At 73.2% G+C, this 914,207-nt stretch carries 762 protein-coding genes, 16 tRNA genes, 9 rRNA genes, 2 other RNA genes, 11 pseudogenes and 2 riboswitches (2 of these 802 only partly in view); of the genes and pseudogenes, 476 read left to right on the top strand and 324 right to left on the bottom strand.

The genetic code is table 11. The features are described from left to right. A protein-coding gene (locus ABEB06_RS15430) for an acyl-CoA carboxylase subunit beta (protein WP_345697431.1) crosses the window boundary here: on the bottom strand, window positions 1-419 show its beginning. Its footprint begins 1,171 nt before the window's first position; only the first 419 of its 1,590 coding nucleotides appear in the window; the start codon lies at window positions 417-419; its stop codon lies off the left edge, out of view. Window positions 420-780: 361 nt separating this feature from the next. On the opposite strand from ABEB06_RS15430, the gene ABEB06_RS15425 reads away from it, so the two are divergent. The 4 genes and pseudogenes from ABEB06_RS15425 to ABEB06_RS15410 all read left to right on the top strand — a co-directional run bounded on the left by ABEB06_RS15425 (window position 781) and on the right by ABEB06_RS15410 (window position 5,209). Continuing rightward, complete coding sequence (locus tag ABEB06_RS15425) at window positions 781-1,641, top strand: biotin--[acetyl-CoA-carboxylase] ligase (protein ID WP_345701866.1); 861 nt, start codon at window positions 781-783, stop codon at window positions 1,639-1,641. A 156-nt stretch (window positions 1,642-1,797) separates the two neighbouring features. Then, complete coding sequence (locus tag ABEB06_RS15420; protein WP_345697430.1) at window positions 1,798-2,856, top strand: adenylate/guanylate cyclase domain-containing protein; 1,059 nt, start codon at window positions 1,798-1,800, stop codon at window positions 2,854-2,856. Window positions 2,857-3,026: 170 nt separating this feature from the next. Then, a pseudogene (locus tag ABEB06_RS15415) lies at window positions 3,027-4,154 on the top strand (GGDEF domain-containing protein); the annotation flags it as partial. Window positions 4,155-4,882: 728 nt separating this feature from the next. Then, window positions 4,883-5,209 carry a hypothetical protein gene (locus ABEB06_RS15410; protein ID WP_345697429.1) on the top strand — a complete coding sequence of 109 codons (327 nt, stop codon included), beginning with the start codon at window positions 4,883-4,885 and terminating at the stop codon, window positions 5,207-5,209. Here ABEB06_RS15410 and fdhD read toward each other — a convergent pair. After that, window positions 5,187-6,017 carry a formate dehydrogenase accessory sulfurtransferase FdhD gene (gene fdhD / locus ABEB06_RS15405; RefSeq protein WP_345701865.1) on the bottom strand — a complete coding sequence of 277 codons (831 nt, stop codon included), beginning with the start codon at window positions 6,015-6,017 and terminating at the stop codon, window positions 5,187-5,189. The two genes, ABEB06_RS15410 and fdhD, sit on opposite strands and share 23 nt — an antisense overlap. Window positions 6,018-6,106: 89 nt before the next feature. On the opposite strand from fdhD, the gene hutH reads away from it, so the two are divergent. Continuing rightward, window positions 6,107-7,660: a histidine ammonia-lyase gene (gene hutH, locus ABEB06_RS15400; protein ID WP_345701864.1), complete on the top strand. Its 1,554-nt coding sequence runs from the start codon at window positions 6,107-6,109 to the stop codon at window positions 7,658-7,660. Between the two features lie 26 nt (window positions 7,661-7,686). Here the strand turns inward: hutH and ABEB06_RS15395 are convergent, their stop codons facing one another. Further along, entirely contained in the window at window positions 7,687-8,040 is a 354-nt protein-coding gene (locus tag ABEB06_RS15395) for a hypothetical protein (RefSeq protein ID WP_345697428.1), read from the bottom strand. A 231-nt stretch (window positions 8,041-8,271) separates the two neighbouring features. Here ABEB06_RS15395 and ABEB06_RS15390 point away from each other — a divergent pair, with 231 nt between their 5' ends. Beyond that, window positions 8,272-9,141 (top strand): MurR/RpiR family transcriptional regulator, encoded by an 870-nt coding sequence (locus ABEB06_RS15390; protein WP_345697427.1) that lies wholly within the window; start codon window positions 8,272-8,274, stop codon window positions 9,139-9,141. Window positions 9,142-9,163: 22 nt separating this feature from the next. Here ABEB06_RS15390 and ABEB06_RS15385 read toward each other — a convergent pair whose 3' ends face one another. After that, window positions 9,164-9,643 carry an SRPBCC family protein gene (locus ABEB06_RS15385; RefSeq protein ID WP_345697426.1) on the bottom strand — a complete coding sequence of 160 codons (480 nt, stop codon included), beginning with the start codon at window positions 9,641-9,643 and terminating at the stop codon, window positions 9,164-9,166. A gap of 183 nt (window positions 9,644-9,826) precedes the next feature. On the opposite strand from ABEB06_RS15385, the gene ABEB06_RS15380 reads away from it, so the two are divergent. Further along, window positions 9,827-10,150: a hypothetical protein gene (locus ABEB06_RS15380; protein WP_345697425.1), complete on the top strand. Its 324-nt coding sequence runs from the start codon at window positions 9,827-9,829 to the stop codon at window positions 10,148-10,150. A gap of 13 nt (window positions 10,151-10,163) precedes the next feature. Here ABEB06_RS15380 and ABEB06_RS15375 read toward each other — a convergent pair whose 3' ends face one another. From ABEB06_RS15375 to ABEB06_RS15365, 3 genes are read right to left on the bottom strand one after another with little or no spacing between them, the layout of a single operon-like run. After that, the gene (locus ABEB06_RS15375; protein WP_345697424.1) at window positions 10,164-10,781 is read right to left on the bottom strand and encodes a restriction endonuclease subunit S; all 618 of its coding nucleotides are present in this window, start codon (window positions 10,779-10,781) and stop codon (window positions 10,164-10,166) included. After that, window positions 10,778-12,397, bottom strand: a complete 1,620-nt coding sequence (locus ABEB06_RS15370) for an N-6 DNA methylase (protein WP_345697423.1) — start codon at window positions 12,395-12,397, stop codon at window positions 10,778-10,780. Before ABEB06_RS15370 ends, ABEB06_RS15375 begins: the two co-directional genes overlap by 4 nt. A gap of 34 nt (window positions 12,398-12,431) precedes the next feature. Beyond that, window positions 12,432-13,100: a hypothetical protein gene (locus ABEB06_RS15365; protein WP_345697422.1), complete on the bottom strand. Its 669-nt coding sequence runs from the start codon at window positions 13,098-13,100 to the stop codon at window positions 12,432-12,434. 349 nt (window positions 13,101-13,449) lie between these two features. Between ABEB06_RS15365 and hutU the strand changes: the two genes are divergently transcribed. The 4 genes from hutU to hutI all read left to right on the top strand — a co-directional run bounded on the left by hutU (window position 13,450) and on the right by hutI (window position 18,921). Beyond that, complete coding sequence (gene hutU, locus ABEB06_RS15360) at window positions 13,450-15,105, top strand: urocanate hydratase (RefSeq protein ID WP_345701863.1); 1,656 nt, start codon at window positions 13,450-13,452, stop codon at window positions 15,103-15,105. A gap of 17 nt (window positions 15,106-15,122) precedes the next feature. Further along, window positions 15,123-16,313 carry an allantoate amidohydrolase gene (locus tag ABEB06_RS15355; RefSeq protein WP_345701862.1) on the top strand — a complete coding sequence of 397 codons (1,191 nt, stop codon included), beginning with the start codon at window positions 15,123-15,125 and terminating at the stop codon, window positions 16,311-16,313. After that, the gene (locus tag ABEB06_RS15350) at window positions 16,298-17,650 is read left to right on the top strand and encodes a formimidoylglutamate deiminase (protein ID WP_345697421.1); all 1,353 of its coding nucleotides are present in this window, start codon (window positions 16,298-16,300) and stop codon (window positions 17,648-17,650) included. Before ABEB06_RS15355 ends, ABEB06_RS15350 begins: the two co-directional genes overlap by 16 nt. Before the next feature lie 101 nt (window positions 17,651-17,751). Then, window positions 17,752-18,921 carry an imidazolonepropionase gene (hutI, locus tag ABEB06_RS15345; protein WP_345701861.1) on the top strand — a complete coding sequence of 390 codons (1,170 nt, stop codon included), beginning with the start codon at window positions 17,752-17,754 and terminating at the stop codon, window positions 18,919-18,921. Window positions 18,922-18,986: 65 nt separating this feature from the next. Here hutI and ABEB06_RS15340 read toward each other — a convergent pair whose 3' ends face one another. Further along, window positions 18,987-20,498, bottom strand: a complete 1,512-nt coding sequence (locus ABEB06_RS15340) for a peptide MFS transporter (protein WP_345697420.1) — start codon at window positions 20,496-20,498, stop codon at window positions 18,987-18,989. A 375-nt stretch (window positions 20,499-20,873) separates the two neighbouring features. Between ABEB06_RS15340 and ABEB06_RS15335 the strand changes: the two genes are divergently transcribed. Both ABEB06_RS15335 and ABEB06_RS15330 read left to right on the top strand, forming a co-directional pair. Beyond that, entirely contained in the window at window positions 20,874-21,548 is a 675-nt protein-coding gene (locus tag ABEB06_RS15335; protein ID WP_345697419.1) for a response regulator transcription factor, read from the top strand. Between the two features lie 12 nt (window positions 21,549-21,560). Then, window positions 21,561-22,805 (top strand): ATP-binding protein, encoded by a 1,245-nt coding sequence (locus ABEB06_RS15330; protein WP_345697418.1) that lies wholly within the window; start codon window positions 21,561-21,563, stop codon window positions 22,803-22,805. 22 nt (window positions 22,806-22,827) lie between these two features. Here ABEB06_RS15330 and ABEB06_RS15325 read toward each other — a convergent pair whose 3' ends face one another. Then, window positions 22,828-23,373, bottom strand: coding sequence for a GtrA family protein (locus ABEB06_RS15325; protein WP_345697417.1), 546 nt, complete (start codon window positions 23,371-23,373; stop codon window positions 22,828-22,830). Between the two features lie 152 nt (window positions 23,374-23,525). Here ABEB06_RS15325 and ABEB06_RS15320 point away from each other — a divergent pair, with 152 nt between their 5' ends. The 4 genes from ABEB06_RS15320 to ABEB06_RS15305 are packed head-to-tail and all read left to right on the top strand — an operon-like array spanning window position 23,526 to window position 27,171. Further along, window positions 23,526-24,644, top strand: a complete 1,119-nt coding sequence (locus ABEB06_RS15320; protein ID WP_345701860.1) for a 5-(carboxyamino)imidazole ribonucleotide synthase — start codon at window positions 23,526-23,528, stop codon at window positions 24,642-24,644. Further along, complete coding sequence (gene purE, locus ABEB06_RS15315; RefSeq protein ID WP_345697416.1) at window positions 24,641-25,165, top strand: 5-(carboxyamino)imidazole ribonucleotide mutase; 525 nt, start codon at window positions 24,641-24,643, stop codon at window positions 25,163-25,165. Before ABEB06_RS15320 ends, purE begins: the two co-directional genes overlap by 4 nt. Before the next feature lie 13 nt (window positions 25,166-25,178). Continuing rightward, window positions 25,179-26,321: a dipeptidase gene (locus tag ABEB06_RS15310; RefSeq protein ID WP_345697415.1), complete on the top strand. Its 1,143-nt coding sequence runs from the start codon at window positions 25,179-25,181 to the stop codon at window positions 26,319-26,321. Between the two features lie 25 nt (window positions 26,322-26,346). Beyond that, the gene (locus ABEB06_RS15305) at window positions 26,347-27,171 is read left to right on the top strand and encodes a MerR family transcriptional regulator (protein WP_345697414.1); all 825 of its coding nucleotides are present in this window, start codon (window positions 26,347-26,349) and stop codon (window positions 27,169-27,171) included. Between the two features lie 52 nt (window positions 27,172-27,223). On the opposite strand, the gene ABEB06_RS15300 is transcribed toward ABEB06_RS15305, so the two are convergent. Then, window positions 27,224-27,631 (bottom strand): CoA-binding protein, encoded by a 408-nt coding sequence (locus tag ABEB06_RS15300; RefSeq protein ID WP_345697413.1) that lies wholly within the window; start codon window positions 27,629-27,631, stop codon window positions 27,224-27,226. Window positions 27,632-27,659: 28 nt separating this feature from the next. After that, window positions 27,660-29,003, bottom strand: coding sequence for a UDP-glucose dehydrogenase family protein (locus tag ABEB06_RS15295; protein WP_345697412.1), 1,344 nt, complete (start codon window positions 29,001-29,003; stop codon window positions 27,660-27,662). A gap of 216 nt (window positions 29,004-29,219) precedes the next feature. Here ABEB06_RS15295 and ABEB06_RS15290 point away from each other — a divergent pair, with 216 nt between their 5' ends. After that, entirely contained in the window at window positions 29,220-30,368 is a 1,149-nt protein-coding gene (locus tag ABEB06_RS15290) for an LCP family protein (RefSeq protein WP_345697411.1), read from the top strand. 51 nt (window positions 30,369-30,419) lie between these two features. Beyond that, window positions 30,420-31,571 carry an acyl-CoA dehydrogenase family protein gene (locus ABEB06_RS15285; protein WP_345697410.1) on the top strand — a complete coding sequence of 384 codons (1,152 nt, stop codon included), beginning with the start codon at window positions 30,420-30,422 and terminating at the stop codon, window positions 31,569-31,571. On the opposite strand, the gene ABEB06_RS15280 is transcribed toward ABEB06_RS15285, so the two are convergent. The 3 genes from ABEB06_RS15280 to ABEB06_RS15270 form a co-directional block, all read right to left on the bottom strand. Then, window positions 31,549-33,363: a hypothetical protein gene (locus ABEB06_RS15280; RefSeq protein ID WP_345697409.1), complete on the bottom strand. Its 1,815-nt coding sequence runs from the start codon at window positions 33,361-33,363 to the stop codon at window positions 31,549-31,551. The genes ABEB06_RS15285 and ABEB06_RS15280 overlap by 23 nt on opposite strands. Then, complete coding sequence (locus ABEB06_RS15275; protein ID WP_345697408.1) at window positions 33,360-34,625, bottom strand: hypothetical protein; 1,266 nt, start codon at window positions 34,623-34,625, stop codon at window positions 33,360-33,362. The genes ABEB06_RS15280 and ABEB06_RS15275 overlap by 4 nt, the downstream gene beginning before the upstream one ends. Window positions 34,626-34,749: 124 nt before the next feature. Next, complete coding sequence (locus tag ABEB06_RS15270; RefSeq protein WP_345697407.1) at window positions 34,750-36,165, bottom strand: LCP family protein; 1,416 nt, start codon at window positions 36,163-36,165, stop codon at window positions 34,750-34,752. A gap of 285 nt (window positions 36,166-36,450) precedes the next feature. Between ABEB06_RS15270 and ssuE the strand changes: the two genes are divergently transcribed. From ssuE to ABEB06_RS15255, 3 genes are all read left to right on the top strand, one after another. Continuing rightward, window positions 36,451-37,005: an NADPH-dependent FMN reductase gene (ssuE, locus tag ABEB06_RS15265; RefSeq protein WP_345697406.1), complete on the top strand. Its 555-nt coding sequence runs from the start codon at window positions 36,451-36,453 to the stop codon at window positions 37,003-37,005. Between the two features lie 321 nt (window positions 37,006-37,326). Next, on the top strand, window positions 37,327-38,058 hold the full coding sequence (locus ABEB06_RS15260; RefSeq protein ID WP_345701859.1) for an ABC transporter ATP-binding protein: 732 nt from the start codon (window positions 37,327-37,329) through the stop codon (window positions 38,056-38,058). A gap of 14 nt (window positions 38,059-38,072) precedes the next feature. Continuing rightward, entirely contained in the window at window positions 38,073-40,637 is a 2,565-nt protein-coding gene (locus ABEB06_RS15255) for an ABC transporter permease (RefSeq protein WP_345701858.1), read from the top strand. A 95-nt stretch (window positions 40,638-40,732) separates the two neighbouring features. Here ABEB06_RS15255 and ABEB06_RS15250 read toward each other — a convergent pair whose 3' ends face one another. After that, the gene (locus ABEB06_RS15250) at window positions 40,733-42,268 is read right to left on the bottom strand and encodes an LCP family protein (protein ID WP_345697405.1); all 1,536 of its coding nucleotides are present in this window, start codon (window positions 42,266-42,268) and stop codon (window positions 40,733-40,735) included. A 149-nt stretch (window positions 42,269-42,417) separates the two neighbouring features. Here ABEB06_RS15250 and ABEB06_RS15245 point away from each other — a divergent pair, with 149 nt between their 5' ends. Then, complete coding sequence (locus ABEB06_RS15245) at window positions 42,418-43,452, top strand: glycosyltransferase family 2 protein (RefSeq protein ID WP_345697404.1); 1,035 nt, start codon at window positions 42,418-42,420, stop codon at window positions 43,450-43,452. Window positions 43,453-43,510: 58 nt separating this feature from the next. After that, window positions 43,511-44,143, top strand: a complete 633-nt coding sequence (locus ABEB06_RS15240; protein WP_345697403.1) for an acyltransferase — start codon at window positions 43,511-43,513, stop codon at window positions 44,141-44,143. Here ABEB06_RS15240 and ABEB06_RS15235 read toward each other — a convergent pair. The 4 genes from ABEB06_RS15235 to ABEB06_RS15220 form a co-directional block, all read right to left on the bottom strand. Beyond that, complete coding sequence (locus ABEB06_RS15235; RefSeq protein WP_345697402.1) at window positions 44,133-45,608, bottom strand: LCP family protein; 1,476 nt, start codon at window positions 45,606-45,608, stop codon at window positions 44,133-44,135. The two genes, ABEB06_RS15240 and ABEB06_RS15235, sit on opposite strands and share 11 nt — an antisense overlap. 238 nt (window positions 45,609-45,846) lie before the next feature. Next, entirely contained in the window at window positions 45,847-47,244 is a 1,398-nt protein-coding gene (locus ABEB06_RS15230; RefSeq protein WP_345697401.1) for an LCP family protein, read from the bottom strand. Window positions 47,245-47,716: 472 nt separating this feature from the next. Further along, window positions 47,717-49,036, bottom strand: coding sequence for an LCP family protein (locus ABEB06_RS15225; protein WP_345697400.1), 1,320 nt, complete (start codon window positions 49,034-49,036; stop codon window positions 47,717-47,719). 37 nt (window positions 49,037-49,073) lie between these two features. Then, complete coding sequence (locus ABEB06_RS15220) at window positions 49,074-49,865, bottom strand: TIGR03089 family protein (protein WP_345697399.1); 792 nt, start codon at window positions 49,863-49,865, stop codon at window positions 49,074-49,076. A 121-nt stretch (window positions 49,866-49,986) separates the two neighbouring features. Here ABEB06_RS15220 and ABEB06_RS15215 point away from each other — a divergent pair, with 121 nt between their 5' ends. Further along, a complete protein-coding gene (locus ABEB06_RS15215; protein ID WP_345697398.1) occupies window positions 49,987-50,904 on the top strand; it encodes a DNA-3-methyladenine glycosylase family protein in 918 nt (305 codons plus the stop codon). Between the two features lie 52 nt (window positions 50,905-50,956). Here ABEB06_RS15215 and ABEB06_RS15210 read toward each other — a convergent pair whose 3' ends face one another. Genes ABEB06_RS15210 through ABEB06_RS15200 form a run of 3 tightly spaced genes read right to left on the bottom strand, consistent with a single transcriptional unit; the run spans window position 50,957 to window position 53,862 of the window. Further along, a complete protein-coding gene (locus tag ABEB06_RS15210) occupies window positions 50,957-52,297 on the bottom strand; it encodes a coenzyme F420-0:L-glutamate ligase (RefSeq protein ID WP_425559629.1) in 1,341 nt (446 codons plus the stop codon). After that, window positions 52,294-53,253 (bottom strand): 2-phospho-L-lactate transferase, encoded by a 960-nt coding sequence (gene cofD, locus ABEB06_RS15205; protein WP_345697397.1) that lies wholly within the window; start codon window positions 53,251-53,253, stop codon window positions 52,294-52,296. Before cofD ends, ABEB06_RS15210 begins: the two co-directional genes overlap by 4 nt. 15 nt (window positions 53,254-53,268) lie before the next feature. Then, window positions 53,269-53,862 carry a cysteine dioxygenase gene (locus tag ABEB06_RS15200; protein WP_345697396.1) on the bottom strand — a complete coding sequence of 198 codons (594 nt, stop codon included), beginning with the start codon at window positions 53,860-53,862 and terminating at the stop codon, window positions 53,269-53,271. Between the two features lie 666 nt (window positions 53,863-54,528). Here ABEB06_RS15200 and ABEB06_RS15195 point away from each other — a divergent pair. The 3 genes from ABEB06_RS15195 (at window position 54,529) to ABEB06_RS15185 (ending at window position 60,455) form a co-directional block, all read left to right on the top strand. After that, window positions 54,529-54,801 (top strand): WhiB family transcriptional regulator, encoded by a 273-nt coding sequence (locus tag ABEB06_RS15195; protein ID WP_033255587.1) that lies wholly within the window; start codon window positions 54,529-54,531, stop codon window positions 54,799-54,801. 161 nt (window positions 54,802-54,962) lie between these two features. Continuing rightward, a complete protein-coding gene (locus ABEB06_RS15190) occupies window positions 54,963-58,799 on the top strand; it encodes a glycosyltransferase (RefSeq protein WP_345697395.1) in 3,837 nt (1,278 codons plus the stop codon). Between the two features lie 6 nt (window positions 58,800-58,805). Further along, a complete protein-coding gene (locus tag ABEB06_RS15185; RefSeq protein ID WP_345697394.1) occupies window positions 58,806-60,455 on the top strand; it encodes a DUF5719 family protein in 1,650 nt (549 codons plus the stop codon). A 45-nt stretch (window positions 60,456-60,500) separates the two neighbouring features. On the opposite strand, the gene ABEB06_RS15180 is transcribed toward ABEB06_RS15185, so the two are convergent. Next, window positions 60,501-60,959 carry a metallopeptidase family protein gene (locus tag ABEB06_RS15180; protein WP_345697393.1) on the bottom strand — a complete coding sequence of 153 codons (459 nt, stop codon included), beginning with the start codon at window positions 60,957-60,959 and terminating at the stop codon, window positions 60,501-60,503. Between the two features lie 77 nt (window positions 60,960-61,036). Between ABEB06_RS15180 and ABEB06_RS15175 the strand changes: the two genes are divergently transcribed. The 6 genes from ABEB06_RS15175 to ahcY all read left to right on the top strand — a co-directional run bounded on the left by ABEB06_RS15175 (window position 61,037) and on the right by ahcY (window position 67,103). Beyond that, window positions 61,037-61,465, top strand: coding sequence for a DUF3499 domain-containing protein (locus ABEB06_RS15175; RefSeq protein WP_345697392.1), 429 nt, complete (start codon window positions 61,037-61,039; stop codon window positions 61,463-61,465). 68 nt (window positions 61,466-61,533) lie between these two features. Further along, a complete protein-coding gene (locus ABEB06_RS15170) occupies window positions 61,534-62,919 on the top strand; it encodes a phosphomannomutase/phosphoglucomutase (protein WP_345697391.1) in 1,386 nt (461 codons plus the stop codon). Between the two features lie 110 nt (window positions 62,920-63,029). Then, window positions 63,030-63,212 carry a Trm112 family protein gene (locus ABEB06_RS15165; RefSeq protein WP_345697390.1) on the top strand — a complete coding sequence of 61 codons (183 nt, stop codon included), beginning with the start codon at window positions 63,030-63,032 and terminating at the stop codon, window positions 63,210-63,212. A 30-nt stretch (window positions 63,213-63,242) separates the two neighbouring features. Beyond that, entirely contained in the window at window positions 63,243-64,412 is a 1,170-nt protein-coding gene (locus ABEB06_RS15160) for an SIS domain-containing protein (protein WP_345697389.1), read from the top strand. Window positions 64,413-64,486: 74 nt separating this feature from the next. Beyond that, window positions 64,487-65,461: a cation diffusion facilitator family transporter gene (locus ABEB06_RS15155; RefSeq protein WP_345697388.1), complete on the top strand. Its 975-nt coding sequence runs from the start codon at window positions 64,487-64,489 to the stop codon at window positions 65,459-65,461. A 196-nt stretch (window positions 65,462-65,657) separates the two neighbouring features. After that, window positions 65,658-67,103: an adenosylhomocysteinase gene (gene ahcY / locus ABEB06_RS15150; RefSeq protein ID WP_345697387.1), complete on the top strand. Its 1,446-nt coding sequence runs from the start codon at window positions 65,658-65,660 to the stop codon at window positions 67,101-67,103. Between the two features lie 84 nt (window positions 67,104-67,187). On the opposite strand, the gene ABEB06_RS15145 is transcribed toward ahcY, so the two are convergent. Both ABEB06_RS15145 and ABEB06_RS15140 read right to left on the bottom strand, forming a co-directional pair. Beyond that, complete coding sequence (locus tag ABEB06_RS15145; protein WP_345697386.1) at window positions 67,188-68,276, bottom strand: hypothetical protein; 1,089 nt, start codon at window positions 68,274-68,276, stop codon at window positions 67,188-67,190. After that, entirely contained in the window at window positions 68,273-68,782 is a 510-nt protein-coding gene (locus tag ABEB06_RS15140; RefSeq protein ID WP_345697385.1) for a SigE family RNA polymerase sigma factor, read from the bottom strand. The genes ABEB06_RS15145 and ABEB06_RS15140 overlap by 4 nt, the downstream gene beginning before the upstream one ends. Before the next feature lie 134 nt (window positions 68,783-68,916). On the opposite strand from ABEB06_RS15140, the gene ABEB06_RS15135 reads away from it, so the two are divergent. Beyond that, window positions 68,917-69,552 carry a hypothetical protein gene (locus ABEB06_RS15135; protein ID WP_345697384.1) on the top strand — a complete coding sequence of 212 codons (636 nt, stop codon included), beginning with the start codon at window positions 68,917-68,919 and terminating at the stop codon, window positions 69,550-69,552. 22 nt (window positions 69,553-69,574) lie between these two features. Here ABEB06_RS15135 and ABEB06_RS15130 read toward each other — a convergent pair whose 3' ends face one another. Continuing rightward, complete coding sequence (locus ABEB06_RS15130) at window positions 69,575-70,615, bottom strand: RDD family protein (RefSeq protein ID WP_345697383.1); 1,041 nt, start codon at window positions 70,613-70,615, stop codon at window positions 69,575-69,577. 244 nt (window positions 70,616-70,859) lie between these two features. On the opposite strand from ABEB06_RS15130, the gene ABEB06_RS15125 reads away from it, so the two are divergent. From ABEB06_RS15125 to rrf (ABEB06_RS15110), 4 genes are all read left to right on the top strand, one after another. Further along, window positions 70,860-71,864: a stage II sporulation protein M gene (locus ABEB06_RS15125; RefSeq protein WP_345697382.1), complete on the top strand. Its 1,005-nt coding sequence runs from the start codon at window positions 70,860-70,862 to the stop codon at window positions 71,862-71,864. Window positions 71,865-72,424: 560 nt separating this feature from the next. Further along, window positions 72,425-73,946: ribosomal RNA gene (locus tag ABEB06_RS15120) — 16S ribosomal RNA — on the top strand. Window positions 73,947-74,217: 271 nt separating this feature from the next. Further along, window positions 74,218-77,322: ribosomal RNA gene (locus ABEB06_RS15115) — 23S ribosomal RNA — on the top strand. A 66-nt stretch (window positions 77,323-77,388) separates the two neighbouring features. Continuing rightward, window positions 77,389-77,505 (top strand): 5S ribosomal RNA (gene rrf / locus ABEB06_RS15110). The 16S, 23S and 5S rRNA genes sit together here, the layout of an rRNA operon. Window positions 77,506-77,561: 56 nt before the next feature. Here rrf (ABEB06_RS15110) and ABEB06_RS15105 read toward each other — a convergent pair. Next, window positions 77,562-77,888 (bottom strand): rhodanese-like domain-containing protein, encoded by a 327-nt coding sequence (locus tag ABEB06_RS15105; protein ID WP_345697381.1) that lies wholly within the window; start codon window positions 77,886-77,888, stop codon window positions 77,562-77,564. Window positions 77,889-77,928: 40 nt separating this feature from the next. Here ABEB06_RS15105 and ABEB06_RS15100 point away from each other — a divergent pair, with 40 nt between their 5' ends. Continuing rightward, a complete protein-coding gene (locus ABEB06_RS15100; protein ID WP_345697380.1) occupies window positions 77,929-78,576 on the top strand; it encodes a TetR/AcrR family transcriptional regulator in 648 nt (215 codons plus the stop codon). Here ABEB06_RS15100 and ABEB06_RS15095 read toward each other — a convergent pair. The 5 genes from ABEB06_RS15095 to ABEB06_RS15075 form a co-directional block, all read right to left on the bottom strand. Then, window positions 78,573-79,883 carry a DUF58 domain-containing protein gene (locus ABEB06_RS15095; RefSeq protein ID WP_345697379.1) on the bottom strand — a complete coding sequence of 437 codons (1,311 nt, stop codon included), beginning with the start codon at window positions 79,881-79,883 and terminating at the stop codon, window positions 78,573-78,575. The genes ABEB06_RS15100 and ABEB06_RS15095 overlap by 4 nt on opposite strands. Window positions 79,884-79,965: 82 nt before the next feature. Continuing rightward, entirely contained in the window at window positions 79,966-80,886 is a 921-nt protein-coding gene (locus ABEB06_RS15090) for an AAA family ATPase (protein WP_345701856.1), read from the bottom strand. Window positions 80,887-81,020: 134 nt separating this feature from the next. Further along, window positions 81,021-82,253 (bottom strand): DUF4350 domain-containing protein, encoded by a 1,233-nt coding sequence (locus tag ABEB06_RS15085; RefSeq protein WP_345697378.1) that lies wholly within the window; start codon window positions 82,251-82,253, stop codon window positions 81,021-81,023. Then, window positions 82,250-82,921 carry a DUF4129 domain-containing protein gene (locus ABEB06_RS15080; protein ID WP_345697377.1) on the bottom strand — a complete coding sequence of 224 codons (672 nt, stop codon included), beginning with the start codon at window positions 82,919-82,921 and terminating at the stop codon, window positions 82,250-82,252. Before ABEB06_RS15080 ends, ABEB06_RS15085 begins: the two co-directional genes overlap by 4 nt. A 4-nt stretch (window positions 82,922-82,925) precedes the next feature. Continuing rightward, complete coding sequence (locus ABEB06_RS15075; protein ID WP_345697376.1) at window positions 82,926-84,092, bottom strand: DUF7847 domain-containing protein; 1,167 nt, start codon at window positions 84,090-84,092, stop codon at window positions 82,926-82,928. Window positions 84,093-84,321: 229 nt separating this feature from the next. On the opposite strand from ABEB06_RS15075, the gene mtrA reads away from it, so the two are divergent. The 3 genes from mtrA (at window position 84,322) to ABEB06_RS15060 (ending at window position 88,991) form a co-directional block, all read left to right on the top strand. Beyond that, window positions 84,322-84,999, top strand: a complete 678-nt coding sequence (gene mtrA, locus ABEB06_RS15070) for an MtrAB system response regulator MtrA (protein WP_345697375.1) — start codon at window positions 84,322-84,324, stop codon at window positions 84,997-84,999. A 145-nt stretch (window positions 85,000-85,144) separates the two neighbouring features. Then, a complete protein-coding gene (gene mtrB, locus ABEB06_RS15065) occupies window positions 85,145-87,169 on the top strand; it encodes an MtrAB system histidine kinase MtrB (RefSeq protein ID WP_345701855.1) in 2,025 nt (674 codons plus the stop codon). Continuing rightward, complete coding sequence (locus ABEB06_RS15060; RefSeq protein ID WP_345697374.1) at window positions 87,117-88,991, top strand: LpqB family beta-propeller domain-containing protein; 1,875 nt, start codon at window positions 87,117-87,119, stop codon at window positions 88,989-88,991. Before mtrB ends, ABEB06_RS15060 begins: the two co-directional genes overlap by 53 nt. Here ABEB06_RS15060 and ABEB06_RS15055 read toward each other — a convergent pair. Beyond that, window positions 88,975-89,724: a ComF family protein gene (locus ABEB06_RS15055; RefSeq protein ID WP_345697373.1), complete on the bottom strand. Its 750-nt coding sequence runs from the start codon at window positions 89,722-89,724 to the stop codon at window positions 88,975-88,977. The genes ABEB06_RS15060 and ABEB06_RS15055 overlap by 17 nt on opposite strands. 374 nt (window positions 89,725-90,098) lie before the next feature. On the opposite strand from ABEB06_RS15055, the gene hpf reads away from it, so the two are divergent. Both hpf and ABEB06_RS15045 read left to right on the top strand, forming a co-directional pair. Continuing rightward, window positions 90,099-90,794, top strand: a complete 696-nt coding sequence (hpf, locus tag ABEB06_RS15050; protein ID WP_345697372.1) for a ribosome hibernation-promoting factor, HPF/YfiA family — start codon at window positions 90,099-90,101, stop codon at window positions 90,792-90,794. A 173-nt stretch (window positions 90,795-90,967) separates the two neighbouring features. After that, complete coding sequence (locus ABEB06_RS15045; protein ID WP_345697371.1) at window positions 90,968-91,699, top strand: response regulator; 732 nt, start codon at window positions 90,968-90,970, stop codon at window positions 91,697-91,699. Window positions 91,700-91,704: 5 nt separating this feature from the next. On the opposite strand, the gene ABEB06_RS15040 is transcribed toward ABEB06_RS15045, so the two are convergent. Beyond that, complete coding sequence (locus ABEB06_RS15040; protein WP_345697370.1) at window positions 91,705-92,868, bottom strand: winged helix-turn-helix domain-containing protein; 1,164 nt, start codon at window positions 92,866-92,868, stop codon at window positions 91,705-91,707. 37 nt (window positions 92,869-92,905) lie between these two features. Then, window positions 92,906-93,448 carry a GNAT family N-acetyltransferase gene (locus ABEB06_RS15035; RefSeq protein WP_345697369.1) on the bottom strand — a complete coding sequence of 181 codons (543 nt, stop codon included), beginning with the start codon at window positions 93,446-93,448 and terminating at the stop codon, window positions 92,906-92,908. A gap of 278 nt (window positions 93,449-93,726) precedes the next feature. Between ABEB06_RS15035 and secA the strand changes: the two genes are divergently transcribed. Then, a complete protein-coding gene (secA, locus tag ABEB06_RS15030) occupies window positions 93,727-96,498 on the top strand; it encodes a preprotein translocase subunit SecA (RefSeq protein WP_345697368.1) in 2,772 nt (923 codons plus the stop codon). Between the two features lie 87 nt (window positions 96,499-96,585). Here secA and ABEB06_RS15025 read toward each other — a convergent pair whose 3' ends face one another. Beyond that, a complete protein-coding gene (locus ABEB06_RS15025) occupies window positions 96,586-97,086 on the bottom strand; it encodes an Rv3235 family protein (protein ID WP_345697367.1) in 501 nt (166 codons plus the stop codon). Between the two features lie 260 nt (window positions 97,087-97,346). Here ABEB06_RS15025 and ABEB06_RS15020 point away from each other — a divergent pair, with 260 nt between their 5' ends. From ABEB06_RS15020 to ABEB06_RS14985, 8 genes are all read left to right on the top strand, one after another. Then, window positions 97,347-98,429 (top strand): patatin-like phospholipase family protein, encoded by a 1,083-nt coding sequence (locus ABEB06_RS15020; protein WP_345697366.1) that lies wholly within the window; start codon window positions 97,347-97,349, stop codon window positions 98,427-98,429. 59 nt (window positions 98,430-98,488) lie between these two features. Beyond that, complete coding sequence (locus tag ABEB06_RS15015) at window positions 98,489-98,998, top strand: DUF6912 family protein (RefSeq protein ID WP_345697365.1); 510 nt, start codon at window positions 98,489-98,491, stop codon at window positions 98,996-98,998. 40 nt (window positions 98,999-99,038) lie between these two features. Further along, on the top strand, window positions 99,039-100,193 hold the full coding sequence (locus tag ABEB06_RS15010) for a tetratricopeptide repeat protein (protein WP_345697364.1): 1,155 nt from the start codon (window positions 99,039-99,041) through the stop codon (window positions 100,191-100,193). Between the two features lie 18 nt (window positions 100,194-100,211). After that, complete coding sequence (locus tag ABEB06_RS15005) at window positions 100,212-100,868, top strand: HAD family hydrolase (RefSeq protein WP_345697363.1); 657 nt, start codon at window positions 100,212-100,214, stop codon at window positions 100,866-100,868. 94 nt (window positions 100,869-100,962) lie between these two features. Continuing rightward, a complete protein-coding gene (gene pruA / locus ABEB06_RS15000; protein WP_345701854.1) occupies window positions 100,963-102,615 on the top strand; it encodes an L-glutamate gamma-semialdehyde dehydrogenase in 1,653 nt (550 codons plus the stop codon). A gap of 279 nt (window positions 102,616-102,894) precedes the next feature. Then, window positions 102,895-107,835 (top strand): NAD-glutamate dehydrogenase, encoded by a 4,941-nt coding sequence (locus ABEB06_RS14995; RefSeq protein WP_345697362.1) that lies wholly within the window; start codon window positions 102,895-102,897, stop codon window positions 107,833-107,835. A 104-nt stretch (window positions 107,836-107,939) separates the two neighbouring features. Continuing rightward, window positions 107,940-108,572: an RNA polymerase sigma factor gene (locus tag ABEB06_RS14990; protein ID WP_345697361.1), complete on the top strand. Its 633-nt coding sequence runs from the start codon at window positions 107,940-107,942 to the stop codon at window positions 108,570-108,572. After that, the gene (locus ABEB06_RS14985; protein WP_345697360.1) at window positions 108,569-109,579 is read left to right on the top strand and encodes a CU044_5270 family protein; all 1,011 of its coding nucleotides are present in this window, start codon (window positions 108,569-108,571) and stop codon (window positions 109,577-109,579) included. Before ABEB06_RS14990 ends, ABEB06_RS14985 begins: the two co-directional genes overlap by 4 nt. A 41-nt stretch (window positions 109,580-109,620) precedes the next feature. Here the strand turns inward: ABEB06_RS14985 and ABEB06_RS14980 are convergent, their stop codons facing one another. Then, window positions 109,621-112,449, bottom strand: a complete 2,829-nt coding sequence (locus ABEB06_RS14980; protein ID WP_425559628.1) for an FtsK/SpoIIIE domain-containing protein — start codon at window positions 112,447-112,449, stop codon at window positions 109,621-109,623. A 202-nt stretch (window positions 112,450-112,651) separates the two neighbouring features. Between ABEB06_RS14980 and ABEB06_RS14975 the strand changes: the two genes are divergently transcribed. From ABEB06_RS14975 to prfB, 3 genes are all read left to right on the top strand, one after another. After that, a complete protein-coding gene (locus ABEB06_RS14975) occupies window positions 112,652-114,583 on the top strand; it encodes a serine/threonine-protein kinase (protein WP_345697359.1) in 1,932 nt (643 codons plus the stop codon). A gap of 130 nt (window positions 114,584-114,713) precedes the next feature. After that, window positions 114,714-115,982 (top strand): serine/threonine-protein kinase, encoded by a 1,269-nt coding sequence (locus tag ABEB06_RS14970; RefSeq protein WP_345697358.1) that lies wholly within the window; start codon window positions 114,714-114,716, stop codon window positions 115,980-115,982. A 34-nt stretch (window positions 115,983-116,016) separates the two neighbouring features. Continuing rightward, window positions 116,017-117,129: a peptide chain release factor 2 gene (gene prfB / locus ABEB06_RS14965; protein ID WP_345697357.1), complete on the top strand. Its 1,113-nt coding sequence runs from the start codon at window positions 116,017-116,019 to the stop codon at window positions 117,127-117,129. A 145-nt stretch (window positions 117,130-117,274) separates the two neighbouring features. Here prfB and ABEB06_RS14960 read toward each other — a convergent pair whose 3' ends face one another. Then, window positions 117,275-117,463: a hypothetical protein gene (locus ABEB06_RS14960; RefSeq protein ID WP_345697356.1), complete on the bottom strand. Its 189-nt coding sequence runs from the start codon at window positions 117,461-117,463 to the stop codon at window positions 117,275-117,277. Between the two features lie 261 nt (window positions 117,464-117,724). Between ABEB06_RS14960 and ftsE the strand changes: the two genes are divergently transcribed. The 10 genes from ftsE to ABEB06_RS14910 all read left to right on the top strand — a co-directional run bounded on the left by ftsE (window position 117,725) and on the right by ABEB06_RS14910 (window position 129,211). Further along, window positions 117,725-118,414, top strand: a complete 690-nt coding sequence (gene ftsE, locus ABEB06_RS14955) for a cell division ATP-binding protein FtsE (protein WP_035863161.1) — start codon at window positions 117,725-117,727, stop codon at window positions 118,412-118,414. A gap of 10 nt (window positions 118,415-118,424) precedes the next feature. Next, window positions 118,425-119,330 (top strand): permease-like cell division protein FtsX, encoded by a 906-nt coding sequence (gene ftsX, locus ABEB06_RS14950; RefSeq protein ID WP_345697355.1) that lies wholly within the window; start codon window positions 118,425-118,427, stop codon window positions 119,328-119,330. 56 nt (window positions 119,331-119,386) lie between these two features. Further along, complete coding sequence (locus ABEB06_RS14945; protein WP_345697354.1) at window positions 119,387-120,484, top strand: S41 family peptidase; 1,098 nt, start codon at window positions 119,387-119,389, stop codon at window positions 120,482-120,484. A 45-nt stretch (window positions 120,485-120,529) separates the two neighbouring features. Next, the gene (gene smpB / locus ABEB06_RS14940; protein WP_345697353.1) at window positions 120,530-121,006 is read left to right on the top strand and encodes an SsrA-binding protein SmpB; all 477 of its coding nucleotides are present in this window, start codon (window positions 120,530-120,532) and stop codon (window positions 121,004-121,006) included. A gap of 91 nt (window positions 121,007-121,097) precedes the next feature. After that, window positions 121,098-121,478, top strand: a transfer-messenger RNA (tmRNA) gene (gene ssrA / locus ABEB06_RS14935). 186 nt (window positions 121,479-121,664) lie between these two features. After that, window positions 121,665-123,032: a nitrate/nitrite transporter gene (locus tag ABEB06_RS14930; RefSeq protein WP_345697352.1), complete on the top strand. Its 1,368-nt coding sequence runs from the start codon at window positions 121,665-121,667 to the stop codon at window positions 123,030-123,032. Window positions 123,033-123,207: 175 nt separating this feature from the next. Continuing rightward, window positions 123,208-124,359: a uroporphyrinogen-III synthase gene (locus ABEB06_RS14925; protein ID WP_345697351.1), complete on the top strand. Its 1,152-nt coding sequence runs from the start codon at window positions 123,208-123,210 to the stop codon at window positions 124,357-124,359. A gap of 88 nt (window positions 124,360-124,447) precedes the next feature. Then, on the top strand, window positions 124,448-126,730 hold the full coding sequence (locus ABEB06_RS14920; RefSeq protein WP_345697350.1) for a HelD family protein: 2,283 nt from the start codon (window positions 124,448-124,450) through the stop codon (window positions 126,728-126,730). Window positions 126,731-127,036: 306 nt separating this feature from the next. Beyond that, window positions 127,037-128,512: an NAD-dependent malic enzyme gene (locus ABEB06_RS14915; protein WP_345697349.1), complete on the top strand. Its 1,476-nt coding sequence runs from the start codon at window positions 127,037-127,039 to the stop codon at window positions 128,510-128,512. Between the two features lie 417 nt (window positions 128,513-128,929). Continuing rightward, entirely contained in the window at window positions 128,930-129,211 is a 282-nt protein-coding gene (locus ABEB06_RS14910; RefSeq protein WP_253797902.1) for an HU family DNA-binding protein, read from the top strand. Window positions 129,212-129,289: 78 nt separating this feature from the next. Here the strand turns inward: ABEB06_RS14910 and murA are convergent, their stop codons facing one another. Continuing rightward, window positions 129,290-130,636, bottom strand: coding sequence for a UDP-N-acetylglucosamine 1-carboxyvinyltransferase (gene murA, locus ABEB06_RS14905; protein ID WP_345697348.1), 1,347 nt, complete (start codon window positions 130,634-130,636; stop codon window positions 129,290-129,292). Window positions 130,637-130,876: 240 nt separating this feature from the next. Between murA and ABEB06_RS14900 the strand changes: the two genes are divergently transcribed. The 9 genes from ABEB06_RS14900 to ABEB06_RS14860 all read left to right on the top strand — a co-directional run bounded on the left by ABEB06_RS14900 (window position 130,877) and on the right by ABEB06_RS14860 (window position 141,771). After that, window positions 130,877-131,455: a YqgE/AlgH family protein gene (locus ABEB06_RS14900; protein WP_345701852.1), complete on the top strand. Its 579-nt coding sequence runs from the start codon at window positions 130,877-130,879 to the stop codon at window positions 131,453-131,455. A 72-nt stretch (window positions 131,456-131,527) separates the two neighbouring features. Then, window positions 131,528-131,806 carry a DUF3039 domain-containing protein gene (locus ABEB06_RS14895; RefSeq protein ID WP_345697347.1) on the top strand — a complete coding sequence of 93 codons (279 nt, stop codon included), beginning with the start codon at window positions 131,528-131,530 and terminating at the stop codon, window positions 131,804-131,806. A gap of 68 nt (window positions 131,807-131,874) precedes the next feature. Then, the gene (locus tag ABEB06_RS14890; RefSeq protein WP_345697346.1) at window positions 131,875-133,479 is read left to right on the top strand and encodes a beta-N-acetylhexosaminidase; all 1,605 of its coding nucleotides are present in this window, start codon (window positions 131,875-131,877) and stop codon (window positions 133,477-133,479) included. A gap of 218 nt (window positions 133,480-133,697) precedes the next feature. After that, window positions 133,698-134,594, top strand: a complete 897-nt coding sequence (locus tag ABEB06_RS14885; RefSeq protein WP_345697345.1) for an FAD binding domain-containing protein — start codon at window positions 133,698-133,700, stop codon at window positions 134,592-134,594. A 44-nt stretch (window positions 134,595-134,638) separates the two neighbouring features. Continuing rightward, window positions 134,639-135,988: a (2Fe-2S)-binding protein gene (locus ABEB06_RS39360; protein WP_425559627.1), complete on the top strand. Its 1,350-nt coding sequence runs from the start codon at window positions 134,639-134,641 to the stop codon at window positions 135,986-135,988. Next, window positions 135,985-138,315 carry a xanthine dehydrogenase family protein molybdopterin-binding subunit gene (locus ABEB06_RS14875; RefSeq protein ID WP_345697344.1) on the top strand — a complete coding sequence of 777 codons (2,331 nt, stop codon included), beginning with the start codon at window positions 135,985-135,987 and terminating at the stop codon, window positions 138,313-138,315. Before ABEB06_RS39360 ends, ABEB06_RS14875 begins: the two co-directional genes overlap by 4 nt. A gap of 120 nt (window positions 138,316-138,435) precedes the next feature. Beyond that, window positions 138,436-139,824, top strand: coding sequence for a S8 family serine peptidase (locus tag ABEB06_RS14870; RefSeq protein WP_345697343.1), 1,389 nt, complete (start codon window positions 138,436-138,438; stop codon window positions 139,822-139,824). A 200-nt stretch (window positions 139,825-140,024) separates the two neighbouring features. Then, a complete protein-coding gene (locus ABEB06_RS14865) occupies window positions 140,025-140,279 on the top strand; it encodes a hypothetical protein (RefSeq protein WP_345697342.1) in 255 nt (84 codons plus the stop codon). Between the two features lies 1 nt (window position 140,280). Next, window positions 140,281-141,771, top strand: a complete 1,491-nt coding sequence (locus ABEB06_RS14860) for a WXG100 family type VII secretion target (RefSeq protein ID WP_345697341.1) — start codon at window positions 140,281-140,283, stop codon at window positions 141,769-141,771. A gap of 87 nt (window positions 141,772-141,858) precedes the next feature. Here the strand turns inward: ABEB06_RS14860 and ABEB06_RS14855 are convergent, their stop codons facing one another. After that, window positions 141,859-143,469 (bottom strand): hypothetical protein, encoded by a 1,611-nt coding sequence (locus ABEB06_RS14855; RefSeq protein WP_345697340.1) that lies wholly within the window; start codon window positions 143,467-143,469, stop codon window positions 141,859-141,861. Window positions 143,470-143,638: 169 nt separating this feature from the next. Here ABEB06_RS14855 and ABEB06_RS14850 point away from each other — a divergent pair, with 169 nt between their 5' ends. From ABEB06_RS14850 to ABEB06_RS14840, 3 genes are read left to right on the top strand one after another with little or no spacing between them, the layout of a single operon-like run. Beyond that, the gene (locus tag ABEB06_RS14850; RefSeq protein ID WP_345697339.1) at window positions 143,639-143,953 is read left to right on the top strand and encodes a hypothetical protein; all 315 of its coding nucleotides are present in this window, start codon (window positions 143,639-143,641) and stop codon (window positions 143,951-143,953) included. Continuing rightward, window positions 143,950-144,945 (top strand): WXG100 family type VII secretion target, encoded by a 996-nt coding sequence (locus tag ABEB06_RS14845; RefSeq protein ID WP_345697338.1) that lies wholly within the window; start codon window positions 143,950-143,952, stop codon window positions 144,943-144,945. Before ABEB06_RS14850 ends, ABEB06_RS14845 begins: the two co-directional genes overlap by 4 nt. Further along, the gene (locus ABEB06_RS14840) at window positions 144,945-145,595 is read left to right on the top strand and encodes a hypothetical protein (RefSeq protein WP_345697337.1); all 651 of its coding nucleotides are present in this window, start codon (window positions 144,945-144,947) and stop codon (window positions 145,593-145,595) included. The genes ABEB06_RS14845 and ABEB06_RS14840 overlap by 1 nt, the downstream gene beginning before the upstream one ends. Before the next feature lie 126 nt (window positions 145,596-145,721). Here ABEB06_RS14840 and ABEB06_RS14835 read toward each other — a convergent pair. Further along, window positions 145,722-145,793 (bottom strand) — tRNA-Cys (locus ABEB06_RS14835). A gap of 232 nt (window positions 145,794-146,025) precedes the next feature. Further along, a riboswitch (guanidine-III (ykkC-III) riboswitch) is annotated at window positions 146,026-146,091 on the top strand. A gap of 36 nt (window positions 146,092-146,127) precedes the next feature. Here ABEB06_RS14835 and ABEB06_RS14830 point away from each other — a divergent pair. Further along, window positions 146,128-146,442, top strand: a complete 315-nt coding sequence (locus ABEB06_RS14830) for a DMT family transporter (RefSeq protein ID WP_345697336.1) — start codon at window positions 146,128-146,130, stop codon at window positions 146,440-146,442. Window positions 146,443-146,525: 83 nt separating this feature from the next. Further along, complete coding sequence (locus tag ABEB06_RS14825; protein ID WP_345697335.1) at window positions 146,526-148,076, top strand: MFS transporter; 1,551 nt, start codon at window positions 146,526-146,528, stop codon at window positions 148,074-148,076. Here the strand turns inward: ABEB06_RS14825 and ABEB06_RS14820 are convergent. Continuing rightward, complete coding sequence (locus ABEB06_RS14820) at window positions 147,980-149,302, bottom strand: polysaccharide deacetylase family protein (protein ID WP_345697334.1); 1,323 nt, start codon at window positions 149,300-149,302, stop codon at window positions 147,980-147,982. The genes ABEB06_RS14825 and ABEB06_RS14820 overlap by 97 nt on opposite strands. 279 nt (window positions 149,303-149,581) lie before the next feature. Between ABEB06_RS14820 and ABEB06_RS14815 the strand changes: the two genes are divergently transcribed. The 4 genes from ABEB06_RS14815 (at window position 149,582) to ABEB06_RS14800 (ending at window position 156,660) form a co-directional block, all read left to right on the top strand. Then, window positions 149,582-152,104 carry a phosphatidylglycerol lysyltransferase domain-containing protein gene (locus tag ABEB06_RS14815; RefSeq protein WP_345697333.1) on the top strand — a complete coding sequence of 841 codons (2,523 nt, stop codon included), beginning with the start codon at window positions 149,582-149,584 and terminating at the stop codon, window positions 152,102-152,104. Window positions 152,105-152,206: 102 nt separating this feature from the next. Beyond that, complete coding sequence (locus ABEB06_RS14810) at window positions 152,207-152,836, top strand: class F sortase (protein WP_345697332.1); 630 nt, start codon at window positions 152,207-152,209, stop codon at window positions 152,834-152,836. Between the two features lie 15 nt (window positions 152,837-152,851). After that, entirely contained in the window at window positions 152,852-154,141 is a 1,290-nt protein-coding gene (locus tag ABEB06_RS14805; RefSeq protein WP_345697331.1) for an alpha/beta hydrolase, read from the top strand. Continuing rightward, entirely contained in the window at window positions 154,138-156,660 is a 2,523-nt protein-coding gene (locus ABEB06_RS14800) for a bifunctional lysylphosphatidylglycerol flippase/synthetase MprF (RefSeq protein WP_345697330.1), read from the top strand. The genes ABEB06_RS14805 and ABEB06_RS14800 overlap by 4 nt, the downstream gene beginning before the upstream one ends. Before the next feature lie 40 nt (window positions 156,661-156,700). Here ABEB06_RS14800 and ABEB06_RS14795 read toward each other — a convergent pair whose 3' ends face one another. After that, window positions 156,701-157,189, bottom strand: coding sequence for an SsgA family sporulation/cell division regulator (locus ABEB06_RS14795; protein ID WP_345697329.1), 489 nt, complete (start codon window positions 157,187-157,189; stop codon window positions 156,701-156,703). A gap of 114 nt (window positions 157,190-157,303) precedes the next feature. Between ABEB06_RS14795 and ABEB06_RS14790 the strand changes: the two genes are divergently transcribed. The 4 genes from ABEB06_RS14790 (at window position 157,304) to ABEB06_RS14775 (ending at window position 160,780) form a co-directional block, all read left to right on the top strand. Beyond that, complete coding sequence (locus ABEB06_RS14790) at window positions 157,304-158,206, top strand: sigma-70 family RNA polymerase sigma factor (RefSeq protein ID WP_345697328.1); 903 nt, start codon at window positions 157,304-157,306, stop codon at window positions 158,204-158,206. 31 nt (window positions 158,207-158,237) lie between these two features. After that, window positions 158,238-158,435 (top strand): Arc family DNA-binding protein, encoded by a 198-nt coding sequence (locus ABEB06_RS14785; RefSeq protein ID WP_425559774.1) that lies wholly within the window; start codon window positions 158,238-158,240, stop codon window positions 158,433-158,435. Window positions 158,436-158,443: 8 nt separating this feature from the next. Further along, a complete protein-coding gene (locus ABEB06_RS14780) occupies window positions 158,444-158,821 on the top strand; it encodes a type II toxin-antitoxin system death-on-curing family toxin (RefSeq protein WP_345701851.1) in 378 nt (125 codons plus the stop codon). A 135-nt stretch (window positions 158,822-158,956) separates the two neighbouring features. After that, window positions 158,957-160,780, top strand: coding sequence for a DEAD/DEAH box helicase (locus tag ABEB06_RS14775; RefSeq protein WP_345701850.1), 1,824 nt, complete (start codon window positions 158,957-158,959; stop codon window positions 160,778-160,780). 77 nt (window positions 160,781-160,857) lie between these two features. Here ABEB06_RS14775 and ABEB06_RS14770 read toward each other — a convergent pair whose 3' ends face one another. Next, a complete protein-coding gene (locus ABEB06_RS14770) occupies window positions 160,858-161,322 on the bottom strand; it encodes an SsgA family sporulation/cell division regulator (RefSeq protein ID WP_345697326.1) in 465 nt (154 codons plus the stop codon). A gap of 169 nt (window positions 161,323-161,491) precedes the next feature. Here ABEB06_RS14770 and ABEB06_RS14765 point away from each other — a divergent pair, with 169 nt between their 5' ends. The 6 genes from ABEB06_RS14765 (at window position 161,492) to ABEB06_RS14740 (ending at window position 166,018) form a co-directional block, all read left to right on the top strand. Continuing rightward, window positions 161,492-162,022, top strand: a complete 531-nt coding sequence (locus ABEB06_RS14765; RefSeq protein WP_345701849.1) for a histidine kinase — start codon at window positions 161,492-161,494, stop codon at window positions 162,020-162,022. A 145-nt stretch (window positions 162,023-162,167) separates the two neighbouring features. Continuing rightward, window positions 162,168-162,830: a LuxR C-terminal-related transcriptional regulator gene (locus tag ABEB06_RS14760; protein WP_345697325.1), complete on the top strand. Its 663-nt coding sequence runs from the start codon at window positions 162,168-162,170 to the stop codon at window positions 162,828-162,830. A 184-nt stretch (window positions 162,831-163,014) separates the two neighbouring features. Further along, window positions 163,015-163,248, top strand: a complete 234-nt coding sequence (locus tag ABEB06_RS14755) for a TM2 domain-containing protein (RefSeq protein ID WP_345697324.1) — start codon at window positions 163,015-163,017, stop codon at window positions 163,246-163,248. 3 nt (window positions 163,249-163,251) lie between these two features. Continuing rightward, window positions 163,252-163,683 (top strand): DUF2752 domain-containing protein, encoded by a 432-nt coding sequence (locus ABEB06_RS14750; RefSeq protein ID WP_425559626.1) that lies wholly within the window; start codon window positions 163,252-163,254, stop codon window positions 163,681-163,683. Between the two features lie 809 nt (window positions 163,684-164,492). After that, a complete protein-coding gene (locus ABEB06_RS14745) occupies window positions 164,493-165,143 on the top strand; it encodes an IclR family transcriptional regulator (RefSeq protein WP_345697323.1) in 651 nt (216 codons plus the stop codon). Window positions 165,144-165,208: 65 nt separating this feature from the next. Continuing rightward, a complete protein-coding gene (locus ABEB06_RS14740) occupies window positions 165,209-166,018 on the top strand; it encodes a S16 family serine protease (RefSeq protein ID WP_425559625.1) in 810 nt (269 codons plus the stop codon). Window positions 166,019-166,033: 15 nt separating this feature from the next. Here ABEB06_RS14740 and ABEB06_RS14735 read toward each other — a convergent pair whose 3' ends face one another. Then, window positions 166,034-166,840 (bottom strand): IclR family transcriptional regulator, encoded by an 807-nt coding sequence (locus ABEB06_RS14735; RefSeq protein WP_345697322.1) that lies wholly within the window; start codon window positions 166,838-166,840, stop codon window positions 166,034-166,036. 109 nt (window positions 166,841-166,949) lie between these two features. Further along, entirely contained in the window at window positions 166,950-167,432 is a 483-nt protein-coding gene (locus ABEB06_RS14730) for an Lrp/AsnC family transcriptional regulator (protein ID WP_345697321.1), read from the bottom strand. Between the two features lie 180 nt (window positions 167,433-167,612). Here ABEB06_RS14730 and ABEB06_RS14725 point away from each other — a divergent pair, with 180 nt between their 5' ends. Beyond that, a complete protein-coding gene (locus tag ABEB06_RS14725) occupies window positions 167,613-168,053 on the top strand; it encodes a VOC family protein (RefSeq protein WP_345697320.1) in 441 nt (146 codons plus the stop codon). Between the two features lie 43 nt (window positions 168,054-168,096). Here the strand turns inward: ABEB06_RS14725 and ABEB06_RS14720 are convergent, their stop codons facing one another. Then, window positions 168,097-168,606, bottom strand: a complete 510-nt coding sequence (locus ABEB06_RS14720) for a hypothetical protein (protein ID WP_345697319.1) — start codon at window positions 168,604-168,606, stop codon at window positions 168,097-168,099. Window positions 168,607-168,760: 154 nt separating this feature from the next. Here ABEB06_RS14720 and ABEB06_RS14715 point away from each other — a divergent pair, with 154 nt between their 5' ends. The 4 genes from ABEB06_RS14715 (at window position 168,761) to ABEB06_RS14700 (ending at window position 174,176) form a co-directional block, all read left to right on the top strand. Continuing rightward, complete coding sequence (locus ABEB06_RS14715; RefSeq protein WP_345697318.1) at window positions 168,761-169,465, top strand: response regulator transcription factor; 705 nt, start codon at window positions 168,761-168,763, stop codon at window positions 169,463-169,465. A 56-nt stretch (window positions 169,466-169,521) separates the two neighbouring features. After that, entirely contained in the window at window positions 169,522-170,889 is a 1,368-nt protein-coding gene (locus ABEB06_RS14710; RefSeq protein WP_345701846.1) for a HAMP domain-containing sensor histidine kinase, read from the top strand. Window positions 170,890-171,030: 141 nt separating this feature from the next. Further along, on the top strand, window positions 171,031-172,566 hold the full coding sequence (locus tag ABEB06_RS14705) for a glycoside hydrolase family 18 protein (protein ID WP_345697317.1): 1,536 nt from the start codon (window positions 171,031-171,033) through the stop codon (window positions 172,564-172,566). A 359-nt stretch (window positions 172,567-172,925) separates the two neighbouring features. Beyond that, entirely contained in the window at window positions 172,926-174,176 is a 1,251-nt protein-coding gene (locus ABEB06_RS14700) for a glycosyltransferase 87 family protein (RefSeq protein ID WP_345697316.1), read from the top strand. Between the two features lie 81 nt (window positions 174,177-174,257). On the opposite strand, the gene ABEB06_RS14695 is transcribed toward ABEB06_RS14700, so the two are convergent. Continuing rightward, window positions 174,258-174,674 carry an SsgA family sporulation/cell division regulator gene (locus ABEB06_RS14695; RefSeq protein WP_345697315.1) on the bottom strand — a complete coding sequence of 139 codons (417 nt, stop codon included), beginning with the start codon at window positions 174,672-174,674 and terminating at the stop codon, window positions 174,258-174,260. 249 nt (window positions 174,675-174,923) lie between these two features. On the opposite strand from ABEB06_RS14695, the gene ABEB06_RS14690 reads away from it, so the two are divergent. From ABEB06_RS14690 to ABEB06_RS14675, 4 genes are read left to right on the top strand one after another with little or no spacing between them, the layout of a single operon-like run. Then, on the top strand, window positions 174,924-176,396 hold the full coding sequence (locus ABEB06_RS14690; protein WP_345697314.1) for a DUF2510 domain-containing protein: 1,473 nt from the start codon (window positions 174,924-174,926) through the stop codon (window positions 176,394-176,396). 46 nt (window positions 176,397-176,442) lie between these two features. Further along, window positions 176,443-176,925: an RDD family protein gene (locus ABEB06_RS14685; protein ID WP_345697313.1), complete on the top strand. Its 483-nt coding sequence runs from the start codon at window positions 176,443-176,445 to the stop codon at window positions 176,923-176,925. Between the two features lie 26 nt (window positions 176,926-176,951). Continuing rightward, a complete protein-coding gene (locus ABEB06_RS14680) occupies window positions 176,952-177,956 on the top strand; it encodes a D-2-hydroxyacid dehydrogenase family protein (RefSeq protein WP_345697312.1) in 1,005 nt (334 codons plus the stop codon). A gap of 24 nt (window positions 177,957-177,980) precedes the next feature. Continuing rightward, on the top strand, window positions 177,981-178,667 hold the full coding sequence (locus ABEB06_RS14675; RefSeq protein ID WP_345697311.1) for an RDD family protein: 687 nt from the start codon (window positions 177,981-177,983) through the stop codon (window positions 178,665-178,667). A 63-nt stretch (window positions 178,668-178,730) separates the two neighbouring features. On the opposite strand, the gene ABEB06_RS14670 is transcribed toward ABEB06_RS14675, so the two are convergent. After that, complete coding sequence (locus ABEB06_RS14670; RefSeq protein ID WP_345697310.1) at window positions 178,731-178,991, bottom strand: hypothetical protein; 261 nt, start codon at window positions 178,989-178,991, stop codon at window positions 178,731-178,733. 217 nt (window positions 178,992-179,208) lie between these two features. Here ABEB06_RS14670 and nfi point away from each other — a divergent pair, with 217 nt between their 5' ends. The 5 genes from nfi to ABEB06_RS14645 all read left to right on the top strand — a co-directional run bounded on the left by nfi (window position 179,209) and on the right by ABEB06_RS14645 (window position 183,822). Then, on the top strand, window positions 179,209-179,943 hold the full coding sequence (gene nfi / locus ABEB06_RS14665) for a deoxyribonuclease V (RefSeq protein WP_425559624.1): 735 nt from the start codon (window positions 179,209-179,211) through the stop codon (window positions 179,941-179,943). A 160-nt stretch (window positions 179,944-180,103) separates the two neighbouring features. Then, a complete protein-coding gene (locus ABEB06_RS14660; protein WP_345697308.1) occupies window positions 180,104-180,559 on the top strand; it encodes a hypothetical protein in 456 nt (151 codons plus the stop codon). 112 nt (window positions 180,560-180,671) lie between these two features. Further along, the gene (locus tag ABEB06_RS14655) at window positions 180,672-182,000 is read left to right on the top strand and encodes a WXG100 family type VII secretion target (RefSeq protein ID WP_345697307.1); all 1,329 of its coding nucleotides are present in this window, start codon (window positions 180,672-180,674) and stop codon (window positions 181,998-182,000) included. Between the two features lie 116 nt (window positions 182,001-182,116). Next, the gene (locus ABEB06_RS14650) at window positions 182,117-183,481 is read left to right on the top strand and encodes a S8 family serine peptidase (protein ID WP_345697306.1); all 1,365 of its coding nucleotides are present in this window, start codon (window positions 182,117-182,119) and stop codon (window positions 183,479-183,481) included. A 95-nt stretch (window positions 183,482-183,576) separates the two neighbouring features. Next, the gene (locus tag ABEB06_RS14645) at window positions 183,577-183,822 is read left to right on the top strand and encodes a hypothetical protein (RefSeq protein ID WP_345697305.1); all 246 of its coding nucleotides are present in this window, start codon (window positions 183,577-183,579) and stop codon (window positions 183,820-183,822) included. A gap of 125 nt (window positions 183,823-183,947) precedes the next feature. On the opposite strand, the gene ABEB06_RS14640 is transcribed toward ABEB06_RS14645, so the two are convergent. Further along, entirely contained in the window at window positions 183,948-184,514 is a 567-nt protein-coding gene (locus tag ABEB06_RS14640; RefSeq protein ID WP_345697304.1) for a GNAT family N-acetyltransferase, read from the bottom strand. Window positions 184,515-184,578: 64 nt separating this feature from the next. Here ABEB06_RS14640 and ABEB06_RS14635 point away from each other — a divergent pair, with 64 nt between their 5' ends. Then, complete coding sequence (locus ABEB06_RS14635; RefSeq protein ID WP_345697303.1) at window positions 184,579-185,091, top strand: HIT family protein; 513 nt, start codon at window positions 184,579-184,581, stop codon at window positions 185,089-185,091. A 7-nt stretch (window positions 185,092-185,098) separates the two neighbouring features. Here the strand turns inward: ABEB06_RS14635 and ABEB06_RS14630 are convergent, their stop codons facing one another. Continuing rightward, a complete protein-coding gene (locus tag ABEB06_RS14630; protein WP_345697302.1) occupies window positions 185,099-186,052 on the bottom strand; it encodes a lytic transglycosylase domain-containing protein in 954 nt (317 codons plus the stop codon). Between the two features lie 194 nt (window positions 186,053-186,246). Here ABEB06_RS14630 and ABEB06_RS14625 point away from each other — a divergent pair, with 194 nt between their 5' ends. Beyond that, window positions 186,247-186,777 carry a DinB family protein gene (locus tag ABEB06_RS14625; protein ID WP_345697301.1) on the top strand — a complete coding sequence of 177 codons (531 nt, stop codon included), beginning with the start codon at window positions 186,247-186,249 and terminating at the stop codon, window positions 186,775-186,777. Between the two features lie 70 nt (window positions 186,778-186,847). Here the strand turns inward: ABEB06_RS14625 and ABEB06_RS14620 are convergent, their stop codons facing one another. Continuing rightward, window positions 186,848-187,927, bottom strand: coding sequence for a DUF2332 domain-containing protein (locus ABEB06_RS14620; RefSeq protein ID WP_345697300.1), 1,080 nt, complete (start codon window positions 187,925-187,927; stop codon window positions 186,848-186,850). A gap of 172 nt (window positions 187,928-188,099) precedes the next feature. Here ABEB06_RS14620 and ABEB06_RS14615 point away from each other — a divergent pair, with 172 nt between their 5' ends. Next, complete coding sequence (locus tag ABEB06_RS14615) at window positions 188,100-188,744, top strand: hypothetical protein (RefSeq protein ID WP_345697299.1); 645 nt, start codon at window positions 188,100-188,102, stop codon at window positions 188,742-188,744. 124 nt (window positions 188,745-188,868) lie between these two features. Here ABEB06_RS14615 and ABEB06_RS14610 read toward each other — a convergent pair whose 3' ends face one another. Further along, a complete protein-coding gene (locus tag ABEB06_RS14610) occupies window positions 188,869-189,309 on the bottom strand; it encodes a hypothetical protein (protein WP_345697298.1) in 441 nt (146 codons plus the stop codon). Window positions 189,310-189,444: 135 nt separating this feature from the next. Then, window positions 189,445-190,026: a hypothetical protein gene (locus ABEB06_RS14605; RefSeq protein WP_345697297.1), complete on the bottom strand. Its 582-nt coding sequence runs from the start codon at window positions 190,024-190,026 to the stop codon at window positions 189,445-189,447. A gap of 317 nt (window positions 190,027-190,343) precedes the next feature. Here ABEB06_RS14605 and ABEB06_RS14600 point away from each other — a divergent pair, with 317 nt between their 5' ends. Continuing rightward, window positions 190,344-191,372 carry a type IV toxin-antitoxin system AbiEi family antitoxin domain-containing protein gene (locus tag ABEB06_RS14600; protein WP_345697296.1) on the top strand — a complete coding sequence of 343 codons (1,029 nt, stop codon included), beginning with the start codon at window positions 190,344-190,346 and terminating at the stop codon, window positions 191,370-191,372. A gap of 16 nt (window positions 191,373-191,388) precedes the next feature. Here ABEB06_RS14600 and ABEB06_RS14595 read toward each other — a convergent pair whose 3' ends face one another. Together ABEB06_RS14595 and ABEB06_RS14590 are read right to left on the bottom strand one after the other, a co-directional pair. Beyond that, complete coding sequence (locus ABEB06_RS14595) at window positions 191,389-191,979, bottom strand: isochorismatase family protein (protein ID WP_345697295.1); 591 nt, start codon at window positions 191,977-191,979, stop codon at window positions 191,389-191,391. A gap of 104 nt (window positions 191,980-192,083) precedes the next feature. Then, window positions 192,084-193,397, bottom strand: a complete 1,314-nt coding sequence (locus ABEB06_RS14590; protein ID WP_345697294.1) for a nicotinate phosphoribosyltransferase — start codon at window positions 193,395-193,397, stop codon at window positions 192,084-192,086. Window positions 193,398-193,527: 130 nt separating this feature from the next. Here ABEB06_RS14590 and clpS point away from each other — a divergent pair, with 130 nt between their 5' ends. The 9 genes from clpS (at window position 193,528) to ABEB06_RS14545 (ending at window position 199,310) form a co-directional block, all read left to right on the top strand. Next, on the top strand, window positions 193,528-193,821 hold the full coding sequence (gene clpS / locus ABEB06_RS14585) for an ATP-dependent Clp protease adapter ClpS (protein WP_345697293.1): 294 nt from the start codon (window positions 193,528-193,530) through the stop codon (window positions 193,819-193,821). 31 nt (window positions 193,822-193,852) lie between these two features. Continuing rightward, window positions 193,853-194,428, top strand: coding sequence for a DUF2017 domain-containing protein (locus tag ABEB06_RS14580; protein ID WP_345697292.1), 576 nt, complete (start codon window positions 193,853-193,855; stop codon window positions 194,426-194,428). Window positions 194,429-194,502: 74 nt separating this feature from the next. Next, window positions 194,503-195,945, top strand: a complete 1,443-nt coding sequence (locus tag ABEB06_RS14575; protein WP_345697291.1) for an amino acid permease — start codon at window positions 194,503-194,505, stop codon at window positions 195,943-195,945. 33 nt (window positions 195,946-195,978) lie between these two features. After that, window positions 195,979-196,410 (top strand): M67 family metallopeptidase, encoded by a 432-nt coding sequence (locus ABEB06_RS14570; RefSeq protein ID WP_345697290.1) that lies wholly within the window; start codon window positions 195,979-195,981, stop codon window positions 196,408-196,410. A gap of 139 nt (window positions 196,411-196,549) precedes the next feature. Further along, complete coding sequence (locus tag ABEB06_RS14565; protein WP_345697289.1) at window positions 196,550-196,666, top strand: putative leader peptide; 117 nt, start codon at window positions 196,550-196,552, stop codon at window positions 196,664-196,666. A 97-nt stretch (window positions 196,667-196,763) separates the two neighbouring features. Then, window positions 196,764-197,042, top strand: a complete 279-nt coding sequence (locus tag ABEB06_RS14560; RefSeq protein ID WP_345697288.1) for a MoaD/ThiS family protein — start codon at window positions 196,764-196,766, stop codon at window positions 197,040-197,042. Beyond that, complete coding sequence (locus ABEB06_RS14555) at window positions 197,042-198,010, top strand: PLP-dependent cysteine synthase family protein (protein ID WP_345697287.1); 969 nt, start codon at window positions 197,042-197,044, stop codon at window positions 198,008-198,010. The genes ABEB06_RS14560 and ABEB06_RS14555 overlap by 1 nt, the downstream gene beginning before the upstream one ends. Before the next feature lie 196 nt (window positions 198,011-198,206). Then, the gene (locus ABEB06_RS14550) at window positions 198,207-198,395 is read left to right on the top strand and encodes a MarR family transcriptional regulator (protein ID WP_345697286.1); all 189 of its coding nucleotides are present in this window, start codon (window positions 198,207-198,209) and stop codon (window positions 198,393-198,395) included. Window positions 198,396-198,557: 162 nt separating this feature from the next. Beyond that, window positions 198,558-199,310, top strand: a complete 753-nt coding sequence (locus tag ABEB06_RS14545) for an MBL fold metallo-hydrolase (RefSeq protein ID WP_345697285.1) — start codon at window positions 198,558-198,560, stop codon at window positions 199,308-199,310. Here ABEB06_RS14545 and ABEB06_RS14540 read toward each other — a convergent pair. Beyond that, entirely contained in the window at window positions 199,298-200,212 is a 915-nt protein-coding gene (locus ABEB06_RS14540) for a branched-chain amino acid transaminase (protein WP_345697284.1), read from the bottom strand. The genes ABEB06_RS14545 and ABEB06_RS14540 overlap by 13 nt on opposite strands. A 139-nt stretch (window positions 200,213-200,351) precedes the next feature. Here ABEB06_RS14540 and ABEB06_RS14535 point away from each other — a divergent pair, with 139 nt between their 5' ends. After that, on the top strand, window positions 200,352-201,284 hold the full coding sequence (locus ABEB06_RS14535; RefSeq protein WP_345697283.1) for a LuxR C-terminal-related transcriptional regulator: 933 nt from the start codon (window positions 200,352-200,354) through the stop codon (window positions 201,282-201,284). A gap of 70 nt (window positions 201,285-201,354) precedes the next feature. Here ABEB06_RS14535 and ABEB06_RS14530 read toward each other — a convergent pair whose 3' ends face one another. From ABEB06_RS14530 to ABEB06_RS14525, 3 genes and pseudogenes are all read right to left on the bottom strand, one after another. Beyond that, window positions 201,355-202,629, bottom strand: a complete 1,275-nt coding sequence (locus ABEB06_RS14530; RefSeq protein WP_345697282.1) for a PTS transporter subunit EIIC — start codon at window positions 202,627-202,629, stop codon at window positions 201,355-201,357. 383 nt (window positions 202,630-203,012) lie between these two features. Continuing rightward, window positions 203,013-203,204, bottom strand: a pseudogene (locus tag ABEB06_RS39355) (PTS transporter subunit EIIC); the annotation flags it as partial. 514 nt (window positions 203,205-203,718) lie between these two features. Further along, window positions 203,719-205,008 (bottom strand): PTS transporter subunit EIIC, encoded by a 1,290-nt coding sequence (locus ABEB06_RS14525; protein WP_345701845.1) that lies wholly within the window; start codon window positions 205,006-205,008, stop codon window positions 203,719-203,721. A gap of 269 nt (window positions 205,009-205,277) precedes the next feature. Here ABEB06_RS14525 and ABEB06_RS14520 point away from each other — a divergent pair, with 269 nt between their 5' ends. From ABEB06_RS14520 to rdgB, 4 genes are all read left to right on the top strand, one after another. Next, window positions 205,278-205,511, top strand: a complete 234-nt coding sequence (locus ABEB06_RS14520; RefSeq protein WP_014135942.1) for a PTS sugar transporter subunit IIB — start codon at window positions 205,278-205,280, stop codon at window positions 205,509-205,511. A 94-nt stretch (window positions 205,512-205,605) separates the two neighbouring features. After that, window positions 205,606-206,331, top strand: a complete 726-nt coding sequence (gene rph, locus ABEB06_RS14515; protein ID WP_345697281.1) for a ribonuclease PH — start codon at window positions 205,606-205,608, stop codon at window positions 206,329-206,331. A 151-nt stretch (window positions 206,332-206,482) separates the two neighbouring features. Continuing rightward, a complete protein-coding gene (locus ABEB06_RS14510; RefSeq protein WP_345697280.1) occupies window positions 206,483-206,878 on the top strand; it encodes a hypothetical protein in 396 nt (131 codons plus the stop codon). Between the two features lie 28 nt (window positions 206,879-206,906). Continuing rightward, window positions 206,907-207,515 carry an RdgB/HAM1 family non-canonical purine NTP pyrophosphatase gene (gene rdgB / locus ABEB06_RS14505; protein ID WP_345697279.1) on the top strand — a complete coding sequence of 203 codons (609 nt, stop codon included), beginning with the start codon at window positions 206,907-206,909 and terminating at the stop codon, window positions 207,513-207,515. 75 nt (window positions 207,516-207,590) lie between these two features. Here rdgB and ABEB06_RS14500 read toward each other — a convergent pair. Next, window positions 207,591-207,665, bottom strand: a tRNA-Leu gene (locus ABEB06_RS14500). A gap of 423 nt (window positions 207,666-208,088) precedes the next feature. Between ABEB06_RS14500 and ABEB06_RS14495 the strand changes: the two genes are divergently transcribed. Continuing rightward, entirely contained in the window at window positions 208,089-210,494 is a 2,406-nt protein-coding gene (locus ABEB06_RS14495) for a chitinase C-terminal domain-containing protein (protein ID WP_345701844.1), read from the top strand. A 72-nt stretch (window positions 210,495-210,566) separates the two neighbouring features. Here the strand turns inward: ABEB06_RS14495 and ABEB06_RS14490 are convergent, their stop codons facing one another. Beyond that, a complete protein-coding gene (locus ABEB06_RS14490; RefSeq protein ID WP_345697278.1) occupies window positions 210,567-211,226 on the bottom strand; it encodes a hypothetical protein in 660 nt (219 codons plus the stop codon). A 211-nt stretch (window positions 211,227-211,437) separates the two neighbouring features. On the opposite strand from ABEB06_RS14490, the gene ABEB06_RS14485 reads away from it, so the two are divergent. After that, on the top strand, window positions 211,438-212,205 hold the full coding sequence (locus ABEB06_RS14485; RefSeq protein ID WP_345697277.1) for a hypothetical protein: 768 nt from the start codon (window positions 211,438-211,440) through the stop codon (window positions 212,203-212,205). A gap of 41 nt (window positions 212,206-212,246) precedes the next feature. Next, on the top strand, window positions 212,247-212,876 hold the full coding sequence (locus ABEB06_RS14480; protein WP_345697276.1) for a DUF4291 domain-containing protein: 630 nt from the start codon (window positions 212,247-212,249) through the stop codon (window positions 212,874-212,876). A 144-nt stretch (window positions 212,877-213,020) separates the two neighbouring features. Here the strand turns inward: ABEB06_RS14480 and bcp are convergent, their stop codons facing one another. Next, window positions 213,021-213,494, bottom strand: coding sequence for a thioredoxin-dependent thiol peroxidase (gene bcp / locus ABEB06_RS14475; RefSeq protein ID WP_345697275.1), 474 nt, complete (start codon window positions 213,492-213,494; stop codon window positions 213,021-213,023). Window positions 213,495-213,632: 138 nt separating this feature from the next. Between bcp and ABEB06_RS14470 the strand changes: the two genes are divergently transcribed. Together ABEB06_RS14470 and ABEB06_RS14465 are read left to right on the top strand one after the other, a co-directional pair. Next, the gene (locus ABEB06_RS14470; RefSeq protein WP_345697274.1) at window positions 213,633-213,968 is read left to right on the top strand and encodes a DUF3618 domain-containing protein; all 336 of its coding nucleotides are present in this window, start codon (window positions 213,633-213,635) and stop codon (window positions 213,966-213,968) included. 242 nt (window positions 213,969-214,210) lie between these two features. Then, window positions 214,211-214,513: a GroES family chaperonin gene (locus ABEB06_RS14465; RefSeq protein ID WP_345701843.1), complete on the top strand. Its 303-nt coding sequence runs from the start codon at window positions 214,211-214,213 to the stop codon at window positions 214,511-214,513. A 66-nt stretch (window positions 214,514-214,579) separates the two neighbouring features. Here the strand turns inward: ABEB06_RS14465 and ABEB06_RS14460 are convergent, their stop codons facing one another. After that, complete coding sequence (locus ABEB06_RS14460; protein WP_345697273.1) at window positions 214,580-216,817, bottom strand: transglycosylase domain-containing protein; 2,238 nt, start codon at window positions 216,815-216,817, stop codon at window positions 214,580-214,582. A gap of 211 nt (window positions 216,818-217,028) precedes the next feature. Here ABEB06_RS14460 and ABEB06_RS14455 point away from each other — a divergent pair, with 211 nt between their 5' ends. The 8 genes from ABEB06_RS14455 (at window position 217,029) to ABEB06_RS14420 (ending at window position 225,575) form a co-directional block, all read left to right on the top strand. Continuing rightward, window positions 217,029-217,871, top strand: a complete 843-nt coding sequence (locus tag ABEB06_RS14455) for an ABC transporter permease (protein ID WP_345697272.1) — start codon at window positions 217,029-217,031, stop codon at window positions 217,869-217,871. Next, window positions 217,864-218,691, top strand: coding sequence for an ABC transporter permease (locus ABEB06_RS14450; protein ID WP_345697271.1), 828 nt, complete (start codon window positions 217,864-217,866; stop codon window positions 218,689-218,691). Before ABEB06_RS14455 ends, ABEB06_RS14450 begins: the two co-directional genes overlap by 8 nt. Window positions 218,692-218,717: 26 nt before the next feature. Then, window positions 218,718-219,677 carry an ABC transporter ATP-binding protein gene (locus ABEB06_RS14445; protein WP_345697270.1) on the top strand — a complete coding sequence of 320 codons (960 nt, stop codon included), beginning with the start codon at window positions 218,718-218,720 and terminating at the stop codon, window positions 219,675-219,677. A 162-nt stretch (window positions 219,678-219,839) separates the two neighbouring features. Further along, complete coding sequence (locus tag ABEB06_RS14440) at window positions 219,840-221,006, top strand: glycosyltransferase family 2 protein (RefSeq protein WP_345697269.1); 1,167 nt, start codon at window positions 219,840-219,842, stop codon at window positions 221,004-221,006. 14 nt (window positions 221,007-221,020) lie between these two features. Then, window positions 221,021-222,316: a nucleotide sugar dehydrogenase gene (locus tag ABEB06_RS14435; protein ID WP_345701842.1), complete on the top strand. Its 1,296-nt coding sequence runs from the start codon at window positions 221,021-221,023 to the stop codon at window positions 222,314-222,316. 119 nt (window positions 222,317-222,435) lie between these two features. Further along, entirely contained in the window at window positions 222,436-223,725 is a 1,290-nt protein-coding gene (locus ABEB06_RS14430) for a DUF445 domain-containing protein (RefSeq protein ID WP_345697268.1), read from the top strand. 28 nt (window positions 223,726-223,753) lie between these two features. Further along, window positions 223,754-224,812 (top strand): adenosine deaminase, encoded by a 1,059-nt coding sequence (locus ABEB06_RS14425; RefSeq protein WP_425559623.1) that lies wholly within the window; start codon window positions 223,754-223,756, stop codon window positions 224,810-224,812. 76 nt (window positions 224,813-224,888) lie between these two features. Beyond that, window positions 224,889-225,575 (top strand): aspartate/glutamate racemase family protein, encoded by a 687-nt coding sequence (locus ABEB06_RS14420; protein WP_345697266.1) that lies wholly within the window; start codon window positions 224,889-224,891, stop codon window positions 225,573-225,575. A 99-nt stretch (window positions 225,576-225,674) separates the two neighbouring features. Here ABEB06_RS14420 and ABEB06_RS14415 read toward each other — a convergent pair whose 3' ends face one another. From ABEB06_RS14415 to ABEB06_RS14395, 5 genes are all read right to left on the bottom strand, one after another. Next, complete coding sequence (locus ABEB06_RS14415) at window positions 225,675-226,358, bottom strand: DUF5701 family protein (protein ID WP_345697265.1); 684 nt, start codon at window positions 226,356-226,358, stop codon at window positions 225,675-225,677. An 81-nt stretch (window positions 226,359-226,439) separates the two neighbouring features. Then, window positions 226,440-227,129: a YidC/Oxa1 family membrane protein insertase gene (locus ABEB06_RS14410; protein WP_345697264.1), complete on the bottom strand. Its 690-nt coding sequence runs from the start codon at window positions 227,127-227,129 to the stop codon at window positions 226,440-226,442. 82 nt (window positions 227,130-227,211) lie between these two features. Next, a complete protein-coding gene (locus ABEB06_RS14405; RefSeq protein WP_345697263.1) occupies window positions 227,212-227,505 on the bottom strand; it encodes a DUF6412 domain-containing protein in 294 nt (97 codons plus the stop codon). A gap of 77 nt (window positions 227,506-227,582) precedes the next feature. Next, window positions 227,583-228,650 (bottom strand): Gfo/Idh/MocA family oxidoreductase, encoded by a 1,068-nt coding sequence (locus tag ABEB06_RS14400; protein WP_345697262.1) that lies wholly within the window; start codon window positions 228,648-228,650, stop codon window positions 227,583-227,585. Between the two features lie 5 nt (window positions 228,651-228,655). Beyond that, on the bottom strand, window positions 228,656-229,672 hold the full coding sequence (locus tag ABEB06_RS14395; protein WP_345697261.1) for a lytic polysaccharide monooxygenase auxiliary activity family 9 protein: 1,017 nt from the start codon (window positions 229,670-229,672) through the stop codon (window positions 228,656-228,658). Between the two features lie 233 nt (window positions 229,673-229,905). Here ABEB06_RS14395 and ABEB06_RS14390 point away from each other — a divergent pair, with 233 nt between their 5' ends. From ABEB06_RS14390 to ung, 3 genes are all read left to right on the top strand, one after another. Further along, complete coding sequence (locus tag ABEB06_RS14390; RefSeq protein ID WP_345697260.1) at window positions 229,906-230,685, top strand: HAD-IIA family hydrolase; 780 nt, start codon at window positions 229,906-229,908, stop codon at window positions 230,683-230,685. A 72-nt stretch (window positions 230,686-230,757) separates the two neighbouring features. Beyond that, window positions 230,758-231,855, top strand: coding sequence for a low temperature requirement protein A (locus ABEB06_RS14385; protein ID WP_345697259.1), 1,098 nt, complete (start codon window positions 230,758-230,760; stop codon window positions 231,853-231,855). A gap of 73 nt (window positions 231,856-231,928) precedes the next feature. Continuing rightward, window positions 231,929-232,630 (top strand): uracil-DNA glycosylase, encoded by a 702-nt coding sequence (gene ung / locus ABEB06_RS14380; RefSeq protein WP_345697258.1) that lies wholly within the window; start codon window positions 231,929-231,931, stop codon window positions 232,628-232,630. A 78-nt stretch (window positions 232,631-232,708) separates the two neighbouring features. Here the strand turns inward: ung and ABEB06_RS14375 are convergent, their stop codons facing one another. Together ABEB06_RS14375 and ABEB06_RS14370 are read right to left on the bottom strand one after the other, a co-directional pair. After that, window positions 232,709-233,350, bottom strand: coding sequence for a 3-oxoacid CoA-transferase subunit B (locus ABEB06_RS14375; RefSeq protein ID WP_345697257.1), 642 nt, complete (start codon window positions 233,348-233,350; stop codon window positions 232,709-232,711). Further along, on the bottom strand, window positions 233,350-234,111 hold the full coding sequence (locus ABEB06_RS14370; protein WP_345697256.1) for a CoA transferase subunit A: 762 nt from the start codon (window positions 234,109-234,111) through the stop codon (window positions 233,350-233,352). The genes ABEB06_RS14375 and ABEB06_RS14370 overlap by 1 nt, the downstream gene beginning before the upstream one ends. 262 nt (window positions 234,112-234,373) lie before the next feature. On the opposite strand from ABEB06_RS14370, the gene ABEB06_RS14365 reads away from it, so the two are divergent. From ABEB06_RS14365 to ABEB06_RS14340, 6 genes are read left to right on the top strand one after another with little or no spacing between them, the layout of a single operon-like run. Further along, window positions 234,374-235,609 (top strand): substrate-binding domain-containing protein, encoded by a 1,236-nt coding sequence (locus ABEB06_RS14365; protein ID WP_345697255.1) that lies wholly within the window; start codon window positions 234,374-234,376, stop codon window positions 235,607-235,609. A 4-nt stretch (window positions 235,610-235,613) separates the two neighbouring features. After that, window positions 235,614-236,372: an ABC transporter ATP-binding protein gene (locus ABEB06_RS14360; protein WP_345697254.1), complete on the top strand. Its 759-nt coding sequence runs from the start codon at window positions 235,614-235,616 to the stop codon at window positions 236,370-236,372. Then, window positions 236,369-237,091, top strand: a complete 723-nt coding sequence (locus ABEB06_RS14355) for an ABC transporter ATP-binding protein (protein ID WP_345697253.1) — start codon at window positions 236,369-236,371, stop codon at window positions 237,089-237,091. Before ABEB06_RS14360 ends, ABEB06_RS14355 begins: the two co-directional genes overlap by 4 nt. Continuing rightward, complete coding sequence (locus ABEB06_RS14350; RefSeq protein ID WP_345697252.1) at window positions 237,091-237,957, top strand: branched-chain amino acid ABC transporter permease; 867 nt, start codon at window positions 237,091-237,093, stop codon at window positions 237,955-237,957. Before ABEB06_RS14355 ends, ABEB06_RS14350 begins: the two co-directional genes overlap by 1 nt. After that, a complete protein-coding gene (locus ABEB06_RS14345; RefSeq protein ID WP_345697251.1) occupies window positions 237,954-239,027 on the top strand; it encodes a branched-chain amino acid ABC transporter permease in 1,074 nt (357 codons plus the stop codon). Before ABEB06_RS14350 ends, ABEB06_RS14345 begins: the two co-directional genes overlap by 4 nt. Further along, window positions 239,024-239,884, top strand: coding sequence for an alpha/beta fold hydrolase (locus tag ABEB06_RS14340; RefSeq protein WP_345697250.1), 861 nt, complete (start codon window positions 239,024-239,026; stop codon window positions 239,882-239,884). The genes ABEB06_RS14345 and ABEB06_RS14340 overlap by 4 nt, the downstream gene beginning before the upstream one ends. On the opposite strand, the gene ABEB06_RS14335 is transcribed toward ABEB06_RS14340, so the two are convergent. The 3 genes from ABEB06_RS14335 to ABEB06_RS14325 all read right to left on the bottom strand — a co-directional run bounded on the left by ABEB06_RS14335 (window position 239,866) and on the right by ABEB06_RS14325 (window position 243,069). Beyond that, window positions 239,866-241,029: a UDP-N-acetylglucosamine--N-acetylmuramyl-(pentapeptide) pyrophosphoryl-undecaprenol N-acetylglucosamine transferase gene (locus ABEB06_RS14335; protein WP_345697249.1), complete on the bottom strand. Its 1,164-nt coding sequence runs from the start codon at window positions 241,027-241,029 to the stop codon at window positions 239,866-239,868. The genes ABEB06_RS14340 and ABEB06_RS14335 overlap by 19 nt on opposite strands. 13 nt (window positions 241,030-241,042) lie before the next feature. Further along, window positions 241,043-242,302 (bottom strand): polysaccharide deacetylase family protein, encoded by a 1,260-nt coding sequence (locus ABEB06_RS14330; RefSeq protein WP_345697248.1) that lies wholly within the window; start codon window positions 242,300-242,302, stop codon window positions 241,043-241,045. 170 nt (window positions 242,303-242,472) lie between these two features. Continuing rightward, complete coding sequence (locus ABEB06_RS14325) at window positions 242,473-243,069, bottom strand: DedA family protein (RefSeq protein WP_345697247.1); 597 nt, start codon at window positions 243,067-243,069, stop codon at window positions 242,473-242,475. A 397-nt stretch (window positions 243,070-243,466) separates the two neighbouring features. Here ABEB06_RS14325 and ABEB06_RS14320 point away from each other — a divergent pair, with 397 nt between their 5' ends. Further along, on the top strand, window positions 243,467-244,528 hold the full coding sequence (locus ABEB06_RS14320; RefSeq protein ID WP_345697246.1) for an LLM class flavin-dependent oxidoreductase: 1,062 nt from the start codon (window positions 243,467-243,469) through the stop codon (window positions 244,526-244,528). A gap of 52 nt (window positions 244,529-244,580) precedes the next feature. On the opposite strand, the gene ABEB06_RS14315 is transcribed toward ABEB06_RS14320, so the two are convergent. Continuing rightward, entirely contained in the window at window positions 244,581-246,431 is a 1,851-nt protein-coding gene (locus ABEB06_RS14315) for a putative bifunctional diguanylate cyclase/phosphodiesterase (RefSeq protein ID WP_345697245.1), read from the bottom strand. Between the two features lie 331 nt (window positions 246,432-246,762). After that, window positions 246,763-247,188: an OsmC family protein gene (locus ABEB06_RS14310; protein ID WP_345697244.1), complete on the bottom strand. Its 426-nt coding sequence runs from the start codon at window positions 247,186-247,188 to the stop codon at window positions 246,763-246,765. Window positions 247,189-247,390: 202 nt separating this feature from the next. Here ABEB06_RS14310 and ABEB06_RS14305 point away from each other — a divergent pair, with 202 nt between their 5' ends. Together ABEB06_RS14305 and lepB are read left to right on the top strand one after the other, a co-directional pair. Beyond that, window positions 247,391-247,768: a chorismate mutase gene (locus ABEB06_RS14305; RefSeq protein ID WP_345697243.1), complete on the top strand. Its 378-nt coding sequence runs from the start codon at window positions 247,391-247,393 to the stop codon at window positions 247,766-247,768. A gap of 83 nt (window positions 247,769-247,851) precedes the next feature. Next, window positions 247,852-248,454: a signal peptidase I gene (gene lepB / locus ABEB06_RS14300; RefSeq protein WP_345697242.1), complete on the top strand. Its 603-nt coding sequence runs from the start codon at window positions 247,852-247,854 to the stop codon at window positions 248,452-248,454. Window positions 248,455-248,501: 47 nt separating this feature from the next. Here the strand turns inward: lepB and ABEB06_RS14295 are convergent, their stop codons facing one another. Then, window positions 248,502-249,362, bottom strand: a complete 861-nt coding sequence (locus tag ABEB06_RS14295) for an EamA family transporter (RefSeq protein WP_425559773.1) — start codon at window positions 249,360-249,362, stop codon at window positions 248,502-248,504. 133 nt (window positions 249,363-249,495) lie between these two features. Further along, window positions 249,496-251,754 carry a transglycosylase domain-containing protein gene (locus tag ABEB06_RS14290; protein WP_345697240.1) on the bottom strand — a complete coding sequence of 753 codons (2,259 nt, stop codon included), beginning with the start codon at window positions 251,752-251,754 and terminating at the stop codon, window positions 249,496-249,498. 112 nt (window positions 251,755-251,866) lie between these two features. On the opposite strand from ABEB06_RS14290, the gene ABEB06_RS14285 reads away from it, so the two are divergent. Further along, complete coding sequence (locus ABEB06_RS14285; RefSeq protein ID WP_425559622.1) at window positions 251,867-252,682, top strand: ATP-grasp domain-containing protein; 816 nt, start codon at window positions 251,867-251,869, stop codon at window positions 252,680-252,682. 48 nt (window positions 252,683-252,730) lie between these two features. Here the strand turns inward: ABEB06_RS14285 and ABEB06_RS14280 are convergent. The 6 genes from ABEB06_RS14280 to ABEB06_RS14255 form a co-directional block, all read right to left on the bottom strand. Next, window positions 252,731-252,804, bottom strand: a tRNA-Lys gene (locus tag ABEB06_RS14280). 99 nt (window positions 252,805-252,903) lie between these two features. Then, window positions 252,904-253,476: a hypothetical protein gene (locus tag ABEB06_RS14275; RefSeq protein WP_345697238.1), complete on the bottom strand. Its 573-nt coding sequence runs from the start codon at window positions 253,474-253,476 to the stop codon at window positions 252,904-252,906. 61 nt (window positions 253,477-253,537) lie between these two features. Next, window positions 253,538-253,611 (bottom strand) — tRNA-Lys (locus tag ABEB06_RS14270). A 311-nt stretch (window positions 253,612-253,922) separates the two neighbouring features. Then, on the bottom strand, window positions 253,923-255,944 hold the full coding sequence (locus ABEB06_RS14265; RefSeq protein WP_345697237.1) for an ABC transporter ATP-binding protein: 2,022 nt from the start codon (window positions 255,942-255,944) through the stop codon (window positions 253,923-253,925). Further along, window positions 255,941-256,843, bottom strand: coding sequence for an ABC transporter permease (locus ABEB06_RS14260; RefSeq protein ID WP_345697236.1), 903 nt, complete (start codon window positions 256,841-256,843; stop codon window positions 255,941-255,943). Before ABEB06_RS14260 ends, ABEB06_RS14265 begins: the two co-directional genes overlap by 4 nt. Next, on the bottom strand, window positions 256,843-257,826 hold the full coding sequence (locus ABEB06_RS14255) for an ABC transporter permease (protein WP_345697235.1): 984 nt from the start codon (window positions 257,824-257,826) through the stop codon (window positions 256,843-256,845). Before ABEB06_RS14255 ends, ABEB06_RS14260 begins: the two co-directional genes overlap by 1 nt. 258 nt (window positions 257,827-258,084) lie before the next feature. On the opposite strand from ABEB06_RS14255, the gene ABEB06_RS14250 reads away from it, so the two are divergent. The 4 genes from ABEB06_RS14250 to ABEB06_RS14235 all read left to right on the top strand — a co-directional run bounded on the left by ABEB06_RS14250 (window position 258,085) and on the right by ABEB06_RS14235 (window position 264,186). Continuing rightward, a complete protein-coding gene (locus ABEB06_RS14250) occupies window positions 258,085-259,785 on the top strand; it encodes an ABC transporter family substrate-binding protein (protein ID WP_345697234.1) in 1,701 nt (566 codons plus the stop codon). A 391-nt stretch (window positions 259,786-260,176) separates the two neighbouring features. After that, window positions 260,177-261,304, top strand: a complete 1,128-nt coding sequence (locus tag ABEB06_RS14245; RefSeq protein ID WP_345701841.1) for a low temperature requirement protein A — start codon at window positions 260,177-260,179, stop codon at window positions 261,302-261,304. Between the two features lie 29 nt (window positions 261,305-261,333). Continuing rightward, window positions 261,334-261,972, top strand: a complete 639-nt coding sequence (locus ABEB06_RS14240) for a pentapeptide repeat-containing protein (protein WP_345697233.1) — start codon at window positions 261,334-261,336, stop codon at window positions 261,970-261,972. Between the two features lie 162 nt (window positions 261,973-262,134). Continuing rightward, window positions 262,135-264,186 carry a phosphocholine-specific phospholipase C gene (locus tag ABEB06_RS14235; protein WP_345697232.1) on the top strand — a complete coding sequence of 684 codons (2,052 nt, stop codon included), beginning with the start codon at window positions 262,135-262,137 and terminating at the stop codon, window positions 264,184-264,186. 82 nt (window positions 264,187-264,268) lie between these two features. Here ABEB06_RS14235 and pflA read toward each other — a convergent pair whose 3' ends face one another. The 3 genes from pflA to adhE form a co-directional block, all read right to left on the bottom strand. Continuing rightward, window positions 264,269-265,042: a pyruvate formate-lyase-activating protein gene (pflA, locus tag ABEB06_RS14230; RefSeq protein ID WP_345697231.1), complete on the bottom strand. Its 774-nt coding sequence runs from the start codon at window positions 265,040-265,042 to the stop codon at window positions 264,269-264,271. Between the two features lie 26 nt (window positions 265,043-265,068). Continuing rightward, window positions 265,069-267,309 (bottom strand): formate C-acetyltransferase, encoded by a 2,241-nt coding sequence (gene pflB / locus ABEB06_RS14225; RefSeq protein ID WP_345697230.1) that lies wholly within the window; start codon window positions 267,307-267,309, stop codon window positions 265,069-265,071. Window positions 267,310-267,421: 112 nt separating this feature from the next. After that, window positions 267,422-270,040: a bifunctional acetaldehyde-CoA/alcohol dehydrogenase gene (gene adhE, locus ABEB06_RS14220; protein WP_345697229.1), complete on the bottom strand. Its 2,619-nt coding sequence runs from the start codon at window positions 270,038-270,040 to the stop codon at window positions 267,422-267,424. A 259-nt stretch (window positions 270,041-270,299) separates the two neighbouring features. Between adhE and ABEB06_RS14215 the strand changes: the two genes are divergently transcribed. Next, window positions 270,300-270,509 (top strand): hypothetical protein, encoded by a 210-nt coding sequence (locus ABEB06_RS14215; protein ID WP_345697228.1) that lies wholly within the window; start codon window positions 270,300-270,302, stop codon window positions 270,507-270,509. A 43-nt stretch (window positions 270,510-270,552) separates the two neighbouring features. On the opposite strand, the gene ABEB06_RS14210 is transcribed toward ABEB06_RS14215, so the two are convergent. After that, window positions 270,553-273,756: a S41 family peptidase gene (locus tag ABEB06_RS14210; protein ID WP_345697227.1), complete on the bottom strand. Its 3,204-nt coding sequence runs from the start codon at window positions 273,754-273,756 to the stop codon at window positions 270,553-270,555. 253 nt (window positions 273,757-274,009) lie between these two features. Between ABEB06_RS14210 and ABEB06_RS14205 the strand changes: the two genes are divergently transcribed. After that, window positions 274,010-275,671: a chitinase gene (locus ABEB06_RS14205; RefSeq protein ID WP_345697226.1), complete on the top strand. Its 1,662-nt coding sequence runs from the start codon at window positions 274,010-274,012 to the stop codon at window positions 275,669-275,671. 126 nt (window positions 275,672-275,797) lie between these two features. Beyond that, on the top strand, window positions 275,798-276,178 hold the full coding sequence (locus tag ABEB06_RS14200) for a VOC family protein (RefSeq protein ID WP_345697225.1): 381 nt from the start codon (window positions 275,798-275,800) through the stop codon (window positions 276,176-276,178). Window positions 276,179-276,243: 65 nt separating this feature from the next. Here ABEB06_RS14200 and ABEB06_RS14195 read toward each other — a convergent pair. Both ABEB06_RS14195 and ABEB06_RS14190 read right to left on the bottom strand, forming a co-directional pair. Beyond that, window positions 276,244-276,317: transfer RNA gene (locus tag ABEB06_RS14195), tRNA-Lys, on the bottom strand. Between the two features lie 26 nt (window positions 276,318-276,343). After that, complete coding sequence (locus tag ABEB06_RS14190; RefSeq protein WP_345697224.1) at window positions 276,344-277,117, bottom strand: hypothetical protein; 774 nt, start codon at window positions 277,115-277,117, stop codon at window positions 276,344-276,346. Window positions 277,118-277,499: 382 nt separating this feature from the next. On the opposite strand from ABEB06_RS14190, the gene ABEB06_RS14185 reads away from it, so the two are divergent. Together ABEB06_RS14185 and pgi are read left to right on the top strand one after the other, a co-directional pair. Beyond that, entirely contained in the window at window positions 277,500-279,080 is a 1,581-nt protein-coding gene (locus ABEB06_RS14185; protein ID WP_345697223.1) for a Na+/H+ antiporter, read from the top strand. Window positions 279,081-279,306: 226 nt separating this feature from the next. After that, a complete protein-coding gene (pgi, locus tag ABEB06_RS14180) occupies window positions 279,307-280,968 on the top strand; it encodes a glucose-6-phosphate isomerase (protein ID WP_345697222.1) in 1,662 nt (553 codons plus the stop codon). 12 nt (window positions 280,969-280,980) lie between these two features. On the opposite strand, the gene ABEB06_RS14175 is transcribed toward pgi, so the two are convergent. Next, complete coding sequence (locus ABEB06_RS14175; protein ID WP_345697221.1) at window positions 280,981-281,262, bottom strand: hypothetical protein; 282 nt, start codon at window positions 281,260-281,262, stop codon at window positions 280,981-280,983. Between the two features lie 172 nt (window positions 281,263-281,434). On the opposite strand from ABEB06_RS14175, the gene ABEB06_RS14170 reads away from it, so the two are divergent. The 11 genes from ABEB06_RS14170 (at window position 281,435) to ABEB06_RS14120 (ending at window position 306,690) form a co-directional block, all read left to right on the top strand. Beyond that, window positions 281,435-282,499, top strand: a complete 1,065-nt coding sequence (locus tag ABEB06_RS14170; RefSeq protein WP_345697220.1) for a 3-oxoacyl-ACP synthase III family protein — start codon at window positions 281,435-281,437, stop codon at window positions 282,497-282,499. After that, the gene (locus tag ABEB06_RS14165) at window positions 282,496-284,388 is read left to right on the top strand and encodes an HAD-IIIC family phosphatase (RefSeq protein WP_345697219.1); all 1,893 of its coding nucleotides are present in this window, start codon (window positions 282,496-282,498) and stop codon (window positions 284,386-284,388) included. The genes ABEB06_RS14170 and ABEB06_RS14165 overlap by 4 nt, the downstream gene beginning before the upstream one ends. Continuing rightward, window positions 284,378-284,620 (top strand): acyl carrier protein, encoded by a 243-nt coding sequence (locus tag ABEB06_RS14160; protein WP_345697218.1) that lies wholly within the window; start codon window positions 284,378-284,380, stop codon window positions 284,618-284,620. Before ABEB06_RS14165 ends, ABEB06_RS14160 begins: the two co-directional genes overlap by 11 nt. Continuing rightward, window positions 284,617-285,375: a 2-oxo acid dehydrogenase subunit E2 gene (locus ABEB06_RS14155; RefSeq protein WP_345697217.1), complete on the top strand. Its 759-nt coding sequence runs from the start codon at window positions 284,617-284,619 to the stop codon at window positions 285,373-285,375. Before ABEB06_RS14160 ends, ABEB06_RS14155 begins: the two co-directional genes overlap by 4 nt. Further along, window positions 285,372-286,622 carry an FAD-dependent monooxygenase gene (locus tag ABEB06_RS14150; RefSeq protein ID WP_345697216.1) on the top strand — a complete coding sequence of 417 codons (1,251 nt, stop codon included), beginning with the start codon at window positions 285,372-285,374 and terminating at the stop codon, window positions 286,620-286,622. The genes ABEB06_RS14155 and ABEB06_RS14150 overlap by 4 nt, the downstream gene beginning before the upstream one ends. An 81-nt stretch (window positions 286,623-286,703) precedes the next feature. Then, window positions 286,704-292,928 (top strand): SDR family NAD(P)-dependent oxidoreductase, encoded by a 6,225-nt coding sequence (locus tag ABEB06_RS14145; protein WP_345697215.1) that lies wholly within the window; start codon window positions 286,704-286,706, stop codon window positions 292,926-292,928. 42 nt (window positions 292,929-292,970) lie between these two features. Further along, window positions 292,971-302,282 carry an SDR family NAD(P)-dependent oxidoreductase gene (locus tag ABEB06_RS14140; protein ID WP_345697214.1) on the top strand — a complete coding sequence of 3,104 codons (9,312 nt, stop codon included), beginning with the start codon at window positions 292,971-292,973 and terminating at the stop codon, window positions 302,280-302,282. Window positions 302,283-302,322: 40 nt separating this feature from the next. Then, on the top strand, window positions 302,323-304,698 hold the full coding sequence (locus ABEB06_RS14135; protein WP_345697213.1) for a beta-ketoacyl synthase N-terminal-like domain-containing protein: 2,376 nt from the start codon (window positions 302,323-302,325) through the stop codon (window positions 304,696-304,698). Beyond that, complete coding sequence (locus ABEB06_RS14130; RefSeq protein ID WP_345697212.1) at window positions 304,695-305,747, top strand: DUF5988 family protein; 1,053 nt, start codon at window positions 304,695-304,697, stop codon at window positions 305,745-305,747. The genes ABEB06_RS14135 and ABEB06_RS14130 overlap by 4 nt, the downstream gene beginning before the upstream one ends. A gap of 10 nt (window positions 305,748-305,757) precedes the next feature. Continuing rightward, the gene (locus ABEB06_RS14125; protein WP_345697211.1) at window positions 305,758-305,934 is read left to right on the top strand and encodes a hypothetical protein; all 177 of its coding nucleotides are present in this window, start codon (window positions 305,758-305,760) and stop codon (window positions 305,932-305,934) included. Window positions 305,935-306,084: 150 nt separating this feature from the next. Then, on the top strand, window positions 306,085-306,690 hold the full coding sequence (locus ABEB06_RS14120) for a response regulator transcription factor (protein WP_345697210.1): 606 nt from the start codon (window positions 306,085-306,087) through the stop codon (window positions 306,688-306,690). A 15-nt stretch (window positions 306,691-306,705) separates the two neighbouring features. On the opposite strand, the gene ABEB06_RS14115 is transcribed toward ABEB06_RS14120, so the two are convergent. The 4 genes from ABEB06_RS14115 to ABEB06_RS14100 form a co-directional block, all read right to left on the bottom strand. After that, entirely contained in the window at window positions 306,706-307,944 is a 1,239-nt protein-coding gene (locus ABEB06_RS14115; RefSeq protein ID WP_345697209.1) for a sensor histidine kinase, read from the bottom strand. Window positions 307,945-308,054: 110 nt separating this feature from the next. Next, complete coding sequence (locus tag ABEB06_RS14110; protein WP_345697208.1) at window positions 308,055-309,506, bottom strand: SagB/ThcOx family dehydrogenase; 1,452 nt, start codon at window positions 309,504-309,506, stop codon at window positions 308,055-308,057. A gap of 37 nt (window positions 309,507-309,543) precedes the next feature. Continuing rightward, window positions 309,544-311,844: a TOMM precursor leader peptide-binding protein gene (locus tag ABEB06_RS14105; protein WP_345697207.1), complete on the bottom strand. Its 2,301-nt coding sequence runs from the start codon at window positions 311,842-311,844 to the stop codon at window positions 309,544-309,546. Next, complete coding sequence (locus tag ABEB06_RS14100; protein ID WP_345697206.1) at window positions 311,841-312,086, bottom strand: hypothetical protein; 246 nt, start codon at window positions 312,084-312,086, stop codon at window positions 311,841-311,843. Before ABEB06_RS14100 ends, ABEB06_RS14105 begins: the two co-directional genes overlap by 4 nt. A gap of 239 nt (window positions 312,087-312,325) precedes the next feature. Between ABEB06_RS14100 and ABEB06_RS14095 the strand changes: the two genes are divergently transcribed. From ABEB06_RS14095 to ABEB06_RS14070, 6 genes are all read left to right on the top strand, one after another. Then, window positions 312,326-313,144: an AfsR/SARP family transcriptional regulator gene (locus ABEB06_RS14095; protein ID WP_345697205.1), complete on the top strand. Its 819-nt coding sequence runs from the start codon at window positions 312,326-312,328 to the stop codon at window positions 313,142-313,144. Between the two features lie 33 nt (window positions 313,145-313,177). Continuing rightward, entirely contained in the window at window positions 313,178-314,440 is a 1,263-nt protein-coding gene (locus ABEB06_RS14090) for an acyltransferase domain-containing protein (protein WP_345697204.1), read from the top strand. Window positions 314,441-314,494: 54 nt separating this feature from the next. Beyond that, a complete protein-coding gene (locus ABEB06_RS14085) occupies window positions 314,495-314,761 on the top strand; it encodes an acyl carrier protein (protein WP_345697203.1) in 267 nt (88 codons plus the stop codon). A gap of 123 nt (window positions 314,762-314,884) precedes the next feature. After that, complete coding sequence (locus tag ABEB06_RS14080) at window positions 314,885-316,663, top strand: acyl-CoA dehydrogenase family protein (RefSeq protein WP_345697202.1); 1,779 nt, start codon at window positions 314,885-314,887, stop codon at window positions 316,661-316,663. A 161-nt stretch (window positions 316,664-316,824) separates the two neighbouring features. After that, window positions 316,825-317,655, top strand: a complete 831-nt coding sequence (locus tag ABEB06_RS14075) for a 4'-phosphopantetheinyl transferase family protein (protein WP_345697201.1) — start codon at window positions 316,825-316,827, stop codon at window positions 317,653-317,655. Window positions 317,656-317,668: 13 nt separating this feature from the next. Further along, window positions 317,669-318,472 (top strand): AfsR/SARP family transcriptional regulator, encoded by an 804-nt coding sequence (locus ABEB06_RS14070; RefSeq protein WP_345697200.1) that lies wholly within the window; start codon window positions 317,669-317,671, stop codon window positions 318,470-318,472. A 179-nt stretch (window positions 318,473-318,651) separates the two neighbouring features. Here the strand turns inward: ABEB06_RS14070 and ABEB06_RS14065 are convergent, their stop codons facing one another. Then, a complete protein-coding gene (locus tag ABEB06_RS14065; protein ID WP_345697199.1) occupies window positions 318,652-319,119 on the bottom strand; it encodes a MoaF-related domain-containing protein in 468 nt (155 codons plus the stop codon). Between the two features lie 342 nt (window positions 319,120-319,461). Here ABEB06_RS14065 and ABEB06_RS14060 point away from each other — a divergent pair, with 342 nt between their 5' ends. The 8 genes from ABEB06_RS14060 to ABEB06_RS14025 all read left to right on the top strand — a co-directional run bounded on the left by ABEB06_RS14060 (window position 319,462) and on the right by ABEB06_RS14025 (window position 327,522). After that, window positions 319,462-320,478, top strand: coding sequence for a ketoacyl-ACP synthase III family protein (locus ABEB06_RS14060; protein ID WP_345697198.1), 1,017 nt, complete (start codon window positions 319,462-319,464; stop codon window positions 320,476-320,478). Window positions 320,479-320,660: 182 nt separating this feature from the next. Continuing rightward, window positions 320,661-321,932 carry a beta-ketoacyl-[acyl-carrier-protein] synthase family protein gene (locus ABEB06_RS14055; RefSeq protein WP_345697197.1) on the top strand — a complete coding sequence of 424 codons (1,272 nt, stop codon included), beginning with the start codon at window positions 320,661-320,663 and terminating at the stop codon, window positions 321,930-321,932. Beyond that, the gene (locus tag ABEB06_RS14050) at window positions 321,929-323,161 is read left to right on the top strand and encodes a ketosynthase chain-length factor (protein WP_345697196.1); all 1,233 of its coding nucleotides are present in this window, start codon (window positions 321,929-321,931) and stop codon (window positions 323,159-323,161) included. Before ABEB06_RS14055 ends, ABEB06_RS14050 begins: the two co-directional genes overlap by 4 nt. A gap of 197 nt (window positions 323,162-323,358) precedes the next feature. Further along, entirely contained in the window at window positions 323,359-323,619 is a 261-nt protein-coding gene (locus ABEB06_RS14045; protein ID WP_345697195.1) for an acyl carrier protein, read from the top strand. Window positions 323,620-323,761: 142 nt separating this feature from the next. Continuing rightward, on the top strand, window positions 323,762-324,781 hold the full coding sequence (locus tag ABEB06_RS14040; protein WP_345697194.1) for an acyltransferase domain-containing protein: 1,020 nt from the start codon (window positions 323,762-323,764) through the stop codon (window positions 324,779-324,781). A gap of 128 nt (window positions 324,782-324,909) precedes the next feature. Then, entirely contained in the window at window positions 324,910-325,692 is a 783-nt protein-coding gene (gene fabG / locus ABEB06_RS14035) for a 3-oxoacyl-ACP reductase FabG (protein ID WP_345697193.1), read from the top strand. A 21-nt stretch (window positions 325,693-325,713) separates the two neighbouring features. Beyond that, complete coding sequence (locus ABEB06_RS14030; RefSeq protein ID WP_345697192.1) at window positions 325,714-326,673, top strand: aromatase/cyclase; 960 nt, start codon at window positions 325,714-325,716, stop codon at window positions 326,671-326,673. 111 nt (window positions 326,674-326,784) lie between these two features. Continuing rightward, on the top strand, window positions 326,785-327,522 hold the full coding sequence (locus ABEB06_RS14025; RefSeq protein WP_345697191.1) for an SDR family NAD(P)-dependent oxidoreductase: 738 nt from the start codon (window positions 326,785-326,787) through the stop codon (window positions 327,520-327,522). A 116-nt stretch (window positions 327,523-327,638) separates the two neighbouring features. On the opposite strand, the gene ABEB06_RS14020 is transcribed toward ABEB06_RS14025, so the two are convergent. From ABEB06_RS14020 to ABEB06_RS14010, 3 genes are all read right to left on the bottom strand, one after another. After that, window positions 327,639-328,925: an acyltransferase family protein gene (locus tag ABEB06_RS14020; RefSeq protein ID WP_345697190.1), complete on the bottom strand. Its 1,287-nt coding sequence runs from the start codon at window positions 328,923-328,925 to the stop codon at window positions 327,639-327,641. 133 nt (window positions 328,926-329,058) lie between these two features. After that, a complete protein-coding gene (locus ABEB06_RS14015; RefSeq protein ID WP_345697189.1) occupies window positions 329,059-330,552 on the bottom strand; it encodes an MFS transporter in 1,494 nt (497 codons plus the stop codon). A 122-nt stretch (window positions 330,553-330,674) separates the two neighbouring features. Continuing rightward, window positions 330,675-332,219, bottom strand: coding sequence for a class I adenylate-forming enzyme family protein (locus ABEB06_RS14010; RefSeq protein WP_345697188.1), 1,545 nt, complete (start codon window positions 332,217-332,219; stop codon window positions 330,675-330,677). 208 nt (window positions 332,220-332,427) lie between these two features. Between ABEB06_RS14010 and ABEB06_RS14005 the strand changes: the two genes are divergently transcribed. Beyond that, window positions 332,428-332,880 carry a nuclear transport factor 2 family protein gene (locus tag ABEB06_RS14005; RefSeq protein ID WP_345697187.1) on the top strand — a complete coding sequence of 151 codons (453 nt, stop codon included), beginning with the start codon at window positions 332,428-332,430 and terminating at the stop codon, window positions 332,878-332,880. A 60-nt stretch (window positions 332,881-332,940) separates the two neighbouring features. On the opposite strand, the gene ABEB06_RS14000 is transcribed toward ABEB06_RS14005, so the two are convergent. The 7 genes from ABEB06_RS14000 to ABEB06_RS13970 form a co-directional block, all read right to left on the bottom strand. After that, the gene (locus ABEB06_RS14000) at window positions 332,941-334,056 is read right to left on the bottom strand and encodes an acyl-CoA dehydrogenase family protein (RefSeq protein ID WP_345701840.1); all 1,116 of its coding nucleotides are present in this window, start codon (window positions 334,054-334,056) and stop codon (window positions 332,941-332,943) included. A gap of 66 nt (window positions 334,057-334,122) precedes the next feature. Further along, complete coding sequence (locus tag ABEB06_RS13995) at window positions 334,123-334,626, bottom strand: flavin reductase family protein (RefSeq protein WP_345697186.1); 504 nt, start codon at window positions 334,624-334,626, stop codon at window positions 334,123-334,125. Between the two features lie 5 nt (window positions 334,627-334,631). Continuing rightward, complete coding sequence (locus ABEB06_RS13990) at window positions 334,632-335,405, bottom strand: cyclase family protein (protein ID WP_345697185.1); 774 nt, start codon at window positions 335,403-335,405, stop codon at window positions 334,632-334,634. 117 nt (window positions 335,406-335,522) lie between these two features. After that, complete coding sequence (locus ABEB06_RS13985; protein ID WP_345697184.1) at window positions 335,523-336,056, bottom strand: anthrone oxygenase family protein; 534 nt, start codon at window positions 336,054-336,056, stop codon at window positions 335,523-335,525. 183 nt (window positions 336,057-336,239) lie between these two features. Further along, a complete protein-coding gene (locus tag ABEB06_RS13980) occupies window positions 336,240-337,688 on the bottom strand; it encodes a DHA2 family efflux MFS transporter permease subunit (protein ID WP_345697183.1) in 1,449 nt (482 codons plus the stop codon). Then, window positions 337,685-337,861: an MbtH family NRPS accessory protein gene (locus ABEB06_RS13975; protein ID WP_345697182.1), complete on the bottom strand. Its 177-nt coding sequence runs from the start codon at window positions 337,859-337,861 to the stop codon at window positions 337,685-337,687. The genes ABEB06_RS13980 and ABEB06_RS13975 overlap by 4 nt, the downstream gene beginning before the upstream one ends. A 36-nt stretch (window positions 337,862-337,897) precedes the next feature. Continuing rightward, entirely contained in the window at window positions 337,898-339,715 is a 1,818-nt protein-coding gene (locus ABEB06_RS13970) for a non-ribosomal peptide synthetase (RefSeq protein WP_345697181.1), read from the bottom strand. Window positions 339,716-339,881: 166 nt separating this feature from the next. Between ABEB06_RS13970 and ABEB06_RS13965 the strand changes: the two genes are divergently transcribed. From ABEB06_RS13965 to ABEB06_RS13950, 4 genes are all read left to right on the top strand, one after another. Then, window positions 339,882-340,271: a hypothetical protein gene (locus ABEB06_RS13965; protein WP_345697180.1), complete on the top strand. Its 390-nt coding sequence runs from the start codon at window positions 339,882-339,884 to the stop codon at window positions 340,269-340,271. Window positions 340,272-340,370: 99 nt separating this feature from the next. Further along, window positions 340,371-341,405 (top strand): ketoacyl-ACP synthase III family protein, encoded by a 1,035-nt coding sequence (locus ABEB06_RS13960; RefSeq protein WP_345697179.1) that lies wholly within the window; start codon window positions 340,371-340,373, stop codon window positions 341,403-341,405. 31 nt (window positions 341,406-341,436) lie between these two features. Further along, window positions 341,437-343,017 (top strand): acyl-CoA carboxylase subunit beta, encoded by a 1,581-nt coding sequence (locus tag ABEB06_RS13955; protein WP_425559621.1) that lies wholly within the window; start codon window positions 341,437-341,439, stop codon window positions 343,015-343,017. 6 nt (window positions 343,018-343,023) lie between these two features. Continuing rightward, complete coding sequence (locus tag ABEB06_RS13950; protein ID WP_345697178.1) at window positions 343,024-343,242, top strand: acyl-CoA carboxylase epsilon subunit; 219 nt, start codon at window positions 343,024-343,026, stop codon at window positions 343,240-343,242. 46 nt (window positions 343,243-343,288) lie between these two features. Here the strand turns inward: ABEB06_RS13950 and ABEB06_RS13945 are convergent. Further along, window positions 343,289-343,362: transfer RNA gene (locus ABEB06_RS13945), tRNA-Lys, on the bottom strand. 75 nt (window positions 343,363-343,437) lie between these two features. Then, window positions 343,438-343,980 carry a bifunctional DNA primase/polymerase gene (locus ABEB06_RS13940; RefSeq protein WP_345697177.1) on the bottom strand — a complete coding sequence of 181 codons (543 nt, stop codon included), beginning with the start codon at window positions 343,978-343,980 and terminating at the stop codon, window positions 343,438-343,440. 205 nt (window positions 343,981-344,185) lie between these two features. Between ABEB06_RS13940 and ABEB06_RS13935 the strand changes: the two genes are divergently transcribed. Continuing rightward, the gene (locus ABEB06_RS13935; protein ID WP_345697176.1) at window positions 344,186-344,530 is read left to right on the top strand and encodes a RidA family protein; all 345 of its coding nucleotides are present in this window, start codon (window positions 344,186-344,188) and stop codon (window positions 344,528-344,530) included. A 33-nt stretch (window positions 344,531-344,563) separates the two neighbouring features. On the opposite strand, the gene ABEB06_RS13930 is transcribed toward ABEB06_RS13935, so the two are convergent. The 4 genes from ABEB06_RS13930 to ABEB06_RS13915 all read right to left on the bottom strand — a co-directional run bounded on the left by ABEB06_RS13930 (window position 344,564) and on the right by ABEB06_RS13915 (window position 349,224). Continuing rightward, on the bottom strand, window positions 344,564-344,971 hold the full coding sequence (locus ABEB06_RS13930; protein WP_345697175.1) for a hypothetical protein: 408 nt from the start codon (window positions 344,969-344,971) through the stop codon (window positions 344,564-344,566). A gap of 160 nt (window positions 344,972-345,131) precedes the next feature. Then, a complete protein-coding gene (locus tag ABEB06_RS13925) occupies window positions 345,132-346,484 on the bottom strand; it encodes an AAA domain-containing protein (RefSeq protein WP_345697174.1) in 1,353 nt (450 codons plus the stop codon). A gap of 8 nt (window positions 346,485-346,492) precedes the next feature. After that, window positions 346,493-348,061: an ATP synthase subunit B family protein gene (locus ABEB06_RS13920; RefSeq protein ID WP_345697173.1), complete on the bottom strand. Its 1,569-nt coding sequence runs from the start codon at window positions 348,059-348,061 to the stop codon at window positions 346,493-346,495. After that, window positions 348,058-349,224 carry a hypothetical protein gene (locus tag ABEB06_RS13915; RefSeq protein ID WP_345697172.1) on the bottom strand — a complete coding sequence of 389 codons (1,167 nt, stop codon included), beginning with the start codon at window positions 349,222-349,224 and terminating at the stop codon, window positions 348,058-348,060. The genes ABEB06_RS13920 and ABEB06_RS13915 overlap by 4 nt, the downstream gene beginning before the upstream one ends. 239 nt (window positions 349,225-349,463) lie before the next feature. On the opposite strand from ABEB06_RS13915, the gene ABEB06_RS13910 reads away from it, so the two are divergent. After that, window positions 349,464-350,117: a histidine phosphatase family protein gene (locus ABEB06_RS13910; RefSeq protein ID WP_345697171.1), complete on the top strand. Its 654-nt coding sequence runs from the start codon at window positions 349,464-349,466 to the stop codon at window positions 350,115-350,117. A 10-nt stretch (window positions 350,118-350,127) separates the two neighbouring features. On the opposite strand, the gene ABEB06_RS13905 is transcribed toward ABEB06_RS13910, so the two are convergent. Continuing rightward, a complete protein-coding gene (locus ABEB06_RS13905; RefSeq protein WP_345697170.1) occupies window positions 350,128-351,504 on the bottom strand; it encodes an NsdA family TPR-like regulatory protein in 1,377 nt (458 codons plus the stop codon). Window positions 351,505-351,833: 329 nt separating this feature from the next. Between ABEB06_RS13905 and ABEB06_RS13900 the strand changes: the two genes are divergently transcribed. Both ABEB06_RS13900 and ABEB06_RS13895 read left to right on the top strand, forming a co-directional pair. Further along, the gene (locus tag ABEB06_RS13900) at window positions 351,834-352,241 is read left to right on the top strand and encodes a hypothetical protein (protein ID WP_345697169.1); all 408 of its coding nucleotides are present in this window, start codon (window positions 351,834-351,836) and stop codon (window positions 352,239-352,241) included. A 213-nt stretch (window positions 352,242-352,454) separates the two neighbouring features. Beyond that, a complete protein-coding gene (locus tag ABEB06_RS13895; protein ID WP_345697168.1) occupies window positions 352,455-353,366 on the top strand; it encodes a spermidine synthase in 912 nt (303 codons plus the stop codon). A gap of 82 nt (window positions 353,367-353,448) precedes the next feature. Here ABEB06_RS13895 and ABEB06_RS13890 read toward each other — a convergent pair whose 3' ends face one another. The 5 genes from ABEB06_RS13890 to ABEB06_RS13870 all read right to left on the bottom strand — a co-directional run bounded on the left by ABEB06_RS13890 (window position 353,449) and on the right by ABEB06_RS13870 (window position 359,379). Further along, on the bottom strand, window positions 353,449-354,492 hold the full coding sequence (locus ABEB06_RS13890; RefSeq protein ID WP_345697167.1) for a hypothetical protein: 1,044 nt from the start codon (window positions 354,490-354,492) through the stop codon (window positions 353,449-353,451). Between the two features lie 76 nt (window positions 354,493-354,568). Further along, complete coding sequence (locus ABEB06_RS13885) at window positions 354,569-356,032, bottom strand: GH1 family beta-glucosidase (RefSeq protein ID WP_345697166.1); 1,464 nt, start codon at window positions 356,030-356,032, stop codon at window positions 354,569-354,571. Between the two features lie 48 nt (window positions 356,033-356,080). Continuing rightward, window positions 356,081-356,965, bottom strand: coding sequence for a carbohydrate ABC transporter permease (locus tag ABEB06_RS13880; RefSeq protein WP_345697165.1), 885 nt, complete (start codon window positions 356,963-356,965; stop codon window positions 356,081-356,083). A 3-nt stretch (window positions 356,966-356,968) separates the two neighbouring features. After that, a complete protein-coding gene (locus ABEB06_RS13875; RefSeq protein WP_345697164.1) occupies window positions 356,969-357,958 on the bottom strand; it encodes a carbohydrate ABC transporter permease in 990 nt (329 codons plus the stop codon). Between the two features lie 92 nt (window positions 357,959-358,050). Then, window positions 358,051-359,379 (bottom strand): ABC transporter substrate-binding protein, encoded by a 1,329-nt coding sequence (locus ABEB06_RS13870; protein WP_345697163.1) that lies wholly within the window; start codon window positions 359,377-359,379, stop codon window positions 358,051-358,053. Between the two features lie 227 nt (window positions 359,380-359,606). Between ABEB06_RS13870 and ABEB06_RS13865 the strand changes: the two genes are divergently transcribed. Continuing rightward, entirely contained in the window at window positions 359,607-360,677 is a 1,071-nt protein-coding gene (locus tag ABEB06_RS13865) for a LacI family DNA-binding transcriptional regulator (protein ID WP_345697162.1), read from the top strand. 108 nt (window positions 360,678-360,785) lie between these two features. On the opposite strand, the gene ABEB06_RS13860 is transcribed toward ABEB06_RS13865, so the two are convergent. The 5 genes and pseudogenes from ABEB06_RS13860 to ABEB06_RS13840 form a co-directional block, all read right to left on the bottom strand. After that, window positions 360,786-361,349: a hypothetical protein gene (locus ABEB06_RS13860; RefSeq protein WP_345697161.1), complete on the bottom strand. Its 564-nt coding sequence runs from the start codon at window positions 361,347-361,349 to the stop codon at window positions 360,786-360,788. A 186-nt stretch (window positions 361,350-361,535) separates the two neighbouring features. After that, complete coding sequence (locus ABEB06_RS13855; protein WP_345697160.1) at window positions 361,536-361,982, bottom strand: DUF4442 domain-containing protein; 447 nt, start codon at window positions 361,980-361,982, stop codon at window positions 361,536-361,538. A gap of 98 nt (window positions 361,983-362,080) precedes the next feature. Further along, window positions 362,081-362,156, bottom strand: a tRNA-His gene (locus ABEB06_RS13850). A 178-nt stretch (window positions 362,157-362,334) separates the two neighbouring features. Then, complete coding sequence (gene orn / locus ABEB06_RS13845) at window positions 362,335-362,937, bottom strand: oligoribonuclease (protein WP_345697159.1); 603 nt, start codon at window positions 362,935-362,937, stop codon at window positions 362,335-362,337. A 980-nt stretch (window positions 362,938-363,917) separates the two neighbouring features. Next, window positions 363,918-364,925, bottom strand: a pseudogene (locus ABEB06_RS13840) (helix-turn-helix domain-containing protein); the annotation flags it as partial. Window positions 364,926-365,798: 873 nt separating this feature from the next. Between ABEB06_RS13840 and ABEB06_RS13835 the strand changes: the two are divergent. Beyond that, window positions 365,799-366,701, top strand: a complete 903-nt coding sequence (locus tag ABEB06_RS13835) for a GNAT family N-acetyltransferase (protein WP_345697158.1) — start codon at window positions 365,799-365,801, stop codon at window positions 366,699-366,701. A 225-nt stretch (window positions 366,702-366,926) separates the two neighbouring features. Here ABEB06_RS13835 and ABEB06_RS13830 read toward each other — a convergent pair whose 3' ends face one another. After that, window positions 366,927-367,871, bottom strand: coding sequence for an HAD family hydrolase (locus tag ABEB06_RS13830; protein WP_345697157.1), 945 nt, complete (start codon window positions 367,869-367,871; stop codon window positions 366,927-366,929). A 413-nt stretch (window positions 367,872-368,284) separates the two neighbouring features. Between ABEB06_RS13830 and ABEB06_RS13825 the strand changes: the two genes are divergently transcribed. Continuing rightward, window positions 368,285-368,800 carry a universal stress protein gene (locus ABEB06_RS13825; protein ID WP_393084865.1) on the top strand — a complete coding sequence of 172 codons (516 nt, stop codon included), beginning with the start codon at window positions 368,285-368,287 and terminating at the stop codon, window positions 368,798-368,800. A gap of 14 nt (window positions 368,801-368,814) precedes the next feature. Here the strand turns inward: ABEB06_RS13825 and ABEB06_RS13820 are convergent, their stop codons facing one another. The 4 genes and pseudogenes from ABEB06_RS13820 to ABEB06_RS13805 form a co-directional block, all read right to left on the bottom strand. Then, window positions 368,815-370,008, bottom strand: coding sequence for an acyl-CoA dehydrogenase family protein (locus ABEB06_RS13820; RefSeq protein WP_345697156.1), 1,194 nt, complete (start codon window positions 370,006-370,008; stop codon window positions 368,815-368,817). A 98-nt stretch (window positions 370,009-370,106) separates the two neighbouring features. Then, window positions 370,107-371,093, bottom strand: a complete 987-nt coding sequence (locus tag ABEB06_RS13815) for a hydroxymethylglutaryl-CoA lyase (protein ID WP_345697155.1) — start codon at window positions 371,091-371,093, stop codon at window positions 370,107-370,109. After that, complete coding sequence (locus tag ABEB06_RS13810; protein WP_345697154.1) at window positions 371,090-373,267, bottom strand: ATP-binding protein; 2,178 nt, start codon at window positions 373,265-373,267, stop codon at window positions 371,090-371,092. Before ABEB06_RS13810 ends, ABEB06_RS13815 begins: the two co-directional genes overlap by 4 nt. A gap of 61 nt (window positions 373,268-373,328) precedes the next feature. Further along, window positions 373,329-374,980, bottom strand: a pseudogene (locus tag ABEB06_RS13805) (carboxyl transferase domain-containing protein). A 130-nt stretch (window positions 374,981-375,110) separates the two neighbouring features. Between ABEB06_RS13805 and ABEB06_RS13800 the strand changes: the two are divergent. The 4 genes from ABEB06_RS13800 (at window position 375,111) to ABEB06_RS13785 (ending at window position 382,319) form a co-directional block, all read left to right on the top strand. Then, window positions 375,111-375,722 (top strand): SACE_7040 family transcriptional regulator, encoded by a 612-nt coding sequence (locus tag ABEB06_RS13800; RefSeq protein ID WP_345697153.1) that lies wholly within the window; start codon window positions 375,111-375,113, stop codon window positions 375,720-375,722. Window positions 375,723-375,947: 225 nt separating this feature from the next. Next, entirely contained in the window at window positions 375,948-379,649 is a 3,702-nt protein-coding gene (locus tag ABEB06_RS13795; protein WP_345697152.1) for an ABC transporter ATP-binding protein, read from the top strand. An 809-nt stretch (window positions 379,650-380,458) separates the two neighbouring features. After that, window positions 380,459-381,724 (top strand): MFS transporter, encoded by a 1,266-nt coding sequence (locus tag ABEB06_RS13790; RefSeq protein WP_345697151.1) that lies wholly within the window; start codon window positions 380,459-380,461, stop codon window positions 381,722-381,724. A 4-nt stretch (window positions 381,725-381,728) separates the two neighbouring features. Beyond that, entirely contained in the window at window positions 381,729-382,319 is a 591-nt protein-coding gene (locus ABEB06_RS13785) for an NUDIX hydrolase (protein WP_345697150.1), read from the top strand. 38 nt (window positions 382,320-382,357) lie between these two features. Here the strand turns inward: ABEB06_RS13785 and ABEB06_RS13780 are convergent, their stop codons facing one another. Together ABEB06_RS13780 and ABEB06_RS13775 are read right to left on the bottom strand one after the other, a co-directional pair. Continuing rightward, window positions 382,358-382,870, bottom strand: a complete 513-nt coding sequence (locus ABEB06_RS13780) for a hypothetical protein (protein WP_345697149.1) — start codon at window positions 382,868-382,870, stop codon at window positions 382,358-382,360. Between the two features lie 119 nt (window positions 382,871-382,989). Next, on the bottom strand, window positions 382,990-384,084 hold the full coding sequence (locus ABEB06_RS13775) for an ABC transporter substrate-binding protein (RefSeq protein ID WP_345697148.1): 1,095 nt from the start codon (window positions 384,082-384,084) through the stop codon (window positions 382,990-382,992). A gap of 283 nt (window positions 384,085-384,367) precedes the next feature. On the opposite strand from ABEB06_RS13775, the gene trpS reads away from it, so the two are divergent. The 15 genes from trpS (at window position 384,368) to ABEB06_RS13700 (ending at window position 404,906) form a co-directional block, all read left to right on the top strand. After that, on the top strand, window positions 384,368-385,417 hold the full coding sequence (gene trpS, locus ABEB06_RS13770; protein WP_345697147.1) for a tryptophan--tRNA ligase: 1,050 nt from the start codon (window positions 384,368-384,370) through the stop codon (window positions 385,415-385,417). A 211-nt stretch (window positions 385,418-385,628) separates the two neighbouring features. After that, window positions 385,629-386,591, top strand: coding sequence for a S66 peptidase family protein (locus ABEB06_RS13765; protein WP_345697146.1), 963 nt, complete (start codon window positions 385,629-385,631; stop codon window positions 386,589-386,591). A 10-nt stretch (window positions 386,592-386,601) separates the two neighbouring features. Continuing rightward, a complete protein-coding gene (locus tag ABEB06_RS13760) occupies window positions 386,602-387,309 on the top strand; it encodes a nucleoside/nucleotide kinase family protein (RefSeq protein ID WP_345697145.1) in 708 nt (235 codons plus the stop codon). A 508-nt stretch (window positions 387,310-387,817) separates the two neighbouring features. After that, window positions 387,818-389,339: ribosomal RNA gene (locus tag ABEB06_RS13755) — 16S ribosomal RNA — on the top strand. A gap of 271 nt (window positions 389,340-389,610) precedes the next feature. Then, window positions 389,611-392,715 (top strand): 23S ribosomal RNA (locus tag ABEB06_RS13750). 67 nt (window positions 392,716-392,782) lie between these two features. Next, a 5S ribosomal RNA gene (gene rrf / locus ABEB06_RS13745) occupies window positions 392,783-392,899 on the top strand. A 204-nt stretch (window positions 392,900-393,103) separates the two neighbouring features. Further along, a complete protein-coding gene (locus tag ABEB06_RS13740; protein ID WP_345697144.1) occupies window positions 393,104-394,528 on the top strand; it encodes a sensor histidine kinase in 1,425 nt (474 codons plus the stop codon). Then, on the top strand, window positions 394,480-395,142 hold the full coding sequence (locus ABEB06_RS13735) for a response regulator transcription factor (RefSeq protein WP_345697143.1): 663 nt from the start codon (window positions 394,480-394,482) through the stop codon (window positions 395,140-395,142). Before ABEB06_RS13740 ends, ABEB06_RS13735 begins: the two co-directional genes overlap by 49 nt. A gap of 339 nt (window positions 395,143-395,481) precedes the next feature. Then, on the top strand, window positions 395,482-397,179 hold the full coding sequence (locus tag ABEB06_RS13730) for a DUF2637 domain-containing protein (RefSeq protein ID WP_345697142.1): 1,698 nt from the start codon (window positions 395,482-395,484) through the stop codon (window positions 397,177-397,179). 120 nt (window positions 397,180-397,299) lie between these two features. Next, the gene (locus ABEB06_RS13725; protein WP_345697141.1) at window positions 397,300-398,586 is read left to right on the top strand and encodes a DUF6986 family protein; all 1,287 of its coding nucleotides are present in this window, start codon (window positions 397,300-397,302) and stop codon (window positions 398,584-398,586) included. A 169-nt stretch (window positions 398,587-398,755) separates the two neighbouring features. Next, window positions 398,756-399,382, top strand: coding sequence for a YigZ family protein (locus ABEB06_RS13720; RefSeq protein ID WP_345697140.1), 627 nt, complete (start codon window positions 398,756-398,758; stop codon window positions 399,380-399,382). Between the two features lie 223 nt (window positions 399,383-399,605). Continuing rightward, entirely contained in the window at window positions 399,606-401,375 is a 1,770-nt protein-coding gene (locus tag ABEB06_RS13715; protein ID WP_345697139.1) for a hypothetical protein, read from the top strand. A 186-nt stretch (window positions 401,376-401,561) separates the two neighbouring features. Beyond that, window positions 401,562-403,202, top strand: a complete 1,641-nt coding sequence (locus ABEB06_RS13710) for a restriction endonuclease (RefSeq protein ID WP_345697138.1) — start codon at window positions 401,562-401,564, stop codon at window positions 403,200-403,202. A gap of 57 nt (window positions 403,203-403,259) precedes the next feature. Further along, window positions 403,260-403,787 carry a DUF6278 family protein gene (locus ABEB06_RS13705; RefSeq protein WP_345697137.1) on the top strand — a complete coding sequence of 176 codons (528 nt, stop codon included), beginning with the start codon at window positions 403,260-403,262 and terminating at the stop codon, window positions 403,785-403,787. Window positions 403,788-404,159: 372 nt separating this feature from the next. Further along, window positions 404,160-404,906 (top strand): ZIP family metal transporter, encoded by a 747-nt coding sequence (locus tag ABEB06_RS13700; protein ID WP_345701838.1) that lies wholly within the window; start codon window positions 404,160-404,162, stop codon window positions 404,904-404,906. 4 nt (window positions 404,907-404,910) lie between these two features. Here ABEB06_RS13700 and ABEB06_RS13695 read toward each other — a convergent pair whose 3' ends face one another. Continuing rightward, window positions 404,911-405,813 (bottom strand): LysR family transcriptional regulator, encoded by a 903-nt coding sequence (locus ABEB06_RS13695; RefSeq protein WP_345697136.1) that lies wholly within the window; start codon window positions 405,811-405,813, stop codon window positions 404,911-404,913. A gap of 130 nt (window positions 405,814-405,943) precedes the next feature. On the opposite strand from ABEB06_RS13695, the gene ABEB06_RS13690 reads away from it, so the two are divergent. Beyond that, a complete protein-coding gene (locus tag ABEB06_RS13690) occupies window positions 405,944-406,870 on the top strand; it encodes an EamA family transporter (RefSeq protein ID WP_345701837.1) in 927 nt (308 codons plus the stop codon). On the opposite strand, the gene ABEB06_RS13685 is transcribed toward ABEB06_RS13690, so the two are convergent. The 3 genes from ABEB06_RS13685 to gabT all read right to left on the bottom strand — a co-directional run bounded on the left by ABEB06_RS13685 (window position 406,776) and on the right by gabT (window position 409,725). Further along, entirely contained in the window at window positions 406,776-407,261 is a 486-nt protein-coding gene (locus ABEB06_RS13685) for a MarR family winged helix-turn-helix transcriptional regulator (RefSeq protein WP_345697135.1), read from the bottom strand. The two genes, ABEB06_RS13690 and ABEB06_RS13685, sit on opposite strands and share 95 nt — an antisense overlap. Before the next feature lie 120 nt (window positions 407,262-407,381). Next, the gene (locus ABEB06_RS13680) at window positions 407,382-408,014 is read right to left on the bottom strand and encodes a phosphatase PAP2 family protein (protein WP_345697134.1); all 633 of its coding nucleotides are present in this window, start codon (window positions 408,012-408,014) and stop codon (window positions 407,382-407,384) included. A 370-nt stretch (window positions 408,015-408,384) separates the two neighbouring features. After that, window positions 408,385-409,725 (bottom strand): 4-aminobutyrate--2-oxoglutarate transaminase, encoded by a 1,341-nt coding sequence (gabT, locus tag ABEB06_RS13675; protein ID WP_345697133.1) that lies wholly within the window; start codon window positions 409,723-409,725, stop codon window positions 408,385-408,387. Between the two features lie 228 nt (window positions 409,726-409,953). Here gabT and ABEB06_RS13670 point away from each other — a divergent pair, with 228 nt between their 5' ends. From ABEB06_RS13670 to ABEB06_RS13635, 8 genes are all read left to right on the top strand, one after another. Next, on the top strand, window positions 409,954-411,975 hold the full coding sequence (locus ABEB06_RS13670; protein ID WP_345697132.1) for a type IV secretory system conjugative DNA transfer family protein: 2,022 nt from the start codon (window positions 409,954-409,956) through the stop codon (window positions 411,973-411,975). A 253-nt stretch (window positions 411,976-412,228) separates the two neighbouring features. Continuing rightward, window positions 412,229-413,794 carry a PucR family transcriptional regulator gene (locus tag ABEB06_RS13665; RefSeq protein WP_345697131.1) on the top strand — a complete coding sequence of 522 codons (1,566 nt, stop codon included), beginning with the start codon at window positions 412,229-412,231 and terminating at the stop codon, window positions 413,792-413,794. Between the two features lie 139 nt (window positions 413,795-413,933). Next, a complete protein-coding gene (locus tag ABEB06_RS13660) occupies window positions 413,934-415,376 on the top strand; it encodes an aldehyde dehydrogenase family protein (RefSeq protein ID WP_345697130.1) in 1,443 nt (480 codons plus the stop codon). Window positions 415,377-415,483: 107 nt separating this feature from the next. Next, window positions 415,484-415,891 (top strand): hypothetical protein, encoded by a 408-nt coding sequence (locus tag ABEB06_RS13655; RefSeq protein WP_345697129.1) that lies wholly within the window; start codon window positions 415,484-415,486, stop codon window positions 415,889-415,891. A gap of 30 nt (window positions 415,892-415,921) precedes the next feature. Next, window positions 415,922-417,151 (top strand): 1-deoxy-D-xylulose-5-phosphate reductoisomerase, encoded by a 1,230-nt coding sequence (dxr, locus tag ABEB06_RS13650; RefSeq protein ID WP_345697128.1) that lies wholly within the window; start codon window positions 415,922-415,924, stop codon window positions 417,149-417,151. 32 nt (window positions 417,152-417,183) lie between these two features. Further along, a complete protein-coding gene (locus ABEB06_RS13645; RefSeq protein WP_345697127.1) occupies window positions 417,184-418,488 on the top strand; it encodes a M50 family metallopeptidase in 1,305 nt (434 codons plus the stop codon). Window positions 418,489-418,626: 138 nt separating this feature from the next. After that, window positions 418,627-419,787: a flavodoxin-dependent (E)-4-hydroxy-3-methylbut-2-enyl-diphosphate synthase gene (ispG, locus tag ABEB06_RS13640; protein WP_345697126.1), complete on the top strand. Its 1,161-nt coding sequence runs from the start codon at window positions 418,627-418,629 to the stop codon at window positions 419,785-419,787. A 129-nt stretch (window positions 419,788-419,916) separates the two neighbouring features. Beyond that, window positions 419,917-420,792: a GNAT family N-acetyltransferase gene (locus ABEB06_RS13635; protein ID WP_345701836.1), complete on the top strand. Its 876-nt coding sequence runs from the start codon at window positions 419,917-419,919 to the stop codon at window positions 420,790-420,792. A gap of 25 nt (window positions 420,793-420,817) precedes the next feature. Here the strand turns inward: ABEB06_RS13635 and ABEB06_RS13630 are convergent, their stop codons facing one another. From ABEB06_RS13630 to ABEB06_RS13620, 3 genes are all read right to left on the bottom strand, one after another. Further along, window positions 420,818-421,363, bottom strand: coding sequence for a GNAT family N-acetyltransferase (locus tag ABEB06_RS13630; protein WP_345697125.1), 546 nt, complete (start codon window positions 421,361-421,363; stop codon window positions 420,818-420,820). Between the two features lie 110 nt (window positions 421,364-421,473). After that, complete coding sequence (locus tag ABEB06_RS13625; RefSeq protein ID WP_345697124.1) at window positions 421,474-422,388, bottom strand: aminoglycoside phosphotransferase family protein; 915 nt, start codon at window positions 422,386-422,388, stop codon at window positions 421,474-421,476. Between the two features lie 75 nt (window positions 422,389-422,463). Next, window positions 422,464-423,528 (bottom strand): ferritin-like domain-containing protein, encoded by a 1,065-nt coding sequence (locus ABEB06_RS13620; RefSeq protein ID WP_345697123.1) that lies wholly within the window; start codon window positions 423,526-423,528, stop codon window positions 422,464-422,466. A 240-nt stretch (window positions 423,529-423,768) separates the two neighbouring features. Between ABEB06_RS13620 and rimP the strand changes: the two genes are divergently transcribed. The 10 genes from rimP (at window position 423,769) to ABEB06_RS13570 (ending at window position 436,791) form a co-directional block, all read left to right on the top strand. Beyond that, a complete protein-coding gene (gene rimP / locus ABEB06_RS13615; RefSeq protein WP_345697122.1) occupies window positions 423,769-424,314 on the top strand; it encodes a ribosome maturation factor RimP in 546 nt (181 codons plus the stop codon). 2 nt (window positions 424,315-424,316) lie between these two features. After that, window positions 424,317-425,318, top strand: coding sequence for a transcription termination factor NusA (gene nusA, locus ABEB06_RS13610; protein WP_345697121.1), 1,002 nt, complete (start codon window positions 424,317-424,319; stop codon window positions 425,316-425,318). 81 nt (window positions 425,319-425,399) lie between these two features. Then, window positions 425,400-425,669 (top strand): YlxR family protein, encoded by a 270-nt coding sequence (locus tag ABEB06_RS13605; protein WP_345701835.1) that lies wholly within the window; start codon window positions 425,400-425,402, stop codon window positions 425,667-425,669. A 176-nt stretch (window positions 425,670-425,845) separates the two neighbouring features. Next, on the top strand, window positions 425,846-428,950 hold the full coding sequence (gene infB, locus ABEB06_RS13600) for a translation initiation factor IF-2 (RefSeq protein ID WP_345697120.1): 3,105 nt from the start codon (window positions 425,846-425,848) through the stop codon (window positions 428,948-428,950). A gap of 121 nt (window positions 428,951-429,071) precedes the next feature. Further along, window positions 429,072-429,368 (top strand): DUF503 domain-containing protein, encoded by a 297-nt coding sequence (locus ABEB06_RS13595; RefSeq protein WP_345697119.1) that lies wholly within the window; start codon window positions 429,072-429,074, stop codon window positions 429,366-429,368. Between the two features lie 144 nt (window positions 429,369-429,512). Beyond that, window positions 429,513-429,953: a 30S ribosome-binding factor RbfA gene (rbfA, locus tag ABEB06_RS13590; protein WP_345697118.1), complete on the top strand. Its 441-nt coding sequence runs from the start codon at window positions 429,513-429,515 to the stop codon at window positions 429,951-429,953. Window positions 429,954-429,955: 2 nt separating this feature from the next. Continuing rightward, entirely contained in the window at window positions 429,956-431,053 is a 1,098-nt protein-coding gene (locus ABEB06_RS13585; RefSeq protein ID WP_345697117.1) for a DHH family phosphoesterase, read from the top strand. Between the two features lie 10 nt (window positions 431,054-431,063). Next, window positions 431,064-431,999 (top strand): tRNA pseudouridine(55) synthase TruB, encoded by a 936-nt coding sequence (truB, locus tag ABEB06_RS13580; protein WP_345697116.1) that lies wholly within the window; start codon window positions 431,064-431,066, stop codon window positions 431,997-431,999. A 244-nt stretch (window positions 432,000-432,243) separates the two neighbouring features. Beyond that, window positions 432,244-435,789, top strand: a complete 3,546-nt coding sequence (locus ABEB06_RS13575) for a hypothetical protein (RefSeq protein ID WP_345697115.1) — start codon at window positions 432,244-432,246, stop codon at window positions 435,787-435,789. Window positions 435,790-435,852: 63 nt separating this feature from the next. Then, window positions 435,853-436,791 carry a bifunctional riboflavin kinase/FAD synthetase gene (locus ABEB06_RS13570; protein WP_345697114.1) on the top strand — a complete coding sequence of 313 codons (939 nt, stop codon included), beginning with the start codon at window positions 435,853-435,855 and terminating at the stop codon, window positions 436,789-436,791. A 62-nt stretch (window positions 436,792-436,853) separates the two neighbouring features. On the opposite strand, the gene ABEB06_RS13565 is transcribed toward ABEB06_RS13570, so the two are convergent. From ABEB06_RS13565 to eccE, 3 genes are all read right to left on the bottom strand, one after another. After that, window positions 436,854-438,839, bottom strand: a complete 1,986-nt coding sequence (locus ABEB06_RS13565) for a nucleotide-binding protein (RefSeq protein ID WP_345697113.1) — start codon at window positions 438,837-438,839, stop codon at window positions 436,854-436,856. A gap of 204 nt (window positions 438,840-439,043) precedes the next feature. Beyond that, the gene (locus ABEB06_RS13560; protein WP_345697112.1) at window positions 439,044-439,805 is read right to left on the bottom strand and encodes a hypothetical protein; all 762 of its coding nucleotides are present in this window, start codon (window positions 439,803-439,805) and stop codon (window positions 439,044-439,046) included. Continuing rightward, on the bottom strand, window positions 439,805-441,031 hold the full coding sequence (gene eccE / locus ABEB06_RS13555; RefSeq protein ID WP_345697111.1) for a type VII secretion protein EccE: 1,227 nt from the start codon (window positions 441,029-441,031) through the stop codon (window positions 439,805-439,807). Before eccE ends, ABEB06_RS13560 begins: the two co-directional genes overlap by 1 nt. 335 nt (window positions 441,032-441,366) lie before the next feature. Between eccE and eccB the strand changes: the two genes are divergently transcribed. From eccB to mycP, 4 genes are all read left to right on the top strand, one after another. Then, window positions 441,367-442,950 carry a type VII secretion protein EccB gene (eccB, locus tag ABEB06_RS13550; protein ID WP_345697110.1) on the top strand — a complete coding sequence of 528 codons (1,584 nt, stop codon included), beginning with the start codon at window positions 441,367-441,369 and terminating at the stop codon, window positions 442,948-442,950. A gap of 179 nt (window positions 442,951-443,129) precedes the next feature. Continuing rightward, window positions 443,130-443,432, top strand: coding sequence for a WXG100 family type VII secretion target (locus ABEB06_RS13545; RefSeq protein ID WP_345697109.1), 303 nt, complete (start codon window positions 443,130-443,132; stop codon window positions 443,430-443,432). An 84-nt stretch (window positions 443,433-443,516) separates the two neighbouring features. Then, window positions 443,517-443,810 (top strand): WXG100 family type VII secretion target, encoded by a 294-nt coding sequence (locus ABEB06_RS13540; RefSeq protein WP_345697108.1) that lies wholly within the window; start codon window positions 443,517-443,519, stop codon window positions 443,808-443,810. Window positions 443,811-443,912: 102 nt separating this feature from the next. After that, entirely contained in the window at window positions 443,913-445,193 is a 1,281-nt protein-coding gene (gene mycP, locus ABEB06_RS13535) for a type VII secretion-associated serine protease mycosin (RefSeq protein WP_345697107.1), read from the top strand. 69 nt (window positions 445,194-445,262) lie between these two features. Here the strand turns inward: mycP and ABEB06_RS13530 are convergent, their stop codons facing one another. Both ABEB06_RS13530 and eccCa read right to left on the bottom strand, forming a co-directional pair. Next, window positions 445,263-446,669: an APC family permease gene (locus ABEB06_RS13530; protein ID WP_345697106.1), complete on the bottom strand. Its 1,407-nt coding sequence runs from the start codon at window positions 446,667-446,669 to the stop codon at window positions 445,263-445,265. 426 nt (window positions 446,670-447,095) lie between these two features. After that, complete coding sequence (eccCa, locus tag ABEB06_RS13525; protein ID WP_345697105.1) at window positions 447,096-451,046, bottom strand: type VII secretion protein EccCa; 3,951 nt, start codon at window positions 451,044-451,046, stop codon at window positions 447,096-447,098. Window positions 451,047-451,310: 264 nt separating this feature from the next. Between eccCa and eccD the strand changes: the two genes are divergently transcribed. The 18 genes from eccD (at window position 451,311) to ABEB06_RS13435 (ending at window position 473,361) form a co-directional block, all read left to right on the top strand. Then, window positions 451,311-452,765 (top strand): type VII secretion integral membrane protein EccD, encoded by a 1,455-nt coding sequence (gene eccD / locus ABEB06_RS13520; RefSeq protein WP_345697104.1) that lies wholly within the window; start codon window positions 451,311-451,313, stop codon window positions 452,763-452,765. Between the two features lie 90 nt (window positions 452,766-452,855). Beyond that, the gene (gene rpsO / locus ABEB06_RS13515; RefSeq protein WP_345697103.1) at window positions 452,856-453,146 is read left to right on the top strand and encodes a 30S ribosomal protein S15; all 291 of its coding nucleotides are present in this window, start codon (window positions 452,856-452,858) and stop codon (window positions 453,144-453,146) included. Between the two features lie 380 nt (window positions 453,147-453,526). Further along, the gene (locus tag ABEB06_RS13510; protein WP_345697102.1) at window positions 453,527-455,737 is read left to right on the top strand and encodes a polyribonucleotide nucleotidyltransferase; all 2,211 of its coding nucleotides are present in this window, start codon (window positions 453,527-453,529) and stop codon (window positions 455,735-455,737) included. A gap of 86 nt (window positions 455,738-455,823) precedes the next feature. Continuing rightward, window positions 455,824-457,176 carry a M16 family metallopeptidase gene (locus tag ABEB06_RS13505; protein ID WP_345697101.1) on the top strand — a complete coding sequence of 451 codons (1,353 nt, stop codon included), beginning with the start codon at window positions 455,824-455,826 and terminating at the stop codon, window positions 457,174-457,176. A 31-nt stretch (window positions 457,177-457,207) separates the two neighbouring features. Further along, the gene (gene dapB, locus ABEB06_RS13500; protein ID WP_345697100.1) at window positions 457,208-457,954 is read left to right on the top strand and encodes a 4-hydroxy-tetrahydrodipicolinate reductase; all 747 of its coding nucleotides are present in this window, start codon (window positions 457,208-457,210) and stop codon (window positions 457,952-457,954) included. Between the two features lies 1 nt (window position 457,955). Beyond that, on the top strand, window positions 457,956-458,426 hold the full coding sequence (locus ABEB06_RS13495; protein ID WP_345697099.1) for a tetratricopeptide repeat protein: 471 nt from the start codon (window positions 457,956-457,958) through the stop codon (window positions 458,424-458,426). After that, entirely contained in the window at window positions 458,423-459,154 is a 732-nt protein-coding gene (gene thyX, locus ABEB06_RS13490; RefSeq protein ID WP_345697098.1) for an FAD-dependent thymidylate synthase, read from the top strand. Before ABEB06_RS13495 ends, thyX begins: the two co-directional genes overlap by 4 nt. A gap of 218 nt (window positions 459,155-459,372) precedes the next feature. Beyond that, complete coding sequence (dapA, locus tag ABEB06_RS13485) at window positions 459,373-460,272, top strand: 4-hydroxy-tetrahydrodipicolinate synthase (protein ID WP_345697097.1); 900 nt, start codon at window positions 459,373-459,375, stop codon at window positions 460,270-460,272. Window positions 460,273-460,438: 166 nt separating this feature from the next. Then, window positions 460,439-462,124 carry a ribonuclease J gene (locus ABEB06_RS13480; protein WP_345697096.1) on the top strand — a complete coding sequence of 562 codons (1,686 nt, stop codon included), beginning with the start codon at window positions 460,439-460,441 and terminating at the stop codon, window positions 462,122-462,124. Between the two features lie 444 nt (window positions 462,125-462,568). After that, window positions 462,569-464,090: ribosomal RNA gene (locus ABEB06_RS13475) — 16S ribosomal RNA — on the top strand. Window positions 464,091-464,355: 265 nt separating this feature from the next. Beyond that, a 23S ribosomal RNA gene (locus ABEB06_RS13470) occupies window positions 464,356-467,461 on the top strand. Between the two features lie 67 nt (window positions 467,462-467,528). Further along, a 5S ribosomal RNA gene (gene rrf / locus ABEB06_RS13465) occupies window positions 467,529-467,645 on the top strand. An 85-nt stretch (window positions 467,646-467,730) separates the two neighbouring features. Then, window positions 467,731-468,384, top strand: coding sequence for a GOLPH3/VPS74 family protein (locus tag ABEB06_RS13460; RefSeq protein WP_345697095.1), 654 nt, complete (start codon window positions 467,731-467,733; stop codon window positions 468,382-468,384). A gap of 77 nt (window positions 468,385-468,461) precedes the next feature. Beyond that, the gene (locus ABEB06_RS13455; protein ID WP_345697094.1) at window positions 468,462-468,722 is read left to right on the top strand and encodes a hypothetical protein; all 261 of its coding nucleotides are present in this window, start codon (window positions 468,462-468,464) and stop codon (window positions 468,720-468,722) included. A gap of 48 nt (window positions 468,723-468,770) precedes the next feature. After that, window positions 468,771-471,452 (top strand): DUF4118 domain-containing protein, encoded by a 2,682-nt coding sequence (locus ABEB06_RS13450; protein WP_345697093.1) that lies wholly within the window; start codon window positions 468,771-468,773, stop codon window positions 471,450-471,452. Continuing rightward, the gene (locus ABEB06_RS13445; protein WP_345697092.1) at window positions 471,449-472,129 is read left to right on the top strand and encodes a response regulator; all 681 of its coding nucleotides are present in this window, start codon (window positions 471,449-471,451) and stop codon (window positions 472,127-472,129) included. Before ABEB06_RS13450 ends, ABEB06_RS13445 begins: the two co-directional genes overlap by 4 nt. Window positions 472,130-472,192: 63 nt before the next feature. Further along, a complete protein-coding gene (locus ABEB06_RS13440; protein WP_345697091.1) occupies window positions 472,193-472,603 on the top strand; it encodes an OB-fold nucleic acid binding domain-containing protein in 411 nt (136 codons plus the stop codon). Further along, window positions 472,600-473,361, top strand: a complete 762-nt coding sequence (locus ABEB06_RS13435; protein ID WP_345697090.1) for a DUF3159 domain-containing protein — start codon at window positions 472,600-472,602, stop codon at window positions 473,359-473,361. The genes ABEB06_RS13440 and ABEB06_RS13435 overlap by 4 nt, the downstream gene beginning before the upstream one ends. A 54-nt stretch (window positions 473,362-473,415) precedes the next feature. Here ABEB06_RS13435 and ABEB06_RS13430 read toward each other — a convergent pair whose 3' ends face one another. Both ABEB06_RS13430 and ABEB06_RS13425 read right to left on the bottom strand, forming a co-directional pair. Beyond that, entirely contained in the window at window positions 473,416-474,102 is a 687-nt protein-coding gene (locus tag ABEB06_RS13430; protein WP_345697089.1) for a potassium channel family protein, read from the bottom strand. Then, window positions 474,102-474,770, bottom strand: coding sequence for a potassium channel family protein (locus ABEB06_RS13425; RefSeq protein ID WP_345697088.1), 669 nt, complete (start codon window positions 474,768-474,770; stop codon window positions 474,102-474,104). The genes ABEB06_RS13430 and ABEB06_RS13425 overlap by 1 nt, the downstream gene beginning before the upstream one ends. 243 nt (window positions 474,771-475,013) lie before the next feature. Between ABEB06_RS13425 and ABEB06_RS13420 the strand changes: the two genes are divergently transcribed. The 8 genes from ABEB06_RS13420 (at window position 475,014) to ABEB06_RS13385 (ending at window position 483,751) form a co-directional block, all read left to right on the top strand. Then, on the top strand, window positions 475,014-477,089 hold the full coding sequence (locus ABEB06_RS13420; RefSeq protein ID WP_345701834.1) for an APC family permease: 2,076 nt from the start codon (window positions 475,014-475,016) through the stop codon (window positions 477,087-477,089). A gap of 462 nt (window positions 477,090-477,551) precedes the next feature. After that, window positions 477,552-478,868 carry a class I SAM-dependent RNA methyltransferase gene (locus ABEB06_RS13415; protein ID WP_345701833.1) on the top strand — a complete coding sequence of 439 codons (1,317 nt, stop codon included), beginning with the start codon at window positions 477,552-477,554 and terminating at the stop codon, window positions 478,866-478,868. 185 nt (window positions 478,869-479,053) lie between these two features. Further along, window positions 479,054-479,296, top strand: coding sequence for a toxin-antitoxin system HicB family antitoxin (locus tag ABEB06_RS13410; RefSeq protein ID WP_345697087.1), 243 nt, complete (start codon window positions 479,054-479,056; stop codon window positions 479,294-479,296). After that, on the top strand, window positions 479,293-479,718 hold the full coding sequence (locus tag ABEB06_RS13405; protein ID WP_345697086.1) for a fic family toxin-antitoxin system, toxin component: 426 nt from the start codon (window positions 479,293-479,295) through the stop codon (window positions 479,716-479,718). The genes ABEB06_RS13410 and ABEB06_RS13405 overlap by 4 nt, the downstream gene beginning before the upstream one ends. Window positions 479,719-479,793: 75 nt before the next feature. Continuing rightward, window positions 479,794-480,618: a putative RNA methyltransferase gene (locus ABEB06_RS13400; RefSeq protein ID WP_345697085.1), complete on the top strand. Its 825-nt coding sequence runs from the start codon at window positions 479,794-479,796 to the stop codon at window positions 480,616-480,618. Between the two features lie 86 nt (window positions 480,619-480,704). After that, window positions 480,705-482,150 (top strand): AAA family ATPase, encoded by a 1,446-nt coding sequence (locus ABEB06_RS13395; RefSeq protein WP_345697084.1) that lies wholly within the window; start codon window positions 480,705-480,707, stop codon window positions 482,148-482,150. Beyond that, window positions 482,147-482,497, top strand: coding sequence for a nucleotide pyrophosphohydrolase (locus ABEB06_RS13390; protein WP_345697083.1), 351 nt, complete (start codon window positions 482,147-482,149; stop codon window positions 482,495-482,497). The genes ABEB06_RS13395 and ABEB06_RS13390 overlap by 4 nt, the downstream gene beginning before the upstream one ends. A gap of 165 nt (window positions 482,498-482,662) precedes the next feature. After that, complete coding sequence (locus ABEB06_RS13385; RefSeq protein WP_345697082.1) at window positions 482,663-483,751, top strand: DUF6099 family protein; 1,089 nt, start codon at window positions 482,663-482,665, stop codon at window positions 483,749-483,751. 148 nt (window positions 483,752-483,899) lie between these two features. Here the strand turns inward: ABEB06_RS13385 and dapD are convergent, their stop codons facing one another. Next, window positions 483,900-484,892, bottom strand: a complete 993-nt coding sequence (gene dapD / locus ABEB06_RS13380) for a 2,3,4,5-tetrahydropyridine-2,6-dicarboxylate N-succinyltransferase (RefSeq protein WP_345697081.1) — start codon at window positions 484,890-484,892, stop codon at window positions 483,900-483,902. Between the two features lie 101 nt (window positions 484,893-484,993). On the opposite strand from dapD, the gene ABEB06_RS13375 reads away from it, so the two are divergent. The 3 genes from ABEB06_RS13375 (at window position 484,994) to argF (ending at window position 490,191) form a co-directional block, all read left to right on the top strand. Beyond that, window positions 484,994-486,526 carry a 3' terminal RNA ribose 2'-O-methyltransferase Hen1 gene (locus tag ABEB06_RS13375; RefSeq protein ID WP_345697080.1) on the top strand — a complete coding sequence of 511 codons (1,533 nt, stop codon included), beginning with the start codon at window positions 484,994-484,996 and terminating at the stop codon, window positions 486,524-486,526. Next, the gene (locus ABEB06_RS13370) at window positions 486,523-489,093 is read left to right on the top strand and encodes a polynucleotide kinase-phosphatase (RefSeq protein WP_345697079.1); all 2,571 of its coding nucleotides are present in this window, start codon (window positions 486,523-486,525) and stop codon (window positions 489,091-489,093) included. The genes ABEB06_RS13375 and ABEB06_RS13370 overlap by 4 nt, the downstream gene beginning before the upstream one ends. A 96-nt stretch (window positions 489,094-489,189) precedes the next feature. Further along, window positions 489,190-490,191, top strand: coding sequence for an ornithine carbamoyltransferase (gene argF / locus ABEB06_RS13365; protein ID WP_345697078.1), 1,002 nt, complete (start codon window positions 489,190-489,192; stop codon window positions 490,189-490,191). Window positions 490,192-490,271: 80 nt separating this feature from the next. Here the strand turns inward: argF and ABEB06_RS13360 are convergent, their stop codons facing one another. The 4 genes from ABEB06_RS13360 to ABEB06_RS13345 form a co-directional block, all read right to left on the bottom strand. Then, complete coding sequence (locus tag ABEB06_RS13360) at window positions 490,272-490,799, bottom strand: superoxide dismutase family protein (RefSeq protein ID WP_345697077.1); 528 nt, start codon at window positions 490,797-490,799, stop codon at window positions 490,272-490,274. A 132-nt stretch (window positions 490,800-490,931) separates the two neighbouring features. Beyond that, window positions 490,932-491,339, bottom strand: coding sequence for a type II toxin-antitoxin system VapC family toxin (locus ABEB06_RS13355; protein WP_345697076.1), 408 nt, complete (start codon window positions 491,337-491,339; stop codon window positions 490,932-490,934). Between the two features lie 163 nt (window positions 491,340-491,502). After that, window positions 491,503-492,429 (bottom strand): hypothetical protein, encoded by a 927-nt coding sequence (locus ABEB06_RS13350; RefSeq protein WP_345697075.1) that lies wholly within the window; start codon window positions 492,427-492,429, stop codon window positions 491,503-491,505. Between the two features lie 123 nt (window positions 492,430-492,552). Further along, the gene (locus tag ABEB06_RS13345; RefSeq protein WP_345697074.1) at window positions 492,553-493,068 is read right to left on the bottom strand and encodes a SigE family RNA polymerase sigma factor; all 516 of its coding nucleotides are present in this window, start codon (window positions 493,066-493,068) and stop codon (window positions 492,553-492,555) included. Window positions 493,069-493,295: 227 nt separating this feature from the next. Here ABEB06_RS13345 and acnA point away from each other — a divergent pair, with 227 nt between their 5' ends. The 5 genes from acnA (at window position 493,296) to ABEB06_RS13320 (ending at window position 501,146) form a co-directional block, all read left to right on the top strand. Next, entirely contained in the window at window positions 493,296-495,941 is a 2,646-nt protein-coding gene (gene acnA / locus ABEB06_RS13340; protein WP_345697073.1) for an aconitate hydratase AcnA, read from the top strand. Window positions 495,942-496,088: 147 nt separating this feature from the next. Then, window positions 496,089-497,390 carry a glycoside hydrolase family 18 protein gene (locus ABEB06_RS13335; RefSeq protein WP_345697072.1) on the top strand — a complete coding sequence of 434 codons (1,302 nt, stop codon included), beginning with the start codon at window positions 496,089-496,091 and terminating at the stop codon, window positions 497,388-497,390. A gap of 373 nt (window positions 497,391-497,763) precedes the next feature. Continuing rightward, on the top strand, window positions 497,764-499,176 hold the full coding sequence (gene ngcE / locus ABEB06_RS13330) for an N-acetylglucosamine/diacetylchitobiose ABC transporter substrate-binding protein (RefSeq protein WP_345697071.1): 1,413 nt from the start codon (window positions 497,764-497,766) through the stop codon (window positions 499,174-499,176). Between the two features lie 79 nt (window positions 499,177-499,255). Then, window positions 499,256-500,188, top strand: a complete 933-nt coding sequence (locus ABEB06_RS13325; protein ID WP_345701832.1) for a carbohydrate ABC transporter permease — start codon at window positions 499,256-499,258, stop codon at window positions 500,186-500,188. A 13-nt stretch (window positions 500,189-500,201) separates the two neighbouring features. Next, entirely contained in the window at window positions 500,202-501,146 is a 945-nt protein-coding gene (locus tag ABEB06_RS13320) for a carbohydrate ABC transporter permease (protein WP_345697070.1), read from the top strand. A gap of 66 nt (window positions 501,147-501,212) precedes the next feature. Here ABEB06_RS13320 and pepN read toward each other — a convergent pair whose 3' ends face one another. Beyond that, entirely contained in the window at window positions 501,213-503,771 is a 2,559-nt protein-coding gene (pepN, locus tag ABEB06_RS13315; RefSeq protein ID WP_345697069.1) for an aminopeptidase N, read from the bottom strand. Between the two features lie 184 nt (window positions 503,772-503,955). Between pepN and ABEB06_RS13310 the strand changes: the two genes are divergently transcribed. Further along, on the top strand, window positions 503,956-504,591 hold the full coding sequence (locus ABEB06_RS13310; protein WP_345697068.1) for a mycothiol-dependent nitroreductase Rv2466c family protein: 636 nt from the start codon (window positions 503,956-503,958) through the stop codon (window positions 504,589-504,591). 69 nt (window positions 504,592-504,660) lie between these two features. On the opposite strand, the gene ABEB06_RS13305 is transcribed toward ABEB06_RS13310, so the two are convergent. After that, entirely contained in the window at window positions 504,661-506,064 is a 1,404-nt protein-coding gene (locus tag ABEB06_RS13305; protein WP_425559620.1) for an amino acid permease, read from the bottom strand. A 258-nt stretch (window positions 506,065-506,322) separates the two neighbouring features. Between ABEB06_RS13305 and ABEB06_RS13300 the strand changes: the two genes are divergently transcribed. Both ABEB06_RS13300 and ABEB06_RS13295 read left to right on the top strand, forming a co-directional pair. Next, window positions 506,323-506,922 (top strand): biotin transporter BioY, encoded by a 600-nt coding sequence (locus ABEB06_RS13300; RefSeq protein WP_345697067.1) that lies wholly within the window; start codon window positions 506,323-506,325, stop codon window positions 506,920-506,922. A gap of 110 nt (window positions 506,923-507,032) precedes the next feature. Next, on the top strand, window positions 507,033-507,518 hold the full coding sequence (locus ABEB06_RS13295) for a ribose-5-phosphate isomerase (protein ID WP_345697066.1): 486 nt from the start codon (window positions 507,033-507,035) through the stop codon (window positions 507,516-507,518). A 51-nt stretch (window positions 507,519-507,569) separates the two neighbouring features. On the opposite strand, the gene ABEB06_RS13290 is transcribed toward ABEB06_RS13295, so the two are convergent. Further along, window positions 507,570-508,823, bottom strand: a complete 1,254-nt coding sequence (locus tag ABEB06_RS13290; protein ID WP_345697065.1) for a GNAT family N-acetyltransferase — start codon at window positions 508,821-508,823, stop codon at window positions 507,570-507,572. Window positions 508,824-508,948: 125 nt separating this feature from the next. Here ABEB06_RS13290 and ABEB06_RS13285 point away from each other — a divergent pair, with 125 nt between their 5' ends. The 3 genes from ABEB06_RS13285 to ABEB06_RS13275 all read left to right on the top strand — a co-directional run bounded on the left by ABEB06_RS13285 (window position 508,949) and on the right by ABEB06_RS13275 (window position 512,160). After that, entirely contained in the window at window positions 508,949-510,181 is a 1,233-nt protein-coding gene (locus tag ABEB06_RS13285; protein ID WP_345697064.1) for a SpoIIE family protein phosphatase, read from the top strand. 337 nt (window positions 510,182-510,518) lie between these two features. After that, entirely contained in the window at window positions 510,519-510,737 is a 219-nt protein-coding gene (locus ABEB06_RS13280; RefSeq protein ID WP_345697063.1) for a hypothetical protein, read from the top strand. A gap of 287 nt (window positions 510,738-511,024) precedes the next feature. Further along, a riboswitch (cyclic di-AMP (ydaO/yuaA leader) is annotated at window positions 511,025-511,183 on the top strand. A gap of 2 nt (window positions 511,184-511,185) precedes the next feature. Beyond that, window positions 511,186-512,160: a M23 family metallopeptidase gene (locus tag ABEB06_RS13275; protein WP_345697062.1), complete on the top strand. Its 975-nt coding sequence runs from the start codon at window positions 511,186-511,188 to the stop codon at window positions 512,158-512,160. 142 nt (window positions 512,161-512,302) lie between these two features. Here ABEB06_RS13275 and ABEB06_RS13270 read toward each other — a convergent pair. Further along, a tRNA-Gly gene (locus ABEB06_RS13270) sits at window positions 512,303-512,373 on the bottom strand. A 168-nt stretch (window positions 512,374-512,541) separates the two neighbouring features. Here ABEB06_RS13270 and ABEB06_RS13265 point away from each other — a divergent pair. The 5 genes from ABEB06_RS13265 to clpX all read left to right on the top strand — a co-directional run bounded on the left by ABEB06_RS13265 (window position 512,542) and on the right by clpX (window position 517,348). Next, window positions 512,542-512,615, top strand: a tRNA-Pro gene (locus tag ABEB06_RS13265). A gap of 205 nt (window positions 512,616-512,820) precedes the next feature. Continuing rightward, window positions 512,821-514,218: a trigger factor gene (gene tig, locus ABEB06_RS13260; protein WP_345697061.1), complete on the top strand. Its 1,398-nt coding sequence runs from the start codon at window positions 512,821-512,823 to the stop codon at window positions 514,216-514,218. Window positions 514,219-514,420: 202 nt separating this feature from the next. Further along, window positions 514,421-515,050 carry an ATP-dependent Clp protease proteolytic subunit gene (locus ABEB06_RS13255; protein ID WP_425559772.1) on the top strand — a complete coding sequence of 210 codons (630 nt, stop codon included), beginning with the start codon at window positions 514,421-514,423 and terminating at the stop codon, window positions 515,048-515,050. 46 nt (window positions 515,051-515,096) lie between these two features. Next, window positions 515,097-515,759, top strand: a complete 663-nt coding sequence (locus ABEB06_RS13250; protein WP_345697059.1) for an ATP-dependent Clp protease proteolytic subunit — start codon at window positions 515,097-515,099, stop codon at window positions 515,757-515,759. Between the two features lie 302 nt (window positions 515,760-516,061). Beyond that, entirely contained in the window at window positions 516,062-517,348 is a 1,287-nt protein-coding gene (gene clpX, locus ABEB06_RS13245) for an ATP-dependent Clp protease ATP-binding subunit ClpX (RefSeq protein WP_253798217.1), read from the top strand. 59 nt (window positions 517,349-517,407) lie between these two features. Here the strand turns inward: clpX and ABEB06_RS13240 are convergent, their stop codons facing one another. Next, window positions 517,408-518,004, bottom strand: coding sequence for a hypothetical protein (locus tag ABEB06_RS13240; RefSeq protein ID WP_345697058.1), 597 nt, complete (start codon window positions 518,002-518,004; stop codon window positions 517,408-517,410). Then, window positions 518,001-518,909, bottom strand: a complete 909-nt coding sequence (locus ABEB06_RS13235; protein WP_345697057.1) for a hypothetical protein — start codon at window positions 518,907-518,909, stop codon at window positions 518,001-518,003. Before ABEB06_RS13235 ends, ABEB06_RS13240 begins: the two co-directional genes overlap by 4 nt. 148 nt (window positions 518,910-519,057) lie before the next feature. Here ABEB06_RS13235 and ABEB06_RS13230 point away from each other — a divergent pair, with 148 nt between their 5' ends. Together ABEB06_RS13230 and ABEB06_RS13225 are read left to right on the top strand one after the other, a co-directional pair. Continuing rightward, complete coding sequence (locus ABEB06_RS13230; protein WP_345697056.1) at window positions 519,058-521,697, top strand: valine--tRNA ligase; 2,640 nt, start codon at window positions 519,058-519,060, stop codon at window positions 521,695-521,697. Between the two features lie 313 nt (window positions 521,698-522,010). After that, window positions 522,011-522,535 (top strand): hypothetical protein, encoded by a 525-nt coding sequence (locus ABEB06_RS13225; RefSeq protein WP_345697055.1) that lies wholly within the window; start codon window positions 522,011-522,013, stop codon window positions 522,533-522,535. Window positions 522,536-522,612: 77 nt separating this feature from the next. On the opposite strand, the gene ABEB06_RS13220 is transcribed toward ABEB06_RS13225, so the two are convergent. From ABEB06_RS13220 to ABEB06_RS13210, 3 genes are all read right to left on the bottom strand, one after another. Continuing rightward, window positions 522,613-524,139 (bottom strand): chitinase, encoded by a 1,527-nt coding sequence (locus ABEB06_RS13220; protein ID WP_345697054.1) that lies wholly within the window; start codon window positions 524,137-524,139, stop codon window positions 522,613-522,615. 105 nt (window positions 524,140-524,244) lie between these two features. Continuing rightward, complete coding sequence (gene wecB / locus ABEB06_RS13215; protein WP_345697053.1) at window positions 524,245-525,378, bottom strand: non-hydrolyzing UDP-N-acetylglucosamine 2-epimerase; 1,134 nt, start codon at window positions 525,376-525,378, stop codon at window positions 524,245-524,247. An 18-nt stretch (window positions 525,379-525,396) separates the two neighbouring features. Beyond that, a complete protein-coding gene (locus tag ABEB06_RS13210; protein WP_345697052.1) occupies window positions 525,397-526,809 on the bottom strand; it encodes an XrtP-associated glycosyltransferase in 1,413 nt (470 codons plus the stop codon). Window positions 526,810-526,972: 163 nt separating this feature from the next. Here ABEB06_RS13210 and folC point away from each other — a divergent pair, with 163 nt between their 5' ends. The 20 genes from folC (at window position 526,973) to ABEB06_RS13110 (ending at window position 551,064) form a co-directional block, all read left to right on the top strand. After that, a complete protein-coding gene (gene folC / locus ABEB06_RS13205; RefSeq protein ID WP_425559619.1) occupies window positions 526,973-528,370 on the top strand; it encodes a bifunctional tetrahydrofolate synthase/dihydrofolate synthase in 1,398 nt (465 codons plus the stop codon). 6 nt (window positions 528,371-528,376) lie between these two features. Beyond that, window positions 528,377-528,730 carry a DUF4233 domain-containing protein gene (locus ABEB06_RS13200; protein ID WP_345697051.1) on the top strand — a complete coding sequence of 118 codons (354 nt, stop codon included), beginning with the start codon at window positions 528,377-528,379 and terminating at the stop codon, window positions 528,728-528,730. Window positions 528,731-528,820: 90 nt separating this feature from the next. Then, on the top strand, window positions 528,821-529,234 hold the full coding sequence (gene ndk / locus ABEB06_RS13195; RefSeq protein ID WP_345697050.1) for a nucleoside-diphosphate kinase: 414 nt from the start codon (window positions 528,821-528,823) through the stop codon (window positions 529,232-529,234). Window positions 529,235-529,549: 315 nt separating this feature from the next. After that, window positions 529,550-530,575 carry a rod shape-determining protein gene (locus ABEB06_RS13190; protein ID WP_345701829.1) on the top strand — a complete coding sequence of 342 codons (1,026 nt, stop codon included), beginning with the start codon at window positions 529,550-529,552 and terminating at the stop codon, window positions 530,573-530,575. A 66-nt stretch (window positions 530,576-530,641) separates the two neighbouring features. Further along, entirely contained in the window at window positions 530,642-531,580 is a 939-nt protein-coding gene (mreC, locus tag ABEB06_RS13185) for a rod shape-determining protein MreC (RefSeq protein WP_345697049.1), read from the top strand. A gap of 2 nt (window positions 531,581-531,582) precedes the next feature. Beyond that, a complete protein-coding gene (gene mreD, locus ABEB06_RS13180) occupies window positions 531,583-532,230 on the top strand; it encodes a rod shape-determining protein MreD (RefSeq protein WP_345697048.1) in 648 nt (215 codons plus the stop codon). A gap of 20 nt (window positions 532,231-532,250) precedes the next feature. Then, window positions 532,251-534,488, top strand: coding sequence for a penicillin-binding protein 2 (gene mrdA, locus ABEB06_RS13175; RefSeq protein WP_345697047.1), 2,238 nt, complete (start codon window positions 532,251-532,253; stop codon window positions 534,486-534,488). Beyond that, on the top strand, window positions 534,485-535,684 hold the full coding sequence (rodA, locus tag ABEB06_RS13170) for a rod shape-determining protein RodA (protein WP_345697046.1): 1,200 nt from the start codon (window positions 534,485-534,487) through the stop codon (window positions 535,682-535,684). The genes mrdA and rodA overlap by 4 nt, the downstream gene beginning before the upstream one ends. Window positions 535,685-535,750: 66 nt before the next feature. Next, window positions 535,751-537,679, top strand: a complete 1,929-nt coding sequence (locus ABEB06_RS13165; protein ID WP_345697045.1) for a TIGR03960 family B12-binding radical SAM protein — start codon at window positions 535,751-535,753, stop codon at window positions 537,677-537,679. 81 nt (window positions 537,680-537,760) lie between these two features. Then, entirely contained in the window at window positions 537,761-539,008 is a 1,248-nt protein-coding gene (locus ABEB06_RS13160; RefSeq protein ID WP_345697044.1) for a hypothetical protein, read from the top strand. Between the two features lie 151 nt (window positions 539,009-539,159). After that, a complete protein-coding gene (locus ABEB06_RS13155; protein WP_345697043.1) occupies window positions 539,160-539,924 on the top strand; it encodes a TIGR03936 family radical SAM-associated protein in 765 nt (254 codons plus the stop codon). A 350-nt stretch (window positions 539,925-540,274) separates the two neighbouring features. Continuing rightward, window positions 540,275-543,628 (top strand): Rne/Rng family ribonuclease, encoded by a 3,354-nt coding sequence (locus ABEB06_RS13150; protein WP_345697042.1) that lies wholly within the window; start codon window positions 540,275-540,277, stop codon window positions 543,626-543,628. Between the two features lie 217 nt (window positions 543,629-543,845). Continuing rightward, window positions 543,846-544,163 (top strand): 50S ribosomal protein L21, encoded by a 318-nt coding sequence (gene rplU / locus ABEB06_RS13145; protein ID WP_345697041.1) that lies wholly within the window; start codon window positions 543,846-543,848, stop codon window positions 544,161-544,163. 14 nt (window positions 544,164-544,177) lie between these two features. After that, window positions 544,178-544,435 carry a 50S ribosomal protein L27 gene (gene rpmA / locus ABEB06_RS13140; protein ID WP_345697040.1) on the top strand — a complete coding sequence of 86 codons (258 nt, stop codon included), beginning with the start codon at window positions 544,178-544,180 and terminating at the stop codon, window positions 544,433-544,435. A gap of 101 nt (window positions 544,436-544,536) precedes the next feature. Then, a complete protein-coding gene (obgE, locus tag ABEB06_RS13135) occupies window positions 544,537-546,009 on the top strand; it encodes a GTPase ObgE (RefSeq protein ID WP_345697039.1) in 1,473 nt (490 codons plus the stop codon). 104 nt (window positions 546,010-546,113) lie between these two features. Next, a complete protein-coding gene (gene proB, locus ABEB06_RS13130) occupies window positions 546,114-547,250 on the top strand; it encodes a glutamate 5-kinase (RefSeq protein WP_345697038.1) in 1,137 nt (378 codons plus the stop codon). Between the two features lie 74 nt (window positions 547,251-547,324). Further along, window positions 547,325-547,846, top strand: a complete 522-nt coding sequence (locus ABEB06_RS13125) for a hypothetical protein (protein WP_345697037.1) — start codon at window positions 547,325-547,327, stop codon at window positions 547,844-547,846. 62 nt (window positions 547,847-547,908) lie between these two features. Continuing rightward, the gene (locus ABEB06_RS13120; RefSeq protein WP_345697036.1) at window positions 547,909-549,213 is read left to right on the top strand and encodes a glutamate-5-semialdehyde dehydrogenase; all 1,305 of its coding nucleotides are present in this window, start codon (window positions 547,909-547,911) and stop codon (window positions 549,211-549,213) included. Between the two features lie 114 nt (window positions 549,214-549,327). Further along, entirely contained in the window at window positions 549,328-549,915 is a 588-nt protein-coding gene (locus ABEB06_RS13115; RefSeq protein WP_345697035.1) for an SCO2584 family spore wall biosynthesis protein, read from the top strand. Between the two features lie 90 nt (window positions 549,916-550,005). After that, the gene (locus ABEB06_RS13110) at window positions 550,006-551,064 is read left to right on the top strand and encodes an SCO2583 family membrane protein (RefSeq protein WP_345697034.1); all 1,059 of its coding nucleotides are present in this window, start codon (window positions 550,006-550,008) and stop codon (window positions 551,062-551,064) included. 6 nt (window positions 551,065-551,070) lie between these two features. Here ABEB06_RS13110 and ABEB06_RS13105 read toward each other — a convergent pair whose 3' ends face one another. Then, a complete protein-coding gene (locus tag ABEB06_RS13105; RefSeq protein WP_345697033.1) occupies window positions 551,071-552,132 on the bottom strand; it encodes a M48 family metallopeptidase in 1,062 nt (353 codons plus the stop codon). 195 nt (window positions 552,133-552,327) lie between these two features. Between ABEB06_RS13105 and ABEB06_RS13100 the strand changes: the two genes are divergently transcribed. The 8 genes from ABEB06_RS13100 to ABEB06_RS13065 all read left to right on the top strand — a co-directional run bounded on the left by ABEB06_RS13100 (window position 552,328) and on the right by ABEB06_RS13065 (window position 556,589). After that, complete coding sequence (locus tag ABEB06_RS13100; protein WP_345697032.1) at window positions 552,328-552,474, top strand: hypothetical protein; 147 nt, start codon at window positions 552,328-552,330, stop codon at window positions 552,472-552,474. 125 nt (window positions 552,475-552,599) lie between these two features. Further along, window positions 552,600-552,755, top strand: a complete 156-nt coding sequence (locus tag ABEB06_RS13095) for a hypothetical protein (RefSeq protein ID WP_345697031.1) — start codon at window positions 552,600-552,602, stop codon at window positions 552,753-552,755. Between the two features lie 74 nt (window positions 552,756-552,829). Beyond that, window positions 552,830-553,453 carry a nicotinate-nucleotide adenylyltransferase gene (gene nadD / locus ABEB06_RS13090; protein ID WP_345697030.1) on the top strand — a complete coding sequence of 208 codons (624 nt, stop codon included), beginning with the start codon at window positions 552,830-552,832 and terminating at the stop codon, window positions 553,451-553,453. Window positions 553,454-553,469: 16 nt separating this feature from the next. Next, window positions 553,470-555,146, top strand: coding sequence for an LCP family protein (locus ABEB06_RS13085; RefSeq protein ID WP_345697029.1), 1,677 nt, complete (start codon window positions 553,470-553,472; stop codon window positions 555,144-555,146). 54 nt (window positions 555,147-555,200) lie between these two features. Then, window positions 555,201-555,653, top strand: coding sequence for a ribosome silencing factor (rsfS, locus tag ABEB06_RS13080; RefSeq protein ID WP_345697028.1), 453 nt, complete (start codon window positions 555,201-555,203; stop codon window positions 555,651-555,653). Further along, window positions 555,650-556,297, top strand: a complete 648-nt coding sequence (locus ABEB06_RS13075) for a histidine phosphatase family protein (RefSeq protein WP_345701828.1) — start codon at window positions 555,650-555,652, stop codon at window positions 556,295-556,297. The genes rsfS and ABEB06_RS13075 overlap by 4 nt, the downstream gene beginning before the upstream one ends. 105 nt (window positions 556,298-556,402) lie before the next feature. Beyond that, window positions 556,403-556,475, top strand: a tRNA-Ala gene (locus ABEB06_RS13070). Between the two features lie 41 nt (window positions 556,476-556,516). Beyond that, window positions 556,517-556,589: transfer RNA gene (locus ABEB06_RS13065), tRNA-Ala, on the top strand. A 44-nt stretch (window positions 556,590-556,633) separates the two neighbouring features. Here the strand turns inward: ABEB06_RS13065 and ABEB06_RS13060 are convergent. Beyond that, on the bottom strand, window positions 556,634-557,521 hold the full coding sequence (locus tag ABEB06_RS13060; RefSeq protein ID WP_345697027.1) for a helix-turn-helix transcriptional regulator: 888 nt from the start codon (window positions 557,519-557,521) through the stop codon (window positions 556,634-556,636). 95 nt (window positions 557,522-557,616) lie between these two features. Between ABEB06_RS13060 and ABEB06_RS13055 the strand changes: the two genes are divergently transcribed. The 6 genes from ABEB06_RS13055 to ABEB06_RS13030 all read left to right on the top strand — a co-directional run bounded on the left by ABEB06_RS13055 (window position 557,617) and on the right by ABEB06_RS13030 (window position 565,597). Further along, window positions 557,617-559,059: an MFS transporter gene (locus ABEB06_RS13055; RefSeq protein WP_345697026.1), complete on the top strand. Its 1,443-nt coding sequence runs from the start codon at window positions 557,617-557,619 to the stop codon at window positions 559,057-559,059. A 65-nt stretch (window positions 559,060-559,124) separates the two neighbouring features. Continuing rightward, window positions 559,125-559,197 (top strand) — tRNA-Ala (locus ABEB06_RS13050). Between the two features lie 99 nt (window positions 559,198-559,296). Further along, window positions 559,297-560,586 carry an NsdA family TPR-like regulatory protein gene (locus ABEB06_RS13045; protein ID WP_345697025.1) on the top strand — a complete coding sequence of 430 codons (1,290 nt, stop codon included), beginning with the start codon at window positions 559,297-559,299 and terminating at the stop codon, window positions 560,584-560,586. 291 nt (window positions 560,587-560,877) lie between these two features. Then, window positions 560,878-563,751: a leucine--tRNA ligase gene (gene leuS / locus ABEB06_RS13040; protein ID WP_345697024.1), complete on the top strand. Its 2,874-nt coding sequence runs from the start codon at window positions 560,878-560,880 to the stop codon at window positions 563,749-563,751. A gap of 74 nt (window positions 563,752-563,825) precedes the next feature. Further along, window positions 563,826-565,007, top strand: a complete 1,182-nt coding sequence (locus ABEB06_RS13035) for a hypothetical protein (RefSeq protein ID WP_345697023.1) — start codon at window positions 563,826-563,828, stop codon at window positions 565,005-565,007. After that, window positions 565,004-565,597 carry a hypothetical protein gene (locus tag ABEB06_RS13030; RefSeq protein WP_345697022.1) on the top strand — a complete coding sequence of 198 codons (594 nt, stop codon included), beginning with the start codon at window positions 565,004-565,006 and terminating at the stop codon, window positions 565,595-565,597. The genes ABEB06_RS13035 and ABEB06_RS13030 overlap by 4 nt, the downstream gene beginning before the upstream one ends. Before the next feature lie 183 nt (window positions 565,598-565,780). Here ABEB06_RS13030 and ABEB06_RS13025 read toward each other — a convergent pair whose 3' ends face one another. After that, window positions 565,781-566,734 carry a helix-turn-helix transcriptional regulator gene (locus ABEB06_RS13025; RefSeq protein ID WP_345697021.1) on the bottom strand — a complete coding sequence of 318 codons (954 nt, stop codon included), beginning with the start codon at window positions 566,732-566,734 and terminating at the stop codon, window positions 565,781-565,783. A 309-nt stretch (window positions 566,735-567,043) separates the two neighbouring features. On the opposite strand from ABEB06_RS13025, the gene ABEB06_RS13020 reads away from it, so the two are divergent. From ABEB06_RS13020 to ABEB06_RS13005, 4 genes are all read left to right on the top strand, one after another. Beyond that, on the top strand, window positions 567,044-567,814 hold the full coding sequence (locus ABEB06_RS13020) for a hypothetical protein (protein WP_345697020.1): 771 nt from the start codon (window positions 567,044-567,046) through the stop codon (window positions 567,812-567,814). A gap of 256 nt (window positions 567,815-568,070) precedes the next feature. Continuing rightward, complete coding sequence (locus ABEB06_RS13015) at window positions 568,071-568,916, top strand: DegV family protein (protein WP_345697019.1); 846 nt, start codon at window positions 568,071-568,073, stop codon at window positions 568,914-568,916. A gap of 158 nt (window positions 568,917-569,074) precedes the next feature. After that, entirely contained in the window at window positions 569,075-570,181 is a 1,107-nt protein-coding gene (locus ABEB06_RS13010; RefSeq protein ID WP_345697018.1) for a helix-hairpin-helix domain-containing protein, read from the top strand. Between the two features lie 133 nt (window positions 570,182-570,314). Beyond that, entirely contained in the window at window positions 570,315-573,089 is a 2,775-nt protein-coding gene (locus tag ABEB06_RS13005; protein WP_345697017.1) for a ComEC/Rec2 family competence protein, read from the top strand. A gap of 24 nt (window positions 573,090-573,113) precedes the next feature. Here ABEB06_RS13005 and ABEB06_RS13000 read toward each other — a convergent pair whose 3' ends face one another. Beyond that, a complete protein-coding gene (locus ABEB06_RS13000) occupies window positions 573,114-573,377 on the bottom strand; it encodes a hypothetical protein (RefSeq protein WP_345697016.1) in 264 nt (87 codons plus the stop codon). A 78-nt stretch (window positions 573,378-573,455) separates the two neighbouring features. Here ABEB06_RS13000 and holA point away from each other — a divergent pair, with 78 nt between their 5' ends. Next, window positions 573,456-574,448 (top strand): DNA polymerase III subunit delta, encoded by a 993-nt coding sequence (gene holA, locus ABEB06_RS12995; RefSeq protein WP_345697015.1) that lies wholly within the window; start codon window positions 573,456-573,458, stop codon window positions 574,446-574,448. 160 nt (window positions 574,449-574,608) lie between these two features. On the opposite strand, the gene ABEB06_RS12990 is transcribed toward holA, so the two are convergent. Beyond that, the gene (locus ABEB06_RS12990; RefSeq protein WP_345697014.1) at window positions 574,609-575,238 is read right to left on the bottom strand and encodes a hypothetical protein; all 630 of its coding nucleotides are present in this window, start codon (window positions 575,236-575,238) and stop codon (window positions 574,609-574,611) included. Between the two features lie 330 nt (window positions 575,239-575,568). Between ABEB06_RS12990 and ABEB06_RS12985 the strand changes: the two genes are divergently transcribed. Next, window positions 575,569-576,738: an FAD-dependent oxidoreductase gene (locus ABEB06_RS12985; protein WP_345697013.1), complete on the top strand. Its 1,170-nt coding sequence runs from the start codon at window positions 575,569-575,571 to the stop codon at window positions 576,736-576,738. A gap of 183 nt (window positions 576,739-576,921) precedes the next feature. On the opposite strand, the gene ABEB06_RS12980 is transcribed toward ABEB06_RS12985, so the two are convergent. After that, window positions 576,922-577,827 carry an MBL fold metallo-hydrolase gene (locus tag ABEB06_RS12980; protein WP_345697012.1) on the bottom strand — a complete coding sequence of 302 codons (906 nt, stop codon included), beginning with the start codon at window positions 577,825-577,827 and terminating at the stop codon, window positions 576,922-576,924. A gap of 98 nt (window positions 577,828-577,925) precedes the next feature. Between ABEB06_RS12980 and ABEB06_RS12975 the strand changes: the two genes are divergently transcribed. After that, window positions 577,926-578,894: an AraC family transcriptional regulator gene (locus tag ABEB06_RS12975; protein ID WP_345697011.1), complete on the top strand. Its 969-nt coding sequence runs from the start codon at window positions 577,926-577,928 to the stop codon at window positions 578,892-578,894. Between the two features lie 293 nt (window positions 578,895-579,187). Here the strand turns inward: ABEB06_RS12975 and rpsT are convergent, their stop codons facing one another. Both rpsT and ABEB06_RS12965 read right to left on the bottom strand, forming a co-directional pair. Beyond that, window positions 579,188-579,451 carry a 30S ribosomal protein S20 gene (rpsT, locus tag ABEB06_RS12970; RefSeq protein WP_345697010.1) on the bottom strand — a complete coding sequence of 88 codons (264 nt, stop codon included), beginning with the start codon at window positions 579,449-579,451 and terminating at the stop codon, window positions 579,188-579,190. Between the two features lie 134 nt (window positions 579,452-579,585). Then, window positions 579,586-579,891, bottom strand: a complete 306-nt coding sequence (locus tag ABEB06_RS12965; protein ID WP_345697009.1) for an antibiotic biosynthesis monooxygenase family protein — start codon at window positions 579,889-579,891, stop codon at window positions 579,586-579,588. Window positions 579,892-579,982: 91 nt separating this feature from the next. Between ABEB06_RS12965 and lepA the strand changes: the two genes are divergently transcribed. Then, a complete protein-coding gene (gene lepA, locus ABEB06_RS12960) occupies window positions 579,983-581,851 on the top strand; it encodes a translation elongation factor 4 (RefSeq protein WP_345697008.1) in 1,869 nt (622 codons plus the stop codon). Window positions 581,852-581,911: 60 nt separating this feature from the next. On the opposite strand, the gene ABEB06_RS12955 is transcribed toward lepA, so the two are convergent. The 4 genes from ABEB06_RS12955 to ABEB06_RS12940 all read right to left on the bottom strand — a co-directional run bounded on the left by ABEB06_RS12955 (window position 581,912) and on the right by ABEB06_RS12940 (window position 585,156). Then, window positions 581,912-582,496 (bottom strand): hypothetical protein, encoded by a 585-nt coding sequence (locus ABEB06_RS12955; protein ID WP_345697007.1) that lies wholly within the window; start codon window positions 582,494-582,496, stop codon window positions 581,912-581,914. Window positions 582,497-582,572: 76 nt separating this feature from the next. Next, window positions 582,573-583,643: an NAD(P)/FAD-dependent oxidoreductase gene (locus tag ABEB06_RS12950; RefSeq protein WP_345697006.1), complete on the bottom strand. Its 1,071-nt coding sequence runs from the start codon at window positions 583,641-583,643 to the stop codon at window positions 582,573-582,575. A 98-nt stretch (window positions 583,644-583,741) separates the two neighbouring features. After that, complete coding sequence (gene sigJ / locus ABEB06_RS12945; protein ID WP_345697005.1) at window positions 583,742-584,629, bottom strand: RNA polymerase sigma factor SigJ; 888 nt, start codon at window positions 584,627-584,629, stop codon at window positions 583,742-583,744. Between the two features lie 17 nt (window positions 584,630-584,646). Further along, window positions 584,647-585,156 (bottom strand): MarR family winged helix-turn-helix transcriptional regulator, encoded by a 510-nt coding sequence (locus ABEB06_RS12940; RefSeq protein ID WP_345697004.1) that lies wholly within the window; start codon window positions 585,154-585,156, stop codon window positions 584,647-584,649. A gap of 72 nt (window positions 585,157-585,228) precedes the next feature. Between ABEB06_RS12940 and ABEB06_RS12935 the strand changes: the two genes are divergently transcribed. Further along, window positions 585,229-586,542, top strand: a complete 1,314-nt coding sequence (locus tag ABEB06_RS12935; protein ID WP_345697003.1) for an MFS transporter — start codon at window positions 585,229-585,231, stop codon at window positions 586,540-586,542. 20 nt (window positions 586,543-586,562) lie between these two features. Next, window positions 586,563-587,495, top strand: coding sequence for an EamA family transporter (locus ABEB06_RS12930; RefSeq protein WP_345697002.1), 933 nt, complete (start codon window positions 586,563-586,565; stop codon window positions 587,493-587,495). Here the strand turns inward: ABEB06_RS12930 and ABEB06_RS12925 are convergent. After that, window positions 587,471-589,369, bottom strand: coding sequence for an ABC transporter ATP-binding protein (locus tag ABEB06_RS12925; protein ID WP_345701827.1), 1,899 nt, complete (start codon window positions 589,367-589,369; stop codon window positions 587,471-587,473). The two genes, ABEB06_RS12930 and ABEB06_RS12925, sit on opposite strands and share 25 nt — an antisense overlap. 89 nt (window positions 589,370-589,458) lie before the next feature. Then, window positions 589,459-591,192 carry an ABC transporter ATP-binding protein gene (locus tag ABEB06_RS12920; protein WP_345701826.1) on the bottom strand — a complete coding sequence of 578 codons (1,734 nt, stop codon included), beginning with the start codon at window positions 591,190-591,192 and terminating at the stop codon, window positions 589,459-589,461. A 202-nt stretch (window positions 591,193-591,394) separates the two neighbouring features. Between ABEB06_RS12920 and ABEB06_RS12915 the strand changes: the two genes are divergently transcribed. After that, window positions 591,395-593,293, top strand: a complete 1,899-nt coding sequence (locus ABEB06_RS12915; RefSeq protein ID WP_345697001.1) for an AMP-dependent synthetase/ligase — start codon at window positions 591,395-591,397, stop codon at window positions 593,291-593,293. A gap of 57 nt (window positions 593,294-593,350) precedes the next feature. Further along, window positions 593,351-594,580 (top strand): radical SAM family heme chaperone HemW, encoded by a 1,230-nt coding sequence (hemW, locus tag ABEB06_RS12910; RefSeq protein WP_345697000.1) that lies wholly within the window; start codon window positions 593,351-593,353, stop codon window positions 594,578-594,580. 48 nt (window positions 594,581-594,628) lie between these two features. On the opposite strand, the gene ABEB06_RS12905 is transcribed toward hemW, so the two are convergent. The 4 genes from ABEB06_RS12905 to htpX form a co-directional block, all read right to left on the bottom strand. Further along, window positions 594,629-595,459, bottom strand: coding sequence for a DUF3097 domain-containing protein (locus ABEB06_RS12905; RefSeq protein WP_345696999.1), 831 nt, complete (start codon window positions 595,457-595,459; stop codon window positions 594,629-594,631). An 82-nt stretch (window positions 595,460-595,541) separates the two neighbouring features. Then, entirely contained in the window at window positions 595,542-596,312 is a 771-nt protein-coding gene (locus ABEB06_RS12900; RefSeq protein ID WP_345696998.1) for a DUF2785 domain-containing protein, read from the bottom strand. Between the two features lie 57 nt (window positions 596,313-596,369). After that, a complete protein-coding gene (pspAB, locus tag ABEB06_RS12895; protein ID WP_345696997.1) occupies window positions 596,370-596,960 on the bottom strand; it encodes a PspA-associated protein PspAB in 591 nt (196 codons plus the stop codon). 73 nt (window positions 596,961-597,033) lie between these two features. Then, window positions 597,034-597,951, bottom strand: coding sequence for a zinc metalloprotease HtpX (gene htpX, locus ABEB06_RS12890; RefSeq protein WP_345696996.1), 918 nt, complete (start codon window positions 597,949-597,951; stop codon window positions 597,034-597,036). A gap of 186 nt (window positions 597,952-598,137) precedes the next feature. Here htpX and hrcA point away from each other — a divergent pair, with 186 nt between their 5' ends. From hrcA to era, 15 genes are all read left to right on the top strand, one after another. Further along, entirely contained in the window at window positions 598,138-599,211 is a 1,074-nt protein-coding gene (gene hrcA, locus ABEB06_RS12885) for a heat-inducible transcriptional repressor HrcA (RefSeq protein ID WP_345696995.1), read from the top strand. 71 nt (window positions 599,212-599,282) lie between these two features. Next, on the top strand, window positions 599,283-600,422 hold the full coding sequence (dnaJ, locus tag ABEB06_RS12880; RefSeq protein WP_345696994.1) for a molecular chaperone DnaJ: 1,140 nt from the start codon (window positions 599,283-599,285) through the stop codon (window positions 600,420-600,422). A gap of 34 nt (window positions 600,423-600,456) precedes the next feature. Continuing rightward, window positions 600,457-601,206, top strand: coding sequence for a 16S rRNA (uracil(1498)-N(3))-methyltransferase (locus ABEB06_RS12875; RefSeq protein ID WP_345696993.1), 750 nt, complete (start codon window positions 600,457-600,459; stop codon window positions 601,204-601,206). Between the two features lie 51 nt (window positions 601,207-601,257). After that, the gene (locus ABEB06_RS12870; protein ID WP_425559618.1) at window positions 601,258-604,464 is read left to right on the top strand and encodes a S41 family peptidase; all 3,207 of its coding nucleotides are present in this window, start codon (window positions 601,258-601,260) and stop codon (window positions 604,462-604,464) included. A 59-nt stretch (window positions 604,465-604,523) separates the two neighbouring features. Next, window positions 604,524-604,877 (top strand): histidine triad nucleotide-binding protein, encoded by a 354-nt coding sequence (locus ABEB06_RS12865; protein WP_345696991.1) that lies wholly within the window; start codon window positions 604,524-604,526, stop codon window positions 604,875-604,877. A 6-nt stretch (window positions 604,878-604,883) separates the two neighbouring features. Continuing rightward, window positions 604,884-605,801 (top strand): ribonuclease Z, encoded by a 918-nt coding sequence (locus ABEB06_RS12860; RefSeq protein WP_345696990.1) that lies wholly within the window; start codon window positions 604,884-604,886, stop codon window positions 605,799-605,801. 179 nt (window positions 605,802-605,980) lie between these two features. Further along, complete coding sequence (locus ABEB06_RS12855; RefSeq protein WP_345696989.1) at window positions 605,981-607,084, top strand: PhoH family protein; 1,104 nt, start codon at window positions 605,981-605,983, stop codon at window positions 607,082-607,084. Window positions 607,085-607,098: 14 nt separating this feature from the next. After that, on the top strand, window positions 607,099-607,593 hold the full coding sequence (gene ybeY / locus ABEB06_RS12850) for an rRNA maturation RNase YbeY (RefSeq protein ID WP_345696988.1): 495 nt from the start codon (window positions 607,099-607,101) through the stop codon (window positions 607,591-607,593). Between the two features lie 13 nt (window positions 607,594-607,606). Continuing rightward, on the top strand, window positions 607,607-608,941 hold the full coding sequence (locus tag ABEB06_RS12845; RefSeq protein ID WP_345696987.1) for a hemolysin family protein: 1,335 nt from the start codon (window positions 607,607-607,609) through the stop codon (window positions 608,939-608,941). Between the two features lie 126 nt (window positions 608,942-609,067). Continuing rightward, window positions 609,068-609,298: a hypothetical protein gene (locus tag ABEB06_RS12840; protein WP_345696986.1), complete on the top strand. Its 231-nt coding sequence runs from the start codon at window positions 609,068-609,070 to the stop codon at window positions 609,296-609,298. Window positions 609,299-609,310: 12 nt separating this feature from the next. Continuing rightward, window positions 609,311-609,850 carry a DUF4383 domain-containing protein gene (locus ABEB06_RS12835; protein ID WP_345696985.1) on the top strand — a complete coding sequence of 180 codons (540 nt, stop codon included), beginning with the start codon at window positions 609,311-609,313 and terminating at the stop codon, window positions 609,848-609,850. Window positions 609,851-609,948: 98 nt separating this feature from the next. Further along, window positions 609,949-610,917, top strand: a complete 969-nt coding sequence (locus ABEB06_RS12830) for an aldo/keto reductase (protein WP_345696984.1) — start codon at window positions 609,949-609,951, stop codon at window positions 610,915-610,917. Between the two features lie 17 nt (window positions 610,918-610,934). Continuing rightward, the gene (locus ABEB06_RS12825; protein WP_345696983.1) at window positions 610,935-611,288 is read left to right on the top strand and encodes a cytidine deaminase; all 354 of its coding nucleotides are present in this window, start codon (window positions 610,935-610,937) and stop codon (window positions 611,286-611,288) included. A 71-nt stretch (window positions 611,289-611,359) separates the two neighbouring features. Then, window positions 611,360-611,515, top strand: coding sequence for a hypothetical protein (locus tag ABEB06_RS12820; RefSeq protein ID WP_345696982.1), 156 nt, complete (start codon window positions 611,360-611,362; stop codon window positions 611,513-611,515). A gap of 36 nt (window positions 611,516-611,551) precedes the next feature. Next, complete coding sequence (gene era / locus ABEB06_RS12815; RefSeq protein ID WP_345696981.1) at window positions 611,552-612,481, top strand: GTPase Era; 930 nt, start codon at window positions 611,552-611,554, stop codon at window positions 612,479-612,481. 66 nt (window positions 612,482-612,547) lie between these two features. Here era and ABEB06_RS12810 read toward each other — a convergent pair. Next, a pseudogene (locus ABEB06_RS12810) lies at window positions 612,548-612,760 on the bottom strand (hypothetical protein); the annotation flags it as partial. A gap of 81 nt (window positions 612,761-612,841) precedes the next feature. On the opposite strand from ABEB06_RS12810, the pseudogene ABEB06_RS12805 reads away from it, so the two are divergent. Continuing rightward, window positions 612,842-614,125 (top strand): annotated as a pseudogene (locus ABEB06_RS12805) (glycoside hydrolase family 3 protein); the annotation flags it as partial. Window positions 614,126-614,288: 163 nt separating this feature from the next. Next, the gene (locus ABEB06_RS12800; RefSeq protein WP_345696979.1) at window positions 614,289-614,783 is read left to right on the top strand and encodes a hypothetical protein; all 495 of its coding nucleotides are present in this window, start codon (window positions 614,289-614,291) and stop codon (window positions 614,781-614,783) included. Here ABEB06_RS12800 and ABEB06_RS12795 read toward each other — a convergent pair. Beyond that, window positions 614,759-615,076: a protealysin inhibitor emfourin gene (locus tag ABEB06_RS12795; protein ID WP_345696978.1), complete on the bottom strand. Its 318-nt coding sequence runs from the start codon at window positions 615,074-615,076 to the stop codon at window positions 614,759-614,761. The two genes, ABEB06_RS12800 and ABEB06_RS12795, sit on opposite strands and share 25 nt — an antisense overlap. A gap of 348 nt (window positions 615,077-615,424) precedes the next feature. Between ABEB06_RS12795 and leuA the strand changes: the two genes are divergently transcribed. The 4 genes from leuA to ABEB06_RS12775 all read left to right on the top strand — a co-directional run bounded on the left by leuA (window position 615,425) and on the right by ABEB06_RS12775 (window position 619,838). Further along, window positions 615,425-617,206, top strand: a complete 1,782-nt coding sequence (gene leuA, locus ABEB06_RS12790; RefSeq protein ID WP_345696977.1) for a 2-isopropylmalate synthase — start codon at window positions 615,425-615,427, stop codon at window positions 617,204-617,206. 353 nt (window positions 617,207-617,559) lie between these two features. Further along, window positions 617,560-618,105, top strand: coding sequence for a TerB family tellurite resistance protein (locus ABEB06_RS12785; protein ID WP_345696976.1), 546 nt, complete (start codon window positions 617,560-617,562; stop codon window positions 618,103-618,105). A 147-nt stretch (window positions 618,106-618,252) separates the two neighbouring features. Further along, on the top strand, window positions 618,253-618,999 hold the full coding sequence (gene recO, locus ABEB06_RS12780) for a DNA repair protein RecO (RefSeq protein ID WP_345696975.1): 747 nt from the start codon (window positions 618,253-618,255) through the stop codon (window positions 618,997-618,999). A 2-nt stretch (window positions 619,000-619,001) separates the two neighbouring features. Further along, window positions 619,002-619,838 (top strand): isoprenyl transferase, encoded by an 837-nt coding sequence (locus ABEB06_RS12775; protein ID WP_345696974.1) that lies wholly within the window; start codon window positions 619,002-619,004, stop codon window positions 619,836-619,838. Between the two features lie 107 nt (window positions 619,839-619,945). Here the strand turns inward: ABEB06_RS12775 and ABEB06_RS12770 are convergent, their stop codons facing one another. The 4 genes from ABEB06_RS12770 to ABEB06_RS12755 form a co-directional block, all read right to left on the bottom strand. Then, complete coding sequence (locus ABEB06_RS12770) at window positions 619,946-620,359, bottom strand: Fur family transcriptional regulator (protein ID WP_345696973.1); 414 nt, start codon at window positions 620,357-620,359, stop codon at window positions 619,946-619,948. A gap of 35 nt (window positions 620,360-620,394) precedes the next feature. Next, window positions 620,395-621,441 carry a metal ABC transporter permease gene (locus ABEB06_RS12765; RefSeq protein WP_345701825.1) on the bottom strand — a complete coding sequence of 349 codons (1,047 nt, stop codon included), beginning with the start codon at window positions 621,439-621,441 and terminating at the stop codon, window positions 620,395-620,397. Between the two features lie 14 nt (window positions 621,442-621,455). Continuing rightward, window positions 621,456-622,286: a metal ABC transporter ATP-binding protein gene (locus ABEB06_RS12760; protein ID WP_345696972.1), complete on the bottom strand. Its 831-nt coding sequence runs from the start codon at window positions 622,284-622,286 to the stop codon at window positions 621,456-621,458. Between the two features lie 109 nt (window positions 622,287-622,395). Then, window positions 622,396-623,364: a metal ABC transporter substrate-binding protein gene (locus tag ABEB06_RS12755; RefSeq protein WP_345696971.1), complete on the bottom strand. Its 969-nt coding sequence runs from the start codon at window positions 623,362-623,364 to the stop codon at window positions 622,396-622,398. A 206-nt stretch (window positions 623,365-623,570) separates the two neighbouring features. On the opposite strand from ABEB06_RS12755, the gene ABEB06_RS12750 reads away from it, so the two are divergent. After that, window positions 623,571-624,953, top strand: coding sequence for a glycine--tRNA ligase (locus ABEB06_RS12750; RefSeq protein ID WP_345696970.1), 1,383 nt, complete (start codon window positions 623,571-623,573; stop codon window positions 624,951-624,953). Between the two features lie 270 nt (window positions 624,954-625,223). On the opposite strand, the gene ABEB06_RS12745 is transcribed toward ABEB06_RS12750, so the two are convergent. The 3 genes from ABEB06_RS12745 to ABEB06_RS12735 all read right to left on the bottom strand — a co-directional run bounded on the left by ABEB06_RS12745 (window position 625,224) and on the right by ABEB06_RS12735 (window position 628,765). Next, window positions 625,224-626,645: a hypothetical protein gene (locus ABEB06_RS12745; protein WP_345696969.1), complete on the bottom strand. Its 1,422-nt coding sequence runs from the start codon at window positions 626,643-626,645 to the stop codon at window positions 625,224-625,226. A gap of 186 nt (window positions 626,646-626,831) precedes the next feature. Then, window positions 626,832-627,416, bottom strand: coding sequence for a riboflavin biosynthesis intermediates N-glycosidase (ybiA, locus tag ABEB06_RS12740; protein WP_345696968.1), 585 nt, complete (start codon window positions 627,414-627,416; stop codon window positions 626,832-626,834). A 626-nt stretch (window positions 627,417-628,042) separates the two neighbouring features. Continuing rightward, window positions 628,043-628,765 carry a hypothetical protein gene (locus ABEB06_RS12735; protein ID WP_345696967.1) on the bottom strand — a complete coding sequence of 241 codons (723 nt, stop codon included), beginning with the start codon at window positions 628,763-628,765 and terminating at the stop codon, window positions 628,043-628,045. 135 nt (window positions 628,766-628,900) lie between these two features. Here ABEB06_RS12735 and ABEB06_RS12730 point away from each other — a divergent pair, with 135 nt between their 5' ends. The 8 genes and pseudogenes from ABEB06_RS12730 to ABEB06_RS12695 all read left to right on the top strand — a co-directional run bounded on the left by ABEB06_RS12730 (window position 628,901) and on the right by ABEB06_RS12695 (window position 639,625). Further along, window positions 628,901-630,127 (top strand): sensor histidine kinase, encoded by a 1,227-nt coding sequence (locus ABEB06_RS12730; RefSeq protein WP_345696966.1) that lies wholly within the window; start codon window positions 628,901-628,903, stop codon window positions 630,125-630,127. Further along, window positions 630,115-630,762, top strand: a complete 648-nt coding sequence (locus ABEB06_RS12725) for a response regulator (protein ID WP_345696965.1) — start codon at window positions 630,115-630,117, stop codon at window positions 630,760-630,762. Before ABEB06_RS12730 ends, ABEB06_RS12725 begins: the two co-directional genes overlap by 13 nt. Further along, window positions 630,759-631,739, top strand: coding sequence for a DUF4097 family beta strand repeat-containing protein (locus ABEB06_RS12720; RefSeq protein WP_345696964.1), 981 nt, complete (start codon window positions 630,759-630,761; stop codon window positions 631,737-631,739). The genes ABEB06_RS12725 and ABEB06_RS12720 overlap by 4 nt, the downstream gene beginning before the upstream one ends. 274 nt (window positions 631,740-632,013) lie before the next feature. Next, entirely contained in the window at window positions 632,014-633,306 is a 1,293-nt protein-coding gene (gene dusB / locus ABEB06_RS12715; protein WP_345696963.1) for a tRNA dihydrouridine synthase DusB, read from the top strand. Between the two features lie 565 nt (window positions 633,307-633,871). Further along, complete coding sequence (gene ppdK, locus ABEB06_RS12710) at window positions 633,872-636,580, top strand: pyruvate, phosphate dikinase (RefSeq protein ID WP_345696962.1); 2,709 nt, start codon at window positions 633,872-633,874, stop codon at window positions 636,578-636,580. Window positions 636,581-636,792: 212 nt separating this feature from the next. Next, entirely contained in the window at window positions 636,793-637,344 is a 552-nt protein-coding gene (locus ABEB06_RS12705; RefSeq protein WP_345696961.1) for a ribonuclease, read from the top strand. Between the two features lie 205 nt (window positions 637,345-637,549). After that, window positions 637,550-638,395: pseudogene (locus ABEB06_RS39350) on the top strand (ADP-ribosylglycohydrolase family protein); the annotation flags it as partial. A gap of 549 nt (window positions 638,396-638,944) precedes the next feature. Beyond that, window positions 638,945-639,625, top strand: coding sequence for an MOSC domain-containing protein (locus ABEB06_RS12695; RefSeq protein WP_345696959.1), 681 nt, complete (start codon window positions 638,945-638,947; stop codon window positions 639,623-639,625). An 87-nt stretch (window positions 639,626-639,712) separates the two neighbouring features. Here ABEB06_RS12695 and ABEB06_RS12690 read toward each other — a convergent pair whose 3' ends face one another. Further along, window positions 639,713-640,438, bottom strand: a complete 726-nt coding sequence (locus ABEB06_RS12690) for a GNAT family N-acetyltransferase (RefSeq protein ID WP_345696958.1) — start codon at window positions 640,436-640,438, stop codon at window positions 639,713-639,715. Window positions 640,439-641,104: 666 nt separating this feature from the next. Here ABEB06_RS12690 and ABEB06_RS12685 point away from each other — a divergent pair. Next, a complete protein-coding gene (locus ABEB06_RS12685) occupies window positions 641,105-642,046 on the top strand; it encodes a PAC2 family protein (RefSeq protein ID WP_345696957.1) in 942 nt (313 codons plus the stop codon). Between the two features lie 16 nt (window positions 642,047-642,062). Continuing rightward, entirely contained in the window at window positions 642,063-643,022 is a 960-nt protein-coding gene (locus ABEB06_RS12680; protein ID WP_345696956.1) for an SGNH/GDSL hydrolase family protein, read from the top strand. Between the two features lie 230 nt (window positions 643,023-643,252). Here ABEB06_RS12680 and nirD read toward each other — a convergent pair whose 3' ends face one another. The 6 genes from nirD to ABEB06_RS12650 all read right to left on the bottom strand — a co-directional run bounded on the left by nirD (window position 643,253) and on the right by ABEB06_RS12650 (window position 650,885). After that, complete coding sequence (gene nirD / locus ABEB06_RS12675; RefSeq protein ID WP_345696955.1) at window positions 643,253-643,606, bottom strand: nitrite reductase small subunit NirD; 354 nt, start codon at window positions 643,604-643,606, stop codon at window positions 643,253-643,255. Then, window positions 643,603-646,212: a nitrite reductase large subunit NirB gene (nirB, locus tag ABEB06_RS12670; protein ID WP_345696954.1), complete on the bottom strand. Its 2,610-nt coding sequence runs from the start codon at window positions 646,210-646,212 to the stop codon at window positions 643,603-643,605. Before nirB ends, nirD begins: the two co-directional genes overlap by 4 nt. Next, the gene (locus ABEB06_RS12665) at window positions 646,209-647,522 is read right to left on the bottom strand and encodes an NAD(P)/FAD-dependent oxidoreductase (RefSeq protein ID WP_345696953.1); all 1,314 of its coding nucleotides are present in this window, start codon (window positions 647,520-647,522) and stop codon (window positions 646,209-646,211) included. Before ABEB06_RS12665 ends, nirB begins: the two co-directional genes overlap by 4 nt. Window positions 647,523-647,658: 136 nt before the next feature. Then, window positions 647,659-648,558, bottom strand: coding sequence for a GNAT family N-acetyltransferase (locus ABEB06_RS12660; protein ID WP_345696952.1), 900 nt, complete (start codon window positions 648,556-648,558; stop codon window positions 647,659-647,661). A gap of 25 nt (window positions 648,559-648,583) precedes the next feature. After that, window positions 648,584-650,656 carry a molybdopterin oxidoreductase family protein gene (locus tag ABEB06_RS12655; protein ID WP_345696951.1) on the bottom strand — a complete coding sequence of 691 codons (2,073 nt, stop codon included), beginning with the start codon at window positions 650,654-650,656 and terminating at the stop codon, window positions 648,584-648,586. A gap of 73 nt (window positions 650,657-650,729) precedes the next feature. Further along, the gene (locus ABEB06_RS12650) at window positions 650,730-650,885 is read right to left on the bottom strand and encodes a hypothetical protein (protein WP_345696950.1); all 156 of its coding nucleotides are present in this window, start codon (window positions 650,883-650,885) and stop codon (window positions 650,730-650,732) included. A gap of 161 nt (window positions 650,886-651,046) precedes the next feature. On the opposite strand from ABEB06_RS12650, the gene ABEB06_RS12645 reads away from it, so the two are divergent. Further along, a complete protein-coding gene (locus ABEB06_RS12645; RefSeq protein ID WP_345696949.1) occupies window positions 651,047-651,799 on the top strand; it encodes a sirohydrochlorin chelatase in 753 nt (250 codons plus the stop codon). A 73-nt stretch (window positions 651,800-651,872) separates the two neighbouring features. Here the strand turns inward: ABEB06_RS12645 and ABEB06_RS12640 are convergent, their stop codons facing one another. Beyond that, a complete protein-coding gene (locus ABEB06_RS12640; RefSeq protein ID WP_345696948.1) occupies window positions 651,873-653,177 on the bottom strand; it encodes an MFS transporter in 1,305 nt (434 codons plus the stop codon). Then, window positions 653,174-653,749 (bottom strand): ArsR/SmtB family transcription factor, encoded by a 576-nt coding sequence (locus tag ABEB06_RS12635; protein WP_345696947.1) that lies wholly within the window; start codon window positions 653,747-653,749, stop codon window positions 653,174-653,176. Before ABEB06_RS12635 ends, ABEB06_RS12640 begins: the two co-directional genes overlap by 4 nt. Before the next feature lie 109 nt (window positions 653,750-653,858). Between ABEB06_RS12635 and ABEB06_RS12630 the strand changes: the two genes are divergently transcribed. The 4 genes from ABEB06_RS12630 to ABEB06_RS12615 all read left to right on the top strand — a co-directional run bounded on the left by ABEB06_RS12630 (window position 653,859) and on the right by ABEB06_RS12615 (window position 658,713). Further along, window positions 653,859-654,203: a hypothetical protein gene (locus ABEB06_RS12630; RefSeq protein ID WP_345696946.1), complete on the top strand. Its 345-nt coding sequence runs from the start codon at window positions 653,859-653,861 to the stop codon at window positions 654,201-654,203. Between the two features lie 70 nt (window positions 654,204-654,273). Then, window positions 654,274-655,563: a deoxyguanosinetriphosphate triphosphohydrolase gene (locus tag ABEB06_RS12625; protein ID WP_345696945.1), complete on the top strand. Its 1,290-nt coding sequence runs from the start codon at window positions 654,274-654,276 to the stop codon at window positions 655,561-655,563. A gap of 9 nt (window positions 655,564-655,572) precedes the next feature. Further along, a complete protein-coding gene (dnaG, locus tag ABEB06_RS12620; RefSeq protein WP_345696944.1) occupies window positions 655,573-657,483 on the top strand; it encodes a DNA primase in 1,911 nt (636 codons plus the stop codon). A gap of 108 nt (window positions 657,484-657,591) precedes the next feature. Further along, window positions 657,592-658,713: an RNA polymerase sigma factor gene (locus tag ABEB06_RS12615; RefSeq protein ID WP_345696943.1), complete on the top strand. Its 1,122-nt coding sequence runs from the start codon at window positions 657,592-657,594 to the stop codon at window positions 658,711-658,713. A 19-nt stretch (window positions 658,714-658,732) separates the two neighbouring features. On the opposite strand, the gene gad is transcribed toward ABEB06_RS12615, so the two are convergent. The 3 genes from gad to ABEB06_RS12600 all read right to left on the bottom strand — a co-directional run bounded on the left by gad (window position 658,733) and on the right by ABEB06_RS12600 (window position 661,963). Then, the gene (gad, locus tag ABEB06_RS12610) at window positions 658,733-660,139 is read right to left on the bottom strand and encodes a glutamate decarboxylase (protein ID WP_345696942.1); all 1,407 of its coding nucleotides are present in this window, start codon (window positions 660,137-660,139) and stop codon (window positions 658,733-658,735) included. An 87-nt stretch (window positions 660,140-660,226) separates the two neighbouring features. Further along, on the bottom strand, window positions 660,227-661,660 hold the full coding sequence (locus ABEB06_RS12605) for an FGGY family carbohydrate kinase (RefSeq protein WP_345696941.1): 1,434 nt from the start codon (window positions 661,658-661,660) through the stop codon (window positions 660,227-660,229). 9 nt (window positions 661,661-661,669) lie between these two features. After that, complete coding sequence (locus ABEB06_RS12600) at window positions 661,670-661,963, bottom strand: hypothetical protein (RefSeq protein WP_345696940.1); 294 nt, start codon at window positions 661,961-661,963, stop codon at window positions 661,670-661,672. 310 nt (window positions 661,964-662,273) lie between these two features. Between ABEB06_RS12600 and ABEB06_RS12595 the strand changes: the two genes are divergently transcribed. Both ABEB06_RS12595 and ABEB06_RS12590 read left to right on the top strand, forming a co-directional pair. Continuing rightward, window positions 662,274-662,346 (top strand) — tRNA-Asn (locus ABEB06_RS12595). A 5-nt stretch (window positions 662,347-662,351) separates the two neighbouring features. Then, a tRNA-Asn gene (locus tag ABEB06_RS12590) sits at window positions 662,352-662,424 on the top strand. A 94-nt stretch (window positions 662,425-662,518) separates the two neighbouring features. Here ABEB06_RS12590 and ABEB06_RS12585 read toward each other — a convergent pair. From ABEB06_RS12585 to ABEB06_RS12575, 3 genes are all read right to left on the bottom strand, one after another. Beyond that, window positions 662,519-663,271 (bottom strand): trypsin-like serine peptidase, encoded by a 753-nt coding sequence (locus ABEB06_RS12585; RefSeq protein WP_345696939.1) that lies wholly within the window; start codon window positions 663,269-663,271, stop codon window positions 662,519-662,521. A 96-nt stretch (window positions 663,272-663,367) separates the two neighbouring features. Then, window positions 663,368-663,571, bottom strand: coding sequence for a hypothetical protein (locus ABEB06_RS12580; protein ID WP_345696938.1), 204 nt, complete (start codon window positions 663,569-663,571; stop codon window positions 663,368-663,370). Window positions 663,572-663,659: 88 nt separating this feature from the next. Continuing rightward, window positions 663,660-663,980 carry a hypothetical protein gene (locus ABEB06_RS12575; protein ID WP_345696937.1) on the bottom strand — a complete coding sequence of 107 codons (321 nt, stop codon included), beginning with the start codon at window positions 663,978-663,980 and terminating at the stop codon, window positions 663,660-663,662. Between the two features lie 205 nt (window positions 663,981-664,185). Between ABEB06_RS12575 and ABEB06_RS12570 the strand changes: the two genes are divergently transcribed. The 6 genes and pseudogenes from ABEB06_RS12570 to ABEB06_RS12545 all read left to right on the top strand — a co-directional run bounded on the left by ABEB06_RS12570 (window position 664,186) and on the right by ABEB06_RS12545 (window position 676,638). Beyond that, window positions 664,186-664,259, top strand: a tRNA-Ile gene (locus tag ABEB06_RS12570). Between the two features lie 185 nt (window positions 664,260-664,444). Then, window positions 664,445-667,144, top strand: coding sequence for a PKD domain-containing protein (locus ABEB06_RS12565; RefSeq protein ID WP_345696936.1), 2,700 nt, complete (start codon window positions 664,445-664,447; stop codon window positions 667,142-667,144). A 75-nt stretch (window positions 667,145-667,219) separates the two neighbouring features. Then, on the top strand, window positions 667,220-669,955 hold the full coding sequence (locus ABEB06_RS12560) for a right-handed parallel beta-helix repeat-containing protein (protein ID WP_345696935.1): 2,736 nt from the start codon (window positions 667,220-667,222) through the stop codon (window positions 669,953-669,955). A gap of 84 nt (window positions 669,956-670,039) precedes the next feature. Continuing rightward, complete coding sequence (locus tag ABEB06_RS12555; protein WP_345696934.1) at window positions 670,040-672,772, top strand: PKD domain-containing protein; 2,733 nt, start codon at window positions 670,040-670,042, stop codon at window positions 672,770-672,772. Window positions 672,773-672,827: 55 nt separating this feature from the next. Further along, the gene (locus ABEB06_RS12550; RefSeq protein WP_345696933.1) at window positions 672,828-675,485 is read left to right on the top strand and encodes a PKD domain-containing protein; all 2,658 of its coding nucleotides are present in this window, start codon (window positions 672,828-672,830) and stop codon (window positions 675,483-675,485) included. A 149-nt stretch (window positions 675,486-675,634) separates the two neighbouring features. Next, a pseudogene (locus ABEB06_RS12545) lies at window positions 675,635-676,638 on the top strand (IS5 family transposase). A 295-nt stretch (window positions 676,639-676,933) separates the two neighbouring features. On the opposite strand, the gene ABEB06_RS12540 reads toward ABEB06_RS12545, so the two are convergent. Beyond that, window positions 676,934-678,319, bottom strand: coding sequence for an IS1380 family transposase (locus ABEB06_RS12540; protein WP_345696932.1), 1,386 nt, complete (start codon window positions 678,317-678,319; stop codon window positions 676,934-676,936). A 213-nt stretch (window positions 678,320-678,532) separates the two neighbouring features. Here ABEB06_RS12540 and ABEB06_RS12535 point away from each other — a divergent pair. Both ABEB06_RS12535 and ABEB06_RS12530 read left to right on the top strand, forming a co-directional pair. Further along, window positions 678,533-678,712: pseudogene (locus tag ABEB06_RS12535) on the top strand (transposase domain-containing protein); the annotation flags it as partial. A 151-nt stretch (window positions 678,713-678,863) separates the two neighbouring features. Next, a complete protein-coding gene (locus ABEB06_RS12530; protein ID WP_345696931.1) occupies window positions 678,864-679,682 on the top strand; it encodes an IS4 family transposase in 819 nt (272 codons plus the stop codon). Between the two features lie 147 nt (window positions 679,683-679,829). Here ABEB06_RS12530 and ABEB06_RS12525 read toward each other — a convergent pair whose 3' ends face one another. Then, window positions 679,830-682,073: a M9 family metallopeptidase gene (locus tag ABEB06_RS12525; protein WP_345696930.1), complete on the bottom strand. Its 2,244-nt coding sequence runs from the start codon at window positions 682,071-682,073 to the stop codon at window positions 679,830-679,832. A 149-nt stretch (window positions 682,074-682,222) separates the two neighbouring features. Between ABEB06_RS12525 and ABEB06_RS12520 the strand changes: the two genes are divergently transcribed. After that, window positions 682,223-683,131: a pyridoxal-phosphate dependent enzyme gene (locus ABEB06_RS12520; protein ID WP_345696929.1), complete on the top strand. Its 909-nt coding sequence runs from the start codon at window positions 682,223-682,225 to the stop codon at window positions 683,129-683,131. On the opposite strand, the gene ABEB06_RS12515 is transcribed toward ABEB06_RS12520, so the two are convergent. Next, on the bottom strand, window positions 683,118-684,650 hold the full coding sequence (locus ABEB06_RS12515; protein WP_345696928.1) for an LCP family protein: 1,533 nt from the start codon (window positions 684,648-684,650) through the stop codon (window positions 683,118-683,120). The two genes, ABEB06_RS12520 and ABEB06_RS12515, sit on opposite strands and share 14 nt — an antisense overlap. Window positions 684,651-684,774: 124 nt before the next feature. Next, entirely contained in the window at window positions 684,775-685,224 is a 450-nt protein-coding gene (locus tag ABEB06_RS12510) for a MarR family winged helix-turn-helix transcriptional regulator (RefSeq protein WP_345696927.1), read from the bottom strand. Between the two features lie 92 nt (window positions 685,225-685,316). Between ABEB06_RS12510 and ABEB06_RS12505 the strand changes: the two genes are divergently transcribed. Together ABEB06_RS12505 and ABEB06_RS12500 are read left to right on the top strand one after the other, a co-directional pair. Next, window positions 685,317-686,336 (top strand): NADP-dependent oxidoreductase, encoded by a 1,020-nt coding sequence (locus tag ABEB06_RS12505; RefSeq protein WP_345696926.1) that lies wholly within the window; start codon window positions 685,317-685,319, stop codon window positions 686,334-686,336. A 361-nt stretch (window positions 686,337-686,697) separates the two neighbouring features. Next, window positions 686,698-687,192 carry a DUF3145 domain-containing protein gene (locus ABEB06_RS12500; protein WP_345696925.1) on the top strand — a complete coding sequence of 165 codons (495 nt, stop codon included), beginning with the start codon at window positions 686,698-686,700 and terminating at the stop codon, window positions 687,190-687,192. 52 nt (window positions 687,193-687,244) lie between these two features. Here ABEB06_RS12500 and fabF read toward each other — a convergent pair whose 3' ends face one another. The 5 genes from fabF to ABEB06_RS12475 all read right to left on the bottom strand — a co-directional run bounded on the left by fabF (window position 687,245) and on the right by ABEB06_RS12475 (window position 692,193). After that, the gene (gene fabF / locus ABEB06_RS12495; protein ID WP_345696924.1) at window positions 687,245-688,510 is read right to left on the bottom strand and encodes a beta-ketoacyl-ACP synthase II; all 1,266 of its coding nucleotides are present in this window, start codon (window positions 688,508-688,510) and stop codon (window positions 687,245-687,247) included. Between the two features lie 105 nt (window positions 688,511-688,615). After that, window positions 688,616-688,858, bottom strand: coding sequence for an acyl carrier protein (locus ABEB06_RS12490; RefSeq protein ID WP_253798526.1), 243 nt, complete (start codon window positions 688,856-688,858; stop codon window positions 688,616-688,618). Window positions 688,859-688,936: 78 nt separating this feature from the next. Next, window positions 688,937-689,968 carry a beta-ketoacyl-ACP synthase III gene (locus ABEB06_RS12485; protein WP_345696923.1) on the bottom strand — a complete coding sequence of 344 codons (1,032 nt, stop codon included), beginning with the start codon at window positions 689,966-689,968 and terminating at the stop codon, window positions 688,937-688,939. Next, the gene (locus ABEB06_RS12480; RefSeq protein WP_345696922.1) at window positions 689,965-690,906 is read right to left on the bottom strand and encodes an ACP S-malonyltransferase; all 942 of its coding nucleotides are present in this window, start codon (window positions 690,904-690,906) and stop codon (window positions 689,965-689,967) included. Before ABEB06_RS12480 ends, ABEB06_RS12485 begins: the two co-directional genes overlap by 4 nt. Before the next feature lie 90 nt (window positions 690,907-690,996). Continuing rightward, window positions 690,997-692,193, bottom strand: coding sequence for a PucR family transcriptional regulator (locus ABEB06_RS12475; protein ID WP_345701824.1), 1,197 nt, complete (start codon window positions 692,191-692,193; stop codon window positions 690,997-690,999). Window positions 692,194-692,435: 242 nt separating this feature from the next. On the opposite strand from ABEB06_RS12475, the gene ABEB06_RS12470 reads away from it, so the two are divergent. Next, window positions 692,436-693,212, top strand: a complete 777-nt coding sequence (locus tag ABEB06_RS12470) for a pirin family protein (RefSeq protein WP_345696921.1) — start codon at window positions 692,436-692,438, stop codon at window positions 693,210-693,212. A 296-nt stretch (window positions 693,213-693,508) separates the two neighbouring features. On the opposite strand, the gene ABEB06_RS12465 is transcribed toward ABEB06_RS12470, so the two are convergent. Continuing rightward, window positions 693,509-694,339, bottom strand: a complete 831-nt coding sequence (locus ABEB06_RS12465) for a serine hydrolase domain-containing protein (protein ID WP_345696920.1) — start codon at window positions 694,337-694,339, stop codon at window positions 693,509-693,511. Window positions 694,340-694,478: 139 nt separating this feature from the next. On the opposite strand from ABEB06_RS12465, the gene ABEB06_RS12460 reads away from it, so the two are divergent. Beyond that, window positions 694,479-694,925, top strand: a complete 447-nt coding sequence (locus ABEB06_RS12460) for a MerR family transcriptional regulator (RefSeq protein WP_345701823.1) — start codon at window positions 694,479-694,481, stop codon at window positions 694,923-694,925. After that, a complete protein-coding gene (locus tag ABEB06_RS12455; RefSeq protein WP_345696919.1) occupies window positions 694,922-695,929 on the top strand; it encodes an aldo/keto reductase in 1,008 nt (335 codons plus the stop codon). The genes ABEB06_RS12460 and ABEB06_RS12455 overlap by 4 nt, the downstream gene beginning before the upstream one ends. 67 nt (window positions 695,930-695,996) lie before the next feature. Here ABEB06_RS12455 and ABEB06_RS12450 read toward each other — a convergent pair whose 3' ends face one another. Beyond that, complete coding sequence (locus ABEB06_RS12450; RefSeq protein WP_345696918.1) at window positions 695,997-696,578, bottom strand: TIGR03086 family metal-binding protein; 582 nt, start codon at window positions 696,576-696,578, stop codon at window positions 695,997-695,999. Window positions 696,579-696,672: 94 nt separating this feature from the next. Between ABEB06_RS12450 and ABEB06_RS12445 the strand changes: the two genes are divergently transcribed. Beyond that, entirely contained in the window at window positions 696,673-697,635 is a 963-nt protein-coding gene (locus tag ABEB06_RS12445) for a helix-turn-helix transcriptional regulator (protein ID WP_345696917.1), read from the top strand. A 22-nt stretch (window positions 697,636-697,657) separates the two neighbouring features. On the opposite strand, the gene ABEB06_RS12440 is transcribed toward ABEB06_RS12445, so the two are convergent. The 8 genes from ABEB06_RS12440 to ABEB06_RS12405 all read right to left on the bottom strand — a co-directional run bounded on the left by ABEB06_RS12440 (window position 697,658) and on the right by ABEB06_RS12405 (window position 705,270). After that, on the bottom strand, window positions 697,658-698,110 hold the full coding sequence (locus ABEB06_RS12440) for a group II truncated hemoglobin (RefSeq protein ID WP_345696916.1): 453 nt from the start codon (window positions 698,108-698,110) through the stop codon (window positions 697,658-697,660). A 109-nt stretch (window positions 698,111-698,219) separates the two neighbouring features. After that, a complete protein-coding gene (locus ABEB06_RS12435; RefSeq protein ID WP_345696915.1) occupies window positions 698,220-699,410 on the bottom strand; it encodes an alpha/beta hydrolase in 1,191 nt (396 codons plus the stop codon). 175 nt (window positions 699,411-699,585) lie between these two features. Continuing rightward, on the bottom strand, window positions 699,586-699,924 hold the full coding sequence (locus ABEB06_RS12430; RefSeq protein WP_345696914.1) for an MmcQ/YjbR family DNA-binding protein: 339 nt from the start codon (window positions 699,922-699,924) through the stop codon (window positions 699,586-699,588). Window positions 699,925-700,022: 98 nt separating this feature from the next. Further along, on the bottom strand, window positions 700,023-701,234 hold the full coding sequence (locus ABEB06_RS12425) for an acyltransferase family protein (RefSeq protein WP_345696913.1): 1,212 nt from the start codon (window positions 701,232-701,234) through the stop codon (window positions 700,023-700,025). Further along, the gene (locus ABEB06_RS12420; protein WP_345696912.1) at window positions 701,224-702,363 is read right to left on the bottom strand and encodes an alpha/beta hydrolase; all 1,140 of its coding nucleotides are present in this window, start codon (window positions 702,361-702,363) and stop codon (window positions 701,224-701,226) included. Before ABEB06_RS12420 ends, ABEB06_RS12425 begins: the two co-directional genes overlap by 11 nt. Before the next feature lie 202 nt (window positions 702,364-702,565). Beyond that, a complete protein-coding gene (locus tag ABEB06_RS12415; protein ID WP_345696911.1) occupies window positions 702,566-703,240 on the bottom strand; it encodes a response regulator in 675 nt (224 codons plus the stop codon). Next, a complete protein-coding gene (locus tag ABEB06_RS12410) occupies window positions 703,240-704,502 on the bottom strand; it encodes a sensor histidine kinase (protein ID WP_345696910.1) in 1,263 nt (420 codons plus the stop codon). Before ABEB06_RS12410 ends, ABEB06_RS12415 begins: the two co-directional genes overlap by 1 nt. A 90-nt stretch (window positions 704,503-704,592) precedes the next feature. Further along, window positions 704,593-705,270 carry a TetR/AcrR family transcriptional regulator gene (locus ABEB06_RS12405; RefSeq protein WP_345696909.1) on the bottom strand — a complete coding sequence of 226 codons (678 nt, stop codon included), beginning with the start codon at window positions 705,268-705,270 and terminating at the stop codon, window positions 704,593-704,595. Between the two features lie 178 nt (window positions 705,271-705,448). On the opposite strand from ABEB06_RS12405, the gene ABEB06_RS12400 reads away from it, so the two are divergent. Then, the gene (locus ABEB06_RS12400; RefSeq protein WP_345696908.1) at window positions 705,449-707,035 is read left to right on the top strand and encodes an MFS transporter; all 1,587 of its coding nucleotides are present in this window, start codon (window positions 705,449-705,451) and stop codon (window positions 707,033-707,035) included. A gap of 66 nt (window positions 707,036-707,101) precedes the next feature. Here the strand turns inward: ABEB06_RS12400 and ABEB06_RS12395 are convergent, their stop codons facing one another. Continuing rightward, window positions 707,102-707,278 (bottom strand): hypothetical protein, encoded by a 177-nt coding sequence (locus ABEB06_RS12395; protein WP_345696907.1) that lies wholly within the window; start codon window positions 707,276-707,278, stop codon window positions 707,102-707,104. A 74-nt stretch (window positions 707,279-707,352) separates the two neighbouring features. On the opposite strand from ABEB06_RS12395, the gene ABEB06_RS12390 reads away from it, so the two are divergent. Then, window positions 707,353-709,233 (top strand): serine/threonine-protein kinase, encoded by a 1,881-nt coding sequence (locus ABEB06_RS12390; protein ID WP_345696906.1) that lies wholly within the window; start codon window positions 707,353-707,355, stop codon window positions 709,231-709,233. A gap of 72 nt (window positions 709,234-709,305) precedes the next feature. Here the strand turns inward: ABEB06_RS12390 and aceE are convergent, their stop codons facing one another. Next, complete coding sequence (gene aceE / locus ABEB06_RS12385) at window positions 709,306-712,056, bottom strand: pyruvate dehydrogenase (acetyl-transferring), homodimeric type (RefSeq protein ID WP_345696905.1); 2,751 nt, start codon at window positions 712,054-712,056, stop codon at window positions 709,306-709,308. A gap of 467 nt (window positions 712,057-712,523) precedes the next feature. On the opposite strand from aceE, the gene ABEB06_RS12380 reads away from it, so the two are divergent. The 5 genes from ABEB06_RS12380 (at window position 712,524) to ABEB06_RS12360 (ending at window position 716,303) form a co-directional block, all read left to right on the top strand. Next, window positions 712,524-712,967, top strand: a complete 444-nt coding sequence (locus ABEB06_RS12380; protein ID WP_345696904.1) for a DUF3052 domain-containing protein — start codon at window positions 712,524-712,526, stop codon at window positions 712,965-712,967. 223 nt (window positions 712,968-713,190) lie between these two features. Further along, window positions 713,191-713,649, top strand: a complete 459-nt coding sequence (locus ABEB06_RS12375) for a peroxiredoxin (RefSeq protein WP_345696903.1) — start codon at window positions 713,191-713,193, stop codon at window positions 713,647-713,649. Window positions 713,650-713,803: 154 nt separating this feature from the next. Continuing rightward, window positions 713,804-714,379: a TerD family protein gene (locus ABEB06_RS12370; protein WP_345696902.1), complete on the top strand. Its 576-nt coding sequence runs from the start codon at window positions 713,804-713,806 to the stop codon at window positions 714,377-714,379. A gap of 221 nt (window positions 714,380-714,600) precedes the next feature. Next, the gene (locus ABEB06_RS12365; protein ID WP_345696901.1) at window positions 714,601-715,176 is read left to right on the top strand and encodes a TerD family protein; all 576 of its coding nucleotides are present in this window, start codon (window positions 714,601-714,603) and stop codon (window positions 715,174-715,176) included. A gap of 41 nt (window positions 715,177-715,217) precedes the next feature. Next, a complete protein-coding gene (locus tag ABEB06_RS12360) occupies window positions 715,218-716,303 on the top strand; it encodes a DUF475 domain-containing protein (RefSeq protein WP_345696900.1) in 1,086 nt (361 codons plus the stop codon). Between the two features lie 89 nt (window positions 716,304-716,392). Here ABEB06_RS12360 and ABEB06_RS12355 read toward each other — a convergent pair whose 3' ends face one another. Next, entirely contained in the window at window positions 716,393-717,490 is a 1,098-nt protein-coding gene (locus tag ABEB06_RS12355; RefSeq protein WP_345701822.1) for a DUF2637 domain-containing protein, read from the bottom strand. Window positions 717,491-717,729: 239 nt separating this feature from the next. On the opposite strand from ABEB06_RS12355, the gene ABEB06_RS12350 reads away from it, so the two are divergent. Next, on the top strand, window positions 717,730-718,464 hold the full coding sequence (locus ABEB06_RS12350; protein WP_345696899.1) for a Tellurium resistance: 735 nt from the start codon (window positions 717,730-717,732) through the stop codon (window positions 718,462-718,464). 3 nt (window positions 718,465-718,467) lie between these two features. Here the strand turns inward: ABEB06_RS12350 and ABEB06_RS12345 are convergent, their stop codons facing one another. Both ABEB06_RS12345 and ABEB06_RS12340 read right to left on the bottom strand, forming a co-directional pair. Beyond that, window positions 718,468-719,076, bottom strand: a complete 609-nt coding sequence (locus ABEB06_RS12345) for a hypothetical protein (RefSeq protein WP_345696898.1) — start codon at window positions 719,074-719,076, stop codon at window positions 718,468-718,470. A gap of 110 nt (window positions 719,077-719,186) precedes the next feature. Then, window positions 719,187-720,068 (bottom strand): TerD family protein, encoded by an 882-nt coding sequence (locus ABEB06_RS12340; protein ID WP_345696897.1) that lies wholly within the window; start codon window positions 720,066-720,068, stop codon window positions 719,187-719,189. 287 nt (window positions 720,069-720,355) lie between these two features. On the opposite strand from ABEB06_RS12340, the gene ABEB06_RS12335 reads away from it, so the two are divergent. From ABEB06_RS12335 to ABEB06_RS12325, 3 genes and pseudogenes are all read left to right on the top strand, one after another. After that, entirely contained in the window at window positions 720,356-721,531 is a 1,176-nt protein-coding gene (locus ABEB06_RS12335) for an HpcH/HpaI aldolase/citrate lyase family protein (protein WP_345696896.1), read from the top strand. A 98-nt stretch (window positions 721,532-721,629) separates the two neighbouring features. Next, a pseudogene (locus ABEB06_RS12330) lies at window positions 721,630-724,150 on the top strand (phosphoribosyltransferase). Between the two features lie 2 nt (window positions 724,151-724,152). Beyond that, window positions 724,153-724,992, top strand: coding sequence for an HAD family hydrolase (locus ABEB06_RS12325; protein ID WP_345696895.1), 840 nt, complete (start codon window positions 724,153-724,155; stop codon window positions 724,990-724,992). A 98-nt stretch (window positions 724,993-725,090) separates the two neighbouring features. Here the strand turns inward: ABEB06_RS12325 and ABEB06_RS12320 are convergent, their stop codons facing one another. Genes ABEB06_RS12320 through ABEB06_RS12310 form a run of 3 tightly spaced genes read right to left on the bottom strand, consistent with a single transcriptional unit; the run spans window position 725,091 to window position 727,108 of the window. Beyond that, window positions 725,091-725,309: an FmdB family zinc ribbon protein gene (locus tag ABEB06_RS12320; RefSeq protein WP_345696894.1), complete on the bottom strand. Its 219-nt coding sequence runs from the start codon at window positions 725,307-725,309 to the stop codon at window positions 725,091-725,093. Window positions 725,310-725,322: 13 nt separating this feature from the next. Further along, complete coding sequence (locus ABEB06_RS12315; protein ID WP_345696893.1) at window positions 725,323-725,802, bottom strand: DUF4442 domain-containing protein; 480 nt, start codon at window positions 725,800-725,802, stop codon at window positions 725,323-725,325. Between the two features lie 55 nt (window positions 725,803-725,857). Next, a complete protein-coding gene (locus tag ABEB06_RS12310; protein ID WP_425559771.1) occupies window positions 725,858-727,108 on the bottom strand; it encodes a hypothetical protein in 1,251 nt (416 codons plus the stop codon). 207 nt (window positions 727,109-727,315) lie between these two features. Here ABEB06_RS12310 and ABEB06_RS12305 point away from each other — a divergent pair. Further along, a tRNA-Val gene (locus ABEB06_RS12305) sits at window positions 727,316-727,387 on the top strand. A 54-nt stretch (window positions 727,388-727,441) separates the two neighbouring features. On the opposite strand, the gene ABEB06_RS12300 is transcribed toward ABEB06_RS12305, so the two are convergent. The 3 genes from ABEB06_RS12300 to ABEB06_RS12290 form a co-directional block, all read right to left on the bottom strand. After that, the gene (locus tag ABEB06_RS12300) at window positions 727,442-730,021 is read right to left on the bottom strand and encodes a cellulase family glycosylhydrolase (RefSeq protein ID WP_345696891.1); all 2,580 of its coding nucleotides are present in this window, start codon (window positions 730,019-730,021) and stop codon (window positions 727,442-727,444) included. 84 nt (window positions 730,022-730,105) lie between these two features. After that, window positions 730,106-731,143 carry an ATP-binding protein gene (locus ABEB06_RS12295; protein ID WP_345696890.1) on the bottom strand — a complete coding sequence of 346 codons (1,038 nt, stop codon included), beginning with the start codon at window positions 731,141-731,143 and terminating at the stop codon, window positions 730,106-730,108. Window positions 731,144-731,401: 258 nt separating this feature from the next. After that, window positions 731,402-732,562: a damage-control phosphatase ARMT1 family protein gene (locus ABEB06_RS12290; protein WP_345696889.1), complete on the bottom strand. Its 1,161-nt coding sequence runs from the start codon at window positions 732,560-732,562 to the stop codon at window positions 731,402-731,404. Between the two features lie 44 nt (window positions 732,563-732,606). Here ABEB06_RS12290 and ABEB06_RS12285 point away from each other — a divergent pair, with 44 nt between their 5' ends. Then, window positions 732,607-732,846 carry a hypothetical protein gene (locus tag ABEB06_RS12285; RefSeq protein WP_345696888.1) on the top strand — a complete coding sequence of 80 codons (240 nt, stop codon included), beginning with the start codon at window positions 732,607-732,609 and terminating at the stop codon, window positions 732,844-732,846. Window positions 732,847-732,895: 49 nt separating this feature from the next. On the opposite strand, the gene ABEB06_RS12280 is transcribed toward ABEB06_RS12285, so the two are convergent. The 8 genes from ABEB06_RS12280 to ABEB06_RS12245 form a co-directional block, all read right to left on the bottom strand. Next, window positions 732,896-733,639: a hypothetical protein gene (locus ABEB06_RS12280; protein WP_345696887.1), complete on the bottom strand. Its 744-nt coding sequence runs from the start codon at window positions 733,637-733,639 to the stop codon at window positions 732,896-732,898. 22 nt (window positions 733,640-733,661) lie between these two features. Continuing rightward, on the bottom strand, window positions 733,662-734,480 hold the full coding sequence (locus tag ABEB06_RS12275) for a hypothetical protein (protein WP_345696886.1): 819 nt from the start codon (window positions 734,478-734,480) through the stop codon (window positions 733,662-733,664). A 137-nt stretch (window positions 734,481-734,617) separates the two neighbouring features. Beyond that, the gene (locus tag ABEB06_RS12270; RefSeq protein WP_345696885.1) at window positions 734,618-735,481 is read right to left on the bottom strand and encodes a 5-oxoprolinase subunit C family protein; all 864 of its coding nucleotides are present in this window, start codon (window positions 735,479-735,481) and stop codon (window positions 734,618-734,620) included. A gap of 202 nt (window positions 735,482-735,683) precedes the next feature. Further along, window positions 735,684-736,325, bottom strand: coding sequence for a 5-oxoprolinase subunit B family protein (locus ABEB06_RS12265; protein ID WP_345696884.1), 642 nt, complete (start codon window positions 736,323-736,325; stop codon window positions 735,684-735,686). A gap of 77 nt (window positions 736,326-736,402) precedes the next feature. Beyond that, entirely contained in the window at window positions 736,403-737,404 is a 1,002-nt protein-coding gene (meaB, locus tag ABEB06_RS12260; RefSeq protein ID WP_345696883.1) for a methylmalonyl Co-A mutase-associated GTPase MeaB, read from the bottom strand. Window positions 737,405-737,418: 14 nt separating this feature from the next. Beyond that, window positions 737,419-739,620: a methylmalonyl-CoA mutase gene (gene scpA, locus ABEB06_RS12255; protein ID WP_345696882.1), complete on the bottom strand. Its 2,202-nt coding sequence runs from the start codon at window positions 739,618-739,620 to the stop codon at window positions 737,419-737,421. Then, the gene (gene mutA / locus ABEB06_RS12250; RefSeq protein WP_345696881.1) at window positions 739,617-741,485 is read right to left on the bottom strand and encodes a methylmalonyl-CoA mutase small subunit; all 1,869 of its coding nucleotides are present in this window, start codon (window positions 741,483-741,485) and stop codon (window positions 739,617-739,619) included. The genes scpA and mutA overlap by 4 nt, the downstream gene beginning before the upstream one ends. Before the next feature lie 98 nt (window positions 741,486-741,583). Beyond that, window positions 741,584-742,234 (bottom strand): NAD(P)-dependent oxidoreductase, encoded by a 651-nt coding sequence (locus ABEB06_RS12245; protein ID WP_345696880.1) that lies wholly within the window; start codon window positions 742,232-742,234, stop codon window positions 741,584-741,586. Window positions 742,235-742,470: 236 nt separating this feature from the next. On the opposite strand from ABEB06_RS12245, the gene gcl reads away from it, so the two are divergent. Further along, window positions 742,471-744,258, top strand: a complete 1,788-nt coding sequence (gene gcl, locus ABEB06_RS12240; protein ID WP_345696879.1) for a glyoxylate carboligase — start codon at window positions 742,471-742,473, stop codon at window positions 744,256-744,258. A 73-nt stretch (window positions 744,259-744,331) separates the two neighbouring features. Here the strand turns inward: gcl and ABEB06_RS12235 are convergent, their stop codons facing one another. Then, complete coding sequence (locus ABEB06_RS12235) at window positions 744,332-745,468, bottom strand: alginate lyase family protein (protein WP_345701821.1); 1,137 nt, start codon at window positions 745,466-745,468, stop codon at window positions 744,332-744,334. Window positions 745,469-745,669: 201 nt separating this feature from the next. Between ABEB06_RS12235 and ABEB06_RS12230 the strand changes: the two genes are divergently transcribed. Further along, window positions 745,670-747,544 carry an RICIN domain-containing protein gene (locus ABEB06_RS12230; protein ID WP_345696878.1) on the top strand — a complete coding sequence of 625 codons (1,875 nt, stop codon included), beginning with the start codon at window positions 745,670-745,672 and terminating at the stop codon, window positions 747,542-747,544. 7 nt (window positions 747,545-747,551) lie between these two features. Here ABEB06_RS12230 and ABEB06_RS12225 read toward each other — a convergent pair whose 3' ends face one another. Both ABEB06_RS12225 and ABEB06_RS12220 read right to left on the bottom strand, forming a co-directional pair. Further along, a complete protein-coding gene (locus ABEB06_RS12225) occupies window positions 747,552-747,809 on the bottom strand; it encodes a DUF4190 domain-containing protein (RefSeq protein WP_345696877.1) in 258 nt (85 codons plus the stop codon). Between the two features lie 38 nt (window positions 747,810-747,847). Then, window positions 747,848-747,994, bottom strand: coding sequence for a hypothetical protein (locus ABEB06_RS12220; RefSeq protein ID WP_345696876.1), 147 nt, complete (start codon window positions 747,992-747,994; stop codon window positions 747,848-747,850). Window positions 747,995-748,081: 87 nt separating this feature from the next. Here ABEB06_RS12220 and ABEB06_RS12215 point away from each other — a divergent pair, with 87 nt between their 5' ends. The 4 genes from ABEB06_RS12215 (at window position 748,082) to ABEB06_RS12200 (ending at window position 751,873) form a co-directional block, all read left to right on the top strand. Next, complete coding sequence (locus ABEB06_RS12215; RefSeq protein ID WP_345696875.1) at window positions 748,082-748,702, top strand: TetR family transcriptional regulator; 621 nt, start codon at window positions 748,082-748,084, stop codon at window positions 748,700-748,702. Window positions 748,703-748,767: 65 nt separating this feature from the next. After that, window positions 748,768-749,367, top strand: a complete 600-nt coding sequence (locus ABEB06_RS12210; protein ID WP_345696874.1) for a TetR/AcrR family transcriptional regulator — start codon at window positions 748,768-748,770, stop codon at window positions 749,365-749,367. After that, the gene (locus ABEB06_RS12205; RefSeq protein WP_345696873.1) at window positions 749,367-750,992 is read left to right on the top strand and encodes an acyl-CoA dehydrogenase family protein; all 1,626 of its coding nucleotides are present in this window, start codon (window positions 749,367-749,369) and stop codon (window positions 750,990-750,992) included. The genes ABEB06_RS12210 and ABEB06_RS12205 overlap by 1 nt, the downstream gene beginning before the upstream one ends. Next, window positions 750,989-751,873, top strand: coding sequence for an amidohydrolase family protein (locus ABEB06_RS12200; protein WP_345696872.1), 885 nt, complete (start codon window positions 750,989-750,991; stop codon window positions 751,871-751,873). The genes ABEB06_RS12205 and ABEB06_RS12200 overlap by 4 nt, the downstream gene beginning before the upstream one ends. On the opposite strand, the gene ABEB06_RS12195 is transcribed toward ABEB06_RS12200, so the two are convergent. Beyond that, window positions 751,866-752,651 (bottom strand): inositol monophosphatase family protein, encoded by a 786-nt coding sequence (locus ABEB06_RS12195; protein ID WP_345696871.1) that lies wholly within the window; start codon window positions 752,649-752,651, stop codon window positions 751,866-751,868. The two genes, ABEB06_RS12200 and ABEB06_RS12195, sit on opposite strands and share 8 nt — an antisense overlap. 95 nt (window positions 752,652-752,746) lie before the next feature. Between ABEB06_RS12195 and ABEB06_RS12190 the strand changes: the two genes are divergently transcribed. Both ABEB06_RS12190 and ABEB06_RS12185 read left to right on the top strand, forming a co-directional pair. Next, window positions 752,747-753,766, top strand: coding sequence for an Lrp/AsnC family transcriptional regulator (locus ABEB06_RS12190; protein ID WP_345696870.1), 1,020 nt, complete (start codon window positions 752,747-752,749; stop codon window positions 753,764-753,766). Beyond that, a complete protein-coding gene (locus ABEB06_RS12185; protein ID WP_345696869.1) occupies window positions 753,730-753,969 on the top strand; it encodes a DUF2277 family protein in 240 nt (79 codons plus the stop codon). Before ABEB06_RS12190 ends, ABEB06_RS12185 begins: the two co-directional genes overlap by 37 nt. On the opposite strand, the gene ABEB06_RS12180 is transcribed toward ABEB06_RS12185, so the two are convergent. Beyond that, complete coding sequence (locus tag ABEB06_RS12180; protein ID WP_345696868.1) at window positions 753,938-754,426, bottom strand: DUF2269 family protein; 489 nt, start codon at window positions 754,424-754,426, stop codon at window positions 753,938-753,940. The genes ABEB06_RS12185 and ABEB06_RS12180 overlap by 32 nt on opposite strands. Window positions 754,427-754,505: 79 nt before the next feature. Further along, the gene (locus ABEB06_RS12175) at window positions 754,506-755,225 is read right to left on the bottom strand and encodes a 4'-phosphopantetheinyl transferase family protein (protein WP_345696867.1); all 720 of its coding nucleotides are present in this window, start codon (window positions 755,223-755,225) and stop codon (window positions 754,506-754,508) included. A gap of 121 nt (window positions 755,226-755,346) precedes the next feature. Here ABEB06_RS12175 and ABEB06_RS12170 point away from each other — a divergent pair, with 121 nt between their 5' ends. Next, window positions 755,347-755,520 (top strand): hypothetical protein, encoded by a 174-nt coding sequence (locus tag ABEB06_RS12170; RefSeq protein ID WP_345696866.1) that lies wholly within the window; start codon window positions 755,347-755,349, stop codon window positions 755,518-755,520. Here the strand turns inward: ABEB06_RS12170 and kynU are convergent. Both kynU and ABEB06_RS12160 read right to left on the bottom strand, forming a co-directional pair. Continuing rightward, window positions 755,513-756,778: a kynureninase gene (gene kynU, locus ABEB06_RS12165; protein WP_345696865.1), complete on the bottom strand. Its 1,266-nt coding sequence runs from the start codon at window positions 756,776-756,778 to the stop codon at window positions 755,513-755,515. The genes ABEB06_RS12170 and kynU overlap by 8 nt on opposite strands. Further along, the gene (locus tag ABEB06_RS12160) at window positions 756,775-757,602 is read right to left on the bottom strand and encodes a tryptophan 2,3-dioxygenase (RefSeq protein WP_345696864.1); all 828 of its coding nucleotides are present in this window, start codon (window positions 757,600-757,602) and stop codon (window positions 756,775-756,777) included. The genes kynU and ABEB06_RS12160 overlap by 4 nt, the downstream gene beginning before the upstream one ends. A 160-nt stretch (window positions 757,603-757,762) precedes the next feature. Between ABEB06_RS12160 and ABEB06_RS12155 the strand changes: the two genes are divergently transcribed. Beyond that, window positions 757,763-758,209: an Lrp/AsnC family transcriptional regulator gene (locus ABEB06_RS12155; RefSeq protein WP_345696863.1), complete on the top strand. Its 447-nt coding sequence runs from the start codon at window positions 757,763-757,765 to the stop codon at window positions 758,207-758,209. Window positions 758,210-758,220: 11 nt separating this feature from the next. Here the strand turns inward: ABEB06_RS12155 and ABEB06_RS12150 are convergent, their stop codons facing one another. Together ABEB06_RS12150 and ABEB06_RS12145 are read right to left on the bottom strand one after the other, a co-directional pair. Continuing rightward, the gene (locus tag ABEB06_RS12150) at window positions 758,221-758,853 is read right to left on the bottom strand and encodes a MarC family protein (protein WP_345696862.1); all 633 of its coding nucleotides are present in this window, start codon (window positions 758,851-758,853) and stop codon (window positions 758,221-758,223) included. Between the two features lie 17 nt (window positions 758,854-758,870). After that, complete coding sequence (locus ABEB06_RS12145; protein ID WP_345696861.1) at window positions 758,871-759,197, bottom strand: barstar family protein; 327 nt, start codon at window positions 759,195-759,197, stop codon at window positions 758,871-758,873. A 114-nt stretch (window positions 759,198-759,311) separates the two neighbouring features. Here ABEB06_RS12145 and ABEB06_RS12140 point away from each other — a divergent pair, with 114 nt between their 5' ends. Beyond that, window positions 759,312-759,875 carry a DoxX family protein gene (locus tag ABEB06_RS12140; RefSeq protein ID WP_345696860.1) on the top strand — a complete coding sequence of 188 codons (564 nt, stop codon included), beginning with the start codon at window positions 759,312-759,314 and terminating at the stop codon, window positions 759,873-759,875. A 17-nt stretch (window positions 759,876-759,892) separates the two neighbouring features. Here ABEB06_RS12140 and ABEB06_RS12135 read toward each other — a convergent pair whose 3' ends face one another. Further along, entirely contained in the window at window positions 759,893-760,222 is a 330-nt protein-coding gene (locus ABEB06_RS12135) for a hypothetical protein (RefSeq protein ID WP_345696859.1), read from the bottom strand. Window positions 760,223-760,256: 34 nt separating this feature from the next. On the opposite strand from ABEB06_RS12135, the gene ABEB06_RS12130 reads away from it, so the two are divergent. Further along, window positions 760,257-760,454, top strand: coding sequence for an FxLYD domain-containing protein (locus ABEB06_RS12130; protein WP_345696858.1), 198 nt, complete (start codon window positions 760,257-760,259; stop codon window positions 760,452-760,454). Window positions 760,455-760,721: 267 nt separating this feature from the next. Continuing rightward, entirely contained in the window at window positions 760,722-762,524 is a 1,803-nt protein-coding gene (locus ABEB06_RS12125) for a glycosyl hydrolase family 18 protein (RefSeq protein ID WP_345696857.1), read from the top strand. Between the two features lie 73 nt (window positions 762,525-762,597). Here the strand turns inward: ABEB06_RS12125 and ABEB06_RS12120 are convergent, their stop codons facing one another. Further along, entirely contained in the window at window positions 762,598-763,335 is a 738-nt protein-coding gene (locus ABEB06_RS12120; RefSeq protein ID WP_425559617.1) for an ABC transporter ATP-binding protein, read from the bottom strand. A gap of 147 nt (window positions 763,336-763,482) precedes the next feature. Between ABEB06_RS12120 and ABEB06_RS12115 the strand changes: the two genes are divergently transcribed. The 3 genes from ABEB06_RS12115 to ABEB06_RS12105 are packed head-to-tail and all read left to right on the top strand — an operon-like array spanning window position 763,483 to window position 770,497. Beyond that, a complete protein-coding gene (locus ABEB06_RS12115; protein WP_345696856.1) occupies window positions 763,483-766,761 on the top strand; it encodes an FtsX-like permease family protein in 3,279 nt (1,092 codons plus the stop codon). Beyond that, window positions 766,758-769,502, top strand: a complete 2,745-nt coding sequence (locus ABEB06_RS12110) for a hypothetical protein (protein ID WP_345696855.1) — start codon at window positions 766,758-766,760, stop codon at window positions 769,500-769,502. Before ABEB06_RS12115 ends, ABEB06_RS12110 begins: the two co-directional genes overlap by 4 nt. After that, window positions 769,499-770,497, top strand: coding sequence for an ABC transporter ATP-binding protein (locus ABEB06_RS12105; RefSeq protein WP_425559616.1), 999 nt, complete (start codon window positions 769,499-769,501; stop codon window positions 770,495-770,497). The genes ABEB06_RS12110 and ABEB06_RS12105 overlap by 4 nt, the downstream gene beginning before the upstream one ends. Here ABEB06_RS12105 and ABEB06_RS12100 read toward each other — a convergent pair. Together ABEB06_RS12100 and ABEB06_RS12095 are read right to left on the bottom strand one after the other, a co-directional pair. Continuing rightward, window positions 770,463-770,987 carry a GNAT family N-acetyltransferase gene (locus ABEB06_RS12100; protein ID WP_345696854.1) on the bottom strand — a complete coding sequence of 175 codons (525 nt, stop codon included), beginning with the start codon at window positions 770,985-770,987 and terminating at the stop codon, window positions 770,463-770,465. The two genes, ABEB06_RS12105 and ABEB06_RS12100, sit on opposite strands and share 35 nt — an antisense overlap. A gap of 35 nt (window positions 770,988-771,022) precedes the next feature. Beyond that, the gene (locus ABEB06_RS12095; RefSeq protein WP_345696853.1) at window positions 771,023-771,583 is read right to left on the bottom strand and encodes a MarR family winged helix-turn-helix transcriptional regulator; all 561 of its coding nucleotides are present in this window, start codon (window positions 771,581-771,583) and stop codon (window positions 771,023-771,025) included. Between the two features lie 120 nt (window positions 771,584-771,703). On the opposite strand from ABEB06_RS12095, the gene ABEB06_RS12090 reads away from it, so the two are divergent. Both ABEB06_RS12090 and ABEB06_RS12085 read left to right on the top strand, forming a co-directional pair. Beyond that, the gene (locus ABEB06_RS12090; RefSeq protein ID WP_345696852.1) at window positions 771,704-772,984 is read left to right on the top strand and encodes an MFS transporter; all 1,281 of its coding nucleotides are present in this window, start codon (window positions 771,704-771,706) and stop codon (window positions 772,982-772,984) included. An 86-nt stretch (window positions 772,985-773,070) separates the two neighbouring features. Next, the gene (locus ABEB06_RS12085; protein ID WP_345696851.1) at window positions 773,071-774,453 is read left to right on the top strand and encodes an FAD-binding oxidoreductase; all 1,383 of its coding nucleotides are present in this window, start codon (window positions 773,071-773,073) and stop codon (window positions 774,451-774,453) included. Window positions 774,454-774,465: 12 nt separating this feature from the next. Here the strand turns inward: ABEB06_RS12085 and ABEB06_RS12080 are convergent, their stop codons facing one another. Continuing rightward, window positions 774,466-775,452: a DNA polymerase III subunit beta family protein gene (locus ABEB06_RS12080; RefSeq protein ID WP_345696850.1), complete on the bottom strand. Its 987-nt coding sequence runs from the start codon at window positions 775,450-775,452 to the stop codon at window positions 774,466-774,468. A gap of 137 nt (window positions 775,453-775,589) precedes the next feature. Here ABEB06_RS12080 and ABEB06_RS12075 point away from each other — a divergent pair, with 137 nt between their 5' ends. From ABEB06_RS12075 to ABEB06_RS12065, 3 genes are all read left to right on the top strand, one after another. Beyond that, window positions 775,590-777,179, top strand: a complete 1,590-nt coding sequence (locus ABEB06_RS12075; RefSeq protein ID WP_345696849.1) for a dolichyl-phosphate-mannose--protein mannosyltransferase — start codon at window positions 775,590-775,592, stop codon at window positions 777,177-777,179. A gap of 6 nt (window positions 777,180-777,185) precedes the next feature. Beyond that, window positions 777,186-777,950 (top strand): ABC transporter permease, encoded by a 765-nt coding sequence (locus ABEB06_RS12070; RefSeq protein WP_345696848.1) that lies wholly within the window; start codon window positions 777,186-777,188, stop codon window positions 777,948-777,950. Window positions 777,951-778,164: 214 nt separating this feature from the next. Then, window positions 778,165-778,755, top strand: coding sequence for a TMEM165/GDT1 family protein (locus ABEB06_RS12065; RefSeq protein ID WP_345696847.1), 591 nt, complete (start codon window positions 778,165-778,167; stop codon window positions 778,753-778,755). Window positions 778,756-778,762: 7 nt separating this feature from the next. Here ABEB06_RS12065 and ABEB06_RS12060 read toward each other — a convergent pair whose 3' ends face one another. The 5 genes from ABEB06_RS12060 to ABEB06_RS12040 form a co-directional block, all read right to left on the bottom strand. Next, a complete protein-coding gene (locus ABEB06_RS12060) occupies window positions 778,763-779,989 on the bottom strand; it encodes a peptidoglycan-binding domain-containing protein (protein ID WP_345696846.1) in 1,227 nt (408 codons plus the stop codon). Window positions 779,990-780,134: 145 nt separating this feature from the next. After that, window positions 780,135-780,632 carry a SigE family RNA polymerase sigma factor gene (locus ABEB06_RS12055; RefSeq protein ID WP_345696845.1) on the bottom strand — a complete coding sequence of 166 codons (498 nt, stop codon included), beginning with the start codon at window positions 780,630-780,632 and terminating at the stop codon, window positions 780,135-780,137. 90 nt (window positions 780,633-780,722) lie between these two features. Then, the gene (locus tag ABEB06_RS12050; protein WP_345696844.1) at window positions 780,723-781,496 is read right to left on the bottom strand and encodes a hypothetical protein; all 774 of its coding nucleotides are present in this window, start codon (window positions 781,494-781,496) and stop codon (window positions 780,723-780,725) included. Window positions 781,497-781,627: 131 nt separating this feature from the next. Further along, complete coding sequence (locus tag ABEB06_RS12045; protein ID WP_345696843.1) at window positions 781,628-782,518, bottom strand: GNAT family N-acetyltransferase; 891 nt, start codon at window positions 782,516-782,518, stop codon at window positions 781,628-781,630. Between the two features lie 149 nt (window positions 782,519-782,667). Beyond that, window positions 782,668-783,606: an AraC family transcriptional regulator gene (locus ABEB06_RS12040; RefSeq protein WP_345696842.1), complete on the bottom strand. Its 939-nt coding sequence runs from the start codon at window positions 783,604-783,606 to the stop codon at window positions 782,668-782,670. 97 nt (window positions 783,607-783,703) lie between these two features. Between ABEB06_RS12040 and ABEB06_RS12035 the strand changes: the two genes are divergently transcribed. Together ABEB06_RS12035 and ABEB06_RS12030 are read left to right on the top strand one after the other, a co-directional pair. Then, entirely contained in the window at window positions 783,704-784,216 is a 513-nt protein-coding gene (locus ABEB06_RS12035) for an anthrone oxygenase family protein (protein ID WP_345696841.1), read from the top strand. Between the two features lie 15 nt (window positions 784,217-784,231). Further along, window positions 784,232-784,597, top strand: a complete 366-nt coding sequence (locus ABEB06_RS12030) for an antibiotic biosynthesis monooxygenase family protein (RefSeq protein WP_345696840.1) — start codon at window positions 784,232-784,234, stop codon at window positions 784,595-784,597. Between the two features lie 64 nt (window positions 784,598-784,661). On the opposite strand, the gene ABEB06_RS12025 is transcribed toward ABEB06_RS12030, so the two are convergent. From ABEB06_RS12025 to ABEB06_RS12000, 6 genes are all read right to left on the bottom strand, one after another. Further along, window positions 784,662-785,471, bottom strand: coding sequence for an ECF transporter S component (locus tag ABEB06_RS12025; RefSeq protein ID WP_345696839.1), 810 nt, complete (start codon window positions 785,469-785,471; stop codon window positions 784,662-784,664). Next, complete coding sequence (locus ABEB06_RS12020) at window positions 785,468-787,444, bottom strand: ABC transporter ATP-binding protein (RefSeq protein WP_345696838.1); 1,977 nt, start codon at window positions 787,442-787,444, stop codon at window positions 785,468-785,470. Before ABEB06_RS12020 ends, ABEB06_RS12025 begins: the two co-directional genes overlap by 4 nt. Then, window positions 787,441-788,541, bottom strand: coding sequence for an energy-coupling factor transporter transmembrane protein EcfT (locus ABEB06_RS12015; RefSeq protein ID WP_345696837.1), 1,101 nt, complete (start codon window positions 788,539-788,541; stop codon window positions 787,441-787,443). The genes ABEB06_RS12020 and ABEB06_RS12015 overlap by 4 nt, the downstream gene beginning before the upstream one ends. A gap of 54 nt (window positions 788,542-788,595) precedes the next feature. Then, window positions 788,596-789,288 (bottom strand): SCO2322 family protein, encoded by a 693-nt coding sequence (locus ABEB06_RS12010; protein ID WP_425559615.1) that lies wholly within the window; start codon window positions 789,286-789,288, stop codon window positions 788,596-788,598. Beyond that, window positions 789,285-790,679 (bottom strand): SCO2321 family membrane protein, encoded by a 1,395-nt coding sequence (locus ABEB06_RS12005; protein ID WP_345696836.1) that lies wholly within the window; start codon window positions 790,677-790,679, stop codon window positions 789,285-789,287. Before ABEB06_RS12005 ends, ABEB06_RS12010 begins: the two co-directional genes overlap by 4 nt. Before the next feature lie 274 nt (window positions 790,680-790,953). Next, window positions 790,954-791,547 carry a TetR family transcriptional regulator gene (locus ABEB06_RS12000; RefSeq protein WP_345696835.1) on the bottom strand — a complete coding sequence of 198 codons (594 nt, stop codon included), beginning with the start codon at window positions 791,545-791,547 and terminating at the stop codon, window positions 790,954-790,956. A gap of 224 nt (window positions 791,548-791,771) precedes the next feature. Between ABEB06_RS12000 and ABEB06_RS11995 the strand changes: the two genes are divergently transcribed. The 3 genes from ABEB06_RS11995 to ABEB06_RS11985 all read left to right on the top strand — a co-directional run bounded on the left by ABEB06_RS11995 (window position 791,772) and on the right by ABEB06_RS11985 (window position 795,005). Beyond that, the gene (locus ABEB06_RS11995; protein ID WP_345696834.1) at window positions 791,772-793,091 is read left to right on the top strand and encodes a glycosyltransferase family 4 protein; all 1,320 of its coding nucleotides are present in this window, start codon (window positions 791,772-791,774) and stop codon (window positions 793,089-793,091) included. 109 nt (window positions 793,092-793,200) lie between these two features. After that, window positions 793,201-793,932 (top strand): class I SAM-dependent methyltransferase, encoded by a 732-nt coding sequence (locus ABEB06_RS11990; RefSeq protein ID WP_345696833.1) that lies wholly within the window; start codon window positions 793,201-793,203, stop codon window positions 793,930-793,932. Continuing rightward, complete coding sequence (locus ABEB06_RS11985; protein WP_345696832.1) at window positions 793,929-795,005, top strand: prenyltransferase/squalene oxidase repeat-containing protein; 1,077 nt, start codon at window positions 793,929-793,931, stop codon at window positions 795,003-795,005. The genes ABEB06_RS11990 and ABEB06_RS11985 overlap by 4 nt, the downstream gene beginning before the upstream one ends. A 128-nt stretch (window positions 795,006-795,133) precedes the next feature. On the opposite strand, the gene ABEB06_RS11980 is transcribed toward ABEB06_RS11985, so the two are convergent. The 5 genes from ABEB06_RS11980 to ABEB06_RS11960 form a co-directional block, all read right to left on the bottom strand. Beyond that, complete coding sequence (locus ABEB06_RS11980) at window positions 795,134-796,126, bottom strand: hypothetical protein (RefSeq protein ID WP_345696831.1); 993 nt, start codon at window positions 796,124-796,126, stop codon at window positions 795,134-795,136. Between the two features lie 137 nt (window positions 796,127-796,263). Then, a complete protein-coding gene (locus ABEB06_RS11975; RefSeq protein WP_345696830.1) occupies window positions 796,264-797,286 on the bottom strand; it encodes an N-acetylmuramoyl-L-alanine amidase in 1,023 nt (340 codons plus the stop codon). 7 nt (window positions 797,287-797,293) lie between these two features. After that, the gene (locus ABEB06_RS11970; protein WP_345696829.1) at window positions 797,294-799,351 is read right to left on the bottom strand and encodes a hypothetical protein; all 2,058 of its coding nucleotides are present in this window, start codon (window positions 799,349-799,351) and stop codon (window positions 797,294-797,296) included. Window positions 799,352-799,547: 196 nt separating this feature from the next. Beyond that, window positions 799,548-800,207: a class I SAM-dependent methyltransferase gene (locus ABEB06_RS11965; protein WP_345696828.1), complete on the bottom strand. Its 660-nt coding sequence runs from the start codon at window positions 800,205-800,207 to the stop codon at window positions 799,548-799,550. A gap of 158 nt (window positions 800,208-800,365) precedes the next feature. Further along, window positions 800,366-801,703 carry a M48 family metallopeptidase gene (locus tag ABEB06_RS11960; protein ID WP_345696827.1) on the bottom strand — a complete coding sequence of 446 codons (1,338 nt, stop codon included), beginning with the start codon at window positions 801,701-801,703 and terminating at the stop codon, window positions 800,366-800,368. Window positions 801,704-801,879: 176 nt separating this feature from the next. Here ABEB06_RS11960 and ABEB06_RS11955 point away from each other — a divergent pair, with 176 nt between their 5' ends. Beyond that, window positions 801,880-802,959: a Zn-dependent alcohol dehydrogenase gene (locus ABEB06_RS11955; RefSeq protein WP_345696826.1), complete on the top strand. Its 1,080-nt coding sequence runs from the start codon at window positions 801,880-801,882 to the stop codon at window positions 802,957-802,959. Between the two features lie 150 nt (window positions 802,960-803,109). Here the strand turns inward: ABEB06_RS11955 and ABEB06_RS11950 are convergent, their stop codons facing one another. After that, entirely contained in the window at window positions 803,110-805,110 is a 2,001-nt protein-coding gene (locus ABEB06_RS11950; protein WP_345696825.1) for an alpha/beta hydrolase family protein, read from the bottom strand. Further along, window positions 805,107-806,978: a class III lanthionine synthetase LanKC N-terminal domain-containing protein gene (locus ABEB06_RS11945; protein ID WP_486334164.1), complete on the bottom strand. Its 1,872-nt coding sequence runs from the start codon at window positions 806,976-806,978 to the stop codon at window positions 805,107-805,109. The genes ABEB06_RS11950 and ABEB06_RS11945 overlap by 4 nt, the downstream gene beginning before the upstream one ends. Window positions 806,979-807,438: 460 nt before the next feature. Here ABEB06_RS11945 and ABEB06_RS11940 point away from each other — a divergent pair, with 460 nt between their 5' ends. The 3 genes from ABEB06_RS11940 (at window position 807,439) to ABEB06_RS11930 (ending at window position 810,271) form a co-directional block, all read left to right on the top strand. Then, window positions 807,439-808,305, top strand: coding sequence for a Nif3-like dinuclear metal center hexameric protein (locus tag ABEB06_RS11940; protein WP_345696823.1), 867 nt, complete (start codon window positions 807,439-807,441; stop codon window positions 808,303-808,305). Window positions 808,306-808,368: 63 nt separating this feature from the next. After that, entirely contained in the window at window positions 808,369-809,112 is a 744-nt protein-coding gene (locus ABEB06_RS11935) for a zinc ribbon domain-containing protein (RefSeq protein ID WP_345696822.1), read from the top strand. Window positions 809,113-809,116: 4 nt separating this feature from the next. Further along, window positions 809,117-810,271, top strand: a complete 1,155-nt coding sequence (locus tag ABEB06_RS11930) for a bifunctional RNase H/acid phosphatase (RefSeq protein ID WP_345696821.1) — start codon at window positions 809,117-809,119, stop codon at window positions 810,269-810,271. A 96-nt stretch (window positions 810,272-810,367) separates the two neighbouring features. On the opposite strand, the gene yaaA is transcribed toward ABEB06_RS11930, so the two are convergent. Next, the gene (gene yaaA / locus ABEB06_RS11925; RefSeq protein WP_345696820.1) at window positions 810,368-811,168 is read right to left on the bottom strand and encodes a peroxide stress protein YaaA; all 801 of its coding nucleotides are present in this window, start codon (window positions 811,166-811,168) and stop codon (window positions 810,368-810,370) included. Window positions 811,169-811,372: 204 nt separating this feature from the next. On the opposite strand from yaaA, the gene ABEB06_RS11920 reads away from it, so the two are divergent. The 3 genes from ABEB06_RS11920 to rnpB all read left to right on the top strand — a co-directional run bounded on the left by ABEB06_RS11920 (window position 811,373) and on the right by rnpB (window position 814,829). Continuing rightward, window positions 811,373-812,815 carry an RNB domain-containing ribonuclease gene (locus tag ABEB06_RS11920; RefSeq protein WP_345696819.1) on the top strand — a complete coding sequence of 481 codons (1,443 nt, stop codon included), beginning with the start codon at window positions 811,373-811,375 and terminating at the stop codon, window positions 812,813-812,815. 117 nt (window positions 812,816-812,932) lie between these two features. Further along, window positions 812,933-814,414, top strand: a complete 1,482-nt coding sequence (locus ABEB06_RS11915; protein ID WP_345696818.1) for a DHA2 family efflux MFS transporter permease subunit — start codon at window positions 812,933-812,935, stop codon at window positions 814,412-814,414. A 13-nt stretch (window positions 814,415-814,427) separates the two neighbouring features. Continuing rightward, an RNA gene (gene rnpB, locus ABEB06_RS11910) (RNase P RNA component class A) lies at window positions 814,428-814,829 on the top strand. A 166-nt stretch (window positions 814,830-814,995) separates the two neighbouring features. On the opposite strand, the gene ABEB06_RS11905 is transcribed toward rnpB, so the two are convergent. The 4 genes from ABEB06_RS11905 to ABEB06_RS11890 form a co-directional block, all read right to left on the bottom strand. Next, the gene (locus ABEB06_RS11905) at window positions 814,996-815,694 is read right to left on the bottom strand and encodes an SDR family oxidoreductase (RefSeq protein WP_345696817.1); all 699 of its coding nucleotides are present in this window, start codon (window positions 815,692-815,694) and stop codon (window positions 814,996-814,998) included. Window positions 815,695-816,334: 640 nt separating this feature from the next. Further along, complete coding sequence (locus tag ABEB06_RS11900) at window positions 816,335-816,838, bottom strand: NUDIX domain-containing protein (protein ID WP_345696816.1); 504 nt, start codon at window positions 816,836-816,838, stop codon at window positions 816,335-816,337. Between the two features lie 206 nt (window positions 816,839-817,044). Next, entirely contained in the window at window positions 817,045-817,674 is a 630-nt protein-coding gene (locus tag ABEB06_RS11895; RefSeq protein ID WP_345696815.1) for a response regulator, read from the bottom strand. Then, window positions 817,671-819,086, bottom strand: coding sequence for a sensor histidine kinase (locus tag ABEB06_RS11890; RefSeq protein WP_345696814.1), 1,416 nt, complete (start codon window positions 819,084-819,086; stop codon window positions 817,671-817,673). Before ABEB06_RS11890 ends, ABEB06_RS11895 begins: the two co-directional genes overlap by 4 nt. Window positions 819,087-819,324: 238 nt before the next feature. Between ABEB06_RS11890 and ABEB06_RS11885 the strand changes: the two genes are divergently transcribed. Further along, window positions 819,325-819,876, top strand: a complete 552-nt coding sequence (locus ABEB06_RS11885; protein WP_345696813.1) for a GlcG/HbpS family heme-binding protein — start codon at window positions 819,325-819,327, stop codon at window positions 819,874-819,876. Window positions 819,877-819,947: 71 nt separating this feature from the next. Here ABEB06_RS11885 and ABEB06_RS11880 read toward each other — a convergent pair whose 3' ends face one another. Then, window positions 819,948-820,397 (bottom strand): DUF7144 family membrane protein, encoded by a 450-nt coding sequence (locus tag ABEB06_RS11880; protein WP_345696812.1) that lies wholly within the window; start codon window positions 820,395-820,397, stop codon window positions 819,948-819,950. A 190-nt stretch (window positions 820,398-820,587) separates the two neighbouring features. Here ABEB06_RS11880 and ABEB06_RS11875 point away from each other — a divergent pair, with 190 nt between their 5' ends. Continuing rightward, the gene (locus ABEB06_RS11875; RefSeq protein ID WP_345696811.1) at window positions 820,588-822,339 is read left to right on the top strand and encodes a SpoIIE family protein phosphatase; all 1,752 of its coding nucleotides are present in this window, start codon (window positions 820,588-820,590) and stop codon (window positions 822,337-822,339) included. A gap of 195 nt (window positions 822,340-822,534) precedes the next feature. On the opposite strand, the gene ABEB06_RS11870 is transcribed toward ABEB06_RS11875, so the two are convergent. Both ABEB06_RS11870 and ABEB06_RS11865 read right to left on the bottom strand, forming a co-directional pair. Then, window positions 822,535-823,662 carry a serine hydrolase domain-containing protein gene (locus ABEB06_RS11870; protein WP_345696810.1) on the bottom strand — a complete coding sequence of 376 codons (1,128 nt, stop codon included), beginning with the start codon at window positions 823,660-823,662 and terminating at the stop codon, window positions 822,535-822,537. Between the two features lie 181 nt (window positions 823,663-823,843). Further along, window positions 823,844-824,245 (bottom strand): ACT domain-containing protein, encoded by a 402-nt coding sequence (locus ABEB06_RS11865; protein WP_345696809.1) that lies wholly within the window; start codon window positions 824,243-824,245, stop codon window positions 823,844-823,846. Window positions 824,246-824,405: 160 nt separating this feature from the next. Here ABEB06_RS11865 and ABEB06_RS11860 point away from each other — a divergent pair, with 160 nt between their 5' ends. From ABEB06_RS11860 to ABEB06_RS11850, 3 genes are read left to right on the top strand one after another with little or no spacing between them, the layout of a single operon-like run. Continuing rightward, entirely contained in the window at window positions 824,406-825,869 is a 1,464-nt protein-coding gene (locus ABEB06_RS11860; protein ID WP_345696808.1) for a TerD family protein, read from the top strand. An 8-nt stretch (window positions 825,870-825,877) separates the two neighbouring features. Beyond that, window positions 825,878-826,570, top strand: coding sequence for an AIM24 family protein (locus tag ABEB06_RS11855; RefSeq protein ID WP_345696807.1), 693 nt, complete (start codon window positions 825,878-825,880; stop codon window positions 826,568-826,570). An 11-nt stretch (window positions 826,571-826,581) separates the two neighbouring features. Beyond that, on the top strand, window positions 826,582-827,277 hold the full coding sequence (locus tag ABEB06_RS11850) for an AIM24 family protein (RefSeq protein WP_345696806.1): 696 nt from the start codon (window positions 826,582-826,584) through the stop codon (window positions 827,275-827,277). Between the two features lie 49 nt (window positions 827,278-827,326). On the opposite strand, the gene ABEB06_RS11845 is transcribed toward ABEB06_RS11850, so the two are convergent. Then, window positions 827,327-828,112: a MerR family transcriptional regulator gene (locus ABEB06_RS11845; protein ID WP_345696805.1), complete on the bottom strand. Its 786-nt coding sequence runs from the start codon at window positions 828,110-828,112 to the stop codon at window positions 827,327-827,329. A 518-nt stretch (window positions 828,113-828,630) separates the two neighbouring features. Next, window positions 828,631-829,620 (bottom strand): helix-turn-helix transcriptional regulator, encoded by a 990-nt coding sequence (locus tag ABEB06_RS11840; protein ID WP_345696804.1) that lies wholly within the window; start codon window positions 829,618-829,620, stop codon window positions 828,631-828,633. Between the two features lie 95 nt (window positions 829,621-829,715). Between ABEB06_RS11840 and ABEB06_RS11835 the strand changes: the two genes are divergently transcribed. Continuing rightward, complete coding sequence (locus ABEB06_RS11835; protein WP_345696803.1) at window positions 829,716-830,114, top strand: VOC family protein; 399 nt, start codon at window positions 829,716-829,718, stop codon at window positions 830,112-830,114. Between the two features lie 567 nt (window positions 830,115-830,681). On the opposite strand, the gene ABEB06_RS11830 is transcribed toward ABEB06_RS11835, so the two are convergent. After that, window positions 830,682-831,779 (bottom strand): hypothetical protein, encoded by a 1,098-nt coding sequence (locus tag ABEB06_RS11830; protein WP_345696802.1) that lies wholly within the window; start codon window positions 831,777-831,779, stop codon window positions 830,682-830,684. 811 nt (window positions 831,780-832,590) lie between these two features. Here ABEB06_RS11830 and ABEB06_RS11825 point away from each other — a divergent pair. After that, entirely contained in the window at window positions 832,591-832,965 is a 375-nt protein-coding gene (locus ABEB06_RS11825; protein WP_345696801.1) for a hypothetical protein, read from the top strand. Window positions 832,966-833,251: 286 nt separating this feature from the next. After that, window positions 833,252-833,860, top strand: a complete 609-nt coding sequence (locus ABEB06_RS11820; protein WP_425559614.1) for a PadR family transcriptional regulator — start codon at window positions 833,252-833,254, stop codon at window positions 833,858-833,860. Window positions 833,861-833,996: 136 nt separating this feature from the next. Here the strand turns inward: ABEB06_RS11820 and ABEB06_RS11815 are convergent, their stop codons facing one another. Beyond that, the gene (locus ABEB06_RS11815; protein ID WP_345696799.1) at window positions 833,997-834,251 is read right to left on the bottom strand and encodes a hypothetical protein; all 255 of its coding nucleotides are present in this window, start codon (window positions 834,249-834,251) and stop codon (window positions 833,997-833,999) included. Window positions 834,252-834,681: 430 nt separating this feature from the next. On the opposite strand from ABEB06_RS11815, the gene ABEB06_RS11810 reads away from it, so the two are divergent. From ABEB06_RS11810 to ABEB06_RS11800, 3 genes are all read left to right on the top strand, one after another. Beyond that, window positions 834,682-835,380, top strand: coding sequence for a bifunctional DNA primase/polymerase (locus ABEB06_RS11810; protein WP_345696798.1), 699 nt, complete (start codon window positions 834,682-834,684; stop codon window positions 835,378-835,380). A gap of 253 nt (window positions 835,381-835,633) precedes the next feature. Then, entirely contained in the window at window positions 835,634-835,798 is a 165-nt protein-coding gene (locus ABEB06_RS11805; RefSeq protein WP_345696797.1) for a hypothetical protein, read from the top strand. Further along, window positions 835,795-835,959 (top strand): NAD(P)-binding domain-containing protein, encoded by a 165-nt coding sequence (locus ABEB06_RS11800; protein WP_345696796.1) that lies wholly within the window; start codon window positions 835,795-835,797, stop codon window positions 835,957-835,959. Before ABEB06_RS11805 ends, ABEB06_RS11800 begins: the two co-directional genes overlap by 4 nt. A gap of 153 nt (window positions 835,960-836,112) precedes the next feature. Here the strand turns inward: ABEB06_RS11800 and map are convergent, their stop codons facing one another. Next, on the bottom strand, window positions 836,113-836,958 hold the full coding sequence (gene map, locus ABEB06_RS11795; RefSeq protein WP_345696795.1) for a type I methionyl aminopeptidase: 846 nt from the start codon (window positions 836,956-836,958) through the stop codon (window positions 836,113-836,115). A 156-nt stretch (window positions 836,959-837,114) separates the two neighbouring features. Between map and ABEB06_RS11790 the strand changes: the two genes are divergently transcribed. Next, window positions 837,115-837,360 carry a hypothetical protein gene (locus ABEB06_RS11790; RefSeq protein ID WP_345701817.1) on the top strand — a complete coding sequence of 82 codons (246 nt, stop codon included), beginning with the start codon at window positions 837,115-837,117 and terminating at the stop codon, window positions 837,358-837,360. 190 nt (window positions 837,361-837,550) lie between these two features. Here ABEB06_RS11790 and ABEB06_RS11785 read toward each other — a convergent pair whose 3' ends face one another. The 3 genes from ABEB06_RS11785 to ABEB06_RS11775 all read right to left on the bottom strand — a co-directional run bounded on the left by ABEB06_RS11785 (window position 837,551) and on the right by ABEB06_RS11775 (window position 839,999). Further along, window positions 837,551-837,697, bottom strand: a complete 147-nt coding sequence (locus tag ABEB06_RS11785; protein ID WP_345696794.1) for a hypothetical protein — start codon at window positions 837,695-837,697, stop codon at window positions 837,551-837,553. A gap of 122 nt (window positions 837,698-837,819) precedes the next feature. After that, a complete protein-coding gene (locus ABEB06_RS11780; RefSeq protein WP_345701816.1) occupies window positions 837,820-839,241 on the bottom strand; it encodes an MFS transporter in 1,422 nt (473 codons plus the stop codon). Window positions 839,242-839,417: 176 nt separating this feature from the next. Then, window positions 839,418-839,999, bottom strand: coding sequence for a hypothetical protein (locus tag ABEB06_RS11775; protein ID WP_345696793.1), 582 nt, complete (start codon window positions 839,997-839,999; stop codon window positions 839,418-839,420). A gap of 47 nt (window positions 840,000-840,046) precedes the next feature. On the opposite strand from ABEB06_RS11775, the gene npdG reads away from it, so the two are divergent. Beyond that, window positions 840,047-840,748 carry an NADPH-dependent F420 reductase gene (gene npdG / locus ABEB06_RS11770; protein WP_345696792.1) on the top strand — a complete coding sequence of 234 codons (702 nt, stop codon included), beginning with the start codon at window positions 840,047-840,049 and terminating at the stop codon, window positions 840,746-840,748. Between the two features lie 105 nt (window positions 840,749-840,853). Beyond that, window positions 840,854-841,039 (top strand): hypothetical protein, encoded by a 186-nt coding sequence (locus ABEB06_RS11765; RefSeq protein WP_345696791.1) that lies wholly within the window; start codon window positions 840,854-840,856, stop codon window positions 841,037-841,039. A 31-nt stretch (window positions 841,040-841,070) separates the two neighbouring features. Here ABEB06_RS11765 and ABEB06_RS11760 read toward each other — a convergent pair whose 3' ends face one another. Next, window positions 841,071-841,838 carry a site-2 protease family protein gene (locus ABEB06_RS11760; protein ID WP_345696790.1) on the bottom strand — a complete coding sequence of 256 codons (768 nt, stop codon included), beginning with the start codon at window positions 841,836-841,838 and terminating at the stop codon, window positions 841,071-841,073. A gap of 149 nt (window positions 841,839-841,987) precedes the next feature. Here ABEB06_RS11760 and ABEB06_RS11755 point away from each other — a divergent pair, with 149 nt between their 5' ends. Beyond that, window positions 841,988-845,620 carry an AfsR/SARP family transcriptional regulator gene (locus ABEB06_RS11755; RefSeq protein ID WP_345696789.1) on the top strand — a complete coding sequence of 1,211 codons (3,633 nt, stop codon included), beginning with the start codon at window positions 841,988-841,990 and terminating at the stop codon, window positions 845,618-845,620. An 18-nt stretch (window positions 845,621-845,638) separates the two neighbouring features. On the opposite strand, the gene ABEB06_RS11750 is transcribed toward ABEB06_RS11755, so the two are convergent. From ABEB06_RS11750 to panB, 3 genes are all read right to left on the bottom strand, one after another. Further along, complete coding sequence (locus ABEB06_RS11750) at window positions 845,639-846,439, bottom strand: ABC transporter permease (RefSeq protein ID WP_345696788.1); 801 nt, start codon at window positions 846,437-846,439, stop codon at window positions 845,639-845,641. Next, entirely contained in the window at window positions 846,436-847,434 is a 999-nt protein-coding gene (locus ABEB06_RS11745; RefSeq protein ID WP_345696787.1) for an ATP-binding cassette domain-containing protein, read from the bottom strand. Before ABEB06_RS11745 ends, ABEB06_RS11750 begins: the two co-directional genes overlap by 4 nt. 85 nt (window positions 847,435-847,519) lie before the next feature. Beyond that, entirely contained in the window at window positions 847,520-848,386 is an 867-nt protein-coding gene (gene panB, locus ABEB06_RS11740; protein WP_345696786.1) for a 3-methyl-2-oxobutanoate hydroxymethyltransferase, read from the bottom strand. A 193-nt stretch (window positions 848,387-848,579) separates the two neighbouring features. Between panB and ABEB06_RS11735 the strand changes: the two genes are divergently transcribed. From ABEB06_RS11735 to ABEB06_RS11720, 4 genes are all read left to right on the top strand, one after another. Beyond that, on the top strand, window positions 848,580-850,178 hold the full coding sequence (locus ABEB06_RS11735; RefSeq protein WP_345696785.1) for an MFS transporter: 1,599 nt from the start codon (window positions 848,580-848,582) through the stop codon (window positions 850,176-850,178). A 23-nt stretch (window positions 850,179-850,201) separates the two neighbouring features. Then, window positions 850,202-850,936 carry a TetR/AcrR family transcriptional regulator gene (locus ABEB06_RS11730; RefSeq protein ID WP_345696784.1) on the top strand — a complete coding sequence of 245 codons (735 nt, stop codon included), beginning with the start codon at window positions 850,202-850,204 and terminating at the stop codon, window positions 850,934-850,936. Window positions 850,937-851,095: 159 nt separating this feature from the next. Beyond that, the gene (locus ABEB06_RS11725; RefSeq protein ID WP_345696783.1) at window positions 851,096-852,103 is read left to right on the top strand and encodes an endonuclease/exonuclease/phosphatase family protein; all 1,008 of its coding nucleotides are present in this window, start codon (window positions 851,096-851,098) and stop codon (window positions 852,101-852,103) included. Between the two features lie 2 nt (window positions 852,104-852,105). After that, window positions 852,106-852,678 carry a maleylpyruvate isomerase N-terminal domain-containing protein gene (locus tag ABEB06_RS11720; protein ID WP_345696782.1) on the top strand — a complete coding sequence of 191 codons (573 nt, stop codon included), beginning with the start codon at window positions 852,106-852,108 and terminating at the stop codon, window positions 852,676-852,678. 44 nt (window positions 852,679-852,722) lie between these two features. Here the strand turns inward: ABEB06_RS11720 and ABEB06_RS11715 are convergent, their stop codons facing one another. Continuing rightward, on the bottom strand, window positions 852,723-853,514 hold the full coding sequence (locus ABEB06_RS11715; RefSeq protein WP_345696781.1) for a putative protein N(5)-glutamine methyltransferase: 792 nt from the start codon (window positions 853,512-853,514) through the stop codon (window positions 852,723-852,725). Between the two features lie 202 nt (window positions 853,515-853,716). Next, window positions 853,717-855,471 (bottom strand): NAD+ synthase, encoded by a 1,755-nt coding sequence (locus tag ABEB06_RS11710; protein WP_345696780.1) that lies wholly within the window; start codon window positions 855,469-855,471, stop codon window positions 853,717-853,719. Between the two features lie 175 nt (window positions 855,472-855,646). Here ABEB06_RS11710 and glnA point away from each other — a divergent pair, with 175 nt between their 5' ends. Continuing rightward, the gene (glnA, locus tag ABEB06_RS11705) at window positions 855,647-857,008 is read left to right on the top strand and encodes a type I glutamate--ammonia ligase (protein ID WP_345696779.1); all 1,362 of its coding nucleotides are present in this window, start codon (window positions 855,647-855,649) and stop codon (window positions 857,006-857,008) included. A 77-nt stretch (window positions 857,009-857,085) separates the two neighbouring features. Here glnA and ABEB06_RS11700 read toward each other — a convergent pair whose 3' ends face one another. The 6 genes from ABEB06_RS11700 to ABEB06_RS11675 form a co-directional block, all read right to left on the bottom strand. Next, a complete protein-coding gene (locus ABEB06_RS11700; RefSeq protein ID WP_345696778.1) occupies window positions 857,086-858,372 on the bottom strand; it encodes a tyrosine-type recombinase/integrase in 1,287 nt (428 codons plus the stop codon). 3 nt (window positions 858,373-858,375) lie between these two features. Beyond that, window positions 858,376-858,657, bottom strand: a complete 282-nt coding sequence (locus ABEB06_RS11695; protein WP_345696777.1) for a helix-turn-helix domain-containing protein — start codon at window positions 858,655-858,657, stop codon at window positions 858,376-858,378. Window positions 858,658-858,786: 129 nt separating this feature from the next. Beyond that, complete coding sequence (locus ABEB06_RS11690) at window positions 858,787-859,704, bottom strand: AAA family ATPase (RefSeq protein ID WP_486334163.1); 918 nt, start codon at window positions 859,702-859,704, stop codon at window positions 858,787-858,789. A 182-nt stretch (window positions 859,705-859,886) separates the two neighbouring features. After that, the gene (locus ABEB06_RS11685; RefSeq protein WP_345696775.1) at window positions 859,887-860,765 is read right to left on the bottom strand and encodes a bifunctional DNA primase/polymerase; all 879 of its coding nucleotides are present in this window, start codon (window positions 860,763-860,765) and stop codon (window positions 859,887-859,889) included. Between the two features lie 88 nt (window positions 860,766-860,853). Continuing rightward, window positions 860,854-861,564 carry a hypothetical protein gene (locus tag ABEB06_RS11680; protein WP_345696774.1) on the bottom strand — a complete coding sequence of 237 codons (711 nt, stop codon included), beginning with the start codon at window positions 861,562-861,564 and terminating at the stop codon, window positions 860,854-860,856. A gap of 17 nt (window positions 861,565-861,581) precedes the next feature. Next, a complete protein-coding gene (locus ABEB06_RS11675; RefSeq protein ID WP_345696773.1) occupies window positions 861,582-861,932 on the bottom strand; it encodes a hypothetical protein in 351 nt (116 codons plus the stop codon). Window positions 861,933-862,121: 189 nt separating this feature from the next. On the opposite strand from ABEB06_RS11675, the gene ABEB06_RS11670 reads away from it, so the two are divergent. Continuing rightward, entirely contained in the window at window positions 862,122-863,114 is a 993-nt protein-coding gene (locus ABEB06_RS11670; protein WP_345696772.1) for an SRA domain-containing endonuclease, read from the top strand. A gap of 39 nt (window positions 863,115-863,153) precedes the next feature. Here ABEB06_RS11670 and ABEB06_RS11665 read toward each other — a convergent pair whose 3' ends face one another. The 11 genes from ABEB06_RS11665 to ABEB06_RS11615 all read right to left on the bottom strand — a co-directional run bounded on the left by ABEB06_RS11665 (window position 863,154) and on the right by ABEB06_RS11615 (window position 870,126). Continuing rightward, window positions 863,154-863,636 carry a single-stranded DNA-binding protein gene (locus ABEB06_RS11665; RefSeq protein WP_345696771.1) on the bottom strand — a complete coding sequence of 161 codons (483 nt, stop codon included), beginning with the start codon at window positions 863,634-863,636 and terminating at the stop codon, window positions 863,154-863,156. Between the two features lie 111 nt (window positions 863,637-863,747). Then, window positions 863,748-864,173, bottom strand: a complete 426-nt coding sequence (locus ABEB06_RS11660; RefSeq protein ID WP_345696770.1) for a hypothetical protein — start codon at window positions 864,171-864,173, stop codon at window positions 863,748-863,750. Between the two features lie 33 nt (window positions 864,174-864,206). Next, window positions 864,207-864,416 carry a hypothetical protein gene (locus ABEB06_RS11655; RefSeq protein WP_345696769.1) on the bottom strand — a complete coding sequence of 70 codons (210 nt, stop codon included), beginning with the start codon at window positions 864,414-864,416 and terminating at the stop codon, window positions 864,207-864,209. A 14-nt stretch (window positions 864,417-864,430) separates the two neighbouring features. Beyond that, window positions 864,431-864,622, bottom strand: a complete 192-nt coding sequence (locus tag ABEB06_RS11650; RefSeq protein WP_345696768.1) for a hypothetical protein — start codon at window positions 864,620-864,622, stop codon at window positions 864,431-864,433. Between the two features lie 263 nt (window positions 864,623-864,885). Further along, window positions 864,886-867,210: an FtsK/SpoIIIE domain-containing protein gene (locus ABEB06_RS11645; protein ID WP_345696767.1), complete on the bottom strand. Its 2,325-nt coding sequence runs from the start codon at window positions 867,208-867,210 to the stop codon at window positions 864,886-864,888. An 87-nt stretch (window positions 867,211-867,297) separates the two neighbouring features. After that, window positions 867,298-867,522 (bottom strand): hypothetical protein, encoded by a 225-nt coding sequence (locus ABEB06_RS11640; RefSeq protein ID WP_345696766.1) that lies wholly within the window; start codon window positions 867,520-867,522, stop codon window positions 867,298-867,300. Between the two features lie 23 nt (window positions 867,523-867,545). Beyond that, window positions 867,546-868,004 carry a hypothetical protein gene (locus tag ABEB06_RS11635; protein WP_345696765.1) on the bottom strand — a complete coding sequence of 153 codons (459 nt, stop codon included), beginning with the start codon at window positions 868,002-868,004 and terminating at the stop codon, window positions 867,546-867,548. A 41-nt stretch (window positions 868,005-868,045) separates the two neighbouring features. Continuing rightward, on the bottom strand, window positions 868,046-869,212 hold the full coding sequence (locus ABEB06_RS11630; RefSeq protein WP_345696764.1) for a hypothetical protein: 1,167 nt from the start codon (window positions 869,210-869,212) through the stop codon (window positions 868,046-868,048). Between the two features lie 34 nt (window positions 869,213-869,246). Beyond that, entirely contained in the window at window positions 869,247-869,492 is a 246-nt protein-coding gene (locus ABEB06_RS11625; protein ID WP_345696763.1) for a hypothetical protein, read from the bottom strand. Then, window positions 869,492-869,890, bottom strand: a complete 399-nt coding sequence (locus ABEB06_RS11620; RefSeq protein ID WP_345696762.1) for a WhiB family transcriptional regulator — start codon at window positions 869,888-869,890, stop codon at window positions 869,492-869,494. Before ABEB06_RS11620 ends, ABEB06_RS11625 begins: the two co-directional genes overlap by 1 nt. After that, window positions 869,890-870,126, bottom strand: coding sequence for a hypothetical protein (locus ABEB06_RS11615; protein WP_345696761.1), 237 nt, complete (start codon window positions 870,124-870,126; stop codon window positions 869,890-869,892). Before ABEB06_RS11615 ends, ABEB06_RS11620 begins: the two co-directional genes overlap by 1 nt. Window positions 870,127-870,577: 451 nt before the next feature. Here ABEB06_RS11615 and ABEB06_RS11610 point away from each other — a divergent pair, with 451 nt between their 5' ends. From ABEB06_RS11610 to ABEB06_RS11600, 3 genes are all read left to right on the top strand, one after another. Beyond that, complete coding sequence (locus ABEB06_RS11610) at window positions 870,578-870,955, top strand: GntR family transcriptional regulator (protein WP_345696760.1); 378 nt, start codon at window positions 870,578-870,580, stop codon at window positions 870,953-870,955. Between the two features lie 182 nt (window positions 870,956-871,137). Next, window positions 871,138-872,340 carry an NsdA family TPR-like regulatory protein gene (locus tag ABEB06_RS11605; protein WP_345696759.1) on the top strand — a complete coding sequence of 401 codons (1,203 nt, stop codon included), beginning with the start codon at window positions 871,138-871,140 and terminating at the stop codon, window positions 872,338-872,340. Window positions 872,341-872,513: 173 nt separating this feature from the next. After that, a complete protein-coding gene (locus ABEB06_RS11600; RefSeq protein ID WP_345696758.1) occupies window positions 872,514-873,377 on the top strand; it encodes a hypothetical protein in 864 nt (287 codons plus the stop codon). Window positions 873,378-873,630: 253 nt separating this feature from the next. Here ABEB06_RS11600 and ABEB06_RS11595 read toward each other — a convergent pair whose 3' ends face one another. Beyond that, a complete protein-coding gene (locus tag ABEB06_RS11595) occupies window positions 873,631-876,033 on the bottom strand; it encodes a hypothetical protein (protein WP_345696757.1) in 2,403 nt (800 codons plus the stop codon). A 675-nt stretch (window positions 876,034-876,708) separates the two neighbouring features. Between ABEB06_RS11595 and ABEB06_RS11590 the strand changes: the two genes are divergently transcribed. Further along, window positions 876,709-877,500: a hypothetical protein gene (locus tag ABEB06_RS11590; RefSeq protein WP_345696756.1), complete on the top strand. Its 792-nt coding sequence runs from the start codon at window positions 876,709-876,711 to the stop codon at window positions 877,498-877,500. 118 nt (window positions 877,501-877,618) lie between these two features. Here ABEB06_RS11590 and ABEB06_RS11585 read toward each other — a convergent pair whose 3' ends face one another. Then, window positions 877,619-879,004: an IS1380 family transposase gene (locus tag ABEB06_RS11585; protein ID WP_345696755.1), complete on the bottom strand. Its 1,386-nt coding sequence runs from the start codon at window positions 879,002-879,004 to the stop codon at window positions 877,619-877,621. Window positions 879,005-879,163: 159 nt separating this feature from the next. Between ABEB06_RS11585 and ABEB06_RS11580 the strand changes: the two genes are divergently transcribed. Together ABEB06_RS11580 and ABEB06_RS11575 are read left to right on the top strand one after the other, a co-directional pair. After that, a complete protein-coding gene (locus tag ABEB06_RS11580) occupies window positions 879,164-879,517 on the top strand; it encodes a hypothetical protein (RefSeq protein ID WP_345696754.1) in 354 nt (117 codons plus the stop codon). A 501-nt stretch (window positions 879,518-880,018) separates the two neighbouring features. Further along, a pseudogene (locus ABEB06_RS11575) lies at window positions 880,019-880,105 on the top strand (glutamine synthetase); the annotation flags it as partial. 57 nt (window positions 880,106-880,162) lie between these two features. On the opposite strand, the gene ABEB06_RS11570 reads toward ABEB06_RS11575, so the two are convergent. The 4 genes from ABEB06_RS11570 to ABEB06_RS11555 all read right to left on the bottom strand — a co-directional run bounded on the left by ABEB06_RS11570 (window position 880,163) and on the right by ABEB06_RS11555 (window position 883,530). Further along, window positions 880,163-880,792, bottom strand: a complete 630-nt coding sequence (locus ABEB06_RS11570; RefSeq protein ID WP_345696752.1) for an MBL fold metallo-hydrolase — start codon at window positions 880,790-880,792, stop codon at window positions 880,163-880,165. Further along, window positions 880,792-881,877, bottom strand: coding sequence for an S-(hydroxymethyl)mycothiol dehydrogenase (locus ABEB06_RS11565; protein WP_345696751.1), 1,086 nt, complete (start codon window positions 881,875-881,877; stop codon window positions 880,792-880,794). Before ABEB06_RS11565 ends, ABEB06_RS11570 begins: the two co-directional genes overlap by 1 nt. A 116-nt stretch (window positions 881,878-881,993) precedes the next feature. Further along, window positions 881,994-882,371, bottom strand: coding sequence for a hypothetical protein (locus tag ABEB06_RS11560; protein ID WP_345696750.1), 378 nt, complete (start codon window positions 882,369-882,371; stop codon window positions 881,994-881,996). A 124-nt stretch (window positions 882,372-882,495) separates the two neighbouring features. After that, the gene (locus ABEB06_RS11555; RefSeq protein WP_345696749.1) at window positions 882,496-883,530 is read right to left on the bottom strand and encodes a GNAT family N-acetyltransferase; all 1,035 of its coding nucleotides are present in this window, start codon (window positions 883,528-883,530) and stop codon (window positions 882,496-882,498) included. Between the two features lie 203 nt (window positions 883,531-883,733). Here ABEB06_RS11555 and ABEB06_RS11550 point away from each other — a divergent pair, with 203 nt between their 5' ends. Next, complete coding sequence (locus ABEB06_RS11550) at window positions 883,734-886,787, top strand: bifunctional [glutamine synthetase] adenylyltransferase/[glutamine synthetase]-adenylyl-L-tyrosine phosphorylase (RefSeq protein WP_345696748.1); 3,054 nt, start codon at window positions 883,734-883,736, stop codon at window positions 886,785-886,787. Window positions 886,788-886,830: 43 nt separating this feature from the next. On the opposite strand, the gene ABEB06_RS11545 is transcribed toward ABEB06_RS11550, so the two are convergent. After that, complete coding sequence (locus ABEB06_RS11545) at window positions 886,831-887,787, bottom strand: phosphatase PAP2 family protein (protein ID WP_345696747.1); 957 nt, start codon at window positions 887,785-887,787, stop codon at window positions 886,831-886,833. 361 nt (window positions 887,788-888,148) lie between these two features. Between ABEB06_RS11545 and pulA the strand changes: the two genes are divergently transcribed. From pulA to ABEB06_RS11525, 4 genes are all read left to right on the top strand, one after another. After that, window positions 888,149-893,692 (top strand): pullulanase-type alpha-1,6-glucosidase, encoded by a 5,544-nt coding sequence (gene pulA / locus ABEB06_RS11540; protein ID WP_345696746.1) that lies wholly within the window; start codon window positions 888,149-888,151, stop codon window positions 893,690-893,692. 454 nt (window positions 893,693-894,146) lie between these two features. Then, on the top strand, window positions 894,147-896,456 hold the full coding sequence (locus tag ABEB06_RS11535; RefSeq protein WP_345701815.1) for a M4 family metallopeptidase: 2,310 nt from the start codon (window positions 894,147-894,149) through the stop codon (window positions 896,454-896,456). A 147-nt stretch (window positions 896,457-896,603) separates the two neighbouring features. Beyond that, complete coding sequence (locus tag ABEB06_RS11530) at window positions 896,604-897,923, top strand: ammonium transporter (protein WP_345696745.1); 1,320 nt, start codon at window positions 896,604-896,606, stop codon at window positions 897,921-897,923. Then, the gene (locus ABEB06_RS11525) at window positions 897,920-898,258 is read left to right on the top strand and encodes a P-II family nitrogen regulator (protein WP_345696744.1); all 339 of its coding nucleotides are present in this window, start codon (window positions 897,920-897,922) and stop codon (window positions 898,256-898,258) included. Before ABEB06_RS11530 ends, ABEB06_RS11525 begins: the two co-directional genes overlap by 4 nt. Window positions 898,259-898,457: 199 nt before the next feature. Here the strand turns inward: ABEB06_RS11525 and ABEB06_RS11520 are convergent, their stop codons facing one another. Then, a complete protein-coding gene (locus ABEB06_RS11520; RefSeq protein WP_345696743.1) occupies window positions 898,458-898,964 on the bottom strand; it encodes a SigE family RNA polymerase sigma factor in 507 nt (168 codons plus the stop codon). A 368-nt stretch (window positions 898,965-899,332) separates the two neighbouring features. Between ABEB06_RS11520 and ABEB06_RS11515 the strand changes: the two genes are divergently transcribed. Further along, window positions 899,333-901,438: a carbohydrate-binding module family 20 domain-containing protein gene (locus tag ABEB06_RS11515; protein WP_425559613.1), complete on the top strand. Its 2,106-nt coding sequence runs from the start codon at window positions 899,333-899,335 to the stop codon at window positions 901,436-901,438. Between the two features lie 164 nt (window positions 901,439-901,602). Continuing rightward, window positions 901,603-901,824, top strand: a complete 222-nt coding sequence (locus ABEB06_RS11510; protein ID WP_345696742.1) for a hypothetical protein — start codon at window positions 901,603-901,605, stop codon at window positions 901,822-901,824. Window positions 901,825-901,831: 7 nt separating this feature from the next. On the opposite strand, the gene ABEB06_RS11505 is transcribed toward ABEB06_RS11510, so the two are convergent. Next, the gene (locus ABEB06_RS11505; RefSeq protein WP_345696741.1) at window positions 901,832-902,419 is read right to left on the bottom strand and encodes an NADPH-dependent FMN reductase; all 588 of its coding nucleotides are present in this window, start codon (window positions 902,417-902,419) and stop codon (window positions 901,832-901,834) included. A gap of 146 nt (window positions 902,420-902,565) precedes the next feature. On the opposite strand from ABEB06_RS11505, the gene ABEB06_RS11500 reads away from it, so the two are divergent. Continuing rightward, window positions 902,566-903,417 (top strand): helix-turn-helix domain-containing protein, encoded by an 852-nt coding sequence (locus ABEB06_RS11500; protein ID WP_345696740.1) that lies wholly within the window; start codon window positions 902,566-902,568, stop codon window positions 903,415-903,417. Between the two features lie 66 nt (window positions 903,418-903,483). Here ABEB06_RS11500 and ABEB06_RS11495 read toward each other — a convergent pair whose 3' ends face one another. After that, window positions 903,484-904,227: an SDR family oxidoreductase gene (locus tag ABEB06_RS11495; protein ID WP_345696739.1), complete on the bottom strand. Its 744-nt coding sequence runs from the start codon at window positions 904,225-904,227 to the stop codon at window positions 903,484-903,486. A gap of 354 nt (window positions 904,228-904,581) precedes the next feature. Here ABEB06_RS11495 and ABEB06_RS11490 point away from each other — a divergent pair, with 354 nt between their 5' ends. Continuing rightward, a complete protein-coding gene (locus ABEB06_RS11490; RefSeq protein ID WP_345696738.1) occupies window positions 904,582-905,625 on the top strand; it encodes an alpha/beta hydrolase in 1,044 nt (347 codons plus the stop codon). Between the two features lie 147 nt (window positions 905,626-905,772). Then, a complete protein-coding gene (locus ABEB06_RS11485; protein WP_345696737.1) occupies window positions 905,773-906,525 on the top strand; it encodes a hemerythrin domain-containing protein in 753 nt (250 codons plus the stop codon). 258 nt (window positions 906,526-906,783) lie between these two features. Here ABEB06_RS11485 and ABEB06_RS11480 read toward each other — a convergent pair whose 3' ends face one another. Further along, window positions 906,784-908,232, bottom strand: coding sequence for an FAD-dependent monooxygenase (locus ABEB06_RS11480; RefSeq protein ID WP_345696736.1), 1,449 nt, complete (start codon window positions 908,230-908,232; stop codon window positions 906,784-906,786). Between the two features lie 108 nt (window positions 908,233-908,340). On the opposite strand from ABEB06_RS11480, the gene ABEB06_RS11475 reads away from it, so the two are divergent. Continuing rightward, on the top strand, window positions 908,341-909,021 hold the full coding sequence (locus ABEB06_RS11475; RefSeq protein ID WP_345696735.1) for a TetR/AcrR family transcriptional regulator C-terminal domain-containing protein: 681 nt from the start codon (window positions 908,341-908,343) through the stop codon (window positions 909,019-909,021). A gap of 49 nt (window positions 909,022-909,070) precedes the next feature. Then, entirely contained in the window at window positions 909,071-910,036 is a 966-nt protein-coding gene (locus ABEB06_RS11470; protein ID WP_345696734.1) for a DUF1152 domain-containing protein, read from the top strand. A 27-nt stretch (window positions 910,037-910,063) separates the two neighbouring features. Here the strand turns inward: ABEB06_RS11470 and ABEB06_RS11465 are convergent, their stop codons facing one another. After that, window positions 910,064-910,612, bottom strand: coding sequence for a DUF1697 domain-containing protein (locus tag ABEB06_RS11465; RefSeq protein WP_345696733.1), 549 nt, complete (start codon window positions 910,610-910,612; stop codon window positions 910,064-910,066). 60 nt (window positions 910,613-910,672) lie between these two features. Here ABEB06_RS11465 and ABEB06_RS11460 point away from each other — a divergent pair, with 60 nt between their 5' ends. Continuing rightward, on the top strand, window positions 910,673-911,146 hold the full coding sequence (locus ABEB06_RS11460; protein ID WP_345696732.1) for a pyridoxamine 5'-phosphate oxidase family protein: 474 nt from the start codon (window positions 910,673-910,675) through the stop codon (window positions 911,144-911,146). Window positions 911,147-911,159: 13 nt separating this feature from the next. Here the strand turns inward: ABEB06_RS11460 and ABEB06_RS11455 are convergent, their stop codons facing one another. Then, the gene (locus ABEB06_RS11455; protein ID WP_345696731.1) at window positions 911,160-911,519 is read right to left on the bottom strand and encodes an ArsC/Spx/MgsR family protein; all 360 of its coding nucleotides are present in this window, start codon (window positions 911,517-911,519) and stop codon (window positions 911,160-911,162) included. Between the two features lie 51 nt (window positions 911,520-911,570). Here ABEB06_RS11455 and ABEB06_RS11450 point away from each other — a divergent pair, with 51 nt between their 5' ends. Further along, window positions 911,571-912,839 (top strand): cytochrome P450, encoded by a 1,269-nt coding sequence (locus tag ABEB06_RS11450; RefSeq protein ID WP_345696730.1) that lies wholly within the window; start codon window positions 911,571-911,573, stop codon window positions 912,837-912,839. 191 nt (window positions 912,840-913,030) lie between these two features. Continuing rightward, on the top strand, window positions 913,031-914,161 hold the full coding sequence (locus tag ABEB06_RS11445; protein ID WP_345696729.1) for a PP2C family protein-serine/threonine phosphatase: 1,131 nt from the start codon (window positions 913,031-913,033) through the stop codon (window positions 914,159-914,161). On the opposite strand, the gene ABEB06_RS11440 is transcribed toward ABEB06_RS11445, so the two are convergent. Then, window positions 914,145-914,207, bottom strand: partial view of a 3'-5' exonuclease gene (locus ABEB06_RS11440; protein ID WP_345696728.1) — the 3' portion only. The gene runs 555 nt beyond the window's last position; 63 of the gene's 618 nt are visible here — the last part of the coding sequence; the start codon falls outside the window, past its right edge; it ends in the stop codon at window positions 914,145-914,147. The two genes, ABEB06_RS11445 and ABEB06_RS11440, sit on opposite strands and share 17 nt — an antisense overlap.

Below are 914,207 nucleotides of genomic sequence, written 5' to 3'. Positions count from 1 at the left end.
CCGCCGGAGTCGTTGATGCCGATCATCGGGCAGCCGGTCTTCAGGGCGAAGTCCATCACCTTGACGATCTTCTCGCCGAAGACCTCGCCGAGGGAGCCGCCGAACACCGTGAAGTCCTGCGCGAAGACGGCGACCTGGCGGCCGTCCACGGTGCCGTAGCCGGTGACCACGCCGTCGCCGTAGGGCCGGTTCTTCTCCTGGCCGAAGTTGGTGGAGCGGTGGCGGGCGAACTCGTCGAACTCCACGAAGGAGTCCTCGTCCAGCAGCTCCACGATCCGCTCACGCGCCGTCATCTTGCCCTTGGCGTGCTGCTTCTCCACCGCGGCGGAGGAGCCGGAGTGCACCGCCTCGTCCAGCCGGCGGCGGAGGTCGGCCAGCTTGCCGGCGGTCGTGTGGGGGTCGTACGGGGCCTCGGTCATCCGGTGGCTCTCCTGGATCCTCGGGGCCGCGACCTGTCGCTGGACGGCTCCGGGCAGGGCGGCGCTGCGGTCTACCGTTCAGTAGCGTAGCCATCGCGCGGCGTTTGCGGTTATGGCCATCGACACAGTGTGTTAACGCCCGTTATGCGGGACGATGGGGCGGCGTACGGCCGACCAGGGCCCCGTGCGGGGGGAGGGCGACCCGGTCCGGCCCGGGCGTGTCGCGGCCACCGCCGCGGTCGCCCCGGCGGTGCCGGTGACGCCGCCGGAGGGTCGGGCCCGACGCGGCTGCCCGGGGGCGCCGGCCCGATAGCCTGGCCGCGTGACCGACGCCGACGCCCCCCGTCCCCGCCGCAGTGGCCTGCGTGGCTTCGGCCAGTCCGGGCCGTCCCCCTGGACCGACCTGGACCGGCCGCCGCTGGACGGCGCCGCGCTGCGCCGCGACCTGGTGCGTCCGGGCGGCCTGTGGACCGACCTGGAGGTGGTGGCCGAGACCGGCTCCACCAACTCCGACCTGGCCGCCCGGGCGAAGGACGGCGCCCCGCAGGGCGCGGTGCTGGTCGCCGAGTCGCAGAGCGCCGGCCGCGGCCGGCTGGACCGCCGCTGGTCCGCCCCGCCGCGCTCCGGCCTGTTCCTCTCCGTGCTGCTGCGGCCCGAGGGCGTCCCGATCGAGCGATACGGCTGGCTGCCGATCCTGGTCGGCACCGCGGCGGCCGCCACCCTGGCCCGGGTCGCGAAGCTGGAGGTCGGCCTGAAGTGGCCGAACGACCTCCAGGTGACCGTCGACGGGGCCGAGCGCAAGCTCGGCGGCATCCTGACCGAGCTGAGCGGCGGCGCGGTGGTCGCCGGGCTCGGCGTCAACGTCACGCTGCGGGAGCCCGAGCTGCCGGTGGAGACCGCGGCCTCGCTCGCGCTGGCCGGCGCCGAGGTCACCGACCGGGACACCCTGCTGCGCGCCCTGCTGCGCGAGTTCGCCGAGCTGTACGGCGAGTGGGTGGCCGCGGCCGGCGACCCGCACGCCAGCGGCCTGCTGCCCGCGTACACCGCCCGCTGCACCACGCTCGGCCGGCAGGTGAGGGTGCAGCTGCCCGGCGACCGGGAGCTGCTCGGCGAGGCCGTGGCGGTGGACGGCGACGGCCGGTTGGTCGTCCGCGGCGCCGACGGCACCCGGCACCCGGTGGCCGCCGGCGACGTGGTGCACGTCCGACCGCGGTCCGGCTGACGGACGCCGGCCCGGACCGGATGCCCCGGATCGCGCGATTCCGTGCGAACATTCCACCTGGCAGGTGTGAGGCGCGCCACTGGCCCTGGGGGTGGTCGCGCGCCGGTTGGACAGGTAGGGACGAGGCAAGTGCGGCAACCGCACGGGGACGGACCGGTGGCAGAGCAGCGCGAGAACGGCGGCGGCGAGACGGCGGACCGCACCGTCGCGCTGGACCTGGAGCGGCTGATCCTGGACGCTCCGCGCAGATACACCCCGTACCAGGCGGCCCGCGCGGCCGACGTCCCGATGGAGCTGGCCACCCGTTTCTGGCGGGCGATGGGCTTCCCCGACATCGGCCAGTCCCGGGCGCTCACCGACAACGACGTGATCGCGCTGCGCCGGCTGGCCGGCCTGGTGGAGTCCGGGCTGCTCAGCGAGTCGATGGCGATCCAGGTGGCCCGCTCGACCGGCCAGACCACCTCCCGGCTGGCCGGCTGGCAGATGGACACCTTCCTGGAGAACCTCACCCAGTCCGTGGAGCCGGGCCTGACCCGGGCCGAGGTCGCGTACCCGCTGACCGAGCTGCTGCTGCCGGAGCTGGAGCAGTTCCTGGTGTACGTCTGGCGCCGCCAGCTCGCCGCGGTCACCGGCCGGGTGGTGCAGGCCGCCGAGGACAGCGAGATCACCAGCGGTCGCCTCGCCGTCGGCTTCGCCGACCTGGTCGGCTTCACCCGGCTCTCCCGGCGGCTGGAGGAGGAGGAGCTCGGCGAGCTGGTCGAGGGCTTCGAGAACACCTGCTCCGACCTGATCGCCGGTCAGGGCGGGCGGGTGGTCAAGACCCTCGGCGACGAGATCCTCTACGTCTCCGAGGACCCGGCGACCGCCGCCGAGATCGCGCTCAGCCTGGTGGAGACGCTGGCCAAGGAGGACGGCATGCCCGCCCTGCGGGTCGGCATGGCCTTCGGCACGGTCACCTCGCGGATGGGCGACGTCTTCGGCACCACGGTCAACCTGGCCAGCCGGCTCACCTCGATCGCGCCCAAGGACGCCGTGCTGGTCGACGGCGAGCTGTCCGCCGCGCTGGAGCAGAGCGGTGCCGCCGCCACCCCGGGCGAGGACGGCCGCCACCCCGAGGACGACCGGCGCTTCCACCTCCAGCCGATGTGGCGCCGCCCGGTCCGCGGCCTCGGCCTGGTCGAGCCCTGGCTGCTCAGCCGCGCGCGAGCCGTCTGACCCGTCCGGTCGCGAATCACCCTAATCTGGTCGAAAGGCCGCCCGGACGCGCGGCGGCCGGACCCGGGATGAGGCGATCGGTGAGCGAGGCGACCATGACCGAGGAGAGCCCGTACGTCATCTCCACGCCCGACCTGCGACTGCAGGCGGTGGTCGAACTCGCCCAGGACATGGCCGGCGCCCTCACCCCGCTGGAGGCGGTCCGGGCCGCCGCCGTCCGGGCCACCTCGGCCCTGGCCGCCACCATGGCCGCCGTCTCGGTCTGGGACCGCGAGTCCGGCCGGCTGCGGGTGCTGGTCAACTACGGCGACCTGGCGGCCGGCGAGGAGGAGCTGCCGGACGACGAGTCCTACCCCGTCGCCGACTTCCCCGAGATCGTCACCTACCTGGAAGAGCACTGGACCACCGGCCGGCTGCCCCGGGCCTGGATCCAGACCGCCGAGAACACCGCCCCGCCCGTCGTGCACGCCCACCCCGGGGCCGGCGCCTTCTGCCAGCAGCGCGCCGCCGGGCTGCGCCGGCGGGGCCGCGAGTGCTGCCTGGTCGCCCCGATCGTCCTGCACGGCCAGGCCTGGGGCGAGCTGTACCTGGCCCGCACCCTCGGCATGCCGGTCTTCACCGAGGCCGACGCCGACTACGCCACCCTGCTCGCCGCGCAGATCTCCGCCGGGCTCGCCCAGACCGAGCGCGTCGCCGACCTGCGCCGGCTCGCCTTCACCGACGCGCTCACCGGCCTCGCCAACCGGCGCGCCGTGGACGCCCGGCTGGAGAGCGCCCTCAAGGCGCACAACCGCGACAACACCGTGGTCTCCCTGGTGGTCTGCGACGTCAACGGCCTCAAGCGGGTCAACGACGAGCTCGGCCACGAGATGGGCGACCGGCTGCTGGAGAAGTTCGCCCACCAGCTGTCGCTGTGCGCCGCCAAGCTGCCCGGCTCGCTGGCCGCCCGGCTCGGCGGCGACGAGTTCTGCCTGCTCGCCGAGGGCCAGACCGCCGACGAGGTGGTCGCCGTCGCCGAGGAGCTCTGCACCCGCGCCCTGGAACTCACCGAGGGCGAGGGGGTGGCCTGCGGGGTCGCCTCCACCGGCGACTCGATCGGCCCGGTCACCACCGCCGACCGGCTGTTCCGGCTCGCCGACGCCGCCCAGTACCGGGCCAAGGCCGCCCGCGCCGCCCACCCCGTGGTGGCCGGCCGCAGCCACGGCCCCGGCTTCGCCCCCGACCCGACCGTGCTGCTCGCCGACGCCGCCGACCCGCACCACCGCGCGGACGGCCGCCGTCCCGGCGGCGCACCCGGCGCGCGCGGCGCCGCCGGGGACCGCCGGCGCTTCCGCGGCGCCGCGCACAGCGCCGACCCCGGACAGCTGCTCGCCGCCGGGCTCACCACCCTCGACCAGGGCGGACTCCAGCGCACCACGCACCCCGCCGACACGCTGTCCCGGCTCGCCTGCGTCGCCGAGACCTCCTCCCGGCTGCTCAACGCGGTCGGCTGGTGGGTCTCGTACGTGCCGCCCGGCTCCCAGCTGATGCGCACCGCCCAGCACGCCGTCTACCGGATGACCGGCGGCCCCGGCTCCAGCCGGGCGGTCACCCAGCGCGCCCAGATCGAGGCCCCGGACGCCGTCTTCGACCTGCGCCACTACCCGCTGACCCGCCGGGCGGTGCACGGCGGCTCCTTCGCGCTGCGCGCCGGGGCACCCGGCAACGACGCGGCCGAGGAGGCCATGATGGTGGTCAGCGGCTACAAGGCGATGGTCGCCGCCGGCGGCGGCAACCCGGCCGGCGGGTGGCTGCTCGAACTCTTCGCCGACGAGTCGACCCTGCCGCTCGGTCAGATCGCCCCCGCCCTGCGGGCGCTGGTCGCCGTCGCCCTCTCCGGCCCCTGCTCCCCGCCCCCGGCCTGAACGTCCGGCCGGTCGGGTGTTCCGGGCCCCGCCACAGTCGCGCAACAACCTCGGCACGAGCCTGCCCCCGGGCCGTCCGTCCGTGGGACAGTGTGGGGCGCAGTTCGAACGAGGAGGGGTACATGCGGACGAGGATCGCGGGGGCGCTGCTCTCCCTGGCACTGGCGGTGGGCGGCGTGACGCTGGCCGAGGGCGCGGCGCAGGCCGCGCCGCGGACGGCGGCGGTGACGTCGGTTCAGCAGGCGCCGGCCCAGGCGGCACCTGCCCAGGCACCGGCGGCGGCACCGCAGGCCGAGCACACCAAGCAGCTGGCCGCGAAGAGCAAGAGCAAGAAAAAGAAGAAGAGCAGCTTCTTCGGGAAGCTGATCGGCGGCCTGGTGGTCCTGGTGATCCTGGTCCTCGTGGTGGTCGTCATCGTCGTGGTGGTCAGGCGGAGCCGGCGGAGCTGATCCGGTCCGCGCGGGCGTAGACGTTGGCGCTGCGCCCGCGCAGGAACCCCACCAGGGTGAGGCCGAGCTCCTCGGCGAGCTCCACCGCCAGCGAGGACGGCGCGGAGACGGCGGCCAGCAGGGGTATCCCGGCCAGCGCCGCCTTCTGGGTCAGCTCGAACGAGGCCCGCCCGCTGACCAGCAGCAGGTGCCCGGTCAGCGGCAGCCGCCCCTCGCGCAGCGCCCAGCCCACCACCTTGTCGACCGCGTTGTGCCGGCCCACGTCCTCCCGGACGCAGAGCAGCTCGCCGCGCGCGTCGAACAGCCCGGCGGCGTGCAGCCCGCCGGTGGACTCGAAGGTCTTCTGCGCCGCCCGCAGCCGGTCGGGCAGGGCGTACAGCAGTTCCTGGTCGACCGTCAGGCCGTCCTCGGCGACCGGCCAGCGGCTGTGCGTGCGCACCGCGTCCACGGTGTCCCGGCCGCACAGCCCGCAGGCGCTGGTCATCAGCAGGTTGCGGTGCGCGGAGAGCGCGGTGGAGCCGCCCCGGACGGTCGCGTCCACCACGTTGTAGGTGTTGGCGCCCTCGGCGTCCGTCCCGGCGCAGTAGCGCAGTGCGGCGAGCTGCTCCGCCGCGGCGACCACGCCCTCGCCGACCAGGAAGCCCGCCACCAGGTCGAAGTCGTGCCCCGGGGTGCGCATGGTGACGGTCAGCGGCTCGCCGCCGACCCGGATCTCCAGCGGCTCCTCCGCCGCCAGCGCGTCCGGCCGGACGCCCCGCGCGCCGTCGCGCAGCCGCACCACCCGCCGCCGTACCGTCGCGCGTGCCATCGCCACCTCCTGTGCTTCCCAGTAGACCAGGCCGGGGAAGTCGACGGTTGTCAGATCCCCATTCACCTGATTCGATTGTGCATATGGATATGCACAGTGTCGTCCAGGTCGGCAAGGCCGACGTCACCGCCGAGGACGTGCTCGCCGTCGCGCGCGGCAACGCCCGGGTCGAGATCGGCCCCGACGCGCACGCCGAGATGGCCGCCGCCCGCGCCCGGATCGACGCCCTCGCGGCCGAGCCCCGCCCGGTCTACGGCGTCTCCACCGGCTTCGGCGCGCTCGCCGTCCGGCACATCAGCCCCGAGCTGCGCGCCCAGCTGCAGCGCTCGCTGGTCCGCTCGCACGCCGCCGGCATGGGCCCCGCGGTCGAGCGCGAGGTGGTCCGAGCGCTGATGTTCCTGCGGATGAAGACCCTCGCCTCCGGCCGCACCGGCGTGCGCCCGCTGGTCGCCGAGACGATGGCCGCCATCCTGAACGCCGGCATCACCCCGGTGGTCCGCGAGTTCGGCTCGCTCGGCTGCTCCGGCGACCTGGCCCCGCTGTCGCACTGCGCCCTGGTCCTGATGGGCGAGGGCGTCGCCACCGGCCCGGACGGCGAGGAGAAGGACGCCGCCGAGCTGCTCGCCGCCGCCGGCATCGAGCCGGTCGAGCTGCTGGAGAAGGAGGGCCTGGCCCTCATCAACGGCACCGACGGCATGCTCGGCATGCTGGTGATGGCCCTCGCCGACCTGCAGCGGCTCTACACCACCGCCGACATCACCGCCGCGATGTCGCTGGAGGCGCTGCTCGGCAGCGACAAGGTGCTCGCCCCCGAGCTGCACGCCCCGATCCGCCCGCACCCCGGCCAGGCGCTCTCCGCCGCCAACATGCTGGCCGTCCTCAAGGGCTCCGGCCTCACCGGCCACCACCAGGACGACGCCCCGCGCGTCCAGGACGCCTACTCGATCCGCTGCGCCCCGCAGGTCGCCGGCGCCGGCCGCGACACCCTGGCGCACGCCCGCACCGTCGCCGACCGCGAGCTCGCCGCCTCGGTCGACAACCCGGTGGTGCTGCCGGACGGCCGGGTCGAGTCCAACGGCAACTTCCACGGCGCCCCGGTCGCCTACGTGCTGGACTTCCTCGCCATCGCCGCCGCCGACCTCGCCTCGATCTCCGAGCGGCGCACCGACCGGCTGCTCGACAGGGCCCGCTCGCACGGCCTGCCGGCCTTCCTCGCCGACGACCCGGGTGTCGACTCCGGCCTGATGATCGCCCAGTACACCCAGGCCGCGCTGGTCAGCGAGAACAAGCGGCTCGCCGTCCCCGCCTCGGTGGACTCCATCCCGTCCTCGGCGATGCAGGAGGACCACGTCTCGATGGGCTGGTCCGCGGCGCGCAAGCTCCGCCAGGCCGTCGACAACCTGGGCCGGGTGCTCGCCGTCGAGCTGCTCGCCTCCGCCCGCGCCCTGGAGATCCGGGCCGAGGGCGCCGGCGGCAGCCTCGCCCCCGCCACCGCCGCCGCGATCACCGCCGCCCGCGCGGCCGGCGTCGGCGGCCCGGGCCGGGACCGCTTCCTCTCCCCGGACCTGGAGGCCGCCGCCGCGCTCGTCGCCTCCGGCGACCTGGTCGCCGCCGTCGAGCAGGTCACCGGCCCGCTGGCCTGACGCACCGCCCGCCGGGGCGGCCGGGCCTAGTCCCAGTCGCTCCGGCGGGTACGGTCGATGCGCTCACCGAGCGCGCTGGAGACGTTGACGCCGACGATCCCGAGCCAGCAGGCCAGCAGGCCCACCACGCCGGCCCCCTCCACGGCGATCGCGGTCAGCGGCACACCCATCACCAGCGAGAGGATCTGGATCGTGAACCGGCGGTTGCGCGACTTCTCCGGCACCGGTGCCGGGCGGTGCTCCACCGGCCCGTCCAGCCTCCCGCCGAGCCGGGCGACGAAGGAGTCGATGATCTCCTTCTCGTACTCCGGCCCCAGCTCCTTGCGGGTCTGCAGGGCGGCGTCGAGCTCGCGCCGCAGGTCGTCCTGGCGAGTGTCCATGGCTCTCATCGTGGCCCCCGCCCGGTCGGCCCGGCCAGCTCCGCGGGGCGTTTTCGGGGGCGCCTCAGGGACGAATCAGGGTCACCCCGAGACGCCCGACGGCGCCCCGCCCGTCGAGCACCCCGTCCCGCAGGGCGGAACGGCATTGCCCGTCCGCCGGGCATGCGCCACAGTCGTCCCAGCCGCCGCAGCCACCGACGGCCGCCCGACAGCAGCGTGGAGGAACCGCCGATGACCGCCCTGGACGAGACCGGAGCCGCAGGGCCGTCCGCGCGCCTGCTGCAGCTCTTCGAGGGTCACCGGCTGACCCCCACCCAGCGGCGGATCGCCCACTCGCTGGTCCGGCACGCCACCGAGGCCCCGTTCCTCTCCTCCGTCGAGGTCGCCGAACTCGCCGGCGTCAGCCAGCCCTCGGTCACCCGCTTCGCCGTCGCGCTCGGCTACGACGGCTACCCGGCGCTGCGCAAGCAGCTGCGCGAACTCGGCGCCGGCGAACCGCAGGCCCCCGAGTCGCCCGCCGACGCCGTCCGCAACGAGCACCAGCAGGCCGTCCTCGCCGAGATCGAGCACCTGCGCCACCTCGCCGAACTGCTCGCCGACCCCGAGCCGATCGTCCGCGCCGCCCGGCTGCTCGCCGCCTCCCGGCCGCTGCCCGTGCTCGGCCTGCGCGCCGCCTCCGCCCAGGCCCGCGGCTTCGCGTACTTCGCCGCCAAGGTCCACCCCGACATCCGGCTGCTCGACGAGGGCGGCTCGATGCTCGCCGACCGCCTCGAACAGGCCGCCGCCGCCGGCGCCACCGCTCTGCTCTGCTTCGCCCTGCCGCGCTACCCGCGCGAGCTGATGGAGGCGCTCGTCGTCGCCCGCGAGTGCGGGCTGACCGTGCTCACCGTCGCCGACTCCGTCTTCGCGCCGGTCGCCAAGCTCTCCGACCTGATGCTGCCCGCCGCCGTCGGCACCGGGCTGGTCTTCGACACGGCCTGCGCGCCGATGATGCTCGGCCGGGTGCTGCTGCAGACCATGTGCGACGAACTCCCCGGCGCCGAGGCCCGGCTGGAGGCCATCGAGCAGTCCGCGGCCGCCCGCGGCCTGTTCCTGGAGTAGCCGCCGCCGGCCCGACCGGCGGCTACCGCTCCAGCGCGGCCTTCATCCGCTCCAGGGTGGTCCGCATGCCGGCCCGGTTCACCCCGGCCCGGTCCTCGGCGCGGGTGCCGCTGAAGACCAGCCCCAGCAACTCCGCCGGACGGCGGCTCCGGCCGGTCCGCAGGTCCTGCCAGTACTCGGTGAGCACCGTCCCGCCGTCCGCCGCCGGCTCGAAGCGGTAGCCCCACAGTGCGATCGGCAGCCCGAGCGCGCCCACCCGGAAGGCGAACTCGCGGCCCGGCTCGGCCACCGTCACCCGGCAGGTGGTGAACCACAGCAGCAGGCCCTTGCGGTTCCAGCCGACGAACCGCTCGCCCGCCACCAGCGCCCCTCGGCGCGCCCACACCGCCCGGCACTCGGGACTCCACTCGCCGGTCCGCCGCACCTGCGCCACCACCCCGTACGCCGCCTCCGGCGCCACCCCGACCACGACGCTCTCCTCGACAACCCACTCGCGCTCCACGGCGGTCCCCTCCCGCGACGACGGCATCGGCAAATGACCGTACCGCCACGTTGGACCGGGCCCGCGAGCGGGCATGCCATCAACAGGGGAATTTCCGCAGGGGATTGACATGACTTCGGCCGCTGTCGGGGCACCGCCCGGCCGGGGGCGGAACGGGGGTCCGCGATGCGTCCGATCCACCAGATGAGGCTGACCGGGAAGCTCGGCTCGGGAGCCGACGAGTGGTCCTGCCCGGAGTGCGGCCGCCGGATCGCCCTGTTCCGGCCGCCGCACGCCGACCTGACCGTCCTCGACCCGGGCGACGAGGAGGCCGTGCACATCGGGGTCCTCGAACCCGACGCCGCCGCCGAGGCCGCCGAACGCTACGGCGTCGGGCCGATCCAGGAGATCCCGCGCCCGCCGCGCGCCCCGTCCCGGGCCGGCGAGCCGGTCCCCGAACCCGACGCCGACGACCGCCGCTGGCTCGCCGAGATCGGCATCGACTGGGACGGCGACGCCGCCGCCTGACCGGCGACAGGGGTCAGTCCTGATCGTCGAAGAGCTCCCGGCTCAGGACCTCACGCAACTGCTCGGATGTGCGGACGATCTGCTGGTGGGTCGAGATCTTCTCGTCGACAGCGTTCAGGACGCTGACGATTCGCCGCTGTGCCGCCACCGGCAGCAGGGGTACCGGGAGATCGGAGAGGTCTCCGAGAGTGATGCTCGGAATGCCGGTGCCCTGCCGCGCTCGCGTCTGCATCCATCGCTCCGCCGACGGACTTGCCAGAAACTGGAGGAGGTACTCGGTGTCCACGCCTTCGACATCCGGTCGGATCCGGAAGAGGTTGCCGCTGAAGATCCATCCGCTCTGGCGCTCCGTCACGAGTGCCGGTCGGCCCAGGCGCCCCGTCCGGGTGCAGAGGATGTCACCCGGCTGGAGGCGGTAAGGGCCCAGCCGGTCCGCGGTGGCCGGTGAGACGTGGACCAGGGGCTCCTCGACGACCCGGTGGTCGATGCCGATGTTCTGCGGTCGCAGCACTGGAATCCCACTGTCCGTGCGTTCGGCCGAGCCCACCAGCTGGCCCGAGGGGCCGGTCCGGATCGTGCCGCAGTCGGCCAGGCGGATCCAGGACGGAGCGACCGAGGTCTCCACGCTCATCGGATACGTTCCTCCAGTGCTCGTGCCAGGGCGGCGTCGGCCCGCGCGGCTCGGAGGGCGAGGAGATCCAGCTCGGCGCGGAGGTCGGCAACGGTGCGGCCGCCCTGTTCCTGCTCTGCGTCGTCCTGCGCTCGAACGTACCGCGCGGGGGTGAGGTTGTAGTCGGCCGCGCGGAGGACGTCGGGCGCCACGGCGGCGCTGATGGACGACAGCGCGTCACCGCTCCGCCAGGCACGGTACTCGGCGGCGATCGTCGAGACGTCGTTCGCGCTGAGCGTCGCCCGACCCGTGGCGTCCGTTCCGCCCAGCCGCGCCGCATCGATCATCAGCACGTCGCGCATCCGGCCGCTACCGGGGCCACGCAGGAACCACAGCATCACGGGAATGCCGGTCGAGGTGAAGAGCCCGGCGCGGAGCGAGACCAGACACTCGACGACTCCCGCCTCGACGAGCCTCGCCCGGATCGCCTGCTCCCTGCCGGAGCGGAACGAAGCACCGTGGGGCATTACCACGGCGCCTCGGCCGTCACGAGCGAGCGAAACGACGGCGTGTTGGATCCATCCCAGGTCGGCGTTGCCCTCGGGGGGCGGACCGAAGGGCCAGCTCCTCTCTCGGAACGGACTGCCGGAAGGCGCCTTGAGGCTGAACGGAGGGTTGCTGAGGACGATGTCGTAGCGAGCCGTGGCCCCTGCGTCGATCCGGCTCGCGGGCAGATCCGGCTCGACGGCGAGCGTGCTCTCCACGGAGTGCACCGCCAGGTTGAGCGCGGCGATCTCCGCGTGCGAGCTGAGCGTCGTGGAACCGGAGGTACGGATGCTTCTCCGCGTAGGGGACCAGCGACGAACTGCCTCCACCAGCAGCTCACCTGCGCGACAGAACGGGTCGTGGATGCTCGACGGGGACGGACCTTGGTCGAGGATCGCGAGCATGACCTCGCGGACGGGGCCGGGGGTGAACACGTCGTGCCCGCGCCTGCCCTGCCATCGGGCGACCTCGGCCAGGAAGGTGTCGAAGGCCAGTGCGACCGACGGCCCGGACGGCAGTGTGCCGATGAGGTGGACGGCCTCCTGCAGCACGCGGTCGGGAACGTCCCGAAGCAGCTCGGACCCGCGGGCGAACGGCACCTCGCTGTACTCGACTCCGCGCCGGACCTCGTCGGTGAGGCGGGGCGGAGCCTCGTGCCTGATCCTCTCCCAGCTCTCGGGACGACGGCCGCGGATGTGCAGCAGGTGTTGGATCAGCAGGACGCTGCTGCTGTCGCCGGGGCCGCCCGGAGAACGCCGCAGGACGTCGAGGAGCCCGACGGTCACCTGCCGGACGTGCGCCGCGTCGGCTCCCGGGGCTTCCGGCCCGGGGGCCGCAGCCGAGACGAAACGATCGCCGTAGGTGGTGCCGTGAGGTTCGCCCGGGCGGAGATTGTTCCGGGGGATCACCCGGGTCGAGAGCCACTCGGCCACCTCCCGAGCGTCGAACAGCTCGTCGTCGCCCACCCGTACGGCCGAGGGGTAGTCGGCATATCGCCGCTCCCAGTTGGTCACCGCGGGGCGCGCGACCCCCGTTCGCTCGGAGATCTCGGAGCGGGACAGCAGGCCGTCGGACTCGACCGACTCGTTCATCCTTCGGCTCCCCGGGCGCTCGGGCGGTGGGTGATCAGAACTGTGGGGGACGACGGCCGCTGCAGGTGTCCTCACGGCTCTGCAGGACGGTGGGTACGCGGTCCAGTGCACGGGTCTCGGACGCCATGGCGGGACTGAGGTATTCAAGCAGTTCGTAGATCTTCGCGTGGTCGGCTTCCAGGGGGCGGTGGTGGATGGGCTCGTGGTGGCTGATCTTGTTCCGGAACAGGAGCATCGACTCGAAGCTCCGATGCAGTCGGTCGCGACGACCCGAGTAGTGGGGGAACGCCCGGTGGAGAGCGGGAACCCAGAACCGCCGGTCGTACGAGTCTCCGGAGCTGAGCAGCGACACCCAGAACCCGAAGGAGAGCTCGGCCACGAGGTCGTCGGCAGTGACAGTCCGGCGACTCCGGCGGCTTCGCTTGCGCCGGGCCTCGTCGACGAGCCGCCGACCGTGGGCGTTGAGCGGCGCTTGTGCCCACCAGTCGGCGCGGCCGTGGACTTTGGCGAGTTCGTCGTGCAGGGCGTTCCGGAGCGTGAGTTCGAGGCTGTGCAGGGGGCCGAGGAAGGCGCCCGAGACTTCGGCGTTCCACCAGTAGAGAAGGCGGGCGGCCCCGGGATCTCCACCGGTTGCCGCCAGGTAGGCCGCCAGGCGCGGCTCGGACAACGCCGCTCGCATCCACGTCGGCAGCTTGTCGGTCACGGTCTGGCTCCCTTCTCGGTCCCTTGTCATCCGGGTGGTGGGTGTTAGCCTGGGCTCGTAAGCCCCGGGTCCGCCTCTGCTGAGCACGCCGCCCGGGGCACTGCTTTTTGGCAGCGCCGAGTGGGAGTCCGATCGGGACTCTGCTGACGGTATTTCAGCTCTCAGGGACAGTACGGCAGCGCATCTCTCCCACGCAAGCGCATTGGACTGCGCACTGATCTGTTAACCCCTGTGCGGATCGAAAGGGCACGGTGGGGGATCTGGTCAGGGCGGGAGTGTTTGGATATATTCAGTCTCGTAGTCAGTGAATGAATTTCATCCGCAAGGAGGCTGGGCCATGGCAGAGCAGGTGAGCGGAGCGCGCGAGGTGCGGGCGGCGCGTGGGTCGAAGCTGTCGGCGCAGGGCTGGCAGCAGGAGGCCGCCCTGCGGATGCTGATGAACAACCTCGACCCCGAGGTGGCCGAGCACCCCTCCAAGCTGGTGGTCTACGGCGGCACCGGCAAGGCGGCGCGCGACTGGCGCTCGTACGACGCCATGGTGCGCACCCTGCAGAACCTGAAGCAGGACGAGACCATGCTGGTCCAGTCCGGCCGCCCGGTCGGTGTGATGCAGACCCACGAGTGGGCGCCGCGCGTGCTGATCGCCAACTCCAACCTGGTCGGCGACTGGGCGAACTGGGAGGAGTTCCGCCGGCTGGAGTCGCTGGGCCTCACCATGTACGGCCAGATGACCGCCGGTTCGTGGATCTACATCGGCACCCAGGGCATCCTGCAGGGCACGTACGAGACCTTCGGCGCCGTCGCGGCGAAGAAGTTCGGCAACACCCTCGAGGGCACCATCACCCTGACCGCCGGCCTCGGCGGCATGGGCGGCGCCCAGCCGCTGGCCGTCACCATGAACGGCGGCGTGGCGATCTGCATCGACTGCGACCCGTCCCGGATCGCCCGCCGGATCGAGCACCGCTACCTGGACGTCGAGGCCAAGAACCTCGACCACGCGCTGCAGCTGGCCACCGAGGCCCGCGACAAGCGGCAGCCGCTCTCCATCGGCCTGCTGGGCAACGCCGCCGAGCTGTTCCCGCAGCTGCTGGCGATGGACGCGCCGATCGACATCGTCACCGACCAGACCAGCGCGCACGACCCGCTGTCGTACCTGCCGATCGGCGTGGCCTTCGAGGACATGGCGACGTACGCCGCCGAGAAGCCCGCCGAGTTCACCCAGCGCTCCCGCGAGTCGATGGCCAAGCACGTCGAGGCGATGGTCGGCTTCCAGGACCGCGGCGCCGAGGTCTTCGACTACGGCAACTCGATCCGCGGCGAGGCCCAGCTGGCCGGCTACGACCGGGCGTTCGCCTTCCCGGGCTTCGTCCCGGCGTACATCCGCCCACTGTTCTGCGAGGGCAAGGGCCCGTTCCGCTGGGCCGCGCTGTCCGGTGACGCGCAGGACATCCACAAGACCGACAAGGCTGTGCTCGACCTCTTCCCGGAGAACGAGTCGCTGCACCGCTGGATCAAGATGGCCCAGGAGAAGGTGCACTTCCAGGGCCTCCCGGCGCGCATCTGCTGGCTCGGCTACGGCGAGCGCGACAAGGCCGGCGAGCGCTTCAACGACATGGTGGCGAGCGGCGAGCTGTCCGCGCCGATCGTGATCGGCCGCGACCACCTGGACTGCGGCTCGGTCGCCTCCCCGTACCGCGAGACCGAGGCGATGCTGGACGGCTCCGACGCGATCGCCGACTGGCCGCTGCTCAACGCCATGGTCAACGTCGCCTCCGGCGCGTCCTGGGTCTCCATCCACCACGGCGGCGGCGTCGGCATCGGCCGCTCGATCCACGCCGGCCAGGTGACGGTCGCCGACGGCACCGCGCTGGCCGGCGAGAAGATCCGCCGGGTGCTCACCAACGACCCGGGCATGGGCGTCATCCGCCACGTCGACGCCGGTTACGACCGCGCGGTCGAGGTGGCCGGCGAGCGCGGCGTGCGCGTCCCCATGGGCGAGCTGTGAGTCACTCCTTCGAGGCGATGTGGGCGGAGCTGCTCCCCGTGGGCCGCTCCGCCTCGTCCGGCGGCTACCGCCGCTTCGCGTGGAACTCCGCCGACGCCGAGTGCCGCGCCTGGTTCGAGCAGCAGGCCCGCGACCGCGGCCTGGCGTACGAGCTGGACCGCAACGGCAACCAGTGGGCCTGGCTCGGCGACCCGCACGGCGCGGGCGCCGTGGTCACCGGCTCCCACCTGGACTCCGTGCCGGACGGCGGCGCCTTCGACGGCCCGCTCGGCGTGGTCTCCTCCTTCGCCGCCCTGGACGAACTCCGTTCCCGGGAGGCCGAGTTCAGCAAGCCGCTGGCGATCGTCAACTTCGGCGACGAGGAGGGCGCCCGGTTCGGCGTCGCCTGCATCGGCTCCCGGCTGACCGCGGGCGTGCTCTCCCAGGAGCAGGCGTACGCCCTGCGCGACGCCGACGGCGTCCGGCTGCCCGACGCGATGGAGCGGGCCGGCCAGGACCCGACCGCGATCGGCGCGGACGCCGACCGGCTGGCCCGGATCGGCGCCTTCGTCGAGCTGCACGTCGAACAGGGCCGGTACCTGGGCGAGGACCAGCCGGTCGGCGTGGCGTCCGCGATCTGGCCGCACGGCCGCTGGCGGTTCGACTTCCACGGCGAGGCCAACCACGCCGGCACCACCCGGATCGAGGACCGCCGCGACCCGATGCTGACCTACGCCAACACCGTGCTCTCCGCGCGGAAGAAGGCGAAGCTGGCGGGCGCGCTGGCCACCTTCGGCAAGGTCGCCGTCGAGCCGAACGGCACCAACGCGATCGCCTCGCTGGTCCGCGGCTGGCTGGACTCCCGGGCCGCCGACGAGGCGACCCTGACCGCCCTGGTCGAGGAGATCCGGCTCGCCGCCCACGAGCGCGGCGAGCGCGACGGGGTCAAGGTGGAACTGACCCGCGAGTCGTACACCCCGGTGGTCGACTTCGACGGACCGCTGCGCGACCGGCTCGCCGCCCGGCTGGGAGGCGTCCCCGTCCTGCCGACCGGCGCGGGACACGACGCCGGAATCCTGGCATCCGCGATCCCGACCGCCATGCTGTTCGTACGTAACCCGAGCGGCGTCTCGCACTCGCCGGCCGAGCGCGCCGAGCTCGCCGACTGCCTGGCCGGCGTCGCCGCCCTCGCCGACGTACTGGAGGACCTCGCATGTCAGCCGTCGTGACGTACTGGGCGGAACACGCCTGGCTGCCGCACGCCAACGGCCCGGTGGTCGAGCAGGACGTGCTGATCGCCGTCGGCCCCGGCGGGCGGATCGCCAGGGTCACCCCCGACAGCGGCCCCTGCCCGCCGGACGCCGTCCGGCTGGCGGGGCTGCTGCTGCCCGGCCACGCCAACGCCCACTCGCACGCCTTCCACCGCGCCCTGCGCGGCAACGTCCAGGTCGGCTCCGGCACCTTCTGGACCTGGCGGGACACCATGTACCGCTTCGCCGGCGCGCTCGACCCGGACAGCTACCTGGACCTCGCCACCGCGGTCTACGCCGAGATGGCGCTGGCCGGCATCACCGCCGTCGGCGAGTTCCACTACCTCCACCACGCGCCCGGCGGCGTTCGCTACGACAACCCCAACGCGATGGGCGAGGCCCTGGTCGAGGCCGCCCAGCGGGCCGGCATCCGGATCACCCTGCTCGACACCTGCTACCTCTCCTCCGGCTTCGGCGCCGAGCCCACCCGGCCGCAGCTGCGCTTCACCGACGGCGACGCCGACGCCTGGGCCGAGCGGATCTCCGACCTCAAGCCCGCCGAGCACGCCCGGATCGGCGCCGCCGTCCACTCCGTGCGCGCCGTCCCCGCCGAGCAGCTCGGCACCGTCGCGCACTGGGCCGTCATGCGCAAGGCCCCGCTGCACGTCCACCTCTCCGAGCAGACCGCCGAGAACGACGCCTGCCTCGCCGCGCACGGCGTCACCCCGACCCGACTGCTCGGCGACCACGGCGTCCTCGGCCCGCGGACGTCCGTGGTGCACGCCACCCACCTGACCGACGAGGACGTCCACCTGCTGTCCGACACCTCGACGATCGTCTGCATGTGCCCCACCACCGAACGGGACCTCGCCGACGGCATCGGCCCCGCGCGGCGGCTCGCCTCCGCGGGCTGCCCGATCACCCTGGGCAGCGACAGCCACGCCGTCATCGACCCGTTCGAGGAGGCACGCGCCCTCGAACTGGACGAGCGGCTGCGCACCCGCACCCGCGGGCACTGGACCGCCAACGCCCTGCTCCGCGCCTCCACCGAGGACGGCCACGCCTCGCTCGGCTGGTCCGAGGCCGGCCGGATCGAGGCCGGGGCGCTCGCCGACTTCTGCGTGGTCGCGCTCGACACCGTCCGCACCGCAGGGCCGCGGCCCGCGCTCGGCGCCGAGATCGCCGTCTACGCCGCCTCCGCGGCCGACGTCCGCCACGTGGTCGTCGGCGGCCGCCACATCGTCAAGGACGGCACCCACCAGCTCGTCCCCGACGTCCCGCAGGCGCTTGCCGCGGCGATCGCCGCCCTGCAGTAGCCAACGCCCCGCCAGGGGCGCGTGGGGGTACCTCCCGGCCGAAGGCGTGGAGGCACCCCCACGCGCCCCTGTTTTCGCAACCCCTATCGCGAGAGGTCTCCCTGTTGAGCCTGCTCATCACCAACATCGGCAGCCTGGTCACCAACGACCCCGCGCTCGGCGAGGGCCCGCTCGGGCTGCTGGCCGATGCCGCCGTGGTCGTCGACGGGGAGCGGATCGCGTGGGTCGGCCCCGCGGCGGCCGCCCCGGCCGCCGACGAGCGGTACGACGCCGCGGGCCGGGCGCTGCTGCCCGGCTTCGTCGACTCGCACGCGCACCTGGTCTTCGCCGGTGACCGCACCGCCGAGTTCAACGCCCGGATGTCCGGCCAGGCGTACACCGCCGGAGGCATCCGCACCACCGTCGCCGCGACCCGCGCCGCCACCGACGCCGAGCTGGACGCGAACGTCACCCGCTTCCTCGCCGAGGCACTGCGCCAGGGCACCACCACGGTGGAGTGCAAGTCCGGCTACGGCCTGACCGTCGCCGACGAGGCGCGCGCCCTGCGGATCGCGGCCGCGCACACGCCGGAGACCACCTACCTGGGTGCGCACGTGGTCGCCCCCGAGTTCGCGGACGACCCGGCCGGCTACGTGGACCTGGTGACCGGCGAGATGCTGGACGCGTGCGCCCCGCACGCCCGCTGGGTGGACGTGTTCTGCGAGCGCGGCGCGTTCGACGGCGACCAGGCCCGGGCGGTCCTGACCGCCGGGGCGAAGCGCGGGCTGACCCCGCGCGTCCACGCGAACCAGCTCTCGTACGGCCCGGGCGTGCAGCTCGCGGTCGAGCTGGGCGCGGCGTCCGCCGACCACTGCACCCACCTGACCGACGAGGACGTGGCGGCGCTGGCCGGCAGCGGGACGGTGGCGACCCTGCTGCCGGGCGCCGAGTTCTCCACCCGCGCCGCGTACCCGAACGCCCGTCGCCTGCTGGACGCGGGCGCGACCGTCGCGCTGTCCACGGACTGCAACCCGGGATCGAGCTTCACCACCTCGATGGCGTTCTGCGTCGCGGTGGCGGTCCGCGAGATGGCGATGACCCCGGACGAGGCGGTGCACGCCGCCACCGAGGGCGGTGCCCGCGCGCTGCGCCGCACCGACGTCGGCCGGGTCACCCCGGGCGGCCGCGCCGACCTGCTGCTCCTCGACGCGCCGTCCCACGTCCACCTGGCGTACCGCCCGGGCGTCCCGCTGACCGCCGCCGTCTGGCGGGCGGGCGTCCGCGCGCTCTGACGCCCGGTACGTCGAAGGCCCGGACCCCTCGGCGGGGTCCGGGCCTTCGACGTGTCGGCGGTGCGTCAGTGCACGTCGCCCATGAGCGCGACGACCTTCTTGCGGTAGGCGTACAGGCCGATGCCCGCGGCGATGGCCATCAGGCCCTGGACGGCGAAGTACCAGGTCGAGCCGACCACGTCGTCACCGAGGACGAGCTGGAAGATGGCGGCGACGCAGTCGCCGGCGGTGACGGCGAGGAACCAGACACCCATCATCTGGCTGGCGTACTTGGCGGGCGCCAGCTTGGTGGTGACGGAGAGGCCGACCGGGGAGAGGGTCAGCTCGCCGACGGTCTGGATCAGGTAGACCAGCGCCAGCCACAGCGGGGTGACCTTGGCACCGCCGGAGGCGGCGGCCATGGCCAGCATCATGACCAGGAAGGACGCGCCGATCATCAGCAGGCCGAAGGCGAACTTCGCGGTGGTGCTGGGGTTCTTGCCGCGCTGGGCGAGCCAGACCCACAGCCAGGCGACGACCGGGGCCAGCGCCATGATGTACAGCGGGTTCAGCGACTGGAACCAGCTGGACGGGAAGTGGAAGCCGAACAGCGTGGACGCGGTGTTGTCGTCGGCGAACAGGCTCAGCGTCGAGCCGGACTGGTCGTAGATCATCCAGAACACGGCGGCGGCGACGAAGAACCAGACGTAGCCGCCGATCTTCGACTTCTCGTCCGGGGTGAGGTCGCGGTCGCGCTTCATCCGGGCGAAGACCACCACGGGGATCGCGATGCCCGCGATGGAGAGCGGCCAGATCGCCCAGTTGATGGTGAAGTGGCCGGTCAGCGCGACGACGCCGTAGAAGACGGCGGCCGCCGCCAGCCACAGGCCGGCCTTGCGGAAGATCGCGCTCTTCTCGGCCGGGCCGATCGGCGAGTTCACCACGTTGCTCTTGGGGCTCAGGTGGCGGGTGCCGAGCAGGAACTGGCCGAGGCCGAGCGCCATGCCCACGCCGGCGAGGGCGAAGCCCAGGTGCCAGTTGACCTGCTGGCCGACGGTGCCGATGACCAGCGGCGCGAGGAAGGCACCGAGGTTGATGCCCATGTAGAAGATGGTGAAGCCACCGTCGCGGCGGGGGTCGTTCGGGCCGTCGTAGAGGTGGCCGACCATCGTGGAGATGTTGGCCTTCAGCAGGCCCGAGCCGAGGGCGATGAACGCCAGGCCGACGAAGAAGGAGACCTCCACCGGCACGGCCAGCAGGAAGTGGCCGATCATGATGATCGCGCCGCCGAGCGCGACGGTCTTGCGCGCACCGAGGAACCGGTCGGCGATCCAGCCGCCGGGCAGGGCCAGCAGGTAGACCATGGCCGTGTACACGCTGTAGACCGCGGCCGCGGTGGCGGCCTGGATCTCCAGCCCGCCGTCGCCGGTCTTGGCGACCATGTACAGCACGAGCAGGGCCCGCATGCCGTAGTAGCTGAACCGTTCGAAGGTTTCCGCCATGAAGAGCGTGGCGAGTCCTCGGGGGTGCCCGAAGAAGGTCTTGCCGCTCGGAGACGCCGACGGCTGTACGCCGGCGTCCAGGGTGGTAGTCGCCATGTGTGAGGGGTTCCTTGCCTGACTTCGTCCGCCGAGGGGGGTGGGGCGGACGTGGACCCAGCCACTGTACGTGTCGCCATTGCATGACATGGGATGACAAATGCACCCATTGTGGTAAAGGGAAGGCAAGCCCGAGTCGGCCTTTCGATGGCCCCGGCAGAAAATCTCCTTCGAACCCAAGGCTCAACGCTAGCATTTTCGCTGGACGGCCACTGGGTGCCGGTTATCCGGGTCCATGACAACCAAGCGGTAACGATCACGCTCTGTGAACTACTTCACAGCCCGCCGGCCCGCGCCGGTGCCCGCGGGTCATGGGAAGGTCAAGGCGCCCTCCGCTCCCTGATCGGTGCCGGGGGCGCGGTCTACCATCGGCCCATGACCTGTGTGCTGCTGGCCGAGGACGACCCGGCAATCTCCGAACCGCTGGCCCGCGCCCTGCGCCGCGAGGGCTACGAGGTGCTGGTCCGCGAGGACGGCCCGGCCGCGCTGAGCGCCGGCCTCGGCGAGGACGTCGACCTGATCGTCCTCGACCTCGGCCTGCCCGAGATGGACGGCCTGGAGGTCTGCCGCCGCCTGCGCGCCGACGGCAAGAGCTTCCCGGTGCTGGTGCTCACCGCCCGCGCCGACGAGGTGGACACCGTGGTCGGCCTGGACGCCGGCGCCGACGACTACGTCACCAAGCCGTTCCGGCTGGCCGAGCTGCTCGCCCGGGTCCGGGCGCTGCTCCGCCGCGGCAACGTCGACCAGCTGACCACCGGCGCGCACGGCGTGAAGATCGACATCGAGTCGCACCGCGCCTGGCTCGGCGACGAGGAGCTCACGCTCTCCGCCAAGGAGTTCGAGCTGCTGCGCGTCCTGGTCCGGGACGCCGGCCGGGTGGTCACCCGCGAGGAGATCATGCGCCAGGTCTGGGACACCACCTGGTGGACCTCCACCAAGACCCTGGACATGCACATCTCCTGGCTGCGCAAGAAGCTCGGCGACGACGCGGCCAACCCGCGCTACATCGCCACCGTGCGGGGCGTCGGCTTCCGCTTCGAGAAGAACTAGGGCAGCACCGGCGTGAAGCGCAGGATGATCAACTCACTGCTGGGCGTGGTCCTGGTGGTGGTCACGGTGTTCTGCGTACCGCTGGCACTGGTCGAGAAGCAGTCCATCGTCAACGCCGCCAACAACCGGGTCGACGCCGAGGCGGTCCGGGTGCTCGGCCTGGTGGAGAGCCGGCTCGCCGCGGGCGAGCCGGTCACCGGCGAGAAGTTCGCCACCCAGGTCACCACCGGATCCTTCGTCACCGTCGACATCCCCGGGCAGCCGCTGATCGCGGCCGGCCGCCCGGTCGACGGGCCCGCGATCACCGCCACCGAGGAGGGTGCCAGCGGCGAGACGGTCACGGTCAGCCAGTCCCGCGAGGACGTCGACCACGAGATCGGCAACATGCTGCTGCTGCTCGGCGTGGTCGCCCTGCTCGCCGTCCAGGCCGCCGTCGCGCTCGCCGTGTGGCAGTCCAAGCGGCTCGCCCGGCCGCTCACCGAACTCGCCGAGACCGCCGAACGCCTCGGCTCCGGCGACCCCCGCCCGCAGGGCCGCCGCTACGGCGTCCCCGAACTCGACCGGATCGCCGAGGTGCTGGACACCAGCGCCGAACGGATCGCCCGGATGCTCACCGCCGAACGCCGGCTCGCCGCCGACGCCTCGCACCAGCTGCGCACCCCGCTCACCGCGCTCTCCATGCGGCTGGAGGAGATCACCGCGCTCGCCGAGGACCCGGCCACCGTCCGCGAGGAGGCCACCATCGGCCTCCAGCAGGTCGAGCGGCTCACCGACGTGGTCCAGCGGCTGCTCACCAACCAGCGCGACCCCAACAACCCGACCGCCGTCTCGTTCCCGCTCGACGACGTGCTCCGCCAGCAGGTCGAGGAGTGGGGCCCCACGCTGCGCGAGGGCGGCCGGCGGCTCGACCTCGACGGTCTCCGCGGCACCCGGGTGATCGGCACCCCCGGCACGGTCGCCCAGGTGCTCGCCACGCTGATCGAGAACTCCCTGATGCACGGCGCCGGCACCATCACCGTCCGGGTCCGCCGCTCCGGCACCTCGGTGGTCACCGAGGTCCAGGACGAGGGGCTCGGCGTCCCCGCCGAGCTCGGCAACCGGGTCTTCGAACGCGCGGTCAGCGGCCGCAACTCCACCGGCATCGGCCTCGCCGTCGCCCGCGACCTCGCCGAGGCCGACGGCGGGCGCCTGGAGCTGCTCGCCCTGCACCCGCCGGTCTTCGCCCTGTTCCTGTCCCAGAGCCGCTCGACCGACTGACCGGCTGACCGGTCGCAGGAGGCTACTTCACGTAGGCCGTGGGCTCCTCGGCGGCCAGCAGCAGCTCGGCCTCGGCGACGACCTCGGGCTCGGGCCCGGCGACGACCTCGGGCTCGGCCAGTTCGGGCATCGCCTTGAACACCCAGGTGCGGTACGAGACGAACCGGAACACGGTGGCCACCCCGAGTCCGACCACCTTGGCGCCCAGCTGCTCGTAGTGCCCGTCCAGGCCGAGCCCGTACCGGGAGAGGCCGAGCACGCCGGTCTCGATCAGCATCCCGATGCCGCTGAACAGCAGGAAGAGCGTGATCTCCCGCTTGCGGGAGGCGGCGTCCCGGTCCCGGTAGAGCCAGTACCGGTAGCCGAGGTAGTTGGTGGCGATCGCGATCACGGTCGCCACGACGTTGGAGCGCAGCGACGCCAGGCCCAGGCCGTTCACGCAGACCCAGAAGATGGCGAAGTTGACCACGACGCCGGAGAGGCCGATCACGGCGAAGCCGAGCATCTCCGGGGACATGCCGCGCAGCCGCTCGGTGAGGGAGGGGCGCGGCTCGGTGCTGGTCGTCATCGCGGCGGTCTCCGTGTCGGCGAAAGATCGGAAGAGCGGAATTTTCGGGTGCGGCCAACCAGGCTACCCGCGTGGATGGGGTCGCTCCTACCGGCCCGGATATCCTGGGCTGCGTGACACACCCGGGCAACACAACCTTTCCAGTGGTCGGCATGATCGGCGGCGGGCAGCTCGCCCGCATGGCGCACCAGGCGGGCATCCCGCTGGGCATCCGGTTCAAGCTCCTCGCGGACACCCCGCAGGACTCCGCCTCCCAGGTCGTCTCCGACGTGGTTCTGGGCGACTACCGCGACCTCGACACCCTGCGCCGCTTCGCTGCCGGCTGTGACGTGATCACCTTCGACCACGAGCACGTGCCGACCGAGCACCTGCGCGCCCTGCAGGCGGAGGGCATCGCCGTCCGGCCCGGCCCGGACGCGCTGGTCAACGCCCAGGACAAGGGGGTGATGCGGGCCAAGCTGGACTCCATCGGCGTCCCCTGCCCCCGGCACCGGATCGTCGCCGACCCGGCCGACGTCACCGCCTTCGCGAACGAGGGCTCCGGCTACCCGGTGGTCCTGAAGACCGTCCGCGGCGGCTACGACGGCAAGGGCGTCTGGGTGGTCGACGACGAGACCGAGGCCCAGGCCCCGTTCCTGGCCGGCGTCCCGGTGCTCGCCGAGGAGAAGGTCGACTTCGTCCGCGAGCTGGCCGCCAACGTGGTCCGGTCGCCCAGCGGCCAGGCCGTGGCGTACCCGGTGGTGGAGAGCGTCCAGGAGAACGGCGTCTGTGCCGAGGTCACCGCGCCCGCCCCCGACCTGGACCCGGCGCTGTCCGACGAGGCCCAGCAGCTCGCCCTGCGGATCGCCGGCGAGCTCGACATCACCGGCCACCTCGCGGTCGAGCTGTTCCAGACCCGGGACGGCCGGATCCTGGTCAACGAGCTCGCCATGCGCCCGCACAACTCCGGCCACTGGACCCAGGACGGCTCGGTCACCTCGCAGTTCGAGAACCACCTGCGCGCCGTCCTCGACCTGCCGCTGGGCGACCCGCGCCCGCGCGCCAAGTGGACCGTGATGGTCAACGTGCTCGGCGGCGACTACCCCGACATGTACCGCGCCTTCCTGCACTGCATGGCCCGCGACCCCGGTCTGCGGATCCACATGTACGGGAAGGACGTGAAGCCCGGCCGCAAGGTCGGTCACGTCAACGTCTTCGGGGACGACCTCGACGACGTCCGCGAGCGCGCCCGCCACGCGGCCGCCTACCTGCGAGGAACGATCACCGAATGACCTCCCCCCTTGTCGGCATCGTGATGGGCTCGGACTCCGACTGGCCCGTGATGGAGGCCGCCGCCCAGGCCCTCGACGAGTTCGAGATCCCGTACGAGGTGGACGTGGTCTCCGCCCACCGGATGCCGCGCGAGATGGTGGCCTACGGCGAGCGCGCGCACGGCCGCGGCCTGAAGGCGATCATCGCCGGTGCGGGCGGCGCCGCCCACCTGCCCGGCATGCTCGCCTCGGTGACCCCGCTGCCGGTGATCGGCGTCCCGGTGCCGCTGCGCTACCTGGACGGCATGGACAGCCTGATGTCGATCGTCCAGATGCCCGCCGGCGTCCCGGTCGCCACCGTCTCCGTCGCCGGCGCCCGCAACGCGGGCCTGCTCGCCGTCCGGATGCTCGCCGCGTTCGACACCGAGCTCGCCGAGAAGATGGTCGACTTCCAGGCCGACCTGAACACCCAGGCCACCGAGAAGGGCCGCAAGCTGCGCGCCAAGGTGGCGGGCAACGACTCGTTCGGCTTCGGCAAGTAGTAGAACGGGGGCCATGAACCCCGAACTGCTCGACCGTGCCCGGGCCGTCCTCCGCACCACCCCCGTGGTGGACGGCCACAACGACCTCCCCTGGGCGATGCGCGCCCAGGCCGGCTACGACCTGGACGCCGTCGACCTGGCGGCCGACCAGAGCCACCGGCTGCACACCGACCTCGACCGCCTGCGGGCGGGCGGCGTCGGTGCGCAGTTCTGGTCGGTCTACGTCCCGGCCGAACTCGCCGGGGACGACGCGGTCAGCGCCACCCTGGAGCAGATCGACTTCGTCCACGCGATGACCGAGCGGCACGCCGACCGGCTGCGGCTCGCCCGCACCGCCGACGAGCTGGAGGCCGCCCGCGCCGAGGGTCGGATCGCCTCGCTGATGGGCGCCGAGGGCGGACACTCCATCAACTCCTCGCTGGCCACCCTGCGCGCGCTGCACACGCTCGGCGTCCGGTACCTGACGCTCACCCACAACTCCAACGTGCCGTGGGCCGACTCCGCCACCGACACGCCCGTCCACGGCGGCCTCTCGGCCTTCGGCGAGGACGTGGTGCGGGAGATGAACCGGATCGGCATGCTGGTCGACCTCTCGCACGTCTCCGCCGACACGATGCGCGACGCGCTCCGGGTCACCCGGGCGCCGGTGATCTTCTCGCACTCCTCCTCCCGCGCGGTCTGCGACCACCCGCGCAACATCCCCGACGACGTGCTGGCGCAGCTGCCCGGCAACGGCGGGGTGGCGATGGTGACCTTCGTGCCCAAGTTCGTGCTGCCCGCCGCGATCGAGTGGACCCTCGCCGCCGACGAGAACATGCGCGCCAACGGCCTCCACCCGCTGGAGACCACCCCGGAGGCGATGGCCGTCCAGCGCGCCTTCGAGGCCGCCCATCCGCGCCCGGTCCCCACCGCCGCGACCGTCGCCGACCACCTCGACCACATGCGCGAGGTCGCCGGCGTCGACCACCTCGGCATCGGCGGCGACTTCGACGGCACCGCCTTCACCTCCGCCGGCCTCGACGACGTCGCGGGCTACCCCAACCTGATCGCCGAACTGCTGGACCGGGGCTGGTCCGAGGCGGACCTGGGGAAGCTCACCTGGCACAACGCGGTGCGCGTCCTGCGCGACGCGGAGGACGCGGCCCGGTCCGTTTGACCTTGACCCTGGGGGAGACCGGAGGGTGGACGCCGTGGAGGAACTGCTCAGCATCGGGGCGTTCGCCCGGCGGGCACGGCTGTCGCAGAAGGCGCTGCGGCTGTACGACCGCCAGGGCGTGCTGCGGCCCGACCGGGTGGACCCGGCCACCGGCTACCGGTACTACCGGGAGGGCCGGCTGGACGAGGCCCGGCTGATCGTGCTGCTGCGCGGGCTGGACATGCCGCTCGCCACCATCGCCGAGGTGCTCGCCCTGCCGGGCCCCGAGGCGGCGGAGGCGGTGGCCCGGTACTGGGAGGGCGTCGAACGGCGGGTCGCCGGCCAGCGCTCGCTGGCGGACCACCTCCGCGTCCAACTGTCGGGTGGCGAAGGGATGACGGACATGTACGAGATCAAGCAGCGCGAGGTGCCGGAGCAGCTGGTGCTGACCGAGCAGCGGCACATCCGGCCGGAGGAGCTGCCGGTGTGGATCCCGCGGTCCTGCGACCGGCTGATCGGCCTCGCGGCCGAGTACGGCGGCGTGGCCGGCGCGCCGTTCGTGGTCTACCACGGCGAGGTCAACGAGGATGGCGACGGCCCGGTGGAGATGTGCGTCCCGATCGACCCGGCCCGCGCGGCCGGCCTGACGGCCCCGCACCGCACCGAGCCGGCCCACCGCGAGGCGTACACCCGGCTGGTGAAGTCGCAGGTGGAGTACCCGCAGATCCTGTCCGCCTACGACGCGGTGTTCCGCTGGCTCGGCGCCGGGGGCCTGACCGCCGGCGACGCCCCGCGGGAGGTCTACTTCGCCGACTGGTCGCTGATCGGCCCGGCCGACGAGGCCTGCGACATCGCCGTCCCCGTCGTCTGACGCCGGCTCGCCGGGGTGGCGGCCGCCGCTCCCGTCCGTCCGGCGAACGTCCTTACAGCAACGGGAGTTCGATCGCCGGGCACTTGTCCATCACCATGTCGAGGCCGGCGGCGGTGGTGCGCTCGTACGCGGCCTCGTCGATGACGTCCAGCTGGAACCAGACGGCCTTGGCGCCGGCCTCGACGGCCTGGTCGGCGATCTCGCCGGCCAGGTGGGAGTTGACGAAGACGTCGACCACGTCGACCGGGAACGGGATGTCGGCGAGCGTGGCGTACCCCTGCTCGCCGAGCACCGTCTCGGCGCGCGGGTGGACGGGCACCACCCGCTTGCCCGCGCGCTGCAGGACCCGGGCGACGCCGTACGCCGCGCGCCGGGTGTTGGTGGACAGGCCGACCACCGCCCAGGTGTCGCCCGTCTCCTGGAGGATCCGCCGGACCGTCGCTTCGTCGCCGTAGCTCATACCGGTGGCAACCGTCGCCCGGCCTGGGTCATTCCGCGCCGGGGCGGCCCATCGCCCGGTAGGTCCAGCCGGCGGCGCGCCAGCGGGGGCCGTCCAGCACGTTGCGGCCGTCGACCAGCCGGCGCTCGGAGACCACCGCGCCGACCGCGGCCGGGTCGAGCTCGCGGAACTCCTGCCACTCCGTCAGGTGCAGCACCACGTGGGCGCCCTGGCAGGCCTCCAGCGCGCTGTCGGCGTAGGCCAGGCTGGGGAACATCTTGCGGGCGTTGTCGACGGCCTTGGGGTCGTAGACGGTGACCTGGGCGCCCTGCAGCTGGATCTGCCCGGCGACGTTCAGCGCGGGCGAGTCCCGGATGTCGTCCGAGTTGGGCTTGAAGGCGGCGCCGAGCACCGCGACCCGGCGGCCGAGGAAGCCGCCGCCGCACTGCTCGCGGGCGAGCTCGACCATCCGGCTGCGGCGCCGCATGTTGATCGAGTCCACCTCGCGCAGGAAGGTCAGCGCCTGGTCGGCGCCCAGCTCCCCGGCCCGGGCCATGAACGCCCGGATGTCCTTGGGCAGGCAGCCGCCGCCGAAGCCGAGCCCGGCGTTCAGGAACTTGCCGCCGATCCGCTCGTCGTGCGAGAGCGCCTGGGCGAGCTGCACCACGTCCGCGCCGGCGTTCTCGCAGACCTCGGCCATCGCGTTGATGAAGGAGATCTTGGTGGCCAGGAAGGAGTTGGCGGCGGCCTTCACCAGCTCGGCGGTCGGGAAGTCGGTGACCACGAAGGGCACGCCCTCGGCGACCGGGGTGGCGTACACCTCGCGCAGCAGCCGCTCGGCGTGCTCGCTGCGCACGCCGACCACCAGGCGGTCCGGGTGGAGGGTGTCGCCGACGGCGTAGCCCTCGCGCAGGAACTCCGGGTTCCAGGCGAGTTCGGCGGCCTCGCCGACCGGGGCGAGCGCGGCCAGCCGCTCGGCCAGCCGGCCGGCCGAGCCGACCGGCACGGTGGACTTGCCGACCACCAGGCAGGGGCGGGTCAGGTGCGGGGCGAGCGCGTCCACGGCGGAGTCCACGTAGGACATGTCGGCGGCGAACTCGCCCTTCTTCTGCGGGGTGTTCACGCAGATGAAGTGGACGTCGCCGAACTCCGCCACCTCCTCGACCGAGGTGGTGAAGCGCAGCCGGCCGGTCGAGCCCTCGTGCCCGGGCACGTGCTTGACCAGCAGTTCCGCGAGGCCCGGCTCGTACATCGGCACCCGGCCCGCGGAGAGCGCGGCGATCTTGTCCGGGTCGATGTCCAGGCCGAGGACCTCGAAGCCGAGTTCGGCCATGCACGCGGCGTGCGTCGCGCCCAGGTAGCCGGTACCGATCACGGTGATGCGGAGGGCCACGCGCTTCCCCTTGGTTCGGTGGGTCGGTGGGGCCGCGCCGGGGTCCGGGCGGCCGCAGCCACCGATGGTATCCGCCCGCCGGTGGCCCGCGTAGGCGGTCGCCGATGCCCGGTGGGGGGCCGCCCGATAACGAAACGGGGTACGGCGGGTTGCGGCCCTGTCCGGACTTCCCCGATGGCCCTGCGGCCCGGTCGGCCGAGCGGCACAATGCGGCCCATGGGTGCGAGGGGTGGCGAGGACGAGGCGTCCGGTCGGCTGAGTCTGTTCGAGGACGATCCGACCGGGGGGCCGGACGGCGATGAGGGGGAGGGCGCCGGCGCCGGCGGCGAGGTGCGCCGGCGCCGGCGCGCCCGGCGGCTGCTGGTCTGGGCATCGGCGGTGCTGCTGTTCCTGCTCGGCGGCGGCGTCACCGCGGTGTACTGGACGGCGAACCACTTCGCCGACTCGGTCGAGCGGATCCCGAACGCCTTCCCGACCGTCGCCGACTCCGCGCAGCCCAAGGCGGTGGCCAACGCCGGCCAGACCTTCCTGCTGATCGGCCTGGACGCCCGCTCCGACACCGCCACCACCGGGGGCTCCGCCAAGGCCCCGGCCTGGAAGGAGGGCGCGCAGCGCAGCGACACCATGATGCTGATGCACATCGCGGCGGACCGGAAGAGCGTCGCGGTGGTCTCCATCGCCCGCGACACCTGGGTGGACGTCCCGGGCCACGGCAAGGCCAAGATCAACGCCGCGTACTCCTGGGGCGGCCCGGCGCTGGCGGTGCAGACCGTGCAGAACGTGACCGGCATCCGGGTGGACCACCTCGCGGTGATCGACTGGAACGGCTTCCGCGCCCTCACCGACGCGGTCGGCGGCGTGGACATCACCATCCCGCAGACCATCGAGGCCAAGGACGACGCCCGCCAGTGGGACAAGGGCACCCACCACATGGACGGCGCCGAGGCCCTGCTGTACGTCCGCGAGCGCCACGGCCTGCCCAACGGCGACCTGGACCGCACCAAGCGGCAGCAGAACTTCCTGCGCGCCCTGATGAACCAGACCATGGACTCCGGCACGCTCGGCAGCCCCTCCCGCCTGACCGGCCTGCTGCGGAGCGTCGGCGACGTGGTCAGCGTCGACGACCGGCTCAGCAACACCGACCTCTACGACCTCGCCTGGAGCATGCGCGGCCTGCGGGCGGACGGCGTGCGGTTCATGAACGCGCCCTTCGGCGGCTTCGGCGACGAGCAGGGCCAGTCCGTGGTCTACCTGGACGGCAGGGCGGCCGGCCTGCTCTGGGAGGCGATCCGCAACGACCGGATGGACGAGTACCTGGCGCAGCACGGCACCAGCAGCGACACCCTCGGGGAGAGCGTGCGGTGACGGTCCTAGGATGGGCCCTACTTAACGGTAATTAACCGAGGGGCGAGGCAGATGAGCGACACTTTCGACCTCTTCCGGCTGTCCGAGGAGCACGAGATGCTCCGGGAGTCGGTGCGTGCGCTGGCGGAGGCGAAGATCGCGCCGTTCGCCGCGGAGGTGGACGAGCAGGGCCGGTTCCCGCAGGAGGCGCTGGACGCGCTGCGGGCCAACGACCTGCACGCGGTGCACGTGCCGGAGGAGTTCGGCGGTGCGGGCGCGGACGCGCTGGCGACCGTGCTGGTGATCGAGGAGGTCGCCCGGGTGTGCGGCTCGTCCTCGCTGATCCCGGCGGTGAACAAGCTCGGGTCGCTGCCGGTGCAGCTGTCCGGTTCGCCGGAGCTGAAGGCGAAGTACCTGGGGGCGCTGGCCCGCGGCGAGGGCATGTTCTCGTACTGCCTGTCCGAGCCGGAGGCCGGCTCGGACGCGGCGGGGATGAAGACCCGCGCGGTGCGCGACGGCGACTTCTGGGTGCTGAACGGCGTGAAGCGCTGGATCACCAACGCCGGCGTCTCCGAGTTCTACACCGTGATGGCGGTCACCGACCCCGAGCTGCGCTCCAAGGGCATCTCCGCGTTCGTGGTGGAGAAGGGCGACCAGGGCGTGTCGTTCGGCGCGCCGGAGAAGAAGCTCGGCATCAAGGGCTCGCCGACCCGCGAGGTGTACTTCGACAACGTCCGCATCCCCGCGGACCGGATGATCGGCGCGGAGGGCACCGGCTTCGCGACCGCGATGAAGACCCTGGACCACACCCGGGTCACCATCGCCGCGCAGGCGATCGGCATCGCGCAGGGCGCCCTGGACTACGCCAAGGGCTACGTCAAGGAGCGCAAGCAGTTCGGCAAGGCCATCGCCGAGTTCCAGGGCGTGCAGTTCATGCTCGCCGACATGGCGATGAAGCTGGAGGCCGCCCGCCAGCTCACCTACGCCGCGGCCGCGAAGTCCCAGCGCACCGACGCCGACCTGACCTTCTTCGGCGCGGCCGCCAAGTGCTACGCCTCGGACGTCGCGATGGAGGTCACCACCGACGCGGTCCAGCTGCTCGGCGGCTACGGCTACACCCGCGACTACCCGGTCGAGCGGATGATGCGCGACGCCAAGATCACCCAGATCTACGAGGGCACCAACCAGGTCCAGCGCATCGTCATGGCCCGCAACCTCCCGTAACACCCTCCGCGCGGCCCGTCCGGCGCCTCAGCGAGCTGGGCAGGCCGTGCCGGACGCGGTGCAGCCCGACGCCGAGGGTGAGGGCGAGCAGCAGCGCCGAGCCGCCGACCAGCGCGGCGAGCCCGGTCTGCCGCCCGGCGGCGTCGGCGCCCCGGACCGTGATGACGAACGAACCGGTCTGGGCGCTGGCGCCGGTCGCGTTGCCCGCCGGCAGCAGGTACTGGGCCGAGCGCCGGTCGAGCGCGAGCAGGCCGGCGTGGCCGCGGTCCACCTCGTCGCCGGACTGCGCGATGGCGGCGTCGAGCCGGTCGACGGCCGACCGGAGCCCGGCGCTGTCGCCGAGCTCCTCCGGCCGGACCGGCTCGCCCGGCCCGGACCGCGGCACCGCGGCGGCGGCCAGGGCGGCGGCCGCCTGCGCGGCCTGCGCGGCGAGCGCGTCGGCGGCGGACGCCCGCGCCTCCAGCCCGGCCGCCTGCCGCTGCGCCCCGGCCTCCGCCAGCCGGTCCTCGACGGCCCGGGCCGCCAGCTCGGCCGCCTGCTCGGACGCGCGGGCCTCCAGCACCAGCAGCTCGCTGCGCAGCAGCCGGTACGCCTGGGTGTCCCTGACCGTGCCGGGCAACTGCTCCAGCCGCTCGCGCGCGGCCCGCTCGCGGCGGGCGAGTTCGGAGGCCCGTTCCGCCGCCCCGGCGGAGTCGGCGGCCGCGCCGGCCGCCGCCGTGGACAGGGTCCGGGCGTCGGACGGCAGGTCCTTGAGGGCGGCCGCGCCCTCGGCCGCTCCCGCCGCCACCTGTTGGGCGGCCGGCAGCGCGGTCTGCTGGAGGTCGGTCAGGACCGCCGAGGCCTTGGCCGCGAGGTCCTGCACGGAGGCCCGCGCCTCGTTCTGCAGGGCGGCCACCCGGCTCCCGACGGTGTCTGCGGACGTCCCCGGCAGCTCGGGCCGGGGCAGCTCGGGCCCGGGCGGGGCGAGTCCGGCCGCCGCGGGTCCGGTGGCCGCGGCGGGGCTCCCGGGCGCGGTCGGCGCCAGCGGGGCGACCCCGACCGTGGCCGGCGGGACCACCGCGTCGGTGACGTCCGCCTGGTAGCCCACCGACTGGTCGACCCCGCCGAGCGGGTCGAAGAGGAACAGCGACCACACGGCGGTGCTCGTGCCCCGGCCGGTGGCGTCCGGAGCGACGGTCGCCCCGGGCGCCCGGACCGCGGCGAACCCGGCCGGCAGGGCGACGGTGACCGTCGCGGCGAGCGGGACGGGCGCCGCGACCGAGCGGCTGTCCGCCGCGCCCCGCACGCTGGTGAACGTGACCGGGGTGGGCGCCGTGGTGGTGTTCTCGATCCGGTAGGTGACGGTGAGCCGCCCGGACCTGCCGACGACGTCCCGGGCGGGCAGCTCCTCGCCGTCCAGCCGGTAGGTCGCCGAGACCTTCACCGGCAGCTGCGCGCGGTCGAAGTCCGAGACGGTCCGCCGGGTGGCGGTGCCCTTCAGGTCGAGGCTCCACACCGCCTCGCCGTCGACCACCGGGGGCCGGCCGGAGCCGGCCAGGTCCCGCAGGCCGGACGCGGCCATCGGCACCCTCAGGTCGGCCGGACCGTGGCCGACCGCGGTGACCTCGGTGAACACCTTCGGCGTGCCGGTGACCTCCCCGGTGGCGGCGGCCGACGCCACCACCGTCTGGGAGACGCCGACCCAGGTCCCGTCCCCGGGTCCGGGGGGCCCGCCCGCCCACGCGGGGGCGGCGGACGGCAGCACGGCCAGGACGAGCGCCGCGGCGCCGCGCCGGACCCGGGCCGCCGTCATCGCTCGACCAGCTCCAGCCCCAGCAGGCCGGAGGCCGTGAAGCCGAGCGAGAAGCCCAGGAAGATCCCGGTCGCCCCGGAGCGCAGCGTCGCCAGGTAGGTGCTCGGCGCCGCCTGGAACAGCGGCTCGGTGACGCCGTAGACCGTCCCGACGCCCAGCAGCAGCAGGACGAACCACGCCCGGCTGCGGACCGCCGCCGCGACGGCGGTGACCAGGACGAACAGCACGCCGACCACCACCGCCGACCACTGGCCGGTGTACGGCAGCAGCCCGCCCCGCGCCACGTACGAGGCGGCGGCCAGCAGCAGCCCGGCGGAGAAGGCCGCGATCCGCTCGGCCGGGTTCGCGCCCGGCACCAGCCCGACCACGGTGCCCGTCACCAGGCCGAACACCGTGTACGCGAGCACCGGGGCGCCCAGCCGGCCCGGCAGCAGGTAGGTCGCCGCGGCGGCCGCGGCGAGCACCGGCCCCCCGACCAGGACCGGCGGGGCGAACACCCCCCGCTTCGTCCGGGCCCCGAAGACCGGCCCGCGGACGCCGCGCTGGAACAGGGCGGCGCAGGCCGCCGCCGCGAAGAGCAGGTTGATGCCGCAGAAGGCCAGGCCCTGGAGGTCGTCGTAGCGGGCGAGGGTGAACCAGAACGCCGACAACCCCAGCAGGGCGGCGATCCAGAGCAGGTCGCAGGCCCAGACCCAGCGGCGCACCCCGAGGCCGGCGAAGGCCGTCACCGTCACCAGCGCGCCGCAGAGCAGGCCGCCGAGCAGGAACGCGGGGTCGCGCGGGTTCCGCCCGAAGTGCTCGACGACGAAGGCGAGGGCGAGGGACGGCGTGCCGAGGGCGAGCGCGCAGAGCGCGATCCCGGGGGAGAACGGGCTGCCCGCGAACGGGGGGAAGTGCGCCGCCCGGCGGGTGGCCGGGCGCAGCAGGAAGCAGGGGCCGAGGGCGGCGAGCACCGCGTTCGGCCAGGTCCGGAACGCGACGGCGGCCAGGCCCAGGACGGCCGCCCACCCCGCCCAGTACGCCCACCGTTCCAGCCGCAGGAGCCCGAAGCCGGCCACCACCATGGACGTCCCGAGGCCGACGTGCGCGAGGTCGGCCCGTCCCAGCAGGATCTCCAGCGCGCCCGCGAGGAACAGCCACCAGACGCAGCCCGTGACGGGGAGCAGCGCGGAGTCCGGCACGCCGGCGGATCCGTCCGCGTCCGCGTCCGCGACCGCGACCGCGTCCGGGGTGGTTGCCGCCTCGGGGTCTGACTTCGCCATGGCCGTCGCCCCTTTCCAGGAGCAACGTAACCGACCTCCGCCGGTCGGCCCGGGCGGGGCACGCGGAGTTGACGGACTTTCACACCGGTCTCCCGGGTCGGCGGCCGCCGACCCGGGAGGGGCGTCACTTGGTGTCGGGCACCGGGGCGTCGTTCTTCAGCGCGTCGAACACGGCCTTGGACTTGGCCGGGTCCCACTTCACCGCGGACTCGCCGGTCGGGGTGCGGAAGTCCGGGTTGCCGATCGGCACGGTGATGGACTTGCCCTGGCCGCCGGAGACCTCCTTCATGGCGAGGAACAGCGAGCCCAGGTCGGTCAGGCCGGCGTCGTCGTCCACGATCAGGGTGCCGAGGCCGGAGGAGACCATCGGGTAGAAGACGAACGGGTTGAGCAGGGTGGCCGGGGAGGCGGCCTGCTTGGCCAGGGCGGAGAGGAACTTCTGCTGGTTGCGCATCCGGCCGAGGTCCTGGTCCGCCTCCTGGTGCCGCTGCCGGACGAAGGCGAGCGACTGGGCGCCGGTCAGGGTCTGGCAGCCGGCCTTCAGGTTCAGGCCGGAGTCCTTGTCGGAGATCGCTTTGTCGATGCACATGTCCACGCCGCCGGCCGAGTCGACGATGCCGACGAACCCGGCGAAGCCGATCTCCGCGTAGTGGTCGATGTGCAGGCCGGTGTTGGCCTCCACGGTCTGCACCAGCAGCTTCCCGCCGCCGGTGTTGAAGGCGGCGTTGATCTTGCGGGTGGCGGCCGGGACCGTCTTGCCGCTGCCGCTGGTGTCGGGGTGCGCCGGGATGTTGACCCAGGAGTCGCGCGGGATCGACATCAGCGTGTTCCCGTTGTCGCCGATGTGCAGGATCATCATCGAGTCGCTGCGCTTGCCCTGCGCCGAGCCGGTGTGGAGCGAGTCCTCCTGGGCGTCCGTGAGGCCCTGCCGGCTGTCGGAGCCGACGATCAGCCAGTTGGTGCCCTTGCCCTCGGCCGGCCGGTTCGGGTAGTCGGCCAGCACGTTCTCGTGGTTGAGCTTGGAGTCCGCCCAGAAGTAGGTGGAGACGCCGGTCACCAGCAGCGCGCCGACCACGGCCAGCGCGGCCACCTTGATCTTCCGGCGGCGCGGCCAGCGCGAGCGCGCCGCGCCGGCGGGGGCGCCGGGCGCACCCGGGCCGCCCGGGGTCGCCGGACCGTACGGCGGCTGCCCGCCGGGGCCCGCGGGCTGCGGCCGGCCGGGCTGCGCGGCGGGCTGCCCGTACTGCTGCGGCTGCCCGTACGGGGGCTGCCCGTGGCCGGGCTGCGGCTGTGCCTGCCTGGCCGGCCGGCCGTCCGGGCCGAGCGGGTCGACCAGGGTGCGGTCCTCGCCGCCTCCCCGCCGCTGCCGCGGGGGCTGCGGGGGCTGCTGGGCCGGTCGGGCGAGCGGGGCGCCCGCGCCGCGCGGGTTCAGCTCCGGCGGCAGCGGAGGCTCGGCGGGGGCACCGCCGTGGCCGTGCGCCGCGTCACTCCGACCGTACGAGCCACCGCCGCCCGGGCGGTCCTCCTGCCACGTGTTCATGGGGGAGAGGATGCCCGAAACCCGGGCCCCGCAGTGCTTCCGGGGCGCTGACCGGGCCTCTTGTATCCGTTTTGATGCAGGGGCCGGACCGTTCCGGGCCATGTTCACCTGCTGGATGCGGCCTTGACCCCCCGAAACGGCCCGTGTTTGCATGACCCGCATGGAGCAGCGAAGGATTCTCACCCGTCGGCGCCACGTCGACCTGGGTCGCGTGTCCCGTTCGCTGTGTCGTGGCTGACCGCTCCCGCCGTCCCCCACCCACCCCGCCCCACGAGGTGCACCCCCATGGCCACGATCCTCTCCGTCTCCGGCTCCCCGTCCCGGACCTCCCGCACCAGCCGGCTGCTGCGCCACGTCGACGCCCGGCTGACCGCCCACGGGCACGACGTGGTCCCGCTGGAGGCCCGTGAACTGCCCGCCGAGGCCCTGCTGCACGCAGACTTCGCGCACCCGGCGATCGTCCGCCTCGCCGAGCTCTTCGAGCGCGCCGACGGCGTGGTGATCGGCACCCCGGTCTACAAGGCCGCCTACTCCGGCCTGCTGAAGACCCTGCTGGACGTGCTGCCGCAGCACGCGCTGCGCGGCAAGTCCGTGCTGCCGCTGGCCACCGGCGGCTCCACCGCGCACGTGCTGGCGGTCGACTACGCGCTGCGCCCGGTGCTCAGCTCGATGGGGGCCGAGCACATCAGCCGGGGCTGGTTCGTCCTGGACCGGGACATCGCGGTGCGGGACGACGGCTCGACCGAGGTCGAGCGGGAGACGGACGTCCTCCTCCACCCGGTGGTGGACGCGTTCGCGGCCGCGCTCGACCGGCACACCGCGCCGCTGGTCGCGGGCTGACCTGCCGCGACGCCCTCCGGAGGGCCGGCGACCCTCAGGCCCGGGCCCTCGTCCCCTAGGGGGAGCCCGCGTCCAGCCCGTACATCTCCCTGCCACCGGTGTTCCTCCCGGGGGTGGATGACCCCGCCCGGGGCTGCTCCTACGGTTGGTGTCATCCCCAAGGACCCCCGCCGGATGGTGGTGCTGGCACCACCATCAAGACGGATGCCCACACCATTCCGCGGCCCGGGTCGCGACCGGCAGGCTTGGGGCGACGGGTGGACACCACAGAGGGAGATTCCAGTGACGACGGCAGCGAACGCCGTGCAGACGACCGCGACCATCGCGGCCTCGGCCCGGCAGGTGACCAAGGCGTACGGCGCCGGGGAGACTCGGGTCACGGCGCTGGACGCGGTCGACGTGGACATCCACCGCGGTCGCTTCACCGCGATCATGGGCCCGTCCGGCTCCGGCAAGTCGACCCTGATGCACTGCCTGGCCGGCCTCGACACCGTGACCGAGGGGCGGATCTGGATCGGTGACACCGAGATCACCGGCCTGCGCGACAAGCAGCTCACCAGGCTCCGGCGGGACAAGATCGGGTTCATCTTCCAGGCGTTCAACCTGCTGCCCACGCTCAACGCCCTGGAGAACATCACGCTGCCGATGGACATCGCCGGCCGCAAGCCCGATGCCGCCTGGCTCGACCAGGTGGTCTCCACCGTCGGTCTGGCCGACCGGCTGAAGCACCGGCCGACCCAGCTCTCCGGCGGCCAGCAGCAGCGCGTCGCGGTGGCCCGGGCGCTGGCCGCCCGGCCCGAGATCATCTTCGGTGACGAGCCGACCGGCAACCTCGACTCCCGCTCCGGCGCCGAGGTGCTGACCTTCCTGCGCCGCTCGGTCGACGAGCTGGGCCAGACCATCGTGATGGTCACCCACGACCCGGTCGCCGCCGGGTACGCGGACCGCGTGCTCTTCCTCGCCGACGGCCGGATCGTCGACGAGATGCACGCCCCGACCGCCGACTCCGTCCTCGAGCGCATGCGCCGTTTCGACGGCAAGCGCACCAGCTGAGCCGGGGCCGGGAAATCATGCTGCTCAAGACCTCACTGCGGAGCTTCCTCGCCCACAAGGGGCGGATGGTGCTCTCCCTGCTGGCCGTCGTCCTCTCGGTGGCCTTCGTCTCCGGCACGCTGGTGTTCTCCAACACCGCCACCGCCACCTTCGACCGGCTGTTCGCCTCCACCGCATCCGACCTGACGGTCCGGCAGGCCGTCACCGGGCCGCAGCACGGCGGCGGCAAGCCGGCCACCGTCCCGGTCGCCACCCAGGCCAAGCTCGCCGCCGAGCCCGGTGTGAAGAGCGCCGTCGGCAGCGTCTTCACCGAGTCCAACGTGCTGGTCGACCCCGCCACCAACAAGTCGGTCAGCCCCACCGGCGGCGCCCCGACCTTCGTCGGCAACTGGACGGACAGCCCGCGCAAGTCGGTGGACATCACCTCCGGCCACGCCCCGCAGGGCGCCGACCAGGTCGTGCTGGACGCCGACACCGCCAAGAAGGCCGGCCTCGGCCTCGGCGCCAAGCTGCGGGTCATCGCGGCGACCGGCAACCACGACTACACCATCTCCGGCATCGCCACCTTCCGCACCACCAACCCCGGCGCGGCCCTGGCCTTCCTGGACACCCCGACCGCCCAGCAGGACCTGCTCGGCGAGACCGCCTTCACCTCCGTCGAGCTGTTCGGTGACGGCAGCCGGACCAACGACCAGCTGAAGACGGCCGCCCTGGCCGACCTCGGCAGCGGCTTCGAGGCCCAGACCTCCGCCGAGCAGCAGAAGGAGAGCGCCAAGGGCGTCGGTTCCTTCCTCGGCTTCATGAAGTACGCCATGCTTGGCTTCGCCGGTGTCTCGCTGCTGGTCGGCGGCTTCCTGATCATCAACACCTTCTCCATGCTGGTCGCCCAGCGCACCCGCGAGATCGGCCTGCTGCGCGCCGTCGGCGGCAGCCGCGAGCAGGTCAACCGCTCGGTGCTGATCGAGGCCCTGCTGCTCGGCCTGATCGGCTCCACCCTCGGCCTGGCCGGCGGTCTCGGCCTCGCCATGTTGCTGATCCAGCTGATGAAGGCCGCCGGGATGAACCTCGACGCCACCTCGCTGGCGATCGACTGGACGGTCCCGGTCGCCTCGTACGCGGTCGGCATCCTGATCACCGTGATCGCCGCCTGGATCCCGGCCCGCCGGGCCTCGCGGATCTCCCCGATGGCCGCCCTGCGCGACCACGGCACCCCGGCCGAGGCCGGCGCCAACCGCCGCCGCGTGATCATCGGCAGCCTGGTCACCGCGCTCGGTGCCGCCGCGATGGCCGGGGCCGCGGCCAGCACCCAGGGCGGCACCGCCGGTCTGCTGCTGGGCCTGGGCGTCCTGCTCTCGCTGATCGGGTTCGTGGTCCTCGGCCCGCTGCTGGCCACCGGCATCGTCCGGGTGCTCGGCGCGGCCCTGCCCGCCCTGTTCGGTCCGGCCGGCAAGCTCGCCCAGCGCAACGCCCTGCGCAACCCCCGTCGTACCGGCGCCACCGCCGCCGCCCTGATGATCGGCCTGGCCCTGGTCACCGGCGCCTCGGTGGTCACCGCCTCGATGGTCAGCTCCGCCAACGCCAAGGTCGACAGCACCGTGGGCGCGGACTTCGGCCTCAACAGCCAGGCGAGCAACTTCAACTCGGCGATGGTCGACGCGGTCAAGGCCACCAAGGGCCTGACCTCCGTGACCGAGGCGAAGCACCTCCCGGAGACGAAGTTCACCCTGCCGGACGGAAAGCAGTGGGAGAGCGCCCTGCAGGCGGTCTCCGGCAACTTCGGCGAGAACTTCGCCGTCCCCACCACCGCGGGCCGGATCGAGGACGCCCTCCGCGACGGCGGGCTGATGGTGGACGAGGACCTCGCCAAGGAGCACAACCTCAAGATCGGCGACTCGATCACCGTCGACTACGGCAACGGCCGCACCCAGAGCCTGCGGCTCGGCGCCGTCGCCGAGAGCGGCAACCTCTTCGGCGGCAACCCGCTCGCCACCATCGACACCGTCGCCAAGGTCGTCCCCGCCGCCGATCTGCCGCTCGACCAGGCCATCTACGGCAGCGCGGCCGCCGGTGCCGACAAGGCCACCGTCTACAACGACCTGAAGAAGTCCATGGAGCCGTACCCGCAGGTCACCGTGGTCGACAAGGCGGGCTACAAGGACCTCGTCCAGTCGCAGGTCAACCAGCTGCTCTACATGATCTACGGCCTGCTCGGCCTGGCGATCGTGGTCGCGGTGCTCGGCGTGGTCAACACCCTGGCGCTGTCGGTGGTCGAGCGGACGCGGGAGATCGGCCTGCTGCGGGCCATCGGCCTCTCCCGCCGCCAGCTGCGCCGGATGGTCCGTCTGGAGTCGGTGGTCATCGCCCTCTTCGGTGCGGTCCTCGGCACCGGCCTGGGCCTCGGCTGGGGCATCACCGCCCGCGAGGTGCTCGCCGACCAGGGGCTGGACATCCTGACCGTCCCGACCGGCACCATCGTCAGCATCCTGATCGGCTCCGCGGTGGTCGGCCTGTTCGCCGCCCTGGTCCCGGCCTTCCGGGCCGCCCGGATGAACGTCCTGGCCGCCATCGCCACGGACTGATGCCGCACTGACGCCGGTCCGGCACCGCGTCACCGACCGCCCCGAGGGGCGCGAGGCTCTGCCCACCCGCAGAGCTCCGCGCCCCTCGGGCGCGTTCACGGGCAGCTGATCGCCGTCCCGGTCTCCGCGCTCACCCCGTTCGCCGCCGCCGTCGCCCCCGCCGAGGCGCCCGCCCCCGCCGCACCCGTCCCCGCCGCAGCCCCGGCCGCCGCCGGGTTCGCCGCAGCGGGCGCGGCCCCGGCCACACCCCGGTAGTCGGCGCCGACCACCACCTGGAGGGTCGCCCCCAGCCCCGGGACGGCCACCGCCTCCGCGCCCGGCAGGGCGGCCAGCAGCGTCTTCGAGGACTCGTCCCACCGCGGGTCGTACCGCACCACCGTCCGCCCGACCGGTGTCGGCCCGGCCTCCGGGCCGGCGTTGGACGGCGTCCCGGTGGTCGCGAAGCCGGCCTTCCGCAGGTCGCCGTCCACCCGCGAGCCGAGCCCGGACACCCCCGCGCCGTTGAGCACCTGCACCCGGATCCGGGCGGGCGGCACCGTCCCCGCCGCGACCGGGGAGGCGGTCGCGGCGGGCCCGCCCGCCGGGGCGACCGCCCGTCCGGTCAGCGACTTCCCGGTGCGCATCGCGTCGAACAGCGCCTTGGCGCCCTTCTCCTCCCAGCGCACCGCGGAGCCCCAGCCCGGCACCTGGTAGTCCACGTCCGCGATCGGCACGGTGGTGAAGTCGGCGTTGGCGGCGGAGAGCTCCTTGAGCCGGCCCGCCAGCCGCAGCAGGTCCTCGGTGGAGAGGTCCTCGTCGGCCTTGACCGACCTCAGCACGGTGTCCATCAGGCCGGTCAGCCTCGCCGGGTCGAGCAGCGTGCCGCCGGAGGTCGCCTGGTGCAGCAGCTGGGCCAGGAAGCGCTGCTGGCGGTGCATCCGGCCGAGGTCCGAGCTGCCGTCCACGTGCCGGGCCCGGACGTACTTGAGCGCGCCCGCGCCGTCCAGCCGGGTGGTGCCGGCGGGCAGGTCCAGCCCGGAGTACTCGTCCTTCAGCGGCTTGGCGGTGCACACCTCCACCCCGCCGACCGCGTCCACCGTGGCGACGAAGCTGAGGAAGTTGACCTGGAGGTAGTGGTCGATCCGCAGCCCGGTGTTCTGCTCGACGGTCCGGACGGTGAGCGGGGCGCCGCCCATGCCGTACGCGGCGTTGATCTTCCCCTTGCTCGCCGCGACCTGACGGCCGCTCACCCGGTCCTTGTACGCGGGGATGTCCACGTACGAGTCGCGGGGGAGGGAGACCACGTTGGCCCGGCCGCCGTCGTCGGCGAGCTGGACGACCATCATGGTGTCGGTGCAGTGGCAGGACTCCCCGCCCGCGTGCAGCACGTCCTTCAGGGTGGCCTCGGGAATGCCCTCGCGGTCGTCGGTGCCGACCACCAGGAAGGTGGTCACCCCGTCGTCCGCCGGGCGGTCCCGGTCGCCGCCGAAGGCGTCGACCCGGTCGATCGCGTCGCCGACCCCGTTCAGCACCACCCAGCCGCCGCACGAGGTGGCCAGGATCGCCAGTGACACGGTGCCCGCCGCCCAGCGTCCCCAGCGGCGTCGGGAGGACGGTGGGGCGTGACGGTCGGACGGCGCAGTACGGGGCATTCTCCGGATCGTAGGCGTGCGTCCCGCCCGTTTCCCGGAGGGCGCGCCGCAGTCGGGTGAGGGCGGTGAAACGTTCCGCCGCGATGGTCACCGGGTCGACGCACCCCGCGTCCGACAGGGCCGGGGCGTCGCCGGTACGCTCGGGCACGATGAACACCAAGGCTGCTGAGGAGCTGCCGGCGGTCTCCGTGATCATGCCGGTGCTGAACGAGGAACGTCACCTCCGTACCGCCGTCCGCCGGATCCTCGAACAGGACTACCCGGGCGAGCTGGAGGTGGTGATCGCACTCGGCCCGTCCGACGACCGGACAGACGAGATCGCCGCCGAACTGGTGGCCGAGGACCCCCGGGTCCGGACCGTGCCGAACCCCACCGGCCGCACCCCGGCCGGCCTGAACGCGGCCGTCCGCGCCTCCAGCCACCCCGTCGTGGTCCGGGTGGACGGCCACGGCCTGCTGACCCCGGGTTACATCTCCACCGCCGTCCGCCTGCTCGACGAGATGGACGCCGCCAACGTCGGCGGCATCATGCACGCCGAGGGCGAGACCCAGTGGGAGAAGGCGGTCGCCGCCGCCATGACCTCCAGGATCGGTGTAGGCAACGCCTCCTTCCACACCGGCGGTCTGGCCGGCCCCGCCGACACGGTGTACCTGGGCGTCTTCCGCCGCGAGGTGCTCGCCGCGCACGGCGGCTACAACGAGGAGTTCGTCCGCGCCCAGGACTGGGAGCTGAACTACCGGATCCGCCAGGACGGCGGGCTGATCTGGTTCACCCCGCAGCTCAGGGTGACCTACCGGCCGCGTCCCAGCGTCCGTGCGCTCGCCAAGCAGTACAAGGACTACGGCCGTTGGCGCCGGGTGGTGACCCGCTACCACCGCGGCTCCGTCAACCTGCGCTACCTCGCCCCGCCGGCCGCCCTGCTCGGCGTGCTCGGCGGCCTGGTGCTCGGTGCCGCTCTCCACCCGGCGTTCCTCGCCGTCCCGCTGCTCTACCTGTGCGGGCTGCTCGGCGGCGCCGCGGTCGCCGGCCGGGGCCTGTCCGCCCGGGCCCGGGTCCGACTGCCGGTCGCCCTCGCGACCATGCACCTCAGCTGGGGCTTCGGCTTCCTCACCTCGCCGCGCTCGCTCGCCCGCAAGGTGATCGCCAGCAGGGCCCCGGCCCCGGTGGGCCCGGTCTCGTCCTGACGACGTGGCTGCCGCCGTTTCCCCCTCGGCGCCGCCCCGCAGCCGCTATCTTCGCGGCATGGGGAGCACTGAGGGGGCTGCGGCCGCCCGCATCCAGCCGAGCGCGGACGTCGACGACCGGGCGGTGATCGGTCCCGGCACCACGGTCTGGCACCTCGCCCAGGTCCGCGAGGACGCCGAGATCGGCGCCGACTGCATCATCGGGCGCGGCGCGTACGTCGGTCCGGGGGTCAAGCTCGGCGACCGCGTCAAACTCCAGAACCACGCCCTGGTGTACGAGCCCGCCGTGGTCGAGGACGGCGTCTTCGTCGGCCCAGCGGCCGTCCTCACCAACGACCTCTACCCGCGCTCGGTGGACGTCGACGGCAAGCTCAAGCGCACCGACGACTGGCACGCCCGGGGGGTCACCCTGCGCGAGGGCTGCTCGATCGGCGGCCGCGCCGTCCTGGTCGCCGGTGTGACGGTGGGCCGCTGGGCCCTGGTCGCCGCCGGGGCCGTGGTCCACCGCGACGTCCCCGACTTCGCGCTGGTCGCCGGCGTCCCCGCCCGCCGCATCAAGTGGGTCGGCCGGGCCGGCGAACCGCTCCTGCCCACCGACGACCCGGCCACCTGGCGCTGCCCCCGCACCGGCGAGGAGTACCGCGAGCACGGGGGAACGCTGACCGAGGCCCGCCCGGCGCCTACTGCTTGAGCTTCGTCTGGGTGCAGCTCTCGTCGTCGCCCTGATGGGTCTTCACGTCCGTCGGCAGCGCGCTGGGCACCGGCGCCGGGGGCGCGGCCGCGGGGGAGCCGAAGTCCGCGCCGAGGGTGACGGTGACGCCGCGTCCGCCGCCGCCGACCGCCACCGCGCCGGCGGGCAGCCCGAGTGCCGCGGCCACCGCCTGCGCGGCGGCCTTCTGGTCGGCCTGGGCGTACCGGACGGTGCTCGCCGCCAGCCCGGTCGGCGCCCCGCTGCCCGGCTTCGCCCGGTAGCCGAGCCCGCTCAGCGTCGTCGCGGTCGTGGTGGCCAGCTGCGGACGGGTGGTGCCGTTCAGCACGGTCACGCTCACCCCGCGCGGGTCCACCGCCGGAGCGGCCGGCGCGGAGGACGCGGGGGCGGGTGCGGCCGCCGGGGACGAGGGCGCGGCCGAGCCGCCGGTGTGGTCCTCGCCGCCGTTGAGCGTGCGGTCGGCGAGGACCAGCGCGAACAGCGCGTCCGCCTGCGGCTGCACCATCCGGGCCTTCTCCCGCAGTGCCGGATCGGGGTCGTCCTTGGTGTACTCCACCACGGGCTGGACGAAGGTCACGTCCGAGGGCTTCACGTTCCGCAGGTCCGTGGCGAGCCCGACCAGCTTGGTGGTGCCGGCGAGCGGGTCGTCCACGGTGATCGACTTGGTGGCGGCCTCGACGACCGGGAACGCCTTGCTCGGGTCGAGCAGGGTCCCCTGCGCGGTGACCTTGCGCAGCAGCGCGGCGAGGAAGGCGCGCTGCATCGAGAACCGGCCGACCGAGCTGCCGTCCTGGACGGCGTGCCGGGTGCGGACGAACTGCAGGCCCTGCTCACCGCTGAGGTGGCTGCGCCCGGCCGGCAGGTCGAGCTGCGAGTCCCGGTCCTTCACCGGGGTGCACAGGTCGACGTCCACGCCGCCGACGGCGTCGGTGAGCTGCTTGACGCCCTCGAAGTTGACCACCATCCAGTGGTCGATCTTCAGTTTGGTGATGGCCTGCACGGTGTCCTGGACGCAGCCGGGGCCGCCGCGGGACATCGCCTCGTTCAGCGGCCGGTGCTTGCGCGCGGGGTAGACCTTGCCGTCGGGCGCGACGCACTTGGGGTGGTCGACCAGGGAGTCGCGCGGCAGGTCGATGGCGACGGCGGCCCGCCGGTCGGGGTAGACGTGCAGGACGATGTCGACGTCGTTGTTGCCGAGGCCGACGTTGTCCCGGTCGCCGTAGGCGCCGTTCAGGCCCTTCCGGCTGTCGGTGCCGATCACCAGGATGTTCATCGCGACCCGGCCCTGGGCGTCGGCGGCCCCGGCGGGCGGCGGTTCGTTGCCGGCGCCGAGCGGGGCGTGCCGGATGTTGGAGTCCAGGTGCCGGACGTACAGGTACGCGCCGCCGCAGCCGGCCACCAGCAGCAGCCCGGTGGTCAGCGCGACCGGCTTGAGCCACCGCCGCACGCCGGTGGCACGGCGCCGCCGTCGCCCGCCGCGCCCGGCGGCTCGTCCGGAGGTTTGCTCGGGGGTCCTGCCGGATTGCTGTCCGGCGCGCCGCCTCGTGGCCGCCCGCCCGCCGTCGACCGGTATCGCGTGCGTCGCGCCCGTCGGTTGGTCGCTCGTCATACCGGTGTCCACGCTCCGGCGGACGGGCAGGTTACGAAACCGATCGACCCCGCACGGAAGTGACCGCCGGCCGGCGCTACTTGGCGCAGACGTTCTCGTCGTCGGCCTGGACCCGCTGGAGGTCCTTCGGCGCCTCGGTGGGTGCCGCCGCGGTGAGCGCGGTGCCGTCGGCGTAGTCCTTGCCGACCACCACGACCAGGCCGTCCTTCGCACCGAGCCTGGAGCTCTGCTGCGCGGCGCTCGCGGGCAGGCCGAGCGCGGCGGCCACCGCCGCGGCCTGGTCCGCCTTGCCGGCCGGGTACTGGACGACGCTGGTGGCCGCCGGGTCGGCGTTGCTGCCGGGGGCGGCGAGGGTGAAGCCCTTGCCCTGGAGCGCGGTCGCGCCCTTGGTGGCCTGCTGGGCGACGCCGCTGCCGTTGCGCACGGTGACCTTGACGGCCTTGGCGTCGACCTGCGGCACGGCGGGTGCCTCGGTGGTGGGCGCGGCGGAGGGGGCGGGCGCGCTCGCGGCGGGCTGCGGGACGTCGGTGAGCGACTTGTCCCCGGCAATCATCGCGAACAGCTGCTTGGCGTCCGGGTCCTTGAGGACGAGCCGGCCGCTCTCGCCCTTCTCGGTGGAGTCCAGCACCGGCACGGTGGTGAAGGTGATGTTCTTGGTGTTCACCTTGGCCAGGTCGAGCGCCAGGTCCTTCAGCTTGTTGACGTCGTTGATCTTCGAGTCGACGGTCAGCGCCTTGGTGGCGGCGTCGGCGAGGTTCCACAGCTTGGTCGGGCTGGTCAGGGTGTCGCTGCTCTTCATCTTGCGGATCATCGAGCTGATGAACTGCTGCTGCAGCGGAATGCGGGTCAGGTCGCCGCCGTAGCCGACCGCGTGGCGGGTCCGGACGAAGGCGAGCGCCTCGTCGCCCTGCACCACGTGCTTGCCCTTGGACATCTTCAGGTGCGAGCCGGGGTCGTTGATGTCCTTGGCGGCGCACACCTCGACGCCGCCGACGGCGGTGGAGAGGGTCTTCACGGCCTCGAAGTTGACCATCATGAAGTGGTCGATCCGGACGCCGGTCATCTTCTCGACCGTCTTCCAGGTGCAGCCGGGGTCGCGGCCCTCCTGGCCGAGGCTCTCGTTGAACATCGCCCGGGCGCTGCCGGCGATCTTCTTGTTGCCGGTCTGGCACTCCGGGACGGTCACCATCAGGTCGCGCGGGATGGACATCACCGTGGCGTTGGAGCGGTCCTTGGAGACGTGCATCAGCAGCGTGGTGTCGGCGTGTCCGGTGCTGCCCTCGTCGCCGTACTCGCGGCCGAGGCCGACCCGGCTGTCGGTGCCGATCACCAGGATGTTCATCGCGTCGGTGACGCCCTGCGGGCGCTCCGCGTCGCTGCCGACCTGGACGTCGACCGAGGAGATGTTCTGGTTGAAGTGCTGGTACGCGTAGTACGCGCCGCCGCAGCCGGCCACCAGCACCAGGGCGGCCACCCCGGCGGTCCACTTGAGGGCGCGGCGGCGGCCGCGCTGCCGTCCGGCCCGCCCGGTCCTCGCGTCGCGGCGCCGGGCGGCCCGGCCGCCGCCGGCCGCGGGGTCGGGCTCGGGCGCGCGGCGCCGCGACGCGGGTTCGCGGACGCGCTCGGTGCGGGGGGGTGCGCGGGGACGGAACGGCGGCGGCGTTCAGGTCCAGGCGGAACTCGCCGGTCTCGGGGTCGAGCACCCACTGATCGGCCGGGTCGACGCCGTGCGGGTACGGGTCCGCCAGGCTGTTCGTGTTCCGGTGTCCGCTGTTCACCCCGGACACCCTAGACGAGCATCGGTCGAACTCCGTCGGCTTGTGACGGCCGTCACCGACCCGACTGCGGGCAAACCGGACATAACCGTTGACCGGTCTTCACATCGCATGCTCATCTTCGTGATCCGGACGAGTCCGGCAGGGGCGGGCGGAAGCCGCGTCCCGACGTCAGTGCATGCCGCAGGTGTCCTGGTCGGCGGTCCGTCCCTCCAGCACCGGACTCGATCCGGCGAATCCGGAGGCCGACGGTGACGGCAGCGCGGTCGGGTCCTCCAGCACCTCGCCCTCCTCCGGGGCGGCTGCCGCATCACCCGCTCCGGGCGCCGCGCTCACGCTCCCGTCCGCGCCGGGAGCCGCGTACCCGCTCGCCCCGGCACCCGGCCGAGCGCTCGCACTCGCGCTCGCACTCGGGCCGGCACTGGGGCTCGCCGCGTACGGCTTCACCGCCACCTGCTGGTCCGCCCGCAGCGCCGCGAACAGCTGGGCGGTCTGCGGCTGCACGAACTCGTCCCGGTTGGCGTTCAGCCGGTACGCCCGGCGCGGCGCGGTCAGCAGCGCCACGTTCGACGGCGCCATCCCGCGCAGCTCCTGCGCCAGGTCGTACAGCGAGCCCAGCGAGGAGAGCTCCGGGTCCGCCTTCACCGCCGAGGTCGCCGCGTCCAGCAGCGGCCACAGCCTGGCCGGGTTGAACAGCACCCCCTGCGACTGCACCTTGCGCAGCAGCGACGCCAGGAACTGCTGCTGACGTCCCATCCGCTGGGTGTCGCTGCCGTCCCCGATCGTCTCCCGCACCCGGACGTACCCGAGCGCCTGCTCGCCGGTGAGCGTCTGCCGTCCGGCGGCGAGGTCCAGCTTGGCGTTCCGGTCGTGGATCGCCCGCGGCACGCACACCTCGACGCCGCCGACCGCGTCCACCATCTTCTTGAAGCCGGTGAAGTCCAGGATCAGGTGGTGGTCGACCCGGATCCCGCTCAGCCGCTCCACCGTGCGGATGGTGCAGGCCGGGCCGCCCAGTTCGAAGGCGGCGTTGAACTGGGTGACCTGCTGCCGCGTCCGGGTGCCGTTCGGCAGGTCGCAGGCCGGCACGGTCACCATCACGTCGCGCGGGATCGACACCGCCGTCGCGTGCCGCCGGTCCGCCGCCAGGTGGAGCAGGATCGTGGTGTCCGACCGCTGGCCGCCGGCCTCGCCGTAGGCGCCGTTCGCCCCCGTCCGGTCGTCGCTGCCGATCAGCAGGATGTTCTCGGCCTGTCCGTCGCCGCGGGCCGGCCGGTCCGAGGCCCGGCCGAGCAGCGTGCCGGTCATCCGGTCGGCCTCGATGTTGCCGTTCAGCTTCCGGTACGCGAGCCAGGCCAGCGTCCCCGTCACCGCCATCACCAGCGCCAGCGTCCCGCCGGTCAGCGCGATCCAGTGCCGGCGCACGAAAGAGCGGCGCCCCCCGCCCTGGTCGGTCGGGGGGCGCTCGCCGGTGTCCTGCTCCTCTTCCATCGCGGGGATCCCTACCCCGCGGGCATCGGGCCGGAGATCAGCTCAGACGAACAGTCACCCGTTCGGCGTCGATCCGCTTCTCCCACTGCTCGTCCGTCAGACCGTCCGAGTTCCGGCACAGCACCACCGAGGCGCCGGCCGCCAGCGGTGCCAGCAGCCCGGCCTCCAGACCGGACCAGTCGTCGAAGGACAGCGTGGAGAGCACCCGGCTCTGCGTGCCCAGCCCGAGCCGGGCCGCGCCCTCCCGGGCCAGCGCCACCGACTGCTCGCCGGACAGCTTCAGCGGCAGCCCGTCGATCACCGTCTCCAGCGCGGGGGAGCTGGGGTCGACCGGCGAGTACGGCGCGAAGCGGTCGCCCTGGCCCGGCACCTCGGCCGCGTAGTCCAGGAACCCGTCCGGCCGCTGCGGGAACCGGCCGCCCAGCGGACGCAGCGCCAGCGCCACCCGCTCGCCGGAGCACTCCTGCGCCGCCGCCAGCCCCTCCGGGCCGCTCACCACCAGGTCCGCGTCGGCCGGTTCGCCGCCTGGCACCGCCGTGACGCCCACCGACCAGCACGCCAGCAGCCAGACCGCGGTCTGCCAGTGCGCGGGCAGCAGCAGCGCCGCCCGGTCGTCCGGACCGGCGTTCAGCTCGTCCTGGAGGAGGTTGGCGGTCTTCGCCACCCAGTTGTCGAAGGTCTTCGCCGACAGCTCGACCCGTTCACCGGTCGAGTCGTCGTAGAAGGTGATCAGGGGACGGGACGGATCGGCATCGGGGGCCCCGGCGCGCAGATAGGCGTGCAGCAGCTCGGCGGGCGTGCGGGCATCGGCAGCGAAAGGCGCAGTCATGGTGCAGTCCACCCTAATCCCTGCGACCCCGCCCCCGGGAGACCGTCATCGGTGCAGACCACCGCGGTTGTCCGCCCCCGTGCGTATCGTTCATCCCGATATCGGCGGAAGGCGGTGGATCATGCCCGGCACGGTGCGGCAGTGGCACCCCCCGTACCCCCTCGACCTCGGGCGGACGCTCTTCCCGCTGCGCCACGGTCCCGCCGACCCGGCGTACCGGACCACGCCGGACGGCGCGGTCTGGCGGGCCTCCCGGACCCCGGCCGGGCCCGGCACCCTGCGCATCGCCCCGGCGGCGGCCGGGGCGGTCGAGGGCCGGGCCTGGGGGCCGGGAGCCGGGTGGCTGCTCGACCGGCTGCCGGAGCTGCTCGGCGCCACTGACGACCCGTCGGCCCTCGCCCTGCCGCCCGGCCCGCTGCGCGAGGCCCAGCGCACCTTCCCCGGGCTGCGGCTGACCCGCACCGGCCTGGTGCTGGAGTCGCTGGTCCCCTCGATCCTGGAGCAGAAGGTCACCACCGACGAGGCGTACCGCGCCTGGCGCACCCTGCTGCGCGACTTCGGCACCCCGGCGCCCGGCCCGGCCGGCGCCGAGGGGATGCGGGTCGCGCCCTCGGCCCGGGAGTGGACGCTGATCCCCAGCTGGGAGTGGCACCGGGCCGGGGTGGACCCCAAGCGCTCGGCCACCGTGCTGCGCGCCGCCCGGCTCGCCGCCCGCCTGGAGGAGGCCTCCGGCTTCGACCACGCCGACGCCTTCGCCCGGCTCACCGCCGTCCCGGGCATCGGGGTCTGGACGGCCGCCGAGACCCTCCAGCGCTCCAACGGCGACGCCGACGCCGTCTCGGTCGGCGACTACCACCTGCCCAACCTGGTCGGCTGGGCGCTGGCCGGCCGCCCGCGCAGCGACGACGCCCAGATGCTGGAACTCCTGGAGCCCTACCGGCCGCACCGCTACCGGGTCTGCCGGCTGCTGCGCCTGACCGCCTGGCACGCCCCCCGCTACGGGCCGCGGCTGACTCCCAACGACCACCGCAACCGCTGACCGCGCCCGGCCGGGCCGCAGCCCGGCCGGCCGCGGATCAGCGGACCGCGGGTCAGCGGACCGCGACGAAGGCCTCCGCGTCGCGGGCCGGGCGGTGCCGCGGGGCCTCGGCGGGGCGGCCGACGGCGACGGCGCCCATCGGGTCCCAGCCGTCGGGCAGGTCGAGCACCCCGCGGACGGTGTCGCGGCAGAACATGGTGGAGGAGACCCAGGCCGAGCCGTAGCCCTCGCCGGTGAGCGCGACCAGCAGGTTCTGCACCGCGGCGCCGATCGCCACGGTGAACATCTCCCGCTCGGCCCCCGCCCGGCGGGCGTCCGGGTAGGCGTGCGAGCCGTCCATCACCAGGCAGGGCACCACCAGGTACGGCGCGGCGCGCAGCACGTCGCCCCGGGCGGTCCGGCGGGCGGTCTTCTCCGCGTCCCAGCCGTCGAGCTCGCGCAGGTCGCGCTGCCAGGCGGCGAGCATCGCGTCCAGCAGGCGCTCGCGGACGGCGGCCGACTCCAGCAGCACGAAGCGCCACGGCGTGGTGTGGTGCGGGGCGGGCGCGGTGACGGCGGCGGCGACCGCGCGGCGGACGGCGTCCGGGTCGACCGGTTCGGCGGTGAAGGAACGGACCGTCCGCCGCAGGGTCACGGCCTCGCGCAGCGCCTCGGAGGTGCCGAGCCGGAACATGTCGTCGGCGGCCGGCCGGATCAGCGGCCGGACGCCCTCGCCGTCCTCCTCGGTGACCAGCGCGCCCAGGCCGCGGACCACCGCGACCGGGGTGCCGGTGGCCTTGCCCTTCACCAGGTCGCCGGCGGCGGCCAGTTCGTCGGCGGTGGCGGTCACGGTCAGGGTGAGCTCGTTGCCGTGGCTGTCGGTCCGGCCCCGGTGGTCGGCCAGCACGGGCAGGCCGGCGGCGCCGATCGCGACGTCGGTGAGCCCGTTGCGCCACGGGCGGCCGAAGGTGTCGGTGATCAGCACGCCGAGCCGACGGCCGGTCAGCCGCTGCAGCGCGGCCCGCAGGGCGCGGGCCGAGGCGTCCGGGTCCTCGGGCAGCAGCAGCACGGTGCCGGGCGCGGTGTTGGAGGCGTCGACGCCGGCGGCCGCCATCACCATCCCGTTGCGGTTCTCGACGATCCGGGCCTTCCCCCGGCGGGCCACCACCCGGACGGTCTCGGCGTCGATCGCCGCCTCCCGGTCGGCGGCCCGCAGGATCCGGCCCTCGGCCTTGCTGACGATCTTCGAGGTGACCAGCAGGACGTCGCCGTCCTGGAAGTCGCCGGCCTTGGCGATCAGTTCCGCCAGGTCGGCGCCGGGCTCGACCTCCGGCAGCCCGGTGACCGGCAGCACCGCGACCGCGCCCGGCACGGCCGCGTCGGCCGCGGCCCCACCCGGTGCCGGGGCCGTCACGCCCGGACCTCCTCGGCGAGCGCGAGCGCCGCCCGCGCCATCTCCGCGGTCGCCGCCACGTCCGTCATCAGCAGCGGCACCGCGCGGCAGCGGATCCCCGCCTCCTCGACCGCCGCCACCGACCCGGCGTCGGAGGCGTCCACCAGCCAGCCGTCCAGCAGCTCGGGGCCGTAGTGCGCGGCGACCGCCGCCGCGCTGCTCTCCACCCCGACGGCGGCCAGCACCTTGTCCGCCATCCCGCGCACGGGCGCGCCGCCGACGATCGGGGAGAGCCCCACGACCGGCGCGGACGCCGCCACCAGCGCCTCCCGGATGCCCGGGACGGCGAGGATGGTGCCGATCGACACCACCGGGTTGGACGGCGGGAGCAGGATCACGTCCGCCGCGGCGATCGCCTCCAGCACCCCGGGCGCGGGCTTCGCGGTGTCCGCGCCGACCGGGACGATCGCCTCGGCGTCGACCGCCGCGTGCAACCGCACCCAGTACTCCTGGAAGTGGACCACCTTCGGGGTGCCGTCCTCGGTGATCCGGACGTGGGTCTCGACCCGGTCGTCGCTCATCGGGACCAGCCGCACGCCCGGCTGCCAGCGCACGCACAGCGCCTCGGTGACCTGGGAGAGCGAGTACCCGGCGGTCAGCATCTGACTGCGCACCAGGTGGGTGGCGAAGTCCCGGTCGCCGAGCCCGAACCACTCGGGGCCGACGCCGTACTCCTTCATCTCCGCCTTGATGGACCAGGTCTCGTCGGCCCGGCCCCAGCCCTGTTCCTCGTGGATCCCGCCGCCGAGGGTGTACATCAGGGTGTCCAGGTCGGGGCAGACCTTCAGCCCGTAGAGGTGGATGTCGTCCCCGGTGTTCCCGACGACGGTGATCTCGTCCCCGGGCGCCACCGCCTCCTTCAGCCCGCGCAGGAAGCGCGCCCCACCGATCCCACCTGCCAACGCAACGATCCGCATGGGGATCATCCTGCCTCAACGGTCGGCCGTGACGCTCCGCTCCCGGTCCTGCGCGTAGTGGTTCATCTCGACCAGGCCCGGGGTGTAGAGGTGGACGCTGACCGCCGGCTCCAGCGCGGCGTTGACCACCTCGTGCAGGTAGCCGGCCGAGTAGACCCGCTGCCCGCCGGGGGCCAGCGTGCGGGTGGCCTCGCCCTCGCCGGTCAGCGAGCGCTCGGTCAGCTCGCCCTGGACGACCGTCATCACGCCGGCCGACCGGCCGTGGTCGTGGAAGCCGCTGCTCTGCCCGGGCAGCCAGCTGAGCAGCCAGACCTCGTACCCGGGGCCGGTCTCCAGCCGCGCGTACCAGCGGGTCAGCGCGTCGTACCGGACCAGCGGCTCCCAGCGGGCGCGGTCGGCGGCGATCTCCCGGACGAGCTGCGCGTACCCGCCGATGGTGGTCGGGTGCGCGGGCAGGTCGGTGCGGGCGAGGTGCGGGAAGGCCAGCGGGTCTCCGGCGATGGAGACGTCGCTCAGCCCGTCGATCCACTTCCCGGCCGGGCCGGCCGTGACGGCGGCGGCGTGCTTCTTGCGGTCGCGGTTGCGCTTGCGGGAACGGGGCATTCGCATGGCGTGACGTCCTCGGGTTCGGCTGATGACTGGCGGGCTCAGCCGACTCCGCAGGAGCGTTCAGGGGGACTGTCGCGCGGGCGGCCTCTGATCCGGGGCGGCGCGCGGTGGGACGCGTGCGCCTAGGTACAGGAACAGAGGCGACAACAGCGGGAGGACGAGTTCACGGCAGCACCGAGCAGCGCCTGGCGGCGGCTCCGGTGGGCGGGGAACTCTGACATGCGTGCAAGCAGACCGCAACAGGGCTGCGGGTGTCAAGGCGATCCGACGGACATTCAGGTCACAGACCACCTGAACCACCGGATGGAGTGATAAATCACCCTTGATGTTTCGATGTGAAGATCGCCGGGAAGGGAGGCGGTGACCCCGTCGGTTCCGGGGCGTCGGGCAACCGGACCAGTCGTTCCGGGCGTCCCTCCCGGGCGGAGGGGGAGCCGGGTGGACCCGGGTTGACGACGGGTCAGCGACCAGGCCGAATGTCCGGGATGTCCGGATATGTACACTAATGGTGACGGCTTGGTTCCGGGGAGTGAATCCTTGGCCCAATACCAGAGCCCGGCTTGACTGGGCCAGAGTGACGCAACTGTAATTTCACTCGTGTCGTTCCGCCGCTCCGGCCAACGGCAATCGACGGGGACGCCAAGAGGGGCAGAGGAGGCGCGCCAGATGAGCGAGCTCTTTGAGCTGTTGATCGGTGAGGGCATCGAGGAGGAGGAAGAGGAGCTCGGCTGGCAGGAGCGCGCGCTGTGCGCCCAGACCGACCCCGAGTCCTTCTTCCCCGAGAAGGGCGGGTCCACCCGGGAGGCCAAGAAGGTCTGCCTGGCGTGCGAGGTCCGGGCCGAGTGCCTGGAGTACGCCCTCGCCAACGACGAGCGCTTCGGCATCTGGGGCGGTCTCTCCGAGCGCGAGCGCCGTCGCCTCAAGAAGAGCGCGGTCTGACCCCTCCTGCCGGGCGCCCCACCATTCGGTGGGGCGCTTTCGCGTGTCCGGGCCCTTTCTCCTCCCGCTCTTCACCCACACCGGGGGCAACCCGCCCGGCCGGAGCCGTTAGTGTGGTGCGTCATCTGCCGTCAAACCCGAACCGGTGGTCCGCGCACCCGATGACTGTCTACAGCCACCAGAGCGGCTTCTCCGCTGCCAGGCCGCCCGCGTACCCGCGCCATCTGGTCACCGCCGTGATCGTGTCGCACGACGGCGCCCGCTGGCTCCCGCAGGCGCTGTCCGGCCTGCTCGGCCAGGACCGGCAGGTGCAGCGCATCCTCGCCGTCGACACCGGCTCCACCGACAACTCCCCGCAGCTGCTGCAGGAGCACCTCGGCGACTGGCTGCCGGAGAGCGGCCCGATCGTCCTCGGCCGCCGGTCCGGCTTCGGCCGGGCGGTCGGCGAGGCGGTGTTCAACAGCGCCCCGCTGCGCCCCGAGGACCTCCCGTACAGCCTCGACCCGTCCGGCTACGACCCGGTGACCGGGGGCTGGGACGACTTCGGCGACCCGCTCGGCGCCGAGGACGAGCTGGGCCGCGGCGGCCCGCGGCAGAGCGAGCCGATCGAGTGGCTGTGGCTGCTGCACGACGACTGCGAGCCGCAGACCGACGCGCTGCGCCGGCTGCTCCAGGTCGCCGACTCCACCCCGAGCGCCGCCGTGGTCGGCCCCAAGCTGCGCAGCTGGTACGACCGCCGGCAGCTGCTGGAGGTCGGCGTGACCATCGCCCGCTCCGGCCGCCGCTGGACCGGGCTCGACCGCCGCGAGCAGGACCAGGGCCAGCACGACCAGGTCCGCCCGGTGCTGGCCGTGTCCACCGCCGGCATGCTGGTCCGCCGCGACGTGTTCGAGGAGCTCGACGGCTTCGACAAGGCGCTCCCGCTGATGCGGGACGACACCGACTTCTGCTGGCGGGTCAACGCCGCCGGCCACCGCGTGGTGGTCGCCCCGGACGCGGTGCTCCGGCACGCCGAGGCCGCCAGCCGCGAGCGCCGCGCGATCGACTGCGCCGCCGCCCACCCGCACCGGGTGGACAAGGCCGGCGCCGTCTACACGCTGCTCGCCAACTCCAAGGGCAAGCTCTTCCCCTACGTCCTGCTCCGGCTGATCCTCGGCACCCTGCTGCGGGTGGTCGCCAACCTGATCGGCAAGGACCCGCGGCAGGCGTACGACGAGATCGCGGGCCTCGGCCACGAGTTGATCCGGCTGCCCCGGCTGATGCTGGCGCGCAAGCGCCGCAAGCGGACCCGCGCGGTCGACTCGCTGGACGACCGCACGCTCTTCCCGGCCCCCGGCGCCACCGCGCGCCTGGCGGTCGAGAACGCCATCTCCGCGCTCGGCATCGGCGGCGGCGAGGACCCCGGCGCCGGCCGGCACGGCTCGGTCGAGTCCGGGCCCGGCGACGACGACGCCGACGACCTGGTGGTCGAGCAGTTCGCGCTGATCAAGAAGCTGGCCCGGCGCCCCGCCCCGGTCCTCTTCGCCCTGCTGCTGGTCTTCGCGCTGGCCGCCGGCCGCAACCTGATCGGCTCCGGCTACCTGCAGGGCGGCGCCCTGCTGCCGGCCGCCGACGGCGCCTCCGGCCTGTGGTCGATGTACGCCGACGCCTGGCACCCGGTCGGCACCGGCTCCACCGCCACCGCACCGCCCTACCTCGCGGTGCTCTCGGTGCTCTCCTGGGCGCTGTTCGGCAACGCCGACCTCGCGATCACCCTGATCGTGCTGCTCTCGGTGCCGCTCGCCGCGGTCAGCGCCTACCTGGTCTCCCGCCCGCTGATCGAGTCCAAGCTGGTGCGCTCCTGGGCCAGCGCCACCTACGCGCTGCTGCCCGCCGCGACCGGCGCGCTGGCCCAGGGCCGGATCGGCACCGCGGTGCTCGCCGTGCTGCTGCCGCCGCTGGCCCGCGCCGCGGCGATCACCGCCGGCCTCGGCATCCGCGCCGAGACCGCCGCCAAGGGCGCCCGCCCCGGCTGGCGGTCCGCCTGGATGACCGTGCTGATGCTCACCGTCTGCACCGCGTTCGTCCCGCTCACCTGGGCCATCGCCGTCCCGCTCTGCCTGGCCGCCCTGGTCCACGCGGTGCTGCGCGGCGGCGCCTTCGGTTCCGGCGGGCAGGCGCTGCGCCTGCTCGGCCTGCGCGTCGCGGTGATCCTCGGCGTGCCCGTGCTGGCCCTCGCCCCCTGGTCGCTGCACGTCCTGCGGCACCCCTCGCGGCTGCTGCTGGAGGCCGGCGTGGCCGGCTTCAACGGCCCTGCCGCCAGCCCGCTCGGCCTGGTCCTGGTCAACCCGGGCGGCGCCGGCACCCCGCCGGTCTGGCTGTCCGCCGGCGTGGTGCTGGCCGCGCTCGCCGCCCTGCTGCGCGCCGACCGCCGCCGCGCGGTGCTGGCCGCCTGGGGCGCCGCCGCCGCCGGCCTGGTCTTCGCCGTCGCGGTGGCCGGCACCACGGTCTCCGCGGCCTCCGGCGGCCCCGGCTACGGCGCCTGGGCCGGCCCGGCCACCCTGCTCGCCGGTGTCGCCCTGCTCGCCGCCGCCGCGATCGGCGCCGACGGCGCCAACGCCCGCGTCTCCGGCATCGCCTTCGGCTGGCGCCAGCCGGTCGCGGCCCTGGTCGTCGCCTCCGCGGTGCTCGCCCCGCTGGGCACCGCCGCCTGGTGGGCGATCGTCGGCGCCGACGGCCCGCTGCACCGCGCCCCCGCCGCCCAGCTCCCGGCGTTCATCGCCGAGGAGGCCTCCACCGTCGACCGGGCCCGCACCCTGGTGCTGACCGGCGACGCGGACGCCGCCGCCGTCCGCTACGCCCTGGTGCGCGGCGCCGGGCTGGCCCTCGGCCAGGCCGAGGCCACCGTCGACGCCCACGCCGACCACGGCCTCGGCGAGCTCACCGGCAAGCTGCTGGCCGGCTCCGGCGGCGACCAGGCCCGCGCGCTGGCCGGCTACGGCATCGGCTACGTCGAGGTGAAGGACCCGATGATCGACCGGGTCGACGACGTGCTGGACACCACCCCCGGCCTGACCCGGCAGTCCAAGGACAACGGCGTCGCGCTCTGGAAGGTCACCGGCGCCCCCGGCACCCGGGCCGTGATCACCGCGCCGAACGCGGCACCGGTCCCGGTCGCGGCCGGCGCCCACGACATCTGGACCGAGCTCCCGGCCGGCCCGGCCGGCCGCACGCTGCGCCTCGCCGAGCAGGCCGACCCGAAGTGGCAGGCCACCCTCGACGGCACCCCGCTCAACCGGGTCACCGTCGACGGCTGGGCCCAGGGCTTCGAGCTGCCCGCCGGGGGCGGCCGGCTCGACGTCACCCGCTCCGGCAGCCTGCCGCACACCGGCTGGGTCTGGGGCCAGCTGCTGATCGGCCTGACCGTCCTGGTGCTCGCCCTGCCCGGCCGGCGCAACCACAACGACGACGACCTCCCCGAGGAGGTGGTCGCCGCCCAGGCGCTGGCCGCCGCCGCCCAGGCCCAGGCGCCCGCCCCCGGCAGCCGCCGGGCCCGCCGGATGGCCGAGCGCGGCGAGGGGGAGGAGGGCGGCGACGCCGAGACCGGCGTCTACGCCGGCATCCCCGCCCAGGCCACCGCCGAGCCCGAGGCCGAGAGCGGCTACCAGGCCGCCGAGACCGGCTACGCCGACCCGTACCAGGCCGACCCCTACAGCCAGGCCGACTACGCCCAGGGCGACCCGTACGCCCAGGGCGACGGGTACGGCTACGACCCGTACGCCCAGCCGCAGCAGCCGGTCGGCGCGCCCTACCAGCAGCCCGGCCAGGACGGCGGCTACGCCGACCAGTACGCGCAGTACGGCTACCAGCAGCAGGCCGCCCAGCCCGGCTGGGAGGACCCGTACGGGCAGCAGCAGGCCTGGCTGCCCGACCAGCAGCAGCCCGAGCAGTACTACGACCCCAACGACCCCTACGGCGGCCGGCCCGGCCACCCCGGCCCGCACGGAACGGGGAACTGACCCGCGATGAAGAAGCCCAACCTGAAGGCCCCGAACCTGAAGGCCCCCAAGCTCAAGGCGCCCGACCTCGGCTCGATCGCCGGGGGCAGCCGCACCGGGCAGTCGCTGCTGGCCGGCGCCGCCGTGCTGGCGCTGGTGTTCGGCGTCGCCGAGCTGCGCTCCCCGGTCGCCCCCGCGGCGGCCGGCCGGGGCGGCGGCGCCACCACCACCCAGGTCGAGCGCACCGCGGTGGTCTGCCCGCCGCCCACCCAGGGCCTGATCGGCTCCACCACGTACTCCCTGTACACCCCGGTCGGGGCCACCGCCTCCGGCGGCACCGCCCAGCTGAACGACGTGTCCCCGCAGGCGGTCGCGGCCGCCATGGCCCCGCCGGCCGCCGCCCCGCCGCAGCCCTCGGGATCCCCGCAGGCGTCCGGCTCCCCGCAGCCGGCCGGTTCACCGGCCGCCCCGCAGGCCGCCAACGCCCTGGTGACCGCGGCCAAGCCCGGCGTCCCAGCCACCGGCAACGCCACCAACGGCGAGAGCGCCCCCGGTGTCTTCGCCGTCGCCACCGGCGCGTACGCCCCGGGCTTCACGGTCGGTCAGACCACCGCCTCCGAGCAGGCCGGGCCGGCCCTCTCCGGGGTCGGCTGCCTGCCCTCCGGCACCAGCTTCTGGTTCGCCGGCGCCTCCACCGCGGGCGAGCGGGTCGACTACGTCACCGTCGTCAACGCCGAGACCGTCCCCGCCGTGGTGGACGTCCGGATGTACGGCGACAAGGGCCTGATCGACAACGAGCTCGCCTCCGGCATCGCCGTCGCCCCCGGCAGCTGGCAGTCCATCCGGCTGCCCGGTCTGACCAAGGGCCAGGTCAACGACCTCGCGGTCAACGTGGTGGCCCGCAGCGGCCGGATCGGCGCGGGCATCCGCGCCCTCGACGGCCCGCGCGGCGCCGACTGGCTGCAGCCCTCGGCCGACCCCGCGCCCGCCGTCACCGTCCCCGGCCTGCCCGGCGACACCGCCACCGCCCGCCTGGTGGTCGCCGCCCCGGCGGAGGACGACGCCGACCTCAAGGTCCAGGTCTCCGGCAAGAACGGCTGGTTCACCCCGGCCGGCCACGAGACCCTGCACGTCAAGGCCGGCATGACCACCGCGGTCGACCTCGGCCAGATCACCCGCGGCGGCGAGGCCAGCGCGATCCGCCTCAGCCCCAGCGACCCGGCGCACCCGACCCCGGTCGTCGCCGGCCTCCGCGTCGACCGCACCAACAAGGGCAAGTCCGAGGCCGCCTGGATCTCCGGCGCCGCCCCGATCGGCCCGCGCGCCTCGATCGCCGACAACCGGGCCGGGCAGTCCCAGCTGCTGCTCACCGCGGTCGAGGGCGAGGCGAAGGTCCGGGTCTCCTCCTCGGCCGGCACCGGTGGCGGCACCCCCGCCACCAAGGAGGTCCAGATCCCGGCCGGCGCCACCGTCCAGGTCGAGGGCCTCGACCCGGCCGGGCTGAACGGCACCTACGGCATCACCGTGGAGACCCTGTCCGGCGGGCCCGTGGTCGCCGCCCGGATCCTCACCGTCCCGGTCAAGGACACCCCGGCCTTCACCATCCAGCCGCTGCGCGACGACCGCTCCACGGTCCGCATCCCCACCACGGCGGACGACCCCGGGGTCGTCCAGTAGCCGACGGGGCGTGCGCACCGCCCCGGTGCGCACGCCCCGCCGGCCTCACTCCTCGCCGTACCGCGGGTCGATCGCGTCGGGGGACAGCCCCAGCAGCTCGGCGACCTGCTCGATCAGGATCTCGTGCACCAGCGCCGCCCGGTCCTCCCGCGACTTCGCGCGGATCTCCACCGGCCGGCGGAAGACCAGGATCAGGCTGGGCCGCCCCTGGTGCGCCGGAATCACCCGCCCGAGCGGCACCCCGTCCGGGTCCGGCTCGCCCTTGCCGGGCAGCGGGACCTCCTCCACCGCGAACTCCACGTCCGCCAGCTGCGGCCAGCGCCGCTCCAGCCGCTCCACCGACTCGCGCACGTAGTCGTCGAAGAGCTCGGACCGGGTCAGCGAGATCGGTACCTGCGGCGGCGCCAACGGGCCGCGCAGGCCCCGCCCGTGCCGGTCGCGGTGCCGCGGCCGACGCGCCGGCCCGCCGGGTGACTGGGGTGTCGAGGGTGTCGAACTGTCCATATCAGTGTCGAGAGTAGTCCTTGCGTGCCCCAAAGTGGACCACCCCGGCACAGCGCGTAGCGGTGCGCCGGGGGCCGGTGGGACACGCGGGGACGGGGGGAGGTCTTCGCGGCCCGGTCGGGAGTGCGGTACCGTCCACCCTCGTGAGCTCTGTACGTCGTTGTTCGCGGACCGCGTGCGGCCGTCCGGCCGTGGCGACGCTGACGTACGTCTACGCCGACTCCACCGCCGTGCTCGGCCCGCTCGCCACCTACGCCGAACCGCACTGCTACGACCTGTGCGCCGAGCACGCCGAGCGCCTCACCGCCCCGCGCGGCTGGGACGTGGTCCGGCTCGCCGCCGACGCCGGCCCGCTGCGCCGCACCAGCGACGACCTGGAGGCGCTGGCCAACGCCGTCCGCGAGGCGGCCCGCCCGCAGGAGCGCGCCCCGCGCCAGCCGGGCCCCCAGGAGACCGAGGCGGGCCGTCGCGGCCACCTCCGGGTGCTCCGCTCGCCCGACTCCTGAGCGAACCGTTCCCGTCCGCCGGGTACAGTGCCCTCGACCGAGCACGACGTACATCCGGGAGCATTCAGGTGCGGGACCTCAAGCAGCTTGTGAAGGCCTACGACGTCCGGGGCGTGGTGCCGGACCAGTGGGACGAGTCGTTGGCCCGTGCCTTCGGTGCCGCGTTCGTCCGGGTGCTGGGCGCCTCCGCGGTGGTCGTCGGCCACGACATGCGGCCGTCCTCGCCGTCCCTCTCCCGGGCGTTCGCCGAGGGCGCCGCCGCCTACGGCGCGGACGTGGTCGAGATCGGCCTGTGCTCCACCGACCAGCTGTACTACGCCTCCGGCAGCCTGGACCTGCCCGGTGCGATGTTCACCGCGAGCCACAACCCGGCCGAGTACAACGGCATCAAGCTGTGCAAGGCCGGCGCCGCCCCGGTCGGCCAGGACACCGGCCTGGCCGAGATCCGCGAGCTGGTCGAGTCCTGGCTGGACGAGGACGGCAAGGTGACCGTCCCGGTCGTCGACGCCGCCACCGGCTCGCTCTCCTCCCGCGAGACCCTGACCGGCTACGCCGACCACCTGCGCTCGCTGGTCGACCTGACCGCGATCCGCCCGCTCAAGGTCGCGGTCGACGCCGGCAACGGCATGGGCGGCCACACCGTGCCGACCGTCTTCGAGGGCCTGCCGCTCGACCTGGTCCCGATGTACTTCGAGCTGGACGGCACCTTCCCCAACCACGAGGCCAACCCGCTCGACCCGAAGAACCTGGTCGACCTGCAGGCCAAGGTCCGCGAGGTCGGCGCCGACCTCGGCCTCGCCTTCGACGGCGACGCCGACCGCTGCTTCGTGGTGGACGAGAACGGCGACCCGGTCTCCCCGTCCGCGATCACCGCCCTGGTCGCCGAGCGCGAGATCGCCCGCGCCCGCGAGGCCGGCGAGGAGCAGCCGACGATCATCCACAACCTGATCACCTCCTGGAGCGTCCCCGAGGTGGTCCGCGAGCTCGGCGCGAACCCGGTCCGCACCCGGGTCGGCCACTCCTTCATCAAGCAGGAGATGGCGGTGAGCGACGCCGTCTTCGGCGGCGAGCACTCCGCGCACTACTACTTCCGCGACTTCTGGCGCGCCGACACCGGCATGCTCGCCGCGCTGCACGTGCTCGCCGCGCTCGGCGGCCAGCCGCAGGCGCTGTCCGCGCTGACCGCCCGGTACAACCGCTACGCGGCCTCCGGCGAGATCAACTCCACCGTCGCCGACCAGGCCGGGCGCACCGAGGCCGTCCGCGCGGCCTACGCGACCGGCGAGGACGTCACCGTCGACGAGCTCGACGGCCTGACCGTGGCCGGCCCCGACTGGTGGTTCAACCTCCGCGCCTCCAACACCGAGCCGCTGCTGCGCCTCAACGTCGAGGCCAAGGACGAGGCCCGGATGGCCGAACTGCGCGACGGCGTGCTGGCGATCGTCCGAGCCTGACCCCGGCGCGCGCACCCCGGCCGGTAGGGTTGCCACCGGCCGGGGTACGTCTATGTCCCGGGCCCGAAGTCCCGAGCCCGCCCCGCACGACCACTTGGAGCCCGACCGCCATGAGCCTGCCGCCCTTCCTGCTGGAGATCCTGGTCTGCCCGCAGTGCCACGCCCCGCTCGCCGAGAGCGGTTCGGACGAGGCCGGCGAGCTGCGCTGCACCGGCGAGAGCTGCGGCCTGGTCTACCCGGTGCGCGACGGCATCCCGGTCCTCCTGGTGGACGAGGCCCGCCGCCCCTCCTGACCGTCACGCAGCCGCTGGAGGCGAAGCCGCATGCTCGACGACTCACTGCTCGACGACCCGGCCGCCCTGCAGCGCGCCGACCGCCAGCACGCTCTGCTCGCCCTGGCCGGGGCGGGCGCGCGGGTCCGGATCGCCCTGCGGCTGGCCGAGGCCGCCGGGCTGAGCTCGCTGCGCCCCGACGGCCGCCCGCGCGCCGTCCTGGTGGCCGGCCACGGCAGCGCGCTGACCGCCACCGCTGTGCTCGCCGCCCTGGCGGCACCCAGCAGCCTGGTCCTCCCGCTGCCGCCGGCCGACACCCGGCCGTCCGCGCCGTACTTCACCGACGGCCAGTCCTGGGTGCTGCCGGGCTGGGCCGGCCCGCTCGACCTGATCGTGCTGGCCAGCTCCGCCGGCCGCGAGGGCGGCCTGATCAACCTCGCCGAGCAGGCCTACGCCCGGGGCTGCGCGATCGCCGTGATCGCCCCCGAGGGCAGCGAGCTCGCCGACGCCGCCCTGCAGGTCCGCGGCCTCCCGCTGCCGTTCGCGACCAGCAGCGTCGAGGAGGGGGAGGACAGCCCCGAACCCGACCTGCCGGTCGAGGACCCGGCCGCGCTCTGGGCCTACCTCACCCCGCTGCTCGCCCTCGCCGACCGGGTCGGCGCGGCCCAGCTGGCCCCCGGCGCGCTGGAGGCGGCGGCCGACCGGCTGGACGAGGTCGCGGTCCGCTGCCGGCCCGACGCCGAGGCGTACGGCAACCCGGCGAAGGGCCTGGCCGGCCAGCTCGCCGAGACCGTCCCGCTGCTCTGGGCGGACGGCCCGACCACCGCCGCGGCGGCCGAGCGCTTCGCCGCGATGCTCGCCGACCAGGCCGGCCTGCCCGCCCCCACCGGCCGGCTCCCGCAGGCGCTCACCGCGCACCGCGGCATGTTCACCGGCCGGCTCGGCGCCGTCGGCGGCGACCTGGACGACTTCTTCCGCGACCGGGTGGACGAGCCGGGGCCGCTCCAGCTCCAGGTCGTGCTGCTGCGCCACACCCCCGGCGTGGACGAACTGTCCGAGCCGGGCTACGCGGTCGCCCGGGCCCGCCGCCTTGCCGACGCCCACGAGGTCCGGTTCACCGACTACACCTCCAGCCTGGAGGACCCGCTGCAGGCGCTTGCCGAACTGATCGGCCTGACCGACTTCGCCGCCGTCTACCTCGGCCTCGCCACGAAGGGCTGATCCGGGGTCACGATAAGGTCCCCTCGTCACAGCGTCGCAGCATCGCAGCATTCGCAGGCGGAGGGACCTTAAGCGTGAGTACCGAAGGCGGCACCAAGGCACTGGTCGCGGCACTGTCCGCGAACCTGGGCATCGCGCTCGGCAAGTTCGTGGCGTTCGCGTTCTCCGGTTCGTCCTCGATGCTCGCCGAGGGCGTGCACTCGATCGCCGACTCCGGCAACCAGGTGCTGCTGCTGGTCGGCGGCAAGCGCGCCCAGCGCGAGGCCACCCCCGAGCACCCCTTCGGCTACGGCCGCGAGCGGTACGTCTACGCCTTCCTGGTCTCCATCGTGCTGTTCAGCGTCGGTGGCATGTTCGCCGTGTACGAGGGCTACGAGAAGATCGCCCACCCGCACGAGCTGGACAACTGGTACTGGCCGGTCGGCGTGCTGGTCTTCGCCATCGCGCTGGAGGGGTGGTCGTTCCTGACCGCCTACCGCGAGGCGAGCAAGGACAAGGGCGGCCACAACTGGTCCTCTTACATCCGGCGGGCCAAGGCCCCCGAGCTGCCCGTGGTGCTGCTGGAGGACACCGGCGCACTGATCGGCCTGGTGCTGGCGCTGCTCGGCGTCGGCCTGACCGTGATCACCGGGGACGCGGTCTGGGACGGCATCGGCACCCTCTGCATCGGCCTGCTGCTGATCCTGATCGCGATCGTGCTGGCGCTGGAGACCAAGTCGCTGCTGATCGGCGAGTCCGCCCACCACGAGGTGGTCACCGAGATCCGCGACGCGCTGGTCGACCACGACTCGGTCACCGACGTGATCCACATGCGCACCCTGCACCTCGGCCCCGAGGAGCTGCTGGTCGCCGCGAAGATCGGCGTCAACGCGGAGGACAGCGCCGCCCAGATCGCCGAGGCGATCGACCTCGCCGAGGCCCGGGTCCGCCGGGCCGTGCCGATCGCCCGGGTGATCTACCTGGAGCCGGACATCTACAGCGAGGAGAAGGCCGCGGCCGGCCCCGACGCGGACGCCACCCCGGGCGGTCCGGCCAGGAACGCGCACTGACCCCGGGCCCCTCGGTGTAGATTCGTCTATCAGAGCAAAACGTCGCTGCTGATGGCGGTCGATCGGCGCGCAGCCCGCGCCGGCCGAGGGAGAGAGGTCCTCCGACGGATTGTGCCGCAGCAGAGGGCCGCCCACGCGCCCCTCTGCCGCCCAGCACACCCGTTAACCAAGGCCCATGCAGCGAGGAGTTCCCCGCATGTCGAACACCACCGGTGACTTCAAGGTCGCCGACCTCTCCCAGGCCCCGTTCGGCCGCAAGGAGATCCAGCTCGCCGAGCACGAGATGCCCGGCCTGATGTCGATCCGCGCCGAGTACGCCGCCTCCCAGCCGCTGGCCGGCGCCCGCATCACCGGCTCGCTGCACATGACCGTGCAGACCGCCGTGCTGATCGAGACCCTGACGGCGCTCGGCGCCCAGGTCCGCTGGTGCTCCTGCAACATCTTCTCCACCCAGGACCACGCCGCCGCCGCCATCGCGGTCGGCCCGAACGGCACCCCGGACGACCCGCAGGGCGTCCCGGTCTTCGCCTGGAAGGGCGAGACCCTGGAGGAGTACTGGTGGTGCACCGAGCAGGCGCTCACCTGGCCGAACGGCGAGACCCCCAACATGATCCTGGACGACGGCGGTGACGCCACCCTCCTGATCCACAAGGGCGTCGAGTTCGAGAAGGCCGGCGAGGCCCCGGACCCGTCCACCGCCGACAACGACGAGTACCGGATCATCCTGGAGCTGCTCAACCGCACGCTCACCGAGTCCCCGGCCAAGTGGACCGAGGTCGCCTCCACCATCAAGGGCGTCACCGAGGAGACCACCACCGGCGTCCACCGCCTGTACGAGATGCACCGCGACGGCAAGCTGCTGTTCCCGGCCATCAACGTCAACGACTCGGTCACCAAGTCGAAGTTCGACAACAAGTACGGCTGCCGCCACTCCCTGATCGACGGCATCAACCGCGCCACCGACGTCCTGATCGGCGGCAAGGTCGCGGTCGTCTGCGGCTACGGCGACGTCGGCAAGGGCTGCGCCGAGTCGCTCCGCGGCCAGGGCGCCCGGGTCATCGTCACCGAGATCGACCCGATCTGCGCCCTCCAGGCCGCGATGGACGGCTACCAGGTCACCACCCTGGACGAGGTCGTCGAGACCGCCGACATCTTCATCACCACCACCGGCAACAAGGACATCATCCTCGCCTCCCACATGGAGCGGATGAAGCACCAGGCCATCGTCGGCAACATCGGCCACTTCGACAACGAGATCGACATGGCCGGCCTCGCCCAGCTCCCCGGCGTGGTGAAGACCGAGGTCAAGCCGCAGGTCCACGAGTGGCGCAAGGCCGACGGCCGCACCATCATCGTGCTCTCCGAGGGCCGCCTGCTGAACCTCGGCAACGCGACCGGCCACCCGTCCTTCGTGATGTCCAACTCCTTCGCGAACCAGACCATCGCGCAGATCGAGCTGTTCACCAAGACCGAGCAGTACCCGATCGGCGTCTACGTCCTCCCGAAGCACCTGGACGAGAAGGTCGCCCGCCTCCACCTCGACGCCCTCGGCGTCAAGCTCACCACCCTCACCCAGGACCAGGCCGACTACATCGGCGTCCAGGTCGAGGGCCCGTACAAGTCGGACCAGTACCGCTACTGATCCCTCCCCGTACGACTCCCGTACGACCGGACGGCCGGTGCACACCCCCGTGGGTGCACCGGCCGTCCGTCGTCCGCCGCCGCCCTAGGGCAGCACGTCGGTGGTCCAGCGGGCCTCGTCCGCGCCCAGCAGCCCCACCCCGCTCAGCCAACCCGCCGGACCGCCCACCGGGTCGAGCATCGACTCCTGCTGCGCGACGCGCACGCAGGCCCTGAGCCCGTTCTCGGACCGGCAGGTCCCCGCGTCTCCGGGCGGCACCGGCGGCCGGTCGGTGATCTCCGGGTGCGGATCCGGGGCCTTGCCGTCCGGCGTGATCGTGGTGGAGAAGTACTGGCCGGGACCGGCCGCGTAGTTGAGCTGCATGGTCCACCACTGCTGACCGCGGATGTTCTGCCGGTCGAACGACCCGCTGCTCAGCGTGAAGCTCTTCGGCGCCTGCTGGAAGGTGGCCGGAAGCGGAATCGAGTGCCGGCCGACCACGGCCTTCTCGGCGACCTTGTGCACCACCTGGTCGGTGTCCGTCCCGCTCAGGTACTGGAAGTACAGCTCCAGCCAGCGACCGTCTGGCCCCTGCCAGTAGAGGACGCCGTTCTGGTGGTCGCCCGGCACCGCCACCAGGAACGCCGACCGGCCGGCCACCGGGGCCACCTCCCGCCGCACGCCCATCGCCCCGAACGGGGACTTCGCCGGATCGGGCACCGCCCCGGCCGCGAAGACCCTCAGCGTGAGCCGCGGACCGATCCCGCCGACCGACTCGCCGCGGACCGTCGTCTCGTACGGGGACAACTGGTAGTGCACGGCGTCGGCCTCCGGGGGCAGCCAGCCGAAGTCCGCGTCCACCGTCAGCGGATCCTTCCCGTTGACCGGCGCCGCGGTCACCGGTGCGGCGCCCGCCGCCGCGCCCCCCGACGGCTGCGGAGCCGTCGAGGGCGGTGTCGACGGCAACGCGCTGACCGTCGGCGCCGCCGGTGCGGGAGCGCCCGACGGCCGCAGCGACAGCACCGCGCTCCCGGTCAGGACCACCGCCACCGCCGCGCCCACCGCGGCCAGCCGCCGCCGACGCAGCCGGACCCGCCCGGTCCGCACCGCCAGTGCCACGTCCACCGTGCTCTCGGGGGCCGGAGCCTCCGTCAGCCCTGCCATGAGCTCGCCGAGCCCGCTCACCCCGCTCATCCCTCGAACCCCCCTGCCACGCGCAGCGCCGCCGACACCCGCAGCGCACCCAGCGCCCGCGAGCTCTGGCTCTTCACGTTGCCGCTGGAACAGCCCATCGCCTCGGCGGTCTGCTCCACCGACAGGTCGCAGTAGTACCGGAGCACCACCGTGGCCCGCTGCTTGGGCGGCAGCGCCGCCAGCGCCTGCCGCAGATCCATCGACACATCCAGATCCGTCCCGGCCGTCACCCCGTCCGGGGTCTGCGCGGAGGTCCGGGTCCGCCTGCGCCACGACGAGCGCTGCTCCGCCAGGAAGGTGTTCACCAACACCGTCCGGGCATAGCCGTCCAGGTTCTCCGCCCGGGCAGCCCGGGCCCAGTTGGTGTACAGCTTGGTGATGCTCTCCTGGACCAGATCGTCCGCCCGGTGCCAGTCCGAGCTGAGCAGATACGCCACCTTGCGCAGCCACCCCGCCCGGGAGGCCACGTACGCGGTGAACTCGGCGTCGCGCGACTGCTTCGCCATCCCCGGGGCCCCTCCCTCCCTCGTCCGGCGGCGTCCACTGCCACCGCTGCCCCACTGATGCGGCGGGGCCGCCGGAAGGTTGCATGCGAATCCGCGGCGGACCCCCGCTCCCGTCGCCCCCGTAGGCTTCGACCATGCCGAACGGCCGCTACGCACTCCACGACACCCACGACCACACCCCGCTCGGCGAGGAGCGCTTCAGCTGCGCCCCCGGCGCCGCCGGCTGGCGCTACGTCTCCAAGACCTACGCCCCGGACGGCACCGTCCTCGCCACCACCGACCTCACCCTGGACTCCCGCAGCCGGCCGCTCCGGCTCGAACTGCGCTCCGGGGGCTGGCAGGTGCGCGGCGGCGCGGTCGACGGCGTCGCCTGGGTCCGCGCCGCCGCCGACGACCCCCGCGCCGAGCACGCCACCGAGGGCCACGACCGCGCCCACGGCTTCACCGGCGCCTCACCCGGCTTCCTGGTCGCCACCGCCCGGCTGCTCCGCCTCGACGTCGGTGCCGGCTCCCGCGTCCGCCTGGTCTCCTTCACCGGCGACGCGCTCGCCCCGCGCACCCTCGACCAGGGCTGGCTGCTCGAAGCGGTCGACACCCACGACACCGACAGCGGACCGCTGCACGTCGAGCGCTACCAGGTCGCCGACCTGGAGACCGGCGAACAGCAGATCGTCCACCTGGCCGGCGACGTGGTGCTCGCCGCCGCCGGCCTCGAACTCGAAGAACTCGAATCCCCGCCCAACCCCTGGCCCACCGACTTCGCCGGCTGACCCAGCCCCCGTCGCGCCCCCGTCACGCCGGCGGCGCGAACCCACCGGCCGACGGCTCCGGCGCGGGCTGCTCCACCGGCGCCTGCACCGGCGGCGCCTGCACCGGTGCCGACGCGGGCTGCGGCGCCGGATACCCCAGCACCCGGACCGGAGGCCCGCCCGGCTGCGACGGCTGCGGCTGGACCTGCGGCTGCGGCTGGGCCACCGGCTGTCCGTACGCAGGCGGCTGTCCGTACGCCGGCTGCCCGCCGTACCCGGGTGCCTGCCCGAAGGGCGCCGCGTACACCTGCGGGATCTCGCCCGCCGCGGTCGCCCGGACCCACTCGCGCCGCTGCCGTTCCACCAGCACCGCACCCAGGTACGCCGCCGGGGGCACCCCGTACGGCACCGGACGCCCGGTGTGCGCCGTCAGATCGGCCGCCAGCTGCTGCGCCATCGCCGCCGCCACCGCCGGATCGAGCTGCCGCATCCGGCCCAGGTACTGACGGACCGCCAGCCACAGCCGGTCCGGCACCGCCGAGACCTCCAGCGAGAGCAGCTCGGCGCTCAGCGCGTTCAGCAGCTGCGGTGGCACCGGCGGCAGGACACCCTGCTCCCGCGCCACCCGCGGCAGCCGCTCCCGGACCACCAGCGTCCCGGCGAACACGTCCCCCAGCCGGCGTCCCTGCGGCGAGACCAGCGAGCTGACCACCGCCGGGACCCCCATCAGCCCGAAGTCGACCATCCCGACCAGGCCGCGCACCAGCGCGTGCCGGAACCGGATCGGTCCGCCGTCCACCCGCACCACCCGCAGGCCGAACGCAGCCTTCCCGGGCGACCGCCCCTTGCTCAGCGTCTCCACCACGACCGGTACCACCACCACGAGGAGGACGAACACGGACAGTGCGACCGCCTCGACCGCCGCCTCGTCCACGGTCTCCAGCAGCATCGAGAAGACCACGGCCAGGACGAACCAGGCGACCGCCTGGATCACGCCGTCCAGCAGCCGGGCCAGAGCCCGGCTCGGCAGCTTGGCCTCCCGCAGCCCGAGGACGACCGCCTCGCCCGTCACCAGGTCGCTCACCGCACCCACCCGTCCTTGTTCCCCCGGCCCCGCCGACCCACCTGGTCGGACGGCCACCGCGCGGTCCGACCCCCGCGATCTCAGCCGCAAACATACGGTGGCCCGTCCGGCCCGGGAAGCCCGGACCGCCCACCGGACCCCGGGCCCGCTCTGGCAAGCTAGGGCCACCCCGCGCCCACCCGCGTCCCCGGCCGGGCCGCAGTCCTTCGCCTCCGCACCACAACAGCCCTGGAGTGAGCCGCATATGGACCTGGACGTCTTCGTCGCCGCCCACCAGGCGGAGTGGCACCGTCTGGAGGTTCTCAGCAAGCGGCGCAGCCTCGACGGCGAGGAGGCGGACGAACTGATCACCCTCTACCAGCGGGCCACCAGCCACCTCGCCCAGGTCCAGGCGAGCGCCCCGGACCCGGTGCTCGAGGGCCGCCTCACCACGCTGGTCGCCGGCGGTCGCAGCGCCGTCACCGGGGCCCGCACCGCCTCCTGGCGCGACGCCGGGCGCTACTTCGCCGTCAGCTTCCCCGCCGCGCTCTACCGCTCCCGCCGCTGGTGGGTGCCGATCGCCGTGGTCTCGCTGCTCCTGAGCGCGCTGATCGCCTGGTGGATCTCCAGCCACCCCGAGGTCCGCGACTCGATAGCCCCGCCCGACTACATCCGGGAGCTCACCAAGCCCGGCGGCGCCTACGAGTCCTACTACTCCGACCACCCTGCGACGGCGTTCGCCGCCCGGGTGTGGACCAACAACGCGTGGATCGCCGCCCAGTGCCTGGCCTTCGGCGTCCTGCTCGGCCTGCCCGTGCTGTACGTCCTCCTGGAGAACGTGCTGAACCTCGGCGTCGGCATCGGCCTGATGGCCTCCGCCGGCCGGCTCGACCTCTTCCTCGGCCTGCTCCTGCCGCACGGCCTGCTCGAACTCACCGCCGTCTTCGTCGCCGCCGGCCTCGGCCTGCGCCTGGGCTGGACCGTCATCGACCCCGGCCCGCGCACCCGGGCCGCCGCCCTCGCCGAGGAGGGCCGCTCTGTCATCGGCATGGCCATCGGCCTGGCCGCCGTCCTCCTGGTCACCGGCGTCCTCGAAGCCTTCGTGACCCCGTCGTCCCTGCCGACCTGGGCGCGCATCGGCATCGGCGTGGTCGCCGAGGTCCTCTTCCTCCTCTACGCCCTCGTCCTCGGCCGCCGTGCCGCAGCCCTCGGCGAGGTCGGAGACGTCGAAGCCGCCGACCGCGCGGACCTCCGCCCGACGGCCGCGTGAACAGGTACCCCCTCTGACCTGCTAGTCTGATGATCAGCGCGGGAGAACCATTGACGTGATTCACCCGCACTAGTAGGTTTGAACGGTTGGGACCAGCTGGACAAAGGCTGGATCCAGGCGTAGTGTCAACGACACGGTCGAGCCGAGGCTCGCGTCCTTCCGGATGCAGGCGCCCGGTGAAGATCCAAACCACCCGAACTGAGCAGTGAAAAGCTTTTGATAAGCTTCTCCGCGAAGTGAAGGAAATCCCCCAGCGGGAATTCAGGGAAACGAAGGCCGGTTAAAACGGCCGGAGCGGATCTGATAAGCTGGAAACACGAAAGAACGAAGCGCCCGGAGGGCTCGCTGGAAGGCGGTCCGAAGGAAGTGTCCGTTCCTTGAGAACTCAACAGCGTGCCAAAAGTCAACGCCAGATATGTTGACATCCCCGGCCCCGGATCGTTCCGGGGTTGGAGATTCCTTTTGAAATAACACTAGCGAGGACGCAGTGCGCGGGGCCGCCTTATTCCGGTGGTTGCCGTGCCGCTCGACGCGAGTGTGCACCCGATTACGGGTAATCATTCACGGAGAGTTTGATCCTGGCTCAGGACGAACGCTGGCGGCGTGCTTAACACATGCAAGTCGAACGGTGAAGCCCTTCGGGGTGGATCAGTGGCGAACGGGTGAGTAACACGTGGGAAATCTGCCCTGCACTCCGGGACAAGCCTTGGAAACGAGGTCTAATACCGGATATGACCTTCCTCTGCATGGGGGTTGGTGGAAAGCTCCGGCGGTGCAGGATGATCCCGCGGCCTATCAGCTTGTTGGTGGGGTAATGGCCTACCAAGGCGACGACGGGTAGCCGGCCTGAGAGGGCGACCGGCCACACTGGGACTGAGACACGGCCCAGACTCCTACGGGAGGCAGCAGTGGGGAATATTGCACAATGGGCGAAAGCCTGATGCAGCGACGCCGCGTGAGGGATGACGGCCTTCGGGTTGTAAACCTCTTTCAGCAGGGAAGAAGCGCAAGTGACGGTACCTGCAGAAGAAGCACCGGCTAACTACGTGCCAGCAGCCGCGGTAATACGTAGGGTGCGAGCGTTGTCCGGAATTATTGGGCGTAAAGAGCTCGTAGGCGGCCTGTCGCGTCGGATGTGAAAGCCCGGGGCTTAACCCCGGGTCTGCATTCGATACGGGCAGGCTAGAGTGTGGTAGGGGAGATCGGAATTCCTGGTGTAGCGGTGAAATGCGCAGATATCAGGAGGAACACCGGTGGCGAAGGCGGATCTCTGGGCCATTACTGACGCTGAGGAGCGAAAGCGTGGGGAGCGAACAGGATTAGATACCCTGGTAGTCCACGCCGTAAACGTTGGGAACTAGGTGTTGGCGACATTCCACGTCGTCGGTGCCGCAGCTAACGCATTAAGTTCCCCGCCTGGGGAGTACGGCCGCAAGGCTAAAACTCAAAGGAATTGACGGGGGCCCGCACAAGCAGCGGAGCATGTGGCTTAATTCGACGCAACGCGAAGAACCTTACCAAGGCTTGACATACGCCGGAAACGTCCAGAGATGGGCGCCCCCTTGTGGTCGGTGTACAGGTGGTGCATGGTTGTCGTCAGCTCGTGTCGTGAGATGTTGGGTTAAGTCCCGCAACGAGCGCAACCCTTGTTCTGTGTTGCCAGCATGCCTTTCGGGGTGATGGGGACTCACAGGAGACTGCCGGGGTCAACTCGGAGGAAGGTGGGGACGACGTCAAATCATCATGCCCCTTATGTCTTGGGCTGCACACGTGCTACAATGGTCGGTACAAAGGGCTGCGATGCCGCGAGGCGGAGCGAATCCCAAAAAGCCGGCCTCAGTTCGGATTGGGGTCTGCAACTCGACCCCATGAAGTTGGAGTTGCTAGTAATCGCAGATCAGCATGCTGCGGTGAATACGTTCCCGGGCCTTGTACACACCGCCCGTCACGTCACGAAAGTCGGTAACACCCGAAGCCGGTGGCCTAACCCTTGGGAGGGAGCCGTCGAAGGTGGGACCAGCGATTGGGACGAAGTCGTAACAAGGTAGCCGTACCGGAAGGTGCGGCTGGATCACCTCCTTTCTAAGGAGCACATGGCCGGTTGCGAGCGAATGTCTCGCACGGTTGCTCATGGGTGGAACGTTGACTATTCGGCACACACGGTGATGACCGTCAGTACTGCTCTTCGGGGCGTGGAACGCGGATCGGGGTCGGGTGTGTCGGGCACGTTGTTGGGTCCTGAGGGAACGGAAACGTTGTCTCAGTGCCGGTCTCACTTGAGGGTGCTTCAGGGCATTCGAGGGTGGGTGTCTGGTCGTTGTTTGAGAACTGCACAGTGGACGCGAGCATCTGTGGCCAAGTTTTTAAGGGCGCACGGTGGATGCCTTGGCACCAGGAACCGATGAAGGACGTGGGAGGCCGCGATAGGCCCCGGGGAGCTGTCAACCGAGCTTTGATCCGGGGGTGTCCGAATGGGGAAACCCGGCAGTCGTCATGGGCTGTCACCCATACCTGAACACATAGGGTATGTGGAGGGAACGCGGGGAAGTGAAACATCTCAGTACCCGCAGGAAGAGAAAACAACCGTGATTCCGGGAGTAGTGGCGAGCGAAACCGGATGAGGCTAAACCGTCATGGTGTGAGACCCGGCAGGGGTTGCCGTGACGGGGTCGTGGGTTTTTTCTTGATCGGTCTGCCGGCCGGTCGGCGAGTCAGAAACCGTATGGATAGTCGAAGGACATGCGAAAGGTCCGGCGTAGAGGGTAAGACCCCCGTAGGCGAAATCTGTACGGCTCGCTTGAAGAACACCCAAGTAGCACGGGGCCCGAGAAATCCCGTGTGAATCTGGCGGGACCACCCGCTAAGCCTAAATATTCCCTGGTGACCGATAGCGGATAGTACCGTGAGGGAATGGTGAAAAGTACCGCGGGAGCGGAGTGAAATAGTACCTGAAACCGTGTGCCTACAAGCCGTGGGGGCAGCCTTCGGGCTGTGACTGCGTGCCTTTTGAAGAATGAGCCTGCGAGTTTGCGGTGTGTAGCGAGGTTAACCCGTGTGGGGTAGCCGTAGCGAAAGCGAGTCCGAACAGGGCGATTGAGTTGCATGCCCAAGACCCGAAGCGGAGTGATCTAGCCATGGGCAGGTTGAAGCGCGGGTAAGACCGCGTGGAGGACCGAACCCACCAGGGTTGAAAACCTGGGGGATGACCTGTGGTTAGGGGTGAAAGGCCAATCAAACTCCGTGATAGCTGGTTCTCCCCGAAATGCATTTAGGTGCAGCGTCGCGTGTTTCTTGCCGGAGGTAGAGCACTGGATAGGCGATGGGCCTCACCGGGTTACTGACCTTAGCCAAACTCCGAATGCCGGTAAGTGAGAGCGCGGCAGTGAGACTGTGGGGGATAAGCTCCATGGTCGAGAGGGAAACAGCCCAGAACACCGACTAAGGTCCCTAAGCGTGTGCTAAGTGGGAAAGGATGTGGAGTCGCAGAGACAACCAGGAGGTTGGCTTAGAAGCAGCCACCCTTGAAAGAGTGCGTAATAGCTCACTGGTCAAGTGATTCCGCGCCGACAATGTAGCGGGGCTCAAGTACACCACCGAAGTCGTGTCATTGCAGCAAGAGGGCCAACGCCTGCTGTGATGGGTAGGGGAGCGTCGTGTGCCGGGTGAAGCAGCGGAGGAATCCAGTTGTGGACGGTTCACGAGTGAGAATGCAGGCATGAGTAGCGATACAAGAGTGGGAAACTCTTGCGCCGATTGACCAAGGGTTCCTGGGTCAAGCTGATCTGCCCAGGGTAAGTCGGGACCTAAGGCGAGGCCGACAGGCGTAGTCGATGGACAACGGGTTGATATTCCCGTACCCGCTTTGAAGCGCCAACGTCGAACCAGGTGATGCTAAGGCCGTGAAGCCGGCCCGGAGTCTTCGGACGATGGGACGTGGTGGAGCCGCCGGTCCAAGTCTGTAGTAGGTGAGCGATGGGGTGACGCAGGAAGGTAGTCCAGCCCGGGCGGTGGTAGTCCCGGGGTAAGGGTGTAGGGCGTTGTGTAGGCAAATCCGCACAACATGAGCCTGAGACCTGATGCCGAGCCGATTGTGGTGAAGTGGATGATCCTATGCTGTCGAGAAAAGCCTCTAGCGAGTTTCATGGCGGCCCGTACCCCAAACCGACTCAGGTGGTCAGGTAGAGAATACCGAGGCGTTCGGGTGAACTGTGGTTAAGGAACTCGGCAAAATGCCCCCGTAACTTCGGGAGAAGGGGGGCCACGGCTGGTGAGGGGACGTGCTCCCTGAGCTGGTGGTGGCCGCAGAGACCAGCGAGAAGCGACTGTTTACTAAAAACACAGGTCCGTGCGAAGCCGTAAGGCGCTGTATACGGACTGACGCCTGCCCGGTGCTGGAACGTTAAGGGGACCGGTTAGTCCGATTTCGGTCGGGCGAAGCTGAGAACTTAAGCGCCAGTAAACGGCGGTGGTAACTATAACCATCCTAAGGTAGCGAAATTCCTTGTCGGGTAAGTTCCGACCTGCACGAATGGCGTAACGACTTCTCGACTGTCTCAACCACAGGCCCGGTGAAATTGCATTACGAGTAAAGATGCTCGTTTCGCGCAGCAGGACGGAAAGACCCCGGGACCTTTACTATAGCTTGATATTGGTGTTCGGTTCGGCTTGTGTAGGATAGGTGGGAGACTGTGAATCCGTGACGCCAGTCATGGTGGAGTCGTCGTTGAAATACCACTCTGGTCGTGCTGGATGTCTAACCTGGGTCCGTGATCCGGATCAGGGACAGTGTCTGGTGGGTAGTTTAACTGGGGCGGTTGCCTCCTAAAGGGTAACGGAGGCGCCCAAAGGTTCCCTCAGCCTGGTTGGCAATCAGGTGTTGAGTGTAAGTGCACAAGGGAGCTTGACTGTGAGACCGACGGGTCGAGCAGGTACGAAAGTAGGGACTAGTGATCCGGCGGTGGCTTGTGGAAGCGCCGTCGCTCAACGGATAAAAGGTACCCCGGGGATAACAGGCTGATCTTCCCCAAGAGTCCATATCGACGGGATGGTTTGGCACCTCGATGTCGGCTCGTCGCATCCTGGGGCTGGAGTAGGTCCCAAGGGTTGGGCTGTTCGCCCATTAAAGCGGTACGCGAGCTGGGTTTAGAACGTCGTGAGACAGTTCGGTCCCTATCCGCTGTGCGCGTAGGAGTGTTGAGAAGGGCTGTCCCTAGTACGAGAGGACCGGGACGGACGAACCTCTGGTGTGCCAGTTGTCCTGCCAAGGGCATGGCTGGTTGGCTACGTTCGGGAGGGATAACCGCTGAAAGCATCTAAGCGGGAAGCCTGCTTCGAGATGAGCACTCCCACCTCCTCGAGAGGGTAAGGCTCCCAGTAGACGACTGGGTTGATAGGCCGGATATGGAAGCCCTGCAAGGGGTGGAGTTGACCGGTACTAATAGGCCGAGGGCTTGTCCTCAGTTGCTCGCGTCCACTGTGTTGGTTCTGAAACCACGACCCGCTCCGGCGGAGAGTTTCACCGTGTTTCGGTGGTCATAGCGTGAGGGAAACGCCCGGTTACATTCCGAACCCGGAAGCTAAGCCTCACAGCGCCGATGGTACTGCAGGGGGGACCCTGTGGGAGAGTAGGACGCCGCCGAACAATCATTCAGAGAAAGCCCCTCCCGGGTCCCGGGAGGGGCTTTCTCGCGTTTGCGGTCAGGCGGATTCGACAGGGAGGCCGGCCTCCACCCAGTCCTGGATGCCCTCGCGGTACTTGCGGACGTTCGTGTAGCCGAGGGCGGTGAGGCGGTCGGCGACCTGGCCGCTGTTGGGGCAGGCGGGGTTGGAGCAGTAGGTGACGATCGCGGCGGTGCGGTCGGGGAGCAGGGCCGGCGCGTGGCTGTCGACCTCGTCGGGGCGGACGGCGAGGGCGCCGGGCAGGTGCTGCTGGGCGTAGTAGTCGCCGCCGAGGGTGTCGACGACGGTGACGGTGCCGGCGCTGATGGCGGTGCGGAGCTCGTCGCGGGTGATGAGTGCGGCCATGGTGATGGTGCCTTCCGTGGAATCGGACTACAGTCCTGTTATGAACGACAATAACGGACCGCAGTCCGCTTTTCTAGTCCCGCTGGAGGACCTCGTCTCGCCGCCGCCGAAGGAGCGGGCGGACGCCGCCCGCAACCGGGCGGCGGTATTGGAGGCGGCGGCCCGGTTGTTCTCCGAGCACGGCGTGGACGCGGTGTCGCTCGACCAGGTCGCAGCGGCGGCGGGGGTGGGCAAGGGGACGGTCTTCCGCCGGTTCGGGGACAAGTCGGGGCTGGCGGTGGCGCTCCTCGACAGCCGGGAGCGGGAGTTGCAGGCCGGCGTGCTGTCGGGGCCGCCGCCGCTGGGGCCGGGGGCTCCGGCGGAGGAGCGGTTGGTGGCGTTCGTCGGGGCGTACTTCGACTACCTGGTGGAGCACCTGCCGCTGGTGCGGATGTCCGAGACGGCCTCGGCGGGGGCGCGGTACCGGATCGGGGCGTACCGGTTCTGGCACCGGCACCTGGCGATCCTGCTGGCCGGGGTGCCGGATCCGGAGCACACGGCGCACGCGCTGCTGGCGGCGGTCGGGGCCGAGCACGTCGCGGCGCTGCTGCCCGAGTTGGGGGAGCGGCGGATGCGGGCCGATCTGATCAGGCTCGCGCGGACGATCGCGGCGATGGGCGCCGGGGGAGGGGCCGGGGAAGGCGCCTAGAGCCGGCCGGCGGCCTTGAGGGCGAGGTAGGTGTCGGCCAGGACCGGGGCGATGGTGGTGGGCGGGGCGTCGAGGACGGTCACGCCGGCGCGGGTGAGGCGGGCGGCGGTGCGGCGGCGGTCGGCGCGGGTCTGCTCGGCGGCGGCGGCGCCGTAGACGTCCTGGACGGTGCCGCGGGCGGCGGCGAGTTCGTCGAGGCGGGGGTCGGCGACCGAGGCGAGGACGACCTCGTGGCGTTTGGTGAGCAGGGGGAGCTGGGGGAGCAGCCCCTGCTCGACGGGCCGGGTGTCGAGGCCGGTGAGCAGGACGATCAGGGAGCGGTGCGGGGCGGTGCGCAGGGCGGCCGCGGTGAGGGCCCGCATGTCGGTCTCGACGAGGGCGGGTTCCAGGGTGGCCATGGCCTCGGTGAGCGCGGGGAGGACGTCGGCGGGGGAGCGGCCGACGACGGTGGCGCGCTTGTGGAGGTCGTGGGCGAGCAGGTCGACGCGGTCGCCGGCCTTGGTGGCGAGGGCGGCGAGGAGGAGCGCTGAGTCGAGGGCGGCGTCCAGGCGGGGGGCGTCGCCGACGCGGCCGGCGGAGGTGCGGCCGGTGTCGAGGACGATCAGGACGTGCCGGTCGCGCTCGGGCCGCCAGGTGCGGACGGCGACGGTGTTGCGCCGGGCGCTGGCGCGCCAGTCGATGGAGCGCACGTCGTCGCCGGGCAGGTACTCGCGGAGGGAGTCGAACTCGGTGCCCTGGCCGCGGGTCAGGACGCTGGTGCGGCCGTCGAGTTCGCGCAGCCGGGCGAGTCGGGAGGGCAGGTGCTTGCGGCTGGTGAACGGGGGAAGGGCGCGGAGCGTCCACGGGACGGTCCGGGAGCCCTGACGGGCCGCCAGGCCGAGCGGGCCGAGCGAGCGGACGGTGACCTTGACGGCGTGGTGGTCGCCGCGCCGGGTGGGGGCGAGCGGGGTGGTGAGCCGGCGGCGTTCGCCCGGCGGGATGCTGACGGTGTGCCGGGAGGCGGCGTACGAGCTGCCGGGGCGCCAGGCGGAGGGGGCCCAGGCGTCGCGGACCTGGCCGCGCAGGGGGCGCCGGCCCGGGTTGGTGACGGTGAGTTCGACGGTGGCGTCCTCGCCGAGGCGGACGGTGGTGTCACCGCCGCGGGCCAGCCCGAGCGCGCGGACCGGGGCCGCGAGGGCCAGGTCGGCGAGGACGCCGAGCAGGACGGGGAGGGTGACGGCGAGGATGCCGGTCCAGGACGGGGCGACCAGGCCGACGACGAGGGCGCCGAGGGCGGCGAGGAGGGCCGTGCGGCCGGTCAGGGCCATGGGGTTAGGTGCTCCTAGGTCGGGCGCGTGCGCCGCCGCGGGTGGGGTGGCCGGTGAGGTGGAGGGGGGGAGCCCCTCGGGCTCAGCGCGGGGCGGGGGTCTGGGCGAGGACGGCCTGGATGACGGAGTCCGGGGTGACGCCCTCCATCTCGGCCTCGGCGCGCAGCTGGATGCGGTGGCGCAGGGTGGGCAGGGCGAGGGCCTTGACGTCGTCGGGGGTGACGTAGTCGCGGCCGGCGAGCCAGGCCCAGGCGCGGGCGGTGCCGAGCAGGGCGGTGGCGCCGCGCGGGGAGACGCCCATGGCGAGGGACGGGGACTGCCGGGTCGCGCGGCAGAGGTCGACGATGTAGGCGAGGATCTCGGGCGCGACGGTGAGCTCGGCGATCTGGGCGCGGGCCTCGGCGAGGTGGGCGGGGCCGGCCACGGGGCGGACGCCGGCGGCGGCGAGGTCGCGGGGGTCGAAGCCGGCGGCGTGCCGGGCGAGGACCTGGTACTCCTGGTCGCGGTTGGGCAGCGGGAGGATCAGCTTGAGCAGGAAGCGGTCGAGCTGGGCCTCGGGGAGCGGGTAGGTGCCCTCGTACTCGAGCGGGTTCTGGGTGGCGGCGACCAGGAAGGGCTCGGGGAGCGGGCGGGGCTCGCCGTCGACGGTGACCTGGCGCTCCTCCATGGCTTCGAGCAGGGAGGCCTGGGTCTTGGGCGGGGTGCGGTTGATCTCGTCGGCGAGCAGCAGGTTGGTGAAGACCGGGCCGGGCTGGAAGGAGAACTCGGCGGTGCGGGCGTCGTAGACGAGCGAGCCGGTGACGTCGCCGGGCATCAGGTCGGGGGTGAACTGGATGCGCTTGGTCCCCAGGCTGAGCGCGGTGGAGAGGGTGCGGATCAGCAGCGTCTTGGCGACGCCGGGGACGCCTTCGAGCAGGACGTGGCCGCCGCAGAGCAGGGCGACGACGAGGCCGGTGACGGCGGCGTCCTGGCCGACGACGGCCTTGGCGATCTCGGCGCGCAGCGCGGTGAGGGCGGTACGGGCGTCGCCCGGGGTGCTGGACGCGGGGGCGGCCGGAGTGGTCGCGGCCTGGGCCGGGAGGGCCGCGGCGGAGCCCTCGGGGGTCTTGTCGAGGGTGAGCGGGGCGGTCTGCTCGGTCACGGCTGTCGTACCTGCCTTTCCAAGGCGTCGAGCTGGTCGGTGAGCCGCAGCAGGGCGGCGTCGTCGGTGGGCGCCGGTCCGTACAGCAGGTGCTGGACGTCGGCGGCTGGCCGGCCGAGGCGGGCGGCGGTGGCGGCGCTGAGCGCGGTGGCGTCGGGTTCTCCGGCGGTCAGCGGGATGCCGAGGGCGCCGGCCAGCCGGTGGCGGGCGGCGCCGCGGAGGGCGTCGGCGGCCCGGCCGCGGGCGCGGGCGCGCTGGTAGAGGCGGGCGCGGCCCTCGGTGGTCTCGGCGGCGCGGACAACCACGGGGAGGGGCTCGGTGACCACGGGGCCGAGGCGGCGGGCGCGCCAGGCGGCGGCGAGCAGGGCGGCGAGGGCGAGCTGGAGGCCGGCCCAGTACCAGCCGCCGGGGACGTAGTCGAGCAGGGTGCGGCGGTGCGCCTCGGGGTTGGTGTAGTCCGGGAGGTACCAGACCAGCTGGGGGCGGGAGCCGAGCAGTCCGAGGGCGAGGGCGGCGTTGCCGTCCTCGTCGATGCGGTCGTTGGTGAGCAGGTTCCCGGTGCCGAGGGCGACGGTCTCGCGGTTGCCGGCGGCGCGGTGGTGGACCAGGGTCTCGCGGCCGTGCCGGGGGTAGCAGGCGGTGTCGCCGGGGGCGGCGCGGTAGGTGAGGCCGCCGAGCGTGGCGGTGCCGGCGTTGGCGGCTTCGGGGAGGGCGCAGCGGGCGGGGGTGGTGAGGACGGCGACCGGGTCGTCGGTGCCCTCGTCGGTGCCGGTGGTGGTGCCGGGCAGGAGGGCGTCGAGGGCGGGCTGCTCGGGGGCGATCAGGACGAGGCGGCCGTCGCCGCGCGGGGCGCGGGCGAGGCGGGCCAGCTGGTCGGGGGAGAGCAGGTCGGCGCGGGGCAGGACGACGGTGGTGCCGCCGGTGCGCAGGGCGGTGGCGAGGTCCTGCTCGGTGGCGGCGGTGCGGACGCCGATGCCGCGCTGTTCGAGCAGGTGGACGACGGCGAGGGTGCCGTGCGGGTCGCCGGAGCGCGGGTCGAGGGCGGGGTAGTCGGAGGTCTGGTCGGTGATGCCGGCGACGACGGCGCCGACCAGGGCGAGGGCGCCCGCGCTCAGGACGTAGTGGCGGGAGCGGCGCCAGAGGGTGCGCGGGGTGTGCGAGGGGGTCTCGGGGGCCCTGGCGGTCTCGGTGGGCTCGGTGGTCTCGGTGGTTCCGGCGGCGGTGGTCATGCGGGGCCTCCGCCGACGGGGGTGAGGGTGGGGCGGGCGGCCTGCAGGGCGCGGTCGAGGTCGGCCAGGGCGCGGTAGGCGTTCTGGTCGGCGGTGCGCTCGCCGAAGGCGATGTCGTCGAAGACGCGGGCGGCGTCGGTGAGGGCGGCGGCGTGCTCCGGCAGGGTGCGGCCGGCCTCGCCGGCGGCTTCGTCGGCGGTGCGGCCGGGCCGGGGGTCGAGCAGGGCGCGTTCCTCCAGGCCGCGGACGAGGGCGCGCATCTGTTCGCGGACGGCGTCGGCCCACTCGCCGGCGGCGGCGTGGTCGGCGGCGGCGGCGCGGTGCTGGGCGGCGCTGCGGGGGCCCTCGGAGGCGAACAGGGTGTCCTGGCCGCGGGCGCGGCGGGCGGGGGCGCCGAGGCGCCACCAGAGGACGGCGACCAGGACGAGGAGCAGCAGGATGCCGACCACGGCGGCGGTGGCGCCGGTGTCGAACGGCGTGCCGACGCTGTCGAGGACCTCGTCGACGCGGTCGCCGATCCAGTCCATCAGGCGGTCGATCACTCCCGGGTCGTTGTGGTGGTACGCCGGGTTGAGGAGCTCCCGTTCGGCGGCTTCGCGGGCCGGATCGCGCGGCACGGTGACGGGGGCGCCGCCGCCGAGCGGCGCCCCTTCCCCCCAGTACGGCATGCGGTCAGGCCCCCGGCGGGGTGGTCTGGCCGGGCACGGTGGCGTGCGGTGCGCCGTGGCCGGGCAGGCCGGCGGCGCGGGCGAGCTCGATGTCCAGGGCCTCGCGGCGGATCCGCTGGTCGACGTAGAGCAGGACGGTGCAGGCGGCGGCGGCCGGGATGGTGATGCACTTGACGACGGTGCCGCCGACGGCCAGCAGGGCGATGCCGATGCCCGCGGCGGTGTCGGACTCGGCGGCGAACGGGTCGCCGAAGCCGGCGCCGAAGGCGTACGCGAGGGCGGCGAAGGGCAGGACGGCGATCGCGGCGATCAGGAAGAGCAGCAGCTGGAGCAGGACGTTGATGCCGAAGATCCGCCACCAGGCGCCGTGGACCAGCCGCCAGGAGCGCTTGAGGGCGGTGATCACGTCCTGCTTCTCCAGCATCAGGGCGGGCGCGGCGAAGCCGATGGAGACGACGACCCAGATGATGACGGCGAGGATCGGCAGCATCAGCAAGGGCAGGGCCGGTCCGAACAGGTCGGTGCTCCCGGCGCCGAGGAGCAGGGCGAACAGGCCGCCCATGATCAGCGCCTGCAGGCCGGTGAGGCCGAGCAGCTGGCCGAGCCGGGGCCGGGTGGAGCGCCAGGCGTCCTTGAGGTCGGTGGGCTGTCCGAGGACGGCGCGGCTGACCACGATGGTGAGCAGGCCGCCGGCGATCACGCCGACCAGCAGGTCGAGCGGGAGCACGGCGTACGACGCGAACGCGTAGGTGGTCGCGGAGCCGGAGCGGTAGCCCCACCACTCGGCGAGCGCCTGGACGACCTCGGTGATCGCGGCGAGCACGATCGACAGGCCGAAGCAGGTGCGCCAGTGGATCCGGGCGGTGCTGAACGCGCCGTCGAGGATCTCGCCGACGCCGAGCGGGCGCAGCGGGACGACACCGGGCTTGGGGCTGGGCGGAGCGCCCCAGCCGTACGGGCCGCCGAACTGCGGGCCGTAGGGGCCGCCGGGCTGGGGGCCGGGTGCCGCCGGGCCGGTGCCCCAGGAGCCGTAGCCGCCGCCGTACGGGCCGGGTGCGGCGGGCGGCGGGGTGGTGCCCTGCGGGGCCGGGGTGGCCGCGGGCGCGGCGGGCGCCGACGCGTCGGGCTCGGCGGACGGACCGGGCGGGGTCCAGCCCGGGGTGTCGGTCATCACGGCTCCTTGTCGGTGGTGCCGCCCATCGTGCCATGGCGTGACCGGGCACCCCAGGGGTGTCCGGGGGCTTCCGGGCCCGGTCGGCGGCGGGGCGCTGAGCTGCGGGCCCGGCCGACCGTACGGCTGCGACCTTTTGAGCCGTTATGGCTGGTTCGGAACGGGGCCGAGGGGGCAGAATGGCACGGCTGTGCGGCAGGTCACAATCCGGTAATGAGAAGATGGAGTCATGAAGGGACGCGTCCTCGTCGTTGATGACGACACAGCACTGGCCGAGATGCTCGGCATTGTGCTGCGTGGTGAAGGATTTGAGCCGTTTTTCGTCGCGGATGGGGACAAGGCGCTAGCCGCGTTCCGGGAGGTGAAGCCCGACCTGGTGCTGTTGGACCTGATGCTGCCCGGCCGGGACGGCATCGACGTCTGCCGGCAGATCCGGGCGGAGTCGGGCATTCCGATCGTGATGCTGACCGCGAAGACCGACACGGTCGACATCGTGGTGGGCCTGGAGTCCGGTGCGGACGACTACGTCACGAAGCCGTTCAAGCCGAAGGAGCTGGTGGCCCGGGTGCGGGCCCGGCTGCGGCGGGCGGAGGAGCCGACGCCGGAGCAGCTGACCATCGGCGATCTGGTGATCGACGTGGCCGGCCACTCGGTGAAGCGGGACGGGCGGGGCATCCCGCTGACCCCGCTGGAGTTCGACCTGCTGGTGGCGCTGGCCCGCAAGCCGTGGCAGGTGTTCACCCGCGAGGTGCTGCTGGAGCAGGTGTGGGGCTACCGGCACGCCGCCGACACCCGCCTGGTCAACGTGCACGTCCAGCGCCTGCGTTCCAAGATCGAGAAGGACCCGGAGCGTCCCGAGATCGTGGTGACGGTCCGCGGCGTGGGCTACAAGGCGGGTCCGAGCTGACGTGACGCGGCCGTACGAGACCGACGACTCCCCGTCGGGTGGCGAGGAGCTGCCCGACGGGGAGGCTGCTGCTGTGCGCGGGGACGTGCTGAGCTCCACCGTCCGGGGCCACCGGCCCCGCCGGGGGCCGGCCGCGCTGCTCGCGATGGTGGCGCGTCTGTTCCGACGGCCGGTCAACCGGCTGCTGGCGCTCTACCGGCGGTCGATCCAGCTCCGGGTGGTGGCGACCACCCTGCTGCTGTCCTTCGTGGTGGTGCTGGTGCTGGGCGTGGTGGTGGTCGCGCAGGTCCGTACGGGCCTGCTGGACACCAAGAAGCACGCCGCCCAGGACCAGGCGATCGGCGGCTTCAAGATCGAGCAGGACAAGATCAACGAGGCGATCAACCTCCAGGCGAAGGCCGGCGCGACCGCCGACCCGTCCCGGGACCAGATAGGCGCCTGGCTGACCAAGCAGGTCTCCGACCTGGCCAGCGGCGGCGCCGGGGTGTACTCGGTGATCGCGCTGTCCAACGGCCAGGAGGCAAGTGCGCCCAGCGCCGGGCTGCGCGGCGCGCGCTACTCGGGGTCGATCCTGCCCAGCAGCATCACCCCGGAGCTGCGCGCCCAGGTCGCCGCCGAACCGGCCGTCCCGCACGAGCAGACCGCGGTGATCCACCGCACGTCCGCCGACGGCACGCCGGTCGAGGACGAGAAGGGCCTGGTGATCGGCAAGCAGTTCACCGGACCCGACCGCAACACCTACCAGCTGTACTACGTCTTCTCGTTCAAGCAGGAGACCAACACGCTCAGCCTGGTGGTCGGCACCCTGGCCACCGCCGGGATCTTCCTGGTGATGCTGCTCGGCGGCATCGCCTGGCTGGTGGTGCGGCAGGTGGTCACCCCGGTCCGGATGGCCGCCGGGATCTCCGAGCGGCTGGCCGCCGGGCACTTCGACGAGCGGATGAAGGTCACCGGCACCGACGACATCGCCCGCCTCGGCGAGTCCTTCAACCGGATGGCCAACGGCCTGCAGGCGCAGATCCACCAGCTCGAGGAGCTCTCCCGGGTGCAGCGCCGGTTCGTCTCGGACGTCTCGCACGAGCTGCGCACCCCGCTGACCACGGTCCGGATGGCCGCCGACCTGATCTACGACAGCCGCGAGGACCTGGACCCGATGGCGGCCCGCTCCGCCGAGCTGCTCCAGGACCAGCTGGACCGCTTCGAGTCGCTGCTCGCCGACCTGCTGGAGATCAGCCGCTTCGACGCGGGCGCCGCGATCCTGGACGCCGAGCCGGTCGACCTGCGCGACATCGTGACCCGGGTGGTGGAGGCCGCCGACCCGCTGGCGCAGGCCAAGGGCAGCGCGGTGATCATCCGCGGCGCGGAGAACCCGGTGGTGGCCGAGGTGGACGCCCGACGGATCGAGCGGATCCTGCGCAACCTGGTGGTCAACGCGCTGGAGCACGGCGAGGGCCGGGACGTCGTGGTGCGGCTCGGCTCCGCCGAGGGCGCGGTCGCGGTCGGCGTCCGCGACTACGGCATCGGACTCAAGCCGGGCGAGGCCTCCCGGGTGTTCCACCGCTTCTGGCGGGCCGACCCGTCCCGGGTGCGGACCACCGGCGGCACCGGTCTCGGCCTGTCGATCGCCGTCGAGGACGCCCACCTGCACGGCGGCTGGCTGCAGGCCTGGGGCGAGCCCGGAGGCGGGTCGCACTTCCGGCTCACCCTCCCGCGCACCCGCGGCGGGGAGATCAGCCGGGCGCCGTTCCGGCTGGAGCCGGAGGACTCCCGGCACAACCGCGGCATGGCCTCGGCCGGCACGCCGTACCGGCGCGCGGTGCGCGGCGGCGGTGCGACCGCGCTGACCGCGGCGGGCGAGTCCACCACCGTCCCGGAGACCCCGGACACCGAGCGCCCCGGCTTCGGCAGCGGCCTCGGCGGCGTCCTGGCGATCGGCCCGGAACTGGGACGCCGGCCGGCCGCCCCGGTCGCCGACCCCTCGGACGTCCGCGCGGCGTCGGCGGGGTACGGTGCCACCGGCGCACACGTGGTGGTCGACACGACCGCCGGCCGGGCGCCGACCCGGCAGGCCGCACCCGCCGAGGAGCGGGAACCGAGCGACCAGGAGGGGGCGGAGGATGGCGCGGAGCACGGCAAGGACTCGCCGCAGGACCGGCGGCGGGACCGCTAGCCGCCTCGGCGGACTGGCCGCGGTCGGCCTGCTCGCCACCGGCTGCGTCACCATGCCCTCCGGTGGCCCGCCCGAGCGGGTCGAGCCGCAGGGCGCCGCCGCCGACGACCTCCAGGTGCACGTCTACCCGGTGGCCCCGCACACCGGGGAGCTGCCGCAGGACCTGCTGGCCGGCTTCCTCGACTCCTCCAACGCCGACCAGGCGAACTACGACACCGCCCGCCAGTACCTGACCGCGGACGCCAGCCGCGGCTGGCGGCCCGAGGCCCGGGTGGTGGTGCTGGACAAGCCGCAGTACGGCGGTGACGCCGTCCCCGAGCAGGGCGACACCACGGCCGAGGTGTCGGTCAGCGGCAGCCGGGTGGCCGAGCTCGACGCCAAGCACACCTACCAGCCCGCCCGCGGCGAGGCCTTCCAGCAGACCTTCGGCTTCGTGAAGGAGACCGAGGGGCCCAACAAGGGCGAGTGGCGGATCAACCGCCTGCCGGACGGGCTGATCCTCGACCGCACCAACTTCGACAACGGCTACAAGGCCGTCCACCGCTACTTCTTCGCCGTCGCCGACCCGTCGGCGGACCGGCCGGTCCAGGTCCTGGTACCGGACCCGATCTACCTGCGGCGCCGAATAGACCCGCTGACCGCCGCCGCGCAGGCGACCGCCGCCGGCCCGTCCGACTGGCTGGCCCCGGCCGTCTACTCGGCGCTGGGCGGCGTGCAGGTCAGGAGCGTGACGGTCGGCGACAACAAGGTCGCCACGGTGAAGGTCGACGGCGCCGACCTGACGGGCCGTCCGCAGAGCTGCCAGCAGATGGCCGAGCAGCTCTTCCAGGCCGTCGCCGACCAGCAGGGCAAGGGCCAGCTGGAACGCCTGGAGGTCACCGGCGCCGCCGGCGGCTGCTCGGTCGGCTCCGGCCAGGTCACCCAGGTCGCGCCCGGCGCGCTGGCCGGCGGCCAGGCCGGCAGCCAGGCGTACTACCAGCTGGAGACCGGTCAGCTGATGCGGTACCAGGACGGCGGCCAGGGCAGCCCGGTGCCCGGTGTGCTCGGCCAGCCCGCCGCCGCCGGACAGGGCCGGTACCAGTCGGTCGCGGTCAGCCGCGACGGCGGCGCCGCCGCGGTGGTCGGCGCCGGGGGGAAGTCGCTCTACCTGACCGGGCTCGGCGAGGCCGACAAGCTCGGTGACTCCGTGGTCTCCAGCGGCGCCCCCAGGGCCGACAGCGGCCTCGCCTCGCCGAGCTGGGACGGACGGCGCGACCTGTGGATCGTCGACCGCGACCCGGCCGCGCCCCGGGTGCTGATGGTGCGCGGCCGCAGCCACTCCACCGTGCAGGTGGAGGGGCTGGGCGGCCGCACCGTCCAGGCGCTGCGGATCTCCTCGGACGGGACGAGGGTCGCGCTGGTGCTGAAGTCCGCCACCGGGGCGCAGAGCCTGGAGCTCGGCCTGGTGGTGCACGGCGGGACGCCCGGCTCGCCGCAGGCGCGGATCGTCGGGCTGCGGCCGATCGCCCCGCAGCTCGCCGAGGTCGCCTCGGTGGCCTGGGCCGACAGCGACCAGCTGCTGGTGCTCGGCAAGGAGGTCGACAAGCTGCAGCAGCTGCACTACCTGGGGACGGACGGGTCGGCGAGCACCGACTCGCCGCAGCAGGGCGGCGAGTCGATGACCTCGGCCTCGGCGACCGAGGTCCGCAACAGCACCGATCCGGTGCAGGCGCTGCCGGCCGTGCTGACCGTCTCCGACCAGGGGATCTACCGGTTGAAGGACAACCAGTGGAGCGAGGTCCCGGTGAAGTCCCGGGCGGTCTCCTTCAGCTACCCGAGCTGAGCGCCTGACACGTCGGCGCCCCCGGCGGGCCGGTGCCGGAGCGCCGCACGGTCGCCGCGACGGTGGCCGCGGCGCGCGGCGGGCAGCCGGCGGCGCGCAGCGCCCGGGCCGCCTCGGCGAGGCTGGCGCCGGTGGTGACCAGGTCGTCGACCAGGATCAGCCGGTGGCCGGCCAGGCGTGCGGCGAGGCGGGCGGGGACGGCGAGCGCGCCGCGCAGGTTGAGCCGGCGCTGGGCGGCGTCCAGCCCGGCCTGGTCGGCGACCGGGCGGGTCTGCCGCAGGACGGGCGCGACGCGGGTGGCGATGCCGGCGAGGTGCAGCTCGCGGGCGGCGGCGCCGGCCAGGCGCAGCATCGGGTCGTGCCCGCGGGCCCGGGTGGCCCGCCGGGTGGACGGCACCGGGACGAGCAGCAGCGGGGCGGCGCCGGCCCCGGCGGCCGAGCGGACGGCGGCGGCCAGGGCGGTGCCGAGCGGCCCGGCCAGCCGCAGCGCGCCGCGCTCCTTGTGGGCGATCAGCAGTTGGCGCAGCGGGTCGGCGTAGGCGGCGGCGGAGTGCAGGGGCGGCAGGTCGGGTGGGGGCGGGTGCGGCCCGGCGGGACCGGCGGCGAGGCGGGCCAGGGCGGTGCGGCAGCCGCCGCAGAGCTGGCCGCGGCCGCCCCCGCACCCCAGGCACCGGGTGGGCAGCAGCAGGTCGAGCAGGGACGTCGTCAGGGCCGTGGTCAGGGATGTCGTCACCGGCGTCGTCACAACCGCTCCCGGGGGCTCGCCAGGCGGGGACTTGGGCCATACGGTGGGCGGTACAAGGCGTGTTGTCCAGCCGTTTACCGGTGTTTCACCCGCAGGAGGGTAAACAGAGCGGAACAGCTGTACAGCCGGTCCTCCGTCGCTACGTTGTTCGACTGGGGAGGCGAGATCCCCCGATGAGGTGTTCGATGACGCTACAGGGGGTTTCAAGCGCTCCTGGTGGGGAGGAAGTGAGGTGAGGACCAGTCGCGATCGTCGCCCCCGGCGGAGCTGAGGCGGCGACTGGACCGGCTGGTCCGGCTGGGTCTCATGCCGATCCGGTACGCACTCCGGTTCGGCGTCAGCACAAGGGATCGGAGTTCTGCGTGGACATCGTCGTCAAGGGCCGCAAGACCGAGGTGACCCAGAGGTTCCGCGAGCACGTGGCCGAAAAGCTGGAGAAGGTCCAGAAGTTCGACACCAAGGCGATCAGCCTGGACGTCGAGGTGTCCAAGGAGCACAACCCGCGGCAGGCCGACCGTTCCGACCGGGTGGAGATCACCCTGCACAGCCGCGGTCCCGTGATCCGCGCCGAGGCCGCCGCCACCGACCCGTGGGCGGCACTCGACCTCGCCTCCGCCAAGCTGGAGGCGCAGCTGCGCAAGTCCGCCGACCGCCGCCGGGTCCACAAGGGCGGCGCCAACGGCCGCACGCCGGTGAGCGTCGCCGCGGCGACCGCCGCGCTGGCCGCGCTCCCGGAGACCGCACCGGCCGAGAGCGGGTACAACGGTTCCGCCCGCAAGACGATGCAGGGTTCCGTGGAGGTCGAGGGCGACGGCCCGCTGGTCGTCCGCGAGAAGACCCACGCCGCCGCGCCGATGTCGCTCGACCAGGCGCTGTACCAGATGGAGCTGGTCGGCCACGACTTCTACCTGTTCCAGGAGAAGGACAGCGGCCTGCCGAGCGTGGTGTACCGGCGTCACGGCTACCACTACGGCGTGATCCACCTGAAGGAGGACATGGCGGCGGCCGTCGACGCGGCCGGTGCCGGCGGTGCGATCAACGGGCCGGACGAGGACTGACCCCCGGCGGGGCAGCCACGGCGGACAATCCAGAGGTGAACGATCCGGTGACCCCGGCGGCCGTGCCGCCCGGGGTCACCCAGCTGAGGTGGTTCGACGGCGGAGGGTGATCACGGCGCTCGCGCCGTGGAATGATTGACCCCGTCATCGACCGGCAGCCGGGGGAGGAGCGGATGGGGGAGCTTTCGCGCGAGGGTCTGGGGCCCGACTCGGAGGAGTCCGGGTACGGGCCGCGCCGCGCCGAACCGATCCGCGTCCTGGTGGTGGACGACCACGCCCTGTTCCGCCGCGGCCTGGAGATCGTCCTCGCCGAGGAGGAGGACATCAAGGTCATCGGCGAGGCCGGGGACGGCGCCGAGGCGGTGCTCAAGGCCGCCGACCTGCTGCCCGACATCATCCTGATGGACGTCCGGATGCCCCGGCGCAGCGGGATCGAGGCCTGCACCGCGATCAAGGACGTGGTGCCCAGCGCCAAGATCATCATGCTGACGATCAGCGACGAGGAGGCCGACCTCTACGAGGCGATCAAGGCGGGGGCCACCGGCTACCTGCTGAAGGAGATCTCCACGGACGAGGTGGCCACCGCGATCCGCGCGGTCGCCGACGGGCAGTCGCAGATCAGCCCCTCGATGGCGGCCAAGCTGCTCACCGAGTTCAAGTCGATGATCCAGCGCCGCTCCGACGACCGGGACCTGGTGCCCGCGCCCCGGCTCACCGACCGGGAGCTGGAGGTGCTCAAGCTGGTGGCCACCGGGATGAACAACCGGGAGATCGCCAAGGAGCTCTTCATCAGCGAGAACACGGTGAAGAACCACGTCCGCAACATCCTGGAGAAGCTGCAACTGCACTCCAGGATGGAGGCGGTGGTCTACGCGATGCGGGAGAAGATCCTCGAAATAGGCTGACCGGCTCAGGCCAGCAGCTTCGCCAGGGCGGGGCGCACCGACTCGTCGTCCAGCGCCTCGACGCGGACGCTGTCGCAGCCCACCCAGGCGGCGGCCTCGCGCAGCGCCTCGGCCAGCGCCTCGACGTGCTTCGGTGCGTGCAGCGAGATCTGACGGGCCACCAGGGTGCGGCCCTCGCGCGCCGGGTCGACCCGGCCGACCAGCTGCCCGCCGGCCAGCAGCGGCATAGCGAAGTAGCCGTGCACCCGCTTGTGCTTGGGGGTGTACGCCTCCAGCCGGTGCGTCATGCCGAAGATCCGCTCGGTGCGGGCGCGGTCCCAGACCAGTGAGTCGAACGGGGAGAGCAGGGTCGTCCGGTGCCGCCCGCGGGGCTCGGACTCCAGCGCCGCCGGGTCGGCCCAGGCGGGGGCCGACCAGCCCTCGACGGTGACCGGCAGCAGGCCCGAGCCGGGCAGCGCCGCGTCCAGCTGGGCGCCCTTCAGCCGGTGGTAGTCCATCAGGTCGGCCCGGGTGGCCACCCCGAGCGCCGCCCCGGCCTGCGCCACCAGCCGCTCCAGGCACTCGGCGTCGGAGAGCTCCTGCCCGAACAGCTCGGCGGGGACGGTCTGCTCCGCCAGCGCGTACACCCGCTTCCAGCCGCGCCGCTCGGCGCAGACCACGTCGCCGAAGGCCAGCGCCCGCTCGACGGCGATCTTGGTGTCCGACCAGTCCCACCACTCCGCGGTCTTCTTGGCGCCGCCGAGCTCGGTGGAGGTCAGCGGGCCCTCGGCGCCGAGCCGGGCGATCACCTCGCGGTACGCCTCCGGGGAGACCTGGTGGCCCCAGAGGTTGCCCTTGGCGCGGTAGGCGCGGCGGCGGAAGGCGAACAGCGGCCACTCCTCGACCGGCAGGATGCACGCCGCGTGCGACCAGTACTCGAAGGTGGTGCCGTGCCACCAGTACGCCTGCTCCACGGTCCTGCGGCCGACCGCGCCGAGCCGGGCGTACGGCACCAGCTCGTGCGAGCGGGCCAGCACCGAGATGGTGTCCAACTGGACGGCGCCCAGGTGCCGCAGCACCTGCCGGACGCCGCCCCGGCGGTCGGGGGCGCCGAGCAGGCCCTGGGCGCGCAGGGCGATCCGACGGGCCTGGTCGGCGGAGAGCGGGAGCACGGGCGACGGGACGGTCATGCGGGCAGGGTAGAGGCACCCACTGACAACGCCGCGTTCAGCGCGGGTCGTCGGCCAGGAGGGCGGCGATCCAGGCGTCCCGGAAGGTGCCGCGCTGCTCGGCGTACGAGCGCAGGGTGCCCTCGAAGCGGAAGCCCAGCCGGTCGGCCAGCGCCCGCGAGGGCTCGTTGCCCGTGTACGCCACCCACTCCAGCCGGCGCAGGCCCAGCTCGGCGAAGGACCAGTCGACCACGGCCCGGGACGCCTCGTACGCGTAGCCGAGCCGGCGCAGGCCCGGGGCCACCCAGTAGCCGATCTCGCCGGTGCCCGGCCGGTCGGCCTTGAGCGCGACGCCCTGCGCGCCGACCAGGGCCCCGTCCTCGGCGGTGCGCACCACCCAGGTGCAGTTGGTGCCGCCCGCCCAGCCCGCCGCGCCGATCCGCTCGACGAAGTACTCGGCGTCGGTGCGGCGGTAGGGCGTCGGGACCACCGTCCAGCGCTGGATCTCGGGGTCCTGGCAGGCGGCGGTGATCTCGTCGACGTCGGACGGCAGCGGCGGGCGCAGGACCAGGCGGTCGGTTCGCAGCGTGGGTGCTTCCATGCCGGGAGTCTTCCGGAGCGGGTCGGTGGAAGCCGAACGGTTTTCCCGGGGAACCTCCGGGCCCGCCGGACGGTTGAGCATGGCGCGGAGGTCGGACGGTGTCCGGTTTGACCCGCCGGGCCATGCTTCGCGGAGCTTTGCACCGGCGGGTGACACGGGAATACCGTGCTGACGGACCTCCCGGCGGCTCGGCCTCCTCGCATACGATGACCCGTACGGTGGGGTAGGACTCGCCGCAAGTCATTCCAGAGCCGATCCAGGCAAGGAGCCCGCTCACAATGTCCGTCTTCGACAAGATCCTGCGCGCCGGCGAAGGCAAGATCCTTCGCAAGCTGCAGCGGATTGCTGCCCAGGTCAACTCGATCGAAGAGGACTTCGTCAACCTCACCGACGACGAGCTGCGCGCGCTGACCGACGAGTACAAGGCCCGTCTCGCCGACGGCGAGTCGCTGGACGACATCCTCCCCGAGGCGTTCGCCACGGTCCGCGAGGCGGCCAAGCGCGTGCTCGGCCAGCGCCACTACGACGTCCAGATCATGGGCGGCGCCGCGCTGCACTTCGGCCACGTCGCCGAGATGCGCACCGGCGAGGGCAAGACCCTGGTCGGCACCCTGCCCGCGTACCTGAACGCGCTGACCGGCAAGGGCGTCCACCTGATCACCGTCAACGACTACCTCGCCGAGCGTGACTCGGAGTGGATGGGCCGGGTGCACCGCTTCCTCGGCCTCGAGGTCGGCGTGATCCTGGCGAACATGACGCCGGCCGAGCGCCAGCGCCAGTACGCCATGGACATCACCTACGGCACCAACAACGAGTTCGGCTTCGACTACCTGCGCGACAACATGGCGTGGTCGCAGGACGAACTGGTGCAGCGCGGCCACAACTTCGCGATCGTCGACGAGGTCGACTCGATCCTGATCGACGAGGCCCGCACCCCGCTGATCATCTCCGGCCCGGCCGACCAGGCGACCAAGTGGTACGCCGACTTCGCCAAGCTGGTCACCCGCCTCAAGATCGACCGCGACTACGAGGTCGACGAGAAGAAGCGCACCGTCGGCGTCCTGGAGGACGGCGTCTCCCGGGTCGAGGACTACCTGGGCATCGACAACCTCTACGAGTCGGTGAACACCCCGCTGGTCGGCTTCCTGAACAACGCCATCAAGGCGAAGGAGCTGTACAAGCGGGACAAGGACTACGTCGTGATCAACGGCGAGGTCATGATCGTCGACGAGCACACCGGCCGCATCCTGGCCGGCCGCCGCTACAACGAGGGCATGCACCAGGCGATCGAGGCCAAGGAAGGCGTCGAGGTCCAGAACGAGAACCAGACGCTCGCCACCATCACCCTGCAGAACTTCTTCCGCCTCTACTCCAAGCTGTCCGGCATGACCGGTACCGGCACCACCGAGGCGGCCGAGTTCCACCAGATCTACAAGCTGGGCGTCGTCCCGATCCCGACCAACAAGACGCCCAAGCGCATCGACCAGCCCGACCTGATCTACAAGTCGGAGCCGGCCAAGTTCGCCGCCGTGGTCGAGGACATCGCCGAGCGCCACGAGAAGGGCCAGCCGGTCCTGGTCGGCACCGTCTCGGTCGAGAAGTCCGAGTACCTCTCGCAGGAGCTGCGCAAGCGCGGCATCCCGCACGAGGTGCTCAACGCCAAGCACCACGAGCGCGAGGCGCAGATCGTCGCCCAGGCCGGCCGCAAGGGCGCCGTCACCGTGGCCACCAACATGGCCGGCCGCGGCACCGACATCATGCTCGGCGGCAACCCCGAGCACCTGGCCGCCGCCGAGCTGGCCCAGCGCGGGCTCACCGCCGAGGACACCCCGGAGGAGTACGAGGCCGCGTTCCCGGCCGCGCTGGAGAAGGCCAAGGCCGCGGTCAAGCAGGAGCAGGAGGAGGTGCAGGAGAACGGCGGCCTGTACGTCCTCGGCACCGAGCGCCACGAGTCCCGCCGGATCGACAACCAGCTGCGCGGCCGCTCCGGCCGTCAGGGCGACCCGGGCGAGTCCCGCTTCTACCTCTCGCTCGGCGACGACCTGATGCGCCTGTTCAAGGCCGGCATGGTCGAGCGCGTGCTGTCGATGGCGAACGTCCCGGAGGACGTGCCGATCGAGTCGAAGATGGTCACCCGCGCCATCGCCTCCGCGCAGACCCAGGTCGAGCAGCAGAACTTCGAGATCCGCAAGAACGTCCTGAAGTACGACGAGGTGCTGAACCGCCAGCGCGAGGTCATCTACACCGAGCGCCGCCGGGTGCTGGAGGGCGAGGACCTCCAGGAGCAGATCGGCCACTTCATGGACGACACCGTCGAGGCGTACGTCCAGGCGGCCACCAGCGAGGGCTTCGAGGACGACTGGGACCTCGAGAAGCTCTGGACCGCGCTCAAGCAGCTCTACCCGATCACCCTCGACCTCGACGAGCTGGAGGAGGAGGCCGGCGAGAACGGCGGCTTCACCCCCGAGTTCCTGGTCAAGGTGCTGCAGGAGGACATCCAGGCCGCGTACGGCCGCCGCGAGGACCAGCTCGGCGAGCAGATCATGCGCGAGCTCGAGCGCCGCGTCGTCCTCTCGGTGCTCGACCGCCGCTGGCGCGAGCACCTCTACGAGATGGACTACCTGCAGGAGGGCATCGCGCTGCGCGCCTACGCCCAGCGCGACCCGCTGGTCGAGTACCAGCGCGAGGGCTTCGACCTGTTCTCCGCGATGATGGAGGGCATCAAGGAGGAGTCCGTCGGCTACCTGTTCAACCTGGAGGTCCAGGTCGAGCAGCAGGTCGAGGAGGTTCCGCTCCAGGACGCCGAGGTCATGCTCGACAAGCTGGAGAAGGACGCCGCCGCGGGCCGCCCGGAGATCAAGGCCAAGGGCCTGGAGGCTCCCGAGCGCAAGAAGCTGCACTACACCGCGCCCTCCGAGGAGATCGGCGGCGGCATCATCGAGGGCGACTTCGACGACGAGGGCCTGATCGACGACGGCGGCGACGGGCTCACCCGGGCCGAGCGCCGCAAGGCCGCGAAGGCCGCCAAGGGCCGCCGCCGCAAGGCCTGACGACCCCGGCGCCACCAGGGGCGCCACTCCGCTCCGGCGGGGTGGCGCCCCTGCGCGTTCCCGGTCGGGGCCCCGCCGGTCGGCGGGTCAGTGCGCCTCGACGGCGGTGCACTGCCACTGGGCGGTGCGGTGGTGCTGCTCCAGGCGGAAGGCCACCATGTGGTGGCGCGGGCCGAACTCCACCCGGACGCAGACCTCCAGGGCGTCCGGCGCCGGCGCGGAGTCGTACACCCGGCCGAGCCGCATCCGGGGCGCCCGGCCGCGAGGGCGCAGCGGGCCGGTGCGGACCAGGGCGGTCAGCTGCTGGTAGCCGTGCAGGGTGGTGTGGCGCTGCAGCTGGCCGACCGGGCGGACCCCGGTCAGCACCTCTACCAGCCGGTGGGCGAAGCGGGCCGCCAGGTCGCGCCGGTCGGTGCTGGACGGTGCCGGGGTGCAGGCGGCCCGCGGACGGCGGGCCGCCCCGGTGACCCCCGTCGGGTGCGGGTGGCGGACCGGGCGGCGCGGCTGCGGACGGCCGGGGGCGTGCACCGCGTGCACCAGCGGGCGGATGCGCGGGGCGGTGGCGGTGGCGAGGTGCTGCTCGGTCATCGGTGACTCCCGTTCGGGTGCGGACGACGTCCTTGCTATCGGCGTGTCGCGGGCTCGGGCAAGGCCGGACTGGGCCGGTGGGGGAGGGCGGCGCGGCTGTCCCCTATCCGGATGACCGCCGCTCAACGGCGGGCCCGTTCGCGTGCGGCGGCCCGCGGGGTGTTGACGCCGGGCGGCGCGGCGCGGGGCACGAAGGGGGACGTCGCAACCCGGATTACCCGGTGGTAGGGCGGAGGATCGGGCACGGAGGTGAGGGCCAGGTGACCCAGGTCGAGGAGTGCTCGGGCGAGGAGGAGGACGGCGCGCGCGGGCGGCGGGCGGTCCGCGAGGGCCGCAAGGGGCGGACCGTCGGGGACGGCCGGGCGGACACGGACGGTCCGGTGCGGCGCGGGCTGGTGCTGGGCGGCGGCGGGATGCTCGGGGCGGCCTGGACCATCGGCGCGCTGACCGCCGTCGAGGAGGCCACCGGCTGGCGCCCCGGGACGGCGGACGTCCTGCTCGGCACCTCGGCCGGCGCGATCCTGGCGACCATGCTGGCGGCGGGCGTGGACGTCGAGCAGCTCGCCCGGCACCAGCGCGGCGGGCAGGTGCTGGAGGGCCCGCTCGCCGGGGCGCGGTTCGACTACGAGACGGCGGTCGGCGGGGCGCTGCCGCCGCGGCCGCGCGCCGGGATCGGCTCGCCAGGGCTGCTGCGGGACGCCGTCCGGCACCCGCGCGACTACCCCTTCCTCACCATGGTGTCGGCCGCGGTGCCGACCGGCCGCGGGTCGGTGGCGGCCGTCGGCGAGCTGGTGCGCCACCTGGTCGGGGCGGACGGGTTCGCCCCGGGATCGCCGCTGCGGGTCGCGGCGGTCGACTACCGCAGCGGCCGCCGGGTGGTCTTCGGCGACCCCGGCGCGCCGCGGGCCAGCGTCTGTGACGCGGTGATGGCCTCCTGCGCGATCCCCGGCTGGTTCGCGCCCGTCGAGGTCGGCGGCAGCCGGTACGTCGACGGCGGCTGCTGGTCCGCCACCAACGCCGACCTGCTGGCCGGCCGCGGCCTCGACGAGGTGTACGTGCTCGCCCCCATGGCCCTGCGCCCGGACCCCGGCGGCCGGCGCGGCCACGACCGGCCCAGGGGCGCCCTCGCCCAGCTGGTCAGCCGCTACCGGCGGGCCGTCAACCGGCAGCTGCTGCGCGAGGCGCGCGAGCTGCGCGCCGACGGCGTCCGGGTCCGGCTGCTCGCCCCCACTCCGGCGGACCTGGCCGTGATGGGGCCGAACATGATGGACCCGGCGCGCCGCGAGGCCACCCTCGAAGCGGCCCTGGAGACCGCCCGGGACGCGCTGCGGGCGACCCGGTAGGGCGCCCGCCCGTTCCCGATACGCTTACGCCCTGACGACCGATCTGGAAGGTGCCTGCGATGCGCGTGTACGTGCCCACCACGGTGCGGGGGCTGGCCGCCGCTCATCAGGACGGCGCGCTGGAGGACGCGGTGGCGTACGCGGTGACGCCGGCGCTCCGCGAGTGGTACGTCAGCGACGACATCGAGGAGCTGGAGTACGCCGCGCTCAACCGGGCCGCGCAGTCCTCGCTGCGCCTGCTCGCCGCCGACCCCGACGCGCCGCGCCGGCGCGTCGTGGTCGCCGTCGAGGTGGCCGACTCCGCGGTCGCGCCGTTCGCCGGTGACGAGTACCAGGACCAGGCCTCGCTCGGCCGGGTCGTGCTCAAGGGCGCCGTGAAGCTGGCCAAGGCCGCCGCGGTGCACGCCGACGCGGACGACACCGACGTGGTCGAGGACGTCACCGCGGCCGCCGCCGCGATCACCGCCGCCGACGGCGGCGACCAGGACGCCCAGTTCACCGTCGACGGCGCCGAGGACCACGACCTGCTCTGGTTCGCCACCCAGGAGATCCCCGGCCTGCTGGCCTGAGTGCCGCACCGCTAGCATCTGCGCCGTCGTCGACGAAGGGGTGGGTGCGGTGGGTCTGGTGGCGGGTTGGGGGCTCAGGCGTGCCAGGTCCGACCTCGATCGCAGTACGCGCAGCTTCGCGCGGAGGGAGTGGGCGGAGGCCGAGAGGTACGGCCGCCGCGCGGCGGCGTCCTTCGCGGAGCTGTTGAGCCCCGGCCACCCGGCGACCCTCGAATGCCGGATGGTGCTGGCCTACGCGCTGGACGAGCAGGGGCGCTGGGCGGAGTCGGAGCAGGAGCTCCGGCTCGCGCTCGAGGGGACCACCGGGGCGGACCACGGAACCGAGCGCGTGGTCTCCCTCAGCGACGACCTCGCGTGTCTGCTGCGCCGGACCGGCCGCCTCGCCGAGGCCGAGGCCGTCTGCCGGCGCGCCCTGGCCGGCCCGGTCGTCGACGTCGGTCCGTTCCGGACCGCGGCCCAGCGGACGCTGGCGATGACCGTGGGCGATCTGGGACGACACGCGGAGGCGGCGGAGCTGTACCGGTCGATCGCCGGGTCCGCCGCGGCCGCGCCCGCCGCCCAGGCACGCAGCAACGTCCTCTCGCACCTCGCCTACCTGGGGCGGTACGAGGAGGTCGAGGCGGAGGCCGAGGCCCTCGGAGGAACGTACTCCGGGTTGGACGATGCCGTCCGGGTCCGCACCGCGCTGTCGGTGACCAACTCGGTCGCCATCGGCCTGGCCTTCCGCGGGCGCCACGGGGAGGCGGAGGCGTTGCTCCGCCCCGCTCTGGCCGATGCCGGGCGCGACGGCCTGGACGACTTCACAGTCGTCCTGGGTGCCAACCTGGCCCGTGCACTCACGGGGCAGGGGCGGGGTGAGGAGGCGCTGGCGGTCGTGTCCGCGGTCGCGGGCGACGGCGGCCCGGAGGACGAGAGCACTCTCGCCTTCGCCCGGGCGTCGGCACAGCTGGCCGCCGGTCGGTTCGTCGACGCGGAGGCGGACGCGCGGAAGGCCGTGGAGCTGTGCGGCCGGTACCTGGCGCCGGTGCACCACCGGACGCTGGAGGCGCGGACGGTGCTGGCCGCCGCGGTGGTGCGGCAGGGCCGGCCGGAGGGTGAGGAGCTGCGGGAGGCGGTGCTGGCGGACTGGGTCGCGCACTTCGGGGCGGAGCACCACGGGGCTCGGCAGGCCCGGGGGGTGGGCCGGGAACGTTGAGGTCGTACCCTTCACCTCGTGCGTAGTCATATCGTCTGGGACTGGAACGGGACGCTCCTCCACGACATGGAGGCGGTGCTCGGGGCGAGCAATGCCGCGTTCGCGACCGTCGGCGTGGCGCCGATGACCTTGGAGGAGTACCGGGCGCAGTACGAGATCCCGATCCCGCGGTTCTACGAGCGGCTGCTGGGGCGGGTGCCGAGCCAGGCGGAGTGGCTGGCGCTGGACGACGCGTTCCACGTGAAGTACACCGAGCTGTTCCCGGCCTGCCGGCTGACCGACGGGGCGCTGGAACTGCTCACCGGGTGGGTGGCGGCGGGGCGGAGCCAGTCGCTGCTGTCGATGTACGAGCACGCGAAGCTGGTGCCGGCGGTGGAGGGGTTCGGGCTGACCGGGCACTTCCTGCGGGTGGACGGGCGGCGCGGGGCGAGCGGCGGCCGCAAGGCCGGGCACCTGGCGCTGCACCTGGAGGCGCTGGCGGAGCAGGTGGACCCGGGGCGTACGGTGCTGATCGGGGACGCGGCGGACGACGCCGAGGCGGCGCTGGAGTCGGGGATCCGCGCGGTGCTGTACACCGGCGGCTCGCACACCCGGGAGAAGCTGACCGGGGTGGGTGTCCCGGTGGTGGATTCGCTGGCGGAGGCGGTCGCGCTGGCGGAGCGGATCACCGCCTGACCGCGCGTGTCCCGGGCCCGCGCCCGGGCCGCTGGTCCACCCTGGAACGACCGCAGCAGAGCACGACCGTACGGAGCACCCGAGCACCATGCCGATCGACGCCGTCACCCAGGTTCCGCCGCCCGTCAACGAGCCGGTGCGCACCTACGCGCCGGGTTCGCCGGAGCGGGCGCGGCTGCTGGCGAAACTGGACGAGCTGGCGGGGGAGCAGGTCCCGCTGCCGATGACGATCGCCGGGGAGCAGCGGTTCGGCGGCGGCGAGCGGATCGAGGTGGTGCAGCCGCACCACCACGCGGCGAAGCTGGGCGTGCTCGGCAACGCGACGCAGGCGGACGCGCAGCTGGCGGTGGACGCGGCGCTGGCGGCCGCGCCGGAGTGGCGGGGGCTGTCGTTCGACGACCGGGCGGCGGTGTTCCTGCGGGCCGCGGACCTGCTGGCCGGGCCGTGGCGGGAGACGGTGGCGGCGGCGACGATGCTGGGCCAGTCGAAGACGGCACAGCAGGCGGAGATCGACGCGCCGTGCGAGCTGGTGGACTTCTGGCGGTTCAACGTGCACTTCGCCCGGCAGCTGCTGGCGGAGCAGCCGCTCTCCGGTCCGGGGGTGTGGAACCGGGCGGACCACCGGCCGCTGGAAGGTTTCGTCTACGCGGTGACGCCGTTCAACTTCACGGCGATCGCGGGCAACCTGCCGACCGCGCCGGCGCTGATGGGCAACACGGTGGTGTGGAAGCCGGCGCCGGCGCAGACGCTGTCGGCGTTCCACCTGATGCGGCTGCTGGAGGCGGCGGGCCTGCCGCCCGGCGTGATCAACCTGGTGACCGGGGACGGGCACGCGGTTTCCCGGGTGGCGCTGGCCGACCCCGCGCTGGCGGGGCTGCACTTCACCGGGTCGACGCAGACCTTCCAGCAGCTGTGGCGGACGATCGGCGCCAACATCGGCGGCTACCGGGCGTACCCGCGGATCGTCGGGGAGACCGGCGGCAAGGACTTCCTGATCGCGCACCCGTCGGCCGACCCGGCGGTGCTGCGGACGGCGATGATCCGGGGCGCGTTCGAGTACCAGGGGCAGAAGTGCTCGGCGCTGTCCCGGGCGTACCTGCCGCGCAGCCTGTGGCTGCGGATCAAGGACGAGTTCCTGGCGGAGGTGGACGCGCTGACCGTCGGCGACGTCACCGACCTGTCGAACTTCATGGGTGCGCTGATCGACCGCCGGGCGTACGAGAAGAACACCGCGGCGATCGAGCGGGCGAAGCGCGACCCGCAGGTGGAGCTGGTCGCGGGCGGGCAGTACGACGACGCGATCGGGTACTTCGTGCGGCCGACCGTGCTGCTCTCCGGGGACCAGCGCAACGAGATCTTCTCCACCGAGTACTTCGGGCCGATCCTGGCGGTCCAGGTGTACGAGGACTCGCGCTGGTCGGAGGCGCTGGAGAGGGTGGACCGGGCGGCGCCGTACGGGCTGACCGGGTCGGTGATCGCGCAGGACCGGCGGGCGATCGCCGAGGCGCTGGAGCGGCTGCGGTTCACCGCCGGGAACTTCTACATCAACGACAAGCCGACCGGCGCGGTGGTCGGCCAGCAGCCGTTCGGCGGCGGCCGGGCGTCGGGGACCAACGACAAGGCGGGCGCGGCGCAGAACCTGCTGCGCTGGACGTCCACCCGGTCGATCAAGGAGACGTTCGTGCCGCCGACGGACTACCTGCACCCGCACATGGAATGGGCACCGGAGCCGGGTCACCGCAGCTGACGACGGGCGGCTTGGACAAGGTGTCCAGGAAGGAACGATCATCCTGCGGGATTGCTCCTCCGTGTCCCCTGACACCTTCGTTTCCTCAGGTTAGGCTGACTGGCGTCGCCGGGCCGGTCCCACAGGTCAAACGATCTGTCGTACCCAGGCGGAGGGTCGCTCATGCGTGGCACGAGCGGCTTTCACCCTGGACGTGCGGGAGTATTGCGGACAGACCCGGCGGTGGACACCCAGCCATCACCGAGTCACGCAACGGCGCGCGACAGGAGCCATACAGCCATGCAGACCAAGCTGGACGCAGCCAAGGCAGACCTGCTCAAGAAAGCAGCGGCAGCCGCTGAGAACAGCCAGGTAGGGGGAGCGGCGCCCGGGGAGGGCCTGAGCAACGGTGCTCTGGCCGCGTACCTGCACCACTACTACCTCCACACCGCCCCCGAGGACCTGATCGACCGGGACCCGGTCGACGTCTACGGGGCGGCGGCCTCCCACTACCGACTGGGGCTGAAGCGCCCCCAGGGCACCGCCGAGGTCCGGGTGTACACCCCGACCGTCGAGGAGAACGGCTGGTCCTGCGGCCACACCGTGGTCGAGGTCGTCACCGACGACATGCCGTTCCTGGTCGACTCGGTCACCAACGAGCTGACCCGCCTGGACCGCGCGATCCACCTGGTGGTCCACCCGCAGCTGGTGGTGCGCCGTGACATCACCGGCAAGCTGCTGGAGATCCTCGACATCGACGCCTGCGCCCGCAGCCAGGCGGCCGGCGCCGAGTGGCCGGCCGACGCGGTGGTCGAGTCCTGGATGCACATCGAGATCGACCGCGAGACCGACCGCGAGGACCTGCGCTCCGTCGAGTCCAACCTGCGCCGCGTGCTGGGCGACGTCCGCGAGGTCGTCGAGGACTGGTCGAAGATGCGCGACTCCGCGCTGCGGCTGGCCGACGAGCTCGCCGAGCAGCCCCCGGCCGCCCTCTCCGAGCAGGAGGTCGGCGAGGCCTGGGAGCTGATGCGCTGGCTGGCCGACGACAAGTTCACCTTCCTCGGCTACCGCGAGTACGACCTGGTCGAGCACGAGGGCGAGGAGGTGCTCAAGGCGGTCGCCGGCACCGGCCTCGGCATCCTGCGCGCCGACCCGCTGAGCCACGACACCGACCACCACCCGGTCTCCGAGGCGTTCAGCCGGCTCTCCGCCCCGGTGCGCACCAAGGCGCACGAGAAGAAGCTGCTGGTGCTGACCAAGGCCAACAGCCGGGCCACCGTGCACCGCCCCGCGTACCTCGACTACGTCGGCGTGAAGAAGTTCGACGCCAACGGCGAGCCGGTCGGCGAGCGCCGCTTCCTCGGCCTCTTCTCCTCCGCCGCGTACACCGAGTCGGTCACCCGCATCCCGGTGGTGCGCCGCAAGGTGCAGGAGGTCGTGAACGCCTCCGGCTTCTCCGCCGAGAGCCACGACGGCCGCGACCTGCTCCAGATCATGGAGACCTTCCCGCGCGACGAGATGTTCCAGACCGCGCCGTCCGAGCTGCTCTCCATCGCCACCAGCGTGCTCTACCTGCAGGAGCGCCGCCGACTGCGGCTGTTCCTGCGCCAGGACGAGTACGGCCGCTACTTCTCCGCCTTCGTCTACCTGCCGCGCGACCGGTACACCACCCGGATCCGGCTGCGGCTGATGGAGATCCTGAAGGAGGAGCTGGCCGGTGAGCACATCGACTACACGGTGTACGCCACCGAGTCGGTGCTGACCCGCCTGCACTTCGTCATCCGGGTCGCCCCCGGCACCGAGCTGCCCCAGCTCTCCGAGTCCGACATCGAGCGGATCGAGAACCGCCTGGCCGAGGCCGCCCGGTTCTGGATGGACGGCTTCAACGACCAGCTGCACGTCGAGCTGGGCGAGGAGAAGGCCGCCGAGCTCGGCCACAAGTACGCCAACGCCTTCCCCGACGGCTACCGCGCCGACTTCCCGCCGCGCACCGCCGTCGCCGACCTCAAGCAGATCGAGGCGCTGTCCGGCGAGGGCGACTTCCGGCTCAACCTCTACCAGCCGGTCGGCGCGGGCGACGACGAGCGCCGCTTCAAGATCTACCGGGTCGGCGGCCCGATCTCGCTGACCGAGGTCCTGCCGGTCCTCCAGCGCCTGGGCGTCGAGGTGCTCGACGAGCACCCGTACGCGCTCAAGCGCGCCGACGGCACCACCGCGTGGGTGTACGACTTCGGCCTGAAGCTGAAGGAGGCGACCGAGTTCTCCGACGAGGACCGCGAGCGCTTCCAGGACACCTTCTCCGCCACCTGGACGGGCCAGGCCGAGAACGACGGCTTCAACGAGCTGGTGCTCACCGCCAAGCTGACCTGGCGCCAGGCGATGGTGCTGCGCGCGTACGCCAAGTACCTGCGCCAGGCGGGCTCCACGTTCTCCCAGGACTACATGGAGGACGCGCTCCGCAACAACACCCACACCACCCGGCTGCTGGTCAACCTCTTCGAGGCCCGGCTCAGCCCCAGCCACCGCTCGGGCGCCGAGGAGCTCACCGACGCGATCCTGGAGGAGCTGTCCGGCGCCCTCGACGAGGTCGTCTCGCTGGACGAGGACCGCATTCTGCGCTCCTTCCTCCACCTGATCCGGGCCACCCTGCGGACCAACTTCTTCCAGCACGACAGCCGGGGCGACCTGCACTCGTACGTGTCGATGAAGTTCGACCCGAAGGCCATCCCGGACCTGCCGGCCCCGCGCCCGGCGTTCGAGATCTGGGTGTACTCGCCGCGCGTCGAGGGCGTCCACCTGCGCTTCGGCAAGGTCGCCCGCGGCGGCCTGCGCTGGTCCGACCGTCGCGAGGACTTCCGCACCGAGATCCTCGGCCTGGTCAAGGCCCAGATGGTCAAGAACACCGTGATCGTCCCGGTCGGCGCCAAGGGCGGCTTCGTCGCCAAGCAGCTGCCGGACCCGTCGGTCGACCGCGACGCGTGGCTCGCCGAGGGCGTCGCCTCGTACAAGACCTTCATCTCCGCGCTGCTCGACATCACCGACAACCTGGTCGGCGGCGCGGTCGTCCACCCGCTGGACGTGGTCCGCCACGACGAGGACGACACCTACCTGGTGGTCGCCGCCGACAAGGGCACCGCGACCTTCTCCGACATCGCCAACGGGGTCGCCGAGTCGTACGGCTTCTGGCTGGGCGACGCCTTCGCCTCCGGCGGCTCGGCCGGCTACGACCACAAGGGCATGGGCATCACCGCCCGCGGCGCCTGGGAGTCGGTCAAGCGCAACTTCCGCGAGCTCGGCGTCGACACCCAGTCCGAGGACTTCACCGTCATCGGCATCGGCGACATGTCCGGCGACGTCTTCGGCAACGGCATGCTGCTCTCCGAGCACATCCGCCTGGTCGCCGCCTTCGACCACCGGCACATCTTCCTCGACCCGAACCCGGAGGCGGCCGCCTCCTACGCGGAGCGCCGCCGGCTGTTCGACCTGCCGCGCAGCTCCTGGGACGACTACGACAAGTCGCTGATCTCGGCCGGCGGCGGCGTCTTCCCGCGCACCGCGAAGTCCATCCAGCTGTCGCCGCAGGTGCGCGAGCGGCTCGGCATCGAGGCCGCCAAGCTCACCCCGGCCGAGCTGATGAAGGCGATCCTGCAGGCGCCCGTCGACCTGTTCTGGAACGGCGGCATCGGCACCTACGTGAAGTCCACGGCCGAGACCAACGCCGAGGTCGGCGACAAGGCCAACGACGCGATCCGGGTCAACGGCGCGGACGTCCGCGCCCGGGTGATCGGCGAGGGCGGCAACCTCGGCTGCACCCAGCTCGGCCGGATCGAGTTCGCGGCGGTCGGCGGCCCGGAGGCCACCGGCGGCTGGATCAACACCGACGCCATCGACAACTCCGCCGGCGTGGACACCTCGGACCACGAGGTCAACATCAAGATCCTGCTCAACCAGGTGGTCGCCGACGGCGACATGACGGTCAAGCAGCGCAACACGCTGCTCGCCGAGATGACCGACGAGGTCGGCCACCTGGTGCTGCGCAACAACTACGCGCAGAACGTGGTGCTGGCCAACGCCGTGGCCCAGGCCGCGAGCATGGTCAACGTCCACTCCCGGATGATCAACCGGCTGGAGTCCGACGGCCGGCTCGACCGGGCGCTGGAGTTCCTGCCCGCCGAGAAGGCGATCCGCGAGCGCCAGCAGGCGGGCCGCGGCCTCTCGCAGCCCGAGCTGTCGGTGCTGCTCGCCTACACCAAGATCACGCTGGCGGACGAGCTGCTCGCCACCGACCTCCCGGACGACCCGTACTTCCGGACGGTCCTGCACGAGTACTTCCCGACCGCGCTGCGCGCCCGGTTCGCCGACGCGATCGACAACCACCCGCTGCGCCGCGAGATCATCACCACGCTGATCGTCAACGACACGATCAACCGCGGTGGCTGCACCTTCGCCTTCCGCCTCCGCGAGGAGACGGGCGCGACGTACGAGGAGATCGCCCGCAGCCACGCCGCCGCGCGCGCCGTCTTCGGCCTCGAGGAGATGTGGGACCAGGTCGAGTCCCTGGACAACCAGGTGCCCGCCGAGGTGCAGACCAAGATGCGCCTGCACTCGCGCCGCCTGGTCGAGCGGGCCACCCGCTGGCTGCTCAACAACCGCCGCCAGCCGCTCGACATCGCCGGCACCATCGAGTTCTTCCACGACCGGGTCAACCTGGTCTGGGACAGCCTGCCCAAGCCGCTGCGCGGCGAGGACGCGGGCTGGTTCGACTCGGTGTACGAGGAGCTGGCCGGCACCGGCGTGCCGGAGGGCCTGGCGATCCGGATGGCCGGCCTGTCCTCCGCCTTCCCGACGCTCGACATCGTCGGGGTCGCGGACCGCTCGGACGCCGACGTGATGGAGGTCGCCGAGCTGTACTACGACCTCGCCGACCGCCTGCAGATCACCCACCTGCTGGACCGGATCATCGAGCTGCCGCGCACCGACCGGTGGTCCTCGATGGCCCGTGCCGCGATCCGCGAGGACCTGTTCGCCGCCCACGCCGCCCTCACCGCCGACGTCCTGGCGGCCGGTACCGAGGGCGCCACGCCGGAGGACCGCTACCGCGCCTGGGCGGAGCTCAACGGCACCCTGCTGAGCCGCGCGAAGACCACGCTCGACGACATAAGGGGTTCGGACAACTACGAGCTGTCCAGCCTGTCCGTCGCGATGCGCGTGATCCGCACGCTGCTGCGCAACGGCCGCTGACGGTCCGACCGGACGGCCCGGGGAGCGACACCGCTCCCCGGGCCGTCCGGCGTTCCCGGAGGAACCCGTGTGGAACCCTGGTCCGGCTGCGGACAGGAGGGGGCGTGGAACTGCCACTGCGGGCGCGGCTGCGCGCCGGGGACCAGCGAGCCTTCGGGGAGATCTTCGATGACCATGCACAGGCGGTGTACGGCTACGCGTTACGACGCCTCGGCGACTGGGGGGCCGCCGAGGACGTGGTCTCGCTGACGTTCCTGGAGGCCTGGCGGCTGCGCGGGAAGCTGATGGAGGAGGGCGACTCGGTCCGGCCGTGGCTCTTCGGCATCGCCACCAACGTGCTGCGCAACACCGCCCGCGCCGCCCGCCGGCACCGCGCCGCGATGGAGCGGCTGCCCGAGCGCGCCGTGGTGCCGGACTTCGCCGAGGAGCTGGTGGGCCGCCTCGACGACGGCGCCCGACTGGCCGCCGCCCGCCGGGCGCTGGGTCGGCTGCGCCGCACCGAACGCGAGGTGTTCGCCCTGTGCGTCTGGTCCGGCCTGGACTACGCCTCCGCCGCGGAAGCCCTCGGAGTCCCGGTCGGCACGGTCCGCTCCCGGCTGTCCCGCGCCCGTACCCGGCTCCGGGCCCTGGCCGAGGACGAACTGCGACAGATCGGGACGGAACCCGCCGGAAGCGCCGGACAGGTAGTCAGTGACCGCGTCGGAGCGGTCCGGTCGATGCAGGGGAGGAACCCATGAACGACGAACGCGAGGTGCTCGCCGCCGACCGCCACCAGCTGTTGAGGGGACACCTGATGAGCGAGATCAACCGCGAGCGGATCGCCGCTGCCGCCGCCCGTCCGAAGCGGCGGCTCGGCTGGCTGGCGCTGCCCGCGCTGGCCGGCGGCCTGGCGGTGGCGGTGGCGCTGAGCAGCGGCGGGGCGCAGCCGGCGCCGCCGGCGCAGGCCCAGGCGCCGGCCTCGGCGGGAGCCGAACGGCCGCCGGCGGGCAAGGGGAGCAGCGCCGTGCTGGTGCTGGACCACATCGCCGCCGTCGCGGCCGCCAAGCCGGCCAAGGACGTGAAGCCTAACCAGTTCGTCCACGTCAAGTCGACGGTGGCGTTCGCCGGGCTGCACATCTCGGACAGCGGCAACCGCTACGTCCCGGGCACGCCCCACCAGCGGCAGATCTGGCTGTCGGTGGACGGCAGCAGGCCCGGTCTGCTGGTCGAGGAGGGCCAGACCCCGCCGACCAGGACCAAGCCGGGCGACACGTGGGCGCCGAACCCGGACGGCAGCATTCCCCTGCAGCCCAACGACCACCCGAGCGTCAACAGCCCGACCTACCAGTTCCTGGCCGGGCTGCCCACCGACCCGGACGCGCTGCTCAAGGAGATCTACGAGGGCGTCGCGAACGGGAAGCAGAACGGTGACCGGGGGGCCTTCGCGACCATCGGCAACCTGCTGCGCGAGCAGATCGCACCGCCGGGGGTGACCGCCGGCCTCTACCGGGCGGCCGGGAAGATCCCCGGGGTCGAGGTGTCCGACGACGCGGTGGACGCCTCCGGGCGGCACGGCTTCGGCGTGGCGCACGTCGACGGAGGGGTCCGCTACGAGTGGATCTTCGACCGGAGCAGCTACGAGTTCCTCGGTGAGCGCGACGTGGTGGTCTCCGAGGGCACCGAGTGGGGTGCGCCCGGCACGGTGATCGGGCACTCGGCGGTGGTGGAGCGGACGGTCGTCGACAAGGCGGGCGACGGCCGCTGACCGCTCGGGGCCGGCGGCCGACCGGCCGCCGACCCCCGGCGTCAGCCGGCCGCGCGCTGGAGGGCGCTGGCGAGCAGGGCCAGGTCGGTCGGCCCGTTGCCCAGCTCGCGCACCGGGCGGCGGGCCGGGGGCGCGCCGTGCTCGGCGAGGTCGGTGGCGACCACCGTCGGGCGGAGGGTGGCGGTGCGGGGGATCCGGCCGCTGACCCGGGCGGCCTGGAAGGCCGTCACGCCGCCGTCCGCCCGGCGCAGGTACCCGCGGCCGGGCGTGCCCTCGGGCAGGGACGCCGCGTCGGGGATGTGGACGAGCAGGTCGGACTCGGCGGCGTGTTCGGTGCGCAGGGCTATCCGCAGCAGCGCCGCCTCGTCCAGCTCGCTGCCGGCCAGGGCCTCGGGCGAGCCGGTGGCGGCGATCAGGTGGACGCCGAGCCGGCCGCCGCGCCGGGCGACCTCGGCGAGGGCGCGGGCGAGCGGTCGCCCGCCCGGCGAGGTGGGCGCGAGCAGTGCGTCGTAGTCGTCGACGACGAGGACCGTCCGGCCCGGGGCGGGGCCGTCGGCGGCCGGCGCCCGGTCCGGCGCGCGCCGCGGCTCGATCACCCGGGCGGACGCCGCGCCGTCGGTGGGGGAGCCGCCGCCGACCAGGGCGGGCGTCCGGTCGAGGGCCCGCGCCGCGTGCCACTCGGCGAAGCCCTGGCGGCCGAACAGGGCCTCCCGCTCGTCCAGTGCGTCGAGCAGGGCCTGGGCGTGCAGCATGGCCTGCCGGGGGTCCTCGGCGGCGTTGTAGTGGGTGGTGACGTGCGGCAGGTCGGTGCAGCCGCCGAGGCCGTCCGCGGCGTCCACCCGGCGGCCCTCGACGACGGTGACGGCGAGCCGCTCGGGGTGCTCGGAGACGGCGAGCGAGGCGACCAGGGTGCGCAGCAGCTCGGTCTTCCCGGAGCCGGGAGCACCGCCGATCAGCAGGTGCGGGCCGCCGCTCTCGCCGGGCTCCAGCAGATCGGGGTCGGCCAGGTCGAGGGTGCAGGTGTCGTCGTCGCGGGAGGTGCCGAGCAGCGCGGTGGCGGCGCCGGGGCCGGCCGGCAGGGCCTCCCAGCGGGCGGAGAGCTTGGCGGGGGAGATCGACTCCAGCCGGAGCAGGTCGAGCAGGCGCAGCGCGGAGGGCAGCGGCCCGCGGGCGGCGGGTGCGGCCTCGCGGAGCGGGGCGAGGACCCGGGCGAGCCGCTCGGCCCAGGCCGGCGAGACGGCGTCGAGGGCGACGTCGTCGATCCGCTGCAGGGCGCCGCCGACGGGCCGCTCCACGGTGAGCAGGGTGGCGACCTCGCCGGTGATCTCGGCGTGGGCGCCGAGGCCGGCGGGCAGCCGCTCGGGCGTGTCGGCGAGGCAGAGCGTGAAGACGCCGACGGCCGGGCCCTGCCGGAGCAGCACCGCGAGGGCCTCGCGGGCGGCGGTGCTGCCGGGGTCGCCGTCGACGACCAGGACGGTGGCGGGGGTGCCTGCGGTGGCGGTGGCGAGCTCGGCGAGCCGGGCCTCGGCCTGCTCCGGGCCGAGGCCGAACAGCAGGCGGCAGGCCTGGCTCTGGGTGGGGCGCAGGTGCGGCAGCCACTGGGCCCAGGACCAGTCGTCGGCGGGCGCGCCGTCGGGGTCGGGCCCGGGCCGCTCGGCGGCGACGACCACCAGGCCGAGGCCGCTCGGCGGGTGCAGGGCGGCGAGCTGGGCGACCACGGTGCGGGCCAGGCCGGCCAGCCGGTGGCGGGGGCCGCTGAGGCCCAGGCTGCCGGCGGTCTGCAGGTCGACGGTGACCGGGACGGCCGGCAGCAGGGTGCCGGGTGCGGTGCCGGGGCCGCCGGGGAGGTCGGCGGTGCCGAGCCGGACGGTCAGCGCGTCCGGATGGGCCGGGCCGCGCTCCCACAGCCGGGGGCCGGTGGTGAGGGCGGTGAGCAGCAGGGCGGCCGGGTCCGGCCAGCGCTCGCGCTGGGCGGCGGCCTGGCGGCTGCGGGCGGCGGCGTGCTGCTGCGCGGCGTCGGGCGTGTCGGGCTCGGCGGCCCGGCGGCGGCGGGAGAGCAGGCCGAAGGCGCGGCCGGCCGGGCCGGGGGTCTCCGGCGCGGGGGCGGGCGCGGGCTGGACCGGGGTGGCGCGGGCGGGCGGCTGCGGGGCGAGCCGCAGGTGGCCCTCGCCGTCGGGGGCGGCGGTGCGCGGCGACCCGGAATTCTCCCCGGTCTTCGGGCGGGCCAGCTGCAGCGTGGACTCGCCGATCCGCACCAGCGCGCCGTCCGCCAGCTCGGCGCTGCCGTCCCGCAGGAAGTACTGGTCAGCGGCTCCGCCGCGGGGGTCGTCGAGCACGGTGCCGTTGGTGGAGCCGAGGTCGCGGACGGTCACCGTGCCGTCGGCGGCCAGGTGCAGGGAGAGGTGCAGCCGGGAGACGTCCGGGTCGTCGAGCGGGACGTCGGCCTCGGAGGAGCGGCCGATCCGGACCTCCTCACCGTGCAGGCGGTGCACGCCGCCCGCGTCCGGGCCGCCGATCACGCGCAGCTCGGCGGTGGCGGGCTCGGTGCTCTCCTCGTCCGCGTCCGGGTCGGGCTCGCCGAGGCTGAGCACGGCGCCGTCGACCAGCGGGGGCCGGCCGAGCGGGGTCTGCTCGTCGAGCCGACGGCTGCCCGCGTACAGGTGGACATGGGTGGCCGAGCGCGGGCCGCGCACGCCGACCGCGCCGGCCAGCGCGCCGGCGACCGCGCCGAGCGCGGTGCCGACGGGCGCCGTGACCAGGACGTCCGTGGATGCGCTCGACCCCGCCGGGCCGCTGCGCGGTCGAAGGACGGTGAGCCGGATCTGCATCTCGCCCCTGTGTCCCTTCTGCACACCTGTGGTGACTGCCATCCTGCCACCCGGGGCGGACAGTCCGCGCACGGTACCGGATTTGACGATCTTGCGATCATCGCCATGGTGGGCCGGACGGTACGTCAGGTCAACCCGATCCCCCGGAGGCCGCCCCGGGACACTGCCCGCCCACCTCGGAAAGGCGCTCGGACACCGTTAGAGTTGCCGAAAATCAGTAACGGGCCCGGCGAGGAGTGCACAGGTGCGGCCAGTCGGCAGCAAGTATCTGCTCGAGGACAGCCTCGGGCGCGGGGCCACCGGCACCGTGTGGCGCGGGCGGGTCCGCGAGGACGTCGCCGTGCCCGGGCTCCAGCCCGGCCAGGCGGTCGCGGTGAAGGTGCTCCGCGAGGAGCTGGCGGCCGACCCGGACGTGGTGATGCGCTTCCTGCGCGAGCGCTCGGTGCTGCTGCGCCTGAGCCACCCGAACATCGTGCGCACCCGTGACCTGGTGGTCGAGGGCGAGCTGCTCGCCCTGGTGATGGACCTGGTCGAGGGCCCGGACCTGTACCGCTACCTGCGCAGCAACGGCCCCTTCTCGCCGATCGCCGGCGCCCTGCTGATGGCGCAGGTCGCGGACGCGCTGGCGGTCAGCCACGCGGACGGCATCGTGCACCGCGACCTCAAGCCGGCCAACGTGCTGCTGGCCACCGTCCGGGCCGACGGCACCGAGCAGATGCACCCGATGCTCACCGACTTCGGCATCGCCCGGCTCGCCGACTCCCCGGGCATCACCCGGACCCACGAGTTCGTCGGCACCCCGGCCTACGTCGCCCCGGAGTCCGCCGAGGGCCGCCCGCAGACCGCCGCGGTGGACGTCTACGGCGCCGGCATCATGCTGTACGAGCTGGTCACCGGCCGGCAGCCGTTCCAGGGGGACGGTCCGCTGGCGATCCTGCAGGCGCACCTGGCGCAGGAGCCGGAGCGCCCCCGCTCGATGCCCGAGCCGCTGTGGACGGTGATCGAGCGCTGCCTGCGCAAGAACCCCGCCGAGCGGCCCACCGCGGTCTCGCTCGCCCGGGCCCTGCGGGTGGTCGCCGCCGGCGTCGGCGTGCACGCCGGTCCGGCGGCGGTCGAGGCGGCGCTCGCCGTCGGCGACCTGCTGGTGCCGGACCCGGCGCTCGCCGCCGCCGCGGCGCCCGCCGCGCCCGCGGCCGGCGGCTTCGACCCGTCCGCCGCGACCCAGGTCATGGGCCACCAGCCGCCGCCCGCGCAGCCCCCGGCCGGGGCCGAGGACCGGACGCAGGTGATGCACCAGGCCCCGGGCGCCGAGGCGCGCACCCAGGTGATGGGCCAGCAGCAGCCGCCCGCCGACCGCACCCGGGTGATGCCGCCGATGCCGGCCGGCGCCCCGACCGCCGGGCCCGCCGCCCCGCCGCCCGGCCAGCCGGAGGCGCCGCACCCGTGGCAGACCCAGCTGCGCGCGGCCCGCGACCGCAACCAGCAGACCGAGATCGGCTACTTCGACCCGGAGGAGCTGAACCGCCCGCAGGTCGCTCCCCGCCCGTACCAGGCCCCGCCGCCGGGCCAGCAGCCGCCGCGCCCGGGCCAGCCGCCGCAGGGCCAGCAGGGCCAGCAGGGCCAGCAGGGCCGGTACGCGCCGCAGCCCCCGCAGGGGTACGGGCAGCAGCCGCCCGCCGGCCGGCCCGGCCGCGGTCAGCGCCCGCCGGTGGCCCCGCCGCCGTACCAGGCGCAGCAGCGGCCCGCCCAGCAGGGCTACGGCCAGCAGGCCGCCCCGGGCTACGGGCAGCAGCCCGCCCAGCCCCAGGGCTACGGGCAGCAGCCGGGTCAGGGGCAGCGCCCCGCCCAGCAGGCGCCGTCGGGCTACGGGCACCCGCAGCCGCAGCAGGCGCCCGCGCGCCGCCCGGAGCCGCAGCCGCAGCGCCGTCCCGAGCCGCCGGCCCCGCAGTACCGGGAGCCGGAGCCGCCGCGCGAGCGGCGCGGCCGCAGCCGCAACCGGATGTACATCCCGGGGCTGGGCTGCCTGAAGGGCTGCCTGATGGTGCTGCTGATCCTGGCGGTCGCGGCGGTCGCGCTGTGGAACTTCACCCCGCTCCCGGAGTGGTGGGCGACCGTTCAGGACTGGTTCGGCACCGCACGGGACTGGCTCGGATCGGTCTCGGGCAGCTCGAATTGACGCTTTGTCGACAATTCTGAAGATTTCTTCCGGTCAACTGCCCCGCCGACGGCTTCGCGGGGCTCCCGGAGGGCGTCGGGGCGCGTAGGTTGTTCGCTGAGCACCGACCTCACGAGCCCACGGAGCAGCATTGGCACGCAAGATCGGCAGCCGGTACACCGTCCACCAGGTGATCGGCCGGGGCTCGGCCGGCACGGTGTGGCTCGGCGAGGGCCCGGACGGTCCCGTCGCGGTCAAGCTGCTGCGCGAGGACCTGGCGTCCGACCAGGTCCTGGTCGGCCGCTTCGTCCAGGAGCGGTCCGCCCTCACCGGCCTCGACCACCCCAACGTGGTCGGGGTGCACGACATGGTGGTGGACGGCAGCGACCTCGCCCTGGTGATGGACCTGGTCCGGGGCAGCGACCTGCGCACCCGCCTGGAGCGCGAGGGCGTCCTCACCCCGCAGGCCGCCGCCTCGGTGATCGCCGACGTCGCCGAGGCCCTGGCCGCCGCCCACGCGGCCGGCATCGTGCACCGGGACGTCAAGCCGGAGAACGTGCTGCTCGACCTGGCCGCCCCGCCCGGCCCCGGCGGCGCGCCGCGCGCCCGGCTCACCGACTTCGGCATCGCCCGGCTGGTCGACGCCCCGCGCCGGACCCGGGCCACCCGGATCATCGGCACCCCCGACTACCTGGCCCCCGAGATCATCGAGGGCCTGGAGCCGCGAGCCGCCGTCGACATCTACGCGCTGGCCACCGTGCTGTACGAGCTGCTCACCGGCGCCACCCCGTTCGGCGGCGGCCACACCGGCGCGGTGCTGCGCCGGCACGTCACCGAGAACGTCCCGCCGGTCGCCGGGATGCCGGACGGCCTGTGGCGGATCATCTCCGAGTGCCTGGCCAAGGCCCCCGCCTCCCGGCTGCGCGCCGCCGAGCTGGCCGTCCGGCTGCGCGAGCTGCTGCCGGAGCTGGCGGGCCTGCCGCCGCTCGCGGTGCCCGCCCCGCGCGCCGCCGAGGAGCCCCTCACCCCCGCCGAGGCGGTGTACGCCGAGGTGGACGCCGGCCCCGGCACCCACCGCCGCCGGCGCGGCCCGGCCGTCCCGCTGGTCCCCGCGCCCTCCCCGGACTCCACCCGGGACACCCACACCAGCCTGCGCCGCCCCTCCGCGGAGGAGCTCGCCTCGTACGCCGCCGAGTCGCGCGCCCAGCGCTCGGCCGCCGGCCAGCCCGCCCACCGGCGCAGCCGTGCCGCCCGGATCCGCCGCCGCCGGACGCTGGCCGTCCTGGTCGCCGTGCTGCTCCTGCTGGCGGGCGCCGCCGCCGCGTTCTCCGCCTTCGCGGCCGAGCCCCCGGGCGCCGCCCACGCCTTCGCCCGCACCCCGGCGGTGGCGCTGCCGGGGCACCTCCACCCCCCGGTGTAGCCGAGGTGCCCCGCCGAGCCATTAGGCTTGAGGCGTGGCAGCCGTCGATCCTTCCGAAGAGCTCAAGTCCCTCGAGACGACCATGGGGTCGATCGAGGCCGTCCTCGACCTGGACAAGATCCGGGCCGACATCGCGACCCTGGAGGAGGAGGCAGCCGCCCCGACCCTCTGGGACGACGTCGCCAACGCGCAGAAGGTCACCAGCCGGCTCTCCTTCCTCCAGGGCGAGCTGCGCAAGTTCGAGACCCTGCGCGGCCGGGTCGACGACCTGGGCGTCCTGTTCGAGCTGGCCGAGGCCGAGGACGACGCGGACACCCGCGCCGAGGCCGAGGTCGAGCTGACGTCCGTCAAGAAGGCCGTCGAGGAGCTCGAGGTCCGCACCCTGCTGTCCGGCGAGTACGACGCCCGCGAGGCGCTCGTCAACATCCGCGCCGAGGCGGGCGGCGTGGACGCCGCCGACTTCGCCGAGCAGCTGATGCGCATGTACCTGCGCTGGGCCGAGCGGCACGGGTACCCGACCGAGGTCTACGACACCTCGTACGCGGAAGAGGCCGGCATCAAGTCCGCGACCTTCACCGTCAAGGCGCCGTACGCCTACGGCACCCTCTCCGTCGAGCAGGGCACCCACCGCCTGGTGCGCATCTCGCCCTTCGACAACCAGGGCCGCCGGCAGACCTCCTTCGCCGGTGTCGAGGTCCTCCCGGTCGTCGAGACCTCCGACCACGTCGACATCGACGAGGGCGACCTGCGGGTGGACGTCTACCGCGCCTCCGGCCCCGGCGGCCAGGGCGTCAACACCACCGACTCCGCGGTGCGCATCACCCACCTGCCCACCGGCATCGTGGTCTCCTGCCAGAACGAGCGCTCGCAGATCCAGAACAAGGCCTCGGCGATGAACGTCCTCCAGGCCAAGCTGCTGGAGCGGCGCCGCCAGGAGGAGCGCGCGGCGATGGACGCGCTCAAGGACGGCGGCTCGTCCTGGGGCAACCAGATGCGCTCCTACGTCCTGCACCCGTACCAGATGGTCAAGGACCTGCGGACCGAGTTCGAGGTCGGCAACCCGCAGGGCGTGCTGGACGGCGACATCGACGGCTTCATCGAAGCCGGCATCCGCTGGCGCAAGCAGCGGGAAACCTCTTCGAACTAGGCGAGGAGGAGGCCGGCTGAGATGAACATCGGACGCAGCATCGAAGCCGGCATCCGCTGGCGCAAGCAGCGCGAGACCGCGAGCTGAGCGTAGGAAAGAACGAGGCCCCGGAGCGTGAGCTCCGGGGCCTTCGTCGTGCATGGGGTCAGCGGACGGCCAGGACGACCAGCGTCAGCAGCGCGACCGCGATCAGGCCGAGCAGCAGCGCCGGGTTGAGCGCGGCGAACGGGCCCTGCTGCTCCTGCAGTCGGGCTCGGTTGGCGCGGCAGACCGGGCACCGGCCGTCACTCACGCGGCCGTTGCAGTTGGCGCACACCAGATGGTCGCAGGTCATGCGATCTCCTCCTTGCTGCTACAGCCAACGCGCAGGGGGCGGCTTTGGTTCCGACTCTCTCCACTCTGCCAGGTTCCGAACCCTTCGGCTCCCGGAGGGGAAGGGTGGTCGGTCTGTGACGTAGCTCGCAATTTTGCGGGCAGAACGGATCCGCAACAGACGAAACCACGGTCGGTAGCGGCTCGCGGACTGCGGGTGTTCGTGGGCATCGCGTAAGGTCACTGACTCCGCTCCACCTAGGATGGCCTCCGTGATGCAGCCGTGATCAGATTCGACAACGTCTCCAAGACCTATCCCAAGCAGAACCGTCCGGCCCTGGACAACGTCTCGCTGGAGATCGAGAAGGGCGAGTTCGTCTTCCTGGTCGGTTCCTCCGGCTCGGGCAAGTCCACGTTCCTCCGCCTGTGCCTGCGCGAGGAGCGGCCCTCCACCGGCGCGGTCCACGTGCTCGGCAAGGACCTGGGCAAGCTGTCCAACTGGAAGGTGCCGCACATGCGCCGCCAGCTGGGCACCGTCTTCCAGGACTTCCGCCTGCTGCCGAACAAGACCGTCGGCCAGAACGTCGCGTTCGCCCTCGAGGTGATCGGCAAGCCGAAGAGCGCCATCAACAAGGTGGTGCCCGAGGTGCTCGACCTGGTCGGCCTCGGCGGCAAGGAGGACCGGATGCCCGGCGAGCTCTCGGGTGGTGAGCAGCAGCGCGTGGCCATCGCCCGCGCCTTCGTGAACCGTCCGATGCTGCTGATCGCCGACGAGCCCACCGGTAACCTCGACCCGCAGAACTCGGTCGGCATCATGAAGCTGCTGGACCGGATCAACCGCACCGGGACGACGGTCCTGATGGCCACCCACGACCAGGCGATCGTCGACCAGATGCGCAAGCGCGTCATCGAGCTCGACAAGGGTCTGCTGGTCCGTGACCAGGCCCGCGGCGTCTACGGCTACCAGAGCTAGAGAGAGAAGCATGCGCGCCCAGTTCGTTCTGTCGGAGATCGGCGTCGGTCTCCGCCGCAACCTGACGATGACCATCGCCGTCGTCGTCAGCGTCGCGCTCTCGCTCGCCCTCGCGGGTGCCTCGCTGCTCGTGCGCGACCAGGTCAACTCCATGAAGGGGTACTGGTACGACAAGGTCGAGGTGAGCATCTACTTCTGCACCAAGTCGGACAAGCAGTCCGCGCAGTGCGCCGCGGGTGCCGCCACCGACCAGCAGGTCGCGGACGTCAAGGACGCCCTGGCCAAGATGGACCTGGTGGAGAACTACACCTACGAGAGCTCCGCCGAGGCGTACCAGCGCTTCAAGCAGACCAACCCGGACAACCCGCTGCTCGCAGCGGTGGGCGCCGAGGCGATGCCGCAGTCCTGGCGGGTCAAGCTCCACGACCCGACCAAGTACGACGTGATCCAGAGCGCCTTCGCCGGCAAGCCCGGCGTGAAGTCGGTCGAGGACCAGCGCAAGATCCTGGAGAACCTCTTCGGCCTGCTGAACGGTCTGCAGACCGCGGCGTTCGTGATCATGGTGCTGATGCTCTTCGTCGCCCTGCTGCTGATCGTCAACACCGTCCGGGTGTCGGCGTTCAGCAGGCGGCGCGAGACCGGCATCATGCGCCTGGTCGGCGCGTCCAACTTCTACGTGCAGATGCCGTTCATCGCCGAGGCGGCGTTCGCGGCGCTGCTCGGCGCGGCGCTGGCCTCGGTGCTGCTGCTGGGCGGGCACTTCTTCGTCCACGGCTGGCTGGCCAAGAAGGTGCTGTTCATCCACTTCATCGGCCTGTCCTCGGTGCTGACCGTGATCCCGCTGCTGGTCGTGGTGGGTATGGGCATGGCCGGCATCGCGGCCTTCTTCACCCTGCGCAAGTACCTGAAGGTCTGACGGCTCGTCACGGGGGTTCGGCCGCCGGGAGACTCCCGGCGGCCTAGACTCCTGCCATGCCGACAGCGCAGCGGGTACGACAGGGGGCCACCTTGGCCGTCCTGTTCGGTGCCGTGCTGCTCGCCGGGGCGGCGGCCGGCGCGTGGGGCGAGGCCTCGCCGGCCCCCTGGCGGTCGTCCTCGGAGAGCGCCCGGCTGGCCGCCCGCGACCTGGACGGCGCCGACCTCTCCCCGGCCCAGGCCGAGCGGCTGGTCGGCGAGAGCGGCGACCGCTGGGCCGCCTACCTGAGCCCCGAGGAGTACGCCGACCTCACCGGCGGCCGCTACCTGGGCGTCGGCCTCTCGGTCGGCCGCAGCGGCGGCACCACCGCGGTCTCCGCCGTGGTCCCCGGCGGCCCGGCGGCCGAGGCCGGCATCGCGGCCGGCGACCGGCTGCTGCACGTCGACGGCGTCCCCGCCGACCAGCTCCCCGTCACCGACGTGGTCGCCCGCCTGCGCGGGCAGCGGGCCGGCACGCCCGTGGCGCTCTCGGTGCAGCGGGCCGACGGGCCGGTGCGCGACGTGGTGCTCACCCGGGCCGTGCTGGCCGCCCGCGAGGTCGAGGTCGACCGGGTGCGGCCCGGCGTGGTGCGGATCGCGGTGCACGCCTTCACCGAGGGCGTCGCCGCGCAGGTCCGGGAGGCCGCCCGGGGAAGTCAGGGCTTGGTGCTCGACCTGCGCGGCAGCTCCGGCGGCCTGGTCGAGGAGGCCGTGGCCACCGCCTCGCTCTTCCTCGACGGCGGGCCGGTCGCCTCGTACCAGGAGCACGGCGAGACCCGTGAGCTGACCGCCGCGCCCGGCGGGGACACCGCGACGCCGCTGGTCGTCCTGGTCGACGGCGGCACCATGAGCTCCGCCGAACTGCTGGCCGGTGCGCTGCAGGACCGCTGCCGCGCCGTCCTGGTGGGCACCCGCACCTTCGGCAAGGGCAGTGTCCAGCAGCCCAACCGCCTCGCCGACGGCTCCGTGGTGGAGCTCACCGTCGGCCGCTGGTCGACCCCCTCGGGCCACACCCCCGACGGCGTCGGCCTCCTCCCCGACGTCCCGGCCCCCGCCGGGGGCGACGCGGCCGGGCTCGCCCTGCAGGTGCTGGCCGGCCTGCGGGCGCGCGGTTAAAGGGACTGCCCTCCGCCCGCTCGGGATGCGAGAATGGCCAGCGCTATGGCAAAGGAAACGGGTAAGAAGCTGGTCGCGCAGAACAAGAAGGCGCGGCACGAGTACACCATCCTGGACACCTACGAGTGCGGCATGGTGCTGACCGGTACCGAGGTGAAGTCGCTCCGCGAGGGCCGGGCCAACCTGGTGGACGGCTACGCGTACGTCCAGGGCGGCGAGGCGTGGATCGACAACGTCTTCATCCCCGAGTACACCCAGGGGACGTGGACCAACCACTCGGCGCGGCGCAAGCGCAAGCTGCTGCTGCACAAGATGGAGATCCGCAAGATCGAGTCCAAGGTCAAGGAGACCGGCCACACCCTGGTGCCGCTCTCGCTGTACTTCAAGGACGGCCGGGCCAAGATCGAGCTGGCGCTCGCGGTCGGCAAGAAGCTGTACGACAAGCGGCAGACCCTGCGCGAGCAGCAGGACAAGCGCGAGTCGGACCGCGCGGTGGCCGCCGCCCGGCGGCGCCAGCGTTAATCTGCTTGGCGCTCGCCGGTCACGGCGCGTACCATGTGTGCAGCACAACCGGAGGGCCCCGGCCCTCCGGTGCAGCTTGTCAAATCAACATGGGGATGATCGGTTTCGACAGTGGTAGTCGAAACAGGAGAAGCGAGCCGAGGAACGCGGCAATGATCTCGTTAACCATCTGTCGCAAAAAAATAATCGCCAACTCTAAGCGCGATTCCCAGGCGTCTTTCGCCCTCGCTGCCTGATCGTAGCGAGTAATGGGTGTCAGCCCGGGGCGTTCCCGACCCGGATCCTGGCATAATCTAGGGAACTCAACCTGCCACCCCGGCTGCGGGGGTGTTGGGGAAATCAAACAGTAGCTGGGCCTGTTGGCGGCTTGTCCGCGTGACTGCCAGGGCCGAGAAAATCACAGCGGACTGCGCTCGGAGAAGTCCTGAATCCACTCCATTGGACCCGGGTTCGATTCCCGGCATCTCCACCACCCCATGTGCATGCAGAGCCGTCCTCCTTCCCGGAGGGCGGCTCTCTTGCGTTTCCGGGGCCTCACACCGGGGCCCGCCGCCGGGTGAGAGGTCGGTTCCGCAGCCTTCACAGGACTCAGCGGAGCCGGAAACCGGCGCTCCCTAGCGTCTTCACCACAGGGCATCGGAAGGCAAGGGGAGTACCGATGAGCACAGCCACGAAGGCCAGGACGGGAAGCCGCTGGATCCAGGAGTGGGACCCGGAGGACGTCTCCTTCTGGGAGCGCACCGGAAAGAAGATCGCCAATCGGAACCTGATCTTCTCGATCTTCTCCGAGCACATCGGCTTCTCGATCTGGAGCCTCTGGTCGGTGATGGTGCTCTTCATGGGCAAGCCGTACGGGATCGACCCGGCCGGCAAGTTCTTCCTGGTGGCGATGCCGACCCTGGTCGGCGCCTTCGTGCGCATCCCGTACACGGTGGCGGTGGCCCGGTTCGGCGGCCGCAACTGGACGGTGGTCGCGGCGCTGCTGCTGCTGGTGCCGGCGATCGCGGGGGCGTACGTGATGCACCCCGGCACCTCGTACACCACGTTCATGGTGGTCGCCGCGCTGACCGGCGTCGGCGGCGGCAACTTCGCCTCCTCGATGACCAACATCAACGCCTACTTCCCGATGCGCCGCAAGGGCTGGGCGCTCGGCCTGAACGCGGGCGGCGGCAACATCGGGGTGCCCGTCCTGCAGCTGGTCGCGCTCGCCGTGATCACCTGGGCCGGGGCGGACTCGCCGCGGCTGGTGCTCGGCATCTACATCCCGCTGATCGTCGTCTCGGCGACCTGCGCCGCGCTGTTCATGGACAACCTGGCGCCGATGAAGGCCGACACCGGCTCGCTCGCGGCCATCGTCCGGGAGAAGCACACCTGGCTGATGTCGGTGCTCTACATCGGCACCTTCGGCAGCTTCATCGGCTTCTCCTTCGCCTTCGGCCTGGTGCTGCAGAACCAGTTCGGCCGCACCCCGCTGCAGGCCGCGCAGCTCACCTTCATCGGCCCGCTGCTCGGCTCGCTGATCCGCCCGGTCGGCGGCTGGCTGGCCGACCGCTGGGGCGGCGCCCGGATCACCTTCTGGAACTTCGTCACCATGGCCGCGGCCGCCGGCCTGGTCACCTACGCCTCCTCGGTGAAGTCGCTGCCGGTCTTCCTGGCCGGGTTCATCGGCCTGTTCGTCTTCGCCGGCATCGGCAACGGCTCCACCTACAAGATGATCCCCGGCATCTTCGACGCCAAGGCCCAGGACCGGATCGCCGCCGGCGAGAGCGCCGAGGACGCCGCCGCCTGGTCGCGGAAGATGTCCGGCGCGGCGATCGGCGTGATCGGCGCGGTCGGCGCCCTGGGCGGACTCTTCATCAACCTCGCCTTCCGGCAGTCCTTCCTGGTCGCGAAGTCCGGCACCCCCGCCTTCGTCTCCTTCCTCGCCGCCTACGCGGTCTGCTTCGTCCTCACCGGCGTGGTCTACCTGCGCCGTCCCACCGCCGCCCCGGCCGCCGAGCGCACCCCGGCGCTCGCCCGGGTCTGAACGCGCCCTGACGCACCGCCACCCCCGGGACGGCCCCGACCTGGCGAAACACGCCGGTAATCGGACCGACCCGGGGGCGTGATCGCAGCCCGGGACGATGGCTGTCCACCCACCCCAAGCCCCGCCGTCGAGCCGCCCCGCGGCGGGGTCGCGCCGCCCGAAGGACAACTCAGTCATGGCCGAACCGACCGACCAGCCGACCGAGTCCGCCCCGCCGCTCTCCGGCTGGACCATCGGAATCACCGCCGCCCGCCGCGCCGACGAACTCACCGCCCTGCTGCAACGCCGCGGCGCCACCGTCGTCCGCGCGCCCGCCCTGCGGATCGTGCCGCTCGCCGACGACTCCGACCTGCTCGCCGCCACCCGCACCCTGGTCGCCGACCCGCCGGACATCGCCGTCGCCACCACCGGCATCGGCTTCCGCGGCTGGGTCGAGGCCGCCGAAGGCTGGGGCCTCGGCGACGACCTGATCGCCACCCTGGGCAAGGCGACCGTGCTCGCCCGCGGCCCCAAGGCCAAGGGCGCGATCCGCGCCGCCGGCCTGCGCGAGGAGTGGTCACCGGAGTCCGAGTCCTCCGCCGAGGTGCTGGAGCGCCTGCTGGAGCAGGGCGTCGACGGCCGCCGGATCGCCGTCCAGCTGCACGGCGCCCCGCTGCGCGGCTTCATCGAATCGCTCGTCGCCGCCGGTGCGGAGATCGTCGAGGTCCCCGTCTACCGGTGGCTGCCGCCCGCCGACCTCGGCCCGCTCGACCGGCTGCTCGACGCCGTCTGCAACGGCTCGCTGGACGCCGTCACCTTCACCAGCGCGCCCGCCGCGATCAGCCTGCTGGAACGGGCCGAGCAGCGCGGGCTGACCGCGGAACTGCTGCACGCGCTGCGCCGCGACGTGCTGCCGGTGTGCGTCGGCCCGGTCACCGCCGCGCCGCTGGAGGAGCAGGACGTCCCCACCGTGTGGCCCGAGCGGATGCGGCTCGGCGCCATGGTGCAGACCCTCACCGCGCAGTTGCCCGACCGGGCCCGGCGCCTCGCCGTCGCCGGGCACGCCCTGGAGCTGCGCGGGCAGGCCGCCCTGGTCGACGGCGAGCTGCGGCCCGTCCCGCCGGCCGGGATGGCCCTGCTCCGGGCGTTGGCCCGCCGCCCCGGCTGGGTCGTCCCGCGCGCCGAGCTGCTGCGCGCGCTGCCCGGCAGCGGCGACGACGAGCACGCCGTCGAGACCGCGATGGCCCGCCTGCGCGCCGCCCTGGGCACCCCCCGCCTGATCGCCACCGTCGTCAAACGCGGCTACCGCCTCGCCGTCGAACCGGTGGCGGAGCCCGGAAGCTACTAGGAACCCGTCGGTGCGCTCCTGACGGCCCTCCCCAGGCGTGTAGGATCATCCGTCCGCCTTTTTCGTTCCTCGCACCACTGGGGTCCCCTTGGGAGCGCGCACCACCGACACCATCCGCGACCGCGAGATCGCGGGTGAGCAGCAGCACCTCGACACCGTCTACCGGCGGCTTGAGGAGAAGCTCGCCGAGGCGGAGTACATCCTGGAGGACGCCGCCAAGCGCGTGCAGGTCGGTACGCCGGGCGCGCTCGCCGAGCGCGACGCGCAGGTCTACCGGGCGGGCGCGCACCTGCAGCGGCTGAACAACGAGTTCGAGGACTTCCTGTTCGGCCGGATCGACCTCCAGCGGGCGGACGCCCCGGAGGAGCACGGCATCCCCTCGCAGACCCCGCTCGACCCGGCCGACCCGGCCGTCGCGGAGACCCTGCACATCGGCCGGCTCGGCGTGCTGGACGCCGAGTACGGCCCGCTGGTGATCGACTGGCGGGCCCCGGCCGCCGCCCCGTTCTACCGTTCGACGCCGCTGGAGCCCGGCCGGGTGATCCGCCGCCGGGTGATCCGCTCCAAGGGCCGCAGGGTGATCGGCGTCGAGGACGACCTGCTGCGCCCCGACCTCGCCCCGACCCTGAACGGCGAGGAGCTGCCGGTGGTCGGCGACGGCGCCCTGATGGCGTCCCTCGGCCGGGCCCGCAGCCACTCGATGCGCGACATCGTCTCCTCCATCCAGAAGGAGCAGGACGAGGTGATCCGCGCCGCCGCGGCGGGCGCGACCCTGGTCACCGGCGGCCCCGGCACCGGCAAGACCGCGGTCGCGCTGCACCGCGCCGCGTTCCTGCTCTACCAGGACCGGCGCCGCTACGCGGGCGGCATCCTGGTGGTCAGCCCGACCCCGCTGCTGGTCTCCTACACCGAGGGCGTGCTGCCCTCGCTCGGCGAGGAGGGGCAGGTGGCGATCCGCGCCGTCGGCTCGCTGGTGGACGGGATCGAGGCGACCCGGTACGACACCCCGGAGACCGCCCGGGTCAAGGGCTCGGCCCGGATGGTCCAGCTGCTGCGCCGGGCCGCCCGCGCCGCCGTCGAGCTGCACGCGCCGACCGAGCTGAAGGTCTTCGCCCGCGGCGAGGCGCTGCGGCTGGACGCGGGCCGGCTGAAGGCGGTGCGCGGCAACGTCATCGGTGGCGGCGGCACCCCGCTCAACCTGCTCCGCCCGCGTGCCCGCCGGCTGCTGCTGGACGCGCTGTGGTCGGAGCTGACCCGCAACCTGCCCAAGCCGCAGACCCACGCCGAGCGCGAGCAGCGCCAGGACGAGCGCGAGTCCTTCGACGAGTACGTCAGCGACGAGCAGGCCTTCCTGGACTTCCTGGACTCCTGGTGGCCGGCCGTGACCCCGCGCCGGGTGCTGGCGACGCTGCGCAGCCACCGCCACACCAACCGGATCGCCCGCCGCGCGGTCACCCCGGAGGAGGCCCGCCTGCTGGGCGCCTCCTGGCGGCACCTGAACGACAGGGGCGAGGGCGAGCTGTCGGCGCACGACGTGGCGCTGGTGGACGAGCTGCAGCTGCTGCTCGGCGAGCCGGCCCGGCCGAAGGTCCGCGAGGTGGACGCGATGGACCTGCTGACCGGCCTGGAGGAGGTCACCACCTACGGCGAGCGGGCGTACCGGCAGCAGCGCGAGCGGGTGGTGGAGGAGCGCCGCGAGTACGCGCACGTGATCGTGGACGAGGCGCAGGACCTCACCCCGATGCAGTGGCGGATGATCGGCCGCCGCTCGCGGACGGCGACCTGGACGATCGTCGGCGACCCGGCGCAGTCCTCCTGGCCGTTCCCGCAGGAGGCGCAGGCGGCGATGGACGAGGTGCTGGCCGGCAAGCCGCGCCGCCGGCACACGCTGACCGTGAACTACCGCAACCCGGCGGAGATCGCCGAGGTGGCGGCCAAGGTGCTGGCGCTGGCGGCGCCCGGCACGCCCTCGCCGAGCGCGGTCCGCTCGACCGGCGCGGTGCCGCGCTTCGCCGCGGTGACCGACCCCGAGCCGGAGGCGTTCGCCAAGGCGGCCCGGGTGGAGCTGGAGCGACTCCTGGGCGAGGTGGAGGGCACCGTGGCGGTCGTGGTGCCGATGGACCGCCGGGCCGAGGCGGCGGCCTGGGCCGAGGGCCTGGGCGAGCGGGTGGTGGCGCTGGGCAGCCTGGAGGCCAAGGGCCTGGAGTACGACGCCACGGTGGTCGCCGACCCGACCGGCATCGCGGGCGAGTCGGAGGCGGGCCTGCGGGTGCTGTACGTGGCGCTGACCCGTGCCACCCAGCGCCTGACCGTCCTGTCCGGCCCTGACGACCTGCCGGACGCGGCCGGCGTCCCGGCGCTGCTGCACTAGCCGGCGGACGCGAGAAGGCCCCTCACCACCTGGTGAGGGGCCTTCCGCACGTTATGACACCGACCCGCCATGCTCGCCTCGCGGCAAGTGGTCCCTCGAAGGGACGAAGGTTGGGCCCGGGGGCTTGGATCGAGCCGGTGCCTTGTCCAATGTAACGCATCGCCGCCGAGGGGCAAGGAGCGTTGTCGACTCCGCACACTCAATGAACGTTATTTCTGGCTACCCCCTGGTAGGTGCGACGATCGAGGTCTAGCATGCCGCGTGAACGAGCTTCAACAGAATGTTGAATCAGGAAGAAGGACGTCGATGGCGACGGTGCCCAGTGTCAGCAACTCGATCACGGTGCGACTGGAGGTCCCGGCCACCGGAAACGCCGTGAGCTCGATCACCACGGCCGTCGAGTCCTCCGGCGGTTCGGTCACCGGTCTCGACGTCACCGCCTCCGGCCTGGAGGCGCTGCGGATCGACGTCACGGTCGCGGCCTCCTCGGTCGCGCACGGCGAGGAGATCGTCGAGAAGCTGCGCGCGATCGACGGCGTGAGCATCGGCAAGGTCTCGGACCGCACCTTCCTGATGCACCTCGGCGGCAAGATCGAGATGTCCTCGAAGCTGCCGATCCGCAACCGCGACGACCTCTCGATGATCTACACCCCGGGCGTCGCCCGGGTCTGCATGGCGATCGCCGAGAACCCCGAGGACGCCCGCCGCCTCACCATCAAGCGCAACAGCGTCGCCGTGGTCACCGACGGCTCCGCGGTGCTCGGCCTCGGCAACATCGGCCCGAAGGCCGCGCTGCCGGTGATGGAGGGCAAGGCGGCCCTGTTCAAGCGCTTCGCCGGCATCGACGCGTGGCCGATCTGCCTGGACACCCAGGACGCGGACGAGATCGTGGCGATCGTGAAGGCGATCGCCCCGGGCTTCGCCGGCATCAACCTGGAGGACATCTCGGCTCCGCGCTGCTTCGAGATCGAGGCCCGGCTGCGCGAGGCGCTGGACATCCCGGTCTTCCACGACGACCAGCACGGCACCGCGATCGTGGTGCTGGCCGCGCTGATGAACGCGCTGAAGGTGGTCGGCAAGGAGATCGCCGAGATCCGCGTGGTGATGTCCGGCGCCGGCGCGGCCGGCACCGCGATCCTCAAGCTGCTGATGGCGGCCGGGGTGCGGCACGCCACCGTGGCGGACGTCCGCGGCGTGGTCCACGAGGGCCGGGACGACCTCAACGACAGCCTGCGCTGGATCGCCGAGAACACCAACCGTTCGGGCCGCACCGGCAGCCTCAAGGAGGCCGTGGCCGGCGCCGACGTCTTCATCGGCGTCTCCGCGCCGAACGTGCTGGACGGCGACGACCTGGCCACCATGGCGAAGGACGCGATCGTCTTCGCGCTGGCCAACCCCGACCCGGAGGTCGACCCGGCGATCGCCCGGCAGACCGCCGCGGTGGTCGCCACCGGCCGCAGCGACTTCCCGAACCAGATCAACAACGTGCTGGTCTTCCCGGGCGTCTTCCGCGGCCTGCTGGATGCCCAGAGCCACACGGTGAACACCGACATGATGCTGGCCGCGGCCAGGGCCCTGGCCACCACCGTCGGTGACGACCAGCTGAACCCGAACTACATCATCCCCAGCGTCTTCCACCCGGACGTCGCCAAGACCGTCGCGGCCGCCGTCCGGGAGGCGGCGGTCGCCGCCCGCGGCGGTGCCGAGGCCGCCCCGGCGAAGCCGACTCCGGGCATCGTCGGCACGCTGGACACCACCTCGTTCCCGGCCGTTCAGCTGTAGGTTCGGGCGCCCGGCCGGGTAAACCGCCCCTCGCCCTTGCGACACAAGGGGAAGGGGCGTGTTTGGGCTTGTCGGTGCCAGGGCGTACGGTAGCCCTGCGACGGGGTGGCGTGTCCGACAAGTACGGTACGTCCCCCCGTGTCGCGCGGCGTGTCGGCTCGACATCCGCCCGATCCGGTCCCTCCGGAGCCGACGGGGCGTCAAACCTCCGGCGGGCGGGCGCTGTTCGGGTCAACCACGCCGGGGGCCGATTGGCTTTCTCAGTGCCGGTCGGGGCAGGATTCGTACCCAGGCGGGCAGTTTGCGGCGCTTCGTGGTGCGAGCCCGGCCCCTGACCACCCCTCGCCTGAATGAGCAACGTGTACGGACCGGCCCACGCCTCCGTGCACGGCATAGCAACAGACCACAGGAGTACACATGAACCGCAGTGAGCTGGTGGCCGCTCTGGCCGAGCGCGCCGAGGTGACCCGCAAGGACGCCGACGCGGTGCTGGCCGCCTTCGCCGAGATCACCGGCGAGGTCGTCGCCAAGGGCGACGAGAAGGTCACCATCCCCGGTTTCCTGACCTTCGAGCGCACCCTCCGCGCCGCCCGCACCGCCCGCAACCCGCAGACCGGCGAGCCGATCCAGATCGCGGCCGGCTACAGCGTCAAGGTCAGCGCCGGCTCGAAGCTCAAGGAAGCCGCCAAGGGCAAGTGACGCGTCTCTGAGCGCCGAACACGACGGTGGCCGGTCTCCCCTCGGGGAGACCGGCCACCGGTCGTTCCGGGCACCGTCTCAGACGGTGACGAGCTCCTCGGCCTCGGCCGGCAGCTCGATGTGCGCGCCCAGGTCGCGCAGCTTGTCCATGAAGTTCTCGTAGCCGCGGTTGATCAGGTCGATGCCGTGCACGGTCGAGGTGCCCTCGGCCGCCAGCGCCGCGATCAGGTACGAGAAGCCGCCGCGCAGGTCCGGGATGATCAGCTCGCCGCCGATCAGCTTGGACGGGCCGGAGACCACCGCGGAGTGCTTGAAGTTGCGGGCGCCGAAGCGGCAGGGGGTGCCGCCCAGGCACTCGCGGTAGAGCTGGATGTGCGCGCCCATCTGGTTCAGCGCGCCGGTGAAGCCGAGCCGCGACTCGTACACCGTCTCGTGCACGATCGACAGGCCGGTGGCCTGGGTCAGCGCGACCACCAGCGGCTGCTGCCAGTCGGTCTGGAAGCCGGGGTGCACGTCGGTCTCCAGGGCGATCGCCTTGAGCTCGCCGCCCGGGTGCCAGAAGCGGATGCCCTCGTCGTCGATCTCGTAGGCGCCGCCGACCTTCCGGAAGGTGTTCAGGAAGGTCATCATCGGGATCTGCTCGGCGCCGCGGACGTAGATGTCGCCGCGGGTGGCCAGCGCGGCGCAGGCCCAGGAGGCCGCCTCGAGGCGGTCCGGGAGAGCCTTGTGGTTGTAGCCGCCGAGCTCGTCCACACCGGTGATCAGGATGGTGCGGTCGGTGCCCAGCGAGATGATCGCGCCCATCTTCTGCAGGACGCAGATCAGGTCGACGATCTCCGGCTCGATGGCCGCGTTGCGCAGCTCGGTGACGCCCTCCGCGAGCACCGCGGTGAGCAGCACCTGCTCGGTCGCGCCGACCGAGGGGTAGGGCAGCTCGATCTTGGTGCCGCGCAGCCGCTGCGGGGCGACCAGGTAGGTGCCCTGCGGGTGCTTCTCGATGGTGGCGCCGAACTGGCGCAGCACCTCGAAGTGGAAGTCGACCGGGCGACCGCCGATGTCGCAGCCGCCGAGGCCCGGGATGAAGGCGTGGCCGATGCGGTGCAGCAGCGGGCCGCAGAAGAGGATCGGGATCCGCGAGGAGCCGGCGTGCGCGTCGATGTCGGCGACGTTCGCGCTCTCCACGTGGGAGGGGTCGAGGATCAGCTCGCCGGCCTCGTCGCCGGTGCGCACGGTGACCCCGTGCAGTTGCAGCAGGCCGCGGACGACCTTGACGTCCCGGATGTCGGGCACGTTGCGCAGTCTGCTGGGGCCCTGGCCGAGCAGCGCGGCGACCATGGCCTTGGGGACCAGGTTCTTGGCACCGCGGATCTGGATCTCGCCTTCGAGCGGGTTTCCGCCGTGAACCAGCAGGACGTCGTCGGTCATCGTTCTCGCAATCCGGGTGCGCAGGGGAGGTTTTCGGCTGCGGGGTGGAGGGAAAAGCCCCTCACCACCCATAGATGGTAGAGGGTGGGCGATTGGTTCCCGTGTGCCCTATTGGTGATCATGGGCCCGGGGGCCCCTCCGAGCCCGGTGATTGGGCCGGACGAGTGGCCCCACCGGGGGCCGGACGGGTCATGGGTGGGTTTCGTGTTGGACACCCGTTGCGGCGTGTCCTGGGGGATCATTGCAGGCATGACCCCGGCCCTCTCGCACACCGGCCGCCTGCTCGTCGCGACGCCCGTGCTCACCGACCCGAACTTCGCCCGGGCCGTGGTGCTGCTGCTCGACCACGACGCGCAGGGCGCCCTCGGGGTGGTGCTGAACCGGCCGACGCCGGTCGAGATCGCCGCCGTGCTGGACGGCTGGGCGGAGCTGGCCGGGCTGCCCGCGGTGGTCTTCCAGGGCGGCCCGGTGGCGCTGGACTCGGCGCTGGCGGTGGCGCTGGTGCCGGGTGAGGAGGGTCACGTCGAACCGCTCGGCTGGCGGCGGGTGCACGGGGCGCTCGGGCTGGTCGACCTGGAGGCGCCGCCGGAGGTGCTGGCGGGGGAGCTGGGGGGCCTGCGGGTGTTCGCCGGCTACTCGGGCTGGTCGCCCGGCCAGTTGGAGAGCGAGATCGAGGAGGGTGCCTGGTACCTGGTCGACGCGGAGCCCGGCGACGTGTTCTGCCCCGACCCGGACCGGCTGTGGCGCTCGGTGCTGCGCCGCCAGCGCGGGCCGCTGGCGATGCTCGCGACCTACCCCGACGACCCCACGATGAACTGACCGCAGGCGCCCCGGCGGGCCGCCCCGGCGACAGTGGCCCGGTTCTCGGCGGCCCCCATAGACTTGGCACCCATGAGCACTCTTGAGCCCGAGCGCGGTCTCGGCACCGGCACCCTGGTCGAGCCCGTCCCGCAGACCTCGCACGGCGACGGCGACCACGAGCGCTACGCGCACTACGTCCAGAAGGACAAGATCATGGAGAGCGCCCTGTCGGGCTCTCCGGTGGTGGCGCTGTGCGGCAAGGTCTGGGTGCCCGGGCGCGACCCGAAGAAGTACCCGGTCTGCCCGATGTGCAAGGAGATCTACGAGGGGCTCAACAACCCCGACCAGGGCGGCGACGACAAGAAGTGACCCGGTCGGCAGGGCCGCGCCTGTAGTGGTCTATGCCAATCCGGGGTGACCGGGGCAGGATGAGCCGCATGGATCTCATCCCCGCCCCGTCCCGTTTCCGCGCCGGTGAGGGCGCCTTCGAGCTGCGGCCGGACACCGGCCTGCACGCCGCTCCCGGCACGGAGCGGGCCGCCCGCCGGCTCCGCGCCGAACTGGGCCCGGCCACCGGCCTCGACCTCCCCCCGGCCGCCGCCCCCGAGGGCGCGATCGCGCTGGAGCTCGACCCGGCGCTCGGCGCCGAGGAGTACCGGATCGAGGCCGGCGCCGAGGGCGTGCGGCTGACCGCGGGCGGCGGGCCCGGCCTCGCGCACGCCGGGCAGACGCTCCGCCAGCTGCTCGGCCCCGCGGCCTACCGCAGGGCCCCGCTGCCCGGCGCCGAGTGGCGGGTCCCGGCGGTGCGGATCGAGGACCGGCCGCGGTTCGGCTGGCGCGGCGCCCTGCTGGACGTCTCCCGGCACTTCCTGCCCAAGGCGGACGTGCTGCGCTTCCTCGACCAGCTCGCCGCCCACAAGCTGAACGTGCTGCACCTGCACCTCACCGACGACCAGGGCTGGCGGATCGAGATCCGGCGCCACCCGCGGCTCACCGAGGTCGGCGCCTGGCGGGAGCGCTCGATGGTCGGCTTCCGCGCCGCCGACCGGCGCGACGACCGCCCGCACGGCGGCTACTACACCCAGGACGACCTGCGCGAGATCGTCGCGTACGCCGCCGAGCGGCACATCACCGTCGTCCCCGAGATCGACGTGCCCGGCCACATGCAGGCCGCCATCGCGGCCTACCCCGAGCTCGGCAACACCGACGTGGTGGACACCGCCGCGCTCGGCGTGTGGACCGACTGGGGCGTCTGCGAGAACGTGCTGAACGTCTCCGACGCCACCCTGCGCTTCGTCGAGGAGGTGCTGGAGGAGGTGCTGGAGATCTTCCCCTCCACCTTCGTCCACCTCGGCGGCGACGAGTGCCCCAAGGACCAGTGGAAGGCCAGCCCGGCCGCCCGGGCCCGGATCGAGGAGCTGGGCCTGGCCGACGAGGACGAGCTGCAGAGCTGGTTCATCCGGCACTTCGACCGCTGGCTGGCCGGGCGGGGCCGCCGGCTGATCGGCTGGGACGAGATCCTGGAGGGCGGCCTCGCCCCCGGCGCGGCGGTGTCGAGCTGGCGCGGGTACGAGGGCGGGGTGGCCGCCGCGAAGGCCGGGCACGACGTGGTGATGTGCCCCGAGCAGCACGTCTACCTCGACCACCGGCAGGCCGGCGGCGAGGACGAGCCGATCCCGGTCGGGTACGTGCGCACCCTGGAGGACGTCTACCGCTTCGAGCCGGTGCCGCCGGAGCTCGACGCCGACGCCGCCGCCCACGTGATCGGCACCCAGGCCAACATCTGGACCGAGTTCATGGACGACGCGCGGGACGTCGACTACCGGGCCTTCCCGCGGCTCGCCGCCTTCGCCGAGGTCGCCTGGTCCGACCTGCCGCGCGAGCCCGCCGCCCGCGACTGGGCCGGCTTCGAGCAGCGGATGGCCGCCCACTACGGGCGCCTCGACGCGCTCGGCGTCGAGTACCGCCGGCCGGAGGGCCCGCGCCCCTGGCAGCGCCGCCCCGGGGTGCTCGGCCGACCGAACGACAACCGCCCCGAGTGACCCTCGGTGACCCCCCGGGAACTCCGGGCGGAGCCGTCTCGTCAAGATCGAATGGAGGGCCGATCACCCGTACAACGGCTTGGACGCTTTTGCGCCCGGAGTTGTCCTGACTTGTGCATTACTGTCCGAGCCCCGGGAAATGATCAGCGGGCATTGTGTGCCACAGTTGCCCAACCCGCACCGATCGCCCGTACCCTACGGGCGAAGCCGCACTGCAGATGGAGCACGGTGGAATCCAGGTGAACCGGACGATCATGCTGCCGACCTCGGTCGACGAGGCCGTCGAGGCGCTGGCGGCCACCCCGGGCGCGGTGCCGGTGGCGGGCGCCACCGACCTCATGGAAGCCGTCAACGCCGGGCGGCTGAGGCCCGCCGCCCTGATCGGCCTCGGCCGGATCACCGAACTCCGCGGCTGGCGCTACGAGGACGGCGGCACCGCCGTCCTCGGCGCCGGTCTCACCCACGCCCGGATGGACCGGCCCGACTTCGCCGCGCTCATCCCCGCCCTCGCCGACGCCGCCCGCACCGCCGGACCCCCGCAGGTGCGCAACGTCGGCACGCTCGGCGGCAATATCGCCACCGCCGCCCCCACCGGCGACACCCTGCCCGTGCTCGCCGCCCTGGAGGCCACCGCCACCCTCGCCAGGGCCGGCGGCACCCGCGAGGTCCCGATCAGCCACCTGCTCACCGGGCTCGACCCGCTGCGCCCCGGCGAACTGCTCACCTGGGTGCGCGTGCCGTTGCTGCACGCCCCCCAGGTCTTCCTCAAGGCCGGCGGCCGCAGCGGCCCGGCCCGCGCCACCGCCTCCGTCGCCCTGGTCCTCGACCCCGCCCGGCGCGCCGTGCGCTGCGCGGTCGGCGCCGTCGCCCCCGTGCCGCTGCGCCCGCTGGAGGCCGAGGCCTGGGTCGGCGGCTGCATCGACTGGGACTCCCGGGGCGAGGAGGGCGCCGCACTGATCGACCCCGCCGCGCTCGCCGCCTTCGGCGAGTACGTGGCGGGCGCCTGCGTCCCCGAGACCGGCGCCGGCGACGAGGGGCCGGGCTCGGCAGCCGCCCGACTGCGGCGTACCGTATCGGTGCTGGCCCGCCGGGCACTGGGAAGGGCGCTGAAGTGACGGACGAACTCGTGAGTGGGCACGACCACGGACACGGTGGTCCGGTGGGCGACGTGCGCCCCACCGCCTCGTACACGCTGCGCGTCAACGGCTTCGAACGGCCGGTCACCGACGCCTGGATCGGCGAGAGCCTGCTCTACGTGCTGCGCGAGCGGCTCGGCCTGGCCGGCGCCAAGGACGGCTGCGAGCAGGGCGAGTGCGGTGCCTGCTCGGTGCAGGTCGACGGGCAGCTGGTGGCCGGCTGCCTGGTCCCCGCCGCGCTCGCCGCGGACAGCGAGATCGCCACCGTCGAGGGCCTGTCCGGACCGGACGGTGCCAGCGACGTCCAGCAGGCGCTCGCCGACTCCGGCGCCGTGCAGTGCGGCTACTGCACCCCCGGCCTCGCGATGGCCGTCCACGACCTGCTGCAGCGCAACCACCGGCCGAGCGAGGTCGAGGCCCGCCAGGCGCTGTGCGGCAACCTCTGCCGCTGCACCGGCTACCGCGGCGTGCTCGCCGCCGTCCAGAGCGTCGCCGAGGCCCGCGAGGCCGAGCTGGAGGCCGAGCTGGCCGCCGCCGAGGACGCGGCCCGCGCCGCGGCCCCGACCGCCGCGGACGGCGACGCCCGCGCGGCGGCCCCGGCCACCGGAACCGACCAGGACGCGCTCGCCGCCGCCGTGGCCACCGCGCAGTCCGCCGCCGACCTGCCGCTCGCCGGCGAACTGCCGCTCTACGCCGACGCCGAGCTCTGGCACGAGGCCGAGGTGCCCGCCCCGCCCACCGCCGCCGCGGTCGGCGGGGTCGTCCCGGACGAGGTGCTGGCCGGCCTCTCCGGCCCCGGCGCCACCACCACCCACCAGACCGGCGTCTACGAGCCCGCCGGCGGGCCCGGCTACGCGCCCTACCCCGGGTACGACGACGCCGCCGCGGGCTACGACACCGGCACCTTCCACACCCTGCCGCCGCAGGGCGTCCCCGGCCAGGGCGTCCCCGCGCAGGGCATCCCTTCGCAGGGCGCACCGGCGCACGGCGTGCCGGCGCAGGCCGAGGGCTACGACACCGGCACCTTCCAGGTGCCCTACCAGGGCGGCTACCCGGCCCACGGCCACCAGGGCGGCTACGACCCGGCCGGCTACGAGACCGCCGGCTACCAGGGCGGCGGTTACGAGGCCACCCCCGCGCACGGCACCGCCCACGACGGCCACCCGCACGACGGCACCCCCGCCCACGGCACCCCGTACATCCCCACCCCGCCGCACGGCACCGCCGCCGGCCACGGCAGCGTGTACGAGGACGGCACGGCGTACGGCACCCCCGGCTACGACCCGCAGCACGGCGGGCCCGGCGTGCCCTACGGCTACGACGGCGCCACCCCCGCCCACGGAATCCGGCTCCCCGAGGACGAGAACGCATGACCTCCGCCACCGAGCTCCCGGCCACCGAGGTCCCGGCCGCCGGCCCCGCGGAGCCGGCCGAACCCTTCGGCCTCGGCAGCTCGCCGCTGCGCACCGACGCCCTGCCCAAGGCGCTCGGCATCTACCCGTACGCCGCCGACCTGTGGGCCGAGGGCCTCCTCTGGGGCGCGGTGCTGCGCTCCCCGTACCCGCACGCCCGGATCGTCTCCGTCGACACCTCCGCCGCGCTCGCCGTCCCCGGCGTGCACGCCGTGGTCACCGCCGCTGACCTCCCGCCCGGCCCCGACGGCACCCCCGACGGCGCCCCCGCCGGCCCGGTCGTCGCCGACCGCCCCGTGCTCGCCGCCGGCGTCGTCCGCCACCACGGCGAACCCGTCGCCGCCGTCGCCGCCGACCACCCCGACACCGCCCGGCTCGCCGCCGCCTCCATCGTCGTCGAGTACGAGCCGCTGGAGGCCGTCACCGACCCCGAGGCCGCGTTCAACGCCCCGCCGCTGCACCCCGACGGCAACCTCTTCCGCCACCTCCCGCTGCGCAGCGGCGACCCCGACGCGGTCGGCGAGGTCATCGTCGAGGGCCTCTACCAGGTCGGCCGCCAGGACCCCGCCCCGATCGGCGCCGAAGCCGGCCTCGCCGTCCCCCGCCCCGACGGCGGCGTCGAGCTCCACCTCTCCACCACCGACCCGCACGGCGACCGCGACCGCACCGCCGCCTGCCTCGGCCTCGAACCCGACCGGGTCCGGACGGTCGTCACCGGCGTCCCCGGCGCCACCGCCGACCGCGAGGACCTCTCCTTCCAGGTCGTCCTCGCCCTCCTCGCACTGCGCACCGGCCGCCCCGTGAAGATGACCCTCACCCGCGAGGAGTCCTTCCAGACCCACGTCTCGCGCCACCCCGCCCTGCTGCGCTACCGCCACCACGCCGACGCCGAGGGCCGCCTGGTCAAGGTCGAGGCACAGATCCTGCTCGACGGCGGCGCCTACGCCGACGTCTCCGCCGAGGCCCTCGCCGCCGCCGTCGCCTTCTCCGCCGGCCCGTACGTCTGCCCCAACGTCTTCGTCGAGGCCTGGGCCGTGCGCACCAACAACCCGCCCGCCGGACGGATGCGCGGCGAAGGAGCCCTCCAGGCCTGCTTCGCGTACGAGTCGCAGATGGACCAGCTCGCGGCCCGGGTCGGCATCGACCCGATGGAGATCCGCCGCCGCAACGCCATGGCCACCGGCGACCCGCTGCCCACCGGCCAGGCCGTCACCTGCCCCGCCCCCGTCGGCGCCCTGCTCGACGCCCTCGCCGACTCCCCGCTGCCCGCCCTCCCGCTCGACGAACCCGAAGCCGACTGGCTGCTCCCCGGCGGCCCCGGCGGCGCCGGCGACCCCGCCGCCGTCCGCCGCGGCATCGGCTACGCCGTCGGCATGGTGCACATGCTCGGCGCCGAGGGCGAGGACGAGGTCGCCACCGCGACCGTCCGGGTCAGCGGCGACCACGCCACCGTCATCTGCGCCGCCGTCGACTCCGGCCAGGGCTTCGCCACCCTCGCCCGGCAGATCGTCCAGTCCGTGCTCGGCGTCTCCGAGGTCTACGTCGCCCCCGTCGACAGCGACCAGTCCGCCGCCGGACCCTCCGCCCGCGGCCGGCACACCTGGGTCTCCGGCGGCGCCGTCGAACGCGCCGCACTGATGGTCCGCCACCAGATGCTGCAGCCCATCGCCGCCGACTTCGGCATGTCCGTCGAACTCCTCACCATCGCCGACGGCAAGATCACCTCGTACGACGGCGTCCTCGGCATGCCCGTCAGCCAGGCACTCGAAGGCCGCGAACTCTGGGCCACCGCCCAGTGCCGCCCCCACCCCACCGAACCCCTCGACGAGAACGGCCAGGGCGACGCCTTCGTCTCCATCGCCTACTGTGCCATGCGCGCCGTCGTCGACGTCGACATCGAACTCGGCACCGTCCGCGTCGTCGACATGACCGTCGCCCAGGACGTCGGCCGCGCCCTGAACCCGCGTCAGATCGAGGACCGCATCGAAGCCGCCGTCGCCCAGGGCGTCGGCCTCGCCCTCTTCGAAGACCTCCGCACCGAGGGCGGCGTCCCCGTCAACCCCTCCCTCACCGGCTACCGCCTCCCCACCTCCCTCGACACCCCCGACATCCGCATCGCCACCCTCGTCGAAGAACGCGACGTCGTCGCCTCCTTCGGCGCCAAGGCCGTCAGCGCCGCCCCCGCCGTCGTCGCCCCCGCCGCCGTCGCCGCCGCCGTCCGCGCCGCCACCGGCCTCCCCGTCGGCCGCCTCCCCATCCAGCCCGAGGACGCCACCGTCCTCGCCTGACGGGCCGAAAGCCGTGGGCCCTGCGCATGACAGGCAGTCGGGAGATACCATCGAACGGCCTGCCACGCGGGGGGCACTGCGAGAACGAACGGGCTGCGGCACTCGACCGACGGGGAACTGATGACGCTGACCAAAGCCATGCGCGCACTCGGCGCAACGACCTTGGCGGGCGCACTGCTGCTCACCGCTGCCCCCCTGGCCACGGCGGACCAGGTGCGTGACGGGCAGTGGGTGAACGCCTACTACGACGTCAGCAAGGTGTGGAGCGTCAGCAAGGGCGACGGAGTCATCGTCGCCGTCCTCGACGAGGGAGTCGACGCCTCCCACCCGGACCTTGCGGGACAGGTCCTCCCCGGTTTCGACCTCAGCGGCAAGGGCCTCGCCCAGAAGCCCACCGATTCGCACGGCACCGGCATGGCCGCCGAGATCGCCGGCCACGGGCATGGCAACGGCGAGGGAGTTGTCGGGCTCGCGCCGGGGGCGAAGATCCTTCCGATCTACAAGCAGGATTCACAAGGGCGGAGCGTATTCCCCCAGGGAATCCGGTGGGCTGTCGATCACGGCGCGAAGATCATCAATGTCTCCCAGGGTGGGTACGTCCCGGCAGGTAGCGAGCCGGCCCTGACCGAGGCGCTCGCGTACGCGGCCCAGCACGATGTCCTCGTTGTCGCCTCGGCCGGCAATGACGGCAGGAACGTGCTCCACAACCCCGCCAACGAGGCTGGTGTCCTCGCGGTCGGGGCGACCGACAAGAGCGACGCGGCCTGGTCGAAGTCGAACTACGGTCCGCAGGTTCTGCTCTCCGCGCCCGGAGTACGGATGGTGACCGCGGGAGACTGCTCGGGCGGTCTGTACTGCGTGGCTGACGGTACTTCCGACTCGACTGCCTACGTCTCTGCCGCCGCCGCGTTGATCAGGGCCAAGTTTCCCCAGCTGACCGCTGGTCAAGTGGCCAACCGGCTGGTGAAGTCGGCGAAGGTTCCGGGAGCTCTCCAGGGGGCCAAGCTGCCGGACCCGCATTACGGGTACGGCATCCTTCGCCCGTACGAGGCGCTGACCATGGACATTCCGGCCGGGTCGGCGCAGGGGCCGCTCGCCAAGAGCGCCGGCTCAACTGCGTCGTCCGGAGCCGCCACCCCAGGTGGGGCGGGCCAGAACTCCGATCTTCCGACGCTTCCGGGCACGGGGCCGGCCAGCAAGTCCGGCTCCAGCGGGGGCATCAGTCCCGGAACGATCGTCATGGGGATCGTTCTTCTTCTGGTGGTCCTCATCGCCGTCGTCGTCGTCGCGACCAAGAACCGTCGCCGTCCGTCCGTACCCCCGGCTCCGCCCTACGGGCAGCCCCAGCAGCCTCCGTACGGCGCCGCTCCGGGCTGGCCGCCGGCCCAGCAGCAGCCGTACGGCAACCAGGCTCCGCCGCCTGGTTTCCCGCCGCAGAACCCGCAGCAGCCACAGCCCAACCCGTACCAGAACCCGTATGGTCAGGGTGGGAACCAGCAGCAGCGCTGACGGTGTATGAGTAAGTGCCGGTTAAGCGATACGATCGAACGCTCTGACTAACTGAACCTTGTCGCCTGTTGGTTGAGCACGCACACGGGGAAGCATTCGACACTCCAGGGGGAGGAGAGGGCCGCGTGGCCGACGGATACCGCGTCAACACTGACGAGCTGGAGGCAGTCGTAAAAAGACTGCGGGCCATCCAGCAGAACATGGCGCAGACCACTGAGAAGAGCACCTACGGCACGATCGTGTCGCAGTCGGACTTCGGCGTGAACTTCACCCACGCCGACGGTCTCTACCAGGCGCACGACCGCATGCAGGGCTGGCTCAGCCGCACCATCAACGATCTGAACGCGCTGATCAACGAGTTCGGGGACAAGACCCAGACCGTCAACAACGCGTACAAGGGCCTGGAGATGGAAGGCGTCGCCACCATGAACAAGTACCAGCAGGAGTTGGACTGACATGGCCGCACGACGCATTCCCGAGTTCGAGGGCCAGGCCCTCATCCCGCTCAAGGCGATGGTCTCCAACTCGAGCCCCGAGAACCTGAGCAAGGCCGCCGAGCACTGGGCCGCCGTCCAGACCGAGCTGCAGTCCGCCGCAGCCGATCTCCAGAAGGCCGTCGAGCACGCACGGGCCAACTGGGACGGCGCTGCCGCGGACGGCTTCTCCAGCAAGGCCACCCAGATCCAGACCAGCCTCAGCAACACGGCCGATCACGCAGCCAAGACCTCGTCGGCCATGCACCTCGCTGCCAACGCGCTCAAGGCGACCAAGTCCGCCATGGCCGACATCGAGGTCCCGAGCAGCCTGGACAGCGGCTGGAAGTGGGTCACCGACATGGGTGACCGCTCCGACGCGCAGTTCAAGGCCGACCTCGCCGGCGGCATGGACCGCTTCGCCGCCGTCAACAAGAACTACGACGAGCTCTCGGCGACCGAGATCCAGCACCAGTACGCCATCGGCACGATGGAGTACCTCGCGCCGTACTACGAGAAGGCGGCCAATGAGATGCCGCCGCCTCCCGAGTACGGGAACGACAACGAGAACCGTGAGGCGTTCCCGCCGAAGCCGACGACTCCGCCGGTTCAGCAGACGCCCACGCAGCCCGTTCCGCCGATGATGCCGCCGAAGAAGGTGCCGACGGATCCGGGTGGTGGCGGGGACCTGCCGCCGAGTTCGCCCGGGGTGCCGCCGCAGCATCCGCAGCCGCCGCAGGTGCCCGGGCACGTGCCGCCGGGTGAGACGTTGCCGGGGCACGTGCCGGCGATCCCGCCGCGGACGAACATCGACGGGTGGACGCCTCCGGACCACAACACCATGCCGGGTGGCGGTACGCAGCTGCCGGGCACCGGTGGTGGCGGTCTGCCGGGTGTCGGCGGCGGTGGTGGCGGCGGTGGCGGCTACGTGCCGGGTGGCGGCGGTGCCGGTTACATCCCGGGGATGGGCGGCGGTGGTGTCGGTGGCGGTTCGCGCGGTGGCGTGACCGGTGCCGGCGGTGCCGGGCGTCCCGGGACGGCCAGTGGTGGCGCGGGTGGTGCCGGTGCGGGCGGCCGGTCTGGTGCCGGTGGTGCCGGTGCCGGTGGTGCCGCGCAGGGCCGTGGTGCTGCCGGTATGGGCGGCATGGGCGGTATGCACGGCGGCGGCATGGGCGGCGGCGGTGGTGCCAAGGGCGGCGGCAAGGGCGGAAGCGGCCTGGTCCGCAAGGCCGGTGGCACGATCGGCGGCGCGAAGGGCGGTGCTGCGAGCGGCCGGGCGTTCACCGAGGGCGGTTCGGGCCTCGGCCGGGGCCGTGGTGGCCAGGCCGGTGCTGGTGCTGCCGGGATGCACGGTGCGCCGGGTGCCGGTGGCGCTGGCAAGAAGAAGGGCAAGGACGGGAACCGTCCGGACTACCTGGTCGAGGACGAGGACACCTGGCGCGGTGGCACGGCCAACCCGCCGGTGATCGAGTAGTCGATCGGCGGCAGGGGACGGCCGTAGAAGCAGGAAGGAGCGGGTGGCCCGTCGGGCCGCCCGCTCCTTCCGCGTCCGACCGGCGGGTCAGCCGACGCCGGGGGCCTTGGCGCGGACGTAGGCGGCCCATTCGGTCTGGAACTGTTCGAGGCTGCGGCCGGTGGCCGTGGTGATCTGCTGCTTGTACTCCTTGGGCGCGGTGTAGTGGGCGATGACGAAGGCGAAGGTCTTGTCCTCGCCGTAGGTCTCGGCCATGTAGCGCACGGCGGAGGCCCCGAGCGCGTAGTTCGCGGAGCGGGTGCGGGCTGTCTTGGAGTAGAAGTCCATGCTCTCGGGGAGTTCGCCGTCGAAGGCGAAGCCCTGGAGGGAGGCGCGCAGGTCGGCGAGGAAGCGGTCGTTCTTGCCGCGGAACGCCATGTAGTCGCCGAAGCCTTCGACGACCCAGGTCTGGGTGTCCTGGAGGCCTTCGACCAGGACGACTTCGGTGGCGAGGACCTCGACCAGGGCGTGGCCCATCTCGTGGCGGCTGATCTCGGTGACGCCGTTCTTCCAGTCGGCGCTGGTGAAGCGGCTGAGCGAGGTGTCCATGACGATCCGGGAGCCGCCGATCACCAGTTGCTTCTCGGTCTCGGTGCCGTAGGCGGGGACGGGCATGTTGACGCCGGCTTCGAGCTTGTCGTTCTCGCGGCCGTCGCCGTTGTAGAGCTTGTTATAGACGGCGCGGTCCTTCTCGAGGACGACGAAGAAGCCGCGGGCGCTCTCGCGGCCGTTGGGCGCGGCGGGGGCGGACTTCTTCCAGGCGGCGAGGTCGTCCTTGGCGGCCTGGCTCATCACGTCGATGTCGCGCTTGAGTTCGGCGACCTGCTTCTGGTCGGAGACGGCGACCAGGTTGTCGCGGATCTCGACGGCGAAGTCCGGGTAGTAGTCCCAGGGCGCGGGGTAGTAGGCGTCCTCGCGGGGCTTGCCGTCGCGTCCCTTCGCGCTGGCGACCTCGGTGATGACCGGGGCTCCGGTGCCGGGCTGGACCCGCCAGTTGTACCGCTCGGGGACCGGCTTGTTGTCGACGCCCTTCACCTGGTGGGCGAAGGTGACCATCATGTCGCCGTTGAGCGGGGAGGGGTACTCGGTCTCCCACTTCGCCTGTTCCCAGGGGATCTTGACGAGGTTGCGGAAGACCTTGCGCTGCTGTTCACGGAGCGCGTCGCCCTGGAACGGCTTGAGGAAGGCCTCCTCGTCCTTGGCGGCGAGCGCGGCGGTCATGTTGTCGGCGAGCTTCTGCCACGGGCTGGTCTCGTGCGAGAGGTCGACCGGGGCGGGTCTGGTGGAGATCTTGTACACCACCAGGCCGGCGAAGATCGCGACGAGTCCGAGGACGACGCCCCCGACGATGAGCAGGGCGCGCAGTCCGCGCCGGGGCGGACGGCCCTCGGGGCCGGTGGGCGGGGTGTACTGGGTGGGGAACTGCCCCGGGGGGAACTGGCCCGGGGGGAACTGGCCCGGAGGGAACGGCCCCTGCTGGTACGGACCCTGCGGCCCCTGCTGGTGGGAGCCTTGCGGGCCCTGCTGGTACGGGCCGCCGGGGAACTGCGGGGAGGGGAACCGGCCGGGCGGCGGTGCGGCCGCCGGCTGCTCCTGCCAGGGCGGCGGCGGAGTCTGCTGCGGTCCCCCCGGAGGGGTGGGCGGCTGCGGGTACGTCATGGTTCTCCCCCAAGGTGTGTGCTTCCCCGTACGCCAGTTCGGCGGCCGATCCTATCGGCAGGGTGGTCGGCCGCCCCGGACCGCACATGTGCTCGGCTGTCGATAGGGTGATCGGTCACGTGCCGCCGCCACCGGTGCGGTGCGGGACCAACGGGGAGGACGACGGGGTATGAGCGAGCCCGATTTCCGGGTGCGGCCCGAGGCGCTGGACCGCTACGCGGCGCTGATCCAGCAGCAGCGGGAGCAACTGGCGAGGATTCAGTCGGTGTTGGCGGGTGTCGAGGTGCCCGGCGGGGCGTTCGGGCACCTGCCGGACTCGGACGAGCTGCACGAGGGGTACAACGAGCACGCCACCGGTGAGCAGCAGAACCTCTCGGACCTGATGGAGGTGCTGGACTTCGCGGCGGAGGGCCTGCAGGACAGCGCGGCCAACTACCGGGAGACCGAGGACGGCATCCACACCATGGTCGGCGGTGGCCGATGACCACGGCTGCGGACGTCGCCGGCGCGTACAAGTGGACGCGGGACTACCTCAAGGAGCCGCTGCTGCCGATCCCGGAGATCCACAACCCGGCGCAGGGGGCGATCGACGGGGCGCTGGACGACGCGGTCCGGTGGACGCTGGAGAAGACCGGTCTGCTGGAGATGCTGGAGAAGGTCACCGGCAACGCCAGCGCGCTGACCGCGGCCGCTCAGCAGTGGCAGGCGCAGGCGCAGGCCACCCGCGACGTGGCGGCCGAGCTGCGGCGCGGCGGTGACGAGCTGGCGGAGCAGTGGCACGGCGAGGCGTCGGCGGCGTTCGGCGGGCACATGGGCCAGGTGGTCGAGGCGATCGACGCGACCGCCGAGGACATGGCGCAGACCGCCCAGCTGCTGAGCGGCGCGGCGGCGGAGTGCAAGCTCGCCGAGGACATGGTCGTGGAGATCATCCGCGAGGCGATCGAGTGGATCCTGGTCACCATCGCGGTCGGCATCGTCGCGGACATCCTGACGCTGGGCCTGGCCACCGTGGTGGACGCGCTGGTGGTGGAGGCCGAGATGCTGGTCTTCATCGCCCGGGTGGAGAAGGTCTCGGTGACCCTGGCCCGCAAGCTGCGGACGCTGCGCCGCCTGATCAAGCAGATGCGCGAGGCCGAGAAGCTCGGCGAGAAGATCAAGAAGGCCAACTCGGCGCGCAAGATGATCGGCCGGATGCGCAAGGGCGGCAAGAGCTTCAAGGACCCCAGCACCTGGATGAACCCGTACAAGTCGCCGGAGCGCTTCCTCACCATGACGGCGCTCAAGGGCTTCCAGGGTGCGGTGGCGGAGCCGGGGTTCAAGGCGGTGACCGGGCTGACCGGTACGCCGACCGCGCCGATCGGGGACGCGATCAACAGCGACACCAACATCGACGCGGTGACCCACCAGTTCGACGGCGAGCGGCCGGCGCCGGCCTACCACGTGCCGAAGACCCGGATCGAGGAGGCGTTCGGCTGATGGCGCGGCGTGGTCCCAAGGCGGAGCAGGCGTACCGCGAGCGGCTGGCGGGTTGGGTGCGGCTGCCGGAGGCGTACCTGGAGCCGGGGGAGCGGCTGTTCGGGGTCTGCGACCTCGGGCTGGACCGGTACGTCCGGCGGGAGCTGCCCCGGCGGTACCGGGTGGAGAAGCCGCCGGTGCCGGGCCGCGAGCAGGCGCGGGCGAAGGAGGGGCGGGGCTGTCTGACCGTCCTGCTGCTGCCGCTCCAGCTGCTGGATGTGGCGGGCTGGGTCGAGGAGCTCGGCGACGCGCTGTTCGAGAAGACCTTCAAGGGGATCCGCCGGGCGTTCCACGGCAGGCCGTTCGTGGGCGGTTGGGGCTCCTCGGCCGGGCGGTTCGTGATCGCGGTCCGGACCGGGCCGCTGCGCCACCGCGCGTTCCGGCACAATCGCGCGCTGCTGGCGGTCACCGACCGCCGGGTGCTGCTGGTGGACCACGACAACGGCGAGCTGATGGGCGTCTTCGGCCGGGCCGAGCTGCACCGCACCGGGGTTCGCCGCTCCCGCCAGCCCGAGCGGGTGGACCTGGTCTTCGCCGACGGCTCGCTGCTCGCCGTGGTGGCGGACTCCCCGGCCGACGCGGACGCCCTCTCCGCACTGGTCCGCGGGTAGCCGGAATCCGGCGCCGGCACCCGGCGCCGGAATCCGTCGCGGAGAAGCGCGGCAATGGGAAAAGGAAATGCCGAACGGCCGTCCGTGAATTCCTGCGGGAATTCACGGACGGCTGCGGGCAGCTTGAGGCCGTGACGGGATTCGAACCCGTGTGTACCGTGTTGCAGACGGTTCCCTGGGCCACTCGGGCACACGGCCGGGCAAGGGGAGCGCGCTCAGGCGCGAAAGGGGGGCGCGCTCAGGCGCAACAGGGACAGCTGCGACAGGCGGTACAGGAACGGGCCGCAGTGCGGGCCTCCGGCTTCCTGCTCATGACCGACTCCTGTCGTCGCGTTCGCTGTCCTGGTGAATTCATAGTGGAGCACCCGGGCCGCTCCCGTCAATATCCGAATATGAATTCCGTGTGTCGTGGTGTGTTACCGTCGTGAGTGAGGCGGCCGATTCCGGCCCGCCCCGGACGAGGTGCGTCGTACCCGGCACGACAAGACGACGCGGTAGCTGTTCCACGACTACTGCGGAGGTGCTTGTCGTCATGGCGTGGGTGGTGCTGGTTCTCGCCGGTGTGCTGGAGACCGTCTGGGCGGTCGCGCTGGAGGCGACCAAGGGGTTCTCGCGGCCGGTCCCGACCGTGGTGTTCGCGGTGGCGCTGGCGTTCTCGATGGGCGGGCTGGCGTACGCGATGCGGTCGATCCCGCTGGGGACGGGCTACGCGGTGTGGGTCGGCATCGGTGCGGTCGGCACCGCGCTGTACGGGATGCTCGCGATGGGCGACACCGTCTCGGCGGCCCGGATCACCTGCCTGGTGCTGATCGTCGGCGGCGTGGTCGGCCTGAAGGTGCTGCACTGACCTGCTCCTGGGACTGGTGGGTGGATCGGATCCAGCCCGCAGGTCAGGAGTCATCGGCGCGTTCGCCGCTTACGATGTCGGTCATGGCCACCACCTCCCCCACCTCGGTCGACAAGCTGCCCCCGCTCCCCGGAGATCCGGAGGGCGGAGGCGTGCTGAGCGGCCCGTACCGCGCGCTGACCCTGGGGATCGTCTCGGTGGTCCTGCTGCTGGCCTTCGAGGCGACCGCCGTGAACACGGCGATGCCGGTGGCCGCCCGCGAGCTGCACGGTCTCGGGCTGTACGCCTTCGCCTTCTCCGGGTACTTCACCACCACGCTGTTCGCGCTGGTGGTGTCCGGCCAGTGGTGCGACCGGCGCGGGCCGCTGGCGCCGCTCTTCACCGGCATCGCCGTCTTCGCGGCCGGCCTGGTCACCGCCGGGACGGCGGCCAACATGTGGCTGTTCGTGGCCGGCCGGGCGGTCCAGGGCCTCGGCGGCGGGCTGGTGATCGTGGCGCTGTACGTGGTGGTCGGCCGGGCCTTCCCGGAGCGGCTGCGCCCGGCGGTCTTCGCCGCCTTCTCGGCGGCCTGGGTGCTGCCCTCGATCCTCGGCCCGGTGGTCTCCGGTGCGGTCACCGAGCACCTGGGCTGGCGCTGGGTGTTCCTGGCGGTGCCGGTGTTCGTGCTGCCGCCGCTGCTGGTGATGTGGCCGCCGCTGCGCCGCTCGGAGCGCGCCCAGCAGCCGGCCGAGGCCAGGCCGTACGACCGGCGGCGCACCACCGACGCGGCGATGGCGGCGGTCGGGGCCGGGCTGCTGCAGTACGCCGGGCAGCGGCTGGACGCCCTCGCCCTGCTGCCGGCGCTGGCCGGTGCGGCGCTGCTGGGGCCCGCCGTGGTGCGACTGCTGCCGGCCGGCACGCTGCGCGCGGTGCGCGGGCTGCCGACGGTGATCCTGCTGCGCGGGGTCGCGGCGGGCGCGTTCTTCGCGGCGGAGGCGTTCATCCCGCTGATGATGGTCACCCAGCGCGGACTGTCGCCGACGCTCGCCGGTCTGACCCTGACCAGCGGCGGACTCTCCTGGGCGCTCGGTTCGTGGCTGCAGGGCCGCCCGGCGGCGGAGCGGTACCGGGGCGCGATGATCCGGGCCGGTTTCGTCCTGACGGCGGTGGCGATCGGCGGGGCGGCGCTGGTGCTGGTCCCGGCGGTGCCGACCTGGGCCGCCGCCACGGCGTGGGGGATCGGCGGGGTCGGGATGGGCATGGCGGTGGCGAGCATCAGCGTGCTGATGATGAAGCTCTCCGAGCCCGAGGAGACCGGCGCGAACTCGGCGGCGCTGCAGCTGAGCGACGCGCTGGGGAACGTGCTGCTGATCGGCCTGGCCGGGGTGCTCTTCGCCGCGCTCGGCGGCGGCTCGCTGGTCGCCGCCGAGGCCCACGGGTCGACCCCGGCCACCCCGTTCGCGGTGATCTTCCTGGTGATGGCCGGGGTAGCCCTGGCCGGGGCCGCGGTGGCGGGCCGCGGCGTGCCCGGCCGGAGCGGGTCCGGCCGGGCGGCGGCTCAGGCCTTCGGCGAGGCCGAGGCGGCCGGGGCCTTGGCGGGGGCCGAGGAGACGGCGGGGGCCGAGGACGCGGCGGGCGCCGAGCCGCCGAGGTAGGCGGACCAGCCGCCGGCCGGGGACTCGCCCGGGGCGAGGCCCTGGAGCTTCTTCAGCACGGCCGGGTCCTGCACCTCCAGCCACTGGATGAGCTGGCGGAAGGAGACCAGCCGGACCTCCGGCTTGTCGGCGATCGCCTTGATGGTGTCCTCGACGGCGTTCATGTAGATGCCGCCGTTCCACTGCTCGAAGTGGTTGCCGATGATGAAGGGCGCCCGGTTGGAGTTGTAGGCCCGCTCGAACCCGGCGAGGTAGGAGCCGCGGGCCTGGTCCTGCCAGAAGGCGTGCTGGCCCGGGTCGCCCTTGGTGTTGTTGCCGGACTGGTTGTACATGATGTTGTAGTCCATCGAGAGCACCTGGAAGCTGTGTCCGGGGAACGGGATGGACTGCAGCGGCATGTCCCACAGCGCGCCGCCGGCGAACTTCTGCGGCCAGACCTGGAGGCCGCCGGGCCCGCTGCTGTCGTACTTCCAGCCGCGCTTGACGGCGGTCGGCAGCAGGCCGCGCTGGCCCTCCAGGCACGGGGTGCGGCCGCCGATCAGCTCCTTGCGGTAGTCGAACGGCAGCGGGGGCAGGTCGGTGAAGCCGGTGTTGGTGCGCCAGTTCATGACGAAGCCCATGGCCTGCTCGATCTCGCTGTCCCAGTCCTCGGGGGACCAGCGGCCGCCGCCGTTGGCGCCGCAGAAGTGCCCGTTGAAGTGGGTGCCGATCTCGTGCCCCTCCAGCCAGGCGTCGCCGAGCTGCTGGATGGTGTCGCGGATGTGGTTGTCCGAGAGGTAGCCGATGTCGGAGGCGCCGACCGGGTGCTGCGGCGGGTGGTACAGCGACTTCTTCGACTCGGGCAGCGCGTAGATGCCGGAGAAGAAGAAGGTCATCGAGGCCTTGTGGTCCTTGGCGAGCTGCCGGAAGCGGCTGAAGAGCCGGTTGTCCAGCTCGCCGGCGCCGTCCCAGGAGAAGACCACGAACTGCGGGGGCCGCTCGCCGAGGGCGAGCGGCTCGGGCTTGGGCTGGTTCGGCTGGGGGCCGCTGTCGGAGGTCGAGCCGTCGCCGATCAGGTTGGCGGGCGGCTTGGGGGTGCCGGAGGGGCTTGCGGATCCCGAGGCGGCCGCGGGCGGCGCGGCCTGCTCACCTCCGTCGTGGCCGGAGGTGCCGGAGCAGCCCGCCGCGAGGGAGGCGGCGGTCGCGGCCCCGGCGGCGAGCAGGGTCCGGCGGGAGAGGGCGTCCATGTCTCACATCCATTCACCGAGAAGTGCGGCGGGGAGTCAGCCACCCGGACAGTGTGGTCATCTGATGATCCGAGCGGATGCGTCTGGCCGAGAGTCGGGGCTCAGCATGGCACGCAGGGGCCCGCCCGGGAGGGAAGCGCGGCAGGCCAGGCGGGTGACACGCCGGGCGCGGCGGCGACGCTCACCTGTTCGGGCCTGCCGGGACGGCGAGCGGTGGCGTCCCCGGCTGATCCGACGTCAGCTGGTGGATGACCCAGCCCCCGGAGGTACGGACCAGCCATGTGGCAGTCGCTGCTCGACGCGTACCGGGAGCGGATCGTCGACACCGGCCGCGAACCGCTGTTCCTGCTGCTGCTCGGCCTGGTCCTGGCCTTCCTGTTCATCCGCTTCAGCGTGCGGATGATCCGCCGGGGCACCTCCTGGTGGCCGGGCAACGTCACCCCCGGCGGGATGCACATCCACCACGTGGTGTTCGGCCAGGCGCTGCTGCTGATCTGCGGGATCTCCGCGTTCGCCATCCGCGGCGACGGCGGGCAGTGGTGGAACCTGCTCGGCTTCGGCTTCGGCGTGGGCTGCGGCCTGGTGCTCGACGAGTTCGCGCTCGTTCTCCATCTGCAGGACGTCTACTGGGCCGAGCAGGGCCGCACCTCGGTGGACGCGGTGGTGCTGGCCGTCGCCGTGATCGGCCTGCTGCTGATCGGCGAGCTGCCGCTCGGCGGCGTCGCCCGCCACCCGGACGCCCCGCAGCTGGTCGGGGCGGCGGTCCTGCTGGCCCTGGTCGGCGTGACCCTCTTCAAGGGCAAGATCTGGACCGGGCTGCTCGGTGTGATGCTCTGGCCGCTGGCACTGGTCGGCGCGCTGCGCCTGGCCCGGCCGACCAGCCCGTGGGCGCGCTGGCGCTACCGGGCCCGGCCCCGCCGGATGGCCCGGGCGGAGCGCCGGGAGGCCCGGTTCCACCGGCGGCTGGTCGCCTTCAAGACCCGGACCTACGACCTGGTGGCGGGGACGCCCGACCGGGCGCTCCCGGAGCCGGCCGGCCCCGGCGTCCCGGTCGAGGCGGCGGGGGCCGTGCCGGTGGTCGAGCCGGAGCCGCCGGAGCTGCCGGAACTGCCGGAGCCCGGGCCGGTGGCCCCGTGGCGGGAGCGCTGCGCGGCCGTCGCGGAGTGGTACTTCCGCATCGCCACGGTGCTCAACACCCTCGGCGCGCTGATCGAGCCGTTCCGGGAGCAGGTCGCCCGGGCCAACCGCGGCGAGTTCTTCACCCCCGTCCTGATCACCTCCGGCCTCACCGCGGCGCTGCTCGCGGGGCTGCTCGCGGTGATGCTGCGCCGGCGCAAGCGGGCCGCCTGGATCGCCTCGGTGGTGGTGGTCGGGCCGTACGCGGCGCTGTACGTGCTGGCGCTCACCGCCGACACCTACCGGGCGCACCCGTTCAACTGGGTGTCGGCGGCCCTGACCGCCGGTCTGCTCGTGGTGCTGCTGCTCGGCCGCCCCGCCTTCCGGGTGCGCGGCGGGCGGGGCAACGTGACGGCGGCCCTGGCCGTGCTGCTGGTCGGCGGGGCGCTGCTGGTGGGCATCGGCGCGGCGGTGGTGCGGTGGACGTACACCGAATCGCCGCCCGGCTGGGGCGAGGCCGCGGTGTACGTGCTGCTGCGGCTGGTGACGGTCTCCGGCGCCTTCGACTACGCGGACGTGGACGTGCCCGGCTGGGTCGACCTCGGGCTCAACACGGCCGGCGCGGTGCTGCTGCTGACGGCGCTGCGGCTGCTGCTGCGCTCCGCGCGCGGGCGGCTGCGGCAGGACGCCGAGGACGAGGCGCGGCTGCGCGCCCTGCTGGAGCTCTGGGGGGAGCGCGACTCGCTCGGGTGGTTCGCGCTGCGCCGGGACAAGGCGGTCAGCTGGGCGCCGTCCGGGGACGCCGCAGTGCTCTACCGCGTGGTGTACGGGGTGGCGCTCGCCTCCGGCGACCCGGTGGGCGACCCCGCCGCATGGGCGGCCGCGATCGAGGTGTGGCGCCGGGAGGCCCGGGTGCACGGCTGGATCCCCGCGGTGGTGGGGGCGGGCGAGGCGGCCCGCGCGGTGTACGGCAGCCGGGAGCGGCTGCGGGTGCTGCACCTGGGGGACGAGGCGGTGGTGGAGGCCGCCGCGTTCGATCCGGCGGCCGAGGGGATGGCGTACCTGCGGGAGAACGAGCGGCGGCTGCGGGAGGCCGGCCACCGGGTGGTGGTCCGGCGCCACCGGGACGTCCCGGCGGAGGAGTTCACCGAGCTGGTCCGGCTCGCCGACGCCTGGCGGCACGGGCGCAGCGAACGCGGCTTCTCGATGGCGCTCGGCCGACTCGGCGACCCGGACGACGGCGAGTGCCTGCTCGCCGAGTGCCGGGACGAGAACGGCCGGACCGCCGCGCTGCTGTCCTTCGTGCCCTGGGGCGAGGACGGGCTGACCCTGGACCTGCTGCGCCGCGACCGCGAGTCGGACCCGGGGCTCGCCGACTTCGCGGTCACCCAGGTCCTGCTCCGGGCCGGGGAGTTCGGCGTGGCCCGGGTGTCGCTGAACTTCACCGCCTTCCGCGCGGCGTTCGAGTCGGAGGGCGGCGGCCTGGTGCTGCGCGGGGCGCGGTCGGTGCTGCGGCTGCTGGCCCGCTGGTGGCGGCTGGAGGCGCGCTACCGGGCCACCGCGGAGTACCGGCCGGCGTGGCGGCCGCGGTTCGTGCTGTACGAGCGGGCCACCGAGATCCCCGCGATCGCCTCGGCCAACGCCACCGCCGAGGGCCTGCTCACCCGCCCCCGGCTGAGCCGTTAGGGCCCGGACGGCGTGCCCCCTGGATGGTCGCTCCCGACGTGCCGCCCGGTTGCGGCGCCGGTTGACTGGGCGCAGGTCCGTGGTGGTACGAGGGGAGTGAGGGTGAGTCAGCAGGCGGCGCGGAGCGCGTGGCCCGGGGCGCTGGCGGCCGGGACGGCGCTGGTGCTCGGCGCGTGGCTGATCTCCGACGGGGAGGGCCTGCGGCTGCCGCCCGCGCCCGGCGCGGCCCAGGCGTACCAGGGCGCGGTGATGCCCGTGGTGCCGCCGCTGTCGCCGTCGCCGCCGACCCGGGTGCGGATCCCGGTGCTGGGCGTGGACGCGCCGGTGACCGGCCTCGGCCTGGACGGCGAGGGCCGGCTCACCGCACCGCCGGAGGGGGACCGGAACCTGGCGGGCTGGTACCGCGACGGCGCCGCTCCTGGCGCGGAGGGCGCCGCCGTCGTGGTCGGCCACGTGGACACCGCGGAGGGTCCGGCGGTCTTCTACCGACTGGGTGCGCTGCGCCGCGGCGACCAGTTGGAGGTGGTCCGCGCCGACCGCGCGACCGTCTGGTTCCTGGTCGACGCGGTCGAGGTGTTCCCGAAGAAGGACTTCCCGGACCGCCGGGTGTACGGGCCGACCCCGGACGCCCAGCTGCGCCTGATCACCTGCGGCGGCGGCTTCTCCCGGTCCACCGGCTACGACGGCAACGTCGTGGTCTTCGCCCACCTCGTCCGCGCGCAGCGGGCCTGACCGGACGGGAGCCCGATGAACCCGCTCGACTGGTCGCTCATCCACGGACCGGTGCCGGTCCTGCTGCTGATCGCCGGCTGGGTCTCGCTGCTCGGCCTGGCGGTCTCCACCACCCGGCACTGGTGGACCCGCCGGGTGCCGTGCGCGGTGGTCGCGGCGGCGGCGCTCACCGTCCTGGTCGTGGTGTGGGTGGACGAGTGGTGGCACCCGTTCCCGGAGGACCTGCCGGGCGACGTGGTGTTCTGGATCGCGGTCGCGCTGCTCGGCCTGTGCCTGGCCGCGGTCCGGATGCCGGTGCTGCACTGGCGCGGCCGGGTCGTCGCGCTGGTGGCGGCCGCCCTGGTGGTCGCGATGGCGGCGAACGAGGTCAACCGGCACTACCAGGAGTACCCGACGCTGCGGGCGATGCTGGCGCCGAAGACGGAGGCGCTGACCACGGGGCGGACCGAGCACACGGTGGCCGTCCCGGCGGGGAAGACCCTGTCGGAGGTGTGGCAGCCGCCCGCCGGGATGCCCGCGAAGGGCACGCTCTCCTCGGTGGACATCCCCGGCACCAAGTCCGGCTTCAACGCCCGTGACGGCTACGTCTACCTGCCGCCGGCCTACCAGGCCGACCCCCGGCCGCTGCTGCCGGTGATCGTGCTGCTGGCCGGCCAGCCGGGCGGCCCGGCCGACTGGGTGAACTCGGGCGGCGTCCAGCAGGTGCTGGACGACTTCGCGGCCGCGCACCACGGCCTGGCGCCGGTGGTGGTGATCGCCGACCCGATCGGTTCGACCCTGGGCAACACGCTCTGCATGGACTCGAAGATCGCCAAGGCGCAGACCTACCTGGCCGAGGACGTGCCGGACTGGGTCCGCACCCACCTGCAGACCGCCACCGACCGCAGGGCCACCTCGATCGCCGGGATCTCCTTCGGCGGCACCTGCTCCCTGCAGCTCGCCGTCAACGCCCCTCAGGTCTACGGCTCGTTCGCCGACATGTCGGGTCAGTCCGAACCCACCCTGGGCACCCACGACGAGACGGTGAAGGAGGCGTTCGGCGGGAACGAGGCGGCGTTCGAGGCGGTCGACCCGGCTCACGTGATGGCCCGCACGAAGTTCCCGGACACCGCCGGGCTGTTCATGGTCGGCACCGACGACGCCGAGTTCGGGCCGCAGCAGCACCAGATGTACGCGGCCGCGACCGCCGCCGGCATGCACACCGAGTTCCAGACGGTGCCCGGCGGGCACAACTGGTCGACCTTCCACGCCGAGATCACGGTGGCCGTCCCGTGGCTGGCCCGGCAGCAAGGACTGATCCGATGAGCGAGGCCGTGACCACCGACGCCGCCCCGGTCGCTCCCAGCCCCGAGCACGGCTGGCGGCGCTGGCAGCTCGCCCTCGCCCCGCTCGGCGCCCAGCTGCGGGCCGCCCCCTTGACCCTGGCGCTGCTGGCCGCGCTCTGGGTGGTCGGCGCGGCCACCGGGTCGCTCGGCGGAGGGCCCTCGCAGTCGCTGCTGGAGCAGGTCGGCGTCGGCCTGCCCACCCTGGAGGCCGGCCGCTGGTGGACGCCGTTCAGCTCGCTGCTGTGGTGCTCCGGCATCGGCCCGTACGTGCTGCTCAGCCTGTTGCTGGTGCTGATCGGGCCGTTCGCCGAGCGGCGGCTGGGCACCCCGCTGTCGGCCGTGGTGCTGGTGGCCGGCCAGGTGCTGGGCACCCTGCTGGGCACCGCGCTGGTGCGGCTCGGGGTGGCCGCCGACCTGGGCTGGACGCAGGACATCCAGAGCCAGATCGCGGTCAGCCCCGGCGCCGGCCTGGTCGCGCTGGCCGCCGTGCTGAGCTACCGGCTGACCGCGCTGTGGCGCCGCCGGCTGCGGCTGCTGGTGGTGCTGGTCCCGCTGGTGATGACCCTGTACGTGGGCCACCTGCAAGGGGTGCAGAGGCTCGCCGGGGTGGCCTGCGGCCTGCTCGGCGGGGCGCTGATCCACAAGCGGCCGCTGCGCCGCACCCACCGGGCCTCGTTCGCCGAGACCCGGGTGCTGGTCGCGCTGTGCGTGGCGGCGACCGCGCTCGGACCGCTGATCGCCTCGCTGTACGAGGACGCGATCGGGCCGTTCAACTCCTTCGCCGACCTCTACTTCTCGCACGGCCCCTCGGCCCAGGAGATCGCCGACGCCTGCGCCGAGTCGGCGGCCGCCTGCGCCCGGGCGCACTCGGTGGACCAGTTCTTCGACTCGCCGGGCCGGCTGATGGCCGCCCTGGTGCCCGCGCTGCTGCTGGTGCTCGGAGAGGGCCTGCGCCGCGGCCTGCGGCTGGCCTGGTGGATCACCCAGGTCACCGAGCTGGCCTGGATCGCGGTGCTGTGCTGGGTGCTGACGATCAACTACGACGACTTCGCGGCGGACGGCGGCACCGCGTACCTGTTCGAACTGATCGGGGAGGCGCTGCTGCTGCCCGCCGCGATGGTGGTGCTGCTGGCCGTCACCCGGCGCTCCTTCGACCAGCGGCTGCCCCGCCGGGACGTCCGCCGGCTCGCCCTGGTGGTCGGCGGCGCGCTGGTGGTCACCTGCGCCGCGTACGTGGGGATCGGCTGGCTGCTGCGCGAGCAGTACCAGCCGGAGGCGACGCTCGGGAAGCTGTTCGCCGGGCTGCCGTCCGAGCTGCTGCCGCCCGCCTACAACGACCTGCTGCCGGGCTACCCGGTGGCGGTCGGCGGGGGCGCCCGGTTCCTGGAGAACTACCTGGGCGTGCTCTTCTGGCTGGTCGCGCTGGTCGCCCTGCTGCTGGCCTTCCGGCGGCCGGTGGTGCACGGCGACGCGGCGGACGCCGAGCGGGCCAGGGCGCTGCTGACCGCGCACGGCGGCTCGACGCTCTCCTTCATCTCCACCTGGGACGGCAACCACTACTGGTTCGACGCCGAGGGCCGGGCGGCGGTGCCCTACCGGGTGGTCGCCACGGTGGCGCTGACCACCGGCGACCCCTTCGGCGAGCCCGCGGCGCGGCGGCGGGCGGTGGCCGGCTTCGCCGCGTACTGCGACGCGCGGGGCTGGACCCCGTGCTTCTACAGCTGCACCCAGGAGATCAGGGACGCCGCCGAGGAGCTCGGCTGGCGCTCGCTGCAGGTGGCGGAGGACACCGTGGTGCCGCTGCCGGAGCTGGCCTTCACCGGCAAGAAGTGGCAGGACATCCGCACCTCGCTGAACAAGGCCGGCAAGGCCGGGATCACCGCCGAGTGGTGGACCTACCGGGACGCGCCGATCGCCATCCGCGACCAGGTGCGCTCGATCTCCGAGGAATGGGTCTCCGACAAGGGCCTGCCGGAGATGGGCTTCACCCTAGGCGGGCTGGCCGAACTCGACGACCCGGCGGTGCGGATGCTGGTCGCCGTCGACCAGGACCGGACGGTGCACGGGCTGACCAGCTGGATGCCGGTCTACGAGGACGGGGCGCCGGTCGGCTGGACGCTGGACTTCATGCGGCGCCGCTCGGAGGGCTTCCGCGGGGTGATGGAGTTCCTGATCGCCTCGGCGGCGCTGGGCTTCAAGGAGGAGGGCGCGCGCTTCCTCTCGCTGTCCGGCGCGCCGCTGGCCCGCGCCGACCGCGGTGAGCCGCCGACCGCGCTGCAGCGGATGCTGGACTGGATGGGCCGGGTGCTGGAACCGGTGTACGGCTTCCGCTCGCTGCTCGCCTTCAAGGCGAAGTTCCAGCCGGAGTACCGGCCGATGTACATGGTCTACCCGGACCCGGCGGCGCTGGCCGCGATCACCCGGGCGATCGGGAAGGCGTACCTGCCGCACCTGACACCGGCCCAGGGCGTGCGGCTGATGCGCAAGCTGTCCGCCTGAGCGGGGCGGCCAGAGGTGGTGTGGGCACCCCTGGCCGGCGTCAGCCGAGCAGCTGGGCGAGCGCGCGGTCGGCGTCCAGGTGGGCCGGCTCGCTGCCCTCCGGGACGGCGACGTGGCTGCGCCACAGGAAGCGCCGCAGCTCGTTGCTGTCGAACTGGAGCAGCGCGGTGCCCTCGGGGGAGCGCAGTTCCACCATGGTCCGCCGGCCGAGCGCGGGCCGGATGTGCACGTCGCCGAGGCCGCTGGGCAACTCCAGCCCGGCCGTCAGCAGCTGACGGGCGAACACCCACTCGATCTCCGGCGGGGCCGGTGGCCGGGCCGGCGCCAGGCCGCCCGGCGCCGGCTCGGCCTCCTCCGTCCGGTCCGCCCGGTCGGCGTCCAGCGCGTACTCGGCCGGAAACAGCATGTGCACCGCCAGCGGGTCGTCGGCCCGGTAGCGCAGGGTGACCCGCAGCCGGGCGGAGCGGTGCGTGGTGATCAGCAGACGGGCGTGGACGAGCTGCTCGACGACGGCAGGCGTACCGGGCATGGGTGATTTTCCTCCAAGGGCGTTTTCCTGCTTATGGGAGTCGCGCCGAGTGGCCGGTATTACACGGGTTTCCGGCCAATTCCCTGTGATCTGACTCACAAACGGATTCCGGGGGTGACGTCGGCGGCGCATGATGCGAGCCGACACGCGCTCGAGGAGGCCCCGATCGTCCCACCGGGTGCGGTGCAGCGGCTGGCGCTCGCCGCCTACACCGCCGTCTACCAGCAGCACCACCGCGGCCTGCTGCGCTACGCCCGCACCCTGACCGGCGACCGGCACCTCGCCGAGGACCTGGTCGCCGAGGCCCACCTGCGGGTCTGGCAGCGGATCGCGGCCGGCCACCGGATCGACGACCCGCGCGCCTACCTCGCCACCACGGTGCGGAATCTGGCCACCGCCCCGCGGGAGGCCGCCGACCCGCTCCCGGCCGCACCCGGGTCCGCACCCGGCGCCGACCCGGCCGACCGCGTCGCCGAGGTCGCCCGCCTGCGCGACCTGCTCGGCCGGCTGCCCGAACGGTGGGCCCAGGTGCTCTGGCCGGCCGAGGTCGAGGACCTGCCGCTGGAGGAGGTCGGCGCCCGGCTCGGACTGCGCCGCAACGCCGCCGGCGTCCTGCTGCACCGCGCCCGGGAGGGCCTGCGCACCGCGTACCTGGGCGACTACCCCGGCGCGCCCGCCGACCCCGAGTGCGCCGCGTACTGGGCGGTCATCCCGCCGCTCGAGCCCGGCCGCGCCCCCGGGGGAGGCGCCTCCCCGCCGACCACGGCCGGCGGACCGGAGCAGGCGCCCGACGGCGGCTGCGAGGTGGGCTACCTGATCACCAGTCAGTGGGAGGGCCGGTTCGTGGTCCGGTTGCGGATCCGCAACACCGGGCCGGGCGCCGTCGCCGGCTGGAACGCCCGGATCGATCCCGGTCGGGCCGTCGACTCGGGCTTCGAGGGCAGTTGGGCGGGCGAGAACCCGGCCCCCGCGGTGATGTACCTCAACGGCACGGCCTGCACGGTGGTACCGGAATGACCCCACCGGTGCCTACCATGGCGTCATGGCGATGAACCTTCGACTCAGCGAGGACCAGCAGGAGGCGCTGCGGCAGCGCGCCGAGCAGGAGGGGCGCTCGATGCACTCCGTGGTGCTGCGCGCCATCGACCGCTACCTGGACGAGGAGACCGACCAGGCGGCCGTCCGCCGGCTCGGCGCCAAGTACGCCGCCAAGCACGCGGAGCTGCTGCGCAGGCTCGGCGAGTGACCGCGACGGTGAAGTACCTCACCGTCGCCGAGATCCTGGAGCTCGCCGAGTACGCCTGCCAGGGCCAGGACCCGGGCGTGCGCGACCTCGGCCTGCTGGCCTCCGCCGCGCACCGGCCGCAGTCCCAGATGTTCGGCGTCGAGGCCTACCCCGGGCTGTTCGGGAAGGCCGCCGCGCTGCTCCACTCGCTGGCGGTCAACCACCCCTTCGTCGACGGCAACAAGCGCACCGCCTGGATGAGCTGCGTGGTCTTCCTCGACCTCAACGGCGTCGACATGGCGGACGTCGACCAGGACGCCGCGTACGACCTGGTGGTGGCCGTCGCCGCGGGGGAGCTGGACGAGGTCGCGGTGATCGCGGAACGGCTGGACGGGCTGCGCCGCTAACGCGGACCGCCGCCGCGGGCCGGTAGGCTGGGCGGGTTGTACGACCGCCTGCCGACTGCGGGGCGGGGCCGGGAAACCTGCCCCGACCTGCGACGACCCCTCTCGGAGACCGTGAGTACTGCCGCCTCCTCGCCGATGGCCCCCCTGTTCTCGCACGCCGACACCCACGCGTCCCGGCCCGCCGGTACGTCCGCCTCGGCGCACCTGTCACCGGCCTTCCCCGGCCGTGCCCCCTGGGGCACCGCCGGCAAGCTCCGGGCCTGGCAGCAGGGCGCCCTGGACAAGTACATCGAGAAGCAGCCGCGGGACTTCCTCGCGGTCGCCACCCCCGGCGCCGGAAAGACCACCTTCGCGCTCACCCTGGCCTCGTACCTGCTGCACAACCACCTGGTGCAGCAGATCACGGTCGTCGCGCCCACCGAGCACCTGAAGAAGCAGTGGGCCGAGGCCGCCGCCCGGATAGGGATCAAGCTCGACCCGGCCTACTCCTCCGGACCGCTGTCCAGGGAGTACCACGGCATCGTGGTCACCTACGCGGGCGTGGGCGTCAACCCGATGCTGCACCGCAACCGCACCGAGGCCCGCAAGACCCTCGTGATCATGGACGAGATCCACCACGCCGGTGACTCCAAGTCCTGGGGCGAGGCCTGCTTCGAAGCCTTCGAACCGGCCACCCGGCGCCTCGCGCTGACCGGTACGCCGTTCCGCTCGGACACCAACCCGATCCCGTTCGTCAGCTACGAGGCCGACACCGACGGGCTGCGCAAGTCGGTCGCCGACTACACCTACGGCTACGGGCACGCCCTCGCCGACCACGTCGTCCGCCCGGTGATCTTCCTCTCCTACAGCGGCAACATGCGCTGGCGCACCAAGGCCGGCGACGAGCTGGAGGCCCGGCTCGGCGAACCGATGACCAAGGACCTGATCGCCCAGGCCTGGCGCACCGCGCTCGCCCCGCAGGGCGAGTGGATCCCGGCCGTGCTGCAGGCCGCCGACCGGCGGCTCACCGAGGTCCGCAAGGCCATCCCGGACGCCGGCGGCCTGGTCATCGCCACCGACCAGAACGTCGCCCGCGCCTACGCCAAGCTGCTGCGCGAGATCAGCGGCGAGAAGGTCACCCTGGTGCTCTCCGACGAGGCCGAGGCCTCGAAGCGGATCTCCGACTTCTCCGAGGGCACCTCGCGCTGGATGGTCGCGGTCCGCATGGTGTCCGAGGGCGTCGACGTGCCGCGGCTCAGCGTCGGCGTGTACGCCACCTCGATCTCCACCCCGCTGTTCTTCGCCCAGGCCGTCGGCCGCTTCGTGCGCGCCCGCAAGCGGGGCGAGACCGCGTCCGTCTTCCTGCCGACCATCCCGATGCTGCTCTCCTTCGCCAACGAGATGGAGCTGCAGCGCGACCACGTCCTCGACCGGCCGAAGAAGGAGGGCGAAGGCCTCTTCGACGAGGAGGACCGGCTGCTCGCCGAGGCCGAGAAGGCCAACGACGGGCCGGACGGCGGCGGCGAGGAGTTCTCCTACGAGGCGCTCGGCAGCGACGCGGTCTTCGACCGGGTGCTCTACAACGCCATGGAGTTCGGGATGCAGGCGCACCCGGGCAGCGAGGAGGAGGAGGATTACCTCGGCATCCCCGGCCTGCTGGAGCCCGACCAGGTCCAGATGCTCCTGCAGAAGCGCCAGCACCGGCAGATCCAGCGCTCCAAGGCCAAGCCCGCCGACGAGGCCGACCTGCTGGAGCTGCCCGCCGAGCAGCGGCCGGTGGTCACCCACCAGGAGCTGCGCGAGCTGCGCAAGGAGCTGAACGCGCTGGTCGCCGCCTGGCACCACCGCACCAGCCAGCCGCACGGCACCATCCACAACGAGCTGCGCCGCCAGTGCGGCGGCCCGCTCACCGCCCAGGCCACCGCCAACCAGCTGCGCTCCCGGATCGGCCGGATCCGGGAGTGGGCCACCCAGGGCTGACGCCGCCCCCGCGGGCCCGGCCCGGCGGGTGCGCGGGGGGCGGGCCCGGCCCGCAGGGATCGGCCCTGCCTGCGGGCCTAGTTGGCGGCGAGCATGTGGGCCAGCTCCTGGTCCAGGTCGGACTCGGACCACTCGGCACCGAAGGGCACCAGCAGGTCGGTGCGCAGCAGCACCTCGTGCAGGGCTGCGACCCGGGTGGTCAGCAGGGCCTCGCCGCCGGGGGCGCGCAGCAGGATCCGGACTAGGCCCGGGTCCGCCCCGTCCGGGCAGACGTGGATGTCGCCCTCGCCGGCCGGGGCGCTGATGCCGTCCAGCAGCAGTTCGCGGGAGACCGTCCAGCGCACCGGCGCGTCGCCGGGGAGCAGGAAGGTCAGCTCGACCACCAGCGGGTCGGCGGCGGAGTACGTGACGTCCACCGGGAGGCGGAAGGCCAGGCCGTGCCCGCCGTCCAGCTCCATGGCCAGCCGGGCGGCCAGGACGGCCGGACGGCCGACGCCGTGCTCCGGCAGCTCCCGGCCGTCCGACATGTCCTGATGACGCATCTCGTTCCCCCGTGTCCACGATTCGGTCGTTTCACGTCCAAGCCTTCCCGCTTGACCGAACCGTTACATCATTCGACAGTCGGGGAGGAAATTCCGCGCATCGGCTGGTAAGAAATAGGCGGTTCGGCGGTGGACGACTTACTGGGGAAAGTGATATGCGGGGCTTCGGCTGCGGAACGCGCGCCTCTCCGTCCTGACGGCACTCTCCGAGCGCTGGCGCGAGGCCGGCAGGCTGGAAGAACGCGAACGCGTCGCACGCGAGGTGCGCGACACCATCGCGCAAGAACTCGCCGGGATCGCGATGCCGGCCCGGGCCGCCGACGGTGCGCTCACCGGCGCCGCCGTCTCCGGACTCGCCCCGGGCGGTCTCGTGCCCGCCCTGGAGCAGTGCGTCGAACCGTGCCGCCGCCACATGGCGGCGGTCCGTCAACTCCTGGACACGGGGCCCGGGGTGGACCGGTTGGGCGAGCCCCGGGTGCCCGAGATCCGACTGCGGGTCAGCGGCGCGCGGCGCCGGCTGCCGCTGCCGGTGGAGAGCGTGGTGCTCCGGTCGATGCGCGAGGGGATCCCAAACGCGGTCCGGCGCGCCGCCGCCCACCGCGTCACCGTCCACCCCGACCACCTGCCGGACCGGCTGCGCGCGCCTCGGTGCGCGACGACGGATCGTCGGACTCGGCGGCCGGATGGCGGTGGAGGGTGATGCGGGCACCGGTACCACAGTGCGGGTGGAATTCGAGTATTCGACACGCAGGCCGTGGAAAACGGTCGGACGATTTGTCTGACCATATTTCTGCCCTGCCATACTGTTCCCCCCTCCCCCACCAGCACCACACAGGAGCCGCGGCATGCCTGGGCCGGACTCGAAGTCGATCCGGGTCGTGGTGGTCGACGACCACCCGGCGATCCGGCTCGGCGTACGCGCCATGCTCGCCTGCGAGTCCGACATCCGGCTGGTCGGCGAGGCCGCCGGCGACGACGAACTGCTCGACCTGATGGCCGCCCTGCACGGCGACGACCGGCCCGACGTCGTCCTGCTCGACATGCACCTCGGCGCCGGACTCTTCCAGGGCGTCGACCTGATCCGCTCCCTGGTCGCCCTCGCCGACCCGCCCGCCGTCCTGGTGCTCAGCGCCTTCGCCGCCGAACAGGACATCTTCGCCGCGATCGACGCCGGCGCCTCCGGCTTCCTCGGCAAGGAGACCGCCGCCGAAGGCCTCGTCTCCGCCGTCCGGGCCGCCGCCCGCGGCGAATCCGTCCTCGGGCCGGTCGCCGTCACCCGGCTGCTGCGGCGGATGCGCAACGCCGCGCCCAGCCTCTCCCGGCGCGAGGTCGAGGTGCTCCAACTCCTCGCCGACGGGCTGTCCAACCGCCAGATCTCCTCCCAGCTCTTCATCAGCGAGGCCACCGCCAAGAGCCACCTGACCAACATCTACGCCAAGCTCGGCGTGGAGAGCCGCGGCGCCGCGGTCGCCGCGGCCATCAGGGAGGGCCTGCTCCGGGTCGGTTGAGAGCCGCTCGGCGACCGGGTCATGCGTCGGCAAAGAATCCGTGGAGACATGGCGGAGATCATCCGCTACTGTTCGGCGTGCCCAGGCGTGAGCGGGCCTCCACGGGGGGACGCGGCCTGACAACCTTTCAGTCAGTGAGACGGCTTGTCCCGATTTGCGGCGAGCCGTCAGGAGGAGTGCCACCGTGTCGTACCAGAACAACCCCGAGCTGTCCGACAAGTCGAAGCTCGTCGCCGGCCTGCTGCAGATCTTCCTCGGCACCCTCGGCATCGGCCGCTTCTACACCGGCCACGTCGGCATCGCCATCGCCCAGCTCCTCACCTGCGGCGGCCTCGGCTTCTGGTCGCTGATCGACGGCATCCTCTTCCTCGTCAGCGACGACCGCACCGACGCCCAGGGCCGCAAGCTGCGCGCCTGACCCGTGCCGCACCACCGCGACACCCCCCACCCCCGCCGGGCACCCGGCGGGGGTGGCCGCATTCGCGCCGCGGCCCCGCCGCTCGCCGTCCTCGGCGCCGGCCTCGCCGGGGCCGCGTACCTCTACGGGCGCGACCCGCACCTGCCCGGGCAGTGGCTGCCCTTCTGCCCGTGGCGGCGGATCACCGGACTGCAGTGCCCCGGCTGCGGCGGCACCCGGATGACCTACGACCTGCTGCACGGAGACCTCGCCGCCGCCTGGCACGACAACGCCGCCCTGCTGCTGGCCCTCCCGCTGGTCGCCCTCCTGTACCTCACCTGGCTCCGCCACGGCCTCGCCGGCCGCACCTGGCGCTTCCGGCCGGGCCGCCCGGCCGTCGCCCTGATCCTGGGCGCGGCCCTGGCCTGGACGGTGCTCCGCAACCTGCCGGCGTGAGCACGAGCCGGCTGCGCCGGTCAGGGAGGCGGGACCGCCTGCGGTGGGCACCTCGGCCTGCCCTGCGCCTGCGGCGGGCAGGCCGGGCTGCGCTGCGTCTGCGACGGGCAGGTGGGGCTCCGCCGGGCCTTCGGTGGACGGAGATGGCGCCGAAGGCGTAGGCGGCTGCGCCGGGTGGGGCTGCGCCTGCGGCGGGGCGGGCTGCGCTGCGCCGGGCAGGGCTGCGCCTGTGGCGGGCGCCTCGGGCTGCGCCGGGCAGGGCTGCGCCTGTGGCGGGCGCCTCGGGCTGCGCCGGGCCTCCGGTGAACGGAGATGGCGCCGAAGGCGTAGGCGGCTGCGTCTGCGGCGGGCAGGTCGGGCTGCGCCGGGCCTTCGGTGGACGGGGATGGCGCCGAAGGCGTAGGCGGCCGCGCCTGCGGCGGGTGCGTCGGGCCCTCGGTGAACGGAGATGGCGGCGAAGGGCGGGCGGCTGTGGTGGGTGGGGTGTCCGGAGTGCGGAGTGGGGTCGAACTTCTGTTCGGATTTTGTGGCGGGTATGGGTCAATTCGTCCCTAGTCAAATCTCGAATCTGCGACGATCCAGATCGGATTTTGGACAAGCACTTCCGCAGTACACCTTCGGTTCACTACTTTCTCCCCACGCTCACTCGAAGCCCACCCCGACCGAGGCGAGCCCGCGGAGCATGTGCGCTCGTCGATGGCGCCGACGCATGCGCTCCAGCGCGGACACCCACCTGCGCGCGACAACCTCCGTCCCGGCCCCGGCAGTTGCCGGCGGGCCGGCGACGCCGCGGAAAGGAATTGCGCGTCGTGACTGCTGAGACTTCCCAGACGCTGGACAGAGGCGTCCGGGTACTGAAACTGCTCGCCGACTCCGAGCGCGGGCTGACCGTCACCGAGCTCGCCGCCCGGCTCGCGGTCAACCGCACCGTCGTCTACCGCCTGCTCGCCACGCTGGAGCAGCACGGGCTGGTCCGCCGGGACATCGGCGGCCGGGCCCGGGTCGGCCTGGGCGTGCTGCGCCTGGCGCACCGGGTGCACCCGCTGCTGCGCGAGGCGGCGCTGCCGGCGCTGCGCAGCCTGGCCGAGGACCTGGGTGCGACGGCGCACCTGACCCTGGTGGACGGCAACGAGGCGCTGGCGGTGGCGGTGGTCGAGCCGACCTGGACCGACTTCCACGTCGCGTACCGGACCGGGCTGCGCCACCCGCTGACCGAGAGCGCGGCGGGCCGGGCGATCCTGGACGCGCGGACCTTCCCGAACCAGCGCCGTCCGGAGCAGGGCTTCGTGATCACCCGCGCGGAGGAGCAGTCCGGCGCCAGCGGGGCCGCGGCGGCCCTGCTCGGGCTGAGCGGGATCGAGGGCAGCGTCGGCGTGGTGATGCTCAACGGCCTGGTGCCCGAGCGGGTCGGCCCGCGCGTGGTGGAGGCGGCGACCGAGGTGGCCGACGCGCTCCGCTGAGCCGCGGCCCGGCCGTGTGCTGAGCCTTTGCCGCGCGGGCGCTCCGGCGTGGTTGGATGCGGGTTGTGTCTGCTCAGAAGCTGCCCGCGTTCCTGACCGCGCCGAAGACCCGCGCCCTGGCCCTGTGCTCGCTGGCGGTGTGCGTGCTGCTCCTGGTGGGCGCGTTCGTCCCGCTGCCGTTCACCCTGACGCAGCCGGGGGTCACGGTGGACACCCTGGGGGAGTACCAGGGCAAGCAGGTGATCACGATCAGCGGTGCGCCCGTGCGGACCACCACGGGGCAGCTGCGGGCGACGACGATCTCGGCGACCAACCCGGACCAGAAGCTGAGCCTGCGCCGGGCGCTGGAGGCGTGGGCCAACGAGGACGAGGCGCTGCGCCCGACCGACCAGGTCTACCCCGAGAGCGACCCGGCGGACGCGCAGGAGGAGACCCAGCGGCAGATGACCGAGTCGCAGGACGCGGCGACGCTGGCGGCGCTCGGCTACCTCCACCTGTCGCCGTCCCAGGTGAAGGTCACGGTGAACCTGGGCGACATCGGCGGGCCGAGCGCCGGGCAGATGATCGCGCTCGGGATCATCGACAAGCTGGCCGGTGACGGCAAGGGCGGCGACCTGACCGGCGGCACCGTCGTGGCGGGCACCGGCACGGTGGACGCCGACGGCCGGATCGGCGCGGTGGGCGGGGTGCCGCTGAAGACGCTGGCGGCGGCCCGGGACGGTGCCACGGTCTTCCTGGTGCCGTTGGGCGAGTGCGCGGAGGCCCGGGTGAACACCCCGGAGGGCCTGCGCCTGGTGCCGGTCGAGACGCTGGCCGACTCGGTCGCCGCGCTGACCGCCCTGCACTCCGGGAGTGGCACCGTCCCGCACTGCTGATCCGCGGTCCGGGGGTCAGAGCCCGAACGCGGCCGTGGTGATGTCGTCGCCGATCCGGGTGCGCAGCTGCGCCGCGGCCTGGGCTAAGCGGTGCGCCTGGGTCATCGGCAGGGTGAGCGAGACCGCGGCTATCCCGCTGCCCAGCACGATCGGGACGGCGGCTCCGGCGAAGCCCATCAGGTACTCCTGGTACTGGGTGATCGGCGCGGCCCGCTGCGGGCCCTGCCGGGGCAGCAGCGGCAGGTGGGCGGGGTCGCGCAGGGTGTACGGGGTGAACGGGACCATGGGGTAGCGGGTCAGGTGGGCCCGGCGCTCCTCGGCGGACATCAGGGCGAGCAGGGTCTTGCCGGCGGAGTGGGCGTGGGCGCCCGCGCGGAAGCCGCGGGCGTCGACGGTCGGGGCGCCGGGTGCGGCGGCGGCGGCGACCAGCTCGACCTCGCCGTGCTTGTACCAGGAGAAGTAGACGGCCGCGGAGAGCTCGTGGGCGAGCCGGCCGAGCAGGCGGTTCAGCCGGGTGCGGCCGGCCGTCGGACTGTCCTCCCGAGCCAGTCCGGCGACTGCCGGGCCGGTCAGGTAGCGGCCGTCGACCCGTTCCAGGTACTGGTCGTGGACCAGGGTGCGCAGCAGGTGGTAGGCGGTGCCGAGGGCCAGCCCGGTGTCCCGGGCGAGCTGTTTGGCGGTGGCGCCGGCGGGGTGGCCGGCGGCCGCCTCCAGCAGCCTGAGGGCGCGTTGGGCGGAGGTGATCAGCGTGGGCGTCTCCGCGGTGGGGGCCGTCGACCCGGCGGTGCGGCTCCGCGGTGCGACGGTCTTCTGTGGGTTCATGGCTGCGATCTTCGCGTGCACAGTCCCCAGGCATATGCCAAAAATCGCACGATGATGGCAGACACGCCGGGAAGGCCCGGAACGGCCGGTATGCCGGGCCCGTCCGGGTTCACTCGCCCGAGGCCTGCTCCACCAACGGCAGGATCCGGTACGGCACGGGGTTCTCCAGGGCGATCGCGGTGGAGGCCCGGACGATCCCCTCGAAACCCACCACCCGGTCGATCACCCGCTGCAGGTCGGCGTTGGAGCGGGCCACGATCCGCACCAGCATGTCGCCGTGGCCGGTGATGGTGTGCAGTTCCAGCACCTCCGGCACCGCCGACAGGTGGGCGCGGACGTCCGCGCCCTGGCCCTGGGAGATCTCCAGGGTGGCGAACGCGGTCACCGGGTACCCGAGCGCCGCCGGGTCCACCTGCGGGGCGAAGCCCCCGATCACGCCCTTCGCCTGCAGCCGGTCCAGCCGGGCCTGCACGGTGCCGCGGGCCACCTGGAGCCGGCGCGAGCACTCCAGCACGCCGATCCTGGGCTCCTCGCTGAGGAGTCTGATCAATTTTCCGTCGAGCGCGTCGATCGCATCGCTCGGAGAGTGCACGGTCGCTCCGTCCCTTGGGCAAAGTGTCCAGCGTCGCCTGCCATTTTCCGGTCCGACGGCACAGCTTGACCAGGAGGAATCGGAACAGTTGCGCAACCCCGCGGTGCACGCCACGCTCCTCCACACCCCGCGGCGCGGGCCCCCACACCGGGCCGCGGGACACCCTGGGGAGGGACCGCCGTGACCGACATCTTCACCGCGCCGACGTACCTCGCACTCGACGACGACCCGTTCGAGCCCTGTGCCGGGCTGGACGCCGTCGTCCTCGCCGTACCCGATCCCGGCCGCAGCGCCGAGCTCTACCGCACCGCCCTGGCGCTGCGCTGCACCGCCCACCACCCGGGGCTCGGCAGCTACCTGATGGAGGGGCCGGGCCTGCGCCAGCTGCTGGTGCCCGGCAGCGGCGGCGTGGTCGACCTCGCGCTGCGGGTCGACGACGCGTACGCCGCCTTCGACTACGCCGTGGACCGCGGCGCCGTCCCGGTCACCGAGCCGTACGAGAGCGGCGACCACTGGGGCACGGTGGTGCTGGCCACCGTCGCCCTCGGCCCGGCCACCCACACCCTGGTCGACCGCGGCCGCTACCTCGGCCCCTACCTGCCCGGGTACGTCGCGCTCTGAGGCCCGGGCCGCCGGCCGACCCGGGGCCCGGGCCGCCGACCGGTCAGCCGGGGACGGTCTGGACGTCGGGCGGGTGGCCGTTCCAGGTGACGAAGACCGAACTGGTGCGGCCGTCCTTGGAGAAGTCGATCCGCATCCACTGGTCGCCGTGCCAGATCTGCATCTGCCAGCCGGCCTCCGGCGTCGCCGAGACCAGGTCCGCGTGGTCCTGGCGCAGGTCCAGGGCGACCCGGCCGCCGGGGACGGCGTAGCTGTGCACCGAGGCGGTGGGGCTGGGCCTGCGGGTGGTGGGCGTGGCGGGCGTCGAGGGCTTGCTCGGCGGGGGAGCGGAGCTGACCGGAACGGCCGCCTGGGTGGTCGCCGTGGCGCCGGTGGTCGGCGGGTCGGTCGGCGACCCGCTGTCCGGCGACGGGTGGGCCGAGGGCAGCGGGAGCGCCACCGGCTGCTCGAACACCGTGTCGGCCAGCACCGCGTGCACGCCGAACCAGGACAGCGCCACCGCCGCCCCGGTGGCCGCCGCCCAAGCGCCCAGTTGCACCAGTCCGCTTCGCATTGCGGGCCATCCTGCCGCATGCCCGTCCCCGGCAGGTCAGCGGCCCTGGCAATCGGAAGAAACGTTGCGGAAAACGTCCAGAAGCCGTCGTGAACCACGCTGCCGGTACCCGAGGTACAGACCATTCCAACCCGATGCCGTACCGTGCAGGGCCATGGCAACAGTGCTCGTGGTCGAGGACGACCCGTTCGTCCGCTCCGCCCTCATCCGCCACCTGTCCGAGACCGGCCATGCGGTGCGCAGCGTCGGGACGGCCCTGGAGGCGCTGCGCGAGGTCGCCCAAGTCGGGTGCGACCTGGTCATCCTCGACCTCGGACTGCCCGACCTGGACGGCAGCGAGGCGCTCAAGATGATCCGTGGCCTGACCAACGTCCCGGTGATCATCTCCACCGCCCGGGACGACGAGGCCGAGATCATCCGGCTGCTGAACGACGGCGCCGACGACTACCTGGTGAAGCCGTTCTCCCCCGAACACCTGACGGCCCGGATGACGGCCGTGCTGCGCCGGCTCGGCGGCGGCGCCGTCACCGCGCCGCCGGTCCTGCGGGTCGGCGGCCTGGCCATCGACCCGCAACGGCGCGAGGCCGTACTCGACGGCAGGCCGCTCGACCTGACCCGCCGGGAGTTCGACCTGCTGGCCTTCCTCGCCGCCCGGCCCGGGGTGGTCGTGCCGCGCCGGGAGATCCTCGCCGAGGTCTGGCGGCAGACCTACGGCGGCGACCAGACCATCGACGTCCACCTGTCCTGGCTGCGCCGCAAACTCGGCGAGACCGCCTCCAGGCCGCGCTACCTGCACACCGTGCGGGGCGTCGGCGTCCGGCTGGAAGCCCCGGGCGGGCCGGTGGGGTGCACGACATGAGCCGTTTCACGGGGGACGGGCCGGCCGGGGGCCGGCCGATAGCGCTGCGCAGGTCGCTGCGGTGGGCGATGGTGAAGGCCGCGGTGGCCGGCACCGTGATGGTCGCGCTCGCCTTCCTGATCCCGCTCGGGCTGATGGTCCAGCAGACCGCCCGCGACCGGGCGTTCACCGCCGCCGAGCGGCAGGCCGCCGCGATCGGTCCGGCCCTCGCGATCACCACCGACCAGGACGCCGTCGCCCGGGCGCTGGCCTCCACCGACGCGGGCGCGCAGGACCGGATCGCCGTCCACCTGCCGGCCGGCGCGGTGGTCGGCGAGGGCCGGGTCGCCGCCGTCGACCTGTCCGCCGCGGTCGAGCACGGCCGGGCCGGCACCGTCCGCGCCCCCGGCGGCTTCGCGCTGCTCCAGCCGTTCGCCGTCGACAACGGCCAGGTCGCCGTGGTCGAGGTGTACGTCGCCGACGGGGACCTCACCCGGGGCGTGGGCACGGCCTGGCTGGTGCTCTCCGGCGTCGCGCTCGCCCTGGTCGCGCTGTCGGTCGTGGTCGCCGACCGGATGGGCGGACGGATCGTCATGTCCGCCCGGCGACTGGCCGGAGCGGCGCGCTCGCTCGGCTCCGGCAACCTGACGGTCCGGGTGCCGGTCACCGGCAAGGCGGCCACCGGCGCGCCCGAGGAGCTGATCGAGGCCGGGCACGCGTTCAACGCGATGGCCGACCGGGTGGTGCGCCTGCTGGCCGCGGAGCGCGAGCTGGCGGCCGACCTCTCGCACCGGCTGCGGACGCCGCTGACGGTGCTCCGGCTGAACGCCGCCTCGCTCGGCGACGGCGACGCCGCCGACGCCACCCGGCACGCGGTCGAGCAGCTGGAGCGCGAGGTCGACCAGATCATCCGCACCGCGCGCCGCGACCCCGAGGACGCGCCGCCGGTGGTGCTCGGCTGCGACGCCGTCGACGTAATCCGGGAGCGGGTCGGCTTCTGGTCCGCGCTCGCCGAGGACGAGGGCCGGGCCTGGCAGCTGGCCGGCGCCGAGCGGCCCGCGCCGGTGCCCGTCCAGCGCGGCGACCTGGCCGCGGCGGTGGACGCGCTGCTCGGCAACGTCTTCCGGCACACCGCGATCGGCACGGCCTTCTCGGTGGACCTGCTGGTCACCGAGAGCTCGGTGATCGTCCTGGTCGGCGACGCGGGCCCGGGCTTCACCGACCCGGCGACCGCGATCGAGCGCGGCGCGGGCCACGGCGGGGAGGGGTCCACCGGGCTCGGCCTCGACATCGTCCGCAAGCTCGCCGAGGCCACCGGCGGGGACGTCGCGCTCGGCCGCTCGGCGGTGCTCGGCGGGGCGGAGATCCGGCTGCGCCTGCAGACCCGGAGCGAGGCCGCACCGCTGCCGCGGCAGAGCCGGCGTCGGCTGACGCGGAGGAATTGAGCGCGTTCTGTGCGGCTTCGCCCGTCTCCCTTAAAGGAGGCGTAAGCCGGGGCTACGGGTGCCTGAGCAGGGCTGTCCGGGGGGCGTGGGGCCGCTAGCGTCCTGCGGGACGAGGTCGCCGATCACGGAGGTACGCCGAGCATGACGAGCCAGCCCACCCGACGTGCAGGACACCGCCGGCGCAGCCGGAAGGGTGTGGTGCTCGGCGCGTCCGCCGTCGCCGCCGCGATCGTCGCGGGCGGCGTGGTCGCCTTCGCGTCCTCGGCCAGCGCCGCGTCGATCGGCGCGGTGTACAGCCGCACCAGCACCTGGGAGTCCGGCTACACCGGCCAGTACCTGGTCAACAACCCCACCTCGGGCCCGATCGACGACTGGACGCTGAGCTTCGACCTCCCGGCCGGCGCGCAGATCTCCTCGCTCTGGAACGCGGGCTTCACCGTCTCCGGCAGCCACGTCACCGTGAAGCCGGAGAACTGGAACAAGCGGATCGAGGCCGGCAAGTCGGTCAACGTCGGCTTCGTCGTCCAGGGCTCGGGCGCCGCTCAGGGCGAGCCCGGCAACTGCCTGATCAACAACGTCTCCTGCACCGCCGGCACCGGCCCGGCGCCGACGCCGTCCGGCCGGCCCACCACCGCCGCGCCCACGCCGAGCGCCTCCACCGCCGCCCCCACCGCGACCAGGACCAGCCCGGCCCCGACCGCGACGAGGACCACCCCCGCGCCGACGCCCACCGCCACCTCGACGCCCGCCCCGACCACCGGCAGCCGCTTCGCGCCCTACGTGGACACCTCGCTCTACCCGGCGTTCGACCTGGTCGGCACCGCCAAGGCGACCGGCGTGAAGACCTACAACCTGGCCTTCCTGGTCTCCGGCGGCGGCTGCGTGCCGAAGTGGGGCGGGGTCACCGACCTGACCGCCGACGCGGTCGCCGGCCAGATCGGCGCGCTGCGGGCGGCCGGCGGCGACGTCCGGGTGTCCTTCGGCGGCGCCAACGGCAGCGAGCTGGCGACGGCCTGCTCCTCGGCCGCCGAGCTGGCCGCCGCCTACCAGAAGGCGGTGGACGCCTTCGGCCTGACCAAGGTCGACTTCGACGTGGAGGGCGGCGCGCTCGGCAACACCGCCGCCAACACCCGCCGCGCCCAGGCCATCGCCCAGCTGCAGAAGACCGCCGCCGGCAAGGGCCGCACCCTCGACGTCTCCTTCACCCTGCCCGCGCTGCCCACCGGCCTGACCCAGGACGGCATCAACCTGGTCGGCGGAGCCAAGGCGGCCGGCGTCGACATCGGCGCCGTCAACATCATGGCGATGGACTACGGCGACGGCGTCGCCCCGAACCCGCAGGGCCGGATGGGCAAGTACGCGATCGACGCGGCCACCGCCACCCAGGCGCAGGTCAAGAGCGTGCTCGGCCTCTCCGACGCCGCCGCGTGGGCGAAGACCGCGGTCACCCCGATGATCGGCGTCAACGACGTCGCCACCGAGGTGTTCACCGTGGCGGACGCCACCCAGCTCGCCGAGTTCGCCAAGACCAAGCACCTGGCCTGGCTGGCCATGTGGTCCGGCACCCGCGACAAGGCCTGCCCCGGCGGCGCCAAGGCGTACGCCGACGCCACCTGCAGCAGCATCGACCAGCAGCCGCTGGCCTTCACCAAGGCGTTCGGCACCTACACCGGCTGACCGGTACGCCGCCGCCGGTACGCACTCCTCGGGCCGCGCCCGGCCGTCCCCGATCCGCGGGGCGGCCGGGCGCGGCCGCTTCCGCTCCCGGGGCCCGCCGCCGGGGCCGCCGCCGGCAGGGGATCTCGCCCGGTGGCGGGCGCCGCACCGTCGGGTAGGGTCGCGGTCGGCCCACCGGACCGGACCCCGGGGGCATCGGCGGACGGAGCAAGGCAGTGACCACGGTGCAAGAGGAACGCGGGACGCCCCGGCAGCGCCCCCAGCAGCCCCCTGTGCCCGCCTGGCGACGCGCCCTGAATTCACCCGTTCGGGCGTACGTCGAGGCGGCCCGGGCCGTCCGCGAGGCCCCGCGCCGGCCGATGGCGATCGCCTCGGCCGTGGCCCTGGTCTCCCTGCTCGCCTACGCCACCGTCCGGCACTTCGTCGGCACCTCGATGGTCGACATGATCGTCTACCGGGCGGAGGGCGCCGCCGTCGCCCACGGCCGTGACCTCTACGCGCTGCGCGTCACCGAGTGGAACCTGCCCGCCACCTACCCGCCGTTCGCCGCGATGCTCTTCGTCCCCACCACCTGGTTCGGGATCGGGTTCCTGCGGGTCGCCATCACCGCCGGCAACGTCGCCCTGCTCGGCGTGCTGGCCGCGCTCTCCTTCAAGCTGGTCGGCTTCCCCCGGCGCGAGCTGCGCCCGGTCGGCGTCGTCCTGGTCGCCGGCCTCGGCGTCTGGCTGGAACCCGTCTTCACCACCCTGCGCTACGGCCAGATCAACCTGGCCCTGGCCTGCCTGATCCTCTGGGACCTCACCCGGCCGGACGGCCACCGCGGCAAGGGCGTGGCCATCGGCATCGCCGCCGGCATCAAGCTCACCCCCGGCCTGTTCGCCGTCTACCTGCTGATCACCGGACGGGTCCGCGCCGCGTTCACGGCCGGCCTCACCTTCCTCGGCACCTTCCTGCTCGGCGCCCTGGTCCTGCCCGACGCCACGTACGGCTTCTGGACCAAGTACCTCTTCGACTCCACCCGGGTCGGCAAGACCGTCATCGTCGACAACCAGTCGGTGCGCGGCGCCGTCGCCCGCCTGCTGCACACCGAGAACCCCGGACTGCTCGCCACCGCCGCCGGAGCCGCCGTCGCGATCGCCGGACTCGCCGTCGCCGCGTGGGCGTACCGCAGCGCCCGCTGGGCCCCGCGCGCCGAGGCCTGGGGCGTCTGCTGCGCGGCGGTCACCGCCGTGCTGATCTCCCCGATCAGCTGGACCCACCACTGGGTCTGGTGCGTGCCCGTGCTCGTCCTGCTCGCCGCCGAGGCCGCCCACGAGCGCTCCCGCCCGGCGGCCGTGCGCAAGGCCCGCTGGCGGGTCATTCTCGGCGTGACCCTGCTCGGCTTCCTCTGCTTCGGCATGTGGGTCGTGCCGCACAAGGGCGACCTCGACCTGCACCTGCCCGCCACCCACCAGCTGCCCGCCTCGGTCTACCCGCTGCTCGGACTGTGCTTCCTCACGGTCGCCGCGCTGCGCGTCCGCTCCCGGCGGATCGCCGCCGGGGCGCCCCTGGTCCGGCTGCCGCGGCAGCGCACCGCGGACGGAACCCAGCAGGCCCCCGCGGCCCGCTGAGCCCCCGTCCCCGGCCCCCGCTCCCGGCGCGGCCGAGTGGGCCGCTGACGGACGTGGTGCGCGGCGGTGGTGCGTCCGGGGTCATGCGAGGAGCTCGGCGAGCGAACCCTCCAGGTCCATCGCCGCCAGCTCCGCCCCCGGCGGCACCAGCCGGTGCGCCTTCTCCAGCCACGCCGCGACCGTCGCCAGCGGCGCCTCCAGCAGCGCGTCGCCGGCCGGCGAGCTCAGCGCCATGCACAGCACGCTGCGCCGCCCCGCCCGGGCCGGCCAGATCCGCACGTCCCCCTGCCCGCACGGCCGGAACGTCCCCTCGACCAGCAGCTCGCGCGCGAACACCCAGGTCACCGGCGCCCCGCTGTCCAGGTGGAAGGTCACGTGCACCGCGAACGGGTCGTGACTCCCGTACGACAGCCGCGCCGCCACCGGCACGCTGCGCTCCGGCGACAGCACCAGGTTCAGCTCCAGCTCCTGCTCCACCACGCCCGTCGAGTGCCCCATGGCCGTACTCCCTCTCTCCGTACTCCCCGGTCCGCCCGGTGCGGGCCGCTTCTCGGCCCGCACCGGGAGAGAGCGCGACGGGTGCAGGCTCTTACACGCGTTTCGGAAGAAGTCTTTTTCCGTTGAACAAGGGGGGCCCGGGGGCTCCAGGTACTACCCTTTGTGACTGTTCCGCGACTCTGTGCAGGTCGCGTGCCCCCCTATGCCCCCCTCTGGCGTTCCTGGCGTTGGCACGGAAAGAAGTACGACATGACGGACCGGCCCCACCCCGGCTACTACCCGGATCCGTCCATCCCGGGGTTCGTCCGCTACTGGGGCGGCAGCGGGTGGGTGCCCGGCACCAGTCGGCCCGCGCCGGCGCCCGGCGAGGTGCTGGAGCCGCCCCGCTTCGTGTCCCGGTACGTCGACCAGGCGCCGCAGGCCGGGCACGCCGGGCAGCCGCCGCAGATGCCGCACGGGGCGTACGCGCCGCAGGGGTCGCCGGGGCCGCAGGTCGCCACCGCGCAGTACGTGCCGCCGCCGGTCGTACCGGCCGCACCCGTCGTACCGGCCGCTCCGGTCGTGCCGGTCGAGCCCGCCGTCGGGCTGCTCGGGGACACCGGGCCGGTGTACTTCGACCAGACCTCGGCCGGGACCTCGTTCGCGATGGCGCCGGGCGGGGCGGAGGCCGCCTCGGAGCTGGAGCTGCGTCCGCGTTCGGAGCTGGAGTCCGTCCACGGCGCCGGGGTGGCCTCCGCCGCGCCGTGGGCGACGGTGGACGGCGGGTTGCGGCCGGTGGTCCCGCAGTCCTGGGCCCGCGCGGAGGCGCTGGGCGGGGCGGAGGGCCTGTCCGCCGTCCCCGCCCAGGCCGCCGGCGGATGGCCGGCGGTCGACGCGGGACGCCGGCCGGCCGCGGAGCTGGAGGCCCAGCCGGGACTGGAACCGACGTACCTGTCCGGGCTGCCGGAGCGGCCGTCGGAGCACGCGCAGCCGGGGGCGGACGCGATGCCGGGGGACCGGATGGGGTCCGGGCCGGGCGAGGTGGGTGCGGCGGGCGCGGTGGAGGCGGCTGTGCAGTCCCGGCCCGGGGCGGAGGCGCCGTCCGGCTGGCGGGCCGACCCGCGGGAGCAGCGCGGGCTGCTGGAGACCGGCGGGGCGCCGCGGTTGGTGTCGTGGGGCATCGGCGCCGCGGAGCCGGCCGTGGAAGCGGCCGTGGAGCCGGTCGTGGAGTCGGTCGTGGAGGCACCGGAGGCAGTCGAGGCACCTGAGGTGGCTGAGGCTCCCGGCACCGTCGCCCCGGCGGGCCCGGGGGCGGTCGCGGATGCCGGGGCGACGGTGGTCGATCCGGTCGACGGCGGTGTTGCGGGTACGCGTGAGCGAGCGGATCGGGAGGGCGGGGCTCCGGGTCCGGAGGCGGGCGCGGACGCGGGAGCGGGAGCGGATCGGGGGGGTCGAGGTGCCGGGCCCGGCGGCGCAGTCGGGTGCGGGTGCGGGTCAGGGCGTGGCGGAGGGCCCGGGCGGCGCGGCGGAGGCCGTGCGGGTCGGGGCCGCGTCGACTTCCGCCACCCGGGACCGGGCGGCCCGCAGCGGTGCGGCCAAGGCGGCGGGGACGCCGGCCGGCACGGCGTCCGGCGGCACGGCGTCCGGCGGCACACGGACCGGGTCCGCCCGGGGCGGCGCGTCCGCCCGTGGCGCGGCGGGTGGCGAGGGCGCGCGGAGAGGCGCCGCCCGGACCGCCGGTAGCCGCTCGCGGAGCACGGGTCGGAGCACGGGTCGGCGCGAGGCGCCGGTGGCCGGCCCCGGGCGGCGGCTGCTGGCGCGGCTGGTGGACACGGTGGTGGTCGCCGTGGTGGGCGTCGCGGTCGGGGTGCCGCTGGTCGGTTCGGCGCTGGAACACCTGAACCAGAAGATCGCGGACGCGCAGACCGCGTCCGCCCGCACCGGGCAGCGCGTCCAGGTGTGGCTGGTCGACCCGGTGACGCTCGGGAAGCTCGGCGCCCTGCTCGCCCTGCTGCTGCTCTTCGGCGCGGTGTACGAGGTGATGCCCACGGCGCGGACCGGCCAGACCTTCGGCAAGCGGCTGGCCCGGATCCGGGTGGTGGACGCGTCCGGCGGCAGGCCGCCGACGGTCGGCCGCTCGGTCGCGCGCTGGCTGGTGGGCCTGCTCGGCACGCTGCTGCTGGTCGGCGCGGTGGTGCCGCTCTTCGACCGCACCGCCCGCCGAGGCTGGCACGACCGTGCGGCCCGGACCCGGGTGGTCGTCCGGAAGTAGGCCTCCGGTCTGGGAGAGTGCCGGGCATGAGACTTCGCTGTGCGGTGCTCGACGACTACCAGGACGCGGCCGCCGGTGCGGCCGACTGGTCAACGCTGGCCGACCGGGTGGAGGTGGTGCGCTTCCGGGAGCATTTCGGGTCCGAGGACGAGCTGGTCGCCGCCGTCGGGGACTGCGAGGTCGTGGTGACCCTGCGGGAGCGGGTGGCCTTCCCGGCGGAGGTGCTGCGGCGGCTGCCCCGGCTGCGGCTGCTCGTGGCGTCCGGGATGCGGAACTCGGTGATCGACCTGGCGGCGGCCCGCGAGGGCGGGGTGACGGTGTGCGGGACGGAGAGTTCCTCGACCCCGCCGGTGGAGCTGACCTGGGCGCTGCTGCTCGGGCTGGCCCGCGGCATCGTCCCGGAGAGCACGGCGCTGCGCACCGGCGGGCCGTGGCAGAGCACGCTGGGTGCCGATCTGGCGGGGCGTCGGCTCGGACTGCTGGGCCTCGGGAAGATCGGTGCCCGGGTGGCGCGGATCGGACTCGCCTTCGACATGGAAGTGCTGGCGTGGAGCCAGAACCTCACCGCGCAGCGGGCGGCGCAGGCCGGCGCCGTGCTCGCCGCCTCCAAGGAGGAGTTGCTGGAGACGAGTGACTTCGTCTCCGTCCACCTGGTGCTCGGCGACCGGACCCGCGGCCTGATCGGCGCCCCGGAACTGGCCCGGATGAAACCGACCGCCCATCTGGTGAACACCTCCCGGGCGGCCGTCGTCGACCAGGACGCCCTGCTCGCGGCCCTGCGCGAGGGCCGGATCGCGGGTGCGGCCGTCGACGTGTTCGAGCAGGAGCCGCTGCCCGCCGACCACCCGCTGCGGACGGCGCCCCGGCTGCTGGCCACCCCGCACCTCGGGTACGTCACGGACGCCAACTACCGCACCTACTACGGGCAGGCGGTCGAGGACATCGAGGCGTACCTGGCCGGGGCGCCCGTACGAGTCCTGGCCCGAGGCGGCGAAACAGTCGAAAACGGACCAAATATCCCAACATCGTAGTAATGCTGATGTTCTACTCGGGGCATGAGCACCTACGACCCCTCAGGCACCGAGCCGGAGGAGGGCGGCAAGCCCCCCTTCGACAAGCAGCCCCCGCCTCAGGCGCCGCAGGCGCCGTCCGCGGGCAGCCCGTACGACACCCCTCCTGGCTACGGCGCTCCGTACGGTGCACCGCCCGGAGGCGCCGGCAGCCCGTACGGCGCCGGTGCTCCCCAGGGCTCCCCGCCCCCGCCCGGCCAGCCCCACGGTGCGCCGTACGGCGCACCCGGCGCGGGGCCGGTCCCCGGCATGCCGCCGCTCGGCAGCTGGCCCAACCGCATCCTCGCCCGCGTGATCGACTTCGTCCTGGTGGAAGTCGTCGCCGTGCTGGTGCTGCTGCCGTTCGTCAACTACGGCAGGCAGGACGGCTGGGTCGGCGCCACCTGGCTCGGCTACGGCCTCTACCTGGTGTACGAGGGCATCATGCTCAGCCGCGACGGCCAGACCGTCGGCAAGAAGGTGATGAAGGTCCGGGTCGCCATGCTGGTCGACGGCAGCTCCCCGACCCCCGGGGCCGCGTGGACCCGGGCCGCGACGTTCATCGTGCCCGCGCTGATCTGCTGCGGTGCCCTGTGGTGGCCGATCGACGGCCTCTTCGGCGTCTTCGACAAGCCGTACCGGCAGTGCATCCACGACAAGGCGGCCAAGACGGTGGTGGTCACCACGGCCTGACAGTCGCTCGACGCGGCCTCGTGGGCCGGGCCCGGCAGGCGTCGGGGCCGGCCCCGCGCCGCGTCACGGCTGGCGGGCGAACTCCGGGGCCGGGCTCGGTTCGGGCGCCGCCGGGGCGAGCGGTGGAGCGGCGACGGCCGACCGGCGCTGGGCGGCGGCCGACATCGACAGCGCCGTGGCGAGCGTCCCCAGTGCGATGGCGAACGCCACCAGCACCGCGATCTCGTACACCCCGGTCGAACCGGAGACGGCGAGCAGCGCCACCGTGGTGGCGACGACGATCAGAGTGCCCGTGAACAACTGGGCCGAGCTGGGGCGCGGCATGAGGTTCACTCCTTCGCGCGGGGCCGGGGGATCCGTACTGGAGGTCTACCCATGACAACGGGTCGGTAAGTCCACCCTAATCCCGCGGAACCGGCATATGCAGGGGCACGGGGGGCGCACGGGCTCACGGGGCTCACGGGCGCATGGGCGCGCGGGACGGGCCGGCCCACGGGCGCCGGGGCACCGGTGGGGGGCGTTCCGGCAGTCGGTACGGTGGATGGCGAACCGTCAGTTCCCGGATCGGGGGAGTCCAGCCGTGTCCGTACCGCCCGACTGGCCGACCGGCGAGACCGAGGCCCTCGCCGAGCAGGAACGCCTGCGGCCCCAGGTCGTCACCGAGGGCCCCGCCCCCGACCGGACCCCCGGCGTCCTCGTCGCCGGCGTGGACGTCGCGTACGACGACGAGAAAGACGTCGTCGCCGCGGCGGCCGTCCTGCTCGACTACGCCACGCTGGAGGTCGTCGAGGAGACCACCGCCGTCGGACCGGTCGCCTTCCCGTACCTGCCCGGCCTGCTGGCCTTCCGCGAACTCCCCGCCGTGACCGAGGCGCTGCGCGGACTGACCGTCCGGCCGGAGGTGGTGGTGTGCGACGGGTACGGGCTCGCCCACCCGCGCCGCTTCGGACTCGCCAGCCACCTCGGCGTCCTCACCGGCCTGCGGACCATCGGCGTCGCCAAGACCCCGTTCGTCTTCGAGCACCGGGAGCCGGGCCCCCGGCGTGGCGACTGGAGCCCGCTCCTCGACCGCGGCGAGACCGTCGGCCGCGCCGTCCGCACCCGAGAAGGCGTCAAACCGGTCTTCGTCTCCGTCGGCCACCGCATCGGCCTCACCGAGGCCGCCGAGATCACCCTCGCCCTCGCCCCGCACTACCGGCTGCCCGAGACCACCCGCCGCGCCGACTCCCTGTGCCGGCGGGCCCTCGCCGCCGAGACCGCCGCCGACGTGCAGTGACCCGATCGTTGCAACCGGGGCTGCCGCAGGCCAGGCCGCCGATCGGGAGTCCGCCTGTGAGGTGCCGACTTGACGGTGGGTGGCATGTGTTAGACATATGGGTTGAAGCCGAGCTACGGCGGCGCATGGCGGCTAAGCAGTACGGGGGAGGTACCAGAACATGAGCACGGGGACCGGCGGGTCCGGCTACCGGGTCGAAGTCGACAGCCTGCGGGCGTTCGCCACACAGGTGCGAGGCCTCCTGGGCGAGTTCCAGGCCCGGGCGGACGGCAGCAAGGTGCACGGCCTGAGCGGTGTGTCGACCGGTGCGTTCGGCAACTTCGCGGAGGCGGAGGAACTGCGCGAGCGGTACGTAGAGATGCGTGACGTGCTCCGGAGCGTCCTGAACGGCATCTACGACACGATCGACGAGGCCCAGCAGAAGGCGGACCGAACTGCCGCCAACTACGAGGACCAGGAGTACGAGACCTCCCGGACGATGAAGCTGAGCGACGACGGCTGGTCCACGGCTCCGCCGCCGGCGCGCACTGTGGCACCCGGGCGGCCGGCTCGCCCGGCAGCCTCCGATGGGCAGTCGGCGTCCGGTACCAATGCCGGGGCGGAGCAGACGTGGTGACCGTCTCCAACGCGAGGATCATTGGGCGAATCGGTTCGGAGGACGTCGAGCGATGAGCGGAACCAACTTCCACAGCTACAGCCACGGCCAGATGCGCGCCATGCTGGACTCCATGGACTCCGGCTCGATCATGGCCGCGAGTGATCCGTGGCGCAATGCCAGCACGACGCTCAAGGACATCCAGGGCGCACTCAAGACCGCCTCGGCCGATGCGGTTTCGTCCTGGGACGGTTCGACCAGCAGCGCGTTCCACGAGCGGATGACGCAGCTGGCGGTCCTGGTCAACGATGCCGCTGCCTACGCCAACGATGCCGCCAACGCGATGGAGCTCGCCTCCAAGGCGATCGACCAGGCCAAGCAGGACATGCCGGAGGAGCCCAGTTTCTGGGACAAGGCCGGTGACGCGATCAGTGACACCGCCAAGGGCGCGGTCGGTGTCGAGGACGAGGACACGCGTACGGCGATCTCGGACGAGCGCAAGGCCGAGGCGGCCGCAGTCATGCAGACCCTGGCGGTCCGGTTCACGGCGGCCAAGAACTCCATGAAGGTGCCGGGTTACGTCCGTGACGGCGACCCGCCGTTGACGCCGCACGACCCTTCGGGCGCCGAGGCGATCGGGGCCATGATCATGGGTGGCGGCATGGGCTTCGTCGGGGGAAGCCGGACCACCACCGGTACCTCGTCGACCGGTCGGACGAGCGGTCCGTCGGGCCGGCTCGCGCCGCAGGCACCGAGGGTGATCGGCGCGGGCGGTCCAACCGACTCCGGGATCAAGGGCGGCACCGCCAACCCGGCGCCGCGTCCCAAGGGCCCCTCGACCGGTATCGACGGCACACACCTGGGCGGTACCGGCACGCTTCCCGGCTCGAACACCGGCAACCACCCGACCGGCCCCGGCGGGCTCCAGGGCGGCTCCGGCGGCGGGCAGGGCCACGGTGGCGGCGGTCTCGGCCCCGCCACCAGTGGCGGCGGTGGGACCGGCGTCAAGGGCGGCGGTGCGAACGGCCCCGTCGGCGGCAGTGGCGCTCGCGGCGGCGCCGGCTCGAACTCGGGCCGCGGTGGTCTGGGTTCCAACGCTGCGCGGGCCGGCACGTTCGGCGCCGGCGGCATGGGCGAGGGCGGTCACGGTGCCGGCGCGGGCGCCAAGGGCGGCGCGGGCGGCCGTTCCGGCCTCGTCCGCAAGGGCGGCGGTGTCGTCGGCGAGGCGTCGGCCGGCCGGGCCGGCGGGCGGGCCTTCACCGAGGGCGGGTCGGGCATCGGCCGCGGCCGCGGCGGCCAGGCCGCCGGTCAGGGCGCGGGCGGCCAGGGCCACGGCGCGTTGGGTCAGGGCCAGGCCGGCAAGAAGGACAAGAAGCAGGGCAAGGATCGTCCCGACTACCTCGTCGAGGACGAGGAGACGTGGGCGTCCGGCGACCAGGTCAATCCGAACGTGGTGGAATGACCTCGGACCGTTAGGACGAATCGAACGACACGGCCGTCCCGGGAGCGTCAGCTTGCGGGGCGGCCGTTCAACGAGTGGGGTGACGAGGCTTGACGACCAGCCGGACCACGCGCGGTATGGCCGTGCTCGCAACCGGAGCCCTCGTGTGGGGCCTCGGCGCGGGCCCAGCCGCTGCGGACAGCACGCGGGACGCGCAGTGGCCCATCAGGAAGTACGACGCCGCCAACAAGGTCTGGCCGATCACCCAGGGCGACGGTGTCATCGTCGCGGTGATCGACACCGGTGTGGCCAAGCACCAGGACCTCGAAGGCCAGATCCTCCCGGGGGCCAACCTCTCGGGCGAGGCGGGGGACGAGCGGTCCGACGAGTCCGGTCACGGAACCGGCATGGCCTCGCTGATCGCGGGGCGCGGCCACGGCGACAACGCCGGCGTCATCGGTCTCGCGCCGAAGGCGAGGATCCTCCCGGTCAAGATCGCGGTCGGTGGCCTTTCGGACTTCAAGGGCGAGCCCGGACAGCTCGCCGCCGCGATCCGCTACTCGGTGGACCACGGCGCAAAGATCATCAACATGTCCATCAGTGGTGAGTCCGACAAGGGAGTTCGGGACGCCATCAGTTATGCGGTCAGCCGCGACGTCGTGCTGATCGGTGCCTCCGGGAACGGTGGCAACCACAACGAACCCGTCGACTACCCTGCGGCGATCCCCGGTGTGGTCGCGGTGGGAGGCGTGGACGAGGCCGGGAAGCCGTGGGCCAAGGGGAACAAGGGGCCCGAGCTCACGCTGGTCGCGCCCAGTGTGAGTCTTCCGCACGCGGCGGGTAAGCCCACCACGTACGTGACGGCCGACGGCACTTCGGGTGCCACCGCTTACGTCTCCGCCATCGCCGCGCTGGTGCGGGCGAAGTACCCCGAGCTGTCGGCCGGTCAGGTGATCGGGCGGTTGACCAGCTCAGCGGTCGCGCCGCCGGACAAGTCCGCGGTGCCGAACAGCAACTACGGCTACGGCATCGCCTCCCCGCAGCGCGCGCTGGAGGCGAACCCGACCGTCGACAACGGGCCGCGGGAGAATCCGCTGCTGAACCGGCCGGAGCCGCAGCGGCAGGACGGCGCGTCGGCCTCGGCGCAGGCGTCCGCGCCGGCGTCGAAGCAGCCGGTGCCCGGCGCCACCGGTGGCGACGCGGCCGAGCAGAAGGACAGCGGCAGCAGCTCGACGCTGCTGGTCGTCGGCGGTGTGGTCGCCGTGCTGGTGGTCCTGGTGGTGGTGCTGCTGGTGGTGCGCCGTTCGCGGAACAACAACGGCGGCGGCCCCGGCGGCCCCGGAGGGCCTGGCACGCCGGGCGGCGGCGGTACGGGTGGTGGCGGGTACCCGCAGCAGCAGCCGTACGGTGCTCCGCCGCAGGGCGGGTACCCGCAGCAGCAGCCGCCGTACGGTGCGCCGCAGCAGCCTCCGGCACCGGGTGGCAATCCGTACCAGCGCTGACACGCCCACGGACGGCTGATGGTCCTCGCGTGGTGACGGCCCTTCGGGTAGGAGATGGCTCGACCGTCTCCGACCGACCCGAAGGGCCGTCCGTCATGTTGCGCAAGAAGTTCGCCGTCCTCGTCCTGCTCGTGGCGGCGACCGCCGTTCCCTCGTCGGCCGCTCCGGCGTTCGCCGACGGGCCGAAGAACGACCAGGAGGCGGCGGTGTGTTCGCAGCTGCTCGGGTCGGTCCTGCCCGGGCTGGTGCCCACGCAGGAGGTGTGCACGGTGAACACCGAGAAGCAGGACTCGACCGGCCACGTCCAGGGCTGGGACGGTTCGGGCCTGTTCGGCGGCTGACCCGCCCGCTGCAGCGGGCGGGCGGCAGCGGGCGGGCGGCGGCGCGTGGCCGTCGGCGCGTGGCCGTCGGTGCGTGGTGGCCGGTGCCCGGCGGCCAGTGCCTGGCGGTCGGCGCGCGTCGGCCGTCAGCGCGCGTCGCCCGCCAGCCACTCCTCCCGCAGGACGGCCATGTGCAGCACGTCGTGGTACTGGCCGTCCCACTTGAGCGCCTGCCGGCTGCGGCCTTCGTGGACGAAGCCGGCCTTCTCGTAGGAGCGGACGGCGCGCGGGTTGTACTCGAAAACCTCCAGGTGCACGCGGTTCAGCCGGATCTCCTCGAAGACGTGGCGCAGCAGCAGCCGGGTCGCTTCGGGGCCGAGCCCCTGGCCGGGCCGACCGGGGGCGAGGGCGATCCGGAAGGAGGCGGAGTCGTTGTCGGGATCGAGCTCGTTGAGGGCGAGTTCGCCGAGGAACTCGCCGGTGTGCGGGTCCTCGATGGCGAGGTCGAGGCGGTCCGGCTGGTCGGCCCGGTCCGCGCACCACTGCTCGGTGTCGGCGAGGGTGAACTCCCGTACCGTTCCGGTGAGTCTCCGCAGCTCGGGGTCCTGGACGGAGCGCCAGAAGTCCTCGGCGTGCCGGAGGGCCAGCGGGACCAGGCGGACGCGTTCGCCGGTGAGCGTGGGCTTGACGGAGAGGGCTGCGCGGTTGATCACGTACTCCGTTCTACCTGGCCGCGGAGGGCTGCGGCCACCTGGTCGGCCGCGTACGCTCGGACGCATGCCGGATGAATCGATCGCTGAGCGGGTGGCCGGACAGCAGGCCGGATCCGGGTCCGGACCCGGGTGCTACAGCTGTGATCGGGAGGCGGAGTTCGACTCGCTTCCCGCGTGGGAGTCGATCGCGGTGGACGACCACTGGCGGGTGGTGCACGCGTTCGGGGTGCCGCTGCCGGGCTGGCTGGTGCTGGTGCCGCGTCGCCACGTCACGTCGATCGCCGAACTGACCGATGCCGAGGCGGAGTTGCTGGGGAGTTGGCAGGTCCGGCTGTCCCGGGCGCTGGCGGTGGTGACCGGGTGTGCGAAGACGTACGTGGCGCAGTTCGCGGAGCGCGAGGGCTTCGCGCACGTGCACTTCCACCTGGTGCCGCGGGCGGTGGACCTGCCGGAACCGGTGCGCGGCCCGCGGGTGTTCGGGCTGATGGACGGCACGAGTCTGCCGGCCGAGGAGTTGGACCGGATCGCGCTGCGGATCCGGTCCGTCCTCGACGGCGTCGAGAAGGGCAGTGCGTGACGGTCCGTCAGTGTGCGGCGGTCCACGGCGCCCGGGTCATCAGGGCCTTGACGTTGGCGACGTAGCTCGGGTTGGGGATCTGCGAGACGCCGCTGACCGCGCCGGTCGCCAGGTCGGTGACGGTGTTGTAGTGCACGTTGCCCGCACCGGCGTTGTAGGCGGCGATCACCAGGTCGAGCAGCGGGGTCTTGCCGCTGACCGGGTCGGGGGAGAGGTCGTAGTTGCCGCCGAAGCAGGAGTCGCCGTAGTAGGCGACCAGCCAGTCGAGCAGCTGGGTGCCGAGCTGGACGTTGCCCTCGACGGTCTTGGGGTCGCTGGTGGTGCCGAACTTGTTGTTCATCATGGTCACCGTGCCGGGCATGACCTGCATCAGGCCGATGCCGCCGTCGCAGGCCAGGATGGCGGACTGCCAGCCGCTCTCCTGCCAGGCGACCGCCTTGACCAGCGCGGTGGGCAGCGGGGGCATGGTGTCCTTGCCGCCGTTGGAGAGGGTGAAGGTGCGGGTCTTGCCGGCCGCGGCGACCAGGGCCGCGTCCACGGTGGCGGTCGGGGCGTTGGTGCCCGAGTAGGACGGCTTGCAGCTGCTCTGCAGCGGCGGGACGTGCGGGGTGGTGACGGGCGGCGGCGGGGGCGCGACCGGGCCGGCCTTGGCGACGGGCGGGGGCGGCGCGCTGGCCGCCCGGGTGGCGGTCGGCGAGGCGCTGCGGCGGGTCGCCGAGGCGCTCGGCGACGCGCTGCCCGAGGCGCCGGCGGACGGGCTCGGGCTGGCGCTCGCACTGGGGCTGGCGCTCGGGCTCGGCTCGGGCGAGCCGCTGTCGGTGGCGGTCGCCGTGACGGCGGCCGGGGCGGCTTCGGCGCCGGGGTGCCGGTCGGCCTTCTTGGCGCAGCCGGCCAGCGGCGCGGTCAGGGCCACGGCGGCGGCCAGGGCCAGGGCGGTGCGCGTTCTGCGGTCGACTGGCATGTGTGCGGTTCCCCCGTGTGTCGTCGCGGTGCTGAGGACGCGCTCCGGACGCCCCCGCCTCCGCAAAGCGCTCATCGTACTACTGAGCGGTACACGGCAGCTCGCGCAGTTCCGTTGCGCGTTGGCGGTATCTTGACGTCAGCTGTCGGTTCGGCCACTGGCTGCGGGCGGCCCGCCCCGGCGATCCTGAATGCATGATCATCCCTGACACCAAGGACTGGACCTGGGTGCTGGAGCGCCCCTGCGCCGACTGCGGCCTGGACACCCCGGCCGTGGCCCGCGAGGCCGTCCCCGGCATGATCCGTGCCAATGCCGCGGCCTGGGTGGGGCTGCTGGCGGCCGACCCGGAGGAGCTGCGCCGTCGTCCCGAGCCGCAGACCTGGTCGGACCTCGAGTACGCCTGCCACGTCCGGGACGTGTTCCGGATCTTCGCGGTCCGGCTCGACCTGATGCTCACCCAGGACGGCCCGCTCTTCCCCAACTGGGACCAGGACGCCACCGCCGTCGCCGAGCGCTACCGGGAGCAGGACCCGTCCCGGGTCGCGGTCGAGCTCGCGGACGGCGCCGAGGCGCTGGCCACCGCCTTCGAGCAGGTGGCGGACGGGCAGTGGCAGCGCACCGGGGACCGCAGCGACGGTGCCCGGTTCACCGTTGAGTCGTTCTCCCGGTACCTGGTCCACGACCCGGTGCACCACCTGTACGACGTGACCGGCGAGCGGCTCTGACCTTCCCGGGCCGCTGACCTTCCTGACCCTTTCTGGCCCTTTCTGGCGCTTCCTGGCCGCCGGGGGGTGCTCAGAGGGTGGTGAGGTCGGCCGGCTGCCAGGCCGGGAGGCCGTGCGGCACCGCCTCGGCGAGGACCTGCTCGGGCTCGCCGCCGGAGCGGACGGTCAGCAGGAAGCGGTGGCCCTGTTCGCGGCGTCCCGGCTCCAGGGCGACCCGGGCGAACGGCGCGGTCGGCGTGGAAGCCGCGGCGAGGCGGTCCAACTCCGCCTCCACCTCACTCCATTCGGGGGCCGGAACGTACTGGCGCATCACCGAGTGCCAGACCACGGTGAGCGCGCCCTCGGCGGGTTCGACGGTGCGCAGGAACGCGGCCGCGCCGACCGGGTCCACCCGGGGCGGGGTCGCTGCGGCCAGCCGCAGCGCGCCGTCCAGGCGGGCGAAGCGCTCCAACTGGTCGGCCCAGACGTAGGCGCGCAGGGCGAGCGCCCCCTCGGGGGAGCACGGGTCGATCGGGGTCGGGTCGCAGCCGCGGCGCTCGGTGAACCGCAGCGGGGGCGGTGTTCCGCGCAGCCAGGCCGGCGGCCGGTCGCGCCAGGCGCCGCGGAGCACCACGGGGGAGTCGGCCGGGCCGTAGGCGAAGCCGGGCGATTCGTAGCGGAAGCGGTCGGCGAGCAGGTTGAGGCCGGCGCTCGCCCCGAGTTCGAACAGGCGCACCGGGAGGTCGCGTCCGCCGAGGACCCAGCGCACGCCGGTGGCCAGCAGGTTGGCCCGGCCGACCTCGTTGGTCTGCGGCGGGCGGGTCATCCACGCGCGGACGAACGGGAGTTCGGCGGCGACGGTGGCGAGGAAGGCCTGCCGGGCGGGCTCGGGGTCGGCGGGGTCGAAGGCGCCGCCGGCGCTGGGGTAGTGGGCGGCGAGCGCGGGGGCGCGGCCGGTCAGGACGAGGGCGTGGACGGCGCCGAGCAGGCGCAGTGCGACGGCGGCCGGGCCGGGGGCGTCCTCGTGGCCGGTGACGGCGGCGGCGCAGGGGCCGCCGGAGGCGATGTCCCCGGCGGCCCGGTGGAGCAGCGCGGCGGACAGCGGCGAGCCGAGCCGTTCGCACGCCTCGGCCTGGAGCCGGAACATCTTGACGGTGTGGTCGAGTGACACGCGGGGTCTCCGTCCTGGTCGACTGGAGATCATCATTCGCCCTCCGGTTCGTCCGCGACCAGCCCGCTCCCGGGTGACGGAGGTCACCGGACAGGAGCGTCACCCTGGCGGTGTGTCAGGTTCCGCACCGGTCCGTCGCGCATCCGTGACACGGGTCGGACAGGATCGGCGCATGAGAATCCCCCGAACCCTGCGCCGCGTCCTGATCGCGGGGGCCGTGGCGTCCCTGCTCGGGGGCGCGCTGTGGTGGTGCTATGCCTGGTACCTCCCGGGCCTGGCGGGCCCCGCCACGACCGCCGGGGTGGACTCCGCCAGCCGGCAGGCCCGCGCGGCGGCGCAGCAGCGGCTGGACGAGACGGTGGCGGCGCTGCCGGGCGGGGCCCGGGCGCTCGGTGACGCGGCCGCGGACCGCTGCCTGCGGGACGGCCCGTTCGAGGGGGCCGGTCCGGGGCTGCTGCAGTGCCAGTGGGAGCTCTCGCGGTACCTCGTGGTGGACGGCGCCGCCGCCCGGACGATCAGTGAGGGCTGGTCGGGCGCGCCGGCCGGGGTGCGCGGCCCCGAGGGGCGGCAGGACTTCGACGATCCGCGGTCGCGCGAGCGGCTGGTGGTCACGGTGATCCGGAGCCGGGCCGAGCTGGACGCCGTCCCGGACCTGGAGGGCCACGAGGGCGTGCAGGAGTACCTGCGGGAGCGGCGCGCCTTCGCCGGGCGGGAGGCCGCCGAGCAGGCGCTGGCGGAGGGCCGTGCGGTCGTGCGGATCCTCCTGACCCGCGCCTACCACCGGGAGGGCGGTGGCGAACCGGTCCCGGTGGACTGATGCCGGGCCGGCCCGGCGAGGCGGCGGCCCGGGGGCATTCCGGCCGGGGAGGCACCCGGCTCGGGGGACACTCCGGCCCAGGGAGCGCCGGCCGGGGGCGCGCCCGGCCCGGGGCGGCGGCCGGTCAGTCGGTCGGGCGCAGGCCGTGGCGGAGCCGGGTGGCGATGCCGGCGGTGTCGCCGCCGACGACGTCGGCGATCTCGGGGGTGGCGAGGCCGACGACGTAGTGCAGGATGGCCAGGTCCTCGTCGGCCTGGCCGGGGCGGCGGCCGGCGGGGTCGGTGAGGGAGTGCCGTTCGGCGACCGTCTCGCGCAGGACCTCCCAGGCGGCCGCCGGGGCGTTGGGGCTGCCGAGGACCTGGGGCCAGACCCGCGCGAGGGCGTGCAGCGCGCAGCGGACCACCTCGGCGGCCTCGCCGGGCTCGCGGAACCAGACCCGGGCGTAGCTCAGGTACCGGGGCCTGTTCATCTCGCAGAAGGCGGTGAACTCCACCGGCATGTCCGCGAGTTCGACCTGGCAGTCGGCGGGCGCCGGTCCGGTGGCCGAGATATGACGATCAGTCACATCTGCCCTCTCGATCGGATCGGGACGGCGGGAGCGTGCTGCGCTCACTCTAGGCCCTCGGGCGGCTGCTGTGGGTGACAAGTCTGTTGAGATGCCCGCTCCCGGGTGCGGATCCGGCCGGTGTGTGACGTCCCGTCAGCAACCGGTCCGCTCGGCGCCCTCGGCGGCGGCGGCCCGGGACCGCCGGGTGCGCAGGGCGGCGTCGGCCGCTGCTGCCGCTGCCACCGCCGCTGCTGCGGCGGCCGCGGGGGCGGCCTCGCGGCGGCTCTGCTCGGGGATGGCGGCTCTGGCCGGGGTGCCGGGAACGGCCGGGACCGCAGGGGTGGCGCGGCCCGCGGGGTCCGGCTCGCCGCCGGTCCGCGCGTCGGGGCGGGCGGCGGCGCGCGCGGCGCCCTGCGCGCCGGAGCGGTCGGCGCGCTCGGCGGCCTCGCGGGCGGCCAGGTAGGCCTCCACCGCGGCGATGCCGTAGACCGGCTGGATCAGCTGCTGGCCCTTGAAGAAGGGCCGGGCCGGGGCGAATCCGGCGGCGACCACCAGGTCGCGGATCTCCGTTATCTCCGCCTCCGAGCGCGCGGTGAAGCGGACCTCCCAGCCCTTCTTGTACGCCCGTCCGTCCTCGCCGCCGCGTCGGGCGGGGTCGGGGCGGCGGACGTAGCCGGGCAGGCGGCCGAGGCGCAGCTGGGCGGTGCGCTGGGCGGAGGACTCGTCACGAGGCATGAGGGTGATGGTAGGCAATGGGCCGGGGCCGGGGGGCTGCGGGGTGGTACTCCACCGTATGGCCTTGATCACTCTGGGTCAGTATCCGCAGGTGGTGTCGGCGGGGGTGTCGGCGGCCCGGCAGGTGTCGATTCGATGAAAATCGGATGGTACAGGCCAAAGTCCGATCTAATCCGGCAACCGAATGAACGCCCTATCCGCCAAATGGGTGAGGGTATGGGGACTTTAGTGCGGAGCAGTCCCGTTTTCGCGACGGTTGGGTAACAGGTCGTCAGGTCAGGAGTGCCGTGTCAGAGGTCCGGGGGAGGGTTGACGGCATGAGCTACCAGATCCCGTCCCAGCCGTTGTCCCTCGAAGAGCTGGCGCGCCGGCAGCAGAACGTGATCACCGCCAGCCAGTTGCGCGCCCTCGGCGTGCCCACCCGCCTGGTCAGCGAGCAGTGCCGGCGCGGCGGGCCCTGGCAGCGCCTGCTTCCCCGGGTGTACCTGCTCCAGGAGAGCGGGCCGACCCCCGAGCAGCGGATGTGGGCGGCCCTGCTGTACGCGGCGCAGGACGGGCGGGTGGAGGGCGGCCGGGAGGGTGCGGTGATCACCGGTGCGGCGGCGCTCGCGCTGTACGGCTTCGTCTCGATGCCGCGGCTGCCCGCCGTCATCGGCGTGGAGGTGCTGGTGCCCCGCCAGCGCCGGCTGAAGGACGCGGGGGAAGTGCGGATCCGGCGCACCGCGCGCGCCCTGGTGGCCCGCTCGGTGCACGGCCTGGCCTGCGCCCCGGTGGCCCGCGCGGTGGCCGACGCGGTCCGCGAGTGGACCGACGCCGGCGCCTTCGAGACCGGCGCGATCGGCCCGGGCCTGCTCCGCTCGGTGCTCAGGGAGGCCGTGAGCCGCCCCGAAGGCGCCTGCACGGTGCGGGAGTTGCTGGGCGAGCTGCGCGACGCCGAGCTGCTGGAGACGCCCCGGGTGCGCGCCGCGCTGGACGAGCTGCTGGCCGCCGAGCGGGAGTCGGTGTTCGGCCGGATCGGCGAGCTGATCGACGAGTGGCTGCTGCCCGTCCCGCTGACCGGCCCGGAGCTGCGGATGCGCGGCGGCACCTACGTCGCGGTGCCGGACCTGTACTGGCCCGGGGCCGCGGTGGCGGTCGAGGTGGATTCCGAGCTGCGCTGCGTCAGCGAGGGCGAGGCGGCCTGGGTGCGCGGCGGCCAGCACCGGATGGAGTACCTGGGGGTGCGGGTGGTGCACGTGTGCGGGCAGCGGCTGGCCGCCGAGCCGGACGCGGTCGGCGGCGAGCTGCGCGAGGCCTTCGCCCTGGGCGGGGAGGACGTGGTCGAGCTGGTGGTCACCGAGCGGTGACCCGGGCGGAGCGGGATCAGCTCCGGACCACCGGGGTGCCGGTCAACTCGACCCCGGCCGAACGGAGTTCGGCCAGTGCGGTCTCGGTGGTGGCGGCTGCCACGCCGGCCGTGAGGTCGAGCAGCACGCGGGTGGCGAAGCCCTCGCGGACGGCGTCCAGCGCGGTCGCCCGCACGCAGTGGTCGGTGGCGATGCCGACCACGTCGACCTCGGTGACCTCGCGCTCGCGCAGCCAGTCGGCGAGCCCGCCGCCGTGCTCGTCCTCCCCCTCGAAGCCGCTGTAGGCCGCGGCGTACGCGCCCTTGGAGAAGACCGCCTCGATCGCGCCGGAGGTGACCGACGGGGCGAAGTTCGGGTGGAAGCCGACGCCCTCGGTGCCGGCCACGCAGTGCGCGGGCCAGGAGCGGACGTAGTCCGGCTCGGCCGCGAAGTGCGCGCCCGGGTCGATGTGGTGGTCCCTGGTGGCCACGATGTGGGTGTAGCCGGGCTGGGACTCGGCGATCAGGTCGGTGATGGCGGCGGCGACCTCGGCACCGCCGGCGACGGCCAGACTGCCGCCCTCGCAGAAGTCGTTCTGCACGTCGACGACGATCAGGGCCCGGTGCATGGCTGGCTTCTCTTCTCTTGCTCGGGTGTTCGGGTGCGGCGTTGAAAACTCTAGGGAGTGACGCGCGTAGGCGGAAGGGTGCGCGCGGTGGCCTCCCCGCGCGATCAGCCCGGGAGCTGCTCGGTGACGATCACCGGCTCGCCCTTGGAGAGCTGGGTGGCCGACAGCGGCAGCCCGGCGCGGGCCCGCAGGTGGCGCTCGCGGGCGGCGGCCAGCGGCTCCCTGCCGACCACCTCGCCCTTGCGGATCAGCGGCACGTGCAGCAGGTGCGGCTCCAGCTCGGCCGGGACCGGCCCGGTGCCGACCACCTCGGCCTCGGCGGTGCCGTCCGCGTCCGGCCGGCGCGCGGCCCACTTGCGGCCGCCGACGCTGCTCTTGCCGCCCGCCGAGCGCTTGGCGACCGGCTCCAGCGGCCCGCCGGGGGTGCTCGCCCGGGCGACCAGCTTGTAGACCATGGCGCAGGTCGGGTGGCCGCTGCCGGTGACCAGCTGGGTGCCGACGCCGTAGCCGTCCACGGGCGCGGCGGCCAGCGCGGCGATGGCGTACTCGTCCAGGTCCGAGGTGACGATGATCCGGGTGCCGGTGGCGCCGAGCTCGTCGAGCTGGCGGCGGACCCGGTGGGCGAGCAGGGTCAGGTCGCCGGAGTCGATCCGGACCGCGCCGAGACCCGGGCCGGCCACCTCGACCGCGGTGCGCACCGCCTCGTTCAGGTCGTAGGTGTCCACCAGCAGGGTGGTCTCCCGGCCCATCGAGGCGATCTGGGCGGTGAACGCGTCCCGCTCGCTGTCGTGCAGCAGGGTGAAGGCGTGCGCGGCGGTGCCGGTGGTCGGGATGCCGTGGGTGAAGCCGGCCTCCAGGTCGGAGGTGGCGCTGAAGCCCGCGACGTACGCGGCCCGGGCGGCGGAGACCGCGGCCCGCTCGTGGGCCCGGCGGGCACCCATCTCGATCACCGGGCGGCCGCCCGCGGCCGCGGTCATCCGGGAGGCCGCGGCGGCGATCGCCGAGTCGAAGTTGAGGATCGACAGGATCACCGTCTCCAGGATCACCGCCTCGGCGAAGGTGCCCTCGACGGTGAGCAGCGGCGAGCCGGGGAAGTAGACCTCGCCCTCCGGGTAGCCGTGGATGTCGCCGGTGAAGCGGTAGTCCGCGAGGAAGCGCAGGGTGTCCTGGTCGACCACCTGCTGGTCGGCCAGCCAGTCCAGCTGCGGGGTGGTGAAGCGGAAGTTCTCCACCGCGTCGAGCACCCGGCCGGTGCCGGCCAGCACGCCGTAGCGGCGGCCCGCGGGCAGGCGGCGGGTGAACACCTCGAAGACCGAGCGGCGCTCGGCGGCGCCGCTGCGAAGGGCGGCCTGCAGCATGGTCAGCTCGTAGCGGTCGGTGAGCAGCGCGGTGGAGGGGTGCGCGGTGATGGCGTCCATGGTGATGATGCTACCACCACTTAATGTCAGTTTGACGATATCTCGCGGGAGGCGACCCTGATTCGCCCAGGAGTCCCTCGGATGGAAGCATGGACGGGGGCAAGCGAAGGTCAACGAGGAGAGTCAGCCTGTGAGTGTCGCGCCGGTGGAGATCGAGCGCCCGGAGGTGGAGGGCGCTCCGGTGGCGGAGCCCGACACCCCGTGGGTGACCATCGTCCACAACGACCCGGTCAACCTGATGAGCTACGTCCAGTACGTCTTCCAGGCCTACTTCGGCTACCCGAAGGACAAGGCCCGGAAGCTGATGATGGAAGTGCACACCAAGGGCCGGACGGTGGTCTCCAGCGGCACCCGCGAGGAGATGGAGCGGGACGTCCAGGCCATGCACGGCTACGGCCTGTGGGCCACTCTCCAGCACGACTGACCGATCACGACCGAGGACAGATACGGAACCCATGGCTGGCTTGTTCGAGACCGCCGGAGGCGGCGCCGCCGCGATCACGCTGGACGAGGTCGAGGCCTCCATCCTGCGGTCGCTGGAAGTGCAGATGCTGGAGCTGATCGGCCCCGGGCCCGGCGGGGAGAACGCGGACCCGCTGGCGGCGCTGTTCGCCGAGGGGCCGACCGAGGCCCCGGAGGACCCGGCGCTGCTGCGGCTGTTCCCCGACGCCTACGGCGCGCCCGGCGAGCGGGCCGACGCCGAGACCGTCGAGATGGCCGCCGAGTTCCGCCGCTACACCGAGCTCGACCTGCGGGCGCGCAAGCGCGAGGACGCGCTGACCGTGGTCCGGGCGCTGGACCCGCTGCTCGGCGAGGGCGGCGTGCTCAAGCTCTCCACCGAGGAGTGCGTGCGCTGGCTGGGCGCGCTGAACGACCTGCGGCTCACCCTCGGCACCCGGCTGGAGGTCACCGAGGAGGACGACGAGGGCCTCTACCGGCTGCCGGACGACGACCCGCGCAAGCCCCTGGTGATGGCCTACCTCTGGCTCGGCGCGATGCAGGAGAGCCTGCTGGAGGCCATGGCCGGCTGAGCCGGACGGGTTGGTGCTCAAATAACGCTCAGATGTGCACCGCTATCCGGCGTGTCCGTGTTTGACTGCGGTGCATGGCACAGCAGTCGTACGACGAGGTGACCGACCCCGTACCGGACGAAGAGGGCTACGAGCGGGGTCTGAACAGCCGTCAGATCCAGATGATCGCGATCGGCGGGGCGATCGGCACCGGGCTCTTCCTCGGTGCCGGCACCGCGATCTCCAAGGCCGGCCCGTCGCTGATCCTCAGCTACGCGGTGGCCGGCGTGGTGATCTTCGTGATCATGCGCGCGCTCGGCGAGCTGCTCACCTACCGGCCGGTGGCGGGCAGCTTCGCCGAGTACGCCCGGGAGTTCCTCGGCCCGTTCGCCGGCTTCGTCACGGGCTGGACGTACTGGCTGTTCTGGGTGGTCACCGGCATGGCCGAGACCACCGCGGCGGCGGTGTACGTGCGCTTCTGGGCGCCCGGCTGCCCCCAGTGGCTCAGCGCGCTGGTCTTCCTGTTGCTCCTCTACGCGGCCAACCTGATCTCGGTGAAGCTGTTCGGCGAGATCGAGTTCTGGTTCTCGATGGTCAAGGTCACCGCGATCATCGGGATGATCCTGATCGGCATCGGCGTGCTCACCATCGGCTTCAGCGACGCCGGGGACACCGCCTCGATCACCAACCTGTGGGATGACGGCGGCTTCTTCCCCAAGGGCGTCGGTGCGACCGTGATGACCCTGCAGATCGTCATGTTCGCCTACCTCGGCGTGGAGCTGGTCGGCGTCACGGCCGGGGAGAGCGAGAACCCCCAGAAGACCCTGCCGCGGGCGATCAACACCCTGCCCTGGCGGATCGTGCTGTTCTACGTCGGCGCGCTGACCATCATCCTGTCACTCGTCCCGTGGACCGAGTTCCAGCCCGGCGTCAGCCCGTTCGTGGCGGCCTTCGGCAAGGTCGGCATCCCCGCGGCGGCCGGGATCATCAACTTCGTGGTGCTGACCGCCGCGCTCTCCTCCTGCAACTCCGGCATGTACTCCACCGGTCGGATGCTGCGCGACCTCGCGCTGCGGGGCCAGGCCCCCGGGCGGCTCACCGCGCTCAACCGCAACCGCACCCCGGCCGTCGCGATCACCCTGTCCTGCCTGCTGATGGGCGTCGGCGTGGTGCTCAACTACCTCGTCCCGGCACGGGCGTTCGAGTACATCACCTCGGTCGCCACGGTCTGCGGGCTGTGGACCTGGTCGGTGATCCTGCTGAGCCAGATCCGCTACCGGACGGCCTGGAAGCGCGGCCACCTGCCGCCGCCCAGCTTCCGCGCGCCCGGCGGGGCCGGGCCGAGCTGGATCGCGCTCGCCTTCCTGGCCATGGTGGTGGTGCTGATCGCGCTGGACGAGGAGGCCCGGATCGCGCTCTACGTCTTCCCGGCCTGGGCGCTCGCCCTGGTGGTCGGCTACCGGGTGCTCAGCCGGCGCAACCCGGCGGCCGTCCACGGCGCCCCGCACCAGCACCTGCACGCCCGAAACGGCGGGTGAGGGCCGGCCGGAGCGTCTCGCTATCCTGACCGCATGCTGACCATCACCCGAGAACTGCGCGACCGGATCGTCGCCCACGCCCGCGCGGACCACCCGGACGAGGCCTGCGGCGTCATCGCCGGTCCGGCCGGCAGCGGCCGGCCCGAGCGGTTCGTCCCGATGCTCAACGCGGCCCGCTCGCCCACCTTCTACGAGTTCGACTCCGGCGACCTGCTCAAGCTGTACCGCGAGATGGACGACCGGGACGAGGAGCCGGTGGTGATCTACCACTCGCACACCGCGACCGAGGCCTACCCGTCCCGGACGGACGTCAGCTACGCCTCCGAGCCCTTCGCCCACTACGTGCTGGTCTCCACCGCCGAGGGCACCGAGGAGTCCGACCCCTTCCAGTTCCGCTCGTTCCGCATCGTGGACGGCGTGATCACGGAGGAAGACGTCGAGGTGGTCGAGGCCTACCAGGCCTGATCGCGGCGCACCCCGAGGGGGTCCGGCGGCCCCGCCCCGAGCGCGGCCGACGGGCCCCTTTCTCATTCCCCGGAACGGATGCGACCGGATCGCGAGACGGGCATGTCGGGAGGGGGCCGGGAATCTATACGATGAGTCCATGCGTTCCGTCGATGTGAGCAATCAGGCCCCAGGCACCCGCCTCGTGGCGCGCCTGCACGTCGACCTGTGCCGGCTCGCCAGCGCGATCTGTCCCGGCACCTCCGACGCCCGCTGACTTCGGCACACCCAGCCGCCCCGGTGCCCCCGGGGCCCCTCCTCCTGCCGCGCCCGAGCCCGGCACCCCGAACTCACCCCACCAGGAGCGCACAGCCATGGCCATCGAGGTCCGCATCCCGACCATCCTCCGCACCTACACCGACGGCGCCAAGGCCGTCGAGGGCACCGGCACCAACCTCGGGGAGCTCTTCGCCGACCTCGACGCCCGCCACCCGGGCATCGCCGGCCGCCTGCTGGACGGCGGTGAGCTGCGCCGCTTCGTCAACGTCTACCTGAACGACGAGGACGTCCGCTTCCTCGAGGGCATCTCCACCGCCCTGGCCGACGGCGACAGCGTCACCATCCTCCCCGCCGTCGCCGGTGGCATGAAGTAATGCGCTACGACAGCCCGATCGAAGCCGTCGGCAACACCCCCCTGGTCCGGCTGCCCCGGCTGTCCCGGGCCGTCCCCGGGAACGAGGACGGGCTGGTCACCCTCTGGGCCAAGCTGGAGGACCGCAACCCCACCGGCTCGATCAAGGACCGCCCGGCCCTGCACATGATCGAGCGGGCGGAGGCCGACGGCCGGCTCACCCCGGGCTGCACCATCCTCGAACCCACCAGCGGCAACACCGGCATCTCGCTCGCCATGGCGGCCAAGCTCAAGGGCTACCGCATGGTCTGCGTGATGCCGGAGAACACCAGCGAGGAGCGGCGCGAGCTGCTCCGCATGTGGGGCGCCGAGATCATCTCCTCGCCGGCCGCCGGCGGCTCCAACACCGCCGTGCGGATCGCCAAGGAGATCGCCGCCGAGCACCCCGACTGGGTGATGCTCTACCAGTACGGCAACCCCGACAACGCCGGTGCGCACTACGCCACCACCGGCCCGGAGATCCTCGCCGACCTGCCCACCGTCACCCACTTCGTCGCGGGCCTCGGCACCACCGGCACCCTGATGGGCGTCGGCCGCTACCTCCGGGAGAAGGTCCCGGGCGTGCAGGTCGTCGCCGCCGAGCCGCGCTACGACGACCTGGTCTACGGCCTGCGCAACCTCGACGAGGGCTTCGTCCCCGAGCTGTACGACGCCGAGGTGCTCACCACCCGCTTCTCGGTCGGCTCCGCCGACGCGGTGCAGCGCACCCGCGACCTGCTCCAGCAGGAGGGCATCTTCGCCGGCGTCTCCACCGGCGCCATCCTGCACGCCGCGATCGGCGTCGGCCGCAAGGCCGCCAGGGCCGGTGAGCGGGCCGACGTGGTCTTCGTCGTCCCGGACGCCGGCTGGAAGTACCTGTCCACCGGCATCTACACCGCCGAGTCCACCGAGGCCGCGGTGGAGGCACTGCAGGGCCAGCTCTGGGCCTGAGCCGGCACCTCCCGAAGGCGCGGCACCCCCTCGCGGGTGCCGCGCCTTCGGTCTGTGACACTCCGGGATTTATCCGTTCCGTGTGACCGCTTCGTCACGGAACGTCGACCGGTGCGGTCGGGCGGCCGAGGTTCTCGTTGGGCCGGAAAAGCTGATCGCGCACCCGGATCGCCCACACCCCCGGAGGTGGACCTCCATGCCAGGACCCGAACTCTGGTCGTACGTCGAGATCGCCCGCCACATCAACGTGCAGGCCGAGACCGTCCGCAACTACCGCCGGCACGGCCTGCTGCCCGACCCGGACACCGTCGACGCCGCAGGTCACCCCCGCTGGTACGCCGAGACCATCCGGGCCTGGGCCCGCAACCGGCCCCGGCAGCGCTGATCTCACCGCCCCCGGCCCGTTCTGGTGATTCCGCCCACAGCCCGGCACGGGGACGGGGGCAAAGTGCCGTGCGGCCCTTACTCTCGACAGGCGAACACCCCGCTACCAGCAGGTAGTGCGGGCCGCGCGGACCATGACCCAACGGGGCGGGAAGGGCTCGGCATGAAACTGACCGTGGTGGGATGCTCGGGGAGCTTCCCGTCCGCCGACTCGCCGTGCTCCAGCTACCTGGTGGAGGCGGACGGCTACCGCCTGGTCCTCGACCTCGGCAACGGCGCCCTCGGCGCACTGCAGAAGTACTGCGGCCTGTACGACGTGGACGCGATCCTGCTCAGCCACCTGCACGCCGACCACTGCGTCGACCTGTGCGCGTACTGGGTGGCCCGCAACTACCGGGTCGAGGGCTGCCCGGACCCGGTCCCGGTCTACGGCCCGGCCGGCACCGCCGAGCGGCTCGCCCGCGCCTACGACATGCCGGAGAAGCCCGGCATGACCGAGGTCTTCGACTTCCGCGCGCTCTCCGACGGCGCCGAGCTGCGACTCGGCCCGCTCACCGTCACCGCCGTCCGGGTCAACCACCTGGACGCCGAGGCGTACGGCTTCCGGATCGACCACGGCGGCCGCAGCCTGGTGTACTCCGGCGACACCGGCACCTGCCCCGAACTCGTCGAGCTGGCCCGCGGCGCCGACCTCTTCCTCTGCGAGGCCGCGTACACCGACGGCAAGGAGACCTTCGAGTCGATCCACCTCAACGGCACCCAGGCGGGCGAGCACGCCGCAGCCGCCGGGGTCGGCCGCCTGGTGCTCACCCACATCCCGCCGTGGACCGACGCCGAACGCAACCTCCGCGACGCCGCCGCCGGCTACCCCGGCCCGGTCGAACTGGCGCGCCCCGGAGCCGTCTACGAGCTGTGAACCGGGGTGAGCCAGTGCGCGTAGCGCGGCTCCGCGCCGGTCACCGCCGCCCGGTACAGCTCGGCCAGCCGCTTCGTCAGGTCGCCTTCGGCGGACGGTAGTTCCCGGTCGTCGAGGGAGGCGACCGGCACCACCCCGGCCGCCGTCCCGCAGACGAACACCTCGTCCGCCGCGTACAGGTCCGAGCGCAGCAGGCTCTCCACCCGCACCTCCACGCCCAGATCGCGGGCCAGCGTCAGCACGGTGTCCTGGGTGATGCCCTCCAGGGCGCCCGCACTGGCCGGCGGCGTGCGCAGCACCCCGCCGCGCACCGTGAACACGTTCTCCGCACTGCACTCGCTCACCGAGCCGTCGCCCGCCAGCAGCAGCGCCTCGTCGTACCCCGCGTCGGTCGCCTCCCGCCGGGCCAGCGCCGAATTCAGGTACGGCCCGGTGCCCTTGGCGGCCGGCGGCACCGAGTTCGGGTCGTTGCGCCGCCAACTGCTGGTCTTCAGCCGCAGTGGCCGCCCGCCCAGGTGGTCGGGCCACTCCCAGCCGGCGATCACCGTGGTGGTCGGGGAGTCGCGCATGTCCAGGCCCATCGAGCCGTAGCCGAGGAACGCGAAGTGCCGCAGGTAGCACGAGCGGTGGCCGTTCGCCCGGACCAGCTCCACCGTCGCCTGCGCCAACTCGGCCGCGGAGAAGGGGAGTCCGATCCGCAGCATCCGGGCGCTGCGCTCCAGCCGGGCCAGGTGCTCCGGCAGCCGGAAGACCGCCGGCCCGTCGGCCGTGTCGAACACCCGGGTGCCCTCCAGCACCCCCGTGCCGTAGTGCAGCCCGTGCGACAGGACGTGCACCTTCGCCCCGTGCCAGGGCACCAGCGCGCCGTCGAGCCAGATCGTGGAAGCCTCGTTCATCGCCATGCCGCCCATCCTGGGCGCCCCTCCCCGGCCCCGGGAGGGGCGCGGCCGCGCCGGATCCGGCCATGGCCGGGACCGGAGCAGCCGTCTCGGATGGTGGAATGCCGCGTCCGGATCGCGACCCCGGGCCTAGGGTCCGGACGTGGAGACCAGCACCGCCCTGTACGCCCTGCTGCTCGCCGAACCGGGCCGTGAGGCCGCCGAGCTGCGCGCCGAACTCGGCTGCGGAGAAGAAGAGTTCGAAGCCGCCGTCGACGAGCTGCGGTCCCTCGGACTGGCCCCGGCGAGCGGCCGGCTGACCGCCGTCCCGGTGGACACCGCCGTCCGCGCCCTGCTCGCCGAGGCCGACCACCGCTACGCCGAACTCGCCGACCGGGCCCGGGCCACCCGGGCCGCCGTCGACCGGCTGCACACCGACTTCCTGCCGCTGCGGACCGCCCCCGCGCACGAACTGGTCCGCGGCCCCGACCGGATCGCCGCCCTGCTCGAGGACGCCGCCCGCGGCGCCCGCACCGAGGCCCTGTCGCTGCGCCCCGGACAGGACCGGTCGCCGAGCGCCCTCGCCGGGAAGCTCGCCCGCGAGCGGATCGCCCTCGCCCGCCGGGTCGAACTGCGCACCATCTACCCGGTCGCCGCCCTGCACCGGCCCGCCGTGCTCGCCCACGTCCAGGAGCTGACCGCGGCCGGCGCCAGGATCCGGGTCGCCCACACCCTGCCGCTCTGGCTGATCGTGGTCGACGCCCACCTGGCCGTGCTGCCCGCCCCCGGGGAGGCGGGCGCCGCCGCGGTGGTGGTCCGCGACCCGGCCGTGGTCGGGGTCGTCCGCGAGCTCTTCGAGCACTTCTGGGCCGCCGCCTGGATCCCGCCCGAGCTGCTCGGCCCGGCCGCCCCGGACGACCGCCACCGCGAGGTCCTGCGGCTGCTCGCGGCCGGTCTCACCGACCGGGCGATCGGCCGCAAGCTGGAGATCTCCGACCGCACCGTCCGCCGCCTGGTCGCCGACCTCACCGCCGACCTGGGCGCCGACTCCCGCTTCCAGGCCGGCGTCCACGCCGCCCGGCTCGGCTGGATCTGAGCACCCCCGGACGGCGAAGGACCCCGCCCTGAGCAGCTGGGCGGGGTCCTTCGGGGCCGACGGCGGGGCGTCAGGCCTTGGTGACGTCCTCGACCTCGTCGTCGTCCTCGCGACCGGGGGTCTTGAGGTCGAACTTGGTGATCGCGAAGCGGAAGATCGTGTAGTACAGCGCCGCGAAGACCAGGCCGATCGGGATGATCATCCACGGGTTGGTGGCCTTGCTCCAGGCCAGGCCGTAGTCGATCAGGCCGGCCGAGAAGGTGAAGCCGTCGTGCACGCCGAGCGCCCAGGTGACGGCCATCGAGACGGCGGTGAGCAGGGCGTGGATGACGTACAGCACCGGGGCGATGAAGACGAAGGCGAACTCGATCGGCTCGGTGACACCGGTGACGAAGGAGGTCAGGGCCAGCGACATCATCATGCCGAGGACGGCCTTGCGGCGGTGCGGCTTGGCGGCGTGGGCGATGGCCAGCGCGGCGGCGGGCAGCGCGAACATCATGATCGGGTAGAAGCCCGACATGAACTGTCCGGCCGTCGGGTCGCCGGCGAAGAAGCGGTGCAGGTCGCCGTGGACCACGGTGCCGTCGGCCTTGGCGTAGTCACCGGTCTGGAACCAGGCGTAGGAGTTGACGAACTGGTGCATGCCGACCGGCAGCAGACCGCGGTTGACCAGGCCGAACGCGCCCGCGCCGAGCGCTCCGGCACCGATCAGGCTGTCGTTCAGGCTCTTGATCGCGTCGCCGATCGGGCCCCAGGTCAGGGCGAAGAACACACCGACGGCGGTGCCGACGAAGGCCATGATGATCGGGACCAGGCGACGGCCGTTGAAGAAGCCGAGCCAGTCGACCAGCTTGGTGCGGTGGTACTTCTGCCACAGCACGGCGCTGAGCAGACCGATCACGATGCCGCCGAGGACGCCCGGGTCCTGGTAGGTGGCAGGGATGTCCTTGCCCGGCATGATCTTGTACTCGGTGATCGGGAACGCGGTCAGCACGTTCTTGTAGACCAGGAAGCCGACCAGGGCCGCCAGTGCCGTGGAGCCGTCCGCCTTCTTGGCGAAGCCGATGGCGATGCCGACCGCGAACAGCAGCGGCAGGTTGGTGAAGACGGCGTCACCGGCGGTGGCGAAGACGGCGGCGACCTTGTTCCAGCCCAGGCCGTCCTTGCCGAACACGTCGTCCTGGCCCAGGCGCAGCAGCAGACCGGCCGCGGGCAGGACAGCGATCGGCAGCTGGAGGCTGCGGCCGATCTTCTGCAGGCCCTGCAGGAGGCTCTGGCCGTACTTCTTGCCGGGCTTGGGGGCCGGCGCCGAGGCGGGCGCCGGTGCCTGCGCAGTCGTACTCATGGGGGTGGTTCCTTACGGCATGGCGGGTCGGTCGGGTGCTGCATCGGGGGCCGACACGCGGACTGGTCTACACCACAAGTGGTGTAGACCAGTTTTCTAGCACGGGCCGAGAGGGTGCGGAACCCCGGGAAGCCGCGCAGGTGGGAAGTGCTATGAAATCGAAACCTTCCTGCGGATTGGCGATCTTGGCTACCCGCTGTAGTCGATATTTTGGAGAGCTGCTCAACAAAATGCCCTCCCCCACCTCTGGCCGGCGGTGAGGGATGGTGTTCCGTTGACGAACCGTCAGGCCCTGGTGATGTCCTCGATCTCCTCCTCGGGCCCGCGGCCCGGGGTCCTGGGTCGGACCTGGTGATCGCGAAACGGAAGAGCGCGTAGTAGGGGGCGGCGGCCGACAGGGCGAACATCGCGATCGGGAAGAAGCCGGTCATGAACTGGCCCGCGGTCGGGTCGCCGTGGAAGAAGTGCGGGATCTCGCCGTGCCGGACCGTGCCGGGGGCGTCGGTGAAGGGGTCGAGCTGCTGGAGGGAGGGGTTCAGGAACTGGTGCATGCCGACCGGGATCAGCAGCCGGTCCGCCGGTCGCTCGCGCGGGTGGGGCCGCTGCCGATCGACCCCCGGGCCGGGCCCGCCACCGCACCGACGCAGAACGGAAGCGGGAGGTCGGAGGAGGCCGCGTCGCCGGCGGTGGTGAAGACCGTGGCCGCCTTGCCCGGCCGATGCGCAGCAGGATGCCGGCCGCGGGCGGCGCGGCGACCGGTGACTGCGGCCGATCTTCTGGAGGCCCTGCATCAGGTGGGCGCCCGGCTTCTTCACCGGTGGGGCCGCGGGTGCGGTCAACGTGCTCATGGGCGGTCCTCCGGCGGTGGGCGTCCTTGCGCGCCGGTGGCCAGGGGTGCGCGCATTGGTCTGCATCGGTTGGGTGCGAACCCGTTCCGGAGCGGATATATCCGCCACAGTAAAATCACCGCACGCTCGCCGTTCCCAGGTATTCACCGGTGAATTCCGGCAGGGTATTGAGTCCTTTCCCGGATGTGCCGAAGGCCCCCGGGCGGAGGGGTCCGGGGGCCTTCGGCGGTCTTTCGCGGCATCAGGCCTTGGTGACGTCCTCCACCTCGTCGTCGTCCTCCCGGCCCGGTGTCTTGAGGTCGAACTTGGTGATGATGAAGCGGAACAGCACGTAGTAGACGACCGCGAAGCAGAGGCCGATCGGAATGATCAGCCAGGGCTTGGTGGCCAGCCCCCAGTTGATCACGTAGTCGATCAGGCCGGCCGAGAAGCTGAAGCCGTCGTGGACGCCGAGCCCCCAGGTGACCGCCATCGACACGCCGGTCAGCACCGCGTGCACCGCGTACAGGAGGGGCGCGATGTAGGCGAAGGAGTACTCGATCGGCTCGGTGACGCCGGTGAAGAAGGAGGTCAGCGCCACCGAGGTCATCAGGCCGTAGATCTCCTTGCGGCGGTGCGGTTTGGCGCAGTGCGCGATGGCCAGGGCCGCGGCCGGCAGGGCGAACATCATGATCGGGAAGAAGCCGGAGGTGAACTGGCCGGCCGTCGGGTCGCCCGCCAGGAAGCGGTTGATGTCGCCGTTGACCACCGTGCCGTCCGGCTTGGTGTACGAGCCGAACTGGAACCAGACGAAGGTGTTCAGCAGCTGGTGCATGCCGATCAGCAGCAGCGAGCGGTTGGCCACGCCGAAGATGCCGGCGCCCCACGAGCCCAGGTCGGCGAGCCACTGCGAGAAGTCGTTCAGGCCGTCGCCGATCGGCTGCCAGATCCACACCATCAGCGAGCCGAACAGCAGGCCGACCATCGCGGTGATCATCGGCACCAGGCGCCGGCCGTTGAAGAACCCCAGCCAGTCCACCAGCTTGACCCGGTGGTAGCGCACCCACAGCCAGGCCGACATCAGGCCCATCAGGATGCCGCCCAGCACGCCCGGGTTCTGGTAGACGGCGTTGCTCGACTTCTGGGTGGCGAAGTCCACGCACTGGTTGCCCTTGAGCACCGCGCCGCCGGTGCAGTCCACCGGGAAGGCCTGCAGGACGGACCAGTAGACGAGGAAGCCGGCGACCGCGGCCAGCGCCGTCGAGCCGTCGGCCTTCTTCGCCATGCCGATCGCCACGCCGATGCAGAAGAGGAGCGGCAGGCCGAGGGAGGAGCTCAGCAGGGCCCCGCCCGCCGCGGCGACCGCGGCGGCCACGTTGTTCCAGCCGAGGCCGTCGGCGCCGAACACGTCGGGCTGGCCGAGCCGGTTCAGGATGCCCGCGGCGGGTAGGACGGCGACCGGGAGCTGCAGGCTGCGGCCCATCTTCTGCAGGCCGCCGTAGAAGGTGTGCCACCAGGGCGTGTGCGGGGCTGTGGCGCCTGCCGAACTCATCATGGCCCTCCGAGTGCCGTGTCCAGGGCGGCAGCGCCGTAGGATTGGTGTAGACCACTCGTCGGGACGCCGCCGTGCTCGCCCGGTCGGGATACCGGTGATCGTCATCCTCCGGTCCCGATAAAGAGGGGCGCGCGGCGAAATAGCCCAAAAGTGGACTAACGTGGCACACCGGCAGAAACCATGCCATCTTCGGCAGTGACCACGCCCACCGCAGTACGGCACCCGGCGACCGACCGCCGGAGCGCCGAGACAGAGGGAGAAAGACCATGGCCAGCAAGGCTGAGAAGATCGTCGCCGGTCTCGGCGGCATCGAGAACATCGACGAGGTCGAAGGCTGCATCACCCGCCTGCGCACCGAGGTTCACGACGCCTCCAAGGTCGACGAGGCCGCCCTCAAGGCCGCGGGCGCCCACGGTGTGGTCAAGATGGGTACCGCGATCCAGGTCGTCATCGGCACCGACGCCGACCCGATCGCCGCCGAGATCGAAGACATGATGTGAGCTGAGCCACCCCAGGCCCGGCACCGCCGACGGCCCGCCGCTCCGCACCGGACGGCGGGCCGTCGCGCGTCCCGGGACGGCTAGGCTCGACGGCATGTCACGCATCGACGGCCGCACCCCCGACCAGCTCCGCCCGATCACCATCGAAAGGGGTTGGAGCAAGCACGCCGAAGGCTCCGTCCTCGTCTCCTACGGCGACACCAAGGTGCTCTGCACCGCCAGCGTCACCGAAGGCGTCCCGCGCTGGCGCAAGGGCAGCGGCGAGGGCTGGGTCACCGCCGAGTACTCCATGCTCCCGCGCGCCACCAACACCCGCGGCGACCGCGAGTCCGTGCGCGGCAAGATCGGCGGCCGCACCCACGAGATCAGCCGGCTCATCGGCCGCTCCCTGCGCGCCGTCGTCGACCACCGCGCCCTCGCCGAGAACACCATCGTCCTCGACTGCGACGTCCTCCAGGCCGACGGCGGCACCCGCACCGCCGCCATCACCGGCGCCTACGTCGCCCTCGTCGACGCCGTCGCCTGGGCCCGCGACAAGAAGCTGCTGCGCGCCAAGGGCCAGCCCATCACCGGTGGCGTCTCCGCCGTCAGCGTCGGCATCATCGACGGCGTCCCGATGCTCGACCTCCGCTACGAGGAGGACGTCCGCGCCGAGACCGACATGAACATCGTCTGCACCTCCGACGGCCGCTTCGTCGAGGTCCAGGGCACCGCCGAAGGCGCCCCCTTCGACCGCGACCTGCTCAACCGGCTGATCGACCTCGGCGCCCTCGGCTGCGCCGAGCTCGACGAGATCCAGCGCAAGGCCCTCGGCGCCTGACCCACTGCGGCGCCCGGCCACCGCCGGGCCCCGGCGGACGCCTGAACGGGGGTCAACCATTACGGGGTGGTGACACGCGCGTGCTGTACACGCCGCGTGCCCACCCCGTACGGTTCGAAGCAGAGACCGGAGCAACCACGGAGGACCCCCGATGCCGCAGGCGCTCAGCATCAACCGCACCACCGCCCTCGCCGTGGCCGGACTCGTGCTGATCCTTCCGCTCTCCATGGTCAGCTGCTCCGCGGCGCAGAAGGCCATCGACTGCGGCAACACCGCCATCAAGATCAGCAGCGACATCTCGCAGGTCGGCAGCGCCTTCAACAACGCGAACAACGACCCCGCGGCCGCCGGCCAGGCGCTCCAGCAGCTCAAGAACGACCTCGACCAGCTCGGCCGCAACTCCAGCGACACCGACGTCTCCAAGGCCCTCACCGACCTGCAGAACCAGGTCGGCGCCCTCCAGAAGGCCGCCGACACCAACCAGGTCCCCGACCTCCAGCCGCTCGGTGCCGCCGCCGCCAATCTCTCCAAGGCCTGCACCGGCTGACGCGCCCCCAGGCCCTAGGCTTTCGGGCATGACAACCCGACGCCTCGTCCTCGCCACCCGGAACAAGCACAAGGTCGCCGAACTGCGCGACATCCTCGGCGCGGCCGGGCTCGACGTCGAACTCGTCGGCGCCGACGCCTACCCCGAGATCCCCGACGTGCCCGAGACCGGGGTCACCTTCGCCGAGAACGCCCTGCTCAAGGCCCACGCCCTGGCCCAGGCCACCGGACTGCCCGCCGTCGCCGACGACTCCGGCCTCTGCGTCGACGTCCTGGGCGGCGCCCCCGGCATCTTCTCCGCCCGCTGGGCCGGCAAGCACGGTGACGACCGCGCCAACCTCGACCTGCTGCTCGCCCAGCTCTCCGACATCGGCCCCGAGCACCGCGCCGCGCACTTCGCCTGCGCCGCCGCCCTCGCCCTGCCCGACGGCACCGAGCGCGTCGTCGAGGGCCGCCTGCTCGGCACCCTGCGCACCGCCCCGGCGGGCGACGGTGGCTTCGGTTACGACCCCGTCCTCCAGCCGCTCGGCGAGACCCGCACCTGCGCGGAGCTCACCCCCGCCGAGAAGAACGCCATCAGCCACCGCGGCCAGGCCTTCCGCGCCCTCGCCCCGGTCGTCGCCGACCTCCTCGCCTGAGGGCCCCCGGACTCGCCTGAGGGCCCCCGGACGCGACGGTGCCCCCGCCGATCTCGGCGGGGGCACCGTCATCAGTACGCCCGGTGGGACTCGAACCCACGACACTGCGGACCTAAACCGCATCCCTCTAGCCAGCTGGGGTACGGACGCACGCCCTGCCAGCCTACCCCGTGCAAATCGGGGCTGGGTAGCGACGTGCGGCGGGCCGGTCAAGACGTCGGCGGGCGCTTCCTGTTGCGGCCGCAGTGCGTCGGGGTGACGGCGCGGCAGTCGGGTGCACTTGACGGGCACCGCCCCCTCCAGGTGACGAAGTGTCGTCCCCTCGGCCGGGCCGGCGAGGGGGAGAGGGCGAGGTGGCGGGGGGTCCGGGGGTTTGCGGTTGGGTCGCAGTTGGTACAGACCTGTTGACGCCAGTGGTCCAGACCTTCTAAGTTCGGCGCAACTTCCCCCACATGTGTGCGCCCTCCCACAGGCGTACGCGCGACACTCTCTCCTGGAGGACGAGTGTTGATCCGTAACGAGACGGCGCAGCGTCCCACCGCTCCGCGCCGTCAGAAGACCTCCGGTCGGCGGGTGGCGTTCGCCTCCGCGGCCGCGGCCGGGCTGGCCGGCCTGCTGGTGGCCACGCTGGGCGCTTCGCCGTCGGTGGCCGCCGTCGACAACCAGTCGTGTCGTCCTGACGGCATGTACACCACGCCGGGCGTGGACGCCCCGTACTGCAGCGTCTACGACACGTCCGGTCGCGAGAAGATGGGCGCGGACCACCAGCGCCGCATCATCGGCTACTTCACGGGTTGGCGCACCGGCAAGGACGGCACGCCCGCCTACCTGGTGAACAACATCCCGTGGGACAAGGTCACCCACCTCAACTACGCGTTCGGCCACATCGGCGGCGACAACAAGCTGTCGGTCGGCACCGACGGCCCGAACAACGCCGCGACCGGCATGGAGTTCCCGGGCGTCGCGGGCGCGGAGATGGACCCGAGCCTGCCGTACAAGGGCCACTTCAACCTGCTGACCAAGTACAAGAAGCAGTTCCCGAACGTCAAGACCCTGATCTCGGTGGGTGGTTGGGCCGAGACCGGCGGCTACTTCGACGACAGCGGCGCCCGGGTGAACTCGGGCGGCTTCTACAACATGACGGTGAACGCGGACGGTTCGGTCAACCAGGCCGGCATCAACACCTTCGCGGACTCCTCCGTCGACTTCATCAAGAAGTACGGGTTCAACGGCGTCGACATCGACTACGAGTACCCGACCTCGATGAAGGACGCGGGCAACCCGCTCGACGCCACCGTCTCCAACGCCAAGCGGGCGTCCCTGGTCAAGGGCTACGCGGCGCTGATGAAGACGCTGCGCGAGAAGCTCGACCGGGCCGGTGCCGCCGACGGCAAGCACTACCTGCTGTCGGTCGCCGCGCCGTCCTCCGGCTACCTGCTGCGCGGCATGGAGACGTTCCAGGTCACCCAGTACCTGGACTACGTCAACATCATGTCGTACGACCTGCACGGCGCCTGGAACAAGTACGTCGGCCCGAACGCCTCGCTGTACGACGACGGCAAGGACGCCGAGCTGGCGGCCGCCAACGTGTACGGCACCTCGCAGTACGGCGGCATCGGCTACCTGAACACCGACTGGGCGTACCACTACTTCCGCGGCGCGATGCCGGCCGGCCGGATCAACATCGGCCTGCCGTACTACACCCGCGGCTTCAAGAACGTGACCGGCGGCACCAACGGCCTGTGGGGCACGTCCTCGACGTCGACCTGCCCGGCCGGCGCCGGTCTGACCAGCTGCGGTGACGGTGCCGTGGGCATCGACAACCTCTGGCACGACCTGGACACCAACGGCAAGGAGTCCCCGGCGGGTTCCAACCCGATGTGGCACGCCAAGAACCTGGAGAAGGGCATCGTCCCGGACTACCTCTCCAAGTACGGCCTGACCGACACCGCCCTGCAGGGCACCTACAGCCGCAACTACAGCGCCGCGCTGGTCGCCCCGTGGCTGTGGAACGACAGCAAGAAGGTCTTCCTCTCCACCGAGGACGAGGAGTCGGTGGCCGCCAAGGCCGACTACGTGGTCAACCAGGGCGCCGGCGGCGCGATGATCTGGGAGCTCGCGGGCGACTACCGGTGGGATGCCACCGCCAACGGCGGCAAGGGCGAGTACGTGCAGGGCTCCACCCTCACCTCGCTGATGTACGACAAGTTCAAGGCCTCCTCGTCGTACGGCGCGCTGCGCTCCACCGTGGCGCTGCCCACCCAGACCCTGCCGATCGACGTGTCGTTCACCAACTTCGCGCTGGGTGACTCGAACTACCCGATCAACCCGAAGATCCACATCGTCAACAACTCGACGGTCACCCTGCCGGGCGGCACCGAGTTCCAGTTCGACTACTCCAACTCGGCCCCGGGCAACGCCAAGGACCAGTCGGGCTTCGGGCTGTCGGTGATCCGCCAGGACCACACCGCGGCCAACAACGTCGGCGGCCTCAAGGGCGTCTACAACCGCGTCTCGGTGAAGCTGCCCACCTGGCAGTCGCTCGCCCCCGGCGCCTCGGTCGACATGGACTTCGTCTACTACCTGCCGGTCTCGACCCCGGCGAACTGGACGGTCAACGTCGGCGGCACGCTGTACGGCATCACCGGCGACTTCACCCGCGGCGCGGTCGGCTCGACCGCCTCGCCGAGCCCGTCGCAGTCCGCCTCGCAGTCGGCCAGCCCGTCCGCGTCCGCCTCGGCCTCGCAGTCGGCGAGCCCGTCCGCCTCGGCCTCCGCGTCGCAGTCGGCCAGCCCGTCGGCCTCCGCCTCCACCGGCACCTGCACCGCGCCGAGCTGGAACTCCGCCACCGTGTACGCCACCACCGGCACCAAGGTGTCCTGGAAGGGCCACCAGTACACCAACAAGTGGTGGACCACCGGCGAGGACCCCTCGACCACCGGTCAGTGGGGCGTGTGGAACGACCTCGGTCCGTGCTGACTGACCTGAGGTGACAGACGGCGGTGGCGGTCGACCCGGTCGGGGGGTCGGCCGCCACCGCTGCTTCCCCGGTCAGTGCTCGACGTCGGCGCGGATCGCGGCGAACAGCCGGCCCGCCTCGGCCGGGGTGGTGCCCGGCAGCAGCGCCACACCGGCCGTGGAGGCGTCGGCCCAGCCGCAGATCACGTCGGTGGGGCCCGACTTGGCGGGCAGGCTCAGGCACTCCAGCGAGCCGCCCAGCGGGCCCGCCTGGTACGGCTCGGCGGTGGTCGGGGTGCCGGAGGAGCCGTTGCCCAGCGCGTAGTCGATCAGGCCGCGCCACAGGTGCTCGCGGCGCTTGTTCGGGTCCTCGGGCACGTTGTCCACGGCCAGGACGAGGATCTTGCGGGCGGTGGCCGGCTGGCCCGGCCGGTTGTACTCGGACTGCACGAAGTGCATGCCCTCGCGCATCTCGCCCGGGTCGACCGGGACGTCGGTGAGCGTGCCCTGGCCGGTGGCCAGGGTCAGCCCGCCCGCGGTGCGTGTCTCGGCGACCGTGCGGTGGCCCGCCGGGGAGGGCTTGGCGCTGCCGGACGGCTTCGTGGCGGCAGAGGCAGAGGCAGAGGCGGGGGCGGGGGCCGCGGTGCTCGCCGTCGGCGCGGCGTCGGTGGCGGGGATCTCGTCGGGGTCGCAGGCGGTGAGCGTCAGGGCGGCGACCGCGACGGCGGCGGCGAGGACGATGCGGCTGGTCATGGTGCGGTGAACTCCCCGGTGCGGTGGGTGTCTTCCGGGCTGCTCGACCCGGCACCCCGGAGGCTACGGCCTCCCGGCAGCCCGTGGACGGCACGTGCCCGTAACCGGACCGCACCGGTACCGAGTGGTGACACGGAGCCGCCCGCCACCCGTCGATTGACGTAGCGTGCAGGATCGGGACCGGCACGGGATCCGGTCGGGGGAGGCACGGATGACGGTACGGCGGAGCCCGCGGGCCGCGCTCCGGGAGGCACTTCTGGCGATCGGGGCGTACCCGGGCCGGCCGGCCGGGGCGGTCCTCGCCGGTGTGGCGGCGGGGCTGTCGGACTTCGCCCCCGACACGGCACCCCCCGCCGTCGTCGAGCGGCTCGGCCTCTCCGTCGAGGAGCATCCGTGGGGCAGCGACCTCGGGTTGTGCCTCGGGGACGGGGCCCGCCTGACGGAGGTGCTCTGGCTCGCGGGCGAGTGCCAGGTGCCCGCCCCGGTGCGGGAGCGGTGGCCGGACCTCGCCCAGGAGGAGTGGGAGAGCGCGCTGCTGATCGCGAAGCTGGTGCTGCGGAGCCTCGAGTCCTCCGCGGTCCGGCGCGGCCGGGTGACGGCCGATCCGGCCTGGAGCCGGTTCCGCGCCGCGCTGGTGGCGATCGGGGACGGGCCGGGGGAACCGCCGGAGGTGCTCGCGGCCGCGGTGGCGGACGGACTGCTGGCCTTCGGGTCCGAGACGCCCGACAACCTCGCGGCGGCCGGGCGGCTGGGGGTCTCGGCCTGGCCCGGCAGGGGCGGCCGGGTCGTCGGGCTCTGCGTGCTGCCGTCCGGGACCGGGCTGTCCCGGCTCCTGGAGGGGGCGGTCGGCGGTGCGGTGCCCGAGCAACTGCGGCAGGACCTGCCGGAACTCGTCCAGGAGGACTGGGACACGGTGCTCGCGGTGTCCGCCCTCGCGCTGGCGGCACTGGAGGGCGAGGCCGGGCCGGCGGCCGGGTAATCGCGTGGACGGTGGGGCGGCCGTGCGGTGAGGATGGCGCGGTGGAGAAGCAGGCGGTGCCGGTGCGGCAGATCAGGGCGGCGCACGACGCGGAGAGTCTGACGGTGTACCAGGCGTACCCCGTGGGGATCGCGGAGGCGGCGCTGGCGGCGGGGACGTTCGTGGCGCCGTTCAAGCGGGAGCGGATGACCTGGATCAAGCCGTCGTTCCGCTGGATGATGTACCGCTCCGGGTGGGGGACCAAGGACGGACAGGAGCGGGTGCTGGCCGTGCGGATCAGCCGGGCGGGGTTCGAGTGGGCGCTGGCGCGGGCCTGCCCCAGCCACTGGGACCGGGAGCGGCACGGGTCGGCGGCGGAGTGGAAGGCAGAGCTGAAGGCCGCTCCGGTGCGGTTGCAGTGGGACCCGGAGCGGTCGACCCGGCTGGGGGCGCTGCCGCACCGGGCGCTGCAGCTCGGGCTGGAGCGCGAGGCGGTCGACCGGTACGTGGACGGGTGGATCGTCGGGCTGACCGACGTGACCGGCCTGGCGCACGAGGTGCACGGGCTGGTCCGGGCGGGCCGCACCGCGGAGGCGGACGCGCTGATCCCGGCGGAGCCGGCGTACCCGCTGCCCGGGGCCCTCGCCGCGCGGATCGGCGCGACGCCGGTCGCCGGTGGCGCGGCCCGGTGACGGTCGGACCGGAGGCCGTCGGGGGGTGACCCTCGGGCCGGGGCCGGGGCCGGGGCCGGGGCCGTGGCCGTGGCCGGTGACCGTCGGGCCGGGGCGTCGGCGGGGGCCGTGGGCCCGCCCCTCCCCGGGGCGGGCCGGCGGGCGTCAGGCGTCGATCTTGAGGTCGCGCAGGAGCTTGGCGACGTGGCCGGTGGCCTTGACGTTGTAGAGGGCGCGCTCGACCTTGCCGTGCTCGTCGACGATCACGGTGGAGCGGATCACGCCCTGGTAGGTGCGGCCGTAGTTCTGCTTCTCGCCGTAGGCGGCGTAGGCCTCCAGGACGGCGTGGTCGGGGTCGGAGAGCAGGGTGACCTTGAGGTCCTCGGTCTCGCGGAACTTGCCGAGCTTCTCCGGCTTGTCCGGGGAGATGCCGATCACGTCGTACCCGGCGCCGGCGAAGACCTCCAGGTTGTCGGTGAAGTCGCAGGCCTGCTTGGTGCAGCCGGGGGTCAGGGCGGCGGGGTAGAAGTAGACGATCACCTTGCGGCCCAGGTGGTCGGCGAGGGACACCTGGTTGCCGTCGGCGTCGGACAGGGTGAAGGCGGGGGCGGTGTCGCCCGCCTGGAGGCGCTCGCTCACGTTCGAAGACTCCTGGGCTCGGTGGTCGTACCGCCGTCAAACCTACCCCCGATGGTGGGTGGCGCTGCGCGGGCGCGGGAGCGAGCTGACAGACTGGTGACGCATCAGTAGGACGGTGGGAGAGAAGGGGTGGCCCGAGTGGCAGCGAGCAAGGACACGGCGGTGCGGTCGACGGCCCAGATCGAGGCGGACATCGCCCAGGCCCGTGATCGGCTCGCCTCGACCCTGGACGAGCTGGCGATGCGCGTGCACCCGGCGACGGTCGCGGCGCAGACCAAGGCCCGGGTGCTGGCCTCGGTCGAGCAGAAGGCCGGGCAGGTGTACGTCGCGGCGAGCGGCGCGGTGGAGCGGGCGAAGAGCCGGTTCGTGGACGAGAAGGGGCAGCCGATGCCGGAGCGGATCGTGCCGGTCGCCCTGGTGGGCGTCGGCGCGGTGCTGCTGCTGGCGGCGGCGCGCAAGCGCCGCAAGGGCTGAGTCGCCGCAAGGGCTGACGCGCGGCCGGCGCCGGAACGCGGCTCCCGGGGAGCGGGGCCCGAGGGCTCGGGCCCCGATTTCGCGTGCCCGGACGCCGTACGCGCCCCCGGCGCGGGCCCGACGGCGCGCGCGGGGCGTGGGGCGGGTACGGTCGGGACGTGAGCGAGAACGACACGAAGAGCAGTGCGACCCTGCACGTCGAGCCCCGGCACGACCGGCTGGGGGAGAAGCTGCCGATCCGGATGCTGCACGACCGGGTGCTGGTCAAGACCGACACCGGCGAGGGGGAGCGGCGCTCGACCGGCGGCATCCTGATCCCGGCGACGGCGGAGCTGTCGCGCCGCTGCACGTGGGCGGAGGCGGTGGCGGTGGGCCAGAGCGTCCGCTCGGTGGAGCCGGGCGACCGGGTGCTGTACGACCCGGAGGACAAGCTGGAGGTCGAGGTGCGCGGGGCGACGTACGTGCTGCTGCGCGAGCGGGACCTGCACGCGGTCGCGGCCGGCCGGTTCGGCGACACCGAGGGCTCGACCGGCCTCTACCTCTGACGGCCGCGCCGCCCGTGCCGCCCGGGACGCCCGCGCCGCCCGTGCCGACCCCGTCCGCCGCCCTGCTCAGGGGCTGGGGGACGGGGTCGGCGCCGTCGTGGCCGGGGCGAGCGCGGGCGCGGCGGACGGGGTCGGCGCGGTGGAGGCGACGGTGGCCCTGGCGCTGGGGGAGGCCGGGGCGGGGCCGGTGGTGCCGACGGGGCTGCCGGCGGCCGGCGGGCCGGACGGGGACGCGGTGGGCGTGGGGGCGGGGGACGGGCTCGGCGGTTCCGGGGGCTGGCTGTTGCCGCGGGTGGGTTCGAGTTCGAAGCGGCGGACCCGGCTGCCGCGCAGCGCCTCGGCTGTGTAGGCGGTCCAGATCCGGGTGGGGAAGGCGCCGCCGTTGATCCGGGACAGGCCGGCGGTGCCGGCCAGTGACTCCTTGGCGTGGGTCTTCGGGTGTTCGCGGAACATGCCGACGGCGGTGGCGAGTTCGGGCGTGTAGCCGGCGAACCAGGCGGACAGGTTGCTGTCCGTGGTGCCGGTCTTGCCCGCGGCGGGCCGGCCGAGCTCGACCGCGGCGGCGCCGGTGCCGCGGGTGGAGACCACGTCGCGCAGCACGTCGGTGACGGCGTCGGCGGTGCCCCGGGAGAGCGCGGTGCGCACCGGGTGGCCGGGCAGCGGCGGGACGCCGTCGTAGCCGGGGCGCTCCAGCCGCTGGACGGCCCAGGGGGCGATGGCCTGGCCGTGGTTGGCGAGGGCGGCGTACACGGCGGTCAGGTCGATCGCGCTGGGGGTGGCGGTGCCGAGCGTCATCGAGGGGTTGGCCGGGTCGAGGCCGCGGACGGTGGCGGGCAGGCCGAGCCGGACGGCGGTGTCGCGGACGGCGGGCAGCCCGGCGTCGACGCCGAGCTGGGCGTACACCGAGTTGACCGACCTCGCCATGGCGTGCCGCAGGCTGATGCTGCCGTAGTCGGTGTCGTCCTCGTTGGGCGGCGCGTACTCGCCCGGTCCGCCGACGACCGGGCGGCCGCTGGTGCCGTCGTAGAGGGTCTGGGTGGTGATCCGGCGGCCGTCCTGGGTGGTCCGGGCGCCCTCCAGGGCGGCGGCCAGGTCGACGGGCTTGAAGGTGGAGCCGATCTGGTTGTCCTGGCGCAGCGCGTCGTTGTACGGCTGGACCGCGTAGTCGGCGCCGCCGTACGCGGCGACCAGCCGGCCGGTGGCGGGGTCGAGGGAGGCGGCGCAGACCCGGACGTCGGTGTCGGTGGCGGGCCGTCCGGCGGGGTCGAGCCGGTCGGTGAGCTCCTGGCGGACGGCGTGCACCAGGGCGTCCTGGTGGCCGCGGTCGAAGGTGGTGGTGATCTTCCAGCCGCCGGCCTTGAGGCTGGCGGCGTCCAGGGTGCCGGACTTGGCGAGGTAGTCGTCGGCGAGGTCGACCAGGTAGCCGGCCTGGCCGCGCAGGCCCTGGGCGGGCTGCGGGTCGACCGGTTCGGGGAAGGTGAGGGCGGCGCGGGTGGGCTGGTCGAGGAAGCCGAGCTGGACCATGCCGTCCAGGACGTAGCCCCAGCGGGCGACGGCCTTCTCCCGGTTGGCGGGGGTGGCGGTGCGCACGTCGTAGGCGCTGGGCGCCTGGAGCAGGGCGGCGAGGTAGGCGCTCTGCGCGGTGGTGAGCCGCTCGGCGTCCACGCCGTAGTAGGCGCGGGCGGCGGTCTGGATCCCGTAGGCGTTGCGGCCGAAGTAGCTGGTGTTGAGGTAGCCGGCCAGGATGTCGTCCTTGGAGCGCTGCTGGTCGACCTTGAGCGAGATGAAGAGCTCCTTGGCCTTGCGGGAGAGCGTCTGGTCCTGGGTCAGGTAGTAGTTCTTGACGTACTGCTGGGTGATGGTGGAGCCGCCCTGCAGGCTGCCGCCGGCCATCGAGCCGTGGGTGAGGTTGAGCCAGGCGGCGCGGACCATGCCCTTCAGGTCGACGCCCTTGTTGCGGTAGAAGGTGCGGTCCTCGGCGGAGACGGCGGCGTGCTGGGTGACGGCCGGAATCCGCCCGATCGGGAGCGGCTCCCGGTTGACCGTGCCGGTCCGGGCCAGCTCGGTGGTGCCGTCGTTCCAGTAGTAGACGTTGCTCTGGGCGACCGCGTGGGCGTTCGCGTCGGGCACCGGGACCAGCAGGTACAGGGTGACGAAACCGGCGATGCCCAGCAGCAGGAGGGCGAGCAGTCCGCCCACGGTGAGGCGCCAGGTCGGGAGGATCCGGCGCCAGCGCGGCAGGGCGCGGCGGCGGGCCCGGCGCTCGTCGGACGTGCGGCGCGAATGGTCACGATCCTCGCTCATGGGGTGATTATGGGCGAGGCTGACGGTGAATCAGCTGCTTGGAAACCGGGTGCGGCGCCGGTGGCGCGGCGGTACGGTGAAAGGTGACAACGTCATAGCGGGTCCACTCGCACCGCGTGCCACAGCTCCGTCCGCCGCCCCGGCCACCCCCGGGGGTTGATCGGCCGGAGCTGATGAGGCCTGTCCGCACAAATGTCGACAAGGAGACAATATGCCCGGAACCCTGCGGCTCAAGCCCCCCGAACGCGGCACCGCCGGGCTCTACCTGGCGGTCGCCCGCGGCGCCTTCCGCCGCTACTCCACCTACCGGGCCGCCACCCTGGCCGGGACGGTCACCAACACCGTCTTCGGTTTCATCCTGGCCTCCACCTTCCTCGCGCTCTGGCGGGCCCGGCCCGGCCTCGGCGGCTACGACGCCGACCAGGCCGTCACCTACATCTGGGTCAGCCAGGCCCTGCTGGTCACCGTCGCGGTCTGGGGCGGCGGCTTCCAGGACGACGTCCAGGACCGCTTCCGCAGCGGGGACATCGCCGTCGACCTCTACCGCCCGGTCGACTTCCAGGGCTGGTGGCTGGCGTCCGACCTCGGCCGGGCCGGCTTCCACCTGGTCAGCCGCGGCGCGCTGCCGATGCTCGTCGGGGCGCTGGTCTTCGACATCCGGCTGCCCGCCGACCCGCTGGTCTGGGCGGTCTTCCTGGTCTCGGTGCTGCTCGCCGTGGTGGTCAGCTTCGGGCTGCGCTTCCTGGTCTCGCTCACCGGCTTCTGGCTGCACGACTCCGAAGGGGTGCGGTCGGTGATGCTGGTGGTCTCGATGTTCTTCTCCGGGATGCTGCTGCCGATCACCCTCTTCCCGGGCCTGCTCGGCGCGTCGGCCGCCGTCATGCCGTTCTCCGCCATGGTGCAGATCCCCGCAGACCTCTTCCTGCAGCACCGCACCGGCGCCGCCGCGGCGGGCGCCCTCGCCTTCCAACTCGGCTGGGGCGTCGCCCTGCTGGCCGCCGGGCGGGCCGTGCAGCTGTTCGCCACCCGGAAGGTGGTGGTGCAGGGTGGCTGACACCCTGGTCGCGCGGACCGGCTGGGCGCTGCGCTCCTGGTGGCTGGTGGCCGGGATGTGGTCCCGCTCGCTGATGTCCTACCGGACTTCGTTCTACCTGATGCTGCTCGCCAACGCCGTGGTCACCTTCCTCGACTTCGGCGTCCTGCTGCTGATGTTCCGGCACACCGACGACCTCGGCGGCTGGACGCTGCCCGAACTCGGCTTCCTGTACGGCACCTCCGCCTTCGCCCTGGCCGTCGCCAACCTGCTGGTCGGCTCGATCGACGGCCTCGGCGTCCGGATCCGGGCCGGGACGCTCGACACCGTGCTGATCCGGCCCGCCCCCGCGCTCGCCCAGCTCTGCGCCGAACGCTTCTCGCTGCGCCGGCTCGGCCGACTGGTCCAGGCCGCCGCCGTGCTCGGCTGGTCGCTGCACGCGCTGCCGGTGCACTGGAGCGCCGGCCGGGCCCTGATGGTCGCCGGACTGTTGGTCTGCGGCTCGGTGATCTTCGGGTCGATCTACATCGGCGGCGCCACCCTGCAGTTCTGGTGGGGCGAGGCCAAGGAGCTGCAGAACTCCGTCACCTACGGCGGCGCCACCCTCCTCCAGTACCCGCCGACCGTCTTCGCCAAGGAGCTGGTCGCCGCCACCGTGTTCGGCATCCCGCTGGCCTTCGTCAACTGGCTGCCCGCGCTGGCGATCCTGGACAAGCCCGACCCGCTCGGCCTGCCCGAGGCCTTCCGGTACGCCTCCCCGCTGGCCGCCGCCCTCACCGTCACCGCCGCCGGGCTCGCCTGGCGGGCCGGCCTGCGCGCCTACCGCGGCGCCGGCAACTGACCTTCCGTCGAGAGGAGTTCAATCCCATGGCACTGATCGAGGTCGAGGACGTCCGGCGGACCTTCACGGTGCGCACCCGGGCCGGCCGGCTCAAGCGCGTCAAACGCGAGGTCCGCGCCGTCGACGGGCTCAGCTTCACCGTCGACGCCGGCGAGTGCGTCGGCTACATCGGCCCCAACGGCGCCGGCAAGTCCACCACCATCAAGATGCTCACCGGCATCCTCGTCCCCACCGCCGGCCGGCTGCGGGTGGCCGGCGTCGACCCGTCCCGGGAACGCGTCTCGCTGGCCCGCCGGATCGGCGTCGTCTTCGGCCAGCGCACCACCCTGTGGTGGGACCTGCCGCTGCGCGACTCCTACGAACTGGCCCGCCGGATCTACCGCGTCCCCGACGGCCGCTACCGCGCCAACTTGGACCGCTGCGTCGAACTCCTCGACCTCGGCGACCTGCTGGACACCCCCGTCCGCCAGCTCTCGCTCGGCCAGCGGATGCGCGGCGACCTCGCCGCCGCCCTGCTCCACGACCCGCAGGTGCTCTACCTGGACGAGCCCACCATCGGCCTGGACGTGGTCTCCAAGGCCAAGGTCCGCGAGTTCCTCCGCGAGGTCAACACCCTGCAGCGCACCACCGTGCTGCTCACCACCCACGACCTCACCGACATCGAGCAGCTGTGCGGCCGGGTGATGGTGATCGACCACGGCCGGGTGGTGTACGACGGCGGACTGGACGGCCTGCACGCCGCCGGGGACAGCGAGCGCACCCTGGTGGTCGACCTCGCCGAGGCCCGCCCGCCGATCGACGTCCCCGGCGCCCGGGTGGTCCGGGTCGAGGGGCCCCGGCAGTGGCTCGCCTTCCCCGCCCAGGACAGCGCCGCCCCGCTCCTCGCGGCCGTCGCCGCCCGCTACCCGCTGGTCGACCTCTCGGTCCGCGAGCCGGCGATCGAGGACGTCATCGCCCGGATGTACGCCGAGGTGGCCATCGGCTGAGGTCCCCGTCGGCCCAGGCCGCACAGGTCGCCCAGGTCGCGGCGCCGGGGGTGCCGGCCGAGGAGGCGCCGGCCGGGGGTGCGCCGGCCGGGGAGGCGCCCCCCGCTCACCCGGACGGGTGGATCCGGTGACCCGGGGTGGCCGGGCGGAGTTGACACCTCCGTGACCGTTCCCGACGTCAGCGTGGTGATCGCCCTCCACGACGCCGTGCCCGACCTGACCGCCTGCCTGGCCTCCCTGGCCGGGCAGACCATCGGCCCCGCGCGGATGGAAGCGGTCGTCGTCGACGACGGCTCGACCGACGGCAGCGGTGCGGAACTGGCCCGGTTCGCCGCCCGGCACCCGGGCCTGTTCCGCACCGTCCGGCAGGAGCACTCCGGCGGGCCCGCCGCGGTCAACCGCGGGACCGCGCTCGCCCGCGGCCGCTACCTCTTCCACCTCGGCGCCGGCGACCGGCTCGGCGCCGAGTCCCTGGAACGCATGGTCGCCGCCGCCGACCGCTGGCAGAGCGACGTCCTGATCCCCCGCCCGGTCGGCGGGGGCGACCGGCGGACAGCGCTGGACCTCTTCGACCGCAGCCGCGAATCCGTCACCTTCACCGACTCCGCGCTCGCCTGGTCGCTCGCCGACACCAAGCTCTTCCGGCGGGAGCTGGTCGTGCGGCACGGACTGCGCCGCCGCGAGGACCTGCCGGTCCTCTCCGAGCAGCCCTACACCCTCGCCGCGCTGCTGCACGCGCGGAAGGTCTCCGTCCTCGCCGACCACGACCACCACCACCCCGCCCCGCGCGCCGGCCGGTCCGCCGCCGCGGGCCCCCGGCTGCTGGAACGGCTGCGCGGCATCCGGGCCGTCCAGGAGAGCCTCGACGCGCTCGCCCCGCCCGGACCGGTCCGCGACGCGGTCCGCGCCCGCTCCTTCGGCCGGGAGGTCCCGCAGCTCCTGCAGACCGGCTGGCTCGCCGAACCGCCCGCCCGGCAGCGCCGGATCGCCGAGGAGGTCGCCACCCTGCTCGACCGGCACTGCCCGCCCGGCGTCTTCGCCCGCCTCCCCGTCCCCGACCGGCTGCGACTCGCCCTCGCCGCGCGCGGCGAGCTCGGCGCGTTGCGCGCCCTGATCGCCCACGAGGCCGCCAACGGAGCCCCGCCGGTGGTCCGCCGCGGCGGTCGCGCCTACGCCGCGTACCCCGGCTTCCGCGACCGGGCCCTCGGCCTGCCCGACGCCCTGTTCGAACTGCCCGCCCGGCCCGCGCCCGAGCGCCCCGGGCCGGGCGGGGCCGGCTGGCGGCGGGCCGCCGGGCTGCGCCGCTTCGCGGGTGCGGTCCGCGGCTGAGGGAGAAGAAGATGATGGACATCTGCGTGGTCGGCCTCGGCGCGGTCGGCCTGCCGCTCGCCGTCCGGTTCGCCGCCAAGGGCCACCTCGTCACCGGCGCCGACGCCGACCCCGAGACGGTCGCGGCCGTCGCCGCCGGCCGCCCGCCCCACCCGCACGAGGCCGGCCTCGCCGAACTCCTCGCCGAGGTCGCCGCCGACGGCCGGCTGCGCGCCACCACGGACACCGCCGCCGCGGCCGCCGGCGCCGAGGCCGTGGTGATCGTCGTCCCGGCGGCCACCGGCCCGGACGGCGGACCAGACTTCGCGCTGCTCGACGCCGCGACCGACGCCGTCGCCGCCGGGCTGCGCCGCGCCACCCTGGTCAGCTACGGGGCCACCCTGCCGGTCGGGACCGTCCGCGGCCGCTTCGCCAGCCGGCTGGAGGCCGGATCCGGCCTGGTCGCCGGCCGCGACTTCGGACTGGTGTTCAGCCCCGAGCGGGTCAGCACCGGACGGGTCCTCGCCGACCCGCGCCACCACCCCCAGCTCGTCGGCGGCATCGACGACGCCTCCACCGAGCAGGGCGCCGCCTTCTACCGGGCCGTCCTCGACTTCGACCCGCGGCCCGACCTGCCCCGCGGCAACGGCGTCTGGCCGCTCGCCTCCGCCGAGGCCGCAGAGTTCGCCGAGCTCGCCGGGACCACCTACCGGGACGTCAACATCGCCCTGGCCAACCAGTTCGCCCGGTACGCCGACCGGGTCGGCGTCGACCTCGCCGAGGTCATCGAGGCCTGCGACTCCCAGCCCCACGACCACCTCCACCGGCCCGGCATCGCCGTCGGCGGCCCCTGCCTCCCCGTCCACCCCCGGCTGTACCTGTGGAACGACCCGCACGCCACCGTCGTCCGGGCCGCCCGCGAGGCCAACGAGGCCGTTCCCGCGTACGCCGTCGGCCTGCTCCAGGGCGCGCTCGGCCCGCTCGACGGGGTCCGCGTGCACGTCCTCGGCGCGTCCTACCGGGGCGGGGTCAAGGACACCGCGAACTCCGGCGCCTTCCCCCTGGTCGACGCGCTCCGCCGGGCCGGCGCCGACCCCACCGTCAGCGACCCGCTGCACAGCCCCGAGGAGCTCGCCGCCCTCGGCCTGCCCCCCGACGACGGCAAGCCCGCCACCGCCCTCGTCGTCCAGGCCGACCACCCCGAGTACCGCGACCTCGGCGCCGCCGACCACCCCGCCGCCCGCGTCCTGCTCGACGGGCGCCGCGTCACCGACCCGGCGAACTGGGAAGGCGTCCGCAGGATCGTCCTCGGCGGGGGCGGCGGCAACTAGTCGCCCGGGGCTCCGCCGGACGGCGGCTCCGCCGCGGGGGCGCGGCCGACCGCAGGAGCGTCGGACCAACGCGTGCGGTCAACCCCGCGAGCGGCTGCGGCCGAGTTAGCGTGTTCCTCGTGACCGTCGAAGACACCGTTGCCCCGGGCGTCGGCCTGACCCCCGCCGACGAAGCGAAGCGCCGCGGCGTGCGCCGGATGAAGACCATCGCGACCGGGCTGCTCGGCTTCGCCACCCTGGTCTTCGCCCTCGCGAGCTGGGCGGAGGCGTCCGGCGCCGGCGCGTGGGCCGGGTACGTCGCGGCGGCCGCCGAGGCCGGCATGGTGGGTGCGCTGGCCGACTGGTTCGCCGTCACCGCGCTGTTCCGCCGCCCGTTCGGCCTGCCGATCCCGCACACCGCGATCATCCCGACCAAGAAGGACGCCTTCGGCCGCACCCTCGGCGACTTCGTCGGCGACAACTTCCTCTCCCCGACGGTCGTCCGCGCCCGGCTCGGGAAGATCGGCATCGCCCGCCGGTTCGGCGAGTGGCTCGCCGCCCCCGGCAGCGCCGAACGCGTCACCCGCGAGGCCGCCGCCGCGCTGCGCGGCCTGCTCGCCGTGCTGCGGGACGAGGACGTGCAGGCCGTGGTCGCCGAGGCGGTCACCCGCCGCGCCGCCGCCACCCCCGTCGCCGAGCCGGCCGGCCGGCTGCTCGGGAAGGTGGTCGCGGACGGCGGGCACCACGGCGTGGTCGACCTGATCGTGGTCCGCGCCCACCACTGGCTGACGGTGCACCACGGGGACGTGGTCGACAAGGTCACCGCCAAGACCCCCGGCTGGACCCCGCGCTTCCTCGACCAGCAGGTCGGTGAGCGGGTCTACCGCGAGCTGCTGCGCTTCGTCACCGACATCCGCGACGACCCCGCCCACCCGGCGCGCGGCGCCGTCGACAACTTCCTCGCCGAGTTCGCCGTCGAGCTGCAGACCGACCCCGAGACCATCGCCCGGGTCGAACGCGCCAAGGCCGACCTGCTCGCCCGTACCGAGGTGCAGGACCTGATCGCCTCCTCCTGGGCCGCCGTCCGCACCCTGGTCGTGGACGCCGCCGACGACGAGAACAGCGAACTGCGCCGCCGGCTGCGCGACGCCCTGCGCTCCTTCGGCCGCCGGCTCGCCACCGACGCGCGCCTGCAGGCCAAGACGGACGGCTGGCTGCAGGACGCCGCCGCGTACGTCGTCGAGACCTACCGGGACGAGATCACCGCGCTGATCTCCGACACCGTGGCGGGCTGGGACGCCGACGAGGCGTCCCGCAAGATCGAGGCCAACGTCGGCCGCGACCTGCAGTTCATCCGGATCAACGGCACCGTGGTCGGTGCGCTCGCGGGCCTGCTGATCCACACCGTCACCGTCGCGGCCGGCGGCTGACAGCCGGATAGCATCGTTGTCTACGCGTATGGAGCAGAGGAGCGGCACCGTGGCCGAGACCAGGAGCGGGATCGAGGCGTTCATCGCCGGCATGCCCAAGGCGGAACTGCACGTCCACCACGTCGGCTCGGCCTCCCCCCGGGTGGTCGCCGAACTCGCCGCCCGGCACGCGTCCGGCACCAAGGTGCCCACCGACCCGGCCGCGCTCGCCGAGTACTTCACCTTCACCGACTTCGCCCACTTCATCGAGGTCTACCTCAGCGTCGTCGACCTGATCCGCGACGCCGAGGACGTCCGCGCCCTCACCTACGGCGTCGCCGAGGACATGGCCCGGCAGAACATCCGCTACGCCGAACTCACCATCACCCCGTACTCCTCGGTCAAGCGCGGAATCCCCGACGTCGCCTTCATGGAGGCCATCGAGGACGCCCGGCTGCGCGCCGAGAAGGAACTCGGCGTCGTCCTGCGCTGGTGCTTCGACATCCCCGGCGAGGCCGGGCTCGAATCCGCCGAGGTGACCGCCCGCCTCGCCACCGAGCTCGCCCCCGAGGGCCTGGTCTCCTTCGGCCTCGGCGGCCCCGAGATCGGCGTGCCCCGCCCGCAGTTCAAGCCCTACTTCGACCGGGCGCGGGCGGTCGGCCTGCACTCCGTCCCGCACGCCGGCGAGACCACCGGGCCCGAGACCGTCTGGGACGCGCTGCGCGTCCTCGGCGCCGAACGCATCGGCCACGGCACCCAGGCCGTCCACGACCCGGCCCTGATCGACCACCTCGGCGAGCACCGCATCGCGCTCGAGGTCTGCCCCACCTCCAACATCGCCACCCGCGCCGTCGACCGGATGGAGGACCACCCCATCCGTCAGATGGTCGACGCCGGCCTGCTGGTCACCGTCAACAGCGACGACCCGCCGATGTTCGGCACCGACCTCAACACCGAGTACGCCGTCGCCGCCCGCCTCCTCGACCTCGACGAGACCGGCGTCGCCACCCTCGCCAAGAACGCCGTCGAGGCCTCCTTCCTCGACCCGGCCGGCAAGCGCCGCCTCACCGGCGAGATCGACACCTACCTCGCCGCCTGGCCCCGCTGACCCCTCGTCCGCCCGCACCGCGGCCCGCCCGTACGCCACCCGGCACGGGCGGGCGCGGACGTGGCACAGTGGCGCGATGAAGACGATCGGGCTGCTCGGCGGGATGAGCTGGGAATCGACGGCGGAGTACTACCGGCTGCTCAACGAGCTGACCAGGGAGCGGCTCGGCGGGCTGCACTCCGCGAAGTGCGTGCTGTACTCGGTGGACTTCGCCGAGGTGGAACGGCTGCAGGCGGCGGGGGACTGGGAGGCGGCCGGCGAGCTGCTGGCGGAGGCCGCGCGGTCGGTGCAGGCGGCCGGCGCGGACCTGCTGCTGATCTGCACCAACACCATGCACAAGGTGGCCGACCGGGTGGCGGAGGCGGTGTCGGTCCCGCTGCTGCACCTCGCGGACGCCACGGCGGGGGCGGTGCTGGCCGCAGGGGTGCGGCGGGTCGGGCTGCTCGGCACGGCGTTCACCATGGAGCAGGACTTCTACCGCGAGCGGCTCGCCGGCCACGGGCTGGAGGTCCTCGTGCCGGACGCGGCCGGGCGGGCGCTGGTCCACCGGGTGATCTACGAGGAGCTGTGCGTCGGGGTGGTCCGCGAGGAGTCGCGGGAGGCGTACCGGAAGGTGATCGCCGAACTGGTCGCGGCCGGCGCCGAGGGGGTCGTCCTGGGCTGCACGGAGATCGAGCTGCTGGTCGGCGCCGGGGACAGCCCGGTGCCGGTCTTCCCGACCACCCGGATCCACGCCGAGGCCGCCGTCACCGCCGCGCTGTGACGGCCGCGGCGTGACGGCCCGCGGTGTGACGGCTGCGGCGTGACGGCCGCGCGGTGACCGCCCGCGCGCCCGGGGGTCCGGTGCGCGGGCGGTCGGCGCTCAGCCTCCCTGGTGCCGGCGGCCGGTGGCCGAGGCGAAGCCGAGCCAGGTGTGGCGGTTGCCCCACCAGCACCAGCCGACCTTGGGGGCGTCGCGCCGCTCGCGGCCGTCCCGGCCGGTGCCGTTGCTGATCCAGATCGCCGGGGTGCGGGTGTCCAGGGCGCCGTTCGCCTTGCGCAGCCGGGAGCCGATGGTCATGAAGCAGTGGTTGCGCTCCAGGACCGCCGGCTGCTGCAGGACCCAGTGGATGCCCTCGGTGAGCAGCAGCGGGGTGCGGTCCCGCGCGGTGAGTGCGGGCAGTGCCTCCTCCGGCGTCCGGTTGGCCAGGTGGTCGCCGCGGTCGAGGCCGGTGACCAGGTACAGCGGGGCGTCCGGCACCGTGACCGTCGGCGCGAACCGGTCGACGTCGGTCATGTCGGTGACGACGAAGCCCGGCCTGCCCCCGCGGCGCAGCAGCGGCGCGAGGGCGGAGGCGGGGGCCAGGTCCGGGTGGACGGCGAGCAGCGCGCCCCCGGCGGCGGGCCCGGCGGCCTCGGCGAAGGCGCGCAGCTCGGCGGCGGACAGCCCGGCGAGCTCGGCGACCCCCAGCTCGACCAGGCGCTCGGCCTGCACGGCCGGCGCGGGCAGGACGGTGGCGGTGGTGGCGGCGGTGGCGGTCGTGGCGTCGGACGTGGCTTCGGGCACGATGCTCCCAGGGACGGTGTGGTGGGCGGTTCCAGGTGAACGAGGCGGCCCGCCCGGGAATTCCGGCCGCCCCGCCCGGATTCAGCGGGCCGCCGGCACCGCCGGGCCGGCCGCCGGTACGGGCGCCCCGCGGTGGAGGAGGGCGCGTTCGGCCGCGGTCCAGGCGGTGGTGGTGAGCAGGTAGAGGCCGGCGGCGAGCGGGACCAGCGCGGCGAACAGGACCGTGCCGAAGGAGAGGTAGGGGAGCAGGGCCGCACCCGGGGCGTCGGTGGGGGTGCGGCGGGCGCGGCGGAAGCCGGCCCATCCGACGGCGGCCAGCGCGGCGTACAGGGCGGCGAAGACCAGCAGCTGGGGCAGCGAGTGGACGCCGGTGACGTGCAGGCCCAGCGGGACGCCGCCCAGGGTGTGGCCGAGCAGGTCGTTCGGGGTGGTGAAGAGCCGGTACATCACGGAGAAGAACGGGAGCTGGAGGAGCATCGGCAGGCAGCCGGCGAAGGGCGAGGCCTGTTCGGTGCGGTACAGCTCGGCGAGGGCGGCCTGCAGCTTCTCCGGGTGCTTGCGGTGGCGCTCGCGGAGTTCGGCGACCCGCGGGGCGAGGCGCAGCCGGGCCTTCTCGCCGCGGGCGGCGGCGCGGGCCAGCGGATGCAGGGCGAGCCGGACGGCGGCGGTGAACAGGACGATCGCGAGTGCGGTCGGGACGACGTCGGCGAGCGCCGCGACGACGTCGTGGGCGCCGCGGACGGCAGGGTCGAGCAGGGCGAGGACGGACATGACGGGAGAGCCCTCCGGGGTCTCGTGAAGGTGAGAGGTCGGCGGAGGGCGGCCGCGCGGGCCGGTACGGACGTGGCGAGGGTTACGCGGCCGCCGGGGCCGCGCCAGGGGCCCTCGGCCTGCGGCGGCCCCGGGCGTCCGGGTCGCGCTGGGGGAGGAAGGCGGTGCGGAAGGCCCGGCGGCGCAGGGTCGCGGCGCGGACGGCGGCGGGCGCGCGGGCGCCGAGCGGGCGGGCCGCGGCGAGGGTGCCGGCGACGGCCCCGGCGAGCAGCACGAGGGCTGCCGCAGCGGCGACGGCGGTCAGGGCGCCCGGGCCCTGCAGCAGGTCGCCGGTCAGCACCCGGAGGACGGCGAGCAGCAGTGCGACCAGTGGCACGGGCTCGACCTCCTCCGGATCCGGGGCTGACTGCTCCTCATCCTACGCACACGCCGGGACGCACCCGGAGGGTTCCGTCAGAGCCGGACGACCGTCGCGGTGGCGGCGGAGGCGCGGGCCGCTTCGAGGACGGCGAGGGTGGCGACCGCGTCGCGGGGGTCCACCGGGGCCGGGCTGCGCTCGGCGAGGGAGCGGGCGATGCCGGCGTAGTACGCCGGGTAGTCGCCCGGGTCGGTGGGGACGGGGGCGGACTGCTCGTCGGTGCCGAGCGTGCCGTAGTGCGCGGGGTCGTCGGCACCCCACGGCACCCGGGCGTCGGGGCGCAGGCCCGCCCGGAGGGCGTCCTCCTGCGGGTCCATGCCGAACTTCACGTACCCGGCGGAGTCGCCGAGGACGCGCAGGCGCGGGCCGCCGAGCGGGGCGAGGGCACTGGTCCACAGGTGCGAGCGGACGCCCGAGCCGTGGGTGAGCGCGAGGAACGCGTCGTCGTCGACCACCGCGCCGTCCCGGCGGACGTCGATCTCCGCGTACACCGACTCGACCGGGCCGAACAGGGTCAGTGCCTGGTCGACCAGGTGGCTGCCCAGGTCGTACAGGGTGCCGCCGACCTCCACCGGGTCGGCCAGCTCCCGCCAGCCCGGCTTCGGCTTCGGCCGGAAGCGCTCGAACCGGGACTCGAAGCGGTGCACCCGGCCCAGCGCCCCCTCGTCGACCAGCCGCTTGGCGGTCAGGAAGTCGCCGTCCCAGCGGCGGTTCTGGAAGACGGACAGCAGGATGCCGGACTTCTCCGCGAACTCGCACAGGTCGCGGGCCTCGGCGGCGTTCGCCGCGAGCGGCTTGTCGACGACGGTGGCGAGGCCCGCGAGCAGGGCGGCGCGGGCGAGCGGGACGTGGGTGCGGTTCGGGGACGCGATCACGACCAGGTCGAACCGCTCGGCGGAGGCGAACAGCTGCTCCGGGGTGTCCAGGGCGCGGGCCCCGGGGTGCTCGCGCTGCAGCTGGGCGCGACGGTCGGGGTTGGCGGTGACCACCGCGTCCAGCCGCAGTCCGGGGGTGGTGGCGATCAGCGGGGCGTGGAAGGCGGAGCCTGCCAGGCCGTAGCCGATCAGGCCGACGCGGAACGGGCTCTCGGAGGGGAAGGTCATGCGTCTCACTCAACCACGGGAGGGGTGGCGGGGCGGGCACGGGCCGCGGGGGCGCGCCGGGGCGGGGGTGTCAGTGGGGGCGACGGCGGTGGGCGCCGCGGCCGCGGGTGACGACGGCGATGGTGCCGCCGACGAGGAGCAGGGTGGCGCCCAGGGTGAGGAGGGTGCCGCTGGTGCGGGAGCTGCCGGTCTGGGCGAGCTGCTGGGGTGCGGGGGAGGTCGGGACGGCCGGGGCGGTGGGGGAGGAGGGCGGGGTGGTGGTCACGGCGGCGGCGGGGACGGCCGCCGGGACGGGGGAGGAGGTGCCGGGCGACGCGCTGGGGGCCGGGGTGGGCGTGGTGGGGCGGGGGGGTCGCGGTGGCCGGTCCGGTGCCGGTGGCGGCTCCGGTGGTGGCGCCGTCGAGGACGACGTCGGAGCAGGAGTAGAAGGCCTCGGGGCTGTCGGAGCGCTGCCAGATCGCGTAGATCAGCTGGCGGCCGGTGCGGCCGGTGGGGATGCGGCCGGGGAGGAGGTAGGAGCCGTCGGTGAGCCGGGGGTCGGTGACGGTGAGGAAGGGGGTGGTCTCCAGGTCGGCCCAGCGCAGCGGCTCGGTGGGGTCGTAGCCGGCGTTGGTGAGGTACAGCCGGAAGGTGCCGCGGTGCGGGGCGGTGGCGCGGTAGCGGAGGGTGACGTCGCTGCCGGGGGTGAGGTGGGTGGCGTTCCAGTCGGCGCGGGGGAGGTCGAGGCCGGCGAACTCGGGGGCGCCGGCGCTGCACAGCTTGCCGTCGGGGACGAGTTCGCGGTGGCGTCCGGCCGCGTCGCCGATCCGGACGCCGTTCCAGTCGTACATCGCCTGGGTGCCGCCGGTGCGGATCGCGGCGGCGCAGGCGGCCGACTTCGGGTGTTCGGGGCCCTCCAGGTAGCAGCCCTCGACCCGGCTGAGCGGGTTCTCCATGGATCCGTGGGCGGCGGCGGTGCCGGAGCCGAGGACGGTGGTGGCGGCGGTGAGCGCGAGGACGGTGGCGGTGCGGCGGAGCGGCATGAGGGTGTTCCTCCGAGGGCGGTGCGGGTGGCTCGGAATGAGGACGCTAGCCGTACGGGGAACGGGAGTTGAGGGTGGATCAGTGCGGTTAGGAGAGGTTTAAGGCTGCGTTGAGGCGGGGCGGGGTCCGTCCGCCTGGCGGTCGGGACTGCCGTCCGGGGGGCGCCCGGACTAGGCTGGGCCCGTTGGGGCAGCCAGTTGTTCGACATCGCAAGACCTCAGGAGACATGCCCGTGGCAGACCGCAAGCCCATCGAGTCGTGGCTGACCGACATGGACGGCGTCCTCATTCACGAGGGGACGCCGATTCCCGGTGCGAAGGAGTTCCTGCGCAAGCTGCAGGAGTCCGGCAAGCCCTTCCTGGTGCTGACCAACAACTCGATCTACACCCCGCGCGACCTGTCCGCGCGCCTGGCCGGGATGGGCCTGGACGTACCGGAGGACCGGATCTGGACGTCCGCCCTGGCCACCGCCAACTTCCTGAAGAGCCAGCGCCCGGGCGGCACCGCGTACGTGATCGGCGAGGCCGGCCTGACCACCGCCCTCTACCAGGCCGGGTACGTGCTGACCGACAAGGACCCGGACTACGTGGTGCTGGGCGAGACCCGCACCTACAGCTTCGAGGCGCTCACCAAGGCGATCCGCCTGATCAACGACGGCGCCCGGTTCATCTGCACCAACCCGGACGAGACCGGCCCCTCCACCGAGGGCGTGCTGCCGGCCACCGGGTCGGTCGCGGCGCTGATCACCAAGGCCACCGGGGTGGAGCCGTACTTCGTCGGCAAGCCGAACCCGCTGATGATGCGCGAGGCGCTGAACACGGCCGGCGCGCACTCGGAGACGGCCGCGATGATCGGCGACCGGATGGACACCGACGTGGTCTCCGGCCTGGAGGCCGGCATGCAGACGGTGCTGGTGCTCACCGGTCTGACCGCGCCGGAGGACGTCGAGCGGTTCCCGTACCGCCCGACCCGGGTGGTCAAGTCGATCGCCGACCTGATCGACGAGATCTAGTCACGACCAGCGAGGAGCCCCGCCGGAACACCACCGGCGGGGCTCCGTCGCTGCCCACGGGGGACGGAAGGCATGGAGGAGAAGCGGGTCACCTGGGCGGAGCTCTACTTCGACCTGGTGTTCGTGTTCGCGGTGACGCAGGTGTCGCAGCTGCTGCACCACCACCACGACTGGACGCGGGCCGGGCGGGCGCTGATCGCGTTCGTCCCGGTGTACTGGTGCTGGGTGGGCACCACGGTGCAGGCCAACATCCGGGACGTGGACAACGCCCGCGACCGGATCGGGATCTTCGCGGTGGGCCTCGGCGGGCTGTTCATGGCGCTCGCCCTGCCCGGCGCGTACGGCGGGCGCGGGGTGCTGTTCGGCGCCGCGTACTGGGCGGCCCGGCTGGTGCTGCTCGGGATGCTGATCCGCCTGCGCGGCGTGTGGAACGGCCCGTACGGGGTCGGGGCGTTGGCCAGCGGCCCGCTGCTGCTGGCCGGCGGGCTGCTGGAGTCGCCGTGGCGGGAGGCGATGTGGGCGACGGCCGCGCTGCTGGACCTGTCCGCGCCGCTGCTGTTCCGGCGCCGGCTGGCCGCGGTCGACTACCACCCGGGCCATCTGCCGGAGCGGTTCGGCCTGTTCCTGCTGGTGGCGCTCGGCGAGTCGATCGTCGGGATCGGCGGGCCGGTCGCCGGGTCGGACCTGCACGGGGCCCAACTGGTTTCCGTGGCACTGGCGTTCGTCATCTCGTGCGCGCTGTGGTGGCTGTACTACGGCTTCGCCGCCGACGCGATGCGCTACGCGGTGGAGACCGCGGGCTCGCGGCGGGACATGATCCGCCGGGTGTTCCAGTACGGCCACCTGGCGCTGATCGGCTCGGTGATCGCGGTCGCCGTCGGCTTCGGCGAGACGGTGGCCGAGCCGCACGCCGCGCTCGGCGCCGGCACGCTCGGCCTGCTGTACGGCGGCAGCGCGCTGTACCTGCTGAGCTTCGGTTACACCCGGTGGATGATGTTCGGGAAGCTCTCCCCGACCCGGCTGGCCGCGGCGGGAACCCTGCTGGTGCTGCTGCCGCTGACGGTCCGGCTGCCCGCGCTGGTGGCGCTGGCCGGGCTCGCGGTGCTGATGGTCGGACTGAACGTCTGGGAGGGCGTCAGGGTGGCGCGGGCTGTCAGCGCGGGTGTGTAGCGTTCAACCAACGCACGACGCACAGAGCGCGACGCGGCGAATGTCGCACCGGAGGTAGGTAGACGTGACGGATATGGCCGAGACGGCTGTGGGCACCGACCTGGAACTGCCCGAGTCCTGGCGGGCGGTGCTCGCCGACGAGACCGCCAAGCCGTACTTCGCCCAGCTGGCCGCCTTCGTGGCCGAGCAGCGCGCCGAGCACGAGGTCTTCCCGCCGGCCGGGCAGGAGTTCTCGGCGCTCGCCGCGACGCCGTACGACAAGGTCCGGGTGCTCGTCCTCGGGCAGGACCCGTACCACGACAACGGCCAGGCCCACGGCATGAGCTTCTCGGTGCTGCCGGGGACGAAGATCCCGCCGTCGCTGCGCAACATCTACAAGGAGCTGGAGGCCGACCTCGGCGTCCCGGCCCCCGACCACGGCTACCTGATGCACTGGGCCGAGCAGGGCGTGCTGCTGCTCAACGCGGTGCTCACGGTGCGGGCGCACGAGCCCAACTCGCACAAGGCCAAGGGCTGGGAGAAGTTCACCGACGCGGTGATCAAGGCGGTCAGCGACCGCGAGGAGCCCTGCGTCTTCGTGCTGTGGGGCAACTACGCGAAGAAGAAGCTGCCGCTGATCGACACCGAGCGCCACGTGGTGGTCCAGGGCGCCCACCCGTCGCCGCTGTCGGCGAAGCTGTTCTTCGGCAGCAAGCCGTTCTCGCAGATCGACGCCGCGCTCGAGGGCTTCGGCACCGAGCCGATCGACTGGCGCATCCCCGCCGCCGGGGCCTGACCACCGACTCGGCCGGCTCGGCCGGCACCCGCTGCGCGCGGGTGCCGGCCGAGTGCCGTTCCGGGGGCGGTCGGCCGGTCAGCCGGTGAGCAGGTCGGGTTCGGTGGCGGCGCGGACCTCGTCGAGGGTGTGGCCGTCGGCGATCTCGACCACGCGCAGGCCCTCGGGGGTGACGTCGAGGACCGCGAGGTCGGTGACGATGCGGTGGACGACGCGGCGGCCGGTGGCGGGCAGGTCCAGCTCGTTGACGATCTTGGGGCTGCCGTCCTTGGCGGTGTGCTCCATCACCACGATCAGCCGGCGGGCGCCGTGCACCAGGTCCATCGCGCCGCCCATGCCCTTGACCATCTTGCCGGGGATCATCCAGTTGGCCAGGTCGCCGGCGGCGGAGACCTGCATCGCGCCGAGCACCGAGACGTCGATCCGGCCGGCCCGGACCATGCCGAAGGAGAACGCCGAGTCGAAGTAGGAGGCGCCGGCGTCGACCGTCACGGTCTCCTTGCCGGCGTTGATCAGGTCGGGGTGGACGTCGGCCTCCGCCGGGTAGGGGCCGACGCCGAGGATGCCGTTCTCGGAGTGCAGCACCACGTGCACCCCGGCGGGCAGGTGGTTGGGGATCAGGGTGGGCAGGCCGATGCCCAGGTTGACGTACTGGCCGTCGCGCAGTTCGCGGGCGGCGCGGGCGGCGAGCAGGTCGCGCGGGTCGGAGGCGGCGGGCATCAGTTCTCCTCGGGGGCGGTGCGGACGGTGCGGCGCTCGATCCGGCGGTCGGCGGGGTCGGCGGCGACCACCCGGTCCACGTACACGCCGGGCAGGTGGACGGCGTCCGGCGGCAGCTCTCCGGGCTCGACGATCCGGTCGGCCTCGACCACGGTGATCCGCCCGGCGGTGGCGCACAGCGGGTTGAAGTTGCGGGCGGCGGCGTGGAAGACGCAGTTGCCGTGCCGGTCGGCGACCTCGGCGCGGACCAGTGCGAAGTCGGCGGTGATGCCCTCCTCCAGCAGGTAGCGGCGGCCGCCGAACTCGCGGACCTCCTTGGGCGGGGAGGCGAGGGCGACCGAGCCGTCGGCGGCGTAGCGCCAGGGCAGGCCGCCCTCCTCGACCTGGGTGCCGACGCCGGCCGGGGTGAAGAACGCCGGGATGCCCGCGCCGCCCGCCCGCAGCCGCTCGGCCAGGGTGCCCTGCGGGGTCAGCTCCACCTCCAGCTCGCCGGAGAGGTACTGCCGGGCGAACTCCTTGTTCTCGCCGACGTAGCTGGAGGTCATCCGGGCGATCCGGCCGGCCCGCAGCAGCAGGCCGAGGCCCCAGTCGTCCACCCCGCAGTTGTTGGAGACCACCCGCAGGCCGGCCGTCCCGGCCTCGGCCAGGGCGCCGATCAGGGTGGAGGGGATGCCGCACAGCCCGAAGCCGCCGACCGCCAGCACCGCGCCGTCGGGAATGTCCGCCACGGCGCGTGCGGCGGAGTCCAGGACCTTGTCCAAGGGGTCACCTCTGGAGGGAGAGACGGGGAGTTTTCCGGCACCACCCTCGCCGCAGCCCCGGGCCCTTTCCATGGCGGTACGGGCCATGGGCCGGCCCGGTGCGGTGTGTGCCGCCCACACCCCCGGGGCGGGGCGGCGGCGACATGGCGCACGGGCACACAACCGCGCGCCGCGGTACGTGGCCCCGTCACATGTCGCCGCGCGGGCGGTGACCCTACGGTTCCGGCATCCACCAGCACTTGCACCCTCAGGAGCCGCCCCCATGTCTCGTACGGACGCCACCCCCGGATCCGCCCGGCGCCTCGCCGTGATGGCGGCCTGCGGCCTGCTCGCGGTGGGCTGCGCCAAGGCCGGCACCGCCGGCACCGGCAGTGCCGACAGCGGCTCCAAGGCCCCGGTCCAGGTCGGCCTGGTGTACAGCAAGACCGGCCCGCTGGCCGCGTACGGCAAGCAGTACCTGGAGGGCTTCAAGGCCGGCCTGGCCTACGCCACCAAGGGCACCAACGCGGTCGACGGCCACCCGGTCGAGATCGCCGAGCAGGACGACGCCGGAGACCCGGCCAAGGCGGTCTCCGGCGCCAAGGACCTGATCGGCAAGGGCGCGAAGATCCTGGCCGGTTCGACCGCCTCGGGCGTGGCCCTGCAGGTCGGCCCGATCGCCGCGCAGAACAAGGTGCTGTTCATCTCCGGCCCGGCCGCCGCGGACAAGGTCACCGGCCTGAACAAGTACACCTTCCGCTCCGGCCGCCAGTCGTACCAGGACATCCGTACCGCGGCCTCGTTCATCGGCAAGGACGCCAAGGGCAAGAAGGTCACCGTGCTGGCCCAGGACAGCGCCTTCGGCCAGGCGAACGTGGCCGCCGTGAAGGCGGTGCTCGGCGCCGAGGGCGCGACGGTGGACGCGGTGCTCGCCCCGCCGTCCGCGACCGACCTCACCCCGTTCGCCACCCAGGCCAAGGGCGCCAAGCCGGACCTGCTGTTCGTCGCCTGGGCCGGCGACACCGCCTCCGCGCTGTGGACCTCGCTCTCCCAGCAGGACGTCTTCTCCGCCACCCAGGTGGTCACCGGCCTCGACCTGGCGGCCTCGTACCCGCTGTTCGGCCAGGCCGGCGAGAAGATCTCCTTCCTGAACCACTACTTCGCGGGCGCCGCCGGCTCCAACGAGGTCGAGGTGGCGATGACCGACGCGGTCACCAAGGCCGGCTCCAAGCCGGACATCTTCACCCCCGACGGCTTCACCGCCGCCCAGATGGTGGTGCACGCCCTGGAGTCCACCAAGGGCGCCACCGCCGACACCGACGCGCTGGTGAAGTCCCTGGAGGGTTGGAGCTTCGACGGCGTCAAGGGCAAGCTGACCGTCCGGGCCGAGGACCACGCCCTGCTGCAGCCGATGTTCCAGGTCAAGCTGACCGGTTCCGGCGCGGCCGCCGAGCCGACCGTGGTGAACACCGTCCCCGCCGACCAGGTGGCGCCCCCGGTCGCCCCGATGGCGGGTTGATCCGGTGTCGACTCCCGTCCCCGTGCTGCGGCTGAACGGCCTCGGCTGGTCCGTCCGGGGCGTGCCGATCGTGGAGGACGTCTCGTTCGAGGTCGGTGAGGGCGAGTTCGTCGCCTTCATCGGCCCGAACGGGGCGGGGAAGACCTCCCTGTTCAACCTGATCAGCGGCATCTGCCCGGCGAGCCACGGCTCGCTGGAGCTGGACGGCGCCGACGTCACCGCCGAGCCCGTGCACGCGCGGGCCCGGCGGGGCCTCGGCCGGACCTTCCAGACCTCCTCGCTGTGGGCCGGGCTGACCGTCGCCGACCACGTCCGCCTGGCCGCCCAGGCGGCCGCCGGGCCGCGCGCCTCGTACCGGATCTGGCGCCGCGCCGAGCGGTACGCGAAAGCGGTCGCCGAGACCCTGGAGCGCACCGAACTCGCGGACCGCGCCGAGGCGTTGGCCGGTTCGCTGTCGCACGGCGAGAAGCGCAAGCTGGAACTCGCGGTGCTGCTGGTCTCCGACCCCCGGCTGATCCTGCTGGACGAGCCGATGGCCGGCGTCAGCGCCGAGGAGGTGCCCGCGCTGGTCGAGCTGATCCGCTCGGTGCACAAGGAGCAGGGCCGCACGGTGCTGATGGTCGAGCACCACATGGACGTGCTGCTGGGTCTGGCCGACCGGCTGGCGGTGATGCACCACGGCACGCTGCTCGCCCTGGACACGCCCGCTGCGGTGATGGCCGACGAGACCGTCCAGCAGGCCTATCTCGGGGAGGCGCTGTGAGCGCGCTGCTGTCCGCCCGCGACCTGCGGGTGGTGATCGACGGCCTGCACATCCTGCACGGCGTGGACCTGGACGTCGCCCCGAGCGGTGTCACGGCCCTGCTGGGGCGCAACGGCGCGGGGAAGACCACCACCGTCAAGGCGCTGCTCGGCCTGGTGCCGCGCACCGGCGCGGTGGCCTTCGACGGCGCCGAGATCGGCGCGCTGCCCACGCACCTGATCGTGCGCCGGGGGATCGGCTACGCGCCGGAGGACCGGGGGATCTTCGCCGGCCTCACGGTCGCCGAGAACCTCCGCCTCGCGGAACGCGACGCGACCCCCGCCTACGACCTGGTCCACGAGCTGTTCCCCGAACTGAAGCAGCGCGCGGGCCAGTTGGCCGGCAGCCTGTCCGGCGGCCAGCAGCAGATGGTGGCCATCGGCCGCACCCTGCTGAACGGCAACCGGCTGATCGTCGCCGACGAGCCCACCAAGGGCCTCGCCCCGAAGATCGTCGCCGAGGTCGCCGACGTGCTGGCCCGGGTCGCCGAGACCGTGCCGGTGCTGCTGGTCGAGCAGAACCTGGCCCTGGTGCGCCGGGTCGCCGGGACCTGCGCCGTCCTCGCCGACGGCCGCACCGCCCACCAGGGCGACGCCGCCGAACTGCTCGCCGACGAGGACGCCGCCCGCCGGCTGCTCGGCGTCGGCAGCCACCGCCCCGCCCCCGAGGTGACCCCCTGATGAACACGATCGTCCTGCTCGCCTGCACCGGCCTCGGCCTGGGCGCGCTCTACTTCCTGGTCGCCAGCGGCCTGTCACTGATCTTCGGCCTGATGGACGTGCTGAACTTCGCCCACGGCGCGCTGCTGTCGATCGGCGCGTACGCCACCTGGTGGGCCGCCACCGAGGGCGGCATGGGCTTCTGGCTCGCGGTGCTGTTCGGCACCGTGGTCGGCACCGCCGCCGCCGTGCTGCTGGAGCTGGTGCTGATCCGCCCGCTGTACGCCCGGCCGCGGGACCAGATCCTCGCCACCGTCGGCGTCGGGCTGGCGCTGCCCGCCCTGCTGATGGGCGTCTGGGGCGCCGACGCACGGCCCTTCCCGCAGCCGGAGGCGCTCGCCGGCACGGTGCGGCTGCTGGGCGCCGTCGTCCCGGTCAACCGCTTCGTGCTGATGGGCGCGGCGGTGCTGGTGCTCCTCGCGCTGCGGCTGTTCCTGGCCCGGACCCGCTACGGCCTGATCGTCCGGGCCGGGGTCGAGGACCGAGCGATGGTCACCGCGCTGGGCATCGACGTCCGCAAGGCGTTCACGCTGGTCTTCGCGATCGGCGGCGCCGCCGCGGCGCTCGGCGGGGCCCTGGCCGGCCTGTACTTCGGCTCGGTCAACCCCTCGCAGGGCACCGGGCTGCTGGTCTTCGCGTTCGTGGTGGTGGTGATGGGCGGGATGGGGTCGGTGACCGGTGCCGCGGTCGCGTCCGTCGCGGTCGGCCTGGTCCAGCAGTTCGCCAACTACTACACCGCGGCGGGGCTGGGCGACCTGTCGGTCGTCGTCCTGCTCGCCGTGCTGCTGCTGGTGCGGCCGCGCGGACTCACCGGGAGGCTCGCATGACCGACCACCTCAAGCGCTGGTGGCCGGTGGGCCTGCTGGCCGTGCTGCTGCTCGCGCCGTACAGCGCGCTGCCGCTGCCCGGGCTGCTGGACGGGCCGCTGGGCAGCCCCGGCAGCCTCCAGCTCATCGCCCTGTGCCTGGTCTACGGCGCCCTCGCCAGCGGCTACGACCTGCTGCTGGGCCGCACCGGCCTGCTCTCCTTCGGCCACGCGCTGTACTTCGCCACCGGCCTGTACGCCACCGACCTGGCCATGCTCGAACTCGGCCTGGGCTTCGTGCCCGCCGCGCTGTTCGGCGTCGCCTGCTCGGTCGCGCTGGCACTGCTGCTGGGCTCGGTCAGCCTGCGGGTCACCGGCATCGGCTTCTCCATGGTCACCCTGGCCTTCGCCCAGGCCGGCGCGATCCTGGTGCAGCGCAACCCCGGCGGGCTGACGGGTGGTGAGGAAGGCCGCTCCGCACCCGCCGAGCACCTGCCCGACGCCCTGGTCGGCATCGGCAACACCGCCAACCTGTACTGGATCGCCCTCGCCTACCTGGTCCTCACCCTGGCCGTCGTCCACTGGACGGTCTCCTCGCCCACCGGCCGCGTCTGGGCCGGCATCCGCGAGAACGAGCGCCGCATCGAGGTGCTGGGCCTGCGCCCGTACGGATTCAAGCTGGTCGCCTTCGTGGTCGCGGGCGGCCTGGCCGGCGCCGGCGGCGTGGTCCACCTGCTCCTCACGGGCGGGGCCACGCCGCAGGCGGCGAGCTCGGACGCAACCCTCGCGCTGCTGGTGATGGTCGTCCTCGGCGGCTCCGGCACCCGCTGGGGGCCGCTGCTCGGCGGCGTCCTCTACACCTGGGCCGCGCACCGGCTCGGCGACCTGGCCACCTCGGACGCCGTCGGCGGCCTCCCGGGCGTCCTGCGGGTGCCGCTCTCCCAGCCGCTGTTCCTGCTCGGCGCGCTGTTCGTGGCCGTGGTCTACCTGCTGCCCGGCGGCCTGGCCAAGCTGCCCGCCCGCCTCCGCGCCGGACGCGCCGTCCGTACCCTGGACGTCCCTGCCGCTCCCGTCACCGAAGGTGCCGCATGACCGAGTCGACGCCGTACCAGGAACTGACCGTCCCCGTGCCCGGCGGAGAGCTCGCCGTGCTGCACTGGCCCGCCGCCGACCCGGGCGCGCCGGTGGTGGTCGCGGTCCACGGCATCACCGCCAACGCCCTGGCCTGGGCCGCCGCCGCCCGCCTGCTCGCCGGGCGGGTCCACCTGTACGCCCCCGACCTGCGGGGACGTGCCGCCAGCCGTACGGTCGGCGGGCCGTACGGACTGGCCCGGCACGCGGACGACGTCGCGCTGCTGATCGCGCACCTGGGCGCCGGCCCGGTGCGGCTGGTCGGCCACTCGATGGGCGCCTGGGTCTGTGCGCTGACCGCCGTCCGCCACCCGGAGGCGGTCGAGCGGCTGCTGCTGGTGGACGGCGCGGTCACCTTCCCGCTGCCCGAGGGGGTGGCCGAGGACGACGTGCTGGCCGCCGTCCTCGGCCCGGCGCTGGCCCGGCTGTCGATGACCTTCCCCGACCGCGAGGCGTACCGCGCGTTCTGGCGGCAGCACCCCGCGATGGCCGACTGGACCGCCGAGCTGGACGCCTACACCCAGCGCGACCTGGTCGGCGAGGAACCGGAACTGACCTCCTCCTGCGTCCCGGAGGCGGTCCGGCTGGACGGCGGCCAGGTGCTGGTCGACCCGGAGGCCGCCGCGGCCGTCCGCAAGCTGCCCTGCCCCGCCGAACTGCTGTGGGCGGAGCGCGGCCTGCTGGACGAGCCGCAGGGCCTCTACGACGCCGGCCGGATCGCCCTCGCGGACCTGCCGATCCCGGCCGCGCCCGTCCCGGGCACCAACCACTACTCGATCATCGCCACCGAGGCGGTGGCTCAGCGGCTGCTCGGCTGAGCCGCCGTCAGCAGCACGTCCACCAGCCGCTCCGCCGCGTCCGGACGCCCCAGCGTCCGGGCGCGGTGCGCCATGTCCGCGCGGCGGGCCGGGTCGGCGAGCAGCGGGGCCACGGCGTCGGCGAGGTGACCGGCGGTCACCTCGCCGAGCAGCGCGGCGGCCGCGCCGGCGCTCTGCAGGTGCTGGGCGTTGTGGGCCTGCTCGTTGCCGGCCGAGGAGGCCAGCGGGACGAGCACGGAGGCCTTGCCGAGGGCGGTCAGCTCGGCGACCGTGCCGGCGCCGCTGCGGGAGACCACCACGTCCGCCAGGGCCAGCACGTCGGGGAGTTCGGCGCCGACGAAGCCGGTGACCAGGTAGCGGCCGGCCAGCTCCGGGGGCAGCGCGGCGGCGCGCCGGCGCAGCTCGGCCTCGTGGGCCGGGCCGCACTGGTGGACGACGTTGGCCTGCGGCAGCAGCCACGGCAGGAGCTCGGCGACCAGGCCGTTGATCTGGGCCGAGCCCTGGGCGCCGCCGGTGACGTAGACGGTGGGGCGGGCGCGGTCGAAGGCCCACAGGCCGAGCGCCTGGACGGCCTTGTCCGGGTGCCCGGCGAGCACCTCGGGCCGGACCGGGTTGCCGGTCACCACGGCCCGCTCCCGGGCGCCGCCCGGCAGGTGCTGCAGCGTCGACTCGGAGGAGACGGCGAACGCGCTCGCGGCCCGGGCGAGCCCGCGGTTGGCCAGCCCGAGGCGGACGGTCTGCTCGTGCACCACCAGCGGCCGGCGGCACATCCTCGCGGCCAGGCCGACCGGCACGGCGACGTACCCGCCGGTGGCCAGCACCACGTCCGGCCGGAAGCCGGCGACGACCGACCGGGCCTGCACGACCCCCAGCGGCACCCGCGCCATGTCCCGCAGGTTGGCCGGGGAGAGCAGCTTCAGCGGGTTGCTGCTGCGCCGGATCTTACCGGTGGCGACCGTGGTGAACGGGATCCGCTCGGCGGTGGTGACCCGGGCCTCCAGGCCGTCCGGGGTGCCGACCCACAGCACCTCCAGCGTCCGGCCGGCGGCCGCGAGCCGCGCCTGGAGGGTGCGGACCGCGGTGAGGGCCGGGTAGGTGTGGCCGCCGGTGCCGCCGCCCGTGACGATCAGTCGAAACGAAGTCATGTCGGAGATGATCTCAGCCGGCGGTGCCGAGGAAGGACTGCCAGCCGCCGGCGGGGGCCTGGCCCACGCCCAGGGTGCGGAGCTTGCGCAGGGTGGACTGGTCCTGGACCTCCAGCCACTCGACCAGCTGCCGGAAGGACACCAGGCGGACGTCCGGCTTGCCGGCGATCTCCTTGACGGTCATCTCCACGGCGTCCATGTAGATGCCGCCGTTCCACTGCTCGAAGTGGTTGCCGATGAAGACCGGGGCGCGGTTGGTGGTGTACGCGCGGTTGAAGCCGGCCAGGTAGGCGTCGCGGGCCTGGGTGCGCCACGCGTCGTACTTGGCCGGGTCGCCCTTGGTGGAGCCGCCCGACTGGTTGGCGAGGATGTTGTAGTCCATCGAGAGGACCTGGAAGTTGTGGCCGGGGAAGGGCATGCCCTGCAGCGGGAAGTCCCAGATCTTGCCGTCCTGCACCTTCTGCGGCCAGATCTGCAGGCCGCCGGGGGAGCTGGCGTCGTACTTCCAGCCGAGCTTGGCGGCGGTCGGCAGCAGGGCCTTCTGGCCTTCGAGGCAGGGGGTGCGGCCGCCGATCAGCTCCTTCTTGTAGTCGAAGGGGAGCGGGTCGACGTCGGTGAAGCCGGTGTTGGTCTTCCACTGGGTGACGAAGCCGACGGCCTGCTGGATCTCGTTCTCCCAGTCCTCCGGCGTCCACTTGTTGACGCCGTTGCCGTCGGAGCGGGTGGAGCAGAAGTGGCCGTTGAAGTGGGTGCCGATCTCGTGGCCGGCCAGCCAGGCCTGGCTGATCAGCTTGAGGGTGCTCTTGACCGCGCCCTCGGACAGGAACGGGATGTCGGAGGCGCCGACGCTGTGCTTCGGCGGGTGGTAGAGGTTCGACTTGTCCTTCGGCAGCGCGTAGATGCCGGACAGGAAGAAGGTCATCGCCGCCTTGTGCTCCTGAGCGAGCTTGAGGAAGCGGCTGAACTGGCCGTCGTCGGTGCCGCCGGCGCCGTCCCAGGAGAAGACCACGAACTGCGGCGGCGCCTCGCCGGGCTTGAGCTTCTCGGGCTTGGGCTGGTTGGGCTGGGGGCCGGTGTCCGCGGTGGAGCCGTCGCCGATCGGCGTGCCCTTGGCGGTGGACTTGGCGGGGGCCGCGGGGACCGCGCCGTCCCCGGCCTGGCCGCCGCTGCCGCTCCGACCGCCGCTACCGCCGGTGGAACAGGCGCTGACGGCGCCCAGGGCCGCGGTGGCTGCCGCGCTGCTCAGGACGGTCCTGCGCGAGATGGTGCTCATGGTCTCCCCTGCCGCGAAAATCGGGACATTCGGCCGTTAATGCCACCCAAGGATGGTACGGGCCGCGGACGGTGCCGGCGGCTTCCGTCCTCCACCACGCGAACGGGGACGCGCCGGATCCCGGACCGGCCGGTCTGTTGCCGTCCTGAGACAGAGACGGGCAGAAGGGGTCAGACCGCGAGCTCGCGGCGGCGGCGCCGGACCAGCTGGGCGATGCCGCTGCTGATCGCGGTGGCCGCCGCACAGGAGATCGCGAAGCTCAGCCACGCGGTGTCGAACCAGTGGCTGTTCAGCCAGCCGAGGCTGACGATGTAGCCGGCCCACAGCACGGCGGCCACCGCCGACCAGCGTAGGAAGGTCCGGGAGAGGTCGGGGGAGTGGCCGACGGCCAGGTCGAGCACGGTCCGCCCGGCGGGGACGAAACGGGCGACGATCACCAGCGCGGCGGCCCGCCGGGTGGTCCGCCCGGCGAAGCTGCGCTGGACGCGTTCCACGCTCGCGGCCAGCTTCGGCCGGTGGGCGAGGCGCCGCTGGACGGTGGGGGCGCTGCGCCGGGCCAGCTGGAGCAGCAGCAGGTCGCCCAGGAAGGACGCGGTGGCCACCCCGGCGGCCAGCAGCAGCGGGGAGCCCTCGGTCTGCGAGGTGCGCAGCACCGCGAGGATCACCAGGGTGCCGCTCGGGATGAAGGGGAGCAGGGCGTCGCCGAGGACGGCGACGAGCGCCAGCGCGCAGATCCACGCCGGCCCGATGACCGCGATGGCGTCCAAGGTGGTACTCCCTCCGTACCGCCCCGGGGAGGTCGGTACTGCGGGTGACAACGCTAGCCCCTGAACCTTTCATGCCCTGAAGCACCCCCCTGTGGCGCGGCTCACCGGGGCCGGGGCGTGCGAAAGCCCCCGGGCGGGGTGCCGCTCCGGGGGCTCATGGATCGAACGACGCTGGTCGAGCCCGTCGATCGGACGCAGGTGTGCGGGGTGCGGGTATGCAGCCCGCACTGATCACCAAGCATGCCCTGCCCGGGGCGGTGCGCGGAGCCGTCGGGCCTGGCGACTTCCCGCGCTGGCGTGAGTCCGCCACGCTCCGTCGCCGCCCGGGTACACCGGGAACACCCGGCGGGCGGCGGCGGTTGTGCACCGACGGCACGGATACGAGAGGACGGATCGGATGAGCAGCGCAGAGGACCGCGCGGAGGAGATCAGGGGCCGGGCGGCCGGAACGGCACCGGCCCCGCTGTCGATCCTGGACCTGGCCACGGTCGGCGCCGGGTACAGCCCCGGGGAGGCACTGGCGGCCACCACCGAGCTGGCCCGCAGCGCCGAGCAGTGGGGGTACCACCGCTTCTGGGTGGCCGAGCACCACGGCATGCCGGGCGTCGCCAGCTCCACCCCGGCGGTGCTGCTGGCCCACCTCGGCGCGGCCACCTCGACCCTGCGGCTGGGCTCCGGCGGCGTGATGCTGCCCAACCACGCGCCGCTCGCCGTCGCCGAGCAGTTCGGCCTGCTGGAGGCCCTGCACCCGGGCCGGATCGACCTGGGCCTGGGCCGCGCCCCCGGCACCGACCAGGCGACCGCGCGGGCGCTGCGCCAGGGCCGCACCGACGGCCCGGAGGACTTCCCGGCCCAGCTCGCCGAGCTGACCCACTTCCTGGACGGCGACTTCCCGGACGGCCACCCGTACGCCCGGCTGAGCGCCGTGCCGCAGGGGCCGTCCCGGCCGCCGGTGTGGCTGCTCGGGTCGTCCGGGTTCAGCGCCCGGCTGGCGGCCCGGCTCGGGCTGCCGTTCGCCTTCGCGCACCACTTCAGCGCGCAGAACACGGTGCCCGCGCTCGACCTGTACCGGGAGGAGTTCCGCCCCTCCGCGGTGCTGGAGAAGCCGTACGCGCTGATCGGGGTGAGCGCGGTGGCGGCGGACGGCGAGGCGGCCGCGGTGCGCCTGGCCCGCTCGGCGGGGCTCGCGATGCTGCGGCTGCGCCAGGGCCGGCCGGGCCTGATCCCCACCCCGGCGGAGGCCGAGGCGTACCCGTACAGCGAGGTGGAGGCGGAGTTCCTGCAGAGCTGGCTGGGCAACGTGGTGCTCGGCGAGCCCGCCCGGGTCGCCGAGGGGCTGGAGGCGCTGCGCCGGCGGACGGGCGCGGACGAGCTGATGGTCACCTCGCACATCCACGGGCACGAGGCGCGGCTGCGGTCCTACCGGCTGATCGCCGAGGCGTACGGGCTGACGGGCTGACGGCTGACGGGTCGACCGGCCGGAGGGCCGACGGGCCGGGAGGCGGTCGGGCTCAGGGGCGCGGGCGGTTCTCGCGCAGTATGGCGGCGACCAGCTCGGCCTCGCCGGGGCGGGCGAAGTACCAGCCCTGCGCGGTGTCGCAGCCGGTCAGCCGGAGCCGTTCGGCCTGGGCGGCGTTCTCGATGCCCTCGGCGGTGACGGTCAGCCCGAGGGCGTGCGCCAGCTGGACCATCGCGCCGACGATCTGCTCGTCGGCGTCGGCGCGGTGGCCCGGCGGCGGCTTGGCGCCTTCGCGGAACGCCTCGATGAAGGTGCCGTCCAGCTTGAGCACGTGGACCGGCAGCCGGGAGAGGTAGGCGAGGTTGGAGTAGCCGGTGCCGAAGTCGTCGATGGCGATCCGCACGCCCATGTCGGCGAGCTCCTGCAGGGCCTGCGAGGGGCGGCCGCCGGGGCCGAGCACGGCGCTCTCGGTGATCTCCAGCTGGAGCAGCCGGGCGGGCAGGCCGGTGAGCTCCAGCACCCGGGCGACGTCGCCGACGATGTCGGAGTCCCAGATCTGGCGGGCCGCCAGGTTGACGCTGACGAAGGTCTCGGTGTCGGGGAACTCGGCCAGCCAGCGCCGGGCCTGACGGCAGGACTCCTCCAGCACCCACCGGCCCAGCGGCACGATCGCCCCGGACTCCTCGGCGAGCGGGATGAAGCGGTCCGGCGAGAGCGTCCCGTACCGGGGGTGAACCCACCGGACCAGGGCCTCGGCGCCGCGCACCGCGCCGTCCGAGAGGCCGACCAGCGGTTGGTACTCGACGGTGAACTCGCCGCGCTCCAGCGCCGGGCGGAGCGCGGTGGCGAGCAGGTGGCGGGTCAGCTGGTCGGCGCCGCGGTCCTGGTCGTAGAGCGTCCAGCGGGCCCGGCCGTCCGCTTTGGACCAGTACAGCGTGGAGTCGGCGTCCCGCAGCAGGTCGGTGGGGGTGGAGCCGCGCACCGGGCGCTCCACCACGCCGATCGACGCGGTGACCACCAGCCGGTGCCCGGCCACCTCGAAGGGCCGCTCCAGCGCCTCGATCAACGCCCCCGCGAGAGCCGTGAGTTGCTCGCCGCCCCGGCTGTCCGTCACCAGCAGCGCGAACTCGTCGCCGCCGAGCCGGGCCACCGACTGGCCCTCGGTGCGGGCGAATCCGCGCTCCAGCCGGTCCGCGACGGCGACCAGCAGCTGGTCGCCGATCTGGTGGCCGAGCGTCTCGTTGATCGCCGCGAAGCCGTCCAGGTCCACGTAGCACAGGCCGACCCGGCGGGGGGCGCCGGTCTCCGGCGCGTCGAAGACCGCCTGCAGCCGCTCGAAGAAGAGCGTCCGGTTCGGTAGCCGGGTCAGCGGGTCGTGCAGCGCCTGGTAGGCCAGCCGGTCGCCGAGCTTGCGCTGCTCGCTGACGTCCTCGAACATCGCCAGGGTGTACTGCGGCTGCCCGGCGTCGTCGCGGATCAGCGAGATGGTGACGCGGGACCACACCTCGTGGCCCGCCCGGTGCTTGAGCCGCTTCTCCACCACCACCCGGTCCCGCTCGCCGCGGACCAGCTCCCGGTAGAGCCGGCGGGGCGTCTCCTCCGGGTCGATGACGGTGTGGATGTGCTGGGACACCAGGTCCGGCACCTCGCGGCCGAGCATCGCCGCGAACGCCGGGTTGATCTCCAGGAACAGGTCGTCGGTGTCGATCAGCGCCATGCCGATCCCGGCGTCCAGGAACGCCGCCCGGAACCGGGATTCGCTCGCCCGCAGCGCGGCCAGCAGGTGCTCGGTGTCGCCGCCGATCAGCGTGCCGCAGGTCGCGCACGGGGCCTGCACGGCCTCTGCGGTGAGCGGGCCGGCACGGTGCGTGCCGTGGAGGTGGCGCAGGGGATCGTGCCGCACGCCCAGTCGGTGTGCGTCGGCCCCCTCGTTCCGGCCCGGCACGGCACGCTCCCGTCCGCTGACACTGGTCCACGGTCGGCTGCCCGAACCGCGGTGGCGGGCGGCGAGCGGTGCTCGGGACGCCTCGGGCCACTGCCGCTGATCATAGATCGCGCGCCGAACCGGTCGCGACCGCCGGCAGGGTGATTCGGCGGGTTTCGCGCAGAGCGTGTGCGCATGCGGCGGAAGCGGCGACGGGAACGCCGGCGGGAACGGCGACGCCCCCGGGGTCCGCCGCGCGGGCGGTCCGGGGGCGCGTGGTCCGTCCGGGATGTGACGGATCGTGCGGAGATCAGCCCAGGCTGGCGGTGAGCGTGATCGTGGTGCCGGTCAGCGCCTTGCTGACCGGGCAGTTGGCCTTGGCGTCCTCGGCCAGCTTCACGAAGCCCGCCTCGTCCAGGCCGGGGACCTCGCCGACCACCGTCAGGTGGACGCCGGTGATGCCGGTGCCCGGCTGGAACGTCACGTCCGCCTTGGTGTGCAGCGCGGTGGGCGGGTTGCCGGCGCCGGCCAGGGCGTGCGAGAGCGCCATCGAGTAGCAGGCGGAGTGCGCGGCGGCGATGAGCTCCTCGGGGCTGGTCTTCCCGTTCGGCTCCTCGGAACGGGCCGGCCAGGACACCGGGTAGGTGCCGATGCCGGAGGAGTCGAGGGTCACCTCGCCCTTGCCTTCGAGCAGGTTGCCCTGCCACTCCGTGTGCGCGGTACGGGTGGTTGCCACGGGGGATACCTCCTGTGCTGGGGGCTGTACGTGCCGTGCCACCCACCCTAGTCCGTTCGGCGTTCCACATCGTGGACTTGGGCCGATATGCGGGGGAGTCGGCAGGTCGTCCCCTGTTAGATTGGCGCTGGCCCGACGATCGCCGCCCCCCTGGGCCCGCGCCGGGCGCGCCGCCCCTGCCCCGCGAAGCCCCGGAGCCCCGATGACGGACCAGCCCACGACCCCCGCCGCCACCGAGGGGATCGGCCAGTCCGTACGGGCCGAGCTGACCGCCCTGCGGCAGTCGATCGACAACATCGACGCCGCCGTCGTCCACATGCTCGCCGAGCGCTTCAAGGCCACCCAGAAGGTCGGGGAGCTCAAGGCCGAGCACCGGCTGCCGCCCGCCGACCCGGCCCGCGAGCGCGAGCAGATCAAGCGGCTGCGGGAGCTGGCCGCGGGCGCGCACCTCGACCCGGTCTTCGCGGAGAAATTCCTCAACTTCATCATCGCCGAGGTGATCAGGCACCACGAGGCGATCGCCGAGGACGCGGCAGGGGACTCGACCGGCGGCTCGGCCGGGGACGTCAACGCCGGTTAAAACCCGGATTTCGCCGGGGCGGGCGGGCACGGCTAGCGTGCTGTCCTTCGACGCTCCCGGCCCGGAAAAGGCGGTACGGCCCGATGGCCAAACGGAAGCCCTGGTGGATCGAGCTCCCGGTGATGGCGGCCGTCGGTCTCGCGATCGCCCTGCTGATCAAGACCTGCCTGTTCCAGGTGTTCTCCATCCCGTCCGGCTCGATGGAGAACACCCTGAAGGTCGGCGACCGGGTCGCCGTCGACAAGCTCTCCCCGCTGTTCGGCTGGGAGCCCGAGGCCGGGGACAAGATCGTCTTCCGCGACCCGGGCGGCTGGCTGCCGCCCGAGCCCGAGCGCGGCGCGTTCGCGAAGGGGCTCAGCTTCGTCGGGCTGCTGCCGCCCGCCGGTGACGAGTACCTGGTCAAGCGCGTGATAGCGACCGGCGGACACACGGTCGCCTGCGCCGGCACCACCCTCACCGTGGACGGCCACGCGGTGGCCGAGCCCTACCTGCACCCCGGCGACGACTCCTGCGCCGGCCTCGACTTCGGCCCGGTCACCGTCCCGGCCGGGTACGTCTGGGTGGAGGGGGACCACCGCAGCGACTCCGCGGACTCGCGCTACCACCGCGACGGCGCGGCCGGCGGCGCGGTCCCCGTCGCGGACGTGGTCGGCCCGGTCCGGGCCGTGGTCTGGCCGCTGTTCTGAGAGTCTCCCCGAGCCCCTGGAAACACGTTCCTTCCGGCCCCCTCCGGCTACTTCCCCCGCTGGGCGGCGAAGGCGCCGGCGAGGACGAGGGTGCCGCCGAGGATCTGGGGGGTGCCCAGGTGCTCGCCGAGGAGGATCCAGGCGAGGACGGTGGCGACCACCGCTTCCAGGTTGGCGACCACGCCGGCGACCGGCGGGGAGAGGTGCTGGACGGCGATGACGCCGGTCAGGTAGGCGAGGACGGTGGCGATCAGCACCATCCAGGCGGCCGGGAGCGCGGCGGGCAGCGCGTGCCCGTTCATGGTCACCGTGCCGGTGAGCACCGACCAGTCGGCCTCCCACGGCCGGGTGGCGACGGTGAGGACGAGTGCGCCGATCAGCAGGCCGTACGCGCTGACGGCCATCGGGTCGACGGGCCTGTCGCCGCGTCGGCCGGCGTCGGCGAGGACGAAGTAGCCGACCTGGCAGCAGGCGGCGCCGAGCCCGAAGAGCACGCCGAGCGCGTCGAACCGCAGCCCGTTCCAGACCTCGACCACGCAGGCGAGCCCGGCGACGGCGACGGCCGCGCCGATGGTGGCGCCGCGTCCGACGGGCTTGCGCTGCACGAACTTCACGTAGCCGAGCAGGAGCGGCGGCCCGAGGTACTCGATCAGCAGGGCGACGCCGACGGGGATCCGGGAGATGGAGGCGAAGTAGCAGGCCTGGACGCCGGCCACGGCGAGCAGGCCGAAGCCGATCAGGACGCCGGGCCGCTGCCGCACGGCGGCGCGGTGCTTCCAGGCGAGCGGCAGCAGGACGGCGGCGGCGCCGGCGACCCGCAGCCAGACGGTGTGGAGCGGGGAGAGCCCGGCTTCGATCAGGGGTTTCGCGGCGGTGCCCGATCCGCCGAAGGCGAAGGCGGAGACCAGGGCGAGGGCGAGTCCGGCGGTGAGGGCGGGCCGCGCCGCGGCCGCCGGGGCGGCGGGCGGGGCGTCGGTGGAGGGGCGGGTCTGGCTGGGCACCGGGGCATTGTGTCAGCCGGACCCGCCCCTTCGTAAGGTGCTATCTCGCAGTTTGGTCCTGCTCGACCCGGGTGGTGCCGTCCACGGCGCCCTCCCCGTCGGGCGACGGGGTCTGGGTGGGCTTCCTGGTCGCCGAGGCACCGCTGCTCGGCGTGGCGGTGGCGCTCTGGGTGCCCGGGCTGCTGGGGGTGCGGCTGGGCCGGCGGCCCGGGGTGGTCGCGGTGCCGCTCGGCGTGGCGTCCGGGCCCTGCGCGGACGGGGTGGCCGGGGCGGTGGGCGTGGACTCCGGGGTCGCGGACGGCGAATCGCCGGGCGTCGCCGACGGGGTGGAGGCGGCCGGGCGGTGGGCGGCCTCGGCGAAGTCGCGGACCGGCTGCCCGGCGAGCGCGGACTTCATGTACGCCGTCCAGATCTGCGCCGGGAAGCGGCCGCCGGCCGCGCTGCCCTGGCCGCCGACGCCGTCCAGGGAGACCTGGTTGCCGGTGGTCGGGTCCTGGCCGAACAGGCCGACCACGGTGACCAGGTCCGGGGTGTAGCCGGCGAACCAGACCGACTTGGAGTCGTCGGTGGTGCCGGTCTTGCCGGCCGCCGGGCGGTTCAGCGCCGCGGCTCGGTAGCCGGTGCCGCCCTGGTCGTCGATCACGCCGCGCAGGATCGAGGTGGTGGCCCGGGCGGCGTCCTGGGAGATCGCCTGGGTGGCCTTGTGCTCGGGCAGCGCGACCTGCTCGCCGCCCTGCTGCAGGCCCTTCACCAGCCACGGGGTGATCTGCTTGCCGTCGTTGTCGATGGTGGCGTACGCCCCGGCCAGCTGCAGCGCGCTCGGCGTGGAGGTGCCCAGCGGGATCGAGGGCAGCGCCTTCAGGTTCGGGGTGGACTCGGGCAGGCCGAGCGCCACCGCGGTCTGCCGGACCTTCTCCAGCCCGGTGTCCTGGGCGAGCTGCACGAACGCCGAGTTGACCGACCAGTCGGTGGCCTGCTGCAGGCTGATCTGCCCGTAGCTGCGCTCGCCTTCGTTCGGCGGCGCGTACGGCACGCCCTTGGCGCCCTTCACCGGACGGCGGTTGGTGCCGTCGTAGACGGTGTCGGCGGTGATCCGCTCGCCGGACTGGGTGCGGGCGCCGCTGTCGAGGGCGGCGGCCAGGGTGAGCGCCTTGAAGGTGGAGCCCGCCGGGTAGTCGGTGCGGGTGGCGTTGTCGATCCAGTGCTTGGTGGCGTCGGCGCCGCCGTACAGCGCGACCACCTGGCCGGTCTTCGGGTCGACCGAGACGGCGCCGGCCTGGGCGGCGGCGTCCGCCTTGCGCTTGGCGGGGTCGAGGCTGTCGGTGAGCTGGGCCTGCACGGAGTCCTGCAGCGCCTGCTGGCGCTCGGCGTCGACGGTGAGGGTGACGGTGTAGCCGCCCTGGGCGAGCTGCGCCTCGCTGACGATGCCGTTCGAGGTGAGGTAGTCGGTGGCGGCCTGCACCAGGTAGCCGGCCTGGCCGGACAGGCCCAGCGCGCTCTTCGGCGCCCGCACCTCCGGGAAGGCGGTGTCCGCGCGGTCGGCGGCGGACATCCAGCCCTTCTGCACCATGCCGTCCAGCACGTAGTTCCAGCGGGCCACCGCGCGCTCCTTGCCGGCGGCGGAGGCGGTGGAGACGTCGTACGCGCTGGGGGCGTTCAGCAGGGTGGCGAGGTAGGCGCCCTGCGCCGGGTCCAGCTTGTCGGCGTCCACGCCGAAGTAGGCCTGTGCGGCGGCCTGGATGCCGTACGCGCCGCGGCCGTAGTACGAGGTGTTGAGGTAGCCGGCCAGGATCTCGTCCTTGGACTCGGTCGCGTCCACCTTCATCGCGATGAAGACCTCCTTGACCTTGCGGCCCAGGGTCTGCTTCTGGTTGAGGTAGGCGTTCTTCACGTACTGCTGGGTGATGGTCGACCCGCCCTGGGTGCCCTCGCCCTTCGCGGTCTTGAGCGCGGCCCGGGCCATGCCCTTGAGGTTGACCGCGCCCTCGCCGTAGAAGTCGCGGTCCTCGGCGGCGAGCGCGGCGTGCTGGGCGTCCGCGGAGACCTTGTCCAGGCCGACGATGGTGCGGTTGGTCTGGCCGGTCCGGGCGAGCACCGAACCGTCCTGGTAGAGCCAGGTGTTGGACTGCGCGGTCGCGGCGGCGTGCGCGTCCGGGACCTGCACCAGGGCCACCCCCAGCGCGAACAGGCCCACACCGAGGACCATCGACGCGACCAGGCCGGCCAGCGTCGTCCTCCAGGTCGGCACCAGGCGGCGCCAGCCGGTGCGCTTCGGCCGTTTCTTCGTACTTCGGGGCACCTTGGGCTGCTCTCCTCGATTGATCGACTTGTCTGATGTTAGGGAACTATGTCCTATTTCTCCTAAGTTGATCTTTAAAGTCCGCTGAGAGCACCGGGGTAGGGTGCCGGGCATGAAGCGTCCGAGCATCCTGTACGTGACCGACCTCGCCTACCCCGCCAGGGGGCGCCGCTACGGCGACGAGGACGTCGCGCTGACCGCGCGGCTGCGCGAGGAGTTCGACCTCGCGCTCTGCCACCCGCTGGACGCGCTCTCCCTGATGGACGGCTTCGACGCGGTCGTGGTTCGCAACAGCGGCCCGGTTGTGAACTATCTCACCGCATACGAAGAGTTCCGGGCCGAGGCCGGGCGACGCGGCACCCGGGTCTACAACCCGCTCACCGGGCGCGGCGACACGGCCGGCAAGCAGTACCTGCTCGACCTCACCGCCGAGGGCCTGCCGGTCATCCCGACCGTCGACCGCGCCGACGCCCCGCTGCCCGACGCCGCGCAGTACGTGGTCAAGCCCAAGGACGGCGCCGACTCCATCGGCCTGGTCTTCGCCACCCGCGAGGAGCTGCCCGCGGCGGCCGTCCCCGGCAGCCTGATCCAGCCGCGGATCGACTTCCGGTACGAGGTCTCCTTCTACTACGTCGACCGCGACTTCCAGTACGCCCTGTACGCGCCCGACCCCGACCGCCGCTGGGAGCTGCGGCCCTACCCGGCCACCGCCGAGGACCTCGCCTTCGCCGACCGCTTCGTCGACTGGAACGGCCTCCCGTACGGCATCCAGCGCGTCGACGCCTGCCGCACCCCGGAGGGCGGGCTGCTCCTGGTCGAGCTGGAGGACCTCAACCCGTACCTGTCGCTCGACCTGGTCGACCCGGCGACCCGGGAGCGCTTCGCCGCGGCGACGGCGGCCTCGATCCGGCGGATGCTGGCGGGCTGAGACACGACGAAGGCCCTCCCGCGTGAGCGGGAGGGCCTTCCGTGTCTGTGCGCCGCCAGGGACTCGAACCCCGGACCCGCTGATTAAGAGTCAGCTGCTCTAACCAACTGAGCTAGCGGCGCCTGCTGACAGGCAAGACCATACACGCTCGGGCCCGAGGTTTGAAATCCGGTTGATCCGGGAAGCCGTTGCCGCGCGGCAGGGCCACCGCCACCGGGCGGTCAGGCGGGGTCCGCGGCCCAGATCCTGCGGGCGGCGAGGGCCTTCTTCCGGCTCGCCGCGGCGCTGAGCGAGCGCAGGCCGAAGACCACACCGACGAACGCGGTCACGCCGAGCTGGACGGCCACCGCCCGGGTGGTGTCGTACGGCCAGCACAGCGGGACGGCCAGGAACGGCAGCAGCAGGGCGATCCAGGTGGCCACCGGGTTGTTGCGGATCTGCTCGTGGCGGACGAGCGAGGCCAGCCCGGGCAGCAGCTCGGGCGGCACGGTGACGGCCGAGTGCGCCGGCCAGCCGGGCGGGGTCCAGCCGTACGGGGCCTGGACGCGGGCGACCGGGACCGGGCAGTCCGGGTCGGAGACCGGGTCGCGGAGCCAGGCGAGCCGGCGGCCGGCCTCCGGGCGGGTGTCCCGGACGAAGGTCAGGTCGTGTCCGACGTGGTCGGCGGAGACGGTCTTGAAGGCGTACCCGTGCAGGTGGGCGAGCCAGACCGCGGTGGTGGTGAGCTGCTCGTCGGTGCGGAACGAGACCTCGGGCCGCCCGTCGAAGTGCTGTGCGTACGTGTTCAGGTCCATCTGCGCCCCCCGCGCGTATGCAGAAGGCCCCCCGCGTGGTGCGGGGGGCCTTCCGTGTCTGTGCGCCGCCAGGGACTCGAACCCCGGACCCGCTGATTAAGAGTCAGCTGCTCTAACCAACTGAGCTAGCGGCGCCTGCTGACCCGGAGAACATTACACGGGCCGGGCCGATCGGCCGAATCGTGAGCGGGCGGACACGGCCGGTGAGCGGGGCCCAGGACGGCGGGCCCGCTCGGCGGGCGGCGCGGCGCCTACTCGCGGGTACCGGCGATCTCGACGGCCCGGCCGCGGATGGTGTTCCAGGCGGAGAGCACCGCGGCCACCACGAACAGCACCTCGGCCACCCCCAACGGGGGCAACCAGGGCTGGGTGTGACGCCTCCCCGGCGCCGCACCCCCCGCTGAGCCCCTCGGATCTCCCCCGACCGAGGGGCTCCGCCCTTCGCGTCACCCCCGCTGCGGGTGGTGGCAGGCGGCGACGTGGTCCACCCCGGGACCGGTCGGCCCGGCCGTCGGGGACTCCCGCTCGCAGCGCGCCCGGTCCGCCGGATCGCCCAGCGCCGCGTAGACCGGGCAGCGGGCCCGGAACCGGCAGCCCTCGATCCGCTCGCGCGGCGACGGCGGGTCGCCGGGCAGCAGGATCCGGCTCCGGCCCCGCTCCGCCGCCGGGTCGGGCAGCGGCACGGCCGACAGCAGCGCCCGGGTGTACGGGTGCCGGGGCCGCTCGAAGACCTCGGCCACCGCGCCCGCCTCGACCGTGCGGCCCAGGTACATCACGCTGACCCGGTCGGCCAGGTGGCGCACCACCGACAGGTCGTGCGAGACGAACAGGTACGCCAGCCCCAGTTCGGCCTTCAGCCGCTGGAGCAGGTTGAGCACCCCCGCCTGGATCGACACGTCCAGGGCCGACACCGGCTCGTCCAGCACCAGCAGCCGCGGCCGCACCGCCAGCGCCCGGGCGATCGAGATCCGCTGCCGCTGGCCGCCGGAGAACTGGTGCGGGTAGCGCCCGGCGTGGTCCGCCTCCAGGCCGACCTGGCGCAGCAGTTCGGGCACCCGGCGGTCGATCTCCGCCCGCTCGGCGCCGTGCGCCCGCAGCGGCTCGGCGACGATGTCGCCGACCGGCATCCGCGGGTCCAGCGAGGCCATCGGGTCCTGGAAGACGATCTGCACGGCCCGCCGCAGCTCCCGGACGCCGGCCCGGTCGAGGCCCGCGACGTCGCGGCCGAGCAGCTCGATCCGACCGCCCTCGGGCCGCCGCAGGCCCAGCAGCTCGTACAGGGTGGTGGACTTGCCGGAGCCGGACTCGCCGACCAGCCCGAGGGTCTCCCCGCGGCGCACCGCCAGGTCGACGCCGTCCACCGCGTGCACGGTGCCGACCCGCCGCTTGAAGACGGCGCCCTTGAGCACCGGGAAGGTCTTCACCAGGCCGTCCACCCGCAGGATCTCCTCGCCGGGCGGTTCGGCGGCGGGCACCGGCGGCACCGGGTAGACCTCCTCGGGCCGGGGCCCGCGCGCGGCCAGCTCCTCGGAGCGGACGCAGGCCGCCAGGTGACCGTCCGCCCCGGCCAGCGGCGGCTCGGCGGTGCGGCAGCGGTCCTCCACCAGCGGGCAGCGCGGTGCGAACGGGCAGCCGGTGACCGTGCCCGGCGCGGGCGGGCTGCCGGGGATCGGCACCAGCGGCCCGCCCCGCCCGTCCAGCCGGGGCACCGCCCCGATCAGCCCGAGGGTGTACGGGTGCCGGGGCCGGGCGAAGAGCTCGTCCACCGGCGCGGTCTCCACCACCCGGCCCGCGTACATCACGGCGACCCGGTCGGCCGTCCCGGCGATCACCCCGAGGTCGTGGCTGACCAGCACCAGCGCGGCGCCGGTCTCCCGCTGCGCGGTGCGCAGCACGTCCAGCACCTGGGCCTGGATGGTGACGTCCAGGGCGGTGGTGGGCTCGTCGGCGAGCAGGATGTCGGGGTCGTTGGCGATCGCCATGGCGATCATCGCGCGCTGGCGCATGCCGCCGGAGAACTCGTGCGGGAAGGCGTCCAGGGCCTTGTCCGGGGCGGGGATGCCGACCAGGTCGAGCAGTTCGGCGGCGCGCCGGCGGGCGGTGGTGCGGTCCAGCTTCCGGTGGATCCGCAGCGCCTCGGTGATCTGCTCGCCGATCCGGTAGACCGGGGTGAAGGCGGAGAGCGGGTCCTGGAAGACCATGGCGACCCTGCGGCCGCGCACCTTCGCCAGTTCGCGGCCGGGCAGGCCGACCAGCTCGCGGCCCTCCAGCCGGACCGAGCCGCGCACCCGGGCGGCCTTCGGCAGCAGGCCGAGCACGGCGAGCGCGGTGACCGACTTGCCGGAGCCGGACTCGCCGACGATGCCGAGGGTCTCGCCGCGGCGCAGCGTCAGGTCGACGCCGCGGACGGCCGGGGCGCTGCCGAAGTCGACGGCCAGGCCGCTGATGTCGAGGAGGGGGGTGGTCACGTGCCGCTCCGGTCGGAGGTCGGGTCGAGGGCGTCGCGCAGTCCGTCGCCGATCAGGTTGACCGCGAGGACGAAGAGCACCAGCAGCCCGGCTGCGAAGTAGAACAGCCAGGGGAAGACCGGTGCCTGGTCGGTGCCGGCGGCCAGCAGGGTGCCGAGCGAGACGTCCGGCGGGCGGACGCCGAAGCCGAAGTAGGAGAGAGCGGTCTCGCTCATCACCGCGCCGCCGACCGCCAGGGTGGCGTCGATGATCAGGAAGGAGGAGACGTTGGGCAGGATGTGCCGCAGCACGATCCGCAGCGGCGCGACGCCCATGTAGCGGGCGGCGCGGACGAATTCGCGGTCCCGCAGGGAGAGCGTCATGGAGCGGACCACCCGGGCGGTGACCATCCAGTTGAACAGCGCCAGCAGCAGCACGAAGGCCAGCCAGCCAGCGCCGCGCAGCTTCGGCGAGACGATCGCGATGATCAGGAAGCTGGGGAAGATCAGCAGCAGGTCGACCAGGAAGACCAGCACCCGGTCGGTCCAGCCGCCGAAGTAGCCCGCGCAGGCGCCGACCAGGCCGGCCAGCCCGGTCGACAGCAGGGCCACCAGCAGGCCGATCACCAGCGACTTCTGCAGCCCGCGCAGGGTCTGCGCGAAGACGTCCTGGCCGATCCCGTTGGTGCCGAACCAGTGCGCGGCGGACGGCGGCTGCCGGATGGCCGCGTAGTCGGGCGCGGCGTAGTCGTACGGCGTCAGGTACGGGCCGAGGAAGGCCAGGGCGAACAGCAGCAGCACGATCGCGCCGCCGACCAGCACGCCGCGCGCGGCCCGCAGCCGGGCCAGCACCAGGCGCAGCCGGCCGGTCGGGACGGCGGGGCGCGGTCCGGCGGGGGCGGTGGGGAGGACGGCGGTCATCAGTACCTGACCCTCGGGTCCAGGGCGGCGTGCAGGGCGTCGGCCAGGAAGCCGGCCGCCAGCACCGCCACGGCGGCGAACAGGTTGACCGCGACCACCGAGTTGACGTCCTGCTCGTTGATCGCCTGGATGAACCACTCGCCCATGCCGTGCCAGGCGAAGATGGTCTCGGTGAAAGCCGCGCCGGTGAGGATCGCCAGGAAGCTGTAGGCGAACATGGTCGACATCGGGATGATCGCGGTGCGCAGCCCGTGCCGGAGCAGCGCCCGGCCCCGGGTCAGCCCCTTGGCCTCGGCGGTGCGCAGGTAGTCGGAGCCGAGCACGTCGAGCATGGTGGAGCGCTGGTAGCGGCTGTAGGTGGCCAGCCCGCCAAGCGCCAGCGCGAGGGTGGGCAGCAGCAGGTGCAGCCCCCAGTCGGCCAGGTGGGCGCCGGCGCCGCCGGTCAGCCCCGGGGTCTCGTACCCGACGAAGGGGACCACCTCGTGCCCGGCGGCGTCCTTGGCGGCGATCGCGCCGTTCTTCAGGAAGAGGGCGACCAGGAAGACCGGCATGGACAGCAGGACGAAGGAGAGCACGGTCAGCGCCCGGTCGGAGAAGCGGTACTGGCGGACCGCGCCGAAGGCCCCCGCGGCGACGCCGAGGACCATGCCGAGCAGGCTGCCGAGCAGCAGCAGCCGCAGCGAGACCCAGATCCGGCGGCCGAACTCCTCGTTGACGGAGGTGTCGTGGATGGTCCGTCCCAGGTCGCCGCGGAGCAGCAGGCCCCCGGACCAGGTGGCGAAGCGCTCCACCACCGGGGTGCGGTCGTTGATGTTGAGCGCGGTCAACTGCCGGTCCACCGAGGCGGCGGACGGCCTGGGCTGCTTCGCCTCGAAGTAGGTGCGCGGGCCGAGGGCGGCCGAGGAGAGCGCGTACGCCAGGAAGACGGCGGCCACCAGGAGGACGGCGTAGTAGCCGAGGCGTTTGGCGAGATAGCGAATCACTTCGCACACCTGCGGTGCATGGTCGTATGCCTTCGGTCGGGTGAACGGGCAGGTCAGAGTTTTGCAGCGGACTGCGGACGGGACATTGCGGAAGTGTTGCGCAGCGTTTCCGTCTGATCAGGAATGAACTCCGGTATCTGGTCGTGGTGTTGTTTCACTGTTAGCTTCTCCGGGCAGGGCATCCACTTGAATGCCCACGTTCAACTGTCGCCACACCTGACAGCCCGTACTCCTCGACAACCCCCTGGGGGCACCCTCATGAGCGCATCGACCACCACCCGCAGACTGGGCCGCGCCGCGGCCGCCGCCCTCGCCGTGGCACTGGCCGCCACCGCGTGCAGCTCCGGTTCCGGCGGCTCCGGCGACGTGGCGAAGAACGTGGTCCCCACCCAGGACGCCGAGGACAACAACCCCCAGCCGCTGGAGAACATCAAGGACGGCGGCGAGTTCCGCCCGCCGCTGCAGCAGTGGATCACCCAGTGGAACCCGTACCAGGTCGACGGCACCTACGGCGACGCGGTCGAGATCATGGGGTACCTGGAGGCCAAGCTCTTCCGCAGCGATGCCAAGGGCGTCTTCCACGAGGTGCCCGAGTACCTGCAGTCGGCGAAGGTCACCTCCACCTCCCCGCAGGTGGTCACCTACAAGCTCAACCCCAAGGCCAAGTGGTCGGACGGCAAGCAGCTGGGCTACCAGGACTTCAAGGCGGTCTGGGAGGCGTCCAACGGGAGGAACACCGCGTACAACCTCTCCGACTCCTCCGGCTACGAGCAGATCTCCGCCGTCGAGCAGGGCGCCGACCCGACCGAGGTCAAGGTCACCTTCAGCGAGCCGTACGCGGACTGGCAGAACCTCTTCAACCCGCTGCTGCCCGCCTCCGGCCTCTCCACCCCGGAGGCCTTCAACGAGGGCTGGGTGGAGAAGGTCCCGGTCTGGGGCGGCCCGTTCAAGCCCGGCACCCTGGACAAGGCCGCGCAGACCATCACCCTGGTCCCTAACCCCGACTGGTGGGGTCCGAAGCCCAAGCTGGACCGGATCACCTACCGGGTGCTGGCCTCCCCGGCGATCACCCAGGCCTTCCTCAACAACGAGGTGGACTACGCGAGCGCCGGCGCCGCCTCCTCGTACGGGCAGCTCAAGGACGCCAAGGACGGCGTGATCCGCACCGGCACCCCCTGGGACGAGGTGCACATCTCCTTCGGCGGCAACGGCGCGCTGGCCGACCAGGGAGTGCGCCAGGCGCTCGGCAGGGCGCTGGACCGCTCCGCCCTGATCAAGATCGTGAACCAGGGCGTGCCGGTGGAGTTCAAGCCGCTCGGCAACCACCTCTTCATGACCAACCAGAACGGCTACCGGGACAACGCCGGGGACTGGGTGAAGTTCGACCCGGCCGCCGCCAAGGCCCTGCTGGACAAGGCCGGCTGGAAGGAGGGCGCGGCCGGCCAGCCGCGCACCAGGGACGGGCAGCCGCTGGAGCTCCACTACGTGCTCAGCGACGGCTCCACCCAGGCCCAGGTCGACATGGCCACCGCCGTGCAGAACATGCTCCAGCAGGTCGGCGTGAAGCTCTCGGTCGACAAGGTGCCCAGCAAGGAGTACTTCACCAAGTACGTCAACCAGGGCAAGTTCGACCTGGCCAGCTGGCGCAACACCGGCTCCTTCCCGCTCTCCAAGGGCGTCGCCAACTACCGCGCCCCGCAGGGCGACAACGTCTTCGGCAACTTCTCCAAGCTGGCCACCCCGGAGATCGACGCCCTGCTGAAGAAGGCCGCCGCGACGCTCGACCCGGCCGAGGCCGCCGAGCTCTACAACGAGGCGGACGTGAAGATCTGGGAGCTCGCCCACACCGTCGAGCTCTACCAGCGGCCCAGCATCGTCGCGGTCCGCAAGGGCCTCGCCAACTACGGCGCCGGAAGCCTCGCCGACACCGACATCACCAAGGTCGGCTGGCAGAAGTGACCCGCGTCCCCCGGGGGGACGACGAACAGCAGGCGGCACTGGCGGACAGCGCGGTGATCACGAGGAGTTCAGGCAGACGGACGCGGGGAGCGGCGGTCCCGCCCCCGTGCCCGCTCCATCGTCCTTGACCTTCCGCGTTGCCCGCAGACCGCCCGTGTCGTCGTTCTACTTCCGGAGGGAATCTAGCGGGCCGATCGGGACGGACGGGACAACGTGCACAGGCGCGTCCCAGGTGTCACCCGGTTCGCGCACTACGCCGTCAACTCTGCCTGACGATTACTCATATCGGGTGGAACCGGACGTTTCGGCGTGCCGTGTCGCTTGCGTGCGGCCGGGCCGGAGCGGTGCCAGGATCACCCCCGTGACCGAACCCTTCCAGGTGCTGCGCCCGATGCGCGCCCGCAGCCGCGACGAGGACCACCGGGCCGCCACCCCGCTGGAGCTCTTCTTCGACCTCTGCTTCGTCGTCGCCGTCGCCCAGGCCGGCAAGCAGCTCGCCCACGCCGTCGCCGAGGGCCACGTCGGACACGGCGTCTACGGCTACTTCATGGCGTTCTTCGCCATCTGGTGGGCCTGGATGAACTTCACCTGGTTCGCCTCCGCCTACGACTGCGACGACGTGCCGTACCGGATCACCACCCTGGTGCAGATCGCCGGCGTCCTGGTCCTCGCGGCCGGCGTGCCGCGGCTGTTCGACCAGCAGGACCTCACCCTCGCGGTGGTCGGCTACCTGCTGATGCGGCTCGCCATGGTCACCCAGTGGCTGCGCGCCGCCCGCTCCGAGACCGGTGGCGCCCGCACCATGGCACTGCGCTACGCGGCCGGCATCACGGTGGTCCAACTCGGCTGGGTCGCCGTGCTGTTCGTCCCCGAGGGGGCGGCCAGGACGGCCGTCGTCCTGCTCTGCATCCTCGCCGAGCTCGCCGTCCCCGCCCTGGCCGAGGCCAAGGTGCAGTCCAGCTGGCACCCGCGCCACATCGCCGAACGGTACGGGCTGTTCACCATCATCGTGCTCGGCGAGACCGTCGCCGCCGCCACCGTCGCCATGCAGACCGCCCTGGACGAGCACGAGGCCCTCGACGAACTGCTGCCGATCGCCGGCGGCGGCCTGCTGATCTGCTTCGGCGCCTGGTGGATCTACTTCGCCGAGCCCATCCACCAGCACCTGCGCTCCAACCGCCAGGCGTTCCTCTGGGGCTACGGCCACTACCTGGTGCTGGGCTCGGCGGCGGCGGTCGGCGCCGGTCTGGAGGTCGCCATCGAGCACGCCGTCGGCCAGGCCCACCTCTCCGCCACCGCCGCCACGGCGGCCGTCACCGTGCCCGCCGCGCTCTACCTGCTCACCGTCTGGGCGCTGCACTCCCGGCACGTGAAGCAGGGCGCCGCCCAGGCCGTCCTCCCCGTCTCGGCCGCCGCGGTGCTCGCCTGCACCGCCCTCGGCGGGGCCGGGGTGCTCGCGGCCGGCCTGGCGGTCGCCGCCACGGTCGCCGTCGGCACCGCCCTCGCGACGCGGGGGTGATTGTCCGAGGCCGTCCGTAGGATGCGGTGGTGCAGCTCGAAGACCTTCCGTACGCCCACCTGCTCCAGCCCCACGCGGGCCCGCTGCGCGCCGACGCGCGCTACGACACCGTCCACTTCGACGGCCCGCAGAGCGGCTCCGCCACCGGTGCCCGGTTCCTGGAGTGCGCGTTCACCGGCACCGCCCTGGACGGGGCGAAGCTGCGGACGGCCGCCTTCAACGAGGTCTGGGTGCAGGGCAGCCGCTGGGTCGCCTGCGACCTCGCGGACAGCGACTGGCAGGACTCCCGGCTGGAGGGCACCGTGCTGGCCGGCATCGCCGGGTACGGCTCGGCGCTGCGCCGGGTGGTCTTCCGCCAGTGCAAGCTGGAGGCGGTCAACCTGCGCGGCGCGACCCTGCGCGACGTGGTCTTCGAGGACTGCCTGCTGCGCGACGTGGACCTCGGCTCGGGCGCCAGGCTGACCGACGTCTCCTTCCCCGGCTCCACCCTGGAGGAGGTGCGTCTCGGCGGCTCGCAGCTCAAGCAGGTCGACCTGCGCGGCGCCGTCCGGCTCCACCTCCCGGACGCCGTGCCGGGTCTCTCCGGGGCGATCGTCTCCACCGGGCAACTCTTCGATCTCGCACCCCAGTTGGCGGCTGCCCTGGGGATCGAGGTCAAGGACCGTTAACCCGCCCGCCGCTCGGCGATGACTCGGTGAACAGTCCAACAATCCTTGACGCAAAGTCATAGCCATACGGCCCGACCTGCGTGAAGATGCTCGGCGTTCGATGGCGTGAGCACAACGTGTGTGAACAACATCATCACCGGGTCGAAGGGACGGACGGGTCGGATGGCTGCTCTGAGTCGTAGGAAGTTCATGGCGCTCTCGGCGAGCGCCGCCGCGGGTGCGGCAGTGGCGGGGACCGGCGCGGTGGCGGGCTCGTCCCCGGCCGCGGCCGCCGGGCTCTCCACCACGGGCACGATCACCGATGCGAAGCACATCGTGATCCTGATGCAGGAGAACCGCAGCTTCGACCACTACTTCGGGATGCTGAAGGGCGTCCGCGGCTTCGCCGACCGCAGCGCGATCCAGATCGCCGGCGGCTACAGCGTCTTCAACCAGCCGAACGGCCTGTCCCGCCAGTACCCGTGGCAGTTCAGCCTGACCAAGCCGGCCGGCGGCGCCGACCCGGAGCGCCTGGCCCAGTGCAACGGCGACCTGGCGCACGGCTGGTCCGACCAGCACAAGGCGTGGAACAACGGCAAGCTGGACTCCTGGGTCTCCGCCAAGGGCAACGTCCGCACGCTGGGCTTCCTGACCCGCCAGGACATCCCGTTCCACTACGCGCTGGCCGACAACTGGACCATCAACGACGCGTACCACTGCTCGGTGATCAGCGCGACCGGCCCGAACCGCACCTACCACTGGTCCGGCCAGATCGACCCGGCCGGCACCGCGGGCGGCCCGGCCTACGACGGCGGCGACGAGAGCGGCCTGCGCTGGCAGACCTACGCGGAGGCGCTGGAGAACGCCGGCGTCAGCTGGAAGGTCTACCAGAACGCCGCCGACAACTACGGCGACAACGCCCTCGCCTACTTCACCGCCTTCACCTCGGCCCCGGCGGGCAGCCCGCTCGCGGTCAAGGGCATGGGCTCCGTCCCCAAGGTCACCGGGAGGACCCCGGACGACATCGTCGCCGCCATCAAGGCCGACGTACTGGCCGGCACCCTGCCCCAGGTCTCCTGGATCGTCCCCGACCAGGGCTCCTCCGAGCACCCGTACTCCACCCCGGCCGACGGCGCGCACTTCGTGCACAACGTGATCGACGCGCTCAACGCCGACCCGAACGTCTTCAACTCGTCGATCCTGTTCCTCAACTACGACGAGAACGACGGCTTCTTCGACCACGTCCCGCCGCCGGTCGCCCCGGCCGGCACCGCCGGCGAGTTCTACAACGGCACCAGCATCGGCCTCGGCTTCCGCGTCCCGATGATCGCCATCTCGCCCTGGACCCGCGGCGGCTGGGTCAGCTCCGAGGTCTCCGACCACACCTCGGTGCTGCGCTTCCTGGAGAAGTGGACCACCGCCATCGGTAAGCCCGCGACCTGCCCCAACATCAGCGCGTGGCGCCGGAAGGTCTGCGGCGACCTGACCGGCATGTTCGACTTCGCCAACCCGGTGTACGGCCTGCCCGCGCTGCCCGACACCTCGCAGACCATCGGCATGTCCGCCTGCGGCCCGCTGCCCAACCCGGCGCCGATCGACAACAAGCTGCCGCTGCAGGAGGCGGGCACCCGCCCGGCCCGCGCCCTCCCGTACCAGCCGGCCGCCAACCTGGACCACCTGGAGTTCGGCTCCGGCGGGGTGATGAAGGTCTGGCTGAAGATGACCAACCAGGGCAGTGCCACCACCCACTTCGCCGCCTACGCCAACGCCTACCGCTCCGGCGGCCCGTGGCAGTACACCGTCGACCCGGGCGGCTCCACCAGCGACTTCTTCAACTGCGGCACCAACTTCGGCAACGGGCCGTACGACCTGTCGCTGATCGGCCCCAACCGCTTCCTGCGCCGCTTCAAGGGCGACGCGACCAAGGCGGGCAAGGACGTCGCCGTCACCACCTCGTACGCGGCCGCGCCGGACACCGGCAAGCTCGCGCTCTGGTTCAAGCTCGCCAACACCTCCGCCGCCGCGGTGACCTTCACCGTCACCTCCAACGGCTACCGCTCCGACGGCCCGTGGACCTACACCGTCCCGGCCGGCGGCTCGGCCGACGACTACTTCAACGTGGTGGCCTACGCCAACGGCTGGTACGACTTCACCGTCACGGTGAGCTCGGACGCGAGCTGGTCGCAGCGCTTCACCGGCCACCTGGAGAACGGCGCCGCCTCGATCAGCGGCTGACCCGGCCGGTCACGCGGCGGACGGGTACCGGGGGTCGGCGGCGATCCCCGGCCCGTCCGCCGCGTGCGGCATCTGGGTGCCCTCAGATCGCTTTCAGTCCGTGGGCGGTGAAGACGTCCCGCGCCGCGCCGACCTGTGCGGGGGTGGGGGAGGGGGTGTCGGCCAGGGTGAACTCCCGGCCCAGCGCCTCCCACTTGGCCGCCCCCAGCTTGTGGAAGGGCAGCACGTTGACCCGCGAGACGTTGCCGAGCGAGGCGGCGAAGGACGCCACCCCCTCGACGTTCTCCACCGGGTCGGTCAGCCCCGGCACCAGCACGAACCGCACCCAGACGTCCTTGCCGAGGTCGGCCAGGCGCCGGGCGAAGTCCAGGGTCGGCTCCAGCGGCCGCCCGGTGACCCGGCGGTACAGCCCGCGGTCCCAGGACTTGATGTCCAGCAGCACCAGGTCGACGTCGGCCAGCAGCCCGTCGCTCGCCCGCGCGCCGAGGAATCCCGAGGTGTCGAGCGCGGTGTGCAGCCCCAGTTCGTGCTTGAAGCGGTGGAACAGCTCGCCGGTGAACACCGGCTGCAGCAGCGGCTCGCCGCCGCTGACGGTGGCCCCGCCGCCGGAGGCGCGGATGAAGGAGGTGTACTTCGCGGCCTCCGCCACCACCTCGTCCACGCCGGTGCGCCGGCCGTTGCGCATCGCCAGGGTGTCCGGGTTGTGGCAGTACAGGCAGGTCAGCGGGCAGCCGGCCAGGAAGGTGACGAACCGGGTGCCCGGCCCGTCCACCCCGGTCGACAGGTCCCAGGAGTGCACCGATCCGGTGACCCGCGGGCCGAGCGGGATGTCGGTGCCGAGCAGTACCGCGGTCATGGCGGGGCCTCCTGGCCGGTGGGGGATCAGAGGGAGGCGTGGAAGGTCCGGTTGACCACGTCCAACTGCTGCTCCCGGGTGAGCCGGACGAAGTTCACCGCATAGCCGCTGACCCGGATGGTCAGCTGCGGGTAGTCCTCCGGGTGCTCCATCGCGTCCAGCAGGGTGTCCCGGTCGAGCACGTTGACGTTCATGTGGAAGCCGTCGCAGGCCGTGTAGCCGTCCAGCACGCCGGTCAGGTTGCGCACCCGCTCCTCGGGGGTGCGGCCCAGTGCGTCCGGGGTGACGGTGTTGGTCAGCGAGATGCCGTCCTCGGCCTGGGCATAGGGGAGTTTGGCCACGGACAGGGCCGCGGCGACGTAGCCGTGGCTGTCGCGCCCGTTCATCGGGTTGGCTCCGGGGGAGAACGGCTCGCCGGCCCGGCGCCCGTCCGGGGTGGCACCGGTCTTCTTCCCGTAGACCACGTTCGAGGTGATGGTCAGCACCGACTGGGTGTGCTCGGCGCCCCGGTAGGTGGGGTGCTTGCGCACCTTGCGCATGAACTCCTCGACCAGCCACACGGCGATGGAGTCCGCCCGGTCGTCGTTGTTGCCGTACGCCGGGTACTCGCCCTCCACCAGGTAGTCCACGGCCAGCCCGGTCGCGTCGCGGACCGGTCGCACCGTCGCGTACCGGATCGCGCTCAGCGAGTCCGCGGCGACCGCCAGGCCCGCGATGCCGCAGGCCATGGTGCGCCGCACGTCGCGGTCGTGCAGCGCCATCTCCAGGCGCTCGTACGCGTACTTGTCGTGCATGTAGTGGATGACGTCGAGCGCGTGGACGTAGGTCTCGGCCAGCCACTCCATCTGCTGGTCGAACTTGGCCAGCACGGCGTCGTAGTCGAGCACCTCATCGGTGAGCGCCCCGCTCTCGGGGCCGACCTGCGCGCCGGACCGCTCGTCCCGGCCGCCGTTGATCGCGTAGAGCAGCGTCTTGGCGAGGTTGACCCGGGCGCCGAAGAACTGCATCTGCCGGCCGACCTCCATCGCGGAGACGCAGCAGGCGATCGCGGTGTCGTCGCCGAAGCGCGGCCGCATCAGCTCGTCCGACTCGTACTGCACGCTGGAGGTGTCGATCGACACCTTGGCGCAGAAGTCCTTGAAGCCCTGCGGGAGCCGGGGCGACCAGAAGACCGTCATGTTGGGCTCGGGGGCCGGCCCGAGGTTGTAGAGGGTCTGCAGGTAGCGGAACGAGGTGCGGGTGACCAGCGGGCGGCCGTCGCTGCCGATGCCGCCGATCGACTCGGTGACCCAGGTCGGGTCGCCGGAGAACAGCTCGTCGTACTCGGGGGTGCGCAGGAAGCGGACGATCCGCAGCTTGATGACGAAGTCGTCGACCAGCTCCTGGGCCTGCTCCTCGGTGAGCACGCCCGCCGCGAGGTCCCGCTCCAGGTAGACGTCGACGAAGGTGGAGGTGCGGCCGAGCGACATCGCCGCGCCGTTCTGCTCCTTCACCGCCGCCAGGTAGGCGAAGTACAGCCACTGGATCGCCTCGCGCCCGCTCGACGCCGGGCCGGAGACGTCGTACCCGTACGCCAGCGCCATCGCCTTGAGTTCGCCCAGCGCCCGGATCTGCTCGGCGAGCTCCTCGCGCTCGCGGATCACCTCCTCCAGGCGGGAGGCGTCGGCGGGCAGCGGGTCCAGCTCGGCCTTCTCCGCCAGTTTGGCCTCGATCAGCCGGTCCACGCCGTAGAGCGCGACCCGGCGGTAGTCGCCGATGATCCGGCCCCGGCCGTAGGCGTCCGGCAGGCCGGTCACGACGCCGGCCTTGCGGGCGGCCCGGATCTCCGGCGTGTAGGCGTCGAAGACCCCGGCGTTGTGGGTCTTGCGGTACACCGTGAAGACCTTCTCCAGCTCCGGGTCGACCGGGTAGCCGTACGTCTCCAGGGCGCCCGCGACCATCCGCCAGCCGCCGTTGGGCATGATCGCCCGCTTCAGCGGGGCGTCGGTCTGCAGGCCGACGATCAGTTCCCGGTCCTTGTCGATCCAGCCGGGCGCGTGCGCGGTGATGGTGGACGGGACGTCGTGCGCGACGTCGTACACGCCCTTGGCGCGCTCCTCGGGGAAGCGGTCGGTGATCTGCCGCCACACCGCGAGGGTCCGCCCGGTCGGGCCGGCCAGGAAGGCGCCGTCGCCCTCGTACGGCGTGTAGTTCCGCTGGATGAAGTCGCGGACGTCGACGGCGTCCTGCCACTGGCCGCCCTCGAAGCCGTCCCACGCGCTCTTCATGGTCCTCAACTCCCGCCTCGGTTGCCCGCCCTGTCCATTGTGAATCCGTTCACAAGGTCGCACGGGCTCGAAAAGTCCTCTGCTGCGGGGACCTCGGTCCCCGTTCTCCGGGTCAGGCGGCCTGGTCGCCGTAGTACGCCTGGCGCATCAGCTGCTGCATGTCGTCGAGCATCGGCATCCGCGGGTTGGCCGGCGCGCACTGGTCCTCGTACGCGTTCATCGCCTGCTGCGGCAGTGCCGCCAGGAACGCCGCCTCGTCCACGCCCGCCTCCTTGAAGGAGCGCGGGATCCCCACCCGGTCGCGCAGCTCCTCCACCGCCCGGGCCAGCGACTCCACGCCCTGCTCCGGGCTGTCGGCCGGCAGACCGAGCATCCGGGCGATCTGCTGGAAGCGCTCCGGTGCCACGTACGTCCGGTACTTCGGCCAACTGGTCACCTTGGTCGGCGCCGCGCCGTTGTACCGGATCACGTGCGGCAGCAGCAGCGCGTTGGTGCGCCCGTGCGCCACGTGGAAGGTCGCGCCCAGGGTGTGCGCCATCGCGTGCACCACGCCCAGGAACGCCGAGCCGAACGCCATGCCCGCGATGGTGCCGGCGTTGTGCATCTTCTCCCGCGCCACCGGGTTGTCGGGGCCCTCGGCCACGGCCCGCTCCAGGTTCTCGAAGACCAGCCGGATTCCCTGGAGCGCCAGCCCGTCGGTGAAGTCGTTGGCGTAGACCGACACGTAGGTCTCGATGCAGTGGGTCAGCGCGTCGAAGCCGGAGTCCGCGGTCACCGTCTTCGGCAGGTCGGTGGTCAGCGCCGGGTCGACGATGGCGACGGACGGGGTGAGCGCGTAGTCCGCCAGCGGGTACTTCTGGCCGCTCCCGGTGTCCGTGATCACCGCGAACGGGGTGACCTCGCTGCCGGTCCCCGAAGTGGTCGGGATGCACACCAGCTTGGCCTTCTCGCCCAGGTCCGGGAAGGCGAAGGCGCGCTTGCGGATGTCGAAGAACTTCTCCTTCAGGTCCGCGAACTCCACCTCCGGGTGTTCGTACATCAGCCACATCACCTTGGCGGCGTCCATCGGCGAACCGCCGCCCAGCGCGATGATGGTGTCCGGCCGGAAGTCGCGCATCAGCTCCGCGCCCTTCTCCACCGTCTCGATCGACGGGTTGGGCTCCACGAAGTCGATCACCCGGGTCTCCACCGGCTCGGCGCGCCGCAGCAGCATCGAGCGGACCCGCTCCAGGTGGCCGATCTCCACCATCGTCCGGTCGGTCACGACCACGACCTTCCGGACACCGCGCATGTCCGCCAGGTACTTGATCGAGTTGCGCTCGAAGAAGATCTTCGGCGGGACCTTGAACCACTGCATGTTGGTGTTGCGCCGCCCGATCCGCTTGATGTTGAGCAGGTTCAGCGCCGACACGTTGCCCGACACCGAGTTGTGGCCGTAGCTGCCGCAGCCCAGCGTGAGCGAGGGCATGAAGGCGTTGTAGACGTCGCCGATGCCGCCCTGCGAGCTCGGCGCGTTCCAGATCACCCGGCACGCCTTCACCGCGTGCCCGAACTCCTCGGCGAACGCCGCGTCCTCGGTGTGCACGGCGGCCGAGTGGCCCAGGCCGTGGAACTCCACCATCCGCGTCGCCAGCCGCAACCCCCCGGACCGGCTCTCCGCCTTCAGCACGGCCAGCACCGGGCAGAGCTTCTCCCGGGTGAGCGGCTCGTCCTCACCGACGGACCCGACCTCGGCCAGGATGATCGAGGTGTCCGCCGGGACCTCGAAGCCCGCCGCCTCGGCGATCCGCACCGGCGACTGCCCGACCACGGCCGCGTTCAGCTCCGCCCCCGCGCAGTTGCGCTCCTCGCCGACCCCGAAGACGTACCGCTCCAGCATCGCCTTCTCGGCGGGCGAGGCCAGGTACGCCTTCAGCTTCCGGAACTCGGCGAGAGCGGGCTCGTAGATCTCCTGGTCCAGGATCACCGCCTGCTCGGAGGCGCAGACCATGCCGTGGTCGAAGGACTTGGAGAGCACCACGTCGTTGACCGCCCGCCGCAGGTCGGCGCTCTTCTCGATGTACGCCGGGACGTTGCCCGCCCCCACCCCCAGCGCCGGCTTCCCGCAGCTGTACGCCGCCCGCACCATCGCGTTGCCGCCGGTCGCCAGGATCGTCGCCACCCCCGGGTGGTTCATCAGCGCGCCGGTCGCCTCCATCGACGGCCGGTCGATCCACTGCACGCAGTGCGCCGGCGCGCCCGCCGCGATCGCCGCGTCCCGGACGATCCGGGCCGCCTCGACGGAGCAGCGCTGCGCGGCCGGATGGAAGCCGAAGACGATCGGGTTGCGGGTCTTCAGCGCGATCAGCGCCTTGAAGACGGTGGTCGAGGTGGGGTTGGTGACCGGGGTGACCCCCGCGACCACGCCGACCGGCTCGGCGATCTCCACGATCCCGTCGATCTCGTCCCGGCGGACCACGCCGACCGTCCGCATCCGCGCCATCGAGTGGGTCACGTGCTCGCAGGCGAAGACGTTCTTCACCGCCTTGTCCTCGAACACGCCCCGGCCGGTCTCCTCCACCGCGAGCCGCGCCAGCCGGGTGTGCGCGGCCAGTGCCGCCAGCGACGCCTTCCTGACGATGTGGTCGACCTTCTCCTGGGTGAACCCGTGGTACTCCTGCAGCGCCTTCAGCCCGTTCTGCACCAGGGCGTCGACGGCGGTTTCGGCGGACGCGGCTTGCTCGGTTGCCATGCTCGCTCACCTCGGAGATCTGCGGCGGTGGGTCCATCTGCTGACGGATCCACCCTCCGTCGGCGGGTGATGAGGCGGCTACGGGCCTTCGGCGGCTCGGACACGGGACCTACGACCCCTTTCCGCCTGCCACAGGGCATGTGGCCGTTCCGGCCAAGTCCGGGCCGGGATCCGCCGGACGGGTGACGGGCCGGGGTGCGGCGACCGGGTGCCGGTGACATGTTGGTCGGGAAGGGGGCGGCCCACCCGAGGAGGAGACATGGGCATCTTCGACAGGTTCCGCCACAAGGCGCAGCCGGCGGACGCCGGTCCGGCCCAGCGTGCGGCGCTCGCCCACGACGAGGCGGCCGACGCGTTCGGCGACACCACCGAGAAGGCCCGCCGGAGCGCCGAACACGAAGCCGACATGACCGAGCAGGACCTCCGGGCGGCCCGCGACATGACCGCCGAGGGCGATCCCTGGGACTGAGAGCGGCAACGACCAGGGGCTCGTGGGGTACTCCCACGAGCCCCTATCGGGGCCGTGGCGGCAGCGGCGGTCGCTTGAGGTCCGGCCGCGGGGCATTGCGGGGCGGGGGTTCGGCCGCGGGGTGGGCGGCGAGGAGTTCCAGGGCGAGGCGGGTCGCGGCGCGGAGTTCGGTGTGCTCGCCGGTGGCCCAGTCGTGCGGGGTGCGGACGACCTCGACGTCGGGTTCGACGCCGTGGTTCTCGACGGTGAAGCCGATGCCGCCGGTGAACCAGGAGGCGTTCTTGGGCACGGAGATCTGGGTGCCGTCGCCCAGGGCGTGCCGGCCGGTCATGCCGACCACGCCGCCCCAGGTGCGGGTGCCGACCACCGGGCCGAGCCTCAGTTCCTTGATCGCGGTGATGATCACGTCCCCGTCCGAGCTGGTGGCGTGGTCGGCGAGGGCCACCACGGGGCCGCGCGGCGCGTCGCGCGGCCACCGCACGGGCTGCCGTCCGCGGGTGAAGTCCCAGGCCAGGACGCGTCGGGCGAGCTTCTCCAGGACCAGCTCGGAGACGTTCCCGCCGGCGTTGCCCCGGACGTCGAGCACCAGCGCCGGCCGGTCGAGTTCGCGCCGCAGGTCGCGGTTGAACTGCGCCCACCCGGAGCCGCCCAGGTCGGGGATGTGCAGGTAGCCGCACGTCCCGTTGCTGAACTCGCGGACCAGTTTGCGCCGTTTGGCCACCCAGTCCTGGTACCGGATCGGCCGTTCGTCGGTCAGCGGGGTCACCGCGATCCGCCGCAGGGCGTCGCCGCGGCGCAGGGTCAGTTCGACGGTGGTGCCGCCCGTCCCGGCGAGCAGCGGCAGCGGCCCGCGGACCGGGTCGAGCGGCCGGCCGTCGACGGCGAGCAGCTCGTCGCCGTCCTGGATGCCGTACCCGGCCAGCGGGGCGCGGGCGCGCGGGTCGGAGGACTCGCCGGGCAGCACCCGGTCGACCAGCCACCGGCCGTCGGGGTCGCGGTGGGCGCCGGCGCCGAGCAGGCCGAGCGGCTGCTGGGCGAGGGCCGGGCCCTCGCCGCGCCGGGAGGGCGTGACGTAGGCGTGCGAGGTGCCGAGTTCGCCGAGGAGTTCGCGGAGCAGGTCGGCGAAGTCGTCGGGGGAGGCGATCCGGTCGAGCAGCGGGGCGTACTGGTCGACGAGGCTCGGCCAGTCCAGGCCGCACATGTCGGCGTCCCAGAACTGGTCGCGGACGATCCGCGCGGCCTCGTGGTAGGACTGGCGCCACTCGGCGGGCGGGTGGACGGTGTGGGTGATCCGCCGCAGGTCGACCGGCAGCGGTGAGCCCGGGGCGGCGAGCGGGTGGAGCTTGAGCGTGCCGGCGGAGAAGACGGAGATCGCCGAGCCGTCGCCGGAGACCGCGAAGCCGTCCAACTGGTCGACCAGGGTGGTGCGTTTGCCGCGGGCCAGGTCGAAGTACTCCAGTGCGGGCCGCCCGGAGGTCTCCTCGGGGTTGGCGAAGGTCTGGCCGAGGGCGCCGGAGATCGGCCAGCGCAGCCAGATCACGCCGCCGCGCACGGCCGCGGTGGCGGAGTACTTGGAGGCGATCACCGGGAAGGGGACCAGCCGCCGGGTGAGGCCGGTCTCGTCGACCCGGACGGTGCCGTCGCCGGTCGCCTCCTCCGGGTCGAGGCCGACCGGCGGCCGGCCCTCCACGGGGGCGGCGAACGGGGAGGGGGTGTCGGCGGCGAGCGGCACCAGGTAGGGGCGGCAGCCGAGCGGGAAGGAGAGGTCGCCGGTGTGCACGTCGTGCACCGGGTCGAAGCCGCGCCAGGAGAGGAAGACCAGGAACCGGCCGTCCCGGGTGAAGACCGGGTGCTCGTCCTCGAAGCGGCCGTCGGTGACGTTGATCGCCCGCTCGGGGGTGTCGACCCGGGCGAGCTGGATGGCGCGCAGCGAGCGCCCGGCCACCGGCTGGGACCAGACCACCCACTGCGCGTCGGGGGAGAAGGCGGGGCTGGAGACCGGCCCGTACGGGGACGCGGCGAGCGGGGTCACCTCCCCGTCGGCGGTGCGGACCAGCAGCAGCCGGCCGTCGGAGCAGGCGACCGCCAGCAGGGTGCCGTCGGGGGAGGAGGTGAGTTCCAGGACCCGGCCGAGGCGGCCGGCGGCGATCCGGCGGGGCGGGGTCTCGCCGCCGTCGCGGGCGGGCAGCGGGGCGATCTCGACGGCGTCCTCGCCCTCGGCGTCGGTCACCCAGGCGACCTGGCCGCTCCAGCCGAGCACGGTGGGCAGCCGGCAGCGCACGCCGGGCGTGTCGGCGAGCACCCGGGCCGGTCCCTCGCGGTGGGTGAGCCAGTAGAGGCTGCCGCGGACGTTGACCACGCCCGCTCGGCCGGTGGCGTCGCAGGCGAGGTCCTTGACGTTGTTGGCGGCGGAGACCTGGTAGGGGCGGCGGCCGGCCCGGGAGCCGCCGAGCGGGACGTCCAGGCGGCGCGGCGCGGGGGCGTCCAGGTCGTCCAGCAGCCACAGGTCGCCGGCGTGCTGGTAGACGATCCGGGTGCCGTCCGAGGACGCCTCGCGGGCGTAGTACGCGGCGTGGTCGGTGTGCCGGCGCAGGTCGGTGCCGTCCAGGGCCACCGAGTAGAGGTTGCCGACGCCCTCGTGGTCGGAGAGGAAGGCGACCCGTCCGCCGACCGGCATGGGGGAGGCGAGGTGGCCGGGCAGGCCGGGCAGCAGCTGGGTGCGGTCCAGCCAGAGCCGGCCGGTGGCGCCGCCCCGGTAGCGCTTCCAGGCGGCGGGCTCGTGCGGGGCGGCGGCGGTGAGCAGCACGGTGTGCTCGGCGCCGACCTGGGCGTCGGCGACCGGGCCCCAGGGCATCCGGCGGGCCGGCGCGCCGTCCGGGGGCAGCTCCCAGGCCCAGGTGTAGTGGGCGAAGGGTTCGTGGTACGAGGTGACGGCCAGCACCTCGCCGTTCGGCAGCCAGCCGCGCACCCGGGTGTCCTGGCTGCCCCAGAAGCTCAGCCGGGCCGACTCGCCGCCCTCCACCGGGGCGGTGAACACCTCGGGGGTGAGGGCGGCCCAGCTGGTCCAGGCGACGGTGGTGCCGTCCGGGGAGAGCCGGGGGTTGCCGACCCGGGTGCGGTCGCAGCTGATCCGCCAGGCCCGGCCGACGGTGCCGTCGGGTGACAGGGGCGCGGCCCAGACGTCGTCCTCGGCGGTGAAGGCGAGCAGGCCGCCGCGCAGGTGGGGGTGGCGCAGGTATCCGGGCACCTCTCCATGGTTCGGTCTGCCGCAGCGCCGGGCAACCGGGGCGCGGTCCGCCGGGAGGGCTCCGGCGGAGGGCGGCGGCGGGGGTCGGGCCAAGTCGCTTCCGAGCCGGTTCCATTGACATCCGGTCGCGGATTCGCTTCATTGGTCCAGTCCAATTGAGGGAGCGTGCCGGTGTGCGGCGGCGCGCCCCTCGGCCGACCCCACCTGGCCCTGGACGTCCCCCACACCTGATCGAGGCAGGAGCATCCCCACAATGCCTACTCCCCGAAAGCGGCTGGTCGCCGCCGGTACCGCCTGGGCCGTCGCGGCCGCCGGTGCCGTCGCGCTCAGCTTCGGCCTGGCCCCCGCGGCCTCCGCCGGCGAGTTCCTGGTCAACGGCGGCTTCGAGAGCGGCCAGCTCGGCCCCTGGAGCTGCACCGGATCCACCGGAAGCGTGGTCACCGGACAGGCCCGCACCGGCACTTACGCGCTGGCCGGCGCCGCCTCGGCGAGCGACAGCGCCCAGTGCACCCAGACCGTCACGGTCGCCCCCAACACCACGTACACGCTCAGCTCCTGGGTCAAGGGCGCGTACGTGTACCTCGGCGTCAACGGCGGCACCTCCACCTGGACGCCCAGCACCGGTGGCGCGTACCAGAAGCTCTCCGTCAGCTTCACCACCGGCGCGAGCCAGACCAGCGCCACCGTCTTCACCCACGGCTGGTACGGCCAGGGCACCTACTACGCGGACGACGTCTCGCTGGACGGCCCCGGCGCGCCCACCGCCTCCCCGTCCCCGTCCGGCACCTCCTCGTCGCCGTCGCCCTCCGCCTCCCCGTCCACCTCGGCGTCCGCCTCCACCAGCGCCTCGCCGTCCACCTCGTCCTCGCCGACCGCCCCGCCCGGCGGCGGACTGCCCACCCACGCCCTGGTCGGCTACCTGCACGCCAGCTTCGCCAACGGCGCCGGCTACGTGCGGATGGCCGACGTCCCGGCCTCCTGGGACGTGATCAACCTGTCCTTCGGCGAGCCGACCTCGGTCACCTCCGGCGACATCCGGTTCAACCGCTGCCCGGCCACCGAGTGCCCGACCGTCGAGTCCGACGCCGACTTCAAGGCCGCCATCCAGGCCAAGCAGGCCCAGGGCAAGAAGGTCCTGATCTCGATCGGCGGCCAGAACGGCCAGGTCCAGCTCACCACCACCGCCGCCCGCGACGCCTTCGTCTCCTCGGTCTCCGCGATCATCGACAAGTGGGGCCTGAACGGCCTCGACATCGACTTCGAGGGCCACTCGCTGTCGCTCGCCACCGGCGACAACGACTTCAAGAACCCGACCACCCCCGTCGTGGTCAACCTGATCTCCGCACTGAAGACCCTCAAGGCCAAGTACGGCCAGAACTTCGTGCTGACCATGGCCCCGGAGACCTTCTTCGTCCAGCTCGGCTACCAGTACTACGGCTCCGGGCCGTGGGGCGGCCAGGACCCGCGCGCCGGCGCCTACCTGCCGGTCATCCACGCCATGCGGAACGACCTCACCCTGCTGCACGTCCAGGACTACAACTCCGGCTCGATCATGGGCCTGGACAACCAGTACCACTCGATGGGCAGCGCCGACTTCCACATCGCGATGACCGACATGCTCCTCAAGGGCTTCCCGGTCGCCGGCAACACCGCCAACGTGTTCCCCGCCCTCGCCCCGAGCCAGGTCGCGATCGGCATGCCCGCCAACAGCTACGCCGGCAACGGCTACGTCGCCCCCGCCGAGGTCAACAAGGCGCTCGACTGCCTCACCAAGGCCACCAACTGCGGCACCTACGGCGCACCGAAGGCCGGTGCCCAGCCCAACCTGCGCGGCCTGATGACCTGGTCCGTCAACTGGGACAGCTACCAGGGCAGCCGCGAGTTCTCCAAGAACTTCGACGCCTACTTCGGCTGATCCACCGCACGACCGCACGACCGCATGACCGTACGCAGCGGGCCGGTCACCCCCGGGTGGCCGGCCCGTCGGCGTTCGCGGGCCGGACGGACGGCTCCTAGCCTGGTCACAGGAGGTGATGGCGAAATGTTGGCAGACGCACCGCTGCTCGCAGTCATCCCGGTGGCGGACATCGAACGGGCCAAGCGTTTCTACCGCGACACCCTCGGACTCACCCTCACCCGCGAGAACGGGCCCGACGTGGGCTTCAGCTGCGGAGGCACCGAATTCGGCATGTACGAGACGCCCTACGGCGGCCAGGCCCAGCACACCCTGGCCAGCTGGAAGGTGGACGACCTCGACACCGAGATGGCCGAGCTGCGCCGCCGCGGAGTCGTCTTCGAGGAGTACGACCTGCCCGACCTGAAGACCCTCGACGGAGTCGCCGAGGCCGACGGCATGCGGGCCGCCTGGTTCAAGGACACCGAAGGGAACATCCTGTGCGTCAACGAGGTGCGGGCGGCCTAGGGCAGCCCGTGGCCCGCACGGCGAAGGCCCCCTCGCGAGGAGCGAGAGGGCCTTCGACCTGTCTGTGCGCCGCCAGGGACTCGAACCCCGGACCCGCTGATTAAGAGTCAGCTGCTCTAACCAACTGAGCTAGCGGCGCCTGCTGACGAAGAGAACATTACCTGGTCAGCGGCCGAAACTCACAATCGGCTCCAGGAGGACGGCACCGCGGGGGCGGCCGGCGGCGGCCAGGTGCAGCGCGCGGGCCGCGTGGGGCAACGGGAGGACGGCGGCGACGTCCGGACGCAGCTCGTACTCCTCCCAGAGCTCGACCAGCGAGAGGGGATGGGCGGGGGGTCCGGCGGGGGTGGCGGTCGTGGCCGTCCGGGGGACCTCCAACGGGGGAGGGGCGGCGCCGACCAGCAGCACGGCGTCGGGGGCGTCGTCGAGGCCGTTGGTGGGACGGGCGCCGAGGCTGCGGAGGTGGGCGCGGTCGTGCGGGGCCGCGACGGCGAGGACCTCGACCCGGCGGGTGAGGGCGAGCTGGACGGCGAGCGGGCCGTCACCGCGACCCGCGCCCGCGATCAGCAGCCGCTCGGCGGGCCGGAGGGCGAGCGCGTCCAGGGCCGGTTCGACGGTGCGGGCCGCTCCCGCGAGGGCGCAGGCGTGCGCCCAGGGGAGTCCCGGCGGGAGGTAGGTCAGACGGGCGCAGTCCACGGCGGCGTACTCCGCCCACGTACCGGCCGGCGCGTCGCCGAGCACCCGGTCGCCCACCTCCAGCCCGAACGACGCCGCCCCCAGCTGGCACACCACCCCGGCCAGCCCACCGGCGCCGGGGGCCGTCGGCACCACCTCCGCGACCCGCACCCGCACCAGCACCTGCCCGGGCCCCGGCCGCGGCGCCACCACCTCGCGCACGACGACCGCCCCGGCGGGCGAGGAGGGGAGAGCGGCGAGCATGGGCCTCCTTGGTGGGCCGGCGGGTCTCGGCAACCGCCTGCGGCGGGCTCGGACGGGCACCGCCTACGGCGAGTGTGCCTACGGCGGGGGCTGGGGTGGCTGGATTTGGCTCCTGTGGCGGTGCGTCCGGCGGAGCCGGGTCAGCCGCCTGCGGCGGGCTTGGACGGATACCGCCTTCGGCGGGCTCGTGGGGAACCGCTTTCGGCGGGGGCTGGGGTGGCTGGATCTGGCTCCTTCGGTGTGCGTCCGGCGGAGCCGGGGCAGTCGCCTGCGGTGGGGTTCGGGGTGGGTCGGCGAGTTGGGTGGGTGGGGTGAATGGTCACATTTATGCTGATCCGCGGATCGGGGGGCCGCATTCCGTACGGTTGGGAGGATCTGCTCCGTGGCTCAGCTGTCGCTGCTCTTCCTGGTGCTGCTCGCCTCGGTGGTCACCATGCCGCTGGCCCGGCGGAGCGGGGTGCCGCAGCCGGTGCTGATGACGCTGATCGGGATCGTGATGGCGCTGGTGCCGCAGATCCCGAACGTGTCGGTGAACCCGGAGTTGATCCTGCCGCTGGTGCTGCCGCCGCTGATCTTCGCGGTGGCACGGCGCTCCTCGGTGCGGTACTTCAAGGCGAACATCCGGTCGATCCTGCTGCTGGCGGTGGCGCTGGTGATCGTCACCACGACGGCGGTGGCGGGCACGTTCTCGATGCTGGTGCCGGGGGCGCCCGTCGCGGCGGCGGTGGCGCTCGGCGCGCTGGTGTCGCCGCCGGATCCGGTGGCGGCGGTGGCGGTGGCGGGTTCGGTGGGGTTGCCGCGCCGGCTGGTGGCGGTGCTGGAGAGCGAGGGGCTGTTCAACGACGTGACGGCGATCGTCATCTACTCGCTGGCGGTGGAGGCGGTGGTGGACCACGACTTCTCGATCGAGGGGGCGGCGCTGCGCTTCGTGCTGTCGGCGGTGGTCGCGGTGGTGGTCGGGGTGGCGCTGGGCTGGGCGAACACCAAGCTGGCCGGGTTGCTGGACGATCCGACGCAGCAGGTGGCGCTGAACCTGCTGGTGCCGTTCGCGGCGTACGCGCTGGCGGAGGAGGCGCACGGCTCGGGGGTGCTGGCGGTGGTGGTCTGCGCGCTGTACCTGGCGGACCGGGCGGCGGACGCCGACGAGGTGTCGTACCGGTTGGTGGGCAACGCGTTCTGGGAGATCGTGGAGACGCTGGTGACCGGGGTGGCGTTCGGCCTGATCGGGCTGGAGCTGGCGACGGTGCTGGCGGACGTCAAGGACAGCTGGCGGGGGATGCTGGGCGACACCGCGGCGGTGATCGCGGTGGTGGTGCTGCTGCGGTTGGTGTGGCTGCTGCCCGCGGCGTGGGTCTCGCGGCGGTTCAGCCACGGCGAGGAGGACAACCCGGTGTCCTGGCGGGAGACGCTGGTGCTGTGGTGGTCGGGGATGCGCGGGGTGGCGACGGTGGCGCTGGCGCTGGCGATCCCGCTGACGGTGCACGGCGGCGGGACGTTCCCGGAGCGGGCGGAGATCATCTTCGTGGCGTTCGGGGTGGTGCTGTTCACCCTGCTGGTGCAGGGCCTGACGCTGCCGTGGGTGGTGAGGCTGCTCGGCCTGGACACCGGTTCCGACGCGCACGAGAAGGCGGTGCGCGAGCTGTGGTGGCGGGCCGCCAAGGCGGGACTGGTCCGACTCGGTGAACTGGAGCGGGCGGACGAGCTGCCGGCCGAGCTGGTCGAGCGGCTGCGGGAGCGTCAGCACGACCGCCTGGCCCGGCTCTGCCCGGAGAAGTACGAGGAGGAGGAGGCGCTGGAGGCGAAGCAGCGCGGCCAGAAGTGGCGGGAGGCGTTCGCGGTCGAACAGGAGATGATCGCCGCCTCGCGCCGCGAGGTGCTGGCCGCCCGCAGCGAGGCCGGCAGCGACCCGGAGGTGGCGGACCAGGTGTTGCGCCGACTCGACCTGCAGTCGGCCCGCAAGTGAGGCGCGTCCGGGTGGTCGGCACGCGAAGGTCCGCGGGTGGACGTCGACAAGTGCGGTCCCCGGTGGTGACGGTCCGCAGGTGACGGCCGTGGAGGACATAGGGTGGGCGCGGGCAAGGCCGTCAATGGAGTCGGCAGCACCTCTCGTACCACCGCCGGCCTTCGCGCACCCTCCCGCTCGGCCCTGCCGGTACACGCCACTTCCGGACGACACAAGGAGACCACCGATGTCGGAGACCCCTGCCAGCGGTCGCATCCCCCTGGACCGGACCCCGCAGTGGGCCGCTCTCGGCAAGCACCGGGCAGAGTTCGGCGAGCAGCACCTGCGTGAGCTGTTCGCCGCCGACCCCGAGCGGGGGAAGCGCTACACCCTGCGGGTCGGCGACCTGCAGGTCGACTACTCCAAGCAGCTGGTGAACGACCGCACCCTGGAGCTGCTGCGCGAGCTGGCCGCCGCCACCGGCGTGGCCGAGCTGCGCGACGCGATGTTCCGCGGCGAGAAGATCAACATCACCGAGGACCGCGCCGTCCTGCACACCGCGCTGCGCGCCCCCCGCGAGGCCGTGATCGAGGTCGACGGCGAGAACGTGGTCCCCGCCGTGCACGCCGTGCTCGACAAGATGGGCGCCTTCTCCGACCGCGTCCGCAGCGGCGAGTGGACCGGCCACACCGGCAAGCGGATCCGCACCGTCGTCAACATCGGCATCGGCGGCTCCGACCTGGGCCCCGCGATGGCGTACGAGGTGCTGCGCTCCTACTCCGACCGCGGCATCGACGTCCGCTTCGTCTCCAACGTGGACGGCGCCGACCTGCACGAGGCGCTGCAGGGCCTGGACGCCGCCGAGACGCTCTTCATCGTGGCGTCGAAGACCTTCACCACGATCGAGACCATCACCAACGCCGAGTCCGCGAAGGCGTGGCTGCTCACCGAGCTGCGGGCGGACACCGACGCGGTCGCCAAGCACTTCGTCGCGCTGTCGACCAACGCCCAGGGCGTGTCCGACTTCGGCATCGACGTGGCCAACATGTTCGAGTTCTGGGACTGGGTCGGCGGCCGCTACTCGTACGACTCGGCGATCGGCCTCTCGCTGATGATCGCCATCGGCCGGGAGCAGTTCCGCGAGATGCTGGACGGCTTCCACCTGGTCGACGAGCACTTCCGCACCGCGCCGTTCGAGCAGAACGTGCCGGTCCTGCTGGGTCTGCTGGGCGTCTGGTACGGCGCGTTCTTCGACGCGCAGTCGCACGTGGTGCTGCCCTACTCGCACTACCTGTCGAAGTTCGCGGCGTACCTGCAGCAGCTCGACATGGAGTCCAACGGCAAGTCCGTCGACCGTGACGGCAACCCGGTGGGCTGGCAGACCGGGCCGGTCGTCTGGGGCACCCCCGGCACCAACGGGCAGCACGCCTACTACCAGCTGCTCCACCAGGGCACGAAGGTCATCCCGGCGGACTTCATCGGCTTCGCCGAGCCGGTCGCCGACCTGCTGCCCGGGCTGGTCGCCCAGCACGACCTGCTGATGGCGAACTTCTTCGCCCAGACGCAGGCGCTGGCCTTCGGCAAGACCGCGGAGGAGGTCGCGGCGGAGGGCGTGCCGGCCGAGCTCGTCCCGCACAAGACCTTCAGGGGCAACCACCCGACCACCACCATCCTGGCGGGCGAGCTCAGCCCCTCGGTGCTCGGTCAGCTGATCGCGCTGTACGAGCACAAGGTGTTCGTCCAGGGCGCGATCTGGAACATCGACTCCTTCGACCAGTGGGGCGTGGAGCTCGGCAAGGTGCTCGCCAAGCGCATCGAGCCGGTCCTGCTGACCGGTGAGGGCGCCGAGGCGCTCGACAGCTCGACGGCCGCCCTGGTCGCCGAGTACCGGGCCCTGCGCGGGCGGTAACCGGACGACGGCTCAACGGCCGCCCAGCAGCGAGGGGACGCTGCTGGGCGGCTTCGTCGTTCCCGGGGCCGGGACGGTCGGCGGCGGGGCCTGCGGGGGGCGGCGCCCGGGGTCGAGGGTCGCGGTGAAGAAGAGGGCGCCGAGCAGCACGGACAGGAGTGCGGCGGCGGCCAGGCCGGGGAGGACGCGGCGGCGGAGCGCGGCCCGGCGGTGGGCGCGGAGCGCGGCGCGTTCGCCGGCGGCGAGCTCGGACTCCCAGTCCGCCCAGTCCTGCCGGTGATCGTCGCTCGCCATGGCCGCGGAGACTAGCAGGCCGTCCCCGGGCCGCCGCAAGGGCGCCGCGCCCGGCCCGGGCGCGGGGACCAGCGGGAAGCCGTCGTCGAGTGAGTGGCCCTCAAGTGCCCCACAAGTGCCGGAACCTACGTTCGAGCACACTCCGACGGATCCCAGACAAGGACCTGATCCCTTGAGAATCATCGGCCTCAGCGAGGTGCTCCCGGGCGAACCGGTCACGAACCGGGACATGGCGGAGCGCTTCGGCCTGCACGAGAAGTGGCTCGACCGGATGACCGGCAACCGCGGCCGCCACTTCTGCGAACCCGACAGCCCCGAGGGCACTCCGAAGAACACCGGCGACCTGGCCACCGCGGCCGGCGAGCGCGCCCTCGCGGACGCCGGCGCCGACCCGTCCTCCATCGACTTCCTGATCCTCACCACCGGCTCGCCGGACCACCTGATGCCGGCCACGGTCAACCTGGTGGCGGACCGGCTGGGCCTGAACGACCTGCCGACCTTCCAGCTCAGCTCGGGCTGCGCGGGCGCGCTGCAGGGCCTGTACACGGCCCGCGCGATGCTGGCGGGCGGTCTGCGGCGCGGCCTGGTGATCGGCGCGGACAGCGTGGTCAAGCTGTGGCCGGCGGACCGCGCGGTGGGCCGGATCAGCCCGGCGGAGCTGGCCAACTTCGCGCTGTTCGGCGACGGCGCCGGCGCCGCCGTGGTGGACGCCGGGGACGGCCCGGGCCTGGCGGTCGAGCACCTCGTGCTGCGGGCCACCGGCAAGGGCCGGGAGCCCGCCCAGGTGGTGCGCTGGTACGGCGCGGACGGCGCGCCGATGGTCGAGGGACCGGGCGGCAGGATGGTCCGCGAGCCGATGGGCCAGGAGGACTACAAGGCGATCGAGGCGGGCGTCCCGGTCCTCGCCGACGCCGTGCTGCAGGAGCTGGCGGCGCTGACCGGCTGGCCGGTGGGCGAGGTGGAGCACATCCTCACCCCGCAGCTGAACGGCGTGATGACGGAGCGGATCCGCGAGCACCTGGGGGTCCGTCCGGAGCAGGCGGTCTCCTGCGTCGCGGACACCGGCAACAACGGCAACGCGCTGCCGTTCATCCAGCTCCACCGGGCGCTGCGGCGGATCGAGGCGCAGGGCCGGGCCGGCGACCGGGTGCTGGTCACCGCGATCGAGTCCTCCAAGTGGATCGTCTCCGGCCTGGCGCTGCGCTGGCTGCCGGCCGCCGGGGAGGTGGCGGCGTGACCGTCACCGCCACCACGCCGCTGGCCGAGCTGCGCGCCCTCAAGCGCGCCGGGCTCGGCGGGCAGGCGCCGCGCGTACGGGAGCTGCTGGCCGGGCTGCGGGCCGCCGGGGACCCGCTGGACCTGGAGGCGGCTGGCAGCCTGCTGGCCGGCCGGGCGACCCGGGAGCAGCTGGCCGCCTCCGGGGCGTTCACGGCCCGGCCGATCGCGCTGCTGGGCAGCTCCACCCTGGACGCGCTGCCGCCGCTGCTGACCGCGACGCTGGTCGCGGACGGGGTGCTGCCGGAGATCCGCTCGGCGGGCTTCAACCAGTGGCGGTTCGAGATCCTGGCCGGCGCGCCCACCCTGAAGGACCTCGGGCCGCAGGTCACCGCCCTGCTGCTGGACGAGACGGCGGTCTTCGACGGGGTCGCCGACCGGCTGGACCTGGCCGAGGTCGAGCGGCGCTGCGCCGCCCTGCCCGCCGAACTGGCCGGCTGGGCGCGGGCCTGCCGGGAGACCCTGGGCGGGCTGGTGGTGCTCGCCACCGTGCCGCTGACCCCGCTGACCCGGGACCGGCGGGTGGACTACCCGGGCAAGGCCCGGCTGGCCGCCGCCTGGCACCGGATGAACGCCGCGATCCTGGACCTGGCCGCGCCCGCCGACTCGGTGCTGGTGCTGGACCTGGACGGGGTCGCCGCGCACGGCCGGGGCGGCGCGGTCCGGGCCGGCGACCGGATGCGGCACGCCGCCGGGCAAGCGTACGCGCCGGAGTTCCTGGCCGCGTACGCCGAGGAGCTGGGCCGGGTGGTGAAGGCCGGGCTCGGCCGGGCCGCCAAGTGCCTGGTGCTGGACCTGGACCACACCCTCTGGGGCGGCGTGGTCGGCGACGACGGGGTGGCCGGGCTGCGGCTCGGCGGCGCGTACCCGGGCTCGGCGCACCGCGAACTGCAGGAGCTGGCCGCCGACCTGAAGCAGCAGGGCGTGATGCTGGCGGTCTGCTCGAAGAACGAGGAGGCGATCGCCCGGGAGGCGGTCGACACCCACCCCGAGATGGCGCTGCGGACCGGCGACTTCGTCGCCTTCAGCGCCGACTGGCAGCCCAAGCCCGGGAACGTGGCCGCGATGGCGGAGCGGCTGAACATCGGCGCGGACGCGATGGTGTTCGTCGACGACAACCCGGTCGAGCGCGGCCTGATGCGCGAACTGCTGCCGCAGGTCGCCACCGTGGAGCTGCCGGTCGACCCGGCCGGGTACGCGGCGGTGCTGGCGGCCCGGGGCGACTTCAACGTGCTGAGCCTCACCGAGGAGGACCGCACCCGTACCGAGCTGTACCGGGCGCGCGCCGCGCGGGCCGAACTCGCCGACGCGGCTGGATCGTTGGAGGACTACCTGGCCGGGCTGGAGTCCGAGCTGACGGTGCAGCCGCTGGACGGGCTGAACTCGGCCCGGATCGTCCAGCTCTTCGGCAAGACCAACCAGTTCAACCTGACCGGGCGCCGGTTCACGGCCGACGAGGTGGCGGGCGGCGGGCTGGACTTCTTCGCCGCCCGGCTCACCGACCGGTTCGGCGACAACGGGCTGATCGCCGCGCTCGCCCTCGGCCGGGACGCCGACGGCGCCCGGACGGTGGAGAACTTCGTGCTCAGCTGCCGGGTGTTCTCCCGCCAGGTGGAGACCGCGCTGCTCGCCCTGGTGCTGCGGGCCGCCGCCGCCGAGGGCGCGGGCGAGGTCCGCGCCCGGTACGTGGAGACCGCCAAGAACCGCCAGTTCGCCCGCTTCTACCCGGACCACGGCTTCGCCGCGGCGGGCGAGGAGCCCGGGGCGTACCGGCACACCCTGCGGGAGCTTCCCGAGCTCCCCCGATGGATCCGAATCAACGGGCAACAGGAGGCTTTCCGTGTCGTCTGACCAGGTGGTGAGAGAGGTCGTCGCCCAGCTGCTCGACCTCGACGAGGACGCCCTGTCGATGGACCAGCCGCTCGCCGACATCGCCGAGTGGGACTCGGTCAACGCCCTGCGGGTGCTGGTCTACCTGGAGCGCGAGCTCGGCGAGCCGGTCGACTACGACCGCTTCATGCGGGCCGAACTGCTCGCCGACCTGGCCGCGCTGGTCGAGGACGTCCGGGCGGCGGCGGGATGAACGCCGTCGTCACGCCCTTCCCGACCGCCCGGCGCGGCACCCTGACCTTCCTGCGCGACGCCCGGGCCACCGCCCACGTCCACCTGCTGACCGACGTCGACGCCACCGCGCTGAAGGCCGCCCGGACATCCAGCGGCGGCAAGCTCAGCTACGCCGCGTTCGTGGTCAAGGCGGCCGCCGAGGTGGTCGCCGACTGCCCGCCGGCCCGCTCGGTGCTGCTCGGCGGCCGCCGGCCGCGGCTGGCCACCGTGGACCAGGTCCACGCCAAGGTGCTCTTCGACAAGTCCCTGGACGGCACCCGCTGCGTGGCCTCCGGGGTCGTCCCGTCCGCCCAGGCGCTCACCGTCGAGGAGATCCAGACCGCGCTCGACACCTACAAGGACGCGGAGCTGGACGACCCCGAGGGGCCGTTCCGCAACCTGCTGCGGGTCGCCAGGCTTCCGCTGCCGGTGGCCTGGCTGGCGTACCGGGCGGCCACCCGCGACCCGGTGCGCCGCACCGGGCTGCAGGGAGTCTTCTCGGTCACCTCGGTCGGCCACGAGCCGGTCCGGGCCATCCTGCCGATGATCACCGGGGCGCTCGGCTACGGCGTCGGCCGGATCGCCGACGTCCCCGTCGCGGTCGACGGCGAGGTGCGGATCGCACCCCGGCTGACCCTCTCGCTCACCTTCGACCACCGCCTGCTGGACGGCGCGCTGGCCTCCGACCTCCTGGCCCGCACCAAGGACAGACTCGAACACGTGGAGCTCCCATGACCAGCACCAGCACGACCGACGTCCTGATCGTCGGCGGCGGCCCGGCCGGCGCCCTGCTCGGCGCGCTGCTCTCCCGCCGCGGCATCCGCACCGTCCTCGCCGAGAAGCAGACCGGACTGGAGCGCGACTTCCGCGGCGAGACCCTGGCCGCGCCGAGCGCGGTGGCGCTGCGGCAGCTGGGCTTCGGCCCGGCGCTGGAGCGGCACGGCTACCTGGAGACCACCGGCGTCACCATGCGGATGGAGGGCCGCCGGGTCTTCTCGCTGGACTACGGCCGCTTCCCGATCAACACCCTGCCGATCGACATCCCGCAGCCCGCGCTGATCGGCATCTTCCAGGAGGCCGCGCAGGCCGAGCCGGTCTTCGAGTACCTCTCCGGCACCACCTGCACCGGCCTGGTCGAGCAGGACGGCAAGGTGCTCGGCGCCACCTTCAAGCAGAAGGACGGCACCCGGCTGGAGATCCGCGCCCGGCTGGTGGTCGGCGCCGACGGCCGCTTCTCCAAGGTCCGCAAGGCCGCCGGGCTGGAGGCCCTGATCACCCCGATGGAGCGGGACTTCCTCTCCTTCAAGCTGCCCCGCCCGGCCGGCTGGGGCCGGCAGGCGGAACTGGTCGTCGACCGCGACAAGCACCTGGTGGTGCTGCCCACCTTCCCCGACTTCCTGCGGGTCGGGCACAACCTGCCCAAGCGCGGCCTCGGCGAACTGCGGTCCGCCGGCTTCGAGGCCTTCCGGGACGGCATCGCCGCGATCGACCCCCGGCTGCGCCCGCTGCTGGAGACCCACCTGACCTCCTGGGAGGACACCTCCTTCCTGGAGATCTTCACCGCCGAGCTGGACCGCTGGGCCAAGGACGGCCTGGTCCTGATCGGCGACGCCTCGCACACCGTCACCCCGATCCTCGGCCAGGGCGTCAACCTCGCCATCCAGGACGTGGTCTGCCTCGCCCCGGTGATCGCCCGCGCCCTCACCCGGACCGGCGCCACCGTGCCCGAGGCGGTCTTCGCCCGCTTCGTCACCGAACGCCGTTCCCACAAGCGGCAGGTGACCAAGTACCAGCGGATGCAGGAGGCGGCGCTGGCCCAGTCCGCGCCGCTCCCGGTCCGGCTCCGTCGGGCCCGGTTCCGCGCGCTGGACGCGCTGCCGGTCAAGTACCGGGTCTTCGGCCGGGTGATCAACGCCCCGCACCCCGTCGACCCGGCCGACCGGCGCACCGGCGCCGAGCACGTCGAGCCCGCCCGCGCCTGACCCCGCCCGTGCCCGGCCGTCCCCCCGAGCACGGCCGGGCGCCCGCCACGCTCCCATCACCGACCAGAGGTTGACACCACCATGTCCGAGCAGACCCGTGACCCCGAGCAGCCCATCGCCATCGTCGGCATGGCCGCCCGCCTCCCCGGAGCACCCGACGTGGACAGCTTCTGGCGAGTGCTGGTGGAGCGCGTCGACGCCATCCGCCCCGTCCCGCCGGAGCGCTGGGACGCGAGCGCCCAGCTGGACCCGGAGAAGTCCGTCCAGGCCGTCGGCGGCTTCCTGGAGGGCGTCGACCGGTTCGACCCGACCTTCTTCGGCATCTCCCCGCGCGAGGCCGAGGACATCGACCCGCAGCAGCGCCTGGTGATGCAGGCCGGCTGGCGCGCCCTGGAGGACGCCGGCACCCCCGCCGCCGCCCTGCGCGGCTCGCGGACCGGCGTGTACGTCGGCGCGTCCTGGCACGACTACGAGATCCTCCGCAAGGACCGCGGCGAGGGCGCCACCCAGCACAGCCTGGTCGGCAACGCGCTCGACGTGATCGCCGCCCGGCTCTCCTACTTCCTCAAGCTGCGCGGCCCCAGCCTCACCGTGGAGACCGGCTGCTCCTCCTCGCTGGTCGCCCTGCACCTCGCCGGGCAGGCACTGCGCCGCGGCGAGATCGACGGCGCGGTGGTGGCCGGCGTCAACCTGATCATGTCCCCGGACGTCTCGGTCGGCCTCACCCACTTCGGCGGCCTCTCCAAGGCCGGGCGCTGCCACGCCTTCGGCGCCGCCGCCGACGGCTTCGTGCGCGGTGAGGGCGTGATCGCGCTCTACCTGAAGACCGTCGAGCAGGCCGTGCGGGACGGCGACCGGATCCACGCCGTGATCGCCCGCACCGCCGTCAACAACGACGGCGGCGGCGACAGCCTGGTCACGCCGAACCCGGACGGCCAGATCGACCTGCTCCGGCAGGCGTACGGCGACGGCGCGATCCCGCTCGACAGGCTCTCGTACATCGAGGCGCACGGCACCGGCACCCTGCGCGGCGACCCGGTCGAGGCGCGCGGCATCGGCACCGTCCTCGGCCAGGCCCGCGACCGCGCCCTCGGCCCGCTCGGCGTCGGCTCCGCGAAGACCAACGTCGGCCACCTGGAGGCCGCCGCGGGCATGGCCGGCCTGGTCAAGGCGGTGCTCTCGCTCAAGCACCGGCTGGTCCCGCCGAGCCTGCACTCCGAGGAGCTCAACCCCGACATCCCGTTCGAGGAGCTCAACCTGCGGGTCGTCCGCGAGCCGCTGGAGCTGCCCGCCGAGGGCGAGCTCTACATGGGCGTCAACTCCTTCGGCTGGGGCGGCACCAACGCCCACGTGGTGCTGCGCAGCGCGCCGCCGGTCGAGCCGGCGGCGGACGAGGACGACGGCGCCCCGGTGCTGCTGCCGCTGACCGCCCAGCACCCCGAGGCGCTGCGCGCCCTGGCCGCCGAGCTGGCCGGGGCACTGCCCGCCGACCGGGCCGGGCTGCTGGCCGCGGCCGACACCCTGGGCACCCGCCGGGACGCCTTCCCGCTGCGCGCCGCCGTGGTCGGGGCGGATGCGCAGGAGCTCGCCGAGGGCCTGCGCGGCTACGCCGAGAACCCCGGGGCCGAGCTGCCCGGCGTGGTGACCGGCCGGGCCCGCACCCGCGGCAGGACCGCCTTCGTCTTCCCCGGCCAGGGCTCGCAGTGGGCCGGCATGGGCCGCGAACTGTACGGCCACGACCCGGTGTTCACCGCCACCGTGGACCGCTGCGGCGAGGCGCTGCGCCCGTGGTTCGGGTGGGACCTGGCGGCCCTGGTCTCCGGCGCCGCCGGCGACGAGTGGACCACCCGGATCGACATGCTGCAGCCGGTGCTCTGGGCGATGTCGCTGGGCCTCGCCGAGCGCTGGCGGGCCTCCGGCGTCACCCCCGACGTGGTGGTCGGCCACAGCCAGGGCGAGGTCACCGCCGCCACCTTCGCCGGCATCCTCTCGTACGAGGACGGCGCCAAGGTGATGGCCCGGCGCAGCGCCATCGCCCGCCGGACCTCCGGCAACGGCCGGATGCTCGCCGTCGACCTGGACGTCGAGGGCGCCCACCGGGCCCTGGAGGGCTTCGAGGAGCAGGTGTCGCTGGCCGTCAACAACGGCCCCTCCTCCTGCGTGCTCTCCGGCTACACCGACGCGGTGCTGATGCTCAAGGAGATCCTGGAGGCGGAGGGCACCTTCTGCCGCCTGGTCAACGTCGACTACGCCTCGCACAGCCCGCAGATGGACGAGCTGCGCGAGGACCTGCTGGCCGCCCTCGCCGACGTCGCCCCGCGCGCCGGGGAGATCGGCCTGATGTCCACCGTCCGGGTCGAACCGCTGACCGGGCCCGAGATGGACACTGCGTACTGGGTGGACAACCTGCGCCGCCCGGTGCTGTTCGCCGACGCGATGGGCCGGCTCTTCGACGAGGGCGTCACCCACGTGGTGGAGATCAGCCCGCACCCGATCCTCGCCCCCGCCGTCGAGCAGCTCGCCGCGCTGCGCGCCGAGCCGCCCGCGGTGCTCTCCACCCTGCGCCGCGAGCAGGGCAGCCGCACCGACCTGCAACTCGCCCTCGCCCGCGGCTTCGTGGCCGGCCTGGAGCCGTTCGTCCGCCGCTCGGCGGGGGAGTTCGCCGCCGTACCCGGCTACCCGTGGCAGGAGGAGAGCTACTGGGTCGCCCCCGGCCGTGCCCGCACCGGCGGACAGCGCGGACTCGAGGTCGAACTCACCCCCGGCGCCTTCGAACAGGACAGCTGGCAGGGCGCGCTGGAGATCTCCACCGCCGACCTGCCGTGGCTCGCCGACCACAAGGTGGACGAGGCCGTGGTGCTGCCCGGCGCCGCGATGGCCGCGCTCGCCCTCTCCACCGCGTACGCCCGCACCGGCGCCGTCCCGGGCACCGTCGCCCCGCTCGTCTTCCACCGCGACCTCACCCTCGGCGCCGACGGGGCCGCCCGGCTCGCCGTGCTCTGGCGCGACGACATCACCGAGGGCGGCAGCTTCACCCTGCTCTCGCTGCCCGCCGGCACCACCGGCTGGACCGAGCACGCCACCGCCCGGCTCCACCAGCGCCGCGCGGACCAGGTCGCCGCCCCGGCCTTCCCGGCCGCGCTCGCCGAGGACGAGCCGCTCTCCGCCGAGGACTTCTACGCCGCCTGCGCGGCCCGCGGCCTCCACTACGGCCCCTCCTTCCAGGGCCTGGACGGCGTGCACGTCACCGACGACGCCGCGCTCGGCCGGGTCCGGCTGCCCGAGCGCTGCCGGGCCGGCGCCCGCCCGCACACCCTGCACCCGGCGCTGCTGGACGCCGCCCTCCAGGTCTCGCTGACCCTGGAGGACGACGGCCACACCGTCGTCCCGGTCTCCGTCGACGCGATCCACCTGCTGCAGGACCTCGCCGAGCCGGTGGCCGAGGTCTGGTCGTACGCCGTCCGCCGGGAGACCGGGCTCGTCGACCTCCACCTGTACGACGCCGAGCGGCAGCCGCTCGCCGTCCTCGCCGGACTGCGCCTGCAGCGCCTGGAGAGCGGCCCCGCCGAGGTCTCCGACGCCGAACGGCTGCACCGGCTGCGCTTCCGCCCGCAGGAGCGCGCCGCCGACACCGAGGCCGGCGAGGGCCCGTGGCTGGTGGCCACCGCCGCCGACGACCCGGCCGCCGACCGGCTCGCCGAGGCGCTGGGCGCCGGCGCGGTGCTCGGCGCCGCCGACCGGGACGAGGCCGCGCTCACCGCGGCGCTGCGCGCCGTCGCGCCCGCCGAACTGGTCTTCGCCGCCCCCGCCACCGCCGCCGGCCTGCCCGCCCAGCGGGCCGGCCTGCTCGCCCTGACCGCGCTGGTCCGGGCCGCCACCGCGATGGCCACCCCGCCCCGGCTCACCGTCCTCACCCAGGACGCCCAGGCCGTCGCCCCGGGCGACCACCCCGACCCCGGCGCCGCCCTGTACTGGGGCTTCACCCGGGTGCTGCGCCGCGAACACCCCGAACTGCGGCCCGCCCTGCTGGACGTCGCCGCCGGGCAGCTCGCCGCGGCCGCCGCCGAGCTGGGCTTCGACGAGGGCGAGGACCAGGCCGCGCTGCGCGACGGCGTCCGGTACGTCGGCCGGCTGGTCCGCGGCGAGGACGAGGACGAGGACCGTGCCGCGCCCGCCTGGCGCACCCCCGAGCAGCCCTTCCGGCTGGTGCCCGAGAAGCCCGGTTTCTGGGACGGCCTCGCCTTCAAGCCGCTCACCCGCCGAGCCCCGGCGCCCGGCCACGTCGAGGTGCGGGTCAGTGCCGCCGCGCTCAACTTCATCGACGTGATGAAGGCGATGGGCACCTACCCCGACTCCTCGGCCGGCGCCGACCTGCTCGGCGGCGAGTGCGCCGGCACCGTCACCGCCGTCGGCGAGGGCGTCACCGGCGTCGCGGTCGGCGACCGGGTGGTGGCCTGCGTCTTCGGCTCGATCGCCTCGTACGTCACCGTGCGGGCCGAGCACACCCAGCCGGTGCCCGCCCACCTCACCGACGCGGCCGCCGCCGCGCTGCCGCTGGTGCTGGCCACCGCCTGGTACGCGCTGGACGGCCTGGCCGGGCTGGAGCAGGGCGAGAGCGTCCTGATCCACTCCGCCACCGGCGGACTCGGCCTGGCCGCCGTCCGGATCGCCCAGGCCCGCGGCGCCCGGGTGATCGCCACCGCCGGCAGCGCGTCCAAGCGCGCCTACCTGCGCGGCCTCGGCATCGCCGACGTCTTCGACTCGCGGGACCTGGACTGGGCGTCGCGGACCCTGGCGGCCACCGGCGGGCGCGGCGTGGACGTGGTGCTCAACTCGCTGACCGGCGCGGCGATCCCGCTCGGCCTGGAGGTGCTGGCCGAGGACGGCCGGTTCGTCGAGGTCGGCAAGAAGGACATCTACGCCGAGCGCTCGATCAGCCTGGGCGCCTTCCGCAAGGGCATCACCGTCGCCGCCGTCGACCTGGCCGGCCTGATGGACCGCCGCCCCGCCCGCTTCGCCAAGCTGTTCGCCGAGGTCTGGGACCTGGTCGCGGCCGAGGAGATCGAAGAACTCCCGGTCAACGCCTACCCGTTCACCGAGGCGGCGGAGGCGCTGCGGGAGATGTCGCGCGGCAGCCACATCGGCAAGTTCGTGCTCCGCGACCCGGCCACCGTCACCGCCGTCGCCCCCGAGCCGCTGCCCGGCGGCCGGTTCCGCGCCGACGGCACCTACCTGCTCAGCGGCGGCCTCGGCGCACTCGGCCTCTCGCTCGCCGAACACCTCGCCGCGAACGGCGCCGGGGCGCTCGCCCTGCTCGGCCGCTCCGCGCCGTCCGAGGACGCCGAGAAGCGGATCGCCGCCCTGCGCGAGCACGGCACGCTGGTCGAGGTGGTGGCGGCGGACGTCGCCGACGCCTCCTCGCTGGACGCCGCACTGGCCCGGGTGCGGAGCGAACTCCCGCCGCTGCGCGGCGTGTTCCACGCCGCCGGTCTGCTCGACGACGCCACCGTGCTCAACCTGCGCCCCGAGCAGCTGGAGCGCGTCCTCGCCCCGAAGGTCGACGGCGCCCGCAACCTGGACGCCGCCACCGACGGCGACCCGCTCGACCTGTTCGTGCTGTTCTCCTCGGCCGCCGCGCTGATCGGCAACGCCGGCCAGGCCGCGTACGCCGCGGGCAACGCCTACCTCGACGCCCTCGCCGAACAGCGGCGCCGGCGCGGACTGCCCGCGCTCAGCGTCCAGTGGGGCCCGTTCGAGGAGATCGGCCTCGCCGCGCAGGACGCCAACCGCGGCGCCCGGCTCGCCGAACGCGGCATGGGCGGCTTCACCGCCGACGAGGCCTGGGCCGCCCTCGGCCGGCTGCTGAGGCGCGGCGGCGAGCAGGTCGTCGGGTACGTCCCGCTCAACCTGCGCCAGTGGTTCGATGCCTACCCCGACACCGCCGCCCTGCGCAGCTGGCAGGTGCTCCGGGAGGCCTCCCGGCAGGGCGGCGGCGCCACCGGCGGCGGCGAGTTCCGCAGCGCGCTGCTGGCCGCGGCCGAGGGCGAGCGCCCCGCGCTCGCCGAGCAGAAGGTCCGCGAACTGGCCGGCCGCGTGCTGCGGCTGGACCCGGCCGCGATCGACCGGGAGACCCCGTTCAAGGCGCTCGGCCTGGACTCGCTGATGGGTCTGGAACTGCGCAACCGCCTGGAGGCCGCGTTCGGCCTCAAGCTCTCGCCCACCCTGCTGTGGACGTACGGGAGTTCGCGCGCCCTCGCCGAGGTGCTGTGCGACCGGCTGGCGGAGGAGCCGGCCACCACCGCCTGAGCCCCGGCCACCCACTAGCTCACGAGGACTGTGAGAACACCCATGGAACCCAGCAAGACCACCGCGACACCACTCACCCGGGCGATGGAGACCATCAAGCAGCTGCGCGCCCAGCTGGACGCCGCCGGAGACCGCCGGCCGCTCGCCGTCGTCGGCGCCGGCCTGCGCCTTCCCGGCGGGATCACCGACCTCGACGGCTACTGGCGCGCCCTGCGCGACGGACGCGACCTGGTCCGCGCCCGGCCGCAGCAGCGGCTCGCGCCGTTCGCCGCCGAATGGGCCGAACTGCCCAACCAGGGAAGCTTCCTGGATGAGGTGCTCGACTTCGACGCCGACTTCTTCGGGATCAGCCCGCGCGAGGCCCGGGCCGTCGACCCGCAGCACCGGCTGCTCCTCGAAGTCGCCTGGGAGGCACTGGAGGACGCCGCCCTGCCCCCCGCGCGGCTCGGCGACGCCAAGGTCGGCGTCTGGGTCGGCATCACCGGCGGCCAGGACTACCGCGACTGGCAGACCGGCGACCTGGACGCCTACTGGGCCACCGGCAACGGGCACAGCTTCGCGGCCGGCCGGATCTCGTACTGCCTCGGCCTGACCGGGCCGGCGGTGGCCGTCGACACGGCCTGCTCGTCCTCGCTCGTCGCCCTGCACCAGGCCGGACAGGCACTGCGCCGCGGCGAGGTCGACGTGGCGCTCGCGGGCGGCGTCAACCTGGTGCTCTCGCCGGGCTCCACCCGGATCATCGAGCAGACCCGGTCGCTGTCGCCCGACGGACGGTGCAAGGCCTTCGACGCGCGGGCCAACGGCTTCGTCCGGGGCGAGGGCTGCGGGATCGTCGTGCTGAAGCGGCTGGACCGGGCGCTGGCCGACGGCGACCGGATCCACGGCGTGGTGGCGGGATCGGCCCTCAACCAGGACGGCCGGTCCTCCGGCTTCACCGCGCCGAACGTGCTCGCGCAGACCGCCCTGCTGGAGGCCGCCCTGGCCGACGCCGGACTGACCGCCGCCGACATCGGCCTCGTCGAGGCGCACGGCACCGGCACCTCGCTCGGCGACCCCATCGAGATGGACGCCATCCTCGACGCCCTCGGACGGAAGAACGGCGGACGCCCGCTGCACGTCGGGTCCGTGAAAGCCAACCTCGGCCACCTGGAAGGCGCTTCGGGCGTCGCGGGCGTGCTGAAGGCACTGCTGTGCGTCAAGCACGGCGAGGTGCCGCCGCTGGTGCACTTCCGGACCCTCAACCCGCGGATCGACCTCGACGGGACGGCGGTCACGCTGTCCCGCGAGGTCGCGGACTGGGGGAGCGGCGGACAGTACGCGGGTGTGAGCTCGTTCGGCATGATCGGGACCAACGCGCACGTGATCGTCGGGCCGGCGGAGGCCGCCGCCGCGGTCGTGGCGGCGGAGGTGCGGGGCTTCGACCTGTCCGCCCGGACCGAGTCGGCGCTGCGCGAACTCGCCGGCGAACTGGCGGCAGTCGCGGTGGGGCTCGGCGAGGACGAGTACCCGGCGTTCGCGTACACGGCCGGCGAAGGGCGGACCCGGCACGAGGTGGCCGTCCGGATCGTCGCGGCGACCGCGGCGGAAGCGGCGGACGCGCTGCGGGCCGTCGCCGAGGGCCGCGAGCACGCGGCGGTCGGCGCGGCCGACGGCGAGGGCTTCGGGCCGCTGCCGCGCCGGGTGATCGACCTGCCGCACTACCCGTGGCAGCGGGCCCGGCACGCGCCGGAGGGCTGCGACGCCGCAACCGCCTCCGGCGGGGCGGCGGGCGGTTCCGGGGGGACGGGCGCGGGTCTCGCCTCCGGCGGGGGTTCGGCCTCCGGCCGGGGGGCGGGTGGCTCTGTCAGCGCGGGTGCGGATGCGGCCTCCGGCCGGTCGGGTGCGGGCATCGGCCTGGCCTCCGGTGGGGGTTCGGCCTCCGGCTGGGGGGCGGGTGGCTCTGTCGGCGCGGGTGCGGGCATCGGCCTGGCCTCCGGTGGGGGTTCGGCCTCCGGCTGGGGGGCGGGTGGCTCTGTCGGCGCGGGTGCGGGCATCGGCCTGGCCTCCGGTGGGGGTTCGGCCTCCGGCTGGGGGGCGGGTGGCTCTGTCGGCGCGGGTGCGGGCACCGGCCTGGCCTCCGGCGGGGGTGCGGCGGCCCGGTCGGGTGTCGGCGCGGGTACCGCTTTCGACGGGGCCTCGGCCTCCGAGCGGGGGGCGGCCGGGTCGGTGCCGCTGTACGAGGTGGGCTGGGAGCGGGTCGCCGAGCCGGGCGCGGCGGGTGCCGCGGGCACGGTGGTGCTGGCGGGCGACGACGTCCAGGTGCTGGCGTTGCTGGCCACGCAGTGGCAGGCGCTGGGGCACCGGGGTGTGCTGCTGGGCGCCGAGCTGCCGAGCCTCGCGGGGCTGCCCGGGCTGCCGGGTTGGGAGAGCGCCGGGCTGCCGGTCGGCGACGCGGCGTGGGGCGACTTCTGGGCGGCGCGGCCCGAGCAGGGCCCGTTCACGCTGCTGCTGGCGCCGCGGGCGACGCCGCTGCCGGAGCGGCCGGAGGGCGCGGACCCGGCTGCGGACGGTGCGCGGCTGCTGGCGGAGGTGACCGTCGCGGTGCGGGCGCTGGCCGCGTCCGGGCGGGACGGCCGGGCCTTCGCGCTGACCCGGGCGGTTCGGCGGGTGTCCGACACCGACCCGGTGGTGGCGGCCGACCACGGGCTGCTGCACGGGTTGCTGCCGGTGCTGGGCCTGGAGTACCCGTCGCACTGGGGCGGCGTGATCGACCTGCCGGCCGGCCCGGCCGAGGCGGACGCCCGGACGGCGCTGGCGCTGGCGGCGGCCGGCACGGCGCCGGGCGGTGCGCGGGTCGAGGACCTGCTGGCCGTGCGGGCCGGGGCGGCGTTCGGAGCGCGGCTGCGGGCGGTCGACGGGTGGCGGCCGGAGCTCCCGGTCGACCCGGACGCCGGGTACCTGATCACCGGCGGGGCCGGTGGCGTGGGCCGGGCGGTCGCCGAGGACCTGGTGCGGCGCGGCGCGCGCCACCTGCTGCTGGTGGGCCGTACGCCGTTGGAGCGGCTGCCGCAGGCGACCGCCGACTGGCTGGCCTCGCTGGCCGCGGGCGGTGTGACCGCGCTCTACCGGTCCGCCGACTGCGACCGCTACGAGGAGCTGGCGGCGGCGCTGTCCGCCTCCGGGCTGCCCGCTCTGCGCGGTGTGGTGCACGCGGCGGGCACGCTGCCGCTGGGCCCGCTGGCGGAGGCGGACGCGGAGGCGTTCGCGCAGGGCCTGCGCGGCAAGTTCTCCGGCGCGTGGTGGCTGCACCTGCTGACCGAGGGCCTCGACCTGGACTTCTTCCTCACCACCTCGTCCGCGTCCGCGCTGTGGGGCGCGGACGGCCGGGGCGCGTACGCCGCCGCGAACGGCGGGCTGGACGCGCTGGCGGCGTACCGGGTGGCGGCGGGGCGGCCGGCGTCGGCGGTGGCGTTCGGCGCGTGGGCGCTGGACGGCATGGCGGACGAGGACGGCCGTCGGACGCTGGCCCGGATGGGCCTGGCGGACCTGGACGGGACGACCGGCTGCTCGGTGCTGACGGCGGCGACGCCGGGCGGCTCCGGGCAGGTGCTGGCGTGTCCGGTGGAGTGGCCGCGCTTCCTGGAGGTGATGGAGGCGTCCCGGGCGCGGGCGCTGTTCGCCGAGGTCGCGGCGGAAGACGCCGCCGGGGCGCAGCTCCCGGCGCTGCGCGAGGAGTTGCTGGCGCTGCCCGAGCAGGCCCGGGCCGCTGCCGCGGCCGTGCACGTGGGCCGGACGCTGGCGGCCGTGCTGGGCCACGCCGAGGGGCACACCGTCCCGCCCGGCACCGGGTTCTACAACCTGGGCCTGGACTCGATCATGGCGGTCGACCTGGCCCGTGACCTGTCGCTGGCGTTCGCCGTCGACCTGAAGGTCGCCGATGTCTTCAACTACCCGACGGTGGAACAGCTTTCCGCGCTGGTCGCGGCCAGGGTGGCGGACGCTCCGGCAGCGGCGCCGGCACGCACCGCCGGTGCCGGCGCGCGAGCCGGACGGCCCGTGACGACCGCTGCCGAGGCGGACGCCGGGGCCACCGCGGTCCCGCAGGGGTACGGCAGCGAGCCGGTCGCGATCGTCGGCATGGCGGGTCGCTTCCCCGGCGCGGACTCGGTGGAGGAGCTGTGGCAGCTGCTCGCCGAGGGCCGGGACGCGGTCGGCCCGGTGCCGGCGGACCGCTGGGACGGTGCGGCGCTGCACTCGGCGGACCCGCTGTCGACCGGGACGGTCTCCACCGACCAGGGCGGCTTCCTGTCCGACCTGGCCCGGTTCGACGCGGCGTTCTTCGGCGTGCCGGCCCGGGAGGCGGAGAGCCTGGACCCGCAGCACCGGCTGCTGCTGGAGGCGGCGTGGCACGCGCTGGAGGACGCGGGCAGCGACCCGCGCGCCGTGCGCGGATCGCGGACCGGCGTGTTCGTCGGCATCAGCAACTCCGACTACGCCCGGCTGCTGGAGCGCGGCGGACTCCGCGACCTGGACGCGTACTTCGGCACCGGGACGGCGCTGAACGCGGCCGCCGGGCGGCTGGCGTACACGCTCGGCGCGAACGGCCCGGCGCTGGCCGTGGACACCGCGTGCTCGTCCTCGCTGGTCGCGCTGCACCTGGCGGTGCGTTCGCTGCGCAGCGGCGAGAGCGACCGGGCGCTGGCCGGCGGGGTGAACGTGATCGCCTCGCCGGAGTGCTCGGTGGCGGTCAGCCGGGCGCACATGCTCTCGCCGGACGGTCGCTGCAAGACCTTCTCCGCCGAGGCGAACGGCTTCGTCCGGGCCGAGGGGGTGGGGGTGCTGGTGCTCAAGCGGCTCTCCGACGCCCGCCGGGACGGCGACCGGGTGCTGGCCGTGGTGCACGGCACGGCGGTCAACCAGGACGGCGCGTCCTCCGGCCTGACGGTGCCCAGCGGGCGCGCCCAGGAGGCGGTCATCCGGGACGCGCTGGCCGACGCCGAGCTGCCCGGCTCGGCGATCTCCTACCTGGAGGCGCACGGGACCGGCACCTCGCTCGGCGACCCGATCGAACTGGCCGCCGCCTGGGCCGCGCTGGGCCCGGACCGGCGTCCGGGCGAGCCGCTGCACGTGGGCTCGGTGAAGAGCAACATCGGCCACTGCGAGTCGGCCTCCGGCATCGCCGGCGTGATCAAGACGGTGCTGGCGCTGCGCCACCGCCGCCTGCCCGCCAGCCTGCACGCGGAGAACCTCAACCCGCACGTGCCGTGGGACGAGATGAACGTCCGGGTGGTCGACGCGCTCACCCCCTGGCGCACCGGCGACCGGCCGCGCCTGGCGGGCGTGTCCAGCTTCGGTTTCAGCGGCACCAACGCCCAGGTGATCCTGGGCGAGGCGCCGGAGACCGCCGAGCGGCCGGCCGCCGAGGGCCCGTACCTGCTGCCGCTCTCCGCCCCCGACGGGGCCGGCCTCGCCCGGCTCGCCGAGCGGTGGACCGAGCGGCTGGCGGAGGCCGGGGACGAGGAGCTGCCGGGCCTGGCCGCCACGGCGGGCGCGGGCCGCGCGCACTTCCCGGTCCGCCGCGCCCTGCTCGGCTCCACGGCCGCCGAGCTGCGCGCCCAACTCGCCGACCTGACCGTGCCGGGGGCGCAGGACGCGCCGAGGATCGCCTTCCTGTTCTCCGGCATGGGCAGCCAGTACTTCGGGATGGGCCGGGAGCTGTACGAGAGCGAGCCGGTGTTCCGGGACGCGATCGACACCGCCGACCGGACCCTCGCCCCGCTGCTCGGCACCTCGCTGCTGGACCTGATGTTCCACGGCTCCGACGAGTCGCTGATCGACCAGACCCGGTTCGTCCAGCCGACCGTCATCGCCCTGGAGCTGGCGCTGGTCGCGCTCTGGGAGTCGTGGGGCGTCCGGGCCGCCGCGGTGACCGGCCACAGCGTCGGCGAGATCGCCGCGGCGATCCACGCCGGGGTGCTGGACCTGGAGGCGGGCCTGACCCTGGTCGCCCACCGGGCCCGGCTGATGCACTCCACCGAGACCGGCGCGATGCTCTCGCTGGCCGCGCCGTTGGAGAGGGTCACCGGCTGGCTGGCCGGCTCCGACTGCGACCTGGCGGCCGTCAACGGGCCGAAGTCCGTGGTGGTGGCGGGCCGTCCGGAGGCGGTCGAGCGGATCGCCGCGCAGGCCCGCGCCGAGGGCGTGGTGGCCCGGCGGCTGACCGTCTCCACCGCCGCGCACTCCCGCCTGATGGGCCCGGTGATCGCCGAGTTCTCCGGCATCGCCGAGGGGCTGGCGTACGGCCGGCCGCGGATCCCGGTGATCTCCAACCTCACCGGGCGGCTCGCGACCCCGGCCGACCTGGACGCCGCGTACTGGGCCCGGCACATCCGGCAGCCCGTGCTGTTCCACCAGGGCATGGCCGAGCTCGCCGAGCTCGGCGTCGACCTGGTGCTGGAGGTCGGCCCCGGCCGCACCCTGGCCAACCTGATCTCGGCCGCCGGGCTGCTGCCCGCCCGGGGCGGCGCGGCCTCGCTGGTGCGCGGCGCCGGGGACCGCTCCCGGATGCTCGCCGCCGCCGCCCACCTCTACCGCAACGGTCAGGACCTGGACTGGGCGAAGGTCCAGGCCGGCGCGGAGCGCACCGGGGCTCCCCGCTACCCGTTCGCCGACACCCGGTACTGGACCGCGGTCGAGCCCGCCGCCCCGGCGGCCCGACCGGCGGCCCGGCGCCACTGGGGCGACGAGCTGCGCTCGCCCGCCCTGCCCGGCCGGGTGTTCTCCTTCGAGCGCTCCGCCGAGTTCCCGCCGTACCTGACCGACCACCGGATCGACGGCATCGTGCTCACCCCGGCCTCCTCGCACCTGGCCACCCTGCTCTCGGCCGTCGCCGGGGACGGATCGCCGCTGGCGGTGGAGGACTTCATCTGCCCGCGCGGCCTGGTGATCAAGGACGGCGAGCAGTACGAGGTGCAGCTCGGCCTCGGCACCGGGACGGACCCCGCGCAGCTCACCGTGCACAGCCTGGTCGACCCCGAGCGCGGCGCGTGGACGCACCACCTGTCCGCCCGGACGGCCGACCCGTCCGCCGGCGCGCCCCGTCCGGCGGTGGACCGGCAGGCGTTCGTCGAGCGGGCCGAACGGCACATCGGCGGCGAGGAGTTCTACGCCTACTTCCGCGAGCTCGGCTACACCCTCGGCCCGTCCTTCCGCTGGATCGCCGACATCTGGCTGGACGGCGAGGAGGCGCTGGTCCGCTACACCACCCCGCCGGTGGCCGGGGACGACCTGGGCAACTACCAGCTGCACCCGGGTCTGATCGACTCGGTGTTCCAGTCCATCGCCGGCTTCATGGTGGACGGCACGGCGGTCAAGGCGCCCAGCGTGGCCATCCCGTTCGCCGCCGCCCGGCTCGCCTTCCCGGGCCGGCCGGTCGCGGGGGAGGAGCTGTGGGGCCACGTCCGGGTGCTGCAGGCCGCGCCGCTGGACCGGGGGCGGCTCCAGGTGGAGACCGCCGACCTGCACCTGTTCACCGCGCGCGGCGAGGACCTGATGGTCGCCGACGGATTCCGGGTCCGCAACGCTCCGCTCACCACGCTGCGGCAGTCGCTGCGGCGCGGCGTGCCGCACGCCTACGAGCTGGGCTGGATCCCGCAACCCGGCGGCCCGGCCGCGGCGCCGACCGGCGCCCGCGCGCTGCGGGTGCTGGGCGCGGCCGCGCTGACCGCCGAGCTCCGCGCGGCCGGTCACGAAACCGACGCCGAGCTGCCCGAGTTGGTCGTCGACGCCCGGTTCGCCGAGCTGCCCGACGAGGTGGACGCGGCCGCCGCCGAGCGCGCCGCGCAGGAGCTGGCCGAGGCGCTGCGCACCGCGCCCGCCGACGTCCCGTACGCCGTGCCGGTGGACGGGCGCCCGGCGGCGGCACCGCTGCGCGCCGCGCTGTGGGGCCTGCTGGCCGCCCTGGAGACCGAGCAGCCGGAGCGCACGCTGCTGCGGATCACCCTGGGCGCCGGGCACCGGCCCGGGCAGCTGGCCACCGCCCTCGCGGCGATCGCGGCGGACGGCCCGGCCGACACCCGGATCACCCTGGACGCCGAAGGCACCACCGTGGCCCGGCTGCTGACCACCGGCGACCTGCCGGCCGAGGACGGCTTCACCGGCGGCGCGCTGGTCACCGGCGGGCTCGGCGCGCTCGGCCTGAGCGTCGCCGAGCACCTCGCCGGGCAGGGCGCGGCGGCGATCACCCTGGTCGGCCGGTCCGCGCCGGACGGGGCCGCGCAGGCGGTGATCGACCGGCTGACCGCCGGGGGCGTCCGCGTCCAGGCGGTGGCCGCGGACGTCACCGACCCGGCGGACTGCGCCCGCGCGGTCGCCGAGGCCGAGCGGCTCGCCCCGCTGACCGGCGTGTTCCACCTGGCCGGCGCCACCGCCGACCGGGCCTTCGACCGGCTCACCCCGGAGGACTTCCACCGGGTGTTCGCCGCGAAGGCGGGCGGCGCCGACGCCCTGGCGGCCGCCGTCCGGGGCAGGGAGCTGACCACCTTCGTGCTGTTCTCCTCGGCCGCCGCCACCCTGGGCTCGGCCGGACAGGCCAACTACGGTGCCGCCAACGGCTACCTGGACGGCCTGGCCGAGCGGCTGCGGTCCGAGGGGGTGCCCGCCACGGCGGTCGCCTGGGGCCCGTGGGTGCCCACCGCGAAGGGCGGCATGGCCGACTCGGCGGCGCTGGCCCGGGCCGCCGGCAAGCTCGGCGTCCGCCCGCTGGACGACACCGCCGCGCTGCCGCTGCTCGCCCTGGCGATGACCGCCGAACGCCCCCACCTGCTCGCCGTGGACGCCGACTTCGGACGGTACGCCGAGCGGCTGGCCGGACACCCGGCGGGCGGCCTGTACGCGGGCGTGGCCGGTGCGACGGCCACCGGGGCCGCGCCGCAGCCCGCCGCCGAGGGGCGCCCGCGCGGCTGGCTGCGCGAGGAGCTGGCCCACCTCGACGCGGACGACCGCGAGGAGCGCGTCCGCGAGGTGGTCCGGAAGCTGGCGGGCGACACCGTCGGCGACCACTCCGCCGTCCGGGACGACCTCGGCTTCGAGGACATCGGCCTGGACTCGATCATGGCGATCGACCTGAGCGCCCTGGTCGCCCACGCGGCCGGCGCCGACCTGCCCGCCACCGTCTCGATCGACTACCCGACCGTCGCCGAGATGGCCCGCCACCTGACCGGGCTGATCGCCCCGGCCGAAGCGGCCCCCTCCCGGCCGGCCGCCGGCACGCCCGACCTGCCCGACACCGACCGCACCACCGACGAGGACGCGGACGAGCTCTCCGACGACGAGCTCATCGCCGCCGTACGGCGCGACCTGGCCATGGAACTGTGAGGTTGAGCTGGAGACCATGGATACCGACTTCCGAACCCTCTTGCAGGACCAACTGAAGCTCTCCCGGCGGCTGAAGGCCCGGATCCGGGAACTGGAGGAACAGCGCGGCGCCCCGCTGGCCGTGGTCGGCACCGCGCTGCGGCTGCCCGGCGGGCTCACCACCCCCGAGGCGTACTGGGACTTCCTGCTCGGCGACGGCGACGCCCTCTCCGGGATCCCCGAGGACCGTCCCGGCCTGCGCGCGGTCTACGACGAGCGCCCGGACCGCCCGGGCCGCAGCTACGTCGACCGGGCCGGCTTCCTGGCCGACGTGGCCGGCTTCGACGCCCCGTTCTTCGGCCTCTCCCAGCGGGAGGCCACCGCGCTCGACCCGCAGCAGCGGCTGCTGCTGGAGACCGCGTGGGAGGCGATGGAGCGGGCCGGGGTCGCGGTCCGCCGCCAGGACCGGCTGAAGGCCGGCGTGTTCGTCGGCATCATGTCCTCGGAGTACGTGGAGCGGATGGCCGCGCCCGAGGACAAGACCGGCATCGACCCGTACTACGGCACCGGCGGCGGCCACGCGATGGCCGCCGGGCGGATCTCCTACGTGATGGGCTTCACCGGCCCCGCGGTCAGCGTGGACACCGCCTGCTCCTCCTCGCTGGTCGCCCTGCACCTGGCCGCGCAGAGCCTGCGGCGCGGCGAGTGCCGCTACGCGGTGGTCGGCGGCGCCAACCTGGTGCTCTCGCCCGACCTGATGGTCTCGCTCTGCCAGAGCAAGGCCCTCGCCCCGGACGGGCGGTGCAAGACCTTCACCGCCGACGCGGACGGCTACGGACGCGGCGAGGGCGTCGGCGCGGTGGTGCTGATGCGCCTGGACGAGGCCGAGCGCGAGGGCCGCCCGGTGCTGGCCGTGCTGCGCGGCACCGCCGTCAACCACGACGGCGCCTCCTCCGGCCTGACCGTGCCCAACGGCCCGGCCCAGCAGGAGGTGCTGCGCGCCGCGCTGGCCGACGCCGGGGTGGCCGCCGAGGAGGTCGGCTACGTCGAGGCGCACGGCACCGGCACCTCGCTCGGCGACCCGATCGAGGTCGGCGCGCTGGACGCGGTGCTGGGCACCGGCGCCGACGGCCGGCCGGAGCCGCTGCTGGTCGGCTCGGTCAAGTCGCGCCTGGGCCACCTGGAAGCCGCCTCCGGGCTGGCCGGGCTGATCAAGGTGGTGCTGATGCTGCGGCACGGCCGGATCCCGGCCGCGCTCGGCCCGGCGGACGGCGAGCTCAACCCACTGATCCCGTGGGACCGGGTGCGGGTCGCGGTCGAACGGCGGAGCCGCGACTGGCCCGCCGCGTACCCGCGGCAGGTGGCCGGACTGAGCGCGTTCGGGATGAGCGGCACCAACGCCCACGTGGTGCTGGAGGCGTACCGGCCCCCGGCGTCCGACGAGCGGTCGGGCGGCGGGCGGACCGAGCTGGTCACGCTCTCCGCGAAGCACCCGGAGAGCCTGGCCGCCCTGGCCCACCAGGCGGCCGGCCGGCTGGCCGCCGCCGAGCCGGCGCAGCTCGCCTCGCTCTGCCACACCCTGCGCGCCGGCCGCGCCCCGTTCGAGCACCGGATCGCGGTCACCGGCCGCACCGGCGCCGAGCTGGCCGCCCGGCTGCTGACCGCCCTGGAGCGCGGCGGCGCCGGCGAACGGGCCGCCGCCGCCCCCGCGCCCCGGCTGCGCGCCGTCGCGGGCTCGCCCGACTTGGCCGCCGCCGTCGACGCGCTGGCCGCCGCCCACCCGGAGCTGGTGCCGGACGGCGGGCAGCCGGAGGAGCGGCTGCGCGAGCTGCTCAGGCAGCTGGGCGTCCGGACCCGGCCCGCCCCGGCCGGCCCCGGGGCGACGGCCCGCCCGGCGGAACTGGAGTGGGAGGGCCGCACCTTCCCGCTGGCGGGCGCCGACCCCGACCGGGCGCCCGCCCTGCTGGCCGCCGCCCTGGCGGAGCTGTACACCGCCGGCGCCGACCTGCGGCTGGACGCGCTGCGTCCGGCCGGCGCCCGGGTGGTCGGCGACCTGCCGACGTACCCGTTCCGCCGCCGGCGGCTGTGGATCGAGGAGCGCACCCCGGCGGCCGGCGCCGCGCCGGAGCCGGTGGCCGAGGCGGCGACCGGCCGCGGCCGGGAGCGGGCCGCGGTGGTGGAGTTCCTGCACGCCGGGCTGCGGGAGATCCTGCACGCCCAGGAGGCGCTGAACGACCGGGAGACCTTCCTGGAGCTGGGCGGCGACTCCTTCATCGCGATGCAGCTGACCCTGCGGATCGAGGAGGCGTACCGGATCGAGGTGCCGCTGGAGGAGTTCCTGGAGGACGTGCCGCTGGCCACGCTGTTCGAGCGGCTGGCCGACCACGTGCTGGCCGCGGGCCAGGCGGTCGCGGCCGGCGGGGCGCGCTCCGCATGACCGGGACCGCGACCGCGACCGCCGCGCCGGCCCGTCCCCGGGTGGTGGAGGACCCCGCGCTGCGGGTGATCGCCTTCCACCACGCCGGGGGCTCGGCCGCCGTCTACCACCCGATGGCGCGCTGGCTCCCGACCGACTGGGAGCTGCTGCTGGTGGACCTGCCCGGCCGGGGCAAGCGCCACCAGGAGGAGCCCGAGCCGACCCTGGACGGCGCGGTGGCCGCCGTGCTGCCGCAGCTGGAGCCCTGGCTGGACCGGCCGTTCGCGCTGTTCGGCCACAGCCTGGGCGCCCTGGTGGCCTTCGAGGCGGCCCGGGCCCTGGAGGCGGCCGGCCGGCGACCGCACTGGGTGGGCGTCTCCGGCCGGGTCGCGCCGAGCTTCCAGGCGCACACCCGGCGGGGCCTGTACCGGCTGGGCGACGCCGAGCTGCTGGACGAGCTGCTGGCGATGGGCGGCACCCCGGACCGGATCCGCGAGGTCCCCGAGTTCGTGGAGCGCTTCCTGCGCACCAGCCGGGCGGACCTGCGGGCCGCCGAGTCGTACGCCCCGCACCCCGACCGGCGGCCGCTGGCCGCGCCGCTGACCGCCTTCCACGGCTTCCAGGACCCGTGGGCGCCGACCGCCATGGTGGCGGCCTGGGAGCGGGAGACCACCGGTGCCTTCCGCCGGGTCGGCTTCCCCGGCGGGCACTTCTACTTCCTCGGCGGGGCCTTCCCCGAGCTGGCCAGGGCGGTGGCCGCCGAGGCGCGTGAGCCGTTCTCCAGCGGCCTGCCGCACGATCCGGACAGCCAGGCTGTCCAGCCCGACGCACAGCCCTGGGTGAGGAGGAGTCAGATGACCCAGAACAGTCCGAACGCCGTTCTCGTCGGCGGACCGGAGGCCATTCCCGAGGACCAGCGCATCCGGTACGTCCCCGACCGCGACGGCAAGGTGAAGGTGCCGTGGCGGGCCGGCTACGAGCACTTCGTCGCGACCGCCGACCGCCGCACCGTGGGCGGGTCCGAGCTGGGCGTGTTCGCCTGGGCCGGCCGCACCGCGATCGCGGAGTAGGGGGCCGGCCATGGCGAACAGCGGCGCTGCCCCGCGGGCGCTCTGGTCCCGCGCCGTGCGCGAGCTCTACCGGATGCTGTCCAACGCCGGCGCGGTGCAGTACGCGCTGCCGATGCCGCCGGTCGAGGAACCCGCCGCGGCGGATCCGCGGCCGGCGCCGGTCCGGGAGCGCGTCCCAGTCGGCTGACGGACCGTCACTCCACCCTCGGGGCACCGGGAAGCGTTCGTCCCGGTGCCCCTTCGTCTTGGGCGAACTCCCAGGATTCAGTGGTAGAAACTGAGGCGCGGCCCCGGGACCGGCGCCGTATCACGGGGGCGGTTCGAACGGGGTTTCGCGGTGATCAAAGTCATGCTCGCCGAAGACATGAACATGGTGCGGGGCGCCCTGGTGGCCCTGCTCCGGCTGGAGCCGGACATCGAGGTCGTGGGCGAGGTGGCATCGGGCGACGAGATCGTCCCCCGTGCCCTGGAGTGGCGGCCGGACGTGGCCGTGGTCGACATCGACCTGCCCGGCGTGGACGGGCTGACCGCGGCCGGCCGGCTGCACCAGGAACTCCCCGGCTGCCGCTGCCTGGTGCTCACCAGCCTGGGCCGGCCCGGCAACCTGCGCCGGGCGCTGGCCGCGCACGTCGCCGGGTTCATCCTCAAGGACGCCCCGCCGGACCAGCTGGCCGAGGCGATCCGCGGGGTGGCCCGCGGCGGCCGGGTGATCGACCCGCAACTGGCGCTCGCCGCCTGGGACTCGGCGGAGAACCCGCTCACCGCGCGGGAGTGCGAGGTGCTGCGGATGGCGGCCAGCGGCGCGGAGGTCTCGGAGATCGCCCGCGGCCTGTTCCTGTCGCCCGGCACCGTGCGCAACTACCTGACCACCGCGGTCACCAAGCTCAACGGCCGCAACCGGGTGGACGCGATCCGGATAGCCGAGCAGGCCGGCTGGCTGTGACCGGCGGCGGGTGACTCAGGCCGCCGAGGCGGCCGGCGCGGTGCCGTCCACGGCGTCGCCCCGGCCGCCCGGCAGCGGCACCCGGGCCTCCAGCTGGAAGCGGCCGTCGCCGCGCACCCCGGCGGTCAGCCGCCCGCCGAGCGCGGCGACCCGGGCGCTGAGGCTCTCGATCCCGGTGCCGTGCCGGCCCGGTGGGTCCTGCGGGGCGGGCTGCACGCCGTCGTTGACGATCCGCAGCCGGACCGCGCCGCCCCGCTGGTCCACGGTGATCCAGCAGTGTTCGGCCTTGCTGTGGCCCAGGACGTTGGTGATGCCCTCGCGCAGCACGGTCGCCAGCACCGTGTTCACCCCGGGCGGCAGCGGGTCGTGCGCGATCTCCATGCTGACCTCGATGTCGGCCGCGGCCAGCACCGACCGGCCCGAGCGGGACTCGTCGGCCAGCGACATGTCCCGGTAGCCGCTGGCCACCACCCGCACGTCGGAGAGCGCCTGCCGGGAGATCTCCAGGATCTCGACCAGCTCGTCCCGGGCCCGGCTGGGCTGGCTGGTGACCAGCCGCCGGGTCAGCTCGCTCTTCAACGTGATCGCGGACAGGCTGTAGCCGAGCAGGTCGTGCAGGTCCTGGGAGAAGCGCAGCCGCTCCTGGGCGACCGCCAGCCGGGTCAGCTCGGCCCGGTTCTTCTTCACCTCGACCACCAGCGCGGCCAGCCGGATCAGCCCGTAGACGATCAGGCCGGTGATGGTGGTGGAGACGGCCGTGTACGAGACGTCCAGCAGCTGCGGGGTGTACAGCTCCTGCAGCGCGGTCGCGCCGGCGATCACCACGCAGAAGCCGGTCCACGCCCACGGGCCGACCAGCAGGGTCAGCAGGTTGCCGGCGAAGAAGCCGGGCATGCCGATCCAGGTCGGGCCGAACAGCGGGAAGGGCAGGAAGACCAGCACCGCCTCCAGCACCAGCACCCCGAGCGCGGCCCGCGAGCGCGGCGCGGGCGCGTACGGGGTGAAGTGCAGCAGCTGCAGGGCGAGCAGGGTGCCGACGCTGACCAGGAAGACCACCAGCTGGGCGGCGCTCGGCTGGACGCTCAGGGTGCGCAGCCCGGCGAGCGCGGCGAACCCCGAGAACACCACGGTGACCACCGCACGGGCCAGCAGCGGGGCGGGCTCGGCGAGGTCACCGGGGGGTGGTGCGAGGGTCTCGCGCGCCGGTCTGGCGGCGGGCTCCGAACGGGTGGCGGCGGTCAACCGGCGTGGCATGTCTCCCCCGAGCGCAGATGTCGCAAGCGAGCCCATGCTAGCCGCGAGGGCGCGATGGATCTGGTGTTCCAACCGATCGGTCCCGGCCGTTCCCGGCCCGGTCGGATCGTTCACCGACCGCGGTGACCTGCTCCGATCACGAACTCCCCGACGCTGGACTCGATCCGCCAGTCCAGCCCGAAGGCCCGCGCCGAGGACTCGATGTCGCCGAAGGCCACCGGGTGCGGGGTGAGGCCCATCGCGGTGGCCACCAGCGACAGGGTCTGCTGCACCACGCCGACGTGCCGGAGCGTCGCCGCGTACGCCATCCCGCGGTAGATCCACGAGGTCCGGCCGAACCGGGCGGTGAGGGTGATCAGCACCGGCGGCGGCGCCGGCAGCCCGGCGGCGATCTGTGCCGTCCCCAACAGCTCTACCACGTCCGCCTCCTGGCGGTTGATCAGGGTGAGCCGGTGGTCCAGCGGGTCGTAGTGGTGGATGCCGCGCGGCAGGCCGGGGCACTCGCCGACCACCACGTACAGCTCCAGTTCGTACAGCGAGCCGGTGGACGGGTACGGCCGGTCGCTCACCGGGTACGGGTCGGCGGCGCCGTGCTCGCCCACCCCCAGCGAGCGCACCCGGGCCGCCCGGTACAGGAGTTCACCGAGCTGCTCGGCGGTCGGCGGCCGCTCCGGGCCCGCCTCGGCGGCCGGCCGCTCCGCCTCCAGCACCGCGGTGAACCGCCGGTCGGTGGCCAGCAGCCGGTCCATCGCCGGGCGGTGCAGGGCGATCCGCGGCCCGGCCGGCGGCGGTTTGACGGCCGGCTCGGCCGGGCCGCGCGCGCCGTGCGGGAAGACCGCGCCGTACGGGCCGTCGTGCCGGCCGAGCCGGCTGCGGGTGTGGAACAGCAGGTCGGCCTCGGCCCACAGGCCCAGCACCGGGTCGCTGTCCTCGGCGAACCGGGCCGGCCCGCCCGGCGGGTCGGGCTCGCCCGCCACCACCGTCCCGGCCGCCGTGAGGTGGGCGACCAGCTCGGCGGCCAGCGCGGCCGGCAGGCCGAGCGCCGCGGCCAGCCGCTCCGGGGTGGCCGGGCGGGTCAGCGCGGCGGCCAGCGCCACCGCGTCCGGGTGGTGCAGCAGCACCCGGTGCAGGGCCAGCGGCGACTCCAGCACCGCGCCCTCCGGCCGGGCTGCCAGCGCCGCGAACCGGGAGAGCCGGTACGGCCGCCCCGGATCCACCGCCGGCAGCCGCAGGGCGGCCTGCCCGGAGACCGGCACCAGCGACAGCAGCGGCCCCTGGCCGCTGGCCGCGGCCACCGAGTGCACCAGCACGTGGTGCAGCTGCTCCAGCACCTCGGCCAGTCGCCGGTGCTCGGCGCTGCCCGGCACGTTCTCCAGCGAGACCGGCCCGAAGCCCATCCGGCGCAGCGACTCGCGGACCACCTGTCCCGGCCGCTCGATCCGCAGCTCGCCCCACGGGCTGACCACGGTCAGGGCGTCGCCGGCCGGGTCCTGCTCGACCAGGGTGTCCTCGCGCAGCGAGACGAGCCGCACCGGAGCCAGGGACGCATCGGATCGGGGCACGGCGAGGACTCCTCGTGGGGGTCGAGCGGGGCGCTGCTCAGATGAAGATCGGAATCGGATTGAGCCGTTCGTACGGCGTGGGCCGGGCCAGCCTGCCCAGCCGCACCGGGACGTCGTACAGGCGGCCGGGGGCGAACCGGGCCCAGAAGTGCCGCAGCCCGGGGACGATCACCTTGACCACCGGCAGGCCCAGGTCGGGTCTGGTCTGGTCGAGCACCAGCAGCTCCATCCCTCGCTCCTCGACCAGCCGTCGGACGTGGTGCACGTCCTCGCGCAGGTCGCGGCGCGGCCGGTACGGGTGGTCGGCGGGGCGGATCGCGGCCGCGGCGGGGTCGGGCACCAGGTGGGGCTGGTCGCCCGTGGTGCAGTGGCGCCACCAGCGTAGGGCCTCGGCGTCGCCGCCCGCGTACCCGGTGCCGTCCGGGCGGGCGCCGAGCACCGCCGGGAGGAGCTGGTTGACCTCGGTCAGCGCGCGGCGCAGGGCCAGGCGCGGGTCGAAGTGCGCGCCGAAGCCGAACACGATGTCCTCGGCGGGCTTGTCGGTGCGCCGGGAGAGCGCCACCACGGTCGGCACGCCCAGGTCGGAGGTGACGTCCAGGGCCCAGACCTCGCGGCCGAGTTCGGCGTGCACCTCGCGCAGCTGCTCGGTCCAGGGGTCGGCGAAGGCGTCCAGGTCGATGCCGGGCTGCCGGGTGCGGTTGTACCACCAGAGGGCGACCGCGTCCCGCTCGACCAGCTCCAGGAAGCCCTGCAGGACGGCGTCCTCCAGGCTGCTGCCGGCCGCGTTGCCGTTGGAGTCGGCGTGGCACGGCGCCTCGCCGGGCTCCTTCGGCGCGCCGAAGTACAGCGCGGCGGTGGGCAGCAGCCGGTGCCGGCCCTCGGTGACCGACCAGACCGGGGACCAGTCCAGCACCCGGTCCGGGTCGAACGGCGCCGGGACGTGCTGGAAGCCGTTGTGCCGGGCGTTCCACCCGGCCCGGTCCGCGTACTGGCGCTCGTCGAACAGCAGCCAGCCGGACGGGTCCAGGGCCCGCTCGCCGAGCGAGCGCAGGCTGCCGCGCAGGCGCGGCTCGTCCCCGTGGAAGTGGCCGCTGTGCCGCTCCACCGCCTCGCCGAGCGCGCTCACCCGGCCGTGCAGCTCGGTGACGCCCTTGCCGCCGTTGCTGGAGCGCAGCCCGGCCCGCAGCGCGCCCAGGCTGTGCGCGCCGACCGCCAGGTTGGAGCCGGCCAGGAAGGAGTTGAGGAAGGCCGGGCCGCGCGGGTCGCGGCGGATCTCCTTGACCACCCCGGTCACCGGGCTGATCAGGTGGCCGTACCGCTCCAGGACCTGCTCGGGGGGCAGCGCGCGGTGCCCGCCGCCGTCCCCGCCCGCCTTCGGGCGGGAGGCGAACTCGACCGGCCGCCACTGCCGTTCGGCCATCAGCCCGGGGTCGCCGCAGGCCCGGCACTGCGGGCGGGCGGGCAGCGCGTGGTGGCGGCCGGCCATGGTCAGGGTGTCCAGCGTCCACACCGCCTGCTGGGACGGATCCCGCCAGCCCGCCAGCCACTTGGCGGCCTCCAGCGCCACCAGGTGGGCGGCCAGCGCGGACAGCGCGGCGAGCCCGGCAGCCGGCCGGGCGGCGGGGCCGGCCTCGCCCAGGGTGTGCTGGACGTGCGCCTCGGCCCGGCGGTGGCCCCACAGCCGGTGCGCCAGGCAGGACCAGCAGGCGCCGCCGGGCCGGAACACCGGCCCGATCCACACCTGCCGGCCGTACGGGCGGGCCAGCAGCCAGGGGCGGCCGGCGGCCAGCCGGTCCGCGTTCACCGCGGTCAGCTCCGGGTCCAGGTAGTCGTCGGCGAGCACCACCGTCAGGTCGGCCTCCGCCGGGTCCGCGGTGACGGTCAACCCGGCTGTCAGCAGGGCCTGTTCGGCCTCGGCGCGGCCGGTGCGGCCGAGCGCGGCCAGGTGCACCCGGCCGGCCGCCGTCCGGGCCGCGGCGATCGCGCCGTCCAGCCCCGCGGACTCCCAGTACGCCAGCTCCGACTCCTCGGCCGCGGGCGCGCCGGCCGGGCGCAGGGCCACCAGGCCCTCGTCGGCCAGCCGCCCCATCAGGGCGCCCAGCCGGGCGGGGGGAACGTTCGGCGCCGCCTCGCGCAGCAGCGTCTCCAGGTCCCGGGTGCCGTCGAGCAGCGGGGTCAGGGCCTCCATCTCGGGGCCCTGCACCGCCGTCACGCCGTCCTCCGAGAACAGGTAGGTGGCCTCGCCGACCACCACGACGGGCCGCAGGTGGCGACGGAATCCGACCAGCGGCGAGGAGCCGGTGCTCCGTGCGGCGGTGTTCCCCCCGGGCGCCGTCATGCCGCGGCGAGCCCGGCGCGGCGGACGGCGACGGCGGACAGGCCGGCCAGGGCGTCGGCCGGGTGCGGCTCCGGGTCCGGGGCGACGCACAGGCCGACCGACAGGGCCAGGACCGGGGTGTCGGCCAGCGACCAGCGGTCGAAGGCGTCGATCGTCAGGTCCGTCGGGGACGCGTCGGCGGCCACCGGCAGGGCGGCGGTGAGCAGCGACCGGAGGTCGGCGGTGGATCCGGGGTCGGACATGGGGTGCACTCCACTCTGCTTTCGGGGCGGGGTGGTGCTCTGACCGGGACGGCCATCGCCAGCATTCTGAGTTCGGCCGGCGCGCCCCCACCAGTGGCCCGCTCACGCCATCGGCATGAGAAATTCACGGATTCCGCATGCGGAACCTCATCCCCACACCGTGAGCCCGGCACTGGTCGCCGAGGACCCCCGCTTGACACCCTTTCGGGAAGTTCCATGGCCGGATGGGGGAGTATCCGATGCAGGTCAAGGTTCTGGGCCCTTTGGAGGCCACGGAGTTGGGAGAGTCCATCGTCCCGACCGCGGGAAAACCCAGGCAGGTGCTGGCGCTGCTCGCGCTGTGCGCCGGCCAGGTGGTGCCCGCGACTGTCCTGATGGACGAATTGTGGGGCGCGGACCCGCCGCGCAGCGCGCCGACCACGCTGCAGACGTACATCCTGCAGCTGCGCCGGCGCCTGGACTCGGTGTTACGGCCGCACGGCCCGCGCACCGCGAAGGACGTGCTGCGCACCCAGTACAACGGCTACGTCCTGGAGATCCGCCCCGAGGAGCTGGACGTCCAGGAGTACGAGCGGTACGCCGCGGCCGGCTTGCAGGCGCTGGACGCGCACGACGACGAGGCCGCCTCCCGGCTGCTGGGCACCGCGCTCGGCTGCTGGCGCGGACCGGTCCTGGTCGACGTGCAGGCCGGCTCCCGGCTGGCGATCGAGGTGATGAGACTGGAGGAGAGCCGGATCGGCGTGCTGGAACGGCGGATCGACGCCGACCTGCGGCTCGGCCGGCACCACGAGCTGCTCAGTGAGCTCGCGGTGCTGTCCGTGCAGCACCCGTGGCACGAGAACCTGCACGCCCAGCACATGCTCGCGCTGTACCGGTCCGGCCGGCAGTGGCGCGCGCTGGACGTCTTCAAGCGGCTGCGCGCCACCATGGTCGACGAGTTCGGTCTGGAGCCGTCCGCCAGGCTCCAGCAACTGCAGCAGGCGATCCTCGCCTCGGACCCGATGCTCGACGACCCGGGCCGCCCGGGCGAGGGCCGGATCGGCCGACTCGCCGTCTGACCGCCCTGCCGATCCCCACTGAGGAGCTGATTCATGCTGCCCGGAATCGGACCCGCCCCGGGGCGGGTACCGCGGCTGATGCTGTGGTCGGCCGCGGACCCGGCCGAGGAGGAGGCCCTGCGCGCCGGCCTGCGCCGCTGGATCAAGGCCCGCGGCGACCGCGGGTTCGACGGGGTCGCCGACGCCTGGGGCGCGCCCGCCGGCGGACCGGCCCGCGGCGCCCTGGTCGCGGCCGGTGCCACCGAGGCGCTGGCCGCCCTGGACGGCCTGCGGCCCGGCGCGCTGCGCGGCGCGGCCGCCGGCCCCGACCCGGTGGCGCTGCTGCTGCCGGGCCAGGGCGCCCAGCACCCGCGGATGGCCCACGGCCTGTACGGCGTGGAACCGGTCTTCACCGAGGCCGTCGACGAGGTGCTCGGCCTGCTCGGCGCGGACGGCCCGGCCGCCCGGGCCGACTGGCTGTCCGAGACGCCCCGGCTGCCGCTGGACGACGTCCGGCGCACCCTGCCGCTGGTCTTCGCCGTCGACTGGGCACTCGGCCGCCTGCTGCACTCCTGGGGAGTGCGGCCGGCGGTCCTGCTCGGCCAGGGCATCGGCGAGCAGGCCGCCGCCGCACTCGCCGAGGTGATGCGGCTCGCCGACGCGGTGGACGTGGTCCGCGAGCAGGCCGACTGGCTCGCCCGGACGCCCGAGGGCGGCATGCTCGCGGTCGCGGCCGGCCCGGACACCGTCCGCCGCCTGCTCACCGCCGGGGTCACCGTCGCCGCGGTGAACGGGCCCGACCAGACCCTGCTCGCCGGGGAGACCCGGCAACTCGCCGACTCCACCCGGGCGCTGGCCCTGGCCGGGCTGACCGCGATGAAGGTGCGGGCCGGCGCCGCGTACCACAGCCCGGTGGTCGCCTCCGCCTGCCGGCGGGCCGCCGAGGTCTACCGGCGGATCGACCTGCGGGCACCCGCCGTCCCGCTGTACTCCGCGACCACCGGCGGGCCGCTGCCCGCCGAGCTGGCCGCGGACCCGGAGTTCTGGGCCGGACAGCCGTCCCGGCCGGTCCGGCTGGAGTCCGCGCTGAACGCGCTGTTCGCCGCCGGACCGCACCTGTGCGTGGAGTGCGGCCCGGGCCAGGGCCTGAACGCCCTGGTCCGCCGCCACCCGCGGGCCCGCGGCGGCGCGGTCTCGCTGCTCAGCGCCCGACCGCGCAACGCCGAGCACGACCGGCGCAGCGCGCTCACCGCCGCCGCCCGGCTGTGGACCGCCGGGCACGAGATCGACCTGACGGCCGTCCACCGGCTCGGCTGAGCCACCCGGCCCACGGAACGGTCCGGCCCACGGAACGGAGAGGAGAGCACCGCCATGCCCGAGCCCCCCATCACCCTGACCGAGGTCGCCGCCGTCTTCGCGGCGGTCGACGGCGGCGAGGGCGTCCCGCTCACCGAGGAGGTCCTCGACCTCAGCTTCTACGACCTCGGTCACGACTCGCTGACCGTCCTGCAGGCGCTCGCCGTGCTCGGCGACCGGTACGGCGTCCACGTCGGCAAGGAGCTGGTGGTGGACGCCGAGACGCCCCGGTTGCTGCTCGACATCCTGCAACGCCTGGCGGACTGGTCCCGCAGCGCCTGAGTGGATCTCCAGCACGCACCGAGCCAGTCTCCAACGGCCCGGTCCACAGTCGCAGCCAAGTGCCCTCGTCGGACGGGTGTCCGAACACGACGACGGGCAGGGACGCAACGACTGGGGGAAGCCGTGACGGATCTGCTGGACCGGACCGACCCGCAGGCCCGGGGCTCCCGCGAGGGCCAGGAGGCCCGCCGCGCCGAGATCCTGGCCCGCCTCGCCGAGATCGAACACCACCTCGGCGACCCCTGGGACCGGCACAACCCGGTCGGGTTCGCCGCCCTGCTGGCCGCCGACGACGCCGCCGAACTGCCCGCCGAGGCGCTGCGCCGCTACCACCGGCTCGGCATCAACGCCGAGTTCGTGCCCGCGGGCCTCGGCGGCCGGCTCGCCGGACTGGACGCCCTCGGGCTGCTGCTGCGGCCGCTGTTCCGCCGCGACGTCACCCTCGCCGTCGGCGGCGCGCTGACCTCCTTCATGGCCTCCATGATGATCTGGCTGAACGGCGACGAGGCCCAGCAGAGACGGGCCGCCGACACCCTGCTCGACGGCGGGGTGATGACCATCGCCTTCCAGCAGTTCGCGCACGGCAACGACTTCGTCAACGACGAGTTCCGGGCCGCCCGCACCCCCGCCGGGACGGTGATGAGCGGCCGCAAGGCCGCCGTCAACAACGCCGAGCACGCCGACCTGCTGGTCGCCTTCGCCCGCACCGGGCCCGGCTCCGACGACAGCAGCCACACCCTCCTGCTCACCGCCCCCGCCGAACTCCCGGCCGGCCGGGTCCGCTACACCGGCCGCTACCGCACCGACGCCGTCCGCGGACTGCGGATCGCCGGGCTCGAGTTCGACGACTGCCCGGTGCCCGAGGACGCCGTGGTCGGCGACTGGGGCCGGGGCATCCCGCTCGGCCTGCGGGCCTTCCCGGTCACCCACGCCACCGTGCCCTCCATGGTGCTCGGCCTCGCCGACACCGCGCTGCGCACCGCCACCCGCTTCGCCCTGGAGAAGGGCGCGTTCAGCCGGCCCGTCACCGAGGTGCCGATGGCCCGCAACGCCCTCGCCGGCACCTTCGCCGACCTGCTGGTCTGCGACAGCCTCGCGCTCGCCGCCACCCGCGCCCTGCACCTGGTGCCCGAGCACTCCAACGTGCTCTCCGCGGTCGCCAAGTACCTGGTGCCCAAGCTGGTCGGCGAAGCGCTGTACCACCTCTCGGTGGTGATGGGCGACGCCTTCCACACCCGCAGCGGTGACCACGCGATCTTCCAGAAGCACGTCCGCGACCTCGCCATGGTCACCTTCGGCCACGTCAGCAGCGCCGTCTGCCAGGCCACCATCGCCCCCTGCCTGCCCGGCATCGCCGCCGCCCCCTGGACCGCCGAACGCGCCGCCCCCGACGCGCTGTTCCGCCCCTACGGCCCGGTGCCGCCGATCGACGCCGAGCGGCTGGCCGGCTTCGGCGGCGAGGACGGCCTGTGCGCCTACGCCGTCCGCGCCGCCGAAGGCGGACTCCGGGTCGAGGACGGCGAACTCGGCGCCATCCTGCGCGAGCAGGCCGCCGTGCTGCTCGACGAACTCGCCGAGATCCGCGCCGCAGCCCTCGAACTCGACAGCGGGGACGGACAGTTCACCGCCTCCGTGCGCGCCTTCCCGCTCACCGACCGGTACGCCCTGGCGCTCGCCGCGGTCAGCTGCCTCGGCGTGTGGCTCAACGCCGACGCCGAGCACGAGGCGTACAGCGCCCGGCCCGAATGGCTCGCCCTCGCCCTCGACCGGCTGCTGCGCCGGCTCGGCCGCACCACCGCCCCGCTGCCCGCCTCCGTCGAGGCCGCGCTCTGCGAGGAAGTGCTGCGCCGCGCGGACGAGGACCGCAGCTACGACCTCTACGACGTCCGGCTCGCCGGATGAGCCCGGCCCCCGCCGGCCCCGCTGCCGCCGTCGGCGGCGCCGGCCCCGGACCCGCGGACGCCGGGCGGGCGAGCTCGGGACCCGAGCCGCTCGGACCGAAGCCCCCGGGGCCCGGGCCCGGGTCGAAACCGGGTCCGACGTCCGGGGCGAAGTCGCTGCCGATGCCGCACCTGGTGGTCGGCCCGCAGGGCCCCTGGGGTCCGCTGCGGCGCGACATGGCGCGGCACGGCGTCGCCCTCGCCTACGGCTCGATCGCCGACTGGCGCGCCCGGCTGCCCGGCCCGCAGGACGCCGACGCCCTGCGCGAGCTCCTCGGCCGCGACTGGGACCGCTACCGGGCCGCCGCCGGGCGCCCCACCGGCGACCGCTTCCTCGCCACCCGGTCCCTGCTCAAGTACCTCGCCGCCACCGCCGTCGGCGCCGACCCGCGCGACCTCGAACTCGGCTACGCCCTCACCGGCCGGCTCTACGTCCGCGGCTGCGACCAGATCGACCTCAACCTCAGCCACACCGGCGACCTGATGCTGGTCGGCCTCACCTCCCGCGGCACCATCGGCGTCGACGTCGAACTCCTCGACCGCCGGCTCTACGGCGGCGGCGGCGAAGCCCGGATGTGCACCCCCGCCGAGACCCGGCTCCTGGAGGCCACTCCCGAGGAGCACCGGAACCTGCGGCTGGTCCGTCAATGGACGCTCAAGGAGGCTTATACCAAGGCACTGGGTCAGGGACTGTACTTTCCTTTCACGGAGTTCGGCTTCCAGGTCGACGAGAACCCGCCCCGGCTGCGCCGTGCCGACGGCTCACCGGCGGACAGCGACAGCTGGTCCTTCCGCTCGCTGCGGGTCGGTGAACGCCACCTCGCCGGCCTCGCCCTGCGCGACGGAGGCCTCGGCCGTACCGCCGACACGCGGGTGACCACCGCGCTGGACGCGTCCACCCTGGGCGCCGTCCACCGGGCGCTGAGGGCCACCGGCCCCGCTGGATCTGTCTGAGAGGAACGCACGCATGGACATACGGACAGGCGTACTCGGACCGCTGACCATGACCGTCGACGGCACCTCCGTGGTGCCCACCGCCGCCAAACCGCGCAAGGTGCTCGCCCTGCTCGCGGTCCGCGTCGGCCAGGTCGTCCCCGTCCCCGTCATCCTGGAGGAACTCTGGGGCGGCCACCCGCCGGCCAGCGCCCTCACCACCCTGCAGACGTACATCCTGCAACTGCGCCGCCTGCTCGACGCCGCCCTGCCCGCCGGCGTCTCCGCGAAGCGCGTCCTGCGCACCGCCTTCGGCGGCTACCAGCTCGACATCGACCCCGACACCACCGACACCGCCGCCTTCGAGCGGTACGGCGCCACCGGCATCCGCGCCATGGACCTCGGCGACCCCGAGACCGCCGAACGCCTGCTCAGACAGGCGGCCGCGATCTGGCGCGGTCCCGCCCTGGTGGACGTCGAGATCGGCCCCCGCCTGGAGGCCGACGTCCGCTACCTCGAAGAACGCCGGATGGCGATGCTCGAACGCCGCATCGACGCCGACCTCGCCATCGGCCGGCACACCGAACTGCTCAGTGAACTCGCCGCGTTGACCTCCGAACACCGGCTCAACGAACGGCTCTGCGAGCAGTACATGCGCGCCCTGCACCGCTGCGGCCGCTCCGTCGACGCCCTCAGCGCCTACCGCCGGATCCGCCGCGACCTGGTCGGCGAACTCGCCCTCGAACCCGGCCCCGGCCTGCGCGAACTCGAACGCGCCATCCTCGGCGCCGCCGCCGTCCCCACCGCCGCCCGCGGCCGCGCCCAACTCGTCCCGTAGCCGGACCCGCCGCCCCCGGCCGGCTGCACGTCTTCGACCGGCTGGAGGGCGACCGCCCCGCCCGCGCGATCTGTCGCGTGCCGACCAGGACGCGGTGCCGGTTCCGCTGCCCCTGCGCGAGGTCGCGCAGGGGCTCGACCGGATCGTCCGGCGACGGCCGGGGTCCGAGGTGGTGCGGGTCAGCCGGTGGTGCCGGGGAGGCAGGTGAAGGTGCCGGAATGGGACTCGCCGCCGCGGTGGCCGTCGCCCAGGCTGTAGGACCAGTAGGTGCGGGCGGTGCGGGTGCGCATGTCCTGGGCCAGGCTGATGGTGAGGTCGTCGGCCTCGATCCAGTTGGCGAGCCAGACGCCGGTGGAGACCTGGGCGAGGTCGACGGGGACGGTGGTGACGTGGCCGACCTCGCCGCCGGTGTCGCCGGCGGCGAGGATCGTGCCGGTCAGCGAGGCGCCGTCGGCGGTGTAGTCGAATCTCATCACCAGGCCGTCGTCGAGCGTCAGTTGCAGGGATCTGCCGAGCGGTGTCCGGCAGGCGTTCGCAGTATCGGCGGTGTCGGTCGTGGAGCCGGTCGTGGAGCCGGTGGCGGCGGCGGTGGTGCCGGCGGCGAGTACGGCGGCGAGGGCGAGCGGGGCGAGGGCGCGGAGCTTCACGGCGGTGGTCCTCAGGTCGCGGGACGGGCGGGTGGGCGCAGGGTCGCGGGGGTCGCTGGAGGCCGGCTGGAGGCGTGAACGCCGTTGTCCTCCAGCCGACTTCGAGGAGGAGCTCGCACAGTGACCGGGCCGGCCGCGCCCCGCGGGGTGCGGATCCGGCGGCACTACCCGGGCGGGTTCCGCGAACAGCGGTCCGTCCGGGCGGCCCGGCCGGCCCGTCATGAGCGGGGCGCGGCCGGCGGTTCAGCGCCGGGGCGGCGTGCGGGGGACCACTCCGCCGTCCGCCCCGGGCGCCGCACTGCGAGTCAGGCCACCGCGGTCCGTTCCCTGGAGGGGCTCAGCGTGAAGTACGACGACATCTACCTGGCGGGTCACGGCGCCAGCCTGCCGCCGGCGAAGCCGGTCGCGGAGGCGGTGGCCGAGGGCCTGCTGGACCCGGAGACCGCCCGCCGGACGAAGGCGGAGGCGGTCGTGGTCTCGGACGGCAGGTCCGGCCCGGAGTTCGCCGCCGAGGCGGCGCGCGCGGCCCTGGCGGCCACCGCGCCGGGCCTCGCGGACCGGGTGGACCTGCTCCTGCACGCGACCGTGTACCACCAGGGCCACGACCTGTGGGCCCCGGCGTCGTACGTGCAGCGGGAGGCGCTGCGCAACTCCTGCCCGGCGATCGAGATCCGCCAGCTGTCGAACGGCGGCATGGCGGCGCTGGAGCTGGGCGCCGGCTACCTGAGCGGGGTGGAGGGCCGCGAGGCGGTGCTGCTCACCGCGGGCGACCGGTTCGCCCCGCCGGGGTTCGACCGCTGGAACGGCGATCCGGGCACCCTGTACGGGGACGGCGGTTCGGCGCTGGTGCTGTCGCGGCGGGGCGGGTTCGCCCGGCTGCGCAGCCTGGTGACGCTGTCCGACTCCGAGCTGGAGGGGATGCACCGGGGCGACGACCCGTTCGGCGCGGCGCCGTTCGAGCACCGGCCGGTGATCGACCTGGAGGTCGCCAAGCAGGCGTTCGTCGCCCGACACGGGGTGTCCTGGTGCGTCACCCGGGTGTCCGGGGGGCAGCACGCCGCGGTGAAGGCGGCGCTCGCCGAGGCGGACGTGCGGCTGGAGGACATCGACCGCTTCGTCCTGCCCCACCTGGGCCACCGCCGGCTGTCGGCGGCCTTCTTCAAGCCGTTCGGCATCGACCCGGAGCGCTCCACCTGGCCGTGGAGCCGCTCGGTCGGCCACCTGGGCGCCGCCGACCAGTTCGCCGGGCTCGGCCACCTGGTGGCGAGCGGCGGGCTCCGGCCCGGCGGGCTGGCCCTGCTGCTCGGCATCGGCGCCGGGTTCAGCTGGTCGGCCGCCGTGGTGGAGGCGACCGCCTGACCCCGGGCCTCCGGCACCACCCGGGACCGGGTCTTCCAGGGCCCCTCCAGGCGGCGTCCAGCCCCTGCCCCCACCCTCGTCCCACTGCCCAAGTCCGCTCCGGCCCAGCGCCCTGTCGAAGGGGCCGCCCTGCCGAAAGGGAAGGACCACGTGAACCACATCGAGACGTCCGGGAGGCGGCCGTGACCCGACGGGTCGTCATCACCGGCCTGGGGGCCGTCGCCCCCGGCGGGATCGGGGTGAAGGCGTACTGGGAGCTGCTCACCGCGGGCCGCTCCGCCACCCGCACCATCACCCACTACGACCCGTCGCCGTTCCGCTCCCGGGTCGCCGCCGAGGTCGACTTCGATCCGGTCCGCGAAGGGCTGGGCCCGCAGGAGATCCGCCGGCTGGACCGGGCCGCGCAGTTCGCCGTGGTCGCCGCCCGCGAGGCGCTGGCCGACAGCGGCCTGGACACCGGAGCCCTGGACCCGGGCCGGATCGGCACCAGCCTGGGCAGCGCGGTCGGCTGCACCACCAGCCTGGAGCGCGAGTACGTGGTGGTCAGCGACGGCGGGAAGGCCTGGAACGTCGACCACCGCTACGCGGTCGCCGACCTGTACCGGCACTTCGTACCCAGTTCGATGGCGGCCGAGGTGGCCTGGCAGGCCGGCGCCGAGGGCCCGGCCGCGGTGGTCTCCACCGGCTGCACCTCGGGCCTGGACGCGCTCGGCCACGCGGTCGAGCTGATCCGCGAGGGCTCGGCGGACGTCATGGTGGCGGGTGCCACCGAGGCGCCGATCTCCCCGATCACCTCGGCGTGCTTCGACGCGATCCACGCCACCACCCCGCGCAACGACGACCCGGAGCACGCCTCCCGGCCGTTCGACCGGACCCGCAACGGCCTGGTGCTGGGCGAGGGTTCGGCGGTGCTGATCCTCGAGGAGCTGGAGTCGGCCCGCCGCCGCGGCGCGCACGTCTACGCCGAGATCGCCGGCTTCGCCTCGCGCTGCAACGCGTTCCACATGACCGGCCTCAAGCCGGACGGCCGCGAGATGGCGCAGGCGATCACCGCCGCGCTGGCCGAGGCCCGGCTGGACGGCACCGCGCTGGACTACGTCAACGCCCACGGCTCCAGCACCAAGATGAACGACCGGCACGAGACCGCCGCGTTCAAGCTGAGCCTCGGCGACCACGCGTACGCGACGCCGGTCAGCTCGATCAAGTCGATGATCGGCCACTCGCTCGGCGCGATCGGCGCCCTGGAGATCGCCGCCTGCGCGCTCGCCATGGAGCACAACGTGGTGCCGCCCACCGCCAACCTGCACGAGCCGGACCCGGACTGCGACCTCGACTACGTCCCGCTCACCGCCCGCGAGCACCGCACCGACGCGGTGCTGAGCGTCGGCAGCGGCTTCGGCGGCTTCCAGAGCGCCATGGTGCTGGCCCGCCCGGAGAGGAGCAACGCGTCGTGACCGCCACCCCCACCGCCGTCCGGGCCGTGGTGACCGGCCTGGGCGTCACCGCCCCCAACGGCCTCGGCACCGAGGAGTACTGGGCCGCGACCCTGGCCGGGAAGAGCGGCCTCGGCCGGCTCACCCGCTTCGACCCCGCCCAGTACCCGGCGAAGGTGGCCGGCGAGGTGCCCGGCTTCACCGCCGAGGAGCACGTCCCCAGCCGGCTGCTGCCGCAGACCGACCACATGACCCGGCTCGCCCTGACCGCCGCCGACCAGGCGCTGCGCGACGCCGACCTCAGGCCCGGCCAGCTCGACGAGTACGGCATGGGCGTGGTCACCGCGGCCTCCGGCGGCGGCGTCGAGTTCGGCCAGCGCGAGCTGCAGGCGCTGTGGGACAAGGGCAAGGAGTACGTCAGCGCGTACCAGTCCTTCGCCTGGTTCTACGCCGTCAACACCGGGCAGATCTCCATCCGGCACGAACTGCGCGGCCCCAGCGGCGTGCTGGTCACCGAGCAGGCCGGCGGGCTGGACGCGCTCGGCCACGCCCGGCGCCACATCCGCAAGGGCACCCCGATGGTGGTCTCCGGCGGTGTCGACGGCGCGCTCTGCCCGTGGGGCTGGGTGCCGCAGATCGCCACCGGCCTGCTCTCCACCGCCGACGACCCGACCCGTGCCTACCTCCCGTTCGCCGCCGACGCCGGCGGCTACGTGCCCGGCGAGGGCGGCGCCATCCTGGTCGTCGAGGACGAGCGGTCGGCGCGCGGGCGCGGCGCCCGGCAGGTGTACGGCGAACTCGCCGGCTACGCCGCCACCCTGGACCCGCGGCCCGGCTCCGGCCGACCCCCCGGCCTGCGCCGGGCCGCGGAACTCGCCCTCGCCGACGCCCGGTTGGCCGCGTCCGACGTCGACGTGGTGTTCGCCGACGCCGCCGGCGTGCCCGAACTCGACCGGGTCGAGGCCGAGGTGCTGACCGACCTGTTCGGCCCGGAAGGGGTCCCGGTCACCGCGCCGAAGACCATGACCGGGCGGCTGTTCGGCGGCGGCGCCGCCCTGGACGCCGCCACCGCGCTGCTCGCCCTGCGCGACGGCGTCGTCCCACCCACCGCGCACGTCACCGCACCCGCCGAGGCCCACCGGATCGACCTGGTCACCGGCGGCCCGCGCGAGGCCCGGCTGCGCACCGCCCTGGTCCTGGCCCGCGGCTACGGCGGCTTCAACGCCGCCATGGTGCTGACGGCGCCCTGACCCGCGGAGCACCGCCGAAGGACCCCCACCGAGTACCCACCCGCCGCGGCGACCGGACCCCCAGCCGGAGACCGCGACCCCGGAGCCGCCGCCCCACCGGCGACCCCGACCCCGGGAGCCGGGAGCCCGCCGACGACGTCGGGCCCCGGATCCCGGCTCCCGCACCCTCATCCGCAGACCGAGAGGACCGAACGACCATGGCCATCCTCGAACTCGCCGACCTGACCCGCCTGCTCCAGGAGAGCGCCGGCGCGGACGAGTCCATCGACCTCAGCGGCGACGTCCTGGACTCGTCCTTCTTCGACCTGGGCTACGACTCGCTCGCCCTGCTGCAGGTCGTCGGCGTCATCCAGCGCGAGTACGGCGTCACCCTGCCCGACGACGCCGTCGCCGCCGAGACCCCGCGCGAGTTCCTCGCCCTGGTCAACGGCGTGCCGGCCGAGACCGCCGTCGCCTGACCCGCGGGGTCCCGCCTGATTCACCAGGCCCAACCGGCCCCGACCCCTGTCCGCCACGGCGCACCCCCTCGGCCGCCTTCGCCCGTCCCCGGGCGGGGGCGGCCGCGCCGCCGTGCCCGCAACCGTCCCAGGAGGAGCGAGAATGACCGCCACCCCCGCCCGTCCGCGCCCGGTGGCGCTGCTGCTGCCGGGCCAGGGCGCCCAGCACGCCCGGATGGCGCACGGCCTGTACCGCACCGTCCCCGCCTTCACCGACGCCCTCGACGAGGTGCTCGACCTGCTCGGCCCGGACGGCGCCGCCGTCCGCACGGACTGGCTCGCCGAGCAGCCGGCCGTCCCGCTGGACGACGTGCGCCGCGCCCAGCCGCTGCTCTTCGCCATCGACTACGCGCTCGCCCGGACGCTGCACGCCTGGGGGGTGCGGCCCGCCGCGATCCTCGGCCACAGCGTCGGCGAGGCGGTCGGCGCGGTGCTGGCGGGCGTCCTGCCGCTCGCCGACGCGGTCCGGCTGCTCGCGGAGCGCATCGGGGCGATCGCCGACGCCCCGCCCGGCGGCATGCTGGCGGTCGCCGCCACCGCCGAGGCGGTCATCCCGTACCTCACCGAGCAGGTGGTGATCGGCGCGATCAACGGCCCGCAGCAGTTGCTGCTCGCCGGTCCGGACCCCGATCTCGCGGTCGCCGAGGCCGAGTTGATCGCCTCCGGGATCACCTGCATGCGGGCCAGGGCCACCTCGGGGTTCCACAGCCCCTCGCTGCGGCCGGCCTGCCGGCGCACCCTGGCCGGCTACGACGGCGTCGAACTGCGGTCCCCGCGGACGCCGTTGGTCTCCGGCTACACCGCGGGGGAGCTGTCCGCCGGGAACGCGGTCGACCCCGGGTTCTGGGCGATGCAGCCGGCCGAACCGGTGCTCTTCGGCCCCGCGCTGGACGCGCTGCTCGCCCGCGGCCCGCACCTGCTGGTGGAGGCCGGTCCGGGGCAGGGCCTGAGCGCCCTGGCGCGGCGCCACCCGGAGGTCGGCGGCGGCCGCTCCGCCGTCGTCCCGCTGCTCGGCTCGCGGCCCCGCACCCCGGCCGACGACCTGCAGAACCTGCTCCGCGCCGCCCGCGCGATCGAGGCCGAGGGACACGCGGTGAGCCCGTACCACCTCGCCCCCGCATGACCCGCGGCAGCGGCACCGGCAGCGGCACGGGCGGCGGCACCGGGCGTCCAGAGCCCGTCCAGAGCGTCTCTAGCCCGTCCTGCGAGCCTCCGGACGTCACCGAGTCGCACCGCGAGAGGAGAGCACGGATGTCCGAGCAGCAGAGGGTCGCCCTGGTCACCGGGGGCACCAGCGGGATCGGCCTGGCGGTGGCCGAGACGCTGGCCGAGCAGGGCCACGCGGTGTTCCTGTGCGCCCGCGACGCCGACCGGGTCGACACCGTGGTGGAGAAGCTGCGCGGCCGCGGCCTGGAGGTGGCCGGCACCGCCGCCGACGTCCGCGACGCCGGGTCGGTGAAGGCGCTGGTGCGGGCGGCCGTGGACACCTACGGCCCGATCCACGTCCTGGTGAACAACGCGGGCCGCGGCGGCGGCGGCATCACCGCCGAACTCCCGGACGAGCTCTGGGACGACGTCATCGCCACCAACCTGACCGCCGTCTTCCGGATCACCCGCGAGGTGCTGACCACCGGCGGCATGCGCGAGGCGGGCCGCGGCCGGATCATCAGCATCGCCTCCACCGGCGGCAAGCAGGGCGTGATGCTGGCGGCGCCGTACTCGGCGTCCAAGCACGGCGTGATCGGCTTCACCAAGGCGCTCGGCCTGGAGCTCGCCACCGCCGGCATCACGGTGAACGCGGTCTGCCCGGGCTACGTGGAGACCCCGATGGCGGAGCGGGTGCGCCAGGGGTACGCCGCGCACTGGGGCACCACCGAGGACGAGGTGCTGGCGAAGTTCCGGGCGAAGATCCCGCTCGGCCGCTACTCCACCCCGGAGGAGGTGGCCGGCCTGGTCGGCTACCTGGCGGGCGACCTCGCCGCCTCGATCACCGCGCAGGCCCTGAACGTCTGCGGCGGGCTCGGCAACTACTAGGCACGGAGAAGGGAAGCAGCCGTGACCACCCCTACCCTGACCACCCACCTCACCCGGCACGAGATCACCGTCCCGGCCGCGCCGGAGCGGGTGTTCGCGCTGATCGCGGACGCCGACGGCTGGCCGAACGTGTTCGGTCCCACCGTGCACGCCGAGGTCGCCGAGGACGACGGCACCGAGCAGCTGCTGCGGATCTGGGCGACGGCCAACGGCGAGGTCCGCCACTGGACCTCGCGCCGCACCCTGGACCGCACCGCCCGGACGGTCGTCTTCCGCCAGGTGGTCTCCTCGGCGCCGGTCGCGTCGATGGGCGGCGAGTGGCTGATCACGCCGACCGCGGACGGCGGCAGCCACGTCGTGCTGCTGCACGACTTCACCGCCGTGGACGACGACCCGCAGGCGGTCGCGTGGATCGAGCAGGCCATCGACCGCAACAGCGCCGCCGAGCTGGCGGCGCTGGGCCGCGCCGCGCAGCCCGGCCCGGACGGCGAGGAACTGCGCTTCACCTTCAGCGACTCGCTGCTGGTCGAGGGCGCCGCGCAGGACGTCTTCGAGTTCCTGGACCGTGCGGACGCCTGGCCGCAGCGACTGCCGCACGTGGCCCGGCTCGACCTGGTCGAGCAGGACGGCGGCGTCCAGCACCTGGAGATGGACACCCGCAGCCCCGACGGCTCGCTGCACACCACCGTCTCGGTGCGGGTGAGCTTCCCGGAGCGCCGGACCCTCGTCTACAAGCAGATCAAGGTGCCGCCGGTGATGACCGGCCACACCGGCCGCTGGGTGATCGAGCCGGAGGGCACCGGCGTCCGCGCCACCTCCTGGCACACCGTCACCCTGGACCCGGAGGGCGTGCGCACCCTGCTCGGCGAGGACGCGACCCTCGCCGAGGCCAAGCAGAAGGTCCGGCACGCGCTGGGCACCAACAGCTCGACCACGCTGCGGCACGCCAAGGAGTTCGCCGAGCAGCGCCGCTCGCGGTGACCCGACCCCTCCGCGACAGCCACGCGTCGCCCCCGGCCGCCGGTGCGCCCGGGGGTTTCGCGCTGACCGCGGGCGCCCGACCCACAACCCATCCAGCAGGAGGCAGAACCAATGACGGTCAAGGACAAGGTCGCGGTGGTCACCGGCGGCGCCAAGGGGCTCGGCGAGGCGATCGCCGAGACGCTGCTCGCCGAGGGAGCCCGGGTGGTGGTGGCCGGCCGGGAGGCGGCCGCGGCCGGCTCGATCCTCGAACTCGGGGGTGAGCGGGCCCACTTCCACCCGGTGGACGTCCGGGACGCCGACTCGGTGGCGGCCCTGATGGCCGCCGCCCGGGAGCGGTTCGGCGGCCTGGACATTGTGGTCGCCAACGCCGCCGTCAACGCCCCCGGGCCGGTCGAGCGGCTCACCCCGGCGCAGTGGGCGGACGCGCTGGCGGTCAACCTGAGCGGCGTCTACCACTGCGTGCACGCGGCCGCCCCGCTGCTGCGCGCGCAGGGCTGGGGCCGGATCGTCACGGTCTCCTCCGCCCTGTCGCAGCGGCCGATGGCGGGCGCCTCCGCGTACTGCGCGACCAAGGCGGCGGTCGAGGCGCTGACCCGGGTCGCCGCCCTGGAGCTGGCCGACGCCGGGGTGACGGTCAACTGCGTGTCGCCGGGCATCACCGACCGGGGGATGAGCCGGGCGCTGGCGGCCGACGAGCGGATGTGGAACATGTTCCTGCCGAAGCTGGCGGCGGGCCGCCCGGGGCGCGGCGAGGAGATCGGCCGGGTGGTCGCCTTCCTGGCCGGCGAGGAGGCCTCGTACGTCAACGGCACGGTGGTCGAGGTCAACGGCGGGATGCGGCACTGAGGCCGCCCGCCCGCCCGGCCTGCCGACCGACGCCGAAGCCCCCTCCGCCGTTCCGGGCGGAGGGGGCTTCGGTGTTCCCGGCGATCCGGCGTTCCGGTGCTCCCGGTGTGCCGGCGTCAGATGCCGATCGGCGCGGGCTTCTCGCGCTCCGGTCCGGTGCCGGTGGCTCCGGGGCCGTCGGCCCCGCCGGAGAGCGCCGTGGTGTCCACCCGCAGCGGGACCAGCTCGGTCCGCCCGGTCCCGGTCTTGCGGCGGCCGCGGGTGAGCACCCGCATTATCGGCTGCTCGACGCCGCGGTGCACCGCCCAGCCGAGGCCCAGGGCGACCGCCAGCAGCACCGGGTAGGCGGCGAGCAGGAGCCAGACCGGCACCGGGGCGTCCCGGTCGGCGGTGGCGCCGAGGGCGACGGCGAGCGGCTTCACCGCCGAGCCGAGGCCGATCAGCACCAGGAAGTGCACCAGGTAGAAGGCGTAGGTGAGTTCGCCCAGCTTCGCGGCCCGCCGCCCCCGCACCGGCGACCAGCTGCCGGCCAGGTCGGCCTGGGCGAGCGAGGCGATCAGGATCGCGACCGGGATCTCCACGCCGCCGACCAGCTGCAGGTAGCCGTCCAGCCACAGCTCGTTGGCGTACCCGGCGGCGAGGATCGCGAACGCCCAGCCGGCCGGGATCCGCGGCCAGGCGCCGCGCCGGACCAGGATCGCGATCGAGACGCCGGCCAGGAACTCCAGCAGCCGCATGCCGGGGAAGACGTTGGCGAACCAGCCGGTGAACGGGCCGCCGTACCCGCTGGTGTCGACGAGCTCCTCGGCCGGCGGGTGGGCGACGGTGAATAGCCGGCCGACGATCGCCGGCAGCACCAGGGTGGCGAGGAACGAGGCGCCGGTGAAGACCTGCAGCGAGGAGGTCCGGGCCCGGTTCATCGCGCCGATCACCAGCGGGAAGACCAGGTAGAAGAAGATCTCGCAACTCAGCGACCACGTCACCGGGTTGAGCGACAGCGAGTAGGTCTGGCTGGGGCTCCAGCTCTGCACCAGCAGCAGGTTGGCCAGGATCGGCTTCGGTCCGGGCAGCAGGCCGCCGCCGGCCATCAGCAGGGCGGCGAGGCCGGCGACCAGCAGGTGGCTCGGGTAGACCCGGGCGAAGCGGCGGCGCAGGAAGCTGCGCGCGGTGTCGGAGGGCCGCGCCGACCAGGTCAGGACGAAGCCGCTGAGCAGGAAGAACGCGCTGACGCCGGCCAGGCCGGTCCGGGTGAGCACGGTGTCCAGGACGTCCTGCAGCGGGCTGCCCTTGGACAGTTCGAGGTGGACGAAGTGCGTGGTGAAGACCAGCAGCGCGGCGAACCAGCGCAGGCCGGACAGCGACGGCAGCCGGTCGAACCGTCTGTGGGGAGGTGTGGTGGTCATGGGATGCGGCCTCTCCGTGGGGGCTCTGGGATCCACGGAGCATCGCAGCGGGCCCTCGAATCGGGCTCGGGGCCGGAACGCGACCGGGTGGCGCGCCGTGGGCGCGCCACCCGGGCCGGTCGGAGCGGGCGGATCAGTCGTCGACCGAGAGCGCCAGCTCCCGGTCTGCGCCGGTAGGCGCCGGTGTCTTCGCGGCGGGGGTCTCCGTGGCGGGAGCCTCCGCGGCGGCGGCCTTCGGGGCGTCCTTGATGAACAGCGCCGCGATCGCGCCGAGGGCGACGATGCCCGCGCCGATCCACACGGCGGCGTGCATGCCGTCCACGAAGGCGGTCGGGCTGCCGTAGCCGCCCTGCGAGGTGAACACCGAGGCGAGCACCGCGATGCCGAACACGCCGCCCAGCTCGCGGATGGCGTTGTTGGCGCCGGAGGCGATGCCCTCCTCCTCGCGGCTGACCGCGCTGAGCGCCAGGTTGGCGGTCGGGCCGAAGAACAGGCCCATGCCGAAGCCGTTGAGCACGAAGCCGGGCACCAGCGCGGCGTAGCCGCCGGTGACGTCGGTGACCAGGGCCAGGTAGACCAGGCCGGCGGCCTGCAGGGCGAGGCCCAGGGTGACGATCAGCCGGCCGCCGAGCTTCTCGGCCAGCACGGCGCCCATCGGCGCGCCGATCAGGGTCAGGCCGGTCCAGGAGAGCATCCGTACGCCGGCGCCGAGCGCGCCCGCGCCCTGCACCTCCTGGAGGAACTGGGTGATCAGGAAGATCGAGCCGAACATGCCGAAGTACATGAGCAGCGACACCGCGTTGACGGCGGTGAAGGTCCGGTCGCGGAACATCCGCAGCGGCAGCATCGGCGCGGCGGTGCGGGTCTGCTGGACCAGGAAGGCGGCCAGCAGCACCACGCCGCCGACCAGGCTGCCCAGCACCTCGGCGGAGGTCCAGCCGGCCGCGTTGCCGCGGACCAGGCCGAGCACCACGCCGAAGAGGCCGGCGCTGGCGAGCACGGTGCCGAGCACGTCCAGCGGCCGGGCCGGGCCGCGGCTCTCGGCCAGCCAGCCGGGGATCACCACCAGCATCACGATGCCGATCGGCACGTTCAGCCAGAAGATCCACTGCCAGGAGACCACGTGGATGATCAGGCCGCCGATCACCGGGCCGAGGGCGACGGCGAGGCCGCCGATCGCGCCCCAGATGCCGAGCGCGCCGGCCCGCTTGTCCGGCGGGTAGGCGGCGGAGAGCAGGGTCAGGGTGAGCGGGAGGACCACCGCGGCGCCCAGGCCCTGCAGGGCGCGCGCGGCGACCAGCAGGCCGATGCCGTGGGAGAGCGCGGCCAGCACCGAGCCGGCGGTGAACACCGCGATGCCGGCCGAGAACAGCCGCCGGCGGCCGAAGCGCTCGGCCACCGCGGAGGCGGTGAGCAGCAGGACGGCGAAGGTCAGGGTGTAGGCGTTGACCGTCCACTCCAGGCCTTCGATGGTGGTGTGCAGCCCCTCGCGGATCTGCGGCAGCGCGGTGGTCACCACCAGGTTGTCGAGGGAGATCATGAAGAGCGCGACGCCGGTCACGATGGATGTCCGGGTCGGATTGCCGTAGGTGGCCTCGCCCGTGGTCGGCGGGGAGTTGTCGGCCATCGAAAGACCTTTCGGTGTGGACCTGTCAGGATGACGGTTGATCCCGCTCCGAGCCTGCCGGAGCCGACTGGAGCGGTACTCGACTCCGGCCGGAGCGCCGTGCGGCGGCCCGGCCGGAGGGGTCAGCGCACCCGCTTGCGCAGCGCGGTGCGGTCGACCTTGCTGTTGGGCAGCCGGGGCAGTGCCTCCAGGTACTCGGCCCGGTGCAGTTGCTGGTGGAGTCCCAGCAGTTCGTTGACCTCGGTGATCAGCCCGGTGGAGCGTTCGGCGCCGGGCCGGGTCACCACGAAGGCGACGGGCACGGTCTCCTCGCCGTCGGGGGCGTCGACCACGGCGCACTCGGCGACCTCGGGCCGCTCGGCCAGCACCGCCTCGATCTCGCCGGGGCAGACCAGCTCGCCGCCGCTGCGGAAGACGTCCCGCACCCGGTCCAGGAAGAACAGGTTCCCGTCCGCGTCGAGCCGGCCCACGTCGCCGGTGGACAGCCAGCCGTCCGCGTCCACCGCCTCCTCGGGCTGCTCCACCAGGTAGCCCTGCATCACGTTCGGTCCGGCCAGCTGGATCTCGCCGACCGCGCCGGCCGCCAGGGGTGCGCGGGTCTCCAGGTCGACGATCCGCATCCGGCTGCCCGCCAGCGGGCGGCCCACCGAGCCCTGGCGCGGGGCGGTGGGCAGGTCCGAGGTGGCCAGCGAGGAGCTCTCGCACATGCCGTAGCCCTGCAGCACCGGCACCCCGAACTGCCCGGCCAGCGCCCGCAGGACCGCCGGGCGCAGCGGCAGCCCGCCGGTGGAGACCACCTTCACGGTGTCGAGGCGCAGCTCGGCCAGGCGGGGGTGGTTGGCCAGCTGGATCAGCCGGAACGGCAGGGTGTAGAAGTGGCTCGCCCGGTACCGGTTCGCCGCCGCCAGCGCGTCGGTGGCCTCGCCGCCGGAGAGCACGTGGGTGGCGCCGACCCGCATCGAGGCGTTCATGTGCATCGGGTGGTAGATCGGCAGGCCGTTGAGCACCACCGACTCCGCCGTCTGCCCGTGCGCGGTGGACAGCTGCACGGCGCCGGTCAGCAGGTTGCGGTGGCTAAGCCGGACGGGCTTGGGCATCCGGGTGGAGCCGCTGGTGAACAGCACGCACGCGGTCTGCTCGGCGAAGCCGCCATCGGCCTGCGGGAGTTCGGGGTGGTCGCCGTCGAGCAGGGTGTGCACCGAGGGCACGCCGTCCTGCTCCGGGCCGATCAGCAGGACGTGCTCCAGCTCCGGCAGCCGGTCGCGCAGCGGTGCCAGCTTCTGCCACACCGCCGGGGTCACCACCGCGGCCCGGGCCCGGGACCGCGTCAGCACGTACTCCAGCAGCTCCGCCGGGTACAGCTGGTTGGCGGGCGCCACGACGTGTCCGGCGCGCACGATGCCGTAGTACAGCGCCGGGAACTCGGCGATCAGCGCCGCCGACAGCAGCACCACCGAGCGCTCCCCGCCCAACAGGGCCCGCAGGCCGCGGGCGTACCCGCTCGCCCGCCGGTCGGCCTCGGCGAAGGTCGTCACGCCCCCGTCGGGGACGACGACCGCCGCCCGGTCGGGGTGTGCGGCGGCGGCGCGGGCGAGCAGCCCGTCGACGCTGCCGCCGGGCACCGGCGGCAGCGGATCGCCGTGGCTGACGAAGGACGGCACGGTCACGGTTGCTCCTCAGGGGCCGGGGGTTTCTGGTCGCCCCGGGCCCGGGCGGCCGGCGCGACCGGGACTCCGATCCTGGGCGCGCCGCCTCGACCCCCGCTGGACCGGCGCCTGAGCCCGGCCCGCGTCCACGTCGGCCCCAGCACGCCTCTAGCCCCCGCCCGCACGCTGGCCCCCGTCCGGCAACCGCAGAGGCGAGGAGAGGAACACCATGACGGAGCTGCTCGAGGCGGCGCAGGCGCTGCGCCCGGTGGACACCGGCCTGTACCAGGAGATCAGCCACTTCTACGCCCGCCACTTCCAGACCGTGGACTCCGGCGACGTGGCCGGCTGGGCGGGCGGCTTCACCACGGACGGGGTCTTCGACAGCAACGTGCTGCCCGCCCCGGTCGTCGGCCGGGACACCATCGAGGCGGCCACCCACCGCAGCGAGGCCGCCCGCCGCACCACCGGCGTCCAGCGCCGGCACGTGCAGACCACCCTGGTCGCCGAGCACGCCGGGGAGGAGATCCGCACCCGGGCGTACGTCACGGTGCTGGAGACCCTGCCCGCCTCGCCGACCACGATCTACTGCGCGACCCTCTGCGAGGACGTGCTGGTCCGAGGCGCCGACGGCGGCCTGCTGATCCGCAGCCGCATGATCCTGCGCGACGACCTGCGCTGAGGACGGCACCGCGCACGACGGAGGGGCGGCCCCGAGGGGCCGCCCCTTCCGCGTGCCGGGTCAGACGGCCGCGAACGCGTACTCCGCGTACGCCGCCGCCGCCGCGTCGAACTGCAGCACCACGTGGCCGGCCGCCGCGTACACGTCCCGCCAGGCCCGTTGCACCGGGTTGTCCTCGACCTGGGCCCGGGCCCCGCCGCCGCGCAGCAGCCGCTCGGCCGCCGCGGCCAGCAGGTCCGCCGCGACCGCGAAGTCGCGCGGGCTGCGGGCCAGCACCTCGGCCGAGTACGGGCCGGTGTCGGCCGCCTCGGCGGCCCGGCGCACCAGCAGGCCCGCCAGGTCGACCTCCGAGGCCGCCCGGGTCAGCGCCGTCTGCACGGCCGCCCGCTCCCGGGTCGGCCGGCCGGTCACGTCGTGCTTGGCGCCGATCCACCCGGTCCAGTGCCGCAGCGCGCCGCGGGCCGCGCCCAGCACCGGCGCGACGAAGGTCAGGCCGTTCACCAGCTTGTACGGCGCCAGGTGCGCGGGGGCCGTGCTGCCGACCGGCTCGCCGGCCAGCAGGCTGTCGTAACGGAAGGTCAGGTGCTCCGGCACCCGGACGCCCTCCAGCACCACGGTGTCGCTGCCGGTGCCGCCCAGCCCGACGTTCGCCCAGGTCGGGCGGATCGCGAAGCGCTCCCGGGGGACGGCGAAGAAGCGGAACTCGCGGCCGCCCGCGGCGTCCGCCACCAGCGCGCCGACGATCACCCAGGCGCTGCCGTGCACCCCGCTGGTGAAAGGCCACTCGCCGGTCAGCAGCCAGCCCTCGGCGTCCTGCTCCACCCGGGCGCCGGGGGAGGGGACGATGCCCGAGGCGATCACGGTGTCCGGGCCGTCCGCCCACAGCTCGGCCTGGCCCTCCAGCGGCAGGTGCGCGCCGATCCGCCCGGCGATCGCGTACACCGACGCGCACCAGGCCGCCGAGGCGCACCCCTCGCCGACCGTCGCCACCGCCTCGGCAAGCCCGGCGAAGGACCCGGCCGCCCCGCCCCAGCGGGCGGGCACCAGCCGACGGGCGAACCCCGCCGCGACCAGCGCCTCCACGACCTCGGACGGCAGCCGCCGCCCCCGCTCCGACGCCAGCGCGTGGGCGGCCGCGACGTCCCGCGCCTCCACCGCCGTCAGGGTCCTCTCCACCGTCAACACGTCAGTCTCCTCTCGGTCAGCCGCCCGCTCCCCGGCCGGGGAGCGGGCCGTGCACGCTCAGCCCAGGGCGGGCGCGGGCAGTTCGACGAACGCCCGGCGGTGGTACAGCAACGGCTCGTCCGGGCCGGGGGTGACCCGTTGGACGGCGCCGATCAGGATCAGGTGGTCGCCGCCTGGCAGACGCTCGGTCAGCCGGCACTCCAGGGTGGCGGCGGCGCCGTCCAGCAGCGGCACGTCGTACAGCCCCCGCCGGACGCCGACCCCGTCGGCGAACTTGTCGGCGCCGCGAGTGGCGAACCGCTCCGCGGTCCCGCGCTGCCCGCTGCGCAGGATGTGCACCGCGAACCCGGCCGCCCGCTGGAACGCCGGCCGGCACTCCGCGCCGAGGTCCAGGCAGACCAGCACCAGCGGCGGCCGCATCGACAGCGAGGTGAAGGAGGTCGCGGTGAACCCCCAGGGCCGGCCGGTGGCCGGGTCGGCGGTGGTCACCACGGTGACGCCGCTCGGCCAGCGCCCCATGGCCTCCCGCAGCTCACCCGGGTCGACCGGGTACGGCTGCACGGCGCTCACTCCGCCACGCGCGCGACGGCCCGGGTCCAGCCGGCCCCGGCCCGCGCGATCTTCACCGGGAAGCAGGTGACGGAGAAGCCGTACGGCTCGGGCAGCGCGTCGAGGTTGGCCAGCCGCTCGATCTGGCAGTACTCCTGCTCGCGGCCGGCGAAGTGCGCGGGCCACAGCACCGACCGGTCGAGGCTCTCCCGGTACCGGGTGATGATGTCGCCGAACGGGGCGTCCAGGCTGAACGCGTCGGTGCCGATCACCCGGATGCCCAGGTCGAGCAGGTAGCGGGTGGCGGAGCCGTCCAGGCCGATGAACTCGGTGAAGTAGCGCTTGGTGCCGGCCCAGGCGGAGGCGCCGGTGTTGATCAGGGCGATGTCCAGCGGCTGCGGGGCGTAGCCGATCCGGTCGAGCGCCTTGTGCAGGTCCTCCGCGTCGACGGTGGAGCGGCCGACGTCCCGGACGTCCAGGACGAACGCGGGCCGGTCGAACCAGTCGAGCGGCATCTCGTCGATGGTGCGGGCCGCCTCGCCGTCGGGGCGGGTGCCGTAGTGGGCGGGGGCGTCCACGTGGGTGCCGGTGTGGGTGGACAGGTACAGCATGTCGTTGGTGAGGAACTCGCCGCCGGGGAAGGCGTCCGGCGACAGGTCGATGCCGAAGTTCTTCCGCATCCCGTCGGTCATGTGCACCGCGCCCTCGACGGCGGACATCACCGTGTGGGTGACCGGCTCCGGCTCCCACAGCCGGGCGTCCACGGTCGAGGACAGATCGATCAGTCGCATGGTCAACTACCTCCGCGGGCAAGGGCGCCGACTGTCCCCGTGAGCCTGTGCGGAGCCGCTCGAACGCAACTGGAGCCGGCCCCGAGCGGGGCCGGCTCCGGCTGTCGCGCGGCGGTGTCAGCTGCTCAGCACCGGCACCGGCGCGGACTCGTCGGCCCGCGCCTCGGCGCCCCGCTGCGGCGCGTACACGCACGCGGCGACCAGCAGCACCAGCGCCAGCGCGGACGCGGCGGTGCGGATCGCGTGCAGGGTGTTCCAGCGGTCCTCGAAGGACTGCCGGGCGTGCAGGAAGTCGGCGGCGCTGTTGGTGGCGGCGGACGCCAGCTCGCCGTTGAGCGGGATGTTGCCGGTCGCGCTGACCACCACCGACACCAGGCAGCAGACGGCCGCCGCGCCGATCAGCCAGGTCTGGGTGGTCGGCTGGAGCGGCCTGTGCAGCACGTAGGCGGTCACGGTGAAGAGCAGCGAGCCGATGAACACCAGGAAGAACGGCACGCTCGGCACCACCTCGTTGAGGCGGCGCATCGCGGTCACGTACTGCTCGTCGCCGAGCCGGGCCAGGCCCCGGGTGACCACGACGGTGTAGCAGAAGCAGAAACCGGCGAACAGTCCGGTGGAGACCGCGGCCAGCAGCAGGACGATTCGGGACATGGCGGGTCCAACTCCTCCGGGGGACACAGTGGTGGTCCCCATCCTGACCGCGCCGCACACCCCCCGTCGCGCCCGACGGCGAGGTCGTGAGGAATCCACGGCCCCGACCGTGCGAAGTGCCCGGCCCGTGCGAAGTGCCCGGCCCGGCCCCGGGAGGGGGCGGACCGGGCACCCGTGCGCGCGTCAGACCCGCACCGGCTCCTTCTCCTCGGCCTCCGCCACCGGCGCCGCCGCCGGACGGCCCCGGAAGGCGGTGAAGCCCAGCAGCAGGCTCAGCGCCATCCAGCCGAACAGCGTCGCCGCCCCCAGGTGCAGGCCGCCGGTCAGCGCCTCGTCCGCCGCCACGCCGCGACCCGCCAGCGCCGTGGTCCGGTGCTGCACCGCGGTCACCGCGACCGCCAGGCCCAGCGCGCCGCCGATCTGCGAGGAGACGTTCAGCAGCGCCGACACGGTGCCCGCGTCCGCCTCGGTGGCCTCCGCGGTGCCGACCACCGGCGTGGTGATCAGGCAGCCGACCAGGCCCACGCCGAGCAGCGCGGTGATCGGCAGCAGCGTGGTCCAGTACGAGGCGTGGGTGCCCACCGACACCAGCACCACCAGCATCACCACCAGCAGCGCGGTGCCGCCGACGTACGCGGCGCGCGGGCCGGTCCGCTCCAGCAGCTTCGGCAGCACCGGGGCGACGACCATCATCGCCAGGCAGGTCGGGATGTACGCCAGGCCGGTCCGCAGCGGGCTGTAGCCGAGCACGTCCTGCATGTACAGCGGCAGCAGGAAGAAGCACGGCAGGCTCAGCCCGCCGGTGAGCAGTTCGCCCAGGCCGCCCGCCAGCACGCTGCGCCGGCGCAGCAGCCGCGGGTCGACCAGCGGTGCGGCGCTGGACAGTTCGATCCGGGCGAACAGCGGCAGCAGCACCGCCGCGGCGGCGAACGCGCCCAGGGTCAGCGGGTGGGTCCAGCCGTGGTCGGTGGTGGAGACGATGCCGTACACCAGGCTGGTCAGGCCGAGCGTCGCGGTGAGCGCGCCGGCGCCGTCCAGCGGCGGCCGGCTGCCCGGCTCCGGCCGGTGCGCGCCGACCAGCAGCAGGGCGCCGGCCACCAGCGCCACCCCGACCGGGACGTTCAGGTAGAAGGCCCAGCGCCAGCCGATCTCGACGATCGCGCCGCCGAGGATCGCGCCGACGCTCGCGCCGATCCCCAGCACCGTGCCCCAGACGCCGAACGCCTTCGCCCGCTCCCCGGGGTCGGGGAAGCTGGTCACCAGGATGGACAGCACCGCGGGGGAGACCGCGGCGGCCGCCACGCCCTGCAGGGCCCGGGCGGCCAGCAGCTGCCCGCTGCCGTCGGCCGTCCCGGCCAGCACCGAGCCGAGGGTGAAGAGCACGATGCCCGCCAAGAACATCCGGCGCCGCCCGAGCTGGTCGGCCAGCCGCCCGCCGAGCAGCAGCAGGCCGCCGAACAGCAGCACGTACAGGTTGGCCACCCACTGCAGTCCGGTCGTGGACAGGCCCAGCTCGCGCTGGACCTGGGGGGCCATCACGTTCACCACGGTGCCGTCCAGCGCGACCATGAACTGCGCCAGCGAGACGGTCACCAGCACCCACCAGCGGCGGGGGTCGGGAGCGGCGCTCACCGCGCGCCCTCCGTCCAGTGCTCGTCGACCCAGCCGACGGCGAGCTCCTCGGGGCCGGTGAACCCGGCCGGCCACCAGCCGGCCGGCGCCGGCAGGTCCGCCGGGTGCAGGCCGTACTGGCGGACTTCGTTGACCAGGACGGTCACCGCCCGGGGCGGGGTTCCGTCGCTCATGGCATGACTCCTTGGACTCGATCCGGAAGAGCGGGCCTACGCCGCGGCGATCCGCTCGATGACGGCGGCGGTGAAGGCGGCCAGCGTGCGGTGCTGCATCACCAGCCGGGTGGGCACCTTGACGCCCAGTTCGGTGCGCAGTCGGGCGGCCACCTGCATCGCGATCAGCGAGTGGCCGCCCAGGCAGAAGAAGTCGTCCCCGTCGGCGACCGCGTCGACCTTCAGCAGCTCGCGCCACGCGGCGGCGATCCGCCCGGCCGGGCCGGTGTCCCCGGTCTCCTCGGGCTCCCCGGCGGTGGGCGCGGCAGCCTCCTCGGCGGGCCACAGCGCGGCCAGCGCCGCGCGGTCCGCCTTGCCGGCCACGTTGCGCGGCAGCGCGGGCAGCAGGGTGAAGCCGGACGGCCGCATCCAGGACGCCAGGTGGTGCTCGGCCCAGTCGCGCACCGGCGCGTCCGACCCCGTCCCGGCGGCCGGCTCGACGAAGGCGTGCAACTGCCCGTCCCGGTGCAGCACCACCACCGCGGCGACCGCCGGGGAGCCGCTCAGCACGCCCTCGATCTCGCCCAGCTCGACCCGGTAGCCGCGCACCTTCACCTGGTTGTCGGCCCGGCCGCGGTAGGAGACGGTGCCGTCCGCCGCCCGGCTCACCCGGTCGCCGGTGCGGTACATCCGCGAGCCGTCAGCCGCGTACGGGTCCGGCACGAACCGGGACGAGGTCAGGCCGGGCCGGCCCACGTAGCCGAGCGCCAGCTGCTCGCCGGTGACGAACAGCTCGCCGACCTCGCCGTCCGGCACCTCGGCCAGCCGCTCGTCCAGCACCCGCACCCCGGTGCCCGGCAGCGGCGTGCCCAGGTGCGGCTCGCGGCCGGAGACCACCGGGGTGGTCAGCACGTCGACCGTGGTCTCGGTCGGCCCGTACAGGTTGACCGCGTGCAGCACGCCCTCGTCGGCGAGCGAGCCCAACTCGGCCCACAGCGCGGGCGGCACGGCCTCGCCGCCGACCAGCAGCCGCAGGCCGGGCCGGTGCGCGCGGGCCACCTCGGTCAGCTCGGGCAGCAGCACCTGCAGGTGGGAGGGGGTGAGGTCGAACTCGTCCAGCTCCCGGTCGGCGACGAACCGGGCGAAGGCCTCGACGTCCCGGCGGGTCTCCTCGTCGATCACCACCACCGTGTCGCCGCGCAGCGCCCGCAGCCACTGCTGGACGGAGGCGTCGAAGGAGACCGACGCGTTCCAGCCCACCCGCAGCCCGGGGGCCCGGTACACCCCGGCCTGCTCCAGGCCCGCCAGCAGCGCGGCCAGGGCGCCGTGCGACACCTGCACGCCCTTCGGCCGGCCGGTCGAACCCGAGGTGAAGATCACGTACGCCGGGTGGCGCGGCCCCACCGGCACCGGCGCGGCCGGCGCCACCGCCGACCAGTCCACCGCGTCCAGCGCCAGCACCGACGCGCCCACCGCCGACGGGAACGCCGACAGCAGCGCGGAGTGGCTCAGCACGGTCTCCACCGCGCCGTCCTCGGCGATCGCGGTCAGCCGCCGGGCCGGCTGCTCCGGGTCGAACGGCACGTACACCGCACCGGCCTTCAGGATGCCGAGGATCGCCACCACCAGGTCCACCGAACGCGGCAGGAACACGCCGACGGCCTGGCCGGGGCGGACGCCGAGCCCGGCCAGCAGGCCGGCCACCCGGTCGGTGCGGTCGTCCAGCTCGGCGTAGCCCAGCACCCCGTCCGGGCCGGCCACCGCCGGCCGGGCGGGCGCGACGCGGGCGGCCGCGAGGAAGGTCGCCACCACCGGAATCCGGCCGTCGGGCCACTCCGGCGTGGCGAGCACGGGTCGATCGAGGGTCACAGTCATCGGGGGTTCAACTCCTCGGAAAACCGCTGCCGCGCGGGAACGGGCATGAAGCGGATCGTCACGGGGCAGGGTCGGGGCGCCGACTTGAGTCCTGCTCAAGCCGGGTGGGGGAGCATCACACTCGCCAGCGCACCGTCCACCACCAGCGAAGGGTCACCCGACCGCCGTGAAAGCCGTCCGAGTCCTCGCCGCCATCGTCTCCGCCGTCCTGATCCTGGAGCTGGGCCTCAGCTCGATCGCCGGCCTCCTGGGCATGGACGCCGGTTCCGACCACCTCTACGAGATGACCGGCCTCCACATCAGCCGCTGGGCGAGCCTCCTCAACGGCGTCACCGACGGCGCCGCCGCCGTGGCCCTCGTCGTCGGCTTCCGCCACCCGCGCTGGGCCGTCTGGGGAGGCCTCTACTTCGCCCTCTTCAACGCCGTCCTGCTGGTCCTGCGCTTCCGTCACGGCCAGCACCTCGCCGACGTGACCGACACCCTGCTGTTCCTGGTCCTCTCCCTGGTGGTGGTCGTCACCCGCGCGGTCCAGAAGCCCGAGCCCGCCACGGGCTGACCCGGGGCAGGGGCCCTCCAGCGATGCTGTAGGGCCCCTTCCTAGCCTCCGGGTCCATCGGCCGTGACCGAACCGGCCGCTTGCACCCCAGGAGTGGCAATGCGTTGGGAGAACGTCTACGTCGCGGGCATCGGCACCTACCTGCCCGACGAGACCGTGACGGCGGCCGAGGCCGTCGCCGACGGCAGGTACGACGCGGCGAACGCCGAGGCCTCCGGCGTCCGCGCGGTGCGGGTGGCGGCCGACGACGAGCCCGGCCCGGTGATGGCGGCGAAGGCCGGCCGGCTGGCGATCGAGCGGGCCGGCGTCGCCGCCGAGGACATCGACCTGGTCCTGCACGCGTACGTCGGCCACCAGGGCCAGGAGCTCTGGAGTCCCGCGCACTACGTGCTGAACGAGACCGTCGGCGGCCGGGCCGCCGCGATCGAGCTGCGCCAGGGCTGCAACGGCGCGCTCGCCGCGACCGAGCTCGCCGCCTCCTACCTGGTGGCCCGCCCGGACACCACGGCCGCGCTGGTCACCACCGGCGACGCCTTCAAGCTGCCGCACATCGACCGCTGGTCCGCCGACGACCAGACCGTCTACGGCGACGGCGGCGCCGCGATCGTGCTCTCCAAGCGCGGCGGCTTCGCCCGGCTGCTCGCCACCGCGACCCGGTCCGAGCCGAGCCTGGAGCCGCTCTACCGCGGCACCGAGTGGACGGCCGCCCCGTTCGCCGAGGGCAAGCCGGTCGACCTGACCGCCCGCAAGGACTCCTGGCTGATGCGCAACGAGGACGCGTACGACGACGCCCTCGCGCTGATCGGCGAGAACTTCGCCGAGGTCCTCCAGGAGGCGCTGGCCGACGCCGGCACCACGCTCGCCGAGACCCAGTGGTTCGTCCACGCCAACGTCTCCCGCCAGATCGCCGAGTGGGGCTTCCACAAGGCGCTCGGCCTGGACGTCTCCACCACCCCGTACGAGTGGGGCCTGGACCACGGCCACATGGGCAACAGCGACCAGTTCATGGGCATCGACCACCTGATCGCGGAGGGCAGGCCGAAGGCCGGCGACAAGCTGGTGACCATCGGCGTCGGCATCGGCTTCATGTGGACGGTCGCCGTCCTGGAGTTCACCGAGACTCCCGCCTGGTGACCACCGTCGGACCGGACGAACGGGGAGAACCGTGACCATCACCGAGGACTTCATCACCACACCCGACCTGCGGCTGCGCACCGCCGAACTGCTGGCCGTCCGCGACTCCGTGCTGGCGGGCCCGGACCCCCGGGCCACCGAGGCCCAGCACGCCAAGGGCAAGCTGACCGCCCGTGAGCGGATCGACCTGCTCTTCGACCCGGGCAGCTTCACCGAGGTGGAGCCGCTGCGCCGGCACCGCGCCACCGGCTTCGGCCTGGAGGCGAAGAAGCCGCACACCGACGGCGTGGTGGTCGGCTGGGGCACCGTGCACGGCCGCACCGTCTTCACCTACGCCCACGACTTCCGGATCTTCGGCGGCGCCCTCGGCGAGGCCCACGCCCAGAAGATCCACAAGATCATGGACATGGCCATCGCGGCCGGTGCCCCGCTGGTCTCGCTGAACGACGGCGCCGGCGCCCGCATCCAGGAGGGCGTCACCGCCCTCGCCGGCTACGGCGGCATCTTCCAGCGCAACACCCGGGCCTCCGGCGTCATCCCGCAGATCTCCGTGATGCTCGGCCCCTGCGCCGGCGGCGCGGCGTACTCGCCGGCCCTGACCGACTTCGTCTTCATGGTCCGCGAGACCTCGCAGATGTTCATCACCGGCCCGGACGTCGTCCAGGCCGTCACCGGCGAGAAGATCACCCAGAACGGCCTCGGCGGCGCCGACGTCCACTCCAGCGTCTCGGGCGTCTCGCACTTCGTCTACGACGACGAGCAGTCCTGCATCGAAGAGGTGCGCTACCTGCTCTCGCTGCTGCCGCAGAACAACCGCGAGATGCCGCCCGCGGCCCCCGCCGACGACCCGGTCGACCGGCGCTGCGAGTCGCTGCTCGACCTCGTCCCGGCCGACGGCAACCGCCCGTACGACATGCGCAAGGTCATCGAGGAGATCGTCGACCACGGCGAGCACCTGGAGGTCCACGAGCGCTGGGCCACCAACGTGATCTGCACCCTGGCCCGGATCGACGGCCACGTGACCGGCATCATCGCCAACCAGCCGCAGACCCTGGCCGGCGTGCTCGACATCCACTCCTCGGAGAAGGCGGCCCGGTTCGTCCAGCTCTGCGACGCCTTCTCGATCCCGCTGGTCACCCTGGTCGACGTCCCCGGCTTCCTGCCGGGCAGCGACCAGGAGCACGGCGGCATCATCCGGCACGGCGCCAAGCTGCTGTACGCGTACTGCAACGCCACCGTGCCGCGGATCCAGCTGATCCTGCGCAAGGCCTACGGCGGCGCCTACATCGTGATGGACTCCCGCTCCATCGGCGCGGACCTGTCCTTCGCCTGGCCCACCAACGAGATCGCCGTGATGGGCGCCGAGGGCGCGGCCAACGTGGTCTTCCGCCGGGAGATCGCCGCCTCGCCCGACCCGGAGGCCACCCGGGCGATGCGGATCAAGGAGTACAGGAGCGAGCTCATGCACCCGTACTACGCGGCCGAGCGCGGCCTGGTGGACGACGTGATCGACCCGGCCGACACCCGGACCGTGCTCGCCCGGGCGCTGGCGATGCTGCGCGGCAAGCACGCCAGCCTGCCGGCCCGCAAGCACGCCAACCAGCCGGTGTGATCCGCCGTGACCACCGCCACCCCCGAGGAACTGGTGCTGAAGGTGGTGCGGGGCAACCCGCACCCCGAGGAGATCGCGATCGCCACGGCGGCGCTGCTGGCCCTGGCCCGGATCCGCGCCGAGGCCGGGCACCCGGCCGCCGGGCCCGGCCGGGCCCGGCCGACCGGGACGGGCTGGCACCCCGACCCCGGCTACGGCCCGCCCGGCTCCTGGGCCGCCGCCTGAGAACGCCGAAGGCCCCCTCGCGAACGAGGGGGCCTTCGGCCGTCTGTGCGCCGCCAGGGACTCGAACCCCGGACCCGCTGATTAAGAGTCAGCTGCTCTAACCAACTGAGCTAGCGGCGCCTGCTGACGGAGACGACTCTAGCAGCGGCCCGGTCGGGAACCAAAATCGAATACCGCCGACGGGTCGCGCCCCGTTCAGGCCCCGTTCGACACCCGGTCACGACCGGCGCCCTGGCCCCGCGCGGCGCGTACGCAGGCCCAGAGCACCACGGCCGCGCCGGGCAGCCAGGGCTCGCGGCTGTCCGGGGCGACGATCCAGCGGCCGGCGCCGGGGGAGTCCGGGGCGTCCAGCATCCGCTGCACCGGCGGGACGGTCACCGCGTCGCCGAGGCCGTGGCAGAGCAGCGGCGGCACGTCCCGGGCCCACTCCTCCCAGGCGAGCAGGGTGCGCAGCCGGGGCGCCGCCCCGGGCTGGACGAACAGCAGGGTGCGGCCCCGGTAGCTCGCCACCGGGCCGCAGCCGGGGCCGGAGGCCCACAGCTCGTCCAGCACCCGGCGGCCGAAGACGGCCGGCAGGCTGATCACGTCGAAGGTCTTCCCGCACGGCAGGACGGCCGGCGCCCACGGCCGGGACTCCCACAGGGCGCGCATGGAGCGCGGGTAGTCGCTGGCCGAGGCGAGCCAGGCCTCGCCGGCCGCGGTGACGTACTCCACGGTTTGATACGTCCAGATGTCCACGGCTCCAGCGTGGCGCGGACATGCAGTCGCACGGACCGAAAGGCCGATTCGCCGGACAGCGGGCCGGTCGTGGGCGTACCCTCGCCCGGCGCATATGCCACTGGCGATCGAACGGCCGCCGAACCGCTCCGTGGACAGCCCCGACGGCCCCCGGTCGCCGCCGCTACCATCGGCCGCCTCTGAACGATCGACCGGAGGTCCATCCATGATCCAGCGCATCGCCAGCGGCGCCCGCATGAGCGAGGCCGTGGTGCACAACGGCACCGTCTACCTCGCCGGCCAGGTCGCCGGGAACCTCGACGAGGGCGTCGAGGGCCAGACCAAGCAGGTCCTGGACTCGATCGACCGCCTGCTCGCCGAGGCCGGCAGCGACAAGGCGAAGATCCTGCGCGCCGAGATCTTCCTCGCCGACATCGCGACCTTCGCCGAGATGAACGCCGCTTGGGACGCCTGGGTCCCGGCCGGTGCCACCCCGGCCCGCGCCACCGTGCAGGCCGCGCTCTACCGCCCCGAGGCCCTGGTCGAGATCGTGGTCACCGCCGCCGTCTGACGCCCGTCCGGCGCCCGCCCCGGCGGGCCCCGCTCAGTGCAGGCCGCCCTCGGCGCTGCGCTGCTTCTGCAGCGTCCGGCCGTAGTCGACCATGCGCGCCGCGTAGTCCGGCGTCCAGTCGGCCCGGTCGGCGATCTCGGCGGGGGTGAGCGCGTCGAACCGCCGGGGGTCGGCCAGCTGCGCGGCCGCGATCGCCTGGAAGTCGGTGGCGCGCTCCGCGGCGGCGCGGAAGGCCAGCGCCAACTCGGTCGAGCGGCTCAGCAGTTCGGCCGGGTCGACGATCGACTCCAGGTCGAAGAAGCGCTCCGGCTCCGGCTCGCCCGCCTGCGGCTCGAAGATCAGCTGCGCCGGACGGCGCCGCCGGCCCTGGGTGCCCGGGCCCGTCGCGGCCGCCGTGGTCGGACCACTCGGGTCGGACGCCTGCGCGTGGGGATCGGGCATGGTGGGGCACCTCCGGAGTCTGGGTGGTGGTTCGCCTGGGCGGATCGGCCGTCGTCCATTGTCGCTCGCCGGCCGCCGGTAGCGGAACGGTGCGCGTCCGGTCGCTATTCCCCGCCGACCCGCGCGCACCGTTCCCCGCGCGCCCCGGGGGCGCCCCCGCTCAGCCCAGCCGCACCCGGTGCCCGGCCAGGTGCGCCAGCACCGCGTGGTTGGCCTCCCAGCCGTCCGGGAACTTCACCGGGACGCCCAGCTGCACCGGCTCGGTCGACGGGTGCCGGTCCAGCAGCTCCGCGATCCCCTCCCGGGCCACCACGATGCACGCGTGCCGGTGCCGCGAGGCGAGCACGCACAGCCGGCCCGTCTCCAGGTGGAACGCGGTCGCGTCCGGCCGGCCGGACAGCGGGTGCAGCACCACCGTCACGTCGTACTCCCGGCCCTGCAGCCGGTTCGCGGTGTCCACGGTGACCGCCGGCCCCTGGGCCGCGTCCACCGGCACGCCCAGCTCCGCCAGCACCGCGCGGACCGCCGCCGCCTGGTCCCGGTGCGCGGTGCCGACCGCGACCCGCCCCGGCGTCAGCGGCGCCGAACCCTGCTCCGAGTGCGCGGTCAGCCCGCGCTCCAGCAGCCGCCGCACGGTGTCCGCCACCGCCCGCACCGCCTCCGGATCGGTCCGCACCGTCCGCCGGGCGGGCAGCTCCAGCAGCGCCCAGCCGTGCCCGGCCGCCTCGTCGATCGCCGCGTCCACCGCCGAACCGTCCGCCGGGACCGCCGCCTCCAGCCGCCGCTCGTCCGGGCCGGTCCCGGAGCGGAACGGCGTGTACGGGTAGAACGCCGCCGAGACCAGCGGCGCCGCCGAGGCCGGCAGCCGCCAGGACACCGGCAGCCGGTGCGGCACGATCGCCGGATTGTGCGCCAGCAGCGTCACCACCGCCGACCCCGAGGGGTCGTACGACAACCCCGCCCACTGCTCGGTGCCCACCACCGTGAACGGGTCCAGCTGCCCCGGGTCGCCGACGAACAGCGCCCGCTCGAACAGCCGGGCCACCGCCAGCAGCGCGTCCGAGCGCATCTGGTACGCCTCGTCCACGATCGCGTGCCGCCACGGCGCCTCGACCCGCACCCACTGCCACTTGGCGGCCGTGGAGATCACCACGTCCAGCCCCAGCAGGTCCGCCACCTTCTCCGAGGCGGTCACATTGGCGTGCCGCAGCGCCTCCGGCGCCGGCCGGCCGTCGCTCGCGTGCAGCCGGCCCACCGTCAACTCCGGGGCCTTCTCGGCCAGCCGGTCCACCAGGTCGTCGACCTGGCTGTTGGTCTGCGCCACGATCATGATCTTCTCGCCGGCGCCGACCAGCTCCCGGGCCGCCCGGACCACCAGCGTCGACTTGCCCGCGCCCGGCGGCGAATCCACCACCACCCCGCGCGGCGCCCCCGGCTCCGGCGACACCACGGCCGCCAGGATCCCCGCCACCGCCGCACCGGCCGCCTCGCCCGGCGACCACCGATCGGTCATGCCGACGCTCACTCCCACTCCTCCTGGCCGACCGCCGTGAACGCCCCCGGCGGGCCGCCGTGCGTCCACGGCGTGTCCTCCGGCTCCGGCAGTGGCGCCGACTGGCGCGGCGCCAGCTCGAACAGCGTGAACACCACCCGGTCGCCGACCGCGGGTACGCTGCCCGGCTCCGGCTCCTTGCGCCGCCCCATCCCGGACAGCAGACGGACCGTCACCTCGCCCGGCGCCGAGCCCACCACCTCCGCCTTCTGCGCCGGCTCGGCGTGCGCCCGGAACACCTCACGCCCCGGATCCGCGTGCGGCCGGTCCGGCGTACGCACCGTCAGCACCGGCCGCGGCTTGGGCCGGGCACCCTCCGAGAACTCCACCGCCACCTCGGCCACCACCCCGGCGAACGCCTCGCCCGCCAGCCGGTGCTCCGCCATCGCCAGCGGATCGTCCAGCGCCTCCTGGATGTCCAGCCGGGCCTGCTCCCGCTCCCGCTGCGCCAGCTTCCGCGCCGCCGTCACCGCGTCGTCCCGCTTCGGCTGCGGCGGCTCACCCGCCGCCAGCCGGTCCCGGTGCCCGGTGTACGACCAGCGGTCGCCCTCCCAGCGGTCCGCCAGGTGGGCGGCGGGCGGCAGCGCCCGCAACAGGTCGAGCCCCCGCCAGACGTCCTCCCAGGTCGGCCGGAGCACCCCCAGCAGCGCCGTCTCCAGCGCCGACCGGGCCTCCTTCAGCACCACCGCGGCCCGCTCCGCCTCCGCCTCCGGCGCGGACCGCTGCGCCGCCAGCGCCGCGTCGTGCCGGGCGATCGCCGGCGCCAGCACCAGCTCGTCGAACCGCGGATCGGTCGCCGGACCGGCCGGCGGGTGCAGCAGCTGCCCCGCCGCGTCCCGCTCCGTCTCCACCAGCTCCGCCGCCCGCGCGCCGGACAGGCCCGGCGGCGGGAAGTGCCACGCCAGCTGGGCCCCCAGGTGCTGGTCCTCCAGCCGGCTCTGCCCGGTCGCCCAGTGCCGGGCCAGCAGCCCGGTCATCGGCAGCACCATGCTGGAACCCGGCACCTGCGCCCGCTCCGTCAGGTGCGTCAGCCACCGGCCCATCAGCGGCACCCGGGTCGGCGCCGGGAAGTCCCCCGGGTCCGCGTCCTCCGCCGTCCGCCGGAACCGGGTCGACCGGCCCAGCAGCGCCAGGTGGTGCACCGCCCCCGTGTTCGGCACCACCAGCTGCGGCGCGTCCGTGCACAGCTCCCGGACCACCGGCACCTTCCCGCCGGTCTCCGGATCCTTCTCCGAACCCTCCAGCAGCTCCACCCCGGCGCCGAACGACTCCAGGTGCGGCAGCAGCTCCGCCGCCAGCTCCGCCAGGTACTCGAAGCGCTGCGTCCGGTTCAGCGGCTGCGGCACCAGCAGCAGCCGCGGCGCCGTCCGCTCCGTCCCCACCAGCGCCGCCAGCGGCGCCCCCGACTCACCCGCCGCCGCCAGCGGCACCAGCACCAGCGGACGCTCCGACAGGTGCCGGTGGCACACCGTCGCCAGCGGCTCCGCCCGGCCGCTGCGCACCGCCTCCAAACGGGCCAGGGTCGACAGCAGGCTCACTCCGCCGCCCCCGTCAGCGCCTCGGCACGCAGCGCCGCCGCGTACGCCAGGCGGCGCGCCGCATCCGCCTCCACGCCCTCGCCGGCCGCACCCGCGGCCGCCGCCAGCGCCTCGTCCACCGTGCCGATCGCCCCGAGCTCGCCGCGCACCCCGCGGCCCAACTGCTCCACCGCCCCGGCGCAGCGCGCCTGCTCCCGGCAGTGGAAGCCCAGTTCGCAGGCCGAGATGCAGTCCGGGCTGTACGCCGCCTCGACCGTCTCCACCGCCGCCGCCAGCTCCTCGGCCGGCCGGGTCGGCGCACCGCTGTCGTCCACCGCCAGGTCGAAGGTGGTGCCCGGCGGCAGCGCCGCCAGCAGCTCCTCGACCCGGGTCAGCCGCGCCAGCTGCCGCCGGGTCGTCGCCAGCTCGCGCCGCACGTCCACCACCGACACCGTCGGCCGGTTCGAGAAGTCCTTCGGGCACGCCAGCAGCACGCTCGACTCCGGGCTGCCCGGCAACTCCTGCACCGCGTACGGATCGGCGCTCGCCGGCACCCCCGCCAGCTCGGCCGCCGTCTGCTGCAGCGCCAGCACGTACACCGCCGCCTGCCGCGCCGCCGCCCCGACCTTCGCCGGATCCGCCGCACCGTCCAGCACCGGGAAGGACTTGATCTCCACCACCGTGCAGCGGCCGCCGTGCACCACCAGCAGGTCCGGCTCCAGGTACGCCGGGCCGCCGGCCACCGTCAGCCGCAGCATCGGGTGGTCGAGCAGCGTCCACGCCTGCTCCTCGGCCGCCGCCCGGGCCAGCACCTCGCGCGTCCGCTCCACCCGCACGGCCGGGGTCGCCCGGCGCAGCAGATCGGGCACCACCGGCGCCGGCCCGCCCTCCGGCGGCAGGCCGAAGCGGGCCCGCAGCGGGCCGAGCAGCGCGGCGAAGCCGTCCTCCTTCAGCCGTGCCTCGAAGAGGTTGCCGCGACTGATCGCGAACGGCGACTGGCCGAACGGCGCGGGCCGCCCCAGCCGCGACGCCACCGCCGCCTTGTCCACCCCCGCCGCATCCAACAACGCCCGCCGCCGACAACCGGGATTCGCCGCCAACGCGGCCAGCGCTCGGGCGTCCAGGCTCCGCTGCGGAGCCGCCCCCCGCAGCTCGGCCAGCCGCTCCAGGTACAAGACATTCATGGTGCGGCCCAGTCTCGCACCCCCGACCGACAATTCCCCGAACACCCCGACCCTCCGCGGGGACGAACGGCCTCCGGCCGGGTGCGGCGGCGGGCGGACATCGTGCAGCCGGTGCGGCCACTCCGCGCAGTGGGCGGTGCGGACGGCCGCGGTGCCCGGTGCGGAGCCGGGTGCGGGATCATGGGGGACGGCCCTCAATGGCGAGCCCGGCCAGCGCAACCAGTCGCGAGGAGAAACCCATGCCCGCCCGCATCGTGCTCGTCCGCCACGGCGAGACCGCCTGGTCGGTCACCGGCCAACACACCGGCCGGACCGACGTGCCGCTCACGGACGAGGGCCGGGCGATGGCCCGCGCGCTCGGCGCCCGCCTCGCGAAGTCCCCGTGGGACAGCCTCCCCGACGCCGTCGTCTACACCAGCCCGCTCTCCCGCGCCCGGGAGACCGCCGAGCTGGCCGGCTTCGGCGCCCGCGCCGTCGACCGCCCCGAGCTGCTGGAGTGGGACTACGGCCAGTACGAGGGCCGGACCGGCCACGACATCCGGGCCACCGACCAGCCCGGCTGGCTGATCTGGCACGACGGCGTCCCCGGCGGCGAGAAGCTGGCCGAGGTCTCCGCCCGCGTCGACGCCTTCCTCGACGAGCTGAACGACACCCACGGCACCCCGCACCCCGAGACCACCACCATGCACGCCGCCGACTGCGACGTGGTGCTGTTCGCCCACGGCCACCTGCTGCGGATCCTCACCGCCCGCTGGCTCGGCCTGCCCCCCGAGACCGCCCAGCGCTTCAAGCTCGGCACCGCCGCGCTCTCCGTCCTGTCCTGGGAGTACGGCCTGCCCGCCGTCGAGATCTGGAACGACCACAGCCACCTCGAGCAGCTGTCCGCCCACTGAGGCGGAGGGTTCAGGCGGCCACCGCGCTGCCGTACGACTCCAGGAACGCCCGCACCTCCGGGACGCCGCGGTGCTCCCGCAGCCGCCCGGCGGTGTCGGCGAGCATGTGCCGGATCCGCGCCGACCGCACCTGCCCGAGCAGGGCGACGGCCGCCGTGCCGTGCTCGCCGGCCCCGGCGAGATCGCCGCGGCCCAGCCGGTCGTGCGCCAACTCGGCGGTGTACAGGGCCTTGTTGCGGACGAAGTGCGGGTCCTGGAGCAGTATCGCCCGCCCGGCCCGCTCGCTCGCCAGGTCCCACTCGCCCAGCGCGGACCAGCACTGGGCCTCCAGCCCGGCGAGCTCGGCGTCCCCGTAGAAGCTCATCCACTCCGGGTCGGCCGGGCCCGCCCCGCGGTCGTACAGCCGGTGCGCCCGGGCCAGTGCGCGCCCGCACCCGGCCCGGTCCTGCAGCAGCGCCCACCCGCCGGCCTCGCGCATCGCGAGCAGCGACAGCAGCCGGTCCGAGCCGAGTGCCTTCGCCGCCGCCTGCCCGGCCTGCGCGGCCCGCAGCGCCTCCCGCGGCCGCCCGGCGTCCCGCGCCAGGAAGGCACTGTTGCTGAACACGTGCGCCTCCAGCGCCGCGTCGCCGGCCATCCGCGCGGTGGCCAGCGCCTCCGCGTAGAACGACCGGGCGTCCGCCAGCCGGTTCGAGTCGTGCGCCAACCAGCCGACCGAGATCGCGAGTTCACCGGCGCCGGCCTGCAGCCGGCGCTCCGTTTCGGCGCTGTAGTCGCCGTCGTTCAGCAGCACGTACGCGTTGCGCAGCGACTGCCCGGCCATTTCGAGCAGGGCGTCCGCGCCGTGCGCGTCGTCCAGCAGCCGGATGTCGCGGATGGCCTGCTCGACCCCCCGGACCTCGGCGGCGCCCACCTTCCGGGGCGCGGGCGGCTGCTGGGCAGGGACCGCGGCGTGCGCGGGGCGGTCCAGGCCCAGCGCCGCCGCCAGGGCGGACGGGCCGCCGCTCAGGAACGTACGGCGACGCACGTCGTCGTTCTCCTCATCGGACAGGTGCGAGTCGGGCGCACCCGGGAGCGGAGGCAGCGGCCCGGCGCCCGGCGGACGGCGGCGCACCGCCGTCCGCGGCGCGAAGCCGAGGTCCTCCAGCGTCCGGTCCGGCCACATGTGCCGGAACACCCGCTCGTAGGCGTAGTTGGGGCAGCGGATCTCGCCCGACTCCACCCGGCCGACGTACCGCGCGTCGCAGGACACGTGCTCGCCGATCTCCCGCGCCGCGCGGCGGACCGCCAGCGCGAACTCGCCGGGGGAGAGGTCGCCGCGAAGGTCGCGCATCGCCGCGTTGGGAGCGGCCGGCGCCGGCCGCGGGACGCCTGCTCTGGTGGCTGCCATGCTGCGGGCTCCAAGGTCGTGCCAGGGGGTGCCGGGCGGGCCCCGGAGGGCCGCCGCGTCGCCACGACAGTACCGGCCGTGACGCTCTAGCTACGCGGGGTCGCCGACGGGGCGGCGGTCAAAAGCTGACAATCCGGACGCCGTTGCCCGGTTCCGCCATGAAATGCCATGGCTTGCTGTACGCCACCCCGTGGCCTCGCCGCCCCCTCGGGCGTTGTCCTGATACGTGGAGAGCCGCCGAGCCTCCCCACCCGCACCCGGTCGTCGACATCCGACCGGGTGACGCGGGCCCGGCGGGTTTCCGAGCGACGGAGTGACCAGGAGGTCCGATGACCACCGAAGTGCCGCAGTACCGACGCCTGGACGCGCCCGCGACCCCGCCCGCAGCGCCCCCCGCCACCCTCGTCACCACCTACGACACCGTCACCACCGCCGCCCGGCACGGCCTGGAGACCGTCGACATCCTCCGCCTCCGCCGCGCCTGCGGCGCCGTCCGGCAGTCCGCCGACGGCGCCTCGATCGTCTTCCTCGTCCCCGCCGGCACCGCCCTCGGCTGGCACCTCCCCGGCACCACCTGCACCCCCGGCGCCACCCTCCCGCCCCCCACCGACCCCCGCTGGATCATGCCCCCCTCCGGCCCCGGCCCCCTCGCCCGGCCCACCGACTCCTGGGTCCTCCGCTCCGCCCTCTGCGAAGCCGCCTCCACCCTCGCCGCCGGCGGCCTCGGCCCCTTCTGAGCCCGCCCCCGTCCCGCCCCGGTCCCGCCCCGGCCCCACCGCCGGGTCCGTCGCCGGGCCCCCGGCCCGCGGCCGCCGCCTGCCGGGCGCCGCCCGGGCAGCCGCGCATCCGTTCTGCCGCCTCGGGCCCCACCGCCGGCTCTGCCCGACCTTCCGCGCCGCCCGGCCCGGCCCGGCGCAGCCGCCGCAGCTCCCACCAGGGACAATGGCCGCATGGGACGCAACAGGTCCGGACGGGACCGCGACGACAGCTCGGCCACCGCCACCACCGGTGCGGCCGGGCGCAGCCGCTCGCAGGGCCCGCTCGTCAGCCCCGTCGGCTCCGGCACCGCCGAACTGCGCCCCGACCGCGACCGCCCGAACGCCTGGCAGTTGCTGATCGACGGCGCCCCGCAGTCCCTGGTCGACCTCGCCGACCCCACCCACCTGGGCTTCGAGTACCAGCGCCGGCTCGGCCACCTGATCGACCTCGCGGCCCCGCCGGGCCGTCCGATCACCGTTCTGCACCTGGGCGGTGGCGCCCTCACCCTGGCCCGCTACACCGCCGCAACCCGCCCGCGCTCCCGCCAGCAGGTCGCCGAGATCGACACCGCCCTCACCGAACTGGTGCGCACCGAATTGCCGTTGGACCGCACCTGGCAGATCCGGGTGCGCGGCGCCGACGCCCGCGCCGTCCTGGAGCGCACCCCGGAGGCCTCGGTCGACCTGGTCATCGCGGACGTCTTCTCGGGCGCCCGCGTCCCGGCGCACTGCGCCACCGTGGAGTTCGCGACCCTCGCGGCCCGTGCCCTCGTCCCGGAGGGCCGCTTCGCGGCGAACATCACCGACGGCTCCTCCCTCGCCTTCGCCAGGGCCCAAGTGGCCACGCTGCTGGCGGTGTTCCCGGAGGTGTGCCTGGTCGCGGACCCGGCGGTGCTGCGCGGCAAGCGCTTCGGCAACCTGATCCTCGCGGCCTCGCACCAGCCGCTCCCGATCGCCGAGCTGGGCCGCCGGGTGGCCACCGACTCCTATCTCGGCCGGCTCGAACACGGCCGCGCCCTGGCCGACTTCACGGCCGGCGCCGCCCCGGCGACGGACTCCACCGCCGCACCGTCCCCGGCCCCGCCCCCGAAGGCGTTCCACTGAGACGGAACCCGGACCTGAGGTACCCGGACCCGAGACGGAACCCGAACCGACCGCCGCCCCCAACCCGGCTCACCGCCCCTGGTCAGTGACCGCGGGGCAGGCCGCGGTGCTTGTACATGGCAGCGCCGGTGAGCAGCAGGCCCGCCGCGATCGGGACGAGCACGGCGGTGCCGGTGTCGCCGCCGTCGGGGCGGGCCGGGGTGGCTGCGGCGAGGGCGAGTTCGTCGCGCTCGGCGGCGTCGGCCGCAGGTGCGGCGCCGCCGAGCGCGGGGGGTGCCTGGCGGGGGCCGGACGCCCGGCCGTCGGCCGCGGGTGCGATCGGGGCGGGTGCGGCCGAGGCGGCACCGCGCTGTGCGGGTACGGCGACGGAGACGAGGTCGGTGGCGCCGCGGGCCGGGCCGCCCGCGGCGCCGCTGGTGGAGCGCGAGGCGCGCTGGATGACGTCGTCCGTGCCGTCCGTGCCGTCCGCGCTGTCGCGGCCGCCCTGGGCGGGGACGGCGGGGAGCAGGCCCGACGCGATGGCGAAGGCGTCGGGCAGGGCGGCGACCTGGCCGGGCAGGGGCAGTCCGCCGGCCCGGATCTGCTCCTGGAGCACGTGTCCCACCGGTGCGGTGGAGCCGCCGAGCAGTGGTCCGGCGGTGCCGGTGAGGTGGCCGACCAGGGCGTCTTTGGTGGACTCCACCGCGTCGACGCCGCCCCTGACGCCGGTCCGTTTCCCGCTCCCGGCGCCGGTCCCGCCGGACCGGGGGGCGGTCCGGCCGCCCGGCCGCTGCACGGCGGTGTCGGCCTGCGCCACGGAGGGCGTACCGGCCGCCGCGCACGCCTCGCTCACGCCGAGCCCCAGGCCGCACACCTGTGCGGCGAGGACCGCGCCACCGGCGGCCAGGGTGCCGGGCCGGGGCAGCCGCAGGGCCCACCGTCCGGAAACCCCGACCGGTGCTCCGCCGCGGTTCCCCGCGCCGTGGGGCCCGCCGACGCCATCGGCCCCGCCGATGCCGGTGGTTCCGGCGGCCCCGCGCCGTCCGCCGCGCCCGTCCCGCTCGCGCCGTCCGGGCCACGGCAGTCGCCAGGTCCGTCCCCGCTCCTCGGACGGCTGCGGCGTCTGGTTCGCGTGATTGGCTCGCACGTGAGAGGAGAACGAGCGAGCCCCTCCGACGTCACGCTTCACCCTTACGCAGAGTGATCCGCCGGGGCGGGGGTTGTCAGGCCAGCCCGCCCCGGCGGATCACCTGCGAGTACCAGTGGGCGCTGGACTTCGGGGTGCGGACCAGCGTGTCGTAGTCCACGTGGACCATGCCGAAGCGCTTGCCGTAGCCGTAGGCCCATTCGAAGTTGTCCATCAGCGACCACAGGTAGTAGCCGCGGACGTCGGCGCCGGCCTCGATGGCGTCGGCGATCGCGCCGAGGTGGCCCTCGATGTAGCGGATCCGCTCCGGGTCGTGGACGCTGCCGTCGGCGGAGACGACGTCCTCGAACGCGGCGCCGTTCTCGGTGACCAGCAGCGGCACGCCGAACTCCCGGTACAGCGAGGTCAGCGAGTCGGACAGGCCGGTCGGGTCGATCGGCCACCCCATGGCGGTGACGTCCTCGTTGGCGAGGTGGAAGGCGACGTCCTCGGCGCCCGGCCAGGGGCTGTGCGTGCTGTCGCCGTGGCCGTCGTGCCGGGGGAGGTCCTTGGCGTTGCCTGCGGAGGAGACCACGGTCGGGTTGTAGTAGTTGAGGCCGAGCAGGTCGATCGGCCGGCTGATCTCGGCGAGGTCGCCGTCGTGGACCAGTTCGGACCAGTCGACGAGGTGCGAGGTGTCGGCGATCAGGTCGGCCGGGTACTCGCCCTCGAACATCGGGCCGGTGAAGATCCGGTTGCCGACGGCTTCGATCCGGCGGGCGGCCTCCAGGTCGTCCGGGTGCCCGCTGAGCGGACGGACGGCGTGCAGGTTGAGCGAGACGGCGATCCGGGAGCCGGCCGGGAGGGCGGAGCGCAGGGCGCCGACGGCGAGGCCGTGGCCGAGGTTGAGGTGGTGGGCGGCCTTGAGGGCGTCGGCGGGGTTGGTGCGGCCGGGGGCGTGCACGCCGGAGCCGTAGCCGAGGAAGGCGCTGCACCAGGGTTCGTTGAGGGTGGTCCAGGTGGAGACCCGGTCGCCGAGGGCCTCGGCGGCGAGGCCGGCGTACTCGGCGAAGCGGAAGGCGGTCTCGCGGTGGGGCCAGCCGCCGGCGGACTCCAGTTCCTGGGGGAGGTCCCAGTGGTAGAGGGTGGCGACGGGGGCGATGCCGTGGGCGAGCAGTTCGTCGCACAGGGCGCGGTAGAAGTCCAGGCCGCGTTCGACGGCGGGGCCGCGGCCGGTGGGCTGGATCCGGGGCCAGGCGAGCGAGAAGCGGTAGGAGGTGAGGCCGAGGTCGGCCATCATCCGGACGTCCTCGCGGAACCGGTGGTAGTGGTCGACGGCGATGTCGCCGGTGTCGCCGCCGACCACCTTGCCGGGGGTGTGGCTGAAGGTGTCCCAGATGGACGGGGTCCGGCCGTCCTCCGCGCTGGCCCCCTCGATCTGGTAGGCGGCGGTGGCCGCGCCGTAGGCGAAGCCGGGCGGGAAGGCCCGTCGGGCGGCCTCGGGGGAGGGGGCGGGGGCCGGTACGGAACCGGCTGCGGCGGGGGTCTCTGTCACGGTCATTGCGGGAGCGCTCCCATGGATCGTAGTGGAACGGGTCATCTGGACGGCTCAGCTCTTCACGGCGCCGGCGGTGATGCCGCCCACGATGTACTTCCCCAGTAGGGCGAAGATCAGCAGCAGCGGCAGGGTGCCGACCAGCGCACCGGTCATGATCACGGCCTGGTTGATGTCGTGGCCGCTGCCGCCGCCGATCGCGGAGAGCGCCACCTGCACGGTCGGGTTCTGCTGGGTGAGCACCACGAACGGCCAGAAGAAGTCGTTCCAGGACTGCACGAAGACCAGCATGCCGAGCACCGCCATGGCCGGCCGGGCGACCGGGAAGACCACGTGCCAGATGATCCGCAGGCTGTTCGCGCCGTCCACCCGGGCGGCCTCGATCAGCTCGAACGGCAGTGCCTCGGAGAGGAACTGGCGCATGAAGAAGACGCCGAACGCGGCGACCAGCGAGGGCAGGATGACCGCCTGCAGGTGGTTGCCCCAGTCCAGCCCGGTGATGATCCGGTAGAGCGGGATCACGCTCAGCTGCGGCGGGACGGTCATGGTGGCGACCACCAGGGTGAGCAGCGCGTTGCGCCCCCGGAAGGTCAGCTTGGCGAAGGCGAAGCCGGCCAGCGTGGAGAACAGCACCGTGGACAGCGCCACGCAGCCCGCCACGATCGTCGAGTTGACCAGGGCGGTGCCCATCGCGGCCTGGTCCCAGGCGGTCGAGATGTTGTTCCACAGCTCGCCGCTCGGGAACAGCGGCGGCGGCGACTGGGCGACCCGCTCGCCGGTCGAACTGGCCGCCACGAAGGTCCAGTAGAGCGGGAAGAGCGAGACCACGGCGGCCAGGCCGAGGACCAGGTAGGTGACCGGGCCGGCCTTGTCGTGGTCGCCGGCGCCGGGCCGGAAGCGGCGCTTGGCGCCGGTGGTGGGAAGGGCGTTGGTGGCCACGGTTCAGCCTCCCAGCTTCGTGCGGTTGCGGCGGGCGAACAGGTACTGCACGAGGCCGATCAGCAGCAGGATCAGCAGCATCGTCCAGGCCACCGCCGAGGCGCGGCCCAACTGCCGGCTGGGCCAGCCCAGTTCGTACATGTAGAGGCTGAGCGTCTGGAACTGGTGGGCGGAGCCGCCGCTGACGCCGACGCCGCCGCCGAACAGCATCGGCTCACCGAACAGCTGGGTGGCGCCGATGGTCGAGACGATGATGGTGAACAGGATGGTCGGCCGGATCGACGGGATGGTGATCCGGGTGAACTGCTGCCACCGGTTGGCGCCGTCCAGGCTGGCCGCCTCGTAGAGGTCCTTCGGCACGGCCTGCATCGCGGCCAGGTAGATCAGCGCGTTGTAGCCGGTCCACCGCCAGGTGACGATGGTGGAGATGGCGATCTGTGAGGGCCAGGTGTCGGCGTACCAGTCGGTGCCGTGGATGCCGAACATCGAGAGGAACCAGTTGATCATCCCGTAGTCCGGGTTGAACAGCTGGACGAAGACCAGGGTGGCCGCCGCGATCGAGGTCGCGTACGGGGCGAGCACCGCCACGCGGAAGAAGCTCCGGCCCCGCAGCCGGTAGTTGAGCAGGTGGGCCAGGCCGAGGGCCATCAGCAGCTGCGGGACGGTGGAGATCACCCCGATGGTGAAGGTGTTCCGCAGCGCGGTCCAGAACTGGTCGTTGCTCCACAGCCTGGTGTAGTTGTCGAACCCCTTCCACTCCATCACGTCGGGCTTCAGCAGGTCGACGTAGTGCAGCGACAGCCATCCCGTCCACAGCAGCGGGAAGAGGCCGAAGGCGGCGAAGCAGATGAAGAACGGGGCGATGAAGGCGTACGGGGAGCCCTTCAGGTCCAGCCGGTAGAGGCGGGAGCGCCAGGCGGGGCGCGGCCGGGGAGCGCTCGGAACGGGGGCGGTGCCCTCGTCCTTCGCCGCGGCGCGGATGGTGGTGGCCACTGGGGTTTCCCTCCCGGAGGTGGCGGCGGTCGGTGGAGCAGGCGCCCGGCCGGGCCTCGACGGCCCGGCCGGACGGATGGGCTGACTCGGTGTCAGTGGCCGGTCTTGTCGTCGACCAGCTTGACCACGTTGGCCCAGGCCTTCGCCGGGTCGGTGCCGTGCTCCTCGATGTCGAGGATGCCGTTGTCGGTCAGGATGGTCTTCACGTTGCCGTCCTGCTCACCGATCGGCGAGGGGGTGATGGACTGCGCGGCGGCCGCGAAGATCTGGCCGGTCGGAGCGTTGTTGAAGTACTCCTGCTTGGCCGACTGGACGGCGGGCTGCTGCAGGCCGCCCACGGTGGAGGGCAGGTTGCCGACCTTGGTGAAGACCTTGGCCTGCTGCTCCGGCGCGGTCAGCCAGGCGGCCAGCGCGGCGGCCTCCTTCTGGTGCTTGCCGGCCTTCGGGACGGTCAGGAAGGCGCCGCCCCAGTTGGAGGCGACCGGCGGAGCGGCCACGTCCCACTTGCCCTTGCCGGAGTCGCCGGAGTACTTGCTGATGATGCCGGTCATCCAGGACGGGCAGACCACGGTGGCGAACTTGGCGTTGGCGAACGCCGCGTTCCACGGGTCCTGGAACTGCCGCAGGCCGGCGCTGATCTTCGCCTGGGAGGCCGAAACCGCCAGGTCCCAGGCCTTCTTGACGCCCGGGCTGTCCTTGTAGACCAGCTTGCCGGAGGCGTCCGAGTACTGCTCGGCCTGGGCCGACAGGGCCGCGTTGAACAGGCCGCTGGCGGAGTCGGTGAAGAAGGTGCCGGCCGGGGCCTTGGCCTGGTAGGTCTTGCCCGCCTCGACGAACTTGCTCCAGTCGCCCTGCCAGAGCTTGGCGACCTCGGCGCGGTCGGTCGGCAGACCGGCCTGCTGGAAGAGGTCGGTGCGGTAGCAGATCGCCATCGGGCCGATGTCGGTGCCCAGGCCGATCAGCGAGCCCTTGGCGGTGGTGGCCTGCTTCGACTTCCACGGCAGCCAGTTGCCGGAGTTGACGCCCTCGACCTTGCTCAGGTCGGTGAACTTGTCGCCCAGGGTGTTGGTGGCCTGCGCGATGTAGCCGACCTCGACCGCCTGGATGTCGGCCAGGCCGCTGTTGGAGGCCAGGTGGGTGGTGAGCGCGTCCCAGTACTTCTGACCGTCCTGCGTGGTCTCGTACTTGATGGTGATGTTCGGGTGGGCGGCCATGTACTCGTCGTACAGACCCGCCTCCTTGTACCCGAAGGTGCCGAAGTCGCCCACGGTCAGCGTGATCTTCTCGCCCCCGGCGGCGGAGGAGTTGCTGTCCGAGCCGGACTTGGTGCCGCTGCTGCAGGCGGTGAGCAGCAGAGCCGAGGTGGCGAGGGCCGCGGTGGCCAGGACGGCCGCTCTGCGGGGGCGGGAGGTGGTGCGCATGGCGATCTCCTTGTTTTCCACTACAGTGTGGGGCACGTTGTGGGAGCGCTCCCACACCGGGCATGCCGGAAGGTTGCTTGCTTCCGGGGGTGAGTGTCAAGACGTGGTGACGCAAACGTTGCGGCGCCGTGTCCTGACGGAAGGCCACCCGGACCTCTCCCCACATGCCCTTACCGGCCACAATGGGCAGGCAAGCCCGACCCCGCCGACTCCACGAGAGGTGAGCGATGAGCCAGACCGCACAGCGTTCCGATGGGCCCCCGGCCACAGCCGGGGCCGTGGGACGCTCCTCCGCGCGCCCAACCCTGGAGGAGGTCGCGGCGCTCGCCGGCGTCGGCCGAGGCACCGTCTCCCGGGTGATCAACGGCTCGCCCCGGGTCAGCGACAAGGCCCGCGAGGCGGTCCAGACCGCCATCGCCGAGCTCGGCTACGTGCCCAACCGGGCGGCGCGCACCCTGGTCACCTCGCGCACCGACTCGATCGCCCTGGTCGTTCCCGAGGCCGAGACCCGGCTCTTCTCCGAGCCGTACTTCTCCGACATCATCAGCGGTGTCTCCGCCGAACTCGCCGAGACCGACATGCAGCTGCTGCTGATCCTGGTCCGCAACCAGCGCGAGCGGGAGCGACTTTCGGCCTATCTCACCGCGCAGCGCGTGGACGGCGTGCTGCTGGTCTCCGTGCACCAGGACGACCCGCTGCCCAGCCTGCTGGAGAGCCTGGAGATCCCCTCGGTGCTGGCCGGCCGGCGCGGCGACCTGGAGCCGCTCAGCTACGTCCACGCCGACAACGCCGGCGGCGCCCGGATGGCCGTCCGCCACCTGCTCCGGCGCGGCTGCGCCAAGGTCGCCACCCTGACCGGCCCGCTCGACATGGAGGTCGCCCAGGCCCGCCTCGGCGGCTACCGCCGCGCCCTGGAGGAGGCCGGGCAGACCTACGACGAGGCCCTGGTCGGCCTCGCCGACTTCACCGAGGAGGGCGGCAAGCTCGCCATGCGCGAACTCCTCGACCGCCGCCCCGACCTGGACGGCGTCTTCTGCGCCTCCGACGTGATGGCCGCCGGAGCCATGCAGGTGCTGCGCGCCGCCGGCCGCCGGATCCCCGACGACGTCGCGGTGATCGGCTTCGACGACTCGATCGTCGCCCGGCACACCGACCCGCCGATGACCAGCATCCGCCAGCCGATCGAGGAGATGGGCCGCACCATGGCGCGCCTGCTGCTCGACGAGATCGCCGAACGCGGCCGGGCCCGCCGACAGGTCGTGCTCGCCACCGAGCTGGTGGTCCGCGACTCGGCCTGACCCTCGCGCCGGCGGGCGTTGCGGCGGCGGGCGTTGCGGCGCGGGTCGCGTCGGCGCGGTGGTCGGCAGACAGGGCCCCGACCGCGGGTGGTGCGGCGGAGGCGCCGGTCAGCGGGCGGTGCGGAGGTTGGTGCGGTGGCTGTTGTGGAGGGCGGCCAGCGCGACCATCCGGCGCATCACCGGCACCGGCAGCGCCGGGTTCCGGGCGGCGTCCGCGGCCGCCTCGGGCGTCCCGGAGCAGCCGGGCCGGTTCGGCCTGCGGCAGCGCCGGGTTCCGGCGTGCGAACGCACGGACGGTGCCGTCTGCGTCGCCCGCCGGCCGGACGGCCGGGTCGGGCGCGAGCCGCGGGTCCTCGGCCGCGCGGGTCCGAACCCCGGGATCCGGGTCACCCGCGAACCGCTCGACCAGCGCGAGCGCCGACGCCGGATCGTCCAGGGCGCCGCCCGCCCGGCGGCCAACAGCCGCTCCCACTGCGCGGCGGACAGCCGCCCGCACTCGGCTGCCCGGCCCCACACCGCCTTCAGCGGTTGGACCGTCGCCGCGTCCAGGACGCCGCCCGGCAGGTCGGTGCGGTGGAGGCAGCCCGCGTGCCCGGCGTCCAGCAGGGCGATCAACACGTCCGCCGGGGCGGCCCGGTTGAATCCCAGGCCGGTCAGCCACGCCTCGGCCACCGCTGGTCCGGGCCGGTCAAAGAGGTCGTGCCAGGCGGTTACGGACCCCAGGTCGACCATCGGCCCGCGAGGCCGTACGACCGCGAGGCTGTACGAGCTGTGTGAGCTGTGCGGCCGCGGCCGGCAGGGCCCGGGTGCCGATCGGGGGCGGGTCGGGCCGGGGGCCGGTGCCGCGGACCGTCCCGGTCAGTCGTTGGGGCGCAGGGTCCAGGTGATGGTCATGACGCCGGTCACCGCGCCGTCCTCGCGGGTGATGTCCACGGTGACGTCGAACTCGGGGCGCTCGCCCTTGTCCAGCTCGGCGACCACGTCGGCGATCGGGCGGCCCAGTGTGGCGGTGGCGGTCACGTCGCCGCGGGCGATCTTCTTGAACGCGATCTGGGCGTTGGTCGGCAGCGGCACCGCGCGGCCGAGCTGGTCGCCGAACGCGGCGAGCACGATCGCGCCGCTCGCCGACTCCGCCAGCGTGAACATCGCACCGGCGTGCGGCCCACCGACGTGGTTCTGGTACTCGGGCTGGTCCCGCAGCACGAGCACGGCCCGCTCGGCGGAGGTCTCCAGGTACTCCAGCTTGAGGGTCTTCACCATCGGGACGGTGTTGGCGAGCAGCTCGCCGAGGGGAGTCGAGGTCATGCCGAGCATGTTACTGCCCGGTAGCTTGGTCGTCCATGATGCGTTTCTGAACGCGAATCAGCCCCTGACCTCGATCGAGGTCAGGGGCTGATCCCTGATGGGGTGAGTGACGGGACTCGAACCCGCGACCACCTGGACCACAACCAGGTGCTCTACCAACTGAGCTACACCCACCATCTGTCCGGCGCGTTCTCCGCTTTCGCGTTCCCCGCTCCGACAGGAAGAACTCTACAGGATCCGAGAGGGTGCTTGCGCCAGGGTTTCCGCTCCCGCCCGGAACGGCCCTGATCGGGGCCTTGATCGCCGCCGCGTCGCCGCCCCGTCACCGCCGCCGGGCCCTCCTGGGACCGCGCTACTCCGCCGAAAGCTGGTACTTCGCGGCGATCGCCCGCGCCTCGTCCGTCTCCGGGCCGGGCTGCGCGACGAACACCGCCTCGCGGTAGTAGCGGAGTTCGGCGATCGACTCGCGGATGTCCGCCAGCGCGCGGTGGTTGCCGCCCTTCTGCGGGGCGTTGTAGTAGGCGCGCGGGAACCAGCGGCGGGACAGCTCCTTGATCGAGGAGACGTCCACGATCCGGTAGTGCAGGTGCGACTCCAGCGCGGGCATGTCCCGGGAGAGGAAGCCCCGGTCGGTCGCGACGGAGTTGCCGCACAACGGGGTCTTCCCCGCCTCCGGCACGTGCTCGCGGATGTACGCCAGCACCTTCGCCTCGGCCTCGGCCAGCGTCACCCCGTGCTCCAGCTCGTCGAGCAGGCCGGACGAGGTGTGCATCGCCCGCACCACCTCGGGCATGTTCGCCACCGCCTCGGCGGGCGGACGGATGACCACGTCCACGCCCTCGCCGAGGATGTTCAGCTCGGAGTCGGTCACCAGCGCGGCAACCTCGACCAGGGCGTCCCGATCGAGGTCCAGGCCGGTCATTTCACAGTCGATCCATACCAGACGGTCATTCACGCACCTCACCCTACGGCGCGACCCCGCCGCCCGGACACCATCCGGGCCGCACCACCCCCACCGACCTCCCGGATCCGCCCCCGGCAGACCGCGCCGCCGGTGGGAACCGCGCCCCCGGCGCCCTCGTCCTGGCGTCCTCGTCCGGGCGCGCGATCGGTGCGCGGTGCTCGATGGCCGGTGCGCGGTGCGCGGTGCGCGGTGCGCGGTGCTCGGTGCTCGGCGGTCGACGAGGCGCCGGCCGCCGCCGGCCGGAAGGTCCTCCCGGCCGGCGGCTGCCCGAGGGTGCCGCCGCGGGCACCCCTCGGGCAGCACGCGGCGGGGGCCCGGGGCGCGGCGTTCTAGCGGGCGCGCTCCCGTCGTCCGTCGGCTGCGGCCTCGACGTTCTCGACGTCGGCCGCACCCGACTGCGCCGGGACCGGACCGGCGGACGGGTCGTGGTCGGGCCGGTCCGTCCGGTGCCCCAACCGCTGGCCGCGCGCACTCGGCTGGTCCGAGCCGTACTCGTCCGCGACCGCGGCGTGCTCCGGCGCCCGCTCCACGGGTTGACCCGCCCGCCCGGCCGCCCGGACCGGACGACCGCCCGCCGGACCGCCGACCGGTGCCGGTCCGCCCTGCGGAGGCACCAGCGGACGGACCCGCGGTCGCCCCCCGCCGCCCGCGGCTCCTGCGCCCGTGCCCGGACCGCCCGCCCCGGGACCGCCGTACGGACCCGCCGCGTGCGCCCCGCCGCCCTGCTGACCACCGGGCACCGCACCGTACGGACCGGCTGCCGGCCCGCCGTACTGCCCCGGACCCGCGTGCATCCCGCCCTGCGCCACCATCCCGTGCTGGCCGCCGCCGTGCTGGCCGCCACCGTACGGACCCGCCGGGTGCGGCATCGCCCCGTGCTGACCCCCGGCCGGTGGCTGGCCGGCGCCCTGCGGCATCCCGCCGGCCATTCCGCCCGCCGTTCCGACGCCGGCCCCGGCCTGCGCCGAAACCACCGTCGCGGGCCGCCGGGCCCGGTACCCGGTCCGGTACGCGGCGGGGGAGACCCCCAGCTGCCGGCGGAAGTGCCCGCGCAGCGCCACCGGGGAACGGAAGCCGCAGCGCCGGGCCACGTCGTCCACCGACAGGTCGGAGGTCTCCAGCAGTCGTTGCGCCTGCAGCACCCGCTGGGTGATCAGCCACTGCAGCGGCGCACTGCCGGTGAGCGTGCGGAAACGCCGGTCGAAGGTCCGCCGGCTCATGTACGCGCGGGCCGCCAGCACCTCCACGTCGAACTGCTGGTTGAGGTTCTCCAGGGCCCAGGTGACGACCTCGGCGAGCGGGTCGTTCCCGATCTCCTCCGGTAAAGACTGGTCGATGTACTGGGCCTGTCCGCCGCCGCTGCGGCGGTTGGGCACGACCAGGCGGCGGGCCAGCGCGTTCGCGGCCTCGGCGCCGTGGTCGCTGCGGACGACGTGCAGACAGAGGTCGATCCCGGCGGCGGTGCCGGCCGAGGTGAGCACGTCGCCGTCGTCCACGAAGAGTTCGCGCGGGTCGACGTGGACCCGCGGGTAGCGCTTGGCGAGGGTCGGCGCGTACATCCAGTGGGTGGTGGCGGGCCGGCCGTCCAGCAGGCCGGCGGCGGCGAGGACGAACGCGCCGGTGCACAGGCCGATGATCCGGGCGCCCTCGTGGTGGGCCTTGCGCAGCGCGGCGATCGCCTCCACGGGCGGGGGCTGCGAGATGGAGCGCCAGGCGGGGACCACGATGGTGCCGGCCCGGGCGAGCGCCTCCAGGCCGTACGGGGCGGTGAGGGTGAGGCCGCCGGTGGTGGTCAGCGGACCGTCCTCGCCGCCGCACACCAGCAGCCGGTAGCGGGGCACGCCCGCGTCCTGCCGGTCGACACCGAAGACGGAGAGCGGGATCGAGCTCTCGAAGATCGGCGCACCACTGAACAGCAGGACCGCGACGGTCTCGCGCCGGCGCCGGCCGGAGAGCTTGCGCGGTGCGGGAGCCTGCAGCGCGGAGGCGGCCGTGACCGCGGCCGCCGCGGCGGCCGATCCGGCGGCCGCGGCCGCGGAGGCCACGGCGGACTGCTGGACGGGTGCGGCGGACGAGCCGGGCAGGTGGGCTGCGGGATGCGCGGAGGAGTGCGGCTGGGCGTGGGTCAGGTGGTGGCCGGAGGCGATGTGGTGACCGTTGGTCAACTGGCCGCCGGAACCGAATCCGTGACCGCCTGTCGGGGGAGCCGTCGTCCCGGGCTTGGCCGTGCCGACTCTCGAGCCACGCCCGGGGAGGCCGGCCGGCGGCTGGCCGCCCTCAGCACCCGCGTCGCTCCTGCTCACCCTGCTCAAGGCGCTCCAGCCCCCTCGGTGGTGTGGTGTCGTGGTGCGGCTCTGCTCGCCAAGATCGAATCTACTTGGTGGACCGTTGCTGTTGTGACAAGTTCACCATCCGACGCTATGTCGACATGGCAATTTGGCGTGATGCATTCGATCACGAAGCGTGGCAGCCGTCGACCCCCCTGTGAAGGGGGCGCGGACAAGCGTGGCCGGTTGTCGCACGACCCATCCCCGGGCCCCGGGCACTGGCGCCACCCGCCGGCCGGTGTGGGCTGCGGCTTTGTTCGACGGGAAGGGGGTGGACGCAGAATGACCGAAAATCGGCGGTCCCCATCGGGGGCGCGCGAGTAGGGTCCGCGCGCCCGCGCACACCCTTCCGCACCCCCGGAGACCGGCCCCACCCCGGCCGCGCGCCCGGCGGGACCGCTCCCACCGGCCCGCGACCGGCCCGCGACCGGCGTGCGGGACACCCGCCCGGCCGCCGCCCGACCCGCGGTTCCACCCGCCGAAATGCGCAGCTCCCCGCCGTCCCGCCCGGCTAGGGTCGCCCCTATGGACACTCCTGCGGACCTGTGCGCCCACCCGCCTGCGGACCACCCCGCCGGACCTGCCGCAGACCACTCCGCGGACCGTCCGGACGGTGCCCCGGGCCGACTCGAACTGGCCAACGACAACGCCGCCGCCTTCTGGCTCGCCCAGGCCGCCGCCAACGGGTGGGACCACCTGCGCCGACCCCACTACACGGCGGTCCGCCGCGACGGCGCCGGCCACCGCGTCGTGATCACCCGCCCGTACGCCGAACCGGACCGCCTCCGCGAGGAGTTGGCCGACCTGCTGATCGGCACCTGGGGCGGCGGGCCGTTCTGCCTGGAGGACCCGTACGGCCGCCTCGACCTCGCCGCGCTCGGTTGTGAGGCCGGGCTCGGACAGGCCGTCATGGTCCGCGAACCCGGTCCGCTGCCCGCGGCCGCCCTCACCACCCGCCGCCCGCCCCGGCCCACCGGGCCGGCACCGGCCGCCGCCCGGGAGGACCGGGAACGCCGCGAGGTCCACGGAGCCGTGGACGCGGACGGCCTCGCCGACGTCGAACGCGTCATCGTCGACGGGTTCCCGATCCGCGACCGGCAGCCCTGGCGCCGAGGCGAGCTACTGCCGCCCGCCCTGCTCGCCCAGCCGGGCGTGCGCGCCTGGCTGGGCCTGCTGGACGGCCGCCCGGCCGGCGCCTGCATCACCTACGAGGACCTGCGGGCGGGCACCGTCGGCGTCTACTGGGTCGCCACCCTCCCCGACGCCCGCTCCCGCGGAATCGCCCGCGCCGTGGTCACCCACGCCCTCGCCGCCCACCCGGACCGCACCGCCACCCTCGTCGCCACCCTCCTCGGCGAACCCCTCTACCGCCACCTCGGCTTCACCCCCCGCGCCCTCACCCACTGGTGGCGCCACCAACCCCACTGACCCCCGCCCCGGCCGACCCGTCCACAGCGACCCCACCTCCGCCGCACCGTCGCAGGCGGCCATCCGCCCGGTCACCGGCCCGGCCGCCGACCTGGCCCGGGGCCACGGAGCGGACTCGTGCGGCCCGCCGCAGGCGCTGCTTCCCCGGCCTCCGGCCGACGGCGGCTGTCCCCGCGCGGGGTGCGTCCCGCAGCGTCCCGGCCGCCGGCGCGCCGGTTCCGCTCGCTACGCCCGCAGCTCGCCGCCGGTGGCCGCGGTCGCTCCTCCAGTACTCGTCCTCGCCCAGTACTCGCCCTCGCCGCCCGCCACGGCGGCTTGCGGCTTGCGGACCTGGGCCGGGGCCTGGCTCTCGGCGGCGGCCTTGAGCGAGGCCGCCACCGCTCCGGCGGCGGCCAGGGCCGCGGCGGGTGTGGACGGTGCGAACCGGGTGCGCTGGCGGGCGGCGACCGGCCCGGTGGTCGCCGTCCGGCCGCGGGTGGCGAGGACGTCGGCGACCGTGGGTGCCTCCCGGGCACCGAGGACCATGCCGACGGCTTCCGGCAGACCGGGGGCGCTGAGGGTCGGCCGGTAGCCGAGTTCGGCCCAGGGACGGCCGTGGTGCAGCCAGACGCTGCGCAGTCCGGTCGCTTCCGCGCCGGCGACGTCCGCGGGGCCGTGGTCGCCGACCATCCAGGTGTGCGCGGTCCACCGGCCGTCGGCGACGGGGAACCCGCACCGCCGGGCGGCGATCTCGAAGATCAGCGGGTCGGGCTTGAGGCAGGCGGCCTCTTCGGAGATCACCCAGCCGTCGACCAGCGGGGCGAGTCCGGTCCGGCGGATCTTCTCGAGTTGTGGCCGGGTGCCGCCGTTGCTGACGATGCCGAGCGTCCACCCCGCGTCGCGGGCGACCCGCAGGGCGGCGATGTGCGGATCGGGGCACCGGATGTGGGAGTTGATGCCGCGCCGGTAGTGGGCGAGGAGCAACTCCATCGAGTGGTCGAGTCCGTAGCGGCGCTTGGCGGCGCCCAGTACGGTGCTCCGGGGTACGTAGCCGCCGCCGTCGAGGGTGGTGAGCCAGTCGAGGTCACCGGCGGGCAGCCGGTGGTCGGCGAGGAAGTCCTGTGCCCAGGCCCGGAACGCGGCGTCCCGGGGCAGCAGCGTGTTGTCGAGGTCGAACAGGAGCAGCGGCATGCCGAGCATGTTGTCAGCGTCCTGCCGGTATGCACGTGGCAATTGCCAATGGCGGGGAAAAATCCCGCGAATTGGCCGAATCCGATGGTTCGGGCCGTGATCGAACGGTTCTGTCGGCGGTGACAGTCGGGTCACGTTGTGGGGACGCCCTGTTGCGTACGCGGGGGCGGTCGGTCAAGCTCCTGGGAACGCACGTACCCCCTAGGCGGGATCCTTGCCGCGCAAGCGTCGTGCTGCTGGGCTGAGCCCACCCCTGGTCGTACTCTGAGAGGAACAGGCCCGTCCCAGGTGAAGAGCATTGAGCCATGGCTGGTTTTGAGCCTTCCGGATCCGTCGACGAGGACCGCCCCGCACGTCGGGGCTGGCCGCGACCGCGCCATCGTCGACTGCCGGACAGTCGAGGGGACGGCGCGATGACGGACGGCATCCGGCCGACGACCGACCGCCGGGACGGCGAGGGCGGCGGTGAGCGCGTGCTGAAGGAGCAGACCTCTCGGGCCTGCGATCCGGCGTTCCAGCACGGTGTGGTGGTGGGCTTCGACGGCTCGCTCTCGAGCGAGCGCGCGCTGGCCTACGCGGTGGGCATGGCGAAGCGCTCCCGGTGCGGGCTGGTGATCGTCCACGTGGCCAACCGGCTTCCCGCCACCGTGTGGGCGGGCTGCGAGCCGCCGGTCTTCGTGGACCTGCCGGATCACCGCACCGAGATCCTGGGTCTGGAGCTGGCGTGTGCGGACTTCCTCGCCGACGTCCCGTGGATCCTGGTCGAGCGCGGCGGCGACATCTGTCACGAGATCGAGGAGGTGGGCCGTGAGTACGCGGCCGACGCGATCGTCGTCGGCAGTACCCACGGCCTCCTCGGCAAGCTCTTCGGTTCGGTGTCCGGCCGCCTCGCCCGCCGGGCCAACCGCCCCGTGATCGTCATTCCTTAGGGGTCACGCAGAGGTCAGGCCGAGGTGATGCCGAGCTCTCGCGCGATGAGCATCCGCTGCACCTCGGAGGTGCCCTCTCCGATCTCCAGGATCTTGCAGTCGCGCCACATGCGGGCGACCGGGTACTCGTTCATGAAGCCGTACCCGCCGTGGATCTGGGTCGCTTCCCGGGCGTTGTCGACCGCGGCCTCGGAGGCGTACAGCTTCGCGATGGCGGCCTCCTTCTTGAACGGTTCGTTCTGCAGCAGCCGGGAGGCGGCGTCCCGCCAGGCCAGGCGGGCGGTGTGGGCGCGCATCTCCATGTCGGCGAGCTTGAACTGGATGACCTGGTTGGCGCCGATCGGCCGGCCGAAGGCGCGGCGGGTACCGGCGTAGGAGACGGACTGGTCGACGCATCCCTGGGCCAGGCCGGTGGACAGGGCTGCGATGGCGATGCGGCCCTCGTCGAGGATCCGCAGGAACTGGGCGTAGCCGCGGCCGCGCTGCCCGAGCAGGTTGGCGGCGGGGACCCGGCAGTCGGTGAAGGAGAGTTCGCGGGTGTCGGAGGCGTTCCACCCGACCTTGGAGTACTTCTTGGACACCTGGAACCCCGGGGTTCCAGTGGGCACGATGATGGACGAGATCTCGCGGGTGGGCGAGAGTTCCGCGCCGCTTTCATTCGAACGAGTGAGCGGCTCGGTGAGCGCGGTGACGGTGACCAGGCCGGTGATCTCGGTGCCGGAGTTGGTGATGAAGCACTTGGTGCCGTTGATCACCCACTCGTCGGTGGCCTCGTCGTACCGGGCGGTGGTGCGGGTGGCGCCTGCGTCCGAGCCGCCCTCGGGCTCGGTCAGGCCGAAGGCGCCGAGCATCTCACCGCTCGTCAGCTTCGGCAGCCACTCGCGCTTCTGCTCCTCGGTGCCGAACCGGTAGATGGGCATGGCGCCCAGCGAGACCGCGGCCTCCAGGGTGATCGCCACCGAGGAGTCGACCCGGGCCAGCTCCTCCAGCACCAGGCCGAGCGCGAAGTAGTCGCCGCCCATGCCGCCGTACTCCTCGGAGAAGGGCAGGCCGAACAGGCCCATCCGCCCCATCTCGCGGACGATCTCGTACGGGAACTCGTTCTGCTCGTAGAACTCGGCGATCTTGGGCGCGATCGCGTCGTTGGCGAATTCGGCCACGGTGCGCCGCAGTTCCTCGTACTCGGAGCTCAGCCGGTGGTCGAACATGGTGGTCCTCCTGGATCGCGGCCGGTGGGCCGGGGTGAGGGTGAGTGGGTGGTTCACGGGGGGCCGGGGCCGTGCGGGTGGCGCGGGCCCCGGCCGACTCAGGCCGACGGCCCGGAGGTCCCCAGCAGGGCGCGGAGGGTCCGCGAGGGGCTGGGGCGGCCGAGCTGCCCGGCCATCCAGCCGCTGGTGGCGGCCAGGGCCGGGAGGTCCACGCCGGTCTCGATGCCGAGGCCGTGCAGCATCCAGACCAGGTCCTCGGTGGCGAGGTTGCCGGTGGCGCTCTTGGCGTAGGGGCAGCCGCCCAGTCCGCCGGCCGAGGCGTCCACCACGGTGACCCCGGCGCGCAGCGCGGCCAGGGTGTTGGCCAGCGCCTGGCCGTAGGTGTCGTGGAAGTGCACGGCCAGCTGCCCGACCGGAACCCCGGCCGCGGTGAAGGCGGCCAGCAGCGCGGTGACCTGGCCGGGGGTGGCGACGCCGATGGTGTCGCCGAGGCTGAGCTCGGCGCAGCCCATCTCCAGCAGCCGCACGCCGTGCCGGACGACCTGCTCGGCCGGGACGCGGCCCTCCCAGGGGTCGCCGAAGCACATCGACAGGTAGCCGCGGACCGGCAGGCCGGCCTCGCCGGCCCGCTCCACCACGGGGCGGAACATCTCCATCGCCTCGTCCGCCGAGCGGTTGAGGTTGCGCCGGGCGAAGGTCTCGGTGGCGCTGGCGAAGACCGCGACCTCGCCGGCGTGGTGGGCGAGCGCCCGGTCCAGGCCGCGCTCGTTGGGCACCAGGACCGGCAGCCGCAGGCCGGGGTGGCGCTCCGTCAGCCCGGCCAGCCGGGGCATCAGCTCCTCGGCGTCGGCCAGCTGCGGCACCCACTTGGGGTGGACGAAGCTGGTGGCCTCGACGGTGTCCAGGCCAGCCGCGGCGAGCCGGGCGATGAACTCGGCCTTCACCTCGACCGGGACCAGGGCGGCCTCGTTCTGCAGCCCGTCGCGCGGGCCGACCTCGTGGATCCGGACCCGGGCGGGCAGCTCCGGGTCGCGGACCGGGTCGGGCAGCCCCAGCTCCAGCACTCCGGGTTCGACGTCCGTCATGACGCCACCTCCGTGACCGCGGTCTCCTCGGCGGGCGTGACCACGGCCAGCAGCTCGTCCATCGCGACCGTCGCGCCGGCGGTGGCGCGCAGCTCGCTCACGGTGCCGTCGTGCGGCGCCGCGATCACGTGTTCCATCTTCATGGCCTCCAGCACGAGCAGCGCCTGGCCGCGCCGGACCCGCTCGCCGGGGGTGGCCTTGACCACCGTGACGGTGCCGGGCATCGGGGCGGTGAGCGCGCCGTGGTGCGCCGCTCCGGCGGCGGCCCGCTCGGCCTCCGGGTCCCAGGGGTGGACGGCCCAGGCGTCGCCGTCCAGGGCCAGCCAGTCGACCGGTCCGGCGGGGGAGCGGTCGACGGTGTGGGCGAAGGTGGTCCGGATCCCGTCCAGGGCCAGCTCCAACCGCCCGTCCGCGAGGCTCGCCCGGGCCCGGCGGACCGGGCCGTCGTCCACCCGGACCTCCAGCGCGGAGCCGTTGTCAGTGGCCTCGGCTACGTTGCCTTCCGTGGTGGGTCGGATCCGGACGGTGACCGGGTCGCGGCCCGCCAGCCGGAGTCGATGGGTGGTCCAGGCGGCCTCGCCGCCGAGGCGCCACCCGGAGGGGAGCGAGAAGGGGTCGGCCCAGCCGCCGGGGGCGGCGGCGGGGCTCAGCTCCAGGTGCCGCGCGAGTGCTGCGGCCAGGTGGAGGGTGTCGGTGGTCTCCAGCGCGTCGGGGGCCTCGCCGCCGTCCCTGGTGTACGGGGAGGCCAGCAGGCCCGGGTCCTGCTGGACGGTCCGCTCCACCAGGCCGGTGTCGAGGCGGCCCGCCGCCACGTCCTCCTGCGCGAGCAGTCGGCGCAGGAAGCCGGTGTTGGTGGTCACCCCGAGCACGCGGGTCTCGGCCAGCGCGGCCCGCAGCCGGCGGAGCGCGGTCGGGCGGTCGGGCCCGTACGCGATCACCTTGGCCAGCATCGGGTCGTACAGGCTGCCGACCTCGCTGCCGGCCGTGACGCCGGAGTCCACCCGCACGCCCTCGCCGGAGGGCTCGTCCAGCCGCAGGATCCGGCCGCCGGTCGGGAGGAAGTCCCGGTCGGGGTCCTCGGCGCAGATCCTGGCCTCGATCGCGTGGCCCTGGAAGGAGACGTCCGCCTGGGTGAACGGCAGGGCCTCGCCGGCGGCGACGCGCAACTGCCACTCGACCAGGTCGAGCCGCTGCGGGCCGTCCGGGCCCGCGACGGCGACGGCCAGTTCGGTGACGGGGTGCTCCACCTGGAGGCGGGTGTTCATCTCCATGAAGAAGAAGTCCAGGACGCCCTCGGGGGCCGGCCCGTCCGGGTCGATCCCCGGGACGATGAACTCGACCGTCCCCGCGCCGGTGTAGCCGCAGGCCTCGGCGGCGCGGACGGCGGCCGCACCCATCGCGGCCCGGGTCTCCGGGTTCAGCAGGACGGAGGGAGCCTCTTCGATCAGCTTCTGGTGGCGGCGCTGCAGGCTGCACTCGCGCTCGCCGAGGTGCACGGTCGTGCCGAGGGTGTCGGCCAGGACCTGCACCTCGATGTGGCGCGGGCGGTCGACCCAGCGCTCGACCAGCAGGGTGTCGTCGCCGAACGCGGTCCGGGCCACCCGGCGGGCGGCGGCCAGCTCGGCCGGCAGCTCGGCCGGGTCGCGGACCAGCCGCATGCCCTTGCCGCCGCCTCCCGCGGAGGGCTTGAGCAGCACGGGGTAGCCGATCTGCGCCGCGGCGGCGATCAGCTGCTCGTCGGTGGGCGAGCCGTCCTGGCTGCCGGGGACGACGGGCACCCCGGCGACCCGGACGGCCTCCTTGGCGTTGATCTTGTCGCCCATCAGCTCCACCGCGGCCGGCGGCGGGCCGATGAAGGCGATCCCGGCCTCGGTGCAGGCCCGGGCGAAGCCCGGGTTCTCGGCCAGGAAGCCGTAGCCGGGGTGGATCGCCTGCGCGCCGGTGCGGCGGGCGGCGGCCAGGATCAGCTCGCCGCGCAGGTAGGTCTCGGCGGCGGTGGAGTCGCTGCGGTCGGCCGGTCCGAGCCGGACGGCCAGGTCGGCCGCGCGGACGTGCGGCGCGTCGGCGTCCGCGTCGCTGTACACGGCGACCGACCGGACGCCGAGCCGGCGCAGGGTGCGGATCACCCGCAGGGCGATCTCGCCCCGGTTGGCGACCAGAACGGTGTCGAACATGGGAGGTGTTCCTCCGGGTCGAGGGTGTCGGGGGTCAGGAAGCGCGGGGGGTGACCCCGGGTCACATCCGGAAGACGCCGTACGGCCGGGGTTCGGCCAGCGGGGCGTTGGCGCACGCGGTGAGCGCCAGGCCCAGCACGGTGCGGGTCTCCATCGGGTCGATCACGCCGTCGTCCCACAGCCGGGCGGTGGCGTAGTACGCGCTGCCCTGCCGCTCGTACTGCTCGCGGACCGGCCGCTTGAACTCGTCCTCGGCCTCGGCCGACCACTGCTCGCCCTGGCCCTCCAGCTGGTCCCGGCGGACGGTGGCGAGCACCGAGGCGGCCTGCTCGCCGCCCATCACGGAGATCTTCGCGCCGGGCCACATCCACAGGAAGCGCGGCGAGTAGGCCCGGCCGCACATCGAGTAGTTGCCCGCGCCGTAGGAGCCGCCGATCACCACGGTCAGCTTGGGCACGCGGGTGCAGGCCACCGCGGTGACCATCTTGGCGCCGTGCTTGGCGATGCCGCCCGCCTCGTACTGCCGGCCGACCATGAAGCCGGTGATGTTCTGCAGGAAGAGCAGCGGGATGCCGCGCTGGTCGCACAGCTCGATGAAGTGCGCGCCCTTCAGCGCCGACTCGGCGAACAGCACGCCGTTGTTGGCGACGATGCCCACCGGGTGCCCGTGGATCCGGGCGAACCCGGTGACCAGGGTGTTCCCGTACTCCGCCTTGAACTCGGCGAAGCGGCTGCCGTCCACCAGCCGGGCGATCACCTCACGCACGTCGTACGGCGTGCGCGGGTCCACCGGCACGGCGCCGTACAGCCCGGCCGGGTCGACGGCCGGCGGCTCCACCGGGGTGACCGTCCACGGGCGGGGGGCGCGCGGCCCGAGCCCGGCGACGATGGTGCGCACGATGGACAGCGCGTGCCCGTCGTCCTCGGCCAGGTGGTCGGTGACGCCGGAGGTCCTGGAGTGCAGGTCGCCGCCGCCCAGCTCCTCGGCGGTGACCACCTCGCCGGTCGCCGCCTTCACCAGCGGCGGCCCGCCCAGGAAGATGGTGCCCTGGTTGCGGACGATCACCGCCTGGTCGCTCATCGCCGGGACGTACGCGCCGCCCGCCGTGCACGAGCCGAGCACCGCCGCGATCTGCGGGATCCCGGCACCGGAGAGCCGCGCCTGGTTGTAGAAGATCCGGCCGAAGTGGTCGCGGTCCGGGAAGACCTCGTCCTGCATCGGGAGGAAGGCGCCGCCGGAGTCGACCAGGTAGACGCAGGGCAGCCGGTTCTCAGCGCCACGTCCTGCGCCCGCAGGTGCTTCTTCACCGTCATCGGGTAGTACGTGCCGCCCTTGACGGTGGCGTCGTTGGCGACCACCATCACCTCGCGCCCGGCCACCCGGCCGATGCCGGCGATCACGCCGGCCGCCGGGGCGGCGCCGTCGTACAGGCCGTCGGCGGCCAGCGGCGCCAGTTCGAGGAACGGCGAGCCGGGGTCGAGCAGGGTGTCGACCCGGTCGCGGGGCAACAGCTTGCCGCGCGCGGTGTGCCGCGCCCGTGCCTTCTCGCCGCCGCCGAGCGCGGCAGCGCCGAGCTTGCCGCGCAGTTCGGCGACCAGCGCCCGGTGCGCCTCGGTGTTCGCCCGGTAGGCCGCGGAGCCCGGATCGACCGAGCTCTCCAGTCGCGGCGCCGGCGCGGCCGGAGCGGTGGACCCTGCCTCAGAGAGGACCATTCCCAAGAGCTCCCTTGCCCTCGGAGCGGAAATGGGTACGCGGACGGGTGAGTCCGGCACCCGTGTTAATGAGCGTTAACTCCTGCCGCCAGGTTAACGGCCGATAACTCCACTGTCTACGATGGGCAGCATGCCGAACGTCCCCGCAGCCTCCGCGCTCCCACGCCGTGACCAGATCAGGAAGGAGGCCGCCCGCCTCTTCGCCGCCCGCGGTTTCCTCGGCGTCGGTGTCGACGAGATCGGCAAGGCGGTCGGCATCAGCGGTCCCGGCCTCTACCGGCACTTCGCCGGCAAGGACGCCATGCTCGCCGACCTCCTGATCGGCATCTCCGAGCGACTGCTGGAGGAGGGACGCCGCCGGGCGGGTGAGGCGGAGGGCCCGGGCGCGGCGCTGGACGCGCTGATCGGCGGCCACGTCGACTTCGCGCTCGACGACCGCGACCTGATCATCCTGCACGACCGCGAGCTGCTCCACCTGAAGGAGGAGGACCGCCGCAGGGTCCGCCGGCTCCAGCGCGGCTACGTGGAGCTCTGGGTGGAGGTGGTCCGCCAGGCCTTCCCGGCGCTCGCCGACGCCGACGCCGAGCCGGTCGCCCGCACCTCCGTGCACGCCGTGTTCGGCCTGCTCAACTCCACCCCGCACAGCGCCGACCGCTCCCCGCTGCCGCGCGACGGCATGGCCGCCCTGCTGCACACCCTCGCCCAGGGGGCCTTCGCCGCCGCCGCGGCCCGGGTCGCCTGAGCCCCGGGCCGTTCGAGTCCCGCGTCGTCCGAGCCCCGCGTCGTCCGAGCCCCGGGTCCCGGGCCCAAAGGCGGAGCCGGACCGGGACGCCGGTCCGGTGCCCCGACGCTCGCGGCGGCGCACCATGGAGCCGGGAAGCAACCGCGGTTCACCGTGGTTGAGGGTCCCGTAACGTCTCCGCAACGCGTGTGCCCACGTCCGGCCGAATGGTTAGTATCCCTAAATATGTCTGAGACTCACCGCTCTGACCCGGAGGCCGGCTGGCTGCGCCGCCTCGGCGGCTACTGCTGGCGCTACCGCCGCAACGTCCTGCTCTCCTTCGGCGCCTCGCTGGCCGGCATGGCGATCACCGCCGTGGTCCCGCTGATCACCAAGCTGATCATCGACGACGTGATCACCGCCCACACCCGTCCGCTGGCGCCCTGGGCGGTGCTGCTGCTGGTCGCGGCCGCGGTGGTGTTCCTCTGCACCCAGGTCCGCCGCTACTACGGCGGCCAGCTCGCCCTCGACGTGCAGCACGACCTGCGGGCCGACCTGTTCCGCTCGCTCACCCGCCTCGACGGCCACCGCCAGGACCGGCTGGACACCGGCCAGGTGGTCGGCCGGGCCACCTCCGACCTGCAGTTGATCAACGGCCTGCTGTCGATGCTGCCGATGATGACCGGCTACGGCCTGATGTTCGGCATGTCGCTCGTGGTGATGCTCTGGCTCTCGCTGCCGCTCACCCTGATCGCCCTGGTGATGGCCCCGGCCCTGTGGTGGCTCGCCACGCTCAGCCGCAAGCGGCTCTTCCCGGCCACCTGGGCCGCGCAGCAGGAGGCCGCGGCGGTCGCGGGCGTGGTGGACGCGGCGGTCGGCGGCGTCCGGGTGGTCAAGGGCTTCGGCCAGGAGGCCCAGGAGCGGGCCAAGCTGGAGGGCGTCTCCCGCTCCCTGTTCGCCGCCCGGCTCCGCTCGATCCGGCTGACCAGCCGGTACAACCCGGCGATGCAGGCGATCCCGGCGCTCGGCCAGGTGGCGGTGCTGGCCCTCGGCGGCTGGCTGGCCGTCCGCGGGGACGTCACGCTCGGCACCTTCGTCGCCTTCTCCACGTACGTGGCGCAGCTGACCGGCCCGGTCCGGATGCTCGCCATGGTGATCACCGTCGGCCAGCAGGCCCGGGCCGGCGTGGAGCGGGTGCTGCAGCTGATCGACCAGCGGCCGCTGGTCACCGAAGCGCCCGGCGCCCGCCCCCTCGACCTCTCCGCCGCCGCCCCCGGTACCCCGGCCCTGGAGCTCGACGGCGTGGAGTTCCACTACCGCGGCGAGGACCCGGGTCCCGGGGAGCCGGTGCTGAACGGCCTGACCCTGCGGATCGCCCCGGGGGAGACCCTGGCCCTGATCGGCTCCTCCGGCTCCGGCAAGTCCACCGTCGCCCAGCTGGTGCCCCGTTTCTACGACCCGACCTCCGGCACCGTCCGGCTCTACGGCCAGGACCTCCGCGAGCTCACCCTGGACTCGGTGCGCGGCGCGATCGGCACCGTGCCCGAGGAGAGCTTCCTGTTCTCCGAGAGCGTCCGCACCAACATCGCGTACGGCCACCCCGAGGCCACCGAGGAGCAGATCGAGGCGGCCGCCCGGATCGCCCAGGCGGACGGCTTCATCCGCGAGCTGCCCAACGGCTACGACACCAAGGTCGGCGAGCAGGGACTCACCCTCTCCGGCGGCCAGCGGCAGCGGATCGCGCTCGCCCGGGCCGTCCTCACCGACCCGCGGATCCTGCTCCTCGACGACGCCACCTCCGCCGTCGACCCGCAGATCGAGGCCGAGATCCACAGCGCCCTGGACAGCGTGATGGCCGGCCGCACCACCCTGCTGATCGCCCACCGCCGCTCCACCCTGCAGCTCGCCGACCGGATCGCCGTCCTCGACGCCGGCCGCCTGGTCGACCTCGGCACCCACGAGGAGCTCACCGCCCGCAGCCCCCGCTACCGGGCCCTGATCACCGATCCCGACGCGCTCGCCCCGCCCGCGCCCACCGAGCCGCCGGCCGCCGGGGAACCGGAGGAGCCGGAGCCCGCGCCCGCGAAGGACACCGGCACCGACCCCGAGCTGCTCGCCAAGGTCGCCGCCCTGCCGCCCGCCACCGACACCCCCGACATCCCGGTCGAGCAGGCCGAGGCCGTCGACCTGCGGTTCAGCCTGCGCCGCCTGCTCGCGCCGTTCCGCCGCCCGCTCGGCCTCGCCCTGCTGCTGGTCGCCCTCGACACCGCCGCCGGGCTGACCCTGCCCATCCTGATCCGGCACGGCATCGACGACGGCGTCTCCAAGGCCGCGATGAGCGGTGTCGCCGTCGCCTCGCTGCTGGCGCTCGCCGTGGTCCTGCTCGACTGGCTGGTCCAGTCCGCCGAGACCCGGGTCAGCGGCCGGACCGGTGAGCGGGTCCTCTACACCATGCGGCTGAAGATCTTCGCCCACCTCAACCGGCTCGGCCTCGACTACTACGAGCGTGAGCTGACCGGCCGGATCATGACCAGGATGACCACCGACGTCGACTCGGTCTCCAGCTTCCTGCAGACCGGCGTGGTCACCGCCGTGGTCAGCGTCTTCACCTTCCTCGGTATCTTCGCCGCCCTGCTGGTGATCGACGCCGGCCTCGCCCTGGTGGTCCTCGCGGTCCTCCCGCTGCTGGTGATCGCCACCCTGGTGTTCCGCAAGAAGTCCTCCGAGCAGTACCAGATCTCCCGCGACCTGATCTCCACCGTCAACGCCGACCTGCAGGAGAACGTCGCCGGCATGCGGATCGTCCAGGCGTTCCGCCGCCAGGGCGCCAACACCGACCGCTTCGTCGAGCGCGGCCTCGCCTACCGTGACGCCCGCGCCCGCGCGCAGCTCTACATCTCGCTGTACTTCCCGTTCGTCCAGTTCCTCGCCAGCGTCGCCAGCGCCCTGGTCCTCATCGTCGGCGCCTCCCGGGTCGACGACGGCACCCTGACCATCGGCGCCCTGGTCGCCTACCTGCTGTACATCGACCTCTTCTTCGCCCCCGTCAACCAGCTCTCGCAGATCTTCGACGGCTACCAGCAGGCCGCGGTCGGCCTCGGCCGGATCCGCGACCTGCTGCGCACCCCCACCTCCACCCCCGAGGCCGCCGACCCCGTCCCGGTCGAGAAGCTGCGCGGCGAGATCAGCTTCGAGGGCGTCTCCTTCGCCTACAACGGCGGCGGCGAAGGCAGCTCCGACGTGCTCACCGGCATCGACCTGCACGTCCCCGCCGGACAGACCGTCGCCCTGGTCGGCGAGACCGGCGCCGGCAAGTCCACCCTGGTCAAGCTGGTCGCCCGGTTCTACGACGCCACCGGCGGCACCGTCCGGGTCGACGGCACCGACCTCACCGCCTACCACCTCGCCGACTACCGGCACCGGCTCGGCGTCGTCCCGCAGGAGGCCTACCTCTTCGCCGGCACCGTGCGCGACGCCATCGCGTACGGCCGCCCCGACGCCACCGACACCGAGGTCGAAGCCGCCGCCCGCGCCGTCGGCGCCCACGAGATGATCACCAGGCTGAGCGGCGGCTACCGGCACGAGGTCGCCCCGCGCGGCCGCAACCTCTCCGCCGGACAGCGCCAACTCATCGCCCTCGCCCGCGCCGAACTCGTCGACCCCGACATCCTGCTGCTCGATGAGGCCACCGCCGCGCTCGACCTCGCCACCGAAGCCGCGGTCAACCGCGCCGCCGACCGCCTCTCCGGCGGCCGCACCACCCTGGTCATCGCGCACCGCCTCACCACCGCCGAACGCGCCGACCGGATCGTCGTCCTCGACCACGGCCGGATCGTCGAGGACGGCACCCACACCGACCTGCTCGCCCGTGACGGCGCGTACGCCGCACTCTGGCGCGCCTTCGTGGCCGAGGGCCACCACCACCCGCAGCCGGTCGGCGGCCGATAGTCGTTCGATCACGGAGGGATCTCGGCCGGGACGCAACTGTGCAGCTCAGCGGTTGCGAACCGGCCACCTCCGGCCGTCCGGGCAGGCACGCCTGGTAGACAGTCGGTGCGACCGAGCAGCTGGCCGGGAGCAAGTCCCCGGAACACCTCGGTCGAGAGGCCATGCCCATGTCCCCGCGCCCGCGCTCCGCCGCGCCCGCGGCCCTCTTCGCAGCCGGTGCCCTCCCCGCCTACCTGCTCCCCACCATCGTCGGCCGCCTCACCGGCGACCTCCACCTCACCACCGCCCGGTCCGGCGCCCTCGGCACCGCCTTTCTCCTCACCTCAGCCACCGCCGGCCTCCTCCTCGCCCGCCGCGCGAGCGCCGGCGGCCCGGCCGCCCAGCCCGCTGTCGGCGAGCCTCTTGGTCGAGTGGGCCGAGTGGGCCGAGTGGGCCGAGCCGCCCGCTCCGACGGGACCGATCCGGCCGACTGCCGGGCCGTCCCCGGCCCGGCCGGTCCGTCCTGCGGTGCGGGCATCGGTGGCCCGGCCGTCCGATTCGGCTCCGGAGGCGCTCCCGGCCCGGTGGGCCGAGTCGGCTGTGCCGATGGGGACGACCCGGCCGGTTTCCCGGTGCGCGCCCGTGCCGGCGACTTGGCCGAACGGTCCGACTCCGCCACTGCGCCCGGCCGTGCCCGCCACCACGGTCCCGCCGCTGCCCGCTCTGCGGCCGTGTCCGCCCCGGCCGGTGCGTCCTGTCCTGGGGGTGCCGGTGGCCCGGTCGTCCGGTTCGGCTGTGGCGGGCCTCTTGGCCACCGCGGCCGAGGGGGCGTGGCGGATCGGGCCGACCCGGCCGTCGCCGCCGTCCGGGGTGGTTCGGCCGGTCTGTCCGACTCCGCTGCTCCGTCCTGCCCGGGTGGCCGGTTCGGGGGTGCCGCTCCGGCCGCCGCCGTCCGGGGCGGTTCGGCCGGCACCCCGGGCGCCGCCCGTCGCCTCCGCCGGGCGCGCCGCACCTCGCGTACGGGAGGCTCGCCGTTCCTGCCCGGGCCCGCCGCGACAGCCGGCCGTCGGGCGCGGACCGGACTCGGGCTGCTGGCCCTCGGCTTCACGCTCGCCGCCGTCGCCGCCGCGGTCCCCGCCGTCCCGCTGCTCGTCGTCGGCTGTCTGCTCGGCGGTCTCGGGGCCGGCACGGCCACCGCTGCTGCGGCGACCGGGATCGCGGCCGCCCCCGACCCGCACCGCGTGACCGTCCGCGGTCTGCTCACCACCTCCGCCGCCGCATCCGCCCTCTACCTCCTGCTGCCGCACCTGGGTCCGTCGGCCGCACTCCCGTTCGCGGCCCTCGCGCTGTCCGCCCTCGCCGCCGTCCCGTTCACGCGCACCGCGGGCCGCACCCCCACCCCGACCCCCGTCTCCCGCGCCGCCGCACCCCGCTCCGGCCCGGCCGCCGGCTCCCGCCTCCGCGGCACCGTTCTCGCCGGAACGCTCGCCGTCTGGTCGATGGCCCAGAACGCCCTCTGGGGTGTCAGCGGGCGCCTCGGCGTCGAGCAGGTCGGTCTGGACGAGCAGTTCCTCGGCCTGGTGTTCGCGTCGGCCCTGGGCGGCGGACTGCTGGGCGTCCTCGCGGCGGGTGCGATCGGCCTCCGGCTGGGCCGCGCGGTGCCGATCTGCTTCGGCACGCTCACCATCGCCGGGTGCGCCGCGCTCACGGGCACCGCCGTCACGGCTGTTCCGTTCACGGCCGGTGAGCTGGTCTGGAACCTCTGCTACCCGTTCGTCTTCAGTCATCTGATCGGTGCGGCCGCGGCTCTCGACCGGTCGGGCCGCTGGGCGGTGCTCGCGGGCGCGGCGTCCTCCTTCGGCGTCGCGTGGGGCCCGCTGGTGGGCGCCTCCTTGGTCGCCGCGTCCGGTTATCCGGGTCTCGGTGCGGTCCTCGCCGGCCTGCTCGCGGTGACGGCCGTCCCGCTCACCCTGGTGGCCCGCCGCCGCACCCCGCCACCGGCTCCGGTGCCGGTGCCGGTGATCCGCATTCCGGCTCAACGCCGTTCGCAGGCCGCGGAATCGGCTCGACACCCCCAGGCGGCTCTGCGAGGGTGAGCGGATGCGACTTCCGAGGCTGAGGTTCAGGCGGTCCGGCGAACGAACGCCCCGTCAGGCAGCGAGAACCGTCGTCCTGGCTCCGGGCGGCGAGGTCTTCCTGCTCCGTTCCGACAACCGCGAGGTCGGGGTGCACTGGACGATGCCGGGTGGCGGCATCGACCCGGGAGAGTCCCCGCGCGAGGGTGCGACCCGCGAACTCGGCGAGGAGACCGGCTGGACCGACCTCACCCCGGGGCCGCTGCTGTGCACCTGGGAGCACGACTTCACGTGGCACGGCATCCCGGTCCGTCAGCACGAGCACATCTTCCTGACCACCGGCCCGCACCGGGGCCCGCTCGGTGACGTCAGTGAGGTCCACTCCGTCGACGGCATCCTCGACTGGCGCTGGTGGACCCCCGAGGAGCTGTCCGCCGAGGACGCCGATCCGCTCTGGCCCCCGCAGCTTCCCGAGCTGCTCGCCGCGGTCCGCGCCCGCGTCCTCGCGGGGGACACCGCCATCGAGCCCGTCGACCTCGGTTACGTTCCCAACGCCCCCAAGCCGTCCGGAACCGCCCGCCCCGTGGCTTCCCGCACCCGCACCCGCACCCGCTGAGCAGCGACCACCGCTGAGCAGCGGTCACCCGCTCGCGCCTACGTCCCGGTCCGCCGCCGCGTCCGCCCGGCCGGCGGTTCGGCCCGCCACTCCCGGGGGTCGAGCTCCCGGTCGTGCAGCGCCTCCGGGTTGATCAGCACGCTGATCCGGGTCGCGGCGAGCCCTTCCCGGTCCACGCCGGTCTCGGCGAGCAGGCGCTCGGTCGGTATCGACACCGTGATGGCGGGCCGCCACTCGGGCAGCACCACCTGCGTGGTGCCGTCCCCGAGCCGGACCAGCTCGACGGCCACCCGGCGCGCGCACGCCTGCCCGTCGGGCCCGCTGCCCGGCACCGGTCCGCGTCCGACCGAGCCGCCGATCAGCACGCCCATCGGCGGTCCCGCCCGGTCCTCCGGGGGCGCCGGATCGCCTGCCGGTTCCGCCGTTCCGGACTGCGTCGGCGGGCGCTGGCCGTGCACCCGGCTGAGCCGCCGCGAGGGCACCGGCCGCCGCAACTGCCGCCGCCGGACCGCTGCGGCTCCGTCGGGCGAGTTCTGGTCGGACGGGGTCATGCTGGGGATCCTCCTGAGTCCTGATCGGACGATCCTCCCGCACCCGACACCGTCCGGCCAACGGACCTACCCGGCCCGCCCGCGCCAGGAGTTGTTCGCCCACCCCCGACCACGGTCACTCAAGCCCCGGATACCACAGAAGCCTTGAGGTCGGAGAGCACCGCGCCCGCGGCCAGGACGCCCAGCCCGAGGAACCACGTCTCGTCCGAAACCTGGCGCACCCGGCCAGACTTGACCGCACCGAGGCTCTTCCAGCGCGCGCCGCCGAGGACCGCGTCCTGACCGGTCGAGCCCGGCGGGCCGTACGAGCCGTAGAACACCCAGTCGGCGTCCGCCTGCTCGATCTGCTCCGCTCCGACCTCGACCGCCAGCTCCTTCACCTGCTCGATCCTCGGTTGCGGCAGCGGGATGTCCGCCAGCACCGTGCCGATGAACGACAGCCCCGTGTACAGCCGGATCCTGCCCGGCATGAAGCGCAGCGGCGTCACGGTCGGCTTCCGGCCGCCCAGCGCCCGCCCGATCTCGCCCGCCGTGCTGCGGTACGCGTCCAGCTGCGCCCGGGCCTCGGCCTCCAGACCGAACGGCACCGCGTTCAGGGCGAAGTTCTCCTTCCACGGGTAGCCCGGACGGATCGAGAACACGGTCGGCGCGATCTTCGACAGCGCCGCGTACTGGTCCTGCGCGCGCAGCGTCGAACCGAGGATCAGGTCCGGCTTCAGCGCGGCGACCGCGCCCAGGTCGATGCCGGAGACGGTGCCCACCGGGGCCGGGCTGCCGGCCCTGTCCTTCAGGTACGCGGGCACGGCCGTCGACCCGTCGGCGTACGCGACTCCCACCGGCTGGACGCCGAGCGCCACCACGTTGTCCAGTTCACCGGTGTCCAGCACCACCACCCGCACCGGCCGCGCCGGAATCACCGTCGAACCCATCGCGTGCGTCACGGTCCGCGGGAACACTCCGGCGGCCGCGTCGGTGCCGAACCCCCTGGTCCGCTCGACCACCGCCAGGTGGTCGCCGCCCTGCTGCACCGCGGGCGGCCGCGGTGTCGCAGCGGCGGAGGCCCCGCCGCCCCTGCCTCGGCTCCCGCCGTTCCCGCCGTTCCCGCCCGAGCCGTCGCAGGCGGTGAGCAGACCGCCGAGGCCGAGGACGGCGCCGCTCGCCAGAACGGCGCCGAGGAAGGCACGCCGGGAGGCGCGGGGAGTGGTGCTGGCCACGGGTTCTCCTCCGACCGGGGCGTCACATGAGGTGAGGCAAACCTATCCGACGCCGTCCGCCCCGATCGCCCGGCCGGAACTCCCTACCGGTCCGTCCAGCCGCGGGGCTACCCTGAACGCCATGAAGACCACGTCGTGCCTGAGCTGGTGGCCGTCCTGAGGACGGCACCCCACGCATGACCCCAGGGCCGTCCGTACGGGCGGCCCTGTCGCGTTCCCTCCGGACGCGGGGACCCGCACCGGCGGGCGGTCACCACCCGACCACCCGTTCCGAGGAGTCACCGTGCAGACCACCCCCGCCCGCACCGCCACCACCACCGCTCCCACCACCACCCAGGACGCCCCCGCCGTCGCACCCCGCATCCTGACCGGGGACCGTCCCACCGGTCCGCTCCACCTCGGCCACTACTTCGGCACCCTGCGCAACCGCGTCCGACTCCAGGCCGACGGCCACGAGCTCCTGCTGGTCATCGCCGACTACCAGGTCATCACCGACCGGGACGTGGCCGACCGCCCCGCCGAGCACGCCGAGAACCTGGTCCTCGACTACCTCGCCTCCGGCGTGGACCCCGAGCGGGCGGTGATCTTCACGCACAGTGCGGTCCCGGCCCTCAACCAGTTGATGCTGCCCTTCCTCAGCCTGGTCACCGTGGCCGAACTCGGCCGCAACCCCACCGTCAAGGACGAGATCGCCCACTCCCGCCAGTCCGCCGTCAGCGGACTGATGTTCACGTACCCCGTCCACCAGGCCGCCGACATCCTCTTCTGCAAGCCCGACCTGGTACCCGTCGGCCAGGACCAGCTCCCGCACCTGGAGACCACCCGCACCATCGCCCGTCGCTTCAACGACCGCTACGGCCGCGGGACGACCGTCTTCCCCGAACCCCGGCCCCTGCTCTCCGACGCGCCCCTGGTCCTCGGCACCGACGGGACCAAGATGAGCAAGAGCCGCGGCAACGCCATCCCGCTCGGCGCCGACGAGGACCGCACCGCCGAACTCGTCCGCGCCGCCGTCACCGACACCGACCGGCACATCACCTACGACCCGGACGCCCGACCCGGCGTCGCCGCCCTCCTCACCCTCACCGCCCTCTGCCAGGGCCGGCGACCCGAGCAGATCGCCGAGGAGATCGGATCCGCCGGCGCCGCCCGCCTCAAGCAGGTCACCACCGAGACCCTCAACGAACACCTCCGCCCGCTCCGCGCCCGCCGCGTCGAACTCGCCGCCGATCGCGAGCAGCTGCGCCGGATCCTGCGCACCGGCAACGAACGCGCCAACGCCATCGCCGACACCACCCTCGCCGAGGTCAGGAGCGTCATGGGCGGCAGCTGAGGGTCCGGCGGCAGGGCCCCGTCGCGGGGCGATCCGCCGCGGCGCCCGCCGCAGAACCCGCCGCAGAACCCGTCGCGCAAGCGTCCCCGCCGCCCCGGGCGGGGATACCGTCACCGGACGGACATCCCCGCCCACCCCGAGAACCTCGTCCTCCACCGGGTACCCGCTTGTCCAGCGGTCCCGGAAACCCCGCACGAGACGGAGACAGACGATGCCCCAGCCGCCGACCGGCCCCGCCGACGCACGACCGCGCCGCCTGGTCCCCGGCGACCGCGTCGCCCTGATCGCCCCCAGCGGAGCGGTGGTCGAGCCCGGCCCGCTCGCGGCGGGCACCGAGCTCCTCCGTTCGTGGGGCCTCGACGTGCTGACCCTCCCGCACGTCCACGACACCCATCCCGACCTCGTCCACCTCGCCGGCACCGACGCGGACCGGGCCGCCGACTTCCACAGCGCCTGGCTCGATCCCTCCGTCGCCGCCGTCATCTGCGTCCGCGGCGGGTTCGGCGTCCAGCGCATGATCGACCTGCTCGACTGGGACGCCCTGCGGGCCGCACCGCCCAAGACCTTGGTCGGCTACAGCGACATCACCGTCCTGCACGAAGCCGTCCACACCCGCCTCGGCGTCCCCACCCTCTACGGCCCGATGGCCGGAATCGGCTCCTTCACCTCCGACCACCGGACCGCCGACCACCTCCGCCGCACCCTCTTCCACCCGGAGACGACCACCGTCATCCGCTCCGGTGGAACCGCACCCTTGGTCCCCGGCCGCGCCCGCGGGACCCTCGCCGGCGGCTGCGTCTCCCTGCTCGCCTCCGAACGCGGCACCCCCACCGCCCGGCCCTCCTTCGCCGGCACCCTCCTCATCCTTGAGGACGTCAACGAACAGCCCTACCAACTCGACCGGATCCTCACCCAACTGCTCCGCTCCGGCGCCCTCGACGGCGTGGCCGGAGTCGTCCTCGGCTCGTGGGAGAACTGCGGGCCGCCCGAGGACGTCCGCCGGGTCATGGAGGACCGCCTCGCCCCGCTCGGCGTCCCCGTCCTGTGGAACCTCGCGTTCGGGCACGGCCCGTCCGCCCTCACCATCCCGCTGGGCGTCCCCGCCGTCCTCGACGCGACCGCCGGCACCCTCACCCTCGACCGACCGGTTCTCGGCACCCCGAACGGTCAGTAAGGTGCGCCCCATGCACCACGAAGGCCCGCTTCCCACCCCCACTTCGCCCGCGGCGCTGGTCGAAGACGCACTGCGCCTGCTCCACGGCTCGGGCAGCCGCCACGGCCGCGCCGTCCTCGGCCTGGCCGGCCCGCCGGCCGCCGGAAAGTCCACCCTCGCCGCACACTTGATCACCGAGATCACCCGCCGAGAAGGCCCTGAGACGGTCGCCTACCTCCCGCTCGACGGCTTCCACCTCTCCAACGCCCAGCTCGACCGGCTCGGCCTGCGCGCCCGCAAGGGGTCGCCCGAGAGCTTCGACGCCTGGGGCTACGCCGCGCTCCTCCAGCGCGCCGCCGCCGACCGCTTCCGCGACGTGTACGTCCCCGACTTCGACCGCACCCTCGACGAACCCATCGCAGCCCGCCACGTCATCCGCCCCCACACCCGCCTCGTCATCACCGAGGGCAACTACCTCGCCTCCGACGACGCCCCTTGGCAGGCCGCCCGCCGGCACCTCCACGAGCTCTGGTACCTCGACACCGCCGACGCCGTCCGCGACGCCCGTCTCCTCGACCGCCACCGCACCGGCGGCCAGACCTCGCAGGACGCCCGCCACCGCATCGACAGCAACGACCACCCCAACGGCGAGTACGTGAAGGCCGGCGCCCCGCTCTGCACCCGGATCGTCCAGCTGCCGGATTTGCACCCGACGCCGGTTGGGCGTAGTGTTTCCTAGTCGCTCGGCAGGGAGCACCGGACACGTGTCTGCGTGGACGGTCCCGGGGCGGCCAATCCTTGGAACACCACTTCTGATCCGTGACGGGTTGCGTCTGTTCGCGTCTCCGTTCGTATTTGTCGTGCGCGTTTAATTGGGTTGCGGCCGGATTCGCTTTTCGGAGCGGGGATCGGCTAGAGTTTGAAACGTCGGACGGGCCGTCAGGTCGCGGAAGGCGAAAGCGAGTCGGGAAAGCACACGGTGCGGATCTGATAAGCTGGAAACACGAAAGAACGAAGCGCCCGGAGGGCCCGCTGGAAGGCGGTCCGAAGGAAGTGTCCGTTCCTTGAGAACTCAACAGCGTGCCAAAAGTCAACGCCAGATATGTTGACATCCCCGGCCTCAGAGTATTCTGGGGTTGGAGATTCCTTTTGAAATAACACTAGCGAGGACGCAGTGCGCGGGACCGCCCTATTCCGGTGGTTGCCGTGCCGCTCGACGCGAGTGTGCACCCGATGACGGGTAATCATTCACGGAGAGTTTGATCCTGGCTCAGGACGAACGCTGGCGGCGTGCTTAACACATGCAAGTCGAACGGTGAAGCCCTTCGGGGTGGATCAGTGGCGAACGGGTGAGTAACACGTGGGAAATCTGCCCTGCACTCCGGGACAAGCCTTGGAAACGAGGTCTAATACCGGATATGACCTTCCTCTGCATGGGGGTTGGTGGAAAGCTCCGGCGGTGCAGGATGATCCCGCGGCCTATCAGCTTGTTGGTGGGGTAATGGCCTACCAAGGCGACGACGGGTAGCCGGCCTGAGAGGGCGACCGGCCACACTGGGACTGAGACACGGCCCAGACTCCTACGGGAGGCAGCAGTGGGGAATATTGCACAATGGGCGAAAGCCTGATGCAGCGACGCCGCGTGAGGGATGAAGGCCTTCGGGTTGTAAACCTCTTTCAGCAGGGAAGAAGCGCAAGTGACGGTACCTGCAGAAGAAGCACCGGCTAACTACGTGCCAGCAGCCGCGGTAATACGTAGGGTGCGAGCGTTGTCCGGAATTATTGGGCGTAAAGAGCTCGTAGGCGGCCTGTCGCGTCGGATGTGAAAGCCCGGGGCTTAACCCCGGGTCTGCATTCGATACGGGCAGGCTAGAGTGTGGTAGGGGAGATCGGAATTCCTGGTGTAGCGGTGAAATGCGCAGATATCAGGAGGAACACCGGTGGCGAAGGCGGATCTCTGGGCCATTACTGACGCTGAGGAGCGAAAGCGTGGGGAGCGAACAGGATTAGATACCCTGGTAGTCCACGCCGTAAACGTTGGGAACTAGGTGTTGGCGACATTCCACGTCGTCGGTGCCGCAGCTAACGCATTAAGTTCCCCGCCTGGGGAGTACGGCCGCAAGGCTAAAACTCAAAGGAATTGACGGGGGCCCGCACAAGCAGCGGAGCATGTGGCTTAATTCGACGCAACGCGAAGAACCTTACCAAGGCTTGACATACGCCGGAAACGTCCAGAGATGGGCGCCCCCTTGTGGTCGGTGTACAGGTGGTGCATGGTTGTCGTCAGCTCGTGTCGTGAGATGTTGGGTTAAGTCCCGCAACGAGCGCAACCCTTGTTCTGTGTTGCCAGCATGCCTTTCGGGGTGATGGGGACTCACAGGAGACTGCCGGGGTCAACTCGGAGGAAGGTGGGGACGACGTCAAATCATCATGCCCCTTATGTCTTGGGCTGCACACGTGCTACAATGGTCGGTACAAAGGGCTGCGATGCCGCGAGGCGGAGCGAATCCCAAAAAGCCGGCCTCAGTTCGGATTGGGGTCTGCAACTCGACCCCATGAAGTTGGAGTTGCTAGTAATCGCAGATCAGCATGCTGCGGTGAATACGTTCCCGGGCCTTGTACACACCGCCCGTCACGTCACGAAAGTCGGTAACACCCGAAGCCGGTGGCCTAACCCTTGGGAGGGAGCCGTCGAAGGTGGGACCAGCGATTGGGACGAAGTCGTAACAAGGTAGCCGTACCGGAAGGTGCGGCTGGATCACCTCCTTTCTAAGGAGCACACAGCAGCTTCGGACGAGTGTTCCGGAGTGCTCGCTCATGGGTGGAACGTTGACTATTCGGCATACACGGTGATGACCGTCAGTACTGCTCTTCGGGGCGTGGAACGCGGATCGGGGTCGGGTGTGTCGGGCACGTTGTTGGGTCCTGAGGGAACGGAAACGTTGTCTCAGTGCCGGTCTCACTTGAGGGTGCTTCAGGGCATTCGAGGGTGGGTGTCTGGTCGTTGTTTGAGAACTGCACAGTGGACGCGAGCATCTGTGGCCAAGTTTTTAAGGGCGCACGGTGGATGCCTTGGCACCAGGAACCGATGAAGGACGTGGGAGGCCGCGATAGGCCCCGGGGAGCTGTCAACCGAGCTTTGATCCGGGGGTGTCCGAATGGGGAAACCCGGCAGTCGTCATGGGCTGTCACCCATACCTGAACACATAGGGTATGTGGAGGGAACGCGGGGAAGTGAAACATCTCAGTACCCGCAGGAAGAGAAAACAACCGTGATTCCGGGAGTAGTGGCGAGCGAAACCGGATGAGGCTAAACCCAAGTGGTGTGAGACCCGGCAGGGGTTGCCGCTTGGGGGTCGTGGGTTTTTTCTGGATCGGTCTGCCGGCCGGTCGGCGAGTCAGAAACCGTATGGATAGTCGAAGGACATGCGAAAGGTCCGGCGTAGAGGGTAAGACCCCCGTAGGCGAAATCTGTACGGCTCGCTTGAAGAACACCCAAGTAGCACGGGGCCCGAGAAATCCCGTGTGAATCTGGCGGGACCACCCGCTAAGCCTAAATATTCCCTGGTGACCGATAGCGGATAGTACCGTGAGGGAATGGTGAAAAGTACCGCGGGAGCGGAGTGAAATAGTACCTGAAACCGTGTGCCTACAAGCCGTGGGGGCAGCCTTCGGGCTGTGACTGCGTGCCTTTTGAAGAATGAGCCTGCGAGTTTGCGGTGTGTAGCGAGGTTAACCCGTGTGGGGTAGCCGTAGCGAAAGCGAGTCCGAACAGGGCGATACAGTTGCATGCCCAAGACCCGAAGCGGAGTGATCTAGCCATGGGCAGGTTGAAGCGCGGGTAAGACCGCGTGGAGGACCGAACCCACCAGGGTTGAAAACCTGGGGGATGACCTGTGGTTAGGGGTGAAAGGCCAATCAAACTCCGTGATAGCTGGTTCTCCCCGAAATGCATTTAGGTGCAGCGTCGCGTGTTTCTTGCCGGAGGTAGAGCACTGGATAGGCGATGGGCCTCACCGGGTTACTGACCTTAGCCAAACTCCGAATGCCGGTAAGTGAGAGCGCGGCAGTGAGACTGTGGGGGATAAGCTCCATGGTCGAGAGGGAAACAGCCCAGAACACCGACTAAGGTCCCTAAGCGTGTGCTAAGTGGGAAAGGATGTGGAGTCGCAGAGACAACCAGGAGGTTGGCTTAGAAGCAGCCACCCTTGAAAGAGTGCGTAATAGCTCACTGGTCAAGTGATTCCGCGCCGACAATGTAGCGGGGCTCAAGTACACCACCGAAGTCGTGTCATTGCAGCAAGAGGGCCAACGCCTGCTGTGATGGGTAGGGGAGCGTCGTGTGCCGGGTGAAGCAGCGGAGGAATCCAGTTGTGGACGGTTCACGAGTGAGAATGCAGGCATGAGTAGCGATACAAGAGTGGGAAACTCTTGCGCCGATTGACCAAGGGTTCCTGGGTCAAGCTGATCTGCCCAGGGTAAGTCGGGACCTAAGGCGAGGCCGACAGGCGTAGTCGATGGACAACGGGTTGATATTCCCGTACCCGCTTTGAAGCGCCAACGTCGAACCAGGTGATGCTAAGGCCGTGAAGCCGGCCCGGAGTCTTCGGACGATGGGACGTGGTGGAGCCGCCGGTCCAAGTCTGTAGTAGGTGAGCGATGGGGTGACGCAGGAAGGTAGTCCAGCCCGGGCGGTGGTAGTCCCGGGGTAAGGGTGTAGGGCGTTGTGTAGGCAAATCCGCACAACATGGGCCTGAGACCTGATGCCGAGCCGATTGTGGTGAAGTGGATGATCCTATGCTGTCGAGAAAAGCCTCTAGCGAGTTTCATGGCGGCCCGTACCCCAAACCGACTCAGGTGGTCAGGTAGAGAATACCGAGGCGTTCGGGTGAACTGTGGTTAAGGAACTCGGCAAAATGCCCCCGTAACTTCGGGAGAAGGGGGGCCACGGCTGGTGAGGGGACGTGCTCCCTGAGCTGGTGGTGGCCGCAGAGACCAGCGAGAAGCGACTGTTTACTAAAAACACAGGTCCGTGCGAAGCCGTAAGGCGATGTATACGGACTGACGCCTGCCCGGTGCTGGAACGTTAAGGGGACCGGTTAGTCCGATTTCGGTCGGGCGAAGCTGAGAACTTAAGCGCCAGTAAACGGCGGTGGTAACTATAACCATCCTAAGGTAGCGAAATTCCTTGTCGGGTAAGTTCCGACCTGCACGAATGGCGTAACGACTTCTCGACTGTCTCAACCACAGGCCCGGTGAAATTGCATTACGAGTAAAGATGCTCGTTTCGCGCAGCAGGACGGAAAGACCCCGGGACCTTTACTATAGCTTGATATTGGTGTTCGGTTCGGCTTGTGTAGGATAGGTGGGAGACTGTGAATCCGTGACGCCAGTCATGGTGGAGTCGTCGTTGAAATACCACTCTGGTCGTGCTGGATGTCTAACCTGGGTCCGTGATCCGGATCAGGGACAGTGTCTGGTGGGTAGTTTAACTGGGGCGGTTGCCTCCTAAAGGGTAACGGAGGCGCCCAAAGGTTCCCTCAGCCTGGTTGGCAATCAGGTGTTGAGTGTAAGTGCACAAGGGAGCTTGACTGTGAGACCGACGGGTCGAGCAGGTACGAAAGTAGGGACTAGTGATCCGGCGGTGGCTTGTGGAAGCGCCGTCGCTCAACGGATAAAAGGTACCCCGGGGATAACAGGCTGATCTTCCCCAAGAGTCCATATCGACGGGATGGTTTGGCACCTCGATGTCGGCTCGTCGCATCCTGGGGCTGGAGTAGGTCCCAAGGGTTGGGCTGTTCGCCCATTAAAGCGGTACGCGAGCTGGGTTTAGAACGTCGTGAGACAGTTCGGTCCCTATCCGCTGTGCGCGTAGGAGTGTTGAGAAGGGCTGTCCCTAGTACGAGAGGACCGGGACGGACGAACCTCTGGTGTGCCAGTTGTCCTGCCAAGGGCATGGCTGGTTGGCTACGTTCGGGAGGGATAACCGCTGAAAGCATCTAAGCGGGAAGCCTGCTTCGAGATGAGCACTCCCACCTCCTTGAGAGGGTAAGGCTCCCAGTAGACGACTGGGTTGATAGGCCGGATATGGAAGCCCCGTGAGGGGTGGAGTTGACCGGTACTAATAGGCCGAGGGCTTGTCCTCAGTTGCTCGCGTCCACTGTGTTGGTTCTGAAACCACGACCCGCTCCGGCGGATCAGTTTCACCGTGTTTCGGTGGTCATAGCGTGAGGGAAACGCCCGGTTACATTCCGAACCCGGAAGCTAAGCCTCACAGCGCCGATGGTACTGCAGGGGGGACCCTGTGGGAGAGTAGGACGCCGCCGAACAATTTTTCAGAGAAAGCCCCTCCCGGGTCCCGGGAGGGGCTTTCTCGCGTTCACGGGGCACCTGTATCCAGCGCCAGGCGAAAAGGTGGACCTAGGTCCACCCCGAAGACGGGTGCCACAGCCAGTGATTCCGGATCTCCCGCCAGGAAGACTGGTGTCGCCGGCGGAACGGTCGGCAGGTCTTGGAGAGTCAGGAGCGGGGCTATGGCAGCAACGGGTCACGTCGATGGCGGGGGTGGTGCGGTTCTGCGTGCCTTCGTCGACGAGAGGCTGCGGCATGGAGCCGAGGCGGCGGGCCGGGCCGCGCTGGTGCTGACCGGTGCGGCCACGACGGTGTTGGTGCCGCTCCTGGTGACCTTGTTCGTCGGTCTCGCCGTCGCGCAGGAGCTGTGGGATCTGGAGGCGGGGCCGATACTCGCGCTCGGCACGACGCTGTCGGCGGCGGTGGCGACGGTGCTCTGGATTTCGCGGCGTGGTGCGGCGTGGACGAGGGGGCAGTTGGCGCGCTGGTTCGGGGTGAAGCTGGAGGCCGCCTACAGCCCACGGGTGCCGCTGGAGCAGGACGAGCGGGGGTACTGGTGGACGGGGTACTCGTACCACCGGGGTCGCACGGTGGCGCGGTTCGCGCAGTTCGCGCACTGGGCGGTCCGTGACCGGGAGACCCGGAGCGATGTGCGCTGGCTGCTGGTGGGGCCGCTGGCGGCGGGTGCGCTGCTCGGGGTGCCGATGGCCCTGCCCTTCGGCGGGCTGATGTTCGTGCTGACCATAGGCATCGACCCGCGTACGTACGGGACGTTGGCGTCTGACAATCCGCTGAGCTACCTGATCTCGCTCTTCCTCGGCGCTGCCTTCCTCCTGGCCGGCCTGGTGCTGCTGCCGTACGGGCTCAGGGCCTACGCGGACGTGGCGTGCCGGATGCTGGGGCGCGGCGAGGGGCGGCCGAGCCACGCGCAGTTGACCCGTCGGGTGGCGGAGCTGACGGTGACCCGGGCGGATGCGGTGGACGCGCAGGCGTCGGAGCTGCGGCGGATCGAGCGGGATCTCCACGACGGTGCGCAGGCGCGCCTGGTGGCGATCGGGATGACGCTCGGGACGATCGAGCACCTGATGGAGAACGACCAGGAGGCGGCGCGGCAGCTGCTGTCCGAGGCCCGGCAGGCGTCCGCGCGGGCGCTGCAGGAGCTGCGGGACCTGGTGCGCGGCATCCACCCGCCGGTGCTGGCGGAGCGCGGGCTGGCCGACGCGGTCCGGGAGCTGGCGCTGAGCAGCGCGCTTCCGACGGAGGTGACGGTGAGTCTGCCGTCGAGGCCGGAGGCGTCGCTGGAGACGGCGGTGTACTTCAGCGTGAGTGAGCTGCTGGCGAATGCGTCGAAGCACTCGGGTGCGGGCCAGGTCTGGGTGGACATCCTGTTCCGGGCGGGCCGGCTGCGGGTGTCGGTGACGGACGACGGCGCTGGTGGGGCGTCGTTCGAGGGTGGCAGTGGGTTGCGCGGCATCGAGCGGAGGTTGGGTACCTTCGACGGAGTGCTTTCGCTGAGCAGCCCGCTCGGCGGGCCCACGACCATCACCATGGAGCTGCCGTGCGCGTTGTCCTCGCCGAGGATCTCTACCTTCTCCGCGAAGGGCTGACGCGGCTCCTGGAGGCGCACGGATTCACCATCGCGGCTGCGGTGGAGACGGGCCCGGACCTGCTGGCGGCTCTGTTGGAGCACCGGCCGGAGGTGGCGGTCGTGGACGTGCGGCTGCCTCCGACGTTCACCGACGAGGGGCTGCAGGCGGCGCTGGCGGCGCGGCGGCAGATCTCGGGGCTTCCGGTCCTGGTGCTCTCCCAGCACGTGCAGCAGCTCTACGCGCGGGAGTTGCTGGCGGACGGGTCGGGCGGCGTGGGCTACTTGCTGAAGGACCGGGTGTTCAACGCGGACCAGTTCATCGATGCGGTCCGTCGCGTCGCGGGCGGCGGTACGGCGATGGACCCGGACGTGATCGGCAAGCTGTTGCAGAGCAATTCGCGGTCCGAGCCGTTGCAGCGGCTGTCGAAGCGGGAGCGGGAGGTGCTGGGGCTGATGGCGGAGGGCTGTTCCAACTCGGCCATCGCGAGCCGGCTGACGGTCAGTGACGGTGCGGTCGCCAAGCACATCGCCAACATCTTCGCGAAGTTGGAGCTGTCTTCCGACGAGGACGCGAACCGCCGGGTGCTGGCAGTGCTGGCCTACCTGAACGGTGTGCCGCAGGGTTCGAGCTGAGTGGGTTCGGGCTGGGCGGGCGCGGGCTGAGCGGGCGCGGGGTGGACGGCCGTGGGCAGTTGGGGCGGGTCCGGTGCGCGCCCGGGCGGTCTGAACCACAGGTGACACGCGTGCCCGAGGTGGCCGGACAGCGTGCGCGGGGTCGTCCGGGAAGGCGGGGCGAGAGGGGGAACGCTCGTGCGAGTAGTATCCGGTGGGCCGAGACGGTCCACAGCACGGAGTTCTTCCGCGCTTGCGGTGATCCCGCCAGGTCAGAGGTGCGGGTGATCGTGGATTCGGCGTCGACAGGTCGCGTACGGCAGCAACGGCAGCAGCCGAGTCCCAGGGGTTGATCAACGAATGGCACGTCCATCCCTTACCCGCGCTCACCGGGCCCTGCTGGGTGTGGTGGCGGCGGGCGCCTGCCTGATCTCGGGCATCGGCTTCGCCGGCTCGTACAACGCGGTCCGGGACCTGGCGATGGAGAAGGGGTTCGGCGCCTTCTCCTACGCCTTCCCGATCGGCGTCGACGCGGGCATCGTGGTGCTGCTGTCGCTGGACCTGGTGCTGACCTGGCTGCGGATACCGTTCCCGCTGCTGCGGCAGACCGCGTGGCTGCTGACGGCGGCGACGATCGCGTTCAACGCGGCGGCGTCCTGGGGCGATGCGTTGGGCATGGCGATGCACGCCGTGATCCCGGTGCTGTTCGTGGTGGTCGTGGAGGCGTCCCGGCACGCGGTCGGACGGATGGCGGCGATCACGGCCGACCGGTACATGGAGTCGGTGCGTCTGATGCGCTGGCTGCTCTCGCCGGTGCCGACGTTCCGGCTGTGGCGGCGGATGAAGCTGTGGGAGCTGCGGTCGTACGACGAGACCGTCCGGCTGGAGCAGAACCGGCTGGTCTACCGGGCGCAGCTGCGGTTCCGGTACGGACGGGGCTGGCGGCGCTCGGCCCCGTTCCAGGCGCTGCTGCCGCTGAAGCTCGCCAAGTACGGTGTGCCGCTGGACCCGAGCATCCTGGACCGGATCGACGGTCCGCTGGCGCTGGGCGAGCAGTCGGTGGCGGTGGCGGCGGCCGGGGAGCTGGAGCCGGGGGGAAACCCCGCGGTGCCTTCGGTGTCGGCGGCGGTCGCGGTGCCGACTCTGGCGAAGCTGGCGGCGGTGCGGCGGCGGGACGCCGAGGATTCGCAGACGGCCGAGCAGTCGCCGGTGCCTTCGCAGGCCGCCCAGCCGGTCGCGAACGAGCTGAACGTGTGGACCGCGCGCGCGGTGCGCGTGCACGCCGAGCAGCAGCCGGCCGAGGGTGGTCACTCCGGGCGGGCCGCGGGCCAGGCTTCGCCGTGGTTCAAGCCGCCGCGGGTGGCGCAGCCCGGGCAGCCGGGACAGTCCCAGGCCCCGCAGCCGGCGCAGCAGCAGGTGCCCGGCCAGCGCCCGTCCGGCCAGCAGGGTCAGCCCGGTCAGCAGAACCAGCAGGCCCAGCAGGGTCAGGCCGGTCGGCCGGCGCAGCAGCCGCGCCCGATGTCCCCGGCCGCGCAGGCCGCGTGGCGCAACCACGCCGGCCAGAACGGCCAGAACGGCCAGAACGGCCGGGGCGGTCACGAGGGCCAGGGTGAGCAGGACGGGTTCGCCCAGGCGGTGCCGTTCCACGAGTCGCAGGGCGGCTTCCCGGAGGGTCCGGCGGGCCAGGCGGCGGAGCCGATGCGGATCGGTCCGCGTCCGATCCGGCTGGAGATGGCGGTCTCCGAGCCGTTGCCCTTCGACGGGACGGAGGCCGCCGAGCCCGGGGCCGGGTCGGCGGACACGGACGAGGAGTGGGCCGGGCAGTCGGTCGGCCGGCGTGGGCAGGCCGAGCCGCTGGACGCGGACACCTGCTTCGAGGCGCTGACGGCGTACCTCGACTCCTACGCCAACCAGCCCGACCAACAGCAGTTCGCCGACTTCCTGACGCGTGAGTGGGGTCTGGCCGGCTCGCGGTCGGACGGTGCGGTGAGCGCGGCCGACGTCGACAAGATCTGGACGAAGCTGCAGAACCGCTTCGTGGAGTCCGGCCGGGAGTAGGCGGGTCCGACAACCGGGCGGTCATTGACGCCCCGCGCGGCACGCCACTACCTTCACATCAACAGATTGTTGAAGGTGGCGGCGTGGCCGACGCCGGCGCGTGCTCGTGGAGGAGTCCGGATGTCGCAGGCCCAGGTGTCGTTCTCGTCCGCCGCGCGGGAGGCCGTGGAGGCGCTGCTGTCCCCGGTCGACGCCGACCTGGCCCGCCGCTTCCCGGGCGACTCCGGCACCCGGCAGCCGGTGCACACCGTCTACGTGCCGGCCGACGCGTTCGGTGCGGACACCGTCCGCGGCTGGGGTGACGAGGCACTGGCCGCCTTCGACCGGCACGCGGGTACGCCCGCGCAGCTGGCCGAGGCGCTGGGCGTACCGGCGGACGAGCTGCTCGCCGACGTCCACGCGCGGGTCCGGGCCAAGCTGGAGCGGGAGCCGATCGAGGACCTCCGGATCGACTTCGAGGACGGCTACGGCCCCCGGCCGGACGCGGAGGAGGACGCCGCGGCGGTCCGTGTGGCCCGCCTGGTGGCGGCCGCGATGGCGGACGGCACCGCTCCGCCGTACATCGGCATCCGGATCAAGTGCATGGAGGCGGCGGTCCGCGACCGCGGCATCCGCACGCTGGAGCTGTTCCTGGCCACGCTGCTCGCCGAGGGCGGTCCGGACGGCGGCCCGGCGTCCGACCTGCCGTCCGGCCTGGTCCTCACCCTCCCCAAGGTGACGTACGCGGCGCAGGTCACCGCGCTGGTGCGGCTGCTGGAGGACTTCGAGCGCCGGGCCGGCCTGCCGGAGAAGCGGATCGGCTTCGAGATCCAGATCGAGACCACCCAGGCGATCCTCGGGCCGGACGGCCGGGCCACCGTGGCGCTGATGATCGAGGCCGCCGAGGGTCGGGCGACCGGGCTGCACTACGGCACCTTCGACTACAGCGCCTCGTGCGGGGTCGGCGCGGCGTACCAGTCGATGGACCACCCGGTGGCCGACCACGCGAAGGCGGTCATGCAGGTCGCGGCGGCGGGCACGGGGGTGCGGCTGTCGGACGGCTCGACCAACGTGATCCCGACCGGCCCGACCGAGCAGGTCCACGCGGCGTGGAAGCTGCACCACGGTCTGGTCCGCCGCTCGCTGGCGCGCGCGTACTACCAGGGCTGGGACATGCACCCGGCGCACCTGCCGACCCGTTACGTCGCGGTGTACGCCTTCTACCGGGAGGGCCTGGCCGCCGCCGCGGCCCGCCTGGCGGCGTACGTGGCCAAGGCCGGCGGCGACGTGATGGACGAGCCGGCCACCGCCCGCGCGCTGAGCGGCTACCTGCTGCGCGGCCTCGACTGCGGCGCGGTCGACCTCGCCGAGGTGACCGCGCTGACCGGCCTCGACCGCGCGGCGCTCGACACCCTCGCCGGCCGCTGAGCCGCACCTCGATCGCCGTACCCCGATCGCCGCGCGGCGCCCACCGCCCACCGCCCACTGCCCACCGCCCACCGTCCGCTGAGCCGCACGTCGATCGCCGGGTGCCGGCCGCCGGTCGCCGAGCCCACGGGCCGCCGGCGGGCGTCGGGGCGGGCGTTAGGGTGGCGGGGTGTACCTGACCATCCGGCGTTCCTCCACCCACGAGCTCGAGATCAAGAAGTCGCGGTTCATCTGCCACCTCTCCCGGGTCGCCGACGAGGAGCAGGCGCAGGCGTTCATCGCGGGGATCCGCAAGCAGTACTGGGACGCCCGGCACAACTGCACCGCGTTCGTGATCGGTGACGACCAGCGGCGCGAGCGGTCCAGCGACGACGGGGAGCCGAGCGGTACGGCCGGGGTGCCGATGCTGGAAGTGCTGCGGCGGCGCGGGGTCACGGACACGGTCGCGGTGGTGACCCGTTACTTCGGCGGGATCAAGCTCGGGGCCGGCGGCCTGGTCCGGGCGTACGGCAGCGCGGTGTCCGAGGCGCTGGACGAGGTCGGTCTGCTGGAGCGGCGGCCGGTGTCGCTGCTGGCGGTCGCCGTCGACCACACCAGGGCGGGCCGGCTGGAGAACGACCTGCGGGCGGCCGGTTTCGCGGTGAACGCGCTGACGTACGAGCCGGACGGGGTGCGGGTCGAGGTGGGGGTCCCGGAGCCGGAGGTGACGGCTTTTCACACCTGGCTCGCGGAGGCCACCGGTGGGGCGGCGCAGGCCGTCGCGGCCGGCCGGACCTTCGTCGAGGTGCCGGTCTGAGCTCGGTCCGAAGGCAGGCCTGAAGACGGGTTCGACGCAGGTCCGGGGCGGGTCCGGGGCTGCCGAATCAGGCAAGGACTTCGGCCGGGTAACACTCGAACGAATTAACAAGGCCCGGAGGCGGAACTTCCGCTCCGGGCCTCTTCGTCTTTCACCACAAGGACTCGACCCAGATGGAGGAATCCAGACCCCACCGCCGCACCCCGCCACGGGAGGCTCGCGCATGACATCGGAGACCGCAGCACCGCCCTATCGGATGACGGCCGGCACGCCTCGGCCGTTCCACGACACGCTCTCCCTCGCCGACCAGCTCCTGGCCGCCTGGCTCAAACAGGAGGGCCACGAGGAGCCGCCCCCGCCCGCGCCGGACGACGGGGCCGAGCGGCTCCGGCTCGGCGAGCGGGTCCTGCTCGACCGGGACGCCGGGCCGCTGTCCGGCCCGGGCATCGCGCCGACCGCGCGCTTCGCCCGCCGCCGCCTGCGCACCCCGGTGCCGCACGGCACCGCCCAGTTGACCGTCACCGTGGCCGCCGAGACGGCCGACGGCCCGTCCCGGCTCGCGATAGAGGCCGAGCACCTGCCCTCCGGTCCGGGCGTGAGTTCGCTCGGCCGGGTCCACGTCCCCGAGCTGACCCGCACCCTCCTGCCGCTGCTCGACGCGGTGGACGGTCCGGTCCTGCTCGCCACCCGTCCGCGCACCGTCGGGCCCGGTGGGGTGGACGAGCTGATCGACGAGCTCTGCGACCCGGAGCGGCGGCTGCCCCTGGTGGTGGCGAGCGTCCCGACCGGGCTGCCGGTCGAGCAGTGGGTGGACGAGGTGGTCGGGCCGCTGGTCCGTCAGCTGCCGGGCCTGGCCACGTTCTACGTGCTCAACCACGCCGCGCTGCCGCGGTTCAACGTGGCGATGGAGTACCACAAGGTGTACGGCGGGGCGGTCCGCACCTTCCTGCCCGAGGCCGATCCGGCCTCGCGCCACGACAGCGCCCGTCACCCGGTGCTGCCCCGGCAGCGGATCGACGAGGACGTCCGGCGGGCGGCCGCGCTGCTCGCCCGCGAGCCCCGGCGGCTCGCCGCGGAGCAGCCGCTGCCGCCGCTGCTGGCCGCCGTCCCGGTGTTCCACCTGCCGCCCGAGGCCCGGCTCCGCCCGCGCGCCGAGCGGGCCCCCACCGCCGAGCGCGCCGCCGGCACCCATCCGGCCACGGGCACCGATCGGGCCGCGGGCACCGGGCGGGCCGCCACCGCCGAGCAGCGTGCGTGCGAGTGCCCGGAGCAGGACCGCCGAGAGCGCCAGGCGCGGGCGGACGAGTTGCAGCGCACCCGCCGCAGCCTGTACCGGGCCCGTCGCCGGGAGACCAGGCTGCTCACCGAGACCGACGAGCAGTACGCGGCGCTGCGCCAGGTCAGCGCGCAGGTGCGGGTGCTCACCGACCGGTTGCGTACGGTCGCCGGTCAGGCCGCCGTCGACCCGGACGGGCTGGCCGCCGAGCTGCTGGCGGGCGAGGAGGACGTGCCGCGGACGTTCGGCGAGCTGGTCGGCCGGTTCGACGAGTTCCCGCTGGTGGAGTTCACCGGTGACACCAAGGAGACGCTGGCGCTGGACGGGCAGTGCGACGGCTCCGGCTGGGCCCGGCTGACCTGGGAGGGGCTGACGGCGCTCCAGGAGTACGCGGCGGCGGCCGTCCGGGGCGAGGCGGGCGGTGACTTCAAGCAGTGGTGCGAGCACACCCCGCCGGGCTGCCACCGCTTCCCGCCGCGCAAGGCGGTCCGGGGCGAGTCGCGGACGGTGGCCAGCCACGCCAAGTGGAAGCGGCAGCGGATGCTGCCCGTCCCCTCGTGCGTGGACGCGTCCCGGCGGGCCTTCATGGGCGCGCACCTGCGGATCGGCGGCGGTGGTACCGCTCCGCGCGTGCACTACCTGGACGACTGCTCGGGCAGCGGCCGGATCTACGTCGGCTACATCGGCCTCCACCTCGGCAACACCCGGACCAACTGAAACCGACGGGGGGCGAGGGGCCCACGGGGGGAGCCGATCGGCCGTCAACCGTGCTGCGGGCGGCGGCCGTCGGCCAACTCTCCGGCTTTGCTGACCGGGCCCGCCGCACGGTGGACAATGCTGGACGGGGCCGTGTCGCCGCGGCCTCGTCCACGAGCACCGGACGAGCAGGGGGAAGCACCGCCGATGCAGTACTCAGCAGAGGACCGCCCGGACGGATCCGCCACCGTGCTCCAGCCCGGTTTCCTCGCTTCGGTCTTCCGCGACCTGGGTGCCGAGCTGCCGGAGCAGGGCCGACCGCGGCATGACGACGACGGGTCCGCGGGCCAGGAGGAGGACGTGGCCGCGCACGGCCGCGCCGCCGCGCTCACCCACCACCGCACGCTGACCGTCCGGGCCGCGCACGAGCACCTGGCCGACCTGCTGCGGCGGGCGGCCCTCCCGGTGTCCGCGATGGACTTCGAGAGCCAGCTGCGCAGCTACGAGCCGCGCCCGTTCCCGGCCGACGCGGACGCCGGCGGCCCGGGGGCGGCCGAGGACGCCGAGCCGCGGTGGGCGGACTTCGCCCCGCCCGAGCCGCCGGTCGTCGACCCGGACCGGCCCGCCTCGCACCGCCTGCTGGACTCCGGGTACCAGCGCGAGCTGGCCCAGGCCCGGCTGACCCACCAGCGGGCGGTCCGCGAGTGGCGCACCCGCCGGGCGGAGGCCGCCGACAGCGGCGCCCTGCAGGCCAGGGCGGAGCACGAGCAGGCGGAGCGGCACCGGGCCCGGGCGGTGGCGGAGTACAACGAGAGCCTGGAGGAGTGCCGCCGGGCCTACCGGCAGGCCGAACCGGCCGCGGTGGAGTCGCTGCTGGAGCGGGCGCTGGCCGCCGCCGAGGGGTCGACCCGGGACCTCCCGGCGCCGTGCCGGGCGCTGTTCCGGCCGCTCACCCGCACCGCGGTGCTGGACCTGGACCTGCCGCCGCTGGACCTGGTGCCCGCGCTGGAGGGCTACCGGCTCGGTCCGGACGGCACGGTCGATCCGGTGCCGAGGCCGCAGGCCGACCGGGCCTCGGACTACCTGCGGCTGGCCGCCAGGGTGGCGCTGCGCGCGCTCCAGGCCGCCGACGCGGTCGACACCGACGAGGTGCTGGCCGGAGTGGTGCTGAACGGCTGGCTGCGCCGGCCCGGCGCGGACCCGCTGTGCCTGCTCAGCGTGGACGCCGACCGGGACGCGCTGGCCCGGACCAGGCTGCTGCCCGCCGAGCCGCCCGGCCCCGGCGGCCCGGTGGCGGCGGACGGCACGGACGGCGGCGAGGACGAGCGCGGGATCTACGCGGACGCCGAGCACGACGAGGCGCTGGTCCGGTTGCGCGGCCTGCAGGCGGTGGTCGCCCCCGACCCGTACGCGGGCGACGCGGTGGAGCCGTGCGGTACGGTCGGCGCCGCCGTGCCGGCCGCCGGCGAGCTGTCGCCGAACGAGTTCGCGCACCTGGTGCGGACGCTGCTCACCGCGGGCGGCCTGGCGGACTGGAGCGTCCGGCTGCGCGGGGCGGCCGGCCTGGTCGCCACGGCGGAGGGCGGTCCGGACAGTGCGCTGCCCGGCCGCTGGGTGGTGTGGGCGTCGCGGGGGTCGGTGCCGGTCGGCGCGGAGGAGGTGCGCACGCTCGCCGAGGCGGTCCGCGAGGAGGGCGTGGAGCGCGGACTGCGGCTGACCACGGGCCGGTTCGCCGACGAGGCGCTCGACCTGGCGGCCGGCGACGGCTTCGGCCGGATCCAGCTGGTCGACGGCCCGGGCGTCCAGGAGCTCGCCCTGACCCACCTCGGTCTGCCCCTCACCGCCTGACCCCGCTTCGACCGTCCACGCGGTGCCGTCCGTCGCGAGCGCTGGCAGGCTGGGCTGATGGGCATGGGATTCCTGGGGCGATGGCGGGCCCGGCGCACCGCCGCCGGGCAGGACGGGCAGGACGGGCAGAACGGCCGTGCCGACCGCGCCGGCCGGTTCGAGGCGGCCGATCGGGACGACGGGGACGACCGGGAGGCGGGGTCGACCGGCCCCGGCGCGGAGGAGCGCGAGCGGGGCATGGCGGAGCTGTTCGCCGAGTGCGGCCTGCTGCGCGAGCTGGCGTGGGACGCGGGGGTGCGGCTCGACGACAGCGTCGAGTCGTTGACCGCCCTGGACCAGCTGCTGCCGCGCTGGCGGGACGACCCGGTGGTCTCCGAGTGGCTGGGCAACGACGTCGGCCTCTACCTTGGGTCGGTGCTGCACCGGGAGGTGGCCGGGTCGCGCTGGCGGCTCGACGAACGGGAACGTCCGCTGCTGGTGCTGCCCACCGGCGCGGAGGTCGACGTCACCGCGGTGGGCCGCGGCTGGGCCGAGCAGGGCAGTCCGCAGCTCGCCACCGCCTACCTCGCTCTGGCCAACGGCTGACCACCCCCTGGCGCCGGGGGCCGTCCGCCCCAGCGCCGGCGATGCCCCGCCCGGTGCCGAGGACCGTCCGGAGAGGTCGTCCGGACAGGCCGTCCTGACGGGGGCTTCCTGACGGGGCTTCCTGACGGGGCGTCGGCGGCGGCCGCCCGGCTTCACCCTGACGGACCGTCCGGCGGGCGGTGGTGCGGCCGGGCGGTGAGGGTGGCGGTAGGGCCCTGGCACTGCCGGCCCGGGTCGGGCGGACCGCGGTCGTGGGCAGCGGCCACCGGACCGCCCGGCCCCTGGAGAATGATGACGTGCGCGGCACCGGGCCGCCACGTGCCTGGGGAGGAAGCCCTGACCGCCGTACTGGTCGCCGCGGGCGCGTTCCTGATGACCCTGATCGGCGGCTACGTCGCCCAGCGGACCGGGGACCGCCGCCACCTGGTGCTCGGCTTCGCGGCCGGGCTGATGCTCGGCGTGGTCGCCTTCGACCTGCTCCCGGAGGCCATGGCGGCGGCCCCGGACGAGGTGCACGGCGTCCCGCAGGCGCTGCTGATGTTCGCGGCGGGCTTCCTGCTCATCCACATCGTGGAGCGCGCGGTCGCGATCCACCGCAGCCACGAGGACGAGTACGCCGAGCACACCCACGCCCGGGGCTACGCCGACGGGCACGGCCACGGGCACGCCCGCCGCACCCGTGAGCAGGGCATCGGGCTGACCGCCGCCTGCGCCCTGGTCGGACACAGCGTGATGGACGGCTTCGCGATCGGAGCGGCCTTCCAGGCGGGCAGCACGGTCGGCACGGTGGTGGCGATCGCCGTGGTGGCGCACGACTTCGCGGACGGCTTCAACACGTACACGATCACCCGGCTGTACGGGAACAACCGGCGCCGGGCGCTGACCCTGCTGGCAGCGGACGCGGTGGCGCCGGTGACGGGTGCGGCGATCACCCTGCTGTTCACCATCCCCGAGCAACTGCTCGGGCTCTACCTCGGCTTCTTCGCGGGGTTCCTGCTGTACCTGGCGACCTCCGACATCCTGCCGGAGGCGCACAGCCCGCACCCGTCCCGCTCGACGCTGCTGTGCACGCTGCTCGGGGTCGCCTTCATGTGGGTGGTCATCGGCTTCGCCGGATAGGCCGTCAGGTGCGGCGCGCCCAGTGGTCGCGCAGGGCGTCCAGGGCGGCGGTGATCGCGGGGCGGCGGGAGGTCCGGGTCCGCCACAGCGCGTACACCCGGCGGGAGGGCTCCGGGACGACCGGGCGGGCCAGCACCCCGGGCGGCAGCGGCCCGCGGCCGAGCCGGGGGACCAGGCCGAGGCCGAGGCCCGCGTCGATCAGCGCGATCTGGGTCTCGAACTCGCCGACCTGGTGGACCACGTCCGGCTCCTCGCCGGCCTCGCGCATGGTGCGCACCAGCCAGTCGTGGCAGATGTTGCCGGGCGGGACGCTGATCCACCGCTGCCCGCACAGCCGGGCGACCGGGACCACGGCCAGCTCGCCGAGCGGGTGGCCGGCGGGCAGCAGCAGGTCGACCGGGTCCTCGCCGAGGTCGAGCCGGGAGAGCCCGTCCTGCACCGGCAGCGGGACGGTCGTCCAGTCCTGCACCACCGCCAGGTCGGCCTCGCCGCGCGCCACCAGCTCGTTGGCCAGGTACGGATCGGTCTCCAGCAGCCGGACGTCCAGGTCGGGGCAGCTGCCGCGCAGCTCGGCGAGCACACCGGGGAGCAGCCCGCGGGCGGCGGTGGCGAAGGAGGCGACCAGCAGCCGGCCGACCGCCTCGCCGCGCTGCTCCTCCAGGGTCACTTCGGCCTGCTCGACGAGGGCGAGGACCTGCCGGGCGGTGTCGGCGAGGTGCCGGGCGGCGTCGGTCAGCACCACGCCGCGGCCCTGCTTCTCCAGCAGCACGGTGCGGGTCTCCCGCTCCAGCTTGGAGATCTGCTGGGAGACGGCGGAGGGGGTGAAGCCCAGGGCGGCGGCCGCGCCGCCGACCGAGCCGTGCACCGCGACCGCGTGCAGCGCGCGGAGCCGTCCGAGATCCATCATGCAGCCATGCTAAAGGGTTACCTTGAGCACATTTTGCTGGTGCTGAACGTTCGTTGGCCGGGATGCTCGACCCATGCCCAGCTCTCCCGCCACCGCCGGCCCCGCTCCCGGCCCCTCGGCCGCCGCCGTCATGAGTCCGCGTCACATCGCCCTGGCCGTGCTGGTCGCCGCCGTCTGGGGCCTGAACTTCGTGCTGATCCACGTCGGACTGGAGGCCTTCCCGCCGCTGCTGTTCTGCGCCCTGCGCTTCGCGGTGGTCGCGGTGCCGGCGGTGTTCCTGGTCGGCCGGCCCCGGGTCGCGTGGAGGTGGATCCTGGCGGTCGGCCTGGTGCTCGGCGTGGTCAAGTTCGGCCTGCTGTTCCTCGGGATGCACGCCGGGATGCCGGCCGGGCTCTCCTCCCTGGTGCTGCAGAGCCAGGCGGTCTTCACGGCGCTGTTCGCCGCGGTGCTGCTGCGCGAGCGGCCGGGCGGGCGGCGGCTGGCCGGCCTGGCCGTGGCCTTCGCGGGCATCGGCCTGGCCGCGGTCGACCGCGGGGTGGGCGGACCGATCGGGGCGTTCGCGTTGGTGGTCGCCTCGGCGGTGTTCTGGGGCCTGGCCAACGTGCTCACCCGCAAGGCCGCGCCGGAGGACGCGCTGCGCTGGATGGTCTGGGTGAGCGTGGTGCCGCCGCTGCCGCTGCTCGGCCTGTCGCTGCTGGTCGAGGGCGCGCGGGCGGACCTGGCGGCGCTCGCCTCGATCGGCTGGCCGGGCGTCGGCGCGATCCTCTACGTCGGACTGGTCTCCACGCTGTTCGGCTTCGTCGCCTGGAGCCACCTGCTACGCCGCTACGACGCCTCGGCGGTCGCCCCGTACTCGCTGCTGGTGCCGGTGTTCGGGATGTCCTCGTCCTGGCTGCTGCTCGGCGAGCGGTTCAGCGCCCTGGCCGGGGCGGCCGCGGTGCTGGTGATCGCCGGCATCGGGCTCACCGCGCTGCGTCCGGCCCGCCGGGAACGGCCTCGTAGGCGGTCTCGGCGGCCCGCAGTGCCCGCAGCAGCGCGTCCTGCTCGGCGGGGCTGACCGGGCCGAAGTACTCCTGGGCGACCTCGTGGCGCACCTGTCCGATCCGCTCCACCGCACCCCGGCCGGCCTCGGTCAGCACCAGCCGGACGGCCCGCCGGTCCGCCGGGTCGGGGGTGCGGGCGACCAGTCCGGCCTCCTCCAGCGCGTCCACCACGGTGGTCGCCGACCGCGGGGCGATGTGCAGCCGGTCGGCCAGTTCGCTGAGCCGCATGGTCTCCCGCCCCTCGCAGCCGGGGGCGTGGGCCAGCACCCGCAGCGCCCGGGCCTGGCCCGGGGTGATGCCGTACGGCTCCAGGCGGTGCATGGTCCGGCGCCGGATCCGCTTCATCGCCCGGGTGAGCGCGTCGGCCAGCTCCGCGGCGGTGTCGGCGGTCGGCGGGGTGGTCATGCGCTCAGCGTATCGGGCGCCCGACCGCCGACCCGTAGCCCGACGGCGCCACCGGTCCGGTCCGCCGCCCGGTCCACCGGTCCGGTCCGCCGCCCCGTCTGCGGCGTCGTCAGCGAGTCGTCAGCGGGGGTCGAGGCGGCGCAGGGCGGCGGCGAGCGTCCACAGGACCAGGCCGGCCAGGCACCAGCTGGCCAGCACGTCCAGCAGCCAGTGGTAGTCGCTCCACACCAGCCCGGCGCCCACGCCCAGGCAGACCAGCGCCGTCCCGGCGTGCACCGGTCGGACGAGGCCCGGGTCGAGCACCCGGGCCAGCAGCAGCGCCGCCGTGCCGTACGCGATCGCCGAGGTGGCGGTGTGCCCCGACGGGTACCAGCCCCACTGCTCGGGGGCCAGCGGAACCCCGTACGGCCCGGGGCGGGCGAACCAGGCCTTGGCCGGCACCACCAGCAGCGGGATCAGCACCGCGGCCACCGGCGCGACGGCCAGCGGCAGCCACCAGCGGGGGCGGCCGGCGCGGTGGGCCAGCCAGGCGGCGAGGCCCGCGCAGCCGAGCAGCACCGGGACGGCCGGGAACGAGCCACCCAGGTCCGAGAAGGCGGCGCCGAAGTGGTTGAGCGGGATGCTGTGCAGGGCCTTGCGCAGCGACCGGACACCGTTGCGGGTCGCCGTGTCGAGCTCCAGCAGCGGACCGTCGACCGCGACCTGCCAGGAGATCAGCGCGAGCACCGCGGCCAGCGCGACCGGGATCGCCATGCCCACGACAGCGAAAAGGGGCCGCCCCGGAGCAGGGGGGAGAGCTCCGGGGCGGCCGAGGTGATCGCCGTCCCGTGCGGCCCGGGGGGTTTGGGCCGGACGGTCGGTCGATCGGTCATGGGGCTCCGCCGCACGGGCGGGGCAGGGTGTTGCTAAGGGTTGCGGTTCGCTGTCCATCTGTCATGACAGTACGTCAAAGCCGCTGTCGGGCAAGAGCAACCTCAGGCAATGTGCACAGCATCTTCACCGGCTTCCGTGCAACCTCCACCCCGGCCCGGATGTCCGGCCGACCTGTGCCCGGCCCGGCAACGCCGGACGGCCCGGCCCCGAGGTGGGGCCGGGCCGTCCGGACCGGGTGCGAGCGGGAGGCTCAGGCGCCGGCGAAAGCGTTCTCGATGATGTCCAGGCCCTCGGTCAGCAGGTGCTCCGGCATCACCAGCGGCGGCAGGAAGCGCAGCACGTTGCCGTAGGTGCCGGCGGTCAGCACCACCAGGCCCTCGGCGTGGCAGGCCTTCGCCACCGCGGCGGTCACCTCGGGGTTCGGCTCCTTGGAGCCCGGCTTCACCAGCTCCACCGCGATCATCGCGCCGCGGCCGCGGATCTCGCCGATCACCTCGAACTTCTCCTGCATCGCGGCCAGGCGGGCCTTCATGACCTCGCCGATCCGCTGCGCCTTGGCGTTGAGGTCCAGCTCCTTCATGGTCTGGATCGACCCCAGCGCGGCGGCGCAGGCCACCGGGTTGCCGCCGTAGGTGCCGCCCAGGCCGCCCGCGTGCGCGGCGTCCATGATCTCGGCGCGGCCGGTCACCGCGGCCAGCGGCAGACCGCCGGCGATGCCCTTGGCGGTGGTGATCAGGTCCGGGACGACGCCCTCGTCCTCGCACGCGAACCACTGGCCGGTCCGGCAGAAGCCGGTCTGGATCTCGTCCGCGACGAACACGATGCCGTTCGCCTTCGCGTACTCCACGATCGCCGGCAGGAAGCCCTTGGCCGGCTCGATGAAGCCGCCCTCGCCCTGGATCGGCTCGATGATGATCGCCGCGACGTTCTCCGCGCCGATCTGCTTGTTGATCATGTCGATCGCCTGCGCGGCCGCCTCGGCGGCGCAGTTCTCCGCACCGGTCAGCCAGCGGTACGGGTACGCCACCGGCACCCGGTAGATCTCCGGCGCGAACGGCCCGAAGCCCTGCTTGTACGGCATGTTCTTCGCCGTCAGGCCCATGGTCAGGTTGGTCCGGCCGTGGTAGCCGTGGTCGAACACCACGACCGCGGTCCGCTTGGTGTAGGCGCGGGCGATCTTCACCGCGTTCTCCACCGCCTCGGCACCCGAGTTGAACAGCGCGGTCCGCTTCTCGTGGTCACCCGGGGTCAGCTCGTTCAGCTGCTCCGCCACCGCCACGTAGCCCTCGTACGGGGTCACCATGAAACACGTGTGCGTGAACGCCGCCAGCTGCTCGGACGCCTTCGCGACCACGGCCTCCGCGCTGTTGCCCACGTTGGTCACCGCGATGCCCGAACCGAAGTCGATCAGGCTGTTGCCGTCCACGTCCTCCAGCACGCCGCCGCCCGCGCGCGACACGTACACCGGCAGGGTGGTGCCGACACCGGCGGCCACGGCGCCGAGCTTGCGAGCCTGCAGCTCCTGCGACTTCGGGCCGGGGATCGCGGTGACCAGGCGGCGCTCCTGGGGGAGCGGCGTTGCAGCGCTCATGGTTCTTCTCCAGACTTCTCGACTCGGTCCTCGCAGGCTACGGCGGTGGTTCCCCGCCGGGCATGCGCCACTCGGTACTGCTCCACCGTCCGAATTGTCCTGCGCGGCCAGTGGCCGAAGATCGGCTTCCCGAACCCCCTCCTCCACTACATTGAGCGCGGGCGTGTCGCGCACCACGCCACCCGGGTAGGGCACCCCCGGCGACGGGAGTTAGGGAGCGGGCCTGCAATGGACCACACACACCACACCACACACCCCCCGCACCCCACCCTCCCCCCCCAACGCCCCACCCCCTTCCACCTCCCCACCTGGGCCACCACCCCCCGCCCCCCCACCCCCCCGGGCATCTACCGCCCCCACTACACCCCCAAGCCCCCCACCGACCCGGAGACCACGGCCCTCGCGGCCGGCCCGCTTCTCCTTCGTGCCGTTCTGAATCTCCTGGTCGCCTGGTTCGCCTTCATCTACGGCGTGCAACTGGCGATCCAGCTCCTCGCGGTGTTCGGGCTGACGTTCACCGAGACGTCGACGGCCGTTCCCGCCGTGTTGACGCTCAACGTCCTCGTCGGCGCTGCAGTGATCAAGATTTTCGGTCGTATGGGCATGTGGCTCGAGGTGTGGCGCCGCTGGGTGACACCTCTCCTGACTCGGACCGTCACGCAGGGCGAGCCCGATCCGGCGCTCGCCGACAGCGCGACCGCGGTGGATCCGTGGAAGGACTTGCGGGGGATGCCCGAGGTGGTCGGGCGGTTGCAGGGGGAGGCGGTGGGGGACGTGGACTTCGTCCGGATCCACCAGGCGTGGCGGTCGGTGGCGGGGGACGCGGCGTTGGCGGCGGAGTTCGTGCGGCAGGTGGCGGCCCGGGGGGCGGCGGCGTGTGCGCATCCTTCGGAGGCGCGCGACCTGCCGGGCCGCCGGGGGACGCACGACCTGTTGACCGGTCAGGTGCGGCTGGGTACGGCGGAGGACGTGGTGAAGAACCCGGCCGCGCACCGGGGGGCGGGTTTCGCGTTGGATCCGGGGACGCTGGGGACGTCGCTGCTGGCGGTGGGGCCGGCGGGGACGGGGAAGACGGCGGGGCTGGCGCGGCCGGTGGCGGAGGCGTTGTGCCTGCAGGCGCTGGCGGGTGCGGCGTGCGCGGTGGTGGTGGGGGCGGAGGAGGCGGATCTCGGGCCGGACGCCTGGTACGACGTGGTGATCGCGCCGGCCGACCCGGCGGCCCCGTACGGCCTGGACCTGTTCGGGGCGGCGCCGAGCGCGGACGAGGCGGCGGCCCGCCTCGCGGACGCGCTGCTGCCGGACGAGCTGGCGTCCCGCGCGGAGAGCGCGCGGACGGCGATGCAGCAGGTGGTGGGGCCGTTCCTGGCGGGGTGCGGCCGGTATCCGGGGGTGCGGGAGCTGCGCGGGCTGCTGGCGGGCGAGCCGGAGGGCTGGGCGGCGTTGGTGGAGGCGTTGCGGGCGGCGGGCCGGGCGGCGGAGTTCGAGGCGGACGTGCAGCAGCGGGTGCGGCAGCACGGCCGGGCGGACGATCCGGGGGCGTTGCTGGCGGACCGGCTGGCGTTGCTGGACCGGCCGGCGCTGGCGGCGGGGTTCTCGGGCGGGCCGCAGGCGAAGCCGGCGTTCGCGATGCGGGTGCTGGAGCATCCGCTGCGGGTGCGGGTGAAGCTGCCGGAGCGCAGCCATCCGGAGGCGGCGCGGATCCTGTCGCGGCTGCTGCTGGGGCAGTTCGTGCAGGCGGCGACGGCGCGGGCGGACCGGACGCTGTTCGCGGGGCTGGTGCTGGACGACGCGAGCGCGGCGGTGGATCCGCAGACGGTGCGGGGTCTGCAGCGGCTGCGCGGGGCGAACGCGGGCGCGGTGCTGGTGCTGCGCACGCTGGCGGACCTGCCGGAGGCGTTGCGGGCGCCGCTGTTCGGGGCGGTGGGGTGCCGGATGGCGTTCCCGGGGATCGCGCCGTGGGACGGGAAGCTGTTCTCGGAGGCCTGGGGGACGCACCTGGTGAAGGAGACCGCGGTGACGCACACCCCGGACACCTCGGGCGGCCTGCTGCGCCGGACCGGCCGGATGGTGCGCAAGCTGCTGTCGGGGACGACGGCGCAGACCCGTTCGGTCACCACCCGGGAGGTGGAGCGGCACCGCTGGTCGCCGTCGGAGCTGGCGCACGCGCTGCCGACCGGGCACGCGGTGGTGTCGCTGACCTCGGTGGCCGGCGAGCAGGTCCCGCCGCTGCTGGTGGACCTCCGGGCCTGACCGGAGCCCGGGCCCGAGCGAAACCCGGGCCCGAGCGGAGCCCGGGCCCGAGCGAAACCCGGACCCGAGCGGAGCTCAGGCCCGGGCGGCCAAGTGCAGGACGATCCGGCGCACCGGCCGCCGGTCCGACCGGCGGAAGCTACGGACCGGCGGATTCCGGCACTCCAGCTTGTCCGAGGCGTACATAATGGTGCTAGATCCCTCACTCGCCCGGCCGCAACGGCGCGGACCAGGTCGTACCACCGAAGGTGCCATGCCCCCCACACTCGCCTCCGTCGTCCGCAACTCCGCGCTGCATCTGACGGTCCTCGCCGGCGCGGACCATCTGGAGCGGCCGGTCCGCTGGGTGCACACCAGTGAGCTGGACGATCCCACGCCCTTCCTGGAGGGCGGTGAGCTGCTGCTCACCACCGGCATCAAGCTCGGCAAGAGCGCCACCCGTCTGCAGGAGTACGTGCACCGCCTGGCCGACGCCGGGGTGGTGGGCCTGGGTCTGGGCGTCGGCCTGTCGCACACCGAGGTGCCGCAGGCGCTGGTGGACGCGGCGGCGCAGCGCGGCCTGCCGCTGCTGCGGGTGCCGGAGGCGACGCCGTTCATCGCGATCTCCAAGACGGTCTCCGCCGCGCTGGCCGCCGAGCAGTACGAGGCGGTCACCACCAGCTTCGAGGCGCAGGAGGAGCTGACCCGGGCCGCGCTCGGCAAGGACGGCACCACCGCGGTGGTCCGCCGGCTTGCGGCCCGGCTGGGCGGTTGGGCGGCGCTGTACGACGGGTCGGGCGCGTTGTCCGCGGTGGCGCCGGACTGGGCGGCCCGGCGGGCCGGCCGGCTGGCCGCCGAGGTGGACCGGCTGCGCCGTCGTCCCGCCCCGTCGAGCGCCGCGCTGCAGGGCCGCTCCGGGACGATCGACACCGCCGACGAGGACTACGTGGTGGTCCAGTCGCTGGGCGCGGACCGCCGTCCGCGCGGCTTCCTCGCGGTCGGCACCGAGGACCGGATCACCCCGACCGAGCGGTACGTGCTGAACGCGGCGGTCGCCCTGCTGACGCTGACCCTGGAGCGGTCGCGGGAGCTGCGGCAGGCCGAGGAGCGGATGGGCGCGGCGCTGCTGCGGATGGTGCTGGCCGGTGAGGTCGCCACCGCCCGGCAGGTCGCGGCGGGGCTGTTCGGCGGGCTGCCGGAGGGCACGGTCCGGGTGCTGGTCGCCGCGGCCGGTCCGGGGCCGGAGGCCGCGGAGGCGCTCGGCGAGCTCGGCGAGCGGGCCGAGCAGGCGGGCGGCAAGGTCGGCGAGCGGCTGCTGGTGGCCCGGGAGGACGGCGCGCACGGCCCCCGGCTGATGGTGCTGGCGCCGGACAACGGCGCGGCGCACCGGGCCTGCCTCGGCGCGGTGGAGGAACAGGAGGGGTTGTCGCTGGGCGTCTCGGCCGCGGCCGCGCTGGAGGACGCGGGCACCGCGTACGCGCAGGCCGAGCGGGCGCTGGCGGTGGCGCAGCGCGGCGGCCGCCGGGCGGTCGACCACGAGGAGGTCGGCGCGGGTTCGCTGCTGCCGCTGCTGGGCGAGGAGGCGGTGACCGCGTTCGCGGAGGGCCTGCTGAGACCGCTGCGCGAGCACGACCGGACCGCCCGCGGCGACCTGGTCGCCTCGCTGCGGGCCTGGCTGTCCCGGCACGGGCAGTGGGACGCGGCCGCCGCCGACCTCGGCGTGCACCGCCACACCCTGCGGTACCGGATGAAGCGCGTCGAGGAACTGCTCGGCCGGTCGCTGGACGACACCGACGTCCGGATGGAGCTCTGGCTGGCGCTGCGCGCCGGGGAGGACTGAGCCGGCACGGGCGGGGGACCGGCCATCGCGTCCTAAAGGCCGGGCCCTTCGCTCCGCTGCGTCCAATCCGCTCCGTGCCGGATCGCCCCTACCGTGGGCGGGGTAACCCACACACGACGAGGGAAGGGCCGGTGCGACCGTGACCACCACCCATGAGTTCTGGCTGGCCGGCCGTCGGGCGAGCGGCGACGCGGAGTTCGAGGTCCGCCACCCGCACGACGGCAGCCTGGTGGCCAGGGTCAGCGTGCCGACCGACGCGCAGGTGGAGGAGGCCGTCGCGGCCGCCGCCGCCGCGGTGCCGGTGTTCGCCGCGACCCCCGCGCACGTGCGTGCCGCCGCCCTGGACCACGTCTCCAAGCGGCTGGCCGAGCGCACCGAGGAGATCGCCCGCCTGATCACCGCCGAGAACGGCAAGCCGATCAAGTGGGCCCGCGGCGAGGTCGGCCGGGCCGTCTCGGTGTTCCGCTGGGCGGCCGAGGAGGCCCGGCGGACCAACGGCGAGACCATGCGCCTGGACACCGACCCGGGCGGCACGGGCCGCTTCGCGGTGGTGCGCCGCTTCCCGCGCGGTGTGGTGCTGGGCATCGCGCCGTTCAACTTCCCGCTGAACCTGGTCGCCCACAAGGTCGCCCCGGCGATCGCGGTCGGCGCCCCGATCATCCTCAAGCCCGCCCCGGCCACCCCGGTGTCCGCCCTGGTCCTGGGCGAGATCCTGGCCGAGACGGACCTGCCGGCCGGCTCCTGGAGCGTGCTGCCGGTCGAGAACGAGAAGATGCCGGCCCTGGTGCAGGACGAGCGCCTGCCGGTGATCTCCTTCACCGGTTCGGACAAGGTCGGCTACCAGATCATGGACTCGGTGCCGCGCAAGCACGTCACCCTGGAGCTCGGCGGCAACGCCGCGGCCGTGGTGCTCGCCGACTGGAGCTCCGAGGCGGACCTGGAGTGGGCGGCCACCCGGATCGCCACCTTCGCCAACTACCAGGCCGGCCAGTCCTGCATCTCGGTGCAGCGGGTGATCGCCGACGCGAGCGTGTACGACGCGCTGGTGGAGAAGGTGGTCGCCAAGGTGCAGGCGCAGGTCACCGGTGACCCGTCCGACGACGCCACCGACGTCGGCCCGCTGGTGGACGAGAACGCCGCCAAGCGCGTCGAGGCCTGGGTGGAGGACGCGGTCGCCAAGGGCGCCGTGGTGCTCACCGGCGGCAAGCGCGACGGCGCCGCGTACGAGCCGACGGTCCTCGCCGACCTGCCCTCCGACGCGATCCTGGCCACCGCCGAGGTGTTCGGCCCGGTGCTGTCGCTGCACAGGGTGGCCTCCACCGACGAGGCCTTCGCCGAGGTCAACAACTCGGCCTTCGGCCTGCAGGCCGGCGTGTTCACGCACGACGTGCAGGTCGCCTTCCGCGCCCACCGCGAGCTGGAGGTCGGCGGCGTGGTGATCGGCGACGCCCCGTCGTACCGCGCCGACCAGATGCCGTACGGCGGCGTGAAGGACTCCGGTGTGGGCCGCGAGGGCGTGAAGTACGCGATGGACGACTTCACCTTCGAGAAGGTCCTGGTGCTCACCGGCCTGGACCTCTGAGCCACCTGTTGACGCCCCGTCACCGGCTTCCGGTGGCGGGGCATCGCCGTGGATCGACACCTTCCCGGCCCGGGCGTAGTCCGGAGACAGAGGAAGGGAGGTCCGTCATGCTGGGCGACCTCATCGCAGAGGAACGGGGACAGGTCACCGGTCAGCGGGTGGTCCCGGGGGACCACGGCCTGTCGCCGACGGTGGAGACCTCGTTCACGGGCAGCGGCACGCTGCTCGGCGTCACGGTCAACGACCTCGGCAGCTACTCCGCGCGGATGCGGGCGGACGGCACCCTGAAGGGCGACGCCCAGGGCGTGCTGATGAGCCCGAGCGGCGCGCACGCCACCTGGCGGGGCCACGGCGTCGGGACGTCCACCGACAGCGGCGGGACCAGCTTCCGCGGCGCGATCGTGTACGAGAGCGACTCGCCCGAGTTCGCGGACCTGCGCGGTGTCGCGGGAGTGTTCGAGTTCGAGGTCGGCGCGGACGGGAAGGCGCACGGAAAGCTCTGGGCCTGGAAGTAGCCGCCCCGCAGGGCACGACACAATGGGGGCATGAACTCGCTCGCCCACCCGCAGCTGCGCTTCACCCCGACCGTCCGCGACCCCGAGGGCCCGCGCGAACTGGTCGTCCTCGGTTCGACCGGCTCGATCGGCACCCAGGCGATCGACGTGGTGCTGCGCAACCCGGACCGCTTCGCCGTGGTCGCCCTGTCCGCCGCGGGCGGGCGGGTCGAGCTGCTCGCCGAGCAGGCCGTCGCACTCGGCGTGCACACGGTCGCGGTCGCCGACGAGGCCGCCGTGCCGGCGCTGCGCGCGGCGTTGGAGGCCAGGGCCCGGGGCGGCGCGCTGCCGCGGATCCTCGCCGGTCCGGACGCCGCCACCGAGGTCGCCGCGCTGGAGTGCCACTCGGTGCTCAACGGCATCACCGGCTCGATCGGCCTGCGCCCGACCCTGGCGGCGCTGGAGGCCGGCCGGGTCCTGGTGCTGGCCAACAAGGAGTCGCTGATCGTCGGCGGCCCGCTGGTGAAGGCGCTGGCCGCGCCGGGGCAGATCGTCCCGGTGGACTCCGAGCACACCGCGATCTTCCAGGCGCTGGCCGGCGGCAGCCGGGCCGAGGTCCGCAAGCTGGTGGTCACCGCCAGCGGCGGCCCGTTTCGCGGCCGCAGCCGCGAGGAGCTGGCCAAGGTCACCCCGCAGGACGCGCTGGCCCACCCGACCTGGGCGATGGGCCCGGTCATCACGATCAACTCGGCCACCCTGGTCAACAAGGGCCTGGAGGTGATCGAGGCGCACCTGCTGTACGACGTGCCGTTCGACCGGATCGAGGTCGTGGTCCATCCGCAGTCGGTCGTGCACTCGATGGTGGAGTTCACGGACGGCTCCACGCTGGCCCAGGCCAGCCCGCCGGACATGCGGATGCCGATCTCGCTCGGCATCGGCTGGCCGGACCGGGTCGCCGACTCCGCCCCGGCCTGCGACTGGACCAAGGCCGCGACCTGGGAGTTCTTCCCGCTCGACAACGAGGCCTTCCCGGCGGTCGAACTGGCTCGCGAGGTGGGTACGCTCGGCGGGACGGCTCCGGCCGTCTTCAACGCCGCCAACGAGGAGTGCGTGGCCGCCTTCCTCGAAGGCAGGCTCGCTTTCACCGGGATCGTGGACACTGTGGCGAAGGTGGTCGCCGAACACGGCGCCCCCGCCGCGGGAACCACGCTCACGGTCGAGGACGTGCTCCACGCGGAGGACTGGGCCCGGGCACGGGCCCGGGAGCTGGCGGCGGGCTAGGACCACAGGGACCGAGGGACGGTGGAGGGCGCGTGGACGTGCTGATGACGGTGCTGGGCATCCTGATCTTCGTGGTCGGGCTGCTGTTCTCGATCGCCTGGCACGAGCTCGGCCACCTCTCCACCGCCAAGATGTTCGGCATCCGCGTCCCGCAGTACATGGTCGGCTTCGGCCGGACCGTCTGGTCGCGCAGGAAGGGCGAGACCGAGTACGGGCTGAAGATGATCCCGCTCGGCGGCTACATCCGGATGATCGGGATGTTCCCGCCCGGCGCGGACGGCCGGATCACGCAGCGCTCCAGCTCGCCCTGGCGGCAGATGATCGAGGACGCCCGGGAGGCGTCCTACGAGGAGATCAGGCCCGGCGACGAGGACCGGATGTTCTACACCCGGAAGCCGTGGAAGCGCGTCATCGTGATGTTCGCCGGCCCGTTCATGAACCTGATCCTCTCGGTGGTGCTGTTCTTCGGGCTGTTCATGGGCATCGGCGTGCAGCAGCAGGTGCCGGTGGTCTCCTCGGTCAGCGCGTGCGTGGTGAAGGCGGGCGAGCCGGTCGACAACTGCCCGGCGGGCGCCCCGAAGTCCCCGGCGGCCGCCGCCGACCTGCAGAACGGCGACCGGTTCGTCAGCTTCGACGGCCACCCGGTGGGCGACTACCGCGCGCTGCAGGCCCTGATCCGCGAGTCGGCCGGGAAGACCGTGCCGGTGGTGGTCGAGCGCAACGGGCAGCAGGTGACCCTGACCCCGACCATCGCGGTCAACACCCTCGCCGCCGTCGACCGGGACGGCCGCCCGATCAAGGGCCGGACCGTGGAGGCGGGTTTCCTCGGCTTCACCCCCGCGGTCGCGGTGCACCACATGGGCGTCGGCGAGAGCGCCGAGGAGATGGTCACCATGGCCGAGCACGGCGTCTCCTCGCTGGTCGACCTGCCCGGCAAGGTCCCCGGCCTGTGGAACGCCACGGTGGGCGATGCCCCGCGCGCCGACGACTCCCCGATCGGCATGGTCGGCGCGGCCCGGATCAGCGGCGAGATCTTCGCCATGGACCTCCCCGCCACCCAGCAGCTGAGCATGTTCGTCAACGTCCTGGCGTACATCAACCTGGCGCTGTTCCTGTTCAACATGCTGCCGCTGCTCCCGCTGGACGGCGGCCACATCGCCGGCGCGCTGTGGGAGTCGATCCGCCGGCACACCGCCCGCGTGCTGCGGCGTCCGGACCCGGGCCCGTTCGACGTGGCCCGGCTGATGCCGCTGGCGTACGTGGTGGCGGCGGTCTTCATCTGCTTCACCGCCCTGGTGATGGCCGCCGACATCGTCAACCCGGTGCGCATCAACTGACGCCGCCCGGCCCGGCCGAATGTGCCCGGGGGCCCGGGCGTGGCGTACCGTTGGGCCGGGTGCGCCTTCCACGGCGCACCCGGCCCGGCCAGAGCACCCGGCCGGCTCACCGACCTCACTCAGGGGAACCCTGCGCACATGTCCGCGATCTCGCTCGGTATTCCGTCCCTGCCGCTCAAGCCGCTCGCCAAGCGCCGCTACTCGCGTCAGATCATGGTCGGCAACGTCCCGGTCGGCGGAGACGCCCCGGTCTCGGTGCAGTCGATGACCACCACGCTGACCTCCGACGTCAACGCCACCCTCCAGCAGATCGCGGAGCTGACCGCCTCCGGCTGCCAGATCGTCCGGGTCGCGGTGCCCTCGCAGGACGACGCCGACGCGCTGCCGATCATCGCGAAGAAGTCGCAGATCCCGGTGATCGCCGACATCCACTTCCAGCCGAAGTACGTCTTCGCCGCGATCGACGCCGGCTGCGCCGCGGTCCGGGTCAACCCGGGCAACATCAAGCAGTTCGACGACAAGGTCGGCGAGATCGCCAAGGCGGCCAAGGACGCGGGCGTCCCGATCCGGATCGGCGTCAACGCCGGCTCGCTCGACAAGCGCCTGCTGGAGAAGTACGGCCGGGCCACCCCCGAGGCGCTGGTGGAGTCCGCGCTGTGGGAGTGCTCGCTGTTCGAGGAGCACGACTTCCGCGACATCAAGATCTCGGTCAAGCACAACGACCCGGTCGTGATGATCAACGCCTACCGCCAGCTGGCCGCCGCCTGCGACTACCCGCTGCACCTGGGCGTCACCGAGGCCGGTCCGGCCTTCCAGGGCACCATCAAGTCCGCGGTCGCCTTCGGCGCGCTGCTGGCCGAGGGCATCGGCGACACCATCCGGGTCTCGCTCTCCGCGCCGCCGGCGGAGGAGATCAAGGTCGGCAACCAGATCCTGGAGTCGCTCGGCCTGCGCCAGCGCGGCCTGGAAATCGTCTCCTGCCCGTCCTGCGGCCGCGCCCAGGTCGACGTCTACAAGCTCGCCGAGGAGGTCACCGCCGGCCTGGAGGGCATGGAGGTGCCGCTGCGGGTCGCCGTCATGGGCTGCGTCGTCAACGGCCCGGGCGAGGCCCGCGAGGCCGACCTCGGCGTCGCCTCCGGCAACGGCAAGGGCCAGATCTTCGTCAAGGGCGAGGTGATCAAGACCGTGCCCGAGTCGAAGATCGTCGAGACCCTGATCGAGGAGGCCCTGAAGCTGGCCGAGCAGATGCAGGAGGAGGGCGTCGAGTCCGGCGCCCCGGTCGTGGTCGCCGCCGAGTGACCGGCTGAGTCGTCGGGCGGGGCCGTCCGTCCACGGACGGCCCCGCAGTCTTGCCAGCAGCCGAATGGGGAGTAGGGTCCTGCGGCAGGAGTAACCCAGAGAGGTACGCCCGTGCTCGACCGAGGTGTGATGCTCCCCGGCCCCTTCCAGGTAGCCCGGGCCCTGTCCGCGACCCGGATCCTGGACGCCCCGGATCTCGACGACGCGCTGGAGATCCTCCACCGCGACCCGGTCGCCAACGCCTTCGTGGCCACCCGGGTGGAGGCCGTCGGCCTCGATCCCTGGCGGCTCGGCGGTGAGATGTGGGGCTGGCACGACCAGGACGGGCGCCTGGAGTCGCTCTGCTACGCGGGCGCCAACCTGGTCCCGGTCAACGCCGGACCGGAGGCCGTCCGGGCCTTCGCCGAGCGGGCCCGCCGGCAGGGCCGCCGCTGCTCCTCGATCGTCGGCCCGGCCGGGGCCACCGCGGCCCTGTGGGCGCTGCTGGAGCGCAGCTGGGGCCCGGCCCGCGAGGTCCGCGCCCACCAGCCGCTGATGGCCACCGACCGGCCCTCCGCCGAGATCGCGCCCGACCCGCTGGTGCGCCGGGTGCGGCGGCACGAGATCGAGGCCCTGATGCCGGCCTGCGTGGCGATGTTCACCGAGGAGGTCGGGGTCTCCCCGCTGGCCGGCGACGGCGGCCTGCTCTACCAGGCCCGGGTCGCCGAGCTGGTCTCCAGCGGCCGCTCCTTCGCCCGCTTCGACGAGGACGGCCGGGTGGTCTTCAAGGCCGAGATCGGCGCGGTCACCGCCGGGGCCTGCCAGATCCAGGGCGTCTGGGTGGCTCCCGAGCACCGCGGCCTCGGCCACTCCGAGACCGGGATGGCCGCCGTGCTGGCGACCGCGCTGGCCGAGGTCGCCCCCGTGGTGTCGCTGTACGTCAACGACTACAACGTGCGGGCCCGCGCCGCGTACCGCCGGGTCGGCTTCCGCGAGGTCGGCGCCTTCATGAGCGTGCTGTTCTGACCCGGGTCCGATCCGGCGTGCGGGATCAGTGCGGGGCGCGCAGCGGCAGCGTGGCGCCCATCACCGCGTACGGGCGCAGCGTGTTGGGGAAGCGGACGGCGCGGGCCAGGTCCTGGTAGCCGAGCGCCCGGTAGAGCCGCCGGGCCGGGGTCTCCGCGTCGATCGCGGACAGGATCGAGCGGGGCTTGCCGGAGCGCTCGCACAGCGTGCGGATCAGCGAACTGCCCACCCCGCGGCCCTGGTACTCGGGCAGCACGTGCAGCTCGGTGACGGCGAAGACCTCGTCCAGCCAGTGGTCGTTGCCCTGGGCGGCCAGGTACGGCTCGATCACCGTGCTCCACCAGTGCTCGCGCCGGTTGGGCATGCCGTAGCCGAAGCCCACCAGCCTGCCGTCGGCCATCGCGCCCAGCGCGATCACGCCCGGCTGGAGCGCGTGCCGGCCCACGATCGGCAGCCGCACCGCCACCTCGTCCGGCAGCAGCCCGAAGGCGACCGCCTGCACCTCCAGCACGGCCGGCGCCCAGGCCGCCAGGTCGATGGATTCGATCGTCACCTCGGTGAGCTGCTCCATGACCGGGACGTTACTACTCCGCCGCCCCCGGAGACGATCACTCTCGCGGTACCCGTCCCGCACGACCACGAACGACCGCCGTGGGGGCGGAGAACCGGGCGGACCGCCGCTCACAGCCAGCCGGTGAACTCCAGGCAGAGCTCGGCGGTGGCGCGGTCGCCCGCGGCGAGGGCGGCCAGGCCCGCGTCGGCGCCGCGGAACAGCGCCCAGCCGCGGACCCGGTCCGGGTCGAGGTCGACCGCGTCGGCGAGCTGGGTGATCCGGCGGCGGGTGGCGCCGCGCGGGCCGGGGGAGCCGGCCAGGGTGTCCAGCCGGTCCCGGACCAGCCGGGCCAGGTCGTAGGCGCGCTCGCCCACCAGCGGACGGGGACTGACGGCCAGCCAGGGGGAGCGGTCGGCGGCCAGGACCTTGCCGTGGTGGAAGTCGCCGTGCAGCAGGTGCTGCTCGGTCGCGCCGGCGAGCAGTGCCCCGGCGGTCTCCAGCGCCTCGTCGATCAGCGGCGCGGCCTCCGGGGCCAGGTCGCGGCGGGCGCGCAGCAGTTCCGCGCGTTCGGCGACCCGGTCGGCGAGCGGTGTGAACGGGTGGCTCGCGCCGGGCTCCACCCAGAGCCGCTGGAGCAGCCCGGCGGCTTCCAGCATGGCCTTGGCCTCGGCCAGGGAGCGCAGCGGGATGTCACCGTGCAGCCGCTCCAGCAGCAGGATCCCGGCGGCGGGGTCGGCGTCCAGCAGCAGGACGGCGCCCCGGCCGGCCCACTGCCGCAGCGCGGCGTGCTCCTGGTCGGAGCCGGCCGGCGTGGCCTTGAGCACGGCGGGCGCCAGATCGTCCTCGCGGTGTACGTAGCCGATCAGGCTGGAGCGGCCGCCGGGTTCGGCGATCCGCTCCAGGACCAGGCCCCAGCGGCCGAGGTGCTCGGCGAACCGGCCGGGCAGCTCCGCCAGCAGGGCCGGCGCCGCCTCGCCCTGCTCGGCCCGGACCGTCCCGGCCAGCCGTTCGGGGATGGTGATCTGCCCAGGTTGTGCCGGCATGCTGGCCTCTCGCTCGGTCCGTCCCCTGGGGGGTGGCTGCCCGCTCATTGTCGGCCATCGGGGCGCGGCCGTCGGTCAGGCGCTCGGCGAGGCGCTCCCCGTGCCGTCCGACGGGTTGCTCGGCGCGCCGCCCGCCGCGCCGTCGGCGGACGGCATGCCGGGCAGCGCCGGCAGTTCGGCGCCCCAGTGCACGGCGCGCAGCGCGGTCTCCCGCAGTGCGGCGGCGCCCTCGGCCCGCAGCGCCCCGGTCGAGGCGCCGGTCAACTCCACGTAGGCGCCGGTCAGCTGGGTCTCGATGTACGCGGCGAGCTGCTTGGCGTCGGCCGCGTCCTTGACCGCGAACGGCAGCCGGTAGCCGGGCGCCGCGGCGGTGGGGGAGACCCCGCCGTTCGCGAGCAGCCGCTGCCAGCCGTCCCGGCGGGCCTGGTGCGCGGCGTACGAGGCGCGGCCGTCCTCGCGCTGCGGGCCGACCGGCAGCAGCGCGCCGACCACGCCGTAGCCGTAGACCGCGGCGTGCTCGGCGGCCAGCGCCGACTGCAGTGCGGTGGCCTGCGGTGACGGGTACGGGCTGGGCTTGGCGGAGGTGTTCGCGGAGCCGGTGGCGGAGGCCGGTCCGGACGCGGCGGCGGACGGCGGGGGGGAGCCGGAGGCCGCGGGCGCGGGGGCGACCTGGCCGGTGTCGCCGAGCGCGGCGGCGTGCGCGGCGTTGGAGGCGGAGACCGAGGCGAGCAGCCTGGCCAGCTCGGGGGAGGCGCCGTCGAGGTCGGCCAGCCGGGCGGCGGCGGTCTGCCGCTCGGCGGCGGCCAGCGCGGCGACCGAGGCGGCCGGGGCACCGCTGCCGGAGGGCTCGGGGGAACCGGTGGCGGCGGGCAGGCCCTGGGCGAGGGCGGCCCGGTGCTGGGAGACGTCCTCGCGCAGGTCCTGCAGGGTGTCCGCCTGCCCGGCGCCCGGTCCGGCGATCACCGCGTCGTAGGAGGCCAGCAGCGCGTCGGTGGCCGCGACGGCCCGGATCCGCACCGCGCGGTCGGCGTCCTCGGCCTGCTTGCGGTCCCTGTCGCCCTCGTCGGTGCAGCCGCACAGCAGGGACAGGCCGCCGATCGCCCCGAGGGCCAGGAAGCTCCGCCGGGTGGGGGACAGCATGGGACGCGCTCCCGGAGTCTCGTGGGGACCCTGTGTCCCCGTTGTGATGAATCATGACCGGACCCTCACGGTTCCGGAGCGACTACGGAGGCTATCCGCCCGCTGTGACCTTGCTCGCAGCGGGGTACGCCGACCGGGGGCCCCGTCAGGTCGGAATCGGCGGTTCGGGGTCGGACCCGTTAGGCTTCGCCGTGAGTTAGCACCTTCGACAACAGCAGACGCGGCCGAGGAGTCACCCGGATGAGCACCACCCCCACCGACCGGCTGCGCGCGTTGTTGGAGCCGCTCGCCGCCGAGGCCGGGTTGGACCTGGAAGAGGTCAAGGTCACCCAGGCCGGCAACCGTCGCCAGGTGCAGGTCGACGTGGACGCCGACGGCGGCGTCGACCTCGACACCATCGCCGAGTTCTCCCGCGCGGTCGGGCAGGCCCTGGACGAGTCCGACCTGATGGGCAGTGCCGCGTACCTGCTGGAGGTCGGTTCCCCGGGTGCCGAGCGCCCGCTCACCGAGCCGCGCCACTGGCGCCGCGCCACCGGCCGCCTCGCCGCGGTCAAGCTGGCGGACGGCAAGGAGATCACCGCGCGGATCCTGGAGAGCGACGAGGACGGTGCCCTGGTCGAGGTGCAGCCGGTGAAGGGCGCCGGTCGCCCCAAGGAGCGCCGGCTGGAGTTCGCCGAGGTCGCCAAGGCCCGGGTGCAGGTCGAGTTCAACCGCAAGGACGACGCGTTGCTCGACGAGGCTGCTGACTTCACCGAGGACACGGACGTAGAGGAAGAGGAGGCGTAACCGTGGACATCGACATGACGGCCCTGCGTGGGATGGTCACCGAGAAGGGCGTTCCGTTCGACCTGCTGGTCGAGTCGATCGAGTCGGCGCTCCTCATCGCGTACCACCGCACCGAGGGCTCGCGGCGCCGCGCCCGGGTCGAGCTGAACCGCAAGAGCGGCCACGTCACGGTGTGGGCGCTGGAGGACGCGTCGGAGCTGGAGGAGGGCGTCGAGCCGAAGGAGTTCGACGACACCCCGAGCGGCTTCGGCCGGATCGCCGCGTCCACCGCCAAGCAGGTGATCCTGCAGCGCCTGCGCGACGCCGCCGACGACCAGACCTTCGGCGAGTACGCCGGCAAGGAGGGCGACATCGTCACCGGTGTCGTCCAGCAGGGCAACGACCCGAAGAACGTCCTGGTCGACATCGGCAAGCTGGAGGCCATCCTGCCCCCGCAGGAGCAGGTCCCCGGCGAGGAGTACAAGCACGGCACCCGGATGAAGTGCTACGTGGTGGGCGTCCGCCGGGGCGTGCGCGGCCCGTCGGTCACCCTCTCGCGCACCCACCCGAACCTGGTGAAGCGCCTGTTCGCGCTGGAGGTGCCGGAGATCGCGGACGGCTCGGTGGAGATCGCCTCGATCGCCCGCGAGGCCGGCCACCGCACCAAGATCGCGGTCTGGTCGCGCAAGCCCGGTCTGAACGCCAAGGGCGCCTGCATCGGCCCGAACGGCATGCGGGTGCGCAACGTGATGGCCGAGCTGCACGGCGAGAAGATCGACATCGTCGACTGGTCGGAGGACGCGGCCGACATGGTGGCCGCCGCGCTGTCCCCCGCGCGGGTGACCAAGGTGGAGATCGTGGACTACGCCCAGCGCTCCGCGCGGGTGATCGTCCCCGACTACCAGCTCTCGCTGGCGATCGGCAAGGAGGGCCAGAACGCCCGCCTGGCCGCGCGTCTGACCGGGTGGCGGATCGACATCCGTCCGGACACCGAGCTGCCCGGCGGGGAATCGCAGTCCCACTGAAAAGCGTTGTAGCTGTCCTCCGGCGATCATGAGCCGATCAACCGGGCGGCGGCAGGTCCCTTCGGAGGGGTAGACTTGAACGTGTCTGGCCGGACGCATGTCCGAGCATGCCCGGAACGCACCTGCGTGGGCTGCCGCAAGCGCGCGGCCAAGCACGAGCTGTTGCGTGTCGTGGCGGTCGAGGGCGCTTGCGTCCCAGACCCCCGCGGCACACTGCCGGGCCGGGGCGCACATCTGCACCCCGACCCGAGCTGCCTCGATCTCGCGGTACGCCGCCGGGCGTTCCCCAGGGCCTTCCGGCTCCAGGGGGCGCTCGACACCACGGTGCTGCGGGCCCACGTCGAGGGGTGAACGCACCGCAGCACGCACCAGCGCACGGCATCGGCACGCCGTGCGTCGTCAGGTACCTCGCGAGATGGAAGTAGGTCGAGATTGCGATGAGCACTCGATGAGTACGCGATGAGTACGCCCATGAAGTAGCGACAGTCCGGCGGACGATTACCCCCGGACGGATAGACAGGAGCGAAGTGGCTAAGGTCCGGGTATATGAACTCGCCAAGGAGCTTGGCTTGGAGAGCAAGGCCGTCATGGCCAAGCTGACCGAGCTCGGTGAGTTCGTGCGGTCGGCGTCCTCGACGATTGAGGCACCGGTCGTTCGCAAGTTGACTGACGCTTTGGGAGCGACGCCGCCGTCCGGTGGCGCGTCCGCCAAGCCTGGCCCGCGGAAGCCCGCGGCGCCCACCCCCGCCGCCTCCGGCGGCACCGCGCCCAAGCCGGGCGCGCCCACCCCCGGCCCGCGTCCGACCGTGACGCCGGGCCCCCGTCCCACCACCCCGGCAGCGCCGGCCGCCCCCGCGGCGCCCGCTGCCTCCAAGCCCGGCGCGCCGACCCCCGGTCCGCGCCCGGCTGCCCGCCCGGCCGCGCCGGCCGCCCCCGCGGCGCCCGCTGCCGAGTTCTCCTCCCCGGCCCCGGCCGGCGAGGCCCCCGCCCGTCCGGCCGCTCCGCGTCCGGCTCCGGCGAACCCCGCGGCCCGTCCGGGCCCGCGTCCGGCCGGCCCCCGTCCGGGCAACAACCCCTTCACCTCCAGCGGTGCCTCCGGCATGGCCCGTCCCGGCGCTCCGCGTCCGGGTGCGGGTGCCCCCGGCGCCGGTGAGCGCGGCCCGCGTCCGGGCGGCGACCGCCCGCGTCCGGCCGGTGCCCCCGGTGCCGGTGGCGAGCGCGGCCCGCGTCCCGGTGGCGCTCCGCGTCCGGGTGCCGGTGCGCCGCGTCCCGACGGCCCGCGTCCCGGTGGCGCTCCCCGTCCGGGTGGCGACCGTCCGCGTCCGGCCGGTGCCCCCGGCGCCGGCGCGCCGCGTCCCGACGGGCTGCCCCGTCCGGCCGGCCCGCGTCCCGGCGGCCCGAGCCCGTCCGGCATGCCGCGTCCGAACCCCGGCATGATGCCGCAGCGTCCGGGCCCGCGTCCGGGTCCGGGTGCGGGTGCGCGTCCGGGTGGTCCCGGCGCCCGTCCGGGTGCGCCCGGCGGCGGCGGCCGTCCCGGCTTCCAGGGCCGTCCGGCCGGTCCGGGCTCGCGTCCGGCCGGTGGCGGCTTCGGCGGCCCGCGTCCGGGTGGCGCGGGTGCCGGTGGCGGCGGTGGCTTCGGCGGCGGCGGTGCCCGTCCCGGTGGCTTCGGCGGTCGTCCCGGTGGCCCGGGTGCCCGTGGTGGCACGCAGGGCGCCTTCGGCCGCGGCCCCGGTGGCCGTCCGGCCCGCGGTCGCAAGTCGAAGCGGGCGAAGCGCCAGGAGTACGAGGCCATGCAGGCCCCGTCCGTCGGCGGCGTGATGCTGCCCCGCGGCAACGGCCAGACGGTCCGCCTGTCGCGTGGTGCCTCGCTGACGGACTTCGCGGAGAAGATCAACGCCAACCCGGCGGCGCTCGTCTCGGTGATGTTCAACCTCGGTGAGATGGTCACCGCGACCCAGTCGGTCTCCGACGCGACCCTCGAGCTGCTGGCCGGCGAGATGGGCTTCGTCCTGGAGATCGTCAGCCGGGACGACGAGGACCGCGAGCTGCTCGAGTCGTTCGACATCGACTTCGGTGCCGACGAGGGCGACGAGGACATGCTGGTGGCCCGCCCGCCGGTCGTCACCGTCATGGGTCACGTCGACCACGGTAAGACCCGCCTGCTGGACGCCATCCGCAAGACCAACGTGGTGGCCGGCGAGGCCGGCGGCATCACCCAGCACATCGGTGCCTACCAGGTCACGGCGCAGGTGAACGGCGAAGAGCGTCCGATCACCTTCCTCGACACCCCGGGTCACGAGGCGTTCTCCGCCATGCGTGCCCGTGGTGCTAAGTCCACCGACATCGCGATCCTGGTGGTCGCGGCCAACGACGGTGTCATGCCGCAGACGATCGAGGCGCTGAACCACGCCAAGGCCGCCGGTGTGCCGATCGTGGTCGCGGTCAACAAGATCGACGTCGAGGGCGCCGACCCGACCAAGGTCCGCGGTCAGCTGACCGAGTTCGGCCTGGTCGCGGAGGAGTACGGCGGCGACACCATGTTCGTCGACATCTCCGCCCGCCAGGGCCTGCACATCGACGAGCTGCTGGAGGCCGTGGTCCTGACCGCGGACGCCTCGCTCGACCTCCGGGCCAACCCGGAGCAGGACGCGCAGGGCATCGCGATCGAGGCCCACCTCGACAAGGGCCGCGGCGCCATGGCGACGCTGCTCGTGCAGCGCGGTACCCTCCGCGTCGGTGACTCGGTCGTCGTCGGCGACGCCTACGGCCGCGTCCGCGCCATGCTGGACGAGAACGGCAACAGCCTCACCGAGGCCGGCCCGTCCCGCCCGGTTCTGCTGCTCGGTCTGACCTCGGTGCCCCGCGCCGGCGACAGCTTCATCGTCGTCGACGAGGACCGCACCGCCCGCCAGATCGCCGAGAAGCGCGCCGCCCGCGACCGCAACGCGTCCTTCGCGCAGCGCCGCGTGCGCGTCTCGCTGGAGGGCTTCGAGGCCGCCCTGGCCGCCGGCTCCATCGAGAAGCTCAACCTCATCATCAAGGGTGACGTCTCCGGTTCCGTCGAAGCCCTCGAGGACGCCCTCGTCAAGCTCGACGTGGGCGAGGAGGTCGAGCTCCGGATCCTGCACCGCGGTGTGGGTGCCATCACCGAGTCCGACGTGGACCTGGCGATGGGCTCGGACGCCATCATCATCGGCTTCAACGTGCGCGCCGAGGGGCGTGCCCGTACCGCGGCCGAGCGCGAGGGCGTCGACATCCGGTACTACTCGGTCATCTACCAGGCGATCGAGGAGATCGAGGCCGCGCTCAAGGGCCTGCTCAAGCCGGAGTACGAGGAGGTGCGCCTCGGCGCCGCGGAGATCCGCGAGGTCTTCCGCTCCTCCAAGTTCGGCAACATCGCGGGTGTCATCGTCCGCGAGGGCCTGCTGCGCCGCAACGCCAAGGCCCGCCTGCTGCGCGACGGCAAGGTCGTGGCGGAGAACCTCTCCATCGAGGGTCTGCGCCGCTTCAAGGACGACGCGACCGAGGTCCGCGAGGGCTTCGAGGCCGGTGTCACGCTCGGTTCGTTCAACGACATCAAGGTCGAGGACGTCATCGAGACCTACGAGATGCGCGAGAAGCCGCGCGCGTAAGCGAGTGGCCGACGGGGCCGGTCGACGGGGTGTTTATCCCGTCGACCGGCCCCGGTCTCGCTGTTAGGGTCCCAGTGCTGGGAATCCTTCGAGGCCTTCAGGTCGGCGAGACCTGCCTTTCATGTTCGTAGGAACACTCACCTTCGACCTGCTCCTCGGCGACGTCCACTCGCTGAAGGAGAAGCGTTCGATCGTGCGGCCCATCGTGGCCGAACTGCAGCGCAAGTACAGCGTGTGCGCTGCCGAGGTCGGGAACCAGGACCTGCACCGCCGGGCCGAGATCGGCCTGGCGGTGGTGTCCGGCGACGCCGGGTACGTCACCGAGGTCCTGGACAGCTGTGAGCGGCTCGTCGCCGGCCGCCCCGAGGTGATGCTGCTCTCCGCACGGAGGCGGTACCACCACGACGACGATGACTGAGCGCGGGTGCGGGAGTCACCACTCTCACACCCGCCAAGGACCGAGAGCGCCCACAAGGCTGGGCGCGGGCGGGTACGTTGGGGGATGGGCCCCACCGGGAGAGGTCATGTCCCGGGTACCGCGCTCACTGCACGAGGAGGCAACGTGACCGACACCGCAAGGGCGCGCAAGCTCGCCGACCGGATCCAGGTGGTCGTGGCGGAGACCCTGCAACGGCGCATCAAGGACCCCCGGCTGGGCTACGTGACCATCACCGACGCCCGGGTCACCGGAGACCTGCGCGAGGCCACCGTCTTCTACACCGTCTACGGCGACGAGACCGAGCGGCAGGCCAGCGCGGTCGCGCTGGAGAGTGCCAAGGGCATCCTCCGCTCCGAGGTCGGCAAGCAGACCGGGGTGCGCTTCACCCCGACGCTGACCTTCGTCGCGGACGCCCTGCCGGACAACGCCAAGAACATCGACGACCTGCTGGACAAGGCGCGGATCTCCGACGCCGCCGTCCGTACGGCCGCCGCCGGCGCCACGTACGCCGGCGACGCGGACCCGTACCGGCAGCCCGCCGACGACGCGGACGAGGACGAGTAGCCATGGCCGGCGAGCCGGCCGGGGCCGGTTCCGCGAGGGCGGTCTCCACCTCGACGGTGGAGACCGCCCTCGCGGTGCTTCCGGGCCCTCGCACTGAGTCACCGGGCGGCTTCGAGCCGGCCTGGCAGGCGGCGCTGGCAGCCATCTCCGGCGCCCGCGAGATCGACCTGATCTGCCACATCTGCCCCGACGGCGACGCCCTCGGCTCCGCGCTGGCCGCCGGTCTGGCGCTGCGCGAGCTCGGCCACGAGGTCCGGGTGTCCTTCGGCGACGACCCGCAGATCGTGCCGGAATCGCTCTCCTTCCTGCCCGGCCAGGAGCTGATCGTGCCCGTCTCGGCGGTGCCCGACCGGCCCGAGCTGGTGCTCTGCTTCGACGTCGCCGCCGAGTCGCGGCTCGGTCTGCTGCACGCGAAGGCCTTCGCGGCGCGGACCCTGGTCGTCTTCGACCACCACGCCTCCAACCCCGGCTTCGGCGGCGTCCGCCTGATCGACCCGGCCGCCCCGGCGACCGCCGTCCTGGTGGACGAGCTGCTGCGGCGCCTCGGCGTCCCGCTCGACCAGGCGATCGCCACCTGCCTCTACACGGGCGTGGCGACCGACACCGGTTCCTTCCGGTACGCCGCCACCACCCCGGCCACCCACGAGCTGGCCGGCCGACTGCTGGCCACCGGCATCCGCCAGGACCTCATCTCCCGGCAGCTGTGGGAGACCTCGTCCTTCGGCTACCTGAAGGTGCTGGCCGGCGCGCTGGAGAGGGCCGCCTACGAGCCCGAGGAGGCCGACGGGCAGGGCCTGGTGTGGACCTGGGTGCCGTACCAGGACCTGGCGCTGTTCGGCGTCACCGTCGAGGAGATCGAAGGCCTGATCGACGTGCTGCGCCGCCCCGCCGAGGCGGAGGTCGCCCTGGTGCTCAAGCAGGATCCGGACGGCACCCTGCGCGGCTCCTGCCGCTCCAAGGGCGCCGTCGACGTCGCCGCCGCCTGCGCCGAGCTCGGCGGCGGCGGGCACGTGTACGCGGCGGGGTTCACCTCGCGCGAGGACGTGCCCACCACCCTGGCCCGGTTCAGGGCCGCGCTCGGCGTCCACACCACCGACTAGAAAAGAATCGATGAAGCGCAAGGGCACCGGGCCGGACGGCCTGGTCATCGTCGACAAGCCCGAAGGCATCACCTCGCACGGCGTGGTCGCCAAGCTGCGGTGGCTCGCCGGGACCCGCAAGGTCGGCCACGCCGGCACCCTGGACCCGATGGCCACCGGCGTCCTGGTGATCGGCGTCGAGCGGGCCACCCGGCTGCTCGGCCACCTGATGCTCACCGCCAAGACGTACGAGGCGACCGTCCGGCTCGGCCAGACCACCGTGACCGACGACCGGGAGGGCGAGGTCACCTCCTCGACCCCGGCCGACGGCGTGACCCGGGAGGCCGTCGACGCCGGGATCGCCGCGCTCACCGGCGAGATCATGCAGGTGCCGTCGAAGGTCTCCGCGATCAAGATCGACGGGAAGCGCTCCTACGCGCGGGTCCGCGAGGGCGAGGACTTCGAGCTGGCGGCCCGGCCCACCACCGTGCACTCCTTCACCGTGCACGAGCAGCGCGCGGCCGTCGCCGAGGACGGCACCCCGGTGATCGACCTCGACGTGACGGTGGAGTGCTCTTCCGGCACGTACATCCGGGCGCTCGCCCGCGACCTCGGTGCCGCGCTCGGCGTCGGCGGCCACCTGACGGCGCTGCGGCGCACCAGGGTCGGGCCGTACGGCGTCGAGTCCGCGCGGACGCTGGAGCAGCTCGAGGCCCAGTCGACGGGCGGCTCCGCCGCGGGGCTGGAGGTGCTGCCGATCGCCGAGGCGGCGGCCGCCGCCTTCCCGCGGTGGGACGTCGACGCGGACGCGGCCCGGCTGCTCTCCAACGGCATGAAGCTGAAGGCCCCCGGGCTGGGCGTCGACGGCCCGATCGCCGTCTTCGACCCGGACGGGCGCTTCCTCGCCCTGGTCGAGGAGAAGGGCGGCACCGCCAAGCCGGTCGCGGTCTTCGTCGGCCAGAGCTAGACCCACCAGACGTACCCGGGCGCCCCGCGCCCGGTCGACCAGGAGTCGGCCGGGAGCGGGGCGCCCGCCGTTTCCGGGGCACGGCCGGTCAGGTGAGCGAGCGGCCCGGTGGCCGGGTTCGCCCGGACGGGCGAGCGCGCGTAGTGAACCGGTGGGGTGAGCGGGGCGCACGAGGTGCCGGAGGTGCGGGTGGGGGCAGACTCACCGGCGGTTGGTACCGGGGCCCGGCGGGAGGGCGGTGCGGATGGGCGACGAGGTGGCGGCGGATCCGGCGGCGGCGCTGCTGAGGATCCGCGACCTGCACGGACGGCTGTACGGCCTGGGCTTCCTCGCCGACCGGCAGGGCACCGTGGTGACCGCCCACGAGACGGTGGCCGGGCTGCCCCGGGTGGTGCTGCACACGCCCGGCGGGCAGGCCCGGGTGCTCGGGCCGGAGTCCGTCGACCTGCTGCCCGCGCGAGGGCTCGCGCTGCTGCGGACCGCGGCCGTCGGCGGGCTGCCCGGCCCGGCGCTGCCGATCGCGCCGGACGCCGCCGCCCGGCTGATCGCGGTGCCCCACCAGCGCTGGGAGGACGGCGAGCCGGTGCTGGTCCAGGGCGGGGTGGTCGGCCGGGACACCGTGGTGTACCCGTACGGCGAGGCGTTCCACCTGGTCGAGGGCGCCCTGCTGCTGGAGCTCGCCGGGACGCCGCTGGCCGGGGCCCCGGTGCTCGACGCGGAGACCGGCGCCGTGCTCGGGGTGGTCGCGCCGAGGCTGCGCGGCGGCCCCGAGGGCGCCGTCCGGGCGGCGTCGCTGGGCGGTGCGGAAGCCGACCGGGCCGGGCCGCTCGGTGCGCTGCTGGACCGGAACGCGGCCGACGTCCCCGCGTACGGGCGGGCGCTCAACCTCGGCGGGGTGCTGCGGATCGCGTCCGCGCAGCTCGCCGCGGCGAGCGCCGGCCACGGCCGGATCGCCGACCTCGCCGCCGACCGGGTCGACCGGGCGGACGGGATCAGCGGCGAGGAGCCGCAGCAGCCGCTCACCGTGCTGCTGGGCGAGACCGGCAGCGGACGGACCACCGAACTCGCCGCACTGGCGGTGCGCCGGAGCGGCGGCGGCCACCCGCTGCCCACGCTGTGGCTGCGCGGCGCCGACCTGGAGCCCGCCGACCGCTCGCTCGCCGACGCCGTCCAGCGGGCGCTCGCCGGGGCCGCCGGGACACTCGGCGTCCCGGCGCCCGGGGCGGACGCGGTGGCCGCGCTCTGCGAGGCGGCGGGGCGTCCGCTGCTGGTGGTGCTGGACGGGCCGGAGGAGGCGCCCCGCATCCTCGGACAGGCGTGGCTGCGGGCGGGCGCGGAGTGGCTCCGGCGCTGCGGCGCCCGGCTGCTGACGGCCTGCCGACCGGACGGCTGGGAGCAGCTCGCCGGCTGGCACGGCGAGGCGCGGCTGCTGTGGCTCGGCGGCCTGCCCGCGGAGGCGGCGGCCCGGGCCGCCCGGCGGTACGGCCTGCCGGAGGGCTATCTGGCGCCGTCGGAGGCGGGCCACGCGCTCGTGCTGCGCCTGGGCGGGGAACTGGCGGCGGAGGGCGTCCGGGGGCCGGTGCCGGGCCGGGAGGAGGCGTTCGCGGGCTGGTTCGACCTGGGGTGCCTGCGCGTCGCCCGCCGGGTCGCGGCGGCGCGGACGGTACGGCGGCCCGGGGCGCACCGGCGCGGCGGGCCGCCGCCGGCGGGCGAGGACGCCGGGCAGGTCCGGCGGCTCGCGGCGGAGGCCGCGGGCCGGCTGCACGACGCGGCGCGGCTGATGCTGGGGGCGGGCCACGGGGGGCTCGCCGCCGCGGAGTTCGAGCGGCTGTTCCCGGTGGCCGGGGGCTGGGCGCGGGCGGTGGTGGAGGCGCGGCTGCTGACGCCCGCGGGCGCGGGGTACCGGGCGGGGCACGAGGAGTGGGGGGAGTGGCTGCAGGGGCTGCACCTGGACCTGGACGCGGCACTGCGCCTGCTGCTGACGGAGCAGGGGGAGCCGGGGGCCGACGGAGGCGACCCGGGGGCGCGCGGGCCCGCGCCCGCGCCGGGGGCGGGCGAAAGGGGGGCCGACGGGCCGGAGCGGGGCGCCGCCGGCAGCGGAGCGGGCACCGAAGAGGCGCTCCACGGCCGCCGGGAAGCCCCCCGGCGGACCGGTGGGGGACGGGCGGCCCCGGCGAGGGTGCCGGCGGCAGGTGCGGCGGAGGGGGCGGCGGCCGGTGGGTCACCGGGCGCGCCGGAGAGGGACGACGGCCCGGCGGGAGCGGCGCACGGGGTCGGGCGGGGGCGGGCCGGGGTGGTGGCGGCGGCCTTGCGGCGGGTGGGGGAGGTGCACGGCGCGGGCGCGCTGGACGTGTGGCTGCACCGGATCCGGCTGGCGCTCGACCGGGCCGAGCCGGGCGGCGAGGCGGACTGGTGGGCGGGCCGGCTGCTGGCCGCCGGGGTGACGGGCAGCCCGGACGCGGCGGTGCACCGGGAACTGCTGGCGGTGCTCGCCGAGCGCGCCCGGAGCGACCCCCGGTTCGGGACGGCGTTCTGGGCGGCGCTGCCCCTCGCCCCCGTCGACCGCCTGGGGCTGCTGCGCCGCCTGGTCGGGGTGGACGCGGTGTTCGACGCCGCCACCGCCGAGCTGCTGACCGCCGACCCGGGAACGGTGGTTCCGCTGCTGTGCGGCTGGTTCGAAGACGCCGACGAGCGGGCCGGGGACCTCGCCGAGGAGCTGCTGTTCACCCACCGGGCGCTCGCCCTGGACGAGTTGACGGAGGTGCTGGTCGGCGCCGCGCACCCCCGCGCGGACCGGCTGCTGGGCCGGCTCGCCGTCCACGAGCCGTCCGCGCTGTGCCGGGCCGTCGACCGGTGGAGTCACGACCCGCGGCCGGAGCGGCACGTGGCAGCGGCCGTGCACGCCCGCCTTACGGCGTCGCACGCCGGCGGCTCGGGCCGCCGGCTGCTGCGCCACGCCGCCCGTACGCTGCTCGCCCGGGAGGACGAACCCGCCCTGCACGGCGCCGCGTTGGCGCTGCTGCTGGACGACCCGGAGTGCCGCGCCGAGTACCTGCCGGCCGCGCTGGCGGCGTACCGGGCGGAGGACCCGTTCCTGACCCCGGAGGTGCTCGTCGGGGCGGTCGCCGACCACCCCGAGCAGGTGCTGGCGGCGCTGCGCGAGCGGCTGGCAGCCCCGGCGGCGCCGGTGCGCGAGGTGCTGGCGGTCCTGGCGGCCGCGGAGGGCGAGGAGGCGGCGGAGCACGGCGGGCGGTTCGCGGCGGAGCTGCTGCGCGAGCGGCCGGAGCGGGCCGGGCAGGTCGCCGAGTTCCTGGACGCGCTGCTGGCCGCGGGCCGGGACGCCCGCCCGCTGCTGGCGGAGGTGCTGGCCGCCGCCCCGGCCGTCCGGGTGCCGTTCGCCGTCGTCCTGGCCTCACCGGACGGCGGGACGGAGACCGGGGCGGGCGGCGGGGCGGGCGGCGGGGCGGAGCGGCCGGAGGTGCCCGGGCGGGGACGGCTGCTGGACAGTCTGCTGGCCGCCGAGCAGGACCCCGACGTGCTGGTCGCGGTGCTGGAACGGCTGGCCGACCGGTATGCCGAGCACGAGCCCGGACGGCTGCGCGAGCTGCTCCGGCGGATCGGGGGCCGCTGGGACGGCGCCGACGCGGTGCTGGCCCGCTGCGCGGACCGCTCGGCCGGTTTCGCCCGGCTGCTGGCCCAGTGGCCTGCGGTGTCGGAGGCGGAGCGTCGCACCGATCACACCGAGCCCCTTCCGGTGCCGAGGCAGGGGCGGGCGCATGGCACGCTATAGGGGTTCAGGTTTGGATGTTCGAGTGCACCGGGTGTGCACGGCATAGGAACAAGGAGCGGTCAGGTGCAGCGCTGGCACGGCCTGGAGGAGATCCCCGGGGACTGGGGGCGCAGCGTCGTCACCATCGGATCGTTCGACGGAGTGCACCGGGGCCACCAGCTGATCATCGGCCGGGTGGTGGAACGCGCGCGCGAACTCGGCGCGAAGTCGGTGGTGGTCACCTTCGACCCGCACCCGAGCGAGGTCGTCCGGCCCGGCAGCCACCCGCCGCTGCTGGCGCCGCAGCCGCGCCGCGCGGAGCTGATCGAGCAGCTGGGGGTGGACGCGGTGCTGGTGCTCCCGTTCACCGCCGAGTTCTCCAAGGAGTCGCCGGAGTACTTCGTCCGGTCGGTGCTGGTGGACGCGCTGCGCGCGCGCCTGGTCGTCGAGGGGCCGAACTTCCGCTTCGGGCACAAGGCGGCCGGCGACGTCGCGCTGCTCGCCGAGCTCGGCCGGGCGGACGACTTCGAGGTCGAGGTGCTCGACCTGCAGGTGCGCGGCGCGGCGGGCGACGGCGAGCCGTTCTCGTCCAGCCTGTGCCGGCGGCTGGTCGCCGAGGGCGACCTGGCCGGCGTGGCGGAGATCCTGGGCCGTCCGCACCGGGTCGAGGGCGAGGTCGTCCGGGGCGCGCAGCGCGGCCGCGAGCTCGGCTTCCCGACCGCGAACGTGGACACCGTGCAGCACAGCGCGATCCCGGCGGACGGCGTGTACGCGGGCTGGCTGACCGCGGCGGGGGAGCGGATGCCGGCCGCCATCTCGGTGGGCACCAACCCGACCTTCGACGGGACCAGCCGCACGGTGGAGGCCTACGCGATCGACCGCGTCGGGCTCGACCTGTACGGGCTGCACGTCGCGGTGGACTTCCTCGCGTACCTGCGCGGGATGGAGAAGTTCGACTCGATCGACGCGCTGCTGGAGCGGATGGCGGACGACGTGAAGCGGGCCCGCGAGCTGACCGAGTAGCACCGCGGGAACGACGGACGAGGGGCGCGAGATCACTCGCGCCCCTCGTCCGTCCTCCACTGCTACTGCTGCGGCGGCGGGTAGCCGTACCCCGGCTGCTGGCCCCAGGGCTGGCCCTGCTGGGGGTAGCCCGGCTGCTGCGGGTAGGGCGGCTGGCCCTGCTGCGGCTGCCCCTGCTGGGGGTAGCCCGGCTGCTGCGGGTACGGGGGCTGCTGCTGCCACCCCTGCTGCTGCGGGGGCTGCTGGTAACCGCCCTGCTGCTGGCCCTGCCAGCCGCCGGCGGCCTGCTGGGCGCGGACGATGTCCTCGCCGACCAGCGCGGCGAGCTCGAAGTACGCGTCGCGCACCTTGGGCCGCATCATCGCCAGGTTGACCTCGGCGCCGGCCGCCAGGCTCTCGTCGAAGGGCACCACCACGACGCCGCGGCAGCGGGTCTGGAAGTGCGCCACGATGTCCTCGACCTTGATCATCTTGCTGGTCTCGCGGACCCCGGAGACCACGGTGATCGAGCGCTGCACCAGGTCGGCGTAGCCGTGCGCGGAGAGCCAGTCGAGCGTGGTCGAGGCGGAGCTGGCGCCGTCCACGCTCGGGGTGGCGACCACGATCAGCTGGTCGGCGAGGTCCAGCACGCCGCGCATGGCGCTGTAGAGCAGGCCGGTGCCGGAGTCGGTCAGGATGATCGGGTAGTGCTGGCCGATCACCTCGACCACCTTGCGGTAGTCGGAGTCGTCGAAGGTCGTGGAGACGGCCGGGTCGACGTCGTTGGCGACGATCTCCAGGCCCGAGTGCGGGTCCTGCGAGGTGAACTGGCGGACGTCCATGTAGCTGCGCAGCCGCGGGATGGCGGTCACCAGGTCGCGGATGGTCGCGCCGGTCTGACGCTTGATCCGGCGGCCGAGGGTGCCGGCGTCCGGGTTGGCGTCGATCGCGATCACCTTGTCCTGGCGCTCGCTGGCCAGGGTGGCCCCGAGCGAGGTGGTGGTCGTGGTCTTGCCGACGCCGCCCTTGAGGCTGATCACGGCGATCCGGTAGCAGGACATCACCGGCTGGCGGATCAGCTCCAGCTTGCGGGCCCGGTCGGCCTGCGCGCCCTTGCCGCCGAACTGGAAGCGCGGCTGCTGGCGCTGCGCCTTCGGCTGGCCGCGCAGCAGGCGGTCCGAGGACAGCTCCACGGCGGCGGTGTAGCCGAGCGCGGCACCGTGCGCGGTCTGCGGCGGCGCGGCCTGGAACGCGGCGGAGGCCTGCGCCGCGCCCTGCTGCGGGTACGCGGGCGGCTGCGGCCAGCCGCCCTGGCGCGGGTCGGCGACCGGCGGCTGGGCGTGCGGACCGGGCTGCTGCGGCTGCGGGACCTGTGGCGGACCGGGCTGCTGCGGCGGGGGCGGCCCCCACTGCTGGCCCTGCTGCGGGTGCTGCTGGTACGGCGGCACGGGCTGCTGCTGCACCGGCGGCTGCTGCTGGTGCGGACCCGGCGGCGGGACCTGCTGGGGGCCCGGCTGCGGCGCGACCGGCGGCTGCTGGTGCGGTCCGGGCTGCGGGCCCGGCGGCCACGCCTGCGGCGGGTACGGCTGCTGCTCGGCGTGCGGCGGCAGCGGTCCGGGCTGCGGCGCGACCGGCGGCTGCTGCACGGGGGCCTGCTGGACCGGCTGCTGCTGGACGGGCGGCTGCTGCACCGGAGCGGGCTGGACGGGGGCCTGCTGGACGGGGGGCTGCTGCACCGGCGGGGTGGCGACCGGCGGGGTGGCCGCCGGGGCCTCGGCGACCGGCGCCACCGGGGCGGCGGGCGGAGCCTCGGCCACCGGTGCGGACTCGACGGCCGGGGCCGGGGCAGGCTCCGCCACGGGCTGGGCGGCCGCCGCGGCGTCACCGCCCGTCGCGTCCGGCGCGGACGGGGCCGTGGCCTGTGCCGTCGCACCCGTGCCGGCGCCCGGTGCCGGGTCCGTGCTCTGCGTGTACCAGGACGGAGGCGTGTAGTCCGGGGCGTCCGACCAGTCGTCGTCGTCCTCCGCCGCGTTGTCGCCGACGTAGACGCCGTCCCGATCGCTGCTCACTTGGGCTCCCTCGTGTTCGCCGCCGCTGTTCGCGGTGCCGTCGGGCATCAAGACTAGGACGTGGACACCGGTTGCCTGAAGGCGGTGCCCGACGTCCGTCGTCGTGTACGCAGGCCGGGGACGGAGTGCGTCAACATCTCAGGGACGTCCTGTCACCTGATGTTCACTCCGTCCCCGGCCCGGGTGCGCGCGTCCGGCGCGCGGTCAGTCCATGCGGCGCGGGCCGCCCAGCACCTGGGTCTCGGCGTCGCCGGGGTTGGTCATCACGTACTGGCGGCGCATCCGGGTGGCCCACAGCGTCACGTTGTCGGGCACGGTGGGCAGGTAGGCGAGGTCCTCGGCGCCGAGCGAGAGGATCCGGCCGAGCAGCTCGGCCTCCTGCGGGGAGACCCGCTGGACACCGACCAGGTCGGCGGCGTTGAGCACCCGGGAGGCGTTCGGGCCGAGGTACGGCAGCAGGGTCAGGGTGGTCTGCCACGGCGCGGCCGACAGCCGGCTGCGGGACGGGCGGGCGCCGAGGTCGCGGACCACCAGCACCGGCGAGGCCACCGACGCGCCCTGCGCGCCGAGCCGGCCCACCGCGTGGACGGTGACGCAGGGCTGGCCGCCGCCGGCCGCCTGCGCCATCGGCGCCCAGGCCTGCGGACGCCCGGTCTCCACCGCGACGCGGGCCCCGATCGCGGCCGCCCGCAGGGCGATCACCTGCGCCGTCCACATGCCGCCGACCAGCACCACCTCGTAGGCGGACGGGCGGAACAGGCCGAGCACGGCGGGCTGCTGGTGCTGGTCGGTGCCGATCAGCACGCCGTCGTCGCCGACCGGGAAGGACAGCGCGCCGAGGTCGTCCAGGGTCAGCACGTGCTTCTCGCGGCGCGGGCCGCGCAGGCCGAAGCCGGGGCGGATCCGCCGGACCCGGGCGGGCTCGGCGGACTGCGGCGCCTGGCTGGGATAGGTCTGATAAGCCATCAGGAAGTCCCTCCCAGGGGCAGGGTGGCGAGCATGCCGGGAGCCTGCTCCAGGTCCAGGCGGGTCAGGTGGGTGCCGGACTGCTGGGCACGCTGCTCGACCATCCGGCCGACCTGGGTGACCTCGCTCTCGCTGCGCCCGGTGAGCCGCAGGTGGCCGCTGATCGCCACCGCACCGCCCAGCCCGTGACCGGCGGTCAGGCTGAAGGTGGAGGTGAACGCGGGCGTCCCGGTCAGCTGGTTGACCAGCTCGGGAGCGGCGACCCGGCCGCTCCCGCCGGGCCGCGACAGCTGCGGCCACTTGGAGATCCAGTAGGTGGTGTGCCAGCGGTCGTCCACCCGCCAGAAGCGGTTGGACTCCTGGGTGCGCCGGGCACCCGCGCCGCCGCCGCCCGAGCCCTGCCGCCCGGCCACCGCCATCGGGTTGGCGCAGGAGGAGATGGCGAGGGCGGCGATCAGCTCGCGCTCGTCCAGGACGGTCACGGTGAAGCCGGCGTTGTTGAGTCGGCCGGCCAGCTGGTCGGTGACCCGCTGGAGGGTCTTGCGGGCGCCCTCCTCGCCGCCGCCGCGGGCCAGCACGGCGGTCGCGGCGCGCTCCGGGTCGAGCTTGAGCGCGACCCAGGTGAGCCGCAGGCCCGGGGTGGAGACGCCGCCGGGCAGCTGCTGGTACGCCCGCGAGGCGAGCGAGCCCTCGGGCAGGTGCGGCGCCGGGGCGGGCTGGGTGTGCTGCACCAGCTGCACGGACTCCAGCTCGATGTCGTCGACGCGCAGCACCGAGCACACCACGTCCAGCGGCACCGAGGCCCGGTGGGGGCGCATCGGCTCGTCCTTGGACTGCACCAGCAGCACCGAGGTGAGGAAGGTGCCGTCGCCGACCATGCCGGTCTCGCGGCGCATCGGACGCCCGTCGCCGAGGTCGGTCTCGGTGGCGTGGGTGCAGGTCTTCAGGGCGGGCTCCAGCTCCATCACCGGGGCCAGCGCCGGATCGGTGCCGGGCGGCGGCACGTTGAACTTCGCCTGCTTGCGGCGGGAGTTGAAGGTCATCCGGACGCCGAGCGCCTCGCCGGCCGTCCGGCCGCCCAGGCGCAGGACCGCGACGACCAGCAGGACCAGCGCGGGCACCGCGAAGGCACCGGCCATCACCGGGCTGATGGTCCATCCGACCGCGACCAGCGCGGCGGCGACCTCCAGCTGGACCAGCTGCTGGAGCTGGAGCCGGCTTCCCAACAGGCCCGGCCTGGGCAGGACCTTGAGCGCCACCGGCCCGGTGGCGGGCGCGGACTGGCCCCGACGCGCGCCGCGGCCGTCCGGCCTCCGACCGTGCGATGTGCTGCGTCGCGCTGGAGCGGACTGGCTTGGCATCCCCCGATTTGCCCTCTCTGCTCGTTCCCACGGCCCGGCTGGTCGGGCGGCGAACCGTACCCGTACCGTACCTACCGTCTGCTGCCGCATCGTAGAGGGTGGGCTGCGGCCCCCGCCGGGCGGGTGGCAGACTCACGCACTGCGGAAGCGCGCTGACGCCCGCACAGACGGCAGGTCACACAGGGGAGACGGGGACGAGCATGGCATCACGCCGGGACGAGCTGAACGCCTACACCTTCGCGCGCAAGCGCATGGTCGGGGCCTTCCTCCAGCCCAACGGCGGCGGCAACGACGAGGACGCACCGCGTCCCGTCCGGGCCGTGCTGCCGAGCGTGGTGGTGGCCGCCGTGGCCGTGGCGGGCTTCGGCATGTGGGGCGTCATCAAGCCCGCCGCGCCGCTGCACTGGGACGAGGGCAAGAACATCATCCAGGGCAAGCAGTCCACCACCCGGTACGTGCTGCTGCCCGAGGGCGAGGGCGCCAACCGCCACATGGTGCTGCACCAGGTGCTGAACATGTCCTCGGCCCGGCTGGTGCTGCCGGCCGGCGCCCAGGTCCAGATCGTCGCGGACGACGTGCTGGACAAGTACCAGTGGCGCGGCCCGACGATCGGCATCCCGTACGCGCCGGACAAGCTGCCCAAGGAGGGCGACGCCGGGCAGGCGAAGACCTGGTCGGTCTGCGACCGTCCGGGCACCGACGCCAACACCCAGGCCACCATCAACCAGGCGGTGTTCGTCGCGGCGGGCAAGGAGGCCGCGACCCTGGCCGACCCCAAGCTGCGGCTCGGCGACGGCCAGGTGCTGTTCGTCAAGGGCCCCAAGGACGGCAAGGTCGACGGCGGCCGGTACCTGGTGGACGGGCGCGGGGTGCGCCACTCGGTCGGCACCGAGGGGACGGCCGTCACCAAGCCCTCCCTGGTGACCGCGCTGTTCGGCGACGGCGCCCAGCCGCAGGAGGTCACCGACGAGTGGCTGCGGACGCTGGAGAACGGCAACCCGATCACCTTCCCGGTGGTCAAGGACTTCGACGGCAAGGTGCAGCCCTCCACGGTGGGCCTGACCAAGACCGAGGACAAGCGGGTCGGCCGGCTGCTGAAGTTCCAGAACGACGCGTACTACGTGGTCGGCAAGGACCTGCTGTACCAGATCACCCCGTTCCAGGCCGAGCTGATGCGGCTCAACCCCGCGCTGGCGCCGATCTACAACGGCGCCACCCCGAGCTACGGCGACCTCACCCCGCAGGACCGGAACACCCTGCAGAGCAAGATCGACAAGTCGATGATGACCGCCGAGGCGACCAAGGACTGGCCGACCGAGAAGTCCCCGGCCGTCAACATCGGCACCAAGGGCAACCGTTCGGTGGTCTGCTCGTCCTTCGACGGGATCGAGAACGGCGTCGTCAAGCGCTCGGTGTGGGCCCACACCGACTACCCGGTGACGGTCTCCTCCGGCTCGGCCAGCGCCCACGTGACGCCCGGCCACGGCCTGCTCTTCCGCGCGGTGGACGGCCAGGGGCAGGACAGCTCCGGCAGCGACTTCCTGATCACCGAGACCGGCCTGCGCTACTCGCTGCCGGCCAACGGCGACGGCGGCCAGGCGGCCCCGGCCGGCGGCGCCTCGCCCGCCCCGCAGGCGCAGGAGAAGAAGGAAGCCAACGAGTCGCAGGCCCGGCTCGGCTACAAGAACGTGTCACCGGTGCAGGTCCCGATGGCGTGGGCCCGACTGGTGCCGGCCGGCCCGGTGCTCGACACCAACGCGGCCGTTCAGGCGCAGAACGCCTGATGCTCCGTCAGCGCGCCACGCCGGATCGAGTGTCATGGTCTGGTAACTACCCGCTACCCGGTGTTGGGCGTACGGCGGTTGACGGATACAGTGCTACCGGACCCACATCCGTGGTGTCCGGACGGGTGGTCAGAGTCACGGCCACCCCGACGTAGTCAGTCTCATGGGGGACGGTGGAAATGTCTGGTCAGTTCACGACGACCGCTGAGGAAATGATCGCGTTCGCCAACCGGATCGGTCAGGTGAACCAGGACGTTCAGCAGGAGATCGGCAAGCTGAACAACCTGGTGAGCGAGATCAGCTCGGGCTGGCGCGGCGAGGCTGCCACTGCCTACCAGCAGATGCAGACCCGGTTCAACGAGGACGCCAACGCGCTGAACAAGGTGCTCGACGAGATCAAGCAGGCCATCGAGGCCACCACCAAGGCGTACCAGCAGACCGAAGCGGACCAGCGGTCCTCGGTCGGCGGCATCGGCGTCTGAGCCTCGGCGGATTCGGTCGAATTCGCAGCCTCTTCATCTGCGGCCCGTTGAGGGTCGCTCGACTTCCATCGACAAGGAGACACCATGTCCGACGGCGGCATCCTCGTTAATTTCCAGACCATCTCGGGCGCGGGTACCGAGGTGCGTCAGACCGCTGCGCGCATCCAGTCGCAGCTGGACGACCTGAAGGCCGGCGTGCAGCGCATCGCCAGTGCCTGGTCCGGTGCGGCTCAGGAGGGCTACCAGGCCCGCCAGGGCGAGTGGGACCGCAAGGCGGCCGACCTGCAGCAGGTGCTCGGCCAGATCGCCACCGCGCTGGACAACGCCGCGCAGAGCTACCAGGCGACCGAGAAGGCCAACGCGGGTATCTGGCACTGAGTCCGGCTCACGGGGGAGCACAGCAGCGCTGAACAGGGCGGGCGTCCGGACGGGCGCCCGCCCTGCTGGCGTGACGACAACGGGGAACTGAGGGGTAGCAAGGTGTCGTTGGGTACGTTCCGCAGGGCCGCCGCCGTGCTGGTCGTGCTGGGGGTGGTCGGGGGCACCGCCGCGGCGCCCGCCTTCGCGGCCGGGCCCTCGGCCGGCGCAGCCGACGGGGCCGGCGCGGTCCGCTGGTCCCCGATGTCGATAGCCGCCGCGGGTGAGTGCACCTTCCCCGCCGCGGACGTGAAGAGCAAGCCGTGGGCACTCCAGCGGGTGCTGCTCGACCAGCTCTGGGCGGCCGGCACCGGCAAGGACGTCACGGTCGCGGTGATCGACACCGGCGTGGACGCCAGCAACCCGCAGCTGGCCGGCAAGGTGATCGACGGCGGTTCGCTGCTCAAGGACCGGCAGACCGGCAAGGCCGTCGAAGGCACCGGCGTCACCGACAAGGTCGGCCACGGCACCAAGGTGGCCGGCATCATCGCGGCCCGTCCGCTGCCCGACCGGACCGGCTTCGTGGGCCTGGCGCCGGACGCCAGGATCCTGGCGATCCGGCAGAACGACAGCGACGGCAACGGGGACGTCACCACCCTGGTGGCCGCGATCAACCAGGCGATCACGGCCGGCGCGAAGGTGATCAACATCTCGCAGGACGTGCGCGCCGACAACGACAAGGGCGAGTTCGAGGGCCGGGGCGCCCTGGAGGAGGCCCTGAAGCGGGCCGAGCACGAGAACGTCGTGGTGGTCGCCTCGTCCGGCAACGACGGGCGCGAGGGCGACACCTATCCGGCCGCCATCGAAACGGTGCTGGCCGTCGGCGCCTCCGACCGCAACAACGAGCGCGCGCCGTTCTCCCAGTACGGCGACTTCGTCGACATCGCCGCGCCCGGGGTGGACATGCTCTCCACCGTGCCGGCCGGCGGCCAGTGCGTCGACAACGGCACCAGCTTCTCCGCCCCGTACGTGGCCGGACTGGCCGCCGTGCTCAAGGGCATGTACCCGAAGTGGACGGCCCAGCAGATCCGCACCCGGATCGAACAGACCGCGCAGCGCAACGAGCGCGGCGCGAACCGCTTCATCGGCTGGGGCGTCGTCGACCCGGTGAAGGCGGTGCAGAGCGAGAGCGCTCCCGCCGAGTCCCCGAGCCCCGACGCCAAGGTGAAGCTGGACAACGTCCCGATCGTGGCGCAGCCGCTGGGCCTGGCCGAGACCCAGGCCGACCGGGACGCCCGCACCGCGACCTTCGTGCTCGGCGGCGGCGGTCTGGCGGTCGCCGCGCTGGCCGGCGGCGCCGTGGTGCTGCGCGACTTCCGCCGCCGCCGCGGCGAGCACGCCTGAGACCCCGGCTACGACAGCGGCCCCCGCCCGGAAGCTCCGGGCGGGGGCCGCTGTCACGTGCGGGCGGGATCAGACCTGCTCGTCCTCGGGGACGGTGATCACCCAACGGCTGTCCTGCCGCGGGCGCAGGTAGAAGACCCAGTAGAGGCTGGCCAGCACGGTGATGCCGGCGGTGTAGAGCAGGGCCATCTTGTCCTGGCTGTACAGAGTGTAGGCGAGCGCCACGATCACCAGGATCGGCAGGGCCGGCCAGAGCGGCTGGCGCCACGCCGGGGCGTCCTTGTGGTGGCCCTTGCGGGCGAACAGGGCGGCGACGGCGACCAGCAGGTACAGGGCGGCGACGGCGACACCGGTGATGCTGGTCAGGGTGTCCTGCGGGACGAAGCAGAGCACCGCGCCGGGGATGCCGACGGCCAGGGTGGAGATCCACGGGGCCTTGAAGCGGTTCAGGGTGCCGAAGGCCCGGTTGATCGGCTCCGGCCACGCCTTGTCACGGCCGGAGGCGAAGAGCACGCGGGAGTTCTGGATGACCATCACGATGCCGGCGTTGATGATGGCCAGCGCGATGCAGAGGCTGACGAAGGTGCCCACCGAGCTGCCGGCCCAGCCGGCCACCAGGTCGGAGATGTTGCCGTTGGTCAGCGCGGCCAGGTCGGGGGCGCCCACGGTGATCGCGGCGACCGGGACCAGGATGATGACGACCGACAGGCCCAGGGTCCACAGCACGGTCTTGGCGACGTTGGTGCGCGGGTTCTCCAGCTCCTCGGAGAGGTAGATGGCGGTGGAGAAGCCCTGGGTGACGAAGAGCGCGGTGCCCATGCCGGCCATGATCAGCGCGAGGGTGACCGGGCTGGCGCCGCCGTTGCCGTCGGCGACCTGGCCGTGCAGCAGGCTGCCGAGGCCCCGCTCGCTGTTGGCGAAGCCGAGGAAGGAGACCACGGCGCAGGCGATGACCTCGAGGACCAGGAAGATGCCGGTGATCCAGGCGTTGGCCCGCAGGTCGAGCAGACCGGCCACGGTCGCCGCGATCATCACCACGGCGCCGGCGACCTTGGGGTCGACCTGGATGATCGGCGCCAGGTAGTCGGCGGTGCCGATCGCGATCAGCGAGGGCACGATCATCACCACGATCAGCGACTGGATGAAGACCAGCCAGCCGGCGAAGCGGCCCGCCAGGGTGCCGACCATCGCGTACTCGCCGCCGGCGCTGGGGATCAGGGTGCCGAGCTCGGAGTAGCAGAAGGCCACCGCGACGCAGATCAGCGAGCCGATCGCGATGGTCAGGCCGGTGAACGTGCCCAGTGAGTTGAAGAGCTCGGGGACGATCACGAACAGTGAGGAGGCCGGGGTGACACACGACAGGGTGAGCAGCGTGCCGCCCACGACGCCGAGCGATCGGGAGAGCTTCTGCGGGTTCCCGGAGGCTGAACCGGCGCCCTCCGGGGCGGCGACCTGCGGGTGAAGCGTGTCGGTCATGGGGCTTCCGATCGACTGGCGGGGGGTTGGGGGTGGGGAGCGGTATCGCCTCCGAAGGCTTGCCTGGCGGTGTGGTGTTCTCATCGCTCCCGGTTGGCCAGGGTGCCCGTGCGGAATGGTCCAGTCAACGCGGCGGAAGCTACGGAATTCGTTGCGGTGGGCAACATAGTCATGCACCGCCCATGCTAAATCCCGGTAAATTCCGCTTGAATCAAAGGTGCACGCAATGGATGATCTTCGATTCGAAGGGCATCGTCGGGGGCGTCGAGCGGCCCGCAACGCGTCGCGGAGGTACGGGAACCGCAGCTCACCAGCGGAAACCCGAAGATAACGTTCTGGCACCGTCCGGGCGGCGAGATGCCGCGAGGGCCGGGTTCGTCGGAACCCGGCCCTCGTCATTACACCCTGTTACTTGACCAGCGGCGGCTACGGCGTCGGCAGCCAGCCGGTCTGGACGGTCTGGCCGGCCGTGATCCGGCGCGAGACGAAGACGCCCCGGCCCGGGGGCAGCGGCTGCGGCTTGACCGTGCCGAGCAGCGCACCCTCGTTCTTGTCGCCGGAGAGCAGGACGCCCTGGCCGCCGAGCTCGCGCATCCGCTGCATGATCGGCTCGAACAGCGAGCGGCCGGCGCCGCCGGAGTTGCGGGCGATGATGATGCGCAGGCCGATGTCGCGGGCGAACGGCAGGAACTCGGCCAGCGGCGCCATCGGGTTGCCCGACTGGGTCGCGACCAGCTCGTAGTCGTCCACGATCACGAACATGTCCTTGCCGCTGTACCAGCTGCGGTTGCGCAGCTGCTCCGGCGTGACGTCCGGGCCGGGCAGGCGGCGCGAACAGGCGCCGCGCAGCATCTCCACGATCGAGGACATCGCCGGGGCGGCGGCCGCGTACTCCACCAGGTACTCCGGCGGGACGACGCCCAGCAGCGAGCGGCGGAAGTCGCCGACCACGATGCCGGCCTGGTCCGGGGTGTACCGCTCGGTGATCTGCTTGATCAGCATCCGCAGCATCGCCGACTTACCGGACTCGCTCTCGCCGAAGACGATGAACAGCGGGTCGGTCTCGAAGTTCACGAAGACCGGCGCCAGCTCGACCTCGTCGACACCGAACGCGATGCCCAGCTCCGGGTGCTCGAAGCCCTTGGGCAGCGACTGCCCGTCCAGGACGGCGGGCAGCATCCGGACCTGCGGGGCGCGCGGGCCGGTCCAGCCCGCGTTCACCTGGGCGACCAGGTCGGCCACGCCGTCCACCAGGTCCTCGATGCTGGAGGAGCCGTCCATGCGCGGCAGGCCGGACAGGAAGTGCAGCTTGCCGGGGGTCAGACCGCGGCCGGGGATCGGCGGGACGTTCACGGCGACCTTGCGGTCGATCTCGGACTCCATCGAGTCGCCGAGCTTGAGCTCGACCCGGTTCTGCAGCAGGTCCTTCAGCGCCGGGCGGACCTCGGCGTACCGGGCCGCGGTGATGATCACGTGGACGCCGTAGCCGAGACCGCGCTGGGCGATGTCGGCGATGACCGGCTCCAGGACCTCGAACTCCTGCTTGAAGGTCAGCCAGCCGTCGATCATCAGGAAGACGTCGCCGAACTGCTCGTCCGGCAGCTGGCCGGCCGCCCGGCGGGACCGGTAGGTGGCGATGGTGTCGATCCCGGTGGAGCGGAACAGCTCCTCCCGGCGGTTCAGCACGCCGTGCACCTCGCTGATGGTGCGGCGGACCTTCTCCACGTCCAGTCGGCCCGCGACACCGCCGACGTGCGGCAGGTCGGCCAGCGAGCCGAAACCGCCGCCGCCGAAGTCCAGCAGGTAGAACTGCGTCTCGACCGGGGTGTGGGTGACCGAGAAGCCGGCCACGATGGTGCGCACCAGGGTCGACTTGCCGGACCGCGGACCACCGACGATCATGCCGTGGCCGGCGGCGCCGGAGTAGTCCAGCTCCATGATGTCGCGGCGCTGGTCGCGCGGCTTGTCGACGATGCCGACCGGCACCACCAGGCCGCCGTTGCGGCCGTGCGGCGCGGAGAGGCCGCGGTCCGCGGTCACCTGGAGCGGCGGCACCAGCTGGTCGATCGAGGGCGCGGCCTCCAGCGGCGGCAGCCACACCTGGTGGGCCGGCGGGCCCTGGCCGACCATGCGCTCCACGAACACGTCGAGCATGGTCGGCAGCAGCGAGTCGTCCACCTCGGGCGCCGACTCCTCGACGACCTCCTCGACCACCGGCTCGATGACCGGCACCTCGGCGGCGGTGAACAGCACCGGCTGCGCGGTGACCGCCCGCCCGCCGACGACGCGCTGCTGGCCCGGCGCCCGGTAGGCGCCGGAGACGTACGCGGCGCGGAAGCGCTCCATCACGTCGGAGCCGAACTTCAGGTAGCCGACACCGGGGATCGGCGGCAGGTGGTAGGCGTCCGGGACGCCGATCGCGGCCCGCGACTCGGCGGCCGAGAAGGTGCGCAGACCCAGCCGGTAGGAGAGGAAGGTGTCCAGGCCGCGGAGCTTCCCCTCCTCCAGCCGCTGGGAGGCGAGCAGCATGTGCATACCGAGCGAACGGCCGATCCGGCCGATCTGGATGAACAGGTCGATGAAGTCCGGCTTCGCGGTGAGCAGCTCGGAGAACTCGTCGATGATCATCAGCAGCGAGGGCATCGGGTCGAGCGCCGCACCGGCCGCGCGGGCCCGCTCGTACTCGTTGATGTTGGCGTAGTTGCCCGCCGTCCGCAGCAGCTCCTGACGGCGGTTCATCTCGCCCTCGATCGCGTCGCGCATGCGGTCGATCAGGGTGGCTTCGCCCTCGAGGTTGGTGATCACGGCCGCGGTGTGCGGCATCTCCGCCATGCCGGCGAAGGTCGCACCACCCTTGAAGTCGGCGAGGACCAGGTTGAGCACCTCGGAGGAGTGGGTCACCGCGAGCGCCAGCACGATGGTGCGCAGCACCTCGGACTTGCCGGAACCGGTCGCGCCGACGCACATGCCGTGCGGGCCCATGCCCTGGAGCGAGGCCTCCTTGATGTCCAGCCAGACGTACTCGCCGTTCTGGCCGACGCCCAGCGGCACCCGGAGCTTCTCGGCGATCGGCTTCGGCCGCCAGTGCCGGGCCGGGTCGAAGGAGCCCGGGTCGCCGGTGTGCATCATCTCGGTGAAGTCCATCGAGACCAGCGAGGGGTCGCCGTCGTCGTCGCCGGCCGAGGCCCGGAACGGCGCCAACTGGCGGGCCAGCGCCTCGGACTGCCAGCTCGACAGGGCGTCCGGCTTGCCCGGGTAGGAGGCGCCCGAGGCGGCCTCCAGCAGCAGCTCGTCCTTGCCGATGGTGATCACCAGGTGGCCGTTGGGCTCGTCCAGGTCGCCGGGGACGACCTCGATCACGGTCACGCCCTGGACGCCCTCCGCGCCGGCCAGGACCGAGTCCACCGGCACGCCCGCGCCGTCCATGACCACCACGATGTGCGGCTGGTCCGGGGTCGGCACGGAGTCCCGCGAGAAGCCCTTGCGGCCGGCCAGCTCATTGGCCAGCAGCTCCTCCAACTCGCCCAGCCCGGAGGCGATCAGTCGCCGCGAGCCCGCGCCGTCCGCCTCCTTGCGGTGCTGGGTGTGCGGCAGCCACTTCGCCCACTCCCACTCGTCGACCGCACCCGGAGCGGCGGCGACGCCGATCATCAGGTCCTCGGGCGAGTGCAGGGTGGCCAGCTGGGCGATCATCGCGCGCACGTTGCCGTACACCGAGTCCGGGTCGCCGCAGACCGTGATGTGGTAGAAGGCGCGCAGCGAGACCGCCAGCGGCAGGTCCTGGAGCGTCCCGTGGGTCCGGATGAAGGTGCCCATCGCCTCCGCGGCGAGCGGCTCCAGCTCGTCCATCGGCGCGGTCTGCGGAGCCACCAGCGGCGTCGACAGCTGCAGCGGGCCGCGGCCCACCCGGATCTGGGCGAAGTCCGCGTCGGACGGCCGCCGCTCCCACAACCGGCGGCCCTCGGCCACGATCGACCACAGCTGGTCCGGCTCGGGGTGGGTGAACAGCAGGGCGCCGCGCTGCCGTTCGGCGGTCCGGCGGACCTCGCGGCGCTTCTGCTGAAGGTACTTCAGGTAGTCGCGCCGCTCGTCCGCGGTGCCCGCGCTGCCGCCCTTGCGGGCCTTGACGATCTGCGCGACCGCCATCGCCGCGGTGGACGCCACCATCAGCACGCCCATCATCTTCATCGGACCCTGTGCGCCCGGCGAGAAGAAGAACGCCGCGGAGCCGCCCATGCCCAACAGCGGCAGCAGCGACATCATCCAGTCCTCGCCGCCCGCCCGCGGGAGCTCCGGCGGCGGTACCAACTCGACCGGCTGGTCCGGCACCGGGGGCGGGTACGCCCGGGGTGGACGCTTGACCGTCACGACACTCATGCTTGCCCTCACGCATCTGGATACGTACGGGTGAGGGCGCCCCGTGTGATGACGCCGCCCCCGCTCCGCCGACCGCAGGCGCGGGGAGGTCGTCGCAAAACTTCGTACCGCCCCCGTGCGCCTAGCGCAGGGGCAGATCCTACTGGGCACGGTCAACGGCGCACCCTGCGGGGTCCTACCCCAACCCGCCTTGGCCGCCGCGTACATGCGGGCGGTAGGGTGCCGCCTGACTTACCGACACAATCAACGAGGGGGAGAGGGCCGGTGAGCACAAACGCAACGACCGGTTTCTGCCGGGTCACCGTAGTGGCGCCGGACAGCCGGATCGACGTTGCCCTGCCCGAGGACGTCCCGCTCGCGGACATCTACCCGGAGGTCCTGCGCCTCACCGGGCAGAGCCAGATCGACGGCACGCCGACCGGGTTCCATCTCGTCCGCCGGGACGGCACGGTGCTCGACAGCGGCCTTCCGCTGGCCGCCCAACAGGTCCGCGACGGCGACCTGTTGAGCCTGCGACCGTTCGCCGAGTCGCTGCCGCCGGCGGTCTACGACGACGTGGCCGACGCGATCGCGTCCGCCGTCGGGGCCGACCGCCGTTTCTGGAGCCCCGAGCTGATGCGGGCCTTCGGCCTGATCGGCGCCAGCGTCCTGCTGGTCCTGCTGGGCTTCGCGCTGTGGTTCTCGGACCTGCGCCACGACATGCACGGCCTGCCCGGCATCCTGTCCGGCGTCACCGCGATCGTGCTCACCACCTACGCCGGTGTGCGCGCCCGGGTGTACGAGGACCACAACGCCGCCGTCGCGCTCGGCCTCGGCGCGCTGCCGCACGCGCTGATCGCCGGCTCCGGCGTCATCGCGGTGGCGTCCGCCGGGGAGGGCCCGGGCCGGCTGCAGTTCCTGGTCGGCTGCGTCTGCGTGCTGGTGGTCTCCGTCCTGCTGGTCGGCCTGCTGCCGGAGAAGGACTCGATCTTCGTCGCCTCCGCCTTCCTGGCCGCCTCCGGCACCCTGGCCACCTTCGCCGCGGTGCTGATGCCCGGCACCTCGGCCACCAACATCGCCGCCGTCACCGGTGTCGCGGCGGTCGCCGCGGTCGGCTTCCTGCCGGCCCTCTCGGCCCGCTTCGCCCGCCTGCCCGTCGGCTTCAGCGCCCCCGGCCAGACCCGGACCCGCGGCTCCAACTTCGCCGACGAGACCGAGCGCGCCGAGACCGTCCAGTACGAGCGGATCGCCGCCCAGGCCCGGCGCGGCCACGAGGTGCTGGTCGGCCTGGTCGGCGGCTGCGCCGCGACCGTGGTCGGTGCCGTCGCGGTGCTCGGCTTCAGCGACCGCACCTTCGCCGAGCTCCTCGCCCTGGTGATCGGCATCTCGACCATGCTGCGGGCCCGGCTGTTCCGCTACACCGCCCAGGTCTTCGCGCTCACCATCGCCGGCCTGGCCGCCCTGGGCCTGCTGGTCCTCGGCCTGTCGCTGCACACCCCGCTGCACCTGCTCGGCGCCGGCGCCACCAGCGCCGACCTGCGGACGATCTGGCTGTCCACCTCGATCGCGGCGGGCGCGGCGATCCTCACCGGCATCGCGCTGATCGTGCCCCGGGTGGGCGTCTCCCCGTTCTGGGGCCGCATCCTGGACATGGTCGACAGCCTGATGCTGATCTCGCTGGTGCCGCTGACGCTGGCCGTGCTCGACGTGTACAACCTGGTGCGCGGCGCGACCGGCTGATCCGCACTGGTACCCTTGGCCAGTCCGAGTGATGTCAGATCTTGTGTTGCCTACCAGGGTCGGCTCGGTCAAACACCCGAAGGAGATGCCGTGGCTCTCGCCGCTGACGTCAAGAAGCAGCTCATTGCCGAGTTCGGCCAGAAGGAGGGCGACACCGGTTCCCCCGAGGTCCAGGTGGCCATGCTCTCCCGCCGCATCTCGGACCTGACCGAGCACCTCAAGACCCACAAGCACGACCACCACTCGCGTCGTGGCCTGCTGATCCTGGTCGGTCAGCGCCGCCGTCTGCTGCAGTACCTGGCCAAGAAGGACATCGAGCGCTTCCGTACCCTGGTCGACCGCCTCGGCATCCGCCGCGGTGCCGCCGGTGGCGCCCGCTAGTACCGCTCGTAGGGGCGGCTCCCCTTCCCGGGGAGCCGCCCTTCGGCACATCCGCCGCGGGAACGCCGCGGACGCATCCGCCACAAAGAGACGCGCGTGGTGATCCGCCGCTCGGTAGGGTGTGAATTTGTAAGGTAAAGGGCATGCCCGCCCTTGCGGGCCGAATGGCTTCAAACGGAAGCCGCCCGCACCAGGGGAGCGTCCACACGCGACCGCCGACCGGATGGCCGACGAGGCGCCGGTCCTCGGTAGTGGCCGCCGGGAGTCAGCAGACGACCCGGGGGCTTCGATCGAAGACCGGCCCAGACCTGCCCGGGCCACCGGTTCAGCACAGCGCAGGGACGCTCCTCCTGAGACGTACGAAAGAGGAGATCTTCCAGGTGGAAGAGAACGTTTTCTACGCCGAGGCCGTCATCGACAACGGCAGCTTCGGCACCCGCACCATCCGCTTCGAGACCGGCCGCCTGGCCCGTCAGGCCGCCGGCTCCGCCGTGGCGTACCTGGACGACGACACCATGGTGCTGTCGGCCACCAGCGCCTCGAAGCAGCCGAAGGAGCACTTCGACTTCTTCCCGCTGACCGTCGACGTCGAGGAGCGGATGTACGCCGCGGGCCGGATCCCCGGCTCGTTCTTCCGTCGTGAGGGCCGGCCCTCCGAGGACGCGATCCTCACCTGTCGCCTGATCGACCGCCCGCTGCGCCCGTCCTTCGTCAAGGGCCTGCGCAACGAGATCCAGGTCGTCGTCACCGTGATGGCGCTCAACCCGGACCACCTGTACGACGTGGTGGCCATCAACGCCGCCTCGGCGTCCACCCAGCTGGCCGGCCTGCCGTTCTCCGGCCCGATCGGCGGCGTCCGCGTCGCGCTGATCAAGGGCCAGTGGGTGGCCTTCCCGACCCACTCGGAGCTCGAGGACGCGGTCTTCGACATGGTCGTGGCCGGCCGCACCCTGCCGGACGGCGACGTCGCGATCATGATGGTGGAGGCCGAGGCCACCACCCAGACGATCAAGCTGGTCGAGGGCGGCGCCGAGGCGCCGACCGAGGAGGTCGTGGCCGCCGGCCTCGAGGCCGCCAAGCCGTTCATCAAGGTGCTCTGCGCCGCGCAGGCCCAGCTGGCCGCCCAGGCCGCCAAGCCCACCGGCGAGTTCCCGGTCTTCCTGGACTACCAGGACGACGTGCTCGCCGCCCTGACCACCGCAGTCAAGGACGAGCTGGCCCAGGCGCTCACCATCGCCGGCAAGCAGGAGCGCCAGAACGAGCTGGACCGCATCAAGGCGATCGCCGCCGACAAGCTGCTCCCGGAGTTCGAGGGCCGCGAGAAGGAGATCAGCGCCGCCTACAACGCGCTGACCAAGAAGATCGTCCGCGAGCGCGTCATCAAGGACAAGGTCCGCATCGACGGCCGCGGCGTCACCGACATCCGCACCCTGGCCGCCGAGGTCGAGGCCATCCCGCGGGTCCACGGCTCCGCCCTGTTCGAGCGCGGCGAGACCCAGATCCTGGGCGTCACCACGCTGAACATGCTGCGCATGGAGCAGCAGCTCGACACCCTCTCCCCGGAGACCCGTCGGCGCTACATGCACAACTACAACTTCCCGCCGTACTCGGTCGGCGAGACCGGCCGCGTCGGTTCGCCGAAGCGCCGCGAGATCGGCCACGGCGCGCTGGCCGAGCGGGCGATCCTGCCCGTGCTGCCGACCCGCGAGGAGTTCCCGTACGCCATCCGCCAGGTCTCCGAGGCGCTCGGCTCCAACGGCTCCACCTCGATGGGCTCGGTCTGCGCCTCCACCATGTCGCTGCTGAACGCCGGTGTGCCGCTGAAGGCCGCCGTCGCCGGCATCGCCATGGGCCTGATCTCGCAGGAGATCGACGGTGAGACCCACTACGTGACCCTCACCGACATCCTCGGCGCCGAGGACGCGTACGGCGACATGGACTTCAAGGTCGCCGGTACCCGTGGCTTCATCACCGCCCTCCAGCTGGACACCAAGCTGAACGGCATCCCGGCGTCGGTCCTGGCCGCCGCCCTGAAGCAGGCCAAGGACGCCCGCCTGCACATCCTCGACGTGATGAACGAGGCGATCGACACTCCGGACGAGATGTCGCCGAACGCCCCGCGCATCATCACCATCAAGATCCCGGTGGACAAGATCGGCGAGGTCATCGGCCCCAAGGGCAAGATGATCAACCAGATCCAGGAGGACACCGGCGCCGAGATCACGATCGAGGACGACGGCACCATCTACATCGGTGCCTCCGACGGCCCGGCCGCCGAGGCCGCCCGCTCCACGATCAACCAGATCGCCAACCCGACCATGCCGGAGGTCGGCGAGCGCTACCTGGGCACCGTGGTGAAGACCACCACCTTCGGTGCCTTCGTCTCGCTCATGCCGGGCAAGGACGGCCTGCTGCACATCTCGCAGATCCGCAAGCTGGCCGGCGGCAAGCGCGTCGAGAACGTCGAGGACGTTCTGGGCGTGGGCGCCAAGGTCCAGGTCGAGATCGCCGAGATCGACCCGCGCGGCAAGCTCTCCCTGATCCCGGTCATCGAGGGCGAGGAGGGCGGCGAGGCCGCCGCTTCCGAGTGACCTTCGGGTACTGACCCCGCGGCCCGCACGCCCCTCGCGGCGTGCGGGCCGCACCCTGTTGTTCCACCCTTCTTGGAGGTACCCCGGTGGCCCAGGCCTCCGCGGCGAAGCAGCGCCCCGGCACGACCCGGACCCTGCTCAAGGGCGTCGAAGGCGCCGGGACGGTGCGCCGCACCGTTCTCCCCGGCGGCCTGCGCGTCGTCACCGAGACCCTGCCCACGGTGCGCTCCGCCACCTTCGGCATCTGGGTCGGCGTCGGCTCCCGGGACGAGACCCCGGTCCTCAACGGCGCGACCCACTACCTGGAGCACCTGCTCTTCAAGGGCACCTCCCGGCGCAGCGCGCTGGAGATCTCGGCCGCCCTGGACGCGGTCGGCGGCGAGATGAACGCGTTCACCGCCAAGGAGAACACCTGCTACTACGCGCGGGTGCTCGACACCGACCTGCCGCTGGCCATCGACGTGGTCTGCGACATGCTCACCGGCTCGCTGATCCGCCCCGAGGACGTGGAGGCCGAGCGCGGCGTCATCCTCGAGGAGATGGCGATGGCCGAGGACGACCCGGGCGACGTGGTGCACGACCTCTTCGCCAAGACGATCTTCGGCAGCGGCCCGCTCGGCCGCCCGATCCTCGGCACCGAGGAGACCGTCACCGGCCTCACCCGGGACCAGATCGCCGGCTTCTACCACCGCCGCTACCGCCCGGAGAACCTGGTGGTCTCCGCGGCCGGCAACCTCGACCACCGCCGGGTGGTCAAGCTGGTCGAGCAGGCCTTCGCCGCCGTCCTGGCCACGTCCACCGGCCACCCCGCCGAGGTGCGCCAGGGCGTCAAGGCGGTCCGCACCGCCGGCAAGGTGGCCGTCCTCAACCGGCCCACCGAGCAGGCCCACCTGGTCCTCGGCACCCCCGGCGTGCCGCGCCACGACGAGCGCCGCTGGGCGATGGGCGTGCTCAACGCGGCCCTCGGCGGCGGCATGAGCTCGCGGCTCTTCCAGGAGGTCCGGGAGAAGCGCGGCCTCGCGTACTCGGTCTACTCCTACTCGTCCTCGTACGCCGACACCGGCCTGTTCGGCATCTACGCCGGCTGCCAGCCCAAGCGGGTCGAGGAGGTGCTCCGGATCTGCCGCCAGGAGCTCGCCCGGGTCGTCGAGCACGGCATCACCGAGGAGGAGCTGCAGCGCGCCATCGGCCAGCTCTCCGGCTCCACCGTGCTCGGCATGGAGGACACCGGCTCGCTGATGAACCGGATCGGCAAGGCGGAGATCTCCTACGGCCACCACCTCTCGGTCGACGAGATGCTGGAGAAGATGGCCTCGGTGACCCTGGACGACGTCCACGCCGTGGCCCGTGATGTGCTGGGCGCGTACCGGCCCTCGCTGGCCCTGATCGGCCCGATCAACGACCGGCGGGCCGCCAAGCTCGCCGACCTGCTGGTGTGACCCGACCCGTTGGTGTGAGAGGACTCCTGACATGACGCTGCGCGTCGCCGTGATCGGCGCCAAGGGACGGATCGGCGCCGAGGCCGTCAAGGCCGTCGAGGCCGCCCCGGACCTGGAGCTGGTCGCCTCCCTCGGCCGCGACTCCGAGCTCACCGAGCTCACCGACGCCCGCGTCGACGTCGCCGTCGAGCTCACCCACCCCGACTCGGTGATGGCCAACCTGGACTACTGCCTGAGCAACGGCATCCACGTGGTCACCGGCACCACCGGGTGGACCGAGGAGCGCCTCGCCACCGTCCGCGGCCTGCTCGACGCCGCGCCGTCGCTCGGCCTGCTGATCGCCCCGAACTTCTCCATCGGCGCGGTCCTCGGCATGCAGTTCGCCCAGAAGGCCGCCAAGTACTTCGAGTCGGTCGAGGTGGTCGAGCTGCACCACGACCGCAAGGCCGACGCGCCCTCCGGCACCGCGACCCGCACCGCCCAGCTGATCGCCGCCGCCCGCGAGGCCGCCGGCCGCGCCCCCCAGCAGGACCCCACCACGCACGAGCTGCCCGGCGCCCGCGGCGCGGACGTCGACGGCATCCCGGTCCACGCGGTCCGGCTCCGCGGCCTGCTGGCCCACCAGGAGGTGCTCTTCGGCGACACCGGCGAGACCCTCACCATCCGGCACGACTCGCTGCACCACAGCTGCTTCATGCCGGGCATCCTGCTGGGCGTCCGGAAGATTGTCGACCAGCCCGGTCTGACCTTCGGCCTCGAACACTTCCTGGACCTCTGAGATGACCTCCCGCATCGGCTTCTTCCTGCTCGCCGCCGCCCTGCTGGTGGTCTCGCTGATCTGCGTCGGCGAGGGCGTCCAGCTGGTCGCCACCGGCAAGCCGCTCGGCATCGGCATCGGCCTCGGCGCCTTCGTCATCCCCCCGATCGGCGTCTGGTTCCTCTGGCAGACCGTCCGCTTCGGCCGGGCCAGTGAGCGCCTCGCCAAGCAGCTCGAAGCCGAGGGCGGCCTGCCCGTCGACGAACTCCGGCGCACCGCCGGCGGCCGGATCGACCGGGCCAGCGCCGACGCCGTCTTCGCCCGCCGCAAGGCCGAGGCCGAGGCCGCGCCGGACGACTGGCGCGCCTTCTTCCGGCTCGCCGTCGCCTACGCCGACGCCGGCGACACCCCCCGCGCCCGCAAGGCCATGCAGCACGCCATCAAGCTGCACAGCACCACCGAACCAGCCGAACCCGCAAGGAGCACCGCGTGAGCGACGACGACCTGACCCCCGCCTTCCGCAGCGACGTCACGGTCGACCTGGTCCGGAGCGCCGCCGCAGACTCGGACGTGGTCTGGGCCGCCCGGGTCTCCACCGCCGGCGAGCAGTCGCTGGAGGCGCTGCAGCAGGACCCGGAGAAGTCCAAGGGCCTGATCAACTACCTGATGCGGGACCGCCACGGCACGCCCTTCGAGCACAACTCGATGACCTTCTTCATCAGCGCGCCGATCTTCGTGTTCCGCGAGTTCCACCGCCACCGCTCCGGCTGGTCCTACAACGAGGAGTCCGGCCGCTACCGCGAGCTGCAGCCGGTCTTCTACGTGCCCGCCGCCGAGCGCAAGCTCGTCCAGCAGGGCAAGCCCGGCCGGTACGAGTTCGTCGAGGGCACCCCCGAGCAGCACAAGGTCACCGTCGAGGCGATGGAGGACTCCTACCGGAAGTCCTACGAGTCCTACCGCGAGATGCTCACCGCCGGCGTCGCCCGCGAGGTGGCCCGCGCCGTCCTCCCGGTCGGCCTCTTCTCCTCGATGTACGCCACCTGCAACGCCCGCTCGCTGATGCACTTCCTCTCGCTGCGGACCAAGCGCGAGAACTCCGCCGTCCCGTCCTTCCCCCAGCGGGAGATCGAGATGGTCGCCGAGCAGATGGAGCGGCAGTGGGCCGAGCTGATGCCGCTCACCCATGCGGCCTTCGAGAAGCACGGCCGGGTCGCCCCCTGACCTGCGCCGATGCCCATCCGGGCTGACGCGTCGGCATGTCTGGATTGCGGCTTTTGCGGCCGCTCCATACGCTCAGGACACGGATTCCGGTGCTGCTTGAACCCCCGAGCATGCAGCACCGGAATCCCTTGTCCGGCCCCGTCCTCGGGGGGTCAGCGATGTCCAAACCCTGGACCTGGGCGACCGACCCCCACCGCCCTACGAGTACTTTTGGACACATGGCTCCGACCTCCACCCCCCAGACGCCCTTCGGCCGGGTGCTGACCGCCATGGTCACGCCGTTCACCGCCGAGGGCGCGCTCGACCTCGACGGCGCCCAGCGCCTCGCCGCGCACCTCGTGGACTCCGGCAACGACGGCCTGGTGCTCAACGGCACCACCGGAGAGTCCCCGACCACCAGCGACGCGGAGAAGGCCCAGCTGGTACGGGCCGTGGTCGAGGCGGTCGGAGACCGCGCCTGGGTGATCAGCGGAGTCGGCACCAACGACACCCACCACAGCATCGAGCTCGCCCGCCAGGCCCAGGCCGCCGGCGCCCACGGCCTGCTCGCCGTCACGCCTTACTACAGCAAGCCCCCGCAGGAGGGCCTGTACCGGCACACCGTCGCCGTCGCCGACGCCACCGAACTGCCCGTGATGCTCTACGACATCCCCGGCCGCAGCGGCGTCGCGCTCGCCCACGAGACCCTGGTCCGCCTCGGTGAGCACCCCCGGATCGTCGCCAACAAGGACGCCAAGGGCGACGTCGGCGCCGCCGCCTGGGCGATCGCCCGCTCCGACCTCGCCTGGTACTCCGGCGACGACATCCTGACCCTCCCGCTGCTCTCGGTCGGAGCCGTCGGCGTGGTCAGCGTGGTCGGTCACCTGGTCGCCGGCGAGCTGCGCACCATGATCGACGCCTTCACCGCGGGCGACGTGGCCAAGGCGACCGCGATCCACCAGGCACTGCTGCCGGTGTTCAGCGGTATCTTCCGTACCCAGGGCGTCATCCTCACCAAGGCCGCGCTGAACCTCCAGGGACACCCCTCCGGACCGCTCCGGCTGCCCCTGGTCTCCGCCACGGACGAGGAGATCGCCCGACTGACGCAGGATCTCGCCTCCGGCGGGGTACACCTGTAGCAACAACAGACGTGCGCGCCCCGGCTCGCCGGACCCTCCCGGGTCTGCCGCTGGACCGGACCGCAGGCGCGAAGCACTCGGCAGGTAGGTAACCAACGATGGACGCACGCCATATGCCCGCGGGGGAGCCCCCCGGGCATATGGCGTGCGTCGTGAGGAGAGTCTTTTGAGCCACCCGCACCCCGAACTCGGCGCCCCTCCCGCACTCAAGGAGGGCGCCCTCCGCATCACTCCGCTCGGCGGCCTCGGCGAGATCGGCCGCAACATGACGGTCCTCGAGTACGGCGACCGCATCCTGATCATCGACTGCGGCGTGCTCTTCCCCGAGGACGAGCAGCCCGGCGTCGACCTGATCCTCCCGGACTTCACCTACATCCGGGACCGCCTCGACAAGATCGACGGCATCGTCCTGACCCACGGGCACGAGGACCACATCGGTGCCGTCCCGTACCTGCTCCGGGAGAACCCGGACATCCCGCTGATCGGCTCGAAGCTCACCCTCGCCCTGATCGAGGCCAAGCTCGCCGAGCACCGCATCCGCCCCTACGTCCTGGAGGTCGCCGAGGGCGACCGCGAGCGGATCGGCCCCTTCGACTGCCAGTTCATCGCGGTCAACCACTCGATCCCGGACGCGCTGGCGGTCGCCGTCCGCACCCCCGCGGGCATGGTCGTCGCCACCGGCGACTTCAAGATGGACCAGCTCCCGCTGGACGGCCGGCTCACCGACCTCCCCACCTTCGCCAAGCTGGCGGAGGAGGGCATGGACCTGCTGCTGGTGGACTCCACCAACGCCGAGGTCCCCGGCTTCATCCCGCACGAGCGCGACATCTCGGCGGCCCTGCGCAACGTCTTCGCCAACGCGGAGAAGCGCATCATCGTCGCCTCCTTCGCCAGCCACGTGCACCGCATCCAGCAGGTGCTGGACGCCGCGCACGAGTACAAGCGCAAGGTCGCCTTCGTCGGCCGCTCGATGGTCCGCAACATGGGCATCGCGCGGGACCTGGGGTACCTGAAGGTCCCCGGCAACCTGATCGTCGACGTGAAGACCCTGGACGACCTCCCGGACAAGGAGGTCGTGCTGATCTGCACCGGCTCGCAGGGCGAGCCGATGGCCGCGCTGTCCCGGATGGCCAACCGCGACCACCAGATCCGCATCGTCGAGGGCGACACCGTCGTGCTCGCGTCCTCGCTCATCCCGGGCAACGAGAACGCCGTCTACCGGGTGATCAACGGCCTGACCCGCTGGGGCGCCAAGGTCGTGCACAAGGGCAACGCCAAGGTGCACGTCTCGGGCCACGCCTCGGCCGGCGAGCTGCTGTACTTCTTCAACATCTGCAAGCCGAAGAACCTGATGCCGGTCCACGGCGAGTGGCGCCACCTGCGCGCCGCCGCCGACCTCGGCATCGCGACCGGCGTCCCGAAGAACCGGGTCGTCATCGCCGAGGACGGCGTCTGCGTCGACCTGGAGAAGGGCGTCGCCCGGATCGTCGGCAAGGTCCAGGCGGGCTACGTGTACGTCGACGGTTCGTCGGTCGGCGACATCACCGAGGCCTCCCTGAAGGACCGCCGGATCCTCGGCGAGGAGGGCTTCATCTCGGTCTTCGTGGTGGTCGACTCCACCAACGGCAAGATCGTCAGCGGCCCGACCATCCAGGCCCGCGGCTCCGGCATCGACGACGGCGCGTTCACCGCCGTCGCCGCCAAGCTGGAGGAAGCGCTCACCAAGTCCGCGAACGAGGGCGTCCTGGAGATCCGCCAGGTCCAGCAGCTCGTCCGCCGGACGATCGGCAAGTGGGTGGCGGACAACTACCGCCGCCGGCCGATGATCCTCCCGGTCGTCGTCGAGGTCTGACGCGCCGGTCGGCCGATTTGACCTGGGGCAGCTCGGTGCGTAATGTTCTCCGAGTTGCCCCACGGTCGTGCGGCTTCGCCCCGAAATTCGAATTCGTTCGGACGGGGCGGGGAAAACAGGCCGAGAAACTCTGCTAGAGTTCGGGAGCGCCGAAAGGCAAAAGCAAATCGGATCGAAACTCCGGAAAGCGGAGCGGAAAACATCTGATAAGCTGGAAACACGAAAGAACGAAGCGCCCGGAGGGCCCGCTGGAAGGCGGTCCGAAGGAAGTGTCCGTTCCTTGAGAACTCAACAGCGTGCCAAAAGTCAACGCCAGATATGTTGACATCCCCGGCCCCGGATTGTTCTGGGGTTGGAGATTCCTTTTGAAGTAACACTAGCGAGGACGCAGTGCGCGGGGCCGCCTTATTCCGGTGGTTGCCGTGCCGCTCTTTCGTGAAAGCATTCACGGAGAGTTTGATCCTGGCTCAGGACGAACGCTGGCGGCGTGCTTAACACATGCAAGTCGAACGGTGAAGCCCTTCGGGGTGGATCAGTGGCGAACGGGTGAGTAACACGTGGGAAATCTGCCCTGCACTCCGGGACAAGCCTTGGAAACGAGGTCTAATACCGGATATGACCTTCCTCTGCATGGGGGTTGGTGGAAAGCTCCGGCGGTGCAGGATGATCCCGCGGCCTATCAGCTTGTTGGTGGGGTAATGGCCTACCAAGGCGACGACGGGTAGCCGGCCTGAGAGGGCGACCGGCCACACTGGGACTGAGACACGGCCCAGACTCCTACGGGAGGCAGCAGTGGGGAATATTGCACAATGGGCGAAAGCCTGATGCAGCGACGCCGCGTGAGGGATGACGGCCTTCGGGTTGTAAACCTCTTTCAGCAGGGAAGAAGCGCAAGTGACGGTACCTGCAGAAGAAGCACCGGCTAACTACGTGCCAGCAGCCGCGGTAATACGTAGGGTGCGAGCGTTGTCCGGAATTATTGGGCGTAAAGAGCTCGTAGGCGGCCTGTCGCGTCGGATGTGAAAGCCCGGGGCTTAACCCCGGGTCTGCATTCGATACGGGCAGGCTAGAGTGTGGTAGGGGAGATCGGAATTCCTGGTGTAGCGGTGAAATGCGCAGATATCAGGAGGAACACCGGTGGCGAAGGCGGATCTCTGGGCCATTACTGACGCTGAGGAGCGAAAGCGTGGGGAGCGAACAGGATTAGATACCCTGGTAGTCCACGCCGTAAACGTTGGGAACTAGGTGTTGGCGACATTCCACGTCGTCGGTGCCGCAGCTAACGCATTAAGTTCCCCGCCTGGGGAGTACGGCCGCAAGGCTAAAACTCAAAGGAATTGACGGGGGCCCGCACAAGCAGCGGAGCATGTGGCTTAATTCGACGCAACGCGAAGAACCTTACCAAGGCTTGACATACGCCGGAAACGTCCAGAGATGGGCGCCCCCTTGTGGTCGGTGTACAGGTGGTGCATGGTTGTCGTCAGCTCGTGTCGTGAGATGTTGGGTTAAGTCCCGCAACGAGCGCAACCCTTGTTCTGTGTTGCCAGCATGCCTTTCGGGGTGATGGGGACTCACAGGAGACTGCCGGGGTCAACTCGGAGGAAGGTGGGGACGACGTCAAATCATCATGCCCCTTATGTCTTGGGCTGCACACGTGCTACAATGGTCGGTACAAAGGGCTGCGATGCCGCGAGGCGGAGCGAATCCCAAAAAGCCGGCCTCAGTTCGGATTGGGGTCTGCAACTCGACCCCATGAAGTTGGAGTTGCTAGTAATCGCAGATCAGCATGCTGCGGTGAATACGTTCCCGGGCCTTGTACACACCGCCCGTCACGTCACGAAAGTCGGTAACACCCGAAGCCGGTGGCCTAACCCTTGGGAGGGAGCCGTCGAAGGTGGGACCAGCGATTGGGACGAAGTCGTAACAAGGTAGCCGTACCGGAAGGTGCGGCTGGATCACCTCCTTTCTAAGGAGCACATGGCCGGTTGCGAGCGAATGTCTCGCACGGTTGCTCATGGGTGGAACGTTGACTATTCGGCACACACGGTGATGACCGTCAGTACTGCTCTTCGGGGCGTGGAACGCGGATCGGGGTCGGGTGTGTCGGGCACGTTGTTGGGTCCTGAGGGAACGGCCGTCATGGTCGTTGCTTCAGTGCTGCCGGTCCCATGCTTGGTGAGGTGGGTGTCTGGTCGTTGTTTGAGAACTGCACAGTGGACGCGAGCATCTGTGGCCAAGTTTTTAAGGGCGCACGGTGGATGCCTTGGCACCAGGAACCGATGAAGGACGTGGGAGGCCGCGATAGGCCCCGGGGAGCTGTCAACCGAGCTTTGATCCGGGGGTGTCCGAATGGGGAAACCCGGCAGTCGTCATGGGCTGTCACCCATACCTGAACACATAGGGTATGTGGAGGGAACGCGGGGAAGTGAAACATCTCAGTACCCGCAGGAAGAGAAAACAACCGTGATTCCGGGAGTAGTGGCGAGCGAAACCGGATGAGGCTAAACCGTCATGGTGTGAGACCCGGCAGGGGTTGCCGTGACGGGGTCGTGGGTTTTTTCTTGATCGGTCTGCCGGCCGGTCGGCGAGTCAGAAACCGTATGGATAGTCGAAGGACATGCGAAAGGTCCGGCGTAGAGGGTAAGACCCCCGTAGGCGAAATCTGTACGGCTCGCTTGAAGAACACCCAAGTAGCACGGGGCCCGAGAAATCCCGTGTGAATCTGGCGGGACCACCCGCTAAGCCTAAATATTCCCTGGTGACCGATAGCGGATAGTACCGTGAGGGAATGGTGAAAAGTACCGCGGGAGCGGAGTGAAATAGTACCTGAAACCGTGTGCCTACAAGCCGTGGGGGCAGCCTTCGGGCTGTGACTGCGTGCCTTTTGAAGAATGAGCCTGCGAGTTTGCGGTGTGTAGCGAGGTTAACCCGTGTGGGGTAGCCGTAGCGAAAGCGAGTCCGAACAGGGCGATACAGTTGCATGCCCAAGACCCGAAGCGGAGTGATCTAGCCATGGGCAGGTTGAAGCGCGGGTAAGACCGCGTGGAGGACCGAACCCACCAGGGTTGAAAACCTGGGGGATGACCTGTGGTTAGGGGTGAAAGGCCAATCAAACTCCGTGATAGCTGGTTCTCCCCGAAATGCATTTAGGTGCAGCGTCGCGTGTTTCTTGCCGGAGGTAGAGCACTGGATAGGCGATGGGCCTCACCGGGTTACTGACCTTAGCCAAACTCCGAATGCCGGTAAGTGAGAGCGCGGCAGTGAGACTGTGGGGGATAAGCTCCATGGTCGAGAGGGAAACAGCCCAGAACACCGACTAAGGTCCCTAAGCGTGTGCTAAGTGGGAAAGGATGTGGAGTCGCAGAGACAACCAGGAGGTTGGCTTAGAAGCAGCCACCCTTGAAAGAGTGCGTAATAGCTCACTGGTCAAGTGATTCCGCGCCGACAATGTAGCGGGGCTCAAGTACACCACCGAAGTCGTGTCATTGCAGCAAGAGGGCCAACGCCTGCTGTGATGGGTAGGGGAGCGTCGTGTGCCGGGTGAAGCAGCGGAGGAATCCAGTTGTGGACGGTTCACGAGTGAGAATGCAGGCATGAGTAGCGATACAAGAGTGGGAAACTCTTGCGCCGATTGACCAAGGGTTCCTGGGTCAAGCTGATCTGCCCAGGGTAAGTCGGGACCTAAGGCGAGGCCGACAGGCGTAGTCGATGGACAACGGGTTGATATTCCCGTACCCGCTTTGAAGCGCCAACGTCGAACCAGGTGATGCTAAGGCCGTGAAGCCGGCCCGGAGTCTTCGGACGATGGGACGTGGTGGAGCCGCCGGTCCAAGTCTGTAGTAGGTGAGCGATGGGGTGACGCAGGAAGGTAGTCCAGCCCGGGCGGTGGTAGTCCCGGGGTAAGGGTGTAGGGCGTTGTGTAGGCAAATCCGCACAACACGTAGCCTGAGACCTGATGCCGAGCCGATTGTGGTGAAGTGGATGATCCTATGCTGTCGAGAAAAGCCTCTAGCGAGTTTCATGGCGGCCCGTACCCCAAACCGACTCAGGTGGTCAGGTAGAGAATACCGAGGCGTTCGGGTGAACTGTGGTTAAGGAACTCGGCAAAATGCCCCCGTAACTTCGGGAGAAGGGGGGCCACGGCTGGTGAGGGGACGTGCTCCCTGAGCTGGTGGTGGCCGCAGAGACCAGCGAGAAGCGACTGTTTACTAAAAACACAGGTCCGTGCGAAGCCGTAAGGCGATGTATACGGACTGACGCCTGCCCGGTGCTGGAACGTTAAGGGGACCGGTTAGTCCGATTTCGGTCGGGCGAAGCTGAGAACTTAAGCGCCAGTAAACGGCGGTGGTAACTATAACCATCCTAAGGTAGCGAAATTCCTTGTCGGGTAAGTTCCGACCTGCACGAATGGCGTAACGACTTCTCGACTGTCTCAACCACAGGCCCGGTGAAATTGCATTACGAGTAAAGATGCTCGTTTCGCGCAGCAGGACGGAAAGACCCCGGGACCTTTACTATAGCTTGATATTGGTGTTCGGTTCGGCTTGTGTAGGATAGGTGGGAGACTGTGAATCCGTGACGCCAGTCATGGTGGAGTCGTCGTTGAAATACCACTCTGGTCGTGCTGGATGTCTAACCTGGGTCCGTGATCCGGATCAGGGACAGTGTCTGGTGGGTAGTTTAACTGGGGCGGTTGCCTCCTAAAGGGTAACGGAGGCGCCCAAAGGTTCCCTCAGCCTGGTTGGCAATCAGGTGTTGAGTGTAAGTGCACAAGGGAGCTTGACTGTGAGACCGACGGGTCGAGCAGGTACGAAAGTAGGGACTAGTGATCCGGCGGTGGCTTGTGGAAGCGCCGTCGCTCAACGGATAAAAGGTACCCCGGGGATAACAGGCTGATCTTCCCCAAGAGTCCATATCGACGGGATGGTTTGGCACCTCGATGTCGGCTCGTCGCATCCTGGGGCTGGAGTAGGTCCCAAGGGTTGGGCTGTTCGCCCATTAAAGCGGTACGCGAGCTGGGTTTAGAACGTCGTGAGACAGTTCGGTCCCTATCCGCTGTGCGCGTAGGAGTGTTGAGAAGGGCTGTCCCTAGTACGAGAGGACCGGGACGGACGAACCTCTGGTGTGCCAGTTGTCCTGCCAAGGGCATGGCTGGTTGGCTACGTTCGGGAGGGATAACCGCTGAAAGCATCTAAGCGGGAAGCCTGCTTCGAGATGAGCACTCCCACCTCCTCGAGAGGGTAAGGCTCCCAGTAGACGACTGGGTTGATAGGCCGGATATGGAAGCCCTGCAAGGGGTGGAGTTGACCGGTACTAATAGGCCGAGGGCTTGTCCTCAGTTGCTCGCGTCCACTGTGTTGGTTCTGAAACCACGACCCGCTCCGGCGGATCAGTTTCACCGTGTTTCGGTGGTCATAGCGTGAGGGAAACGCCCGGTTACATTCCGAACCCGGAAGCTAAGCCTCACAGCGCCGATGGTACTGCAGGGGGGACCCTGTGGGAGAGTAGGACGCCGCCGAACAATCTTTCAGAGAAAGCCCCTCCCGGGTCCCGGGAGGGGCTTTCTCGCGTTTACGGGGCGAATGGTCCGCCGTATCGTCGATGGCATGAGCCGTGGACTGCATCTGGACACGTACTTGCTGGCCTTCGACACCCGGGCCCAGTCGTTGGAGGACCGCACCCGGGCCGGCTTCCTGGTGCGGGCTGCCGCGTTGGCGGAGCTTGCGGAGCGGGGTGCGGTGGTCGAGGGCGGGGCGGGACGCGTGGAGGTGGTGTCCGCCGAGGCGACCGATGACCGGGTGTTGGACGGGGTACTGGCGGAGTTGGCCGGTCGGCCGCGGCGGTGGAAGTCGTGGATCCGGCGCGGGCGGGACGAGACGCTGGAGGCGGTCGAGCAACGGTTGGCGATGCTCGGCGTGGTGACCATGGCGGACCGTGATCCGTACGGGCCGGTGGTGGCGCAGCGGGCGGTGGCGATGGTGGACCCACGGGAGGCGCTGGATCTCCAGGTACGGGTGGCCGAGGTGGCGCGTGGGGGGTCACCGGTCGACGGGGTGGGGTTCGGGGATGCGGTGCTGGTGGCGCTGGCTGCGCACGGCCGGGTGCGGTTGGTGCTGTCCGGGAAGGAGCGGAAGGCCAACGCCGAGCGGATCGCGGCGTTCACGGAGCGGGTCGGCGAGCGGGCGCCGGGCCTGGCGAAGGCGGTCGGTGGGCTCGGCCTGACGATGGTGGCCGCCCAGGGCGGGATGGGCGGAAGCTGATCCGCACTGGCACATCTACGGCGTGCTCAAGTCCACCCCGCACGCCAGTGGATGGCGACCCGGCGAAGGGGTGGCGGTTGTCGGTGCTGGACCTGGCGTCGATGCGGGTGACGAACTCGGCCGAGCGGCGCAGTGTGGACGACCAGACGGCGTGGCTGGACGGCGGCACGCTGGGGTGCGCGCTGCAGCGCAGTGACGGGGTGAACGACATCTGGGCGGTGCCGGCGGACGGTGGCGGTGAGCCGAGGCTGCTGGTGCCGGGGGCGAACTCGCCGGCCGCGGTGCACTGGCGCGTCCGGCCCGTCGGACGTCAAGAAGGCGCTAAAAACCCGGGCTGACCGGTCTGATCAGCAGATATGAGGACAACTGCCCGTAGTCTCGGAGGCATGGCGGACACGGCGCGCGGCAGGCTGCGCATCTTCCTCGGGGCGGCTCCCGGCGTCGGCAAGACGTACGCGATGCTCTCCGAGGCGCACCGCCGCCGCTCGCGCGGCGCCGACGTGGTGGTCGGCTTCGTGGAGCACCACGACCGGGCGCTGACCGCCGGGCTGCTGGACGGGCTGGAGGCCGTGCCGCGCAAGGCGATGCGGCACCGCGGTGCCGAGTTCACCGAGATGGACCTGGACGCGGTGCTGGCTCGCCGGCCCGCGGTGGCGCTGGTCGACGAGCTGGCGCACACCAACGTGCCGGGCAGCCGGAACGCCAAGCGCTGGCAGGACGTCGAGGAGCTGCTGGCGGCCGGGATCGACGTGGTCTCCACGGTGAACATCCAGCACCTGGAGTCGCTGGGCGACGTGGTCGAGGGGATCACCGGCATCCGGCAGCGCGAGACGGTGCCGGACGAGGTGGTGCGCCGGGCCGAGCAGGTCGAGCTGGTCGACATGGACCCGCAGGCGCTGCGCCGACGGCTGGCGCACGGCAACGTGTACGCGCCGGACAAGGTCGACGCGGCGCTCGCCCACTACTTCCGGCCGGGGAACCTGACGGCGCTGCGCGAGCTGGCGCTGCTGTGGACGGCGGACCGGGTCGACGAGTACCTGCAGCGCTACCGGGCCGAGCAGGGCATCAAGGGGACCTGGCAGGCGCGGGAGCGGATCGTGGTGGGCCTGACCGGCGGGCCGGAGGGCGCGACGCTGGTCCGCCGCGCCGCGCGGATCGCCGCCCGGGCGTCCGGCGGTGAGCTGCTGGCGGTGCACATCGCGCGGTCGGACGGGCTGGCCGGGTCGTCCTCGCAGGCGCTGATCGAGCAGCGGGTGCTGGTGGAGAGCCTCGGCGGGTCGTTCCACACGGTGCTGGGAGAGGAGCCGGCGGCCGGACTGCTGGACTTCGCGCGGGGCGTGAACGCGACGCAGATCGTGCTGGGCACCAGCCGGCGGAAGGTGCGGCACTACCTGTCCGGCCCGGGGGTCGGGCACACGGTGATCCGGGACTGCGGGGACATCGACGTCCACATGGTCACCCACGAGCAGGCGGCCCGCGGCCTGGGCCGGATCCCGATCCGGAAGGTCACCGACCTGGGCCGGACCCGGACGGTGGCGGGCTGGCTGATCGGGGTGGCCGGGCCGGTGCTGCTGGCGCTGCTGCTCACCCACTACCGCGGGGTGGGGCTGCCCACCGACATGCTGCTCTTCCTGTCGCTGACGGTGTGCGCGGCGCTGGTCGGCGGGCTGTTCCCGGCGATCGGGTCGGCGCTGGCCGGGTCGGCGACCCTCAACTACTTCTTCGCGCCGCCGCTGCACACCTTCACCATCGCCGAGCCGGAGAACATCGCCGCGGTGGCGATCTTCTGCGCGGTCGGCATCGCCGTCGCCACGGTGGTCGACACGGCCGCCCGGCGCAGCCAGCAGGCGGCCCGCAGCCAGGCCGAGGCGCAGACCCTGAGCGTGCTGGCCGGCACGGTGCTGCGCGGCGCCCCGGACGGGGAGGGGATGCTGGCCGCGCTGCTGGACCAGGTCCGGGAGACCTTCCAGGAGGAGTCGGTGGCGCTGCTGGAGCGGCGGCACGAGTTCGACCCGTGGCACCCGCTCGCGGTGAGCGGCCCGCACCCGCCGGAGCACCCGGACGACGGGCAGGCGGCGGTCCCGGCCGGGTCGACGCTGGCCCTGGTGCTGACCGGGCGGGTGCTGCCGGCCGCGGACCGGCGGCTGCTCGGGGCGTTCGCCGCGCAGGCCGCAGTGCTGGTCGAGCACCGGCGGCTCGCCGACGAGGCGGCCGCGGCCCGGCGCGAGGCCGAGGGCAACCGGATCCGCACCGCGCTGCTGGCCGCCGTCTCGCACGACCTGCGGACCCCGCTCGCGGGCATCAAGGCCGCCGTCACCTCGCTGCGCGCGGTGGACGTGGAGTGGGACGAGGAGGACGAGGCGGAGCTGCTGGCCGGGATCGAGTCCGGCGCCGACCGCCTCGACCACCTGATCAACAACCTGCTGGACATGAGCCGGCTGCAGACCGGCACGGTCACCCCGCTGATCCGGCCCACCGACCTGGACGAGGTGGTGCCGTACGCGCTCGGCGGGGTGGCCGCCGGGGCGGTCACGGTCGACGTGCCGGAGAGCCTGCCGATGGTGCTGGCCGACGCCGGGCTGCTGGAGCGCTCGCTCGGCAACCTGGTGGAGAACGCGGTGAAGTACAGCCCGCCCGGCTCGCCGGTGCTGGTCAAGGCCGACCTGCTGCGCACGCCGGGCGGCGGCGCCCGGGTGGAGCTGCGGATCGTGGACCGCGGCCCCGGTGTTCCGGAGGACGCCCGGGAGCGGATCTTCGCGCCGTTCCAGCGGTACGGCGACGCGCCGCGCGGTGCCGGGGTGGGACTGGGCCTGGCGGTGGCGCGTGGTTTCGCCGAGGCGATGGACGGCACCGTGACCGCCGAGGACACCCCGGGCGGCGGCCTGACCATGGTGGTCTCGCTGCCGGTCGACGGCCTTTCCGACTCGCCCGGTCTCCCCGACTCGCCCGGCCTCCCCGACTCGCCCGGCCTCCCCGACCGGGCCGGCCCCGCCGGTCTTCCCGACCCCGTCGGCCCTTCCGACCGCCCGTCCGACATCGACCGAGAGCGAAAGGCGGATCCCGTATGACCCGGGTCCTCGTCGTGGACGACGAACCGCAGATCGTCCGCGCCCTGGTGATCAACCTCAAGGCCCGCAAGTACGAGGTCGACTCCGCCCACGACGGTGCGGGCGCGCTGGAGCTGGCGGCCGCCCGCCACCCCGACGTGGTGGTGCTCGACCTGGGCCTGCCCGACATGGACGGCGTGGACGTGATCCGCGGCCTGCGCGGCTGGACCCGGGTGCCGATCATCGTGCTGTCGGCCCGGCACGCCTCCGACGAGAAGGTCGAGGCGCTGGACGCGGGCGCCGACGACTACGTCACCAAGCCGTTCGGGATGGACGAGCTGCTCGCCCGGATGCGGGCGGCGGTCCGTCGGGCGGAGCCGGTGGCCGGCGAGGACGGCTCGGTGGTGGCCACCGAGACCTTCACCGTCGACCTGGCGGCGAAGAAGGTCAACCGGGACGGCGCGGACATCCGCCTCACTCCGACCGAGTGGCACCTGCTGGAGGTCCTGGTCCGCAACGCCGGCCGGCTGGTCGGCCAGACCCAGCTGCTCCAGGAGGTCTGGGGGCCCGCGTACCGCAAGGAGACCAACTACCTGCGGGTCTACCTCGCGCAGCTGCGCCGCAAGCTGGAGGCGGACCCCTCGCACCCGCGGCACTTCATCACCGAGCCGGGCATGGGCTACCGCTTCGAGCCGTGAGAGCACCGCCGCCGGGACCAGCTGCTCTGCCGTCGGCGGCGCGGAAACCGGTACCCTTCCGGCATGAGTGGTGACAACAGCAGCGAGCAGCCGAAGGGCCGTTTCCGCCGCATGCTCGACCGGCTGACGACCTCGTCGGAGGAGCTGGAGGCGGAGGAGCTGCGGCAGGACACGGCGGAGTCGGGCTGCACCCCGATCGCCCGCTGCGGCGACCGCGAGGTGGTCACCGTGGCCGGCACCCTGCGTGCCGTCACGCTGCGCCCGCGGGCCGGCGTTCCCGCCCTGGAGGCGGAGCTGTTCGACGGGTCGGACGCGCTGGACGTGGTCTGGCTGGGCCGGCGCGAGATCGTCGGGATAGAGCCGGGCCGCCGGCTCATCGCCACCGGCCGGATCAGCCACGCACGCGGGCGCCGCGTGCTGTTCAACCCCCGCTACGAGCTGCGTCCGGTCGGACACGGGAGCGAATCAGCGTGACCCACGAGGCCGAGGCCGCCCACCGGGCCGCCGACCAGTCCAGCACCGACCAGCCCAGCACCGACCAGCCCGGCACCGACCGGTCCGCGATGACCGCCGCCGAGCGGGAGGCCGCCGACAAGGCCGCCTCGCACGAGGCCGCGCAGAGCATCCTGCAGGCCTTCGGCGGTGTCCGCGGCATGATCGACATGACCCTGCCGGGTCTGGTCTTCATCGTCGCGTTCAACATCACCCACAAGGTGTCCGTCGCCGCCTGGTCGGCGCTGGCGCTGTGCGGCGTGTTCGTCGTGGTGCGCCTGCTGCGGCGGGAGACCATCCAGCACGCCTTCAGCGGCGTGTTCGGCGTCGCGCTGGGTGCCTGGATCTCCATGAAGACCGGCAAGGCGGAGAACTTCTACCTGCCCGGCCTGCTGTGGAACGTCGTCTACTGCGTGGCGCTGGCCGTCTCCGCGCTGGTCCGCTGGCCGATGATCGGGGTGATGCTCGGCCCGGTCACCGGCGAGATGTTCACCTGGCGCAAGCAGAACCCGGGCCGGCTGGCCGCCTACACCAAGGCGACCTGGGCCTGGGTGGTGATCATGGGCCTCAAGCCCCTGATCCTCTTCCCGCTGTACTTCACCCACAACGTCAACCTGCTGGGCTGGCTGAAGGTCGCGCTGGGCATCCCGCCGATGCTGCTGGCGATGTACGTGACCTGGCAGATCCTGCTGAAGGCGCCGCCGCCGATCAAGGCGCAGCTGGACGACGAGGACGAATGACGGAGAGGGCCGCACCCGACGGGTGCGGCCCTCTTCCGTGGTTCCCCGCCGGGGTCAGCCGGCCGAGCCCGCCGAGCCCGCGGAGCCCGCCGAGAGCAGGGTCTCCAGCTCCTCCTCGCGCTCCTGGGCGGCGACGAACAGCAGCTCGTCGCCGCCTTCCAGGGTGTCGTCCTTGCGCGGGACCAGGACGCGGCCCTCGCGGATGATGGTGACCAGCGCGGTGTCCACCGGCCAGGCGACGTCGCCGACCCGGGTGCCGACCAGCTCGGTGTCGGAGGCCAGGGTCAGCTCGACCAGGTTGGCGTTGCCCTGGCTGAAGCGCATCAGGCGGACCAGGTCGCCGACGCTCACGGCCTCCTCGACCAGCGCCGACATCAGGCGCGGGGTGGAGACGGCGACGTCCACGCCCCAGGACTCGTTGAACAGCCACTCGTTCTTCGGGTTGTTCACCCGGGCGACGACCCGGGGCACCCCGTACTCCGTCTTGGCGAGCAGCGAGACCACCAGGTTGACCTTGTCGTCACCGGTCGCCGCGATCACCACGTGGCAGCGCTGCAGGGCGGCCTCGTCCAGCGAGGTGATCTCGCAGGCGTCGGCCAGCAGCCACTCGGCGAGCGGGACCCGCTCCACCGAGATGGAGTTCGGGTTCTTGTCGATCAGGAGGACCTCGTGGCCGTTCTCCAGCAGCTCACCCGCGATCGAACGGCCGACCGCACCGGCTCCGGCGATTGCTACGCGCATCAGTGACCATCCTCCTCGGGGCCCTTGGCGAAGGCGGCCTCGACCGAGGTCAGCTCCGAACGGCGCAGCATCACGTGGATCAGGTCACCCTCCTGCACCACCATCTGGGGGCTGGGCAGGACGCCCTCGCCCAGGCGGGTGACGAACGCCACCCGGACGCCGGCGGCCTCCTCCAGGGCGGCCGTCTTGTGCCCGACCCACGCGGGCGAGAAGGCGACCTCGGCGAGCTGCACGGAGCCGGACGGGTCCTGCCACAGCGGCTCGGCGCCGCTCGGCAGCAGCCGGCGCAGCATCTGGTCGGCGGTCCAGCGGACGGTGGCCACGGTCGGGATGCCCAGGCGCTGGTAGACCTCGGCGCGGCGGGGGTCGTAGATGCGGGCCGCGACGTGCTCGACGCCGAAGGTCTCGCGGGCCACCCGGGCGGCGATGATGTTGGAGTTGTCACCGCTGGAGACGGCGGCGAAGGCGCCCGCCTCCTCGATGCCGGCTTCCTTCAGGGTGTCCTGGTCGAAGCCGACGCCGGTGACCCGGACACCGTTGAAGCCGGAACCCAGACGGCGGAACGCGGTCGGGTCCTGGTCGACCACGGCCACCGAGTGGCCTTGTTTCTCGAGCGCTCTCGCGAGGGCGGAGCCCACGCGCCCGCAACCCATGATGACGATGTGCACGCGACTACCTCACCCGATCCGTTGGGGACATGACCTGCGCAAACACCGCTCATCATCCTTCCGTGCCCCTGTTTTCGGGGGCGAGTCGTGGCCCGCGCCTGCGATCCGACGCGAGGGGCAACTCAGGTGGTGCCCACTTGCCTTACACCCGACACGCTAGCCGGTCCACCGAACACAGTCGCGACGGAGGGGGCACCGGAGGGGTGGGTGCGGGGTGGCAGCCCCTACGATTCCTCTGTGCCTATGCCTGCCGACCTTCCGAAACGGATCCTGATCGGGCGCGCGCTGCGCAGCGACAAGCTGGGGGAGACCCTGCTGTCCAAGCGCATCGCGCTGCCCGTCTTCGCGTCCGACGCGCTCTCCTCCGTGGCGTACGCCCCTGAGGAGATCCTGCTCACCCTGTCCATCGCCGGCGCCTCGGCGATCCACTTCTCGTGGCAGATCGGCGTCGTGGTCGCCATCGTGATGCTCGCGGTGGTCGCCTCGTACCGGCAGAACGTGCACGCCTACCCCAGCGGCGGTGGTGACTACGAGGTCGCCACCGTCAACCACGGCCCGAACTCGGGCCTGGTGGTGGCGAGCGCCCTGATGGTCGACTACGTGCTCACCGTGGCGGTGTCCACCACCTCGGGCGTGGCCAACGTCGTGTCCGCGGTACCGGCGCTGCGCGGGCACGAGATGCTGCTGTCGGTGGTCCTCGTCGTGGTGCTGATGGGGATGAACCTGCGCGGCGTCCGGGAGTCCGGCAGTGCGTTCGCGGTGCCGACGTACGCCTTCATGGTCGGCGTGATCGGCATGGTCGGGTACGGCGTGATCCGGCACTACGGCTTCGGGCAGGACATGCCCGCCGAGTCCTCCGCCTTCCACCTGGAGGCGACCCCGGGCAACGACTCGCTGGCCGGGTTCGCGATGGTCTTCCTGCTGCTGAAGGCCTTCTCGTCGGGCTGTGCGGCGCTCACCGGTGTCGAGGCGATCTCCAACGGCGTGCCGGCCTTCCGCAAGCCGAAGTCGAAGAACGCCGCCACCACGCTGCTGCTGATGGCCACGATCGCCGTGGTGATGTTCATGGGCATCATCTGGCTGGCCCGCCTGACCGGCGTCCAGATGGCCGAGGAGCCCGCCGAGCAGCTGGTCGGCGCCGGCGCCGGCTACCACCAGAAGACCGCGCTGGCGCAGATCAGCGAGGCCGTGTTCTCGAACTTCACGCCCGGCTTCTACTTCATCGCCGCGGTGACCGGCCTGATCCTGGTGCTCGCCGCCAACACCGCCTTCAACGGCTTCCCGGTGCTCGGCTCGATCCTCGCGCAGGACCGCTACCTGCCCCGGCAGCTGCACACCCGCGGCGACCGGCTGGCCTTCTCCAACGGCATCATCGTGCTGGCCGGCGTGGCGATCCTGTTCATCGTCGCCTTCAACGCCGACCCGACCCGCCTGATCCAGCTGTACATCGTCGGCGTCTTCGTCTCCTTCAACATGAGCCAGTCCGGCATGATCCGGCACTGGACCCGGCACCTGAAGACCGAGACCGACCCGAAGCAGCGCGCCCACATGCAGCGCAGCCGGGCGATCAACGCCTTCGGCCTGGTGATGACCATGGCCGTGCTGATCGTCGTCCTGGTCACCAAGATCACCCACGCCTGGGTCGCCATCGCCCTGATGGTCGTGCTGTTCGTGATGATGAAGGCGATCCGCCGCCACTACGACCGGGTATCCGCCGAGCTGGTCGCCGCCGAGGAGCCCGACGACGTGGTGCTGCCCACGCGGGTGCACGCCGTCGTCCTGGTCTCCAAGCTGCACAAGCCCGCGCTGCGCGCCCTCGCGTACGCCAGGCTGGCCCGCGCCCACACGCTGGAAGCCGTCACCGTCAACGTCGACCCCGCCGACACCGCCGCGCTGCGCGCCGAGTGGGACGAGCGCGGGATCGAGGTGCCGCTCAAGGTGCTCGACTCGCCGTACCGCGAGATCACCGGCCCGGTCCTCGACTACGTGAAGAACCTGCGCCGCTCCAGCCCGCGCGACGTCGTCTCGGTGTACATCCCCGAGTACGTCGTCGGCCACTGGTACGAGCACCTGCTGCACAACCAGAGCGCGCTGCGGCTCAAGGGACGCCTGCTGTTCAAGCCCGGGGTGATGGTGACTTCCGTACCCTGGCAGCTGGAGTCCTCGGAGCGGCGCAAGTCGCAGAAGGAATGGTCCGCGCCGGGCGCCGTGCGCCGCGGCGAGCCGAGGCACCGGCCCACGGCCGGCGCGTCCGCCGCACCCGGCACCCCGGGCGCCGACGGCTCCAACGGCAACGACACCACCGCACCGCACGCGTAAGGAACCCGCCCCGTGACCCGCAACAACCCGCCCCGCTCCTCCGGTGGCCGGTCCGGCCGCTCCGGCCGCACCTCCGGCGCCAAGCCGGGGCAGGTGGCGCACCCGCGCTGGAGCAACCGGCCCAGCCGCCCCGCGGCCACCGACCGTGAGGGGCTGACGGCCCAGACCGCGCCGCTGGCTCCGGCCGAGGACCGCCCCGCCGCCCGGCCGGAGCGTGAGCGGCCCTCGCGCGACGGGGGGCAGGGCAAGGCCGCCGGCGGCGGCGCTCCGGGCGGCAAGGGTGCCGCTTCCGGCAAGGGCGCGGCCCCCGGCAAGGGCGGGGCTCCTGGCAAGGGCGGCTCTGCCGGAGGCTCCGGCAAGAAGGGAGCGGGTGCGGGTTCCGGCGCGGGCGCGGCCGGGCGCAAGCCGGCGCGCAAGCAGGCCGTGCGCCCGCCGAAGGCGCTGCGCACCGCCCAGCCTGCCATGCGCACCCCCAGCGGCGAGCCGCTGGTCGGCGAGCGGTACGAGGTAGAGGTCGGCCCGGTCGCGCACGGTGGCGGCCACTGCGTGGCCCGGCACGAGGGCCGGGTGCTGTTCGTCCGGCACGCGCTGCCGGGCGAGCGGGTGATCGCCGAGGTCACCGAGGGCACCACCACCTCGCGCTTCCTGCGCGCCGACGCGGTGGAGGTCCTGGAGGCCGCCAAGGACCGCATCCCGGCGCCGTGCCCGTTCGCCGGGCCCGGCAAGTGCGGCGGCTGCGACTGGCAGCACGTCACCCCCGGCGGGCAGCGCAAGCTCAAGGCGCAGGTGCTCACCGAGCAGCTCGCCAAGCTCGCCGGACTCACCCCCGCCGAGGCCGGCTGGGACGGCTCGGTCGAGCCGGTCGGCGGCAAGCTCCAGGCCGGCGAGGTGCCCGCCTGGCGCACCCGGGTGCAGTACGCGGTCGACGAGGAGGGCTCGGTCGGCCTGCGCAAGCACCGCTCGCACGACATCCAGCCGATCGACCGCTGCCTGATCGCCTCCGAGGGCGTCACCGAGCTCGGCATCGAGTCGCGGGACTGGACCGGCGTCGCCACCATCGAGGCGATCGCCTCCTCCGGCTCCTCCGACCGGCAGATCGTGCTGCGGCCGGCGCCCGGCGAGCAGCTGCCGCTGGTCGAGCTCGACCAGCCGGTCTCCATCTCCCGTGTCGACGAGCAGGACCTCTTCCACCGCGTCCACGGCCGGACCTTCGTCCGCGAGCGGGCCGCCGGCCGCACCTGGCGGATCTCCAACGGCGGCTTCTGGCAGATCCACCCCGAGGCGCCCGACACCCTGGTGGCCGCCGTCCTCGACGGCCTGGACCCGCAGTGGGGCGAGAACGCGCTCGACCTGTACTGCGGCGTCGGCCTGTTCGCGGGCGCGCTCGCCGAGCGGGTCGGCGACGACGGCGCGGTGCTCGGCATCGAGTCGGCCAAGCAGGCCGTCGTCGACGCCCGGCACAACCTGGCCACCCTGGACAACGTCCGGATCGAGTGCGACCGGGTGGAGACCCTGCTGCCGCGCACCGGCATCACCTCCACCGACCTGATCGTCCTCGACCCGCCGCGGGCCGGCGCCGGCCGCGAGACCGTCGCCCACCTCGCCGGCCTGGAGGCGCGCCGGATCGCCTACGTCGCCTGCGACCCGGCCGCGCTCGCCCGTGACCTCGCCTTCTTCCGCGAGGGCGGCTATCGCCCCGTCTCGCTGCGCGCCTTCGACCTGTTCCCGATGACCCACCACTTCGAGTGCGTCGCCATCCTGGAGCCGGTCGCCTCCTGACACCGCACCGCCCGAACGGGCCCGGGGCACCACGCCCCGGGCCCGTTCTTTCTGTCGCGAAGGTGCTGCGGCCGCGGCCGGTGGGTGGCTGGTTTCCGACGGGGCGTGAGCGGACATCTGTGGGGAGCGGGGGGCGACCTGAATGCGCCCTTGTTGTGCTAGCGCTTCGGCGCTAGCTTGAATTCATGGCCAAGAAGCAGCTCAACGTCCGGGTGGATGCGACCACCGCCGAGATGGCCCGTGAGCGGGCCGAGCAGCAGGGGATCAGCATGAACCAGTACATCGAACGACTCGTGCAGCACGACATGGGCGAGGCGGGGCGGAACTTCGTCGACACCGCCGCCCAGTTCATGAAGGAGCACGAGCTCGCCTTCCTCGCCGAATTCGGCGACGGACCGACCGGCGACCGCCAGGACGTGCGCCGTTGAACCTTGAGGTTGACCTCTCGTGGCTGCTGATGACCGCAGAGCAGTACACGCCGGGTGATCCGCAGGTCATCGACTACGGATCGCTCCTCGCCGCGGTCACCCGCCACCAGGCGGCCATCTTCGACATCGCCGTCTACCCCGAACCGCAGGACCGCGCCGCCGCCCTGATGCACCAGCTCATCCGGGTGCCCGCCCTGGAGCGCAGCAACGAGCTGTTCGCCACCGCCGTCGCGTACGCGTACCTGGTGGCCAGCGGGTGCAACGTCGCCACCACCGCGCGCGAGGTGCGCAGCCTCGCCCGGGCGATCCGGGAGGGCAAGATCGGCGTCAGCGGGGTCGCCGACCGGCTCGCCATGTGGGTCGTCCAGGAGCCCGAGGAGGAGGAGGTCGGCGAGGACGACGACGGCAACGAGGCGGACTGAGCACGGTCACGTCAGGGGCTCCCCTTGTGGTTAGGGTGTGGGTGCCCCTGACCGTGGATTGTGCGAGGACGACCGTTGCTGCAGGACATCGAGCGCTACCTGGCGTGCCCGCACTGCGCGGAGCCGCTCGCACTCGCCGGACGGACGCTGCGCTGCCCCCGCGGCCACAGCTTCGACCAGGCCAAGCAGGGGTACGTCAGCCTGCTGGCGGGCGACGCGCACACCGGCACCGGTGACACCGCCGACATGGTCTCCGCCCGGGCCGACTTCCTGGCGGCCGGGCACTACCGGCCGATCGCCGAGGCGCTGGCGGCCGCGGCGGCCGGCGCGGACGGCCTGGTGGCGGACCTCGGCGCGGGCACCGGGCACTACCTGGCACACGTGCTGGGCGCGCTCGGCGGCGACCTGCCCGGCGCCGCCCTGGACATCTCCAAGTACGCGCTGCGCCGCGCCGCCAAGGCGCACCCGCGGATCGGCGCCGTGGTCTGCGACGCCTGGCGCCCGCTGCCGCTGCTCGACGACAGCGCCGACGTGCTGCTCAACGTCTTCGCCCCGCGCAACGGCCCGGAGATCCGCCGGGTGCTGCGCCCGGGCGGACGGCTGCTGCTGGTCGCCCCGACCTCCCGCCACCTGCGCGAACTGGTCGCGGGCCTCGGCCTGCTCTCGGTCGACGAGGACAAGGAGCGCCGGATCGACGAGAAGCTCAGCCCCTGGCTGACCCGGACCGGGCAGGTGGAGGTGGAGTTCACCCTGCGGCTGTCCAGGGCGGACGCGGCGGCGGTGGTCGCGATGGGCCCGAACGCCTGGCACACCGATCCGCAGCGCCTCGCGGACGCCCTCGACGCCCTGCCGGAACCGGTCGAGGTGACCGGCTCGGTGCGGTTGTCGACGTACCGGTGAGCGCGCCGGTCGGGCCGGCCACACGTTGGGGTGAATAGCCCCGGCTGGCACGTTTCTGCAGCTCAGGGCGTGGCTAGGGTCCTCTGGTGACCAGCGAAGCAGCGCCTGCGGCGCCCGAGCGTACCCACCCCGACCGCACCCGTCACGACCGTCCTGACCTCGGCGGTCCTGACCTGGGCGGTGTCGGCCCGGGTGGTGTCGGCCCGGGTGGTGTCGGCCTGGGTGGTGTCGGCACGTACGCCGCCGGTCGGGAGGGCGGCGGGACGGACCGCGCGGTGCCGGAACGCCCCATCCAGCGGCCGACCGTGGAGGAGCTCCGGCTCACCTCGTTCAAGTCGTACCGCCGCACCACGCTGCCGCTGTCACCGCTCACCGTGCTCCACGGCCCCTCGGGCGCCGGCAAGTCCAACGCGCTGGACGCGCTGAGCGTCCTCTCCCGGCTCGCCATCGGCGAGGAGATCCAGCCATCGCTGGACGGCGTCGGCGGACTGTCCGGGCCCCTCGCCGCGCCGGTCCGGGGCGGACTGGCGGGCTGCGTGCCGCACGGCCGCAACGCGATCATCCTGGGCTGCACGGTGCGCTCCGCGGCCGGGCCGATCCGGCTGGAGGTGGTGGTCCGCACCGACGGGCGGGTCCGGATCGCCCGCGAGTGGCTGGCCCTCGACGGCGAGACCCTGATGGAGACCGGCGAACAGGACGTCACCCGCGGCCGGGTCAACGTCACCTGGCGCAACGACAGCCGGCAGGGTGACATCCGCGCCCCGCTGCCCAGCGCCACCCTGATCACCGCTCAGCTGCCGCTTCGGGTGGCCGGCTCCTCGCCCGGTGAGCGCCGGGTGCTGGCCGCCGCCGAGCAGCTGCTCACCGCGCTGCGCGAGGTCTTCCCGCTGCACCCCGTCCCGGCGGCGATGCGCGGCTGGGCGCGCCCCGACCCGCAGGCACGGCTGCTGGGCACCGCCGCCAACATCTCGGCCGTGCTCGCCAGGCTCAAGTCGGAGTGCAACCGCCGCTACGCCCGGCTGCTGCGCGCCGTCCAGGCGGCGGCGCCGCACCCGCTGCTCGGCCTGGACGTGGCCCGGCGCGGCACCGGCGGCCAGGAACGGCTGCTGGCCGTCTTCGACGAGGGCGTGCTCGGCCGCACCGGAGCCGACCAGGCGTCCGACGGGATGCTGCGGCTGCTCGCGTTCGCCGCGGTGCTGCTCACCGGCGCCGGGGTGCTGGACGTCGACCCGGCGGCCGAGGTGCCGAGCGCCCACCGGCAGCTGACCGTACTGGCCGAGGACCTCGGTGCCGGGCTGTCGCTGGAGCAGACCGCCTCGCTGCTGAGGGTGGCCCGGGAGGTGTGCGCCAAGGAGGACGTCCGGCTGCTCGGGGCGCTCCAGGACCCCGCGGCCGCGCTCGACCTGCCCGAGGTGCGGCTGATCGAGTGCCGGCGCGACCCGGCCAGCGGACACAGCGTGCTGCTCCGGCCCGAGGAGAACCGGGTTCCGGTGCAGGCCGGGGCGCACGGATGCGGTAGACCAGGGGAATGACCGAGGATCACTCTTCCGCCGGAGCGGCCGGACCGACGCTGGAGGGGCTGCGGCTGCGGCTCGGCGAGTTCGCGGCGGCCCGGAACTGGCAGCCCTTCCACACCCCGAAGAACCTGGCGGCGGCGCTCAGCGTGGAGGCCGGCGAACTGCTGGAGATCTTCCAGTGGCTGACGCCCGAGCAGGCCACCGCGGTGATGGACGACCCCGACCGGGCGCACCGGGTCCGGGACGAGGTGGCGGACGTCCTGGCGTACCTGCTGCAGTTCTGCTCGGTGCTGGACGTGGACCCGCTGGCGGCGCTGGCGGCCAAGATCGAACGCAACGAGGTGCGGTTCCCGGTGGAGTGAGGGATCCACCGGAATTCCCTCCGGCGAGGGACACCGGTTTTCCACAGGCGAGGTTTGTCCACAGCTTTCCGGCGGGTGCTGGGCGTGCGTCCGGCGGGTCGGCACGCTGTGCGTCCAGACCCGCCGCCGGCGACGGCGGCCCTGTGGACGAGGGGAGCGGCGGACATGGACGCGCTGCGACTGATCAAGACCGCCCGGCACGCGCTGGCCGAGGCCCGGTCGGTGCCGGACACGCTGCACGAGGCGTGGCAGACCGGCCTGCTGACCGAGGCGCTCGGCGCCCGGATCGCCGAACGGGAGGGCGACGGCGAGGAGTACGGCACGCTCGGGCAACTGCTGTGCGACGCCGGCGGGCACGCGGCGAGCTGCCTGGACCAGCCGCCGGAGGCCGACCCGGACGGGCTCGGCGGCGACTGGTCCGGGGGCGGGCGGGTCGAACGGCTCGGTGAACTGGGCGAGCTGGAGCCCGTCCTGGCCGAGCTGGCGGTGCTGCTGAACGAGGCGTCCGAGACGCTGGTGGTGCTCGCCTGCGGGGCCGATACGGAGAGCCTGTACTGGTGCTGCATTGACGGGGTGGACGCCACGGCGGAGTGCAAGGACCTGGTCGCCGAGTTGCTGCGGGCGGTGCGCCGGGAGGCGGGCGTCGAACCGCCGGACGAGGACGCAGGGGCGGACGGTCGCGCCGCCGGTCAGTCCGGGGAGCCATCGGCCGACGCAGAGGGCCGCGGCGGCGCAGGGTGCTGCGGTGGCGGTGGCGGTGGCGGTGGCGGTGGCGGGGACGGCGACGCCGGCTGCGGAGGGTGCTGCGGCGCCGGTGGCGCCGGTAGCGCCGGTGGGGGTGGCGCGGCCCGGCGGGCGGAGCGGGCGACGCTGGTCGTCCCGCTGGGCCCGCCGGTCGGTGGCGCCGGTGATCGGGCCCCGGATCGGGTTCCGGCTCAGGCCCGGGAGGAGTGCTCGCCGGATCCGTTGCGGTCGCCGGTGCGCGCCGCGGAGGAGCGCAGGTCGGAGTCGAGCCCCGCCAGGTCGGTGTTGATCGAGGCGAGCAGCTCCTGCATCTGCTCCAGCAGGCTGGTCGGCGGGGTCGGCGCCCCGGCGGGGGTGCCCGCGGGGGTGCCCGCGGTGGTGGGCGGCTCGGTCCAGGGCTCGGACATCAGGGGCCCCTTCAGCTCGGTGGTGCGACGTGAGGCGACGGGTGTCGGCGCCGCCGGTCCAACGAGGTCCCGGGCCGACCGGTCACCGGGGACCACCCGTTGAGGGCCAACCCCCGTGTTCCGTCAGCCGCACGAGTGAGGGCGGTTTGCCGGAGTCGGCCGGGCTCGGCTAGGGCCGCCGTCCGGAACAGCACAGGGCCCCGGCGCCGTCGGAGGACGGCGCCGGGGCCCGGGGACCAGATGACCGGAGGTCAGTTGTGCGCGTGCAGATCCGCGTTCAGACCGCCCCAAGAGCCGGAGCGGGCGATCACCTCGACCGCGCCGCTCTGCGAGTTGCGGCGGAACAGCAGGTTGTCCTGGCCGGACAGCTCGACGGCCTTGGCGACCTTGCCGTCCGGGGTGGTGACCCGGGTGCCGGCGGTGACGTACAGGCCGGCCTCCACCACGCAGTCGCTGCCGAGCGAGATGCCGATGCCCGCGTTGGCACCGAGCAGGCAGCGCTCGCCGACGGAGACGACCTGCTTGCCGCCGCCCGACAGGGTGCCCATGATCGAGGCGCCGCCGCCGATGTCGCTGTGGTCGCCGACCACGACGCCCGCGCTGATCCGGCCCTCGACCATCGAGGTGCCCAGGGTGCCGGCGTTGAAGTTGACGAAGCCCTCGTGCATCACGGTGGTGCCCTCGGCCAGGTGCGCACCCAGGCGCACCCGGTCCGCGTGGGCGATCCGCACGCCGGTCGGGGCGACGTAGTCGGTCATCCGCGGGAACTTGTCGATGCCGTACACGGCGAGCTGGCCGCCCTGCGCGCGCACCGCGAGCCGGGCCTGCTCGACGCCCGCCACCGGCACCGGGCCGATGGAGGTCCAGGCGACGTTGGCGAGCAGGCCGAAGATGCCGTCCAGGTTCTGGCCGTGCGGCTTCACCAGGCGGTGCGAGAGCAGGTGCAGGCGCAGGTAGGCGTCGTGCGCGTCCAGCGGCTTCTCGTCCAGCGAGGAGATCACGGTGCGCACGGCGACCACCTCGACGCCGCGGCGGGCGTCGGGGCGCAGCGCCTCGGCGGCGCCGGCGCCGAGGGCCTGCTCGGCCTCCTCGGCGCTCAGCCGGACGGTGCCGGCCGGGCCGGGGGCCGCGGCGAGCTCGGGGGCGGGGAACCAGGTGTCGAGGACGGTGCCGTCGGCGGCGATGGTCGCCAGACCGGCGGCGACAGCGCCGCTCGCGAGGGTGGAGGAGGATTCAGCAGTCACATCCTGCACGTTAACCAATCGCGGCAGTGGGTGACCAACGCGCTCACCGTGCGGACAAAAGCCGGTGCTCAGAGGCGGTGGACTGGGCAATACTCGGACGGGTGTTCATTTCGATCTCCACCACGGGCACGGCCGAGCGGCCTGCCACCGACCTGGGATTCCTGCTGCACAAGCACCCCGCCAAGGTGCAGCGGTTCTCCACCGCTCACGGCGTCGCGCACGTCTTCTACCCCGAGGCGACCGACACCGCCTGCACGGCCGCCCTCCTGCTGGAGGTCGACCCGCTGGCGCTGGTCCGGCAGGGCCGGGGCAAGGGCCGCGGCGGCTCGCCCGACCTCGCGCTCGCCCAGTACGTCAACGACCGGCCGTACGCCGCGTCCTCGCTGCTCGCGGTGGCGCTGCGGACGGTCTACCGGTCGGCGATGAAGGGCGTCTGCGAGCAGCGGCCGGGCCTGGCGGAGCATCCGCTGCCGCTGCGGATCGAGCTGCCCGCGGTACCGGTCGGCGGGGCGGAGGGCGGCGCCACCGCCATGGTCGGCCGGCTCTTCGAGCCGCTCGGCTGGAGCGTCGACGCCGCCGCGGTCCCGTTGGACTCCGCCTTCCCGGCGTGGGGCGACTCGCGCTACGCGAAGGTGTCGCTCACCGGCGAGCTGCGGCTCGCCGACGCGCTGCAGCAGCTGTACGTGCTGCTCCCGGTGCTGGACGGCGCCAAGCACTACTGGGTCGCGCCGGACGAGGTGGACAAACTGCTCGCGGCCGGCCAGGGCTGGCTCGCGGACCACCCGGAGCTCGACCTGATCACCCGGCGCTACCTCTCCCGTCGCTGGTCGCTGACCCGGCTGGCGATGGAGCGGCTGGCGCTGGCCCGGCTCGCCGAGAGCGATGACCGGGAGGCCGAGGAGCTGGACAACGCGGTCGACGACGTCCCGGAAACGGAGACGGGTTCGGCGGTCGAGGCGGTCCAGGCTGAGACGGCGACAGTGGCGGTGGCGGAGAAGCCGCAGCCGCTGGCCGTGCAGCGACGGGAGGCGATCCTGGCCGCGCTCGCCGAGACCGGGGCGGCCCGGGTGCTCGACCTGGGCTGCGGCCAGGGCGAACTGGTCGGCGCCCTGCTGAAGGACGCCCGGGTGACCGAGGTGCTGGGGCTGGACGTGTCCTCCCGGGCGCTGTCCGCCGCCGCCCGCAAGCTGCGGCTGGACCGGATGTCGGAGCGTCAGGCGTCCCGGGTCCGGCTGGTCCAGGGCGCGCTCACCTACACCGACGCCCGGCTCAAGGGCTACGACGCCGCCGTGCTGTCCGAGGTGATCGAGCACCTCGACCTGCCGCGGCTGCCGGCCCTGGAGTTCGCGGTGTTCGGCTCCGCGCGGCCGACCGCGGTCGTGGTCACCACCCCGAACGTCGAGTACAACGTCCGCTGGGAGACCCTCCCGGCCGGGCACGTCCGGCACTCGGACCACCGCTTCGAGTGGACCCGGGCCGAGTTCACCGGTTGGGCGGAGCAGGTGGCCGGAAAGTACGGGTACACCGTCACTGTCCGCCCCGTCGGGCCGCTGGACGCCGAGGTCGGCGCCCCGACCCAGCTGGCCCTGTTCCGCCTCGACAACCCCGCCTCGGAAGGGAGCGCGACCCGATGACCACCGACGCACAGCCCACCGCCCGTCGGCTCCCCGTCACCGACCTCTCCCTGGTCGTGCTGATCGGCACCAGCGGCTCCGGCAAGTCGACCTTCGCCCGACGGCACTTCAAGTCGACCGAGGTGGTCTCCTCCGACTTCTGCCGCGGCCTGGTCGCCGACGACGAGAACGACCAGTCGGCCTCCGCCGACGCCTTCGACCTGCTGCACTACATCGTCGGCAAGCGGCTGGCCGCCGGCCGGCTCACCGTGGTGGACGCCACCAACGTCCAGCCGGAGGCCCGCAAGCAGTTGATCGCCCTGGCCCGGGAGCACCACGTGCTGCCGATCGCCATCGTGCTCGACGTGCCCGCCGAGGTCTGCACCGAGCGCAACCGCACCCGCCCCGACCGGCAGCTGCCGAAGCACGTCATCCCGCGTCAGCAGCGCGAGCTGCGCCGCTCGTTGCGCGGCCTGGAGCGCGAGGGCTTCCGCAAGGTGCACGTGCTGCACGGCGTCGCCGAGGTGGAGTCCGCCGAGATCGTGTCGGAGAAGCGGTACAACGACCTGCGCCACCTGACCGGCCCGTTCGACATCGTCGGTGACATCCACGGCTGCCGCGCCGAGCTGGAGACCCTGCTCGTCCGGCTCGGGTGGACGCTCACCCGGGACGCCGAGGGCCGCCCGGTCGACGCCGTGCACCCCGAGGGCCGGACGGCCGTGTTCGTCGGCGACCTGGTCGACCGCGGCCCGGACACGCCGGGCGTGCTGCGCCTGGTGATGGGCATGGTCGAGGCCGGCCACGCGATCTGCGTCCCCGGAAACCACGAGAACAAGCTCGGCCGCTGGATGGACGGCCGCAAGGTCACCGTCGCGTACGGCCTGCAGGAGTCGATCGACCAGCTGGCCGCCGAGCCGGAGGAGTTCCGCGCCCGGGTCCGGGAGTTCATGCGCGGCCTGGTCAGCCACTACCTGCTGGACGGCGGCGCGCTGGTGGTCTGCCACGCCGGTCTGCCGGAGAAGTACCACGGCCGCAACTCCGGCCGGGTCCGCTCGCACGCGCTGTACGGCGACACCACCGGTGAGACCGACGAGTACGGCCTGCCGGTCCGCTACCCGTGGGCGGAGGAGTACCGGGGCAAGGCCCTGGTCGTCTACGGCCACACGCCGGTGCCCACCGCGAGCTTCGTCAACAACACCATCTGCCTGGACACCGGCTGCGTCTTCGGCGGCAGCATGACCGCGCTGCGCTACCCCGAGCGGGAGGTCGTCTCCGTCCCGGCCGAGCGCGAGTGGTACGCGCCGGTGCGCCCGCTGCACACCGACGCCCCGGGCGCCCGGGAGGGCCGGCCGCTCGACCTGGGCGACGTGGCCGGCCGGCGGATCGTGGAGACCGCCCACCACGGCCGGGTCTCGATCCGGGAGGAGAACGCGGCCGCCGCACTGGAGGTGATGAGCCGCTTCGCGCTCGACCCGCGGCTGCTCGCGTACCTGCCGCCGACCATGGCGCCGTCCGCCACCTCCCGGCGGGACGGCTACCTGGAGCACCCCGAGGAGGCCTTCCACGCCTACCGGCACGACGGCGTCCGGCAGGTGGTCTGCGAGGAGAAGCACATGGGTTCGCGGGCGGTCGTGCTGGTCGCCCGGGACGGCAGCGCGCTCGACAAGCGGTTCGGCCTGAGCGGTCCCGGCGCGATCTGGACCAGGACCGGGCGCGCCTTCCTCAACGACGAGGAGCTGACCGCCGCCGTCCTCGACCGGGTCCGCGCCGCCGCCGAGCGGGCCGGGCTGTTCGAGGAGCTGGCCACCGGCTGGCTGCTGCTGGACGCCGAGCTGATGCCGTGGTCGCTGAAGGCCGCCGAGCTGCTGCGCCGCCAGTACGCGGCGGTCGGCGCGGCCGCCGGTGCCGCGCTGCCCGAGGTGCTGGCCGCCCTGGAGCAGGCCGACGGGCGCGGCCTGGACGTGGCCGAGCTGACCGCCCGCCAGCGGCAGCGCGCCGCCGACGCGGAGGCCTTCACCGAGGCGTACCGCCGGTACTGTTGGCCCACCGAGGGCCTGTCCGGGATCCGGCTCGCGCCCTTCCAGGTGCTTGCCGCGGAGGGTGCCAACCTGGCCGTCCAGCCGCACGACCGGCACCTCGCCTGGATCGACCGGATGGTCGCCGCCGACGACCCGGCCGCGCCGATCCTGCGGCACACCGGGCGGCTGCTGGTCGACACCGAGGACGAGGCCTCGGTCGCGGCCGGCATCGCCTGGTGGGAGGAGCTGACCGCGGCCGGCGGCGAGGGCATGGTGGTCAAGCCGCTGGCCTCGCTGGCCCGCGGGCAGAACGGCCAGGTGGTCCAGCCCGGGGTGAAGGTGCGCGGGCGGGAGTACCTGCGGATCATCTACGGCCCCGACTACACGCAGTACCTGGACCAGCTGCGCCAGCGGTTCCTCGGCCACAAGCGCTCGCTCGCGCTGCGCGAGTACGCGCTCGGCCTGGAGGCGCTGGACCGGCTGGCCGGGAACGAGCCGCTGTGGCGGGTGCACGAGCCGGTGTTCGCGGTGCTCGCGCTGGAGTCGGAGCCGGTTGATCCCAGGCTCTGAGACGGAGGGACCGAGTGACGGGAAGTGCATGCATAGACATGCCGGTCTATGTATACACTTCCTGTCTCAGTCCACGGATTCGACCAGGAGACCGGCATGGCGTTCAACCTCCGGAACAGGCACTTCCTCAAGGAGCTCGATTTCACTCCTCAGGAGTTCCGCCACCTGGTCGAGCTCTCCGCCCAGCTCAAGGCCGCGAAGTATGCGGGCACCGAGCAGCCGCGCCTGCGCGGCAAGAACATCGCGCTGATCTTCGCCAAGACCTCGACGCGCACCCGCTGCGCGTTCGAGGTCGCGGCGCACGACCAGGGCGCCACCACCACCTACCTCGACCCGGCGGGCTCGCAGATGGGCCACAAGGAGTCGATCAAGGACACCGCGCGGGTGCTCGGGCGGATGTTCGACGGCATCCAGTACCGGGGCGACGGCCAGGAGATCGTGGAGGAGCTGGCGCAGCACGCGGGCGTGCCGGTGTGGAACGGCCTGACCGACGAGTGGCACCCCACCCAGATGCTGGCCGACGTCCTGACCATCCAGGAGCACTCCGCCAAGCCGCTGGCCGAGACCACCCTGGTCTACCTCGGTGACGCCCGCTCCAACATGGGCAACTCGCTGCTGGTCACCGGCGCCCTGCTCGGCATGGACATCCGGATCGTCGCGCCGGCCGAGCTGTGGCCCGCCGAGGACGTCCAGAAGGCCGCCCGCGAGCTGGCCGCCGCCAGCGGCGCCCGGGTGACGCTCACCGAGGACATCGCGTCCGGTGTCGCCGGGGCCGACTTCCTCTACACCGACGTCTGGGTCTCGATGGGCGAGCCCAAGGAGGTCTGGGCCGAGCGGATCGCCCTGCTCAAGCCTTACCAGGTCTCGATGGACACGGTCCGCGCCACCGGCAACCCGGCGGTCAAGTTCCTGCACTGCCTCCCGGCGTACCACGACCTCGGGACGGAGATCGGGCGGCAGATGTTCGAGCTGACCGGCATGTCCGAGCTGGAGTGCACCGACGAGCTGTTCGAGTCGGCGCACTCGGTCGTCTTCGACCAGGCCGAGAACCGCCTGCACACCATCAAGGCGGTGCTGGTCGCGACCCTCGGCTCCTGATCGAGCTCCTGACGGGCTCCTGACCGAGCCCCTGACGAGTTCCGGGGCGGCCTCCGGGGAGGTTCACGCCCGACGAGCGGTCAGAAGTCCACGTCGACGCAGGCGGCCCGGTCGCCCGCCCGGTGCGGGCCGGCCGGGCTGCCCGCGTGCAGCACCAGGGAGTGCGCCCCGTCCGGCCGGAACCGCCAGCCGACCGTGGACTCGGCACGGCCGGCGCCCTCGGCGTCGGTGCGCAGGGTGAGCCGCAGCTCGTTGCCGGCGTTGGCGTACGCCGGGTCGGTGGAGGGCTGCACCGGGTCGGCGGTGTGCTGGTAGTGCGGTCCGGAGGCGGCCGGGTCGGCGCCGCAGTGCCCGGTGTGCACGTGCGCCGGGAACTCGTGGTCCGGCGCCAGCCCGGAGACCTCCAGCGCGACGGTCGTCCCGCCCGGCGCCCGGGTCACCGTCACCCGGACCGGCGCCCCGTACGGGACCAGGTCCGGCGCGTGGGTGATCGCCCGGGCCGGGACGAAGCCGTCCGCCCGGTCGAAGTGGGCGTCCACCACGGTGGTCGGCGCCAGGACCGGCGCCAGCGCGAGGGGGAGCAGGAACGCGGCGGACGGTACGGGCATCACGGGGCCTTCCGACGGGCCGGGCAGGGGACACCGCCCACCGTCGCGCGACCGCCGCGCCCCGACCCCGCGCAATGCCGGGAAGTCACCCGAAAGAGAGGCGCGGGCGGCCCGAGGCCCGTGCGAGGGCGCTCAGCCGGACGCCCGGGTGATGCCGCGGATCTCGCAGCGGGGCCCGCTGGCCCGCATCAGCCGCAGGTCGGCGGTGATCAGCGGGGCGCCCAGCGACTCCGCGACCGCGACGTACGCCGCGTCGTCGGGGGTCAGGTTGTCCTTGAGCTCCCAGATCCGGCCGAGCAGCGGTGCGACCTCGATCTTGCGGATCGTCAGGCCCGGGAGCTCCGCCACGAGCTCGGCCACCCGGGCCGCCGTCAGCTCCTTGGCCAGGTACAGCCCGCGCAGCGACTGCATCACCTCGATCACCACGTGCTCCGGAGCGGCCCAGTCCCGGTCGGCCGCCAGCTCGGCACGGGCCGCCGCGCCCCGCTCGCCCTCGTCGGAGAGGGCCAGGACCAGCGCGGATGCATCGACGACGATCACGGAACATTCCCCCAGAGCGGCACGGTCGGTCCCGCACACCGTAGCCCTGCCGGTCCGACGGGGAACGGCCGGGCCCGAGGCGGTGCCGCCCGGCCGGAGGCGGTGCTGCCCGGCCGGAGGCGGTGCTGCCCGGTCCGCAGCGGTGCCGCCGGTCCGCGGCCGGTCAGGGCTCGGGGGTGGCCGATGCGGAGCGCTGGTCCTGGTAGGGCGTGATCTGGGCGGCCGCTTCGGCCGCCTCCTGGGCACCGATCCGGGCGTGCCAGGCCGGGCTGAGCGCCATGTTCTCCAACTGGTCCAGCGTGAGCGGCGGTTCCTGGCGGAGCACCTGTTCGTGCTTGGCGTCCATCAGGCTGCCGGTGGAGACGCTCACCCGGACGCCGTCGGCCCGCAGGAGGTCGGCGCCGCGCTGCACCTCGTCGAAGACCCGGCCCTCCCAGGTCAGCAGCTTGCCGCCGTCCGGCAGGTCGGCGACGTGGCAGATCTTCTGGGCGCCGCGGGACGCGCAGGAGAAGAGGTCGCCGTGGCCGTCCTTGGGGTCCGGCACGAAGTGCGGTTCGACCGACACCTGGATCGCCGCGCTCCCGTGTCCGGCGTCGTAGACGACCCGCCCGCGCACGTCCGAGTCGCGTCCGCCGGCCGGCAGGCCGTCCCGCCCGCTGTACTGCCCGATCGGTGAGCCGGACGGGATCAGGGAGACCAGGGTCCGCACCGCCGCGGCCCCGGTGAGCGGCACCGTCGTCCCGGTGGGGGAGGTCCCGCCCGCGGGTGCGGTCGCCGCCGTTCCGTTCGGGCCCGCCGTTCCGCTCTGTCCCGACGTTCCGTTCGGGCCCGCCGCCACGGCCGGGCCGGAGGCGGCCGCGGATGTCTGCCCGGCCGTCGCGCCGGAACGGGCCAGCAGCAGCGGGCCCCCCACCGCGAGCACGGCCACGGCTACGGCGGCACCCGTCACGCGGATCCGTCGGCTCCGCCGGATCCTCCTCCCGTCCGCGGTCGCGCCGGCGACCAGCCGGGTCAGCGGTGGCTCCGCGTCGCCGACGGCCTGCTCGAAGACCGCGCTCACCTCGCGCCCGACCTGCTCGGAATCGTGCATGTCCGTTCTCCCCTCCGGGTCTGTGTGTCCGTGCGGTCCGCGTGGGGGCCGTCCTGTGCGGCCGGGCGCGCGGCCGGGCCGCCGGCGTCGATGGCCGGGCCGTCGGCGCCGATGGATGGCTGGTTACGCGGCCAGCCCCGCCAGCTGGTCGCCGAGCAGGGCGCGCAGCCGGGTCAGGGCGCGGAGGCTGCGGGTGCGCACCACGCCGGTGGTGAGGCCGAGCTCGGCGGCGGTCTCCTCGACGCTGCGGTCCTCCCAGTAGCGCAGCACCAGCACGGCCCGGTCGCGGGGCGACAGCCCGCCGAGCGCCTGCAGCAGGGTCAACCGCAGGGCGGGGTCCTGCTCGGTGGAGACCTGTTCCGGCAGCTGTTCCAGGGCGGGCCGCTCGGCGGAGCGCCGCAGCCGGCGGTGCGAGAGGTGGCCGCGCAGCAGGATCCGGCGGGCGTAGGCCTCCGGGCTGTCGGCGCTCCGTACCCGGGTCCAGGAGGCGTAGACCTTGGCGAGGGTCGCCTGGGTGAGGTCTTCGGCCAGATGCCAGTCGCCGCACAGCAGGAGTGCGGTGCGGAACAGCGCGGTGCCCCTGCTGTGCGCGAACTCCTCGAACTCCCGCAGGTTCTGAGCCTGCCGTTCGTCCCCCATCGCCCGCCATCCCCTCCGCCGTGCCGTGTCCGGCAGGTAGACGCCCGAGACGCGCGGTTGCGTTACGGCATGCGGGGGTGAAGTTTGGACGCAGCCATGCACTATGGTTTATCTCGACATCGAGATAACTAGTCGCTACGATTTATCTTGACGTCAAGATATAGGCCGGCGGAAGCGGATTAGCTAAGGCTTACCTTACCACCGGGTGGACCTAGAAGGAGTCAGTCGTGTCCGCGAACAGCTTCGACGCCCGCAGCTCGCTGCAGGTGGGCGACGAGTCGTACGAGATCTTCAAGCTCTCCGCCGTCGAGGGTTCCGAGCGGCTGCCGTACAGCCTCAAGGTCCTGCTGGAGAACCTGCTGCGCACCGAGGACGGCGCCAACATCACCGCCGACCACATCCGCGCCCTGGGCAACTGGGACGCGACGGCGGAGCCGTCGGAGGAGATCCAGTTCACCCCGGCCCGTGTGATCATGCAGGACTTCACCGGCGTGCCGTGCGTGGTCGACCTCGCCACCATGCGTGAGGCCGTGAAGGAGCTGGGCGGCGACCCGGCGAAGATCAACCCGCTGGCCCCGGCCGAGCTGGTCATCGACCACTCGGTCATCGCCGACAAGTTCGGCACCCCGGACGCCTTCGTCCAGAACGTCGAGATCGAGTACGGCCGCAACAAGGAGCGCTACCAGTTCCTGCGCTGGGGCCAGACCGCGTTCGACGAGTTCAAGGTCGTCCCGCCGGGCACCGGCATCGTGCACCAGGTCAACATCGAGCACCTGGCGCGCACGGTCATGGTCCGCAACGGCCAGGCGTACCCCGACACCTGCGTCGGCACCGACTCGCACACCACCATGGTCAACGGCCTGGGCGTGCTGGGCTGGGGCGTCGGCGGCATCGAGGCCGAGGCCGCGATGCTCGGCCAGCCGGTCTCCATGCTGATCCCGCGCGTGGTGGGCTTCAAGCTCAACGGCCAGCTCCCGGCCGGCACCACCGCCACCGACCTGGTGCTCACCATCACCGAGATGCTGCGCAAGCACGGTGTGGTCGGCAAGTTCGTCGAGTTCTACGGCGAGGGCGTCTCCGCCATCCCGCTGGCGAACCGCGCCACCATCGGCAACATGTCGCCGGAGTTCGGCTCGACCTGTGCGATCTTCCCGATCGACGCCGAGACCATCAACTACCTCAAGCTCACCGGCCGTGACGAGCAGCAGCTCGCCCTGGTCGAGGCGTACGCCAAGGAGCAGGGCCTCTGGCACGACCCGTCGGTCGAGCCGGTCTACTCCGAGTACCTGGAGCTGGACGTCTCCACCGTCGTCCCGTCGATCTCCGGCCCGAAGCGCCCGCAGGACCGCGTGGTCCTGGCCGAGGCCGCCGCGAAGTTCGCCGAGGCGCTGCCGACCTACTCCGCCGAGGCCTCGAAGCCGACCGCCGTCACCGCCCCCGACGGCTCGTCCTACGAGATCGACAACGGCGCGGTCGTGATCGCCTCGATCACCTCCTGCACCAACACCTCCAACCCCTCCGTCATGCTGGGCGCCGCCCTGCTGGCGAAGAAGGCCGTGGAGAAGGGCCTCACGGTCAAGCCGTGGGTCAAGACCACCCTGGCGCCCGGCTCCAAGGTCGTCATGGACTACTACGAGAAGGCCGGCCTGCTCCCGTACATGGAGAAGCTGGGCTTCAACCTGGTCGGCTACGGCTGCGTCACCTGCATCGGCAACTCGGGCCCGCTGCCCGAGGAGGTCTCGGCCGCGGTGAACGAGGCCGACCTGGCGGTCGTCTCGGTGCTCTCCGGCAACCGCAACTTCGAGGGCCGGATCAACCCGGACGTCAAGATGAACTACCTGGCCTCCCCGCCGCTGGTGGTCGCCTACGCCCTCGCCGGCAACATGAACGTCGACATCACCCGTGACGCCCTGGGCAAGGACGCGGACGGCAACGACGTCTTCCTCGCCGACATCTGGCCGTCCGAGCAGGAGGTCGCCGACGTCGTCGCCGGCTCCATCGACCAGGACATGTTCGACAAGGGCTACCAGGACGTCTTCGCCGGCGACCAGCGCTGGCAGTCGCTCCCGGTCCCGACCGGCAACACCTTCGAGTGGGACGCCGAGTCCACCTACGTCCGCAAGCCCCCGTACTTCGAGGGCATGGCCAAGACCCCGAGCCCGGTGACCGACATCGCCGGTGCCCGCGTCCTGGCCAAGCTGGGCGACTCGGTCACCACCGACCACATCTCGCCGGCCGGCAACATCAAGCCGGGCACCCCGGCCGCGCAGTACCTCACCGAGAACGGTGTGGAGAAGCGCGACTTCAACTCGTACGGTTCGCGTCGCGGCAACCACGAGGTGATGATCCGCGGCACCTTCGCCAACATCCGCCTGCGCAACCAGATCGCGCCGGGCACCGAGGGCGGCTACACCCGCGACTTCACCCAGGCCGACGGCCCGGTGTCGTTCATCTACGACGCCTCGCAGAACTACCAGGCCGCCGGCATCCCGCTGGTCGTCCTGGCGGGCAAGGAGTACGGCTCGGGCTCGTCCCGCGACTGGGCGGCCAAGGGCACCGCGCTGCTCGGCGTCAAGGCCGTCATCGCCGAGTCCTACGAGCGCATCCACCGCTCGAACCTGATCGGCATGGGCGTGCTGCCGCTGCAGTTCCCGGCCGGCCAGACCGCCGACTCGCTGGGCCTGACCGGCGAGGAGACCTTCTCCTTCGAGGGCGTCACCGAGCTGAACGAGGGCCGCACCCCGAAGACCGTCAAGGTCACCGCGGGCGACGTCACCTTCGACGCGGTCGTGCGCATCGACACCCCCGGTGAGGCGGACTACTACCGCAACGGCGGCATCCTGCAGTACGTGCTGCGCAGCCTGATCGGTTGATCGGGCACAGCGGCTGAGACCTGCAGTAGACCGAGAGGCCGGACCGCAATGCGGTCCGGCCTCTTGTGCGTCCCCGGCGAATGGACTAAACCTCTCCATCAGCACATGGTCCAGACCAATTGACGCTGAATCGGAGAGATTCACGGAATGACCAGACGCACATCGGCAGTACTGGCGATCGCCACCCTGGGCGCGCTGATCGCCTCCCCGGCGACCGCGGACGCCCATCAGGGCCTCAAGGGCCAGCGGGTCGGCTACTTCACCCAGTGGGGCATCTACAGCGGCTTCTCCGCCAAGAAGGTGCAGGACTCCGGGCAGGCCGGGAAGCTCACCGTCATCAACTACGCCTTCGGCAACGTCTCCGCCGAGGGCACCTGCTTCGAGGCCAACGCCGCAGGGGTCGGCGACGCCTGGGCCGACTACCAGCGGCCGGTCGGCGCCGAGGAGTCGGTGGACGACGTGGCCGACACCGCGGAGCAGCCGCTGAAGGGCAACTTCAACCAGTTGCGCAAGCTCAAGGCGAAGAACCCGCAGCTCAAGGTGGTGATCTCGCTCGGCGGGTGGAGCTGGTCCAAGTACTTCTCGGACGCGGCCGCCACCGATGCCTCGCGGAAGAAGTTCGTCGCCTCCTGCATCGACCTCTACCTCAAGGGCAACCTGCCGCAGCTCGGCTCCGCCGAGGGCGGCCAGGGGGCCGGCGCCGGGGTGTTCGACGGCATCGACATCGACTGGGAGTACCCGGGCGGCGGCGGTGACGCGGGCAACGTGGTGCGCCCCGAGGACGGCCGGAACTACACCCTGCTGATGCAGGAGTTCCGCCGCCAGCTGGACGCGCTGAGCGGCCGCAAGGGCCCGCACTACCTGCTGACCGCCGCGGTGCCGGCCGGCGAGGCCAAGGCCGACCAGCTGGAGATCCCCAAGGTCGCCAAGTCGGTGGACTGGCTCAACCTGATGACCTACGACCTGCACGGTCCGTGGGAGTCGCTGGGCCCGACCGACCACCAGGCCAACCTCTACACCGACCCGGACGACGTGGCGACCAGCAACGGCCGGCTCAGCGCCGACCGGGTGGTCCGGCACTACCTGGACAAGGGCCTGCCGCCGAAGAAGGCGGTGCTGGGCGTGCCGTTCTACGGCTACGGCTGGACCGGCGTGCAGGCGGGCGACAAGTTCGGCCTGTACCAGGCCGCGACCGGCCTCGCCCGGGGCGGCAACCTGCCGTACAACCAGATCAAGGACCTGCCGGGCACCGTCCACTACGACCGGGCGCACGGCGCGACCTGGAAGTACGACGGCACCGAGTTCTGGTCGTACGACACCCCCGAGCTGCTCACCAGGAAGGCCGAGTACACCCGTTGCCAGGGGCTCGGCGGCGTGATGGTGTGGGCGCTCGACAACGACGACAGCCAGGGCTCGCTGGTAACGGCGTTGGACAGGGGTCTGCGGTAGCCGCAAGGCCCGGGTGGGACCCCGCGCAGCTTCGCGTATCACGATTTGAGTGTCGTCGTGCGCGAAGCTGCGCATTTCTATGTTCAAACGAGCAGCTTCGCGCTATCTTCTCGGACATCGGTGATCGCGGAAGCGCAATATGCAGGGTCCCTGTGCATTGCACATGCTGCACCGCCGACAACGCTTTGACCGTCACCACCGTGATCGGGCGGGTGGGCTATTGCCGCCAGATGAACAGTGGACTATACCTTTGCGCATCACAAAAACCGCCTCTGACCGGCAGCTTCGCCGCTGGGCATCGTATGGCCAACAGGACTTGACGATCCGTCAGCCCTGGTCTGCATCTTCTGGAAACCGAGGGGTTAGGGCACTCATGGGCTCTGCAACCGAGTACAACCGTCGTGACATCTTCAAGCGGGCGGCCGGCGTGGCCGTGCTCGCGGCCGGCGGCGGTTCGCTGCTCGCCGCCTGTGCCGGTGGCACCGGCAGCAGCGCCGACAAGGGCGCCAAGGCTGCCGGCGGCTTCAACCTGGCCGACGCCAAGAACCCGTTCGGCGTCAAGGAGGCCGACGGCCTCGAGGTCTTCATCTTCGACGGCGGCTACGGCAACGAGTACGCGAAGGCCTTCGAGGCCATGTACTCGAAGCAGTTCCCGGGTGCGAAGATCAACCACCAGGCCGACAAGGACGTCACCGGCAAGCTGCAGCCGCGCTTCAACGCCGGCTCCCCGCCGGACGTCATCGACGACTCGGGCGCCAAGCAGATGAAGCTGGACGTCCTCGCCGAGTCCAACCAGCTGACCGACCTCGCCCCGCTGCTGGACGCGCCGTACATCGACGACCCGTCGAAGAAGGTCCGCGACGTCCTGATGCCCGGCACCATCGAGTCCGGCAAGGCGAAGGACGGCAAGGTCTACAACCTGTCCTACGTCTACACCGTCTGGGGCTTCTGGTACTCCGGCAAGCTCTTCAAGGACAACGGCTGGACCGCCCCGAAGACCTGGGCCGAGTTCATCACCCTGTGCGAGCAGATCAAGGCCAAGGGCATCGCCCCGCTCGCCCACCAGGGCAAGTACCCGTACTACATCAACGTCGTCATGATGGACATGATCGCCAAGCAGGGCGGCCTGGACCTCATGAAGCGGATCGACACCCTCGACGCCACCGCCTGGGACGACCCGGCCGTCAAGACCGTGGTCGAGGCCTTCTACCAGGTCGTCGACAAGGACTACCTGCTCCCCGGCACCAACGGCATGACCCACACCGAGTCGCAGACGGCGTGGAACCAGTACAAGGCCGCCTTCATCCCCTCCGGCTCCTGGCTGGAGAACGAGCAGCTGCCGACCACCCCGGCCGACTTCGACATGAAGTTCCTGCCGATGCCGTCGCTGCCGGGTGACAAGCTGCCCTTCGAGGCCATCCGCGCCGGCTCCGGCGAGCCCTTCATCGTCCCGTCCAAGGCCAAGAACGTGGCCGGCGGCCTGGAGTTCCTGCGCAAGATGCTGACCAAGGAGGCCTCGGGCAAGTTCGCCCAGACCGCCAACAGCCTCACCTGCCTCAAGGACGGCGTCGGCCCCGAGGTCCAGCTGAAGCCGGGCACCGCCTCGACCGTCGTCGCCCTGAAGGCGGCCGGCGCCAACGTCTTCAACTTCCAGTACCCGAACACCGCCTCCAAGTTCGACGAGGACCTGCAGAACGCCTCGGGCGAGCTGATGGCCAAGCGCATCACTCCGGCGGAGTGGATCAAGCGCGCCAAGGAGTCGGCCACCAAGAACAAGACCGCCTGACCGGTCGGATTCACCACAGCGCCCCGGGGGGCCCGAACCACCCCCGGGGCGTCCGCCTGACGGACAGGAGAAGGTGACCATGCGTCACGGCAAGTACCCCTTCATCGTGGGGTTCCTCTTTCTTCCGATCGTGCTGTACGTGGGCCTGGTGCTGTGGCCCTACGCGCAGACCTTCGGATACTCCCTGACCGATTGGTCAGGAGCGAGCCAGGAGATGAACTTCGTCGGCCTGGACAACTACACGAGACTCCTCGATGACGAGGTCTTCGGCAACGCTCTGTGGCACAACCTGCTGCTGCTGATCCTGCTGCCGGTCGTGACCATCCTGATCGCGCTGTTCTTCGCCTTCATGCTGAACGTCGGTGGCAAGGGCGGCACCGGCGGCGTCCAGGGTGTGAAGGGCGCCGGCTTCTACAAGGTCGTGTTCTTCTTCCCGCAGGTGCTGTCCATCGCGATCCTCGCGGTGCTCTGGGGCGCGGTCTACCGCACCGACCAGAGCGGCCTGGCCAACGGCGTCCTGATCAAGCTCGGCCTGGCCTCCGTCGACCAGCCGGTGCAGTGGCTGTCCGACCCGGACATGGTCATGTGGTGCGTGCTCGCGGTGCTGGTCTGGTCCGGCGTCGGCTTCTACCTGGTGCTCTTCTCGGCCGCCATGCAGTCGATCCCGAAGGACATCTACGAGGCCGCCCTGCTGGACGGCGCCAAGCGCGGGCAGACCTTCTTCAAGATCACCCTGCCGCTGCTCTGGGAGACCGTCCAGACCGCCTGGGTCTACCTGGCCATCGTCGCCATGGACGCCTTCGCGCTGGTCTCCTCGATCACCCCGGGCGCCTACTTCGGCGGCGGCCCCGACCACCACTCCGAGCTGATCTCGACCTACCTGATGCGCAGCTTCCTGCGCAACGGCGAGGCCGGCTACGCGTGTGCCATGGGTGTCGTGATCTTCTTCTTCACCCTGATCCTGACCGTCGTCTCGCTCTGGGCAACCAAGCGCGACAAGATCGAGTACTGAGCGGGGACTTGTGATGGCGACTATCGACAAGACCGCGAGCGTTCCCGGTCAGCGCGGCACCGGCAGCAAGCCGGCCCAGGACCGCACCCAGCGCTTCGGCGAGGGCGGCGGCGTCCTGAACGTCTTCTCGCACGGCTTCCTGGCCGTCTGGGCGATCCTGATCGTCCTGCCGCTCGGCTGGGTCGTGCTCGGCTCCTTCAAGACCGACTCCCAGATCAACGGCTCCGCCTGGAGCTGGCCCGCGGCCTTCCACTTCGACGCCTTCGGACGGGCGTGGGAGAAGGGCATCGGCGGGTTCTTCATGAACACGATCATCGTGCTGCTCGGCTCGGTGACCCTGACCATGCTGCTCGGCTCGATGGCGGCCTACGTGCTCGCCCGGTACGAGTTCAAGGGCAACAAGGTCATCTACTACCTGTTCGTGGCCGGCTCGATGTTCCCGGTGTACCTGGCGCTCGTGCCGCTGTTCTTCATGGTCCGCAACCTCGGTGAGATCTCGCCGTACCTGGGCCTGAACAGCTACGCCGGCCTGATCCTGGTGTACGTCGCGTACTCGCTGCCGTTCACCGTGTTCTTCATGTACTCGTTCTTCCGGACGCTGCCGACCGCGGTGCACGAGGCCGCGATGCTCGACGGGTGCTCGCACGCCCGGGCGTTCTTCCAGATCATGGTCCCGATGGCGAAGCCCGGCCTGATCAGCGTCGGCATCTTCAACATCCTCGGCCAGTGGAACCAGTACATCCTGCCGGTCACCCTGATGCAGCCGACCACGGCGGGCGAGGCCGACCACTCGATGCTGGCCCAGGGCCTGGTCAACCTCGCGCTCCAGTCCGGCTACAAGAGCGACGCCCCGGCGCTGTTCGCCGGCATGACGATCGCGATGCTGCCGGTGCTGGTGGTCTACCTGTCCTTCCAGCGCCAGGTCCAGGCGGGCCTGACCAGCGCCACCCTGAAGTAGGAACGACCGACAACGACGCCGGGGGCGCGAGGAACATCGTTCCTCGCGCCCCCGGCGTGCGTGCTCCTAGCGGTCGGCGGCCTGCGCGGCGAGGGCGCGCGCCAGGTCGTCGCGGCACTCCAGCACCAGGCGGCGCAGCGCGGGCGCGGCGCCCTCGTGCCCAGTCAGCCAGGCGTCCGTCGCGGCGAGCGTCTCCGGCGTGGTCTGGAAGCGCGGGAAGAAGCCGCCGACGATCCGCATCGCGATCTCGATCGACCGCTGCGCCCAGATGTCCTCCAGCATCGCGAAGTACGGCTCGGCGTAACCGGCCGTCAGCTCCCGCTGGTCGGGCTGGGCGAAGCCGGCGATCTGCGCCTCGACCAGGGCGTTGGGCAGCTCGTCCGAGTCGACCACCGAGGACCAGGCCGCGGCCTTCGCGCCCGGCGTCGGCAGCGCGGCCAGGCACTGGGTCTGCTGGCGCCGCCCGCTCGCGGTGTTGTCCCGCTCCAGCTCGGCGGCGAGCTCCTCGCCGCTGGCGTCGCCGGCCGCGGCCAGCGCCAGCCACAGCGACCAGCGCAGTTCCTGGTCGATGTCGAGGCCGTCGATCCGGGCGGTGCCCTCCAGCAGCCCGCGCAGCAGCTGCAGCTGCTCGGCGCCCTGCGCGGTCTGGGCGAGGAAGCGGGCCCAGGCGAGCTGGTGGTCGCTGCCGGGCTCGGCGGCGCGCAGCTCGGTGACCGCGCTCTGGGCCAGCAGCCGGCCGCCCTCGGCGCGCCACTCGGGCGCGGCGTACACGTCGAGCGCCCCCTTGGCCTGCCGGTGCAGCGACTGCAGGACGCCGATGTCCGACTCCTGCCCGGCGAAGCGCAGCACCAGGCCGATGTAGTCGCGGGCCGGCATCAGCGCGTCGCGGGTGAGGTTCCACACCGCGGACCAGGCGAGCGCCCGGGCGAGGGGATCGGCGATGTCGCCGAGGCCCTCGCGCAGGGTGGCGAGCGAGACCTCGTCGAAGCGGATCTTGCAGTACGTCAGGTCGTCGTCGTTGACCAGGACGAGCGCCGGGCGGGGCCGGCCGGCGGCCTCGGCGACCACGGTGCGGGCGCCGGTGACGTCCAGCTCGATCCGGTCGCTGCGGACCAGCGCGCCGTCGGCGGCGCGGTCGTACAGGCCGATCGCCACCCGGTGCGGGCGCGGCTCGCCGCCGTCCTGGAGGATCGCCAGCTCGGTGATCCGGCCCTCGCCGTCGGTCAGCAGCTGCGGGGTGAGCGAGTTGACGCCGGAGGTCTGCAGCCAGGCGGCGGCCCAGGTCTTGAGGTCGCGGCCGCTGGTCTCCTCCAGGACGTCCAGCAGGTCGTCCAGGACGGTGTTCCCGAAGGCGTGCTTCTTGAAGTAGCGGCGGGCGCCCTCGAAGAAGGCGTCCCGGCCGACGTACGCCACCAGCTGCTTGAGCACCGAGGCGCCCTTGGCGTAGGTGATGCCGTCGAAGTTGAGCTTGGCGTCCTCGAGGTCGCGGATGTCCGCGGTGATCGGGTGGGTGGTGGGGAACTGGTCCTGCCGGTACGCCCACGCCTTGCGCTGGTTGGCGAAGGTGATCCAGGCCGACCGGTACCGGGTGGCCTCGACCTGCGAGAAGGAGCCCATGAAGTCGGCGAACGACTCCTTCAGCCACAGGTCGTCCCACCACTTCATGGTGACCAGGTCGCCGAACCACATGTGCGCCATCTCGTGCAGGATGACGTTGGCGCGGCCCTCGTACGCCGCGTCGGTGACCTTCGAGCGGAAGACGAACTCCTCGCGGAAGGTGACGCAGCCCGGGTTCTCCATCGCGCCGATGTTGTACTCCGGCACGAAGCACTGGTCGTACTTGCCGAACGGGTACGGGTAGTCGAACTCGTCGTGGAAGAAGTCCAGGCCCTGCTTGGTGACGGTGAGGATCTCGTCCGCGTCGAAGTACGGGGCCAGCGACCTGCGGCAGGTCGCGGCGAGCGGGATCTCCAGCACCGTGCCGTCCGGCAGCTCGCGGCTGTAGTGGTCGCGCACCACGTGGTACGGGCCGGCCACCACGGCGGTCAGGTACGTGGAGATCGGCTGCGTCTCGGCGAACGTCCAGGTCCGGGCGGAGCCGTCGGCCTCGACGGCGGTGTGCACCGCGTTGTTGTAGACGTCCCAGGAGGCCGGCGCGGTGACCGTGAAGACGTAACGGGCCTTCAGGTCGGGCTGCTCGAAGTTGGCGAACACCCGCCGGGCGTCGGCCGGCTCGTAGTGGGTGTAGAGGTACGTCTCGCCGTCCACCGGGTCGACGAAGCGGTGCAGCCCCTCGCCGGTCCGGCTGTAGGCGCAGTCCGCCACCACGGTCAGCTCGTTCCGCTCGGCCAGCCCGTCCAGCCGGACGCGCGTTCCGTCGAAGACCTGCGCCGGGTCCAGCTCGCGGCCGTTCAGGGTGACCGAACGGACCGAGGGCGCCAACAGGTCGAGGAAGGTCGCGCCGCCCGGCGCGGAGGAACGGAAGGCGATCTCGGTGGTGGAGAGGAACGTGGACTTCTCCGGATCGGGCGCCGACGTCACGTCGAGGTGGACGCGGTAGCGCTCCACCCCGATGATCCCGGCCCGCTCGCGGGCTTCCTCTCGGCTCAGGTTCTTGCCCGGCACGGCGGTACTCCTTTGTACGGATCCCCTGGTACTGAGAGCTCTGCTGGAACTCTTTCGGGGGCATCCTTTCACGCCCCGTCCACGGTGTAATTGCACTGTCCGGAATCATCGGGCGGCGCGTTCGGTTGCAGACCCGAGGGGAAGCGCCCCCGACCGTGACACCACCGACCGAAGGACGCCGTCCGTGACGACTGCAGACTCCCGTAAGATCGCCGACTTCTGGTTCGACCCGATCTGCCCCTGGGCCTGGATGACCTCGCGCTGGATGCTCGAGGTCGAGCAGCTGCGCCCCGTCGACACCAAGTGGCACGTGATGAGCCTGTCGGTGCTCAACGAGGGCCGCGAGGACCTGCCGGAGCGTTACAAGGAGCTGCTCGCGGCCGGCTGGGGCCCCGTCCGGGTGCTGATCGCCGCCGCGCAGGCGCACGGGGACAAGGTGCTCGGCCCGCTCTACACCGAGCTCGGCACCCGCTTCCACAACCAGGGCCTGCCGAACAACCGGGAGACCATCGTCGCCGCGCTGGAGGCGGCCGGCCTGGAGGCCGAGCTGGCCGACGCCGCCGACACCGACGCCTACGACGAGGCGCTGCGGGCCTCGCACAAGGAGGGCATCACCCTGGTCGGCGAGGACGTCGGCACCCCGGTGATCGCCGTCGACGGCCCGGAAGGCGACCGCGTCGCCTTCTTCGGCCCGGTCGTCACCCCCACCCCGCGCGGCGAGGCCGCCGCCCGCCTCTGGGACGGCACCGTCCTGGTCGCGTCCACCCCGGGCTTCTACGAGATCAAGCGGACCCGCACCAAGGGCCCGTCCTTCGAGTAACCACAAACGCACCGCACGCACGAAGGGGCGCGAGGAACCTCCGGTTCCTCGCGCCCCTTCCGTGGTCCGCTAGCGGCGGAGCTTGCCGACGAGGGCCAGCAGGGCCGTCAGGCCGAGGGTGAAGTACAGCTGGATCCGGTTGTCGGCGTCGAGGGTCATCAGCACCAGCACCGCCACGATGCCGGCCAGCGCGGCCCAGGTGAGGTACGGGAAGGCCCACATCCGGACGGTCAGCTTCTCGGGGGCCTCGCGTTCGAGGCGCCGCCGCATCCGCAGCTGCGCCACCGCGATGAACGCCCACACCACCAGCACCGCCGCGCCGACCATGTTGAGCAGCCAGGTGAAGACCGTGGTCGGCCACCAGTAGCTGAACAGCACCGCCGCGAAGCCGAACGCCGAGGAGGCGAGCACCGCGCGCCGCGGCACCCCGCCGCCGACCTTGCCGAGCGCCTTCGGCCCCTGGCCGCGGGCGACCAGCGAGTACGCCATCCGCGAGGAGCCGTAGATGTTGGCGTTCATCGCGGAGAGCAGCGCGATCAGCACCACCACGTTCATCACCTGCGCGGCGCCCGGGATGCCGAGGGTGTCCAGCACGGCGACGTACGGGCCGGGCTTGACGACCGACGGGTCGTTCCACGGCACCAGGGTGACGATGACCGCCATCGAGCCGACGTAGAAGAGGGCGATCCGCCACATCGCGGTGCGCACGGCGCCGGCGACGCTGCGGCGCGGGTCCTCGGACTCGGCGGCGGCGATGGTGACGGTCTCCAGGCCGCCGTACGCGAAGACGGAGGCGAGCAGGCCGGTGACCAGGCCGGAGGAGCCGTGCGGGAAGAAGCCGCCGTCGCCGGTGAGGTTGGCGGTGCCGGGGGAGTCGGTGCCGGGCAGCACGCCGGTGACGGCGAGGACACCGATCACCAGGAACGCGGTGATCGCGGTGACCTTGACCGCGGCGAACCAGAACTCGAACTCGCCGAAGTTCTTCACCGCCGCCAGGTTGGTGGCGCAGAAGAAGCTCATGAAGATCGCGACCCAGACCCAGGACGGCACGCCCGGCAGCCAGCCGGCCATGATCCCGGCGGCGCCGATCGCCTCGGCGGCGACGCCGACGCAGAGCAGGGTCCAGAACAGCCAGCCCACGGTGAGTCCGGCCCACGGGCCGATCTCGCGCTCGGCGTGCACCGAGAAGGAGCCGCTGGCCGGCCGGGCGGCGGACATCTCGCCCAGCATCCGCATCACCAGCATCACCAGCACGCCGGAGAGCGCGAAGGCGAGCACGATGGACGGTCCGGCGGCGGCGATGCCCGCGCCGGAGCCGACGAAGAGCCCGGCGCCGATCACGCCGCCGAGCGCGATCATCGACAGGTGGCGCGGCTTGAGGCCGTGGGCCAGCTTGCCGTCGGCCGCGGTGGCCGCGGTGGCCGCGGTGGCGCCGGACGGCTGCCGGGTGGGTGCCGGGGGGAGGGACGTCATGCGGGGGGTCCAGACTGTTCGGATAGGGGAGATTCCCGTCCACTATTCGGTAGCTCCGGTGGACATGCCAGGAAGGCCCGCCATCCGGACCGTCCGATCACTCCGCGTGACGGACTCCCTACGTGAGCTCTTCGTCACAGTGCGGATCCGACAAGCCGGGGGCGTGACGTTTTGTCACGGACGACCTCGGCCCCGGGCCGGGCGGTGCATAGGTTCGGTGGTGATCGTTTCCGACCGCACCGAACCGGAGGAGTCCCGATGGCCACCGCCGTGCCCACCGCCGCACCCGTCCCCGTCCTCGCCGACCTGCTGCCGCGCGCCGCGACCCGGTACGGCGCCCAGGCCCGCGACCTGGCCCTGGTGGTCGGCGGCGCCGCGCTGACCGGCCTGGCCGCCCAGCTCTCCGTGCCGGTCCCCGGCTCGCCGGTGCCGGTCACCGGCCAGACCTTCGCGGCGCTGCTGGTCGGCACCGCGCTCGGCGCCCGCCGCGGCGTCGCCGCGCTCGGCCTCTACCTGCTGGCCGGCATGGCGGGCCTGCCGTGGTTCGCCGGGGCGAGCTCGGGCTGGGCGATGCCGAGCCTCGGCTACGTGATCGGCTTCGTCCTCGCCGCCGGCCTCACCGGCGCGCTCGCCCGCCGCGGTGCGGACCGCAGCCCGCTGCGGACGGCCGCCGCGATGGTGCTCGGCAACCTGGCGATCTACGCGGTCGGCGTCCCCTACCTGGCCGTCGCCCTGCACGTCCCGCTCGCCAAGGCGGCCGACCTCGGCCTGTACCCGTACCTGGTCGGCGACGCGCTCAAGGTGGCCGTGGCGACGGCCCTGCTGCCCGGCGTCTGGAAGCTCGCCGCGCGGCGCTGACCCGGCCGGGCCGCGGCGAACTGCGCGAAGTGGCACGGTGGATGTCCCACCGTCGTGCCGCGCGCGGTTCCCGCGGCCCCGTCGGCACTGCCGCCTGCGATACTCGTCGCATGCGCGTCTACCTGGGCTCCGACCATGCCGGATACGAACTGAAGAACCACCTCGCCGAGTGGCTGAAGGGCGCCGGTCACGAGCCGGTCGACTGCGGCCCGCACATCTACGACGCCGAGGACGACTACCCGCCGTTCTGCCTCCGCGCCGCCGAGCGGACGGCCGCCGACCCCGAGGCCCTGGGCATCGTGATCGGCGGCTCCGGCAACGGCGAGGCGATCGCGGCGAACAAGGTGAAGGGCGTCCGTGCCGCCCTGGCGTGGAGCGAGCAGACCGCCTCGCTCGGCCGGGAGCACAACAACGCCAACGTGATCTCGATCGGCGGCCGGATGCACACCGTCGAGGAGGCCACCAAGTTCGTCGAGATCTTCCTCAACACCCCGTACAGCGGCGAGCCGCGGCACACCCGCCGGATCGAGATGCTCTCCGAGTACGAGACCACCGGCGAGCTCCCGCCGATCCCGGCCCACCACCCGCAGGGCTGATCCCGCACCGCCCCTCCAACCACCCGCTGCCGCACGGGAGTCGAGCCCGGCTCAGAACCCGTGCGGCAGCCAGGGCGCCACGTCCGAGGCGAAGGCCCGCGACGCCTCCGCCAGCGCCCCCTCGCGCACCTCCTCCACCAGACCCGCCCGGGCCAGCGCCGCGAGCGTGCTCCCGCCCAGGTAGGCGGCCCCCAACTCGCGGACGTCCAGCCGCAGATCGGCCGCCGAATCGGTCCACACGCAGCTCGCCCCGGCACCCGGACCCGCGCTGCTCAGCCGCCAACGGCCGGCGTTCCACGGGCAGAAGCCGTCGGTCACCTCCAGCACCACGTCCAGCGGCGTCGCGTAGCCGCGCTGCTCCAGCGCCGCGGCCACCTCCACCAGCCGCACGAACAGGCCGTCGCGCTGCTTGGGCACGATCCGGCGCGGGTCGGAGACCAGGTGCACCAGCGGGTCGTCCACCGGTCGGGTGCGGACGGTCACCGTGGAGGTGAGGTCCAGGTCCAGCAGGTAGGCCCAGAGCCGGGCGTACACCGCCGGGTGCGTCGCCTCCACGTCGTCCACCCGGACCACCCCGGCCGGACCGGCGTCGTCGGAATCCGGGCGGATCGCGTAGCGGGCGTACCCCAGCAGCCGGCCGCCCGCCGGGTCCTCGGCCAGCACGCACATCTGCGGCGAGTGGCCGCCGCGCCCGCCCGGCGCGTCCAGCACCGCGAGCGCCTCCCAGCCGGGCCGCCGCTCCAGCATGCCGGGCCGCAGCGGCACCAGGCCGGCGTACAGCTCCTCGCACGCGGGCAGCGCCTCGCGCGGGTCGGCCAGCCGCAGCCGCACCTCGGGGCCGGCCGGCTGGTGCACCGCCACCCGGCCGCGCGGCAGGGTGAAGCCGAGCCGGCTGGTGGCGTGCCCGTACCCGAACCGGCCGTAGATCGGCGGCTCGGACGCGGTCAGCACCGCCAGCGCCTCGCCCCGGCCCCGGACGTCGTCCAGCTGGCGCCGCATCAGCGCGGTCAGCGCCCCGCGCCGGCGGTGGGTGGGCAGCACCCCCACCATGGTCACGCCGGCGACCGGCAGCACCGCGCCGCCCGGCACCGCCATCCGGAAGCTGTACGCACTGCAACCGCCGACCGGCCGGTCGCCGTCGCAGACCACCAGCGCGCGGTCGACCTCGGTCAGTTCGCGCCACAGCTCCCGCTGCTGCGGCTCCTCCTCGGAACCGCCGAAGGCCAGCTCCAGCACACGGAACCAGCCGTCCCACTCCTCGGCGGCGAGCGGGCGCACGGACAGGTCGGGGTGGTGAGATGTCATACGCCACAGCTATCACCAGAACCCCCCTCAGTCGGCTGAAACCCGCTGAACAGCTCCCGGAACATCGCCGCCGACCCCGCCCACCCCGTCGACGGCACCCGCCCCGGTGGATAAGGTCGGACCCCATGGCCGGCAGCACGCAGGGCGACACGCCCCGGACGACTGCGACGGGCCCGGCCGGCAGAGCGGCGCGGGAGCCCGTGACGGCCCGGTGGCGCGCGAAGCTCTACCGGGTCCGTGTCCGCCTGCGCCGGACCGGCGTGGACTACTTCCGCGGCGACGGCGCCGACTGGCTCGCCTTCACCGCGCTGGCCCTCGCCGTCCCGCTGCTGGTCCTGGCCAACGTGCTCTTCCCGGACTGGTGCCCGCCCACCGCCCTGGTGCTGCCGGTCCTGGCCGGAGCCCTGCTGCTGCGCCCCGGCACCCTGGTGCTGCTCTACGCGGCCGCCGCGTTCGGGCTGATCGCCGAGTCGCTGATCCACACCGGCGAGAAGGTCGCCAGCGAACGCCCCGAGTCGTACGTCTACGGGGTCACCCCCGGCGCCGCCCTGGTGGTCGGCGCGGTCGGCATCGCCGGACTCCTGGTCGCCCAGTTCCGCCGCCGGGTCGGCGTGCCCTGGCGCGGCGGCTCCACCATGCTCTTCGACCTGCGCGAGCGGATCCGGGTGCAGAGCCGCGTCCCCGACCTGCCCGCGGGCTGGCACGCCGACATGGCGCTGCGCCCGGCCGGCGGCCAGTCCTTCTCGGGCGACTTCGTGGTCGCCACCCGCACCGGCAGCGGCCGCCGGGTGCTGGAGGCGGTGCTCGCCGACGTCTCCGGCAAGGGCATGGACGCCGGCTCCCGGGCGCTGCTGCTCTCCGGCGCCTTCGGCGGCCTGCTCGGCTCGCTCCCCGCGCACGACTTCCTGCCCGCCGCCAACGGCTACCTGCTCCGCCAGGACTGGGACGAGGGCTTCGCCACCGCCGTCCACCTGGTGCTCGACCTGGACACCGGCGAGTACGAGCTGCTCTCGGCCGGCCACCTGCCGGGCATGCACCGGCTGGCCGGGGCGGGCCGATGGGAGGTCAAGGAGGCCGAGGGCCCGCTGCTCGGGGTCTACGACGGCGCCAAGTTCGAGGGCGTGCGCGGCCGGCTCGGGCCGGGCGACCTGCTGCTGCTGTGCACCGACGGCATGGTGGAGCTGCCCGGGCGCGATCTCACCGAGGGCATGGACCGGCTGATGGGGGAGTCCGACCGGCTGGTCGCGGCGGCCGCCCAGACCGAGTCGGCCCGCGGCGGCGCGGCGACCCGGCTGATCGACACCGTCGCCAAGGACGTCAACGACGACCGCGCCGTCCTGCTGATCTGGCGCCAGTAGCGGTCCGGCGGCCGGCCCGTGGCCCGTGGGCGACCCGGTGTCAAGAGCGGGTGGTGATCTTCGGCCAAACCTGACGGCGCTTCGGACGTACCCGCTCCGGTGCGGTCGGCCTGCCCTTTTCTCTCCCGTCCCGGTGACGGCAACCGGCCGTCGACGGCCCGTCATATGCCTTCCGCTATCGTCTCGGACGGCGGAAACCGGTCTCAGATGGCAGGATCTTCCGACCGGTTGCCCGGCAAGTCCTTTACGGAGTCCGCACGAGCGACCACACTGAGTCCGGATGGACTGGTGGGGACACGGGGGGTAGGGGCCGGTTTCCGCCTCACGAACCCCCGCCATGAATCGAGGAAGTGAGTCCGGCGTGGCCTTCTCCGTCTCCGCCCTGGTCCTGTTCGGCATCATCATGGTGATCTTCATCCGCAACAAGCAGTTGAAGACCAGCCATGCCATCGTCGCCGCCCTGTTCGGCTTCATGGTGAGCCAGTCCACCGCGGCGCAGCCGATCCAGGACTTCCTGAACTCGCTCGCCAAGGCCATCTCCTCGATCGCGGGGTGAGCAGCGTCACCCGTGCGGTGACCGGGGGTGAGTGATCGCGTCCGAACGGTGCCGAATATGCCGCTGCGTTAATGGTTGGTGTACGTAGGGTCATGATCCCGTAAGCGCTCGGTCGGGCCGTGTGCGCGGGTGGTGACCTGCCGGTCCGTCAGCCCCGTCGGGACCTCCGTCCCGGCGGGGCCGACGCTTGCCACGGGTGCCCGGCGTCGGCTTTGCTTCACCGCAGCCCGGGCGGATCGTCCGGGTGGGCCACCGGGTGGAACGCCTAGTCCTGCCGCTGCCCGGTGCCGACCAGATAACCGTTCTCGGCAGGAGCGGGGGACCCACAGGTAAGTCGCCGTACCCGGAACACCGGGGACGGCTCGGGGTGAAGCCGTGCCTAGCGCGGCCGGGCAACTCTCGTCCGAACCCGACAGCTCACCTCGTAGGCGTCGGAGAGGAATTCTTCATGTCCGCGAACGGCAAGCACCGCAAGCCCCGCCTGAAGACCATCGTCCGCATCGCCATCGCCACCGGTGTCGCCGGTGCCGCGGTCGGCCTCCCGGTCACCGCCGCCAGCGCGCACGGTACCGGCCACGCCCACGAGGGCCACCGCGCCCCGGCCGCCGCCGCCGCCGAGACCCCGGCCGTCGCCGCCACCCCGGCCGCCGACACCGCTCCGGCCGCCGCCGCGTCGCACGACTACTCGGTCGTCGCCGGCGACACCCTGTCCAAGATCGCTTCCGCCCAGCACGTCGACGGCGGCTGGGAGAAGCTCTACCAGGACAACCACTCGGTCATCGGCTCCAACCCGAACCTGATCTACCCGGGCCAGAAGCTGACCGTCGGCGGTGCCGCCGCGGCCGCTCCGGCCGCCGCCCCGGCCGAGCAGCCGAAGCAGCAGACCGCTCCCAAGCAGCAGTCCGCGCCGAAGCAGACCCAGCAGTCGACCACCACCTCGACCGCGAAGAAGGCCACCCCGAAGGCCGCCACCGGCTCGTCGACCCCGGCGTCCTCCGCCGCGGCGTCCTCCAACGCCTCCGGCTACGTCGCCCCGGTCTCCGTGCACCACACCACCGCGTGGCACGCGGCCGGCTCCAACTGGTCCAGCGGCTACCACACCGGCATCGACTTCCCGGTCTCCACCGGCACCAGCCTGAAGGCCGTCGCCGCCGGCACCGTGGTCTCCGCCGGCAACGGCGGCGCCTACGGCAACGAGGTCATCATCAAGCTGGCCGACGGCAAGTACGCCCAGTACGCCCACCTGTCGTCCATCTCGGTCTCGGCCGGCCAGAGCGTCTCCGCCGGTCAGCAGATCGGCCTGTCCGGTGCCACCGGCAACGTGACCGGCCCGCACCTGCACTTCGAGATCCGCAGCACCCCGAGCTACGGCTCGGACATCGACCCGGTCGCCTACCTGGCGGCGCACGGCGTCAGCGTCTGACCCCTGCGGTAGACGGCGCAGTCACCACACACGGCCCCGGCCGCCCCGCGAGGGGTGCCCGGGGCCGTGGGCGCACCCGGCCGGACCAGCGGGAACGGCAACGGCCCCGGCTGCCTGGGGCAGCCGGGGCCGTTCTGCGCGGAGCGGGTGACGAGAATCGAACTCGCGTGACCAGTTTGGAAGACTGGGGCTCTACCATTGAGCTACACCCGCATGGCCGCCGTCGGCGGCACAGCTCGCCCCCGGGCCGCCGAGGCGGTCACGAGGACGTCGCTAGCGTACCTGGTCGGGTCGGTGGAATGCACACCGCTTTCGCTCGTGCGGGCGCCGATATGACCACGGGCGGTGGACGGCCGACGTGTACTCTTCCTCTCGGCACCACGGGGTGTGGCGCAGGTTGGTAGCGCGTCCGCTTTGGGAGCGGAAGGCCGTCGGTTCGAATCCGGTCACCCCGACAGTGCGGCAGGGTCTCGTCCGGCGGGCGGGGCCCTGTTGTCGTACCGGCCGTCGGGCGGGTGCGCCCCCTGGTGCCCGTGGGGTACACAGCGGCTTTCGTGGTACCGGTAGGATGGGGCGTTGGCGGTAGTACGGAAGCCGAAATTCCCATCGCAGCTCCAACCGCCTATCGCCCTGACCGCAAGCCCCATAGGAGACCCCACCGTGAAGAGCGCCGTCGAGACTCTGAACCCGACCCGGGTTCGACTCACCGTCGAGGTGCCCTTCGAGGAGCTGAAGCCCAGCCTCGACGCGGCGTATCAGAAGATCAACCAGCAGGTCACCGTCCCGGGTTTCCGCAAGGGCAAGATCCCGAACCGCGTGATCGACCAGCGGTTCGGCCGCGGTGCCGTGCTGGAGGAGGCCGTCAACGACGCGCTGCCGCGCTTCTACACGCAGGCCGTCGACGAGGGCAAGATCGACGTCCTGGGCCAGCCGGACATCACCAACATCGAGGGTGTCGAGACCCTGGTCGACGGCGGTGACCTCAAGTTCACCGCCGAGGTCGACGTCCGCCCGGAGATCACCCTGCCGGAGTTCTCCGAGATCGAGGTCGTCGTCGACCCGATCGAGGTCTCCGACGAGGACGTCGAGAAGTCGCTGCAGCAGCTCCGCGAGCGCTTCTCCTCCGTGAAGGACGTCGAGCGCGCCGCCGCCGAGGGCGACGTCGTGGTCGTCGACCTGGAGGCCAAGGTCGACGGCGAGGTGCCGGAGGACGGCACCGCCACCGGCGTGAGCTACGAGATCGGCTCCGGCCGCCTGCTCGAGGGCATCGACGAGGCCGTGGTCGGCCTGTCCGCCGGCGAGTCCGCGACCTTCACCACCGAGCTCAAGGGCGGCACCCAGGCCGGCAAGAGCTCCGAGGTCACCGTCACCGTGACCACCGTCCAGGAGAAGGAGCTCCCCGAGCTCGACGACGAGTTCGCCCAGCTGGCGAGCGAGTTCGACACCCTGGAGGAGCTCCGCGGCGACTCCCGCAAGCGCCTCGAGCGCATGAAGGAGTTCGACCAGGCCACCCAGGCCCAGGAGAAGGTCCTCGACGAGCTGCTGACCCGGGTCGAGATGGACTACCCGGAGAAGCTCCTCAAGGACGAGGTCGAGACCCGCAAGCACAACCTGGAGCACCACCAGCTGGAGCCGATGGGCCTGACCCTCGACACCTACCTGGCCTCCCAGGACAAGACCCGCGAGGCCTACGACGCGGAGACCGAGGAGCAGGCGAAGAAGGGCATCAAGACCCAGTTCGTCCTGGACTCGATCGTCGCCAAGCTGGAGCTGGGCGTGAACCAGGAGGAGCTCACCGAGCACCTCATCCGCCGTGCCGCCGGCTCGGGCCTCACCCCGGACCAGTTCGCGCAGCAGGTCGTCCAGGGCGGCCAGGTTCCGCTGCTGGTCGGCGAGGTCGCCCGCGGCAAGGCGCTGGCCGCCGTGGTCGAGTCCGCCAAGGTCACCGACACCAACGGTGAGGTCGTCACCTTCGAGGACGACGAGGACGAGACCGAGACCGCGGTGGAGGCTTCCACCGAGGAGGCTGCCGCCGCCGAGGAGACCACCGAGGCCTGAGCCTCGCCGTGACATCCGGCCGTGGGCCCGGACACCTCCTGGTGTCCGGGCCCACTGCGTTGTCCGGCCCTCACCCTGCGCTCACAGCGAACAGGTCTGCGTGAGGGATTCCGGGACCGGGCCTGCGCGTTAGGGTCCATAGACAGCGACACACAAGCAGATCGACTGAGCAGGTGGCTAAGTGACGTTCCCGCAGATGCAGATGCCTGGCCTGATGGCGCCGCACGCCGCCGCCGGCGACGTGCTCGGCGGCCTGGGCGACCAGGTCTACAACCGGCTGCTCAACGAGCGCATCATCTTCCTCGGCCAGCAGGTCGACGACGACATCGCCAACAAGATCACCGCCCAGCTCCTCCTCCTGGCCGCGGACCCGGAGAAGGACATCTACCTCTACATCAACTCCCCGGGCGGCTCCATCTCCGCGGGCATGGCGATCTACGACACCATGCAGTACATCAAGAACGACGTGGTCACCATCGCGATGGGCATGGCCGCCTCGATGGGTCAGTTCCTGCTGACCGCGGGCGCCAAGGGCAAGCGCTTCTCGCTGCCGAACGCCAACATCCTGATGCACCAGCCCTCCGCCGGCCTCGGCGGTTCGGCCACCGACATCAAGATCCAGGCCGAGCAGCTGCTCCGCACCAAGAAGCGGATGTCCGAGCTGATCGCCCAGCACAGCGGCCAGTCCTTCGACCAGATCACCGCCGACTCCGACCGTGACCGCTGGTTCACGCCGGAGGAGGCCAAGGCCTACGGTCTGATCGACGACATCATGCACAGCGCGGCGGACGTCCCCGGCGGCGGCGGCACCGGCGCCGGCCTCGCGGGCTGACGCAGGCAGCAGACCACAGACCGCACGCTTCGGAGGACCACAGAACATGAACATCCCCAGCCTGTCCGGTGCCAAGGCGCGCCTGGAGGACATGCGCGCCGAGGGCCGCTACATCGTGCCGCGCTTCGTCGAGCGCACCTCGCAGGGCATCCGCGAGTACGACCCGTACGCCAAGCTGTTCGAGGAGCGCATCATCTTCCTCGGCTCGCAGGTGGACGACGTCTCGGCGAACGACATCATGGCGCAGCTGATCTGCCTGGAGTCGATGGACCCGGACCGCGACATCTCGCTCTACATCAACTCCCCGGGCGGCTCGTTCACCGCGCTGACCGCGATCTACGACACCATGCAGTTCGTCAAGCCCGACATCCAGACGGTCTGCATGGGCCAGGCCGCCTCGGCCGCCGCGGTCATCCTGGCCGCCGGCACCCCGGGCAAGCGGATGGCGCTGCCGAACGCCCGCGTGCTGATCCACCAGCCGTACACCGAGACCGGCCGCGGCCAGGTGTCGGACCTGGAGATCCAGGCCAACGAGATCTTCCGGATGCGCGCGCAGCTGGAGGAGATGCTGGCCAAGCACTCCAACCGTCCGATCGAGAAGGTCCGCGACGACATCGAGCGCGACAAGATCCTCACCGCCGAGGAGTCGCTGGAGTACGGCCTGGTCGACCAGATCATCTCCACCCGCAAGACCTCGCTGAGCGACTGAGGCCGAGCGGCTCCGGGGCGGGGCGTACACACCGAGGAGTGACGTACGCCCCGCCCCGGGCCGTTCCGCCGGGCGGTTCGGCCCGGCACAATCGAGAGGGAGCGCGGGCGGTCCATGCCCGTACGACGGCATCTGTTCGGTATCAATTCGCCCAGGGCGTAGGGCAGAGCTGTCGAAGTCGGCGGAATTACCGGCTCGGCAGAGTACCGTCGGATAGCGAGACCGACCGCCGACGGCGCAGCCGGTCCACAGCACCAGGCCCCGGAACCCCCGCGGGGCCCCTGGCGAAGGGGAAGCACCTCGTGGCACGCATCGGAGACGGTGGCGACCTGCTCAAGTGCTCGTTCTGCGGCAAGTCGCAGAAGCAGGTGAAGAAGCTGATCGCCGGGCCAGGCGTGTACATCTGCGACGAGTGCATCGACCTCTGCAACGAGATCATCGAGGAGGAGCTCGCGGAGTCCTCGGAGGTCCGTTTCGAGGAGCTGCCGAAGCCCCGCGAGATCTACGAGTTCCTCGACCAGTACGTGGTCGGCCAGGACCTCGCGAAGAAGGCGCTGTCCGTCGCGGTCTACAACCACTACAAGCGCGTCCAGGCCGGGGAGAACGGCCGCGCCGGCAACGGCCGCGAGGACGCCATCGAGCTGGCCAAGTCCAACATCCTGCTGCTCGGCCCGACCGGCTCCGGCAAGACCCTGCTCGCCCAGACCCTGGCCCGGATGCTGAACGTGCCGTTCGCGATCGCGGACGCCACCGCGCTGACCGAGGCCGGATACGTCGGCGAGGACGTCGAGAACATCCTGCTCAAGCTGATCCAGGCGGCGGACTACGACGTCAAGAAGGCCGAGACCGGGATCATCTACATCGACGAGATCGACAAGGTCGCCCGCAAGAGCGAGAACCCGTCGATCACCCGTGACGTCTCCGGCGAGGGCGTGCAGCAGGCGCTGCTGAAGATCCTGGAGGGCACCACCGCCTCGGTGCCGCCGCAGGGCGGCCGCAAGCACCCGCACCAGGAGTTCATCCAGATCGACACGACGAACGTGCTGTTCATCGTGGGCGGTGCCTTCGCCGGTCTGGAGCGGATCATCGAGGGCCGCGCGGGTGCCAAGGGCATCGGCTTCGGCGCGACCATCCGCTCCAAGCGGGAGCAGGACGCGAGCGACCACTTCCGTCAGGTGATGCCGGAGGACCTGGTCAAGTTCGGCATGATCCCCGAGTTCATCGGCCGTCTGCCGGTGATCACCAGCGTGCACAACCTGGACCGCGAGGCGCTGCTGCAGATCCTCACCGAGCCGAAGAACGCGCTGGTCAAGCAGTACCGCAAGCTCTTCGAGCTGGACGGCGTGGAGCTGGAGTTCACCCGGGACGCGCTGGAGGCCATCGCCGACCAGGCGATCCTGCGCGGCACCGGCGCCCGCGGCCTGCGCGCGATCATGGAGGAGGTGCTGATGTCCGTGATGTACGAGGTGCCCTCGCGCCAGGACGTCGCCCGCGTGGTGGTGACCGGGGACGTGGTCTCCAAGCACGCCATCCCGACCCTGGTCCCGCGTGACAAGATCCAGCGCGAGCGGCGCGACAAGTCCGCCTGAGCCGGTCGTCGGAACGGCCCCGCACTCCTGGTGAGTGCGGGGCCGTTCCGCTGTCCGGGCTACTTCGGGATCTCGGAGAGCTGCCGCAGCTCGCGGGCGGCGGCCGCGACCCGGTCCAGGTCGACGGCCTTCCCGGCGGCGTCGAGGTCGACCAGCGTCATCACGGTGCTGCCGTCGGCCCAGGCGCAGAAGCCGACCCGCCGGCCCTGGCTCTCGGTGGTCGCGCAGGACATCCGGCCGCCCAGCGGGCCCGGGTCGACGTCCCGGCGGCCGTCGGTCCGCGCGTCGCCGGCGGCCGCGGCGCCGTCGAACACCGTGTCCACCTGGTCGGACGGCCGCAGCACGTGGCCGTACGCGCCGGCCGCGACCAGCGTCCGCCCGGTCGCCGCGTCCCGGTAGACCGCGCTGACCAGGGCGGTCGGGGTCCAGCGGCCGGAGCCCCGGGCGTAGCCGGACTCCAGCTGGGCGGCCAGCTCCTTGGCGGTCGAGCCGTCCGGATCGGCGGCGAGGCCCTGGAAGCTCGGCGGCAGCACGATCCGGTTCCGGCCGGTCGACGCGGCGGTGTCGTAGACGAAGTAGCCGAGCAGTCCGACGGTGACCAGCAGCGTGCCGCCCACGCAGCCGAGCACCACCCAGAGCGTCCGGCGTGACCTCACTTGGCGACCACGACGGCGTCCCGGACCTGCCGGGCGCGGTCGGCCGCCTGGGCCTGGGTGAGCAGCGAAGTGCCGCCGGTGGGAAGGGTGTTGACGAAGCTCACGGTGCCGAAGGTGGCGTGGTTGGCCCAGATGCAGACCGGGATGTCGGCCTTGCCGCTGGTGGCCACCCCGCACCGGAGCTTGCCGCCCGGGTCCTTGGGGTCCTTGGCGTCGACCGCGGTGGGCTCCTTCTTCCAGGTCAGCTTCTCGTCGCCGCTGCCCTTGACGGCCTGCCCGACGCCGAGCGTGATCAGGGCGTCCGGATCCTTGACCGTGCCCCAGCTGCCGCCGAGGATCAGCAGCTCGGCCGGGGACTTCTGGTAGACCGCGCCGGTCGAGGCCTCCAGGGTCGCCAGGCCCTCGGCGCCGGTGACCGCGCCCCGGTCGGAGGAGGACTTCTTGGTGTAGCCGCCCGGCACGGTGTCGGCGGCGACCACCTTGTACTTGCCGCCGATGCCCGAGCCGGCGGTGGTGCCACCGCCGCCGCCGGGGGAGTCGTCGCCGCTCAGCGCCCAGGCCGCGGCGCCGCCGCCCAGCACCAGCACGCCGATGACCAGGCCGATCAGGAGTCCGTTGCCGCGCTTCGGCGGGGCCGGCGGCTGGTAGCCGTACCCCGGCTGGCCCTGCTGCTGCGGGAAGGGCTGCTGGGGCGGGTACGGCTGCTGCTGCGGCGGCTGCTGCTGGGGGTAGCCGTAGGAGGGCGGCTGCTGGCCGCCGTACGGCGGGGCGGGCTGCTGCGGCTGGCCGTAAGGGGGCTGCGGCGCACCGTAGTTCGGCACGCCGGGCGGCTGCTGCGGCTGCCCCCACGGCTGCTGCGGTTGTCCCTGCGGCGGATACTGCTGCCCCTGCCCCTGGCCGTACATCTGGCGTCTCCCCCGCCGCCGTGGATCGGCGGCCCCTGTCGCGTACGAGTAATTCGGGCACGCTATCGCACGGCGGCGTCGACCCGCCCGGGTGGTTCGGGCAAATGCGGTTCGTAACCGCGCTCCGGAGTTCCGTAAACTGTGCGTCGTGACCGACACGACGAACCAGCGCCCCGACGCCAACGGCCCCGGGGACAACGCAGCCACCCTCCCGACGACCTACGCCCCGGCCGAGGTAGAGGGCGTGCTGTACGAGCGCTGGGTGGAGCGCGGTTACTTCACGGCGGACGCGAAGAGCGACAAGCCGGCGTACACCATCGTCATCCCGCCGCCGAACGTCACCGGCGCGCTGCACCTCGGCCACGCCTTCCAGCACACGCTGATGGACGCCCTCACCCGCCGCAAGCGGATGCAGGGCTTCGAGGCGCTGTGGCTGCCCGGCATGGACCACGCCGGCATCGCCACCCAGAACAAGGTGGAGCAGCAGCTCGCCGAGTCCGGCCTCTCCCGCCACGACCTGGGCCGCGAGGCCTTCGTCGAGAAGGTCTGGGAGTGGAAGGAGAACTACGGCGGCCGGATCCTCGGCCAGATGCGCCGCCTCGGCGACGGCGTCGACTGGTCGCGCGAGCGCTTCACCATGGACGAGGGCCTGTCCCAGGCCGTCCAGACCATCTTCAAGAAGCTCTTCGACGACGGCCTGATCTACCGGGCCGAGCGCATCATCAACTGGTGCCCGCGCTGCCTCACCGCGCTCTCCGACATCGAGGTCGAGCACAAGGACCGCGACGGCGAGCTGGTCTCGATCCGCTACGGCGAGGGCGACGACTCGATCGTGGTCGCCACCACCCGCGCCGAGACGATGCTCGGTGACACCGCGGTCGCCGTCCACCCGGACGACGAGCGCTACAAGCACCTGGTCGGCCGCAGCATCAAGCTGCCGCTGACCGACCGGGAGATCCCGGTCGTCGCCGACGAGCACGTCGACCCGGAGTTCGGCACCGGCGCCGTCAAGGTGACCCCGGCGCACGACCCCAACGACTTCGCCATCGGTCAGCGCCACGGCCTGCCCAACCTGACCGTGATGGACGAGCGCGGTGTCATCACCGTGCACGGCCCGTTCCTCGGCCTGGACCGGCTGGAGGCCCGATCCGCCGTGGTCGGCGCGCTGCGCGAGCAGGGCCGGATCGTCGCCGAGAAGCGGCCGTACGTCCACTCGGTCGGCCACTGCTCGCGCTGCCACACCATCGTCGAGCCGCGGCTGTCGCTGCAGTGGTGGGTCAAGGTCGAGCCGCTGGCGCAGGCCGCCGGCGACGCGGTCCGCGACGGCCGGGTCGAGATCCACCCGAAGGAGCTGGAGCGCCGCTACTTCGACTGGGTCGACAACATGTACGACTGGTGCATCTCGCGCCAGCTCTGGTGGGGCCACCGGATCCCGGTCTGGTACGGCCCCGACGGCGAGGTCGTCTGCGTCGGACCGGACGAGCAGCCGCCGACCGGCGAGGGCTGGCACCAGGACCCGGACGTCCTGGACACCTGGTTCTCCTCCGGCCTGTGGCCGTTCTCCACGCTGGGCTGGCCGGAGAAGACCCCCGACCTGGAGAAGTTCTACCCGACCGACGTCCTGCTGACCGGCCACGACATCATCTTCTTCTGGGTCGCCCGGATGATGATGTTCGGCCTGTACGCGATGGACGGCCAGGCCCCGTTCAAGACGGTCGCCCTGACCGGTCTGGTCCGCGACGAGTTCGGCAAGAAGATGTCGAAGTCGTCCGGCACCGCCGTCGACCCGCTGGACTGGATGGACGCCTACGGCGCCGACGCGGTCCGCTTCACCCTGGCCCGCGGCGCCAACCCCGGCGCCGACGTGCCGATCGGCGAGGACTGGGTCAAGGGCTCCCGGAACTTCTGCAACAAGATCTGGAACGCCACCCGCTTCGCGCTGATGAACGGCGCCACCGTCGAGGGCCCGCTGCCGGCCGCCGAGGAGCTGACCCCGGTCGACCGCTGGATCCTCTCGCGCCTCAACGCGACCGTGGCCGAGGTCGACGCGCTGTACGACGACTACGAGTTCGCCAAGGTCTCGGACGCGCTCTACCACTTCGCCTGGGACGAGGTCTTCGACTGGTACGTCGAGCTCTCCAAGACCACCCTCGCCAAGGGCGGGGCGCAGGCCGACGCGGCCCGCCGGGTGCTCGGCGAGGTCCTGGACCTCACCCTGCGCCTGCTGCACCCGGTGGTCCCGTTCGTCACCGACACCCTGTGGACCACCCTCACCGGCGCCGAGTCGCTGGTGGTCACCGAGTGGCCGAAGGACTCCGGCTTCCGCGACGCGGAGGCCGAGGCCGAGATCGCCACGCTGCAGCAGGTGGTCACCGAGGTCCGTCGCTTCCGCTCGGACCAGGGCCTGCAGCCCGCGCAGCGCGTCCCCGCGCAGCTGGAGCTGGCCGGCACCGTGCTCGGCGTCCACGAGGACGCGATCCGCTCGCTGCTGCGCCTGACCGTTCCGGAGGAGGGCTTCACCGCCACCGCCTCGCTGCCGGTCGCCGGCGCGACGGTCTCGCTGGACCTGTCCGGCACCATCGATGTCGCGGCGGAGCGCAAGCGCCTCGCCAAGGACCTCGCGGCCGCCGAGAAGGAGAAAGCGCAGACCACCGCGAAGCTCGGCAACGAGGCGTTCCTCGCCAAGGCGCCGGACGACGTGGTCGCCAAGATCCGCACCCGCCAGGAGGCCGCCGAGGCCGACATCGTCCGGATCACCGCCCAGCTCGCGGCGCTGCCGCAGGGCTGATCCGACAGCGGTTCGCCAGGGCCGCCGTCCCGTGCAACGGGGCGGCGGCCCTTCGCCGTTCCCGGGCGTAAAGAATTGCGCCGGGGAATTCCGGCGTCCCTCGTTCGGCGCATTCCCGGTGCCCGTAGACGTGTACAAAGGACGCCATGTGGGGAGGTGGGGCGGGCGGGCAGCCAATAGCGCGGTGCGGATCACCGGTTTATCGAATTCATTTCCACGGCGGCGTGCGCGCGCAACACCGGGTTCGCAGTTCGCCTGTGTACGGTGGGCGGAAGTTCCCATTCGAGCGGCACGACTTGACGGGAGGCACGGCATGGCGGTGACCAGGGAGTTGGCCGAGGAGCTGCCGGCCGAGGCGGTTCACGAGGCCAAGGCCCGGGCGGCGACGCTGCTGCTGGCATTCCGGCACGGCAACCAGCTCGCCTTCGACGAGGAGCTCGACCTGCTCCTCGCCGAGCACGCGGAACGCGAGGTGACGACGCTCCTGGTGTGGATCGCCGCCGAGGCCGTCCGCAAGGCCTACGCCCCGGAGGTCGCCGACCGGGTGCTGCGTGCGCTCGCCCGGCGCGCGCCGGCCGACACGGCGGCGGTCGCGGTCGACGAGGAGATGGCCGGGGCCGCGCGGCTGCTGGAGGCGGTCGGGGCGGGGGACGTCGACGGCGTGCGGAACCTGGTGGCGGCGACGCCCGACACCACGTACCTGCTGGGCGGGCTGCTGCAGGCGGTGGCGATGATGCTGCCGCTCCTCCCGGACGGCGAGGCGGAGGAGATCGCGGCGGAGCTCCGCCGCCGCCACCACGGCCGGCTGATCCAGGTCCCCGAGGCCCGACGGAGCTAGGGGCTCGGGGGCCTGCGGGGCCGACCACCGGATCGGCCCCGTGACGGGGGCGGCCGGCCGCGCCCCCGGCGAAGCGCTTACGGCATGGCGTGCAGGTGGGAGCCGACGGTGTTGGCGATGCCGTTGCCGGCCTTCGCGTCCCAGTTGGTGGACCAGGTCATCGCTCCGCCGATGCCGGGCCACTTGGTGTCGGGCTTGAAGGTGCCGCAGTTGGTGCCGCCGGCGAGGCAGTCGAGGGCGGCGTTGACCGTCGCCGGGCTGACGTAGCCGCCGCCGGCCGCGCTGGTGGAGGCGGGCACGCCCAGGCCGACCTGGCTCGGTGCGAGGCCGCCCTTGAGCTGGATGCAGGCGAGCGCGGTCAGGAAGTTGACGGTGCCCTGCGCGTACACCCCGCCGTCACAGCCGAGCATCGTGCCGCTGTTGTAGTACTGCATGTTGACGATGGTCAGGATGTCCTTGGTGTTCAGCGCCAGCTTGAAGTACTCGTTCCCGGTCGACTGCATGTCGATCGTCTGCGGCGCCATGGTGAGCACGAACCCGCTCCCGACCTTCGACGCCAGCGAGTGCAGCGCCTGCCCCATGTAGGTGGCGTTGACGCCGTTCTCCAGGTCGATGTCGACGCCGTCGAAGCCGTACTGCTGGATCACCGAGTAGGCGGTGGTGGCGAAGGTGGTGGCGGCGGTGGAGTTGGAGACGGAGACGGTGCCGTTCTGGCCGCCGACGGAGACGACCACTTTCTTGCCGGCTGCCCGCTTGGCGGCGATGTCCGCCTTGAACTGGGCCTCGGTGTAGCCGCCGAGCCGGCTGGAGAGGGTGCTGTCCAGGGTGAAGCTGATGCCGCCCTGGGTGGCGGTGGCGTCGGCGAAGGACACGGCGATGATGTCGTACGCGGCGGGGACGTCGCTGATCCGCTGCACGGTGGCGCCGTTGTCGAAGTTCTGCCAGTAGCCGGTCAGCCGGTGCTTGTTGGGCGGCTGGCTGGTGCTGGAGGAGGGCGACGGCGAGGTGGAGGTGGACGGCGACGGCGAGGTGGAGCTGCTCGGGGTCGGGCTGACCGAGGTACTGGAACCGGAGGGGCTGGGCGAGGCGTCGCCCGGGCCGACCATGGAGACCCGGTCGACCAGGTAGGCGCTCTGTCCGTACCAGCCGTGGAACCACACCGAGACCGAGGTGGTGGACGGTCCGGTGGTGAAGGTGGTGGTGAGCGTGGTCCAGGTGGTGGAGGAGGTCCAGGTGGACGGGTCGGTGCCGCCGGTGCCGGTGGCGCCGAGGAACACGTAGGAGCCCTGGACCTGGGCGGTCAGCCTGTAGGTCGAGGACGGCTTCACGGTGACCTGTTGGCTGCACTGGGCGTAGTCCGAGCCGGCCGGGGTGCCCTGGAGGTCCCAGCCGGTCGCGGTGCTGTTGACCGGGGCGACCCCGGTCGGGCAGGACCACGGCGCGATGTGGTTGCCGGAGGCGAAGTCGCCGTTGCGGACGACGTCCACGTCGGCGGCGGCCGCGGTGCCGGACTGGCCGGCCAGCAGCAGGCCGACCAGGGCCAGCACGGTGGCGACCAGGGCGGCGAGTGGCGCTCTGGCGGTGTGGCGGTGTGGTGCACGCATGCCATCTCCATGTGGGGGAGTGGGGGATGGGGAGTGCGGTGCAGGGAGTGTGTCACACGGTGGAGTAGACCAATTGCGGTGTCAAGGGGGCGAGTTGCCCCAGTGTCAGGCGGCGGCGAGTTCCGGGACCGCGAGCGCGGCGGTCAGCCGGGCGATCCGTTCGGAGGCGTGGCCGTCGCCGTACGGGCTCGGCGTGGCGGCGAGCCGGGCGAGCCGGGCGTCGCGGTCGGCGAGCCAGTCGGCGGCGAGCAGGCCGAGTTCGGGCCCGGGGGAGACCAGGGCGGCGAAGCCGGCGTCCACGGCCTCGGGCCGTTCGGTGGAGCGGCGGACCACCAGCAGCGGGCGGCCGAGCACGGTGCACTCCTCCTGGACGCCGCCGGAGTCGGAGACCAGCAGCGCGGCGTGCCGGGCCAGTCCGAGGAAGTCGGCGTACCCGAGCGGTTCGACCACCTGCAGCCGCTCCAGCAGCGCGGTGAGGGCGTACCGCTCGACGGCGGCCCGGGTTCGCGGGTGGAGCGGGAGCAGGACGGCGGTGCCGGCCCGGGCGATCCGGTCGAGTTCGCCGAGGACGGCGCCGAGCGCGTCCGCGGTGTCGGTGTTCTCCGGGCGGTGGACGGTGGCCAGCACGTACCGGTCGGGGGTGAGCGCGTACCGGCTCAGCAGGGCGTGGCGCCTTCGCGCGGAGGGGAGTTGGCGGCGGACGACCTCGACGACGGTGTTGCCGGTGACGCTGATCCGCCGGTCGGGGATGCGCTCGGCGCGCAGGTTGGCCGCGTTGGCGGGGGTGGCGGCGCACAGCAGGTCGGCGATGTGGTCGACCATGACCCGGTTGTGCTCCTCGGGCATGGCGCGGTCGTGGCTGCGCAGCCCGGCCTCGACGTGCACCAGCGGGATGCCGCGGGCGTTGGCGGCGAGGGCGCCGGCCAGGGTGGCGTTGGTGTCGCCCTGGACGATGACGGCGGTCGGGCGGTCGGTGTCGAAGGCGGTGTCGAGCTGGCCGAGCGAGGCGGCGATCTGGCCGGCCCGCGGGCGGCCGCCGACGCCGGTGAGCAGTTCGGGCTCGGGGAGGTCGAGTTCGCGCAGGAAGCGGCCGGACATCGCCTCGTCCCAGTGCTGCCCGGTGTGGACCAGGCGGGCGGCGGGGCCGAGTTCGTGGATCAGCGGCGCGAGCTTGACCAGTTCCGGCCTGGTGCCGAGGACCACGGCGACGCTCTGCGGGCGCAGGTGGTGGGCGGTCATGTCGGTGACTCCTTCCGGTCAGGCTTCGAGCGCGGTGGGGGCGCCGGCGGCGGTGGACTCGGCGTTGCGCCGGGTCTTGGCCCAGCCGTTGCGGCCGAGCAGGATCCGGACGGCGGCACGGACGCCGACCAGGAAGACGTGGTACGTGTACAGCCAGAGGCCGGCGCCCCAGAGCAGGCCGGTCAGCCGGGAGCGGTCCGGGTGGTGGTGGCGGCGGTAGGAGGTGCCCCAGAACACCAGCGGCAGCGCGGCGAGCACGAAGGCGGCGACCATCAGCGGGCCGAACCGGGACGCGAAGGCGGCGGCGTCGTCGGCGAAGAAGAACCGGGTCGCCAGGGTGATGCCGACCGACAGCGGGGTGAGCACCACCAGGGCGACGGCGGCCAGCGGCTGGAGGAAGGTGTAGAGCACCTCGGCCTTGCCGGACCAGCCGTACTCGCGGGAGCGCAGCACCCGGCCGGTGTACCGCAGGCACTGCAGGTTGCCCTGGGCCCAGCGGGTGCGCTGGGTGAGGAAGCGCCGACCGGAGACCAGGCCCTCCTGGGAGACCCGGACCTCGTGCACGTGGGTGAGCCGGTAGCCGGCCAGCCGCAGTTCGAGCCCGGACTCGTAGTCCTCCAGCAGGGCCCGCTCGGGCCAGGGCCTGCCGCCGCCGTCGGCGAGCTCGTCCAGGGCGGCGAGCCGGACGAACTGGCCGTTCCCGCCGAGGCCGACCGAGCCGGTGCGGCGGCGCAGCAGCTGCATGCCGGCGTTGGCGGCCTGGAACTCGATGTCCTGCATCCGGACCAGGGTGCGGGCGGCGGCGTTGGCGAGCCGGCCGCGTTCGGGCAGCGGGCGCCGCTCGCCGGCGTTGCGCATCATGACGCCGATCTGGACGGCGCCGGTGTCGGGGCGGCCCATCGCCCGGTCGTTGGCGACCTGGGGGAGGGTGCCGGGCTCCAGGCGGCCGTCGGCGTCGACCACGCCGAGCACCACGCGCTCGTGGTCGGCGTCGGCGGGGAGCAGGGCGGAGATCGCGCGGTAGGCGGCGTTGAGGGCGGCGCCCTTGCCGATCCGGGCGTCCGGACGGCGGCGCTCGACCAGGTGGATCCGCGGGTCCTGAGCGGCGGCGGCCAGCACGAGCTCGCCGGTGCGGTCCTCGCTGTGGTCGTCGACCACCCACAGGTGGGCCTGCGGGCAGCTCGCGCGGAGCGCGGCGAGGGTGGCGGTGATCACCGTCTCCTCGTCGCGGCAGGGGATCACCAGGTGCCACTGGAAGGCGTCGGCGTCGCCCGGCGCGGCGGGCCGGTTGGCGCGGTGGGCGCGGGCGGATCCGCTCCAGTAGAGCAGGAAGCGGCCGAAGACCAGGAGCATGTAGACCAGCAGGGCCAGCGACAGCAGGTGGGCGGTCGCCAGGACCGCCTCCCGGTGGGTGGTGAATAACTGATCCATCGAAGGCCCCAATCGGCATGCTTCTTCAAACTGAAGGGTGAGCGCCGCAATGCGCCATCATTTCGATGGTAAACGATCGACTTTGCCAATTCTTGGTGAGGTGATGGCGGTCACCGGACCGGGAGTGCGAAGGGCGCCCCTGCGCGAGTCCTAGACTTGGGGGGTGACCGAGAAGGCCGGGCAGAACCCGTACACCATCCGACCCGGCGGCGAGGCCGCCGACGGCGTCGACGCCGAGCTGCGCGCCGTCGAGCTGGAGCTGTCCAAGCGCTGGCCCGAGAACAAGATCGAGCCCTCGCTCGACCGCATCGCGGCGCTGATGGACATCCTCGGCCAACCCCAGCGCTCGTACCCGTCCATCCACATCACGGGCACCAACGGCAAGACCTCCACCGCCCGCATGATCGAGCGCCTGCTCGGCTCCTTCGAGCTGCGCACCGGCCGGTACACCAGCCCGCACGTGGAGTCGGTCACCGAGCGGATCAGCCTGGACGGCGCGCCGATCGACGTGGAGAAGTTCGTCGAGACCTTCCGCGACATCGAGCCCTACGTGCGGATGGTCGACGACACCCAGCCGATCGCGCTCTCCTTCTTCGAGGTGCTGACCGGCATGGCGTACGCCTGCTTCGCCGACGCCCCGGTGGACGTCGCCGTGGTCGAGGTCGGCATGGGCGGCACCTGGGACGCCACCAACGTGATCGACGCCGTCGTCTCGGTGATCACCCCGATCGGCCTGGACCACACCGACCGGCTCGGCGACACCACCGGCAAGATCGGCAAGGAGAAGGCCGGCATCATCAAGCCCGGCGCGCTCGCCGTGGTCGCCCAGCAGCCGCTGGACGCCGCCGAGTCCGTCCTGCGCCGCGCGGTCGAGGTGGACGCCACGGTGGCCCGCGAGGGCATGGAGTTCGGCGTGATCCGCCGGGAGGTCGCGGTCGGCGGCCAGGTGGTCACCCTGCGCGGCCTCGGCGGCCACGAGTACGAGGACGTCTTCATCCCGCTGCACGGCGCCTACCAGGCGCACAACGCGGCGCTCGCGCTGGCCGCCGTGGAGGCGTTCTTCGGCGTCGGCGGCGCGTCCGGCGGCGCGCTGGACGAGGAGAAGGTCCGGGCGGCGTTCTCCGGCGTCTCCTCCCCGGGCCGCCTGGAGGTGGTCCGCCGCAGCCCCACCGTGATCCTGGACGCCGCGCACAACCCGCACGGCGCCGAGGCCGCGGTCTCCGCGCTCGGCGAGGCCTTCGGCTTCACCAAGCTGGTCGGCGTGATCGCCACCAGCGGCGACAAGGACGTCTCCGGCCTGCTGGAGGCGTACGAACCGGTGCTGGCCGAGGTGGTCGTCACCCAGAACTCCACCCACCGCGCGATGCCGGTCGACCGGCTCGCCGCGCTCGCGGTGGAGATCTTCGGTGAGGATCGCGTGCAGGTCGAGCCCCGACTGGACGACGCCATCGAGGCGGCGATCACCCTGGCCGAGGAGGAGGACCTGGGCGGCGCGGGCGTGCTGGTCACCGGTTCGGTCATCACGGTGGGCGAGGCGCGCCTGCTGTTCGGAAGGAAGTAGCCGCCGATGCGGACCCTGTGCTCCTCGACGCTGATCGGCGAGGCCCTGCTGATCCTGTTCGCCGGACTGGTCGCGATGAAGCTGACCGACGTCGGCGCCGGCACGATCTGGCTGGTCAGCGGCCTGGCCATGCTGCTGTGCGTGCTGCTCTGCGGCGTGATCACCCGGCCCGGCGCGGTCTGGGTCGGCTGGGCCCTGCAGCTGGGCATCCTGGCCAGTGGTCTGGTCCTGCCGACCATGTACGCGTTCGGCGTGATCTTCACCGGCCTGTGGTGGTGCTCGGTGCACTACGGCCGGAAGATCGACGAGATCAAGGCGGCCAGGGAGGCCTCCGCGGCGCCCGCCGCACAGCCCGCCTGACCTGCCCCGGGCCGTTCACGTCGGGGCCCGGGGCCCGGGGTAGGGTCTGCGGTACACCGCACGCACGACCCGATCCCCAGGAGCCGCCCCGTGTCCCAGCGCACTCTCGTCCTGCTCAAGCCCGACGCCGTCCAGCGTGGTCTGGCCGGCGAGATCATCAGCCGGATCGAGCGCAAGGCCGGCTGGCGCTTCGCCGCGATCGAGCTGCGGACCTTCGACCGCGCGACGCTGGAGCAGCACTACGCCGAGCACGTCGGCCGGCCGTTCTACGAGCCGCTGCTGGAGTTCATGACCTCGGGCCCGTCGATCGCGCTGATCGTCGAGGGTGAGAACGTCGTCCCCGGCATCCGGGCGCTGGCCGGTGCCACCGACCCGCTGCAGGCCGGGGCCGGCACCATCCGCGGCGACTACGCGACGATCACCCGCGAGAACCTGATCCACGCCTCCGACTCGCCGGAGTCGGCCGAGCGCGAGATCAAGATCTTCTTCCCCTCGCACGCCTGACCACCCGGGGTGCGGGGCGGCTGCCGCCCCGCACCCCGCGGTGCTGCCCGCCATCTGGGCGTTAATCGTCAAATCACGGAACCCGGCTGCCCGACACGGCGTCCAATGCCACGGGAAGCCGCTCCGCGCACGGAGAATGGGCAGCATGCCGTACCCGCCGCTCGCGACGACCGGCGTGGCTACGATGGACCCCAACTCACGGGCCCGGTGCGGCTGCTCAGCTGCCGTCAGCCCCCGCACGGGCCCGCGCGGCCGGCCCGCTCCCCGCCATTGATCCGAACTCGGGAAGGCACTCCACATCCCATGGCGAACAACCTGTCGTTCATCGGCCGGGACTTGGCGATCGACCTCGGCACTGCCAACACCCTGGTGTACGTCAGGGGCAAGGGGATCGTGCTCAACGAGCCGTCGGTGGTCGCGGTGAACACCAACACCGGCGGCATCCTGGCGGTGGGCGCCGAGGCGAAGAAGATGATCGGCCGCACGCCGGGCAACATCGTCGCCATCCGCCCGCTGAAGGACGGCGTGATCGCCGACTTCGAGATCACCGAGCGGATGCTGCGCTACTTCATCCTGAAGATCCACCGCCGCCGCTACCTGGCCCGCCCCCGGGTCGTGGTCTGCGTGCCGTCCGGCATCACCGGGGTCGAGCGCCGCGCCGTGATCGAGGCCAGCGCCCAGGCCGGCGCGCGCCAGGTGCACATCATCGAGGAGCCGATGGCGGCCGCGATCGGCGCCGGCCTGCCGGTGCACGAGCCGACCGGCAACATGGTGGTCGACATCGGCGGCGGCACCACCGAGGTCGCGGTCATCTCGCTCGGCGGGATCGTCACCGCGCAGTCCCTGCGGGTCGCCGGCGACGAGCTGGACAACGCGATCGTCCAGCACATCAAGAAGGAGTACAGCCTGCTGCTCGGCGAGCGCTCCGCCGAGCAGATCAAGATGTCGATCGGCTCCGCCTTCGCGCTGGACGGCGAGAAGGACGAGCACGCCGAGATCCGCGGCCGCGACCTGGTCTCCGGCCTGCCGAAGACCGTCGTGATCTCCGCCGCCGAGGTGCGCGAGGCGATCGACGAGCCGGTCAACTCCATCATCGACGCGGTGAAGACCACCCTCGACCAGTGCCCCCCGGAGCTGGCCGGAGACGTGATGGACCGCGGCATCGTGCTGACCGGCGGCGGCGCCCTGCTGCGCGGCCTGGACGAGCGGCTGCGCCGCGAGACCGGCATGCCGATCCACATCGCGGAGAACCCGCTGGACTCGGTGGCGATCGGCGCCGGCAAGTGCGTCGAGGAGTTCGAGGCGCTCCAGCAGGTTCTCGACGCCCAGCCGCGTCGTTGACAGGGCACAGCCTCCAGCACGCCGACCGAACAGAGACACACCGTACGAAGGGGCAGCTCCAGCACCGTGAGGGACACACGCGAGAGCCGACTACTGCTCATCCTGCTGGTCGCCGTCGCCTTCGCGCTGATCACCGTCGACATCAAGGGCGGCGAGGACTCGCCGCTCGGCGGCGCCCGCCGGGCCGCGGCCAGTGCGCTCGGCCCGGTGGAGCGCGGCGCGGCCGGAGCCGTCGACCCGGTCGCCGGGTACGTCCGGGCCATCCGTGACGCCTCCACCCACCAGCAGCGCCTCGACCAGGCCACCAGGGAGAACGCCGAGCTGCGCCAGCGGCTCGCCTCCTCGGACGCCGCCACCGGCCGGACCAAGCAGCTCGACGAGATGCTGCGCACCGCCGGCGCCGGCGGATACACCGTCAAGGCCGCCCAGGTGATCGCGATCGGCCCGGCCCAGGGCTTCTCCTGGACCATCACCATCGACGCCGGCAGCGACGACGGCCTGACCCGCGACATGACCGTCATCAACGGCCAGGGCCTGGTCGGCCGGATCACCACGGTCGCCCCGACCACCGCCACCGTGCTGCTCGCCTCCGACCCCGGCTTCACCGCCGGCGTCCGGCTGGAGGGCAACAACGAGATCGGCTTCGCGGCCGGCCAGGGCACCGGCCCGATGAAGATCCAGCTGCTGAACGGCCGCGCCCAGGTCAAGGAGGGCGACCGGCTGGTCACCTTCGGCTCGCACAGCGGCCGCCCGTTCGTCCCCGGCGTCCCGGTCGGCAAGGTGGTCCAGGTCGAGGCCACCCCCGGCCAGCTCACCAAGACCATCCAGGTCGAGCCGTTCGTCCAGTTCACCCGGCTCGACCTGGTCGGCGTGGTCGTCGTCCCGCCGCGCACCGACCCGCGCGACGCCGTCCTGCCGCCCGCCACCGCCGCCACGACGGCCGCCGCGCCCGCCCCGGCGGCACCGGCCGCCGCCGCGCCGCCCACCACCACGGGGGGACACTGACCGTGCGCATCAACCGGATCGCCCTCTCCGGCGTCCTGCTGCTGCTCGCCCTGCTGATCCAGGTCAGCGTGCTCGGCCGGCTCCAGCTGCCCGGCGCCACCCCAGACCTGCTGCTCCTCGTGGTGGTCGGCCTCGCCCTGGTCTACGGCCCGTCCGGCGGCTGCGCGGTCGGCTTCGCCGGCGGCCTGCTCGCCGACCTCGCCCCGCCCTCCGACCACGCGATCGGCCGCTACGCCCTGGTCCTCTGCCTGATGGGCTACGCCGCCGGCCTGCTGCGCCCCGATGGCGGCCGGCAGCGCTCGGCGCTCAGCGCGCTCCTGGTGGTGGCCGGCGCCGCGATCGTCTCCACCCTGCTGTACGCGATGGTCGGCGCCCTGGTCGGCGACACCGCCGCCCGGCACGTCGGCCTGACCGGCCTGGTGTTCTCCGCCCTCCTGTACGACGTGCTGCTCGCCCCGTTCGTGGTGCCCGCGGTGATGCTGCTGGCCCGCCGGTTCGACGGCGACCGGGTCGTCTCCGAGTCCCCGCGCGGCGCCGACGGCGGCTCCGGACTCGGCGCGCTGGCGCGGTACAAGACCACCCGTGAGGTATCCAGCGGCCCGACGTACGCCAAGAAGCGGCGCATGCCCGGCCTCGCCAAGCGGCCCTGACCGAGAGGAGGCCCGTCCTCATGACGAACATCCCCGAGACCGGCCGCACCCGGCGGGTGACGATCAGGCTGGTCGTGCTCCAGGTGCTGGTCCTCTCCCTGCTCGCCACCCTCGGCGGGCGGCTGTGGTACCTGCAGATCCGCACCGGCAAGGACTACGCCGCGAAGGCGGCCGGCAACCACATCCGCGAGGTGGTCGAACCGGCCATCCGCGGCGAGATCCTGGACGCCTCCGGCCGGATCCTGGCCGGCAACGAGACCAAGCTGGTCGTCTCGGTCAGCCGCACCTCGCTGCTGCAGCAGAAGGACCGCGGCAAGGCCGTGCTCACCCGGCTCGCCGAGGTGCTGGGCATGCCCGCCAAGGACGTCCAGGACAAGGTCCGGCTCTGCGACGCCAAGACCCCGCAGCCCTGCTGGAACGGCTCCCCGTACCAGCCGATCCCGGTGACCCAGCAGGCCACCACCCAGCAGGCGATGCAGATAATGGAACGCCGCGAGGACTTCCCCGGCGTCACCGCACAGCCAACCGCCACCCGCCGCTACACCGGCGCCGAGGGCGCCAGCGCCGCCCAGGTCCTCGGCTACCTCTCCCCGGTCACCGACGACGAGGTCACCAAGAGCGCCGACAAGCCCGGCCGCGAGCGCCGGCTGCCCTCCGACCAGATCGGCCGGGCCGGCCTGGAGTCGGTCTACGACGACGACCTGCGCGGCACCACCGGCGTGGACAAGCTGGAGGTCGACAACCTCGGCCGGGTGATCGGCAGCGCCGGGCGGGTCCCCGCGCAGGCCGGCAACAACCTGGTCACCTCGCTCGACGCCCGGGTGCAGAAGGTGGTCGAGGACCAGCTCGCCCAGGCGATGGTCGACGCCCGCAAGGTGTACGACAAGGAGACCAAGAAGAACTACGAGGCCGACTCCGGCGCCGCCGTCGTGATGGACGTGCACACCGGGCGGATCGTCGCGATGGCCAGCGCCCCGACCTTCGACCCCAACCTGTGGGTCGGCGGCATCTCCGCCAAGGACTACCAGGCGCTGACCGGCAAGGACTCCAACTACCCGCTGATCAACCGGGCCATCCAGGGCCAGTCGGCCCCCGGCTCCACCTTCAAGGTGATCTCCACCAACGCCGCGGTGCAGGCCGGCTACTCGCTGGACGGCCACTACCCGTGCCCGAAGAGCCTCACCATCGGCGGCCGCGAGTTCAAGAACTTCGAGAGCGAGAGCTTCGGCGACATCACGCTGGAGCGCGCCCTGGAGGTCTCCTGCGACACCGTCTTCTACGGCCTCGCCTACGACCAGTGGATGAAGGACGGCGGCATCAAGCCCAAGAAGGACGCCGCCGACTGGTTCTTCAAGACCGCCCACCAGTACGGCCTCGGCGCCAAGACCGGCGTCGACCTGCCGTCCGAGACCCCCGGCCGGGTCCCCGACCGGCAGTGGAAGCAGTCCTTCTTCGACGCCAACAAGGACGCCTGGTGCGCCCAGGCGGCCAAGGGCGGTCACGAGTACACCGACGAGATCGCCCGCGAGAACTGCGTCGACGGCAACCAGATGCGCGCCGGTGACTCGGTCAACTTCGCGATCGGCCAGGGCGACACCCTGGTCACCCCGCTGCAGATGGCCCGGATCTACTCCGCCCTCGCCAACGGCGGCATCCTGTACCGCCCGACCATCGGCAAGGCCGTGGTCAGCCCGGACGGCGCCCTGGTCCGCGACATCGCCCCGCACGAGGACGGCCGGCTCCCCGCCGACGGCAAGCTGCTGAAGTACATCAACGAGGCCACCGCGGGCGTCGTCGAACGGGGCACCGCCTCCTGGAAGTTCACCGCCCAGGGCTGGCCGCAGAAGCAGATCGAGCTGCACGCCAAGACCGGCACCGCGGAGGTCGCCGGCAAGCAGACCACCTCGTGGCTGACCACCTACAGTGCCGACTACGCGGTCGTGATGACGATAAGCCAGGGCGGCACCGGCTCCGGCGGCTCCGGCGACTCGGTGCGACGGATCTACCAGGCGCTGTACGGCGTGGACGACAAGGGCGGGATCGACAACAGCAAGGCGCTGCTGCCCAAGCCGCAGGCCGAACTGCCCAAGTTCAACCCGGACGGCACCGCGATCGTCAAGCCCGCCTCGTTCTCCTACGAGGGCACCCGCACCTTCCTCGACCCGGTCCAGCCGGCCGGCACCCCCGCGCCGCCGAGCGTCGCGCTGGCCGCCGTCGAACCCGCAACCCGCACCGCCGCCGGAAGGGGCCGCGCATGACCTCGTACGGCTCGTACCGGCCGGTCCGGCTCAGCCCGCGGCGCGGCAACCTCGCGCGGGTGCTGGCCAAGGACTCCCCGCTCCGCCGGCTCGACTGGATCATGATCCTCAGCGCGCTCGGCCTCTCGCTGGGCAGCTCGCTGCTGGTCTGGTCCGCCACCCGCGGCCGGGACACGCTCACCCACGGCGACCCCCAGTACTTCCTCTACCGGCACCTCACCAACCTGGTGATCGGCCTCGTGCTGTGCGCGGTCACCGTGCTGATAGGGACACGGCGGCTGCGCACCGCGGTGCCGTTCGTCTACCTCGCGGTGCTGCTGCTGCTCTTCGCGGTGCTCAGCCCGCTCGGCTCGACCATCAACGGCGCGCACTCCTGGATCCAGTTCGGCGGCGGCTTCTCCATCCAGCCCGCCGAGTTCGCCAAGCTCGCCATCGTGATGGGCATGGCCGTGGTGCTCTCCGCCCGGGTCGACGCCGGCGAGCGGGAGTACCCGCCGACCCGCAGCGTGCTCCAGGGGATCGCGGTCGCGGCCGTCCCGATGGGCGTCGTCATGCTGATGCCCGACCTCGGCTCGGTGATGGTGATGGCCGTGACCGTGCTCGGCATCCTGCTCGCCTCCGGCGCCGCCAACCGCTGGGTCTTCGGCCTGCTCGGCACCGGCGTGGCCGGCGCGATCGCGGTCTGGCAGCTCGGCGTGCTCGACAAGTACCAGATCGACCGGTTCGCGGCCTTCGCCAACCCGGCCCTCGACCCGGCCGGCGTCGGCTACAACACCGCCCAGGCCCGGATCGCCATCGGCTCCGGCGGCCTCACCGGCATGGGCCTGTTCCACGGCACCCAGACCATGGGCCAGTTCGTCCCCGAGCAGCAGACCGACTTCGTCTTCACGGTGGCCGGCGAGGAACTCGGCTTCGTCGGCGCGCTCGCCCTGATCGGCCTGCTGGGCGTCATCCTGTGGCGGGCCTGCCGGATAGCGCGCCAGGCCACCGACCTGTACGGCACGGTCCTCGCCGCGGGCGTGGTCACCTGGTTCGCGTTCCAGGCCTTCGAGAACATCGGGATGAACCTCGGCATCATGCCGGTCGCGGGCATCCCGCTGCCCTTCGTCTCCTACGGAGGCTCCTCGATGTTCGCGGTCTGGATCGCCATCGGACTGCTGCAGTCCGTCCGCTCGCAGCGGCCGATAGGGATCTGAGACGGTGACCCTCTGAGCTCGGCTACTCTTGAGGGTCACCTGTTTTCTCCGAAAAGGTCCTTGCGCATGACTGTCGAATCGGTCTTCCCACGCCTGGAGGCCCTCCTCCCGCACGTCCAGAAGCCGATCCAGTACGTAGGTGGCGAGCTCAACTCGACCGTCAAGGACTGGGACGCCTGTGACGTCCGCTGGGCGCTGATGTACCCGGACGCCTACGAGGTGGGTCTGCCCAACCAGGGCACCATGATCCTCTACGAGGTGCTGAACGAGCGCGAGGGCGTGCTCGCCGAGCGCACCTACAGCGTCTGGCCCGACCTCGAGGCGCTGATGCGCGAGCACGGCGTCCCGCAGTTCACGGTGGACGCGCACCGCCCGGTCGCCGCCTTCGACGTGTTCGGGCTCTCCTTCTCCACCGAGCTCGGCTACACCAACATGCTGACCGCGCTCGACCTCGCGGGCATCCCGCTGGAGGCGAAGGACCGCACCGTCGACCACCCGGTCGTGCTGGCCGGCGGCCACGCCGCGTTCAACCCCGAGCCGATCGCCGACTTCATCGACGCCGCCGTGATCGGCGACGGCGAGCAGGCCGTCCTGGACATCACCGAGATCGTCCGCGCCTGGAAGGCCGAGGGCCGCCCCGGCGGCCGCGACGAGCTGCTGCTGCGCCTGGCGAAGACCGGCGGCGTGTACATCCCGCGGTTCTACGACGTCGAGTACCTGCCCGACGGCCGGATCGGCCGCGTCGTGCCGAACCGCCCCGGCGTGCCGTGGCGGGTCTCCAAGCACACCGTGATGGACCTCGACGAGTGGCCCTACCCGAAGCAGCCGCTCGTCCCGCTCGCCGAGACCGTCCACGAGCGGATGTCGGTGGAGATCTTCCGCGGCTGCACCCGCGGCTGCCGCTTCTGCCAGGCCGGCATGATCACGCGTCCCGTCCGGGAGCGAAGCATCACCGGCATCGGCGAGATGGTGGAGAAGGGCCTGAAGGCCACCGGCTTCGAGGAGGTCGGCCTGCTCTCGCTCTCCTCCGCCGACCACTCCGAGATCGCCGACATCACCAAGGGCCTCGCGGACCGCTACGCCGAGGACAAGGTCGGCCTGTCGCTGCCCTCCACCCGGGTCGACGCCTTCAACATCGACCTGGCCAACGAGCTGTCCCGCAACGGCCGCCGCTCCGGACTGACCTTCGCCCCCGAGGGCGGCTCCGAGCGGATCCGCAAGGTCATCAACAAGATGGTGTCCGAGGAGGACCTCATCAACACGGTCGGCGCCGCCTACGGCAACGGCTGGCGCCAGGTGAAGCTGTACTTCATGTGCGGCCTGCCCACCGAGACCGACGAGGACGTGCTGCAGATCGGCACCATGGCGAAGAACGTCATCGCCAAGGGCCGCGAGGTGACCGGCACCAACGACATCCGCTGCACCGTCTCCATCGGCGGGTTCGTGCCCAAGCCGCACACCCCGTTCCAGTGGGCCCCGCAGCTGTCCGCCGAGGCCACCGACGAGCGGCTGGCCAAGCTGCGCGACTCGATCCGCGGCGACCGCAAGTTCGGCAAGAACATCGGCTTCCGCTACCACGACGGCAAGCCCGGCATCGTCGAGGGCCTGCTCTCCCGCGGCGACCGCCGGATCGGCGCCGTCATCCGCGCCGTGTACGAGGACGGCGGCCGCTTCGACGGCTGGCGCGAGTACTTCTCCTACGACCGCTGGATGGCCTGCGCCGAGAAGGGCCTGGCCGGCACCGGCGTCGACGTCGACTGGTACACCACCCGCGAGCGCACCTACGAGGAGGTGCTGCCCTGGGACCACCTGGACAGCGGCCTCGACAAGGACTGGCTCTGGGAGGACTGGCAGGACGCCCTGGAGGAGGTCGAGGTCGAGGACTGCCGCTGGACCCCGTGCTTCGACTGCGGCGTCTGTCCGCAGATGGATACGACCATTCAAATCGGCCCCACCGGCAAGAAGCTGCTGCCGCTGACCGTGGTCAACTCGTAATCCCGCAGCGCAACCTGACGGCCCTTCCCCGGCGTTCTCGCTGGGGACAGGGCCGTCGGCACGATCGGGGGACATGCTGTGGTGCAACTGGAGAAGCCGCCGCCACCGGCTGCGGGGGACACCGCGCTCACCGTCGCGGTGCGCTGGACCGCCCGGGTGGTGGCGCTGACCGTCGTGGTGCCCGTCCGCTTCGGGTGGGAGCTGCTGGTGGCCGCCGCCAGGGCCACCGGCCGCGGCCTCGCCGCCGTCGTCGAACACCTGGTGGTCCGTCCGCTCGCCGCCGTCGGCCGCCACGTCCTGGCGCCCGCCGCCCGGGCGCTCGGCCGGGTGCTGGCGTGGTGCTGGCGCCACCTGATGGCCGCGCCGGCGGCCTGGTCGTACCGGTCCGTGCTCACCCCGGTCGGCCACGGCCTGCGGTGGCTGGCGACCGCCTTGCTGGTGCGGCTCCCGGTGGCCCTGGCCCGCCACGTGCTGGTGCCCGTGGGGCGGGTGCTGTGGTGGCTGCTCTCCGGTCTCGGCCGGGTGCTGGCGTGGTGCGGGCGCCACCTGGTCGCCCTGCCGCTGGCCTGGTCGTACCGGGCCGTGCTCACCCCGGTCGGCCACGGCCTGCGGTGGGTGGCCGGCGGCCTCGGCCTCGGGCTCGCCCTGCTCGGCCGGTACCTGCTGCTCACCCCGCTGCGCCGGGCCGGACTCGGCCTGCTCGCGCTCGGGCGGGCCGCCGGCCGGTTCCACCGCCGGGTGCTGACGCCCGTCGGCCACGCGCTGCGCCGGCTGCTGCTCGGCGGCGGCTCCGCGCTGCTCCGCCACCTGCTGGTCGTCCCCGCCCGGGCCCTGTACCGCCACGTGCTGACCCCGGTCGGCCGCGCGCTGCGGTGGCTGCTGGCCCCGGGCGTCCCGCTGGCGGTCCGGTACCTGCTGGTGGTGCCGCTGCGGTGGCTGACGCGGTACCTGCTGGTGCTGCCCCTGCGGGCGCTGTACCGGTACGTGCTCACGCCGCTCGGGCACGCCCTGCGGTGGCTGGCGCTGACGGCCGTTCCGGCGCTCTGGCACCACCTGGTGGCCGTCCCGCTGTCCGCCGCGTACCGGTGGCTGCTGCTGCCGCTGTGGCGCCGGGTGCTGCACCCGCCGCTGCGGCTGCTGGGCCGGGTGCTGCGCTGGGCGTGGCGGGTGGCCGGCCGGCTGTGGCGGGCCGCGGTCCTGCGGCCCTGCCGGTGGCTGCGCCGCGAGGTGTGGTGGCCGGCCAGGGCGGAGCTGCGCGCGGTGCGCCTGGCGGTCCGGGACGCGGTCCGCAAGGCGCTGCGGGACGTCCGCGGTGGGCTGTCCGGCTGAGCCGGGCGGCGCGGGCGGGGGTTGCGGGCGCGTACCCTTTGACGTGACAGAGTCCGGCCGGAGCCAGTTGTGCGAGGCCGGCGGGACAACTGACTAAGGACTGAGCGCCCTGGCACGCCGCACGCCCGACGGTCCGCCGCCCGCGCCGACGGTGCAGCGGATCCGTCTCCGCTACACCAAGCGAGGCCGTCTGCGCTTCACCAGCCACCGCGACTTCCAGCGGGCGTTCGAGCGTGCGCTCCGCCGCTCGAGCGTCCCGATGGCCTACTCGGCGGGCTTCACCCCGCACCCGAAGGTCTCGTACGCCAACGCCGCTCCGACCGGTGTGGCCAGCGAGGCCGAGTACCTGGAGATCGGCCTCGCCGCGCACCGCGACCCGGAGCTGCTGCGCAAGCAGCTCGACGAGTCGCTGCCGCCCGGCCTGGACATCACCGAGGCCGTCGAGGTCCGCACCGCCAACTTCGTCGAGCGCCTGGAGGCGTCCGAGTGGCAGCTGCGCCTGGCCGGCGTGGAGCCCGCCGAGGCGGCCGCCGCGGTGGCGGCCTTCCTGGCCGCCGAGACCGTCGAGGTCCAGCGGATGACCAAGAACGGGCTGCGCACCTTCGACGCCCGTGGCGCGGTCGCCGCGTTCGAGGTTGACTCCGCGCAGGTGGGGAATGGTAACGACACCGGCACGGAGAGTGGCAGTGATGTTCGGACGGCCACTCCCTGTGCGATACTGCGGCTGGTAGTACGACATGCCACACCTGCCGTACGACCCGACGACGTTTTGTCCGGTCTCCGTGCGACGGCCGACCTGGCGCCGCCGGTCCCCGCTGAGGTGACCAGGCTGGCGCAGGGGCCGCTCGACGAGGAGTCCGGCACGGTGACCGACCCGCTGGCGCTCGACCGCGCCGCGGCCCCGGCCGGCCAGTAGGGCCGCCAGCCGCGCGCATCTGCCGTCCGCCGAGTGGGCGGGAGCGCAGGCCCGAACTTTCCGGGCCTGCGGCTCCCCGGCCCCCGCGGCTCCCCAGGGGAGCGAGCGCCGTCGCGCGGTCCGAGCCCCCAGCGGCCCGGCCTTGACAACTAGAAGACTGGTCAGACCAGAAGACTTTCGACACCCCGCACCCCGCGGGGCGCCGAGCGAGACTACGAGCCCCTGTGCGGCCTCGCGTCCGCGCGGCGGCACCGGACGAGTCGGCCCGCCCTCACTGAGGCCGACCGGATCGACCGTGCCGAGCCGTGCCTGGATGCGGAGCCCGGGGGCCTGACGGGAGATCCACCCGCATGCTCGAGAACACCGAACCGCAGTCCGCTGCGGGCGACCACACCAACGATGCCGACGGCGGTACCTCCGCCGCTCCGCCGCGCCGCCGCCGCCGGGCCGTGTCCCGGCCCGCCGGCGCGCCGCAGGGCGCGGCCGCCGAGGCCGCCGAGAAGCCGGTCCGCGCCCGGCGCACCCGCAAGCGTGCCGAGGCGCCGGCCGGTGCGCCGGAGACCGCTGCCGCGGTCGAGGAGCCCGCCGCCCCGGCCGAGGCCGCCGTCGAGGCGCCTGCCGAGGCCGAGGAGAAGCCGGTCCGCGCCCGCCGTACCCGCAAGCGCGCCACCGCCGCCGAGCAGTCGCCGGCCGCCGAGGCGCCGGCCGGGGCCGTCGTCGAGCCGCAGGCCGTCGCGGAGCCGGTCGAGGCCCCCGCGGAGGCGCCGGCCGAGGCCGAGGAGAAGCCGGCCCGCGCCCGCCGTACCCGCAAGCGCGCCACCGCCCCCGCGCAGTCCCCGGCCGCCGAGCCGGAGACCGCCGTCGCGGAGCCGCAGCCGGAGCCGGTGGCCGTCGAGGCCGAGGCCGCCGAGGAGGAGGCCGACGAGCCGGAGGCGGTCGAGGAGGCCGTCGCCGAGCCGGCGCCCGAGCCCACCGGCCGGGTCCGCCGCCGGGCCGTGCGCCCGTCCACCGCGATCTTCCAGGCGCCGGTCTTCCAGGAGCCCGCGCCGTTCACCGCACCCGCCAAGCCCGCCGCCGCCAAGACCGCGCCGGTGAAGGCCGCCGCCCAGCCGGAGCCGGAGCCGGAGGCGGAGCAGGACGAGGAGTTCGAGTACAGCGGCGTCGGCCGCCGTCGCCGGGTCCGCACCGCGGTCCGGGTGCAGCCCAAGTCCCGGCCGAAGCCCGAGCCGGTCGCCGTCCAGGCGCCCGTCGAGGAGCCCGAGGAGGTCGAGGCGCCCGCCGCGGCCGGCCCGGAGGCCGAGGACGAGTGGGAGGACGGCCGTCCGTCCCGCCGCCGCCGTCGTGGTGGCCGTCGCCGCCGCCGCGGTGAGGCCGAGGAGCCGGAGGCCGTCGAGGCCGAGGCCGCCGGCCCTGCCGACGCGGAGGCCGCCGAGGAGCCCGAGACCGACGAGGACGAGGGCGACGAGGACGACCTGGCCGCCGGCCTGTCCTCCTCGCGCCGCCGTCGTCGCCGTCGCCGCCGCAGCGGCGAGGGTGCCGCCGAGCCGGTGGAGACCACCGAGGACGGCGTCCGCACGGTGGTGAAGGTGCGCGAGCCGCGCCGCCGCTCCACCGAGCCCGCGTTCGACCCGGACGAGGTGCAGTCCATCAAGGGCTCCACCCGCCTGGAGGCCAAGAAGCAGCGCCGCCGCGAGGGCCGCGAGCTGGGCCGCCGCCGGGTGCCGATCATCACCGAGGCCGAGTTCCTGGCCCGCCGCGAGTCGGTCGAGCGGGTGATGGTGGTCCGCCAGAACGGCGCCCGCACCCAGATCGGCGTGCTCGAGGACGGCGTGCTGGTCGAGCACTACGTCAACAAGGAGCAGGCCACCTCGTACGTCGGCAACGTCTACCTGGGCAAGGTCCAGAACGTGCTGCCGTCGATGGAGGCCGCCTTCGTCGACATCGGCAAGGGCCGCAACGCGGTGCTGTACGCCGGTGAGGTCAACTTCGGCGCGATGGGCCACGGCGGACCGCGCCGGATCGAGTCGGTGCTGAAGTCCGGCCAGTCCGTGCTGGTCCAGGTCTCCAAGGACCCGATCGGCCACAAGGGCGCCCGCCTGACCAGCCAGATCTCCCTCCCCGGCCGCTACCTGGTCTACGTGCCCGAGGGCTCGATGACCGGCATCTCCCGCAAGCTGCCGGAGAACGAGCGCGCCCGCCTGAAGCAGATCCTCAAGAAGATCGTCCCGGACGACGCGGGCGTCATCGTGCGCACCGCCGCCGAGGGCGCCAGCGAGGACGAGCTCACCCGCGACGTGCAGCGCCTGCAGGCGCAGTGGGAGGAGATCCAGAAGAAGGCCGCGAGCGGCAACGCCCCGGCGCTGCTCTACGGCGAGCCGGACATGACCGTCCGGGTCGTCCGCGACATCTTCAACGAGGACTTCACCAAGGTCATCGTCTCCGGCGCCGACGCCTGGAGCACCATCCACGAGTACGTGTCCAACGTGGCCCCGGACCTCACCGAGCGGCTGCAGAAGTGGACTTCGGACGTGGACGTGTTCGCCACGTACCGGATCGACGAGCAGCTGATGAAGGCGCTGGACCGCAAGGTCTGGCTGCCCTCGGGCGGCTCGCTGGTGATCGACCGGACCGAGGCGATGGTCGTGGTCGACGTCAACACCGGCAAGTTCGTCGGCCAGGGCGGAAACCTCGAGGAGACCGTCACCCGCAACAACATCGAGGCGGCCGAGGAGATCGTCCGCCAGCTGCGGCTGCGCGACCTCGGCGGCATCATCGTGATCGACTTCATCGACATGGTGCTCGAGTCCAACCGCGACCTGGTGCTCCGCCGCCTGCTGGAGTGCCTGGGCCGCGACCGCACCAAGCACCAGGTGGCCGAGGTCACCTCGCTGGGCCTGGTCCAGATGACCCGCAAGCGGGTCGGCCAGGGCCTGCTGGAGTCCTTCTCCGAGCCGTGCGTGCACTGCAACGGCCGCGGCGTGATCGTCCACATGGACCAGCCGCACGTCCACGCGGGCGGCGGCCAGGCCGCGACGGCCGGTGAGGGCGCCGGCGGCTCCAAGCGCCGCCGTCGGGGCAAGGGCGGGGCCGCGCAGGCCGAGTCCGAGGCCGTGACGGTCGAGACCGAGGTCGAGGAGCTCGCGGAGGCCGTGGAGGCGGTCGAGGCCGCCGTGGAGGCGGTCGAGGAGGCCGCCGAGCAGCTGGGCGCCGTCGCCGCGGAGCCGGTCGAGGCCGAGGCCGAGGCCGTCGTGGAGACCGTGGTCGAGGCCGCTCCGGCGGCGCCGGCCGGGCGTCCGCGCCGGCGGGCCGTGCGCAAGGCGACCGCTCCGGCGGGTGCGCCCGGCGAGGCCGAGATCGTGGTGCTGCAGAACCGCGCCGAGGCCGCCCTGCAGGCCGCGCTGACCGCCGCCGAGGCGGTCCCCGCCGAGCGGGCCGAGGCCGAGCCGGAGGCCGTGGCGGTCGCCGAGGAGCTCCCCGTCGCGGAAGAGCCGGACGCCGCCGGGACCGAGGCCGGTGCCGAGGTCGAGGAGGAGGCGCCCGCGCCGAAGAAGCGGGCCACCCGCAAGACCGCGGCGAAGAAGACCGTGGCGGCGAAGAAGACCACCGCCGCCAAGAAGACCACCGCCCGCAAGACCGCCACCAAGCGGACGAGCGCGGCGGCCAAGAAGGCCGCGGCCGCCGAAGGTGACGGCGCCGCCGAGTAACGCCCCTGGTGCGGGGCGGGCTTGCGAGTCCGCCCCGCACCGGGTAGGGCCCGGTTTGCCCCAGGGGTGGCCGGTCCGTATTCTTGACCCTCGGCGTGTCTACGCCACAGCTCCAGAGCACCTCACCTCCCGCACCGGTGGTGTGGGGGAGGCCCCTGTGTCCGTACCCAGGCGGCTGGCATCCGGAGTTCCGACCGAGTAGGAAAGTGGGTACCGCATGTACGCGATCGTTCGCGCAGGCGGCCGCCAGCACAAGGTCGCCGTCGGCGACGTGCTGGAGATCGACCGTATTGACGCCAAGCCGGGTGACTCGGTCGAGCTGTCGACCATCCTGGTCGTCGACGGTGACGCCGTCACCTCCGACCCGTGGGTGCTCGGCGGCGTGAAGGCTCACGCCGAGGTGGTCGACCAGACCAAGGGCGACAAGATCGTCATCCTCCGCTACAAGAACAAGACGGGCTACCGCCGCCGTCAGGGCCACCGCCAGAAGCACACCGCGGTGCGCATCACCAGCATCGACTCGGTCAGCAAGTAAGGGGATAACGAGAAATGGCACACAAGAAGGGCGCAAGCTCTACCCGCAACGGCCGTGACTCGAACGCCCAGCGCCTCGGCGTGAAGCGCTTCGGCGGCCAGGTCGTCAGCGCCGGCGAGATCATCGTCCGCCAGCGTGGCACCCACTTCCACCCGGGCGCCAACGTCGGCCGTGGCGGCGACGACACCCTGTTCGCGCTGACCGCCGGTGCCGTGGAGTTCGGCACCCGCCGCGGCCGCAAGGTCGTCAACATCGTGGCCGTCGAGGCCTGAGTCCCTACAGACTCGCTGTGAAGGGTGGGCCGGAATGATCCGGCTCACCCTTCATGCTTTACCAGCAGGACCCACCCTTTCTTCGCACTGGAGGCACCCCCATGACCACCTTCGTGGACCGCGTCGAGCTGCACGTCGCCGCGGGTAACGGAGGCCACGGCTGTGCCTCCGTGCACCGGGAGAAGTTCAAGCCGCTCGGCGGCCCCGACGGGGGCAACGGCGGCAGTGGCGGCAGCGTCATCCTGACCGTCGACTCCCAGGTCACCACCCTGCTCGAGTACCACCACTCGCCCAAGCGCAAGGCCGGCAACGGCAAGCCCGGCGCGGGCGGCCACCGGACCGGCGCGGAAGGCGCCGACCTGGTCCTGCCGGTGCCGGACGGCACCGTGGTGCTCGACCGCAAGGGCAACGTGCTCGCCGACCTGGTCGGCCACGGCACCAGCTTCGTCGCAGCCCAGGGCGGCCGCGGCGGCCTCGGCAACGCGGCGCTCGCCTCCGCCCGCCGCAAGGCCCCCGGCTTCGCCCTGCTCGGCGAGCCCGGCGAGGCCGGCGACATCGTGATGGAGCTCAAGTCCGTCGCCGACGTCGCCCTGGTGGGCTACCCGAGCGCCGGCAAGTCCTCGCTGATCTCCGTGCTGTCCGCCGCGAAGCCGAAGATCGCCGACTACCCGTTCACCACCCTGATCCCCAACCTCGGTGTGGTGACCGCCGGTTCGACCGTCTACACGATCGCCGACGTGCCCGGCCTGATCCCCGGCGCCAGCCAGGGCAAGGGCCTCGGCCTGGAGTTCCTGCGGCACGTGGAGCGCTGCGAGGTGCTGGTGCACGTCCTGGACTGCGCCACCCTGGAGCCGGGCCGCGACCCGCTCACCGACCTGGAGACCATCGAGGACGAACTCGCCCAGTACGGCGGCCTGGAGGACCGGCCGCGACTGGTCGCCCTCAACAAGATCGACGTGCCGGACGGCCAGGACATCGCCGACCTGACCCGGGCCTCGCTGGAGGAGCGCGGCTACCGCGTCTTCGAGGTCTCCGCGCTCGCCCACAAGGGCCTGCGCGAGCTGAGCTTCGCGCTCGCCGAGATCGTCTCCCAGGCCCGCGCCGCCAAGCCGGTCGAGGAGTCCACCCGGATCGTCATCCGGCCGACCGCCGTCGACGACGCCGGGTTCACCATCGAGGAGGAGGACGGCGCGTACCGCATCCGCGGCTCCAAGCCGGAGCGCTGGGTGCGCCAGACCGACTTCTCCAACGACGAGGCCGTCGGCTACCTCGCCGACCGGCTCGCCCGCCTCGGCGTCGAGGAGAAGCTGTGGAAGGTCGGCGCGCAGGAGGGTGACACCGTCATCATCGGCCCCGACGAGAACGCCGTGGTCTTCGACTGGGAGCCGACCATGGCCGCCGGCGCGGAGATGCTCGGCCGCCGCGGCGAGGACCACCGCTTCGAGAACCCCCGGCCGGCGGTCGACCGCCGCCGCGAGAAGCAGAAGGGCCGCGACGCCGCGGAGCGCGAGTACCTCGCCTTCGAGGCGCTCAGCTCCGGCCGCGAGGCCATCGAGGGCGACGACGAGGACTGACCGGAACGGGCGGCCGACCGTTCGCCCACCGGAACACCGTCCCTGGTGACCCTTCGCATCGCGTAGATTGCCCCCGTGCAACGTCGTGCGAAGGGTCACAGCTGATGGCGGATCAGACACTGCGGGAGGAAGTCCTCGCGGCTCGGCGGATCGTCGTCAAGGTCGGCTCCTCCTCGCTCACCACCGCGGCCGGCGGCCTGGACGCCGACCGGGTGGACGCGCTGGTGGACACCCTCGCCAAGGTGCGCAACCGGCCGGACGCACCCGAGGTGGTGCTGGTCTCCTCCGGAGCCATCGCGGCCGGCCTGGCCCCGCTCGGGCTGGACAGGCGCCCCAGCGACCTGGCCCGGCAGCAGGCGGCGGCGAGCGTCGGCCAGGGCCTGCTGGTGGCCCGGTACACCGCCTCGTTCGCGCGCTACGGCCTGCGGGTCGGCCAGGTGCTGCTGACCGCCGAGGACGCCAGCCGGCGGGCGCACTACCGCAACGCGTACCGCACGCTGGACCAGCTGCTGACGATGGGCGCGGTGCCGATCGTCAACGAGAACGACACGGTCGCCACCGCCGAAATCAGGTTCGGTGACAACGACCGGCTGGCCGCGCTGGTGGCCCACCTGGTCCGCGCCGACCTGCTGGTGCTGCTGTCCGACGTGGACGGCCTGTACGACGGCGACCCGAGCAAGCCCGGCACCAGCAGGATCGACCTGGTGGGCGGCCCCGAGGACATCGCGCACGTGGAGATCGGCAGCGCCGGCAAGGCGGGCGTCGGCACCGGCGGCATGGTCACCAAGGTCGAGGCGGCCCGGATCGCGACCGGCGCCGGCATCCCGGTGGTGCTGACCGCCGCCAGCCACGCCGCCGACGCGCTGGCCGGGCGCCGGACCGGCACCCTGTTCCGGCGCACCGGCAGCCGCTCCGCGGACCGGCTGCTCTGGCTGGAGCACGCGTCCACCCCGCGCGGCGCGCTGACCCTGGACGACGGCGCGGTGGCGGCCGTGCTGCACGGTGGCGCGTCGCTGCTGCCCGCCGGGGTGACCAAGGTGGACGGGGACTTCGCCGCGGGCGATCCCGTCGACCTTCTTGGCGAAAACGGTCACATCGTCGCCCGCGGGCTGGTCAACTTTGATGCGAGGGAGCTGCCCCGGCTGCTCGGCCGCTCCACCCGGGAACTCGCCCAGGAGCTCGGCGCCGCGTACGAGCGCGAGGTCGTGCACCGGGACGACCTGGTCGTCCTGCGCGGCTGACGGGGCCGACGGGGGTGGCTACGGGCGGGCCGTTCGGGCCCGTGGACGCGACACCGCTGAACAGGAGGCCGCCGGTGGGACGCAGGCGGGAGGAAGCACTGCCCGAGCGGGCAGCCGTCGGTCAGCGACGGCTCACCAGCATCACCGGCGGCCGGTCCGCCGCCGAGCGGGACGGCGGCGCGGTCCGGGAGCGCGCCGCCCGGCCGTCCGAGGCACGGGCGGACGGGCCCGACGACGAGGGGGCGGAGCGCGAGCAGGGGCGGCTGTGGCACGTGGTGCTCAGCGTCGCCGGGCGGGTGACGCCGCTCGCCGAGCTGCGGGCGGGGCTGGAGCGGCTGGCGCACGACCACTCGTTCTTCCTGACCGCGCGCTACGCGGCCGACCACGCGGAGATCCGCTACTGGGAGGAGGCGCGCGACCTGCACGACGCGGCGGCGATCGCGCTGCGGCTGTGGGGCGAGCACAAGGCCTCGGCCAACCTCCCGCCGTGGGAGATCGTCGGCCTGGAGGTGGTCGACCGGGCCACCTACCACCAGCGCGTCGCGGAGGGCTTCGGCGACCCGCCCCCGCAACTGGGCAGCGTCCAGCCGTACTGACCGGGTGACCGTCTGCTGAAACGGTTGGCGGCCCGCGGGGGCGCACTCGCTACCCTTGCCGCATGAGCGATCTCTCCGTTGCCGACAGCCCCGTCCTCGCCACCGCGCGCCGTGCCCGGGAGGCGGCCGCCGTGCTCGCCCCGCTGCCGCGCAGTGTCAAGGACGCCGCACTGGTGGCGATCGCCGACGCGCTGGTGGCGCGGGCGGCGGAGATCACCGCGGCGAACGCCGAGGACGTGGCGCGGGCCCGCGAGGCGGGCACCGCGGAGTCGGTGATCGACCGGCTGACCCTGGACGAGGAGCGGATCGCGGCCATCGCCGACGACGTCCGCAAGGTGGTCGGCCTGCCCGACCCGGTCGGCGAGGTGATCCGCGGGTACACGCTGCCCAACGGGCTGGACGTGCGCCAGGTGCGGGTGCCGCTCGGCGTGGTCGGGATCATCTACGAGGCCCGCCCGAACGTGACGGTCGACGCGGCGGCGCTCTGCCTGAAGTCGGGCAACGCGGTGCTGCTGCGCGGCTCGGCCTCGGCGTACCGGTCGAACACCGCGCTGGTGGAGGTGGTGCGCGCCGCGGTGGCCTCCGCGGGCGTGCCGGCCGACGCGGTGCAGCTGGTGCCGGGCGAGAGCCGGGACTCGGTGCAGGAGCTGATGCGGGCCCGCGGCCTGGTGGACGTGCTGATCCCGCGCGGCGGCGCCTCGCTGATCCGCACCGTGGTGGAGGGTTCCACCGTCCCGGTGATCGAGACCGGCACCGGCAACTGCCACGTGTACGTGGACGCGCAGGCGGACCTGGCGATGGCGGTCGGCATCCTGCTGAACTCCAAGGCGCAGCGGGTCAGCGTGTGCAACGCCGCCGAGACGCTGCTGGTCCACCAGGACGTCGCGGACGCGTTCCTGCCGCAGGCGCTCGCCGCGCTGGCCGGGGCGGGTGTGACGGTGCACGGCGACGACGCGGTGCTGAAGGCGGCCGAGGGCACCGGGGCGACGGTGGTGCCGGCGACGGACGAGGACTGGGCGGCGGAGTACCTGTCGTACGACATCGCCGCGGCCGTGGTGCCCTCGCTGGACGAGGCGGTGGCGCACATCCGGCGCTGGACCTCGGGGCACACCGAGGCGATCGTGACCACCTCGCAGGCGGCGGCGCGCCGCTTCACGCAACTGGTGGACTCGACGACGGTCGCGGTCAACGCCTCGACCCGGTTCACCGACGGGGGTGAGTTCGGTTTCGGCGCGGAGATCGGGATCTCCACCCAGAAGCTGCACGCGCGCGGCCCGATGGGCCTGCCGGAGCTGACCTCGACCAAGTACATCGTGACTGGTGACGGCCATGTCCGCGGTGAGGCGACGCAGACCGTCGGGGGCTGACCGGCTCCGCCCGGGTGCCGTACGGGTGCTGAACGGCCCAATCGGTGCACCCGGGTGACGGAGCAACTGCGGGGAGCCACAGACAAATCGTCCGCCCGGTAATACGCTGAATCCGTGGCTGAGGATGTGGGGGGCTCGCCGTACTCCGACGGCGCCGACCACGGTGGTGCGGACGACGAGTTCGCCACCGTGGTCTTCGACGAGGCCTTCGTCCGTTCCGCCGCCGTGCACGAGCCGAGCGCCCGGGAGCGGCAGCTGGCCGCCGCCGAGGCGCGGTTCGAGCCGGACGCCGGGCCGGGCCGGGGCTATGAGCTGACGATCTCCGGCGAGGGTCTGCCGCTGGAGCTGCGTCCGCACCCGGAGGGTCTGGACGACGACCGGTACTTCCCGGATCCGTGGTCCGGCCGCGACCGGGCCCGCCGGCGGTCCCGCTGGGGCAGGGTCGGCTTCGACCCGCTGGCGGCCGGGCACGGCCGGCAGGTGGCGCAGCAGCGCTGGCACCGGCCGGTGGCCTGGGTGCTGGCGCTGGTGATGGGCGTCAGCGTGGTGGCGGTCGCGGTGGCGGCGGTCTACCGCGGGGTCGGCGGGGCGGGCGAGCCGCCGCGGCGGCCGGAGAGCGGGACGAGCACCACCGGGGCGTCCCCGGGGCCCTCGCCGTCGGTCGCGCCGGTGCCGGTGCTGGCGGCGGTGCCGGGCAGCTGAGCCGGGGTTTCCCCGCCCGGTCACGGCGCGTCGCCGAACTGTCGCGCCGGTCCTCTCGTGCCCGGCGGGGCCCGCGTCTACCCTGGTGTCATGGGTGACCCGCTCGAACCTCCCGAGGGTACGCCCGAGGGCGGTTCCGGCAACGAGGACGAGTTCCGGTCCGTCGTCTTCGACGAATCGTTCGTCCGGGCTGCGCGGATCCAGGAGCTCTCGGCGCGGGAGCGCCTGGGTGCCGGGCATCCGCGTGCCACCAAGCCGCGGGTCGGGCTCGGGCCGCTGGGCTCGCTGCCCCGGCAGGCCGTCGCCCTGATGCTGCTGGTGGTGATGGCGTTCGCCGCAGCCGTGTACTTCGGGATCAGTTCCCCCCGCCGGCAGGCGACCCCGCCGTCCGGGAACCAGCTGACCGCCGCCGTGGTGGCGCTGGCGCCGGCGGGCGCGGTCACCGCGGTCGCCGACCCCAAGGACCCGTTCGCGCCGCTGACCGGCTACGGGGTGGGGGCCGCGGGCTTCGGCATCCCGCCGGCCACGCCGACCACGCACTTCACCCGCTCCGAGGTGACCCGGGCGCTGGAGACCGTCCAGCGCTACCTGACCGCCTCCGCGCTGGCGCCCGCCACGGTGGCCCGCAGCGAGACCGGGGCGGTCCGGTCGCTGGTCACCCCGGGTGAGCAGGCGCAGTACGAGGACAGCGTCGACCACCCGCGGGACGACCAGCACCACACCGCCACCGGCTGGCTGGTGCGCTTCGACCCCGGGCAGGTGGCGCTCGCCGACGAGTCGGTGCGGGTGCGGGGTGCGGCGGAGATCGCCGAGGCGGACAACAGCACCCTGGAGATCACCACCGACCACACCTTCGTCTACGCGCTGCGCCCGGCCGGCACCACCGACGACTCCTCGGTCAGCCTGTACTGGGTGCGCCGGGAGCTGCGCTTCGAGTTCGACCGGACCGACCTGGGCTCCGGGCAGCTGCGGCTGGTGGACGCGGTGACCCAGGCCGGGCCGACGGCGTGCGGCGCGGTGCTCTCCGGCTACCTGCAGCCGGTGCTGGCCACCGCGGCGGGCGTGACCGTCCCGGCGCCGCCCGCCGTCGACCCGGGTGACCACGCGGCGCACAGCTGGCAGCTGTGCGGCGTGCTCAGGACCGGCTGAGCCGGGTCACTCCCCGTCGCGCTGCCGCCCGGCGGCGGCCGCGTTGTTGAAGGTGTCGCGGAGCTTCTCGCCGACCGTGCCGACACCGCCCGCGACGTCGCGCAGCAGGCCCATCAGCGGGTCCTTGGACTCCTTCACCGACTGCGAGTAGGAGTCGGCGGCGGCCTTCCACTGGGCACCGACCGAGGTGTCCGGGTCGTCGCCGCGGCGCGGGTAGGCGCCGGCCAGGATCGAGCGGTACTCCTCGCTCTCCGCCCACTTCTTCAGCTGGGCCACCCGGACCACCGCGAACGGGTGGGTCTGCGGCAGCACCTGGAGCAGCTTGAGCACGCCGTCGCGCAGGTCGCCCGCCTTCTCGTACTCCTCGGCCTGCTCCAGGAAGGCGTCCACGTTCATCTCGGCCAGGTTGTGGCCGCCGGCCAGCTTCATCAGGCCGCGCATCGAGGCCTGCAGGTCCTGCCCGGCGAGCAGGCCGGCCCGGTCGCAGGAGAGCTCGGCCTTGCGGAACCACTCCTTGAGCGCGGTGATCAGCGCCATGACCGCCAGGTTGCCGAGCGGGATCCAGGCGATCCGGGCGGCGAAGTTGGTGAGGATCAGCAGCATCGTCCGGTACACCGCGTGGCCGGACATCGCGTGGCCGACCTCGTGGCCGATCACCGCGCGCAGCTCCTCCTCGTCGAGCAGCTCGACCAGGCCGCTGGTGACCACGATGACCGGGGTGTCCATGCCGATGCACATGGCGTTGACGGTCGGGTCCTGGGTGACGTACAGGTCCGGGACCTTCTCCAGGTCGAGCAGGTAGGCCGCGTCCCGGACCATGTCGTACAGCTCGGGGAACTGCCGCTCGGAGGTCTTCACCGCGGTGGCCAGGAACATCAGGCGGACGCTGCGCTCGGAGACCAGGCCGGCCAGCTTCTTGAGGATCTCGTCGAAGCCGCTGAGCTTGCGCAGGGCCACCAGCGCCGAGCGGTCGGCGGGGTGCTCCCAGGCGCGGGTGGAGATCTCCGGGAAGCGCTGCCGGCGGCGGCTCGGCGTGCCCGCGCCCGTGCCCTTGGTCGTGTCGGTCATCTGCTGAGTACCTCCTGGTCGATGCCGGCACCGGCCGTGCGGCCGGCCCCCGCTGCTGTTGGCTTCAACTGCTGGCTTCAACGCCCGTGCGTGCGTACTCGTCCCCGCGAGCCACCGTAACCCGCCGGGGGTTCGGCCGGGGCGGGCCGTAAGCGCGGCTACCCTGGCTGTGCCGTACGAACAAGGAGCGCCCCGATGTCTGCTGCCGACCTGGTCCACCTCGCCGGACCGATCTCGACCGAGGCGGGCCCCGGCCTGTTCCTGCGGATCGTCCTGATCGCCTCCTTCGTGGGCGTCGGGCTGCTCGCCTGGATCCTGGTCAGGGCCGGGAAGAACAACTGAGTCCCATCCAGCGTCAGACGCGGTGGGCCGCCGAGCGGTTGCGGTGAGCGCCCCCGTACGATGAGCGCGCAGGCCGCCGTGGCCCGCACGACTGGTCCCGCCGAGCCGAGAAGGTCCTGCCGAGCATGAGCACTGTTGCACTGACTGCCCTCAACAAGATCGCCGAGGGGTCCGAGGGCGGCAACCACGACAGCCTCAACCCGTACCTGACCGGTGGTGCGGCGCTGTTCATCCTCCTGCTGCTGCTCTTCATCACCACCCGCTTCAACCGCGACCGCTGAGCCCGGCGGCGGAGGGCCCCGCAGCCGTGCGGGGCTTTCCCTGCGGTCATCCGGGTCGCGTAAGGTGTGGCGCCATGAGAGAGCAGGCCGGATCCGGATCGACGGCGAAGCGGCGCCTGGGTGTGATGGGCGGCACCTTCGACCCGATCCACCACGGGCACCTGGTGGCCGCCAGCGAGGTGGCCAGCGCCTTCCACCTGGACGAGGTGATCTTCGTCCCGACCGGCCAGCCGTGGCAGAAGTCCGAGCGGCGGGTCTCGCCCGCCGAGGACCGCTACCTGATGACGGTCATCGCCACCGCGGAGAACCCGCAGTTCTCGGTCAGCCGGATCGACATCGACCGGGGCGGCGCCACCTACACCGTGGACACCCTCCGGGAGCTGCGCGCGCTGCACCCGGACGCGGAGCTCTTCTTCATCACCGGCGCCGACGCGCTCGCGCAGATCATCTCGTGGCGTTCCTCCGAGGAGCTCTTCGACCTCGCGCACTTCATCGGCTGCACCCGGCCGGGCCATACTCTCTCCGACACCGGACTGCCGGTCGGCGGGGTCTCGCTGGTCGAGGTCCCGGCGCTCGCCATCTCCTCCACCGACTGCCGGGTGCGCGTCGCCAAGGGTGAGCCGATCTGGTACCTGGTGCCGGACGGCGTGGTCCGATACATCCACAAGCGGGCGCTGTACGCGCCGGCCCAGCCCTGATTCCGAGGGGGACGGCGTGACCGAGGACCAGGGCTGGTACGGACAGCAGGGGCAGCAGTACCCGCAGGACCCGTACCACCAGCAGCAGCCGCAGTACGACCAGTACGGCCGGCCGGTCTACCCGCAGCAGCAGGACCCGTACTACCCGCAGCAGCAGCAGTACGAGCAGCAGCAGTACGACCAGCCGCAGTACGACCAGTACGGGCGGCCGGTCCACCCGCAGCAGCCGCAGGAGTACTACCAGCAGCCGTACCCGCAGCAGGAGTACTACCAGCCGCAGCCGGTGCAGCCGGTCGCGCAGCCGCAGTCCGTGCAGCCGGTCGCGCCGCCGCCCGCCGCCGCTCCGCCGGTGCGGGCGCCGCGGCCCCGGCAGGCCGAGCCGGAGCCGGTCGTGGACGAGGGCCCCTCCGAGCGGGTCGGCGGCAGCCGGGCCGCCCGTGCGTCGGCGGACTCGTACACCACCGGGGAGTTCACCTTCGTCGACGAGGTGACGGAGGAGTCCCAGGACGCCATCGACTGGCTGAAGTTCGCCGAGTCGCGCAGCGAGGTGCGGGCCGAGCGCCGGCGCCGGCTGCGCAACCGGCTGATCGGCGCCGCGGTGGCGCTGGCGCTGGTCGGCGGCGGCGTCGGCGGCTACCTGTGGTGGAACCGCGAGGAGACCGCGGCGAAGGCGGCCGGCGGCCGTGCGGTGAACGTGGTCCACCTGCGCGACCTGACCGGCAAGGTCACCACCGCCCTGCTGGTCGACGACGAGTCGGGCCGCAAGGGCTCGGTGCTGCTGCTGCCCGACACGCTGAAGCTGCCGAGCAACGGCGACTCGGCGACCACCACGGTCGGCCAGTCGCTGGACGCGGTCGGCGCCTCCGCCACCCGCGACGGCCTGGGCACGGTGCTCGGCGCCAAGGTGGACGGCACCTGGCGGCTGGACACCCCGTTCCTGCAGCTGCTGGTCGCGCAGCTGGGCGGGGTCAAGGTGGACGTCAACGCCACGGTCCGGGAGAACAACAAGGCCGACGGCAAGGTGCTCGCCCAGCCGGGCAAGCAGGTGCTGCTGAGCGGTGTGGCCTCCGTGGCGTACGCCACCCTGCAGAACCCGGGGGAGACCCGGGACGCCCAGCTGGCCCGGTTCGGGCAGGTGCTGGAGGCGGTGATCCGGACCATGCCGACCGACCTGGCCTCGGCCACCGACGACGTGCACCGGATGAACTCGGTGGCCGACCCCTCGCTGCCGGAGAGCGCGCTGGCCGGCGTGCTGGCGCAGCTCGCGCAGCTGGCCAAGGACGGCAAGGTCGCCACCAGCACGCTGAAGACCCGGCCGGACGGCACCCTGGACGAGGCCACGGCCGGCGCCCAGGTGAAGGAGATCCTCGGCGGCGTGGTGCAGAACGCCAAGGGCACCGGCGGTTCCACCCGGGTGGCGGTCGTCAACGCCTCCGGCAGCGACGCGGCCGGGACCTCGGCCGGCGTCCAGGTGCAGAACGCCGGTCTGGACGCGCTGCCCGCCAGCAAGGCGCCCGCCGTACAGGCCGCTTCGGAGATCCGCTACGCCGACGACGCCAAGCAGGCGGCCGCGAAGTCGCTGGCCGTCAGCCTCGGACTGCCGGAGACCGCGGTGAAGAAGGTCACCGACGCGCAGAACGCGGATCTGGTGCTGGTGGTGGGCAAGGACTACCAGGTGCCGAAAACGCCGTGACGGGCGTGAGATCCTGGAAGGCGTACCCCCGATCTGCCGAGCCGGAAGAGCATCGTGACCGTCACCGACCGTAGCCAGGAACTCATCACCGTCGCCGCCCAGGCGGCGGCCGACAAGCTGGCCCACGACATCATCGCCTTCGACGTCAGCGAGGTGCTGTCGATCACCGACGCCTTCGTGATCGCCTCGGCCGCCAACGACCGCCAGGTCCGCGCGATCGCCGAGGAGATCGAGGACCAGCTGCGCGAGAAGCTGGACACCAAGCCGGTCCGCCGGGAGGGTGAGCGCGAGGGCCGCTGGATCCTGCTGGACTACCTGGACATCGTGGTCCACGTCCAGCACTCCGAGGAGCGCTCCTTCTACTCCCTCGACCGGCTCTGGAAGGACTGCCCCGAGCTGCCGATCCCGGAGGACGCGATGGCCACCCGCAACCGCCCGGAGAACGCCGTCACCGACACCGCGGGCAACGCCGTGGCCCCCGCCGACGACTTCGGGGCCGACCACTGAGCCGCGGCGCGGCCGGGCCGCGGATCGTCTTCTGGCGGCACGGCCAGACCTCCTGGAACCTGGAGTCCCGGTTCCAGGGGACGACCGACATCGCGCTGACCGACCAGGGCGTCTTCCAGGCGCAGCGGGCGGCCCGGCTGCTCGCCGCGCTCAAGCCGGACCTGCTGATCTCCTCCGACCTCCAGCGGGCCCGGCGCACCGCCGCCGAGCTGGCGCGGCTCACCGGGCTGGAGGTGGACCACCACGAGGGCCTGCGGGAGACCTACGCGGGCGAGTGGCAGGGGCTGACCAACTCCGAGATCCGGGCCCGCTACCCGGAGGAGTACGAGGCCTGGTCGCGCGGTGAGCCGGTCCGGCGCGGCGGCGGCGAGCTGGCCACCGAGGTGGCCGACCGCGCGGTGCCGGTGGTGCTGGACGCGGTCGACAAGCTGCCCGACAACGGCACCGTCGTGGTGGTCAGCCACGGCGGCACCATCCGCACCATGATCGGGCGGCTGCTCGACATGGAGCCGGCCCAGTGGGAGCGGTTCGGCGGCCTGTCGAACTGCTGCTGGTCGGTGATGGGCCAGGGCGCGCGCGGCTGGCGGTTGCTGGAGCACAACGCCGGCACCCTGCCGCAGCCGGTCATCGGCGACGAGACCTGACGCAGCCGGGACGCGATTTCACAGTTCCGGCTCTGACCAGCTAGAGTCTTCCTCGTTGCCAGCGAGGGACGCGGACCGGAAGGTAAGCCGAAATCGCGAGGCTGCGGGGCTATAGCTCAGTTGGTAGAGCGATTGCATGGCATGCAATAGGTCTGGAGTTCGATTCTCCATAGCTCCACTCCGCACCGATGGTCGCGAGTGGTCGGTCGTCAGTGTCGCGGGGCTATAGCTCAGTTGGTAGAGCGATTGCATGGCATGCAATAGGTCTGGAGTTCGATTCTCCATAGCTCCACAGTCTCGTGAAAGCCGCCGTCCCCAGGACGGCGGCTTTCCGCGTCAGTGCACGTGGTCGACGGCGGGCAGGCCGGGGTCGGCCACCAGGCGCTCCATCCGGCGGCGGTCCTCCGGGCCCTCCGGCGTGTAGACCACCAGGTGGCACTCGGGCGCGGCCGGGATGGTCAGGTACGCCGCCTCGAAGACCATCTCGCCGACCGCCGCGTGCCGGAACACCTTCCGCGAGGTCCGCGGCGGCGCCACCTCCTGCCGGGCCCACAGCTCGCGGAACTCCGCACTGGCCGCGCCCAGGTCCCGGAGGTACTCCTCCCAGACCGGTTCGCCGACGTGCCGCCCGTACGCGCCGCGCAGCCGCCCGACCATCCGGGGCAGCTCCTCGGCCCGGTTCAGGAACGGGTTGCAGCAGGCGGGCACGGTGAAGGCGCACCACATGGAGTTCCGCCGCCCGTCGGGCGAGCTGGGCCGGGTCGCGCCCGGGAAGAGCGCGTCGTACGCGGCGTTGTGCAGCAGCACGTCGTACCGGCCGTTGGAGATCGCGGCGGGCATCGGGTCCAGGGCGTCCAGGATCACCTGGCAGGTGCGGTCCAGCACCGGTGCGGCCGGGCCGGCCTGCGGGGTCGGCGTCCCGGCCAGCCGGAACAGGTGGTCGCGCTCGGCCGCGTCCAGCCGCAGCGCCCGGGCCACCGCGGTGAGCACCTGCGCGCTGGCGTTGATCGGGCGGCCCTGCTCCAGCCACGTGTACCAGGTGACCCCGACGCCGGCGAGCTGCGCCAGCTCCTCCCGGCGCAGGCCCGGGGTGCGGCGGCGCGGCCCGGGCGGCAGGCCCACCGCCTCCGGGCTCACCCGGGCCCGGCAGGCGCGCAGGAACGCGGCCAGCTCGGTGCGTCGCTGCTCGGGCCCGCTCCGCGGGCGCGCGGCTTCCTCGATCACGTTCGTCCCCCCGTCGTGACGGCCCGCCTGGTGCTGCCGGTACCAGGATCAGCAGGCTCTAACCACCAGTATGCGAGGCGCCCCACGATGGTCCCATGACGGACCTTCAGACCCGCCCCGCCGTCGCGGCGGCCGCCCCGGGCGGCCCGCGGCCGGGTGCGTTGCTCACCCTGATCCTGGCCGGACAGCTGATGGCGGTGCTCGACATCGCCATCGTCAACGTCGCGGTCCCGACCATCCGGGCCGACCTGCACGCCACCGGCGCCGCCCTGCAGCTGGTGGTGGCCGGCTACACGATCGCGTACGCGGTGCTGCTGATCACCGGTGCCCGGCTCGGCGCCCGGTACGGCTACGCCCGGCTGTTCCGGTACGGGCTGGCCGGCTTCACCGCGGCCTCGCTGGCCTGCGGGCTGGCGCCGGGGACGGAGGCGCTGATCGGCTTCCGGGTGCTGCAGGGCGTCGGGGCGGCGGTGATGGTGCCTCAGGTGATGAGCCTGATCCAGCGGACCTTCACCGGCCCGGCCCGGGTGCGGGCGCTCGGGCTGTACTCGGCGGTGCTGGCCGGCGGGATGGCCGCCGGGCAGGTGCTCGGCGGGCTGCTGGTCAGCGCGGACCTGTTCGGCGCCGGCTGGCGGCCGGTGTTCCTGGTCAACGTGCCGCTCGGCGTGGCGCTGCTGCTCGCCGGGCGCCGGCTGCTGCCGGCCGCGCCGGGCGATCCGGGCCGCCGCTTCGACGTGCCCGGCCTGGTGGTGCTGGCCCTCGCGCTGGGGCTGCTGGTGGTGCCGCTGGTGCTCGGCCACGAGCTGGGCTGGCCCGCCTGGGGCTGGGTGATGCTGGCCGGCAGCGGGGTGCTGTTCGCCGTCTTCGCGGCGGTGGAGCGGCGGGTCGCCGCGCGCGGCGGCCAGCCGTTGGTCCCGGCGCGGGTGCTGCGCGCGCCCGGGCTGCTGCCGGCCGCCGGGGCGGTGTTCCTGGTGATGGCGGGCTTCGCGGGGTTCATGTTCGCCTTCGCGCTGCACCAGCAGGCCGGGCTCGGGCACAGCGCGCTGAAGGCCGGGCTGCTGTCCGCGCCGGTCGCGGTCGGCTTCGGCCTCTCCAGCCTGCACTGGCAGCGGCTGCCCGCCCGGCTGCACCGGGTGCTGCCGGTGCTCGCCCTGGCCCTGGTCGCGCCCGCCTACCTGGCGACCGGGTGGCTGCTGCGCGACGGCGGCCCGGTCGACCTGGTCGCCGAGCTGGTGCTCACCGGGCTCGGCCTGGCGGCCGGGTGCGCGTACAGCCCGCTGTTCGGCCGGGCGCTGGCCCGGGTCGACCCGGCGGACGCCGCCGACGCCAGCGGCGTGGTGGTCACCCTGGTGCAGCTCGGCCAGGTGGTCGGCGTCGCCGTGCTCGGCACGGTCTTCCTCGGCCGGGTCCGCTTCCCGGCCACCGCCGCGGCCTCCGGCCACGCGCTGTGGACTGCCGACGCGGTGATCACCGGAGCCCTGGTGCTGGCCGCGCTGTCCGCGCTGGCGGGGACGCGGAACCGCGGGAAAGTGAATTAGGGGCACGGTCCCCGACCGTGTACAGTTGTCGATGTCGCCGGGGGAAACGCCGGGGACAGCGACACGGGGCTATAGCTCAGTTGGTAGAGCGATTGCATGGCATGCAATAGGTCTGGAGTTCGATTCTCCATAGCTCCACAGTGAATTGAGAGGCCGTCGCCCGATCCGGGTGACGGCCTCTCGCGTTTCCCCGAACCGCCTTACGGGCGGGGTGCCGCGGGCGCTACGGTCGGATCCATGGCCGATCTGGAACGGAAGCGGAACGAGGAGCTGGCGCGGATACTGCACCAGCTGGGGTGGAGCCCGGAGCGGCTGGCCCGGGAGGTCAGCGCCGTCCTTCCGTCCGGGCTGGCGATCAGCTCCACCGCGCCGTACAAGTGGCGGGACCGCGGCATGGTGCCGCGCTCGCCGCACGACCAGACGGTCTGCGAGGTGCTCGGCCGGGCCGTCGGCATCGCCGTCACCTACGAGCAGCTGTGGGGCCAGATGGGCTCCAACCGCGGCGCCAAGGTGCTCTCGCCGCGGCTGCTCACCGACCCGTGGACGGCCGACACCGCGCAGACCGCACTGCGCGAGGCGGGCGCCGACGCGGCACCGGTCCGGCTGACCGACCTGTTCCGCGGCGACGAGCTGGAGCAGGCCGCCCGGCACTGGGCCTCGCCGCCGCCCGAGGTGACCGGCGGCGAGGGCGCGCTGCGGATCGCCCCCGAGCAGCTCGCCGACCTGCGGCTGAGCTACGAGTCCAAGCAGCGCCTGGAGCGGGCCTACGGCGGCGGCCTGATCCTGGACCCGGCCAAGGCGGAGCTGGCGATGGTCGGCAAGCTGCTGGAACTCGGCTCCTACGACGAGGCGCTCGGCCGGGAGCTCTACGGCGCCGCCAGCCGGCTCGCCCGGCTGGTCGGCTGGGCCGCCTACGACCTGGGCCACGACGCCGCCGCGCAGCGGGCGTTCGTCGCGGCGCTGCGGGCGGCGCACGTCTCCGGCGACCCGCGGCTCGGGGTCGGCGTGGTGGGCTGCCTCGCGGTGCAGGCCACCTACAACTCGGGCGGCCGGGGCCTGGACCCGGTCGCCATGCTGTCCACCGCGCTGCGCGCCGCGGACGAGGTGCTGACCCCGCGTGAGCGGGCCCTGCAGCTGGGCCGGATCGCCCGGGCGCACGGCCGCAAGGGCGAGCAGTTCAGCGCGGAGGCGGTCGCCGAGCGGGCGTTCCGGGCGTTGGAGGGCCCGGAGTCGGGGCCGCAGGAGCGGGCCGACCTGGAGGGCATGGTGGGGGAGGCGTACCTGTTCCTCGGCGAGCACGAGCGGGCCCGGGAACTGCTCTCCCGGGCGATCTCCGAGCTGTCGCCCGAGCGGGCCCGGGGCCGGGCGCTGCTGATGGTCCGGCTGGCCGACTCCTACCGGCGCACCGGGGACCTCGACGAGGCGGTCCGGGCCGCCGACCGGGCCAGGCTGCTGGCGGCCGGCATGCAGTCGGCGCGGGTCGCGCGGGCGCTGCGCGACTTCGACTCGGCCCTGCGGGCGGAGTAGGCCGGCCCCGCGGGCGGAGCAGGTAGGTCTCGCGGGCGGAGCGGGTCGGCCCCGCGCGGCTTCGACGGGGCCTCGCGGGCGGAGCGGCGGCGCCGAGGGGCGGAATGTCAGGCGGGAGGAGGTGGGGCGTGCGGTACCCTGAGGCCATGCGAACCGTGCGCCTGCTGCTTAGCCGGCCGCGCTGACCAGGACCGGCCGAGGCCGGAGTCAGCGTGGCGACCCCTCCTGCGGAGGGGTTTTCTGCTTTCTACGGTGTGTTCGCTGACTGATGACGATGGAGCCCGAAGGACCATGAGCGAGACGACCCCCGCTTCCGGCGCGGCCGAAGCCGCCACCGAGCCTTTCCGCTACGGCGCCGCGCTGGCCGCCGAGATCGAGTCCCGCTGGCAGGACCTGTGGGAGAAGGAGGGGACGTTCAACGCCCCCAACCCCACCGGTCCGCTGGCCGACGGCTCCGAGGTCTCCGGGAAGCCGCACAGCTTCATCATGGACATGTTCCCGTACCCGTCCGGCGCGGGCCTGCACGTCGGCCACCCGCTGGGGTACATCGCCACCGACGTGTACGCCCGCTACCAGCGGATGACCGGCCACAACGTGCTGCACACCCTGGGCTACGACGCCTTCGGCCTGCCCGCCGAGCAGTACGCGGTGCAGACCGGCACCCACCCGCGGGTGTCCACCGAGGCCAACATCGCCAACATGCGCCAGCAGCTGCGCCGGCTGGGCCTGGGCCACGACTCGCGCCGCTCGATCTCCACGATCGACCCGGACTACTACCGCTGGACCCAGTGGATCTTTCTGCAGATCTTCAACTCCTGGTACGACGCCGAGGCCGGCAGGGCCCGCCCGATCGCCGAGCTGATCGGCCAGTTCGAGTCCGGCGCCCGTGAGGTCCCGGGCGGCCGCGGCTGGTCCGAGCTGTCCGGCGTCGAGCGCGACGAGGTGCTGAGCGAGTACCGCCTGGCGTACTCCAAGGAGGTGCCGGTCAACTGGTGCCCCGGCCTGGGCACCGTGCTGGCCAACGAGGAGGTCACCGCGGACGGCCGCTCCGAGCGCGGCAACTTCCCGGTCTTCAAGTCCAACCTGCGCCAGTGGATGATGCGGATCACCGCGTACTCCGACCGCCTGATCGCCGACCTGGACCTGCTGGACTGGCCCGAGGCCATCAAGCTGCAGCAGCGCAACTGGATCGGCCGCTCCGAGGGCGCCCGCGTCGACTTCGCCGTCGGCGAGGACCGGATCACCGTCTTCACCACCCGCCCGGACACCCTGTTCGGCGCCACCTACATGGTGCTGGCCCCCGAGCACGGCCTGGTCGACTCGATCGTCCCGGCCGCCTGGCCCGCCGATGTCCCCGCCGAGTGGACCGGCGGCGCCGCCACCCCGGCCGAGGCCGTGGCCGCCTACCGGGCCACCGCCGCCGCCAAGTCGGACGTCGAGCGCCAGGTCGAGGCCAAGGTCAAGACCGGCGTCTTCACCGGCGCGTACGCGACCAACCCGGTCAGCGGCGAGCAGGTCCCGGTCTTCATCGCGGACTACGTGCTGATGGGCTACGGCACCGGCGCGATCATGGCCGTCCCGGCCCACGACCACCGCGACTTCGCCTTCGCCCGCGCCTTCGCGCTGCCGATGCGCTGCGTGGTCGAGCCCACCGACGGCCGCGGCGAGGACCCGGCCGCCTGGGACGACGCCTTCGACACCTACGACTCCGTCATCGTCAACTCCGCCCGCGAGGACCTGTCGCTGGACGGGCTGAGCGTCGTCGACGCCAAGGCCCGCGTCACCGGCTGGCTGGCCGAGCGCGGCATCGGCGAGGGCACCGTCAACTACCGCCTGCGCGACTGGCTGTTCAGCCGCCAGCGGTACTGGGGCGAGCCCTTCCCGATCGTCTACGACGAGACCGGCGCCATGCACGCGCTGCCCGAGTCGATGCTGCCGGTCGAGGTCCCCGAGGTCGAGGACTACTCGCCGCACACCTACGACCCGGACGACGCCACCTCCTCGCCGAAGACCCCGCTGTCCCGCAACGAGGACTGGGTCACCGTCGAGCTGGACCTGGGCGACGGCGTCCGGACGTACCGCCGCGAGACCAACACCATGCCCAACTGGGCCGGCTCCTGCTGGTACGAGCTGCGCTACGTCGACCCGGTGAACTCCGCCCGGGTGGTCGACCCGGCCAACGAGGCGTACTGGATGGGCCCGACGGCCGAGAAGCCGGCCGGCGGCGTCGACCTGTACGTCGGCGGTGCCGAGCACGCGGTGCTGCACCTGCTGTACGCCCGCTTCTGGCACAAGGTGCTGCACGACCTGGGCCACGTGTCCTCGGTCGAGCCGTTCCACAAGCTGTTCAACCAGGGCATGATCACCGCCGACGTGTACCGCGACGAGCGGGGCTTCCCGGTCCCGGCCGCCGAGGTCGAGGAGCGGGACGGCCAGTACTCCTGGCAGGGCGAGCCGGTCAAGCGCGAGGCCGGCAAGATGGGCAAGTCCCTGAAGAACGCCGTCGCCCCCGACGAGATCGCCGACGAGTACGGCGCGGACACCCTGCGCCTGTACGAGATGTCGATGGGCCCGCTGGACGTCTCCCGCCCGTGGGACACCCGCGCCGTCGTCGGCTCGTACCGCTTCCTGCAGCGGCTGTGGCGCAACATCGTCTCGGAGACCACCGGCGAGCTGGTCGTCACCGACGAGCCCGCCGACGAGGCGACGCTGCGCGCCCTGCACAAGGCGATCGACGGCATCCGCGGCGACATGGCCGGCCTGCGCTTCAACACGGCCGTCGCCAAGGCCATCGAGCTGAACAACTACCTGGTGAAGCGCGGCTCCACCCCGCGCGAGGTGGCCGAGCAGATCGTGCTGATGGTCGCCCCGCTGGCCCCGCACATCGCCGAGGAGCTGTGGCGCCGCCTGGGCCACGAGGAGTCGCTGGCCTTCGCGGACTACCCGGTCGCCGACCCGGCGTACGTGGTGGACGAGACGGTCACCTGCGTCGTGCAGATCAAGGGCAAGGTCAAGGCCCGCCTGGAGGTCGCCCCGTCGATCTCCGACGCGGACCTGGAGGCGCTGGCCCTGGCCGACCCGGCCGTGGTCGCCGCGATCGGCGACGCGCCGGTGCGCAAGGTCATCGCCCGCGCGCCGAAGCTGGTGAACATCGTCACCGGCTGACGCCGCACGGCCCCGGACCGACGGTCCCCGTTCTCGCTGGTGAGTGCCGGCGGGGGCGGGGACAATCGTTTCCGATGGACGTGTCACGGCCCGTGCGGTCCCCCAAGGTCGGGCCGACCGCGGTGCTCCTCGGCATCGCGGCCGCGGTGGCCCTCGTCGTTCTCGCAGCGGTCGGTGCCCGCGCCGCGGTGGGCGACACCGGTGCCTCGCTCACGTTGGAGCCCGCCCAGGGCAGGCCGGGCAGCACCACCCGGGTCACCGGACACCACTTCGACGCCTGCACGGGCGACTTCCTGGTGATGTGGGACGGCAAGTACCCCGCCGACGCCCACCCCGAGGGCGGCTACTTCTCGATCCCGTTCAAGGTCCCGGACGGGGCCCAGGCCGGCGAGCACCGGATCACGACGACCTGCAAGACGGTGGCCCTCCAGGGCGGCTCGGGCTCACCGGTCGCGGGCTCTCCGGTCGCCGTCTTCACCGTCGTCGCGCCGGAGTCGGCGGCCGCACCCCGGCTGGTGGTCGATCCCACGAGCGGCGCGGCCGGGCAGCAGGTGAAGGTCACCGGCAGCCGGTTCGACGCCTGCGCGGGCGGCCGCGCAGACCTCTGGTTCGACGCCCGGGAGCCGGGGCGGGACGCCGCCGTCCGGGTCTCCGCCGACGGCCGCGGTTTCGACGTGGGCCTGACCGTTCCGGCCGGCCTGGCGGCCGGTCCGCACACGCTGTACGCCGCCTGCGCGGACCGGCCGGGGGTGGCCGAGGCCCCCTTCACGGTGATCGAGGGCGGCACCGCCGGGATCCCGACGGACGACTCGGGGTTGAGCGTCACCGGCGGCGGCTCGGGCGGCTCGGGTGGCGGTTCGGGCGGTTCGGGCGGTTCCGGTGGTTCGGGCGGCTCGGGTGGGTTCGGGGACGGGTCCGCCGACGGCGGGGGAGCGGGGCTGACCGGGGCGCAGTGGGGCGCCGTGCTCGGCGGGGTGGCGCTGCTCGCGGGCGCGAGCGGGTACGGGCTCTCGCGGCGGCGCGGACCCGGCTGGGTCGGCAAGCACATCACCGCCCACGGCCGGCCGGCCGGGCCCGGCCGGTACCGGGTCGCCGAAGCCACGGGCACGGGCACGGGCGTCGGCACAGGCGTCGGCACAGGCATCCGTACAGGCGTCACAGGCGTCGACACCGGCCCGGGTGGCCGCTCGCACAGCGTCCGGCTGGAGCCGCGCCCCGACCCGGGCACCCAGCGCATCGAGGAGGCCGAGCGATGAGCACCCCCACCACCGTCGGACCCGTCACCGTCCGGGACGTCCTGTTCGACGGCCGACAGGTCGACCCGGTCTCCGCCATCGAGGACTCGCTGCACCGCCAGGGCGCCGTCCCCGCCCTGGTCGGCGGGGCCGGTCGGCTCACCGGCGCGGGCGGGCGCGCCGTCGAGCACGAGGTCGCCGCCGTGCTCGACCGCCTGCTCGCCCTGGACCTGCTCGACCTCGCCGCCGGCGGCTGGGCCCGCCACTCCGCGCTGCGCGCCGCCGCCCGGCGCACCCGCGACGCGCCCGGCAGCGAGGAGGTGGTGACGATGGCCCGGCACCGGATCAGCTCCAGCCACCGGCCCGGGGTCGAGCTGCTGGTCGACGGCGTACCGGTGGGCGTCCTGGAACTTGCCCTGGAGGTGTCGTTCGAGGTGGAAGCGCTGGTGGCGGTGGTCCGCCGGGCCCGGTTGATGTCCGCCAGGACCGCGCGCTGCACGGTCGCCGGCAGCCTCGCCGCCCACGGACACGTCCTCGCCGAACGCCGGCTGCACTACGACCTGCCGGGCGCGGTGCGGCTGCGGCACGGTGTGCGGTTGCTGCGCTCCTGAGTGCTGCCGCTTTTTCGGGCCGCCGGGCGTTCCGGGGCCGCCGCTGGGCGTTCCGGGGCCGCCGCCGGGCGTTCCGGGGACGCCTCCGGACGCTCCGGGGACGCCTCCGGACGCTCCGGGGACGTTCCGGGGGCGGCCGGCAGCGTTCCGGTGCCGGCGCGCTCGGTTCCGGTGCCGCTCCGCTCAGGGCGACGCGGCGTGCAGGCGGTCGGCCAGGACGCGGACCCGCTCGACCAGCTCCGGCGGCTCGTGCACGGTGAACTCGAAGCCCAGTACGGCGATGTGCACCGCCAGACCGTCCAGCGAGTTGGACCCCGCCCGCAGCGTGCAGCTGTCCTCGTCGATCGGCTCGACCAGTCCCGACGTCGGCGTCACCCGGGCCGCCACCACGTGCGCCGGTGCCCGCACCGTGAACCGCGCCTGGTAGCGGTACTGGCCGACCGCCACCTCCCACGACGCCCAGCGGCGCACGTCCTCGTCCGGCGGCCGGCGCGGGGTGAAGCGCGGGCCGGACGGCGGCTTGAGGGTGATCCGGTCGACCCGGAAGTTCCGCCAGTCCGCGCGGGCGGTGTCGTACGCGACCAGGTACCAGCGGGTGCCGGAGTGCACCAGCCGGTGTGGCTCCACGTCCCGGCGGCTCTCGCTCCCGTCGTGCGCCCGGTAGTCGAAGCGCAGCCGTTCCGCCGCCCGGCACGCGGCGGCGATCGCGGTCAGCGCCTCCGCGTCCACCGTCGGACCGTTGCTGCCCAGCGCCACGGTCGCCACCGCGAGCGACTCCACCCGGTGCCGCAGCCGGGACGGCATCACCTGCTGCAGCTTCGCCAGGGCCCGGACCGAGGACTCCTCGATGCCGTCGATCGTCCCGCCCGCCGCCGTCCGCAGGCCCATCGCGACCGCGACCGCCTCCTCGTCGTCCAGCAGCAGCGGCGGCATCTCCGCCCCCGCGCCGAGCCGGTAGCCGCCCGCCACACCCGGGGCGGAGTCCACCGGGTACCCGAGGGTGCGCAGCTTCTCCACGTCCCGGCGGACCGTGCGGACGTCCACGTCGAGGCGGGTCGCCAGGTCCGCGCCCGACCAGTCGCGGCGGACCTGGAGCAGCGAGAGCAGGCGCAGCAGACGGGCCGAGGTCTCCAACATGCCGCCAGTCTGGCAGCGATCGCGGACAGCTACCGCCCTCGGCGGGCTCGGCCGTCGCGCACGGCGGGCTCGGCCGTCGCGCACGGTGGGACTGGCCGTCGTACCCGGCGGGCCAGGCCGTCGCACCCGGCGGGACCGGCTACCGCCCTCGGCGAACCCTGAGACCATCCCTGACGTCTCCCTGATCTCCGGTTCCGAGCGCCCGTACGACCTCCTCCCGGCCCGGCTCGCGGGCTACGGTGGAGGCCCGGCACTCGCACGGACCGCAGCCGGCGGTCCCGGGCCGGACGGGCGGAAGGTGGGCTCCCGATGGATGCGCTCGGTGTGGTGGTCGCCCTGGCCGCCGCTTTCGGACTGACCCTGCTGATCCTGGCGGTGATCGTCACGGTGAAGGCCGTCAAGGCCGTCGCCGACGGGGTGCACAAGCAGGAGGTCAAGGCCCGGAGGGCCGTGGAGAACGCCACCCTCAAGGCGAAGAGCTTCGCCAAGCCCGGAGACCCGGGCAAGCTCGCCGCGGTCCGGCTCGAACTGCGGACCGCCCTCGACTCGACCCGGCAGGTCCTCCAGGCCGGCCACGTCGAGGACAGCCAGCTCGGCGAGGCACTCCAGCTGCTCGCCAGGCTGGACACCCACGCCGCCGAACTCGACACCGAACTGCGCCTGCTGGAGCGCGAACCCGACGCCGCCCGGGTCAGCGCCAAACTCCCCGAACTGCGCGAACGCGCCGATCGGATCACCCACTCCGCCGACTCGCTGCGCTGGGCCGCCCAGGACCGCATGCGACGCTTCGCCGACGACGAGCTGGTGCGGCTGAGCAAGGAGTGCGAGGACGAGGCGGGTGCCCTCCGGCACTGGACCCCGGCCGACACGTCGACCGGGCCCGCGGATGCTGCTGCCGGGGCCGGGGCCTCGCGTGGCTCCGCCGGCGCGGAACGTGAAGCGCCGCGCCGTGGGATCACCGCCGGGCGCCAGCCCAGCGCCGAGGAGCTCCTCGGCCTCGCCGCCGAACCGCTCAGCCGACTCGCCGAACGCCTCCGCAAGCCCGGGCGCCCCGGCCCGGCCGCCGCCGACCGGCCGTAACCGCCCGCGGGTGGCCGGTCGTCCATAGGTGACTGCCGGTAGTCGACCGGCCGTGGCCCACCGCTGCGGCCGGTTCGTTGTCCGTGGCCGACCGCTGGGGCCGGTTTGTTCTCCGTGGCCGACCGCTGCGGCCGGTTCGTTGTCCGTCCGTCGGTGGGCGCGGGGTCCCCGCGCCGTCGACCGGGTCCGCCGCGTGGGTGGGTTCCACGTGGCCCGGCGCTGTTGTCCGGTGCGGGCGGAAGGTAACCTCCGGCACATGCCCGGGCACCTCGCACTTGTCACCGACTCCACGGCGTACCTCCCGCAGGAAGCCGTCGACCGACACCGGATCCGGGTGGTCCCGCTGAGCGTCGCGGTCGGTGACGAGGTGTTGGCCGAGGGCGTCGAAATCTCCCCCAAGGACGTCGCCGAGGCGCTGCGCGGCAGGCACCGGGTGACGACCTCCCGCCCCAGCCCCGAGACCTTCGCCGCCGCCTACCGGGCCGCCGCCGAGGCCGGGGCGAGTGGCGTCGTCTCGGTGCACATCAGCGGTGAGCTGTCCGGCACGGCGGAAGCCGCCCAGCTGGCAGCCGCCGAGGCGGTCGTCCCGGTCCGCGTGGTCGACAGCCGACTGGTCGGCATGGCCCTGGGCATGTGCGTCCTCGCCGCGGCCGGGGCCGCCGAGGCCGGTGCCGACCTGGACGGCGCCGTCGCGGCCGCCGAGCGCCGCGCCGAGGAGACCCGGAGCTTCTTCTACGTCGACACGCTGGAGCACCTCCGCCGGGGCGGCCGGATCGGCGCCGCCCGGGCCCTGGTCGGATCCGCCCTGGCGGTGAAGCCGCTGCTGCACCTGTCCGGCGGCCGGATCGAGCCGCTGGAGAAGGTCCGCACCGCCTCCCGCGCGATCGCCAGGCTCGAAGAGATCGCCGTCGACTGCGCGGCCGACCGCGAGGTCGACATCGCCGTCCACCACCTCGCCGCCGAGGACCGGGCCGAGCCGCTCGCGGAGCGCCTGCGGGCACGGGTGCCCGGTCTGCGGGAGCTGTACGTGAGCGAGGTCGGCGCGGTGATCGGCGCCCACGTCGGGCCGGGCCTGCTGGCGGTCGTGGTCTCACCGCGCTGACGGGTCATCGGTGCCGGGCCGTCGGTGCCGGGGGTGGCGGTGGCCGGGCCGTCGAAACTCGCTCGTCCGGGGGACAAGGGTTGTCCACAGGCGGGGTTTGTCCACAGCTTGGCGGCCGTCTCTGACGGGGCTCCGGGGCCGGACGTACGGTCCACGCCATGAAGACCTTCGTCCCGGGTGCTGCCCGCCGCCGAGAGACCGCCGACGCCGCGCGCGGTCGCCTGTCCCAGCTCTTCACGGGCGCGCCGCCCTTCGGCACGGGTGAGGCCGTTCTCCTGGCCGAGCCGGTGCCGGCGGGTGGTGTCCGTCCGCCGGTGGCCGCCGAGTCGGTGGGCGGAGCCGGGGTGGCGGGCGGGCGCGCGACGTCGCCGGTGGAGCCAGCGGGGCTGCCGCCGCCCGGTGATCCGTCCGGCGACCCGCCCGCAGGCCTGACGAACCCGCCGCCCGCCGGTCCGACGAATGCGGTGCCCGCCGTCGGCCCGACGACCGGGCCGTCCGACATCGGCCCTTCGACCCCGCTGCCCGCCGCCGACCGCCCGGAGCCGACCACGTCCACCCGTCCCGGCGCCCGACCGCCGGAGCCGACCCGACCGCAGGACACCGACCCCGTTGCCGCCGACCCGCCGCCGAGGCGGCTGCCCCTGACACTCCATCCGGCCCTCGCCTTCGACCGGCGGGCGGTGCTCGGCCTGTCGCTGCTGCTCGTTCTCGCCGTCGGGTACGCGGTCCAGCACTTCTGGCTGGGCCGACCCCAGCCGGTGCCCATTCCGGCGGTCGCGGGCAGCGTTCCCGCAGCGACGTCCTCCGCCGGCCGCAGCGGCCCCGGCCCGCCCGTCCCGATCGGAGGAGCGCAGGTCGGAGGCGCACAGGTCGTGGTCGACGTCGCGGGTGACGTCCAGAACCCGGGTCTGCGGACGCTGCCCGGCGGCTCCCGCGTCGCCGACGCCCTGCGCGCCGCCGGGGGAGCCCTCCCCGGCACCGACACCGACGGGCTCAACCTCGCCCGCGTCCTCACCGACGGCGAGCAGATCCTGGTCGGCGGCCCGCCGCCCGCCGGCTCCGCCGCCCCCGCCGGACCGCTGAGCCTCAACCGCGCCACCACCGAACAGCTCGACACCCTCCCCGGCGTCGGCCCGACCCTCGCGCAGCGCATCGTCCAGTACCGCCTGGCTCACGGCCCGTTCAGCTCCCTCGACGAGCTCCGCCAGGTCGGCGGTATCGGCCCACGCAAGTTCGACGACCTCAAGCCCCTGCTGACGCTCTGACACCTCGCGGCGGATGCCGGATCCGGATGCCAGATGCCGGATGCCCGGGTGGCCGGTGCCCGGTCCGCCTCCGTTGCGCCGCCGCCCACGCCCCGACCTCCACAGCTGCACCCGACCGCTCAGGGAGGTGCCGATGTCCGCCAAGCCCGTCGCCCTCCCGCCCGCCGACCTCCGCCTCCTGGTCCCCACGGCCACCGCCTGGGCGGTCACTGCCCTCGTCCTCGGCGCCGGCCCTCTCAGCCGGAGCGAGCTGCCACTGCTCGCCGTGCCGGCCGTGCTTCTCGCCCTCCTCCTGCTCGCCGTCCGCACACCCCGCCGCACCGCGCTCCTCCGGACGCTCGCCGCCGCGCTGCTGACCGCCACAGCCGCCGTCACCACCACCGTCCTGCACACCGCTGACCTCTACCGGGGGCCGCTCCCCGCGCTCGCCGTCTCCGGTGCCGAGCTGACGGTCGACCTGACCGTCACCGGCGACCCCAAGTCCCGTACCGGCCACACCAACGGCACCACGCCCGGCCAGCCCAGGCTGCTCGTGCCGGCCAGGGTCGACCGGGTCGGCGCGACCGCGACCCGCACCCCGGTGACCGTGACGGTCCGCGCCAAGGACGCCGCCGCCTGGCGCACCCTGATCCCGTCGACCCGCCTCCGCGCCGCCGTCCATGTCCTGCCCAACGCCGCGCCCGAAGCCCCGGCCGCGCCCGAAGCCCCGGTTGCCCCCGAAGCCCCGGCCCCCTCACCCGCCTCGGCCACCCCACTCGCCCCGCCTGCGCTTGCGGGGCCACCGCCGCCCGTCCCGGATCCTCCGCCCGCGACGTCCGGCGAGGCCGTGCCGCTCGCACCCGCCGTCCGCGCCCTGTCCGCCGCAGGTCCCGACAGCCGTCCGACGGCGGACGACGCGTCAACTTCCGGCCCCGCCGCCCCGTCCGCCACCCCGTCCGCCTCGCCGGCCGGTGCCGTCGCCGACGGCCCCGTCACCGCAGCCCGAACCGCCACCACCGCCCGTACCGACTCCGCCGCCCTGCTGGTCGCCCTGGGCCCGCCCCGGCTCCTCGCCCCGCCGAGCCTTCCGCAGCGCGCCGCCGCCAGGCTCCGGGCCGGCCTGCGCGACGCCTGCGACCACCTGCCGCCCGACACCCGGGGCCTGCTCCCCGGCCTGGTGGTCGGCGACACCTCCCGCCTCCCCGACGACCTCGCCGACGCCTTCCGCGCCACCGACCTCGGTCACCTGACCGCCGTCAGCGGCGCGAACTTCGGGATCCTGCTCGCCGTCCTGCTGGGCACGCCGAGCACCGCCGGCACCGCCCGCCGCGGCGGCCTCGCCGCCCGGCTCGGCCTCTCCCTGCGGACGACCGCCGCCGTCGGCACCGCGTTGACGCTCGCCTTCGTCACCGTCTGCCGACCCGACCCGAGCGTCCTGCGCGCCGCGGCCACCGGTCTCATCGCGTTGCTCGCCCTCGCCACCGGCCGGCCCCGACAGGGCCTGCCCGCCCTCTGCGGCGCCGTGCTGGTCCTGCTGCTGCTCGACCCACCGCTCGCCCGCTCCTACGGATTCCTGCTGTCCGCTCTCGCCACCGGCGGGCTGCTCACCCTCGGGCCGCGCTGGGCGGCCGCTCTGCAGGCCCGCCGCTGGCCGCCCCATCTCGCCTCCGCCGTCGCGGCGACCGCCGCCGCCCAGGCGTTCTGCGCACCGGTGACGATCCTGCTCGCGCCGCGCGTCAGCCTGGTCGCCGTCCCCTGCAACCTGCTCGCCGAGGCGGCGGTCGCCCCGGCGACCCTGCTCGGTTTCGCCGTGCTCGCCGCCGACCCGATCTCCCACCCGGCCGCTCGTTTCCTCGCGGACCTGGCCGCGGTGCCGGCCGCATGGCTCGTCACGGTGGCCCGGCGCGGGGCCGCGTTGCCGGGTGCCGAACTCGCCTGGCCGCACGGCCCCGTCGGCGCGGGCCTGCTCGTCGCGGTGACCGTCGCGCTCTGCTGGGCCGTCCCGCCGCTGCTCGCCACCCGACGGCTGCGCGGCAACCGGGCCCGCGCGCTGCTCGCCCTCGCGCTGGCGGTGCTGCTCCCGGCGGTGCTGCTCCGTCCGCCGAGCCTGGTCCGGATCGCGACCGGCTGGCCGCCGCCCGGCTGGCGGCTCGTCCTGTGCGACATCGGCCAGGGCGACATGGCGGTGCTGCCGCTCGGCGGCGACAGCGCGGTGGTGGTGGACGCCGGCCCGGAGCCGAAAGCCGCCGACGCGTGCCTGCGCGAGCTGGGCGTCAGCCGGATCCCGATCCTCGTCCTGACCCACTTCCACGCGGACCACGCCGAGGGCCTGCCCGGCGTGCTGCGGGGCCGTGCGGTCGGCGCGCTGCAGGTCACCACGCTGGACGCGCCGCCCGGCGAGCGGGCTCGGGTCACCGGGTGGGCGCAGGCCGCGCGGATCCCGGTCCTCCGGGCCGGTCGGGGCGAGCGGCGGACGGCCGGCCCCGGCCTGAGCTGGGAGGTGCTGTGGCCGGACACCGTCCCGGCACCGGACGCGCCCGGTCCGAACAACGCGAGCGTCGCCCTGCTGGTCACCGTCGGCACCGGCCGGGACGCCGTCCGGATCGCCCTGCTCGGCGACCTCGAACCGGCCGCGCAGGCGGCGCTGCTGCGCCGCGGTCCGCCACCCGGACCGGTGGACGTGCTGAAGGTCGCCCACCACGGCTCCGCCAACCAGGACCGGGCGCTGACGGCCGCTCTGCACCCGAGGCTGGCCCTGATCTCCTGCGGCATCGGCAACCCGTACGGGCACCCGTCCCCGTACACCGTCGCGGACCTGCGGGGGCTCGGCGCCACCGTCCTGCGCACCGACCAGCGAGGGGACATCGCCGTCCTCGGCACCCACGACCGGCTGACCGCGGCCACCCACCCCCACCCGCCGCGCGGCTGACCGTCCCGGCCGTCCGGCGGGGCGTCAGTCCTGCTCGCGCCAGCCGTCGTGCTCGGCGATCAGGCCGTCGAGGCCCTCCAGCACCTCGGCCGTCCAGCCGTCCTCCTCGGGGGCCTCCAGGACGACCAGCCACTGGGCGTCCTCGGCGTCGTCCTCGCCGGCCAGCGAGTCCCGGACGACCTCCGGATCGGCCAGTGCGGGCCAGCGGGCGGACAGCTCCTCCGCGACGGCCTCGGCGGCGTCGCGGTCGGGCAGGACGAGCAGCTGGCGGTCATGGTTCGCGGTCACCGCCCCATTCTCCCGACCGGCCCCCGCCGACCGGTGACCGGGCGGGGCTGTCGGCGGCCCGTGGGATGCTGGTAGGCGATGGCCAGGAAGAGTGCACCCGACGACCTGCTCGCCCCGCTGACCGTTGTGGTCGGCCAGGAGGAGCTGCTGCTCGACCGCGCGGTCGCCGAGGTGGTGGCCGCGGCGAGGGCGGCGGACCCGGAGACCGACGTCCGCGACCTCGCGCCCGGCGGGCTCCAGCCGGGGCAGCTCGCCGAGCTGACCACGCCCTCGCTGTTCGCCGAGCGCAAGGTGATCGTCGTCCGTGCGGCGCAGGACCTGGGCGCCGACTCCGTCAAGGAGGTCAAGGCGTACATCGGCTCGCCCGCCGAGGAGGTCGTCCTGGTCCTGGTCCACGCCGGTGGCGTCAAGGGCAAGGGCCTGGTGGACGCGGCGAAGAAGGCCGGCGCGCGCGAGGTGCTCTGCGCCAAGCTGACCAAGGCGGGCGACAAGCTCGCGTTCATCCGCAACGAGTTCCGCACGCTGGGCCGTTCCGCCAGCCCCGAGGCCTGCCAGGCGCTGCTGGACGCGCTCGGCAGCGACCTGCGCGAGCTGGCCGCGGCGTGCAGCCAGCTGACCTCGGACATCGAGGGCACCATCGACGAGACGGCGGTCGCCCGTTACTACAGCGGCCGGGCCGAGGCGACCGGCTTCGAGGTGGCCGACCTGGCGGTCACCGGCCGGGCGGCGGAGGCGCTGGAGCGGCTGCGCTGGGCACTGGCCGTGGGCCAGCCGCCGACCGGCATCACGTACGCGCTGGCGTCCGGGGTCCGTTCGATCGGCCGGCTCGCGACCGCCGGGCGGAACATGCGTCCCGGTGACCTGGCCCGCGAGTTGGGCATGCCGCCGTGGAAGGTCGACCGGGTCCGCCAGCAGATGCGCGGCTGGACGGGCGACGGCGTGGCCGCCGCCCTCACCGCGATCGCCGCGGCGGACGCGGCGGTCAAGGGCGGCTCCGACGACCCCGCGTACGCGCTCGAACGGGCTGTCGTCGCCGTCGCCCGCGCCTCCCGCGCGGGTGCCCGTCCGTAGGGACAGCCAGCCCGCAGGAACAGCCCGCCCGCAGGAACAGCCCGCCGGTAGGGGCAGCCCGTGGGTAGGGACAGCCCGTCCGGTAGGGACAGCCCGTTCGATAGGGGCAGCGCATCCGTAGGCAGCGCGCCGTGGTGATCGTCCGGCCGCTGAGCGGGCGTCACACCCGGGCGCCGATCGAGCGCAGCAGCTCGCGCGCGTCGGCCAGCAGCGCGAGTCGGACCTCCTCCCGGTCCGGCGCCGCCGTCCTGCCGTCCTGGTACGAGCCGGACCAGCTCGCGTAGAAGGTCAGCCCGCGCTGGCGGACGTACAGCACCTGGGTGAGGTAGTGCCAGGTCGGGTCCGAGCGGCTGAGGTCATCCAGGTAGCCGAGGTACGCGTCGTCGCCGAGGCCCGGTACGGCGGTGATCTGGTAGCCGCGTTGCCGGAGCCCGTCCCGCTGCGCCTCGAACTCCGGGCGCGGGTCGACGGCCTTGTGCAGCTGGGTCTGGAGGTACAGCGAGACGTACTCGCTGTCGCCGCCGGCCCGCTTGCGGTACTGGCTGCAGTACATGTCGTCGAGCGCGCGGTGCCGGGTCGTGTAGTGGTACGGCGTGCCGGACTGGGCCGGGTAGATCCGGCTGAACGAGGTGAGCCGGGCCGTCGCGCACAGGTCGTCGACCACCCGGAAGCCCGCCGTGCCGGGAGCGGAGCCGGCCGCGTCACGCCCGCCGACCAGCCCGGGGACGGTCAGCACCGCGCCCGCCCAGACCACCGAGGCGATCAGGACCCCGCCGATGCCCCACAGCACCTTCCGTCCCCGTCCCCGCCGCGGCCGGGACGGGGACGGGGGCGGAGCGGGCGACGGCACGGGCCCGTACGCCGGAGCTGCGGCGTCGGGGTGCCGCGGGCCGGCGAGGTACGGAGGCGGTGTCGACATCGGATCCCCCGTGGGCGGCTCGGTGGTGGGCGGCGGGCGCTCGCCACCGAACACTATCGGTGTTGGTGCCGACACTCTGAGTAGCGCGTCAACCGGAGCTGACGCGGAGTCGACACGGAGCCGGCGCGGGGCCGGCACGCAGCTGACGCCAGGTCAGGATCTGCCGTCGGCGCCGTCCCACGGTGCGGCTACGGTGGCGGCATGGCGATCGACACGGACGTGGCAGTGGTCGGGGCGGGCCCGGTCGGGCTGGGCGCCGCACTGCTGCTCGCCCGCGCGGGGCTCGACGTGGTGGTGCTGGAGCGGCGCCCGGGTCCGGTCGTCGAGTCCCGGGCGACCGACCTGCACGCGCGGACGCTGGAGGCGCTGGAGCCCAGCGGGCTGACCGAGTTGCTGGTCCCGCTCGGGCGGCGGGTCGACGCGGTCCGGATGTTGGACGGAGGCCGCAGCGTCGGCGGGTTCGACCTGGCGGGGCTGCGCTCGCCGTACCCGTACATCCTGACCGTCCCGCAGTGCACCACGGAGGGGCTGCTCGCCGAGCAGGCGGCGGCGTGCGGCGTCACCGTCCACCGTTCGACCCCCGTCCGCTCGGTGGTGGAGGACGCCGCGGGCACCACCGTCCACGCTGACGGCGTCGAGCCGGTGCGCGCCCGCTGGGTGGTCGCCGCCGACGGGGCGTCGAGCGCGCTGCGCGCCCTGTCCGGGACGGGCTTCCGGGGCTGGACGTACCCTGGCAGCTGGCAGCTGGCCGACCTGCGGGTCAGCGACCCCGCGCTGGATCCGGGCCTGGTGCACATGGTGGGTGGGCCGCGCGGGCTGCTGGTCGTCCTGCCGATGCACCTCGACGGGTGGGTCCGGGTGGTCCTGCACCTCCCCTCCGCGTCCCCGGCGGAGTCTTCGCCCGGCGCCGTCGAGGCGCTGGTCGCCGAGGCGGCGGCGCGGGGCTGGGCGGCGTCGGTCCACGAATGCCGGTGGACCAGCAGCTTCCGCACCCACCGGCGGCTCGCCGGGCACCGCCGGGGCAGCCGGGTGCTGCTGATCGGCGACGCTGCCCACGTCTGCAGCCCGATCGGCGGGCAGGGCCTCAACCTCGGCCTGCGCGACGCCGTCTCGCTGGCCCGGGTGCTGCCCGACGCGGCCGCCGCCGGCGCCGGGCCGGACAGTCCCGTGCTGCGCTCCTGGCGCCGGGCCCGCCGCGCCGAGGCGCGGCGCGTCCTCGCCCGCACGGACTTCGCCACTCGCGCGTGGACGCTGCGCGCCGCTCCGGCCCGGGCCGCACGCGGCACCGCCCTGCGCACCGTCCTCGCCACGGCCGCCGGCCGCCGCCTCCTCGCCGAGTCGGTCGCCGGCCCCGTCCCGCTCGGTCCCTGACCACCCCGGCCCTTGAGCGTCCCGGTCCCTGACCACCCCGGCCCTTGAGCGTCCCGGCCCATGACCACCCGCGGCCCCTGACCGCCCCGGCCCCTGACCGCGACCACCCGCGGCCCCGTCCCGCGCTCGGCCAGTGGTGGCCCCGGCGCCGGTTCCCGGCCCGCCCCCGCGCCCGGCCCGCCGTCAGACGGTAGAGCGGTGGGACACGCTGAATCCGGTGCCGCGGCGCCGGACTTCCGCCGCTCCCGGGCCGCCGAGGTGCGCGGGGAGGACCAGTTCGCCGAGGTCGGCGGCACGTTCCAGGATCCGGCGGCGGCTGGCCGCGGCCTGCTGCGGGTCCAGGCAGAAGCAGCTGCTGCACGACGGGTCGACGAACTGCACGGGGCTGTGCAGCAGGTCGCCGACGAACACCGCCCGGTCGGTACCGGACGCCAGCCGCAGCACGGCTGACCCGGGTGTGTGGCCGGGAGCCGATTCCAGCGTCAGGTCGCGGTCGATCACGTGGGTGCCGTCCCAGAGCACCGCCTGCCCCGCCCGGTGCAGGGGCGCGACGCTGTCCTCGTAGACCAGCCGGTCGTCGGCCAGGACGCCCCGCCCGTACCCGCCCCGCGGCCCGAAGTGGAGGTCGTCGGCGGCCGGCAGCAGGTACTGCGCGTTCGGGAAGGTCGGCACCCAGCCGTCCCCGTCCGCCCGGGTGTTCCAGCCGACGTGGTCGGCGTGCAGGTGGGTGTTGACCACCACGTCCACGTCCTCCGGGTGGACGCCGACCTCGGCCAGCCGCTCCAGGAAGCGGCCCTTCCGCTGGTGGAACTCGGGGGTGTCCGGCCGCTCGCGTCCGTCGCCCACGCCGGTGTCGACCAGCACGGTCCGCCCGCCGCTGCGCAGCACCCAGGTCTGCAGGGCCATCACCGCCAGGTCCGACGACGGGTCCCAGTGGTCGGGCGCGAGCCAGTCGGCGTTGTCCCGCCACAGCTCGGCGGGGGAGTCGGGGACGAGGACGCGGGCCGACCGGAACGGGCCCTGGTACTCGACGACACGGACGGCCTCGACGCCGCCGAGGACGATGCGCTGTGCGCTCTCGATGCTCATGCGATCGACCTTACGGAGGCCGTCCTGAGCTCCTCAATGCACCAGATGCTCACTCGAATACGCATGGCTCTCATTCCCGAGCCGACTACGATCCCGCCATGGATGTGGTGAGCGACGCGATCGCGGCCGTACGGGTGGGCCGGCCCTCCACCGACCGGCTGCGGGTCGCCGGCACCTGGAGCACCCGGCTGTCCCCGTACGAGGGCGCCGGGTTCCACGTGGTGCTGGAGGGCGGCTGCCGGCTGCTCCTCGACGACCCCGGTGACTCCGGCGGCTCCGGCGGCTCCGGGCACCCCGGGCCGCTCACCCTGCGCACCGGCGACGCGGTGCTGCTGCCGCACGGGACGGGGCACGTCCTGATGGACGCGGAGGCCGACCTCGCCGCCGCCGACCGGGCGGTGCCGTTCGAGCGGCTGCTGGACGGCAGTGCGCCGCGTCCGCCCCGGACCGGTCCCGGCCAGGCCGAACTGCTCTGCGGCAAGTACCGCCTCGACCGCAGCCGGACCCATCCGCTGATGGCCGAGCTGCCGTCCGTCGTCCACCTGCCCAACCGGGTCGGCGGCCACCCCGAACTGCGCGCCGCGATCGGCCTGCTCGGCGGAGAACTCCTCGACCAGCGGCCCGGTGGCCAGATCGCGGTGCCGAGCCTGCTGGACCTTCTGCTGGTCTACATGGTCCGCGCCTGGCTCGCCGAGGGCTCCGCCGGTGCGTGGCCCGCCGTGCTCGGCGACCCGGTGGCCTCCGCGGCGCTGCGCGCGCTGCACGCCGACCCCCCCGCCGACTGGACCAACGACCGGCTCGCCGCCGCGGCCGGGGTCTCCCGCCCCACCCTCGCCCGCCGTTTCACCGCCCTGGTCGGGCGTCCGCCGATGGCCTACCTCACCTGGTGGCGCCTCACCTTCGCCGCGACCCTGCTGCGCGACACCACAGACCCGCTCGCCACCATCGCCGGCCGCGTCGGCTACGGCTCCCCGTACGCCTTCTCGCACGCCTTCGCCCGCCACTTCGGCACCACCCCGGGCCGCTACCGCGCCCGCGAGGCCGAGCCCCCGGCGGCCCGTGCCTAGCGGAACGCGCGCCCGGAAAGCGCGCTCGGACAGCACACCGGGAAAGCGCACCCGGAAAACACGTCCGCCCGCCCGGTGGGAACCGGGCGGGCGGACGGGGTGTTCAGGTGTACCGCACCCGCGTGGCGAACGCAGGCCGCGTGCGGTACGGGATGGTGCTTCCTCGGCGGGTTCCGGGTAGAGGGCCGGAGTCCCGGGAGGGGGGGACGGCGGTCGCGGGTAGAGGGCCGCGGGTCACACCGTCCGGTCGGGCTCGAACACGTCGGGCCCGGTCAAGCAGGGGTACCGGAGAATCAGGCGGCGGCGTTGACGCGCTTGGTGATCGCCGACTTCTTGTTGGCGGCCTGGTTCTTGTGGATGACGCCCTTGCTGACGGCCTTGTCGAGGGCCTTGGAGGCGGCGCGAGCGAGCTCGGTGGCCTTCTCGGTCTCGCCGGCGGCAGCGGCCTCACGGGCCTTGCGGAGGGCGGTCTTCAGCGAGGACTTGACGGCCTTGTTGCGCAGGCGCGCCTTCTCGTTGGTCTTGTTGCGCTTGATCTGGGACTTGATGTTCGCCACGAAGGAGCCTCAGTCTGTGTGATTCAGGATGTGAACGGGCGCACCCGACGGCGTCGGACCTGCTGAGAGGGCATGCCGATGCCAGGTGCAGCGCCCCACGCTACCAGGGGCACCGCTACGGCCCCAAACCGGCACTACGCGGTGAGCAGCGGCTCCCCGTAGTGCTCGACCTCGGGGAACGGCGAGTAGTAGTGGTGCAGCAGGGCCCGCCACTGCTGGTACTCGGCGGAGCCGCGGAAGCCCTCGGTGTGGTCCTCCAGGGTCTCCCACTCGACCTGCAGCAGGAAGCGGGATCCGCGGCCCCCGTCCAGGCAGCGCCGCAGCTGGAGGGTGCGGAAGCCCCGCTGGACGGCGATCAGCGGACGGGCCTCGGCGAACGCGGCGAGGAAGGCGTCCTCCTGGCCGGGCAGGACGTCGAGCAGTGCGCTTTCCAAGATCATGGTCGGCCATCGTAGAGCTGACCGGCGGCCTGCGCCCAGGTCGTGGGAAGATGGTCGGAGCCATATCGACAGTGACGAGAATCGGATCAAGGTGCCCGCGACCCCCAGCAATGTGCCAGAGCCCAGCCGTACCGACCCGGCGCTGATCCGCAACTTCTGCATCATCGCCCACATCGACCACGGCAAGTCGACGCTCGCCGACCGGATGCTGCAGATCACCGGGGTCGTCGACCCGCGGCAGATGCGCGCCCAGTACCTCGACCGGATGGACATCGAGCGCGAGCGCGGCATCACCATCAAGTCGCAGGCGGTCCGCCTCCCGTGGGCGCCGCGGGTCGGTGAGAACGCGGGCACCACGCACATCCTGAACATGATCGACACCCCGGGCCACGTGGACTTCACGTACGAGGTGTCCCGCTCCCTCGCCGCGTGCGAGGGCACCATCCTGGTGGTCGACGCGGCCCAGGGCATCGAGGCGCAGACCCTCGCCAACCTGTACCTGGCGCTGGAGAACGACCTCACGATCATCCCGGTGCTGAACAAGATCGACCTGCCGGCGGCGCAGCCGGAGAAGTACGCGGCGGAGATCGCGCACATCATCGGCTGCGACCCGGAGAGCGTGCTCAAGGTCTCCGCGAAGACCGGTCTGGGCGTCGAGGACCTGCTGGACCACATCGTCGACAACATCCCGGCCCCGGTCGGCGTCAAGGACGCCCCGGCCCGCGCGATGATCTTCGACTCGGTCTACGACTCCTACCGTGGCGTGGTCACCTACGTCCGTGTGGTGGACGGCCAGCTGACCAAGCGCGAGCGGATCGCGATGATGTCGACCGGCGCCACCCACGAGCTGCTGGAGATCGGCGTCATCTCGCCGGAGCCGAAGGTCGCCGACGGCCTGGGCGTCGGCGAGGTGGGCTACATCATCACCGGTGTGAAGGACGTCCGGCAGTCCAAGGTCGGTGACACGATCACCTCGATGCACAAGGGCGCCACCGAGGCGCTGGGCGGCTACAAGGACCCGCGTCCGATGGTGTTCTCCGGCCTGTACCCGCTGGACGGCTCGGACTACCCGCTGCTGCGCGACGCCCTGGACAAGCTGCGGCTGAACGACGCGGCGCTGGTCTACGAGCCGGAGACCTCGGTCGCGCTCGGCTTCGGCTACCGCTGCGGCTTCCTCGGCCTGCTGCACCTGGAGATCATCCGGGAGCGCCTGGAGCGCGAGTTCAACCTCGACCTGATCTCCACCGCCCCCAACGTGATCTACCGCGTGATCATGGAGGACGGTTCCGAGCACACGGTCACCAACCCGAGCGAGTTCCCCACCGGCAAGATCGCCGAGGTGTACGAGCCGGTCGTGCGCGGCACCATCCTGGCGCCGAACGAGTTCGTCGGCGCGATCATGGAGCTCTGCCAGTCCCGCCGCGGCAACCTGCAGGGCATGGACTACCTCTCCGAGGACCGGGTCGAGCTGCGCTACACCCTGCCGCTCGCGGAGATCGTCTTCGACTTCTTCGACCAGCTGAAGTCCAAGACCCGCGGCTACGCCTCGCTCGACTACGAGCCCATCGGCGAGCAGACCGCCAACCTGGTGAAGGTCGACATCCTGCTGCACGGCGACGCGGTGGACGCGTTCTCCGCCATCGTGCACAAGGACAAGGCCTACAACTACGGCGTGATGATGGCCGGCAAGCTGCAGAAGCTGATCCCGCGCCAGCAGTTCGAGGTGCCGATCCAGGCCGCGATCGGCTCCCGGGTGATCGCCCGCGAGACGGTCCGCGCGATCCGCAAGGACGTCCTCGCCAAGTGCTACGGCGGTGACATCTCGCGCAAGCGCAAGCTGCTGGAGAAGCAGAAGGAGGGCAAGAAGCGGATGAAGATGGTCGGCCGCGTGGAGGTCCCGCAGGAGGCCTTCATCGCCGCGCTGTCCACCGACGCCGAGCCGCCGAAGGACAAGAAGTAGGACCACGTCGAAGGCCGCCGCCCCCTCCCGGGGCGGCGGCCTTCGACGTTCCCCGGGGTGTCAGGCCTTCGCCGGGAAGTCGGGGTCGACGGCGATCCCGGCGGCGGGCGCGTGGTGCCGGACGGCGGAGAGCAGCGCGGGGACGTCCAGCCGCCAGCCGCCGACCTGGCGGCTGGCGCCGACCAGGGCCGCCGGCCGGCCCGCGGCCGCGGCGCCCAGGCGGCTGGTGCCGCCCGGCAGCGGCGGCAGGCCGGGGTGGCGGTGCACGCCGACGTACGGCAGCTTCTGCAGGCCGACGTGCTGGACCCACAGCTGCACGCCGGCCGTGTCCGACCAGGGGACGAGCACGGTGGTGGCGGCGTAGCGCATCGGGGAGCCGCCGAGCAGGATGCCCGCGGAGTCGACCCGGAGGGCGACCTTCTTGCTGGAGGCGTTGAAGCAGAGGACCGCGGCGCCGCCGCCGAACAGCAGGAAGCCGGGGATCTGGATCCAGATGGCGGCCACCTGGAAGCCCTTCACGTCGACGGGCTCGGAGGGGTCGAACAGGAACAGTCCTGCGGTGAGCAGCAGTGAGCCGGCGACCAGGACGGCGTTGCGGGTGTCCCAGCCGTAGCGGGCTTCGTAGACGGATTCGGTGTCTGGCACGGGCAGGAGTGTGGCAGCAGCGGCGGGGCCGGGGGAAGTGGTTTCCCCGGCCCCGCCGCTGCTGCCCGATGCGGGGTCAGCGCAGGCTGAGCGGGACGGCGTTGACGATGAGCGCCTTGGTGAGTCGGCCGAGCGGGCCGGTGATGATGCCCTGGCGCATCGAGTCGTCGGCGTGGATCAGCTGGACCAGTGCCTCCCGGCGGCCGAGGCTGAGGCACTGGGTGGCGTACCGGTACTTGAAGGGCCCGGTGGTGCGGCCGGCCAGCAGCCGGCCCACGTAGCTGCCCATCGGCTGGGCGGTGGCGCAGGCCATCCGCAGCCGGCCGATGCCGGGCAGCACCACCGCGGCGGCGTCGCCGACCACGTGGACGTCGGGGTGCGAGACCGAGCGCAGGTGGTCGTCGACCACGGCCTGGCCGTTGGCGGTGACCGCCAGGCCGGCCTCGGCGGCGAGCGGGTGGACCTCCAGCGAGGCGGCCCAGACGACCAGGTCGGCGGGGACCGGTCCGGCGGCGGTCTCCAGCCGGTCGGCGGTGACCGCGGTGACGGCGGTGTGCTCGTGGAGGGTGACGCCGAGGCCGTCCAGCACCTTGCGGACGTGGGCCCGGCCGCGCTCGGAGAAGTGGCCGCCGACGGCGCCGGCCGCGACGATCCGCACCTGCCAGTCGGGGTGGGCCTCGGCGAGCTCGGCGGCCAGCTCGATGCCGGTGGCGCCGCCGCCGACCACGGCGACGGTGCCCGGCACCGGCGCGTCCTGGATCCGCCGGCTCAGCTCGGCGGCCCGCTCGGCCGAGTAGGCGTGCTCGGCGGCGCCGGGGACGTCCTGCCATGAGGTCCGGCTGCCGAGGGCGTACACCAGGGTGTCGTAGGCGAGGGTCTCGCCGGTGTCGGTGAAGACCTTGCGGCCGGCCAGGTCGAGCTCGGTGACCCTGGCCTGCAGGTGGGTGACCGGCCGGCCGCGCAGCACGTGCGCGATGGTGGGGCGCGGCACTTCCCGGCCGGCCGCGGTCTCGTGCAGGCGGATCCGGTGCAGGAGCCGCGACTCCGGTGCGACCAGGGTGACCCGGGCGCCGCCCCGGCCGGCCCGGGTGGCGGCGCTCAGTCCGGCGTAGCCCGCACCGATCACGACGATGTGCTTGCTGGTCATGTCGTCCTCCTCCGGTGGGCACCTGCACCTGCGGTGCCGTTCGGGAAGGGGACGACGCGGCCCGGAGGAACGTGACCGTGACGCCGGTCACATCCGCGTCACGCCACGTGGGCGAGCTTCTCCGGGTTGACCATCGCGTACGCCTCGGCGATCCGGCCGTCGGCCACGGCGAAGGCCAGCACGCCGACGATCCCGCCCTCGGCGCTCCGGAAGACCATCCCGAGCTCGCCGTTGACCTGCGCGAACGCGAACGAGGCGCCGGGGTAGTCGACTCCCGCCCGCTTGAGCAGCCCGGCCACCAGGCGGGAGACCTTGTCGGCGCCCGCGATCGAGCGGACCCCGGCGCGGACGACGCCGCCGCCGTCCGAGTGCCAGACCACGTCCGGGTCGAGCACCGCGAGCAGCGCCTGGATGTCGCCGTTGGCGGCGGCCGCGGCGAAGGCGGTGACCGCCTGCCGGTGCTCGCCGGCGTCCACCTCGGTGCGCCGCCGGCTGCCCTCGCGGACCCGTCGGCGGGCCCGGGAGGCGAGCTGCCGGGCGGCCTCCGGGGTGCGCTCCAGGGTGGCGCCGATCTCGTCGAAGCCGACCGCGAAGACGTCGTGCAGCACGAACGCGGCCCGCTCGGCGGGGGTGAGCTGCTCCATCACGGCGAGCATGGCGAGGGAGACCGACTCGCCGAGCTCGGCCAGCTCGGCGGGGGAGTCCTCGGCGGCGACCACCGGCTCGGGCAGCCACTCCCCGTAGTACGCCTCGCGGCGGGCCCGGGCGGAGCCCAGCTGGTCGTAGCAGAGCCGGGTGACCACGGTGGTCAGGAAGGCGCGCGGGTCCTGGACGGTGGAGCGGTCCACGGACTGCCAGCGCAGCCACGCCTCCTGCAGCACGTCCTCGGCGTCGGTGACCGAGCCCATCAGGCGGTACGCCACCGAGCCGAGGTAGCGGCGGTGGGTCTGGAAGGCGTCCACGAAGGCTGATTCGACGTCAGTCACCCGGACACCGTAACCCCTCAGGCCGAGTTGGCCGCCAGCAGGCGCCGCAGCAAGTCGTTGAGGGTGTCCAGCTCGTCGGTGGTGAAGCCGGCCACCGTGCCGCGCTGGACCAGCATGCCCGCCTCGACGGCCCCGTCGATCACCTCGCGGCCCTTGGCGGTGAGGGTGATCCGCAGGCCGCGCCGGTCGTTCGGATCGGGGGAGCGGGTGACCAGCCCGGCCCGCTCCAGCTTGTCCAGCCGGCCGGTCATGCCGCCGGTGGTGAGCATCAGGGTGGCGGTCAGCTCGCGCGGGGAGAGCGAGAACGGCTCGCCCGCGCGGCGCAGCGTGGCCAGCACGTCGAACTCGCCGCGGCCGATGCCGTACGGCGCGTACGCGTCCTCCATCTTGTCGCCCATCGCCTTGGCGAGCCGGTAGATCCGCCCGTACGCGGCCATCGCCTCGGTGTGCTCGGCCAGCTCGGGGCGCTCGCGGCGCCACTGCTCGGCGATCGCGTCGACGGGGTCGTGGGCGGGGGTTCCGGTCATGCGGACAGTGTGCCACGGATCGCTTGCCGATAAGAGGCTTGACGATAATTAGCTTAGTGGTAAGTTACTTACATGCTTTCGATTCGGGGTGTGGGCAAGGGGAAGCAGAGCTTCCCGGGGGAACGCGGGCTGGTCGCCGGTCTCGCGGTGGACGCGCTCGGCAACGGCATGTACGTGCCGTTCAGCCTGGTGTTCTTCCGACACGTCACCGGGCTGCCGCTGCCGGTCATCGGCCTGGTCCTGACCGTCACCGGCCTGGTCGCGATGGCGTGCCTGCCGCTGATCGGCACCGCCGTCGACCGCTTCGGCGCCCGGCGGATGCAACTGCTCCTGTACACCGTGCGCGGCGCCGCCTTCGCGGTGTACCCGTTGGCCGGGTCGCTGCCCGCGTTCGCCGCCGTCGCCCTGGTCACCGCGATCGCCACCAGCGGCCACCCGGCCGTCCAGCAGGCCCGGATCGGCGAGCTGGTGCGCGGCGCCGACCTGGTCCGGATGCAGGCGCTGATGCGCAGCCTCGCCAACGCGGGCCTCGGCGCCGGCAGCCTGGCCGCCGCCCTGCTGGTCGCCTGGGCCGGCGACGGCGGCTACTCCGTCGCCGCCTGGCTCAACGCGGTCAGCTTCCTGGTCGCCGCGCTGCTCGCCCGGCGCGTCCCCGCCGGGGTGCCGGCCGCCGCCGGCCCCGCCGCCGCCCGGGCCGGCTACCGCGCGGTCTTCGCCGACCGGCCCTTCCTCGGCCTGACCGCCGCCAACTTCCTGATCGCGCTCGGCTACGCCTCGCTGGCGATCCTGCTGCCGGTCTTCGTCACCGGGGTGCTGCACGCCTCCGCCTCGGTCACCGGCGTCGCCTTCGCCGTCAACACCGTGCTCTGCGCGGCGCTCGGCGTGCCCGCCGGCCGCCTGGTCAACCGCTTCACCGCCCGGCACCGGGCGGCCGTCGCCGGAGCCGTCCTGTTCGCCGCCGCCTTCCTCGCCCAGGCCCTGCTGGTGCCCGGCGCCGGTGCCTGGACCACCGGGGCGCTGCTCACCGCCGTGGTGGTCGCCACCCTCGGCGAGGTCCTGCACAACCCGGCCGCCTCCACCCTGGTCGCCGAGGCCGCGCCCGCCGCCCTGCGCGGCCGGTACATGGCCGCCTACCAGCTCTCCTGGTCGCTCTCCTCGGCCCTCGCCCCCTCGCTCTTCACCGGTCTCTCCGCCCTCGACGGCCGACTGCCCTGGCTGGTCCTCGCCGGTGCCGTCCTGGCCGGCGCGGCCCTGCTCACCCGCGCGGCCCGCGCACTGAAGCCGACCGCCCCGACCACCGCGCCGACCGCCACGACCACCGCCCCGGCCACCGGGTCGGCGGCGCCCGCCCCGGTCCGCGTCCCCGTCGCCCCGGCCGCCCGCTGAACCCGGAAGGAACTCTCGCCATGCGTACCCGCACCCTGCTGCTGACCGCACTGGCCCCGCTCGCCTGGGGCTCCACCTACGCCGTCACCACCGAGTTCCTGCCCGCCGAGCGGCCGCTGCTGACCGCGACCCTGCGGGCGCTGCCCGCCGGACTGGTGCTGCTGGCCGTCACCCGGCAGATACCCCGGGGCGCCTGGTGGTGGAAGGCGGCCGTGCTCGGCGCCCTCAACATCGGCGTCTTCTTCGCCCTGCTGTTCGTCTCCGCCTACCGCCTCCCCGGCGGCGTGGCCGCCGTCCTCGGCGCCGTCCAGCCGCTGATCGCCGCCGGGCTGGCGATCCCGCTGCTCGGCGAGCGGATCGGCCCCCGCAAGCTGCTCGCCGGCGTCACCGGCGTGTTCGGCGTCGCCCTGGTGGTGCTGAAGGCCACCGCCCGGCTGGACGCGATCGGACTGGCGGCGGGCCTCGCCGGCGCCGCCGCGATGGCCGCCGGCACCGTGCTGACCAAGCGCTGGGGCCGCCCCGAAGGCGTCGGACCGCTCACCCTCACCGGCTGGCAGCTCACCGCGGGCGGCCTGCTGCTGCTCCCGGTGGCCCTGCTCGCCGAGGGCGCCCCGCCCGCGATGACCGCCACCAACCTGCTCGGCTACCTGTACCTGGCCGCGGTCAACACCGCGCTCGGCTACTGGCTGTGGTTCCAGGGGATCGGCCGGCTGCCCGCCGCCTCGGTCGCCTTCCTCGGCCTGCTCAGCCCGCTCTCCGCCGCCGTGATCGGCTGGGCGGCGCTCGGCCAGTCGCTGACCGCCCTGCAGATCGTCGGCATGGCGGTGGCCCTGGGCTCCACCGCGCTGGGATCCACCGCCGCCCCGAAGCGCGCGAAGGGGGAGGCCGGCGGACCGGACCTCCCCCTGGCGACGCAGGCCGAGCGGCGTCAGTCGACCTCGGCCACCGCCTGAGCGAACTGCGCCTGGTACAGGCGGTGGTAGGCCCCCTGGGCGGCGATCAGCTCGTCGTGGCTGCCCTGCTCGACGATCGAACCGTTCTCCATCACCAGGATCACGTCCGCGTCCCGGATGGTGGAGAGGCGGTGGGCGATCACGAAACTGGTCCGGCCGCTGCGCAGCCGGGCCATCGCCCGCTGGATCAGCACCTCGGTCCGGGTGTCGACCGAGCTGGTCGCCTCGTCCAGCACCAGGATGGACGGCTGGGCGAGGAACGCCCGGGCGATGGTGATCAGCTGCTTCTCGCCCGCGCTGACACCGGTGCCCTCGTCGTCGATCACGGTGTCGTAGCCGTCGGGGAGGGTGCGCACGAAGCGGTCCACGTGGGCCGCCCTCGCCGCCTCCACCACCTGCTCGCGGGTGGCGGTGCCGGCGCCGTACGCGATGTTGTCGGCGATGGTGCCGCCGAACAGCCAGGTGTCCTGGAGCACCATGCCGATGTTCGAGCGCAGGTCCTCGCGGGACATCGCGGCGACGTCCACCCCGTCCAGGGTGATCCGGCCGCCGCTGACCTCGTAGAAGCGCATCAGCAGGTTGACCATGGTGGTCTTGCCGGCACCGGTCGGGCCGACGATCGCCACCGTGTGGCCCGGCTCGACCTTCAGCGAGAGGCCGTCGATCAGCGGCTTCTCCGGGTCGTAGCGGAACGAGACGTCCTCGAACGCGACCCGCCCGTGCACCTGGGCCGGACGCTCGGGGGTGAGCGGCTCGGGGGACTGCTCGTGGGCGTCCAGCAGCTCGAAGACCCGCTCCGCCGAGGCCACGCCGGACTGCACCAGGTTGGCCATCGAGGCGACCTGGCTGAGCGGCTGGCTGAACTGCCGGGAGTACTGGATGAACGCCTGCACGTCACCGATGGACAGCGCGCCGGACGCCACCCGCAGACCGCCGACCACCGCGACCAGCACGTAGTTGATGTTGCCGACCAGCATCATCGCGGGCTGGATGATGCCGGAGATGAACTGCGCCTTGAACGAGGAGGCGTAGAGGTCCTCGTTCTCCTTGCGGAAGATCTCGGCGGCCTCGTCCTGCCGGCCGAAGACCTTCACCAGGGCGTGCCCGGTGTACATCTCCTCGATGTGGGCGTTGAGCGTGCCGGTGGTCTTCCACTGGGCGATGAACTGCGGCTGGGCGCGCTTGCCCATCTTGGCCGCGACCACCACCGAGACCGGCACCGAGATCAGCGCGATCAGCGCCAGCAGCGGCGAGATCCAGAACATCATCGCCAGCACGCCGACGATGGTGAGCAGCGAGTTCACCACCTGGCCCATGGTCTGCTGCATGGACTGGCCGATGTTGTCGATGTCGTTGGTGACCCGGCTGAGCACCTCGCCGCGCGGCTGCTTGTCGAAGTAGCTGAGCGGAAGCCGCGACAGCTTCGCCTCGACCTCCTCGCGCAGCCGGAACACCACCCGGTTGATCGCGAGCGCGGCGAGCCGGCCCTGGAAGACGCCGAACACGGCGGCGGCCAGGTAGATGCCGAGCACCCAGGCCAGCACGGTGCCGATGGCGCCGTAGTCCATGCCCTGCCCGGGCACGAAGTCGACCGAGCCGAGGAAGTCGGCCATCTTGCCCTGGCCTGACGACTGCAACTGCTCGATGACCTGCTGCTTGGTCTTGCCGGCCTCGGTGTGGGCGCCCGCGTTGCCGGCGACGATCAGGTTGGTCGCCGTGCCGAGCAGCTTGGGGCCCACCACCTGGCAGCCGACCGCGAGGCTGCCCAGTCCGAGCACGCCGAGCAGCAGCGGGCGCTCGGACTTGAGCATGCCGAGCATCCGCTTGGTCGAGCCCTTGAAGTCCTTTGACTTCTCGGCGCCCTGGGCGCCCATGAACCGGCCGGGGCCGGCCGGGCCGCGACGGGCGGCGGCCTCCTGCGAGTTGGACGCGGCGCCCGCGGGCTTCTTCGGTCCGGGGGTCGTCACGCCGCCTCCTGCTCGGTGAGCTGGGAGAGCACGATCTCCCGGTACGTCGGGTTGTCGGCCATCAGCTCGTGGTGGGTGCCGGTGCCGACGACGGCGCCCTCGTCGAGGACGATGATCCGGTCGGCATCGCGGATGGTGGACACCCGCTGGGCGACGATCACCACCGTGGCGTCCGAGGTCTCCTGGGAGAGCGCGGCGCGCAGTTTGGCGTCGGTGGCGTAGTCGAGCGCCGAGAAGGAGTCGTCGAAGAGGTAGATCTCGGGCCGCCGGACCAGCGCCCGGGCGATCGCCAGGCGCTGGCGCTGGCCGCCGGAGACGTTGGAGCCGCCCTGGGCGATCGGCGCGTCCAGGCCCTCGTCGAAGCGCTCGACGAAGTCCTTGGCCTGGGCGATCTCCAAGGCCCGCCAGAGCTCCTCGTCGGTGGCGTCGGGCTTGCCGTAGCGCAGGTTGGAGGCGACGGTGCCGGTGAACAGGTACGGCTTCTGCGGGACGAGGCCGATCGCCTCGGAGAGCCGCTTGGGGTCGATCTCGCGGACGTCCACGCCGCCGACCAGCACGGTGCCGCCGGTGGCGTCGAACAGCCGGGGGACCAGGCCGAGCAGGGTGGACTTGCCGGAGCCGGTGGACCCGATCACGGCGGTGGTCTCGCCGGGGCGGGCGTGGATGTCGATGGCGCGCAGCACCGGCGCCTCGGCGCCGGGGTAGCGGAAGTCGACGGCGCGCAGCTCCAGGGTGCCGCGGGCGAGCAGTTCGCCGACCGGCGTGGCGGGTGGCACCACGCTGGTCTCGGTGCTGAGCACCTCGTGGATGCGCTCGGCGCAGACCTCGGCGCGCGGCACCATCATGAACATGAAGGTGGCCATCATGACGCTCATCAGGATCTGCATCAGGTAGGAGAGGAACGCGGTGAGCGCGCCGATCTGCATCCCGCCGCTGGCGATCCGGTGTGCGCCGAACCAGAGCACCGCGACGCTGGAGACGTTGACCACGCCCATGACCAGCGGGAACATCAGGGCCATCAGCCGGCCGACGCGCAGCGAGTAGTCGGCCAGCTCGCCGTTGGCGTCGCCGAAGCGGCGCTGCTCGTGGCCGTCCTTGACGAAGGCGCGGATGACCCGGATGCCGGTGATCTGCTCGCGCATGATCCGGTTGACGCCGTCGATCCGGACCTGCATGCCGCGGAACTGCGGGCGCAGCTTGCGCACCAGCAGGACGACCACCAGGCCGAGCAGCGGCACCACGGCCAGCAGCAGCGCGGACAGCGGCACGTCCTGGTTGAGCGCCATGACGATGCCGCCGACGCACATGATCGGCGCGGCGACCATCAGGGTGAAAGCCAGCAGGACCAGCATCTGGACCTGCTGCACGTCGTTGGTGGTACGGGTGATCAGCGAGGGCGCGCCGAACTGGCCGAGCTCCTTGGCGGAGAAGCTCTGCACCCGGTCGAAGACCGAGGCGCGGATGTCGCGGCCGACCGCCATGGCGGTGCGGGCGCTGTAGTACACGGCACCGATCTGGCAGACCACCTGGGCCAGGGAGACGCCGATCATGATCGCGCCGAGGCGCAGGATCGTGCCGGTGTCGCCCTTGACCACGCCGTCGTCGATGATGTCGGCGTTCAGGGTGGGCAGATAGAGCATGCCGAGGGTGGAGACGAGCTGGAGGAGGACCAGCAGCGTGATGGGTTTGGAGTAGGGGCCCAGGTGGGCCCGGAGCAGTCGGATCAGCACCGTGACACTCTCGTCGTCGTCAAGTGAATCGCGCATCCCAAATTACGGAACCTGTGGAAAACCTGTGCACTGCCGCCCGATGGGTGTGCCACCGGGGCCCACCCCCTTTTGGAACGGCCAACTACCCCCTAGGCTGCTGATACTCCTCTTGTTACTCGCCGGTTAATAAGCCGCCACCGAAGCCGCCCCCCGGAGGTCCTCGTTGAGTTCCGCGCAGTCCATGATCGAGCGGCGTCCGCCCTCCGTGGCCCATCTCTTCCTCAGCAGGGTAAAGGCCACCCCGGAGCACGAGGCGTACCGCTTCCCCGTCCCGGTCGACGAGCACGCCGCGGACGGCGCGCCCGGTGCCGAGCAGTGGCGTTCGCTGACCTGGGCGCAGACCGCCGAGCGGGTCAAGGCCGTGGCGGCCGGCCTGATGGCGCTGGGCATCGAGGCCGAGGACCGGGTGTCCATCTCCTCCGCCACCCGGATCGAGTGGATCCTCGCAGACCTGGGCAACATGTGCGCCGGGGCCGCGACCACCACCATCTACCCCAGCACCAACGCCGACGAGACCGCCTTCATCCTGGCGAACTCCGGCAGCCGCGCGCTGTTCGCGGAGAACGTGCAGCAGTTGGCGAAGGCCGCGGAGGAGAAGGCCCAGCTGCCCGACCTGCGCTGGGTGGTCCTCTTCGACGCGGACGAGGAGCTGCCGGCCCACGACGGGCTGGAGGTGCTCACCCTCGCCGAGCTGGAGACGCGCGGCGCCGCGTACCTGGCCGAGCACCCCGACGCGATCGAGAAGGCGGTCGACGCCCTCGACAAGGAGCAGCTCGCCACCCTCATCTACACCTCCGGCACCACCGGCCGTCCCAAGGGCGTGCGCCTGGTGCACGACTGCTGGGCGTACGAGGGCATCGCCCAGGAGGAGAGCGGCCTGCTGGCCGCCGACGACGTGCAGTTCATGTGGCTGCCGCTGTCGCACGTCTTCGGCAAGACGCTGATCTCCGGCCAGATCGCCACCGGCCACGTGATGGCCGTGGACGGCCGGGTCGACCGGATCATCCACAACCTGCCCGCGATCAAGCCGACCATCATGGCCTCGGCGCCGCGCATCTTCGAGAAGGTCTACAACGGCATCGCCGGCCGGGCCAGAGCCGAGGGCGGCGCCAAGTACAAGATCTTCCTGTGGGCCGCCAAGGTCGCCCGCGACCACGCCCGCACCACCCAGGCCAACCGGGTCGCCACCGGCCGCGACAGCGTGCCGTTCGCGCTCGGCCTGCAGCACTCGCTCGCCGACAAGCTGGTGTACGCCAAGATCCGCGCCGCGTTCGGCGGCCGGCTGCGCGGCGCGGTCTCCGGCTCGGCGGCGCTCGCCCCGGAGATCGGCTACTTCTTCGTCGGCGCCGGCGTGCCGATCCTGGAGGGCTACGGCCTGAGCGAGACCAGCGCGGGTTCCTGCGTCAACCGCGCCGAGGACATCCGGGTCGGCACCGTCGGCCGTCCGCTGCCCGGCACCGAGGTCCGGATCGCCGAGGACGGCGAGATCCTGCTCCGCGGCCCCGGCATCATGCGCGGCTACCACAACCTGCCGGAGAAGACCGCCGAGGTGCTGGAGGCCGACGGCTGGTTCCACACCGAGGACATCGGCGAGCTCTCCCCGGACGGCTTCCTGCGGATCACCGACCGCAAGAAGGACCTGTTCAAGACCTCCGGCGGCAAGTACGTCGCGCCCAGCGAGGTCGAGGGCAAGTTCAAGGCGATCTGCCCGTTCGTCTCGAACGTCCTGGTGATCGGCAACGGCCGCAACTTCTGCACCGCGCTGATCGCCCTCGACGAGACGGTGATCATGCCGTGGGCCGCCGAGCACGGCCTGGCCGGCAAGTCCTACGCCGAGGTGGCCGCCGCCCCGGAGACCGTCGCGCTGATCGACGGCTTCGTCCAGCGGCTCAACGGCGAGCTGCAGCGCTGGCAGACGGTGAAGAAGTTCCACCTGCTCCCGCGCGACCTGGACGTCGAGCACGGCGAACTCACCCCCAGCCTCAAGATCAAGCGCCCGGTGGTCGAGAAGACCTACGCGGACGCGGTGGCCGGGATGTACGCCGGCGCCAACGAGGCCTGATCCCGCCCGTCCGGTACGGCTTTCCGAGATCGGTGAGCCGTACCGGACAATGGGGGCATGCCCTCCGCACTCCCCGACGGCGACCCGGTGCCGTCCGACGGTTCCCTGCCCGCCCACGCGCTCCGTGGGCTCGGCTCGCGACCGTTCGGCTTCTACGTCCACGTGCCGTACTGCGCCAGCCGCTGCGGCTACTGCGACTTCAACACCTACACCGCCACCGAGCTCCGCAGCTCCGGCGCGGTCGCCTCGCAGGAGACGTACGCCGACAACCTGATCGCCGAGGTCCGGCTCGCCCGCAAGGTGCTGGGCGACGCCGACCTGCCGGTGCAGACCGTCTTCCTCGGCGGCGGCACGCCCACCCTGCTGCCCGCCCGCGACCTGGTCCGGATGCTCGCGGCGATCCGCGACGAGTTCGGCCTCGCGGAGGGCGCGGAGGTCACCACCGAGGCGAACCCCGAGTCGGTCGACCCCGCCTACCTGGCGGAACTCCGCGAGGGCGGCTACAACCGGCTCTCCTTCGGCATGCAGAGCGCCCGCCCGCACGTCCTGCGGCTGCTCGACCGGCACCACACCCCCGGCCGGCCCGAGGCCTGCGTCGCCGAGGCCCGCGAGGCCGGCTTCGAGCACGTCAACCTCGACCTGATCTACGGCACCCCCGGCGAGTCCGACGACGACTGGCGGGCCTCGCTGGACGCCGCGATCGGCGCCGGGCCGGACCACGTCTCCGCCTACTCGCTGATCGTCGAGGACGGCACCCGGCTGGCCGCCCGGGTCAAGCGCGGCGAACTGCCGATGATCGACGACGACGTGCACGCCGACCGCTACCTGATCGCCGAGCAGGCGCTCGCCGCCGCCGGCTACTCCTGGTACGAGGTCTCCAACTGGGCCACCACCGACGCCGGCCGCTGCCGCCACAACGAGCTGTACTGGACCGGCGCCGACTGGTGGGGCGCCGGACCGGGCGCGCACAGCCACGTCGGCGGCGTCCGGTGGTGGAACGCCAAGCACCCGGCCGCCTACGCCCAGGCCCTCGCCGAGGGCCGCACCCCGGCGCTCGCCCGCGAGGTCCTCGCCGAGGAGGACCGCCGGGTCGAGCGGATCCTGCTGGAGCTGCGCCTGGTCGACGGCTGCCCGCTGACCCTGCTCACCGCCGACGGCCGCGCCGCCGCCGAACGCGCGGTGGCCGACGGCCTGCTGGACGCGGACGCCTTCGCCGGCGGCCGGGCCGCGCTCACCCTGCGCGGGCGCCTGCTGGCCGACGGCGTGGTCCGCGACCTGGTCGACTGACCGGCCCCCGCACCCCGCGGGTGCGCGGTCGAACGCCCGGCCCGGTGGTCACCGGCCCGGTTCGGTGGTGAAGTCGATCAGCTCCTCGACGCGGCCCAGCAGGGCCGGTTCGAGGTCCTTGTAGGAGTTCACCGAGGCGAGGATGCGCTTCCAGGCGGCCGGGGTGTCCACCGGCCAGCCGAGGCGGCGGCAGATGCCCTGCTTCCAGTCCTCCTCGAAGGGCACGTCCGGCCAGCCGGGGATGCCCACGCTGGACGGCTTCACGGCCTGCCAGACGTCGATGTACGGGTGGCCGACGACCAGCACGTGGTCGCCGGTCACCCGGGCGGCGATCCGGTGCTCCTTGGTGCCGGGCAGCAGGTGGTCGACCAGCACGCCGAGCCGTCGGCCCGGGCCGGGGGCGAACTCGGCGACGATCGCGGGCAGGTCGTCGATGCCCTCCAGGTACTCGACCACCACGCCCTCGATCCGCAGGTCGTCGCCCCAGACCCGCTCGACCAGCTCGGCGTCGTGCCGGCCCTCCACGTAGATCCGCGACTCCCGGGCGACCCGCGCCCGGGCCCCCGGGACGGCGACCGAACCGGAGGCGGTCAGGCCCGGCCCGCGGGCCGGCGCCGGAGCGGTCGGCCGCACCAAGGTCACCACCCGGCCCTCCAGCAGGAAGCCGCGGTCCGTCATGGGGAAGACCCGGTGCTTGCCGAAGCGGTCCTCCAGGGTCACCGTCCAGCCCTCGGCGGTCCGCTCGCAGCGCACCACCGCCCCGCAGAACCCGGTGGCCGCCTCCTCCACGACCAGGTCGCGTTCGGCCGCCACCTCGGGCGCGGGCTGCTGCTTCTTCCACGGCGGGGTCAGATCCGGCCCGTAACTCCTGCTGCGCATCTGACGGAGTCTACGGCCGCTGACCGGCCGTCACCCGGGAGACCCGCACACCCCGCACACCTGGCGCACCCCGCGCCCGCCCTCACCCAGGGTAGGGCGCGGCGACCGCCAGCACCTCGGCGATCCGCTGCTTGACCGCCTCGCGGTGGGGGAGCGCCCGTACCTCGCCGCCGACCCAGTCCGGGCGGACCCCGCGGTCGGCGAGCAGGTAGAGCACGCGCAGGGTGCGCAGCGTGTTGGAAGCGAACGGCGGCATCGGGCCCGGCTCGCCGGTGGCGAAGACCTCCGCGATCCGGTCCAGCCAGGCCACCGCCCGGCCCTCGGTCAGTTCCCCGCGGGTCAGGGTGAGGGCCAGCGCGAAACCGAGCCGGTCGTCCTCCATCGCGTCCCACACCTGGTCGGTCGGCGCGAGCAGCCGAGCGGCGCCGAGGGCGAGCGGCTCGGCCGGGTCGACCTCGGGGTGCTCGCCGAAGGCGCGCAGCAGGTCGGCGCCGTGCGCGACCGCGTGCAGCCACCCCAGCGCCGGGTCCCACCCGCGCAGGTCGGTCTCGGCGGGGTACCAGCGGCCGAACGCCGCCAGCCACTGCGGCCGGTACGCACCGGCCCGGACGAGCTTCGCCAGGACCAGGGGTGCGAACGTCCGGGCCTGGACCTCCGGATCGTCGAAGCGCCCGGCCAGCTCGTCCCCGAGGGCCAGGCGCGCCTCGGGCGCCAACTCGGGCACCCAGCGCGCCAGCAGGGGGTAGGCCCGCTCGTCGCGCTCCACCGGGTCGGGCGAGCGCAGGGCGGCGCTCACCACCGCGACGGACTCGGCGGAGGGGGCGGCGGCTTCCAGAAGGTCCCAATCGGTCACGGGCGGACTCTAGTGCGGGCCGGTCGACCGCGCACCGGCCCGGCCCGGGGTGGGGAGTCAGTCCGTCAGGCCCGGGGCGCCCCAGACGGGGAACCAGCGGGAGAGGTCCTGTTCGACCCGGAGGTCGTTGGTGAGCAGGCCCTTGGCCTGGAGCTCGACCGGGCTGTTGCGCTTCTCGCCGCCGCCCGGCACCGGGGCGAACGGGTAGAAGGTGCCGCGCTTGTAGAGGTAGACCAGGCCGAGGGACTGCCCCGCGGGGTTGCGGAAGGCGACGATCGAGCAGAGCAGTTGCGGGCCGAAGCCGTTCGCCTCGAGCTCGCTGTTGACCGCGTGCAGGTCGTTGACCAGGTCGGCGATCTCCTCGGGGGTGTGGCGGGCGAGCAGCCAGGTGTAGCCGTAGGAGTCCTGGGAGACCTCGACCGGGACGCCGCCGCGCGCGGTGTCGGCGTCCAGGAGCTCGCGGACCTGCGCCTGGACGTCGGCGAACGCCCCGCCCTCGACGGCGGCGAAGCACACCGACCCGAGACCGGTCGGCCGGAAGCCGGACGCGGCCTCCAGGGTGAGCGCGGCGGAGGGGACGGCGAACAGCTGGTCCAGGTCGGGCTTGACCGGCTTGGAGCGGCCGAACAGGGCGTCCAGGAATCCCATCTCAGGTCCTCTCAGGTCCTCTCGGGTCCGCGAGGACCGGTCCTCGCGGACCGGGGCTCGGCGGCGGTCGGGTTCAGCGGCCGAGTTCGGTCGAGATCTTCTCCAGCTGCTCCAACCGCCGCTCCAGCGTCGGGTGGGTGGAGAACAGCCGGCCGGCGGCCTCGCGGGCGCTCAGCGCGGGGGCGAAGTAGAAGGCGTTGTACGGCTGGGCCTGGCGCAGGTCCCTGGTGGGGATGGCGGCGATCTGCCCGCTGACCTTGGTCAGGGCGGAGGCCAGTGCGCTGGGCCGGCCGGTCAGCTGGGCGGCGGCCCGGTCGGCGGCGAGTTCCCGGTAGCGGGAGAGCAGCCGGGTGAGCAGGAAGCTGATCGCGTACACCACCATGGCCACCAGCGGGACGATCAGTGCCGCGATCGCGGCGTTGGAGTCGTTGCTGTTCCGGTTGGAGCCGACGAATCCGCCGTACAGGGCCATCCGGGTGATCGCTCCGGCCAGCACGCCCAGGAATCCGGCCACCGTCATCACCGCGACGTCCCGGTGGGCGACGTGCGAGAGCTCGTGGGCGAGGACGCCCTCCAGCTCCTCCGGTCCGAGCCGGCGCAGCAGGCCGGTGGTGACGCAGACCACCGACTTCTCGGGTTTGCGGCCGGTGGCGAAGGCGTTCGGCATGTCGTTGTCGGCGACCGCCACCCGGGGTTTGGGCATGTCGGCGAGGGCGCAGAGCCGGTCGACGGCGCCGTGCAGCTGCGGGTACTGCTCGGGCGTCACCTCGTGGGCGCCCATCGCCCGTTCGGTGATCTTGTCGCTGAACCAGAACTGGGCGACGAACAGGCCGCCCGAGATCAGGACGATCAGCGGCCACGCGCCGCGCAGCAGCACGATCAGCAGCCCGGTGAAGCCCACGTACACCAGGCCGATCAGGAACATCGTGGTGACCATCCGCCCGGTCAGACCGCGGTCGGGCGCGAACCGGGAGTGCTGTGACGTCGACATCGCCGCTTCCTCCTCAGGTGCCTTCTGAGTTCGATGCTGCCACTCGGACGAGGATCACGTGGCCGGGCCGTTCCTGCCGTCGGACCCGGGCCTTACACTGGCAGGTACGGTCCTGGCACTCTGCCTTCCGGAGTGCCAGACGGGGGACGGCTACCAGGTCAACGGACGAAGACGGAGGTGCGTGCCATGCCCGAGGACGGCAAGCCCGAGGCCAGGCGGTTCGACGCCCGCCCGTCCGTCCGCCCGCTCGACGAGCGGCGGCTCGCGGTGCTGCGCGCGATCGTCCAGGACTACGTGGGCACCGAGGAGCCGGTCGGCTCCAAGGCCCTGGTCGAGCGGCACAACCTGGGCGTCTCCCCGGCCACCGTGCGCAACGACATGGCCGCGCTGGAGGAGGAGGGGTACATCCAGCAGCCGCACACCAGTGCGGGCCGGATCCCCACCGACAAGGGGTACCGGCTGTTCGTCGACCGGCTCGCCGAAGTCAAGCCGATGTCCGCGCCCGAGCGGCGCGCCATCCGGCACTTCCTGGAGAGCGCCGTCGACCTGGACGACGTGGTCGCCCGCACGGTGCGGCTGCTCGCCCAGCTGACCCGGCAGGTCGCCGTCGTCCAGTACCCCTCGCTGACCCGCTCCACCGTGCGGCACATCGAGCTGGTCGCCATCACCCCGACCAAGCTGATGCTGGTGCTGATCACCAACACCGGCCGGGTCGAGCAGCGACTGGTCGACTGCCCCGGCACGGTGGGCGAGACCCTGCTCGGCGACCTGCGCGCCAAGCTCAACGGCATGGCCGGCGGCTGTCCGCTGCCCGAGGTCCCGGTGGTCCTGGAGGATCTGCCGTCCGGCTTCGAGCAGGTCGAACGGCCGATCGTCAGCGTCGTGCTCGCCACCCTCTTCGAGACCCTCGCCGAGCAGAACGAGGAGCGGATCATGCTGGCGGGCACCGCCAACCTGACCCGCTTCGGCCACGACTTCCCGCTCACCGTCCAGCCCGTGCTGGAGGCGCTGGAGGAGCAGGTCGTCCTGCTCCGCCTCCTGGGCGAGACGGCGGAGTCCGGGATGACGGTCCGGATCGGCCACGAGATCGCGTACGAGGGGCTCAATTCCACCTCGATGGTCTCGGTCGGTTACGGTTCGGGCGACCAGAGCGTGGCAAAGCTCGGGGTGATCGGTCCGACCCGGATGGATTACCCGGGCACAATGGGGGCGGTGCGAGCGGTGGCACGGTACGTGGGCCAGATCCTGGCCGAGTCGTAGCAGGGATGCCGGTCGGAGCCGGCGCAGTCGATCGCAAGCACTTCTAGAGGCGGAACAAACCGGAGCATTTGGTGGCCACGGACTACTACGCGGTACTCGGCGTCCGACGCGACGCGGGGCAGGACGAGATCAAGAAGGCGTTCCGACGCCTCGCACGCGAACTGCACCCGGACGTCAACCCCGACCCGAAGACGCAGGAGCGGTTCAAGGAGATCAACGCCGCCTACGAGGTGCTCTCCGATCCGCAGAAGCGCCAGGTCTACGACCTCGGCGGCGACCCGCTGTCGCCCAACGGCGGCGGCGCGGGCGGATTCGGCGCGGGCGCGGCGGGCTTCGGCTTCTCCGACATCATGGACGCCTTCTTCGGCGCCGCCTCCGGCCAGCGCGGTCCGCGCTCCCGGACGCGCCGCGGCCAGGACGCCATGATCCGCCTGGAGATCACCCTGGAGGAGGCCGCCTTCGGCACCACCAAGGAACTCCAGGTCGACACCGCCGTCACCTGCACCACCTGCAACGGCGAGGGCGCCGCCCCCGGCACCTCCGCGCAGACCTGTGACATGTGCCGCGGCAAGGGCGAGGTCTCCCAGGTCACCCGGTCCTTCCTGGGCCAGGTCATGACCTCCCGCCCCTGCCCGCAGTGCCAGGGCTTCGGCACCGTGGTGCCCACCCCGTGCCCCGAGTGCGCCGGCGACGGCCGCGTCCGGGCCCGCCGCACGCTGACCGTGAAGATCCCCGCCGGTGTCGACAACGGCACCCGGATCCAGCTGGCCGGCGAGGGCGAGGTCGGTCCCGGCGGCGGTCCCGCCGGTGACCTCTACGTCGAGATCGCCGAGACCGCCCACCAGGTGTTCCAGCGGCGAGGGGACGACCTGCACTGCACGGTGACCATCCCGATGACCGCCGCCGCGCTCGGCACCCAGGTGCCGCTGCAGACCCTCGACGGGCTGGAGGAGGTCGACATCCGGCCCGGCACCCAGAGCGGCCAGTCGATCCCGCTGCACGGTCGCGGCATCACGCACCTGCGCGGGGGCGGCCGGGGCGACCTGATAGTGCACGTCGAGGTGCAGACGCCGACCAAGCTCGACCCGGAGCAGGAGGAGCTGCTGCGGCGGCTCTCCATGCTGCGCGGGGAGGAGCGTCCGTCGGGCCAGTTCGCGCCGGGCCAGCAGGGGCTGTTCTCCCGCCTGAAGGACGCCTTCAACGGAAGGTGATGCAGACCAGCTCTCGCTCGAAAGGTTCTCCGTCATGACTGCGCCGGTGTTCGTCGTCGAGACCGCCCTGCTGGCCGGGGTCACGCCGGGGGCGACGGTGCGGCTGGACGGGGCGGAGGGGCGGCACGCCGTCGCGGTGAAGCGGCTGGAGGCCGGTGAGGCGGTGACGCTGGCGGACGGGCTGGGGCTCGGCGTGTTCGGGACGGTCGCCGCCGTGCACGGCAAGGACGCGCTGGACGTCACCGTCGCGGAGGTCCGCGAGGAGCCGGAGCCGAGCCCGCGGATCGTCGTGGTGCAGGCCCTGCCGAAGGGCGACCGCGGCGAGCTGGCCGTCGAGACGATGACCGAGGTCGGCGTGGACGTGGTGATCCCGTGGTCGGCGTCCCGGTGCATCACCCAGTGGAAGGGCGACCGGGGCGCCAAGGCGCTGGCCAAGTGGCGGGCGACCGCGCGCGAGGCGGGCAAGCAGTCGCGGCGGCTGCGCTTCCCCGAGGTGCGCGAGGCGATGACGACCCGTCAGCTCGTCCCGTTGCTGGGACGGGCGGCGCTGGCCGCGGTGCTGCACGAGGAGGGCGCGACGCCGCTGGCCGCGGCGGAGCTGCCGGTCGGCGGGGACATCGTGCTGGTCGTCGGCCCGGAGGGCGGGGTCGCCCCGGAGGAGCTGGCGGCCTTCGCCGAGGCGGGCGCGCAGCCGTACCGGCTCGGGCCGTCGGTGCTGCGGACGTCCACGGCGGGTGTCGCGGCGGGCGCCCTGCTGCTGGGCCGCACCGGCCGCTGGGCGTAGCGCGCCGGTCCGGAACGCCGGAATTCGTGGCCGGGCCGTCCCCGGCTGCTTATGGTGGCCGGTGTGACAGATTCTCAGCGCGGCTACCTGCGCCATCCCCATGTGCACGGTGACCTGGTCACCTTCGTTGCCGAGGACGACGTCTGGCTGGCTCCGGTGGCCGGCGGGCGGGCCTGGCGGCTGACGGCGGACCAGGTGCCGGTGGCGCACCCGAGGTTCTCGCCGGACGGGCGGCACATCGCCTTCACCTCGATGCGGGACGGCGCGCCGGAGGTGCACGTCGCACCGGTGGACGGCGGGCCGTCCCGGCGCCTGACGTTCTGGGGCAGCCCGTTCACGGCGGTGCGCGGCTGGACGGCGGACGGCCGGCCGGTGGCGACGACCACCGGCGGGCAGGCGACGATCCGCCGCACCTGGGCGTTCGCCGTGCCGCTGGACGGCGGCCCCGCCGAGCGGCTCCCGTACGGCCCGGTGAGCGGGCTGGCGCAGGAGCCGGGCGGGGAGCGGACGCTGCTGGTGTCGGCGTTCGGCCGGGAGCCCGCGATGTGGAAGCGCTACCGCGGCGGGCAGGCGGGCAAGCTGTGGATCGGTGCGACGGAGTTCGCCCGGCTGCACGCGGACCTGGACGGGCACCTGGAGTCGCCGCTGTGGGTGGGCGAGCGGGTGGCGTTCCTGTCGGACCACGAGGGCGTCGGGCAGCTGTACTCCAGCCTCCCCGACGGCGCTGACCTGCGCCGGCACACGGACGGTGGGTTCTACGCCCGCGGCGCGTCCACCGACGGCACCCGGGTGGTCTGGTACAGCGCCGGCGACGTCTGGCTGCTGGACGACCTGCGGGGCGCCGAACCGCGCCGGTTGGAGCTCAGCCCGGCCGGCCCCCGCACGCTGCGCCAGCCCCGGCCGGTGTCGGCCGCCGGCCGGATCGACTGGGTGGCCCCGGACCGGACCGGTCGGGCCAGCGCCGTGGTGGTGCGCGGCACCGTGCACTGGCTGACCCACCGGGAGGGCCCGTCCCGGGTGCTGGACGAGACGGCCGGGGTGCGGGCCCGGCAGGTGCGGGTGGTGCCCGGCGAGGACGGCGGGCAGGGCGCGGTGTGGGTGACCGACGCCGAGGGCGACGACGCGATCGAGTACGCGCCCGCCGTGCTGGGGGCGGAGCGGCGGCGGCTGGCCGCCGGGCGGCTCGGCCGGGTCCGGGCCCTGGAGGTCTCCCCGGACGGCAAGCTGCTGGCGGTCGCCGCGCACGACGGCCGGGTGCTGCTGGTCGCCCTGAGCGACGGCGCGGTGCACGAGCTGGCCCGCAGCGGTGACGGCGAGGTGAGCGGGCTGGTGTTCAGCCCGGACTCGGCGTGGCTGGCCTGGTCGCAGCCGGTGCTCGGCCCGTGGGCGCTGCGCCAGATCATGCTGGCCGACCTGACCTCACGGACCGTCAGCGAGGCGACCCCGCAGCGCTTCCACGACTACTCGCCGGCCTTCACCGCGGACGGGAAGCACCTGGCGTTCCTCTCGGTGCGCAACTTCGACCCGGTGTACGACGCGCACGTCTTCGACCTGTCCTTCCCGGCGGGCACCCGGCCGTACCTGATCACGCTGGCGGCCGACACCCCGTCGCCGTTCGGCCCGCAGCGGGCCGGGCTCGGCCTCGGCGGGGACGAGGACGAGCCGAAGGACGAGAAGAAGGACGAGGCCTCCGCGCACCCGGCGACCCGGGTGGACCTGGACGGGATCGCCGACCGGATCGTCCCCTTCCCCGTGGAGGGCGGCCGGTTCGGCTCGCTGCGGGCGGCCAAGGACGGCGTGCTGTGGACCCGGCTCCCGTTCGTCGGCGAGCTCGGCGACATCGCGTCCTCGCTGGAGGCCGACGAGCCCAGGGCCGCGCTGGAGCGCTACGACCTGAAGAAGCGCCGGGTCGAGCAGCTGCTCGGCGAGCTGGACGGATTCGCGGTCAGCGGCGACGGGGCGCGGCTCGCCGTCCTCGACGAGGGCGCCCTGCGGGTGGTGCCCGCCGACCGGAAGGCCGGCGAGGACGAGGACCTGGACGTGGACCTGGACCGGATCCGGGTCACCGTCGACCCGGCCGCCGAGTGGCGGCAGATGTTCGACGAGAACGGCCGGTTGATGCGCGACAACTTCTGGCGCGCGGACCTCGGCGGCGTCGACTGGGCGGGCGTCCTGGAGCGCTACCGACCGCTGGTCGAGCGGGTCGGCTCGCACACCGACCTGGTCGACCTGCTCTGGGAGACCGTCGGCGAGCTGGGCACCTCGCACGCGTACGTGATCCCGCCGGGGCGCGGCGCGGAGGCGGCCCGCCGGCAGGGCCTGCTCGGCGCCGACCTGGTGCGGGAGGGCGAGGTGTGGCGGGTCGAGCGGATCCTGCCCGGCGAGTCCTCGGACCCGCGGGCGCGCTCGCCGCTGGCCGCGCCCGGCGTCGCGATCCGGCCCGGTGACGCGGTGCTGGCCGTCAACGGCCGGCCGGTGGACCCGGTGGCGGGCCCGTTCCCGCTGCTGGCCGGCACCGCCGGGCAGCCGGTGGAGCTCACCGTGGTCGGCAAGGACGGCACCGGGGAGCGGCACCCGGTGGTGGTGCCGCTCGCCGACGAGGAGGCGCTGCGCTACCACGACTGGGTCGCGGGCCGGCGGGAGCTGGTGCGCGAGCTGTCCGACGGGCGGCTCGGGTACCTGCACGTGCCGGACATGCAGAGCGCCGGCTGGGCGCAGCTCCACCGCGACCTGCGGGCCGAGATGGCGCGCGAGGGGGTGGTGGTCGACCTGCGGGAGAACCGCGGCGGCCACACCTCGCAGCTGATCATCGAGAAGCTGGGCCGGAGGATCATCGGCTGGGACCGGGCCCGTGACATCGACGCGGCCGAGCCGTACCCGGCGGACGCCCCGCGCGGGCCGGTGGTGGCGCTGGCCAACGAGTTCTCCGGCTCGGACGGCGACATCGTCAACGCGGCGATCCAGGCGCTGGGCATCGGCCCGGTGGTCGGCACCCGCACCTGGGGCGGTGTCATCGGCATCGACAGCAAGTACCACCTGGTCGACGGCACCCTGGTGACCCAGCCCAAGTACGCCTTCTGGCTGGAGGGGTACGGCTGGGGCGTGGAGAACCACGGCGTCGACCCGGACGTCGAGGTGCCCGTCACGCCGCAGGACTGGGCGGCCGGCCGCGACACCCAGCTGGAGGAGGGCGTCCGGCTGGCGCTCGCCGCGCTCGCGCGGACCCCCGCGAAGACGGCACCGGCCGCTCCCTCCTAGGGAGCGCCCCTGGTTGTACGCTTCCGGGCGTACTGACAAGCGTTCAGGAGGAGAAGCAGATGGCCGGCGAGGCGCAGTCCGACTGCCTGTTCTGCAGGATCGTGGCGGGGGAGATCCCGGCGACGGTGGTGCGCAGGACGGAGCGCACGCTGGCGTTCCGGGACATCGCGCCGAAGGCGCCGGTGCACGTGCTGGTGATCCCGCACGCGCACTACCCGGACGCCGCCCGGCTGGCGGCGGCGGAGCCGGAGATCGCCGGTGAGCTGCTGGCGGAGGCGGGCCGGGTGGCCGAGGACGAGGGGATCTCCGACTACCGGCTGATCTTCAACACGGGTGCGGGCGCGGGGCAGACGGTCTTCCACGCGCACGTGCACGTCCTCGGCGGCACGCCGATGACCGAGCGGATGATCTGAGGCACCGTGTCGCAGCGTGAACTCGTCGTCCTGGGCACCGCCAGCCAGGTGCCGACCCGGAACCGCAACCACAACGGCTACCTGCTGCGCTGGGACGGCGAGGGCCTGCTGTTCGACCCGGGGGAGGGCACCCAGCGGCAGATGCTGCACGCCGGGGTGTCCGCCACCGGGATCACCCGGATCGCCGTGACGCACTTCCACGGAGACCACTGCCTGGGCCTGGCGGGCGTGATCCAGCGGATCAACCTGGACCGCGTCCCGCACCCGGTGGACGCCTACTACCCGGTGTCCGGGCAGGTCTTCTTCGACCGGCTGCGGCACGCCACGGCGTACTTCGAGACCGCGGAGCTGCGGCCCCGGCCGATCTCGGAGCCCGGGCCGCTGGAGGCGCCGGGGGCGCCGTTCGCGCTGGAGGCGGTGCGGCTGTCGCACCCGGTGGAGTCGTTCGGCTACCGGCTGGTCGAGCCGGACGGCCGGCGGCTCGACCCGGCGCTGCTGCGGGCGGCCGGGATCGCCGGCCCGGCGGTGGGCCGGCTGCAGCGCGAGGGCCGGGTCGAGCTGGACGGCCGCACCGTCACCCTCGACGAGGTCAGCGCCCCGAGGCCCGGGCAGAGCTTCGCGTTCGTGATGGACACCCGGCTGTGCGGGGGCGTGCAGGAGCTGGCGTCCGGCGTCGACCTGCTGGTGATCGAGGCGACCTTCCTGGACGCGGACGCGCACCTCGCCGAGGACCACGGCCACCTGACGGCCGCGCAGGCGGCGCGGGTGGCGGCCGAGGCGGGCGTGCGGACGCTGGTGCTCACCCATTTCTCGCAGCGCTACCCGGACCCGGAGGGCCATCTCGCGGAGGCGCGCAAGCACTTCGACGGCGAAATCGTGGTCGCCGAGGACCTGGCGCGCATCCCGCTGCCGGCCCGGAACTGAGCGCGGGGCCGAGCGCGGAACGGGCGGAAAACCATTCGCGTCGGCCGCGGATCAGGCGGACCATCGAACGCGCTGCGCCGCTCCGGCGAACACCTGCGCGGCGTACCCTGGTGACCCGGAGAGCCCGGAGCGCCACACGAGACGACGGATGGGGATGAGGCAGGCGGCAGCGCCGACCCATGAGTGACACACCGCAGACCCGAACCAACGGACAGCAGCGCCCCGACGGGGAGGCCAGCACCCGGATCGTCATTCCGGAGAAGCACCCGATGGTCACCTTGCTGGGCGCGGCCGACTCGCTCCTGCGAGTGATCGAGAGCGGCTTCCCGGACGCCGACATCCACGTCCGCGGCAACGAGGTGACCGCCACCGGTTCCCGGGCCGAGATCAAGCTCGTCGAGCAGCTCTTCAACGAGATGATGCTGGTGCTGCGCACCGGCCAACCCCTGACGGAGGACGCCGTGGAGCGCTCCATCGCCATGCTCAGGAGTGCCCAGGACGACCCGGCCCACCCGGCCCCGTCCGAGGTCTTCACGGCGAACATCCTGTCGAACCGGGGCCGCACCATCCGCCCCAAGACCCTGAACCAGCAGCGCTACGTCGAGGCGATCGACAAGCACACGATCGTCTTCGGCCTCGGCCCGGCCGGTACCGGCAAGACCTACCTGGCGATGGCCAAGGCCGTCCAGGCCCTGCAGGCCAAGGAGGTCAACCGGATCATCCTGACCCGTCCGGCGGTCGAGGCGGGCGAGCGGCTGGGCTTCCTGCCCGGCACGCTGTACGAGAAGATCGACCCGTACCTGCGCCCGCTGTACGACGCGCTGCACGACATGATGGACCCGGACTCGATCCCCCGGCTGATGGCCGCGGGCACCATCGAGGTCGCCCCGCTCGCGTACATGCGCGGCCGCACCCTGAACGACGCCTTCATCATCCTGGACGAGGCGCAGAACACCTCGCCCGAGCAGATGAAGATGTTCCTGACCCGGCTGGGCTTCAACTCGCGGGTGGTGGTCACCGGTGACACCAGCCAGATCGACCTGCCGGGCGGCACCCGCAGCGGCCTGAAGGTGGTCCAGGAGATCCTCGCCGACGTGCCGGACATCCACTTCTCGGTGCTCACCAGCACCGACGTGGTGCGGCACAAGCTGGTCGGCCGGATCGTGGACGCCTACGAGCGCTGGGACGCCCAGCAGGAGGCCGACGAGGCCCCCGCGAACCGCAAACCCGTCCAGCGCCGGGGCGCCCGTGCCCCGCGCCAGTCCCATCGCACCGAAAGCTGAGTAACGCACCCTCCATGTCGATCGACATCGCCAACGAGTCCGGCTGGGACGCGGACGAGGAGTCCATCCTCGACGTCGCCCGGTACGCCCTCGACAAGATGCGGATCCACCCGCAGTCCGAACTGTCCGTGATCCTGGTCGACAGCGACGCGATGGCGGAGCTGCACGTGCAGTGGATGGACCTCCCGGGCCCCACCGACGTGATGTCCTTCCCGATGGACGAGCTCCGTCCCGGCAAGGAGGGCGAGGACCTGCCGCAGGGGCTGCTCGGCGACATCGTGCTCTGCCCCGAGGTCGCCGAGAAGCAGGGCCTGGCCGCCCCGTCCAAGCACTCCATGGACGAGGAGCTGCAGCTGCTCACCGTGCACGGCGTGCTGCACGTGCTCGGCTACGACCACGAGGAGCCCGACGAGGAGCGCGAGATGTTCGCGCTGCAGAAGCGGATCCTGGACGACTGGCGCGCCGGTCGCGGACTGTCCGGGATCTCCCCGGCGCCGACCACCCACTGAGGGCCGGCCGTCTGTGAGTGGTGAGAGTACGAGCTTCCTCGTCGGAGCTCTCCTGCTGGTCGTGCTCGGCTGGCTCGCGGCGTGCGCCGAGGCCGGCATCTCCCGGATCTCCCGGTTCCGCGCCGAGGAGGCCGCGAGGGCCGGCCGGCGCGGCGCCGACCGGCTGCTCGCGCTGACCTCCGACCCGATCCGCTACCTCAACCTGGCCACCCTGATCCGGGTGGCCTGCGAGATGGCGGCGGCCGTGCTGGTCACCGTGGTCTGCGTGCGGAGCTTCGAGGAGACCTGGCAGGCGGTGCTGACCGCGGTCGGCGTGATGGTGCTGGTCTCCTTCGTGGCGGTCGGCGTCTCGCCGCGCACCATCGGCCGCCAGCACCCGCTGACCACGGCCACCACCGCCTCGTACGTGCTGCTGCCGCTGGCCCGGATCCTCGGGCCGATCCCCAAGCTGCTGATCCTGGTCGGCAACGCGCTCACCCCGGGCAAGGGGTACAAGGAGGGGCCGTTCGCCTCCGAGGCGGAGCTGCGGGCCCTGGTGGACCTGGCGGAGCAGGACGACCTGATCGAGGACGAGGAGCGCCGGATGGTGCACTCGGTCTTCGAGCTGGGCGACACCATCGTCCGCGAGGTGATGGTGCCGCGCACCGACCTGGTGATGATCGAGCGGCACAAGACCGTCCGGCAGGCCCTCACCCTGGCGCTGCGCTCCGGCTTCTCCCGGATCCCGGTGGTCGGGGACAACGAGGACGACGTGGTCGGCATCGTGTACCTGAAGGACCTGGTCCGGCGCACCCACATCAACCGGGAGTCGGAGTCCGAGCAGGTCGACGGGGTGATGCGCCCGGCGGTGTTCGTCCCCGACTCCAAGCCGGCCGCCGACCTGCTGCGCGAGATGCAGCAGATGCGCTCGCACGTGGCGATCGTCATCGACGAGTACGGCGGCACGGCCGGCCTGGTGACCATCGAGGACATCCTGGAGGAGATCGTCGGTGAGATCACCGACGAGTACGACCGGGAGATCGCCCCGGTCGAGGACCTCGGCGACGGCTCCTACCGGATCACCGCCCGGCTGCTGGTGGAGGACCTCGGCGAGCTGTTCGGCATCGAGCTGGCCGACGAGGACGTGGAGACGGTCGGCGGCCTGCTCGCCAAGCACCTGGGCCGGGTGCCGATCCCCGGGTCCTCCTGCGCCATCCCGGTGCCGGAGGAGACGGGCAGCGACCTGCTGTCCATCCGGCTGACCGCCGAGAGCTCGGCCGGCCGCCGCAACCGGATCGGCACCGTGGTCGCGGCGCCGGTGCGCGAGCCCGCGGAGATCGGGGAGCCGGTGGAGGCGGAGCACGAGTAGCAGTCCCGGCGTTCCGGACAAGGCGGCCCGCGGGGAGCCCCCCGCGGGCCGCCTTGTCCTTGGAGGAACCGCCGGGCCTGCGCGCAGCGTTTGCCCCGGGCTCGCCGGGATGACGACGATGGACACATGGCACATCAATTGCGCGCGGAGTACGGCGCCGGGGGGCCGTCCGGCCAGGTGGCCAGGTGGCACGTCGTCCGGAGCACCGACCCGTCGCACGGCATGTGCGGCGCGGAGATCGTCGCGGACGCCGAGACCCGGCCCGAGTCGGACTGGGGCACCGGCCTGCGGAGCTGCCAGCAGTGCGGCTCGCTGTACCTGCACGAAGCCCCGTTCCTCCCCGAGGACTGGGCCTGAGCGGAGGTTGCGATGAAATTGCAGGACGAACTACCGGTCGACCACAAGCTCGGCCGGGTCTACCGGTTCGGCGCCGGCCTCGGCGGCGTCTTCCTGGTGGTCTTCGGCATCCTGGGGCTGACCGGCAGCCACCCCGGCTTCATCGACACCGAGGGCAAGGAGGTCCTGGGCCTCTCCAGCAACGGCGCGCTCAGCGTGCTCTCGCTGGTCGCCGGCGGCGTGCTGATCCTCGGCGCGGTGATCGGCGGCAACATCGCCTCCAACATCAACATGGCGATCGGCCTGCTGTTCGTCCTGGCGGGCTTCGTCGGACTGATGGTGCTCGACAGCAGCGCCAACCGGCTGGCCTTCCACATCTCCAACGTGATCTTCAGCTTCGTGTTCGGCTTCGTGGTCCTGACCTTCGGCATGTACGGCAGGGTCAGCAGCCACCTGCCCAAGGACAACCCGTACTGGAAGGAGCGGCACTCGCGCCCGGAGACGCTGCCCTCCGGCCCGCCCACCTTCGTCAAGGTGATGCGGCCCGGGCCGCCCAACCCGACCGGGCACTGATGTTCTGGGGGTGATCGGCGCGCGCCGCGGCATGCCGGGCGCGCGCCGCCGGGTGAGAGTGGTCCCCGTACGCCTACGGACGGAAGGGGACCACCGGCATGGTGATCGAGGGGCGGTCGGGGATCGGGTACGGCGCGATGGTGCTGTCGCCCGGCATGTACGGGGAGATCGACGACCGGCGCGGGGAGGCCGCGCTGCGGGCCGCGCTGGACGCCGGCGCGGTGATGATCGACACCGCGGACGGGTACGGGCCGGACGGGCACAACGAGCGCCTGGTCGGGCGGGCGCTGGACGGCCGGGACGACGTCCTGGTCGCCACCAAGTTCGGGTTCCGGATCCCGGACGGCGCCGAGGCGCACCGCTTCCCGGTGAACTACGCCTTCGGCGAGCTCGCGGTGAACTGCGAGCCCAAGTTCGTCCGCGGGTACGCCGAGCAGTCGCTGCGCGGGCTCGGGGTGGAGGCGATCGACCTCTACTACCCGCACTTCCCGGACCCGCAGGTGCCCTTCGAGGACACCGTGGGCGCGGTCGCCGAGCTGATCGAGGACGGGCTGGTCCGCCGGCTCGGCGTCTCGAACGTCACCGCCGAGCAGCTGCGGGCGGCGCACGCCGTGCATCCCGTCGCGGCGGTGCAGGCGCAGTGGTCGATGTGGCAGGCGGTCGACCCGGAGCTGCTGGCGGCGGCGAAGGAGCTGGGCACCGCCGTGGTCGCCTGGAGCCCGCTCGGCGGCGGCTTCCTCACCGGCACCGTCGAGGGGCTGGGCGAAGGGGACTTCCGCCACCAGCAGGAGCGCTTCAGCGGGGACAACCTGCGGACCAACAACGACCGCTACGCCCCGGTGCGGGCGATCGCCGCCGAGCTGGCCGTGACGCCCGGGCAGCTGGCGCTGGCCTGGCTGCTCCACCAGGACGCCCAGGTGGTGCCGATCCCCGGCAGCCGCACCCCGGCGCACATCGCGGAGAACCTCGCGGCGGCCGAACTCGCGCTGGACGCACCGACGCTGGCCCGGATCGACGCGGCGCTGGCGGCGTTCGCCCCGGTGGGTGAGGGCGCGCTGATGGAGTGAGCCTATGCTCGTTGCCCATGAGCGAGATCTCCGAGCTGGACCCCGAGGACAAGAAGATCGTCACGCTGGCGCGATCCGCCCGCGCCCGCAACGGCGTCGAGGAGGGCGCGGCGGTGCGCGACGAGACCGGCCGCACGTACGTGGCGGGCACCGTGGCGCTGGAGTCGCTGCGGCTGAGCGCCCTGCAGACGGCGGTCGCGATGGCCGTCGCCAGCGGCGCCAAGGGCCTGGAGGCGGCCGCCGTGGTGACCGCGGCCGGCGCCCCGGCCGACGCCGACCTGGCGGCCGTGCGCGACCTGGGCGGGGCCGGTACGCCGGTGCTGCTGGCCGGTCCGGACGGCACGGTGCGGTCGGTCACCGGGGCCCGCTGAGCGACTCCTCCCGAGCCCCCTTGTGGCAGGGCGATAATCTGACCGCAAGGGTGGCGTCGGGGGAGGGGACCATGGGCGTACTGGCGTTCTTCGCCGGGCTGCTGCTGACCGTGATGGGGCTCGGCCGCTGGCACGAGACCGGCTCGCCGTGGTGGCTCGCCGGATCGATCGCGCTGCTGGTCCTGGTGCTGATCGGCGGGCTGACGGGCGGCAAGAAGACCGGCTGACCGGCCGGGCGTCGGTGATCAGGGAGAATGGTGCCCATGAGTAGTCCTTCCTCCCCGTACCGCTCCGGGTTCGCGTGCTTCGTCGGCCGTCCCAACGCGGGTAAGTCGACCCTGACCAACGCCCTGGTCGGGACGAAGGTCGCGATCACCTCCGACCGCCCGCAGACCACCCGGCACACCGTCCGGGGCATCGTCCACCGCCCCGACGCGCAGCTCGTCCTGGTGGACACCCCCGGCCTGCACAAGCCCCGCACGCTCCTCGGCGAGCGGCTCAACGACCTGGTCCGCTCCACCTGGGCCGAGGTCGACGTGATCGGCTTCTGCCTGCCCGCCGACCAGAAGCTCGGCCCCGGCGACAAGTTCATCGCCAAGGAGCTCGCCGAGATCAAGAAGACCCCCAAGGTCGCCATCGTCACCAAGACCGACCTGGTCGACTCCAAGCGGCTGGCCGAGCAGCTGATCGCCGTCCACCAGCTGGGCGCCGAGCTGGGCATCGAGTGGGCGGAGATCATCCCGGTCTCGGCGGTCGGCGACAAGCAGGTCGAGCTGGTCGGCGAGCTGATCACCAAGCTGCTCCCGGAGGGCATGCCCCTCTACCCGGACGGCGATCTGACCGACGAGCCCGAGCAGATCATGGTCGCCGAGCTGATCCGCGAGGCCGCGCTGGAGGGCGTCCGCGACGAGCTGCCGCACTCGCTGGCGGTGGTGGTCGAGGAGATGATCCCGCGCGAGGGCCGCCCGGCCGACCGTCCGCTGCTGGACATCCACGCCAACGTCTACATCGAGCGGCAGAGCCAGAAGGCGATCGTGATCGGCGCCAAGGGCTCGCGCCTGAAGCACGTCGGCACCACCGCCCGCAAGCACATCGAGGCGCTGCTCGGCACCCCGGTCTACCTGGACCTGCACGTCAAGGTCGCCAAGGACTGGCAGCGCGACCCCAAGCAGCTGCGCAAGCTCGGATTCTGACGGAGCGTCCGTCGAGGCCCGGCGGGTGACCACCCGCCGGGCCTCCGGCGTGTTCGGCCGGCGTGCTCAGCCGGAGTCGCGGACCACCAGGCGGACCGTCATCAGCTCGCGGGAGACCGGCTCGGCGACCGGGTCGGCGACCGGCTCGGCGACCGGGTCGGAGATCAGCCGGTCGACCAGCTCGGCGAGCTCCTCGCCGGCCGGCAGGCTCATGTGGACGGTGGTGAGCCGGGGGCGCAGCAGCCGGGCCAGCATCAGGTCGTCGGCGCCGACCGTGGCGACCGCCCGGGTGCCGGCCCGGTGCAGCAGCTCCACGCCGGCGGGGGTGAGCAGCGGTTCGAAGCAGAGCACGGCGGCGTCCTGCCGCTCGACCCGGCGCCCGCCTCGGTGGCGCTGATCGGCCCGGCCGCGGCCGAGCTGCGGTTCGGCGGAGGCGGCAGCGCCCAGGTCTTCCCGGAGCGGGTGGTCTCCCCGCTGGAGGGGCTGCGCGAGGCGCTCGGCGCGGGCACGGAACTGCGCCACGCGCCCGGCGCCGACCCGCGGACCTTCCTGCCCCCGGCGGCCTTCCCCGGCCGTGCCCAGCTGCTCGGGGCGGACGGCGAGCCGCTGGGCACGGCGGCCACCGCCGACGGCTCGGTGCACTGGCTGGGGACGCTGCCCGGCGGCGTGGACTTCGCGGCGCTGCGGCAGGTCCGGCTGACCTGCGTGCTGCCGGAGCACACCGGACTGGCCGGATTCGGTCTGGTCTCCTTCCAACTCGGCCACGGCGCGCCCGGCCCGGGCCCCGACGAGCTGATCGAGGAGGCGGTGGCCGCCGCCCGCGCCGCCGAGGTGGCGGTGGTCGTGGTCGGCACCACCGAGGAGGTGGAGAGCGAGGGCGTGGACCGCGACTCGCTGGCGCTGCCCGGCCGGCAGGACGAGCTGGTGGCCCGGGTCGCGGCCGCCAACCCGCGCACCGTGGTGGTGGTCAACGCCGGCGCGCCGGTGCTGATGCCGTGGCGGGGGCAGGTCGCGGCGGTGCTGCTGGCCTGGTTCCCCGGCCAGCAGGGCGGCGCGGCGCTGGCCGACGTGCTGCTGGGCGTCGTCGAGCCGGGCGGCCGGCTGCCCACCACCTGGCCGGCCGAGGAGGCCGACTGCCCGGTCTGGGAGGTCGCCCCGACCGAGGGCCGGCTCGCCTACCGGGAGGGCCTGTTCATCGGCTACCGGGCCTGGCAGCGGCGGTCCGGCGCGCAGCCCGCGTACTGGTTCGGCGCCGGCCTGGGCTACACCCAGTGGGCCTACGAGGGGCTGGAGGTCCGGCTCGGCGGGCCCCTCGGCGGGCCCGAGGACACCCTCGCGGAGGTGTGCGTGCGGGTGCGCAACACCGGGCGGCGGGCCGGCCGCGAGGTGGTCCAGGTCTACCTGGCGCCGGACGGCGTGGACCGCTCGCGCCCCGACCGGCAGTTGGCCGGATTCGCGGTGGTCGAGGCCGGCCCCGGCGAGGTGGCCGCCGCACGGCTGCAGCTGTCGGTCAGGACCGTGCAGACCTGGGACGAGACCCTCGGCGGCTGGGTCACCAGGCCCGGAACGTGCACGGTCGAGGCCGGCCGGAGCGTTGCCGATCGTCCACTGACGGTCGCCCTGGAGGTTCCCGCCCGGAGCTGACGCTTCGTCGGATTGCAGTGGGCGGTGCGCGATTTGTGGAGGACTCGCGCACTGCCCGTTCACGCGGCCCGTGTCCGGCGTTCATGCCTCGGCATCCGGTGATCCGCCGGGGATCGAGACGGTCTCTTCCGGCCAACGAGCGCTCCGGAAGGCGATGACCGGCATGGGACAGCCGAGATTCCTGATCGTCAGCAGACCCCAGCTCCCCGACCACGCGCGGGGCGGCACCGTCCGGCGGCTGCTCGGGGCGAACAACCGGCACCTCGGCCGGAGCGAGGAGGCCTTCCTCGACGTCGCCGGCTGCCTGTCCGCGATCGACCGCCTGCAGCGCGGCCTGGACCGCAGCCGTTCGGTGATCGCCGGCGAGGAGCACGGCCAGCTCCGGCGCTGGCGCCTGGAACTCGACGGCGCGCCGGTCGCCGGCTCCACCCGCGCCTACCGGCGCCAGCGCGAGTGCCAGTACAGCCTCGGCCTCTTCCTGGCCGGCGCGCGCAGCGCCGCCCGGCCCCCGCCCGCTCGCGCTGCCCCGGCAGCACGCCCCGGCCGTCCCGCAGCTCCGGCCCGAGGGCCGCGCCGCGCAGCTGCGCCGGAGCGGCGTGTGAGCGGCTCGCCGACCGATCCGCGGACCGCGGACTACGCCAACGGCAGGTTCGGCTGACCCGATCCGGGGTGCACGCCTTCGGGCGACAGGCCCTCGCGCAGCACCAGGCTGACCAACTCCCGCTGGGAGTCGGTCAGTTTGGGGTCCGAGCAGTACACGGTGCGGCCGTCCACTGTGATCTCGTAGTGGAAGCCGTCGGGCACGCCGTACGCACGCGCGCGCAGCCCGCCGGCCACCGCCTCGCGCGCCAGGGCGTGGACGTGCGGCGCGTCCCGCCGTTCGGCGGTGTCCAGCTCGGCCCTGACCACGCGGCCGGCGAGGCCGCCGGACCGAATCACCTGGATACGCATGGTTGTCAGTGTGCTACGCAGCGATGTGCTTTGCCGAGCCTTTTCACAGACTCCCCGCGCCCGCTCGGCGGGGCCGCCGGGCCGCACCGCCGCGTCTCACTGGGTGGAATCGTGGCGGAGTTCACTTCGTGCGCCGAGACACTCCGGTTACAGTGGAGAACATCATGCGTTACGGGCTGCTTCTTCTTAGCTGCCGCGGCGAGGGCCTGTAGTCCAAAAAGGCCGGCTCCCTCGCCGCGGGGAGTTGTTCTGCGCCCGTATTCCGCAAGCGGCGCAGCCAGTCGGCCGGTCGGTGTCCTCATCCCGACCCACAGCCCGCAATCGACAGGGAAGCCGAGAGTCTCACCCATGACCGAGCAGTCGTCCGTCGCCCGCGCGTTCATCGACCGTCCCACCCCGATCACCGCCTCCTCCGTGCTGCAGAAGCCGTCGGGGATGCCGTTCCACCGGTACGTACCCTTCGGCACCGTCGACCTGCCGGACCGCACCTGGCCGTCGAAGGTCATCACCCAGGCCCCGCGCTGGCTGTCCACCGACCTGCGGGACGGCAACCAGGCGCTGATCGACCCGATGTCGCCGGCCCGCAAGCGCAAGATGTTCGACCTGCTGGTGCGCCTGGGCTACAAGGAGATCGAGGTCGGCTTCCCGTCCTCCGGCGCGACCGACTTCAACTTCGTGCGTTCCCTGATCGAGGAGAACGCGATCCCGGACGACGTCACCATCTCGGTGCTGACCCAGGCCCGCGAGGACCTGATCGAGAAGACCGTGGAGTCGCTGAAGGGCGCGAAGCGGGCGACCGTCCACCTGTACAACGCGACTTCGCCGCTGTTCCGCCGGGTGGTCTTCAAGGGCTCCAGGGACGACATCAAGGCGATCGCGGTGGACGGCACCCGCCTGGTGATGGAGTACGCGGAGAAGATCCTGGGCGACGAGACGGTCTTCGGCTACGAGTACTCGCCGGAGATCTTCATCGACACCGAGCTGGACTTCGCGCTGGAGGTCTGCGAGGCGGTGATGGATGTCTGGCAGCCGTGCGAGGGCCGCGAGATCATCCTGAACCTGCCGACCACGGTCGAGCGCTCCACCCCGAACGTCTACGCCGACAAGATCGAGTGGATGTCGCGGAACCTGTCCCGCCGCGAGTTCGTCTGCCTGTCCACCCACCCGCACAACGACCGCGGCACCGGCGTGGCCTCGGCCGAGCTGGCGATGATGGCCGGCGCCGACCGGGTCGAGGGCTGCCTGTTCGGCCAGGGCGAGCGGACCGGCAACCTGGACCTGGTCAACGTCGGGATGAACCTGTTCTCGCAGGGCGTCGACCCGATGATCGACTTCTCGGACATCGACGAGATCCGCCGCACCGCCGAGTACTGCAACCAGATGCCGGTGCCCGAGCGCCACCCCTACGCCGGCGACCTGGTGTACACCTCCTTCTCCGGCTCCCACCAGGACGCCATCAAGAAGGGCTTCGACGCGCTGGCCGCCGACGCCGAGGCGGCGGGCGTCCCGGTCGAGGACTTCACCTGGGGCGTGCCGTACCTGCCGATCGACCCCAAGGACGTCGGCCGCAGCTACGAGGCGGTCATCCGGGTCAACAGCCAGTCCGGCAAGGGCGGCATCGCGTACGTCCTGAAGAACGACCACAAGCTGGACCTGCCGCGCCGGATGCAGATCGAGTTCTCGAAGATCATCCAGGCCAAGACCGACGCCGAGGGCGGCGAGGTCACCCCGGGCGACATCTGGGCCGTCTTCCAGGACGAGTACCTGCCCACCCCCGACAACGCCTGGGGCCGGATCTCGCTGAGCGGCTCGCGCAGCCTGACCACCGAGGACGGCCGCGACGCGCTGTCCACCGAGGCGGTCGTCGACGGGCGGCCGGTCACCCTGACCGGCACCGGCAACGGCCCGGTCTCCGCCTTCGTCAACGCGCTGGGCACCATCGGCGTCGACGTGCGGGTGCTGGACTACGCCGAGCACGCGCTGAGCGAGGGCGGCGACGCCCAGGCCGCCGCGTACGTCGAGTGCGCGGTCGAGGGCAAGGTGCTGTGGGGCGTCGGCATCGACTCCAACACCGTGCTGGCCTCGCTGAAGGCACTGGTCAGCGCCGTCAACCGGGCGCAGCGCGGCTGACCTCCCCGGTAGGACCTCCTGGGGCCACCCGCCGTCGGCGGGTGGCCCTTCGGCTTCGTGTGGCCCGCGTCACAAATTTTCGCTTCTTGACCCGTTCGGGGTGCTGACACCCGGGGGCAACCGTGGCAACATCGATCCACCGGATTCGGGGTCGGTGGGACGGCCCGCGGCGTCCGGTCGCGTGACCTGCCCATTGATGTGCAGGCCGCCTGCCATGTCTGGGGAGTGGCGCCGTGACAGGGTTGTGGGGTGTCCGCCCTCGCTGGCGGACTGATGTTCTCGGTGAGTTCTTCTGCCCGGGCTGTGGTGGGGATCGCAACTACCGTCGGCAGCACGGCCGGCGGTGGCTGCGGTTGCTCGGCACCCCGGTCCTCCCGCTCGGCCCGGTGATCGGCAGCGTGCAGTGCACCTCCTGCCACGGCCGCTACGGCACCGACGCGCTCGAGCAGCTCACCTCGCTGCGGCTGGCCGCCATGCTCCGGGACGCGCAGTACACCATCGCGCTGGCCGCGCTCGCCGCCGGCGGCACCGCCGGCCGGGCCGGCCGGGACGCCGCCTGCACCGTGATCCGCGAGGCCGGCTTCGAGGACTGCGGCGAGGCCCAGGTGCTCGCCGCGCTCGCCGCGCTCTCCGGCCACGGCGGGGGAGACCCGATCGACGTCGCCGCCGAGGGCAGCGGCCTCGCCGTCGAACTGCACGCCGCCCTCGAGCCGCTCGCCCCGCACCTGGCCCTCCAGGGCCGGGCCCGACTGCTCACCCAGGGCGCCTGGGTGGCCCTCGCCGACGGCCGGTACCTGCCGCAGGAGCGCGCCGCGCTCGGTGTCGTCGGCCGCTGCCTCAAACTCTCCACCGCCCAGGTCGACGCGCTCCTCGAAGCAGCCACCAGCGCGTCGCACTGAGCCCCCACAGCCGGGCCCGAAACCCCCCTCCCGGGCCCGCCGTGACCCGCACCTACGGGCGATTCCCCCCACGGGCCCCCGGTGCGGGTTCATGGCTGCCCGGCTGCGGGCCGGGTTGTCGGTGGGCTGGGCGACAATGGGGGGACCATGAGTCTCTTCCGCGACGACGGCATCGTGCTGCGCACCCAGAAGCTCGGCGAGGCCGACCGCATCATCACGCTGCTGACCCGTCAGCACGGCAAGGTCCGCGCGGTGGCCCGCGGCGTGCGCCGCACCAAGTCCAAGTTCGGCGCCCGGCTGGAGCCGTTCTGCCACGTCGACGTCCAGTTCTTCAGCCGCGGCACCGACCTGGTCGGCCGGACCCTGCCGCTGTGCACCCAGGTCGAGACCATCGCCCCCTACGGTGCCCGGATCGTCACCGACTACGCCCGGTACACGGCCGGCACCGCGATGCTGGAGACCGCCGAGCGCTTCGCCGAGAACGAGGGCCAGCCCGCCGTCCAGCAGTACCTGCTGCTGGTCGGCGGCCTGCGCACGCTCGCCGGCGAGCAGCACGAGCCGCACCTGGTGATGGACGCCTTCCTGCTGCGCTCCCTCGCGGTCAACGGCTACGGCGCCAGCTTCACCGACTGCGCGAAATGCGGACTGCCCGGCCCCAACCGCTTCTTCTCGCTGCAGGCCGGCGGGGTCCTGTGCGGGGACTGCCGGGTGCCGGGCAGTGCCGTACCCTCCCCTGAGACACTGGTACTGCTCGGCGCGCTGCTGTCGGGGGACTGGCAGACGGCCGACGCCTGCGAACCCCGGTACTGGCGCGAGGGCAGCGGGTTGGTGGCCGCCTATCTGCAGTGGCACCTTGAGCGGGGTATCCGCTCGATGAGATACGTGGAGAAGTGAGCATGGCAGCGCGACGGCTGTTCGGCAGCAAGAAGCGGGACTACCAGACCCCGGAGCCGCACCCGAGCGGCGCCCGGCCGCCGAAGATCCCCGGTGAGCTGGTCCCGAACCACGTCGCGGTAGTCATGGACGGCAACGGCCGCTGGGCCAAGGAGCGCGGCCTGCCCCGCACCGAGGGCCACAAGATCGGCGAGTCGGTCGTCCTCGACGTGCTCAAGGGCTGCCTGGAGATCGGCGTCAAGAACCTCTCGCTGTACGCCTTCTCCACCGAGAACTGGAAGCGGTCGCCCGATGAGGTGAAGTTCCTGATGAACTTCAACCGGGACGTGATCCGCCGCCGCCGCGACGAGATGGACGCCCTCGGCATCCGGATCCGCTGGGTCGGCCGGATGCCGAAGATGTGGAAGAGCGTCGTCCAGGAGCTCCAGATCGCCCAGGAGCAGACCAAGGGCAACGACGCCATGACGCTGTACTTCTGCGTCAACTACGGCGGCCGGGCCGAGATCGCGGACGCCGCCCAGGCCATCGCCCGCGAGGTCGCCGCCGGCCGGCTCGACCCGTCCAAGGTCAACGAGAAGACCTTCGCCAAGTACCTGTACTACCCCGACATGCCGGACGTGGACCTGTTCCTGCGCCCCAGCGGCGAGCAGCGCACCTCCAACTTCCTCGCCTGGCAGTCCGCGTACGCCGAGTTCGTGTTCCAGGACGTGCTCTGGCCGGACTTCGACCGCCGCAACCTCTGGCAGGCCTGCGAGCAGTACGCGCGCCGCGACCGCCGTTTCGGCGGCGCCATCCCCAACGAAGCCGCGGGCAACCCGGACCTGCCGGCGCAGCGCTGATCCGGCCGGGCCGACCGGGCCGGCCGAGCTGATCGACGAGGGGAGGTCCCGGGCCGCGGCCCGGGACCTCCCCTCTCGCGTACTGCCGTTCCTTCGTCCTGCCGCGCTCAGCCCTGGTTCCTGGCGCACTCCGCGCAGGTGCCGAAGATCTCCAAGGTGTGGGCGATGTCGGTGAAGCCGTGCTCGGCGGCCACCGCGTTCGCCCAGCGCTCGACCGCCGGGCCCTCGACCTCGACGGTCGCGCCGCACTGCCGGCAGACCAGGTGGTGGTGGTGACCGCTGCTGCAGCGCCGGTACACGGCCTCGCCGCCGGCGGTGCGGACCACGTCCACCTCACCGGCGTCGGCGAGCGACTGCAGGGTCCGGTAGACCGTGGTGAGACCGACCGAGTCGCCCCGGTGCTTGAGCATGTCGTGCAGTTCCTGCGCGCTGCGGAAGTCCTCGATCTCGTCCAGGACCGCCGAGACGGCGGTGCGCTGCCGAGTCGAACGCGCGCGTGGCGACGGGCCTGCGGTGGTCACCGTGGGTCCTCCTGCTCGTCGAGTGGTGTCGCACATCATTGTGCCAGCCCTCCACTTGGCAGCGGATCCTCCGCACGACGGGTGCCGTCCGGCCCGTCGGCGGGGTGGTCGCCGTGCAGCGTGCCGCGGTCGCCGTGCAGCGTGCCGAGGTCGCCGTGCAGCGTGCCGCGGTGGTCGTGCTGCGCGCCGCGGTTGCCGTGCTGCGCGCCGCGCTGGTCGTCCTGCGCGGGGAGGACGACGTCGCAGACCGCCGGACCGGTGTCCGGGGCGGACCGGTGCCGGCGCCGGGCGAGCGGCGCGGCCACCGCGCTGAACAGCGCGAACGCGGCGATCGCCAGCAGCACGATGGTCGGCCCGGGCGGCAGGTCGGTCTCGTACGAGCCGCCCACGCCGAGCACCGCGACCGTGATGCCGAGGCCCACCGCCGCCGCCTGGGTCGCCGCGAACGACCGGGTCAGCTGCTGCGCGGCCGCCACCGGGACCACCATCAGCGCGCTGACCAGCAGCAGTCCGACCACCCGCATCGCCACCGTGACGGTGACCGCGGCCATCACCGCGAGCAGCAGGTTCAGCAGCCGCACCGGCACGCCGGTGACCCGGGCGAACTCCTCGTCCTGGCAGATCGCGAAGAGCTGGCGGCGCAGCCCGAAGGTCACCGCGATCACCACAGCGGCCAGTCCGGAGATCACCACCAGGTCGGCGGGAGAGACCGTGAGGATCGACCCCCACAGGTAGCTCTCCAGGCTGCCGCTGCCCGCCTGCGCGCTCTTCGAGACCAGCAACTTTCCGCAGGCCATGCCGCCGTAGAAGAGCATCGCCAGTGCGATGTCCCCGCGCTGGTTGCCGCGCGAGCGGACCAGCTCCATCACGATCGCGCCCAGCACGCAGACCAGGACCGCCATCCACACCGGGCTGGTCTGGAACAGGAAGCCCAGGCCCACACCGGTCAGCGCGACGTGGCCGATGCCGTCGCCCATCAGCGCCTGCCGCCGCTGCACCAGGTAGATGCCGACGGCCGGCGCGGTGATGCCCACCAGCACGGCGGCGATCAGCGCCCGCTGCATGAAGTCGTACTGCAGCATCTCGGTCAGGTCGATCACGTCAGCAGCCCTCGGGTGGTGGAGCGGTGGTGGTCGTCGTCCGCGTGCGGGTGGACGTGGTCGTGGCCCGGCAGCGCGTGCTGGCCGACGCCGCGGGGCGGCGGACCGTCGTGCGCCACGCAGCCGTCGCGCAGCACCACGGCCCGGTCGATCAGCGGCTCCAGCGGACCGAGTTCGTGCAGGACCAGCAGGACGGAGCAGCCGCGCTCGACCTCGCGGCGGAGGATCTCGGCGAGCAGCTGCTGGCTGACCACGTCCACGCCGGCCATCGGCTCGTCCATGATCAGCAGGTCGGGCTCGCCGACCAGCGCACGGGCGATCAGCACCCGCTGGTGCTGGCCGCCGGAGAGGTTGGCGACGCCGTCCGACGCCCGGTCGAGCATGCCGACCGCGGCCAGCGCCCGGTCCACCGCCTCACGGTCCTTGCGCCGGAACGGCAGCAGGCGGTGCAGCGGCAGCCGGCCGGTGGAGACCACCTCGCGCACGGTCGCCGGCACCCCGCTCGCCGCGGTGGTGCGCTGCGGCACGTATCCGACCCGCCGCCAGTCGCGGAAGCGGGAGAACGGGGTGCCGAACAGCTCCAGGTCGCCGCGGTCCAGCGGCACCGAACCGATCACGCTCTTGACGGTGGTGGACTTGCCCGAGCCGTTGGCGCCCAGCAGGGCGACCACCTCGCCGGGCCGGACGGTCAGGTCGACGCCGCGCAGCACCGGCCGGCCGCCGACCGAGGCGACGGCGTCGCGGAGGCAGACCGCCGCCGGCGCGGCGTCCCCGAGGAGGGGGCGCCGCGCCTGGTCGGAGTCTGCCGTGGAGATCACAGCACTCATGGTGGTTCCCGAGGTTCCGTTGTTCCGGTGGCTTGTCGCTTGTGGCGTGTGGCTCGTGGCCGGTGGTCGGCGGCTTGTGGTTCGCGGCCGTGGCTCGTGCCGGGTGGTGTCAGCCGGTGGTGGTGGGGGTGGCAGCGAGGGCGGACCGGAGGTTGGTGAGGTTCTGCTTCATCACCGAGAAGTAGTCGTCCTTCGCCGGGTCCTTGACGCCCTCCAGCGGGTCGAGGACGGCGGTCTTCAGACCGAGGTCCTTCGCCACCGTCTCGGCGAGCTTCGGGCTGACCAGGGTCTCGAAGAACACGGTGGTCACGCCGTGCTCCTTCGCCGCCTGCTGGATCGCGGCGAGCCGGGCCGGAGTGGGCTCCGCCTCCGGGTCGACCCCGCTGATCGCGACCTGCTCCAGGCCGTAGTGGTCGGCGAGGTAGCCGAACGCGGCGTGGCTGGTGACGAAGGCCTTGGTCCTGGTGTCCTTCAGACCGTCCTGGAACTCCTTGTCGAGGGCGGCGAGCTTGGTGACCAGGGCGTCGGTGTTCTGCTGGTAGTCGGCGGCGTGGGCCGGGTCGGCCTTGGCGAACTCGGCGCCGACGCTCTTGGCGACGGCGGCGTAGCGGGTCGGGTCGAGCCAGATGTGCGGGTCGCCGGCGGCGTCGGCGTGCTCGTGACCGGCCTCGCCGCCGTGCTCCTCGGTGCCCTCGTCGAGGTGGTGGTCGACCAGCGGGGAGGCGGCGGCCGCGTCCACCACGTGCTGGGAGTGGGACTGGGCAACCGCCTTGTCCACGCTGGGCTGCAGGCCCTTGAGGTAGAGGACGGCGCCGGCCTTGGTGACCGCACCGACCTGCTTGGCGGTCAGTTCGAGGTCGTGCGGCTCGACGCCGGCGGCGGTGAGGTCGGTGACCACCACGTGGTCGCCGCCGATCTGCTGGGCCAGGAACTCCATCGGATAGAACGACGCCACCACCGCCAGCTTGCCGCTGCCGTCCTTCGCGCTGCTGCTCCCGCCGCAGGCGGAGAGCGTGAGCGCGCTGACAAGGGCGGTGGCAGCGAGGGCTATGGAGGTGGGGCGGCGTCGGATCTTCATGACAACCATTCTCATCTTAAGTGGAAATGATTGTCAACTTGCGCAGCTGTTCTCTGCTCGCTCACCTGACCGACGCGCGCGCAATTACCGAGTTGAACCGCCCACCCGCCTCCCCGGTAACCTGAGGTATTCGGGTGCGTGCAACCAGCCGCGCCTAGACCGTGCCGCCGGTACCCCGTGCCGGCGTCCGTACCGAAGAGAGCACTGTGGCCGCCGACAAGATCGACACGATTGTCAGCCTGAGCAAGCGCCGTGGCTTCGTCTACCCCTGCAGCGAGATCTACGGTGGCACCCGTGCCGCCTGGGACTACGGTCCGCTGGGTGTCGAGCTCAAGGAGAACATCAAGCGCCTGTGGTGGCGTTCGATGGTCACCGCTCGGGAGGACGTCGTCGGTATCGACTCCTCGGTGATCCTCGCCAAGGAGGTCTGGGAGGCCTCCGGCCACGTCGCCACCTTCAGTGACCCGCTGACCGAGTGCCTCTCCTGTCACAAGCGCTTCCGCGCCGACCACCTCGAAGAGGCGTACGAGGCCAAGCACGGCAAGCTCCCGGAGAAGGGCCTCGCCGACATCAACTGCCCGAACTGCGGCAACAAGGGTGCCTTCACCGAGCCCAAGGAATTCTCGGGCATGCTGAAGACCCACCTCGGCCCGGTCGAGGACGGCTCCGGCCTGGCCTACCTCCGCCCGGAGACCGCGCAGGGCATCTTCACCAACTTCAGCGCCGTGCAGACCACTTCGCGCAAGAAGCCGCCGTTCGGCATCGCCCAGGTCGGCAAGAGCTTCCGCAACGAGATCACCCCCGGCAACTTCATCTTCCGCACCCGCGAGTTCGAGCAGATGGAGATGGAGTTCTTCGTCAAGCCGGGCGAGGACGAGCAGTGGCACGAGTACTGGCTCGAGCAGCGCTGGAACTGGTACCGCGACCTCGGCCTGCGCGAGGAGAACATGCGCTACTTCGAGCACCCGAAGGAGAAGCTCTCCCACTACGCCAAGCGCACGGTGGACATCGAGTACCGCTTCAACTTCGGCGGCAGCGAGTTCTCCGAGCTCGAGGGCATCGCCAACCGGACCGACTACGACCTCGCGGTCCACAGCGAGCACTCCGGCAAGGACCTCAAGTACTTCGACCAGGAGTCCGGCGAGCGGTACTTCCCGTACGTCATCGAGCCCGCAGCCGGCCTCAACCGCGCCCTGCTGGCCTTCCTCCTCGACGCCTACTTCGAGGACGAGGCCCCCAACGCCAAGGGCCAGATGGAGAAGCGCGTCGGCATGCGCCTCGACCCGCGCCTCGCGCCGGTCAAGGTCGCGGTCCTGCCGCTCTCCCGCAACGCCGACCTCTCGCCGAAGGCCCGCGGCCTCGCCGCCGACCTGCGGCAGGCGTGGAACGTCGACTTCGACGACGCCGGCGCCATCGGCAAGCGCTACCGCCGCCAGGACGAGATCGGCACCCCGTTCTGCGTCACCGTCGACTTCGACACCCTCGAGGACAACGCCGTGACCGTCCGCGAGCGGGACACCATGGCGCAGGAGCGCGTGTCGCTCGACCAGGTGAAGTCGTACCTGGCTGCCCGTCTGATCGGCTGCTGACGAAGCCGCCGTTCGACCAGGACACCCGGCTCCCCACCGCTGCGGCGGTGGGGAGCCGTTGTCGTTGGGGGTGGGGTGTTGCCGTTCGGAGCGCTGGAGGCGTTCGGGGTGGGTGGGCGTCGTGGTTGATCGGGCTGGGCGCCGGGGCATTTGCGCCGGGGCATTTTGGGGTGGGGGCTCGGACCGGTCAGGGGCGTCGAAGTTCTTGGCGGGGGTCGCTCGGGCGGTGGCTGGTTCGGCGGCTGGGTCGGCGGCTCGGACCGGCCGGGGTCAGCGGCGGATGCGGCCGCGGCCTCGGGTGCGGGGAGACTCGGTCGGGAGGCCGACCGAGCGGAGCGAGGCGAAGGCACTGCGGGCGCGGCTCTCGTCCAGCGCCGCCACGGCGCCGAGCAGTGCCTCGTAGAGGACCGGCTGCCCGTGAACCGCTGCCGCGAACTCGCCGAGGTCGCCGGCCGACCGGAGCCGAACCACTTCGCCGACCAGGCCGACCGCGAGCGCGGGATCCAGTGCCAGGGCGACCGCCGCCGCCTCGCCCATCGGCCGGCCCACCGCCTGCCGCAGGAGGTTGCTGACGTCGTCGGACCTCCCTGCCTCCCGCAAGCGGGCTGCGAGCTCGGCCAGTTCGGCCGGTGGCGCGGACGCCCACTCCCAGAGCAGCGTGTGCCCGTCCGCCGACTGCCCTGCCTGCTCGAGCGCCGCCAGCATCGCGGGCAGCGCGCTGACCGGCACCGACCAGAGCGTGTGGAAGAGCTCGGCGGCCTCCTCCACCAGCCCGGTGGTGCGTAGCTCCGCCAGTGTCCTTGCCGTCTGCTCGGGTGGCCCGTAGGAGGTTGCCCGCGCCAGGTATCCGGCGGCCCCGGCCGGACCGCCGTCCCGCAGGAGGCCGACCAGTCGGGCGACGTCGGCGGGGACGAGCGATATCGCCGCCTGCGCGACGATTGCCGCCGAGTCCCGGACCGCGCCCTGCAGGTGCAGGTCGGTGATGCGCTTCGCCAGTGCGCCGAGCTCGACGACGGTGCGGTGCCGCGCGGGCTGGGGCCGCTGCTGGTACGCGTCCGTCGAATCCGGGTTGATGGGAGAAGTGAGGGGCGGGGCGGATGAGGGTGCTGCGTTCCGGGGGCGATTGATTCCGGTGAACGGTGTGGCGGGCCCGGTCGATGCGGCCGTTGCCGTTGCCGTTGCCGTTGCCGTCGCCGTTGGGCGGCTGGGTACTGCCGGCGGCCGGGTCGGCGCGGTGGTGGCCTCCGCTGCGGGGATCCTCCGGTGCGGGTGCCCGGACAGCTCGGCGGCAGGTGCTGTCTCCGAGACTTTCGGGGGCGGGGCGGTCGAGGCCTGCGGCGGAGTGGGCGGCGTTGTTGACGTCGGTGGTCGGTGGTCCGCCTCCGCGGCGGATCGGCGACTGCCGGAGTAGCGCTGCTGGACGAGAAGGCTGTCCTCCATGGCGATGAGACGGCCGCTCAGCTCCAGGCACCGGGTGCCGAGTCCCTCGCGCAGGTACTGTGCCTGGGCGAGCTGGCGCTGAAGGTCGCCGTGCTGGCGGCGGTCCCCGGCCGAGGCGTCGGCCGAGCGCAGGGCCTCGGTGAGCCGGCGCTCGCGTTGTGCCGCGAACTGCCGTGCTCTGAGTAGCTCGTCCAGTTCCGCCCGTAGCGATTGGACCTCGGCCGATGTCGGCTCCAGCTCCTGCAGCGTCATGGTGATCCCGCCCCGATCTCTCGGCCGGGAGCCTCCCACCAGCTCCCGCCATCGACTGCGGGTCATCCTTTCGTCGCGATACGGCGAGAACGTTACGGGAGTGCGTCCGAAGCTTTGCGATATTCACTTCGATTGCCGTGCGAAGCACGGAAGTTACGGACGAAGCGGGCAGGAGCGGGGAAACGCTCAGCTGCCGGTGGAGAGCCGGGCGCGAGCCTCCATCAGGGCAAAGCCCAGCAGATTCAGACCGCGCCACTCGGCAGGCCTGGTGGCCTGCTCGTTGTCCGCCGCGAGACCGATGCCCCAGACCCGGTCGAGCGGACTCGCTTCGACCAGTACCCGGTGCCCGGTACCGAGCAGGTAGGAGCGCAGTGCGTTGTCCTGGCCGAACTTGGCCACGTTGCCATCGACGACCAGACCGAAGCGCTCGGCGACCCAGCGCTCCTCGTCGAATCCGCTCACCAGCCGGCCGAGCTTCTTGGCCTCCGCCGGTGTCCGCGCCTGGAGGATGCGTGGCACGATCTGCTCGTCGCCGAACAGCCTGGCCTTCCCCGCCATCATCCAGTGCTCGGCCGTCGCGTACGTGACCCCGTCGACGGTGAACGGCGACGGCCACCACTGGCTGAGTGAACCCGCCCCGATCCGGCCGTCCCGCTCGGGCCGGTGTCCCCAGAACAGCAGGTACTTGGGCCGGGCGCCGCGGGACACGAGCTCGGTGAGCTCCTCGCGGGACCGGGTGTCGGTCGGCTCCTGGGCAGGGGAAGTGGTCATACCGCCATGGTGTCATCGACCACTGACGATCTGCTTGCAAATATCCGGCGGCGACCTGCGGAGATCCGGGCACGGCCCTTCCCTGGGAGGCGGTGTCGGACGGCGGTGCTGGGCGCCGCGCCTGGGTTTCGAGAGGGGGACCTGAGGGCGCTCGGGGCGGTGAGGGCGCCGGTGCGCGGAGCGGTGAGGGCGCGGGAGCGCGGGGCGGTGAGGGCGCGGTGGTGTGGGAACCGGTGTCGGCCGGTCGAGCGCCAGCCTCCCGCACAGGACAGCGAGCGGCCCCTCGGCGCAGACGGCCATCAGCAGCGCCGCGGCCAGCTCCGAGCCCGGCGCGGCGGTGGCCAGATCGCAGCAGGCGTCGCCCAGCAGCAGTGCTGCGGCCAGTGCCACCGCGAACCGGTGTGCGCCCTGCCCCTGGTGAAGCCGGATGCCGCCGATGATCAGGGCAGTCGCCTCGGCCAGGTCGAGGACGGCCCACCCCCGGCCGCCCGGCAGGGTGGCCAGCAGGGCGGCCCAGGGGACCAGGGCGAGCCCGCACCAGACCAGTATCCGGGACGCGGCGCGGGGCGTGAACGCGCGTACTCGCCTGATGCTGCCGACTGTCGGCCGGACCGCCAGGACCGCACTCATGACGCACCACCGGTGCCCGTCGCTGCGGACCGGGTGTCGTCCGTGGTGGACCGGCCGACTGCCGGGGTGCGACGGGCCCGCACTTCGGCCCAGTCGCCGCCGGCGGTCTCCGCCCGCACTGTGGTGAACGCGCCTTCGGCGTAAGCGATCCAGAACCGCTCGGCGACGGGTACGACCTGGCCGGCACAACGGCGACCGCCCCGGACCCCGTTGAGGAAGGTGACCAGCGGGGGCATGCCGGACTCGGGGAGCCGACCCCAGGCGATGGTGGTCGGCGCCGGAACGCTGTCGCTCCGACCGGAAGGCCTGTCGCCCAGCGCCGAGCATCCGTCGCCGGGACCGGACGTGCCGTGCAGGTGGCTGAAGGGCCACCGCCTTCGCCGGTCGACCCGTCGTGCGCCGCGCAGTAAGCCGACGGTCAGCGCCGACTCCACGACCACATCGCGGAGCTCACCGAGCTCGTGGATCTCCATCGCGGCCCGGCGGCCACCACCGGACAGCACCCGTACCGCCCACGGCCCGTCGGGAGGACCGGGATCGACCCACTCCACCCTGCGCCCGAGCGGAAGCCCGGTGCCCTCCGCTCCGATCCCCTCGACGGGGCCCGAGCTTTCGGCCGGCCGGCACTCCTCCGGTCGGCCGTGCGAGAGGCCGTGCTGCCCGGTGTGAAAGGCGGTCAGGCCGCCGTGCAGCATGTACGTGATGTTCGTCTTCGTCATGCCGTCAAGACTCGCCGTCCGCCGGAGCGGTGTCGTTAGTCCACACTTCAGTCTTTGGGGTGTACCTGACTACACCCCAAAGACTGAAGCTCACGCCATGGCAGCCGTGATCAGCCGCCGCCTACGCTGAGCGCCATGTTCAAATCCAGCCCTCGCCCTCAGCCGATCCGGAGCGTCCTGCGCGCTCCGTGGTCGGCCGCGGCACGGCGGGATTCACTGTTCCTCGCGGCAGGAGTCCCGCTCGGTCTGCCCTGCCTCCTCGCCCTCTCCGACCCGAAGAACCTGTGGTTCCTGATCCCGCTCTCCGTGGTCGGTTCCGATCTCCTCACCACCGCACAACGCAGCCGGCTGCACGCCCTGCGCGGTGTTTCCGTCCCCGGCCGACTGCCCGCCGGTGCCGGATGGAGCGCGCGGATCAAGGCCGGGTTCACCTGGCGGCAGGTCGCCCACCACCTGGTGGCCGCGCCACTGCACGCCGTGCTCGCCGCCGTCGCGCTCTCCCTCTGGGGCGCCGGCCTGCTGATGGCGAGCGTGTACGCCTGGGCCTGGCTGATCCCCTTCGGTGGCCCTTTCCGGGCCGGCCCAGGGTGGAGCACCACCGATCTGTGGATCACCCTCACCGGCCTGCTCGTCCTGGCCCTCCTGCCGTGGCTGCTCGACGGGCTGGCCCGGGCCGAGATCCGTACGGCGTCGGCGCTGCTCGGTCCCAACCGCGCCGACCTCCTCGCCCGCCGGGTCGAGGACCTGGCGGAGAGCCGTGCAGGCGTGGTCGACGCCGCCGACGCCGAGCGCCGCCGGATCGAGCGCGACCTCCACGACGGTGCCCAACAACGCCTGGTCTCCCTCGCGATGAATCTCGGGCTCGCCCGACGCGTCCTGCACGACATACCCCCGGAGGCCATGCAGGTCATCGTCGAGGCCCACCAGGAGGCGCAGGCAGCGATCGAGGAGCTGCGCGACCTGGTCCGCGGCCTCCACCCGGTGGTCCTGGAAGACCGCGGCCTCGATGCCGCCCTGTCCGGCATCGCCGCCCGCAGCCCCGTCCCCGTCCGACTCACCGTCGACCTGCCCCACCGGGTCGCACCCACGGTGGAAGCCGTCGCCTACTTCACCGTCTCCGAGGCACTCACCAACGCCGCCAAGCACGCCAAGGCCTCCAGGGTCGACCTCACCCTCCGCCAGACAGCCGACCGATTGCACATCACCATCACCGACGACGGAGTGGGCGGCGCCGATGCCAGCCGCGGCAGCGGGCTGCACGGCCTGCGCCAACGGGCCGCATCCGTCGACGGCACCTTCACCCTCACCAGCCCCCGCGGGGGCCCGACCACCATCACCATGGAGCTGCCGTGCGAGCTGTGATCGCGGAGGACTCGGTCCTGCTGAGAGTCGGCCTGGTCAAAGTCCTCGAAACGGTGGGCTTCGAGGTCCCGGCTGCCGTCGGCGACGCCGAGACCCTGCTCGCAGCGGTGGAGGAGCACCGCCCGCAGGTGGTCGTGGTCGATGTCCGGATGCCACCCGGCTTCACCGACGAGGGAGTCCGGGCCGCGCTGATGATCCGCCGGCAGTGGCCGGAGGTGGCTGTGCTGCTGCTCTCCCAGTTCGTCGAGGAGCGCTACGCCGCTGACCTGCTCTCCACCAACACCAGCGGGGTGGGCTACCTCCTCAAGCAGCGGGTGGCCAATGTGGACGACTTCGTCGACGCCCTCCAGCGGGTCGCCGACGGAGGCACCGCACTCGACCCCGAGGTGGTGGCCCAGCTGCTGCTCCGCAAGGACAACGACCCGCTGCGCCGGCTCACCCCGCGCGAGCGGGAGGTCCTCACCCTGATGGCCGAGGGACGCTCCAACACCGCGATCGCCGAGGCTCTGGTGATCAGTGACAGCGCCGTCGCCAAGCACATCAACTCCATCTTCACCAAGCTCGACCTGCCTCCTGCCGACGCCACCCACCGCCGGGTCCTGGCCGTGCTCCGCTACCTGGAGGTGAGCCCGTGACGCCCCCTGAGCACGTCACAACCACCACCGGAGCTGCCACCACCAGCGCGACCACCTCCATCGGCACCGACACAGGTACCGGCACCGGCACCGACACAGGTACCGGCACTGGTACCGGCACCGCGACCGCCGGTCGCGCCGGGCGCACCGCGCGCGCCACCTCCACCGGACCCGAAGCTGCCCAGCCCCTCACCGCGGCGCGAGGCTGGCGCCTGGTCGCCGGGCTGGTTCTGACAGTCGCCGTCCTCGCCGGTGCGGTACTGGCCTGGTCCCAGCTCGCCCAGCAGGAGGAGCGCCACCGGCAGTCCTACGCCGAGCCGATCCATACGGTGGAGGTGGACGGCGGCGCGGCGAACGTGGCCGTCAGCGCCGGCGACGACGGCCGGGTTGTGGTGGACGAGCTGGTGGGCTGGGTGCTGGGGAGACCGACAGTCTCCCAGGAGGTGACGGGTGACACGCTGAAGGTCAGCGTCGACTGCCCGCACGGCGCGGCCGTCCTGGGCTGCGCCGCCACGGTCGACATCACCGTGCCCGCGTCGACCGCACTCCGGGTTGCGACCCGCTCGGGGCGAGCGGCGATACGCGGCATCTCGGGCGAGGTCCACGCCTCGACCGAGGAGGGGCGGCTGGAGCTGCGCGACCTGGCAGGTCGGCTCTGGGTGAAGTCCGACGCCGGACAGATCGACGGCAAGGGGCTCTCCTCGCAGACCGTGGAGCTGGCTGCCGACTCCGGCCAGTCCGTCCTGGACTTCGCCCGTCCGCCGGAGGTGGTGAAGGCACGGCTTGCGTCGGGCCCCCTGATCGTCGGCCTCCCGGACGACGGCGCCGGGTACCGGATCGAATCCCTCACCATCGACGGCCGCCTCGCCGTCGCCCGAGGCATCGAGGACACCACCGCACCACGACTCCTCGATCTTTCCACTGCCACGGCACCCATCAGCATCACCCGGGGGAAGGCGACCGCCTCCGCCCACTGACCCGCCCGACCAGGCGCCTACCCCCACGCGATGCCGCCGGCCCCCCGAGGCAGCCCGCCCGCTACGTCCCGGGCCCCGCTATTCCCCAGTCCCCAGCCCTGCTCCGCCGCTTCCCCTCCAAAGGCACATCGAGGCATTCCGAGGCACATCGCGGCACCTCGAGGCACGTCGGGGCATCCCGAGCCCGCGCGCCCACGGCCACTCCGCCAGGTGGGGGACAATGGAACGTCCCGAATTCCGCCGTTGGGACCCGACCCTTGAGGATCCGCCGAGCATGACCGCCACTCCCGCCGAGACCACCCCGATCCCCACCTCCACCGACGTGCCCACCGACGTGCCCGCCGGCGCGCTCACCAGCGCCCCCACCGGCGCCCCCACCAACAGGCCGGCGGGTGCCCCCACCGACGCGCTCACCGGCGCCCCCGCCGACGGCGAGTTCTCGCCGCTGCACATCGGCCCGCTGGAGGTGTGGCCGCCGGTGGTGCTCGCGCCGATGGCGGGCATCACCAACGCGCCGTTCCGGACGCTCTGCCGCGAGCAGAGCGGCGGCAAGGGGCTGTACGTCTCCGAGATGATCACCACTCGGGCGCTGGTGGAGCGGAACGCCAAGACCATGCAGCTGATCAAGTTCGACGCGAGCGAGAAGCCGCGTTCGATCCAGCTGTACGGAGTGGACCCGGAGACGGTGGGCAAGGCGGCCCGGATGATCTCCTCGGAGGGCCTGGCCGACCACATCGACCTGAACTTCGGCTGCCCGGTGCCGAAGGTGACCCGCAAGGGTGGCGGCTCGGCGCTGCCGTACAAGCGGAACCTGCTGCGCGAGATCCTGCGGGAGGCGGTGTCCAACGCGGGTGACCTGCCGGTCACCATGAAGATGCGCAAGGGCATCGACGACGACCACCTCACCTTCCTGGACGCCGGGCGGATCGGCGCCGAGGAGGGAGTCTCGGCGATCGCGCTGCACGGGCGGACGGCGGCGCAGCACTACGGCGGTACGGCGGACTGGTCGGCGATCGCCCGGCTGCGGGAGTCGGTTCCGGCGGAGATCCCGGTGCTGGGCAACGGTGACATCTGGTCGGCGGACGACGCGCTGCGGATGATGCGCGAGACCGGCTGCGACGGCGTGGTGGTGGGCCGTGGCTGCCTGGGCCGGCCGTGGCTGTTCAAGGACCTGGTCTCGATCTTCGAGGGCGAGGTGGACTACGCCCGTCCGACCTTCGCCTACGTGGCGTCGGCGATGGTGCGGCACGCGCAGCTGCTGGGGGAGTGGCTGGGCGACGAGGCACGGGGCGTGATCGACTTCCGCAAGCACGTGGCCTGGTACACCAAGGGTTTCTCGGTCGGTTCCGAGCTGCGGGTGCGACTCGCCAATTCCTCGACGCTGGCGGAGCTGGCGGGGACGCTGGCCGAGGTCGACCAGGAGCAGTCCTGGCCGGCCGGGGCGGACGGTCCTCGCGGCCGGACGAGCGGCAACAACCGGGTGGTCCTGCCCGAGGGCTGGTTGGACGATCCGTATGACTGTGCCCGGCCGGGCGAAGATGCCGAATCGGATACATCCGGTGGATGATCAGGACGAGGAGGCAAAATAGCCCCCTCATGGGGTCCCGCCTCCTCGGCCCAGCCCTCTTTGCCGATCTGGCCAAGAGGGCTCCTTTTCGGCAGATTTTGCTCACGCTGCGCGCCCCCGTCATCGCCCAATGCAACGATTGGCGGATCCGGGCTACGCCGAGACGCTGAGATGCACTCGTGACGCTTGCCACATATCGTTGCGATTGACGGTCAGTCAGTGGTGTTCGCCAAGGTGTATAAGTCGGGATCGCTTCCCGAAGGCTCGCCGGGGTGGATCGCTGCAGCTGACTGCAGGAAATCAAGCCGGGGAAACGTGGCGGTCGACAGGCCGCTACTCTGCGTCCGACTCATGTGATCTTCGAGTTTCGATGCGTTCACTACTTGAACGAGCGCTAGCGTCAGCCGGACGATTTCGGCAACAGAGGTAAACGCCCTGACAGGCATTCGATCTGTCGGGTCGGTGCCCGCTCCGAGGCTCGTACGTGACATTGGTCCCCCTACACAGCCTTCGAAATGGGTATGTTCTCCGGCGTCAGGGCAACCGTGTGCGAGGAGAACGACCCGTGGCGGCGAAGCAGAAGTTTGTTTACTCCTTCACCGAAGGAAACAAGGACCTGAAGGATCTTCTCGGCGGCAAGGGTGCGAACCTCGCCGAGATGACCAACCTGGGTCTCCCCGTCCCTCCGGGGTTCACCATCACCACCGAGGCCTGCAAGGTCTTCCTGGAGACCGGCAGTGAGCCGACCTCCCTGCACGAGGAGATCAGCGGCCACCTCGCCGCCCTCGAGCAGGAGATGGGCAAGAAGCTGGGCCAGTCGGACAACCCGCTGCTGGTCTCGGTCCGGTCGGGCGCGAAGTTCTCGATGCCCGGCATGATGGACACCGTCCTCAACATCGGCCTCTCCGATGCCTCGGTGACCGGGCTCGCCGCCCAGTCCGGCAACGAGCGCTTCGCGTGGGACTCCTACCGCCGTCTGGTCCAGATGTTCGGCAAGACCGTGCTGGGTGTGGACGGTGAGCTGTTCGAGGAGGCCCTCGAAGAGGCCAAGCACGCCAAGGGCACGGTCAACGACCTCGACCTGACCGCCGAGGACCTCAAGGCCCTGGTGGAGACCTTCAAGGCGATCGTGCTCCGGGAGACCGGCCGCGCCTTCCCGCAGGAGCCGCGCGAGCAGCTCGACCTCGCGATCTACGCGGTCTTCCACTCGTGGAACGGCGACCGCGCCCGGCTGTACCGCCGGCAGGAGCGCATCCCGAACGACCTGGGCACCGCGGTCAACATCTGCACCATGGTCTTCGGCAACCTCGGTGAGGACTCCGGCACCGGTGTCGCCTTCACCCGCGACCCCTCCACCGGTACCCAGGGCGTCTACGGCGACTACCTGGCGAACGCGCAGGGCGAGGATGTCGTCGCCGGCATCCGCAACACCCTGCCGCTGGCCGACCTCGAGCAGCTCGACAAGAAGTCGTACGACGAGCTGATGTCGATCATGCACACGCTGGAGACGCACTACCGCGACCTCTGCGACATCGAGTTCACCATCGAGCGCGGCAAGCTCTGGATGCTGCAGACCCGCGTGGGCAAGCGCACCGCCGCCGCCGCCTTCCGGATCGCCGTCCAGCTGGTCGACCAGGGCCTGATCGACCTGGACGAGGCGCTGCACCGGGTGACCGGCGGTCAGCTCGCGCAGCTGATGTTCCCGCGCTTCGCACCGAACGCCGAGTCCAAGCAGATCTCGTGGGGCATCGCCGCCTCCCCGGGTGCCGCGGTCGGCAAGGTGGTCTTCGACTCCTACACCGCGGTCAAGTGGTCGCGCTCCGGCGAGAAGGTCATCCTGGTCCGCCGTGAGACCAACCCGGACGACCTCGAGGGCATGATCGCCGCCGAGGGCATCCTGACCTCGCGCGGTGGCAAGACCTCGCACGCGGCCGTGGTCGCCCGCGGCATGGGCAAGACCTGTGTCTGCGGTGCCGAGGAGCTCGAGGTCGACACCAAGAACCGCAAGTTCACCACCTCCGACGGCCAGGTCGTCCACGAGGGCGACGTGGTCTCGATCGACGGCGCCAACGGCCGGGTGTACCTGGGCGAGGTCCCGGTGCTGCCGTCCCCGGTGGTCGAGTACTTCGAGGGCACCCTGCACGCCGGCGCCGACGTCCAGGGCGGGCTGGTCCAGGCCGTGCACCGGATCATGGCGCACGCCGACACCCGCCGCCGGATGGCCGTCCGGGCCAACGCCGACAACGCCGAGGACGCGAACCGCGCCCGCCGGTACGGCGCCCAGGGCATCGGCCTGTGCCGCACCGAGCACATGTTCCTCGGTGAGGAGCGCCGCAAGGAGGTCGAGCACCTGATCCTCGCGGACAACGACAAGGACCGCGAGACCGCGCTCTCCTCCCTCCTGCCGCTGCAGAAGGGCGACTTCCTGGAGCTGTTCCAGTCGATGGACGGACTCCCGGTCACCGTCCGCCTGCTCGACCCGCCGCTGCACGAGTTCCTGCCGAACATCACCGAGCTGTCGGTGCGCGTCGCCCTCGCCGAGGCCCGCAAGGACCCGAACGAGAACGACCTGCGCCTGCTCCAGGCCGTGCACAAGCTGCACGAGCAGAACCCGATGCTGGGTCTGCGCGGCGTCCGCCTCGGCCTGGTCATCCCCGGCCTGTTCGGCATGCAGGTCCGGGCGATCGCCGAGGCCGCGGCCGAGCGCAAGCTGGCCGGCGGCGACCCGCGCCCCGAGGTGATGATCCCGCTGGTCGGCACCGTCCAGGAGCTGGAGCTGGTCCGCGACGAGTGCGAGCGCGTGCTCGCCGAGGTCGCCTCCTCCACCGGCGTCCAGCTGGACATCAAGCTCGGCACCATGATCGAGCTGCCGCGCGCCGCGGTGACCGCCGGTCAGATCGCCGAGGCAGCCGAGTTCTTCTCCTTCGGCACCAACGACCTGACCCAGACCGTCTGGGGCTTCTCCCGGGACGACGTGGAGGCCTCCTTCTTCACCTCCTACCTGGAGAAGGGCATCTTCGGCGTCAGCCCGTTCGAGACCATCGACCGCGACGGCGTCGGCTCGCTGGTCAAGCACGCCGCCGAGGCCGGCCGGGCCACCCGCCCCGACCTCAAGCTCGGTGTCTGCGGCGAGCACGGCGGCGACCCGGAGTCGGTGCACTTCTTCCACGAGGTGGGGCTGGACTACGTGTCCTGCTCCCCCTTCCGGATCCCGGTGGCGCGCCTGGAGGCAGGCCGCGCCGCCATCGAGACGGCGGGCAGCGATTCGCGCTGACACGAAGCAGCGCGGTCCCATCGCTGACCGCACCCCTCCACTGGGGAGGGGCGTACGGCGGAGCTCGGCGCAGGAGAGCCGCCGTACGTAGGCAGCCGGGGCGGGAACGGACAATGGCGTCCGTTCCCGCCCCGGCGGCGTTTTCCCGCTCGTGGCCGTCTCTCCGGCGAGTGAGCCGGACGGGGGAAATCGGGAGACGGCAAGCTGGGGCCATGCACAGCAGCCGAACCCGCCTCGTCACCGTCCTCGTCGCCCTCTCCGCCGCCCTGGTGGTGAGCAGCTGCGGCAGTTCCGGCTCGGGCGGGAGCGGCAGCGGCGGCGGAAACGGCAACCCGAGCAACGGCGCGACTGCCGGCGCGAGCGCGGGCACGGGTGCGAGCCCCGGGGCCGGTGCGAGCCGGTCGGCCAGTGGCGCGCCCAAGCCGTCGGCGCCCGCGTCGACGATCCCCGCCTCCCCCGCGTGGGTACCGAGCAGCACCTCCCTCGCCGACGTGTGCCGCACCAAGCTCCCCACGCAGGCCCTGGACACCCTCACCCTGATCGCCAAGGGCGGCCCGTACCCGTACCGCTCGGACGGCATCGTCTTCGAGAACCGGGAGAGCCGTCTGCCGCGCGAGCGGACCGGCTACTACCACGAGTACACCGTGGTCACCCCGGGCTCGGACGACCGCGGCACCCGGCGGATCGTCACCGGCACGGCGGGCGAGCAGTACTGGACCGCGGACCACTACGCGAGTTTCCAGGAGATCGACGCCCGCTGCTGAGGGCCGCCGCCGGCAGCCGGACGCAATTCGGTTGGCCGGGTCGTCGGCGGACGCCATCCTGGGCGGGATGACCACCTCCCACTCGACCCCCGGCACCGCTTTCCACCCGACTCCCGGCACCGCTTCCCACCCGACCCCCGACCCGACTTCGGGCCCGGCCTCCGACCCGACTTCGGACCCCGCCTCCGATCCTGCGCTCGACTCGCTGCACGGGCTTTCCGTGGGCGACGCGCTCGGCGCCCAGTTCTTCGTCCCGGCCAACCGCCCGTACCTGACGGCGCTGCAGGCCCCGCCCGGGCCGTGGCCGTGGACGGACGACACCGAGATGGCCTGCTCGGTGTACGCGGCGTTCCGCGAGCGCGGCCGGATCGACTCCTTCGACCTCACGCACGCCTTCGCCCGGCGCCACGACTTCGACCGGGGCTACGGCCCGGCGGCCAACCGGCTGCTGCGGCTGATCCGGGAGGGCGGGGACGCCCGGGAGCTGGCGGGCGCGCTGTTCGACGGGCAGGGCTCGTTCGGGAACGGCGCGGCGATGCGGGTGGCCCCGCTGGGCGCGGCGTTCGCCGGGGACCCGGCGGCGGTGGTGGGGCCCGCGGCCGAGACGGCGGTGATCACGCACACGCATCCCCAGGCGGTGGACGGCGCGGTGGCCGTCGCGGTCGCGGCGGCGTTCGCCGCTCGCTCGCGCGAGGAGCCGATCGGTCCGGCGGAGTTCCTGGGCGAGGTGGCGGGGCTGACCCCGGACGGTGCGGTCCGGCGGGCGGTGGAGGAGGCGGCCGCGCTGGTCACCGTGGCCGATACCGGCACCGCCGCCCGGTTGCTGGGCAACGGCAGCCGGGTCAGCGCGCTCGACACGGTGCCGTTCGCACTGTTGGTGGCGGCCCGGCACCTGGACGACTACCCGGCGGCCGTCTGGGCGACCGTCTCGGCGGGCGGGGACGTGGACACCACGGCGGCGATCGTCGGCGGCATCGTCGCCGCCCGCACGGGTACGGCGGGTGTCCCCGCCGCCTGGTCAGCAGCCCGTGAGCCGCTGCCCGGCTGGGCGTTCCCCGAGCCGGGCGGGGTGATGGACGCGTGGGCCGGCAAGCCGACGGACGCGCGGGCCGCCGGGGTGGCGGACGCGCGGGCCGGCGGGGTGGCGACCGTGCGGCCCGGCAGGTCGGAGCACTTTCTCGCTCCCCGCCCGGTCACGCCGCCGGACCTGTTCTGGACGGACGGGGACTGGCAGCGCGTCAGGACCATTCGCAGCACGGGTCGGTGGGGTGTGTCCACCGCCGAGGGCGTGCTCTCCGTGCACGAGGAGTCGACCGGGCACCGGCTGGCGGCCGTCCGGGTGGAGCCGGTGCGGGGCGGGTGGCGGCCGGCGGCGGGAGAGTGCGAGGCGGATCCGGCCCGCTTCCGGGATCCGGAACGCCTGCTCGCGGACGTCCTGCGGGGGCTGTGAGCCGTCGGCGTGAGACCGGACGCACCGACCGGGGGCCGTCCGTCGCAGCGGACTGAGCCGACGTCACGATTTCATGAGTGTCGGTCAGGGGCGCTGTCCTGGAAGGAAAACCGGGCGCCGTACGGGAGGAGCGGTCGTACGCTGCCGCGCATGACACACATCCTCTCGGTCAATCTCGCCCACCCCCGTCCCAACCCGGCGAAGCCGGCGGTCGGGAGCACCGGCATCGACAAGCGGCCGACCGCCGGGCCGGTGGAGGTGCGGGCGCCGGGCCCGAAGGGCACCGGTCTGCACAGTGGGCTGGTCGGTGATGCGATCTTCGACACACGCAACCACGGCGGCGACGACCAGGCGGTCTACGCGTACGCCCGGGAGAGCCTGGACGAGTGGGAGCGGGAACTGGGCCGGGAACTTCCGGGCGGGTGCTTCGGCGAGAACCTCACCACCGTCGGGCTGGACGTGGACGGCGCGCTGATCGGCGAGCGCTGGCGGATCGGCGACCGGCTGGTGCTCCAGGTCACCTGCCCGCGGATCCCGTGCTCGACCTTCGCCCGCTGGTTGGACGAGCAGCGCTGGGCCCGCCGGTTCGCCGAGCGCGGGCTGCCCGGCGCGTACCTGCGGGTGGTCGAGCCGGGGCCGGTCCGGGCCGGCGACCCGGTCGAGGTGGTGCACCGGCCCGACCACGACGTCAGCGTCTCGCTGGTGTTCCGCGCGCTGATGACGGACGCCACGCTGCTGCCCCGCCTGGTGGACATCGCCGAGCTGCCGGAGGAGGACCGCGAGCTGGCCCGCCGCCGCACCGCCACCCCGCCCTACGCCCCGGAGGACTGAGCCGGGACGGACGGGCAGGGGGACGGGAGGGACGGGCCCGGCGGACGGAACACCGGGCTCAGGCCCGGGCCGGCGTCAAGCCCGGATTCAGACCGGGATCAGCGGGCTGCTGCCGTGTCTAAGGCACTCCTGGTTGAGGGGCGCCGGGTCGGGCGCGCTCGGGGAGGTGGCGGCGGCGATCCGCAGCTCGATGATGTCGCGGACGGCCGGCCACTCCTCGTCCAGGATCGAGTAGAAGGCGGTCGACCGGACCACGCCGTCCAGCCCGCGCGAGTGCGCCCGGCGGACCCCTTCGGAGGTGGCGCCGAGCCGCTCGATCGCGGCCCGCGAGCGGGTGTTCCGGGCGTCGGCGCGCAGCGAGATGCGGCGCACGCCCCACTCCTCGAAGGCGTGCCGCAGCATCAGCAGCTTGCCCTCGGTGTTGATGCCGGTGCCCTGGGCGCGCGGGGACAGCCAGGTGTTGCCGATCTCGGCGGCGTCCGGCACGGCGAGCAGCGGGTCGCCGTGCGGGACGCCGGGGGTCGGCGGCCAGACCAGCGGGCCCTGCCAGTAGTCGAGTTCCAGGAACCGGGTCGAGCCGACGACCCGGTTGTCGGCGGTACTGACGATGGCGAAGGGCAGCGACCGGCCCGCACCCCGGTCGGCCAGGGCGCGCGCGACGTAGTCGCGGGCGGCTTCCAGGCCGTGCGGGACGGGGGTGAAGGCGTAAGTCGTACGGTCCTCAGCGCCTGCCTCGGCCAGGGCCGGGGCGTGGTGCTCGGCGAGGGGCTCCAGCCGCACGGTGCGGCCGTAGAGGGTGACGGGTACGGGCACGGATCCTTCGGTCCTTCGACGGTCGTCGGGGGCCCGCGCACCAGGGTTGCGGCACGAGGGCAGTGGTCGTTTCGCCCCGGCTTCGGAACGGCCGCCCGGTCCGGTCACGCCCGAGGCTGGGACGTGCGGGGGTGCGGCGGCCCGGAAGCGGGCAGCGCGGTGCCGGAGACGGACACGGGTCGACGGACCGGTCCGGCGGGACGAGCGAGGGGACAGTGTGCGTCCGCGAGATGGCCGAGAGAGAGACGAGATCACGAAGCGAAGCAGGCGGCCAGGTGAAGGCAAGGTGCGCTAGGAGTGGCTGGCCGCACACCGGACCGGGGCGTGGCCCACGACGTGACAGACGGCGTGGCGCGACGACGCGACGATGCGAGGCAGCGAGAGGACGATACCCGTCCGAGGGCAATGCGTCACTTCGCGGCGCGCCATGGGGGGCGCGCGAAGCCGTGCGGTACGCCGCGGACTGTTCGATCCCGGCCGGAATCCTACCTTCCGATCCCGGCGCCACGCAGTCCACCTGCGGTTTTTAGCGGAAGTGAGAGGATTCGCGAGGGGAGGTGAAGACTCTGACCGGAGTGCGGGACCACAGCGGGAATGTCGGCGGCCTCCGCCACGCTGGACTGGACGACAGGTACGACGACGAGACGGGACGGGGTTGGGTGCACCGTGCGTGATCCCAAGGAGCTGTACGAGCTGGAGCCGCAGGGCGTGACCGCGCTGGCGGCCGCGCGGGCCGCCGCCGAGGCGGGCAGCGGTCTGGTGCTGCTCTACCACTTCGAGGGCTTCATGGACGCCGGGGAGGCCGGCGGCCAGGTGGTCTCCCACCTGCTGGAGCACGGGGCGCCGCAGGTGGTCGCCCGGTTCGACCACGACCGCCTGGTCGACTACCGGGCCCGCCGGCCCGCGATGACCTTCGACCGCGAGAGCTGGGTGGCGTACGACCCGCCGGAGATCCTGCTCCAGCTGGTGCACGACTCGGTCGGCGCGCCGTTCCTGCTGCTCACCGGCCCGGAGCCGGACACCGAGTGGGAGCTGTTCGCCGCGGCCGTGGCCGATCTGGTCGAGCGCTTCCAGGTCCGGCTCGCGGTCGACTTCCACGGCATCCCGATGGGCGTGCCGCACACCCGCCCGGTCGGCCTGACCCCGCACGGCAACCGGCTCGACCTGGCGCCGGGCCACCCGAAGTGGTTCGACCAGGCGCAGGTGCCCGGCAGCGCCCAGGCGCTGGTGGAGTACCGGCTGGCCGAGGCCGGGCACGACGTGCTGGGCTTCGCCGTGCACGTGCCGCACTACATCGCCCGCTCGGCCTACCCCTCGGCCGCGGTGGTGATCCTCGAGTCGGTGCAGTCCGCGACCGGTCTGGTGCTGCCCGGCACCGAGCTGCGGGTCCGGACGGACGAGGTGCACGCCGAGATCGAGGAGCAGCTGGCCCAGGGCGACGGCGAGCTGCGGTCGGCGATCCAGGGCATGGAGGGCCAGTACGACGCGGTCTCCGGTGCGGTCAGCCGGGAGAGCCTGCTCGCCGAGGAGGTCGACCTGCCCTCGGCGGACGAGTTGGGCCGGCGGTTCGAGGAGTTCCTCGCCGAGCACGAGCGCGACACCGAGTAGGGTGCGGCGCTCGGGGGTGGCGGCCGCCGCTGTCGCGGTGGCCCTGGGGGTGTTGGTGGCCGGCTGCGGTGGCGGCCCGGCGGAGCGGCCGGTGCCGGTGCCGAGCACCGGTGCGGCGCGGGCGGGCACCGGCGCGAGCCCGAGTCCCGGCCCGGGTGCCGTGCCGCTGGGGCCGTACGTCGCGCTGGGGGATTCGTACACCTCGGGGCTGCGGATCCAGCCCCAGGTAGGGCTGCCGGCGGGCTGTGCGAGGTCCGGGGTGAACTACCCGTCACTGGTCGCTCGCGGCCTGAAGGTGACGGAGTTCACGGACGTCAGCTGCAGCGGCGCCCGGACGACCGACCTGACAGCGGCCCAGCGGACGGACGACGGGACCAACCCGCCGCAGCTGGACGCGCTGACGCCGGCCACCCGGCTGGTCACGGTCGGCATCGGGGGCAACGACGCGGGCTTCCTCGACGTGCTCGGGCGCTGCGCGGTGGAGAGCCTGCGGTCCGGCCTGCTGGGGGAGCGCGCGGTGGCGGACGCGCCGTGCCGGGCGTACTACACCGAGGGCGCGGGCCGCGGCGAGGTGGAGCGGCGGCTGGACGCGGCGGGGCAGCGGCTGGCGTCCGCGCTGGGCGAGATCCGGCGGCGGGCGCCGCAGGCACGGGTGCTGGTGGTCGGGTACCCGGCGCTGCTGCCGGGCGATCCGGCGCGCTGCGCGGCCGCGCTCGGGGACGGCGTGGCGGCGGGGGACGTGCTGTTCGTCGGGGAGCAGGAGCGGGCGCTGAACGCGATGCTCAGCGCCCGCGCGGCGGCCGGCGGAGCGGTCTACGTGGACACCTGGGCGGCCTCGCAGGGGCACGACATGTGCGCGGGTGAGGCGGAGCGCTGGATCGAGCCGCCGCAGCCGGCGGCGGGCGCGGCCCCGGTGCACCCGAACGCCAGGGGCCAGGAGGGGATGGCGGGAGCGGTGCTGGCGCGCCTGCGCTGACGCGGACCGACCGGGGGCTTCCGTCCGAGCCATCGGCGGTTGAGGGCCGTGGTGGTTGAGGGCAGTGGTGGCTGAGGGCCGTGGGCGGCTGGGCACGCAGTCCCCCATGCCCCTGCCGGGGCGCCGGGGTCTCGGAGGGGGACGAGAATGCCTGACGGCCCCCTGCCGGCAGCGTCAGGGCGGGCAACTGCCGAGTTTCGGGGGCCGTCAGGAGCTCAGGTGGTCAGTGGTCAGTGGTCGGTCAGTCGGGTGGTGTGGACGGGGATGCGGGCCGTCTCGTCGTCGAGGCACTCGCCGGTGACCAGGTCGAAGCGCTGCTTGAGCAGCGGCGAGGCGACGTAGACCCGGCCGTCGGCGGTGGAGCCGATCAGGCCGCGGGAGAGCACGTACGCGCCGGTGAACGGGTCACGGTTGGAGACGGCGTGGACGCGGTCGTTGGCGTCCCGGAAGAGCGCGGCCTGCTGGCCGTCCGGGAGGAGGACGGCGACGCCGCGGCCGGGAGCGAGCTGGTCCCAGTCGCAGACGGGGGTCCAGGTGCGGCCGGTGAGCAGTTCGACGCGGGTCTGTACGGCGACGGTGGTCATCGGGTCTCCAGGATGGCGTTGTCGGGGTCGAGGGCGGCGAGCAGCTCCTCCTCGGTGGCGAGCAGGACCAGGTCGGGCTTGATCTGGTCGCGCTCGGGGGTGAAGCGGATGCTGGGGTCGGGCACGCCGGGCGCGTTGACGAAGGAGACGAAGCGGCGCATCCGGTCGGGGTCGGCCAGGGTGGCGGCCCATTCGTCCTGGTAGTCGGCGACGTGGTGGGCCATCAGCTCCTCCAGGTCGGCGGCGATGCCGAGGGTGTCGTGGACGACCACGTCGCGGACGTGGTCGAGGCCGCCCTCGATCCGCTCCAGCCAGGTGGAGGTGCGCTCGAGCCGGTCGGCGGTGCGGATGTAGAACATCAGGAACCGGTCGATGAGCTTGATCAGCCCCTCGTCGTCGAGGTCCTGGGCGAGCAGGTCGGCGTGGCGCGGGGTGGCGCCGCCGTTGCCGCCGACGTAGAGATTCCAGCCGTTGGAGGTGGCGATGACACCGAAGTCCTTGCCGCGGGCCTCGGCGCACTCGCGGGCGCAGCCGGAGACGGCGGACTTGAGCTTGTGCGGGGAGCGCAGGCCGCGGTAGCGGAGCTCCAGGTGGATCGCCATGGCGACGGAGTCCTGGACGCCGTACCGGCACCAGGTCGAGCCGACGCAGGACTTCACGGTGCGCAGCGACTTGCCGTAGGCGTGGCCGGACTCGAAGCCGGCCTCGACGAGGCGGGTCCAGATCAGCGGGAGCTGGTCCACGCTGGCGCCGAAGAGGTCGATCCGCTGGCCGCCGGTGATCTTGGTGTAGAGGCCGAAGTCGCGGGCGACCTCGCCGATCACGATCAGCTTCTCCGGGGTGATCTCGCCGCCGGGGATGCGCGGGACGACCGAGTAGGAGCCGTTCTTCTGCAGGTTGGCCAGGAAGTGGTCGTTGGTGTCCTGCAGGGCGGCCTGCTCGCCGTCCAGGATGTGGCCGGAGGCCTCCAGCTCGGGGGCGAGCGAGGCGATGATCGAGCCGACGGTGGGCTTGCAGACCTCGCAGCCCTCGGCGCCCTCGGGGGCGCGGCCGTGCTTGCGCAGCAGCTCGCGGTGGGTGGCGATGCGCTTGACCCGGACGATCTCGTACAGCTCGGCGCGGGTGTGGGCGAAGCAGGGGCACAGGCCCTTGTCGACCTCGACGCCGCTGGCCTCCAGCTCCTCGCTGACGATGGTGGAGAGCAGCTTGATGCAGGAACCGCAGCCGGAGCCGGCCTTGGTGCACTTCTTGACCTCGGGCACGGTGGTGCAGTTGTGCTCGGTGACGGCGGAGCGGACGGCGCCCTTGGTGACGTTGTGGCAGTTGCAGACCACGGCGTCGTCGGGGAGGGCGGAGCTGCCGAGCGAGACGGGGGCGCCGGCGCCGGCGGGGAGGACGAGGGACTCCGCCGGGACGGGCAGCGGGTTGCCGGTGCCGGCCAGCGGCCGCAGCGAGGCGTACGCCTCGGCGTCGCCGACCAGGATGCCGCCGAGCAGCGCCCCCTCGGGGGTGACGACCAGCTTCTTGTAGATGCCGGAGCGGGAGTCGGAGTAGACCACGTCGAGCGCGCCGGGGGTGTTGCCGAAGGCGTCGCCGAAGCTGGCCACGTCCACGCCGAGCAGCTTGAGCTTGGTGGAGAGGTCGGCGCCGGTGAAGGGCTTGGCGGAGACGTCGGCGAGCTGCTGGGCGACGGTCTGGGCCATTTCGTAGCCGGGGGCGACCAGGCCGTAGACCCGGCCGTCGACGGCCAGCGCGCACTCGCCGATGGCGTAGATGTTCGGGTCACTGGTCAGGCAGTACTCGTCGACGCTGATGCCGCCGCGCTCGCCGACCGTCAGGCCGCTCTCCCGGGCGAGCTGGTCGCGGGGGCGGACACCGGCCGAGAAGATCACCATGTCGGTGGCCAGCGCCGACCCGTCGGTGAAGTCCATCCCGACGGCCTTGCCCTCGGCGGAGACGGTGACCGCCTTGGTGCCGACGCCGGTGTGCACGACCACGCCCATCTCCTCGATGGTGCGCTTCAGCGCCTCGCCGCCGCCGTCGTCGACCTGCACCGGCATCAGCCGGGGCGCGAACTCGACCACGTGGGTCTCCACGCCGAGGCCCTTGAGCGCACCGGCCGCCTCCAGGCCGAGCAGGCCGCCGCCGACCACCGCGCCGACCTTGGCGCCCGCCGCGTACGTCTCGATCGCCTGCAGGTCCTCGATGGTGCGGTAGACGAAGCAGCCCTCGGCGTCCTTGCCGTCGACCGGCGGGACGAACGGGTACGAGCCGGTGGCCAGCACCAGGGTGTCGTACGCCACGGTGTGGCCGGCGGCGGTGGTGACGGTCTTCGCGGCCCGGTCGATGGCCACCGCCGGGGAGCTGAGGTGCACCTGGTAGCCGTGGCGGTCGGTGAAGCCCTCCTCGGCGAGCAGCAGGTCGTCCGCGCTCTTGCCGGAGAAGTACGAGGTCAGGGCGACCCGGTCGTAGGCGTGCCGGGGTTCCTCGGCGAGCACGACGACGCGGTAGCGGTCGGCGGCGCCGGCGTCGGCCAGGGCTTCCAGGAAGCGGTGGCCGACCATGCCGTACCCGACCAGGAGCAGCGTGGGCTTGGTGGTGGTCATCGGGAAGGCCCTCCGAAGTTCGTGCCCAGGGTGGTGAGCAGGTGGAGCGGATGCGCTGACAGGGCCTCGTCGCCCTCCCAGGTGTCGGCGATGGTCCCGACGGTGTCGAGGTCTCCGAGCAGGACGCCGCCGACGAGGCGGTCACCGCCCAGCTCGTCGCGGCGGACGATCACCTTGCGGTAGGAGCCGCGGCCGGCGTCGGTGAGGCGGACCACGCGGTCCTGCGGTCCGGCCGGGGTGGTCTCGCCGAACGCGGCGAGGTCCAGCGGCCGGTCGGTGTGCGGCAGGGTGAGCCGGGTGAGCAGCCGGCTGCCGCGGTAGACGGCGTCCTCGCCGCCGAGCACCCGGGCCAGCAGGTCGGCCTGGGCGATCGCCGGGCCGGCCAGGCCGTAGACCTCGCCGTCGTGCTCGGCGCAGTCGCCGACGGCGTGGATGCGCGGGTCGGAGGTGGTGAGCCGGTCGTCGACCACGATGCCCTTGCGGACCGCGAGGCCGGCGGCCTGCGCCAGGTTGGTGCGCGGGCGGACCCCGACCGCGACCACCAGCAGCTGCGCGTCGAGCCGGAAGCCGTCCGCCAGTTCCACGCCGGTGACCCGGCGTTCGCCGTCGGTCAGGACCGAGCGGACCCGGCACTCGGTGTGCACCTCGATGCCCAGCTCGGCCAGGTGGCCGGCCAGCAGTCCGGCCGCGTCCTCGTCGAGCTGGCGCTCCATCAGGTGCTCGCCCTGGTGGGCGAGGACCGTGGGCACGCCGCGGCCGGCCAGCGCCCGGGCGGCGCTCACCCCGAGCAGCCCGCCGCCGACCACCACCGCCTGCCGGACGTCCGGCAGGTAGGCGTCGATGTCGGCGCAGTCCGCCAGGGTGCGGAACGCGAAGACCCCGGAGGGGAGTTCTCCCCGGGTCTTGGCGGCTGGGAGGCGCCCCCATCGCTCCCGGCCGGAGGCTGGGGGAGAGTCGTCGAACAGGCCGCGCAGCGCGGGCAGCACCGGGTTGGAACCGGTGGCCAGCACCAGGTCGCCGTAGCCGATCGCCGAGCCGTCGTCGCACAGCACCCGGTGCTGGTCGCGGTCGATCCGCACCACCCGGGTGTGCCGCCGGACGACCTGGTCGGGCAGCTCGGTGAGGGCGGCCAGCTCGGGCGCGTACCGCCCGGCCAGCACCTCGGCGAGCAGCACCCGGTTGTACGGGGCCTGCGGCTCCTCGCAGAGCAGCAGCACCTCGCGTCCGCCCCGGGCGGCCACCTGCCGGGCCAGCCGGTGGCCGGCCATGCCGCCGCCCACCACCACTACCCGCGTCTCGGTCGCTGTCATGCCATCGAGCATGGTCGGCGGGTGTTTCTCGTCAGGTGCCGCGCTGTTTCACGGCCGGAACTTAGCCCTCATCGCGGTCCGGCGGAGGCTGTGAGCGGCTGCCGGGAGCGGTTCGGCGCACGGGTCGGCACACGGTTCAACGCACCGTGAACCCGGCCCTGTGCAGGGAGACCAGCGCGTCCGCGCGCCGCCGTTCGGGGACCAGGACCACGTCCGCGTGGTGCGTGGAGGCGGTGAACACCGGTACCCCGGCGGCGGCCAGCGGCACCAGGACGGCGGCGAGCAGGCCGGGCACGTCCAGGCCGTGGTCGGGATCGGCGTCGTACAGCGCGAGCCACCGCTCCTCGTCCGGACCGGCCGGGCGGATCACGGTCAGCCCCTCCGGTGCCCGGACCGCCGCGAGCCAGTCGCCGGCCGGTCCGGCCGCGTCCGGGCGGTGCTCCAGCGCGTACACGCCGTCCAGCAGCCGCAGCCCGCGGGCCTGCGCCGGGGCTGGAGCAGGTTCTGGCACAGGGGCGGACACAGGGGCGGACGCAGGGTCGGGATCCAGCTCCAGGGTGAAGACCACCCGGTCCAGGCCCGGGCCGTCGTAGTCGGGGCGCACCGGCGAGGCGGTGAAGCCGAGCCGGGCGTGGAAGGCCCGCGAGCCGGTGTTCTCCGGGCTGGTGACGCAGCGCACCGTCCGTCGGCCGTGCCGCCGGGCGAGGGCGAAGAACGCCCGGTAGAGCGCCGCTCCGACGCCCGACCCCTGCAGGGCCGGGTCGACGCCGACGAAGTGCACGTAGGCGGCGTCCGGCTCGCTGTCGGAGAGGAAACCGACCAGGAAGGCGGCGAGTCCGCCGTCCGGGTGCTCCACCACGAAGCTGCTCGCGGCGAAGTGCTGGAAGTACAGCCGGGGCAGCAGCAGCGCCCGCTCCCGTGCGCCGGCCGCGCCCTTCAGCCCGCCCCACCAGCGGTCCAGGACGGCGAGCACCCTCGGGTGGTCGCCCTCGACCGGATGACGCGCCGTCAACCCGGGTGGGAGGTCGTCGATCACGCCGGAAGTCTCCCACCCGGCCGGGTCACGGCGCCACGGCTTCCAGCCGCACCGCGCACGCCTTGAACTCCGGCATCCGGGAGACCGGGTCCAGCGCCGGATTGGTGTGCAGGTTGGCATTGCCCTCGCCGGGCCAGTGGAACGGCATGAACACCGTGTCGGGGCGGATCGCGGTGGTCAGCCGCGCGGGGGTGACGGTCCGCCCGCGCCGGCTCACCACCGCGACCCGGTCCCCCTCCCGCACCCCGAGGCGCTCGGCGAGCGCCGGGTGCAGCTCGACGAACGCGCCGGGAGCGGCGTCGTTCAGGGCATCGACCCGGCGGGTCTGCGCGCCGGACTGGTACTGGGCCAGCACCCGTCCGGTGGTCAGCCGCACCGGGAACTCGGCGTCCGGTTCCTCCGCCGCGGGCCGGTGCTGCACCGGCGTGAACCGGGCCCGCCCGTCCGGCGTGGCGAACCGGTCCAGGAACAGCCGCGGTGTCCCCGGGTGCTCCTCGGCCGGGCAGGGCCAGAACACCCCGTCCTCGGCGGCGATCCGCTCGTAGCTGATGCCCGCGTAGTCCGCCACCCCGCCCGCCGACGCCCGCCGCAGCTCCTCGAACACCAGCTCGGGATCGGTCGGGAAGCCCTCGGGACGGCCCAGCAGCGCGGCCAGCTCGTGCAGCACCTCCAGGTCACTGCGCACGCCCCCCGGCGCGTCAACGGCCTTGCGCCGCAGGATGACCCGACCCTCCAGGTTGGTCATCGTGCCGGTCTCCTCGGCCCACTGGGTGACCGGCAGCACCACGTCCGCGAGCTCGGCCGTCTCGGAGAGCACCACGTCACTCACCGCGAGGAAGTCCAGCGCCCGCAGCCGCTCCGCCACATGGGCCGAACGCGGCGCCGACACCACCGGGTTGGAGCCCATCAGCAGCAGCGAGCGGACCTCGCCGCCGAGCGACTCCAGCAGCTCGTACGCGCTGCGCCCCGGCCCCGGCAGCGAGTCGGGGTCCACGCCCCACACCGCGGCGACGTGCGCGCGCGCCGCCGGATCGTCCAACTTCCGGTACCCGGGCAGCTGGTCGGCCTTCTGGCCGTGCTCGCGGCCGCCCTGGCCGTTGCCCTGCCCGGTCAGGCAGCCGTACCCCGCGTACGGGCGGCCGGCGTTGCCGGTCGCCAGGCACAGGTTGATCCAGGCGCTGACCGTGTCGGTGCCCTTCGCCTGCTGCTCCGGACCGCGTGCGGTCAGCACCATGGCGCTCGAAGCATCGCAGAACATCATTGCCGCCGACCGCAGTTGCGGGAGCGGAACGCCGGTGACCGCCTCCACGTGCTCCGGCCAGTGCGCCATCGCCGCCGCCCGGGTCTGCTCCCAGCCGGTGGTGCGCAGCTCGATGAACTCCTCGTCGGTGCGGCCCTCCGCGACCACCAAGTGCAGCATGCCCAGCGCCAGCGCCAGGTCGGTGCCCGGTCGCGGCGCCAGGTGCAGGTCCGCCAGCTCGGCGGTCCGGGTGCGGCGCGGATCGACCACGATCAGCGTGCCGCCGTTCTCCCGGAGCTCGCGCAGGTACCGGACGAACGGCGGCATGGTCTCCGCCGGGTTGGAGCCCACCAGCACCACACAGCCGGCGAACGGGATGTCCGCCACCGGGAACGGCAGCCCCCGGTCCAGGCCGAACGCGCGGATGCCGCCCGCCGCCGCCGACGACATGCAGAACCGGCCGTTGTAGTCGATCGCCGACGTGCCCAGCACCACCCGGGCGAACTTGCCCAGCGCGTACGCCTTCTCGTTGGTCAGGCCGCCGCCTCCGAACACCCCGACCGCGTCCCGGCCGTACGCCTCGGCGGTGGCGCCCACCGCCTCGGCGATCCGGCCCAGTGCCTCCGGCCAGCCGGCCGGCCGCAGGACCCCGTCCTGCCGGACCAGCGGCGTCGTCAGCCGGGCACCGGGCGCCAGCACGGCCGCCGCGTTGGCGCCCTTGCCGCACAGCGCCCCCTGGTTCACCGGGAACGAGGGCCGCTCCACCACCGAGACCGGCACCGGCCCCTCGGCGGCCCGCAGACCCATCCCGCACTGCAGCGCGCAGTACGGGCAGTGCGTGTCAGTGGCGTCACTCATGCGCCCGCCCCGCTCCGCTCGGCAGTCGCTTCGCGACACACGCGCCCCTCGATGATTCGCTCGCTGCGCTCGCTCATGCGCCCGCCCCGCTCCGCTCGGCAGTCGCTTCGCGACACACGCGCCCCTCGATGATTCGCTCGCTGCGCTCGCTCATGCGCCCGCCCCGCTCCGCTCGGCAGTCGCTTCGCGACACACGCCCCTCGATGATCCGCTCGCTGCGCTCGCTCATGCGCCTCAGCGTGCAACAGGGCTGTTTCCACCCGGCGGCCCCCGCGTTACGTCCCCAGCACACGGCCCTCACCGGGGCCGACCCCGCCGCCGTGAGCGCCGTGACATGACCCGTGACCACCGGGCAACCGCACAGAAACAGCCGTCGGCGAGGCTCTTGCCATGACCGTGATCCCGCATCCCGGCCCCGCCGCCCCGCCGAGGGTGCTGCACGCCGCCCGCCGCCCGGCCCTGGTGCTCGTCGCCCACGGTTCGCGCGACCCCGCCGCGGAGGCGGAGATCCGCCGCCTGCTGGCCGCCGTCCGCTCGGCCCGCCCGGAGCTGGACGTCCGCCTGGCGCACCTGGGGCTCAACGCCCCGCTGCTGCCCGAGGTGCTCGCCGAGCTGTCCGGCCGGGTGGTGCTCGTCCCGCTGCTGCTCGGCCGCGGCTACCACGTCAAGGTGGACATTCCCGAGGCGCTGGCCGCCGCACCGCACGTCCACGGCACGGTCGCCGACCCGCTCGGGCCGGACCCGCTGCTCACCGACGCACTGCACGCCCGGCTGCTGGAGGCCGGCTGGGCCGGCCAGCCCGTGGTGCTCGCCGCCTCCGGCTCCCGGGATCCGGAAGCCGCCGTCGACACCGGGGCGCAGGCCGCGCTGCTCGCCGCCCGGCTCGGGGTCCCGGTCCGTCCCGGCTACGTCGCCGCGGGCGGCCCGAGCGTCGCCCGGCAGGTCGCCGCACTCACCGCGGAGGGCCATCCGGAGACCGCCGTCGCCGGCTACTTCACCGCGCCCGGCGACTTCGCCCGCCTGGCGGCCGCGGCCGGTGCGACCCTGGCCTCCGCCCCGCTCGGCTCCCACCCGCTGATGGCGCGCCTCGTCCTGCACCGCTACCAGTCCGTCGTCCGGGCCCCCGTCCGCCTGGCGGTCTGACGAGGCCCCCGGTGACGCACTGCGGCGCCGCCGCAGGCCGGCCGGGGCCGGTTCTTGCGGGCTCTGCCGGTTCTCAGGCGGCCAGGGCCGCGGTCGGGGCCGGGACGGTGTCGGGGAGCCGGAGGGGCTCGGTCGGCAGGTCGCGGCAGGTGCGGAGCGGGGAGAACCAGAGGATCAGGGCCGCCAGCGGCACGCCGGCGGTGAGGATCCACATCGCGGGGAGCACGCCCAGCCGGTCGCCGAGCAGGCCGCCGACCAGCGCACCGACCGGGATCGCCCCGAAGTTGAGGACGGCGCTGCTCGCGGAGAGCCGACCGAGCAGCTCCGGCGGGCAGTAGCGCTGCTGGAAGGTGGACTTGATGACGTTCCCGGCGACGACGCCCGCCGAGACCCCGAAGCCGCCGACCACGTACAGCACCAGCCGGGCCCCGCCCGCGGTCAGCGGGATGAGCACCGCGAGCGAGGGCAGTGCCAGCTCGAAGAAGAGCATCGCCCGGGCGGTGCCCATCCGCGCGGCGACCCGGCGGGCGACGGCCGCGCCGGCGATGCCGCCGGTGGAGGCGACGGCGGCGAGCACGCCGACCGCGCCCTCGGCCACGCCGACCTCGCGGATCAGGAAGACGACGACCAGCGACTGGTACCCGGTGAGCATCAGGTTGGAGGTGGCGCCGAAGAGCGTGAAGGTGCGGAACCACCGGTCGCCGGCGACCAGCCGCAGGCCCTCCGCGATCTCCTGCCGCAGCGCCCGCTCCGGCCGTTCGGCGCGGGCCGGCTCGCGGTGGCGGATCCGCCGGGTGCACCACAGCGAGAGCGCGAACGTCCCGCTGTTGGCGAGCAGGCCGGAGACCGGCCCGGCGAGCTGGGCGAGGAGTCCGCCGGCGCCGATGCCGGCGATGCCGGCGGCGGAGGCGCTGCCGTGGAGCTTGGCGTTGCCCTCGGCCCGGTCGGCGGGGTCGAGCAGCCGGGGCAGGTAGGCGGTGTACGCGGTCTGGAAGAACACCCCGGCGACGCCGGTGGCGAGGGCGACCACCAGCAGCTGGGCGAGGCTGAGCATGCCGAAGTGCGCGGCGAGGGGCACGGTCGCGAAGAGCAGCAGGGAGGCGGCCGAGGCGGCGAGCATGATCGGTCGGCTGCGCAGCCGGTCGACCCAGACGCCCACCGGGAGGCCGATGAGCAGCCAGGGCAGCCAGCCGGCGGCGCCGAGCAGGCCGACCTGGAAGGTGGAGGCGTGCAGGGCGGTGACCGCGATCAGCGGCATGGCGAGGCCGGTGACGGCGGAGCCGAACTTGTTGGCGGTCTCGCCGGTCCACAGCAGGCGGAAGTCGCGGTGGCGGCGCAGCAGCCCGCCGGTGGTCTCGGTGTTCGTCCCGGCACTCATGGGGTTTCCTTCCGCGGCAGGGCCTGGAGCTGGAGCAGGACGGGGCGGGCCGCCGGATCGGGTTCGGCGTCCGGGTCGGGCGTGTGGCGTTCGATGACGTCCATCAACTCGTCGATGAGCGAGCGCAGTTGGGTGGGGGTGAGGCGCAGCTTGTTCCAGTCGGAGACGGTGCCGGCGCCGCGCCACTCCTCGGGCCACTCGGTGGCCATCGAGTCGGCGACCCGCTGGTACTGGGAGCGGAGCAGTTCGCCGAGGTAGACGTCGAGGGCGGCCCTGGTCTGCGGGTCGCGGTCGAAGTCGGTGGTGTTGAGGACGTTGCGGCTGCGGGTGGCGCGCCACCACCGCTCGCGCTTGGTGCCGCGCTCGGGCTCGTCCTCGATGAAGCCGTGCTCGGCGAGGTGGCGCAGGTGCCAGCTGATGGTGCCGGTGGACTCCCCGAGCCGGTCGGAGAGCTTCGCCGAGGTGGCGGGGCCGTTCTCGCGCAGCTCGTCGAGGATCCGCATGCGCAGCGGGTGGGCGAGGGCGCGCAGGCTCCTGGCGTCGATCTGACGGCGGGGCAGTTCCTGGTTCATGCCCTCACCCTAAGGTTGCAGAGGACTCTCTGCATAGAGTTCTTTGCAGAGAATCCTCTGCATCTTGGAAATCGTCCTGCGCCCGGGCTCCGCATGGCAGACTCCGCCCGTGGACCGACTGGCAGCCCCTCTCCGCTTCCTCACCGAGCTGATCGCCTGGGTGGCCACGCCCTGGGCGCTCGCCGGGCGCTCCGTCCCGCTGGCGGTCCTCTCCGTCGTCCTGCTGATCGGACTGCCGACCGTCTTCGCCACCCCCGGCGACAAGAACCAGGTGATCGTCCCGGTCTCCGGCCGGGTCACCATCGCCCTGGTGCTGTTCCAGCTGGTCGCCGCCGTGGTGGCCACCTGGGCGGTCTGGCCCGGCTGGGCCGCCGCCGCCACCTCGCTGCTCGCCGCCGCCTGCCTGCTGACCGAGCAGCCCCGCTGGCAGCGCCTGCGCGCCACCGCCTGTTAGACCGGCCGCCGGCCGGTCTTTGCGCGGCGCACGGTGCAATGTCGGTCACCGGGCGTACGGTGAGTGGCATATGAACGACACCACCCGGTACGAAACCACCCCGTACGACCCGCAGGCCGAGGCCCGCTGGGTGCCCGAGCCGGACAAGCGCCCCGGCCGCACCGCGTTCCAGCGCGACCGCGCCCGCGTCCTGCACTCGGCCGCGCTGCGCCGGCTGGCCGGCACCACGCAGGTGGTGGCGCCGATGCGCAGCGACTTCCCGCGCACCCGGCTCACCCACTCCCTGGAGTGCGCGCAGGTCGGCCGCGAGCTCGGCGCGGCCCTCGGCTGCGACCCGGACCTGGTGGAGGCCGGCTGCCTGGCGCACGACATCGGCCACCCGCCGTTCGGCCACACCGGAGAGGAGGCGCTCGACCAGGCCGCCGAGGCCTGCGGCGGTTTCGAGGGCAACGCCCAGTCGTTGCGCATCCTGACCCGCCTGGAGCCCAAGCGCTTCGCCCCGGCCGACGAGGAGCCCGTCCGGCTCGCCCCCTGGCCCGGCCGCAGCGTCGGCCTCAACCTGACCCGCGCCGCGCTGGACGCGGCCACCAAGTACCCGTGGGCCCGGGGCGGCCACCCCACCGATCCGGCCTCCACCAAGTACGGCGTGTACGGCGACGACCTGCCGGTCTTCCGCTGGCTGCGGGCCGGCGCGCCGGACGGCCGCAAGTGCTTCGAGGCCACCGTCATGGACTGGTCCGACGACGTCGCCTACTCCACCCACGACGTGGAGGACGGCCTGCAGGCCGGCCACATCGACCCGGACGCGCTGCGCGGCTCGGAGGAGCGCGCCGAGCTCTTCAAGATCGCCGAGCGGTACGCGCCCGACGCCGCCCCCGAGGAGCTGGCCGAGGCGCTCGACCGCCTGCAGGCCCAGGAGTGGTGGCCCCGCGCGTACGACGGCACCGCCCGCGCCCGGGCCGGCCTCAAGGACCTCACCAGCCAGCTGATCGGCCGCTTCTGCCTGGCCGCCGAGCAGGCCACCCGGGCCCGGTACGGCCCCGGCCCGCTGACCCGGTACGCGGCCGAGCTGGTCGTCCCGCGCGGGGTGCGGCTGGAGTGCGCGGTGCTCAAGGCGGTCGCCGTGCGGTACGTGATGCAGCGCGACGAGCAGGCCCAGCTGCGCTCCCGGCAGCGGATCGTGATCGCCGAGCTCGCCGACGTCCTGATGCGCGACGCCCCGCACGGCCTGGATCCGGTGTTCGCCGCCCTCTACGACGAGGCCGAGGACGACCGGGCCGCGCTGCGCGCCGTGATCGACCAGATCGCCACCCTCACCGACGCCTCAGCCCTCGCCCTGCACGCCAGGCTGGTCCCGTAGGATTCCCCGGTGGCTGGTCGGATCCGGGATGAAGACGTGCAGGCGGTGCGCAACGCGCTGCCCATCGACGCGGTCGTCGGCGACTACGTCCAGTTGGCCAACGGTGGCGGGGCGCAGCTGAAGGGCGTCTGCCCGTTCCACGACGAGAAGTCCGCGTCGTTCTACGTGCACCCGGGCAAGGGCGTCTTCCACTGCTTCGGCTGCGGTGAGAGCGGCGACACCATCACCTTCCTGATGAAGATCGAGCACTGCTCCTTCGCCGAGGCGGTGGAGCGGATGGCCGCGCAGGCGGGCATCACGCTGCGGTACGAGGAGGGCGGCTACAGCCCGCGCCACCAGCAGGGCGAGCGGACGCGGCTGGTCGAGGCGCACAAGGTGGCGGCCGCCTGGTACCAGGAGCAGCTGGCCTCGCCGGAGGCGGAGATCGGCCGGCGCTTCCTCGCCGAGCGCGGCTTCGACGAGGAGGCGGCCAAGCACTTCGGCGTGGGCTACGCCCCGGTCGGCTGGGAGCACCTGGTGCGCTACCTGCGGGGCAAGGGCTTCAGCGACAAGGAGATCTCGGTCGGCGGCCTGGCCTCGCAGGGCCAGCGCGGCGGCCTGATCGACCGCTTCCGCGGCCGGCTGGTCTGGCCGATCCGGGACAGCTCGGGCGACGTGGTGGGCTTCGGCGCCCGCCGGCTGCGCGAGGACGACAACGGGCCGAAGTACCTGAACACGCCCGAGACGCCGATCTACAAGAAGTCGAACGTGCTGTACGGCATCGACCTGGCCCGCAAGGAGATCGCCAAGTCGGGCCGGGCGGTCGTGGTCGAGGGCTACACCGACGTGATGGCCTGCCACCTGGCCGGTGTCACCACGGCGGTGGCCACCTGCGGCACCGCGTTCGGCGAGGACCACATCAAGATCATCCGCCGGCTGCTGATGGACACCTCCGCCTACCGCGGCGAGACGGTGTTCACCTTCGACGGCGACGCCGCCGGCCAGAAGGCCGCCCTGCGCGCCTTCGAGGACGACCAGAAGTTCGCCGCCCGCACCTCCATCGCGATCACCCCCGGCGGCATGGACCCGTGCGAGCTGCGCCTGGCCAAGGGCGACGACGCGGTCCGCGAGCTGATCGAGAACCCGGTCCCGCTCTTCGAGTTCGCCCTGCGCTCGGCCGTCGACCGGCACCGGGTGGACACCGCAGAGGGCCGTGCCGCCGCCCTCGAGGAGGCGGCCCGGATCATCGTGAAGATCAAGGACCGCTCGATCCAGCACGAGTACGCCGTGCAGCTGGCCGGCATGCTCGGCATCCTGGACGAGCAGTTCGTGGTCCGCCGGATCGGCCAACTCGCGCGCTGGCAGCGGGAGAACGAGAAGAACGGCAGCCAGCGACCGGGCGCCCGCCGGGTCGAGACGCCGGCCGCCCCGGCGGTGCCCGCGCAGCCCGCGTACCGGCTCAACCCGCGCGACCAGTCCCAGTTCGTCGAGCGCGAGCTGCTCAAACTCGCGCTCCAGCACCCGGAGTTGGTCAGCCCGGCGTTCGACCAGTACGGCGAGGACGAGTTCCCCACCCCGCCGTACCAGGCGGTCCGGCGGGCCATCGGCCAGGCCGGCGGCACGGCGTACGGCGCGGCCCTGCCGGACTTCGTCGGCGCGGTCCGCGAGGTCTGCCCGGACGACCAGGTCCGCGGCCTGGTCACCGAATTGACCGTCGAGCCGATCCGCTCCCGGCGCAAGGCCGACGAGCTCTACGCGGGCGAGTTCCTGGTCAAGCTCCGCCTGCAGGCGGTGGAGCGCCGGATCGAGGAGTCGCACAGCTACCTGCGGCGGCTCGGCAACCGGGCCACCGAGGAGCAGCAACTCGCCGTCCAGGGCGAGCTCTACGCGCTGCAGCAGTACAAGGCGATGCTCAAGAGCCGGGGCGCGGCAGGGCTGTGACCCGGGACCGGGCGCCCGGGGCCCGGAGGTGGCGTAACCCGCAAGGGTGGGTATCCCAGTGGGGTGGCGCGCGGCGGCCCCCAGACGCCGCGCCCGGCCCCTGGAGGGATGCCCGTGGAGCTAGCCGCTGTCCGCCGGCCCCAGGCCGTCACGGCCGAGGACCAGCTTGACCCGACCCCCGAGCCTGATCGCCCGGCCGCGCCCGACCTTCTCGAGGAGCCCGAACTCGAAGAGCCCGAAGACCCGACCGGTGGAACGGACTTCACCCCCGAACAGGTCGAGGAGGAACGCCCCGAACCCGCCGTCGACGAATCCGCCGGGCCGGCCGCCGACCTGCTGCGCCAGTACCTGCGCGAGATCGGCCGGGTCCGCCTGCTCACCGCCGCCGAGGAGGTCGAACTCGCCCGCCAGATCGAGGCGGGCCTGTTCGCCGAGGAGGCCCTGGACCGCACCCCCGACCTCGACGAGCGCTGCACCGACGACCTCGACCACCTCGTGGTGCTCGGCCGGATCGCCAAGCGCCGCCTGATCGAGGCCAATCTGCGCCTGGTGGTCTCGGTCGCCAAGCGCTACGTCGGCCGCGGCCTGACCCTGCTCGACCTGGTCCAGGAGGGCAACCTCGGCCTGATCCGCGCGGTCGAGAAGTTCGACTACGCGCGCGGCTACAAGTTCTCGACGTACGCCACCTGGTGGATCCGGCAGGCGATGAGCCGGGCGCTGGCCGACCAGGCCCGCACCATCCGGGTGCCGGTGCACGTGGTGGAGCTGATCAACCGGGTGCTGCGGGTGCAGCGCTCGCTGCTCCAGGAGCGCGGCGTGGAGCCGACCTTCGCCGAGGTCGGCGAGGCGCTGCAGCTCACGCCCGAGCGCGTCCGGGAGGTGCTGAAGCTGGCCCAGGAGCCGGTCTCGCTGCACACCCCGGTCGGCGAGGAGGACGACGTCGCGCTCGGCGACCTGATCGAGGACGCCGACGCCGCCTCCCCGGTGGAGTCCGCCGCCTTCCTGCTGCTGCGCGAACACCTGGACGCCGTCCTCGCCACCCTCGGGGAACGCGAGCGCCAGGTCGTCCAGTTGCGCTACGGCCTGGACGACGGGCGCCCGCGCACCCTGGAGGAGATCGGCCACCTGTTCGGCGTGACCCGCGAGCGGATCCGCCAGATCGAGGCCAAGACCCTGGCCAGACTGCGCGAGCACGCCTTCGCCGAACAGCTGCGCGGCTACCTGGACTGACCCGGCGCGGCGACCGGGGTCAGTGGTGGAACGCCGTCCGGGCCGGGATCCCCAAGTCCTTCAACGGCGCCGGCTGGGCCTCCAGTTCGGGCAGCAGCCGGGTCAGGTCCTCGAGCAGCAGGTCGGCCAGGTCGTGGGTGAACCCGTTGCGGCACACCACCCGCAGCACCGCCAGGTCCTCCCGTTTCTCCGGGAAGGTGTACGCGGGGACCTGCCAGCCGCGCTCGCGCAGCCGCCGGGACACGTCGAACACGTCGAAACCGACGCCCTCGGCCGTGGTGAAGGCGAACACCGGCAGCTGGTCGCCGCGGGTCAGCAGCCGGAACGGCCCGAGCGCCTCGATCTTCTGCGCGAGGTACTCGGCGACCGTCCGGCAGGCCTGCTGCACCGCCCGGTAGCCCTCCCGGCCCAGCCGCAGGAAGGTGTAGTACTGGGCGACCACCTCGGAGCCCGGGCGGGAGAAGTTCAGCGCGAAGGTCGGCATCTCGCCGCCCAGGTAGTTCACCCGGAACACCAGCTCCTCCGGCAGCGCCTCGGCGTCCCGCCACAGCGCCCAGCCGACACCGGGGTAGACCAGGCCGTACTTGTGCCCGGAGGTGTTGATCGAGGCGACCCGGGGGAGCCGGAAGTCCCAGGCCAGGTCGGGGTCGAGGAAGGGCGCGACCATGCCGCCGGACGCGCCGTCCACGTGCACCGGCACGTCGAGCCCGGTGTTCCGCTGCAGGTCGTCCAGGGCGGCGCAGATCTCCGCGATCGGCTCGTAGGAGCCGTCGAAGGTGGAGCCGAGGATGCCGACCACGCCGATGGTGTTCTCGTCGCAGTGGGCCACGGCCTGCTCGGCATCCAGGTGGAAGCGCTCGCCCTCCATCGGGACCAGCCGCGCCTCGACCTCCCAGAAGTTGCAGAACTTCTCCCAGCAGACCTGCACGTTGACGCCCATCACCAGGTTCGGCCGCGCGCCCGCCGCGTACCGCTCCCGGTTGCGGGCCATCCAGCGGCGCTTGAGCGCCATGCCGGCCAGCATGCAGGCCTCGCTCGACCCGGTGGTCGAGCAGCCCACCGCCGCGGCCGGGTCCGGGGCGTGCCACAGGTCGGCGAGGATCGCCACGCAGCGCTTCTCCAGCTCGGCGGTCTGCGGGTACTCGTCCTTGTCGATCATGTTCTTGTCGCGGCACTCCGCCATCAACCGGTCGGCGTAGTCGTCCATCGAGGTGGTGACGAACGTCGCGAGGTTGAGCTTGGCGTTGCCGTCCAGCATCAGTTCGTCGTGGATCAGCTGGTACGCCACCGGCGGCGGGACCGGCAGGTCCGCCAGCCGGTGCCGGGCCGGCGCCGTCTGCATCGCACCGATCGGGTCGACCGCGGCGGACAGCGGACTGACGGACAGCGGACGGTCCTTCTCCTCGTGACCTTGGTGCAGCGCCATGCCGGGATCCCTTCACTGGCCGGGATCCCCACGCTGCCACCGCCCCCGCGATGACGCATCTTCAGCCGCGCCGAAGGGGGCGGCGCGTCAGGAGGCGGTTTCCGGGTGGATCTGCTCCCGCACCGCGGCGAACTGCTGGCGCACCGCGCTGCCCACCGCCAGGTCGTGGTCCTGGTCCGGGGCCAGCACCGCGGCTCCCGGCAGCTCCCAGTGCGGCGGCTCGGCGGTGCCCGCGAGCGCCCAGGCGGCCTGCCGGGCCGCGCCGCGCGCCGCGTGGTCGCCGGCCGGCGGTACCACCACGGGGCGGCCGAACAGCAGCGGGGCGATCTCCCGCACCGCCGGCAGCCGTCCGACCGCGCCGAGCAGGAACACCCGGTCGACCGCGACGCCGTGCGAGCGCAGCAGGTCCAGCGCGTCGGCGATGTTGCAGAGCATGCCCTCGACGGCGGCCCTGGCCAGGTGCTGCGGGCCCATCGACTCGGCGCGCAGCCCGGTCAGGGTGCCCGCAGCGTGCGGCAGCTTGGGCGTCCGCTCGCCGTCCAGGTAGGGCAGCAGCACCAGGCCGTACGAGCCGGGGGAGGACTGCAGGGCGAGCTCGCTCAGGCCCTCCGGGTCGGTGCCGAGCATGGCGGCGGTGGAGCGCAGCACCTGGGCCGCGTTCAGGGTGGCCACCATCGGCAGGTGCCGGCCGGTGGCGTCGGCGAAGGAGGAGACCAGGCCGGTCGGGTCGACCACCGCGCGGTCGTGCACGGCGAAGATGGTGCCGTTGCCGCCGAGCGAGACCACGGCGTCGCCGACGCCGAGGCCCAGGCCCAGCGAGGCGGCCATGTTCTCCCCGGTGCCCGCCGAGATCAGCAGGCCCTCGGGGGTGTGCCCGGCGGGCTCGGCGGGGCCGAGCACGTCCGGCACCCGCAGCTCGTGGCCGATCGCCAGCTTCACCAGGTCCTGCCGGTACTCGCCGGTGATCGGCGACCAGTAGCCGGTGCCGGAGGCGTCGCCGCGGTCGGTGGTGCGCCGCTTGACGGTGCCGAGCAGCTGGGAGATCAGCCAGTCGTGCGGCAGCAGCACCTCGGCGATCCGCTTGGCCGAGGCCGGTTCGAACTCGGCCAGCCAGCGCAGCTTGGCGATGGTGTACGTCGGCCCCGGGACGGCGCCGATCGCCTCCACCCACGGCTGCGGCCCGCCGAGCGCGTCCACCAGGGCGGCGGCCGCGCCGGCCGACCGCGGGTCGTTCCACAGCAGGGCGGGCCGGACCAGCACCCCGCCCGCGTCCAGCCCGATCAGGCCGTGCTGCTGGGCGGAGACGCCGATCGCGGTCACGCCCTCCAGCAGGCCGCCGGTGGCAGCGTCGCCCAGCGAGTGCAGCCAGGACTGCGGATCCACCTCGGTGCTGCGGGCGTCCTCGCCCTCCGGCACCGGATGGGGGGCCCGTCCCTGGCGCAGCACGGCGCCGGTCTCGGCGTCGCACGCGACGATCCGGGTGCGAGTGGTCGAACTGTCGATGCCCGCGACGATGCCCATGGCGAGATCCTACGGGCGGACGGTGCCCCAGTCGTCGTTCTCGGACTGCCGGTGCGCGAAGTACGGCATGCGGTCGGTCACCGCGTTCGGCAGCCGGTCGCCGACCTTGTCCGCGACCGCGCCGGCGGCCCGGCCCGCCACCGCGCCCGCCTGCTGCTTCGCCTTGCCGGCCGCGTCCTGGACCTTCGGGTTCTCGGTGATCTGCCGGGCCGCGTTGGCGATCTGCTCGTACCGGTGCCGGCCGGCCTTCGCCCCGAGGACGTAGCCGATCCCGACGCCCACGATCAACGTCACCTTCCACATGGTGCGGTTCCACCCTTCCTCGCGCCGGTACGGCGCCTACGAGCGATCCTGTGCCGCGTTGCCCTACCCGCCCGGCCGGGGTGCGAATCGCCCCGCCGGTGGCGGGTCCGGGCCAGCCCCGGACGGGCTCCGCCGCCGTGCACCAGCATCCTCGCAGCGCCGCCCCCGCGCGCGCGGGGGCGCGCCGGGGGGAGGGGTCGGGCGAAAGCGATTGGCGAACCACCCCCCTGAGTGCGCTAATGTATGTCCCGCAGCGAGCGCCGAGCGGTCGGGGGAAGCCCCGGGGTGAGGCGGTCGGGCAGATGGTCAATCCTCCATAGCTCAATTGGCAGAGCAGCCGACTGTTAATCGGCAGGTTATTGGTTCGAGTCCAATTGGAGGAGCACGGTCCCCCATAGCTCAATTGGCAGAGCAGCCGACTGTTAATCGGCAGGTTATTGGTTCGAGTCCAATTGGGGGAGCAAGGAGCAGGAGGCCCTCCGGCGTCAGCCGGGGGGCCTCCTGCCGTTCCCGACCCTCTGCCTCGCCCCGGCCCCCGGGCCGTCCGGTGGGGCCTCAGGCGGTGGCGCGGCGGTACAGCTCGGCCACCCGGTCGTCGAAGGCGACGCTGTACGAGGTGTCGGCGGTGTCCCCGCCCTCCTGGTAGCCGCCGATCACGCCGACCACCTGGCCGGTTCCGGTGACCCAGGGTCCGCCGCTGGTGCCCTCGGTGTAGCCGGCGCAGTCGAAGCGCTCCTGGGTGGTGGACTGCGCGGTGGTCCGCACCCGGCAGCTGACCGGAGCCTCGCGTTCGTGCGGGTAGCCGGTGACGGTGACCTCCAGGCCGAAGCCCAGGCCGGTGCCGAGCCGGTTGCCGCCGAGCAGGTCCTCGATCCGCTTCCCGCCCTCCTCGCCCACGGCGAGGAAGGCCACGTCGTACTCCGGGTCCGCCGAGCGGGACCAGTGGCCGTCCACGAAGGTCTCGGTCACCGGCCAGCTCCCGTACGGGCTGTCCCCGTCGCGGTAGCCCGGGGCGAAGACCACGCCGTCGAGGGGGCGGTCACCGGCCCAGACGCAGTGCGCGGCGGTGACCAGCAGGTTGCCGCGGGGGCTGTGCACCACGCTGGCGGTGCACAGCCGGGTGCCGCCCTTGAACAGGACGCCGACCCGGTTGGCCGCGGTGTCCGCCGGGGCCGGGGTCGCCCTCGGCAGCGGAGCCGCCGCCGAGGGCGGGTCCGCCGCCGCCCCGGTGGGGCCGCAGCCCGCCAGTGCGCCCGAGGCCAGCAGCACCCCGCCCAGCGCCACCGCTGCCGCCCGCCGCCCGCCCATCCGTCCCGCCCCCGTCCGTCGCCCTGCCGGTACCGGTGCCGGGCCGGTCGAAGCACCGGCACGGTCGGCAGCACCCTACCGCCCGCGTGCGAACGGTCAGCCGCCACCGCTCGCCCGCTGGTACGGCACCCGCACCCGGTCGCCGGAGTAACTGCTGGACGAGGTGTCGGCGGTGTCCCCGCCCTCCCGGTAGCCGCCGATCACACCGACCACCGCGCCGGTGCGGGTGGTCGGGTCCAGGTCGGTGACCCAGGGGCTGCCGCTGGTGCCGCCGGTCCGGTCGGGGCAGTCGATCCGCAACTGGGTGGGGCTCTGCTCGGTGGCCGGGCCGGGCCGGCGCAGGTGATCGGGGCGTCCGCGCTGCTCGGGCAGCCGGTGACCTTCACCGTCAGCCGGTAGCCGGGTCGGTGCCGAGCCGGTTGGCGCCGAGCACCTGCACCTGCCGACCACTCTGCGCCTGCACGATGGCGAGCGCCACGTCCAGGTCCTGGTCGCCACTGCTCCGCCAGCTCGGGTCCACGGTCACCGTGCCGAGCGGCCGGACGCCGTTCGGGGTCTCGCCGTCCGGGCCGTTGGTGAAGACCGCGCCGACCAGGCTGTTGAGCGGGGTCGCCTTCGCGGTGTGCGTGGTGCCGGCCGGTGCGGTGCCAGCGCCCGGGCCGCCCGGCGTGCCGCTCGGACGCCTGGAGGAGCCGTACCCGGTCACCACCAGGGCGACCGCTGCCGCCCTCGCCCGAGCCGCCGATGATCGAGCTTCGCCCGGCCCGCCGGCGCCCGCCACCGGATACCCGGATGCGCCCCCGGCGCGCACCGCGACTGATCGACCGGCTATGCTGCCCGGGACGGCCCTGAGGGGCCGTCTGCTGCTGCCGGGGCCGCGCACGTCGGCCCGGACGGCAGGTCGCCGGGCCCGGGGGGCGGTAGCTCAGCCGGTTAGAGCAGGGGACTCATAATCCTCTGGTCGTGGGTTCGAGTCCCACCCGCCCCACCTCGGCAACCTAGAGCAGCCCCCTCGCGGGCAGGGCCCCGACACGCCGTGAAGTCACCCGGCGGGGCGGTGGGGGCAACTGATCATTCGGGACATTGACGACGATTCCGGAAACCGAGTCGACGGAACAGTGGTTCGAATGCCAAGCTGTGCCCGTTTCTCACCTCATGGAGAGTCTTTTCAACGTGCGACTGCGCCAGCCCGCCGCGCTCACCGCGGCTGCCGTCACCGCCCTCGTCGCCATGCCGACCGCCGCGTCGGCGGCGGATCCCGCGGGCACGCTGTACGTCAACAACAGGGCCACCACCTGCACCGACGCCGGCAGCGGTGCGGCCGACCGGCCGTTCTGCACGATCTCCGCCGCGGCCCACGCGGCCCTGCCGGGCCAGACCGTCCAGATCGTCGACGGGTCGTACCGGGAGACGGTGGCGATCACCAACTCCGGTACGCCGGACAAGCCGATCACCTTCGTCGGTACGGCCGCGAACGGGCCCACCCCGCTGCATCCGGTGCTCGGTACGAAGAATGCCCTGGTGCTGTCGAACGTGCACGACGTGGTGGTGAAGAACTTCTCGCTGTACAGCGACTACTCGGCGACCACCGTCCCGCTGGTCTCGGTGGCCAACTCCTCGCGGGTGGTGCTGGACCGGATCCGGTACGGCAGCGCCGGTCCGCTGAGCGCTCAGCTGTCCGACGGCAGCGACCATGTGACGCTCAGCCGGAGCCTCTTCAGGAGCGTCGGCGGGATCGCCGTGGGCGCCGGGGTGCACGACTCGCTGATCACCGCCAACGAGTTCAACCAGACGACCTCGGCGGCGGTCTCGGCGGTGGACGCGCCGAACACGGCGGTCACCGGCAACAGCATCGCCTTCTCCTGCGCGGAGAGCGTCAAGATCGACGGGGCCTCGCCGGGCGCGCTGATCGAGAACAACGTGATCACCGCTCAGTACGGCGGCGCCGTCGGCTTGTACAGCGGGTGCGGCGCGACCTCCGGCAAGCGCGGGGAGACGGAGATCTCCGTCTCCGCGGCGTCGACCGCCGGGTCGAAGGTGGACTACAACACGGTGCACCCGTGGTCGGACGCTTCGGCGTACACCTGGGCCGGCACCGCGTACCCGACGGCGGCCGCGTTCGCCGCGGCGCAGCCCGGCCAGGCCGCGCACGACCTCGACCTCGACGTCCCGTTCGACCTCAACCTCTCGCAGGGCCTGGTGCTGCCGGAGTCGATGAAGGGCGCCGTCGACTCGGCGGACCCGAGCGCACCGGGGGTGGACACCGACCTGCTCGGGGTGAGGCCGACCGACGACCCGAACGTCGCCAACACGGCTCCGAACGGCGCGGTGCGCGACCGCGGCGCGTACGAGCTGTCCGGGCAGGCCTCGGTCGGGCTCGCGGTGACCGCCGACGTTCCCACGCTGCAGGGGCCCGCGCCGTTCACGGTGAAGGTGACCGCCAAGCCGGTCAACACCTTCGGCCTCCCGCAGGCCGACTATGTGTTCACTTTCGGCGACGGCACCGCCCCGGTGCGGTCCACCGAGCCGACCGTGGTGCACACCTACACCAAGCCCGGCAACTACTACGGACTGTCGGTCGCCGCGACCGACGTCCAGGGCGCCCAGGTGAGCGGCACCTTCAACTCCTCGGTGGTGGTCAAGGATCCCGCTCCGTTGGCGGTGGCCTTCGACTTCTCGGTGAGCGGACCGCTCAACGTGGCGGTGACGCCCCGGATCGACTCGCCGTACGTGGTGACCAAGGTCGACGTGGACTTCGGCGACGGCGGTCGTGCTTCGAGTCCGGACGGGCGCAGCGTCGAGCACCGGTACTACACGCCGGGCAGTTACCCGGTCACCGTGACCGTCACCGACGAGGCCGGTCGGACCAGCACGGTCACCAGGACCGTCGACCTGGACAACGGCGCCTACCTCGGATCGCTGCAGCCCGGTCAGCGGGTCCAGGTGCTCGCCAACACGGCCCTCGGCGACCTGATGGGCACCGGTGCCAACTACACCAAGGGCGTGTGGGCGCCGTTCCTGTCGGTGCCTCGGGACGGTGCCCCGTTCGACGTCAACCGGATCCTCTGGATGACCTCGGCGACCACCGCGGACCAGTATTTGCGGACCTTCGTCCTGGCCGAGGGCAAGATCTACACCGCCGACCGCAACCTCGGCCCGGCGGCGGGCGGGGTGGCGCAGGGCCAGTGGCTGCCGTGGAAGGAGGTTGCCGGCCCGGGTCCGCTGTCGGGCCTCATCACCCAGATCTCGGCGGCCTCGATCGGCAACAGCACCCACCTGGTGGCGGTCGCGGGCGCCCGGGTGTACGAGGCGTCCGGCGACCGGGCGTCCGGCACCTGGTCGAAGTGGGGGGACATCACCGCCGCGGCGGGGATGCCGACCGGGGTCTACAGCATTGCGGCGGGGACCACCGGGAACGTGCTGCACGTGGCGGTGCTGGGTGCCGACCATCACGTCCGGGTGGCCGACGGCGACTACACCCGGGGGCGGTGGAGCCACGGCGACGTGACCGCCGCCTACGGTGGTCCGGCCGGCATCACCCAGCTCGCGGCGGCCTCCACACCGGGCTCGCGGTTCCACGTGGTGGCGCTGGCGAACGGCCGGGTCCACGAGATCACCGGTGACTACGCGGCGGGCTACTGGACCGGCTGGGGCGATATCTCCGCCGCCAGCGGCCTGACAGCCGTCACGGAGGTGGCGGCGGCCTCCACCGGCAACACCCTCCGGATCTTCGGGCTGGACGGCTGGCGCGCGCTTCAGACAGTCACCGGTGACTACACCGCCGGGCGGTGGAGCGGCGCCGTCCAGGTGAACTCCTACGAGGCCGCCGGCGCCACCGGCCAGCTCAACCACATCACCGCCGCGGGTCTCTGACCCGCCCGTCCGGGCGCCGGAGGGCGCCCGGACCGTATACCTGCATCCACATTCTTGGGGGAAACAACCGTGCCCATGCGTCTGCGTCAGTCCGCCGTCCTCGTGGTGGCGGCCGCGACCGGCATCGTCACTCTGCCCACCGTCCAGGCGGCGGGCGCCGCACCGGCCGAGCTTGTCGTCAACGGCTACGCCGAGAGCTGCTCCGACACCGGCAGCGGAACCGCCGCCCAGCCGTTCTGCACCGTCTCGGGTGCCGCGGCGGTCGTGCAGCCCGGTCAGACCGTCAAGGTCGTCGGCGGTCTGACCACCTACCGGGAGGCCGTGCACCTCACCCGCTCGGGCACCCCGGAGCAGCCGATCACCTTCCTCGGCACCACCGCGCCGCTCGGCGACTTCAACCAGGCCGCGCAGCTCGCCCCGGCGGAAGGCAGCGACTTCACCCTGGACGGCGTGCACGACGTGGTGATCCGCGGCTTCGAGCTGGACGCCCAGGGCACCAACACCGGTGCGCCGGCCGTTACGGTGAAGAACAGCCAGCGGATCTCCCTGGACGGCAACGAGTTCCCCGGCAACGGCGGGGTCGAGGTCAGCGGCTCCAGCGACCGGGTGACGGTCAGCCGGAACTCCTTCAGCGCCTCGGACGGGGTCGTGCTCGGCGCGGGCACCCAGCACGCGCTGGTCACCGCAAACGTGTTCAGCGGCACCCGGTCCACCGCCGTCAAGGCGGTCGACGCGCCGGGTGTCGCCGTCACCAACAACACCATCGCGGTCTCCTGCGGGGAGAGCGTGCGGATCGACGGCACCTCGCCAGGCGCGGTGATCGAGAACAACCTGATCACCGCCGGGTCCCGCGCGGCGTCCGGCGACCCGAGCGGCTGCGCCACGCCCGGCCCGAACCGGGGCGAGACCGAGATCTCGGTGTCGGCGGGCTCCACCACCGACACCAAGGTGGACTACAACTCCGTCCATCCGTGGTCCGACGCCAACGCCTACACCTGGGGCGGGGCCTCCTACCCGAACGCTGCCGCGTTCCGGGCGGCCACCGGGCAGGGCGCGCACGAGATCGACACCGACTTCAACTGCGACGGCGGGAAGTGCAACGGGGTCGTCGGGCCGTACTCCCGCATGTCGCTCTTCTACCCGGCCCTGGCGGACTCCGCGGACCCCGCCGCGCCCGGTGTGGGCACCGACCTGCGCGGCTACACCTACGCTGACAACCCGAATGCGGACGACACGCTGGGCGGCGTCCGCGACCGGGGCGCGTACGAGGCCACCGGCCTGGGTGGCGCCACTCTGAAGGTGACCACGACGGACGCACCCGGCCTCAGGGGCAGCGCCCCGTTCACGGTGACCGCGACCGTCACGACGCAGGACGCATGGCCGCTCAAGCAGCTCGACTACGCGGTCGACTTCGGCGACGGCACCGGCCCGGTGCACTCCACCTCGCCGACGGTCACCCACACCTACCTGACCGCCGGCACCTTCTACCCCTCCGTCGTCGTCACCGACACGCACGGCGCGAAGGCGTCGGCCGGTGCCGACCAGGTCCGGGTCGCCACCACCCAGCTCGCCGCCGACCCGACCGTGACGGTCGACGACACCCTGTACGCGACGATCCGGCCGAACGCCAGCACCCCGTGGAGCTTCACCTCCGAGGAGATCGACTTCGGCGACGGCACCCCCAAGCAGTCCCAGACCTACCCGCTGGGCACCTACAACCACCAGTACATGGTGGCCGGCGACTACGAGCTGACCGTCACCGACCGCGACGACAGCGGCAAGGTGCTGGTCACCAAGCGCACCGTGCACGCGGTGAGCGCCCGGGACACGGCGGCGCTGCAGCCCGGCAAGCGGGTCCAGCTGCTCGCCAAGAACGGCAAGGACTGGCTGGTCGACGCCGGGGCGAACTACGACAAGGGCGTCTGGGGCCAGTTCATGCCGGTGCCCGGCGCCGGGTTCTCCGCCAAGGACGTCACCGCGATGACCTCGGTGGCCACCGCCGACCAGTACCTGCGCGCCTTCGCGCTGGTAGGCGGCAAGGTGTACCGCGCCGACCGCAACCTCGGCCCGGCCGCCGGCGGCGTGGCCCAGGGGCAGTGGCTGCCCTGGGCCGAGGTGACCGGCGCGAACGGCGCGGGCGACCTCGGCGGCATCACCCAGATCACGGCCGCCTCGACCGGCAACCGGATCCACGTGCTGGCGGTGGCGGGCGGCCGGGTGTACGAGGCGTCCGGCGACCGGGCGTCCGGCACCTGGTCGAAGTGGGGCGACATCACCGCCGCGCTCGGCTACCCGGCCAACACCACCAGCGCGTCCGCCGCGTTCATCGGCAACGTGCTGCACGTGGCGATGCTCGGCTCGGACGGGCACGTCCGGGTCGCCGACGGCGACTACAACCGCGCCCGGTGGAGCGGCGGCGACATGACCGCCGCAATCGGCTACGCCTGGCCGACCCAGTACGTCAAGCCGACCCAGGTCGGCGTGGCGGCCACGCCCGACGGCAAGCTGCACGTCTTCGCCGTCGTGTGGGACCGGTTGATGGAGGCCGGCGGTGACTACGTCGCCGGGCGCTGGAGCAACTGGGCCGACGTCAGCGCCGCCACCGGCATGAACTCGATCGCCGTTCGGCAGGTCACGGTCGCCGGCAACGGCAGCACCCTGCGGGTGTTCACCCTGGACCCCAACGGCAACACCTTCGAGGCGGACGCCGACTACGCGGCCGGCCACTGGACACGGACGGCCTCCGTGAGCGCCCCGGGGGCGGCCGGCGGCGGCTCCGGGACCTCCCTGATCGCGGCCGCCGGGCTCTGACCGGAGCCCACCCTGGGGCGGCCGGACCGGCGCGGCCGTCGGCAGTTTCCTGATTATTCGTCAGCACCACTTGGAGCCTGCTTCATGCGCTTGCGCCAGTCCGCCGCCCTCACCGTGGCTGCGGCGACCTCCGTCCTCGCCTTCCCGGCGGTCCAGGCCTCGGCCGAGACCGCCGGGAGCACGCTGTACGTCAACCGGGCGGCGACCTCCTGCACCGATGCCGGCAGTGGCAGCGAGGCGAACCCGTACTGCACCATCTCGGCCGCCGCGGCGGCGGTCCGGCCCGGACAGACCGTCAAGGTCGCGCCGGACTCCGGCCCGTACCGGGAGACCGTGACGGTCACCCGGTCCGGGACGCCGGAGCAGCCGATCACCTTCCTCGGCGTCCCGTACGACGCCCGGGGCACGCGGCCGATGCTGAACCCGCCGGCGGCCGACGCGGGCGGCTTCGTCCTGGTGGGCGTGCACGACGTCACGGTGCGCGGGTTCCTCGTCCGGGGGGACGCGGCGACGAGCGTGCCCCTGGTGAGCGTCCGGGATTCCTCGCGGGTGACGGTCGACCAGAGCCTCTTCACCCTGACCAAGGCGCCGAGCATCCAGGTCTCCGGCCCCGGCGGTGACCTCACCTTCGCCCGCAACCGGTTCTACAACACCGGGGGCCTCGCGGTCGGGGCCGGCGCCCACGACGTGCTGATCACCGCCAACGAGTTCAACCGGACCACCTCGGCGGCGGTCACCGCGGTCGACGCGCCGAGGACCGCGGTCACCGGGAACACCATCGCCTTCTCCTGCGCGGAGAGCGTGCGGATCGACGGCGCCTCACCGGGTGCGGTGGTCGAGAACAACGTGATCACCGCCGTGCACGACCCCGCCACCGACACCGCCGCGCCCTGCGCCACCGACCGGGCCACCCGCGGCGAGGCCGAGATCGCGGTCGCCGCCGGGTCGGTGAGCGGCTCCAAGGTCGACTACAACCTGGTCCACCCCTGGTCGGACGGCTCCGCCTACGCCTGGGCCGGGACGGCCTACCCGAGCGCCGCGGCGTTCGCCGCCGCACAGCCCGGCCAGGCCGGACACGACGTCGACGTCGACGTCGCCTTCGGGCAGCCCGCGACCGCCGACCTCCGGCTGACCGAGGCCGCGGCCGCGGCGATCGACTCGACCGACCCGACCGCCCCCGGCATCGCCACCGACCTGCTCGGCATCAAGCCCGGCGACGACCCGAAGATCGCCGGTACCGGACCCGGCATCCGCGACCGCGGAGCCTACGAGCTGTTCGGTCAGCGCAGGGTCGACCTGGCCGTGACCGCGGGCGTCACCACCCCGCAGGGCCCGGCGCCGTTCACGGTCACCGCGACGGCCACGGCGTACAACGCCTGGGGCGTGAAGCAGGCCGTCTACCACTTCGACTTCGGCGACGGCACCACCGCGGACTCGACCGCGCCGGCCCTCAGCCACACCTACACCGCGCCCGGCACCTACCATGCCGAGGTCACCGCCACCGACGCCCAGGGCGCGTCCGTCACCTCGGCGTCCCAGCAGGTCGACGTCCGACCCGCGGCCGACCTGACCGCGGACGTCTCGGTCACCACGGGCGCCTCGTTCGGGGTCACCGTCGCGGTGAACGCGTCCTCCCCGTACGCCCTGTCCCTGGTCTACCTGATCGACTTCGGCGACGGCAGCGGCAACCTCCCGGTGCTCGACTGGAAGGACGCCCACCACCAGTACCGCGTCCCCGGCCGTTACGAGATCGCCGTCACCGTCACCGACCAGGCCAAGCGCAGCACCGTGGTCCGCAGGACCGTCCAGGTGGCCGACGCCGGGTACGAGGCCTCGCTGGCCCCGGGCGAGCGCGTGCAGCTCTTCGCGATGACGAAGGAGAGCTACGCGCCGGTCAACACGGGTGCCAACTACAGCCGCGGCCTGTGGGCCCCGTTCCAGCCGGTGCCGACCCTCGGACTGGGCGGCGGCGCACCCTCCACCGTCACCGCGGCGGTCGTCACCGAGGACCAGCACCTGCGTTCGTTCGTGCGCACCGAGGACGGCCGGGTCTTCTACGCCGACCGCAACCTCGGCCCGTTCGACGGGTACCTGAACCCGGGCGACTGGACCGAGTGGCTGGAGCTGACGAGCCCCGACACGGCCGGTCCGCTGCCGGGCATCACGTCGCTGACGGCCACCGCGATCGGCAACGACATCCACCTGGTGGCCGTCGCGGGAGGCCGCGTCCACGAGACCTCGCTCGGCCGGATCGGCTGGAAGTGGTCCCGGTGGGGCGACATCACGGGGGCGCTCGGCTACCCCGGGGACGTGTCGAGCGCCGCCGCCGCCTCGATCGGCAACGTGCTGCACGTGGCGATGCTCAGCACCGACGGCCGGATCCGGGTCGCTGACGGGGACTACGGCCGCGGCCGGTGGAGCGGCGGAGACCTGACCGCGGCGGTCGGGCGGCTCCCCGGGACCACCACGCAGCTCGCCGCGGCCGCCACCCCCGGTTCGAAGTTCCACATCGTCGCGCTCGCGAGCGGCAAGGTCTACGAGGCGGGCGGCGACTACGCCGCCGGCCGTTGGAGCAACTGGGGCGACATCACGGCGGAGAGCGGCCTGCCCGCGCTCACCAAGGTCGCGGCCGCCGCCACCGGCAACACCTTGCGGGTGTTCGGCCTCAGCGTGAGCGGCGGGATCGTGAACGCCGACGGCGACTACACCCTCGGCCGCTGGACCCGGGCCTCCTCGGTCAACGCCGCAGGCGCCGCCGGCCCGGTGGATCCGTTCTCCTACCGTCAGGTCACCGACCTCAGCGCGGCCGGCCGGTGACCGGCACCCCTTCCGCTTCTGCTTCCGTCCACGTCTCCCGCTCCGAGGACCCCGTATGAGACTCCGCCAGTCCGCCGCGCTCACCGCGGCGGCCGCCACCGCCCTGGTCGCCGTCCCGTCCGCCGCCGTGGCGGCGGAGCCGGCGAGCACGCTGTACGTCAACAACCGGTCGACGACCTGCACCGACTTCGGCAGCGGTACGGCCGAGGTGCCGTTCTGCACCGTCTCCGCGGCTGCCCGCAACGCGCAGCCCGGGCAGACGGTCGAGATCGCCGCCGGTACCACCTACCAGGAGACGGTGGAGTTCACCCGCTCCGGTACGCCGGACAAGCCGATCACCTTCGTGGGCATGGATCCGTCCACGAATCTGGTGCGCCCGGTGGTGAACACCAAGAGCGCCCTCGTGCTCTCCGACGTACACGACGTCGTGGTGCGCAACCTCCGGGTCCTCGGCTTCACGGGAGCCGCCGTGCCGACGGTGTCGGTGGTGAACTCCTCCCGGGTGGTGCTGGACCGGATGAAGTACAGCCTCACCGGGCCGGTGGCCGTTCAGCTCTCAGGGGCCGACGACCATGTGACGGTGAGCCGGAGCCTGTTCAGTGCCACCGGCGGAGTGAGCGTCGGGGCCGGCGTCCACGACTCGCTGATCACCGCCAACGACTTCACCTGGACCTCCAGGGCCGCCGTCTCGGTGCTGGACGCCCCGAACACGGCCGTGACCAACAACACGATCCAGTCCTCCTGCGCGGAGAGCGTGAGGATCGACGGTGCGTCACCGGGCGCGCTGATCGAGAACAACGTGATCTCCGCCCAACACGACGGCACGACCCCGAACAACTGCAGGACCACGGACACCAACCGCGGTGAGACGGAGATCTTGGTCTCCGCGGGGTCGACCGCCGGGTCGAAGATCGACTACAACACGGTGCACCCGTGGGCGGACGCCTCGGCGTACACCTGGGGCGGCACCTCGTACCCGACCGCGGACGCGCTCGCCGCGGCGCAGCCTGGTCAGGCCGCGCACGACGCGGACTACGACCTGCCCTTCGGAGCCCAGTTGCCGGAGACGGCCACCGTGGCCATCGACTCGGCCGACCCGGCCGCGCCGGGTGTGGACACTGACCTGCGCGGCATCAAGCCGATCGACGACCCGAACGTCGTCAACACGGCGCCGGGCAGCGGGATCCGGGACCGTGGCGCGTACGAGGTGGCGGGGCAGACCACGCTGACCGCTCAGCTGATCACCGATCTGCCGTCCCGGCAGGGCCCGGCGCCGTACACCGTGAAGGTGACCGCCAAGGCGGTCAACACCTTCAACACGCCGATGGCCGAGTACCTCTTCAACTTCGGTGACGGCGAGACGCTCAAGTCGACCGAGCCGACCGTCAGCCACACCTACACCAAGCCCGGAACCTACTGGACGACGGTCACTGCGACCGACGTGCACGGCATGACGGCGAGCGCCGGTACGGCTGATGTGACCGTCAAGGAGCCCGGCGACCTGGTCGCCACCCTCGACGTCAAGGAATGGTCGGAGCCGCTGAGCCTCCAGGTTTTCGCCGACGCCACCTCGCCCTACGCGGTGACCAGCACCGTGATCGAGTACGGCGACGGCACGGTGGCCGCGGGCTCCGGCTCTGCCCACCAGTACCCGGGGCCCGGTAGCTACACGGTCACCGTGACCGCCACCGACGCGGGCGGCCGGACCACCGTCGTCAAGAAGACCGTCGAGCTGACCAACGAGAAGTACACGGCGGCGCTGCAGCCCGGCCAGCGGGTCCAGCTGGTGGCGGCACCGGGCGGCGGACAACTGGTGACCACCGGCGTCAACTACACCAAGAACGTGTGGTCGCCGCACCTTCTGGTGCCGGACAACGGAGCCAGGATCTGGGCGGGCTACGTCTCCTCGCTCGCTTCGGCGACCACCGCGGACCAGTACCTGCGGATGTTCGCGTTGGTGGACGGGAAGATCTACAACGCGGACCGCAACCTGGGTCCGGCGTCGGGCGGGGTGGCGCAGGGCCAGTGGCTGCCGTGGAAGGAGGTCACCGGCACCGGCACGCTGTCGGGGATCACGCAGCTCTCGGCGGCGTCGATCGGCAACAGCACGCACCTGGTGGCGGTGGCCAACGGCCGTGTGTACGAGGCCTCTTCGGACCGTGTCACCGGCACGTGGTCGGCGTGGGGCGACGTCACCGCCGCCACCCGCATCCCGGTCGGAGCAGCCAGCATCGCGGCCGGGACGACCGGCAACGTGCTGCACATCGCGATCCTCGGCAACGACGGGCACGTCCGGGTCGCCGACGGCGACTACACCCGTGGCCGCTGGAGCTTCGGCGACGTGACCGCGGCGAAGGGCGGCCCTTGGGGCATCACCCAGCTCGCGGCGGCGTCCACCCCCGGTTCGCGCTTCCACGTGGTCGCGCTGGCGGACGGCCGGGTCTACGAGACCACCGGCGACTACCAGGCCGGCTACTGGACCGGCTGGGGCGACATCTCCGCCGCCAGCGGCATCACGTCCGTTCAGCAGGTCGTCGCCGCTTCCACCGGCAACACCCTCCGGATCTTCGGCCTGACGGCGGGTGGAAGCCGCGTCCAGACGGTGACCGGCGACTACACCGCCGGCCGGTGGAGCGGTGCCAGTGACGTCTTCAGCGCCGACGCCGCGGGGGAAGTCGGGTCCCTCCGGATGCTGACGGCCGCCGGCCTCTGACTGGGCGTCTGTGCGGCCGAAGGCCCCCGCGCGGTGTGCGCGGGGGCCTTCGGGCTGTGCGGGGCGGGTGTTCTAGGGCGCGTATCTGGTTGTGATCAATTTGCGGGTTTCGCCCTCGCGGTGGGCCCTGGTCCGGTAGATCGTGTTGTGTGACGCGAGTGCAACTGACTGATGCCGAGTGGGAGTTCATCGAGCCGTACCTGCCGATCGGCGAGTACGGCCCGTACCCCGAGCGGCTGCGTCGGCAGTTCGAGGGCGTGATCTGGCGGTTTCGGACGGGCGGCCAGTGGCGGGAGGTGCCGAGCGAGTTCGGCGCCTGGTCGACGGTCCACAACCGCTTCCGGCAGTGGAGGGACGCCGGGGTGTTCGAGGCCCTGCTGGAAGGTGCGATCGCGGAGGCCGTGAAGCGGGGTGAGGTGGACCTGTCGCTGGTCAGCGTGGACTCCACCACCGTCCGGGCCCACCACGACGCCGCGGGGATGCACCTCGACCCCGACACGCTCGCCGACCTGGAGAAGGCCGCCGAGGAGGCGGAGAAGGCCCGGCAAAAGGGGGCGGCCCGGAAGGACAAGACGGGCAGGGCGCCACGGACGACCCGGAGCGGGACGAGCGGCGGCGTGTCCGACGCAGACGCAAGCTCCGCCTGAAGGCTGCCCTGCTCGGGCGCTCCAGGGGCGGTCAGACCAGCAAGGTCCACATCGCCGGCGAGCGCAGGTGCCGCCCGCTGGTGTTCGTTCTGACCGAGGGGCAGGCCGCCGACAGCCCGCAGTTCATCCCCGTGCTGAAGAAGGTCCGGGTCCGCGGGCCGGTCGGCCGCCCCCGCACCCGGCCCGACGCGGTCGCCGGGGACAAGGCCTACTCGTCCCGCAGAAACCGCGCCTACCTGCGCAAACGCCACATCAAAGCGGTCATCCCGGAGAAGAAGGACCAGGCCGCCAACCGGAGGAAGAAGGGCAGCAAAGGCGGTCGTCCCGTCAGCCACGACGCCGAGCTCTACAGAGAGCGGAACACCGTCGAGCGCCTGATCAACAGGCTGAAGGCCTGGCGGGGGATCGCCACCCGGTTCGACAAGACACCCGAGAGCTACCTCGCCGGCCTCCAGCTTCGCGGCGCGATGATCTGGATCAAGGACCTCACCAAGACCACCCATTGATCACGACCAAATACGCTCCCTAGTACCAACGTCGTGTAGATAGCGCCTCGGACGGCTTCGTCAAGCGGCCTGAAATGGAACGGAGCTCCCTGCTAGAACCGTGTCGACCAAGATCACTGTTCGGCTAGGAGCTCCGTGGGTGCTCAGCCCGAATCCACCGAGCTGATTCGGGAGCGATCGGATCCGGGGTCTGGCGGGGGTGACCGGGTTGCGGGTGTGGGAGGTCTGCTGGTCTGCCCAGCTCTTCCACGTCTGCTCCGGTCGGGCCCTGTCGGGCGGGTGGTCGGTTTGGTGATCAGGCCGGTGGCGGGTGGGCGGCGGTGAAGAGGTCGGTGAGCGCGTGCTGCCAGGGCCAGCGGTCGGGCAGGTGGAGCGTCAGCCGTCGGGCCGAGCGGGCGAGGCGGGCCGGGACGTGGATCAGGTGGGCCCGCAGGGTCGCGGTGGTGGCCCTGGCGTGGAAGGTCCCGGCGAGGGATCCGGCGGCCCGCAGCAGGTTGTGCGTGATGGCCCACAAGGTCAGCCACGCGTTGTTCGCCTGGAAGTTCCCGGAGGGCAGGTGGGCCAGCGCTGATCCCTTGCCGTCCGCGATGACCTGCTCGACGGTCGCGTGCCGGCGGTGGTGGAGTTCGGCCTGGAGTGTGGCGAAGGGGCTGTCGGTGAACACCGGGTGGTAGCGCCAGGCAGTGAACAACTCTCCCTGTCCGGCAGCCGTTTCGGCGTTCAGGCGGCGGACCCGGCGCACGATCAGCCGGGCAGTGGTGTGCTCGGCCTTCCTGCGGCCGGTGAACGCGGTGTAGGGGATCTCGGCGACCTCGGCGTCGGAGACCAGCTCGCCGGTGTCCGGGTCGACGAACGCCTCGGGGTAGCGGATCGGCGTCCAGGCGTCCTTGCCGATCGCGCTGATCGCGGCGGCGACGTTGGGGTTCATCCGCACCGTCACGGAGAAGCCGGCATTCGCGCGGCGGCAGGCGGCCACCACGTCGGCGTTGTAGAACTGGCTGTCCGCGCGGACGATCACCGTGCCGCCCGCCCCGGCCTGCCGGGCGGCCGCCAGGGCCTCGCTCGTGAACGGTCCGGAGCCGCGGGCGTCGGCCGCTTTGCCCCGCCGCAGGCGGACCGCCGCGACCACCGGGCGGGCCGTCGGTGTGGAGAGGGTGGCCAGGACCGGGTGCAGGGTGCGCACGCCCTTGAACCGGCCGGCCTCGGCGCCCTGTTTGGCGCGTCCGTGGACCCGCCGGTGGGTGGGGTCGACGTCCACGAACGCGACCCGGTCCAGGCCGGGCAGCAGCGGGGTGGCGGTGGCCAGGCGGGCGAGGAAGTCCCGGTGCACCGCATGGAGTTGCCGGTTGTGCCCACGGGTGAAGGAGCGCAGGAAGGTGCCCAGCGTGGAGGGCGCGCGCACCCCGCGGAACAGCCGGCCCATGGCGCCGTGCCGCAGCCGGCCGGTGTCGTCGATCGAGTCGGCCCCGGCGCACATCGCCGCGACCAGCGTCATCACCTTCGCAGCCGGGTTGGCACCGCCGCTGTTGCCGGCACCGTCGATCCGCAGCCTGTCTTCGACCAGTCCGGGAAGCCCGACCCGCTCGGCCAGCCGGACCAGCGGGACCAGCCCCGCGTCCGCGACCAGGTTCGGCTCGTCGAACGCGGCGGTGAGCGCGCCGGGGCTGTGGGAGGATTTCACTTACGAGGTGCCTTGCTGGTCGGGCCGGACGGAAGCGTAGAGAACTCCCATCCCCCCAGCTCAGCAGGCACCTCTCTGCGTCACCCCGTCCCCGCGTCAGTCACAGCCCGGTGGATTCGGGCTCAGTCTGTCATCTCTCGCGAGGTTGTGGTTGCCGCAAGGGCGTTCGCGCCCGGCCATCTCGGCGAGTTGACCCGGATCGTGCCGTTCGAGATGGTCGACGAGGCGTTGACGCAGACCGGCAGAGTGCAGTCCCGGGTCCGGGACCTGCCGTCGCGAGTGGTGGTGTACCCGCTGCTGGCCGGGTCCCTGTTCCCTGGGCGGGGCTGGCGGCAGGTGTGGCAGCGGCTGGCGGCCGGCCTGGACGGTCTGCCGGTCGCGGACCCGACCGGCGGCGCCCTGGCTCAGGCCCGCAAGCGGGTTGGCGCCGAGCCGCTGCGCCGGCTGTTCGACCTGCTGCGCGGCCCGGCCGCCGGAATCGGCGCCGCCGGGGCATGGTGGCGGGGGGCTGCTGGTCTGCGCGATCGACGGCACGACGATCGCGGTGCCCGACAGCCCGGCGAACCTGACCGAGTACACCAAACACCGCTGCAACGACGGCGGTTCGGGGTATCCGGCACTGCGACTGCTGGTGCTGGTGTCCTGCGGCACCCGCACCATCCTGGACGCGGCGTTCGGACCGACCGCCGATGGCGAGACCACCTGTGCTCCGCGCCTGCTCCGCAGCCTGCACGAGGGCATGATCGTGCTGCTGGACCGCAACTTCGCCGCCCAGACCCTGGTGAACACCATCTCCGCGACCGGCGCGCAGGTGCTGGTCCGGGTGAAGAGCGGCCGCCACCTGCCGGTCCTTCGCCGCAACCGTGATGGCTCCTACCTGTCCCGGCTCGGGACCGCCGCGGTTCGCGTCATCGACTGCGAGATCACCATCACCACGGCCGCCGGCCACCGCACGGGCCTCTACCGGCTGGTGACCACCCTGACCGACCACCGGTCCCATCCCGCGGCCGAGCTGATCCGGCTCTACCACGAGCGGTGGGAGATCGAGACCGCCTATCTGGAGATCAAGTCCACAATCCTGGGCGGCCGAGTCCTGCGCGCCCGCACCCCGGCCGGCCTCGACCAGGAGATCCACGCGCTGCTGGTCGCCTACCAGGTCCTACGCCTGGCCATGGCCGACGCCACCGGCACCCGACCGGAGATCGACCCCGACCGGGCCGGCTTCACCATCGCCCTGAACACCGCCCGCGACCTGGTCATCCAGGCCGCGGGCGTCATCGCGGACACCGTCATCGACCTCGTCGGCACCATCGGCCGACGAGTCCTGGCCGACCTCATGCCCAACCGGCGCATCCGCACTTGACCCCGCGTCGTCAAACGCGCGATCTCCAAGTGCAACGCCAAAGGCACCGTCGACCGGACCAGCTACAAAGCCACCATCAGCATCGACATCCTGGCCACACCAGACCCGTGACGGAAGCCCGCAGCCGCTATCTACACGGCGTTGGTTCTAGTACTGCGTGGTGACGCTGACGCCGGAGAAGGCGTTCTGGGCGTGGAGGCTGAAGTACACCCAGCCCGCGGGCGGGTTGGTGATGGTCAGGGTCTCGCCGTTGCCCGCGTTGGTGGAGCGTGCGGTGTTGGCGCCGGTGGTGGCCCAGTTGGCGGCGTTCCAGTAGAGGTCGGCGTTGCCGGTGCCGCCGGTGGTGGTGATGGTGAGCTGCTGGACGCCGGCCGGCAGGTACAGGAAGTGGTAGCTGTAGTTGCCGGTGCTCGCGGCGAGGCCGTCGCGGCGGCAGTTCTGGTCGAACTGCCGGGTGTCGGCGTTGGTGCAGAGCGGGGCCTGCGCGGGCGGCAGGGTGCCGCAGTCGCCGGCGGCGCAGGCGGTCAGGTAGCGGGCGAAGTCGGCGTCGTAGGAGGTGCCGAGCGAGGTGAGGACGGCCCGGGCGCCGGTGAAGTCGCCGGTGCGGGTCTTGGCCAGGTAGGCGGCGACGGTCTGCGGGTGCGACTGGAGCATGTAGCGGACGGCCAGGTAGCCCCAGTTGTAGACCCGGGTGGAGTCGCTGTTGTCGTAGGTGGAGTCGAACAGGGTGCTCAGGGCGTAGGTGCCGAGGGCGGCCTGGGCGATGGCGTCGTCGTAGCGCACGTCCCGGTACGTGTAGGACATGTACTCGGCGAGGCCCTCGATCCACCAGATGTTGGGGACGGTCTGGCCGGCGTCGAAGTCGCCGTAGAAGTCGTAGCGGCCGTCGAGGTAGTGGGCGTACTCGTGGTTGAGGTTCCAGATCGAGAACGCGGGGCGCAGCCACTCGGCCTCGTGGGCGATGAAGCGGGCCTGGTTGCCCGCCTGGGACGGGTTGCCCTCCAGGTACATGCCGCCGTTGTCGACGTCGATGTCGTACATCGACCAGGCGTACAGGCGGTAGTTGTACGAGGAGTCGAAGGCGACGACCTCCAGTTGGGTGTTGACGTCACCGGGGACGGGGCCGCCGTCCTTGACGACGCGGTGGAAGAGCGCGTCCTCGTTGGCCAGGCTGGCGCAGGTGTCGGCGAGTTCGGTGTCGGACATCTGCTGGGCGCGGATGTGCAGGGTCGGGCTGCAGACCTTGTCGTTCACCAGGACCAGCGGGACGAGCCGGGTGGGCAGGTCGCACAGGCCGTAGTAGGAGCAGTTGCCCTTGTCCTTGTTCTCGGTGAACCAGGCGAGGTTCATGGTGAGCGGGCCGGTGCCGCCGACCAGCGGGTAGCGGTTGACCAGGTCCTTGACCAGCGGGCGGGCCTGGGACTGGAGCTCGGGGGAGGAGAGGAACGAGCCGAGGTCGATGCCGAGGTTCGTGGCCAGGTCGCCGCCGTTGATCATCCAGCTGTTGCGGGTGACGAAGGAGGAGATCGTGGTGGCCACGGAGGGGTCGGCGACCAGGGCGCTGTTGAACGCGGGGGTGCCGAGGCCGTTCTCCAGGACCAGCTTGGTGTTGGAGACGGCGTTCCACATCGCGCCGGTCCAGGCGGAGGTGTACCGGGTCAGCAGGTCCTTGACCACGCCGGTGTAGCGGGCGTTCTCCTGGGCGGAGTCGATCAGGATGACCGCCTCGGACAGGGTCTGGCCGTTGGCCTCGGTGACGTCCTTGGCGTGCGGGGCGGCGTAGAAGGCGTCCAGTGCGCCGCGGATCGAGGTCTGCAGGGCGGTGCCGTACGCGCCGACCACGTCGGGGTTGTACCACTGGACGTAGTAGCCGGCCCGCAGGAAGGTCACCAGCTGGCCGACGGAGCCGGAGTTGGAGCCGTCGTAGGACTGGGACGCGGTGCGCAGGGCGTCGGCGACGGTGACCATCTGCGGCTCGCGGAAGGTGGCCCGGGCCTGGCTGCCGGTGATCGAGTAGAGCTGGGAGACGCAGGTGAGGTCGGCCGCCTTGACGGCCTGGACCAGGGCGTTGCCGCTCATGGTGCCGAAGGCGGAGACGTCGCAGGAGGCGGCGCCGGCGGCGGCCGAGCCGAGCCGCTTGCTGTTCTTGGCGGGGGCGGCGCTCTGGTCGCCCTTCTGCGGGGCGGACTTGGTGCCGGTGAGGGCCTCGCCCGGGACGGGGCGGCCGTCCTTCGCCTCGTTCGGGGACTTGGGGACCGGGTGCGAGGCCGGGACGGCGGTCGTCACCCGGGCCTTCTCGGGGGCGGCAGGGGCGCTCGGGGCGGCCTGGCTCTGCGCGGCGACGCCGAGCGAGAGGGTGAGCGCGAGGGCCGGGGTGAGCAGTCGGCCCATCCGGGCCGGGGTTATCCGGAATTGACGCACGGTGGGGGACTCCGGGCGGGTCGTGGCCGGGCTGAGGGGGCACCGGCCTTCTAGTGTGTGACATGTAAAATGGCACACAATGGCGTCGGGCGGAAGAGGGAATGTCCTAGGGTTGCCCGGTGCTCACTCCGCCCGCGCTCCCCACGCCGCTGACGCCGATCGCCGATCCGAGGCTCGCCGCGGTCGGTGTGGAGCTGCGGCTGAAGCGCGACGACCTGGTGCACCCGCTGCTTCCCGGCAACAAGTGGCGCAAGCTCCTGCCGAACCTGGAGGCGGCGGTGGCGGCCGGCAGCCGGGGCCTGCTGACCTACGGCGGGGCGTACTCGACGCACCTCCGGGCGGTGGCGGCGGCCGCGAAGGCGCTCGGACTGGCCGCGGTCGGGGTGGTCCGCGGCGAGGAGCTGGCCGTCGCGGAGCGCAACTGGTCGCTGGCGGCCGCCGAGGCGGACGGCATGGTGCTGGAGTTCGTCCCGCGCTCCGCGTACCGCGCGCTGGTGGCGGGCGGCGGGCAGGCCCGGGACGGCTACTGGGTGCTGCCCGAGGGCGGCTCCAACGCCCTGGCGGTGCACGGTGCGGCGGCGGTCGCGGCCGAGCTGGACGACCTCGGCGGGCGGGACGTGGTGTGCTGTCCGGTCGGCACCGGCGGCACCCTCGCCGGGATCGCCGCCGGCCTTCCCGCCGGTGCCCGGGCGCTCGGCGTGGCCGTGCTCAAGGGTGGGGCCGGCTACCTGGAGGGCGAGGTCGCCGCGCTCCACCGGGCGGCCTGTGGACGGGAGTTCGGCAACTGGCGGCTGCACCACGGCCACCACTTCGGCGGCTACGGCCGGGTGCCGGCCGAACTGGAGGCCTTCGCCGCCGACTTCGAGCAGCGGCACGGCGTCCCGGTGGAGCGGCGGTACGTCGCCAAGACCCTGCGGGCGGTCCACGACCTGGCGCTGGCCGGGGAGTTCGCGCCCGGCACCCGGGTGACCGCGGTGGTCACCGGGCTGCCGGACGGACTCGCCGCGCGGGGGATCAGCCGAAGCTGAGGTCGGAGCAGAGGTCGCTGTCGGCCGGCCGGGCGTTCTCGGCGATGCCGGTCGGGATGGTCGACGGCAGGGCGGTGGGCCGCGCGCTGCCGGTGCCGCTCGGGGAGGCCTCCTCGGTCTCCGGGTCGGCGGGCGCGCTGTCCTGACCGAGGGTGAGCACCAGGCCGTCCGCCGCCGCGTCGGCCCGCAGTTCGGCGCCGGGGTAGAGCTGGACGAGTGCCTCGGCGGCGGCGTTCCGGCCCGGCCCGTACTCGATCAGGGTGGTGCGGCGTGGGGTGGTGTTCGGGCCGACCGTGACGTCGGAGTGGCCCTTGGCGCGCAGTGCGGAGGCCGCCTTCCCGGCCAGCCCGGGGGAGCCGGCGGCGTTGTGCACGGTGATCGGCACGTTCGGGGGGAGGGCGGCGGCCGAGCCCGAGGGCGACGCGGAGGCGGAGGCGGCCGCCGAGGAGGAGGGCGAGGCGGAGGCGCCCGGCGAGGCGGTGGCCCGGCCGTCCAGGGTGCGGTCCTGGCGGAGCAGGTTCCACAGGGTGTCGGCGTCGGGCTGGACCAGTGCGACGCGCTCGCCCTGGTAGCGCCAGGGGACGGTGACGAAGGTGATGTCGGAGAGCTTGATGCCCTGCAGTGACTGGGCGAACTCGGCGAGCTTGTACGCCGATCCGAGCTCCGGGTCGACGGTGAGCGACTTGGTCGCGGCGTCGGCCAGCGGAAGTATCGTCGTCGGGTTGAAGCCCTGCGCCTGCACCTTCTTGATCAGCGAGGACATGAAGGCCTGCTGCCGCTTCACCCGGCCGATGTCCGAGCCGTCGCCGAAGCCGTGCCGCGCCCGGACGTAGTCCAGTGCGGTCTGCCCGGAGACGGTCTGCCGGCCCTTGGTGAGGTGGATGCCGTAGGAGTCCACGTCGTTGGGCACGCACACGTCCACGCCGTGCACCGCGGCGGTCATCGCGGCGAAGCCCTTGAAGTCGACCACGATGGTGTGGTCGATCCGCAGGCCGGTCAGCGCCTCCACGGTGTTCTGCGTGCAGGCCGGGTTGCCCTTGGCGAACTCGCCGACGGTGAAGGCGGAGTTGAACATCTGGTTGTGCTTGGCGGCGGTCCACCGCCCGTCCGGGAGCCGGCAGGCCGGGACGGTCACCAGGGTGTCGCGGGGTATCGACACCCCGACGGCGTGCTGGTGGTCGGCGTAGACGTGCAGCAGGATCGCGGTGTCGGAGTGCCCGACGCCCTCCTCGCCGCCGCCCAGGCTGCCGTTGCCGTCCTGGCGGGTGTCCGAGCCGAGCAGCAGGACGTTGACCGCGCGGCCGCCGCCCGCCGCGGGCGGTGCGACCGGCGGGCGGCTGGTGGCGATGCCGTCGGCGGAGAAGGTGGTGATGTTCTGGTCCAGCCGCTGGTAGAGCCAGGCGCCGGCGCCCGCGGTGGCCAGCACCAGGACGGCGGCGGTGGCGCCGGCCGCCCGGGCGAGGCGGGCACGCCGGGGTGCGGCGGCACCCCGGACGGTTCGACGGGGGACGTCGGTCATCGGTAGGAAAGCTCTCTGTACGGCCGCGGGATTCTCGGGACTCACCTCTAAGACGGTGCGGCGGCCCGAACGGTTACACGCGAACCATCTTTGCCGAGAGGACCGACAGCCTCCCCGCCGGGGGTCAGAGTGCGGTGGACTCGGCGCCGTGCAGCATCCGCCGGAGCAGGTCGCGCAGTTGGGAGCGCTCGGACTCGTCCAGCGCGGCCAGCGGCTCGCGGGCGAAGTTGAGCGACTCGCGCAGCTCCTCGGTGGCGGTCACCCCGGTGTCGGTGGCGGCGACCAGCTTGACCCGGCGGTCCTGCGGGTCGGCCTCGCGGGTGACGAAGCCCCGGGCCTCCAGCCGGTCGACGATGCCGGTGATGTTGGACGGCTCGCACGCCAGGGTCTGCGCGATGTGCCGCATCGGCATCGGGCCGCGCCGGAGCAGGGCCAGCACCTTGGCCTGGGCGCCGGTGAGCGAGCGGGCGGCGGCGGCCTCCTCGTACTCGCGGTGGAAGAGCGCGACCAGGCTCGCCATGAGGTCCACGACCTCGCGGGTGATCGCGTCGGCGGGCTGCTGCTGCGTCTCCATGCGGTCCAGTCTACCTGAACATTTGACAACATGAACCTTTCACTCGCACGATTGCTTGAGAAGCTCAAACTTTCAGGTCGAGGAGCAAAGTCATGGCAGAGCAGGACGTCCCCACCACCGGTCGCGAATGGCACCTGGCGGCCCGCCCGCAGGGCTGGCCGACCCCGGACGACTTCGTGCTGGTCGAGGCGCCGGTCCGGCAGCCCGAGGCGGGCGAGATCCTCGTCCGCAACGCCTTCCTGTCGGTCGACCCGTACATGCGCGGGCGGATGAACGACGTGAAGTCCTACATCCCGCCGTTCCAGGTCGGCCAGGTGATGGACGGCGGCGCGGTCGGCTACGTGGTCGCCTCCGCGGCCGAGGGCTTCGAGGTCGGCGACGCCGTGCTGCACGGCCTCGGCTGGCGCGAGTACGCGACCGTCGGCGCCGCCCACGCGGTCAAGGTCGACCCGGAGCTCGCCCCGCTCTCCGCCTACCTCGGCGTGCTCGGCATGCCCGGACTCACCGCGTACGCGGGCCTGCTGGAGGTCGGCGCGCTCAAGGAGGGCGACACCGTCTTCGTCTCCGGCGCGGCCGGCGCGGTCGGCTCGCTGGTCGGCCAGATCGCCCGCCTCAAGGGCGCCAAGCGCGTCATCGGCTCGGCCGGCTCCGCGGAGAAGGTCGCGAAGCTGGTCGACGAGTACGGCTTCGACGCCGCCTTCAACTACAAGGACGGCCCGGTCCGCGACCTGCTCGCCGAGGCCGCCCCGGACGGCATCGACCTCTACTTCGACAACGTCGGCGGCGACCACCTGGAGGCCGCGATCGGCGCGCTGGGCGTCAAGGGCCGCGCGGTGCTCTGCGGCGCCATCGCCCAGTACAACGACACCGAGCCGCCGGTCGGCCCGCGCAACCTGGCGCTCGCCATCGGCAAGCGGCTGCGCCTGGAGGGCCTGCTGGTCGGCGACCACTACGGCCTGCAGCCGCAGTTCGTCGCCGAGACGGCCGGCTGGCTGAGGAGCGGCGAGCTCAAGGGCGACGAGACCGTGGTCGAGGGCATCGAGAACGCCGGCGACGCCTTCATCGGCCTGCTGCGCGGTGCCAACACCGGCAAGATGGTCGTCCGGCTCTGACCGGTCGACGCGTCCACTGACGCACCGTCATGCGCCCCCGTCCGGAAGCCCCGGGCGGGGGCGCTCCGTGTACGGGCGCACGCCGCGTGCTTCGGTCCGGATTCCGACGGGACGTCACCCGCGCCGCCCCCCGGGGCCGGTAGCGTCGGGACAGGTCCATTCGGGGGAGAGATCCGGACCGGGGGTAGACCTCTCGGTGGATCCGGCTACGATTGGAGTGAAAGCTTGTCCGTTTTGCTCAATTTGATGACCTAATGTCGAATAAGTTGAGCTTCACGGGGTAGCCAGTGGTCAGAACCTACCGGCAGACGGCGCGAGGCAGCTGGGGAAGGCGACCCTCGTCCACAGCCTGGAGGTCCCGGTGACGACTCGTGGAGTTCTCTACATCCACTCCGCGCCCCGCGCGCTGTGCCCGCACGTCGAGTGGGCGGTCGCGGGCGTGCTCGGCGTGCGGGTCAGCCTCGACTGGATCCGCCAGCCCGCCGCGCCCGGCCACTGGCGCGCCGAGCTGTCCTGGCAGGGCGAGCCCGGCACCGCGTCGCGGCTGGCCTCGGCGCTGCGCGGTTGGCAGCTGATGCGGTACGAGGTCACCAGCGAGCCCTGCGCCACCGCGGAGGGCGAGCGGTACAGCTCCACGCCCGGCCTCGGCATCTTCCACGCCGTCACCGGCATCCACGGGGACATCCTGATCCCGGAGGACCGGCTGCGCGCCGTGCTGCTGCGCGCCCGCAACGAGGGCGGCGACCTGGAGTCCGAGATCGCCCGCCTGCTCGGCAAGCCGTGGGACGACGAGCTGGAGCCCTTCCGCTACGCGGGCGAGGGCGCCCCGGTCCGCTGGCTCCACCAGGTGGTGTGAACGCGCAGGAGGGGCCCGGGGCGACGCCCCGGGCCCCTCCTCACGGGCGGCTTCAGACCGTGCGGAAGGCCAGCACCACGTTGTGGCCGCCGAAGCCGAACGAGTTGTTCAGCGCGGCGATCCGGCCCTCGGGCAGCTTGCGGGGCTCGTCACGGACGATGTCCGCGTCGATGTCGTCGTCGAGGTCCTCGACGTTGACGGTCGGCGGGGCGAGCCGGTTGTGCAGCGCGAGCACGGTGGCGACGGTCTCGATGCCGCCGGCGCCGCCGAGCAGGTGGCCGGTCATCGACTTGGTGGCGGAGATCGCCACGTGGTCGAGGTGCTCGCCGAGCTCCTTGCGCAGCGCCTTCACCTCGGCGGTGTCGCCCTGCGGGGTCGAGGTGGCGTGCGCGTTGACGTGCACGACCTCCGACTTGTCCAGGTCGTTGCGGGCGAACAGGTCGGCGATCGCGCGGGCGACGCCGGCACCGGTCGGCTCCGGCTGCGCGATGTGGTGGGCGTCCGAGGACAGGCCCTGGCCGACGGCCTCGCAGTAGACCCGGGCACCGCGCGCGGCGGCGTGCTCCGCGGACTCCAGCACCACGACACCGGCGCCCTCGCCGAGCACGAAGCCGTCGCGGCCCTTGTCGTACGGGCGCGAGGCGCGCTGCGGCTCGTCGTTGTTCTTGGACATCGCCATCATGTTGGAGAAGGCGACGATCGGCAGCGGGTGGATCGCGGCCTCGGTACCGCCGGCGATCACGACGTCGGCGCGGCCGGTGCGGATCATCTCGATCGCGTAGCCGATCGCCTCGGCGCCGGAGGCGCAGGCGGAGACGGGGGTGTGCACGCCGGCGCGCGCGCCGACCTCCAGGCCGACGTTGGCGGCGGGGGAGTTCGGCATCAGCATCGGCACGGTGTGCGGGGAGACCTTGCGGACGCCCTGCTCCTTGAGCACGTCGTACTGGTCGAGCAGGGTGGTGACGCCGCCGATGCCGGAGGCGATCACGGCGCCCAGGCGCTCGGGGTTCAGCGGGGAGCCCTCGGCGGTGGCCGGGGTCTCGTACCCGGCGTCGGCCCAGGCCTCGCGGGCGGCGATCAGCGCGAACTGCGCCGAGCGGTCCAGCTTGCGGGCCAGCGGGCGGGGCAGGATCTCGCCCGGCTCGACCGCGACGCGCGCGGCGATCCGGACGGGGAGGTCGGTGGCCCACTCCTCGGTCAGCGCGGCCACGCCGGAACGGCCCTCGACGAGGCCCTCCCAGAACGAGGCGGCGTCGCCGCCCAGCGGCGTGAAGGCGCCGATACCCGTGACGACCACGGTGCGGTTTTCAGCGGTCACTGGTTTCTTCTTCTCTCACGTGTGCTTGGTGGTGGCGGGGCGCCGGAGGAGTGGGGGAGGACCGACCGGGGCGCGCTGGGCGCCCCGGCCGGGGGTGACCAGAGGTCAGGCGTTCTCGATGATGTAGTTCACCGCGTCGCCGACGGTCTTGAGGTTCTTGACCTCGTCGTCCGGGATCTTGACGCCGAAGCGCTCCTCGGCGGCCACGACGACCTCGACCATGGACAGCGAGTCGACGTCCAGGTCGTCGGTGAACGACTTGTCGAGCTCGACGTCCTCGGTCGGGATGCCGGCGATCTCGTTGACGATCTCGGCGAGACCCTCGAGAACCTCGGTCTGGGTAGCCATATCGGCTGCTCCTCTTCGGTGTTGACAGCGGCGGCCCGACAGGCCGTCGCAGGTTTCTTTCGGATGGGGCGTAGACGCCTAGGGGAGAGTAACGACTGCGGCCGCGTAGACCAGACCCGCCCCGAACCCGATGATCAGGGCCAGGTCGCCGCTCTTCGCCTCACCGCGCTCCAGCATGGCTTCCATCGCCAGCGGGATGGAGGCGGCGGAGGTGTTGCCGGTCTCGGCGATGTCGCGGGCGACGGGCACCGACGCGGGAAGCTTGAGTGCCTTGATCATGGCATCGGTGATGCGCATGTTGGCCTGGTGCGGGATGAACGCGCCGAGCTGGTCGGCGGTGATCCCGGCGGCGTCCAGCGCCTCCTGGGCCACCTTGGCCATCTCCCACACGGCCCAGCGGAAGACCGTCTGGCCCTCCATCCGCAGGGCCGGCCACTTGGTCTCCTCACCGGCGCCGTTGACGGCGTCCGGCTTGGCGAAGGCGGTGTCCCAGGCCTGGGTCTGCGAGATCACGTCGGCCTGCGAGCCGTCGGAGCCCCAGATCACCTTGCCGATGCCGGGCACCGGGGACGGGCCGACGACCGCGGCGCCGGCGCCGTCGCCGAAGATGAAGGCGGTCGAGCGGTCCGAGGTGTCGGTCAGGTCGCTGAGCCGCTCCACGCCGATCACCAGCACGTACTCGGCGCTGCCGCCGCGCACCATGCCGTCGGCCAGGCTCAGGCCGTAGCCGAAGCCCGCGCAGGCGGCCGAGATGTCGAACGCCGGGGCGGTGCCGCAGCCGAGCCGCTGGGCGATCTCGGTGGCGATGGCCGGGGTCTGCTTCAGGTGCGAGACGGTCGCGACGATCACGCCGCCGATCTGCTCCGGGGCGATGCCGGCCTGGGCGATCGCCTTGCCGGCGGCCTGCACCGACATCTCGGCGACGGTCTCCTCGGCGGTCGCCCAGCGGCGCTCGGCGATGCCGGACCGGCTGCGGATCCACTCGTCGGTGGACTCGATCCAGTTCAGCACCTCGGCGTTGGGGATCACCCGGGACGGGCGGTAGCCGCCGACCCCGTGGATGCGCGAGTACTGGGCGCCGGAGGCCGGCTTGATCTGAGGCGTGGTCATGCGTTGCTCTCCTGAGCGCCGTGCTCGGCCACCAGCTCACGGGCCTTGTCGAGATCGGCGGGGGTCTTGAGGGCAAGCGTCGCGACACCCTTGACGTTGCGCTTGACCAGGTTGGTGAGAGTACCGGCCGGCGACAGCTCGATCACGGCCGTCGCACCCAGCTGCTGCAGGGTCTCCATGCACAGGTCCCAGCGGACCGGGTTGGACACCTGGGAGACCAGGCGGGCGAGCACCTCGGCGCCGTTGCCGACCACCTCGCCGTCCTTGTTGGAGACGTACGCGACCAGCGGGTCGGCAGCGGTCAGGGTCGGGGCGAGCTTCTCCAGCCGCGCCTGGCCCGGGGCCATGTGCGCGGTGTGGAAGGCGCCGGCCACCTTCAGCGGGATCAGCCGGGCGCCGGCCGGCGGGTCCGCCTTCAGCGCCGCCAGCTGGTCCAGGGTGCCGGCCGCGACGATCTGGCCGCCGCCGTTGTTGTTCGCCGCGGTCACGCCGTGCTCGGCCAGCTTCGCGGCGACCTCCTCCGGGTCGCCGCCGAGCACGGCGGCCATCCCGGTCGCGGTCACCGCGGCGGCCTCGGCCATGCCCAGGCTGCGCTCGCGGACGAAGGCCAGCGCGTCCTCGGCGGTCAGCACGCCGGTCAGCGCGGCGGCGGTGATCTCACCGACGCTGTGGCCCGCCAGCGCGGACACCCGCGCGGTCAGGTCGCCGTCCGCGAACAGCGCGCCGGAGGTGACCAGGCCGGCGGCGACCAGCAGCGGCTGGGCGACGGCGGTGTCCTTGATCTCCTCCTCGGACGCCTCGGTACCGGCGTGGACCAGGTCGAGCCCGGCCACGGCGGACCACTGCCGCAGCCGGTCGGCCACGCCGTCCAGCTCGAGCCAGGGGTTGAGGAAGCCGGGGGTCTGAGCACCCTGTCCAGGGGCGACGATTACGAGCACGGTTCAACCCTCTCTCGCCGGACGCCCGGGGGCGGGTAGGCGACGATGACGAAGAAAAGCACGTCGGCTTGTGGACTCCCTACAGTGGCTTCAGCCCTGCTCGGTGACCGTCCCGAGACGTCCCAGGGCAAGGGCGATGCGCAGGGTGAAGGCCGAACGTACGTCGGACGGAGCATAGCCGGTGACGTCAGTCACACGACGCAGCCGGTAGCGCACGGTGTTCGGGTGGACGAAGAGCATCCGGGCCGCGCCCTCAAGAGAGGACGCCTGCTCCAGAAAGACACTCAGCGTCTCCAGGAGTGCCGACCCGGCCTCCTCCAGCGGTGTGTAGATCTCCTCCACCAACTGACGGCGGGCCACCTCGTCCCCGGCCAGCGCCCGTTCCGGCAGCAGGTCGTCCGCCAGCACCGGGCGCGGCGCGTCCGGCCACGCCGCGCACGCCTTCAGACCCTGCGCCGCCGCGTGCGCGCTGCGGGTCGCCGACAGCAGGTCGCCGACCGCCGGACCGACCACCACCGGGCCCGGCGCGAACTGGCCGATCAGCGCCCGGGCCGCGTGCACCGGCTCCTTGCCGCCGCCGACCACCACCACCAGCCGCCGGCCCAGCACCCCGGTCAGCACGTGCAGCTTGGCGTACCGGGCGGCCCGGCGGATCGCCTCCACCACCAGCTCGCTGTCGCCGTCCGGCGCGCTGCCCATCACCACGCGTACCTGGGCGGGCTGTCCCCAGCCCAGCGCCGCCGCCCGGGAGAGCACTCCCTCGTCCGCGTCACCCGACAGCAGCGAGTTGACGACCAGCGCCTCCAGCCGCGCGTCCCACGCGCCGCGGGCCTCCGCGGCCTGCGCGTACACCTGCGCGGTGGCGAACGCGATCTCCCGCGCGTACACCAGCACCGACTCGCGCATCCCGGCCTCGTCGCCGGGGGCGGCCACCTCCTCGATGGCCTCCTCCATCACCTCGATGGTGGTGCGGATCAGCTCCACCGTCTGGCGCAGGGTGATCGCCCGGGTCAGCTCGCGCGGCGCGGTGCCGAACACGTCCGTGGAGATCGCCTGCGGCGCCTCCGGGTGCCGGTACCACTCGGTGAAGGCGGCGATGCCCGCCTGGGCGACCAGGCCGATCCAGGAACGGTGCTCCGGCGGCATCCGCCGGTACCAGGCCAGCTGGTCGTCCATCCGGGCGATCGCGTTGGTCGCCAACTTGCCCGAGGACTTCTCCAGCCGCTTGAGCGTCGCCGCCCGCAGCTCCGCCCGCTCGGCGGCGAGCCGGCGCTCCTCCGCCGTCATCCGCCCGCGCCCGGGGCTGGACGACGCCGCCCCCCGGACCGGCGCCTTGGGCGGGGCGGCCTTCGCCGCACCGGCCTTGCCGGCGGCCTTCCGGGCGGCGGGCTTGCGCTCGGATGTCGTTTTGTCGGGTTTCGCTGAAGGGGCTGGCACAGCACTAGCCTGCCTCACCCGGAGCCGTGCTCGTGCACGACCCCGCCGGATCACCCCGGTGGCCCCGGTCACACCGGGTTACCGTAGGCCCCGTGACCGACACCAGTGAACGCCCCCGAGCCGACCTGCGGCGGGCCCCCGAGCGGTACCTCTCCCGGCCGGAGGAGGGCATCGAGACCCGGCACGCCTTCTCCTTCTCCGGGCACTACGACCCGAAGAACACCCACTTCGGGGCGCTGCTCGCGTGCAACGAGGAGACGCTGGCCGCGGGCGCGGGCTTCGACGAGCACCGCCACCGGGACACCGAGATCCTCACCTGGGTCGTCGAGGGCGCCCTCGCCCACCGGGACAGCGACGGGCACGCGGGCGTGGTGCGGCCCGGCATGGTGCAGCACCTGTCGGCCGGTTCGGGCGTCAGCCACACCGAGCGGAACATCGGCGGGGCCGAGGGGCCGGTCCGCTTCGTCCAGATGTGGCTGCAGCCCGACGCGTTCGACGCCGAGCCCGCGTACGGCCTGCGCCGGGTCGACCCGGCGCAGGGTGGGCTGACGCTGCTCGCCTCCGGGATGGCGCGCGACGAGGACGGCGAGGCGCTGCGGCTGCGGCGCAGCGACGCCGCGCTGTGGCTGGTCCGGGCCGGCGCCTGGCAGCCGCTGCCCGAGCTGCCCTCCGCGCCCTTCCGCTACGCGCACCTGACGGCCGGTTCGGTCGGCTACCGCACCGTCCCCGGCCCGCAGGGCGGCGGCCGGTCGATGGCTCCCGGCGACAGCGTCCGGATCACCGGCGCCGCCTTCGCCGACCCGGTCGCCGGCGAGGACGGCGCCGAACTGCTGCTGTGGGAGATGCACTCGCCGGTGTCGTACGGCTGAGGCGGTGGATCCCCCTTGGTCCGGTGGCGGCCGGGTGGCGTGATCGTCCGACCGTACGACGGCGAACCAGGGGGAGTCCGGGTGTTCGGAAGCAGGAAGCGCAAGGAGCAGAAGGCCGCGCGGTGGCAGGAGCTGCACGAGCGCGCGGTGCGGCAGGCGCTGGCGTTCCGGGAGGAGATCGAGGAGCGGTGCGGTCCTCCCCTCGGAGGACCGAACCCTCAGCGCCCGCTACCGCGAACTGGACCTGGAACTCGCCGAGCTCCGCGACTCGCTCGCCGGCTAGCCGCCGGAGCCCGCTACCGCAGCTCGGCCAGGACGGCGTCGGCGAGCTGCGGCCAGACCTCCGCCGCCCACGGGCCGAAGTCGCGGTCGGTGAGGGCGACGCACGCTACGCCGGCGGCGGGGTCCACCCACAGGAAGGTGCCGGACTGGCCGAAGTGGCCGAAGGTCGCGGGGGAGTTGGCGGTGCCCGTCCAGTGCGGGGCCTTGCCGTCGCGGATCTCGAAACCGAGGCCCCAGTCGTTCGGCCGCCGGTGCCCGAAGCCCGGCAGCACGCCGTTGGTCCCGGGGAAGGCGACCTCGCGGGTCGCGGCGTGCAGGGTGGACGGGTCCAGCAGCTTCGGCGCCTGCAGCTCGGCGGCGAACAGCGCCAGGTCGGCGACGGTGGACAGGCCGCCCGCGCCCGCGGGGGAGCGGTGCGCGGTGTTGATCAGCGTGGAGTGCATCCCCAGCGGCTCGAACACCGCCTCCGCCGCGTACCGCCCGAACTCGATCCCGGACGCCTCGGCGAGCGCCGCCGCCAGGACGTCGAAACCGGCGTTGGAGTACAGCCGCCGGTTGCCCGGCTCCGCCATCACCCGGTGCTCGTCGAACGCCAGCCCCGAGGTGTGCGCCAGCAAGTGCCGCACGGTCGACCCCGCCGGGCCCGCCGGGTCGTCCAGCTCGAAGACGCCCTCCTCGACCGCGACCAGCGCCGCGTACGAGGTGAGCAGCTTGGTCACCGACGCCAGCGGGAAGAGGTGCTGCTGCGGCCCGTGCGAGCCCAGCACCGCGCCGTCCGCGCCCCGCACCACCGCCGCCGCGGCGTTCGGCACCGGCCAGTCCTCGATCATCCGCAAGCTCTGCATGCGCCGAACTCTAGACGACCCGGTCGGCCGCGCCGCGTGCCAGGCTTGCTTGGAGTGCACTCCAACTCAGTAGCGTCGTTCCCGTCGCCGAAACCCGGGGGTCAGACCAGTGGCAACGATCGCATCCGTCCATGCCGACCTGCTCAGTTGCAGCGAGGCGTACAACGCGGCCACCGCCGACGCCGACCGCACCCCGCGGCACACCATCAGCGAGGTCTCCGCGGCCAGCGGACTCACCGCCCACACGCTCCGCTGGTACGAGCGGATCGGCCTGCTGGACCCGATCGACCGCTCGCACTCCGGCCAACGCCGGTACAGCGACGCCGACCTGGCCCGGCTGGCCTTCCTCGGCCGGCTGCGGCTGACCGGCATGCCCGTCGCCGACATGCAGCGCTACGTCGAACTGGCGCGCGGCGGCGACGGCACCCGGGCCGACCGGCGCGACCTGCTGGTCGCCCACCGCGAGGAGGTCCGCCGGCGGATCGCCGATCTGCACGCGACCCTCGCCGTCCTCGACTACAAGATCGACCTCTACTCCGCCTCCCCCGGCCTCGCGGCCGAAGAATCTGAACGGATGAGCGCATGAGTGACCTCCCCACCGCCGTACTCGGCACCGACGGCCCGACCGTGGGCATCCAGGGCCTCGGCTGCATGGGCATGAGCGAGTTCTACGGCCCGACCGACACCGACGAGGCCCTCGCCACCCTGGACTCCGCCCTGGAGCAGGGCGTCACCCTCTTCGACACCGCCGACATCTACGGCTCCGGCCACAACGAGGAACTGATCGGCCCCTTCGTCCGCGCCAACCGCGACCGGGTCGTCCTCGCCACCAAGTTCGCCATCGAGCGCCGCGCCGACGACCCGACCTACCGGGCCGTGCGCAACGACCCGGCGTACATCCGCTCCGCCGTCGACGCCTCGCTGCGCCGGCTCGGCGTCGACGTGATCGACCTCTACTACATGCACCGCCGCGACCCGCAGGTGCCGCTCGCCGAATCGGTCGGCGCGATGGCGGAACTGGTCGCGGCCGGGAAGGTCCGGCACCTGGGCCTGTCCGAGGTGACCGGCGCGGAGCTGCGCGAGGCGTACGCGGTCCACCCGATCGCGGCGCTGCAGTCCGAGTGGTCGATCTTCTCCCGGGACGTCGAGCGGACCGCGGTGCCCGCCGCCGCGGAGCTCGGGGTCGCGTTCGTGCCCTACTCCCCGCTCGGCCGGGGCTTCCTGACCGGCGCCTTCAGCGCCGCCGAGCAGCTCTCCGCGGACGACTACCGGCGCTACCACCCGCAGTTCTCCGGGCCGAACGCCGCCGGGAACGCGGCACTCGTCGCGCCGATCCAGCAGATCGCCGCCGAGCGCGGGGTGACCGCGGCGCAGGTGGCCCTCGCCTGGGTGCAGCAGCGGGCGCAGGTCCACGGGCTGACCGTGGTGCCCATCCCCGGCACCCGCAAGCGCACCCGCCTCGCGGAGAACGTCGCCGCCGCGACGCTCGCCCTCACCCCGGACGAGCTCGCCGCCCTGGAGCCCATCGCCGCCAAGGTCGAGGGCAACCGCTACGCCGACATGTCGTCGACGTCCGCCGGCCGCGAGTAGGGCAAACACGGGGTGCGTGGGGGCCCGGCGTACCCCCCGCGCACCCCGTGCGGGGCTCCCGCCGTGCTCAGACTTCCCGGCCGAGCCACGCCGCGAGGCGGGTGGTGGGGGTGGCGTCCGCGGGGGCGGGGCGGACGGGGCCGAAGGGGACGTTCTCGTCGCGCTGGTCGGCGGGGAGGACCTGCTGGGCGATGGCGAGGGCGCCGAGGGCGAGCTCGTCGTCGAAGGCGGTGCCGGGGGCCACGACCTGGGCGATGTCCCAGGTGTGGGTGACGGCCTCCATGATGTAGCCGCCGAGCGCGAAGCGGCCGGGGACGGTGCCCCACGGCACCGCGGAGGGCCGGTCGAGCTTGGTGTCGTCGGCCCAGGCGGCGACGGCCCGCTCGCGGGCGCGTCCGAGCGTCGGAGCCCACTCGCCGTCGCCGACCTCGCCGGTCGCCGCGGCGACGTCCTGGCTGTGCCCGCCCTCGCCGACGTAGGCGATGCGGTGGACGCCGCCGACGGTGTGGCTGAGCAGGTCGCGCAGGGTGTACTCGCTGCACGGGGTGGACCGGTCGAGCTGCTCGGGGGTGACCTGCTGGAGCAGCTTCTCGAGCTGGTCGAGGGCGCGCAGGTAGTTCGGGCGGGGGTCGAAGCTGGTGGCGTCCATGGTGGTGGCGGCCCTTTCTGACGGGGTGTCCGGCTGACGGGGACCACTCTCCCGGCCATACCTGACAACCTCTGTCAGCATTTACAGTGGCTCCGTGCGAGCCGACCGCCTGCTGTCGATCATGCTGCTGTTGCAGACCCGGGGCCTGGTGCCCGCCGCCGAGCTGGCGGAGCGCCTGGAGGTCTCCGTCCGCACGGTGTACCGGGACGTGGAGGCGCTGTCCGCGGCCGGGGTGCCGGTCTTCGCGGAGCGGGGCCGGAACGGCGGGATCCGGCTGCTGGCCGGCTACCGCACCGACGTCACGGGGCTGACGGCGGACGAGGCGCGGGCGCTGTTCGTGCTGGCCACCGACGGGACGCACGACGCGCTGGGCCTGGGCGGGGCGATCGGTTCGGCGCTGCGCAAGGTGATGGCGGCGCTGCCGGCCCCGCACCGGCCGGAGGCGGAGCGGACCAGTGAGCGGATCCTGGTGGACCCGGTCCGCTGGACGAAGGGGCCGGCCGCGCCCGGCCCGGCCGACCTGGGCGAGCTCCAGCGCGCGGTGTTCGACGACCGCCGCCTCGCGCTGCGGTACCGGCACAGCGGTGCGGCGGAGCCGAGCGCGTACACGGTCGATCCGTACGGCCTGGTGAGCAAGGCGGGCGTCTGGTACCTGGTGGCGGACGTGGACGGCGCGCCTCGGCTGTTCCGCGCGGACCGGGTGGCGCGGGCGCGGGCCACCGAGGAACCGGTCCGCAGGCGCGAGGTCGGGCTGGGCGAGGTGTGGGGCGTGCTGCGCGACCAGGTGGAGCGGCAGCGCGACGACGTGCGGGTGACCGCGCGGGTGCGCCGCCGCCGGCTGGACATGCTGCTGCGGATCCACGCCGCGTCGCTGATCGGCCCGCCGACCGAGGACGGCCCGGACCACGTGCTGGTGGAGTTCGGCTTCGGGGCCCTCGACGCGGCCCGCACGCTGCTCCCGTTCGGCACCGACGTCGAGGTGCTGACCCCGCCGGCGGCCCGCCGGGTCCTCGCGCGGGCCGCCGCCGACACCGTGCGGATGTACGCCGACGGGTGAGCCGGGTGAGCCGGGCGAGGGGTCAGTGGACGAGGCCGTCCCAGCCCCAGCGCGGGGTGGGGCCGGGGTCGCCGAGGTCGGTGCCGGCCGGGTCGGCGGAGACCTGCAGGGCGATCTTCGTGCCCCAGTCGAAGTACTCCATGACCCGGGTGCGCAGCCGCTCGTCGGCGGGCAGCTCGGCGCGGACGGCGTCGCCCATCAGTTCCATCCAGCGCAGCCGCTGCTCCTCGGTGATGCGCAGGCCCAGGTGGCTGCGGAGCAGCCGCTGGTGGCCGCCCAGCTCGGTGGTGAAGCGGTCCGGGCCGCCGAAGACCTCGGCCAGCCAGACGGCGACGTGCTCGGTGTGGGTGGGGGTGAAGTCGGCGAAGACGGGGGCAAGCACCTCGTCGGCGAGCACCGCCTCGTAGAACGCCTCGGTGAGGCGGTGCAGCGCGTCCGCGCCGCCGATCGCCTGGTACAGGGACTGCTCGGGCATCGTTCCTCCGTGCTGGGGCTCGAGTCGTACCCAGCATGGAGCGGCCGGCGCTCCGGCGCCCCGGCTGTTCGCGCTGCGCGCAGCGAACGGAGGGCCGCCCACCGCTCCGCTACTGGCCCTCGGCGGGCCGGGTGACGTCGCCGTAGTGGCCGAGGGCGATGGCGGCGAAGTTGTGGCGGCTGGCGGTGCCGTCGGCGAGGTAGCCGTTGTGGCCGGCGGCGCCGGCGGAGGAGACGTCGAGGGCGCCGAAGGCGGCGGTGGTGGGGTCGGCGCCGTGGCCGAGTCCGCCGACCTCCAGGTAGGGGACGTTGCCGATCCAGTCGGTGGGGTTGCGGGCGGCCCACACCTGGACGCCGGTGCCGAGTTCGGCGGCGGAGCCGACGCCCATCCCGGGGCTGCCGAAGGCCACCAGGTCGGTGGGCCGGTCGCTGTCGCGCAGGGCGGGCGCGACGGTGCCGCAGACCACCGAGCCGTAGGAGTGGCAGAACAGCGCGGGCGGCGCCTCCGGGTGCGTGGTGGCCCGGAGCCCGGCGAGCAGGCGCTCCAGGCGCGGGGCGGCGACCTCGGCGAGCCGGGAGGTGACGGCGTCGGGGCCGAGGCCGGACGGGGTGACGTAGCCGGTCCAGGCGATGACGGCGGTCCGGGTGCCGGGGTCCTGGTCGTGCTCCTCGGCGAGCAGGGCGCGGGCCATCCCGGCGGGGGAGCGCAGCGGGTCGGCGGCCTGGTCGAAGTGGCCGAGGTCGGCGTCGGAGCCGGGGACCAGCACGGCGACGCGCTGGGCGGCGGCCAGGTCGCCGTACACCTCGCTGACCAGGCCGCGGCCGCGCGGGTCGAAGGCGAGGATCTGCCGGCCGTCGGCGAGCAGGTGGCCGCTGTCGTTGGCGCGGGCGGTGGCGAGGGCGCGCGAGGTGGCGTCGAGGGTGCGGTCGTTCGCCCGGGCCCGGGCGCGGTCGCGTTCGGCGGCGATGGCGACCCGGTTGGCGCGGTAGCGGACGTCCAGCGGGGCGCCGTCGAGGTTGCCGACCACCAGCGGGTACTGCTCGACCAGGTGGTCCACGTCGGTGCGGGTCAGCGAGGCGAAGAAGGCGGCGACGGTCGGGGCGTCGGCGGTGGCCGGGTCCGGCAGCGAGCGGCCCAGCGAGTGGTCGGCGGACCACGCGGCGGCGCCGGCCGGCGGGGTGGAGATGGCGAGCTGCTCGTTGGAGGCGGCGGCCTGGGCGGCGGCGGCACCCGCGTCCACCAGGACGGCGGCCCCCGCGAAAGCGCCTATCAGCATGCGCTTGACCTGGCGTCGCCGCATGGCGTCATCTCCTCGGGGCCGGTCACCGTCACAGCGGGACGTGCCCCGGTGTTACGACTGCCAATTGCCAACTGCTCGTCAGCCAGAGTAAACGGCAGTACCGGTCCGGGGCAGGGCCCAAACCGTGTTCCACGTCACATTCGCGCCGAGATTCGCCCCTGTGGGTGGTGCACGATCATTCGGCGTCGAAGTCCCGCAGCAGCTTCTTCGGGGCGACGCTGCGCCAGGCGTCGGTCACCAGGTCGTGCAGCTCGTCCCGGTCCACCCGCTCCAGGTCGACCAGCACCCAGCCGTGGCGGCCCACGTACGGCGCCGTCGAGTACACCTCGGGCGCGGCGGCGAGCAGCTCGGCCTGGTCCTCCTTGCTCGCCTTGACGCACACGGACGGCGACTCCGGCCGGCCCATCGCGAAGATCTTCTTGCCGAGCCGCAGGGTCACCTCCTCCCAGGTGGGCTCCTCGTGGGTCTGCGGCAGGGCGAGCGCCATGGCCTTGAACTGATCGAAGGTCACCATGGCGCCAGGGTAGGGCCGGCCACCGACACCGCGGCCGCCCCGACACTGCGGTCGCCCGGACACCGCGGCCGGCCCGACACCCGCCCCGACCGCCGGGGTCACACCGCGCCCAGCGCGTACACCGCGAACAGCGCGGCCCCGGCGCCCGCCGCCGTGCGCCACGCCCGGGACGGCCACGGCGCGTCGATCCGCCGCGCCCAGCGGCCGACGAGGGCCAGCGCCAGTCCGAAGACCGGCAGCCAGGCCAGCCGGGCGAGCACCCAGCCGAGCGACTCGGGCGCGGTGGTCAGCCCGGGCACCGCGCCCAGCAGCGAACCGGGCAGCGCCACCGCGAACATCGCGGTCTGGTGCCAGCAGAAGATCGTCATCGCGGAGAGGTTCACCACCACCACGGGCAGCCACAGCAGCGGACGGCGCAGCAGCCGGGCCAGCCGCCCGCGCAGCAGGACCGCCAGGCCGCACTGGGTCGCGGCGAGGGCCAGGACCAGCAGCGACGGCGGGTGCGAGTTGGTGCGGGCCGCACCCGGGACGCCGACCATCGACGCGGGGTAGTGGAAGACCAGCAGCAGCACCGCGAACAGCGCCGCGCCGCCGAGGGCGAGCAGCCGGGCGCCGGAGCGGGAGATCCGGCCCTGCGCCCAGGAGACGCCCAGCTGGTAGCCGAACAGCCAGCCCGGCAGCAGGTTGACCAGGGCCAGCCAGGACGGCACCGCGTCCGCCCAGGGGCCGTACCGCAGCAGGTCGACGACGGCGACGACGGCGAGCATCGGAGCCGCCGCCCAGCCGCCGAGCCGCCGCCCGAGCGCCTGGCAGAGCGGGGTGAGCGCGGTCGCCACCAGGTAGACGCCGATGTACCAGAGCGGCTGGACCACCAGCACCGCGCCGGTCCGCACCGTCCCCTCGGGCACGCCCGCCGCGCGCAGCAGCGGGATCAGCAGCGCCCACACGGCGGCCACCCCGAGCACCGGGCGGACCAGTCGCAGCACCCGGCCGCGCAGCCATCCGGCGGTGGACGCGCCGCGGGCGCGGGCCCGCTCCAGCGAGCGGGCCGAGGAGTACCCGCCGACCAGGAAGAACACGCCGAGCAGCTGCAGGAACCAGCTGAGCGGGGCGAAGAGGCCGAGCGAGGCGAGCGGGCTGGCGTTGTGCAGGACGCCGTCGGCACCGGTGGTGAAGCCGCCGAGCATCCAGTGGCCGAGCGGGACGGCGAGCAGTGCGACGGCGCGCAGCCCGTCCAGGGCGCGGTCGCGCGTCGCGGGGGTCTTCGCGTCCACGGAGGCGGCGGCCCGGCGGAGGGTCTCAGGCAGCATCGCGGGCCTCCGCGGTGCCGGCGGTGCCGGGCATCGGGCGCAGGGCGACGGCCGCCGCCGCGGCGAGCGACTCCGACCCCGGGGCGAAGTAGCCGGTGTGGCCGTGCGAGCCGCCCGAGGGGAGCGGCCGGGCGCCGAACGCCGGGTCGGTCGGGTCGGTGCCGTGGCCGAGGCCGGCCACCCTGACGAAGGGGACGCGGCCGATCCAGTCCTCGGCGTTGCGCTGCACCGCCCACACCGGGATCCGCAGCTCGGCGGCCCGGGCGAGGCCGGTGCCGGGGGAGCCGAGCACCACCAGGTCGGAGATCCGCTCAGGTCCGGCGCCGGTGTGCCCGCACACCACGGACCCGTAGCTGTGGCAGAACACGGCGACCGGGCCGGTGAGCGGCGCGAGCCCGGCGACCAGCCGGTCGAGCCGGGCGGCCCCGGCCCGGGCCAGGCCCTCGGTGGCGGCGTCGAGGCCCACCCCGACCGGGGTGGTGTAGCCGGCCCAGGCGACCACGGCGACCTGCCCGCCGGTCGCCCCGCGCAGCGCCCGGGCCATCCCGGCGGGGGTGCCGTACGGGTCGCCCGCGCGGTCGAAGGTCATCAGGTCGACGTCCGACCCGGGGACGACCACCGCCGTCCGCCGGGCGGCGGTCAGGTCGCCGTACACCTCGGCGACCTGGCCCCGGCCGCGCGGGTCGAAGGCGAGGATCTGCCGGCCGGCCAGCGCGGCGTAGCGCTCGGCCCGCGCGCGGGCGGCCTCGCGGTCGCGGCCGGGCAGTCCGGGGTCGGCGGCGCGGGCCAGCTCGTGCCGGCGCTCCTCGGCGAGGGCCAGTCCGTTGGCCAGGTAGCGCAGCGCGGGCGGCGCGCCGTCCAGGTTGCCGACCACCAGCGGGTGGCGGACGGCGAGCGCCCGCCGCTGGTCGAGCGGCAGCCGCTCGAAGAAGGCGGCGACCTCGGCCGGGCCGGCGCCGGCCGGATCGGGCAGCGGCACGCCGAGGACGGTGTCGGCGCGCCAGGCCGCCGCGCCGGGCGGCGGGCCGGTGACCGGCGACTGGGTGTCCGCGGCGGCGAAGGAGCCGACGCCGAGGACGGCGGTCAGCGCCAGTGCGGTGGCGGCGAGCGTGCGCCGGAAGCGCTGCATGGGGGTTCCTCCCTGTCCGGTGGTCCGGTGAACGGGAGGAAGGTAAGGAGCGGACGCCTCACGGGGCGTCACCCCGCAGTGCTGACCGGGACGTCGTACCCCGGTATCAGCGGTGCCAGGCGGTGCGCGACGACCGGTGCACGACGTGCCGCCGCCGGGGGAGCGGAGCCCCGGTGCGAAGCACCGCCCGAGGCCCGGGCCGTCAGCCGCCCGGCTGCACCAGGCCCGACTCGTAGGCCAGGACCACGGCCTGCGCGCGGTCGCGCAGGTCGAGCTTGGCGAGGATCCGGCCGATGTGGGTCTTGACGGTCTGTTCGGCGACCACCAGGTGCGCGGCGATCTCCTGGTTGGACAGGCCGCGGGCGATCAGCTCCAGCACCTCGGTCTCGCGCGGCGTCAGACCGTTGAGCCTCAGCGCGGGGTCGCGGCGCGGCGCGGGCCGGTTCCGCGCGAAGTCGGCGATCAGGCGGCGGGTGACCGAGGGCGCGAGCAGCGCGTCGCCGGCGGCGACCACCCGGACGGCGGCGATCAGGTCGGCGGGCGGCGCGTCCTTGAGCAGGAAGCCGCTGGCCCCGGCGCGCAGCGCCTCGTACACGTAGTCGTCGACGTCGAAGGTGGTCAGCATCAGCACCTTCGGCCGGTGCACCACGCCCGGCGGGGGGTCGAGCAGGCGGCGGGCGGCCTCCAGGCCGTCCATCTCGGGCATCCGGACGTCCATCAGCACCACGTCGGGGTGGGTGCGCCCGGCGGCCTCGACGGCCTGCTTGCCGTCGGCGGCGTCACCGACCACGTCGATGTCGCTCTGCGCGCCGAGCAGCGCGGCGAACCCGGCCCGGACCATGGCCTGGTCGTCGACCACGAGTACGCGGATGGTCATCAGGAAGCCTCCCCGGGGGCGGTGTCGAGCGGCAGTGCGGCGGCGACCCGGAAGCCGCCGTCCGGCGTCGGCCCGGTGTCCAGGGTGCCGGCCAGCAACCGTACCCGCTCCCGCATGCCGACCAGGCCGTGGCCGCCGGCACTGCCCGGCTCGACGGCCGAATCCCCGCCCGGCGCAGGTCCGTTGACCACGCTCACCCGCAACGCGCGGTCGGCGAGCGAGACCTCCACCGCGGCGGCGGAACCCGGCGCGTGCCGCACCACGTTGGCCAGCGCCTCCTGCACGATCCGGTACGCGGAGAGCGTGACCGCCTCCGGCAGGTCCAGCGCCGCGGTCTCCCCGGCGAGTGCCAACTCGGCCCGCACGCCAGCCTGCCCGACCGTCTCCACCAGCCGGGGCAGGTCGGCCAGGCCGGGCTGCGGGGCCTTGTCGGCCTCCGCCTCCTCGCTGCGCAGCACGCCGAGCAGCCGGCGCATCTCGCCGAGCGAGCCGCGCGCGGCGGCGGCGATGGCGGCGAACTCCTCGGCCGCCCCGGCGGGCAGCCCGGTGATCCGGTACGGCGCGCTGTCGGCCTGCACGGCGATCACCGACATGTGGTGGGCGACCACGTCGTGCAGCTCGCGGGCGATCCTGGCCCGCTCCTCCAGCAGCGTGGAGCGGGCCCGCTCGGCCTCGCTGATCTGCTTCTGCCGGGCCAGGCTGCGCTGCGCCTCGCCCCGGCCGCGCAGGCTCCAGGTGAGCAGCAGGACCGCGCCGGAGAGCACCACCACGACGATCGACACCTCGTCGAAGCGCCCGGGGAAGCCCGCCCCGGCGACCGCCGTGCCGAGCGCGGTGACCAGCCAGACCGCGACCAGGGTGTCGCCGCGCTCGCGCAGGCCGAGCCCGATCATCAGGAAGACGTACGACAGCAGCGTGGTCACCGGCCACGGCCACGGCCCGGCACCGTCCGGCGAGCCGTAGGTGACCACCGCCCCGACGAGCACCGCGGGCGCGACGACCCACCAGGCGTGCAATGGCCGGGAGACCGCCGCCAGCAGCGGTACCGCCTGGGCGATCGCGAGGACCGCGGCCAGGTAGCCGCCGACGTGGTACTCGGTCGTGAGCAGGACGATCCCGGTCGGCAGCAGGGTGGCGACCATCGCCCCCGCCACGGCGTACGGCAGCGCGCGCAGCCAGCGGCGGGAGGAGCCGGCCAGCAGCGGGCGCTGGTCGGGGGAGGGCTCGGTGAGGGCGCGGGCCAGGCTGTTCCAGGGGTTCACCCGACCTGAGCGTAGGGACCGCCGGCCCGGATGTCGTCCTACCGGGGAGCCGTCCGCCGTGTCATACCCCGGTACGACACCGGGCCGGGGTCAGCGCCAGGAGCCGGCCAGGGCCGGGCCGAGCTGGTCGAAGTGGCGCTCGATCATCTCGATCATGCCGTCCGGCCCCCGCTCGTGGGCCCGGCCGTCGCCGGCCCAGGAGAGGTGGGAGTGGCGGATCACCGCGCCGAAGACCGCGGCGAGCAGCCGGGGGCGCAGGTCCACCGCCGGGTCGAGGTCCTCCCGCTCGGCCAGCACCCCGGCGACCACCTGCTCCTGCTGGGTGGAGTGCCGCAGGTGCGCGGCGAGCAGGGTCGGGGTGTTCTCGATCAGCTCGAACAGCTCCAGCGCGGCGGTGACCCCGCCGGGGCCGCTGGCCCGGGTGGCGGCCAGGGTGCGCCAGGTCTGGGTGATCGCGGCGCGCATCGCCTGCAGCGGGTTCTCCTCCGCGGGGCGGGCGCGCAGGCAGTCGATGAAGAAGTCCTCGGCGTCGGCGATGACGGCGAGCGCGACCTCCTCCTTGTTGGCGAAGTACCGGAAGAAGGTGCGCTGCGAGACGTCCACGGCGGCGGCGATCTCGTCGACCGTGGTCCGGCCGTACCCCTGCTGCAGGAAGAGCGTGTGCGCGGCGTCCACCAGCGCGTCGCGGGTCCGCTGCTTCTTGCGCTCGCGCAGCCCGAGCACGCGGCAGCCGGCGGCGGTGGTGGGGGCGGTGAGCTGCGTGGCCATGGGTCCAACGATAGCGCTCTGACAATTGGCACCCTGCGGCATACGTCACTCTTTGCCGAATGTCAGCGACTGACATAATGTTCCCCGGGTGGCGCCCGTCAGGCCGGACGACTCGTGGGGACGGGTGGGCCGGGGCGCCACTCCCAAGTCCGTCGTCTTACCCAGGGAAGGCCCAGCCATGAGCCAGTCCGTACTCGACTCGGAGAAGGCGGCCGCACCGCCGGGACCCCGGGGCAGCCTCAAGGGACACCCCTGGCTGACGCTGCTCACCGTCGCCGTCGGCGTCATGATGGTCGCCCTCGACGGCACCGTGGTCGCCATCGCCAACCCGGTCATCCAGGCCGACCTCGGCGCCTCGCCGGCCGACATCCAGTGGGTCACCAGCGGCTACCTGCTGGCCCTCGCGGTCTTCCTGATCACCGCCGGCAAGATCGGCGACCGGTTCGGCCACAAGTCGACCTTCCTGGTCGGCGCGGCGGGCTTCGCCGTCACCTCCGCCGCGATCGGCTTCGCCGGCTCGATCCAGCAGGTCATCCTGTTCCGCGTGCTCCAGGGCCTGTTCGGCGCGCTGCTCCAGCCCGCCGCCCTCGGCCTGCTGCGCGGCGCCTTCCCGGCGGACAAGCTGAACATGGCGATCGGCATCTGGGGCGGCGTCATCGGCGCCTCGACCGCCGCCGGCCCGATCGTCGGCGGCCTGCTGGTCGAGCACGTCAGCTGGGAGTCGGTGTTCTTCATCAACGTCCCGGTCGGCCTGGTCGCCGTCGCGCTCGGCCTGCTGATCCTCAAGGACGTGCGCGCCGAGAACGCCGCCAAGTCCTTCGACATCCCGGGCATCGTGCTGCTCTCCGGGGCGATGTTCATGCTGGTCTGGGGCATCATCAAGGCCCCGACCTGGGGCTGGGGCGACCCGGCCACCCTGGTCTTCCTCGGCGGCGCGGTGCTCGCCATGGTGGCCTTCGCCTTCTGGCAGACGAAGGCCAAGGAGCCGCTGATCCCGCTCAGCCTGTTCCGCTCGGTGCCGCTGTCGGCGGGCACCCTGCTGATGGTGCTGATGGCGTTCGCCTTCTTCGGCGGCGTCTTCTTCGTGACCTTCTACCTGCAGAACGTGCACGGCATGTCGCCGGTCGACGCCGGCGTCCACCTGCTGCCGATGACCGCCATGATGATCGTCGGCGCGCCGGTGGCCGGCTTCGCCATCGGTAAGATCGGCCCGCGCATCCCGATCGTGGCCGGCATGCTCTTCACCACCGCCGCGATGCTCGGCATGTCCACCCTGGAAACCGACTCCGGCAACGGCGTGATGGCGCTCTGGTTCGTGCTGATGGGCCTCGGCCTCAGCCCGGTCATGGTCGGCGCCACCGAGGTCATCGTCGGCAACGCCCCGCTGGAGCTCTCCGGCGTGGCCGGCGGCCTGCAGCAGGCCGCGATGCAGGTCGGCGGCAGCCTCGGCACCGCCGTGCTCGGCGCGGTGATGGCCTCCAAGGTCACCGACGTCCTCCCCGGCAACCTCGCCAAGGCGGGCCTGACCCAGCTGGACCCGGCCCAGGCCGAGGGCCTGAAGCAGGCCGCCCAGCTCGGCATCGCGCCGAAGGAGGGCCTGCCGGCCGAGCTGGTCCAGCCGGTTGCCGACGCCGTCCACACCTCGTTCGTCAGCGGCATGTCGCTGGCCTTCGTGGTGGCCGCCGTGGTCGCCTTCATCGCCGCCGGCCTCGGCCTGCTCACCAAGCGCGGCGCCAACGACGCCGGCCCGGCCGTGCACATCTGACCGGCACGGACGCGACCTCCCACCGCCGACCGGGCCCCCGGTCGGCGGTGGCGTCTTCCCGGACGCTCAGTTCAGCCGGCGCAGCGTCTCGGCGACCAGCCCGGCCGCCTCGTGGACGAAGCGGACCCGCTCCTCCAGCTCCAGCTCCGGGAAGTAGTCCTTCAGCCGCAGCTGCGCCGCCTCCGGCGTCAGCCGGACCTCGGTCAGCAGGAACTCGGCCCGGGCGATGATGTCCTCGCGCATGTCCTGATTCTGCGCGCGCCCCGCCTCCGGGGTCAGACTGGAGGCAGGGGGCGTCACCAGATTGCGGGAACGCCATGGGCTCTCAGGAGGACGGCGAGCGCGTGCTCGCCGGACGGTACCGGCTCCAGAGACGGATCGGCCGGGGCGGGATGGGCACCGTCTGGTTGGCCCGGGACGTCAAGCTCGACCGCGACGTGGCGGTCAAGGAACTCAGCGTCAGCGGCGTCCCGGAGAGCGAACTGCCCACGCTGCACACCCGGATGCTCCAGGAGGCCCGGGCCGCGGCGCAGGTCCACCACCCGGGCGTGATCACCGTCCACGACGTGCTGGAGCAGGACGGCCGGCCGTGGATCGTGATGGAGCTGATCGACGGCACCTCGCTGGCGGAGGTGATCGCCACCGAGGGCACGCTGATCCCCCGGGACGCCGCCCGGGTCGGCGAGCAGGTCGTCGCGGCGCTCGACCAGGCGCACCGGCACGGCGTCCTGCACCGCGACGTGAAGCCCGCCAACGTGCTGCTGGAGCGCGGCGGACGGGTCGTGCTGACCGACTTCGGCATCGCCATGCTGGTCGGCTCGCCGGGGCTCACCCGCACCGGCGACATCGTCGGCTCGCCGGACTACGTGGCCCCCGAGCGGATCACCGGCCACCGGCCCGGGCCGGAGTCCGACCTGTGGTCGCTCGGCGCCACCCTGTACGCGGCCGTGGAGGGGCAGTCGCCGTTCCACCGCACCACCACCATGTCGACCCTCCAGGCGGTGATCGCGGACCCGCTGCCGGAGGCCCGGCACGCCGGGCGGCTGGCCCCGGTGATCGAGGCGCTGCTGCGCAAGGACCCGTCCGAGCGGCCGACCGCGGGCGAGACCCAGCAGCTGCTCCGCGAGGTCGCCACCGGCTCGACCGGCGCCACCCTGCCGCACCCGCCGACCGCCGTCGCCCGCCCCCCGGAGGAGGAGGGCGAGCCCACCCGGGCCACCCCGCCGACCCCGACGCCGTTCCCGCCCCCTGCCGCGTCCCCCGCTCCGCCCCAGGGCCCGCCCACCGGCCCGCCGCCGTACGCACCGCCGTACGCACCGCCGACCCCGCCCACGCCGGTGACCCCGACGCCGGCCCCGGTCCCGCCGGCCGGCACCCCGGTGGCGCTCGGCGCGGCCGGGTACGGTGGCCCGCCGACCGACCGGCCGCCGCCCGGCAGCGCGGACGACGGCGCCCGGCGCCGCAAGCGGCGGATGCTGATCGGCGGCGGCGCGCTCGCGGCCGTCCTGGTGGCCGGCGGGGTGACCTTCGCGCTGGCCGGCGGCGGCTCCGGCGGAGGGGCCGACCGGACCGCCGTGGTCGACACCACGACCCCGGCCGACGCCGGGACGACCGACTCGCCGAGCTATTCGCCGACCACCCCGCCCAGTACGGCGCCCGGGCCGAGCACCGTCACCACCACCGTGCCCGCACCGTCGAGCCCAGTGGTCAGCCGTGCCCCGTCCCTGTCCCCGACCGCGTCCGCGCCCGCGACCGCGGCCGCCGCGCCGGCCGGCTACCGCTGGGTGGATGACCCGGCGGGGTTCCGGGTCGCCGTGCCGCAGGACTGGACCCGCTCCGAGAACAACGGCCAGATCGACTACAGCCCGGACGGCGGCGTCCACCTGCTGCGCTTCGGGGTGACCCCGGGGGCCACCAAGAGCTCCGAGGAGCACTTCCTGGAGCTGGAGCAGACCGTCAGCACCTACCCGGACTACCAGCGGATCCTGCTGGCGGCCGACGTCTACCAGGGCCGCCCGGGCGCGGCGTGGGAGTTCACCTGGACCGACGCCAAGCAGGGCACCCGGCACGCCGTCGACCAGGCGTTCATCGCCACCAGCGGCACCGAGTACGCGATCTACCTCTCCGGACCGGAGTCCGACTGGACCTCCACCCAGCAGCGCCTGGTCACCGTCCTCAACAGCTTCACGGTGAGGTAGCCGCAGGGACGGCCGGGGAAAGCCCGAGGGCCGGACCCCCGTCGGGGGTCCGGCCCTCGGTCAGCGTGACGATCAGGCGTCGCCGCCCGCCGCGCCCGGGTGGGCAGCGGCCACGTCGAGCAGCTGGTAGCGGTCGATGGCCGCCTTCAGCAGGCTGCGGTCGATCTTGCCCTGCTTGGCGAGCTCGGTGAGCACGCCGAGCACGACCGACTGCGCGTCGATGTGGAAGAAGCGACGCGCCGCACCGCGGGTGTCGGCGAAGCCGAAGCCGTCGGCACCGAGCGACTGGTACTGGCCCGGCACCCAGCGGGAGATCTGGTCCGGCACCGCGCGCATCCAGTCGGACACCGCGACGAACGGACCCTCCGCGCCGGAGAGCTTCTGCGTCACGTACGGGACGCGCTGCGGCTCCTCCGGGTGGAGCAGGTTGAACTCCTCCGCCTCGACGGCGTCGCGGCGCAGCTCGTTCCAGGAGGTCGCCGACCAGACGTCCGCCTTGACGTTCCACTCCTCGGCGAGGATCTTCTGCGCCTCCAGGGCCCACGGCACCGCGACGCCGGACGCCATGATCTGCGCCGGGATCTGGCCCGCGTCACCGTCGCGGAGCTTGTAGATGCCGCGCAGGATGCCGTCGACGTCGACGCCCTCCGGCTCGGCCGGCATCTTGATCGGCTCGTTGTAGACGGTGATGTAGTAGAAGACGTCCTCGCCGTGCGGGTGCTCGGCGGAGCTGCCGTACATCCGGCGGATGCCGTCCTGCATGATGTGCGCGATCTCGTAGCCGTACGCGGGGTCGTACGCGACGACGCCCGGGTTGGTCGAGGCGAGCAGCTGCGAGTGGCCGTCGGCGTGCTGCAGGCCCTCACCGGTCAGCGTGGTGCGGCCGGCGGTGGCGCCGATGACGAAGCCGCGGGCCAGCTGGTCGGCCATCTGCCAGAACTGGTCGCCGGTGCGCTGGAACCCGAACATCGAGTAGAAGACGTAGACCGGGATCAGCGGCTCGCCGTGCGTCGCGTACGACGAACCGGCGGCGATCAGCGAGGCGGTGCAGCCGGCCTCGGAGATGCCGTCGTGCAGCATCTGGCCGGTCGGGGACTCCTTGTACGCCAGCAGCAGCTCGCGGTCGACCGACTCGTAGGTCTGGCCGAGCGGGTTGTAGATCTTGGCGGACGGGAAGAGCGAGTCCATGCCGAAGGTGCGGTACTCGTCGGGCGCGATCGGCACGAAGCGGTTGCCGATGCCCTTGTCCCGCATCAGGTCCTTGAGCACGCGGACGAACGCCATGGTGGTGGCGATGGTCTGCTGGCCGGAGCCCTTCTTGACCGCCTTGTACGCGTCGTCGCCGGGGAGCTCCAGCTTGCGCGGGCGCACCTTGCGGGTCGGCACGTAGCCGCCCAGCTCGGAGCGGCGGTCGTGCATGTACTGGATCTCTTCCGAGTTGCGGCCCGGGTGGTAGTAGGGCGGGTAGCCCTCGTCCAGCTGCTTGTCGGTGATCGGCAGGTGCAGCCGGTCGCGGAAGCGCTTCAGGTCCTCGACCGTCAGCTTCTTCATCTGGTGGGTGGCGTTGCGGCCCTCGAAGTTGGGGCCCAGCGTCCAGCCCTTGACCGTCTGGGCGAGGATGACCGTCGGCTGGCCCTTGTGCTCGCGGGCGGCCTTGAAGGCGGCGTAGATCTTCTTGTGGTCGTGGCCGCCGCGACCCAGGTGCTGGATCTGGTGGTCGGTCATGTTCTCGACCATCTGGCGCAGCCGCAGGTCGCCGCCGAAGAAGTGCTCGCGGATGTACGCACCGGTCTCGGTCGCGTAGGTCTGGAACTGGCCGTCCACCGTGGTGTTCAGCTTGTTGACCAGGACGCCGTCGCGGTCCTGCGCGAGCAGCGGGTCCCAGGAGCGGTCCCAGACCAGCTTGATCACGTTCCAGCCGGCGCCGCGGAACTGCGACTCCAGCTCCTGGATGATCTTGCCGTTGCCGCGGACCGGGCCGTCGAGGCGCTGCAGGTTGCAGTTGACCACGAAGGTCAGGTTGTCCAGGCCCTCGCGGGCGGCCAGGGACAGCTGGCCGAGCGACTCCGGCTCGTCCATCTCGCCGTCGCCCAGGAAGGCGTACACGTGCGAGTCGGAGGTGTCCTTGATGCCGCGGTGCTCCAGGTACCGGTTCATCCGGGCCTGGTAGATCGCGCCGAGCGGGCCGAGGCCCATGGAGACGGTCGGGAACTCCCAGAAGTCCGGCATCAGCCGCGGGTGCGGGTAGCTGGACAGGCCGTAGGGGGCCTTCGACTTCTCCTGGCGGAACGCGTCGAGCTGGGTCTCGGTGAGTCGGTCCAGCAGGAAGGCGCGGGCGTAGATGCCGGGGGAGGCGTGACCCTGGAAGAAGATCTGGTCGCCGCTCTCGCCCTCGGCGTCCTTGCCGCGGAAGAAGTAGTTGAAGCCCACGTCGTAGAGCGACGCGGACGAGGCGAAGGTGGCGATGTGGCCGCCGACGCCGATGCCGGGGCGCTGGGCGCGGGAGACCATAACGGCCGCGTTCCAGCGGGTCGCGTTGAGGATCTTGCGCTCGATCTCCTCGTTGCCGGGGAAGAACGGCTCGTCCTTGGTCGCGATGGTGTTGACGTAGTCCGTGCTGCGCATCTCGGGCACGGCGACACGCTTCTCACGGGCGCGCTCGATCAGCCGCAGCATCAGGTAGCGCGCACGCTCGCGCCCCCGCTCGTCGATGGCAGCGTCAAGCGACTCCAGCCACTCCGCGGTCTCCTCGGGATCGAAGTCCGGGACCTGGCTCGGGAGGCCGCCAATGATGATCGGGTTGCGATCGGATCCGGAAGCCACGCTGTTCCTTCACTGTCGGTCGAAAATGTGTCGCGCCGCCTCCATCGTGCTACCGCGCTCGGAGATCCGTCATCTCTACCGATCGGTAACCGTTGCACCTGGTGAGGTGCCCCGGTCAGGAGGTGGTCCGACCTTGGACCCCGACCGAACGATGGCGGCCGGTCGGGATGAGGGCCAACAGGAGACTCTACGCCCGCACCCGCTCCTCCCCCGAATGCCGTTCGCATCTCGGTCACCTGTTCAGGGCTCGCACGTGCTGCGGGCCGGTCCCCGGCGAAGCATGCTGGGTCCGTACAGAGAAGGGCAAAGTGGTGTGATTCCCGACACACGGGTCGGCGTGTCCCCCCGCGACACGTCAACCTTTGGGTGGGATCGGGGGTCGGGTACTTGCGCGAACCGCCGGTCCCGTGTGGACTACGGCCACAGCCTCGGCATGGACGCCGAGCCGAATACTGGAGGTCAATCCCGTGAGCGCGACCGCGGACCCCGCGGACAAGTCCAACCCGGCAGCTCGTCTGGGCTTCGAAGAAGGCCAGATCATCCAGGAGCTCGGGTACGACGAAGACTGTGACCAGGAACTCCGCGAGGGCGTGGAGGACATCACTGGCGGCGAGCTCGTCGACGAGGACTACGACGACGTCGCAGACGGCGTCCTGCTGTGGCACCGCGAGGAGGACGGGGATCTCACCGATGCCCTGGTCGACGCGCTGGAGTACCTGGCGGAGGGCGGCCTGATCTGGCTGCTGACCCCGAAGAAGGGTCGTGACGGGTACGTCGAGGCGCACGAGATCGCCGACGCGGCCAAGACCGCCGGCCTCTCGCAGACCAGCTCGGTCGCGATCGCCCAGGAGTGGGCGGGCACCCGCCTGGCCACCCCCAAGGCGCAGACCGCCCGACCCAAGCAGCGCTGAGCGCGCCGGTCTCACGGACCGCTTCGCCGAAGGCCCCGCTGGAGCTTCCTCCAGCGGGGCCTTCGCGTTCCCCGGGGCGGGCTGTAGGTGCCTCCGGCGACCTTGTTCACCCAGGGCGAAACGGGCCCCCTTCCGGCCGGCAGCCCTCACCCGAACGGCGGAAACCACCCGAACGGATGCGAGGATGCCAGGGCCCACAACCCGTCGAGGAAGGTCTCCCACCATGACCATTGAGGTCGGCAACGCGGCTCCGGACTTCGAGCTGAAGAACCAGCACGGCGAGTCCGTCAAGCTCTCGGACTACCGCGGCGAGAAGAACGTCGTCCTGGTCTTCTACCCGTTCGCCTTTACCGGCGTCTGCACCGGCGAGGTCTGCGAGATCCAGAAGGAGCTCCCGCGCCTGCAGAACGACGACGTGCAGGTCCTGGCGGTCTCCAACGACTCGCCGTTCACCCTGCGCGTCTTCGCCGAGCAGCAGGGCCTGGAGTACCCGCTGCTGTCGGACTTCTGGCCGCACGGCGACATCTCCCGCAAGTACGGCGTCTTCAACGACGACAAGGGCTGCGCCGTGCGCGGCACCTTCGTGATCGACAAGGACGGCGTGGTGCGCTGGTCGGTCGTGAACGGCCTGCCGGACGCCCGTGACACCCAGGAGTACCTGGCCGCCGTCGGCGCGCTCTGACCCCCCCTCCGCCACCCGGCGGACCACCGCTTCCGTTCGGCCCGGCGTCGCCGTGAATTCGTACAGCCACGCCGGGCCGAAGGCTGCCGCCTGCGGGAACCCGGCACTACGATCGGGCCGTTGATGGATCAGGAATCCGATTCTGGGAGGACCAGTGGGTGTCAGCCTGAGCAAGGGCGGCAATGTCTCGCTCACCAAGGAGGCCCCCGGCCTCACCGCGGTGATCGTCGGTCTCGGGTGGGACGTCCGGTCCACCACCGGCACCGACTTCGACCTGGACGCGAGCGCGCTGCTCTGCACCGAGCAGGGCAAGGTCCGTTCGGACGCGGACTTCGTCTTCTTCAACAACCTGAAGAGCCAGGACGGCTCGGTCGAGCACACCGGTGACAACCTCACCGGCGAGGGCGAGGGCGACGACGAGCAGGTCAAGGTCAACCTGGCCGGCGTCCCGGCCGACGTGGCGAAGATCGTCTTCCCGGTCTCGATCTACGACGCCGAGAACCGCCAGCAGAACTTCGGCCAGGTCCGCAACGCCTTCATCCGTGTGGTGAACCAGGCCGGCGGCGCCGAGATCGCCCGGTACGACCTCTCCGAGGACGCCTCCACCGAGACCGCCATGGTCTTCGGCGAGCTCTACCGCAACGGCGCGGAGTGGAAGTTCCGCGCCATCGGCCAGGGCTACGCCTCCGGCCTGCGCGGCATCGCGCAGGACTTCGGAGTCAACGTCTGAGCCCAGAGGGCTATTGCATAGTCTTGGCGCCGGGGCCGGCGGAAGCGAGCAGCTTCCGCCGGCCCCGGCGTGTTGGCGCGCCCCGAGGGGCGCGGAGTTCAGGAAGTTCAGGTGGCCGCGCAGCGCTGCGGACGGCCCGGGGGGCGTAGACCTTCTGGGGTACGTCGGACCGGGGCGCGGTTCAAGGGGAGCCCCGGAGACGGGAGCTGGGAGGAAGTCCAATGAGTGTCACGCTCGCCAAGGGCGGCAACGTCTCGCTGACCAAGGCCGCGCCGAACCTGACCCAGGTGCAGATCGGCCTGGGCTGGGACGCCCGCTCGACCACCGGCGCCGCGTTCGACCTCGACGCCAGCGCGCTGCTGTGCGCCAGCGGCCGGGTGCTCGGCGACGAGTACTTCGTCTTCTACAACAACCTGAAGAGCCCCGAGGGTTCGGTCGAGCACCAGGGCGACAACCTGACGGGCGACGGCGACGGCGACGACGAGGTGGTGCAGGTCCACCTGGACCTGGTGCCGACCCAGATCGACAAGGTCGTCTTCGCGGTGTCGATCTACGACGCCGACGCCCGGCTGCAGAACTTCGGCCAGGTCTCCAACGCCTACATCCGCGTGGTGAACCTGACCGACGGGCAGGAGATCGCCCGTTACGACCTCTCGGAGGACGCGTCCACCGAGACGGCGATGATCTTCGGTGAGCTGTACCGCTACCAGGGGGAGTGGAAGTTCCGCGCGGTGGGCCAGGGCTACGCCTCCGGCCTGCGCGGGATCGCTCTCGACTTCGGCGTCAACGTACAGTAAAGAATTGGTCAAATCCAGTAATTCGAAAGGTAACTGACCCCGTGTTCTTCCGCACATTCGGATGGTCCTTCGCCATCACGATCGCCGGCCTGATCGCCGCAGGCCTGATCTGGGGGGCCGAAGGATTCGGCGTCGTCCTGATCCTCTCGATCCTCGAGATCTCCCTCTCCTTCGACAACGCCGTCGTCAACGCCACCGTCCTCAAGCGGATGAACCCGTTCTGGCAGAAGATCTTTCTGACCGTCGGTGTGCTGATCGCCGTCTTCGGCATGCGCCTGATCTTCCCGCTGCTGGTGGTGGGCCTGACCGCGCACCTCAGCCCGGGCACCGTGATCGACCTGGCGCTCGACTCCAGCATGACGTACAACGGCATGACGTACGCGCAGTACCTGGAGGACGCCAACCCGGCCATCGCGGCCTTCGGCGGCATCTTCCTGCTGATGATCTTCCTCGACTTCATCTTCGAGGAGAAGGACTTCAACTGGCTGCGCTGGATCGAGAAGCCGCTGGAGAAGATCGGCAAGCTGGACGCGCTCTCCTCGGTGATCGCGCTGGTCGTGCTGGCCGTCTCCTCGCGCCTGTTCGCCGGTGAGCACGCCGAGACCGTCCTGCTGGCCGGCCTCTGCGGCCTCGCCACCTACCTCGCGGTCAACGGCCTGTCCAGCGTCTTCGAGTCCGGCCTGGAGGCGCAGGAGGAGGCCGAGGAGGAGGCCGAGAAGTCCGGCAAGTCGATCGTCCAGGTCGGCGGCAAGGCCGCGTTCTTCCTCTTCATGTACCTCGAGGTCCTCGACGCGTCCTTCTCCTTCGACGGCGTGGTCGGCGCGTTCGCGATCTCCCAGGACATCTTCCAGATCACCCTGGGTCTGGGCATCGGCGCGATGTACATCCGCTCGCTCACCGTCTTCCTGGTCCGCAAGGGCACCCTGGACGACTACGTGTACCTGGAGCACGGCGCGCACTACGCGATCGGCGCCCTGGCGCTGATCCTGCTGGCCTCCATCGAGTACCACATCCCGGAGATCGTCACCGGTCTGATCGGCGTCGCCTTCATCGGCGCGGCGCTGTTCTCCTCGGTGATGCGCAACCGCAAGGAGCAGGCGCTGGAAGGCTCCCCCTCCTCCGGCTGACGCCCGGCACCGGGCCGTCCGACCCGGTGACGACGCGAAAAGGCCCCGCACCTCCTCGGAGGTGCGGGGCCTTTTCGCGCTGCTGCGGGTCAGCCGAGCTGCTGCTCGATGGCGCGGAGCTTGCGCTCCAGCGAGTCCAGCTTCGGCATCGAGAGGGTGTCGTCGTCCGAGGACAGGTCGATCGACGAGGAGTACGACGAGCCGGTCGACGAGGAGTAGGACGAGCCGGTGGAGCTGCCCACCGCGGCGACCGGACGGCGGCCGGCGTTCAGCGCGGCCGGCTCCAGGGCGGACGGGCCGGAGCGGTCGGTCTGCTCCTCCGGGGCTAGGGCAGGCTCCGTAACGGGCTGCGCGTCACCGGAGGTGAGCGCCGGGACCTGGCGGGCGTGGCGGGCCCGGGCCAGCATGCCGCCCTGACGGGCGATCGCCTTCAGCTCGGCCCGCTCGCGGCGGTCGGCGCTGCGGGCGCGCACCTTGGCGTCCTGCTTGGCCTGCCGCTCCTCGCGGACCTCCTCGACCGCCTCGTCCAGGCTGCGGACATTCTCCAGCAGCATCAGCGACCAGGCCGCGTAGGTCTCGCGCGGAGCGCGCAGCCAGCGGACGATGCGGATCTGCGGCAGCGGACGCGGGATCAGGCCCTGCTCGCGCAGCGCGGCGCGGCGGGTCTGCTTCAGCGCCCGGTCGAACAGGACGGCCGCCGAGATCGACATGCCGGCGAAGAACTGCGGGGCGCCGTCGTGCGCACCGCCGCGCGGCGCGTGCACCCAGTTGAACCAGGCCGAGGCGACCGCGAACAGCCACACCAGCAGGCGGGAGCCGAGCGCCGCGTCACCGTGGCTGGCCTCGCGGACCGCGAGGACGGAGCAGAACATGGCCGCGCCGTCGAGACCGAACGGGACCAGGTACTCCCAGCCGCCGGACAGGTTCAGGTTCTGCTGGCCGAAGCCGACCAGGCCGTGGAAGGACAGCGCGGCCGCGACGCCGGCGCAGCAGAACAGCAGCACGTACGAGGCACCGCCGTAGATGGCCTCCTTGCGGCGGCGGCGCTCCTCGGAGCGCTCCCAGGAGTCGGCGTTCTCCTCGGCGTTGTTGTTCTTGAAACGCAGGAAGGCCACCAGGATGGCGGTGAACAGCAGGGCTGCGCCGCCGACAACGGCCCAGACCAGCTGTATGGAGGACAGGTTCATCGCGGGGAGGGCCTCGGCTTTCCGCAGGGCAGGGGAGACGGAGACGAAGGTGCCGTGGTGACGCAAGGGGGACACCTGTGCGGTGAGACGATATCGCGTCCGAGGGGCAGGCATCGTACGGGAGTGATGATCCCTCTGCCAGCGGGACGGGCTTGCGGGCTGACGTTGACTCACGGGCCGTGCGCTGGGTATGACGGACGGTGCCGACGGTCGGGGGATGGGGGAGAGGTGGGGACACGATGGTCTCGGTGTGGGGGTTCCTGAAGGGCGAGCGGAACAGTCCCGATGCGGGGGGCAGCCCGTTCCAGATCACGCTCACCAAGAAGCAGCCGCAGTTCGCCATCACCGGCGCCGCGGCCACCACCGGCTACCTGTACGTCAACCTGCACTGGTCGACGCGCTCGGCCGAGGGCGGGGGCGCCGTGGCGGGGCCGCTGCGGCGGTTCTTCGACCCGCGGATCCTGCGGCCGCTGTCGCCCGACAACCTGACCCAGAGCCCGGTCAACGTGGACCTCGACCTGGCGTGCCTGTACGAACTGGCCGACGGCAGCCGGGGCGTGGTGCAGCCGCTCGGCAACCTCCTCGGCGACCTCAACAAGCCGCCGTTCATCAAGCTCAGCGGCGACGACGTGTACGGAGCGCCGTCCGGCGAGACGATGTACGTCAACCTGGAGAAGAAGGACCAGTTCCGGCGGCTGCTGATCTTCGTCTACATCTACGACGACACCCCCGCGTTCGACCGGACGCACGCGACGGTGACGATCGTGCCGCAGAGCGGGCCGCGGATCGAGATCAAGCTCGACGAGCGGGCGCCGGAGGCGCGTTCCTGCGCGGTGGTGCTGATCGAGAACTCGGGCGACAACCAGCTGACGGTCCGACGGGAGGTCCGCTACGTGCACGGCTTCCAGTCGGACCTCGACCGGCTGTACGGCTTCGGCATGCAGTGGGAGCGGGGCTTCAAGGACCCCCGCTGACGCTCAGTAGTAGCCGTGGAACGGCACCAGCGAGAGCACGGCGCCGACGGCGATCGCGGCCATGCCGATCCGGGCGGTGCCGGTCCGGCCGCCGGACCCGGCCGGGCGCGGGGGCTCGGCGCGCCGGCTCTCCGGCGGCGCGGTGTCGATCCCGGCGGCGGCCAGTCGCCCGGCCCACTCGCCGTCCGGCCTGATCCGCACCCGGACGTCCCAGGGGCGCAGCGGGTCGTGGTCGACGACCACGGTGCGACCGACCCGGAAGTCGTCGAGGTCCATCAGGTTCACCACCGCGGTGGCCCCGGCCCGGTAGGCGGGGACGCCCGCGGGGGCGACGGTGAGGTCCAGGTCGAGCGGGATGTCCGGGCCCTCGCCCACCGCCCGGGAGGACTCGATCCGGGCCATCGCCGGCTCCAGCCGGGGCGGCGCCTGCTTGACCTGGGACGCGCGCCGGCGGCCGCGGTACAGCAGCACGAAGCCGCCCATGGCGGTCCACGGCGCGAGGTTCGCGCCGACCACGGTCAGCACCACCCCGGTCGCGGTGTCCGTGCTCATGATCCCCGCGACGATGCCGCCGAGCTCCACGCCCACCAGCGCGCACAACAGAAGTCCCACCCAGAACATTCGCAAGTCCTCCCCGGGATCCGGCCGTTCGGCGCGCATCGTAGCCGGTGCCGGCCGACCGGATCGGGGGGCGTGCGAGGGGTGGACGGGGCGGCGCGGGGTCAGCGCGGCTGGAACTGCGGGCCCTGCGGGGGCAGGGTGAACGGCGGCCGGGCCTGGGGCTGTACCTGGGGCTGCGGCGGCGGGTAGCCGTACCCGGTCTGCGGCTGCGGCTGCGGGTAGCCGTAGGCGGAGGGCTGGTGCTGGGGCTGCGGGTAGCCGTAGCCGGGCTGCGGCTGCGGCTGTGGCTGCGCCTGCGGCCGGGGGGCCGGCGGGGGCGTGGTGGGCGGCGGCGGGAGCGGTGCGTTGGTGGGGGCGGCCGGGGCGAGGGTGTAGGTGTCCGGCTCCTCCTCGCCGGCGGGCGCCGGGGTCGGGCCGGGCTCGGGGTGGTGGGTGACGGTGTCGTCCTCGACCGCGATGCCGTAGTCGGTGGCGAGGCCGCTGAGGCCGCTGTCGTAGCCCTGGCCGATGGCGCGGAACTTCCAGCCGCCGGCCCGCCGGTACAGCTCGGCGGCGACCAGCGCGGTCACGTCGCCGGTGTCGAGCACCGGGAACTCGGCGAGCGCCGCGCCGCCGTCGGCCGTGGCGGCGTCGTACAGCAGCACCCGCAGCCCGCCCACCGAGGGGAAGGACCCGCCCTCGGCGGAGCCGGCGAGCACCACGCTCTCCACGTCGGCGGGCAGCTTGGTGAGCTCGACCTCGACCGTGTCCCAGACCTCGCCGCCGCCGCTCTGCTTGGCCAGGTGCCGGACCACGCCGGAGGGGTGCCGGGGCTGGTTGTAGAAGACGAAGTCGGTGTCCGAACGGACCCGGCCGTCACTGCCGAGGAGCAGCGCCGAGGCGTCCACGTCGGGGGTGCCGGGCGTGGCGGTCCAGCGCAGAACGGCACGGACGGCGGTGGCCGTCAGCGGGATGTTGGCGCCCTTCGCCATCACGTGCGTCATGGTTCACCATCCTGCCGCTTCGCGGCCCGTCGGGACAACGCGGGTGTGCCCGTCCCGGGAGGCTTTGTGAAGCGGACGGCAACCTTCGAAGAATTCGATGTTTCAGGGACTGTCGCACCCCTCATCTGACCGTACGATAAGCGCCCAACGGCTGGGTACCACCATTCCCACCTCGATCGTTGCGGAACACGCGAACTTTCCTGCCGCGTCGCCCGTCCCTTCTGTCGAGACGTCAGCCGTCCCCGCCCACCGGCGGGCCGCCACCCGACCCCCGTGGGAGAGCAATTTTGCGCCACTTCGGCCACCTTTCGGACGATGTCCGCAGCCGACTCTTCCTGAAGCAGCCCGTCGCCTTCGACCGCGAGAGCGACGCGGCCGTCCTCTCCACCGCGCTCGGCGCCACCCTGTACAGCCCCGCCACCCGGCCCGGGCTGGCCCAGGACATCCGGAAGCAGTCGGCCCGCGGCGTGGTCTCCATGGTGCTCTGCCTGGAGGACGCCATCGCCGACCACGAGGTGCCGTCCGCCGAGGCGAACCTGGTCGCCCAGCTCGGCGAGCTGGCCGCCGACGCCCCCGGCACCGAGCTGCCGCTGCTGTTCGTCCGGGTCCGCGCCGCCGAGCAGATCACCGACCTGGCCGTCCGGCTCGGCCCGGCGATCCGGCTGCTCACCGGCTTCGTCCTGCCCAAGTTCACCGAGGAGAGCGGCGGAGTCTTCCTGGAGGCCCTCACCGCCGCCGAGGAGCGCACCGGGCGCCGGCTGTTCGCCATGCCGGTGCTGGAATCCCCCGAGCTCGCCCACCTGGAGAGCCGCCGCGACCAGCTCTTCGGCATCGCCCGGGTGCTCGACAAGCACCGCGGCCGGATCCTCGCCGTCCGGCTCGGCGTCACCGACCTGTGCTCCGCGTACGGGCTGCGCCGCTCGCCCGACCTGACCGCCTACGACGTGGCACTGGTCGCCGGGGTGATCGGTGACGTGGTCAACGTGCTGGGCCGCGCCGACGGCACCGGGTACACGGTGACCGGCCCGGTCTGGGAGTACTTCCCGGTGCAGGAGCGGATGTTCAAGCCGCAGCTGCGCCGCACCCCGTTCGCCGAGGCGAGCCCGCCCGCCGACGGGCTGCGCCAGCGGATCATCGCGCACGACCTGGACGGCCTGATCCGCGAGATCGAGCTCGACCGGGCCAACGGCCTGCTCGGCAAGACCTGCATCCACCCCAGCCACGTGCCCGCCGTGCACGCCCTCTCCGTGGTCACCCACGAGGAGTACTCCGACGCGCAGGACATCCTGCAGCAGCACCAGGACGGCGGCGGGGTGCTGCGCTCCTCGTACACCAACAAGATGAACGAAGCGAAGCCGCACCGCGCCTGGGCGGAGCGGGTGCTGCTGCGCGCCGAGGTCTTCGGCGTCGCCCGCGAGGACGTCAGCTTCGCCGAACTGCTCTCCGCCTGCCTCTGCCCGTAGCCTCGGACTCTGCACCACCTGCACCACCCCTGCACCACCCCCTGTGTCGCCGCATCCCCGCACCGCTCGTACGACCTCGCACCGAAAGCAGGACCCCGTTGACCGCACCGACCGCCGACGCCGAGACCTGGACCGGCCAATGGGTGACCGACCGGCTCGACCTGCGGCTCACCGGCTCGCCGGAGCTGCCCGGGCTGATCGGCCTCGCCCTGCGCCAGAACCCCCGGCGGGCCCACCTGCTGGTCTCCCGGGTGCTCGGCAAGCACGTCCCGCAGCGCCCGGTGGTGGTGCACGGTGCCGGGCTCGACCTCGGCCGCAAGGTCGCCGAGCTGCTCGGCGCGGAGCAGGCCGGCCGGGCCGTGGTGCTCGGCTACGCGGAGACCGCGACCGCGCTCGGCCACAGCGTCGCCGACGCGCTCGGCGCGCCCTACCTGCACTCCACCCGCCGCCCGGTGGCCGGCATCGCCCCGGTGGGCGGCTTCGAGGAGGAGCACTCGCACGCCACCTCGCACCTGCTGCTGCCCGAGGACCCGGCCTTCCTCGCCGGGGACGGCCCGCTGGTCCTGGTCGACGACGAGTTCTCCACCGGACGGACGGTGCTCAACACCATCCGCGCCCTGCACGCCGACCGGCCGCGCGCCCACTACGTGGTGGTCGCCCTGGTCGACCTGCGCACCGACGCCGACCGCGAGCAACTCGCCAAGGCGGCGGCCGAGCTCGGCGCCCGCCTCGACGTGGTCGCCACCGCGTCCGGCGGCGTCGACCTGCCCGCCGACGCGCTGGCCCGCGCCCAGGCGCTGATCGCCGCCGCACCCGCCGCCCCGCCGGCGGACGGCCCGCTCGCGCCCCTGGTCCGGGCCGCCCTGGACTGGCCCGCCGACCTGCCCGACGGCGGCCGGCACGGCTTCACCCCCGCCCACCGCGAGCGGCTGGAGACCGTGCTGCCCGCGGCCGCCGGGGCGATCGCCGCCGAGCTGGCGCCCGGCGCCCGCCGGGTGCTGGTGCTCGGCTTCGAGGAGCTGATGTACGCCCCGCTGCGCCTGGCCCAGGCCCTGGACGGGCACCTCGGCGGGGAACGGGTCCGCTTCTCCACCACCACCCGCTCGCCGGTCCTCGCCGTCGACGACCCCGGCTACGCGATCCGCACCCGGCTGGAGTTCGCCGCCCACGACGACCCGGCCGACGCCTCGGTCGACCGCTTCGCGTACAACGTCGCCCCCGGCGCCGACCCCGGCCGCCGCTTCGACGCGATCGTGCTGGTCGTCGACGCCCCCGCCGACACCCCCGCCCTGCACGACGGCGAGCGGGCCCTGCTGCCCGCGCTGCGCCGGGTCACCGACCAGGTGGTGCTCGCCGTTCTCCCCTCGTACCGCGCGGCGACACCCGCCTGACGCCCCCCTGCCCGACCATGAGTCCCGCGTACCCCCACCGAAGGCCGGCATGACCACCGAAACGCTCTCCTCGCCCCCCGCAGCGCGTCCGCTGTACGGTCCGGCGTTCTCCTCCTACTCCGCCGCGGACGTGACCTGGCTGCTCAAGGACCTCTCGGAGGTCGCCCTGGAGGCGCCCACCGAGGAGCGCGAGGAGGCCGTCCAGTCCGGCGGCGCGCACTACGCCGAGTCGCTGCCGGTGGAGTACCAGCCCAGCCCCGAGTACCAGGCGCTGTTCCACACCGCGCTGGACGCCTCCGCCGACCGGATCGCGCTCGCCGTCGGCGCCGTCGCCGAACTGCTGCTGCGCGAGCGCGGCCGCGGCCTGGTGCTCGCCTCGCTGGCCCGGGCCGGCACCCCCGTCGGCATCCTGATCCGCCGCTGGCTGGCGTTCGCGCACGGCGTCGACGCCCCGCACTACACCGTCTCGATCGTCCGCGGCCGCGGCATCGACCAGGTCGCCCTGCGCTACCTCGCCGCCCACCACGACCCCGCCTCGGTGGTCTTCGTCGACGGCTGGACCGGCAAGGGCGCGATCACCCGGGAGCTCGCCGAGGCGCTGGCCGGCACCGGCTTCGACCCCGAGCTCGCGGTGCTCGCCGACCCCGGCGGCTGCGTCCGCACCTTCGGCACCCGGGACGACTTCCTGATCCCCTCCGCCTGCCTGAACTCCACCGTCTCCGGCCTGGTCTCGCGCACCGTGCTGCGGGACGACCTGATCGGCCCGGACGAGTTCCACGGCGCCAAGTTCTACCGCGAGCTGGCCGGCGCCGACGTCTCCGCCGAGTTCGTGGACGCCGTCGCCGCCCGCTTCCCCGCCGTCCGCGAGGCCGTCGCTGCCGAGGCCGACCGGCTCGCCGCCGGGGACCGCACCCCCACCTGGGAGGGCTGGGCCGCCGTCGAGCGGATCAGCGCCGAGTACGGCATCGACAGCGTCAACCTGGTCAAGCCCGGCGTCGGCGAGACCACCCGGGTGCTGCTGCGCCGCGTCCCCTGGCGCATCCTCGCCCGCCGCGGCGCCGGCGCCGACCTGGACCACGTCCGCCTGCTCGCCGCCCAGCGCGGCGTCCCGGTCGAGGACGTCGACGACCTGCCGTACTCCTGCGTCGGCCTGATCCACCCGCGCTACACCCGCGGTGCCACCGGCGCCGACGGCACCGCGGTCCTTGTTGAACCAGAGAAGGGTTGATCTTGAAGCACGCCCTGGTCGCCAGCGACCTCGACCGCACGCTGATCTACTCGAACCGGGCCCTGGCCCTGGACGTGCCGGACCGGCTGGCGCCACGGCTGCTCTCGGTGGAGGTGCACGACGGCAAGGCGCTCTCCTTCATGACGGAGGCCGCCGCCGAACTGCTGGTCGAACTGACCGGCCTGGCGTACGTCGTGCCCGTCACCACCCGCACCCGCACCCAGTACGAGCGGGTCAACCTGCCCGGCCCGACGCCCGGCTGGGTCCCCCCGTACGCGGTCTGCGCCAACGGCGGACACCTGCTGGTCGACGGCGTCCCGGACGTCGACTGGCAGAACGGGATCCGCGAGCGGCTCGCCGCCGAGAGCGCGCCGCTGCGCGAGGTGGTCGAGCACCTCGCGATCGTCGCCGACCCCGAGTGGACCCACAAGCGCAAGGTCGCCGACGACCTCTTCGCCTACCTGGTCGTCGAGCGCGCCGAGCTGCCCGAGGGCTGGATCACCGACCTGTCCGGCTGGTGCGCCGAGCGCGGCTTCACCATCTCGCTCCAGGGCCGCAAGGTGTACGCCGTCCCCGCGCCGCTCAGCAAGAGCGCGGGCCTGGCGGAGGTGGCCCTGCGCACCGGCGCCCGCACCGTGCTGAGCGCCGGCGACTCGCTGCTCGACGCCGACCTGCTGCTGGCCGCCGACCACGGCTGGCGGCCCGGCCACGGCGAACTCGCCGAGACCGGGTGGACCGCGCCCGACGTCACGGCGCTCGACCAGATCGGGGTGGCGGCCGGCGAGGAGATCGTCCGGCAGATGCTGGCCCGGGTCCGCTCCGCCGCGGCCGTCTCGGTCTGAGCCCGGCCGGTTGCCGCCGGGTCGGCCGGTTGCCCGGCGGGTCAGCCGGTTGTTGCCGGGTCAGTTGGTTGCCCGCCGGGTGGCCGGTTGCCGCCGGGTCAGCCGCAGCAGCCGCCCCCGCAGCAGCCTCCGCCGCCCCCGCCGCCCGTCGGCCCGGGGGCGGCGGTGCCGCTCCCGGTGACCGCGACGGCGGACAGCAGCTTCACCGTGTCGGTGTGGCCCTCCGGGCAGACCGCCGGGTCGTTGGCCTGGGCCATGGCGCGGCGGAGTTCGAACGTGGCGCCGCAGGAGCGGCAGCGGAAGTCGTAGCGAGGCATGGTCGCAGCGTACCTACTCCGCGGTCGCCTTCTTCGGCTTCTGCCGGACGTAGATCTGCTTGCGGACCCGGGCGACCACCGTGCCGTCCGCCGCCAGCACCTCGGTGTGGAACCAGACCAGCGCCTTCTTGCCGTCGGCGGTCAGCTCGCGGATCTCCGCCAGCCGGTCGTCGGTCAGCTCGAAGTCGGCGAAGATGTCGCCGCGCCCGGGGGAGACGAAGTCGATCTCACCGGCGCTGTCCCAGACCACGTAGTCCGGGCCGAGGTTCTGCATCACCAGCAGCATCCAGAACGGGTCCGTCATCGCGAAGATCGACCCGCCGAAGTGGGTGCCCACCCAGTTGCGGTTCAGCCGGCCGAGCCGGAGCCGCACCCGGGCCGAGCGGTAGCCCTCGCCCACCGACAGCACCCGGATCCCGGCGAACAGGAACGGCGGCCAGAAGTTGATCCCGCGCCGGAAGGTGGCGGGGGTGATCGTGCGCTTGCGTGCCATGGCGCCGAGCCTAGCAGCTAAGTTACTCGCGGGTAATGTCCGGGGTCGGCGGATGTCAGTGCGTCCCGCGGATCATCGCGACCACCTCGGCCGCCGTCTCCCGCACCCCCGCCAGCTCGGTCAGGAAATGCCAGTAGTCCGGGTGCCGGCCCGCCTCCTCCAGCGCCGCCACCGCCCGGTCCAGCCGGGCCACCGCCGCGTCCAGCGGCGCCGCGTGCCGCGGATCCGGCGTCTGCCGGCCCGTCATCGCCAACCGCTGCGCGTCCCGCAGCGCGAACCTGGCCCGGTCGATCTCCTGGTGCGGATCGTGCTGCACCTCGTTCAACCGGCGCAGCCGATCGTTCACCGCCGTCACCGACCCCTCGGCCGTCTCCAGCAGCGCCCGCACCGTCCCCAGCGCCGCCGTCGCGTCCGCCCAGCGCTGCGCGTCCCGCGCCGACACCGCCTCCGTCAGCTTCGCGCGCGCCGCCCGCACCGCCTCCGCCGTCTGCGCCGACACCTGCTGCAGGTCCTGCCAGCACTCCAGGCTGAACCGCCGCCGCAACTCGCTCAACGCCGGCTCCACCGTCTCCGACCGCGTCTCCAGCGCCTGGATCCGCGTCCGCAGACTCGCCACCCGGCGGTCCAACTCCTTCGCCCGCTCCGGCAGGTGCTCCGCCTCGCCGCGGATCACCTCCGCCCGGCGCGCCACGTCCTCCGCCCGCTGCAGCGTGGCCGGGACGCCGTGCTGCGCCACCCCCTGGTTCAGCCGGGTCAGCTCCGGCGCCAGCTCCGCCAGGCTCCGCGCCAGCTCGTCCGCCTTCAACCCCGCGCCCCGGGCACCCTCCAGCGCCGTCGTCGCGCCCAGCAGCGCCTGCTTCGCCCGCTCCACCGCCGGGGTCACCCGGATCAGCTGCGACTCCGCGTGCTCCAGCACCGGCCCCAGCCGCTCCAGGAACGCCGCCACGTCCGCGCGGCGGGCGTCCAGGTCGCGCTTCGCCTGGTCCAGCCCCTGTTTCGCCTGCCAGACCAGGTTCGGGTCGAGCTCCTCGTCGTCCAGGTCATGCGCGTCCAGCGCCGCGATGTACGCGACCGTCGTCTCGTCGATCCGCGCCGACAGCTGCCGGAACTCCGCCTCCGTCCGCCCCGCGGTCGCCGGCTCACCCGCCGACTTCACCGTCTCCACCGCCAGCAGGGCATCACGCTGCGCCGAGTCCAGCTCGTAGAACGCCTCCTGCGCGGCATCCCGGGCCACCCGCGCCTCCGCGCGAGCCCCGTCCCGCCGGCGTCCCCAGCCGCCCCACCCGCCGCCGCCACCGCCGGCCACCCTCACACCGCGCTCCCTGCTCCGCTCGGCCCTGCCCTGCTCGGCCACACCCGATCCAACGCCATTCTTGCCGATCACGGTTCCCGCCCGTCACCCCTCCCACGCGCGACCTCCCGCGCCCCTCCGGACGGAAGCGGCACGCGGGGCGCCGGACCAGGTAGTCTGTCCTCTCGTCGTGCGACCGCCCCTGGCGGCCCAGCGCGACGGGGGCGCATAGCTCAGCGGTAGAGCGCTGCTCTTACAAAGCAGATGTCGGCGGTTCGAAACCGTCTGCGCCCACCGGAAAGCCCAGCTCGGGGATGATCCCCGGGCTGGGCTTCGGTGTTTCCGGGGTCAGTGGACGGTCAGGCGGTAGGGGCCGGTGGCGCAGGCGGTGATGCGGTGGCCGCCGGGGGTCGGGCGGACGGTGAGGGCGGTGAGGCCCTCGGTGTCGGGGGAGGGCTCGTGGGGGCCGGGGTACCAGACGTCGAGGGTGCAGGACGGGCCGGGGCCGGGGGTGGTGGGGGCGGTGCCGGTGAGGGAGAAGGCACCGGAGCCGGGGTCGGAGGTCAGGGAGGTGAGGGTGCCCGGGGCCGCCCGGGGGTAGGCGCGGCTGAGGACGGCGGTGGTCGCGGGCGAGGGCGGCGCGTCGTGGCCGGTGGCGCAGTCGACGGGGACGAGGTTGCCGACGAGAGTGGCGCTCTGGTCGCTCTCGGGGCTGCCGCAGGCCTGCTTCCAGACCCAGAAGGCGTCGCCGATCCGGGCCCGGTCCTCGGCGGCGGCGAAGCGGCGCAGCATCGAGGGGTCGCCGGACGGGTCGGGGGCGGCGCCGGTGGTGGGGCCGAACCAGCCCCATTCGCCGGTCCACAGCGGCATGCGGTAGGCCCGGGCCTGCTGCCGGGCGAGGGCGAAGCCGCGCTCGACGGAGACCAGGGTGAGCCCGAGCGAGGTGTCCATGGTGATCGACGAGCTGTACAGGTGCGGGGCGAACACCAGGTACGGGTCGTCGGTGAAGCCGGGCGCGGGCACCGCGTCGAAGCCGAGGCCGGACCAGAGCACGCTCGGTTCGAGGAAGACCAGGTGCGGGAAGCCGCCGGGGCTCTGCCGCTCGGCCGCGCGGATGGCCCGGACCGCGCGGTCCTGGTAGGCGCCGAGCAGGACGGAGGAGGTGGCGGGCGCGTCCTCGCCGACGCCCGGTTCGTTGAGCAGTCCGTACCCGGCGACCGCCGGGTTGTCGGCGAAGGTGCGTGCCAACAGCTCCCAGGTGCGGACGAGTTCGGTCTGGATCCCGGAGCTGTCGTGGTAGAAGGCGGTGAACGCGCGGGTGGTGGCGGGGAGCAGGTCGCGGCTCAGTTCCTGGCAGCGGGAGGCGCCGTCGTCCAGGGTGGCCCAGGCGGGGGCGCCGTCGTAGCCGAGCGCGGGGGTGCTGCCGGCGGGGCAGTCCGTTCCGGCGGGCGCGGCGAGCGCCTTGCCCCAGGCGTCCTCGTGCATGTCGATGTCGGTGTAGAGGCCGTGGCGGGCGGCCGTCTCGACGGTCGCCCGGATCCGGTCCAGGTAGGCGTGGTCGTACTGCCCGCGGCTCGGCTCCAGCGCCGACCAGGAGACGCTGAGCCGGACGACGTTGAAGCCCAGCGCGGCCATGGCCGCGAAGTCGTCGTCGCCGAGCGGCCGTACGGTCTCCCGGCCGGGTGTCGGCGCGTAGTAGTCCACGAGCTGGTTGACGTTGACGCCGCGCAGCAGCACCTGACGGCCGTTCACGTCGCTGATCACGGCGTCGTCGGACCCGCCGCCCGGGGCCCGGACGGTGAGCGCGGGGAGTTCCGCGCCCGCGGTGGCGCGGGCTGCCGCGCCGATCGTCGGCGCGGGTGCCGCCGCGCCGAGGGCGGCCCCGGCGAGCAGCCAGGAGAGGAGGGAGAGCGCGGTCGCGGCGGCGAGCGTGGTGAGCGTACGGCTGCGGCGCCCGGAGACGGCGCTGAGGACGCGGTCGAGCAGGCGCAGTGTCGGGGCGACGGCCCAGCCGGTGGCGACGCCGAGGGAGAGGCCGGTGCCGATCCGCAGGCCGGCGTCCGGGATCCAGAACAGGTCGGTGCCGTCCAGGTCGCGCGGCAGGGCGAGCAGTGCCTGTACGGCGCCGGCCGCCGCGCCGCCGCCGAGGGCGGCGAGCCAACCGCCGAGCAGGAGCGAGGCGGGCCGGGTGCGGTCGAAGCGGCGCGAGGAACGGGCGAGCAGGAGTGCGCCGACGAGCGCGGCGGTGGCCAGTTCCACCGCGAAGCGGGCCGGCCCGAGGTCGATCCCGAACGGTGCCCGGCGCAGGCTGAGGTGTTCGCCGTAGAAGGAGGCGGCCGGGGAGCCCTCCCACAGCACCGTGCCGAGCAGCGGCCCGAGCAGGGCGAGCGGCAGGGCGGTGGCGGCCAGGCACCGGCGCGGGGCGATGCCCGCCGGGGCCTCCCGTGCTGGGAGGTCGCGGCGGTACCGGTACACGAAGGTGCCGAGCAGGGCCGGCAGCCAGCCGAGCAGCGCGACGCGGGAGGCGGGCAGCCCGCCGTCCCACAGGACGGTGGTCGGCATCGTCCGCACGCCGCCGTGCACGGCGACCCCGGCCGTCGCCGCGACCAGCTGCGCGACCCGCGCGAGTGCGGTGGCCAGGACGGTCACGCCCCACAGCCGGAGCATCAGCCCGCCCCGCCCGGTGCCCGGTGCCGCGCACCGGAACGAGACCGCCGCGCCCCACCCGGTGACCAGCGCCAGGACGGGCAGGTAGACGCCCACCCCGGCCAGCGACCACAGTCCGCGCACGGGTGCCACCCGGAACGCGGACCTGGTCAGTGGGGTGAACAGGGAGGTGGGGTCGAGGAACGCGGCTGCCGTGCAGACGGCGACCAGACTGCCCGCGGTGACCGCTGCGGCGAGCCGGGCTCGGGGGGTTCGTGGCATGTCGAGTCCTGCTCGCGTGATGGTCCACCGGACGAAAGTGAACGTGAGACTAGCTCACGTTGTCCGGTGCGACCAGGGATCGCGTCAGCGGGTTCCGGCGATCCGGGCGAGGACGGTGGCGGCCCGTCCCGGGTCGGCGTCGAGCCAGGCGGTGAGGTGCTCCTCGACCGCGCGGGCGACGCAGGCGCGGACGGGCTCGTTGCCCAACCGGTCGCGGCAGGAGCCTTCGAAGACCGGCTCGTCGAGCTTGACCGACACGATCGCGGTGAGGCCGGGGCAGGACCGGTCAGGGGAGTGGCCGGGGACGGCAGCCGCCAGGCCGTCGCGGAGGCCGAGTTCGTGCGTGCCGCCGTCGGGGGTGGGCCGGCTGTTGGCGTAGCTGGTGACCTGCTCGTCGGTGGAGTCGCTCCAGCGGAGGGCCACCTCGACGGTCCCCTGCATCTCGGGGCACTCGCGCTCGAAGGCGAGCACGTCCGGGTGGGCGAGGTGGTCGGCCAGGCCGCCGGGGAAGTGGAAGCGTCGGGAGGCGGGTCCGGCCGGGTCGCGCCCGTCGGTCAGGGTGATGTCCAACTCGCGGTTCAGGAAGGCCAGTTCCCGGAAGCGGTCGGCCAGGGTGGTGAAGGAGAAGTCGAGCGTCTCGAAGATCTCCGGGTCGGGCCGGAAGGCGATCGTCGTCCCGGTGCGGTCGGTCGGCCCGGTGCGGACGGGCGGGGCGAGGGCGACGCCGCGCTCGTACTCCTGCACCCAGTGGAAGCCGCCGCGCCGCACCTCGGCCGTCAGGCGGATCGACAGGGCGTTGACGGCGGCCGGCCCCACCCCGAAGTGCCCGGCCGACAGGGGCCGTCGGCCGAAGGGGTGCCCGCCGTACCAGAGTTGGGTCAGACGCGCTTCGAGCGCGGTCCGTCGGCCGTCGTGCTCGACGGGGATGCCGCGCCCGTCGTCTGCGACTCGGACGCCACCGTCGGGCGTGAGGGTGATCTCGACGCGGGTGGCGTGGCCGTCGAGATTCTCCTCCAGGGCCAGTTCGGCGAGTTCGTGGACCAGGTGGTGCAGGCCCCGCTCGTCGGTCGAGCCGATGTACATCCCGGGCCGCTTCCGGACGATGTCCGGGCCCTCCAGCACCTGGATCGCACTGGCGTCGTACGCCTTGGGTTCCCCGCCATGATGCCCCCTCCGAGGGTGTCCGACAGAGTGCCCCCAGCCTAGGGGATTTTCGGTAAAACACCAGGTCAGGACATGTTTGGCGGGGCTCTGCGCGGGTCGCTGACGGGCCGTCGGGAAGGCTCGGCCGGTGCAGGTCGGCGGTGTGTCCGGAGGGGTGCCGAGGGCCCGCGGAGGGCGCTCCAGGGGCCGTTCAGGGCGCCTGCGGAGCCACGAGTTTCACGAGTTTTCCCGGCGCAGCTCCACCTGGACGAGGGCCTGGCGGCCGTCGGTGCGCCAGGTGGTTCCGGAGCCGTCGAGCCGGGCCAGGGTGGCGGCGTCGAGGCCGACGACCACCTCCGACTTCAGCGTCCGCAGGGCGGCGACCGAGGACGGGAAGTGGGCGACCGTCTCGCCGAAGGCGGTGGTCGGCGGCCGGAGCACGTCGCCGACCAGGCGGCGGTAGTTGAGGTCGCCCTTGAGGACGGTCATCGCCGCGCCGGTGAACTCGGCCCGGAGGTCGTCGGGCATGTCGGGGAAGGGCAGCGGCGCGCAGAAGAACGAGTGCGTACGGACCGTCAGCACCTCGTCGGTCATCGCCCGCCAGAGCCGCCGGCCGACCTCCGCGGCGGCGGCCGAGGGGGCGGCCCGCAGGCGGTCGAGCGCGGCGAGGACGTCGGCCGCCGTCGCGTCGGACACGAAGTACGGCTGCGGCTTCACGTACAGGTCGACCCGGGCCGCCAGGCCCGTCCGCAGGAGGTGGTCGATCAGCACCAGGTCGGGCAGCAGCTCACGCCCGGCGTTGTCGGCGACGACACAGACCCGGCCGCCCCGGGTGCGTTCCAGCTCGGCCCAGAACTGCGCGCTGTCGTCGGCGACCAGGTCGGTGGCGGCCGGTCCGTCGGCGCCGGCGGTGAGCCCGAAGCTGAGATCGGCGCGGTTGCCCCACAGCGCGGAGGTCAGCAGGGCCCGGGCGCGCTGCGCGTCCGGCAGGGCGGCGAGGCCGTCCAGGGCGGCCAGCTCCTCGTCCACCACCGCCCCGGCCAGCTCGGCGTTCTTCATCGGCGCGAACGGGTCGATGCCCTGCCAGGCGCCGGGCCGGAAGTAGCCGGTGGCGTCGAGCAGTCGGCGGTAGAACCAGCTCTCCGCCCACAGGAACGGCGCCTCGCCCCAGGGGAGCCCCCACAGGCCGTCGCCCCACGCCAGCCACTCGGCGCGGTCGTGGAGGTCGTCCGCGGGCGGTTCGAGGACGCCGCCGGTGCTCTCCGCGAGGAGCCGCTCCACCGCCGCCCGCTCGGCGGGCCCGTACGGTAGGGCGTCGAGCACCTGCCGGACGAGCTTCGGGTGGCGCTCGTGGAACACACCCCAGGCGAAGGACCCGGGAACGTCGCTGCGGATCATGGCCTGATGGTAGAGGGCGCACCGGTAGAGCGGTGTGCGGGTACGTGCCCCGGATCGCGTTCGAGAAGCACTGCCGCACCTACGCGCTGACGGCGGACGGACGGGAGCTGCTGGCCACCGTGGTGCGGGTGCCGGAGCTGGACGGGACGTTCCTGGAGGTGGAGACGGTGGTGGCGGACGAGGAGGAGCTCGCGGCGGGCCTGGCGGCGGTCCGGGCGGTGCTCGGACGGCTCGGGGTCGCGGACGGCGACCTGTACACCGACGCGGTCGTCGCCGCGCGCTGACCGGCCGCGGTGGTGGGGCGGGGCGACGGGGTGGCGCGACAGGGTGGGGTCAGCGGCTGGTGGCCGGGAGGCGGTCCAGGGCGGGCAGGAACTGGTCGTAGAACGCCGTCTTGAGCCGCAGGGCCTGCCGCTCCAGGGACTTGAAGACGGCGGGGGAGGGCTGCTCGGCGAGCAGCGCGGCGATCCGGGAGGCGAGCGCGTCGGCGTGCGTCCCGGACTGCTCGGCCGCGCCGGCCAGGGGAAGCGTCTTGGCGTCGTGCAGCAGGTGCGGGTGGTAGAAGACGGAGCGGTTGTCGCCGCTGGTGGCGAGGACGGTCGACATCCGCTCCCACAGCCGCTCGTACTCGGCGGCGACCAGCACCTCGCCCCAGAACCGCAGGACGGTGAGCACCCGCAGGTCGCTGTCGGGGTGGCCCCCGGCGGAGGCGATCAGGGCGAAGGTGTCCTCGACGGCGCGCAGCGTCGCCGGGGTGGGGCGGGAGGCGACCACCTGGCGGCGGGAGATGCCGAGCCGGAGCATGTCCTCGACCATGTCCTCGCGGTGGGAGCGGGTGCGTCCGTGTGAGCCGGGGTATTCCTCGCGCAGGATGACGCGGGCGATCTGCCGCGCGGCCTCGTCCTCCAGCAGGTCGATGGCGAGGTCGTACGCCGGGGTGAAGGCGAGCGAGACGAAGCGCCGCTGGAGCAGGACCTCGGCGAAGTCCGGTTCGGGCAGGTGGGTGATGTTCGCCAGCACCGGGTGCGACCGGAAGCGGTCGATCAGGGCGTCCTCGTAGCTGTCCACGTCGTGCATGGCCGTACCTTTCCTGTGGTTCTCACGGGTTGATCGGGGCGATCGACGCACGCCAGTCGGGGAACCGCACGGGGTGGCTGTTTCCCCAGAGGAGGTCGAACTCCCGGCGGGCCTGCTCGCCCATGACGGTGTCGTCGCCGTCGATCTCGTCCTGGGTGGAGTCGACGGCCCGCCGGCCGTGCAGGAAGGAGCTCACCAGGTAGTGCTCGTCGGCCCGGTAGATGGCGACCGACGGCAGCGACTCGAACAGCCGGACCTCCAGCAGGTGGCGGCTGGACTCCGGGAGCTCGCCGTGGAGTTCGGCCAGCAGTCCGAGGCTCTCCCGGACGCTCAGCTTCACGTTGGCGTGCACGGCCGGGTCGCGGCGCAGCGCACGGTCGCGCAGTTGGACGACCTCCGAGTCGGGGTGCAGCAGCAGGATGCGCAGCGGGACGCCGCGGTCGGCGACGGCGATCCGCAGGGACTTGGTGAGCCGGTGCAGGTCGGGGATCCAGGTCTGGAGGATGGTGATCTCGCTGCGGCTGCCCTCCGCGTACGCGGTGAACTCGCTCTCCGGGAAGTGGCTGTGCACCCGGACCAGCCCGCAGAAGCGCTCGCGCTGCAGGCGCTCCATCCTGGCGAGCCGCTCGTCGACGCTGTCGAGCTTGCGCAGCCGGTGCAGCTCCAGCAGCAGGGGAACCATGGCGGTGCCCAGGACGAGCAGCGTCAGGTTGGGCACCGATATCCAGGAGGGCAGGGCGCCGGTGCCGCCGACCATGTCGATGACGGGGACCACCACCGCGACGGTGGCCGCGACGGCCAGCGAGGCGCGGGTCAGCAGGGCCCCGATGTCGTCCTTCATGCGCTTCAACTCCCCGGCGCCGGTCTGCTATCGGCGTCGAACGTACACCGGGGGGCGGGGCGCGGACCGGCCGGTGCGCCCCTGACGGTTCCTGAAGAAACTGAACTGCGTTGGCGCGGGCGGTGAGTGACGGATGATCAAACAGCTTGGAAGCGGAGGGTGTTGCCCGGCCTGACCTGGGCGGCGAGCGGGAGGTCGTCCTGGTGCACGACGGCGATGACCGGGTAGCCGCCGGTGACCGGGTGGTCGGCGAGGAAGAGGATGGGACGGCCGGCGGGCGGCACCTGGAGGGCTCCGGCGACGGTTCCTTCGGACAGCAGTTCGCCGGGGCGGGAGCGTTCGAGCGCCGGGCCGGCGAGGCGCATGCCGATGCGGTCGCTCCGGTCGGTGACGGCCCAGGGCTCGGCGCAGAGCCGGGACAGGGCGTCGGGCGTGAACCAGTCGTCGCGGGGGCCCGGGACGACGCGCAGGACCGGCTCGGCCGGCAGCGGTCGCTGCGGGGCGAGGTCGGCGGTGGGCGGGGCGGCGGGCGGACGGCCGACCGGGAGGACGTCACCGGTGCCGAGCCGCGCCGGGCCGAGGCCGGAGAGAGTGTCGGTGGAGCGGGAGCCGAGCACCGGCGGGACCTCCAGGCCGCCGCGGACCGCGAGGTAGACGCGCAGGCCGGCCGGGGCGGTGCCCAGGTGCAGTTCCTCGCCGGGGGCGAGCCGGATCGGCGCGTACGGGCCGGCCTCGCGGCCACCCGCGCGGGCGGGGCAGGGGGCACCGGCGAGGGCGACGGTGGTGTGGTGGTCGAAGGTGAGGACGAGTCCGCCGAGCAGGCATTCGAGACCGGCGGCGTCCTCGTCGTTGCCGACCAGGCGGTTGGCGAGGCGGAGCGCGGGGCGGTCGGCGGCGCCGGACGGGCTGACGCCGAGCGCGGCCCACCCGGGTCGGCCGAGGTCCTGCACGGTGGTGCCGTAGCCGGGGGAGAGCACGCGGACGGTGCGAGGTGCGGTCACGGTGTCGGCGCCTTCGGCGAGAGGGGGGAGGGGGAGGGGGAAGGAGTGGTGCGGGCAACGGCGAGCCGGACGGCGGCGTGCCCGCCGTGGAACGAGCCTCCGGCGGCAGCGGCAGCGGCAGCGGCAGCGACGGCGACAGCGGTTGGGCCACGGCGGACGGCGGTGTTGCGGGCGGCGGCCTCCGGCCCGGCGGGCCGGGTGCTCATCGCGGTGGGGTGTCGACGGCGGTGAAGCGGACGCCGGTGCCCGGGGTGAGCGGGGTGGGCGGGGTGGCGTCCGGGTTCCACAGCGTCAGGTCGGTGCGGCCGAGGAGCTGCCAGCCGCCGGGGGACTCACGCGGGTAGACGCCGGTGAACTCGCCCGCCACGGCGACCGATCCGCTCGGGACGCGGGTGCGCGGGGTGGCGTGGCGGGGGAGGTGCAGCAGCGGGTCGAGGCCGGTGAGGTACGCGAAGCCGGGTGCGAAGCCGCAGAAGGCGACGCGGTACAGCGGAGCGGTGTGCCGGGCGATCACCTCGCCGACGCCGACGCGCGCGAGTCCGGCGACGGCGGCGAGGTCGTCCCCGTCGTAGTGGACGGGGACGGTCACCACCTCGCCCCCGGCGGTGGAGGGCGTGCCGAGCGGCACCCGGGGGAGGGCGGCCGCGAGCCGGGCGTGGTCGGTGGCGGCGGGGTCGTAGTGGACCAGCAGGGTGCGGGCGGCGGGGACGAGTTCGGTGATCCCGGGCAGCGGGCGCTCGCGCAGAGCAGCGTGCAGCCGGGCGACGGTGTCGAGGCCGTCGACCTCCACCAGCACGGCGCGGGTGCCGCAGCGCAGCACCCGGACGCCGGACGTCTCGTTCATCGCCTCGCTCCCCCGCAGGAGTGGACCTGCGGGAGTGGACCCGCAGGAGTGGACCCGTGGGGGACGAGCCTACCGGCTCAGGAGCCGTCCACCGGGGAGCGGAAGCCGGCCAGGATGCGCTGCGCGGCGAGCGTCGCGGTCAGCGTGCCCTCGCGCACCTGCTGCTCCAACCCGGGTGTGATGCGCCGGACTTCGGGGTGCTCGCGGAGCTGGGCCAGCAGCTGGTCGTGGACCATCGCCCAGGTCCACTCGACCTGCTGGTCGCGGCGCTTGGCGGCGAGCGAGCCGGTGGCGTCCAGGGTGCGGCGGTGCTGCTCCAGGCGCTCCCAGAGCACGTCGAGGCCGGTGCCGTCGCGGCCGCTGCAGGTGAGGACGGGCGGCGTCCAGGCGGCGTCCGGCGGCTGGAGCAGGCGCAGGGCGCCGGCCAGTTCGCGGGCCGCGGCCTTGGCGTCGCGTTCGAACGGGCCGTCGGCCTTGTTGACGGCGACCAGGTCGGCGAGTTCGAGGACGCCCTTCTTGATGCCCTGCAGCTGGTCGCCGGTCCGGGCGAGGGTGAGCAGCAGGAAGGAGTCGACCATTCCGGCGACCGTGGTCTCGGACTGGCCGACGCCGACCGTCTCCACCAGGACGACGTCGTACCCGGCGGCCTCCATCACCACCATCGACTCGCGGGTGGCGCGGGCGACCCCGCCGAGCGTCCCCGAGGTGGGGGACGGCCGGACGAAGGCGTTCGGGTCGGCGGAAAGCTTCTCCATCCGGGTCTTGTCGCCCAGGATGGAGCCGCCGGTGCGGCTGGAGGTCGGGTCGACGGCGAGCACCGCGACCCGGTGGCCCCGGCCGGTGAGCATGGTGCCGAAGGCCTCGATGAACGTCGACTTGCCGACCCCGGGCACGCCGGTGATGCCGACCCGGACCGCCTTGCCGGAGTGCGGCAGCAGGTCGACCAGCAGCCGCTGGGCGAGTTCGCGGTGGTCGGGCCGGGTGGACTCGACGAGGGTGATGGCCCGCGCGATCCACGCGCGCGAGCCTTCGAGCACACCCTGCCGGTACTGGTCGAGGTCGATCGTCCGGGGCGGCATCGGCGGTCAGTGCCTCACAGTTCGTGGCCGAGGTCGGCGGCGAGCGTCTTGAGCAGGTCGTACGCCGCGTCCGGGATGACCGTGCCGGGCGGGAAGACCGCCGCGGCGCCCATCTCCAGGAGCGTGGGGACGTCCTGCGGCGGGATGACGCCGCCGACCACGATGGTGATGTCGCCTCGGCCGGCCGCGGCCAGCTCCTCGCGCAGCGCGGGCACCAGGGTGAGGTGGCCGGCGGCGAGCGAGGAGACGCCGACGATGTGCACGTCCGCCTCGACGGCCTGGCGGGCCACCTCGGCCGGGGTCTGGAAGAGCGGGCCGACGTCCACGGTGAAGCCGAGGTCGGCGAACGCGGTGGCGATCACCTTCTGGCCGCGGTCGTGGCCGTCCTGGCCCATCTTGGCGACCAGGATGCGCGGGCGGCGGCCCTCGGCCTCCTCGAAGCGCTCGACCAGCTCACGGGTGCGCTCGACGCCCACGGATGCTCCTGCCTCGTCCCGGTAGACGCCGGAGATGGTGCGGATCTGCCCGGCGTGCCGGCCGTACACCTTCTCCAGGGCGTCGGAGATCTCGCCGACGGTGGCCTTGGCCCGGGCCGCGTTCACGGCGAGGGCCAGCAGGTTGCCGTCCAGCGACGAGCCCTGCGGGCCCGCCTCGGCGGCGCGGGTGAGCGCGTGCAGGGCGTCCTGGCATGCCTGCTCGTCGCGCTCGGCGCGCAGCCGGCGCAGCTTCTCGATCTGCTGGGCGCGGACCGAGGAGTTGTCGACCTTGAGCACGTCGATCTGCTCGTCGCTCTCGACCCGGTACTTGTTGACGCCGATCACCGGCTGGCGGCCGGAGTCGATCCGGGCCTGGGTGCGGGCGGCGGCCTCCTCGACGCGCAGCTTGGGGATGCCGGCGTCGATCGCCTTGGCCATGCCGCCGGCCGCCTCGACCTCCTGGATGTGCTGCCAGGCGCGGCGGGCCAGGTCGTGGGTGAGCTTCTCGACGTACGCCGAGCCGCCCCACGGGTCGATGACCCGGCAGGTGCCGGACTCCTGCTGGAGCATCAGCTGGGTGTTGCGGGCGATCCGGGCGGAGAAGTCGGTGGGCAGCGCCAGCGCCTCGTCGAGCGCGTTGGTGTGCAGCGACTGGGTGTGGCCCTGGGTCGCGGCCATCGCCTCCACGCAGGTGCGGGTGACGTTGTTGAACACGTCCTGGGCGGTGAGCGACCAGCCGGAGGTCTGCGAATGGGTGCGCAGCGACAGCGACTTGGCGCTCGAGGGGTCGAACTGCTTGACCAGCTTGGCCCACAGCAGGCGGGCCGCGCGGAGCTTGGCGACCTCCATGAAGAAGTTCATGCCGATCGCCCAGAAGAACGACAGCCGCGGCGCGAACGCGTCCACGTCCAGCCCGGCGCCGAGGCCGGCCCGCAGGTACTCCACACCGTCCGCGAGGGTGTACGCCAGCTCCAGGTCGGCCGTGGCCCCGGCCTCCTGGATGTGGTAGCCCGAGATGGAGATCGAGTTGTACCGGGGCATCTTCTGCGAGGTGTACGCGAAGATGTCCGAGATGATCCGCATCGAGGGCTGCGGCGGGTAGATGTAGGTGTTGCGGACCATGAACTCCTTGAGGATGTCGTTCTGGATGGTCCCGGCCAGCTGCTCGGGCGCGACGCCCTGCTCCTCGGCGGCCACGATGTACAGCGCCAGGATCGGCAGCACCGCGCCGTTCATGGTCATCGACACCGACATCTTGTCCAGCGGGATGCCGTCGAAGAGCTGGCGCATGTCGTAGATCGAGTCGATCGCCACACCGGCCATGCCGACGTCACCGGTCACCCGGGGGTGGTCGGAGTCGTAGCCGCGGTGGGTGGGCAGGTCGAAGGCGACCGACAGGCCCTTCTGGCCGGCCGCCAGGTTGCGGCGGTAGAAGGCGTTGGACTCCTCGGCGGTGGAGAAGCCCGCGTACTGGCGGACCGTCCACGGCTGGTTGACGTACATGGTCGGGTACGGGCCGCGCAGGTACGGCGCGACGCCCGGGTAGGTGGCGAGGAAGTCCAGCCCGGCCAGGTCCTCGGCGGTGTACAGCGGCTTGACGCCGATGCCCTCCGGGGTCTCCCAGATCTGCTCGTCGACGTCCTTGCCGGTGGCCTGCTGCCAGGCCTCGCGCCACTGCTCGGGGGTGGCGGACGCGCCCGCGTCGCCGGACAGGCCGACGGTGGTGAAGTCGGGGATCATCGCGCCACTCCGATCTGGTCGAGGAGGGAGGTCAGCACCGCGACCACGTCGCAGCCGACGAAGACGTGCTCGTCCACTCCCGTCTGCACGGTGCCCGGCCGGCCGGCCAGCAGCACCTTCGCGGCGCCGGCCGCGGCCAGGGCGGCCGCGACGGCCTCACCCTGTTCGGCGTACACCTTGTCGCTGGAGCACAGGCAGGCGACGGTCGCCCCGGAGGCGGTGAACGCCTCGGCCAGCACCGCCGGGTCGGCGGACTCGGCGAGCACCGTCTCGATGCCGCCCGCCTGGAACAGGTTGGCCGCGAAGGTGGAGCGCGCGCTGTGCGCCGCCGCGCCGCCGATCCCGGCCAGGAACAGCTTCGGCCGGGCACCGGTCGCCGCCAGGTGCGCGTCCGAGCGGTCGCGCAGCGCCTCGTACGCCTCGCCGCGGCGCACCCGGGGCAGGCCGCCGCCGAGCGGGGCCGGGGCGGCCTCGCGGACCAGCGGCTGCTCGCCGAGGTTGGGGAACTCGCTGACGCCGGTGACCGGTTCGCGCCGCTTGGCGAGCTGCGCGGTGCGCGCCGCCCAGGTGGCGGCGATCCGCTCGCCGACCAGGCCGCCGGTGAACGCCGCGCGCTGGCCGCCGGCCCGCTCGATCTCCTGGAACCACGCCCAGGCGGCCTCGGCGAGGTCGTCGGTCAGCTTCTCCACGTACCAGGAGCCGCCGGCCGGGTCGACCACCTTCGCCAGGTTCGACTCCTCCAGCAGGATCGACTGGGTGTTGCGGGCGATCCGGCGGGCGAACGCGTCCGGCAGGCCGACCGCCTCGTCGAACGGCAGCACGGTCACCGACTCGGCGCCGCCGACCCCGGCGGCCAGGCACGCGACGGTGGTGCGCAGCATGTTCACCCACGGGTCGCGGGCGGTCATCATCACCGATGAGGTGACGGCGTGCTGGCGCTGCGCGGCGGCCTCGCCGGTGATCCCGGAGACCTCCGCGACCCGGGCCCACAGGCGGCGGGCGGCACGGAACTTGGCGATGGTGAGGAACTGGTCCTCGGTCGCGGCGTAGCGGAACTCCAGCTGCCCGGCGGCGTCCTCCGCGCTCAGCCCCGCGGCGGTCAGCGCCCGCAGGTAGGCGACGCCGGTCGCCAGCGCGCAGCCCAGCTCCTGGGCGGGGGAGGCGCCGGCGTCGTGGTACGCCAGCGCGTCCACGGTCAGCGCCCGCACCTGCGGGAAGCCGGCGGCGCAGCGCTCGGCCAGCACGGCCGCCTCGGTCAGCAGCGCGTCGGTCCGGGTGTCGTCGCCGGTCCGGGCGAGCAGGCCGAGCGGGTCGGCGCCCAGGTTGCCAAAGACGGCGCCGGCGGTCAGCCCGCGCTGCTCCCAGAGGGAGAACAGCTCGCCCGCCGCGGCGGTGAACCCGGCGCCCGCGTCGAGCACGACGGCCGCCAGGTCCAGGTACACGCCGTCGAGGACGGCGGGCAGCGAGGCGACCGGCAGGCCGGACTCGCCGACGGTCAGCCAGAGGGAGGTGACGCCGTTCTCCAGGTCCGCGAGGACGGCCTCGTTGGCGCGCCGCGCGTCCGGGTCGGCGTGCCGCTGCCGGACGTCCCAGCCGCCGACGGCCGAGCCCTGGGGCCGGGCGCCGCGCACGTACGGCGCGAAGCCGGGATACCCGGCGCCGGCGGGGGCGTCGTCCGCGGTGTACAGCGGTCGGGCGCTCAGGCCGTCCGGGAGCCGCGTGGTGAGCGCGTCCTCGGCCAGGACGCCGCTGACGTCCTGCGCGCCTGACTTGCGCAGGACGTTTTCGACAAGGCGCTGCCACTGCTCGCGGGTCGCATCCGGGAACTCGGCGGCCAGGGGAAGCCCTTCGGGCGGGACCGTCATGAGGGAAGGTTAACGCCGGTTACTCGAGTCGCAGCAGAGCCGCCCGGTGTGACCTTTCACTCGCTGCACCCTGTTGCGCGCACAGTGCCACCAGGGGATCAGTAGCCGACGGTGAAGCGCCGGCCGACGTACTGCGGGCGCTCGATCTCGTCGACGAGCGCCACCGCGTAGTCCTCGGTCGAGATGCGGCTGTTGCCGTCGGCGTCCAGCAGGAGGTCCTCCAGGCCGACGCGGTAGGCGCCGGTGCGCTCGCCGGGCTCGATCAGGGCGGCCGGGCTGAGGTTGGTCCAGCGGACGTCGTCGACGGTGCGGTAGTGGTCGAGGGCGTCGCCGTGCGCGTGCATGATCTGCAGCAGGAACTCGGGGAGCCCCTCGGCGTCCCAGACCTGCTTGCCGTCGGGGGTGCGCAGCGAGCCGGCGCCGCCGACCGCGATCAGTCGCGGCGCGTCCGCGCCCAGCGTCCGCAGCCCGTCGACCAGCGCCTCGGCGGACGGCCGGACGGTCGCCACGTGGCCGGGGCCGTCGCCGCCGCCGACCGCGCTGACCACCACGTCGCTGCCCTTGGCCTGCTCGGCGACCGAGGCGGGGTCCAGGACGTCGCCGGCGGCGACGGTCAGGCCCGGGTGGGTGAGGTCGAGCTTGGCGGGGTCGCGGAGCACCGCGGTGACCCGGTGCCCGCGCTCCAGGGCTTCGCGCAGCACGCGGCTGCCGATCGTGCCGGTGGCTCCGTACAGGGTGATGGTGGCCATCTCGATCCGCTCCTCGGGTCGTTTTCCGTCGATGTCACCGACCGTACGGAGATCTGCCGACGTGAACGAGGTGTGCAGCCGACCCCTCATGGTGAAAAACGGACAACCGGCGATCGCTGCAACGTTCTGTTGAAACTCCACTTGACGCCCTCTCGGGGTCCGCCGTAGCGTTCTTTTCGCATACCAAAACTATTCTTCCGCATTGTGGAAGTAGTTGACGACCGCAGGAGTGACCGATGCCCCGTATGACAGCCGCCCGCGCCGCCGTTGAGATCCTCAAGCGTGAAGGCGTCGACGTCGCGTTCGGCGTGCCGGGCGCCGCGATCAACCCCTTCTACAAGGCCCTGAAGGAGGGCGGCGGGATCGGCCACACCCTCGCCCGGCACGTCGAGGGCGCCTCGCACATGGCCGAGGGCTACACCCGCGCCAAGGCCGGCAACATCGGTGTCTGCATCGGCACCTCGGGCCCGGCCGGCACCGACATGATCACCGGCCTGTACTCGGCGATCGCCGACTCGATCCCGATCCTGTGCATCACCGGCCAGGCGCCGGTCTCCAAGCTGCACAAGGAGGACTTCCAGGCGGTCGACATCGCGTCCATCGCCAAGCCGGTCACCAAGGCGGCCACCACCGTCCTGGAGGCGGCCCAGGTCCCCGGCGTCTTCCAGCAGGCCTTCCACCTGATGCGCTCCGGCCGTCCGGGCCCGGTCCTGATCGACCTGCCGATCGACGTCCAGCTGACCGAGATCGAGTTCGACCCGGAGACCTACGAGCCGCTGCCGGTCTACAAGCCGGCCGCGACCCGCGCCCAGGTCGAGAAGGCGCTGTCGTTCCTGCTGGCCTCCGAGCGCCCGCTGATCGTGGCCGGCGGCGGCATCATCAACGCGGACGCCACCGACCTGCTGGTCGAGTTCGCCGAGCTGACCGGCGTCCCGGTCATCTCCACCCTGATGGGCTGGGGCACCATCCCGGACGACCACGAGCTGGCGGCCGGCATGGTCGGCGTCCAGACCTCGCACCGCTACGGCAACGCGACCTTCCTGGAGTCGGACTTCGTCCTCGGCATCGGCAACCGCTGGGCCAACCGCCACACCGGCTACAACCTGGACGCGTACCGCGGCGACCGGAAGTTCGTCCACGTCGACATCGAGCCGACCCAGATCGGCAAGATCTTCGCCCCGGACTACGGCATCGCCTCGGACGCCAAGGCCGCGCTGGAGCTGTTCATCGAGGTCGCCGAGGAGCTGAAGGCGGCCGGCACCCTGCCGGACTTCACCGCGTGGGCCGCCTCCGCGCAGGAGCGCAAGGCCACCCTGCAGCGTCGCACCAACTTCGACAACGTCCCGATCAAGCCGCAGCGCGTCTACGAGGAGATGAACCGCGCGTTCGGCCCGGAGACCCGCTACGTCACCACGATCGGCCTGTCGCAGATCGCCGCCGCGCAGTTCCTGCACGTCTACAAGCCGCGCCACTGGGTCAACTGCGGCCAGGCCGGCCCGCTCGGCTGGACCATCCCGGCCGCGATCGGCGCCGCCACCGCGGACCCCGGGACCCCGGTCGTCGCGCTCTCGGGCGACTACGACTTCCAGTTCATGATCGAGGAGCTGGCGGTCGCCGCCCAGCACCGGATCCCCTACGTCCACGTCCTGGTCAACAACGCCTACCTGGGCCTGATCCGCCAGGCGCAGATCGGCCTGGACATCAACTTCCAGGTCAACCTGGAGTTCGAGAACGTCAACGCCCCGGAGCTCGGCGTCTACGGCGTCGACCACGTCAAGGTCGCCGAGGGCCTGGGCGTCAAGGCGATCCGGGTCACCGACCCGAACGAGCTGGGTGCCGCGTTCGAGGAGGCCAAGAAGCTGGCCGCCGAGTACCGCGTCCCGGTCGTCGTCGAGGCGATCCTGGAGCGGGTCACCAACATCTCGATGAGCCGGACCGTCGACATGAGCGACGTCACCGAGTTCGAGGAGCTGGCCACCGAGCCCGGCCACGCCCCGACCGCGATCAAGGCCCTGCAGGCCTGATCCCCGCACCGCGCGCCCACCCGCACCGCACGACCGCCCGCCCCGGAAGCGCTCCGGGGCGGGCGGTCGCGTCTCAGGACGGGTTGGACGCGTGGGTGAGCGTCTCCCAGGCGGTGAACAGGTTGTCGGTGCCCGCCGGGCGCCGCTGCTCGGTCAGCGTCTGGGTGTTGGTCATGCCGTAGCCCAGCCGGTTGTGCAGCGCGTTGAAACCGACCTCGGTCACCGGGCCGAGCCCGAGCTTCAGGCTGCCCCCGCACAGCCAGGACGGGACGGCCTCGCCCAGCTGGTACTTGGACTGGAAGCCCAGCGCGTGCCGCAGCCGGTCGGCGACCTCCGGGTAGAGGTCCTGCCCCTGGATCCGGGAGGTCTCGGCGACGTGCGAGATCGCCGCGAGCCCGTAGCCGGTGTGGGTGAAGTCCCGGCAGGTCTCCTGGGTGAGGCCGTCCACGAAGGTGGACTGGCCCTGCCAGTAGCCGACGATCTCGGCCCGGGTGTCCAGCCCGCTGCCGGGCACGGTCTTCGGCAGCGCGCCGTCGGAGGCCAGGTAGACGTAGGCCGGCACCCGGTTGCGGAACCGGGCCACCGCCTTGTCGTAGACCGTGCGGTCGTCCAGGAAGACCGCGATGCCGATGGTCGCCTCGGTCATGCTCAGCTCCCAGTTGCCGTTGGAGTTCGAGCCGTTGACCACCTCCGGCAGGTACACGTTCCGCAGCATCGAGCCGAACCGGGACACCTTGTCGGAGGCCCAGCCGCCCCAGGTGTAGCGGACGATCTCCGCCGCCCGCGGCCAGGTCGAGGCCGACCAGGCGGTCTGCAGCGGGGCGTTGGAGTTGGTGTGGTCGGTGATCGTGCCCGACCAGGCGTCCATGATCTCGGCGGCCTTGGCGGCGTACCGGGTGTCACGGGTGATGTACCACTCCAGCGCCAGGGTGTACGCGGCGAGCGCGTCCTCGCGCTCGTCGGTGCAGCCGTAGTTGGGGTTGGAGTACGAGCCGCACTCGACCACCGCGCGGGGCTTGGCGGTGCGGGTCAGCGAGGCGTACTTGGAGGCGTGCATCTGGTCGTACGCGGCCTTCCAGGGCTGCGCCCCGGCCTGCACCTTGCCGCGGACGAAGTCGAGTTGGGCCCGGCTGACCAGCACGCCGGGGTGGCTGAAGACGGTCGGCGCGGCCTCGGCCGCGGGGGCCGCCGACAGCAGCGGGCCGAGCATGGCGAGGAGGCCTGCCACAACGGGCAGGCGCCAGTGGGGGTTTGGCATGGCCGCGCAGTCAACCAGGATCGCCGACAGACCGTCAAGAGGACTGGCAGGAAACCCAACAGTTCCCGATCGGTCTGTGCCGGGCCATTGACCAACCCCTTTTTACAGGAGTTGAATCAAGCCGCCCCCACACCATGAAAGGCAGGAAGCGGCATGCCTCCACCCACCCGCCGCACCGCGGCCGGACTGCTCTGCGGCGCGCTCGCCGCCACCGGACTGCTCACCGCGGCCCCCACCGCGCAGGCGGCCGGCGAGAGCGTCCAGGTCTGGCTCACCACCACCGACGACGCCGGCGGCCGGCACGTCACCCGAGGCCTCCAGCCGCAGGCCGGCCTCGCCTTCGGCGCCGGCGCGGGCAGCGGCGGCCAGGCGGTCACCGTCGACGAGGGCACCCGCTACCAGCAGTTCACCGGCGGCGGCGCCTCGTTCACCGACACCGCCGCCTGGCTGATGAACTCCAGCGGGGCGCTCTCCGCCGCCACCCGCGACGACACCATGCGCAAGCTGTTCTCGCCCACCGACGGCATCGGCCTGTCCTTCGTCCGCAACCCGATGGGCGCCTCCGACCTGGCCCGCTACGGCTACACCTACGACGACCAGCCGGCCGGCGCCGCCGACCCGGCGCTGAACGGCTTCACCGTCGCCCACGACCTGGCCGACGTGCTGCCGCTGACCAGGCAGGCCCGCCAACTCAACCCGGCGCTCACCGTGATGGCCTCGCCGTGGACCGCCCCCGCCTGGATGAAGGACAGCGGCAACCTCAACGGCGGCTGGCTGAAGGCCGAGTACTACGGCGCCTACGCCCAGTACTTCGTCAAGTACCTGCAGGCGTACCAGGCGCAGGGCGTCCCGGTGAACTACGTCACCGTGCAGAACGAGCCCACCTGCTGCGGCGGTTACCCCTCGATGAGCTGGAACGGCTCGGGCCTGGCGTACTTCTCCAAGAACAACCTGCTGCCCGCCCTGGCCGGCGCCGGCCTGTCCACCAAGCTGCTGGCCCTGGACTGGAACTGGGACCAGTACGCGGGCTACGCCGCCCCGGTGATGGACGACGCGGCGATCCGCACCCACCCCAACTTCGGCGGCATGGCCTGGCACGGCTACGGCGGCGACGTCACCCAGCAGACCGCCGTGCACAACCAGTACCCGAGCGTGGACGCCTTCGACACCGAGCACTCCGGCGGCACCTGGATCGCCGACCAGCAGCGCGAGGACATGCGCAACATCATCGACTACACCCGCAACTGGGGTAGGTCGGTGACCAAGTGGAGCCTGGCGGTCGACCAGAACATGGGCCCGCACTACGGCGGCTGCGGCACCTGCACCGGCCTGGTCACGGTGCACAACGGCGACGCGCGCAGCGGCCAGGTGGACTACACGGTGGAGTACTACACCATGGGCCACCTCACCAAGTTCGTGAAGCCCGGCGCGTACCGGATCGCCTCCACCGCCAACTCGGCCGTGCCCAACGTGGCCTGGCAGAACCCGGACGGCTCCAAGGCGCTGATCGCGTACAACGACAGCGGCAGCGGCCAGACCCTGCGGGTGGTCTGGGGCGGCCAGAACTTCTCCTACGCGCTGCCCGCGCACACCTCGGCCACCTTCACCTGGGGCGGCACCCAGGGCGGCGGAGGCTCGCACACCGGGCAGGTGACCGGGCTGGGCGGCAAGTGCCTGGACGTGGCGGCGGCCGGCACCGCCAACGGCACGGCCGTGCAGATCTACGACTGCAACGGCACCGCGGCGCAGAGCTGGACGCTCGGCACCGACGGCACCGTGCGGGCGCTCGGCAAGTGCCTGGACGTGTCCGGCGGTTCGACCGCGGACGGGGCCAAGACGCAGCTGTGGGACTGCAACGGCACCGGCGCCCAGCAGTGGACGTACTCCGCGGGCAGCCACGACCTGGTCAACCCGCAGGCCGGCAAGTGCCTGGACGTCACCGGCAACACCTCCGCCAACGGCACCCAAACGCAGATCTGGACCTGCACCGGCGGGGCGAACCAGAAGTGGACCGCCCCGACCGGCTGAGCCCGGATCAGCCGAACTGCCAGAAGGTGCCGTGGCCGGCGGCGATCGAGGCGGTGAGAACCACCAGGTCGGCGACCCCGAGGCCGAGCCCGAGCAGGGCCCGGCCCCGGCGCGTGGTGCCGCGCAGCAGCGCCAGGCCGGCCAGCACCAGCGCGAGCGGGCCGAGCACCAGGTTGAAGACCAGCAGGCCGAGCAGGCCCAGGACGAAGGACGCGACGGCCAGCTGGTCGGCGTCGCCGACACCGCGGCGTGCGGAGGTGTTCACGGCAGGACTCCTTGGGGGGAGATCGCTCGGGTCGGGGGTCAGGAGCGCCGGGACAGGCGCTCGCGGGCACCGAACGCCAGCAGCCAGCCGGCGACCAGGACGGTCAGCGCGAGCAGCGCGGGCATCGGGAGGTGGACGGCCGCGCCGGCGAGGGCGGCCATGAGGAGCAGGACGACGAGGAACACTGTCGGGTCCTTTCGGATAACAACTGTTCGCTGAAAGTACTGTAGCGGCGCTGGCCAAAGTCGGCAAACAGTTGTTTACTGAATGGCGTGAATCACACCCCCGGCGTCCGCCAGGCGCAGAAGCAGCAGAGCCGCCGCGCCCTGCTGGACGCGGGCCTCGGCCTGCTGGAGCGGCAGAACCTCAGCGGCCTCGGCGTCCGCGAGGTCACCCGCGCCGCAGGCATGTCCCCGGCCGGCTTCTACCGGCACTTCCCCGACCTCTCCGAGCTGGGCGTGGTGCTCGTCCGGGAGTCGCTGGCCAACCTGCACGAGATGATCAAGGCGGTGTTCGCCGCGTACGGCGAGCCCGAGCGCCTGATCGACCGGGCGGTCGAGGTGATCGCCGCCCACGTCGCCGAGCACCGCGCCTACATCCGCTTCCTGGCCCGCGAGCGGCACGGCGGCGTCCGGGAGGTCCGCGAGGCGATCGCCACCGAGTTCCGGCGCTTCGCCGAGGAGGTGGCCGAGGCGCTCGCCCTCCAGCCCGCCGTCAAGGGCTGGCCCGCCGAGGACCTGCGGATGCTCGCCGAGCTGTACGTCGACCGGATGGTCTCCACCGCGGCCGAACTCGTCGAGGCCGACCCCGCCGACCAGGAGCGGATCGAACGGACCGTCCGGATGCAGCTGCGGCTGATCAGCCTCGGCAGCCGCCACTGGCCCGATAGCTGACGGGCCCGCGCGCTCCGGGTGCGGCAGGCTTCCCGAAGGAATGAATCAGTGCTTCAATCCTTGACATGGCCTACCGCCGCACCCCCGCCGTCCAGGCCCGACTGGACGCCCAGCGCGAGACCGTCCTGAAGGCGGCCGTGGCGCTGCTCGCCGAGGACGGCTACGCGGGCTGCTCGATGGCGGCTGTCGCCCGGCGGGCCGGGATCGCCACCGGCACGATGTACCAGCACTTCGCCGGCAAGGCGGAGCTGTCGGTGGAGCTCTTCCGCACCGTGGTGCGCCGCGAGGTCGAGGCCGTGACCGAGGCGGCCGCCCGGGCGGACGACCCGCACCGGCGGATCGCCGCCGTCGTCGAGACCTTCGCCGCCCGCGCCCTGAAGGCGCCGCGGCTGGCGTACGCCCTGCTCGCCGAACCCGCCGACCCGGTCGTCGAGGCCGAGCGGCTGGTCTTCCGCCGGGCGTTCCGCGACCTGTTCGCGGTGCAGGTCGCCGCCGCCGTCGCGGCCGGGACCATCCCCCCGCAGCACCCCGAACTGACCGCCGCCGCCGTGGTCGGCGCGGTCGGCGAGGCGCTGGTCGGCCCGCTCGCCGAAGGCGGCGGCCACCCCGGGGACCTCGTCCCCGCCCTGGTCGATTTCACCCTGCGCGCCCTGGGAGGGCACTGATGGCAGCCACGCACGAGGTCACCAACCAGGTGCCCGACCCGTTCGGCCACGACGTCGCCGAGGACCCCACCCTGCTCGCCGCCCTGCACCGGGCCGGCGCCGGCTGGGCCGAGGGCGAACTGCACGACCTCGGCCGCCTCGCCGGCTCCGAACAGGCCTGGGACTGGGGCCGGCTGGCCAACGAGCACCCGCCCGTCCTGCGCACCCACGACCGCTACGGCCACCGGATCGACGAGGTCGAGTTCCACCCGTACTGGCACGCGCTGATGGAGACCGCCGTCGGCCACGGCCTGCACGCCGCCCCCTGGCAGGACGGCCGGCCCGGCGCGCACACCGCCCGGGCGGCCAAGTTCTACGTCTGGGGCCAGGTCGAGGCCGGGCACACCTGCCCGGTCTCGATGACCTACGCCGCCGTGCCGGCCCTGCGCACCACCCCCGAACTCGCCTCCTGGCTGGAGCCGTTGCTCGCCTCGAAGGAGTACGACTTCGGCCTGCGCGAGCCGCGCACCAAGCGCGGCCTGATCGCCGGCATGTCGATGACCGAGAAGCAGGGCGGCTCCGACGTCCGCGCCAACACCACCGCCGCCGTCCCCGACCCCGACGGCAGCTACCGGCTCACCGGCCACAAGTGGTTCACCTCGGCGCCGATGTCGGACGTCTTCCTCACCCTCGCCCAGGCGCCCGGCGGCCTCAGCTGCTTCCTGCTGCCCCGCGTCCTCCCGGACGGCAGCCGCAACCGGATCCTGATCCAGCGGCTCAAGGACAAGCTCGGCAACAAGTCCAACGCCTCCTCCGAGATCGAGTACGACGGCGCCACCGGCTGGCTGGTCGGCGAGGAGGGCCGGGGCGTGCGCACCATCATCGAGATGGTCAACATGACCCGCCTCGACTGCACGATCGGCGCCGCCTCCGGCATGCGCTACGGCACCTTCCGTGCGCTCCAGCACACCACCCACCGGCGGGCGTTCGGCGCCGCCCTGGTCGACCAGCCGCTGATGCGCAACGTCCTCGCCGACCTGGTCGTCGAGTCCGAGGCCGCCACCGCCGTCGCCATGCGGCTCGCCGAGACCACCGACCAGGCCCTCGGCGGCGACGAGAACGCTGCGCTGGTCCGCCGACTGGGCCTCGCCGTCGCCAAGTACTGGGTCTGCAAGCGCGGGCCGGTGCACGCCGCCGAAGCCCTGGAATGCCTCGGCGGCAACGGCTACGCCGAGGAGTCCGGCATGCCCCGGCTCTACCGGGAGGCCCCGCTGGTCTCCATCTGGGAGGGCTCCGGCAATGTCGCCGCACTCGACGCGCTGCGCGCCATGGCCCGCCAACCCGCGGTGGTCGAAGCCCTGTTGGGCGAGATCCAGCTCGCCGCCGGGGTCGACCGACGGCTGGACGCGTACCTCGGCGGCCTGCAGAAGCAGCTCGGCGACCCGAGCGAGACCGAGTACCGCACGCGGCGCCTGGTCGAGCAGCTCGCGCTCGCCCTGCAGGGCTCGCTGCTGATCCGGTACGGCGACCCCGCCGTCGCCGACGCGTTCTGCGCCTCCCGGCTCGGCGGCGACCACGGCGGCGCGTTCGGCACCCTGCCGACCGGGGTGGACACCGCGGCGATCCTCGCCCGGGTGCAGGTGTGAGTGCCGCCGAGGCCCGGGAAGTCCGGGCCTTCTGGCAGGGGTTGGGCCTGCCCGGACTGGTCGACGTGCACACCCACTTCATGCCCGACCGGGTGATGGACAAGGTCTGGGCGTACTTCGACTCCGCCGGGCCGCTCACCGGCCGGCCCTGGCCGATCACCTACCGCGACGCGGAACAGCAACGCGTCGACCGGCTTCGGGAGTTCGGCGTCCGCGCCTTCACCTCGATGCTCTACCCGCACAAGCCCGGCATGGCCGCCTGGCTGAACGCCTGGTCCGCCGACTTCGCCGCCCGCACCCCCGACTGCCTGCACACCGCGACCCTCTACCCCGAGCCGGACGCCGTCCGGTACGTGGGCGAGGCGGTCGAGCGCGGCGCGCAGGTGTTCAAGGCGCACGTCCAGGTCGGCGCGTACGACCCCACCGACCCGCTGCTGGACGGAGTCTGGGGGCTGCTCGCCGAGACCGGCACCCCCGTGGTCACCCACTGCGGGTCCGGCCCCGCACCCGGCAAGCACACCGGGCCCGGACCGATCGCCGCAGTCCTCGCCCGCCACCCCCGGCTGCGCCTGGTCGTCGCCCACCTCGGCCTCCCCGAGTACGGCGACTTCCTCGACCTCGCCGAGCGGTACGAGGGCGTGCACCTGGACACCACGATGGTCTTCACCCCGTTCACCGAACTGACCGCGCCCTTCCCGGTGGAGGAGCGGCCCCGGCTGCGGGCCCTGGGCGACCGGGTGCTGTTCGGCTCCGACTACCCCAACATCCCGTACCCGTACGTCGACGCCCTGCGCGCCCTGACCACCCTGGACCTGGGGGACGACTGGCTGCGAGCCGTCTGCCACGGCAACGCGGCGCAGCTCTTTGCGCACGTCAGCTGACCTCTCGCAGGAGCGCCAGCAGATCCTGGTGCAGCGACGGCGCGGCGGCGACGAAGGAGGAGGAGCTCGCCGTCCAGGGGGCTCCCGCGGCATCGGTGACCAGGGCTCCCGCCTCGCGGGCGACGAGGGCGCCGGGCAGCAGGTTGCCCGCGTCGCTGCCGTACTCCCAGAACAGGCTCAGGTGACCCGACCCCACCTGGGCCACCTGCACCGCCGTCGGCCCGAGGTTGCGGACGGCGAGCACCCACGGCAGCACCGCGCCCAGCGACTCGCCGGCCCGCCGGACGGCCACCGGGTCCTGTCCGACCAGCGGGGGCTGCGCGGTCGCCGCCACCGCCGCCGCGAGCTCCCGCCGCTGCGGCCGGACGCCGCGCCCGTTCAGCCGTGCCCCGCCGCCGGGTTCCGCGGTGTAGGTCGCGTCCAGGTACGGCGCGTGCACCACCGCGAGCACCGGCTCGCCGTCCCGGACGAGCGTCGCGGTGACCGCCCAGTGCGGCAGCCCGTGCAGGTACTGGACCGCCCCGTCGGTGGCGTCGCACACCCACCACTCGCCGTCGGCCGGCACCCGCGCCGCCAGCTCGTCCTCCAGCCAGCGCGCGCCCGGCCGCAGCGCCGTCAGCCGTCCCCGCAGCAGCGCCGACGCGGGCCCGTCCAGCGCGTCGAACACTTCGGCCGCCTCGGCGAGCGTCACCGCCCGCGCGGGCTCGTCCCGATGCCGTGCGACCAGCTGCGCCGCGACCTCCCGGACCGCGTCGACCGTCCCCGCCAGCAGCTCCATGTGCCCTCCCGTGTCCGTGGTGACGGACAACAGCTACCGTGAGGCCCGGCGCACAGCGCCGTCCAACCGCCGGATCCTGCGGAAAGAGGACATCCATGCCCCCGGAACCGGGTGATCCCGCCACCGTCCTGGACCCGCTCGACCGCCGGATCGTCACCGCGCTGCAGGTCGACGGCCGCGCCGAGGCGTCCCGGATCGCCGAGGTGCTCGGGGTCTCGGCCCGCACCGTCCACCGCCGGCTGTCCCGCCTGTCCGCCGAGCGGCTCGTCCGGGTCGTGCTGATGCCGGACGTGCGGGACGCGGCGGTCGGCGCCCTGCTGCTGCGGGTGCGCGTGCTCAGCGGGCGGGTCGACGGCATCGCGCAGGCCCTCGCCGCCCGCTCGGACGTCCCGTTCGTCGACGTGATGCTCGGCGGGCACGAGGTCGGCGCGGTGGTGCTGGCCGGCGCCGGCCACCGCGACCGGCTGCTGTACGGGCAGCTGCCGGCCGCCGACGCCGTTGTCGAGACGGCCGTCCACGCGGTGCTGCACCCCTTCGCGGACGCCGCCGCCTGGCGGGCCGGCCACCTCACCGCGCAGGAGGTCGCCGCGCTGGCCCCGCCGCCGCCGCGCACCGACCCGCCGTCCACCGACGCGTTGGACGGCCGGCTGCTGGAGCTGCTGGCCCTCGACGCCCGGCAGTCGGCGGCCGCGCTGGCGGCGGTGCTCGACGAGCCGGAGTCGACGGTCCGCCGCCGGCTGCACCGACTCGGCGACGGCGGCCTGCTGCGCACCCACGCCACCGTGGACCCGCGCCACCTGGGCATGGCGGTGGACGCCAACCTGTGGCTCGACGTCCCGCCCGGCCGGCTGGCCGAGGTCGGCGCCGCGCTCGCCGCCCGGCCGCAGGTGCACGGGGTGCTGGCGACCAGCGGCCCGACCAACCTGATGGCCGCGGTGTTCTGCGAGGACCACGCCGCGCTCTACCGCTTCACCACCGAGGTGCTCGGCCCGCTGGGGATCAACCGGGCGGAGACGGCGATCGTCGCGAGGGCGGTGAAACGCGCCGGTGTGTCACTCGGGCGCGGCAGACTGGGAGCATGTGCCGATCCATCAAGACGCTCCGTCCGCCGATGACCCCCGAGGCGACCGCCGAGGACGTCCACGCGGCCGCGCTGCAGTACGTCCGCAAGATCTCCGGGTTCCGCGCCCCGGCGGCGCACAACCGGGAGGCGTTCGAGCACGCGGTGGCGGCGGTCGCCGCGGCGACCGCCGAGCTGCTCGCCGGGATCGAGGTGCGCGGGGTGACTACGCCCCGGTCGTCGACCCCGGCCGGATGACCATCAGGACGGTGACCACGGCCCACAGCAGGTTGAACACGCCGGCGGTCATCGGCAGCAGCCGCAGCCCGCGCTCGGCCCGCTCGCGCTCCGCGGCGGCCGCCGCGGGCTCGGCGTCCAGCGCGTCCACCGTCGCCTGCTGACCGGGCAGCACGAAGAACAGCAGCAGGCCGGCGGCCAGCGCGGTCAGCACGATAGACACGGTCAGCCACGGGTCGCCGAGCACGTCCATCACCTGCGCGGTGACCACCCCGAGGATCGGCACCGCGATGCCGAGCAGGGCGTAGACCTGGGTGATCCGGTGCAGCAGCCGCACCGACGCGGCGGCGGTGGCCCGTTCCGGCCCCTCGACCAGCGCGGCCTTCGCCCGCCGGGGGTACATCGAGACCGCCACCGCGACCGGGCCGATGAACAGCACCGCGGCCAGGACGTGCAGACTCAGCAGGAGCTTGGCCATGGGTGACGGGTTTCCTCACGCGTGTACGGGGGCGGACGGGGCACGCTAACACCCCCTTACTGCGCCCCCGACGTCCGGGTCAGCCCAGGTCGGTGAGCGGAACGGCCGCCGTCCCGAGCCGGACCGGCGCGGTCGAGGCGGCGCCGACCAGCACGCCCCGGCGGCGGTCCGTCCAGTCGAGCAGGTGCAGGTCGCCGAACCGGTGCGAGAGGGGCCCGTCCTCCGCGGGGAGCAGCGGCAGCGCCGACAGGTCGACCTGCGCCAGGGTGTCCAGGTCGACCCGGCCGATCTTGATCAGTGCCTCCTTGCGCACCCACAGCCGCAGGAACGCCGCGGCCGGGTCCGGGTGCCGCCGCACCAGCTCCGCCTCGGCGGGGGCCAGCACCCGCTGCTCCACCCCCGCGGTGGTGGCCGCCGGGCGCTCGACGTCCACCCCGACCGGGACCGGCCCCGCCGCGGCCGCCACCATGCCCGCCGAGTGGGACAGGCTCAGGTGCACCCCGGGCCGGTCGGTGAGCAGCGGCCGCCCGTGCCCGCGCTGCCCGCACCCCGGGCAGAGCTGCCCGAACGCGACCTCGGCCGGCTCGATGCCGAGCAGCCGTGCCGCGCACAGCCGTACCAGCAGGTGGGCGGCGACGAAGTCGGTCCGGTCCCGCTCCCGGCGGAACAGCGCCGCCCGGTCGCGCTCCACCCGGTCCAGCAGCCGCTCGTCCGCCTCGGGCAGGGCGAGCACCTCCTCGCTCGCGGCGACCACCGCCAGCGGCGGGCCACCGGCGGCCGCCTCGGATCCGTGCCCCATTCCCGCCGCCCCCTCATGATCGGTACCCGATCCAGGGTAGTGCGCCCCCGGCGCCGCCGCGGTCCGCCACGGCGGAGCGGTGCGCCGTGGCGGGGGCCCGCGCGGTGGTCAACTCGGGTCCGTGGAAGCCGTCCTGGCAAGTCCGGTCGCCGTGCTCGGCACCCTCGTCGGCCCGTTCGGCACCCACCTCTTCCAGCACCGCACCGCCTGCAGCGAATTCGCGTCGGCCGCGCCGGAGTCGAAGCGCGGTCCGATCGCCGCACGGTTCCGCCGCTGCCGGCGGGGCGTCAGGTGACGGCGCCCCGGCGGGTGAAGCGCTCCTCGCGCCACTCGCCGCTCTCCAGCACCTCGGCGAGGTGCCGGGCCGCGTCGAAGACGTCGGTGTGCGAGAGGTAGAGCGGGGTGAAGCCGAACCGGACCAGGTCGGGTGCCCGGAAGTCGCCGATCACGCCGCGCTCGATCAGCGCCTGCACCACGGCGTAGCCGTCCTCGTGCCGCAGCGCGACCTGGCTGCCGCGCAGGTCGGTCTCCCGCGGGGTGACCACGTCGAGGCCGAGCGGTTCGACCAGGTCCATGAACAGCGAGGTCAGCGACAGGCTCTTGGCCCGGACCTCGGCCGGGTCGACCTTCTCCCAGACGTCCAGCGAGGCGTCGAGGGCGGCCATGCCGAGCAGCGGGGGAGTGCCGGTGAGGAAGCGGCCGATGTCCGCGACCGGCTCGTAGCCCGGCTCGAAGGCGAACGGCCGGGCGTGGCCGAACCAGCCGCTGAGCGGCTGCCGGGCGTCGGCGTGGTGGCGCTCGGCGGCGTACAGGAAGGCGGGCGCGCCGGGGCCGCCGTTGAGGTACTTGTAGCCGCAGCCGACGGCGAAGTCCACGTCGCACGCGTCGAAGGCGAGCGGCACGGCGCCGGCGGTGTGGCAGACGTCCCAGATCATCAGCGCGCCGGCGGCGTGGACGCGGGCGGTGACGGCGGCCATGTCGAGCAGTTCGCCGGTGCGGTAGTCGACGTGCGAGAGCACCACGGCGGCGGTGTCCGGGCCGAGCCGGTCGTCCAGCTCGGCGGCGGAGCCCAGCAGTTCGGCGCGGGCGCCGTCGAAGAGCGAGGTGACGCCCTCGGTGATGTACAGGTCGGTCGGGAAGGCCGCCCGCTCGGCGAGCACCGCGGACCGCCCGGGCCGCAGCCGCAGGGCCGCGCCGAGCACCTTGAACAGGTTGACCGAGGTCGAGTCGCAGACCACCACCTGGCCGGGCGCGGCGCCCAGCAGCGGGGAGAGCCGGTCGCCGAGGCGGCGCGGCAGCTCGTACCAGCCGGCGTCGTTCCAGCTGCGGATCAGGCCGTTGCCCCACTCCTCCTCGATCATCCGGGCGACCCGGGCGGGGGTGCGGCGGGGCAGCGCGCCGAGCGAGTTGCCGTCGAGGTAGAGCACGCCGGCGGGCAGGGTGAACTCCTCGCGCAGCGCGGCCAGCGGGTCGGCGGCGTCGAGGGCGGCGCACTCCTCGCGGGTGCGCGCGGCGCGGGATCGGGGGGCCTGGGTTCCGGGGGCCTGGGTCACAGCTCGTTCCTCACTGCCCACAGCTCGGGGAAGACGTCCTGGTCGGCGGCGTGCTTCAGCCAGGTCAGGCCGCTGGAGCCGCCGGTGCCGGGCTTGGCGCCCATGGTGCGCTTGACCGAGGCGTAGTGCCGCTGGCGCCAGCGTGTCACCCGGTCCGCGGTGTCCAGCAGCGCCTCGCCGAGGCGGACCAGCTCGACGTGGGCCGGGTCGGTGTAGACCGTGCGCCAGGCCGCCTCCACCGCCGGGTCGGCGGCGTGCCGGGCGGCGACCGGCTCGTGCGGGGCGGGCACGCCGCGGCGGTCCAGCAGCGCCAGCGCGTCGTCGTAGAGGCTCGGCCCGCGCAGCGCGGCGGCCAGCGCCTGCTGCTCGGCGGGGGAGTCCTCGTACATCCGCAGCATCCGGTCGCTCTTGTTGCCGAGCAGGAACTCCAGCCGCAGGAACGCCGAGGACTGGAAACCGGAGGCCTCGCCCAGCACCGGGCGGAAGGCGTTGAACTCGGCCGGGGTCATGGTGGCCAGCAGGTCCCAGGAGGAGACCAGCACGTCCTGGGTGTGCGCGCCGCGCTTGAGCGCCGCCAGCGCCCCGGCCAGGTCGTCCTCGCGCAGCGCCTGCTGGGCGGTGGTCCACTCGTGCCACAGCAGGTCGAAGAGCAGCTCCATCACCTGCGTGGTGATGATGAACGACAGCTCCGCGGGCTCCTTGGAGCGGGGCTGCTGCAGGCTGTGCAGCACGTCGAGGTGGACGTAGCGGGCGTAGGGGGTGCCGACGCCAGGCTCCTCGTCCGGGCCGAAGCTGAGATTCGGCCGCTGCGCGTCCCCGGTCATGTGTTCCTCCCGCTGCTCCGCCTGCCTCCTCGCAGGGCGCGCACCATTGTGCGGTGCGAAACCCTGCTCTTGAATGGGTGACGAACACTGATCCGGCCTGTCGACTTTCCGAACGAACGGTCTGTGGCCGGATCCGGAATGCGAACGCAAAGGACGCCCCATGGACGCCGTCGACCGGCTGCTGCTCGCCGAACTGCAGGCCGACGCCCGCCTCTCCTTCAACGAACTCTCCCGCCGGGTCAACCTCTCCGCACCCGCGGTCGCCGAGCGGGTCCGCCGACTGGAGGCGGACGGCGTGCTCACCGGCTACCACGCGCACGTCGACCCGGCCCGGGCCGGGCTCGCGGTGATGGCCCTGGTGACCATGGAGTGCTACGGGCCGCTGTGCATCCTGCGCGCCCCCGAGGTGGAGGCCTGGCCGGAGGTCCTGCAGCTGCACCGGGTGACTGGCGGCGCCTGCTGCGTGCTGCTGGTCGGCGTCGCCTCGATGACCGCCTTCGAGCAGCTGATCGACCGGCTCGCGGCACACGGCCGGCCCAGCAGCTCGATGCTGCTCTCCAGCCCCGTCCCCTGGCGGGCGGTCACCGTGCCGCACCCGGACCGGTGACCGCGCCCGGCTCAGTGGTGGGTCTCGGCGAAGTGCACGCCGACGCTCTCCAGCCCGGTCAGGAACAGCTCCACCCCGACCGCCGCGAGCAGCAGCCCCAGCAGCCGGGAGAGCACCTCCAGCGAGGTCCGGTCGGAGCGCTGCAGCAGCGGCGAGAGCAGCAGCACGCAGACGCAGTCGATCGCGATCACCGCCAGGTACATCACCGCGACGGTGGAGTGCCAGCTCCAGGTGTCCTCGTCCAGCGACTCGACCAGTACCGCGGTGACCGCCAGCGGGCTGGCGACGTACGGCAGCAGCAGCTCGCGGATGCCGTCCGCGAGCGGGTTGGGCAGCCGGGTGTCGTCCGATCCGCCGCCCAGGTGGATGCCGAGCACCAGCGCCACCGCGTAGATGAAGAAGATCACCCCGCCCGCGAGCTGCAGCGACTGGTCGCTGATGTGGAAGAACTCGGTGAGGAAGTCCGCCGCGTAGGCCATGGTGAGGCCGACCGCCGCCGCGATGGCCGAGGAGACCAGGGTCAGCCGGCGCATCTCGCGGGGGGTGCGCTGCCGACTCAGGTGGGCGAAGGCGAGCAGCACCTTCGGCGGACCGACGACGGCGAAGAACGTGATGAAGACGGTACTGAGAGTGAGGTCGGGCATGCCCTCATCGTCGCCGGTCAGCGCAGTTTCACGGTGACGCCGCCCTGGCGCAGCACGTCGAGGATCGCGTCGAAGTAGCTGCGGTCGCCGCTCTCCCCGCCGGACACCCGGCGGGTCAGCACCCGGGCGGACGCCATCGACTCGTGCCACACCAGGGTGAACGGCGGCTCCGGGCCGAAGCCGCCGCGCAGGCAGTCCGCGAGGGCGTCCAGGTTCTTGCCGTAGTAGCCGTCCGGGGCGTCCAGGACCCGGCCGAGCTGGGTGTAGAACGAGGGCTCGTCGGTGACCAGCTCCCCGCGCAGGTGGTACTCGGGGAACGGGAGCGGGGCGGGCGTGGTCGACATGGCGCTCCTGGTGACGCGGGTGCGGGGTCGCCCGGATGGCGTCCCCGGGTCGAACGGATCCGGTTGGTGGGCTGGGATGGGGGCGTACCGTCCGCCCGGACCCAGGGGCTCACCATGACCAGTCTGCACCGCAAGGATCTCGGCCTGCTGGCCCTGCGCACCGTCGTGGGGGGTGTCCTGTTCGCGCACGGCGCGCAGAAGCTGTTCGGCTGGTTCGGCGGCGGGGGGCCGGAGGGCACCGCCCAGGCGATGGAGCACATGGGCTTCACGCCCGGCGAGCGCAACGCGCTCGCCGCGGGCCTCGGCGAGGCGGGCGGCGGGGCGCTGCTCGCCGTCGGCCTGGCCACCCCCGCGGCCGGCGCGATGGTCGCCGGGACGATGGCGGGCGCCACCTCGGTGCACGCCCCGGCCGGCTTCTTCGCGCAGGGCGGCGGCTTCGAGTACCCGGCGCTGCTCGGCGCCTGCGGGCTGGCCCTCGGCATCGCGGGTGCCGGCCGGTACTCGCTCGACCACGCGCTCGGCCACGTGCTCGACCGGCCGTGGATCGGGGTGCTCGCCTTCACCGCGAGCGCGCTGGGGGCGGTGACGGTGGTGACGAAGCGCCAGGACGAGGTGCGCCGCCGGGAGGCCCGGGCCGCGGACGAGGCGGCGCAGGAGTCGGGCGCCGGCCTCGCGTAGGACCCGTGGACCGTTGATCACGATGGAAGGTTGCTGATGATGCGTCGGATGGTTGTGGCAGTGGGGCTCGGCGCGGTGTCCGTGCTGGCGGTCAGCGGGTGCTCGTCGGACGGGAACGCGTCGCCGGCGGTGTCCTCGGCGGCGTCGGTGGTGGCCTCGGCCGCGCAGTCCGCCGCGCAGTCGGTGGCGAGCGGGGCGGCGTCGGCGGCCGCGTCGGCCGCTTCGGCGGCGGGTTCGGCGGTGGGGTCGGCCGCCGCTTCGGCGCAGGCGGCCGCCTCGTCGGCGCTGGCGAGCGTGAAGGGCGGGCTGGACGCGAAGGGGGACGTCGCGCTGGGGTCGGTGAGCATCGGATCGGACGGAAAGGCCGAAGTGCAGCTGAATGTGACGAACCATGAGTCGGAGGCCAACCAGTACACGGTTCAGGTCAACTTCACCGACGCGTCCGGGAACGTCCTGGACGCCGTGGTGGTGAACGTCCCGGAGGTCGCGGCCGGGGCGACGGCGCAGGCCACGGCCAAGAGCAACCGTTCGCTGACCGGCACGGTGCAGGCGCAGGTCGCCTCCGCGCTGCGGTACTGACCTGACAGGGGAACCTTAAGGGCGGCTCAAGCGCCGCGGCAGGCTCTTGACGGCCAGGTTGGTCTAGTCCATTTTAATCCCCAGGTGCAGGGAGCCCCTGGGCCGGCGTCGGTGGTCCAGACCTCCGGCGCCGGTTCGGCGCATCCCCGATCCTGTGTTTGCGCAGGCCAACGCTTCGATTCCCCTGTCATGACCCTGGCTGCCCGGCCCCACCCCGAGCGGTCGTCCGGGGTGTGGCAGGCCCCCACGACCAGGAGTCACGCAGCCATGCTTCGTCGTTCCGTTCCCCAGGAGCCGCGCACGCGGCGCCGCTCGAAGGGGCTGTCCGCGCTCGCCGCGGGCACTGCCGCCTCCCTGCTGCTCGGTGGCGCGCTCGCGCTGACCGGCGGTGCCACCGCCCAGGCCGCGGCCACCAACACCACCGGCGCCCCGGCGACCAGCGGCGGCATCAAGGTCGCCTACTTCGACCAGTGGTCGATCTACGCGAACGCCTACTACCTGAAGACCGTTCAGGACACCGGCGCCGCCTCCAAGCTCGACTACCTCATCTACGACTTCGCCAACATCAGCCCGACCAACCTCACCTGTATGGAGGCCAACAAGGCCGCCTCGCAGAACGAGGACGACCCCAACGCGGGTGACGGCGCCGGCGACTCCTTCGCCGACTACGGCAAGTCCTTCGGCGCGGACATCTCGGTGGACGGCGTCGCCGACACCTGGAACCAGCCGCTGGCCGGCAACTTCAACCAGATCAAGAAGCTGAAGGCGAAGAACCCGAACCTCAAGGTCCTCCTCTCCATCGGCGGTTGGACCTACTCGAAGTACTTCTCCGACGTCTCCGCCTCGGACGCGGCGCGCAAGAAGTTCGTCTCCTCCTGCGTCGACATGTTCATCAAGGGCAACCTGCCCGTCGACGGCGGCTACGGCGGCCCGGGCTCCGCGGCCGGCGTCTTCGACGGCTTCGACATCGACTGGGAGTACCCGGGCGGCGGCGGCCACACCGGCAACCACGCCGCACCGGCCGACAAGCAGAACTTCACGCTGCTGCTCGCCGAGCTGCGCGCCCAGCTGGACGCCCAGGGCAAGACCGACGGCAAGACCTACGGCCTCGCGGCCGCGGTTGGCGCGGGTCAGGACAAGATCAAGAACGTCGAGACCGACAAGATCGGCCAGTACCTGACGTTCCTGGACATCATGACCTACGACATGCACGGCGGTTGGGAGGCCAAGGGCCCGACGAACCACCAGGCCCCGATCTACACCAACCCGAACGACCCGATGACCCCGGTCCCGGGCGGCAACGGCAAGTACTCGGTGGACAGCGCCATCAAGGCGTACACCGTGGGTGACCCGCAGTACGGCATCCCCGGCGGCTTCCCGGCGAAGAAGATCAACATCGGCGTCCCGTTCTACTACCGCGGTTGGACCGGCGTGACCGCCGGCAACAGCCACGGCCTGTTCCAGGCCGCGACCGGCCCGGCCACCGGCGCCGCCAACTCCGGCAACGTCAACGGCATCCGGATGTACAAGGAGCTCAACGGCTTCGTCGACAACCCGAACTACACCTACTGGGACGACGCCGCCAAGGCCGCCTACTTCTACGACGGCACCACCTTCTGGAGCGGCGAGAACGCCCAGTCGATCCAGGCCAAGCTGGACTACGCGCACTGCAACGGCCTCGGTGGCTCGTTCGCCTTCTCGATGTACGACCTGGGCACCCAGACCGCCCTGTTCGACAAGATGGTGACCGCGACCAACGGCTCCGCCGCGTCCTGCCCGGCCCCGTCCCCGTCCGCCTCGGCGTCGGCCTCCTCCTCGGCCTCGCCGTCGCAGTCGGCCAGCCCGTCGGCCTCCGCCTCGGCGTCCGCCTCGCAGTCGGCCTCGCCGTCCGCGTCCGCCTCGACCGGTACCTGCTCGGGCGCCCCGAGCTGGAACGCCGCCACCGTCTACGCGACCCCCACCAAGGTCTCGTGGAAGGGCCACTACTACACCAACAAGTGGTGGACCACGAACGAGGACCCCTCGCTCAGCGGCCAGTGGGGCGTCTGGGCCGACAACGGCGCCTGCTGATCCGGTAGTCCACCGGTAGTACGCCGAAGGGGCGCGGGGACCGCAGCGGTCCCCGCGCCCCCGCGCGCTCGGGTCAGGACGGGTCGATGATCCGGCCGTCCTTCAGTTCCACCACGTCGTCCGCGAGTTCCATCAGCTGCGGGTCGTGGGTGGCGACCAGGGCGGTGACGCCCTCGCTGCGGACCACGGCGCGCAGCAGCTCCATCACCGAACGGCCGGTCTCGGAGTCGAGCTGCCCGGTCGGCTCGTCCGCGATGATCAGGGCCGGCTCGTTGGCGAGCGCCCGGGCGATCGCGACCCGCTGCTGCTGTCCGCCGGAGAGCTCGCCGGGACGCTGGTCCGCGTGGCCGGCGAGGCCGACCAGCGCGAGCAGCGTGCGCACCCGCTCCTCGCGCTCGGCGGGGGCCACCCTGCGCAGCCGCATCGGGACGCCGACGTTCTCCGCCGCGGTCAGGATCGGCAGCAGGCCGAAGGACTGGAAGACGAAACCGATCCTGTCCCGCCGCAGGGCGAGCCGGCCGTCCTCGTCCAGGGCCGAGAGGTCGGTGCCGTCGATCTCGATCCGGCCGGAGGTCGGGCTGTCCAGGCCGCCGACCAGGTTGAGCAGGGTGGTCTTGCCGGAGCCGGAGCGGCCGCGCAGCGCGGTGAGCTGCCCGCGGTGGGCCCGGAACGAGACCCCGCGCAGCGCGTGGACCGTCCGCTCGCCGCTGCCGAAGCTGCGCCGGACGTCCTCCACCACGACCATCGGAGTGGATCCGGTGCGCTGCCCCGCGCTCTGCTCCGCGCTCTGTGCTGCGCTCTGCCCTGCCATGGCGCCCCCTGACGGCTCGACTGACTGCTCACATATGTTCACCAGTCACATGATTCGCGCAAGACCCTTCCTTATCGCGACCGGATCTGACAGCATCGTCCGCTATCCGGTCACCTGTGACGGCCGGGCGGAACGGGGGGAACGGGGATGGTCGGCTTCGTCGTGCGCCGGCTGCGCGGACGGCTGCCGCTGGCGTCCGCCGCGCTGCTCACCGTCCTGATCACCACCGCCGTCCTGACCGCGCTCACGGTGTTCGACCGCGCGGCGGACGAGGCCGGTACGCGCCGCGCCCTGCAGGGCCCCGGCCACGGCCGGACCACCGTGCTGCTCTCCGGCGACCGCACGCTCGCCGACCGGACCGCGGACGACGCGGCGGTGCGCGGCTTCGCCCAGGACCTGTTCGCCCCGCTGCCGGTCACCGTGCAGGCGGTGGCACGCAGCGGCTCGTACGGGCTGGCGGCGACCGCCGCGCCGGGCAAGGACCCCGACCTGACCACGATCGCCGCGCTCGACCGGGCCCGGACCGTCCTCGCCGACGGCAGCTGGCCGGCCGCCGCGCGTCCGGGCGGTCCGGTCGAGGTGGCGGTGCCCGAGCCCGCCCTGGCCGGCCTCGGCCTCGCCGGCGCCCGACTGCCGGCCGAACTGGAGCTCACCGACCGCTTCACCGGCCGGCCGCTCACCGTGCTGGCCACCGGCGTCTACCGGGTCGCCGACCGGGAGGACCCGTACTGGCGACTGGACCCGCTGGCCGGGCGCGGCACCCAGCTGCTGAGCTTCGCCAGCTACGGGCCGCTGCTCGCCGACGACACCGTCTTCACCGGCGGTACGGTCGCCCAGGGCGCCCGCTCCTGGCTGGTCGACGCCGACTTCACCGCACTGCCGGTCGCCGGGACCGGGGCGCTGCGGCAGCGCGCGGTCGACCTCGCCGACCGGATCCGCCGCGAGCAGTCGCTGCGCACCGACACCGACCTGCCCGCCCTGCTCGACGAGTTGGCGACCGACGCGCTGGTCGCCCGGTCCACCCTGCTGGTCGGCGCGCTGCAACTCGCGGTGCTGGCCGCCGCCGCGCTGCTGCTGGTGGTCCACCTGCTGGCCGACCGGCAGGCCGCCGAGAACGAACTGCTCACCGCCCGCGGCGCCTCCCGGCGGCGGATCGGCGCCTTCACCGCCGCCGAGGCCGCGCTGCTGGCACTGCCCGCGGCCGTCCTCGCCCCGCCGCTGACCCCGCTGCTGCTGCGCCTGCTGCCCGGCACCGGCGGGGCACTGCCGACCGGCGTGCCCGCGGTCAGCTGGCCGGTCGCGGCGGCCGTCGCGGTCGGCTGCGTGCTGCTCGCGGTCGTCCCGGTGCTGCTGCGCTCCGCCGGCACGGCGGTGCTCCGCCGGGCCGGCCGGCGGCGAGCGGCGGTCGCCGGGGCGGTCCGCTCCGGCGCCGACCTCGCCCTGCTGGTGCTGGCCGTGCTGGCCTACCAGCAGCTCACCCACTACGCGGGCGGCGGGCTGAGCGCGGACGCGGCGGGCCGGCTCGGCGTCGACCCGCTGCTGGTCGCCGCGCCGACCCTGGCGCTGTGCGCGGGCACCGTCCTGGTGCTGCGGCTGCTGCCGTTCGCGGCCCGGCTCGGCGAGCGGCTGGCCGCGCGCGGCGCGGGCCTGGCACCGGCGCTGGCCGGCTGGCAGTTCGCCCGCCGGCCCGGCCGGGGCGCCGGACCGGTCCTGCTGCTGGTGCTGGCCACCTCGATGGGCATGCTGGCGGTCGGTCAGCGCGCCTCCTGGTCCGCCTCGCAGGCCGACCAGGCGGACTTCGCGACCGCCGGCGGCCTGCGGATATCCGGCTCCGCGGTGCCCGTCGCCGGGCAGGGCGGCCAGTACCGGGCACTGCCCGGCGGCGACCGGCTGATCCCCGTGATCCGCAAGGACCAGCACCTCACCGACGGCCGGGCCGCCACCGTGCTCGCCCTCGACGCCCGGGCCGCCGCCGCGCACCTGCCGGTCCGCTCCGACCTGCTGGACGGCCGGGACCCGAAGGCGCTGTTCGCCGCGCTGCCCGCAGAGCCGCTGACCGGCGCCAAGGCCGGCCCGGTGCTGCCCGGCCGGCCGACCCGGATCGACCTGGACGTCACCACCCGGGTGACCACCCCCGCCCACCCGCTGCCCGACATGGACGGGTTCGCCTGCCCCGGGGTCTGCCGGCACGACCTGCGGCTGCGGATCCTGCTCCGCGACGGCCTCGGCGTCTCCTACACCGTGCAGGCCCCGCCGATCGCCGAATCCGGCGCGCAGCACGTCTCCGTCGACCTCGGCGGCCTGTACGGCGCCCCGACCGGCACCCCCGCCTGGCCGCTCACCGTCGCCGGGCTGCTGGTGGAGAGCGAACTCCAGCCGGACAGCGGCGTCACCGGGCAGTTGTCGATCGACCGGATCACCGCCCTGGACGGCCCCGGCGCCGCCCCCGCCCCCGTCACCCTGCCCGAGGGCCTCGGCTGGAAGGTCACCGCGGAGGCCAAGGGCAAGCTGCCCTCGGACGGCTTCGGCGCGAAGGTCGGCACCGGGCTGCTGCTGCTCGACTACCACACCCTGTCCGGGCCGCGCGGCGTCCAGCGGATGACCGTCGCGCCGATCGACGCCGAGGGCGCGGCCGCGGTGGCGCCCGAGCCCGTCGCCGTCGCCACCCGCGACTACCTGGCGGGCAGCGGTGCCTCGGTCGGCGACGAGGTCCGGGTGCCGCTCGGCACCGCCACCATCAAGGTCAAGGTCGTCGCGCAGGTGCAGGCGCTGCCGACCGCGTTCGGCCCGGCGATCGCCCTCGACCTCGCCACCCTCGACCGGGTGCTCGCCGCCCACGGCGACTACGGGCTCGGCCCCACCGAGTGGTGGCTGCCCGGCACCGGACCGGACGACCCGACCCCCCGCCAGGCCGCCGACCGGCTGCGGGCCGGCGCCACCGTGCAGAACCTGCAGGTCCGTCAGGAACTCGCCGCCGACCTGCGCGCCGACCCGCTCGGCGCCGCCCCGCAGAGCGCGCTCGCCGCGCTCGCGGTGGCCGCCGCCGCGCTCGCCGCGATCGGCTTCGCCGCCGCCTCCGCCGGTGCGGCGGCCGAGCGGACCGCGGAGTTCGCGGTGCTGGTCGCGCTCGGCACGCCCCGGAGGCGGCTGGCCCGGACGGTCGCCGCGGAGCAGGGCGTGCTGGCCCTGCTCGGGCTCGGCGTGGGGCTCGGGCTGGGCGCGCTGCTGGTGCACCTGATGGTGCCGCTGATGGTGCTCACCCCGACCGCGCACCGCCCGGTGCCGGAGGTGCTGGTCCGTCTGCCGCTCGGCCAGGTCGCCCTGCTGGCGGCCGCGATGGCCGCCGTCCTGCTGGTGTCCGCGCGGCCCGCCGCCCGCCGCCACCGCGAACCCGGTTCCCGCCTGCGGCACGTGGAGGAGATGTGAGCGGGCTCGACCGTCCGGGGGCGGCGCCGGTGCGGGTGCCGTGGGTGCGGACCCGGCTGGGTGCGGCGCCGTACGCGGCGGTGCTCGGGACGGTGCTGGTGCTGGTGGCGGCCTTCCTCGCCGCCGCGCTGCCGCGGGCGCTGGACCGCGCGGCCGACGGGGCGCTGCGCGACCTGGTGCGGGGCAGCGGCCCGACCGGCAACGCGCTGCTGGCCGCCTCGGTGCAGACCCGCGAGGTTTCCGGCGACCGGGCCGCCGACCTGGACCGGATCGCCGCGGTGCTGGCCAAGGAGGTGCACGCCCCGCTGCGGCTGGCCGCCGCCGGCGAGGTGTACGGCTCCCGGGCCCGCACCCCCCGCGCGCTGCTCGACCCGGAGCTGCCGCGCCCCGGCACCCTGCCGCCCAAGCTGGGCCTCGCCCACCTGCACGACGTCGCCGGCCACGCCCGGCTGACCGCGGGCCGCTGGCCGGGCGGCGGGCAGGACGGGCTGCGCTTCGAGATCGCTGTTTCCCAGGCCACCGCCGACACGCTGAAGATCCGGGTCGGCCAGGTGCTGGACGCCGGCGCGGCCCCGGGCGGCGACGTGCGGGCCGTCGCCAGGGACGAGCGGTTCACCGCCGAGGTGGTCGGCACCTTCGTCCCCGACGACCCGGAGGGCGCCTTCTGGGCCGGGGTGCAGTGCACCACCGGCCCGTGCCTGGAGTCCGTCGAGGTGGCCCCGGGCGAGTCGGTGCCTTACTGGCTGACCGGCGCGGTCACCGGGACCGGCGGCCTGCCGTCGCTCGGGGCGTGGGGCGACGCGGCCGAGGACTTCTTCCAGGTCCCGATCGACGAGGCGGTGTTCCGCGCCGACCGGCTGCCCGAGGTGCGCCGCGCGTTGGCCTCGCTGATCTCCGGTCCGCAGGCCGCCGCCCTGCCCAACAGCACCCTCCGGCAGGACCTGCGCCTCTCCTCCTCGCTGCCCGGCACGATCGCCACCGCCGAGCGCCGACAGGCCGCCGCCGCGCCGCTGACCGTGCTCGGCCCGGTCGGCGCGGCCGGGGTGGCGCTGACCGTGCTGCTGCTGGCCGCCGCGCTCGCCACCGACCGCCGCGCCGCCGAACTGCGCCTGCTGCGGGCCCGCGGCGCATCCACCCGCGGGCTGCTGCGCCGGCTGCTCGGCGAGAGCGCGGTCACCGCGCTGCCCGCCGCCCTGCTCGGCACCGCGCTGGCCCTGCTCCTGCTGCCCACCCCGCGCTGGGGCGGCGCGGTACTGGCCGGGACGGCGGTGGCCCTGGTCGGCCTGCTGGCCCTGCCGCTGGGCGCGCTGCGGGCGCTGCGGCCCGGCGGGAGCGCCGGCCGCCGCCGGGCGGTCGTCGAGTTCGCGGTGGTGCTGGCCGCCGCCGGGGCGGTCGCCGCAGTCCGCCGCCGCGGGGTCGCCCCCGCCGAGGGCGGCGTGGACCTGCTGCTGGTGGCCGCACCACTGCTGCTCGCGCTGGCCGGCGCGCTGCTGCTGGCCCGGCTGCACCCGGTGCTGATCGGCGGGGCGGCCCGGGCGGCGGCCCGGCGCCCGGGTGCGATCGGCTTCCTGGGCCTGGCCCGGGCCGCCCGCGGGACGGGCCGGCGACCGAGCGTGCTGCCGGTGTTCGCGCTGCTGCTGGCGGTCACCACCGCCGGGTTCGGCGCCACCGTGCTCGCCGCGGTGGACCACGGCCGGCTGCGCGCGGCCCGGGCCGAGGTCGGCGCGGACGCCCGGGTCGCCGCCGCTCCGGGGCTCGCCCTGCCGGACGGCTTCGTCGAGGCCGCCGGCCGGCTGCCCGGCGTCCGCTCGGCGCAGGGCGTCTGGCTCGACCTGGACGGTTCGACGGCCACCGCCGACCGCAGCCTGGCCGGCTCGCTGACCGTGGTGATCGCCGACCCGGCGGCGTACGCCGCGCTCGCCGAGCAGCTCGGCGTCGGCGCCTTCGACCCGGCGCTGCTGAGCGGCCCGGTGGCCGCCGACGCGCCGGTGCCGGCCCTGGTCAGCCCCGCGCTCGCCGAGCGGCTGGACGAGGAGCCGCGCGCCCTGCACCTGGGCAGCCGCGAGGTGCTGATCCGCCCGGTCGGGCAGGTCGGCGCCACCCCCGCGGCGCCGCGCGCCCGCGACCTGGTGGTGCTGCCGGCCGGTCCGGTGCACGACCGGCTGCCCGGCACCGCCAGGGCCAACCTGTGGCTGGCCGGCGGCGACCCGGACCCCGCGGCCCTGCGCGCCCTGCTCGGCGACACGTCCGACCCGAAGCGGGTCCGCACCAGCGCCGAGACGGTGCGGCGGCTGGCCGCCGACCCGCTGGGCCGGGCCGCCGGGGCGGTGTTCCGCGCCGCGGTGGCCGCCGCGGCGGGCTTCGCGGTGCTGGCGGTGCTGATCTCCCTGGTCCGCTCCGGACCGGAGCGCGCCGCGCTGCTCGCCCGGCTGCGCACCATGGGCCTGCGGCCGCGCGAGGGCCTGGCCCTGATCCTGACCGAGGCGCTGCCGTCGGCGCTGCTCGCGGCCCTGGCCGGCGCGCTGTTCGCGGTCCTCGCGGTACTGCTGCTCGGCCCGGCCGTGGACCTGTCCGCGGTGGTCGGCGCGGTCGTGCCCGGCGGCCTGACCCCGGCCGCCGTACCGGTGCTCACCCAGGCCGGCCTGCTGGCCGCCGTCGCCGCGGTCACCGTCCTCGCCGAGGCCGCGATCTCCGGCCGGCGCCAGATCACCACCGAGTTGAGAGCGGGAGACGACCGTTGACCACTGAACCGGCGCCCAGCTACCGGGAGTTGCAGCGCGCCGCGCTGGCAGCCGCCGAACCGGCCCGGTACGGCGAAGGCGCGGCCATCGTGTGCGACCGGGTGGTGCGGATCTTCACCGCCGAGAAGGTCGAGGTGCAGGCCCTGCAGGGATTGGACCTGGTCGTCGAGCGCGGCGACCTGGTGGCCCTGGTCGGCGCCTCCGGCAGCGGCAAGTCCACCCTGCTGAACATCCTCGCCGGGCTGGACAGCCCGACCGCCGGCCGGGCCACCGTGGACGGCTGCGACCTGCTCGACATGAACGCCAGGGACCGGCTGCGCTACCGCCGTGAGGTGGTCGGCTTCGTCTGGCAGCAGACCGCGCGCAACCTGCTGCCCTTCCTCACCGCCGCGCAGAACGTCGCGCTGCCGATGCAGCTGCGCGGCGCCCGCCGCACCCGGGGCGCCGCCAAGCGGCACGCCGCCCGGGTGGCCGAGCTGCTGGAGGCGCTGGAGATCGGCCCGCTCGCCGACCGGCTGCCCGCCCAGCTCTCCGGCGGCCAGCAGCAGCGGGTGGCCATCGCCGTGGCGATGGCCAACAACCCGGCCGTGCTGCTGGCCGACGAACCGACCGGCGAGCTGGACTCGGAGACCGCGGCGGGCATCTTCGACGCCTTCCGGACGGTCAACCGGGAGCTGGCCGCGACCGTGGTGATCGTCACCCACGACCCGATGGTGGCCGGCGAGGTGCGCCGCACCGTCGCCGTCCGGGACGGCCGGACCAGCACCGAGGTGCTGCGCTCGACCGTGGTCGGCGAGGACGGCGCGGAGCGGGTCAGCGAGCGCGAGTACGCGATGCTCGACCGCACCGGCCGGATCCAGCTGCCCCGGCACTTCCTGGCCGCGCTCGGCATGGAGCACCGGGTGGCGGTCGACCTGGCGGCCGACCGCATCGAGGTCCGGCCGGACGAGGCGGCGGAGCTCAGCGCAGCTCGTCCGCCAGCAGGCCCATCGTGAACATGTCCCACCACGCGCCGTCGCGGCGGAACACCTGGCGCAGCCGGCCCTCCTCGACGAAGCCGACCTTCTCGTAGACCGTGCGGGCGGCGTGGTTCTCGGTGACCACGGTGAGCGTCACCTTGTGCAGGCGCATCTCCTCGAAGCCGTACCGGCAGGCGGTGCGCACCGCGTCGGTGGCGAAGCCGCGGCCCCAGTACTCCTTCTCGCCGAGGTAGATGTCGAGCTTGGCGATGCCCTTCTCCGGCTCGGTGCCGTGCAGCATCACCAGGCCGATCAGCACGCCGTCCCCGGTCGCCTCGATGCCGAACAGCACATCCGCGTAGGTGTTGCGAGGCCGGTCGCCGAGCCAGCCGCGGACCTGCTCGACGGTGGACGGGTAGGTGTCGTCCATCCACCGCATCACCTCGGCGTCGTGGTTCCAGCGCCACAGCGACTCGGCGTCCTCGGGCCCCATCGCCCGCAGTGTGATCAGTTCCCCGCGTGTCATCCGCGGTCCCCCCTCGTCGTCGGAGCCCGTGCGGCTCAGTCCAGGTCCTCGGTGCGGCCCAGGGCGTCGGGCTGGCTCTCCTCGATCCGGCGCAGCATCCGGGAGAGCATGCCGGCGAAGGCCGTCCGGTCCTCGCCGGTGATGTCCTGGAGGATGTCCGCCTCGAAGACGGCGGCCATCCGCATCAGCTCCAGCCACTTGTCGCGGCCGTCCTCGGTCAGCTCGATGATCACCCGCACCCGGTTGTTCTCGTCGCGCTCCCGGGTGACCAGGCCCTCGGTGACCATCCGGTCGATCCGGTGGGTCATCGCGGCGGGCGTCAGCCCGAGCCGCTTGGCCAGTTCGCCGGGACCGAGGCGGTACGGACTGCCGGCGATCACCAGGGCCTTGAGCACCTCCCACTCGGCGGAGGTGATCCCGAGGGCGGCCAGCTGGCGCCCGTAGGCGACGTTCATCCGCCGGGACACCCGGGAGAGGGTGGAGACGATGGTCTCCACCTGCGGGTCCACCGTGGGGAATTCCCGCTGGTAGACGGCCACCTGCTCGGCGATGCCCAGCTCGCCGCCGTCGGCGGGCTCGGGTCTGCGTGCACTCATGGCGGTCATTCTCCCACGCAGCCTGCAGTCCTTAAGCCTTTGACCTTTGAGGCTTGCAACCCTTAGAGTTTAGCTCTTAAATCTTGCTGTCTAAAGACTATGACTCTCAAGGGGTGTGCAGTGAAGCAGTGGGGCGGCGGCGGTCGGCTGCGTCGCGTCCAGGTCGGGAACGCGCTCAGCGCCTTCGGCAGCGGGTTCACGATGCCGTACATGTTCGTGTACGTGGACCAGGTGCGGGGCCTCGGCAGTGCGGCGGCGGGCGCGGTGTTCACCGTGTTCGCGCTGGCCGCGCTGGCGGTGCTCCCGTTCACCGGGCGCGGCATCGACCGGTACGGGCCGCGTCCGGTGCTGCTGGCCGGCGCCGCGATCGCCTCCGTCGGCGCGTTCGCCTTCGGTCAGGCCGCCACCACGCCCGGGCTGCTGATCTCCTCCTTCCTGTTCGGCGCCGGTGTCACCACCTGCCAGCCGGCGCTCGCCACGATGATCGTCCGGCTGACCGGCAAGGAGCAGCGCTCGCGCGCCTTCGCCCTGCAGTTCACCCTGGTCAACCTGGGCATGGGCCTCGGCGCCCTGGTCGGCGGCCAGATCGTCGACGTCGCCGACCCGGCCAGCCTGACCCGGCTGTTCACCATCGAGGCGCTGACCTTCCTGGGCCTGGCCGCCGTCACCGGCACCGCCCGGATCCCGGCCGCCGCGCTGGAGGTCGCGGGCTCCGCCGGGGCGGGGGAGCGGCGCGGGCTGCGGGCCCTGGTCGCCGACAAGGCGATGCTGCGGCTCTGCCTGCTCGCCGGCCTGATCTTCTTCACCTGCTACGGCCAGTTCGAGTCCGGGGTCGCCGCGTTCGCCACCGACACCGTCGGCACCGCGCCCTCCACCCTGGGCCTGGCGATCGGCGCCAACGCGCTGACCATCGTGGTGCTGCAGATGTTCGTGGTCCGGCTCACCGAGCGCCGGCGCCGCACCACCGCGATGGCCGCGGCCGGCGTGGTCTGGCTGGCGGCCTGGGGCATGGCGCTGGTCGCCGGCCTGATCCGCTCCGAGGCGCTGGCCGCGACCGTGGCCGTGGTCGCGATCTACGCGCTGTTCGGCGTCGGCGAGTCGCTGCTCGCCCCGACCCTGGGCCCGATCGTCGCCGACCTCGCCCCCACCCGGCTGCTCGGCACCTACAACGCGGGGTACGCACTGGTGAAGCAGATCGCCGTCGCGGTCGGCCCGGCGGTCGGCGTGCTGCTGGTCGGCGCCGGCACCTGGCCGCTGTACCTGGCGGCGATGGCGCTGTGCACCCTCCTGATCGTGGCGCTGTCGGTCAAGCTGCGCGGGCACCTCACCCCGGCGCAGGACAACGTCCGGGTGCTGACGGTCGCTCAGCGGCCGGTGCGGGAGCTGCGCACGGCGGCCTGAGGCCGCTGCGGGTGCGCCGGCCGAGGGGCCGGGCTTACGCTCGATTGGCGTACTGTCGGAGCGGGCCCCGAGAAAGGCGTGCCCCCATGACTGCCGAGCTGTTGGACGACCGGGCACTGGACGCACTGCGGTCCCGTTTCTCCGGTGAGGTGATCGCGCCGGGGAGCCCGGCCTACGACGAGGCCCGGGTGGTCTTCAACGCGATGGTCGACAAGCGCCCGGCGGTGATCGCCCGGTGCGCGACGGTCGACGACGCCGCCGCCGCGGTGGCCTTCGGCACCGAGCGCGGCCTGGAGATCGCGGTCCGCTGCGGCGGGCACGGGGTCACCGGCGCCGCGCTCAGCGAGGGCGGCCTGGTCGTCGACCTGCGCCGGCTGAACGCGGTGGAGATCGACCCGGTGGCCAGGGTGGCCCGGGTCGGCGGCGGCGCGGTGATGGGCGACCTCGACCGCGCCTGCCAGGCGCACGGGCTCGCCGTGACCGGCGGCCGGGTGTCCACCACCGGGGTGGGCGGCCTGGTGCTGGGCGGGGGGTCGGGCTGGCTGGAGCGCAAGTTCGGGCTGATGTGCGACAACCTGCTGGCCGCCGAGCTGGTCACCGCCGACGGCCGGCGGGTGCGGGCCAGTGAGCACGAGAACCCCGAGCTGTTCTGGGCGCTGCACGGCGGCGGCGGCAACTTCGGCGTGGTCACCGCCTTCGTCTTCGGGCTGCACCCGCTGCCGGAGTTCTCGATGGCGCTGCTGATGTGGCCGGCCGAGGGCGGCCTGGAGCTGGCCCGGGCCTACCGCGACGCGATGGACGCGGCGCCCGACGAGGCGGGCGGCGCGATGATCTTCTTCACCGCCCCGCCCGAGCCCTTCGTGCCGGACCACCTGGTCGGACAGTTCGCGGCCGGCGTGCTCGTCACGTACGCCGGCACGGCCGAGCAGGCCCGGCCCTGGGTGGCGCCGATGCTCGGCTACGGGCACCAGGTGGAGGTCGTCCAGGACGTCCCGTACGCCGACCTGCAGTGCATGATCGACGACCCGCCCGGCTTCCGGAACTACTGGTCGGCCGCCTACCTGACCGGGGTGCCCGACCCGGCGCTGGAGAAGTTCTGCGAGGCGGCCCGCGAGATGGTGGTGCCCTCGCCCTCGCAGCACGCGCTCTTCCCGATGGGCGGGGCGGTCGCCCTCGGGCCGGCCGAGTACCCCGTCCCCTGGCGCTCGGCGCCGTGGGCGGTGCACCCGTTCGGCATGTGGGAGGACCCGGCGGACGACGCCCGGGCCTGCGACTGGGCCCACCGGGCGGCCGCCGACATGGCGCCCTGGTCGGTCGGCGCCTCCTACCTCAACTTCATGAGCGAGGAGGACGACGAGGTCGCCACCGCCGGGCGCGGCACGGCCAACGCGGCCCGGCTGGCGGCGGTCAAGGCGGAGTACGACCCGGACAACGTCTTCCACCTCAACCACAACATCCGCCCGGCCTGAGCGGCGCCGCGCTCAGTCGCGGGCGACCGGCATCAGCAGCGAGAAGGTGTCCGCGCGGGTCGGGAAGCGGATCGCCAGCGGGGCGATCGGGCCGCCGAGCTCCAGGACGAGCTGCTCGGCGCCGCCGGCCGCGACGGCCTGCAGCAGGTACTCGCGGTTGACCAGCACCTGGAACCCGTCCGCCGCCAGGATCGCCGTGCCGTCCTCCGCGGCGGGGCCGGACCCGAGGTGGGCCAGCAGCTCGTCCGCCGCGAACTCCAGGCGGTGGGTGGTCTCCACCCGCAGCAGGCGCCGGTAGTCGGGGAAGTCCAGGTCGAGCCGCTCCCCGGCCAGCTCCCGGCCGCCCGCGCGCAGCGTCAACCGCGGCCCGTCCACCGTGAGTTCGATGCTCTCGGCGCCGTCCAGCAGGGCCCGGGCGGCGTCCGCGAGCGCGGTCGGCACCAGCACCCCGCCGCCGGGTCCTTCCACCGTCGCGGGGGCGGTGGCGACGGCCAGCCGGTACCGGTCGGTGGCGACCAGGCGCAGCAGGCCGTCCTTGGGCTCGGGGTCGAACAGCACGCCGCGCACCACCGGGTGCTCCGGGTCGCTGCCGGCGGCGAAGCGGACGGCGTCCAGGGCGGCGGCGAGCGCCGGGGCGGGCACGGTGAGTCGGGTCGGTGCGGTCATCGGATGCTCCCTCAGGTCGATCAGGTCACGGACCGTGGAGAGCTCGCGGCGGGCATCGGCGAGGCCGTCCTCCAGCTGCCGCAGGTGCCGGTCGATCGCGGCCCGGGCGCTCGCCGGGTCGCCGTCCAGGACCTGGGCGATCCCGGCGAGCGGCATGCCGACCCGGCGCAGCCGGGCCAGCAGGCGGGCGCCGGCCAGCTGCTCGGGCGCGTACCAGCGGTAGCCGGTCCGCGGGTCGACCCGGGCCGGGACGAACACCCCGGCGCCGTCGTAGAACCGCAGGGCGCTCACGCCCAGGCCGCTCTCCCGGGCCAGCTCACCGATACTGCGCATTCCGCTCTCCACACCGAGGACTCTGCGCCCTCGACCAGGTCGAGGGTCAACCCACCGTAGGCCCCGCCGCCGACAGGGCGGCAGGCTAGGATTCGGGCAAAGGCGACATAGTGTCAGGTCGAGCAGACGGCGGGGTCATGGCGCAGGCGCAAGTCACCGAGAGGCCGGCCCCCGCGGCGGTGCGGGCGGTCGAACGGGACCGGTGGAGGTGGTGGGGACCGCTGGCGGTGGCGGCGTTCGCCGGGCTGCTGCGGTTCTGGGACCTGCCGTACCCGAACGCGTTCGTCTTCGACGAGACGTACTACCCCAAGGACGCCTGGTCACTGCTGGAGCAGGGCTACGAGGGCGTCTGGCCGGACGGCGCGAACGCCCAGATCCTCGGCGTCCCGCAGATCGTTCCGCTCACCCCCGCACCGGAGTTCGTGGCCCACCCGCCGCTCGGCAAGTGGGTGATCTCGCTGGGCGAGTGGGCGTTCGGCCTGCACCCCTTCGGCTGGCGGATCGTGGTGGCGCTGCTCGGCACCCTGACGGTGCTGATGCTGGCCCGGATCGGCCGGCGGCTGTTCGGCTCGACGCTGCTGGGCTGCACCGCGGCCCTGCTGATGGCGGTGGACGGGCTGCACTTCGTGATGAGCCGGGTCGGCCTGCTGGACGGCGTGCAGCTGTTCTTCGTGCTGGCCGCCTTCGGCTGCCTGCTGGTCGACCGGGACCGGGCCCGCGCCCTGCTGCGGGCCGCCCGCGCGGAGGGCGGCGCGGCGGGCGACCAGGTCGGCCTCGGGGTGCGCCCCTGGCGGCTGGCGGCCGGCGTCCTGCTCGGCTGCGCCTGCGCGGTGAAGTGGAACGGGATCCAGATCCTCGCCGTCCTCGGCCTGCTCACCGTCCTGTGGGACCAGGCGGGCCGCCGCTGGGCCGGCGCCCGGCACCCCTGGCGCTCGATGCTGCGCCGCGACGCCCTGCCCGCCTTCCTCTCCACGGTCGGCGTCGCCGCGCTGGTCTACCTGCTGGCCTGGACCGGCTGGTTCGTCACCGACGGCGGCTACGGCCGGCACTGGGCGGACGACCGGGCCGGCCTCTCCCCGCCGCACACCCCGGTGCTGGAGGTCCCGCTGCCGCAGGTGCCGATGACCTGGGTGCCCGCCGCGCTGCGCAGCTGGTGGCACTACCACGCGCAGATGTACGACTTCAACACCGGCCTGTCCTCCCCGCACACCTACCAGTCCAACCCGTGGAGCTGGCTGGTCCAGGGCCGCCCGGTCTCGATGTACTGGCAGCAGGTGCCGCAGGGCCAGCAGGGCTGCACCGCGTCCGAGGGCTGCGCCTCCCAGATCCTGGCCCTCGGCACCCCGCTGCTGTGGTGGACGGCCTGCTTCGCGCTGGCGTACGCGCTGTGGCGCTGGTTCTTCCGCCGGGACTGGCGGGCCGGCGCGATCCTCGCCGGGGTGGCCGGCGTCTACCTGCCCTGGTTCCAGTACCAGGAACGGACGATCTTCTCCTTCTACATGGTGGTGCTGGTCCCGTTCCTCTGCCTGGCGGTGGCCCAGATGCTGGGCGCGCTGCTCGGCCCGCCCGGCTGCCCGCCCGAGCGGCGCCGCTGGGGCGCGGCCGGCGCCGGGCTGATCGTGCTGGCCGTCGTCGGCTGCTTCGCCTTCTTCCACCCGCTGTACACGGCGGAGGTGATCCCGATGGACGACTGGCGCGCCCGGATGTGGTTCACCAGCTGGATCTGACCGCCGATGGCCGCCGGGCAGCTGCTGCCGGTCACCCCCGCCCTCGGCGCGGCCTGCGCGGTGCTGCTGGCCGCCGCCGTCGCGGTGGCCGGCCTGGGCCGGCTCGGCCACGGGCGGGCGGTGCTGCGGGCGGGCGTCCGGGCGGTGCTGCAGCTCGCCGCGGTCGCCCTGGTGATCGCCTGGGTGGTCGGCGCGCTGTGGAGCTCGGTGCTGTTCGTGCTGCTGATGTTCTCCGTCGCGGTGCGCACCGCCGGGCGGCGGATCACCGACGGCCCGGGCTGGTGGTGGGCGGCGGCGCCGATCGCCGCCGGCGTGCTGCCGGTCCTGGCGCTGCTGCTCGCCACCGGCCTGCTGCCGGCGAAGGGCCTGTCGCTGATTCCGGTCGCCGGGATCCTGATCGGCGGGGCGCTGACCGCCACCTCGCTCTCCGGCCGCCGGGCGCTGGACGAACTGCGGAGCAGGCAAGGCGAGGTCGAGGCCGCCCTGGTGCTCGGCTTCGAGGCGCGCGACGCCCGGCTGGAGATGTCCCGGACGGCCGCCGCCACCTCGCTGGTCCCGGCACTCGACCAGACCCGGACCGTGGGCCTGGTCACCCTGCCCGGCGCCTTCGTCGGCATGCTGCTCGGCGGCGCCACGCCCGCCCAGGCCGGCGCGGTGCAGCTGTTCGTCCTGGTGGCGCTGCTCGCGGTGGAGGCGGCCGCGATCGTCGTCGTGCTGGAACTGGTCGGCCGAGGACTTCTGGCCCCCGGAGCACCGCCCGGCGTCGGGTAGGCTGGGAGGCGTTGAAGGGGAGTAGCCCTCCACCGGACCGTCGACATACTGGCACCGCTCCTCGTGGGCGGGCCCGGCGCCCGGGGCACCCGTCCGCGGGTGCCGGCGAGACCTTCGGCCGCAGTGCTGTGACCATTGACCAGTGCTGTCGGGCCGAGGCATCCCCGAGACGCACCGGTCGGGCAGCCCTTGAACCGAGAGACCTGCCGATCCGATGAACCCCCTGAGCATCGCCGCGCTGACCTTCGGCGTCATCTTCCTCGCCGAACTGCCCGACAAGACCGCGCTGGCCAGCCTGGTCCTGGGCACCAAGTACCGGGCGAGCTACGTCTTCGCCGGCATCGCCGCCGCCTTCGCCGTCCAGGTGGCCCTCGCCCTGGTGGCCGGCAGCCTGCTGGCGATGCTGCCGCAGCGCTGGGTGGAGGGCGTCACCGGGCTGCTGTTCCTGGTCGGAGCCGTGATGCTGCTCTGGCCCAAGGGCGACGAGGAGGACGACGGGCACGCCGCGAAGGAGCCCTCGTCCAACTCCTTCTGGAAGGTGGCCGGCGCGAGCTTCGTCCTGGTCGCGGTCGCCGAGTTCGGCGACCTGACCCAGATCATGACCGCCAACCTGGCCGCCAAGTACGCCTCGCCGCTGGCCGTGGGCCTCGGCGCGTGGCTGGCGCTGTGCGCGGTCGGCGGGATCGCCATCCTGGGCGGGCAGAAGCTGCTGAAGCACGTGCCGATGAAGGTCATCGTGCGGGTCGCCGCCTGCGTGATGCTGGTGCTGTCCGCCTTCAGCCTGGGGAAGGCGATCGTCGGCTGAGCCGCGGTCAGGCGGGGTAGTAGGAGAGCCTGGTACGGGTCTGCGGCCCGTACCAGCCGTCCTCGCCGTGGATGGCCATCATCGTCTGGAAGTTGCGCAGCGCCTGCTCGGTGTTCTTGTCGAACGTGCCGTTGACGTCCTCCTCGTCGAACCGCCAGGGCACGGCGTTGACGAGCCGGGACTGCATCGCGGCCACGTCGGCGCCGGTGTCGCCGCGGTGCAGGTCGCGCACGGTGGCCGACGGGCTCGGCGAGGCCGAGCGGCTCGGCTTGGCGGACGCCGACGGGGAGGGACTCGGCGGGGCCGCCGTGGTCTGCGGCGCCGCGGCCCTGGTGGTCGGCGGCTTGGCCTTGGTGGTGCTGGGCGCGACGGGGGAGGGCGAGCCGCTGCTCGCCTCGACGGTCGGCGTGGTGGGCCCCGGGTACGGGATGCCGCTGTCGGTCGGCGCGGGCAGCGCCTGGTTGCCGCGGTCGGGCGAGGCGGGCGAGAGGGCCAGGGCCAGGCCCGCGCCGACCGCCGCCAGGCCGATCATCGCCCCGGCGATCACCGTCCGCCGCCGGCCCGCCGCCTGCTGCTGCTCGACGCGGCGCTCGGCCCGCGAGCCGGGCGGGGGGACGTACTCCTCGCGGAAGGTGAACATGCCCAGGTCGGTGGCGGGTTCGGAGGAGCGCGCGGGACGGGGCGGGGAGGCAGGCGCGGAGGCAGGCGGGGTCGGGGGTGCCGGGTGCGCCTGCGGGGGTATCAGCTGGGTGTGCGCCTCCGGCCCGGGCTGCCCGACGGGCGGCTGCGCGGGCGGCTGAGCGGGCACCGGCGGCAGCACCGCGGTCTGCGCGGCGGCAGGGGCGACCGGCACGGCGGCGGGGGCCGCGGCGGGGGCCGCCGGGGCGACCGGGCCGAGCGGCACGGCGCCGGGCGTGACCGGGCCGGGCGTGACCGGGCCCGGCAGCACGGTGGTCTGCGCGGCGGCACCGGCGCCCGGGTACGGCGCGACGGGCGGTGCCGGAGGCGCGGGCGGCATCGGCGGCAGGCCGGTCGGCGGGGCCAGCCGGGTGGCGAAGGGGTCCGGCCCCGGACCGGGCTGCTCCACCGGCGCGGCGGCCACGTACGGGCGCACCAGCGGCGGGCCCTCCACGTGCGGCAGGACGGCGGTGTCGGCATTGCTGGGGTCCGAGAAGCAGCCGCAGCCACCCGCCGTCCGTGCCGCGCCGCAGCGGGGGCAGAGCTCTGCCGGCATGGGCCGGTCCTCCTCGGGGTCGGAATGAACGGCCTGATTATGCAGCAGCGGGCTGAGAACGGACAGGGAAGTCCGGTCCGGCCGGATCCGGTTGTCCGGTTTGGTGGTGAATCGGACGGCATGAACCCTCGGTGAACGCGACCTTTCAGCCGAAGAGCAGCTCGCGGTCACTGCCCAGGCGCCCGCGCAGGACCGCCAGTGCGCGCATGCTCTGCGACTTCACCACCGCCGTGCTGACCCCCAGGATCTCCGCGGTGGTCTCCACGCTGTGGTCCTCCCAGTAGCGCAGCAGCACGATCGCCCGGTCCCGCTCGGACAGCAGCATCAGCGCCTCCAGCAGGGTCAGCCGCATCGCGGTGGTGTCCCTGGGCCCGGCGGACTCCGGAAGCTGCTCCACCGCCAGTTCGCCGCTGCTGCGCAGCCGCCGGTGGTCCAGCAGGGAGTTCAGCAGCACCTTCCGGGCGTAGACGAACGGATCGCCGTCGCGCCGGTTGATCCGCTTCCACGCGAGGTACATCTTGGTCAGCGTGGTCTGGGTGAGGTCCTGGGCCAGGTGCCAGTCCCGGCACATCAGGTAGGCGATCTGGCGCAGCCGGCCCGCGCCGGCCTCGGCGAACGCTGTGAAGTCTGCATCGTCGCGCACTGCTTGGTGGTCCCGATCTGTGGGTCGCAAGGGTGGGGGCGGTGGCGCGGCGGTGGGAGCGGCCCGGGGCCGCCCGCACCGCCGCGCGCGTCAGCGCAGTGGCGCCGCTCGGCGGTACTGCTGCTCGGCGGCTTCGACCGTCCGGCTGTCGCTGTGCAGCGACAGGGCCGGTCCGCCGGCCAGCTCGACCGCCTGCTGGGCGGTCAGCGCGTTGGCCCCCGGCGGGAAGTAGTACGCGTTCTCCCCGATCCGGCAGTTGCCGAAGAGCACCTGGGCCCGGGTGGCGTCCGCCCGCCGGACGGTCACCACGACGGTCTGCGGGCACGGCGCGGTGAGGTAGTCCACCGAGGTGAGCTGTCCCCGGCTGTCGAACGTGCAGAAGCGGGCACCGCCCTGCGTGCAGCCGGAGTCCTTGCCGGCGAGCAGGGTGACCCGGACCACGCCGGTGCCCGTCCCCTCCGTCACGTTCAGCATCGCGGACACATCCTGCTCGGGCCCGCTGACGGCGTAGTCGCTGCCCTTCCACGTGGTGCCCGGCAGCGCCTGCACCACCGCCGCGAGCAGCGCCCGCGAGGTGGTCGGCACCGTGTGGGCGGACGCCGACGGGCTCGGTGGGCCCACCGGCGGCTCGGCGGCCGCACTCTGCACCGCCGGGCCGGCGGCCGGCTGCCGGAGCGGCCCGACCGGGCCGCCCAGCAGCGCGACCGCGGCCGCCAGCGCGGTCACCGATCCGACGGCCGCGGCGACCGTCCGGCGCCGGCGCACCCGGCGGCCGTCGCGGGTGGCCGCCTCGATCAGTCCTGCCAGGGGTGGAGCGCTGAGCTCCGACAGCTCCTCGGAGAGAGCGGTACGGAAATCGTCCATCGTTCTTGTCCTCAGGTCTCACCCGCACGCCGGCCATGCGGACCCGCTCCGGTGCGGGGCTCTGCCCACCAGGACGGGTCGGCGCGCCGGTTCGGTCGCACCGGGGGACGAGGAAGTTCCCCGGCGGCCGCTCAGCCGCCGAGCTCGACGGACCGGTACTCGAAGAGCACCCCGAAGCCCGCGCTGGTGTAGAGGTTCATCGCGACCTCGTTGCCGCCGAACACGTTGAACATCAGCGCCGTGTCGCCGGCCGCCACCGCCGCCTGCTCGCCTATCGCCATCGCCGCCCGGCCGTAGCCGTTGCCGCGCTCGTGCTCCTCGATGAACAGCGAGTACCCGTACGTCACCCCCGGCAGGAAGCCGTGGTGCAGCCAGCCGGTGCCGATCGTCCGCTCCTCGGCCTCCAGCACCACGAACGCGTGCCCCGGCGTCCGCCTGCCCTGCGGCAGCAGCCGGGCGAAGTCCGCGTCCGACTTCTCCTGCGCCTGTTCCCGGGTCAGACCGCCGGCCCGCACGATGTCGAACACGTACGCCTCGTCCTCGGCCCGCCGCCACGCCGGGTACTCCGTCTCCGTCATCGGACGGTACGTCACCCCGTCGGGCAGGGCGGCCGGGGTGCCGATGAACTTGACCCGGTTCTGGCCGCGCACCGGGTAGGCGTCGAACAGCGGCTCCGGGGCGAAGAGTTGGATGCCGCAGGAGGTCGTGCCGTGCTCGGCGCACCAGCGCTCCGCCCAGCCGCGGGCGGCCTCGCCGTGGCCGGCGCCGGCATGCGCGGGATCGATCCACAGCTCCTCGATCCGGCCCTCGTCGCCGTCCGCCACCACGGCCACCGCACCCACCGGCCGGCCCCCGGCCCGCACCTCCGCCACCGTCGCCCCGGCCGACCGCTCCAGCCAGCGGGCCACGCTCGCCTCCGCCGCCGGGGCGGCGAAGCCCGCCCGCCGGTACGCCGCGAGCCGGCGCTGCTCGGCGCCCTCGCGCCAGGACGTGGTGTCGGTGAGGATGCTCAGTTCAGTCACGCCCGCTATCTCGGCACGGACGGCATGCCCACGGCAAGCGGTTTTCGCCGCGGTGCGGTGGTGGCCGGGGCAGGGTCGGGCCGGAGCGGGTGCGGTGGTGCGCCGGTGCGTCGGTGCGGACCCGCCGGTCGGCGCCGGGTGGCGCGGTGTCAGCCGGCGCCCTCGCGGTGCTGCTGCGGGCTGACCCCGCGGACCCGCTTGAACGCGGCGCTCAGCGCGAACGCGCTTCCGTAGCCCACCCGGTGGGCGACCGCGGCGAGCGTGGCGTCCGGCTCCGCCAGCAGATCGGCGGCCAGCGCCAGCCGCCAGCCCGTCAGGTACGCCATCGGCGGCTCACCGACCAGCTCGGCGAAACGGCGGGCCAGCGCCGCCCGCGACACCCCGACCTCGGCGGCCAGCACCGCGACCGTCCACGGCCGGGCCGGATCCCCGTGCAGCAGGCCCAGCGCCGGACCCACCACCGGGTCGGCCTGCGCCCGGTACCAGGCCGGCGCCGCCCCCGACGGCCGGGCGAACCACGCCCGCAGCGCGCTGATCAGCAGCAGGTCGAGCAACCGGTCCAGCACCACCTCCTGCCCCGGCTCGTCCCGGCCGATCTCCTCCGCGAGCATCGGCAGCAGCGGCGACCCCCACTCCGCGCCGTCCAGCCGGACCACCTGCGGCAGCGCCCGCAGCAACCGCCCGCTCACCTCCCCGCGCAGCTGGTAGGTGCCGCTGAGCAGCACCGCCGCCGCCTCCGGCCCGCCCGTGCCCCAGGTCCGCAGGCCCCGGTCCAGCTCCTCGCACAGCTCCTCGCCGCCGGGCGCGGTCGACACCTGACCCGGGTGGACCACCACCTGCGGCGCGGTCGACGGCAGGTCCGCCACCGTGTACGGCTCCGGGCCGCGCACCACCGCCAGGTCGCCCGGCCGCAACCGGACCGGCTCCGCGCCGTCCGGGACCACCCAGCCCTCGCCGCGCACCATCGTGAGCAGCGTCAACGGCGCCTCGTCCGCGATCCGCACCGCCCACGGCGGGTCGAACACCGACCGCAGCAGGAAGGCCCCCTGGGCGCGGGGTCCGGTCAGCAGGGCACCGAGAGCGTCCATGCCCGCCACCCTATGCCGCCCGGCCCTGGACGCCCGCGTATGCGGTCGAGCGCCTCGACCATGGAACACCGCCCGCCCCCGCCGGTTGAATCGAACCATGACCACGCGAACCGCCATCGGGCGAACGGAGGTTGCCGGAATGTCCACCCTGCGCACCGCGGTGCTCTTCGCCGCCACCCTCACCACCGGCCTCAGCGCCGGACTCTTCTACTCCTACGCCTGCTCGGTGATGCCCGGCCTCGCCCGGCTCGACGACCGCGGCTTCGTGGAGGCCATGCAGCGGATCAACGTCGCCATCCTCAACGGGTGGTTCATGCTGAGCTTCCTCGGCTCGCTGGTGCTGATCCTCGCCGCCGGCGCCCTCCACCTGCGCGGCGCCGACCGGGGCGTCCTGCTGTGGATCGGCGTCGCCGCGGTCTGCTACATCGCCGTGCTGGCGATCACCGCCGTGGTCAACGTCCCGCTCAACGACCGCTTGGCGGCGGCGACCTCGCCCGAAGCCGCCCGCGCCGCCTTCGAGACCACCTGGGTCCGCTGGAACACCGTCCGCGCCCTCACCTCGACCGCCGCGCTCGCCTCCCTCGCCTGGGCCCTGCACCGCGCGCCGTGAGGCAGGATGGGAGCCATGAGCGTAGTGAAGATCAACGTACTGACCGTCCCCGCCGAGCAGCGCGAGGTGCTGGAGAAGCGCTTCGCCTCGCGGGCCGGCACGGTCGAAGGGTCCGACGGCTTCGAGTGGTTCGAGCTGCTCCGTCCCGTCGAGGGCACCGACCAGTACCTGGTGTACACCCGGTGGCGTGACGAGGCCTCCTTCCAGGCCTGGATGGAGGGCCTGATGAAGGCGGCGCACCAGGGCGGCAGCGCGGGCGGCCCGGGCGGCGCCGGCGGACAGGGCGGCGGCGAGGGCGGCGAGCGTCCCAAGCCCGCGGCGTCCGGTTCCACCGTCTGGTCGTTCGAGGTCGTCCAGTCGGCCGGCCCCAAGCAGGGCTGACCCCGCCGCGGACCGGGACGGGCCGCCCGCACCCCGGTGCGGGCGGCCCGTCGCCGCACCCGGTTCAGGGCCGGTCGAACGACGCCGGCGCGGCGAACGCCGCACGGCGGGTGGCGCGGCGCAAGGTCCGCAGCAGCGGCCCGCCGACGGTCAGGCACAGGACGGCGGTGAGCGCCGCCCGCGGCAGGTCCCAGCCGAGCGACGTGGTCAGGCAGTAGACCGCGAACCGGGCGAGGTTCGCCGGCAGCGGATCACCCGGCACGAAGGAGACCGCGCTGGACGTGCCGCTCAGGTACGGCCAGCCCTGCAGGTTCATCACCGTGCCGTACGCCACGGCGGACACCGCGCCGTAACCCGCGAGCAGCACCTGCTCGCGGCGGCCACGGAGCGACGTCGCACCGGGCAGCAGACCCGCGCCGAGGCACACCCAGCCCATCGCCAGCATCTGGAACGGCAGCCACGGGCCGACACCGCCGGTCAGCAGGCCCGACGCGAACAGCGTCAGCGCCCCCAGCACGAACCCCAGCGCCGGACCCAGCACCCGACCGGCCAGCACCATCAGGAAGAACATCGGCTCCAGCCCGGCCGTCCCCGCGCCCAGCGGCCGCAACGCCGCGCCGGCCGCCGCCAGCACCCCGAGCATCGCCACCGCCTTGGCGTCCAGACCGCGCTCGCCCTCGGACAGCTGCGCCACCACGACGGCCAGGAGCAGCGGCAGCAGCAGGGCGAACAGCCACGGCGCATCGGCGGAGTGACCGACCAGGTCCGACTTCCGCGAGGCCAGCAGCGGCCACCCGAACGCCGCCACCCCCACCGCGGACACCAACCCGAGCACCACCCCGGACCGCCACCCCAGCGACACCACCCCGCTCACCGACCCCCCTCCGCACCGGACGCCCGCGGCGTGCCCGGGGCCGCCGGGGTGTGCGAGCCGTCGGCGTCCCGCGCGGCAGCGCGCTCCGCGGCCGGCTGCGCCGGGACGGCGGGCGCCTGCGGCGTGCTCGGCTGTGCCTGCGGCAGGCCCGGTACGGGCTCGGCGGCCGGCTGTACCGGGGCCTGCGGCACGCCGGGCGGCTGGGTGCCAGTGCCTCCCACACCTGGCTGTGCCGGGACGGCGGACGCCCGCGGCGTGCCCGGGGCCGCCGGGGTGTGCGAGCCGTCGGCGTCCCGCGCGGCAGCGCGCTCCGCGGCCGGCTGCGCCGGGACGGCGGGCGCCTGCGGTGTGCTCGGGGCCGGTGCAGTGGTGGGGGGCCTGCCCAGGGCGATGGCGACCTGGGGGACGGTCAGGTACGGGGGGAGGACCTTGGCGGTCTGGGGGGCGAAGGCGGGGGAGGCGAGGACGGTTTCGGAGGTGGGGCCGTCGGCGACGACCTCGCCGTCGGCGAGGACGGCGGTGCGGTGGGCGAGTTCGGCGGCGAGTTCGACGTCGTGGGTGGCGAGCAGGATCGCGTGGCCGTCGGCGGCGAGCCCTCGCAGGACGGTGACCAGCCGGGCCTTGGCGGCGTAGTCGAGGCCGCGGGTGGGTTCGTCGAGGAGGAGGACGGGCGGCCGGGCGGTGAGGACGACGGCGAGGGCGAGGGTGAGTCGCTGGCCTTCGGAGAGGTCGCGCGGATGGGTGTCCTCGCCGACGCCGGGCAGCAGCCGGGCGACGAGTTCGCGGCAGGTCCCGGGGGCCGCGCCGGCGTCCCGGTCGGCGGCGGCGCATTCGCCGGCGACGCTCTCGCCGTAGAGCAGGTCGCGCGGGTCCTGCGGGACGAGGCCGACCCGGCGGATCAGGTCCTTGGGCCGGGTGCGGTGCGGGACGAGCCCGCCGACCCGGACCGTCCCGGAGGTGGGGGCGTGCAGGCCGACGAGGCTGCCGAGCAGGGTGGACTTGCCGGCGCCGTTGCGTCCCATCAGTGCGGTGATCCCGCCCGCGCGCAGTTCCAGGTCGACGCCGCGCAGCGCCGGGACGGGGCCCCGGGTGACGGCCAGTCGGGCGACGGTGACCAGCGTCTCGCCGAGAGGAGCGGGCGCGGACGGGGCCGCGGTGGTGGTGAGCCGTTCGCGGAGCGTCGCGGCCCGCCGGCGGGCGTCGCGGACGGTGAGCGGCAGCGGGTCCCAGCCGGCGAGCAGGCCGAGGTCGACGACGGGCGGTCGGACGGGGGAGCGGGCCATCAGTTCGGCGGGGTCGCCGAGCAGGGGTGCGGTGCCGTCGCCGGGCAGCAGCAGGACCTGGTCGGCGTACTGGACGACGCGTTCCAGCCGGTGCTCGGACATCAGCACGGTGGTGCCGAGGTCGTGCACCAGTCGCTGCAGGACGGCGAGGACCTCCTCCGCGGCGCCGGGGTCGAGCGCGGAGGTCGGCTCGTCGAGCACCAGGACCTTCGGGTGGACGGTGAGCACCGAGCCGATCGCGACCCGCTGCCGCTGGCCGCCGGAGAGGGTGCTGAGGGCGCGGCCGCGGAGTTCGGCGAGGCCGAGCAGGTCGAGGGTCTCCTCGACGCGGCGCCGCATCACGGCCGGTGCGAGGCCCAGGGATTCCATGCCGTAGGCGAGTTCGTCCTCGACGGTGTCGGTGACGAAGTGTGCGGCCGGGTCCTGGCCCACGGTGCCGACCAGGTCGGCGAGTTCGCGGGGCCGGTGGGTGCGGGTGTCGCGGCCGTCGACGGTGACCCGGCCGCGCAGGGTGCCGCCGGTGAAGTGCGGGACCAGCCCGTTGACCGTTCCGAGGAGGGTGGACTTGCCGCAGCCGGACGGGCCGACCAGCAGGCACAGTTCGCCCTCGGGGACGGTGAGGTGGACGTCGCGCAGGGCCGGCGCGTCGGCGTCGGCGTACTGGACGGAGACCTGGTCGAAGACGATCACCGGCTGCTCCGGGGCGGGTCGGGGGCGACGAGGGCGGGCAGCAGCCCGATCAGTACGGCGGCGGCCGCCGTGAGCGGGAGCTGCGGGGCGGTGAGCGGCACCACGGACGGGCTGAACGCCTCGGGGTGGCGTCCGGCGAGCAGGACCAGCAGTCCGGCCACCGCGAGTCCGGAGCCGGCGGTCAGCCACTCGGGCAGGGCCCAGGGGTCGGGCCGGTAGCGGGTCCTGACGGAGCGTCGGCCGCCGAGCGCCAGCCCGCCGGCCGCCGCCGCGGCGCCGGCCAGCAGCAGCGGCACGGCCCAGGCCGTCCGTCCGCCGGCGCCGAGCAGGCCGTACGTGGCGCTGCACACGGCGAGCAGGCCGAGCAGGGTGAGGGCTCCGGCGGTGCGGACGATGCGGCGCGGGACGTCGGCGGTGCGGCCGAATCCGCGCGAGTCCATCGCCGCGGCGAGTCCGACCGAGCGTTCCAACGCGCCTTCCAGCACCGGGAGTCCGACGGCGAGGACGGCGCGGACACCGCGGTCCTCGCGGCCGCGCAGCCGACGGGCGGCCCGCAGCCGGCGGATGTCGGCGACCAGGTTCGGGGCGAAGGTGGTCGCCACCACGGCGGCCACCCCGACCTCGTAGAGCGCCCCGGGCAGGCAGCGCAGCAGCCGGGCCGGGGAGGCGAGGGCGTTGGCGGCGCCCACGCACAGCAGCAGGACGGCCAGTTTCAGGCCCTCGTAGCAGGCGAAGAGGACGCCCTCGACGGCCACCGGTCCGCCGAGCCGCACGCCCTGCGCCCAGGCGGGGAGCGGGAGGTGGGGGAGGGTGACCAGCACGTGGGTGCCGCCCACCGGCGACCCGAGGAGCACCGCGAACGCCAGCCGCAGCCCGAGCACCACCAGGCCGATCCGCAGGAACGCCCCGTAGGAGCGGGCCCACGGCGCGTCGCTGCGCCGGGCCGCGACCACGTACCCGGCGACCGCCGCGATCAGGAGCAACAGCACCGGATTGGTGGTGCGGGAGGCGCCGGCGGCCAGCCCGAGCGCCCACAGCCACCACGCACCGGGGTGCAGCAGGCGGGGGCCGAGGCGGCGGGCGGGGGGCGATGGCATGGCGGTGGGTCTCTTCCCTGGCTCTTCCCTGACTCTTCCCTGGATCTTCCCGGGTCAGCGGCGGCGGCGGGCCTGCCAGGCGGCGCCGACGGCCAGCGCCGCGACCAGCGCGCCGCCCGCCACCAGGCCGAGCGACGGGCCGTCGTCGGCGGGTGTGCCGCCGGCCGCCGGGGCCGCCGGTGCGGCGACGGTGTCGGCGCAGCCCGCGCGGGGGTATCCGGCGATGGCGCAGAGCACGCCCGCGGAGTCGTAGCGCAGCGGCGGGGCGACGGCGGCGAGCACGTCGGCGGAGGAGGCGGCGGCCGGGACGGCGGCGCACGCGGTGCGCGGCGCGGGCGGCTGCTCGCCGCCGGGGGCGTCGGCGGCGGTGCCGAAGTCCAGCACCACGGCGACCCGCTTGTGGCTCGCGGCGGGCGGGGTGTCGGCGCAGATCGCGGCGAATTCGCCGGTGGCGGTGGGCCGGGCGGCGTCCTGGCCGCCGTCCGGGCTCACCGCGAAGCGCCAGCCGTCCACCGCGCCGTCGGCCGGGACGAACCCGGCCGGACCGACCTGCTGGTACGCCCACGCGGAGCCGGACCACTTCCAGAACGACCAGTACCGGTACCCGGCCGCCTGCGCGCCGGGCGCGACGGCGACCAGCGCGGCCGCCAGCGAGGCCGTCAGCGCGACGAGCAGTGCGACGAGCGGGGCGGCCCCGGCCGCCGGCGCCCGCCGGAGGGCCGGCGCCGGGGTGGTGCGGGCGGTCACTTGGCGCCGTTGCGGGTGGTGCGGCGGCGGTTGAGGCTGAGCAGCAGGCCGCCGCCGACGCCGACGAGGAGGCCGACGCCGATCATCCAGCCGGCCGAGAAGCCGCCGTTCTCGTCGGGCTCGGTGATGCCGGAGCCGGGGGCCTTGGTGGCGTCCGGCTCGTTGGCGGCCTTCGCGGCGGCGGCCGCCGGGACGGAGGCGGGCTTCGGGCCGGCGTCGATCAGCAGCTGCACCATGTTGGTGCCGCCGAAGTTGTACGGGTCGAGCTTGGTGGCGCGGGCGACCAGCAGCAGGGTCGCGGCGGCGGCCGGGTCGGTGCCGTTCTTGCCCTGCGCGGCCCAGGCGTAGCCGTTGCCGGCCAGCCAGTCGGCGGCGCTGGCGGCCTCCTTGGCGTGCCCGGCCTGGACCAGGCTGAGCACCGCCCACGAGGTGGCGTTGAAGTCCGGGCCGGGGGTGGCGCCGGGGGTGTCCAGGAGCAGGCGCTGGCCGCCCGCGGCGAGCTTCGCGGTGAGGTACGCGGCCGCGGCCGACGCCGAGTCGGCGCGGGCCACGGTGCCGGCGGCCGCGCCGTCGGCGCAGGCCAGCGGCTTGGCCGGGGCGTCGGCCCGGCTGTCGGCGGTGACCGGGAGGTGGCCGCCGGCGGCGGCGAGCGCGGCCTGCGAGGAGGCGAGGACGTTGGCGGTCAGCGGGCTGCCGGCGACCGGCTGGTAGGCGAACGCGCCGCGCTGGTCGGCGGGGGAGGCGCAGCCGAGCTGGAAGCCGGCCAGGCCGTCGTACGCGCTGTGGCCGTCGCGGGCGACGCCCGCCGGGTCGGCGCCGGCGGCGAGCAGCGCGGAGACGGCGAGCGCGGTGGAGTCGGCGTCGCCGGGGCTGCCCGGGTTGTAGGACCAGGTGCCGTCGGTGTTCTGGTTGGCCTTGAACCACTGCACGGCCTTGGCGACCGGCTCGGCGTGGCCGCCGAGGGCGACGAGCGCCTGGACGGCGACGGCGGTGGCGTTGGAGTCCTCGGTCTTCGGGTCGCACGCGGTGGCGGTGTCGGCCCGGAAGGACGGCCAGCCGCCGTCCGCGCACTGCTGGCCGAGCAGCCAGCCGACGGCGGACTCGGCGGGCACGACCTCGTTCTGCTTCAGCGCGGTCAGGGCCAACGACTGCCGCCACACGCCGTCGTAGCCGGGGTCTCCCTTGCCGTACAGCCCGGCCGGCACGGCTGCCGGCGCCGGCGTGCCGGCCGGGCCGGGGGCGGTGCTGCCGGCGGCGCTGGGGGCGGTGCTCGGCGTGGCGGCGGGGCTGCTCGGTGCCGCCGAGGCGGATTCGGCCAGGGCGGGGGCGGCGGTGCCGGCCAGCAGCAGTCCGGCCAGGACGGCGGAGCCCAGACGGGCAGGGGTGATCATGGAGAGGGTGCCTTTCGGTGAGCGGTGGCAGCGGCCCGGGAGCACCGGGCCACCCGTAGACCACGACGGAGACGGCCGCTCGCCCTCCGCCGGGCAGTCCGACTGCGCCGCCGGGTGGGCGGCTCACGGTTGCGGGTCAGTGCCGGATTCGCACCGGCTTCCCCCTGGCGGAGAGCGGATGAAGTTGTTGTCGCGCCAGGCACTCTAACCGCCCCGCCGCCCCCGGCCGGAAAATGGAACCTGTTCTTGTCCGTCCCTTGCCCGCCCGGAGCGGTCAGCCGGCCGTGAGCAGCCGGGCCGCGGTGTGCAGGTCGGCGCGGACCTCCTGCAGCGAGGCGCGCCCGCACAGCCAGGCCAGCAGGGTGGCGTGCCAGGTGTGCCCGATCACCCGCAGCGCGGCCTGCTGGTCGGCGCTGGGCGCCCCGGGAAGGCGGGCGGCCTCCAGGACGATCGCCGAAGTCAGCCCGGACACCTCGTCCACCTCGCTGCTCAGCGAGCGGTCGGCGAAGGACAGGGCCCGCACCATCGCCTCCGCCAGCCGCGGCTCGCGCTGCAGCGCGTGGAAGGCGGCGGTGAGCGCCTCGGCGACCCGGGTGGCCGGGTCCTCGCCGGTCGGCGGGTGGCGGCGGACCTGTTCGTGCAGGTGGAGCAGCTGCTCGCGCATCACCGCGACCAGCAGGTGCACCTTGGACGGGAAGTACCGGTACAGCGTGCCGAGCGCCACCTCGGCGTCCTCGGCGACCTCGCGCATCTGGACCGCCTCGTACCCGCCGCGGGCCGCCAGCGCGGTCGAGGCGCGCAGGATCCGGCGCCGCCGCTCCGCCTGACGCGGAGTGAGCGACCCGTCGGCGACGGTGGTCGAGGTCAAGGCGGCCCCCAGGAGCGGCAGTCCGGACGAAGCGGTCTGTGGAAGAGTTCCCGGCGTGGTGCGAATCACCTGCCCTGGCTCGGGACACCAAGCTACGGCCCGGTAATCTTCGAGGACTCTCGTCGTTCACCCCGTGGACGACAGGAGCCCAGCACCACCCGTGAAACGTGATCTACTTTACCGGCCGTCGCCGGTCCCGGTGAGTAGGGATAAGGGGCCCCAGGATGACAGCGCAGCCGCCGCCGTCTCTGCGCATCGCCCTGCTCTCCTACCGCGGCGACCCGTTCTGCGGCGGCCAGGGCGTCTACGTCCGCCACCTCTCCCGGGAGCTCGCGAACCTCGGCCACCACGTGGACGTGATCGGCGCCCAGCCCTACCCGGTGCTGGACCCGGTCGAGGGCACCGGCTCGGTCCGCCTGGTCGAACTGCCGAGCCTGGACCTCTACCGCTCGGACGACCCGTTCCGCACCCCGGCCGCCGGCGAGTTCCGCGGCCCGGTGGACCTGCTGGAGTTCGCCACCATGCGCACCGGCGGCTTCCCCGAGCCGCTGACCTTCTCGCTGCGCGCCCGCCGCTACCTGGCCCGGCACAAGGGCCGCTACGACGTCGTCCACGACAACCAGACCCTCGGCTACGGCCTGCTCGGCCTGGAGCGCCACGGCTTCCCGCTGGTCACCACCGTGCACCACCCGATCACCGTGGACCGCCGGCTGGAGATCGCGGCCGCCGGCACCCGGCTGGAGCGGCTCGGCAAGCGCCGCTGGTACGCCTTCACCCGGATGCAGAAGCGGGTCGCCGGCCGGCTCGACCACATCATCACCGTCTCCGCCAGCTCCAAGGCGGAGATCGCCGAGGACCTGGGCGCCGCTCCCGGCGCGATCTCGGTGGTGCCGATCGGCGCCGACACCCGCCTGTGGTCCCCCTCGGACGCGGTCGCGGTCGTCCCCGGGCGGATCGTCACCACCTCCAGCGCCGACGTCCCGCTGAAGGGCCTGGTCCACCTGGTCGAGGCGCTCGCCAAGGTCCGCACCGAGCGGGACGCGCACCTGGTGGTGGTCGGCAAGCCGCAGCGCGGCGAGGGTCCGGTCGCCGACGCGGTGCGCCGCTTCGGCCTGGAGCCGCACATCGAGTTCCGCACCGGCCTGAGCGACACCGAACTGGTCGACCTGTACCGCTCCGCCGAGGTGGCCTGCGTGCCCTCGCTGTACGAGGGCTTCTCGCTGCCCGCCGCCGAGGCGATGGCCACCGCCACCCCGCTGGTCGCCACCACCGGCGGCGCCATCCCCGAGGTGGCCGGCCCGGACGGCGAGACCTGCCTGGCGGTGCCGCCCGGCGACGCGGGCGCGCTGGCCGGCGCGCTCGGCCGGCTGCTCGACGACCCCGAGCTGCGCGCCCGCCTCGGCGCCGCCGGACGCGAGCGGGTGCTGGCCCGGTTCACCTGGCGCCGCGCCGCCGAGCTGACCGCCGATCGCTACCGCGCCGCGATCGCCACCGGCGCCGGGCAGCGCGCCCGCTCCGGCCCAGGCTGGCGCTACGTCGGCTGAGCGGACCGGCGCCCCTGTCGGCCCGCACTCCGTCACCCGCACTCCGTCACCCACGCTCCGTCACCCACCCTCCGCAGGACCCGAAGCAGCAACGAATGGGAGCCCAGCAGTGCTGACCGTCGACTTCTCCCGCTTCCCGCTCGCCCCAGGCGATCGGGTGCTCGACCTGGGCTGCGGCGGCGGCCGGCACGCGTTCGAGTGCTACCGGCGCGGCGCCGACGTGGTCGCCCTCGACCAGAACGCCGAGGAGATCGCCGAGGTCCGCAAGTGGTTCGCCGCCATGGAGCAGGCCGGCGAGGCCCCGGCCGGTGCCAGCGCGGTGGCGATGGAGGGCGACGCGCTCAACCTGCCGTTCGACGACGGCACCTTCGACAAGATCATCATCTCCGAGGTGATGGAGCACATCCCCGACGACAAGGGCGTGCTCGCCGAGATGGTCCGGGTGCTCAAGCCCGGCGGCCTGCTCGCCGTCACCGTGCCCCGCTACCTGCCCGAGAAGATCTGCTGGGCGCTCTCCGACGAGTACCACGAGGTCGAGGGCGGCCACATCCGGATCTACAAGGGCGACGAGCTGGTGGAGAAGGTCCGCGGCGCCGGCCTGGAGCCGTACGGAACCCACCACGCGCACGCCCTGCACTCCCCGTACTGGTGGATCAAGTGCGCGGTCGGCGTCAACAACGACAAGGCGCTGCCGGTCAAGGCCTACCACCAGCTGCTGGTCTGGGACATCGTCGGCACCCCGGTGATCAGCAGGATCACCAAGGCCGCCGAGAAGGCGCTCAACCCGGTGATCGGCAAGTCCTTCGTGGTGTACGCCTCCAAGCCGCGGACCGGCGAGTGACGGCCGCGATCCCGGAGGCGCTGCTGCTGGACGGCGTCCTCGACGCCGAGCAGGCCGCCGCCACCGTGCGCACCATCCTCGCCGACCAGCGGCCGGACGGCGCCATCCCGTGGTTCACCGGCGGACACCTCGACCCCTGGGACCACACCGAGGCCGCGATGGCCCTGGACACCGCCGGCCGGCACGACGCGGCCGAGGCCGCCTACCGCTGGCTCACCGAGAACCAGAACCCCGACGGCTCCTGGTACGCCGGCTACACCCACCCCGCCGACGGCGGCCCGGTGGTGGTCAGCAACAGCGCCAAGGAGACCAACTTCTGCGCGTACGTCGCGGTCGGCGCCTGGCACCACCACCTCTCCACCGGCGACGACACCTTCCTCGAATGGATCTGGCCCACGGTCCGCCGCGCGCTGGACTTCGTGGTCGGCCTGCGGCTGCCCGACGGCCCGATCTCCTGGCGCCAGGACGAGGACGGCACCGCGCCCCAGGAGGCGCTGCTCACCGGCTCCTCCTCGATCCTGCACGCCCTGCGCTGCGGACTCGCCATCGCCGACCACCTGGAGGAGCCCCAGCCCGACTGGGAGCTCGCCGCCGGCCGGCTCGGCCACGCCGTCACCCACCACCCCGAGCGGTTCCTCGACAAGGACCGCTACTCGATGGACTGGTACTACCCGGTGCTCGGCACCGCGCTGCGCGGCGACGCCGCCGCCGAGCGGATCGAACGCGACTGGGACCGCTTCGTCGTCCCCGGCCTCGGCGTGCGCTGCGTCAGCGACCGGCCCTGGGTCACCGGCGGCGAGAGCGCCGAACTCGCCCTCGCGCTGTGGGCCGTCGGCCAGTCCGACCGGGCCGTGCAGATCCTGCGCTGGATCCGCCACCTGCGCCACGAGGACGGCTCGTACTGGACCGGGTACGTCTTCGAGGACGACGCGATCTGGCCCGAGGAGCGCACCACCTGGACCGCCGGCGCGCTGCTGCTCGCCGTCGCCGCGCTCGGCGGGGACCACGCCACGGTGACCGTCTTCGGCGGCGACCAGCTGCCCAGCGGGCTGGTCGTCGACGACTGCTGCTGACCCGGTGCCGGATGCCGGGTGCGGGATGCCCGGTGCCGGGCGTCAGGTGCCCGAACGCCCGAGGGGCGCGGAGCGTGAGCTCCGCGCCCCTCGGGCGTTGTGCGCGCCTGCGGCGTCCGCCGGGCCGGTCAGCCGCGCTGGATGCCGCTGGTGTCGCTCAGCAGGCCGTGCGTGCCGTCCGGCAGCTGCGCCACCAGCGCGGTGCCGCGCTGGTCGACCGCCAGGTACCAGGTGCCCGGGACCAGCTCGCCGACCGGGGCGCCGGCCGGGTTGTCCTTCGGCGCGAGCCGGCGCACGGCCGGGACCGCGAACCAGAACGGCGCGAACGGGGCCGCGGCGGCCGCCGGAGCGGGCGCCGGGGTGTGGTCCTGCGGCTGCGCGCCCGCCGGGGCCGGGAAGCCGTAGCCGGCGGCCGGCTGCTGCTGGCCGTACGGGACCTGCGGCTGGACCTGGGTCGCGACGTGCGGCTGCGGCTGCGGCGTGGTCTGGGCCAGCGGGTGGCCGGCCTGGGCCTGCGCCTGGGCGGCCGGGTCGGCGTGGCCCGCCGGGGCGCCCGGGTAGCCGTACTGGCCGCCGTGCTGACCGAACTGGTCGGGCTGGCCCGGCTGACCGGGCTGGCCGCCGGGGACACCGGCGTACTGGAAGCCCGGCGCCGCCGGCGGGGTGGCCGGCTTGTCGGACAGCAGCGGCGCCTGCAGCGCGGGCACCAGCGGACCGGCCGCGGCGGCACCCGCCAGCGCCAGCAGCGAGAGCAGAGCCAGGTAGGCGCCGAAGCTGTGGCCGAAGCCGGGGAGGTCGCCGCCGCCCATCAGCGACCACAGCGAGGTCCACAGCGCGGCCACCGACAGCGCGATGCCCCACTGGTCGAGACGCAGGCCCAGCACCTGGCGGTTGGCCACCGCCTCGCCCTGGAGGCGCTGGACCAGGACCAGGGCGGCCCCGATCAGGCCGAGCAGGAAGACCGAGGGCAGCACCGGGAACAAGGCCGTCGACCAGGCGCTGGTGGAGATGGGACCGAGCCGGGTGTCGACCGCCTGGTACGGCAGGAAGGAGGCGATGAGGAGCAGCACGGCCGCTCCCGCGACGGCGGCGTCTCCCCTGGTGAGAGCGCGCAGATTCACTGTCGGTCCCCTCGTTGGTGTGTCGTGGTCGGGGCAAAAGCCTAGAGCCATGCCATTCCGGAGCGCACGGCGCCCTCCGAAAAACAGCATTCCGGTCGGAACGTCAGATGATCGTAAAGTGATCGTCCGACGGGTGTTCAGCTGGTGGTCAGATAGGAAGTCAGGGCGTCGGCGATCCCCTGGGCCGCCTGCTGCCGCCACTGAGGATCCGTCATCCGCTTGGCATCGCCCGAGTTTCGCATGTTGCCGCACTCGATGAACACCTTGGGGACCCGCGACAGGTTCAGCCCGCCCAGGTCGCCCCGGGTGTCGAGCCCCTGCTGCCCGATGTAGTCCGCGTACGGCTCGCCCGTCGCCGCCTTGAACCCGTCCCGCAGCAGCACCCCGAGCCGGTGCGAGGGGTCGACGATCGCCGAGGTGTCCGCCTTCCCGGCCACCACCCGGGACGGCATGATCACGTGGAAGCCGCTGGCCGAACCCGGCGCGCCGTCCCCGTGCACCGACACCGCCGCGTCCGCCTTCGCCTCGTTGCCGATCCGCGCCCGCTCGTCGATGCACGGTCCCCACGCCCGGTCCCCGTCCTGGGTCAGCACCACCGTGGCACCCCGGTCCCGGAGGATCTGCCGTGCCCGGTGCACCACGTCCAGCGTGAAGTCCGCCTCCGAGTAGCCCGCGTCGGTCGACGTCCCCGTGGTGTCGCACTCCTTGCGACTGTTGCCGATGTCCACCTGCTTGGCGATGTCGGACGTGTGCCGGCCGTTGCCGGTGTTGTGGCCCGCGTCCAGCAGGACCGTGCGCCCCGCCAGCTGCCGCCCGCCCGGTGACGAGGACCCCGACGGCGCCGCACTCGGACTCCCCGCCGCTGCGGAGGCGCCCGCGCCGGACGGCGCCACCGAGCCGGGCGCGGCCGGCGACGGGTCGAGCAGGTCGCCCTCGCTGAACGCCGCCGAGGAACGCGGCGCCGCCGCACCCGCCCGGTCGGAACTGCTGTTGGCCAGCGCCTGCCAGCCCAGCCACCCCACCAGGCAGAGCGACAGCGCCGCACCCCCGGCGACGGCCACGCGGAACCGCCCCGAGCGGCGCGGCCGCTCCGCGAACGGGTCCTCGTGCTGGTCGTACTGGTCGTTCCGGTGGTGCTGTTCGGGTCGTTCGGGCCTCACGAGCGGTTCAGATCCTGTCCCAGGTGCGGGGCGCCAGGTTGTAGGCACCCGCGATCGGCTTCCACTTTTCCACGAAGTCCTTCTTCGACTGCGTGGCCTTCGGGTTGAGGTCGTTGGCCTTGGTCAGATCGGGCGTGGTCGGCGCCGTCGCACCCGCGCAGCCCTGGCTGCTGACGGTCCGCGCCCACGCCGCGTACGCCCGGTCGATGTCCCCGGACTGCTGCCACGCCGACCGCAGCACCTGCACCGCCTCCGCGCCGCCCGGCAGGTCCGTCACCTGCAGCGCGGACAGCGACGCCAGCAACTGGTCCCGCTGCTTCGCGCCCTCGTCGAACACCCCGGCGGCACTGTCGATCTCCGCCTTCGCCGGGCAGCTGCGCACCTTCGCCACCGCGCTGCCGATCGGCGCCTTCGCGTTCTCGCCCCGGGTCAGCAGCTCGTCCAGCGCCTTCGCCTGCGCCGCCGCGTTCGGCCCCGCGGCGCCCGCCGACTCCGACGCGCTCGGCGCCGCGGAGGACGCGTTCGGGGAGGCCGAGCCGCCGCCGTTCTGCGCCGGAGCGGGCTGCGGAGCCGATGACGCCGGCGCCTTCGCCTCCGGCGAGCCACCGCCCTTCGCGTTCTGCACCGCGAACACCACGCCGACGCCGATCAGCACCAGCAGCGCCACCCCCGCACCCACCAGCAGCGGCATCCTGCTGCGGCGCGGCTCGTCGTCGTACGGCTCGGCGAGGTCGTTGTTGTAGTCGTACTGGGCACTCGGCTGCGGCTGGTACGCCTGCGCCTGCGGAGTCCCGAACGGAGGAGCCCCGAACGCCGGGCCCCCCTGCGACGCCTGCGGCCCGAACGCCGGCCCACCCGCGAACGGCCCCCCGCCACCGCCACCGGGCGCGGGAGGGAACGGGCCACCGGGGGCGCCCTGCCCCGACGCGGACGCGAACGGGTCGGCGGCAACACCGGGCGCGGGCGGGAACGGACCGGGCTGCACGCCCTGCCCCGGAGCGGTCCGGAACGGTGCCGCACCACGGTCATCGGGAGCGAACGGGTCGGCGGCCACCCCCGGCGCCTGCGGGAACGGCCCCGGCGGCTGCTCGCCCCGCCCGACCGGCGGAATCAGCGCCGTCGGCTGCTCACTCGCACCGCCCGGCGGGAACGCCCCGGGCGCGGCCTGCTCGCCCTGCACCGGCGCCCCGGGCGGGAAGGGACCCGGCTGAGCCGCACCGCGCTCCGCCGGGGCGAACACCGAGGGGCCGCCGGGCGCCGCCTGCGCGCCGCTCTCGGCGGGCGGGAACGGGCCGGCAGGGCCGCCCTGCCCGGGCGCCGCCGGCGGGTACGGCGCGGCACCACCCTGTGCGGGCGGGAACGGCGTCGCCGGCGCAGCACCCTGCGCCGCCGGGTACGGCGCGGCACCGCGGTCGGCGGGTGGGAACACGTCGGCCGCGCCACCCGCCGCGGGCGGGAAGGGACCCGGCTGCGCCGCACCGCGCTCCGCCGGGGCGAACACCGAGGGGCCGCCGGGCGTCTGCTGCGTGCCGCGCTGGACGGGTGCGAAGACGTTGGTGACACCGCCCTGCGCGGGTGCGGGCGGGGCGGGCTGCTGGGTCCCGGGTGCGCCCGGCGCTCCCGCCGTCGCGGGCCCGCCGTCCGTCGCCCACGGCCCGCTCTGCGGCGGCCGACTGCCGAACGGCGACGCTGGCGCCGCACCCGGAGCACCCGGAGCACCCGGAGCACCCGGAGTCCCGGGGACGCCGGCAGCAGTCGCACCCGGCGGCGCCGGAGCGTGCGGGGAGGTCCCCGGAGGGGCGGGCGGCGCGGCGAACGGCGAGGGAGCCGTCATGCCCGGCGGCACCGGGGCGCCCGGCTGGGCGTGCGACGGAGCGTTCGGCGGGGCGAACGGCGAGGCGGGCGGTGTCGCGCCGGGCGGCATCGGCGCGGCCGGCGGGCGGCCGGGCTCCGCGCCGGCGGGCGCCCCGCCCGCGGGCTCGGCCTTGCGGCGGACCCAGCCGCCGGCACCGCCGCGCGCGGTCGGATCCCAGACCGCCGGGGCGGTGTTGTCCTGTTCCGTCATGTCCTGCCTCGCCCCCACTGACCCTCTGCGTCCGTGCCCGGTCGAGCCGCTCGGTGTGCTCAGCTGTTCGGCTGCCGCCGACACCGTATCGGGCGCGGGCATGCCGATCCACGGCGGACCCGTACGGCCCCACCGTGGAGGAAGACGTTAGAGCATCGGTGATCGTGCCCGCAGGAGGCTTGGGGCGACTGGGCGGTCAGCCCCCGGAACGGCGCAGCACGCGGAGCGAACCGGTCACCGAGATCTCCTCGAAGCCCTCACGCAGTGCCCGCTGGTGAACCCGGTACGGGGCCTGTCCGCCGTCCGCGGGGTCGGGGAAGACGTCGTGGATGACGAGCAGCCCGTCCTCGGCGAGGTGGGGCGCCCAGCCCTCGTAGTCGCCGGTGGCGTGCTCGTCGGTGTGCCCGCCGTCGATGAAGACGAGTGCGAGCCGGCCGCCCCAGACGGCGGCGACCTGCGGGGACCGGCCGACCAGGGCGATGAGGTGGTCCTCCAGGCCGGCGGCGTGCAGGGTGCGGCGGAAGGTGGGGAGGGTGTCCATCAGGCCGACGGCGGGGTCGACCAGGGTCGGGTCGTGGTACTCCCAGCCGGGCTGCTGCTCCTCGGAGCCGCGGTGGTGGTCGACGGTCAGCGCGACGGTGCCGGTGCGCCGGGCGGCGTCGGCGAGCAGGATCGCCGAGCGTCCGCAGTAGGTGCCGATCTCGAGGACGGGCAGGCCGGTCCGGGTGGCGGCGTCGACGGCGGCCGCGTAGAGCGCGAGTCCCTCGTCGACCGGCATGAAGCCGGTCGCCGCCTCGAACGCGGCGAGCACCTCGGGGGCGGGCCGGGCGTCGGCCCGCGCGATGGCGTCGGTCATGGGGAGGCTCCCTGCTCACGGTGCGGGGCCGATCCGTCGGCCCGGGGTGCGGCGTACCCTGCCCGGACCCTACTGGATGGTAGTTCCGTCCTTCCCCGCACCCCGCCGGACCGCTCCCGGCTCGGATCCGCGCCGCTCCCGGGCAGGTCGCGACCTGCTCACACCGCCATCAGCTCGCGTTCGATCCGCTCCCGGTACGGGGCCAGCTCGGCCTCGACGGCGTCCAGTTCCGCCGGCTCGACCCGCACCGCGGGCTCGCCCTCCGGCTGCTGCTCCAACAGCCGGATCCGCAGGTGGGTGGGCGGGTGGGTGCTGTCGACGGCGCCGAGTTCGCGGGCGGACAGCCGCAGCCGGCGCTCGCGCTCCTGCGCGGGGACGGAGGCGCAGTCGGCGGCGATCTCGGCCCACAGGTCCCGGTCGGGGAGGGCCTGGCGGCTGCTCAGGTTGCGTCCCCGGCGGGGCACGGCCCGGCGGCGGCGGATCACGGTCTCCACGGTCGGGCCGTTCAGCAGCATCGCCAGCATGCCGGCCGCCGCGCCCGCGCCGGCGGTGTCGGCGGCGAGCCGGTCGGCGCGGTACTCGGCGGCCTGCCCGGCGCGGACGGTGAGCCGTTCCAGGGCTATCAGCAGCCCGTACGCGGCGAGGTTGGCCGCACGGAGGAAGAGCCGGCTGACCCACATGGCGACGGCCACTATCCCCTCGCGGTGGAGGTCGTGCGGTGCGGGCCGGGTGAGCCGGAACCACTCGACCAGCGCGCTGCCGGCGCTGTGCAGCCACAGGCCGCGGCGGTTGTCCCCGTTGACGCCGTGGCCGAACTCGTGGCCGAGCAGGGCGACCCGCTGCTGCGGGGTGAGCGCGTACCAGAGCGGCAGGCCGAGGTGGAGGACGGAGCGCCGGCGCGGTCCGTGCTTGCCGAAGGAGGCGTTGAACGAGCCGTCCACCACGATCGCGTCCACCGGCCGGGTGCCGAGCGCGGCCGCGACCCGGTCGGCCAGCCCGTACAGCGCGGGTGCCTCGGGCCGGGTGACGGCGTCCTTCCGTTCGGTGCGGAAGCTGCCGAGCCGGGGGCGGAGCAGGAAGGCCAGCAGCAGACCGACCGAGCCGAGCACCCGGGCCGGCCAGGCGTCGGTCAGGAGCAGCAGCACCGACCCGGTGAGGACGCCGAGCGAGACCAGGTGGACCAGCCCGGCGAGCCCGTACGCGGCCAGCGCGGAGAGGTCCCGGTGGGCGGGGGCGTCCGCGGCGACGAGGCCGTGGACGTGCTCCACCCGGGCGCGCACGGCGCGTTCGCGGGCCGCGGTGCGGCGTTCCTCGCGCTCGGCCCGGCGGCGGGCCCGGGCGGTGCGGTGTTCGACGACGGGGGCCGCATCGGTGAGGTTCCACTCGCAGGCCGGGCACCAGGTGCGGGCGCGCGGGTCGTCGACGATCGGTGCGGCGCACCCGGGGCAGGCGGTGGTCGTGGCGGCGGGCGACGGCGCGGCCGGGGTGGGGATCACGGGGGCGGATCATGCCAGGACGCCGGGCCGCGGGGGAAGCGGTTTCGGACCCCGGCCCCGCTCCGGGGCCGGGTTCTCCGTGCGTGCCGGATGCGCTATACATGGGTCAGCCGACAGTAGAACGCGTTCTAGATCCGGGGTCCTCGCCCGGATCCGACCAGACCACGGGAGCAGCCATGCGCGCAGCGATCCTGCACGAGACCGGCCAGGACAAGCTGGAGGTCCGTGACGACGTCGAGGCGGTCGGCTTCGGCCCCGGAAAGGTCCGGGTCCGGCTGCGGGCGACCAGCCTGTGCCACTCGGACCTGTCCGCCATGGCCGGGATCATGCCGCAGCCCGCCCCGTTCGTCCCCGGCCACGAGGGCGCCGGCGACGTGGTCGCGGTCGGCGAGGGCGTCACCGGCGTCGCCGAGGGCGACCGGGTGGTGCTCTGCTGGATGCCGCCGTGCGGCGACTGCGCGCACTGCCGCACCGGCCAGGGCCACCTCTGCGTGGCCGGCCTGCGCCGGCTGTCCACCCCGAACTTCCGCTTCGGCGGCAGCACCGACGCGTTCGGCTTCTACAGCACCGGCACCTTCGCCGAGGAGGTCGTGGTCGCCGCGGACAGCGTGCTCAAGGTGCCCGCCGACATGCCGTACGACCTGGCCGCGCTGATCGGCTGCGGCGTCACCACCGGCCTCGGTGCCGCGGTCAACACCGGACGGGTGGAGCCCGGATCCTCGGTCGCCGTGATCGGCGCCGGCGGTGTCGGCATCGCCGCCGTCCAGGGCGCCCGGATCTGCGGCGCCGCCCGGATCACCGTGGTCGACCCGGTCGCCTCCCGCCGCGAGCGGGCCCTCGCCTTCGGCGCCACCGACGCGGTCGCGCCCGAGGAGCTCAAGGCGACCGCCCGCGGTGTCGCCGGCGGCGGCTTCGACTACGTCTTCGAGGCGGTCGGCCGGTCCGCCACCGTCCGCGCCGCGTACGACGCCGCCCGGCGCGGCGGCGCGGTGGTGGTGATCGGCGCCGGACCCAAGGACGACAAGGTCGAGTTCAGCATGGCCGAGCTCTTCTTCAACGAGAAGCGGGTGCTGCCCTCCTTCTACGGCGGCGGCGACGTCCAGCGCACCGTCGCCCGCGCCGTCGACCTGTGGCGGGCCGGGCGGCTCGACCTCGCCGGGATGATCACCCACCGCCTCCCGCTGGAGGGCGTCAACGAGGCGATCGGCCAGATGCGCAGCGGCGAGGCGCTGCGCACCGTGCTGACCCTGGACTGAGCCGGACCGGGCCCGGACAGCCCCGGGACCGGCCGGACGCACGCGCCGGGGCCGCGCCACCTCCTCCCGGTCGGTGGCGCGGCGGCTCGATGGGCCGGGTCGGTCGGGTCAGCCCGTTCGGCCGGTCGGTCAGCCGGTTCGGCCGGTCGGTCAGCCGGTTCGGCCGGTGCGGAGGAAGCCCGCCAGCAGCTCGTGCAGCACCGCCGCGCCCTCCTCGGCCAGCACCTCGTGCCCGGCCCCGGACGCCTCCACGTAGCGGAAGTGCTCACCCTCCACCCGGCCCAGCCGGAGCAACTCGTGCCGCAGCGACCGCGACTGGCTCACCGGCACCACCTCGTCCCGGTCGCCGTGCACCACCAGCAGCGGCACCCGCAGGCGGTGCGCCAGCTGCAGCACGTCCCGCGGGCCCCGGGTGTCCTCGATCGGCTGGTCGCCGCCGAGCCGTCCGGTCAGCGCCCGGACCGGCGCGGACGCCTCGGCCGCCAGCCGGGCCCCCGACAGGAACGGTGCCACCACCGCGCAGCGCGCCACGTGCTCCAGCGGGGCGTGCGCCGCCACCAGCAGGGCCAGGAACGCGCCGTAGCTCACCCCGAACAGGGCCGGCGGCTCCAGGCCGAGCGCCGCCCGCTGGCCGGCCACACCCTCCACCAGGGCCAGTACGTCGTCCAGGTCGGGGCCGCCCCACGCGCCGCGGATCGCCATCGTGTGCTCCGGCCCGTAGCCGGTCGATCCGCGTTGGTTCGGCGCCAGCACCGACAGCCCCTCGGCCGCCATCCGCTGCAGCGCCGGATCGAACTCCAGCCGCCAGGCGTCCGCCGGGCCGCCGTGCAGCGCCACCACCAGGTGCGGGGCCGACAGCCAGGCGTCCCCGCCGTACACCACCGACTCGATCGGACCGGCCGGGCCCGCCAGCTCCAGGCTCTGCGCCGGATGCCAGCTGCCGCCGTCGCCGGGCACCGCACTGCCGTCCAGCCGCCAACCGGACGGCACGCCGCGCACCGCCCGGGCCGGCGACGCCCACGCGGGCGCCGGCCCGTGGCCCGGACCTCCCACCGGGCCCCCGCCCAGCGGGGCCAGCTGCAACGGCAGCGGCACCGCGCTCGGCACGCTCGCGGGCCCCTGGCCCAGCAGCGCCTCCACGTCCAGCGTCGCCAGCGCGGCCGGACGGTCCGGCGCGGAGTACGGCATCCGCAGGCCCGCCGCCGACCAGTGGCCGATCGCACCCAGCCGCCCCGCCGGGACGGGCAGCGGATCCAGCCGCCCCCCGCTCGGCTGCCACAGCGCCAGGGCCGAACCCGCGCCGTGGTCGAGCTGCACCGCGACCCGCGGTTCCGCCGTGCCGTCGCCGGGTGCCAGCGCGATCGGCCGCAGGAACATCCCCGCGATGTGCAGGCACTCCGGGAAGCGCACCGGCTCGCTGCCGCCCAGCAGGCCCCAGCCGAGCCGGTCCGCGCCGGGCGCGTCACTGCGCACCATGCCGAACCGGGTCTCCGGGTCGAACAGCACCAGCCGGTCGTTGCTCCGCTCGCCGATCTCCAACAGCGGGGTCACCGAACCTCGTTCGAGGTCCAGCACGACCGTCTTCACCACGCCGTCGGCCACCCGGTCCAGCGCCAGCAGCCGACCCGACCGGTCCAGCCACACCCCGCCGCCGTACAGCCCGGGCAGCTCCGCCACCCGGACCGGCTCGGACGGCTCCGCCGTCACCAGCCACACCGTGGTCACCGGCCGGCCGTCCGTCCCGAGCGCCACCGCCACCGGCCCGCCCGGGCCGCTCCCGTCCGCCCGGGGGATCGGCAGCAGGCGCAGACCCGGCAGCCGGAGCGTCGCCAGCGCCAGCTCCTCCACCGGACCGCCGTCGGCGCCCGGACCCAGCAGGACCAGCGCGTGCCGGTCGCCGTCGTGCCGGCAGACCAGCACCCGGCCGTCGGTCAGCGCGACCAGCTGCGAACGCAGGCTCTCCGCCGCGCGGCCCGCCGCCGGGCGCAGACCGGTCGGCGCCGCCGGACCGCCCTCGGCCAGCCGCCAGCTCTCCACGTACCAGCCGCCGTCCGCGCCGGCCGCCAGGCAGGCCGCGTGCGAGCCGTCCGCCGCGAAGGTGAAGCTCAGCCGCCGCATCGCCTGCGTCCCGGACCGCGTGACCGTACTCATCGCGCCACCTCCACCTGCTGCCCGACGTCCACCCGGTGTGGCACGTCCGCACCGCTCGCCACCGTTAGCCCTGCGCGCGCGCTCGCGTTCGGGCCGCCCGGCAGCTGCCGGGCCACGGAGGCGGCGCCCCGAGCAGCGGCCCGGCCGGTGCCGACCGCTGCGAGCGCCCGCGGCCCGGCCCGCGGCACGTCCGGATCGCCTGCGGTCGCCTCGCCCCCGGTCACCCCGAGCGCGTCCGTCGTCGGCCGGCCAGGTCGCCGCACCGCCGCGGGGGAGGCGACGCAACGGGCGTCGCCCGGTCTCGCGGTGAGTGCCTGCGGGGCGGCCCAGATCCGCGGACCGCCGTGCCGCAGGCCCGTCGGGAAGTCCGGCGGGCCCGCCGGCCCGGTCTCGTCGGCCGGGGCGGTCGCGTCGGTGACGGCTTCGGTGACGGCTTCGGTGACGGCTTCTGCGGTGCCGGTGAGGGCGGCTCGGGCCCGGTCGAGGCTCCAGCGCTGCTCGGGTGCCTCGGCGCGCAGCCCGAGGACGACCGGGGCGAGCCGGCGGGCGGTCACCCCGTCGCGGGCGGCCAGGGCCAGCCAGCGACCGAGCCGCTCGGCCACCGGGCGGGCCCGCGGCAGGTCCTCGGGGAGCAGCGGGTCATGGCCGGTAGCGAGCAGGAAGAGCAGCCCGCCGAGCGCGTAGAGGTCGGTGGTGAAGGCGGCCCGGCCGAGCCGGTGCGGCCCGCTGTGTTCCGGCGCCCGGTACCCGGGGCTGCCGGCCGATCCGGCCACGGTGCCCACCTCGACCGCCGACTCCAGGTCGGCCAGGCGCAGTTCCCCGTCGGGGCGGACCGTCACGGTGCCGGGGGAGAGGCCTCGGAGGACCAGCCCGTGCCGGTGGCACCGCTCGACCAGCGTCACCAGGGCGGCCGCCGTCGGCCCGGCCTCGGCCCAGTCGACGCCCGGCGTGCCGTCCCGGTGCAGCCGGGCGGTGACCCAGCGGCCGAGCGGTTGGCCGACGATCCGCTCCTGGACCAGGAAGAGCGAGCCGTGCTGCTCGATCACGCCGAGCGGACGGGGCGTCAGCCCTTGGCCGTCGACCCGCTCCAGCAGCGCCGCCTCCCGGCGCAGGGCGGACCGGGCGTCGGTGCCGGAGCGGTCCACTTCGATGTGCGTGCGGGCCTGTCTGACCACCACCTCGGAGCCGGTGTCGGTGTCCCGCCCCAGGAAGACCCCGCCCTCGGCGCCGTGCCGGACGGCCGCGGTCAGCGCGTACCGCCCGCCGATCAGCATCCCGGCCGGTCCGCCGGTGCCCAGGCCGCCCGGCGGCGCGGGTGCGGTCGACCCCCTCCCCTCGACGGGGTCGACCGCACCAGGCGGACGCCGGTAGTGCACCAGGCTGCCCGGACGGTGGGGCCGGCCGGGCAGCACCACCGGGCCCGGCATGCCGAGGGTGGCCCGGTCGAGCTCCTCGGCGAGCCGGCGGAATTGCCGGTCGTCCATCGGATAAACGGTGATGAATTTCCCGGCCGAGCCGTGGTCGCCGTTCCGGGAATCGATCTCGCGGAGCTTTTCCCGATCGGCGGCGAACGTGAACGGGCAGGGATCGTCGGCAATCGCCGCGGAAACCGCCGCGAGGACCTCCACCGCCACTTCGGGGGCTGCGCCGACGTGCAGTCTCCACCCTTGGGCGGGGACCTCACAGCCGTGCGGCCGGGCCGTGCACCAGAAGCCCTCGACCGCGACCCCCCAGCCACCGTCGCCTCCCCGGGCCCTGCTGCCGGCCACGGCCGCCCGTGCCACCTCCACCAACGTGCCGTCCGCTCCCGGCCCGTCGCCGACCGGCACCGACCCCCGGGCCGGACGCAGCGGTGTGCCCGCCCCCATCTGCTCACACCCCTTCCCGCGTGCCTGCGCCTACCGGTCTGTGGAAGTCACGAGAGCCGCCCCCCAGTCCTTCGGCCCGGGGTTCCCCGGGCCGAACGGACCATTTCCCCATCGCGGGAGCCGCAGCCGGATTACCGGCCGCAGCTCCTTTTATCCGACCCCCCTGGCCGGGCAACTCTCGTTCGCAGGACTGAAGTTACTTTCGTGATCCGAGGCGGCTCAACACCCGCCCGGTCACTTCACCCGTAAGGGTGATCTCGATTCGTTTTCGAATGCGAACGACCTCCCGCGTGTGGCCGGGGCTTTCGGGGGCGACGTCCGGTCCGGGCGCCCCCGAGCGGTCCCCGGACGCCGTTCCGCGGCCCCGCGCGCCGGTTGACGTGCAGGTGTGCGGATCCCGGTGGCGGGGGCGCGGGCCGCCCGGGACGGGCCCGGGCACACCACGCGGTAGTCTCGACAGGTGCCGAAACTGTCCGACGTCATCGCCGCGCTCGAAGAGATCTACCCGCCGCAGTGGGCGGAGTCCTGGGACGCCGTCGGCCTGGTCTGCGGAGACCCGGACGCCGAGGTCGCCAGGGTGCTGTTCGCCGTCGACCCGGTGCAGACGGTGGTCGACGAAGCCGCCGAGTGGGGCGCCGACCTCGTGGTCACCCACCACCCGCTGTACCTGCGCGGCACCACCACCGTCGCCGCGACCGGCTTCAAGGGCCGGGTGGTGCACTCGCTGATCCGTTCCGGGATCGCCCTGCACGTCGCGCACACCAACGCCGACCACGCCGATCCGGGCGTCTCCGACGCCCTCGCCGAGGCGGTCGGCCTGCGGGTCACCGGTCCGATCGTGGCCGACCCGACCGACCCGACCGGGCGCCGCGGCTCCGGCCGGATCGGTGTCCTGGAGCCCCCGCTGACGCTGGCCGCGTTCGCCGACCGGGTCGCCGCCGGGCTGCCCGCCACCGCCACCGGAGTCCGGGTGGCCGGCGACCCGGACCGCCTGATCAGCCGGGCCGCGGTCTGCGGTGGCTCGGGTGACGGCTTCCTCGCCGAGGTCCGCGCCGCCGGCGTCGACGCCTACGTGACCGCCGACCTGCGCCACCACCCCGCCTCCGAGGCGACCGAGGCCGCCCCGGTCGCCCTGGTCGACGCTGCCCACTGGGCCACCGAGTGGCCCTGGCTGACCCTGGCCGAGCGCGCCCTGACCGGCGTTGCGGTCGAGCGCGGCTGGCAGCTGGAGACCCGGGTCTCCACCCGGGTCACCGACCCGTGGACGGCGCACGCCCCTATGCCGTACGCCCTGCCGTCGAGCGAGCCGGTGCCGTCCGCGCCCTGACGCGCCGCCGCGCGTCCCCCCGAACCCTTCGCCGCCCTTCCGATTCACACAGGAGCCTTCCGCTTGAACGCCGCGCCCGCCGACCAGATCCGCCTGCTCGACCTGCAGGCCATCGACTCCCGCCTGGACCAGCTGGCCCACCGGCGCCGCACCCTGCCCGAGCACGCCGAGATCGAGAAGGCCGCCGCCGACCACACCGCGCTCAAGGACCTGGTGATCGCCGCCCAGGCCCAGCTCGGCGACACCCAGCGCGAGCAGACCAAGGCCGAGCAGGACGTCGAGCAGGTCCGCACCCGGGCCGCCCGCAACCAGCAGCGGATGGACTCCGGCGCGGTCACCTCGCCCAAGGACCTGGAGAACCTGCAGCACGAGATCGGCTCGCTCGCCAAGCGCCAGGCCGACCTGGAGGACGTCGTCTTGGAGGTCATGGAGCGCCTGGAGTCCGCCGAGACCCGGGTCACCGAGCTGACCGCCCGCCTGGAGCACTCCACCGTCGTCCTCAAGGAGGCCGAGGGCCGCCGCGACGCCCAGCTCGCCGAGCTCGACGCCGATGCCGAGAAGGTCAAGCGCGACCGCGAGGCCGTCGCCGCCGTCATCCCCGCCGACCTGATGAAGCTCTACCTGCGCCTGCGCGAGCAGCAGGGCGGCGTCGGCGCGGCCCGCCTGTACCAGCGCCGCTGCGAGGGCTGCCGCACCGAGTTCTCAATCACCGAGTTCAACGCCATCAAGGCCGAGCCCAGCGACAAGGTGCTGCGCTGCGAGAACTGCGGCCGGATCCTGATCCGCACCGGCGAGTCGGGCGTCTGACCCGGTGACCGGTCGCAAGTTCATCGTCGAGGCCGACGGCGGCTCCCGGGGCAACCCGGGGCCGGCCGGCTACGGCGCGGTGGTCCGCGACGGCGACACCGGCCAGATCCTGGCCGAGGCCGCCGAATTCATCGGCCGCGCCACCAACAACGTGGCCGAGTACAAGGGCCTGATCGCCGGCCTCAAGGCCGCGCGCGACCTCGACCCCGACGCGTCGGTCGACGTGCGGATGGACTCCAAGCTGGTCGTCGAGCAGATGTCCGGGCGCTGGAAGATCAAGCACCCCGACATGCAGCCGCTCGCCGCCGAGGCCCGCACCGTCCTGCCGCGCGGCCAGGTCAGCTACAGCTGGATCCCCCGCGAGCGGAACAAGGACGCCGACCGGCTCGCCAACGAGGCGATGGACGCCGGCAAGCAGGGCAAGCAGTGGGAGCCCAGGGCCCGCGCGGCCGCCGTCGCGGTGGCGGAACCGGCTACCGAACCGCTGCCCGAGGCCCCGGCCCCCCGCGCCGGCTGGGCCGCCCCCGCCGACCTCGGCACCCCCACCACGCTCGTCCTGCTCCGCCACGGCGAGACGCCGCTCACCCCGCAGAAGCGCTTCTCCGGCAGCGGCGGCAGCGACCCCGGGCTCTCCGTGAAGGGCTGCTGGCAGGCCGAACGCGCCGCCGAGGCCCTCGCCGCCCGGGGCACCGTGCAGGCCGTCGTCGCCTCGCCGATGCTCCGCACCCGGCAGACCGCCGAGGCCGTGGCCACCCGGCTCGGCCTGGAGGTCCGGATCGAGGAGGGCCTGCGCGAGCTGGACTTCGGCGACTGGGAGGGTCTCACCTTCGCCGAGGTGATGGAGCGCCACCCGGACGACCTCACCGCCTGGCTGGGCTCGCCCAAGGTCAAGCCCACCGGCAGCAGCGAGTCCTTCACCACCCTCACCCACCGGGCCGGGGTGGCCAGGGACAAGATCCTCGCCCGCTACCCCGGCAAGACCGTGCTGGTCGTCTCGCACGTCAGCCCGATCAAGACCCTGGTCCGGCTCGCCCTCGGTGCCCCGCCGGACTCCGTCCACCGGATGGAACTCGCCGCGGCCTCGTTCTGCGCCGTCCAGTACTACGCGGACGGCAACGCCTCCCTGCGCCTGCTCAACGACACCGGCCACCTGCGGTAGCCGACGTCCGCCGAGCCCCGGCCCGCCGCCGGAGGCTCAGTGCACGTCTGCCGAGTCCCTGGCCCGCCGCCGAGTCCCCGGCCACGGGCCGGAGGCTCAGTGCACGTCCGTCACGATCACGTCCAGCTGCCAGGCCTTGCGCGCGGTGCCCCGGACCGAGACCTCGACCCGGTACCCCAGCCCCGCCAGCGCGTCCACCAGCTCGCCCGGCGACCCCGGCTCCGCGCCCGCGTTCAGCAGGTCCCGGACCAGCCGCCCCTTGGTCGCCTTGTTGAAGTGGCTCACCACCGAGCGCTTCGGCACGCCGTCCACCTCGCGCTCCTGCAGCACCCGGACGGTCGCGGTCCGCTCCACCACCGCGCCCGCCGGCTTCCACGCCGCCGCGTACGCCGAGCTGCGCAGGTCCAGCACCAGCCCGTCGCCCGCCGCCTCCGGCAGGACCGCGTCCATCTCCTTGCGCCAGTACGGGCCGAGCGCGCCCACCGGCGGCAGCTTCACCCCCATCGAGCAGCGGTACGACGGGATCCGGTCACCGATCCGCACGGCGCCCCACAGACCCGAGAAGACCAGCAGCGACCGCTCCGCCCGCGCGTACGCGGCCTCGTCGAGCTTCGCCAGCCCGAGGTTGTCGAACAGCACACCGGTGTACACCTCGCCCGCCGGGCGGGCACCCGAGGTGCGCAGGGCGGCGTTCTTCGCCACCTCGCCGCGCAGGCCCCTGCTCAGGCCGAGCACCTCCGCCGCCCGCTCCTCGTCGCCCGCGCACAGCTCGACCAGTGCGGCCAGCACCGCCTCCCGCGCGCCGGCCAGCCCGGGCAGCGACAGCGCGTCCGGCTCCAACGGCGCCCCGGCCTCCGGAGCGGCCTTCCCCTCCGACGGCGGCAACAGCACCAGCACGGCGACACCCCTCAACAATCTGTGGCAGCGGACCCGCCAACCCTACCGCCCCCGACCGAACCCGCCTCTCCCACCAGCCTCACGAACACCACCAGCACCATCAGTCACAACCGTGCTGCCACGCAGGTCAACCGCCGTACGCCACACCCCCCTTCGCGCCCCTTCCAGCGCGCCGACCGCACCGTCCCGCCTTACGCTGCGACCATGCCGCGCCGACACCTGAGCGTCCGAGCCGCCGAGACCGCGAGGATCAACCGTGAGCTCGCGGACCTGCGCACCCGTCTGGAGATCCGCTCCGACTGGCCGCCCGAGGTACTGGCCGAGGCCGACCGCGCGGCGTCGGTGCCGCGCCTCCCCGACCTCGACGCCACCGACCTCGAGATGTTCACCGTCGACCCGCCCGGCTCCCGCGACCTCGACCAGGCGATGCACCTGGCCCGCCGCGACGGCGGCTACCGGGTCCACTACGCGATCGCCGACGTCGCCGCCTTCGTCACCCCCGGCGGCGCGATCGACGCCGAGGCCGCCCGGCGCGTCCAGACCCTCTACTTCCCCGACGGCAACGTCCCCCTGCACCCCGCCCGGCTCGCCGAGGGCGCCGCCAGCCTGCTCCCCGGCGAACTCCGCCCCGCCCTGCTCTGGCAGATCGACCTCGACGCCGACGGCGCCGTCGTCCTCGCCGACCTGCGCCGAGCCCAGGTCCGCTCGCGCCGCCGACTCGACTACGCCACCGTCCAGCACGCCGTCGACACCGGCACCGCCGACGAGCAGCTCGGACTCCTCGCCGAGATCGGCAAGCTCCGCGAGGCCCAGGAGCAGACCCGCGGCGGCATCAGCCTGCCGATCCCGGAGCAGGAAGTGGAGGCGGAGGACGGCGGCTACCGCCTGGGCTACCGGGCGCCCCGTCCGGCGGACGGCTGGAACGCCCAGATCTCCCTGCTCACCGGCATGGCCGCCGCCGAACTGATGCTGGACGCCGGCACCGGCATCCTGCGCACCCTCCCCGCCGCACCCCAGTCCGCGTACGCCCGCCTGCGCCGGGTCGCCGCCGCGCTGCACGTGGACTGGCCGGAGACGACGAGCTACCCCGAACTGGTCCGCTCGCTCGACCCGGCCCGCACCGCCCACGCCGCCTTCCTCAACGAGTGCACCGGACTGCTGCGCGGCGCCGGCTACCACGCCTTCGACGCCGCCCGGGGCATCGCCCCGCCCGCCGACCCCGGCCACGCGGCGCTCGCCGCCCCCTACACCCACTGCACCGCGCCGCTGCGCCGGCTCGGCGACCGGTACGCGCAGGAGATCTGCGTGGCGGTCGCCGGCGGCACCGAGGTGCCGGAGTGGGTCCGGGAGGCGCTCTTCGACGTGCCCGGGCTGATGGAGAGCGGCGACCGGCGGGCCCGCGAAGTCGAACGCGCCACGGTCGACCTGGTCGAGGCGGAGCTGCTGCGCGGCCGCGAGGGCGAGGAGTTCGACGCGGTCGTGGTCGACCTGGACGACCGCCGGCCCACCGTCGGGACCGTCCAGCTGACCGACCCCGCCGTGGTCGCCAAGTGCGACGGCCCCCAGCCGCTGCCGCTCGGCGAACGCGTCCGAGCCCGGCTCACCACCGCCGACCCGGCCACCCGTACGGTCCGCTTCTCGCTCTGATCGCTCGATCCGGTCGCTGATCCGCCCGATCCGCCTCATCCGCCTGATGCGCCAGATCTGCCTGATCCGCCGGATGCACCTGATCCACATCCCGAGCGCATTTGAGACGATCACCGGGTGAGCACTCAGTCGACCGTCCCGAGCCCGCCCGCCGCGCCGGACCGTCGTCGCCGGCTGCTGGTCCTCGCGATCTGCTGCCTCAGCCTGTTCATCGTTGGCCTCGACAACACCGTGGTGAACGTCGCGCTGCCCGTCATCCAGCAGGACCTGCACGCCCCCGCGTCCGGGCTCCAGTGGATCATCGACGCCTACACCCTGGTGCTCGCCTCCCTGCTGATGCTCTCCGGCTCGGTCGCCGACCGGATCGGCCGCCGCCGCGTCTTCCGGGCCGGCCTGCTGCTGTTCGTCCTCGGCTCGCTGCTGTGCAGCCTGGCGCCCGGCCTCGGCTGGCTGATCGCCTTCCGCGCGCTCCAGGCGGTCGGCGGCTCGATGCTCAACCCGGTCGCGATGTCGATCATCACCAACACCTTCACCGACAAGCGCGAACGCGCCCAGGCGATCGGTGTCTGGGGCGGTGTGATCGGCATCAGCATGGCCCTCGGGCCGCTGATCGGCGGCTTCCTGGTCGACAGCGCGGGATGGCCGGCCGTCTTCCTGGTCAACATCCCGGTCGGACTCGCCGCCTTCGCTTTGACCTTCCGCTACGTCCCCGAGTCCCGGGCGCCGCGGCCCCGGCGGCTCGACCCGGTCGGCCAGCTGCTGATGGTCGTGATGCTCGGCTGCGGAACCGCCGCGATCATCGAGGGCCCCGGCTACGGCTGGACCTCCCCGGTGATCCTCACCCTCGCCGCCCTCGCCGGGTCCGCGTTGGTCTGCTTCCCGTTCTGGGAACGCCGGACCGCCGAACCGCTGATCGATCCCCGCTTCTTCCACAGCGTGCCGTTCACCGGTGCCACCCTGACCGCCGTCTGCGCGTTCGCCTCCCTGGGCGGATTCCTCTTTCTCAACACCCTCTACCTGCAGAACGTCCGCCACTACAGCCCGGTCCAGGCCGGACTCTGGACCCTCCCGATGGCCGGACTCACCCTGGTCGCCGCCCCCGTCTCCGGCCGGATCGTCGGCCTGCGCGGCCCCCGGCTCCCGCTCGTCGTCGCCGGACTCGCCATGGCCGCCAGCGGACTCCTGCTCACCCGGCTCACCGTCGACGCCTCCGCTGCCCTGCTGATCGCCGCCTACGCGCTCTTCGGCCTCGGCTTCGGCCTGGTCAACGCCCCCATCACCAACTCCGCCGTCTCCGGCATGCCCCTCGCACAGGCGGGCGTCGCCGCGGCCGTCGCCTCCACCAGCCGCCAGATCGGCCAGTCCCTCGGCGTCGCCGTGATCGGAACCGCCGTCACGACCGCGGTGGTCGGACCGGTCGACTTCACCACCGCCACCCACATCGGCTGGTGGATCATCACCGCCCTCGGCCTCGCCGTCCTCGCCCTCGGCCTGCTCACCACCACCCCCTGGGCCGTCGCCACCGCGGCCCGGGTCGCCGCCCGCTTCGGCGCGGGGTCGGGCGCGGTGCGAGGAGCCCCCACCGAGCGGCTACGATGACCACTACGGCGGACGAGCCGGCCGGGCGGTCGCGTCGGGCTCCCCAGGGAGCCCGCCGAGGAACGTCCGGGCTCCACAGAGCAGGGTGGTGGGTAACGCCCACCCGGGGTGACCCGCGGGACAGTGCCACAGAAAACAGACCGCCTGGGGCTTCGGCACCAGGTAAGGGTGAAACGGTGGTGTAAGAGACCACCAGCGACCGAGGTGACTCGGCCGGCTCGGTAAACCCCACTCGGAGCAAGGTCAAGATCGGTGCCCTCGGGCGCCGTGCGCGGATGTTCGAGGGCTGCTCGCCCGAGTCCGCGGGTAGACCGCACGAGGCTGTCGGCAACGGCAGCCCTAGATGGATGGCCGCCTCCCCGGGCGCCGCAAGGCTCCCGGGAGACAGAACCCGGCGTACAGGCCGACTCGTCCGCCGCTACCAGCGGCTTTGCCCCCGGAAGGGCCTCTGACCTGTGTCGGAGGCCCTTTCCGATCTTTCACGGCCTACCGGTGCTCGCCGTGCTCGCCGTGCTTGCCGTGCTCGGCGCCGCGAAGGCGCGGAACGCGGACGGTCACCGAGCCGGCAGTGGCAGGCCTTGTCAGCCGGACTGGCCGGAGGGCCGCACGACGAGCTGGTTCACGTCCACGCCCTCGGGCTGGTTGACGGCGAACACGATCACGGTGGCGATCTGCTCGGCGGTCAGGGTCGGCGCGGCATGCGGCGTGCCGCCGCGTTCGGTCCAGAACGGGGTGTCCACCACGCCCGGCGCGACCAGGGTGACGCCGACGTGGTCCTCGGCCACCAGTTGCCGGACGTTCTCGACCAGCGCGTGCGCGGCCCACTTGGTGACGGAGTACAGGTTCCCGGGGGTGTTCCTGATGCCCGCGACCGAACCGACGACCACGATCCGACCCTTGGACTCGCGGAGGTGCGACAGCGCCTCGCGCACCAGCAGCGCCGGGCCGAGGACGTTCGTCAGGACCATGGCACGCATCGCCTGGGGGTCGTGGTCCTCCAGGGTGCCGGGCAGCGAGTAGCCGGCGTTGGCGATCACCGTGTCCAACCGGCCCCACCGGTCGACGACCTGACGCACGGCCGACGCGACGTCGTTCTCGTCGGCGGCGTCACCGGTGATCGTCAGCAGCTGCTTCCCGGCGTCGACGGAGCCGGCGAAGGCGGCCAGGCGGTCGGCGTCGCGACCGGTGACCGCCACCAGGTCACCCTGCTCGAGCAGCGCTCTGGCCGTTGCCGCGCCGATGCCGCTCGAACCGCCGGTGATCAATGTGACGCGTTCCATGGGGCGCGATGCTACTACGGCCGATCGTCGGGGCCGGGCCGTGAACGGCCCCCGGACCGCGGTGCGAGGGGCCGTAGGGGCACCGGACGAGCGGCCGCACGCCGATCCGCGGCCCCCGCGGCGATGAGGCCCCGTCAAGTGCGAAGAGTCATGGGCATTGGCAGCGCGGGAACCGGAGCCGTCTTTGGGCCTGGCCTGCGCGGGGTGGTGGAGGAAGGACCGGTCCCGGGGCATGAGGGTCCCCTCCGGTGAGCGGCCCAGGCCGGGAGCTTGATCGCTGCGAGGCGAGGGTCCAGTTCTTTTCCATGTGCTGAGGTCTGATCTCCCGTCACGTGAACCGTGGCCGAGCTCAGAGCTGGCTGCTGCCGACCGCTGGGGTGACCGCCGGCTGCTGATGGTCCTTTGGGCCGCGGAGGCCGTGGGGCTCCCGGGTTGTGCGCAAGTTCATTCGTTCTGGCTGTTCCTCGTGCCGATCTGCCCGATCACGCGCTGGATCGCGGGTCGGTGGTCGCGTACCGGGCGCTGCTGGCGACAGCGCTGCCGCAGGAGGGCGTGGTCGAGGCGCAGGCGAAGCTTCGAGTGCTGGCGAATGTCGGAGTCGTGCTGTCCGGGGACGCGTCAGCCGCCGGCTCGTGACGCGTCAGCCCAGGTAGCCCGGGGTGTGGAGCATGGCGGTGGTGCCGTCGCGACGTGCCTGCAAGCCTTGGGTCAGGCGGTGCGCCGCCTGTGAGTGGAGCAGCGGGAGGGCCTGCTGGACCGGGAAGAAGCCGGCCTCCGACACCTCGTCCGCCTGCAGTCGGATCGTGCTGTCGGCGGCGATCGTGCCGCCGTCGAACATGAAGTGCACCGCAGGGTGCGCCTGGTGGCCCTGCTCGGGGATCGGGTCGCGCCACTCGACCACCAGCAGCCGGAGGCCGGCGACGGCGATCTCCAGCCCGGTCTCCTCGCGCAGCTCCCGTACGGCGCACTCGGCCGGATTCTCGCCCGGGTCGATGACCCCGCCCGGGTAGAGCCAGGTGGGTCGGTACGTCGGCTTCAGCAGCAGCACCCGACCGGCCGGATCCGTCAGCAGCAGACTGGCACCCGCGTACGCCCGGACCATCCGGGCCAGCCACTCCTGCTGTGACAGAACTGCGGTCGTCACGGACTGCCCCTCTCCGGGACGGCGCCCGCCGGCCCGCCCTCATTCTCCGGCAACTCGGCTACGGAACCCGGGGTTCGGAGTGGAATGTACCCGAACGAGTGGGTGGTGCTCACGGGTCGGTGTCCGGTGCTCTGCGTCCTGCGGTTCTTGGGGTCGGTGGTGGTCATTGGAGTCGGAGCTGCAGCTGGAGCCGGAGGTGGAGGTGGTCAGCGGAGGAGGCGGCGCTCCTTCGCTGTGGCGACGGCGCCGGAGCGGGTGTCGACGCCGAGCTTGGCGTAGATCCGGCCGAGGTGGGTCTTCACCGTGGCCTCGCTGATGAACAGCGCGCGGGCGATCTCCCGATTGCCGAGGCCCTGGCCGAGCTGGTCGAGGATGTCCTGCTCGCGTTCGGTCAGTTGGGGGAGCGGGGTGCGCATCTGGGCCATCACCCGGGACGCGATCGGCGGGGACAGCGCTGAGCGGCCCTGGGCCGCCGCCTGGATCGCGGCGAACAGTTCCTCCGGCCGCTCGGCCTTGAGCAGGTAGCCGGTGGCGCCGGCGCCGATCGCCCGGGTGATGTCGGCGTCGGTGTCGTAGGTGGTCAGGACGAGGATGTGACTGGATCCGGGGCCGGCCACGATCCGGCGGGTGGCCTCGACGCCGTCGATGCCCTCGCCGAGCTGGAGATCCATGAGAACCACATCGGGCTGGAGGCGGCCGGCCAGGGTGATGGCCTCCTCGCCGCTGCTGGCTTCGCCGACCACCTCGATGTCCGGGGAGCTGGCGAGCAGCGCCAGCAGCCCGGCGCGGACCACGGCGTGGTCGTCACAGACGAGCAGGCGAACCGGGCCGTTCATCGACGCTCCAGCGTGGTCGGTGCGGTGGGGTGCGCGATGTGGCGCGGGTCGATGCCCGGGCGGGGGTCGAGCGGTATCGAGGCGGAGACGACGGTGCCTTCGCCTTGGACGGACTCGATGGTCAGACTGCCGCCCAGCTGGCGCAGCCGGGCTCGCATGGCAGGCAGGCCGTGGCCGCGGCTGTTCTGTTCACGGCGAGCGCGGGTGGGGGCGCGCCTGCCGTCCGGGCCGTTGCTCCCGGAGTCGCTCGGGTCGAGGGAATCGTCGGAGCGGCCGCTGGAGCGGGCGGAGCGGCTGGAGCCGCTGAAGCGGGGGGAACGGCCGGAGCCGCCGCGATGGCGGAGGTCGCGGGCTGCGGAGGACGAGGAAGTGGGCGACCCTGAGGTCTGGTCGGGGCTGAATCCGCGGCCGTCGTCGACCACGTCGAGGACGGCCTGGTCGCCGAGGTAGGACAGGGTGATCGCGGCGGCGGAGGCGTCGGAGTGCTCGCGGATGTTGGCGAGGGCGCCCTGCGCGATCCGGAGCAGCGCGGCCTCGGCGGTGGTGGGCATCGGGACGGGCGTGCCGTCCAGGTGGAAGCGGACGGGCAGGCCGCTCTCGGCGGCCTCGCGCTCGGCCAGCGCTCGGAGTGCGGCGTCCAACGTCCCCAGGTCGGCGAGGTCGGCCGGGGCGAGGTCATGGACGAACCTGCGGGCCTCGGCGAGGTTGCGGGCGGCTATCGAGTTGGCGGTGCGCACGTGGGTGCGGGCGGTGCCGGGGTCGTTCTCCCAGGTGCGGTCGGCGGCCTGGAGCAGCATCTGCTGGCTGGAGAGACCCTGGGCCAGGCTGTCGTGGATCTCCACGGCCAGCCGCTCCCGTTCGGCGAGGGCGCCTTCGCGCCGCTCGGTGGCGGCGAGCTCCCGCCGGGTGGAGATCAGGTCGATGATCAGGGCCCGTTGGCGGGCACCCTGCCGTTCCATGTGGAGGAAGACCGCGGTGGCGAGGGCTGCGACGGCGGGCGGGAGGAGCGGAAGCGTGGGGTCGAAGCTGTCGGCCAGCCTCAGCTCGGCCACCACGACGAGGGCGGTGAGGACGGAGACCAGGGCGATCGCGGCCTTGGCGGGGAGGGCACGCAGCACCGTGTAGAGCAGGGGGATGGCGCACCACGCGAAGCTCGGCGCCATCAGCACCAGCACCACCCAGAGCGCGAGCAGGACGGCCAGCCAGGCGGGCCGGCGCTCGGCCCGGCCCCGCAGGTGGGTGATGCCCAGCGCGATGCTCAGGCCGATCACCCAGGGGGTGAGGGCGCTGTGCAGGTGGTGGTCGAGGTATCGCAGCAGGGCGGTACCGAGGAGCAGCAGGAAGGCCAGCCGCATCACGGCGGCGAGCCAACCCGCGTCCGGGTCGACGGCTTGGGGCAGGGGGCGACGCATCCGTCCACCACCTCCTCTGCGGGTCGTACGTCTTCGGCACGGTGTGACCGCCGATGCCTCTGATGGCATGGTGACGCGCCGGCGGGGCGCGCACATCCACCGATCGGCTGACACGCCTGTCATCCATGATGCCTTCGCGGAGCAGCCGGAACGACGATCCGCAGGTGGCGGTGGCGGGCGGAGGATCGAATCACAGCGGGAGCCCCCGAGCTTCCCTCGATCCGAGCAGGAGTCACCCATGAAGAAGATGACCACCCGGGCCCGTGTCCTCACCGGCGGTATCACCCTCGCGGCGGTCGGTGCGGGCGTGTTCGGCGCGGTCGCGGCCAACGCCGAGACGGCCCAGGCCCCTGCGGCGGTCAAGGTCGACGAGGCCAAGAAGAACACGGCCGAGACCAGCCACCTGACCATCGACGCCGCCACCCGGGCGGCCCAGGCCACGCTGGACGCCGCGGAGCAGGCCGGTCAGCACGTCTCCGTGGCGGTCGTCGACCGCAACGGCAACACCATCGTGACCCTGCGTGGCGACGGCGCCGGCCCGCAGTCCTACGAGTCGGCCCAGCGCAAGGCCTACACCGCCGTCTCGTGGAACGCCCCGACCTCTGAGCTGGCCAAGCGCCTCGCCCAGGCGCCCAACCTGAAGGACATCCCCGGCACGCTGTTCCTCGGCGGTGGCGCCCCGGTCCAGCTGAAGGGCGCCCCGATCGCGGGCATCGGTGTCGCCGGTGCGCCCAGCGGCGACCAGGACGAGCAGTTCGCCCAGGCCGGTGTGGCCGAGCTCGCGAAGTAGCGCGGGTACGCGGACGGGCCCGCTCGATCGAGCGGGCCCGCCACGTCAGCCGGCCGAGAGCCGGTGGTCGGTCAGTCCTCCCGGTAGATGCACAGCGCCCAGATCACGAACACGTCCAGCGCCACCACCACGAGTGACCACAGCGGGTAGTACGGCAGCGAGAGGAACGCGCTGATCATGCTGAGGGAGGCCAGGAAGATGCCGACGATCCGAGCCCACGACGCGCCGCGGATGACTCCGAAGCCGGTCACGGCGACCAGCACGCCGATGATCAGGTGGATCCAGCCCCAGCCTGTCAGGTCGAACTGGAAGATGTACTTGGGGGTCTTGACGAAGACGTCGTCCTCGGCGATGGCCATGATCCCCTGGAAGATCTCCAGGATTCCGTTGACCATCATGACCACACCGGCGAACAGCACCATGCCGGTCACCCAGCCGCTGTTCCCGACGCGCGGGGCTCCGCCGGTCGAGCGGTTCGCGGACGGGGGAGGTGCGGACGGGCCGCCTGTTGCAGTGCTCATGGGCGCTCCTAAACCATCGCGGTTGTGCCCTCGACCCTCGGTCCAGGTGGGATCCTGTGCAATCGGACGCGGCCATCCGGGTGACACCCCCTCAGGCTCGCCCGATCGCCGGACCGCCGACCGCTGTGTTTACTGGTCACAGCCCGGCCGGTCCGGACGGCGCCGGCGGGTCCAGGGAGGTCAACCAGCGGTGACCGACGGCCAGTGGGAGCAGCTGCCGATGTCCTTCCGCCAGCTGTTGGAGGGCACCCCGGCCGGTGTCGGCGTGCTCGACACCTCGCTCCGCTACCTCTATGTGAACCCGACGCTGGCCCGGATGAACGGGGTACCGGCCGAGGCTCACATCGGCCACACCATCGCCGAGCTGCTCCCGGGGATCGACGCGCGGGAGGAGGTCCTGCGCGCGGTGATCGCCGACGGCCGTCCGCGCGAGGTCACCTCCAGCGGCCACACCCGGGCGAGCTCACCGCTCAGACGGCGCTACTGGCACGGCGCCTACCACCGGCTGGAGCAGGACGGCCGGCCGATCGGGCTGGTCGGGATCGTCCTGGAAGTCACCGCCTCGCGCCAGCAGCAGCACGAGCTGGAGCAGGCCCGGAGCCGCCTCGCCCTGCTCGACGCCGCCGCCACCAGGATCGGCACGACGCTGGACATGGACATCACCTGCGGCGAGCTCGCGGATTTCCTGGTGCCGCAGCTCGCGGACATCGCGACCGTCGAGGTGCTGCCGCACCCGGACAGCTTCCACGCGCGCCGCAGGTCCGACGGCGGTCTCCGCCTGCGCCGCGCCGCCATGGCGGCCCGGCCTGAGCTGCTGGATTCGGCCCGGGTGCTGGGCACCCGCGGTGAATACGTCGACTACCAGCCGAGCTCGGCGATCCCGCGCTGCCTCGCCAGCGGCCAGTCGATCATCGACAACCGGTTGTCCGACGACGAGCTCGGCCTCTCCGCACCCAACACCGACCGGGTCGCGATCTACCGGGAGATCGGGATCCACTCCGGGATGATCGTGCCACTGGCCGCCCGGGGCCACCGGGTCGGCACGGTCACGCTGATGCGGGTCGGCGAGTCGCCGATGTTCTCGCAGGACGACGCGGTGGCGGCCGAGGACCTTGCGCGCCGGGCGGCGATCAGCCTGGACAACGCCCGCCGCTACACCCGGGAGCACACCGTGGCGGTCGACCTCCAGCGGGCGCTGCTGGCCGAGCCGGGCGCCCCGCACCCCGACCTCACGGTGTCGTTCCGCTACCGTCCCGCCGGTACCAGCGCCCTGGTCGGGGGCGACTGGTACGAGACCGTGGCGCTGCCCGACGGGCGGACGCTACTGGCGATCGGTGACGTGATGGGCCACGGCCTGGAGGCGGCGGCCGAGATGAGCCACTACCAGGCCATGTTGAGAGCCATGGCCCTGATGGAGCCTGCCGCCGACCTCCTGCTCGGACGGATGGACGACCTGGCGAGCCGCGTCCACGAGTACCGTCCGGCCACCTGCATGGTGGTCTTCGTGGATCCGTCCCGCGGGGAATGCAGTTACGCGAGCGCCGGGCACCTACCTCCCGCCGTGGTCCGGCCGGACGGCGCGGTCGAGCTGATGCCGGTGGAGCCGGGGCCACCGCTCGGCACCGGCATGGGTGGCTACCGGGCCCGGACGGCCGAACTGCCCTACGGACACACCTTGCTGCTCTTCACCGACGGGCTGGTGGAGCGCCGCGGAGAGGACATCGACCGCTCGCTGAGTCGGCTCACCGACCATCGGCTCCCGCTGGACGACGGCCCGCCGGTCCTGCTGGACGACCTGCTGGACGCTGTCCTGGCCGGTGCTCCCCGTCCGGCCGAGGACGACATCGCCCTGCTGGCGGCCACCGCTGCCACCCGACCGGCGCCGGAACACGGCAACACGGTGGACGAGCGGATACCAGGCAACGGTGGTCGGCGGCCCTGAGCGGAGAGCCGAGCCGGCCACCGGGCACCAACCGCCGCCCAGCGGCCGCAGGCCGCCAGGCGGAGTCGACCGGCCCCCGCTCCACCGGCCGCTGGCGCTGTCGTGCGGCAACCGCAACCGCAACCGCGACCGCGACGGCAACCGCGACGGCAGCGCGCAGCGTGCTGAACGGCAGCCCGGTGCCGCGTGGGCGGTTCAGCTCGTGAGGGTGCGCAGGGCCAGGTCGCGGACGGGGGCCAGCCGGGTGCGCTGCCAGCCGTGGTAGACGGCGTTGGTGCACAGGACGATGTACCGGCCGGTCGGGGGCGACAGGTAGAGGCTGGTGCCGGTGTAGCCGTGGTGGTAGGCGGCTGTGCCGTCGGCGGTGACGATCCAGGCGAGTCCACGAAGGAGTCCCGGCTCCACCGCGGTCGCGGGCTGCCGGCTCAACTCGAACCAGTCCGCCAGTGGGTTCGCCGGGGTCAGGAGGTGCTCGGCGAAGGTGGCGAGGTCGGCGGCGGTGGAGAAGACACCGGCGTGGCCCGCGACTCCGCCCAGCAGGGCGGCGGACGGGTCGTGCGGAATGCCCCAGGTGCGGGGGGCGCCCGCCAGCCGCGCCTCGGTCGGGGCGACCCGGGCGGAGCGGGCGAGTGGCCCGTAACAGGTGGAGCCCAGCCCGAGTTCCTGCCAGAACTCGGCGGCGAGTTCATGGAGGGGGCGGTTGCGGATGATCGGCAGAAGAAGTCCGAGCAGGACGAAGCCGCGGTCGATGTAGCGGTGCCGGGCCCCGGGGACGTCGACGAGCGGCTCGGCGCACAGGTGGTCGAGCAGCGAGCGGCCGCTGAGCTGGTAGCGGGCCAGCCCGGTGCTGGGGAGCATGCCGGAGGTGTGGGTCATGAGGTGGCGGGTGGTCAGATCACGTCCCGGAGCCGGGGCGTCCGGGAGGTACGTCCTCAGGGGTGCGTCCGGATCGAGCAGTCCGTCGCGGACGGCCCGGCCGATCAGCGGCCAGGTCGCCACGACCTTGGTGAGGGAGGCCATGTCGTATCGGGTGCGGCCGTCGGGTGCGGCGGCGCCGCACTCCGCTCCGAGGATGCCCCGGCCGCTCACCGCCCGGGCGGGAGGACGGTCGGAGGGGGGAGGGGCGGCGGGAGGAGGGTCGGAGGGGGGACGGTCGGCGGGTGGGCGGGAGACCGGGTCGGCAGGGAGGGCCACCTGTCCGACGGCGAGCACGCCGCCGGGGACGCCGGCGTCATGGATCGCGGTGTCGAGGCTCGCACCGAGCGCGTCGATGGCGGCCGACGTCCACGCGTCGGGTGTCTGATGACGGGGCGTGAGTGCCATGGCGTGCCTCTCGTCCGGCGGACAGCCCTTCCGGCGGGGGCCGCACCTTGGATACCCGGTGGGCCCCGACATTGAACGGGGGCGAACAACAAGGTGCGGCAACGGACGGTACCGGGCGATAAGGACAGTCGCGGACGGCGGCAGACGGAGCCAGGGGGTGGTGGGAGTGCAGGAGCGAGCGCTACGCGGGCGGAGCGGCGGAGAGCGACTGAAGGGCGCTCAGTGCGCGGTCGGCGTCGTCGGCGGTGACGAAGAGGTGGTCGTGGTGGAAGCCGGCGACCACGTTGCAACTGACGCCCTCGTCCGCGAGGCAGGCGGCGACGGCGGCGGTGAGTCCGACCGCGTCGAGTGCGGAGTGGATCCGCAGGGTGATCCAGGCCGCGACGTACTCGTAGCGAAGCCCGAGCGAGTCGGCTTCCTCCTGCGGGACGACGACGGTGACGCCCTCCTCCTCGGCGACCGAGACCACCGGCCGGAGTCCGGCCGGGACCTTGGCGGGGAAGGTGCAGTACACGTAGCGGCCCGGATTGAGGACGGGGTGCATGCCGCTGAGCAGGGTTCTGAGGTCTCGTTCGCCAGCCATGCCGGTCACGCTAACGCCTACCGGCGGCGAGGGGCGGCGACGCACCGGGCAGGTCGCAGGCGGGATCGCAACGGCATGGGAACGGCCTCGGAACAGCATGGGAACGGCACCGGCGGGGACCCTTGCCGCCCGGCCGGGGCGCTGGGATAGGGTCACCGCCATGACCAGGGAACTCGCCAAGGCATCCCGCATCCGGGTCGCGGAGCTGACCTCGAGCGCGGAGCTCTACTTGGGTGTCCACCTCGCCGCTCCCGGTCTGGTGTTCGACATCAGCTGTTTCGGCTTGGACGCGGACGAGCGGCTCAGTGACGACCGCTACTTCATCTTCTTCAACCAGCCGGAGAGCCCGGAGAGCGCGATCCGCCTGCTGGGTGGGCAGGGTGGGGACTCCGAGTCCTTCCGGGTCGCGCTGGACCAGGTGCCGGCGTCGATCCACAAGCTCAGCCTGACCGCGACCATCGACGGCGACGGTCAGATGTCGCAGGTGGCGTCGGGTTACGTGCGGGTGGTGGCGGGCGGTACGGAGGTCGGCCGGTACGCGTTCACCGGGGCCGAGTTCAGCACCGAGCGGGCCGTGATGCTCGCCGACCTGTACCGGCGCAACGGCGAGTGGCGGTTCGCCGCGGTGGGTCAGGGCTTCGACGGCGGCCTCCAGGCGCTGCTGGAGAACTTCGGCGGCGAGGTGCTGGAGGACGAGGCCGGGGACGCGGGCGGAGCCGCCACCGCCGAGCCGCAGGCCGTCCAGCCACCGGTGCCTGACCCGACCGTGGTGATCCCCGCGCAGGCGGTCACCGCGGCGATGCCGGTCGGCGTGCCGGCCGCCGCTCCGCCACCGCCGCCCGCGGCGCCGGCGCCGTTCCCGCCGTCCGCACAGCCGGTGACGTCCGCACAACCGACTCCGTCCGTGACGCCGGCATCGCCCGTGCAGCCCGCGCCGTTCGAGCCGTCGGGGCCGCAGCCGGCCGGGGCGAAGATCTCCCTGACCAAGTACGCCGAGGTCCCCGAGCAGGTCGGGTGGGTGAAGCAGAACGCCAACCTGGTCCGCTTCACGCTGACCAAGGGCCAGGAGGTGCTCGCCCTCCAGGGCTCGATGGTGGCGTACCAGGGCCGGGCCGACTTCGCGTACGAGTCCTCCGGGATGCTGCGCAAGCTGGTCGGTAACCTGACCGGGCAGCAGTTGAAGCTGATGCGGGTCTCCGGCGAGGGGCAGGTGTTCCTGGCGGACGAGGCGAGCGACCTGCACGTCGTCCGGCTGGAGGGCGACTCGATCTGCGTCAGCTCCGACCGGGTGCTGGCGTTCGATGCCGGCCTGGAGCACGAGGTGCGTCGGATCGAGGGCGAGGGGCTGCCGCACGGCGGGTTCTTCACCCTCCAGTTCAGCGGTCACGGGACGGTCGTGGTGAAGACCAACGGCATCCCCGTGGTGCTGCCGGTGACCCCGGCACCCGAGACGTACGCGGACGTCCACGCGCTGGTGGCGTGGTCGCGCGGCGCCCAGGTGATCACCACCGCGCCGGTCCGGATCCGCCGCTCCGCCTACGCGGGCCATGCGGCCGAGTCGTACAGCCTGCAGTTCCGGGGCGGTCCGGGCAACTTCGTCATCGTTCAGCCCTTCGAGGTCTAAGGAGAGCCATGCAGGCGCAGTACCTCGCGGGCGGCGGACTGGAGCAGTACCAGGCGGCGCCGACCGGGGCCCGGATGGCCAACCACGGCGCGGCGATGTGCCGCGTGCAGCTGGCGGAGGGCCAGGACGTCTACGCCAAGCCCGGCGCGATGATCGCGTACGACGGCTACCTGCGGTACGAGCCGGTGTCGCAGACCTTCCGGCGGGCGCTCGGCGAGTGGGCCTCGGGCGAGCGCACGCCGCTGCTGCGCTGGGCCGGTGACGGCGCGCTGTACCTCGCCGACATGGGGGCGGACGTGTTGAACCTGCAGCTCGCCGACGAGGCGCTGTCGATCAACGGTTCGCACCTGCTGGCGATGGACGCCACGCTGCAGTGCGCGGTGGAGAAGGTGAAGGGCCCGGCGATGCTCGCCGGGACCGGTCTGTACAACGTCACGGTCCGGGGCTCCGGCTGGGTGTCCGTCACCTCCCGCGGCGTGCCGGTGGTGCTGGACTGCGCGGAGGCCGAGACCTTCGTCGACCCGGACGCGCTGGTTGCCTGGACCACCGGGCTGGAGGTCAAGGCGCGCCGCAGCATGAAGGTCGGCGCCCTGGTCGGCCGCGGCAGTGGCGAGGCGGTGCAGCTCGGCTTCCGGGGTGCCGGCTTCGTGGTGGTCCAACCCAGCGAGGACACCTCCGACCGTCTGAAGATCCGAGGCTGAGGAGCCGTTCCGTGCAGAGCACCCTTCTCGACCACACGGCCGTCGCCGACACCGAGCGCTTCGCCCTGCAGAACCCGCAGCTGCTGCGGGTCCTGCTGGACGGCGGCAAGGACGTGCTGGCCCGCAGCGGTGCGATGGTCGCCCACGTCGGCAAGGTCTCCTTCGTCGGCTGGGGCCCGTCCGGCAGCCGCGGCAACCGCAACAACCGCGGCCAGCGGCAGGCCCCGGACGTCCTGGACCTGATGCGCTGCTCCGGCACCGGCACGGTCTACCTGGCGAACCTGGCCCAGCACCTGCACATCCTGCCGCTGGCCGACGAGAAGCTGACCGTGACCAGCAGCTACGTGCTGGCCCTGGACAACGAGCTCGGCTGGCGCACCGTCAGCATCGAGAACGGCGAGCTGATCACCGGGGTGGGCAACCGCAGCCTGGAGTTCTCCGGGACGGGCACCCTGGTGCTGATGACCTCCGACCGGCCGCTGGTGCTGCCGGTCCGCCCCGGCGAGTACGTCTACGGCGACGCGGACGCGGTGGTCGGCTGGTCGTCCGGGCTGGAGGTGCAGCTCCAGGCGCAGAGCAGCAACACCGAGGCGTGGCGCCGCCGGGGCACCGCGACCGAGGGCTGGGAGCTGGCGTTCACCGGCTCCGGCTACGTGATCGTCCAGCCGAGCGAGTTGCTGAAGCCCCAGCGGGTCCCCTTCCGCTGACCGGAGCCGGCGGTCAGCGGACCTCGTCCCCGATCCGGGGCCGGCCGGATCAGGTGAGCCGCTGCGACGCGTACGCCTCGATGGCGTCGCGCTGGTAGGCGGCGAGCCCGGGGGCGATGGATTCGTACGCGGCGCGCCACTGCTCGTTGTCGACGCAGGAACGCCCGATGGCGCGGAACTCCTCGGCGCCGACGGCACGCAGCGCGGCCAGTGAGCGGTACTGGCCGTCGATCTCGGCCTGGACGCCGTCGGCGTCGGCGGGGGAGCCGGCGGCGAGGTGTTCGGCGAGCCGGATCATCAGGGCGGTGCGCTCGCGCTGACCGGCCTCGACCTCGGCCGGGTCCATCGCGGCGGTCCGCTGCTCGACTGCCTCGGCCAGTTCGGGGAAGTCGCTCAGGCTTGCGCGGTACACGGCGGGCTGCACGCCCTCGAAGAGGTTCTCCGGGCGGTTGATCATGGTCATGGGGGTGCCGTCCTTCCTGGAGCGGTCCAGTTCGGCGATCGTTCGGGCGACGGTGGCGGCGAGCGCGTCGAGCCGGTCCCGTTCGGCGAGTAGTCGGCGGTGGTGGCCGCGGAGCGCGGCCAGTTCGTCGACCTGGTCGGTGAGGATCCGGCCGATCTCGGGGAGCCCGACGCCCAGCGCCCGCAGCACGAGGATCTGCTGGAGGCGCAGGAGCTGCTGCTCGCCGTAGTAGCGGTAGCCGTTGGGGGCGACCCGTGCGGGTGGCAGCAGGCCGATCCGGTCGTAGTGCCGCAGGGTGCGGGCGGTGATCCCCGCCATCCTGGCGACCTCCGCGGTCGGCCACTGGCCCGGGCCGGTCGCGGCCTCCCTCATCACGCCGACTCCTTCGCCATGGCCGCTCCCTCGCGATCGCGTTCTCGGGCCGGAGGTCTCCGGCCCTGGTCAGGACGGTAGGGGCTGCCGCTGCGGCAGCTTCAAGTCGGTCCACCGCCGGACGGGCCCGTCAAGGTCCGACCACGTCGCACGCAACCACGTCGCACGCAACCGCGTCGCACGCAACGAGCACACGCCCGTCTCGCACACGCCGTGTCGAACGGGGCGGCGGCGCACGCGGCGGCGGACTCCCCCGGGCTGCGGGACCGCTGCCCCGAACCACCGCGATCTCCGCGATCTCCAGGTCCCCAGGCCCCCGTACGGCCCTCCGCGATCTCCACGATCTCCGCGATCCCCAAGTCCCCAGGTCCCCGTGCGGCCCTCCGCGGGGCCGGTCGGGACGCCGGTCTCTGGTCTCGCACGTTCTGGTCCGTCCCTGGTGCCGGCCCCCGATGCGTGCAGACCGAAGGCAGGGTGTTCGGGATCCGCGGCTGGGATTCCCGAAGGAGGCAGCGACGTCAGGCTTGGTGGGCAGAGGCTGCGAGCCGGTCGGCGAGCGCGATGACGAGGTCTCGGAGCTCGTCCGGTTGCTCGATGACGAACGGCCGGTCGAGCGAGGCGAGTACAGGAGGCAACCAGTCGAGCCGCTCCGCTCTCAGCTCGACGTGGAGCCAACGCTCGGCGTTCGGATCCGTGTCTTCCGCGGGGGCGGGCTCCGTCACGCTCGCGACGCTGGCGGGCAGTCGGGCGCGGATCTGTTCGACCGTCCCGTGGATCCGCAGCGTCACTTCGTGCCGGTAGGCGGCCTGGGCGAGCCCTGACAGGACGCGGTGTGCCGGATCGAGCCCGGCGGGCGGCTCGAACGAGCCCGGCAGGGTCCTCGCGTCAGCGATGCGATCGAGCCGGAAAGTCCGGTCCTGGCCGACCCCGGGATCGGTGCCCGTGACGTACCACCGGCCCTCATGGGTGACGATGCCGTACGGGTGCAGAGTGCGTTCGCTCCGTCGGCCGTCTCGGGTGGTGTACCTGATCGAGATCGGGCGGCGATGGCGCACCGCATCGGCGACAGCGAGCAGAACCCCCGTCTCCGGGGTGGCCGACTCGCCGGGCGCAGCCGTGAAGGCGAGTGATTCCATGACGGCCTCGAGGCGACGCGCCAGACGTTCGGGCAGCGCCCGGCGGATCTTGGCCGCCGCCGTCTCGCCCGCGGTTTCGGCCGCCGTCAGCAACCCCGTCCTGCGGCCGGCGACGAGGCCGAGCAGCACGGCGAGCGCCTCGTCGTCGTTGAGCATGAGCGGGGGCAAGCGGTAGCCGGGGGCGAGCCGGTATCCGCCGTAGCGGCCACGGACCGCCTCGACGGGGATGTCGAGGTCGACCAGGTGGTCCACGTACCGCCGCACGGTGCGCCCGTCGACGCCGAGCCGGTCGGCGAGTTCCGCCACCGTTCTGATGCCGCCCGACTGCAGGAGTTCCAGAAGGGTGAGCACGCGACTGGTAGGTCGAGCCATGCCTGCAAGCCTAGCCCTGATACCGGACCGATTCTGTCCAGTATTTCCTCTAGCGTCCGAGGTGCAACGGCTTCCACCGACCTGAGGAGAGCACCATGGACTTCGTTTCGATCCGGATCATCACCGACGACGTCGCACGCCTCGTGGACTTCTACGAGCGAGCCACCGGAGCGCGGGCGAACTGGTCCACCGAGGACTTCGCCGAACTCCGGACCGCCGGCGGAACCCTCGCGATCGGCAGCACCCGCACCGTGGCGCTGTTCGCGCCCGGCTGCGCCCGTCCGGCCGACAACAACACGGTGATCATCGAGTTCCTCGTCCCCGACGTGGACGGGGTGTACCGGGACCTGGGCGATTCCGTCGCCGACTTCGTGACCGAGCCCACCACGATGCCCTGGGGCAACCGGTCGCTCCTGCTCCGTGACCCGGACGGCAACCTCGTCAACTTCTTCACCCCTGTCACGCCGGCGGCCATCGAGAAGTTCGCTCGCTGACGACAGCCCGGCGGCCGGGGCGGGCCGGTCCCGGCGCGGCAGGCGCCGTACGGACCCCCTCCCGAACGGCGGTATCAAGGTGAGCCGCCGACTCCGGGCCTGCGGGTGCCGGCGACGCCTTGATGGCTCCCCAAGCTGCGGGCGCACACCTTGACGGGCGTCCCGGCGGGGCCGCATTCCTTGGTGCCCGACCCCGGGCCGCTCGGATCCCTTGATACGACCCCCCGGCACCCGGCATGGCCGACCCGGCCCGCGCGGGCACTTCGCCGAGCACCAACGGACCGAGTCGCCGTCGGGCACCGGCTTACCGGCGCCCGGGAGCGGCACCTCCTGCGGTGACCCCCCCACCCCGCCGTGCTGCGCGCGGGCCGGAGACGGGCCGCCCCGCAAGGTGCGAGGCGGGAGCCGGAGCTCCGGCGGCCGGAGCTCCGCGGTGCGCGCGGATCGCAGCTGCACCGTCCGCAGCACTCGGCACTCTCCCTTTGCGGATGCGGGGCGGCGCCCGCAAGCACCCGCAAAGGGCGCCCCGCATACGCAAAGGGCAGGTTCCCGCATACGCAAGCGCGCCTACGGCTTTGCGGAAGCGTGCCCCGCGAACCGAGCCCACTCCGCCGTCACATGGCAGGAGTCCTCGGACGAGTCGGGCGGGAGGACGTACAGGATCAACATGATGCCGAGGTAGCGGTCCAGTTCCGCCGCCCAGTCGGGGTCTGCAAGGTACTGGTACGTGTGGAGGGCGATCGCGGCGAGGCCGGGCGCCCCTTCTGGCACGATGCCGCCATCGGTGGCCCACCGTCTCCACATCGCATCCAGGGCCAGAAGAACGGCAAACTCAGGCTCGCCCTGGGCTGCTCGCTGCAACAGCGACTGAAGGACGGAAACCGCTCGCGCGCAGGTGTGCACGGCATGGCACAGCTCCCGGTCGCCGGCCGTCGCGACGGTGCGCACCATGGCGGCAATCCCCCGACCCCACGGCGACTCTGCCATCAGGTCGACACCGGCGAGTTCGCCCTGCCGGTGCACCTCGCGCAGTCGCTCAATCGCCCCGGTGTGCTCCGGCATGGCCTGTTCCAGTGCCTCCAGCAGGTCCTCGGTCCCCAGGTCCTCGGCGCCGCCGAGCAGCAGCCGGGCACCGGATTCCACCAAGGCCCAGTGGTGCACGTTCGGGAGAGTGTCCGGCGATTCGGGCGGCAGGGTGATCCCGGCTTCGGTGAAGCGGTCGCGCAGCATCTGATCCAGGTCGCGCCGAGATGCGCGACGGTTCGGCGTCATCCTCGCGGCGGCATCGCGCCGGGCTTGGAACGCCCGGTCGGACGTCCCAGCGGGCAACTCCGTGATGCCCGCCCGCTTCAGTGGCCGCTTCAGCGAAGCGACCACAGCCGTTCGCAGCCGCCGGGCGCTGGCGGGGGTGTCGTCGATGGCCCAGAAGAGCCATCCGACCCACCCGATGCTGCGACCTGCTCTCGCGGTCTGGGCTAGGTACAGGGCCCGCCGCAGGTATTCGGGATCGACCCTTGAACTGCTGCACTCGAACCAGGTCGAAGTCTTGGGCATCAAGCCCTGCTGCTGCCAGCGTTCCACCTGCGTCACGGTGGCGGTGATCCCGTACTCCGCGATGGCCTGGACCAGGGCGAGGTGGGCGCGGGATGGCTTTGTGCGGGGCATCGTCAGTTCCTCCGGTCCTGGCCGCCGACGGTCAATACGGAGTACAGGGTGACAGCGGTTCCCACAGCGCTCTCCCACGCCTGGCTCTGCGCGGCAGCAACGGCGGCGACCGCCGCCAGGAGCAGCACGAGCAGTTGGGGGGCCGCCGCCCGCGCCATGGCCACCGGGAGCCGGCAGGTTGGTGTTCACGTACAAGTTCCCTTTCGAAGGTCCGGTCACCGGGTGTGCCCGGCAGCACAGCCCGACTGCGTCGAGACGCCGCGGTGCTGCTCCTCCATGGGCTCATGGCCCCCTTCCCGATCCGCAGGAAACCTCGCGGGGTAGCCGCCTCTCACCGAGCTGCCGCCCGCCGGGCAGGCCCTCTACCAGGAGTGACGTCGGATCAGGATCCGTGCCGGACCGGTTGCTGATGCCGTGCTGGACGGGCCCGGCCGGAGTCAGCGAGCGGGTTGCGTGCTGTGGCTGATGCCGGCGCCGGGGAACCGCAGCAAGGCCGCCAGCCGGTTGTGGTGAGCCCGTCGGCGGCGCGGCGTGCGGTGACCGGATGGACGTTGCCCCCTGGCTCTGGTGATCGTGCAGCGCGGGCAGACACACGTTCTGGGCCACCCTCGGTGAGACGAACTGGCGTGAGCCGACCTTCGCAGAGGCGCGACGCGACTTGGGTGAGACAGGTCGTCAGTGTCCTGTGCCACCGATCCTTGACCGATTGCCATCGAAGTTGGACCACTGGACGGTTCATGCCATCGAACTTTGACCGACCTGGTCAGGGCCTCACGGCGGCGGTGTCAGCCTCCTGCTGGATGATCTGGCCATGCTGATTGCGACGAACGCGCGTGGCCACGTGGTGAAGCGCGCCACCAAGCCCGCCATCGGAACGATGCTGGCCAACCTGCGGCGGGACAACGCCCACATGGTCGTGGAGCGGGTGGATGGCGAACGACCCGGCGACTGGTACATCCAGGTGCTGCTACGCGAGAACAACACCTACCAGCTCGAATACCGGGAAGGCTCGGCCGAGCAGCACTTCCAGACCATGACTGTGTCCCAGGAGAAGGTCCTCACGGCGCTGCTCGGCTGGGCTACCGGGAAGCCGGGCTGGCCGGACGCCTTCATGTGGAACAACATCGGCGAGCAGTTCAGCTCCTCCAACGACGAAGCACCCGAATCGGCCAGCGGCACGGAGTAAGCCGCGAAGCCCGGAGTCGTCTGACCAGTGCGGTCAAGGTTCGATGGCACGAACCGTGCACTGGTCCAACTTCGGTGGCAATCGGTCAAGGATCGGTGGCACAGGACAGGACGGATCGGAGAACGAGGGTTGCCATCCGATAGTTAGCGATATATCGTCGAGGTATCGAGATGCTTCGATTGGCGAGGCGTCGAGTGGATGGAAGGCGGTACGCGTCATGCGACCGGGAAAGCGTTATCGCGGAGAGGGCCGGGCTCGCCGGCCGGAGTTCGACCGGATGCCGGGGATGCCCGGGATGTCGGAGGAGGTGTTCGAGGGCCGCCCGGCGTTCGGGCCGTTCGGTGGGCCGGGTGGCCGGCCGATGGGGCCGCCGCCGTTCGGGCCGCCGTTCGGTGGCCGGGGGCACGGTTTCGGCGGCCACGGTGGCCGGGGCCACGGGCGCGGCCGGGGCGGCCGGGCGCGTCGCGGGGACGTCCGTGCCTCGCTGCTCGCCCTGCTGAAGGAGCGGCCGATGCACGGCTACGAGATGATCACCGAGATCGGTGAGCGGACCGGTGGGGCCTGGCGGCCGAGCCCGGGGTCGGTGTACCCGACGCTGCAGCTGCTGGAGGAGGAGGGGCTCGTCCGGGCTCAGGAGGTCTCCGGGAAGCGCCTGTTCGAGCTGACCGAGAAGGGGCGCGAGGAGGCGGAAGCCGGCGCCCAGTCCCCGTGGGACGAGGCCGGCCGGGGCGTCGACTGGGAGGCGATCCAGGAGGTCGGCGCGGCGCTCGGCGCGGTCGACAACGCGGTGCGCCAGGTGATGGCGACCGGTACGGAGGCGCAGCGGGCGAAGGGCCTGGCGGTGCTCGCCGAGGCCAAGAAGAAGCTGTACCTGATCCTCGCCGAGGAGGCGTGAGCCGCAGCCGGGGGGACTGCGCGGCGGGGGAGCCCGCGGGTCGGGGCGAGCCCGCGGGTCGGGGCGAGCCCGCGGGTCGGGGCGAGCCCGCGGGTCGGGGCGAGCCCGCGGGTCGGGGCGAGGCCGCGGGTCGGGGTCAGTCCTCGCTGACCCCGACCGCGGTGCCGGAGTCCGCGCCGGTGCCGGGGTCGTACTCGTAGCGCCAGCGGAAGCGGCCCTTGGCGTCGTACTCCTTCGCCCGCCGGTAGACCAGCGTGTGGGCGGGCCGGTCGTCCGTCGTGGGCACCGGCACCTTGTAGACCTTCGGCACGCTGTGGAACAGGCCCAGCAGGATCGGCAGCACCTTGCCGTCCAGGGGCCCGCCGACGAATTCGGTGTCCGCGCTCTTCACGTGCCCCAGCGTACGGGGCCGACGCGCGTGACCTGCCGCGCGGTGCTTCGTGTGGATCCCGGACGGGTGCTGTGGAGCCGCTGTGATCGGTCGTGTGACCAGGGCAGCACCGCCCCCGGTCAATCGGACCGTCCGCGCACCCTTATCCTGCTCTGTACGCCCCCGGGTTCCCCCGGGTCCGCGGGCCCCGTACGGGCCGGGCGGGATGCGCCGTGCGCGCGCCTGCCCGCCGAGTCGCAACTCTCGAACTCCGTACCGTGGCCCCGGACGTCGGCCGTCCGGTGACCCCGGCTCCGGCCCACGGCAGACGCACGTGTGCGGTGCAGCGCCCGGGAAGCAACGGGCCTCCCGTGGTGTTGGCGTCGGATGTTGCGTCGGTGGCGGTGCCGTACCTGGCACGGCAGCTCACAGCAGTGGCGGAAGGGGCCCGATGGAAGCCAGCAGTAGGTGGACGACCTGGTGGCGGCGTGACCGGCGGCCGAGCCGCGAGGTCACCGGTGGGGACGCGGCTTCGAGGCTGGACCTGCTGCTCGGCGCGGTTCGGGCGGGATTCCCGGTGGCGCCCGCGGCGCATCCGGCGGGGCACCGGTGTTCCTGTGACCGGGTGGGATGTCCGGCGCCCGCCCAGCACCCGGTGTCCTTCGCGTGGCAGTCGCAGGCGACCACGGACGCCGAGCAGCTGGCGCGCTGGCTGTCCCGCGACCCGCAGGCGAACTTCGTGACCGCGACCGGCCGCGCGCATGACGTGCTGGACGTCCCGGCGGAGGCCGGGCGGCTGGCCCTGGAGCGGCTGGACGCGCTCGGCGTCGGCGGGCCGGTCGCGGCCGTCGGCGACGACCGGTACCTCTTCTTCACCGCCACCCGCGGCACCCCGGCCGACGAGGACGAGTGGTGGACCTCCGCGTTGGACTCGACACCGGACACCATGTCCGAGCACCCGGGCCTGCGCTGGCACTGCCGCGGCTCGTACACGCTGCTGCCGCCGGCCGCGCTGCCGGACGGTTCGGAGGTGCGGTGGCTGCGCGGCCCCGAGCAGTCGCTGCCGGATCCGCTGCGCGTGCTGGACGTGCTCACCGACGCCTGCACCGAGGTCGGCGCGGTCGCCGAGGAGCAGTGGCTGATCGGCTGAGGCGGACGACGGGGGAGCGGCCCCGCCCGGGTTTCCGGGCGGGGCCGCTCCTCGTTCGGCGTGACGGCGACAGGGGCGCGCGGCCCTCCGCCGGGCCGGGACGGCGGATTGACCGGGCGTCAGGGGACTGAGGGGGAACTGGCCGTCCTGGCGGCGCCGTTCGGCGCGGTCGCGGAGCCGGCCGGCGAGGTGAGGACGGCGCTCGCGGGCCGGATCGTGGTGGACGCCACCGACCCCGTCGGCGGTCGACGTCATGACGCTGACGGCCGGTCACACCACCTCGGGCGGTGAGCAGGTGGCCGCCGCATTGCCGGGTGCGACGGCGGTCAAGGTGTTCGGCACCGTGATGGCGGGCGGGACGGAGACCGGCGCCTTCGGTGGTCAGCGCCTGCTGCTTCCGACGGCCGGGCGGCGGTGAAGACCGTGGTGGGGCTCGGCGCCGAGCCGGGCTTCGGCGCGGTGGACGCCGGGCCGCTCGGCAATGCCCGCTACCGGGAGCCCGCGGTCGAGCTGCTGACCCAGCCGGCCTTCGGCCGGAGCCTCGGCGCGGGTATCGGCTTCGCGCCGACCCGTGTCTGACCGGCGCCACGCCGGGCGACCCGGGCCGGACGACCGACAGGGACGGACGCCCAACTGTGCCGGGCGCCCCGGGGCCGGACGACCACCCGGGGGCAGGGGCGGGCCGGGCGCGTCGCGGGCCCTGCCCGGCCCTGCCCGGCCCTGCGGTGCCCGCTACGGGAGGGTGAGGATCTCCGCACCGTCGGCGGTGACGACCAGCGTGTGCTCGAACTGGGCGGTGCGCTTGCGGTCCTTGGTGACGACCGTCCAGCCGTCCTGCCAGATGTCGTAGTCGTGGGTGCCGAGGGTGAGCATCGGCTCGATGGTGAAGGTCATGCCGGGCTTGATCGTCTCGGTGGCCCGCTCGCTGTCGTAGTGCGGGATGATCAGGCCGGAGTGGAACGAGGTGTTGATCCCGTGGCCGGTGAAGTCGCGGACCACCCCGTAGCCGAAGCGCTTGGCGTACGACTCGATGACCCGGCCGATCACGTTGACCTGCCGGCCCGGGCGGACCGCCTTGATCGCCCGGTTGAGCGCCTCGCGGGTCCGCTCGACCAGCAGCTTGGACTCCTCGTCGACGTTGCCGCACAGGTACGTCGCGTTGAGGTCGCCGTGCACGCCGTGGATGAACGCGGTGGCGTCGATGTTGACGATGTCGCCGTCCTCCAGGACGGTCGAGTCCGGGATGCCGTGGCAGATCACTTCGTTGATCGAGGTGCAGATCGACTTGGGGAAGCCGCGGTAACCGAGGTCGGACGGGTACGCGCCGTGGTCGCACATGTACTCGTGGGCGACCGCGTCGAGCTGGTCGGTGGTGACGCCCGGCTCGATCAGCTTGGCGGCCTCCTCCATGGCGCGGGCGGCGATCCGGCCGGCGATCCGCATCTTCTCGACGGTCTCGGCGGTCTGCACCTCGGGCCCGGTGTACGGGGCCGGCGCGGGCCTGCCCACGTACTCGGGGCGCGCGATGTGCGCGGGGACCTTGCGGGTGGGGGACAGGATGCCGGGTACCAGAGCCATGCAGGCGAGTCTATCCGCCGGACCCCCGCACCCGGTCGGGTGTGCGGGTGCGGCGGCCGGGCATGATCGAGGTGGGGTTCCGGGAGAGCCGGGGCGCCGGGAAGCGCGGGGCGGACGGACGGTTCGCGCACCGCACGGTGACGGGAGATGGCGCAGATGGCGCTGGGGTTCGGCCGCAAGCCCACCGGGAAGCCGGGGGAGTGGTTCTACTGCATCAAGCACGCCAAGGTCGAGGAGGGGCCGGAGTGCCCGGCCAAGGACCGCCTCGGCCCGTACGCCAGCCGGGAGGAGGCGGCGCACGCACTGGACCTCGCGGCGGAGCGCAACCGTGAGTGGCGCGACGACCCGCGGTGGAACGACTCCGCCGAGGGCCGCGGCAGCCAGGGTGGCGAGGACGGCTGAGGCCGGGTCAGCCGCGGTAGGACGACAGGTTCAGGTGGATCACCGCCAGGTGGCGGTGGGCGCGGAGGACCTCCGCCGCACCTGAGGACGACCGTGCGGCAGCCGGCGCGGGCGGCTGTGCGGTGGCTTCGGCGGGCGACGGACGGTGGTCGACGACGGGCGGTGGTCGACGACGGGCGGTGGTCGCGGATCACGTGCGTCGGTCCGGGGTCGGCGGCGGCCCGGTCGCCCGCGCCGCCGCGGCGGAGGCGGTGGCCGGCTCGGGCCGTTCGGACACCGCCCGGACGTTCGGCGGCGAGGAGCTGCAGTGGGCCAGCAGCAGGATCGTCAGCAGCAACAGCGCGAGGAGTAGGGGCGTCCAGGGCCTGTCCGCGCGGTGGTGGAGCAGTTTCCCCCGTGTCGTGCCCCGATGGTGACGGTGCGTCGGCGCACGAGGGGCGCGGTCGTGTCACCGTACCGTCACACGCGGGAGCCGACCGGGTGGACCGGGTCGACCGGGTCGACCGGGTCGATGCCGGCGTCCGAGGCTCCGGAGCCCGGGGTGGCGGCGTCCGAGGCAGCGGGGTCGGGTGCGTCGGGGCCGGGTGCGCCAGGGTCGGGTGCGGCGGAGCCCGGGGCGGCGGTGGCGGCCGCCAGGGCCTCGTGCTGGGCGCGGACGGCGAGCGCGTTGGAGTCGGTGCGGTCGTCGTAGGCGAGCAGCTTGGGAAGCGCGGCGGCGAGCGCGAGGACACCGACCACGCAGGCCACGCCTCCCGTCCAGACGGAGGCCCGGACGCCGGCCAGCGAGGCCATGCCGCCGGCCCGGACCTGGCCGAGCTGCGGACCGACCGAGTAGCTGAGCAGTTCGACGCCGGCCAGGCGGCCGCGCAGCTCGTCCGGGATGGACTGGTTCCACATGGTGGAGCGGGCGGTGCCGCTGATCTGGTCGGCGCCGCCGGCGATCAGCAGGCAGAGCAGCACCAGCCAGATGTTGCCGACCAGTCCGGCGACGGTCATCGCGGCGCCCCAGCCGAGCGCGGAGACCAGCAGCATCCGGCCGTGCCGGTGGACGTGCGAGGTCCAGCCGCCGGTCGCGGAGACCAGCAGCGCACCGACCGCCGTGGCGGCGTAGAGCAGTCCGAGCGCCCAGTCGGCGTGCAGCTCGGAGGCGAGGAAGGGGAAGATCGCCACCGGGTAGGCGAAGAGCATCGCCACGATGTCGATGGCGTAGGTGCCGAGCAGGTCCTTCCGGCTCCAGGCGTACTTCACGCCGGTCGCGATGGCCTGCAGCGAGGGCTTGTCGGCGCCGGTGGACGGCGGGACGGCGCGCATCCGGGCGAGCAGCAGCAGGGAGAGGCCGAAGCTGGCGACGTCCAGGAGGTACGCGGTCTGCACGCCGGCGACGACCACGATCACACCCGCGAGCGGCGGTCCGGCGACCGAGCCGACGTTGCGGTAGAGCGAGTTGAGCGCGAAGGCGGCGGTGAGCTGGTCGTGCGGGACGATCCGCGGGGTGAGCGAGTCGAGGGCCGGGCGCTGGAGGCCGTCCAGGGCCGCGACCAGCATGCCGACCAGGTAGATCGGCCACAGCAGGGGCGTGGGGAGCAGCGCGTTCACCAGCAGGAGCGCGGAGAGCAGGCCGAGGCCGGCTTCGGAGCGCAGGACGAGCTTGCGGCGGTCCAGGGCGTCGGCGAGGGCACCGCCCCAGAGGCCGAAGACGATCAGCGGCACCAGTTCGAAGGCGCCGGCCAGGCCGACCGCGAGGGTGGAGCCGGTCAGCTGCTTGATCTGCAGCGGGACGGCGACGTAGGTCAGGAAGCTGCCGAAGGAGGTGACGCAGCCCGAGGTCCACAGCAGCCGGAAGTCCCGGGAGGACCGCCAGGGCGTGAGGTCCGGCCGCAGTCGGCGGAGGGTGGTGCGGAGGGTGCCGCCGGCTGGGTCGGACGGGTCGCTCTGTGCGGATTCGTTCACGTCGGGCCATGCTTCGCTCCCGGGCGCGGCCGGTGCAATCGAATTACGGCTCCGACGGCTGGCTCCGGTCCGGCTCCGGCGGCCGGCTCAGGTGTCGCGGGCCCGGCTCACCAGCGCAGGGCGGGGGTGCCGGTCAGCCGGTCGAGGAGTCGGGCGAACCGGCTGCGGGGCCGCCCGGCGGTGCCGGCGGCGGCGCTGACCAGGTGCTGGACCAGCTCGAACGGCTCCGGCTCGGCGTCCGGCACACTCAGCCGCTCGTGGGCCAGGGCGGCCAGCTCGCGGTCCCCGGTGTCCACGGCGAGCACGGTGGCGCCGCCGCGCCGGGCGTCCTGCACCCGCTCCAGCAGGGGTGCGCCGGCGCTCTCGGGCGCGACCAGCAGCACGGTGGCGCCGCGCCGGGCGGCTTCCAGCCGGCGCAGCCCGACGGCGAGGTGGGCGGGCGAACCGGCCGGGACGGTGTGCCGCACCAGGGTGGGGGCGAGCGCGGGCATGCCGCAGAGCGCCGCCTCGTCGTCCAGGTGGGCGGCCAGGTGCCAGGGCTCGTACCGGGGGGTGCCGACCAGCAGCAGCCCGGACGAGGCCCGCCTGCTCACCTCGGAGCGCAGCGCGCCCGCGAAGGAACCGGTCCTCTCCAGCCAGCCGGTACCGGTCAGCGACTCCCGGAGTGCGGAAACTCTCACCGCGTCCATGGCCGACAAGCATGGAGCCTCGCGGGGGCGTTTGGGAGGATTCCGGCATGACGCAACCCGAATCAGTGAACGCGGCGGCCGGACCCGGCCGTGAGCTGCCGGACGTCTCCGCCCTCGTGGTGGGTGTTCTCGGCGGCACCGGTGACCAGGGCCGGGGGCTGGCCTACCGGCTGGCCCAGGCCGGACAGCAGGTGGTGATCGGCTCCCGCACCGCCGAGCGGGCCGCCGCGGCGGCCGAGGAGATCGGCCTCGGGGTGCGCGGCGCGGACAACGCGGCGTGTGCCCGGGAGAGCGACGTGGTGATCGTCGCGGTGCCGTGGGACGGCCACGCCGAGACGCTGACCGCGCTCCGGGCCGAGCTGGCCGGGAAGATCGTGGTGGACTGCGTCAACCCGCTCGGCTTCGACAAGCAGGGCGCGTACGCGCTGCAGGTCCCCGAGGGCAGCGCGGCCCAGCAGGCCGCGGCGCTGCTGCCGGACTCCCGGGTCACCGCGGCCTTCCACCACCTCTCGGCGGTGCTGCTGCAGGACGCCTCGCTGGAGCGGATCGACACCGACGTGCTGGTGCTCGGCGAGGAGCGGGCCGCGACCGACGTCGTGCAGGCGCTGGCCGAGCGGATCCCCGGGATGCGCGGGGTCTTCGCGGGACGGCTGCGCAACGCCCACCAGGTCGAGGGTCTGGTCGCGAACCTGATCTCGGTCAACCGTCGTTACAAGGCGCACGCCGGGCTGAGGATCACGGACATCTGACGACAACCGTCGACATCCGACGCGAGCTACCGGCCCCCGGGACGGATCCCGGGGGCCGGTCGGTGACAATGGCTGCGAACGCACCCGCCGCTAGGAGCCCACACCATGCCCCGCAACGCCCTCTACGCCTCGATCGTCCTCGTGCTGGCGGTGACCGCCGCCGTGGTGTCCTTCATCGAGGGCAACTGGCTCGGTGTGGTGTGGGTGCTGATGGCCGGTGTGGCCAGCAACATCGCCTGGTTCTACATCCGCAAGGACCGGATCGAGCGGGCCCGCGCCGAGCAGGGCTGACGGCTGCGGCTGCGGCCAGAGACGGCCGCGGCTACTGCCAGAACATGAAGAGATCGTGGCCGGAGATGACCAGCCCGATCCGGACGCCGAACTGCTCCATGATCCACAGTGCCGCGTCGCTCAGCCAGTAACGGGCCTCGGTCTGCCAGAACACCGCGAAGAGCACCAACATGCTGTACGGCGCGAACGGCTCGACCGCACGCCGGGTCTTGTACGACAGCCAGGGTTCGACGATCCCGTAGCCGTCCAGGCCGGGCACCGGCAGCAGGTTCAGCAGCGCCGCGGTGATCTGCAGGAACGCCAGGAACGCCAGCGCCTCAGGCAGCATCGAGTCGCCGTACAGGTCGGCCCTGGCGAGCAGCATCAGCACCACCGCGAAGGCCACGTTGACCAGGGGGCCGGCCGCCGAGACCAGGCTGTGCTTCCACCGGCCCTGGATCCGGTGCCGGTCGATGTAGACCGCACCGCCGGGAAGGCCGATGCCGCCGAGCATCACGAAGATCACCGGCAGCACGAAGCTGAGCAGCACGTGCCCGTACTTCAGCGGGTTGAGGGTCAGGTAGCCCTTGGCGCCGACCGTGATGTCCCCGCCGTGCAGCGCGGTGCGCGCGTGCGCGTACTCGTGCAGGCACAGCGAGACCATCCAGCCGGCCACCACGAAGAGGAAGAGGCCGAACCGCGCGTTGCCGGTCCCGGTGGCCACCCCCCAGGCCGAGGTGGCGAGGACGGCGACCAGCACCCAGAAGACCGGACTGATCCGGTTCTCCTCGCTGCGGCTGCGAGTGGACGCGAAGCTCATGCGGTACGACTCCGGGGCTGGCAGGGACGGACGCGGGGACTGGCAGGGGACGATCATGCCGGTCCCGGCGGCGGGCCGACAACCGGCCCCACGTGAACGTCCGGGACATCGGCGGTGTTCCACCCCGCGGCGTCGACCAGAATGGTCGCGTGCATTACGGCATCCTCGGCACGACCACGGCCCATTCCGACGACGGCACCCCCGTCCCGCTCGGCGGCGCCCGGCTGCGCGCCCTGCTCGCGGCCCTGGTGCTGCGGCAGGGGCGGCCCGTCCCCGCCGAGCTGCTGGTCGACGAGGTGTGGGACGCCGAACCGCCGCAGGACTCCGCCGCCGCGCTGCAGACCCTGGTCGGCCGGCTGCGCCGCACCGTCGGCCGCGCCGAGGTCGGCTCCGGCCCGGCCGGGTACTGGCTGACCGACGGCCGGACCGACGTCGGCGAGTTCCAGCGGCTGGCGGCCGAGGGCCGCGCGGCGCTGGAGGCCGGGGAGCCCGGAGTCGCCCTGGAGCGGCTGGACGCGGCGCTCGGGCTGTGGCGCGGCCCGGCGCTGGCCGACCTGCCGGACCGGTACGGCCCGGCCGCCCGGCTGGAGGCCCAGCGCGACGACGCCCGGCGGTGCCGGATCACCGCCCTGCTCGCCCTCGGCCGCACCGGCGTCGCCACCGCGGAGCTGGCCGAGCTGTGCGAGCAGCACCCGCTGGACGAGTCCTGGCAGGTGCTGCTGATCCGCGCGCTGCGGGACGGCGGGCGGACCGCCGAGGCGCTGCAGCGGTACGAGGGCGTCCGCCGGGCGCTGGTCGAGGAGCTCGGCACCGACCCGGGGGCGGAGCTCCAGGCGCTGTACCGCGAGCTGCTCAACCCGCACCGGGGTGGTGGCGGCGCCGGACGCGCGGCCGGGGCGGTGGGCGGGGACGGAGCGGGCGACGCGGGCTGGGCGGCGGACGACGGCGCGGCCGCGAGCGGCGGTGCGGTGGCGAGCGGCGGTGCGGTGGCGAGCGGTGGCCCGGCGGGAGCAGGCGGCGCACCCGGGGCGGGCCGGCGGCCGGGCGTGGGTGGCCCGCCGGGCGACGGAGAGCCGCCGTACGGCGTGCCGGGCGGTGACGGCGACCCCCACGGCGACCCCCGCGGCGGCCGCCACGGCAACCCTCACGACGGGCCTGCCGCGGCCACGGGGCCGGACGGCGCCGGTGCGCGCCCGCCGGCCGGCGAGGCGCTGCGGGCCGCGGGCAACCTGCGGCCGCGGCTGACCAGCTTCGTCGGCCGGGACGGCGACCTCGCCACGGTCGGGGCCGCGCTGGACGCGGGCCGGCTGACCACGCTGACCGGCCCCGGCGGCTCCGGCAAGACCAGGCTCTCACTGGAGGCCGGCCGGATCGCCCAGACCGGCGCCGGCTGGCCGGACGGCGTCTGGCAGGTCGAGCTCGCCCCGCTGGAGGACCCGGCCGCCGTCCCCGGCGCGGTGGTCTCCGCGCTGGGCCTGCGCGACACCGTGCTGCACACCGGTGGCGCGGTCGGCGAGGCGATGGACAGCCGCGACGACCCGCTGCGCCGGCTGCTCGACCACTGCGGCCGCCGCCGGATGCTGCTGCTGCTCGACAACTGCGAGCACCTGGTGCAGGCCGCCGCCGACCTGGCCGACCGGCTGCTCGCCGAGTGCCCGGGCCTGACCGTGCTGGCCACCAGCCGGGAGCCGCTCGGCGTGCCGGGCGAGGCGGTGCTGCCGGTGGAGCCGCTGCCCGATCCGGCGGCTCTGCGGCTGCTCGCCGAGCGCGGCGCCGCGGCCCGGCCCGGCTTCGCGGTCGCCGACGACCCGGAGGCGTGCGCCGAGATCTGCCGCCGGCTCGACGGGCTGCCGCTGGCGATCGAGCTGGCCGCCGCGCGGCTGCGCGGACTGACGCCGCGCCGGCTCGCGGACCGGCTGGACAGCAGGTTCGCCCTGCTCACCGCCGGTTCGCGGACCCTGCTGCCGCGTCAGCAGACGCTGCGCGCCGTGGTCGACTGGAGCTGGGACCTGCTCGGCTCCCGGGAGCGCGCGGTGCTGCGCCGGCTCGCGGTCTTCGCCGGCGGCTGCACCCTGGAGGACGCCGAGCAGGTGGTCGCCGACGGCACCGAGGTCACCCGCGGGCAGGTCGCCGACCTGCTGCTCTCGCTGGTCGACAAGTCACTGCTGGTCGCCGACCTGGGGGGCGAACCCCGGTACGGGATGCTGGAGACCATCCACGAGTACGCCACCGAGCGGCTGGCCGAGTCCGGCGAGGAGCCCGAGGTGGCGCTGCGCCACGTCCGGCACTACCGGGAACTCGTCCGGAAGGCCGAGCTGGACCTGCACGGCCCCGGGCAGCTCACCGAACTCGCCCGGCTGGAGCGGGAGCAGGACAACATCCGGGCCGCGCTGCGCCGCGCCGTGGAGCTCGGCGAGGAGCAGGAGGCGCTGGTCCTCGCCCTCGCGATGAGCAGCTACTGGACGCTGCGCGACTACCGGACCGAGGCCCGGGCCTGGTACGACGCGGTCTCCGCGCTCGGGCCCGACCCGTACGCCGAGGACGCCCCGATGCCGGTCCCGCTCACCGAGGGGCCGCTGGACGCGCCGCTGCCGATGGCCCCCGAGATGCTGGAGGAGGCGCGCCGGCACCTGGGGTTGCAGCGGCTGGTGTCGATGTTCACCGGCAACATGGCGACGCTCGGCGACCCAGAGGCGCTGCGCACCGCCGACCGGATCCTGAAGATGTACACCCCGGACCTGCCGCAGTCGTACCGCTCCCCGGTGCTGCTGCGGATGTTCGCGCTGTTCCTGGCGGGGGAGATGGGCCGGATGCGGGAGGCCGTGGACGACGCGGTGGTCGGCGCCCGGCTGCACGGCCGGGAGGGCGACCTGGCGTTCGCCCTGCAGCTGCGCTCGCGGCTGCTCAACGACTGGGTGGGCGAGCTGGGCCAGGCGGTGGAGGACAGCGCCGAGGCGCTGGAGCTGTTCACCCGGGCCGGCGACCGCTGGGGGCAGTCCGAGACGCTGGCCGCGCAGGCCGAGAACTTCGCCAAGCTCGGTGACGGGCAGCGGGCCGCCGACAACTACCGGCGGGCCATCGTGCTGGCCACCGAGCTGGGCGCGCTCCAGGAGGTGCCGCTGCTGCGGGTGCGGCTCGGCGAGACGCTGATGGAGTTCGACCACGGGGTGGGCGAGCGGATGGTGGTGGACGCGCTGGCCGAGATCTCGGTGAGCGGCCACTCCTCCGACGGCGCCCGGATGTACGGGCGGCTGGTGCTCTGCCACCACTACGTCCAGCGCGGCGAGTACGCCCGGGGCCTCGGGCAGTTGGACCTGCTCGGGGAGGAGCAGCGCACGCTCGGGCCGGTCGCGCCCGAGGTCTTCCTCGGCGTGGTCGACTGCATCCGGGGCTGGGCGCTGGCCCGTTCGGGCCGGGTCCGCGAGGGGCTGGCCCAACTGGCCTCGGGGCGGCGCCGGATGAGGGACGTCCAGGGCGGTGCGACGGTCTTCGCCGAGCACATGTCGCTGATGCTGCTGACCCCGGCCGCCGCGGTCCTCGCCGAGCTGGCGGTCCGTCTGGACGAGCCCCGGGCCGCCCGCCGGGCCGCGGTGCTGCTCGGCGCGCACGACGCGCTGCACGGGCACCTCGGCTCGTACATGGAGCGCTCCGAGCGGGAGTACTGCGAGCGGCTGGCGCGCGAGCGGGTCGGCCCGGCCGAGTACGAGGCGGCGTACGAGGAGGGCGGCCGCCTCGAACTGTCGGAGGCGGCCGCCCTGCTCGACGGCATCGCGGACTACTGACCGGCCGCCGGGCCCGGATCAGGTCCGCTTGCGGAAGCGGGCCACCGCGAGCGGCGCGAAGACCGCCGTGACCACGACGGAGAACACCACCACGATGGTCGCCGAGTGGGCCACCGGGCCGCCGTTGATCAGGTTGCGGCAGGCGTCGGCCAGCGCGGACAGCGGGTTGTACTTGGTGAAGGCCTGCAGCCAGCCCGGCATGGTGCTGGCCGGCGCGAAGATCGAGCTGCCGAACTGCAGCGGCATGATGACCATCATCGACACTCCCTGGACCGCCTGGGCGCTGCGCAGCGACATGCCGAGCAGCATCGAGATCCACACGATCGACATGCCGAGCATCAGGGACAGGCCGACCGCGGCGAGCAGCGGGAGGAAGCCGGTGGTCAGCTTCAGGCCGAGGATCATCGAGAAGGTGATCAGCACGGTGAAGGCGACGACCGAGCGCATCATCTCCGCCGCGATCTTGGACAGCAGCACCGCGGACCGGCCGATCGGCAGCGTCCGGAAGCGGTCCATCACCCCGGTCTGGAAGTCGCTGTTCAGACCGGTGCCGACGGCCATCGCCAGGTTGAGGCCGGTGGTGCCGAGCAGGCCCGGGACCATGTACTGGATGTAGGCCTGCTGGCCGCCGGCGACCGCGCCGCCGAACACGTAGACGAACAGCACCGTGAAGATGATCGGGACCAGCAGCGCGTCCAGCATCGACTCGGGGTCGGCCTTGATCCGCATCAGGTTGCGGCGGGTCAGCGCACCCAGGTGGCGGGCCGAGGCGCGGAGCCCGATCCGGGTGTCGTTGGCGTCGAGAACGGCGCTGCTCATGCGACGGGCTCCTTGTCACGGGTCGGGGCGGGGATGCTGTCGGTGGAGGCGTCGCGCTTGCCGGTGATGGCGAGGAAGACCTCGTCCAGGCTGGGCAGCTCGGTGTCGAGGCCCGCGATGCCGAAGCCGCGGGTGCCGAGCACGCCGACCACGGCGGTCAGCTGCTCCTCGTCGGTGAGCTGCACCGACAGCAGCTCGGTGTCGGGGGAGACAGTCGCGGCGATGCCGGCCTCGCGCAGGCAGCGCGCCATCTCCGGCAGCTCGGCGGCGTTGCGCGGGGTCACCTGCAGGGTCTTGCCGCCGACCCGGGTCTTCAGCTCGGAGATCCCGCCGTTGGCGATCACCCGGCCCCTGTCGATCACCGTCAGCTCGTGCGCGAGCTGCTCGGCCTCCTCCATGTACTGGGTGGTGAGCAGCACGGTGGAGCCCTCGGCGACCATCCGCTGCACCTCGTCCCACACCTCGTTGCGGGTCCGCGGGTCCAGGCCGGTGGTGGGCTCGTCCAGGTACAGCACCTTCGGGCGGCCGATCATCGACGCCGCCAGGTCGAGCCGGCGGCGCATGCCGCCGGAGTAGGTCTTCGCGGGGCGCCTGGCCGCGTCGGTGAGCGAGAAGCGCTCCAGCAGCTCGTTGGCCCGGGCCTTCGACTCCTTGGCGGACAGGTCCAGGAGGCGGCCGATCAGGTAGAGGTTCTCGTAGCCGGAGAGCAGCTCGTCGACCGAGGCGTACTGGCCGGTGAGGCCGATGGTGCGGCGCAGCTGCTTCGGCTGGCGCAGCACGTCGTAGCCGCCGACGAAGGCGGTGCCGGCGTCCGGCTTGATCAGGGTGGACAGGACCCGGACCAGGGTGGTCTTCCCGGCGCCGTTGGGTCCGAGCAGCCCCAGCACCGTCCCCTCGCGCACGGTCAGGTCGACCCCGTCGAGGGCCCTGGTCTCGCCGTACGTCTTGACGATGCCGCGGACCTCCACGGCGTTGCTGTTGGCGATCGATGTCATGTCGCCAAGGCTGCCCGGGGCCGCTGTCACCCCGCTGTCACCCCGCCGTCAGCCGACTGACAGCGGGGTGGCAGCGCCCTGCCGGTTACTTGAAGGTGTGCTCCGGGGCCGGGAAGGTCCCGGCGCCGACGTCGGCCGCGAAGGCGCGGGCGGCGTCGCCGAGGACGGCGCGCAGGTTGGCGTACTGCTTGACGAACTTCGGCACCCGGCCCGCCGTCATCCCGGCGAAGTCGGTCCACACCAGCACCTGGGCGTCGGTGCCGGCGCCCGCGCCGATGCCGACGGTCGGGATCGCCAGTTGCTCGGTGACCTGCGCGGCGAGCTCGGCAGGCACGGCCTCCAGCACCACCGCGAACGCGCCGGCCTGCTGCACCGCCTTGGCGTCCCGCAGCAGCTGGTGCGCCGCCTCGTCGCCGCGCCCCTGCACCGGGTACCCGCCGAAGGCGTGCACCGACTGCGGGGTGAGGCCGACGTGCGCCATCACCGGGATGCCGGCCTCGACCAGCAGCTCGATCGAGCGGGCGCTGCGCTCGCCGCCCTCCAGCTTGACCGCGCCGACGCCGGCCTCCTTCATCAGGCGGGCGGCGTTGTGCATGGCCTGCGCGGGCGACTCCTGGTAGGAGCCGAACGGCATGTCGCCGACGACCAGCGCGCGCCGGGTGCCGCGGACGACGGCGGCGGAGAGCATCACCATCTGGTCCATGGTCACCGGCACGGTGGTCTCGTAGCCGAGGTGGCAGTTGCCGGCCGAGTCGCCGACCAGCAGCACCGGGATCCCCGCCTCGTCGAACACGCCGGCGGTGAGGGCGTCGTACGCGGTGAGCATCGCCCAGCGCTCGCCGTGCTGCTTGGCCTTGGCGAGGTCGCGGACGGTCACCCGGCGGTTGGTGATGCCGCCGTACAGGACGGCACCTTCCTGCGCCGGGGCAGGCTGAAGCGGAGAAGCGTTCATCGAACAGACTCCTGAAGGTTGTTGTCTCGTGGCGCCGTGCGGCGTCCCCGGATCTGGCTCCATGCTTGCACGCCGGAGGCCCGGCGCAAAGACCGGCCGCACGGACTGTCGCGCAGCCGACACGGACGCGGCTTTACCCGAGTTTTACGATACGGCCCCGTCTCGTATCGAAATCGGAGCTACGCTGAGCCGCATGACCACCGCCACGCCCGCACCCTCGCGGGTGCCCGAAGCCGTCCACCGTCGCCGCTGGGCGATCCTCGGCACGCTGCTGCTCGCCCTGCTCGTCGTCGTCCTCGACAACTCGATCCTCAACGTGGCGATGAAGACCATCGCCACCCCCGCCCCGGTCGGGCTCGGCGCCAGCCAGAGCGACCTGGAGTGGGCGATCAACTCGTACACCCTGGTCTTCGCCGGCCTGCTGTTCACCGCCGGCCTGCTCGGTGACCGCTTCGGCCGCAAGTGGACGCTGCTCGGCGGCATGCTCGTCTTCGGCCTCGGCTCGCTGCTCTCCTCGCTCGCCACCACCCCGGGCGAGCTGATCGGCTACCGGGCGGTGATGGGCCTCGGCGGCGCCTTCGTGATGCCCGCCACGCTGGCGATCATCATGAACGTCTTCGAGCGGCACGAGCAGCCGAAGGCGATCGGCATCTGGGCCGGCGCGGTCGGCCTGGCCATCGCGGTCGGCCCGATCACCGGCGGCCTGCTGATCGAGCACTTCTGGTGGGGCTCGGTCTTCCTGGTCAACGTGCCGATCGTGGTGGTCGCCCTGGTCGCGATGTTCCTGCTGGTGCCGGACTCCAAGGACCCCGCCCCCGGCCGGCTCGACCCGATCGGCGTGCTGCTGTCCATCGTCGGCCTGGTCGCGCTGATCTACGGCATCATCAAGGGCGGCGAGCTGGCCGACTTCCTCGACCCGAAGGCCTGGGTGCCGATCGCGGTCGGCGTGCTGGCGCTGGTGGCGTTCGTGCTGTTCGAGAAGCGCACCAGCCACCCGGCCCTGGACATCGGCTGGTTCCGCAACAAGGTCTTCTCGGCCTCGATCGCGGTGGTCGGCGTGGTGTTCTTCGCGCTGATGGGCGTCTCCTTCTTCGGCGTCTTCTACACCCAGAGCGTCCGCGGCTACAGCGCCCTCCAGGCGGGCGCGCTGATGCTCCCGCTGGCCGGCGCCCAGCTGCTGTTCGCCCCCCGGGCCCGGCTGGTGGTCGACCGGTTCGGCGTCCGCGCCACCTGCGCCGGCGGCATGGCGCTGATCGCGGTCGGCTTCCTCGGCTACCTCTTCCTCGGCGCGACCACGCCGATCTGGGTGCTGGTGGTGCTCGGCTTCGTGATGGGCGCCGGCATGGCGCACGTGATGCCGCCGGTCACCGTCGCGATCATGGGCGCGCTGCCCCGCGAGAAGGCCGGTGCCGGCTCCGCGATCAACAACACCTTCCGGCAGGTCGGCGGCTCGCTCGGCGTCGCCGTGCTCGGCGCGGTGCTCTCCACCGTCTACCGGGACGGCATCTCCGACCACCTCGCCGCGCTGCCGCCCGCCCTGCGCGACAAGGCCGGCGAGTCGCTGGAGGCCACCCTGGCGATCGCCGCCCGCACGCACGACAGCGCGCTGGTCACCCCCGCCATGGACTCCTTCCTGCACGCCATGCACGTGGTCGCCGGACTCTCCGCCGGCATCACCGCGGTCGGCGCGGTGATCGCGCTCCTGCTGCTGCCCGGCCGCACCGCCGACGCCCCCGGCGGGCCCGGCAAGGCCGTCGCGCCCGAGTCCGCCTCCGACCCCGCCAGGGTTTGAGCCGGCCGGTGGAGAATGGGCGCATGAAGATCGACCTGCCGGGCACGCAGCCGGCCGCCGACTCCACCGGACCCGCCCCGGGCACCGGACCCGCCCCGTGCCCCGGGACCGGCCCGGCCGCCGCGACCGACGCGGCGGCCGGCGCCGCCCCGCGCCGCGGGCGTCCGCGCAGCGAGGCGGCCGAGCAGGCGATCTTCGCCGCCGTCGAGCGCCTGATGGAGGACGGCAGCGGGCTCGCCGAACTCTCCGTCGAACGGATCGCCGCCGCCGCGGGCGTCGGCAAGGCCACCATCTACCGGCGCTGGCCCAACAAGGAGGCCCTGCTGGTCGACGTGATCGACCGCCTGGAGCAGCCGCCCCCGCCGCTGGTCGGACCGACCTACCGGGACGACCTGATCGCGCTGGTCGAGTACATGCGCCGGCGCGGCCTGATCAAGCGCTCCCGCTGGGTGGTGAAGTCCGCCCTCGGCCAGATGGGCGCCTGGCCCGAACTGAAGGCGACGTACCACGAACGAGTGATCAAGCCGCGGCGCGAACTCCTCCGCACGATCGTCCGCCGCGGCGTCGCCGAGGGCGAACTGCGCTCCGACGTCGACGTGGAACTGCTCTGCGAACTGGTCCTCGGCCCGATCCTGCTGCGCAGCGTGCTCTGGGACGACTCCCCGCTGGACGACCCCGACCTGGCCCGCACCATGGTCGACACCGTCCTGCAGGGCATCGGCACCCGACCCCGGCCGGAGCCGTCCGACCGGCCGTGACCGAGCCCACAGCCGGGGCCGCGCCGGAACCCGGCGTCGCCCCCGCCGCGTCTGTCCCGTCATAGGCTGAGCCGAGAATCAGACCAATTCCTCCGGAATCGGTCCGAACTCGGCCACAGCCGGACACGACAGAACACGGAACGGCACGGAGGAGTGGGCATGGTGCAGGCGGACAGTCCGGCGGCCGAGGCGGCGGACGGTGCGCAGCCTCCCGCCCCGCGACGCGGTCTCGCCCGGCTCGGCCTCGGCTGGCGGCGCGGCCTGGTCGTCGCCGCGCTCGCCCTGCTCGTCGCCGTCCTGCTCGCCTTCCACGCCGAGGTCCCCAACGGCGTCGGCAACCTCGGCAGCCTGCTGGAGACCTTCCTGCCCTGGCTCGGCCTGACGATCCCGGTCCTGCTCGGGCTCGGCGTGTGGCGGCGCTCCGCCACCGCGCTGCTCGCCGTCCTGCTGCCCACCGCGCTGTGGCTCAACATGTTCGGCGGGCTGCTCACCGACAAGAGCACCGGTCCCGGCGACTTCAAGGTGCTCAGCCACAACGTCGCCGCCGCCAACACCGACCCGGCCGGCACCGTGAAGCTCCTCAACGACTCCGGAGCGCAGATCGTCGCCCTGGAGGAGATCGCCGGCGGTGCCGTCTCCACCTACGCCAGGGGGCTCGCCGGGAAGTACCCGTACCACGCGGTCGAGGGCACCGTCGGCCTGTGGTCCAGCTACCCGATCTCCGGCGTCTCCGTCGTCGACATCAGGATCGGCTGGACCCGCGCCTTCCGTGCCGAGGTCACCACCCCCGAGGGCCCGCTCGCCGTGTACGTCGCCCACCTGCCCTCCGTCCGGCTGAAGTTCGACAGCGGCTTCACCGCCGGGCAGCGGGACGTCAGCGCGCAGGCGCTCGGTGACGCGATCGAGGCCGAGCCGCTGAAGAAGGTCCTGCTGCTCGGCGACCTCAACGGCACCATGAACGACCGCAGCCTCGCGCCGGTAACCTCCCAGATGCGCTCCGCCCAGGGCGCCGCCGGCGACGGCTTCGGCTTCTCCTGGCCCGCGTCCTTCCCGATGGCCCGGATCGACCAGATCCTCAGCAAGGGCGGTCTCACCCCCACCGACTCCCGCACCCTCGCCGCCGACGGCAGCGACCACCTGGCGATCACCGCGGACTACCGTTACTAGGCATGGACGGTGGGGACGTGGGGCGGGCGGTCGGGTGGATGACCCGGACGCTGGGGCCGTACGCGGTCGGGCACGACTGGACGGTGCCGGCGCGGGGGCTGGAGTGGAGCTGCCGGGAGACCGCCGCGCACGTGGCGCACGACCTGGCGGCGTACGCCGGGCAGTTGGCGGGCCGGGCGGAGGGCGGGTACCTGCCGTACGACCTGGTGGTGGGGGAGGGCGCGACGCCGCCCGAGGTGCTGCGGGTGGTCGCGGCGGCGGGCGGGATGCTCCGGGCGGTGCTGGACACCGCGCCCGCGGACGCCCGGGCGTGGCACTGGGGGCCGTGCGACCCGGGCGGCTTCGCGGCGATGGGCTGTGCGGAGGTGCTGCTGCACACCTGGGACCTCGCGGGCGGCCTCGGCGCCGACTGGTCCCCGCCGCCGGGCCTGTGCGAGGGCGTGCTGGCCCGGCTGTTCCCGGACGCCCCGGCGGGCGGTCCGGCGGCCGTGCTGCTGTGGTGCGCCGGCCGCGGCGAACTGCCCGGCCGCCCCCGCCGCACCACCTGGAGCTGGCGCGCCGCCGTCCCCGACTGACGGCCCGTCCGGAGGCGCACCGCCCGCGCCTCACCGCCCGCGCCTCACCGCGCGCGGGTGCCGATCACCACGGTCGCGTCGCGCTCCTCGCAGGCGGTGATGCGCGGGGCGAGCCCGGCGTCGGCGAACGCGTCCGCGGTGCGGGTGGCCTGACGGTCGCTGGTCTCGACCAGCAGGTGGCCGCCGGGCGCCAGCCACGCGGGCGCGTCGGCGGTGACCCGGCGCTGGATCGCCAGCCCGTCGTCCCCGCCGTCGAGGGCGGCCAGCGGTTCGTGCTCCCGGGCCTCCGGGGGCAGCAGCCCGATCTCGCCGGTCGGCACGTACGGCGCGTTGGCGACCAGGACGTCCACCCGGCCGCGCAGCTCGGCGGGGAGGGCCGCGTACAGGTCGCCGCGGTACACCCGCCCGCCCGCGGCGGCGAGGTTGCGGGCGGCGCAGCGCACCGACGCCTCGTCCAGGTCGGCGGCGTGCAGGTCGACCGGTCCGGCGGCGGCGGCGACCGCCGCCCCGAGCGCGCCGGAACCGCAGCACAGGTCGAGCACCACCGCCCCGGGCGCGGCCAGCGCCGCGGCCTGCTCGGCGAGGAACTCGGAGCGCCGGCGCGGCACGAACACGCCCGGGTCGACGGACACCCGCAGCCCGCCGAACTCGGCCCAGCCGACGACGTGTTCGAGCGGCAGGCCGTCGACCCGGCGGCCGACCAGGACGGCCAGCTCGGCGGTGGTGCGGGCGGCGGAGATCAGCAGGCGCGCCTCGTCCTCGGCGAAGACGCAGCCGGCGGCGCGCAGCTTCCGGACGGTGGTGGCGCGCAGCAGCGCGGAGGGGTACGGGGTCACGGCGGGAGGAGCCTTTCGGAGTACGTCCGCGGGGCTCCCGCGCCCCGGCTACGCCTGGGCGGCGGCGGGGCGGTCGGAGGGGAGCACCCGTCCTGGCACAGCGGTGATGGGGCCCACCTCCTCGGTTCGTGGTCGGCCGGCGCGGCGCGCGGCCCGGCACAGGCGTTCACCCTACCGGACCGCCCGCCCGGCCGACCCGGGTTCAGCCGCGCCGCCAGCGGTTGGTGATGGGCAGTCGGCGGTCCCGGCCGAAGCCCTTCGGCGAGATCTTCGGGCCCGGCGGGTACTGGCGCCGCTTGTACTCGGCGGTGTCGACCAGCCGCACCACCCGGTCCACCACCTCGGCCGGGTAGCCGGCCGCGACGATCGCGTCCCGGCCCTGGTCGCCCTCGACGTACAGGTCGAGCACGGTGTCCAGCAGGTCGTAGTCGGGCAGCGAGTCGGTGTCCTTCTGGTCCGGCCGCAGCTCGGCGGACGGCGGCTTGAGGATGGTGTTCTCCGGGATCGGCGGCACCTCGCCGCGCCGCACGGCCTCGTCGTTGCGCCAGGCCGCCAGCCGGAAGACCAGCGACTTGTAGACGTCCTTGATCGGGCCGTACGCGCCCACCGAGTCGCCGTACAGCGTCGAGTAGCCGACCGCCAGCTCGCTCTTGTTGCCGGGCGCGAGCACGATGTGCCCCTCCTGGTTGGAGATCGCCATCAGCAGCGTGCCGCGGACCCGGGACTGCAGGTTCTCCTCCGCCAGCCCGGTGAGGTCGGTGGCGCCCAGGTACGCCTCGACCATCGGCGCGATCGACACCGTGCGGAAGTTGAGGCCGGTGCGGCGGGCCAGCTCGGCGGCGTCGTCCCGGGAGTGCTGCGAGGAGTACTTGCTGGGCATCGACACGCAGTGGACGTTCCCGGCGCCGACCGCGTCCACCGCGATCGCCGCGACCAGCGCGGAGTCGATGCCGCCGGACAGGCCGATCAGCACCGAGCGGAAGCCGTTCTTGCGGACGTACGCCCGGGTGCCCTCCACCAGCGCCTGGTAGATCTCCGCCTCGTCGTCCAGCCGCGGCGCGACCTGCGCCGCCACCGGCTCGGCCGGGGCGGGCAGCCGCTCGCCGCCCAGGTCGGTGCGGGCCAGCCGCAGCCCGTCGCTGAGGATCAGCCCGTCCGGCTGGTCGCCCTCGGCGGCCGGCAGCTCCAGGTCGACCAGCAGCAGCGTCTCCTCGAACTGCGGCGCCCGCGCCAGCACCTCGCCGTCCGCCGACACCACCAGCGAGTCGCCGTCGAAGACCAGCTCGTCCTGGGCGCCGACCATGTTCAGGTACGCCAGCGGGCAGCCCGCCTCCGCGGCCCGGCGGCGGACCAGCTCCAGCCGCGCGTCGTCCTTGTTGCGCTCGTACGGCGAGCCGTTGATCACCAGCAGCAGCCCGGCGCCGACCTCGCCCGCCGCGGTGACCCGGCCGCCCTCCTGCCAGATGTCCTCGCAGATCGCCAGCGCCACGTCCACCCCGTGCAGCCGCAGCACCGACAGCCGGTCGCCCGGCACGAAGTACCGGTACTCGTCGAACACGCCGTAGTTCGGCAGGAAGTGCTTGGCGAAACGGTCCACCACTTCGCCGCGGTACAGCACCGCCGCGCAGTTCTGCGGCGAGCCGGCCGGGCGGTGCGTCCGGTGCTCCTCGTGCTCCGAGCGGCCCAGGTAGCCCAGCACCACCGGCAGCTCGCCCAGGCCCTCCGCCGCCAGCCGGGAGGCCAGCTCGACCAGCGCCGTCCGCGAGGCCTCCACGAAGGAGCCGCGCAGCGCCAGGTCCTCCACCGGGTAGCCGGTCAGGGCCATCTCCGGGAACGCGACCAGCTGCGCTCCGGCCTCGGCGGCCCGCCTGGTCCAGCGCACCACCTCGTCACGGTTGCGGTCGATGTCGCCGACCCACGGGTCGGTCTGGCTCAGGGCGAGACGGATGTTGGGCATGCCACGAGTGTAATCGTCGAACTGACGTTATGTCTCCCCGCCGGGCGTTCCGCGGCCTACCGCGGCCTGCCCGGGGGTGGACTCCGCAGGAAGATCCGCCATGATGGGAGCAGCCGGTTCCGGTCACGCCCGCGGGCGTAACACGGACGTAAAGAGCAGAGGTGAGACTGTCCCCATGGGCAAGCAGCAGGAGTTCGTGCTTCGCACGCTCGAGGAGCGTGACATCCGTTTTGTCCGGCTGTGGTTCACCGATGTGCTCGGGTTCCTGAAGTCGGTCGCGGTCGCTCCGGCCGAGCTGGAGCAGGCGTTCGACGAGGGGATCGGGTTCGACGGCTCGGCGATCGAGGGCTTCGCCCGGGTCTACGAGTCCGACATGATCGCCAAGCCGGACCCGACCACCTTCCAGATACTGCCGTGGCGCTCGGAGACCCCCGGCACCGCGCGGATGTTCTGCGACATCATGATGCCCGACGGCTCGCCGTCGTACGCCGACCCGCGCTTCGTCCTCAAGCGCACCCTGGAGAAGGCGTCCGACCTGGGGTTCACCTTCTACACCCACCCGGAGATCGAGTTCTTCCTGCTGAAGAACCTCCCCGGCGACGGCACCGCCCCCATCCCCGCCGACCAGTCCGGCTACTTCGACCACACCCCGCGCGGCGTCGGCCACGACTTCCGCCGCCAGGCCATCACCATGCTCGAGTCGATGGGCATCTCGGTCGAGTTCTCCCACCACGAGGGCGCCCCCGGACAGCAGGAGATCGACCTCCGCTACGCCGACGCGCTCTCCACCGCCGACAACATCATGACCTTCCGCCTGGTCATGAAGGAGGTCGCGCTGGAGCAGGGCGTCCACGCCAGCTTCATGCCCAAGCCGTTCTCCGGCTTCCCCGGCTCCGGCATGCACACCCACGTCTCCCTCTTCGAGGGCGACCGCAACGCCTTCCACGAGTCCGGCGCCGAGTACCAGCTCTCCAAGGTCGGCCGCTCCTTCATCGCCGGCCTGCTCAAGTACGCCGCCGAGACCGCCGCCGTCACCAACCAGTGGGTCAACTCCTACAAGCGCATCTGGGGCGGCTCCCAGCGCACCGCCGGCGCCGGCGGCGAGGCCCCCTCCTACATCTGCTGGGGCCACAACAACCGGTCCGCGCTGATCCGCGTCCCGATGTACAAGCCCGGCAAGCAGGGCTCCACCCGCGTCGAGGTCCGCTCGCTCGACACCGGCTGCAACCCGTACCTCGCCTACGCCGTGGTCCTCGCCGCCGGCCTCAAGGGCATCGAGGACGGCCTGGAGCTCCCCGCCGGCGCCGAGGACGACGTCTGGGCGCTCTCCGACGCGGAGCGCCGCTCGCTCGGCATCCAGCCGATGCCGCAGAACCTCGGCGAGGCCATCGACCTCATGCAGCGCAGCGAACTCGTCGCCGAGACCCTCGGCGAGCACGTCTTCGACTTCTTCCTGCGCAACAAGCGCCAGGAGTGGGAGGAGTACCGCTCCGAGGTCACCCCGTTCGAGCTGCGGAAGAACCTCCAGGTGCTGTAACCGCAGGTCAGGGCAGGTCTGAAACGCCAGAAGCCCCTCGGGTCGACGGATCACATCCGTCGGCCCGAGGGGCGTTTTCAGGGCTTTTGTCCTTCCTGGGCCGTCTGTGGGCCGTGGGGTTGCGGAGCGGCGGCCCATCCGAGGGCGTCGTAGAGCGCGTCGACGGCCCGGCGGGTGCGGCCGTCGCTGCTCGGCATCAGGTGCGTGTAGACCCGGAGCGTGAACCCGGGGTCGGTGTGCCCGAGGTACCCGCTGAGCGCCTTGACGCTCTCGCCGGAGTCGAGCAGCATCGAGGCGTAGAAGTGCCGCAGCGCGTGCATGCCGTCCTCCCGCGACGCCTGGAAGCGACCCCACTTCTCCGGAGGAGGGATCACCCCCGCAATCACGAGGGCGGGCTTCCACGCGTAGGTGTTGAAGTCGCTCCGTCGCACGGCGCCGCCCTGCTCGCGCGAGAACAGCAGCCGCTTGGTCACCGGCGGGCCGTCGGGCGTCAGCCAGGGTAGCGTCACGGTCTCCGGCGGGAAGGCGGCGAGGTGGGCCTCGAAGATGCCGGCCACCCGTTCCGGCAGCGGCACGTCGCGGACCTTCCCGCGCTTCGGCGGAGCGAACACCAGACGCCCGCCGATGTCCTTGATCTGCAAGCCCACGTGCAGCCAGCCGGTGTCAGACCGGATCTCGTCGACCGGCAGGCCGAACACCTCGCCCTGCCGGAGGCCGCAGCCGCCGGCCGCGTCCACCATCGCCCGGTACCGGGCCGGTAGTGCGGCCCGGACGGCCTCCACCCGTTCTGCCGTCCAAGGCCGGACCCGGCCGGGAGCCCGGCCCGGCGGGGTCACCGAGCGGGAGCGGCACGGGTTCGTGGTCCGGAGGCGGTCCTCCATCGCCGCCATGAAGATGCTGGAGACGTTGCCGAAGATGACCCGCCGGTACGAGGACGCGGGCACCGCCTTTTCCAACTCCCTGAGCCACTCCCGGATGTGCGACGGCTGGAAGGAGTCCAGCGGTCGGATGCCGAGGTACGGGATCGCGTGTCGGCGGATCTGCGCATCGACGGACGAACGGGTGTTGTGGTCCGTGGTCTGCGACTCCAACCAGCGCTCGGCGTACTGCCGGAAGGTCACCTTGGCGGCCTTCGGGTCGACGTACTGGCCCCGCGACATGTCGGCCTCGATGTTGGCCAGCCACAGTTCGGCCTGGCGCTTCTGGCGGTCCGGGAACGCCTTGCTCTTCTCCGTGCCGTCCGGCCCGATGTACCGGGCGCGGTAGCGGGAACCGGTGCCGTACCGCTCGGTCTTGACGCGACGGGGCTTGCCGTCCGGGCCGATCTCGGTCTTGTGCCAGCGGTCCTGGATGTGTCCGGCCAAAGGTCAGGCCACCTCTCGGTTCTGGTCGGCCACCCACTGGGCGACCTCGGCGGGGTCGTAGCGCAGGTGTCGGCCCACGCGGAATCCGGGCGGACCGGTGCGCTTGCGGCGCCACTGGTAGATGGTTTCCAGCGGCACTTCGAACAGGGCCGAGATGTCCTCGGGCGTGAGGTAGCGGGTCGGCAGCGAGCGCGTCGGCGTTCCGCCAGCCTGGCTCGCCGCGCGGCGGCGCGAGACGGAAGCGTCAGTTGCGAGGTCGAAAGCGGGGGTGCGGGGCCTTGTCATAGGCCGTTCTCCTTTGTGGGTGTGACAGTGAATAGGGCTGTCACTGCGGGTGTCACCGGCATGTGGGCTGGTCAGAGCGTTGCGGTGACAGCTGTGACAGGTGTGACAGTGGGGGTGTGGTTCGGGCTGTCACACCGGCTCGGGGACGATGTAGGCGCCGCTGGCGTCGGTGTTCAGCTGTCCGTCCTTGGCCATGCGGGTGCAGGCCTGGCGGGTGTTGGCGTAGTCGAGGCCGGTGGCGGTGGCGATGTCCTTGGGCCGGGCGCCGGGGTGGGTGCGGACGTGGGCGAGGATCGTGGCGCGGGTGTCGCCGATGGTGTGGTCGCCGGCGGGTCCGTCGAGCAGCAGCCAGTTGCCGGTCTCGGGTTGGAAGGCGAGGGCGTGTTCGTTCTCGTCGACGTCGCGGCCGGTGATGTGCAGGACGCCGTCGGCTTTGCCGCGTGAGCGTTTGAGGACGAGGGTGGCGTCGGCGGCGCCGGCGAGGCCGTTGGTGCCGGAAACCTCGGCGAGGAAGTCGTCCGAGCCCATCTTGCGGACGTGGTGGACCAGGATCGTGGCGACGGAGTGCCGGTCGGCGACCTGCTTGACGTGGCCGATGGCGGCATAGTCGGCGTCATACGCGGCGACCCCGGGGGCGGAGTTGCCGCGGACCTTGGCGAAGACGTCGATGACGACGAGGCGGGCGTCGGGGTTCTGGGTGAGCCAGCGGTCGAGGGCGTCGGCGCCGCCCTGGGGCAGCGGTGGGAAGTCGGTGACGATGGTCAGGTCTTTGGGTGCGGGGCGTCCGGCGAGGAGCTTGGTCATGCGGGTCTTGAGCCGGCGCGGGGTGTCCTCCAGAGCGAGGTAGAGCACGGGGCCCGCTTCGACGGGGACGGTGCCGAAGGCGGGGCGGCCGGCCGCGACGTCGAGTCCGAGGCCGAGGGAGAGCCAGGACTTGCCGACCTTGGGCGGTCCGGCGAGGAGACTGACGCCTTCGGCGAAGAACCCGGGCACGGCCCACCGGGGCTCGGGGAAGTCGGTGGCCATCAGGTCGGCCGCGTTCCACACGACGCGGGGCCTGAAGGGTTCCTGAGGGGCCGTGGGGGCGTCCTGTGGCGGTTCGGGGCCGGGGTCGGTCCAGGAATCCGGTTCGGGGCCACTCTCGCCCGGCCAGGGGGCGCCCTGCGGGTCGTCGTGGACGACGCGCAGGTGCAGTGCGGGACGCGAATTCTCGGGGCCAGCGGGGCGGGTCATGCGGCGCGTCCGGCTGCGGCGAAGCCGTTGGCGACGGCGCGGGCGGCGTACTCGGGCGGGACGCCGACGGAGGTGGCGGCGTCGACCAGGACGTGGGCGATGGTGTCGAGGCCGCATGGGCCGGGGCACTGGGTGTGGAGGCCGGCGAGGAAGCTCGCGACGAAGAAGGTCTGCGATCCGGCGCCGGTCTCGGTGTGGCTGCGGATCCTGGCCGTGGCTCGTTCCAGGCCGGTGCGGACGTAGCGGTCGGTGTGCCGGCATCCGCTGCCCACCGTCCTCGCCCAGTTCGTCGCGGGAGGAGAAAACACCACCCCTCCCCCCGGGCGGGCGGGGGTGGTGTTTTCCTCCCGGGCCACCAGTGCTCGCACGGGGTCGGGCAGGGCCGTCACCGGGCCGGTGCCGGGGCCGAGCCAGCGGGCGTACTGCATGAGCGATTTGATGTCGACGCCGGGCCGGACGCGGTTGGCGGAGCGCATCGTGCCGAGGTAGATCCAGTGCTGCCCACGGGTGGTGGGGACGGTGCGGGTCGCGGGGAGCGTGGTGCGGGCCCAGGCGACGGCGTCGGGGGTGTCGAGGTCGACGACGGTCACCCCGGCGCCGCCGGGGTGGTAGGCGAGGGCGGCGGCCTCGCGCCAGCCGGGTGCCCACGCTCGGCTGGTGAGGACGTCGGGGTCGGTGGTGGCGGCGGCCCAGCCGTGGCAGGGGGCCGGGCAGGTGCAGGGCCCGGCGGTCTTCATGTTCGGCCGGCCGCCGCAGAGCAAGTCCTTGCAGTCGGGGCAGTTGCCGAGGGTCCGCTTCCCGGCCCTCAGCATCAGCACGGGGACCCCGGACCGGGCGAGGGCGAGGGCGTCGGCGAGCAGGCGGTTTGCGGGCATGGCGGCCTTCCGTCGTGGTGTGGGCTCGAAGGGATGCGCCGGGGCGGGCGGTGCCGAGGGGCTCCGGCCCGCCCCGGGCGGGGGTCGGTCAGGCCGCGGTGAGGCGCCGGCCGCTGGTCGCAACGGCGAGGGTGTCGGTCCAGGTGGTGCGCAGGGCGTTGCGGTCGTGGCGCTGGGTGGCGGGGGCGCCGGGGACGTGGTCGCCGGGGCGGATGGGCATCTGGAGGCCGAGGAAGTCGTGTCCGGCGGCGACGAGGAGGGGCTTGTCGGGTCCGGCGGTCCAGAGGGTGAGCGGTTCGTATCGTTCGGCGGGGGCGTGGTTCCAGCGGGCGAGGAACGCGGCGCTGTAGTGCGCCTCGTCGGTGAGCTGGGGTTCGGCGGCGAGCGCGGCGGCGAACAGCGGCCGCCACTTGGGGAAACCGGAGGCGAGCGGGACGTTGGCGGAGAGGGTGAGCGAGCGGTTGCCGTCGCTGATGCTCAAGCCGCCGTCGCGCGTTCGGGTGCAGGGCCGGTTATAGGTGAGGGTGAGATCGGCGGTGCGGCGCCGGGTCGGGAACAGGGCGCGCAGGGCGAGCAGGTCGGTGCGGGCGATGAACGCCTTCCACGGCGCGGACCCGCTGGTGTTGGGGGCTTCGCGGCGGGTGAGGGCGAAGGTGTAGCGGTCGGTGGCGGCGGCGAACAGGTGGGTGCCGGTGGCCTCCAGGTAGATGCCGTGGATGGGCGGCAGGGTGTCGTCGGTGCTGATGTGCGGGGTGAGCTGCCGGATGATGGTTGGCAGGTCGGTCAGGGTGACGGACACGGCGGGTTCCTCCGGGTTCAGAACAGGGCGGTGGGTTCGATGGGCGGGTTCGCAGCGCTCGCGGCCCGCCGTGCGGCGGTGTGGGCGGCGTGGTGGCAGGTCGGGCACCAGGCGGCGAGGCGGGCCTTGGGCAGGGCGGCCACCTGGTGGTCGGGCAGCAGCAGGTCGGCGGGGTCGGCCGGGGCTGCGATGAGCTGGACGCGTCCGCCGGCGTGGGTGCGGTGGGCGCCGTGTTCGCGGTTGCAGCGCCCGCCGTCCTTGGCGTGGGACTTGCCGCAGGCGCCCCGGCACTGGCAACGGCCCGCTGCGGCGGCCATGACGGCCTGCCACAGGCCGGCGCCGGCCAGCGGCGGGGTGCGGGTGGTCATGTCGTGCACCGCCCCGTTTGAGGGCGGCCGCGCGTGCTGGAGATGGGCATGGTGATCCTGATTTCGTTGATTCGAGGGGCTGCGGAGGATTCGCATGCCGGCGAGGCAGAGACCCGCTACCGGCTGCCTCGGCGCTCAAATCGGCGCTGCCGAGCCGTTGTTGTCCGCGTGGTGACGTAGATTCGCGGGATGCCGATCGAGAGTTTTCCGCCGCCTGTGGATGCCGTGACGACGCGAGATGAACTGGCCAGATCGTTGGGCCTGGAAAGCAGCCGGTCGTGGGCCGGCGGAATCGTGGTGGTCACACCGGAGCGCAAGGTGCTGGTCTTCTCGGATCCCGAGGAAGGCGTTAAGCACAGCTACACCTTCGACGGGTGGGCTGAGGAGGAGGACGAGTACGGGCCGGTGTTCCAGTACACCGGTGCTGGTCCGTTGGGTCATCAGAAGCTCTCGGGTGCGAACTCCCCGCTGATGACTCATCGGGCGAAGGGGCGCGAGGTACACCTGTTTGTCGCGGCAGGTCGCGTGCCTGGCACGAGCGCCAAGTATCAGCGCTACATCGGCCAGATGGTCCTTGATCCGATTGAGCCGTACGTCGAGCGGTGGAACACAGATCAGCGTGGAGAAGAGCGCATGGTCTACGTCTTCCGCCTGCGCCCTGCGGAGGGTGCCGCCGTCGCCGTACACGAGGCGGACGTCGTTTTGCCGGCGCCGGTCACGACGAGGCTGTTGATCCCCGCGGAGCGGACAACCGCGGCGTTCACCACGGCTGAGCGGCACATTACTGACCGAACTGCGGTTGGCCCGCAGGGGCCGCGGACTGTTTACCGGCGCGAGGGTGAACTCCGTACGGCCTTCGCGGACTTCCTCACCAACCGGGGGCACGAGGTCGGCACGTATCAGCTGACCATCAAGGGGGAACGTGGCACGTTCACCACGGACCTGTACGACGCCACTGCGAAGGTCCTCTACGAGGCGAAGAGCGCAAGCACCCGCAAGGCGGTCCGCGAGGCGGTAGCCCAGCTCTTGGACTACCGCCGGCACATCGACGTTCCCGACCTCCGGTGCGCGGTACTGCTTCCCTCTCAGCCGAGTGAGGACCTGCGCGACTTCATCGCGAAGGCCGGCCTTGACCTGGTATTTCGTACCGGCGACGCCTTCACTGGGCACTTGAGTGAGTAGCCAGCCAGGCGCGTCAGGGTTTCCAGGTCCGCGCTGAACTCAGAACGGGGGCTCTCCCGAGAACCCGGTCGGGGCTGCGGCCGCGCCCGCGTTCGGCGGGGCGGGGGTGGCGCTGCTCCACGGGTCGGCGGCCGGTGCGGCGCCGCCGCCCGTGCGCTGGGTCTTGGTGACCTTGGCGGTGGCGAAGCGCAGGGACGGGCCGATGTCGTCGAGGTCGAGGCCGAGCATGGAGCGGTTCTCGCCCTGCTCGGTCTGCCAGTTGTGCTGGACGAGTCGGCCGGTGGCGACGACGCGCATGCCCTTGGTGAGGGTGTCGGCGGCGTGTTCGGCGATCTCACGCCAGGCGGTGGCGCGAAGGAACAGGGCGGTGCCGTCGCGCCAGGTGTTGGTGGTCTTGTCGTAGGTGCGCGGGGTCGAGGCGATGGTGAACTTCGCGAGGGCGACGCCGGCGGGGGTGAAGCGCAGTTCGGGGTCGTCGGTCAGGTTGCCGACGACGGTGATCGGGGTCTCTCCCACGGACACGGTGGCCTCCAAGGGCACTTTGGGTCGGGAGCGGGCTGTCCGTCCCCCGCACCGCCCACCAACCGCCTTCTAAGCGGGTGTTGGGCGGCACGCCGGTCGGTACAGGCCGGGTCAGCGGTTGCGGTTGGAGACGTTGACGCGGACGTTCACCGCGCCCCGGCCGCCCCCGGCGCCGCTGGTGTTCTTCAGGAGCCAGACGAGGGCGAGGACGGCGGCGAGCAGGCCGAGGCCGGTGGCCGCGGCGGCGATGGCCTGGAAGAGGAAGCCCAGGCCGATCCCGGCGGCGCCGGTGCCGATGCCGCCGGCGAGGAGGCGGGCTGGCCACATGTCCCGTCCCGCGGCGGCGGGGGCGGGCAGGTAGACGGAGGTCGGGTCGATCGCGTGGACCGGGACGGGCTGGTGGGCGGGCTGCGGGAGCGGTGCGGGCCGGTAGTGGGCGAGCGGGGCGGCCTGCGGGGGCGTGGTGTAGAGGGGCTGGCCGTCGGCGGTGTAGAGCACCGCCGCGGTGGGCTGGGAGTACGGCTGCGCGTGGTTCATGGCGGTGCTTCCTTCCGGGTGGTGGTGCTTCGGTCAGCGGGTCTGCTGGATGAGGGCGCCGAGGAGTTCGGGCCGGTTGGTGGAGCCGAGGTAGCGGCCCTGGCTGGTCCACAGGTGCCACCACTCGCCGCGGTGCGTGGTGCTGGCGGTGTGGGCGCAGGTGGTGGAGCCGTGGGTGAAGACGTCGAGGACGATGTCCTGCTCGGGGGCCGGGTCGGTGGTGCCGGGGGCGGTGGCGGGCATGGCGGTGTCTCCGTTCAGTGCAGGCCCTGCAGGGCGTGGAAGAGGCTGACGACGGCGTTGTTGACGGAGGGGGCGATGCCGGTGGAGGCGAGGTAGAAGCCGAACAGCGCGGCGACAACGGCCCCGGAGGTGGACACGGCCTTGAAGCGGAGCATCAGCGCGAGGGCGACGCCGAACAGCACGGCGGCGGACACGGTGAACAGCACGGGCGGACTCCCGTCCAGGAATATCGCTTTGGGATGGTTTGGGTGTGGCCGGCTGTCCTGACGGACCTTCGCCAGGCCAGGATTTGCGCAGGTCAGCTGGGTGACGGTCGGGGGCCGACCCCTGCCGAGGGGTGCCCGCTGAGGGTGGTTTCCGGCAGGGGGCGGCAGAGGTCCTGACCGGACCCGCGAGGCTGTGACCTGCGGCTTTCCGCGGCCGGCGAGGGTCTGTCAGGGGTGGAAACCGGGACAGAACGGGCGTCGGGTCAGGCGGCGCCGTCCAGTCGGGCGGTGGCGGCGCGGAGGTCGGCGAGGGTGTAGCCGTTGGGCCGGGAGCCGTCCGGCAGGCTGACCCGAGCGGGCTCCAACTTGACTCCGAGGGAGTCGAGTTCGGCCCGCAGGTTCTTGCCGGCGCGGGACAGCCAGGCGGCGTCCGTCTCCTTCTCGGCCCGGCCGTAGCGGTCGGGGTCGGTGCCGGCGAGGCGGGCGAGCAGGTCGGCGCTGCTGATCACGGCGCCGCCGGTGGCCTCGATAGCGCGGATCATGCGGTCGAGGACGGTGCGGCGAACGACGGAGCCGAGGCCGTCCTCGCCACCGGCGGCGGCACTGACCCCGGTCTGGCGAGCCATGGCGGACTCCACCGGGTCGTCGTAGTGGCCGGGCAGGCACCCGGCCTCGGTCCGCAGCTCGATGCCACGCTCGATCAGCGGCAGGATCTCCCCGGCGTTCTCGTCGATGAACAGGGAGCGGACCTCGATCACGCCGGTGTCGGGGGTGGTCAGCCAGGCCCGGCCGCGGCTGGTCTTCTCGATCGGGATCTTGGAGGCGTCGTAGCCCTGGCCGACCATGCCGTCGCCGAGGACGACATTGGAGGCGCCGGGGGACTCCACGCGCATGGCCATGCGGGCGGCGAGGTTGCCGCGCAGGCGCGGGGTGACGATCTCGGCCTCGGGGTACTGGGTGGCGAGTGCCAGCACGATCCCGACGGCGGCGCCGACGGCGGCGATCTGGGCGAGGAGTTCGGTGATCTCCTCCGCGTACTTCCCGGAGGGGCCGTTCTTGGCGGTGTAGGTGGCGAGTTCGTCGACGATGACCAGCTCGATGCCGCCGAGCTTGTCGATCAGCTTCTCGTTGGCCTTGGACAGGCCCGCTTCGACGAGGATCTCGGTGCGGCGGTTCATCTCCTCGACCATGAGGCGAAGGAACTGCACGAGTCGCTTGGGGTTGCGGCGTACGAAGGTGGCGAGGGCGCGGGCGTGGGGGACGTACTCGCCGGCGCCCTTGCCGTCGAACAGGCGGATCCGCACGCGGGGGTCGAGCATGGCGGCGGCGAGGAGGTTGGCGAGGCCCATGCCCTTGCCGGAGCGGGTGGCGCCGGCGAACAGGAACGAGTAGTCCGACAGGGTGGGGCGCAGGATGTTGCCGCGCTTGTCGAAGGCGAGGGGGAAGCCGTCGCGCCAGGTGTTGACCTGCTTGGCGCGGGTGGCGACGAGGGGGTTGCGGCGGGTGGCGAGGAAGGGGTCCTGTCCGCAGGCCCAGATCGCCATCCGGCGGCCGTTGGAGCCGACTTGGCGGATGTCGAGGTTGGTGCGGTCGATGCCCATCGCCGCGGCGATGTCATCGACCTTGCCCTGAGCCTTCTTCACGGTCACGTCGGGCAGGTCGATGACGGCGTGCCAGGCGTTCGGCACCGCGGGGTCGATCGCGCACGGGGTGACCATCGTGAGCCGCTGACTGTCGCCGATGACCTTCGCGGCCTTGAACGCCCGGTCCAGCATCGACTCGGTCAGCGGGTCGCCGTCCGACAGCGCCCGGATCTCCGCGTCCCACACGGTCTCCCGGTCCGGCCGGCGCCCGAGGAACGCCTCGACCGCGAGGACGACCCCGAGGCCGAGCAGCAGCCCGGCGGTGCCGAGCGCGACGTACGAGGTGAGGACGGCGGCGGCGGGGATGCCGAAGGCGACCAGGGCGCGGGCGAAGCGGATCCGGCGCCGGTTGGACTTGGCCTTCTTGTAGGCGGCGACCGCCGCGACGGCGACGGCGAGGGCGGCCTCGGACTGCTTCTGGGCGAGCGCCCGGTCACCGGGGAGCAGGGTGAAGCGGGCGCGGCGGGCGAGGTCGCGGGCCTCGCGGGTGGCGATGTGGGCCTGGTGGCCGGCGGCCTGGACGTGGGCGCCCTCGAACCCGGCCGTCCACTGGGCCGAGCGCCGTATGCCGCGCCAGGTCTGGGCGGCGTGGCCGCGGGCGGTGCGCTGCCGAGCCAGCCACCGCCGCAGAGCGCGGCGGGTCTGCGTCGAACGCGCGCGGGCCATCGTGCGCCGTCCGTCCTTCGTCCGGATCCACTGCGGCATCAGCGGCCGGTCCCCGGCCGGATCCTCCCGCTCGCGCGCGGCCAGCACGGCCGCAACCGTGGCGGGCGTGGTGTCGAGGAGGTAGACGGAGTCGGCGGCGGTGTCCGGAGCGGTGCCAGGTTCGGGGTCGGGTGTGGTGCGGCGGTCGGGGAAGGGCAGGACAGCCGCGCCCTTGGTGCTGCCCGGGGGGTAGGTGGTCGGCGCGGTCGCGTCGGGCGGGGCGTCTTCGTCGTGGTTCACTGAGGGTCCTTCCTCACTGCTCAAGCGGGGTGAAGGGCCCGGGGCGGCCGTCGTGCCGGCAAGCTGAGCGGCCGCCTCGGGGCGGGGCTACTTCCAGTTCTTGGGGTCCTCGTTCGGCTGGATCTTGCGGGCGTTGCGGGGGTCGATGATCTGCTTGTCGGCGGGGTCGTTGAAGCGGTCGAGGGCCACCGTGGTCGTGCCGTCGTCACCGACGTTGGTCACGGTGCCGATGTTTCCGGGGGCGGCCGTCCGGTAGTAGGTCTGGACGTGGCGGGTGATCATGACGCGGTCGCCCTTGCTGAAGCGGCTCATGGTGTGGGTTCCTCTCGGGTTGGTCAGACGGAGGCGATGACGGCGGCGGCGGTCTCGAAGGCGTGGTGCCAGGCTTGGTCGAGGCAGTAGGCGCCGTTCATGCCGTGGTCGGCGAGGCGGACGAAGTTGGCCTTGCCGGTGGCGTCGGCCAGGCGGCGCAGGGGCTCGCGCCGGTCGGCGACGTAGTGCGTGATGGCGGACAGGGCGAGCGCGGCCGCGACCGGGCCGGGCCGCAGCCGCACGCCGAGCAGGCGGGATCCGGCGAGCAGGGCGGCGGCCTGGGTGGCGGTGTAGGTGGCGACGTGGGCGGCGCACGCCTTGCGGCCGGCGGCGCTGGACTGTCCGTCGTGGTGGTCGTGCTGGCCCTTGGTGCGGGCCTGGTGGTCGGTCTGCACCCAGTGGTCCGCCACGTCGGCGGCAGCGCGGAGCAGGGCGTAGGCGGCGGCGAAGCGGGCCGCACGGACGGACAGGGCGTCGGACATGGTGAGTGTCCTCCTTCGGTTCTGGGGATGAGCGGCAGGGGTCAGCTCGCGGCGGCCTGGCGCCGGCGAGTGCTAGCCGCAAGGGACATGGCGCGGCGGGCGGCCGGGGAGTAGCCGAGGGTGTCGCCGGCGCGGCGCACGGGCGGGGTTCCGCCGTTGTTGCGGCGCCCGTCCGTGCGCTCGGCGGCGGTGGTCTTCGTGGGGCGGGTCAGCTGGGATTCGACCTGCGGCTTTTCCACCGTTTCGACCGTGTTTGCCCGGTCGTTGGTGGCGTCCTTCACGGCGGCCTTGGCGGCCACGCGGGTGGCGATGGATTCGGCGGTGTCGCCGAGCTGGGCGCCCTGGGTGTCGTCCCACGCGCGCTTCCACGTGGCCTCGCTCGGGTGCAGCTCGCCGACCGCCGCGGCGAGGGCGACAGTGCGCTCCCACACCTCGGGCCACTGCACGGCGCGGGTGGCGGCGAGGGCTTCGCGCTCGTCTACCGCGCGCTCGGCGGCGGCCTGCTTCTCGGCGGCCTCGGCGGCGGCGCGCTTGGCTTCGGCGCGGCGCTGGCGGCGGCTGACCTTGCCGTCGCGCTTGCGGATGCGGCCGTGCTCGTGGAGGTCCCACACCATCGGTCCGGCCAGCGAGCAGAACGCCCCGCCGAGGCCGGTGCCGAGGCCGAACGCGTGCGAGCCGTGCAGGTAGTTCACGGTCGCGGCGAACAGCGCCACCGCACCGGCGAGGGCCCGGTAGTGCCAGGACGGCCGGTGGTCGTCGATCGCGGCCTCGGCTCCCTTGAGCAGAGCCCACGCCAGGCCCTCCAGGACCAGCGGCGCGGCGAGCAGGAACCAGGCGTGCGGGTTCCAGAAGGCCATCATCTGGAGCGGCAGCGAGACGATGACGCAGATGATGGCGATGGTCTTCGCCGAGGTCCGCCACTGTGCGGCGGAGCGGGCGGCCTTCTCGCGGGTGGCTTCGGCCTCGGCCCGCGCCCGGTCGGCCTCGCGGCGGCGGTCGGCGGCCTCGCGGCGGATCTCCTCCGCCTTGGCCTGGCCCTCGGCGATCTCGGCGGCGGCCTTCGCGGCCTTGACCTGGTTGGCGATGTCGGCTGCAGCCTTGGTGGCCTCGGTCTTGGCACGCAGGGCCTCGGCCTCGGCGGCTTCCTTCGCGGCCGGCTTCGGCGCCGACCGGGCGCGGCCCGTGGGCCGCATTTCGGTGATGCTCATCAAGTCCCCCACGGGAGTTGGTCGAAGACGCTGTTCAGGAGGTCGCAAGACGCGCCAGGTGGCGCAGCACACGCAGGCGGCGAGCCTTCGCGGCCCGGCGGCGGATCGCGGGCAGCGTGCTCGCCAGCAGCACCCCGGCCGCCACGGTGAACGCGGCACTCGGGTGGGCGAGCAGCACCGCCGCGACAGCGGCGACGAACGCCAGCGCGGAGCGGGCGGCGGCGGGGAAGGCGACGGCGAGCAACAGCACCGCCCACCCGAAGCGCTTGAAGGCGCCCATCACGCCACCTCCGCCGACGCGGCACCGGACCGCTTCAGGGCTCGACGCTCGGCCGCGTCCAGGCCGCCGAAGATGCCGTACCGCTCGCGCCGGCGGAGCGCCAGCGCCAGGCAGGCCTCGCGCACCGGGCACGTCGCGCAGATCGCCTTCGCCCGCCTGGAGGCGAACTCGGCGGCCTCGGCGGCCACCGGGTCGTCGGCGTCCTCCGGCTCGACCTCGGGGAAGAACAGGTCGGGGTTCACCCCGGCGCACGCGGCGCCGTGCAGGTCGCCGTCCGGCGACGGCACGACCTCCACGGCGTAGGAGCCGGTCGGGCGGGCGGTCCGGTGCGGGATGCGGGTGCCCTTGGGGAACTCGGGGAACACGCCGCGGTGGGCGCGGCGAACGATCCTGGCCATCACGCTGCCGCCTTCCACGACTCGATCCGGCGGCGGCCGGCCGAGCGCATTAGGCCCTTCGCGTACCGGGCGGGCTCCGGGTCCCGCAGCACGTCCCGGGCCACGTCGAGGCGCACCACCTTGTCGGTGGCCGACTCGCCGACGGTCCCGGCGAACAGCTCCACATCGATGCCGAAGGCCAACTCGGCGAACTCGGAAGCCGAAACGGCCTCCTGGCCTGCGACAATCAGTCTCATGGGTCTACCTCTTCCAGGTGGTGGAGTAGGCCCGTGAAGGGGCTGCCGCGCGCCCGGCCAAGGAAAGCGCGGCAGCCCCGACTCACAGGGCCGTGAGGTGTTGCAAAAGATCAAGGCGCGACACCCGGAACCCGGGGCGCGCGATCGTGCAGATGTCGTCCACTTCGGGAGCGTGCTCCCGTCCTAGGCAGGACGACCAACCTCGCGGAGCGAGGTCTTCCCTCCGGACTGACCAGGCGCCGGGTGCCTCAGCCCCATCTGTCCGGGGCTCCTTGTGTTCGTTCCTCCGTGCCTGGGCAGCCCAAAGAAGGCTCAGGGGCATGGAGGGGGAAGCTGACCGCCCTGCAATTTCGAGCGATCGCCTCGACATCTAGAGTGCTCTAGATGAATCTAGGTAGTCAAGCCCATTGCCCTAGATGTGTTAGAGCGCTCCAGGGCTTAGGCTTGAGGCATGACTCTTGTGCAGGATGAGCGGGCGCCATACGTGCAGGTGGCGGACATCCTCCGCGCGGAGATCGCGTCGGGGGTGCACCAACCGGGGGCGAAGCTGCCTTCCGTGAAGAAGCTCGCGGAGCGCTTCGGAATCGCCGAGATGACCGTGCACAGCGGCCTTCGGGTGCTCCGCGAGGAGGGGCTGATCGTGGCCAGCCCAGGCCGCGGCACCTTCGTCCGAAGTGACGTAGATCCAGCGGCATTTGATGCAAGCTCCGCCTCGGTGGGCGGCGATGTTCGTAGTCAGGTGGAGCATCTCGCCTCCCAGGTAGAGCAGTTGGTGGCGCGGGTCGCTGAACTTGAACGACGCGTAGCCGGTCCGTCCGTTCCTGACTAACCATCGGATAGCCGTGGGTGATCGACTAGTGACAGCCGCAGTGTCATGGGGGTGACACATGGGGTGTCACTGGCCTGTCACCCCCTGCTGTCCAGGCCTTTTGCAGTGCCAGACTCAGAGCAAGCACCACCCCCACAGGGAGGGCACCAATGAGCTTGGACAGGCCCGCATGGGCACGACGCATGACCGCCGAACGGGACGCGCGCGACTGGTCACAGACCGACGCAATCGCTGCGATGAGGGCGCACTCGCCGAAGAAGCTGCCGGAAGATCCGACGATGCTCCGACAGTGGAAGCGTTGGGAGTCAGGCGAGGTGGTGCCGAGTGAGTTCTACCAACCGCTCATTGCTGCGACTTTCGGGACCGTCACGCACGCGCTCTTCCCGGTGGCCAGCCGCCGAGATGGCAACGCCGAGATCGTCGCGGCAAGCGGGATGGAGACGCTCGACATCATCAGCCGTCTGCAAGCTTCCGACGTAGACAACGCGACGATGGAAGCGCTCCGCATTACCACCGACCGGCTCTGCTCGGAGTACGCCCTGCTCCCGAGCGCGCAGCTCGCCGCCGAAGGGCGTCAGTGGCTCAAGCGAGTGGTTGGGCTTCAGGGGCAGCGGCTCACACTGGCGCAGCACCGGGAGGTCTTGGCCATGTCCGGCTGGCTGGCCCTGCTGGTGGGCTGCGTCGAGTACGACATGGGCGACAAGCGGGCGGCCGAATCCACTCGGCGGGCTGCACTCTCACTCGGAGCCGAAGCTGAGCACGCCGGAATCCAGGGCTGGGCAAACGAGATGCGAGCCTGGTTCGCGCTGACAACCGGCGACTACCGAGGCGTCATCGCCGCGTCCAAGGCGGGTGCCGAGGTGGCGGCACATCAGGGTGTCGCGGTCCAGCTCGCCGCCCAGGAGGCCAAGGCGTGGGCTCGGCTCGGCGACCGCCGGCAGGCTGAGGTGGCGCTCGAGCGTGGGCGCCGCCTACTCGAAGGCATGCCGTACCCCGAGAACCTGGATAACCATTTCGTAGTGGATCCGGCGAAGTACGACTTCTACGCCATGGACTGCTACCGGATGCTCGGCGAGAACAGGCTCGCTACGACCCTCGCGGAGGAAGTCATCCGGGCCAGCACCGACTACGACGGCACGGAGCGCTCACCCATGCGCATCGCGGAGGCGCGGCTAACGCTGGGCGTTGTCGCGGCCCGGGACGGTGACTTGGAGAGCGCGCTGAACTACGGGGAATGGGCTCTGCGGGGCGAGCGGCAGTCGCTCCCGTCCCTGCTGGCCGTGAGCCGCGAACTGGCGGGCCTTGTGAACAAGCAGTACGGCAGCGAGCCTGGCACGCGGGCATACCTGGAGCACCTGAGTGCCCTGAGCGGGGTTGGCCAGTAGCCCGGACAGCCAACGCCCAGGGGTCTACTGTTCGGCTGTTTGGACAGCGGCCGTGACCTGGGGAAATCGTCCGGACAGCTTGCGCGTCCTGTCCGGGTTCCGCCTCCTTCCAACTGACCTAGGGCGACCCGCCCAGCTTCTCGCCCATTCGCCACCCGCAGGAGCCCCTCCCCGTGAACCTCCGCCCACAGGAACTGCCCGAAGTGCGCGCTGCACTCCTGGACTTCACAGCCACACCTAGAGCACGGGAGTACTGGCAGGCCCTGGCCTCGCACGCCCGCGCCGAGGGTGGGGAGAGGTCCGCAGAGCAGCTTGAACGGGCCACTAGGAACGGCCTTGCTGGCGACCTATTCTTCGTCGCCCGGCCCATGGCTGATCTTGCTAGCGTCGCCGGACAGTCGCTGCCCTTCTTCGATATGAACGTCGAGGACGTACCGAGCCGAACGGGTCTGATGCTATTCGAGAGCGCCCCGGCCGACCTGTACAGTCCCAGGTCGGCCTTCACCGTGGAGCCGTACGCCTTCGCGGTTGTCGGAGGAGCGTGGGAGATCACTGAGGACGAGAGCTGTGTGTGGATCACACCCATCGTGCTAATCGACGGGGACACGTCGCTGACAATCGGGCAGCCTGCCCTGTTTCCATTCATTCCCGCCAGCAAGGCGCCGTCTGTCCACCGCAGTTTGGACGTCACAGACCGGTTCATCCGGACGCTTCGATCCTCATGGTTGCTCATGCAGCAGCCGCTCGCGGCTGACCAAGTTGTCGAGCCAAGGAGGTCTACTCAGAAGCGCTTGCGGAGGGCCGGCTATGACCCGGGGCCTGTCCGGGTGATCGAACTGCGCCGCCCGCAGGGGGCGCCAGGCGAGGCCAGCGAGGGTAGGGACTGGCAGCATCAGTGGATCGTCCGCGGGCACTGGCGGCAGCAGTGGTACCCGTCCCGCCAGGTGCACCGACCGGTGTGGATCGCACCGCACGTTAAGGGCCCAGAGGGCGCACCGATGATCGGCGGCGAGAAAGTGCATGTCTGGAGGCGGTAGATCGCCCACGCAGCCGAGTTATGCTGGCCTGGCCACTGGCCGCGGGTGGTCCGGCTGCACCTGCGGCCAGGCCAGAGGCGCTGCCGCCTCCATTCAGACCTCCATGGTGGAGGGTGGGGCTACTTGACCAGGCGGTCAGGGCCAAGACATGCCGAGATTGCCGGCAAGCTACGACCCTCGATCATGCTCGACTCAGACCGTGCAGGACATAGACTCTCTGTTCTGTCCAACTCGTCCGTCCACTGCCGTTTTCTCAGTCATCGTAAAGATCGCCGCGAGTAAGGATCTCAGCGGCGGGGAGTCTCTTCGCTGCGGCATTAAACCGCTCTGGCACCTCCTTCGTTGTCGCAAAAATGATCCGGCTGGGCTTCTTGACGGGTAGCGCGAGCAGAGTCTCGAACTTCTCGATGTCAGCAAGCTGCAGTGGCTGCGTCTTACATTCCCCAAAGATGATATTGCCGTCGAGAATGCAAGCGACATCCATTTCCCTACTTTTGCCAGGCCTGGGAAAGTTGACCAGGTCAATCTCGGGGGCGTAGTGAAATGCTGTCCGTGATTCTGCTTTCAGCTTATAAAGCACTTGGGCGGTCAGGTGGGAGTTGTTTCGGTAGAACTGGTACACGGTCTCTGCAAGCTTGTAGTACCAGTGAGGGGTTGCGGGGGTCCGCCAATGGCTTCGGGTGAATTGCTGGCGAAGGGAGCAGCGATTGCATGTGAATTCCGCCGTAAGGGAATCAATATTGTACCAAGATATTAGGCGGCAGCGCTCACATTGAAAGATGTACCCTCGCTGCAGGATCTGCTTACCGATGAGTTCATCTACCAGGTCGGCAGCGGAGTCCTCATTGCCCAGACTTCCTGAGATTGCCTGCAGGTTCAGGTAGGCCCGCTGGTCGTTTTCGACATATATGACATTTCCTTTGTCGGCAACCTTATTCGACATGAATTTGTCTAGAATGCTTCGAGTCGCTGCATCCTTGATGAATCGACCGGTCTCGTCAAGGCCACCAAATCGCCTGAGGGTATCTGCAAAGTAATTGCCCTTGTCGGAGTACTGAACCCGGACACCGGCGCTATCGAAGTAGGAATTGAAGAGACTCATCGTGTCGGGCAGTTCGATCCTTGGGCGGACTAGGACTGCATCGAGGTCACTGCTAAAGATCATCGAATTTGGGCATAGATAGGCGATCCCGTCATTGGCTACGCGTGATTCATTCGGGGAATTGTGGAGATTGACGATCTTCGGGCCAAGTTTGGACAGTGCAGGTGGCTGGTAGCCCTCGATCTCGAGGGATGTCAGCCAGTAATGTCCAGGCAATTTGATCGCGCGGAAGTTCTTCGGCCGGGGGGTTTCGAACGGGCTGACGCTTTTGGCGTCAATGAACGCCATGCTCCGATGATTGACATAGTTGTCCTGCTCGAAAGTTCTCAGGATGCAGGTGGTCGAAACCGCCGAAACAGGTACGCAATCGGCCGCAGAAATGAAGCGCTTACTATCGCCTGCGCAGCTGGCCGCCTGGGACCTATAGGCAATAGCTTGTCGGATGGTCAAGCTCATGCTGCAAATCTGGATGCGCTTGGATTCATATCCGTACTTGATAAGGCCAAACGCTAGGTTCACCAGGCGACGTGCTGCCGTTTGCTGGTCGGTGTACTCGGGGGGGTTCCTTCCCGCCTTGTGGCACTTCCTGCGCTCATTGGAGGTGGCGGTGAAACCCCTCAGCCAAGCGAGGGGAAGCCATATGATTCCCTCGTGAAGGCGGGACATTGAATAGTAGAGGCAGAAATCATCAACCGTATCGCCGAGGACAATAACCACGGGTTCGACATGCGACCTGTGGCGGTCCATTCTGTAGTACTGGTCGAGATGGACCATGCTAGCGCTGAAAGGAATTTCCGGAGTTAACCTTCTCCCTTGGTTAATTGAATAGGTCGCTTCGCCAGACAGCTCCATAAAAAGGTCTAGGGGGTCGAATTCATCTGGGAGTTGGCTTACTGCTACTCCCTGACTCTCCATAGAGGTGCGGTAGTTTGCGCCTCCACCTGTCTGAGAGCTGACCAAGAGTGAGAGCAGTGGGTCGGAGTAGAGTTTGGGCAGATTTACGCTTATTACCTCCCTATTGGAATACGCGGCGATCTCGGAAATTTTAGTGAAGGGATATCCAAATCCCGAATCTGGGCTGATGTGCTGATCAATGGGAGTGGAGTGGTGAAACGGGCTTAGGCGATTCAGTAGCTCTGCCTGGAGGCTTTCCGATATTTCGAGGGCGTCCAGACTTGATGTTGATGCACTTTGCGAGAAGAACTCTGGAAAATCCCGCGCCGAATTTCCGCTTGCATTCCACCTCTTCTCGTATCGACCCCTCGCTTCCTGGTATACTTTCGCATCAATGAATTCAAGGTCAGAAAATCTCAAATTATAAACGGCGAGGTAGTCTGGACTATATGCTTCTAGTATCTCCCAATATTTTTCGGAGATGGCTTCGCCGTCTGTCGGGATGATGATGAAGTAGCGCCCTCCCCATACCTCTGAAGCTTTGGAGATGGCTCCCTGTGCGGCGGCCGTCCAGTATTGGGTGTTCTTGTTGATAAATATGGCGCATCGTGGCGGTCGGACCGTGGCAGTAATATTTTGATAAACTGGTTCTCTAGCCACGATAAATCTCCTTGAGGCCGGTGGTCTGCCGTCGGTTAGCTGTAAAGGTCCGCGCGAAGACGGGGTATCAGCAGGCTAGTCGGCGCGGCGTCGACCTGCACTGGCATCGGCAGCATCTGCTCGGCGCACGGCCAGTTGTCGGGCCGCAAGCGGCTGGGGCGACTTGACGCAGCGCTCGTGGCTGATCATGCGGTGTGAACAAGGGTGGGCATCCGGGCTTCTACGAGCTTCCTCGGCGGCGTGGCCTGCTGCCGACCGGAGGGGGCGTCGGAGGCGGCCAAGCAGGAGTTCTGGGCAAGGCGGATGGGTGCCCACTATGAAGTGGTGTGCCCAGGTTTGAAGCCTGACACGAGCGGGAGGGCCGGGCCGTCTGTGGGTGGTGCAAGGGCGGTCGGCAGCACCCGACATTGACGGTCGATGACGAGTTTCCGCAGGTCATCACGACCGCCGGCAACAACGCCGCAGGCCAGATCGGCGGCGCGTCACTCCTGGTACTACTGGCGCGTCAGTTCCTGCGCAACGAGTTGGGCCAACTCCGTGCCGGTGAAGGGAGGCGGGCGGCGATAGCGATCACTAGAACGACGACCAGTCCTCTCCCCGCGGGGTTTTGCCATGCCGACAGTCGTCTGAGGGAAACCCATAGCCTAGACCGGATCGCCACGTCATCCTGGGCTGGTGCAGAAGCAGCCGCCGCTCGGTACTCGGATCGAGGAGTTGACGCGCCATCTGGCTGGCGTGTTTGGCCTCCCGGACTTCGTCTACTTGCCGAAGGTCGTAAGCCACGGCCCCGGCGTCCGGGAGCTTAGCGACGGCCTGCTGGTAGTGGGCAATCGCGGACTGATCTTGCAGTCCAAGAGCCGGCGACCCGGCGACCGTCCGGACTCCGTCGAGAAGGCCAAGAGGTGGTGCCTTAAGGAGGGTAGGAGCGGTCAGCGGCAAGGCGCTGGAACTCGACGCACCATGCGGGAGCAGATGGAGCCGTTCATGTCCGTGCGCGGTTACGAACGGATGTTGCCTGACCCGAGCTCGTGGCCGACGGTGGTGATCATTTGGCATCCGGATAACCCAGCCGTCGAATTCCCTGCCGCACCCGACACCATGTTCATTGCACTTAACGACTGGCTTCACCTCCATGCCATGGTCCGGTCCACGACCGGCGTGATTGCCTACGTCGAGAGGGCCCTCGCATCCGGGATCTCGGTACCCCTCGGTTGCGAGCAGGACCGATACCAGGCCCTGGCAGGTGGCGACCTCCGCGCGTCGTTCGGCATGCCGGGCACTGTGCCAGGCTTGCCGCCATTCTTTCCGGATGACCGCACCCTCCGCCTCGCGGCGCTGTTTGAGAGCCTCATGGATCACGCCGCCAAGGAGGCCGATCGGGTTGGTACAGAGACGTACCTGCGGATCGTCGAGGCGTTGGACCGGACGCCGACTGAGCCCGAATCCACCGACCTGATTCTGGAGTGATCGGATCTGGGTTTTGGCGGGGGTGACTGGGTGGTGGGTGTGGGGTGTTTGCTGGTCTGCCCAGCTTTTCCACGTCTGCTCCGGTCGGGCCCTGTCGGGCGGGTGGTCGGGTTGGTGATCAGGCCGGTGGCGGGTGGGCGGCGTCGAACAGATCGGTGAGCGCGTGTTGCCAGGGCCAGTGGTCGGGCAGGTGGAGCGTCAGCCTGCGGGCCGAGCGGGCGATGCGGGCCGGGACGTGGATCAGGTGGGCCCGCAGGGTCGCGGTGGTGGCTCTCGCGTGGAAGGTCCCGGCGAGGGATCCGGCGGCTCGCAGCAGGTTGTGGGCGATGGCCCACAGGGTCAGCCACGCGTTGTTCGCCTGGAAGTTCCCGGAGGGCAGGTGGGCCAGGGCCGATCCCTTGCCGTCCGCGATGACCTGCTCGATCGTGGCGTGCTGCCGGTGGTGGAGTTCGGCCTGGAGCGTGGCGAAGGGGCTGTCGGTGAACACCGGGTGGTAGCGCCAGGCGGTGAACAGCTCGCCCTGCCCGGCAGCCGTTTCGGCGTTCAGGCGGCGGACCCGGCGCACGATCAGCCGGGCAGTGGTGTGCTCGGTCTTCCTGCGGCCGGTGAACGCCGTGTAGGTGATCTCGGCGACCTCGGCGTCGGAGACCAGCTCGCCGGTGTCCGGGTCGACGAACGCCTCGGGGTATCGGATCGGCGTCCAAGCGTCCTCGCCGATCGCGCTGATCGCGGCGGCGACGTGGGGGTTCATCCGCACCGTCACGGAGAAGTGCGCTCTCGCGCGGCGGCAGGCGGCCACCACGTCGGCGTTGTAGAACTGGCTGTCCGCGCGGACGATCACGGTTCCGCCCGCCCCGGCCTGGCGGGCGGCCGCCAGGGCCTCGCTCGTGAACGGTCCGGCGCCGCGGGCGTCGGCCGCTTTGCCCCGCCGCAGGCGGACCGCCGCGACCACCGGGCGGGCCGTCGGTGTGCTGAGGGTGGCCAGGATCGGGTGCAGGGTGCGCACGCCCTTGAACCGGCCGACCTCGGCACCCTGCTTGGCGCGTCCGTAGACCCGCCGGTGGGTGGGGTCGACGTCCACGAACGCCACCCGGTCCAGGCCGGGCAGCAGCGGGGTGTCCCGTGCGAGACGGGCGAGGAAGTCCCGGTGCACCGCATGGAGTTGCCGGTTGTGCCCGTGCGTGAACGCGCGCAGGAACGTGCCCAGCGTGGAGGGCGCGCGCACCCCGCCGAACAGCCGGCCCATCGCGCCGTGCCGCAGCCGGCCGGTGTCGTCGATCGAGTCGGCCCCGGCGCACATCGCCGCGACCAGCGTCATCACCTTCGCAGCCGGGTTGGCACCGCCGCTGTTGCCCGCACCGTCGAGCCTCAGCCTGTCTTCGACCAGTCCGGGAAGCCCGACCCGCTCGGCCAGCCGGACCAGCGGGACGAGCCCCGCGTCCGCGACCAGGTTCGGCTCGTCGAACGCGGCGGTGAGCGCGGCGGAGCTGTGGGAGGATTTCACTTACGAGGTGCCTTGCTGGTTGGGCCGGACGGAAGCGTAGAGAACTCCCATCCTCCCAGCTCAGCAGGCACCTCTCTGCGTCAGCCCGTCCCCACCTCAGTCACAGCCCGGTGGATCCGGGCTGAGGCCCGCTCGATGATCGGAGCCAAGATGGCGGGCATGTTCGAGGACATGATCACTTCGCGGTTCGCCCATTGCATCCACGTCGCAGCTGATAGCAGGACGCAGCTACATCTGCTGTGCGCGATCTCCGCCGTTTCTGAAGATCCTCCACTATTGAAGACGGGAATCGGGTACTTCGCGAAGTTGCGTCACTCTCAGGCACTTGAGGCCGGAGCCGACCCGGAGTCGGAGACGCTGGTGGTCGCAACAATCCATCACCCTGGCGGCACGGACAGGCTTCACTTCGACCTGGTATCGGGGCCAGTGACGCTGCAGCCAGAGACCCGGTCGGCTCTAGAGAGGTACTACGGTGCATACAGCGCACCCAAATTCCGTCCTGTGTCCACCTGATAGGAGTTCGACCCTGTGCGTGGTGGGTGGTAGGTGGCTGGCTGGTTCAGCTGACAACAACGGCTGACAGCAACGGCGACGAACGAAGGCAGCCCGCCGTGTGTAGGGATGTCCCGTGGAATTGGTGGCTCGGCATTGCTGCTGGGACTTGCTGGCACTGCGGAGTGTCATGGATCTTTCCGAGCCCTTCGCGGCGGAGTGACAGCTCAGGACGTCAGGCGACTGTCACACCTGTCACTCTGTCACTGCAAGCGGTCTGAACTGCTTGAACGTCAGTGACACCTCCAGTGACAGTTGTCGCAACCATCGGTCCTGCGGACAGGGGCAGCTCGACCCTGGTGTTACTCGGAGGATCCACCGCGAGCCGCCCGCTCCTTGGGCCGTCTATGGGCCGTGCGATGTGTGGCGAGATCGGCCGTGGATGACACCTGCTAACGAACCCGCCGCAGGTCAGTGCCACGTGACATGGAAACACCGCAGGCGAACAGGGAGTCGCGTCAGTTCCTGCGCAACAAGCGCCAGGAGTGGGAGGAGTACCGCTCCGAGGTCACCCCGTTCGAGCTCCGCAAGAACCTGCAGGTGCTGTAACACCCCCCGGACGGCCCCGGTCCGGCGCGCTTGGGCGCCGGACCGGGGTGCTCGCGGTCAGTGGCCGCGGGCGATCCAGTCGGCGAGGTGGGGGGCCTCGGCGGCGATGGTGGTGGAGTCGCCGTGTCCGGTGCGGACGGAGGTCTCCGGGGGGAGGGCGAGGAGCCGGTCGCGGATCGAGTCGATGATCGTCGGGAAGTCCGAGAAGGACCGCCCGGTCGCGCCCGGACCGCCGGAGAAGAGGGTGTCGCCGCTGAACACGGTGACGAGTTCCGGGGCGTGCAGGCAGACCGCGCCGGGGCTGTGCCCGGGCGTGTGGAGCACGGTCAGGTCGGTGCCGGCGACGGTCAGGCGCAGGCCGTCGGCGAGGTCGGCGTCGGGCTTGCGCTCGGGGTGGGTCTGCTGCCAGAGCACCGCGTCGTCCGGATGGAGCAGGATCGGCGCGCCGGTGCGGTCGGCCAGTTCGGGCGCCGCGTTGATGTGGTCGTTGTGCCCGTGGGTGCAGACGATCGCCACCAGGCGGCGGTCTCCGACCGCCTCGGCGATCGCGGCGGCGTCGTGCGCGGGGTCGATCACCAGGACGTCGTGGTCGTCGCCGACCAGCCAGACGTTGTTGTCGACCTGCCAGGTGCCGCCGTCCAGGCTGAACTCGCCCGAGGTGACCAGGTGTTCGATCCGGGCCGCCATCAGAACAGCACCACCGATCGCAGCACCTCGCCCTTGTGCATCCGCTCGAACGCCTGCTCCACGCCGTCCAGCGGAATGGTCTCGCTGACGAAGGCGTCCAGGTCGAGCCGGCCCTGCAGGTAGAGGTCGATCAGCATCGGGAAGTCCCGGCTGGGCAGGCAGTCGCCGTACCAGGAGGACTTCAGGGCGCCGCCGCGGCCGAACACGTCGAGCAGCGGCAGTTCCAGCTTCATCTCGGGCGTCGGCACCCCGACCAGCACCACGGTGCCGGCCAGGTCGCGGGCGTAGAACGCCTGCCGGTACGTCTCCGGGCGGCCCACCGCGTCGATCACGACGTCCGCGCCGTGGCCGCCGGTGAGCTCCCGGATCGCCTCGACCACGTCCGCCGAGCCTGCCTCGACGGTGTCCGTCGCGCCCAGCTCGCGGGCCTTGGCGAGCTTGCGGGGGTCCAGGTCGACCGCGATGATCCGGGCCGCGCCGGCCAGCCGGGCGCCGAGGACGGCCGCGTTGCCGACGCCGCCGCAGCCGATGACGGCGACGGAGTCGCCGCGGCCCACCGCACCGGTGTTCACCGCGGCACCGAGACCCGCCATCACGCCGCAGCCGAGCAGACCGGCCGCCGCCGGGGAGGCCGCCGGGTCGACCTTGGTGCACTGGCCGGCCGCGACCAGCGTCTTCTCCGCGAACGCGCCGATGCCGAGCGCCGGCGAGAGCTCGGTGCCGTCGGTCAGCGTCATCTTCTGCTTCGCGTTGTGGGTGGCGAAGCAGTACCAGGGCCGGCCGCGCCGACAGGCCCGGCAGTTCCCGCACACCGCACGCCAGTTGAGGATCACGAAGTCACCCGGCGCCACGTCGGTGACGCCCTCGCCGACCGACTCGACGACACCTGCGGCCTCGTGCCCGAGCAGGAACGGGAACTCGTCGTTGATGCCGCCCTCCCGGTAGTGCAGGTCGGTGTGGCAGACGCCGCACGCCTGCACCTTCACCACCGCCTCGCCGGGCCCCGGGTCGGGCACCACCACGGTCACCACCTCGACCGGTGCCCCCTTGGACCGTGCGATCACACCCCGTACCTGCTGCGCCATCGCGCCCTCCTCGCTTCCGTGCGTCCGGAGTCGCCCTGCCGCTCCGGAACTACGTCGATTGTGACGGTCCGACAGGCATCCGCGGTGCAGGTCGGGCGGAAGGGGCGGCGGACGGCTCACGGCCACCCGGGCGGCTTCGGGGAGGCGGTCGCCTCGCCGCGCTCGATCTCGGCGCAGGAGGCGCGGGCCCGCTCCGCCACCCAGCCGGAGGGGAGGGGGCCGCTCCCGCGCAGCTCGTCCGCCTGCCTGCGGAGCGCACGCAGCGCCCGCGCCTCGGCGGCGGACAGGCCCAGCTCCTGGTAGTCGCCGAGGTCGGGCCGGCCGTCCAGGTGGTCCTGGAGGTAGGTGGTCAACTGCCGTACGCAGGGCGGCTCCTGCGACGGCGCGGGTACGGATGGGGTCGAGGGGGTGGAGGAGCAGGCGGTGGAGAGCAGGAGGGCTGCGAGGAGCGCTGCGGCGGTCGCGGCCCGGCGGGCGCTGTGCGGATCGGTCACCGGCTCCGGCCCCCTTCGTGCGGTGCGGTGGCACCAGGGTGGCGGAGGCGGCGGCCCCGCGGAAGGGGCGGGAGCGTCGGCCGGGCCGGCTCTTCGGGACGGGTGCCTACGGGCCCGGGTGGGGTCACAGGGGGAGGACCAGGCGGTGGTGGCCGGGGTGCCAGGTGTAGCCGAGGGCGGTGGTGAGGGCGGTCATGGGGGTGTTGGCGGCGGCGACCTCGGTGTGAGCGGTGCGGAGGCCGGCGTGGGCGAGGTGGTCGGTGGCATGGAGCTTGAGGGTGCGGGCGAGGCCCCTGCCGCGCCAGGGGCGGGCGACGGCTGCGTAGGTGAGGTGGCAGGTGTACGGGTCGGGGGTGGCGTGGGCGGCGGCGACGGCGACGAGTCGGCCGGTGTGTTCGGCGAGGTGGATCCAGTCGGGGCGGAAGGCGGGGCCGGCAAGGACCTCGGTGTGCCACTGCTCGTAGTCGGGGAGGGCGTCGGCGAAGCCGGGGTTGTCGGGGAGGGTGGCGAGGTAGAGGGCGTGCAGCCGCTGGGCGGGATCGGTGACGGTGGTGGTGGCGAGGGTGGTGAACCGGATGCCGGCCGGCGGTTCGGGGAGCGGGGCGGGGGAGGGGCGGAGGGTGGTGCTCGCGGTGCGGATGTGGGCGTCGACGGTGTGGCCGCGGTCGAGCAGGGCCGGGAGGGCGTCGAGCCGGGTGTCGGGGAGTTCGGTGAGCAGGCGGGTGGCGCCGGCGGTGCGGGCCCAGGTGGTGAGGGCGTCGGCGAGCGGGAGCAGGACGTCGGTGGAGGTGAGGGTCCCGGCGCGCGGGATCCGGGTGCAGGCCGTGGCGGGGACGCCGGCGGGCGGGGGCAGGACGTCGGTCGCGGCGGGCGGGGGCTGGACGTCCGGGGTGGCGAGGGCGTAATGGGAGGCGAGGTCGCCGGGTGGGGTCCAGGGGGCGCGCCAGGCGGTGGCGTAGCCGACGGGCCGGCCGGTGCGGTCCTCGGCGAGGAGGCGGATCCGGCCGTGGCCGGTGAGGCGGCCGTCGGGGCCGGTGGTGAGGGCGTCGGTGGCGGGGAGGGCGGCGTCCTCGGCGTCCAGCCGGTCGACGGTGGTTCCGAGGAGCGGGGCGAGCGCCTGGTAATCGGCGGGGGCGCGGAAGGGGCGGATGCGGATCACAGGTCACCTTCGGTTGCGGGCCGAGGAGTTCGACCCTGGGCCCAGCCTTCGTATCACGTGTGACATTTCATGCGCGCGGCTATATGGGACCGGCCGTTCGAGGGACGCCGGGCCGGGCGGGAGCGGGTGACGACGGGTCACTTCGGGCAGGTGGAAGGGCGGGAACGTAGGCTTTTTCGAACGGATGGGCAGCTGGAGGGGCGATGGCAGTGGAGGAACGGGCCGGGAGCCGGACCAGCCGGCTGGAGATCCGGCTGGTGCGCCGCGGCTTCGGCGACCCCGACCGGGCGGTGCGGCGGCTCGCCGACCCCGCGCTGCACGGGCTGGCCGCCGACCCGGTGCTGCTGGACGCGCTCGGCGCCACCGCCGACCCGGACCAGGCGCTGCACGGCCTCGCCGGGCTGCTGGAGGCGTTGGACGAGCACGAGCGGCACACCCTGCGCGACACCCTGACCACCTCCAAGCCGCTGCGCGACCGGCTGCTCGGCGTGCTCGGCGCGTCCACCGCGCTCGGCGACCACCTGGCCCGGCACCCGCGCGACTGGCACGCGCTGGTCACCTTCGAGCTGCGCGACATGCACCCGGGCCGGGCCGACTTCCTCGGCGAGCTGGCCGGCCGGGTCTGGGCGGACGAGCCGAACCGGCGGGCCGACGCGCTGCGCGCCGCCTACCGGCGCTGCCTGCTGGCGATCGCCGCCCGCGACCTGTCCGGCACCACCGACCTGCCGCAGGCCGCGGCCGAGCTGGCCGACCTGGCCGGCGCCACCCTGCAGACCGCCCTGGACATCGCCGCCGAGGAGGACCCGGACGCCGCCCGCGCCTGCCGGCTGGCGGTCGTCGGCATGGGCAAGTGCGGCGGCCGGGAGCTCAACTACGTCTCCGACGTGGACGTGATCTTCGTGGCCGAGCCGCGCGAGGGCGTCGAGGAGCAGAAGGCGATGCAGGCCGCCACCCGGCTCGCCGCCCGGACCATGCGGCTGTGCTCCGACACGACCGGCGAGGGCACCATCTGGCCGGTCGACGCCAACCTGCGACCCGAGGGCCGCAACGGCCCGCTGGTCCGCACCCTCGGCAGCCACCTCGCGTACTACCAGCGCTGGGCCAAGACCTGGGAGTTCCAGGCCCTGCTCAAGGCCCGTCCGGTGGCCGGCGACGCCGAGCTCGGCGCCGCCTACACGGAGGCGATCGCGCCGCTGGTCTGGCAGGCCTCGGCGCGGGAGAACTTCGTCGCGGACGTGCAGCAGATGCGCCGGCGGGTGGTCGACGCGATCCCGGCCACCGAGCTGGACCGGCAGCTCAAGCTCGGCCCGGGCGGGCTGCGGGACGTCGAGTTCTCCGTGCAGCTGCTGCAGCTGGTGCACGGGCGTACGGACGAGAGCCTGCGCAGCGCCAACACCCTGGAGGCGCTGGCCGCGCTCAGCGCCGGCGGGTACGTGGGCCGCGCGGACGCGGCCTCGCTGGACACCGCGTACCGCTTCCTGCGGTCGCTGGAGCACCGGATCCAGCTGCACCGGCTGCGCCGCACCCACCTGGTGCCCACCGACCAGGCCGACCTGCGGCGGCTCGCCCGCTCGCTCGCCGCGCAGATCAACGACGACACCCGGGCCGACCCGATCGCGGCCCTGGAGCGCGAGTGGAAACGGCACGCGGTGGAGGTGCGGCGCCTGCACGAGCGGCTGTTCTACCGGCCGCTGCTGGACGCCGTCGCGGTGCTGCCCACCGCGGAGCTGGAGGTCGCCGGCGCGGGCGCCGGGGCGACCGGGCTGAGCACCGAGGCCGCGAAGGAGCGGCTGGCGGCGCTCGGGTACGTCGATCCGGCGGCCGCGCTGCGGCACATCTCGGCGCTCGCGGCGGGCGTGAGCCGGAAGGCGGCGATCCAGCGGACGCTGCTGCCGGTGCTGCTGGGCTGGTTCGCCGACTCGGCCGATCCGGACGCCGGGCTGCTGAACTTCCGGCAGGTGTCGGACGCGCTCGGGCGCACCCCCTGGTACCTGCGCCTGCTCCGCGACGAAGGGGCGGCCGCGGAGCAGCTGGCCCGGGTGCTGTCGGCCGGCCGGCTGGCCCCCGACCTGCTGCTGCGGGCGCCCGAGGCGGTCGCCGTGCTCGGCGACCCGCAGGGCCTCGTCCCGCGCGGGCGGGTGGCGCTGGAGGCCGAGATCCTGGCCGCGGTCGGCCGGGCGGGCAGCGCGGCGGCCGGGGTCGCGGCGGCCCGGGCGGTCCGGCGGCGGGAACTGTTCCGGACCTCGGCCGCCGACCTGCTCGGCCGGCTCGGCGACGACCCGGCCCGGGCGCTGGACGCCGCCGGGGAGGCGCTGACCGCGCTCAACGCGGCCACCCTGCAGGGCGCGCTGAAGGCCTGCGTGGCCGGCTGGGAGGCCGCCAACGGCGAGCTGCCGACCCGGCTGGCGGTGATCGCGATGGGCCGGCTCGGCGGCCACGAGCTGGGGTACGGGTCGGACGCCGACGTGATGTTCGTCCACGAGCCGCTGCTCGGCATGCTGGACGAGGACGCCGCCCGGGCGGCGCACGCCGTGATCCACGAGATGCGCACGCTGCTCGCGGCACCCTCGGTGGAGCCGCCGCTGGTGGTCGACGCCGACCTGCGGCCCGAGGGGCGGCAGGGCCCGCTGGTGCGCACCCTCGCCTCGTACACCGCGTACTACAAGCGCTGGTCGCACGCCTGGGAGAGCCAGGCGCTGCTGCGCGCCGAGCCGGTCGCGGGCGATCCGGAGCTGGGGGAGCGCTTCCGGGCGCTGATCGACCCGCTGCGCTACCCGGGAGCCGGGGTGCCCGAGCGCGACCTGCTGGAGATCCGCCGGATCAAGGCCCGGATCGAGGCCGAGCGCCTCCCGCGCGGCGCCGACCCGACCACCCACACCAAGATCGGCCGGGGCGGTCTCGCGGACGTCGAGTGGACGGTGCAGCTGCTGCAGCTCCAGCACGGCCACGCGGTGCCGGCGCTGCGCACCACCCGGACCCGGGTGGCGCTCGCGGCGGCCCGGGAGGCCGGGCTGATCGGTGCCGAGGACGCCGAGGTGCTGGACGCGGCCTGGGTGCTCGCCTCGCGGGTGCGCAGTGCGGTGATGCTGGTCCGCGGCCGGCCCGGGGACAGCTTCCCGGTCGACGCCCGCGAGATCGCCGGAGTCGCCCGCTACCTCGGCTACGGCACCGGCCACAGCGGCGAGCTGGTCGACGAGTACCGCCGGACCACCCGCCGCGCCCGCCAGGTGGTCGACCGGCTGTTCTACGGACAGTGACCGCCGGCCCGGGGCAGGCGGCCCCGGGCGGGCGTACCGGTGGTTACCGGTGCGCCCCGACGGTGTTCCAGGAGGCGGGCACGGTCAGCTGCCCGGTGGGGCGCTCCTCGCCGGGGACGCGCGGCAGCTGGAAGGCCCAGACGTGGTAGACCAGGCGGGCCGCCCCGAAGCCGACCGCGAGGCAGAGGATGCCGCCGACCGCGTCCATCCAGAAGTGGTTGGCGGTGGAGATGATCACCACCAGGGTGGCGGCCGGGTAGGCCAGGCCCAGGGCCCGCACCCAGGTGCGCTCGGCCAGGAAGAAGACGGTCAGCCCGCACCACAGCGACCAGCCGATGTGCATCGAGGGCATCGCCGCGTACTGGTTGGAGACGTGCGCGCCGGCGCCGGAGGCCATCGAGCCCCAAGTGTCGTGCACCTTCACGGTGTCGATGAAGCCGCCGCCGGTCATCAGCCGGGGCGGGGCGAGCGGGAAGAAGTAGAAGCCGACCAGCGCGATGCCGGTGGTGACGAAGAGCACGGTGCGGGAGGCGGCGTACCGCCCCGGGTGCCTGCGGTAGAGCCAGACCAGGACGCCGATGGTCACGATGAAGTGCAGCGTCGCGTAGTAGTAGTTCATCCCGACGATGAGCCAGGTGATCTTGTCGACGGTGTGGTTCACCGCGCGTTCTATGCCCACGCCGAAGGTCTGCTCGAAGCTCCAGATCCAGCTCGCGTGCTTCTGCGCGACCGTGGCCTGCTCGGGCACCGCGTTGCGGATCAGCGAGTAGATCCAGTAGCTGAGGCCGATCAGGGCCAGCTCGAAGACCAGGTGCGGCCGGGCCGGGCTGCGCCGCTGGGTGCGGACCCGGCTGCGCAGGGCGGCGGCGCGCGACTGGGCGCCCAGGGTGGCTCCGTCGGGCAGCGGGCTCGGGTGGGCCTTGCCGGAGACGGAACCGCCGTCGGACGCCGTTTCGGCGTGGTCGGCGCCGGGTGCGTGGATCTCGGTCGATTCCCCCATGGACGAGAAGTCTGCCAGACGTCCCGTAGCCGTCCGATCATCCTGTGGTCGGGGATTCTTCACCGACTGTCCCCCTACGGGGGTAGGGGATTCTCGACTCTCGGAGCGCATGTGCTCCATTGTTGCGCGCGGGTAACGAGGGGTCGAACCGGGGTCCGGGTACGGAAGGCGGCCGGGGGGCGGGCCCGCCGGCTGTCAGGTCCGGCGGGCCGCACTCCCCACCGTAGGACTCTGCGGGTTTCGCAACGGTTGGGTCAAGACCTTGGTTGCAACAATTTCAGCATCTTGCTGAAACATCTTGCAGCGCGCTACGGTCCACGCCACCTCACGTACGCCGAGCCGCCTCAAGGGAGAGCCCGCCGTGGCCCAAGCCCAGCCCCGCGCCCCAAGGAGCACCACCCCGTACCGCCGTCCCGGCCGCGCCGCCGTGCTGCTGGCCGCCTCGCTGGTGGCCGCGACGCTGGGCTCGACCCCGCTCGCCGCCGCCGCGGCCGCCCCGCCCGCGCCCCCGTCGGACGCCGCGCTGGCCGCCACCGCCGGCCGGCACGACCTGACCCGCGAGCAGTTCTACTTCGTCCTTCCCGACCGCTTCGCCAACGGAAACACCGGGAACGACACCGGTGGCATCACCGGCGGTCGGCTGGACAACGGCTTCGACCCGGCGGACAAGGGCTTCTACCACGGTGGTGACCTGCAGGGTCTGATCCAGAAGCTGGACTACATCCAGGACCTGGGCACCACGGCGATCTGGATGGCGCCGATCTTCAAGAACAAGCCGGTGCAGGGCGCCGGCGCCGACGCCTCGGCCGGCTACCACGGCTACTGGATCACCGACTTCACCCAGGTCGACCCGCACTTCGGCACCAACGAGCAGCTCAAGGAGCTGATCGACAAGGCCCACAAGCGCGGCATCAAGGTCTTCTTCGACGTCATCACCAACCACACCGCCGACGTCGTCGACTTCGCGGAGCAGAGCTACGGCTACCGCTCCACCGGCGCCTACCCGGTGCTGGACGCGGACGGCAACCCGGTGGACGAGACCGCCCTTGCGGACGCCCGCGCGGCCTGGCCGAAGACCACCGCGGACTCCTTCCCCTACACCCCGCGCCTGCGCACCCCCGCCGACGCCACCGCCAAGACCCCGTCCTGGCTGAACGACCCCTCGCTCTACCACAACCGCGGCAACTCGACCTTCGCCGGCGAGTCCGCCACCGAGGGCGACTTCTCCGGCCTGGACGACCTGGACACCCAGAACCCCAAGGTGGTCGAGGGCTTCCGGAAGATCTACCAGCAGTGGGTCGCCGAGACCGGCGTCGACGGCTTCCGGATCGACACCGTCAAGCACGTCAACATGGCCTTCTGGGAGCAGTGGGCGCCCTCGCTGAAGAAGTTCGCCGCCGAGCACGGCAACAAGAAGTTCTTCATGTTCGGCGAGGTCTACTCCGGCGACCCGGCGGTCACCTCGCCGTACGTCACCCGGGGCAAGCTGCAGGCCACCCTGGACTTCGCCTTCCAGGAGGCGGCCCGCAAGTACGTCTCGCAGAACGGCTCCGCCAAGGCGCTGGCCGACGTCTACGGCCAGGACTACCGCTACACCACCGCCGACACCGACGCCTACGAACTGCCGACCTTCCTCGGCAACCACGACATGGGCCGCTTCGGCAGCTTCCTGCAGGCCGACAACCCCGGCGCCTCGCAGCAGGCGCTGCTGGCCAAGGACCGGCTGGCGACCGAGCTGCAGTTCCTGACCCGCGGCCAGCCGGTGGTCTACTACGGCGACGAGCAGGGCTTCACCGGCGCGGGCGGCGACAAGGACGCCCGGCAGGACATGTTCGCGTCCAGGACCCCCTCGTACAACAGCGACACCGTGATCGGCGGCACCGCCGGCTCCAAGGACCGCTACGACGAGGGCGCCGCGCTGTACCGGGGCATCGCGGGCCTGGCCAAGCTGCGCAAGGACCACCCGGCGCTGGCCGACGGCGCGCAGATCGAGCGGTACGCGGCCGACGGCGCGGGCGTCTACGCCTTCTCCCGGATCGACGCCAAGCAGCAGGTCGAGTACCTGGTCGCGGTCAACAACGCGAACGAGCCGAAGACCGTCACACTGGACACCTTCTCGGCCGGCATGGGCTTCGACCGGCTCTACCCGCAGGCGGGGCAGAAGCTCACCAGCGGCGCCGACCGCAAGGTGACGGTCACCGTGCCCGCGCAGTCCTCGGTGGTCTTCAAGGCCGCCGGCAAGCCGGCCAAGCCGGCCGCCGGGCCGCAGATCGCGCTGGCCGCGCCGGCCGACGGCTCGTACGGGACGGTCACCGTCGGCGCGCAGGTGCCGGGCGGCGGCTTCGACCGGGTCAGCTTCGCCGCGCAGATCGGCGACGGGCCGTGGCAGACCCTGGGCACCGCCGACAACGGGACGTACAAGGTCACCCAGGACCTGTCGAAGGTTCCGGCCGGCACGGTGGTGCGCTACAAGGCCGTCGTGCAGGACTCGGCGGGCCGGCTGGCCTCGACCACCGGCTCGTTCACCACCGGCGCGCCGACCCCCGCCCCGGCGCCGAGCGCCACCTCGCGGCCGTACGCGATCGTGCACTACCAGCGGAAGAACGGCGACTACGACGGCTGGAACCTCTACGCCTGGGGCGACCTGGCGGACGGCGAGGCGACCACCTGGCCGGCCGGGCACGGCTTCACCGGGCGGGACGCCTACGGCGCCTTCGCCTACGTGAAGCTGAAGAGCGGCGCCGCCGACCTCGGCTTCGTGGTGGAGAACAACGGCACCAAGGACGTCGACTCCGACCGGCACATCGACATCTCCGCGACCGGTGAGATCTGGATCAAGGAGGGCGACCCGACCGTCCGCACCGCCAACCCGGACGGCGCCGTGCCGGTGCCCGAGGGCAAGGCGGTCATCCACTACCACCGGGCCGACGGCAACTACGACGGCTGGGGCCTGCACGACTGGACCGGCGCGGCCACCCCGACCGACTGGGGCAACCCGCTGATGCCGGTCCGCAAGGACGCGTACGGCGCGGTGTTCGAGGTGCCGCTGGCGGCGGGCGCGACCAGCCTCAGCTACATCATCCACAACGGCAACGACAAGGACCTCCCGGCCGACCAGTCGCTGGACTTCGGCACCAGCGGCCGGGAGATCTGGATCATCGGCGGTCAGGAGGGCCACCTGCTGCCGCAGGCCGCCGGCGCCTCCTCGCAGCTGGACCTGACCTCCTCCCGCGCCCAGTGGATCGACCGGAACACGGTCGTGGTCCCGGCCGGCTACGGCGCAGCCGACGCGGCGCTCGCCTCCGGGACCAGCGCCCAGCTGATCTACGACCCCGAGGGCACCCTGGCCGTCGACAAGGGCGTGCTCAGCAAGCCCGGCCGCTGGATCCGGCTCACCCCGGCGAGCGGCCTCACCGACGCCCAGAAGGCGAAGTTCCCGCACCTGGCCGGCTACCGGGCGTTCACCGTCGACCCGCGCGACGCCGGCCGGGTCACCGCGGCCCTGCGCTCGCAGCTGGTCTTCGCCGAGCACCTGCCGAACGGCGCCGCGCTGGCCGCCACCGGCGTGCAGACCCCGGGCGTGCTGGACGACCTCTACGCCGCCAAGGCCGGCGCCGCGCAGCTCGGCCCGGTCTACCGCAGCGAGCGCGACGGCTGGGGCTGGTTCGGCGGCGAGGACCGCAAGGTCACCCTCTCGCTCTGGGCGCCCACCGCCACCGAGGTCTCGGTGCAGCTCTTCGACAAGGCCACCGGCGGCACCCCGAAGACCGTGCCGCTCAAGCGGGACGAGGCCAGCGGCGTCTGGTCGCTGACCCGGGACGCCGACGAGCTGGACGGCAAGTACTACCTCTACCAGCTCAAGGTGTGGGCGCCGAGCGTCGGCAAGGTGGTCACCAACACGGTCACCGACCCCTACTCGGTGGCGCTCTCCACCGACTCCAAGCGCTCGCTGGTCACCGACCTGGCCAGCCGCCGCAACAAGCCGAAGGGCTGGGACGACCACCGCAGCCCGGAGGCGGTCCCGGCCACCAAGCAGCAGATCCAGGAGCTGCACGTCCGCGACTTCTCGGTCGCCGACACCACGGTTCCGGAGGCCGAGCGCGGCACGTACAGGGCCTTCACCGAGTCGAAGTCGGCCGGCATGCAGCACCTGCGCGACCTCGCCAAGGCCGGTGTCACCACCATCCACCTGTTGCCGACCTTCGACATCGCCACCATCCGGGAGAACCGGGCCGAGCAGAAGCTGCCCGCCTGCGACCTGGCCGCGCTGGCCGCCGACAGCGAGAAGCAGCAGGAGTGCGTGGCCGCGGTGCAGGCCGACGACGCCTACAACTGGGGCTACGACCCGCTGCACTACACGGTGCCGGAGGGCTCGTACGCCACCGACCCGAACGGCACGGCGCGCACGGTGCAGTTCCGCGAGATGGTGCAGGCGATGCACGAGGCCGGCCTGCGGGTGGTGCTCGACGTGGTCTACAACCACACCGCGGCCGCCGGGCAGGACGACAAGTCGGTGCTCGACAAGGTGGTGCCCGGCTACTACCAGCGACTCAGCGACACCGGCAAGGTCACCACGGACAGCTGCTGCGCGGACACCGCGCCGGAGCACGCCATGATGAACAAGCTGGTGGTCGACTCGGTGCTCACCTGGGCCCGGCAGTACCGCGTCGACGGCTTCCGCTTCGACCTGATGGGCCTGGACCCCAAGTCCACCATGCTGGACGTGCAGAAGGCGCTGCGCGGCCTGACCAAGGAGAAGGACGGCGTCGACGGATCGAGCGTCTTCCTCTACGGCGAGGGCTGGAACTTCGGCGTGGTCGCCAACGACGCCCGGTTCGTGCAGGCCACCCAGGTCAACATGGCCGGCACCGGGATCGCCACCTTCAACGACCGGGTCCGGGACGCGGCGCGCGGCGGCAACTACATGCTCTCCTCCGCCCCGCAGCAGGGCTTCGCCTCCGGCCTGTTCACCGACCCCAACGGCTCGGCGGACAACGGCACCCCGGCCGAGCAGAAGGCCCGCCTGCTGCACCAGATGGACCAGGTGAAGGTCGGCCTGACCGGCAACCTGGCCGGCTACCGCTTCACCGACAGCGCCGGGAAGGCCGTCACCGGAGCGGGGGTCGACTACAACGGCGCCCCGACCGGCTACGCCGCGCAGCCCGGCGAGGCGGTGGAGTACGTGGACGCGCACGACAACGCCGACCTGTTCGACGCGCTGGCGTACAAGCTGCCGGTCACCACCACGCCCGCCGACCGGGCCCGGATGCAGGCGCTGGGCCTGTCGCTGACCGCGCTCAGCCAGGGCCCGGGCTTCTCCCAGGCCGGCAGCGACCTGCTGCGCTCCAAGTCGCTGGACGCCAACTCCTTCGACTCGGGCGACTGGTTCAACGCGATCCACTGGGACTGCGCCCAGGGCAACGGCTGGGGCCGGGGTCTGCCGATGGCGGCCGACAACGGCGCGATGTGGGTGCGCGGCAAGGCGCTGCTGGCCGACCCCGGGCTGAAGGTCGGCTGCAACGAGATCTCCTCGTCCACCGCGCTCTACCAGCAGTTCCTGAGGATCCGTCAGGCCTCGCCGCTGTTCGCCCTGTCCAGCGCGGCCGAGGTGCAGCAGCGGCTGTCCTTCCCGCTCTCCGGCACGGCCGGCGAGAACCCGGGTGTGATCACCCTGCACCTGGACGGCAAGGGCCTGCGCGGCGCGGAGAAGTCGATCACGGTGGTCTTCAACGCCACCCCGACCGCGCAGCGCCAGACCGTCGCCGGGCTCGCCGGTACCGCGCAGTCGCTGCACCCGGTGCAGGCGAAGGGGGCCGACGCGGTGGTGAAGCAGTCGGGATTCGATCCGGCCACCGGAACCTTCACGGTGCCGGCCCGGACGGTGGCCGTCTTCGTACAGAACTGACGTTTCTGACAAGGGTTTAAGGGATTTCCAAACTGTTTATAGGGGCCCCGTCCGACGGACGGGGCCCCGTCCCGTTGTGGCCGAAAAGCATCGCTCCGGGCCGGATCGGCGCGGCGCCCGGGCGACTTGCGCTGCTGTCCCGGGTCTGTGGCACGGGATAAACACTCCGGTGCCACGGTCACTAATCGGTCAATCACTGGCATGCATCTGTCATTCACGGCCCGTTTGCTGCCACGATTCCTCCGGCTGCGGATGAAGAAGGGTTCCCCCACCCCCCGGTTGCTGTTCGCGGCGCCGGCTCCGCCCGCGTGTGATTGCACCGCACCCATGCCGTGACCAGCGGCAGGGCCCCCGCTGCGCCGCAACCGCGGCCAGATTCTCTCCACCGCTCGTGACCCCGCGGCGGTCGGATAAGGAGTCCGCTTTGTCTCGCTACTCGCATGCCCGTGTGAGCATGGCCGCCATAGCCGCCACCACCGCGCTGCTGGTGACCGGTATTCCGGTGATCGCCCAGGCCGCGCCCAGCGCGCCGGCCCAGGTCGCCGCCCAGGTCGCGGGTTCCAAGGCCCAGCTGCTCGCCGTCGCCGGCGACCAGGCCCCGGCCTTCGCCCAGTCCCTGGGACTCGGCTCGCAGGAGAAGCTGGTCGCCAAGGACGTCGTCCGCGACGCCGACGGATCCCAGCACTTCCGGTACGAGCGCACCTACGGCGGGCTCCCGGTCCTCGGCGGCGACCTGATCGTCCACCAGGCCGCCAACGGCGCCACCAAGGGCGTGGACAAGGCCAGCGAGGCCTCGCTGACCGGCCTCTCCACCTCGCCGAAGCTCGCCGCTCCGAAGGCCCAGGAGGCGGCCCTGGCCGCCGAGGCCGGCTCCGCCCTGGAGACCGCCCCGCGCCTGGTCGTCTGGGCCGCCGGCGCCACCCCGAAGCTCGCCTACGAGACCGTCGTCTCCGGCAAGGAGGCCGACGGCACCCCGAGCAAGCTGCACATCATCACCGACGCCACCTCCGGCGCGGAACTGCACAGGTTCGAGGGCATCCAGACCGGCACCGGCACCGGCGTCTTCGTCGGCAACGTCACCATCGGCACCACGCTGTCGGGCTCGACGTACCAGCTGAAGGACGCCGCCCGCGGCAACGGCTACACCACCAACATGAACAACGGGACCTCCGGCAACGGCACCCTGTTCACCAAGTCCACCGACACCTGGGGCAACGGCTCGGCCTCCAACAAGGAGTCCGCGGCGGTCGACGCGCACTTCGGTGTCGCCACGACGTGGGACTACTTCAAGAACGTGCACGGCCGCAACGGCATCCGCAACGACGGTGTCGGCGCCTTCAGCCGCGTCCACTACGACAACAACTACGTGAACGCGTTCTGGGACGACTCCTGCTTCTGCATGACCTACGGTGACGGCGCGTCCAACACCCACCCGCTGACCGAGCTGGACGTCGCGGGCCACGAGATGAGCCACGGCGTCACCTCGAACACCGCCAACCTGAACTACTCCGGCGAGTCCGGCGGCCTGAACGAGGCCACCTCGGACATCTTCGGCTCGATGGTCGAGTTCTACGCCAACATCCCGTCCGACAACCCGGACTACCTCATCGGCGAGCTCATCGACATCAACGGCAACGGCACCCCGCTGCGCTACATGGACAAGCCCTCCAAGGACGGCGCGTCCGCCGACTACTGGTCCTCCACCGTCGGCAACAAGGACGTCCACTACTCCTCGGGCGTCGGCAACCACTTCTTCTACCTCCTCGCGGAGGGCGGCGGCGCCAAGGTCATCAACGGCGTCAGCTACAACTCGCCGACGTACAACAACCTCACCGTCACCGGCATCGGCCGGGACAAGGCCGCCAAGATCTGGTACCGCGCGCTGTCCACCTACATGACCTCCACCACGAACTACGCCGCGGCCCGCACCGCGACCGAGAAGGCCGCCACCGACCTGTACGGGGCCAACAGTGCCGAGGTCATCGCGGTCGGCACCGCCTGGGCGGGCGTCAACGTCGGCACCGCGCCGAACCCGAACCCGGGCAGCCCGACCGTCACCAACCCGGGCAACCAGTCCACCACCGTCAACAGCGCGGTGAACCTGCAGATCTCGGCCAGCGGCGGAACCGGCGCGCTGACCTACTCGGCCACCGGCCTGCCGGCCGGCCTGTCGATCAACTCCTCGACCGGCAAGATCACCGGCACCCCGACCGCCACCGGCACCTCCAACGTGACGGTCACCGCCACCGACACCGCCAGCAAGAGCGGCACCGCCAGCTTCACCTGGACCGTCAACCCGGTCGGCTCCTGCACCGGCACCCAGCTGCTCGGCAACGCGGGCTTCGAGACCGGCTCCGCCGCGCCGTGGACCACCACCAGCGGCGTGGTCGACAACAGCGCCTCGCAGGCCGCTCACAGCGGCTCCTGGAAGGCCTGGCTGAACGGCTACGGCTCGGCCCACACCGACTCGGCCTCGCAGACCGTCACCATCCCGGCCGGCTGCAAGGCGACCCTGAGCTACTGGCTGCACATCGACACCGCCGAGACCACCACCACGACCCAGTACGACAAGCTCACCGTGACCGTCAACGGCACCACGGTGGCCTCGTACTCCAACCTCAACAAGAACACCGGCTACGCGCAGAAGACGGTCGACCTGTCCTCGTACGCGGGCCAGACGGTCACCCTGAAGTTCAACGGCGTGGAGGACTCCTCGCTGCAGACCTCCTTCGTGATCGACGACACCGCCATCACGACCAGCTGACGCTGAACGGATGACGGAGGGCCCGGCGGGGGAACCACCCGCCGGGCCCTCTCGCGTCGTGAGATCCCGGAAACCGGGGCGCAACACGAAACACCGGGGAAACACGCCCGCCCACAACCGGAAACCGGCTCCGGCGAAACTCCCCGAATGCTCCTCGCTGACCCCACCCCCGGCCTGGACACCGGCGACACCGCCTGGCTGCTGGCCTGCACCGCGCTGGTGCTGCTGATGACGCCCGCCCTCGCGCTCTTCTACGGCGGCATGGTCCGCACCAAGAGCGTCCTCAACATGATCATGATGAGCTTCGTCTCGATCGCCGTGGTCACCGTGGTCTGGCTGCTGGCCGGCTACACCCTGGCCTTCGGCGACGACGCGTTCGGCGGCCTGATCGGCGACCTTGACCACCTCGGCATGGCCGGCATCACCCCCGCCAGCCTGACCGGCCACGTGCCCACCCTGCTGTTCGCCGCGTTCCAGCTCACCTTCGCGATCATCACCGCCGCGCTGATCAGCGGCGCCATCGCGGACCGGGCCAGGTTCGGCGCCTGGGTGGTCTTCACCGCGGTCTGGACCCTGCTGGTCTACGTCCCGGTCGCGCACTGGGTGTTCGCCCCCGGCGGCTGGATCGTCTCGAAGCTCGGCGCGCTGGACTTCGCCGGCGGCACCGTGGTCGAGGTCAACTGCGGCGCCAGCGGCCTCGCGCTCGCCCTGCTGCTGGGCCCCCGGATCGGCTTCAAGAAGGAGGCGATGCGCCCGCACAGCCTCCCGCTGGTGCTGCTGGGCGCGGGCCTGCTCTGGTTCGGCTGGTTCGGCTTCAACGGCGGCTCCGCGATGGGCGCCAACGGCCTGGCCGCCGCCGCGCTGCTCAACACCCAGGCGGCCGGCTGCACCGGCCTGCTCGGCTGGCTGCTGGTGGAGAAGCGCCGCGACGGCCACGCCACCACCCTCGGCGCCGCCTCCGGCGCGGTGGCCGGCCTGGTCGCCATCACCCCGTCCTGCGGCAGCGTGGACCTGCTCGGCGCCCTGGTGATCGGCCTGGCGGCCGGCCTGGTCTGCTCGTACGCGGTCAGCTGGAAGTTCCGCTTCGGCTTCGACGACTCGCTGGACGTGGTCGGCGTGCACTTCGTGGCCGGCGTCATCGGCACCGCGCTGATCGGCCTCTTCGCCACCGCCGCCATGACCGGTGGGGCGAGCGGCCTGCTGCACGGCGGCGGCCTGGCGCAGAGCGGCAAGCAGCTGGTCGCGATCGTGGTGGTCGCGGTGTACGCCTTCGCCGTCACGTACGGCATCGGCTGGGCGATCGACCGGGTGATGGGCTTCCGCGCCCCCGCCGACCACGAGCTGCGCGGCCTGGACCTCGCCGTGCACGCGGAGACCGCGTACGATCACGGCGTCCTGGGCCACGGCACCGCCGCGACCCACGCCACCGTGCTCGCGCACACGTCCGACAAGGCGTCCACCGCATGAAGCTGATCACCGCCGTCGTCAAGCCGTTCAAGCTGGACGAGGTCAAGACCGCGCTCCAGGAGCTCGGGGTGCACGGCCTGACCGTCACCGAGGCCAGCGGCTACGGGCGGCAGCACGGGCACACCGAGGTCTACCGCGGCGCCGAGTACCGGATCGACCTGGTGCCCAAGGTGCGGATCGAGGTCGTGGTGGAGGACGAGGACGCCGAGCAGGTGCTGGACGCGATCGTGGCCGCCGCCCGGACCGGCAGGATCGGCGACGGCAAGGTCTGGATGGTCCCGGTCGACTCGATCGTCCGGGTGCGCACCGGCGAGCGCGGGCCGGACGCGGTCTGATCCGAACACCCGGCGGGCAGCAGCCCCGAGGTGGCCAGCGCGGCGACGGCCAGCGCGGCCGCCGCCAGCCGCAGCCGCCGGTTGCGGCGCAGCCGCCGGCCGCGCCGGGCGGCCTCGGCGGCCATGCTGAGCACCGGGACCGGCAGGGTGCGGGCGGTGTCGGCGAACAGCTCGGCGAGCCGGCGTTCGAGGTCGCTGCTCACGGGTGGAAGAGCAGTTCCCGGTCGTTGCCGAGGATCTCGCGGAGCTTGGCGAGCGAACGGCTGTTGAGGCTCTTCACCGCGCCCTGGGAGACGTCCAGCAGCTCGGCCACCTCCTCGATCGAGCGGTCCTCCAGGTAGCGCAGCACGATCACCGCGCGGTTGCGCGGCGGCAGCCGGTGCAGCGCCGCGGTCAGGGTGAGCCGCAGCTCGCTGCCGCCGGGGAGGTCGGCGGAGTCCGGCAGCTCGGCGGTGACCACCTCGCCGGAGCGCTTCAGCCGCCGCTGGGAGAGGTAGTAGCGCAGCAGCACCTTGCGGGCGTACGCGTCCAGTCCGGGCTCGTCCTCGCCGCGGCGCAGCCGGCCCCAGATCGAGAACATCTTGGCGAGCGTGGTCTGCACGAGGTCCTGGGCCTGGTGCCAGTCGCCGCACATCAGGTACGCGACCTGGAAGAGTCGGCGAGCCCGGGTGCTCGCGAACTCCTCGAAGTCGAGTGCGGTCTCCATCCGCCGGGCCCCCTGTGGTCCTGTGCCGTCCTGCCGTCATGGGTACTACACGCGTCGGGAGTCGATCAGGTCGCACACGAGTGCGGCCGCCGACGCCGAACCGTTGTCTCCGGATGCCTTGACGGGCGCTCGGGGCCGCCCTATGTTCAGCGCGTTGCAAGTTTCCAGCAAGTTTCAACGGTCTTGCAGCAAGAGGTCCCAGCAGTACGACGCCCACCGCACCACCCCCAGCGCACCACCCCACGGCAAGACCCCCAGCGACCTCCCCACCCGGTCGCGCTGACGGCGCATCGCCGTCGCGGCCCCCCACCCTGCCGCATCGCCCGCGCCCCTGCGTCCGCGGGCGAGCCCTGCTCCCTGGAGACACTGTGGTCACCACCGCCCCCACGCGCGGGCGCCGGCTCACCGCCGGTTTCGCAGCGACCGCCGCCCTGGCCCTGTCCATCGGGTCCGGTCTGGTGCTCGCGCCCTCCGCCGAGGCGACCCCGCCCGGCAACGGCAAGGACGTCACCGCCACCCTCTTCGAGTGGAAGTTCGACTCGGTCGCCAAGGCCTGCACCGACACCCTCGGCCCCAAGGGCTACGGCTTCGTCGAGGTCTCCCCGCCCCAGGAGCACATCCAGGGCGCCCAGTGGTGGACCTCGTACCAGCCCGTCAGCTACAAGATCGCCGGTCGGCTCGGCGACCGCGCCTCCTTCCAGGCCATGGTCAACACCTGCCACGCGGCCGGCGTCAAGGTGATCGCCGACTCGGTGATCAACCACATGTCGGCGGGCTCCGGCACCGGCACCGGCGGCACCAACTACACCAAGTACAACTACCCCGGCTACTTCCAGGACCAGGACTTCCACTCCTGCCGCGCCGCGATCTCCAACTACGGCGACCGCTCCAACGTGCAGAACTGCGAGCTGGTCAACCTCTCCGACCTCAACACCGGCTCCGCGTACGTCCAGCAGACCATCGCCAACTACCTGAGCGACCTGCTGACCCTCGGTGTGGACGGCTTCCGGATCGACGCCGCCAAGCACATCGACGCGGGCGAGCTCGGCGCCATCAAGGCGAAGATGAGCAACCCCAACGCGTACTGGGTGCAGGAGGTGATCTACGGCGCCGGCGAGCCGATCCAGCCGTCCGAGTACACCGGCAACGGCGACGTGGACGAGTTCCGCTCCGGCACCTGGCTGAAGAGCGCCTTCAACGGCGGGAAGATCTCCGACCTCTCCACCTGGGGGAACGGCCTGCTGCCCAGCGACAAGGCCCGCACCTTCGTCGACAACTGGGACACCGAGCGCAACGGCTCGACCCTGACCTACAAGTACGGCTCCGCCTACACCCTGGCCAACGTCTTCATGCTGGCCCACCCGTACGGCGCGCCCAACGTCTACTCCGGCTACGCGTTCAGCAGCAACGACGACGGCCCGCCGAACGGCGGCACGGTCAACGCCTGCTACCAGGACGGCTGGAACTGCGTGCACGCCTGGCGGCAGGTGGCCAACATGGTCGGCTTCCGCAACGCCGTCGCCGGCACCGCGATGACCAACTGGTGGTCCAACGGCAACAACGCGATCGGCTTCGGCCGCGGCGACAAGGGCTACGTGGCGATCAACCGGGAGTCCGGTTCGATCACCCAGACCTTCCAGACCTCGCTGCCGGCCGGCACCTACTGCGACGTCGAGCACGGCGACTACGCGAACGGCGCCTGCTCCGGCACCACCTACACGGTCGGCCCGGACGGGAAGTTCACCGCCACCGTCGCCGCCGGCGAGGCCGTCGCGCTGCACGCCGGCGCCAAGCTCGGCTCCACCGCCACCCCGACGCCCACCCCCACCCCGACCGCCACCCAGGGCACCAACACGGCGACCGTCTTCTACTCCACCACCAAGAACTGGTCCGCCTACTACCTGCACTACGCCCCGACCGGCGGCACCTGGACCACCGCGCCCGGCGTCGCGATGGCCGCCGCCTGCACCGGCTGGGTCAAGTCCACCGTGAGCCTCGGCACCGCCACCGGCCTGGCCGCCACCTTCAACAACGGCTCCGGCACCTGGGACAACAACAACAGCGCCAACTACGCGCTGGGCACCGGCAACGTCACCGTGAAGGACGGCGTCGTCGGCAGCGGCGACCCCTGCGCCACCGCCACCCCCACCCCGACCCCGACCCCCACCGCGACCTCCACCACCACCGGCGCCTCGTTCGCCGTCAACGCCACCACCGCGGTCGGCCAGAACATCTACGTGGTCGGCAACAACGCCTCGCTCGGCAACTGGAACACCGGCTCCGCGCTGCTGCTCTCCTCGGCGAGCTACCCGGTCTGGAAGCTGGACGTCGCGATGGCCGCCGGCACCGCCTTCGAGTACAAGTACATCCGCAAGGACGCCGCCGGCAACGTCACCTGGGAGAGCGGGGCCAACCGCACCGCCACCGTCCCGGCGAGCGGCCTGGTCGCCCTGAGCGACACCTGGCGCAGCTGACGCCCCGTCCGCCCACCGCGGGCCGCCCCCCGTCCGGGGGCGGCCCGCGGCCGTTCACGGGCCGGGTCCGGATCGGGTAACGGGCAGAGCGGACAGACCGCCCGAAGGGGTGGTGATCCGGGTCCAAACACCGTTTTGAGGACGGCGGTTGGGAGGATCGGCGGGTGAACACCGCATCCGCCGTCCTCTCCGTCGAACTCTGCGGCGGCCGCTGGGACGGACTCCGCAAGCGGGTCCGGGCCGGTGCACCGCCGCCCGCGCTGCGTCTGGTGCTCAGCATCGACCTCCCGGCGGTCGAGGCGGGCGAGTACTGGCCCACCACCAGCGTCTACCGGCTCGACGAGGACGGGCCGGTGGTGCGCTACCGGCACTCCCACGACGAGTGAGCCGCCGCTACCGGGTCGCGCGGGCGTCGCGCAGCACCCCGCCCCACCAGGCCAGCTGGTCCAGCATCGCCTTCGCGGACTGCTCCGGGCCGGCCGGCTCGCGCAGCGCCCCGTCCTCGTCGAAGAGCAGGTAGTAGCGCGGGAAGGACACGTACGCGCGGACCGTGTGGGCGTCCAACTCGCCGAAGACCTGCCGCAGCTGCTCGATCGCCAGGATGCCGCCGGTGGAGCCGCTGTACCCGACGAAACCGACCGCCTTGGCGCCCCACTCGGCGTAGTGCCAGTCGATCGCCGACTTGAGCGACGCCGGGAACGAGCGGTTGTAGTCCGGGGTGACGACCGCGAACGCGTCGGCCTCGCCCAGCCGGCGGGTCAGCCCCGCCATCGCCTCCGGGCGCGGCACGTCCGGCGACATCGCCGGCGGCACCGACGGGCCCTCCACGGGCAGCGAGAACTCGGCGAGGTCGATCACGTCGAGCTCGAAGCCGCCGTGCGCGGCGGCCTGTTCGGCGAACCACCGGGTCACCACCGGGCCGAACCGGCCCTCGCGGACGCTGCCGGTGATCACTGCGAGCTTCAGGGGCTGGGTGGACATCTGGGTTCTCCTCGCGGTCGTTCGGCGGCCCCGGGTCGTGGCCACGACCCCACCGTGCCGGTCCGCGGGACCGGGAGGGAGACCGGCCGGAGACTGGTAGTGGCAGGGCCACCCTCGGCGCCACTCCGGTCGGTAGGCTGCGGAGGGTGAGCGACAACGAGCTGGGCCTGTTCCTGCGCAACCGCCGCGAAGCCCTCACCCCCGCCGACGCCGGGCTGCCGTCCGGCCCGCGCCGCCGCACCCCCGGACTGCGCCGGGCCGAACTCGCCATGCTGGCCGGCGTCAGCGTCGAGTACGTCACCCGGCTCGAACAGGGCCGCGACCGGCACCCGTCCGCGCAGGTCGTCGCCGCCCTCGCGGACGCCCTGCAACTCGCCACCGGCGAGCGGATCCACCTCTACCGGCTGACCAAGGCCGCCGACGGCATCGTCAGCTGCACCGGCGGCGCCGGGCCGAACCGCACCGTCCGCCCCGGCGTGCAGGCCGTCCTCGACCGGCTCGGGCCCGGGCCCGCAGTGCTGCTCAACCGGCTCGGCGAGATCCTCGCGCACACCGAGGGCTACCGGGAACTGGCCGGACCCGTCGGCCTGCTCGACGCGCCGCTGCCCAGCCTGCCCCGGTACGTGTTCACCGACCCGCGGGCCCGCGACACCTACCCCGACTGGGCGGCCGTCGCCGACCTCCAGGTCTCCCTGCTCAAGCAGGGGCCCGGCCGCAACAACCGGGACATCGCCGACCTGATGGACGAACTCTCGGTCGTCGGGCCCGAGTTCACCCGACGCCTGGAGACCGTGTCGGGCCTGCCCGCCCCCAGCGGCATCCACCGCCTGAACCACCCCGCGGCCGGCGAGCTCCGACTCGGCTACGAGGCGCTATCCCTCCCCGCCGACGACGAGCTGCGCATCCTCGTCCACCTCCCGGCCGACGCGGCCACCGCCGCCGCCCTCGACCGGCTCACCGGCCGCCGGCCCGGCGCGCTGCGCGCCGTACCGGCGTGAGGGGCCCGGGGCGCCGGGGGCTCCGAGGGCTCTGAGGGCTCTGAGGGCTCTGAGGGCGCCGAGGGTTCACCCCCGGCCGAGGTAGGGCATGGCGGTCGCCATCACCGTGGTGAACGGGATGTTGGCCTCCAGCGGCAGCTCCGCCATGTGGCGGACCGTGCGGGCCACGTCCGCGACGTCCATGGTCGGCTCCGGGGCGATCCGGCCGTCGGCCTGCCGGACACCGGCGGACATCGCGGCGGTCATGTCGGTGGCGGCGTTGCCGATGTCGATCTGACCGCAGGCGATCCGGTACGGCCGCCCGTCCAGACCGAGCGACCGGGTCAGGCCGGTGACCGCGTGCTTGGACGCCGTGTACGCGATGCTCTGCGGGCGCGGCACGTGGGCGGAGATCGAGCCGTTGTTGATGATCCGCCCGCCCTGCGGCCGCTGCTCCTTCATCCGCCGGAAGGCGGCCTGCGCGCAGAGGAACGCCCCGGTCAGGTTGAGGTCGACGACGGCCCGCCACTCCTCGTACCCCAGGTCCTCCACCGGCGTCGGCGGGCCGAACGCGCCCGCGTTGTTGAACAGCAGGTCCACCCGCCCGAACCGGTCCACCGCCGCGCGGAACAGCGCCTCCACCGCCACCGGGTCGGTCACGTCGGTCGGCACCGCCAGCGCCTCGCCGCCCGCCAGGCCCGCGGTCTCCTCCAGCGGCTCCGGACGCCGCCCGGCGAGGACCAGCCGCCAGCCGCCGGCGGCCAGCTCGCGCGCGACGGCGCGGCCCACACCGCTGCCGGCTCCGGTGACGACGGCGACCTGATCGGACATGGCTGGGCTCCCTGGGGACGGCGCTGATCCTTCCGATGATCAGGTACCACAGCGGCGGCCGTCACCGGTACGACCGTCCAAGCACCGGCCGCCCGCCGGGCCGCCCGCTTGGCGGTTCGTGGCAGCACCACCCGGGAGGGTCGGCTCCGCCACACCCGGCTGACGGCCGCCCCGGCCGACGGCCCCGCCCCCGCCGCCCGGCGGGCCCCCCACCCCCGCCGAGCGGCGGGGATGCCCCGTGCGGCGCAACCGGGCGCGTCACCGGACCGTCATAGGATCACGAACGGCGCGGTGCCCCGCGCTGCCGCCCGGCTCGCCGCGACCGGGCACGACCACGCCCGGAGAGACCGAACCGTGCAGCCGCTGCTCCTGCGTACCACCCGTACCCGTGCCGTCCTGGCGGGCGCCGCCGCGCTCGCCCTGGCGTCGTCGCTGGCCGCCTGCGGCAGCGGCGGCAGGACGGCGGGCGACGCCAAGGCGGCGCTCGGCCCGGGCGGCAGCGCCGGCGCGACGCCCTCGGCGGCGCAGAGCAGCACCCCGCCGCCCAAGCCCAGGAAGGTGCTGCAGCCGACCGGCCCGGCGGCCAACCTCACCAAGGTCCGGGACACGGCGGCCGGCCCGATCATGATGACCACACTGACCGGCGCCAAGTCCGGAGTGAGCGGCAAGGTGTGGGTCTGGCTGCCGCCGCAGTACAACGACCCCAAGTACAAGGACCACGGCTTCCCGGTCCTGACCCTGTACGCGGGCGGCCAGAGCGCCGGGTACAACACCTGGACGGACAACCAGCTGCCGATCCAGGAGATCGACACCCAGCTCGCCGCGGCCGGGAAGACCCACCCGTTCATCATGATCATGCCGGTGCAGAACCTCGAATCCAACGAGGCCAAGGCCCTGGAGTGCAGCGACATCCCCGGCCAGCCGAAGATGGGCACCTGGATGGCCGAGGACATCCCGGACTTCGTCCGCGCCAACTTCCGCACCGTCAAGGGCCGCGACGGCTGGGCCGTGGCCGGCGCCTCCACCGGCGCGTTCTGCAGCGCCAAGCTGGCCCTCCAGCACCCCGACGTCTTCAAGGCCGCCGTCCCCATCGACGGCTACTGGAACCCCGACTCCCCGCTCTGGAAGGGCCACGAGCAGGAACGGGTCGCCAACAGCCCCGACGCGCTCGCCGCCGCCGGCAAGGCCGACGTCCGGATCCTCGCCACCGCGGGCGGCGCCAACGCCTACGAGACCAAGCTCGTCAAGGCCTGGGTCGCGAAGGTCGCCGCCCCCGCAACGGTGGAGTACTACGAGCAGCCCGGGGGAAAGCACCTCACGTCGGACTTCAAGAAGATGATCCCGACCGTCCTCGAATGGCTCGGCAAGAACGTCACCGGCCCGCAGAACGACGACTGAGGAACCGGCCCACGAGCCGCTGACCTGCGCGTCAATCGGACATTGATTCGACTCTGATGCTCTGTCACCACCCTGGAGATCAGGCACGGGGCGCCGCCACCGCGACGCCCGGCCCGACCAGCCTCAGCCAGTCGTGAAGAGAGCGTTATGCCCCGCCACCTGCTGCCCGTAGGGCCCACGTACGTCCCCGCCCAGTCGGACGGCTCCCACGCCGTGCCGTCCGCGCCGCCGGTGACGCCCGCGCCGCGGGTCGAGCCGATGCCGTTCGCCGGACTCCGACTCGTGCACGCCGCGCTCCGCCGCGACCTCGCCAGGCTGCCCCAGGCCCTGCGACTGCTCCAGCCCGGCGACGAGATCGCCGCCGACGCGCTGCAGCGGCACTGGGACTTCATGACCGCCATGATCACCTGCCACCACGAGCAGCAGGACAGCCGGCTCTGGCCGCTGCTCCGCCGCTTCGCACCCGAGCTGCGCCTGCTGCTCAACTGGCTCGAGGCCGACCACCACAACCTCGACCACTCCTTCACCCGGGTCACCACCCTCGTCCGGATCGCCACCCGCGACCCCGCCAGCAGCTGGCCCGTCGCCTACGCGGTCGAGGAACTCGCCGCTCGGCTCGAAACCCACCTGCGGATCGAGGAGCGCCAGCTGCTGCCCCGGATGGACGGCATCTTCCCGGCCGGCTCCCGGATCGGCACCCTGCCCGAACTCCTCGACCTGCTCCGCGCCGCCGACGGCCCCGCGTCCTCGGACGCCCTGGTCTGGCTGCTCGAAGGCGTCGACCCCGCGCAGATCGACCGCCTCCTCGCCGACTGCGACGACGAGACCGCCCGCTACTGGCCGCACTGGCGCGACACCTACGCCCGCTGCACCGACCAGCTCTGGGGCCCCGCCCGCTGACACCCGCGGTTTGCCCGGCTGCGCCGGTGGTTTCCCGCCCTGCCGGTTGTTCGGCTGGCGCCGGTGGTTTCCCGCCCTGCCGGTTGTTCGGCTGGCGCCGGTGGTTTCCCGCTGCGCGGGTTGCTTCGGCTGGCGCCGGTGGTTTCCCGCTGCGCGGGCGCGTCGGCCGGCGCCGGGGCTTCCTGCTTCGCCGCGCGTTTCCCGCTGTGCGGGTCGGTCGGCTGTGGTGGGTGGGGTTGCTTGCCGTCTGGAGTGGGGTCAGTCGGCGAGGCCGAGGGTGATGAGGTACGGGGTGAGGTCGGTGGGGGTTTCGGTGGCGAGGCCGATGTAGCCGTCGGGGCGGATCAGGTAGAGGGTGGGGCGGCCGTCGGCGGGGCCGTAGGCGTCGTGGCGGAGGGCGCGGATGCCGGCCGGGACGGGCGGGGCGTCGGTGCCGGCGGTGACGATGGTGGCGTGGGGGCCGCGCAGGGCGTCGAACAGGCGGGTGCCGTCCGTGAGGAGGGCGTCCGGGGCGCGGTCGCCGGCCTGGAGGTCGTCGTCGGCGAGACCGGTGCGCCGTTCGGCGCTGAGCGGGCCGCCCCGGTAGCCGACCGCCAGTTGGTCGGTGTCCTCGCCGCGGGTGGCGCGCCGCGGGCCGCTGCCGGGCTGCCCGGCGAGCGCGCCGCCGCGGTGGATGGAGGTGCTGATCTCCAGGACGTCGGCGGCGACGGGGAGCCGTTCGGCTTCGTAGCTGTCGAGCAGTGGTTCGGCGTCGGCGCCGTGCCGCAGGATCTGCCCGAGCTTCCAGCCGAGGTTGTACGCGTCCTGGACGCTGGTGTTGAGTCCCTGCCCGCCGGCGGGGGAGTGGACGTGGGCGGCGTCGCCGGCGAGCAGGACCCGGCCGACCCGGAAGCGCTCGGCGAGGGCGGCGCGCGGCCGGAAGTCGGAGGCCCAGCGCACTTCGGTGACGGCGTCCGCGGGGAGGTGGCTGCGGGCGGCGACGAGGGCGCGGACGCCGTCGGCGCTGGTGTCGGGTTCGCCGTCCTCGTACTGGGCGTAGACCTGGAACTCGTCGGTGCCGGGCATCGGGCAGAGGGCGAGTGCGCCGCCGGGGGCCTGCGGGAAGACGTGCCAGTGCGCGTGGTCGAGGCCGGTGATGCGGACGTCGGCGACGAGTGAGGGCCGGGGGTCGACGGTTTCGCCGAGCATGGTGACGCCGAGGGCCCGCCGGACGGCGGACCGTCCGCCGTCGGCGGCGACGAGGTAGTCGGCGGTGACCGTGCCGAGGCCTTCGACCTGGGCGGTCACGCCGTCCGCGTCCTGCCGGAAGCCGAGCAGCGCGCTGTCGAACCGCACCTGGCCGCCGAGTTCCTGGAGGCGGGTGTACAGGATCTCCTGGGTGCGCCACTGCGGCACCATCCACACCTCGGGGTGCGGCACCTGCTCGGTGGCGGCCGGGCTGGGCACCAGGGGGAACGGGTCGCCGGCCGTGCCGTCCGCCCAGGGCAGCATCGCGGGGTAGGGGGAGCCGGCGGCGCGGATCCGTGCGAGGACGCCGAGGTCCTCCAGGATCTCCAGGGTGCGCGGCTGGAGGCCCTTGCCCCGCGAGCCGGGGAACAGGGCGGGGGCGCGCTCGATCAGCAGGGCGTCGACGCCGCGGCGGGCGAGGTCGCAGGCGAGGGTGAGGCCGGTCGGTCCGGCGCCGACGACCAGGATTCCGGTGCGCATGGCTCAGCTCTCCTTAACGGCGTTAAGTTGCGGTGCTTCCGAGCCTGGCCTTAACGGTGTTAAATTGTCAAGCGTCGAGCAGGGAGAAGCAGCGGGAGAGGCAGCGGCATGGCGCAGAAACTGGACCGGGCGCAGGTCGTCGACACCGCCCTGCGGCTGCTCGACGAAGTCGGCCTGGAAGGGCTGACGCTCCGCCGGATCGCGGCCGAACTCGACTGCAAGGCGCCGGCGTTGTACTGGCACTTCGCCAACAAGCAGGCGCTGCTGGACGAGCTGGCCACCGAGATGATCCGCCGGATGATCGCGGGCAGTGAGCCGCCCACCGCCGACACCCCGTGGCAGCACCAGCTGGCCCTGACCTGCCGGACCCTGCGCCGGACGCTGCTCGGCCACCGCGACGGCGCGAAGGTGTTCAGCGGCACCAGGCTCACCGACACCGGCCACACCGACCGCTTCGAGGGGCAGTTGGACTCCTTCGTCCGCGCCGGGTTCACCCTGCCCGAGGCGGTCGAGGCGTACTTCACCGCGTACAGCTTCACCGTCGGCTTCGTGATCGAGGAGCAGGCCGTCCACCCGCTGCCGGGCGAGCGGGCACCCGGTTACGACCCGGCCGAGCGCGCCGAGCGGATCGGACCCGAGCGGCCGCTGACCGCCGCCGCGAGCACCGACCTCTTCACCGACTACGAGCGCCGCTTCGAACGCGGCCTGGCGATCGTCACCGCGGGCATCGAGGCCCTGCACGCCGAGGCCCCGCACGCCGAGGCCCCGCACGCAGACCGGACGCGGTGATCCGGAAATCCGCCGCACCGCGCGCCGGGGCCTTGCTAGCGTCCCCGCCATGTCCGATCTCTTCCAGCCACCCCTGGTCACCCGCCTGTTGGCCGCCGACCGGATCCTGATCGCCGGCGCCGGCGGCGGGTTCGACGTGTACGCGGGCCTGCCGCTGGCGCTGGCGCTGCGCGCCGCCGGCAAGGAGGTCCACCTGGCGAACCTGTCCTTCAGCCACCTGTACGGCCTCGACGCGGAGGTCTGGCTCGCCCCGGAGGTCGCCAGGATCACCCCGGACGGCCGCTCCGACGAGGGCTACTTCCCGGAGCGGACGCTGGCCCGCTGGCTGCGGCTGCACGGGATGCCCGACATTGTCTGGGCGTTCGCGAAGACCGGGGTCCGGCCGCTGCGCGCCGCGTACCGGGCGCTGATCGACCACGTGGGCGGGGTGGACGCGATCCTGCTGGTCGACGGCGGCACCGACATCCTGATGCGCGGCGACGAGACCGGCCTCGGCACCCCGGAGGAGGACATGGCGAGCCTCGCCGCGGTGGCCGGGCTGCGCGACGTGCCCGAGCGGCTGGTCGCCAGCCTGGGCTTCGGCATCGACGCGCACCACGGCGTCAGCCACACGCTGGTGCTGGAGAACCTGGCCGCGCTCGACCGGGCCGGCGGCTACCTGGGCGCCTTCTCGCTGCCGCGGGACTCCCGCGAGGGCAGGCTGTACCTGGACGCGGTGGCGTACGCGCAGGCCGCCTTCCCCGCACACCCGAGCATCGTGCACGGCTCGGTCGCCGCGGCCCTGCGCGGCGAGTTCGGCGACGTCCGGTTCACCGAGCGCACCCGGGGCAGCAAGCTCTTCGTCAACCCGCTGATGACGCTGTACTTCGGTGTCACCGTGGAGGCGCTCGCCGCGCACAACCTCTACCTGGACCGGATCGAGCGCACCGAGACGTTCCGGCAGATCCCGTCCCTGATCGAGGAGTTCCGCGACGAGCTGCCCGCCCGGCGCCCGGCCCGCCGGTACCCGCACTGACGGCCGGTCGGGCCTTCCCCCGGCCGGTCAGGCCTTCCTCGCGGCGGCCAGGATCTTGACGGTGGTGTGGAAGAAGCGTGCGGTGGTCCGACCGGCGTAGGTCTTGGGCAGGCAGGTCGACGGGTCGGTGCCGAGGCGTCCGTTGCGCAGGTGCACCACGGCGAAGGCGGCGCCGGGGGTGGCTCCGAGGATGTCCCAGTCGCCCTTGGGGGAGTGGATCGGGAACTCCGTGCCGTCCGGCAGCGGCTCGGAGAGGAAGAGCACGCACAGCCGGAGGTCCGGGGTGACCTCGACGGCGGCGAACGGGTCGAGGTCGACGACCTCGGCGACCTCGTCCACGGTGCGCAGCATGACCGGCACGGCATAGCCGAGCGCCTCGGCGAGGTGCGCCTCGATCCGGGCGGTGAGGGCGGCGCGGTCGGTCTCCGCGGTGGAGAAGAAGACGTTGCCGCTCTGGATGTACGTCCGCACGCCGTCCAGCCCGAGCTCGGTGAAGAGCTCGCGCAGGCGTTCCATCTTCACGGTCCGTCCGCCGACGTTGATCGCGCGCAGGAAGGCGATGTAGTTCTCCGACATCCGCCCAGTCTGGCAGTCGGCACCGACGGATCGTGGGTGCCGACTGCCAGACTGGACACCATGGCTACCTGGCAGGATTTCGAGCACGAGGCCGACGACCTGGCCGCCGCGGTGCGAGCCCGGTTCGAGTCGCACAAGCACCATGTGCTGGCCACCCTGCGCAAGGGCGGTGCACCCCGGGTGAGCGGGACGGAGGTGCAGTTCATCGGTGCCGATCTGATGATCGGCTCGATGTACGGCGCGATGAAAGCGCTGGACCTGCAGCGCGACGGGCGCTTCGCGCTGCACAGCAACCCCAGCGACGTGACGATGGCCGGCGGCGACGCCAAGGTCTCGGGCACGGCGGTTGAGCTGACCGACCCGGCCGACCTGGCCGCCTACGAGGCGGAGCTGCCGGCCGCCGTCCCCGGCCCGTACCACGCCTTCCGGCTGGACCTCGCCGAGGTCGCGCTGACCGAGGTGGAGGACGGCGACCACCTGCTGATCCGCTCCTGGCGCCCGGGCCAGGAGGTGAAGGCGGTCCGCCGCACGTAGCCTCCGCCCGGGGTCAGCGGGGGACGATCCCCTTCAGCGCCTCCGGCGTGCGCGCGATCACGGCGTGGCCGTCGTCGGCGGTGATGATCGGACGCTGGATCAGGATCGGGTGCTCGGCGAGCGCGGTGATCCAGCGGGAGCGGTCGGCGGGCTCGCGGGTCCACTCCTTCATGCCGAGGTCCTTGGCGGCCTGCTCGTCCATCCGGGTGATGTGCCACGGCTCCAGGTCGAGCCGCTCCAGCACGTCCTCCAGCTCGACGGTGGAGGGCGGCTCCTCCAGGTAGCGGCGGACGGTGTACTCCGCACCGGCCGCGTCCAGCTCGCCGATCGCGGTACGGCACTTGCTGCAGCGCGGGTTGATCCAGATCTCCATGCGGCCAGGGTAGCCACCCGGACGGGAACTTCCCGCGACCGGCGGGCCGTTGTGACCACCGGTAACCCGGTACGGGCCACCGGACGGATGGGGGAGCAGGCCATGGACGGCGCCGCGATCGTCGAGCAGCTGATGACCCCGGCGGGCAGGGCGGACCCGTACCCGCTGTACCGCGCGGCCCAGGAGCTCGGCCCGGCGGTGCAGGCCGGCGAGTTCCTGGTGCTGGTCTCCGGCTACGAGGGCGTCCACCGGACGCTGCGCGCCCCCGGCTTCGGCGTCGCCGACCCGGAGCTGAGCGCCCGCTGGGACCCGGAGTACCCGAACCACCGCTCCAAGCAGCTGATCAGCCGTTCCATCCTGGAGCGCAACGCACCCGACCACGCCCGGATGCGCTCGTTGATCGCCTCGGTCTTCACCGCCCGCCGGGTCGCCGCGCTGGAACCGGCCGTCACGGCGGCCGTCCACCGGCTGCTGGAGGAGATGGCGGAGCGGGGCGCCGACGGCTCGCCGGTCGACTTCATGGAGGCCTTCGCGTTCCGCCTGCCGGTCGGCGTGATCTGCGAGCTGCTCGGCGTCCCCGAGCAGGACCGCTACCGCTTCCGCGGCCTGACCAGTGACCTGACCACCGTCCTGGAGCTGATCGCCACCGAGGACGAGCTCGACGCCGCCGACGAGGCCGCCGACGAACTCTCCGGCTACTTCGCCGACCTCGCCGCCCGCCGCCGCGCCCACCCCGAGGACGACCTGGTCAGCGCCCTGGTCCAGGTCGCCGACCAGGACCGGGGCCGGCTCTCCGGGCGGGAGCTGCTGGCCAACCTGGTGCTGCTGCTGATCGCCGGCTTCGAGACCACCACCAACCTGCTCGGCAACGGCCTCGCCCTGCTCTTCGAGCACCCCGAGGCGCTGGCCGGCGTCCGCGAGGGCCGGATCCGGCCCGCCGGGCTGACCGACGAGGTGCTGCGGTACGACTCGCCGGTGCAGTTCACCTCCCGGATCGCCCTCGCCGACGGCCTCGCCGTCGGCGACGTCCCCACCCCGTACGGCACCGCGGCCTTCCTGCTGGTCGCCGCCGCCAACCGTGACCCCGCCCGCTTCCCGGAGCCGGACCGCTTCGACCCGACCCGGCACGACAGCCAGCCGCTCAGCTTCGGCGGCGGCCCGCACTACTGCCTCGGCGCGCAGCTCGCCCGGCTGGAGGCCGCGGTCGCCTTCCCCGCACTGCTCACCCGCTTCCCCGCCCTCGCCCCGGCCGGCGACCCGGTCCGCCGCGACCGGCTGGTCCTGCGCGGATACCAGACCCTGCCGGTCGCGGTGCGCTGACGCCACACCGCACCGGGGCGCACCGCACCGGGGCGCACCGCACCGTGGCGCGGCTCGCCGGGGCGCGGCGGAACCGGGCCGAAGGTCCCCCGCGGAGGGGACCTTCGATGGCAGTTGGCGGGCCGGCGGCTCGGCGAGGATGGAGGAACCACCGTCCTCCCACCCCCGAGCCGCCCCCGAGGAGGCCCCGCATGCCGGTGTCCGCACCCGCGGCGACGGCGCCTCGACCGGTCCAGCCGTCGCTCGCCGACCGCTGGCACTCCGCCACAGCCGAGGCCCTGCGCGCACCCGCCTGGGTCCGGGTGATGCCCGCCCTGCTGCTCGGCGTCGACCTGGTCCTCGAAGTCGCGGTGCCCGGCGCGGTGGCGGCGGGCTTCCTGGTCACCGTCCTGCCGGTGGTGGTGGCCTTCAGCCTCGGTCCGGTCGCGGTCGGCACCGTCACCGTGTTCACCGTCGTCCTGCAGGTCCTGCTCGCGCTCCGCGCCGGCCACCTGCTGGAGCAGCACCACCTCTGGACCTACCTGGCCACCGCGCTGGCCGGCGCGATGGGTGCCGGACTCGCCTGGCAGCGCCGCCGCCAGGCCCGCGACCTGGCCCGGGTCCGCACCGTCGCCGACACCCTGCAGCACGCCGTGCTCCGTCCCGTCCCCACCCGCACCGGCGGGCTGCGCGCCGCCGCCCGCTACCGGCCCGCCCAGGCCGACTCGGCCGTCGGCGGCGACCTGTACGAGGTGTGCGAGACCCGCTTCGGCACCCGGGTGCTGCTGGGCGACGTCCGGGGCAAGGGCCTGGAGGCGGTCCGCACCGTCGCCGACGTGATCGGTGCCTTCCGCAACGCCGCCCACGAGACCCCGGACCTCACCGAACTCGCCCGCCAGCTCGACCGGCACGTCCGCCGGGAAGCCGCCGAACGCCACGACGAGGAGCTCTTCGTCACCGCCGTGCTCGCCCAGCACGGCCCCGACGGCTGGGTCGACCTGGTCAACCGCGGCCACCTGCCCCCGCTGCTGCTGCGCCCCGGCACCGTCCGCCCGGTCGACTGCGCCCAGCAGCCGCCGCTCGGCCTCGGGTACCTCGCGGTGGGGGCGGACCTGCCGACCACGCTGCGCCTGCACCCCGGCGAGACGCTGCTGCTGCACACCGACGGGGTCAGCGAGGCCCGCGACACCGCCGGCGACTTCTACCCGCTCGACACCCGGCTCGCCCGACTCCCCGGCACCGACCCGGAGTCCGTGGTCGACTTCCTCGACCGCGACGTGCGCAGGTACGCCGGCACCCTCGCCGACGACCTCGCGGTGCTCGCCCTCAGCCCGACCGGCTGACCCCGTCCCACTCCCACACGTTGGCGAACAGCACCGCCTGCTCGCG

This window comes from Kitasatospora terrestris (assembly GCF_039542905.1).
Taxonomy (GTDB): Bacteria; Actinomycetota; Actinomycetes; order Streptomycetales; family Streptomycetaceae; genus Kitasatospora; species Kitasatospora terrestris.
This window is presented reverse-complemented; position numbering and strand designations above follow the sequence as displayed.

What these genes read in the sequence shown, in the direction of transcription:
- ABEB06_RS15410 (WP_345697429.1), top strand. Translation starts at nt 4,883, where the DNA reads ATGCGGACGAGGATCGCGGGGGCGCTGCTCTCCCTGGCACTGGCGGTG.
- fdhD (WP_345701865.1), bottom strand. Translation starts at nt 6,017, where the DNA reads ATGGCACGCGCGACGGTACGGCGGCGGGTGGTGCGGCTGCGCGACGGC.
- hutH (WP_345701864.1), top strand. Translation starts at nt 6,107, where the DNA reads ATGCACAGTGTCGTCCAGGTCGGCAAGGCCGACGTCACCGCCGAGGAC.
- ABEB06_RS15395 (WP_345697428.1), bottom strand. Translation starts at nt 8,040, where the DNA reads ATGGACACTCGCCAGGACGACCTGCGGCGCGAGCTCGACGCCGCCCTG.
- ABEB06_RS15390 (WP_345697427.1), top strand. Translation starts at nt 8,272, where the DNA reads ATGACCGCCCTGGACGAGACCGGAGCCGCAGGGCCGTCCGCGCGCCTG.
- ABEB06_RS15380 (WP_345697425.1), top strand. Translation starts at nt 9,827, where the DNA reads ATGAGGCTGACCGGGAAGCTCGGCTCGGGAGCCGACGAGTGGTCCTGC.
- ABEB06_RS15375 (WP_345697424.1), bottom strand. Translation starts at nt 10,781, where the DNA reads ATGAGCGTGGAGACCTCGGTCGCTCCGTCCTGGATCCGCCTGGCCGAC.
- ABEB06_RS15370 (WP_345697423.1), bottom strand. Translation starts at nt 12,397, where the DNA reads ATGAACGAGTCGGTCGAGTCCGACGGCCTGCTGTCCCGCTCCGAGATC.
- ABEB06_RS15355 (WP_345701862.1), top strand. Translation starts at nt 15,123, where the DNA reads ATGTGGGCGGAGCTGCTCCCCGTGGGCCGCTCCGCCTCGTCCGGCGGC.
- ABEB06_RS15350 (WP_345697421.1), top strand. Translation starts at nt 16,298, where the DNA reads ATGTCAGCCGTCGTGACGTACTGGGCGGAACACGCCTGGCTGCCGCAC.
- ABEB06_RS15340 (WP_345697420.1), bottom strand. Translation starts at nt 20,498, where the DNA reads ATGGCGACTACCACCCTGGACGCCGGCGTACAGCCGTCGGCGTCTCCG.
- ABEB06_RS15335 (WP_345697419.1), top strand. Translation starts at nt 20,874, where the DNA reads ATGACCTGTGTGCTGCTGGCCGAGGACGACCCGGCAATCTCCGAACCG.
- ABEB06_RS15325 (WP_345697417.1), bottom strand. Translation starts at nt 23,373, where the DNA reads ATGACGACCAGCACCGAGCCGCGCCCCTCCCTCACCGAGCGGCTGCGC.
- ABEB06_RS15320 (WP_345701860.1), top strand. Translation starts at nt 23,526, where the DNA reads ATGATCGGCGGCGGGCAGCTCGCCCGCATGGCGCACCAGGCGGGCATC.
- purE (WP_345697416.1), top strand. Translation starts at nt 24,641, where the DNA reads ATGACCTCCCCCCTTGTCGGCATCGTGATGGGCTCGGACTCCGACTGG.
- ABEB06_RS15310 (WP_345697415.1), top strand. Translation starts at nt 25,179, where the DNA reads ATGAACCCCGAACTGCTCGACCGTGCCCGGGCCGTCCTCCGCACCACC.
- ABEB06_RS15300 (WP_345697413.1), bottom strand. Translation starts at nt 27,631, where the DNA reads ATGAGCTACGGCGACGAAGCGACGGTCCGGCGGATCCTCCAGGAGACG.
- ABEB06_RS15290 (WP_345697411.1), top strand. Translation starts at nt 29,220, where the DNA reads ATGGGTGCGAGGGGTGGCGAGGACGAGGCGTCCGGTCGGCTGAGTCTG.
- ABEB06_RS15285 (WP_345697410.1), top strand. Translation starts at nt 30,420, where the DNA reads ATGAGCGACACTTTCGACCTCTTCCGGCTGTCCGAGGAGCACGAGATG.
- ABEB06_RS15280 (WP_345697409.1), bottom strand. Translation starts at nt 33,363, where the DNA reads ATGACGGCGGCCCGGGTCCGGCGCGGCGCCGCGGCGCTCGTCCTGGCC.
- ABEB06_RS15275 (WP_345697408.1), bottom strand. Translation starts at nt 34,625, where the DNA reads ATGGCGAAGTCAGACCCCGAGGCGGCAACCACCCCGGACGCGGTCGCG.
- ABEB06_RS15270 (WP_345697407.1), bottom strand. Translation starts at nt 36,165, where the DNA reads ATGAACACGTGGCAGGAGGACCGCCCGGGCGGCGGTGGCTCGTACGGT.
- ssuE (WP_345697406.1), top strand. Translation starts at nt 36,451, where the DNA reads ATGGCCACGATCCTCTCCGTCTCCGGCTCCCCGTCCCGGACCTCCCGC.
- ABEB06_RS15250 (WP_345697405.1), bottom strand. Translation starts at nt 42,268, where the DNA reads ATGCCCCGTACTGCGCCGTCCGACCGTCACGCCCCACCGTCCTCCCGA.
- ABEB06_RS15245 (WP_345697404.1), top strand. Translation starts at nt 42,418, where the DNA reads ATGAACACCAAGGCTGCTGAGGAGCTGCCGGCGGTCTCCGTGATCATG.
- ABEB06_RS15240 (WP_345697403.1), top strand. Translation starts at nt 43,511, where the DNA reads ATGGGGAGCACTGAGGGGGCTGCGGCCGCCCGCATCCAGCCGAGCGCG.
- ABEB06_RS15225 (WP_345697400.1), bottom strand. Translation starts at nt 49,036, where the DNA reads ATGGAAGAGGAGCAGGACACCGGCGAGCGCCCCCCGACCGACCAGGGC.
- ABEB06_RS15220 (WP_345697399.1), bottom strand. Translation starts at nt 49,865, where the DNA reads ATGACTGCGCCTTTCGCTGCCGATGCCCGCACGCCCGCCGAGCTGCTG.
- ABEB06_RS15215 (WP_345697398.1), top strand. Translation starts at nt 49,987, where the DNA reads ATGCCCGGCACGGTGCGGCAGTGGCACCCCCCGTACCCCCTCGACCTC.
- cofD (WP_345697397.1), bottom strand. Translation starts at nt 53,253, where the DNA reads ATGCGGATCGTTGCGTTGGCAGGTGGGATCGGTGGGGCGCGCTTCCTG.
- ABEB06_RS15200 (WP_345697396.1), bottom strand. Translation starts at nt 53,862, where the DNA reads ATGCGAATGCCCCGTTCCCGCAAGCGCAACCGCGACCGCAAGAAGCAC.
- ABEB06_RS15195 (WP_033255587.1), top strand. Translation starts at nt 54,529, where the DNA reads ATGAGCGAGCTCTTTGAGCTGTTGATCGGTGAGGGCATCGAGGAGGAG.
- ABEB06_RS15190 (WP_345697395.1), top strand. Translation starts at nt 54,963, where the DNA reads ATGACTGTCTACAGCCACCAGAGCGGCTTCTCCGCTGCCAGGCCGCCC.
- ABEB06_RS15185 (WP_345697394.1), top strand. Translation starts at nt 58,806, where the DNA reads ATGAAGAAGCCCAACCTGAAGGCCCCGAACCTGAAGGCCCCCAAGCTC.
- ABEB06_RS15180 (WP_345697393.1), bottom strand. Translation starts at nt 60,959, where the DNA reads ATGGACAGTTCGACACCCTCGACACCCCAGTCACCCGGCGGGCCGGCG.
- ABEB06_RS15165 (WP_345697390.1), top strand. Translation starts at nt 63,030, where the DNA reads ATGAGCCTGCCGCCCTTCCTGCTGGAGATCCTGGTCTGCCCGCAGTGC.
- ABEB06_RS15160 (WP_345697389.1), top strand. Translation starts at nt 63,243, where the DNA reads ATGCTCGACGACTCACTGCTCGACGACCCGGCCGCCCTGCAGCGCGCC.
- ahcY (WP_345697387.1), top strand. Translation starts at nt 65,658, where the DNA reads ATGTCGAACACCACCGGTGACTTCAAGGTCGCCGACCTCTCCCAGGCC.
- ABEB06_RS15145 (WP_345697386.1), bottom strand. Translation starts at nt 68,276, where the DNA reads ATGAGCGGGGTGAGCGGGCTCGGCGAGCTCATGGCAGGGCTGACGGAG.
- ABEB06_RS15140 (WP_345697385.1), bottom strand. Translation starts at nt 68,782, where the DNA reads ATGGCGAAGCAGTCGCGCGACGCCGAGTTCACCGCGTACGTGGCCTCC.
- ABEB06_RS15135 (WP_345697384.1), top strand. Translation starts at nt 68,917, where the DNA reads ATGCCGAACGGCCGCTACGCACTCCACGACACCCACGACCACACCCCG.
- ABEB06_RS15125 (WP_345697382.1), top strand. Translation starts at nt 70,860, where the DNA reads ATGGACCTGGACGTCTTCGTCGCCGCCCACCAGGCGGAGTGGCACCGT.
- ABEB06_RS15105 (WP_345697381.1), bottom strand. Translation starts at nt 77,888, where the DNA reads ATGGCCGCACTCATCACCCGCGACGAGCTCCGCACCGCCATCAGCGCC.
- ABEB06_RS15100 (WP_345697380.1), top strand. Translation starts at nt 77,929, where the DNA reads ATGAACGACAATAACGGACCGCAGTCCGCTTTTCTAGTCCCGCTGGAG.
- ABEB06_RS15095 (WP_345697379.1), bottom strand. Translation starts at nt 79,883, where the DNA reads ATGGCCCTGACCGGCCGCACGGCCCTCCTCGCCGCCCTCGGCGCCCTC.
- ABEB06_RS15085 (WP_345697378.1), bottom strand. Translation starts at nt 82,253, where the DNA reads ATGACCACCGCCGCCGGAACCACCGAGACCACCGAGCCCACCGAGACC.
- ABEB06_RS15080 (WP_345697377.1), bottom strand. Translation starts at nt 82,921, where the DNA reads ATGCCGTACTGGGGGGAAGGGGCGCCGCTCGGCGGCGGCGCCCCCGTC.
- ABEB06_RS15075 (WP_345697376.1), bottom strand. Translation starts at nt 84,092, where the DNA reads ATGACCGACACCCCGGGCTGGACCCCGCCCGGTCCGTCCGCCGAGCCC.
- mtrA (WP_345697375.1), top strand. Translation starts at nt 84,322, where the DNA reads ATGAAGGGACGCGTCCTCGTCGTTGATGACGACACAGCACTGGCCGAG.
- mtrB (WP_345701855.1), top strand. Translation starts at nt 85,145, where the DNA reads ATGGTGGCGCGTCTGTTCCGACGGCCGGTCAACCGGCTGCTGGCGCTC.
- ABEB06_RS15060 (WP_345697374.1), top strand. Translation starts at nt 87,117, where the DNA reads ATGGCGCGGAGCACGGCAAGGACTCGCCGCAGGACCGGCGGCGGGACC.
- ABEB06_RS15045 (WP_345697371.1), top strand. Translation starts at nt 90,968, where the DNA reads ATGGGGGAGCTTTCGCGCGAGGGTCTGGGGCCCGACTCGGAGGAGTCC.
- ABEB06_RS15040 (WP_345697370.1), bottom strand. Translation starts at nt 92,868, where the DNA reads ATGACCGTCCCGTCGCCCGTGCTCCCGCTCTCCGCCGACCAGGCCCGT.
- ABEB06_RS15035 (WP_345697369.1), bottom strand. Translation starts at nt 93,448, where the DNA reads ATGGAAGCACCCACGCTGCGAACCGACCGCCTGGTCCTGCGCCCGCCG.
- secA (WP_345697368.1), top strand. Translation starts at nt 93,727, where the DNA reads ATGTCCGTCTTCGACAAGATCCTGCGCGCCGGCGAAGGCAAGATCCTT.
- ABEB06_RS15025 (WP_345697367.1), bottom strand. Translation starts at nt 97,086, where the DNA reads ATGACCGAGCAGCACCTCGCCACCGCCACCGCCCCGCGCATCCGCCCG.
- ABEB06_RS15015 (WP_345697365.1), top strand. Translation starts at nt 98,489, where the DNA reads ATGCGCGTGTACGTGCCCACCACGGTGCGGGGGCTGGCCGCCGCTCAT.
- ABEB06_RS14995 (WP_345697362.1), top strand. Translation starts at nt 102,895, where the DNA reads ATGCAGACCAAGCTGGACGCAGCCAAGGCAGACCTGCTCAAGAAAGCA.
- ABEB06_RS14985 (WP_345697360.1), top strand. Translation starts at nt 108,569, where the DNA reads ATGAACGACGAACGCGAGGTGCTCGCCGCCGACCGCCACCAGCTGTTG.
- ABEB06_RS14980 (WP_425559628.1), bottom strand. Translation starts at nt 112,449, where the DNA reads ATGGCAGTCACCACAGGTGTGCAGAAGGGACACAGGGGCGAGATGCAG.
- ABEB06_RS14960 (WP_345697356.1), bottom strand. Translation starts at nt 117,463, where the DNA reads ATGACCTGCGACCATCTGGTGTGCGCCAACTGCAACGGCCGCGTGAGT.
- ftsX (WP_345697355.1), top strand. Translation starts at nt 118,425, where the DNA reads ATGCGCGCCCAGTTCGTTCTGTCGGAGATCGGCGTCGGTCTCCGCCGC.
- ABEB06_RS14945 (WP_345697354.1), top strand. Translation starts at nt 119,387, where the DNA reads ATGCCGACAGCGCAGCGGGTACGACAGGGGGCCACCTTGGCCGTCCTG.
- smpB (WP_345697353.1), top strand. Translation starts at nt 120,530, where the DNA reads ATGGCAAAGGAAACGGGTAAGAAGCTGGTCGCGCAGAACAAGAAGGCG.
- ABEB06_RS14930 (WP_345697352.1), top strand. Translation starts at nt 121,665, where the DNA reads ATGAGCACAGCCACGAAGGCCAGGACGGGAAGCCGCTGGATCCAGGAG.
- ABEB06_RS14925 (WP_345697351.1), top strand. Translation starts at nt 123,208, where the DNA reads ATGGCCGAACCGACCGACCAGCCGACCGAGTCCGCCCCGCCGCTCTCC.
- ABEB06_RS14915 (WP_345697349.1), top strand. Translation starts at nt 127,037, where the DNA reads ATGGCGACGGTGCCCAGTGTCAGCAACTCGATCACGGTGCGACTGGAG.
- ABEB06_RS14910 (WP_253797902.1), top strand. Translation starts at nt 128,930, where the DNA reads ATGAACCGCAGTGAGCTGGTGGCCGCTCTGGCCGAGCGCGCCGAGGTG.
- murA (WP_345697348.1), bottom strand. Translation starts at nt 130,636, where the DNA reads ATGACCGACGACGTCCTGCTGGTTCACGGCGGAAACCCGCTCGAAGGC.
- ABEB06_RS14895 (WP_345697347.1), top strand. Translation starts at nt 131,528, where the DNA reads ATGAGCACTCTTGAGCCCGAGCGCGGTCTCGGCACCGGCACCCTGGTC.
- ABEB06_RS14890 (WP_345697346.1), top strand. Translation starts at nt 131,875, where the DNA reads ATGGATCTCATCCCCGCCCCGTCCCGTTTCCGCGCCGGTGAGGGCGCC.
- ABEB06_RS14885 (WP_345697345.1), top strand. Translation starts at nt 133,698, where the DNA reads ATGGAGCACGGTGGAATCCAGGTGAACCGGACGATCATGCTGCCGACC.
- ABEB06_RS14875 (WP_345697344.1), top strand. Translation starts at nt 135,985, where the DNA reads ATGACCTCCGCCACCGAGCTCCCGGCCACCGAGGTCCCGGCCGCCGGC.
- ABEB06_RS14870 (WP_345697343.1), top strand. Translation starts at nt 138,436, where the DNA reads ATGACGCTGACCAAAGCCATGCGCGCACTCGGCGCAACGACCTTGGCG.
- ABEB06_RS14865 (WP_345697342.1), top strand. Translation starts at nt 140,025, where the DNA reads ATGGCGCAGACCACTGAGAAGAGCACCTACGGCACGATCGTGTCGCAG.
- ABEB06_RS14860 (WP_345697341.1), top strand. Translation starts at nt 140,281, where the DNA reads ATGGCCGCACGACGCATTCCCGAGTTCGAGGGCCAGGCCCTCATCCCG.
- ABEB06_RS14855 (WP_345697340.1), bottom strand. Translation starts at nt 143,469, where the DNA reads ATGACGTACCCGCAGCCGCCCACCCCTCCGGGGGGACCGCAGCAGACT.
- ABEB06_RS14850 (WP_345697339.1), top strand. Translation starts at nt 143,639, where the DNA reads ATGAGCGAGCCCGATTTCCGGGTGCGGCCCGAGGCGCTGGACCGCTAC.
- ABEB06_RS14845 (WP_345697338.1), top strand. Translation starts at nt 143,950, where the DNA reads ATGACCACGGCTGCGGACGTCGCCGGCGCGTACAAGTGGACGCGGGAC.
- ABEB06_RS14840 (WP_345697337.1), top strand. Translation starts at nt 144,945, where the DNA reads ATGGCGCGGCGTGGTCCCAAGGCGGAGCAGGCGTACCGCGAGCGGCTG.
- ABEB06_RS14830 (WP_345697336.1), top strand. Translation starts at nt 146,128, where the DNA reads ATGGCGTGGGTGGTGCTGGTTCTCGCCGGTGTGCTGGAGACCGTCTGG.
- ABEB06_RS14825 (WP_345697335.1), top strand. Translation starts at nt 146,526, where the DNA reads ATGGCCACCACCTCCCCCACCTCGGTCGACAAGCTGCCCCCGCTCCCC.
- ABEB06_RS14820 (WP_345697334.1), bottom strand. Translation starts at nt 149,302, where the DNA reads ATGGACGCCCTCTCCCGCCGGACCCTGCTCGCCGCCGGGGCCGCGACC.
- ABEB06_RS14815 (WP_345697333.1), top strand. Translation starts at nt 149,582, where the DNA reads ATGTGGCAGTCGCTGCTCGACGCGTACCGGGAGCGGATCGTCGACACC.
- ABEB06_RS14805 (WP_345697331.1), top strand. Translation starts at nt 152,852, where the DNA reads ATGAACCCGCTCGACTGGTCGCTCATCCACGGACCGGTGCCGGTCCTG.
- ABEB06_RS14800 (WP_345697330.1), top strand. Translation starts at nt 154,138, where the DNA reads ATGAGCGAGGCCGTGACCACCGACGCCGCCCCGGTCGCTCCCAGCCCC.
- ABEB06_RS14795 (WP_345697329.1), bottom strand. Translation starts at nt 157,189, where the DNA reads ATGCCCGGTACGCCTGCCGTCGTCGAGCAGCTCGTCCACGCCCGTCTG.
- ABEB06_RS14785 (WP_425559774.1), top strand. Translation starts at nt 158,238, where the DNA reads ATGAACCTTCGACTCAGCGAGGACCAGCAGGAGGCGCTGCGGCAGCGC.
- ABEB06_RS14775 (WP_345701850.1), top strand. Translation starts at nt 158,957, where the DNA reads ATGGCCCCCCTGTTCTCGCACGCCGACACCCACGCGTCCCGGCCCGCC.
- ABEB06_RS14770 (WP_345697326.1), bottom strand. Translation starts at nt 161,322, where the DNA reads ATGCGTCATCAGGACATGTCGGACGGCCGGGAGCTGCCGGAGCACGGC.
- ABEB06_RS14760 (WP_345697325.1), top strand. Translation starts at nt 162,168, where the DNA reads ATGCCTGGGCCGGACTCGAAGTCGATCCGGGTCGTGGTGGTCGACGAC.
- ABEB06_RS14735 (WP_345697322.1), bottom strand. Translation starts at nt 166,840, where the DNA reads ATGAACCCACAGAAGACCGTCGCACCGCGGAGCCGCACCGCCGGGTCG.
- ABEB06_RS14720 (WP_345697319.1), bottom strand. Translation starts at nt 168,606, where the DNA reads ATGCGAAGCGGACTGGTGCAACTGGGCGCTTGGGCGGCGGCCACCGGG.
- ABEB06_RS14715 (WP_345697318.1), top strand. Translation starts at nt 168,761, where the DNA reads ATGGCAACAGTGCTCGTGGTCGAGGACGACCCGTTCGTCCGCTCCGCC.
- ABEB06_RS14705 (WP_345697317.1), top strand. Translation starts at nt 171,031, where the DNA reads ATGACGAGCCAGCCCACCCGACGTGCAGGACACCGCCGGCGCAGCCGG.
- ABEB06_RS14700 (WP_345697316.1), top strand. Translation starts at nt 172,926, where the DNA reads ATGGCGATCGCCTCGGCCGTGGCCCTGGTCTCCCTGCTCGCCTACGCC.
- ABEB06_RS14695 (WP_345697315.1), bottom strand. Translation starts at nt 174,674, where the DNA reads ATGGGGCACTCGACGGGCGTGGTGGAGCAGGAGCTGGAGCTGAACCTG.
- ABEB06_RS14690 (WP_345697314.1), top strand. Translation starts at nt 174,924, where the DNA reads ATGACGGACCGGCCCCACCCCGGCTACTACCCGGATCCGTCCATCCCG.
- ABEB06_RS14680 (WP_345697312.1), top strand. Translation starts at nt 176,952, where the DNA reads ATGAGACTTCGCTGTGCGGTGCTCGACGACTACCAGGACGCGGCCGCC.
- ABEB06_RS14675 (WP_345697311.1), top strand. Translation starts at nt 177,981, where the DNA reads ATGAGCACCTACGACCCCTCAGGCACCGAGCCGGAGGAGGGCGGCAAG.
- ABEB06_RS14670 (WP_345697310.1), bottom strand. Translation starts at nt 178,991, where the DNA reads ATGCCGCGCCCCAGCTCGGCCCAGTTGTTCACGGGCACTCTGATCGTC.
- nfi (WP_425559624.1), top strand. Translation starts at nt 179,209, where the DNA reads ATGGCGAACCGTCAGTTCCCGGATCGGGGGAGTCCAGCCGTGTCCGTA.
- ABEB06_RS14660 (WP_345697308.1), top strand. Translation starts at nt 180,104, where the DNA reads ATGAGCACGGGGACCGGCGGGTCCGGCTACCGGGTCGAAGTCGACAGC.
- ABEB06_RS14655 (WP_345697307.1), top strand. Translation starts at nt 180,672, where the DNA reads ATGGACTCCGGCTCGATCATGGCCGCGAGTGATCCGTGGCGCAATGCC.
- ABEB06_RS14650 (WP_345697306.1), top strand. Translation starts at nt 182,117, where the DNA reads ATGGCCGTGCTCGCAACCGGAGCCCTCGTGTGGGGCCTCGGCGCGGGC.
- ABEB06_RS14645 (WP_345697305.1), top strand. Translation starts at nt 183,577, where the DNA reads ATGTTGCGCAAGAAGTTCGCCGTCCTCGTCCTGCTCGTGGCGGCGACC.
- ABEB06_RS14635 (WP_345697303.1), top strand. Translation starts at nt 184,579, where the DNA reads ATGCCGGATGAATCGATCGCTGAGCGGGTGGCCGGACAGCAGGCCGGA.
- ABEB06_RS14630 (WP_345697302.1), bottom strand. Translation starts at nt 186,052, where the DNA reads ATGCCAGTCGACCGCAGAACGCGCACCGCCCTGGCCCTGGCCGCCGCC.
- ABEB06_RS14625 (WP_345697301.1), top strand. Translation starts at nt 186,247, where the DNA reads ATGATCATCCCTGACACCAAGGACTGGACCTGGGTGCTGGAGCGCCCC.
- ABEB06_RS14615 (WP_345697299.1), top strand. Translation starts at nt 188,100, where the DNA reads ATGAGAATCCCCCGAACCCTGCGCCGCGTCCTGATCGCGGGGGCCGTG.
- ABEB06_RS14605 (WP_345697297.1), bottom strand. Translation starts at nt 190,026, where the DNA reads ATGCCTCGTGACGAGTCCTCCGCCCAGCGCACCGCCCAGCTGCGCCTC.
- ABEB06_RS14600 (WP_345697296.1), top strand. Translation starts at nt 190,344, where the DNA reads ATGAGCTACCAGATCCCGTCCCAGCCGTTGTCCCTCGAAGAGCTGGCG.
- ABEB06_RS14595 (WP_345697295.1), bottom strand. Translation starts at nt 191,979, where the DNA reads ATGCACCGGGCCCTGATCGTCGTCGACGTGCAGAACGACTTCTGCGAG.
- ABEB06_RS14590 (WP_345697294.1), bottom strand. Translation starts at nt 193,397, where the DNA reads ATGGACGCCATCACCGCGCACCCCTCCACCGCGCTGCTCACCGACCGC.
- ABEB06_RS14580 (WP_345697292.1), top strand. Translation starts at nt 193,853, where the DNA reads ATGGCTGGCTTGTTCGAGACCGCCGGAGGCGGCGCCGCCGCGATCACG.
- ABEB06_RS14575 (WP_345697291.1), top strand. Translation starts at nt 194,503, where the DNA reads ATGGCACAGCAGTCGTACGACGAGGTGACCGACCCCGTACCGGACGAA.
- ABEB06_RS14570 (WP_345697290.1), top strand. Translation starts at nt 195,979, where the DNA reads ATGCTGACCATCACCCGAGAACTGCGCGACCGGATCGTCGCCCACGCC.
- ABEB06_RS14565 (WP_345697289.1), top strand. Translation starts at nt 196,550, where the DNA reads ATGCGTTCCGTCGATGTGAGCAATCAGGCCCCAGGCACCCGCCTCGTG.
- ABEB06_RS14560 (WP_345697288.1), top strand. Translation starts at nt 196,764, where the DNA reads ATGGCCATCGAGGTCCGCATCCCGACCATCCTCCGCACCTACACCGAC.
- ABEB06_RS14555 (WP_345697287.1), top strand. Translation starts at nt 197,042, where the DNA reads ATGCGCTACGACAGCCCGATCGAAGCCGTCGGCAACACCCCCCTGGTC.
- ABEB06_RS14550 (WP_345697286.1), top strand. Translation starts at nt 198,207, where the DNA reads ATGCCAGGACCCGAACTCTGGTCGTACGTCGAGATCGCCCGCCACATC.
- ABEB06_RS14545 (WP_345697285.1), top strand. Translation starts at nt 198,558, where the DNA reads ATGAAACTGACCGTGGTGGGATGCTCGGGGAGCTTCCCGTCCGCCGAC.
- ABEB06_RS14540 (WP_345697284.1), bottom strand. Translation starts at nt 200,212, where the DNA reads ATGGCGATGAACGAGGCTTCCACGATCTGGCTCGACGGCGCGCTGGTG.
- ABEB06_RS14530 (WP_345697282.1), bottom strand. Translation starts at nt 202,629, where the DNA reads ATGAGTACGACTGCGCAGGCACCGGCGCCCGCCTCGGCGCCGGCCCCC.
- ABEB06_RS14525 (WP_345701845.1), bottom strand. Translation starts at nt 205,008, where the DNA reads ATGAGTTCGGCAGGCGCCACAGCCCCGCACACGCCCTGGTGGCACACC.
- ABEB06_RS14520 (WP_014135942.1), top strand. Translation starts at nt 205,278, where the DNA reads ATGGCCAGCAAGGCTGAGAAGATCGTCGCCGGTCTCGGCGGCATCGAG.
- rph (WP_345697281.1), top strand. Translation starts at nt 205,606, where the DNA reads ATGTCACGCATCGACGGCCGCACCCCCGACCAGCTCCGCCCGATCACC.
- ABEB06_RS14510 (WP_345697280.1), top strand. Translation starts at nt 206,483, where the DNA reads ATGCCGCAGGCGCTCAGCATCAACCGCACCACCGCCCTCGCCGTGGCC.
- rdgB (WP_345697279.1), top strand. Translation starts at nt 206,907, where the DNA reads ATGACAACCCGACGCCTCGTCCTCGCCACCCGGAACAAGCACAAGGTC.
- ABEB06_RS14490 (WP_345697278.1), bottom strand. Translation starts at nt 211,226, where the DNA reads ATGACCAGCCGCATCGTCCTCGCCGCCGCCGTCGCGGTCGCCGCCCTG.
- ABEB06_RS14485 (WP_345697277.1), top strand. Translation starts at nt 211,438, where the DNA reads ATGACGGTACGGCGGAGCCCGCGGGCCGCGCTCCGGGAGGCACTTCTG.
- ABEB06_RS14465 (WP_345701843.1), top strand. Translation starts at nt 214,211, where the DNA reads ATGCTGCACGACCGGGTGCTGGTCAAGACCGACACCGGCGAGGGGGAG.
- ABEB06_RS14460 (WP_345697273.1), bottom strand. Translation starts at nt 216,817, where the DNA reads ATGAGCGAGGATCGTGACCATTCGCGCCGCACGTCCGACGAGCGCCGG.
- ABEB06_RS14455 (WP_345697272.1), top strand. Translation starts at nt 217,029, where the DNA reads ATGCCCGGAACCCTGCGGCTCAAGCCCCCCGAACGCGGCACCGCCGGG.
- ABEB06_RS14445 (WP_345697270.1), top strand. Translation starts at nt 218,718, where the DNA reads ATGGCACTGATCGAGGTCGAGGACGTCCGGCGGACCTTCACGGTGCGC.
- ABEB06_RS14435 (WP_345701842.1), top strand. Translation starts at nt 221,021, where the DNA reads ATGGACATCTGCGTGGTCGGCCTCGGCGCGGTCGGCCTGCCGCTCGCC.
- ABEB06_RS14425 (WP_425559623.1), top strand. Translation starts at nt 223,754, where the DNA reads ATGGAGCAGAGGAGCGGCACCGTGGCCGAGACCAGGAGCGGGATCGAG.
- ABEB06_RS14420 (WP_345697266.1), top strand. Translation starts at nt 224,889, where the DNA reads ATGAAGACGATCGGGCTGCTCGGCGGGATGAGCTGGGAATCGACGGCG.
- ABEB06_RS14410 (WP_345697264.1), bottom strand. Translation starts at nt 227,129, where the DNA reads ATGTCCGTCCTCGCCCTGCTCGACCCTGCCGTCCGCGGCGCCCACGAC.
- ABEB06_RS14400 (WP_345697262.1), bottom strand. Translation starts at nt 228,650, where the DNA reads ATGACCTTCCCCTCCGAGAGCCCGTTCCGCGTCGGCCTGATCGGCTAC.
- ABEB06_RS14395 (WP_345697261.1), bottom strand. Translation starts at nt 229,672, where the DNA reads ATGCCGCTCCGCCGCACCGCCACCGTCCTCGCGCTCACCGCCGCCACC.
- ABEB06_RS14385 (WP_345697259.1), top strand. Translation starts at nt 230,758, where the DNA reads ATGGAGGAGAAGCGGGTCACCTGGGCGGAGCTCTACTTCGACCTGGTG.
- ung (WP_345697258.1), top strand. Translation starts at nt 231,929, where the DNA reads ATGGCCGAGACGGCTGTGGGCACCGACCTGGAACTGCCCGAGTCCTGG.
- ABEB06_RS14375 (WP_345697257.1), bottom strand. Translation starts at nt 233,350, where the DNA reads ATGCCCGCCGCCTCCGACCCGCGCGACCTGCTCGCCGCCCGCGCCGCC.
- ABEB06_RS14365 (WP_345697255.1), top strand. Translation starts at nt 234,374, where the DNA reads ATGTCTCGTACGGACGCCACCCCCGGATCCGCCCGGCGCCTCGCCGTG.
- ABEB06_RS14350 (WP_345697252.1), top strand. Translation starts at nt 237,091, where the DNA reads ATGAACACGATCGTCCTGCTCGCCTGCACCGGCCTCGGCCTGGGCGCG.
- ABEB06_RS14345 (WP_345697251.1), top strand. Translation starts at nt 237,954, where the DNA reads ATGACCGACCACCTCAAGCGCTGGTGGCCGGTGGGCCTGCTGGCCGTG.
- ABEB06_RS14340 (WP_345697250.1), top strand. Translation starts at nt 239,024, where the DNA reads ATGACCGAGTCGACGCCGTACCAGGAACTGACCGTCCCCGTGCCCGGC.
- ABEB06_RS14335 (WP_345697249.1), bottom strand. Translation starts at nt 241,029, where the DNA reads ATGACTTCGTTTCGACTGATCGTCACGGGCGGCGGCACCGGCGGCCAC.
- ABEB06_RS14330 (WP_345697248.1), bottom strand. Translation starts at nt 242,302, where the DNA reads ATGAGCACCATCTCGCGCAGGACCGTCCTGAGCAGCGCGGCAGCCACC.
- ABEB06_RS14320 (WP_345697246.1), top strand. Translation starts at nt 243,467, where the DNA reads ATGAGCAGCGCAGAGGACCGCGCGGAGGAGATCAGGGGCCGGGCGGCC.
- ABEB06_RS14305 (WP_345697243.1), top strand. Translation starts at nt 247,391, where the DNA reads ATGACGGACCAGCCCACGACCCCCGCCGCCACCGAGGGGATCGGCCAG.
- lepB (WP_345697242.1), top strand. Translation starts at nt 247,852, where the DNA reads ATGGCCAAACGGAAGCCCTGGTGGATCGAGCTCCCGGTGATGGCGGCC.
- ABEB06_RS14285 (WP_425559622.1), top strand. Translation starts at nt 251,867, where the DNA reads ATGAAGCGTCCGAGCATCCTGTACGTGACCGACCTCGCCTACCCCGCC.
- ABEB06_RS14275 (WP_345697238.1), bottom strand. Translation starts at nt 253,476, where the DNA reads ATGGACCTGAACACGTACGCACAGCACTTCGACGGGCGGCCCGAGGTC.
- ABEB06_RS14260 (WP_345697236.1), bottom strand. Translation starts at nt 256,843, where the DNA reads ATGACCGCCGTCCTCCCCACCGCCCCCGCCGGACCGCGCCCCGCCGTC.
- ABEB06_RS14250 (WP_345697234.1), top strand. Translation starts at nt 258,085, where the DNA reads ATGAGCGCATCGACCACCACCCGCAGACTGGGCCGCGCCGCGGCCGCC.
- ABEB06_RS14245 (WP_345701841.1), top strand. Translation starts at nt 260,177, where the DNA reads ATGCGCGCCCGCAGCCGCGACGAGGACCACCGGGCCGCCACCCCGCTG.
- ABEB06_RS14235 (WP_345697232.1), top strand. Translation starts at nt 262,135, where the DNA reads ATGGCTGCTCTGAGTCGTAGGAAGTTCATGGCGCTCTCGGCGAGCGCC.
- pflA (WP_345697231.1), bottom strand. Translation starts at nt 265,042, where the DNA reads ATGACCGCGGTACTGCTCGGCACCGACATCCCGCTCGGCCCGCGGGTC.
- pflB (WP_345697230.1), bottom strand. Translation starts at nt 267,309, where the DNA reads ATGAAGAGCGCGTGGGACGGCTTCGAGGGCGGCCAGTGGCAGGACGCC.
- adhE (WP_345697229.1), bottom strand. Translation starts at nt 270,040, where the DNA reads ATGGCAACCGAGCAAGCCGCGTCCGCCGAAACCGCCGTCGACGCCCTG.
- ABEB06_RS14215 (WP_345697228.1), top strand. Translation starts at nt 270,300, where the DNA reads ATGGGCATCTTCGACAGGTTCCGCCACAAGGCGCAGCCGGCGGACGCC.
- ABEB06_RS14205 (WP_345697226.1), top strand. Translation starts at nt 274,010, where the DNA reads ATGCCTACTCCCCGAAAGCGGCTGGTCGCCGCCGGTACCGCCTGGGCC.
- ABEB06_RS14200 (WP_345697225.1), top strand. Translation starts at nt 275,798, where the DNA reads ATGTTGGCAGACGCACCGCTGCTCGCAGTCATCCCGGTGGCGGACATC.
- ABEB06_RS14190 (WP_345697224.1), bottom strand. Translation starts at nt 277,117, where the DNA reads ATGCTCGCCGCTCTCCCCTCCTCGCCCGCCGGGGCGGTCGTCGTGCGC.
- pgi (WP_345697222.1), top strand. Translation starts at nt 279,307, where the DNA reads ATGTCGGAGACCCCTGCCAGCGGTCGCATCCCCCTGGACCGGACCCCG.
- ABEB06_RS14175 (WP_345697221.1), bottom strand. Translation starts at nt 281,262, where the DNA reads ATGGCGAGCGACGATCACCGGCAGGACTGGGCGGACTGGGAGTCCGAG.
- ABEB06_RS14155 (WP_345697217.1), top strand. Translation starts at nt 284,617, where the DNA reads ATGAACGCCGTCGTCACGCCCTTCCCGACCGCCCGGCGCGGCACCCTG.
- ABEB06_RS14150 (WP_345697216.1), top strand. Translation starts at nt 285,372, where the DNA reads ATGACCAGCACCAGCACGACCGACGTCCTGATCGTCGGCGGCGGCCCG.
- ABEB06_RS14145 (WP_345697215.1), top strand. Translation starts at nt 286,704, where the DNA reads ATGTCCGAGCAGACCCGTGACCCCGAGCAGCCCATCGCCATCGTCGGC.
- ABEB06_RS14140 (WP_345697214.1), top strand. Translation starts at nt 292,971, where the DNA reads ATGGAACCCAGCAAGACCACCGCGACACCACTCACCCGGGCGATGGAG.
- ABEB06_RS14130 (WP_345697212.1), top strand. Translation starts at nt 304,695, where the DNA reads ATGACCGGGACCGCGACCGCGACCGCCGCGCCGGCCCGTCCCCGGGTG.
- ABEB06_RS14125 (WP_345697211.1), top strand. Translation starts at nt 305,758, where the DNA reads ATGGCGAACAGCGGCGCTGCCCCGCGGGCGCTCTGGTCCCGCGCCGTG.
- ABEB06_RS14115 (WP_345697209.1), bottom strand. Translation starts at nt 307,944, where the DNA reads ATGCCACGCCGGTTGACCGCCGCCACCCGTTCGGAGCCCGCCGCCAGA.
- ABEB06_RS14105 (WP_345697207.1), bottom strand. Translation starts at nt 311,844, where the DNA reads ATGACGGCGCCCGGGGGGAACACCGCCGCACGGAGCACCGGCTCCTCG.
- ABEB06_RS14100 (WP_345697206.1), bottom strand. Translation starts at nt 312,086, where the DNA reads ATGTCCGACCCCGGATCCACCGCCGACCTCCGGTCGCTGCTCACCGCC.
- ABEB06_RS14095 (WP_345697205.1), top strand. Translation starts at nt 312,326, where the DNA reads ATGCAGGTCAAGGTTCTGGGCCCTTTGGAGGCCACGGAGTTGGGAGAG.
- ABEB06_RS14090 (WP_345697204.1), top strand. Translation starts at nt 313,178, where the DNA reads ATGCTGCCCGGAATCGGACCCGCCCCGGGGCGGGTACCGCGGCTGATG.
- ABEB06_RS14085 (WP_345697203.1), top strand. Translation starts at nt 314,495, where the DNA reads ATGCCCGAGCCCCCCATCACCCTGACCGAGGTCGCCGCCGTCTTCGCG.
- ABEB06_RS14075 (WP_345697201.1), top strand. Translation starts at nt 316,825, where the DNA reads ATGCCGCACCTGGTGGTCGGCCCGCAGGGCCCCTGGGGTCCGCTGCGG.
- ABEB06_RS14070 (WP_345697200.1), top strand. Translation starts at nt 317,669, where the DNA reads ATGGACATACGGACAGGCGTACTCGGACCGCTGACCATGACCGTCGAC.
- ABEB06_RS14045 (WP_345697195.1), top strand. Translation starts at nt 323,359, where the DNA reads ATGGCCATCCTCGAACTCGCCGACCTGACCCGCCTGCTCCAGGAGAGC.
- ABEB06_RS14040 (WP_345697194.1), top strand. Translation starts at nt 323,762, where the DNA reads ATGACCGCCACCCCCGCCCGTCCGCGCCCGGTGGCGCTGCTGCTGCCG.
- fabG (WP_345697193.1), top strand. Translation starts at nt 324,910, where the DNA reads ATGTCCGAGCAGCAGAGGGTCGCCCTGGTCACCGGGGGCACCAGCGGG.
- ABEB06_RS14025 (WP_345697191.1), top strand. Translation starts at nt 326,785, where the DNA reads ATGACGGTCAAGGACAAGGTCGCGGTGGTCACCGGCGGCGCCAAGGGG.
- ABEB06_RS14020 (WP_345697190.1), bottom strand. Translation starts at nt 328,925, where the DNA reads ATGACCACCACACCTCCCCACAGACGGTTCGACCGGCTGCCGTCGCTG.
- ABEB06_RS14015 (WP_345697189.1), bottom strand. Translation starts at nt 330,552, where the DNA reads ATGGCCGACAACTCCCCGCCGACCACGGGCGAGGCCACCTACGGCAAT.
- ABEB06_RS14005 (WP_345697187.1), top strand. Translation starts at nt 332,428, where the DNA reads ATGACGGAGCTGCTCGAGGCGGCGCAGGCGCTGCGCCCGGTGGACACC.
- ABEB06_RS13990 (WP_345697185.1), bottom strand. Translation starts at nt 335,405, where the DNA reads ATGCGACTGATCGATCTGTCCTCGACCGTGGACGCCCGGCTGTGGGAG.
- ABEB06_RS13985 (WP_345697184.1), bottom strand. Translation starts at nt 336,056, where the DNA reads ATGTCCCGAATCGTCCTGCTGCTGGCCGCGGTCTCCACCGGACTGTTC.
- ABEB06_RS13975 (WP_345697182.1), bottom strand. Translation starts at nt 337,861, where the DNA reads ATGAGCGACGGAACCCCGCCCCGGGCGGTGACCGTCCTGGTCAACGAA.
- ABEB06_RS13970 (WP_345697181.1), bottom strand. Translation starts at nt 339,715, where the DNA reads ATGACTGTGACCCTCGATCGACCCGTGCTCGCCACGCCGGAGTGGCCC.
- ABEB06_RS13960 (WP_345697179.1), top strand. Translation starts at nt 340,371, where the DNA reads ATGCGTTGGGAGAACGTCTACGTCGCGGGCATCGGCACCTACCTGCCC.
- ABEB06_RS13935 (WP_345697176.1), top strand. Translation starts at nt 344,186, where the DNA reads ATGATCCAGCGCATCGCCAGCGGCGCCCGCATGAGCGAGGCCGTGGTG.
- ABEB06_RS13930 (WP_345697175.1), bottom strand. Translation starts at nt 344,971, where the DNA reads ATGCCCGATCCCCACGCGCAGGCGTCCGACCCGAGTGGTCCGACCACG.
- ABEB06_RS13925 (WP_345697174.1), bottom strand. Translation starts at nt 346,484, where the DNA reads ATGACCGATCGGTGGTCGCCGGGCGAGGCGGCCGGTGCGGCGGTGGCG.
- ABEB06_RS13915 (WP_345697172.1), bottom strand. Translation starts at nt 349,224, where the DNA reads ATGAATGTCTTGTACCTGGAGCGGCTGGCCGAGCTGCGGGGGGCGGCT.
- ABEB06_RS13910 (WP_345697171.1), top strand. Translation starts at nt 349,464, where the DNA reads ATGCCCGCCCGCATCGTGCTCGTCCGCCACGGCGAGACCGCCTGGTCG.
- ABEB06_RS13905 (WP_345697170.1), bottom strand. Translation starts at nt 351,504, where the DNA reads ATGGCAGCCACCAGAGCAGGCGTCCCGCGGCCGGCGCCGGCCGCTCCC.
- ABEB06_RS13900 (WP_345697169.1), top strand. Translation starts at nt 351,834, where the DNA reads ATGACCACCGAAGTGCCGCAGTACCGACGCCTGGACGCGCCCGCGACC.
- ABEB06_RS13895 (WP_345697168.1), top strand. Translation starts at nt 352,455, where the DNA reads ATGGGACGCAACAGGTCCGGACGGGACCGCGACGACAGCTCGGCCACC.
- ABEB06_RS13885 (WP_345697166.1), bottom strand. Translation starts at nt 356,032, where the DNA reads ATGACCGTGACAGAGACCCCCGCCGCAGCCGGTTCCGTACCGGCCCCC.
- ABEB06_RS13870 (WP_345697163.1), bottom strand. Translation starts at nt 359,379, where the DNA reads ATGCGCACCACCTCCCGCCCCCGCAGAGCGGCCGTCCTGGCCACCGCG.
- ABEB06_RS13865 (WP_345697162.1), top strand. Translation starts at nt 359,607, where the DNA reads ATGAGCCAGACCGCACAGCGTTCCGATGGGCCCCCGGCCACAGCCGGG.
- ABEB06_RS13855 (WP_345697160.1), bottom strand. Translation starts at nt 361,982, where the DNA reads ATGACCTCGACTCCCCTCGGCGAGCTGCTCGCCAACACCGTCCCGATG.
- ABEB06_RS13835 (WP_345697158.1), top strand. Translation starts at nt 365,799, where the DNA reads ATGGACACTCCTGCGGACCTGTGCGCCCACCCGCCTGCGGACCACCCC.
- ABEB06_RS13830 (WP_345697157.1), bottom strand. Translation starts at nt 367,871, where the DNA reads ATGCCGCTGCTCCTGTTCGACCTCGACAACACGCTGCTGCCCCGGGAC.
- ABEB06_RS13825 (WP_393084865.1), top strand. Translation starts at nt 368,285, where the DNA reads ATGACGGACGGCATCCGGCCGACGACCGACCGCCGGGACGGCGAGGGC.
- ABEB06_RS13820 (WP_345697156.1), bottom strand. Translation starts at nt 370,008, where the DNA reads ATGTTCGACCACCGGCTGAGCTCCGAGTACGAGGAACTGCGGCGCACC.
- ABEB06_RS13815 (WP_345697155.1), bottom strand. Translation starts at nt 371,093, where the DNA reads ATGACGGACGTCGAACCCGGAGTGCTGGAGCTGGGGCTGCCCGACCCG.
- ABEB06_RS13810 (WP_345697154.1), bottom strand. Translation starts at nt 373,267, where the DNA reads ATGTTCGACACCGTTCTGGTCGCCAACCGGGGCGAGATCGCCCTGCGG.
- ABEB06_RS13800 (WP_345697153.1), top strand. Translation starts at nt 375,111, where the DNA reads ATGCCGAACGTCCCCGCAGCCTCCGCGCTCCCACGCCGTGACCAGATC.
- ABEB06_RS13795 (WP_345697152.1), top strand. Translation starts at nt 375,948, where the DNA reads ATGTCTGAGACTCACCGCTCTGACCCGGAGGCCGGCTGGCTGCGCCGC.
- ABEB06_RS13785 (WP_345697150.1), top strand. Translation starts at nt 381,729, where the DNA reads ATGCGACTTCCGAGGCTGAGGTTCAGGCGGTCCGGCGAACGAACGCCC.
- ABEB06_RS13780 (WP_345697149.1), bottom strand. Translation starts at nt 382,870, where the DNA reads ATGACCCCGTCCGACCAGAACTCGCCCGACGGAGCCGCAGCGGTCCGG.
- ABEB06_RS13765 (WP_345697146.1), top strand. Translation starts at nt 385,629, where the DNA reads ATGCCCCAGCCGCCGACCGGCCCCGCCGACGCACGACCGCGCCGCCTG.
- ABEB06_RS13760 (WP_345697145.1), top strand. Translation starts at nt 386,602, where the DNA reads ATGCACCACGAAGGCCCGCTTCCCACCCCCACTTCGCCCGCGGCGCTG.
- ABEB06_RS13740 (WP_345697144.1), top strand. Translation starts at nt 393,104, where the DNA reads ATGGCAGCAACGGGTCACGTCGATGGCGGGGGTGGTGCGGTTCTGCGT.
- ABEB06_RS13730 (WP_345697142.1), top strand. Translation starts at nt 395,482, where the DNA reads ATGGCACGTCCATCCCTTACCCGCGCTCACCGGGCCCTGCTGGGTGTG.
- ABEB06_RS13725 (WP_345697141.1), top strand. Translation starts at nt 397,300, where the DNA reads ATGTCGCAGGCCCAGGTGTCGTTCTCGTCCGCCGCGCGGGAGGCCGTG.
- ABEB06_RS13715 (WP_345697139.1), top strand. Translation starts at nt 399,606, where the DNA reads ATGACATCGGAGACCGCAGCACCGCCCTATCGGATGACGGCCGGCACG.
- ABEB06_RS13710 (WP_345697138.1), top strand. Translation starts at nt 401,562, where the DNA reads ATGCAGTACTCAGCAGAGGACCGCCCGGACGGATCCGCCACCGTGCTC.
- ABEB06_RS13705 (WP_345697137.1), top strand. Translation starts at nt 403,260, where the DNA reads ATGGGCATGGGATTCCTGGGGCGATGGCGGGCCCGGCGCACCGCCGCC.
- ABEB06_RS13700 (WP_345701838.1), top strand. Translation starts at nt 404,160, where the DNA reads ATGACCCTGATCGGCGGCTACGTCGCCCAGCGGACCGGGGACCGCCGC.
- ABEB06_RS13695 (WP_345697136.1), bottom strand. Translation starts at nt 405,813, where the DNA reads ATGATGGATCTCGGACGGCTCCGCGCGCTGCACGCGGTCGCGGTGCAC.
- ABEB06_RS13690 (WP_345701837.1), top strand. Translation starts at nt 405,944, where the DNA reads ATGAGTCCGCGTCACATCGCCCTGGCCGTGCTGGTCGCCGCCGTCTGG.
- ABEB06_RS13685 (WP_345697135.1), bottom strand. Translation starts at nt 407,261, where the DNA reads ATGACCACCCCGCCGACCGCCGACACCGCCGCGGAGCTGGCCGACGCG.
- ABEB06_RS13680 (WP_345697134.1), bottom strand. Translation starts at nt 408,014, where the DNA reads ATGGCGATCCCGGTCGCGCTGGCCGCGGTGCTCGCGCTGATCTCCTGG.
- gabT (WP_345697133.1), bottom strand. Translation starts at nt 409,725, where the DNA reads ATGAGCGCTGCAACGCCGCTCCCCCAGGAGCGCCGCCTGGTCACCGCG.
- ABEB06_RS13670 (WP_345697132.1), top strand. Translation starts at nt 409,954, where the DNA reads ATGGACCACACACACCACACCACACACCCCCCGCACCCCACCCTCCCC.
- ABEB06_RS13665 (WP_345697131.1), top strand. Translation starts at nt 412,229, where the DNA reads ATGCCCCCCACACTCGCCTCCGTCGTCCGCAACTCCGCGCTGCATCTG.
- ABEB06_RS13655 (WP_345697129.1), top strand. Translation starts at nt 415,484, where the DNA reads ATGCTGGGCGACCTCATCGCAGAGGAACGGGGACAGGTCACCGGTCAG.
- dxr (WP_345697128.1), top strand. Translation starts at nt 415,922, where the DNA reads ATGAACTCGCTCGCCCACCCGCAGCTGCGCTTCACCCCGACCGTCCGC.
- ispG (WP_345697126.1), top strand. Translation starts at nt 418,627, where the DNA reads ATGTCCGCGATCTCGCTCGGTATTCCGTCCCTGCCGCTCAAGCCGCTC.
- ABEB06_RS13635 (WP_345701836.1), top strand. Translation starts at nt 419,917, where the DNA reads ATGCTCCCCGGCCCCTTCCAGGTAGCCCGGGCCCTGTCCGCGACCCGG.
- ABEB06_RS13630 (WP_345697125.1), bottom strand. Translation starts at nt 421,363, where the DNA reads ATGGAGCAGCTCACCGAGGTGACGATCGAATCCATCGACCTGGCGGCC.
- ABEB06_RS13625 (WP_345697124.1), bottom strand. Translation starts at nt 422,388, where the DNA reads ATGCCGGCACAACCTGGGCAGATCACCATCCCCGAACGGCTGGCCGGG.
- ABEB06_RS13620 (WP_345697123.1), bottom strand. Translation starts at nt 423,528, where the DNA reads ATGCTGTCCCCCACCCGGCGGAGCTTCCTGGCCCTCGGGGCGATCGGC.
- rimP (WP_345697122.1), top strand. Translation starts at nt 423,769, where the DNA reads ATGAGCACCACCCCCACCGACCGGCTGCGCGCGTTGTTGGAGCCGCTC.
- ABEB06_RS13595 (WP_345697119.1), top strand. Translation starts at nt 429,072, where the DNA reads ATGTTCGTAGGAACACTCACCTTCGACCTGCTCCTCGGCGACGTCCAC.
- ABEB06_RS13585 (WP_345697117.1), top strand. Translation starts at nt 429,956, where the DNA reads ATGGCCGGCGAGCCGGCCGGGGCCGGTTCCGCGAGGGCGGTCTCCACC.
- truB (WP_345697116.1), top strand. Translation starts at nt 431,064, where the DNA reads ATGAAGCGCAAGGGCACCGGGCCGGACGGCCTGGTCATCGTCGACAAG.
- ABEB06_RS13575 (WP_345697115.1), top strand. Translation starts at nt 432,244, where the DNA reads ATGGGCGACGAGGTGGCGGCGGATCCGGCGGCGGCGCTGCTGAGGATC.
- ABEB06_RS13560 (WP_345697112.1), bottom strand. Translation starts at nt 439,805, where the DNA reads ATGGCTTATCAGACCTATCCCAGCCAGGCGCCGCAGTCCGCCGAGCCC.
- eccB (WP_345697110.1), top strand. Translation starts at nt 441,367, where the DNA reads ATGGCATCACGCCGGGACGAGCTGAACGCCTACACCTTCGCGCGCAAG.
- ABEB06_RS13545 (WP_345697109.1), top strand. Translation starts at nt 443,130, where the DNA reads ATGTCTGGTCAGTTCACGACGACCGCTGAGGAAATGATCGCGTTCGCC.
- ABEB06_RS13540 (WP_345697108.1), top strand. Translation starts at nt 443,517, where the DNA reads ATGTCCGACGGCGGCATCCTCGTTAATTTCCAGACCATCTCGGGCGCG.
- ABEB06_RS13530 (WP_345697106.1), bottom strand. Translation starts at nt 446,669, where the DNA reads ATGACCGACACGCTTCACCCGCAGGTCGCCGCCCCGGAGGGCGCCGGT.
- eccCa (WP_345697105.1), bottom strand. Translation starts at nt 451,046, where the DNA reads ATGAGTGTCGTGACGGTCAAGCGTCCACCCCGGGCGTACCCGCCCCCG.
- dapB (WP_345697100.1), top strand. Translation starts at nt 457,208, where the DNA reads ATGACGCTGCGCGTCGCCGTGATCGGCGCCAAGGGACGGATCGGCGCC.
- ABEB06_RS13495 (WP_345697099.1), top strand. Translation starts at nt 457,956, where the DNA reads ATGACCTCCCGCATCGGCTTCTTCCTGCTCGCCGCCGCCCTGCTGGTG.
- dapA (WP_345697097.1), top strand. Translation starts at nt 459,373, where the DNA reads ATGGCTCCGACCTCCACCCCCCAGACGCCCTTCGGCCGGGTGCTGACC.
- ABEB06_RS13460 (WP_345697095.1), top strand. Translation starts at nt 467,731, where the DNA reads ATGAGCCGTGGACTGCATCTGGACACGTACTTGCTGGCCTTCGACACC.
- ABEB06_RS13450 (WP_345697093.1), top strand. Translation starts at nt 468,771, where the DNA reads ATGGCGGACACGGCGCGCGGCAGGCTGCGCATCTTCCTCGGGGCGGCT.
- ABEB06_RS13445 (WP_345697092.1), top strand. Translation starts at nt 471,449, where the DNA reads ATGACCCGGGTCCTCGTCGTGGACGACGAACCGCAGATCGTCCGCGCC.
- ABEB06_RS13440 (WP_345697091.1), top strand. Translation starts at nt 472,193, where the DNA reads ATGAGTGGTGACAACAGCAGCGAGCAGCCGAAGGGCCGTTTCCGCCGC.
- ABEB06_RS13430 (WP_345697089.1), bottom strand. Translation starts at nt 474,102, where the DNA reads ATGCGCGTAGCAATCGCCGGAGCCGGTGCGGTCGGCCGTTCGATCGCG.
- ABEB06_RS13420 (WP_345701834.1), top strand. Translation starts at nt 475,014, where the DNA reads ATGCCTGCCGACCTTCCGAAACGGATCCTGATCGGGCGCGCGCTGCGC.
- ABEB06_RS13415 (WP_345701833.1), top strand. Translation starts at nt 477,552, where the DNA reads ATGCGCACCCCCAGCGGCGAGCCGCTGGTCGGCGAGCGGTACGAGGTA.
- ABEB06_RS13410 (WP_345697087.1), top strand. Translation starts at nt 479,054, where the DNA reads ATGGCCAAGAAGCAGCTCAACGTCCGGGTGGATGCGACCACCGCCGAG.
- ABEB06_RS13390 (WP_345697083.1), top strand. Translation starts at nt 482,147, where the DNA reads ATGACCGAGGATCACTCTTCCGCCGGAGCGGCCGGACCGACGCTGGAG.
- ABEB06_RS13385 (WP_345697082.1), top strand. Translation starts at nt 482,663, where the DNA reads ATGGACGCGCTGCGACTGATCAAGACCGCCCGGCACGCGCTGGCCGAG.
- ABEB06_RS13370 (WP_345697079.1), top strand. Translation starts at nt 486,523, where the DNA reads ATGACCACCGACGCACAGCCCACCGCCCGTCGGCTCCCCGTCACCGAC.
- argF (WP_345697078.1), top strand. Translation starts at nt 489,190, where the DNA reads ATGGCGTTCAACCTCCGGAACAGGCACTTCCTCAAGGAGCTCGATTTC.
- ABEB06_RS13360 (WP_345697077.1), bottom strand. Translation starts at nt 490,799, where the DNA reads ATGCCCGTACCGTCCGCCGCGTTCCTGCTCCCCCTCGCGCTGGCGCCG.
- ABEB06_RS13350 (WP_345697075.1), bottom strand. Translation starts at nt 492,429, where the DNA reads ATGCACGATTCCGAGCAGGTCGGGCGCGAGGTGAGCGCGGTCTTCGAG.
- ABEB06_RS13345 (WP_345697074.1), bottom strand. Translation starts at nt 493,068, where the DNA reads ATGGGGGACGAACGGCAGGCTCAGAACCTGCGGGAGTTCGAGGAGTTC.
- ABEB06_RS13335 (WP_345697072.1), top strand. Translation starts at nt 496,089, where the DNA reads ATGACCAGACGCACATCGGCAGTACTGGCGATCGCCACCCTGGGCGCG.
- ngcE (WP_345697071.1), top strand. Translation starts at nt 497,764, where the DNA reads ATGGGCTCTGCAACCGAGTACAACCGTCGTGACATCTTCAAGCGGGCG.
- ABEB06_RS13325 (WP_345701832.1), top strand. Translation starts at nt 499,256, where the DNA reads ATGCGTCACGGCAAGTACCCCTTCATCGTGGGGTTCCTCTTTCTTCCG.
- ABEB06_RS13320 (WP_345697070.1), top strand. Translation starts at nt 500,202, where the DNA reads ATGGCGACTATCGACAAGACCGCGAGCGTTCCCGGTCAGCGCGGCACC.
- ABEB06_RS13305 (WP_425559620.1), bottom strand. Translation starts at nt 506,064, where the DNA reads ATGACGTCCCTCCCCCCGGCACCCACCCGGCAGCCGTCCGGCGCCACC.
- ABEB06_RS13300 (WP_345697067.1), top strand. Translation starts at nt 506,323, where the DNA reads ATGGCCACCGCCGTGCCCACCGCCGCACCCGTCCCCGTCCTCGCCGAC.
- ABEB06_RS13295 (WP_345697066.1), top strand. Translation starts at nt 507,033, where the DNA reads ATGCGCGTCTACCTGGGCTCCGACCATGCCGGATACGAACTGAAGAAC.
- ABEB06_RS13290 (WP_345697065.1), bottom strand. Translation starts at nt 508,823, where the DNA reads ATGACATCTCACCACCCCGACCTGTCCGTGCGCCCGCTCGCCGCCGAG.
- ABEB06_RS13285 (WP_345697064.1), top strand. Translation starts at nt 508,949, where the DNA reads ATGGCCGGCAGCACGCAGGGCGACACGCCCCGGACGACTGCGACGGGC.
- ABEB06_RS13280 (WP_345697063.1), top strand. Translation starts at nt 510,519, where the DNA reads ATGAATCGAGGAAGTGAGTCCGGCGTGGCCTTCTCCGTCTCCGCCCTG.
- ABEB06_RS13275 (WP_345697062.1), top strand. Translation starts at nt 511,186, where the DNA reads ATGTCCGCGAACGGCAAGCACCGCAAGCCCCGCCTGAAGACCATCGTC.
- ABEB06_RS13255 (WP_425559772.1), top strand. Translation starts at nt 514,421, where the DNA reads ATGCCTGGCCTGATGGCGCCGCACGCCGCCGCCGGCGACGTGCTCGGC.
- ABEB06_RS13250 (WP_345697059.1), top strand. Translation starts at nt 515,097, where the DNA reads ATGAACATCCCCAGCCTGTCCGGTGCCAAGGCGCGCCTGGAGGACATG.
- ABEB06_RS13235 (WP_345697057.1), bottom strand. Translation starts at nt 518,909, where the DNA reads ATGTACGGCCAGGGGCAGGGGCAGCAGTATCCGCCGCAGGGACAACCG.
- ABEB06_RS13225 (WP_345697055.1), top strand. Translation starts at nt 522,011, where the DNA reads ATGGCGGTGACCAGGGAGTTGGCCGAGGAGCTGCCGGCCGAGGCGGTT.
- ABEB06_RS13220 (WP_345697054.1), bottom strand. Translation starts at nt 524,139, where the DNA reads ATGCGTGCACCACACCGCCACACCGCCAGAGCGCCACTCGCCGCCCTG.
- wecB (WP_345697053.1), bottom strand. Translation starts at nt 525,378, where the DNA reads ATGACCGCCCACCACCTGCGCCCGCAGAGCGTCGCCGTGGTCCTCGGC.
- ABEB06_RS13210 (WP_345697052.1), bottom strand. Translation starts at nt 526,809, where the DNA reads ATGGATCAGTTATTCACCACCCACCGGGAGGCGGTCCTGGCGACCGCC.
- ABEB06_RS13200 (WP_345697051.1), top strand. Translation starts at nt 528,377, where the DNA reads ATGCGGACCCTGTGCTCCTCGACGCTGATCGGCGAGGCCCTGCTGATC.
- mrdA (WP_345697047.1), top strand. Translation starts at nt 532,251, where the DNA reads ATGACGAACATCCCCGAGACCGGCCGCACCCGGCGGGTGACGATCAGG.
- rodA (WP_345697046.1), top strand. Translation starts at nt 534,485, where the DNA reads ATGACCTCGTACGGCTCGTACCGGCCGGTCCGGCTCAGCCCGCGGCGC.
- ABEB06_RS13165 (WP_345697045.1), top strand. Translation starts at nt 535,751, where the DNA reads ATGACTGTCGAATCGGTCTTCCCACGCCTGGAGGCCCTCCTCCCGCAC.
- ABEB06_RS13150 (WP_345697042.1), top strand. Translation starts at nt 540,275, where the DNA reads ATGCTCGAGAACACCGAACCGCAGTCCGCTGCGGGCGACCACACCAAC.
- rplU (WP_345697041.1), top strand. Translation starts at nt 543,846, where the DNA reads ATGTACGCGATCGTTCGCGCAGGCGGCCGCCAGCACAAGGTCGCCGTC.
- rpmA (WP_345697040.1), top strand. Translation starts at nt 544,178, where the DNA reads ATGGCACACAAGAAGGGCGCAAGCTCTACCCGCAACGGCCGTGACTCG.
- obgE (WP_345697039.1), top strand. Translation starts at nt 544,537, where the DNA reads ATGACCACCTTCGTGGACCGCGTCGAGCTGCACGTCGCCGCGGGTAAC.
- proB (WP_345697038.1), top strand. Translation starts at nt 546,114, where the DNA reads ATGGCGGATCAGACACTGCGGGAGGAAGTCCTCGCGGCTCGGCGGATC.
- ABEB06_RS13120 (WP_345697036.1), top strand. Translation starts at nt 547,909, where the DNA reads ATGAGCGATCTCTCCGTTGCCGACAGCCCCGTCCTCGCCACCGCGCGC.
- ABEB06_RS13110 (WP_345697034.1), top strand. Translation starts at nt 550,006, where the DNA reads ATGGGTGACCCGCTCGAACCTCCCGAGGGTACGCCCGAGGGCGGTTCC.
- ABEB06_RS13105 (WP_345697033.1), bottom strand. Translation starts at nt 552,132, where the DNA reads ATGACCGACACGACCAAGGGCACGGGCGCGGGCACGCCGAGCCGCCGC.
- ABEB06_RS13100 (WP_345697032.1), top strand. Translation starts at nt 552,328, where the DNA reads ATGTCTGCTGCCGACCTGGTCCACCTCGCCGGACCGATCTCGACCGAG.
- ABEB06_RS13095 (WP_345697031.1), top strand. Translation starts at nt 552,600, where the DNA reads ATGAGCACTGTTGCACTGACTGCCCTCAACAAGATCGCCGAGGGGTCC.
- nadD (WP_345697030.1), top strand. Translation starts at nt 552,830, where the DNA reads ATGAGAGAGCAGGCCGGATCCGGATCGACGGCGAAGCGGCGCCTGGGT.
- ABEB06_RS13055 (WP_345697026.1), top strand. Translation starts at nt 557,617, where the DNA reads ATGACGGACCTTCAGACCCGCCCCGCCGTCGCGGCGGCCGCCCCGGGC.
- ABEB06_RS13045 (WP_345697025.1), top strand. Translation starts at nt 559,297, where the DNA reads ATGGCCGATCTGGAACGGAAGCGGAACGAGGAGCTGGCGCGGATACTG.
- leuS (WP_345697024.1), top strand. Translation starts at nt 560,878, where the DNA reads ATGAGCGAGACGACCCCCGCTTCCGGCGCGGCCGAAGCCGCCACCGAG.
- ABEB06_RS13035 (WP_345697023.1), top strand. Translation starts at nt 563,826, where the DNA reads ATGGACGTGTCACGGCCCGTGCGGTCCCCCAAGGTCGGGCCGACCGCG.
- ABEB06_RS13030 (WP_345697022.1), top strand. Translation starts at nt 565,004, where the DNA reads ATGAGCACCCCCACCACCGTCGGACCCGTCACCGTCCGGGACGTCCTG.
- ABEB06_RS13025 (WP_345697021.1), bottom strand. Translation starts at nt 566,734, where the DNA reads ATGTTGGAGACCTCGGCCCGTCTGCTGCGCCTGCTCTCGCTGCTCCAG.
- ABEB06_RS13020 (WP_345697020.1), top strand. Translation starts at nt 567,044, where the DNA reads ATGGATGCGCTCGGTGTGGTGGTCGCCCTGGCCGCCGCTTTCGGACTG.
- ABEB06_RS13015 (WP_345697019.1), top strand. Translation starts at nt 568,071, where the DNA reads ATGCCCGGGCACCTCGCACTTGTCACCGACTCCACGGCGTACCTCCCG.
- ABEB06_RS13010 (WP_345697018.1), top strand. Translation starts at nt 569,075, where the DNA reads ATGAAGACCTTCGTCCCGGGTGCTGCCCGCCGCCGAGAGACCGCCGAC.
- ABEB06_RS13005 (WP_345697017.1), top strand. Translation starts at nt 570,315, where the DNA reads ATGTCCGCCAAGCCCGTCGCCCTCCCGCCCGCCGACCTCCGCCTCCTG.
- holA (WP_345697015.1), top strand. Translation starts at nt 573,456, where the DNA reads ATGGCCAGGAAGAGTGCACCCGACGACCTGCTCGCCCCGCTGACCGTT.
- ABEB06_RS12985 (WP_345697013.1), top strand. Translation starts at nt 575,569, where the DNA reads ATGGCGATCGACACGGACGTGGCAGTGGTCGGGGCGGGCCCGGTCGGG.
- ABEB06_RS12980 (WP_345697012.1), bottom strand. Translation starts at nt 577,827, where the DNA reads ATGAGCATCGAGAGCGCACAGCGCATCGTCCTCGGCGGCGTCGAGGCC.
- ABEB06_RS12975 (WP_345697011.1), top strand. Translation starts at nt 577,926, where the DNA reads ATGGATGTGGTGAGCGACGCGATCGCGGCCGTACGGGTGGGCCGGCCC.
- ABEB06_RS12965 (WP_345697009.1), bottom strand. Translation starts at nt 579,891, where the DNA reads ATGATCTTGGAAAGCGCACTGCTCGACGTCCTGCCCGGCCAGGAGGAC.
- ABEB06_RS12950 (WP_345697006.1), bottom strand. Translation starts at nt 583,643, where the DNA reads ATGACCAGCAAGCACATCGTCGTGATCGGTGCGGGCTACGCCGGACTG.
- ABEB06_RS12940 (WP_345697004.1), bottom strand. Translation starts at nt 585,156, where the DNA reads ATGACCGGAACCCCCGCCCACGACCCCGTCGACGCGATCGCCGAGCAG.
- ABEB06_RS12935 (WP_345697003.1), top strand. Translation starts at nt 585,229, where the DNA reads ATGCTTTCGATTCGGGGTGTGGGCAAGGGGAAGCAGAGCTTCCCGGGG.
- ABEB06_RS12930 (WP_345697002.1), top strand. Translation starts at nt 586,563, where the DNA reads ATGCGTACCCGCACCCTGCTGCTGACCGCACTGGCCCCGCTCGCCTGG.
- ABEB06_RS12925 (WP_345701827.1), bottom strand. Translation starts at nt 589,369, where the DNA reads ATGGGCGCCCAGGGCGCCGAGAAGTCAAAGGACTTCAAGGGCTCGACC.
- hemW (WP_345697000.1), top strand. Translation starts at nt 593,351, where the DNA reads ATGCCCTCCGCACTCCCCGACGGCGACCCGGTGCCGTCCGACGGTTCC.
- ABEB06_RS12905 (WP_345696999.1), bottom strand. Translation starts at nt 595,459, where the DNA reads ATGCGCAGCAGGAGTTACGGGCCGGATCTGACCCCGCCGTGGAAGAAG.
- pspAB (WP_345696997.1), bottom strand. Translation starts at nt 596,960, where the DNA reads ATGGGATTCCTGGACGCCCTGTTCGGCCGCTCCAAGCCGGTCAAGCCC.
- htpX (WP_345696996.1), bottom strand. Translation starts at nt 597,951, where the DNA reads ATGTCGACGTCACAGCACTCCCGGTTCGCGCCCGACCGCGGTCTGACC.
- hrcA (WP_345696995.1), top strand. Translation starts at nt 598,138, where the DNA reads ATGCCCGAGGACGGCAAGCCCGAGGCCAGGCGGTTCGACGCCCGCCCG.
- ABEB06_RS12875 (WP_345696993.1), top strand. Translation starts at nt 600,457, where the DNA reads ATGACTGCGCCGGTGTTCGTCGTCGAGACCGCCCTGCTGGCCGGGGTC.
- ABEB06_RS12870 (WP_425559618.1), top strand. Translation starts at nt 601,258, where the DNA reads ATGGTGGCCGGTGTGACAGATTCTCAGCGCGGCTACCTGCGCCATCCC.
- ABEB06_RS12865 (WP_345696991.1), top strand. Translation starts at nt 604,524, where the DNA reads ATGGCCGGCGAGGCGCAGTCCGACTGCCTGTTCTGCAGGATCGTGGCG.
- ABEB06_RS12855 (WP_345696989.1), top strand. Translation starts at nt 605,981, where the DNA reads ATGAGTGACACACCGCAGACCCGAACCAACGGACAGCAGCGCCCCGAC.
- ybeY (WP_345696988.1), top strand. Translation starts at nt 607,099, where the DNA reads ATGTCGATCGACATCGCCAACGAGTCCGGCTGGGACGCGGACGAGGAG.
- ABEB06_RS12840 (WP_345696986.1), top strand. Translation starts at nt 609,068, where the DNA reads ATGGCACATCAATTGCGCGCGGAGTACGGCGCCGGGGGGCCGTCCGGC.
- ABEB06_RS12835 (WP_345696985.1), top strand. Translation starts at nt 609,311, where the DNA reads ATGAAATTGCAGGACGAACTACCGGTCGACCACAAGCTCGGCCGGGTC.
- ABEB06_RS12830 (WP_345696984.1), top strand. Translation starts at nt 609,949, where the DNA reads ATGGTGATCGAGGGGCGGTCGGGGATCGGGTACGGCGCGATGGTGCTG.
- ABEB06_RS12825 (WP_345696983.1), top strand. Translation starts at nt 610,935, where the DNA reads ATGAGCGAGATCTCCGAGCTGGACCCCGAGGACAAGAAGATCGTCACG.
- ABEB06_RS12820 (WP_345696982.1), top strand. Translation starts at nt 611,360, where the DNA reads ATGGGCGTACTGGCGTTCTTCGCCGGGCTGCTGCTGACCGTGATGGGG.
- era (WP_345696981.1), top strand. Translation starts at nt 611,552, where the DNA reads ATGAGTAGTCCTTCCTCCCCGTACCGCTCCGGGTTCGCGTGCTTCGTC.
- ABEB06_RS12800 (WP_345696979.1), top strand. Translation starts at nt 614,289, where the DNA reads ATGGGACAGCCGAGATTCCTGATCGTCAGCAGACCCCAGCTCCCCGAC.
- ABEB06_RS12795 (WP_345696978.1), bottom strand. Translation starts at nt 615,076, where the DNA reads ATGCGTATCCAGGTGATTCGGTCCGGCGGCCTCGCCGGCCGCGTGGTC.
- leuA (WP_345696977.1), top strand. Translation starts at nt 615,425, where the DNA reads ATGACCGAGCAGTCGTCCGTCGCCCGCGCGTTCATCGACCGTCCCACC.
- recO (WP_345696975.1), top strand. Translation starts at nt 618,253, where the DNA reads ATGAGTCTCTTCCGCGACGACGGCATCGTGCTGCGCACCCAGAAGCTC.
- ABEB06_RS12775 (WP_345696974.1), top strand. Translation starts at nt 619,002, where the DNA reads ATGGCAGCGCGACGGCTGTTCGGCAGCAAGAAGCGGGACTACCAGACC.
- ABEB06_RS12765 (WP_345701825.1), bottom strand. Translation starts at nt 621,441, where the DNA reads ATGCTGCAGTACGACTTCATGCAGCGGGCGCTGATCGCCGCCGTGCTG.
- ABEB06_RS12760 (WP_345696972.1), bottom strand. Translation starts at nt 622,286, where the DNA reads ATGAGTGCTGTGATCTCCACGGCAGACTCCGACCAGGCGCGGCGCCCC.
- ABEB06_RS12755 (WP_345696971.1), bottom strand. Translation starts at nt 623,364, where the DNA reads ATGAAGATCCGACGCCGCCCCACCTCCATAGCCCTCGCTGCCACCGCC.
- ABEB06_RS12745 (WP_345696969.1), bottom strand. Translation starts at nt 626,645, where the DNA reads ATGACGCTGCAGGAGCTGGAGCCGACATCGGCCGAGGTCCAATCGCTA.
- ybiA (WP_345696968.1), bottom strand. Translation starts at nt 627,416, where the DNA reads ATGACCACTTCCCCTGCCCAGGAGCCGACCGACACCCGGTCCCGCGAG.
- ABEB06_RS12735 (WP_345696967.1), bottom strand. Translation starts at nt 628,765, where the DNA reads ATGACGAAGACGAACATCACGTACATGCTGCACGGCGGCCTGACCGCC.
- ABEB06_RS12730 (WP_345696966.1), top strand. Translation starts at nt 628,901, where the DNA reads ATGTTCAAATCCAGCCCTCGCCCTCAGCCGATCCGGAGCGTCCTGCGC.
- dusB (WP_345696963.1), top strand. Translation starts at nt 632,014, where the DNA reads ATGACCGCCACTCCCGCCGAGACCACCCCGATCCCCACCTCCACCGAC.
- ABEB06_RS12705 (WP_345696961.1), top strand. Translation starts at nt 636,793, where the DNA reads ATGCACAGCAGCCGAACCCGCCTCGTCACCGTCCTCGTCGCCCTCTCC.
- ABEB06_RS12695 (WP_345696959.1), top strand. Translation starts at nt 638,945, where the DNA reads ATGACACACATCCTCTCGGTCAATCTCGCCCACCCCCGTCCCAACCCG.
- nirD (WP_345696955.1), bottom strand. Translation starts at nt 643,606, where the DNA reads ATGACCACCGTCGCCGTACAGACCCGCGTCGAACTGCTCACCGGCCGC.
- nirB (WP_345696954.1), bottom strand. Translation starts at nt 646,212, where the DNA reads ATGACCACCACCAAGCCCACGCTGCTCCTGGTCGGGTACGGCATGGTC.
- ABEB06_RS12665 (WP_345696953.1), bottom strand. Translation starts at nt 647,522, where the DNA reads ATGACAGCGACCGAGACGCGGGTAGTGGTGGTGGGCGGCGGCATGGCC.
- ABEB06_RS12655 (WP_345696951.1), bottom strand. Translation starts at nt 650,656, where the DNA reads ATGAGTGACGCCACTGACACGCACTGCCCGTACTGCGCGCTGCAGTGC.
- ABEB06_RS12650 (WP_345696950.1), bottom strand. Translation starts at nt 650,885, where the DNA reads ATGAGCGAGCGCAGCGAGCGGATCATCGAGGGGCGTGTGTCGCGAAGC.
- ABEB06_RS12645 (WP_345696949.1), top strand. Translation starts at nt 651,047, where the DNA reads ATGACCGTGATCCCGCATCCCGGCCCCGCCGCCCCGCCGAGGGTGCTG.
- ABEB06_RS12640 (WP_345696948.1), bottom strand. Translation starts at nt 653,177, where the DNA reads ATGAGTGCCGGGACGAACACCGAGACCACCGGCGGGCTGCTGCGCCGC.
- ABEB06_RS12635 (WP_345696947.1), bottom strand. Translation starts at nt 653,749, where the DNA reads ATGAACCAGGAACTGCCCCGCCGTCAGATCGACGCCAGGAGCCTGCGC.
- ABEB06_RS12625 (WP_345696945.1), top strand. Translation starts at nt 654,274, where the DNA reads ATGAACGACACCACCCGGTACGAAACCACCCCGTACGACCCGCAGGCC.
- ABEB06_RS12615 (WP_345696943.1), top strand. Translation starts at nt 657,592, where the DNA reads ATGCCCGTGGAGCTAGCCGCTGTCCGCCGGCCCCAGGCCGTCACGGCC.
- gad (WP_345696942.1), bottom strand. Translation starts at nt 660,139, where the DNA reads ATGGCGCTGCACCAAGGTCACGAGGAGAAGGACCGTCCGCTGTCCGTC.
- ABEB06_RS12605 (WP_345696941.1), bottom strand. Translation starts at nt 661,660, where the DNA reads ATGGGCATCGTCGCGGGCATCGACAGTTCGACCACTCGCACCCGGATC.
- ABEB06_RS12600 (WP_345696940.1), bottom strand. Translation starts at nt 661,963, where the DNA reads ATGTGGAAGGTGACGTTGATCGTGGGCGTCGGGATCGGCTACGTCCTC.
- ABEB06_RS12585 (WP_345696939.1), bottom strand. Translation starts at nt 663,271, where the DNA reads ATGGGCGGGCGGCGGGCGGCAGCGGTGGCGCTGGGCGGGGTGCTGCTG.
- ABEB06_RS12560 (WP_345696935.1), top strand. Translation starts at nt 667,220, where the DNA reads ATGCGTCTGCGTCAGTCCGCCGTCCTCGTGGTGGCGGCCGCGACCGGC.
- ABEB06_RS12555 (WP_345696934.1), top strand. Translation starts at nt 670,040, where the DNA reads ATGCGCTTGCGCCAGTCCGCCGCCCTCACCGTGGCTGCGGCGACCTCC.
- ABEB06_RS12550 (WP_345696933.1), top strand. Translation starts at nt 672,828, where the DNA reads ATGAGACTCCGCCAGTCCGCCGCGCTCACCGCGGCGGCCGCCACCGCC.
- ABEB06_RS12525 (WP_345696930.1), bottom strand. Translation starts at nt 682,073, where the DNA reads ATGGGCCGACTGCTCACCCCGGCCCTCGCGCTCACCCTCTCGCTCGGC.
- ABEB06_RS12515 (WP_345696928.1), bottom strand. Translation starts at nt 684,650, where the DNA reads ATGACCGACGTCCCCCGTCGAACCGTCCGGGGTGCCGCCGCACCCCGG.
- ABEB06_RS12510 (WP_345696927.1), bottom strand. Translation starts at nt 685,224, where the DNA reads ATGGAGACGCAGCAGCAGCCCGCCGACGCGATCACCCGCGAGGTCGTG.
- ABEB06_RS12505 (WP_345696926.1), top strand. Translation starts at nt 685,317, where the DNA reads ATGGCAGAGCAGGACGTCCCCACCACCGGTCGCGAATGGCACCTGGCG.
- ABEB06_RS12490 (WP_253798526.1), bottom strand. Translation starts at nt 688,858, where the DNA reads ATGGCTACCCAGACCGAGGTTCTCGAGGGTCTCGCCGAGATCGTCAAC.
- ABEB06_RS12485 (WP_345696923.1), bottom strand. Translation starts at nt 689,968, where the DNA reads ATGACCACGCCTCAGATCAAGCCGGCCTCCGGCGCCCAGTACTCGCGC.
- ABEB06_RS12475 (WP_345701824.1), bottom strand. Translation starts at nt 692,193, where the DNA reads ATGACGGCGGAGGAGCGCCGGCTCGCCGCCGAGCGGGCGGAGCTGCGG.
- ABEB06_RS12465 (WP_345696920.1), bottom strand. Translation starts at nt 694,339, where the DNA reads ATGCAGAGCTTGCGGATGATCGAGGACTGGCCGGTGCCGAACGCCGCG.
- ABEB06_RS12455 (WP_345696919.1), top strand. Translation starts at nt 694,922, where the DNA reads ATGAGTGACCTCCCCACCGCCGTACTCGGCACCGACGGCCCGACCGTG.
- ABEB06_RS12450 (WP_345696918.1), bottom strand. Translation starts at nt 696,578, where the DNA reads ATGGACGCCACCAGCTTCGACCCCCGCCCGAACTACCTGCGCGCCCTC.
- ABEB06_RS12440 (WP_345696916.1), bottom strand. Translation starts at nt 698,110, where the DNA reads ATGCCCGAGCAGTCCCTGTACCAGGCGATCGGCGGCGCGGACGCGCTG.
- ABEB06_RS12435 (WP_345696915.1), bottom strand. Translation starts at nt 699,410, where the DNA reads ATGCGGCGACGCCAGGTCAAGCGCATGCTGATAGGCGCTTTCGCGGGG.
- ABEB06_RS12430 (WP_345696914.1), bottom strand. Translation starts at nt 699,924, where the DNA reads ATGGTGACCTTCGATCAGTTCAAGGCCATGGCGCTCGCCCTGCCGCAG.
- ABEB06_RS12425 (WP_345696913.1), bottom strand. Translation starts at nt 701,234, where the DNA reads ATGCTGCCTGAGACCCTCCGCCGGGCCGCCGCCTCCGTGGACGCGAAG.
- ABEB06_RS12420 (WP_345696912.1), bottom strand. Translation starts at nt 702,363, where the DNA reads ATGCAGCGCTTCCGGCGCACGCTCGCCGCCACCGCACTGGCGCTGACC.
- ABEB06_RS12415 (WP_345696911.1), bottom strand. Translation starts at nt 703,240, where the DNA reads ATGACCATCCGCGTACTCGTGGTCGACGACCAGGCCATGGTCCGGGCC.
- ABEB06_RS12405 (WP_345696909.1), bottom strand. Translation starts at nt 705,270, where the DNA reads ATGGCCACGCAGCTCACCGCCCCCACCACCGCCGCCGGCTGCCGCGTG.
- ABEB06_RS12400 (WP_345696908.1), top strand. Translation starts at nt 705,449, where the DNA reads ATGAGCCAGTCCGTACTCGACTCGGAGAAGGCGGCCGCACCGCCGGGA.
- ABEB06_RS12395 (WP_345696907.1), bottom strand. Translation starts at nt 707,278, where the DNA reads ATGCGCGAGGACATCATCGCCCGGGCCGAGTTCCTGCTGACCGAGGTC.
- ABEB06_RS12390 (WP_345696906.1), top strand. Translation starts at nt 707,353, where the DNA reads ATGGGCTCTCAGGAGGACGGCGAGCGCGTGCTCGCCGGACGGTACCGG.
- ABEB06_RS12375 (WP_345696903.1), top strand. Translation starts at nt 713,191, where the DNA reads ATGACCATTGAGGTCGGCAACGCGGCTCCGGACTTCGAGCTGAAGAAC.
- ABEB06_RS12365 (WP_345696901.1), top strand. Translation starts at nt 714,601, where the DNA reads ATGAGTGTCACGCTCGCCAAGGGCGGCAACGTCTCGCTGACCAAGGCC.
- ABEB06_RS12355 (WP_345701822.1), bottom strand. Translation starts at nt 717,490, where the DNA reads ATGAACCTGTCCTCCATACAGCTGGTCTGGGCCGTTGTCGGCGGCGCA.
- ABEB06_RS12350 (WP_345696899.1), top strand. Translation starts at nt 717,730, where the DNA reads ATGGTCTCGGTGTGGGGGTTCCTGAAGGGCGAGCGGAACAGTCCCGAT.
- ABEB06_RS12340 (WP_345696897.1), bottom strand. Translation starts at nt 720,068, where the DNA reads ATGACGCACGTGATGGCGAAGGGCGCCAACATCCCGCTGACGGCCACC.
- ABEB06_RS12320 (WP_345696894.1), bottom strand. Translation starts at nt 725,309, where the DNA reads ATGCCTCGCTACGACTTCCGCTGCCGCTCCTGCGGCGCCACGTTCGAA.
- ABEB06_RS12315 (WP_345696893.1), bottom strand. Translation starts at nt 725,802, where the DNA reads ATGGCACGCAAGCGCACGATCACCCCCGCCACCTTCCGGCGCGGGATC.
- ABEB06_RS12300 (WP_345696891.1), bottom strand. Translation starts at nt 730,021, where the DNA reads ATGCCACGAACCCCCCGAGCCCGGCTCGCCGCAGCGGTCACCGCGGGC.
- ABEB06_RS12290 (WP_345696889.1), bottom strand. Translation starts at nt 732,562, where the DNA reads ATGATCCGCAGCGACGTTCCCGGGTCCTTCGCCTGGGGTGTGTTCCAC.
- ABEB06_RS12280 (WP_345696887.1), bottom strand. Translation starts at nt 733,639, where the DNA reads ATGCACGACGTGGACAGCTACGAGGACGCCCTGATCGACCGCTTCCGG.
- ABEB06_RS12275 (WP_345696886.1), bottom strand. Translation starts at nt 734,480, where the DNA reads ATGAAGGACGACATCGGGGCCCTGCTGACCCGCGCCTCGCTGGCCGTC.
- ABEB06_RS12265 (WP_345696884.1), bottom strand. Translation starts at nt 736,325, where the DNA reads ATGAACGAGACGTCCGGCGTCCGGGTGCTGCGCTGCGGCACCCGCGCC.
- meaB (WP_345696883.1), bottom strand. Translation starts at nt 737,404, where the DNA reads ATGCCGCCCCGGACGATCGACCTCGACCAGTACCGGCAGGGTGTGCTC.
- scpA (WP_345696882.1), bottom strand. Translation starts at nt 739,620, where the DNA reads ATGATCCCCGACTTCACCACCGTCGGCCTGTCCGGCGACGCGGGCGCG.
- mutA (WP_345696881.1), bottom strand. Translation starts at nt 741,485, where the DNA reads ATGACGGTCCCGCCCGAAGGGCTTCCCCTGGCCGCCGAGTTCCCGGAT.
- ABEB06_RS12245 (WP_345696880.1), bottom strand. Translation starts at nt 742,234, where the DNA reads ATGGCCACCATCACCCTGTACGGAGCCACCGGCACGATCGGCAGCCGC.
- gcl (WP_345696879.1), top strand. Translation starts at nt 742,471, where the DNA reads ATGCCCCGTATGACAGCCGCCCGCGCCGCCGTTGAGATCCTCAAGCGT.
- ABEB06_RS12235 (WP_345701821.1), bottom strand. Translation starts at nt 745,468, where the DNA reads ATGCTCGGCCCGCTGCTGTCGGCGGCCCCCGCGGCCGAGGCCGCGCCG.
- ABEB06_RS12230 (WP_345696878.1), top strand. Translation starts at nt 745,670, where the DNA reads ATGCCTCCACCCACCCGCCGCACCGCGGCCGGACTGCTCTGCGGCGCG.
- ABEB06_RS12210 (WP_345696874.1), top strand. Translation starts at nt 748,768, where the DNA reads ATGGCCTACCGCCGCACCCCCGCCGTCCAGGCCCGACTGGACGCCCAG.
- ABEB06_RS12205 (WP_345696873.1), top strand. Translation starts at nt 749,367, where the DNA reads ATGGCAGCCACGCACGAGGTCACCAACCAGGTGCCCGACCCGTTCGGC.
- ABEB06_RS12195 (WP_345696871.1), bottom strand. Translation starts at nt 752,651, where the DNA reads ATGGAGCTGCTGGCGGGGACGGTCGACGCGGTCCGGGAGGTCGCGGCG.
- ABEB06_RS12190 (WP_345696870.1), top strand. Translation starts at nt 752,747, where the DNA reads ATGCCCCCGGAACCGGGTGATCCCGCCACCGTCCTGGACCCGCTCGAC.
- ABEB06_RS12185 (WP_345696869.1), top strand. Translation starts at nt 753,730, where the DNA reads ATGTGCCGATCCATCAAGACGCTCCGTCCGCCGATGACCCCCGAGGCG.
- ABEB06_RS12180 (WP_345696868.1), bottom strand. Translation starts at nt 754,426, where the DNA reads ATGGCCAAGCTCCTGCTGAGTCTGCACGTCCTGGCCGCGGTGCTGTTC.
- ABEB06_RS12175 (WP_345696867.1), bottom strand. Translation starts at nt 755,225, where the DNA reads ATGGGGCACGGATCCGAGGCGGCCGCCGGTGGCCCGCCGCTGGCGGTG.
- ABEB06_RS12160 (WP_345696864.1), bottom strand. Translation starts at nt 757,602, where the DNA reads ATGACCGGGGACGCGCAGCGGCCGAATCTCAGCTTCGGCCCGGACGAG.
- ABEB06_RS12155 (WP_345696863.1), top strand. Translation starts at nt 757,763, where the DNA reads ATGGACGCCGTCGACCGGCTGCTGCTCGCCGAACTGCAGGCCGACGCC.
- ABEB06_RS12150 (WP_345696862.1), bottom strand. Translation starts at nt 758,853, where the DNA reads ATGCCCGACCTCACTCTCAGTACCGTCTTCATCACGTTCTTCGCCGTC.
- ABEB06_RS12145 (WP_345696861.1), bottom strand. Translation starts at nt 759,197, where the DNA reads ATGTCGACCACGCCCGCCCCGCTCCCGTTCCCCGAGTACCACCTGCGC.
- ABEB06_RS12140 (WP_345696860.1), top strand. Translation starts at nt 759,312, where the DNA reads ATGACCAGTCTGCACCGCAAGGATCTCGGCCTGCTGGCCCTGCGCACC.
- ABEB06_RS12135 (WP_345696859.1), bottom strand. Translation starts at nt 760,222, where the DNA reads ATGCTCACCGACCCCAGCGCGACGTCCCCCTTCGCGTCCAGCCCGCCC.
- ABEB06_RS12125 (WP_345696857.1), top strand. Translation starts at nt 760,722, where the DNA reads ATGCTTCGTCGTTCCGTTCCCCAGGAGCCGCGCACGCGGCGCCGCTCG.
- ABEB06_RS12120 (WP_425559617.1), bottom strand. Translation starts at nt 763,335, where the DNA reads ATGGCAGGGCAGAGCGCAGCACAGAGCGCGGAGCAGAGCGCGGGGCAG.
- ABEB06_RS12115 (WP_345696856.1), top strand. Translation starts at nt 763,483, where the DNA reads ATGGTCGGCTTCGTCGTGCGCCGGCTGCGCGGACGGCTGCCGCTGGCG.
- ABEB06_RS12100 (WP_345696854.1), bottom strand. Translation starts at nt 770,987, where the DNA reads ATGACACGCGGGGAACTGATCACACTGCGGGCGATGGGGCCCGAGGAC.
- ABEB06_RS12095 (WP_345696853.1), bottom strand. Translation starts at nt 771,583, where the DNA reads ATGAGTGCACGCAGACCCGAGCCCGCCGACGGCGGCGAGCTGGGCATC.
- ABEB06_RS12085 (WP_345696851.1), top strand. Translation starts at nt 773,071, where the DNA reads ATGACTGCCGAGCTGTTGGACGACCGGGCACTGGACGCACTGCGGTCC.
- ABEB06_RS12080 (WP_345696850.1), bottom strand. Translation starts at nt 775,452, where the DNA reads ATGCGCAGTATCGGTGAGCTGGCCCGGGAGAGCGGCCTGGGCGTGAGC.
- ABEB06_RS12075 (WP_345696849.1), top strand. Translation starts at nt 775,590, where the DNA reads ATGGCGCAGGCGCAAGTCACCGAGAGGCCGGCCCCCGCGGCGGTGCGG.
- ABEB06_RS12070 (WP_345696848.1), top strand. Translation starts at nt 777,186, where the DNA reads ATGGCCGCCGGGCAGCTGCTGCCGGTCACCCCCGCCCTCGGCGCGGCC.
- ABEB06_RS12065 (WP_345696847.1), top strand. Translation starts at nt 778,165, where the DNA reads ATGAACCCCCTGAGCATCGCCGCGCTGACCTTCGGCGTCATCTTCCTC.
- ABEB06_RS12060 (WP_345696846.1), bottom strand. Translation starts at nt 779,989, where the DNA reads ATGCCGGCAGAGCTCTGCCCCCGCTGCGGCGCGGCACGGACGGCGGGT.
- ABEB06_RS12050 (WP_345696844.1), bottom strand. Translation starts at nt 781,496, where the DNA reads ATGGACGATTTCCGTACCGCTCTCTCCGAGGAGCTGTCGGAGCTCAGC.
- ABEB06_RS12040 (WP_345696842.1), bottom strand. Translation starts at nt 783,606, where the DNA reads ATGGACGCTCTCGGTGCCCTGCTGACCGGACCCCGCGCCCAGGGGGCC.
- ABEB06_RS12035 (WP_345696841.1), top strand. Translation starts at nt 783,704, where the DNA reads ATGACCACGCGAACCGCCATCGGGCGAACGGAGGTTGCCGGAATGTCC.
- ABEB06_RS12030 (WP_345696840.1), top strand. Translation starts at nt 784,232, where the DNA reads ATGAGCGTAGTGAAGATCAACGTACTGACCGTCCCCGCCGAGCAGCGC.
- ABEB06_RS12015 (WP_345696837.1), bottom strand. Translation starts at nt 788,541, where the DNA reads ATGCCATCGCCCCCCGCCCGCCGCCTCGGCCCCCGCCTGCTGCACCCC.
- ABEB06_RS12005 (WP_345696836.1), bottom strand. Translation starts at nt 790,679, where the DNA reads ATGATCACCCCTGCCCGTCTGGGCTCCGCCGTCCTGGCCGGACTGCTG.
- ABEB06_RS11995 (WP_345696834.1), top strand. Translation starts at nt 791,772, where the DNA reads ATGACAGCGCAGCCGCCGCCGTCTCTGCGCATCGCCCTGCTCTCCTAC.
- ABEB06_RS11970 (WP_345696829.1), bottom strand. Translation starts at nt 799,351, where the DNA reads ATGACGGAACAGGACAACACCGCCCCGGCGGTCTGGGATCCGACCGCG.
- ABEB06_RS11965 (WP_345696828.1), bottom strand. Translation starts at nt 800,207, where the DNA reads ATGACCGACGCCATCGCGCGGGCCGACGCCCGGCCCGCCCCCGAGGTG.
- ABEB06_RS11955 (WP_345696826.1), top strand. Translation starts at nt 801,880, where the DNA reads ATGCGCGCAGCGATCCTGCACGAGACCGGCCAGGACAAGCTGGAGGTC.
- ABEB06_RS11950 (WP_345696825.1), bottom strand. Translation starts at nt 805,110, where the DNA reads ATGAGTACGGTCACGCGGTCCGGGACGCAGGCGATGCGGCGGCTGAGC.
- ABEB06_RS11945 (WP_486334164.1), bottom strand. Translation starts at nt 806,978, where the DNA reads ATGGGGGCGGGCACACCGCTGCGTCCGGCCCGGGGGTCGGTGCCGGTC.
- ABEB06_RS11920 (WP_345696819.1), top strand. Translation starts at nt 811,373, where the DNA reads ATGCCGCGCCGACACCTGAGCGTCCGAGCCGCCGAGACCGCGAGGATC.
- ABEB06_RS11905 (WP_345696817.1), bottom strand. Translation starts at nt 815,694, where the DNA reads ATGGAACGCGTCACATTGATCACCGGCGGTTCGAGCGGCATCGGCGCG.
- ABEB06_RS11895 (WP_345696815.1), bottom strand. Translation starts at nt 817,674, where the DNA reads ATGAACGGCCCGGTTCGCCTGCTCGTCTGTGACGACCACGCCGTGGTC.
- ABEB06_RS11890 (WP_345696814.1), bottom strand. Translation starts at nt 819,086, where the DNA reads ATGCGTCGCCCCCTGCCCCAAGCCGTCGACCCGGACGCGGGTTGGCTC.
- ABEB06_RS11885 (WP_345696813.1), top strand. Translation starts at nt 819,325, where the DNA reads ATGAAGAAGATGACCACCCGGGCCCGTGTCCTCACCGGCGGTATCACC.
- ABEB06_RS11880 (WP_345696812.1), bottom strand. Translation starts at nt 820,397, where the DNA reads ATGAGCACTGCAACAGGCGGCCCGTCCGCACCTCCCCCGTCCGCGAAC.
- ABEB06_RS11870 (WP_345696810.1), bottom strand. Translation starts at nt 823,662, where the DNA reads ATGGCACTCACGCCCCGTCATCAGACACCCGACGCGTGGACGTCGGCC.
- ABEB06_RS11865 (WP_345696809.1), bottom strand. Translation starts at nt 824,245, where the DNA reads ATGGCTGGCGAACGAGACCTCAGAACCCTGCTCAGCGGCATGCACCCC.
- ABEB06_RS11860 (WP_345696808.1), top strand. Translation starts at nt 824,406, where the DNA reads ATGACCAGGGAACTCGCCAAGGCATCCCGCATCCGGGTCGCGGAGCTG.
- ABEB06_RS11855 (WP_345696807.1), top strand. Translation starts at nt 825,878, where the DNA reads ATGCAGGCGCAGTACCTCGCGGGCGGCGGACTGGAGCAGTACCAGGCG.
- ABEB06_RS11845 (WP_345696805.1), bottom strand. Translation starts at nt 828,112, where the DNA reads ATGAGGGAGGCCGCGACCGGCCCGGGCCAGTGGCCGACCGCGGAGGTC.
- ABEB06_RS11840 (WP_345696804.1), bottom strand. Translation starts at nt 829,620, where the DNA reads ATGGCTCGACCTACCAGTCGCGTGCTCACCCTTCTGGAACTCCTGCAG.
- ABEB06_RS11835 (WP_345696803.1), top strand. Translation starts at nt 829,716, where the DNA reads ATGGACTTCGTTTCGATCCGGATCATCACCGACGACGTCGCACGCCTC.
- ABEB06_RS11830 (WP_345696802.1), bottom strand. Translation starts at nt 831,779, where the DNA reads ATGCCCCGCACAAAGCCATCCCGCGCCCACCTCGCCCTGGTCCAGGCC.
- ABEB06_RS11825 (WP_345696801.1), top strand. Translation starts at nt 832,591, where the DNA reads ATGCTGATTGCGACGAACGCGCGTGGCCACGTGGTGAAGCGCGCCACC.
- ABEB06_RS11820 (WP_425559614.1), top strand. Translation starts at nt 833,252, where the DNA reads ATGCCCGGGATGTCGGAGGAGGTGTTCGAGGGCCGCCCGGCGTTCGGG.
- ABEB06_RS11810 (WP_345696798.1), top strand. Translation starts at nt 834,682, where the DNA reads ATGGAAGCCAGCAGTAGGTGGACGACCTGGTGGCGGCGTGACCGGCGG.
- ABEB06_RS11805 (WP_345696797.1), top strand. Translation starts at nt 835,634, where the DNA reads ATGACGCTGACGGCCGGTCACACCACCTCGGGCGGTGAGCAGGTGGCC.
- map (WP_345696795.1), bottom strand. Translation starts at nt 836,958, where the DNA reads ATGGCTCTGGTACCCGGCATCCTGTCCCCCACCCGCAAGGTCCCCGCG.
- ABEB06_RS11790 (WP_345701817.1), top strand. Translation starts at nt 837,115, where the DNA reads ATGGCGCTGGGGTTCGGCCGCAAGCCCACCGGGAAGCCGGGGGAGTGG.
- ABEB06_RS11775 (WP_345696793.1), bottom strand. Translation starts at nt 839,999, where the DNA reads ATGGACGCGGTGAGAGTTTCCGCACTCCGGGAGTCGCTGACCGGTACC.
- npdG (WP_345696792.1), top strand. Translation starts at nt 840,047, where the DNA reads ATGACGCAACCCGAATCAGTGAACGCGGCGGCCGGACCCGGCCGTGAG.
- ABEB06_RS11765 (WP_345696791.1), top strand. Translation starts at nt 840,854, where the DNA reads ATGCCCCGCAACGCCCTCTACGCCTCGATCGTCCTCGTGCTGGCGGTG.
- ABEB06_RS11760 (WP_345696790.1), bottom strand. Translation starts at nt 841,838, where the DNA reads ATGAGCTTCGCGTCCACTCGCAGCCGCAGCGAGGAGAACCGGATCAGT.
- ABEB06_RS11750 (WP_345696788.1), bottom strand. Translation starts at nt 846,439, where the DNA reads ATGAGCAGCGCCGTTCTCGACGCCAACGACACCCGGATCGGGCTCCGC.
- ABEB06_RS11745 (WP_345696787.1), bottom strand. Translation starts at nt 847,434, where the DNA reads ATGACATCGATCGCCAACAGCAACGCCGTGGAGGTCCGCGGCATCGTC.
- panB (WP_345696786.1), bottom strand. Translation starts at nt 848,386, where the DNA reads ATGAACGCTTCTCCGCTTCAGCCTGCCCCGGCGCAGGAAGGTGCCGTC.
- ABEB06_RS11735 (WP_345696785.1), top strand. Translation starts at nt 848,580, where the DNA reads ATGACCACCGCCACGCCCGCACCCTCGCGGGTGCCCGAAGCCGTCCAC.
- ABEB06_RS11730 (WP_345696784.1), top strand. Translation starts at nt 850,202, where the DNA reads ATGAAGATCGACCTGCCGGGCACGCAGCCGGCCGCCGACTCCACCGGA.
- ABEB06_RS11725 (WP_345696783.1), top strand. Translation starts at nt 851,096, where the DNA reads ATGGTGCAGGCGGACAGTCCGGCGGCCGAGGCGGCGGACGGTGCGCAG.
- ABEB06_RS11720 (WP_345696782.1), top strand. Translation starts at nt 852,106, where the DNA reads ATGGACGGTGGGGACGTGGGGCGGGCGGTCGGGTGGATGACCCGGACG.
- ABEB06_RS11710 (WP_345696780.1), bottom strand. Translation starts at nt 855,471, where the DNA reads ATGCCCAACATCCGTCTCGCCCTGAGCCAGACCGACCCGTGGGTCGGC.
- glnA (WP_345696779.1), top strand. Translation starts at nt 855,647, where the DNA reads ATGGGCAAGCAGCAGGAGTTCGTGCTTCGCACGCTCGAGGAGCGTGAC.
- ABEB06_RS11695 (WP_345696777.1), bottom strand. Translation starts at nt 858,657, where the DNA reads ATGACAAGGCCCCGCACCCCCGCTTTCGACCTCGCAACTGACGCTTCC.
- ABEB06_RS11685 (WP_345696775.1), bottom strand. Translation starts at nt 860,765, where the DNA reads ATGCCCGCAAACCGCCTGCTCGCCGACGCCCTCGCCCTCGCCCGGTCC.
- ABEB06_RS11675 (WP_345696773.1), bottom strand. Translation starts at nt 861,932, where the DNA reads ATGACCACCCGCACCCCGCCGCTGGCCGGCGCCGGCCTGTGGCAGGCC.
- ABEB06_RS11670 (WP_345696772.1), top strand. Translation starts at nt 862,122, where the DNA reads ATGCCGATCGAGAGTTTTCCGCCGCCTGTGGATGCCGTGACGACGCGA.
- ABEB06_RS11660 (WP_345696770.1), bottom strand. Translation starts at nt 864,173, where the DNA reads ATGAACCACGCGCAGCCGTACTCCCAGCCCACCGCGGCGGTGCTCTAC.
- ABEB06_RS11655 (WP_345696769.1), bottom strand. Translation starts at nt 864,416, where the DNA reads ATGCCCGCCACCGCCCCCGGCACCACCGACCCGGCCCCCGAGCAGGAC.
- ABEB06_RS11640 (WP_345696766.1), bottom strand. Translation starts at nt 867,522, where the DNA reads ATGAGCCGCTTCAGCAAGGGCGACCGCGTCATGATCACCCGCCACGTC.
- ABEB06_RS11635 (WP_345696765.1), bottom strand. Translation starts at nt 868,004, where the DNA reads ATGTCCGACGCCCTGTCCGTCCGTGCGGCCCGCTTCGCCGCCGCCTAC.
- ABEB06_RS11630 (WP_345696764.1), bottom strand. Translation starts at nt 869,212, where the DNA reads ATGAGCATCACCGAAATGCGGCCCACGGGCCGCGCCCGGTCGGCGCCG.
- ABEB06_RS11625 (WP_345696763.1), bottom strand. Translation starts at nt 869,492, where the DNA reads ATGGGCGCCTTCAAGCGCTTCGGGTGGGCGGTGCTGTTGCTCGCCGTC.
- ABEB06_RS11620 (WP_345696762.1), bottom strand. Translation starts at nt 869,890, where the DNA reads ATGGCCAGGATCGTTCGCCGCGCCCACCGCGGCGTGTTCCCCGAGTTC.
- ABEB06_RS11615 (WP_345696761.1), bottom strand. Translation starts at nt 870,126, where the DNA reads ATGAGACTGATTGTCGCAGGCCAGGAGGCCGTTTCGGCTTCCGAGTTC.
- ABEB06_RS11610 (WP_345696760.1), top strand. Translation starts at nt 870,578, where the DNA reads ATGACTCTTGTGCAGGATGAGCGGGCGCCATACGTGCAGGTGGCGGAC.
- ABEB06_RS11605 (WP_345696759.1), top strand. Translation starts at nt 871,138, where the DNA reads ATGACCGCCGAACGGGACGCGCGCGACTGGTCACAGACCGACGCAATC.
- ABEB06_RS11580 (WP_345696754.1), top strand. Translation starts at nt 879,164, where the DNA reads ATGTTCGAGGACATGATCACTTCGCGGTTCGCCCATTGCATCCACGTC.
- ABEB06_RS11570 (WP_345696752.1), bottom strand. Translation starts at nt 880,792, where the DNA reads ATGGCGGCCCGGATCGAACACCTGGTCACCTCGGGCGAGTTCAGCCTG.
- ABEB06_RS11565 (WP_345696751.1), bottom strand. Translation starts at nt 881,877, where the DNA reads ATGGCGCAGCAGGTACGGGGTGTGATCGCACGGTCCAAGGGGGCACCG.
- ABEB06_RS11550 (WP_345696748.1), top strand. Translation starts at nt 883,734, where the DNA reads ATGGCAGTGGAGGAACGGGCCGGGAGCCGGACCAGCCGGCTGGAGATC.
- ABEB06_RS11545 (WP_345696747.1), bottom strand. Translation starts at nt 887,787, where the DNA reads ATGGGGGAATCGACCGAGATCCACGCACCCGGCGCCGACCACGCCGAA.
- ABEB06_RS11535 (WP_345701815.1), top strand. Translation starts at nt 894,147, where the DNA reads ATGGCCGCCATAGCCGCCACCACCGCGCTGCTGGTGACCGGTATTCCG.
- ABEB06_RS11530 (WP_345696745.1), top strand. Translation starts at nt 896,604, where the DNA reads ATGCTCCTCGCTGACCCCACCCCCGGCCTGGACACCGGCGACACCGCC.
- ABEB06_RS11525 (WP_345696744.1), top strand. Translation starts at nt 897,920, where the DNA reads ATGAAGCTGATCACCGCCGTCGTCAAGCCGTTCAAGCTGGACGAGGTC.
- ABEB06_RS11520 (WP_345696743.1), bottom strand. Translation starts at nt 898,964, where the DNA reads ATGGAGACCGCACTCGACTTCGAGGAGTTCGCGAGCACCCGGGCTCGC.
- ABEB06_RS11505 (WP_345696741.1), bottom strand. Translation starts at nt 902,419, where the DNA reads ATGTCCACCCAGCCCCTGAAGCTCGCAGTGATCACCGGCAGCGTCCGC.
- ABEB06_RS11495 (WP_345696739.1), bottom strand. Translation starts at nt 904,227, where the DNA reads ATGTCCGATCAGGTCGCCGTCGTCACCGGAGCCGGCAGCGGTGTGGGC.
- ABEB06_RS11485 (WP_345696737.1), top strand. Translation starts at nt 905,773, where the DNA reads ATGCCCCGCCACCTGCTGCCCGTAGGGCCCACGTACGTCCCCGCCCAG.
- ABEB06_RS11480 (WP_345696736.1), bottom strand. Translation starts at nt 908,232, where the DNA reads ATGCGCACCGGAATCCTGGTCGTCGGCGCCGGACCGACCGGCCTCACC.
- ABEB06_RS11475 (WP_345696735.1), top strand. Translation starts at nt 908,341, where the DNA reads ATGGCGCAGAAACTGGACCGGGCGCAGGTCGTCGACACCGCCCTGCGG.
- ABEB06_RS11470 (WP_345696734.1), top strand. Translation starts at nt 909,071, where the DNA reads ATGTCCGATCTCTTCCAGCCACCCCTGGTCACCCGCCTGTTGGCCGCC.
- ABEB06_RS11465 (WP_345696733.1), bottom strand. Translation starts at nt 910,612, where the DNA reads ATGTCGGAGAACTACATCGCCTTCCTGCGCGCGATCAACGTCGGCGGA.
- ABEB06_RS11460 (WP_345696732.1), top strand. Translation starts at nt 910,673, where the DNA reads ATGGCTACCTGGCAGGATTTCGAGCACGAGGCCGACGACCTGGCCGCC.
- ABEB06_RS11455 (WP_345696731.1), bottom strand. Translation starts at nt 911,519, where the DNA reads ATGGAGATCTGGATCAACCCGCGCTGCAGCAAGTGCCGTACCGCGATC.
- ABEB06_RS11445 (WP_345696729.1), top strand. Translation starts at nt 913,031, where the DNA reads ATGCCGGTGTCCGCACCCGCGGCGACGGCGCCTCGACCGGTCCAGCCG.